General features: G+C 63.3%; 669 protein-coding genes, 4 tRNA genes and 11 pseudogenes (2 of these 684 running past the window's edge). 358 read left to right on the forward strand and 326 right to left on the reverse strand.

The window, feature by feature from the left end; genetic code table 11:
• Nucleotides 1-8,649: the 3' portion of a putative Ig domain-containing protein gene (locus tag ACOYYX_RS27060; RefSeq protein ID WP_422925495.1), read on the forward strand. Its footprint begins 8,364 nt before the window's first position; 8,649 of the gene's 17,013 nt are visible here — the last part of the coding sequence; the start codon falls outside the window, past its left edge; the stop codon is at nt 8,647-8,649.
• Nucleotides 8,650-8,742: 93 nt separating this feature from the next.
• Here the strand turns inward: ACOYYX_RS27060 and ACOYYX_RS27065 are convergent, their stop codons facing one another.
• Entirely contained in the window at nt 8,743-9,870 is a 1,128-nt protein-coding gene (locus tag ACOYYX_RS27065) for an AlkA N-terminal domain-containing protein (protein ID WP_422931668.1), read from the reverse strand.
• 147 nt (nt 9,871-10,017) lie between these two features.
• A pseudogene (locus ACOYYX_RS27070) lies at nt 10,018-10,194 on the reverse strand (Ada metal-binding domain-containing protein); the annotation flags it as partial.
• Nucleotides 10,195-10,725: 531 nt separating this feature from the next.
• On the opposite strand from ACOYYX_RS27070, the gene ACOYYX_RS27075 reads away from it, so the two are divergent.
• Nucleotides 10,726-11,727, forward strand: coding sequence for a DUF1559 domain-containing protein (locus ACOYYX_RS27075; RefSeq protein WP_422925497.1), 1,002 nt, complete (start codon nt 10,726-10,728; stop codon nt 11,725-11,727).
• Between the two features lie 33 nt (nt 11,728-11,760).
• On the opposite strand, the gene ACOYYX_RS27080 is transcribed toward ACOYYX_RS27075, so the two are convergent.
• Complete coding sequence (locus ACOYYX_RS27080; protein ID WP_422925499.1) at nt 11,761-12,720, reverse strand: HAD family hydrolase; 960 nt, start codon at nt 12,718-12,720, stop codon at nt 11,761-11,763.
• Nucleotides 12,721-13,110: 390 nt separating this feature from the next.
• Here ACOYYX_RS27080 and ACOYYX_RS27085 point away from each other — a divergent pair, with 390 nt between their 5' ends.
• A complete protein-coding gene (locus ACOYYX_RS27085; protein ID WP_422925501.1) occupies nt 13,111-13,713 on the forward strand; it encodes a hypothetical protein in 603 nt (200 codons plus the stop codon).
• A 13-nt stretch (nt 13,714-13,726) separates the two neighbouring features.
• Here the strand turns inward: ACOYYX_RS27085 and ACOYYX_RS27090 are convergent, their stop codons facing one another.
• Genes ACOYYX_RS27090 through ACOYYX_RS27100 form a run of 3 tightly spaced genes read right to left on the reverse strand, consistent with a single transcriptional unit; the run spans nt 13,727 to nt 17,356 of the window.
• Nucleotides 13,727-14,179, reverse strand: a complete 453-nt coding sequence (locus ACOYYX_RS27090; RefSeq protein WP_422925503.1) for a response regulator — start codon at nt 14,177-14,179, stop codon at nt 13,727-13,729.
• Nucleotides 14,169-16,217: a sensor histidine kinase gene (locus ACOYYX_RS27095; protein ID WP_422925505.1), complete on the reverse strand. Its 2,049-nt coding sequence runs from the start codon at nt 16,215-16,217 to the stop codon at nt 14,169-14,171. The genes ACOYYX_RS27090 and ACOYYX_RS27095 overlap by 11 nt, the downstream gene beginning before the upstream one ends.
• Nucleotides 16,218-16,225: 8 nt before the next feature.
• Nucleotides 16,226-17,356, reverse strand: coding sequence for a sensor histidine kinase (locus tag ACOYYX_RS27100; protein ID WP_422925507.1), 1,131 nt, complete (start codon nt 17,354-17,356; stop codon nt 16,226-16,228).
• A 447-nt stretch (nt 17,357-17,803) separates the two neighbouring features.
• Between ACOYYX_RS27100 and nadA the strand changes: the two genes are divergently transcribed.
• The 5 genes from nadA (at nt 17,804) to ACOYYX_RS27125 (ending at nt 24,436) form a co-directional block, all read left to right on the forward strand.
• Nucleotides 17,804-18,919 (forward strand): quinolinate synthase NadA, encoded by a 1,116-nt coding sequence (nadA, locus tag ACOYYX_RS27105; protein WP_422925509.1) that lies wholly within the window; start codon nt 17,804-17,806, stop codon nt 18,917-18,919.
• 21 nt (nt 18,920-18,940) lie between these two features.
• Complete coding sequence (locus ACOYYX_RS27110; RefSeq protein WP_422925511.1) at nt 18,941-20,170, forward strand: endonuclease/exonuclease/phosphatase family protein; 1,230 nt, start codon at nt 18,941-18,943, stop codon at nt 20,168-20,170.
• Nucleotides 20,171-20,460: 290 nt separating this feature from the next.
• Nucleotides 20,461-22,710, forward strand: a complete 2,250-nt coding sequence (gene glgB, locus ACOYYX_RS27115; protein ID WP_422925513.1) for a 1,4-alpha-glucan branching protein GlgB — start codon at nt 20,461-20,463, stop codon at nt 22,708-22,710.
• A 114-nt stretch (nt 22,711-22,824) separates the two neighbouring features.
• Entirely contained in the window at nt 22,825-23,712 is an 888-nt protein-coding gene (locus ACOYYX_RS27120; RefSeq protein WP_422925515.1) for a helix-turn-helix domain-containing protein, read from the forward strand.
• A gap of 145 nt (nt 23,713-23,857) precedes the next feature.
• Nucleotides 23,858-24,436, forward strand: coding sequence for a DUF417 family protein (locus ACOYYX_RS27125; RefSeq protein ID WP_422925517.1), 579 nt, complete (start codon nt 23,858-23,860; stop codon nt 24,434-24,436).
• 93 nt (nt 24,437-24,529) lie between these two features.
• Here the strand turns inward: ACOYYX_RS27125 and ACOYYX_RS27130 are convergent, their stop codons facing one another.
• Together ACOYYX_RS27130 and ACOYYX_RS27135 are read right to left on the reverse strand one after the other, a co-directional pair.
• Nucleotides 24,530-26,611, reverse strand: coding sequence for an endonuclease MutS2 (locus ACOYYX_RS27130; RefSeq protein WP_422925519.1), 2,082 nt, complete (start codon nt 26,609-26,611; stop codon nt 24,530-24,532).
• A gap of 224 nt (nt 26,612-26,835) precedes the next feature.
• Nucleotides 26,836-27,630 (reverse strand): HEAT repeat domain-containing protein, encoded by a 795-nt coding sequence (locus ACOYYX_RS27135; RefSeq protein WP_422925521.1) that lies wholly within the window; start codon nt 27,628-27,630, stop codon nt 26,836-26,838.
• A 587-nt stretch (nt 27,631-28,217) separates the two neighbouring features.
• Between ACOYYX_RS27135 and ACOYYX_RS27140 the strand changes: the two genes are divergently transcribed.
• Nucleotides 28,218-29,276 carry a N(4)-(beta-N-acetylglucosaminyl)-L-asparaginase gene (locus tag ACOYYX_RS27140; protein ID WP_422925523.1) on the forward strand — a complete coding sequence of 353 codons (1,059 nt, stop codon included), beginning with the start codon at nt 28,218-28,220 and terminating at the stop codon, nt 29,274-29,276.
• Between the two features lie 174 nt (nt 29,277-29,450).
• Here ACOYYX_RS27140 and ACOYYX_RS27145 read toward each other — a convergent pair whose 3' ends face one another.
• The 3 genes from ACOYYX_RS27145 to ACOYYX_RS27155 form a co-directional block, all read right to left on the reverse strand.
• Nucleotides 29,451-29,972 (reverse strand): hypothetical protein, encoded by a 522-nt coding sequence (locus ACOYYX_RS27145; protein WP_422925525.1) that lies wholly within the window; start codon nt 29,970-29,972, stop codon nt 29,451-29,453.
• A gap of 756 nt (nt 29,973-30,728) precedes the next feature.
• Nucleotides 30,729-32,180: a DNRLRE domain-containing protein gene (locus ACOYYX_RS27150; protein ID WP_422925527.1), complete on the reverse strand. Its 1,452-nt coding sequence runs from the start codon at nt 32,178-32,180 to the stop codon at nt 30,729-30,731.
• Nucleotides 32,177-32,761 carry a sigma-70 family RNA polymerase sigma factor gene (locus tag ACOYYX_RS27155; RefSeq protein ID WP_422925529.1) on the reverse strand — a complete coding sequence of 195 codons (585 nt, stop codon included), beginning with the start codon at nt 32,759-32,761 and terminating at the stop codon, nt 32,177-32,179. The genes ACOYYX_RS27150 and ACOYYX_RS27155 overlap by 4 nt, the downstream gene beginning before the upstream one ends.
• Before the next feature lie 193 nt (nt 32,762-32,954).
• On the opposite strand from ACOYYX_RS27155, the gene ACOYYX_RS27160 reads away from it, so the two are divergent.
• Complete coding sequence (locus ACOYYX_RS27160; RefSeq protein WP_422925531.1) at nt 32,955-35,756, forward strand: DUF1553 domain-containing protein; 2,802 nt, start codon at nt 32,955-32,957, stop codon at nt 35,754-35,756.
• 31 nt (nt 35,757-35,787) lie between these two features.
• Nucleotides 35,788-37,212, forward strand: coding sequence for a DUF1501 domain-containing protein (locus ACOYYX_RS27165; RefSeq protein WP_422925533.1), 1,425 nt, complete (start codon nt 35,788-35,790; stop codon nt 37,210-37,212).
• A gap of 212 nt (nt 37,213-37,424) precedes the next feature.
• Here ACOYYX_RS27165 and ACOYYX_RS27170 read toward each other — a convergent pair whose 3' ends face one another.
• Nucleotides 37,425-37,757, reverse strand: a complete 333-nt coding sequence (locus tag ACOYYX_RS27170) for a hypothetical protein (protein WP_422925535.1) — start codon at nt 37,755-37,757, stop codon at nt 37,425-37,427.
• A gap of 485 nt (nt 37,758-38,242) precedes the next feature.
• On the opposite strand from ACOYYX_RS27170, the gene ACOYYX_RS27175 reads away from it, so the two are divergent.
• The 4 genes from ACOYYX_RS27175 to ACOYYX_RS27190 all read left to right on the forward strand — a co-directional run bounded on the left by ACOYYX_RS27175 (nt 38,243) and on the right by ACOYYX_RS27190 (nt 41,938).
• Nucleotides 38,243-38,695 (forward strand): Hsp20/alpha crystallin family protein, encoded by a 453-nt coding sequence (locus ACOYYX_RS27175; RefSeq protein WP_422925537.1) that lies wholly within the window; start codon nt 38,243-38,245, stop codon nt 38,693-38,695.
• A gap of 437 nt (nt 38,696-39,132) precedes the next feature.
• Entirely contained in the window at nt 39,133-39,678 is a 546-nt protein-coding gene (locus ACOYYX_RS27180) for a pyruvoyl-dependent arginine decarboxylase (protein ID WP_422925539.1), read from the forward strand.
• Between the two features lie 37 nt (nt 39,679-39,715).
• Nucleotides 39,716-40,876: a homospermidine biosynthesis protein gene (locus ACOYYX_RS27185; protein WP_422925541.1), complete on the forward strand. Its 1,161-nt coding sequence runs from the start codon at nt 39,716-39,718 to the stop codon at nt 40,874-40,876.
• A gap of 24 nt (nt 40,877-40,900) precedes the next feature.
• Nucleotides 40,901-41,938, forward strand: coding sequence for an L-threonylcarbamoyladenylate synthase (locus tag ACOYYX_RS27190; RefSeq protein ID WP_422925543.1), 1,038 nt, complete (start codon nt 40,901-40,903; stop codon nt 41,936-41,938).
• A 23-nt stretch (nt 41,939-41,961) separates the two neighbouring features.
• Here the strand turns inward: ACOYYX_RS27190 and ruvB are convergent, their stop codons facing one another.
• Both ruvB and ruvA read right to left on the reverse strand, forming a co-directional pair.
• Nucleotides 41,962-43,050: a Holliday junction branch migration DNA helicase RuvB gene (gene ruvB, locus ACOYYX_RS27195; protein WP_422925546.1), complete on the reverse strand. Its 1,089-nt coding sequence runs from the start codon at nt 43,048-43,050 to the stop codon at nt 41,962-41,964.
• Between the two features lie 61 nt (nt 43,051-43,111).
• Nucleotides 43,112-43,765 carry a Holliday junction branch migration protein RuvA gene (gene ruvA, locus ACOYYX_RS27200; protein ID WP_422925548.1) on the reverse strand — a complete coding sequence of 218 codons (654 nt, stop codon included), beginning with the start codon at nt 43,763-43,765 and terminating at the stop codon, nt 43,112-43,114.
• Nucleotides 43,766-44,221: 456 nt separating this feature from the next.
• Between ruvA and ACOYYX_RS27205 the strand changes: the two genes are divergently transcribed.
• The 10 genes from ACOYYX_RS27205 to ACOYYX_RS27250 all read left to right on the forward strand — a co-directional run bounded on the left by ACOYYX_RS27205 (nt 44,222) and on the right by ACOYYX_RS27250 (nt 57,076).
• Nucleotides 44,222-45,115, forward strand: coding sequence for a response regulator (locus ACOYYX_RS27205; RefSeq protein WP_422925550.1), 894 nt, complete (start codon nt 44,222-44,224; stop codon nt 45,113-45,115).
• A 948-nt stretch (nt 45,116-46,063) separates the two neighbouring features.
• Nucleotides 46,064-46,186: a hypothetical protein gene (locus ACOYYX_RS27210; protein WP_422925552.1), complete on the forward strand. Its 123-nt coding sequence runs from the start codon at nt 46,064-46,066 to the stop codon at nt 46,184-46,186.
• A 443-nt stretch (nt 46,187-46,629) separates the two neighbouring features.
• Nucleotides 46,630-48,006, forward strand: coding sequence for an AAA family ATPase (locus tag ACOYYX_RS27215; RefSeq protein ID WP_422925554.1), 1,377 nt, complete (start codon nt 46,630-46,632; stop codon nt 48,004-48,006).
• On the forward strand, nt 48,003-49,280 hold the full coding sequence (locus ACOYYX_RS27220; protein ID WP_422925556.1) for a tetratricopeptide repeat protein: 1,278 nt from the start codon (nt 48,003-48,005) through the stop codon (nt 49,278-49,280). The genes ACOYYX_RS27215 and ACOYYX_RS27220 overlap by 4 nt, the downstream gene beginning before the upstream one ends.
• 227 nt (nt 49,281-49,507) lie before the next feature.
• Nucleotides 49,508-51,406, forward strand: a complete 1,899-nt coding sequence (gene sppA / locus ACOYYX_RS27225; protein WP_422925558.1) for a signal peptide peptidase SppA — start codon at nt 49,508-49,510, stop codon at nt 51,404-51,406.
• Between the two features lie 248 nt (nt 51,407-51,654).
• The gene (gene sigJ, locus ACOYYX_RS27230) at nt 51,655-52,605 is read left to right on the forward strand and encodes an RNA polymerase sigma factor SigJ (protein ID WP_422925560.1); all 951 of its coding nucleotides are present in this window, start codon (nt 51,655-51,657) and stop codon (nt 52,603-52,605) included.
• A gap of 4 nt (nt 52,606-52,609) precedes the next feature.
• Nucleotides 52,610-53,080: a carboxymuconolactone decarboxylase family protein gene (locus ACOYYX_RS27235; protein WP_422925562.1), complete on the forward strand. Its 471-nt coding sequence runs from the start codon at nt 52,610-52,612 to the stop codon at nt 53,078-53,080.
• The gene (locus ACOYYX_RS27240; protein ID WP_422925564.1) at nt 53,077-53,514 is read left to right on the forward strand and encodes a cupin domain-containing protein; all 438 of its coding nucleotides are present in this window, start codon (nt 53,077-53,079) and stop codon (nt 53,512-53,514) included. Before ACOYYX_RS27235 ends, ACOYYX_RS27240 begins: the two co-directional genes overlap by 4 nt.
• A gap of 2,194 nt (nt 53,515-55,708) precedes the next feature.
• Nucleotides 55,709-56,779, forward strand: a complete 1,071-nt coding sequence (locus tag ACOYYX_RS27245; protein ID WP_422925566.1) for a DUF1559 domain-containing protein — start codon at nt 55,709-55,711, stop codon at nt 56,777-56,779.
• Nucleotides 56,780-56,881: 102 nt separating this feature from the next.
• Entirely contained in the window at nt 56,882-57,076 is a 195-nt protein-coding gene (locus ACOYYX_RS27250; protein ID WP_422925568.1) for a hypothetical protein, read from the forward strand.
• Between the two features lie 127 nt (nt 57,077-57,203).
• Here the strand turns inward: ACOYYX_RS27250 and ACOYYX_RS27255 are convergent, their stop codons facing one another.
• From ACOYYX_RS27255 to pdxH, 4 genes are all read right to left on the reverse strand, one after another.
• Entirely contained in the window at nt 57,204-59,759 is a 2,556-nt protein-coding gene (locus tag ACOYYX_RS27255; protein ID WP_422925570.1) for a protein kinase domain-containing protein, read from the reverse strand.
• Complete coding sequence (locus tag ACOYYX_RS27260) at nt 59,756-60,373, reverse strand: sigma-70 family RNA polymerase sigma factor (RefSeq protein WP_422925572.1); 618 nt, start codon at nt 60,371-60,373, stop codon at nt 59,756-59,758. Before ACOYYX_RS27260 ends, ACOYYX_RS27255 begins: the two co-directional genes overlap by 4 nt.
• A 267-nt stretch (nt 60,374-60,640) precedes the next feature.
• Entirely contained in the window at nt 60,641-61,714 is a 1,074-nt protein-coding gene (locus ACOYYX_RS27265) for a WD40 repeat domain-containing protein (RefSeq protein WP_422925574.1), read from the reverse strand.
• A gap of 423 nt (nt 61,715-62,137) precedes the next feature.
• Nucleotides 62,138-62,773: a pyridoxamine 5'-phosphate oxidase gene (pdxH, locus tag ACOYYX_RS27270; protein WP_422925576.1), complete on the reverse strand. Its 636-nt coding sequence runs from the start codon at nt 62,771-62,773 to the stop codon at nt 62,138-62,140.
• A gap of 1,673 nt (nt 62,774-64,446) precedes the next feature.
• Here pdxH and ACOYYX_RS27275 point away from each other — a divergent pair.
• The 3 genes from ACOYYX_RS27275 (at nt 64,447) to ACOYYX_RS27285 (ending at nt 68,361) form a co-directional block, all read left to right on the forward strand.
• The gene (locus tag ACOYYX_RS27275; RefSeq protein ID WP_422925578.1) at nt 64,447-64,824 is read left to right on the forward strand and encodes a hypothetical protein; all 378 of its coding nucleotides are present in this window, start codon (nt 64,447-64,449) and stop codon (nt 64,822-64,824) included.
• A 312-nt stretch (nt 64,825-65,136) separates the two neighbouring features.
• The gene (locus ACOYYX_RS27280) at nt 65,137-65,499 is read left to right on the forward strand and encodes an STAS domain-containing protein (protein ID WP_422925580.1); all 363 of its coding nucleotides are present in this window, start codon (nt 65,137-65,139) and stop codon (nt 65,497-65,499) included.
• A 1,026-nt stretch (nt 65,500-66,525) separates the two neighbouring features.
• On the forward strand, nt 66,526-68,361 hold the full coding sequence (locus tag ACOYYX_RS27285; protein ID WP_422925582.1) for a serine/threonine protein kinase: 1,836 nt from the start codon (nt 66,526-66,528) through the stop codon (nt 68,359-68,361).
• A 160-nt stretch (nt 68,362-68,521) separates the two neighbouring features.
• Here the strand turns inward: ACOYYX_RS27285 and ACOYYX_RS27290 are convergent, their stop codons facing one another.
• Together ACOYYX_RS27290 and ACOYYX_RS27295 are read right to left on the reverse strand one after the other, a co-directional pair.
• Nucleotides 68,522-69,583, reverse strand: a complete 1,062-nt coding sequence (locus ACOYYX_RS27290) for a S1C family serine protease (RefSeq protein ID WP_422925584.1) — start codon at nt 69,581-69,583, stop codon at nt 68,522-68,524.
• 119 nt (nt 69,584-69,702) lie between these two features.
• The gene (locus tag ACOYYX_RS27295) at nt 69,703-71,019 is read right to left on the reverse strand and encodes a hypothetical protein (protein WP_422925586.1); all 1,317 of its coding nucleotides are present in this window, start codon (nt 71,017-71,019) and stop codon (nt 69,703-69,705) included.
• A gap of 462 nt (nt 71,020-71,481) precedes the next feature.
• Here ACOYYX_RS27295 and ACOYYX_RS27300 point away from each other — a divergent pair, with 462 nt between their 5' ends.
• The 4 genes and pseudogenes from ACOYYX_RS27300 (at nt 71,482) to ACOYYX_RS27315 (ending at nt 75,112) form a co-directional block, all read left to right on the forward strand.
• The gene (locus tag ACOYYX_RS27300; RefSeq protein ID WP_422925588.1) at nt 71,482-72,717 is read left to right on the forward strand and encodes a Gfo/Idh/MocA family protein; all 1,236 of its coding nucleotides are present in this window, start codon (nt 71,482-71,484) and stop codon (nt 72,715-72,717) included.
• Between the two features lie 49 nt (nt 72,718-72,766).
• Nucleotides 72,767-73,723, forward strand: coding sequence for a sugar phosphate isomerase/epimerase family protein (locus ACOYYX_RS27305; RefSeq protein WP_422925590.1), 957 nt, complete (start codon nt 72,767-72,769; stop codon nt 73,721-73,723).
• Between the two features lie 73 nt (nt 73,724-73,796).
• Nucleotides 73,797-74,951: pseudogene (locus tag ACOYYX_RS27310) on the forward strand (IS701 family transposase).
• An 11-nt stretch (nt 74,952-74,962) separates the two neighbouring features.
• Nucleotides 74,963-75,112 carry a hypothetical protein gene (locus tag ACOYYX_RS27315; protein WP_422923208.1) on the forward strand — a complete coding sequence of 50 codons (150 nt, stop codon included), beginning with the start codon at nt 74,963-74,965 and terminating at the stop codon, nt 75,110-75,112.
• Nucleotides 75,113-75,196: 84 nt separating this feature from the next.
• On the opposite strand, the gene ACOYYX_RS27320 is transcribed toward ACOYYX_RS27315, so the two are convergent.
• Nucleotides 75,197-75,568 (reverse strand): hypothetical protein, encoded by a 372-nt coding sequence (locus tag ACOYYX_RS27320; protein WP_422925592.1) that lies wholly within the window; start codon nt 75,566-75,568, stop codon nt 75,197-75,199.
• A 51-nt stretch (nt 75,569-75,619) separates the two neighbouring features.
• A complete protein-coding gene (locus ACOYYX_RS27325) occupies nt 75,620-76,018 on the reverse strand; it encodes a hypothetical protein (protein WP_422925594.1) in 399 nt (132 codons plus the stop codon).
• Nucleotides 76,019-76,366: 348 nt separating this feature from the next.
• Here ACOYYX_RS27325 and ACOYYX_RS27330 point away from each other — a divergent pair, with 348 nt between their 5' ends.
• The 5 genes from ACOYYX_RS27330 to ACOYYX_RS27350 all read left to right on the forward strand — a co-directional run bounded on the left by ACOYYX_RS27330 (nt 76,367) and on the right by ACOYYX_RS27350 (nt 82,925).
• Complete coding sequence (locus ACOYYX_RS27330) at nt 76,367-76,768, forward strand: hypothetical protein (RefSeq protein ID WP_422925596.1); 402 nt, start codon at nt 76,367-76,369, stop codon at nt 76,766-76,768.
• Between the two features lie 83 nt (nt 76,769-76,851).
• Nucleotides 76,852-77,643, forward strand: a complete 792-nt coding sequence (locus ACOYYX_RS27335) for a thioesterase II family protein (protein ID WP_422925598.1) — start codon at nt 76,852-76,854, stop codon at nt 77,641-77,643.
• 1 nt (nt 77,644) lies between these two features.
• Complete coding sequence (locus ACOYYX_RS27340; protein ID WP_422925600.1) at nt 77,645-78,439, forward strand: 4'-phosphopantetheinyl transferase family protein; 795 nt, start codon at nt 77,645-77,647, stop codon at nt 78,437-78,439.
• A gap of 35 nt (nt 78,440-78,474) precedes the next feature.
• Nucleotides 78,475-80,892, forward strand: coding sequence for a serine hydrolase (locus ACOYYX_RS27345; protein WP_422925601.1), 2,418 nt, complete (start codon nt 78,475-78,477; stop codon nt 80,890-80,892).
• Nucleotides 80,893-80,993: 101 nt separating this feature from the next.
• A complete protein-coding gene (locus tag ACOYYX_RS27350) occupies nt 80,994-82,925 on the forward strand; it encodes a sigma-70 family RNA polymerase sigma factor (protein WP_422925603.1) in 1,932 nt (643 codons plus the stop codon).
• A gap of 49 nt (nt 82,926-82,974) precedes the next feature.
• Here ACOYYX_RS27350 and ACOYYX_RS27355 read toward each other — a convergent pair whose 3' ends face one another.
• The 7 genes from ACOYYX_RS27355 to ACOYYX_RS27385 all read right to left on the reverse strand — a co-directional run bounded on the left by ACOYYX_RS27355 (nt 82,975) and on the right by ACOYYX_RS27385 (nt 94,300).
• Nucleotides 82,975-83,883, reverse strand: coding sequence for a hypothetical protein (locus ACOYYX_RS27355; protein ID WP_422925605.1), 909 nt, complete (start codon nt 83,881-83,883; stop codon nt 82,975-82,977).
• A gap of 267 nt (nt 83,884-84,150) precedes the next feature.
• A complete protein-coding gene (locus ACOYYX_RS27360; RefSeq protein ID WP_422925607.1) occupies nt 84,151-85,908 on the reverse strand; it encodes an SPFH domain-containing protein in 1,758 nt (585 codons plus the stop codon).
• The gene (locus ACOYYX_RS27365; RefSeq protein WP_422925609.1) at nt 85,905-87,554 is read right to left on the reverse strand and encodes an SPFH domain-containing protein; all 1,650 of its coding nucleotides are present in this window, start codon (nt 87,552-87,554) and stop codon (nt 85,905-85,907) included. Before ACOYYX_RS27365 ends, ACOYYX_RS27360 begins: the two co-directional genes overlap by 4 nt.
• Nucleotides 87,555-88,009: 455 nt before the next feature.
• The gene (locus ACOYYX_RS27370) at nt 88,010-88,588 is read right to left on the reverse strand and encodes a hypothetical protein (protein WP_422925611.1); all 579 of its coding nucleotides are present in this window, start codon (nt 88,586-88,588) and stop codon (nt 88,010-88,012) included.
• A gap of 192 nt (nt 88,589-88,780) precedes the next feature.
• Complete coding sequence (locus ACOYYX_RS27375; RefSeq protein WP_422925613.1) at nt 88,781-89,734, reverse strand: SDR family oxidoreductase; 954 nt, start codon at nt 89,732-89,734, stop codon at nt 88,781-88,783.
• 135 nt (nt 89,735-89,869) lie between these two features.
• Nucleotides 89,870-93,238 carry a UTP--glucose-1-phosphate uridylyltransferase gene (locus ACOYYX_RS27380; protein ID WP_422925615.1) on the reverse strand — a complete coding sequence of 1,123 codons (3,369 nt, stop codon included), beginning with the start codon at nt 93,236-93,238 and terminating at the stop codon, nt 89,870-89,872.
• A 24-nt stretch (nt 93,239-93,262) separates the two neighbouring features.
• Nucleotides 93,263-94,300 carry a UTP--glucose-1-phosphate uridylyltransferase gene (locus ACOYYX_RS27385; protein ID WP_422925617.1) on the reverse strand — a complete coding sequence of 346 codons (1,038 nt, stop codon included), beginning with the start codon at nt 94,298-94,300 and terminating at the stop codon, nt 93,263-93,265.
• A 297-nt stretch (nt 94,301-94,597) separates the two neighbouring features.
• Between ACOYYX_RS27385 and ACOYYX_RS27390 the strand changes: the two genes are divergently transcribed.
• Nucleotides 94,598-94,671 (forward strand) — tRNA-Asp (locus tag ACOYYX_RS27390).
• 863 nt (nt 94,672-95,534) lie between these two features.
• A complete protein-coding gene (locus ACOYYX_RS27395; RefSeq protein WP_422925619.1) occupies nt 95,535-97,241 on the forward strand; it encodes a hypothetical protein in 1,707 nt (568 codons plus the stop codon).
• 99 nt (nt 97,242-97,340) lie between these two features.
• Here the strand turns inward: ACOYYX_RS27395 and ACOYYX_RS27400 are convergent, their stop codons facing one another.
• Both ACOYYX_RS27400 and ACOYYX_RS27405 read right to left on the reverse strand, forming a co-directional pair.
• The gene (locus ACOYYX_RS27400) at nt 97,341-97,568 is read right to left on the reverse strand and encodes a hypothetical protein (protein WP_422925621.1); all 228 of its coding nucleotides are present in this window, start codon (nt 97,566-97,568) and stop codon (nt 97,341-97,343) included.
• 89 nt (nt 97,569-97,657) lie between these two features.
• Nucleotides 97,658-98,788 (reverse strand): cystathionine gamma-synthase family protein, encoded by a 1,131-nt coding sequence (locus ACOYYX_RS27405; protein WP_422925623.1) that lies wholly within the window; start codon nt 98,786-98,788, stop codon nt 97,658-97,660.
• Nucleotides 98,789-99,165: 377 nt separating this feature from the next.
• On the opposite strand from ACOYYX_RS27405, the gene ACOYYX_RS27410 reads away from it, so the two are divergent.
• From ACOYYX_RS27410 to ACOYYX_RS27435, 6 genes are all read left to right on the forward strand, one after another.
• The gene (locus ACOYYX_RS27410; RefSeq protein WP_422925625.1) at nt 99,166-100,053 is read left to right on the forward strand and encodes a DUF3472 domain-containing protein; all 888 of its coding nucleotides are present in this window, start codon (nt 99,166-99,168) and stop codon (nt 100,051-100,053) included.
• A gap of 691 nt (nt 100,054-100,744) precedes the next feature.
• A complete protein-coding gene (locus ACOYYX_RS27415; RefSeq protein WP_422925627.1) occupies nt 100,745-100,969 on the forward strand; it encodes a hypothetical protein in 225 nt (74 codons plus the stop codon).
• A gap of 292 nt (nt 100,970-101,261) precedes the next feature.
• Nucleotides 101,262-101,753, forward strand: a complete 492-nt coding sequence (locus ACOYYX_RS27420; RefSeq protein ID WP_422925629.1) for a ferritin-like domain-containing protein — start codon at nt 101,262-101,264, stop codon at nt 101,751-101,753.
• Between the two features lie 38 nt (nt 101,754-101,791).
• Nucleotides 101,792-102,586, forward strand: coding sequence for a DUF2231 domain-containing protein (locus tag ACOYYX_RS27425; protein WP_422925631.1), 795 nt, complete (start codon nt 101,792-101,794; stop codon nt 102,584-102,586).
• 99 nt (nt 102,587-102,685) lie between these two features.
• Nucleotides 102,686-104,038, forward strand: a complete 1,353-nt coding sequence (locus tag ACOYYX_RS27430) for an erythromycin esterase family protein (protein WP_422925633.1) — start codon at nt 102,686-102,688, stop codon at nt 104,036-104,038.
• Nucleotides 104,039-104,067: 29 nt separating this feature from the next.
• On the forward strand, nt 104,068-104,886 hold the full coding sequence (locus tag ACOYYX_RS27435) for an IS1096 element passenger TnpR family protein (protein ID WP_422925635.1): 819 nt from the start codon (nt 104,068-104,070) through the stop codon (nt 104,884-104,886).
• Nucleotides 104,887-104,992: 106 nt separating this feature from the next.
• Here the strand turns inward: ACOYYX_RS27435 and ACOYYX_RS27440 are convergent, their stop codons facing one another.
• From ACOYYX_RS27440 to ACOYYX_RS27460, 5 genes are all read right to left on the reverse strand, one after another.
• Entirely contained in the window at nt 104,993-105,829 is an 837-nt protein-coding gene (locus tag ACOYYX_RS27440; protein WP_422925637.1) for a tetratricopeptide repeat protein, read from the reverse strand.
• A 225-nt stretch (nt 105,830-106,054) separates the two neighbouring features.
• Nucleotides 106,055-106,474 (reverse strand): hypothetical protein, encoded by a 420-nt coding sequence (locus tag ACOYYX_RS27445; RefSeq protein ID WP_422925639.1) that lies wholly within the window; start codon nt 106,472-106,474, stop codon nt 106,055-106,057.
• Nucleotides 106,475-106,736: 262 nt separating this feature from the next.
• The gene (locus tag ACOYYX_RS27450; protein ID WP_422925641.1) at nt 106,737-108,674 is read right to left on the reverse strand and encodes a RecQ family ATP-dependent DNA helicase; all 1,938 of its coding nucleotides are present in this window, start codon (nt 108,672-108,674) and stop codon (nt 106,737-106,739) included.
• Nucleotides 108,675-108,757: 83 nt separating this feature from the next.
• Nucleotides 108,758-110,653, reverse strand: a complete 1,896-nt coding sequence (locus tag ACOYYX_RS27455) for a serine/threonine-protein kinase (RefSeq protein WP_422925643.1) — start codon at nt 110,651-110,653, stop codon at nt 108,758-108,760.
• Entirely contained in the window at nt 110,653-111,231 is a 579-nt protein-coding gene (locus tag ACOYYX_RS27460) for an ECF-type sigma factor (protein WP_422925645.1), read from the reverse strand. The genes ACOYYX_RS27455 and ACOYYX_RS27460 overlap by 1 nt, the downstream gene beginning before the upstream one ends.
• A 1,973-nt stretch (nt 111,232-113,204) precedes the next feature.
• Between ACOYYX_RS27460 and ACOYYX_RS27465 the strand changes: the two genes are divergently transcribed.
• The 5 genes from ACOYYX_RS27465 to ACOYYX_RS27485 all read left to right on the forward strand — a co-directional run bounded on the left by ACOYYX_RS27465 (nt 113,205) and on the right by ACOYYX_RS27485 (nt 118,646).
• The gene (locus ACOYYX_RS27465; protein ID WP_422925647.1) at nt 113,205-113,723 is read left to right on the forward strand and encodes an FAD-dependent oxidoreductase; all 519 of its coding nucleotides are present in this window, start codon (nt 113,205-113,207) and stop codon (nt 113,721-113,723) included.
• 36 nt (nt 113,724-113,759) lie between these two features.
• Nucleotides 113,760-114,701, forward strand: coding sequence for a hypothetical protein (locus ACOYYX_RS27470; protein WP_422925649.1), 942 nt, complete (start codon nt 113,760-113,762; stop codon nt 114,699-114,701).
• Nucleotides 114,702-114,891: 190 nt separating this feature from the next.
• A complete protein-coding gene (locus ACOYYX_RS27475) occupies nt 114,892-116,295 on the forward strand; it encodes an aldehyde dehydrogenase family protein (RefSeq protein WP_422925651.1) in 1,404 nt (467 codons plus the stop codon).
• A 51-nt stretch (nt 116,296-116,346) separates the two neighbouring features.
• Nucleotides 116,347-117,243 (forward strand): acetolactate decarboxylase, encoded by an 897-nt coding sequence (budA, locus tag ACOYYX_RS27480; protein ID WP_422925653.1) that lies wholly within the window; start codon nt 116,347-116,349, stop codon nt 117,241-117,243.
• A gap of 92 nt (nt 117,244-117,335) precedes the next feature.
• Nucleotides 117,336-118,646, forward strand: coding sequence for a nucleotide disphospho-sugar-binding domain-containing protein (locus ACOYYX_RS27485; protein WP_422925655.1), 1,311 nt, complete (start codon nt 117,336-117,338; stop codon nt 118,644-118,646).
• 378 nt (nt 118,647-119,024) lie between these two features.
• Here ACOYYX_RS27485 and ACOYYX_RS27490 read toward each other — a convergent pair whose 3' ends face one another.
• The 8 genes from ACOYYX_RS27490 to ACOYYX_RS27525 form a co-directional block, all read right to left on the reverse strand.
• The gene (locus ACOYYX_RS27490; protein ID WP_422925657.1) at nt 119,025-119,219 is read right to left on the reverse strand and encodes a hypothetical protein; all 195 of its coding nucleotides are present in this window, start codon (nt 119,217-119,219) and stop codon (nt 119,025-119,027) included.
• Between the two features lie 378 nt (nt 119,220-119,597).
• Complete coding sequence (locus tag ACOYYX_RS27495; RefSeq protein ID WP_422925659.1) at nt 119,598-120,869, reverse strand: Ig-like domain-containing protein; 1,272 nt, start codon at nt 120,867-120,869, stop codon at nt 119,598-119,600.
• Nucleotides 120,866-121,948: a hypothetical protein gene (locus ACOYYX_RS27500; protein ID WP_422925661.1), complete on the reverse strand. Its 1,083-nt coding sequence runs from the start codon at nt 121,946-121,948 to the stop codon at nt 120,866-120,868. The genes ACOYYX_RS27495 and ACOYYX_RS27500 overlap by 4 nt, the downstream gene beginning before the upstream one ends.
• A 246-nt stretch (nt 121,949-122,194) precedes the next feature.
• Nucleotides 122,195-122,347, reverse strand: coding sequence for a hypothetical protein (locus tag ACOYYX_RS27505; protein WP_422925663.1), 153 nt, complete (start codon nt 122,345-122,347; stop codon nt 122,195-122,197).
• Nucleotides 122,348-122,616: 269 nt separating this feature from the next.
• Nucleotides 122,617-125,745, reverse strand: coding sequence for a PVC-type heme-binding CxxCH protein (locus ACOYYX_RS27510; RefSeq protein ID WP_422925665.1), 3,129 nt, complete (start codon nt 125,743-125,745; stop codon nt 122,617-122,619).
• Between the two features lie 56 nt (nt 125,746-125,801).
• Nucleotides 125,802-126,893, reverse strand: a complete 1,092-nt coding sequence (locus ACOYYX_RS27515; RefSeq protein ID WP_422925666.1) for a Gfo/Idh/MocA family protein — start codon at nt 126,891-126,893, stop codon at nt 125,802-125,804.
• A gap of 1 nt (nt 126,894) precedes the next feature.
• Nucleotides 126,895-127,797 carry a sugar phosphate isomerase/epimerase family protein gene (locus ACOYYX_RS27520; RefSeq protein ID WP_422925668.1) on the reverse strand — a complete coding sequence of 301 codons (903 nt, stop codon included), beginning with the start codon at nt 127,795-127,797 and terminating at the stop codon, nt 126,895-126,897.
• 16 nt (nt 127,798-127,813) lie between these two features.
• Nucleotides 127,814-128,983: a lactonase family protein gene (locus ACOYYX_RS27525; protein ID WP_422925670.1), complete on the reverse strand. Its 1,170-nt coding sequence runs from the start codon at nt 128,981-128,983 to the stop codon at nt 127,814-127,816.
• Between the two features lie 501 nt (nt 128,984-129,484).
• Here ACOYYX_RS27525 and ACOYYX_RS27530 point away from each other — a divergent pair.
• The 3 genes from ACOYYX_RS27530 to ACOYYX_RS27540 all read left to right on the forward strand — a co-directional run bounded on the left by ACOYYX_RS27530 (nt 129,485) and on the right by ACOYYX_RS27540 (nt 133,200).
• The gene (locus ACOYYX_RS27530; protein WP_422925672.1) at nt 129,485-129,634 is read left to right on the forward strand and encodes a hypothetical protein; all 150 of its coding nucleotides are present in this window, start codon (nt 129,485-129,487) and stop codon (nt 129,632-129,634) included.
• On the forward strand, nt 129,631-132,288 hold the full coding sequence (gene glgP, locus ACOYYX_RS27535; protein WP_422925674.1) for an alpha-glucan family phosphorylase: 2,658 nt from the start codon (nt 129,631-129,633) through the stop codon (nt 132,286-132,288). Before ACOYYX_RS27530 ends, glgP begins: the two co-directional genes overlap by 4 nt.
• A gap of 525 nt (nt 132,289-132,813) precedes the next feature.
• Nucleotides 132,814-133,200, forward strand: a complete 387-nt coding sequence (locus tag ACOYYX_RS27540) for an HU family DNA-binding protein (protein WP_422925676.1) — start codon at nt 132,814-132,816, stop codon at nt 133,198-133,200.
• 82 nt (nt 133,201-133,282) lie between these two features.
• On the opposite strand, the gene ACOYYX_RS27545 is transcribed toward ACOYYX_RS27540, so the two are convergent.
• A complete protein-coding gene (locus tag ACOYYX_RS27545; RefSeq protein WP_422925678.1) occupies nt 133,283-136,543 on the reverse strand; it encodes a hypothetical protein in 3,261 nt (1,086 codons plus the stop codon).
• A gap of 290 nt (nt 136,544-136,833) precedes the next feature.
• On the opposite strand from ACOYYX_RS27545, the gene mgtE reads away from it, so the two are divergent.
• Nucleotides 136,834-138,213, forward strand: coding sequence for a magnesium transporter (mgtE, locus tag ACOYYX_RS27550; protein ID WP_422925680.1), 1,380 nt, complete (start codon nt 136,834-136,836; stop codon nt 138,211-138,213).
• 112 nt (nt 138,214-138,325) lie between these two features.
• Nucleotides 138,326-139,648: a hypothetical protein gene (locus ACOYYX_RS27555; RefSeq protein ID WP_422925682.1), complete on the forward strand. Its 1,323-nt coding sequence runs from the start codon at nt 138,326-138,328 to the stop codon at nt 139,646-139,648.
• Between the two features lie 115 nt (nt 139,649-139,763).
• Here the strand turns inward: ACOYYX_RS27555 and ACOYYX_RS27560 are convergent, their stop codons facing one another.
• From ACOYYX_RS27560 to ACOYYX_RS27570, 3 genes are all read right to left on the reverse strand, one after another.
• Nucleotides 139,764-141,476 carry a Kelch repeat-containing protein gene (locus ACOYYX_RS27560; RefSeq protein WP_422925684.1) on the reverse strand — a complete coding sequence of 571 codons (1,713 nt, stop codon included), beginning with the start codon at nt 141,474-141,476 and terminating at the stop codon, nt 139,764-139,766.
• Nucleotides 141,477-141,921: 445 nt separating this feature from the next.
• Complete coding sequence (locus ACOYYX_RS27565) at nt 141,922-142,980, reverse strand: DUF1559 domain-containing protein (protein ID WP_422925686.1); 1,059 nt, start codon at nt 142,978-142,980, stop codon at nt 141,922-141,924.
• Between the two features lie 333 nt (nt 142,981-143,313).
• Nucleotides 143,314-144,063: a tetratricopeptide repeat protein gene (locus ACOYYX_RS27570; RefSeq protein WP_422925688.1), complete on the reverse strand. Its 750-nt coding sequence runs from the start codon at nt 144,061-144,063 to the stop codon at nt 143,314-143,316.
• A gap of 676 nt (nt 144,064-144,739) precedes the next feature.
• Between ACOYYX_RS27570 and ACOYYX_RS27575 the strand changes: the two genes are divergently transcribed.
• Nucleotides 144,740-145,204: a ferritin-like domain-containing protein gene (locus ACOYYX_RS27575; protein ID WP_422925690.1), complete on the forward strand. Its 465-nt coding sequence runs from the start codon at nt 144,740-144,742 to the stop codon at nt 145,202-145,204.
• A gap of 98 nt (nt 145,205-145,302) precedes the next feature.
• Here the strand turns inward: ACOYYX_RS27575 and ACOYYX_RS27580 are convergent, their stop codons facing one another.
• Nucleotides 145,303-145,608 carry a hypothetical protein gene (locus tag ACOYYX_RS27580; RefSeq protein WP_422925692.1) on the reverse strand — a complete coding sequence of 102 codons (306 nt, stop codon included), beginning with the start codon at nt 145,606-145,608 and terminating at the stop codon, nt 145,303-145,305.
• Nucleotides 145,609-146,213: 605 nt separating this feature from the next.
• On the reverse strand, nt 146,214-146,483 hold the full coding sequence (locus ACOYYX_RS27585; RefSeq protein ID WP_422925694.1) for a hypothetical protein: 270 nt from the start codon (nt 146,481-146,483) through the stop codon (nt 146,214-146,216).
• Between the two features lie 1,686 nt (nt 146,484-148,169).
• Between ACOYYX_RS27585 and ACOYYX_RS27590 the strand changes: the two genes are divergently transcribed.
• From ACOYYX_RS27590 to ACOYYX_RS27600, 3 genes are all read left to right on the forward strand, one after another.
• Nucleotides 148,170-149,852, forward strand: a complete 1,683-nt coding sequence (locus ACOYYX_RS27590; RefSeq protein ID WP_422925696.1) for a sigma-70 family RNA polymerase sigma factor — start codon at nt 148,170-148,172, stop codon at nt 149,850-149,852.
• A gap of 131 nt (nt 149,853-149,983) precedes the next feature.
• Nucleotides 149,984-151,540, forward strand: coding sequence for a sulfatase family protein (locus ACOYYX_RS27595; protein ID WP_422925698.1), 1,557 nt, complete (start codon nt 149,984-149,986; stop codon nt 151,538-151,540).
• A gap of 129 nt (nt 151,541-151,669) precedes the next feature.
• Nucleotides 151,670-151,876: a hypothetical protein gene (locus ACOYYX_RS27600; RefSeq protein ID WP_422925700.1), complete on the forward strand. Its 207-nt coding sequence runs from the start codon at nt 151,670-151,672 to the stop codon at nt 151,874-151,876.
• 117 nt (nt 151,877-151,993) lie between these two features.
• Here ACOYYX_RS27600 and ACOYYX_RS27605 read toward each other — a convergent pair whose 3' ends face one another.
• The 4 genes from ACOYYX_RS27605 to ACOYYX_RS27620 all read right to left on the reverse strand — a co-directional run bounded on the left by ACOYYX_RS27605 (nt 151,994) and on the right by ACOYYX_RS27620 (nt 157,049).
• The gene (locus ACOYYX_RS27605; protein WP_422925702.1) at nt 151,994-154,180 is read right to left on the reverse strand and encodes a glycogen debranching protein; all 2,187 of its coding nucleotides are present in this window, start codon (nt 154,178-154,180) and stop codon (nt 151,994-151,996) included.
• A 258-nt stretch (nt 154,181-154,438) separates the two neighbouring features.
• On the reverse strand, nt 154,439-155,068 hold the full coding sequence (locus ACOYYX_RS27610; RefSeq protein ID WP_422925703.1) for a TetR/AcrR family transcriptional regulator: 630 nt from the start codon (nt 155,066-155,068) through the stop codon (nt 154,439-154,441).
• A gap of 125 nt (nt 155,069-155,193) precedes the next feature.
• Nucleotides 155,194-156,459, reverse strand: coding sequence for a beta-ketoacyl-ACP synthase II (gene fabF / locus ACOYYX_RS27615; protein ID WP_422925705.1), 1,266 nt, complete (start codon nt 156,457-156,459; stop codon nt 155,194-155,196).
• Nucleotides 156,456-157,049 (reverse strand): hypothetical protein, encoded by a 594-nt coding sequence (locus ACOYYX_RS27620; RefSeq protein ID WP_422925707.1) that lies wholly within the window; start codon nt 157,047-157,049, stop codon nt 156,456-156,458. The genes fabF and ACOYYX_RS27620 overlap by 4 nt, the downstream gene beginning before the upstream one ends.
• 372 nt (nt 157,050-157,421) lie before the next feature.
• On the opposite strand from ACOYYX_RS27620, the gene ACOYYX_RS27625 reads away from it, so the two are divergent.
• The 7 genes from ACOYYX_RS27625 to ACOYYX_RS27655 all read left to right on the forward strand — a co-directional run bounded on the left by ACOYYX_RS27625 (nt 157,422) and on the right by ACOYYX_RS27655 (nt 166,683).
• The gene (locus ACOYYX_RS27625; protein ID WP_422925709.1) at nt 157,422-158,210 is read left to right on the forward strand and encodes a helix-turn-helix domain-containing protein; all 789 of its coding nucleotides are present in this window, start codon (nt 157,422-157,424) and stop codon (nt 158,208-158,210) included.
• A 298-nt stretch (nt 158,211-158,508) separates the two neighbouring features.
• On the forward strand, nt 158,509-160,533 hold the full coding sequence (locus ACOYYX_RS27630; RefSeq protein WP_422925711.1) for a primary-amine oxidase: 2,025 nt from the start codon (nt 158,509-158,511) through the stop codon (nt 160,531-160,533).
• A gap of 201 nt (nt 160,534-160,734) precedes the next feature.
• A complete protein-coding gene (locus ACOYYX_RS27635) occupies nt 160,735-161,490 on the forward strand; it encodes a 3-keto-disaccharide hydrolase (protein WP_422925713.1) in 756 nt (251 codons plus the stop codon).
• A 50-nt stretch (nt 161,491-161,540) separates the two neighbouring features.
• Nucleotides 161,541-163,082 (forward strand): Gfo/Idh/MocA family protein, encoded by a 1,542-nt coding sequence (locus tag ACOYYX_RS27640; RefSeq protein ID WP_422925715.1) that lies wholly within the window; start codon nt 161,541-161,543, stop codon nt 163,080-163,082.
• Nucleotides 163,083-163,144: 62 nt separating this feature from the next.
• Nucleotides 163,145-164,551 (forward strand): ThuA domain-containing protein, encoded by a 1,407-nt coding sequence (locus ACOYYX_RS27645; protein ID WP_422925717.1) that lies wholly within the window; start codon nt 163,145-163,147, stop codon nt 164,549-164,551.
• Nucleotides 164,552-164,648: 97 nt separating this feature from the next.
• Nucleotides 164,649-165,614 (forward strand): sugar phosphate isomerase/epimerase family protein, encoded by a 966-nt coding sequence (locus tag ACOYYX_RS27650; RefSeq protein WP_422925719.1) that lies wholly within the window; start codon nt 164,649-164,651, stop codon nt 165,612-165,614.
• Between the two features lie 211 nt (nt 165,615-165,825).
• Nucleotides 165,826-166,683, forward strand: a complete 858-nt coding sequence (locus tag ACOYYX_RS27655; RefSeq protein WP_422925721.1) for a ThuA domain-containing protein — start codon at nt 165,826-165,828, stop codon at nt 166,681-166,683.
• A 66-nt stretch (nt 166,684-166,749) separates the two neighbouring features.
• On the opposite strand, the gene ACOYYX_RS27660 is transcribed toward ACOYYX_RS27655, so the two are convergent.
• From ACOYYX_RS27660 to ACOYYX_RS27680, 5 genes are all read right to left on the reverse strand, one after another.
• Nucleotides 166,750-167,223, reverse strand: coding sequence for a hypothetical protein (locus tag ACOYYX_RS27660; RefSeq protein ID WP_422925723.1), 474 nt, complete (start codon nt 167,221-167,223; stop codon nt 166,750-166,752).
• A gap of 152 nt (nt 167,224-167,375) precedes the next feature.
• Nucleotides 167,376-168,392: a DUF1559 domain-containing protein gene (locus ACOYYX_RS27665; RefSeq protein ID WP_422925724.1), complete on the reverse strand. Its 1,017-nt coding sequence runs from the start codon at nt 168,390-168,392 to the stop codon at nt 167,376-167,378.
• Nucleotides 168,393-168,604: 212 nt separating this feature from the next.
• Nucleotides 168,605-169,603: an esterase/lipase family protein gene (locus ACOYYX_RS27670; RefSeq protein ID WP_422925726.1), complete on the reverse strand. Its 999-nt coding sequence runs from the start codon at nt 169,601-169,603 to the stop codon at nt 168,605-168,607.
• A gap of 257 nt (nt 169,604-169,860) precedes the next feature.
• Nucleotides 169,861-170,091 (reverse strand): hypothetical protein, encoded by a 231-nt coding sequence (locus ACOYYX_RS27675; protein WP_422925728.1) that lies wholly within the window; start codon nt 170,089-170,091, stop codon nt 169,861-169,863.
• 125 nt (nt 170,092-170,216) lie between these two features.
• Entirely contained in the window at nt 170,217-170,783 is a 567-nt protein-coding gene (locus tag ACOYYX_RS27680; protein WP_422925730.1) for a DNA-3-methyladenine glycosylase I, read from the reverse strand.
• 377 nt (nt 170,784-171,160) lie between these two features.
• Between ACOYYX_RS27680 and ACOYYX_RS27685 the strand changes: the two genes are divergently transcribed.
• On the forward strand, nt 171,161-171,886 hold the full coding sequence (locus tag ACOYYX_RS27685; protein ID WP_422925732.1) for an MgtC/SapB family protein: 726 nt from the start codon (nt 171,161-171,163) through the stop codon (nt 171,884-171,886).
• A gap of 112 nt (nt 171,887-171,998) precedes the next feature.
• Here the strand turns inward: ACOYYX_RS27685 and ACOYYX_RS27690 are convergent, their stop codons facing one another.
• Nucleotides 171,999-172,874 carry a glycosyltransferase family 2 protein gene (locus ACOYYX_RS27690; RefSeq protein ID WP_422925733.1) on the reverse strand — a complete coding sequence of 292 codons (876 nt, stop codon included), beginning with the start codon at nt 172,872-172,874 and terminating at the stop codon, nt 171,999-172,001.
• A 742-nt stretch (nt 172,875-173,616) separates the two neighbouring features.
• Between ACOYYX_RS27690 and cmk the strand changes: the two genes are divergently transcribed.
• The 26 genes and pseudogenes from cmk (at nt 173,617) to ACOYYX_RS27820 (ending at nt 208,484) form a co-directional block, all read left to right on the forward strand.
• A complete protein-coding gene (cmk, locus tag ACOYYX_RS27695; protein ID WP_422925735.1) occupies nt 173,617-174,336 on the forward strand; it encodes a (d)CMP kinase in 720 nt (239 codons plus the stop codon).
• 2,197 nt (nt 174,337-176,533) lie between these two features.
• Nucleotides 176,534-177,022, forward strand: a complete 489-nt coding sequence (locus ACOYYX_RS27700; RefSeq protein ID WP_422925737.1) for a hypothetical protein — start codon at nt 176,534-176,536, stop codon at nt 177,020-177,022.
• Nucleotides 177,023-177,228: 206 nt separating this feature from the next.
• On the forward strand, nt 177,229-180,075 hold the full coding sequence (locus ACOYYX_RS27705) for an O-antigen ligase family protein (protein ID WP_422925739.1): 2,847 nt from the start codon (nt 177,229-177,231) through the stop codon (nt 180,073-180,075).
• 177 nt (nt 180,076-180,252) lie between these two features.
• Complete coding sequence (locus ACOYYX_RS27710) at nt 180,253-182,577, forward strand: polysaccharide biosynthesis tyrosine autokinase (RefSeq protein ID WP_422925741.1); 2,325 nt, start codon at nt 180,253-180,255, stop codon at nt 182,575-182,577.
• A gap of 167 nt (nt 182,578-182,744) precedes the next feature.
• Nucleotides 182,745-183,782, forward strand: coding sequence for an efflux RND transporter periplasmic adaptor subunit (locus ACOYYX_RS27715; protein WP_422925743.1), 1,038 nt, complete (start codon nt 182,745-182,747; stop codon nt 183,780-183,782).
• A 166-nt stretch (nt 183,783-183,948) separates the two neighbouring features.
• On the forward strand, nt 183,949-184,689 hold the full coding sequence (locus ACOYYX_RS27720; protein WP_422925745.1) for a sugar transferase: 741 nt from the start codon (nt 183,949-183,951) through the stop codon (nt 184,687-184,689).
• Between the two features lie 1,353 nt (nt 184,690-186,042).
• Complete coding sequence (locus ACOYYX_RS27725; RefSeq protein ID WP_422925747.1) at nt 186,043-186,993, forward strand: GDP-mannose 4,6-dehydratase; 951 nt, start codon at nt 186,043-186,045, stop codon at nt 186,991-186,993.
• A gap of 1,497 nt (nt 186,994-188,490) precedes the next feature.
• Nucleotides 188,491-189,612: a DUF1972 domain-containing protein gene (locus ACOYYX_RS27730; RefSeq protein ID WP_422925749.1), complete on the forward strand. Its 1,122-nt coding sequence runs from the start codon at nt 188,491-188,493 to the stop codon at nt 189,610-189,612.
• Nucleotides 189,613-189,673: 61 nt separating this feature from the next.
• A complete protein-coding gene (locus ACOYYX_RS27735) occupies nt 189,674-190,894 on the forward strand; it encodes a lipopolysaccharide biosynthesis protein (RefSeq protein WP_422925751.1) in 1,221 nt (406 codons plus the stop codon).
• Between the two features lie 13 nt (nt 190,895-190,907).
• Nucleotides 190,908-192,104, forward strand: coding sequence for a capsular biosynthesis protein (locus tag ACOYYX_RS27740; protein WP_422925753.1), 1,197 nt, complete (start codon nt 190,908-190,910; stop codon nt 192,102-192,104).
• A 37-nt stretch (nt 192,105-192,141) separates the two neighbouring features.
• Complete coding sequence (locus ACOYYX_RS27745) at nt 192,142-193,041, forward strand: glycosyltransferase family 2 protein (RefSeq protein WP_422925755.1); 900 nt, start codon at nt 192,142-192,144, stop codon at nt 193,039-193,041.
• A complete protein-coding gene (locus tag ACOYYX_RS27750) occupies nt 193,034-193,546 on the forward strand; it encodes a serine O-acetyltransferase (RefSeq protein WP_422925757.1) in 513 nt (170 codons plus the stop codon). The genes ACOYYX_RS27745 and ACOYYX_RS27750 overlap by 8 nt, the downstream gene beginning before the upstream one ends.
• Nucleotides 193,543-194,787 carry a hypothetical protein gene (locus ACOYYX_RS27755; protein ID WP_422925759.1) on the forward strand — a complete coding sequence of 415 codons (1,245 nt, stop codon included), beginning with the start codon at nt 193,543-193,545 and terminating at the stop codon, nt 194,785-194,787. Before ACOYYX_RS27750 ends, ACOYYX_RS27755 begins: the two co-directional genes overlap by 4 nt.
• Nucleotides 194,788-195,659: 872 nt before the next feature.
• Complete coding sequence (gene rfbC, locus ACOYYX_RS27760) at nt 195,660-196,214, forward strand: dTDP-4-dehydrorhamnose 3,5-epimerase (RefSeq protein ID WP_422925760.1); 555 nt, start codon at nt 195,660-195,662, stop codon at nt 196,212-196,214.
• A 61-nt stretch (nt 196,215-196,275) separates the two neighbouring features.
• Nucleotides 196,276-197,333, forward strand: a pseudogene (gene rfbB / locus ACOYYX_RS27765) (dTDP-glucose 4,6-dehydratase).
• A gap of 2 nt (nt 197,334-197,335) precedes the next feature.
• A pseudogene (rfbD, locus tag ACOYYX_RS27770) lies at nt 197,336-198,233 on the forward strand (dTDP-4-dehydrorhamnose reductase).
• 33 nt (nt 198,234-198,266) lie between these two features.
• The gene (gene rfbA, locus ACOYYX_RS27775) at nt 198,267-199,130 is read left to right on the forward strand and encodes a glucose-1-phosphate thymidylyltransferase RfbA (protein ID WP_422925762.1); all 864 of its coding nucleotides are present in this window, start codon (nt 198,267-198,269) and stop codon (nt 199,128-199,130) included.
• Between the two features lie 68 nt (nt 199,131-199,198).
• Nucleotides 199,199-199,981, forward strand: coding sequence for a 3-deoxy-manno-octulosonate cytidylyltransferase (kdsB, locus tag ACOYYX_RS27780; protein WP_422925763.1), 783 nt, complete (start codon nt 199,199-199,201; stop codon nt 199,979-199,981).
• A gap of 4 nt (nt 199,982-199,985) precedes the next feature.
• Nucleotides 199,986-200,627, forward strand: coding sequence for a histidine phosphatase family protein (locus tag ACOYYX_RS27785; RefSeq protein WP_422925764.1), 642 nt, complete (start codon nt 199,986-199,988; stop codon nt 200,625-200,627).
• Between the two features lie 341 nt (nt 200,628-200,968).
• Nucleotides 200,969-201,814, forward strand: coding sequence for a 3-deoxy-8-phosphooctulonate synthase (kdsA, locus tag ACOYYX_RS27790; RefSeq protein WP_422925765.1), 846 nt, complete (start codon nt 200,969-200,971; stop codon nt 201,812-201,814).
• Between the two features lie 206 nt (nt 201,815-202,020).
• Nucleotides 202,021-203,019, forward strand: a complete 999-nt coding sequence (locus ACOYYX_RS27795; RefSeq protein WP_422925767.1) for a KpsF/GutQ family sugar-phosphate isomerase — start codon at nt 202,021-202,023, stop codon at nt 203,017-203,019.
• A 401-nt stretch (nt 203,020-203,420) separates the two neighbouring features.
• Complete coding sequence (locus ACOYYX_RS27800) at nt 203,421-203,666, forward strand: acyl carrier protein (RefSeq protein WP_422925769.1); 246 nt, start codon at nt 203,421-203,423, stop codon at nt 203,664-203,666.
• A 536-nt stretch (nt 203,667-204,202) separates the two neighbouring features.
• Nucleotides 204,203-206,044, forward strand: coding sequence for an HAD-IIIC family phosphatase (locus tag ACOYYX_RS27805; protein ID WP_422925771.1), 1,842 nt, complete (start codon nt 204,203-204,205; stop codon nt 206,042-206,044).
• Between the two features lie 21 nt (nt 206,045-206,065).
• Nucleotides 206,066-207,244 (forward strand): MBOAT family O-acyltransferase, encoded by a 1,179-nt coding sequence (locus tag ACOYYX_RS27810; RefSeq protein WP_422925773.1) that lies wholly within the window; start codon nt 206,066-206,068, stop codon nt 207,242-207,244.
• Entirely contained in the window at nt 207,241-207,369 is a 129-nt protein-coding gene (locus ACOYYX_RS27815) for a hypothetical protein (protein ID WP_422925775.1), read from the forward strand. The genes ACOYYX_RS27810 and ACOYYX_RS27815 overlap by 4 nt, the downstream gene beginning before the upstream one ends.
• A gap of 14 nt (nt 207,370-207,383) precedes the next feature.
• Entirely contained in the window at nt 207,384-208,484 is a 1,101-nt protein-coding gene (locus ACOYYX_RS27820; RefSeq protein ID WP_422925777.1) for a hypothetical protein, read from the forward strand.
• An 804-nt stretch (nt 208,485-209,288) separates the two neighbouring features.
• On the opposite strand, the gene ACOYYX_RS27825 is transcribed toward ACOYYX_RS27820, so the two are convergent.
• The gene (locus ACOYYX_RS27825) at nt 209,289-211,436 is read right to left on the reverse strand and encodes a YDG domain-containing protein (protein ID WP_422925779.1); all 2,148 of its coding nucleotides are present in this window, start codon (nt 211,434-211,436) and stop codon (nt 209,289-209,291) included.
• A 1,365-nt stretch (nt 211,437-212,801) separates the two neighbouring features.
• On the opposite strand from ACOYYX_RS27825, the gene ACOYYX_RS27830 reads away from it, so the two are divergent.
• Nucleotides 212,802-215,777 carry a PQQ-dependent sugar dehydrogenase gene (locus tag ACOYYX_RS27830; RefSeq protein WP_422925781.1) on the forward strand — a complete coding sequence of 992 codons (2,976 nt, stop codon included), beginning with the start codon at nt 212,802-212,804 and terminating at the stop codon, nt 215,775-215,777.
• Nucleotides 215,778-215,994: 217 nt separating this feature from the next.
• On the opposite strand, the gene ACOYYX_RS27835 is transcribed toward ACOYYX_RS27830, so the two are convergent.
• From ACOYYX_RS27835 to ACOYYX_RS27855, 5 genes are all read right to left on the reverse strand, one after another.
• Nucleotides 215,995-217,935: an FG-GAP repeat domain-containing protein gene (locus ACOYYX_RS27835; RefSeq protein ID WP_422925783.1), complete on the reverse strand. Its 1,941-nt coding sequence runs from the start codon at nt 217,933-217,935 to the stop codon at nt 215,995-215,997.
• Between the two features lie 189 nt (nt 217,936-218,124).
• Complete coding sequence (locus tag ACOYYX_RS27840; protein WP_422925785.1) at nt 218,125-218,676, reverse strand: hypothetical protein; 552 nt, start codon at nt 218,674-218,676, stop codon at nt 218,125-218,127.
• A gap of 249 nt (nt 218,677-218,925) precedes the next feature.
• Complete coding sequence (locus ACOYYX_RS27845; RefSeq protein WP_422925787.1) at nt 218,926-220,131, reverse strand: aldo/keto reductase; 1,206 nt, start codon at nt 220,129-220,131, stop codon at nt 218,926-218,928.
• 374 nt (nt 220,132-220,505) lie between these two features.
• A tRNA-Leu gene (locus ACOYYX_RS27850) sits at nt 220,506-220,592 on the reverse strand.
• Between the two features lie 93 nt (nt 220,593-220,685).
• A complete protein-coding gene (locus tag ACOYYX_RS27855) occupies nt 220,686-221,750 on the reverse strand; it encodes an FAD:protein FMN transferase (RefSeq protein WP_422925789.1) in 1,065 nt (354 codons plus the stop codon).
• Nucleotides 221,751-221,829: 79 nt separating this feature from the next.
• Between ACOYYX_RS27855 and ACOYYX_RS27860 the strand changes: the two genes are divergently transcribed.
• The 4 genes from ACOYYX_RS27860 (at nt 221,830) to ACOYYX_RS27875 (ending at nt 225,857) form a co-directional block, all read left to right on the forward strand.
• On the forward strand, nt 221,830-222,900 hold the full coding sequence (locus ACOYYX_RS27860; RefSeq protein ID WP_422925791.1) for a formylglycine-generating enzyme family protein: 1,071 nt from the start codon (nt 221,830-221,832) through the stop codon (nt 222,898-222,900).
• 176 nt (nt 222,901-223,076) lie between these two features.
• Nucleotides 223,077-224,366 carry a Gfo/Idh/MocA family protein gene (locus ACOYYX_RS27865; protein WP_422925793.1) on the forward strand — a complete coding sequence of 430 codons (1,290 nt, stop codon included), beginning with the start codon at nt 223,077-223,079 and terminating at the stop codon, nt 224,364-224,366.
• A gap of 306 nt (nt 224,367-224,672) precedes the next feature.
• On the forward strand, nt 224,673-225,509 hold the full coding sequence (locus tag ACOYYX_RS27870; protein ID WP_422925795.1) for a ThuA domain-containing protein: 837 nt from the start codon (nt 224,673-224,675) through the stop codon (nt 225,507-225,509).
• A 105-nt stretch (nt 225,510-225,614) separates the two neighbouring features.
• Nucleotides 225,615-225,857, forward strand: a complete 243-nt coding sequence (locus tag ACOYYX_RS27875; protein WP_422925797.1) for a hypothetical protein — start codon at nt 225,615-225,617, stop codon at nt 225,855-225,857.
• Nucleotides 225,858-226,485: 628 nt separating this feature from the next.
• On the opposite strand, the gene ACOYYX_RS27880 is transcribed toward ACOYYX_RS27875, so the two are convergent.
• Nucleotides 226,486-229,503: a PVC-type heme-binding CxxCH protein gene (locus tag ACOYYX_RS27880; protein WP_422925799.1), complete on the reverse strand. Its 3,018-nt coding sequence runs from the start codon at nt 229,501-229,503 to the stop codon at nt 226,486-226,488.
• Between the two features lie 153 nt (nt 229,504-229,656).
• Nucleotides 229,657-230,403, reverse strand: a complete 747-nt coding sequence (locus ACOYYX_RS27885; protein WP_422925801.1) for a hypothetical protein — start codon at nt 230,401-230,403, stop codon at nt 229,657-229,659.
• Between the two features lie 212 nt (nt 230,404-230,615).
• Here ACOYYX_RS27885 and ACOYYX_RS27890 point away from each other — a divergent pair, with 212 nt between their 5' ends.
• A complete protein-coding gene (locus tag ACOYYX_RS27890) occupies nt 230,616-231,677 on the forward strand; it encodes a class I SAM-dependent methyltransferase (protein ID WP_422925803.1) in 1,062 nt (353 codons plus the stop codon).
• Nucleotides 231,678-232,459: 782 nt separating this feature from the next.
• Here the strand turns inward: ACOYYX_RS27890 and ACOYYX_RS27895 are convergent.
• The 3 genes from ACOYYX_RS27895 to ACOYYX_RS27905 all read right to left on the reverse strand — a co-directional run bounded on the left by ACOYYX_RS27895 (nt 232,460) and on the right by ACOYYX_RS27905 (nt 236,701).
• On the reverse strand, nt 232,460-233,389 hold the full coding sequence (locus ACOYYX_RS27895; RefSeq protein WP_422925805.1) for a glycosyltransferase: 930 nt from the start codon (nt 233,387-233,389) through the stop codon (nt 232,460-232,462).
• Between the two features lie 121 nt (nt 233,390-233,510).
• On the reverse strand, nt 233,511-234,770 hold the full coding sequence (locus ACOYYX_RS27900; RefSeq protein ID WP_422925807.1) for a tetratricopeptide repeat protein: 1,260 nt from the start codon (nt 234,768-234,770) through the stop codon (nt 233,511-233,513).
• Between the two features lie 86 nt (nt 234,771-234,856).
• Entirely contained in the window at nt 234,857-236,701 is a 1,845-nt protein-coding gene (locus ACOYYX_RS27905) for a CRTAC1 family protein (RefSeq protein WP_422925809.1), read from the reverse strand.
• 456 nt (nt 236,702-237,157) lie between these two features.
• Between ACOYYX_RS27905 and ACOYYX_RS27910 the strand changes: the two genes are divergently transcribed.
• From ACOYYX_RS27910 to ACOYYX_RS27925, 4 genes are all read left to right on the forward strand, one after another.
• A complete protein-coding gene (locus ACOYYX_RS27910) occupies nt 237,158-239,269 on the forward strand; it encodes a hypothetical protein (protein ID WP_422925810.1) in 2,112 nt (703 codons plus the stop codon).
• 136 nt (nt 239,270-239,405) lie between these two features.
• The gene (locus ACOYYX_RS27915; protein ID WP_422925812.1) at nt 239,406-240,083 is read left to right on the forward strand and encodes an HAD family hydrolase; all 678 of its coding nucleotides are present in this window, start codon (nt 239,406-239,408) and stop codon (nt 240,081-240,083) included.
• Between the two features lie 83 nt (nt 240,084-240,166).
• Complete coding sequence (locus ACOYYX_RS27920) at nt 240,167-241,381, forward strand: glycosyltransferase family 4 protein (protein WP_422925814.1); 1,215 nt, start codon at nt 240,167-240,169, stop codon at nt 241,379-241,381.
• A gap of 85 nt (nt 241,382-241,466) precedes the next feature.
• Nucleotides 241,467-242,339, forward strand: a complete 873-nt coding sequence (locus tag ACOYYX_RS27925) for a ThuA domain-containing protein (RefSeq protein ID WP_422925816.1) — start codon at nt 241,467-241,469, stop codon at nt 242,337-242,339.
• A 78-nt stretch (nt 242,340-242,417) separates the two neighbouring features.
• Here the strand turns inward: ACOYYX_RS27925 and ACOYYX_RS27930 are convergent, their stop codons facing one another.
• The 4 genes from ACOYYX_RS27930 to ACOYYX_RS27945 form a co-directional block, all read right to left on the reverse strand.
• Nucleotides 242,418-245,606 carry an amidohydrolase family protein gene (locus ACOYYX_RS27930; protein ID WP_422925818.1) on the reverse strand — a complete coding sequence of 1,063 codons (3,189 nt, stop codon included), beginning with the start codon at nt 245,604-245,606 and terminating at the stop codon, nt 242,418-242,420.
• 157 nt (nt 245,607-245,763) lie between these two features.
• The gene (locus tag ACOYYX_RS27935) at nt 245,764-248,157 is read right to left on the reverse strand and encodes an efflux RND transporter permease subunit (protein ID WP_422925820.1); all 2,394 of its coding nucleotides are present in this window, start codon (nt 248,155-248,157) and stop codon (nt 245,764-245,766) included.
• 172 nt (nt 248,158-248,329) lie between these two features.
• Nucleotides 248,330-249,802, reverse strand: coding sequence for an Nramp family divalent metal transporter (locus tag ACOYYX_RS27940; RefSeq protein WP_422925822.1), 1,473 nt, complete (start codon nt 249,800-249,802; stop codon nt 248,330-248,332).
• Nucleotides 249,803-249,957: 155 nt separating this feature from the next.
• Nucleotides 249,958-251,190, reverse strand: a complete 1,233-nt coding sequence (locus ACOYYX_RS27945; protein ID WP_422925824.1) for a glycosyltransferase — start codon at nt 251,188-251,190, stop codon at nt 249,958-249,960.
• Between the two features lie 422 nt (nt 251,191-251,612).
• On the opposite strand from ACOYYX_RS27945, the gene ACOYYX_RS27950 reads away from it, so the two are divergent.
• From ACOYYX_RS27950 to ACOYYX_RS27965, 4 genes are all read left to right on the forward strand, one after another.
• The gene (locus ACOYYX_RS27950; protein ID WP_422925826.1) at nt 251,613-253,073 is read left to right on the forward strand and encodes an FAD-binding oxidoreductase; all 1,461 of its coding nucleotides are present in this window, start codon (nt 251,613-251,615) and stop codon (nt 253,071-253,073) included.
• A 232-nt stretch (nt 253,074-253,305) separates the two neighbouring features.
• Complete coding sequence (locus ACOYYX_RS27955; protein ID WP_422925828.1) at nt 253,306-254,157, forward strand: hypothetical protein; 852 nt, start codon at nt 253,306-253,308, stop codon at nt 254,155-254,157.
• Nucleotides 254,154-255,407: an FAD-binding oxidoreductase gene (locus ACOYYX_RS27960; RefSeq protein ID WP_422925830.1), complete on the forward strand. Its 1,254-nt coding sequence runs from the start codon at nt 254,154-254,156 to the stop codon at nt 255,405-255,407. The genes ACOYYX_RS27955 and ACOYYX_RS27960 overlap by 4 nt, the downstream gene beginning before the upstream one ends.
• A 139-nt stretch (nt 255,408-255,546) precedes the next feature.
• Complete coding sequence (locus tag ACOYYX_RS27965; RefSeq protein WP_422925832.1) at nt 255,547-256,911, forward strand: (Fe-S)-binding protein; 1,365 nt, start codon at nt 255,547-255,549, stop codon at nt 256,909-256,911.
• Nucleotides 256,912-256,926: 15 nt separating this feature from the next.
• Here ACOYYX_RS27965 and ACOYYX_RS27970 read toward each other — a convergent pair whose 3' ends face one another.
• The 5 genes from ACOYYX_RS27970 to upp form a co-directional block, all read right to left on the reverse strand.
• Nucleotides 256,927-257,769, reverse strand: a complete 843-nt coding sequence (locus tag ACOYYX_RS27970) for a purine-nucleoside phosphorylase (RefSeq protein WP_422925834.1) — start codon at nt 257,767-257,769, stop codon at nt 256,927-256,929.
• Complete coding sequence (locus tag ACOYYX_RS27975; RefSeq protein WP_422925836.1) at nt 257,766-259,244, reverse strand: NupC/NupG family nucleoside CNT transporter; 1,479 nt, start codon at nt 259,242-259,244, stop codon at nt 257,766-257,768. The genes ACOYYX_RS27970 and ACOYYX_RS27975 overlap by 4 nt, the downstream gene beginning before the upstream one ends.
• Before the next feature lie 110 nt (nt 259,245-259,354).
• On the reverse strand, nt 259,355-260,656 hold the full coding sequence (locus ACOYYX_RS27980; RefSeq protein WP_422925838.1) for a thymidine phosphorylase: 1,302 nt from the start codon (nt 260,654-260,656) through the stop codon (nt 259,355-259,357).
• Between the two features lie 370 nt (nt 260,657-261,026).
• Nucleotides 261,027-261,353 (reverse strand): SdpI family protein, encoded by a 327-nt coding sequence (locus ACOYYX_RS27985; RefSeq protein ID WP_422925840.1) that lies wholly within the window; start codon nt 261,351-261,353, stop codon nt 261,027-261,029.
• 71 nt (nt 261,354-261,424) lie between these two features.
• Nucleotides 261,425-262,054, reverse strand: a complete 630-nt coding sequence (upp, locus tag ACOYYX_RS27990; RefSeq protein WP_422925842.1) for a uracil phosphoribosyltransferase — start codon at nt 262,052-262,054, stop codon at nt 261,425-261,427.
• Nucleotides 262,055-262,329: 275 nt separating this feature from the next.
• Here upp and ACOYYX_RS27995 point away from each other — a divergent pair, with 275 nt between their 5' ends.
• The 3 genes from ACOYYX_RS27995 to ACOYYX_RS28005 all read left to right on the forward strand — a co-directional run bounded on the left by ACOYYX_RS27995 (nt 262,330) and on the right by ACOYYX_RS28005 (nt 264,753).
• The gene (locus tag ACOYYX_RS27995; protein WP_422925844.1) at nt 262,330-263,238 is read left to right on the forward strand and encodes an MBL fold metallo-hydrolase; all 909 of its coding nucleotides are present in this window, start codon (nt 262,330-262,332) and stop codon (nt 263,236-263,238) included.
• Between the two features lie 4 nt (nt 263,239-263,242).
• Nucleotides 263,243-263,953 carry a UDP-2,3-diacylglucosamine diphosphatase gene (locus ACOYYX_RS28000; protein ID WP_422925846.1) on the forward strand — a complete coding sequence of 237 codons (711 nt, stop codon included), beginning with the start codon at nt 263,243-263,245 and terminating at the stop codon, nt 263,951-263,953.
• 161 nt (nt 263,954-264,114) lie between these two features.
• A complete protein-coding gene (locus ACOYYX_RS28005) occupies nt 264,115-264,753 on the forward strand; it encodes a PHP-associated domain-containing protein (RefSeq protein WP_422925848.1) in 639 nt (212 codons plus the stop codon).
• Nucleotides 264,754-264,802: 49 nt separating this feature from the next.
• Here ACOYYX_RS28005 and ACOYYX_RS28010 read toward each other — a convergent pair whose 3' ends face one another.
• The 3 genes from ACOYYX_RS28010 to ACOYYX_RS28020 are packed head-to-tail and all read right to left on the reverse strand — an operon-like array spanning nt 264,803 to nt 267,660.
• Entirely contained in the window at nt 264,803-266,029 is a 1,227-nt protein-coding gene (locus ACOYYX_RS28010) for a rhomboid family intramembrane serine protease (protein ID WP_422925850.1), read from the reverse strand.
• 3 nt (nt 266,030-266,032) lie between these two features.
• Nucleotides 266,033-266,623, reverse strand: a complete 591-nt coding sequence (locus tag ACOYYX_RS28015) for a DUF1802 family protein (protein WP_422925852.1) — start codon at nt 266,621-266,623, stop codon at nt 266,033-266,035.
• Nucleotides 266,620-267,660, reverse strand: a complete 1,041-nt coding sequence (locus ACOYYX_RS28020) for an NAD(P)H-dependent glycerol-3-phosphate dehydrogenase (RefSeq protein ID WP_422925854.1) — start codon at nt 267,658-267,660, stop codon at nt 266,620-266,622. Before ACOYYX_RS28020 ends, ACOYYX_RS28015 begins: the two co-directional genes overlap by 4 nt.
• Nucleotides 267,661-268,114: 454 nt before the next feature.
• Between ACOYYX_RS28020 and ACOYYX_RS28025 the strand changes: the two genes are divergently transcribed.
• Nucleotides 268,115-268,435, forward strand: a complete 321-nt coding sequence (locus ACOYYX_RS28025; protein ID WP_422925856.1) for a hypothetical protein — start codon at nt 268,115-268,117, stop codon at nt 268,433-268,435.
• A complete protein-coding gene (locus ACOYYX_RS28030; RefSeq protein WP_422925858.1) occupies nt 268,432-268,800 on the forward strand; it encodes a hypothetical protein in 369 nt (122 codons plus the stop codon). The genes ACOYYX_RS28025 and ACOYYX_RS28030 overlap by 4 nt, the downstream gene beginning before the upstream one ends.
• A 164-nt stretch (nt 268,801-268,964) precedes the next feature.
• On the opposite strand, the gene ACOYYX_RS28035 is transcribed toward ACOYYX_RS28030, so the two are convergent.
• Together ACOYYX_RS28035 and ACOYYX_RS28040 are read right to left on the reverse strand one after the other, a co-directional pair.
• Nucleotides 268,965-269,735, reverse strand: coding sequence for a polyprenol monophosphomannose synthase (locus tag ACOYYX_RS28035; protein ID WP_422925860.1), 771 nt, complete (start codon nt 269,733-269,735; stop codon nt 268,965-268,967).
• A 765-nt stretch (nt 269,736-270,500) separates the two neighbouring features.
• On the reverse strand, nt 270,501-271,766 hold the full coding sequence (locus ACOYYX_RS28040) for an AAA family ATPase (protein WP_422925862.1): 1,266 nt from the start codon (nt 271,764-271,766) through the stop codon (nt 270,501-270,503).
• 445 nt (nt 271,767-272,211) lie between these two features.
• On the opposite strand from ACOYYX_RS28040, the gene ACOYYX_RS28045 reads away from it, so the two are divergent.
• Together ACOYYX_RS28045 and ACOYYX_RS28050 are read left to right on the forward strand one after the other, a co-directional pair.
• Nucleotides 272,212-273,216: an ABC transporter ATP-binding protein gene (locus tag ACOYYX_RS28045; protein ID WP_422925864.1), complete on the forward strand. Its 1,005-nt coding sequence runs from the start codon at nt 272,212-272,214 to the stop codon at nt 273,214-273,216.
• Nucleotides 273,217-273,382: 166 nt separating this feature from the next.
• Nucleotides 273,383-274,438: an ABC transporter permease gene (locus ACOYYX_RS28050; protein WP_422925866.1), complete on the forward strand. Its 1,056-nt coding sequence runs from the start codon at nt 273,383-273,385 to the stop codon at nt 274,436-274,438.
• 917 nt (nt 274,439-275,355) lie between these two features.
• Here ACOYYX_RS28050 and ACOYYX_RS28055 read toward each other — a convergent pair.
• The gene (locus tag ACOYYX_RS28055; RefSeq protein WP_422925868.1) at nt 275,356-276,225 is read right to left on the reverse strand and encodes an aminotransferase class IV; all 870 of its coding nucleotides are present in this window, start codon (nt 276,223-276,225) and stop codon (nt 275,356-275,358) included.
• A gap of 202 nt (nt 276,226-276,427) precedes the next feature.
• Nucleotides 276,428-278,389, reverse strand: coding sequence for a thioredoxin-like domain-containing protein (locus ACOYYX_RS28060; protein WP_422925870.1), 1,962 nt, complete (start codon nt 278,387-278,389; stop codon nt 276,428-276,430).
• Nucleotides 278,390-278,833: 444 nt separating this feature from the next.
• Here ACOYYX_RS28060 and ACOYYX_RS28065 point away from each other — a divergent pair, with 444 nt between their 5' ends.
• Together ACOYYX_RS28065 and ACOYYX_RS28070 are read left to right on the forward strand one after the other, a co-directional pair.
• Nucleotides 278,834-279,943 (forward strand): alpha/beta hydrolase, encoded by a 1,110-nt coding sequence (locus ACOYYX_RS28065; RefSeq protein ID WP_422925872.1) that lies wholly within the window; start codon nt 278,834-278,836, stop codon nt 279,941-279,943.
• A gap of 243 nt (nt 279,944-280,186) precedes the next feature.
• On the forward strand, nt 280,187-281,617 hold the full coding sequence (locus tag ACOYYX_RS28070; protein WP_422925874.1) for a sigma-54-dependent transcriptional regulator: 1,431 nt from the start codon (nt 280,187-280,189) through the stop codon (nt 281,615-281,617).
• A 135-nt stretch (nt 281,618-281,752) separates the two neighbouring features.
• Here ACOYYX_RS28070 and ACOYYX_RS28075 read toward each other — a convergent pair whose 3' ends face one another.
• Nucleotides 281,753-282,802 carry a DUF1559 domain-containing protein gene (locus tag ACOYYX_RS28075; protein WP_422925876.1) on the reverse strand — a complete coding sequence of 350 codons (1,050 nt, stop codon included), beginning with the start codon at nt 282,800-282,802 and terminating at the stop codon, nt 281,753-281,755.
• 155 nt (nt 282,803-282,957) lie between these two features.
• The gene (locus ACOYYX_RS28080; RefSeq protein WP_422925878.1) at nt 282,958-283,305 is read right to left on the reverse strand and encodes a hypothetical protein; all 348 of its coding nucleotides are present in this window, start codon (nt 283,303-283,305) and stop codon (nt 282,958-282,960) included.
• Nucleotides 283,306-283,749: 444 nt separating this feature from the next.
• Between ACOYYX_RS28080 and ACOYYX_RS28085 the strand changes: the two genes are divergently transcribed.
• Complete coding sequence (locus ACOYYX_RS28085) at nt 283,750-284,229, forward strand: hypothetical protein (RefSeq protein WP_422925880.1); 480 nt, start codon at nt 283,750-283,752, stop codon at nt 284,227-284,229.
• Between the two features lie 182 nt (nt 284,230-284,411).
• Here the strand turns inward: ACOYYX_RS28085 and clpB are convergent, their stop codons facing one another.
• The 3 genes from clpB to dnaK all read right to left on the reverse strand — a co-directional run bounded on the left by clpB (nt 284,412) and on the right by dnaK (nt 289,857).
• The gene (gene clpB, locus ACOYYX_RS28090; protein ID WP_422925882.1) at nt 284,412-287,042 is read right to left on the reverse strand and encodes an ATP-dependent chaperone ClpB; all 2,631 of its coding nucleotides are present in this window, start codon (nt 287,040-287,042) and stop codon (nt 284,412-284,414) included.
• Nucleotides 287,043-287,381: 339 nt separating this feature from the next.
• Entirely contained in the window at nt 287,382-287,789 is a 408-nt protein-coding gene (locus ACOYYX_RS28095; RefSeq protein ID WP_422925884.1) for a hypothetical protein, read from the reverse strand.
• Nucleotides 287,790-287,934: 145 nt separating this feature from the next.
• Complete coding sequence (gene dnaK / locus ACOYYX_RS28100; RefSeq protein WP_422925886.1) at nt 287,935-289,857, reverse strand: molecular chaperone DnaK; 1,923 nt, start codon at nt 289,855-289,857, stop codon at nt 287,935-287,937.
• Between the two features lie 551 nt (nt 289,858-290,408).
• Here dnaK and pheA point away from each other — a divergent pair.
• Nucleotides 290,409-291,566 (forward strand): prephenate dehydratase, encoded by a 1,158-nt coding sequence (gene pheA, locus ACOYYX_RS28105; protein WP_422925888.1) that lies wholly within the window; start codon nt 290,409-290,411, stop codon nt 291,564-291,566.
• A gap of 95 nt (nt 291,567-291,661) precedes the next feature.
• Here the strand turns inward: pheA and ACOYYX_RS28110 are convergent, their stop codons facing one another.
• The 3 genes from ACOYYX_RS28110 to ACOYYX_RS28120 all read right to left on the reverse strand — a co-directional run bounded on the left by ACOYYX_RS28110 (nt 291,662) and on the right by ACOYYX_RS28120 (nt 300,455).
• Complete coding sequence (locus tag ACOYYX_RS28110; protein WP_422925890.1) at nt 291,662-295,072, reverse strand: efflux RND transporter permease subunit; 3,411 nt, start codon at nt 295,070-295,072, stop codon at nt 291,662-291,664.
• Between the two features lie 9 nt (nt 295,073-295,081).
• Nucleotides 295,082-298,828: an efflux RND transporter permease subunit gene (locus tag ACOYYX_RS28115; protein WP_422925892.1), complete on the reverse strand. Its 3,747-nt coding sequence runs from the start codon at nt 298,826-298,828 to the stop codon at nt 295,082-295,084.
• 340 nt (nt 298,829-299,168) lie between these two features.
• Nucleotides 299,169-300,455 carry an efflux RND transporter periplasmic adaptor subunit gene (locus ACOYYX_RS28120; protein ID WP_422925894.1) on the reverse strand — a complete coding sequence of 429 codons (1,287 nt, stop codon included), beginning with the start codon at nt 300,453-300,455 and terminating at the stop codon, nt 299,169-299,171.
• A 797-nt stretch (nt 300,456-301,252) separates the two neighbouring features.
• On the opposite strand from ACOYYX_RS28120, the gene aroF reads away from it, so the two are divergent.
• The 7 genes from aroF (at nt 301,253) to ACOYYX_RS28155 (ending at nt 308,054) form a co-directional block, all read left to right on the forward strand.
• Nucleotides 301,253-302,290, forward strand: a complete 1,038-nt coding sequence (gene aroF, locus ACOYYX_RS28125) for a 3-deoxy-7-phosphoheptulonate synthase (RefSeq protein WP_422925896.1) — start codon at nt 301,253-301,255, stop codon at nt 302,288-302,290.
• Complete coding sequence (gene tpiA / locus ACOYYX_RS28130; protein WP_422925898.1) at nt 302,290-303,072, forward strand: triose-phosphate isomerase; 783 nt, start codon at nt 302,290-302,292, stop codon at nt 303,070-303,072. The genes aroF and tpiA overlap by 1 nt, the downstream gene beginning before the upstream one ends.
• A gap of 99 nt (nt 303,073-303,171) precedes the next feature.
• Nucleotides 303,172-303,600 (forward strand): preprotein translocase subunit SecG, encoded by a 429-nt coding sequence (gene secG, locus ACOYYX_RS28135; protein WP_422925900.1) that lies wholly within the window; start codon nt 303,172-303,174, stop codon nt 303,598-303,600.
• A gap of 90 nt (nt 303,601-303,690) precedes the next feature.
• Complete coding sequence (locus tag ACOYYX_RS28140; RefSeq protein WP_422925902.1) at nt 303,691-304,569, forward strand: YicC/YloC family endoribonuclease; 879 nt, start codon at nt 303,691-303,693, stop codon at nt 304,567-304,569.
• 101 nt (nt 304,570-304,670) lie between these two features.
• Nucleotides 304,671-305,255, forward strand: coding sequence for a guanylate kinase (gmk, locus tag ACOYYX_RS28145; protein WP_422925904.1), 585 nt, complete (start codon nt 304,671-304,673; stop codon nt 305,253-305,255).
• Nucleotides 305,256-305,262: 7 nt separating this feature from the next.
• The gene (locus ACOYYX_RS28150; RefSeq protein ID WP_422925906.1) at nt 305,263-305,532 is read left to right on the forward strand and encodes a DNA-directed RNA polymerase subunit omega; all 270 of its coding nucleotides are present in this window, start codon (nt 305,263-305,265) and stop codon (nt 305,530-305,532) included.
• A 158-nt stretch (nt 305,533-305,690) separates the two neighbouring features.
• Nucleotides 305,691-308,054, forward strand: a complete 2,364-nt coding sequence (locus ACOYYX_RS28155) for a DNA translocase FtsK (RefSeq protein WP_422925908.1) — start codon at nt 305,691-305,693, stop codon at nt 308,052-308,054.
• Nucleotides 308,055-308,067: 13 nt separating this feature from the next.
• Here ACOYYX_RS28155 and ACOYYX_RS28160 read toward each other — a convergent pair whose 3' ends face one another.
• Nucleotides 308,068-308,706 (reverse strand): histidine phosphatase family protein, encoded by a 639-nt coding sequence (locus ACOYYX_RS28160; RefSeq protein ID WP_422925910.1) that lies wholly within the window; start codon nt 308,704-308,706, stop codon nt 308,068-308,070.
• A 561-nt stretch (nt 308,707-309,267) separates the two neighbouring features.
• Between ACOYYX_RS28160 and ACOYYX_RS28165 the strand changes: the two genes are divergently transcribed.
• The 3 genes from ACOYYX_RS28165 (at nt 309,268) to ACOYYX_RS28175 (ending at nt 314,561) form a co-directional block, all read left to right on the forward strand.
• Entirely contained in the window at nt 309,268-309,933 is a 666-nt protein-coding gene (locus ACOYYX_RS28165) for an adenylate kinase family protein (RefSeq protein ID WP_422925912.1), read from the forward strand.
• Nucleotides 309,934-310,188: 255 nt separating this feature from the next.
• Nucleotides 310,189-312,408 carry an OPT family oligopeptide transporter gene (locus ACOYYX_RS28170; protein ID WP_422925914.1) on the forward strand — a complete coding sequence of 740 codons (2,220 nt, stop codon included), beginning with the start codon at nt 310,189-310,191 and terminating at the stop codon, nt 312,406-312,408.
• Nucleotides 312,409-312,476: 68 nt separating this feature from the next.
• Nucleotides 312,477-314,561 (forward strand): S46 family peptidase, encoded by a 2,085-nt coding sequence (locus ACOYYX_RS28175; protein ID WP_422925916.1) that lies wholly within the window; start codon nt 312,477-312,479, stop codon nt 314,559-314,561.
• Nucleotides 314,562-314,660: 99 nt separating this feature from the next.
• Here ACOYYX_RS28175 and ACOYYX_RS28180 read toward each other — a convergent pair whose 3' ends face one another.
• From ACOYYX_RS28180 to ACOYYX_RS28235, 12 genes are all read right to left on the reverse strand, one after another.
• Nucleotides 314,661-315,161 carry a hypothetical protein gene (locus ACOYYX_RS28180; RefSeq protein WP_422925918.1) on the reverse strand — a complete coding sequence of 167 codons (501 nt, stop codon included), beginning with the start codon at nt 315,159-315,161 and terminating at the stop codon, nt 314,661-314,663.
• A gap of 157 nt (nt 315,162-315,318) precedes the next feature.
• Entirely contained in the window at nt 315,319-316,599 is a 1,281-nt protein-coding gene (locus ACOYYX_RS28185) for a glycosyltransferase family 4 protein (protein ID WP_422925920.1), read from the reverse strand.
• The gene (locus ACOYYX_RS28190; RefSeq protein ID WP_422925922.1) at nt 316,596-317,705 is read right to left on the reverse strand and encodes a glycosyltransferase family 4 protein; all 1,110 of its coding nucleotides are present in this window, start codon (nt 317,703-317,705) and stop codon (nt 316,596-316,598) included. The genes ACOYYX_RS28185 and ACOYYX_RS28190 overlap by 4 nt, the downstream gene beginning before the upstream one ends.
• Before the next feature lie 216 nt (nt 317,706-317,921).
• Nucleotides 317,922-319,190, reverse strand: a complete 1,269-nt coding sequence (locus ACOYYX_RS28195; RefSeq protein WP_422925924.1) for a glycosyltransferase family 4 protein — start codon at nt 319,188-319,190, stop codon at nt 317,922-317,924.
• Nucleotides 319,191-319,342: 152 nt separating this feature from the next.
• A complete protein-coding gene (locus ACOYYX_RS28200) occupies nt 319,343-320,611 on the reverse strand; it encodes a glycosyltransferase family 4 protein (RefSeq protein ID WP_422925926.1) in 1,269 nt (422 codons plus the stop codon).
• Nucleotides 320,608-321,720: a glycosyltransferase family 4 protein gene (locus tag ACOYYX_RS28205; RefSeq protein WP_422925928.1), complete on the reverse strand. Its 1,113-nt coding sequence runs from the start codon at nt 321,718-321,720 to the stop codon at nt 320,608-320,610. Before ACOYYX_RS28205 ends, ACOYYX_RS28200 begins: the two co-directional genes overlap by 4 nt.
• Before the next feature lie 259 nt (nt 321,721-321,979).
• On the reverse strand, nt 321,980-323,002 hold the full coding sequence (locus ACOYYX_RS28210; RefSeq protein ID WP_422925930.1) for an acetyl-CoA carboxylase carboxyltransferase subunit alpha: 1,023 nt from the start codon (nt 323,000-323,002) through the stop codon (nt 321,980-321,982).
• A 65-nt stretch (nt 323,003-323,067) separates the two neighbouring features.
• On the reverse strand, nt 323,068-323,961 hold the full coding sequence (locus ACOYYX_RS28215) for a serine/threonine protein kinase (RefSeq protein ID WP_422925932.1): 894 nt from the start codon (nt 323,959-323,961) through the stop codon (nt 323,068-323,070).
• 218 nt (nt 323,962-324,179) lie between these two features.
• The gene (locus tag ACOYYX_RS28220; RefSeq protein ID WP_422925934.1) at nt 324,180-325,466 is read right to left on the reverse strand and encodes a glucose-1-phosphate adenylyltransferase; all 1,287 of its coding nucleotides are present in this window, start codon (nt 325,464-325,466) and stop codon (nt 324,180-324,182) included.
• Between the two features lie 351 nt (nt 325,467-325,817).
• Nucleotides 325,818-326,141: a DUF6793 family protein gene (locus ACOYYX_RS28225; RefSeq protein ID WP_422925936.1), complete on the reverse strand. Its 324-nt coding sequence runs from the start codon at nt 326,139-326,141 to the stop codon at nt 325,818-325,820.
• 162 nt (nt 326,142-326,303) lie between these two features.
• Nucleotides 326,304-327,644, reverse strand: a complete 1,341-nt coding sequence (locus ACOYYX_RS28230; protein ID WP_422925938.1) for an efflux RND transporter periplasmic adaptor subunit — start codon at nt 327,642-327,644, stop codon at nt 326,304-326,306.
• Nucleotides 327,645-328,104: 460 nt separating this feature from the next.
• Complete coding sequence (locus ACOYYX_RS28235; RefSeq protein WP_422925940.1) at nt 328,105-328,497, reverse strand: hypothetical protein; 393 nt, start codon at nt 328,495-328,497, stop codon at nt 328,105-328,107.
• A 983-nt stretch (nt 328,498-329,480) separates the two neighbouring features.
• Between ACOYYX_RS28235 and ACOYYX_RS28240 the strand changes: the two genes are divergently transcribed.
• Nucleotides 329,481-330,614, forward strand: coding sequence for a sensor histidine kinase (locus ACOYYX_RS28240; protein ID WP_422925942.1), 1,134 nt, complete (start codon nt 329,481-329,483; stop codon nt 330,612-330,614).
• The gene (locus ACOYYX_RS28245; RefSeq protein ID WP_422925944.1) at nt 330,571-330,948 is read left to right on the forward strand and encodes a response regulator; all 378 of its coding nucleotides are present in this window, start codon (nt 330,571-330,573) and stop codon (nt 330,946-330,948) included. Before ACOYYX_RS28240 ends, ACOYYX_RS28245 begins: the two co-directional genes overlap by 44 nt.
• 89 nt (nt 330,949-331,037) lie before the next feature.
• Here ACOYYX_RS28245 and ACOYYX_RS28250 read toward each other — a convergent pair whose 3' ends face one another.
• Both ACOYYX_RS28250 and ACOYYX_RS28255 read right to left on the reverse strand, forming a co-directional pair.
• On the reverse strand, nt 331,038-332,759 hold the full coding sequence (locus ACOYYX_RS28250) for a M3 family oligoendopeptidase (RefSeq protein ID WP_422925946.1): 1,722 nt from the start codon (nt 332,757-332,759) through the stop codon (nt 331,038-331,040).
• A gap of 37 nt (nt 332,760-332,796) precedes the next feature.
• Nucleotides 332,797-333,096: a hypothetical protein gene (locus ACOYYX_RS28255; RefSeq protein ID WP_422925948.1), complete on the reverse strand. Its 300-nt coding sequence runs from the start codon at nt 333,094-333,096 to the stop codon at nt 332,797-332,799.
• 645 nt (nt 333,097-333,741) lie between these two features.
• On the opposite strand from ACOYYX_RS28255, the gene ACOYYX_RS28260 reads away from it, so the two are divergent.
• From ACOYYX_RS28260 to ACOYYX_RS28300, 9 genes are all read left to right on the forward strand, one after another.
• Nucleotides 333,742-334,749 (forward strand): FAD:protein FMN transferase, encoded by a 1,008-nt coding sequence (locus ACOYYX_RS28260; RefSeq protein WP_422925950.1) that lies wholly within the window; start codon nt 333,742-333,744, stop codon nt 334,747-334,749.
• A 346-nt stretch (nt 334,750-335,095) separates the two neighbouring features.
• Nucleotides 335,096-335,794 carry a DoxX family protein gene (locus ACOYYX_RS28265; RefSeq protein WP_422925952.1) on the forward strand — a complete coding sequence of 233 codons (699 nt, stop codon included), beginning with the start codon at nt 335,096-335,098 and terminating at the stop codon, nt 335,792-335,794.
• A gap of 106 nt (nt 335,795-335,900) precedes the next feature.
• Nucleotides 335,901-337,460, forward strand: a complete 1,560-nt coding sequence (locus tag ACOYYX_RS28270; RefSeq protein ID WP_422925954.1) for a Gfo/Idh/MocA family protein — start codon at nt 335,901-335,903, stop codon at nt 337,458-337,460.
• Between the two features lie 285 nt (nt 337,461-337,745).
• Nucleotides 337,746-338,600, forward strand: a complete 855-nt coding sequence (locus ACOYYX_RS28275; protein WP_422925956.1) for an MlaE family ABC transporter permease — start codon at nt 337,746-337,748, stop codon at nt 338,598-338,600.
• Nucleotides 338,597-339,436 carry an ABC transporter ATP-binding protein gene (locus ACOYYX_RS28280; protein WP_422925958.1) on the forward strand — a complete coding sequence of 280 codons (840 nt, stop codon included), beginning with the start codon at nt 338,597-338,599 and terminating at the stop codon, nt 339,434-339,436. The genes ACOYYX_RS28275 and ACOYYX_RS28280 overlap by 4 nt, the downstream gene beginning before the upstream one ends.
• Before the next feature lie 24 nt (nt 339,437-339,460).
• Nucleotides 339,461-340,567: an MlaD family protein gene (locus ACOYYX_RS28285; RefSeq protein WP_422925960.1), complete on the forward strand. Its 1,107-nt coding sequence runs from the start codon at nt 339,461-339,463 to the stop codon at nt 340,565-340,567.
• Between the two features lie 400 nt (nt 340,568-340,967).
• Nucleotides 340,968-342,167 (forward strand): AI-2E family transporter, encoded by a 1,200-nt coding sequence (locus tag ACOYYX_RS28290; RefSeq protein ID WP_422925962.1) that lies wholly within the window; start codon nt 340,968-340,970, stop codon nt 342,165-342,167.
• Between the two features lie 57 nt (nt 342,168-342,224).
• Nucleotides 342,225-343,184 (forward strand): alpha/beta hydrolase family protein, encoded by a 960-nt coding sequence (locus tag ACOYYX_RS28295; protein WP_422925964.1) that lies wholly within the window; start codon nt 342,225-342,227, stop codon nt 343,182-343,184.
• Nucleotides 343,185-343,436: 252 nt separating this feature from the next.
• On the forward strand, nt 343,437-343,847 hold the full coding sequence (locus tag ACOYYX_RS28300) for a VOC family protein (protein WP_422925966.1): 411 nt from the start codon (nt 343,437-343,439) through the stop codon (nt 343,845-343,847).
• A gap of 19 nt (nt 343,848-343,866) precedes the next feature.
• Here the strand turns inward: ACOYYX_RS28300 and ACOYYX_RS28305 are convergent, their stop codons facing one another.
• Nucleotides 343,867-344,571: an RsmE family RNA methyltransferase gene (locus ACOYYX_RS28305; protein WP_422925968.1), complete on the reverse strand. Its 705-nt coding sequence runs from the start codon at nt 344,569-344,571 to the stop codon at nt 343,867-343,869.
• Nucleotides 344,572-344,826: 255 nt separating this feature from the next.
• Here ACOYYX_RS28305 and ACOYYX_RS28310 point away from each other — a divergent pair, with 255 nt between their 5' ends.
• The 3 genes from ACOYYX_RS28310 (at nt 344,827) to ACOYYX_RS28320 (ending at nt 346,485) form a co-directional block, all read left to right on the forward strand.
• Nucleotides 344,827-345,669, forward strand: coding sequence for an ExeA family protein (locus ACOYYX_RS28310; protein WP_422925970.1), 843 nt, complete (start codon nt 344,827-344,829; stop codon nt 345,667-345,669).
• A 73-nt stretch (nt 345,670-345,742) separates the two neighbouring features.
• The gene (locus tag ACOYYX_RS28315) at nt 345,743-346,303 is read left to right on the forward strand and encodes a DUF6677 family protein (protein ID WP_422925972.1); all 561 of its coding nucleotides are present in this window, start codon (nt 345,743-345,745) and stop codon (nt 346,301-346,303) included.
• Nucleotides 346,300-346,485, forward strand: coding sequence for a hypothetical protein (locus tag ACOYYX_RS28320; RefSeq protein ID WP_422925974.1), 186 nt, complete (start codon nt 346,300-346,302; stop codon nt 346,483-346,485). Before ACOYYX_RS28315 ends, ACOYYX_RS28320 begins: the two co-directional genes overlap by 4 nt.
• On the opposite strand, the gene ACOYYX_RS28325 is transcribed toward ACOYYX_RS28320, so the two are convergent.
• Nucleotides 346,482-347,981 (reverse strand): hypothetical protein, encoded by a 1,500-nt coding sequence (locus ACOYYX_RS28325; RefSeq protein ID WP_422925976.1) that lies wholly within the window; start codon nt 347,979-347,981, stop codon nt 346,482-346,484. The two genes, ACOYYX_RS28320 and ACOYYX_RS28325, sit on opposite strands and share 4 nt — an antisense overlap.
• A complete protein-coding gene (locus tag ACOYYX_RS28330; RefSeq protein WP_422925978.1) occupies nt 347,942-349,327 on the reverse strand; it encodes an ArnT family glycosyltransferase in 1,386 nt (461 codons plus the stop codon). Before ACOYYX_RS28330 ends, ACOYYX_RS28325 begins: the two co-directional genes overlap by 40 nt.
• 1,051 nt (nt 349,328-350,378) lie before the next feature.
• Here ACOYYX_RS28330 and ACOYYX_RS28335 point away from each other — a divergent pair.
• Nucleotides 350,379-351,143 (forward strand): annotated as a pseudogene (locus ACOYYX_RS28335) (fused DSP-PTPase phosphatase/NAD kinase-like protein); the annotation flags it as partial.
• 427 nt (nt 351,144-351,570) lie between these two features.
• On the opposite strand, the gene ACOYYX_RS28340 reads toward ACOYYX_RS28335, so the two are convergent.
• From ACOYYX_RS28340 to ACOYYX_RS28355, 4 genes are all read right to left on the reverse strand, one after another.
• Nucleotides 351,571-352,332 (reverse strand): RluA family pseudouridine synthase, encoded by a 762-nt coding sequence (locus tag ACOYYX_RS28340; protein ID WP_422925980.1) that lies wholly within the window; start codon nt 352,330-352,332, stop codon nt 351,571-351,573.
• A 5-nt stretch (nt 352,333-352,337) separates the two neighbouring features.
• On the reverse strand, nt 352,338-353,507 hold the full coding sequence (gene truD / locus ACOYYX_RS28345; protein ID WP_422925982.1) for a tRNA pseudouridine(13) synthase TruD: 1,170 nt from the start codon (nt 353,505-353,507) through the stop codon (nt 352,338-352,340).
• Between the two features lie 119 nt (nt 353,508-353,626).
• Nucleotides 353,627-355,018 (reverse strand): DUF1501 domain-containing protein, encoded by a 1,392-nt coding sequence (locus ACOYYX_RS28350; protein WP_422925984.1) that lies wholly within the window; start codon nt 355,016-355,018, stop codon nt 353,627-353,629.
• A 5-nt stretch (nt 355,019-355,023) separates the two neighbouring features.
• Nucleotides 355,024-357,207: a DUF1549 and DUF1553 domain-containing protein gene (locus tag ACOYYX_RS28355; protein WP_422925986.1), complete on the reverse strand. Its 2,184-nt coding sequence runs from the start codon at nt 357,205-357,207 to the stop codon at nt 355,024-355,026.
• 308 nt (nt 357,208-357,515) lie between these two features.
• On the opposite strand from ACOYYX_RS28355, the gene ACOYYX_RS28360 reads away from it, so the two are divergent.
• Nucleotides 357,516-358,337 (forward strand): hypothetical protein, encoded by an 822-nt coding sequence (locus tag ACOYYX_RS28360; RefSeq protein ID WP_422925988.1) that lies wholly within the window; start codon nt 357,516-357,518, stop codon nt 358,335-358,337.
• Between the two features lies 1 nt (nt 358,338).
• Here the strand turns inward: ACOYYX_RS28360 and ACOYYX_RS28365 are convergent, their stop codons facing one another.
• Both ACOYYX_RS28365 and ACOYYX_RS28370 read right to left on the reverse strand, forming a co-directional pair.
• Entirely contained in the window at nt 358,339-359,592 is a 1,254-nt protein-coding gene (locus tag ACOYYX_RS28365) for a competence/damage-inducible protein A (RefSeq protein ID WP_422925990.1), read from the reverse strand.
• 122 nt (nt 359,593-359,714) lie between these two features.
• On the reverse strand, nt 359,715-361,061 hold the full coding sequence (locus tag ACOYYX_RS28370; RefSeq protein ID WP_422925992.1) for a hypothetical protein: 1,347 nt from the start codon (nt 361,059-361,061) through the stop codon (nt 359,715-359,717).
• A gap of 252 nt (nt 361,062-361,313) precedes the next feature.
• On the opposite strand from ACOYYX_RS28370, the gene ACOYYX_RS28375 reads away from it, so the two are divergent.
• Together ACOYYX_RS28375 and ACOYYX_RS28380 are read left to right on the forward strand one after the other, a co-directional pair.
• Nucleotides 361,314-363,041, forward strand: a complete 1,728-nt coding sequence (locus ACOYYX_RS28375) for a hypothetical protein (protein ID WP_422925994.1) — start codon at nt 361,314-361,316, stop codon at nt 363,039-363,041.
• Between the two features lie 133 nt (nt 363,042-363,174).
• Nucleotides 363,175-364,251 carry a glycosyltransferase family 9 protein gene (locus ACOYYX_RS28380; RefSeq protein ID WP_422925996.1) on the forward strand — a complete coding sequence of 359 codons (1,077 nt, stop codon included), beginning with the start codon at nt 363,175-363,177 and terminating at the stop codon, nt 364,249-364,251.
• A 95-nt stretch (nt 364,252-364,346) separates the two neighbouring features.
• Here ACOYYX_RS28380 and ACOYYX_RS28385 read toward each other — a convergent pair whose 3' ends face one another.
• The 5 genes from ACOYYX_RS28385 to lepA all read right to left on the reverse strand — a co-directional run bounded on the left by ACOYYX_RS28385 (nt 364,347) and on the right by lepA (nt 371,689).
• Nucleotides 364,347-365,264: a Kdo hydroxylase family protein gene (locus ACOYYX_RS28385; protein WP_422925998.1), complete on the reverse strand. Its 918-nt coding sequence runs from the start codon at nt 365,262-365,264 to the stop codon at nt 364,347-364,349.
• Nucleotides 365,265-365,453: 189 nt separating this feature from the next.
• Nucleotides 365,454-366,338 (reverse strand): LPS export ABC transporter ATP-binding protein, encoded by an 885-nt coding sequence (lptB, locus tag ACOYYX_RS28390; RefSeq protein ID WP_422926000.1) that lies wholly within the window; start codon nt 366,336-366,338, stop codon nt 365,454-365,456.
• Between the two features lie 74 nt (nt 366,339-366,412).
• Nucleotides 366,413-368,245, reverse strand: a complete 1,833-nt coding sequence (locus tag ACOYYX_RS28395; RefSeq protein WP_422926002.1) for a S26 family signal peptidase — start codon at nt 368,243-368,245, stop codon at nt 366,413-366,415.
• 42 nt (nt 368,246-368,287) lie between these two features.
• Nucleotides 368,288-369,862, reverse strand: coding sequence for a S26 family signal peptidase (locus ACOYYX_RS28400; protein ID WP_422926004.1), 1,575 nt, complete (start codon nt 369,860-369,862; stop codon nt 368,288-368,290).
• Nucleotides 369,863-369,883: 21 nt separating this feature from the next.
• Nucleotides 369,884-371,689, reverse strand: a complete 1,806-nt coding sequence (gene lepA / locus ACOYYX_RS28405) for a translation elongation factor 4 (RefSeq protein ID WP_422926006.1) — start codon at nt 371,687-371,689, stop codon at nt 369,884-369,886.
• Between the two features lie 598 nt (nt 371,690-372,287).
• On the opposite strand from lepA, the gene ACOYYX_RS28410 reads away from it, so the two are divergent.
• The gene (locus ACOYYX_RS28410) at nt 372,288-373,448 is read left to right on the forward strand and encodes an FIST signal transduction protein (protein WP_422926008.1); all 1,161 of its coding nucleotides are present in this window, start codon (nt 372,288-372,290) and stop codon (nt 373,446-373,448) included.
• Between the two features lie 14 nt (nt 373,449-373,462).
• On the opposite strand, the gene ACOYYX_RS28415 is transcribed toward ACOYYX_RS28410, so the two are convergent.
• Together ACOYYX_RS28415 and ACOYYX_RS28420 are read right to left on the reverse strand one after the other, a co-directional pair.
• The gene (locus ACOYYX_RS28415; protein WP_422926010.1) at nt 373,463-374,893 is read right to left on the reverse strand and encodes a sigma-54-dependent transcriptional regulator; all 1,431 of its coding nucleotides are present in this window, start codon (nt 374,891-374,893) and stop codon (nt 373,463-373,465) included.
• Entirely contained in the window at nt 374,890-376,230 is a 1,341-nt protein-coding gene (locus ACOYYX_RS28420) for a sensor histidine kinase (protein ID WP_422926012.1), read from the reverse strand. The genes ACOYYX_RS28415 and ACOYYX_RS28420 overlap by 4 nt, the downstream gene beginning before the upstream one ends.
• 297 nt (nt 376,231-376,527) lie before the next feature.
• On the opposite strand from ACOYYX_RS28420, the gene ACOYYX_RS28425 reads away from it, so the two are divergent.
• Nucleotides 376,528-378,216, forward strand: coding sequence for a M28 family metallopeptidase (locus ACOYYX_RS28425; RefSeq protein ID WP_422926014.1), 1,689 nt, complete (start codon nt 376,528-376,530; stop codon nt 378,214-378,216).
• 22 nt (nt 378,217-378,238) lie between these two features.
• Here ACOYYX_RS28425 and ACOYYX_RS28430 read toward each other — a convergent pair whose 3' ends face one another.
• The gene (locus ACOYYX_RS28430; RefSeq protein ID WP_422926016.1) at nt 378,239-379,609 is read right to left on the reverse strand and encodes a hypothetical protein; all 1,371 of its coding nucleotides are present in this window, start codon (nt 379,607-379,609) and stop codon (nt 378,239-378,241) included.
• 71 nt (nt 379,610-379,680) lie between these two features.
• Between ACOYYX_RS28430 and ACOYYX_RS28435 the strand changes: the two genes are divergently transcribed.
• From ACOYYX_RS28435 to ACOYYX_RS28445, 3 genes are all read left to right on the forward strand, one after another.
• Nucleotides 379,681-381,396 (forward strand): ArnT family glycosyltransferase, encoded by a 1,716-nt coding sequence (locus ACOYYX_RS28435; protein ID WP_422926018.1) that lies wholly within the window; start codon nt 379,681-379,683, stop codon nt 381,394-381,396.
• A gap of 12 nt (nt 381,397-381,408) precedes the next feature.
• Nucleotides 381,409-382,614 carry a mannosyltransferase family protein gene (locus tag ACOYYX_RS28440; protein ID WP_422926020.1) on the forward strand — a complete coding sequence of 402 codons (1,206 nt, stop codon included), beginning with the start codon at nt 381,409-381,411 and terminating at the stop codon, nt 382,612-382,614.
• A gap of 69 nt (nt 382,615-382,683) precedes the next feature.
• On the forward strand, nt 382,684-384,279 hold the full coding sequence (locus ACOYYX_RS28445; protein ID WP_422926022.1) for a DHA2 family efflux MFS transporter permease subunit: 1,596 nt from the start codon (nt 382,684-382,686) through the stop codon (nt 384,277-384,279).
• A gap of 33 nt (nt 384,280-384,312) precedes the next feature.
• On the opposite strand, the gene ACOYYX_RS28450 is transcribed toward ACOYYX_RS28445, so the two are convergent.
• Nucleotides 384,313-385,791: an HlyD family secretion protein gene (locus ACOYYX_RS28450; protein ID WP_422926024.1), complete on the reverse strand. Its 1,479-nt coding sequence runs from the start codon at nt 385,789-385,791 to the stop codon at nt 384,313-384,315.
• Nucleotides 385,792-385,925: 134 nt separating this feature from the next.
• The gene (locus ACOYYX_RS28455; RefSeq protein WP_422926026.1) at nt 385,926-387,086 is read right to left on the reverse strand and encodes a glycosyltransferase family 4 protein; all 1,161 of its coding nucleotides are present in this window, start codon (nt 387,084-387,086) and stop codon (nt 385,926-385,928) included.
• Nucleotides 387,087-387,495: 409 nt separating this feature from the next.
• On the opposite strand from ACOYYX_RS28455, the gene ACOYYX_RS28460 reads away from it, so the two are divergent.
• Nucleotides 387,496-388,293, forward strand: a complete 798-nt coding sequence (locus ACOYYX_RS28460) for an HpcH/HpaI aldolase family protein (RefSeq protein ID WP_422926028.1) — start codon at nt 387,496-387,498, stop codon at nt 388,291-388,293.
• Nucleotides 388,294-388,381: 88 nt separating this feature from the next.
• Here ACOYYX_RS28460 and ACOYYX_RS28465 read toward each other — a convergent pair whose 3' ends face one another.
• Both ACOYYX_RS28465 and ACOYYX_RS28470 read right to left on the reverse strand, forming a co-directional pair.
• Nucleotides 388,382-389,194 carry a sugar phosphate isomerase/epimerase family protein gene (locus ACOYYX_RS28465; RefSeq protein WP_422926030.1) on the reverse strand — a complete coding sequence of 271 codons (813 nt, stop codon included), beginning with the start codon at nt 389,192-389,194 and terminating at the stop codon, nt 388,382-388,384.
• Between the two features lie 18 nt (nt 389,195-389,212).
• A complete protein-coding gene (locus ACOYYX_RS28470; RefSeq protein WP_422926032.1) occupies nt 389,213-390,043 on the reverse strand; it encodes an SDR family NAD(P)-dependent oxidoreductase in 831 nt (276 codons plus the stop codon).
• A 178-nt stretch (nt 390,044-390,221) separates the two neighbouring features.
• Here ACOYYX_RS28470 and ACOYYX_RS28475 point away from each other — a divergent pair, with 178 nt between their 5' ends.
• Together ACOYYX_RS28475 and ACOYYX_RS28480 are read left to right on the forward strand one after the other, a co-directional pair.
• Nucleotides 390,222-391,457 carry a Tm-1-like ATP-binding domain-containing protein gene (locus ACOYYX_RS28475; RefSeq protein WP_422926034.1) on the forward strand — a complete coding sequence of 412 codons (1,236 nt, stop codon included), beginning with the start codon at nt 390,222-390,224 and terminating at the stop codon, nt 391,455-391,457.
• Between the two features lie 6 nt (nt 391,458-391,463).
• The gene (locus ACOYYX_RS28480; protein ID WP_422926036.1) at nt 391,464-392,312 is read left to right on the forward strand and encodes a phosphoenolpyruvate hydrolase family protein; all 849 of its coding nucleotides are present in this window, start codon (nt 391,464-391,466) and stop codon (nt 392,310-392,312) included.
• A 54-nt stretch (nt 392,313-392,366) separates the two neighbouring features.
• Here the strand turns inward: ACOYYX_RS28480 and ACOYYX_RS28485 are convergent, their stop codons facing one another.
• On the reverse strand, nt 392,367-392,591 hold the full coding sequence (locus tag ACOYYX_RS28485; RefSeq protein ID WP_422926038.1) for a hypothetical protein: 225 nt from the start codon (nt 392,589-392,591) through the stop codon (nt 392,367-392,369).
• A 70-nt stretch (nt 392,592-392,661) separates the two neighbouring features.
• Nucleotides 392,662-393,147: a MaoC/PaaZ C-terminal domain-containing protein gene (locus ACOYYX_RS28490; RefSeq protein WP_422926040.1), complete on the reverse strand. Its 486-nt coding sequence runs from the start codon at nt 393,145-393,147 to the stop codon at nt 392,662-392,664.
• A gap of 258 nt (nt 393,148-393,405) precedes the next feature.
• On the opposite strand from ACOYYX_RS28490, the gene ACOYYX_RS28495 reads away from it, so the two are divergent.
• The 4 genes and pseudogenes from ACOYYX_RS28495 (at nt 393,406) to ACOYYX_RS28510 (ending at nt 395,505) form a co-directional block, all read left to right on the forward strand.
• The gene (locus ACOYYX_RS28495; RefSeq protein ID WP_422926042.1) at nt 393,406-394,050 is read left to right on the forward strand and encodes an ANTAR domain-containing response regulator; all 645 of its coding nucleotides are present in this window, start codon (nt 393,406-393,408) and stop codon (nt 394,048-394,050) included.
• A 307-nt stretch (nt 394,051-394,357) separates the two neighbouring features.
• The gene (locus ACOYYX_RS28500; protein ID WP_422926044.1) at nt 394,358-394,615 is read left to right on the forward strand and encodes a hypothetical protein; all 258 of its coding nucleotides are present in this window, start codon (nt 394,358-394,360) and stop codon (nt 394,613-394,615) included.
• 122 nt (nt 394,616-394,737) lie between these two features.
• Nucleotides 394,738-394,938: pseudogene (locus tag ACOYYX_RS28505) on the forward strand (sensor histidine kinase); the annotation flags it as partial.
• Nucleotides 394,939-394,941: 3 nt separating this feature from the next.
• Nucleotides 394,942-395,505 (forward strand): sensor histidine kinase, encoded by a 564-nt coding sequence (locus tag ACOYYX_RS28510; RefSeq protein WP_422931669.1) that lies wholly within the window; start codon nt 394,942-394,944, stop codon nt 395,503-395,505.
• A 57-nt stretch (nt 395,506-395,562) separates the two neighbouring features.
• On the opposite strand, the gene ACOYYX_RS28515 is transcribed toward ACOYYX_RS28510, so the two are convergent.
• The 18 genes from ACOYYX_RS28515 to ACOYYX_RS28600 form a co-directional block, all read right to left on the reverse strand.
• Nucleotides 395,563-396,282: a sensor histidine kinase gene (locus tag ACOYYX_RS28515; protein ID WP_422926046.1), complete on the reverse strand. Its 720-nt coding sequence runs from the start codon at nt 396,280-396,282 to the stop codon at nt 395,563-395,565.
• A 69-nt stretch (nt 396,283-396,351) separates the two neighbouring features.
• The gene (locus tag ACOYYX_RS28520) at nt 396,352-397,638 is read right to left on the reverse strand and encodes an NPCBM/NEW2 domain-containing protein (protein WP_422926048.1); all 1,287 of its coding nucleotides are present in this window, start codon (nt 397,636-397,638) and stop codon (nt 396,352-396,354) included.
• A gap of 17 nt (nt 397,639-397,655) precedes the next feature.
• On the reverse strand, nt 397,656-398,771 hold the full coding sequence (locus ACOYYX_RS28525) for a prenyltransferase/squalene oxidase repeat-containing protein (RefSeq protein ID WP_422926050.1): 1,116 nt from the start codon (nt 398,769-398,771) through the stop codon (nt 397,656-397,658).
• Between the two features lie 4 nt (nt 398,772-398,775).
• Nucleotides 398,776-399,819, reverse strand: a complete 1,044-nt coding sequence (locus ACOYYX_RS28530; protein ID WP_422926052.1) for a hypothetical protein — start codon at nt 399,817-399,819, stop codon at nt 398,776-398,778.
• Between the two features lie 2 nt (nt 399,820-399,821).
• Complete coding sequence (locus tag ACOYYX_RS28535; RefSeq protein WP_422926054.1) at nt 399,822-403,682, reverse strand: DUF4175 family protein; 3,861 nt, start codon at nt 403,680-403,682, stop codon at nt 399,822-399,824.
• Between the two features lie 22 nt (nt 403,683-403,704).
• Entirely contained in the window at nt 403,705-406,104 is a 2,400-nt protein-coding gene (locus ACOYYX_RS28540) for a VWA domain-containing protein (protein ID WP_422926056.1), read from the reverse strand.
• 16 nt (nt 406,105-406,120) lie between these two features.
• Nucleotides 406,121-408,319, reverse strand: coding sequence for a BatA domain-containing protein (locus tag ACOYYX_RS28545; protein WP_422926058.1), 2,199 nt, complete (start codon nt 408,317-408,319; stop codon nt 406,121-406,123).
• A gap of 40 nt (nt 408,320-408,359) precedes the next feature.
• Nucleotides 408,360-409,187 carry a DUF58 domain-containing protein gene (locus ACOYYX_RS28550; RefSeq protein WP_422926060.1) on the reverse strand — a complete coding sequence of 276 codons (828 nt, stop codon included), beginning with the start codon at nt 409,185-409,187 and terminating at the stop codon, nt 408,360-408,362.
• A gap of 28 nt (nt 409,188-409,215) precedes the next feature.
• The gene (locus ACOYYX_RS28555; RefSeq protein WP_422926062.1) at nt 409,216-410,295 is read right to left on the reverse strand and encodes an AAA family ATPase; all 1,080 of its coding nucleotides are present in this window, start codon (nt 410,293-410,295) and stop codon (nt 409,216-409,218) included.
• 144 nt (nt 410,296-410,439) lie between these two features.
• Nucleotides 410,440-414,909 carry a PQQ-binding-like beta-propeller repeat protein gene (locus ACOYYX_RS28560; protein ID WP_422926064.1) on the reverse strand — a complete coding sequence of 1,490 codons (4,470 nt, stop codon included), beginning with the start codon at nt 414,907-414,909 and terminating at the stop codon, nt 410,440-410,442.
• A gap of 669 nt (nt 414,910-415,578) precedes the next feature.
• Nucleotides 415,579-416,421 carry a hypothetical protein gene (locus ACOYYX_RS28565; RefSeq protein WP_422926066.1) on the reverse strand — a complete coding sequence of 281 codons (843 nt, stop codon included), beginning with the start codon at nt 416,419-416,421 and terminating at the stop codon, nt 415,579-415,581.
• Between the two features lie 208 nt (nt 416,422-416,629).
• On the reverse strand, nt 416,630-417,616 hold the full coding sequence (locus tag ACOYYX_RS28570) for a hypothetical protein (protein WP_422926068.1): 987 nt from the start codon (nt 417,614-417,616) through the stop codon (nt 416,630-416,632).
• Nucleotides 417,617-417,800: 184 nt separating this feature from the next.
• The gene (locus ACOYYX_RS28575; protein WP_422926070.1) at nt 417,801-418,631 is read right to left on the reverse strand and encodes a hypothetical protein; all 831 of its coding nucleotides are present in this window, start codon (nt 418,629-418,631) and stop codon (nt 417,801-417,803) included.
• A gap of 245 nt (nt 418,632-418,876) precedes the next feature.
• Nucleotides 418,877-420,646 (reverse strand): phosphoenolpyruvate--protein phosphotransferase, encoded by a 1,770-nt coding sequence (ptsP, locus tag ACOYYX_RS28580; protein WP_422926072.1) that lies wholly within the window; start codon nt 420,644-420,646, stop codon nt 418,877-418,879.
• Between the two features lie 498 nt (nt 420,647-421,144).
• Nucleotides 421,145-422,839, reverse strand: coding sequence for a permease (locus ACOYYX_RS28585; RefSeq protein WP_422926074.1), 1,695 nt, complete (start codon nt 422,837-422,839; stop codon nt 421,145-421,147).
• Nucleotides 422,836-424,110, reverse strand: coding sequence for an MFS transporter (locus ACOYYX_RS28590; RefSeq protein WP_422926076.1), 1,275 nt, complete (start codon nt 424,108-424,110; stop codon nt 422,836-422,838). Before ACOYYX_RS28590 ends, ACOYYX_RS28585 begins: the two co-directional genes overlap by 4 nt.
• 181 nt (nt 424,111-424,291) lie before the next feature.
• Entirely contained in the window at nt 424,292-427,042 is a 2,751-nt protein-coding gene (locus ACOYYX_RS28595; RefSeq protein ID WP_422926078.1) for a hypothetical protein, read from the reverse strand.
• A gap of 202 nt (nt 427,043-427,244) precedes the next feature.
• Nucleotides 427,245-431,024 (reverse strand): sigma-70 family RNA polymerase sigma factor, encoded by a 3,780-nt coding sequence (locus ACOYYX_RS28600; RefSeq protein WP_422926079.1) that lies wholly within the window; start codon nt 431,022-431,024, stop codon nt 427,245-427,247.
• Between the two features lie 570 nt (nt 431,025-431,594).
• On the opposite strand from ACOYYX_RS28600, the gene ACOYYX_RS28605 reads away from it, so the two are divergent.
• On the forward strand, nt 431,595-433,829 hold the full coding sequence (locus tag ACOYYX_RS28605; protein WP_422926081.1) for a PQQ-dependent sugar dehydrogenase: 2,235 nt from the start codon (nt 431,595-431,597) through the stop codon (nt 433,827-433,829).
• 161 nt (nt 433,830-433,990) lie between these two features.
• Nucleotides 433,991-435,286 carry a replication-associated recombination protein A gene (locus ACOYYX_RS28610; RefSeq protein WP_422926083.1) on the forward strand — a complete coding sequence of 432 codons (1,296 nt, stop codon included), beginning with the start codon at nt 433,991-433,993 and terminating at the stop codon, nt 435,284-435,286.
• Nucleotides 435,287-435,416: 130 nt separating this feature from the next.
• Here ACOYYX_RS28610 and ACOYYX_RS28615 read toward each other — a convergent pair whose 3' ends face one another.
• From ACOYYX_RS28615 to ACOYYX_RS28640, 6 genes are all read right to left on the reverse strand, one after another.
• Nucleotides 435,417-435,821 carry a response regulator gene (locus ACOYYX_RS28615; RefSeq protein ID WP_422926084.1) on the reverse strand — a complete coding sequence of 135 codons (405 nt, stop codon included), beginning with the start codon at nt 435,819-435,821 and terminating at the stop codon, nt 435,417-435,419.
• Nucleotides 435,822-436,561: 740 nt separating this feature from the next.
• Nucleotides 436,562-438,724 carry a VWA domain-containing protein gene (locus tag ACOYYX_RS28620; RefSeq protein WP_422926086.1) on the reverse strand — a complete coding sequence of 721 codons (2,163 nt, stop codon included), beginning with the start codon at nt 438,722-438,724 and terminating at the stop codon, nt 436,562-436,564.
• A complete protein-coding gene (locus ACOYYX_RS28625) occupies nt 438,721-440,325 on the reverse strand; it encodes an FHA domain-containing protein (protein ID WP_422926088.1) in 1,605 nt (534 codons plus the stop codon). Before ACOYYX_RS28625 ends, ACOYYX_RS28620 begins: the two co-directional genes overlap by 4 nt.
• 74 nt (nt 440,326-440,399) lie before the next feature.
• Nucleotides 440,400-441,293, reverse strand: coding sequence for an FHA domain-containing protein (locus ACOYYX_RS28630; protein WP_422926090.1), 894 nt, complete (start codon nt 441,291-441,293; stop codon nt 440,400-440,402).
• On the reverse strand, nt 441,290-443,356 hold the full coding sequence (locus tag ACOYYX_RS28635) for an Hsp70 family protein (RefSeq protein WP_422926092.1): 2,067 nt from the start codon (nt 443,354-443,356) through the stop codon (nt 441,290-441,292). Before ACOYYX_RS28635 ends, ACOYYX_RS28630 begins: the two co-directional genes overlap by 4 nt.
• Nucleotides 443,357-443,470: 114 nt before the next feature.
• Nucleotides 443,471-445,138, reverse strand: coding sequence for an Hsp70 family protein (locus tag ACOYYX_RS28640; protein WP_422926093.1), 1,668 nt, complete (start codon nt 445,136-445,138; stop codon nt 443,471-443,473).
• Nucleotides 445,139-445,410: 272 nt separating this feature from the next.
• Between ACOYYX_RS28640 and ACOYYX_RS28645 the strand changes: the two genes are divergently transcribed.
• Nucleotides 445,411-446,295 (forward strand): hydroxypyruvate isomerase family protein, encoded by an 885-nt coding sequence (locus ACOYYX_RS28645; RefSeq protein ID WP_422926095.1) that lies wholly within the window; start codon nt 445,411-445,413, stop codon nt 446,293-446,295.
• Nucleotides 446,296-446,384: 89 nt separating this feature from the next.
• Nucleotides 446,385-446,993 (forward strand): hypothetical protein, encoded by a 609-nt coding sequence (locus ACOYYX_RS28650; RefSeq protein ID WP_422926097.1) that lies wholly within the window; start codon nt 446,385-446,387, stop codon nt 446,991-446,993.
• 15 nt (nt 446,994-447,008) lie between these two features.
• Here ACOYYX_RS28650 and ACOYYX_RS28655 read toward each other — a convergent pair whose 3' ends face one another.
• Nucleotides 447,009-448,424 carry a c-type cytochrome gene (locus tag ACOYYX_RS28655; RefSeq protein ID WP_422926099.1) on the reverse strand — a complete coding sequence of 472 codons (1,416 nt, stop codon included), beginning with the start codon at nt 448,422-448,424 and terminating at the stop codon, nt 447,009-447,011.
• Nucleotides 448,425-448,788: 364 nt separating this feature from the next.
• Here ACOYYX_RS28655 and ACOYYX_RS28660 point away from each other — a divergent pair, with 364 nt between their 5' ends.
• Nucleotides 448,789-451,128 carry a VIT domain-containing protein gene (locus tag ACOYYX_RS28660; RefSeq protein ID WP_422926101.1) on the forward strand — a complete coding sequence of 780 codons (2,340 nt, stop codon included), beginning with the start codon at nt 448,789-448,791 and terminating at the stop codon, nt 451,126-451,128.
• 34 nt (nt 451,129-451,162) lie between these two features.
• Here ACOYYX_RS28660 and ACOYYX_RS28665 read toward each other — a convergent pair whose 3' ends face one another.
• Both ACOYYX_RS28665 and ACOYYX_RS28670 read right to left on the reverse strand, forming a co-directional pair.
• Complete coding sequence (locus ACOYYX_RS28665) at nt 451,163-451,867, reverse strand: nucleotide exchange factor GrpE (protein ID WP_422926103.1); 705 nt, start codon at nt 451,865-451,867, stop codon at nt 451,163-451,165.
• 75 nt (nt 451,868-451,942) lie between these two features.
• Nucleotides 451,943-453,100 carry a TRAFAC clade GTPase domain-containing protein gene (locus ACOYYX_RS28670; protein ID WP_422926105.1) on the reverse strand — a complete coding sequence of 386 codons (1,158 nt, stop codon included), beginning with the start codon at nt 453,098-453,100 and terminating at the stop codon, nt 451,943-451,945.
• 436 nt (nt 453,101-453,536) lie between these two features.
• Between ACOYYX_RS28670 and ACOYYX_RS28675 the strand changes: the two genes are divergently transcribed.
• Together ACOYYX_RS28675 and ACOYYX_RS28680 are read left to right on the forward strand one after the other, a co-directional pair.
• Complete coding sequence (locus tag ACOYYX_RS28675) at nt 453,537-454,223, forward strand: 3-keto-disaccharide hydrolase (protein WP_422926107.1); 687 nt, start codon at nt 453,537-453,539, stop codon at nt 454,221-454,223.
• Between the two features lie 131 nt (nt 454,224-454,354).
• The gene (locus ACOYYX_RS28680) at nt 454,355-455,506 is read left to right on the forward strand and encodes a M24 family metallopeptidase (RefSeq protein ID WP_422926109.1); all 1,152 of its coding nucleotides are present in this window, start codon (nt 454,355-454,357) and stop codon (nt 455,504-455,506) included.
• Nucleotides 455,507-455,687: 181 nt separating this feature from the next.
• On the opposite strand, the gene tpx is transcribed toward ACOYYX_RS28680, so the two are convergent.
• Nucleotides 455,688-456,218: a thiol peroxidase gene (gene tpx / locus ACOYYX_RS28685; protein ID WP_422926111.1), complete on the reverse strand. Its 531-nt coding sequence runs from the start codon at nt 456,216-456,218 to the stop codon at nt 455,688-455,690.
• 319 nt (nt 456,219-456,537) lie between these two features.
• Here tpx and mnmG point away from each other — a divergent pair, with 319 nt between their 5' ends.
• The 3 genes from mnmG (at nt 456,538) to ACOYYX_RS28700 (ending at nt 461,566) form a co-directional block, all read left to right on the forward strand.
• On the forward strand, nt 456,538-458,391 hold the full coding sequence (mnmG, locus tag ACOYYX_RS28690) for a tRNA uridine-5-carboxymethylaminomethyl(34) synthesis enzyme MnmG (protein WP_422926113.1): 1,854 nt from the start codon (nt 456,538-456,540) through the stop codon (nt 458,389-458,391).
• Nucleotides 458,392-458,860: 469 nt separating this feature from the next.
• Nucleotides 458,861-459,442 (forward strand): response regulator, encoded by a 582-nt coding sequence (locus ACOYYX_RS28695; protein ID WP_422926115.1) that lies wholly within the window; start codon nt 458,861-458,863, stop codon nt 459,440-459,442.
• 108 nt (nt 459,443-459,550) lie between these two features.
• The gene (locus tag ACOYYX_RS28700) at nt 459,551-461,566 is read left to right on the forward strand and encodes an ATP-binding protein (protein WP_422926117.1); all 2,016 of its coding nucleotides are present in this window, start codon (nt 459,551-459,553) and stop codon (nt 461,564-461,566) included.
• Here ACOYYX_RS28700 and ACOYYX_RS28705 read toward each other — a convergent pair.
• Together ACOYYX_RS28705 and ACOYYX_RS28710 are read right to left on the reverse strand one after the other, a co-directional pair.
• Nucleotides 461,563-461,877 carry a hypothetical protein gene (locus ACOYYX_RS28705; RefSeq protein WP_422926119.1) on the reverse strand — a complete coding sequence of 105 codons (315 nt, stop codon included), beginning with the start codon at nt 461,875-461,877 and terminating at the stop codon, nt 461,563-461,565. The genes ACOYYX_RS28700 and ACOYYX_RS28705 overlap by 4 nt on opposite strands.
• 737 nt (nt 461,878-462,614) lie before the next feature.
• Nucleotides 462,615-463,604: an ROK family protein gene (locus tag ACOYYX_RS28710; protein WP_422926121.1), complete on the reverse strand. Its 990-nt coding sequence runs from the start codon at nt 463,602-463,604 to the stop codon at nt 462,615-462,617.
• Between the two features lie 577 nt (nt 463,605-464,181).
• Here ACOYYX_RS28710 and ACOYYX_RS28715 point away from each other — a divergent pair.
• From ACOYYX_RS28715 to ACOYYX_RS28725, 3 genes are all read left to right on the forward strand, one after another.
• Nucleotides 464,182-465,012 (forward strand): hypothetical protein, encoded by an 831-nt coding sequence (locus ACOYYX_RS28715; RefSeq protein ID WP_422926123.1) that lies wholly within the window; start codon nt 464,182-464,184, stop codon nt 465,010-465,012.
• 243 nt (nt 465,013-465,255) lie between these two features.
• Nucleotides 465,256-466,068 (forward strand): hypothetical protein, encoded by an 813-nt coding sequence (locus ACOYYX_RS28720; protein ID WP_422926124.1) that lies wholly within the window; start codon nt 465,256-465,258, stop codon nt 466,066-466,068.
• On the forward strand, nt 466,062-467,837 hold the full coding sequence (locus ACOYYX_RS28725) for an ABC transporter permease subunit (RefSeq protein ID WP_422926126.1): 1,776 nt from the start codon (nt 466,062-466,064) through the stop codon (nt 467,835-467,837). The genes ACOYYX_RS28720 and ACOYYX_RS28725 overlap by 7 nt, the downstream gene beginning before the upstream one ends.
• Nucleotides 467,838-467,933: 96 nt before the next feature.
• Here ACOYYX_RS28725 and ftsH read toward each other — a convergent pair whose 3' ends face one another.
• The 3 genes from ftsH to mutM form a co-directional block, all read right to left on the reverse strand.
• Nucleotides 467,934-469,829, reverse strand: a complete 1,896-nt coding sequence (ftsH, locus tag ACOYYX_RS28730; protein WP_422926128.1) for an ATP-dependent zinc metalloprotease FtsH — start codon at nt 469,827-469,829, stop codon at nt 467,934-467,936.
• Nucleotides 469,830-469,960: 131 nt separating this feature from the next.
• Nucleotides 469,961-471,838 carry an ATP-binding protein gene (locus ACOYYX_RS28735; protein WP_422926130.1) on the reverse strand — a complete coding sequence of 626 codons (1,878 nt, stop codon included), beginning with the start codon at nt 471,836-471,838 and terminating at the stop codon, nt 469,961-469,963.
• 214 nt (nt 471,839-472,052) lie between these two features.
• Entirely contained in the window at nt 472,053-472,925 is an 873-nt protein-coding gene (gene mutM, locus ACOYYX_RS28740; RefSeq protein ID WP_422926132.1) for a DNA-formamidopyrimidine glycosylase, read from the reverse strand.
• 199 nt (nt 472,926-473,124) lie between these two features.
• Between mutM and ACOYYX_RS28745 the strand changes: the two genes are divergently transcribed.
• The 15 genes from ACOYYX_RS28745 to tnpA (ACOYYX_RS28815) all read left to right on the forward strand — a co-directional run bounded on the left by ACOYYX_RS28745 (nt 473,125) and on the right by tnpA (ACOYYX_RS28815) (nt 484,227).
• On the forward strand, nt 473,125-473,952 hold the full coding sequence (locus tag ACOYYX_RS28745) for a DeoR/GlpR family DNA-binding transcription regulator (protein ID WP_422926134.1): 828 nt from the start codon (nt 473,125-473,127) through the stop codon (nt 473,950-473,952).
• Nucleotides 473,949-474,647: a phosphate propanoyltransferase gene (pduL, locus tag ACOYYX_RS28750; protein WP_422926136.1), complete on the forward strand. Its 699-nt coding sequence runs from the start codon at nt 473,949-473,951 to the stop codon at nt 474,645-474,647. Before ACOYYX_RS28745 ends, pduL begins: the two co-directional genes overlap by 4 nt.
• Before the next feature lie 73 nt (nt 474,648-474,720).
• The gene (locus ACOYYX_RS28755) at nt 474,721-475,056 is read left to right on the forward strand and encodes a BMC domain-containing protein (RefSeq protein WP_422926138.1); all 336 of its coding nucleotides are present in this window, start codon (nt 474,721-474,723) and stop codon (nt 475,054-475,056) included.
• A 4-nt stretch (nt 475,057-475,060) separates the two neighbouring features.
• Entirely contained in the window at nt 475,061-475,381 is a 321-nt protein-coding gene (locus ACOYYX_RS28760) for a BMC domain-containing protein (RefSeq protein WP_422926140.1), read from the forward strand.
• Nucleotides 475,382-475,463: 82 nt separating this feature from the next.
• The gene (locus ACOYYX_RS28765) at nt 475,464-475,751 is read left to right on the forward strand and encodes a BMC domain-containing protein (RefSeq protein WP_422926142.1); all 288 of its coding nucleotides are present in this window, start codon (nt 475,464-475,466) and stop codon (nt 475,749-475,751) included.
• Nucleotides 475,748-476,944 (forward strand): acetate/propionate family kinase, encoded by a 1,197-nt coding sequence (locus ACOYYX_RS28770; RefSeq protein ID WP_422926144.1) that lies wholly within the window; start codon nt 475,748-475,750, stop codon nt 476,942-476,944. The genes ACOYYX_RS28765 and ACOYYX_RS28770 overlap by 4 nt, the downstream gene beginning before the upstream one ends.
• Before the next feature lie 125 nt (nt 476,945-477,069).
• Nucleotides 477,070-477,387 carry a EutN/CcmL family microcompartment protein gene (locus ACOYYX_RS28775; RefSeq protein ID WP_422926146.1) on the forward strand — a complete coding sequence of 106 codons (318 nt, stop codon included), beginning with the start codon at nt 477,070-477,072 and terminating at the stop codon, nt 477,385-477,387.
• Between the two features lie 71 nt (nt 477,388-477,458).
• Entirely contained in the window at nt 477,459-478,886 is a 1,428-nt protein-coding gene (locus ACOYYX_RS28780; protein WP_422926148.1) for an aldehyde dehydrogenase family protein, read from the forward strand.
• A gap of 112 nt (nt 478,887-478,998) precedes the next feature.
• Complete coding sequence (locus ACOYYX_RS28785) at nt 478,999-479,253, forward strand: EutN/CcmL family microcompartment protein (RefSeq protein ID WP_422926150.1); 255 nt, start codon at nt 478,999-479,001, stop codon at nt 479,251-479,253.
• Nucleotides 479,250-479,921 (forward strand): hypothetical protein, encoded by a 672-nt coding sequence (locus ACOYYX_RS28790; RefSeq protein ID WP_422926152.1) that lies wholly within the window; start codon nt 479,250-479,252, stop codon nt 479,919-479,921. Before ACOYYX_RS28785 ends, ACOYYX_RS28790 begins: the two co-directional genes overlap by 4 nt.
• Nucleotides 479,918-480,196 (forward strand): EutN/CcmL family microcompartment protein, encoded by a 279-nt coding sequence (locus ACOYYX_RS28795; RefSeq protein ID WP_422926154.1) that lies wholly within the window; start codon nt 479,918-479,920, stop codon nt 480,194-480,196. Before ACOYYX_RS28790 ends, ACOYYX_RS28795 begins: the two co-directional genes overlap by 4 nt.
• 39 nt (nt 480,197-480,235) lie before the next feature.
• A complete protein-coding gene (locus ACOYYX_RS28800; protein WP_422926156.1) occupies nt 480,236-481,126 on the forward strand; it encodes a class II aldolase/adducin family protein in 891 nt (296 codons plus the stop codon).
• 136 nt (nt 481,127-481,262) lie between these two features.
• Nucleotides 481,263-482,354: a lactate/malate dehydrogenase family protein gene (locus tag ACOYYX_RS28805; protein ID WP_422926158.1), complete on the forward strand. Its 1,092-nt coding sequence runs from the start codon at nt 481,263-481,265 to the stop codon at nt 482,352-482,354.
• The gene (locus ACOYYX_RS28810) at nt 482,347-483,684 is read left to right on the forward strand and encodes a hypothetical protein (protein ID WP_422926160.1); all 1,338 of its coding nucleotides are present in this window, start codon (nt 482,347-482,349) and stop codon (nt 483,682-483,684) included. The genes ACOYYX_RS28805 and ACOYYX_RS28810 overlap by 8 nt, the downstream gene beginning before the upstream one ends.
• Before the next feature lie 117 nt (nt 483,685-483,801).
• Nucleotides 483,802-484,227, forward strand: coding sequence for an IS200/IS605 family transposase (gene tnpA / locus ACOYYX_RS28815; protein ID WP_422923331.1), 426 nt, complete (start codon nt 483,802-483,804; stop codon nt 484,225-484,227).
• Between the two features lie 385 nt (nt 484,228-484,612).
• Here the strand turns inward: tnpA (ACOYYX_RS28815) and ACOYYX_RS28820 are convergent, their stop codons facing one another.
• Together ACOYYX_RS28820 and ACOYYX_RS28825 are read right to left on the reverse strand one after the other, a co-directional pair.
• Nucleotides 484,613-485,956, reverse strand: coding sequence for an acyltransferase family protein (locus tag ACOYYX_RS28820; RefSeq protein WP_422926161.1), 1,344 nt, complete (start codon nt 485,954-485,956; stop codon nt 484,613-484,615).
• A 742-nt stretch (nt 485,957-486,698) separates the two neighbouring features.
• Nucleotides 486,699-487,820, reverse strand: coding sequence for a Gfo/Idh/MocA family protein (locus ACOYYX_RS28825; RefSeq protein WP_422926162.1), 1,122 nt, complete (start codon nt 487,818-487,820; stop codon nt 486,699-486,701).
• Between the two features lie 198 nt (nt 487,821-488,018).
• Between ACOYYX_RS28825 and ACOYYX_RS28830 the strand changes: the two genes are divergently transcribed.
• The 13 genes from ACOYYX_RS28830 (at nt 488,019) to ACOYYX_RS28890 (ending at nt 505,829) form a co-directional block, all read left to right on the forward strand.
• The gene (locus tag ACOYYX_RS28830) at nt 488,019-489,140 is read left to right on the forward strand and encodes a Gfo/Idh/MocA family protein (protein ID WP_422926163.1); all 1,122 of its coding nucleotides are present in this window, start codon (nt 488,019-488,021) and stop codon (nt 489,138-489,140) included.
• Between the two features lie 1,247 nt (nt 489,141-490,387).
• Nucleotides 490,388-491,383 (forward strand): DUF1559 domain-containing protein, encoded by a 996-nt coding sequence (locus tag ACOYYX_RS28835; RefSeq protein ID WP_422926164.1) that lies wholly within the window; start codon nt 490,388-490,390, stop codon nt 491,381-491,383.
• Between the two features lie 7 nt (nt 491,384-491,390).
• Entirely contained in the window at nt 491,391-491,804 is a 414-nt protein-coding gene (locus ACOYYX_RS28840; protein WP_422926165.1) for a hypothetical protein, read from the forward strand.
• Between the two features lie 27 nt (nt 491,805-491,831).
• Entirely contained in the window at nt 491,832-493,172 is a 1,341-nt protein-coding gene (locus tag ACOYYX_RS28845) for a carboxymuconolactone decarboxylase family protein (protein WP_422926166.1), read from the forward strand.
• A 299-nt stretch (nt 493,173-493,471) separates the two neighbouring features.
• The gene (locus ACOYYX_RS28850) at nt 493,472-493,870 is read left to right on the forward strand and encodes a hypothetical protein (protein WP_422926167.1); all 399 of its coding nucleotides are present in this window, start codon (nt 493,472-493,474) and stop codon (nt 493,868-493,870) included.
• A 186-nt stretch (nt 493,871-494,056) separates the two neighbouring features.
• Complete coding sequence (locus ACOYYX_RS28855; RefSeq protein ID WP_422926168.1) at nt 494,057-495,241, forward strand: ABC transporter substrate-binding protein; 1,185 nt, start codon at nt 494,057-494,059, stop codon at nt 495,239-495,241.
• 103 nt (nt 495,242-495,344) lie between these two features.
• The gene (locus tag ACOYYX_RS28860; protein ID WP_422926169.1) at nt 495,345-496,364 is read left to right on the forward strand and encodes an ABC transporter permease; all 1,020 of its coding nucleotides are present in this window, start codon (nt 495,345-495,347) and stop codon (nt 496,362-496,364) included.
• 56 nt (nt 496,365-496,420) lie between these two features.
• On the forward strand, nt 496,421-497,203 hold the full coding sequence (locus ACOYYX_RS28865; protein WP_422926170.1) for an ABC transporter ATP-binding protein: 783 nt from the start codon (nt 496,421-496,423) through the stop codon (nt 497,201-497,203).
• Nucleotides 497,200-500,712 (forward strand): FG-GAP-like repeat-containing protein, encoded by a 3,513-nt coding sequence (locus ACOYYX_RS28870; protein ID WP_422926171.1) that lies wholly within the window; start codon nt 497,200-497,202, stop codon nt 500,710-500,712. The genes ACOYYX_RS28865 and ACOYYX_RS28870 overlap by 4 nt, the downstream gene beginning before the upstream one ends.
• A gap of 19 nt (nt 500,713-500,731) precedes the next feature.
• Nucleotides 500,732-502,534 (forward strand): CRTAC1 family protein, encoded by a 1,803-nt coding sequence (locus ACOYYX_RS28875; RefSeq protein ID WP_422926172.1) that lies wholly within the window; start codon nt 500,732-500,734, stop codon nt 502,532-502,534.
• Complete coding sequence (locus tag ACOYYX_RS28880) at nt 502,531-503,427, forward strand: hypothetical protein (RefSeq protein ID WP_422926173.1); 897 nt, start codon at nt 502,531-502,533, stop codon at nt 503,425-503,427. Before ACOYYX_RS28875 ends, ACOYYX_RS28880 begins: the two co-directional genes overlap by 4 nt.
• Before the next feature lie 52 nt (nt 503,428-503,479).
• Nucleotides 503,480-504,850 carry an asparagine synthase-related protein gene (locus tag ACOYYX_RS28885; protein WP_422926174.1) on the forward strand — a complete coding sequence of 457 codons (1,371 nt, stop codon included), beginning with the start codon at nt 503,480-503,482 and terminating at the stop codon, nt 504,848-504,850.
• Nucleotides 504,851-504,869: 19 nt separating this feature from the next.
• Nucleotides 504,870-505,829, forward strand: a complete 960-nt coding sequence (locus ACOYYX_RS28890; RefSeq protein WP_422926175.1) for a radical SAM protein — start codon at nt 504,870-504,872, stop codon at nt 505,827-505,829.
• 33 nt (nt 505,830-505,862) lie between these two features.
• Here the strand turns inward: ACOYYX_RS28890 and ACOYYX_RS28895 are convergent, their stop codons facing one another.
• Nucleotides 505,863-506,762 carry a hydroxypyruvate isomerase family protein gene (locus ACOYYX_RS28895; RefSeq protein ID WP_422926176.1) on the reverse strand — a complete coding sequence of 300 codons (900 nt, stop codon included), beginning with the start codon at nt 506,760-506,762 and terminating at the stop codon, nt 505,863-505,865.
• 107 nt (nt 506,763-506,869) lie between these two features.
• Between ACOYYX_RS28895 and ACOYYX_RS28900 the strand changes: the two genes are divergently transcribed.
• Nucleotides 506,870-507,532 (forward strand): MBL fold metallo-hydrolase, encoded by a 663-nt coding sequence (locus ACOYYX_RS28900; protein ID WP_422926177.1) that lies wholly within the window; start codon nt 506,870-506,872, stop codon nt 507,530-507,532.
• Nucleotides 507,533-507,775: 243 nt separating this feature from the next.
• Here ACOYYX_RS28900 and ACOYYX_RS28905 read toward each other — a convergent pair whose 3' ends face one another.
• Nucleotides 507,776-508,720, reverse strand: a complete 945-nt coding sequence (locus ACOYYX_RS28905) for a YfaP family protein (RefSeq protein WP_422926178.1) — start codon at nt 508,718-508,720, stop codon at nt 507,776-507,778.
• Nucleotides 508,721-508,941: 221 nt separating this feature from the next.
• On the opposite strand from ACOYYX_RS28905, the gene larB reads away from it, so the two are divergent.
• The 3 genes from larB (at nt 508,942) to ACOYYX_RS28920 (ending at nt 511,332) form a co-directional block, all read left to right on the forward strand.
• A complete protein-coding gene (larB, locus tag ACOYYX_RS28910) occupies nt 508,942-509,757 on the forward strand; it encodes a nickel pincer cofactor biosynthesis protein LarB (RefSeq protein ID WP_422926179.1) in 816 nt (271 codons plus the stop codon).
• Nucleotides 509,747-510,616, forward strand: coding sequence for an NAD(P)H-hydrate dehydratase (locus tag ACOYYX_RS28915; RefSeq protein WP_422926180.1), 870 nt, complete (start codon nt 509,747-509,749; stop codon nt 510,614-510,616). The genes larB and ACOYYX_RS28915 overlap by 11 nt, the downstream gene beginning before the upstream one ends.
• Before the next feature lie 254 nt (nt 510,617-510,870).
• Nucleotides 510,871-511,332: a hypothetical protein gene (locus ACOYYX_RS28920; protein ID WP_422926181.1), complete on the forward strand. Its 462-nt coding sequence runs from the start codon at nt 510,871-510,873 to the stop codon at nt 511,330-511,332.
• 76 nt (nt 511,333-511,408) lie between these two features.
• Here ACOYYX_RS28920 and argJ read toward each other — a convergent pair whose 3' ends face one another.
• Together argJ and ACOYYX_RS28930 are read right to left on the reverse strand one after the other, a co-directional pair.
• The gene (gene argJ / locus ACOYYX_RS28925; RefSeq protein ID WP_422926182.1) at nt 511,409-512,611 is read right to left on the reverse strand and encodes a bifunctional glutamate N-acetyltransferase/amino-acid acetyltransferase ArgJ; all 1,203 of its coding nucleotides are present in this window, start codon (nt 512,609-512,611) and stop codon (nt 511,409-511,411) included.
• Between the two features lie 86 nt (nt 512,612-512,697).
• Nucleotides 512,698-513,468 (reverse strand): SDR family NAD(P)-dependent oxidoreductase, encoded by a 771-nt coding sequence (locus ACOYYX_RS28930; protein ID WP_422926183.1) that lies wholly within the window; start codon nt 513,466-513,468, stop codon nt 512,698-512,700.
• A 552-nt stretch (nt 513,469-514,020) separates the two neighbouring features.
• Between ACOYYX_RS28930 and ACOYYX_RS28935 the strand changes: the two genes are divergently transcribed.
• Nucleotides 514,021-516,219 carry a hypothetical protein gene (locus ACOYYX_RS28935; RefSeq protein WP_422926184.1) on the forward strand — a complete coding sequence of 733 codons (2,199 nt, stop codon included), beginning with the start codon at nt 514,021-514,023 and terminating at the stop codon, nt 516,217-516,219.
• Nucleotides 516,220-516,325: 106 nt separating this feature from the next.
• Here ACOYYX_RS28935 and ACOYYX_RS28940 read toward each other — a convergent pair whose 3' ends face one another.
• The 6 genes from ACOYYX_RS28940 to argB all read right to left on the reverse strand — a co-directional run bounded on the left by ACOYYX_RS28940 (nt 516,326) and on the right by argB (nt 522,417).
• A complete protein-coding gene (locus ACOYYX_RS28940; protein ID WP_422926185.1) occupies nt 516,326-516,982 on the reverse strand; it encodes a non-canonical purine NTP pyrophosphatase in 657 nt (218 codons plus the stop codon).
• A gap of 109 nt (nt 516,983-517,091) precedes the next feature.
• Nucleotides 517,092-518,180: a hypothetical protein gene (locus ACOYYX_RS28945; protein ID WP_422926186.1), complete on the reverse strand. Its 1,089-nt coding sequence runs from the start codon at nt 518,178-518,180 to the stop codon at nt 517,092-517,094.
• A gap of 207 nt (nt 518,181-518,387) precedes the next feature.
• Nucleotides 518,388-519,104 carry a ribonuclease PH gene (gene rph / locus ACOYYX_RS28950; protein WP_422926187.1) on the reverse strand — a complete coding sequence of 239 codons (717 nt, stop codon included), beginning with the start codon at nt 519,102-519,104 and terminating at the stop codon, nt 518,388-518,390.
• A 93-nt stretch (nt 519,105-519,197) separates the two neighbouring features.
• Nucleotides 519,198-520,157 (reverse strand): ornithine carbamoyltransferase, encoded by a 960-nt coding sequence (gene argF / locus ACOYYX_RS28955; protein ID WP_422926188.1) that lies wholly within the window; start codon nt 520,155-520,157, stop codon nt 519,198-519,200.
• A 26-nt stretch (nt 520,158-520,183) separates the two neighbouring features.
• Nucleotides 520,184-521,392, reverse strand: coding sequence for an aspartate aminotransferase family protein (locus ACOYYX_RS28960; RefSeq protein ID WP_422926189.1), 1,209 nt, complete (start codon nt 521,390-521,392; stop codon nt 520,184-520,186).
• Between the two features lie 95 nt (nt 521,393-521,487).
• Nucleotides 521,488-522,417, reverse strand: a complete 930-nt coding sequence (argB, locus tag ACOYYX_RS28965; protein ID WP_422926190.1) for an acetylglutamate kinase — start codon at nt 522,415-522,417, stop codon at nt 521,488-521,490.
• 204 nt (nt 522,418-522,621) lie between these two features.
• Between argB and ACOYYX_RS28970 the strand changes: the two genes are divergently transcribed.
• From ACOYYX_RS28970 to ACOYYX_RS28980, 3 genes are all read left to right on the forward strand, one after another.
• Entirely contained in the window at nt 522,622-523,092 is a 471-nt protein-coding gene (locus tag ACOYYX_RS28970; protein WP_422926191.1) for a hypothetical protein, read from the forward strand.
• Nucleotides 523,093-523,470: 378 nt separating this feature from the next.
• The gene (gene metH / locus ACOYYX_RS28975; RefSeq protein WP_422926192.1) at nt 523,471-527,199 is read left to right on the forward strand and encodes a methionine synthase; all 3,729 of its coding nucleotides are present in this window, start codon (nt 523,471-523,473) and stop codon (nt 527,197-527,199) included.
• Between the two features lie 202 nt (nt 527,200-527,401).
• Nucleotides 527,402-527,893 carry a hypothetical protein gene (locus ACOYYX_RS28980; protein ID WP_422926193.1) on the forward strand — a complete coding sequence of 164 codons (492 nt, stop codon included), beginning with the start codon at nt 527,402-527,404 and terminating at the stop codon, nt 527,891-527,893.
• A 102-nt stretch (nt 527,894-527,995) separates the two neighbouring features.
• Here ACOYYX_RS28980 and fusA read toward each other — a convergent pair whose 3' ends face one another.
• The 16 genes from fusA to ACOYYX_RS29060 form a co-directional block, all read right to left on the reverse strand.
• Complete coding sequence (fusA, locus tag ACOYYX_RS28985) at nt 527,996-530,068, reverse strand: elongation factor G (protein ID WP_422926194.1); 2,073 nt, start codon at nt 530,066-530,068, stop codon at nt 527,996-527,998.
• 93 nt (nt 530,069-530,161) lie between these two features.
• On the reverse strand, nt 530,162-530,893 hold the full coding sequence (hisA, locus tag ACOYYX_RS28990) for a 1-(5-phosphoribosyl)-5-[(5-phosphoribosylamino)methylideneamino]imidazole-4-carboxamide isomerase (protein ID WP_422931670.1): 732 nt from the start codon (nt 530,891-530,893) through the stop codon (nt 530,162-530,164).
• Nucleotides 530,894-530,998: 105 nt separating this feature from the next.
• Nucleotides 530,999-531,604 (reverse strand): imidazole glycerol phosphate synthase subunit HisH, encoded by a 606-nt coding sequence (gene hisH, locus ACOYYX_RS28995; protein WP_422926195.1) that lies wholly within the window; start codon nt 531,602-531,604, stop codon nt 530,999-531,001.
• Between the two features lie 198 nt (nt 531,605-531,802).
• A complete protein-coding gene (locus ACOYYX_RS29000) occupies nt 531,803-532,387 on the reverse strand; it encodes a hypothetical protein (protein ID WP_422926196.1) in 585 nt (194 codons plus the stop codon).
• A gap of 57 nt (nt 532,388-532,444) precedes the next feature.
• Nucleotides 532,445-532,837, reverse strand: coding sequence for a lipopolysaccharide assembly protein LapA domain-containing protein (locus ACOYYX_RS29005; protein WP_422926197.1), 393 nt, complete (start codon nt 532,835-532,837; stop codon nt 532,445-532,447).
• 47 nt (nt 532,838-532,884) lie between these two features.
• A complete protein-coding gene (locus ACOYYX_RS29010; protein WP_422926198.1) occupies nt 532,885-533,823 on the reverse strand; it encodes a prepilin peptidase in 939 nt (312 codons plus the stop codon).
• A gap of 40 nt (nt 533,824-533,863) precedes the next feature.
• Complete coding sequence (locus ACOYYX_RS29015; protein WP_422926199.1) at nt 533,864-534,415, reverse strand: shikimate kinase; 552 nt, start codon at nt 534,413-534,415, stop codon at nt 533,864-533,866.
• A gap of 2 nt (nt 534,416-534,417) precedes the next feature.
• Complete coding sequence (gene aroE, locus ACOYYX_RS29020) at nt 534,418-535,917, reverse strand: shikimate dehydrogenase (protein ID WP_422926200.1); 1,500 nt, start codon at nt 535,915-535,917, stop codon at nt 534,418-534,420.
• Between the two features lie 428 nt (nt 535,918-536,345).
• Entirely contained in the window at nt 536,346-538,322 is a 1,977-nt protein-coding gene (mutL, locus tag ACOYYX_RS29025; protein WP_422926201.1) for a DNA mismatch repair endonuclease MutL, read from the reverse strand.
• 191 nt (nt 538,323-538,513) lie between these two features.
• Nucleotides 538,514-539,887 carry a sigma-54-dependent transcriptional regulator gene (locus ACOYYX_RS29030; protein ID WP_422926202.1) on the reverse strand — a complete coding sequence of 458 codons (1,374 nt, stop codon included), beginning with the start codon at nt 539,885-539,887 and terminating at the stop codon, nt 538,514-538,516.
• Between the two features lie 26 nt (nt 539,888-539,913).
• The gene (locus ACOYYX_RS29035) at nt 539,914-540,708 is read right to left on the reverse strand and encodes a two-component system sensor histidine kinase NtrB (protein ID WP_422926203.1); all 795 of its coding nucleotides are present in this window, start codon (nt 540,706-540,708) and stop codon (nt 539,914-539,916) included.
• A 251-nt stretch (nt 540,709-540,959) separates the two neighbouring features.
• On the reverse strand, nt 540,960-543,227 hold the full coding sequence (gene pnp, locus ACOYYX_RS29040) for a polyribonucleotide nucleotidyltransferase (protein WP_422926204.1): 2,268 nt from the start codon (nt 543,225-543,227) through the stop codon (nt 540,960-540,962).
• Between the two features lie 248 nt (nt 543,228-543,475).
• Nucleotides 543,476-543,745 carry a 30S ribosomal protein S15 gene (gene rpsO, locus ACOYYX_RS29045; protein WP_422926205.1) on the reverse strand — a complete coding sequence of 90 codons (270 nt, stop codon included), beginning with the start codon at nt 543,743-543,745 and terminating at the stop codon, nt 543,476-543,478.
• Nucleotides 543,746-543,863: 118 nt separating this feature from the next.
• Nucleotides 543,864-546,437 carry a YfhO family protein gene (locus ACOYYX_RS29050; RefSeq protein ID WP_422926206.1) on the reverse strand — a complete coding sequence of 858 codons (2,574 nt, stop codon included), beginning with the start codon at nt 546,435-546,437 and terminating at the stop codon, nt 543,864-543,866.
• Nucleotides 546,438-546,454: 17 nt separating this feature from the next.
• Nucleotides 546,455-548,047 carry a hypothetical protein gene (locus tag ACOYYX_RS29055; RefSeq protein ID WP_422926207.1) on the reverse strand — a complete coding sequence of 531 codons (1,593 nt, stop codon included), beginning with the start codon at nt 548,045-548,047 and terminating at the stop codon, nt 546,455-546,457.
• Nucleotides 548,048-548,143: 96 nt separating this feature from the next.
• Nucleotides 548,144-549,940: a TIGR03960 family B12-binding radical SAM protein gene (locus ACOYYX_RS29060; RefSeq protein ID WP_422926208.1), complete on the reverse strand. Its 1,797-nt coding sequence runs from the start codon at nt 549,938-549,940 to the stop codon at nt 548,144-548,146.
• Between the two features lie 613 nt (nt 549,941-550,553).
• On the opposite strand from ACOYYX_RS29060, the gene pdxA reads away from it, so the two are divergent.
• A complete protein-coding gene (gene pdxA / locus ACOYYX_RS29065; RefSeq protein WP_422926209.1) occupies nt 550,554-551,621 on the forward strand; it encodes a 4-hydroxythreonine-4-phosphate dehydrogenase PdxA in 1,068 nt (355 codons plus the stop codon).
• 23 nt (nt 551,622-551,644) lie between these two features.
• Here the strand turns inward: pdxA and ACOYYX_RS29070 are convergent, their stop codons facing one another.
• From ACOYYX_RS29070 to ACOYYX_RS29080, 3 genes are read right to left on the reverse strand one after another with little or no spacing between them, the layout of a single operon-like run.
• Nucleotides 551,645-552,892, reverse strand: coding sequence for a hypothetical protein (locus ACOYYX_RS29070; protein ID WP_422926210.1), 1,248 nt, complete (start codon nt 552,890-552,892; stop codon nt 551,645-551,647).
• Between the two features lie 23 nt (nt 552,893-552,915).
• A complete protein-coding gene (locus ACOYYX_RS29075; protein ID WP_422926211.1) occupies nt 552,916-553,662 on the reverse strand; it encodes a hypothetical protein in 747 nt (248 codons plus the stop codon).
• A 53-nt stretch (nt 553,663-553,715) separates the two neighbouring features.
• Nucleotides 553,716-554,849: a PfkB family carbohydrate kinase gene (locus ACOYYX_RS29080; protein WP_422926212.1), complete on the reverse strand. Its 1,134-nt coding sequence runs from the start codon at nt 554,847-554,849 to the stop codon at nt 553,716-553,718.
• 331 nt (nt 554,850-555,180) lie between these two features.
• On the opposite strand from ACOYYX_RS29080, the gene ACOYYX_RS29085 reads away from it, so the two are divergent.
• Nucleotides 555,181-556,062, forward strand: coding sequence for an MBL fold metallo-hydrolase (locus tag ACOYYX_RS29085; protein WP_422926213.1), 882 nt, complete (start codon nt 555,181-555,183; stop codon nt 556,060-556,062).
• Between the two features lie 33 nt (nt 556,063-556,095).
• Here the strand turns inward: ACOYYX_RS29085 and ACOYYX_RS29090 are convergent, their stop codons facing one another.
• The gene (locus tag ACOYYX_RS29090; RefSeq protein ID WP_422926214.1) at nt 556,096-556,401 is read right to left on the reverse strand and encodes a Rieske (2Fe-2S) protein; all 306 of its coding nucleotides are present in this window, start codon (nt 556,399-556,401) and stop codon (nt 556,096-556,098) included.
• 151 nt (nt 556,402-556,552) lie between these two features.
• On the opposite strand from ACOYYX_RS29090, the gene ACOYYX_RS29095 reads away from it, so the two are divergent.
• The 12 genes from ACOYYX_RS29095 to ACOYYX_RS29150 all read left to right on the forward strand — a co-directional run bounded on the left by ACOYYX_RS29095 (nt 556,553) and on the right by ACOYYX_RS29150 (nt 571,819).
• Nucleotides 556,553-557,473 (forward strand): NHL repeat-containing protein, encoded by a 921-nt coding sequence (locus ACOYYX_RS29095; protein WP_422926215.1) that lies wholly within the window; start codon nt 556,553-556,555, stop codon nt 557,471-557,473.
• A 27-nt stretch (nt 557,474-557,500) separates the two neighbouring features.
• Complete coding sequence (locus ACOYYX_RS29100; RefSeq protein ID WP_422926216.1) at nt 557,501-560,587, forward strand: glutamine amidotransferase; 3,087 nt, start codon at nt 557,501-557,503, stop codon at nt 560,585-560,587.
• A gap of 142 nt (nt 560,588-560,729) precedes the next feature.
• Nucleotides 560,730-561,764 carry an AAA family ATPase gene (locus ACOYYX_RS29105; protein ID WP_422926217.1) on the forward strand — a complete coding sequence of 345 codons (1,035 nt, stop codon included), beginning with the start codon at nt 560,730-560,732 and terminating at the stop codon, nt 561,762-561,764.
• 44 nt (nt 561,765-561,808) lie between these two features.
• On the forward strand, nt 561,809-562,171 hold the full coding sequence (locus ACOYYX_RS29110) for a hypothetical protein (protein ID WP_422926218.1): 363 nt from the start codon (nt 561,809-561,811) through the stop codon (nt 562,169-562,171).
• An 18-nt stretch (nt 562,172-562,189) separates the two neighbouring features.
• Nucleotides 562,190-562,750 (forward strand): hypothetical protein, encoded by a 561-nt coding sequence (locus ACOYYX_RS29115; protein WP_422926219.1) that lies wholly within the window; start codon nt 562,190-562,192, stop codon nt 562,748-562,750.
• Nucleotides 562,747-563,637 carry a DUF58 domain-containing protein gene (locus ACOYYX_RS29120; RefSeq protein ID WP_422926220.1) on the forward strand — a complete coding sequence of 297 codons (891 nt, stop codon included), beginning with the start codon at nt 562,747-562,749 and terminating at the stop codon, nt 563,635-563,637. Before ACOYYX_RS29115 ends, ACOYYX_RS29120 begins: the two co-directional genes overlap by 4 nt.
• Nucleotides 563,638-563,688: 51 nt before the next feature.
• Nucleotides 563,689-563,823: a hypothetical protein gene (locus ACOYYX_RS29125; RefSeq protein ID WP_422926221.1), complete on the forward strand. Its 135-nt coding sequence runs from the start codon at nt 563,689-563,691 to the stop codon at nt 563,821-563,823.
• A 67-nt stretch (nt 563,824-563,890) separates the two neighbouring features.
• Nucleotides 563,891-566,011, forward strand: a complete 2,121-nt coding sequence (locus ACOYYX_RS29130) for a vWA domain-containing protein (RefSeq protein ID WP_422926222.1) — start codon at nt 563,891-563,893, stop codon at nt 566,009-566,011.
• A 56-nt stretch (nt 566,012-566,067) separates the two neighbouring features.
• A complete protein-coding gene (locus tag ACOYYX_RS29135; protein ID WP_422926223.1) occupies nt 566,068-567,567 on the forward strand; it encodes a sodium:solute symporter in 1,500 nt (499 codons plus the stop codon).
• A 1-nt stretch (nt 567,568) separates the two neighbouring features.
• Complete coding sequence (locus ACOYYX_RS29140; RefSeq protein WP_422926224.1) at nt 567,569-569,902, forward strand: exo-beta-N-acetylmuramidase NamZ domain-containing protein; 2,334 nt, start codon at nt 567,569-567,571, stop codon at nt 569,900-569,902.
• Between the two features lie 67 nt (nt 569,903-569,969).
• Entirely contained in the window at nt 569,970-570,890 is a 921-nt protein-coding gene (gene murQ / locus ACOYYX_RS29145) for an N-acetylmuramic acid 6-phosphate etherase (RefSeq protein WP_422926225.1), read from the forward strand.
• On the forward strand, nt 570,887-571,819 hold the full coding sequence (locus ACOYYX_RS29150) for an N-acetylglucosamine kinase (RefSeq protein ID WP_422926226.1): 933 nt from the start codon (nt 570,887-570,889) through the stop codon (nt 571,817-571,819). Before murQ ends, ACOYYX_RS29150 begins: the two co-directional genes overlap by 4 nt.
• Before the next feature lie 72 nt (nt 571,820-571,891).
• Here ACOYYX_RS29150 and ACOYYX_RS29155 read toward each other — a convergent pair whose 3' ends face one another.
• Both ACOYYX_RS29155 and ACOYYX_RS29160 read right to left on the reverse strand, forming a co-directional pair.
• Nucleotides 571,892-573,097, reverse strand: a complete 1,206-nt coding sequence (locus ACOYYX_RS29155) for a metallophosphoesterase (RefSeq protein WP_422926227.1) — start codon at nt 573,095-573,097, stop codon at nt 571,892-571,894.
• Nucleotides 573,087-574,967 carry a response regulator gene (locus tag ACOYYX_RS29160; RefSeq protein WP_422926228.1) on the reverse strand — a complete coding sequence of 627 codons (1,881 nt, stop codon included), beginning with the start codon at nt 574,965-574,967 and terminating at the stop codon, nt 573,087-573,089. Before ACOYYX_RS29160 ends, ACOYYX_RS29155 begins: the two co-directional genes overlap by 11 nt.
• 697 nt (nt 574,968-575,664) lie before the next feature.
• Between ACOYYX_RS29160 and ACOYYX_RS29165 the strand changes: the two genes are divergently transcribed.
• The 3 genes from ACOYYX_RS29165 (at nt 575,665) to ACOYYX_RS29175 (ending at nt 579,330) form a co-directional block, all read left to right on the forward strand.
• Complete coding sequence (locus ACOYYX_RS29165; protein WP_422926229.1) at nt 575,665-576,237, forward strand: isochorismatase family protein; 573 nt, start codon at nt 575,665-575,667, stop codon at nt 576,235-576,237.
• A gap of 31 nt (nt 576,238-576,268) precedes the next feature.
• The gene (locus ACOYYX_RS29170; RefSeq protein WP_422926230.1) at nt 576,269-577,489 is read left to right on the forward strand and encodes a pyridoxal-phosphate-dependent aminotransferase family protein; all 1,221 of its coding nucleotides are present in this window, start codon (nt 576,269-576,271) and stop codon (nt 577,487-577,489) included.
• A gap of 212 nt (nt 577,490-577,701) precedes the next feature.
• On the forward strand, nt 577,702-579,330 hold the full coding sequence (locus ACOYYX_RS29175; RefSeq protein ID WP_422926231.1) for a hypothetical protein: 1,629 nt from the start codon (nt 577,702-577,704) through the stop codon (nt 579,328-579,330).
• Nucleotides 579,331-579,378: 48 nt separating this feature from the next.
• Here ACOYYX_RS29175 and ACOYYX_RS29180 read toward each other — a convergent pair whose 3' ends face one another.
• Nucleotides 579,379-580,275: a DNA integrity scanning protein DisA nucleotide-binding domain protein gene (locus ACOYYX_RS29180; RefSeq protein WP_422926232.1), complete on the reverse strand. Its 897-nt coding sequence runs from the start codon at nt 580,273-580,275 to the stop codon at nt 579,379-579,381.
• Nucleotides 580,276-580,291: 16 nt separating this feature from the next.
• Nucleotides 580,292-582,121 (reverse strand): hypothetical protein, encoded by a 1,830-nt coding sequence (locus ACOYYX_RS29185; RefSeq protein WP_422926233.1) that lies wholly within the window; start codon nt 582,119-582,121, stop codon nt 580,292-580,294.
• A 269-nt stretch (nt 582,122-582,390) separates the two neighbouring features.
• On the opposite strand from ACOYYX_RS29185, the gene ACOYYX_RS29190 reads away from it, so the two are divergent.
• Nucleotides 582,391-583,302, forward strand: coding sequence for a PIG-L deacetylase family protein (locus ACOYYX_RS29190; RefSeq protein ID WP_422926234.1), 912 nt, complete (start codon nt 582,391-582,393; stop codon nt 583,300-583,302).
• A 103-nt stretch (nt 583,303-583,405) separates the two neighbouring features.
• Here ACOYYX_RS29190 and ACOYYX_RS29195 read toward each other — a convergent pair whose 3' ends face one another.
• The 4 genes from ACOYYX_RS29195 to ACOYYX_RS29210 form a co-directional block, all read right to left on the reverse strand.
• The gene (locus tag ACOYYX_RS29195; RefSeq protein ID WP_422926235.1) at nt 583,406-584,017 is read right to left on the reverse strand and encodes a hypothetical protein; all 612 of its coding nucleotides are present in this window, start codon (nt 584,015-584,017) and stop codon (nt 583,406-583,408) included.
• Between the two features lie 363 nt (nt 584,018-584,380).
• Nucleotides 584,381-585,139, reverse strand: coding sequence for a BON domain-containing protein (locus ACOYYX_RS29200; RefSeq protein ID WP_422926236.1), 759 nt, complete (start codon nt 585,137-585,139; stop codon nt 584,381-584,383).
• A 377-nt stretch (nt 585,140-585,516) separates the two neighbouring features.
• Nucleotides 585,517-585,840, reverse strand: a complete 324-nt coding sequence (locus ACOYYX_RS29205) for a hypothetical protein (protein ID WP_422926237.1) — start codon at nt 585,838-585,840, stop codon at nt 585,517-585,519.
• 321 nt (nt 585,841-586,161) lie between these two features.
• A complete protein-coding gene (locus ACOYYX_RS29210; protein WP_422926238.1) occupies nt 586,162-587,373 on the reverse strand; it encodes a hypothetical protein in 1,212 nt (403 codons plus the stop codon).
• 273 nt (nt 587,374-587,646) lie between these two features.
• On the opposite strand from ACOYYX_RS29210, the gene ACOYYX_RS29215 reads away from it, so the two are divergent.
• Nucleotides 587,647-588,048, forward strand: coding sequence for a response regulator (locus tag ACOYYX_RS29215; RefSeq protein ID WP_422926239.1), 402 nt, complete (start codon nt 587,647-587,649; stop codon nt 588,046-588,048).
• Between the two features lie 180 nt (nt 588,049-588,228).
• Here ACOYYX_RS29215 and ACOYYX_RS29220 read toward each other — a convergent pair whose 3' ends face one another.
• The 4 genes from ACOYYX_RS29220 to hemQ all read right to left on the reverse strand — a co-directional run bounded on the left by ACOYYX_RS29220 (nt 588,229) and on the right by hemQ (nt 590,876).
• A complete protein-coding gene (locus tag ACOYYX_RS29220) occupies nt 588,229-588,807 on the reverse strand; it encodes a Maf family protein (protein WP_422926240.1) in 579 nt (192 codons plus the stop codon).
• A gap of 123 nt (nt 588,808-588,930) precedes the next feature.
• The gene (locus tag ACOYYX_RS29225) at nt 588,931-589,368 is read right to left on the reverse strand and encodes a putative signal transducing protein (protein ID WP_422926241.1); all 438 of its coding nucleotides are present in this window, start codon (nt 589,366-589,368) and stop codon (nt 588,931-588,933) included.
• A gap of 75 nt (nt 589,369-589,443) precedes the next feature.
• Nucleotides 589,444-589,872 (reverse strand): putative signal transducing protein, encoded by a 429-nt coding sequence (locus tag ACOYYX_RS29230; protein ID WP_422926242.1) that lies wholly within the window; start codon nt 589,870-589,872, stop codon nt 589,444-589,446.
• A gap of 101 nt (nt 589,873-589,973) precedes the next feature.
• Nucleotides 589,974-590,876 (reverse strand): hydrogen peroxide-dependent heme synthase, encoded by a 903-nt coding sequence (gene hemQ, locus ACOYYX_RS29235; protein ID WP_422926243.1) that lies wholly within the window; start codon nt 590,874-590,876, stop codon nt 589,974-589,976.
• Nucleotides 590,877-591,290: 414 nt separating this feature from the next.
• Here hemQ and ACOYYX_RS29240 point away from each other — a divergent pair, with 414 nt between their 5' ends.
• The 5 genes from ACOYYX_RS29240 (at nt 591,291) to ligA (ending at nt 597,161) form a co-directional block, all read left to right on the forward strand.
• Nucleotides 591,291-592,376, forward strand: coding sequence for a cyclase family protein (locus ACOYYX_RS29240; protein ID WP_422926244.1), 1,086 nt, complete (start codon nt 591,291-591,293; stop codon nt 592,374-592,376).
• Nucleotides 592,377-592,615: 239 nt separating this feature from the next.
• Nucleotides 592,616-593,581, forward strand: a complete 966-nt coding sequence (gene cysK / locus ACOYYX_RS29245; protein ID WP_422926245.1) for a cysteine synthase A — start codon at nt 592,616-592,618, stop codon at nt 593,579-593,581.
• Between the two features lie 171 nt (nt 593,582-593,752).
• Nucleotides 593,753-594,202 (forward strand): Mov34/MPN/PAD-1 family protein, encoded by a 450-nt coding sequence (locus ACOYYX_RS29250; protein ID WP_422926246.1) that lies wholly within the window; start codon nt 593,753-593,755, stop codon nt 594,200-594,202.
• Nucleotides 594,203-594,296: 94 nt separating this feature from the next.
• The gene (gene ndk / locus ACOYYX_RS29255; protein ID WP_422926247.1) at nt 594,297-594,752 is read left to right on the forward strand and encodes a nucleoside-diphosphate kinase; all 456 of its coding nucleotides are present in this window, start codon (nt 594,297-594,299) and stop codon (nt 594,750-594,752) included.
• 384 nt (nt 594,753-595,136) lie between these two features.
• Nucleotides 595,137-597,161, forward strand: a complete 2,025-nt coding sequence (ligA, locus tag ACOYYX_RS29260) for an NAD-dependent DNA ligase LigA (RefSeq protein ID WP_422926248.1) — start codon at nt 595,137-595,139, stop codon at nt 597,159-597,161.
• Nucleotides 597,162-597,221: 60 nt separating this feature from the next.
• On the opposite strand, the gene ACOYYX_RS29265 is transcribed toward ligA, so the two are convergent.
• The 8 genes from ACOYYX_RS29265 to ACOYYX_RS29300 all read right to left on the reverse strand — a co-directional run bounded on the left by ACOYYX_RS29265 (nt 597,222) and on the right by ACOYYX_RS29300 (nt 607,186).
• Nucleotides 597,222-598,517 carry a DUF5009 domain-containing protein gene (locus tag ACOYYX_RS29265; RefSeq protein WP_422926249.1) on the reverse strand — a complete coding sequence of 432 codons (1,296 nt, stop codon included), beginning with the start codon at nt 598,515-598,517 and terminating at the stop codon, nt 597,222-597,224.
• 310 nt (nt 598,518-598,827) lie between these two features.
• Nucleotides 598,828-600,537: a gamma-glutamyltransferase gene (gene ggt, locus ACOYYX_RS29270; protein WP_422926250.1), complete on the reverse strand. Its 1,710-nt coding sequence runs from the start codon at nt 600,535-600,537 to the stop codon at nt 598,828-598,830.
• 193 nt (nt 600,538-600,730) lie between these two features.
• A complete protein-coding gene (rbsK, locus tag ACOYYX_RS29275; RefSeq protein ID WP_422926251.1) occupies nt 600,731-601,669 on the reverse strand; it encodes a ribokinase in 939 nt (312 codons plus the stop codon).
• A gap of 116 nt (nt 601,670-601,785) precedes the next feature.
• Nucleotides 601,786-603,300 (reverse strand): c-type cytochrome domain-containing protein, encoded by a 1,515-nt coding sequence (locus tag ACOYYX_RS29280; protein ID WP_422926252.1) that lies wholly within the window; start codon nt 603,298-603,300, stop codon nt 601,786-601,788.
• Between the two features lie 229 nt (nt 603,301-603,529).
• Nucleotides 603,530-604,708: a hypothetical protein gene (locus ACOYYX_RS29285; RefSeq protein ID WP_422926253.1), complete on the reverse strand. Its 1,179-nt coding sequence runs from the start codon at nt 604,706-604,708 to the stop codon at nt 603,530-603,532.
• 171 nt (nt 604,709-604,879) lie between these two features.
• Nucleotides 604,880-605,824 carry a biotin-dependent carboxyltransferase family protein gene (locus tag ACOYYX_RS29290; protein ID WP_422926254.1) on the reverse strand — a complete coding sequence of 315 codons (945 nt, stop codon included), beginning with the start codon at nt 605,822-605,824 and terminating at the stop codon, nt 604,880-604,882.
• Complete coding sequence (locus tag ACOYYX_RS29295; protein WP_422926255.1) at nt 605,814-606,536, reverse strand: 5-oxoprolinase subunit PxpA; 723 nt, start codon at nt 606,534-606,536, stop codon at nt 605,814-605,816. Before ACOYYX_RS29295 ends, ACOYYX_RS29290 begins: the two co-directional genes overlap by 11 nt.
• Nucleotides 606,533-607,186, reverse strand: coding sequence for a 5-oxoprolinase subunit B family protein (locus ACOYYX_RS29300; protein ID WP_422926256.1), 654 nt, complete (start codon nt 607,184-607,186; stop codon nt 606,533-606,535). Before ACOYYX_RS29300 ends, ACOYYX_RS29295 begins: the two co-directional genes overlap by 4 nt.
• 122 nt (nt 607,187-607,308) lie before the next feature.
• Here ACOYYX_RS29300 and ACOYYX_RS29305 point away from each other — a divergent pair, with 122 nt between their 5' ends.
• From ACOYYX_RS29305 to ACOYYX_RS29315, 3 genes are all read left to right on the forward strand, one after another.
• Nucleotides 607,309-608,535: a hypothetical protein gene (locus ACOYYX_RS29305; protein ID WP_422926257.1), complete on the forward strand. Its 1,227-nt coding sequence runs from the start codon at nt 607,309-607,311 to the stop codon at nt 608,533-608,535.
• A gap of 294 nt (nt 608,536-608,829) precedes the next feature.
• Entirely contained in the window at nt 608,830-609,642 is an 813-nt protein-coding gene (locus ACOYYX_RS29310) for an enoyl-ACP reductase FabI (RefSeq protein WP_422926258.1), read from the forward strand.
• An 11-nt stretch (nt 609,643-609,653) separates the two neighbouring features.
• Nucleotides 609,654-610,079, forward strand: a complete 426-nt coding sequence (locus ACOYYX_RS29315) for a (deoxy)nucleoside triphosphate pyrophosphohydrolase (protein ID WP_422926259.1) — start codon at nt 609,654-609,656, stop codon at nt 610,077-610,079.
• Between the two features lie 111 nt (nt 610,080-610,190).
• Here ACOYYX_RS29315 and ACOYYX_RS29320 read toward each other — a convergent pair whose 3' ends face one another.
• The 4 genes from ACOYYX_RS29320 to ACOYYX_RS29335 all read right to left on the reverse strand — a co-directional run bounded on the left by ACOYYX_RS29320 (nt 610,191) and on the right by ACOYYX_RS29335 (nt 613,308).
• Nucleotides 610,191-610,805, reverse strand: coding sequence for an ATP-dependent Clp protease proteolytic subunit (locus tag ACOYYX_RS29320; RefSeq protein ID WP_422926260.1), 615 nt, complete (start codon nt 610,803-610,805; stop codon nt 610,191-610,193).
• 25 nt (nt 610,806-610,830) lie between these two features.
• Nucleotides 610,831-611,472: a ClpP family protease gene (locus ACOYYX_RS29325; RefSeq protein ID WP_422926261.1), complete on the reverse strand. Its 642-nt coding sequence runs from the start codon at nt 611,470-611,472 to the stop codon at nt 610,831-610,833.
• A gap of 134 nt (nt 611,473-611,606) precedes the next feature.
• Nucleotides 611,607-613,124, reverse strand: coding sequence for a trigger factor (gene tig, locus ACOYYX_RS29330; RefSeq protein WP_422926262.1), 1,518 nt, complete (start codon nt 613,122-613,124; stop codon nt 611,607-611,609).
• A gap of 112 nt (nt 613,125-613,236) precedes the next feature.
• Nucleotides 613,237-613,308: transfer RNA gene (locus tag ACOYYX_RS29335), tRNA-Gly, on the reverse strand.
• A gap of 252 nt (nt 613,309-613,560) precedes the next feature.
• On the opposite strand from ACOYYX_RS29335, the gene ACOYYX_RS29340 reads away from it, so the two are divergent.
• Together ACOYYX_RS29340 and ACOYYX_RS29345 are read left to right on the forward strand one after the other, a co-directional pair.
• On the forward strand, nt 613,561-614,154 hold the full coding sequence (locus ACOYYX_RS29340; protein WP_422926263.1) for an FHA domain-containing protein: 594 nt from the start codon (nt 613,561-613,563) through the stop codon (nt 614,152-614,154).
• 653 nt (nt 614,155-614,807) lie between these two features.
• The gene (locus ACOYYX_RS29345; protein ID WP_422926264.1) at nt 614,808-615,434 is read left to right on the forward strand and encodes a S24 family peptidase; all 627 of its coding nucleotides are present in this window, start codon (nt 614,808-614,810) and stop codon (nt 615,432-615,434) included.
• A 17-nt stretch (nt 615,435-615,451) separates the two neighbouring features.
• On the opposite strand, the gene ACOYYX_RS29350 is transcribed toward ACOYYX_RS29345, so the two are convergent.
• Entirely contained in the window at nt 615,452-615,763 is a 312-nt protein-coding gene (locus ACOYYX_RS29350) for a P-II family nitrogen regulator (RefSeq protein WP_422926265.1), read from the reverse strand.
• A 283-nt stretch (nt 615,764-616,046) separates the two neighbouring features.
• Between ACOYYX_RS29350 and ACOYYX_RS29355 the strand changes: the two genes are divergently transcribed.
• Nucleotides 616,047-616,763 (forward strand): hypothetical protein, encoded by a 717-nt coding sequence (locus ACOYYX_RS29355; RefSeq protein ID WP_422926266.1) that lies wholly within the window; start codon nt 616,047-616,049, stop codon nt 616,761-616,763.
• 117 nt (nt 616,764-616,880) lie between these two features.
• On the opposite strand, the gene ACOYYX_RS29360 is transcribed toward ACOYYX_RS29355, so the two are convergent.
• On the reverse strand, nt 616,881-617,066 hold the full coding sequence (locus ACOYYX_RS29360; RefSeq protein WP_422926267.1) for a carbon storage regulator: 186 nt from the start codon (nt 617,064-617,066) through the stop codon (nt 616,881-616,883).
• A 38-nt stretch (nt 617,067-617,104) separates the two neighbouring features.
• On the opposite strand from ACOYYX_RS29360, the gene ACOYYX_RS29365 reads away from it, so the two are divergent.
• A protein-coding gene (locus tag ACOYYX_RS29365; protein WP_422923185.1) for an IS3 family transposase occupies nt 617,105-618,230 on the forward strand; the annotation gives its coding sequence in 2 pieces (ribosomal slippage) (nt 617,105-617,388 and nt 617,387-618,230; 1,128 coding nt in all).
• Nucleotides 618,231-618,487: 257 nt separating this feature from the next.
• Here the strand turns inward: ACOYYX_RS29365 and ACOYYX_RS29370 are convergent.
• From ACOYYX_RS29370 to zwf, 5 genes are all read right to left on the reverse strand, one after another.
• Entirely contained in the window at nt 618,488-622,549 is a 4,062-nt protein-coding gene (locus ACOYYX_RS29370; RefSeq protein WP_422926268.1) for a PVC-type heme-binding CxxCH protein, read from the reverse strand.
• Nucleotides 622,550-622,746: 197 nt separating this feature from the next.
• Nucleotides 622,747-625,422, reverse strand: a complete 2,676-nt coding sequence (locus ACOYYX_RS29375) for an MGH1-like glycoside hydrolase domain-containing protein (RefSeq protein WP_422926269.1) — start codon at nt 625,420-625,422, stop codon at nt 622,747-622,749.
• Nucleotides 625,423-625,633: 211 nt separating this feature from the next.
• The gene (gene glk, locus ACOYYX_RS29380) at nt 625,634-626,626 is read right to left on the reverse strand and encodes a glucokinase (RefSeq protein ID WP_422926270.1); all 993 of its coding nucleotides are present in this window, start codon (nt 626,624-626,626) and stop codon (nt 625,634-625,636) included.
• Nucleotides 626,627-626,721: 95 nt separating this feature from the next.
• The gene (locus tag ACOYYX_RS29385; protein WP_422926271.1) at nt 626,722-627,714 is read right to left on the reverse strand and encodes a glucose-6-phosphate dehydrogenase assembly protein OpcA; all 993 of its coding nucleotides are present in this window, start codon (nt 627,712-627,714) and stop codon (nt 626,722-626,724) included.
• A 128-nt stretch (nt 627,715-627,842) separates the two neighbouring features.
• Complete coding sequence (gene zwf, locus ACOYYX_RS29390) at nt 627,843-629,384, reverse strand: glucose-6-phosphate dehydrogenase (RefSeq protein WP_422926272.1); 1,542 nt, start codon at nt 629,382-629,384, stop codon at nt 627,843-627,845.
• A 739-nt stretch (nt 629,385-630,123) separates the two neighbouring features.
• Here zwf and ACOYYX_RS29395 point away from each other — a divergent pair.
• The 4 genes from ACOYYX_RS29395 to ACOYYX_RS29410 all read left to right on the forward strand — a co-directional run bounded on the left by ACOYYX_RS29395 (nt 630,124) and on the right by ACOYYX_RS29410 (nt 634,933).
• Nucleotides 630,124-631,248 carry a DUF1570 domain-containing protein gene (locus ACOYYX_RS29395; protein WP_422926273.1) on the forward strand — a complete coding sequence of 375 codons (1,125 nt, stop codon included), beginning with the start codon at nt 630,124-630,126 and terminating at the stop codon, nt 631,246-631,248.
• A 183-nt stretch (nt 631,249-631,431) separates the two neighbouring features.
• Nucleotides 631,432-631,506 (forward strand) — tRNA-Pro (locus ACOYYX_RS29400).
• Nucleotides 631,507-632,143: 637 nt separating this feature from the next.
• Nucleotides 632,144-633,172 (forward strand): zinc-dependent alcohol dehydrogenase family protein, encoded by a 1,029-nt coding sequence (locus ACOYYX_RS29405; RefSeq protein WP_422926274.1) that lies wholly within the window; start codon nt 632,144-632,146, stop codon nt 633,170-633,172.
• A 990-nt stretch (nt 633,173-634,162) separates the two neighbouring features.
• Nucleotides 634,163-634,933 carry a hypothetical protein gene (locus ACOYYX_RS29410; protein WP_422926275.1) on the forward strand — a complete coding sequence of 257 codons (771 nt, stop codon included), beginning with the start codon at nt 634,163-634,165 and terminating at the stop codon, nt 634,931-634,933.
• Here the strand turns inward: ACOYYX_RS29410 and ACOYYX_RS29415 are convergent.
• Nucleotides 634,903-636,028 (reverse strand): IS3 family transposase gene (locus ACOYYX_RS29415; RefSeq protein WP_422923185.1). Its coding sequence is split into 2 segments (ribosomal slippage): nt 634,903-635,746 and nt 635,745-636,028, totalling 1,128 coding nucleotides; the frame shifts between segments, so codons are not numbered across the junction. The genes ACOYYX_RS29410 and ACOYYX_RS29415 overlap by 31 nt on opposite strands.
• Nucleotides 636,029-636,434: 406 nt before the next feature.
• On the opposite strand from ACOYYX_RS29415, the gene ACOYYX_RS29420 reads away from it, so the two are divergent.
• The 10 genes from ACOYYX_RS29420 to ACOYYX_RS29465 all read left to right on the forward strand — a co-directional run bounded on the left by ACOYYX_RS29420 (nt 636,435) and on the right by ACOYYX_RS29465 (nt 647,040).
• Nucleotides 636,435-636,683, forward strand: a complete 249-nt coding sequence (locus ACOYYX_RS29420; RefSeq protein ID WP_422931671.1) for a DUF308 domain-containing protein — start codon at nt 636,435-636,437, stop codon at nt 636,681-636,683.
• A 398-nt stretch (nt 636,684-637,081) separates the two neighbouring features.
• A complete protein-coding gene (locus tag ACOYYX_RS29425; protein WP_422926276.1) occupies nt 637,082-637,696 on the forward strand; it encodes an Hsp20/alpha crystallin family protein in 615 nt (204 codons plus the stop codon).
• 95 nt (nt 637,697-637,791) lie between these two features.
• A complete protein-coding gene (locus ACOYYX_RS29430; RefSeq protein WP_422926277.1) occupies nt 637,792-638,454 on the forward strand; it encodes a BON domain-containing protein in 663 nt (220 codons plus the stop codon).
• Between the two features lie 123 nt (nt 638,455-638,577).
• The gene (locus ACOYYX_RS29435; protein ID WP_422926278.1) at nt 638,578-639,555 is read left to right on the forward strand and encodes a ribose-phosphate diphosphokinase; all 978 of its coding nucleotides are present in this window, start codon (nt 638,578-638,580) and stop codon (nt 639,553-639,555) included.
• A gap of 17 nt (nt 639,556-639,572) precedes the next feature.
• A complete protein-coding gene (locus tag ACOYYX_RS29440) occupies nt 639,573-640,259 on the forward strand; it encodes a phosphoribosyltransferase (RefSeq protein WP_422926279.1) in 687 nt (228 codons plus the stop codon).
• On the forward strand, nt 640,256-640,870 hold the full coding sequence (locus tag ACOYYX_RS29445) for an erythromycin esterase family protein (RefSeq protein ID WP_422926280.1): 615 nt from the start codon (nt 640,256-640,258) through the stop codon (nt 640,868-640,870). Before ACOYYX_RS29440 ends, ACOYYX_RS29445 begins: the two co-directional genes overlap by 4 nt.
• 142 nt (nt 640,871-641,012) lie before the next feature.
• The gene (locus tag ACOYYX_RS29450) at nt 641,013-641,756 is read left to right on the forward strand and encodes a dienelactone hydrolase family protein (RefSeq protein WP_422926281.1); all 744 of its coding nucleotides are present in this window, start codon (nt 641,013-641,015) and stop codon (nt 641,754-641,756) included.
• Between the two features lie 627 nt (nt 641,757-642,383).
• On the forward strand, nt 642,384-643,289 hold the full coding sequence (locus ACOYYX_RS29455; protein WP_422931672.1) for a hypothetical protein: 906 nt from the start codon (nt 642,384-642,386) through the stop codon (nt 643,287-643,289).
• 662 nt (nt 643,290-643,951) lie between these two features.
• Nucleotides 643,952-646,621 (forward strand): AMP-binding protein, encoded by a 2,670-nt coding sequence (locus ACOYYX_RS29460; protein ID WP_422926282.1) that lies wholly within the window; start codon nt 643,952-643,954, stop codon nt 646,619-646,621.
• Nucleotides 646,622-646,869: 248 nt separating this feature from the next.
• Nucleotides 646,870-647,040, forward strand: a complete 171-nt coding sequence (locus tag ACOYYX_RS29465; protein WP_422931673.1) for a hypothetical protein — start codon at nt 646,870-646,872, stop codon at nt 647,038-647,040.
• 235 nt (nt 647,041-647,275) lie between these two features.
• On the opposite strand, the pseudogene ACOYYX_RS29470 reads toward ACOYYX_RS29465, so the two are convergent.
• The 14 genes and pseudogenes from ACOYYX_RS29470 to ACOYYX_RS29535 form a co-directional block, all read right to left on the reverse strand.
• A pseudogene (locus tag ACOYYX_RS29470) lies at nt 647,276-648,404 on the reverse strand (ISAs1 family transposase).
• Between the two features lie 133 nt (nt 648,405-648,537).
• Entirely contained in the window at nt 648,538-649,122 is a 585-nt protein-coding gene (locus tag ACOYYX_RS29475) for an Hsp20/alpha crystallin family protein (protein WP_422926283.1), read from the reverse strand.
• 312 nt (nt 649,123-649,434) lie between these two features.
• Complete coding sequence (locus tag ACOYYX_RS29480; protein ID WP_422926284.1) at nt 649,435-650,151, reverse strand: RNA polymerase sigma factor; 717 nt, start codon at nt 650,149-650,151, stop codon at nt 649,435-649,437.
• A gap of 257 nt (nt 650,152-650,408) precedes the next feature.
• Nucleotides 650,409-650,759, reverse strand: coding sequence for a cation transporting ATPase C-terminal domain-containing protein (locus ACOYYX_RS29485; protein WP_422926285.1), 351 nt, complete (start codon nt 650,757-650,759; stop codon nt 650,409-650,411).
• 31 nt (nt 650,760-650,790) lie between these two features.
• Complete coding sequence (locus ACOYYX_RS29490) at nt 650,791-651,207, reverse strand: hypothetical protein (RefSeq protein ID WP_422926286.1); 417 nt, start codon at nt 651,205-651,207, stop codon at nt 650,791-650,793.
• 22 nt (nt 651,208-651,229) lie between these two features.
• Nucleotides 651,230-652,285, reverse strand: coding sequence for an NAD(P)-dependent alcohol dehydrogenase (locus ACOYYX_RS29495; RefSeq protein WP_422931674.1), 1,056 nt, complete (start codon nt 652,283-652,285; stop codon nt 651,230-651,232).
• A 57-nt stretch (nt 652,286-652,342) separates the two neighbouring features.
• The gene (locus tag ACOYYX_RS29500) at nt 652,343-652,738 is read right to left on the reverse strand and encodes a DUF2934 domain-containing protein (RefSeq protein WP_422926287.1); all 396 of its coding nucleotides are present in this window, start codon (nt 652,736-652,738) and stop codon (nt 652,343-652,345) included.
• A 95-nt stretch (nt 652,739-652,833) separates the two neighbouring features.
• Entirely contained in the window at nt 652,834-653,787 is a 954-nt protein-coding gene (locus ACOYYX_RS29505) for a universal stress protein (RefSeq protein WP_422926288.1), read from the reverse strand.
• A 143-nt stretch (nt 653,788-653,930) separates the two neighbouring features.
• Nucleotides 653,931-654,770 carry a universal stress protein gene (locus ACOYYX_RS29510; RefSeq protein ID WP_422926289.1) on the reverse strand — a complete coding sequence of 280 codons (840 nt, stop codon included), beginning with the start codon at nt 654,768-654,770 and terminating at the stop codon, nt 653,931-653,933.
• A 43-nt stretch (nt 654,771-654,813) separates the two neighbouring features.
• Nucleotides 654,814-655,155, reverse strand: a complete 342-nt coding sequence (locus ACOYYX_RS29515; protein ID WP_422926290.1) for a hypothetical protein — start codon at nt 655,153-655,155, stop codon at nt 654,814-654,816.
• A 99-nt stretch (nt 655,156-655,254) separates the two neighbouring features.
• Nucleotides 655,255-655,500 (reverse strand): dodecin family protein, encoded by a 246-nt coding sequence (locus ACOYYX_RS29520; protein WP_422926291.1) that lies wholly within the window; start codon nt 655,498-655,500, stop codon nt 655,255-655,257.
• An 87-nt stretch (nt 655,501-655,587) separates the two neighbouring features.
• Complete coding sequence (locus tag ACOYYX_RS29525; RefSeq protein ID WP_422926292.1) at nt 655,588-656,193, reverse strand: hypothetical protein; 606 nt, start codon at nt 656,191-656,193, stop codon at nt 655,588-655,590.
• A 33-nt stretch (nt 656,194-656,226) separates the two neighbouring features.
• On the reverse strand, nt 656,227-656,421 hold the full coding sequence (gene csrA / locus ACOYYX_RS29530) for a carbon storage regulator CsrA (protein WP_422926293.1): 195 nt from the start codon (nt 656,419-656,421) through the stop codon (nt 656,227-656,229).
• 39 nt (nt 656,422-656,460) lie between these two features.
• Nucleotides 656,461-656,820: a BON domain-containing protein gene (locus ACOYYX_RS29535; protein WP_422926294.1), complete on the reverse strand. Its 360-nt coding sequence runs from the start codon at nt 656,818-656,820 to the stop codon at nt 656,461-656,463.
• A 453-nt stretch (nt 656,821-657,273) separates the two neighbouring features.
• On the opposite strand from ACOYYX_RS29535, the gene ACOYYX_RS29540 reads away from it, so the two are divergent.
• From ACOYYX_RS29540 to ACOYYX_RS29600, 13 genes and pseudogenes are all read left to right on the forward strand, one after another.
• Nucleotides 657,274-658,461 (forward strand): protoglobin domain-containing protein, encoded by a 1,188-nt coding sequence (locus ACOYYX_RS29540; RefSeq protein WP_422926295.1) that lies wholly within the window; start codon nt 657,274-657,276, stop codon nt 658,459-658,461.
• The gene (locus ACOYYX_RS29545; RefSeq protein ID WP_422926296.1) at nt 658,454-659,203 is read left to right on the forward strand and encodes a response regulator; all 750 of its coding nucleotides are present in this window, start codon (nt 658,454-658,456) and stop codon (nt 659,201-659,203) included. Before ACOYYX_RS29540 ends, ACOYYX_RS29545 begins: the two co-directional genes overlap by 8 nt.
• The gene (locus ACOYYX_RS29550; RefSeq protein ID WP_422926297.1) at nt 659,200-661,416 is read left to right on the forward strand and encodes a PAS domain S-box protein; all 2,217 of its coding nucleotides are present in this window, start codon (nt 659,200-659,202) and stop codon (nt 661,414-661,416) included. The genes ACOYYX_RS29545 and ACOYYX_RS29550 overlap by 4 nt, the downstream gene beginning before the upstream one ends.
• The gene (locus tag ACOYYX_RS29555; RefSeq protein WP_422926298.1) at nt 661,413-662,000 is read left to right on the forward strand and encodes an ANTAR domain-containing response regulator; all 588 of its coding nucleotides are present in this window, start codon (nt 661,413-661,415) and stop codon (nt 661,998-662,000) included. The genes ACOYYX_RS29550 and ACOYYX_RS29555 overlap by 4 nt, the downstream gene beginning before the upstream one ends.
• Nucleotides 662,001-662,181: 181 nt before the next feature.
• Nucleotides 662,182-663,310 (forward strand): annotated as a pseudogene (locus ACOYYX_RS29560) (ISAs1 family transposase).
• Between the two features lie 188 nt (nt 663,311-663,498).
• The gene (locus tag ACOYYX_RS29565; RefSeq protein WP_422926299.1) at nt 663,499-663,897 is read left to right on the forward strand and encodes a hypothetical protein; all 399 of its coding nucleotides are present in this window, start codon (nt 663,499-663,501) and stop codon (nt 663,895-663,897) included.
• A gap of 144 nt (nt 663,898-664,041) precedes the next feature.
• The gene (locus ACOYYX_RS29570; protein WP_422931675.1) at nt 664,042-664,221 is read left to right on the forward strand and encodes a transposase; all 180 of its coding nucleotides are present in this window, start codon (nt 664,042-664,044) and stop codon (nt 664,219-664,221) included.
• 122 nt (nt 664,222-664,343) lie between these two features.
• The gene (locus tag ACOYYX_RS29575) at nt 664,344-666,338 is read left to right on the forward strand and encodes a heavy metal translocating P-type ATPase (RefSeq protein ID WP_422926300.1); all 1,995 of its coding nucleotides are present in this window, start codon (nt 664,344-664,346) and stop codon (nt 666,336-666,338) included.
• 1,766 nt (nt 666,339-668,104) lie between these two features.
• Entirely contained in the window at nt 668,105-669,829 is a 1,725-nt protein-coding gene (locus ACOYYX_RS29580; protein ID WP_422926301.1) for a TolC family protein, read from the forward strand.
• A gap of 58 nt (nt 669,830-669,887) precedes the next feature.
• Nucleotides 669,888-671,828: a TolC family protein gene (locus ACOYYX_RS29585; RefSeq protein WP_422926302.1), complete on the forward strand. Its 1,941-nt coding sequence runs from the start codon at nt 669,888-669,890 to the stop codon at nt 671,826-671,828.
• A complete protein-coding gene (locus tag ACOYYX_RS29590; protein ID WP_422926303.1) occupies nt 671,825-675,148 on the forward strand; it encodes an efflux RND transporter permease subunit in 3,324 nt (1,107 codons plus the stop codon). Before ACOYYX_RS29585 ends, ACOYYX_RS29590 begins: the two co-directional genes overlap by 4 nt.
• 55 nt (nt 675,149-675,203) lie before the next feature.
• Nucleotides 675,204-676,646 carry an efflux RND transporter periplasmic adaptor subunit gene (locus ACOYYX_RS29595; RefSeq protein WP_422926304.1) on the forward strand — a complete coding sequence of 481 codons (1,443 nt, stop codon included), beginning with the start codon at nt 675,204-675,206 and terminating at the stop codon, nt 676,644-676,646.
• A gap of 113 nt (nt 676,647-676,759) precedes the next feature.
• The gene (locus tag ACOYYX_RS29600; RefSeq protein WP_422926305.1) at nt 676,760-677,413 is read left to right on the forward strand and encodes a hypothetical protein; all 654 of its coding nucleotides are present in this window, start codon (nt 676,760-676,762) and stop codon (nt 677,411-677,413) included.
• Between the two features lie 311 nt (nt 677,414-677,724).
• Here the strand turns inward: ACOYYX_RS29600 and ACOYYX_RS29605 are convergent, their stop codons facing one another.
• Together ACOYYX_RS29605 and tnpA (ACOYYX_RS29610) are read right to left on the reverse strand one after the other, a co-directional pair.
• A complete protein-coding gene (locus ACOYYX_RS29605; protein WP_422926306.1) occupies nt 677,725-677,970 on the reverse strand; it encodes a response regulator transcription factor in 246 nt (81 codons plus the stop codon).
• A gap of 173 nt (nt 677,971-678,143) precedes the next feature.
• Nucleotides 678,144-678,570 (reverse strand): annotated as a pseudogene (gene tnpA / locus ACOYYX_RS29610) (IS200/IS605 family transposase).
• 436 nt (nt 678,571-679,006) lie between these two features.
• On the opposite strand from tnpA (ACOYYX_RS29610), the gene ACOYYX_RS29615 reads away from it, so the two are divergent.
• Together ACOYYX_RS29615 and ACOYYX_RS29620 are read left to right on the forward strand one after the other, a co-directional pair.
• Nucleotides 679,007-680,071, forward strand: a complete 1,065-nt coding sequence (locus ACOYYX_RS29615; protein ID WP_422926307.1) for a ComEC/Rec2 family competence protein — start codon at nt 679,007-679,009, stop codon at nt 680,069-680,071.
• A 334-nt stretch (nt 680,072-680,405) separates the two neighbouring features.
• Nucleotides 680,406-680,609, forward strand: coding sequence for a methyltransferase (locus tag ACOYYX_RS29620; RefSeq protein ID WP_422931676.1), 204 nt, complete (start codon nt 680,406-680,408; stop codon nt 680,607-680,609).
• Between the two features lies 1 nt (nt 680,610).
• On the opposite strand, the pseudogene ACOYYX_RS29625 reads toward ACOYYX_RS29620, so the two are convergent.
• Nucleotides 680,611-681,739: pseudogene (locus ACOYYX_RS29625) on the reverse strand (ISAs1 family transposase).
• Between the two features lie 5 nt (nt 681,740-681,744).
• Here ACOYYX_RS29625 and ACOYYX_RS29630 point away from each other — a divergent pair.
• Nucleotides 681,745-682,158, forward strand: a complete 414-nt coding sequence (locus tag ACOYYX_RS29630) for a hypothetical protein (protein WP_422926308.1) — start codon at nt 681,745-681,747, stop codon at nt 682,156-682,158.
• Between the two features lie 67 nt (nt 682,159-682,225).
• Here the strand turns inward: ACOYYX_RS29630 and ACOYYX_RS29635 are convergent, their stop codons facing one another.
• Nucleotides 682,226-682,780, reverse strand: a complete 555-nt coding sequence (locus ACOYYX_RS29635; protein WP_422926309.1) for an IS66 family transposase — start codon at nt 682,778-682,780, stop codon at nt 682,226-682,228.
• A protein-coding gene (locus tag ACOYYX_RS29640; protein ID WP_422926310.1) for an IS3 family transposase occupies nt 682,781-683,903 on the reverse strand; the annotation gives its coding sequence in 2 pieces (ribosomal slippage) (nt 682,781-683,624 and nt 683,623-683,903; 1,125 coding nt in all).
• A gap of 491 nt (nt 683,904-684,394) precedes the next feature.
• Here ACOYYX_RS29640 and ACOYYX_RS29645 point away from each other — a divergent pair.
• Nucleotides 684,395-684,865, forward strand: a complete 471-nt coding sequence (locus ACOYYX_RS29645) for a YpsA SLOG family protein (RefSeq protein ID WP_422926311.1) — start codon at nt 684,395-684,397, stop codon at nt 684,863-684,865.
• 196 nt (nt 684,866-685,061) lie between these two features.
• On the opposite strand, the gene ACOYYX_RS29650 is transcribed toward ACOYYX_RS29645, so the two are convergent.
• Nucleotides 685,062-685,886 (reverse strand): ankyrin repeat domain-containing protein, encoded by an 825-nt coding sequence (locus ACOYYX_RS29650; RefSeq protein WP_422926312.1) that lies wholly within the window; start codon nt 685,884-685,886, stop codon nt 685,062-685,064.
• Nucleotides 685,887-686,270: 384 nt separating this feature from the next.
• On the opposite strand from ACOYYX_RS29650, the gene ACOYYX_RS29655 reads away from it, so the two are divergent.
• The 5 genes from ACOYYX_RS29655 to ACOYYX_RS29675 all read left to right on the forward strand — a co-directional run bounded on the left by ACOYYX_RS29655 (nt 686,271) and on the right by ACOYYX_RS29675 (nt 694,886).
• The gene (locus ACOYYX_RS29655) at nt 686,271-687,053 is read left to right on the forward strand and encodes an IclR family transcriptional regulator (protein WP_422926313.1); all 783 of its coding nucleotides are present in this window, start codon (nt 686,271-686,273) and stop codon (nt 687,051-687,053) included.
• Nucleotides 687,054-687,208: 155 nt separating this feature from the next.
• Nucleotides 687,209-690,142, forward strand: a complete 2,934-nt coding sequence (locus ACOYYX_RS29660; protein ID WP_422926314.1) for a PSD1 and planctomycete cytochrome C domain-containing protein — start codon at nt 687,209-687,211, stop codon at nt 690,140-690,142.
• A gap of 31 nt (nt 690,143-690,173) precedes the next feature.
• A complete protein-coding gene (locus ACOYYX_RS29665; RefSeq protein ID WP_422926315.1) occupies nt 690,174-691,595 on the forward strand; it encodes a DUF1501 domain-containing protein in 1,422 nt (473 codons plus the stop codon).
• A gap of 342 nt (nt 691,596-691,937) precedes the next feature.
• A complete protein-coding gene (locus ACOYYX_RS29670) occupies nt 691,938-693,260 on the forward strand; it encodes an ATP-dependent 6-phosphofructokinase (protein WP_422926316.1) in 1,323 nt (440 codons plus the stop codon).
• 264 nt (nt 693,261-693,524) lie between these two features.
• Complete coding sequence (locus ACOYYX_RS29675) at nt 693,525-694,886, forward strand: Gfo/Idh/MocA family protein (protein WP_422926317.1); 1,362 nt, start codon at nt 693,525-693,527, stop codon at nt 694,884-694,886.
• A gap of 70 nt (nt 694,887-694,956) precedes the next feature.
• Here ACOYYX_RS29675 and ACOYYX_RS29680 read toward each other — a convergent pair whose 3' ends face one another.
• From ACOYYX_RS29680 to ACOYYX_RS29695, 4 genes are all read right to left on the reverse strand, one after another.
• A complete protein-coding gene (locus ACOYYX_RS29680) occupies nt 694,957-695,724 on the reverse strand; it encodes an SDR family NAD(P)-dependent oxidoreductase (protein ID WP_422926318.1) in 768 nt (255 codons plus the stop codon).
• Between the two features lie 66 nt (nt 695,725-695,790).
• Complete coding sequence (locus tag ACOYYX_RS29685; RefSeq protein ID WP_422926319.1) at nt 695,791-696,936, reverse strand: TIGR03364 family FAD-dependent oxidoreductase; 1,146 nt, start codon at nt 696,934-696,936, stop codon at nt 695,791-695,793.
• A gap of 59 nt (nt 696,937-696,995) precedes the next feature.
• A complete protein-coding gene (locus tag ACOYYX_RS29690) occupies nt 696,996-697,466 on the reverse strand; it encodes a hypothetical protein (RefSeq protein ID WP_422926320.1) in 471 nt (156 codons plus the stop codon).
• Nucleotides 697,467-697,632: 166 nt separating this feature from the next.
• A complete protein-coding gene (locus ACOYYX_RS29695; RefSeq protein ID WP_422926321.1) occupies nt 697,633-698,781 on the reverse strand; it encodes a DUF1559 domain-containing protein in 1,149 nt (382 codons plus the stop codon).
• A gap of 461 nt (nt 698,782-699,242) precedes the next feature.
• Here ACOYYX_RS29695 and ACOYYX_RS29700 point away from each other — a divergent pair, with 461 nt between their 5' ends.
• From ACOYYX_RS29700 to ACOYYX_RS29710, 3 genes are all read left to right on the forward strand, one after another.
• Entirely contained in the window at nt 699,243-700,430 is a 1,188-nt protein-coding gene (locus tag ACOYYX_RS29700; protein ID WP_422926322.1) for a GntR family transcriptional regulator, read from the forward strand.
• Between the two features lie 164 nt (nt 700,431-700,594).
• Entirely contained in the window at nt 700,595-700,822 is a 228-nt protein-coding gene (locus ACOYYX_RS29705; RefSeq protein ID WP_422926323.1) for a hypothetical protein, read from the forward strand.
• A gap of 30 nt (nt 700,823-700,852) precedes the next feature.
• Nucleotides 700,853-702,109 carry a glutathionylspermidine synthase family protein gene (locus ACOYYX_RS29710; protein ID WP_422926324.1) on the forward strand — a complete coding sequence of 419 codons (1,257 nt, stop codon included), beginning with the start codon at nt 700,853-700,855 and terminating at the stop codon, nt 702,107-702,109.
• 97 nt (nt 702,110-702,206) lie between these two features.
• On the opposite strand, the gene ACOYYX_RS29715 is transcribed toward ACOYYX_RS29710, so the two are convergent.
• From ACOYYX_RS29715 to ACOYYX_RS29755, 9 genes are all read right to left on the reverse strand, one after another.
• Nucleotides 702,207-707,192, reverse strand: a complete 4,986-nt coding sequence (locus ACOYYX_RS29715) for a PVC-type heme-binding CxxCH protein (RefSeq protein ID WP_422926325.1) — start codon at nt 707,190-707,192, stop codon at nt 702,207-702,209.
• A gap of 315 nt (nt 707,193-707,507) precedes the next feature.
• A complete protein-coding gene (lgt, locus tag ACOYYX_RS29720; protein WP_422926326.1) occupies nt 707,508-708,377 on the reverse strand; it encodes a prolipoprotein diacylglyceryl transferase in 870 nt (289 codons plus the stop codon).
• A 278-nt stretch (nt 708,378-708,655) separates the two neighbouring features.
• Nucleotides 708,656-710,128, reverse strand: coding sequence for a DUF1501 domain-containing protein (locus tag ACOYYX_RS29725; RefSeq protein WP_422926327.1), 1,473 nt, complete (start codon nt 710,126-710,128; stop codon nt 708,656-708,658).
• Between the two features lie 70 nt (nt 710,129-710,198).
• The gene (locus tag ACOYYX_RS29730; RefSeq protein ID WP_422926328.1) at nt 710,199-715,286 is read right to left on the reverse strand and encodes a DUF1549 domain-containing protein; all 5,088 of its coding nucleotides are present in this window, start codon (nt 715,284-715,286) and stop codon (nt 710,199-710,201) included.
• A gap of 447 nt (nt 715,287-715,733) precedes the next feature.
• The gene (locus ACOYYX_RS29735) at nt 715,734-717,122 is read right to left on the reverse strand and encodes a DUF1501 domain-containing protein (protein WP_422926329.1); all 1,389 of its coding nucleotides are present in this window, start codon (nt 717,120-717,122) and stop codon (nt 715,734-715,736) included.
• A gap of 182 nt (nt 717,123-717,304) precedes the next feature.
• Nucleotides 717,305-717,961 (reverse strand): LutC/YkgG family protein, encoded by a 657-nt coding sequence (locus ACOYYX_RS29740; protein WP_422926330.1) that lies wholly within the window; start codon nt 717,959-717,961, stop codon nt 717,305-717,307.
• Nucleotides 717,958-719,394, reverse strand: coding sequence for a LutB/LldF family L-lactate oxidation iron-sulfur protein (locus ACOYYX_RS29745; protein WP_422926331.1), 1,437 nt, complete (start codon nt 719,392-719,394; stop codon nt 717,958-717,960). Before ACOYYX_RS29745 ends, ACOYYX_RS29740 begins: the two co-directional genes overlap by 4 nt.
• Complete coding sequence (locus ACOYYX_RS29750) at nt 719,391-720,131, reverse strand: (Fe-S)-binding protein (RefSeq protein WP_422926332.1); 741 nt, start codon at nt 720,129-720,131, stop codon at nt 719,391-719,393. The genes ACOYYX_RS29745 and ACOYYX_RS29750 overlap by 4 nt, the downstream gene beginning before the upstream one ends.
• Before the next feature lie 279 nt (nt 720,132-720,410).
• Nucleotides 720,411-722,735 (reverse strand): phosphoketolase family protein, encoded by a 2,325-nt coding sequence (locus ACOYYX_RS29755; protein ID WP_422931677.1) that lies wholly within the window; start codon nt 722,733-722,735, stop codon nt 720,411-720,413.
• Between the two features lie 555 nt (nt 722,736-723,290).
• Here ACOYYX_RS29755 and ACOYYX_RS29760 point away from each other — a divergent pair.
• Nucleotides 723,291-723,608, forward strand: a complete 318-nt coding sequence (locus tag ACOYYX_RS29760; protein WP_422926333.1) for a hypothetical protein — start codon at nt 723,291-723,293, stop codon at nt 723,606-723,608.
• Between the two features lie 110 nt (nt 723,609-723,718).
• Here the strand turns inward: ACOYYX_RS29760 and ACOYYX_RS29765 are convergent, their stop codons facing one another.
• Nucleotides 723,719-724,099: a nucleotide pyrophosphohydrolase gene (locus ACOYYX_RS29765; protein ID WP_422926334.1), complete on the reverse strand. Its 381-nt coding sequence runs from the start codon at nt 724,097-724,099 to the stop codon at nt 723,719-723,721.
• 366 nt (nt 724,100-724,465) lie between these two features.
• Between ACOYYX_RS29765 and ACOYYX_RS29770 the strand changes: the two genes are divergently transcribed.
• The 3 genes from ACOYYX_RS29770 (at nt 724,466) to glgA (ending at nt 728,143) form a co-directional block, all read left to right on the forward strand.
• The gene (locus ACOYYX_RS29770; RefSeq protein WP_422926335.1) at nt 724,466-725,416 is read left to right on the forward strand and encodes a DUF2167 domain-containing protein; all 951 of its coding nucleotides are present in this window, start codon (nt 724,466-724,468) and stop codon (nt 725,414-725,416) included.
• A 129-nt stretch (nt 725,417-725,545) separates the two neighbouring features.
• Nucleotides 725,546-726,781, forward strand: coding sequence for a hypothetical protein (locus ACOYYX_RS29775; RefSeq protein ID WP_422926336.1), 1,236 nt, complete (start codon nt 725,546-725,548; stop codon nt 726,779-726,781).
• A 141-nt stretch (nt 726,782-726,922) separates the two neighbouring features.
• A complete protein-coding gene (gene glgA, locus ACOYYX_RS29780) occupies nt 726,923-728,143 on the forward strand; it encodes a glycogen synthase (RefSeq protein WP_422926337.1) in 1,221 nt (406 codons plus the stop codon).
• 63 nt (nt 728,144-728,206) lie between these two features.
• Here the strand turns inward: glgA and fae are convergent, their stop codons facing one another.
• Complete coding sequence (fae, locus tag ACOYYX_RS29785) at nt 728,207-728,755, reverse strand: formaldehyde-activating enzyme (protein ID WP_422926338.1); 549 nt, start codon at nt 728,753-728,755, stop codon at nt 728,207-728,209.
• A gap of 331 nt (nt 728,756-729,086) precedes the next feature.
• Here fae and ACOYYX_RS29790 point away from each other — a divergent pair, with 331 nt between their 5' ends.
• From ACOYYX_RS29790 to msrB, 3 genes are all read left to right on the forward strand, one after another.
• Nucleotides 729,087-729,500, forward strand: a complete 414-nt coding sequence (locus tag ACOYYX_RS29790; RefSeq protein WP_422926339.1) for a secondary thiamine-phosphate synthase enzyme YjbQ — start codon at nt 729,087-729,089, stop codon at nt 729,498-729,500.
• Nucleotides 729,501-729,607: 107 nt separating this feature from the next.
• Nucleotides 729,608-730,012 carry a GatB/YqeY domain-containing protein gene (locus ACOYYX_RS29795; protein WP_422926340.1) on the forward strand — a complete coding sequence of 135 codons (405 nt, stop codon included), beginning with the start codon at nt 729,608-729,610 and terminating at the stop codon, nt 730,010-730,012.
• A gap of 286 nt (nt 730,013-730,298) precedes the next feature.
• Nucleotides 730,299-730,949: a peptide-methionine (R)-S-oxide reductase MsrB gene (msrB, locus tag ACOYYX_RS29800; protein WP_422926341.1), complete on the forward strand. Its 651-nt coding sequence runs from the start codon at nt 730,299-730,301 to the stop codon at nt 730,947-730,949.
• Nucleotides 730,950-731,074: 125 nt separating this feature from the next.
• Here the strand turns inward: msrB and ACOYYX_RS29805 are convergent, their stop codons facing one another.
• Nucleotides 731,075-731,845 carry an HAD-IIA family hydrolase gene (locus ACOYYX_RS29805; RefSeq protein WP_422926342.1) on the reverse strand — a complete coding sequence of 257 codons (771 nt, stop codon included), beginning with the start codon at nt 731,843-731,845 and terminating at the stop codon, nt 731,075-731,077.
• 252 nt (nt 731,846-732,097) lie between these two features.
• Between ACOYYX_RS29805 and ACOYYX_RS29810 the strand changes: the two genes are divergently transcribed.
• The 6 genes from ACOYYX_RS29810 to ACOYYX_RS29835 all read left to right on the forward strand — a co-directional run bounded on the left by ACOYYX_RS29810 (nt 732,098) and on the right by ACOYYX_RS29835 (nt 744,894).
• Nucleotides 732,098-733,792 (forward strand): M2 family metallopeptidase, encoded by a 1,695-nt coding sequence (locus ACOYYX_RS29810; protein ID WP_422926343.1) that lies wholly within the window; start codon nt 732,098-732,100, stop codon nt 733,790-733,792.
• A gap of 168 nt (nt 733,793-733,960) precedes the next feature.
• Nucleotides 733,961-735,808, forward strand: coding sequence for a hypothetical protein (locus tag ACOYYX_RS29815; RefSeq protein ID WP_422926344.1), 1,848 nt, complete (start codon nt 733,961-733,963; stop codon nt 735,806-735,808).
• Entirely contained in the window at nt 735,805-737,571 is a 1,767-nt protein-coding gene (locus ACOYYX_RS29820) for a GTPase (protein ID WP_422926345.1), read from the forward strand. The genes ACOYYX_RS29815 and ACOYYX_RS29820 overlap by 4 nt, the downstream gene beginning before the upstream one ends.
• Nucleotides 737,572-737,805: 234 nt before the next feature.
• Nucleotides 737,806-742,647 carry a DUF3320 domain-containing protein gene (locus ACOYYX_RS29825; protein WP_422926346.1) on the forward strand — a complete coding sequence of 1,614 codons (4,842 nt, stop codon included), beginning with the start codon at nt 737,806-737,808 and terminating at the stop codon, nt 742,645-742,647.
• A 175-nt stretch (nt 742,648-742,822) separates the two neighbouring features.
• On the forward strand, nt 742,823-743,776 hold the full coding sequence (locus ACOYYX_RS29830) for a hypothetical protein (protein ID WP_422926347.1): 954 nt from the start codon (nt 742,823-742,825) through the stop codon (nt 743,774-743,776).
• The gene (locus ACOYYX_RS29835; RefSeq protein WP_422926348.1) at nt 743,773-744,894 is read left to right on the forward strand and encodes a hypothetical protein; all 1,122 of its coding nucleotides are present in this window, start codon (nt 743,773-743,775) and stop codon (nt 744,892-744,894) included. The genes ACOYYX_RS29830 and ACOYYX_RS29835 overlap by 4 nt, the downstream gene beginning before the upstream one ends.
• Nucleotides 744,895-744,992: 98 nt before the next feature.
• Here ACOYYX_RS29835 and htpG read toward each other — a convergent pair whose 3' ends face one another.
• Together htpG and ACOYYX_RS29845 are read right to left on the reverse strand one after the other, a co-directional pair.
• Nucleotides 744,993-746,876, reverse strand: a complete 1,884-nt coding sequence (htpG, locus tag ACOYYX_RS29840) for a molecular chaperone HtpG (protein WP_422926349.1) — start codon at nt 746,874-746,876, stop codon at nt 744,993-744,995.
• A 434-nt stretch (nt 746,877-747,310) separates the two neighbouring features.
• Nucleotides 747,311-747,967 (reverse strand): annotated as a pseudogene (locus ACOYYX_RS29845) (methyltransferase family protein).
• 295 nt (nt 747,968-748,262) lie between these two features.
• Between ACOYYX_RS29845 and ACOYYX_RS29850 the strand changes: the two are divergent.
• Nucleotides 748,263-749,441, forward strand: a complete 1,179-nt coding sequence (locus ACOYYX_RS29850) for a hypothetical protein (protein WP_422926350.1) — start codon at nt 748,263-748,265, stop codon at nt 749,439-749,441.
• A 55-nt stretch (nt 749,442-749,496) separates the two neighbouring features.
• On the opposite strand, the gene ACOYYX_RS29855 is transcribed toward ACOYYX_RS29850, so the two are convergent.
• From ACOYYX_RS29855 to larC, 7 genes are all read right to left on the reverse strand, one after another.
• Nucleotides 749,497-750,360, reverse strand: coding sequence for a hypothetical protein (locus ACOYYX_RS29855; RefSeq protein ID WP_422926351.1), 864 nt, complete (start codon nt 750,358-750,360; stop codon nt 749,497-749,499).
• Between the two features lie 95 nt (nt 750,361-750,455).
• On the reverse strand, nt 750,456-750,683 hold the full coding sequence (locus tag ACOYYX_RS29860; protein ID WP_422926352.1) for a hypothetical protein: 228 nt from the start codon (nt 750,681-750,683) through the stop codon (nt 750,456-750,458).
• 160 nt (nt 750,684-750,843) lie between these two features.
• Nucleotides 750,844-752,352: an aldehyde dehydrogenase family protein gene (locus ACOYYX_RS29865; protein ID WP_422926353.1), complete on the reverse strand. Its 1,509-nt coding sequence runs from the start codon at nt 752,350-752,352 to the stop codon at nt 750,844-750,846.
• 48 nt (nt 752,353-752,400) lie between these two features.
• Nucleotides 752,401-753,603, reverse strand: coding sequence for a glycosyltransferase (locus ACOYYX_RS29870; protein WP_422926354.1), 1,203 nt, complete (start codon nt 753,601-753,603; stop codon nt 752,401-752,403).
• Nucleotides 753,600-754,076 (reverse strand): hypothetical protein, encoded by a 477-nt coding sequence (locus ACOYYX_RS29875; RefSeq protein ID WP_422926355.1) that lies wholly within the window; start codon nt 754,074-754,076, stop codon nt 753,600-753,602. Before ACOYYX_RS29875 ends, ACOYYX_RS29870 begins: the two co-directional genes overlap by 4 nt.
• A 1-nt stretch (nt 754,077) precedes the next feature.
• Nucleotides 754,078-754,620, reverse strand: a complete 543-nt coding sequence (locus ACOYYX_RS29880; RefSeq protein ID WP_422926356.1) for a hypothetical protein — start codon at nt 754,618-754,620, stop codon at nt 754,078-754,080.
• A gap of 301 nt (nt 754,621-754,921) precedes the next feature.
• On the reverse strand, nt 754,922-756,067 hold the full coding sequence (larC, locus tag ACOYYX_RS29885; RefSeq protein WP_422931678.1) for a nickel pincer cofactor biosynthesis protein LarC: 1,146 nt from the start codon (nt 756,065-756,067) through the stop codon (nt 754,922-754,924).
• Nucleotides 756,068-756,381: 314 nt separating this feature from the next.
• Between larC and ACOYYX_RS29890 the strand changes: the two genes are divergently transcribed.
• The 4 genes from ACOYYX_RS29890 (at nt 756,382) to acs (ending at nt 763,071) form a co-directional block, all read left to right on the forward strand.
• On the forward strand, nt 756,382-757,272 hold the full coding sequence (locus tag ACOYYX_RS29890) for a M48 family metalloprotease (RefSeq protein WP_422926357.1): 891 nt from the start codon (nt 756,382-756,384) through the stop codon (nt 757,270-757,272).
• A gap of 602 nt (nt 757,273-757,874) precedes the next feature.
• Nucleotides 757,875-758,918, forward strand: a complete 1,044-nt coding sequence (locus ACOYYX_RS29895) for a DUF1559 domain-containing protein (RefSeq protein WP_422926358.1) — start codon at nt 757,875-757,877, stop codon at nt 758,916-758,918.
• 383 nt (nt 758,919-759,301) lie between these two features.
• The gene (gene hemG / locus ACOYYX_RS29900; RefSeq protein ID WP_422926359.1) at nt 759,302-760,765 is read left to right on the forward strand and encodes a protoporphyrinogen oxidase; all 1,464 of its coding nucleotides are present in this window, start codon (nt 759,302-759,304) and stop codon (nt 760,763-760,765) included.
• Nucleotides 760,766-761,109: 344 nt separating this feature from the next.
• Nucleotides 761,110-763,071 (forward strand): acetate--CoA ligase, encoded by a 1,962-nt coding sequence (gene acs, locus ACOYYX_RS29905; RefSeq protein WP_422926360.1) that lies wholly within the window; start codon nt 761,110-761,112, stop codon nt 763,069-763,071.
• A gap of 216 nt (nt 763,072-763,287) precedes the next feature.
• Here the strand turns inward: acs and rpmB are convergent, their stop codons facing one another.
• Entirely contained in the window at nt 763,288-763,608 is a 321-nt protein-coding gene (rpmB, locus tag ACOYYX_RS29910; RefSeq protein WP_422926361.1) for a 50S ribosomal protein L28, read from the reverse strand.
• Nucleotides 763,609-763,653: 45 nt separating this feature from the next.
• Nucleotides 763,654-763,800, reverse strand: coding sequence for a 50S ribosomal protein L32 (rpmF, locus tag ACOYYX_RS29915; RefSeq protein WP_422926362.1), 147 nt, complete (start codon nt 763,798-763,800; stop codon nt 763,654-763,656).
• 525 nt (nt 763,801-764,325) lie between these two features.
• Here rpmF and proC point away from each other — a divergent pair.
• From proC to ACOYYX_RS29935, 4 genes are all read left to right on the forward strand, one after another.
• Nucleotides 764,326-765,132, forward strand: coding sequence for a pyrroline-5-carboxylate reductase (gene proC, locus ACOYYX_RS29920; protein WP_422931679.1), 807 nt, complete (start codon nt 764,326-764,328; stop codon nt 765,130-765,132).
• Entirely contained in the window at nt 765,129-765,761 is a 633-nt protein-coding gene (locus ACOYYX_RS29925; protein WP_422926363.1) for a metallophosphoesterase family protein, read from the forward strand. The genes proC and ACOYYX_RS29925 overlap by 4 nt, the downstream gene beginning before the upstream one ends.
• 167 nt (nt 765,762-765,928) lie before the next feature.
• Entirely contained in the window at nt 765,929-767,491 is a 1,563-nt protein-coding gene (guaA, locus tag ACOYYX_RS29930; protein WP_422926364.1) for a glutamine-hydrolyzing GMP synthase, read from the forward strand.
• Between the two features lie 176 nt (nt 767,492-767,667).
• Nucleotides 767,668-768,894, forward strand: coding sequence for a C45 family autoproteolytic acyltransferase/hydolase (locus tag ACOYYX_RS29935; RefSeq protein ID WP_422926365.1), 1,227 nt, complete (start codon nt 767,668-767,670; stop codon nt 768,892-768,894).
• 97 nt (nt 768,895-768,991) lie between these two features.
• On the opposite strand, the gene ACOYYX_RS29940 is transcribed toward ACOYYX_RS29935, so the two are convergent.
• Nucleotides 768,992-770,635, reverse strand: a complete 1,644-nt coding sequence (locus ACOYYX_RS29940) for an ABC1 kinase family protein (protein ID WP_422926366.1) — start codon at nt 770,633-770,635, stop codon at nt 768,992-768,994.
• Nucleotides 770,636-770,822: 187 nt separating this feature from the next.
• On the opposite strand from ACOYYX_RS29940, the gene ACOYYX_RS29945 reads away from it, so the two are divergent.
• Complete coding sequence (locus ACOYYX_RS29945) at nt 770,823-771,149, forward strand: hypothetical protein (protein WP_422926367.1); 327 nt, start codon at nt 770,823-770,825, stop codon at nt 771,147-771,149.
• Nucleotides 771,150-771,307: 158 nt separating this feature from the next.
• On the opposite strand, the gene ACOYYX_RS29950 is transcribed toward ACOYYX_RS29945, so the two are convergent.
• From ACOYYX_RS29950 to ACOYYX_RS29960, 3 genes are all read right to left on the reverse strand, one after another.
• Nucleotides 771,308-772,006, reverse strand: a complete 699-nt coding sequence (locus ACOYYX_RS29950) for a hypothetical protein (protein ID WP_422926368.1) — start codon at nt 772,004-772,006, stop codon at nt 771,308-771,310.
• A 136-nt stretch (nt 772,007-772,142) separates the two neighbouring features.
• A complete protein-coding gene (locus ACOYYX_RS29955; RefSeq protein WP_422931680.1) occupies nt 772,143-774,083 on the reverse strand; it encodes a site-2 protease family protein in 1,941 nt (646 codons plus the stop codon).
• 23 nt (nt 774,084-774,106) lie between these two features.
• Nucleotides 774,107-775,273, reverse strand: a complete 1,167-nt coding sequence (locus ACOYYX_RS29960) for a 1-deoxy-D-xylulose-5-phosphate reductoisomerase (RefSeq protein ID WP_422931681.1) — start codon at nt 775,271-775,273, stop codon at nt 774,107-774,109.
• Nucleotides 775,274-775,528: 255 nt separating this feature from the next.
• Between ACOYYX_RS29960 and ACOYYX_RS29965 the strand changes: the two genes are divergently transcribed.
• The 6 genes from ACOYYX_RS29965 (at nt 775,529) to ACOYYX_RS29990 (ending at nt 781,581) form a co-directional block, all read left to right on the forward strand.
• Nucleotides 775,529-776,071, forward strand: a complete 543-nt coding sequence (locus tag ACOYYX_RS29965) for a hypothetical protein (protein WP_422926369.1) — start codon at nt 775,529-775,531, stop codon at nt 776,069-776,071.
• Nucleotides 776,068-777,093, forward strand: a complete 1,026-nt coding sequence (locus ACOYYX_RS29970) for an HTTM domain-containing protein (protein WP_422926370.1) — start codon at nt 776,068-776,070, stop codon at nt 777,091-777,093. The genes ACOYYX_RS29965 and ACOYYX_RS29970 overlap by 4 nt, the downstream gene beginning before the upstream one ends.
• A 250-nt stretch (nt 777,094-777,343) precedes the next feature.
• Nucleotides 777,344-778,471: a Gfo/Idh/MocA family protein gene (locus ACOYYX_RS29975; protein WP_422926371.1), complete on the forward strand. Its 1,128-nt coding sequence runs from the start codon at nt 777,344-777,346 to the stop codon at nt 778,469-778,471.
• Nucleotides 778,472-778,899: 428 nt separating this feature from the next.
• Nucleotides 778,900-779,586: a hypothetical protein gene (locus tag ACOYYX_RS29980; RefSeq protein ID WP_422926372.1), complete on the forward strand. Its 687-nt coding sequence runs from the start codon at nt 778,900-778,902 to the stop codon at nt 779,584-779,586.
• A 429-nt stretch (nt 779,587-780,015) separates the two neighbouring features.
• On the forward strand, nt 780,016-780,306 hold the full coding sequence (locus ACOYYX_RS29985; RefSeq protein ID WP_422926373.1) for a hypothetical protein: 291 nt from the start codon (nt 780,016-780,018) through the stop codon (nt 780,304-780,306).
• A 1,014-nt stretch (nt 780,307-781,320) separates the two neighbouring features.
• Nucleotides 781,321-781,581: a hypothetical protein gene (locus ACOYYX_RS29990; protein WP_422926374.1), complete on the forward strand. Its 261-nt coding sequence runs from the start codon at nt 781,321-781,323 to the stop codon at nt 781,579-781,581.
• Between the two features lie 120 nt (nt 781,582-781,701).
• On the opposite strand, the gene ACOYYX_RS29995 is transcribed toward ACOYYX_RS29990, so the two are convergent.
• Nucleotides 781,702-782,037 (reverse strand): hypothetical protein, encoded by a 336-nt coding sequence (locus tag ACOYYX_RS29995; protein ID WP_422926375.1) that lies wholly within the window; start codon nt 782,035-782,037, stop codon nt 781,702-781,704.
• 100 nt (nt 782,038-782,137) lie between these two features.
• On the reverse strand, nt 782,138-782,791 hold the full coding sequence (locus ACOYYX_RS30000; protein WP_422926376.1) for a CAP domain-containing protein: 654 nt from the start codon (nt 782,789-782,791) through the stop codon (nt 782,138-782,140).
• Between the two features lie 30 nt (nt 782,792-782,821).
• Between ACOYYX_RS30000 and ACOYYX_RS30005 the strand changes: the two genes are divergently transcribed.
• Nucleotides 782,822-783,661, forward strand: coding sequence for an exonuclease domain-containing protein (locus ACOYYX_RS30005; protein WP_422926377.1), 840 nt, complete (start codon nt 782,822-782,824; stop codon nt 783,659-783,661).
• Nucleotides 783,662-783,672: 11 nt separating this feature from the next.
• A complete protein-coding gene (locus tag ACOYYX_RS30010) occupies nt 783,673-784,386 on the forward strand; it encodes a (5-formylfuran-3-yl)methyl phosphate synthase (RefSeq protein WP_422926378.1) in 714 nt (237 codons plus the stop codon).
• Here ACOYYX_RS30010 and ACOYYX_RS30015 read toward each other — a convergent pair.
• The gene (locus tag ACOYYX_RS30015; protein ID WP_422926379.1) at nt 784,348-785,892 is read right to left on the reverse strand and encodes an aldehyde dehydrogenase family protein; all 1,545 of its coding nucleotides are present in this window, start codon (nt 785,890-785,892) and stop codon (nt 784,348-784,350) included. The two genes, ACOYYX_RS30010 and ACOYYX_RS30015, sit on opposite strands and share 39 nt — an antisense overlap.
• A 368-nt stretch (nt 785,893-786,260) precedes the next feature.
• Here ACOYYX_RS30015 and ACOYYX_RS30020 point away from each other — a divergent pair, with 368 nt between their 5' ends.
• The gene (locus ACOYYX_RS30020; protein WP_422926380.1) at nt 786,261-786,992 is read left to right on the forward strand and encodes a dual specificity protein phosphatase family protein; all 732 of its coding nucleotides are present in this window, start codon (nt 786,261-786,263) and stop codon (nt 786,990-786,992) included.
• Between the two features lie 393 nt (nt 786,993-787,385).
• On the opposite strand, the gene ACOYYX_RS30025 is transcribed toward ACOYYX_RS30020, so the two are convergent.
• Together ACOYYX_RS30025 and ACOYYX_RS30030 are read right to left on the reverse strand one after the other, a co-directional pair.
• Nucleotides 787,386-787,808 carry a secondary thiamine-phosphate synthase enzyme YjbQ gene (locus ACOYYX_RS30025; protein ID WP_422926381.1) on the reverse strand — a complete coding sequence of 141 codons (423 nt, stop codon included), beginning with the start codon at nt 787,806-787,808 and terminating at the stop codon, nt 787,386-787,388.
• Nucleotides 787,809-787,989: 181 nt separating this feature from the next.
• Nucleotides 787,990-789,864 carry a hypothetical protein gene (locus tag ACOYYX_RS30030; RefSeq protein WP_422926382.1) on the reverse strand — a complete coding sequence of 625 codons (1,875 nt, stop codon included), beginning with the start codon at nt 789,862-789,864 and terminating at the stop codon, nt 787,990-787,992.
• 341 nt (nt 789,865-790,205) lie between these two features.
• On the opposite strand from ACOYYX_RS30030, the gene ACOYYX_RS30035 reads away from it, so the two are divergent.
• Both ACOYYX_RS30035 and ACOYYX_RS30040 read left to right on the forward strand, forming a co-directional pair.
• Nucleotides 790,206-790,847 (forward strand): HAD family hydrolase, encoded by a 642-nt coding sequence (locus ACOYYX_RS30035; protein ID WP_422926383.1) that lies wholly within the window; start codon nt 790,206-790,208, stop codon nt 790,845-790,847.
• Between the two features lie 843 nt (nt 790,848-791,690).
• Nucleotides 791,691-802,853: an Ig-like domain-containing protein gene (locus ACOYYX_RS30040; RefSeq protein ID WP_422926384.1), complete on the forward strand. Its 11,163-nt coding sequence runs from the start codon at nt 791,691-791,693 to the stop codon at nt 802,851-802,853.
• A 121-nt stretch (nt 802,854-802,974) separates the two neighbouring features.
• On the opposite strand, the gene ACOYYX_RS30045 is transcribed toward ACOYYX_RS30040, so the two are convergent.
• Nucleotides 802,975-804,834, reverse strand: a complete 1,860-nt coding sequence (locus ACOYYX_RS30045) for a tetratricopeptide repeat-containing sulfotransferase family protein (RefSeq protein ID WP_422926385.1) — start codon at nt 804,832-804,834, stop codon at nt 802,975-802,977.
• Between the two features lie 550 nt (nt 804,835-805,384).
• On the opposite strand from ACOYYX_RS30045, the gene ACOYYX_RS30050 reads away from it, so the two are divergent.
• Nucleotides 805,385-807,751 (forward strand): DUF1549 and DUF1553 domain-containing protein, encoded by a 2,367-nt coding sequence (locus tag ACOYYX_RS30050; protein WP_422926386.1) that lies wholly within the window; start codon nt 805,385-805,387, stop codon nt 807,749-807,751.
• Between the two features lie 112 nt (nt 807,752-807,863).
• Entirely contained in the window at nt 807,864-809,249 is a 1,386-nt protein-coding gene (locus tag ACOYYX_RS30055; RefSeq protein WP_422926387.1) for a DUF1501 domain-containing protein, read from the forward strand.
• Nucleotides 809,250-809,274: 25 nt separating this feature from the next.
• Here ACOYYX_RS30055 and ACOYYX_RS30060 read toward each other — a convergent pair whose 3' ends face one another.
• Nucleotides 809,275-809,538 (reverse strand): hypothetical protein, encoded by a 264-nt coding sequence (locus ACOYYX_RS30060; protein ID WP_422926388.1) that lies wholly within the window; start codon nt 809,536-809,538, stop codon nt 809,275-809,277.
• Between the two features lie 102 nt (nt 809,539-809,640).
• Here ACOYYX_RS30060 and ACOYYX_RS30065 point away from each other — a divergent pair, with 102 nt between their 5' ends.
• The 4 genes from ACOYYX_RS30065 to ACOYYX_RS30080 all read left to right on the forward strand — a co-directional run bounded on the left by ACOYYX_RS30065 (nt 809,641) and on the right by ACOYYX_RS30080 (nt 814,832).
• Nucleotides 809,641-809,949 carry a DUF971 domain-containing protein gene (locus ACOYYX_RS30065; protein WP_422926389.1) on the forward strand — a complete coding sequence of 103 codons (309 nt, stop codon included), beginning with the start codon at nt 809,641-809,643 and terminating at the stop codon, nt 809,947-809,949.
• A complete protein-coding gene (locus ACOYYX_RS30070; RefSeq protein ID WP_422926390.1) occupies nt 809,882-811,027 on the forward strand; it encodes a glycosyltransferase in 1,146 nt (381 codons plus the stop codon). Before ACOYYX_RS30065 ends, ACOYYX_RS30070 begins: the two co-directional genes overlap by 68 nt.
• A 230-nt stretch (nt 811,028-811,257) precedes the next feature.
• Nucleotides 811,258-813,186 (forward strand): YgiQ family radical SAM protein, encoded by a 1,929-nt coding sequence (locus ACOYYX_RS30075; RefSeq protein ID WP_422931682.1) that lies wholly within the window; start codon nt 811,258-811,260, stop codon nt 813,184-813,186.
• A gap of 269 nt (nt 813,187-813,455) precedes the next feature.
• Entirely contained in the window at nt 813,456-814,832 is a 1,377-nt protein-coding gene (locus tag ACOYYX_RS30080; RefSeq protein WP_422926391.1) for an RsmB/NOP family class I SAM-dependent RNA methyltransferase, read from the forward strand.
• 100 nt (nt 814,833-814,932) lie between these two features.
• Here the strand turns inward: ACOYYX_RS30080 and ACOYYX_RS30085 are convergent, their stop codons facing one another.
• The gene (locus tag ACOYYX_RS30085; RefSeq protein ID WP_422926392.1) at nt 814,933-815,355 is read right to left on the reverse strand and encodes a winged helix-turn-helix transcriptional regulator; all 423 of its coding nucleotides are present in this window, start codon (nt 815,353-815,355) and stop codon (nt 814,933-814,935) included.
• Nucleotides 815,356-815,524: 169 nt separating this feature from the next.
• Between ACOYYX_RS30085 and ACOYYX_RS30090 the strand changes: the two genes are divergently transcribed.
• On the forward strand, nt 815,525-816,568 hold the full coding sequence (locus tag ACOYYX_RS30090; RefSeq protein ID WP_422926393.1) for an LLM class flavin-dependent oxidoreductase: 1,044 nt from the start codon (nt 815,525-815,527) through the stop codon (nt 816,566-816,568).
• A gap of 89 nt (nt 816,569-816,657) precedes the next feature.
• On the opposite strand, the gene ACOYYX_RS30095 is transcribed toward ACOYYX_RS30090, so the two are convergent.
• The 15 genes from ACOYYX_RS30095 to ACOYYX_RS30165 form a co-directional block, all read right to left on the reverse strand.
• Entirely contained in the window at nt 816,658-818,232 is a 1,575-nt protein-coding gene (locus tag ACOYYX_RS30095; RefSeq protein WP_422926394.1) for an NADH-quinone oxidoreductase subunit N, read from the reverse strand.
• Nucleotides 818,232-819,956: a complex I subunit 4 family protein gene (locus tag ACOYYX_RS30100; RefSeq protein ID WP_422926395.1), complete on the reverse strand. Its 1,725-nt coding sequence runs from the start codon at nt 819,954-819,956 to the stop codon at nt 818,232-818,234. Before ACOYYX_RS30100 ends, ACOYYX_RS30095 begins: the two co-directional genes overlap by 1 nt.
• A gap of 127 nt (nt 819,957-820,083) precedes the next feature.
• On the reverse strand, nt 820,084-822,108 hold the full coding sequence (gene nuoL, locus ACOYYX_RS30105) for an NADH-quinone oxidoreductase subunit L (RefSeq protein WP_422926396.1): 2,025 nt from the start codon (nt 822,106-822,108) through the stop codon (nt 820,084-820,086).
• 84 nt (nt 822,109-822,192) lie between these two features.
• Nucleotides 822,193-822,663, reverse strand: a complete 471-nt coding sequence (nuoK, locus tag ACOYYX_RS30110) for an NADH-quinone oxidoreductase subunit NuoK (protein WP_422926397.1) — start codon at nt 822,661-822,663, stop codon at nt 822,193-822,195.
• Nucleotides 822,664-822,758: 95 nt separating this feature from the next.
• Complete coding sequence (locus tag ACOYYX_RS30115; RefSeq protein ID WP_422926398.1) at nt 822,759-823,604, reverse strand: NADH-quinone oxidoreductase subunit J; 846 nt, start codon at nt 823,602-823,604, stop codon at nt 822,759-822,761.
• A 43-nt stretch (nt 823,605-823,647) separates the two neighbouring features.
• Entirely contained in the window at nt 823,648-824,226 is a 579-nt protein-coding gene (locus ACOYYX_RS30120; RefSeq protein WP_422926399.1) for a NuoI/complex I 23 kDa subunit family protein, read from the reverse strand.
• Nucleotides 824,227-824,327: 101 nt separating this feature from the next.
• Complete coding sequence (gene nuoH, locus ACOYYX_RS30125; RefSeq protein ID WP_422926400.1) at nt 824,328-825,407, reverse strand: NADH-quinone oxidoreductase subunit NuoH; 1,080 nt, start codon at nt 825,405-825,407, stop codon at nt 824,328-824,330.
• Between the two features lie 191 nt (nt 825,408-825,598).
• Nucleotides 825,599-827,344: a molybdopterin-dependent oxidoreductase gene (locus tag ACOYYX_RS30130; RefSeq protein WP_422926401.1), complete on the reverse strand. Its 1,746-nt coding sequence runs from the start codon at nt 827,342-827,344 to the stop codon at nt 825,599-825,601.
• 109 nt (nt 827,345-827,453) lie between these two features.
• Nucleotides 827,454-828,851, reverse strand: a complete 1,398-nt coding sequence (nuoF, locus tag ACOYYX_RS30135) for an NADH-quinone oxidoreductase subunit NuoF (protein WP_422926402.1) — start codon at nt 828,849-828,851, stop codon at nt 827,454-827,456.
• 134 nt (nt 828,852-828,985) lie between these two features.
• Nucleotides 828,986-829,504, reverse strand: coding sequence for an NAD(P)H-dependent oxidoreductase subunit E (locus ACOYYX_RS30140; protein ID WP_422926403.1), 519 nt, complete (start codon nt 829,502-829,504; stop codon nt 828,986-828,988).
• A 61-nt stretch (nt 829,505-829,565) separates the two neighbouring features.
• On the reverse strand, nt 829,566-830,786 hold the full coding sequence (nuoD, locus tag ACOYYX_RS30145; protein WP_422926404.1) for an NADH dehydrogenase (quinone) subunit D: 1,221 nt from the start codon (nt 830,784-830,786) through the stop codon (nt 829,566-829,568).
• Nucleotides 830,787-830,872: 86 nt separating this feature from the next.
• Entirely contained in the window at nt 830,873-831,409 is a 537-nt protein-coding gene (locus ACOYYX_RS30150) for an NADH-quinone oxidoreductase subunit C (RefSeq protein WP_422926405.1), read from the reverse strand.
• Between the two features lie 51 nt (nt 831,410-831,460).
• Nucleotides 831,461-832,171 (reverse strand): NADH-quinone oxidoreductase subunit B, encoded by a 711-nt coding sequence (locus tag ACOYYX_RS30155; protein ID WP_422926406.1) that lies wholly within the window; start codon nt 832,169-832,171, stop codon nt 831,461-831,463.
• Nucleotides 832,162-832,608 (reverse strand): NADH-quinone oxidoreductase subunit A, encoded by a 447-nt coding sequence (locus ACOYYX_RS30160; RefSeq protein ID WP_422926407.1) that lies wholly within the window; start codon nt 832,606-832,608, stop codon nt 832,162-832,164. Before ACOYYX_RS30160 ends, ACOYYX_RS30155 begins: the two co-directional genes overlap by 10 nt.
• A gap of 314 nt (nt 832,609-832,922) precedes the next feature.
• Complete coding sequence (locus ACOYYX_RS30165; RefSeq protein WP_422926408.1) at nt 832,923-833,627, reverse strand: hypothetical protein; 705 nt, start codon at nt 833,625-833,627, stop codon at nt 832,923-832,925.
• 548 nt (nt 833,628-834,175) lie between these two features.
• Between ACOYYX_RS30165 and ACOYYX_RS30170 the strand changes: the two genes are divergently transcribed.
• On the forward strand, nt 834,176-835,570 hold the full coding sequence (locus ACOYYX_RS30170) for a hypothetical protein (protein ID WP_422926409.1): 1,395 nt from the start codon (nt 834,176-834,178) through the stop codon (nt 835,568-835,570).
• 8 nt (nt 835,571-835,578) lie between these two features.
• On the opposite strand, the gene proB is transcribed toward ACOYYX_RS30170, so the two are convergent.
• The gene (proB, locus tag ACOYYX_RS30175; protein WP_422926410.1) at nt 835,579-836,724 is read right to left on the reverse strand and encodes a glutamate 5-kinase; all 1,146 of its coding nucleotides are present in this window, start codon (nt 836,722-836,724) and stop codon (nt 835,579-835,581) included.
• Nucleotides 836,725-837,061: 337 nt separating this feature from the next.
• Between proB and ACOYYX_RS30180 the strand changes: the two genes are divergently transcribed.
• Nucleotides 837,062-838,654, forward strand: a complete 1,593-nt coding sequence (locus ACOYYX_RS30180; RefSeq protein WP_422926411.1) for an amidophosphoribosyltransferase — start codon at nt 837,062-837,064, stop codon at nt 838,652-838,654.
• 63 nt (nt 838,655-838,717) lie between these two features.
• On the opposite strand, the gene ACOYYX_RS30185 is transcribed toward ACOYYX_RS30180, so the two are convergent.
• The 3 genes from ACOYYX_RS30185 to ACOYYX_RS30195 all read right to left on the reverse strand — a co-directional run bounded on the left by ACOYYX_RS30185 (nt 838,718) and on the right by ACOYYX_RS30195 (nt 841,919).
• Nucleotides 838,718-840,646 carry a chloride channel protein gene (locus ACOYYX_RS30185; protein WP_422926412.1) on the reverse strand — a complete coding sequence of 643 codons (1,929 nt, stop codon included), beginning with the start codon at nt 840,644-840,646 and terminating at the stop codon, nt 838,718-838,720.
• Between the two features lie 13 nt (nt 840,647-840,659).
• Nucleotides 840,660-841,349, reverse strand: coding sequence for a tRNA (guanosine(46)-N7)-methyltransferase TrmB (gene trmB, locus ACOYYX_RS30190; RefSeq protein WP_422926413.1), 690 nt, complete (start codon nt 841,347-841,349; stop codon nt 840,660-840,662).
• 78 nt (nt 841,350-841,427) lie between these two features.
• Entirely contained in the window at nt 841,428-841,919 is a 492-nt protein-coding gene (locus ACOYYX_RS30195; RefSeq protein WP_422931683.1) for a 3-hydroxyacyl-ACP dehydratase FabZ family protein, read from the reverse strand.
• A gap of 1,318 nt (nt 841,920-843,237) precedes the next feature.
• Between ACOYYX_RS30195 and ACOYYX_RS30200 the strand changes: the two genes are divergently transcribed.
• The 7 genes from ACOYYX_RS30200 (at nt 843,238) to ACOYYX_RS30230 (ending at nt 853,232) form a co-directional block, all read left to right on the forward strand.
• Entirely contained in the window at nt 843,238-845,106 is a 1,869-nt protein-coding gene (locus ACOYYX_RS30200) for a thiamine pyrophosphate-binding protein (RefSeq protein ID WP_422926414.1), read from the forward strand.
• 315 nt (nt 845,107-845,421) lie between these two features.
• Nucleotides 845,422-846,294 carry an ABC transporter permease gene (locus tag ACOYYX_RS30205; protein ID WP_422926415.1) on the forward strand — a complete coding sequence of 291 codons (873 nt, stop codon included), beginning with the start codon at nt 845,422-845,424 and terminating at the stop codon, nt 846,292-846,294.
• A 43-nt stretch (nt 846,295-846,337) separates the two neighbouring features.
• The gene (locus ACOYYX_RS30210; RefSeq protein ID WP_422926416.1) at nt 846,338-847,081 is read left to right on the forward strand and encodes an ABC transporter ATP-binding protein; all 744 of its coding nucleotides are present in this window, start codon (nt 846,338-846,340) and stop codon (nt 847,079-847,081) included.
• 206 nt (nt 847,082-847,287) lie between these two features.
• On the forward strand, nt 847,288-849,207 hold the full coding sequence (locus ACOYYX_RS30215; RefSeq protein ID WP_422926417.1) for an esterase/lipase family protein: 1,920 nt from the start codon (nt 847,288-847,290) through the stop codon (nt 849,205-849,207).
• 34 nt (nt 849,208-849,241) lie between these two features.
• Nucleotides 849,242-850,384: an FkbM family methyltransferase gene (locus ACOYYX_RS30220; RefSeq protein WP_422926418.1), complete on the forward strand. Its 1,143-nt coding sequence runs from the start codon at nt 849,242-849,244 to the stop codon at nt 850,382-850,384.
• Between the two features lie 240 nt (nt 850,385-850,624).
• On the forward strand, nt 850,625-852,040 hold the full coding sequence (locus ACOYYX_RS30225) for an MBOAT family O-acyltransferase (RefSeq protein ID WP_422926419.1): 1,416 nt from the start codon (nt 850,625-850,627) through the stop codon (nt 852,038-852,040).
• Between the two features lie 16 nt (nt 852,041-852,056).
• Nucleotides 852,057-853,232: a hypothetical protein gene (locus tag ACOYYX_RS30230; protein WP_422926420.1), complete on the forward strand. Its 1,176-nt coding sequence runs from the start codon at nt 852,057-852,059 to the stop codon at nt 853,230-853,232.
• Between the two features lie 179 nt (nt 853,233-853,411).
• Here ACOYYX_RS30230 and ACOYYX_RS30235 read toward each other — a convergent pair whose 3' ends face one another.
• Nucleotides 853,412-853,720: a hypothetical protein gene (locus tag ACOYYX_RS30235; protein WP_422926421.1), complete on the reverse strand. Its 309-nt coding sequence runs from the start codon at nt 853,718-853,720 to the stop codon at nt 853,412-853,414.
• Between the two features lie 58 nt (nt 853,721-853,778).
• A complete protein-coding gene (locus ACOYYX_RS30240) occupies nt 853,779-856,310 on the reverse strand; it encodes a glycosyltransferase (protein ID WP_422926422.1) in 2,532 nt (843 codons plus the stop codon).
• Between the two features lie 188 nt (nt 856,311-856,498).
• On the opposite strand from ACOYYX_RS30240, the gene prpB reads away from it, so the two are divergent.
• The 3 genes from prpB to ACOYYX_RS30255 all read left to right on the forward strand — a co-directional run bounded on the left by prpB (nt 856,499) and on the right by ACOYYX_RS30255 (nt 860,888).
• Nucleotides 856,499-857,398: a methylisocitrate lyase gene (gene prpB / locus ACOYYX_RS30245; RefSeq protein WP_422926423.1), complete on the forward strand. Its 900-nt coding sequence runs from the start codon at nt 856,499-856,501 to the stop codon at nt 857,396-857,398.
• 1,044 nt (nt 857,399-858,442) lie between these two features.
• A complete protein-coding gene (gene rny / locus ACOYYX_RS30250; protein WP_422926424.1) occupies nt 858,443-859,999 on the forward strand; it encodes a ribonuclease Y in 1,557 nt (518 codons plus the stop codon).
• 67 nt (nt 860,000-860,066) lie between these two features.
• Entirely contained in the window at nt 860,067-860,888 is an 822-nt protein-coding gene (locus ACOYYX_RS30255; RefSeq protein WP_422926425.1) for a TIGR00282 family metallophosphoesterase, read from the forward strand.
• A gap of 122 nt (nt 860,889-861,010) precedes the next feature.
• Here the strand turns inward: ACOYYX_RS30255 and ACOYYX_RS30260 are convergent, their stop codons facing one another.
• Both ACOYYX_RS30260 and ACOYYX_RS30265 read right to left on the reverse strand, forming a co-directional pair.
• Nucleotides 861,011-861,730 (reverse strand): lysophospholipid acyltransferase family protein, encoded by a 720-nt coding sequence (locus ACOYYX_RS30260; protein WP_422926426.1) that lies wholly within the window; start codon nt 861,728-861,730, stop codon nt 861,011-861,013.
• Nucleotides 861,731-861,973: 243 nt separating this feature from the next.
• Nucleotides 861,974-862,885: a hypothetical protein gene (locus ACOYYX_RS30265; RefSeq protein ID WP_422926427.1), complete on the reverse strand. Its 912-nt coding sequence runs from the start codon at nt 862,883-862,885 to the stop codon at nt 861,974-861,976.
• Nucleotides 862,886-863,533: 648 nt separating this feature from the next.
• Between ACOYYX_RS30265 and ACOYYX_RS30270 the strand changes: the two genes are divergently transcribed.
• Complete coding sequence (locus ACOYYX_RS30270) at nt 863,534-863,839, forward strand: hypothetical protein (RefSeq protein ID WP_422926428.1); 306 nt, start codon at nt 863,534-863,536, stop codon at nt 863,837-863,839.
• A gap of 130 nt (nt 863,840-863,969) precedes the next feature.
• On the opposite strand, the gene ACOYYX_RS30275 is transcribed toward ACOYYX_RS30270, so the two are convergent.
• Nucleotides 863,970-864,830: a fumarylacetoacetate hydrolase family protein gene (locus tag ACOYYX_RS30275; protein ID WP_422926429.1), complete on the reverse strand. Its 861-nt coding sequence runs from the start codon at nt 864,828-864,830 to the stop codon at nt 863,970-863,972.
• A 296-nt stretch (nt 864,831-865,126) separates the two neighbouring features.
• On the opposite strand from ACOYYX_RS30275, the gene ACOYYX_RS30280 reads away from it, so the two are divergent.
• The 9 genes from ACOYYX_RS30280 to ACOYYX_RS30320 all read left to right on the forward strand — a co-directional run bounded on the left by ACOYYX_RS30280 (nt 865,127) and on the right by ACOYYX_RS30320 (nt 876,899).
• Nucleotides 865,127-866,380 carry a beta-ketoacyl-[acyl-carrier-protein] synthase family protein gene (locus tag ACOYYX_RS30280; RefSeq protein ID WP_422926430.1) on the forward strand — a complete coding sequence of 418 codons (1,254 nt, stop codon included), beginning with the start codon at nt 865,127-865,129 and terminating at the stop codon, nt 866,378-866,380.
• Nucleotides 866,377-866,634: an acyl carrier protein gene (locus ACOYYX_RS30285; RefSeq protein WP_422926431.1), complete on the forward strand. Its 258-nt coding sequence runs from the start codon at nt 866,377-866,379 to the stop codon at nt 866,632-866,634. Before ACOYYX_RS30280 ends, ACOYYX_RS30285 begins: the two co-directional genes overlap by 4 nt.
• A gap of 82 nt (nt 866,635-866,716) precedes the next feature.
• Nucleotides 866,717-867,643 carry a lysophospholipid acyltransferase family protein gene (locus tag ACOYYX_RS30290; RefSeq protein ID WP_422926432.1) on the forward strand — a complete coding sequence of 309 codons (927 nt, stop codon included), beginning with the start codon at nt 866,717-866,719 and terminating at the stop codon, nt 867,641-867,643.
• A gap of 242 nt (nt 867,644-867,885) precedes the next feature.
• On the forward strand, nt 867,886-869,313 hold the full coding sequence (locus ACOYYX_RS30295; protein ID WP_422926433.1) for a protein tyrosine phosphatase: 1,428 nt from the start codon (nt 867,886-867,888) through the stop codon (nt 869,311-869,313).
• A complete protein-coding gene (locus ACOYYX_RS30300; RefSeq protein ID WP_422926434.1) occupies nt 869,310-870,596 on the forward strand; it encodes a PLP-dependent aminotransferase family protein in 1,287 nt (428 codons plus the stop codon). The genes ACOYYX_RS30295 and ACOYYX_RS30300 overlap by 4 nt, the downstream gene beginning before the upstream one ends.
• A 78-nt stretch (nt 870,597-870,674) precedes the next feature.
• Entirely contained in the window at nt 870,675-871,880 is a 1,206-nt protein-coding gene (locus tag ACOYYX_RS30305) for an LptF/LptG family permease (RefSeq protein WP_422926435.1), read from the forward strand.
• A gap of 57 nt (nt 871,881-871,937) precedes the next feature.
• Nucleotides 871,938-873,095, forward strand: coding sequence for an LptF/LptG family permease (locus ACOYYX_RS30310; RefSeq protein ID WP_422926436.1), 1,158 nt, complete (start codon nt 871,938-871,940; stop codon nt 873,093-873,095).
• 393 nt (nt 873,096-873,488) lie between these two features.
• Nucleotides 873,489-875,330 carry a 30S ribosomal protein S1 gene (locus tag ACOYYX_RS30315; RefSeq protein ID WP_422926437.1) on the forward strand — a complete coding sequence of 614 codons (1,842 nt, stop codon included), beginning with the start codon at nt 873,489-873,491 and terminating at the stop codon, nt 875,328-875,330.
• Between the two features lie 732 nt (nt 875,331-876,062).
• On the forward strand, nt 876,063-876,899 hold the full coding sequence (locus ACOYYX_RS30320; protein WP_422926438.1) for a sigma-70 family RNA polymerase sigma factor: 837 nt from the start codon (nt 876,063-876,065) through the stop codon (nt 876,897-876,899).
• 99 nt (nt 876,900-876,998) lie between these two features.
• Here ACOYYX_RS30320 and ACOYYX_RS30325 read toward each other — a convergent pair whose 3' ends face one another.
• Both ACOYYX_RS30325 and ACOYYX_RS30330 read right to left on the reverse strand, forming a co-directional pair.
• Entirely contained in the window at nt 876,999-877,739 is a 741-nt protein-coding gene (locus ACOYYX_RS30325) for a PEP-CTERM sorting domain-containing protein (RefSeq protein WP_422926439.1), read from the reverse strand.
• 522 nt (nt 877,740-878,261) lie between these two features.
• On the reverse strand, nt 878,262-881,165 hold the full coding sequence (locus tag ACOYYX_RS30330) for a malectin domain-containing carbohydrate-binding protein (protein ID WP_422926440.1): 2,904 nt from the start codon (nt 881,163-881,165) through the stop codon (nt 878,262-878,264).
• Between the two features lie 664 nt (nt 881,166-881,829).
• Between ACOYYX_RS30330 and polX the strand changes: the two genes are divergently transcribed.
• From polX to ACOYYX_RS30360, 6 genes are all read left to right on the forward strand, one after another.
• Complete coding sequence (polX, locus tag ACOYYX_RS30335; protein ID WP_422926441.1) at nt 881,830-883,560, forward strand: DNA polymerase/3'-5' exonuclease PolX; 1,731 nt, start codon at nt 881,830-881,832, stop codon at nt 883,558-883,560.
• Between the two features lie 256 nt (nt 883,561-883,816).
• Nucleotides 883,817-884,275 (forward strand): DUF2203 domain-containing protein, encoded by a 459-nt coding sequence (locus ACOYYX_RS30340; protein ID WP_422926442.1) that lies wholly within the window; start codon nt 883,817-883,819, stop codon nt 884,273-884,275.
• A 464-nt stretch (nt 884,276-884,739) separates the two neighbouring features.
• The gene (locus tag ACOYYX_RS30345) at nt 884,740-885,441 is read left to right on the forward strand and encodes a lysophospholipid acyltransferase family protein (protein ID WP_422926443.1); all 702 of its coding nucleotides are present in this window, start codon (nt 884,740-884,742) and stop codon (nt 885,439-885,441) included.
• Between the two features lie 205 nt (nt 885,442-885,646).
• Complete coding sequence (locus ACOYYX_RS30350; RefSeq protein WP_422926444.1) at nt 885,647-886,030, forward strand: hypothetical protein; 384 nt, start codon at nt 885,647-885,649, stop codon at nt 886,028-886,030.
• 251 nt (nt 886,031-886,281) lie between these two features.
• Nucleotides 886,282-888,729 carry a DNA gyrase/topoisomerase IV subunit A gene (locus ACOYYX_RS30355; RefSeq protein WP_422926445.1) on the forward strand — a complete coding sequence of 816 codons (2,448 nt, stop codon included), beginning with the start codon at nt 886,282-886,284 and terminating at the stop codon, nt 888,727-888,729.
• Nucleotides 888,730-888,874: 145 nt separating this feature from the next.
• Nucleotides 888,875-890,797 (forward strand): DNA gyrase/topoisomerase IV subunit B, encoded by a 1,923-nt coding sequence (locus ACOYYX_RS30360; RefSeq protein ID WP_422926446.1) that lies wholly within the window; start codon nt 888,875-888,877, stop codon nt 890,795-890,797.
• Between the two features lie 59 nt (nt 890,798-890,856).
• Here ACOYYX_RS30360 and ACOYYX_RS30365 read toward each other — a convergent pair whose 3' ends face one another.
• Complete coding sequence (locus ACOYYX_RS30365; protein WP_422926447.1) at nt 890,857-891,792, reverse strand: MDR/zinc-dependent alcohol dehydrogenase-like family protein; 936 nt, start codon at nt 891,790-891,792, stop codon at nt 890,857-890,859.
• Between the two features lie 369 nt (nt 891,793-892,161).
• Here ACOYYX_RS30365 and ACOYYX_RS30370 point away from each other — a divergent pair, with 369 nt between their 5' ends.
• From ACOYYX_RS30370 to ACOYYX_RS30385, 4 genes are all read left to right on the forward strand, one after another.
• Nucleotides 892,162-893,100, forward strand: a complete 939-nt coding sequence (locus ACOYYX_RS30370; RefSeq protein ID WP_422926448.1) for an acyl-CoA desaturase — start codon at nt 892,162-892,164, stop codon at nt 893,098-893,100.
• Nucleotides 893,101-893,901: 801 nt separating this feature from the next.
• Nucleotides 893,902-895,707: a hypothetical protein gene (locus ACOYYX_RS30375; protein WP_422926449.1), complete on the forward strand. Its 1,806-nt coding sequence runs from the start codon at nt 893,902-893,904 to the stop codon at nt 895,705-895,707.
• Nucleotides 895,708-895,770: 63 nt separating this feature from the next.
• Nucleotides 895,771-897,144 carry a glycosyltransferase family 87 protein gene (locus ACOYYX_RS30380; protein ID WP_422926450.1) on the forward strand — a complete coding sequence of 458 codons (1,374 nt, stop codon included), beginning with the start codon at nt 895,771-895,773 and terminating at the stop codon, nt 897,142-897,144.
• 159 nt (nt 897,145-897,303) lie between these two features.
• Nucleotides 897,304-898,263 (forward strand): dockerin type I domain-containing protein, encoded by a 960-nt coding sequence (locus ACOYYX_RS30385; RefSeq protein WP_422926451.1) that lies wholly within the window; start codon nt 897,304-897,306, stop codon nt 898,261-898,263.
• 52 nt (nt 898,264-898,315) lie between these two features.
• On the opposite strand, the gene queG is transcribed toward ACOYYX_RS30385, so the two are convergent.
• From queG to nth, 3 genes are all read right to left on the reverse strand, one after another.
• Complete coding sequence (gene queG / locus ACOYYX_RS30390) at nt 898,316-899,380, reverse strand: tRNA epoxyqueuosine(34) reductase QueG (protein WP_422926452.1); 1,065 nt, start codon at nt 899,378-899,380, stop codon at nt 898,316-898,318.
• A gap of 76 nt (nt 899,381-899,456) precedes the next feature.
• Nucleotides 899,457-900,368, reverse strand: coding sequence for a methylenetetrahydrofolate reductase [NAD(P)H] (gene metF / locus ACOYYX_RS30395; RefSeq protein ID WP_422926453.1), 912 nt, complete (start codon nt 900,366-900,368; stop codon nt 899,457-899,459).
• A 146-nt stretch (nt 900,369-900,514) separates the two neighbouring features.
• Entirely contained in the window at nt 900,515-901,192 is a 678-nt protein-coding gene (gene nth, locus ACOYYX_RS30400; RefSeq protein WP_422926454.1) for an endonuclease III, read from the reverse strand.
• 415 nt (nt 901,193-901,607) lie between these two features.
• Between nth and folE the strand changes: the two genes are divergently transcribed.
• The 4 genes from folE (at nt 901,608) to ACOYYX_RS30420 (ending at nt 910,666) form a co-directional block, all read left to right on the forward strand.
• Nucleotides 901,608-902,270 carry a GTP cyclohydrolase I FolE gene (gene folE, locus ACOYYX_RS30405; protein ID WP_422926455.1) on the forward strand — a complete coding sequence of 221 codons (663 nt, stop codon included), beginning with the start codon at nt 901,608-901,610 and terminating at the stop codon, nt 902,268-902,270.
• Between the two features lie 587 nt (nt 902,271-902,857).
• A complete protein-coding gene (locus ACOYYX_RS30410) occupies nt 902,858-905,818 on the forward strand; it encodes an FAD-binding and (Fe-S)-binding domain-containing protein (RefSeq protein ID WP_422926456.1) in 2,961 nt (986 codons plus the stop codon).
• 456 nt (nt 905,819-906,274) lie between these two features.
• Nucleotides 906,275-910,123: a hypothetical protein gene (locus ACOYYX_RS30415; protein WP_422926457.1), complete on the forward strand. Its 3,849-nt coding sequence runs from the start codon at nt 906,275-906,277 to the stop codon at nt 910,121-910,123.
• 63 nt (nt 910,124-910,186) lie between these two features.
• Nucleotides 910,187-910,666, forward strand: coding sequence for a diacylglycerol kinase (locus ACOYYX_RS30420; protein ID WP_422926458.1), 480 nt, complete (start codon nt 910,187-910,189; stop codon nt 910,664-910,666).
• A gap of 30 nt (nt 910,667-910,696) precedes the next feature.
• Here the strand turns inward: ACOYYX_RS30420 and ACOYYX_RS30425 are convergent, their stop codons facing one another.
• From ACOYYX_RS30425 to ACOYYX_RS30450, 6 genes are all read right to left on the reverse strand, one after another.
• Nucleotides 910,697-911,173 (reverse strand): molybdopterin-dependent oxidoreductase, encoded by a 477-nt coding sequence (locus ACOYYX_RS30425; protein ID WP_422926459.1) that lies wholly within the window; start codon nt 911,171-911,173, stop codon nt 910,697-910,699.
• A 91-nt stretch (nt 911,174-911,264) separates the two neighbouring features.
• Nucleotides 911,265-913,079, reverse strand: a complete 1,815-nt coding sequence (locus tag ACOYYX_RS30430) for an Hsp70 family protein (protein ID WP_422926460.1) — start codon at nt 913,077-913,079, stop codon at nt 911,265-911,267.
• 124 nt (nt 913,080-913,203) lie between these two features.
• Nucleotides 913,204-913,680, reverse strand: a complete 477-nt coding sequence (locus ACOYYX_RS30435; protein ID WP_422926461.1) for a DUF2760 domain-containing protein — start codon at nt 913,678-913,680, stop codon at nt 913,204-913,206.
• A gap of 306 nt (nt 913,681-913,986) precedes the next feature.
• A complete protein-coding gene (locus ACOYYX_RS30440; RefSeq protein WP_422926462.1) occupies nt 913,987-915,633 on the reverse strand; it encodes a serine/threonine-protein kinase in 1,647 nt (548 codons plus the stop codon).
• 111 nt (nt 915,634-915,744) lie between these two features.
• Nucleotides 915,745-916,500: a hypothetical protein gene (locus ACOYYX_RS30445; RefSeq protein ID WP_422926463.1), complete on the reverse strand. Its 756-nt coding sequence runs from the start codon at nt 916,498-916,500 to the stop codon at nt 915,745-915,747.
• A 353-nt stretch (nt 916,501-916,853) separates the two neighbouring features.
• Complete coding sequence (locus ACOYYX_RS30450) at nt 916,854-917,168, reverse strand: hypothetical protein (RefSeq protein ID WP_422926464.1); 315 nt, start codon at nt 917,166-917,168, stop codon at nt 916,854-916,856.
• A gap of 755 nt (nt 917,169-917,923) precedes the next feature.
• Here ACOYYX_RS30450 and ACOYYX_RS30455 point away from each other — a divergent pair.
• Nucleotides 917,924-918,286 carry an STAS domain-containing protein gene (locus tag ACOYYX_RS30455; protein ID WP_422926465.1) on the forward strand — a complete coding sequence of 121 codons (363 nt, stop codon included), beginning with the start codon at nt 917,924-917,926 and terminating at the stop codon, nt 918,284-918,286.
• Nucleotides 918,287-918,576: 290 nt separating this feature from the next.
• Nucleotides 918,577-920,298, forward strand: a complete 1,722-nt coding sequence (locus tag ACOYYX_RS30460; protein WP_422926466.1) for a hypothetical protein — start codon at nt 918,577-918,579, stop codon at nt 920,296-920,298.
• Nucleotides 920,299-920,399: 101 nt separating this feature from the next.
• On the opposite strand, the gene ACOYYX_RS30465 is transcribed toward ACOYYX_RS30460, so the two are convergent.
• On the reverse strand, nt 920,400-921,419 hold the full coding sequence (locus tag ACOYYX_RS30465; protein WP_422926467.1) for a beta-ketoacyl-ACP synthase III: 1,020 nt from the start codon (nt 921,417-921,419) through the stop codon (nt 920,400-920,402).
• A gap of 512 nt (nt 921,420-921,931) precedes the next feature.
• Here ACOYYX_RS30465 and ACOYYX_RS30470 point away from each other — a divergent pair.
• Nucleotides 921,932-922,156: a hypothetical protein gene (locus tag ACOYYX_RS30470; protein ID WP_422926468.1), complete on the forward strand. Its 225-nt coding sequence runs from the start codon at nt 921,932-921,934 to the stop codon at nt 922,154-922,156.
• Nucleotides 922,157-922,360: 204 nt separating this feature from the next.
• Nucleotides 922,361-922,746: the 5' portion of a DNA polymerase III subunit delta gene (gene holA / locus ACOYYX_RS30475; protein WP_422926469.1), read on the forward strand. The gene runs 619 nt beyond the window's last position; the window shows 386 of its 1,005 coding nt (coding positions 1-386); it begins with the start codon at nt 922,361-922,363; its stop codon lies beyond the right edge, outside the window.

Here is a 922,746-nt window from a genome sequence, read left to right on the forward strand (position 1 = left end):
CTCGTGACCGGCGGCAAGCTTGCCCCGGATGGGCAGACCGGTTTCCTCAACGCCAGGTTCCTCAACCCGAACCACAGCCAGTTCACGTACAGCCTCGTCTTCCTCGGCAAGCTCAACGAGGCCCCAACGATCACGTCGCTCCCGGCCATCGAGGCGATCGCCGGCAAGACTTACACGTACAATCTCACCGCAACCGACCCCGAGGACGACACGCTCACCTATCGGATCGTGAGCGGTCCCGACGGCCTGACCATCGACAACGCCGGCCACCTGAGCTGGGCCGTCGGGACCTCCGACATCGGCAGCCACGACATCACCGTCGAGGTCGACGACGGCCAGGGGGGCCTCGCGCAGCAGCGGTTCGTCCTCCAGGCGATCGCCGCGCCTCCGAACCGGCCGCCGGTCTTCACATCGGTCCCCGGCGTCCTAGCCCGCGTCGGCTCGCCCTACCAGTACCAGGCGACGGCCACCGACCCCGATGGCGACGACCTGGCCTTCTCACTGGAATCGGGCCCGACGGGTCTCGCCGTGGCTACCAATGGCCTCGTGACCTTGACCCCGACCCCCGACCAGATCGGCCAGGCCGACGTCGTCCTCGCCGTCAGCGACGGCCGGGGCGGTCGCACCCTGCAGTCGTTCCAAATCTGCATCCGGGCCAGCGACGACAACCACGCCCCAGTCTTCGTCACGCTGCCGCAGGCCTTCGCCACGCCCGGCACCTATGCCTCGCAGATCAAGGCACTCGACTCCGACCCTGGCCAGACCCTCACCTACCACCTGATCGACGGCCCCGACGGCCTCACCCTCGATTCCTCGACGGGAGCCCTCGCCTGGTCTCCCACTTCGGCCGACCTCGGTTCGCATCCCGTCACCATCGAGGTTTCCGATGGCGTCGGCGGGACCGACTCCACGACATTCAACCTTGTCGTGAACCAGAACACGGCGCCGACGATCACCACGTCGACCTTGCCGGAGGCCACCATCGGGTCGGCCTACGCTCAGGTCATCACGGCGAGCGATCCTGACTCTGGCAACACGCTGACGTTCTCGCTCGCGAAGGCCCCGGCCGGCATGAGCATCGACCCCGCCTCGGGGCAGATCACCTGGACCCCCGGAAGCAGTGCGTTCGCCAGCACGCCCTTGACGGTGCAGGTCGACGACGATGCCGGGGGCGTGACCCGCGAGGACTTCGTGCTGACGGTCCGCAATGGCCAGACTTCGACCCAGGGGGTCAACCCTCAGTTCGTCTCCGTGCCCCCGACGACAATCCGTGCCGGCGACCTCCTGAACTACCTGGCGAAGGCCTGGACCCCGCTGGCGGCGACCCTGACCTATGACCTGGCCACGGCCCCTGCGGGCATGGTGATCGACCCGGCGACGGGCTCCCTGGCCTGGCGACCCGAGCCCGACGACGTTGGCGGCCAGACCGTTGTGATCCGGGCCCGCGACGGCCTCGGCGGGATCGCCCTGCAGTCGTTCACGCTTAACGTCACCCCGGCGAACACGGCCCCGGTCATCGCCAATAGCCCAGCCTCGCCGGCGACGGTCGGCCTCCCCTGGACCTTCAAGGTCGCCGCGCAGGACGCCGAGAACGACCCGATAACCGTCCGGCTCGTCGACGGGCCGACTGGCATGACGGTCGCCCCCTGGGCCGGCGGAGATTACCTCGCGGCCCTGCGGTGGACCCCGGCCGGACCAGGTTCGTTCCCCGTTACCATCGAGGTGGACGACGGCCAGGGGGGCGTCACGACCCTGGCGTTCACCCTCGAAGTGGTCGCCGCGCCGGGCGAGAACCACGATCCGTCGATCACCTCGTCCCCGCCCTCCCGGGTTTCCCTCGGTGCGACCTGGACCTATCCGATCGCGGCGACCGACCCCGACGGCGATCCCCTCACCTTCTCGCTCGCCTCGGGGCCCGATGGTCTCACGATCGACGCTGCCACGGGGCGACTCACCTACACCCCGACCAATGCCGCGCTCGGCGATCATGGCGTCAGCGTAGTCGTCAGCGACGGCCGCGGCGGCTCGACGACGCAGTCCTTCACCCTGATCGTCACCGCCGACAAGACCAACGGCGCACCGGCGATCGTCTCAACCCCGCCGACCGCCCTCGTGCCCGACGGCCGCACCTTCGACTACGCCCTCCGCGCCATCGACCCGGATGGCGACCCCGTTCAGTGGAGCCTCGACTCGTCGCCCCACGGGGTCTCGATCGATCCTGCCTTCGGCACGCTCGTCTGGACGCCCGATGAGTCGCAGCGAGGGCCGCAGACGATCGTTGTCCGGGTGACGGATCCTTCGGGGGCCTCGGGGACCCAGACGATCCAGCTCCTCGTCGAGTGCGCCGACGCCCCGCCGTCGATCGTCTCCACGCCGAGCACCGATGCGGGGACCGCGACCCCGTACTTCTATGGAGTCCGCGCGGTCGATCCCGAGAACGACAAGCTCACGTACTCGCTCGACCAGGCCCCCGCCGGCATGACGATCGACCCCGACACCGGCCTGATCCGCTGGACGCCGATCGCCGCACAGGTCGGGGCCCAGCAGGTCAGCGTCAAGGTGACGGACGGCTTCGGCGGCGAGGGCATTCAGTCCTTCACCGCGCAGGTCGTGGCCGTGACGCCCGACCGCACGCCGGCGATCATCTCGATCCCGCCGCTCCGGGCCCCCGTCGGTGCGGACTACACCTATCAGGTCCGCGCGGTCGACCCCGAAGGGCAGGCGATCACTTACTCTCTGATATCCCCGCCGACCGGCATGGCCATCGACGCAACGACAGGCCTTATCCACTGGACGCCGACAGTCGCCCAGGCCGGTGCGCCGACGATCACCGTCGCGGCCGATGATCCGGGGGGCCACCGCGCCTATCAGCGTTACACGCTGCTCGTTCGCACGAACGCTCCCCCGGTCATCACCGAGGCCCCGGCGTCGGCGAAAACTGCGGCGGCCGGTGGCGTCTATCGTTACGACGTTCAGGCCCGCGACCCCGAAGGCGATGCCCTCACCTACTCGATCCAGGATGCCCCCGACGGCATGACCATCGACGGCGTCGGCCGGATCCGATGGACGACCAGCGCTGGCGATGCCGGCTCGCACACCTTCACGGTGGTCGTCACCGACGCGCAGGGGGCTTCGGCCTCGCAGCTCGTGAACTTCTCGCTCGTCCCCGACACCAAGGCACCCATCGTCAAGATCGTCTCGGGGGCGAACCCGGCGTCGATCGGCAACCCCGTGGTCGTGGTCGTGCAGGCGACCGATGACATTGGCCTGGCCAACGTCACCCTCACCCTGGACGGCGAGCGCGTGGCCATCAACGCCGATGGCCAGGCCACGCTCACCTTCGCGAGCGGCGGCGTCCATAACCTCGTCGCCACCGGCACCGACGCGGCCGGCAACGTCGGCAGCGCGACCCTGACGCTGCGGGTCATCGATCCGGCCGACACCGACGGCCCCGTCGTGACCGTCACGAGCCCCGCCCCGGGTTCCTCGATCACGGCCCCCACGCCGATCATCGGCACGGTTTCCAGCCCCGACCTCGAGCGCTATCGGGTCGAGTACGCGTTGGCCTCAGACGTGGACGTGAACGACCCGACCGCGGAGAACCCCGCCTATCACTTCATCACCGAGAAGGTCGGCTCGGCCTCGATCACGAACGGGCCCCTCGCGACGTTCGACCCCTCGTTGCTACTCAACGATAGTTACGTGATCAGGGTCCTCGCCTTCGACACCAACGGTAACGCGACCGGGCAGATCATCCCGGTCGACGTGACCGGCCAGCGCTCCGTGGGGCAATACCAGATCACGGTGACCGACCTGGCGATCTCGGTCGTGGGCATCCCCATCACGGTCTCGCGGACTTATGACACGCGGCAGGCGAATACCTCGGGCGATTTCGGCTACGGCTGGAGCCTCGCGGTGCAGGATGCCCGCATCAGCGAGTCGGTCCCCGTCAACCCGCTCGAGGTCGAGGGGCAGTTCTACGCGGCGACTCCGTTCAAGGACGGGACCCGCGTCTACATCAATGCCCCGAACGGGCGTCGCGAAGGGTTCACGTTCAAGGCCGTGCCCCAGTTCAGTTGGTTCGGCGGCGGGTATTATCTCCCAAGCTTCGTCCCCGACCCCGGCGTGCATGACACGCTGAGCGTCGACGCCACGGCGCTCACCAGGCTGACCGACGGCACGTACGCCATGCAGTACATCGGGTTCCCGTACAACCCCTCCATCTACCGGCTCGAGACGACCGACGGGACCACCTATCAGTACAACCAGTTCAAGGGGCTGGAGAGCGTCAACAACCGCGCAGGGAATACCCTCACGTACACGAGCGACGGGATCACCAGTTCGTCGGGGGTCTCCGTCAAGTTCGACCGCGACCCGCAAGGCAGGATCGTCAAGATCGAGGTCCCCGGCGGCGTCGTCCTCACGTATTCGTATGACGCGAATGGCGACCTCATCACCGCCAAGGATCCGACCAACCGGGCCACAACCTACGGCTATCTCGACGACCCAGCGCACCCGCACTTCCTCTCCTCGATCACCGACCCGGCCGGCAATGCCTCCACGGCCCAGTTCGACAGCGACGGCAAGCTCATCGGCCTGGCGGATGCCTCGGGGAATACGACGACGAATACTTATGACACCGTCGGCGGCAGCCAGACGATCGTGGATGCCCTCGGCAACCAGACGACCTTGAACTTTGACGACCGGGGGAACGTCACCAAGACCGTCGACCCGCTCGGCCATACGCGTAACTTCACGTTCGACGACGCCGACAACCTCACGTCCGTCACCGACCCGTCGGGCAACACGGTCAAGATGACGTACGACGCCAACGGCAACGTCACCAGCACAACCGATGCCCTCGGCAACGTGAGCAAGGTCACGTATGATGACCACAACAACATCACATCCGTGACCGACGCCCTCGGCCGGACCGCCACGACCCTCTACGACGAGTTCGGCCGGACGGCGGGCCTGATCAACGCGCTCGGGCAGAAGAGCACGTTCACCCGCGACGCCCAGGGGCGGATCATCACCTTCACCGACAACCTCGGCCAAGTCACTCGCTACGAGTACGAAGGCTCGGCCACTCAGCCGACAAAGACGACCTATGCCGACGGCTCGGTCGCCCTCGCCTCCTACGACGCCCGCGGCCTGCTCACGAAGACAGCCGACACCGCGGGCAATACCTGGAATTACACCTACGACGCCGCGGGGCGCCCCCTGACCAAGACCGACCCGCTCGGCGACAAGACGACGTATGCTTATGACGCGGTGGGGCAACTCGTCAGCGTTACCGATCCCCTGGGCCAGGTCACCCGCTACACCTACGACGAGGCCGGCCGCCGCACCTCGATCATCGACCCGTCGGGCCACCCGATCACCTATGTCTACGACGCCAACAACCGTGTCGTGGAGGAGATCTGCTGCGACGACGGCTCGACCAAGTACGTGTACAGGGCCGACGGGAAGCTCGACCACACGACCGACGCCGATGGCGGAGTGACCTCGTACACGTACGACGCCACGGGTAACGTCCTGACCGTCACCGACGCCCTGGGCCACGTCACCTCGTACACGTACGACGCAATGGGCAAAGAGCTCACGGAGACCGACGCCCTCGGCAACACCTCGTCGTTCGACTACGATGCGGCCGGGAACCTCGTGAGGGCGACCGATGCGCTCGGGAAGACGATCACTTACGCATACGACGGGCTCAATCGTCTCGTCACCACGACCGACCAGGTAGGCCAGACCTTCACCACCACCTACGACGCCGGGGGCCATGCCATCGGCCAGACCGGCCCGGATGGGAACCAGCAGAGCTTCACTTATGATGCTCTGGGCCGGATGACCTCGAGCACCGACGCCAACGGCAAGACGACCTCCTACGGGTATGACTCCGCCGGCCACGTCAGCACGATCACCGACCCGCTCGGGCAGGTCACGCATCGGACTTACGACGCCGCGGGTCGGATGACCTCGCAAACCGACCCCGACGGCCGGACGACCTCGTACGCTTACGACGCCAACAACCAGACGACCTCCATCACTAGCTCCGACGGCACCACCACGCAGATGACGTACGACTCGAGGGGCAACGCCCTCTCGGTCACCGATGCGACGGGCTCGACGACGAAGTACGAGTACGATGACGAGGGGCGCAGGATCGCCACGGTCGACGCCCTCGGCAACCGGACCGAGTTCGAGTACGACTGCCTCGGCCGGCTCGTGAAGCGGACGGACCCCCTCGGCGTTTCGATGTCGTACGAGTATGACGCGGTCGGCAACCTCACCAAGTACACCGATCGCGACGGCCGGGTCCGGACCTACACGTATGACGCCCTGAACCGCCCCGTCTCCGAGAGCTGGCAGCAGGCCTCGGGCACCGCGGTGCTCGACACGTTCCACTACACGTACGACGCGCTCGGCCGGCTCGTCGGGGCCTCCGACGAAAACAGCTCATACACGATGACGTACGACGCGCTGGGAGACCTCGCCAGTGTCGACAACGACGGCACGCCCGGCTTGCCCCACGTCGTCCTGACCTACGAGCGCGACGCCTTCGGCAATGTCACGTCAGTCAAGGACAACTTCGGCCTGACGGTTTCGAACACGTACGACGACACCGGTCATCTCCTCAGTACTCAGTGGCAAGGGGCCGGCGTTGCCGATGCCCGCGCCGACTTGACGTACGACGCGAACGGGCAATTGACGTCGGTGAAGCGGTTCTCCGACCTCGCCGGCACGCAGCTCGTCGGCAGCACGACCAACACCTATTCCAACGCGGGGCTCCTCGACTCGCTCACGATGAAGGACGCGAGCGGCAACGCGCTCGTCAACTACGCCTACACCTACGACGATCGAGGCGAATTGACCGCCGAGACCCATCACGGTCAGAGCTGGGCGTACACGTACGACGACTCGGGCCAGCTCACCTCGGCCACGCTCGCCGGCAACCCCGCCGCGTCGTCGGATTACAGCTACGACGACCAGGGGAACCGGACCAGCGAAGGCGAGACGATCGGCACGGCGAATCAGGTCGCGTCGGACGACACTTATCGCTACACGTATGACGCCGAGGGCAACCTCACGCGACGGACCAGGATCTCCGACGGCTCGACCACCGACTACAGCTTCGACCTTCGCAACCGCCTCGTCGGCGTGACCGATCGCAACGCATCGGGCACGGTCACTCAGGCCGTGAGCTACACCTATGACGTGTTCGACCGCCGGATCGGCAAGACGGTCGACGGCCAGACGACGTACACCGTCTACGACGGCATGGCCCCCTGGGCCGACTTCAACACGTCGGGGGCCGTCACCGCCCGCTACCTCGCGAGCCCCGACATCGACGGGCTCCTCGCCCGCGACCGTCCCGGCAAGGGTACGACCTGGTATCTCGCCGATCGGCTCGGCACCGTCCGCGACCTCACCGACGACACCGGCCAGGTCATCGACCACATCGACTACGACGCCTATGGCCAGGTCACGGGCGAGACGAACCCCTCCGTCGGCGACCGCTTCCGCTACACGGGGCGGGAGTACGACGCGGAGACGGGGCTCTACTACTACCGGGCCCGCTATTACGACGCTTCGCTCGGCCGCTTCATCAGCCAGGATCCGCTCGGCTTCAACGGCGCCGACTCGAACCTCTACCGCTACGTCGGCAACAGCCCGACCAACGCGACCGACCCGACCGGGCTCCAGGCCCTCAGCGAGTACACGGCGCTCCTTCCCGACGTCCTCCTGATCGCCAACACGGCGGTCACGTACGGCGGGGATCAGCCGATGACCTTTGCGGTCGGGGCCAAGAACGGCCAGCCGTTCACGGGGGTTGCCGGGTCGCCGGGGCTGAGCAATAAGTTTTCGTATGAAAATGTTTATTTGAAGGCCGGCCCCGGCTCCACGCCGGAGGTGGGGGTCGAGATCAACGGCTTCAGCGCAAGCTACGCGTCGGGCGACAAGGGGATCAAGTACGGGTACAGCAATAACTACTGGTCCGGCTCGATCGGCACCGACGGCGGCAAGGCGACTTCGGTGGGCATTCAGGCGTTCCCGAATGTTCCGTTGTCCCCGACCTACACCTTCGGAGACCAGGGCACGCCCCTCGCCAACCCGACCGTCCCGGGCGCCGGCGAGTTCGAGTTCCTGGTGGTTTCGACCGCCAAGACCCCCAATGCCGTGGCGAGCTGGGATGTGGCCGTGTATGGCGGCGTCGCGACCGAGCTAGCCCTCATCGCCAAGTATGCATCCACCGACGACTCATCCACCCTCGTGGAGGTCGACTTCCACGAGAAGCGCGACTTCCCCGCGGCCGAGTGGGTCTCGCACGGGTTCGCGACACGGACCCCGAACCCGCCCTTCTCCGGCCCGCTCGGCCCTGGCGGGGGAATTCCGCCCCGAGTGACCACGAGCAACCCTGGCCCGAGCGGCCCCGGCGGCCCTCCCGGCCCTAACGGTCCCCCCGACGATGGCGACAACGGCGGCGGTGGCTCCGGCCCTACCATCGGTTGCAGCTCGGCGCCCGGCCTCTACGGGATCAGGACGATCCAGACCCGCTCCTACCTGGGCACGCCCGCCCTCACGACGATCGCCTCCCGAGACGCCGGCGTCCTTCGGCTCTTGAACCGCGTCATCAGCTTCTGATCGTCGGATGATGTTGGTAATCTTCTTTCGATCGAGAGCCGGGGCCCGCATGCCTTTCATGCGGGCCCCGGCTTTCCCGTTGTCGCCTTCGACTCACGGAGTTGCGGGCTTCGCGAAGTGCGACCAGAGGCAGACGGCCATATAGCCGCGCCAGGGCCGGACTCCATCCAGGTCGAGGCCAGGGTGCGTCTCGAAGGCTCGCTTGATGACGAGGTCGGTGCGGGGGAAGGAGTCGGGATCTCCGAGTGCTCGGAGCCCGATATACTCCGCCGTCCAGGGGCCGATGCCGGCCAGGCCCAGGAGCCGTTCCTTCACCCCCTGGATATCCCGGAAGTCGTCGAGGTCGATTGATCCGGAAACGACCGCACGCGAGAGCTCTTGGATCGCTCGCTTCCTCGCCGGGCTCGTCCTGATGGGGGCCAGATCCGCATGCGCGAGGGTCTCGGCGTCAGGGAACAGATAAGGGATATCCTCCGCGATCGGATTCGCCGAGCGCGTCCCGCAGGCCTCGACGAGCTGGCCGACGAGTGCCCGAGCCTGACGCGTGGAGACCAGTTGCCCGAGGATCGTCAGGACCGCTGTCTCGAATGGATCCCACCCACGCGCGATCCTGAGGCCCGGCCGGGATTCCCAGAGCGGGCCGAGGGTTTCATGCTTTCCGAAGCATTCGCCGATGGCGAGTAAGTCGGAATCGAGGTCGAACATCCGCCTGACGCGCTGGACGACGGTGAAGATGACGGCGGGATCATCCACTTCGATCTCGAGCTTGAGTTGCGGCTTTTTCGGATCGTTCGTGACGCGAAAGAGCCCCTGGGCCTCCCCGATCGTGAAGAATCGCCGGTACGAGACCTCATCCACCGCTTCCAAGCCCCGGATCTGGTGGTAGCGGGCAAAGTTGAGCACGCCTTGCCAGTCGAGCGGTGGCCGATACGGCAGGGTCAGCTCGATGGTAGAGCCGTCCTGGACCCGATCCTTTCGCAAGGTGCCGGGCGATTGGCGGAATCGTCGCTCAAAAGCCTCCTCGAATTCTCGCACCCCCGAGCACGTCGCGAGATCGGCGATCGTTTCGATCGGCAGGTTGGTTTCGACGACAAGCTTGCGAGCGAAGTCGATCCGGCAATGGTCGATGACGGCATCCAGGCTCAGACCTGTTTGCCCTTCAAACCAACGTCGTGCCTCGTCGATCTTCATGTTAAACGTGTGGGCGAAGGACGCCGCCACGTCGTCGGGAGCCTTCCCAGCTCTCGTAAATTCGAGCAAGCGCCGGACGAACTCTAACGGGTTTCCCCCAGGCGTGAGCGGAGCATCCTCCGGCCTGCACTTCGAACAGGGACGTAAGCCCGCGGCCTCGGCCTGCAAGGAGTCGCGGAAGATCTCGACGTTCTCGCCTCTTCGTCCTGTGCAGACGGGCCGGCAGTAAATCCCCGTCGACTTGATCCCAAAGAAGAAGAGCCCATCGAAACGAGGGTCTCGCGCGAGCGTGGCCTCCTTGAAGCGATCGACATCGTCAGGACGTGCGTCATTCGAAGGGAGATCAACCGGCATGGAGTCGGAACCTGATCGTAACAGTGGAATTTGAAAAGAAATATGTCATAAAGTGAATAGTTGATTTTGTGATGGATGCCAACGGTTTCACCGCAACTCAAGCCCTACCGACCAGGCTGGCGCCTAAAATGGTAGATTTGTAGCGTTTGTGCATTGTAGGAGGCTCTGCCTCGAAAAACGAGGGAGGTGGAGATAGAGCGATCCTCGAAGTTGGCGTAAGTCCCTGATTTGATGGGCTCTCAAATCTGCCTGCGCCGGGAATCTTGAGGAGCCTCGAAACGTTCGAAGTGATTGATTGCCAGGGTTTGTTGAGCTGGAGTATGATGGCCCGTCCTTGAGTATCATCTGTTCAAGAATAGGGGCCTGGGGCAGTCGCGAAGAAACTGCAGGGAAGACGACGATCAAACAACTCGACCACAACTCCGATTGTCTAGCTTTCGATGGGCACGGGTGGTTGCGTGGGCGACGGACTTCGATGATTCTGGCTCAGATGGGGATCGACTTGCTGGTCTCGACCGCGAAGGACGCGCGATGAAGCGATGCGGGATGACCCTGATCGAAATGCTGGTCGTGATCTCGGTCGTGGGCGTCCTCGCCGTCCTCGCCATCGGTGCCGTGGGGTCGGCGCGTGAGGAGTCCAGGCGGCTCCAGTGCGTCGCCAATCTGAAGCAACTGGCGATCGCCTTCCACTCCTACGCCTCGCACGCCAGGGTCTTCCCCGCCGCTATGGCGGAGGTTATTACGCCGCCTGGAAACGGGCCTCGGGTCGCGTTCTCGCCGTTCGTACCCATCCTGCCGGACCTCGATCGTCGGCCTCTCTATCATGCGCTGAACCTTCAGGCCGCGTCGTCACTCGCGATCGTCGAGATACGAAACCGGACGGTGGCATCCGCCTCGCTCGCGACGTTCCTGTGCCCCTCCGACGGAGTTGGCGATCCCGGAAGGCTCGGGGCGATGAACTATCGCGCGAACCTCGGCTCGGGCCTGGGCAGGACCGAAGGCGAGGTCGGCGTGAAGAACACAGGGGGATTTAGCGCCTTTGCATGGCTGCGGCCCGCCGACTTCAAGGACGGCCTGGCGGAGACGGCGCTGCTGTCGGAGAAGCTCCGGGGCGATGGCGACGACCTCAATTTCGACCCGAGACGCGACTACTGGCACGCCGGCCTGACCCGCGTGCGCGACATGGCGACGGATGTGGCGGTGGCCCGCTGCTCGCACCTTCGCGATAACCCCCCGCCTCATTTCTCCCGAGGCGGTTCAAGCTGGGTCTTCGCCGACTACTATCAGACGTTTTATAATCATGTGATCCGGCCGAACTCCGTCGTCTTCGACTGCACTGCGGCGGGGCCGGTTACGGGGGCGGAAGGCTTCGTCGACGCGGGAATCTTCGCGTCGCGGAGCAACCATCGCGGCCTCATCAATTTGGCCACGGCCGATGGTGCCGTGCATGCCATCAGCGGCACCATCGAGCTACGGATCTGGCGGTCGCTGGGGACTCGGGCCGGCGGCGAGCCCGTCCATGAATCCTATTGATGATGCATCGCTCGTGGAGCGGTGGTGTTCGGCTCATTTGTCGAACGGGAAGACCTTCTTGAAGTCATTCTTCATGCTCACGACCGTCCAGCCTCGGCGGCCGGCCTCTTCCAGGCCTATGTTGAGCGTGCCGATCTTCGTCTGGCGGTCATAGGCGAATTCGCGCCCGGCGTCGTCGTGATGCAGCAGGAGCATAAGACGAGGGCCCGGGCCCGATCCCGTGTACTGGAGCATGGGGACGTCGCCGTCGGAGTTGCCGAATGCCAGGATCGGCCTGCGACCGATGTGTAGGTTGATGTTGATCGGTTTCCCTGGCCCGTCGTCGAAGCTCCCGAGCTCCGGCTGCTTGACCAGCACGAACGATTCGCCCGACGGCTCGAACTTCATCCGGGAACTGCTGCCGATGACCCGCTCGGGCGGGAAGCCGTAGAGGGGCTCTGCCACGCAACGGACGAACTCGATGCCGCCTCCCGTGACCATGTAGGTCGAGAAGCCTCGGGAACGCAGGTAGGTGAGCAACTCCAACTGCGGCTGATAGACGCACTCGACGAACTTGCGTCGGAACCGAGGGTGTTGCGCCGAGTCAAGCCAGGCCGTGGCCGTCGTCCGGAATTCGTCGGTCGTCATCCCGGAATGCGTCGCCGCGAGTAGCTCGGCCAGTTCCTGGTTCCTGAACTTGGCGATCGCCGCCTTATCGTTGTCGACGATGGCCTTGAACACCGGGTTCGTGCCCAGGCTCGGATCCTTGGCGACGAGGGCCCGCACGCGGTCGAAGACGTAAAACCCCTGGACGTACATGGGATGCTCGCACCAGAGCGTCCCGTCATTGTCGAAGGTCGCGATGCGCTCCGCCGGCGGGACGAAGTCGGGCCCCCCTTCCCTCGTCACCCTCTCGACGAAGTCGAGGATCGAGCGCCTGGCCCGACCTTCCTGCCAGGACGGCAGCGGATCCTTGGCGAACTCCTGTGCCCTCGCCTCGGACGTTCCCCACAATCCTAGGGCGAAAATTAGGATGAGTCCGAAGCAATGGATCAAAGGGTTCAAGGAGCCCCCGGAAAGGAGATCGGATCGAAGATTTCTCATTTCTAGGGAAAATTCTTTCATCTTGAGTCGTGCCCAAAGCTTGGAATTTATAGATGGTTGAGAGCTAAAGCATATTTGGTGGAAATTGAGCTACCCGAAAGGATTGGAAGTGATCTTAGCCCATGCCAGGAGAGGGCTCAAGCACCAAGGAAAAGCCCGGAGTCTGGTCTGACCCACCATTTCAGGGCGGACATCGCAAGCGTAAGACTGGCAGTCCGGTTATTATATGGTAAATTTGGGTGATTTGGGTTGATTAGGTTAAATGCGGTATATCTGGTTCGCATTGTGGAGGTCGGATCGATGGGCAAGCGGATGCGACGCGAATTCTTACCGAATTTGGAAAACTGCGAGTCGAGGCTGGCCGCGACGGCGGGGCTGGCCGGCGCCGCGGCGGCCGTGGCCGAGGTCCAGGCGATGGCGGTCGGGCACCAGCGCGTCGCGCATCACCCGTTCCGCGAGCGGGTCCGCCCGGCCTTCCGCTTCCGGAATCGGGTCCAGCCGGAGACGAGCCCGAACTCGATCCCGAATACCCCGCCCATCATCGATGGCTCGGGAACGTTCCACTTCCGGCTCCCGTCCAACTTCCAGGACTGGGGCGTCGTGACCCTCTGGAACAACACGAACACCCAGGTCACTTTCAGCGTCTCGGCCTCGACCTATCAGAACGGCCGGTTCTCGACATTTATCCTCAACAGCGGCCAGCGGCAGTCGTTCTTCGCGCCGGTGGTCAACGGACAAACACCCGTCTTCCAGGTGAGCTTCGACAAGTTCAACCGGTTCCCGACGACGCTGCCGAACGTGAATATCGTCTTCGAGGCGAACACTTACTCGCCGCAGGCGACCGCGGGATGGCCCTACGCCATCAACCTCGGGCTGAACCAGTATTCCGTGGCGCAGATCTGACGCCGGCCCCCGCTCAGAGCGCCGGGCGATGCTTGGGCGGGGGCACGACCGTGTCGATCCAGTACTGGCGGAGGATGGCCACGAGATCCCGATAGCGCGGGAATTCGGCCGGCTTCTGGATGTAGGAGTTCGCGCCGGCCTGGTAGGTCAGGAGCACGTCCTCGTCGCGCCTGGAGGTGGTCAGCACGACCACGGGGATGATCCGGAGGAGCGGGTCGCTCTTGATCTGCGTGAGGACCTGGCAGCCGTCGATGCCGGGGAGGTTGAGGTCGAGCAGGATCAGGTCGGGCGTGAGGTCGACGGGCGTGTCGGGGTTGCGGAGGCGGGTGAGATATTCGAGGGCATGCCGGCCGTCCTGGATGACGGTGAGCTGGTGCTCGATCCTCCCTTCGAAGAGCGCGCGCTCGATGATCTTGGCATCGGCCCGGCTGTCTTCGATCAGGAGGATATGGAAATTAGGGGGCATGCGTCACTTCGTGTTGCGACGAGTGGGCCAGCGGGGGGGTAGGACGGAGGCTGACGAAGAAGGTCGATCCATTTCCGGGCTCGCTCTCCACCCAGATCTTGCCCTTGTGGGCCTGGACGATCTTATTGCAGATGGCCAGGCCCGCGCCCGTCCCTTCGTATTCTTCTCTGGTATGTAGTCGTCGAAAGAGCTGGAAGATTTTGCTGTGGAACTGGGGTTCGATCCCGATTCCATTGTCGCGGACGAAGAGTGTCACCTCCCCGTCCCTCTCGCCGGGGGTCACGCCGACTTCCACCCAGGGCTCGGCCGACTGATTGTACTTGAGGGCGTTCGTCACGAGGTTGGCGACGAGCTGGCCGATCCTCGCGCGATCCCCCCAGAGCATCGGCAAGGGGGTCACCACCCGGATCTCGGCCCCCTTGCTCCGGATCAACTCGCCGAGGTCGGCTCTGACGACTGTCACCACCTCTTCCAGGTTAACAGCCCCGAAGTCGCCTGTCACCCTGCCTGCACGTGAGAGGTTGAGTAATCCAAGAATTAATGCACGCATGCGACGAGAGGCGTCGACGATGTAGCGGACATATTCCTCGCCGTCGGAGTCGAGCCTGTCCCCGTAGTCGCGGAGCAGGAAGTCGGAGAAGGCGGTGAGGGTCCGGAGGGGTTCCTGGAGGTCGTGTGAGACGACGTAGGTGAACTCGTCCATCTCCTTGTTCTTGCGGGAGATCTCGTCGATCGTGCCGGCGAGCTCCTCATTCTTGACCTTGAGCTCGGCTTCGAGGCGATGTCTCGCGGTGACGTCCTGGGCGACGTGCCTCGACTGGAGGAAGCGACCGTCGTACTTCGCGACGACGGTGCCGGTGATCCAGACGTCGATGAGTTCGCCGCTGGCCTTGAGCCACTGGCCGTCGGCCTCCATCGACCCTTTCTCGAGGAACTCGTCGATTCGCGAAGCGAGGGAAAGCCGTCGCGAGTCGGGCAGGAGCATCTCGATCGATCGCCCGAGCAGATCCTTACGCTCGTAGCCGAGCGTGGTCAACAAGGTGTCGTTGACCTCGATGAACCGCCCCTCGCCGTCGAGGCTGAAGTACATCGCCGGGGCGCTCTGGTAGAGGTCGCGGTAGCGATCCTTGAGGTCCTCGAGCTCGCGGTTGATCTCGCGGAGCTGCTCGTTGACGCGAGTCAGCTCGCGGGTCCGGAGCCTCAGCTCGCGCTCGGCGCGGACCTTGTCGGTGACGTCCGTGATGTGGCAGCGCAGGTGGGCGATCGAGAGGTCGGCCGCGTATCTGACGCTGAGGTTCATCTCGATGGCCTTGGGGATCCCCCTGGCCGTCTTGATGCGGACGATCAGGCCGTGGATCTCGCCTCGGGCGAGGGCCTCGTGGAGCTGCTGCTCGACCCGGACCCGGTCCTCGATATGGACCGGGTCGAGGATGGTCCGCCTGCGGAGCTGTTCGAGGTTCCAGCCGAGGAAGTCCTGGGCGCCGGGGCTGGCCTCGAGCCAGCGGAAGTTCTCGGGGTCGAGGCGACAGACCATGTCCATCGCCGAGTATTCCCCCGACTGGTTCCCGTCGTTGGAGTCGTGAATGCTGAAGTCTGTGGCGAGCATGCCGCTGCGGGTCATCGACTCGTTGATGATCCCGGAGTTCGACCCCGGCCGCGCCGGCGCGTACGCCTGGACCGAGGCCGACTGGACATGCTTGGCCCATTTCCTGAGCGAGCGGACCAGCTCCGCCAGCTCCGAGGCGCAGCGAGGGTCGACCAGCGGCCTGGGATCATCGGCGACTCTCTCGATGTCGTGGGAGAGCTTGCCGAGCGGCGCAGACCAGCGCCTCCACTCGCTCCAACGCCAGCATGCGGCGGTCAGCACCAGGCCCAGGAGGTAGACGGGGAGGAGTGCGATCCCCTGCGCGGTTCCCCCCGCGGCGATCGCCGCCCCGATCATGGCGAGCCCGGAGATGACCAGCGCGAGATAGGGGGCGCATCTCGTGAAGAATGAGGCGAACGGGGCGTGGGGCCTGGGTTTGCTGCGGGCCTTCATGGACGGTCTTACGTCACTTCGAGTTGTGGGTTGGCATCCGGCGCCGTCTCCGTCACGGTCGCCGAGTGGCAGGGTAGCCAGAGCGTGAAGCAAGCCCCCCCCGCCGGGATGTTGCAGACGGTGAGCTTGCCGCGCTGCTCCTTGACGATCTCCGAGGCGAGGTAGAGCCCGTAGCCGCTCCCCGACTCCTTCGTGGTGAAGAAGGGCTCGAAGACGCGGTCGAGGTTGGCGGAGGGGATGCCGGGGCCGTCGTCGGCGATCTCGACCGTGACCCACTCCATACCCTCCTCGCAGGCCGACTTGGAGATCTTGACGGCGATCTTGCCGTCCTTGCGCGCCGAGAGGATCGCCTCGTAGGCGTTGCCGAGGAGGTTCAAGAGGACCTGGATCAGCCGCCCTGCGTCCCCGAGTACGGCGGGGACATCATCGGCGGCGACGTCGAGCACGACTCGCCCCGCGCGGGGGTCGGTCCCCTTGAGGAAGAGGTCGGCCGACTCGCGGACCAAGCCTGGTAGGTCGACCTGGGCCATGACCGCCGAGCCGGTGCGGACGGTGGCCATCAGGTGCTCGAGCCTGATTTGCAAGACCCGGGTGTTGCGCAGGATCGGGTCGACCCACTGGAGATGCGGGTCATCGGCCGAGAGCTGGAACCGCATCAGCTCGGCGCTGCCTCGGATCACGGAGAGGGGGCCGCGGATCTCATGCACGATCCCGGCGACGAGCCGCCCGACCTGGACCAGGTGCTCGTTCAGGATCGTCACGGTCGTCATCTGGCGATACTGGATCAGGCGTCGGATGCGGGCGAGGAAGATCTCGCTCGGCGAGTTCTTGGTGACGTAGTCGTCCGCACCCGCCTCTAGGCCCCGGACGACGTCGGCGTCGTCGTCCCTGGTCGTGAGCATGAGGATCGGGATGCCGGCGATCTCGGGGTCGGCGCGGATGGCTCGACAGACCGAGTGGCCATCGGTGTCCGGCAGGTTCACGTCGAGCACGATGGCATGTGGGCGCACTTCGCGCGCCTTGGCGGTGGCTTCTCGCCCCCGCGCGAGCTCGTGGACCGTGTAGCCGGCGCGGGTCAAGAGCGTCCGGAAGAGGGCGCGATCGGATGGACTGTCGTCGACGATCAGGACCGCGCTCATCGGCTGCAACTCCACTGGGAGTAAGCGTTTGCCACGTCAGAACGGTGCTGTTTGGGGTCGGGCCTCCGCGTCAAGACGGATGAGATCCTGGCGGGCGGGATGGTGGACACGTTCCTCGACGACTTCTCAATGCGTATAATACGGCAAATGCCAAGTGAGCGACACCAACGTGCGTCGATTGCAAGGTTATTGGCCGCGGGCGTGTTGATTCCCGTCTTCCGGGATTGCTTTTCCTTCCAGGGTGGGCTCCTTCTCCGGGGTTGGGAAGACCCTTGCACCCGCTCTCGCAACTTTTCCGCGAACCTTAGGGTACGCTCGCTCGTTGCCGTATTTATACAAAGATGATGCCGACGTCCTCCTTCGATTGATCGCTCCAAAAGGGACCAGTTTCGGGTTCTGGGCCTGATCGATCGGGGTAGGGCCTCCGCCTAGGAAGAATATCGGAACATGGTCAGCGCCGTTGCGACTCGGGTGGAAACCGATCCCCTGCCCTTCGACGACTTCCGCAACCTCTCCAACGACGAGCTGGAGCGCCGGATCCTGGCGGTCAAGGCTCGCCTGGGGGACTCGCTGCTCATCCTCGGCCATCACTATCAGCAGGATGAAGTGATCCAGTTCGCCGACCTCCGCGGCGACAGTTACAAGCTCAGCCAGCTCGCCGCGCAGAGCGAGACTTGCCGCTCCATCGTCTTCTGCGGCGTCCACTTCATGGCCGAGACGGCCGACATCCTGTCTCGCCCCGAAGTCGACGTCTACCTGCCCGACATGGCCGCCGGCTGCAGCATGGCGGATATGGCGGACCTCGACGCAGTCGAGGCAGCCTGGTCCGACCTCGGCGAGTTGATTGATACCTCCGATCTGATGCCGGTCACCTATATCAACTCGACGGCCGACCTTAAGTCCTTCTGCGGTCGGCACGGCGGCGTCGTCTGCACGAGCTCCAACGCGAGGGCCGTCCTCGACTGGTCGTTCGCCCAGCGCAAGCGGGTCCTCTTCTTCCCCGACCAGCACCTCGGCCGGAATACCGCCAGGGCGATGGGCATCCCCCTCTCGAAGATGCACGTCTGGGATCCGAGGCTCCCCCTCGGCGGGAACACGCCCGAGGCGATCCAGGACAGCACGGTCCTGCTCTGGAAGGGGCACTGCTCGGTCCATCAAATGTTCAAGCCGGCCCACGTCGCGCAATTCCGCGAGCGGTTCCCTGGCATCAAGGTGCTTGTCCATCCCGAGTGCATGATGTCGGTTGTCGAGGCGGCGGACCTCGTCGGCTCGACCGAGTTCATCCTCAAGACGATCGCCGACGCCCCCGCCGGGTCGACGTGGGCGGTCGGGACGGAGCTGCACCTCGTCCATCGTCTGGCGAAGGAGCATCCCGACAAGTCGATCCATTTCCTCTCGCCCATGGTCTGCATGTGCGCGACGATGTACCGGATCGACCTGCCCCACCTGGCCTGGACGCTCGAGAACCTCGCCCGGGGGACCCCCGTCAACCGGATCAAGGTCCCCGACGACACGGCCCACTGGGGGCGAGTGGCCCTGCAACGGATGCTCGAAATCCACTGAGACCGTCGCATGGAGGCGGGAATGATGCCTTCCCCGGATCCCGCCCCTGCCGCGCCCGAAGGGGCGTGGCTCTGTTCGACCTGCGGCGTCGCCAACCCGGTCGTGACGTACCCGACGGCTTGCGTCGGGTGCGGCGATCCCAGGGATGAGCCCTCGATCAACACGAAGGGCGTTGATGGGGACGCGTCCACGTCCTCGGCTACGGTCGAGGTCCGCCCGCGGCTCCGCGACTCTCTAGCGAGTGTCATCCTCGGGGCCACCTGGCTCTATGCCGCCGCGATCCTCGTCACCCTCGCCCTGATCCACTGGGTCGGCGAGGCCTGGTGGGGGGTGACGGTTCTCCTGTTCGTCCCGCGTTGGGCCTACCTGGCACCAGTGGTCTTACTGGCCGTTTGCAGCGGGATCCTGGGACGGAGATCGCACTGGCTCAAGCAAGGGACCGTGGCCCTGGTCGTCGCAGGGCCCTTGATGGGGTTCTCGCTCCCCGTCCATCGCCTCTGGACCAAGCCGCCGGAGGGGTTCCGGGTCCGGGTCCTGACCTATAACCGAGGGGCCTTGTCCCTCGACGGCGCCAGCTTCGTCGAGATGCTCGAGCGCGAGCGCATCGACCTCATCTGCTTCCAGGAAGGCTTCACGGATACTCCCGAGGTCGAGAACTTCATGAACAAAGGGGGGTGGCACCGCGACAGCACCGGATTCGTGGCCAGCCGGTTCCCGATCGTCGCCGAGATGCCGGCGCTGCCCGACATCTCGACCACGGAAGAACGCTACTCGTCCCGCCTGACCCGGGTCCGGATCAGGACCGAGGCCGGCCACGAGTTCGTCCTGGCCTCGATTCACCTGCCGACGATCCGGCGCGGGCTCGAGCGGCTCATGCGGCGGAACATCAACGGCCTCGAGCTTCATATCCAGTGGTGGGCCCAGGAGCTCGATCGGATGGTGAAGGGGCTCTCCGAGGCGGGGAACACCCCGTTCATCGTGGCCGGGGACTTCAACATGCCCTCCGATGACTCGTCCATGGCCACGCTCAAGACAGCCATGAGGTTCGGTTTCGAGGAGTCGGGCATCGGCTACGGATACACGAGGCCGACGAAGTACCCCTGGTTCCGGATCGACCACATCCTTTCGAGCCCGGAGTGGGTCTTCACCTCATGCTGGGTCGGCGAAGATTGCGGCTCCGATCACCTCCCCGTCCTTGCCGAATTGGTGCTTCCGGGGGCTTCGGCAAGGGATTCCGGGACGCCTCGCTGAGCAAGAGTTTGCGTCTCGGGCGCGCCGATTGCACCCGGTATTCGGCGGAGTTAAGTTTGTGAGATGAAGGGGAGGGGACGGCCGCCGTCGGCCCCACTTCTAGCTCGCGAATTCCCCGCCCCGGGCCCGAAGCCCTGGGGTCGTGCAAGCTCCCGAATCACCAAATTCCCAGGTTTACCGAACGCGTTGTCCGGGCATTGCCGAGTGTCGCTAATGCGGAAGCTCGCATTTCGAACCCGAATCCCCGCGACCCTTTCCGATAACGCCCTCGTGTCCCACTGAGCCACCCTATGTCTATGCCTGCCATCGTTTCAAAGGCCACCAGCACCTCGGTCGACGACATCAACCTGATCGTCAACGCCGAACACTGGAATCCTTTCTCCGTGCTCGGGCCGCATGAGCTCGAGGCAGGCGGTTCGAAAGTGCGCGTGATTCGGGCATATCTGCCCGAGGCGCGTGACGCCTGGTTGGTCGATCTCGAGAAAAATGCACGCGGAGTCAAAATTCCGATGGAGCGAGTCCATCGGGATGGCTTTTTCGAGGTCCTCGTGCTCGATCGATCGGCTCCGTTTGCCTATCGGTTGGCCGTCGAGGACTATGAGGGGCATTACTGGGAGTTCATCGACCCCTATCAGTACGGGCCGGTCCTGACCGACTTCGACCTCCACCTGCTGGGCGAAGGGACGCACTTCCGCAACTTCGAACGCCTCGGCGCCCACTTCCGCGTGATTGATGGAGTCAAGGGGGTCCACTTCGCCGTCTGGGCCCCGAACGCCCAGCGCGTGAGCGTGGTCGGCAACTTCAATCACTGGAACGGCCGACGCCACCCGATGCGATCCTGCGGCGCCACCGGGGTCTGGGAGATCTTCATCCCCGAGTTGACCCAGGGCGAGGTCTACAAGTTCGAGATCAAGAGCCGACACAACAACTACCAGGTCCAGAAGACCGACCCCTACGGCCTCGCCGCCGAGGTCAGGCCGAGGACGGCGTCCATCATCTGGGATGTGACGAAGTTTGCCTGGAACGACAACGCCTGGATGGCCAATCGCGAGAAGACCCAGGGGCTCAACAGCCCGATCGCAGTCTATGAGGTGCACCTCGGTTCCTGGAAGCGGAAGGTCGAGGACGGCAATCGCTTCATGACCTACCGGGAACTCGCGGACGATCTCGTCGAGTACCTCGGGCAGACGAACTTCACGCACATCGAGTTACTGCCCGTCAACGAGCATCCGTTCGACGGCAGTTGGGGCTACCAGCCCGTCGGCTACTTCGCCCCGACCTCGAGGTTCGGCACGCCGGACGACTTCGCCTACTTCGTCGACAAGTTGCACCAGCACGGCTACGGCGTCATCCTCGACTGGGTCCCCGCGCACTTCCCCAGGGACGTCCACGGCCTCGGCTTCTTCGACGGGACCCACCTCTACGAGCACGAGGACCCGAGGCTCGGCGAGCATCGCGACTGGGGCACGAAAATCTTCAACTACGGGCGCCCCGAGGTCCGCAACTTCCTTCTCGGCAACGCCCTCTTCTGGCTCGAGCGCTATCACATCGACGGCTTGCGGGTCGACGCCGTGGCCTCGATGCTCTACCTCGATTACTCGAGGAAGGAAGGCGAGTGGATCCCCAACGTCTTCGGCGGCAATGAGAACCTCGAGGCCATCGACTTCATCAAGAAGCTCAACGAACTCTGCCACCAGGAACACCCTGGGGTCCTGACAATCGCCGAGGAGTCGACGAGCTGGTCGGGCGTCTCGCGGCCGACCTATCTCGGCGGCCTCGGGTTCAGCCTGAAGTGGAACATGGGCTGGATGAACGACACCCTCGCCTACATGGAGAAGGATCCCGTCTATCGCAAGTATTCGCACGGCGGCCTGACCTTCAGCCTGATCTATGCGTTCAATGAGAACTTCATGCTGCCGCTCTCGCACGACGAGGTCGTGCATGGCAAGAAGTCGCTCCTTGACAAGATGCCGGGGGACCTCTGGCAGAAGTTCGCCAACCTCCGCCTGCTCTACGGCTACATGTACGGCCACCCGGGCAAGAAGCTCCTGTTCATGGGGGATGAGTTCGCGCAGTGGCGGGAATGGACCCACGACCAGAGCCTCGACTGGCACCTGCTCGATTGGCGCGATCACCAGGGGATCAAGAACCTCGTCAGCGACCTGAACGGCCTCTACCGCGAGAACCCGCCTCTCTACGAGGTCGACTTCGACTGGCAAGGGTTCGAGTGGCTCGAGCTGCACGACTGGGAGAACAGCGTCCTGGCGTTCATGCGGCGCGGTCGCGATCCGAACGACTCGATTGTTGTCGTCTGCAACTTCACGCCTGTCGTCCGCGAGGACTATCGGATCGGCGTGCCGAGCGGCGGCTTCTATCGCGAGATCATGAATACCGACTCCGAGCGGTACGGCGGCTCCAACGTCGGCAACGCCGGGGGCGTCTGGGCCCGCCAGGAACCACACGGCGGGCAGCCTTACCAGATCTCGCTCAAGGTCCCTCCGCTGGGCGTCCTCTTCCTGAAGACCCCCGCCGTTTCCTGAGCCGGTTTCGGATAGAATGAGCCATCCAACGCGGGAGCGTACCAGGATCCCCTGGCCTCGCTCCCGCGCTTTATCCACACCCTATCCGAAATCCGCGGGCGAGCCCTGACGACAATGTCGGACGATCCACTCCGACTGTACGACCCGAGGAATGGCGACCTCTCCCTGAGGATCGCGAGCCTCGAGCCCGACGAACTGCCTCTCCATCCGCAACGCTTCAACACCTTCAGCCTCTACTGGATCCAGGGAGGCTCCGGAACCTTCTGGGCCGACGCGACGCAGTATCGCTTCGACCCCGGCGTCATCCTCTTCTTCGTGCCATATCAAGGGGTGCGGATCATCCCCGACGCGGCCGTCGGCGGTCGGGTCATCCAGTTCCATGCCAATTTCCTCTGCATCGAGACCCATCACGAGGAGGTCGGCTGCAACGGCGTCCTTTTCAATGACGTCTACGGCGAGCCGATGGTCCGCGTTGATGAGGGGCACGCGAGGGAGTTCGCCGTCCTGATCGAGAGCATGAGGTCCGAGCTGGAACAGTGCGGGCTCGCCCACGCCGAGATCCTGCTCTCGTACCTCAAGATCCTGCTCGTCAAGGCGACGCGGCTGAAGTGCGAGCAGCAGGTGATCTCATCCGAATCCCCCGCGCGGAGGCCGAAGGCCCTCGACGACCTCCGGCTCCTCATCGAGGATCACTTCCGCGACGAGCACAGCCCGACTTTCTACGCGAATCGGCTCCACCTGGCCACGAAGTCGCTGGCCAAGCTCGTGAAGACGCATCATCACAAGACCCCCACTCAACTGATCCGCGAGCGGGTCATGCGGCAGGCGAAGTGGGACCTCCTGCACACCTTGAAGCCCGTGAAGCAGATCGCCGCCGAGGTCGGGTTCGAGGATGAGCTCTACTTCAGCCGGCTCTTCAAGCAGGCCACGGGATGCTCGCCGACCTTCTTCCGCGAGTTCGAGACAAGGATCCGTGACGGCAAGAACGTCTGGGTTCCCTGACTCGCGACTTTCGTCCATGCCCTGGCGTCTTCCCTCCATTCGTCCTGCCCCGTCGCCTCTCTAGCATAGAGGCATGGCCGAGGTCGAGCGATCTCCGCGAGGGAGTGGCCGAGGCCGGAGGACTCGCAACGAAGGCAGGTGGAAGATGATCACGTCGCTGTTCGAATGGGCCTCGCGTGCCGACCGCCTGGGGATCGCCGCGACCCGCGTGGGCCTGGTCGTCGTCCTGGTCTGGATCGGGAGCCTGAAGGCCGCGCCTTATGAGGCCGACGGGATCGTCCCTTTCGTCGCCAACAGCCCGTTCATGAGCTTCTTCTACGGCCACAAGGCCCCGGAATACAAGCAGCATATGAACAAGGAAGGGGCTGTCGTCCCCGCCAACCACGACTGGCACGTCAAGAATCATACGTACCTGTTCGCGTATAGCCTCGGCTCCGTGATCGTCGCCTACGGCCTGATGATCGCCCTGCACCCCTTGCTCCCCCAGGTCTCGGCGTTCGGAAGCTTCATGGTCGTCGTGATGTCGTTCGTGACCCTCTCCTTCCTGATCACCACGCCGGAGTGCTGGGTCCCTGACCTGGGAGGGCCCAACCACGGTTTCCCCTATCTGGCGGGGCCGGGAAGGCTCGTCATCAAGGACGCGATCATGATGGGGGCCGCGATCGTGACGATGGCGGACTCGGCCAAGGCCTATCTGCGGAAGCGGGCGGCGAAGGGTCTGTGAGTGGCGAGGGAAGGCGTTGAGCTTGCAAGCCAGGCCTGACGTTCCAGGCATTCGGCTTGAGGTGAGAATGGAGCGAGGAGCGGAGGCAGGGCGTCAGCGGCGGTCGTCGGCGAAGTCATCGAGCCTGGGGGAGTTTTTCGAGCCGCCCCCCTTCCCCTTGGCCGCGGGGACCTCGGGCATCCGCATGACCTGGGGGATGACCTCGGCGATGGTGACATCCCACTGCATCTGGCCGATCGCGACGACCGCCGTCTTCTTGCGAGTGTCGATCTTCACGACCCGCCCCGGGCGGTCGTAGCCGAACCTCGGGACGACGACGCGGTCGCCCGGCTGGAGTCTGGCGCGGGCATCCTCGAGCCTCGCGTCGTTCTCGGCCTGGACCTGCAGGTCGGTCAGGCGTTGCTTGAGGACCTCGCGACTGCGTTCGGCCTCGACCTGGGCCGCAAGCGCCGCCTGGCGGGCGTCCTCGGCCTCCTTGCGGACCTTCTGGAGGATCTCGAGCTCGGGGACGTCCTTGCCGCGTCCCTGGGCCAGGTAGCTCGAGGCCCTCGCCACGATGTGCTCGGGCAGGCTCAGACGCCTGGCGATCTGGAGGGCGTTGGACTGGCCGATGTCGCCGATGTGGAGGCGATAGCGCGGCTGCAAGGTCTCGAGGTCGAACTCGACGGCCGCGTTCTCGGCCCTCGGATTCGTGAAGGCGTAGGTCTTGAGGTCGCCGATGTGCGTCGTCACGATCGCGCGACAGCCGATGCTGTCGAGCTCGTCGAGGATCGCTCGCCCGAGCGCCGCGCCCTCGGCGGGGTCGGTGCCGGCACCCATCTCGTCCAGCAAGACGAGCGAGCGCTCGGTGGCCTTCGAGAGGAGTTCCGAGACGCGCCTGATGTGCGACGAGAAGGTCGAGAGCGATTGCTCGAGGCTCTGTTCGTCGCCGATGTCGGCGAAGACGCCGTCGAGAACCGGGAGCTGTGACCCCTGGTGCGCCGGGACGTGCAACCCCGCCTGGGCCATGAGCGCGAGCAGCCCCACCGTCTTGAGGGCCACCGTCTTGCCCCCGGTGTTCGGACCCGTGACGACCATGATCTGGAACCGGAGCCCCAGATGGATGTCGATGGGGACGACCGTCTTCGCGGGCCCGGGCGGTGCCTTCACCGCCGGCTCGGTCGCGACGGCCTCCGTCTCCGAACTCGTGTCCGCCGCGATGACTTCCGGCTCTCGATAGAGCGCAGGATCCTTGCGGAAGAGGGCTTCGAGCAGAGGGTGGCGGGCGCCTCGCAATGCGAGCTTCCCCTCGTCATTGAAGTCGGGGGGCGTCATCCGATAGTCGAGACTGTAGCGACCCCGGGCGTGGATCAGATCGAGATCCGCGCAGGTCTCGAGCGTGCCGAGGAGCGACTCCGCGACCTGGCCGACCTGGGCACTCAGCCAGCGCAGGATGCGCCGGATTTCCTTGGCCTCTCGCGATCGTAGGAACGAGAGCTGGGCCGATTGCTCGGCGATGGCCTGCGGCTCGACGTAGACGGTCTCGTTGCTGGCGCTCGTGCGATGGACCGACCCCTGGATCTCGCCGCGATGCTCCTTGGCGATCGGCAGGACGTAGTGGTGCCCGACCATCGTGAAGTTCGGATAGCGCAGGATGCGCTTGATCTCGTTCGAGCGGAGCATCCTCCGCAGGGTTTCCTGGATCCTCTCCTCGACCTGCTCGATCTCCCGACGGATCGATGAAAGCTTCCGGCTGGCGGTGTCGAGGATCTTGGCCCGGCTATCGAGGCAGGACTCGATCGCGCTGATGACGCCGGAGAATTCGCCGACGCTGCCGCGGAGCCCGCCGAGCCTGGGGAACTCATCCCCGATTCGCGAGAGCCACTGATCGAGGTTGGTGATCGCGCGGAGCGACTCGGCCGCCTCGGCGAGTTCCTCGGCTTCGAGCATCCCGCCGATCTGGGCGCGACGGACGTTGGCGCGGATGTCGCGGAGGCCGCCGAACGGAGGGGCGAGGCCGCTCGAGAGCGCCTCGGCCATTTCGGTGGTGAAGGCCTGGAGGGTCCGGATCTCGGCGGCGTCGCTGCGCGGCTCCATGCGCGAGGCCAGGTCCTTGCCGAGCGAGCAGGCCGCGCGTGCGGCGACCAGCGTCCGGATCTTATTGAACTCCAGGAGCTCTAGCGTATGCGTATCCACGTTCCCCTCGCGTCGGCTTCGAAACTATCGGAACCCGGACGCCCGCGTGCCGGCCGGTTTCCTGGCGACACGGCAACAAGCGTCAAGGTTCGCGTTCGCACGAGGCCATTATGTCACGACGAGGGGCCGGGCGACCACGCCGACTTGGCCATCATCCCTCGACAAGCCGCGAGGTCGACGCATGGGGACGTCGACCTCGATCGGACTGAGCCGCGTCGGGGGAGCTACTCGGGGATCTTCAACCCTTTCGGCTCCTCGAGGAGCGCGGCGGGTACGCGAGGCTTGGGCGGATAGGAGGGCTCTTCGATCGGATGAGTCTGCACGGGGGGCGTGTTCGCGACCGGCAGTTCCGGAGGCGTCTGGAGCTCGGCTGTGAGGGCCTTGCGCCACTCCGCGGGATCGACCCCCGCATTCTTGCGCGTGATCGACTTCAGGGCGTTGACCGAGGCGAGGCGGATCGCCGGGTCGTCGTTTTCCATCCCGCCGATCAGCATCTCGAGGATCCTGGAGTCGTGCGGCTTGAGGTCGCCGAGCCCCTCGATGGCGGCGATCCGGCAGTCTTCCAGGCCGTCCATCGTCATGACCCGGACGAGGATCGTGCCGTCCTCGGGGTTCCCGACCTTGCCCAGCGCCCGGCAGGCCTGGACCCGGACGATCGCGTCATTGTCGCTGATCATCTTGATCAGGATCTCGCGCGACTGCTTATCCTTGAGGTCGCCCAGCGTCCGGCAGATGACCGCTCGCGTGGCGACCGGTTCCTTGCCTTCCTCGAGCTTCTTGACCAGCATGCGGACCGCCGTCGCCTTCTGCTCGCCGTCGTCGTAACAGTTCGGCGAGGCGAGCTTCTGGTAGGCGAGGAAGCGCTCGTTCGGATCCGGGTCGGAATCGATCTGCTTCAGGAACGACTTGGCCGTCGTCCCCTTGAAGCCCGTGCAGCCGGCGAGTGACGAAGCCGCCAGGATAGCCGCGGCCGCCCACATCCGCATCATGCCGCGACGATTTGGAGAACTGTCATCCATGACCGTATCGCCTCATCCCACAATCCTTGTGGGTCTCGTGTCCGACTTTGCGGGAGCATCGAGGTGGATAAGACGCAGCGGCCCGAGTACCCGGAGAGCGATGGGGGAGAGCCTCCGCGTCGATTTATCGCGGCATCTTAGTCGGAACCGCCAACTCGGCCAAGGTCAAGTCAGCCCAACCGCGCGCCTTTCACATGTCGAATGAGTTGGACTCGTGCCAAGGGAAGGTCACTGCGGCAATAGCCGCCGATTGTCGATTTTCCCTCAAGTTTCAGATCAATGACTCCGGCCTCGGCTCCCGACCCTCCGGAGGGCTACTGGCTCCCCTTCCCGATTGAGCCTCGAGAGACGGACATCGCGATTCCTCCTCACCCAATCAAGCCCTCAACCGCCGGCGAGGTTGCGTGACGCAGGGCACCCGTCGACCGGCCTCGGCACGGGAAATCGCAGCAACATCTCTCAACGTGGGAATCCAGGCGTTCGATGCCCGGGCGAATGGCAGGGGCCGGTGATGACCATTATGATGAGGGCCTCGAGGGCGGCCGTCCTGCCCGAGAATTGCTTCAGAGCCCGAAGGAGAGAATGGGATGTCTGAGAACGTCAACCGTCGGACCTTCCTGTCCGTGAGCGCCGCGGCGAGCCTCGGCGCCGCCGCGATGGGAGCCGCGCCTCGGAAGCCGGTGGGGACGGCACGACCCATCGTGGTCTCGAGCTCCAACGGCTTGAAGACCGTCGAGAAGGCGATGGAGCTGATCCGCGCCGGGGCCGACCCGCTCGACGCCGCGATCGAAGGGGTGGCCATCGTCGAGGCCGACCCCGAGGAGCACACCGTCGGCCTTGGCGGCATCCCCAACGAGGACGGGGTCGTCGAGCTCGACGCGGCCGTCATGCACGGGCCGTCGCACGGCGGAGGCGCGGTCGCCTCGCTCCGCAACATCATGCACCCCGCAGCCGTGGCCAGGCTCGTCATGAAGCGGACAGACCACTGCCTGCTCGTCGGCGAAGGGGCCCTGAGGTTTGCCAGGGCTCACGGCGTCCCCGAGACGAACCTCCTCACCGAGGAGGCACGCGAGATCTGGCTGCACTGGAAGGAGACGAACGGCAAGGACAGCGACTGGATCGCGCCCCCGAATGAGGAGCTCTCGCCCGCCGTCCGCAAGTTCTTCGGGATTCGGGAGACCGGCACGATCCACTGCTCGGCGCTCGACACCCATGGGAACCTCGGGTGCGTCACCACTACGTCGGGGCTCTTCTACAAGATTCCCGGGCGCGTTGGTGACTCCCCGATCCTGGGCGCCGGGCTCTTCCTCGACAATGAAGTCGGCTCGGCCGGATCGACGGGCCGAGGGGAGGCGAATTTGCTCAACCTTTCAAGCCACACAATCGTCGAGGCCATGCGACGGGGTCTCAACCCCAAGGACGCGGTCATCGAGGCGTGCAAGCGCATCGCCGCGACCAACCGCAATCCCCGATTGCGCGACGCGAAGGGGAGGCCGAACTTCCAGGTTAAGTTCTACTGCATCTCGAAGGACGGGAAGTACGCGGGCGGCAGCCTCTGGGCTGGTGCCAAGATGGCCTTGCACGACGGCGAGTCGGCTCGCCTCGTGGACTGCACGCCGCTTTATGACGAGGTGCTCCCCGAGTGATCGGGAAGGTTGATAATCGGATCGGGGAACCCGAGGGCAGCCTCGGGTCTCCATCGGATCGAGCGGCTTCGCTCACTTCGCCGCGGGCCCCCGATTCTCGACGAGGCCCGATGCGCCCCGGGTCGGGGCGCCTGCGAGGGGGCGACGGACTCGGCCATTGCTGCGAGACGTGAGTCACGAAGAGATGTGCTTCTCGCCAGCCTTCGAGACGTGGTAGCGGAGGTGTCCGCTCACCTTGTCCTTCGCGCCCTTCTTGATCAGCTTCTTGCCGGCCAGGGCCTCGAGAGCCTTGGCCTCGGCCTTCTTGTCGGCGAGGTAGCCCGTTTCCTTGGTGCCGTGCACGGTCTTCAGCAGCTCGAGCTGACGGTCGGTCAGCTTCACGACGGCGGCCTTCTTCGGCGCGACCTTCTTCGCGGCCGGGGCGGCGGCCTTCGTCTCGGTGCTCTTCGGGGTGCCGGCCTTCGACGTGGTGGCGGGGGCGACGACGGGTGCCGCCGCGGCCTTCTTGGTCGCCTTCGGCGCCGCGACCTTCTTCTCGGCCTTCGGGGCGGCAGCGGCCTTCGGGGCGGCCGTCGCGGCGGGTGCCGCCTTGGCGGCGGTCTTCTTGGGGGTGGCCTTCGCCGGGGCGGCGGCCTTGGTGCTCGTCTTCGTCGCAGCCTTCTTCTTCACCGCCATCGCTTCGAACCCTCGTCTCATGAGAATGAATTGCTGGAGACCGGATTCACTGCCCCCGATCTCGCCCGTCCTTTCATAGCGAAATATAACAGGACCGGGAAGTCGAAGATGTGTCCGCCGGCAGGGGTTTACGGCGATAGCAGCGGCCGATGCCCCCTCGGACGACGACGTCAATATGACGTGAAAGTGTAATCGAATCGATATTTCGGAAATGCGAGCGAATTTTCAATTCGCGATTCCAAGGAAATGATCGCAATTTTTCCGGGGAATTTTCAGGGCGTGCCCTCCGAGGTCGCGAGACCGTCGGTCTTATCCTGACCTCGATGTCTTGAGAGCATCTCTATGGTTCGGGTTGTGATGGCACTTCGAAAAAATTTTTCGCGAGGCTCCCATTTTTTCGTCGCGCGATCACCTGGACGAGCCTTTCGATGAGACGATCGAGGGAGCGCTCGCGCCTCGTGTCGCGCGAGAGGTCATCATCGCGATGCGTGTTCGAGGTCTCCTGCGACGATCGCGAGCGAGCTTCGAACCCCACCCCTCAACACCTTCTCGTGGGCTTCGATGAGGGCTCGTGTCTGACTCGGCTCGCGAGGAGATCAGGGTGCAAAGCTTTCCTCGTCTGGCCAGATTTACGGGCGTTTCGGGCGAAGAGCACCGGCGAGTAAATATGGTGAAGTGCCTGTTTAAAGCATGGGATCGACTCGCCGGCGACGATCAACGAAGGGGGTCGTTCTGATCGCGCGGGCCGGTCTCGCCTGTGCTCGTTCGAAGCCTAACTCAAAGTCGGCGAGGGACGACGAGAAGCTTGAGCGTGGGGGGGGCGAGGTCGCGATGCCTCTTGCCCGCGAAGCCATGAACGAGGTCGCTGCGGCCGCTCCCCCGGGTCTCTCGGACGACGACTAGCGAGGCGAAGCGGTTGCCGTCCTTGTTGAGGAACTCGACGAGCGAGCCGCCATCGATCTCGCGCATTCCCCCTAGCACCCCCTGGGCCACCTCGAAGCTCCCGAGCCTCACGACCTTCTCCGCGACGAGCTCGGCGCCTCCAGGTTGATTGGCGGGGGCGTTCTCCCAGCGGATCGAGCGCTCGTCCCAGTCGTCGAGCGCGTCGTCCTTGATGCCGTACACGCTGAAAGTCGCGTCGGGCACCTCCGACGCGAAGCCGAGGCCCGTCGGCGCGAAGACGAGGCAGAGCTTCGCCTCGACGACCTCGAGGCCTTCGAGCGAGGCGAGGTCGAAGCCGAGATAGGCCTTGCGATTGTAGTTCGGCTGCACCGTGTTCTTCACGAGCAGCAAGGCGTCGGGGCCGTCGCGCATCGGGATCGGGGGGCGGATGTACGCGTCCTTGCCTCGGCCCGTGGCCGTCGAGATCTGCACGAGACTTTGCGTGTCCCCCCCGTTTCGATTCGGGGTCGCGGCGATACCGCTTCGCTCGGCGAGAGGGTCGAACTCGGAGATCCCCTCGGGCGCGAAGCGCAGGTTCACGCCGGTCTTCATCGCCTCCACCCGCCCCGAACCGCGATGGGTCACGTCGACTCTGCCGTCGAAGACCTGGACGTCGGACGAACCCTTCTCGCGCACGTTCACGCCGAACTCGGTACCGAGGTCCTTGATCGAGGCCTCGGGCGTCTCGACGACGAAGCCGACGCCCGTTGCGGGGACCCTGCCGACGAGCCTCCCCGCGTGGAGCACGCAGCGCGAGCCGCTGACGAGTTCGAGGTCGGCGGGGCCTTCGACCGTGATCCGGACACCGCTATCGAAGGTGATCCGCGCGACCCCTTCATTGAGACGGAGTCGCCCCACGGAGAGTCTCGCGCCATCCTCCGTCGGCAGCGAGCCGCTCCCCCACTGACAGCTCGCATTGCCGCTCAACGTCGCCAAGGTTGGTTGAGTCGTCGGGCTCCGCATCCAGAATACGATGCCCAGGCCGAGCAGCAGCATCGCGGCCAATGCAGCCCAACTCACGCGGACGAGGCTTCGACGAATTGGCCTTGCAGCGAGGGCTGCGTCGTCACGAACCTCCCCTTCCCTCGCGGATCCAGGTGCGAGCAGCGAAGGGTCGGCGAGCGACCATCGGAGGATCGCGTGCTGATGAAGCGACTCGACGTAGTAACCGCGAGCGTCGGGGTCGTTGAGCACGAGGACTTCGAGCCTCAGCCGTTGCTCTTCGGTGAGTCGCCCCTCGATCGCGGCCTCGCAGAGTTCGTGCATCTCGGGAGAAAGTCGTCTCATGGGAGGTCCCCCCTCGCGAGGGTCTGGCTTACGCAGTCCTGGAGTGTCTGGCGGACGCGGCTCAAGGCGCGATAGACGGCGTCGATGGATCGGCCGAGGTCGCGGCTCATGGCCTCGATCCCCCTGCCCTCGCTGTAGCGTGAATGGAGGAGGGCTCGGTTTCGATCGGGCAACTTTTCGATGCATCGCGCGAGGATCGCCGCGCGTTCCTCGAGTCGATCCGCGTCCTGCGCCGAGGCCTCGGCGACGGCCTCGAGGAAGGCCTCGCTGAACTGGAGGCGGTCGCGTTGCTGACGCTTGCGCCAGGCGAGGGTCTGGTTCAGGGCGATCCGGCAGGCCCACGCGGCGAAGTTCGTCCCCGGCTCGAAGCGGGGGAATTCTCGCCAGAGGACGAGGTTCGTCTCTTGAATGATCTCTTCCGCGTCATTCCAATCGGGGACGAGGCTCATCACGTAGAGGAACACCCGGCGCTGGTTCTGGCCCAGCAGACGCACGAACGATTCGACCGCCTCGGGGCCGGGCTGCGGTGTCGGCGAGGCCTCTTCGGGCGCATCTAGGTCTTCGCGAATCGTTGGAGGCATCGCCGGGCTCGCGACTCCGGAGGAGATGGCCTTCGAGTTGTTGAGGGACGCTATTAAAAAGAGCCGTACAGCGAATCTTTGGACACCCCGTTTTTTTTTCGCGTCCAATTTCGACTGGATCGGCTCTCTTGAGATGACGCGGTTGCGGATCGGGTCGCGTTGACGACCCTCCTCTTGTAGAGGTCAAAGGCCGATGCGAAATCGGAGTTCACTCGGCTCGTGTCTCGACGTGCTGGCGATCCTCGCCGTCATCCTCTGCCCCTCGATTTCTCGCGGAGGCGAGAGCGATGGCGTCGACTTCTTCGAGAAGAAGATCCGCCCCGTCCTCGTCAAGGAATGCTACGCCTGCCACTCCTCCGAATCCAAGAAATTGAAGGGAGGCCTTCGCCTCGACACCCGCGCGGAGATGCTCGCCGGCGGTGACTCCGGCCCGGCCCTCGTCCCGGGGAAGCCTGAGGAGAGCCTCATCCTCGAGGCGCTCCGCTACGACGGGGTTGAGATGCCCCCGAAGGGAAAACTCTCTGCCGCCGTCGTCGCCGACTTCGAGCACTGGATCAAGGACGGTGCCCAAGACCCTCGAACCGGCCGGACGAGATCCTCACGAGGTGGAATCGACATCGAGGCCGGGCGGAAGTTCTGGGCCTATCAGCCGCCTCGTCACCGCGAGCCGCCTAACGTTGTCGATGTAGCTTGGCCACGGTCCGAGATCGATCGTTTCGTGCTGGCGAAGCTCGAGGCGAAGGGGATCAAGCCGGCACGCGATGCTTCGAAGCGCGATCTGATCCGCCGGCTCTCGTTCGACCTGCTCGGGCTCCCGCCCACCACCGAGGAGGTCGAGGCGTTCGAAAAGGATGAGTCCTCGGATGCGGTCGAGCGACTCGTCGACCGCTGGCTCGGCTCGCCCCACTTCGGCGAGCGATGGGGACGTCACTGGCTGGATGTGGTGAGGTTCGCGGAGTCGCTCACGCTCCGGGGGTTCGTCCTCAAGAATACCTGGAGATATCGAGATTACGTCATCGATGCCTTCAACGCCGATCTTCCCTACGACCAGTTCCTGCGCGAGCAGGTCGCTGGTGACTTGCTCCCTTACGAGGATCTCGAGGATCAACGGAGGAAGCAGATCGCGCCGTACTTCCTCGTCTTGGGGGATACGAATCTCGAGGAGCAGGACAAGCGGCAGCTTAGGATGGACGTCGTCGACGAGCAACTGGATACGATCGGCAAGGCCTTCCTCGCCCAGACGATCGGCTGTGCGCGTTGCCACGACCACAAGTTCGACCCGATCCCCACGCGCGACTATTACGCCCTCGCCGGGATCTTCCGCAACGTCAAGACGCTCGAACATGCCAATGTCTCGATGATCCTCGAGAAGCCCTTACCGGCGTCCCCCGAGGCCGAGGCCGAACTCGTGGAGCAGGAGCGATCCGAGGCGGCCCTGGAGGCGAGGATCAAGGAGGAGAAGGCGAAACCCGGAGCGGTATCGAGCCTGGATCGCCGCGGCCCGATCCTCGCTGGAGACCTGCCCGGGATCGTCGTGGACGACTTGCAGGCCACTCGTGTCGGCACCTGGAAGGCCTCGCAGTTCTCCGGATCGTACATCGGCGACGGCTACCTCCACGACATGAACGAGGGGCGAGGCGAGAAGTCGCTCACCTTCCATCCCGAGCTGCCCGAGGCCGGCCAATACGAAATTTGGCTAGCCTACTCGGCAGGCGACAACCGCGCGAGTGATGTCCCCGTCACGATCCTCAGCGCGGACGGCGAGAAGATCGTCCACCTCGATCAGCGTGGCAGGCCGAGCGTTCACGGCCGCTTCGCCTCGCTCGGCCAGTTCCGGTTCGAGAAGAATGGGCAGGGTTACGTCCTCGTTTCCAACGACGTGAAGCGAGGTCATGTGGTCGTCGATGCCGTGGTCTTCGTTCCAGTCGCGAAGCTCAAGGAAGCCTCGCGGCTGGCGAAGGCGAGCAAGGTCGACGAACTGACCGAGGAGTTGAAGCGGCTGCGTACCTGGGGGCCGAAGCGCGAGCAGATCTTGTCGGTGAAGGAAGAGGCGGAGATCGCCGACTCGCCGATCCACATCCGGGGGAGCGTCCACAACCTAGGCGAGGTCGTCCCTCGAGGGTTCCTCCGCGTGGCGAGCGTCGAGGGCACTCCTGCCTTCGCGAAGGGTGAGAGCGGCCGTCGCGAACTCGCGGATTGGTTGTGTGACCGGGCCAATCCCCTAACGGCACGCGTCATCGTGAATCGCGTCTGGGGCTGGCTCTTCGGCGAAGGTCTGGTGGGTTCGACCGACAATTTCGGGACGACCGGAGATTTGCCGTCGCACCCCGAACTCCTCGACGAACTCGCGGTGAGGTTCATGGAGGATGGCTGGTCGATCAAGACGCTCGTGCGGCGGATCGTCCTCTCCCGCGCTTACCAACTCTCGACCGAGGCCGAGCCGGATGCTCAGGCCTCGGCTCCGGAACCGCGGTTTCTCTCCAGAAGGATGCGACGTCGGCTCGATGCCGAATCGATTCGCGACGCGATCTTGAGCGTGAGCGGTCAGCTCCGATCCGAGATGAAGGGCCCCGGCTATCCTCGCGACCTCGCCGCCGACTATGGCTTCGATAAGGTCGACGCCAGGCGCAGCGTCTATGCCCCCGTCTTGCGCAATGCCTTGCCCGAGCTCTTCGCGACGTTCGATTTCGCCGATCCCGGGATGGTCGTTGGCCGCCGCAACGTCAGTACGGTCGCGCCGCAGGCCCTTTTCCTCCTGAACCACCCCTTCATCGTGGAGCAGTCCGGATTGTCCGCGAGCCGGCTCCTCGAACAAGCCGGCATGGATGACGAGGGGCGACTGACCAGGGCCTTCCGGCTCGCGTTAGGTCGGCCTCCGACGGATCCCGAGCGGCAGCTCGCCCGACGGTTCCTCGGCTCGGAGCCGAAGGTCGGCGACTGGGCCTTGCTCTTCCAGGCCCTCTTCGCGTCGATCGATTTCCGTTATGTGAATTGATGGTTCCGAACCCCGAGCGGAGGCGAGAGACGTGGCCCAACCGATCAGCCGACGGACCCTGTTGCAAAACGCCGCCTGCGGTTTCGGTTCCATCGCGCTGGCCGGCCTCGCCGCCGAGCGAGCCCTGGCCGAGTCGCACGACCCCCTCGCTGCTCGCCCGGGGCACTTCCTCCCGAGAGCCAAGCGGGTCATCTTCCTCTTCATGCAAGGGGGCGTGAGCCAGGTCGACTCGTACGACTACAAGCCCCTGCTCGCCCGGCAAGACGGCAAGCAGATGGACTTCGATGACGCCCGGGCGCTCGCGAACACGGGGAGACGTGGCGGCTCCCAGCGCGTCCTCAATTCCCCCTGGCATTTCCAGCAGCATGGCGAGTGCGGCCGCTGGGGCTCCGACCTCTTCCCCGAGATGAACCGGCACGTCGACGACCTCTGCTTCATTCATTCGATGCACACCGAGGGGGTCGCCCACGGCCCTGCCACGCTCTTCCTCCATTGCGGCGCGAGCAATGCCGTGCGCCCTTCGATCGGCTCGTGGCTCCTCTACGGCCTCGGGACCGAGAACGCGAACCTCCCCGGCTTCGTGACGATCTCGCCGTCATTCGGTAACGGCGGGGCTCGCAATTACGGCAACGCCTTCTTGCCGGCCGTCTACCAGGGGACGCCGCTCGGCAAGGCGGGGGCCTCGGCGTCTCTGGCTCGGATCCGCAACCTCGACAACTCGCGGCAATCCTCGGTTGACCGCCGTCGTCAATTCGAACTCCTCCGCGAGCTCAACGCCGAGCAGATCAAGGCGACCCCCGGCGAGTCCGAACTCGAGGCCGTGATCGCCTCGTACGAGCTCGCCTGGCGGATGCAGTCGCACGCCCCCGAGGTCCTCGAACTCTCGGACGAGAGCGCCGAGACGAAGGCGCTTTATGGCATCGGCGACTCGACCACCGACAACTTCGGGCGGCAATGCTTGCTGGCCCGGCGCCTCTGCGAATCGGGGGTGCGCTTCGTCCAGGTTACCTACGGCGACAACACAGCGAACCCCGCCTGGGATCAGCATTCGAACCTGGAGAAGCACGAGGTCCACGCCCGCGCCGTGGATCGGCCGATCGCGGGCCTGCTCACAGACCTGAAACGCCGAGGCCTGCTCGAGGACACGTTGGTCTGGTGGGGTAGCGAGTTCGGCCGGACCCCTTATGCCGAGCGTAACGGGACCGGTCGCGACCACAACCCGAACGGCTTCACCGTCTGGCTGGCCGGCGCGGGGGTCAAGCCCGGCTTTGCCCTCGGGGCCACGGATGAGTTCGGGCAGATGGCCGTGCAGGACAAGGTCCACATGCACGACCTCCACGCCACGATCCTCCACCTCCTCGGCCTCGACCACGAGGCCCTCACCTACCGCTACAACGGCCGCCCCTTCCGGCTGACCGACGTCTCGGGGACGGTGATCCGCGAAATCTTCTCATAAGCCGGGTCGACTTGTCGAAATCGCTCATACTGATGTGGTGACGTGAAAGCCCCCTGCTCTTTCCCTACCGAAGTGCGCGGGTGAGGCTTGATCCTCCCGCTCGATATATCGCCATCTTAACGAAGGCCCATGTCCTCACGCGTCATCATCGATCGACATGTCGGAAGAATCGGGCGGAGTGAGTTCTTGGACTCGGATCGCTCAGTGAGAGGTCATAGGAGTCCGTAGGCGGCCGCTCGGATCTCCCGGACGGCCAGGCCGAGCACCTCTCGAGATGCCGTCGACCTGAAGCCGACTTCCTCGCTTTCCAACCTCAACAACGACTCCATCGCCTGAACGAGCGGGGTCGGGGCCATGGCTCCTTCCGGGATCTCCTTGGAAGGCGGCAGGGCTTCGAGGAACGGGAGCAGGTCGTTCATCTGACTATTCTGGATCCGATCCAGGAGCGACTCCGTCAGGTCTTCGCAGATTTCCGTGAGAGTGAACTGGGCGTAGTCAAGGGTGCCATCGGCCTTCAAAGGCGGCTTCGTCCCAATCCTGCTCATCCGAAACGGCCTCCTGAATAGCGTCCGACTTCGACGAAAGGTTTTCGCGTTCGAGCGCCATCGTCTCGAACGAATTCCAAATTACCATTTCGGCGGACTTGGAGCTTTAAGCAAAGAGTCTGATTCTGGCGAGAGCCAGGTTTGACTTTCAAATTCGCCCGCCGATCAGAATGTCCCGCTTCGCTAGTACAGGGTCTCTCGTGTACCTGGTGAATGGCTGACTGCCAAATTGGGGTTAGATGGAGAAGTAATTTATGGTGACTGCCGATTTGGCGGTCGCGGTCATGGCATAATTTCTCGCATCGGGATCCTCTAAGTTATTGTAGAAGTTCTATTTAAAGTTCTAATGTCGATTTGGCATTCGGCTTGCTGACTACAGTTTGGACATGAAAGCCACGATGACGACAAACCCGTCAAAGCGAGGCTTTCACGGACGATTATCAATATCCATTGCCGCCATTTTGGCGGAAGACAAGAGCGAGGGAATGACCATGTTTCCAGTGGTACGCAGAAATTGGCAGCCTGTCGTCGATCGGGACGGCCTGAATCGGCTCGCGGATGTGGAGCGGGTCTTCGATCGGTTCTTCGGCACGGATGGCGGGAGCTTGCCCACTTCGCCGACCAGGGCCCCGTTGTCGATCTGGGAGGATGCCGATCGGTTCCACGTCGAGGCGGAGGTGCCCGGAGTCCGGGAGTCGGACCTCGAGGTCACCGTCCATAAGGGTGTGCTCACGATTCATGCCGATCGCAAGCCGGTCGAGGGGCGGACCTACGTCTACAACGGCCGAGGCAACGGCCAGTATGACTGGACCGTGAAGCTGCCCGAGACCGTCGCGGGCGACACCGTCTCGGCGACCCTGTTCCAGGGTGTTCTACACGTCGAGCTGGCCAAGGCCGTCGAGGCGCAGCCGAAGAAGATCGCCGTCCAGGTTCAGTGAGCGTCGCTCCCACGCCTCAAAGCCGGTTCGGCTAGGGGTGGAGAAACATTCGAGTGAGGAGCCAGGTTGGTCTTCATGGGGATTTCATAAAGGGCTGAGGGTCGGCTTTAGATATGCTGTCGATTTGCCTGCGACGGCGACTGTAATGCAAGCGAAACCCTCTGGAACCGCCGGTCCTGGCATCCAGAGGGTTTTGTGTTGGGCCCGCGAGTCGCCCGTCGATGAGCGTCCATTTGGTCGCAATCTTGGGGCATGTTGACGCGAGTGCTTCTCGGTGGACTTGAAGCAGGGTCGAGAATGCCTTAACTTGAGCGGGGCAAATGGTCGGCCGCCAAAGCGTGGTGCGGCGTCCGTTGGTTGTGGCATGCGAAGATACCGGCGCATCCGGCTCGACACGGGTCGAGGGATCGTCGGCTGAGGAGGTAGCAGCGATCACGATGTACGTACCCAAGAAGCTCTTCTTCACCAAAGGGGTAGGAACTCACCGCGAGAAGTTGACCAGCTTCGAACTGGCTCTCCGGGATGCCAATATTGCTTGCTACAACCTGGTCCGCGTCTCCAGCATCTTCCCGCCGCACTGTGACGTCGTCTCGATCGAGGAAGGTCTCACCCACCTGTCTCCCGGCCAGATCGTGCACTGCGTGATGAGCGAGAGCGCCACCGCGGAGCCGAACCGCCTGATCGCTGCCAGCGTCGGCGTCGCCATCCCGCGCGAGCGCAGCCAGTTCGGCTACCTGTCTGAGCACCACTCGTACGGCGAGACCGAGAAAGTCGCGGCGGACTATGCCGAAGACCTCGCCGCCGAGATGCTCGCGACGGTTCTCGGCATCGAGTTCAATCCGGATAGCTCGTGGGATGAGAAGCGCGAGATCTGGAAGCTCGCCGACGTCATCGCCGACTCGCGCGAAGTGACGGCCTCGGCCGTCGGGCACAAGGGTGGCCACTGGACCACCGTCGTCGCCGCCGCCATCCTCCTGCCGTGAGCGCGTTTCGCGGGAATAGTCAGGAGACGCAACGACGATGACCACGAACGACCCCACGAAGCTTACCGTGCTCCAGCAGGTCAGCCAGCATCGGATCGCACCCCCCGCGGTGACGGGCTCGGTGCTGGCGGCCGACCTGATCGACCAGGCGTTCCTCAGCTATAACGGCGGGAGGCTACGCGAGGTCTGCCAGGTCTTCACGCGCAAGCTGCTCGAGCCCGATTGCACGGTCGGCCTCACCATCTCCGGAGCCCTGACACCCGCAGGGCTCGGGATGAGCTCGCTGATTCCGCTGGTGAAGGCCGGCTTCGTCGACTGGATCGTGTCGACCGGGGCCAACCTCTACCACGACACGCATTACGCGCTCGACCTGCCGCTCCACCAGAGCCGGCCGAATCTCGACGACTTTCAGCTCCGCGAAAACGACATCATCCGGATCTACGACATCGTCTTCGACTATGCGACGCTGCTCGACACGGATGCCTTCTATCGCGAGCTGATCCAGAACGAGACCTTCGCCCGTTCGATGGGCACGGCCGAGTTCCACTACGAGGTCGGCCGCTACCTTCATGCCCGGTCCCAGGCCTTGGGCGGCAAGCCCGGCAACAGCCTTCTCGCCGCGGCTTACGAGGCCGGGGTGCCGATCTACACGTCGAGCCCGGGCGACAGCTCGATCGGCATGAACCTCGCCGCCCTGAGCTTGCAGGAAGGCAGGCTCCAGATCGACTCCCTGCGAGACGTCAACGAGACGGCCGCGATCGTCTACGACGCCAAGCAGAAGGGGGGGACGTCGGGGGTCCTGATCCTCGGCGGCGGCAGCCCCAAGAACTTCATCCTCCAGACCGAGCCGCAGATCCAGGAAGTGCTCGGGTTGGCGGAGAGCGGTCACGACTACTTCCTCCAGATCACCGACGCCCGCCCCGACACCGGAGGTCTCTCCGGCGCCACGGCGAGCGAGGCCATGACCTGGGGCAAGGTCGACCCCGACCGACTCCCGGACTCGGTGACCTGCTACACCGATAGCACGATCGCCCTGCCACTCCTGACCGCCTACGCACTGGCCAGGCGCGAGCCGAGGCCCTTGCGGCGGCTGTACGATCGTCGGGTCGAGATGTACGACGCACTCCGCTCGGAATATCTCAAACGGCTCGAGGGTGGAGATCGCCCCGATCCCTCGGCGCGGAAGAAACTGGGCTGAGGCGGCTTCGGCCGCCCTCTTCTCGTGTCATCACGAACCCGCACTCTCGCGATCGATCCCGGATCACCCGATCCTTCGGCCATCACCGAGGCCGCCCGAGTCTTGCGCTCGGGCGGCCTCGTCGCGTTCGCGACAGAGACGGTCTACGGCCTCGGTGCCGACGCCACCAACCCCGAGGCCGTCGCGAGGATCTTCGAAGCCAAAGGCCGACCCAGCTTCAACCCCCTGATCGTGCATGTACACGACCTGGCCCTCGCCCGAGCCTGTGTCACCGAATGGCCGGAGCGGGCCGAGCGACTCGCGAAGAGGTTCTGGCCGGGCCCCCTCACTCTGCTCTTGCCGAGGTCAGCGATCATCCCCGACATCGTCACCGCCGGTCGGGGCACGGTCGGCGTGCGGATGCCCGCCTCACCCTTGGCTTGTGCCCTGATCGAGGCCACGGGCCGCCCCATCGCCGCCCCCAGCGCCAACCGGTCGACCGGCATCTCCCCCACCGAGGCCTGGCACGTTCAAAAGGATCTTGATGGCAAGATCGACATGATCCTCGACGGCGGCAAGACGAACGTGGGGATCGAGTCCACCGTCCTCGACCTCTCGTGCGATCCTCCGCGCGTCCTGAGGCCGGGCTCTGTCACCATCGAGCAGTTGAGCCTGGAACTTGGCGAGGAAGTCCTCGGCCCAGGGCCTGCCGGCGAAAAGCCGATTGCACACTCCAGCCCTGGCCAGATGCTGGTCCACTACGCGCCGACGACCCCGACCTATCGCGTCGAACGCATGGGCTCGCCCCCCCTGCCCTCATCAGGAAACTCTCACTGGGGGCTGATCATGCTCGGCGATCCGCTCGGAGAGGAATCCTCGACGAAAGGGCCGGCGCATCACATCCGTCTGCGAACACCCGCCGAGGCCGAAGCGGGGCTCTATGCCTCGCTCCACGACCTCGACTCGCGTCGGCTCGACTTCCTGATCCTCCTCTTCCCGCCCGACGAGCCTGAATGGCTCGCGATCCGGGATCGGGCCTGGCGTGCTTCCAAGCCCTGGCCCGAGGCGGGCCATCAACTATAGAGGGTACGCCCTTCAGATCCCGTTCATGGGAACAGGAATCGTTGATCGTTGAAGAGCGTGTCGTCACTCTCATCGGGCAAAGGCTCGGAAAGCCCGATGTGGGTGTAGGCCTTGGCGGTGGCGCGACGGCCTCGAGGGGTCCTGACGATGAAGTGCCGGCGGAGGAGGAACGGCTCGACCTCGTCGGTGAGCGTATCGACGGAGAGGCTCATGGTAGCCGCGAGGGCTTCGGCCCCTGTGGGCCCGCCGCCGAAGACGTTGATGAGCGTCTCGAGGTAGCGACGGTCCTGCTTGTCCATGCCCTCGGGGTCGACCTCCTGCATCGTCAGGGCGTCCTGGGCGATCTGCAGGGTGATGTTGCCGTCGGCGCGGGCGGTGGCGAAGTCGCGGACCCAGCGCAGGCGGGCGTTGGCAAGTCGAGGTGTCCCTCGGCTCCGCTGGGCGAGCTCCCAGGCGGCGTCGGGGGTGATCGTCGTCTTGAGCTTCTCGGCGTTGATGGAGACGATCTTGGCGAGCTCGTCGACCTCGTAGAACTCGAGGTGCTCGTGCATGTGGAAGCGATCGCGCAAAGGCCCCGAGAGCATGCCGCTCCGCGTCGTCGCGCCGATGATCGTGAACTTCTTCAGAGGGAGATTGATCGTCCTGGCCGAGATGCCCTCGCCCAGAACGACGTCCACCCGGAAGTCTTCCATCACCGGGTAGATGAACTCCTCGACGGTCTTTGGAAGGCGGTGGATCTCGTCGATGAAGAGGATCGAGCCTTCCGACGCGTTGGTCAGATAGGGCATGACGTCCATCTTCTTGTCGAGCGCGGGGCCGCTCGTCATGTTCAGCTCGACGCCGAGCTCGTTGTGGAGCACGGTGGCGAACGTCGTCTTCCCCAAACCTGGGGGGCCGTCGAAGAGGATGTGCGGCAGCGGTTCGTTGCGCTTCTTCGAGGCCTGGAGGGCGATGGACAGCCGCTCGGCGACGTTGCGCTGGCCGATGATCTCGATGAGCCGCTTGGGCCTCAGTTTTTCATCAAGGGGATCGACCGCGGGCTCTGCCTCGTTCTTGCGGCGAGGCGGGTCGGGTGGTCCTCCCTGCTGTCCGGTGATGATGGGCTCTCGCATTGTGGACTCATCCCTTTGTATGAGTTCGGTCGATCCATCGCCTGGCCTTGGGAGCGCCGGGTCAGTCGGCTTCCCGCGTCTGCTGATAGATGGCGTCGATCATGTCCGCCACCGTCTTGTACTTCTTGCGTCCGGTCAGGACGCGGTCGATCGCCGCCCTGGCCTGGCTCTCCGTGTGGCCGACCGAGAGCAAGGCTGCGTAGGTGTCGCGGATGACGTCGGGCTCGGCGTTCTCGGGCGAGCCGTTGGTCGCCGCCGCGGCCGCTTCCGGCTCCTGCCCGACGATCAGGGCATACCGGCCGACCTTGCGCCTGAGCTTCGCCACGATGCGCTCGGCCGTGGCCTCGCCGATGCCGGGGTAGGTGGCCAGCATCTTCACGTCCTGGTCCTGGATCGTCCTGGCGAGTTCACGGACGGGCCTCACCATCGCACGCAGGGCCTTGCGGACGCCCACGCCGTCGACCGAGCAGAAGATGTCGAAGAACTCGCGATCGACCGCCGAGAGGAACCCGACGAGGCGAGGGGTCATTCTCCCTCCCATCGCATTCCCTTCGATATAGAAGATCGTGTGTAACGAGACGAGCTCTCCGAGCCTCGTCTGCAACTGCCGACGCGTGTGCTCGGGGATCAGGATGGAGATCTCCATCGGATCGACCGCCAGCGTCAGCTCCTCGTCGGTCACCGTGCGGAGAATGCCTCGAATTTGGCTGATCACGAGAAGCACCCTCCTGATGGACTGATCAATCGATCCGTGGATTCTGTCGGTTTGTTCACTATTATGCCGCGTCCCTCGCGCAGCTGCAAGAGCGGGTCTGCCTCGGAGTTTATCGTCAGGCAGCGGGCGTGAGGGGCTCATTTCTTGAGGAATGTATCGACCATTCGGGCATTCTTGGTTGAGGCCGTATCAAGGGCGGGATCTTGGGGTGAGGAGCGGTGTGGTTCCGAGGGAATGTCCTCGACCGTATTTGTTCGTGAATCCTCGACCCCACTGGACTTACGTCGCGCCAGATCAGGCCGGTCGGCCGAAAATCTCGTAGAGATGCCTTGTGTCCGCTTGCTGGATCGATCTTACTTGTACGGGACCCATCGGGTTGTGGACTGCCACGGGGAAGGCGACGGACGATCGCCCTCTGATTGTCACGAGGACCGGGAGGCCCCCCAGGGATACCCGATGTCTCGAATTTTGGTTGTCGAAGATAGCCCGACGCAGGCCCTCGAGATGGAGGCTTTGCTCGAGGATGCGGGCTACAGCGTGTCCGTCGTCGACAACGGCAGCGACGCCCTGAGCAGCGTCCGCTACTCGCCGCCCGACCTCGTGGTGACCGACCTCGAGCTGCCCGGGATGGACGGGCTGACTCTGATCGAGACGTTCAAGAAGGATTATCCGTTCATACCCGTCGTCCTCGTGACCGCGCACGGCAGCGAGGACCTCGTCGTCCGCGCATTGCGTGCCGGGGCGGCCAGCTACGTCCCCAAGCGGCTCCTGACGCGAGACCTGATCCCGACGCTCAAGGACGTGCTGGACATCGCCGTGGGGCGTGTCCGTCGCCAGCAGATCGCCCGCTCGATGACTCGCGTCGAGTCCCGCTTCGTCCTCGACAACGACTCCTCGCTCATCACCCCGCTCGTCCGGCACATCGAGGAAGACCTCGCGGCGATGAAATTCAGCGACCCGACGACATTGACCCGCGTCGGCGTGGCACTCCGCGAGGCCCTCGTCAACGCGATCGAGCACGGCAACCTCGAGCTCGATTCCGAGATGCGGCAGGGCGGCGGCCGGGCGTATCGCGACCTCGCCAATCAGCGCAGGCAGGAATCCCCCTACAACGAGCGAGCGGTCCACTTCACGTCGATCGTCTCGCCGACCGAAGCTATCTTCATCATCAAGGACGACGGCCCGGGCTTCGACCCGACGAGTCTCGTCGACCCCACGGAAACGTCTCAGCTCCTGAGAGAGAGCGGCCGGGGGATTTTCCTCATCAAGGCCTTCATGGACGAGGTCTCGTTCAACGCGGCCGGGAACGAGATCACGATGAAGAAGAAGGCCTCTTCCCGTCCGAGTTGAAGCCTTTCGACGGCTTCCTTGATGCCCTTATTTTTATTCGCCTTGATCGGCATTGATCGGCCTCGTGCCTGCCCCAGACCTCCCGCCTGATAGCTCCCTCAGATAGTTGGCGACGTCGTACCCCCCCCTTCGCCTCGAAGATCGGACGTCGAGTGCCTGCTTCTCCTCGGCACGGCTCTCCGCATGGTGAGTCGGGGCAGTTTCGAGGTTCGTCGACCCGAGGGCTCCATTGATAAGGAATCTCTTCATTGAATTATGATTGCAAAGTTTCTTATCAATCCGAGCTCGCCAACCTGGATATGCCGGTGAGCAAGTCCCTTCGACTCACGTTCGTCGCGGGGAATGGCCCGATAAGCGACAGGCGCACGAGGTCGAGTCCTTGACGTTCCGGTCACTTCCCGGCGATTATGTGACGCCTTGAAGAAATCGGAGATCCCCAGACGAGGCTCTCGCAAGAATTTGGACGTTTTCCCGAGATCTGACCCGATCGAGATGCGACGGCATGTGTCATCGCGGGGCTTCGGATCGCAACGCTCGAATTCGCAAGAGATCGTCGGAAGCTAGAATCTTCGATGATGCAAAGTCGGTATTCAGGTTGACGGAATGTTGATGATCGTTAAAGAACCTGCTTGGACACTCGATTGGCCTTTTGATCGTTTCTTCTCGTGTTCGGACTTGCATTTTGGAATCGAAAGCGCACAAATCTCACGACTCCGCCCGCGCTTGATACCGCGTTCACGAAGGCCTGGTGTTGGTCCCATCTTCGAGTTCGCTCGTCCCTGGCGATGGTTTTTGCATCGGTTCCGGCCCGCCATGCGTCAAGTTTGTTGGTTTCGAGATCCTGGGCCTTTGGCGAGATTGTGCGGGATGCCTGGTTGTCGTGGTGGCGGGAAACCGCCGCACGACACGAGGATGCTGTCGACCTGATTCCCTGCGGAGCGATTGAAGATGTCGCCGGACAAGAGAGATGAACTCAATTTTTGGCGCGGTTTTCTCCTGGCCGTGCCTCTTGGGCTGGCGATCTGGGCCTTCATCATCTGGCTGATTATCTGGCTCATTCGCGGTCACTGATCCCCAATTCCCCGTCATGAGGAGGCCCCGAGGTTCGGTGACCCGGCGATGGTTCGCAAGCGAGGCTGATATATCAAAAGATGGCTGATCGATTAATGTGTCTTGTGCGAAATGTTTTGAAATCGATTTATTTGTCGCGAAGATTGTGCTTGGGATCGAGCTGGAAAAGACGTTTGGCCAGAGGCCAGCGATCGTGGTGAAGGCCGGCGTGTCATCTCCCCGACGCTGGGGAGGTCTCCGGGAATCGACATCCCACGAACACCGGATCGAAGCCCGCTCCGACGTGGCGGATCCGAGCTTCGATCCGGGGTTTACGGCGACGCCGTGGTCGCCTACTGTGTCCATCGGCGGGGCTTGGCTCTCCTTGACGATTCGTGGAACCTGGATTTAGAATCGGGCGGCCATAATCCCTCAAGGCGCAAAGATTTGATCCAGGAGTGCTCGTGACCGGTGATCGCGCCCTCGAGACGTTGAGAGAGGCCATTCGGCTTTCGCCGGACAACGTGCCGCTTCGCCGACACCTCGCCGAGAGCCTGCTGGCCCAGGGCCGGCCGGAACTCGCCGAGACGGAGTTCCGCGAGGCGTTGACGCTCGCCCCCGACAATGCCCTGCTCAAGGTCGGCCTGGCCAACAGCTTCATCCAGCAAGGCAAGAAATCGCTGGCGGTCGTGATCCTCGAGGATGTCGCGAAGCGACCCGACGCTCCCGCCCAGGCTTTCATCCTGTTCGCGAAGGTCCTCTCGCACGCCGGCGAGATCGAAGAAGCCGTGCGGCAGTACCGCAAGGGGGTCGAGGCCAACCCCGAGGTTGCCGACCGCGAGTTCGCGGAGCGACTCGGGATCCGCGTCGAGCCTGAGATGGACGAGGATTCTGATTCCTACGAGGAGGATTTCGACGAGGTCGTCGAGGGCAAGCTTCGCGCCTCCTGGGGAGGGCCGGCCTCCGACCATGTCGGCGAGATCGAGCGCTCGAACTTGAAGTTCGAGGACGTCGGCGGGATGGAATCGGTCAAGGATGAGATCCGGATGAAGATCATTCATCCGATCAACCATCCCGAGATCTACAAGGCCTACGGCAAGTCGACGGGCGGGGGCATCCTGCTCTACGGGCCTCCGGGCTGTGGCAAGACCCACCTGGCGAAGGCGACGGCCGGCGAGATCCAGGCCGGGTTCCTGGCCGTCGGCATCAACGACGTGCTGGAGATGTGGATCGGGAACAGCGAGAAGAATCTGCACGCCCTCTTCGAGCAGGCCCGCGACAACGCCCCGTGCGTCCTCTTCTTCGACGAGGTCGATGCCCTGGCGGCGAGCCGGTCCGACATGAAGGGGAGCGGCGGACGCCAACTCATCAACCAGTTCCTGTCCGAGCTCGATGGCATCGGCCCGAAGAACGATGGCGTCCTGATCCTCGCCGCGACCAACGCCCCCTGGCACCTCGACCCGGCCTTCCGGCGCCCCGGGCGTTTCGACCGGATCCTCTTCGTGCCGCCGCCGGATGCCCCCGCGCGTGCCGCGATCTTGCGGGTCCTCTGCAAGGGGAAGCCGGTCCAGGACATCGACTACGAGCACGTCGCCAAGAAGACCGACTCCCTCTCGGGCGCCGACCTCAAGGCGGTCGTCGACCTGGCCGTCGAGGCCAAGCTTCGCGAGGCTATGAAGTCCGGGGGCCTGCGCCCCTTGACGACCAAAGACCTGCTCACTGCCGCCTCGGGCGTGAAGCCCTCGACGCGCGAGTGGTTCTCCACCGCCAGGAACTACGCGCTCTACTCCAATCAGGGCGGCATCTACGACGACATCCTCAAGCACCTCAAACTCGGATGACAAACGCCCTTCAGCGTGGCCTGATCCTCCTCGAGCAGGGCCGCTATGACCTCGCCGAGCGTGAGTTCCGCGGCGCGATCATCGAGGCGCCCGACGAGCCCGGGCCTCACGCGATGCTCGCGCTCTGCCTGAAGCAGCGCGACCTCTTCCAGGAGGCGTTGCACGAGGCCGATGAGGCGATCCGCCTCGAGCCCGGCTGGGACTTCGGCCACTACGTGCGGGGTCGCGTGCTGCTCGGCATGCGGCGGCTCAAGGAGGCCGAGGCCTCGTTACACGCTGCGATCCAGCTCGACCCGAATCATATCCCGAGTTTCGGCCTGCTCGCCCAGGTTTACTACGCTTCGAATCGCTGGCAGAAGGCTCTCGAGGCCGCCGATCACGGCCTGTCGCTCGACGCCGAGAACGCCCTCTGCGCCAACGTCCGCGCGATGGCCCTGATCCAACTCGGCCGCAAGCAGGAGGCGGCGGAGACCCTCGGCTCGGCGCTCGAAGACGATCCCGAGAACGCATTGACACAGGCGAACCAGGGGTGGACCTGCCTGCATCGGGGAGACCACGTGCAGGCGTTGGTCCACTTCCGCGAAGCCCTCCGCCTCGAGCCCAATCTGGAGTGGGCTCGCGAGGGGATCGTCGAGGCGCTCAAGGCTCGTCACCTGATCTATAGGCTGATGCTCCGCTTCTTCCTCTGGACGGGACGGCAGTCATCCGCCGCCCGGTGGGGACTGATCCTGGGGATCATTTTTGGCCGCAGGCTCTTGGCGGAGATCGGGAGGGCCAGGCCCGAACTCCAGTTCCTGATCACGCCGATCCTGTGCCTCCTCTTTGCGTTCATCACGTTGACATGGATCGCCAGCCCCCTGTTCAACTTCTTCCTCATGTTCAATCGGTTCGGTCGGTTGGCGCTCTCTCGCGAACAAAAGACCGAGGCGAGCTGGATTGGCATTAGCTTCCTGTTTGCTTTCTTCTGCTTACTCTCCTTCTTCGTTTACCCTTTGGCTTACAACCTCGCCGGTATGATCTATTTCGGCCTCCTTCTGTTCCCACTGTCGGTGACGTTCGGGCGTTCGAATCCGACGCACCAACGACTCCTCGGAGTGTACACGGGCGTGCTGGCACTCCTCGGCCTGCCCTTCCTGAGCCTCGGCTTCCTCGGCAGCTTCAGCCCCTGGCGAAATGGAGAGAAAGCTGGCGAGTACCTGGTGTACTTCTTCTTCGGTGCGATCCTCTCGAGCTGGGTGCCGGCGTTGCTCGGGTTGCGTTCCAGTCGCGATTGACGCGGCGAAGACAGCTTCGGCTTCGGGCATGAACCTTCGTGCTGCGCCGTGTTCGCGCGAGGCCTTCACCTTGCCGCTTGGCAGTGTCTCACGCACGATTTGGGACCCTAGGTCCTTCCGGATCCCCACGCTCTCGGTCAAGATTCAGCGTCCGCTGTCGAATAGGCTGTCGACACAGGGACACCGAGGCATTCGTTGACGACGGTGTTACTCCAGGAGGAAGCGAGATGACGAAGTCGAAGTACGCAAAACACAGCCTCTGGGTGCTGTCCGCCTGGCTTCTGGTGGCGACGGCGATGCCGGGCGCGACGAGCATTCGGGCGGATGATAAGCCGGAGAAGGCCGGGGAAGGAGAGGCGAAGAAGGAAGCCAAGCCGAAGGTCGCGGTCTTCCGGCTGAAGGGGAGCGTCAGCGAGGCCCCCGCCGAGGAGTCGCTCTTCCTGGGCTCCGGGCCGAGCGTGTCGCTCAAGGACCTGGTCAGCCGCATCAAGAAGGCCGGCGAGGATAAAGAGGTCAAGGCGATCGTCCTCCTGCACGAAGGAGGATCCCTCGGCGCCGCGCAGGTCGAGGAGATCCGCGACGTCCTCGGCCAGGCGAAGACGCTGGGCAAGGATGTGTATGCCCACGCCGACTCGCTCTCGATGCGAGAGTACGTGCTGCTCTCGGGTGCGACCCGGCTCAGCGTCGTGCCGACCGCCGACCTCTGGATCACCGGCTTCTATGCCGAGAGCCCGTACCTCCGCGGCTTGCTCGACAAGGTCGGGGTCACTCCCGACTTCCTCACCTGCGGCGCCTTCAAGAGTGCCTCCGAGATCTTCATGCGTGAAGGCCCCAGCCACGAGGCCGAGGCGATGCAGAACTGGCTGCTCGACGGCATGTTCGAGGCCGCCGTCAAGCAGATCGCCCAGGGGCGAAAGGTCGATCACGACCAGGCCCGCCGCTGGATCAACGAGGGCCCTTACACGGCCGAGAAGGGCAAGGCGGCCGGCCTGATCGACGCCGTCGAGCAGCGTCAGGAATTCGAAGCGATGCTCAAGTCGAAGTATGGTGAAGACACCGTCTTCGACAAGAAGTACGGCCAGAAGATCCCCCCGAAGGTCGACATGTCGTCCCCCTTCGCCTTCCTCAAGATCTGGAGCGAACTGCTGGGCGAGGGGCAGAAGAAGAAGAGCACTAAGGACGCCGTCGGCATCGTCTACGTCGAAGGGGCCATCACCCTCGGCGGCGGCCAGCCCTCCCCCTTCGAGGCGGAGGCGGCGACGAGCTCGAAGATCCGCAAGGCCCTCGACGAGGCGGCCCGCGATTCTTCGATCAAGGCGGTCGTCCTCCGCGTGAACTCGCCGGGGGGCTCGGCCGTGGCCAGCGACATCATCCTCGACGCCACCAAGCGGGTGAAGGCCAAGAAGCCCTTCATCGTCTCGATGGGAGACGTCGCCGGCAGCGGCGGCTACTACGTCGCCTGCGGCTCGGACCTGATCTTCGCCGACGAATCGACGATCACCGGGTCGATCGGCGTCGTCTCGGGCAAGCTCGCGACCGGCGAATTGTGGAAGAAGACCGGCATCAGCTTCAAGAGCTATCAGCGCGGCGATAACGCGGGGATGCTCGCCTCTTCGCGAGTCTTCTCGCCCGAGGAACGCAAGCGGATGCAGGCCTGGATGGACGACATCTACGGCGTCTTCAAGGGCCACGTCACGAAGGCCCGCGGCAACCGCTTGAAGAAGCCCATCGACGAGCTCGCCGGCGGCCGCGTCTACACGGGCAAGCAGGCCCTCGAACTCGGCCTGGTCGACAAGCTCGCCACGCTCCAGGATGCGATCGCCCACGTCGCCGACGAGGCCAAGATCAAGGACTATGAAGTCCGCGCCGTCCCCGCCGCGAAGAACTTCCTCGAGCAGCTCGTCGAGGAGTCGTCGGGCGAGAGCGACAACCAGCCCGGCCTCCGCTTGATGCCCGGATTCTCGAGGCTCGGGTCTGGGACTTCGATCCTCGACCTCGCCATGCCCTACCTGAAGTCGCTGGATCCGGAGCGGATGACCTCGGTCAAGGCGGCCCTCCAGCGCCTCGAGCTGATCCGCCAGGAAGGGGTCATCATCATGATGCCCGAGATCGCCTTCCCGCGCTGAACGTCGAGTCGGTCGGGCGGCTGAAAACCACGAACCACGTCGGGTCAGGCTCCTAAGGCCAGACCCGGCGTGGTTCTTTTTCTTTGGCGGCCGCGGGAATTCCACGAGTGGCTCATCCGAAATCTGGATTCGGCAGGAGCTTCGAGAGATTTTCGAGCATCTTGTCACCGAATCGCCGCCTCGAGCGTCCTTGATGTCACCCGGGCCCTATCAAGTCGAATGGCCTGGCGAGAGGGGGTCGAGCTGAGATGAACACAGCAGGCAATCCGAACGACGATGGCTTCGAGAGCATTCGTCCGAGGCTGCTCGCTCTCGCATATCGGCTACTGGGGTCCGCGGCCGACGCCGAGGACGCCGTCCAGGATGCGTACCTGCGGCTCCAGCAGGTCGGCGGGGTCGAGTCGCACGAGGGCTGGCTCGTGAAGGCGACGACGAGGCTTTGCATCGACCGGCTCCGGCGGGCGAAGCGTCGGGCCGAGTACGTCGGGCCCTGGCTCCCGGAACCGATCCCCGAGACCTGGGAGCCGGGTAAGCCGGATCAGTTGGAACTGGCCGAGTCGCTGTCGATGGCGTTCCTGATCCTGCTCGAGTCGCTATCCCCCGCCGAGCGGGCGGCCTACGTGCTCCGCGAGGTCTTCGACTACGAGTTCGACGAGATTGCCGAGGTCCTGGACAAGACCGCGGTGAACGTCCGCCAGATCACGGCCAGGGCGAAGAAGCGGCTCGGGCAGAAGGATCAACGCTATAGCCCCGACCCCGGCCTCGCGGAGGACCTCGCCGCTCGGTTCTTCGACGCCTGCCGCTCGGGGGACCTGCACTCGATCGAGTCGATGCTCGCCGAGGATGCGATCTACTACTCCGATGGTGGCGGGAGGGCCCCGGCGGCTCCCAAGCCCCTCGTCGGGACGCACCGGATCGCCAACCTGCTCTCGGTGGTCTTCCGCAAGCGTCAGCTGGCCTGTGATCTGGCCACGACCATCGTCAATGGTCAGCCGGGGGTCGTCTTCTCGATGGCCGGGGCGGTCGTCCAGGTCCTCACGTTCGACTCGGAGTCGGGACGCATCAGCCGGCTCTATAGCGTCCTGAATCCCGCGAAGCTCCGACGCTGGCACACGCCAGGATCTCCTGAACCGGGGATCGAACCCAGGTTCAACGACAACGTCAACGCGAGTGGGCCCATCGAAGGCCCGGAGGAATGAGACGATGGAAGCTCGTTTGAATTTCATGAAGCTGGCTCCGGAAGCTTACCGGGCGCTTTCCGGCCTGGAGATCTACCTCAAGGGGTGTGGGCTCGAGCATCCCCTGCTCGAACTGTTGAAGACGCGGGCCTCGCAGATCAACGGGTGTGCCTTCTGCATCGATGTGCACACGAAGGACGCCCGCGCGGCGGGGGAGACGGAGCAGCGGCTCTACGCCCTGAACGCCTGGCGCGAGACCCCCTTCTTCACCGATCGCGAGCGCGCGGCCCTCGCCTGGATCGAGGCAGTGACCCTCATCCAGGGGGGCGTCCACGACGAGGTCTTCGAGGAAGCCAGCAAGCACTTCTCGGAGAAGGAACTCGTCGACCTGACGTGGGCGGTGGCGTCGATCAACGCCTGGAATCGTCTCGCGATCAGCTTCAGGAGCGTCCCCGGGGCTTACCAGCCTCAGTCCAAGCAAAGGAGCTCGGAATGACACGTACACTCTTCGCGGTTGGTATCGGCGTGGTCCTCGGCGCCGGGGGGCTCTCGCTGGCGAATCATGGCGAAAACCCCAAGCATGAGACGGTGAAGCCGCTCTCCGAGAGGGACATCGTCGAGACCTTGAACGGGAAGAAGGCCAAGGTCACAACCGTCGAGGTTGAGTTCGGCCCCGGCGTCGCCGGCAAGCCGCATCGCCATCCCGGCCCGATCTTCGGCTACGTCCTCGAAGGTGAATTCGAACTCGCTCTCGACGATCAGCCGGTGAAGACCCTCAAGGCCGGCGAGACCTTTTACGAGCCCGGCGGAGCCCTGCACCGGGTCTCGCGAAATCCGAGCACCAAGGAGAAGACCCGAGTCCTCGCCGTGATCCTCCATCCTCGCGATTCCGGCCCGCTCGTGACCCCGGAGGGTCAGGAGGCCCACTGATGGGAGTCGGGAGTGTCTCACTCCCCTCCCGCTTGCGAAACGAGGGGCGGATTGCGGGTGCCCGATGGCATCGCGTAATCCGCCCCGAACGGCCTGCCCTCGCGTTCCCCCGCCCCAGATTGAGTCGATGGAGAGTCGCTGCAAGCCTCGCGACCGGCCTCCACGATCCATCCATACGACTCATTCCCACGTCTTACGAAGCTCCCTCTCGAATTCTGTAGCACACTCTTTTGAGGGTGGCTGCTGCTGCTGCTGCTGGCTTTCAGGGCCAGGCGCGGTGTTGCTGGCCCGTCGACTGTAGCTTCCTCGCGGTCCCGACCCCAGCGATCAATCTTTGCCATTTTGAACATATCAAACGTGCGAAGTGCGGTCCTGAAGTCATCCTCGTCGCCATTCACGTTGCATGAGGAGAGGAGGAACCATACCGAAAACGTCTGTCGGCCCGAGGATCGTGCGAAAGATTCGGCATTCGTTCCGGAGGATCCGATGGCGGAGGTACTCACAAGGCCCGAGGTTGAGTCGGGCTGTCGGCTACTTTTTAGCCATCGAGAGGGGCGATCCGGAGTGGGCGGGATGGGTCTGAGTTTCCCCTTCCCCGCGAGGATGGGGATGGAATCTCTTCGGTCAACCTCGTCGGCGTCTTGAATTCTCATAATGATCCGTCGCTCTCAAAACGAGCCGGACGCGCGACCGACTTTGACCCTGGCTGATCTCGATTCCATCCGAGGGGGGGCCGGATGCGGAGCGAGTTGGGGCCTTGTATACCCTATCCTGGACGGAGCGACGCGTGATTTCGTCACTGCATGAGATAGTAGGCTTGAGCCCGAAGGATTTCATGCCTGACGCAATGGATCTTGATGGGTTTGTCGTCGCACTCCCGGTGGTCGGTCTCATCGTCTCAAGCCGGCTGATTATGGCGTTTCTTCGAGTCGAGAATCTCAATTTGTTGCTTGACACGCCTTCCGCCACACTTTCCATGTTGCCTAAATGCAACATTAGGAGACGTGGTTCTCCACCCAACCATTCCTTGTTTCGAGCCTTGGCATATCTCGATCATTTGTAAGAGACAATCGCCCGAGGGTGGCAAATGCCCATGAAGACTTTCTCCGAGGATTCTATCTAATATCTGAATTTATCTATCTTTAGGGAGAGGCCGCTAAGGCAAAGCTGCCAGGAAACTTGCTCCGATCCCGGATTTCGTGCCCACATTTTGAGCGTTAAGCTGATCCTTATCCTTTTGATTTTCGACCAGTAGGACCGAAGGAAGTCGTTTCCGACGTCGTAACCCATAAATTGACAGTCACTTGCATGCCGTATGAGGTTGCCAAGATGCGTTGGCACGATTTTTGGAAGTCAACTCAACCCACAGCAGGTAACGGTCATTCCCGCCAGACTGCGACTGGGGTCGAAAATCGCTCGATTTGGACTATTGTGGCAACAGGTTCTATGATGATGGCAGGGGTAGGCTTCGCCTGGAACGTAAGATCGGGTCCCGCGCCGGGGATTCGTCCCGCGACAACGTAAGATGGTTCAGTGCATCAATGAATGTGTTGGCGGCTCGTTCCTTGGGGCCGTCTGCGATTCTTGGACTCGTCGGTTGCGTCGAACTCCTGCCACGTGCATCATCTATGGTCAATACGCACCATCCGAAGTCAAAAATGGCAAGTCTCCTGTCTGCAAGCTGCACATGGAACACTGTGGCGAGTCGGGCCTGCCGATCGCTTTTCATGGTCGACCTTTTGTAGCGCACATCGAATCACGCGACGGCCCTCGCGACGCGACGGCTTAAGCCGGGGGATACCCCGGCCCGGGCACCGACGGCGGACACCCGATGGCCTCGGACTTCTCCGGCGTACGGCCGCCGACTCAACGAATGAATTCGTGCTCATAGGATGGGCCTGGCCGCTTGAAACGCATCAAAACTAGATGTGTGCGTGGAGGGTGTCGTCATATCTTTAATTTTTACGGATATATCGAGTGAAAATCTCGGGAAATGAATGAAATTCTGGCGAAAATTCGTGTCCTGATCCGGGGGATCCGCACGGTATTTAGATTGTGGCGGGTTGACCTCCGGTCGGGGCCCGCGAAGGATTCGACGGCGACGAGCGGCAAGACAACGCATGCCGGGGCGGTCATCCGGCGCCGGATAAGCGACGAGGCCTCTTTTTTTCTCCATCAATCGAGGAATAGCGACATGCGACATCTTTCATCTTCATCGTATCGCGGACGGAGACGGGGCTTCACCCTGATCGAGCTGCTGGTGGTCATCGCGATCATCGCCGTGTTGATCGCCCTGCTGCTCCCCGCGGTGCAGGCCGCCCGCGAGGCCGCCCGCCGCGCCCAGTGCATCAACAACCTCAAGCAGATCGGCCTCGGCCTGGCCAATTACGAGAGCACCCACGGCGTCTACCCGATGGGCTCGCTCCGTCAGACCCCTGCCGACCATTGCAACCGCTACTGGGGCTTCACCTGGGCGGACTACATCCTGCCCTACATGGAGCAGACGAATACGCTCAACACCCTGAATTTCTCAGGGACGTATAACAGCGTCCGGAACGCGACGACCTTCAGCATGAAGATCGCCAGCTATGTGTGCCCGTCCGATACGATCGCCGACCCCACGCCGCCCGGCCTGATCACCACGCCGCAGTCGTCCTACGCCGGCGTCGCGGGGCTGACCGAGACGTACCTCTACTGGTGGGGCATCGGCGACGGCCAGCCGAACCAGGATCGTTGCGGCGTCATCGACAGCGAAGGCGTCTTCGGCCAGAGCAACAAGTCGATGAAGATCAGCGAGATCACCGACGGCCTCAGCAACACCGCTTTCGTCGGCGAGGTCTCCCGCTTCACGAACGAGCCTGGCGGATCGAACTTCAACTTCAACTTCGCCGCCGGTTGGTGGGGCGGTCCTCCCTGGGGCGGCACCTCGACCTGGACGAATGACGCCCGGATCTCGGCCCTCGCTTATATGGTCCCGGCCCCGAATTCTCCCGCCAACACGACGAACGCTTCGAACGCCGTCGGCAATATGGGCCCCTTCGCGACGATGATGTACAGTTTTGGCAACACGCCGGGCTGGAACCTCGACCCCGTCTGCGTACGGAACCTCGGCCAGTTCGGGTTCCACAGCCTCCACCCGGGCGGCGTCAACTTCCTCTTCGGCGACGCCTCGGTGAAGTTCGTCAAGCAGTCGGTCAGCCTCACCACCTACAACGCCCTGGGCACGGTCAACATGGGTGAGATCATCAGCGCCGACTCCTACTGATGATGAGTGCGGGACTTGAATTCCCCCCCGACTTCTGTTCCGCTCTGCGAAGGCGATGACCTCGCGATGACACCTTAGAGTTCGATCAACCTGGGAAACCCGATGAAGCGACTTTCGATGCTGGCGATTCTCCTGGGCACGATCCTGGTGGCGGGATGTAACGAGCCCACGAGTACCGCCCCGCCGACGACGACGGATGCCCCCGCCCCGACTGCACCTCCGGCGGCCAAGCCCAAAGGACGAGTCAAGGCCATGGCTCCCGCCGCCAACAAGCCTTCCATGACGCCGGTTGACTGAGGATGCAGGACATCGAGACCTCGCGAGTTACTTTGGAACTCTCGGGAACTTATCGCATCAGTCGAGACTCTTACGATTCCGGCCTCGACAGTTCGTTATCTAATTCGAGCAGGCTTCAAGGTTGACTCTAGGGCATGGCGGGATCGCCACCCTTGAGCAGCCTTGAAGCCTCTTCTCGCATGGCGAGCAGGTCGCCTTCCTGGATGTGATTCTCCTGGATCCACCGGCAGGCCTTCTCGAAATGTCGGCGTGCTTCCGTGCTTTCCCCTCGCTGATGGTCGAGCATGGCGAGGATCAGCCAGTCCGGCGCGTCGGGCGGATGGCGTCGCATCGATTCCTCGAGCGCCGAGCGGGCCTCATCCCAGAGCTTGAGCCTGTAGCAGGCCATGCCCAGCGTGTTCCACGAGCTCGTATGGTTGGGGGCCCTGGCGGTCGCCTGCTCGGCCAGGCCCTTCGCCCTCTCCGGGTCGAAGACCGGGCTCTCCGGGCGGTTCGACAGCAGCCAGGCGAGGTTGTTGAGGGCCTCGGGATCGCCCGGCTTGCGCTCGAGGGCCTTCTCGAAGGCCTTCCTGGCCTCGGGGTAACGAGATAAGGCGCTCAACATCTCGCCCAGGCGCAGCCAGATGGTCGAATCCTTGATCTCACGCCTGGCGACCTCGAGCGCAATCTTCTCCGCCTCGTCATGCCGCCAGGTCAGCAGGAGCAGCTTGCTCCATTCCAGTTGGTAGTAAGACAGGTTCTCGACCAACTCGTCAGACTGATGTGGCCCCTGGAGCAGGCCCTTGCGTATTCTCTCGGACTCTTGAAATAGGGGTTCGGACGCGCGGAGGTCCTGGTTGATCAGGATCGTCCTGGCGAGCTCGAACAGGACCGTCGACTTCATCCAGGAAGCATCGACCGCGTGCTTGCCCCCGAGGATCTCGGCATCGCAGATGGCCAATGATCGTCGAAATGCCCCTTCCACGTCGGCGTTCCGATAATCCTCGACCCTCTTCACATCTCGGAGGAGCCTGAGGACGAAGCCGACCCGGCGATAGCCTTCGGCGGCAAGCATCCGCATCTCGTCGTTCGACTCGTAGTGCGTGGCGAACTGCGTGTAAGCCTCCACGGCCCTGGCGTAGAACCCCTCGGGTTCGCCCCCCTTGGAGGAGTCGGCGAAGGCAATCCGACCCATCGCCTCCATCATGATCTTGTCGGCGGCCTTGAAGACGGAGCTGAGGACCGCCCGCTCTCGCTGGTTCCGATCTTCGAGCTTCTTGAGGGTGGTCTCGAGCTCCTTGTTGGCGTTGAGCGTCTGCTGCCTCTCGCGCCAGAGGAGGCCTGCGCCGATGCTCGTGGAAATCGCGACGCCGATGGTCATCGCGCTGAGGACCATCCGATGCCGCTTCGCCCATTTCGAGGCGCGGTCGAGCCGGGTCGGTCGTCGGGCCAGGACCGGCCGATCGTCGAGGAACCTCTCCAGGTCGTCGGCCATCTCGCGGGCCGTCATGTAGCGGCCCCCCACCTCCTTGGCCAACGCCTTGAGGATGATGGTCTCGAGATCCCGGGGGATGGCCGGGTTCAGTCTCCGGGGTGGGACCGGCTCATCGTGGATGATCTTGGAGAGCAACTCCTGGCGATCCTGCCCTTCGAAGACAGGCCGGAGCGTGGCGAGCTCGTACAGGGTGGCCCCGAGCGAGTAGAGGTCGAGCCTCTGGTCGATCAGGACGCGGCGCCCCAGTGCCTGCTCGGGGCTCATGTACCGCAGGGTGCCGACGATGTCGCCGCTCCGCGTGAGGCTCTCGTCGTCCTGGAATCGGGCCAGGCCGAAGTCCGTGACCCAGAGGTCGCCGTAGAGGTCGATCATCAGGTTCGACGGCTTGATGTCGCGGTGGAGGACGCCGAGGTTGTGGGCATGCTCGAGGGCCTCGGCCGCCTGCACTCCGAGGCGTGCGACGAGCCTGGCGAAGACGCGATCCTTGTGCGACGTCTCGCTCGATGTGCCGAGCCTGGAGGTGCTCCCCCCTTTCTCGGAGGATCTCCCCGAGGAGCCGTTCGTCTGCGAGCCTCGGGAGAAGTTCGACTTCCGCGTTTCCGGCGGCTCGGCGGGCCTCAGGCCGTCTTCCGGATGTTCCGCCTGGCGACGAAGGTCATTGATGACCTCGGCAAGGTTTCGACCCTCGACGTACTGCATCGCGTAGAAGTCGGCCCCGGAGTCGCAGCCTACGGCGAAGATCGGGACGATGTGGGGGTGGTGGAGATGCGCCGCGGCCTGGGCCTCGACCTGGAACCGCTGGCGGGAGTCGCTCGACGCCGCCATTGGCAGGACTTTGAGAGCGACCCTGCGATCGAGCGAGATCTGCACGGCCTCGTAGACGATCCCCATGCCCCCCCTGCCCAACTCGCGGAGGATCTCGAAGTCGCCAAGCCGGCTCCAGGGGGTCTGGGCCTCCGGGGTCCATGAGGTATGCTGGGCCAGCGACGCCGACTGCAGGAGCCGGAGCCCGTCGATGCAGTCGCCGAGGTCCTCGGCGACCTCGGGGTATCGGGCGAGGAATTCGTCCCGACTCGGCTCGAGCCCTGCCTTGCACTCCGCCTGATACTGCTCGAGGGCGTCCGCGAGCCGCGCATCGCCGTCGGACCCCGACCGTTCGCGCGGGTAGTCTTCCGTGGGCTCGTTACGGCCGGGCTGGTACGGGTTCATCGCGGGTCGTCCATCGCTTTCCGCAGTCGGGCCAGGGCACGCGCCCAGACATTCTTGACGCTGTCTTCGGTCCGGCCCATCCTCCGCGAGACCTCCGCGAAGGCGAGGTCCTCGAGGTGCCTGAGGATGATGACCTCGCGGTAGTCGTCGGGCAGCTTGGCGAGGGCATCCGCCAACAGGGTCGACCGCTCTCGGCGGGCCGCATGCTGGCTGGGGGACGTCTGCGAGGCGGCGAGAGCCTGGACGAGCGCCCTCGACGAGCGATCGACGTCGTCGGCGAGTTCTCGCTCCAGGCGGATGTCGCGCCGCTTGGTGCCGAGGTAGTGGCGGATCTGGTTCGCCAGGATCGCCGAGAGGATTTGCCGGAGCCAGGCGACGAACTCCCGCTCGGTCGAGCCCCGGAAGCGCTCGATGTTGCGGTGCGCCTCGAGGAAGGTCTCCTGGAGGAGGTCGGCCGGGTCGACCTTCCCCTGCAATCGCCGCCCGATCTGGACCCTGGCCAGGAGTCGCAGGTAATTGCGATGCAGTTCCAGGAGCTGGCCGAGCGCCGGCGAATCGCCCTTCTTGGCGTCGTCCAGGAGCTGTTCGACGATCAGGCCGTCGGTCGATTCCATAATGGTCGTCTCAGCCGATGGCACCAGCCTGCCTGGAACCTGAGTCGACAACCTGCCTGCAACGGGCAGGCCGCGTCCGAGGTAGGTCGCTATCTTGTTGCCGCAGAGGGTCCCGATCTTACAGTCACCGAGCCCGAAAAAACGCGCCGGGATGCTCGCCGATTTTGCGAGCTGGGCGCAAGCAAGATCCTCGCCATCCACAGATGTGAACGACGAGGATCGGGTGATGACGGAGAATGGAGTGCGAGGAATCGTGCGGGAGCCTCTTCAGATGGTCCAGGAGTCGGTCGGCCAGAGGCGGATGGAGCCGTCGCCGGACCCGGAGGCCAGGAGCTTGCCGTCGGGCGAGAATGCAATCGACTTGATCCAGCCCTTGTCGCTTGGGATGTTTTCGACCCGCTGACCCGAGTCGGTCTTCCAGAGTTGCAGCGTCCCCTCCTCGTCTGCCGAGGCGAGCAAGGTCCCGTCCGGCGAATACGCGAGGACCGTCACGCCCCCCTTCTGGCTCTTGTAGCGAGTCAGCTCGACCTGCGTTTTCCAGTCCCAGAGCTCCACGCTCCGGCGCTCCGAGCAGCCAATCGCCAGGGTCTTGTTGTCGGATGAGAAGGCGAGGCATCGCACCTTTGCCCCCAGCGGCAGCCTGGCGATCTCCCGGTGCGCGGCGACGTCCCAGAGCCTCAGCGTGAGGTCCTGGCTCCCGGTCGCCAGGTACTTGCCGTCTTGCGAGAAGGCGAGGCACGAGATCTGGTCGGTGTGCCCCTTGAGGTCGCAGAGCGCGCGCTTGCTGGCGACGTCCCAGAGCCTGACGTCGACGTCCTTGAGGGACGAGGCCAGGATCTTGCCGTCGGGCGAATACGCCAGGCAACGGATGACCTCGCCGCGGCTCACGAGATCGGAGTGCTTGCCCTGCGCCGTGTCCCAGATGCTGAGTGCGGCGTCTCGGCCCGAGGTCGAGAAGGACTTGCCGTCGGGGGCGACCGCCAAGCCCAGGATGATCGAGTCCTGCCGGGCGACGACCCCCAGGGTCTTACGCCCGGCCACGTCCCACAGACGCACGGTCGAGTCGTAACTCCCCGAGAGCAGGTTCTTGCCGTCGGGGGAGAAGGCGAGGCAGGTCACGATGGAATCGTGGGCGTAGGGCAACATATTGTTATCCCGGGCCTGTCTCGACTTGTCCCTGTCCTGGCCGCAGAGGATCATGACACCGACGATCACCATCGCCACCAGGATCACCAGCGGCGAGGGGATGAAAGCCCACCACCGGCGATGCCCGAATCCCTCATAGCTCCCTTGCTCCGAATCTAAGTCGAAATCATGATACGACCTGTGTTGCAGCGCCATTTTCCGTTTCCCCTTGATGCGTCCCATCCTTATGGAGGCGAAATCCCCGACGCGACCGCGGGTCGGGGTAAGGTTCTCGAAGCACGTCGTGCTTCTCCGAAACGAAAGCTGGAGAGGAGTCGACATCACCGAGATCGTCCCTGATCCATCGAATGACAAATGGGCGCGTGGCAAGGCAGTCTCGAGCTCCCATGGGGGGAGCCGAGATACCCTCGGGTCCGTGACCACGACGTTTCTCCAAGCGAGCTACGGGATCACATCTTCGTGCAACCCCTCGCTCAGGAGGCATTCGACCCTTCGCCTTATTTCTTAAGGGCCTCCCGTCATTTAAGTCGCATTTCGATGCCCGACAGCGCCGCCGGGTCCATCATTTTCTTCGACGGGGGGGAAGTCGAAGGGGGGATTGCGTTGCATCGGATTTGATCAGGGCGAGAGGCGTTCCAGTAGCCAGGAACCTGGCTCGACGCGTCGATAGCGGAAGCGGTCGTGGAGTCGGCTCGCCCGTCCTTGCCAGAACTCGTAGGCGTCGGGTATCAGGCGGAATCCGCCCCAGTTCGGGGGCCTCGGGATCTCGCGATCGGCGAACTTCGCGCGGATCTCTTCGAGTTGGGCCTCGAGGGTCTTGCGGTCGGCGATGACCTCGCTCTGATGCGACGCCCAGGCCCCAAGTTGCGACCCGAGGGGACGCGTCTTGAAATAGGCGTCCGACTCCTCGGCCGTGATCCGCTCCACTCTGCCCTCGACGCGGATCTGACGCTCGAGCGCGGGCCAGAAGACGACGAGCGCGGCGTAGGGGTTCGACGCGAGCTCGCGCCCCTTGCGGCTGTCATAACTCGTGTGGAAGGTGACCCCCTTCTCGCTCACGTCCTTGAACAGGACGATCCGGGCCGAGGGCCGTCCTTCGGGCGTCGAGGTGGCCAGTGTCATTGCATTCACCTCCGCCACCGACGCGGCCACGGCGTCGTCGATCCATCGCCGAAATTGGTCGGCCGGCTCGGGGAGCAATTCCGACTTGTGGAGTTCGTCTCGCCCGTATTCGCTGCGTTCGATCTGTGTCATCGACCGGGATCCTGTTGTCTCGTCGGAATTCGCGTATCTCACGGGCGTCAGCCCGAAGTCCACTCATTGGACACTGGCCACTTGCGATTTGGCCCAAGATCGGCCTTCTCCCGGCGATCATCGCCGGGAGAGGATCGACGAGAGGCAGTATATCGACGGCCCGATCGCCGACGAATGTCGCGAGCCTGCAACTATCCAACCTCGAGGCCATTCCATCGCAATCGCGGGCCGATCTCTCCCGCGATCACGGGGTCGAAATCTACGAGTTGATGATGCGTAATCTCTGGAGAAACCGTCCGAACGGCCCCGAGGGCCGAGGACATTGAACTGATTGAACATGAATACGCCAGGAGTGACTCCATGTGACAGTGAAATCCTCGATGAGTGATTGCAGGCTGGCAAGGGCGGGTTGATAAAGTGTCGTAAGTTCGTGCTGCTGGAACAGGATCGAGGAAGCTGAAAGTGGCTCAATCGATTCCGAAAATCCTCGCAAAGCCTATCCGCAGGCCGGATCTTGTCGCAGAGAAGCACTATTCACAAATGTGGAAAAGTTGGCACAAGTTAACAAAATTGACCTCGTCTCAGGCTAGCTTTCGGGCTCATCTCTTGCGAGAGAGATCCTTGAATAATAATTTTATGAAAATCTGTTGAATAAAAATCGTCAGTGATAGGAGATGGCATGATGGAAGAGCTGGGACTTCGTGGATCGCTCAAGGACTCGCAATACAGGTTCGTAATAGTGTGTGGTTGAGTGGGTGGTTTGTTGTGTGCATTGGGCGGAGGGGGATCGCTATTGCCCCGATCGCCCACCGGTCTGGTTTTCGTCGCGTCGCGACGTTTCCCGAGCCAGGCATCCAAGAAACAACGCTTAAGGAATTGAATGAATGCTTCTCGGCTCTGTTCGCCCGAGGTGATCCGGCGAACCTTGACCGAGGGCTATAATAACTGGCAAAGGCGGGCGAACGACGGACCCCATCAAATGTTGGTTCCCGTTGCCATGAAGATTTTTTCACTCTTCATCGTCTGGTCGATCGCGAGCCTCCCCTGCGGGGCTCATGCGGCGACCGTGCCGGCCCGGTGGGTTGATGGGGGCAGTCAGTCTCGTCAGGTGGTGGTGTCGATCCACAATTCTGCGGATCCTTCCTCGCCATCATCCCAGCTCCCTGGGGACGGCTGTGCCATCGCCTCGTGTCGGGAAGAAGAGGATTCTTTCGAAGAAGACCTTGTGGCCGCAACGACTTTCGGCGGTTGCGAGGATCACTTCCCCGGGCCCTGCGTTTATGTGAGGCCCGCGGTATCGAAGCATCTCTCGCCTTGCACCTTCCTCATGGCGATCCCCCTTCGCTGTTGAGCCGTTAGGGAGGTTTGGGCGGGCCTTTCTGCGGGCCCTCCCTCGAATCGTGAACGCGGTTCGACGAAGCCGAAAGGGCGTGTCGCCGGTGTCTGGGGCGCATTCGCGCCCAAAGGGTCTCCCCGCGCCGTGAGTCCGCGGGGAGAATAGAAGACACCAGCACTTCCAATGGTCCGGCGATCAGCGAACGGCCGGGCATTGGACGATTGTCGTAGGCGAGGCGAGAGGCTCGAATCCGCTCTGAGTGGGGATGGGTCGCCTCTCGTTCTGCGTGGCCGCATGCACGTCTCACGATCCAATGTGCTGTCGAGGAGGCAGATCCATGTTCTTCACTCATCACTTCGCCCATCAGGAAACCCTCACGCGTGCCCATTTCTGGCTGACGCGCCTGGGGTTCAATGAGCACGAAATGCAGGCCCATACCCACGGGACGCCCAGGTTGACGCTCTCCGTGGAATCGCCCCGGTTGCCCGAGGTCCGGCTCCTGATCAATGCCGTGGAGCGCTCGGACCCGGATAGCTTCGCGAGCTTCTGGGTCGAGGCCAAGAAGCACCATCCTTCGGAGGACTTCTCCAACGAGGTCGTCGACGCGACGGGGAGTCAAACGTTACACGCCAACACGATTGGATGGCATCCGCCCGACTGGTCGTTGGCTCATGACAAAGAACTCGGCGCGTTGCGCGAGTTGATGAGCCGATGACGATTTTTCGGAGGTCGGTGATCGGCGTCTTAAGGCTTGGAATGTTCGTGACTTAGGTTGCAAGGCTCCCCGGTCGTTTCACGCGGCCGGGGGGCGAATCCGCAAAACTGGCCTGCCGGATTCGGCGGGTCTTTGATAACCTGGGAGTTACCGCTGGATGAGTGACCTACCTGAATTCACCCACCTAAAACCGAACATTCCCCGGCTTCCGAATGTCTCCGATGGGCGGCGAGATCGAACTCGACCCGCCTTGCCTGACGTGTCCTCGCCGATGAGCGGCGCGAACGGGCTGTTTGAAAGAGAAATTTTGCAATGACGACACAAACACTGAACTCGCATCTCCTCGTGGAGAGCGTTCACGGAATCACTGTGGCCCGGCTGACGGACGAGATGCTCGTCTCCGAAGAGGCGATCTTCGGGGTCGATGGGCAGCTCCTCGGCCTGGTCGAGAGCTCCAAGCCCGAACGGTTCCTGCTCAACTTCAGCGAGGTCCGCGCGATGTCGAGCACGATGCTCGCCGTGCTCCTCAAGATCGGCCGCAAGGTGGCCGCGCAGGGCGGTAGGCTCAAGCTCTGTGGGCTCTCCCCCGACCTCTTCGAGATCTTCAAGATCACCCGCTTCGATCGCATTTTCGAGACCTACTCCGAGGAGTGGGAAGCCCTGGACGCGTTCTGAAGTGAACAGCCTCCGAGTGCTTGATTCGATCGGGCGTACATTCTCGGCGACCCTCGACGACCCCAAAGGTCGTCGACGGTCGCCGTCTTTTTTTCCCGGCCGGGCTCCCGCTCACAAAGGGAGGCGTGTCCCAATTCTCGGATCGTCGCGTAATAGCCGGGTGAGACCTGCATCCCTGTTAGGACGCAACAACTCCGAAAGCTACGTGCACCTGGAACGAGTTATCCAAATTTCTCGAGCGAGGATGTCTCCATCCATTGCTGGATCGGGGTGAGTTGGATTCGAGTGGACGCGTGAGATTGTCACCGTCGCCTGCTGGCTCCGAGCGTCAGCGCCGCGAAATCCCCTTGATCTGAATCGACGAACAGTGTGGAATACGTCCGTCAGTCATGTCTTCGCGTACAACGAATGGTTTGGCACTCGGTTTGCCTGTACGTCAGCCGCCTTTTTGATTACGCCTGTCTGCTCCCATATCGCAATCATTTGAAGCATCGCAAAATCCGGTCGTCACGCTGAACCGAGGGCCGTCAACGGCGCTCGGGTTCCTCCAGGTCACTCCAGACCGTACAGGTTTTGGAAGTCTGGGAGAGCTTCGGGAACTACGCGTCACTCCGCGGACGCGAAGTCTCTACTTTCTGCGGGCTCATGTCACGATTACTGCCCCCGACTCATTCGAGCTGGAGGTGGAATTGTTCGCAGAAGCGAAGACGTGTTCGACGGAAAATGTACAAACTTGAGCAAAATGTACAAGCGGTTGAGTGGCACATAGGCGAAAGGCGCATCGCGAGGGTCTCACGGTTCCTGTGTAAGGGCTACGGTGAGGAGATGCCTGGCCGAGACGATCCCTGAGGAGGTCTAACACCGCCGCCTTGTTGTCAGCGGCATCATCCCGCAAGGGATTGATTAAGGGGGTTCCTGAACATGTCTGTAAAACTCCCGCCCATTGCGTCTTGTCCTCGTTGCGGAACGGTCGTCCTGGAAACTTCGGGCTCCCTGGTCCACCCGACCTCCGGGGAGCGTGATCGATTGCGTGAGGAACTCGGGTTCTACTGGTTCCACCACGCGCGGACCCGATTCGACGGGCGCTATCATCGCTGCCCCGATCAGGAGGAATACGACATCGAGATCAATCGCCGGCCACGCGAGAGGACGGTGGTCGATCGCGCCCATGGTTCGGGGCCACGTCCCAAGCTGCTGCGGCCATCCTGGATCGTCCTGACGGCGACCCTCTGCTTCCTCGCGGGCGGGGTGACCCCAAGCGCCTTCGCCGCGAGGGCGCCCGGGGCTCGGGGAGGCATACCCCTCGAGGATCACAGCATCCTCAGGGTCGCGGCCGAGTCCGAGTCGAACCCGAAGGCCGAGGCCGGGAACGGCCTGCTCACCTCGTGGCTGGGGAGGGAAATCTCGGGAGGCCGTTACCAACTGCTCGAGGTCGCCTCGGAAGGCCCTGCGGGGACGAGCTTCCGGGCCCGCGACCGCAATCTTGATGTCGATGTGCTCATCGAAGTCCCTCACGCCCCGATGACCGAGCGCGCCGCATTCGCGGCGCGCTTCAACGACGGGGTGCGTCGGCTCTCGCTCATGGACCACGCCCACCTTGTCAAGATCGTCGAGGTGGGTAAGTCGGCAGACTGGCCGTATAGCGTCGTGGAGCACCACGACGGGGGGAGCCTGAAATTCCGAAGACCGACCGGCAGCGACGGCCGGCCGATCCCCGCGTCGCCGCAAGGCCTCGCGGGCTGGCTGCCGGAGGTGGCGAAGGTCCTCGACTTCCTCCACGCCCGAGGCCACATCCACCGCGACATCCGGCCCTCGAACATCGTCTTCGACGAGCAAGGGCAGGCTTATCTCGGTGGCCTTGGGATGTCCGAGGCCATCAATGCGGCCTACGAAGCTCGCCCCGCGCAGGCGCAGAACCTGGCGACCCTCACCTTCGGGTCTCCCGGCTACATGGCCCCGGAACTCGCCGCGGGACTCCCCGTCGATGGCCAGGCCGATCAGTATGCCCTCGCGGCGATCGTGTACGAGTTCCTCGTCGGGCGGTTGCCGTTCGAGGGGCACTCGGCGATGGGCGTGCTCGTCCAGCAACTGACGAAGGACCCTTCCGACCTCCACCAGATCTGCCCCGAGGTCTCGAACGAGCTCTCCTCGGCCGTGCTCCGCGGCCTGGCGCGAGACCCTCGCGATCGCTTCCCAGACTGCTCGGCCTTCGCCCAGGGTGTCTTAGCGGCGGCCGTCACCCCCGAGAATCGCGGCATCTCTCATGCCCCGCCGACGCCCCCTTGGACGCGAGGCGCGATAAGTACGAAGCCATTGAACCGCTCGCCTCCCAGACTCCGACTCGCACTGACCTTGACCCGGTGGCAGTCCGCCGCAGTCATGGCGCTGACGGTCGCCTTCAGCCTCCTGCTCCGCTGGTACGCCCGCGCATCGTTCCGTTCCGAGAAGGGTCTCGAAGAGGTCTCCGTCCCTGTCGCGTCCGCTCCGATTGCCCAGGCCTTGCGAGTGTACACGCACGTCGAAATCCAGGATCAAACGTCCACGTCGCTCATGCTTTTACCTATGTATGCCGATTTCTCGACCTCGTCTGTGCCGGCCGTCGAACATCGAGGGAGCCGTATCCGTCGGCTGGTCGTGGGTACGCGTCGGTTCTTGAAGGCCGCGTTGAGATTCGATCGGCTGGAGGATTCTCGGAAGCCCGCCCTGTCGTTGACCGCGACGATGAGCAACCCCACGCCGACCCTGTCGCCGGAAATGTCGAGGAGTCGACCCGAGGGCTTGGGACGAGTTGCCCGTGCCCAGCGCGGGATGACCCGCAAGACCCTGAAGTACCGAGAGCCCTTGCGTCACCGTGCCGGGTGACGGCGAGCCGGAAGCTGAATCGGCTCGTTCTCAGACAATGACGTCGGATTCGGATCCAAGAAGGATTCGCTGAGATTGCCGGAACCCGAAACGCCCGCTTCCGTCCCGTCCTGGGGACTGATGCAGGGAATTCTCCTTCATCAACCGACTCGCGTCCCGATCAGGGGAATCGAGCCAGGTCCGAGGTGTCGCCGGATTCCCTGGGGACGATCTCCAGCCGCAGCAACTCGGCATCGCGCAGGACCGCGATCGGGGTGCGAACTCCGACGCGTTCCTCGACGAGGAGCCTGTGGAGGTCGTCGATGCCCGAGACGTCATGCCCGCCGAAGTTGACGAGCACGTCCCCTTCATAGAGCCTCGCACGCTCGGCCGGTCCGTTCGGCTCGATCGCGACCACGGCCACGCCGCTCTCGACTCGCAGATTTAATCGAGTGGCCAGGCGCTTCAGCAAAGGGACGGTCTGGACAGAGACGCCAATCCGGCTCCGCTTGACCCGGCCGTCCTTGATGAGTCGACCGGCCACATACTTGGCCGTGTTGATGGCGATCGCGAAGCAGATCCCCTGCGCCGGCAGGATCACGGCCGTGTTGACGCCGATGACCAGGCCTCGCGAGGTCACGAGCGGCCCCCCGGAGTTCCCCGGATTCAGGGCGGCATCTATCTGGAGTACGTCGTCGATGAGCCGACCCGACTTGGCTCGGAGCGTCCGCCCGAGGGCGCTGACGACCCCGGCGGTCACCGTGCACTGGAAGCCGTACGGGTGCCCGATTGCGATGGCGACCTGGCCGGCGCGAACGCCTCGCGAGTCTCCCATGGCGACGGCCGGGAGCGAATCCTCATGGATCCGGACGACGGCCAGATCCGTCTCGGGATCGTCGCCGATGAGGTCGGCGTCGTAGGTCCGGCCGTCGCTCAGCGTGACGCCGAGCCGGCTCGCGTCGTGAACGACGTGGCTGTTCGTCAGGATATAGCCGTTGGACGTGAAGATGAATCCCGAGCCGCTGCCTCGGGAGCCGCGAGGCCCGCCCCCACCCTGGTGGGCCACGATGTGAACCACCGAGGGGCTGACCCGCTCCACCGCCTGCGTGACGGCGTTCGAATACGCATCCAGGAGTGCGTCATCGTCGGGGCTCGGAGTTCCCGCCGGGCTGGTCGATGGCGTCTGGCCGATCTCGTCGAAATGCACGGGGTCGATGACGACCGCGTCTGGTCCGAAGCTCATGATTACTCGCCTCCGATACCCTGTCCAGAGAACTGTAGGCAGGGGCATTTCGGAAGACAAGAAGTCCGGTGAACCCGGGCAAGACGATCAGACCTTGTTGATGCTGGCAACCTATTTGCTCAACGATTCCCAGGGTTGAGGGGGTTGCCATTGATGGGGAAGCCGTTCGGGATCCCGCCGAAGTTCCCGGCCGGGCGATTGCCGCCGACCCTACCGGCATTATGGTTCCCCACCAAAGACGAAGGCAGGATGGCGAGGTCGGCCATCGGATACGCTCGCATCTCCATCGGGGTGTCGACCGAGTCGGCCGAGGTGATCGTCAGGAGGCCGTCCTTGACGGTATAGCTCAGCCCGAGTTGCTTGAGGATCAGGCGCAGCGTCGTCTTGAGCGGGACCCCTTCCAGGTCGATGGAGACCGTCGAGGTTAACGTGCGATCGGCCTCCTGGAGTCCCACCGGGTCGACATAGATGGGGATGCCGGCGTCACCTCTGCCCATCGTGGCTGATCGGACGTACTGGAGGATGTCCTGGATGGGAGTGTCGTGGGGGAACCGCATCGTCACGGGCTCCTCGAGCTTGGCCCGAATCCACTCCGACTTGGCGTCGCGCTCCTCGAGCGATGTGCCTCGGGCGTAGCGACGGAGGCGAGGCTCCGATCGTGCTCGCCAGGTGTCGGCATCGATGAAGGTGACCGTTTCCGAGTCGATCGCCGACACTGCGGCCCGGCTCGATTCCTGCAACGACTGGAGTGCTCGGATGTCCTGGAACTGTTCGGTGCCCAAGGACTGGGTGAGGGCGCCGGTCGTCCCCGCCACGAACGAGCCCACGCGAGGCTCCGGACTATCCGGCATGAGCGAGCTCGAGAGTCGGGCCAGGCGCTGCGCGACTTCGAAGTTCGAGGCGATCGTCGTTCCGCTCGAGCCCGACGCCATGCCCTCGCTCATCAGGCGATCGAATTGTCCCATGAGCGATCCGATGGTCTCCTGCTTCCGGGCGAGGGCCGATATCCCACGTTCCACATCGAGCCCTCGGATCTCGCGGCGCATAGCTTCGGCCGCTTGCTGGGCCTCGGTTTCCTCGGCGCGCACCGTCACGAGGATCGCCGCCTGGATGCGTCGATCGAGATTTTCGCGTGCTCCGTCGCCCAACGATGCGTTCCCGCGGATATCGGTTTGCGCCAGCCTGAGCACCTCGAGGGCGGCCGAGGCCCTGTGCTGACTGCGGAGCGAGCGAGCCACGTCCATCCGTTCCGCCACTTTGGAGAGGAAATGCTGCGTCTCCACGGCCTCGATCGCCCTGGCGTCCTCGATGCGATCGGGGCGAGCTGGCGTAGTCGTGGTTGATGAGTTGTGCGGCGGCTCCGCCCAGGCGTTCGCAATCGAGAGGACGGAGCCGACAGCCAGTATCCTGCCTGCCGTTCGAAGAACGTTCCTCATGGCCTGAGGTCTCCCGTGATGTCGAACGAGCAATGAGACTTTGAGATTCGACCCGGGCAATAAGCCTGGATATGAAAGCAAACTGACGATTTGTGAGTTCCCTGACGTTGCACGAACCTGCGAGATTGGGATCTGAAAAGCAGCACGTGTTAGATCGACGCGCACCGACCAAGAGGCTCCGCACGAGATGCGAAGCGTTTTCGAAACCACCAAACTCGTTAGCAACGGAGGACGGGCGAATCTCTAGTCGCAGACGTCCGGGTTCTCCGGATTATTCGATGCCCTGGCTTTCGATTTTCGAGGCCCTCCGATCGGCTCGGGCAATGATGCTCGCGGCAAGCCGATGCGATGCGGCCGAGGGCCTTGAGAAGTGCCCCCGCTTGGGATACAAGGGCATGGCTCGGATCGGTCCCGAAGGGTCGCGGGATCGGCTCCGAGGGGACCGCCCGGGGGAGCTTAGCGATGAGCGGAGATTCCACGACGCGACGCGAATTCCTGGAGACGATGGGGTACCTCGGCGCGGGGGCCTTGTTGACCGCCACCGGGGTCGAGTCGGCCCGCGGCTTCGCGGCCAATGACACGCTCGCGGTCGCCTGCCTCGGCACGGGCGGGCGCTGCCAGACGCTCATGGCCTCGCTCGCGAAGATCCCCAACGTGCGGATCGCCGCGGTCTGCGACATCTATGAGAAGCATCTTGAGGAGGCCCGCAAGCTCGCCGACCCCAAGGCGGTCGTGAGCCGGCACTATCGCGAGATCCTCGAGCGCAAGGACATCGACGCCGTCCTGATCGGCAGCCCCGACCACTGGCACGCGCCGATGACCATCCACGCCTGCGAGGCCGGCAAGGACGTCTACGTCGAGAAGCCGCTCACTCACGACCTCTCCGAAGGCCAGGGCGTGATCGACGCCCAGAACAAGTACAGCAGGATCGTCCAGGTCGGCACCCAGCAGCGCAGCATGCCGCACTTGCAGAAGGCCAAGGAACTCATCCAGCAAGGCAAGGTCGGCAAGGTCTTCAAGGTCCACCTGACCTGGAACCGCAACCAGCCGGGGCGGATCAAACGCGTGCCGATCGGGGTCAAGCCGCAGGATGTCGACTGGAAGTTCTTCCTCGGCAACGCCCCCGACCAGACCTTCGACGAGTACCGCTTTCGCAACTGGCGCTGGTTCTGGGATTTCGGCGGCGGGTTGCTGACGGATTTGATGGTCCACTGGCTCGACGTCGCCCACTGGTTCCTCGACCTCGACCATCCGACGCAGGCCACGGCGATCGGCAACCATTTCTCGAGCGAGGGCGTCTGGGAGACACCGGATACGATCCAGTGCCTCCTCTCGTACCCCGGCGACGTCCAGGTCTACTTCGAGGGGACCTTCTCGAATGCCCGCAACGGGGCGATGGCCGAGTTCATGGGGACGGACGCGACCCTCTACATCGACCGGGGCCGTTACGAACTCCATCCCGAGTCGGATAAGGGGAAATATGAGGAGCTGATCCTGGGGACCGACCTCCACCGCGGGCGGGACTTCTACGACAAGCCCGACGGGGAGCTCCTCCACCTGACGAACTGGGTCGAGTGCGTGCGGTCGAGGGCCAAAAACAATAGTCCGGCCGAGACAGGCGTGAGCGCGGCCTCGGCGGCCCAGTTGGGCAATCAAGCGTATCGGAGCGGACAGGTCGCGACCTGGAAGAAGGCCTGAGTAAGACCTCGGGTCGCCGGCGGCTTTCCGATGGACAAAGGGTAGGATTGTGAAGAACGAATGCTCGCGACGTGATGTGTTGGCCGCGATCCCGACAGCGATCGGCGTCGGGATGGCCGCGGGGCTCCCCTCGACGAAGCAGGCGCACGCTGCGGCCGCCCCGGCCGACGTGCCCTTCAAGTTCTGCTTGAATACGAGCACCTTGATGGGTCACAAGCTGACCATCGAGAAGGAGCTCGAGATCGCCGCCGGCGTCGGATACCAGGCTGTCGAACCTTGGATTCGCGAGCTCGACCAGTACGTGGAGCGGGGCGGAAAGCTCAAGGACCTCGGCAAGAAGATCCGCGACCTCGGCCTGACCGTCGAGAGCTCCATCGGGTTCTTCGACTGGGTCGTCGACGACGAATCCCGGCGCAAAAAGGCCTTGGAAGAGGCCAAGCGGAACATGGACCTCGTCCAGCAGATCGGCGGGCTCCGCCTTGCAGCCCCTCCCGGCGGCGCGACGGACCGATCCGACCTGGACCTCCGCAAGATCGCCGAGCGCTATCGGGCGCTCCTCGAGATCGGCGACGCGGTGGGCGTCGTCCCGCAGGTCGAGGTCTGGGGATTCTCCAAGACCCTCGGCCGGCTCAGCGAGGCCGCCTACGTCGCGATCGGGGCGTCACACCCCAAGGCCTGCATCCTGCCGGACGTCTACCACCTTTACCGGGGCGGCTCCGGCTTCGAGGGGCTCAAGCTCCTCGGGAAGGATGCCATCCACGTCTTCCACCTGAATGACTACCCCGCCAACCCGCCGCAGAATGTCATCACCGACGCCGACCGCGTCTATCCGGGCGACGGCATCGCGCCGCTCAAGGACCTCTTCCAGACCCTGCACGCGATCGGCTTCCACGGCTCGCTCTCGCTGGAGCTCTTCAACCGCGAGTACTGGAGCCAGGACCCGACGGTCGTCGCCAAGACGGGGCTCGAGAAGATGAAAGAGGCCGTGCGGAAGAGCTTCGCCTGATTCGACTCGGCCTAGTACTACAGTTGTATTTGAAAGCCTGGCCCCGTAGGATGTTGCGCACGGAGGCCGAGCTATGCAAGCACAACCTGCGGCCGTGGACATCCGCGGCTGGGCCCGCGAGATGGACTCCATCGGCGGGCGCCTGGCCCGCTTCTTCCCCGTTCCGAGCCCCGTCGCCGCGCCATCGCGTATCTCCGGGGGCTCCTCTCCGACGCCCGGCGCAAGAACGGCTGGCAGCTCGCCGAGGAGGCCGGCGACGAGTCCCCCTATGGCGTCCAGCACCTCCTCGGCCGCGCCGACTGGGACGCCGACCGCGTCCGCGACGACCTGGTCGCCTACGCCCGGGAACATCTGGCCGACCCCCGGGGCGTGCTGATCGTCGACGAGACCGGCTTCCTCAAGAAGGGCACGAAATCCGCGGGCGTGCAGCGGCAGTATTCCGGCACCGCCGGGCGGGTCGAGAACTGCCAGATCGGGGTCTTCCTGGCCTTCGCCGGCCGCCGAGGGCAGGCGCTCATCGACCGCGAGTTGTACCTGCCGAAGGAGTGGGCCGACGACCCCGACCGCCGCAAGGCGGCCCACATCCCGCCCGAGGAGGGATTCGCCACCAAGCCGCGGCTGGCCGAGCGGATGCTCGAGCGGGCGCGGCGGGCCGGGGTGGTGGCGGCCTGGGTGACCGGCGACGCGGTCTACGGCGGCGACGTACGCCTCCGTCGGGCGTTGGAGGCGGCCGGCCAGCCGTACGTGCTGGCGGTCAGGAGCGACCTGAGGCTCTACGACGGCCGGACTCGAGATCGGGTCGACGCGATCGCCGACCGGCTGCCGGCCCGCGCGGCGCCGGGCCAGCGCCGGGGTCGGGTCGAAGGGGCCGCGGTGGTACGACTGGGCGGCCGAGCCGTTCGGCGAGGTCGACGGCCGGGGTTGGCAGCTCCGGCTGCTGGTCCGCAGGAGCCGCGACCGGCCGGAGGAGCGGGCCTACTACCTGTGCCGCGGGCCGGCGGGCACGCCGAGGGCGGAGCTGGCCCGGGTCGCGGGCTCGAGGTGGGCGGTGGAGGAGTGCTTCGAGCGGGCCAAGGGGGATTGCGGGCTGGCCGACTACGAGGTGCGGTCGTGGCCCGGCTGGCATCGGCATGTGACGCTGTCGATGTTCGCGCTGGCGATGCTGGCGGTGATCCGGTCGCGGTCGTCGGCCCGGCCGTCGCCGCGCGAAAAGGGGGCCCGCGGCTGATCCCGCTGACGGTGCCCGAGGTCAGGATCCTCCTGCTCCGGGTGGTGTGGGGCCGGCTGGAACCGGCCGAGCGTGCGCTGGCGTGGTCGGACTGGCGGAGGGCACACCAGCAGCACGCCAAGGAGTGTCACTACAGGAAACGCGGGGCGCGACCTCCGTGATTAAATACAACTGTAGTACTAGCTGACATGACGAACGCTGCCCGGGGCCTCGCAAGAGGCCCCGACGCGTTTGCGGGGCTCTCTTCACACAGAGCCGTCTGGGCGTTTACGTCCCGAGCTCAGCGTGGAGAGCCCCTTGAAAAGGAAGCTGATGACGCCACCGGCGATGGCCCCGACCACGACCCAGAACACGAAGAAACCGGCCGCGAACATCAATCGAAATTCGAGTGAAGTCCTGGGAGGGGCGCGGTTGAACTCGGGAAGGAAGGCCAAAGCGAGGATGAACATCATTCCGAGGAGGCCGCCAAGTCCGCCCCCGACCCTGCCTCCGAACCAGAAAGACTGCAGGATGCCCCGCGGTTTCGGTTGATCCGAGGGGAACAGCGAGGGCCGATCCTTCGGATTCTCGAGCGGTGCGTTCGGGGCCGAATAGAGATTCGGTTCGTCGTAGTCCATGAATCGGCTCCGGGGGGGAAATGACCGACTTTGACGAGACTTCGCCAACGATCACTCCGGGTCGGGCCTGGTCCTGGTCGGCGCCTGGAGGGACCTCACGGCGCCGGCGAGGCCCGTCACGAACGCCCCGACGAGGGCGCAGTAGATGATCCCCAGGAGGATCGGGATGACGCAGCCGGCGATGTAGCGGATGAGGATGAACCTGAGGGAGGGCAGCCCCTGGGTCGGGGCTCGTCCGAATTCATGGGCCCGGATGAAGATCCCGACGAGGACGAGCGTGCTGCAGACGATGCCGCCGGTCTTCCCGCCGAACCAGAGGCCCCGGAAGGTCGCGGTCTTGACTCGCTCCCAGAATGCTCGCAGAGACGCGCGTCCCGATCCGAGCTCTCGAAGAGGAGCCGAAGGCGCGGCGTAGGCATTGAACCACTCCTCGTCGGTCGCTCGATCCATCGGTCCCTCGACTCGCGTCTCGCCTCACGGCCTGAAAATGGGCCGATCAGTCAAACCGTAGTTCGGCCTTGGATGTGCGTGAACTCGACTTCCGTACGATGAGGCGCCATCCCGGGACATACCTACCCCACGTAGTATCCCGGGATTTTTCGAAAGTATCGCCTTGGCCACGGTGCGACAAGGGGAATCGCGAGGCCCTTGCCGACCCCCCCTGATTGAATTCTGGGCGAGTCGGAAGGGTTTTCAGCCCGGTTCTTCGCTTGAGCGTCGAGATGGCCCGGGTATAGAGTGGTGGGAGTCGGATCCTTGGTTCGCCGACTTCGTTGATAGATTTCGGAGCCCCCTGCAATGTCCCATGCCCGTGTTCTCAGCGTCGGCCAGTGCCTCTTCGATCAGCGCAAGATCGCGAACCACTTCCAGCAGCAGTACGACATCCAGGTCAAGACGGCCGACACCTTCGACGAGGCGTTGAGCGAGCTTCGGAACGCGTCGTACGACCTCGTCCTGGTGAACCGGCTCACGGATGCCGACGGCACCCCCGGCGTGGACCTGATCCGCTCGGTCAAGCAGGACCCGGCCCTCTCCGGCGTCCCCCTCATGCTCGTGAGCGCCTTCCCCGAAGCCCAGGCCGAGGCGGTGGAACTCGGCGCCCTGAACGGCTTCGGCAAGGCCGACCTGGCCGCCCCCGAGGTGAACGAGCGCCTTTGCGCCCTGCTCGGCGCCGGCGATCGAACCGCGACCGGCTCCTGAACGAAGGAGACGCAGAGATAAGGCGAGAGAGTCGGGGCGATCGCCAATGTCCCGCAAGTCACCTCGAAGGACCATCAGGGTCGATGTCAACGAGCGATGCAGGGGCCTTGAGCCGTGAGGTGAGCCCGACTCGATGGTGGGTGCGTTGGCGTCCGAACTCCGACGCGCGACTGCGCCTCTTCGGCTTCCCCTACGCGGGCGGGGGGGCCATGATCTACCGGAGTTGGTGCGCGGCGCTCTCGCCGGAGATCGACGTGTTTTCGCTCCAACTCCCCGGCCGCGAGTCGAAGTCCGGGCAACCTCCTTTCCAACGAATCGGCGACCTGATCGAGGCTCTCGCTGCGTCAATGTCCGTCGAGATCGACCGCCCTTACGCCTTCTTCGGCCAGAGCATGGGGGCCCTGATCGCGTTCGAACTCCTCCGCCGGCTCCGTCGCGACGGGCTGCCGGCCCCCGAGTTCTTCGTGGCTTCGGCCCGCGTGGCTCCCCAACTCCCCTTGAGGCGGCAGTCGTTCCACCACCTCCCGGAGCCCGAGTTCCGGGACGAGCTACGCCGGATGGACGGCATACCCGCCGCCCTCTTCGACTATCCGGAGCTGCTCGAGGTCGTTTCGCCCACGCTCCGGGCCGACTTCGCCCTGAGCGACCACTACGACTACAAACCGGAGCCCCCGCTCGACTGCCCCGTCATCGCGATCGGCGGCGACCAGGACGCCTGGGTCCAGCGGGAGGACCTCGAAGGCTGGCGCGAGCAGACGACCGGCGATTTCCGCTGCCACGTCCTCTCCGGAAACCACTTCTTCCTCAAGTCGTCCGAGCCCGAGCTGCTCACGATCGTGCGAGACGCGATGGCGGACGCGGAAAGGCGACGCTGACGTGCCCCTCGGCTCCAACTTCGACGAGGAACGCCCCTCGCCGCGGCGACTCTGGGACGACCTCAACCCGGGCGACGTCCACGTCTGGGCGGCATCGCTGGTCCAGCCGCCGTCGGTGCTCTCGCAGTTGCGGAGGGTGCTGGATGACGACGAGAAGGCCCGCGCCGACCGGTTCAAGTTCGAGCGTGGCCAGCGTCAGTTCACGGTCGGTCGTGGACTTCTCCGGCTCCTCGTCGGATACTACCTCGCGTTGGATCCAACCCGGGTGGCCTTCCGCTACAACGCATATGGCAAACCGGAGCTGGATCTCGAGGGCCGGGGGCTGAAGTTCAACCTCTCGCACTCGGGCGAGCTCGTCTTCTACGCCGTGAGCCTCGACCGCGAGGTCGGCGTCGACGTCGAGACGATACGCCCCGAGTTCGCCTCCGAGGCGATCGCCGAGCGCTTCTTCTCCGCCGCCGAACGCGCCCGGCTCCGCGCACTGGACCTCGATGTGCGTACCCAGGCCTTTTTCACCTGCTGGACGCGTAAGGAAGCCTTCATCAAAGCCCGAGGCAAGGGGATGGCCATCCCCCTCGACGCCTTCGAGGTGACGCTCGAACCCGACCTCCCCCCCGCGATCGTCGCCACCTACGACGATCCCGACGAGGCGAAACGCTGGTCCCTGTACGAGCTGGATCCAGGGGCCGGCTACGTCGCGGCGCTGGCCGCGGCTGGCGAGTCCTGCCGCGTCCATCAGCGCGACCTGCCGCTCTCCGCCTTTCTGAATCTCGACCCGCCGAATGACGCCGTCTGAACGAACAGCCAGGTCCGAAGGGGAAACGAACACCGATGTGCGATACGTGTGCGCAATCGAAGTCGAGGGTCGCCCAGGCGATCGGCCTCGGCTTGCGGCTGGTCGGAGCCCTCATCCTGACCGCCTTGGCCGTCGCAGCGGGATCGGCCCAACTTCAGGCCCAGGAGGCAGTTGCCGCGAGCGGACCTTATGTCGACGCCGCCCGTCAACTCGAGGCCTGGATCGCCCGTGAAGTCGAAGACAAGCGGCTCCCGGCCCTCTCGATTGCGCTCATCGACGATCAGCACGTCGTCTGGGCCAAGGGCTTCGGCCAGGCCGATCGGACCCAGCATCGACCCGCAACCGCCGAGTCGGTCTATCGCGTCGGCTCGGTCTCCAAGCTCTTCACCGACGTCGCCGTGATGCAACTCGTGGAGCAAGGCCTGGTTGACCTCGACGCCCCGGTCCAGAAATACCTGCCGGAGTTCGCCCCCAAGAATCCGTTCCCGAGCGGCAAGGCGATCACCCTACGACAGTTGATGGCCCATCGCTCCGGGCTCGTCCGCGAGCCGCCGGTCGGCCACTACTTCGACTCGACCGAACCTTCGCTCGCGGACACAGTGAAGAGCCTGAACAAGACGGCACTCATCTATGAGCCCGAGACTCGCACCAAGTATTCCAATGCGGCGGTGGCGGTCGTCGGCCTGGTGCTCGAACGGGTCCGCAAGCAGACGTTCTCCCAGGCCTTGAAGTCGGCGGTGCTCGATCCGTTGGGTCTCAAGCATTCGTCGGTGGAGGTGACGCCGGCCCTCGCGCCTCTGTTGGCCAAGGGGGTGATGTGGACTTATGACGGCCGGACCACACCCGCCCCGACGTTCGCGCTCGGCACCGCGCCGGCAGGGAACCTGTACTCGACGGTGCTCGACCTCGGCCGGTTCATGAGCATGGTCTTCGCAGACGGCAAGGGCCCTGGCGGGCCGATCCTCAAGCCCGAGACCCTGCAGAAGATGCTCCAACCCCAGTTCGCCAGGCAGGGGCAGCGAGGAGGCTTTGGCCTCGGCTTCGTCGTGGGCGACGTCGACGGCCATCGATCGGTCGGCCACAACGGGGCCGCCTACGGGTTCGCGACCCAACTGGTGGGCCTGCCCGAGGAGAAGTTGGGAGTGGCTGTGATCGCCAGCCGCGACTGCGCGAATGCCGCCACCGACCACATCGGCGAGATGGCCCTTCGGGTCATGCTCGCGGCCAAGAACGGGCAGAAGGCCCCTGCCCTCGAGTCGACCACGCCCATCCCGACAGACCTCGCCCGACGTCTCGAAGGCAAATATGGCCAGGGCGATCGGAGCTTCGAGCTGACCGCCCGTGCCAACAAGCTTTCCGTGACATTCTCCGCGGGCGGCCCTCGAGGCGAAATCCGGAAGCAGCGAGACTCGTTCATCATCGACGACCCCCTAATGCGAGGCCCTCGCTTCGAGCTGAACGGGGATCAACTCCTCTTCCAGGGCGTGCCGGTATCGAAGGCCCCCGCGGAAAAGCCGAAGCCGGCGCCCGAGCGCTGGATGGGGCTGATCGGCGAATACGGATGGGATCACAACGTCCTCTACATCCTCGAGAGGGACGGGAAGCTCTACGCCTTGATCGAGTGGTTCTTCGCCTACCCGCTCGAGGAGATTTCGCCCGACATCTTCAAGTTCCCCGGGGATGGCCTGTACGAGTCGGAGTCGCTCCGATTCACACGGGATGCTAATGGCCGGGCGACTCAGGTCATCGCGGCCGAGGTCCCGTTTCTGCGTCGCCCGATCCCCGGCGAGGGCGGGGTCACATTCCACATCACCCCGAGGCGTCCGATCGCCGGGCTTCGTCAGGAAGCCCTCGCGGATCACCCGCCTGTTGAACGCGGCGACTTCCGCAAGCCGGACCTGGTGGAGCTCTCGACGCTCGACCCGTCCATCAAGCGAGACATCCGCTACGCCACGACCAACAACTTTATGCAGACGCCCCTCTACTCCCTGGCCCGGGCCTATATGCAACGCTCCGCGGCCGAGGCCCTCAAGCGGGCCCATGAAGGTCTCAAGAAGCAAGGCTACGGGCTCCTGATCCACGACGCCTATCGCCCCTGGTACGTCACCAAGATGTTCTGGGAGGCGACCCCCGACGCCGACCGGATCTTCGTGGCCGACCCCTCCAAGGGCTCGCGTCACAACCGCGGCTGCGCCGTCGACCTTACGCTCTATGACCTCGCTTCCGGACAGCCGGCCGTTATGGTCGGCGGCTACGACGAGTTCTCCTTCCGCTCCTTCCCCGAGTATCCGGGCGGCACCTCACTCCAGCGCTGGCAGCGCGAGGTCTTGCGGCACGCGATGGAAGACGAGGGCTTTGTCGTGAACATCAACGAATGGTGGCACTTCGACTTCAAGGATTGGCGCTCTTATCCCATCCTGAACATCCCCTTCGAAGAGCTCGGCCCGGGTTGATTTTCGGGCGATCGGAAGAATTCCGTATGACTTGCACCCCGATCCTGTAATAGACGAGAGGAGACCAAGCCCGTCCGAAACGAGCCGAGGAGGAACGCGGGATGAATGCCGCCGCCCAGGACTTTCGAACCCTCTTCGGGGTCGGCACGACCGTCGGCCTTTCTGACGGAGCCTTGCTGGAGCGTTTCATCGCCGGGCGTGAGGCCGCCGACTTCGAGGCGATCATGCGGCGGCACGGTCCCATGGTCTGGGGCGTCTGCCGGCGGATTCTCCGCGACCATCATGAGGCCGAGGACGCCTTCCAGGCGACCTTTCTCGTTCTCGCGAAAAGGGCGTCGACGATCGTCCCCCGCGAGAGGGTCGGCCGCTGGCTTTATGGCGTCTCGCGACGGACCGCCCTGAATGCCAGTGAGGCCTCGCGGAAGCGGAGGCTCCGGGAGCGGACGCATTCGGAATCGCGGAAGGCGATCGACCCCGACGCAGCTTACGGCGAGGCCACGGAAAGGCTCGACCTGGAGCTTGGCCGACTCCCGGAAAGGTATCGGCTCCCGATCGTCCTGTGCGAGTTGGAGGGCAAGTCGCACGCCGAGGCTGCGGAGCATCTCGGCTGGCCGGTCGGCACCGTCTCCGGCCGCCTCTCGAGGGGTCGGTCATTGCTGGCAGAGCGGCTCTCGCGTCCCGGTCAGGGGATCTCACCTACCTCGCTGGCGGTGCTCTGGACGGGGCCAGTTCGCCCCACCGTCGTGCTCGATCCCTGGTTCATTTCCTGCTCCCTGGCGGCGAGCCAACTCGCGTCGGGACGAGAACTCGCCTCCCTCGCGGTCACACCTCAAGTCATCGCGCTGGCCAGCAGGGTTCTCGTGGGAATGAGCTTCGGCCCGCTCGGGCGCCTCCTGGCCTCTCTTGTCCTGCTTGGAATCGTCGCGGCGGGGGGAGTCGTCTTCGTCGATCGGACGAACGATAAGCACCGCCGCGCGGCGGCACAGGTGGCGAGTGTCAGGCGGGGCCCGGAGGTCCCGATCATGCGGAGGCTCGAGCATGACGAGCAGATCATGGGTGTGGCCTTCGCACCGGACGGCTCGAGGGTGGCGACGGCCGGCAATGGCTCCGGTGCCAGGGTCAAGCTCTGGTCGCTCGAGGCGGCCAAGGCCCTCGAGACATTCGACGGAGCCTGGGTCGGGTGGCGAGCCATCGCCTTCTCGCCCGACGGCAAGAGCCTGGTCGCCGTCGGCAATGGTCGACTGCCGGCCGAGCAAGGCGGCCATGAACCCTTTCGCCTCTGGGACGCTACGGCAGGTCGCCTGATCTGGACGGCCCCGAGCATCGATCCCCCGACCGAGTTCTTCAGCGTCGCCTTTTCCCCCGATGGAAAGACGCTGGCCGTGGGTGGCCGGAGCGGCGTCTTGAGCCTGGGATATGGCGGCAAGATCGGCATCTTGCGGCTCCACGATCCGGGCACGGGGAACCTGCTCAGGTCGATCAAGGGGCTCGATGACATCTGGGCCATCGCCTTCTCGCCCGATGGAAAGACCATGGCCGTCGCCACGAACACCGATGGCCAGGTCTCGTTCCTGAATACATCGACCTGGAACGTGATCGAGTCGGTTTCCATCAGCCGGCCGACATCCGTGGCCTGGTCTCCCGACGGGCGGACGGTGGCGGTCGGGACCTTGAAGCTGGAGTCGAATGATCCGCTCGAGATCTACCAACCCGTCGGTACGGTGGCCCTCATCGACTTCGCCGCCAAGGGATCCCCGAGGGTCTTCGGAAGGCAACTCGAGTCCGTCCTCTCCGTCGCCTTCTCGCCCGACGGCAAGCATCTCGCGACCGGCGGTTACGACAAGACGGCTCGAGTCTACGACCTGAAGAGCGGCGATCTGGAGCGCACTCGAACCATGATCCGCTGGGCCAACACCGTCGCCTTCTCGCCCGACGGCTCCCTCCTGGCGATCGGCACCAGCCCCGATGCCTACCTCTGGAACTGGGCCGCCGAAAATGCGGGAGAGGACCAGCGAAAGGCCGTTGGGGATTAGCTAAAGGTCGACGAGTCAAAATGAATGCCGATGTTGACGTGGCGAGTTTTCAGCCAGGGTCGGCGCATTCGGTCAGGATCAGAGCCAGGGTCGCCCAGCCGGTGGTCGAGAGCCGCTGGGCGTAGCTCTCGCTCCCCGAGGGACGCGTGGTTTCGGGCCAGCTTCCGTCCTCAGCTTGCTGCGAGATCAGGTAGGCCCGTCCTCGCTCGAGCAGCGGTTTCCACGAGGCCTGGTCCTGGCGTTTCGCGAGAGTGATCAGGACGAGCGCCGTATCGAAGACCTCGGGCGATGAGTTTGTAAACGGACCCCAACCGCCGTTATCGCATTGGGCTCGACGGAGCAATTCGAGACTCGCATCGCGGAGTTTCGGATCGAGGCGTGAGCCGGGCGCAATGTCATCCAGCGTCAGGGCGGCGCAGGCGTCGAGGACGTTCCGAATCGGTCGGGTTCGGAGCCATTGCGAGGCTCGCCGGATCGGCTCGGCGAAACGCTGGCGGTCGCTGGCGGTCAGCACGCGAATGGCCAGGGCCGTGGCGAGCGGCTTGCCATACGTCGCCGGCGATCCGATCAGGGCCTCGTCGTCGATCGGCCAGGAGCCATCGGCTGCCTGATCCTTGATGAGTTGCCGAGTGGCCACCTCCAATAGGGAACGATCGGCGATGACGGCCGTGTCGATGCCGGACGATAGCGCGACCGAGAATTGCAGGCGAGCCAATCGCTTGTCGCTGAAGGCCGCATCGACGCCATTCTTGTCCCAACGATCGGGATGGGACAGGAACATGAGCGTATCGGCGAGGGCAGGATCCGGGACGGCGAAGCCTCGGCGGCGGGCCTCGAACAGGGCGCGAGCGGCGTCGCCGTTGTTATGGCAGGAGAAGCAATGATTCTCCCGCGACCATCGAGGGACCTCCTCGGCGAGATACTTCACGGCCTTCTCGATCTCCGGTACCTTTCTCACCACGGGTGGCGTCTCGCCGCTGGCGCTCCGGATGGCGACCAATACCAGGACGAAAGTCGTTCGAATGGGTAATGATTCAATCATGTGAGATGGCTTTGGTCATCCAGCCGAACACGAGTCCCCGATGCCTCATCCACGGGATTTTCCGCCGTCACGCCTCCGAGGTCAAACGACTGCCGCTTCGAAAGCGAAGAGGCCCGGATCGGGTTGCGATCCGGGCCTTCAATGTGACGACGATGCCTTCGAACCAAGGTTCTCAAGCCGGGATCACCTGTTCGATCCCGCCTCCGGAGTGCGAGGCGGGGTGACGATCGAAGGCAACGGCCGGCTCGCAGCACGATCGGCGGGGTTGGCGAACGCGGGGATCGGCTTGGGGGCCTGGGATTCGGACCCGAGCTTGCCGAGCATGGTCTGCTCGAAGCCCTTGAGGTCGGTCCAGAGCGTGCCGGGGCCCGCGTAGAAGATGCCGAGCCGGAGGTCGTTGGACAGGCCTTCGGCGAAGACGAACTTGTTGTACGCCTCGGGCCCGCCGAGGGCCTGGACGTACTGGCGATAGCGATCCGCCTCGGCCGAGCGAGAGAGCCGGATCTTCTCGGCGTCGGCCTCGCCCAGAACCTTGGTCGACTCGGCCTCGACGGTGGCCGTCTTGGCGTCGACCTCGGCCTTGAGCTTCTCCGTGGTCGCCTCAATCTCCTTCGCGGCCTTCTCGCCTTCGGCCTCGAGCTCGGCGACCTTCTTCTCGGTCTCCGCCTTCGTCCGGCGCTCCTCGAGCGTGACCTTGGCCTTGGCCTCGGTCAGCTCGGCCTGGGCCTTGGCTGTGAGCTGTTCCTGCTCGCGGGTCTTGGTCAGCTCGTTCGCGATCTTGGCCTTCTGGATCGGCTCACGGACCTGCTTGGGCACGTAGATGTGCCGGGTCAGGCCGAAGAGCAAAGAGAGATTCTTGGATGTGAGCACACGCCCGAGCTCCTCGGCGGTCTCGGTCTGGAACTCCTCCCGCGAGTCGCCGACGAGCAGGTCCACCGCGCCCCGCTTCGAGCCGTGGAGCCGGCAGATCGAGCCGACCTGCGGCAGGATCACCTTCTCCTCGACGTCCTTCAAGGTCCCGAACTTCCGGACGACCTCCGGGGCCTGCTCAGGGAGGATGCCCCAGATGGTCGTGAAGTCGAGGTGGATCAGGAAGCCATCGTTCGAAGGGAATTCGATCCCCTTACCTACCATGTACTTGGGGTCGTTCGTCAGGGCCGGCACCGGCGTCGTCTCGGCCCCGTCCTGGTTCTTGGACAGCAGGGAGGACCGGCGGGCTTCCTCGACCTTGAGCGTCGTCTCATTGTAGCCGATGCTGATGATGTCGACGCGTTTCTCCATCGGGTTCAGGAAGTAGATGCCCGGCTGGAGCACCTTGTCCTGGATCCCCTGGACCTGGCCGATCCGGGAGTTCTCCGTCTTGTTCGTGACGACCCCGATGTAGCCGGGAGGGATGAGCTGGGTCTCGCCGGGGCCGCGTGCGACGCGGGTGTTGGGCTCGACGCAGGCATCGACGTCGACGGTCTTGACCTCGTATCCATAGCTATTGAGCCGATAGCGGCCGGGCGTCAGCACCTTGCGCCGGATGCCCTGGTATCCCTCGTCGTCCACGAGGAACGTGCCCGCCGGCAAGGGCTTGCCGACCTTCGAGACGACGATCCCGATTTTGCCGGGCTCGATGATCGTGTCCTTGACGAGCTGGGTCTCGTACTCGAGCGGCGAGTAGAAGTGCCGCCCGGGCCCCGGCATGTTCTCGAGGATCCCGATCTGCTGCGGCCGCCCCGAGGCGTCGGTCTTCACCAGAGTCCCCTCGGGGGCCTTGGCGACCGTGCCGAACGGCCAGGGGCCTCGGTATCTGAGCAGCAGGCTATGACCGGTCGGGACCTCGATCCGGCAGACCATCCACTGCCAGACCCCCAGGTAGGCCACGAGTAAGGCCGCACCCAGCATCAAGAACGACCGGACTCCTCGTAGCGACCGCCGACGATTCTGGTTGGTCATCGGTTCGACTCCTGCGTGGTGACGGTCGGATTCGGGGTTTCGGCCGGATTCGGGGCGGTGGTGTTGGCCGCGGTCGCGGGACTCTTGGGTTGATCCTGACGCGGGGCGGCATGCTCCCTGGTGAACTGGCCGAAGAGCTCCATCAGCGGCCCTTCGGAGTTCGAGAGGATCGTGTGGAAGGCCGGGGCCAGCTTCCCGATAAGGATGTTGCGGGCCATGGAGGAGCCATCGCCGTCGAAGGCGGAGACCCTTGCGGCGAGGCCGGCGACCTCGGCCGCGTTATTGAAGCGGATGACGTCGGCGTCGGCCTTCGCCTTGGACGTGATCGCCGAGGCCTTGTCCTTCGCGGCCTCGAGGCGGGTCTGGGCGACCTTGAACTTCTGCTCGGCGAGCGTCTTCGCGACTTCCTTGTCCTGCTCGGCCTTGGTCGTCTTCTCGACGACCCCCTGCTCGGCCTCGACGAGCCGCTTCTTCTGGTCGGCGAGGATCTCTTGCACGCGGAGCTGGGCCTCGGAGAGCTGCTGGAGCTTCTCCTGCTTGAACTGGGCGAGCTGCTGCTTGGCGACCTCTCGGGCCCGGACCGGCGTGGCGATGTCTTCGGGCGGCTGGATCGACGTGATCGCGACGGCCAGGATCTCGATCCCCTGCTTCTTGCAGTTGTCGGTGAGGCTCTTCACCAGGTCGCGCTGGAATTGCTCGCGGTCGTTGCCGCTGATGAACTGCCCACCCGAGAGCTTCGAGCCCCCAATCCTGCAGAGCGAACGGCTCTCGGGGTTGATGATCTTGGAGATGATCTCCTCGTCGATCTTGTCGCCGTTGGCGTCGTCGTTGTACTTCACGAAGACCTCGGCCACCTTGTCGGGGAGCACCCGGAACTCGACCGCGCCGTCGAGGACGATGGGGAAGCCGTCCGACGAGAGGAAGTCCATCTCGTCCCCCTGCCCGAGGTTGAACCGCTTCGACCGGCAGTCGACCAGGCTCACGCGTCGCTCGAACGGGTTGAAGTAATAAGTCCCCGGCTCGATCGTGTTCGGCTGGACTCCTCGCTCCCCCTCCTCGACCATGAACACGTTCGAGTTCTTGGGCTCGGGGCCGGCGAGCAGCGTGACGACCCCTCTGAAGCCGACCGGGACCGTGACGGGGTCATAGAGCTGAATCGTCTCGGCATAGGGGTTGTAAGGATATCGGCCCGGCTTGAGGACCTCGCGGAGGATCCCCTTCTGCCCCTCCTTGGCGAGCACCTGGCCCAGCTCGAGTTCCTCGCCGTCCAGCGCGATCCGGATGCCGATCTTGTCATTGGGGACGAGGAATTGCGGGCTGAACTCCCACGACCAGTAGAACGGGTTGTAGAAGTAGCGGCCTTCGGTCAATACGCCCCGGTAACGCCCCTCGGTCTGTACCCCCTTGTAATAGCGTCCATCCTTCGTCCTTGGCGGGGCGAGCTCCATGTCCGGCGCGAGGTCGAGCCCAACCTTGCGGACGAGGATCGCCTGCTGGCCGGTCCCCACCTCGATCTTGCACGTCTCGTAGACGACAATCGACATGAACCCGAGCGCCAGCAATCCGATGGCGATGAGCGCCTTCGTGGGCTTCCAGTCCCGGAAAGGAGCCGGCGGCCGTTCGTCCCATGCGTCATCTGCATTCATGTTTCGCCTCCTCGGGCGACACTCGTGGGGGGATTGACTCGGAATCGAGTCTACCTCGCCAACACGGGAGGGTGTTCGCCGTCGACCCCGAAATCTTGTCATTTCGTGATCGCAAAGATTGGAGTACCGGCCATTCCATTTCGCCGCAAATCCAATTGGGATCGGGTGATCCTATGCGTATTGCAATTGGAGAAGCGTCGTATGTGCTTTTCGCAATTTCCGGGAAAAATCGCGGTTGCGTCGAGTTTTTGAGCTCGAGTAAGGACTCGATGGAGGAAAGCCAGGAGATGCTCCCTGCCTGCAAGCGTGAATGAACGATCTTGCAGGACGCGGGATTTTGAGCATTGGGAACTGCAAACAGTCTGGTCCTCAAAACGAAAGAAGCCCGCCCCCGAGTTCGGAGGCGGACTTCTTGAGATTCACGATTGTTTTCTACAACAAGCCCGGACTTTCGCTTATTGCACTGCCTCGAGGGCGAAGTACATCTTGAAGGTGGCTTGAGGAGTGGTCCGCTCGTACATCAAGCCCAGGTACAGCCCCGGAGCCACTTCGCGGATCTCATCGCGATAGGGGCGGTAGAGGCGAGAAGTCTCGGCATAGTCGAGGATGAGCGAAGGGCGGCCGTCGAGCCAGCTCTCGCCCTGGTAGGTCTTCCCCCGGATGATCTTGATCCCGAAGAAGCGGTTGATCGCCGTCGAATCCTCGGGGTTGAAGGTCTTCCCCTGCCACATGAATCGGGCGACCTTCGACGCGGGGACCGTGATCCGGCTGCCCGGGTTGTAGATGACCCGACCCTTGACGCGCCCGGGGGGCACGGTGCCGGGGCCCGCCTGCATGTACAGCGAATCGAGCTGCGGCTGGCTGAGCCGGATGAGCTGATCCATCGTGGAGATGACGACGGCCCCCTCGTCGGAGGCCTGCTTCACCTCGGGGTCGAGCGGCGTGGAACCCACCTGAAAGGCCTCCGCGTGGACGTCGCCGAGCGCGACCAGGAGAACGAGCACGCCCCAACCGATCGCCGAGCTTCGACGCACTCGCAACACCATTCGTCGTGCCTCATTCTGGCGGCCTGGGATCACGCCAGCAAGGCTCGACCCGGCCCGACATTGGGCCGAGACTCTCCCGCCAGGGATGCGCGCTCCCACATCCCGGAGGATCGGCCTCGGATGCACCCCGTCCTGAGTCGAGCCCGGCATGTTCGAGCTCAGGGCGGATGGATGCGACGGTCAGGCCGGAAGGTTGGGTATCGTGGCCTGCAACGTCCGTCGCAGACCTTCCTCGAAGCCGACCACCGGTCGATAGCCCAGGGCTTCCTGAATCCGGGCGAGGCTCGCCTGGGAGTCGCGCACGTCCCCTTCCCGGCTCGGCTGGAAGTCGGGTTCGAGGTCCGTCCCCAGGACACCGTTGATCGCGGCCACGAGATCGAGCAGGCTGATCCTGCTGCCGGTCCCGACGTTGTAGACGGCCCCTCGCAAGGGTCGCTCGGATCGAAGCGCGGCGAAGTTGGCGGCTACGACGTTGCTGACGAACGTGAAGTCGCGGGTCTGCGACCCGTCGCCGAAGATGGTCGGCCGACGCCCCTCGCTCATCCACTTGGAGAAGAGCGAGATGACGCCGCTATACGGGCTCGACGGATCCTGCCTCGGGCCGAAGACGTTAAAGTAGCGAAGGCTGACGCCGTCGAGCCCCATCGTCTGGGCGTAGACCGAGATATACGACTCGCCCGCAAGCTTCCCCGCCGCATAGGGGCTCAGCGGCTGGGGCAGCATCCCCTCGTGCTTGGGGAGTTCCGTCGTCTCGCCGTAGGCGCTGCTCGACGCGGCGAAGATGACCCGCTTCACCCCGGCCTGCCGCGAGGCCTCGAGGACGTTGAGCGTCGCCGTCGGGCCGCTCTCGTGCGAGAGCAAGGGTTCGCGGACCGACCGGGGCACGCTCGGGATCGCCGCCTGGTGGAAGATGTAGTCCGCGCCTTCCACGGCGCGTCGGCAGAACTCGAAGCCGGCGAGATCCCCTTCGAGGAACTCGATGCGGTCGCGGACGTGGTCGAGGTTGTGGGCCCTGCCCGTCGAGAGGTTGTCGGCCACGCGGACCCGGAACCCCTCCTTGAGCAACTCATCCACGAGGTGCGAGCCGATGAACCCCGCGCCACCCGTCACCAGAACCAGGCCCGAAGCATCCACGATCAGGTATCCTCAGTTCCGGAGGCGGGCCCTCCGGGGAAGGCCGGGCGGAGATCAGTCCCGAGTCACGAGGCTCGACTTCCCTTTGGGGGAATGAGGTCGAGCCCGGGGACGTCAGCATTATACGAGCCTGCGTCACTCCGCGAAGTCGCAGAGCCCCTTGACGTACGCGAGGCTCCCGTCGTTCGCCCAGCCGTCGAGCTGCGCGGTGTCCTTGAGCTGTTGGCCCCGGGGGCGATCGACGACGAGGAACGAGCAAGGAAGGTCGGGCAGCGAGGTGAGGTCGCCCCAGAGCTTCTCGAACTGGGCGACGGGGAAGACATCCTCCTGCCCGTGACCCCAGCGTCGCTTGACGTCCTTGATCGTCACGTAAGTCGGCACTCGCGCCGCCATGGCCCGCACGGCCGCCGCCACCTTGGCCTGGTTGTTCCTGAGGTCGTCGCGGGTCAGGGCGAAGGCCTTGAGCAGGCCGTCGATGTCGACCCAGGTCGAGAGCGAGTTGTAATACCGCAGCTTGAACTCGGTGTCCTCGCGGGGCGACGCGAGCCCTTCGAGCAGTCGGATGCGTCCGTTGACCTTGGCAAGCCCACCGCCGCGGTCCTCGATCCGCCTCGACATCACCTCGAAGCTGAGGGTTGAGCCCGACTCCATCACCAGCCCCAGGACCCCCGGGTCGACCGAGACGCCCAGCGTGTCGATGTTGTGGACGAGGAGCCAGCGGAGGTTCGGGAACTTGTCGATGAGTTCGACCAGGACACCGTTGCGCAGGAGATTGGGGACCTCATAGAAGTGCCCCGGCGGCGTGAACCGCTGGATCGGCACGTTATCCGTGTAGTCGGCCCCTTCCCCCTTTGATTTCGCCCAGTTCAGGATCGCCCGGCGCCCGGCCTCGCGGACCTTCTGCTTGTTCTCGTCGAGCGTCTCGTGAGCCCCTTCCTCCCAGAGGAAGGTGAGGTCGCGGGCCATCGGGATGAGTCGCTGACCGATCGACTGGCCTCGCGAGAGGAAGACCGGGCCATCATGCCCGAAGTTCCCCGTCTGTTTCAGGTGCCGATCGATGGCCGAGTGGGTCAGGTAGCTCGTGCTGACGACGTGGGGGATCGTGGTCGAATAGAGCCGCTGGGCCTTGCGGGTCTTCGCGAGGTGGATCTCGAGGAAGCTCCTGTGCCTCCCTGCGATCATCACGAACGGGTTGACCGCCTTGACCACCCCCGCGCCCGACGTCCACCGACTGCCGACGCCCGCGCCGAGGCTCACGACCGCGACCTCGCCGCGACGGATAGCCTCCTCGCCGAGCGCGATCGCGGAGGCTGGGATTGGGGCCTCCATCGGGCTCGCGGCGATAAGGTCGGAAGCATTGACATCCCTGATGTCGGTATCGACCGGGAGACGATTGCGGGCGAGGCCGATCCGGCCGTGCTGCAGATCCTCGCGGAGCTGGGCGTGCTGCACGGGGTCGAACCCGTTCTCGCGCCTGATCTTCTCGGCCGCCTCATCCCAGGACGCGGCGGCCGGATCCGAGGCCGAGCGCGTGACGGGGAAGAGGTTGTTGATCATCGTCCGGAAGACGCGGAGCAGTTCGCCCGTATCGCGCGACTGGTTCGCGAAGTGGTCGACGTCCGCCATCCGGAGCGGGTCGAGCGAGGCTCCCCCCTGGGCGATCATCTGCGGGACTTGCAGGGTGTAATAGCGAGGGGGCATCATCGCGTCGCTGCCCGACTGCAACTCGGCGAAAGTGCCGTGCGGGTTCACCTGGAAGTCGTAGACCACCGGCTCCATCGCGAACGGCAGGGCGTCGTCGAGGCTCCCCTTCACCCTCGACATGATCTCGCCGATGGTCTTGCGGAACCCGGCCTGGCGGTGCGGGGCGACGAAGAAGGCCATGCCGCCCCCCGACATCCCGCCGAGCATCAGGAAGCCCCAGAAGTCCTCGCCGAGCGCGGCCTTGGCCTCGCGGATGATCGACTCGGTGAACTGGCTGCTGACCCAGGGGATGATCTTCTTGAGCGGACCTTCCCAGTTCTTCGTAGTGAGGTCGCCGATGGCGCGGACGTCGGCCGACTTCACCGCCTGCACGATCCCTTCGAAGATCCTCAGGGCCTCGTGCCTGGCCTTCCACTCATCGCTGCTGCGGAGGAGGTACTTGCCGGTCACCATGTTCAGGATCGGTCCGACGTTCTGGGCCATCCCGCCGTGGACCAGGACCATGCTCTTGGCGAGGGCCACCTGGAAGTCCGTCGAACCCGCCCCTTCATCCCCATTCAGGAGTGTGTGGGCCGGGAGCAACCGACCTCGGCTGATGCCCGACTCCGGGTCGGCCTCGCCGGCCGCGACCCCCTGGATCAGCTTGATGCCGGGGAAGACGCCCCCCGAATCCTGCCACCCGCCCCCCGAGCCGCCGATCCATTCGCCCAGGATCGCGCGGGCGACGACGACGCGGGCCTCCTCGGGGATGAGCTCCCCCGTCAGGCTGGCCGTCTGATTCGTGGCCCGCATCAGAAGGCTGATCAGCGAGGCGAGCAGGTTGGTGGAGACCGCGAGCCGGGAGCCCTTGGGGATGTCGTTGACCTTGCTGACGACCTCGAGACCATAGCCTGGCCGCACGATCCTGGCGAGGAGGTCGTCGAGCCGGGTCGCCGTACCTTCGAATGACGGCGGGATCAGGCCCGAGGCGATGACCCCCGCCTTCACGAGGCCGAGATAATCATTCCCGAAGTTGAACAACTCTTCGAGCGTCGCGACGTCCTTGCAGGCGTTGAGGTCGATGCTCGTGAGCCGCAGGATCGGCTCGGGGATGACCCGCACCCTCGTCTCGATTGGGGGCCGGGGATGGTCGTCGCGGCCGTGGACCCCGAGGTCTACCGAAATGTTGAGGACCCTGGCCCCCTCGGGGAAGTCCATGCCGAGGAAGAAGATGTCGGACCAGGCGCTGTGGGAGAGGTCGAGGCGGACGGGGGTCTTCTCGATCAGGATCGGGAAGAGGTCCTGATCCGACTCGCGCTCGAGTAGACGGGGGTGGAGCCGGATCGGATGCTCGTCGGCCTGGCCGACGCGGAACATCCAGCGGTTCCCCTGGCAACTGCGGACCGACCTCCGCACCTGGTCGGCGAGCGTCTGATAGGTGATCTGCTCGTAGGCCTGGGCCAGGGCGCTGGCGATCGTGCCGTTCGGCCCTTCCTTGCGCATCTTGGCCCGGAAGGCCGCGATGGCCTGCTCGAAGCGACGCTCCATGAGGTCGCGGAAGCCGTCGAACGGGACGAGCCCGGTGCCGGGGATCTCGGCCGAGTCCTGCACGGAGTAGCGGTAGATCGCGTGCAGGAACATCGAGGCGCGGACGCGCTCGTAGAGGTTCTCGGCCCCTTGCCGGAACGCCTCGAGGTCGTCGCAGGCCTGGAGGATCTCGGCCGTCGGGGCCCCGTCGACCAGCTCGTGGACCGAGCGGTTGCGGACGGCGGGGTCGGGACTCGTGATGGTATCGATCAGGAGCGTTCCGCGAGGACTCATGGGCCGCCTTGCATCCGAATCAAATCAGTTGGCCGGCCCCGTCGCGGCGTGGTTCTGCTCGATCCGCACGATCGACTCGAGCAGGCCGGAGAGCATCTGCTCCCGGTCGACGCCCGCCAGTGCCAGGGCGATCTGGGCCTCGACGAATCCGAACTTCACACCAAGGTTGTAGCGCGCCCCGCGGGTCTCCAGGGCGAGATATTCCTCGCGACGCGCGAGCGCGTTCAGGGCCGTCGTGAGCTGGATCTGTCCCAACTCCCTCGTGTCGCGGGCGAGCATGTCGTCGAGCAAATCGAACACCGTCGACGTCAGCACGTGCATCCCGAAGAAGCAGAGGTAGTGCCCCGCCCGCAGGCCGGGGACCTGGAGCCGGAGCTCGGCGAGCGTGGGGTTCGGCTTCTCGATGACCTCGTCAATCTTGTAGACGTCGGGCCGGTCCTGGAGCCGCTTCCCGGTCACCGTGCCATACTGGTGGATCAGGTGTTCTCGCGTCGCCTGGACCGCCGACACGGCGCAATCCTCGGCCGCGGCGAGCTCGAGGAGCTGACGCGCACAGCGCCTCGTCTCCTTCGAGATATAGAGGTGATCGCCCAGGAGCAGCAGGAACGGATCGCTACCGACGAAGCTCCGAGAGCACCAGACCGCGTGGCCGTACCCGATCGGCTCGGGCTGGACGGCGAAGCTCAGGCGTTCCTCGAGGTTCAGGAGCCTGCGGGCCTGTTCCTCGGCCCACTCGAACCCCTTCGACGAGGCCCGGAGGCTCTCGGCATAGCGCTGAAATTGACCGCGGTAGACGGCCTCATCGTCGGGCGCGCAGACGACGCAGATCTCTTCGATCCCGCTCTCGATCGCCTCTTCGGCGATGATCTGGAGCACGGGCTTCGTCAGGCCGTCGCGATCGACGAGCGGATACATCGCCTTCTGCACGGTATCGGAGGCCACATGATTCTTGTTGCCCCGCCCCGCCGCCGTGATGACCGCCTTGGTGATCTGCACGTCCCAGCAACTCCCGGGCAAGCCCTCTGAAATCGTCCCGAACCAGTCCCCGAGACGATTCCCCACCCCGCCGAATCTCTGCCTCGGCGACGGCGATTCAGACTACCGGCAAGGAAGGGCACAAACAATCCCCGACCCGGATCGCCTATCCACCTTTCTCGCGGAAGAAACTTCGCACGAAAGACGACTTACGCCCCAGGTGTTTGCCTGTGCCTCCCCGCTGCTCCCCGCCTTCTATTTCATGAGGACACTCGGAGACCCGCCGGGCGAGAAATTGGGGATCTTGTCTGCTGGCTGCTTGACACTCGACCCCGAACCCGCTATTAATAGGACTCTCGCCTGACGCATACGCTGACGACGCGAGGGGATGTAGCTCAATTGGTTAGAGCACCGGCCTGTCACGCCGGAGGTTGCGGGTTCGAGCCCCGTCATCCTCGCTAGCTGAGAAGTCAAATCATCTGGGCTTTGCAGCATTCTCTGATAGCTTGGTTAAGACAATGGCGGTTTGAGATCGAATCTATTGGATTCGCCCTCATCACCGCCATCTTCGTTTGACCAGCAAGAGCAAGGCGTTCAGACTAATGGAAGAGTCGACGCCCAACTACACTCCGCCTCTCACCAACTCAGAGGCCGTACCCACCCCGCGTCGCCTTCGGCCATGGTTCGTCGCGGGCTTCTTCCTCACGATCATCGGGCTCTTGGTTGGCCTTAAGGGGTATGTCCTCCTTCCATCGGGCGTGGGCGTCGCTCGCGTGCCGATTTGGCGGTATTACATCATCGAGGTGAGTCGAGCGATTTCTGGTCCCCACAATCTCGGCCCGGGTTCCGGCGGTTCCTCGGCCCTCATCGAGCATGCCATCGTCCACCTCCTCATTGCGATCGCCGGTGGCCTCCTCACCCTTGGGCTCGGCTGGGTCATTCGCCGGTTCTCGCACCGTTGATGGACTGAGGTTCGACCTCTCGTTACAACGGATCGACCTATCCTGGTTGACGCTCCGACCCCATCGGTCCTCCTGCCCACAACTCAAACCCGACGCCTCGTCCTTGGTCACTTGTCGACCTGAATCGAAGGTCTCGTCCTCGCTTGAGGGTGGCGACATCGACGAGTTTGCGCGTTCCTTTCGTTGGAAACACAGGGTGCCGCATCGCGATTTGCGCGATATGTGGCTATGTTCGAATAGGGTTGAAACTTCGCGAAGAACGGCTCGATCGAGCCCTGATATTTAACGATCGATTCTCCGCCCGTTCCGAGATCTTTGGTGGCCGTCCTCTCGCATCCAGAGACTTAAGGTGTAACTTCATGAGCGATCGCGAACCTGGCGCTACATCCTTCGTCATTCTCGTTTGGTTGGCGTCGGCGGCGAGTTTGCTCGTGCTGGCCTGGTTCTACACGGTCGAAACACCTTTGTGGGATGACTGGGCGAACGTCGCCGTACTGACGGGCGAGCGTCCGTTGACTATGGGATGGCTCTGGTCGCTCCATAACGAACACCGGATTGCTTTGCCCCGGCTCATTTACATCAGCCTGGCGTGGCTGACGGGAGCGAGTTTCCGGGCCCAGGCGCTCCTCAATGCAATTCTGCTGATCGTGGCGACGGGCAGTCTGATCCGTGCGGCGAGGAACCTGCGAGGGTGGACGAGCTATGCCGATGCCTTCCTCCCCTTGATCTTCTGCGGTGTCTCCCACCAGCGCAACGTGCTCTTCGCTTTCCAGATCCAACTCATCCTGTCCACGGTACTTCTTGCCTTTGCGGTTCATGTCGTCTCCCGGCGGCCGAGTGGCCTGGGTACGCCATCGGCGGGATTGATGGCCGTCATGTTGCTCCTCTTGCCACTTTGCGGGGCGAATGGGCTCGGCTTTGTTCCCGCGATCGCCCTGGCGATGATCTACCAGGCCGTCCTCGACTGGCGACAATCGCGGTTGAGGGCGGTTCTGCTCGTCGCAGGTGCGGTGCTCGGAGGGATATTGATCGTCCTGTATTTCCGGAACTATCATTCGCTCGAGCATACCGACGAGCCCGCGTCCCTGATGGAGCGGTTCCGGATCGCCATGCAGTTACTCGCGACCGGCTGGGGTGACTCGGCCTTCCGCACGTGGCCCTGGTCGGGCTGGTTGGAAGGATTGGTTATCGCCGGCGGTGTCGCGGCTTTGCTCGTGAACTGGATCAGGGGTCCGGAGCGTCGCATGAGGACGACCTGGCTCATCGCGCTCTTCGGCGCGGTCGGGTCGCTCGCCATCGGGATCGGGTGGGGGCGTGGCGGGTGGACCGACAGGGCCGGCTTCGAGACTCGGTATGTGACGCTCGCGGCGCCTGCCCTGGCGATCGCCTATCTCGCCTGGTGCGAGGCGGGGTCGATCGCGATGCGGTTCGCTCAGATGACGATGTTCGCACTCGCCTGCATCGCGGTCTGGCCGAACACGGAGGGGGTACTCAAGGCCGTCGCGGAGCATAAGGATAGGTTCGACGCGCTCGCCCGAGACATTGCTGCCGGCTTGCCCCCGTCCCGATTGATCCCCCGCCATCAAGGCTTCCTGCACAACTCGCACGACGACCTGTATCTCGGCATGCCCATGATGAAGAAGGCCAGGCTGGGTCTGTACGCGAGGATGGCAGACGACCCGCCCTTCCGGGAAATCTCACTCTCGAAGGGCCCGACCTCGATGACCGGCATGACCGGTCAGGAGGGACACTTCCGCTCGACGATGGTGGATCCATATCTCAACTATACGTTGCCCGCTCCTCTGCCGGTTGCTGGCGTGAGGCTTCGCTTTCGTCACTCAAATCCGCAGGGCCTGCCCGCTCGCTTCCTCATGCTCTGGAGCAACGACGCCAATCCTGGGCGAACCCCTCCCGGCCGGCACTCGATCTGGAAGCTCGCGACTCGCGAGGACAAGACCATCATCGTCTGGACCGATGCGACCATCGATCACCTTCGCATCCAGCCCGACAACAAGCGGTGCGAGTTCGACGTCGAGGATCTGACCCTACTCATTGCCAACCCGTGATGAGGGGCAATCGACAACGTACCTCCCGCCAGGCCGGGGTCGGCCTGATTCAACTCATCACACACTGATGGTGGGCGAGGCCAGGCTGTTCTTCCCGAGTTAGTCGGCGTGGAGCTTGGTTCCCGGTCGATTGGCCGATTTCGCCTTGAGGGCGATCATCCCGGCCAGGACTTCAAAACCAAGGCAGATGCCAAACCAGAGGCCTTTGCCGAAGTCGGATTTCGGCACGATCGAGGGCATGTATCGTGAGGCGATGAAGAACAGGCTGATCCCGAATAGGCCGATCACCAGGAAGAGGAGCGGGAGCCATTTCTGACGGGTTCGCATGAGCGGAGTTCCATGGATAAATACAGTGAAGCCGAAGCTCGCACGGCTCGATGACAGCACCTCGGCGAGACATCCCTCTTCGCTTGGGATCAAGGAATACGCGAGGCCTCGAGTGCCGAGTCGAGGTCGGCGATCAGGTCATTCACATCCTCGATGCCGCAGGAATAGCGAACGAGCGTCTCGGGAATGCCGAGGGCCGCTCGCTCGCTCGCGGTGAGCTCGACGTGCGAGCCGGTTGCGGGCGGGGCCACGACGGTTTCCACCGCGCCGAGATTCGCGGCTCGATGGGCGTAGCGGAGCCTAGGGAGGAAGTCCTTCACGACCTCGAAGTCGCCGCGCAACTGGAAGCTGAGCACGCCGCCGAAACCGCCTGGCATCTGACGTTTGGCGACATCGTGGTTGGGGTGGCTTTCGAGCCCGGGATAGAAGACATGCTCGACGGCCCGGTGCTGGCTCAGATGCCGCGCGATGGTCAGGGCGTTTGAGTTCTGCCGCTCGACCCTCAGGGAGAGGGTTTTCATGCCGCGAAGCAGGAGGTACGCGGCGTCGGGGTGGAGTGTGGCCCCGGTGATCTCGCGGCGGCGGAAGATCGACTCGATGAGGCCGGAGTCTCCCGCGACGACACCTCCCAGGGCGTCGGCGTGGCCGCCGAGGTACTTGGTCGCGCTGTGGATGACGAGGTGGGCACCGAGTTCCAGCGGGTGCTGATTGATCGGTGTCGCGAAGGTGTTGTCCACCACGACGATTGCGCCTCGGGCACGGGCCCTTGAGGAGAGTCGCTCGAGGTCGAGGACCTTGCACGTGGGATTCGTGGGGCTTTCGAGGTAGAGGACACGCAGGCCTTCGTCGATGGCGGATTCGATGGCCTCCTGGTCGGCGGTCTGGCAGAGCGTGACCTTCACGCCGACCCTGGGGAGGAACTCGCTGAAGAGCCGGTTGGTGCCGCCGTACGTGTCGTTGACCGAGACCACGCGCTGGCCGGGTTCGAGCAGGGTGAAGAGCGTGTCGCTGATGGCGGCCATTCCGGTGGAGAAGCTCGTTGCGGCCTCGGCGCCCTCCAGGATCCGGAGCTTCTCCTCGAAGACGGCGACCGTGGGGTTGGTGTTCCGGCCGTAGATGTGCCCCTGGCTCCGACCCAGGGCGACCGCTTTCCACTCGTCGAGGTCGTCGTAGCCGAAGGAAACGCTATTCACCACGGGGACCTGGGTCGCCCTCTGCATGAAGGTGCCCCCCTCCCCTCCCCACACGCATTGAGTGGAACGGCTCGGCACTTCTCGCGATTGCTTCTGCTGATCTGAATCCGACACGAAGGGATCTCCGCAAGGCAAGAGACGGATAATCTCCCGAGTGTGCCAGGTTCCTCATGCCGACGGCAAGTGGCCACGCGAACTGCCGGAAGGTTTGGAGCCGCACTCGCGAGAATGATGGAAGACCCGTCAATGCGAGCTGTTACTCACGGTGATCGTCCGGGAGAAGTCGCTCGGACGTTGAGCTGCCTCGAAAGAATTAGTAGGGTGGCACAATGGGGCTTTCCTGCCGGTCGGAGTTGAATCGACTTGACCTCGAGGCCCGCAGTCTTACGGAAAGGCGACGACACGTGAGGCGTACGATTGCCGCAATGGTCTACTCGCTGGCCCTGCTGGGGCCTGGCCTCGATGGTTCCCGGATTCATGCACAGGAGTCGCCGAAGGGTGAGAAGCGTTATGCCCCGACGCCCTGGCACCTCGTCGACATCTGGTGGGACCTCGGCGAGGACACGCCATTCCAGAGCTACAGCATCGACGTGACGATCGACCGAGATATCCCGACGTCGACCTCCCTCTATATCGCCCCGTTGGGGCTGGGACAATTCGGGGAGACCTCTTTCTACGGGGGGATTCAGACCCGGACCGATGGGAACACCAAGAAAGACCGGGAGCTTCGTCAACTCGGTCCTGGCTTCCTCTTCTCGATGTGGGGCGAGCGAGGCTATGACGCGATCCGGCCCTCGGCCGGCGGGTTCTGCCAAAGTTCCGGCCATGAAGGGGACTTCGTGAGCGTGCGTTGTCCCTTCCAGTGGAGCAAGGGGACGTACACGTATCGGATCTCCCGAATGGACGAAGAAGAGGTGAACGGTAGACAGTGTACATGGGTTGGTGCCTTCGTCTACTCTCACGAGAAGGATGAGAACGTCTTCGTCGGGGCCCTACGCTTCCCCAGCAAGGATCTCGTCCTGTCCAGGAAGGTCGCCAGCTTTGTCGAGATCTACGGACAGCGGATCCCGGTCGCCGAGATCCCCCAGGCGACGTTGACGTTCGGCAAACTCCGCGTGAACGGCAAGGCCGTGCGGGTCGCCTCGGCCGAGGCCGTCTACCCCGACGGCGTTCCCGACTACGCCGACACTCAGGCGCGAGAGGATCGACTGATCGTCACCCTGGGCAAGCCGATCGAAAACCGAACGGCTCGGTCGGTTCGCTTAATCCCGGCCGATACCAGGAAGCCCTGAATCCTTAATTTAGCGGGTAAGCGAGGTTTTCAACGGTTTTTGAAGTTTGTGTGAACGTAACGTTAGATCTTACGCGAAGGCCGGAATTCCTACGTTCGTCTCTTGGCGGTAGATGGGTTCAGTTTGTCCTCCTCGAAGCTGATGCCGGCGTTAGCCGTCTCAGCCCTGCTCTAATGCGTCGACGAATCGACGCCCTCTCTTTTGGATAGGCTGATAAGCCGACTCTGCGTTGGCGATGGATATCGACCGAAATGCATCACAGCAAGGCTGGGCAGCCCGTTGCCTTTGATAGGCCTCACTTCTTCTCAATGCAAAGCTTCCTGCTTCATCCCGCCCGCTTGTACTTCGCTGCTTAAAGCCGGCTGAACTCGGTGGAGACATACCCAACTCGTTGGGAATCACCGGGCAATCGAGCGATCGGAGGTCTCCAATCTTTGGCGACCTCCAATACGACACGAAGCGGTATCGTCCGCGGAATCTCGTTCAAGGCGAGCCGGAAACAGGACGTCGCTACCATTGGTCCCTCGGCCCACATTCAATAACTAAGCGGTGCGCATGACTGTTTGATTCGTCACTCGCACCGGCGTCAGATCCTCAATGCATGGCAGCTTCGGCCCGGGAATTGCCACTGAAAGTCTTGAACACATCGAAGTTAACGACATTGAGACATCAACCTGACAAGGAGGCTTCGATGTCGAACGAGACGAAGCATAAGGATCAGTTCGGCGAGAACTCCGACGCGACCAAGGGAGGCGGGGCCAGCGCCGATCGCTCGGGCCGAGACGCGGGAATGCCTGGGCCGGCCCGTGACGTGGTGTCGGGCGAGCGTGGCCCCAGGGAAAATTGGCCCGAGATCGATGACGAGGCCGACGAGGCTCCCGGAAATCAACCGGCGGCCAGGAACGATCCCTCATAGTCGAGCCGCGACTGATCCCGACTCGCCCCAATCTCGGCGAGCGTTGCAACTCCGGGTGATTTGGTTCCCCCTTGCTGATCCGATGGGCCGCTTCCCACCAGGACAGTGATAGAGTCAACGACTTGGTTCGCCCATCGTCCAAGCAATAGAGGTCGATGGGTTTCCTGCTTGCCCTTTCGATATGAAGCCAGCCCTGCCGTTGCCGGCAAGAAGCGGCGGTATTTCGGCGGCCACAAGAGGGGCGGGCGCTTCCGTGTTTGTGTTATCAAAGAATATCGGGGAGACGATCGACATGGCCGGACAGCCGGGCAATGCCGCGGAATCGAAGACTCTGACTCGCGAGGAACTCGTCGGCTACTTGAATGAAGACCTTTCTCGCGAATACCAGGCGATCATCGCCTACGTGGTCTATTCGCAGGTCCTCAAGGGGGCTGCGTACATGCAGATCGCCCAGGAACTCGAGGTGCATGCCAAGGAAGAGCTCGATCACGCCCTGACGCTCGCCAAGCAGATCGACTACCTCGGCGGCATGCCGACCGTGACCGCCAAGCCGGTCAAGACCTCGGAGAAGGCCGAGGACATGCTCCGGTTCGACCTCGACAACGAGAACGAGACGATCCGCAACTATCGCGAGCGGGTCCGTCAGTGCGAGGCGCTCGGCGAGTTCGCCCTCGCCGAGCAGATCCGCTCGATCCTGGTCCAGGAGCAGGAGCACCAGATCGACCTGGCCACCGCGCTCGGGGTCAACGTGCCCGATGTGACCAAGCCAGAAGAACGGGCCTGAGTCCTCCGACCCCCTCCAAGAGCCGTCGAGGGCCAGCGATGCTGAGCAAAGCCCAGTTCAAGGGGCATCCGATCCACCCCATGTTGGTCTCGTTCCCGATCGCTTTCCTTTGCGGGGCGCTCGGGTTCGACGCCGCGGCGAAGTTACTGGACTGGCCCGGCGGTCGCGGGCCGGGGGCTTACCTCAGCATCCTGGCCGTCCTCTCGGGCCTGGTCGCGGCGGTCCCCGGGATCATTGATTTCCTGCACGTCGTGCCGCCGAACAGCTCGGGGTACTCGCGTGCCAGGCAGCATATGATCATCAACGGGTCGGCCCTGGTGCTCTTCGCGCTGGGGTGGATCTTCCGAGATTTGTCGACCCTGGCCCCCGGCCTCGGCACGCTTGTGCTGGAGGCGTCGGGGGTCGGCCTCATCACCTGGGGAGGCTGGCTCGGTGGGACGCTTGCCTACCGCAACCAGATCGGCGTCGACCATCGCTACGCGGGGGCGAGCCGCTGGTCGGAAGAGAAGATCGATGCCAAGCCGGGCTCGCCGGTCGTGGTCGCTCGCGAGGGGGATCTGAAGGTTGACCAGATGAAGCTCCTGCGGATCGGGGAGAGGCGGATCGTCCTCGCCCGCACCGACCGAGGCTACGCCGCGTTCGACGACCGCTGCTCGCACAAGGGAGGGCCGCTCTCCGACGGCGCACTGATCTGCGGCACGGTTCAGTGCCCCTGGCACGGGTCGCAGTTCGAGGTCGACACCGGCAAGGTCAAGGCCGGACCGGCCGAGGCCGCGATCGCGACCTATCCTGTCGAGGTGGTCGCCGGGGAGGTCCGCCTGAGCCTGTCATGACCCGGGCCTTTTTGTTTCCGCTGACCTACGCCTCCGCGTCCGTCAGTCGTCGGCGTGGAGGATGACTCCCGGGTTTCCCCGGGAGAAAAGGAGGCTGCGATGAGCAGGACGGCACGTCTCGCCCGCGAGGAACCCCGCACCCACGCCGGTCTCGTCGACCAGGTCGAGGCATTGAGCCGGCCTCTGCAAGACTCACGCGACCTCGACCCCTTGATGGAAGCGATCGGCGACTCCCGATACGTCCTCCTGGGCGAGGCCTCGCACGGCACCTCGGAATATTACACGTGGCGGGCCAGGATCAGCCAACGCCTGATCCTGGAGAAGGGCTTCTCCTTCATCGCGGTCGAGGGGGATTGGCCCGACTGCTATCGCGTCAATCGTTACGTCAAAGGGATGGACGACGTCACGACGTCCTCGCGCGAGGCCCTCCACGCCTTCGAACGCTGGCCGACCTGGATGTGGGCCAACGAAGAGGTCCTGGCCCTGGTCGACTGGTTGCGCGACCACAACGAGGCAAGTCCCCAGGACCAGCGGGTCGGATTATTCGGCCTGGACGTCTACAGCCTCTGGGATTCGCTCTACGCCGTGATGGCCTACCTGCAACGGACTGACCCCTCGGCCCTCGAGACCGCCTGGGAGGCGTTCCACTGCTTCGAACCCTTTGGCGAGGATGCGCAGGAGTATGCCCGCTCGACCCGGTTCGTCTCCAAGGGCTGCGAGGAAGAGGTCGTCGCCCTTCTCCAGGAACTTCGCAGGAAAGCGATCTCGCACGCCCGGCTGGGCGACGGTAGCGAGGCCCACTTCGAGGCCGAGCAGAACGCGTTCGTGCTGAAGAACGCCGAGGCCTATTATCGGGCCATGATCCGCGGAGGCTCGGGATCCTGGAACGTGCGCGACGCCCACATGACGGATACTCTTGACCGCCTGATGAAGCACCACGGCGAGAACGCCAAGGCGATCGTTTGGGAGCATAACACCCACATCGGCGACGCTCGCTATACCGACATGGCCGAACAGGGGGAGTTCAACGTCGGTCAGCTCGTCAGGGAGCGTCACGAGCACGAGGGCGTGGTCCTGGTCGGCCTCGGCTCGTACCAGGGGAGCGTCATCGCCGGCAAGCAGTGGGACGCCCCGATGGAACGGATGCGAGTCCCCCCGGCCCGCGAAGGGAGCTGGGAAGATGTCCTGCACCAGTTGGGCCAGGACGACAAGCTGCTCCTGCTCTACCCCGGCCGTCGGTCACGCGACCTGCTCGAGCCCCGGGGCCATCGGGCCATCGGCGTCGTCTACCGGCCCGAGTACGAGCGCTACGGCAACTATGTCCCCACGATCCTGCCGCATCGCTATGATGCCTTCCTGTATTTCGACTCGACGCATGCCCTCCGGCCGATGCGAGAGGTCAAGCCTCTGCAACGCGAGGAGCTGCCGGAGACGTATCCCACGGGGATGTAACCCCTGGCTCATGAAAGGGCGGGCTGTTCATGGCGAAGAAGACTGCGACGTCGCCCAAGCGACAAATCAAGAACGCCGACGAAACCCCGAAGATCTACGAGCTCGAGGTCTTCATCATCGACGGCCCGCTCTCGCCATCATTCCTCAAGAAGTTTCGCGTGGTCGCAAGGACGATCCTGATCAGGGGCGATCAGACCCTGCAGCATTTGCACGAAGCGATCTTCGACGCCTTTGGGCGTTTCGACGAACATATGTATGAATTTCAGTTCGGAAATGGTCCGATGGATCCGCATGGGACACGCTATGTGCTCTCCGTCGTCGCCGATGATCCAATCGGCGAGGAAGACGGCATGAAGATCGGCGGGGCCGTGGAGCGGACCACGATCGACTCGCTCGGACTCAAAGTTGGCGATCCGTTCGGCTACTGGTTCGACTTCGGCGACGACTGGTGGCACCAGATCAATGTCGAGGGCATCGAGTCGAGGGAACCTGAAGGCAAGTACCCGCGGTTGATCAAACAAGAAGGGGACAATCCGCCCCAATATCCCGACCTTGAAGAGGAAGAGGCCGAAGCCGAGGCACCCAGGCCGAAGCGGAAGCCCAAGACCCCCAGGAAGCCTGCGGCGAACAAGGCTTCCACGCCGACCGAAGCGGCGAGCAACGCTCGGAAAAACGCGGTAGATGCGGAGTCGACTGCCGAGGCGAAAACCTCGGCAAAACCGGAGGTGGCCAAGGCGAGCCCAACGGCGAAGACAACCAAAGGGGCCTCGAAACCGAAGGCGTCTACCACTACCACGAGCGCAAAGAGCAAGACGAGCCCTGGTAAGGCCGCCAAGAAGGCGAAGTGATCGCGAGGTCGATCACTCTCGGCAAACCCCGAATGAGGGTGGGGCCGTAACCCCACCCGATGACCTTCGACATTGGCCGTTTCGCCGCCCAAATTGAGTGGGTCAATCAGAAGAGCGCCGAGGCCAGTTGACGCTGATAACTGCTGACGACGTCCGGGTCGTTCAGGACCTGGAAGATTTCCACCATCGTCTTGCGGGCGGGCTCGCGGAGCCCCTCCTTGTTCCGCTCGACCAGGTCGAGGCAGATATCGAGGGCCTCGGTGTACTCGCCGTGGGCCGCGAGGGCTAGCGCAAGCTTGTACCTGGCCTGCAGATCCTTGGGGTTGGCTTCGACTGCCTGCCGGCAGGACGGGATGTCGCCGGAGGCCTCGGCCTTGGTGCGGAGCGAGAGCTCCGTCTTGAGCCGCTCGCCATCTGGTTCGAGCAACTCGCGGGAGGTGAGGCCATCGACGATCGCGCGGGCCTCGGCGATCGATTCGCGGGCCAGGAGGCGGTGGGCGAGGCCGACCTTCGCCTTGAGGTTGGTCGGCTCGAGGTCGATCGCCTCGCGATACTTGAGCTCGGCCCCGGCCGGGTCAGACTCTTCGAGTTGCTGGGCTTCGGCGAGGAGGGCCTCGGCCTGGCTCGGGAAGAGCCCTTCGACCCAGGCGCGGATCGCCTTTTCGGGGAGGACGCCAACGAACGAGTCGATGATCTTGCCGTCGCGGAAGCCGAAGACGGCCGGGATCGATCGGACCTGGAGGCCCGCCGCGATCTCGGGGGCACGCTCGGTCTCGATCTTCACGAGGGAGAGGCGGTCGCCATGTTCCTCGGCGATCTTGTCGAGGATGGGGCCGAGGATCCGGCAGGGTTGACACCATTCCGCCCAGAAGTCGACGATGACCGGGCGCTGCTTGGAGACCTCGACGACGTCGCGCTCGAAATCAGCCGCATCGAGCGGCATGGATGGGGAGCCGTGTTCACTCATGTTGCGGGGCGCTGCCAGCTCGGGCCGTTGGAGAAATTGAGGACGAGCCACATCGCCGACGCGGAAACCGCTTCGAGGCTTCCGCCAGGCTCGCTCGTCGCCCTTCTATGGGAGCCGCGACGGCGCGGGGTTCCGTCCGTCGCGACCCTATTCCTCCACTGTCGGCTCTCCGAGGCGAATCCGCAAGCTCGGTTCCCGACCTCAGCGGACGGGCGGATAGTAGTAGTGGGCCAGGTCGCGGTAGTACGAGCCGCTCATGTAGGGCCAGGTCCAGGGGTCGTAAGCGTGGCCATAGGGACGGCCGTAGAACGGGAAGTCGTTGGAGCCGTAGCCGGCATAGAGGCGAGCCGGGCCGGCCCAGGCGGCATAGTAGCTGTACGGGGGCGTGGGGGTGGGGGCGTACGTCGTCGACGGGTAAGCATAGTAAGACGAGTAGCTCGTGACGGTGCTGGCGGGGGCGCCATACGTCGTCAGCGGCCCGTAAGTCGCGGCCGAGGACGAAACGGGGCCGCCATAGGTCGTGACGGGAGAGCTATACGTGACATATTCCTGAGCGTCTGAACGCGCGGCGGCGACGAACATCGCGGCCTGGATGAGTAGGACGGCACCGAACATCCGCATGATGGACCTCCTGGTGGCGAATTCAAGCAAGCCCTCGGCACACCGGGCGGGTCGTACCCGTTGACGACCCGAAATAGGATCGAGTTGGACCTCGCGAGGAGGGACCACGAACCACGATTCCCAGATCACCGGTTTTTCGCCGAGGCAAGGTATGCGAATTTTACGCCATTAACCCAGATTATCGAGTTTGCGAATGCGAGCAAGAGGGTTGTCTGTGAAGAATGGGAGGTTTGCGAAGCAAGGGATGATGTTCCGAAGCGGGTTAGCGAGCCGTCATCTTGCCGTTGACGAAATCGAGGACATGCTGGAAGGGGACGCTGCGGAGGGCACCAAAGTGCTCATGCTTGGCGAGTTTGGAGCGGGTCGTCGTGGGGGTGGTCAAGCCGCAGAGGAATCGGGCGAACTGGCGAGGACGTCTGAGGGCCGGATGGTTCTGATCCTGCAAGGATCTGAATAAGGCAGCTTCCTGAGCGCCGAGCTCACGCGGGAGTTGTGGGAGGAGCGACGCCGGGGCCATCCCCAGGCAGTGGGCGCAGTGCCCGCACGGCTTTCGGAGGATTTCGCCGAAGTGGGAAAGCAAGTGCCTGGTGAAGCAAGAGGTGAGGCTGGCGTAGCGCAGGACGTCGTGAACCCGCTCGATGTCGCGTCGTTCCCGTTCCTGGAATCGCACAATGAGAGTGCGTGAAAGCGAGTCGATGTCGTCCTCTCTCGAAGTCCGTCGGTAGCCATGACGGACGCCCGAGAGTTGGAGGAGCAGGTCCCCCTGCTCTTCCAGGTGATTCAGGGCGGCGAGGATCCGCTCTCGGGGCTCGTTGAGGGCCTCGGCCGTCGCCTTGATGCCGAGCGTGAACCAGGTCCTCCCCTTCTGTGCCCGGAGGAAGATCCGCTTGAGGAACTCCGCGCGGTTCTCGTCGAAGCGGGCGAGGATCTCCTTCGAAGGGTGCAGGGGCTGGAATTTGTACTCGTCGAAGAAAGGCCCGGTCGCCTCGATGATGCCTTCGAGCTCCAGGTAAATCAGGAGCGTCTGGACGACGAGCTGGCGGATGTCATGGCGCTGGGAGAGGTCATAGACCGAGACGTCGAAGACGGGGCCGAGCCCAAGGATCTCACGGATGAACCCTTCGATGGCTTCGGGGTCCGGCGTGTCACCATACGTGAAGTTCTCGAGCGGGATCACGTCCTGCTGGCAGACGAAGAGCTCGCAATGGCCCGGGCGGCCGTCGCGCCCGGCGCGGCCGATCTCCTGGACGTAGTTCTCCAGGCTCTTGGGAAGGTTGGCGTGGTAGACGGATCGGATGTTTGACTTGTCGATCCCCATGCCGAAGGCGATCGTCGCCACGACGAGAGACGAGTCGGAGGTCATGAAGCGATCCTGGATCGCGTGCCGGTCCTCATCCTTCAGGCCGGCGTGATAGGCTTCGGCATCGAACCCCTCGTTGCGGAGCCGTTCGGCCAGGTCCTCGGCGGTCTGCTGGAGGGTCACGTAGACGATCGTCGAGCCGGAATCTGCGTACTTCAGGCGCTCGATGAGTCTCTCGCGGCGATCCTCGTCGTCGAGGCAAGGGGTGACGTGGAGTTCCAGGTTCGGGCGATGGAAGCCGGTCAGGACGACGTCATCCTCCTGGATGTCGAAGACCTGGGCGATGTTCCGGGCCACCGAGGGGGTCGCCGTCGCGGTGAGGGCGAGGACCCGGCCGACACCCAGGCGTCGGGCCACCTTCGCGAGCTTGAGGTAGTCGGGCCGGAAGTTGTGACCCCACTCGCTGATGCAGTGCGCCTCGTCGATCGCCAGCAGCGAGATGCGCTGGGCCTGGAGCATCTGCAAGAACCGCTCGCTCCCCAGGCGCTCGGGGGCGACGTAGAGGAGCTTGATCCGGCCCGCCCGCACGTCGGCAAGGACCCGCTGGGCTTCCCCCGCCTCGAGCGTCGAGTCCAGCCGGGCGGCCGGCACCCGGCACCTGGCCAGGAAGTCGATCTGATCTTTCATCAGGGCGATGAGCGGCGAGACCACGACCGTCAGGCCGTCGAACAGGAGCGCGGGCAACTGGTAGCAGAGGCTCTTTCCCCCTCCCGTCGGGAAGATCGCCAGGGCCGATCGCCCGTCGAGCAAGGCGGCGACCACGCGGTCCTGCCCGGGGCGGAAGTCCCGGAACCCGAAGCGATCTCTGAGGGCCTCCAGCGCGCGTTCGGTCTCTTGCATCGATCGATACTCGGCCAGGGCCAGCGTCGAGGGGAATGTCCCTCCGATTTCTCGAAGGTATGAATCGTACCGTCAACCTCCGATCAGGTCACGCGATCTGCCTCGAGACAGCGGGACATCTCGGCGTTTCGCCACCAGGCCGAGGCCGATTCCTGACCCCAGCAGGCCGAGCATTCGCAGTCGCCCAGCGCCAGCTCCAGGAAGTTTGCATTGGCGTAGCGATCGCCCTTATTCTTGGCCAGGCAGCGCATCACGACGCGTTCGAGGTCCGCCGGGATGCCCTCATAGACCTGAGAGGGAGGCACGACCGGATCCCTCGCGTGGGCGATCATGGCCCGGATACCGTCCTCCTCGTCGAAGGGAGGTTGGCCTGTCAGGAGATAATACGCGACCGCTCCCAGCGAGTAGATATCGCTCCGCTCGTCGAGCTCAACGCCCCCCTTCGCCTGCTCGGGGGACATGAAGAGGGGCGTGCCGAGGACCTGGCCTTCGCCGCTCAATTGGGGGATGCCGGCCCTCGCCATCGGGAGGACGAGGCCGAAGTCGAGGAGCTTCGCCACGTCGTGCATGCCGCCCCGCCTCGAGGCGAAGATGTTCGAGGGCTTGATGTCGCGATGGATCAGGCCCGAGGCATGGGCCTCGCGCAAGGCCAGGCAGACCTGCCGGAGCAGGTAAATTGCCCGGCCCGGAGGCAAGGGGCCATGCCGCTCGACGAGGTCGGCCAGGCTCAGGCCGGGCAGGTATTCCATGACATAATAATACGTGCCGTCTTCGGTGCGGCCGTAGTCGTAGATCTCGACCGTGTTCGGGTGCGAGAGAGTGGCGGTCAGCCGGACCTCGCGTTCGAAGCGGGCCAGGGCCCTGGGATCTTCCACGCTTCCGGGGCGGATCAGCTTCAGGGCACAAGGTCGTTTCAGGAGCTGGTGCTCGGCGAGGTAGACCTCGCCCATCCCTCCTGCTCCGATCTGACGTCGGAGGCGATACTGGCCGAGTTCCCTGGCCTCGGCGACCTGCCTGCGGAGTCTGGTGATTGCGTAGGCCCCGAAGGTCGAGCCGATGGCCACGATCCCGAGGATCATCGCGTCGAAGGTGAACAGGAGGAACCGCGACGTCCCGTTGATCCTCCAGGCCTCCCAGAGCCAGCCCATGGCCTCGGGGTGCGTCAGGCAGAGCATCGAGAGCGTCGCGAACGGGAGCGCGGCGAGCGTGACGACCACGGGGGCGACCCGCCGCCAGGTCTTCGGGACGTAGAGCCCATAGGTGATGATCAGGACGCAGGTCACCAGGACGATGTTCTTAACCGACATCTGGGCCATCATCGGCTCGTCGCGCCGGGAGAAAATCAGCACGATCCGATACTGGACGATAGCGACCCGCGTCGCGAGCATCCCGATCATCCCCAACTCCAGCCATCGGAGCCTGGAGATCGAGATCGGCCTCGGGCTCGACACCAGGGCGATGACCCCGGCGAGCGCGGCGATGACGCAGCCGTCGAGGACGTGCAGTACCCGGTCATTGTCCCCGAGCAGGAGGCATCGCCAGGTGGTGGCCATCACCAGGATGAGGATATAGATCAACGGGAGCTCGCGCAGGCGCGCCCGCACGACCGACTCGGTCTCGGAGATCGGTTGCGTCCTGAGCCCCGCCACGATCGCCGCCTTGGAGAAGCCCCCGGGGTCGCCAAGAGGGTCGGTCCCGCTGTCGAATCGGGTCGCGGGCCCGTTTTGCCCGAGCCTTCGCCGACGCCTTGGCCAGCTCTCGGTCTGATCGATCGCCTCCGTGTCTTTCGAAGGCTCGGGGGCCGTCATGAAGCCCTCGGCGGCCGCCTTCTCGTCCTCTTTGAGGAGCTGCTCGACCTCGCGCCGAAGTTCCATGTCGGAGCCACAGACCTTGGCAACCCACTCGGTTTGCTGCGGGGACGGGACCAGGAGGGCGCCCGCGAAGGTCTCCTCGATCTGCTTCCAGCGTTCGGGCGTCATCACTCCTCCTCCCTGAGCTGGCTCCTGAGCCAGGCCCGCGCAAGTCGCCAGTCTCGCTCGACCGTGACCTGAGAGACGCCCAGCGCGGCGGCGACCTCGGCGACAGTGAGTCTGCCGAAGTAGCGCAAAGTCATGACCTGGGCCTGCCGTCCGTTCAGCTCGGCGAGGCGGTCGAGTGCCTCGTGGACCTCGGTGACGTCCAGGCCTTGCTGGTCAAGGTCGTCCAGGACGAGGTCCAGGGGGAGCCTGCGCCATCCTCCGCCTCGACGGCCGGCGGATCGGCGTCGGGCGTGATCGATCAGCACCTCACGCATCGCGCGTGCGGCCGACGCGAAGAGGTATTTGCGATCCGTCGCCTTGTCCTCGAACTCGGAGTCTCCCATCAGGCGGATCACCGCCTCGTGGACCACGGCGGTCGCCGAGAGGGTGTGATCCGATCGCTCCTTCCGCATCAATCTTGAGGCGACCTCACGCAGCTCGCCGTAGACCAACCCGATGAGCTCGTTCCGCGCCTGTTCGTCGCCCGCCTGAGCCTTCCCCAGGATGATCGTCAGTTCTTGCCGTTGCGCGGATGCCATCGCCCCTCCATCGACTGGCCGTTGCTTCTCGATCTCCCTCGACCCTCTCCCGCCCCGGCGCGAGTTCGAACCCGTCATATACGAGACCATGCCTTGCCGGGTGACGATGCTTGTTCGAATTCTTTAGGAAATCGTCCGGAATCCGGTTCGCTCACGTTGATTCGAATACGTCCAGGCCGCCTGTTTTGATCATGACTGCGAGCATCGACAACATTGGCCCGGCGTCTTCGCTCGCCATAGATTGACGTAGCCTTGAATTCGTGTGGTTACGCGGATGCGAGGCATAGCTCGGTCGCAACCTTCTGCCGTGCCGTGAGATCGCCTTCGATGCGGGTCGGTTCTCAACCCGTGCAAGGCTGATCTCCGAGTCATAGACCGCAGTCCTCGGCGACCCTTTCTCGACCCGAATCTCAGATTTCTCAGCGAATTCGCCGGTTCATGGTTTTGCTCGACTCCTCGTGTTCTTCCCGCAACGAGGCTGCATCAGAAAATTGTGGCAATGTTCACTTGTGATTTTGATAAAATCGATGATGCATTGATGAATGCGGCTGGTCGGCTCGTCATGGAATGAAGCGTAACCTCATGGCTCCGCTGAGGACGTCGTATGCGCGTCATCCCGGAGTGGATTGCTATATCAGGCCGTCCTCCCGTACCTTGCGGAATTATTCGCTCGAACAATAGCCAGGGTCAATGATCCCACCTGTGTGCGACCCTTCCGGCCCCTGAAGATTGTGATTGATGATTGAATGAAAAATAGCGATCGCGTCTCAAAGACGTGGTCCCGTGTGTCCAATACTTCGACACGGATGTATCCAGATCGTAGGCCTTGACGTTTCGACGACATCAAGTTGGATGTCCAGGCCCGGCTTGAGCTTCGAATCGTCTCGATGCTGGTCGAGAGGGGTTGCCGCTGTATCCCTGGAGTTTTTTCATCGCGTGGATTTGGAGAGGAATGGCCGCGAAACGTCCTCGATTGCGATGCAGCGTTCGTAGGATCATGGGCGTTATCGCAATCCTCGCCCTGATTTTCGGGATGAGGCAACGATCGAACGCCTACCACGGTCGAGCCGAGGCTTATGACTGGACTGGATGACATTCCACACGCGAAGCATGATCTTGATCGATGGTCGGTTCGTCGATCGTGATCCCGTCGCGAGGGCCCGCGACGCATGGGCGGTGAAGTTGGCCGAGAAATACTGGAGGCTGTCCGACTTCCCCTGGCTCCTCCCCGGCCCCGACACTCCCCCGCCCCCGAAACCCTCCCTGAACTCACCCCGACCCTGTAGCCATGGGGCGACCCATCGGCTCGACGATTCCCGCTAAGGCAGTCGTCCCCTCCCGCCTGGACGTTCTTCTGGGCGTTGAATTCATAAAAACATGATATTGTAATCTAAATTAATGAAAATAAAAAATTATATCAAATAATATTGGAAAAATGTTTGAAATACGGAGTTGGCACTCCTGATGTCACCTCCAGGCATTGCCCTCCTTGGGTATGCGGTCGTTGGCATCGGCCAGGCCCGATAAGACTCCCGCAATTCGGACATCACGGACGGAAAAGTCACGCTCCTTGAGTGCCGTGACACCGACCTGACACTCGAATGGCGAAGTGGGCTGGCCATAAGGGTGGCCTGGCTCTCGCGATATATCCGCGGGCCCAGGACGACTGCGCACCTCCCGACCTGGGTGTCACCGATTCCTATGAAGGTTTTCGCGGACGGTTTCCGCAAGGACGGTAGGGAGTCGGCAGGAGGCTCCATCTCCAGATCGAGATCGCGAGAATGGGTGGAGATACGATTACCTCCTCGGACCTGGCCAGATGCGATAGCTTTCGGGAATTTCGACGTGGCATGTCCGTTCGAATTCACCGATGGCGATCCCCAGTCGGGGGGATTGAGATCCCCTCGAGGTCCCGATGAGGGATTCGAGATCGATTCCAGCCCCGTCGTCGACGGGGCCAGGAAGGAGGGCGTATGCTCACGCGAGATGAGTTTTATGTGCAGAATTACCTGAATCCTCCGCGTCGGGGGCATGCGGTCGTCATCGGCGGGAGCATGGCCGGGTTGATGGCGGCTCGGGTGCTCTCGGGGCATTACGAGCGGGTCACAGTGCTCGAACGCGACGAGCTGCCCGACGAGCCCGCGCCTCGCAAGGGGCTGCCGCAGGCCCGCCATGCCCACGGACTGCTGGAGCGAGGGCGTAGGATCCTCGAATGGTATCTGCCCGGGGTGGGCGAGGAGGTCCTGCAAGCCGGCGGCGAGATGTCGGACGCGACGCGTGACCTCGCCATGTTGTCTCCGGCTGGTTGGTACTTCCAGTGTCCCAGCGACATGGTGATGCTCGCCTCGAGCCGGAACTTGCTCGATTGGGTCGTTCGCGAGCGTGTCCGGTCCATCCCCAACATTCGTATTCGAACGGGCATCGACGTGGTGGGCCTCGTCCGCGGCGAGGGGACTTATGCGGATGTCGGCGGCGTCCGAATTCGAGCTTGATCGGAAAGACGCGGAAGCGAGCCCGACGAGGAGCCTGTGATCGTCGCTGACCTCGTGGTGGTGGCGTCGGGCCGGCATTCCCGGCTTCCCGAGTGGTTGACGGAACTGGGGTTCGCCGCGCCTCGGGAAACGGTTGTGAACTCGTTCCAGGGATATGCGTCCCGCATTTACCAGCCCCCCAAGGAGCGTTGCGTCGGCTGGAAATTCCTGTACATCCAGCAGGCGCCGCCGGACGAGCCTCGAGGAGGCCTCGTCTCCGTCATCGAGGATGGCCGCTGGCTCGTCTCACTCATCGGCGGGGACGGAGATCGGCCGCCAACCGGCGAATCGGGGTTCCTCGCCTTCGCCCGCAGCCTCCGGAGCCCGGCAATTTACGAGGCGATCAGGGACGCTGAGCCGCTTTCGCCGATCTTCGGACACCGCGGCACCGAGAATCGGCTCCGGCATTACGACCGGCTTTGGCGGTTCCCCGAGGGACTCGTGGCACTGGGCGACGCGACCTGCTCATTCAATCCGGTTTATGGCCAGGGGATGACCTGTGCCCTGATCGGCGTCGAGGTACTGGACCGCTGGCTTCGGGAAGGAGCACTCCACCTCAACTCGGCGAGTACCAGCGAATTCCAGCGGAGCCTCGCGAGGGCGACGAAACCGGCCTGGTCATTCGCCACCGGGGCGGACTACGGATTCCGGACCGTCGAGGCCCCCAGGCAGGCTAGAAGTGCCAGGCTCATAGGGTGTTACCTGCGGCTCGTCATGGGGGCGAGCACGAGGCGGCCCTGGCTCCGGGTCCGGTGGGCCGAGGTCCTCCACATGCTCCGACCGCCCCTCGCCCTGGTCTCGCCTCGTGTCGTGGCCACCCTGATCTGGGACTGGCTAGCGACCCGGAAGGCTGAAGGAGCGCGTTCGCGGGCGCCCGGAGCTTCGGGCGAGCCTTCCGCGGTCTTCGGCGGCCGTCGCGACGCGTTGAGATCGGCCTGAGAATCCGGGGGCGGGCCGAAGTCGCGCCGAAAGCGTTGAACCCGCGGGCGAAGACGCGTCGGGTGTTGACGGCCTGGATCTCCTCGCCCCTTCGTCAGGCACGAACCGTAAATCTTGTGCATGCGTTGGTTGTGTCCTGCTTGAGAACACTTGCCAAGAAAGTCTCGAATCGCCTAAAAAGGAGCGGGTCGTGGACGATTTCAGGTTGCTCATCGGCGGCGGGCTTGTGAAGGGGGCGGGGACCCTGGACGTGATTAATCCGGCGACGGGGAAGGTGTTCGCCAGGGCACCTCGGGCGAACCGGGCCCAGCTCGACGAGGCGGTCGCCGTCGCAAAAGGGGCCTATCCAGCGTGGTGCAGCCGCCCGACCCGGGAGCGAGGCGACTTGCTGCTCAGGCTGGCGGAGGCCCTCGAGGCCGAGCAAGGGACGTTCGCCGAACTCCTCACGATGGAGCAAGGCAAGCCCCTTCCGCACGCTCGCGACGAGGTCATGCGGGCGGCGGCGATCCTCCGGTTCTATGCCCGGCTCGACTTGCCGCTGAAGGTGCTGAAGGAGGATGAGCGGCAGCGTGTGGTGCAGCAGAACGCGCCGCTGGGCGTCGTGGCGGCGATCACGCCCTGGAACTTCCCGGTCATCCTGCTGATGTTCAAGGTGGGCCCGGGGCTCTTGGCGGGAAATACGATCGTCGCCAAGCCCGCTCCGACCACGCCGCTCACGACGCTCAGGTTCGGCGAGCTCTGCGCGAGAATCTTGCCGGCGGGCGTGTTCAACGTGGTCGTGGATCAGAACGACCTCGGCTCGGCCCTCACGAGCCATCCCGACGTGGCCAAGGTCGCCTTCACCGGCTCAACCGCGACGGGCAAGAGGGTGATGGAGAGCGTCGCAGGCAGCCTGAAGAGGCTGACCCTCGAACTCGGCGGCAACGACGCGGCGATCGTGCTCGACGACGCCGACCCCGGCGAGGTCGTGCCCCGGCTCTTCGCAGGCGCGATGTTCAACGCGGGCCAGGTCTGCCTCGCCATCAAGCGATTGTATGTCCACGAATCAATGTACGACGCGGTCTGCAACGAGCTGGGCAAGCTCGCCAAGAGCACCGTCGTCGGCGACGGCATGGCTCAGGACACCCAGATGGGGCCGATCCAGAACCGGATGCAGTTCGAGAAGGTCAAGGACTACCTCAGGGATGCCTCGAAGCGCGGCAAGATCGTCGCGGGCGGCCGGGCCGTCGAGGGGGGCGGGTACTTCGTCGAGCCGACGATCGTCCGCGACATCCCGGACGATGCCAGGATCGTCCAGGAGGAGCAGTTCGGCCCGGTGCTCCCGGTCCTGAAATACACGGACCTCGACGACGCCATCGCCCGGGCCAACGACACGAATTACGGCCTCGGAGGCTCGGTCTGGACTTCGGATCCGAATCGGGGTTTCGACGTGGCAGCCAGGATCCAGGCCGGGGTCGTCTGGGTCAACAAGCACCTCGACCTGACGCCGGACGTCCCGCTCGGCGGGGCCAAGCAGTCCGGGATCGGGGTCGAGTCGGGCCGCGAAGGGCTCGAAGAATTCACCCAGGCCACGATCATCAACATGGCTAAATAGCCGGTTGATGATGTTGCCTTTATTGATCGGAAAGTCGAGATGAGGATCGAGATGAAGAGCGTTCTTAAAGCGGTCGTGCCGTCGAGTGGGCTCCTGTTCGTCGCGGCCCTGGCGCTGGGAGGCCTGCCCTCTTGGATGCCCGTGGGCCTGGCCGACTCGAAGACGGTGGGGCCTAGCGAGGGGCAAGGGCGGATCACCCAGGTGTCGGTCATCAACGCGTTGATGATCGGCCGGTATGACGGCGTGATGCCGATGGGCGAACTGCTGCAACTCGGCGACTTCGGGATCGGGACGCTCGACCACCTCGACGGAGAGATGCTCGTCCTCGACGGCCACGCGTATCAGGTCCGCGGCGACGGCAAGGTCCTGGACGTGGGCCCCGACAGGTCGACCCCGTTCGCGGTCATGGCCCGGTTCAAGGAGGACGGAAAGGTCTCTTGCCAGAAGGTCTCGAGCCTCTCCGACCTCGAGGCTCGCCTGGACTCGGGCCTGAAGCGCAGGAACAACTTCCTGGCGGTCCGCGCCGAGGGCCGGTTCTCTTCGATCACGCTGCGGAGCGTCAAGCGGCAAGAGCCCCCTTATCGTCCCCTCGGCGAGGTGGCCAAGACTCAGTCGGTCTGGACGCATGAAAATGTGAGCGGGACTCTCGTCGGGTTCCGCTGCCCGGCCTGGGTCAAGGGGCTCAACGTCCCCGGGTATCACTGGCACTTCCTCTCGGACGACCGGAAGGTCGGCGGACATGTCCTCGACTGCCGGACCGACGAGGCTCGGGTGAAGTACCACATCGGCACCGACTGGCAGATCAAGCTCGACGACTCCGACGCGTTCAACGAGGAAAACCTGGGCGTCGATCTCAGCCGCGACCTTCATCGGGTCGAGAGCCTCCGCGGCGTCGAGCCCGCGACCGAGGCCAAGGACGCCAGGAAAGACGAGCCCAAACGCCCGTAGGGCGATACCCCTCGCCGCACCGGCCCTCATCGTGACCGGACCCGGAGGCGGCGAGGCCTTTTGCAAGACATGTGTTAACGGAGGATGCGATCATGCGACGAATCGGCATCGTCAGCTTCCCTTCGCCAGGCCACTACTACCCTCTCACGGCCCTGGGCCGTCGGCTCCAGTCTCGCGGCCACGAGGTGGTCTACTTCCAGGTCGGCGACGTCGAGGCACCCATCAGGGCGGCAGGCCTGACGTTTCACCAGATAGGCCAGCAGGATTATCCGCCGGGCCGGGTCAAGGAGTTGAACGACGAACTCGGAAAGCTCGATGGATTGGATGGGCTGAGATTCGCGATGTCGCTCCTCGTCCGGACCGCCAAGATGATCTTCCGGGACCTCCCCGGGGCCATCCGGGAGGCCGAGGTCGACTCGCTCATCGTCGATCAGGTCGAGATGTCCGGCGGTACGGTTGCCGAATACCTGGGCTTGCCCTTCGTCAGCGCGGCCGCCGCGTTGCCGATCAACCTCGATTCCACCGTCCCGTTCGTCTCGTTCCCGTGGGCCCACAGTTACAGCCCGCTCGCCCGGCTTCGGAACTTGATGGGCAACGCCTTCTTCAAGCGGATGGGCCGTGTCCATCTGGAGGCCATCAACCGGCAGCGACGAGCCTGGGGTTTGCGGACGGCGCCCGGCATGAACGAGCTCTTCTCGGAGTTGGGGCAGTTCGCCCAACTGCCGGCCGGCCTGGAACTCTCGGGTCGGCGCGTGCCTCCCAACTTCCACTACACCGGCCCCTGGACCGACCCCGAGGCCCGGGCCGCGATCGACTTCCCCTGGTCGCGCATCGACCCGGCACGGCTGTTGATCTACGCCTCGATGGGGACACTACAGAACGGCGTCTTGCGTCCCTACCGGATCATCGCCGAGGCCTGCGCGGGGCTCGACCTGCAACTCGTCATCTCGCTCGGAGGCGGCCAGGATCCGTCCGCGCTCGAGGATTTGCCCGGTGACCCGATCGTTGTGGGGTACGCGCCGCAGCTCGAACTCATCCGACGCTCGGCCATGACGATCTCGCACGGCGGGTTGAACACGGTGCTCGAGTCGCTCGAGAGGGGGATCCCGATGGTCGTGCTGCCCGTCACCAACGACCAGCCAGGAGTGGGGACGCGCGTCGAATGGTCGGGGGTCGGGCGATCGATCCCGGTCGGTCGCCTGACGGCTCCTCGGTTGCGATCGGCCGTCTGCGAGGTGCTCGGCACTCCCGCCTTCCGCGAGCGGGCCGAGGGGCTTCGGACTCGCATCGAGGCCGCCGACGGGCTCAACCGAGCCGCGGCCATGATCGAGACGGCGTTCGGCTCCCGTCCCCGTCAGCCTGCGTCGTCCCTGCGGCAGCGTGCTGGCCTGACGAGGTCTTGAGGCACTGAGTGGTCAATGCGAGCGGCCGATGTCCGGTGCGTGGTGGGCGCACCGGACATCGGCCGCTCAGTTTCGAAGGCGGGCCTTCCGACTCGTCGCGTCGCGAGTTGCGAACGTACCTCGATCCCTGGCGCACGCCTTCGCGAACGCTGCCCGAGGATGGCGACCCGGTTATGTCCGATTGTCGCGTCGTGCTTGTTGCCAGGGCATCCCGTGCCCTTGGAGTGTAGCGGCTCGTTGGGGGAGGTGGAGGGGAAAGCTTGGCTCGGGGGGCGTCTGGGATCGGTATCGAGCCGGACGAAAAGCAGCTTGTTGTCCGGCTCGCAACCGCAAGAGCGAGGAGGTTGAGGGGGGAATCTCGCGCGGAACTCTCGATGATCAATCCCAGGCGTGGCCCTTCTTGGCGAGCCGCTGGCAGACGCCGTCGATCACGTCACGACAGGTCAGGGCGATGCTCGCCTCCTGGGGACGTGACTCGTTCCGGGGAAACTCGACGGGGACCGTCGGCTCCAGCCGCACGGAGGCGTCGACACGAACGATGGGATTGAACAGCGTTTCGACTTGCAGAGACATTGCGCCCTCGCATGAGCTGGATGAATCGTGGGACGAAACCTCGTCCTACAAGAATCCGTGCCGGATTCGGACGCCTCGGCCTCGGGACGGGAAGTCGGCACGAGATTGGAGAGAAACGGACCAGAGGAGCTTCGTCAGAGAGGCATCAGCAGGAAGGTCGTTCGACCAGCGCCGCGCTGCTCGGATCTCGGCGACTTGCGCCTGAGGGGCCGAGCTATTTGACTGTTTGGGGGCCAATTCCGTCGCCCTTAGCATCTCATCGGCTGGACTGACGGCAAGCTTCACCGTCCATCAAGCCTTTCGATTGTCACTGTTATAAGGATACACCCTTCACGAGAAACTAACGCGCGTTTCGTCCCGAAGTGACGCCATACGCCCTCACTTTTTGCCGAATTGTTGCACTTTCGCATCGATACCTCCAGCCGGGCCACCCGAGGCCGAATCGCGGCCCGGTTTTCGGATCGTGACCGCGATCGAAGACGACCTAGGGTAGTCGGAATCGCCGCCGACCGGGCGCAACATATCGACTTCAAACGGCCTGGCCACGCTGTTGCCCGCGAGGTCCTCGAGCTCGGTCGAAAATGCCAGGCGATAATCCCCCTCGCCCCAGGGCTGCTGGGGTGAGAAGCGCCAACGCGAGTCGTCCTGGTCGATCGTGACGCGGCCTTCGACCGGTTCTCCGGAAGGGTCGAGGACGGCGAAGACGCGGTCGAGCATCGCTCGATCCAGCGGTTCCGGGAAGCGCAAGACGAGTTCATCTCGTCCCCCGGCGGCCGGCGCAATGACTTTCCAGGACTTGGGGTCGGGTTGCCGCTCATCCATGGCGTCGACCTTGAAGGTCTTGCGGTGGCCGACTCGCATCGGTTGACCCGAGGCATCGGGCCATTCCTCGTCCACTACCAGTATGTACGTCTTTCCTTCCAGAAAGATCGGTCCTTCCTCGAGCCTGGGACGAAGTCCGCGCTTGATCCGGCCGGGATCGAGCAGGAGCGTGAGCCGGGTCCCGCTCGGATCCCAGAGCTCCTCGCCGATCTCCAGGAATGGCAGCTCGAGCGCCTTGCCTGCTTCATCCAGCAGGCGGACGCGACGATAGGCTTCGCCCCTCGCCATCGGCTGCGAGAAGTGGAGGTAGAACTTGAGGAGGTTCTCGGGAGGATGATCCGTCGAGGGATCGACGCGGGTGATTTCGCTCGGCGGGGCCTTGGCGGATGGCTCGATCAGGATCGCTTCGGAGGTGACGTCGGCGAGTTGCGGCGAGGCCGGGCGAGGCAGGTGTGATGGGCGAAAGCGGGCCCGGAGGCGGAGGCCTGCATCGATGGGGAACCTGGGCTGAAACCGGAGGACGTCGTCAACGACCCGATAGGAACCCAGGATCGGAGGCGGCTCATCGTCTGAACCTTTGGGGGCAAAGACGGCGACCGAGAAGAGCTCGGCCCAGCGTCCCGTCTCTCGCGGTTCGTTCGCGAGGCTTTTGAGGTTGCCGGCGTCGATCCCGAGGACATCGACGCTGGCGGGGGTCTTGGGGGTGGCCCGGTTCCATCGGATGCTCGCGGCGGTCGAGGGCGCCGGACGTTGGGGAACGTCCGGCGCGTCGGCTCCGAGCGAAATCAGGACAACCAGCAGGCCAGGCCAGTGGTGTCCGTGAATCATGGCAGGGCGATGGTCTCGAGGTTCGAGCTGCCGGTCGGGGTCTGGACGAGGATCAGGGCGTGCTCTTTGTCGAGGCTGTCGAGCTGGGTGACGCCCTTCAGCTCCGAGAGGGTGTCGTAAGACAGGCCTTCCTTATCCTTGACGGGGCGGTTGATGCCCTCGGCCTTGTCGACGTTGTCGGGGTTGATCTTCATCACACCCCTGGCGCTGTTGGCGAGGAGTAGGTAGTCCTTGCCGTCCTTCTTGTAGACGATCAGGTCGAGCGGCTTGTTGCGGTTGCCGAGCTCGGCGACGGTCGTCCCCTTGATGTGCTTGCCGTCCTTCAGCGACGCGACCGGGATCTTGACCAGCGGCGTGCAGGTGTAGGCGGCCAGCAGGTACGACTCGCCGTTGACCGAGTACGGGGTGAACGTGCGAACCGGCGACTTGGTCTCGAGCCGGCCGTGGGCCCCGTGGTAGATCTCGACAGTCGAGCCCGTGCCCTTCTCGGCGAACGGGTAGGGAACGGCCAGCAGTCGGGAGGAGAACTCCTCGTTCGAGAGGCCGGCGACGAACACGCGGCCATCGACGAAGGCGACGTCGGTGATCACGTCGCTACGCGAGGTCCTCGGCCCCGTGGCCGTCGATGGGTTCGGGATCTCGGCCTTGGCGAACGGGATGTTCTCGAGCGAGACGACCTCAACTTTGCCCGCGCGGTCGACGCGGACGAGGACCGGAGAGGCTTCCGGGCCGGTTCCACGAGAAACGCTCAGGTAAGCCTTGCCGGAGGCCGGGTTCACGGCGAGGTCGTTGATCGTGATCTTCTTGGCCGTGGTGCCCAGCAACCCCGCGATCTTCTCGTCGATCCCGTCAACCTTGATGGCCGAGCCCGCGGAGTCCGGCTGGCGGTCGCCCGTGTCGATGGCGAAGAGGGCCGCCCCCTGCGTGTCCGCGAGGAAAAGGACGCCTTCCGGCCCGAATGCGATCGGGCCCGCCGACTTCAAGTCGGGAGCCCCCTTGCTCAGGGCCGCACCCCAGGACGTCGAGCCCGCCAGCGCCAGCGCGGCTGCCGCCGCCAGCAACGTTCGCGACTTCCGCATCGTCTCATCCCTCCGGTTGAAGTTTCGCAGATGCCTATGTCGATCAAAATGATCGACAATATCAGGATTATCGCCTGGCCGGATCGAAATGCAAGAGACTTGTCGACGGATGGAGGACGCTTCGCGGCGTTCCGGCCATCGGCTCGAACCAAGGCGTCCCTGGAAATAGCGTCAGCCGTGGTGCCCCCTGCCCCTGTTTCCCGGCCCGACTTCGTACAAAATCACGGCATTGTGAACATGAAAACACTAGTTGTCATCACGGCCGGACGAGCGTTTGTTCCGGCCCATCAGCCACTTGAGGATCATGACGCCCACGAGGAGGAAGACGAACGGGAGGACGGTGATCGCGGTGACCAGGAGGACAAAGAACAGGGTTTCAAGGACCGCGTCCTCGCCCATGGGAGAAGAACCTCCGACAACTCGTCGCCTTCGAGTCGCGTCAACCGAGATTGTTCGTGTTGACCGTCCGCTTCATCGAGTGGGAATCGGTGAGGGGCCGCATGGGAATGAGCCGGCGACTTCGCCCGACTCACCGATCCCTTGAGTTTGGACGATCCCGATATTGGGTCAAGGGTCTACCGAAGACTTGGCCTAGGAATCGAGGAACTCGAGCCTGGCCCGCGAGGGATGGGTCTCCTCGCGATGGGCCAGGCCGGAGACATTCGGGCTTATCGACATGCCCTGAGGAAGGCGATGAGGTCGGCGAGCTCGTCGGAGGAGAGCTGCTGCTCGAGGCCGGCAGGCATGACGGAGACGGTGCCGGGGCGGATGTCCTCGATGTCGTCGCGGGGGATCCGCACCTCTTCATTGGGACCGGTCGCGAGGAGGACTTCCTCCGAAGTATCCTTGCGCGGGATGCCGTTGTGGACCTTGCCGTCCTTGGTGGCGACCGTCAGGGGCTCGAAGCTCCGGACGAAGCTCGCGCTCGGGAAGACGATGGCCTCGAGGAGATCCCGTTCGGTGCGGATCTGGCCGACGCGCGTCAGGTCGGGGCCGACGTGGCCCCCGACATAGCCGATGGCGTGGCAGGTGACGCAGGCCGCCTTGGAGCCGTTGAAGACCTCCTGGCCGCGCCGGACGTCGCCGCCGGTGACGGTCGCGAGCATGCTCTCGAGGCGGGCCGACTGCTTGGCGATGTCGACGTTGATCGTACGGTAGAGCGCCTCGGCCTCGCGCTGGACGGGCTCTCCGAACTTGGCGAGGCGGGGACGCAGGGCGTCGGGGCGGAAGGACGTGAGGCCCGGCGACTCCTTGAGGGCGGCGACCAGTCGGAGCCCGAGGGCCTCGTCGGTCGAGCGCTCGAAGGCGCCGAGGAGTCGATCCAGTTCGAGTGGCCCGGCGGTCTTCACGTCGTCGCAGAGGCTTGCGACCTGCTCGGGGGAGAGTTGACCCTTGGCGAGGACGTCGGCCGCCGTCCTCCGTGTGATGACGGGTCGATCTCCCTGCAACTGCTCGCGGAGGAACGCGAAGAGGGATGGGCTGACCTGTCCGGGGCCTTGCGGCATGGCCGCGAGCGCGTCGAGCCGGACCTCGGCCGGGATGGACGCGTTATCCGCGATCCCGATCAAGGCCTTGCCGACCGCCTCCGCCTTGGCCTCGGCCAGCGGGAGGGCTCGTGCCGTGGCGACCGCGCCACGGATGGTGGGGACGTCGGCGGAGCCCAGGGCTTTCGCCAGGCCCTCGACCCAGCGCGGGGGGACGGCCTTGAGTTTAGAGAGGGCCATCGCCTGGAGGACAGCACCGCGTTGGGCCTCCGTCGTGGAATTCGCGAGGAGGCGGTCGGCGATCAGCTCCTGGATCGGGGGATTCGAGGCGAACCGGGCGAGCAGCCTGGCCGTCTCCTGAGCGACGTCGGGGGGGAGTTCGGGCTGGTCGAGCTTCTTGCCGAGGACGCCGACCAGCGCCGTGCCCCAGTCGGGATGGCGGGCCAGGACCCAGGCGGCGGTCTCCTTGAGTTCGTTCGAACCCCCGCTCAGTTCGCGGACGACCTCCTCGGGCTTGAGCTTGCCGCCGTCCATCTGGTCGATGGCGATCAGGGCACCTCGGCGGACGCTCGGACTCGTGCTGGCGAGCCCGGCCGTGGTCGCGCGAGGGTCGTCGATCTCGATGAGGGCGAAGACGAGCGAGTGGTCGATGATGCGGTCGCTCGGATGTTCGAGGGCCTTCAGGATCGCGGGGACGAAGGACGCGTCCCCCACGCGCCCGAGGGCCTCGGCCGCGGTGCGTCGGACGGCCGGGGTCGAGTCGTTGAGGGCCCGGGCCAGCAAGGGCGCGGCGTCTCGATCGTTGCGGACGCTGATCGAGTGGATCGCGGCGTGACGAACCGAGGCATCGGTCTGGCCGGCAGCTTCGCGGACGAGGGCGCGGGCCTCGGGGCCGTCGATGCGGGTGGCCGTCCAGATTGCGTCGCGCTTGAGCGAGGCCCCTGAGTCGCCTTGGATGATCGGCTCGAGGGCCTTCACGGCCTCGGGGCCCTTGCGCCCGAGCGTCTCGATCGCACGCTTGCGGACGGCCGGACGGGGGTCGGCGAGCAACTTCGCGAGGTCGCCCGCGCTCGACGAATCCCAGGCGATTTTCAGGCCCCTCGGATCCGAGACCGCGGGGGCATCCTTGCGACGGACCCTGTAGATGCCGCCGAGGACGTCGGGTTTGCTAAGCTGCGAGGTGGGGCAGCAGAGCTTGTACCAGCCGCCGGTGTCGATAACGACGAGGCTGCCGTCGGCGTCCTCGAAGACGTCGGTGGGATGGAAGTCGAGGTTGGGCGACACCAGGAAATCTTCATCCTTGCTGCTATACGTCGCACCGCTGGGCGTGAGCGTATGCCTGGTCACCTTTCGCAGGTTGAAGAGGCAGGTGAAGAGGTCATTGCGGTATTCGGGGCCGAACGCCGTGCCGTCGTAGGTCGTCAGGCCGCTCGGGGCCGCGGGGCCGAGGTGGGAGAGGACCGGCATCAGGTCGGGGCTGGTGTGCGGGTGGTTGTCGGTGACGTCGTGGACCTTGCCGTAGAGGCCCCCGTAGATGGCGTGGATCAAACCGTCGCGATGGCCGCCGCCGGGGTTTTGCAGGAACGTGGTCGAGAAGATCCGCTCCCCTTCCGGCGTGAAGACGACGTCGACGGGGTTGTCCATGCCGCCGGTCATCACCGGCTCGATCCCCGTCCCGTCGGGTCGGCATCGGAAGATATGAGCGGCCGTGGTGACGAGGGGCTTCTTGCCGGGCCGAGGATACGTCTGCTCGGCGAAGGCCCCCTTGCACCAGTAGATCCAGCCGTCGAGCCCGAGGTAAGGCCCATGCAGGTCATTGGCGCAGCCGGTGAGGGTCTTCCCCTGGAACCACTCGGTGCGGGTATCGGCCACGCCGTCGCCATCGGCGTCGGTGAGCTTCCAGATGCTCGGGGGGGCGGAGACGTAGAGAGAGCCGGCGTACCAGAGGGCCCCCTCGGGGAACATCATGCGGTCGGCGAAGACGGTCGAGCGGTCGAACTTGCCGTCGCCGTTGCTATCCTCGAGTCGGACGATGCGGTGGGTCCGCTCCTCGACCTGCTGCTTCACCGGCGCATTCGAGCCGGACGAATCCGCGACGTAGAGCCTCCCCTGCTCGTCGAACGAGCCGACGATCGGCCGATCGACGAGCGGGCTGCCGGCGATGCGCTCCACGACGAAGCCGTCGGGAACCGTGAAGGTACGCTCGCCGAGCTTGAATTCGGCGGCCTCGGTCGTCATGAGGGGAGATAGGAGCAAGGCCGCGAGCGGGAGACGCGAGGAGGTCCAACGGCCGAGGCGTCTGAGTCGCTTCATCGTCATGGAGATCCCTAAGGTATGGGTGGCGTCGCGGAAGAAAGAACGGACGGCGTTCAGCCTTCGGCCGAGAGGGGGAAGCGGATGGCCCGACCCTCGCGCTGGGAGCGATAGATGGCCGTGAACATGGCGACGACGTTGCGACCGTCCTGGCCCGTCACCATCGGCGGGCGGCCTGCGAGGACGGCCTGGAGGAATTCGCGAATCTGGAGGGCGTGATAGTGCGTCGTGGCGCGGACGGTGCGGAACCGCTCGCGGTCCTCGGCCTGGAATTCGGCAAGCCGGTGCTCCTCGCCGGGGATGGTCCAGACGTCGTTGAGCGGCGGCTCGGCGATCTCCGAGACCCCCGCGATGAACGTGGCCCCTCGGTCCGTCTCCACGCCGACCGACGCCCCGCTCGTGCCGTGGATGTGGACCTTGGTGTAGAGCCCCGGCCTCTGCGAGAGGCTCGTGACGATCGAGCCGAGCCCGCCCCCTTTGAACCTGACGTTGGCGACGGCGGTGTCGTCGACTTCGATCTCGGGGTGGTTCAGGTTGGCCCAGTTGCCGCTGATCTCCTCGACCTCTCCCATGAACCACTGGAGCAGGTCGAGCTGATGCGGGGACTGGTTGACCAGCACGCCGCCGCCTTCCGTCGCCCACTTCCCGCGCCAGGGGTCGGACTGGTAGTAGGCCCCATCGCGCCAGCTAAACATCGAGAACACGCCGAGGGCCGGCTTGCCGATCTTCCCTGCGTCGATGGCGGCCTTCATCCGGAGCACCGGCTCGAAGAATCTGCGCTGGCTGATGACCCCCAGCGTGATCCCGCCGGCCTTCGCGGCGGCGAGCATCGCGTCGCAGTCGGCCAGGGTCGCCGCCATCGGCTTCTCGATCAGCACGTGCGTCCCATGTTGAGCCGCCTTGGTCGCGGCCTCGGCGTGGAGCGGGTGGGGCGTGCCGACGAGGAGGACCTCGACCCTGGCCTTCTCGAGCATCGTTTCGAGGTCGCCGAATCCTTTGGCGCCGTAGCGAGATGCGAATGCCTCGGCACGATCGGCCGAGGCATCGCAGACGGCGACGAATTCCGACTCCGGCAGCTCGGCCAGGGCCTCGGCGTGGATCTGCCCCACCTTGCCGCAGCCGACGAGGGCCGTTCGGAGGCGTTCCATCTCAAGACCCTCCGAAATACTTGTTTCCCATCAAGCGTAGGAAGGCGAGGGACTCCGCCATCTCCTCCATGCCGTTCATGCCGTCCTCGATGCTGACCCAGCCCTGGTAGCCTTGCTTCGACAGGATGCTGAAGATCGTATCGAAGTCGTTCAGCCCCCGGCCCGTGACACCGTGTCGCAGGTTGGCCGAATAGCCGAGGGTGCCGTCGGTCTGCCGCAACTCGTCGAGCGTGGTCCCCTCGGCGAGGTACCTGTCGCTCGCGTGCATGCTGACGACCCGGTCGGCGACGAGGCGGAGGAGCTCGATGGGATCATCGCCGGCGACGATCGCGTTCGACGGGTCGTATTGCACGCCGAAGTGAGTTCGGTCGGAGATCGCGTTCAGCAGTTCCAGGAAGACATCCTGCTTCTGGGCGAATTCGGGATACTTCCAGAACCCATCCTTGTAGTGATTTTCGAGGCCCAGGACGACGTCGAGCTCGCGGGCGACGGGTAGGACCTGCTCGATGCAGGCGACGACCCACTCGATCCCCTGCTCTCGCTTGACCTCGGGATAGCGCTGGCCCGAGAGGACCCGGCAGACCGAACGCGGGCCGCCGAGCCTCCGCGTGACCCGGATCATCTCGATCTCGCGATCGATGGCGCGTTTCCGGCCGTCGGGGTCGGGGTTCGTGAAGTCGGGCGAGCAGCAGAGCATCGGCATGGCGAAGCCCCCCGATTGGAGGGCCTCGTTCACGCGGTCGAGGTACGAGTCATCGAGGCTGGTGAAGAACCCGTCGTACATCTCGAGGCCGTCGGCGTCGAGCGACTTCGCCATCTCGACCCAGTCGAAAAGGCTCATCGTTCGGCTGCCGGCGATATCCTCGAGGTAGCACTTCGGGAAGGCCGAGATTTTCAGCGGCACCTGTCAATCCTCGTCGTCAAGGGGCGCTGATGGGGATGAACTTCAGGCAGACCGGCATGGGAACCTCAACCGAATGGCCGGTCGGCGTCAGCTTGCCGGTCGACGGGTCGATCTTGAAGACGACGATCGTATCCGAGTCCTGGTTCGCCGCGAGGAGGAACGTCCCGCTCGGGTCGATCCCGAAGTTGCGCGGGGTCTTGCCCTGGGTGGGCTGGTTGCCGATGCTCGTCAGCCCGCCGGTCTCCTGGTTGATGGTGTAGCCGACGATGCTGTCGTGCCCGCGGTTCGAACCGTAGAGGAACTTGCCCGAAGGGTGGACCTGGACCTCGGCCGTCGAGTAGCCGCGCTGCTTGCGTTCGGGCAGCGTCGAGATCGTCTGGACCTCGTCGAGAATGCCCCGCTTGCCGTCATAAGTGAAGGCCGTGACGGTGCAGTGCATCTCGTTGATGACGAAGGCGAGCTTGCCGTTGGGGTGGAAGGCGAAGTGTCGCGGGCCCGCGCCCGGGGCGACCGAGGCCCAGGCCGGCGTGTTGGGCGTGATCGTGCCGTGGTCGGCGTCGAACTTGTAGACGAGCAGCTTGTCGAGGCCGAGGTCGGCCGCCACCGCGAACTGGTTCCCGGCGTCGACGTTGATCGAGTGCCCGTGCGGCCCTTGCTGGCGGCCGCTGTCGGGGCCCGTCCCCTTATGCTGCACGAAGGAGGTCGATTCCTTGACCTTGCCGTCTTCGCCGATCGGGAGGACGGCTACGCTGCCGCTGCCGTAATTCGCCGTGAGGACGTTTTTGCCCGTCTTGTCGACGACCAGGTGGCAGGGGCCGGAGCCCTTCGACGAGGCGTCGTTCAGCCGGGTGAGGCTTCCGTCCTTGGGGTCGATCGAGAAGGCGACGACCGCGCCCCCCTTCTCCTTCGGATAGTCGTCGATTTCGCTGACGGCGTAGAGGAACTTCTTGCTGGGATGGATCGCCAGGAACGATGGGTTCACCGCCTCGCCCACCAGCTTCGGCTTGCTCAACTCGCCGGTCTTGGCGTCGAGCTCGAGGGCATAGATCCCCTGGCTCTTCGAGGGGGCCGTGTACGTCCCGACGTAGACGCGATAGCGCCCGGGGGCGTCTTCCGCCCGCGTGTCGCTGCCGGATGTGACGATGCCGAGGACCAGTGCGAGCTGTCCCGCGAGGTGCCTTTTCATGCGAATCTGCCCTTCAATGACCGTCGCGAAGAGTATTCGAGAACCTTGGCCGTCGAGCCTGGTCGATCGGCCGGACAGGTTCGAAGCGTCTAAGTTACCGCCCCGGTCGACGCTCCGAAATCCTCTACTCCCTCAACCAACACCTTCGAATTTCCGGGAGCTTTAACGTTCGAGCCCTGACGGGCAGCCATCCCGTCTAAGGTCTCGACGCGATTCGAGCATTGAAGGTTGCCTAAATTTTGGTCTCGGTTCCCGGTGCCGTGCTTAACTCGTGGGCTTGCTTCGTAACGCCTTGCCGCGATTCGTTTTCATCTCGAGCAGGCAAACCAGCGTGATCCAGCAAGCCCGCGGAGCATTCGGGAACGCGTCAGACCTCGGGAAAAATGCGGCAAGGGCGTGTTCACGCCGTATCCACGTTGATGCGTCATACGTCGCGTGGCCCGGGCCGTCCCCCGAGCTTCGGGCTCGCGGCATGCTCTCTGCTTTATAAGAAGGGACGCCGTGCTCACCGTCGAAGGTCTCGAGACTTCCATCTTCCCCTCTGTCTACCCGCACGTTTCCCGAGAGTTGAGGTCGTTCTTCAGCATGAAGGCTGGTGACGACCCGAATGTCTGGCTCACCTTCCCGATCCGCAGGAGCGCCAAACGATGACCGCGTTCGCCCAGCCATCGCAGAATCCGCAACTCATAAGCATGGACGAGGTGGCACGCGTCACGTCTCAGAAGGGCCATCCGGCGGAGACGCTGGCGAACCTGGTCGCCCTGATCCAGTCCCGGTTCGCGACCGACGTCTGCTCCGTCTACCTGATCGAGCCAGACCGCGCGAACCTCGTCCTGGCGGCGACGGTCGGGCTCAGGCCCGAGAGCGTGGGCAAGGTGAGGATGGGCCTGGACGAAGGGCTCGCCGGGCTCGTCGCCGAGGAACTCCGGCCGATCATGGTGGAGGACGCCAGCAAGCACCCCCGTTTCAAGTATTTCCGGGAGGCGGGCGAGGATTCCTATCACTCCTTCCTCGGGGTTCCTCTCATCGACGAGGGGATGATCCAGGGGGTCCTGGTCGTCCAGACGATCGAGCCCCGTGCCTTCTCGCGCGAGGAGATGGCGACCCTCGCCGCCACCGCCGCACAGTTCGGTCCGACCGTGAGCGAGGCGAGGACCCTCGAGAAGTTCATCGCCCCGACGTATGAGCGAATCTGGGTGCTCGCGCGGAACCTCTGGTGGAGCTGGGACGCCGAGTCCTCGACCCTTTTCAACGAGCTCGACCCTCTCCGGTGGCGCGAGTTCGACCACAACCCGGTGGCCCTCCTCTCGGGGACGAACCTCGGCCAACTCGAGGAGCGCGCCGCACAGCTCGCGCTTCACAGCCGCCTGAATTACGCCTATCGGAGGATGCAGGAATACCTCCAGTCGAACCGGACCTGGGGCTCGACCCACTGCGGCGTGCTGAAGGCCAGGCCCGTCGCCTATTTCTCGGCCGAGTTCGGACTGCACGAGTCCCTGCCCATCTACTCGGGAGGGCTCGGTGTCCTGGCCGGCGACCACATCAAGAGCGCCTCCGACCTCGGGGTGCCGCTCGTGGGCGTGGGCCTCTTCTACGCCCAGGGATACTTCCGGCAGCGGCTCGACGCCTCGGGGTGGCAGAATGAGGACTACCTTGACGTCGACGTCCGCCAACTGCCGCTCGAACTGCTCATCGGCAAGGATCACCTCCCCGTCACCATCACGGTCGAGACCCGAGGCGCGGCGATCTCGGCGCGGGTCTGGAAGGCGTCGGTCGGGCGCAACACGCTGCTCCTGCTCGACTCCGATGTCGAGGCGAACACCCCCGAGGACCGTCGCCTGACCGCCCGCCTCTACGGCGGCGACCACCGCGTCCGTATCCGCCAGGAGTTGCTCTTGGGGGTCGGGGGCCTCCGGGCGCTCAAGGCCCTCAAGATCCACCCCGGCGTCCTTCATCTCAACGAAGGCCACAGCGCCTTCGCCGGTCTCGAGATGATCCGCCAGCGTATGAAGACGGAGGGACTCGGTTTCCAGGAGGCCATGCGGCGCGTGACGAACCAGACCGTCTTCACCACGCACACGCCCGTCCCTGCCGGCCACGACCGATTCTCGGCCGAGCTACTCGAGGAGCATCTCGGGCCCTTGCGGGATGAGCTCGGCATCTCGCACGACACGCTGATGGGGCTCGGTCGAGTTTCCGTGCACAACGTCGCGGAAGACTTTTGCATGACCGTGCTGGCCCTCAAGAACTCGCGCAAGGCCAACGCGGTCTCGTCGCTGCATGGCGAGGTCTCGCGCGCGATGTGGACCGGGCTCTATCCCAACAAGACGGAGGATGAGGTCCCGATCGGGCACATCACGAACGGCGTCCACGTCCCGACCTGGCTGGCCCCTCAGATGCGCCTGCTCTATGACCGCCACCTCGGGCCCGACTGGTCGCAGCGGAGCGGCGACCCGGGGATCTGGGAGCGGATCGACAACGTCGGCGACGGCGAGCTCTGGGAGACGCACCAGGTCCTGAAGTCTCGCCTGCTCTCATTCGTCCGCCATCGAGCGGCGCGGCAGGCCGAGCGACGCGGGGAGCCGAGGGAGGTCGTCGACCGCTGCCGGAAGGTCTTGAGCCTCGACGCCCTCACGATCGGCTTCGCCCGGCGGTTCGCGACCTACAAGCGTTCGAACCTCGCGTTCCGCGACATCGAGCAGATCGCCAACCTCATCAACGACCCGCAGCATCCCGTCCAGTTCGTCTTCGCCGGCAAGGCGCACCCGCTGGATAGTCCGGGCAAGCAGGTCCTGAAGCAGATCGCCGAGTTCGCGCGCGACCCGCAGTTCGCCGGCAAGGTCGTCTTCATCGAAGACTACGACATGAATGTCGCGCGTCACCTCGTGCAGGGCGTCGACGTCTGGCTCAATAATCCGCGTCGTCCGCTCGAGGCTTCGGGGACGAGCGGTCAAAAAGTCGTGCTCAATGGTGGGCTCAACCTATCCGTGCTCGACGGCTGGTGGGCCGAGGCCTACGACGGCACCAACGGCTTCTCCATCGGCATGGGGGAGACGCACTCCTCGATCGAAGTCCACGACCGGATGGACTCCGAGGGCCTGTATCGCGCGATGGATGAGGAGGTCATCCCGCTCTTCTATGATCGCGACAACGACGGCCTGCCCAGGGGTTGGCTCACACGGATGAAGTCGTCGATCCGCTCGCTCGGCTGGCGGTTCAACTCCGACCGCATGGTCATGGACTACGTGACGAAGTGCTACATCCCCGCCGCCGGGGGGACCTCCAGCGACATGAGCCGGCGATAATCGACCAACTGAGACGCGGTCGTCCGGCGGCCTGTGTAGCTCGGGAACACCTTGATTGAAAGGGGCCCGCTCGATTTCCGACCCTATGAGGTCGGAGCCGAGCGGGCCTTTTCATTGATGCTGCCGAGGTCGAAAACGAAGCTCGTCACATCCAACGTTCGCCAAGGAAGAAACTATTCTCGACGCCCTCGAGACGCACAATACCCTTGTTTTTTGGCTGCGAACCCCGATCCGTGTCGCGATTACGCATTGGCTTAGACGAATGGATTGCCGCGAGATGTCGGCCATAGCACGCCGCGAGGATCCCTGTCCGCATCTCCTGCCGACACCTTCGGACCCGAAAAAACCGCGGATTTTCCGGGGAATTCGCGGAGATTGGCGCTGCGAATGCTCTTTGATTGCTGTAATTATTCTGAAGGCTTGTCGATCCGCACCTACGAGAACATACAAGTCACGCGAGCTTTCGCCGGGCTTTGGGCGGTCGACGTTGTCTCACATCACAGTCGGAAGGAGATCCCAACGACCATGGCCAAGAAAACCGCTGCGAAGCCCGCGACTGGCAAGGCAGCCCCTGCCCCCGCCGCGAAGCCCGAGGCTCCGGCCGCCAAGGCCAAGCCGGCGACAAAGAACGAGGTGTTCACCTCGATCGCCGAGAAGAGCGGCGTCGCACGCAAGGACGTCTCGCGTGTCTTCGAGGCGCTCAGCGAGCTGATCGCGACCGAGCTGGGCAAGAAGGGTCCCGGCCAGTTCGTCGTGCCCGGCCTGCTCAAGCTCAAGGTGGTCCGAAAGCCGGCCACCAAGGCCAAGCAAGGGGTCAACCCCTTCACCAAGGAACCCATGACGATCAAGGCCAAGCCCGCGCGCAACGTCGTGAAGGCCTTGCCCATGAAGGCGCTCAAAGAGCTCGTCTGAGCTGATTCGCCCGCTTCTTGTAATGATGCGAAATCCGGGGCGCCTTCGGGACGCCCCGGATCTGCCTTGCGCGTGGCCTCGATCAGCGAGGCCTGCCGTTGTTCCCTTCCGACTCCCCCTCGGGCTGCACGAGCTTCTCCAGGAGCCCGGCCGCCTTCTTCTTCAGGGCGGACTTGTTCACATTCTTCAGGCTGAGTCGGAGAGCCTGGCTGTCGATCTGGGGCCGCGAGAGAGTCCCGCCGATCGGTATGCCGACCTTCAGGTCGTCGACCAGTTGTTCGAACTCGCCGCTCCCGCCCAGTGCCCCTTTGGCAATCGGCAATCGTGCCTTCAGGGCCAGGGTCTTGTCGAATCCGACCGAGCCTTCCACGACGAGCCGTGCGTTCCGGTTGATCGGCACCGAGAGCCCGCGCTGATAGACTCGACCCCCCGTCACGCGAAGCTCGATCGGCTCGCTCAGGCGGAGCTGGGCGTTCTTATGGCTGCCGGCCATGCTGAGCAACTCGCCCGTGAGTTCCCCGGCGTTGAAGAGGACGTCGTTGAACTTCATCTCGCCGACGACCTCCGCGTTAGACTCGTGCCCGGTCAGCGGGAAGTCGGCGCGATCGACCTGGGCCGAGAACCTGCCTCGGACCTGGCCCGCATCCGCGAGGACGGGGGCGATGTAGGCCAGGAAGTTCTTCGAGACCTCGTCGTTGATCTCGGCGTCCACGATCTGCGAGCCCGCGCCTAGGCCCACGGTGAGCGCCCCCTTCTCATCGAATTTGACCTCGGGGAGGAGCTTCACCTTGCCGTTGTTGAGGCTCGTCTCGATGGGGTCGACCAGGATCCCCTGGGGGCCGCTATGCGCGACGATCGCGACGGGCGCGATCTTCATGCCGAGCATGGTGGCCTCGACCCGGTCGAAGCCGAGTTCCCCTTCGAGGGTCTTGAACGAGTCGACCCAGTTGTTCTGGTCGACGCGGGCCTTGAGGACGAACGGCCTCGGCTCGCAACGGACCCGCGTCGTCGGGTCGATCGCCGCGACGAGGAACTGGTCGACCGCCTCCCAGGTCGGCGTGATCTTGCCCTGGAGCTCGATCTGCTGCTTCTGGTCGAAGGTCCCCAGCGCATCGACCCGGCCGCAGGGGCCGGCGACGATCAGAGGGTCGAACCGCAAAGGGTCCGCCTGCTGATCGCGGAGCAGGCGCAGGCTGATGACCGACGGTCCGAGGGCACGTCTGGCCTTAGAGCCGGCCTTCGAGATCGAGAGGTCCTGGCTCTGCAGGTTGGCACCCAACTCCACCTTGCCAGAGTCGTTGACGAGGGCCCCGCCCTGGAGCGACGCCTTCCCTCGCACGCCGTACGCGGGCTGTCCCGTATAGTTCGCCATCGCGCGGTCGAGCCGGCCGAGGTCGGCGATCACGTTCCACTCGACGCGTTGCTCGGGCGTGCCGATCCCGACGACGCGCAGGCCGTTGCCCGCGAGTGCGAAAGGCTCGGGGCGAGAGACGCCGGCGAGCGGCTGGAGTTCGAAGATCCCGTCCTTCGGATCGAAGCGACCACGCGCCGCGAACTTGATCGCCTCGACGTTCTTGCGAGGCTCCTTGCTCGGCTCGAGCGAGCGGGGAATGTAGGCCGCCCGCAACGAGTCGATCATGAGGGCCGTGCTCGACGCCTTCGAGGCGAGCGAGGCGTCCATGTTGAGGTTGTCCGACTTCACGCCGACCTGGGCGTGGGTCCAGGCCACGGGCAGCCCCCAGTCGATCGTCGTCCCCTTCGAGGTGACGTCGACCCTGAGGAAGTCGTGCGTGATCGGGTCGTCCGTCAGGCCGACGACCTTGAGCCCCTGGAACTCCGCGCTGAGTCGGCTCGCGAAGGTCGCGCCCGAGGCGTGCTTGTAGTCGGCCGCGAGCTGGCCCTTGCCCGCGACGTTGACCCCGCCGAAGTCGACCAGGCTCTTGAGCTCCTGCTGGAGCCGTTCCAGGTCGAAGGAGGCCGAGATGTTGACCCCCTTGTCGAAGTCGCCGCTCCCCTTGGCCTGGAGGAAGGCCGTCTTGAGGGTCAGCTCCTCGACGCCGAAGCCCCCGGCCTTACGGGTGAGCTTCGCCCGGAAGCTGCCCGGCTTGCGGAGCTCGACCACGCGCTCGCCCTCCCGGGCGCGGACGTCGGAGAGCTCGACCTGAACGATCAATTTCCGTACATCCTTGACCGATTCCCCGGCGACGTCGACCGCGAGGGTCGCTTCGCCGCGCTCGACGTCGAGCCCCTCGCGGATCCGCAGCGAGCGAGGCATCTGCCGCATGCACGCCGCGAGGTCGATCTTGCCCTCGATACGCGTCGCCTTGCCGAGTTCCTCGGCCCGGGTCGCCGGATCGACGGCCCGCAAGTTCCCGAGCGGGCTGCGGAAGTCGAGCTTCTTGAAGTCATATCCCTCGGGAGTTTCGGCGAGCTCGTAGGAGGTAATCACCTCGTCGAGTCGCACGCGATCGCCCGACAGGGATGTGCCGGTCACCATGAGGTCGAGCCAGCGGCCGTCGCCGGTGTAGTTCCAGAGCCCGTTCTCCCGCTTCCCGAAGAGGATCCCCTGGAAGCGTCCCTTGCCGCGATTCTGACCCTGGTTGAAGCTCCAAGGCCAGCGGTCGGCCTTGATCGTCGCGCTCATGCTCGGCGGCGTGTCGGCCTTCGCCGACTTCACGTAGTCGCCGCTGATCTCGATCTTCGACTTGTCCCCATCCTCCGGATTGGCCAGGTTGAGCTTGAAGGTCGTGGGGGACTTCGCCCCGCCGAAGACCAGCATCCCTTCGACGCTCTTCGCCGAGATGGGGTCGAGCAACTCGGGGGCGGTGATCTTGATGGAACCGCTGACGATCGAGACGATCCAGGGGGTCTCGGGGAGCCCCAGGTCTTCGGACTTGGAGGAAGGGCGAGGGAGTTCGGGCTCGGGCGTCGGGGCCTTCGCCATCAGCGGCGCGAGGGCGTCTTCAAGGTTCGAGGTCCCCCCCTCGCGCCTGATGTAGTCGAGGTTGACTCCGTAGAGGTCCAGGTTCCGCTGCGTCGAGCGGACGAATGAGAGCAGGCCGCCCGAATGGGTGAGGCGGTCGACCGTCACGATGCTCTTGCCCTCCTTGTCTCGCAAGACCAGCCCAGTGACCTGGTTGGATCCGAGCCAGGAGAGATGGATGGAGGAGGCTTCGAGCTTGGCTGGGGCCAATCGGCGATTGGCCATGGTCAGCATCCCGCGGAGCGCAGGGGGCGTCGAGGCGAGTCTCGGCAAGGCGGCGACCGTCAGGCTCAGGATCGAGAGGACCGTGAGACGTCGCAACCACTTTCGTCGCTTCGGCTGTGGATTCGTGGGGGGCATCGTCCCTGACTCCCCGGGTTCATGTTGGTCCATCAAACAAGGGAAAGGCTCGGCATCAAACTATGAAACGCGAAAAACCGCAACCTCAACATCGGGGCTCATAACGCATGACGCTCCGCTTCCCATTCACCGATCCGGAGTTGATGGCATGCCGAAGCCAGCGGACCAAAGCCGGGGCTGGGCCCCGGATCCCCGGGTTCTGTTATGCTGGGATTCGCGCACCCTTCGCATGACGACGGAAGCGGCAAGGGTCGCGTGAAATCCCGAAGTTTCAGGAACCTTGGCCCAACATGATCGAGAAGCTTGCCCTGCCCGAGATCCGAGAACTGATCGAGGCCAAGGATTTCGGCACGCTGCGCGAGGTCATAAACCGCTGGCTTCCCGCCGACCTCGCCGGGCTCGTGTCGGGGCTTTCCGACGCCCATCAGGTCGAGATCTTCAAGGCCCTCGTCGGCCCCCTCGCCTCCGAGGTCTTCGAGTATCTCGACCTCGCGACGCAGGAGCAGATTCTCGAGGCCCTCCCCGATCTCGAAGGGGCGGCGCTGCTCGAGGAGATGTCGGCCGACGACCGCACGGCCCTCTTCGAGGAGTTGCCCGACGAGGTCGCCGAGCGCTATATCGACCAGCTCTCGCCCGAGCAGCGGGTGGTGGCCCGGGCGCTGCTCCAGTATGGAGAGTCGAGCGTCGGCCGGTTGATGACGCCCGACTTCGTGGCCGTCCGCAAGGAGTGGACGGTCAAGCGGGTCCTCGACCACATCCGGGCCCACGGCAAGGATCGTGAGACCCTGAACGTCATCTACGTCGTGGACGAGGACCACAAGCTCATCGATGACCTCCGGATCAGGGAGCTGCTCGTCGCCCCGTTGCACATCAGCGTGAAGGACCTGTTTGACGGCCAGGTGATCGCCCTCAAGGCGACCGACGACAAGCAGACGGCCGTCGGGGTCTTCCGAAAGTATGACCGCACGGCGCTCCCCGTGACCGATGCCCGCGGCATCCTCGTCGGCATCGTCACCATCGACGATGTCCTCGACGTGGCCGAGGAACGCGCGACGCGCGAGATTCAGCAGTTCGGCGGCGTCGAGGCCCTCGATGAGCCCTACGTCGAGACCCCGTTCTGGTCCCTCGTGCGGAAGCGGGCAAGCTGGCTGATCGTGCTCTTCCTCGGCGAGATGCTCACGGCGACGGCCATGGGGCATTTCGAGGAAGAACTCAAGCGGGCTGTCGTGCTGGCCTTCTTCGTGCCTCTGATCATCTCGAGCGGCGGCAATTCCGGCTCGCAGGCGGCGACCCTGATCATCCGCGCCATCGCCCTGGGTGAGGTCCGGCTCAGGGACTGGCTGATGGTCCTCAGGCGAGAGCTCGCCTCGGGGCTCATGCTCGGCACGATCCTCGGGACGATCGGGTTCGCCCGGATCGCGATCTGGAGCCAGTTCTCCTCGATCTACGGGGCCCACTGGCCGTTGATCGGCCTGACCGTTGCCTTGTCGCTGGTCGGGATCGTCCTCTGGGGCACGCTCTCGGGGGCGATGCTCCCCTTCATCCTGAAGCGGCTGGGACTCGATCCCGCGACCTCCTCGGCGCCGTTCGTCGCGACGCTCGTCGACGTGACAGGGCTGATCATCTACTTCACGGTGGCCTCGGTCGTGCTCCGCGGCGCGTTACTCTGATCGTGCCGGCCCGTTATCTCCTCTAGCGGCCTCTCTCGGCGACTCCTCGCGCAGGGCCCCTTTCCACGCCGCGAAGACCGAGTCGCAAACTCCACCCGCCAGGATCTCGCCCATGAGCCTGCCCGTCGAAGCGAAGCCCGAACCGGCGAAACCCCTCTGGGAGCGAGACGACGTCGACGTGCTGCTCCGCGCGTGGGCGAAGCGGAACTGGGTCGAGATCCTCATGGGCATCGGGATTGCCCTCCGAGTGATCCAGTACCTCGGCGGGCGGACTTACTGGCTCGACGAGGGGAGCCTCGCCGCCAACATCAGACGCGACGGCTGGTCGGCCATATTCGGCCGCCTCACCTCGGCCCAACTGGCACCGCCGGGGTTCCTTCTCGTCGAATCCATCTTTTGCAAGCTCTTCGGCGGCGGACCTTACAGCCTCCGGTTTTTCCCGCTCGTGGGGGGGATTGCGACGCTCTTCCTCATGCGTTGGATCGGCGCGAGGCTCCTGAACCCTGTCGCCGCCGGGATCGCCGTGGGGTTGGCCTGCCTCTCCGATGACCTGATGTATTACTCGTCGGAGCTCAAACAATACTCCACGGACGTGGCCTTCGGCCTGATCTGCTACGGCATCGCGCTCGATGTGCTGGAAGAACCCTTGAGATGGAGGAAGTCGATCCTCCTCGCGCTGGCGGGATCGCTCATCATCTGGTTCTCGCACCCGGCCGTTTTCGTACTCGCGGGACTGGGGTGCACACTCCTCGTCGCCGAGATCCGACGGGGAGATTGGCCGAAGATCTGGCGTCTGGTCTTCATCGGTTCGACGTGGGTCTTGAGCTTCGTGGGGCTCTATTTCGTGGCGATGGAGCAACTCGGCCATCGGCTCGATATGTGGGCCTTCTGGGAGTTCGCTTTTCCTCGCGTTCCCCCTAGGTCGGCCTGGGAGGCATCCTGGCCGTTGCGTCGGGTCATCTTCTACCTCGTGAACCCGCTCAGCTTCCATTCGCCGTTCGGTCCCCTTCCCACCGCACTGCCCGTCTTTGCACTCCTCTTGGTCGGATGCTGGACCCTCCTGAGATCCAATCCGGTGACGCTGGGAATGTTGGTCATGCCCGGTTTCGTGACGCTGCTGGCGTCTTACCTCCAGAAATACCCCTTCCACGGGCGTCTGATCCTGTTCCTCGCGCCTGCCTTCCTGATGCTGATCGCCGAAGGGGCCGATCGCATCAGGAGGGGGGCATCGTCGAAGTTCGTCAGGATCGGAGTGCTCGTCGCCATCTTCCTGCCGCCGGCCTGGGTCTCGACCAACAGTCGCTTATCTCCTCTCTATCGCGAGTACCACAACATGATTGGCGACCGCCGGCCTTTCACCGAGGATCCCGCCAACTTCCCGTTCGACCATCCCCCTCGTCGGTATCCTCGATCGGAGAGGCAGACGAGCCCCTGAACGAATCGTGGATGTGCCCCCGGATTTGGGTGAATCCGGGGGCACATCCAGGTTGGGAGGAGAAGGTGTGATTTGACGATCACGAGATCGAAGCCGAGGCTCCGGTCATCTCATCTCAGTTGCCTTCGCCCGACTTTTCGGACGACGCCGCCTGGCCGTCGATGGGGAAGGCCTCGATGACGTCGGTGGAGCTGCGGCCGCTCGTCCCGCCGACAATCAGCAGGTTGCGTTCGATGCCGGGGAGCAGGCGGTGGGTGAGCCGGGGGATGGCCAGCTTGCCGACGGGCTCCCAGGCCGTGCCGGCCTCATTCAGGCGGGAGACGACGCCGTCGCGACCGCTGACGTAGAGACGGTTCTCGACGCCGAAGGCGGAGGCGGAGAAGCCTTCCATCTTGCTGCCTGGCAGTTCGGGGCCCTGGGCCCAGGACTTGGTCGCCGGGTCGTAGACGTCGACCGCCTTGCTGACCTTGCTCTCGTCGGTGAGCCCGCCGAGGACGTAGACCTTGCCGGCGACCGTCGCCGCGGCCAGGGCCCGGCGATGGAAGGGCTGGGTCGGCAGCGTCTCCCACTTGGCGTCGGGACTCTTGAGGTCGAAGACGAGGGCGTCATCGCAGAAGTCGGTGTTGGCCGAGTCGCCGCCGCCCATCGTCCAGCCGCCGACGACGTAGAGGCGATTGTCGAGCACGACGGCGTCGTGCGTCGAGCGAGGAGCCGGGAGGGGCGGCAGGTCGGTCCAGGTCTTGGTCTCGGGGTCGTACATCGCGAAGTCGGCAACCGAGATCAGGTCGTTCGGCTTGCCGGGCTGGTTGCGGGCGGACATGCCGCCGACGCGGTAGAGCTTGCCGTCGTTGGCGACGAGGGCCACGCCCTGAAGCTGCGGGCCTTGCGGCAGTTCTTCCCAGGTCGTCCGGTCCTTCAGGTTCAGGCGGCGGAAGTGCTTGGACTGGGTGTCGACGTGGTAGTTGTGCATCTTGCCGATGTGGCCGCTGTAGACGTACAGCCAGTCGCCCAGCACGGCCCCACCGAAGCTGTTGACCGGCTCGGGCAGGGTCGCGAAGGTCTTCGAGTTCGCGGCCTTGGCGTCAGGCTTCGCCGTGATCGACCTGGTTCGCGAGGAGACCGCCGCGGAGTCGGCGACCGGGGTGACGGTCAGCGTCGAGTAGTAGCGAGACTCCTGGAACTCCTTGCCATCGGCGGAACCGGCGGTCTTGTCGATGTACTTGCCGAGGAGCCCGACCTTGCCTTCGACGACGCCGACGAGCTCGGCCTTGCCGTCCTTGTCGGTCTTCACGACGACTGGGTCACCCTTCTCGGTGAGCCCCTTGATCTCCACGCCTTCGGTCGGCTTGCTCTGGAAGGTCGCGAGGACGATCGACTTGTCCCCGGCCTTGCCGATCACGCGCAGGCGCAGGTGGTCCTTCAACTCGGCCTCGTCGGCCGAGATCAGGCCCCACTGGATCCGCGCCGTGTAGACGAGTCGAGCGACCGTGTCCTGCCGCTTGGAGACGCCCATGTCGCAGTAGCCGTCGACCGCGGCCGGGCGGGTGGCGGGCAGCGTCACGCGATAGGTGTCGGTGTCCTTGGTCCACTCGAGCGGCTGGCCCGAGGCGGAGATCTTCGAGCTCTGGATGTACTTGAGGAAGTCGGGCGAGTCCGGCGTCGGCGTCTCGCTCAAGAAGGCGCGGACGACCTGGGCATCCTTCTCTTCCTCGGCAGTCAGCCAGAGGAAGTGGGCCTGGGTCAGAGTCGGACAGAGCAGCATCAAGCCCAATGCTGCGGCAACGAAGCGAGCGTAGCGGGGGGAATTCCCGATGCGGGAAGCGATCATTGTGGAACCCATGGACTCGGAAACGTTGGAAATCAACCCTGGGGATGCGACGGCGCGAGCAAGGCGACCCGCGCCCTGCCCTGATCCTCATGTCATGCCGCTCGGTGCGAGGGCCGATCGGCATGCCTCGAGGTCGAGGTGCGAAACGGTGCTCGTGGCTCGAAGGAGTTACCGGCCAGAGCCTGCGGCCTGGCTTGCCCCGCAAAGGGCGTGAGGCGGGAATGGGCCGCGCTGATCGCGCCGGGCTTGCCCGGGTTTTTCGACAGTTCGACGCGAGGAGATGCCATCGCGTGATGGTCCTCTCAGCTAAAGGGGGGGAATGAGCCCGGACATCCCTGGGACCCTGGGACGGCCAGGCGGTTCAAAACGGCAGAGTCTGTCGAGACCCGATCCGGCCCGCTCCTTGCCTCTCGAGGGGTGGGACGGGCCGCGAGTCTCGGTTCGATCAATACGAGTCGGACGAGAGCACTTCACCTCCGTTGAGCGAGCCGAGGGCCCGCCACGTCATCCAGTTGACCGAGTTCTTGATGAAGTGGACGCTGCCGTCGCCGAACAGGGAGTTCACGCCCCCGGGGTGATAACTGCGCGAGGTCACGGAGGCGAAGCTCGGGCCGCCGTCGTCCTCGTCCTCGGAGAGCAGATCGGCGTCGGGGAACGTACCGGCCGGCGACTTCGTGTTCGGGGGGAGCGAGGTCGTCATGCCGTCGTAGATCGAGTTCCCGTTGGCCCAGTGACTGTGCCCTCCGCCGGGCATCCCTGCGGGGGCCGTCAGGACGGGGCACGAGCTGCCGGCGGCGACGCTGGCGAGGACCGTGGTCATGTCGGGGATCACCGTGGCACTCGCGGGACCGGGGGCCGGTGGGGTCGAGCCGCAGTCGTGATAGCCGGGGGTGTACGCCTTCACCTCGGAGCAGAGCAGGGTGTTGCTCAGGCCGTCGGTGAACGCCGAGAACTGCCGGCTCGCGTTGGGCCCGAAGGCGGCTCGGTTCTGGGTGCTGAAGGTCACGCCGCCGAAGGTGTACCAGTCGCCTTCGCACCAGCCGTAGTTCGAGATCCCGTAGGTGGACGTCACGCCGCTGGAATTCGTCGTCACTGAAGGTTGCGAGTTGACCTCGCTCGGGCAGATGAACGCCTTCACCGACTGGGACACCGCGGTGGAGTTCGAGACGTCACTGGCCTTGTTGTTGTAGTTGATGGTGTTGTAGAGGTTCGTGCCCTCGATGTAAGGCAGCAGCCGCGAGGAGACCCCCCAGATCGACTTCCAGGCTACCTTGCCCGCGCTGTTGAACTGGAGCGTCATCTGGGGCGGCAGGACGCTGTTGCTCGACTCGTAGTTGTGCACCGCCAGGCCGAGTTGCTTCAGGTTGTTCACGCACTGCATGCGCCTGGCCGCTTCGCGGGCGGCCTGGACGGCCGGCAGTAAGAGTGCAATCAGCACCGCGATGATGGCGATCACGACGAGCAACTCGATGAGGGTAAACCCTCGCGGGCGTTTCGGGGACATCGCAGACGTTCCTTTCCGGGGCTCATGGCGCCAAAATCGGCGACCGAGGAACCGAGGCCAGAGGATGGAATGAGCAGGCATCGCATCTGGGGGGGAACGAGCGTTGCCGGGAGTCCTGGCGTTCAGGCTGGCAGAAAAGGCATCGCATCCGGGGGGAACGAGCGTTGCCGGTGGTCCTGCTGTTTGGGCTGGTCAAAAACGAGGGTCTAAGGGAAAAATCCTGGCGAGGTCACGATCCAAATCCGTCTTGAGCAAGCACGCCGTCGGGGAGTGGTCCCGCATCCCCTCGGTACGACCGGAGGAATGCTCTCCCCGACGGGTGCCCCGTCACGCTCAGAGAGCGTGGTCGGTTCCGCGTGATTCCTGGTTCTGCGGGCGGGAGTCGTGCAGGCCCTGGGGCTCGCCCCCGGCCTCGCCGCCCCGGTGGAGGATGGCCGACATCCGCTGGAGGCAGCAGCGGCAGGTCACCGACTTGGGGTCGAGGTCGCGGAGCAACTCGCGAGCCTCGTCGTTCCTACCCAGGTGGGAGAACATCGAGGCCAGGGCCACCGTGTAGAGCGGGACGTGCGGGGCCAGCTCCTGGGCCTTCGACGCCGCCGGCAGGGCCACGGCGATCGAGGCTCCCATCCTTCGCAGGTAGAAGGCGATGCCGAAGTGCCCTTCCGGGGAATTCGGCTCTCGGCGGACCAGCGTCCGGCAGACCTCCAGGGCGTACTCATTCTGGCCGAGCGAGCCCAGGCCCGACGCCACCGCTCCCAGCAACTCGAGCGGACACATCATGTCGGCCGCGAGGTCGTTGTAGATGTCGACGGCCAGCTCGCGATAGCCCGTCCTCGCGTAGCAATCGGCCAGGGCACAGCGGGCCGCTGGCTCGAGGGGGACGAGCATGCTCGAGGTCTCAAGGGCCTCGCGGGCCCCCTCCATGTCCCTGGCGCGGTGGCGGAGCAAGCCCAGGAGTTGCCAAAGGTGGCCGTCGTCCTGATCCTGCTGGACGAAGCTCTCGGCGAGCTGCACGGCCTCCTCAAACCGATCTCGCTGGGTGAGTGCCAGGCATTGCTGCACGAGGTCCCGGTGCGGATCCATGGTCATTTTCTCCGTTCTCACCTCGACAGTGACTCGACGCCCTGCGCGAGCCCCGCCGCTGGCCTGCCGGATCGAGGCATTGGTCGCGTCTGCTGCCGCGTCGTTCCGCATGCCCCGGCCGTCTCGAACCGATGCCCTCTCGTGGGGCTGGAAGACTGCTGCGAGGCACCCTTTAATCTCAATCTCAATCTCAATCGCGACGCGACCGGCGATGACTGCCTCGGGTGTCGGGACGCACGTCGCGACAGACTGTTCCGGACGACCCTAAATTCGGGTCGAACTGGCGTTCTCGCAGGTGGCCAATCGACCGGCAATCACGCACCACACACGCAATCCTTCATCATCATGACGTGCTCAAATCCTGGTTCGACAGGGCCTGTCTCTCCATCTGTTACACGCTATGACATTGAGATTCAGTCTCAATTGAGACATAGAATGCCGCCTGGCGTGAAGTTTGTCAACGGGCTGGCGAAAGAAAATTTAGGATGGGGTCTCAATCGCAATAAAATCGTTGCAGGAAGGGCTTTTTGCCGCGTATTGGAGATTCAGGAACGCTTTTCGCACTACCCCTTTACGGCTGAGCTAACATTCGCTAAGAGTGGATCAAGTGAGGGTTGCCGGTTCGGTCCCGACCTGGCCTCTCTCGTCAGGGTCTCTTGCAAAATCGAGAATAGTCATGGCCGATCGAACGGTTCTTATCGAGAAGCTCAACGAAATCTTGCGCTGGGAGTACGCGGGCCTGGTCCAGTACACTCAGTTCAGCTTTGTGGTTCGGGGGCCATTCCGCGAGGTGTACTACGAGTTCTTCCGCGAGAACGGCGAGGAAGCCCTCGGTCACGCACACAAGGTCGGTGATAAGATCGTCGCCCTGGGTGGGATCACGAGCGTGGAGCGGGCCGAGGTCAAGCAGTCGCTCGACCTGACCGAGATGCTCGAGTTCTCCCTCGCCGTCGAGAAGAAGCATGTCGAGCTCTACACCGAGGCTCTCGAGCTGCTGGAGCCGCGTGACGTGGCCCTCCGCAACCTGCTCGAGGACATTTGTGCGGATGAGCAGGCGGGCGTCGACCACCTCGAGAAGATCCTCGAGAAGCGCGACCTGATGCCGGTTGGCCAGCTCCGCGGCCAGCAGAAGACCGGCTGAGCGTGTTCCTTGGCTTCGAAATGACGAAGGAGGATCCCGGAATATTCCGGGATCCTCCGCGTTGGGTCGAGCTGGATCTCAGGCGAAACGACGTTCGCTCACTCCCCTGCCGCGACCCGTCTCGGTTCGGTCCCGACCATGGAGCCGGTGAACGGCAGGGTGAGCGTCAGGTCGTCTTCGGCTTCCCAGGCAGCTTCCTTATTGCCGAAGATCGCCCGCAGTTGTTTGAACTGCCGGACGCTCATCGAGAGCGTCCGCTGGTGATACCAGCCGATGCCCTCGGCATAGTGCTGCTCATGCAGCTCGATCGTCGACCGTGCGCCGCGGGCACGATTGAGGACGACTTGTAGCCGTTGGTGAGGACCGGCACCAGGTAGGACTGCCAGGATCGTTGATGCATCCATGGTAGATCTTGGGTCGCCGCGATTGAGATTCAGTGTCACTGGTTATCAGGATATCGAGGCAGAATGGATCATGCAAGACGAAGCTATGATCTCATTCGATATTTCGAGTCGCTTTTTCGCACCACCAATCCGAAGGCGTGAATTTGAGTCAAACTGTAGTAAGTGTTGTTCGTAAAAGAATTTAAGGAAAACGTGGAGGATTCCCTTGCGGACGGATTAAATGATTAGTTTGAGCTGAGACTGCTTTTCATTTTATCTATTTTAGCTATTGTGTCGATTTGCTGGTTCCCGTTCTTCATACGCATGCGTCAGAAATTGTGCTGGCCATCCGGTGCAAAGTCGAAAAGCTCGCCCTGATCATTCCCAAACGATAAAAAATTGCCCACCCAAAAGCCACGTGTGTTAGCCACAGCGTGAGCTCCGTTCCAGTTTCCATCGCACGGTCGAGTCGTTGCGGGCTCTGAGGCCAGCCGTTTGCGTTGAAACTGGGCCGATCTCAAGGATCTTCCGGGAGATAGGAAGAGATCCGAAAAATCCGTGTGTTGGATCTCGTAGCCCGGGGTTGCGGCGATACGGCAACAGGACTCGGTTTCCAGGCCGGCGAGTCAGGCCGGGCCGGTGGAGGAGGAACGCCGTCGTTCCCTGCGAGCGAGCAAGGCTTTCAGTTGAGCGTCATTCATGGCCCAGAGGCGACGCCGAGGTCCTCCTCTGCGCGAGGCCTGGGCATAACCGAGGGACGTGGTCTCGAACCCCTCATTGCGAATGAGTTCGTTGAGGCTCTTGAGGCTCAGGCCCCCGCAAAGTTCCGCGATCTCCTCGGGCGTGTGAAGCTTCCCTGCCTCGGGAGGTGGGTCGAAATCCGTATCATTCCCCAAAGATAGACTCCTTGCGGAAACCATGAATCATCAGCCTTGGACAAGCGTGAGGAGCGTGTCGAGGACGCCCGAAGAAGATGAGCGTCAAACCCGTCCAATCCGGCACTTTTTGGGGTCCGAAATCTTTCCCAATCCTCGTGATGAGATCATTGCAGTGCCTCAGCCCAAAGACCCCAGGGCCGCTGATTGGAAAGTCCTATGAAATCCGAGTGATTGCAGTAATGCACGTGCCTTGGCGAGTCACACGCCTGGCTCCTGGCCCTCTTCGTCCCGAGACCGAATCGGTACGCATCTGATCTTCGGTCGATTCGCCCCCTGCACCTCGCCTGGGTGGGACAGCCAAGAAGACATGATCGCCAAATGACTGATTGGTAATCAAATTGAGAATTGATTCCTAAAATGAAACCCTGGTCGACGGGCAAACGTGCGATCAAGGTGAAACAGTGACGAATCACGAGGCTCGACAACGGATCGAAGATGTGTTCGCGCCGGCGAAGCTAGATCGAGGCGAGGCTTATGCCCTGAATCGCCCGGCTCGTCGACACATTGCGTCTCGTGAATTCGACGGCCCTTACTTCCACCTCTTCACGCCGTTGGAAGGATCAAATGGCCCGGTTCCACCCGGGTAATGTCCAGGGTTCTCCCCACGATTTGTAGAGCCACCAACACGGGCTCCAGGCCGAGTACGCAACGCGAGCGTGGCCGATCTCATGAAGTTATAAAACTGTCGGTGGGCTCGGATGATCTAGATTGAGGCATGAATTTAAGGCTCGTGCTTGCTCTCAGGCGTAGAATCACAGATACCCAAGTGGGGGACGGCGGCGGACGCAGCGATTCAGGTCGTTGACGGAATGCCAATAAGCGGCATCCGGCTTGCTTTTGTCATGAGGATTGTGAAGGTTCGATGCTGGCGGAATCCCAGTCAGGGCCGCACATGCCTGAATTGAGGAATTTTCTCCCCTGGATTTGTCTAAAGGAGTTCTGAGAGGGAGAGTATGGAGTGGGTCCGATGAATCGGCCCGCGGCCGAACCCTCGATGAGGGCTCAACTTTGCAAAGTGAGCCCCTTTCGCGTGGTCGGTTTCCCGAGATCCGGCTCGTCTCCAGGGCACGCATTGCCGCAGACGGATCTTGTGGATTCGCAAAAACTAACGCGACGAGTTGGCACCTAGGAATTTTGCGAACTGATCCTCGACTCCGGGCGTAAGACGGGGTGGGGCGCTTCGAGAGATGCCTGCGAATTCGAGCGTGCATCGTCCAGCGACGGACGAGATACGACGTCATGGGCCCGAGTCTGGCAGAAATCCTGAGTCGTTTCGTACCCCGGCGAGCCGCCGTCGCTGACCTGGCCTAGACTTGTTTGATTGGCCGTGATCCTTGCAGGTATCCGGAGGACCTGGCCAGGTTCGACCTACCCGGCGGGTCTCGGTTCGGAAGTTTGTCGGCGAAATCCCGGCGATTTCGTGTCCATTGAGACCTCCGCTCCGCTTGAAGTGGACGGATCTGTCCAGGGAATTCAGTGGCTTTTTTACACTCCACCCGTGTCTTTGGTTTTGGGTGACGAGGTGCGGAGTTAAGAAATCGATGGCTTTCGTCGCCTAATGAAATTTTGTCGGTTGTTTAGAAGAGACTCCAAGCGAACAATTGTTGAGAACCTGGGACGGCTTGCGCTGAGGGGGATTCGTCGATGGCGATGATCGAAAAGGGGCTCAAGCGTCTGCTCGAGCAAGGGAGGCGTCGAGGGTTCTTGACGTTCGGTCAGATCAGCGAGCGTTTGCAAGACCAGGGGACTCCACCCGACCCCGACAAGACGGCCGAACTGTTGGAAACCCTGGATGAGCTCGGCATCGACCTCGTGAACGACGAAGAGGCCGAGACGCGACTCCTCGCCACGGGCGAGATCGACGACGATGATGTCGCCGAAGAGGATTTCGACGCGGATGCCGAGGATGAAGACGATGGCGAACTGACGTCCGAGGACCTCGACGAGGTCTCGCGCTGGATCGACGACCCGGTGCGCATGTATCTGACTCAGATGGGCGGCATCCCGCTCCTGAGCCGGGACCAGGAGATCGCGATCGCCAAGCGGATCGAGCTCTCCCGCAATAAGCTCCGCAGGAAGCTGCTGGAATGCCACTTCGTGATGGCCTCGGTCTATGACCTCCTGGAGAAGGTCCAGTCGGGCTCCCTGCCCTTCGACCGGACGATGGTCGTCTCGACCACCGAGAACCACGAGAAGGACCAGGTCCTGGGCCGGATGCCCCAGAACATGGCCACGCTGAAGCACCTGATGGAGTGCAACATCAGGGACTTCCGCACCTACGTAGCCGACCGCAACATCGTCCGGCGTCGCGGCCTGTTGATCGACCTCAGGAACCGCAGGCGCAAGACCGTCAACCTCGTCGAGGAACTGGCGATCCGGACCGAGAAGATCCGCCCGCTCATGGGGCGGCTCGATGAGATCTCCAAGCGGATGACGTTCCTCGTCTCGGCCCTTCGCTCGCTCCGTGGTACGGGCCAGGAAGTCGAGCAGGAGCGGTTGCGGCGCGAGCTCAAGCAGTTGATGCGGATCACGCTCGAGACTCCCCGGAGTCTCCGCCGCCGCGTCGCCTCGATCAATGCCCGGTTCCGCGAGTACGAGCAGGCTCGGCGCGAGCTCTCCGGCGGCAACCTCCGGTTGGTCGTCTCGATTGCTAAGAAGTATCGGAACCGCGGCCTCTCGTTCCTGGACCTGATCCAGGAGGGGAACACCGGCCTGATGCGGGCGGTCGACAAGTACGAATATCGTCGCGGCTTCAAGTTCAGCACGTATGCCACCTGGTGGATCCGCCAGGCGATCACCCGGGCCATCTCCGACCAGGCCCGCACGATCCGCATCCCCGTGCACATGATCGAGACGATGTCCAAGCTGAGGAACATCGCCAAGAAGCTCTATCACGAGCTCGGCCGCGAGCCGACCATCGAGCAGACCGCGCAGGCGGCCGGCATCTCCCTCGAAGAGATGCGCAGGATCATGAAGATCTCCCGCCATCCGATCTCCCTGGACCGGCCGGTCGGCGAGAGCGAGGACAACGAGTTCGGCGACTTCATCGAGGATCAAGGGTTCGAGAGCCCGGTCCTGGCCGCCTCGCGCGTCATGCTCAAGGAGAAGATCGAGCAGGTGCTGCGGTCGCTGACCAAGCGTGAGCGCGAGATCATCAAGCTCCGCTACGGCCTCGACGATGGCTTCACCTACACGCTCGAAGAGGTGGGCCGGATCTTCAAGGTGACGAGGGAGCGGATCCGCCAGATCGAGACCAAGGCCGTCAAGAAGCTCCAGCGCCCCGATCACAGCGGTCAACTCCGCGGGTTCCTGGAGAGCGCCGGGTAAGCCGGGTCGAAGCCAGTCGGCACGAGAGGAGGGGGTTGCCTTCGCGATCGTCGAGCCCTAGTTAATGGACCTTCCGGGCGTCTCGACCGTCGCCGTTGGCAGCGACTCCTACTCCTCGTGTTGGACCTCCGATGCTTCAGTCTCTTCGACCTGGCAGGCCTTGCCGTTGGTTCGGATACCTCTTCGCCTCTTGCTCCATCGTTATCTCCGGCGTATGGAGCGTCCATGCCGCCGATCGCCCGAACATCGTGCTGATCTATGCCGACGACCTGGGATACGGGGATGTCGGCTGTTACGGGGCGACGAAGCTCCAGACCCCCAACCTCGATCGACTGGCCCGGGAAGGCGTGCGCTTCACCGATGCCCACGCGGCCGCGGCGACTTGCACCCCTTCCCGCTTCGCCATGTTGACCGGTCAGTACGCCTGGAGGCGCAAGGGGACGGGCGTCCTGCCTGGTGACGCTCGCCTGATCATCCCGACAGAGACGACGACGCTCGCCTCGATTCTGCATAAGGCGGGTTATGCCACCAGCGTTATCGGCAAGTGGCATCTCGGTCTCGGCAATGGCGAGGTTGACTGGAACACCGAGATCAAGCCCGGGCCCCTCGAACTTGGCTTCGACTCCTCCTACATCATCCCTGCCACGGGAGACCGAGTCCCCTGCGTGTACGTTAAGGATCACAAGGTCGACGGCCTCGACCCCAACGATCCGATCCGGGTCAGCTACGGCAAGCCGATCGGCGATGGTCCCTCGGGCGTGGCGAATCCCGAACTGCTGAAGGTCCACCCGAGTCACGGGCACAACCAGACGATTGTCAATGGCATCAGCCGCATCGGCTACATGACCGGGGGGAACTCGGCTCGCTGGGTCGACGAGGACATGGCCGACGTCCTGACGCGGAAGGCGACGCAGACGATTCGAGAGAGCGCCGACAAGCCCTTCTTCCTTTACTACGCCCTTCACGACGTCCACGTCCCCCGCGTGCCGCACGCTCGCTTTGTCGGGTTGACCGGAATGGGTCCGCGCGGTGATGTCATTGCCGAGCTCGACTGGAGCGTCGGCGAGATCCTCAAGTCGCTCGATGAACTGGGGATCGCAAAAGAGACCCTGGTCATCTTCACGAGTGACAACGGCCCTGTCGTGGATGACGGCTATCAGGACGGGGCGATCGAGAAACTCAACGGGCATCGGCCTTCGGGCCCGCTTCGCGGCGGCAAGTATAGCGCCTTCGAGGCCGGCACTCGCGTTCCGTTCCTCGTGCGTTGGCCTGCCCGCGTGAAGCCGGGCGTTTCCAATGCTCTCGTCTGCCAGATCGACCTCCTCGCGTCTTTCGCCGCTCTGACCGGGCAGAGCCTGAAAGACGGGGATGCACCCGACAGTCAGGATGTGCTCGCTTCCCTGCTCAACGAATCCCCCAAGGGACGAGAATTCCTCATCGAGCAGGCCGGCGTGCTCTCGGTCCGGAGCGGGCCTTGGAAGTACATCGAGCCCGGGAAAGGCCCGCGCAAGAATGCGTCCACGAACACCGAGACGGGCAACGACAGTGTGCCCCAACTCTATAACCTCGACGAGGATCTGAGCGAGACGACGAACCTGGCCGAACGCTTCCCCGAACGAGTTCGAGATCTCCAGAGCCTCCTGGATGGCGTCCGTAAAAAGACCGGGTCCGCTCGCAACGGGAAATGACGAGCCGATTTGTACGCCGCCAGATACTTGGATTTGTTCCGTGTCTTGGCTCGCCGATTGCGTGGTTGAGGTTCGAGGAGACGATGATGAACCCCTGGGTAAGATCCCAGTCACCTGGAGGAACGACCCATGTCGAATCACAACAACACCTCGGGACAGAAGCCCGAGTCGAACTCGAACTTCGACCGCGATCCCCAGAGCGGAATGAGCCGGGATGTCGCCGCCGAGCAACTGCGGGAAGCTGAAGAGAGCCGGCAGGCCCAGAACTCCGGGCCATCCATCCGGGAACGCATGGTCGACATCGGACGCGGCAATCAGCAGTCGGGTCGCCATTGATCCCGGCCGCTAGACTTCGCCACTCGCGATGATTTCACGAACAAGGGCGAGCCCCGAGGTATACCTCGGGGCTCGCCCTTTTGGGTTTCAAGCCCAGTTATCAAGGTCCGTCGGGATTCAAGCCTCTGAAACGAGGATCACGAGCGAGCGGGCCTCGACTTTGTAAGGGTGCAGAACCGGGATGTTCGGCCCTTGATCGGGCTCCATGGCATCTTCGGGCGATGGTAAGGAGGTATCGACGACGCGGTGCCAAATTCGGCCGGTCGGCGAGGCCGGGATCCGGAAGATCAGTGGCTCCCAATAGGCATTGAAGGCGAAGTAGAAATCCCGGTCGATCACGCCCGGGCGATCCACGCGGCGACCATCGAGGGCGAATGCCAGGGCATGGCTATTGTGCGAGAAGTCGGGTTGGCATGGCTCGACTCCGTGCCAGCTAATGTCGGGCAGGCGGCCGAATTTAGCCCCATTGAAGAACGTCTTTCGACGGAGGGCGGGATGGTTTCGTCGGAGGGCGATTAGCTGCCTGACGAATCTGAGAAAGCCTTCGTTCGTCTCGGCCAGTGACCAGTCGACCCAACCCGTGGCGTTGTCCTGACACCAGGCATTGTTGTTGCCGTTCTGAGTGCGGAGGAGTTCGTCACCGCCGAGGAGCATCGGCACACCCTGGGAGACGAGCAAGGTGGCGATCAGGTTGCGTGCCTGGCGGCTCCTCAGAGCGAGGATCTCGGGATCTTTGGTAGGCCCTTCGACGCCGCAGTTCCAACTGTAATTGTCGTTGACACCATCGCGGTTGCTCTCGCCGTTGGCCTCGTTGTGCTTCTCGTTGTAAGAGACGACGTCGCAGAGCGTGAACCCGTCGTGGCAGGTGATGAAGTTGAGGGACATGAGCGGGCTCATGCCCGGGAAGATGTCCTCGCTGCCGCAGACCCGGCTAGCCAGGTCCGGGGTCATTCCCGGGTCTCCGCGCCAGAAGCGTCTGACTTCGTCGCGGAATCGGTTGTTCCAGGCCGACCATCGGGCTCCGCCCGGGAAGTGGCCGAGCTGGTACGTCCCGAGATCCCAGGGTTCGGCGATCAGCTTGGCCCCGGAGAGGAGCGAGTCCTCGGAAATCTGCTCGATCACGGGGGGCTGGATCATGAGATTCCCGCGGCGGTCGCGGCCCAGGACCGAGGCGAGGTCGAAGCGAAAGCCATCCACCCCCCCCTCTGCCAGCCAGTTGCGGAGGCAGGACAGGAGCAACTCGCGGACGATGGGATGGTTGCTGTTGACGCTATTCCCGCATCCGGAAAAGTTGAGGTACTCCCCTCGTTCATTCAGGATGTAATACAGGCTGTTGTCGAGGCCTCGGAAGCTGTAGGTCGGGCCGTTTTCGCCGCTTTCTGCGGTGTGGTTCATGACGATGTCGAGGATGACTTCGATCCCCGCGTTATGAAAGGCCCGGACCATCTGGCGGAACTCGTCCCAGGGCTGCGATCGCTCGGGATTGCTGGAATAGGCCGCCTTGGGTGCGGCGTAGGTGATGGGGTTGTATCCCCAGAAGTTCTTGAGCCTCTCGCCCGTGTATGGATTCACGTAAGGGCAGTCGTTTTCGTCGAACTCGTCGATGGGCATCAATTCCACGGCCGTGATGCCCAGATCCTTCAAATACGGGATCTTCTCGATCAGGCCCGCGAAGGTCCCTGGTCGATGGACTCCCGACGACGGATCGACCGTGAAGCCTCGCACGTGAAGCTCATAGATGATCGAATCCTCGCGGGGAATGCCCGGGTGGCTGTCCCCCTGGAGGTCCATCATTGACCGATTCAGGAGGCTCCGTCGGGGCTGCTTCGAGGGGTCTCCCCAGGGTCGGCCGCAGGAGAGGGAGTGCGAGATCGGGTTGAGGAGGATGTGGCTCGGGTCGTAGCAGTTGCCGTTGCCTTTCGGGCCGTCGACGCGATAGCCGTAACAGAACTCGTTGGGGAGGCCGTCCACCTGGACGTGCCAGTGGTCCCCGGTGCGGTGGTTCCTGGGATCGAGGGGGACCTCCGCCTCGATCTCGCCGCTGCAAGGCTCGGAGAGGACGAGGCTGACGGAAGTCCCATGGCGGCAGACAAGCGAGAAGTTGACCCCGTGCGGGGTCAGGCTCGCCCCCAGGGGCAACGGGTTCCCGCGCACGATCGAGATCGGCTTGTTGCCGAACGCGTAAGGACCGGGCTCGGACGAGCTCGCGACGCTCCTGCCCGAAGCTTGAGTCGCGAAGCTCTCATCCCCGTTTTGCGGGCTCTTCGCGGTGGCTGGGGAAGGGTTCGGACGGGCATCGGGCATCTGGCTCATCAATCCCTCGCGCGGGTTCCGATTCCGAGCGGCGGATTCCCCGGGGCCGTCGACTCGCCGGTGATTCGGCGAGATCCCTGAGGCTGGCTGCGTGGGAGACGGCCGAAGCCAGGCATCGGGCTGAGGATGTGAGGACTTCGGCGGCTCCTTCATCCGATTGCGCCGCTCTCCTAGAACGTCCCATTTCCTCGGCGAACGATCAAGGGTTTTCCGTATTTGGAGGGGACGCGAGGTGCTTGGCGTCTGTGCTTATGCCGTCGATTTGCGCTCCGGCTTCGCTTTGAATCCGGGCGTCTCGCCGCGATCGAGGATGGATTGGGCCGCCTGCTTGCAAGACTCCAGGATCTTGCCCGCAAGTTCTCCATCCTGGACGGACCTCGCGAGGCCGATGCCTCCGACGCAGAGGGCCAGCGTGGCGAGGGCCTGCTCTTCGTTGAAGGCAGGTTGGCCGTCGGGCCCTTGCGTCGTCGCCAGGCGTTGGAAGTCGAGGACCATCGCCTCGAACCCTTTCTTGACCGAGTCGTCCGATCGGCAGACCTCTGAGAGCAAGGCGGCGAGCGGGCAGCCTTCCTCGATCTTCTGGAGGTGGACGTCCCCGAGGTAGCGGGTGACGAATGCATCGAGGTCCTTGCGGACGTCAGTCCTCGTGGCCTGGTCATCGGCTTTGATGTTGAACTGGCCGCGGAAGTACTCGAAGAGCTCGGCGAGCAAGGCCTGCTTCGAGGCGAAGTGGGCGTAGAAGCCCCCCGCGGTCAAGCCCGCCTCCTCCATCACTCCGTCCACGCCCGTCGCGTGATAGCCCTGGCGACGGAAGACTCGCCCCGCCGCCTCGAGGATCTTCTCACGCGTCTTCGCCTTGTGTCCGGGGGGATAACGCATGGGGGCTCCTCGAGCAATCGACGCCGGTTGCGATGGCCTTTTCGTCTAGCTTGAGTTTCTCCGGGCTGGTCCGTCCGTCAAGATGATGCCGGTCGGAAGTTGAGCGGGATGGGGCTTGAACCGTCTCAACGGCCGTCGTAATCGCCCACGATGAGGCAGGAGTTGTGGCCTCCGAAGCCGAAGCTCGTTGAGAGGGCGGTCCTGACCTTCGTCTCGCGGGCGACATTCGGGACGTAGTCGAGGTCGCACGCCGGGTCGGGCGTCTCGTAGTTGATCGTGGGGGGGATAACCCCGCGGCCGATGGCGAGCACGCAGGCGATGAACTCGATCGCGGCGCTGGCGCCGCAGAGGTGGCCCGTCATGCCCTTCGTGCTGCTGACGGAAATCCGATAGGCCTCATCGCCGAAGACCTCTTTAATCGCCCGGGTCTCGACCTCGTCGCCGAGCGATGTACTCGTGGCGTGGGCGTTGATGTAATCGACCTCATCGCGCGGGAGGCCTGCGTCATGCAGGGCATTGCGCATGGCCTGCACCGCGCCTCGGCCGTCGGGATGGGGAGCGGCGATGCCGTAGGCGTCGTTCGTGCGGCCGCAGCCGAGGACCTCGGCGTAGATGCGGGCTCCTCGCTTCCGGGCGTGCTCCAGGTCTTCGAGGACGAGGATCCCGGCCCCTTCGCTGAGGACGAATCCGTCGCGGTCGCGGTCGAACGGGCGGCTCGCCTCCTGGGGCGACTCGTTGCGAGCCGACAGGGCCCGCGCGGCGATGAACCCGCCGAGGCCCATGACCGTGATCGTGGCGTCGGAGCCTCCGGTGAGCATGACGTCGGCCTCGCCCCGCTGCACGGCGCGGAAGGCGTCGGCGATGGCGTCGGCCGCCGAGGCACACGCAGAGGCCACCGCGGCACTCGGCCCCTGGAGGCCGAACTGGATGGCAACGCTGGCCGGCCCGGCGTTGGGCATCATCTTGGGGATGACGAACGGACTGATGCGACGAGGGCCCCCCTTCATGTACGCCTCGTGGCCGTCCTCGAACTCGTTCAGGCCTCCGATGCTGCAACCGAGGATCACCCCGTGGCGGAAGGGGTCGCCCGTCGAGAGGTCGAGGCCGCTGTCCTTGACGGCCTCCACCGCCGCGTGGACTGCGAACTGCGAGAATCGATCCATCCTCCTTGCCGCGCGGGGATCCGGCAATTTCGAGGGGTCGAAGCCTTTCACCTCGCCGGCGATCCGGACGGGGAAGGCGGAGACGTCGAACTGCTCGATCATTCCGATCCCACTGCGCCCGGCCGTGAGCCCATCCCAGAACGCGTGGACGTCGTTGCCGAGCGGGTTGATCGTGCCCAGGCCCGTCACAACCACGCGCCGCCACTCTCTGCCCCTCGAGGCACTCATCCCTGATTCTCCCTGCCTAATGTTTTCCGCTCGTCGGGTCGGGCTGCCTGCTGGAATCGCTCGAGTTCCCGCTCGAGGAGCCCCTTGACCGGGGCCTTCCCCAGCGCAAGGCGGGCGATCATGAACTCGCCCATGAGGAACGACGTGTAACCGGAGAGCGACAGCACCATCTCCCCGAGTGTTCCGAACCGGAAGAGCCCGTCCTCGTCCCAGGCCTCCTCGACTTCCAGGCGAGCGTCGAGTTGCCCTGGCTCGAGCGACTCCGTCGCGTGGATGAGGTCCGTCCTGTGCCTGGCGTAAAGGGAGGGCAAGGATACGTCCCACTCCGCGATGTCCTCGTCATCGCCGATTCCCCAGGGGGCGAAGCGGGCCTCGAACCCATATGGGACCTCGGGCAACTCCCCCGCGTCGAGATGAACGAGCGCGGCCCTGTCCGCCACCGTCACCATCCCGAGCAACCGAGCGACGCTCCGGAACGGCCCGTGCATCGGCCTCAAGAGCTCTCGAGGCGAGAGATCCGCGACCGCCTCGAGCACGAGTTGGCGCGTGAAATCGAGCTCCTTCGACAGCAGGGTGATCGAGGGATCCATCGGGAAAGCCTTCTTTCTGCGGCACGGTTCGCCGACGCTACGTCGCGAATTACCGGCCACTCACATCGACATCCATCAAGAGGATTTGCCGCGGATTTGTCCGAAGCGAGGGTGTTGCATTTCGAGGTGTCGGAGCGTCTCGGGACCGATTCCTGGGCGACTCGAAATTGTATTTCGATCGTAATTTTAATCAAGGGTCGAGGAGCTTCGGCGATCTGATCCGAGGGTCTGGACGGTTTGAACTTGCCATCGCATCGTGCCTGGCTGGGAGGGCTTGTGCCGTTTCTCGACGGTAAACGCTTGACTTCGGAGAGCGGGTGACGAAGCTGAAATCCTCGAATGCCGTTGTGGTCGGAACCAGGGCTGCCCTCGATGACCGAACATCAGCAACTGCTCCAGTTGGCCGCCCTGTTCGATTGCCTGGAAGACGTGCTCGTCTGGGTCAAGGACCGACGCGGGTGTTATTGCTGGGTCAACCGGGCCTTCCTGATCAACTTCGCCCTGGACGATCGCCGCGATCAGGCCCAGGCCCTGGCCGATTCGGCGGAAATCGTGGGGAAGACGGATTACGACCTGTCACCCGCCTTCCTCGCCGACCAGTTCCGGCTCGATGACGAGCAGGTTCACGAAGGCAAAAGGATCGTCAATCGGATCGAACTCGTCGGCCAGCCCGACGGTCACGCAGTCTGGAACGTCACGAACAAGATCCCTCTATACGGACCGGACGGCGAGATCATCGGTACGGCCGGGATCACGAGGCGGCTCAACACGCCGAGGCAGGATATCGTCCCGGGCACCGAGTTCGGCCCGGTGCTCGCGTACATGCGAGACCACTACCACACGCCGATCTCGAACGAGAAGTTGGCGAAGCTGGCGCATATGTCGGTGCGGGCCTTCGAGCGGAAGTTTCACAACAACTTCCACCTCACTCCGCAGAAGTACCTGCGCAAGTTGCAGATGCGCATGGCTAGCCGGGCCCTCGTGTACACGAACGAGCCGCTGGCCGACGTGGCGTTGAGCTGCGGTTTCTCGGATCAGAGCCACTTCACGCGCGAGTTCCGCCGGCACTTCGGCAGGACCCCACGAGATTACCGCGACCACTATGTGCGCGGGATCGTCGACGCCGCTCCTGTCACAAATCCTGCCGCTGTTAAGCAATAATCCGGGCATTTCACGCAGTATCTTGCAGCCGTAGAAATCCCGAAGGGGATAGGCTACGCCGAGTCGTCCACTCCTCACGACCTGTTGAAATCAGGCTTGGCGACCGACCCCTCGTCGCGGCTCACGCTCTCGTTTCGGATCGACATTCGTCGACTCATTCGACAATTCCTGCTGGTCGACGCCCTCTCCCCGGCCGATCGGCGGCGGCACCGCTCTATTCGAAGTTGCAGTTCGTTCAAACGATCTCGCCACAACCATCTGCTGCCGCTTGTTGAATCAACCTCCGAGGAGTACCTCCATGCGGAACGCGAGTGCCATCGTCAGGGTTTGTATGGCCGGCCTCCTCCCGTCGTTCTTGGCGCTCGTCGATGCGTACTCCACGCTCCGCGCCCAGGCGGTCGACCACGCCCAACATGCTGCCAACCACGCAGACAAGACCCCGGCCCGGCATGCCCTGGATTCTCTCGACGCCGATGAGATCCAGGGTGCGGTGAGTATCGTCCGCAAGGGGAAGCAACTCGCCGACACGTATAAGTTCGTGACCGTCACACTGAAAGAGCCGGCGAAGGGGCTCGTCCTCCACCCTCATCAGGGGAATTCGATCGCCCGCGAGGCATTCCTCGTCCTGCTGGACAACGCGACGGGTAAGGGGTACGAGGCGGTCGTCAACCTCGGCACGAAGGCGGTGACAAAGTTCGAGGCCCTGCCCGACGCTGTCCAGCCCTCGATCACGCTCGACGAGTTCTCCGAGTGCGAGGAGGCCGTGCGGAAGTCGCCGGAGTTCCAGGCGGCCCTCAAGAAACGCGGGGTCACGGACATGAGCCTCGTCATGGTCGACGCCTGGTCGGCCGGCCATTACGGCAACGAGCCCGAATCCGACAAGGGGAAGCGCCTCGTCCGATCGCTGAGCTGGGTCCGCTCCGACCCGCAGGATAACGGTTATGCCCGGCCCATCGAAGGGGTCGTGGCGGTCGTGGACCTGAATCGCAAGGAAGTGCTCCGGATCGAGGACCACGGCGTCGTCCCCCTGCCCCCGAAGGCCGGGAACTGGGCCCGTCCCTCGATCCCCACGGTTCGAGGCGACCTCAAGTCGTATGAGGTTTCGCAGCCGGACGGCCCGAGCTTCTCGCAGAATGGCAACGAAATCCAGTGGCAGAAGTGGGCGCTCCGGGTCGGGTTCAACCCTCGCGAGGGACTTGTCCTCTACACCGCCTCTTACGACGGTCGGCCGGTCTTCTATCGTGCCTCGATCGCCGAGATGGTCGTCCCCTACGCCGATCCCAAGGTTTCGGCCTACCGCAAGAATGCCTTCGACCTCGGCGAGTACGGCGTGGGCATGCTGGCCAATTCCCTGGCCCTGGGCTGCGACTGCCTGGGGACGATCCGATACTTCGACGGCCATATGACCGACAGCAAAGGGCGGCTGATCACGATCAAGAACGCGATCTGCCTGCACGAGGAGGATTTCGGGCTCCTCTGGAAGCATACCGACTGGCGTACCAATCAATCGGAGGTGCGGCGCTCGCGCCGGCTGGCTGTGTCGATGATCGCCAACGTCGGCAACTACGACTATGGATTCTACTGGTACTTCTATCAGGATGGCACGATCCAGATGGAAGTGAAGCTCACCGGGATCATGAATACCCAGGCCCTCAAGCCGGGAGAGACCGCCCGGTTCGGCACCGAGGTCGCCCCTCGCCTGAACGCCCCGTTCCATCAGCACTTCTTCAACGCCCGAATCGACCTCGACGTCGACGGCGAGGCCAACACCGTCCAGGAGGTCAACACTCGGAGCGTTCCCTCGGGGCCCGACAATCCTTTCGACAACGCCTTCGACACCGAGACGACCCCGCTGACGAAGGAGGCGAACGCCCAGCGCAACACGAACCTGCTCTCGTCCCGCTTCTGGCGGATCGTCAACAACGCCCGCAAGAACGAGCTGGGCGGCCCCGTCGGCTATCGCCTCTGCCCGACCGAGAACACCCTGCCCTACGCCCGCCCCGGCTCGGCGATCCTCAAGCGGGCGGCCTTCGTCACCAAGAACCTCTGGGTGACCCCCTTCCGCAATGAGGAACGCTACCCGAGCGGCGACTACCCGAACCAGCACCCCGGCGACGACGGCTTGCCCCGTTGGACCAAGGACAACCGCGACATCGCCGACACCGACCTCGTCCTCTGGTACACGTTCGGCCAGACGCACATCCCCCGGATCGAGGACTGGCCGGTGATGCCCGTCAGCTCGGCCGGGTTCCTCCTCCGGCCCGACGGCTTCTTCAACGCCAATCCGTCGCTCGACGTGCCCCCTCCTCCGTCGGGGATGTGAGGTCGAGGCGTGCTTGGCCCTGGATTTCAAGGGATCTGCTGGTCCCATGGGCATGTGGCCTGCCCCAGCCTGACAGCCGGGGCTTTGCCGTTTCTGTCACAAATCCTGCCGCTGGGGAGCAATCTTCGGCCCCAGGGCGCCGGTAGTATTCCGACCATCGCATTCTCGGATGTACGACTCGAGCACTTCGGGAACCCACCCATGTTGAAGCGAAACGCATTGGTCCTTTCGGCGGTCAGCCTCCTCACCGTCTCCCTGGCCTGGGCTGGCGAGGTCGAGACGCCCGAGGGATTCACCCCCCTCTTCAACGGCAAGGATTTCACCGGCTGGAAGGTGCCCGAAGGGGACAACGGCCACTGGAAGGTCGTCGACGGGATCATCGACTACGACGCCCTCAGCGAGGCCAAGGGGGACAAGACCCTCTGGAGCGAGAAGGAATACACCGACTTCGTCCTGAAACTGGACTGGCGGATCAAGGAAGCCCCGTTCATCAACAAGAACATCCCGTACATCCTGCCGAACGGGACCCACGCCAAGGACATCCACGGCAAGGAGCTGAAGCTGGCCCTGCCCGACGCCGACTCCGGCGTCTACCTCCGCGGCGACGGCCACTATCAGGTCAACATCTGGTGCTGGCCGATCGGCTCGGGCGAGATGTACAGCGTCCGCATGGACCCCAAGACCCTGCCCGAAGTCCGCGCGGCGGTGACGCCTAAGTTCCAGGCCGACAAGCCGGTCGGCGAGTGGAATCACTTCGAGATCACCGTCAAAGGCAAGACCGTCAGCGTCGAGCTGAACGGCAAGCTCGTGGTCCCCTCGGCCACCGTCCCCGACCTCCCCGCCATCGGCAAGCTCGCCCTCCAGCACCACGGCGGCAAGAACAAGAAGGGCGAGTGGAGCGGCCCCCCCAGCCTCGTCCAGTTCAAGAATATCTACATCAAGGAATTGAGCAAGTAAGTATCTCGAGTTGGTTCCGCCCTCGAGTTTTGGTGGAGGTCCCCTCGGTCATGAACACGACGGAAAGCCAGAAAGCGACGAGCACGGCTCCGGTCTCCCGGCGAGGCTTCCTCGCCGGTGCGGCGGCGGCCGCGACGTTCACGATCGTGCCGAGTCATGTCCTCGGCCGGGGGGGCGCCGTCGCCGCCAACAGCCGGATCAACGTCGCCTTCCTCGGGGTCGGCTCGCAAGGGTTGCGGGTCATGTTCGACTTCCTGCAACACCCCGACCTCCAGGCGGTGGCGGTCAGCGACCCGGTCAAGTCGGCGGCGAACTACCACCAGTGGAGCCGCAGCGAGTTCTGCAACCACGTCCGCAAGATCATGGGCACGAACTCCGGCTGGGAGTGGCTCAGCCCCAACGCCCCGATGCTGCCCCTCACCCCGACCTTCAGCGCCCCGGCGGGGGTCGCGGGGCGCGAGCCGGCCCAGAAGATCGTCGACGCCTACAACGCCCGCGGCCAGCGTTCAGGCTCGGCCCGAAGCTGCTCGGCCTATGCCGACTATCGCGAACTGCTGGACAAGGAGAAGGACGTCGATGCCGTGGTCGTCGGCACGACCGACGTCCATCACGCCCCCGCCGCCCTCGCGGCGTTGAAGCGAGGGAAGCACGTCTACTGCCAGAAGCCGATGGCCCACTCGCTGCATGCGGCCCGGCTCATGGCGAAGGCCGCCGAACAAGCGAACGTCGCCACGCAGGTCGCCGTGACCCGCCAGGCCTCCGAGGATACCCGGCGCCTCATCGAGTGCATCGACGCGGGAATCATCGGTGACATCACCCGCGTCCTCAACTGGACCAACCGCCCTTCCTGGCCCCAGGGCCTGAACCGGCCCAGCGAGACGGCCCCAGTCCCGGAGGGGATCGATTGGGACCTCTGGCTCGGCCCCTCGCCCGAACGCCCGTTCAACCCCGCTTACCTCCACTTCGTCTGGAGAGGATGGGCCGACTTCGGCTGCGGAGCCTTCGGCGACATGGGCTGCTACAGCCTCGACAGCGTCTATCGCGCCCTCAAGCTCTCAGCCCCGATCGCGGCCGAGAGCGAGACCGATGCCAGGTTCCCGGAGACCTTCCCCAAGGCGTCGGTGATCCATCTCGACTTCGCCGCGCGAGATTCGAAGCCCCCCGTGCGACTGACCTGGTACGACGGCGGCCTCAAGCCCAAGAAGCCCAGGGAGATCGAGGGGGATCGCCGCTTGCCCTCCGAGGGCCTGATCTTCATCGGCTCGAAGGGGACGCTCCTCTGCGACTTCAACGGCGGCAAGATGGAACTCTTCCCGACCGCCAGTCGAAAGACATTCGTCGAGCCTCCCAAGACCCTCCCCCGCTCTCCCGGCAACGAGCGAGAGTGGCTCGACGCCATCCACGACGACAAGCTCCGCACCGGGGCCAACTTCGTCTTCTCGTCGAAGGTCACCGAGGCGCTCCACCTCGGGAACATCTCACTCCGCACGGGCGAACGCGTGGGTTGGGATTCCTCGAGCATGACCCTCACCGGCTCCGACGCGGCGAAGGCCATGGTCCGGCCGGAGTATCGCCCGGGTTGGGGCGTCTGAAACTGCGGCTCGTTGCAAAGCCACCTGGATCGGATGGGGGATCGAGACCAATGATCTCGTGGATGAATCGGACGTTCGGGTTGCTGGGATTGATCGCGGTCGTTGGCGCCTCGACGCCGGCGCAAGCCGCCGAAGGGACGGTTAAGGTCCTCGTCCTGTCGGGCCAGGGTGAGCACGACTGGCGCGAGACGACCCCCTTGGTCCGCCGCATCCTCGGCGAGACCGGGCGGTTCGACGTTCGCGTCTGCGAGGTCCCCTCAGGGCTCTCGGCTCAAAGTCTTGCCGGCATTGATGTGGTAGTGGACGACTCCGGTGTCACGACGGCGGGGGGCGAGGCCGAGAAGGCGATTGCCTCGTTCGTCGAGTCGGGCAAAGGGCTGGTGCTTACGCAATCGGCCCTGCTCTCGAAGCCGAAGTCGGGATCGACTCACGGCCTCCTGCCGGTCTCGGGAGCGAGCCCCACTCTGACGCCGACGCACTTCTTCACCGTCAAGCTCGGCAAGGATGAACATCCGATCGTCAGGGGGCTGAGGCCTGAAATCCAGGTCGCCGACGCTTTCTGCCGGGGCCTGAGCCTCTCGCCCAAAGCCAAGGCTCTTGCTTACGCGGTCGATTCCGCGACGACGGCAGGTGGTGAAGGCGAGCCCGTCCTCATCGCCTCCGAGCTCGGCAAGGGACGCGTCTTCGCCACGGCACTCGGCAAGGGGGCGGCCGGGATGCACGAGAGTGCCTTCAAGACGGTGCTGGCTCGCGGCACGGAATGGGCGGCGACGGGGAACGTCACACTGCCCGTCGACAACCCCGCGCCACCGAAGAGTCCCGACGCCATCAGGGGCATGGTGATCAACGGCGGGCATGACCACGAGACGGCCTTCTACTCGCTCTTCGACGGGTACAAGGACCTGAACTGGCTGCCGGTGATCGCGAGCGCCACGGCCTTCCAGAAGGACCTGCGCGGCAAGTACGACGTGCTCATCATGTATGACTTCACCCGCGACCTCGACGACAACGGAAAGAAGAACCTCCGCGACTTCGTGGAGAGCGGCGGCGGCGTGGTGGTTCTCCATCACGCCCTGCTGAACTACCAGAAGTGGACCTGGTGGTATCAGGACGTCGTCGGCGGGAGCTATCGCCTGGCCCGCGAGGGGACCACGCCGAGCTCCTCCGTCAAGGACGGTGAGCATATGTTCGTCACGCCCAAGGACGAGACGCATCCGATCCTGGCCGGGATCGCCCCCTTCCATATCGTCGACGAGTCGTACGGGAGGATGTACATCTCGCCGAAGGTCCGCCCGCTCCTCACGACCGAGAACCCGAACAGCACGCCCGTCGTCGCCTGGATCGGCCCCGACCCGAAGTTCAAGGTCGTGGCGATCCAGCTCGGGCACGGACACACGGCGTTCGCCAACCCGACCTACCGGAGGCTCGTGCACAACGCCATCCTCTGGGCCTCGGGCAAGAGTCAGTGACCAACGCGTGATCGGCTGAATTCAACGGATTTGGCTTTTTCCAAAAGTGACGCATCACGCCCACCAGACCCCTGGCCGGGCGAGAAAGGAACGATCGATGAAGGTTGGACTCTACAGCATCACCTACCTGGGCCTCTGGTATCGCGGCCAGGAACTTACGCTGCCTCAGATGATCAAGAAGGCCAAGGAATTCGGCTACGACGGGATCGAGATCGACGGCAAGCGTCCCCACGGCAACCCGCTCGACTGGCCCAAGGCCCGCTGCCAGGAACTACGAGCGACCGCCGAGGGCGAAGGGCTCGAGATCTACGCGGTCGCGGCCAACAACGACTTCAGCAACCCGGTCCCCGAGGTCCGCGAGTCGCAGATCTGCTTCACCAAGGAGCTGATCCGCATGACGGCCGACCTCGGCGCCCCGACCTTGCGCGTCTTCCTCGCCTGGTGGGGCGTGACCCGTCATCCCCAGTTGGCCACGTACGACATCGCCGAAGGTTACTGGCCGATCGTCCACGAGAAGTTCTCCACCGAGGAGATCTGGGACTGGTGCCGCGAGGCCCTCATCGAGAGCGCCCGCTACGCCGGCGACGCCGGGATCACCCTCTCCCTGCAGAACCACAAGCCGCTCATCAACGACCACAACGACCTCCTCCGCATGGTCAAGGAGGTCGACTCGCCCCACTTGAAGCTCTGCCTCGACGCCCCGCTCATGCCGGATCGCAGCAGCGCCGGGATCCGCGAAGGAGCCCTGGCGGTCGGTTCGTTGCAGGCACTCACCCACTTCGGCGGCGAGTTCGAGGAACTCTCCGACGGCTCAATCCGCGGCTTCGAGCGGAACGACGGCGTCATCGGTGAGGAGACGAACCAGTACTACCGCGACTTCGTCCGCGCCATGAACGAGATCAACTACAACGGCTACATCGGCTACGAGCTCTGCCACCAGCTCCCCGTCATCAACGGCGAGACGGTCGACATCAGCTACGCCCACGAGCAGGCCCGCCTCGCCGCCCGCTTCATGAAGGAACTGATCGAGGCCGAGACCCTCGTCGGCGCCGCCGCGAAGTAATCCGAGGCTCTGAGAATCTCGAGGTCGCCGTCGGCTTGGCCGGCGGCGGCCACCTAGGAAATCGGCCACATGGCCAACTCGGGTCAGCCCTGCACTGGCCCGCATCTCTCGCAGAAATCCCATCGAATCGAGAGTGCCACTCCCCCTCTTCTCCCGGCACTCATGCGAGGCACTTCCAGGTCAACTCACCCGTGATTTTGGGAGATGGTCCATGAATACGAAATCCACGTTCCGGATCCTCGCCCTGGCCCTGGTCACGTTCTCCGTCCTGAACAACTCGACGCGCGCCGAGGAGAAGAAGCGGAACCTGCTGGTGATCGGCCAGAGCAAGGGGTATCAGCATGAGTCGATTTCGGCCGCGATGGTCACGCTCTACGAGCTCGGGAAGAGCTCGGGGAAGTGGAATACCTACTTCCGCACCGACTGCACCGCGATCACCAAGAAGCCGCTCAAGTGGGAGGCGAAGAACCTCAACGACTTCGACGCCGTCGTCTTCTTCACCGACGGCAACCTCGACATGGATGAGTCGCAGAAGGCGGACCTGCTCTCCTTCATCCATGACGACGGCAAGGGCTTCATCGGGATCCACAGCGCGACGATCACTTTCCTCGGCTGGCCCGACTACGGCCGGATGATCGGCGGCTATTTCGACGGCCACCCTTGGGGGCAATTCGACGCCCCGTTCGTCGTCGAGGACTCGAACTTTCCCGGCATGGGCCACCTGCCGACGCAGTTCCACTTCAAGGACGAGATCTACCAAATGAAGGATTTCTCACGCGACAACGTGCGAGTCCTCCTGAGCCTGGATGCGAGCAAGGTAGACCTGACTAAGAAGGGCGTGAAGCGCAAGGACAGGGATTTTGCCGTGGTCTGGGCGCGCAACTACGGCAAAGGGCGCGTTCTCTATAACGGCCTAGGTCATTGCCTCGAGGTCTGGGACCGCCCCGAGATCCAGAAGATGTGGCTCGAGACGGTGCAATGGTCCATGGGAATGATCCCCGGCGACGCCACGCCTCGCCCCAAGGACCTCAAGGCTGCCCTGGCCCCTTCACCGGCGGAAAGCAAGTAAGGGAACCCATCCAGCCACCCTCTCGTGATAGGGTTGTCATGCTCTGATCGCGAGAGGGTTGAGAGTTCACTCGAGCTCGAATGTGAACTCGTTCACGCCTTCCTTGACCGTCGCCTTGAGGGGCGTTTTGGCGGGGTCGCGGTAGGTCTTGCTCGGCATCGCCGCGCGAGGGGGCGGTTGCGCGGGGCCGTCGGAGTTCTCGACATCCCGGGAAGGCAGGGTCGTCATCACCGTCACGGCGTAGTCGCCGGCTGGGACGCCGTCATCGGCTACGTACGTGCTATGCGAGAACTTGCCTTTCTCGTCGGTCTCGGTCGTGAGCAGCACGGGCAGGCCCGTCTGGCCATCGGGAAGCTGGACCTTCGCCGGGTCGGTCGGGTGGAAACGCACGAAGGCCCTGGGGAGGGGCTTCCCCTTGTAGACGACCTTCCCCACCGCGGGGAAGACCTTGAAGCGGTAGCCGTCCGAATCGTTGCCGCAGGCCGAGAGGCAGAGGCCTGCGATCGCGGCCGACGAGTAGGCAATCCAGCGTCGAAGCATGGTGGATGTCCGTCCGAATGGGGTGATTGCGGAATTGTCCCCGAGTGGAGAACGCGTCCTCGAATGCCTCGATGGCACTGGAGGACGCGGACGTGGGGACGCCCGTTGACGACGATGGGTCTTCGTCGTCAACGAGCGAGGATGTGGATTCGTCAGAACTGGTCGGAGGAGAGGACTTCGCCCATACCTCGGGTGAGAAGCCGCACGTAGATCCGGATGCTCGTCGTGCTCTTGATGAAGCGGACGGAGCCGTCGCCCATCAGGTAGTTGCCGCCGCCGGGGTGGAACGAGTAGTCCTCGTTGCCGTTGTAGCAGCTCGTGAAGCAAGGCCCGGGGTTCTTCGAGCCATCCAGCGTGAAGCTGTGCAGGGTGTACCCGGTGTCGTAGTCGGCCCAGCCCCCCGCGGAGCCTTCGCCAGGGATGACCGAGGTATCCCTGCGACCGCCCGAGCGATAGATGTGCGGCCGGCCGGCGTCCTCGCTCATCATGATCGTGTTCGACAGCCCGTCCGTGACCTGCGAGTGGTAGGTCACGTTGTTGGGCTCGCCCCCCGTCACGTTGCGGAGCATGGAGTACTGGCCGGCGTCCTTGAGGTCGACCATGTCGGTGGCCGCGAGCAGGGCCTCGATACCGTTGCTGATGGCGTAGTCCGAGGTGGCGGTCCGCACGTTCGTGAAGGGGCCGCCGGAGGCCACGGCGTCGCCGTTGGCGTCATCGAACGTGTGGAACTTCTCGCTGTTGGCCGACGACGGGCAGAGGAGCGTCGGGATCAGGGTCACGACGGCCGTGGAGTTCTGCGACTTCCGGAAGTCCTGCTTGACGTTGTAGCTGTTGTAGAGATTCACCTGCTCCATGTAGGGCAGGATGTGGGTGAAGACGTAGCTCGAGGCACGCTGGCCGCTGGGCAGGATCGTCCCATCGGGATTCACGTTGATGTTCATCGGCTGGCAGATGCCGGAACCTCGGATCCCCGACGGGGGGAAGAAGCCGTTGGCGCTCTCGAAGTTGTGGAGGCCGAGACCCACCTGCTTCAGGTTGTTCGTGCACTGGGCACGACGGGCAGCCTCGCGGGCGCTCTGCACTGCGGGCAGAAGCAGGGCGATCAAGACGGCGATGATCGCGATGACGACCAGCAATTCGATGAGGGTAAAAGCGGCACGGGGGGGCATGTCGCGGCGAATCATTCCGTAGCGTCCGGTCCTGATGGGGGGTAATGGATGATCAAGACAGCAAATTCTGTGATCAGTATGCCCATTCAGGTGAGGCTGACGTGAGCGAATCGAGAAGTTTCGATGATGATGGTCGGGATATCGAAATCCGATCACTCCCTCGTTCGTGAATTTTTGGATGTACGGATCGTTGGCGGAGAGTCATCTGAATTTCAGGGGATTTCGTGTTCCACGAGGATGCGTCGGACCTCGTGGATGACCTCCGGATGGTCCTGGCAGAGATGGGCTGCGGTGACGACCCTCTCCGACTCCACGCCTTCGAGGTGGGCGCTCGCGTAGGTGACGAGGCCGTCGGTGGCGTCTGAAGCCTGCTGGCCCTTTCGAACCGCGATGATCGAGTGCGCCTTGACCGTCGCGGCGACGTTCAGGCCGTGCAAGCCCTTGAGGATCGGAGATCCCCACTCGAGCTCGTCGATGCTGGTCGGGAGCCCTTTCCTGAAATGCTCCTTGAAGAACTCCTTGTCGTTGCGGGCGATCAGCCTGTGATGCACGGACCTCAAGGGGTCGGGCAGTCGCACGAGGCGAGTGCCGATCCGTTGCAGAGAGCCGCGATCGACGTGGCTCCCCTGGTGCGGCGTCGCGATGAAGACGACCCTCCGGATCTCGGGACGAGGCCGGAAGATGACCGCCTGCCTGAAGATGTCGCGATCGCTGGCGTCGGCGGACAGTTCCTCGAACTTCCGGTCGCTGATCATGTGCCAGAGCCGATCGCCGCTGTCGACGACCATCATCTTGCTCAGCAGTCCGCCCATGCTGTGGCCCACGATGACCATGCGGGCAAAGGCCGGGTCGGAGTTCTGGGGGTCGAACCTCCGCCTCGCCTCTTCCAGGTTGTGCCTGAGCAGCGAGGCCGAGTACGGGATGGGATCCCCCGTGGCGTAGCCGAAGGTCCAGAACTGATAGCGGCCGTTGAGCTCGTCGTCGGTTTCCAGGGCCTTGATCATGCGGTCCCAGGACCAGGGGCTCGACCACAGCCCGTGCACGAAGACCACCGGGATTTTCCCCGGTGTGTAAGGATGTAATAGCGAGAGCCCGGTGGACTCATATCGAGCCAGGTCGGAGATGGTCGACGCCGTCGCCTTGATCGGTTCGTTCGCGTTCAACGCGGCCGGGGGCGCCTGCGCCCGGGCTGCAGGGGCAGTGACCGTCATGACCATCCACGCAGCAACCCATCGCGAAACCCGATGCCGGCTCATTCGAGCGACTCCATGCCGATCACTCGGCGACCTTGTCGACATGTCAATGGTCGTCCGCCATCATCAAATTTTAGTGACCCGCAAAGGTGAGTGAAGTCCTCACCAACGTCCTCGGCCCATCTCCCGAAGGGAAATTGCGGATCTCCCGGATGGGGCAAGGATGGGATCAAGCCCTGTGTTCGCGGCCCTACACATCTAGGCGAGACGGAGAGTCAGTCCGAGCTCGACCAGTCCGGAACGAACTGCTCCATGTACCAGAACCCGTTGGCCACCCACTGTTCGATGTCTCCTCGCCCCTCGTACGCCATTGCGCAGAGTTCCATGGCGCGGACGAGCCTCGAGAACGACGCTCTCTCCCACTCCAGTTGGACCCTGAGCGTGAGCAGGAACGAGCCCTCGTCTGCCTCGAATTCACGCCGAAGCACCGCCATGAAGTCGTCCATCGTCGCCGGGGCCTCTTCCGTTCCGAGGTTATTCGGTAGCCTGATCGCTTCAGCCAGTTGGGCTCCTTCGCCAAATCCGATTTGTGCCGACGCAGTCCTCGGATAGCCCGAGCGAACCGTCAACCTCAAGACTTTTTCGGCTTCTTGCGGAAGCAACCCGGGGTATGGTCGTTGACGATGCCGGTCGCTTGCATCCAGGCATAAACGATGACCGGGCCGACGAATTTGAAGCCGCGTTTCTTCAACGCACGCGACATTTCTTCGGAGAGCTCCGTCTTCGCCGGGACGATCCCCGTCGTGTTCTCGATCGGAGTTCCGCCGGCTAGCGACCAGACGAACGTCGAGAAGTCGACCCCCTCCTCCGCCATTGCGAGGTAAGAGCGGGCGTTGCCGATCGTCGCCTCGATCTTGGCTCGTGACCGGATGATGCCCGGGTTCTCGAGGAGGCGGTCGACGTCGGCCGGCCCATACCGCGATACGACCTCGGGGTCGAATCCCTGGAACGCTTCGCGGAAGGCCTCGCGCTTCTTCAGGATCGTCAGCCACGAGAGCCCCGCCTGGAAGCCGTCCAGGATGAGCTTCTCCCAGAGTGCACGACTGTCGCGCTCGGGTACGCCCCATTCCTTGTCGTGATAGTCGAGCAGCAGTTCATGGCTCTCGGCCCAGGCACAGCGGCCTAATTCCTTCGGCATGACTCGGCCTCCACCGCGAGATCTGTCTTCGGGCCGTCGTGGCCTTCCGATCGTCGCGACCACGAGAATGATCGAATCGCGGTCAAATCCGTCAAGACGTTTGGGCGGTCAACTCGGTCAAGCCCCGCCCTGCCCTTCGCCGGGTTCATTTCGTCGTTCAGGCTCTGCTAGGGCGAATAGAACGGGTGATCCGGCATGCCACTCGTTGACGAAACTAAGGGACTGGAGCGCCTCGCCGCGGCCCATACGATCCTTCACGAGGGGCCGTTGGCATCTGACAATGTGGTGTCACCGGGGCGTCGTCGACGCGATCTCTACCCTTACCGTGTCGGCAATGCCCTATTTCGTCTCGCCTTGGAATCAGCCAGGAGAAAAGCATGGCGGTTCATCTCGGATGGCAGGAGATTCTGCTGCGGCTCATTCTCACCGCTATTGCGGGCGGTCTGGTGGGATTGAATCGAGGCGAGCATGGACGACCGGCCGGGCTCCGGACGACGATGCTCGTTTGCCTGGCCGCGGCGGTCTCGATGATCCAGGTGAACCTGCTCCTCTCGATGGCAGGAAAGCCCGCCGACTCGTTCGTCTCGCTCGACCTGATGCGTCTTCCCCTGGGCATCCTAACGGGGATGGGATTCATCGGCGGAGGCGCCATCCTCAAGAAAGGCGACGTGGTCCTTGGGGTCACGACCGCGGCGACGCTCTGGTTCGTGACCACCATGGGGCTCTGCTTCGGCGCCGGTCAGATCGGGCTGGGGTGTGTCACGCTCGCCCTCGGGATGCTCGTCCTGACGACCCTCAAACACTTCGAAGCCTGGATCCCGCGCGACCGCAAGGGAACCTTGGTGTTAACCGCGACCTTCGACGGACCCGCCGAAGAGGTCGTCTTTCAGCGGATGCACGACGGTGGCTTTACGGTCTCGTCATCGGCGGTTCGCTACGAGATGACCGAGAAGCGCTGGACCCTCGTTTGCGAGGTCCGCTGGCCATCCCGATCGAAGGATCCTCTCCATCCCCCGGTCATCAAGCAACTTGCCGAACTTCCCGAAGTCCTCAGCCTCGAATGGACACCCGAAGGCCTGGTGGATCATGTGTGCAAGCCCTGAGTATTGGGCCTCGCGAACATATTTGCAGTGAATGATGCGATTCGGTGTTTTACTTGAAGAAGCGAACGTATTTAAAACGAGTTGATCATTGGCGTGACGGCCGATCGGGCGATCAACCCCGGCTCGCCACCGGTTCCGGCTCGACCTGCGTAGGGATCGCCTTACGACGGGCGGCGCGGCGGGCTTCATACAGCTTGGCGTCGACGATGAACCGGAACCAGAAAGTCTGCAGCACGTAGAAAATGAAGCCTTCGGAACCGTCCAGGAATCCGAAGCGGAGGAAGTATCGATAGAAGAAGAGGGCGAACGGGCGGACGAACAGGGGCGTACGGTCGTAGAGCCCACGCAGGTAGCGTTTGCGCTCGACGGGGTTGCCCCAGAAGCTCGCCTGGACTCGCCTGTCCGTCTGCTTCGCGAGGATCTCCTGCACCTCGGCGTCGGCCCAGCGGTTATGCCTCGCGGTCCACTCCGACAGGCTCATCTGGATATCATCAACCATGTGGTTCTTGAGCTGTTGCGTCGGACCATCCGCGTAGAAGTGCTGATCGTAGAGCCGGGCCTCGCAATGCCCCATGCCCGTCTTGAACAGACGCATGTGCCAGGTGGGGAACATCGCCCCGTGCCTGATGGGCTTGTCCATGAAGTGCATCAGGCGCGGGACGTGGTAGCCGACCACACCACCCTCACCGACATTGAGGGCTTTGATCTCCGCGAGCAGGGCGTCCGAAAGTCGTTCGTCGGCGTCGAGGTGGAGTTGCCAGTCGTGCTTGAGCGGCAGGTTTTCGATGGCCCAGTTACGCTGGGCCCCGTAATTCTCGAAAGAATGCTCGGTCACGTTGGCGCCAAACTCGCGTGAGATGTCCAGCGTCCGATCCTTGCTGTAGGAGTCGACGACATGGATGTCGTCGGACAATCCCGCGACGCTCGCAAGTGTCTTCCCGATCGAGGCTTCCGAGTTGAACGTCAGGATGACAACTGAGATCGGCATGTTCCACTCCGCAAGTGCGTCGGGACGTCCTGAATGAGCCCTCGGCCTGCAACCACAACGCAAGCGTTCCGCGGGATCTCAACGCGAGTGATTTATCAACGAACCCCAGTGACCAAGGATTCGCCTCTGTTTGACGGCCGCGTGGTGATTGGGGTTTGGCCTTGCTAATCAGCAGGCGCAAGCAGGCTTCCTTGGGCTGTGACCGCAGCAGGTGTCGGTGGGCCTGGGCTCGTCAGCGGGGATTCCCTGCTTGACGCGAACCGGCAGGCCGGTCGTTTCCCGCCAGACGGTTCCTTGCTGGCTGTCGAAGCTTTCGTGGTAGCTCAGAAGCACGCCGTGAGAGTTCAGCTGCGGGACGAAATCTGGCTGGCTTCGCCACTCCTGGCACTCGCCGCCATTTGTGTTACTCACCGCAAGCGCGCAGTTAAAGCCTGTCTCGCTTCGCAGTCCATTGAGCGTGCGAAGGAAGAGGCTACCCAAAGATTTATGGAGATCCTGCGAAGAGAGGTTGAAGACCTCCTGCCGAGCTCTCCCCTGCCGGCCTCCTGCCATGCTTTCGCTCCAAACTCCTGGTGTTCGATCAGCCAATATATATGACAGGCGGAGGGCAGGATTTCAACGGACTCCCTTGCGACGACCCAGTCGACGACGGTCAAACGAGGTCGTGGAGCCGGCGTTTTCCGACTGGCGGGCAGGACGCGGCGAGGTTCGTTGCAACGATGGCGTGATACTAGGTAAACTGGTGAGCTGTACGAATTTTCTCCTTGAAGCGGTAGGAACAAGCTCTATGAGGTTCGTGGTGACCATCGACGGGCCGGCTGGCTCCGGTAAGAGCACCATCGCCCGTCGTCTCGCCGGTCAACTCGGTTGGCGTCTGCTCGACACCGGGGCGATGTACCGCGCCGTGACCGTGGCAGCCCTGCGGGCTGAGATCGATCTCGAGGATGAAAAGGCGTTAGGTGAACTCGCGGCTCGCACTACCGTGCGTCTGCTCGATGATCGAGTCTTGCTCGATGGCGAGGACGTCACGACCCTAATTCGAAGTGTCGATGTCACTCGTGCCACGAAATATATCGCAGGAAGCCCGAGAGTTCGCACTCAACTCGTGGAATGGCAAAGACTTGCTTCCGAGGATAACCACCTCGTGACCGAAGGTCGCGATCAGGGGACCGTCGTTTTCCCCGAAGCCTTCTGCAAGTTTTATCTCACGGCCAGCCTTGAAGAGCGTGCCCGCCGACGTCATGAAGAATTCACCACGAAGGGCCAGATCGGCTCAATCGAGATCGTGCGGAAGGATCTCAGCGATCGAGACGACGGTGATGCCTCACGCACCATAGCTCCGATGAAGCCCGCGGATGATGCCATCCTAATCGACACGACCGACATGGATCTCGACCAAGTCCTCACACGGATCGAGTCCGAAGTCCGCGCTCGGCTCCAATGTCACAACTCGCCCAGCTGATCCGGCGGCCGGCCAAGAATACTGCACGCGATCTCGAATACAGATCCCGTAGATACCGGATCCTTCGCGAAGTGCTCACGGCGTTTGGTGACTTACGTCATTACTCTAGACAACAATCCGTGTTCATTGCCCAGGCATGTGGTGCCCAAAAGATTTCACCACTGGTCTGGACGCACTGAAGCGGCGAAAGAACTTTGCCGCGAGTTGGCCGTGGTCCAAGAGACGGATCGAATCAAGACGAAGTCCTCTCAACCCAAAAGGCGGACACCGTCAGTGAAGGCATTCTATGGCTTCACTGGCTAGGAGAGCGGCAGAGCCTTCGGAACGACGGAAGATTAACGGAGGATTTCAGTCATAGTGTGGTAGGCAATGCAATTCTAGTGCCATCGTCTGCGATGCAAGAACTAAGCTTGAATGAAAACTCATACAATTCATGCAGGCTAACACTGTTGACATCTTGGACTTAGATCAAGAACTCTGGGCTCGGTTGAGCGAGCTCAACCGAAAGTCGTGGGATTTTAGATGTAAAATCAACGTGGAGGGGATTTGCGGCAATTGAATTTGCAGGGATCGACATTCAGGTTTTTTTGATGACGAATGCATTATTAGGCCTGAGTGATGCGATGAAGATGGTACGCTGCACGCAGGTTTGCGGCCACCACTTCATGTCCACTGATTGACAAAATGCGCCCTTTAAGGTAAACTATCGGTGTTGCGCTCTTGAAATAGGTTGTTCTGTTTCGGCGAGATTTGATAGGGCGAGTTGTCTCAAGCAGGTGTTCAAATCTCCTTCAAGAGGATTAAGTTATCAGGTATTTTGAAAGTTCCTATATGTCTTTATTTTTCTTGTGTCGTGGCAATCTGGGGAGCTTGGCTTTTAAGGTTTGGATGATTCTTAGTCCTTCTCCTGAAATGATTTGCGCTTTTGAAGAGCGGTAGTATTAAGGTGGTTTTGGTTTCGATTGTTTCGCTGTTGAATCTTCGATGTTTGGCGCTTTTGCCTTCTTGATTCTTGTGAATGTGCTTGGCTTGTGATTCACGGATCGCGGTTGACCTGCGGGCAATTTTGAAGAATTAGAAGTCTCTAATTCGCCCGCGGCTCTCAGGAACGAAATCAATTGATTGACTTCAACTCCGAACAAGGCTACTCTGGTCGGAGAAGTTCCGCAGGAGCCTTACCCACCTAAAGGCTTCGATTTTCAGAATTCTTAGCCTCCCGCCACGGATCGGCATTTCTCCCTAACTCCCCCTGTCAGCCGATGCTTTGCGCAAGAACAGGGCGTTTACACGCAGGCTTCTTCTTGCGGTTATCGAGATTCTTTCTCGATGGAACATTACCGGAAGCTCGAACTTCGTGCCTCGTAGGCATCAAGATCACACGACAGATCACAGGTCGTGTTAGGTTCGGGTCGGAAATGGCTCCTCCTTAAGAAGCGTTTGGGAGATTCAGCCAGGATTGTTTCCTAATTGGCTGTGTTAGGTGTCCGATCTTAGGGTGGGAAGAGATTTTCCTGAAGTTGAAACGGGTATTGACCTGAAATCTATGGATGAAGGGTGATTTGGACGGGGCTTTTGAGGTCGTATAAAATAGTCTCGGTTCATCCCGGTGGTCTTGCTGGTGAATCTTTAATGAATTGTTCCTTAGGTTGTGGATGGTGCAGCGAGGGTGGTTTCCTCGAAACCCGAGGAGGCAAGATGGATTTGCTAATTTTGGTATTATGTTTGTTTGAAAAGGCGTGCAGTTGATTTAATTCTACGCTAGTTCATGAGTCGACACTATTCCGACCGGTTTTCGTACGATGCGGGGTTGTTTTCGGATTTCTGCCGTCACATTCGCGGTATGTTACTCTACTGTAGTGAGTATCCTGCTTCATGGGAGTGGTTTCGACCTGGACCGATCCGAGCAGCTTGATGATTCCTGTCCTAGGATTTGGGTATGTTCAATTAGTAACCATCCTTGCCTCGAGGCCTTCCTCTCCCATCCCCTGATTGATCCCCTTCGAGATGAATAAGAAGATTTGTCAGACCCAAGGCTCGATTTGCGTTTCGAGTGTGACAGATCCGGCGATGTATCTCGATACAGAATCGATAACGCTTTAGCGGTAGATACAATCCTGTGGCCAACCCGCTGCCAAAATATTCTAAGAATTACTCCAGCCTCTCTTCCGACAGACTTGTATCCACGGAGATTCCTCAGATGAGTCTGACCAAGAAAATCCTGAGCCTTGCCGTTCTGATCGGGGCGGCCGGACTCGCCGAAGGGTCGACGGCCCAGGCCGCCACCAAGAAAGACAAGTTCGCGGCTTTCCTGGCCCTGCCCACCACGCTTTCCGCCCAGAGCACCGCGACCATGGTGACCGCGCCGACCACGCCGGCCGCCGCCTTCGCCGCTCAGCGCAGCTCGCTCCGCGCCGCCCGTGGCGTGACCGCTGCCGCGACCCCGACCTCGCTGAACCCCTTCCAGCTTCGCCAGTTCATCATCCTGCAGCGTCAGTACCTGCGGTTGATCAATCTGCTCAACCGCGCCGAACTCTCGCAGGAGCGTAGCCTCATGCGACAGCTCATCGCAGGGTTGATCACCCCCACCCAGTTCTCCACCAGCCTCCAGGGCGTCATCGCTCTCTACCAGCTGGCCAAGGACAACGCCACCGCCAACTTCCTCCAGGCCGCGACCAACTTCCAATAAGTCGCCCTAACCTACCGGTTCCTAGGGTCGACGTTCTCACGGAATCGTCGACCCGTAACGTTGTCATCGATTCCTTAAAGATTCGGTGGCAACATTCTTGATGAATCAATTTCCTGTCCAAGAGGCTGGAGTAATCTCTCGGGCAGGGGATTGATTGACGGATCGCTATCGTAAGCCTTTGGATTTGGCAGGTCTAATAGAACCCGATGAGCGAATTGACGATTACAAACCGGATGGTTGGCTTGAAGTGGGCCTCGGAGGCGATCTTGATCTTGATCGCCTGCTTGACCCCTTGGGCTATTGGAGGGGTCGACGCTTGGTCGGGCTTTCTGCTTTCAATTTGTCTCGTGATCCTGGCCATCATCCACACGGTGACCTCTTGGAGCCAGAATTGGTATAAGCGTGTTCTTTGCCTTCCAAGCCTCGCGATTTTTTGTCTTGGTATTTTGGGGATTGTGCAATCGCTTCCCATGACCCCCGAGCGGGTGAAGTCGCTCTCTCCCGCGACCTATAAGACTCGTGCTGACCTGACGGCGAGCGTTCCTCAGCGTACCTTGTTGGACACACAACCCCCCGTCGGGTTGCCCAGATCCACGCTGAGCCTCGACCCTGATTCCACCATTCATGTCGTTGCACAATTGGCGGGCTCGTGGATCCTTTTTCAGGTCGCCCTGGGATTGGGCAGTTTCGCTTCGCTCCGTCGTCTTGGCGTGGCGCTGATGGTCAATTCGACGGCCCTCACGCTCTTCGCCCTCGTCCAGTCTCTTTCCTGGAATGGAAAGATTTATGGAATCCGCCAATCTCCACAAAAAGATGGTTGGTATACGGGCGGGCCTTTCGTCAGTCACAATTCCCTCGCGGCTGCGTTGAATCTTGGCCTGGGGTTTGCTCTGGCTTTCTTCCTGCTTTCCAGTCAAAGACGGCGCTCTTCGACACATTCAAGGTCGCGGAACTACGCCTCTCGCAATAATATCCAATCCATCGCGAACAATTTCGTTAACAACTGGAGTGGCGACTCATTCCTCATCCCGGCTTACGCCGTTGGAATGATCCTCGTTGGAATCCTCGGCTCGCACTCTCGCGGTGGGTTCCTGGCGATGGCTCTGTCGGGACTCGTCACCGCCGCCCTGCTCCGTCCCAAGAATCTTTATTTTAAAGGGATCCTCGCGGTCCTGGCTATTATCCCGGTTCTTCTTGTTGTGCTCGGTACGACGTCACCCTTCGTGAGACTTCTGACCATCTTCGACGTGACGTCGTCCGGCTACACCGGCCGCTTTGACCTCTGGAAGCACGTCATCGCCGTTTGGCAGACCTTTCCAACATGGGGCGTTGGATTGGGAAGCTTCGCGTCGGCCGTCATGCCTTTCCTTGACTTTCGCGTCAATGGCCGCGGGTTTGTCTTTTTCTCCCACGCCGAGGATGAATACCTTCAGCTACTCGTCGAAGGTGGGATTATCGGGGCCGTCTTCGGGATTCTTGCGATTCTCGGTTTCGCATCGCTGATTCGACGAGCATACAAGAATGCGGTGGACTCCCAGGAACGCACCCTCGTGATGGGAGGGTTCTTCGGGTGCCTGGCTTTGGCTTTCCAGAGCTTGAGTGACTTCCCGTTCCATATTCCTGGGATCACCGTCCCCGCCCTGATCTTGCTGGGATATCTCTGCCGTCTCGGCCTCGACCGAAATTCCAGTGAGGCCGAGACAATTCATACACCGCTCACTAAACCCGCCATTGTCTGTTCATTTGCCGTTGGTATAGGAATGGTAGTGCTTGGCGCGTGTGTCGTTATGCACCAGTCGAAGCTGGCACGCGCCGAAGTCCTCATGGTTCGATCCGGCTTGCCGTTCCCGGGTAGCAGGATGCCCTCGGCCGGGATGGAAGATCTGTCCAAGGAAGACCTGGAACTTAGGCGAGCTGCTCTGACCTCTGTTGTTCGCATACGACCGAATTGGTGGGAAGGACATTACCAACTCGGTATGACCTACATGGGTCTCTTCGAAGTGATGGCCACCGAGTGGATTAACGACGCTACGGTGGCTGCTTCCGAGGAAGCCAAGGACAGCAAAGATAGCAAGGACGCTTCTACTCCTCCTTCCACCAAGCCTGCCCAAACTCCTGCCGACACCTCGGCGGATAAGCCTGCCCATTCACCCATGGCGGACCCGAATTGGTTGCACCTCGTTGTCCACTCGACTCCGGCCGACAAACTGGCTGAGGCCGGTGGTGTCCTCGAGCAGGAGCCAATCCAACACTATCTCATTCCCGCAGCGCGTGAGTTCCTCGAAGCGAGGCGGTGCAGCCCAATGTCTGCGACGCCTCATCTTCGACTTGCGACTCTCGATTATTTGATCGAGAAGGGCGAGCCGACCTCCGCCCACGTGGCTCGTGCGCTCGAATTGGCCGGGACGAATACTCCTGTACTCGATACCGCCGCCAAGCTCGCCGCGCAGGCCCAGGACCTCGATCTCGCGGCGAAATGCTGGAAGCAGACGCTGACGATCCGAGGAGGTGCTTGGGATGGCTGGGAAGATGTTGTTGATGCCGCCGGAACCTACCTCCCCCCCGACCTCATCCTCACCGACGTCCTACCCACCGGAGCACTCTACGCCCTCCGGTTCGCCGATCGAATCTACGGCGCCGAAGAGGCCGCGGAGGTCCGCACGAAGTTCCTCAAGGCCGGGCTTGAACGTTTGCCGGAGGAAACACGACTCTCCAAGGTCGAGATGCTCTGGCTCGAGGCTCAACTGAAAGCACGACTCGACGACCGCGATTTTGCTCGTCGGACCATGAAGTCGGTGCTCGAAGAGGAACCCTTCCGGACCGATCGACGGAAGGAATTCGCCGAATGGCTCATGGCCTGGGGCGACCTCGAAGAGGCTCATCGTCAAGCCTTGGTCGGGACCAATCTCGCTCCCAACAATAAGGAGATCCGCGAAACACTGCAAATGGTCAACGAGTTCCTCACGCGCGGCATCAGGGAGCCGGAGGAGCCGACTCAAAACAAAGATTCCCAAACTCTCGAAACATCCTCGCAGAACAATCGGCGACAATGAGGAAATAACAAGAGTTTGCGACGTTGAATTTGTCGTTAACCAAAAGAATTTACGATTCCATGATGGTTGCGTGATGCATGAGCGGAATCAGGCGATTCATCCCTTTCATGCCCGTTGCCATTCATAAAGGATTTTCACGGGATCATTCCCGCCTGCTTTCAGCCGAGGACTTCCACTATGTCGGAATTCACAGGCACGAACACCACGCAACGCTCACAAGTTGATGAATTCACCAAACTCTTGAATGAGTTTCCCAGGATACTCAAGCGGCGTTGGAGGATGGTCGCGGCCTCGGTCGCGATCTGCCTAACGCTCGCCGTGATTTACCTCGCCAAGGCCTCGCCCGTCTACGAAGCGACCGCACAGTTGCTGGTCCTCCAGCAGAGCGGGCGGCCGATCAGCGTGAATAACAATGACACGAGCCGCTTCAACGAGTCGGGCGGCAATGAGGATTACATCCCGACGCACTTGCTCCTCATCACCAGCCCGCTTGTCGTGAAAAACGCGATCGAGCGAGTGGGGGAGTCGCGGCTCCCGACCTTGCAACGCGACGCGAAGCCCGGCGAGACGGTCGTGGAGACCGCGATCGACCACTTCAAGGTGACGCGGCCCGAAAAGAACGCCAAGATTGTCAAGCTGGCGTACCGAGCCTACTCGCCCGAGGAAGCCACCCGATTCCTCGAGGCCCTGACGGAGAGCTACAAGAGCTTCCTCGAAGGGACCTTCCAGAAGACCAACGGCGAGGTGGTCCAGCTCATCACGCGGGCCAAGGATGAAGTCGAGAAGGAGCTGATGGAGGCCGAGAAGGCCTACGTCGATTTCCGCAAGAATTCGCCGATGCTCCTCCTCGATCAGGCGGGCCGCTCTTACATCACTCGTCGGCTCGAGCAGTGGGACATCGCTGCCAACGACATGATGATGAAGACCTCGAACCTGAAGGCCCAACTCGAACTCGTCCAGAAGCTCTCTCGCGAAGGGGTCGAGCTCTGGGCCATCGCCCACGCCTGCAGCCAGCTCGGCGGCGAGTCGACGAGCCTGAGCTCGGCGGTCGGTTCCGAATCCTTGCAGGCCAACTCGACAGATTACGTCCGCCTGTTGACCCAGAAGCAGCAGGAAATGGCGGAGCTGTACGGTCCGAACTACTCGAAGGTCCAGGCCCTCACCAAGCAGATCGCCGACGTCAAGGAACGCTCGCGATCGATGCGAGGGAAGCTCGAGGCCACCGAGGTGAGAGACCTCACCGAGGCGATCAATCAGTCGCTCAAGTCGGCCGAGTTGATCTATCAAGAGCTGATGACCAAGGTTCAGGAACAGCAGGATAAGGCGAAGGAAGTCGAGACCGTCCTGCTCATGGACCTCGACCTCCAGAAGAGCGTCGATCGAAAGCGAGACCTGTTCAACTCGATCGTGGATCAGTTGAAGCAAGCGAGGTTCGCGAGCGACTTCAGTAGCATCATCGCCCAGACGACCCAGCCTCCGAACGCCTTGTCGAAGCCGGTCGCCCCCAAGATCAGCCTGGTCCTGGTCATGGCCCTCATGGTTGGCGGTCTCTGTGGAGCCGGCATGGCATTCCTCTCCGAACGAATGGATCAGCGTATCCACTCGCTCGCCCAACTCCGTCAGATGCTGGATCTCGCCGTGCTCGGTCAGGTTCCCCTGATTAACGAGAAGACGTTCGGCTCGAAGGAAGAGGTGGCGCTGATCACCTCGACGCAACCCCGATCGCTCTGGGCCGAGACGTATCGGACCGTCCGGACGAATCTCGAATTCGTCCGCCGCGCCAAGCCGGCTCAGGTCATCCTGATCACGAGCCCGCACCCTGGCGACGGCAAGACGATGACCACCAGCAACCTCGCCATCAGCCTGGCCCAGACCGGCCGTCGCGTATTGCTGATCGACGGCGACTTGCGTAAGCCTTCCCACCACAAACTTTACGGCGTCAGCAATGATCGCGGCTTCAGCGACTTGCTCACCGGCAAGGCCAGTGTGGTTGATGTTGCCCAGCCCAGTTCGGCGATCAACCTCGACCTGATCACGACTGGCCCCGAGGTTCCGAATCCCGCCGAGTTGCTCGCATCGTCCCAGTTGAGTGACATCCTCAATGAGGCACGCGGCATCTACGACACCATCATCGTCGACTCGTCGCCGATCCTGGCGGTCACCGACCCGGCCATCATCGGCAGCTCGGTGGACGGGATCATCCTGGTCGTCCGCGAAGGCACGCTCAAGCTCAACGAAGCCGACCGGGCGCTCGAGATTCTCAATGCCTCGGGCACTTCGCTGCTGGGTGTCTTGTTCAACGGCATCAGCAAGGAAGGTCAGGCCGGCGGCTACGGTTATGGCTACGGCTACGGCTACGGTTATGGCTATGGCTACGGGACCTACGGCTCGAGCGAGAACTCCTCGAACGGCAATGGCCACGCCAATGGCACCGAGCCTCGCATCCTCAACGGTGAAATGCGAGAAGTCCATCGCAACGGGACGACGGCCAACCACGATTGATGTCCGTCGGTCACCCTCCCCCGAGAGGGGGGAGGGTGACCGTTTTCTCCGCCGTCATACGCACGCTTGGACGAGAGTTCGACACCGCAAGCCCCTCATCTCGTCGAGGGCACCGAATAAATCCTCCTTGTATGAAAATTGGTTTGAGTTCTGTCCTGGAGCCCGAGATGCGCGCCCTCTTGTCAGCCCTTGTCTTTGTGATCCCACTGTCGATGGACCGCGGAATCCTCGCCGACACCAAGGCCGAGGCTCCCGGGGGCCCCGCGCGTCAGGCCGAACAGCGTGTGCCGGAAATCGTCCTTCCGAAATGCGCGATCGATTACGATCGCGTCACGACATTGGGGGCCCACCTCACGGTGGGGACCGCGGGAACTCTGAAGGACCTCCTGGTTCGCCGTGGCGATCGCGTCAAGGCCGGCCAGGTCATCGGGCATCTCTACGACGATGAACTTCGGATCGAGTACAAGCGTCTGAAGGCCATTGCAGAAAGCAATGTGGCGGTCAAGCTGGCCGAGTCGAAAGTCACCATGTGCGATTCGAAACTCAGGCACTCGAAGTCGCTTAGGGTCCGGAATTTGCTCAGTGATGAGGACATGGAACTACACCAGTTCAATTTGACCGAAGCCAGGCTCTCGCTCGAGGCCGCTAAGCAAGAGCAATTGCTCGCCGAGCATGCTCGGGATCGAGTGGGTGCGGATATCTCGGCCAGGGAGTTGGTGAGCCCCCACAATGGTGTGATCGTTGACATTCTCAAGAATCCGGGTGAGTCCCTCCCGCCGAATGAGCCAGTAGTACAACTCGTGGACGTCGATATGCTTCGTGTCACGGGGTTTGTGGACGCTAGCGACTCCTGGCGTGTTCGCGTTGGCGAACGGGTGCAGATTACGCCTGATCTCAACGGTTCTGCCCCGGAAGTGGAACAACAGATTTTTTCGGGTAAGATTGTGTTTGTAGACCGTAGAATTGACCAGACCACACAGACCTGCCGTATTATGGCAGAAGTGCCAAACCGGGATACCCTGCTGCGTTCCGGTCTGGAATGCCGGATGGTCATCTTCCTGGACAAGACGGACTCGATTTCCCGCCCCCAGACCTCCGGGAATGACGCGCTGAAATCGATCGAGAACACGAACGATGCTGCTCCTCTGGTAGCACCCGATGCCTCCTCTTCGGGCACGGCTCCGACATCCCGAACTCCCCATTGAATTTCTTTCTCAAATTTCCGAACGCAGGATGTCCTATAGCTCTCCTAATAGCGTCCTCGTTTCATTGGATTTGAAGTCTTACTACACGGCTCTTGCAACTTACACTGACGATCGACGGCAGATCGTCTCGGATATCTAGTCAGTCCCCGACCGAAATCGCACTGGAGTGCATAATCAGATGAGTAGCGCACCTCAGTCAACGACGATGACTTCCCCGCCTCAGGCCTCGAAGATGAGTGAAGTGATGGACACGGTGTATCTGAGCGTCGACACCAACCGTCGGCCATCGGCTTCGCTTGCGAGGTACGAGTTCGCCAAGCGAATTTTCGACGTTGTTGTTACACTCGGACTTCTCATTTGCTCGGCCCCGGTGATGTTCTTGATCGCTCTGCTTGTCAAGGTGACGAGCCCCGGGCCGATCATCTTCCGGCAGAAGCGAGTGGGCAAGGACGGCCGAGAGTTTTGGTTCTATAAGTTCCGTTCCATGGTCGTGCACAATGAAAATCATAGGGCTGAGCTGTCCGCCTTGAATCAGCACGGACATACCGGCGTGACTTTCAAGATGAAGAACGACCCGCGTATCACCAAGGTGGGTCGTGTGATTCGCAAGACGAGTCTCGACGAACTTCCCCAACTCTGGAACGTCCTGATGGGCGATATGAGCCTGGTTGGCCCCCGCCCTGCCCTGCCTGCGGAAGTCGCCCGTTACACACCCGAACAGCGTCGGCGACTCGCGGTCACCCCGGGGCTTACCTGCTTCTGGCAGATCGCCGGCCGTGCAAATATCCCCTTCGAGGAACAGGTCCGCCTCGATCTGGAATATATCGCCTGCCGGACCCTCTGGGTCGATGCTTCGCTCCTGGTCAAGACGGTCCCAGCCCTGATCTCGGGCAAGGGCGCTTATTGATTCGGGCGGCCCCCTTTCGCCGATCGGTCGGTGTATGGGGTTGGGACGCGGTCGCGTTCGCCGGGGATGGAAGCGTGACATCGATCGTCCATCGTTGACAGCAAAGTAATCAGTACGTTAGCCAAATCAAAATACGACGTGATCACGGTGTGGCTATAGGTTGGCCTCTCTAGGGATGGTTACTACGGTCCATTGCCTCTGCCTGTCCTATAAGAAATCGATCGAAAAATGCGGGCATGACGCTTCCATGTCGATCAGAGCAACTAAGGTTGATCCAAGGCTGGCGGACGGAATCCTTCCCCGGGACCATTAGTATTCGGCCGCATATCGGATGCTTGTAGCGTTTGCAGTTACACAGTTGGGGCCGCCCGGCGATAGCATAGGGAATGGAACGCTTCCTTTTGCTTCCATCGGAGTACGGCCCCTCGGTGATTCTCCCCAAAGAATTTGAGCTGTTGCGCCAGACTTCACATCCCGCTTTATTCCAACTGGCTCCTCTTCAACTCACCTCACGGCTTCGGATTCCAAGGTCATCCTCATAGGATGCCGTAATCTAGCCGACATCGTCGTTCTTACCGTCAACGCGAGCTATGGTGCCAATCCTCGACGCGCTTTCATGGGTGTGAAAGCCGAAGGTCGCATTCTTCTACACTTCCGCAAAGACTCTTCCTGGTGCCATTGTTGGTGTCCTTCGTCGACTTCGATGCGCAGCGAGTCTCTTTTCGCGGCCGCCGCATGTTGCACGATGAGGTTTAGGATGATTGGGTTCTGCCTGGTCCGGCAGAATTCGGTCTGAGTGTTGGCGACGCAACCTTCCAGAAGTCTCTCTCTCAGCGACAATCGTTAGCAATTCGCCTCGTGGATCGTTTCATAGACGGCCTCATGAACGGTGTCGGTCGTGGCTGCGCAGTGTGTGTCACACGTTCTAGTACGGTAGCCGAAGCGTTCGCGGAGTCGATCACCCTGGCTCTCTTGAGATAATGCCAGGGGATCGAACCCTTGAAATCTGATACGATTGGGGGCAAGAAACTGATCACCTAGTGTGCGAGTTCCCATTGTCTTAGATAGCAGCGGTTGAGGGGCCGTAACCGATTCCCCGGAATCTCCCGAGCCGCATCCGGATGTTCCGTTATCGGTCGAGGTCGCCATTTCATTCTTCGCCTGAGAAGAACGCACGGTTTGGGACTTCGAATCTGAACGAGTGTCTCGCCAACGACTTGACGCAATAACGCAGGATCAATCGTGCGTCTTGCTGGATCGGGACGATCTCAAGGACATTGGATTGGGCCGAGGAAACCCCTCGAACGTTATCGAAATTTCCGAGGCGGATGACTGAGGGTCACCGGAATCTTCATGCGGACGATCGTGACTGGCGGGGCAGGTTTCATCGGTTCACATTTGATCGACCGGTTACTCGCTTCGGGATGCGACGTCACTGCAATCGACAACTTCGACGGTTTCTATTCGGAGGCTCGCAAGCGAGCCAATCTCGCCGAGGCATCACGCAATCCCCGCTTCCGGTTGGTCGAGCTCGATATCCGCGACCGTGGCAGCGTCGCTCGCCTCTTTGAAGAGATGAAGCCCGACGTGATCGTGCATCTGGCTGCACGAGCGGGGGTTCGTCCGAGCATTGCAGATCCGGCGCTCTATACCGACGTCAACGTCTCTGGGACCGTCCATATCCTCGAAGCCGCTTGCCGAATCGAGCCGAGACCTCGCTTTGTCTTCGCGTCGAGCTCGAGCGTATACGGCGATCGTCCCACGAGCCCGTTTCGAGAAACGGACCCTGTCGATCTGCCTGTTAGCCCTTACGCGGCGACCAAGAAGGCGTGCGAGCTTCTCGCGTATACGTTCCATCACCTACATGGGCTTCCCGTGACCGGCCTGCGTTTCTTCACGGTGTACGGCCCTCGAATCCGACCGGACCTCGCGATCGCCAAATTCGCGTCGCTCATCGACCAGGGGTTACCCATCCCCGTCTTCGGGGATGGGACGACCAAGCGTGACTATACATACGTCGCCGACATCGTCGATGGGATTGTGCGGGCGGTCGAAAACTGCTCCGGGCATCACCTCTACAACCTAGGTAATTCGAGCCCAGTGGAGCTCTACGCCATGATCACAATGCTCTCCGAGGCCCTCGGGAAGACCCCCCTCATCGATTGGCAACCGCCCCAACCCGGAGACGTGCAACAGACCTTCGCCGACGTTTCGCGGGCCCGAGCGGAGATTGGCTATTCCCCCTCGACCTCCTTCCGCGATGGTCTCGCCGCATTTGTCGAATGGAAGCGAACGCAAGCGTAGGCTCGAGGAGGTTCGATCTCTCGCGCCCAGGCCTGACAGCGTCAATCAGAGCGCATGCATGACGGCTTAGGGCGGTGCTTCAGGGCTGAACCTCGCCCATCGAGGCATCTGGGCCAATCGTCCTTCCACCCGAAATGAGTTACACTGGTGTGCAGACGAGAACGTCAATACCTGCACTCTGGAATTGCAGGGCAAGGTTGCTTTCGCCACTCAACTGGAGAGAATCCGTGCTGATTGGCGAATGGGGAGTTTGCCGAAGGTGGTAAATACATGCTTGAAGACGGTAGTTGCAGCGACTTACAGCTTGTTGCCGGTTCTCCATCGGCTTCCAGTTGGATTCCTGCAATCCACCAACATCGAGCCGTTGAGTCGTTTCTTCGCGGCACCCTAGCCTTACGAGCGGAAGTAATCCAGTTGACAAGGTGTTTCCTGGAGAATAAAGTAATACGGCAGCGAGTGTTGGGTGAGGTTTGAGGTCCACTCGGCACGCAACCATCAAATAACATTCAGCATCGTTTTCAGACTGTTTTTGTCAAGCTTGACCTGCAAAATCCTCCCTGTGATCTCTTTCTGTGGATGTCGTTAGTTCTTTGTGGTTATCGGCTTCGATTGGGATTGGTTTGAAAGCCTAAGTGGTGATGTCACGGTGTCGTGGCATGTCGAGTCGGAAATCCCCGCCCTCCATAAATTCGGCCGACTCCTTCGAGAGACGTTCCTGGTCGAATTGTCACGGCGCTAGATCGTTCTGGTAGGCACGACTAGCCTGGTTCTACCGTGACTCATACTCCCAGCAGAATTCTCCCCGCTTCGCCTCAGGCCATCCCCGCCTTCGTCGTCGATCCCAGGAATTGCGTGTCTCTGGAAAGCGGACATCTCCCGATCTTCGTGCTTTTGTCTCATATAATCCTTCGTATTGGGGAGGCGGGCGGTTTGGGTGGTTGTGTGGATTGCTCTTCGAACTATCGGTAAGCTTGCTCGATTTGGAGAACATCAGGCAGGAGTCGTTAAACCTTCGTTTGATTTTTCCTTTTCAACGCTTTCGCATTCCACTCTCCCTAAATGAGTTCATGATGATAAGAAGCTCCGATATAGGGATGTGTTAAGGACTTGCGACAACCAAGATTTGTGTGCAAATCGATCGGAGTCGCAAGGTCTCAGTCGAACGTACTTCGTGCCGGGGTGCTTGTTCTACCACCCCACTTGTCGCATTTCACTCGGCGGCAGGCCGCCCCGGAGGCCGGGAGTCGCACCTGGCGGATCGAGAAATACCAGGTCGACTCGGCATATTCATGTATTCTTAGTGTTCGTATCATTGCAATTTTAAAATGTTACAATAAATTGATGTGTATGGCGGAAATTCCTTGAAGTCTCGGATGGTCTGCGTCGGGCAGCGGTCGGCATGGCAAGATCGCTATTGTTTTGGCCGGGACGTTACAATTGCATTCGACTCCGGATGTAGTCAATTCTTCGTTCGATTTGATGGCGGGCTGACCAGCGATGGCACTTGAAAAACAGTTGAATATCTTGGGCATCCGGGGAGTGCCGGCCGCTCATGGCGGGTTTGAGACCTTCGCCGCGCAGTTGGCCCCGTTCATGCGAGACGCGGGCTGGCTGGTGAGCGTCTATTGCCAGGGCGAAGAAGGCGTCAAGAAACCGAAGATGTGGATCGACGAGTGGGAAGGCATTCGTCGCATCCATTTCGACACTCGCACGCGCGGCGAACTCGCCACCATGGAGTTCGACCTTCGCTCCACCCTGAACGTCCTGTCCCAGCCGGGGGTCGACCTCGTGCTCGGGTACAATACGGCGATCTTCTGCTTGTTGCAACGGCTCCGCAGGCGTCGCGTCGCCATCAACATGGATGGCATCGAATGGAAGCGGCAGAAGTGGGGTAAACCGCTGAAGGCCTGGTTCTGGGTGAACGAGTGGTTCGGCGCCAAGCTCTGCACGAAGGCGGTCGCCGACCATCCCCAGATCGCTGCCCATCTCGCATCACGCGTCAAGTGCGACTCCGTAGTGATCCCTTACGGGTCGGATACGATCCTCGAGGCCTCGCCCGACCCTCTCGGATCCCTCGGCATCGCCCCGAATGAGTATTTCGTCTCGATCGCACGCATCGAGCCGGAGAACTCCATCCTGGAGATCGTCGAGGCGTTCGCCAGGGCCAAGACGGGTAAGAAGCTCGTCGTCCTCGGTAAGCTACTGCCCGGTCATGCCTACCACGCCCGCGTCAAGGCGGCGGCCGATGAGAACACGATCTTCCCCGGCGCGATCTATGACCCCGCCGTGGTGAGGGCCCTCCGATTCCACTGCCTCGCCTACCTTCACGGCCATCAGGTCGGGGGCACCAACCCCTCCCTCGTCGAGGCCCTTGGGGCCGGCAACGCGGTCATCGCTCGCGACAACAAGTTCAACCGATGGGTCGCGGGCGACGATCAGATCTATTTCTCCGACACCGACACCTGCGTGGCGGCCTTCACTCGAGCCGCGACCGACCCCGATCGGGTCTCCCAGGCTCGTGCGGGCTCGAGGCGGCGGCATGCTGACGCGTTCACTCTCGATAAGATTCATACGACCTATCACGATGAACTGGCCAAGCTGGCCGGAGCCTCGGCCTGAAGTGGCCGGCAGGCGCCTCGCCTTCACGCTACAAATTCTATCATAAGCATTTATTGTCATCATGGAACTAAAGACTCCGCTCATCACGCTCATCGCCACGATGGTCAGCCAGGGGCTGTTCTTCGTCTGCATCTTCTTGATTAACAAACTATTCGGCCCGGCGAGTCTTGGTCAGTTCAATAAGTTGCTCTCGGTTGGCATGTTCGTCGGGACGGTCGCGGCCTTGCGTTACGACCTGGCCTGCGTGAGCACCTCCCCCGGGAAGTCCTTCAACGCGATGGTTCACGTCTTCCCGCTGGGCATCGCGGTGTCGATGCTCCTCGCCTTGGTCCTCTACCCTACCGGGGAGATCCCGTTCGTCGCCTGCCTCTTCGCGATCGGCTTCCTGTCGCAACTCTTGCTGACGAGTTACTACAGCAGCGCGAGGAAGTTCCACTTCGGGAATCTACCGAGGACCGTCGCATCGGCGATCTTCCTGGCCGCATTGCCGTTCCTCATGAGGTCCAAGGCGACGGACGGTAATAGCCTCTTCGTCTACTACACGTTTGCTACCCTCGCCTCGACGGCCCTGTTTGTGATCTTCATCTGGCGTCGCGAGTCGGAGAACTTGGCCCTCGAGACCGACTTCTTCTGGGAACACCGCCGCTTCGCCCTGCTCACGTTGCCCTCGACCCTGTGCAACTCGGTCTTCCACTACGCGTTACCCATCGTCATCCCGGACTGGTTCGGCGACGAAATCGCCGGCCACTTCGCATTCGCATATCGGTTTGGGTTCTTCCCAGTGAGCCTCTGCTCCCAGAGTATCGCGGGCATCATCCGGCGCGAGTCGATGGCGGCGCTCGCGGTGCCGGACGGCGGTACGAAGTTGATGGACTTCGTCTGGTCCTATTTCAAGGCGTTGATTGTCCTCTCGGGTCTTTATGCGTTGGTGGCAGTCGTCGTTGCCGTCGTCGCGCAGCGGGCTTTCGGGCCGAACAAATGGACGGCGTCGGCCGACTATTTGTTGTGCATGGTCCCGATGTTCGTCGGTCAGCTCGTCTTCATGCCCATGTCCCAGACGTTCCTGGTGACCAAGGCACAGCGTACCGACTTCCTCATCCAATTCACCACGGCACTGAGCTTGATCGGGGTCCTGGGTATCAGCCGCTACTTCGCCTTCTCCGCCATCCAGGCAACGCTGGCGTTCTCGCTGGTTGGCGCGGCCATCATGCTCGCCGGTTCCGTGATTGTCATAACCACCCTCAAGGCGTTCCTGAAGACGCCTGCATCGGTTACGTCTTAAGGAGATGCAGTCGATGAAGGATGTCGTTGTCCTTTTGATAGACTCGCTCGATCGCTATCCGTTCATGCTGCGGATCGCCAACGCCCTCCGCGGGAAGTTCGACTTTATCTTCGTCACCACGGAACCGCTGGCCGCGTACTTCCTGAGGCAGAAGGGCGAATCCGTCACCTACCTCAATCGGGGTTACCGCACGATCAAGCCGACCGAGTCGGACTACTCACTATCGAGTCGGGCGATCGAGACGCTGAACGGCGAGATCTCGCCCGAGATGGCTGCCCGCGACCTCGCCGCGCTCAGGGCCGCCTTGACCAGGGTGTATCAAGAGAAAAAGGTGACGCGTTGCGTCGCCTGGAACGGCCAGCAACTGATCGGCCGGGCTTCGAGGGCGGTCTGCAAGGAACTCGGCATCGCGACGGCTTTTATCGAGATCGCCAACCTGCCGGACAAGATGTTCTCCGACCCCCAAGGCGTCAACGCCGAGTCCGACCTCTTCGCCAACGTCGACCAACTCGATGGCTTTGCCGAGGTGTCCGAGGCGGATCATGCTGCCTGGATGCAGGGCTACGAGGCCTACAAGTCGAAGCCCCTGCCTCAGGCGAAGAGCAAGTCGCTCCGTCGCATCATCTCCGCGACGAACCATTTCGCGAAGGCGGCGACGGGCGGACTCTGCCGTCGTCGGATGTCGCAGCTCTCGCTCTCCCGGGGCAAGGCGACCCAGAAACTTACGGAGCATTTGACTGCGGAGGAGGACCTGCCGCAGGATTTCATCTTCCTGCCCCTCCAGGTCACCGCCGATACGCAGCTCAAGCTCCACTCGGAGATCAACAACCTCGGGGCGATCGACCTGGGGATGAAGCTCGCCAAGGAGAGCGGCCTGGCGCTTGTCGTCAAGGTCCACCCCGCGGAAGTCGACGGCGACGCGATCGACACCATCCTCCGGCTCCAGCAGCAGGAAGGTTTCATCCTTACGAATGCTAATACGACAAAATTGATCCGCGGCTCCGCTCGGGTCATCACGATCAACTCGACGGTCGGCCTGGAAGCCCTGATGTACGGCCGGCCTTTGACCGTCCTGGGCCGGGCCCTCTATCGCGATTTCGATCAGGTCAGAGTTCGTAAATACATCCATGGTTTCCTGGTGAGCGACGTCGACTACTTCGGCTCCGCCGAGATCTCGTCGTCCGCCGCCGCTCAACTCATCGGCTGTTGAGGGCCGACTCCAGCCTTTGCTGAAGGGATCAGTCTGTATGAAGCCCACTGTGGACGTCAGTGTTGTCTGCGCCAATTACAACAACAGTAAATACCTCCCGGCATTCTTCGAATCCTTCGAAACCTCGACCGTCTGGCCGCAGGAACTGCTCTTCGTCGACGACGGCTCCAAGGATGACTCCCTGGCTGTTGCCGAGCGTTACACCGGGCGACTGCCGTTCCTGAAGATCATCCCCCTCGGCAAGAATCAGGGATTCGGCAACGCCCTGAATGCCGGGATCGAAGTCGCATCCTCCCCGTATCTGATGCGGATCGACCCCGACGACGTCATGCAGCCCAACCGGATCGAGGTCCAGCACAAGATCCTGGCATCGGGGGCCTGCGACATCGTCGGCTCGAATGCCGAGCTGTTCCACAGCGATACGGGGGCGACGCTGGGCCTGACCAACTTCCCCCTCACGGAAAGCAAGATCTCGACGACGATCGCCGCGGGTGAGCACGGCGTCCTGCACCCGACCGTCATGGGGCGTACCGAGTTCTTCAAGGAACACCGCTATATCCAGGCCCACGTCCCCGCCGAGGATTACGACGTCTTCGCCCGGATGTTCCTCGCGGGCGCCCGATTCCAGAACGTCCCCGACGTCCTGATGCGGTATCGCGTCCACGAGCAGAGCGTCTCGAACGCCCTCCCCTTCTCCACGATCCAGAAGACGTATGTCATCAGGGACACGCTCTTCAACCGGAAGACGCCCAAGCTCTGGGTCGCGACTTACTACGTCCACATGAAGTACTATCGGCGCTACCTGTTCGCGATCCAGCCCGTCAAGAAGAACCTGTATTTGCTGATTTCGTCCGCATTCTATCCGTCGAAGGTCCTGAGACGCGTCCAACGTTCACTGCTCAGCAAGTCGCCTGCAGGGGCCGGCCAAAATGCCTAATCCGAGCGTGCTGGCCCTGATCAAAGAGGATTGGGGGTGCAATTCTCACGCGAAGTCGAAGTTCGTCCTCGCCTTCTATCGTCTCGCCCATGCGAATGGGATGTCTCGATCCAAGGTGGTCAGGACTGCCGGGATTCCGTTCCGCCTTGCCTATCGCGTCATGGTCGACTGGTTCATGGGGATCGACATCCCCTGGAAGACCAGGATCGGTCGTCGCCTGGTGCTTTACCACAGCATGGGCCTTGTCGTCAATGAGGCGGCGACGCTTGGAGATGATTGCATTCTTCGGCATTCCGTGACGATCGGCAACAAGCTCAAGCCGAATGGAGAGACGGCCTCTCCGCGGATCGGCAATCGAGTCGAGTTCGGCGCGGGGTCGATCCTCCTCGGGGACATCACCGTCGGGGACGGGGCCGTCATCGGGGCCGGATCTGTCGTCACCAAGAGCGTTCGATCAGGATCGGTCGTCGTAGGGAACCCATGTCGCGAGATCTCTCATAAATGAGCACTCCTAGAGCTGCAGGCCCGACCTCGTTCTGGAACGACATGCCTTTCTATTTCGCGATCGGCATCTTCAGCCTCGATAGCGTGGCCAATCACTTTTCGAAACTGCCGGTTTTCGTCGGGCTGATGCCCGCGGCGATCATCCTCCTTGTACTTGCAATCCCATCCGGCAAGGCCAAAATCAGGCTCCTGATGCTCGGGGCGTTTCTCTGCACGTCATTCGTCTTGCACAGCGCCGAATCCGGATTCTCCAAGGACAATCTCACGGACTCGCTCTATGTGATGCTTTTTGTATCCAGTATTTTTTATTCGCGATTTATAAACGTTTCCTTGACCTGCATTAAGCTGTGCACGATGGTGATGATGGGGTTATTCCTCCCCACATTCTTTGGTTTTAATAATCACATGGATGCCGATGAGATCTTTAATTCAGGGTCGACGGATTTGGAGTTTTTGCGCGTCTACAATCAAGGCTTCTTCCGCTATCCGCACCTCGCATCATACTTGCTGACGTACGGCAGCCTATTCTGGTTCTACCTCGGCGTGAAGAAGAAATCCTTGGTCAGCATGGGCGTGGCCGCAGGATTCTTCCTCGCGATGATCTACGCCGGTTCTAGGACGCCAGTCGTCGTGATCCTGCTGGGTTTCGTCCTCGCGAAGCTGAAACTCAACGCCGGATCGTTCGCCCTGGTCGCGTGCTTCGTCGGGGGGACGATTTTCATGTTCATGGAAATCGACACGCTCCTCTCGATGACACACGGAACTATCCTTTATCAATATTTGTCGTTCGTGAAAACGGCCTCCAGCGACGCGTCTCGCCTCAGCCGGATCATGATCTGGGGCAACTGGCTCCAGGGGATGGCGGAGATGGATCTGGCTGGTTATTTATTCGGGAAAGGATTCGCAGCATCGATCGTTTACAATTTTCAGAATATCGGTACGCCGATCTGGTTCCACAATGATTTCTTGAGCTTCGCCTTCTCGTATGGAGTGCCATTCTTTTGCATTATGCTGTACATTTATTTTCAAATGTGGCGTGATGCGTATCGGTCGAATTCCGACATGGCCAAGCTGGTCTTCTATTTCATGGCCCTCTCGGCCTTTCTCAACGGGTTCTACAAGTACATGCCCGTCTTCCTGCTTGTTATCTACTCCTTGGTGCTTCGTACTAGTGGCACCGGCGTCGGCGATCCCGTTGCCGATGTGCCGAAAGACCCTAAATATAATGCTTTGCCAGGCTGACGATTCGGACCGTCCTTGCGCCCTGCCGGCGTTGCTCGGCCGGATTTTACGGGATCTCGCAGGTGCGATCGTTCGCCGAATCTATATCTTCTGGACGATGTCGTCGCCTTGCGCGATGCGAGCCCGCCGAACTATTGACCTTGAAGCTTCCTTCTTTCTTACACTCCAGCTTGGCCGACGCTGGGCTGGATTGTCCTCAAACATCCCCCCGTCAACCTCGATGGCTCGCTAGGTGTCTCATGCTAATCGATCTGAACGCCTCCCGGTCTCCCGGGAACTATGCCGAAGGATTTCGAGCGACCTTGAAATTATGATGACGTTGACTAGATCGTTGTGAATCTGCGTTGTGACCCCTAGAAGTTGAGGTCCTATCTCGAGAGGTAGGCACCTCAGGCGACCAGGAGCATCGGAAGTGATGGTCGACATGCTTGTGCAGCGCCAGGATCCAGGGATCCTCGCCTTCAGGAAGCCTGTCACAGTAAGTTCTCGGTATGCAGTATTAGTGAGTGGCCAACCATGTCCGTTTCGACATCGAACTTCATCAAGTGTGGATGGCTAGACTGCACGAATGCTGTTGCGAGGCAATTGTGGCTTGCCAGCGGAATCTGTGCCCGCGGTAAGAAATGGATTGGTGTAGTCCAACGGATTGTGTTGAGTCATCGGACTACGCAGTTTCTGGATAATAGATTGGTCGTGGCGTTTATCGGAGTTTTGCGGTCGAATACTCGCGATCGGTTTGCATGGTCGATTCTTCATGTTGTTGAAGTTCTAATTGGCAAACGTGGATTATTGATTCGGTCTCTCGGTTTGAATGATCGTATGCCTTTATCCGTCGAATGGTTCCTCGGGCATTGATTCTTGGAGCGATTTTTATGCATCTCGAGTCACTGGAAATCTCCGACCTGGTCCTGATCAATCCGAAGCGACATGAAGATGATCGCGGGTGGTTCTCCGAAGTCTTTCGAGAGGACTTCTTCCGGTCGAAGGTGGCCGACGTGAAGTTCGTGCAGCACAACCGATCCCTCTCCAGGCCGAAGGGGACGGTCCGTGGACTGCACTACCAGTTGGAGCCGCGGGCCCAGGGTAAGCTGGTGCAGTGCACGCGGGGACGTGTCCTGGACGTCGCGGTCGACCTGCGCAAGGCCTCGTCGACCTTCGGGCAGCACGTGGCCGTCGAGCTAACCGCCAAGAATGGCCGCCAGCTCTGGATCCCTGTCGGCTTTGCCCACGGCTTCTGCACGCTCGAGGACGATTGCGAGCTTTCCTACATGGTGACTGACTACTATAGCCCGGAGCATGACCGCGGCCTCCGCTGGAATGACCCGGAGCTGGCGATCGAGTGGCCGGTCGAGGAGTCGAGCGCCTTGCTTTCACCCAAGGATATGGGGCAGCCGTTGCTGGCCAGTCTCGGCCAGGTGTTTGCTTAATTTGTATGTTCGATCGTACAAATTCTGATTTGGCAGCTTAACCCTTATCTGGGGATCTGTGATGCGCATCATTGTCACGGGCGGCGCGGGTTTCATCGGCTCCGCCCTGGTAAGGTACCTGGTACTCGAGGAGGGCGCCGAGGTCCTGACCCTCGACAAGCTCACTTACGCCGGCTATCTCGCCAATCTCGCCCCGGTCGAGGGTAAGCCGAACCATCAGTTCCTCCGCGCCGACATCTGCGACGAGGCCGCCGTCACCGAGGCCTTCTCCAGCTTCAAGCCCGAACGCATCTACCACCTCGCGGCCGAGAGCCACGTCGATCGCTCCATCACCGGGGCGGCGGACTTCGTCAACACGAACGTCATCGGCACCTTCACGCTGCTGCAGGCCGCCCGGGCCTACTGGAATGGCCTCTCGGGCGATGCCAAGGATGCGTTCCGCTTCCTGCATGTCTCGACCGACGAGGTCTACGGCTCGCTGGGCGCGACGGGCCTCTTCACCGAGAAGACCCCATACGACCCCTCGTCGCCATACTCGGCCTCCAAGGCTGCTTCCGACCACCTGGCCATCGCCTGGGGTCGCACCTACGGGCTGCCGACGGTCGTGTCCAACTGCTCGAACAACTACGGCCCCTATCACTTCCCCGAAAAGCTGATCCCTCTCATCATCCTGAATGCCCTGCACGGCAAGCCCCTGCCGGTCTACGGCGACGGCTCGAACATCCGCGACTGGCTCTACGTCGACGACCACGCGCGGCGCTGCACCTGATCGCCAGCAAGGGCCGGCTCGGCGAGACATACAACGTCGGCGGTCGCAACGAGCGCAAGAACATCGACGTGGTCCGCTCGGTCTGCTCGATCCTCGATAGGCTGGCCCCGAAGAGCCACCCGCACAGCGACCTCATCACCTACGTCACCGACCGCCCCGGCCACGATGCCCGCTATGCGATCGACGCGACGAAGCTCGAGACTGAGCTGGGCTGGAAGGCCCAGGAGAACTTCGACACCGGGATCGAGAAGACGGTCGCCTGGTATCTCGCCAACGAGGCCTGGTGGCGGCCCCTGCGTGACAAGGTGTATTCGGGCGAACGCCTCGGCGTGCTCGAGACGGTGAAATGACCATGCGTATCGCCGTCACCGGCAAGTCCGGCCAGGTCGTCAGTGCGCTCGTCGAGCGAGGCCCCCTCGTCGGGGTCGAGGTCGTGCCCATCGGCCGGCCGGAATTCGACCTCACCGCCCCCGCCGGGGCGGCCGAGGCGCTTGCCGCGGCCAAGGTCGATGCCGTCGTCTCGGCCGCCGCTTACACGGCGGTCGACAAGGCCGAGAGCGAGCGTGACCTGGCCTTCGCGGTGAATGCCGAAGGGGCCGGGGCCATCGCCAAGGCTGCGGCCGAGCTCGGCATCCCGATCGTCCACATCTCCACGGACTATGTGTTCGATGGCGAGAAGTCCTCGCCCTGGGTGGAGACCGATCCGGTGGCCCCGCTCGGCGTCTACGGTGCCTCGAAGCTGGCCGGCGAAGAGGCCGTGCTCGCATCGGGGGCCCGGGCCGCCGTCTTGCGCGTCGCCTGGGTGTTCTCCCCCTTCGGCGCGAACTTCGTGAAGACGATGCTTCGCCTGGCCGAGAGCCGCGACCAGCTCGGCGTCGTCGCCGACCAAATCGGAGCCCCAACCTCGGCGCTCGACATCGCCGATGGTATCCTGACTGTGGCTCGCAACCTCGTCGACAATCCCGGCGACGAGTGCCTCGCGGGGGTGTTCCACATGGGAGCCGGCGGCCCCGACGCATCCTGGGCCGACTTCGCCGAGGCCATCTTCGCCGGATCCGAGGCGCGAGGCGGCAAGCCGCCCCGTCGTGAACCGGATCGGCACCGCCGACTACCCGACGCCCGCCAGGCGGCCCAAGCAGTCGCGACTCGAATCATCGAAGATTGCGAAGATCCACCATGTGACGCTGAAGGATTGGCGTTCGTCCCTCGAGGTCGTCCTCGATCGGCTCACCGGCCAACCTACTGGCTAACATGTGTTGCATTTTTGATGAGGTTGTGAGGCTATGAAGGGTATCATCCTCGCCGGGGGTGCCGGCACGCGTCTCCACCCGATGACGCTCGTGACGTCGAAGCAGTTGATGCCGATCTATGACAAGCCGATGATCTATTACCCGCTGTCGGTGCTCATGCTCGCCGGCATCCGGGAGATCCTGATCATCTCGACGCCGCAAGACCTGCCCAACTTCGAGCGCCTGCTCGGCGACGGCTCGCGGTGGGGCCTCTCGCTCAGCTACCGGGTCCAGCCCGATCCGGGCGGCCTCGCCCAGGCCTACATCATCGGCGCCGACTTCGTCGCGGGCGGGCCGTCGTGCCTGATCCTCGGCGACAACATCTTCTACGGGCACGGCCTGTCCGAACTCCTGGAACGGGCCACTTCCCGCAAGACGGGGGCATCGGTCTTCGCCTATCACGTCACCGACCCCGAGCGCTACGGCGTCGTCGCGTTCGACAAGTCGATGAAGGCCCTCTCCATCGAGGAGAAGCCGGAGAAGCCGAAGTCGAGCTGGGCCGTGACCGGGCTCTACTTCTATGACGAAAAGGTCGTCGACATCGCCGCCAACATGAAGCCCTCGCCGCGGGGCGAGTTGGAGATCACCGACGTCAATCGTCACTATCTCGAACGCGGCGAGCTCTCCGTCGAGGTCATGGGCCGCGGCTTCGCCTGGCTCGACACCGGCACGCCCGACAGCCTGCTCGAGGCGGCCGAGTTCGTGCGGACCCTCGAGAAGCGGCAAGGGTTCAAGATCGCCTGCCCCGAGGAGATCGCCTACCGCCAGGGGTTCATCGACGCCGCCCAGCTCAAGGACGTCGCCGCCGCGCTCGGGAAGAGCACATACGGCAAGTACCTGCTCAGCGTCATCGACTGAACCTGCGGCGATCGTCCGTTCGCCGAGCCCGCTGCCATCCCCGAACATCAGTCCTTGCGGAGAAGTCCATGTCGGTCGCCATCGTGATCCCCGCCCGCTACGGGTCGGAACGCCTCAAGGGCAAGCCGATGATCGAGATCGCCGGCGTGAGCCTGCTCGAGCGGGTCTGGCGGATCGCCAGGGCCTGCAAGGGCGCGACTCGCGTCGTCATCGCCACCGAGGATCAGCGCGTCGTCGACTTCGCCTCGAGCTTCGGGGCCGAGGCGGTCCTCACATCCGACGACTGCACCAACGGGACGGAGCGGGTGGCCGAGGCGCTCGACGCCGCCTCGATCACGGAGGACGCCGTCATCAACTTCCAGGGGGACGCGGTGCTGACTCCCCCCTGGATCCTCGAGGGCATGATCGAGGAGTTCGCCTCGCCTGCGGGGTTCGACATCGTCACGCCGGCCGTCAAGATGACCGACGAGGCCCTGGCCGAGCTCAAGGCCCACAAGGTGGCCGCCCCATCGAGCGGGACCACCGTCACCTTCGACCTCAACCGCAACGCCCTCTACTTCTCCAAGCAGATCATCCCGTTCGTCCGCAAGGCGGGGTTCTCGAGCGTCTATCGTCATATCGGTATGTATGGCTATAGTTGCGAGAGCCTCCGTCGTTACGTGGCTCTCCCCGCCTCCCCGCTCGAGAAGACCGAGGGGCTGGAGCAGTTGCGGGCGCTCGAGAACGGCATGAAGGTCCGCATCGTCGTGGTTGATTATCGCGGCCGCAGCCACGGTTCGGTCGACACGCCCGAGGACGTCGGCGTCGTCGAGCAGATGATTGCCCGCGAGGGCGAACTTATCCAAATCTGACATCATGGCTATGCAACTCATTCTTGCAAGACACGGCAACACCTTCGGCCCCGGCGACAAGGTCGTCTGGGTCGGGGCCCGTTCCGACATGCCGCTGGTCGAGAAGGGCCTGCAGCAGGCCGAGGCCGTCGCCGCCGGGTTGAAGGCTGCGGGCCTGATCCCCTCGCGGATCTACGCTGGACCCCTCAAGCGCACGGCCGAGACCGCCGCCATCGTCGCCCGCGAGTGCGGCCTGCCCTCGGAATCGATCGTCATCGCGGACGAGCTGCGCGAGATCGACTACGGCACCTGGGAAGCCCGCTCCAACGACGAGATTCGCGGCGAGGTCGGCGGCGGGCCGATCGACGGCTGGCAGAAGCTCAGCATCTGGCCCGAGGGCTTCGGCTGGAAGCCGGGCGAGTCGGACGTGACCGCAGCCTGGAACCGACTCATCGAGGCGATCCGACGAGACAACGCTGACGACGCGGTCTTGCTCATCGTCTCGTCCAACGGCATTTATCGACTGGTCGCCAAGATGCTGGGATTGCCCTCGGCGGAGGCGAAGATGGGGACCGGCACGGTCTCCCGCCTCGTCGTCGACGGATCCAGCGTCCAGATCGCCGGCTGGAATCTCGACCCGTCGAAGCTCGCGGAAGGCCCGGCCTGACGCCCCGGTCGGACGTGCGACATTGCCTCGGGGCCTTCCGGGTTCCATAATCCAATCCAGGTTCAGGTCTTTTTCGATCGTTTCGTCGACATCCGTTGAATCCCCTCCGAGATCAACCCGACCGCGAGGTCCGCACGCGTCTTGCTCCGAGCTGATCGACGACAGGAGGGCAAGGCTTCTCTCATTCACACCGCCGGCAGCCCGGGTGTGATCCTCGTTGAGGTTTCCGACGGCTCCGTTGAAGTCGCGACCAGGCTCGGTATCGAGGGGACTTGCCGAGTGGCAATGCCACGCCAATGCCGGCGTCCGAATTAGCACCTCCCTCCAGAAGGAGAAGTCCTTTGAATCCCGCTTCTACTGTGAACGTCGGCGACGGCCCGAAAAGCGTGACTTTCGCCAATAACGCGCCGCTGGCTCTGATCGCCGGCCCTTGCCAGATGGAGAGCCGCGACCACGCCTTCATGGTCGCCGAGCGTCTCGTCAAGATTTGCGACGATGAAAATATCCGCTTCGTCTACAAGTCGTCCTTCGATAAAGCGAACCGGACGTCGATGTCCGCCGAGCGTGGCATCGGGCTGTCGAAGGCGCTCGAGATCTTCCAGGAGCTGAAGGATCAGTTCGGCTTCCCCGTGCTGACCGACGTCCATACAGAGGAGCAGTGCGCCGAGGTGTCCCCGGTCGTCGACGTGTTGCAGATCCCGGCGTTCCTCTGCCGCCAGACGGATCTCCTCATCGCGGCCGCCAAGACAGGCAGGACCATCAACGTGAAGAAGGGGCAGTTCCTCGCCCCCTCCGACATGAAGCACGTCCAGGCCAAGTTCCTGCAGAGCGGAAACCCCAACGTCCTCCTCTGCGAGCGCGGGACCAGCTTCGGCTACAACACGCTGATCTCGGACATGCGAGGACTGCCGACCATGGCGGCCTTCGGCTCGCCGGTCATCTTCGACGCGACCCACTCGGTCCAGCAGCCCGGAGGCCTCGGCGGGTCGTCCGGAGGCCAGCGACAGTTCGTGGAGACCCTCGCCCGGGCGGCCGTGTCCGTGGGGGTTGCGGGCGTCTTCATCGAGACGCACGAGGACCCCGACCATGCCCCTTCGGATGGCCCGAACATGATCCCCCTCGACAAGCTCCGTACTCTGATCGCCCGGCTCAAGGCCTTCGACGCCGTGGCCAAGAGCCTCAACTGATCGGCCGAAGCATCACGGAGGCCTCGACGAGACCCGGGCTGCCTGGAGTTCTTCGAATGGTTCGCCAGGGGTTTTGTCGGGCCTTTGTCGATGTGAGGTCGTTAATATGATCCTTGCGACCGCTTACGCCTGCCGGCAGCTTGTACCGCGAACGACCTTTAAAACGAAACGATCGAGCTGTCTCCTCTCGACTCGAGACAAACACCATGGCCTCCACGATCCGATCGCATATGGGTACGAGTGTCCAATCGCTCCAAAGGACCCTGCAGACCGCGAGCGACGCCCTCGAGTCAGTCCTAAGCCTCCTGAATGACGACGACGCGTTCGGCAACGCCTTCGAGAAGGCGGTCGAGATGATCGTCGAAGGCAAAGGGCGGCTGATCATCTGCGGTGTCGGGAAGAGCGGTCACATCGGCCGCAAGATCGCGGCGACCATGGCCTCGACCGGCACGCCGGCGTTCTTCGTCCACCCCACCGAGGCCAGCCACGGCGATCTGGGGATGATCGGGCCCGCGGACGTCCTCCTGCTGCTCTCGTGGTCCGGGGAGACGCTCGAACTTGCCAATGTGCTCACCTATGCCAAGCGTTTCGCCATCCCGATCATCGCGATCACCTCGCAGGCGAACAGCGTGCTCGGCAGGAACGCCAACATCGGGCTCTGCCTGCCGAGGGTCGCCGAGGCTTGCCACCTCGGCCTCGCGCCGACGACTTCGACCTTTCTCCAACTGCTGATCGGTGATGCCCTAGCGGTCGCCCTGCTGGAGCGACGCGGATTCACCGCGCAAGATTTCAAGACCTTCCACCCCGGCGGCAAGCTTGGTGCCCAACTTGCGCAGGTCAGCGAGATCGCGCACATCGGCGACGAGGTCCCGATCGTCCCGCTCGGCACGCTGATGAGCGATGCGATTCTGACCATGTCGGCCAAGGGGTTCGGCGTGATCGGCGTGATCGACGGGGATGGGAAGATCACCGGCGTCATCACCGACGGCGACCTGCGTCGCCACATGTCCGGCGAGCTGCTCGCGCAACCTGTCGAGAACGTGATGTCCTCGAACCCGCGGGTGGTCGACTCGACAATGCTCGCCGCGGCGGTGCTGAAGGTCCTGGAAAACTCGCGGATTACGGTTGTGTTCGTCGTCAACGGCGATCAGCGGCCGGTCGGCATCGTCCACATTCACGACCTGCTGCGGGCCGGCGTCGTGTGAGCCGACGATCTATGGCGTCACTACTTCTATCGCAACCGTATTGTTGTCACGCCGGAGTCTGCCCTTTGCGGGTTTCCCGATCAAACGGATCAAGCTGGGATTCGTGAAATCCGCCCTCGCCGCTCGCGGGAAAGTCTGATATGCCCATACCTTGAAGGCGAGATGGATAGTCCCAAGCTCAAGCGGCAAAATCTGTTAGATCGAGAATCAAAGTGTGCTTAAAAAAATTGCCGCAACCCTATGGAACCATGGTTTCAGACCATTTACAATCAAATCCCTACACCTGCCTGGAGGATCCGTTTTGCAAACTCCAATCTTTGGGTTATGTTTGGTTTGTTTTGGATTGTAAAGCCTTGGATTCTGTCTGCTGATCCCCTTGTCACACTTCATGAGGATTTCCGATGGCCCCGAAGTCAGAAACCACGTTGCGCGACGTGTTTCGTAATGTCTTCGACGACGAAGACCTGGAAATCAGCCGAGAGATGACGGCTGATGATATTGAAGGGTGGGATTCCGTGACTCACGTCACGCTGGTCATCAACATCGAGAAGGCGTTTGGGATCAAGTTCAAGAGCTCGGAAGTCGCCGGCCTGAAGAACATCGGCGACCTCGAAGATCTCATCCAGAGCCGGGGGGGAGATCGTTGACCCCCTGATCCCTCTGCAACGCTGACTTCGTCAAATCTCAAATTCTTCGGAAGTCAGTGTTACATGGCATAAACGCCGGCGTTTCGTCAGAGCTTCACGCGATTTTGAATCGACCTTCAATCCTCCCTCCAGCGGTTGAGGTTACCATCATTACTGGTACACCGCCGACCTTCGCTGTGTAACAAGGATCGTGCCGGCCCCCACTCGCCGAAATCATCCTTGCCGGAGAGTTCCTACTGAATGCTGGGTAGAGAGGCCAGGTCGTCAGAACCTCGGTGATTTGAGCCCGGGGAAATCCAGTGACCTGGGCGCGATCTCTCTGCACAGCGTTCGGTAGCCCTGCATCAGCAGCACAAGGCTCCAATGTCAGATCCGACCACCCCTCGACCATTTCTGGACCATGCTCTCCATCGGCACCGGCTTTTGAAGGCCGGGCTGAGGAGGGGCTAGCATAGGGCCCTCTGCCCCACGGGGCGACAACACTTCAGTCAATTCGTGTTTGAATCAACTACGATCACCGTCCAAGGAACATGCTCATGTCATCCCCTTTGAACTTTAAAGAAATTGAAGCGTTGCGGAAGCAAGGGCAAGGCGCGGAGGCGTTGGCCTTGCTCCAGAAGCAGATGCGACCGGCCGTGCTGAGCGCCGAGGAGACTGACAAGGCCGGGCGGTTGATCCGCAAGGTGATCGGCGAAGGGGGTGCGAAGCCGAAGTTTCGCGTGAAAATCCTCGGGCAATGCACGACCTCGTGGCTCACGACCTCGCTGGCGGCGGTGGCCTGGGGGCGGAATGAACTCATCCAAACCAGTGAAGGTGGTTACGATACCATCCTTCAAGATCTAAATACACCCGAGGATCCTCAGAGTCCTTCGGATGTCGTGGTGCTCCTCCCTTGGAGCCAACGTCTCCTCGGGGGCGAAGGGTCGGGCGAAGATCGAATCCAGGCCGAATTGGCTTTCTGGCAACAGGCGTGGGCGGCGGTGGGGAGGCTGGGCGCCCGCGTGTTGCAGGTGGGTTATGACTGGGTGACCCCCGGAGCCGGCGGGTTCCACCTCGGGGGCAAATCTGGCGGCACACTGGATCGGATTCGGCGGATGAACGCCGCGATCCGCGAAGCCCTTCCGGAACACGCATTCTTCCTCGATCTCGAGGCCGTCTCCGGCATGACCGGGCGAGATAGCTTTTATGATATGAGGAGATACTACTGGACGAAGCAGCCCTTCAGCGAGGCCGGCACCAAGGCCCTGGCCGAACATCTCTGGGCGGGAGTTCGTGCGCTGACGATCGGGCCCAAGAAGGTGCTCGTCCTGGACCTGGACAACACCCTCTGGGGCGGGGTCGTCGGCGAACTGGGGGCGCTCGGTGTCGCGCTCGGCGAGAGCGCCGATGGGGAGGCACACCGTGCCTTGCAACGCCTGGCGAAGGACCTCGCCTCGCGTGGCGTCGTCCTCGCGGTCTCGTCCAAGAATAATGCGGCCGACGCCCGCGAGCCGTTCGAGAAGCATCGTGACATGATCCTCGCGCTCGACGACTTCGGGGCGTTCGAAGCGAATTGGGAACCCAAGTCGATCTCGATCACCCGGATCGCGCAGACGCTCAACCTCGGCCTGGACAGCTTCGTCTTCGTCGATGACAACCCGGCCGAGCGGGAGCAGGTGCGCCAGGCCTTGCCGGACGTCGAGGTCCCCGAGATTTCCGAGGATCCCGCCGAGTACGCGCGTCGCCTGCAATCCGGTCTCTGGTTCGAAACGGTCAGCCTGACCGACGCCGATGCGGCGAGGTCGGCCCAGTATGTCGTGGAGCGCAAGCGTCGGGAACTTCAGGAATCGTTCACGAACCTCGATGATTACCTGCGCTCGCTCGAGATGATCGCCGACGTCCGGGCGGTCGACGACGCGGACCTCTCGCGCGTGGTACAGCTGCTCGCCAAGACCAACCAGTTCAACGTGACCACGCGGCGTCACAGCCACGAAGACGTCGTCTCTTTCATGAACACGCCGGGTTCGGTTTGCCTGACCCTTCGATTGAAGGACAAATTCGGCGATCACGGGCTCGTCGCGGTGCTCCTGGCCGTCCCCGATGAGAAATCCGACGGCTCGGTCCTTCGGATCGATACCTGGTTGATGAGCTGCCGGGTTATCGGACGAACTTTTGAACAGTTCAGCCTGAGGACCCTGTACAAGGCGGCGGAAGGCCTCGGCTATCGCTCGATCCTCGGCGAATTCATCCCGACCAAGAAGAACGCCCTGGTCGCCGACCTGTTCGATCGCCTCGGATTCGAGCGACTCCCGTCCGACTCCGAAGGCTCGGTTCTGTACCGGTTGTCCGTCGCGGATTCGACAGTTCTCCCGGAAGCTTTTATCTCCGAGGTCCAATAAGCGATCATGAATGATTTCAACGTGGACCTTTTCACAGTCCGGTTCTGGCTGGTCTTCGGGCTCGCGTTCTTCCTGCTCAACAGCCTCAAGAATGGGACTGCACGCAAGTGGGCGTTCGCCCTCGTGAACCTGGGATTCCTGGGGCTCTATCTGACCTCGGGAGTCCTCGTCGTCATCGTCTTGATCGCGATGTCCTGGGTCGTGATCAAGCTGGCGGCGCAAGAGGGGAAGGTCGCGACTCTCGCCATGTCGCTCGGCGGGTTGGGCCTCTTGTGCCTGTTCCTGATCCACAAGCTGCCCTCCCCGAACTGGACCGTCGGCCACTACCGGATCAACGCGATCTTCACGACGCTGGGCTTCTCCTACGTCGCCCTCCGCTTGGTCGACGTGACGCGGGCCGTCGCCGATAAGCGGTATCCTCCCCCGGATCCGATCGCGCTCGTCAATTACCTCATCCCGTTCCACATGCTCGCCGCGGGGCCGATCCAGTCCTACGACGACTTCGTGAAACAGCCGGCGGTTCCCGAACCGGCGAAGGTCCCCGAAGCGCTCGCCGCCTGGGACTTGATCGCCACGGGGCTCTTCAAGAAATACGTCCTCGCCGACCTCATCGAGCGCATTTTCCTCACCGGATTTCGCGTCGAAGGTCCGTACATGTTCTTCGAAGCCCAGTTGAACTACATCTGGATCTATCTGGACTTCAGCGCGTATAGCGACATCGCCCTGGGCCTGGGCAGCCTGATGGGGGTCGCGACCCCGATCAACTTCAACCGCCCGTACCTGGCGAGGAATGTCATCGATTACTGGGAGCGCTGGCACATCTCGCTCTCTCTGTTCATCCGCCGCCACCTCTTCACGCCGATCCAGCTCTGGCTCATGCGAAGCACGGACGGGCGATTCCCGATCGCGTCGGCGAGCATCGCCTTCTTCGTCTCCTTCCTGCTCTGCGGCCTCTGGCACAGCGTCGGGCCCGTCTGGCTCATCTGGGGCGTCCTGCATGCGTTGGCCCTCATCGTCTGCAACCTCTACAAGAGCTTCCTGCTCAAGCGCTTGGGGCGGAACGGCGTGAAAAATTACCTCGCGAACCCCTGGATTCGCGTCGCTGCCATCTTCCTCACCTTTGAATTCATCGCGGCGGTTTCGGTCGTCGTCACATATCCCATCTCGGAGCTGACCTGGTGGAACGCTTATCCTCGATGACCGCGCCGTACCTGGAAATGCCCCTGGGGCGATTCCTCCTCCAGTCGCTCTGGATTGCCGCCCGCCTGATCCTTGTTTATTACCTGGGGAATTCGGGTGCCCTCTTCTTCTACCAGAACTTTTAATCAAGGATGCACCCATGATAAATATCCGCGGCCTGCGTAACCAAATGATCGCCCTGACAGGGCTGATCGTCGCGGCCATGTTCTGGAGCGTCCTCATCTCCCCGTTGACGAAGCGCTCGTCGTGGCTGGTGAACCGAGACTCCACGATGGACCTCGACACCTATAAGGCTTACGGCAGCCGACTCGCCGGCATCCTCCGCGAGCAAGCCCGGGAGACCAAGGAGAAGGACAAGCGGCTCGGGATCCTCTTGGGCTCGTCGACCCTGCAGGACGGCATCGACCCGACCATCTTGACGGCCGACTCGACGAACTCGATGCAGTGGTTCAGCCTGTTCTGCCACGGGCTTAACATGCTCGACCTGCGCAATGTTTCGGATCTGTTCTTCAAGACCGATCTGAAGCCCGACGTGGTGATCCTGGGCGTCACCCCGGGTATGTTCGCCACGGAGGATAATTATTTCGATGTGATGTGGGAGGAGGCCGGCCTCAGCCAGGTCGCGAAGTACTTCCTGGCGGGGAATCTCGACCTCCTCAACAAGTCGATCAAGAACACGACTCTCATCGCATTCGAACGGATGCTCCCGAATCGCGAATGGATCAACCATTATGCGCGAAGAAATATGAATGATTTCCGCCTTGAATTCTTTCATAAACTCGGATTCGGTGTCGAGTCTCTCTTCGCCCCGCTCGCCGACCCCTATGTCGTCCCCATGCGCATCGGGAGGGGGGGGAATCTCGCGCGTGACCGCATGCAAATCCTCGTCGGCCGGCTCGGGTCCCGACGCTGGTTCGATAAGGACAACTACGACCCGAAAAACAACAGGTGCCAGGCCTACATCGACATCGTGAAGCGGGCCAAGGCCATGGGAGCCAAGGTCTACGTCGTCCTCCTGCCCGAGCCGAAAATCATGAGGGACAACGTCCCCCTCAATTCACTGGCGAGTATCTCCGAGCCCCTCGAACGCGAATTCGGCAAGGACGCCCCCAAGGTCCTGAACTTCCGCGAATCGATGGACGAGAAATACTTCCATGATCATATGCACCTCAATCACGACGGTCGTCCTGTCTTCTCGCATATGCTCTCCGAGGCCTTGAATAAGGAAATCAAGAACTGACCGCCCCCTCACTTCGGTCGGGACGAGCGGTTGCGTCCAGGTAGGAAAACGCGATCAGGCCCTCCATCCGGGCGTTATGGTAGGGATGGCGTTTGAATCGCCCTGCGGGGCGGCAACGCCATCCCTCTCTTACTTTCGCGGACGACGGATGCCAGGGCGTAATTGGCCGACAGGCCCGGCTGTTGCACTGGTGGGCTGCGGGTGCTGGAACGCGATCGAGGTGCGGCCCATCCCGCGAGAGGCCGCGCGGTGCCTTGTACCGGTCTTGGAGCCTAGACGACGTCCCGCGTCGCCAGGACCACTTGCTGAACGATCGCAGCCCGCTGAGACGATGCGCAATACCACATCCGGGGCCGGGTGCATGACTCGCTGAGCTTCCCCGCGCCGAATGATCCGCCGGTCGTTGAGGGAACGGCAGAGGATCACGACCGGCGGGGCCAGACTCAGCCCCGACAGATGTGTCGCCTCACGGTCGTCGACGCTTGCCCTTTGCGTTGTCGATCGCCTGTCGATGGTTGTCGGCCAGGAGATCTGCCGGATGCTCGGCACGCCGTGCGATTATCCTGGCGATACTCGATCACTCCAAATCGCACTCGAGCCCATATCGGTACATCGATCGCAGATGGCAGGGTGACGTTGCGAGCACCCTGCCCCAGTGGCATCGGCCATGGTCCACCTCCTTACGAGGATTGTGGACCATGGCCGTTTCGATGGGTGGCGGCATGCCGGTGTTCAACCATGACAATCAGGGGCAAAGATTGAATAGCCCGCGAGTCAGGGTAGAACGGGAAGCTGAATCCTGGCTCACTCGGTGATGTTCGCCATCGCCGTGTCGACGAGGACGAAGTAATTGGCGTTATCGAGCCCCGTCAGGTAGACGGCGTAGATCGTCACGGTGTGACTCGTCCCGATGAAGGGGTTGTCGAAGTAGCCGATGGCATCGGTCAACACCATCTGCACGTCGTCACCCGGGAAGATCCCGCTCAGGACGGCATGGCTGGTGTCGAGGGCCGCGTTATCCAGGCCGTCGAACGGCTTGTCCAGGGCGATGATGCCGGAGACGGTGGCATACGCCTGGATGATGTTCGCCGAGGTCGTGATGCCCAGCGGAAGGACGTAGTTCCCCGCATCCGCACCCGAGATCGTCAGGCCCGAGACGGTGATGGGCTTGGCGTTGTTGACATTCTTGTCCTCGAACTGGCCCGAGGCGTTGCTCGTGTTAAGGACCACGGTTTCGCCGGGGAGGACGCCTTCGAGCACGGCATGGCTCGCGTCGATCGTCGCGGCCGTCGTGCTGTCATAGGTCTTGTCGGTCGCGGTGATGCCCGAGACGCTCAGGACGATCGGCGTGATGTCGGCCTTGACCGTCGGTTGCACCAGGATGTAGTTGCCGAGGTCGGCGCCGGCGGCGGTGAGCCCGGCGAGGGTCACGACCTTGTCGACGCCGACGTTCTTATCCGCAAACGTCCCCGTGACCTGGCTCGTGTTCAGCGTGACCTGATCCCCGGCGGCCAGGCCCACGAGCTTCGCGTCATGGGTGTCGATCACGGTGGACCTGGTGCCGTCGTAGGTCCTCGAGCCAGCGACGAGCCCGGTGACGGTCAACTGGGCCTTCGCGATGACGAAGGTCCCGCTCGCGCTCCCGACGTAGCCGGGGCTGGTGATCGTCGCCGTCACGTGGTAGGAGCCGGCGTCCGTCGGATTGGCCACCACGTTATTGTTCGAGTCGGTGTACTTCAGATTGACGGCGAGCCCCTGGGGATTCGTCGTGACCGAGACCGACTTGGCCGAACCATCGTAAGTCTGGTTCAGGTTGCCGAGGACCGGGGTGACATGGACGATCGACTGTGCGAGGACCAACGTGCCGGCCGCACTTCCCGTGTAGTTGGGATTGGTGATCGTCGCGAAGACTTTGTAGCTGCCGGGGGCGGTCGGGTTGGGAACCACGTGATTGCTGGAGTCCGTGTAGACCACGACGTTGGCGAGCCCCTGGGGATTCGTCGTGACCGAGACCGACTTGGCCGAGCCGTCGGCGGTCTGGTTCAGGTTGCCGAGGGTCAGCGAGGCCTGGGCGGGATTGATCCTGAGATTGCCGGTCGCCGGAGTGCCCTGATAATCAACATTCGTCACTAGGCGAGCGGTGATCGCGCTGGCATACGTCCCCGCGTTCCATAGCCTCGTGTTCACGCCGGAGAGGTTTGCAACGCCCTGGCCATTCGTCGAGGCGGTCCCGACGCTCTGGCCGTTCAGGAGGAACTGGACGGTCTGGCCGGAGACGGGCGAGCCGTTCGACGTGAGCCTGGCCGTGAAGGTGCTGTCGGTGCTGTAAACGCCGACGCCGGCCACCTGGCTGATGACGGCGGCGAACCGGCTCACGGTCAAGCCACCCCGGGCGCTGCTGGGCCTCGTGGCCTGATCGCCGTTGAAGCTGGCCTGGACCGCATTCGGATAGAAGCCGACGCGGATGCCCCTGATTCCGGCGTTCGCCAGGGTGGCGACCCCATGGGAGTCGGTGATGGCCACGCCGACCGGCCGGCCGGCGACCTGGAATCGCACGACCTTGCCGGCCACCGGGCCCTGGCTGGAGGTCAACGTCGCGGTCAGGTTCGCGAACCCGCCTCGGACACCGACTCCAGAGACCTGAGAGATCGTCGTCCCTTGCCTGCCGGCGCGGAGGGCGTCGGCGGAGATCGCAAATTGCACACCCGAGGGCCGTCCGATGGAGTTCGCCTGGATTGGCGTCCCGTGCTCGGCGCTCGGCACGTGAGGGGTCTTGGAGGCCGTTACGCTCAGGAGTAGGCGATCTTCCATGGCCTCGATGACGAGGGCCTTGCGATTGCGGGGCTGCGGCGCAGACCCTCGGGACTCAACACCTGCCGGCCGATTCTTAGCGGGGAAGATGGCCTGCCAGGCCTGTAACCAACGGTCCGCATTCAGGGGGGATCGCGACATTGAAGAGAGCCTCCTACGGATAACTCCGAACAGGGGGAATGGCTATGATGGACGATGGCCAGCGTTCGGTTCGTCGCCCAGCGGGCGAGTGCGATCGGCTGGATTTCCTGGCGCATTCATCGGGCGATTTCGAAGACGTCTCGCACCCGCTGCTGATGGATCCGCGGTGGTCATCTGAGCGAGGAGGGGTTGTCTACCAGAGTCTGCGCACGCCGCCAAAGCGGAGGGAGGGCCGTCCGACGACCGAGGACAGTAGGCTGAGTCTCAATCGCTAAAGCGTGTTATCAACTGTAATCGCGGAGACCGCGGCGTTTTCGAAGCCTCGGAGCCTCCAAAGGCCAATTTCGCAACTTCTGGTCGAAAGAAATCCCAGAAATTCCGGCACTACAGTTCCTAACATCCTCTAAGATCGAGCTAACTCGCAGAGCCCTCGCACGCTCACAAATCTAGCACAGCGGAAATCAGCCATGCAAGGAACATGTAAGGAATTCGGATTTGATGGGCATGAAGACGTCAGATTCGCCGAAAAGTGCCGGAATTATTCGAGAGTCGATCAGTCATCTTAACGATGATTTTAGGATTCGACGGATGTCCGATTCGTTAATATGGACGTTTGCCGGTATGTTTTCGAATTCGGTAATTTAATTCCATCATCGTTGGCGAATTGAACGAACCTCGCACCGAGGTTGTCAACTCTCGACGCATGCCGGTTCCGCGGGATCCACGTGGGTATTCGGCTCTGAAAGCTTTCCGAGATTATGCCGTGATGACACTTTTGTGACTCACGTGGTCCGAAATCCGCTCGCGTTTTCCTCACCACACCAACCCGATCGTTCATCTCTCAGGACGTACAGTAGAGACTCGGGGCGTGCGCGAAACCACTGAGGTATACTCGGGCATTTCGCCCGGACGTTCCTTGCAGACTCATCGGTCGATACCAAATACGAGCGAATGACGCCGCACGCGCTCTCGCCTCCTCCTCGCTGTCCAGTCGCACACTCGTGCCCGAATCCTTCGCGAACCCGGTGATTACGCATCGCATGGGATTTGTAGACCAGAGACGTCCCACGGGCTCATCACGGGCGCGTCCGTTAGGTCCCTCCAGAAGATTTACCGCGACTGCTCCAAGGAAGGGCACAGGGCGATTTCTCGCCACTCAGGTCAACTAATTCCTTCGGAGGTTGTCTTGGATTCGGGCGGCCGGAGGAAGCGAACGCTGGAAATGGCAGCCGAGTTGACGGATCATGTGTACTGAATCAGGGAGTGGTTGACCTTCCCGCCCCTTCTTCGACTCTATTGCAAGTCCGCAATTCGTCGGGCCAATGCGCAATCGCGCCTTCATTTTCAGATTTTGGAGCGGAGCCCATGCCCTCATCTCGCCGGAGTGGACGTCGATTGTTGGCCGTCCTCTGCTTCCTCCCCTTCCTGCTGCTCGGTTTGATCTTCAATGGTCGGCTTGGTACGTCCGCGGCCGAACCTCGGAAGCCGACCTCTCCCAAATCCGTCAAGGCCGCTCGGACTCCCTGGACGACGTCCAGGCTCGTCGGGTCTCCCGAGCCGCCCCCCGCGTTCAAGGTCGTCCGGGCCTTCCCGAATCTGAAGTTCGACCACCCCGCCCTCATCACTCGCTATCCCGAGGGTGACCGCCTCGTCGTCGGCGAGCAGAACGGCGTGCTGCACACGTTCCCCAATCGGCCCGACGCCAGGGCCGAGCTCTTCCTCGACCTTCCGAAGGAGATCAAGACCCTCTCCCAACTCCCCGGCTCGAAGGACGTCGAGGCAATCTACGGACTCGCGTTCCACCCCGACTTCGCGAAGAACCGCCAGTGCTTCGTCTGCTACACTGTGCGAGGTTCGGACCCTCGCCAGCGCAATCTGCCGGACGGGACCCGAGTTTCTCGCTTCACCGTGACGAAGACGGATCCGCCCCGGATCGACGCGGCGAGCGAGGAGGTCATCATCGCGTTCCTCCAGGGGGGCCATAACGGCGGCGACATCCACTTCGGCAACGACGGGATGCTCTACATCTCCACCGGCGACGCCGGGAACCCGAACCCGCCCGACCCCTTCGACACGGGCCAGGACGTCTCGGACCTGCTCTCCTCCATCCTGCGGATCGACGTCGATCGAAAGGACGAGGGCAAGAATTACGCCGTCCCGAAAGACAACCCCTTCGTCGCGCTGAAAGGGGCCCGCCCCGAGGTCTGGGCCCTGGGCTTCCGCAACCCCTGGCGGATGAGTTTCGACCGCCAGACCGGGGAACTGTTCGTCGGCGACGTCGGCTGGGAGCTTTGGGAGTCGATCCATCGCGTCGAGAAAGGGGGGAACTACGGTTGGTCGGCGATGGAAGGGCCCCAGCCGATCAAGACGGAGAAGGTCGGACCGACGCCGATCCGCCCTGCCCTGATCCCCCTGCCCCACACGATCGCCTGCAGCATCACCGGGGGACTGGTTTATCGCGGCAAGAAGTTCCCCGAGTTGCAAGGGGCCTACATCTTCGGCGACTGGGAGACCAGGCGCCTCTGGGCCGCGCGCTTCAACGGCGACCGGACCACCGAGATGCCCGAGATCGTCCGGCCTTCGCTCCGCATCGCCGCCTTCGGTGCCGACAAGGAGGGCGAGATCTACATCGCCGAATACGACGAGGGAACCCTCTATACGATCGACAGGAACGACACCGGCAGCCGCAACTCTCAGTTCCCGACGAAGCTCTCGCAGACGGGACTCTTCGCCTCGACCAATAATCAGACGCCGGCCGCGGGTGTGGTCCCCTTCAAGGTGACCAGCCGCCAGTGGCAGGACGGTGCCACCGCCGAGTACTGGGTGGCCATGCCCGGCGATGCCCCAGCCACGCTCTATGCCAAAGGGAAGCCGATCCCAGGCCTTGTCGACTGGCACGCGTTCCGCCTCCATTTCCCCAAGGGCTCGGTCCTCGTCCGGACCCTCTCCCTGGCCGGCCGTCGGGTCGAGACGCAGATCCTCCACTACGAAAACGTGGATTGGCGGGCCTATACCTTCGCCTGGCGCGATGACCAGCAGGACGCCGACCTCGTCCCCGGCGAGGGGATGGAGAAGGAACTCCACGTCGGCAAGCAGACGCGCACCTGGCAGTTCCACAGCCGGAGCCAGTGCATGTCGTGCCACAGCAACCACTCGGAGTACGCCCTCGCGTTCTTGCCCGAGCAGTTGAACCGGCCGGGCGCCGACGGTCAGAACCAACTCGTCGCGTTTACCCGGGGGGGCCTGATCCGTCGCGCCGCCGACGACGGCAGCTCGCTTCCTCCATTCGATAAGTCGACGGCCGCGAAGGAACGCAAGCTCGTCGACCCCGCCGACGCGAGCCAGCCGATCGAGTCGAGGGCCCGGAGCTACCTCCACGCCAACTGCGGCCATTGCCACGCCGACGACGGCGGCGGCTCCGTCCCGCTGCGATTGAAGTTCCCGACTCCCATCAGCCGGATGCAGGCCCTCGACGTCAGGCCGACGCGGGGCGACTTTTCGCTCTCGGACGCCTGCATCATCAAGCCGGGCGTACCGTCCTCGAGCACGCTCTACTTCCGCATGTCCAAGTTCGGCCGCGATCGGATGCCCCACATCGGCTCCGAACGCCCCGACGAGGCGGGCCTGAAGATCGTCGAGCAGTGGATCGCCAGCCTCGACCCGAAGGCGAACAAGGCCGACAAGGCATCGCAGGAGGGTTCGCCCGACGCCCTCGTCACCGACCCGAAATCCGCGATGCCCCTCGCCCGCGAGCTGGGCCGTGGTGAGCTGAAGCCGGCGAAGCGCGACGCGATCCTCGCCTCGGCCGCCAAGCTCCCCCCGGGGCCGATCCGCGACCTCTTCGACGGCTATCTCCCCTCCGACAACAAGGGGGGCCGCAAGCTCGGCTCGAACCCCCAGCCTCGCGCGATCCTGGCGATGGCCGGGGACCCCAGCCGGGGCGAGGCCATCTTCTGGTCCAACGCCCTGAACTGCGGGACCTGCCACAAGGTCGGCGACCGCGGCAAGCAGATCGGTCCTGACCTCTCGACGATCGGCAAGCAACGCAGCCGCGAAGACCTCCTCGAGAGCATCCTCGACCCTTCGCGACGGATCGAGCCCAAGTTCGCCGCCTTCCTCGCCCTGACGGCCGACGGCCGTTCGGTGACCGGCCAGCTCGTCAGGCGCGATGACAGCGAGATCGTCCTCCGCGACAGCCAGGATCAGCAGATCGCCCTGCCCGCCAAGGACGTGGAGCAGCTCCAGCCGTCGCTGCGTTCGCTCATGCCCGACCAGCAGATCGCCAGCCTGACGGCCCAGGAAGCCGCGGACCTCCTCGCGTACCTGAGCAGCCTGAAATAGACGCGAGCTGGACGAGAACTTCAGAGACGTCTGCCGACGTAGTCAATGAACGAGCGCCAGGGAGGATCGCTCGAGCGAACTCTCCCTGGCGCTCGTGTTTTGGTTCAGGATTGGAAATCGAACGGTACGACAGCAAACCTCGTTATTACAACTGGCAGAGTGCAGCTGCCCACGATTCAGGGTTCGCGCTATTGCACTCACCTAGGGTATCGACGGATCAACGAGCCGGCTTCGATCGTGGGTTCTTCATGGTATAGAAATGACCATCCTCGGCGCCGCCGAGGAAGTCGGGGATGGAGTCGCCGTCGAAATCGACGACCGTCGGGCTGACGTCGTGGCCCTCGATGTTCACGGGCGAGAGCAACCCCTCGTCGTGGAACTTCCAGAGACCGCCGGGATGCTCGACCTGGCGGAAGAATCTCGCGTTGGCGGCATTGAGCAGGAGGTCGTGGCGGTCGTCGCCGTCCCAGTCGACGATGCTCAACTTGCGGCGTCCGCTCTTGCCTGCCGTCCCGGCGTTGAGCCGCATGGGATGGTTCTCTCCATCGATCAGGGCACGCTTCGGGGCGAGCACGACGAGGCGGTCGTCTCGCTTGGCCCGTTCGAAGAAGGCGAGGAAGCCCTCCTGATCGAGCATGACCAGGTCGACGAGCCCATCCCTGTTCCAGTCGATGGCCGCAGGCGTCGTCCTCCATTGCGTCAGCAACTCCTTTCCGGAGGGTCGGAGCCAGCCCCAGGCCAGGGTCGGTTCGGGGCCCTCCCACTCGACTTCGATCGGAGCTGCGGCGCCGAGCTTTGGCTTAGTCCGCGTGCCGACGTTGCGATACCAGACGACTCGGCCCAGGATCGAGTTCACGACGAGATCCGGCAGCCCGTCCATGTCCCAATCGGCTACGGTCAAGGTGGTGTAGCCCCATTTGGCCTCGGCAGGCCCCTGGATGCTCCCGTTGTGGCCGGCCTGGATCCGGATCACCTTGCCGTCGGCCTCGAGCTTGACGGGCTCGGCCCACTTCGGCCTCTCGACGTTAGGTCCGCTGAGATTTTCGATGAATCCGATGTAGCCGGCCGTGTTGCCGGAGACGATGTCGACGTCTCCATCCCCATCCCAGTCGAAGCCGAACGGGGTCGCGAGAGCCCCGAACTTCAGGTCACCGGCCTCCTGGCGGAAGTAGCGCGGGGCGAGGAAGCCGGGCGAACGATCCTCGCTCAGCTTCCCGGTATTCTCGACGAAGGCGACCCGCCCGTCCTCGTCGCCCACGATCAGGTCGATGTCGCCGTCCTTGTCCCAGTCGATCGCGGTTGGGGTGATCATCTCGAGGTCCATGGCGAGCGGACCTCCGTCGCTGGCCTTCAGGCGACGCCCCTTCGCATACTCGGGCTTCGTCCGGCTCCCGACGTTCTCGAAGTAGGTGAAGCCGTCGAGGAACTCGCCGCAGAGGAGGTCAAGGTCGCCGTCGCCGTCGAAGTCGGCGAAGTTCGGCGAGGGCCAGCCGAAGGTCTCGGCCGGGGCGCCGCCTGCCGCGACCTTGGTCGGTTTCTCGTATTTGGGCAGCTCGTTGGTGCCTGCGTTGCGGATCAGGTAGACGTAGCCACGGAGGGGGCCGCGGGTCCAGTGGCCCTCGCGGTCGTAGGCGTTGTCCCAGCCGTAGTCGGTCCAGTCGTCCACGCCCACGATCACGTCCGTCCTGCCGTCCCCCTCGTAATCCACGTAGCGCCAGAAATTGCCCCTGAGGTTTTTGGGATGCACGTTCATCGGGAGCGGGAGCGGCTTGCCGTCTTTCAGGCCCGAATTGAGGAAGTCGGGGTATTCCATCGCGGGCGAGAGGACCCTCGGCTTGCTGTCGACGTAGCTGACCTGGACATTCTGCAGGCCCAGGCTGATGCGTCGGCCCGCCTTGAACACGGGCATCTTCTGCCTGGCGGTGTCGCCCGAGGTGTTCTCGAAGACGTAGGTCCCGTTCGAGGGCTTGTCGGGGCAGACGACCACGAGGTCGAGGTCGCCGTCTTGGTCGAAGTCCATCGGCAGGGGCCAGGCCCAGAGGCCCACGCCCAGGTCCACCTCGAGGCCGGGGTTGTTGTATCTGAGCCGCTCGAGCCCCGCAGCCGAGGCTGCAGTCGAAGCCAGGAGCACGCAGAGAGTCGCCAGTATGGTTCTCACGCTCGGGTATTCCCCCAGGTTCGAAGGTCGATCGCCCGTGCCTCGGGCCTCGCCGTGATTTCGACTCACGGTAGCCTTGGGCCGCGGCCACGCTCGCGCGCGGATGCTCGCCAGCATAGCGACCCTCGGCGAGTCGCCATACCGTTTCGAGATTCTACCGGATCCTCGAGGCGCCCGACTCGGGCGTCCTCAGTCCCCGGAGGACCCGATGAACATGTAATCTCGCGGTTTCCCGGCCTCGTCGTGGATTGCGAAGTAGACGCCCTGCCACCTGCGGAGATCGTCACCAGGACGTCCATCCCCGCTCGCGAGGACTTGATCGAGCTGGGCCTGTGTGGGAGTCGTCGTGCCGAAGTGCTTCAGGAGCCGGTGCTTCGAGAGCGGAGCTGTCACGCCGAGCTCGATGATGTCTGAAGCATGGGTGATATGCAGGATCGAATGCGTGCCGTTCTCCCCCGCGATGTAGAGCAACTCGTCGACGGATCGCGGAGTGATGCCGCCCCTCGTGAACCAATGGATGTGGATGGCCACCGAGATCGCTGCGATCATCCTGAAGACATACAGGCTGAGTCGGAACTTGATCGGCGTGTCGGGAGATAGGTCGCGGTCGCGGGGAATTCTGAAGAGCCCGCCGCGCGGGAGATAATCGCCCGACTCGAACTCTTCGTCATGGAGACGCCGGAGCGCCAACTCGGGGTCTGGATCGTAAGGCCTGGTGTAGTACCAGCCGCTCGCACCCATCGCTGGTTGGTCCTGATGAGAATTCGGCAAACGCCCGCGGGCTCCGAGCGAGTACCCCGTCGATTGCCATTTACGTTCGCGGATCCAGCTCGCCGGCGATGCGACCAACGCCAGGAACGAACGGGGAACTTACATCGGAATGACGTAAGTTCCCCGAGACGTGTGCTTGGGCGTAACGTTTCAAGCTCGGGCGTTTTCCGCCGGCCTGACGCCGATGCTGCGGGACCGAGCCGAGACGGATACTCGAGATCAACCGAGCAGGCGGTCGACCTTGGGCAGCATGGCGGAGAAGTTGATTTTGTGGTGGCAAGCTTCCTGGGCGGCGGCCAGGTCGGCGTCCTTCCAGTTGCGATCTTCTTCGGCCAGCTCGGCGTAGGACTCGCGGGCGACGCTCCGCATGCCGTGCGACTCGTAGTAGGTGTAGAACCGGGCGAGGTCGCCGAGCTTGGCCTTGGTCCCGCCGGCGACCGAGCAACGGCCGTCGCAGCCGGGGCACATGGTCGGGTTCGACGCGAGCACGGCATCTCGGAGTTCGTCGATCTCCGCCTGCTTGAGGGGCTCGAAGCGGCGGGCGGCGTCGGCGTTCTCGCGGATCTGCTCGGTGTTCCGCAGCGTCACGCACGAGGCCGAGAACCGCTCGTCGGTCCAGATCGCCTGCAGCAACCCCTGGGCGGGGGTCAGCCCCTTCGCCTTGATCGAGGGGACATGCTCGGCGGTGAACTGGGTCTGCCCGCCGAGCTGCTTCATCGACACGAGGCCGATGTTCTTGGCGTGGCAGGCGTCGAGGGCCTTGTTGAGCGGGGCGTTCTTGTCGAGCCAGGGGGTGTACTTGAGCATGATGACGTCGATGAAGCCGCCGACCGCGGCATTCTGGATCTGCTCGGCGATCATCGCGTCGTGGGTCGAGAAGCCGACGAATTTCACCTTGCCGGTCTTCTTGAGGGCCTCTGCGGCCTCCTTGAGTTCCTTGCTCTTCGGCCAGTCGGTCTGGGCGGTGTCGAGCCCGTGGAAGAAGAGGAGGTCGATGTAGTCGGTCTTGAGCGCCGCGAGGCGCTGGTCGAGCTTGTTGAGCATGTCCGACTGGGACTTCACGTGGCTCTTGGTCGCCAGGAAAATCGTCTTGCGGACTTCCGGCATGGCGGTCAGCCAGTCGCCGATGACCTTCTCGGAGTTCTTGTAGCCTTCGGCGGTGTCGAAGTAGCGGACGCCTTCTGCATAGGCGTTGCGGAGCAGACGGCTGAGGCCGGCCGGCTCGCCCACGGTCCCGTGGTTGAGCAGGGTGACTTCAACGCCCGTCTTGCCGAGCAGGCGCGTCGGCAGGACCTTCTTGCCCGCCCCTTCCTTGGCTTCCTGGGCCGAGGCGCCGCCTGCGACCAGGCCGGTCGCCGCGGTTGCCGCGAGGCCCGCCTGGAGGAAACCACGACGATCCAAGGGATTCGAATTCGGTTCGCCCATCTCTCGGTACTCCTCGATTCCACGAACGGAAGTTGTCAAGAAACCCGGCGTCCACCGTCATTCCCGAATCAGTCCCAGCGTGCGCATCGCGACGAGACGGCCCAGGATTTTCCCGTAGGCCTGGTCTGTCTGGTGGGAGCTGCTTGTCCGCCCCCGATGGTATATCGACTGCGCAGCGGGGAAAAGGGGGGAGCCGCTATCATAAACGTTCCGCCCCTGGGATTCATGGGAGATTCGCCAAGATGTTTAACAGCCCGGATCGACGTGATTCACGAACGGGTGAAGTGAGGAAGGCAAGTCTGAGTGACCGCCACGAGAGATTCGCAGCGCATAAAAAAAGGGCCATGTCTTGCGACATGGCCCTTTTATCAAGGTGCCGAAGAGAGGACTTGAACCTCCACGGGCATGGTTAGCCCACTAGGACCTGAACCTAGCGCGTCTGCCAATTCCGCCACTTCGGCTTGGTCGATGTACTCTAGTAAATTCACGAGTCCTTCGTCAACGGCGATTCGCCGAAAATGTTCGTAATCGATAGTCGCTGATGAGTTTGTGGCTCAGGGAGTCCGGATTGTAGGGGTTTCGATGGGGGTCGCGGGCGAGGGCGCCGGGGTAAGTTGCTTCCAGCGACTGGACTCGAAGGTTTGGTCGCCCAGGGGGGTGCGGCGGACGATCATAGCGGCGGTGTTGGGGATCGACTCGACGAGTCGGAGGCCACGTTCGGGGCCGAGGACGTAGACGGCGGTGTCGAGGCTGTCGGCGAGGCCGCCATCGGGGGCGACGACGGTGACGCTGCAACGGTCGATGACGCCGATGCCCGTCCTCGGGTCGACGATGTGGGAGTAACGCTTGCCGTCGATCTCGACGAACTTCTCGGCGTCGCCCGAGGTCGAGACGGCGCCGTTTGCGAGGAGGAAGTGACGCTTGGGGGGACTCGAGGCGTCGAGCGGGGCGACGCCGATCGTCCAGCCGGCGCGGCCAGGGGGAGGGTCGCCCACGGCGATGTCGCCCGAACCGGCGACCAGCGCGATGGGGTAGCCTTCTTTCTTCAGGGTTTCGATCGCCGCGAAGGCGGCGTAGCCCTTGCCTATGCCGCCGGCGTCGAGCCGCATGCCCTTCTTGCGGAGCTGGACCGTCCTCGAGGCCGGGTCGAGCTTCAACTGGTCGGAGCCGACGAGGGCCCTGGCCTGGGCGATGCGGTCGGGGGTGGGGAGCTTGATTTCGCGGCGGGCACGACGCCAGAGGCGGACGACCGGGGCGACCGTGATGTCGAAGGCGCCTTCGGATTGCTCGTACATCGAGACGGAGCGGCTGAGGACATCGAAGAGGTCGGGGCTGACCGGGACGGGGGCCCCCCCTGCCTTCTCGCAGAGCCGCATCAACTCGCTGTCGTTGTTGTAGTCGGAGAGGATATTGTCGAGCTCGGCAATCCTGTCAAATGCCTTGCGCGAGGCGCGTCTGGCGGTTGCCTCGTCGTTGGTGTATAAAACAAGCTTAAACTCACTCCCCATGTGGGGCTCGGCGAACTCGAATCGGGACGGCTTCGGCGCCGGTTCGGCACCCAGTCCCGGACACCCCAACGCGAGGACGATCAGGCATCGGCCCGCAAATTTGATCGACATCGGAGCGACGCTCCCGCAGACTTCGCTGTCGAAGGCTCCCACCGCCCTCGTTTCCGTATTTTCGTGGAGAATACCACAAGTGCGACTGTTCCGGCTCTCTCATTCGCTGATCGTCCTGGCTCTTGCCCCCGCGATCCTGACGGTCCTCACCTCCGCAGTTGACGCCCAGGCGGCCGATGCTCCCGCCGCCCCCGCCCCCGCCGCAACCAAAGACGCCTTCAAGAACTATACCGAGACCATCCCCGGCACCGACGTCAAGTTCGACATGGTGGCGATCCCCGGTGGCAAGTTCCTGATGGGGAGCCCCTCGAGCGAAGAGAAGCGCAACGAGGACGAAGGCCCTCAGCACGAAGTCGAGCTCGCCCCGTTCTGGATGGGGAAATGCGAAGTCACCTGGGATGAGTTCGACGAATTCGCATTCTCGAAGGACATCAAGCGCAAGGAGCGCGAGAAGGTCGACCTCGCCAAGCAACCGGCGAGCGAGACGAACGCCGACGCGATCACCAGGCCGACCCGCCCCTATGCCGATGAGACGCACTCGCTCGGCCGCAAGGGTCAGCCGGCCATCTGCATCACGCACCACGCCGTGATGGAATACTGCCGCTGGCTCTCCACCAAGACCGGCAAGGTCTACCGCCTCCCGACCGAGGCCGAGTGGGAATACGCCTGCCGCGCCGGCTCGAAGACAGCCTACTCGTTCGGCGACGACCCGTCCGAGCTCGGCGACTACGCCTGGAACGTCGACAATACCGAGAAGCCCGAGAAGGTCGGCAAGAAGAAGCCCAACGCCTGGGGCCTTCACGATATGCACGGGAACGTCTCGGAGTGGTGTCTGGACCATTACGAGGCGGACATCTACAGTAAGCTAGCCGGTAAGACCGAGAAGTCGCCCGTCCTCCTGCCCGACGCCAAGGAATACCCCTACGTGGCTCGGGGTGGGTCCTGGGATGACGACGCCGACCGCCTCCGATCCGCCGTGCGTATCTCGTCGAACCTCGAGTGGAGCGTCCGCGATCCCCAGCGCCCCCAGAGCATCTGGTGGCACACGGACGCGACGTTCGTGGGTTTCCGCATCGTCAGGGCCGAGTCCGAGCAGGAAAACCTGAAAGGCCTGAAGTCCCTGGTCGTGAAGAAAAAGGGGACGAAGTAAGCCTGGAAAACGCTCGGTCCAGGGCCGGCCGGCGGGGCGACCTGTCCTGCCGGTCCGCCTTGATCCCTGAATAGATGCGAGCATCCCGGGCGAGGGTCGTCGCCCGGGGACCCTTCACAGGGGTTCGATATTCACCCTCCGTTTCCGTTCCAGCAAGCACCCCTAGGAGTCTGAACATGACCGATCCCGTTGGGGCCAATCGCCGCGAGTTCATCAAGAGTTCCTCGGCCGTTGTCGGCGGCGCGGTCGCCGCACAGCTCGGGCTCTACTCGACGGCGCATGCCGCCGGTACGGACACGATCAAGGTCGGCCTGGTCGGCTGCGGTGGCCGCGGAAACGGCGCCGTGGAGAACCTCTGCGAGGCCGCGAAGGACGACCACAACGTCAAGATCTACGCGCTGGGCGACCTGTTCAGCGACCATATCGAGAATTCGCGGCACGCCCTCAAGGCCAACGAGAAGGTCAGCAGCAAGTTCGACGTCTCCGAGGATCGCTGCTTCACGGGCTTCGACGCCTACCAGAAGGTGCTCGACTCGGGCGTCGACCTCATCATCCTCGCCACCCCGCCGGGCTTCCGCCCGCAGATGATCGAAGCGGCCGTGAAGGCCGGCAAGCACATCTTCACCGAGAAGCCGGTGGGCGTCGACGGGCCGGGCATCCGCAGGGTGCTGGCCGCCGCCGAGGAGGCCAAGGCCAAGAAGCTCTCCGTCGTCGCCGGGACCCAGCGCCGGCACCAGGCCGGCTACATCGAGAGCATGAAGCGGATCCACGGCGGCGAGATCGGCGAAGTTACCGCCGGCCGCTGCTACTGGAACCAGGGGGCTCTCTGGATGAAGCCCCGCGAGTCCGGCTGGAGCGACATGGAGTGGCAGGTCCGCAACTGGCTCTACTTCACCTGGCTCTCGGGCGACCACATCTGCGAGCAGCACGTCCACAACCTGGACGTCATGAACTGGGCCATCGGGACCCACCCGACCAAGGCCTACGGCATGGGCGGGCGTCAGGTCCGCACGAGCCCGGCCTATGGTCATATCTTTGACCACTTCGCGATCGACTACGAGTACCCGAACGGCGTGCATGTCGCCAGCTATGCCCGCCAGATCGAAGGGACCGACGGCAACGTCTCCGAGTCGGTCGCCGGCAGCAAGGGGGGCTGGGAAAGCAACGGGTATCGCTTCACGGGCGCGAAGAAGTCCCGCCTGCGGATCGAAGAGGTCAACCCGTATGTCCAGGAGCACATCGACCTGATCAAGAGCATCAGGACGGGCAACCCGCTCAACGAACTCGTGACGGTCGCCGAGAGCACCCTGACCGCGATCATGGGCCGCATGTCGGCCTACACCGGTAAGGTCGTGACCTGGGAAGAGGCCCTGAACTCGAAGCAGGACCTGTTCCCGCACGAGCTCAAATTCGGCCCCCTGCCCGTCCCGCCGGTCGCTGTCCCCGGCCAGACCGAACTGATCTGAGCCAGGCCCCCTGCCCGGCTCGACCTCGGGCCGACAGCCGACGAACACGAGAACCCGCCCCCATCATCGGGGGCGGGTTTTTTCGATTTTGGGGCACCCGCGAATCGCTTCCGGGCATCCCGCGAGATATCCTGATCGACGAGGTCGCTCGGGTCGTGGTCCGGGATCGCAGAAGATGGAGGGGCGGCCTGCTACCTGTTAGACCCCCTTGCGGGGCCAATCTCGCCCTCGATTTCGCCACGAACCCCGGGCGCCGCGGATACTCACGTTTCGAACATGGACCCATATCGCGTCGAGGATCGTCGCATGAAGAAGTTGCTATCCGGTCTCTTCCTGGCCTTCGGTTTCGCCGGTCTGTTCGCCCCGGCCTGGGCGCTGGCCGCCGACACGAAGATTGTGCTGATCGCCGGCCGACCTAGCCACGCTCCCGGTGAGCACGAGTTCAACGCCGGCACCAAGCTCCTGGTGAAATGCCTCGAAGAGATCCCCGGGATCGACCCCGTCTTCGTCCCCGGCGGCTGGCCCGAGGATGAGAAGGTCTTCGAAGGGGCGAAGTCGGTCGTCTTCTTCATGGACGGCGGTAACAACCACCCCATGATCCAGGGCAACCACCTGGAGACCATGAAGAAGCTGATGGACAAGGGCGTCGGCCTGGTCTGCCTCCACTACGCGGTCGAATTCCCCAAGGGCAAGGTCGGCGACCAACTGCTCGAGTGGCTCGGCGGCTACTACGAGACGGCCTACTCCGACAACCCGCATAACGATGCCCTCGTCGTCACCAAGGAAGGCCACCCGACCACGCAAGGCGTGAAGCCCTTCAAGGCCAACGACGAGTGGTACTACAAGATCCGGTTCCGCAGCGATGACCCCCGCTTCATCCCGATCCTTGTCGCCAAGGAACTCGTCGGCCACGACAAGAAGACCTACAAGGACCAGGTCGTCGGCTGGGCCGTCGAGCGCAAGGACGGCGGGCGCGCCTTCGGATTCACGGGTGGTCATAACCACACGAATTGGGGCAACGCCGACTTCCGCAAGCTGATCCTCAACTCGATCCTCTGGACCGCCAAGGTCGATGTGCCGTCGGAAGGCGTGAAGTCCGATGTCTCCGCCGAGGAACTCAAGAAGAACCTCGACCCGAAGTGACGACCGACGCCCTCTCCGGGAATCCCGCCCCGGCTTTCATTCGAAGTCGGGGCATTCTCGCCCCATCTCCTCTCCCGTCACCTCAAACGCGAAGGACGAACGATCATGGCCGAGAACGAACCCGTCCCCGCCCAGGAACTGACGCTGGAAAGTCTCGCCGAGGGTTTCGGCCGCTCGGTGGCCGGTCGCGCCCTCACGGCCGAGGAAACGGCGGCCCTCGCCTCAATCTTCAACGCGACCGCGCAGGCGCTGAGGCATGGCTTCATCACACGACTCGCCGAGCAGGTAAAAGCCGAGCGTGAGACGGAGAGCGTCGAGGAATTCTTCGGGAACCTCAAGTCGGATTGAACGCGAGACCTGCGGTCCATCCGGGCGCGAACGGATCTGGACGCCGGTGGCCGAGGGTCGACCACCAGCGTCGTCATAGGTTTGGTAGCATCGTCCGTGCACGAGCGGATTCGACTCATTGGAAGATATAATTCTATGAGCCGGTTTGCGTCGCGCACGACACGATCACGCCCGATCAAGTCGGGCCTCGATTGGTGACGTCGGCCGTCAGCGAGGAGCCGACGGCTTTTTGCGCGCAGGATGCGCAGGCGAGACATTCTCTGGCGATCTCGAGGCCTTGGCCTCCGGGATCATCACGCCAGTGGACCTTGCGTTTGTCTCGCTCGAACGTGACGTGCCGGAAGACGGCATGACGAGGCCGATAGGCCTTGGGACGGGTCGATACGACGACGCGACGGCAGGAAACGCCCTTGGGGACAAGGGCACCGCAGAGCTGGCATCGATACAAGGGACGCAGCCAATGAAGATGTCATCCGAGGGGGCTGATGTCTCGGAAGGGTTGGAGGTCGGCCCCGCGAACGTGCAGGGCCGATCCCATCTTGTGCCCGCCTCATTGTCCTGTCAAGGTGACGTCTACCAGGATTGTGTCAACGTGCCCGGCATAACGCGTGCTCGATCGAACACGTCATCACTTCGGGGCACTGGCCGGCGCGATCGGGCCGCCTTGAATGTAGCGGAAGAGGTCGCGGACCTGATCGTCGCGGAGCTTGTCGAGCTGCCCTTCGGGCATCAGCGAGACCTCCGAGGCCCTCTGTTCCTCGATCTGGTCGCGCGGGATGACGGTCTTCTGGCGGTTGCCGTCGATGATCGTCAGCGAGTTCGCCGTCTCCTCGAGGACCAGGCCGTTGATGACGCGGCCGTCGACAAGGGCGATCGCCTGAGCTTGATATTCCTTGCGGATCTCGGCGCTGGGGTCGATGATGCTCGTCAGCAAGAAGTCCAGGTTGCCGCGCTCGACGCCGGTCAGGTCGGGGCCGATGCGTTCGCCGTCCTCGAACAGCCGGTGACAGACGGCGCAGTTCTCCTTGAAGACGGCCTGCCCTCGCGCGGGGAGCCCCTTATCCCCTTCGGGCAAGATCCCGCGAATCTCGGCGATCCGCCGGATCTTCTCGGGCGCACCCGAACGAGGCAAACGCCCCCAGAGCGATTCGAGTCGCTTGGAGAGTCCCGGATCCTGAAATTGGAGGATCTGCTGCACTTGCGCGGTGCGGAGGTCGCTGGACACCACCTTGCCCTGGCTCATGGCGTCGAGCATCAATGAGACCCACGCGGGGCGGCTTGCAAGGGTCGAGAGGACTCGATCCTTGAGAGGACTCGGGAGGCTCGGATAGGCCTTGAGCAGGCTCGAGGCAATCTCGGGCTCGCGATAGCCGCCCAGGGCATTTACGGCGGCGAGCCGGAGCCCGGTTGCACCGTCTTGCGAGACCAGGGCGAGCAGCGGGGGCAGGCTCTCCGGCCGAGCGAGCTGGCCGAGGACCTCGACGAGCGCCACGCGATCGGCTTCAGGAACCTTTGAGTCGGAAATCCGGTCGATGGCGTTCGTCAGCGCCGAGGTGCTGCCGAGTCGCAGGCCGAGGCGCACGAGGGGGACGTTCGCGTCGGAGCGGTTCCAGAGGTTCGCGAGGGCCGTTTCCAGGGTCGCAGGGATCACCTTCGGCTTGCGGCCTTCGAATCCCTTGTCGAAGCCGTCGATCAGGGCCTTCGTCTGTTCGGGACGCGTTGCCGAGGCTAAGAGCTTGGCGGCGGCGTCGAGATCCTGGGTCGAGCCGCGCGAGGTGAGGACCCTCGCCACGCGCTCCAGGAGGATGTTGCCGGTCATCCTGGCGTTCAACGCCTCATCCTTGCTCAGCAACGCCACGACCTCGTCGCGATGTTCTCGCAGTTGATGCTCGATCCCCCACCAGATCATCAGGGGGATGTGCGTGTCGGTGAGGTCCTCGTCGTGCTTTAGCAGTCGGCCCAGGATCGGCAGGGCGTCCTTCGCGTCCCATCGCTGGCAACTCGAGGCGAGTTGGCTGCGTACCAGCGGATCGGCGTCGCTGCGGGCCATCTCCATGAGGCTGGCGTGGAGGCTCGGGCTCATGACGCGGTCGTCGCCCAGGAGGCGCACCGTCCAGCGTCTCACGCCGGCCAGCTCGTGGCCCAGAAGGCCGAGGGCCGTTGACTCGACGAATCCGCCGCTGGCGTGGAGGGCCCAGAGGTCGCGAAGGGCCAACGTCTCGTCATGATCTTCGTTGAGGAACGCCTTCAAGCCTGGAATCACGTTCGGGTCGCGACGCTCGGCCAGGATCCGCCGAGCCTCGTTGGTGTACCAGTCGTTGCGGCTCGTCCGGAGGGCAACGAGCTCTTCGCTCGATCGCTTGGAGAGGTCGAAGGGGGCGACCTTCTGCCCCTGGCCGTAGACGATCTTGTAGATCCGGCCGTTGGTCTTGTCCCAGGTGTCGCGAGGGTCGAGGTGGGAAGCCCTCTTGTCGTACCAGTCGACCACGTTCACCGCGCCGTCGGGACCGACGAGGAGATCGATCGGGCGGAACCAGGGATCCTTGGCGTCGAGCAAGGTGCCGCCAAGGGCCGCCGAGAAGGTGGATCCTTCCTGGGCGAGCTTGTGCCAGTAGACGGTGTTCGACAGCAAGTTCCCGCCGATGAAGGCCCCCTGGTATTCGGTCGGATAGGCGTCGGCCTTGTAGATGATGCCGCCGGGGGTCACGTGGCCGCCGGGCTTCTGGCCGTTATATCTGAGGGCCTCGAAATATCCGAACGTGTTGGGGTTGTGGAGAGGGCCGTGCTTCGCGAACCCTTTCAGGTAGTTGGCCCCCTGGATCATGTGGAAGGCGATGTAGTGGCCATTGCTGCTGCCGAAGGCGTTGCCGCCCCGGTCGAAGTCGAGGCCCCAGGTATTGCCGCCTCCTTCGGCGAAGAGCTCGAACGCCTTGGTCCGGGGATGATAGCGCCAGACCCCTTGCTGGAACTCGGTCCCCCGGATCCTGGCCGTGACCGTGCTCCCCTGCGCCCCGTAGAGCCAGCCGTCGGGGCCCCACTGCATTGAATTGACCGTCGCGTGGGCGTCCTCGATCCCGAAGCCGGAGAGCAAGACCTCAGGGTCGCTATCGGGCCGATCGTCCTGGTCCCGATCGGGGTAGAAGAGGAGATAAGGGGCCTGCCCCACGAAGACGCCGCCATATCCCAGCGTGAGCCCGGTTGCGAGGTTCAGGCCCTCGACGAAGACCTTGGCCTTATCGAATTTGCCGTCGCCGTCGGTGTCCTCGAGGATCTTGATCCGGTCGGCTCCTCTCGGCCCCTTCGGCGGCGGCTCGGGGACTCGGTCGTACTTGGTGCGGAGGTACTGGTCGACGGTGACCGGCTTCAGCCCGGCCGGGACCGGATATTGCAGGTACTCGATGACCCAGAGGCGTCCGCGTTCGTCGTAGCTCGCGGTGATCGGCTGCCGGATCATCGGCTCGCTGGCAACGACCTCGACGTGGAAGCCTTCCGGCACCACCATCCGCCGCGTGGCCTCGCTGGGCGAATAGCCTCCTTCGGCTCGAACATCGGAGGATGTCCCGGCGATCCCGAGGATCCAGAGAAGAGCGATGGCCGTTCCAGTCGTGGACGTGAGGCGGCGGCGCCTGATGGTTGCGATGACCATCGTCTCGAGTTCCTTGTGCGAAGGGGTGGGCCGATGCAATGTTGGCGGATCTCGCCGACGGCGAGTGCTGCAACAAAGTTGTAGCACGTTGCCGCGGCCATTCCCACAACCTCCCTGGGACTGGGAGGTTGCCCAATCCTCGCGCAGGATCTGTCAGAAATCGGTGCCGTACCAGCCCGGCTTGTCCTTCGCACCGAGGCCCTTCGCCAGGAAGAAATCGCGATAGAGCACGGCGACCGTGAGGCTGTAGAGCGGGGCCGTGACGAGCACCCCAACCCCGCAGCAGGCCGCGCCGAGCGAGGCGAGGAAACTGATCACCAGATGGAGCAAGGTCGCCTGGAGCCATTGCCCCTTCAAGGCCTGAAAACTCTGCCCGATCGCCTGCGTAGGCGACAACCCGCCGTCGACGATCAGCGGGAGGGTGAACATCAGCAACCCGGCGATGACCAGTCCGGGCACGACGCAGCAGCCGAGGCCGACCAGGACCGCCAAGCCCGCGAGGATCGAGCCGACGATGAGGTTCGCGAAGACGTCGCTGATATTGAAGAGCTCATCGAACTGGATCGGGATCCCTCGCACCTGTTTGCAGGCGATCCGGATCATCGGGCCGACGAGGAAGCCCGTCACGATCATGACGATGATGGCGTGGAACGGCCTTGCTCCCGGCCGGATGACGAACTTGAAGCCGCCCGGGTTGACCGGCTTCGGGATGCCGAAGATACCGGCGAGTGCGGTGTTGATCAGCGCGTAGGCGACGATGACCACCAGCGCGATCAGAGTCCAGGTGATCCAGGCTTGCTTGTAGAGTTCCCACGCCTCGGAGATCGCGTCGAAGCGGACCTTCGGTACCCGATAAGGGTGGGTATGGAACGAGTCGAATTCTTGATCACCGATCGGCATGTGGCCAAGACTCCTCGATCAAAACGAGAAATGTCAATCGAACCGATGGTGCAGGCGTCGCCGACGCCCTTCCCCTTGGGATTCGCCGGAGACGCCCGACTATTTTGCGGTTCACGGCCCCGGCACGCCAGGATACGATCTCCACGCGACGGGCCAATCGGGCGGATGGATTCGCGGAGGCCCTGGTCTCGAAGGTCGCAAGGAGCGCTCCCTTGGAAGGAACCGAAACGCTGGCCTGTCCTTCGTGCCGCGGACGGCTCGTCGAAGGGCTCGACGCCTGGGCTTGCGATTCCTGCGCCGCCGAATATCGCGGCCTCTGGGGCATACCCGACCTGCGGACGGCCGATGACCTCTACCTCGCGAACCAGGACGACTGGGAGTTCGCCCTCCGGCTCTCCGAGGACTTCGACCGGCTCGATTTCCGGGGCCTGCTCGAGCGCTATTACGACCTCTCGCCCGAGATCCCGCCCGACCTGCGACGTCGCCAGATCGACCACATCATGACGGCCCCCGAGCGCGCGGGGCACTGGCTCGACGCCCTGGGAGGCGTTGACGCGGGACCGCTCCTCGACCTTGGATGCGGGACCGGCTCGTTCCTCTCGGCCGTGGGCGGGCGATTTGAGGAAGCCTGGGGCATCGACATCGCTATGCGATGGCTGCTCGTGGCGAGGAAGCGTCTAGACGAGGAGGGGCTGTCGCATATCCGGCTCGTCTGCGGGTGCTCGGAGCAACTCCCATTCAGTGATGGCTTGTTCTCCGAGGTCGTCGCGGGCGACGTGATCGAGCACGTGGGCGACCAGGCCGCGACCCTCGCCGAGTCGTTTCGAGTACTCCAGGAGGGGGGCGGCCTGTTCATGGCCTCGCCCAACCGGTTCAGCCTTGCCCCCGAGCCGCATGTTGGCGTCTGGGGCGTGGGATTCCTTCCCCGGCCCTGGATGATCCCCTACGTGCGCTGGGCCAAGGATGTGGATTACCGCGCGATCCGGACCCTGGGCCTGGGCGAATGGAACCGGCTCCTGGCGAGCAGCCCCTTCGGCTCCGGGACCCTGTTCGCCCCAGGACTGCCCGAGGCGGACTTCGCCCACTTCGGGCCGGCAAAACGCATCGTAGGGCGAATCTATAATCGCGTGATCACGAGCGGGCTGGGTCAGTTTGGGGCGAAGCGCGTCGGGCCGTTGTTCCACGTCGTCTGTCGCCGGTCGGCCGATCCCTCGGGGCGAAGGCCCAGCCCAGCGACTCGCCCAGGCTCCACGCCGCTAGCAGCAAGCCGATAAGCGGCAGGCTCATGACAAACTGGCCGATGTGCTGCCTCGAAGCCAGCACGGTCTTCGCCAACCGCGCGAGTTGGATCGCAAAGATCGCGGGGCCCATGAGTATCACGACTCTCTGAAGCCGCCGCGAATGTCGACGCGCTCGGAGCCCGCCGAAATCGAGCCCGAACCGGAATCGGTCGCGGACGGCCTCGATGAATCCGAAGCGTCGGACGTGATATGCCAAGGCCGGGATACTGGCCATCGCGTCTGGCCTTCCCAGGAGCGTCAACGCGACCTCGGCCTCATGGATCTCTTCGCCAGCAAGGGGCACGGCACCGACCCTGACGGCGAAGTTGTTCCCGGCAAGGCGCGAAGGCCTGGGACCTTGACCGGCCATGAACGGGGCATACTCGCAGAAGAAAACGCCCCAATCGACGGGTGATATGCCCAACCTGGGTTGGACGTCCCCCGAGCCGGCGAGTAGCTCGGGTGATCGAAATGCCTCGACCCACGCCCAGGCCCAATCGCGCTCGAAGACGCAGGAGTCCTCGGTGAACGCGACCAAGTCGGCTTTCGCCCGCTCCAGGCCGAGCCGACGGAGCCGAGGCACGCCCGTACCTGGCTCGGCGGAGATCCAGTCGCAGCGGAAATCCTGAACATCGACTTCGGCGGCTAGATCCGAAGGCGCGGCCACGATCACCTGGACGGGGAAGCTCGCCGAACCCGCTTGCAGGGATTCGAGCGAACGCCCGATCGCCTCGGGCGAGTCGGTGGCCGCGATGACGACGCTCAGGACAGGGCTATTACTCAACCTTGTCCAGGCTCGAGCCCGGCCCGACGAGGTAGCCGACCATCTCGCCGAACGCCCCGACCGACAGGAACAGGGCGACCAGCGGGGAGACCAGGAGGAAGCGGCCGAGGTGCCGCTTCTTGCCCAGCACAGTCTTCGTCACCCGGGCCATGAGCATGGCTGGCAGGGCCATCGAACCGAAGCCGTAGATCAGGCGTTTCGGCCACGACTGATCGCCCCGACGCATCCCGGCGTACGAACGCGCGAAGTGGAAGCGCTGGACGATGAAGTAGCCGAGCTTGAATGTCTTGATGTGGTGGACGACCACCGAGTTGGTCGAGGCGATTGGGACGCCGTCGGCCCGGAGTCGGTCGTTGATCCACGATTCCCACTTGCCGTCCGCGAGCACGTGGGCGTGCCGCATCAGGTGCGGGCGCTTGTAGGCGATGTTGTTGCCGGGCAGGTCGGCGGCCTCGCCTTCGGCGACGGGCTTCATGTAGGGGGTGTACTCGCAGAAGTAGACCGCCCAGTTCACGAGGCCACGCTTGCCGTTCTCGACCGCGCCGCCGACGGCCGCCCAGGGGCCTTCATGAGCCTTGAGGATCGACTTGGCCCAGTCCTTCCCGACCTGGCCGTGGTCCTCGAGGATGGCGACGAGCTTGCCGCCGGCCTGGCAGACGCCGACGTGGCGGAGCTTGGGGATCGGCTGGCGCTCGGCCTCGATCACCTCGACCGCCGGGGTGTGCGCCCGGAGCCGCTCGCGGACCGCCTCGCCCGTCGCCTCGACGACGATCACCTGCATGTAGGGCCGCTCGGGCTGGGCGTCGAGCGCCTTGAGGGTCGGCTCGAGGACGTCCCAACCATTCACTGACGCGATGACGACCGAGAGGTCGGGGGTTCCGACGCGTTCTTGCTGCGGCTTCGTCGGGCTCTGGACTGGCATCGGGCCTCCGTTCCCATGACAAGCGGTGTCGCATCATACGACTGGGACCAACAGGCGCGGATCGTACCGGGTTGTGCCAAAGAGGACAACGGGAACTCGGGCCCGAGCCCCTTGCGGAAGATCAGCCCTGGGATTTCCGCTTCTGCGACTCGGCGATCGCCGCATTGACCCGATAGATCGACTGCTGTGCCTCCTTGTTGAGCGGGTCGCGGGTGATGACGAGGTTGTACCAGGAACGTGCTTCCGCCAGCCGATGGATTGCCTCGCAGGCGGCGCCCAATTCTTGCAGCAAGGTCGGATTGTTGCGTTCGGTCGGCGTCGAGGCCCGTTGCATCAGCGAGCCGAGCATGTCGTGGTCCTTCGCCAGCTTCCGGTATTTCTCGGCCTCGTCCTTCTCGCCGAGCATGGCGAGGGCCCCGCTCAGGCCAAAAATGGCGTCGCGGTTATCGGGCTCGACGGCCATGGCCAGGCGGAAGTGCTTGAGCGCGGAGGCCGCATCCTTGTGCGCCAGGGCCATTCGGCCGCGGAGCCTGGCGAGTTCGGCGTGGTCGGGGGGGCCGTCGGCGAGGAGGCTCTCGGCCAGCTTATCGTCGCCCCGGTCGAGGGCCAGCCGGACGCGGACGACCCTGGCGTCGGGGTCGCTGTCGGGCAGGTAGCCTAGGACTTTCTCGGCCTCGTCTTTCTTCCCGAGCGTGCGGAGGCATTCCGCGAGGCTGATGCGTGACCAGCGGTCGTCGGGATCGGTCTTGATGAAGTTCTCCATCATCTGGGAGAGCTCGAGCGGCTCCCAGATCGAGTTCCTCGTCAGGCACCAGTGGAAGACATTGTCATAAGTCAGGGGCGTCAGTTCCGCCAGGGCGTGGAACTGCTCGTTGAGCGCCCGGCGCCTGAGCTGGATCCCGTAGATGTAGATCAACTCGCGGTGGGCGGGGACGAGCTTCGGATCCAGTTCCAGAGCGCTGAGCAGGTAATTCTCGGCGTATCGGAGCCGTTTCCGCCTGAGTTCCAACTGCCCCATCATGAGGCGGGCCTGGGCGCCGATCTTGGGATCGTCCTTGATTTGCTTGAGGTCGTCGAGGGCCTCATCCGTCCGGGAACGTGCCATGGCCACCTGCGCCCGGAGTAGCCAGTCGAGGACCGTCGGCTTACGGAGCAACGTGAGTCGTCTCAGGCTCGACTCGGCGGCGTCGATCTGCTCGCTGTGGAGCTGCTCCTGCGCCTGCCCCCAGACGGCATCGGGATCCAGCGGCTTGCCGTGGCGGAGGAGCAGCACGACGCCGCCGAACCCGACGATGATCGCGACGAGGCCGAGGGGCAGCAGCAAATACCGATGCAACCTCTTCGGCGCGGGCTCACACTTTTCGAGGCTCTTGGTGTTCATGGCTGTCGTCGGTTCTGGAGGCGAGGCGTGCCGGCCTTAACCGGGCCGGCACTCGTCACGTTGCCAACACTTCGAGGCCGGGCGATTCACTTCCCGTCGGGCTCGACGATCGAGAGCGTCTGATCGACCTTCACGTGCTCCTGCGTCGAGACCGCGCCCGAGGGCCACTTGACCGTCACCTTGGCGACCTCGGCGAGAGGGCCGACGCCGACCAGGATCCGAGGGTCGTTCGACGATTCCATGCTGCATCCCCCCTTGCGTTGGCGGGCGATGGTCCGGTCGCCGACGACGACCTCGACGAGGGCGCCGATGGCGTCGCGGTTGCTCTTGGTCCCCCTGAGATTGAGCCGCAGCCAGTGGTTGTCGTTCTTGGTGTCGTTCCGAAGCAGGGCGGCCGGCTCGTCCTTGTGGTTGAGCACTATGTCGACGTCGCCATCGTCGTCGAAGTCGCCGAATGCGGCGCCTCGGCCGACGTGCTTCTCATCGAAGTAAGCCCCGGCGTCGCGGGTGGCGAGGCTGAATCGGGACCCCCCCTGGTTCGCGAAGAGCAAGGCGGGCTCCTCGTACCCGACACCCTGACCCAACTCGTGGCGGTTGTTGTCGACGTGGCCGTTGGAGACGAAGTGGTCGGGCCAGCCGTCGTTATCGAAGTCGGAGAGCGAGGTGCCCCAGCCGACCCACGGCATCGTGTCGGACGAGAGGCCGAAGTAGGGGGTCACGTCCATGAAACTCCCCTTCCCAAGGTTCTGATAGAGCGTGTTGTACTCATTGGCGAAGTTGGTCACCAAGATGTCGGGCAGGCCGTCACCGTTGACGTCCTCGGCATCGGTCCCCATCCCCGACTGGGCCTGCCCCTTCTCGTCGTAGGCCGCGCCCGAGGATTCGGTGGCGTCCTCGAACGTGCCGTCCCCCTTGTTCAGGAAGAGGAAGTTCGGGTTCATGTCGTTGGCGACGTAGATGTCGGTCTTGCCGTCGAGGTTGAAGTCGGCCGTGATCACGCCGAACCCGTGGCCGTCCGAGCGGCCGATCTTCGCGGCGTCGGCGGACTCGGTGAAGGTCAGATCCCCGTTGTTCTTGTAAAGGAAGTGCTTCACCGTGCGGACCGACCTGGGGGAGCAATAGAGGCGGACCCCCTTCTCGCGATTGCCGCAATAGACGTCGTCCTTCGGGTAGATCCACTCGCCGTAGTTGCTCACGTAGAGGTCGAGGTCGCCGTCGTTGTCGTAGTCGAGGAAGGCCCCGCTCGAGGACCAGCTCTCGCGGTCGACCCCGGCCGACTTGCTGATGTCCTTGAAGGTCCCGTTGCCGTTGTTCAGGTAGAGGACGTTCGAGCCGTAATTGCAGAGGAAGACGTCGGAGTCGCCGTCGTTGTCGATGTCGCCGACGATGATCCCGTGGCAGAACCCGCGGTAGCCGAGGCCCGAGGCCTCAGTCATGTCCGCAAACTTGCCATCTCCGAGGTTCTTGTAGAGCCGGTTCGGGCCCTTCTGCCCCGTGCCGAGTGGGAGCAAAGTCTGTGTGGCGAAGTAGAGGTCGAGCTTGCCGTCGCCGTCGTAGTCGAACATGGCGACGCCCGAGCCGTTGGCCGTCGGGAAGTGCCGCTCCTTGGTCATCCCCGACTCGTGCACGAAGTCGACCCCGGCCTGCTTGGCGATCTCGGCGAAGCGGAAGGGGCTCGTCTTGGTCTGCTTCGAGAGCGTGATGGGGACGGCCGACGCATTCGCCATGCGGTCCCCCTCGAACGCCCCGCCCTCATGCTGCGGTTTGGTGAGCGATTCGAGGTTTGAAGCATTGGGCTCTGGTGCTTTCGCCGACGACGTCGTCGGCGCCGGCTTCGTCGGGTTGCCCTGGGTATCGCCGCATCCGAGCGGCAGGCTGGAAATCAGGCCGATTGTGAGCAGCCCGAGAAGACGTTCGCGCACAAATCCCATCACGTATACCTCCGAAGAATCGGTCCCCACCGATTCGACGACTCGCGGAAACAATGAGATCGTGGGCGAAAAAGAGGATGACGCCGGACGCCGCGATTATCTCGTCGGGGGGTCAGCCACCGATTGTAGCACGACCCGCCACGAATTGAGGCCTACTCCCACTCCCGTATTTCCGCCCACGCGACGATCTAATGGGCAGCACCCACTCCCCGTAACTCCTCCTCCCGAAAGTCTCGGCGTCAAAACCTCGATGCACCACATCGGAGTCTCCCCTCCTCCGAAGCAGGTGTTACAATGGGTATTTTGGGGAAATTCGGAGTTTTTGATGATTTCGGTAAACAAAGTGATTTCAGAAGTTTGGAGAATATTTGCCGTCAAGGTAGACTGGTGTAGTAGCGATAGATCTTCTAGGGTGAGATCCATCACCACCTGAAGTGCAACTTGTCGGAGGGGTCCATGCGTGCCGCAGGTATCAAGACGGCGATCGTGACATGGATTGGTGTCGCGATCGCGATGGGGGCCGCACCCGCGGCGCCGAGCTATCGCTCGATCGAGCAGAGGATCGAAGAGATCCGCGCGGAATGGTCCAAGCCAGGCGTCCCGGCCTATGCCAACGCCCCGGGTTGGAATCAGTTCTTCGATGCTCTCTCGCGAGAGTTGTCCGCCTTCGCGAAGGCGGGTGATGACAACGCGCAACTCGTCGCGTTGAACCAGATCTACCAGATGTCGAACTCGCTGGGGTCCGTCCCCTGGAAGCCCGCCCTCGAGCTTCGCGAGGAACTCCGGACCTGGCTGCGACCCCGCGTCCGCCTGGCCTGGGCCGGCCGCCGGCTCGTGGACTCGGTCAACGGGCTGCAGCTCACCAGCGATGCCGAGGTCCTGAAGAATCGCCAGCGCTGGATCGAATTCGCCAAGGAAGACGTCGCCGGCGCCTTGCGTCGTTATGACGCCGCCACGACGGTCGCCGGCCGCTTCGACGCCCTCGAGAGGATCTACGGGGTACTGACGACCCTCCAGGGCAAGAACCAGACTCGCCCCTGGGTTCCCTCCCTCGAGCTCCAGAACGCGATCAACGATCACTTCAACCGGACGAACCTCGACGTCTCGGCAGACCTGGCGACGGTGACCCCCTTCCTCTCGAACAACCTCGTCGAGACGGGGCCGATCTATCGCAAGGGCTACGTCTCGCAGGTGACCGCCGGCCCCAAGACGGGCTTCGGACTCTTGCCGAGCGGCGAGGGGATCTCCTTCTACAACAAGCAGATCTCCTTCAGCGAGACCCCGATCACCGACTTCCAGCAGCAGATCGAGGCCGACGAGCAGGGCAAGCGTGCCGCCAAGCTCTACTACTTCACGGCCACGACCCAGGACACATCCGAGATCACAGTCATCGCGGTGATCGGCCCCGATGGGCTGCACCTGAACCCGCAGTACTCGCACAACATCAACGTGATCATCAACTCGTTCCCGCAGGCGAGCGGGGCCCTCGGTCGCTGCATCGCCGCGGCGATCGGCCTGAACCAGGAAAAGATCACGCAGAAGGTGAAGGAAGGGGCCGAGCCCCGGATCAAGGACAACGTGGTGAAGGAAGCGGCCGAGCTCGGCGGCGAGCGCATCGCCGCGGCCCAGGCCCAGAAGAACGTCGAATTCTCCAAGTTCCTGGTCGGTAACAGGACCCTCTCGATCCTCAACTACCAGATCACGGAGCTGAGCCTCCAGTCGCGCCCCGAGGCGGCCTATGTCGGCGGGACCTTCCGCTTCAAGGGGGGCCCGAACCAGGTCGGCGCCTACGCCCCGCAGCCCGCGAGGTTCTCGGTCCCGGCCCCCGGCATCTCCGCGGACCTGCACCTCAGCTCGATCGTGACGAGCCTGCTCCGCGGCTATCTGCAAACGGAACCGGTTCGCGACGTGAAGAACCTGATGGTCGTGACCCGCAAGGTCAGCCCGGATGCACCGCCCGGCGATAAGGTGTCGATCTCGCAGAACATCGACTACCCGACCTTCCTCAAGGCCGTCGTCGAGGCCGAGCAGGCCAACGATCCGAACGTCCTGGCGATCCGGGTCAAGCGGCCCGACCGCAGCCCCGACGTCGACGCCGATGCGGCCGGCCACCTGGTTGTCCTGGTCCACGGCTTCGAGATCGAAGTCCCCGCCCCGCCCCAGGCGGCCCGCGGTGGCCTCTTCGGGCCCAAGGCCAAGGTCTACCGGATCAGCTCCCCCAGCGCCGAGATCGTGATCTCCTTCAAGGTCACGCCGCCCGACGGCACCAACCCGCTCCGCCTCACCGGCCGGATCGAAGGGTTCGAGTTCGACAAGGACGCCAAGGTCTTCTCGCTCAACGACGACGAGACCAAGCCCGTCCCGATGCCGGTCCTGACCCGGAACCTCGTGCTGAACGTGCTCCGCAACAAGATCCAGGGTCAGCCGGTCGACATCCCCTTCAAGAACCTCGAGCTCCGCGGCGTCACCATCAAGGAAGTCTCCTCGCTCGATCCGTCGGGCTGGATCCGGGTGAACCTGCTCCGCACCGGCAACGGGCCACCGCCGTCGCCGACCGCGAATCCTTGATCCTTGACAGTTGAGCTGAGCGTGCTGGCACGCTGACAAGCCAGCCACCGTGATGTAAAATCCCGAGGCCCGGACTGAAAAAGTCCGGGCCTCGCGTCATTTGAGCCCGCCTCGCCGGTCCGCCAAGGAACTGCCCGTGTCCCACGCCGGTCCTCGCCTGCTCGCGATCTTCGATCACGATGGTGTCATGGTCGATTCGCTCGCCTTCCACCAGGACGCGTGGGTCGAGCTCGGCCGTCGCGCCGGCCTGCCGATCACGGCTGAGTTCATCCACGAGACGTTCGGGATGACCAACCCGGCCATTCTCGCCAGGTTGATGGGCGACGCCTACCTCCCCGAGGAGGGAGACCGCCTCGCGGGCCTCAAGGAAGCCTGCTATCGCGACATGGCCCAGGGCAAGATCACGCTCATGGACGGAGTGAACGAGCTCTTCGAGAATCTCGTCTCGGCCGGTGTGCTGCTCGCTATCGGCTCGAGCGCGGTGCGTCCCAACCTCGACCTGACGATCGAGTCGTGCGGCCTCGGCCAGCATTTCACGTCGATCGCCTCGCTCGAGGACATCCAGCGCGGCAAGCCCGACCCGCAGGTCTTCCTCGTCGCCGCCGAGAAGGCGGGCGTCGAGCCGAAGCACGCCGTCGTCTTCGAGGACGCGCTCGTCGGGATCAAGGCGGCGAAGGCTGCGGGCATGCGGGCCGTCGGCGTCACCTCGAGCCACCCGGCCGCGGCCCTCTGGGACGCCGGGGCCGATGATGTCGTCGAGACCCTCGCGGGTTACGACGTGCCGGCCTTGGTCGAGCGACTGCGTCAGCCCTGAGCCTCGACAAATCTAGACACCTCGATCCAGGTCCCAGCGGACTAGCCACCGGTTGGACACCCTCGGAGTGTTGGGGAGCCCCTATGCGACCGCTTCGGATCGTGCTGGTCATGCTCGAACCCCCCCTTCCCTTCGGCAACGCGGCGGCGCGCTGGTTCTATGTCCTGCTCAAGGGGCTCGTGGCTCGGGGCCACTCGGTGACGGCCTATGCCGTCTGCAGCAAGCCCGAAGACATCGCCAAGGCGCGTGACCTCTTCCCCTCGACCCAGTACGACCTGAGGCTCTATCCGTTCCCCGAGCGTTCGGGCCTGCTCTCGAAGCTGGAGACGTTCCGGAAGCCTTATTCGTATATGTTCGGCGACGACATGAAGGCTGATTTCAATCGTCGTCTCGCCGAGGGGTTCGACATCCTCCACCTCGAGCAGCTCTGGGGCGGCTGGCTCGCGCTGGACAACGTCGACAAGGCGCTGGTCAGCGTCCACTATCTCTCCGCGATCGACCTGGGCGAGAGGAAGCCGGACACGCTCTCCGAATCGTTCGGGCAGGCTCTCTTGCTCAGGACCGAGCGACGGCTCATCCGCAAGCTGCGGCACTTCCGCACGGTCTCGTCGCGGCTCGAACCCTTGATCCGCGAGTGGAACCCGAAGGCCGACGTCTCGTCCGTGCCGCTCGGCCTCGATAGCTCGCTCTACCCGTTCATCCCCGAGGATCGACGCTCGACGACCCCCATAGTCACCCTGATCGGGACGATGGGCTGGGCGCCGAGCTACTCGGCGGCAATCCGGATGCTGAAGCGGCTCTGGCCGTCGATCAAGGAGCGCGTGCCCGGGGCGAAGCTCGAGATCGTGGGATGGTCCGCGCGTGCCAAGCTCGCCGAGTACCTCAACCTCACCGACGTCACGATCGAGGAGAACGTCCCGGACATCCAGCCCTACTTCGAGCGGGCGAGCGTGCTTGTCTACGCCCCGAGCCGGGGGAGCGGGATGAAGATCAAGATCCAGGAGGCGATGGCCTTCGGGGTGCCGGTCGTGACGACCAGCGAGGGGGTGGAAGGCCTCGAGGTGCAGGACGGCGTCGAGGTCGGCCTGGCCGAGGACGATGCCGGCCTGATCGATCGCACGGTTGCACTCCTGCGCGACCCCGCGCTCCAGGAGCGGCAGCGTCGGGCGGCCCGCGCCTTGATCGAAGCCCAGTGCGGCCCCGAGGTTACCCTCGAGGGCATGGAACGGGTCTATGCCCGGATCCTGGAACGGAGCGGTGAGAATTTTTCCGTGTCGCCTGCCGCCCGCGACCGGTAGTATTCGTGTCACCGAGACCTGCCCGGACGATGTGTTGAGCCGGGTTCAACGGTCCACTCCGCCGATCAAAGAGGAGCGACATGCCATGGGAATGACTCGCCGCGAGATGCTCTTGGCCGCAGGCGTCGGCCTGCTGGGGACCGGGACCTTGAACCGCGTCCTGGCCGCCGACAAGGGAGCCACGAAGAAAGTCCTCTTCTTCACCAAGAGCTGCACCTTCCAGCACTCGGTCATCGCCCGCGAAGGCGACAAGCTGGCTCACGCCGAGCGGATCCTGACCGAGCTCGGCAAGGAGCACGGCTTCGAGGTCGTCGCCTCGAAGGACGGCCGCCTCTTCGACCCCGACAAGATCGGCGAGTGGGATGCCTTCGCCTTTCAGACGACGGGCGTCCTGACCGAGCCCGGCTCCGATAAGACCCCGCCGATGTCGAAGGACGGCAAGAAGGCCTTGCTCGACGCCATCCGCGACGGCAAAGGCTTTATCGGGATGCACTGCGCCACCGACACCTTCCACAGTGGCCCGGATGGCATCGACCCTTATATCGACATGATCGGCGGCGAGTTCATCATCCACGGCGCCCAGCAGGTCGCCAAGATCGACGTGATCGACCCCGAGTTCCCGGGGGCCAAGGCCTTCGGCACCTCGTTCGAGATCAACGACGAGTGGTACGCGCAGAAGAACCTCGCCGACGACCTACACGTCATCCTCGCCCACGACACCAAGGGGATGACGGGGCTCATGTACGACCGCCCCAATTTCCCCGAAACCTGGGCCCGCGCCTACGGCAAGGGTCGCGTCTTCTACACCTCGATGGGCCACCGCGAAGACGTCTGGGCCAACCCCCTCTACCAGGGCCTTCTCCTCGGCGCCCTCAACTGGGCCACCGGCAAGGTCGAGGTCAACATCGAGCCCAACATCAGCAAGGCGACGCCGGGCTACAAGACGCTCGGCAAGTAAACGGGTCGAGATTAAACATTGCGAAAGCCCCGGCTCGATTCATCGGGCCGGGGCTTTCGTGCTTTTTTGCATACTATTTCACTTCTCGAAAACGACCTCGCCTCCCACGATCGTCATCACGGCCTTGGCCTTGAGCACCTCGAGCGGGCTCACGTTGAAGAGGTCGCGGTCGACGACGGTCAGATCCGCCTGAAACCCGGGCTTCAGGATGCCGACCTCCTTCTCGGTGAACGACGCGTACGAGGCCCCTGCGGTGAAGGCCGTGAGCGTCTCCTCGAGCGACATCTTCTGGTCAGGATGCCAGCCCCCCGAAGGCTGGCCCGACTCGTCCTCGCGGGTCAGTGCGGCATAGATCCCGTAGAAGGGATTCACGACCTCGACCGGGAAATCGGACCCGAAGGCGACCGGCACCTTGCCGTCGAGGAACCATCGCCAGGCATAGGCCCCCTTGACTCGCTCGGGTCCGAGGCGGGCATCGGCCCAGCGCATGTCGTCGATCGCGTGCGAGGGTTGCATCGATGCGATGATCCCCGACTTTGCGAACCGAGCCACATCCTCAGGACGCACGACCTGGGCATGCTCGACCCGGAATCTTGGATCCTTCGCGTTGGGGACCGCCTTGAACGCGGCCTCGAAGGCGTCGAGCACCAGCGCATTCCCGCGGTCACCGATGGCATGAGTCGCGATCTGCCAGCCATGCTTCAGGGCCGCGACCGAGACGTCTTCGAGCTTCTGGGGATCGATCAGGAGCAAACCCTTGTTGCCGGGGTCGTCGCTGTAGTCCTCGTAAAGCAGTCCGCCTCGCGATCCCATCGCACCATCGATGAAAAGCTTGATCGCCCGGAGCTGGAACCTTGCGTTCGGCCTGGGATGAATCGGGCTGTGACTCGCGAGTTTGACTTCCCCCCCTTCGGGGGGCGAGGCCATGCCGTAGACCCGCAGTTTCAAGGTCCCGGCGCGATCCAACTCGCGATAGGCCTCGGCCTTGGTCGCCGAGACCCCTGCGTCGTGGACCCCCGTGACCCCTTCCTTGAAGATGAGAGCTTGCGCCGCCAGGATCTGCCGCTTGAGATCCCCCTTCGAGGTGGGCGGGATTTTCCGGCTGACCATGTCCATCGCGGCATCGATCATGACCCCCGTCGGCTCTCCGTCCTTGCCGAGAAGGATCTGCCCGCCCGAAGGGGCCTTGGCCTCGCGGTTGATGCCGCCTCGCTTCAACGCCTCGGCATTGGCCCAGCCGGCGTGGCCGTCGACCCTCGTGAGCCAGATCGGGCGTGTGGCGGAGATCTTGTCGAGGGGGGCGGAGGTGGGGAACTCACCGCCAGGCCAGAGGCTCTGGTCCCAGTTGCGGCCGATGACCCAGGAATCGCCGGGATGCGCGGCCATCCAGGCCTGGACATGCTCGACGACCTTCTCGACGCTATTCACGCCCCGGAGGTTGATCTCATCGAGTTCGCCGCCGAGGTCCGTGATGTGGCCGTGTGCGTCGATGATCCCCGGCGTGGCGAATGCATCGGGGCGTTCGATGTTCCGCGTGTTGGGGCCGCGGAAGTGCTCGATATCCGCCTTCGAGCCGACCGCCGCGATGACACTCCCACGCGTGGCGATGGCCTCGGCCCAGGGGTTCTCCTTGTCCCCCGTCCAGATCCTCTTGAATGAGAGGATCTGATCGGCCGGGCCGTCGCGATTGAGGCGGAGAGATTTGCCGGGGTAGACCTTCTGCGACTTGCCGTCGGCGATGACGGCCACGCCGTTGACGAACAGATAGGCGACGCCCGTTGCGTACCGCGTCGGATGCTCGAACGTGGCCGCGTCGCGGAAGGTCTTGGGGTCGAAGACGACGAGGTCCGCAACGGCCCCGGGTCGGATCGTCCCGCGATCGGGTAGGTGGAGGATTTCGGCCGGCAGCCCCGAGCAGGATCGCACGGCCTGTTCCAGGCTGATGATCTTGTCGTCGAGTGCGTAGCGGAACTTGCGAGGGAAGGTCCCGTAGGCCCTGGGATGGGGTCGGTCGCCGCCGCCCGGCTGATGGGTTGAGCCGTCGGAGGCGGTCGCGACGAAGTCACTCTTCATGACCTGGCGCACGTCGTCCTCGCTCATCCCGAAACTGATCGCCTGCGCCCCGCCGTGGCGCTGGATGTCGAGGACGACCTCGAGGGGCGTCGTCGCCTCGTTGCGTGCGATGGTGACGAGATCGAGGCCGACGCGATCCGGCCTCTGCTGATAGCGGGCGATCCGGACCGAGGCCCCGCCGTCGCGCTCCTTCAACTCGGCCTCGATCTCGCGACGCAACTCGGCGGCCTTGGCGGGGTCGGCCTCGATGCGGGCGAAGCCCTCCGTGCCCCCCTGCATCGCCCAGTGGGGCACGACCATGGCGCCGAGCTGTGTGCTCGAGGCGACGTAAGGATACTGGTCGGCGGAGACCGCCACGCCCGCCGCGCGGGCCTCGGCGATCTTCTCGCACGCCTGCTTCGTCAGGCCCCAATTGGCTCGCCCCGTCACCTTCAGGTGTGAAATATGCACGGGGACCCCGGCCTCGCGACCGACGGCCAGGGCCTCGTCGATGGAGCCGAGCAAACCGGCACTCTCGTCGCGGATGTGGCTCGCATAAAAGCCACCGTACTTTTTCACGACTCTCGAGAGGGCTGCCAGTTCGTGCACCTGGGCGTATCGGCTCGGGACGTAGATCAGGCCGCTCGAGATCCCCCAGGCTCCGGCCTTCATGCCGCGCTCCACGATCTCGGCCATCCGGTCGAGCTCTTGGGGCGTGGGGATTCGCTCCTCGTTACCCATCACGGCCGAGCGCACGGCGCCGTGGGGGATGAGGTGGATGACGTTCGTGCCCGCGCCATTGGCGTCGATCGCGTCGAGATATTTGGCGACGTCGACGACCCCGCCTCCGCAATTGCCCGTGACGACTGTGGTCACCCCCTGGGCCTGATAGTTCAGATTCCCTTTCAGGGCCGATTTGCTCATGCCGGGGTCGGAGTGGGAATGCAGGTCGATGAAACCGGGGGCGATGACCCATTTTGAGGCGTCGATGACCTTCGCATTCGGGCCCGGCTTGAGGTCGCCGACGGCGACGATCCGATCCCCCTTCAGGGCCACGTCGCCTCGCTTCGAAGGGCCCCCGGTCCCGTCGACGATCAGGCCGTTGTCGAGGAAGACCTCGGCGGGCTCCGACTTCTTGTTCGCCGCCGGCTCGGCCGCGATCAGGGCGCTGAGGAAGCATGCGAGTGTGAAAGCGAGAAGACCTGAGATTCTCATGCTGCGTTCCCTCTCCTCCCTCTTGCCGGGCGAGTTCGATGCTCGATGCTCCAGGGTAACTTGCATGGGGCACAGAGCGTCAGGCTCATGACCCCTGGGTTCGAAAAAATCGAGAACCGAGGGGTCATGCCTTTGATTGCTGGCTTTGGAGGTTCCGTCAGGTCGCTGGCTGCCCAGGTTTGACTTCGGTCACGAGGGGTTGGGGCTTCGCTCCGGTCGACCGACGGGCGCGGAGCCGCTCGCCCAGGGTCAAGCAGGCCGGGAGGAGGATGAGGTTGCCCAACGTACTGCCCGCCGTCGCGATGCCGACCATCGCCCCGAAGTTGGCGAAGGGGGCGAACTCGCTGAACCATAGCGCCGCGAAACCAACAGCGACGGCCAGGCTCGAGAGCAGCACGCCTGGCCCGGTGATCGAGTAGCTGTCGAACAGGCTGACCTCGAATGGCCGTGTGAGCCTCTCCCGGTGGAAGAGCAGCAGGCAATGGAACGTGTCGTCGACGCAGAGCCCGAGCGCGACGCTCGCCACCAGTGCCGTGGCCATATCCAGCTTGATCCCGAGCCAGCCCATCAGGCCCAGCACGAGCGCGACGGCCAGGAGCGTCGGGAAGAGCGCGAGGGCCGCCAGCACCGGCCCCCGGAGCGCGATCGTCAGCATGAGCAGGATGCCCAGCACCGACCACATGAACGTATTCCACTGGGTGACGATGACGGACTCCACCGTCTTCGTCATCAGGTAAGACAGTCCGGTCAGGGACGCCTTGGGCCCGAAGCGCTCCTGGGCCTCGCGCGTGGCGACGTCAAAAATCGCCGCCTTGCGCGGAGCCGGTTGCTGCTCCAGGAGCCGGACGAGCACGCGAGACTCGTGGCTCTCCTCATTCCAGAAGCCTTTCAGCAAGTCCGCCTGAGCCGAGGCGGCGATCAGTTCCAGCTTGGCCTGGAGCGTGCGCGTGGCCGAATCCGGCGGAAGGGCGGCGATCCGGCCGTCGGGGTCGAGCACCGTGGCGAGCGAGATGACGTGCGAGACCCCCTCCTCCTTGGAGACCTCCGTCCCCAGAGACTGGAGCTTCTGGAGGGAACCGACGTCGATCTTCCCTTCGAAGGGCAAGATCAACTCGACGACCCCGATCCCGCCCAGCCGCGATTCCACGCGGTGGTAATCCTTCACGACTCGCGTGTTGGCGCGGAAGAGGTTGATGTAGTTGGACTCATATTTAAGCTTGAAGAGCCCCGCCGAGAGCGGCAGCACGATCACGAAGACGACGGCGATGATGATGCCCGGGTGGCGATACACTCGCTCGATCAGCCGGTTCATCGCGGCGGCGACCCACGAATTCGAGCCGTGGCGGACGGAGATCTCGAGCGGGATGGGCGGGAGCATCGCGATCGGAGAGAGCAGCATCACCAGGACCGCGGCGAGCAGCGTGCACGTGCCGAGGATCGCGCCGAACTGCTTGATCGGTACCACGTCGCTCGTGACGAGCGCCCCGTACCCGATCGCCCCAGTCACCGCGCACCAGAAGATCGGCATCGAGACCGCGGCGAGCGTGCTCCTGGCGGCGCGCCTGGGGTCGGCCTCGTGCCGGCGATCGTCGCGGAAATGGATCGCCAGGTGGCTGGCGGCGGGCATCGTCAGGACGATGATCTGGGCGACGAGCGGTCCCCCCGAGAGCGAGAGTTTGAGGTCGAACGTCGCCAGGGTCGTCTCGGTCGCGAGCCAGACGACCCATCCCGAGAGCATCGGGACGAGTGCCCACCAGAGGCTCCGCACCGCGGAGAGGGTCACGAGGGCGATCAGGATCATCCCCACGACGGCGAGGCGTCGGCCGTCGACCTCGATGCTCGTGAATCCGTCGGCCAGGAGGACGGGCGGGCCGACGAGCGCGGGGCGGCCGAGCTTGTGGCGCTCGCCGAAGGCGTCGGCCTTCTCGCGGAGCAAGGCCACCGTCCGCCTCACGTCATGTTCGGCGGTCTTGGTCAGGCGGACGACGACCGCCGTCGTCGTGCCAGACTCGTCGATCACGGTGCCGCGGAAGAGCGGATGCCGCACGAGGCGAGCCTTGAGGGCTTCGCGCCCCTCAGCGTTGGCTGAGCGGACCGCTCCCCCCACCATCATCGAATTCGAACGGGAGTCGAGGTTCTTGAGGTTACCCCTCGCGGTGCGCAGGGCCAGGTTGCGGGCGATCGATGGCAGGCGGTCGAGCGTCAGGAGGACGTCGTCCACCATCCAGAGAAGCGGCATGGAATCGATCGACTCGACGCGCAGGACGCTGTCAATCTGCTTGGGGCCGACCTCACGGGCCAACTCGGCCACGCGGTCCATGCCCTCCGCGGTGAGGAGCTCGGGATCCTCGTAGGCGACGAAGATGAAGTTGTCGTCGCCGAAGGTCTTCGCCGCGGCCTGGTAGGCCCCCATAACCGGGTCGTCATCCGCGAAGAAGGACTTGATCGACTGCTCGTAGCTGACCCTCTTGCCATAGATGGCCAGGAGGACCAGGGCGCCGACGACGAGTGCGAACGAGATGTAGCGAGCGCGTAGCAAAATTCCGATCACGGTCGATTGATTTCACTCCGTCAAGGGTGCCGCGCACCGGTTCCATCCCCCGGCGTCGGAATCCATTCCGGGCCGATGGGGGACGGGAGGGCCGCCAGGACTCGGTGTCGACCGGGCCGGCGGCCATAAGTGAGAGAGGCCTGGATCGCCCCTCCCCGCTCTGGGATTTCTGTCAGTGAGCGCCGGCGAACGACTTCTTCAAGAGGTCGAACATGCTGTAGCCCGCGACACCACTAATCGCGAAGAACGCGAGCCAGGTCAAGACGTCGCTCAGAAACGCGGGCGCAACCCGCTTGTCCGAGTCACGTTGTTTCAGGTAGAGCGTTGCTCCGGTGATGAGTGGGAGCATCAGCCCTTGCGCCGTCCCGCCGATCTTGATTAGGGCCTGGGGTTCTCGGAAGGCGAAATAGAGGCCGAGAGCCAGCAAGGGGTAGATGACGCAGAAGGCCCTCACGGCGGCCTCACGCTCTTTCGGCGTTTCCTGCCGCCAGAACCCCGTGAGGTTGAGGAAGTCGGCAGTGAGCCGGCTATTCGCGGCCGTGGCGACATAGAGGGTCTTGAACAGCACGGCCCAGGCACCCAGGAGGAAGCCGACGTGCGTCAAGCCTCGCAACGATGCAAGCGAGGTCCCTTCCAGCGGTTGGATGTACATCCGGGAGAGGGTGGGGACCATGTCCGGCCCCTTCGGATCCAGCCCTTGCGGGTGCAGGACCGCCGCGCCGAGGAGATAGAAGGCGACCGTCGCCACGGTGAACACGATCATGCTGAACCAGGCGTCGAGCTGCATCACGCGGATCCAGCCCTTGGCCCGATGGACCCAGGCATCATCCGGGGACCGCTTGCCGGTCGAGCGGGCGTAGCCTTTCTCGATGCACCAATAGGGATAGGCGAAGAGCTCAGAGGCCCCCACGCCGGTGATCCCGAACGCTGAGAAGGCCAGGGCGATCGCCACCGGCGGGACGGCGAAGGTCAGCCCCTTCTCCAGGTCCGCGACCGTGATGTGGAACTTGGTCCACTGCAAGATGACCACGCTGCTGACCGTGAAAGCCGTGACCAGGCCGACCAGGATCGTCGTGATCCGCTCGAGCCGCTTGTAACCGCCCGAGAGCAAGAGGGCGATCGCCGCCACGGTTGTCAGGGTCGCCCAGAAGTATTCCTGCCTCGTGGCGAGGAACGTGTCCCAGCCGGTCCCGAGCTTGCCGGCAGCATGGGCCACGGCGTTCGAGGCATTCGGGAAGGCCATGTGCGCCGCCTGGCCGACCGCCCCTTCCATCGCGGCGATCTGCGCCTGCGTGGCCAGGGTCATGAAGAGCCAGAGCCAGCAGATCCAGGAAGCACCCAGGCGAGGCCCAGGCACCGTGTCGAAGGCGGCCAGCGAGGTCTTGCCGTGGGTGATCGCGTAGCGACCCAGCTCCACCTGAACGAAGACCTTGATCACGCAGCTCAAGAGGATTAGCCAGAGCAGCGTGAAGCCGGCCTTGGCACCGAGGCCGGTTGTATTGATGAGCTCGCCGGTCCCGACGATCGAGGCCGCCAGGATGAGGCCGGGGCCGATCTGCCGGATCGCCTGGAAGAACGTGCGCGGGGGTTCCTTGATCGCGTCGTCTGGCAACGCGTAAGGGTCGTTTTCGGTCGAATTGTTCATGCGCCGCGCGAGTCCGCCTTGGGGAGAGTTACGAGGTCCAAAGCACGAAACCGGACATCGTAAGGGGGGCGAGATCCAGTTTCAAACATCTGGCGCCCGGGACAGGCGGCTTTCCCGGGCGCCTCTCTCCTCCGAATTTGCTCGTCGAGCAAGGTTTATCGCGGCTCGTCGACGCTCGAGGGCCGGGGCAGCGCAACGTGCGGCGCCGGGGGGACCGTGCCGGAACTCGGTCCGTAGAGGACCTCGTTCAGCATCCCCAGGAGCCGCTCCCGGTAGATCGGGAGCGAGAGGCTCTCGGCGCGTTGCCGTGCGACCTCGATGTCATAGGGGCATCCCGCCGCTTCCCAGGCATTCAATGCACCCAGGAGACATTCCGTCGTCTGCTCGGGATAGGTTCGGCCGACCTGGTCGTCGATAGTCTCGGCCACTCCCCCCTGCCCCAACGCGATCACGGGCATCCCGCAGGCGAGGGCCTCGATCGGGACGATGCCGAAATCCTCGTTCCCCGGGAAGATGAGCGCCCGGCATCGTCGATAATGCTCTCGGATCACGTCGTCCGGCTGCCAGCCGAGGAATTTGACCGTCGGCCCGGCGAGGGACTGGAGCCGACGCTCCTCCGTCCCCTTGCCGATGATGATCAACTCCCGGCCCGACTGCGTACAGGCAGCGATCGCCTGCTCGAGCCGCTTGTAGGGCACGAGGGCCGAGACGCAGAGGTAGGCGTTGTTGCGTGGGCCGTCGTCGGGCGTGTAGTAGGCCGTGTCGACGGGCGGGTAGATGACCCGGCTGTCGCGACCGTAGAAGTCGGTGATCCGGCGTTTGATCGTCTCGGAGATCGAGATGAAGTGGCTCACCCGGCTCGACGTCTTCAGATCCCAGCGTCGCATCTGGTTCAGGATGATCCCGGCCGCGGCCCGCTTCAGGGGGCGATCGCGCCAGTCGTCGAGGTAGGCGTCGCGCCCTTGCCAGGCGTAGCGCATGGGGGTGAAGCAGTAGCAGACGTGCGGCACGCCCCGAGGAGGACGCACGGCCTTGGCCACGCAATGGCTCAGGCTGATGACGATGTCCGCGTCCTTGATCTTCCAGCTGCGCGCGGCGAGGGGCATCAGGGGGAGCAGCTTGCGGTAGTGCTGCAGGACCCCGGGGATGCGCTGGAGGTGGGACGTCTTGATCTTCATCGCTTCGATGGTGGGGCTCAAGGCCCCCTTGCGATGGATCAGGGTGTGCAGGGTCGCGTCGGGGAAGGCCTGGCAGAGGACCTCGAGGCACTTCTCGCCGCCGCGCATGCCCGTCAGCCAGTCGTGGACCAACGCGACGCGGAGCCCTGAGAGACGCGAGGATGATGCGCGGACCGACCGTGTGGTAGCACTCTGGACGCTGGCATCCATGCCGGCCTCCTCGTTCGAGTCAGGGGTGGTCCTCCCATCGGATCCCGGAAGGCTTTGCGATCGCTTCCTGCGTCGGCGCGGGGAAGAGTGCGCGCACGATCACCGAGGTTTCATCGGTAGAAAGTCGCCTCCGGGTTCACAAAGGGGGTGCAGATCACGATGGGACGTTGCGAACCCTACCCGAGATCGCCGAATCGGGCAAGTCGGCCTGGCGAGGCCGCCTGCGCCCGGTTTCAGGCCCTCGCGCACAGCAACCGCGGGTGACCCGGAGGCCGGATCCCAGGCGTTTGCATTGGGTGAGTTCAAGGCATGTGTCGGGCTCCGACGTGGCGGTTAGGGCAGGATGGTGATAGGCTAGACGCATCGTCCCCCCAAACATGCCTCGGCTCCTCCCTCGGGTCACAGGTGGAACGGCTCGACTCATGACCAGCGCTTTGACCTCATCCGTCGCCAAGCAATTCCTGACCGAGCTGACCGCCATCGTGGGCGAGGAGAACCTCATCCATCACCACGATGAACTCGTCGTGTACGAGTGCGACGGCTACGTGATCGAGAAGAACATCCCGGACGTTGTCGTCTTCCCGACCTCGACCGAGCATGTCGTCGCCATCGTGAAGATCTGCAACGCCTACAAGATCCCGTTCGTCCCCAGGGGCGCCGGGACGAGCCTGGCGGGGGGGACCCTGGCAGTCGGCGGCGGGGTCATGATCTGCCTGACTCGCATGACAAAAATCCTCGAGATCAACACGAGGGATCGTTATGCGATCGTCGAGCCGGGGGTCGTCAACGTCTGGCTGACGCGGGCGCTGGGGGGTACCGGGTTTCACTACGCCCCCGACCCTTCGAGCCAGGGGGCCTGCACCATCGGCGGGAACGTCGCCACGAACTCGGGCGGGCCGCATACCCTCAAATACGGCGTGACGGTCAACCACGTCCGGGGCGTCGAACTCGTCCTCCCCGACGGCTCGATCGTGAATACGGGTGGCGTCACCGAAGAGAACCCAGGCTACGACCTCACCGGCCTGATCGTCGGGAATGAGGGGACTTTCGGGATCGTGACCAAAGTGACGGTCGGCCTGACCCGCGACCCCGAGGCCGGTCGGACGCTGCTGGGCGTCTTCGACAGCGTCGACTCGGCGACAGAGACGGTCAGCGGCATCATCGCCGCCGGAATCGTGCCCGCGGCTCTCGAGATGCTCGACACGCTCATGATCCAGGCGATCGAGAAGGCATTCCGCTTCGGCTTCCCCACCGACGCCGGGGCGGTCCTGATCATCGAGGTCGACGGCCTCGACGCGGGACTCGATCGCGAGGCCCAGGCGATCGCCGAGATCGTCCACAGCAAGGGGGGCACCGTCGACAAGTCGATCACCTGGCGGACGCGCAAGGAGCCCGAGTACGTCGCCATCTGGAAGAGCCGCAAGTCGGCCTTCGGAGCTATCGGTCGACTCAGCCCGACCTTCTGCACGCAGGACGGTGTCGTGCCCAGGACCAAGCTCCCCCACATCCTCCGCTTCATCACGGCGGTTGGGGAACGCTATAACATCCGGATTGCCAACGTCTTCCACGCAGGGGACGGGAACATCCACCCGATCCTCCTCTTCGACGAGCGCGACCCCGAGCAGGTCGAACGCGTGCTCCAGGCGAGCCACGAGATCCTCGAGGAATGCGTCAACGTCGGCGGGAGCGTGACGGGCGAGCACGGGATCGGCGTCGAGAAGATGGAGTTCATGCCCAAGCTCTTCACGCCGGCCGACCTCGCCGCCATGGTGGCAATCCGCCAGACGTTCAATCCCGAGAACCGCTGCAGCCCCGACAAGATGCTCCCGGTCGGCGGCGGCTGCATCGAGAAGAGCAAGCCGGGCCACCGGGCATCGGCCTGAGCATCGCGCAAATTGGACCTCACGCCAGGCTTGCGGCTGGCACTCGGCTAGCGGTGCCCGCGATTCTCGATTAGCCTGTTGCCTGGGCCGGAGGTCGAACGGCACCGGCCGAGGGCCAGGAGTCGGCCGGGAACGTGCCGCAGCCAAGGCTCCTCGAATCCCCCACCCACCGAACCGACGTCGCCATGACCTCGGTCTCGACCTTGGACCCGCTAGTTGGAGGCGAAGCGCTTTGGCCAAGCGAAACGAACACTCGCGATGGCGGCGACTTCCCCAGGTCTTCCGGTTCGGCGAGCACAAGCTGCCCGACACGAGCCATGAGCCGCAGCGGCTCACCGTGTACTTGCCCTCGTACATCCTCGACGCCGCCGAGATCCAGGCCGCCAAGGCCGAGGTCGACACCGTCCAGGAGTTCTGCGCCAAGCTCCTGTTCGACGCGATCGAGGGGGAGCGGCAACGCGTCGAGGCCTCGGAGATCGCAGCCCGGCAAGGTCTGCTCAAAGGGCTCCAGGCGATCGCAGACGACCCCGAATATCTGGCGGAGTGGAGCGCCCTCGTCGAGACCAAGGGGCGCAACACGCCCGATCAGCCCGCGTTGGAAGAGTCAACGGCCGAAGCCGCCGAAGAGCCCGAGGGTGAGCCCTCCCTGTTCGAGCCCAAGCCGGCTCCCAAGGGGGATCCTGTCGTGCTCACGCCGATTGAAAGATCGAGCGACGCCCTGAGCGAGGCCGAGAGCGTCGTCCTGAGACATGCGGGGCTCGAGTATGACGACCCGCTCGCCTTCCTCCCCTGCCTGCGCCGGGGCCAGTCGGTTTCCGTGAATGAGGTCGCCGACCTTGCCCGTGCCCTGCAACTGCTCGAGGCCGAGTCTCGCGAGGCCTGGACCCTCGACCGCAGGATCATCTTCGCGCTCCATCGGCTCGCGTATGAAGGGCAGATCCTCCATACCGATGCATGGCCGGGTGCCTTCGACCCCTGGACCATCGAGGCCCTCAGGGCCGTGCAGGAGGCCGTCGAACGCATCCTCTCGGGCCAGGACATTCGCTACTCTTCCCCAGACGAATCCAGGGAGAATCCTCGGTGAGTGAGTCTGTGCAACCGGCCGGAACCCGGCTCGGCGATGGCCTGTTCGCCGAGGCCACCGAGCGTCCCGAATCGATCGATGCGCTGAGAGAGGTCGTGACCAGGCGGGCCGCCGAAGGCCGGGCGCTCTATCCCCAGGGCGGAGGCACGGCGCTCGATTATGGCGGGACCCCACGCTCGCCCGGCGTGGCGGTCGACACCCGCGGCCTGAACCGCGTCATCGACTATCCGGCCGCCGACATGACGATCACCTTGGAGGCGGGGATCACCATCGCCAGCCTGAGCCAGGTCCTGCGCGAGCAGCGGCAGCGGCTCCTGATCGACGCCCCTCACCCCGAGCGGGCCACGCTCGGCGGGATCTACGCGACGAACGCCAACGGCTCCAGGCGCTACGGGGCCGGCTCGCCCCGCGATCAGATCATAGGGGTTGGGTTCGTCACGTCTGACGGCGAGGTCGTCAAGGGAGGCGGGCGGGTCGTCAAGAATGTCGCCGGCTACGACTTCCCCAAGCTGATCACCGGCTCGATGGGGACGCTCGGCATCATCAGCCACATGACCCTCGCGGTCCGTCCCATGCCCGAGGCCTCCGCGCTCGTCTGGGCACCGATCCCCTCGCCCGATCGGCTCGAGTCGATCCTCGAGGCCCTGAACACGTCCGGGACGAGGCCGATCGCCCTCGATGTGCTCAACCGGGGCGGGGCGATGCAGGTCGGCGGAGCGCTCGGGATGCCCCAGGGGGATTGCGTGCTCGTCCTCGGTTTCGAGGACAACGACGCGGCGGTTGCCTGGTCGCTGGAACGCCTCAAGGACGAGCTGGTCGGGATCGACTTCGCAACGAAGCGGCAGAACGACTCCGAGTCCCTCTGGTTGGCCCTGACCGCATTCCAGTCGGAGGAACTCGGCCCCGTCAGCTTCGTGGCCAATCTCCGCAGATCCAGCGTCGCCGAGTTCGTCGCGGGCCTCGACCCCGAGCACTGGGCCGTGCAGGCTCACGCCGGCAACGGCATCGTCCGGGCCCACGCCTTGACGAGCCGGGACCGGGAGGCGTTCAAGCGAGACATCGATTATTGGCGTGCCAGGGCCGTCCGAGACGGCGGGAACCTGATCCTGTCACGCTGCCCGGCCGAATGGAAGCCAAGCTTGAAGGTCTGGGGCGAGCCGAGGGGCGACTGGGGCCTGATGGAACGCCTGAAACAGTCCCTCGACCCCAAAGCGATCATGAATCCGGGGCGATTCGTCGGTACAATTTAACACTGTCCTGCCAGACCATTGTTCACCGCCCGATGAGCCGAGGATGCTGAAAGGCGCCGAGCCTCTCCCTTTCGAGGAGGGGTTAGGCGCAGGCCGATCCATCGACGATCATCGGAGAGACTCTTGGGATCTCCTCCTCATGGCCATCGCGACCGCGGCAACAGCGTCGGACAAGGAACAGGCTGACCCCTCGCCGGCACGAATGGTCGACCTGGATTGGCTCTCGAGCAAGATCGAGTATCGCCTCTACCAGGAGTGCGTCCACTGCGGGCTCTGCACGGCGAGCTGTCCCACGTACATCGAGACCCGCAACGAGAACGACAGCCCCCGAGGGCGGATCTACCTGATGCGTGCCGTGGCCGACGGCCGGCTCGGCCTCAGCCCGGAGGTCCGCAACCACCTCGAGCTCTGCCTCGACTGTCGGGCGTGCGAGTCGGCCTGCCCCTCGGGCGTGAAGTATGGCCGGATCATCGAGCCCTTCAAGGTCGCCATGGAACGCTCGGCCAAGGACGTCCCGGGCTCCAAGTCGAGCCTCCTGCAGAAGCTGATCCTCCACCACCTCTTCCCCTACGCGAGCCGGGTCAAGCTCGCCTTGGCCCCTGCCCGCATCCTCCAGCGTTTCGGTCTGATCGACTGGACCGAGAAGGTCGGCCTGACGAAGCTGCTCCCCCCGACCCTGCGGCGGCTCCAGGCCATGCTGCCTCGCCTGAAGGGGACGGGCTTCAGCAAGCTGCCCGAGACCTTGCCGCCGATCGGGCCCAAGCGGGCGAGGGTCGGCCTCTTCCTCGGCTGCGTCGCCGACGCGATGTTCCCTGAGACGAATGCAGCGACCGCCCGCGTCCTCCAGCAGAACGGCTGCGAGGTCGTCATCCCCCGCAGTCAGGCCTGCTGCGGCGCGATCCACTATCACTCGGGAGCCGAGGAGCCCGCGGTCGAACTCGCCCGCAAGAACATGGAGGCGTTCAAGCCCGACGAGTTCGACGCCATCATCGTCAACGCCGCCGGCTGCGGGGCGATGCTCAAGGAATACGGCCACCTGCTGCCCAAGGCCGACCACGAGGCGGGCGAACGGTTCTCGGCCAAGGTCAAGGACATCTCCGAGTTCCTCGTCGCCCTCGGCCCGATCGCGCCGACGAACCCCCTGCCCCAGACGGTGACATATCACGACGCCTGCCACCTCTGCCACGGCCAGCAGATCCGATCGCAGCCGAGGCAGTTGCTCTCCCTGATCCCGGGCCTCGAGCTCAAGCCGCTCGAGGAGAGCGAGATCTGCTGCGGCGCGGCGGGGACGTACAACCTCACGCAGCCCGAGATGTCGCAGCGACTCGGCCGCCGCAAGGCCCAGCATCTGCAAGCGACGGGGGCCGATACGGTCGCCACCGGCAACGTCGGCTGCATCCTCCAGATCGCCCGCCAGCTCAAGGAAGCCGGGAGCCCCATGCAGGTCGCCCACCCCGTCGACCTGCTCGACCAGGCCTATCGCGGCAAGGCCCCCAAGGCCTGATGACTGGCTGCCGCCTCACTCCGAGGAGTCGAGGCGGCGGATGACCCCGTCAATCAGCTTGCCGAGCTTCGGCGTCGCTTCCTTGCCGGCCTCGAGGACTTCCTCGTGGCTGATCGGGTTCTCCGAGATCCCGGCCGCCGCGTTCGTCACGAGCGCGAAGCCGAGCACGTCCATCCCGGCGTGCCGTGCCACGATGGCCTCGGGCACGGTCGACATGCCCACGACGTCGGCCCCCAGGGTCCGCAGCATGCGGATCTCCGAGGGGGTCTCGTAGCTCGGCCCCGGCAGACATGCATAGACGCCCGCCGCCAGGGGGAGTCGCTGGCGGTGGGCCTCGTCGTGCGCGAGGGACTGGAGCTTCGAACAATAGACCGAGGTCATGTCGGGGAACCTGATCCCCAGCTTCGAATCATACGGGCCCCGGAGCGGGTTCACTCCAAGCATGTTGATGTGATCCGAAAGGCAGACGAGCATCCCTGGATAATGCGAGGGGCGGATCCCCCCCGTCGCCGCGGTCAGGATGAGCGTCTTCACGCCGAGGCACTGGAGCACCCGGATCGGGAACGTCACCGATTCGAGCTCGTGCCCCTCGTAGTAGTGGAAACGACCCTGGAGGAAGATCGCTCTGACCTTGGGGGTCGCCACGAAGACCATGTTCCCGGCGTGGCCCTCGACCGTCGGCTTCGGGAAGTGCGGCAGGTCGGCATAAGGGATCGCCAGGCGGTCGGGATAGTCCTCCACGAGCTTGCCGAGGCCGGAGCCGAGCACGACGGCCGTCTTCGGCAGCTCGGGCACCGACTTGCGGATGGCCTCCGCGCATTCGTGGGCCCGCTCGTAGATCGAGGCTTGGTTCGTCATAGAAGGATCCCCGCGATGCAGGCCGAGAGGAAGTTGGCGAGCGTACCGGCCACGAGCGCCCGGAAGCCGAGACGAGCCAGGTCGGCGCGACGTTCGGGGGCCAGCGTACCGATCCCGCCAAGTTGGATGCCGATCGAGCTGAGGTTCGCGAACCCGCACAAGGCATAAGTGGCGATCGTGAACGAGCGCGGGGTGATCTGCGATTTCAAGGTCCCGAGCTCGGTGAAGGCGATCAACTCGTTCAACACCGTCCGCGTGCCGAGCAGGCCGCCGACCTCGGCCGCGTCGGCCCAGGGGACGCCCAGCATGTAGGCCACGGGGGCGAGGACGGTCCCCAGCAACGACTCGAGCGATTGGTGGACCTGCGCCAGGCCGAGGTTGATCAGCGAGATGATGCTGATGAACGCGATGAGCATCGCGCCGATGTTGAGCGCGAGGTGCAGCCCGTCGCGAGTCCCTCTCGAGACGGCATCGAGCAGGTTGGCGTCGGGACGTTCGTCGGTCGTGCTTACCGTGCCGAGGGTCTCGGGCCGTTCGGTCTCGGGGACCATGATCTTCGAGAGCAGGATGGTCCCGGGAGCCGTCATGATGACGGCGGTGAGGATGTGGCGGGGCTCGATCCCGGCCGCGAAGTACGCTACCATCACGCCCCCCGAGACGTGCGCCATGCCCGAGGTCATCACGGTTAGCAGTTCGGAATTCGTCAGCCTGGCGAGATAGGGGCGGATCGTCAAGGGTGCCTCGGTCTGGCCGAGGAAGAGTGAGGCCGCGATGTTCAACGACTCGGCGCCGCTGGTCCCCATGATCCGCACCATGATCCAGCCGATTCCGCGCACGACCCATTGCATGATGCCGATGTGATACAGCGAGGCAAACAAGGCCGCCACGAAGATCACCGCGGGCAGGACGCGGAAGGCGAAGACGAACCCCGCGGGGCCGTCCGACCTCGTGAGCTGGCTGCCGAAGACGAACTCGGCCCCCTTATCGGAGCAGGCCAGTACCCTCTCCACCGCCTTGCCCGTGTGCCTCAGGACCGCCTCGCCCGCCGGGACCCGGAGGACCAGGAGCGCGAAGATCCACTGGAGCACCAGCCCCCAGAAGACGACCCGACGCGAGACCATCTGGGGATGGCTCGACATCGCCCCGGCGATTCCAAGTATGATCAAGATTCCGAACCCGCATCGGACTCGGTCGAAGATACGTTGCGACTGTTCGTCGTCCGGCATCCGTAGCGAGAGTTTCCGACCGCCGAGCTCGAACTCGTAGATCTCGTTGACCTCGATCTTGTCGACCCGCTGAATCTCCACCTGCGGCTTCGGGGACTCCTCACCTTTCGCCGCGCCGGCGGCCCCCGGCTTTTTCGGATCCGCCTGACGCTCGACGGCCGATGGCGCGGGAGTTGGTGCCGCCCCGGCGCTTGCGGGGAACCAGAGGCCCAGGAGGAGCCACAAGATGGGACGTACCGGCCGTTTCATCGCGTGAGGGGCTCCTAGACCTGGAGTCTCGGGGTGCGAGCGAGGGGCGCGATCGTGGAGAGGCCCGGAGAGTGTATCCACGGCCGACGGGGAATTCCCAGGGAGCCCCCTCAGATTCGTTCGACGACGAGCGGCTCGCGCGGGGGCTCGAAGTCGCCGATGAGGTAGGCGTTGCGGATCAGTTCCACGGCGCCTTCCCGGTGCGACTCGTCGTTGATGAGGACCGTGCAGAGAGGCTCCCCCTTCTCCACGACGTCGCCCGTCTTGCGATGGAGGATCACCCCGACGGCCGGGTCGATCACGGAGTCGACGCGGTGCCGGCCGGCCCCCAGCAGCATCGACGCGTGACCGATCGGGCGTGCTTTGAGCGACTGCACGTATCCGGAGCAAGGAGCAGGGATCTGGTGCTTGATCCTGGCCTGGGCCAGGCGTGACGGGTCGTCGATGACGCGAGGATCTCCCCCCTGTACCTCGACGACCTTCCGGAATTTCTCGAGGGCCGAGCCGTCCGCGATCACCTTGCGGCAACGGTGTCTCGCCTCTTCGACATGCCCCGCGAGTTCGGCCATGACCACCATCTCGGCGGCCAACTCGACGGAGAGGTCGACCAGGTCGGCCGGACCCTCTCCTCGGAGGCAGGCCACCGATTCGGTGACCTCCACGGCGTTCCCAACGGCCTTCCCCAGCGGCTGATCCATCCGGGTGATCAGAGCCTGGACACGCTTCCCGAGGTCCCGACCGATGTTGCACATCGTCTGGGCCAGGATCCTGGAGTCCTCCAGGCGTTCGATGTAGGCCCCGTTCCCCGTCTTGACGTCGAGGACCAGGCCGTCGATGCCCTCGGCCAGCTTCTTGGACATGATCGAGGCCGATATCAGGGGGATCGACTCGACCGTCGCCGTGGCGTCTCGGAGGGCATACAGATGCTTGTCCGCCGGCGCAATCTCGGCCGTCTGCCCGATCAGGACGAGGCCGCACTCGTGGAGCACCGAGCGATACTCCGCGAGATCCAGGTTGGTGCGGAAGCCTGGGATCGAATCCAGTTTATCGAGCGTGCCCCCCGCATGCCCGAGGCCCCGGCCGGAGACCATCGGCACCGGCACGCCGACCGCCGCGGCGATCGGAGCCAGGATCAAGGATGTCTTGTCCCCGACGCCCCCGGTGCTGTGCTTGTCGACCTTGAGGCCGGGAGTTTCGGAGAGGTCGACGATCGATCCGGAACGCATCATCGCGTCCGTCAGCGCGACGATCTCCGCCTCGTTCATACCTCGCCAGATGACCGCCATCAGCAGCGCCGACCATTGGTAGTCGGGGATCTCGTGCGTGGCGATCCCCTCGACCATGCGGTCGATCTCGGCCTTCGTGAGCTCCCGCCCTTCACGTTTCTTGCGGATGATATCCACGGCGCGCATGACGCGAGATCTCCCGTTGTCGAGCGGCCATCATCGTCCGGCCGCTCCGCCCAATCCCGACCCAGCCTGATCTTTACCAGGGCTGGCGAACCCTCGCCCTGAAGTTCGAACGAAAACTATCGGCCCCTGATATTACGGTAGCCTATCGAACCGGCGCTGGAAATGGAGGGGACCGGTCAGAATCATGGGTATTCAATGTGATGATTTCGTGAATCGTGCGTCGGTCCCAAGTCCACGGTCCTGATCGAGATTCATAAGCGGTCCTCCGAATCGAGTGATCATTTCATGGAGCGAGGAGACACTTGACGAGGTTAATGTGGGCCAGAGGTCATCCATCACGAGCACGACACGGTGTCTCAACGCGTGGAATTCAAAGCTTCGCGAGGAAACGAAAGCTCAGGACGACGCTCGCCATCATGCCGCCCATCATGACCGCCAGGCAGATCCAGGTGTAGGCGAGCACATTGATGGGAAAGGGATAGAGGATGGTGCAGGTCGCGATCGTCACGACGCCGGTGACCAGGAGACATTTGCCGGCGTACGCGTTGGATTCATACCAGATCGCGCGGTCCGAGAGCGTCTTCTGGACCCTGAAACCGTACAGAGGGTTTGGTGCAACCTTGCGCCGGATCAAGGGGATGGAGAGGGCGACCAGGAGCAGGCCCGAGGCCACGTAGAGGACCAGGATGATCGTCATGAGTTGCTCCACGCGACTCCCCTTCCGGCCAAGGATCCGGCGCAAACCAGTCGGCGTCGCGCGATGAGTCATCAGTGAGACGTGGCGAATTGGCGATCGCCGGCGTCGCCGAGGCCTGGGACGATGTAGCCATGCTCGTTGAGATGGTCGTCGACGGCACCGACGTGGATCGCCACGTCGGGCATGGCGTCGCTCAGGAGCTTGATGCCCTCGGGGGCGGCGATCAGTGAGATCAGCTTGATCCGCGTGATGCCCACCTCCTTGAGGATCTGGCAGGCGTGCAGGGCCGAGCCTCCCGTGGCCAGCATCGGGTCGACGAGCAGGGCGACGCTGATTTTCGAGTTCGAGGGGAGACGGCGATAATACTCCATTGGCTTGAGCGTCTGCTCATCTCGGTAGAGCCCGACGTGCCAGATTTCAGCGTGCGGGATGAGCTCCAGGATCCCGTCGACCATGCCGAGCCCCGCTCGAAGGATCGGCACGATGCCGATGATCTCGGAGACCTTATTTACGGGGCAACTCGCCAGGGGGGTCATCACCTCGGCCTGGCTCGACTTCAGGTCGGCGGTCGCCTCCTGCGCCAGCATCGAGGCCAGGATGCGCACAAGCCTGCGGAATTCAGGGGGCGTCGTGCTCGCATCCCGGAGGGCGGCGGTGTGGTGCTGGACGAGGGGATGCCTGGATGGGAAGACCAGCGACAACGGAAACTCCTCTCGGGAGACGTTTGAGGAACAGACGAGCACTGTTCGGATCCAATCGCCTTATCCGTCACGACTTTACATGAGACGGGTGTCCGATATTTCACAGATCGTACCCGAACCGAGGTGGGTTCCAAGGTTCCTGATCCTGCAATTTTTGCGGAAGATAAGGAACGGAAGGAGAGCCCGTCTTGCCGACACAACTCCACTGACGTACATTGAGTTAGGCTCGAATTGGAATCGAGTCCGGTGATGGGACCCGAGGAAGGTAGGCCGCGATGCCGCTCCAATTCTCCGTTCTCGCCAGCGGCTCGCAGGGGAATTCCTCCCTCGTGCAGGTCGGTGGGACCGGGACGCTGATCGACTTCGGGCTGGGCCCGCGCGCCATCGCGAAGCGACTCGAGAGCGTCGGATCTTCCTGGGAGCGAATCAGTTCAGCCTTCCTGACTCATACCCACGGCGACCACCTTTCCAACGACAGCCTCATGCGGATGGCGAAGGGCAGGATCCCGCTCTATTGCCACGAGGGGCACATCCGGGGCCTTAGCCATCGCTCGGGCTTCCAGGCACTGGCGGAAGCCGGCCTCATCCGGCACTATGATGAGAGGCCACTACTCACCCCGACCGGCCTGCGGGTCGAGCCCGTCGAGCTCCGGCACGACGGCGGCCCGACCTACGGCTTTCGGATCGAGGCGAAGCTCAAACCCAGGACCCGGTCCGTCGCCCTCGGTTACCTCGCCGACACGGGGAGCTGGTCGAGTCAGATGGTGGATACGCTGACGGAGGTCGATCTGCTGGGCGTCGAGTTCAACCACGATGTGGAGATGCAGCTCCGGTCGCCCCGGCACCGCTCGCTGATCGCCCGCAACCTCGGCGATCGAGGGCACCTGTCGAACGAACAGGGGGCCGACTTCATCGAGGCCGTGCTCGACCGATCGGCCCGCAATTCCGTCCGACATGTGGTGCTATTACACCTGAGCCAACAATGTAACGATCCGGATCTGGCCTTGAAGGTGGCGCGTCGGGCCGTGCGGGGCAAAGGGAGCCGCATCACGGTCCACGCGGCTCGCCAGAGTTCGCCCCACCCCAACATCCTGCTCGAGCCCTCGCGTCGGCGGTCGGCGGTGCCGAGTCAGCCCAAGGCCACGTCCCTGCCTCTCTTCGAAGCGTTCACCCTGGGGTTCTGATCTCGTGCCGGCGTACTTTGCCAGTGATGTCCACCTCAGACTCGACCACCCGGAGCGGGCCAGGCGTTTCGCCCGCTGGGTCGATTCGCTCGAGGGCTCGGATTCGCTCACGATCGTGGGCGACCTCTGCGACTTCTGGCTCGCCTCGCGCCAGCTCCGCGAGGCCTCGGAGCGTTGCGAGGGCCTGAAGGCCTTGCGAGACTTCCGCGCCCGAGGCGGCGACCTGACGATCCTGCCGGGCAACCACGACCACTGGCTCGGCCGCTTCTTCCACGAATCCATCGGCGCACGATATATCGAGGAGCCGTATGAGGTCGAAGTCTACGGCCTCCGCCTTCATATCTCGCACGGCCATCGCCTGGTACTAAGCCGGATCTGGAAGCGCTGGATGGAAGGGGCGTCGTTCTACTACGCCTTCAGCCACTGCCCGAGCCTCGTGGCCAACCGACTCGACCACCTACTCGAAGGGTTCAACAACCGGCGGCGAGGCGTCGACAACGAGCGGCTCCTGGCGCTCTTCCGGGGATTTGTCGCCTCGCGAGAGAACACCGACATCGTCATCTTCGGCCATGTTCATCAGACGGTCGACGAGAAGCTCGACTCCACCCGCATGATCGTCCTCGGCGGCTGGCATGAGGGAACCAGCTACCTCAAGATCGACGAGTCTGGCGCGAACCTCATCATCGCCTCCAAGGCCGCGTCCATCCCCTGGTGATGGCGAATTCCCCCCCCCGAAAATCCCTCGCCACCACGAATCGCATCCCGGGCCAATCGCCGCCCCATACCCCGACCCGACCGATCCCCGCACCTTCGCCGACTCCCACGGATGCAGGCCGAGTTGCCCATTATTGACCTCGAGGATTGAGAGACTGAGCCATGCCGAAGTTCGACCATCACCTTCACACCAACCGGCACTCGCCTGACAGCTCGATCGATCCGCTCGACCTCATCGAGCGGGCTTATGAAATCGGCCTCGACGGGGTCGTGATCACCGAGCACGACTACCAGTGGGAAGCCGACGAACTGGCCGAGCTCGCCTCGCAGGCGAAGGGGCTCCACGTCTTCTCCGGCGCCGAGATCTCGGCGCGCGAGGGGCACTTCCTCGTCTACGGCCTCCCCTCACTCAAGGAAGCCCCGGCCGGGATCACGGTGGCTGAACTTGTCGCGGTCGTGAGGCGTCACGGGGCGGCTATCGTCGCGGCGCATCCGTACCGCTGGGATCAGCCCTTCGGCGAAATCGTCGAAAAGGTCGGCCCGGTCTTCGACGCGATCGAGCTGGTCAGCAACAACGTGACACCCGACACACGCGCCAGGGCCGAGGAGCTTCTACAACACAGGCCGATGGGTCGGACGGGCTCGAGCGACGGCCACGAGATCAATGCAGTCGGTTGCTACTACACGGAATTCCCCCAGCCGATCACGACGATGGCCGAGTTTGTCGCCGCCCTGCAATCGCGCCAGGGACGGCCTCGACATCGCGCCGGGGCCTGGCAAACCAGCGGCCCCGTGAGCTGAGAAGACGGCTGCCCGCGAGGCTATCGGCCATCGGCAAGACCGCCCGTGCTCAATTCAGTTTTTGCGTGCGGGTCAGTGCCTCGATCGAGAGCCTGGCCTGCATGGCTTGCGCCACGGCCTTCTTCAAGAGGTTCGACCAGCGGTTGCGGAACTCACGCCAGGTGTCGTTCGTCACCGGGCGATCGAAGAGGTGGGCAACGAGCTCGCGGACGCGCTTGAAGTCGGCCTCGGTCGGCGGACCGGCGAGCTTGGATTTGGTCGAGTCGAGCATCTCCAGGTGCCTGGGGAGCTCGACCGCGTCGTTCCGCCCGAAGTTGGGGTCGGCGATGTTCAGGTAGGGCCAGCCCATTTTCGGCCTTCGATATGGTCCCGGGCCGTCGATTGCGCTGGACCTCGCCTTGCCGTTGGAAACGGCCATGGCCCGCAAGCGGACGACCTGGCTGTAATAGAACTCGACCTGCGCCAGGATCCGCACGGTCTGGTCGGCGGCCTCGAGCTGTCGCTGGGCCGCGAGGATCTTGGCCTGGATGCGATCCTCGACCCGGTTATCCCGGACCTGGGCGATGCCGCTCGAGACCAGGATCAGCCCCGCAAGTATTCCCGTGACGGGGGCGACGAGGCCCTTCATGAGCCTGAGCAGCGGCTGGTGCCCGAGTCCGATGAGCGCACCCATGATCGCGCCCCCGGCGTGGCCCCAGTTGTCGATGATGGGCAGGACGACCCCGAGGAACGCGGTGAAGCCCAGGATGCCGACCATCTGGCTCCGGAGGTAGTCGCCGTTACGGGTCTTCATGCGCCAGCCGACGACCGCCGCGAGCGCGACGAGCCCGAGGACCACCGTCGAGCCGCCCCCCGAGTGCATCATCAGGTTGAGCCCGAGGGCCCGCCGGAAGAGCGCCGAGAGGATATTGCCCCCGCCGCCGATCAGCGCGTAGATGGTCACGAAGAGCCAGGAGCCGTACCACTCCTCGACGAGGCCGCCGAGCTGATACAGGCCGTAGAGATTCAATCCGATGTGCAATAAATTATAATGGACGAACGTGCAAGTGATGGCGCGCCAGATCTCGCCGTGGAAGAGCTCGTACGCGGTGAGGTCGCCGTAGCGATGGGCGGGGGTGAAGTTGCCGTAGAGGATCTGCTTGAACGACGGATGGGGGGTGTTGTAGAGGTAGTCGCCCAGCATGAGGACGAAGACCGCGATCCAGGCGACGCCCAGGGTCGTGCTGGCCGGGAATTCGCGGAATTCGTCGATGATGCGGCGGATGATGTTCTTCATTCGTCAACGGGCAGCGGAGAGGATCGATCGGAGGTGGCTGAGCCTTGCGTCGAACTCGGCGTCCCCCAGGATCGGGATCAGGCCCTCGGCCGCGATGGGCTCCTCGAGGGGTACCCAGGTCTTGCAGCCGAGCTGCTCGGGCGTGACGGCGACCTCCACCGGCTCACGCCTGGCGAACATGCGGACGACCAGCACCCAGAGCCCCGGCTTGCGGTACTGGAACCGCTTGAGGAGCGTCTCGGGCTTCCAGACGTGGAGCCCTTCGAGCGAGTCGAGGTCGGCCTCGCTGGCGATGTAGCCCACGTGCTTGACATCCGCGAATGACTTGATGACCACCGAGTCCGTCGGTCTGCTCTCGGCCTTGGCCTTGCGGGCGGGGGTCAGGAGCCCCTGCTCGGCCTCATGCACGTAGGTCGGATAGAGCCAGAAGCGCCGGTGCTCGGGGACGAACTCCCCCTGCTCCTCTGCGATCCCCCCCTTGCGGAGGATGAAGATCTGATTCCCGGAGTGGAGGGCCTTGCAGACCCCGGCCCACTCCTTGAAAGCGACGTCGCACGCACCCGTCTCGGGCGAATCGGCCGTGTAGGCGGTCATGGGTAGGCCTCATCCTTGGGGACCCGGACCATGAGGTCGGTCACCGCGTCCCTCGGGGGCTTGGCTTCGAAGAGGATCTTGTGGAGCTCCTCGGTGATCGGCATCTCGATCCCGAGCCGCTGGGACTGCTCGTAGACGCTCCGCGTGGTCGGGACCCCCTCGGCGACGTTCACCATCCCGGCGAGGACCTCGTCGAGCGCCTGGCCGCGGCCGACCTTCTCGCCGACGGCCCGGTTCCTGCCGAACGGGCTGAAGCAGGTGGTCACCATGTCGCCGATGCCGGCGAGCCCGTAGAAGGTCGAAGGCCTTGCGCCGTGGGCGACGCCGAAGCGGCTGATCTCCACGAGCCCTCGGGTGAGCAATGAGGCCTTGGCGTTGTCGCCGAACTCGAGTCCGTCGCAGATCCCCGCGGCGATCCCCAGCAGGTTCTTGAGCGCCCCCGCCAACTCCACGCCGATGGCGTCGTCGTTGGAGTAGACGCGGAAGGTCTCCTGGCTCAGCGTGTCCCGGATCTTGACGCAGAGGTCGGCGTCGGGGCCGGCGACGACCACGGAGGCCGGCAGCCCCTTGGCGAGTTCCTCGGCGTGGCTCGGACCGCTGAGGATCGAGACCGCACGCGGGCCGAGGGTGGCCTCGATAATCTGGCTCGGGCGGGCGAACGTCTCGTTCTCGATCCCCTTGACGACGCTCAGCATCGGGATTCCCATCGGGATCCGCTCGGCCTGTTCGTTGAGTGTCGAGCGGAGGTAGGCCGAGGGGATCGCCACGACGATGAGATCGACCCCGCCGGTGGCGTCGCACGCGTTCGGCGTGACGATGACGTTCTCGGGGAGGACGGCGTCGGGGAGATGTTTGGTGTTCTTCCGGCTGGCAGCGATCTCTCGCGCCTGGTCCGGATCCCGGGCCCAGAGGTGCACCGAACGCGCCGTCCTGGCGAACAGCATGGCGAGTGCCGTCCCCATCCCACCGGCACCCAATATGGCGACCCGCTTCATGACCGACCACGCACCAACGGAGCCTCGCCCGGGAGGAGACATGATGTTCGTTCGTCGCTTATTCCCCCGGGCGGTCGAAATTGAATTCTCCCGGATTCGTGCCACTGAAACCAGACCAAAGCCGGCTCAGGGGGTCAAGCGGCCCGATCGTCGCCGATCTACAGCCCGCGACCAAAGTTGCGACCAGGCAGTGGGTCCCTAATCCCCTGCCGAGACCTCGACTTGACGGGAGTCACCGCGATGGCCCCCGGCCCGTACTTCTCGGGCTGGCGATGGTCCGTCCCGGGCCCAGGCGTAGACCGATCTGTTAAATCAGATCGTGCTTGCGGACTTTGAAGGCTCGGGTTAACCTATCGCCGAGCGCGATGTAGATGGAGAACAAGGACGTAATCCTCCTCGAGTTACCATCGTCGTTTGGGATAACGAGCGGGCAACATCTTGTCAGGGACGATCACATCGAGTAGCCGACCCGTCGGGTTGGGGAGATTTGATACGGATGTCACCATTGACCGCATCTAGAGAAACCGAAACGTCCAGCCACGCCCAACTCACCAAGCTCTGCAGTACCATCCGCGGCAAGCTCCAGTTCATGGACTATCTGGTCCGGGCGGCCGTGGCCGACGTCAGCCGGTTCGAGGAAGAACCCGACGCGGGGACTCGCATTTTCATCCGTCAACTGATCGAGATGCACGCCGCGAACCTGAGCGTGGAGTGCGAGAACATGCGCCTGGTCGGCGAGCTCTGCAACCAGCTCGAGTCGATCGTGAACGCCCCCCCGGCTCATGAACGCTCGCATGAGAACGGAGAAGCCGAATGAACGAATCCGCTCATGGGTCGATCGAGGGTGTGACCATGCATGAACATGACGACGAGTCTTCCCCTTCGCCGGAATCCAACTCGGCCCCCGACACCCTGCCAATCGGTCACGCTTCTCCCGAGCTGCGTCGCTCGCTCGCCGAGGTGAAGGGCCAGGCCCAGTTCCTTCTCTATCTCGCCGACCAGATCGAGGAATCCCTCAACCAGCTCGTCCACGAGTCCGACAGCTCTCACGGCGCCTTCCTCTGCAAGGTCCTGGGCATGTACTCGAGCCAGCTCGAGAGCAAGCACCAGGGGCTCGGCGACAAGATCGCGGAGACCTGCCAGGAAGTGTATGTCACGGTCCGCGAGTACGACGTGGTCTGAGGCCCATCCATCGATTCGGATCGTTGCCTGGATCCCCCAAGCCGCTCGATCGTGTCTCCTTCGTCGATCAAAAAAAGACCCCGGTTCCTCTCGCGTATGTCGCGATCGAGGACCCGGGGATTCTTATTGGACCATGCGTGTAGAGGGATTCGCGAGCCGGGTGGTCAGGCGGGGCGACGCGTGCTCGTCCGGCCGAGGATCCTGTCGACGCCGAGCTCGAAGATGATCTTGATGGCCTCGATCGCCTCGCGCTGATTGATCTTGGAGACCCCCGACCGGCGGTTCTCGAACAGGATGGGGGTTTCCCCCATGCGGCAACCGACCGTGCGGCACCAGTAGAGGATCTCTTCCTGGAAGGAGTAGCCCCTGGAACGGATGCGTTCGATGCCGACCTCGCGCAGCTTGGAGACCCGGTAGCAGCGGAAGGCGCCCGAGTTGTCCTTGGTCTTGAGGCCGAGCAGCAGCCTGGCGTACCAGTTGATACCCGTGCTCATGAACTTGCGCTTGAGGTTGAACTCTCCCTCGACTCCGCCCCCCTTGACGTAGCGCGAGCCGATCATGACGTCGTTCTCGAACATCCCCTGGATCAGGGCGGGGATGAAGCGAGGCGGATGGCTGCCGTCGGCGTCGAGGTTCAGGAGGTAGTCGTACTCGTTGTCGATGGCGAACTGCATCGCCTCGAGCATCGCCGTCCCCAGCCCCATCTTGGAGGGGCGGTGGATGACGTGGACTTCCGGGAGGTTCGCGCGGAGGTCGTCGGCGAGGTCTCCGGTTCCATCCGGCGAGTTGTCGTCGATGATGAGGATGCCGGCGTTGGGGACGAATCCCCTGATCTCGTCGACGAGCTGTCTCAGGTTGCCGAATTCGTTGTAGGTAGCCAGCGAGACAAGCAGCCGCCGAGTTTCAAGGCCTCGACTAGGTGCCGTCGATGTCACGTGTCGATCATCCCTGGTAATAGGGTGGAGACATGCGTTCGTGGAGTTCGTCACAGACGTATCATCCATGGAGGTCTGACGAAGCAGGAACCCACCCCATGCGGGGTGTTCACACGCATCTCACCGTTGTAACGCAGCGTACGATCCGCGCCAAGGCGACCAGTCGGGCCGAATGCATGACATTTTCCGACAATGCAGCCGGAGGACGACAACCGCGGCCGATCGGAAGGGTTTTTCAGCCGGAGGTGATGTGCGAAATGAGTGCGGGGGACGGCGGAGGTAGAGTGTGAAAAGCAGGTGCCGCCTGTCGGGGTCGTCCGCTCGCGGATCCGAAGAGCTGCGAGTGAAGGTCGGCCGCCGCTGCTGCCCTCTCCTCGGGAAAAGAGAGGCCACCTGGGAGCACCAGTTGAACGCGCGACGGCACCTGCTTTCAAGGAACGGCGGCGACCCTCGACGACGTTTTGGCGACGAGCGCGGGTCACTAACAGATGCTTTCGGTATGTTGAGAACCGTTTCATCAGTCGATCATCCGCCGGATTTCCGATTTCCAGGTTGGGAAATGGGGCAACCCCGCGGGAATGGATGGGCGAATTCGCGCCGAAACCGGCCGATCCTGCGCCGAAGTCGAGTGTCGAGAAGTCGTTACCGTCCACGCGATCGTGCGAGCCTCGTTGACCGTCGAATCCGGCTATGCGGATCGAGAGATCCGCACGTACTGATGACTTTGCCGGTGCCGCCCTACCCTATCCTGAGCCGGAGCCGGGCTTAGGTCTTGTCCTTGGACGGCTTGAGCCTGGAGAAGAGCTGGCTGTAAGGCGCGAAGCCGTGCTGATGGTCGGCCCAGAAGCCCGAGCCATTCGCCGGAGCCGCATCGTTCACGCCTTCCGACCCGATCGAGAGCGACCGACCTGCGGATGCGGCATAGGGCCGCGTCTCGCCGTTCGGGTCCCGCCCCTGGTTCTTGGCCCACTCGTTCCAGGCCTGGAGGGCGGCGTAGCGGTCGTCGATGGTCTCCTCGCTCGGCTCGACGTTCATCGAGGGCCTCGGGGCCGGAGTCGGGGAGTAAGGCTCGACGTCCTCGATGTCTTCGACGTCCTGCTCGATTTCGTCGAGCTCGGAGAGTTCCGACGAGGGTTCCCAACCGACCTCGATCAGGTTCTCCTCGACGTGCAAGGGGGGCTTGGGGGGGCCGAGCACCGGCGCGTCTCGCATCACTTCGGGCACCTCGCGACGCACGGGCGGCGGCGGGGAAATCGAGAGGCTGGCAGGGATCTCGGCGGGCTTCGAAGGAACCGACGGCATCGGGGCCGGAGCAGGCGGGTGCAGCCGGGACAGGAGATTGAGCAGTCGCCTCGGGTTCCCGAGCGAGTCGCGGTGGAGTTGCTCGACGAGTTCGTGGTCGATCACCGGGGCCTGGCGGCCGTTAGCGGCAATCAAGCGGGCGGCCTCGTCGACATGGAGGGGGCGGAGGTGGACGTGCTCGGTCAACCGCACGGCCAGGGCGGAGTAGCTCGGCGTCACGAGCCGCCTGGCGAGCACGGTATGCCCCACGACCACGAGGGCCGAGAAGCCGTCGCTCATGCCGAGGCGGTTGGCGAGGATGCGGATTTCCTCGAGGACCTCCGGCGAGACGCTCTGGGCCTCGTCGACGACGAGCCCCCAGGCCTCTCCATCCGCGGCCCGTTCCTCGAGGAATTCGGCGACGGAAGTCCGGGTGCCCCGGAAGGCGTCCGAGCCATTGAAGCCCAGGGCGCGGGCGACGGACCGATAGAGGTCGGCGGGCGTGTCGGCCGGGGAGAGATCCACGCCGATCCAGCGCCAGTTCTCGCTCAGCTCGGCGGCGAGGCGACGCCAGAGCCAGGTCTTGCCGACCCCGGCCTCGCCGGTCAGGAGGACGGGCCCCGACTTGCGTAGGACTGCGGATCGAAGGGAGGCGAGCGCATCGCGCCGGCTTCCCAGGACCATGTTGCCGACAAGGTCCTGGCTCGCAGGAGTGCGGAGACCCACTGGGGTGCGTCGATTCGGATCCATCCTGGTTCTCCCTCCGTGGCCGTCAAAATGCAGACTGCGAACCTGCCCTGCCCCGAACCTCGTCAAGTCCGGCGGTCTCTTTACCGGCCGCCGGTATGCATCGATTGTTGTGTTCGTGGCGCAGGCTCAACTCATTATCGGTGCCCGTTGTGGGCGCTCTTGAACGACAAAGCCGTTAGCGAGGACCCCCGCGAAAACGCAGGGTGGAAAAGCCTCACGTCCCACGTATCTTCCGCTGCCGAACGCAGATTCGTCGGGAAGCTGCGAGGACTCCGAGGGCTGGGTTCCGCTTGCTCGATGGGGCAATGCGGAGGGTCGCGAGCATCCGTCCGCCTTTTCTGGCGGAGGGTGGTCGCGCGATCAGGTTCGGATTAGAATCGCCTGGGCGTTTGGGAAAGCCATGCCGGCGAGGCTCGATCGGCGAAGCACCAGGGAACGGCAGACGATGAGCGATTGGGCAATTCTCGTCAAAGACCTTGTCAAGCATTACTCGGGCAGGGATGGCAAGGTCGTCGCCGTCGACGGCATCGACCTGTCGATCCCCCGCGGCGAATGCTTTGGCCTACTCGGACCCAACGGCGCGGGGAAGACGACGACGGTCGAAATCCTCGAAGGGCTGAATCGACCCACCTCCGGCGATGTCGAGATCCTCGGTAGGCGCTGGGATCGCGACGAGCGGGAGATCCGCGAGCGAATCGGCGTCACCCTCCAGGAGACCCGCTTCCCCGAGAAGCAGACCTCGCTCGAACTCCTCCAGCTTTTCCGAAGCTTCTACAGGGATGGGCTCGAGCCGTCGGACGTCCTGGCGAGGGTCTCGCTCGAAGGCAAGGCCAACTCGTACGTGGATCAGCTCTCGGGCGGCCAGCAACAACGCCTCGCCGTGGCGATCGCGCTCGTGGGGGATCCCGAGCTCCTCTTCCTCGACGAGCCGACCACCGGGCTCGACCCTCAGTCGCGTCGGCAACTCTGGGACGTGATCCGCGACCTTCACAACCTGGGTCGGACGACGGTCCTCACCACGCACTACATGGACGAGGCCCAGCGCCTCTGCGATCGCGTGGCAATCGTCGACCACGGCAAGATCATCGCCCAGGGATCTCCCTCGGAGCTGATCGCGCGACTCGGCGGCGAGCACGTCGTCGAATTCGCGATCGCGGGCGAGTCGGCCCCGGCGGCGGCCGAAGCATACGAGTCGCTGCCCACCGTCCTCTCCACGCGCATCGAGGCCGATGGTTATGCCCTGACCGTCGGCGAACCGCACGTGGCGATCCCCGCGCTGCTCGAACGCCTGAACGTCGAGGACAAGCCGCTCGGCAGGCTGACGACAAGGCAGGTGAGCCTCGAAGACGTGTTCGTCTCCCTGACGGGGCGGCACCTGCGCGATAACGAATCCGAGGAAAACGGATCCCCGGCCACGGGGCGCAAGAAGCGCCGGGGCCGCGGCGGTTGATGCTCGTCTCGCGACGCCGCTCCGCTTGAAGGCCCTCGCGTCGGCTTCAGACGTCGATGCGGTCGTGACCGACTCGAAATAGCTCCGGGTGACATCGGTGTGTCACTCGCGGATGATTCACTCTTCCCAGGCGATGGTCCCGAGTGTTATGGCCCGATCACACCCGTTGCGCGAACTTTACATCGCCCGGCTTCGCGAGTTCTATCGCCAGCCCGCCCGGATCTTCTGGGTCTATGGGTTCCCCACCATTATGGCGATCTGCCTGGGCGTGGCCTTCCAGTCCCGGCCCCCCGAGAACATCCAGGTCGACCTAATCGGCTCGCCGAGCACCTCGGCCTCCTCGGCCATCGAGAAGACCCTCAAGGCGCATGACGAGAAAGCCAGAGCTTCGAAGCAGCCTGGCGTGGCCTTGCGGGTCGAGACCGAGGAGGTCGCGACCCAGCGGCTCAAGACGGGCAAGACACCGCTCGTGATCGAGGCGAATGGCTCGGGGGTCCGCTACCGCTACGACCCGACGAGGCCCGAGGCCATCGCGTCGCGAGGCGCGATCGACGACATCCTCCAGGTGGCTCAGGGACGGAAGGACCCTGTGGCGACCGATGACAAGCTCGTCACCGAGCGGGGCTCGCGCTATATCGACTTTCTGATCCCCGGCCTGATCGGCCTGAACACGATGGGGGGCGGGCTCTGGGGGATCGGGTTCCTGCTGGTCAACTTCCGGATCGCCAAGCTCCTGAAATGCTTCGTCGCGACTCCCATGCCCCGTCGCGACTTCCTGCTGGCCCTGCTCGGCTCGCGATTGACGTTCCTGATCCCCGACCTGGCGGTGCTACTGCTGCTCGGGACGCTCGTCTTCCAGATGCCGATCCGGGGGAGCCTGCTGCTCGTCATCCTGATCGACGTCGTGGGCGCCCTGGCTTTTGCAGGCATCGGGCTCCTGATTGGCAGTCGGGCTCAGTCTACCGAATCAGTCAGCGGCCTCATGAATCTGGTCATGCTGCCGATGTGGCTCTTTTCCGGCGTCTTCTTCTCGTCCGACCGCTTCCCCGCCGCAATTCAGCCGTTCATCCAGATCCTCCCGCTGACGCAGCTCCTCAACGGCCTGCGAGGGGTGATCCTGGAAGGGGCCGGTTTCGTGGACGTCATCCCCGCCCTCGCGATCCTCTCCGCCTGGGCTGTCGTCACCTTCGTCATCGCCCTGAAGATCTTCCGCTGGTCGTAATTGCTGCTTGACCAGGATCGGGTGGTTGAAAACCTTGGCGAAGTCGTGCCCGTAAGCCCAGAGGTCCGGCGCCTTGAGCGGAGGGACGTCGACCTCGTCGATCAGGTGGCCGAGGAAGGTCGCCTTGGCGAGGATCTCGACGTCGAGGAACTCCGACGTCGACTGGAACGCGATCGGCTCGAGCTTCTCGAGCCGATGGAGCCTGCAAGGCGAGTGGACGTCGAGTACCGGGACCGCGAAGAGGAATTTCCAGGGCATCCTCGAAAACCAGCGCACGACGCGCCCGGGAATCGAGCGTTTACGCCGGCCGATGACCATGTCGCAGTGATCGATCGCCTTCAGGAGCGGGTCGAGATGCTCGGCCGTCCATCGCTCCTCGGACGAGGTGATGAGGACGAGGGGACACTCCGAGTCGGCGATCGCCCCGTCGAGCGCCTGATTTTCGCCGAGCCCCCGGGCGGAGGCGATCACGCTCTCCGCCTTCCGGTCCCGCTGCGTTAGGAGGTCGAGCAGCGACTGGGCGACTTCCTCCGCCTGCGCCGTCGTGGAACGCGCCATGACGACGACGCGGACCGCCGCATTCGGCAGCGGCGTGCGGCGGAAGTGCTCCTCGAACGGGTCGACCCAATCTTCCGACATCGACTTCGGCCTCAAATCGGCGAGGGAAAGCGGTTGATTACGTTGAACCCTTCGACGTTAACGCCCGGCCTTGTTGAGGGCAAACTTCCCCAGGCCTGGCGAATCAAGGAAGGCCTCATGCCGAACCGTGCATCGCATTCGTGAGTGCTCATCCTGTTTGTGTAGCTGGCTCGGAGACGGTCGCTCGGGCGGGCAGGATCTGGCAGCACCTTGCGAGGAATGGCCGAGGCAGATTTGCCTAATGCCCCAAATTGGCCCGGCCATCCATTTTCGCGGCTTCAAACGGCCTGAGGCGCGAGCCAGTCGACGACCGCCTTGCGATAGAGGGTCTGGAGCCGGCGGACGAGCGGTCCGGGCGCGCCGTCGCCGATCTTCTTGCCGTCGACCTCGGTGATCGCGATGACCTCGGTGGTCGTGCCCGCGAGCAGCACTTCGTCGGCGGCGATCAACTCCTCGAGCGTGACCTTCGCGTCGGAGTATGGGACGCCGTGCTCCTGGGCGAGTTGCACGAGGAACCGGCGGGACGTGCCCGGCAGGATGTCGTGCGTCTCGGGCGTCCCTTGCAGGCAACCGTTGCGGATCCAGAGGATCGACGTATGCGTGGCCTCGGTGACGAGCCCGTCGGGGCCGATGAGGATCGCCTCGAAGCACCCGACTCGCTTGGCCGCGTCATAGGCCATGACATTGGCGAGGAGGTTCGTGGACTTGATGTCGCAGCGTCCCCAGCGCTCGTCGGGTCGGCTGATCGTGGTGACGCCCGACTCCCTGAGCTTCGCGACGGGGGCGTCGTCGAACGGGCGGACGACGATGAACTCGGTGGGGGCGACGGGCGGGTCGGGGAAGGCGTGGGCCCTCGGCGCGACGCCGCGGGTCAAGTGGATGTAGACGGTCCCTTCCTGGATCTCGCTGGCGGCGATGGTGCGATTGTAACGCGCGGCGAGCAGCTCGAGGTCGACCTCGGGGAAGGCGAGCTCGGCCAGGCTCCGCCGGAGCCGGCCCATGTGGGCGTCCTCGAGCCAGCAACGCCCCTGATAGATGCGCATCACTTCATAGACGGCATCGCCGAACAGGAACCCTCGATCCCAGACCGGGACGCGTGCCTGGTCGACCGGAAGAAGCTCGCCATTGAGGCACGCAAGACTCTCCATCGATGCTCCTTCGACATCGGTTCCGCTTCGGCTCGATGCTCTGGTCAAGCCGACCGAGTGACGGTCGGATCGAGCCCGAATTCACACTGACTTCTCCATAAGGATACTCGCTCGCGACCGCCCGGGGCAATGACATGAGGCCGGCAGCTCTTTGCGAGCCGCCGGCCTCATTGGTCTGGTCAAGCTGCCGGATTTCGCGGGGTCACTTGGCCTCGAGCGCGACGCCCGAGGTCTTCGTTCCCACGATCTTCTCGAGCTGCTTCTCGACGTCGGCCGCCGAGCGGATGTTGCGGTTGACGACCTTGCCCTCGCCGTCGACCAGGATCATCGTCGGCCAGACCACGATGCCGAGGTCATTGGCCAGCGGGTTCTTTTCCATCCCGCCGGGGATGAAGATCTGGGGCCAGGGGAGCGGGTGCTCCTTGAGGAAGTCTTCCAGGTCCTTCGACTGCTGGTCGCCGCTCACGCCGACGATCTCGAAGCCGGCGTTGTGGAACTTCTTGTAGACCTTCTCGAGCTCGGGCAGGTCACGCTTGAACAGATCGACCTCGGTCGACCAGAAGGTCAGGAGGACAGGCTTGCCGCGGAGGCGGGCGGTGTCGATCACCTCGTTACTGAGGTTCGGCCCTTTCACCGTGTAGGGCTTGCCGACGAGGTCGAGCCGCTTGATGGCGCCGGCCGCCTTCTTGCCCGGGTCGGAGTTCGGGAAGCGTTGGGCAAGCTGTTCGTAATATTTGCGAGCGTCTTCCTCTTCGGCGTTGTACTCGTTCCCGCTCGCGAGCATGAAGAGGGCGTCGGGCGTCTCGTCGGCCTCGGGGTACTTCTCGCAGAACTCCTTGAGGTCGGCCATCCACTTCTTCTGGATGACGAGGGTGTTGTCGCTGGTGTTCTTCGCGGCGAAGACCGCGTAGATTTTTCGGAAGGCGGCGTACGACGCGATCTTGCTGTTGTCCTTGATGAAGATGTCGAAGTAGTCGAGCCCCTTGGGATAGAAGCCGGTGATGTACGCGGCGGCCAGGCTGTCGACGATCGACTTCTTGTAGACGAGCTTGTCCTCGGGCGTCTTGACGACCTTGACCACTTCCTGGAGGAGCGGGATCCGGCCGACGTGATACTCGGCGACGTCCTTCTCGCTCGAGGCCCCGGCGTTCTTCTCGTCGTAGGCGGCCAGCTTCTTGATCGCGGCCTCGAGGACGGGATCCTGCCCGGCGACTTCCGAGCGACTGTCGCGCCCGAAGATCTCGGCGCGGATGCCCCCTTCGGCGGCGAGGATCGGCTTCTTGGGGTCGACGGCCTTGGGCAGCTCGACGAACTTCCAGGTCTCGCCGATCTTGATGAGCTCGGGGGTCTGGAGGAAGGCCATCTCCTCGGGGTTCGCCTGGCCGCTCGGCGAGCCGGCGAAGATCACGGCGTTCTCATAGAGGACGAGGTCATCCTTCAGGTTCGTCTCGGTCCCGGCGGGGATCAGGTGGGGCATCATGCCGTCGAGCCGGTTCCAGACCGTCGACTTGTTCCAGCCCTTGAGGCTTGCCTGGAGCTCGCCCACCAGCTCTTTGCGCCTCTTGGCCGACTCGACCGACTTGTCGATGATCGACTGCGGCACGCCGAGCTTCTTGAGGTCTTCGGGCGTGGCCATGACCGACTCGAGCAGGTCGCGATCCCCCATGACCAGGCTCTGGACCAGGACCTTCGAGGCCTCTTCGGCCGAGATCCGTGTCCAGTCGAGCTTGAGCTTCCACTCCTTGGGGGCGACCTCGATGTTCGTGACCTTGGCGATCCGGGTCCCGCCGGAGTTCATCCAGCGGCATTCGTCGGAGGTCTTGTCGTCGTTCAGGTCGGACTCGCGGTAGACCTCGAAGCCGTCCTGGTAGTAGCTCCACTGATCGAGCCCGCGCTTGCCGCGGGTGTCCAGGAACTTGCGGAGGAGCTTTCCTTGTTCGTCGCGGAGGGCGTAGCCGATGATCGCGGTCTTGTCGGCGTTGTGGACCGTCTCGACCTTGCACTTGGCGACCGCCTGGGGCGCCGGGACCTCGTACTCGACCCCCTTGAGACTCGGCTCGAGCTTCAAGAGGTTCTCGGGAGAAGGACTCACCTGGGCCCGAGCGACTGTCGCCCCGGCTCCGACGAGAGTGGCTGTGACGACCAAGGTTCGCAAGGACCGCATCGGAGACTCCTTTCTGGCCAGGGCCGTTGGCCCCGATGGATATCCGCACCGAGCTCCACGCGAAAAACGATCGGCAACCTGAATCGATCCGCGATCCGCCGGTTCGCCGTCACGCCGCGAGCTGTTGGTTTGTAAGATTTTCTTGGAAAATCGTTCGAGCATGTCGTTTGACCAAGCCGGTGGAATGTCCACCACGGGCATAATTGCCCCGACCGTTTTCATCGGCATTACCGGCTCTGGGCTCAAGGTGAGAAGCCCAAATCGGCCAAAACTTCCGCCTCAAGTTGTCATCCGAATGAAGCGTGGGTGGGTAAAAGCAAAGATTGTGCCGGTTCTGACGATGAGGGCGGAAAGTAAGAGGGTTGCGGGCCGCTCGCCGCACCGGCAAACTGGCGTTCAGGCCCGCTTTCATCCCGCCTCGGTCTTGAATACGAGACACCTTGCATGAAGGCTCGACGATTCTCCCCATTCCCGTGCTTACTCGGCGTGATCCTGTGCTGCGGCGGACTCGGACGGGCCGCGGACGCCGGGGAGAAGCTCGAGGCCCCGGTCTATCCAGATCACACAAAGCTCCTCGTCGTGCGCGACGCGAGCGGCCAGGAAGCCCCCGTGAAGTCGTCCTCGGACTGGCAGGTACGTCGTGCCCACATCCTGGCGCACCTCCAGGAAGTCATGGGGCCGCTCCCGGGCGGGGAACGTCGAGTCAGGCTCGATCCGAAGGTCGTTGAGACATTTGACGAACCTAAGTACATCCGCAAGAAAATCACCTATGCCAGCGAGCCTGGCGACCGTGTCCCGGCCTGGCTCTTCCTCCCCAAGCAGAACAAGGATTCTCGCAAGGCGCCCGCGGTGCTCTGCCTCCACCAGACGACCGCGATCGGCAAGGACGAGCCGGCGGGCCTGGGTGGGAAGCCGAACCTCCACTACGCCCAAGAGCTGGCCGAGCGCGGCTACGTGGTGCTGGCCCCCGACTATCCCAACTTCGGCGAGTACAAGGTCGACCCCTATGCCCTCGGATATGCGAGCGCCTCGATGAAGGGGATCTGGAACCACATCAGGGGCGTCGATCTCCTCTGTTCGCTCGACGAGGTCGAGCCCGAGCGGATCGGCGTCATCGGCCACTCGCTGGGCGGGCACAATTCGATCTTCGTGGCCCTCTTCGACGAGCGGATCAAGGCCGTCGTCTCCTCCTGCGGGTTCAACCGCTTCCCGAACTATTACGACGGCAACATCGCCGGCTGGTCGCACAAGGGCTATATGCCTCGCTTGAAGGACGTCTACGGGCTCGACCTGGAACGAGTGCCATTCGACTTCCCCGAGCTGATCGCCGCGATCGCCCCGCGCGGGTTCTTCACCAACTCGCCGCTCCACGACGACAATTTTGAGGTCGAGGGGGTCCGACTCTCCATCGCGGCGGCTTCGCCCGTCTACGAACTCCTTGGCGCCAAGGATCGGCTCCAGGCCGTCTACCCCGACGCCCAGCATGACTTCCCGCCCCAAGAGCGGACGCGGGCCTACGAGTTTTTGGATGCGATGCTCAAGCCCGCGCATTGAGCCCTTGAATCGACGAAACTCGTGACGCGTCCAAGGCGTTCCGCACGACGATCGAAATCGTTGCCGGAGTCGCGGAGGTGACTTGCGCTTTCAAGATCGCCTTGACATCCGTCACAATCCGCGTACGCTAACTTGCTTGAGGGATTCTTCCCGCGCTGGCACCAGGCGACATCACTGTTACTCGGTCACCGGCCGGTTCAAAGGAATAGTCTCCCTCCCACCTCAACCTTGGATGAGGGCGCCATGGATCGACGCATCCTTGTGGTGGATGACAGCGAGCTGGTTTGTCAGCAACTTTCGCAACTCCTGGCCACACCAGATCGCCGCATCAAAGTCGCACGCGACGGAACGTCCGCACTCGAATGTTTAGTTGAGAGCAAGTTTTCCCTCGTCCTGACCGACCTCTGGCTCCCCGGGATCAACGGCCTCGACCTGATCCGCGAGATCCGCCAGCGTGACCTCCCGGTCACGGCGATCGTGATGACGGGCAACGCCTCCATCGACTCCGCCGTCTCGGCGATGAAGCTCGGGGCCTACGACTACCTGCTCAAGCCCATCGACTCGATGCGCCTGAACGTGCTCGTGGAGCAGGCCCTCGAGGATCGTCGCCTCCTCGACGAGGTCGAGTCCCTGCGGCAGAGCCTCCAGCAGCGGTACGCCTATTACAACATGGTCGGGACGAGCCCCAGGATGCGCGAGGTCTTCTCGCAGGTCTCCCGGGTCGCCTCCTCGAGGTGTACCGTCCTGATCACCGGCGAGACGGGCACGGGCAAGGAGCTGATCGCCCAGGCGCTCCACTTCTCCGACGCCACCCGCCACGGGCCGCTCGTCGCGGTGAACTGCGCCGCGCTCCCTGAACCTTTGCTCGAGAGCGAGTTCTTCGGGCACGAGCGAGGGGCTTTCACCGGAGCCGACCGGCAGAAGAAAGGGCGATTCGAGCAGGCGAAGGGGGGCACCCTGCTGCTCGACGAGATCGGCGAACTGCCGGTCGGCATGCAGGCCAAGCTCCTCCGGGTGCTCCAGGACGGCACGTTCGAGCGCGTCGGGGGCTCCGAGGTCATCCAGGCGGATTGCCGGATCCTCGCCGCCACCAACGTGAACCTCGCCGAGGCCGTGGCCGCGGGCAAGTTCCGCGAGGATCTGTACTATCGGCTCAACGTCGTCGCGATCGAGTCGCCGCCGCTCCGGGATCGGGTCGACGACATCCCGCTCCTCGTGGATCACTTCATCAAGCGGCTGCAGGAACGGCGATTGCCGTCGAAGGCGGTCGCCCGTGAGACCCTCTCGAGGCTCGCCTGCTACGACTGGCCAGGGAATGTCCGCGAGCTCGAGCACGTCATCGAGCAAACGCTTGTAACAACCCCCGGCCCCGTCATCGAGCCGGAGAACCTGCCGCCCCAGGTCGTCTCGACTCGCGAGGAGCCGTTCAGCCTCGATTTCGACCTCCATCGGCCTCTCCAGTCGATCACGGACGAGCTGACCGAGCGCGTCGAACGGGCCTACCTCCAGCGTGTCCTCGAACGCTTCCGCGGTCGTATCGATCGCTGTGCCGAGCATTGTGGGCTCTCCCGCCGGAGCATCAGCGAGAAGCTCCGTCGTTACAGCATCGACAAGGCCGACTTCAAGGCGAAGGCCTCGCATCGCAAGGAAATGGCCCTGGGCGAGGCCGTCTGAACGATCGGAGACGCACCAACTAGGGGCGAGGCCGGGTGACAATTCACTCGGCCTCGCCCTAGTTCTTTTCGAAACGTTGATGTGTCCGAAGGGCTACGGGGGAGCGTTGCCCTTCGGCATCCTGAAAATCTGCGATCAGAAGGCGTCGGACGAGATCACCTCGCCGAAGTTCTTCGTCGCCATGGCCCGCCAGGGGATGGGGTTGATGCTGCTCTTGAGGAACTTGACCGAGCCGTCGCCGAAGAGGAAGTTGGCGCCGCCGGGGTGCTGGCTCCAGTAGTCCTCGACATGGGCCTCGGGCTGGTTGATGGTGCGGGTGCCGTCCTCAAGCCCCGCCGGGCCGAGCACCTGGGTCCAGCATTCCTCGGGGGACGGGTTGAACTTGTCTGTCCCCCCTTCGACGGTTGACGTCTTGCCGAGCCAGCCGTCGATGGAGCGGGCCGTCCAGGTGACGTAACTCAGGTTGTGGCTCCGCTCGCCGATGGCGATCGTGTTGCTCGTCCCGTCGGTGATCGACGCGATGGTCGTCCGGCTGTTGCGGGAGAAGATACCCGCGGCGGTTCCGATCGACCCCTGGTTCGGCTGGTTCGTCGAGCCCGAGTTGGCGCAGACCTCGCCGATCCCATACATGCCGACATAATTACCTCGGGCCACCGTGTCGTCGATGGCATTGCCGCTGAACGAGCCGGGATTGTTCGGGTCGGGCGGGTCCTTGAAGACCGGGATGAGCGAAGGCCCGGAGTCCGACGGGCAGAGGTAGGCCGAGATCGAGGTCTGGCTGCACGTCTGGTTCGCCGCGAAGGCGACGGACAGGCTGAAGTTGATCGAGTTGTAGAGCGGCTGCTGATCCATCTGGGAGAGGATCATGCTGCCCCAGGCCCAGCCCGAGCCGCGGTCGATCGACGTCTGATTCTCCGAATCCTGGTCGCATGGATCCGGGACGTTCGGCAGAAATGAGCTGACGTAACCCGGCGGGAAGACGTCATTGGAACTGTGATAATTGTGGAGCGCGACGCCCATCTGCTTGAGATTATTGACGCACTGGGCGCGTCGGGCCGCCTCGCGGGCTGCCTGCACGGCGGGCAATAACAGCGCGATCAAGATCGCAATAATCGCAATCACGACAAGGAGTTCGATCAGCGTGAATCCACCCTGGGATTCGCGCCGGACGCGGCGAAACACCATCCCAACCTCCAACCTCGCCTCGGAGCCGCCCGCGGTCTGCGCAGGACGTCTCAGGGCGTGGATAAAGCCACCTCGATTTGAGCCACTCGGGAACGTCTAGGTTGGGGGGGAATGCGCAGCGTGAAGTGCGTGGCACGATCGCCTACGGACTTCGATCAGACGTTCGAGTGGTGTGGAGGTGCGCGGCCGGTCGGCCGCTGGAGGCGAAGGAGCGAAACAGGCAAATTTACCTGTTCCGCCAGGGTTTCTACGCGAGTCAGCCGGAATGAGGGGGAACCGATCAGCCAGTAGTGATGATCGGCCCGGAACTGGCAGGCGAGGCAGTGGTCCTGGACATCGGTCAGGTCGGGCGACCAGTGACCGGAGATGTGCGGCCGAGGGTCGGCGCAGCCGGCTTCGTGCTTTGCAGAGCGTTCCGACTCACTTGCGTGGTCGTGGACGCCGATTGCCAGGGTGCTGGCCAGGAGATATGCCAGCGCTAAGCACGACCGCCAACCTCTCACCGATATCCTCGCTCAGGACGCCTGCGTCCCTCATTCGTCACGAGTGCCATGAACTCGGCTGAAAACGACGTCGATCATCTTGTGATGAATGATTCTCGGATGTCAAGCCGCGAATAATCGCGAACGCCCCAGGCATCTCCCATTCTCCTGGAACTTCACGGACCTCCCGCGAAACTTGGGCGCCTACGGTGGTGTTTCATTCCTCGGCAAGGACGAAAGGGGCCGGCGGATGCTATGAAGGATCACCGTCTACAAACGTTTACTGACGCATAGGATTTTGGATTTTTCGATACTTCATGTCGCGTCATCGGTTAGACTTTATAGTGAGCCGACGGATGATGGCTCCTCGACCATTGCCCCCCCCAACTCTGCCCGGTATCCCGAAAGTCGGTTCCATTCGTTCAGCCCATGACGCAATTCTGCCCCTTCGGGGAGGAGGGAACGATGGCTCGAAACACGCTTATCTTGGCGGTGGCCGTCCTGGTCGCGACCACCTTGGCGTCGGGCACCGCCGAGGCCCGAGGCTATGGCCGTTATGGTGGAGTCGCGAATACGCCGTTTGGAACCATCAACATGAATTCGCCTGAGTGGCGAGCATCCGGCGGCAACATGTTCATGTACCAGCAGCTCATGGAAGAGAAGATGATGCTGCAAGAGCAACAGATGATGATGAAGCAGCAACAGCAGTACATGCAGATGATGCAGAAGCAGGCGAAACAGCAGAAGAATCAGCCCAAGTCCCAGGATACGTCCCCATTCAATAACGTGACGAGCCTGACATCGACCAAGAAGAAGAAGGGCCGCAAGCCGACGAAGAAGCCTGCCATGTCGAGCACCGAGGCGAAGAAGCCGGTACCGAACGACTCGAAGGAAAAACCGGCTGCCGTCGCCGATTCATCCAAGCCGAAAGCCGACGCGAAGTAGTCCGGCCACTCCGCCGTTATCCACGGACGCGGTTGTGAAGGACCAGATCGTGGGGCGATTACTTGCCTAACAAAGTCTCGGCGGACTTCATCTGATCGGCCACGAAAAACGCCATCGACCTCCCGTTTAGGGAGGCCGATGGCGCTTGGTTTTCAAATCAGATCAACCAGGCGGGGCGAACCTTACGCCGTGGCCGGAGTGAAGGTGAACTCCGACCCATCCCACCCGACTTCGACGACCGTACCGGGCTTGGCCGGCTCGCGAAGGAGGGCGGTCGCCATCGGATTGGCGATCCGCTGCTGGAGGATTCGCTTCAGCGGACGGGCCCCGTACGCAGGGTCGAACCCCTCGTCGGCGAGCTGCCGCTTGGCGTCGTCGGTGACCTTGATCGTGACCCCGGCCTCGGCGAGCTGGGCCTGGAGCCGACGAAGCTGAATGTCGACGATCTTGGTTAGCTCCTTCAGGCCGAGCGGGTGGAAGATCGTCGTCTCGTCGATCCGGTTCAGGAACTCGGGCAAGAATTCCGCCTTCAGGACGTCCATGACGGCGCGTCGGATCCGGTCCTCGTCACCGGACTCGGCAAGTCGGGCGATCTCCTGGCTGCCGAGGTTCGACGTCATGATGATCACGGTGTTGCGGAAGTCGACCGTCCTCCCCTGCCCGTCCGTGAGCCGACCATCGTCGAGCACCTGGAGAAGGACGTTGAAGACGTCGCGGTGCGCCTTCTCGACCTCGTCGAGGAGGACGACCGAGTAGGGGCGCCGCCGGACGGCCTCGGTGAGACGGCCGCCTTCCTCGTAACCGACGTAGCCCGGAGGGGCCCCGATCAGGCGGGCGACGTTGTGCCGCTCGCCGAACTCGCTCATGTCGATCCGGATCATGGCCGCTTCGCTGTCGAAGAGGAACTCGGCGAGGGCCTTCGCCAGCTCCGTCTTGCCGACGCCGGTAGGGCCGAGGAACAGGAACGAGCCGATCGGCCGGTTCGGATCCTGGAGCCCCGCTCGGCTGCGGCGGACCGCGTCCGAGACGGCCTTCACGGCGGCGTCCTGGTTGACCATCCTCAGGTGGATCTGATCCTCGAGGTTGATCAGCTTGTCGCGTTCCGTGGTGAGCATCTTGGCGACCGGGATCCCCGTCCACTGGCTGACGACCTCGGCGATCTCCTCGGAGTCGACCTCCTTCTTGAGGAGCCGCTTGCCGTCCTTCGGCTGGGATTCGCCGATGGCCTCGGACTGGGCGATCTTCTGCTCCAGCGTCTTCCGCTCGGCATCCAGGGCCGCGAGAGACTGGAACTGCTTCTCGTGCGGCGGCTCGCCCCGCTGCTGCATGTGGCGGATCTCGTCCCAGGTCCGGTTGTATTCCACCTGGACCGCGGCGAGTCGCTCGCGAACCTTCTGGATGTCCCCGAGCCCCGACTTCTCGAGCTCCCACTGACCGCGGAGATCCTGCAATTCTTTCTCGACGTTCGAGATCTCTTCGAGGACTTCCGCGAGGCGTTCGCGGGCATGCTCCTCGTCCTCGGCGGACAGCATCCGCTGGGCGAGCTGGAGCTGGAGCAACCTACGCTGGAGGACGTCGATCTCGGTCGGGACCGACTGCAATTCCATCGCCAGTCGGCTCGAGGCCTCGTCGACGAGGTCGATGGCCTTGTCGGGCAGGAACCGATCGGTGATGTAACGCGAGGCGAGCTTGGCCGCGGAAACGAGGGCCGAGTCGCGGATCTTCACCTTGTGATGGACCTCGTACCGCTCCTTGAGCCCTCGCAGGATCGCGACGGTGTCTTCCACCGTCGGCTCGCCCACGAAGACCGGCTGGAACCGCCGCTCGAGTGCGGGGTCCTTCTCGATGTTCTCGCGATACTCGTCCAGGGTCGTCGCACCGATGCAGCGCAGCTCGCCGCGAGCGAGCGCCGGCTTCAGGAGGTTGGCCGCATCCATCGACCCTTCGGCCTTGCCCGCCCCGACGACGAGGTGGAGCTCGTCGATGAACAGGATGATGCGTCCTTCCGACTGCGTGACGTCCTTGAGGACCGCCTTGAGCCGCTCCTCGAACTCGCCACGGAACTTGGTCCCGGCGACGAGCGATCCCATGTCGAGCGCGATGACTTTGCGGTTCTGGAGGCTCTCGGGCACGTCGCCCGAGACGATCCGCTGGGCGAGACCCTCGACGATGGCCGTCTTGCCGACGCCCGGCTCGCCGATCAGGACCGGGTTGTTCTTCGTCCGACGGCTCAAGACCTGGACGACGCGACGGATCTCGGAATCGCGGCCGATGACCGGGTCCATCTTCCCTTGACGCGCGATCGCGACGAGGTCGCGTCCGTACTTCTCGAGCGCCTGATACTTGTCGTCCGGATTCTGGTCGACGACGCGCTGGCCCCCGCGGACCTTCTGAAGGGCCTGGAGGATCTCTTTCTCATTCACGCCGACGGCCGCCAGCACGTCCTGGGCACGGCTCTTGACCTTGGTCAGGGCGAGCAAGAGGTGCTCGACGGAGACGTATTGATCCTTCATCCGTTCGGCATCGGCCTGGGCCGTGTCGAAGACGCGGTTGAGGTCAGGGCCGAGGGTCGTCTCGCCGCCGGTCACCTTGGGGAGCGAATTGAGCCCTTCCTCCGCGGCGCGGAGGACCTGGGCCGGGTTCACACCGAGCTGCGAGAGGAGCGCACGCACGACGCTCTGGTCCGGGTCGAGCAGCGCCGCGAGCAGATGCATGGGCTCGAGTCGCTGGTGGCTCCTGTCTCGCGCGAGTTCCTGGGCGTGCTGGACGGCTTCCTGGCTCTTCAGAGTCAGTTGGTCGAATTTGAATGCCATATGTTCACCTCGAGGCGATCGAAAACGCCTGGTGGAGAATCGAAATTCCGATTTGAGTAAGTGATGGTATCACTACGAAGTCGGCTGCTCGTTTGTTCGCCGATTCAGATGTGTCGTAGTGAATTTCACTCATGGGAGGCCGCGAGGCCGCCGCGCGCGTTCCGGGGTCCTGGCCGGTTCCGCGAAGGCTTGTGGAACCGGCGCTCGGCGCAAAGGAACGACCGGGGCGCCCTTGAATGTCGGAAGCACGACCCGGTCGAAAACCCATGATTGGGCCTCGGTTCGAATTCTAGGCGAGGTCGAGTGGTTGCCCGACCCCGGGGAGCCGAAGACGCGGCCTCAGAAGAAGGGGGCCTCGGGCCATTCCGCGTAGTCGCGAGCGGTCTGGAAGGCCTTGAACCAGAAGGTGACGTCGCCGACGGTGGCCTCGCCGCGTTCCACGTATGTATCCCACCAGCCGTCTGACGGGCGCAGGAGGTTGCCGAAATCGCTCCGAGCCTTGGGCTTCTGGATGATCAGGGCGCTCAAGTCGGGCTTCTGGTTCTCCAGGCAGGCGGCCTGGAGGGGCTTCAGGAGCTTGGTGGCGATGGTCCGCGGGGTCTCCTTGACGCCGACTTCCTTGCAACGTTGGCAGAAGTCGTCGTAGGAGATCCAGACGGCCGGCCGGCGCTCCCGAGCTGCCAGCGAGAGATCACGGGCCAAAGACACCAGGATCGGGTACACCGCCCTTGCGTCGTCGAGAGACATAACGTCGGCTCCTGCAGGTCAAGATGTCGCCCTCGGCGACCTCTTGGAGGCAACGGCCCGGATTCGCTCGGTGCCTTCGGGGGTTAATCATCATAGAACGAAGGGGAGCGGACCGAGGTCCGCTCCCCCTCCGGGACGCAATGACTTACTTCTTCTCTTCGAACTCGACGTCGATGACGTCGTCGGCCTTGCCGCCGGCCTGACCGCCGTTGGGCGACTCCGGCCCGGCCGAAGGCCCGCCGGCCGCACCCGGGCCCGCCGCGTTGGCGGCGTAGAGGTGCTCAGCCATGGCCTGGCTCGCCCGCTGCAAGTCCTCGATCGCCTGGTTGATCGCGGCGGGGTCATCCCCCTTCTTGGCCTCATTCACCCGGTCGATCGCGGCCTTGACGGCGGTCTTGTCCGACTCGTTCAGCTTGTCCTTGTTCTCGTCCATCAGCTTCTCGAGCTGGTAGACGCGCTGATCGGCGTTGTTGCGGGCCTCGGCCAGCTCTCGCTTGCGCTTGTCTTCGGCGGCGTGAGAGTCGGCGTCGCGCTGCATCCGCTCGATGTCGTCCTTGGAGAGGCCTCCGGAGGACTCGATCTTGATCGTCTGCTCCTTGCCGGTCCCCTTGTCGCGGGCCGTGACGTTGAGGATCCCGTTGGCGTCGATGTTGAAGGCGACTTCGATCTGCGGCGTACCCATCCGCGCCGGGGGAATCCCCTCGAGGTTGAACTCGCCGAGCAGCCGGTTGTCGGTGGCCATCGGTCGTTCGCCCTGGTACACCTTGATGGTGACCGCGGTCTGGTTGTCGTCGGCCGTCGTGAAGGTCTCCTTCTTCTCCGTCGGGATCGTCGTGTTGCGCTCGACGAGCTTGGTGAAGACGCCCCCCTTGGTCTCGAGGCCCAGCGACAGCGGCGTGACGTCGAGGAGCAGCAGGTCCTTGACCTCGCCGGTCAGGACCGCACCCTGGATCGCGGCGCCGACGGCGACGACCTCGTCGGGGTTCACGCCCTTGTGGGGCTCCTTGCCGAAGATCTCCTTGACGATCTGCTGGACCCGCGGCATGCGGGTCGAGCCGCCGACGAGGACAACCTCATCGATCTCCGAGGCCTTCAGCTTGGCGTCTTCGAGGGCCTTGATCACCGGGGCCTTGCAGCGGTCGAAGAGGCTGTCGGTCAGCCGCTCGAACTGGCTGCGGGTGATCGACATCGTGAGGTGCTTCGGGCCGTTCTGGTCCGCCGTGATGAACGGCAGGTTGATGTCGGCCTGAGACTGGAACGACAGGTCCTTCTTGGCCTTCTCGGCGGCTTCCTTGAGGCGCTGGAGGGCCATCTGATCCTTGATCAGGTCGACCCCCTGCTCCTTCTTGAACTCGCCGGCGATGTACTTGATGAGCGCCTCATCCCAGTCGTCGCCACCGAGGTGGGTGTCGCCGTTGGTCGAGAGCACTTCGACGACGTCGTCGCCGACATCCAGGATCGAGATGTCGAACGTGCCGCCGCCGAGGTCGAAGACGGCGATCTTTTCGTTCTTCTTCTTATCGAGCCCATAGGCGAGGGCGGCGGCGGTCGGCTCGTTGATGATACGAGCGACCTCGAGGCCGGCCACCTGTCCGGCGTCCTTCGTCGCCTGGCGCTGGCTGTCGTTGAAGTAGGCGGGGACCGTGATGACCGCCTTGCGGACCTTGTGTCCCAGGTAGCTCTCGGCCGCTTCCTTCAGCTTGCGGAGCACCAGGGCCGAGATCTCTGGCGGAGTATAGTCCTTCCCGCCGACGCGGACCTTGACGAAGTCGCTCGACCCGCCGACGACCTCGTAGGGGACCATCTTCTCTTCGCCGCGGACCTCGTCGTGACGACGGCCCATGAAGCGCTTGATGGAGTAGACCGTTCCGGTCGGGTTGGTCACGGCCTGGCGCTTGGCCGGCTCGCCGACGAGCGTCTCACCCTTGACGGTGAAGGCCACCACCGATGGGGTGATCCGACTCCCTTCCTGATTGGCGATGACCGTGACATCGCCACCTTCCATGACCGCGACCACGCTATTCGTCGTCCCGAGGTCAATACCGATGATCTTTTCACCTTCAGCCACGATCAATCTCCTTTCCCAGGTTGAGCGTTGGCGAGGTTGCGGGCCGCGGGACCCACCGGACTCTATGCGATCGTTTACAACGCGGGGAGCGACCGAAGCTCAACATTAAGCTGAATCCTTCGGATGCACCACAACTTTCCCGTCCTCGCTTCACGAAGTTTCTTCAGTGATGCAAGGGCGGTGCCATCGTCGTAATTTGACCGCAGAGTCTAACCTTAGTGACGTGTGGTCCAGTACTTGGGTGAAATCGCAATTCGCACTTCGGTCGAACGTTATCGGGATCTGCTGTCAAAATGACAGAGCCCGGCGCAGGCCCACGGACCTGGCTGCCCTTTTGGCAGACGCCAGCGTCTCCCGGGCAGAACGACGGTCCATTGGGAGCAAGAAGCCGAGTCTACCGCAAATGTGAGCGGAGTGGAACAACCGGGGACCTTCAGCTCACATGGGAATTCGCTTGACAGTCTGTCTGACTTTTTGTATCCACTTAGCAGAGATGATGTTACGCACAGAATTACCGGAACTTGAACCGGTCTCTTGCCCCGAGAGGACCGATGCCTCGTAAGCCGTCTTCCGACCCGAACGACGTCTCCAACAAATCCAGCCCGAGCCCGAAACGATCACCGACGCTGGCGAGCCTCCGGTCTGAGATCGACCGCATCGACAAGGAACTCGTCCAGATCCTCAACCGTCGGGCGGAAGTCTCGCTCCAGATCGGCCAGGTCAAGCAGAAGCAAGGACTCCAGGTCTGGTCGGCCGTCCGCGAGGAAGAGGTCATCAAGAAGGTCCTCGCCGCGAGCAAAGGGCCCCTGCCCGAGGACAGCCTGCGGATCATCTATCGCGAGCTCATGAGCAGCTCGCGGTCGCTCCAGCAGAGCATCAGGGTCGCTTATCTCGGCCCGCAATACAGCTACAGCCACCTCGCCTCGGTCGCTAAGTTTGGCGAGTCGGTCGAGCATGATCCCGTCGGCTCCATCGCCGCCGTCTTCGAGGCGGTGAACCGCCGCCACGTCCAGTTCGGCCTCGTGCCGCTCGAGAACTCCACCGACGGACGGATCGCGGATACCCTGGAGATGTTCGTCCGCCTGCCCGGCCTCAAGATTCGGGCCGAGGTCCGGCTCAGGGTCCACCACTGCTTGCTCGGTAAGGGGGACTGGAGCCAGATCGAGCGCGTCTACTCCAAGGCCCAGGCCCTCTCGCAGTGCCGGCACTGGATCGGCAAGAACCTCCCCGACGCCCAGGTCATCGACGTCGTCTCGACGGCCAGGGCAGCCGAGCTGGCAGCCGCCGAGCCGCATTCCGCCGCCGTCGCCAGCCGTTCCGCGGGCGAGGCCCACGGCCTGAGGGTCCTCGCGGCCAACATCGAGGATCAGCTGCACAACATCACCCGGTTCGCCGTGATCTCCGAGCGCTCCGAGGAACGCTCGGGGGACGACAAGACGACCCTACTGCTCCGCCTCTCGAACCGGCCGGGCTCCTTGCCCGAGGCGATCGCCCCGTTCGGCAAGAACGGCGTCAACATGACCTGGATCGAGTCGTTCCCGACCACGATCAATTCCAACGACCGGGATCCCTCGTACCTCTTCTTCCTCGACATCGAGGGTCACGTCGAGGACGAGCCGGTCAAGAAAACGATCGAGGCCGTCCGCAAGAAGTGCGAGCGACTCGAGATCCTCGGCTCCTACCCCCGAGGGGGCTGCTTCGATAGCTGATCGAGGCCGACGCGGTCGATACCAATGAGAAGACCCGGACGAGTATTCGCCCGGGTCTTCGCGTTTTCAGGGTCCGCGTCCGGGAGTGGCCAGGATCAGTGCGACGGGAATCCGTGGGGATCCGACTCAGGCTTGGTCGGACCCTCGATCTCGGTCTCTTCGACCAGAGCCGGCCGGCCGCGTGACAGGACGTCGTTGAACCACTGGATCACGCTGTAGAAGACAGGCGTCAGGAAGATGCCGAAGAGGGTCACGCCGAGCATCCCGCTGAACACCGCCGTGCCGAGCGTCCTGCGCATTTCGGCACCGGCACCGACCGCCAGCACGAGCGGCACCACGCCGAGGATGAACGCGAACGAGGTCATCATGATCGGCCGGAGTCGGAGTTGGCAGGCTTCGAGGGTCGCCTGACGACGCGGGACCCCTTCCTCGCGGCGGGCCTTGGCGAACTCGACGATCAGGATCGCATTCTTGCACGCCAGGCCGACGAGCACGATGAAGCCGACCTGCGTGAAGATGTTGATATCCATCTTCGCGTACAGCACGCCCGCGATCGAGCAGAGCAAGCACATCGGCACGACGAGGATGACCGAGAACGGCAAGGACCAGCTCTCATACTGCGCGGCGAGCACCAGGAAGACGAGGATGACCGCCAGCAGGAAGACGAGCATGGCCGTGCTCCCCGTCTGGAGCTGGAGTAAGGCGAGCTCGGTCCACTCCGACCGCATCGACGGCCCGAGCTCTCCCTGGGCGATGTCCTGCATCTTCGCGATCGCCTGGCCCGAGCTAACCCCGGGCGCCGGGTTCCCGTTGATCGCGGCCGACTGATACATGTTGTACCGCATGATCAGCACGGGGCCGCTCACGTCCCGGACTCCCGCGACGGCACCGAGCGGGACCATGCCGCCCCCTCGCTCGTTGCGGATCTTCAACTGCTTCAGGTCCTCGATCTGCTTCCGGAAGTTCGCGTCGCCCTGGATGTTGACCTGCCAGGTGCGGCCGAATCGGTTGAAGTCATTCACGTAGAGCGAGCCGAGATAGACCTGCAAGGTGTTGAAGACTTCATTCATCGCCAGCCCCATGGTCTTCACCTTCTGGCGATCGATATCCAGGAAGAGCCAGGGTGAATTGGCGCGGAAGCTGGTGAAGAGGTCTTTCAACAATGTGTCGTTGTTCCCCTGCGCGACGACCTTCTCGCTGGTCGACTGGAGTTCCTCGAAGCCCAGGTCGCCGCGGTCCTCGATCACGATCTTGAAGCCGCCGGCCGTGCCGAGACCCTCGACCGGTGGGGCCCCGAAGACGTTGACCAGGCCGTCCTCGATCTCCACTTGCATCGTCTCCTGAAGCCTGGCGGCGATGTGCTCTCCTGAGAGCTCCGGCTTGGCCCGATGGTGGAAGTCGTCGAGCATCACGTACATGGCGCCGAAGTTCGGGGCGTTGGCATTCAGCAGGATCGACTGGCCGGCGATGGCGACGGTGTGCCTGACGCCGGGGATCTTGATCGCCAGGGCCTCGATCTTTTGCATCACCTTCTGGGTGTGCTCCACCGAGGTCGCGTCGGGGAGCTGCACGTTGACGAGCAAGTACCCCTTGTCCTGCGACGGGATGAAGCCCGACGGCGTGTGCGTGAAGCCCTCGTACGTGAGGTATAGCAGGCCACCGTAGACGAACAGAACGATCACGCTCAGCCGCAGCAGGATCCCGACGATGCCGGTGTAGATGTTCGTCGCGAAGTTGAAGGCCGAGTTGAAGATCTTGAAGAACCCGACCAGCAGGCGATCAATCGGCCAGCCGATGATCCAGCCGCCGACGGCCCCGAGGGCCAGGCCGAGGAGCCTCGCATTCATCGGGATCTGGGTAACGATGGCCCCGGCGTGTTCGGCGGGGACCGTCGCCGCCATCGCGAGCTTGGGGGCCAGCAATGGTGCGAGGAACTGCCAGCCGAGCCAGGCGCCGGCCAGGGCATACGCCGGCCGGGGCAAGGCCGTCTGCTTGCCCGCCGTCCTCGGCCTGAGCAGGAGCGCGGCGAGCGCCGGGCTGAGCGTCAGCGAATTGAACGCCGAGATCAGGGTGGATGTGGCGATCGTTAATGCGAATTGTCTGAAGAACTGGCCTATGATCCCGCTGATGAAGGCACAGGGGACGAACACCGCGGTGAGGACCAGGCCGATGGCGATGACCGGCCCGGACACCTCATCCATGGCCTTGGCTGTCGCATCTCTTGGCGACATCCCGTGTTCGATATGGTGTTCCACGGCCTCCACGACGACGATGGCGTCGTCGACCACGATGCCGATGGCGAGCACCAACCCGAAGAGCGTCAGATTATTGAGGCTGAAGCCGAACGCGGCCATGGCGGCGAACGTGCCGACGATGGCCACGGGGACGGCGATCAGTGGGATGACGGCCGAGCGCCAGTTCTGGAGGAAGAGGAGCACCACGACCGCGACGAGGATGACCGCGTCGCGAAGGGTGTTGAAAACCTCATCCACCGACTCGGTGATGAACGGCGTCGTGTCGTAGACGATCGCGTATTCGAGCCCTTCCGGAAACCGGGCCCGAAGCTCGTCCATCTTGGCCCGCACCAGGCGGGCGGTCTCGAGGGCGTTCGATCCCGGCCGCTGGTAGATCGAGAGGGCGACCGACGGCTGACCGTCCAGGGTACACGTCTGGTCGTACGCCTGGGCGCCGAGCTCGATGCGGGCGACGTCGCGGAGGCGGACGACCCGGCCGTCGCTATCCGTCTTGAGGATCATATCCGCGAACTGGTCGGCGTCGGCGAGTCGGCCGAGGGTACTCATCGTGTACTGGAAGACCTGCCCCGTCGGAACTGGAGGCTGGCCGATCTGCCCGGCCGCGACCTGGGCGTTCTGCTGCGTGATGGCCGAGACGACGTCGTTGGCCGTCAGGTTACGGAAGGCCATCTTCCCCGGATCGAGCCAGACACGCATGCTGTAGTCGCGCTGGCCCATGTACGTGATGTCGCCGACGCCCGGCAGGCGGGCGAGCTCGTCGCGGAGCTGGATCGTCGCGTAATTACTCAAGTAGAGGTTGTCGCGACTCTTGTCCGGCGAGAACAGGTTGACGATCATCAGGATGCTTGGCGACTTCTTCTTGACCGTCACGCCGCGCCTCTTGACGAGGTCGGGCAGGATCGGCTCCGCCAGAGAGACCCGGTTCTGCACGAGCACCTGGGCCATGTTCAGGTCGACGCCCAGGCGGAAGGTGATCGTCAGCGTGTAGTTGCCGTCGTTGGTGCATTGCGACGACATGTAGAGCATGTTCTCGACGCCGTTGACCTGCTGCTCGATCGGAGCGGCGACCGTGTCGGCGACGACCTTCGCATTGGCACCCGGATAGAAGGCCGAGACCTCGACGGTCGGGGGTGTGATCTCGGGATACTGGGCGATCGGCAGCGTCCAGACGGCGATGCCGCCGGCGAGCGTGACCACGATCGACAGGACCGAGGCGAAGATCGGACGGTCGATGAAGAAGCGCGAGAACATACTTGGGTATTACCTCTTCTTCGCGGAATCGCCCGGGGTAGTGTTGTGGACGCCATTCGCCGCGGGTTGGCCGGCGTGGTTGCCCAGGGGGAGTTTATGGAGGCCATTCTTCATCGACGCGTCTCCCGACTCGCCGTTCGCGGCGGTCCCGACGACCTCTTCCGAGGTGTCGTGACCATTCGCCCCATTCTTCCCGTTTGCATGGGCGGGGGCGGGCTCGTTGTGACTCGCGCCTTCGGTGTGGATGACTTCGGGCTCGAGGGTCGCGGGCTCGGTCACGGTCGGGAGCGACGGAATCGCGGGCAACGGGGTCGTCACGGTCACCTTCTGACCGCGCCTGAGGATGCGGCGGCCGACGCGCCTCACGAATCGGAGAGCGAAGATGTCGAGCGTGACGGCCCCGATCCCCCGCATCAGCGGTGAGGACATGAATTTGGTCTCGCCGAGCCAGTCGATCACGAAGAAGAAGACGGGCGTCAGGAAGATGCCGAACACCGTCACGCCGAGCATGCCGCTGAACACCGTCGTGCCCAGGATGCGCCTCATCTCGGCACCGGCACCGTGGGTGATCATGAGCGGGACGACGCCGAGGATGAACGCGAGCGAGGTCATCACGATCGGGCGGAGCCGCAGCCGGCAGGCCTCGAGGGTCGCCTGCCTCCGCGTGCTCCCCGACTCTCGGTTCGCCTTGGCGAACTCGACGATGAGGATCGCGTTTTTGCTCGCCAGGCCGACCAGCACGACGAAGCCGATCTGCGTGAAGATGTTGATATCCGTCCCCGAGATGTTCACCCCGGTCACGGCACTCAGGAGGCACATCGGCACGACGAGGATGACGGCCAGTGGCAACGACCAGCTCTCATACTGGGCGGCCAGCACGAGGAAGACCATAACCACCGCGAAGCCGAAGACGACCATGGCGGTATTCCCGGCCTGCAATTCGAGGAAGGCGAGCTCGGTCCACTCGGTCGACATCGACGGCAGCAGTTCCTTCTTCGCCAGGCCTTCCATGATGTTGATTGCCTGGCCCGAGCTGACGCCAGGCGCGGCGTTGCCGTTGATCGACGCGGCCGGATACATGTTGTAACGCGTCAAAATCAGCGGCCCATTCACTTCCCGGACACTCGCCAAGGTCCCGAGCGGGACCATGTCTCCTAGGGCATTGCGGACCTTGAGCCGGTGGACGTCCTCGAGCTTGTTTCGATACTTCGACTCGGCCTGGACGACCACCTGCCAGGTGCGGCCGAACAGGTTGAAGTCATTGACGTAGAGCGAGCCGAGGTATACCTGCAATGTCGAGAAGAGGTCCTGGAGCCGGACCTGCTTCGTCATGCAGGCGGTCCGATCCACGTCGACATAAAGTTGGGGAACGTTGGCCCGGAAGACGGCGAAGTTGCCCATCAAGGTCGGCTGCTGGTTCCCCTTCTCGACCAGATTCTCGGTCTGCCCCTGCAGGAGGTTGGCCCCCTGGTCGCCCCGATCCTCGACCATGATCCGGTACCCGCCGGCACGTCCGACGCCTCGGACGGGGGGAGGCCCGAACACCGTGACCTGCGCGTCGTAGATCTGCGCCCCAAACTTCTTGCGGAGCGTGTTCGCGATGGCCTCGCCGTATTTCTCGGGCTCGAGCCGCTTGGCGAACGGGTCGAGGATGACGAACATCGAGCCGAAGTTGGAGCCGAAGGCACTCAGCAGCAACGACTGCCCCGCCATGCTCTGGGTGTGCGCCACGCCCGGCAGGTCGAGTGCGATCTTCTCGATCTGCGCCATGACCTTGCTCGTCCGCTCGGCCGAGGCCGAGTCGGGGAGCTGCACGTTGACGAGGAGGTATCCCATGTCCTGTGACGGGATGAATCCCCTCGGCGTGTGCGAGAACTCGCGATAGGTCAGGAACATCAGGCCGCCGTACCCGATGAGTACGAACAACGACCCGCGGAGCAGGAGCGAGATCGTCCGCGTGTAAGCGGTCGTCGCGAATCCGAAGACCTTGTTGAACAGGCCGAAGAAGATCACGAGCACGCGGTCGATCAGCTTGCTGATGAGCCAGCCGGCGATCAGCCCCAGGACGATCGCCAGGCTTTCGAGGAACCTCGGGTGATTCAGGACGTTCGTCAACGATTGGTTCGCACCCTGATGGAGCGGCAGCCGCTTCACCAGCGGGGCAAGCTTTGGCAACAGGTATTGCCAAGAGATCAAAGCCCCGGCGACCGCGTACGCGACCCGAGGCAGCGCCGTCGCATCCTTCCCCTGCCCCCGCGGCCTGAGCAAGAGTGCGGCCAGTGCCGGGCTGAGGGTCAAGGAGTTGAAGGCCGAGATCAGGGTCGAGATCGCGATCGTCAAGGCGAATTGTCGGAAGAACTGTCCGACGATCCCGGTGATGAAAGCACAGGGCACGAAGACGGCCGTCAGCACGAGGCCGATGGCGATAACTGGGCCCGAGACTTCGTCCATCGCCCGTATCGTCGCGAGCCTCGGCGATAAGCCGTGCTCGATGTGATGCTCGACGGCCTCGACCACCACGATGGCGTCGTCGACCACGATGCCGATCGCAAGCACCAGGCCGAAGAGCGTCAGGTTATTGATGCTGAAGCCGAAGACCGCGAGCGCGGCGAAGGTGCCGACGATGGCCACCGGCACGGCGATCAGCGGGATGATGGCCGACCGCCAGTTCTGGAGGAAGAGGAGCACGACCACCGCGACGAGGATGATCGCCTCTTGCAGGGTCTTGAAGACCTCCTGGATCGACTCGCGGATGAACGGCGTCGTGTCGTAGCGAATTTGATAGGTGACGCCGTCGGGGAACCCCTGCTTCAGCTCCTCCATCTTGGCCCGGACGAGGTCGGCCGTGTCGAGCGCGTTGGCGTCGGGGAGCTGGAAGATCGCCATGCTCACGGTCGGGCTGCCGTCGAGCCGACTACTGATGTCCTGGTTCTTGGCGCCCAGCTCGACCTTGGCGACGTCCTTGATCTTGGTCACACGGCCGTCGGGGGTCGACTTGACGATGATGTTCTCGAACTGCTCGACGGTGACGAGCCGCCCCAGCGTGCTCAATGGCACCTGGATCTGCTGCCCCTGGGGGATCGGCTCCTGGCCGATCTGCCCCGTGGCCACCTGCAGGTTCTGCTCGCGGATCGCCATGACGACGTCGCTCGCGGCCATGTTGCGCGACGAGAGCTGCTCGGGATCGACCCAGATCCGCATGCTGTAGTCGCGCTGGCCGAGCATGGTGACGTCGCTGATGCCCGGGAGGCGGGCCAGCTCGTCCTTGACGCGGAGTGCGGCGTAGTTGCTGAGATAGAGCTGATCGTAGCGGCCGGAGGGCGAGTTGATGCCGATGGCGAGCAGGATGTCGGGCGACCTCTTGCGCGTCGTCACGCCCGTCTGTTTGAGGACCTCCGGCAGATTCGGGATCGCGAGGCTGACCCGGTTCTGCACGAGGACCTGGGCCATGTTCAGGTCGACGCCGTGCTTGAAGGTGACGGTCAGGTTGTACGACCCGTCATTCGTGCACTGCGAGGACATGTAGAGCATGTTCTCAACGCCGTTGACCTGCTGCTCGATCGGCGTCGCCACGGTCTCAGAAACCACCTGGGCGCTGGCGCCCGGATAGTTGCAATCGACCTGGACCGTGGGGGGGGAGATTTGCGGATACTGCGCGATCGGCAGCGAGAAGATCGCCACCCCCCCCGCCAGCGTGATGACGATCGAGAGGACGGAGGCGAAGATCGGCCGATCGATAAAGAAACGCGAGATCAAGGCCGTTTCTCCCGGAGATCGGCGGGTCGGGGCGAGCGTTGGAGCCGGCCCCACCGCCTCGAGATCGTTGCGGACGCGAGGACCCGCCGAGCTACCTTGCGAGCCGGCCCCGTCGCGACCGAGTCGCACGAGGCCTGGTTTCTCGATCCGGTTCGACCGCGCCACGCACCACAGAGACTCAGCGACGCCCGGCGAGGCCCCGTCCTGATGGAATCCTTGATTGGCTCATTTTCTCAAATAAGAGTCATTGCCGGTTCGGATTCGAGCCGGGGATTTCGCGTGTCGATGCGTGATTGCCTTGGGGCATCACGCATGAGGTTATGAACCGACGAACGGCAATTTATCCCAGGGGATGGACGGCCTTGGCGCTCGGCTCGCCGGCCCTGTCTGCCCCCGGCTTCCCGGCGACGCCCGAACCCTTCTTCTTGGGCTCTTCCTTCGGGGCGCCGTCCTTCTTGGATTCGCCCCCCTTGGCGGAGTCGGTGCCCTTGTCCTTCGCGGCCTCGGCCGGCTTGGGCTCGACCTTCGCGCCGGGCTTGACGCGCTGGAGGCCGCTGACGATCACCTTCTCGCCCCGCTTGAGGCCGTCCTCGATGACCCGCAGTCCCTCGTTGAGCGGGCCGACCTTGACCGGCCGATACACGACCTCGTTCTTGTCGTTAACCACGTAGAGGAACTTACGTCCCTGGTCGGTTCCGAGCGACTGCTCGGCGATCATGAGGGCGTAGTGCGGTGTCCCGATCGGCACGCGCACTCGCATGAAGAGCCCGGGGGAGAGAACGCGAGGGACGTGGTTGTCGATGCTGCCGCGGACGCGAAGGGTGCCCGTGCTGGCGTCGACGCGGTTGTCGCTGAAGTTGATGGTCCCCTCATGCGGGAACCCTTCCTCGTCGGAGAGTGCGGCCTGGATCGGAACCACCGCGCCCGACTCGCGCGACTGGATCTTGCCCTCGCGGATCAGGCGGCGGAACCGGAGCATGGTCCGCTCGTCGATGTCGAAGTAGACATACATGGGGTCGAGCGAGACGATCGTCGTGAGGGCGGTCGAGTCGGCCTGCACGAGGTTGCCCGGGTCGACCAGGCGGCGGCTAATCCGGCCGCTGATCGGGGCGGTCACCTTGGTGTAGCCGACGTTGAGCTTGGCGAGGTCGCGATTCGCCTTGGCGATGCCGACCGACGCGTTCCCTTCGGCGAAGTCGCTCGAGATCCGCTCGAATTCCTCGCGGCTGATCGCGCCTCGGTTGAAGAGGAGGTTGGCACGCCGGTTATCGGCTTCCAGGCGCTTCACCCGTGCCTCGGCCTGGAGGACGGTCGCCTCGGCCCGATCCAGTTCCGCCTGATAGATCCGCGGATCAATCTCGAAGAGGAGATCGCCTTCCTTCACCTCGGCACCGTCCTTGAAGTTCACCTTCTCGAGGTAGCCGGTCACGCGAGCACGAACTTCGACCGAGAAGACCGCGTCGGTGCGCCCGGTGAAGTCCTCGAACTCCGTGATCTCATCGGTCACGGGAGTGCTGACAAGCACGACGGGAGGTTTGGTCGGTGCTATCTTCGGCGGTTCCTGGGTGCAACCCGAGGAAACGAAGTAGCTTACGGCGAAAATCAAGAATGCGTGATGGGATCGCATCGATATCGCTCTCGCCTTCGACAAGATTGGCAGCCTAAAGGAAGGGCTGGGAACGGTATGGCCCCGCGTCGTTGCCGCCGTGCCGGCTGGGCGCCTTGCGGATTCAGCGGCCATCCCGCAGGCCTCTTCGGAATGGCTCGTCCGTCCGGAGAGTTCAAAACTTAGGATGATCGATCCGACTCCCCAGGCTCCGGAGGACCAACTGCAACGTACGTCCGGAGCGCAAACCCAAGCTCCGGGAACCGTTGGCGGCTCCGCCCGGGGGGGATGACGGATGTCTCTTCTGCGTGCACGCTCAAGCATCAGGGCATGATTCGAGTGTGGCATCGCCTGGGCGAGTCACACAAAAATTCTAGCACGGCCTCATAACGGGGCAATTCCTGCCCGAACTGAGATCGGTGGAAATTGTTGTCCATTAAAGAGTTGCGATGTCCTAAAAATTATCGATAAAATGCGGCTTCTTTGTACCAATCACCCAGCTTATCGCGATGAGGGAGCGGATGCATGGCCTTTCAAGGATGTTTGTCGCTCGATTGTGATTCCCTGATCGAGGTGCCCAGAGGTTGGCAGGCTTGTTCCTGGAGCCAGCCCTCCTTGGTTTTCCTCGGTTTAGGCGCAGGGTATGAGCCTGTCAGAGCCTGCGGTACGGAACTTGAAAGGCCGGCGGGATCCATCTTCCCCTGCAACCTTGGTATCGTTAAACTGTTACGTTCACCACTGGAGTAGAGCCGGTCGGCAGCCCCTTACCAACGGGAAGTGCCCGGCCGATGCTGGTCGGGAGAGTCTTGAGGACGACGATGATCATCGTTTTGAAGCCAAACCCCACGCCCGAAGTGGTCAAGCACGTCCTCGAACGCATCGAGGAGATGGGTTTTACGCCACACTTGAGCGAGGGCGTGTCGAGGACGATCATCGGCGTGATCGGCGACGAGGAGAAGCTACGGGCCGAGCCGCTCCAGGCCATCGCCGGGGTCGAGCAGGTCGTCCAGATCCTCAAGCCGTACAAATTGGCGAGCCGCGAGTTCCACGCGGAGCCGTCCGTCTTCGACATCAAGGGGATCAAGGTCGGCGGCGGCCACCTGATGATGATCGCCGGCCCCTGTGCGATCGAGAGCGAGCCCCTGCTCGTCGAGATCGCCGAGGCCGTCCGCAACGCCGGGGCCAACGTCCTCCGCGGCGGAGCCTTCAAGCCCCGCACGTCCCCCTACAGCTTCCAGGGGCTCGGCGAAGACGGGCTCAAGATGCTCAGGGCCACCGGCGACCGCTTCGGCATGCCGATCGTCACCGAGGTGATGGATCCCAGGCAGGTCGACCTCGTCGAGCGCTACACCGACATCTTCCAGGTCGGTGCCCGCAACATGCAGAACTTCGACCTGCTCAAGGAGCTGGGCAAGACGAGGACCCCGGTCCTCCTGAAGCGCGGCATGAGTGCTTCGGTCAAAGACTTGCTCATGTCGGCGGAATACGTCCTGGCCGAGGGCAACCGCCAGGTCATCCTCTGCGAGCGAGGCGTCCGCACCTTCGAGGAGTCGACGCGGAACACGCTCGACCTGTCGATCGTGCCCAACGTCCAGGGGCTCAGCCACCTGCCGATCATCGTGGATCCGAGCCACGCCACGGGTCGGCCCGACCTGATCCCGGCCATGGCCCGGGCGTCGGTCGCCGCCGGCTGCGACGGCGTCCATATCGAGGTCCACTCCTGCCCGGAGAAGGCCCTCTCCGACGGCCCCCAGGCCCTCCGCCCGCCCCAATACACGAAACTGGTCGAGGAGCTGCGGCAACTCGCCGAGGTCCTCGGGAAGACGATCGACGCTTGTGAGGGAGTGACCGTTTGATGCGTCCTCTGTTCATCGCCGGCAACTGGAAGATGAATCCGTCGACCTCCGAGGCCGCCGTGGCCCTGGCGGAGGCGGTCAAGGCAGGCGTCGGCACCTCCGCCGAGGTCCGAGTGGCGGTCTGCCCCCCGTCGGTCTTCCTGCACCATGTGGACGCGGTCCTCTCGGGCTCGCCGATCGGCCTCGGCGCCCAGAACATGCACTGGAAGCCCGATGGTGCCTACACCGGCGAGCTCTCCGGCGCGATGCTCCAGGACATCGGCTGCACGCATGTCATCCTCGGGCACAGCGAGCGGCGTCACGGCCTCCACGAGACCGACGCCCAGATCAACGCCAAGCTGCACGCGGCCATCGGCATCGGCCTGATCCCGATCGTCTGCATCGGCGAGACCCTGGAAGAACGGCAGGCCGACCAGACCAACGACGTGGTCGCCGGCCAGATGACCGGCTCCCTCGCCGGGCTCTCCCCCGAGCAGATGGCGGGCGTCGTCCTCGCCTATGAGCCCGTCTGGGCCATCGGCACCGGCCTCACCGCCACCCCCTCCCAGGCCCAGGCGGTCCACGAGTTCATCCGAGACTGGCTCACCAGCAAGTTCGGCGAAGCGACCGCGCAGCGAGTCGTCGTCCAATATGGTGGGAGCGTCAAGCCGGACAACGCCGCGGAACTCCTCGGCGCACCCGACATCGACGGAGCCCTGGTGGGTGGCGCGAGCCTCAAGGCCGCCGACTTCCTCGGCATCGTGCAGGCGGCGCGGGACGTGACCGCCAAAGGGAAGCCCTGATCCGACGAGGTCCCGCCTCGCCCCCTCGGCTCGCACGCATCGAGGGCCGGCGAGGCGATTTTCGACCTCTTTCATGAACACTCTAGCAAGGACTCTACCGTGGGCATCCTAACCGGTATCTTGAACGCCTTGGCCGTCCTGGCGTCGGTCTTCCTGATCTGCCTGATCCTGATCCAGCGCGGTAAAGGTGGCGGGCTCGCCGGTGCGTTCGGCGGCATGGGTGGCTCGAGCGCCTTCGGGACCAAGGCGGGCGACGTCTTCACCAAGGTCACGATGTGCGTCGCCGCCTTCTGGATTGTCCTGAGCATGTTGATGGTCATCCTGGCCAACCGAGGCGGCGACTCGGCCTGGGGCAACGACCCGACCCCCGCCGCCAGCTCCAAGGTGAGCCGCGACTCGTCCGCCCCGGGCTCCAAGGCGACCAAGGGCCTCGACTCCGGCCCGGCGGGACTCCCCCTGCCCAAGTCGACCTTGCCCGCTCCCGCATCCGCCCCTGCCGATGCCCCGGCGATCCCCGCCGCCAAGTAATTTCGAGCCGCTCCGACCGGAGTCGGACGCCGACGATCGTTTCGCCTGCCGCGATTGTTTGACCACCTTGGTTTCCGCAACGAGGTCGCCGTGCTCCTGAGTATGACCGGATTTGGAGAGGCACGGCACCAGGACGAGCGATGGTCCGTCACCGTCGAAGTGCGGACGGTCAACAACCGGCATCTCAAGCTCAGTGCCAAGATCAGCGACCCTTACGGTCCCCTTGAACCCGAGCTTGAGCGGCTGGTCCGTGAAATCGTCCGACGAGGTACGGTGCAGGTCTCGCTCCGGGTCGAACGGCCTCGACGCGCGGAAGACTATCGCCTCAACACCGTCGCGCTGGCGAGCTATCGGGATCAGTTGACGAGCCTGCAAGGGGATGGTTCCGAGGCGATCCAACTCGGCTCGCTCCTCGTCCTCCCGGGCGTGGTTGAGGAACGCAAGCCTCCGACTGACGACCCTCACGGTGACTGGCCGGTCCTCGCCCGGGTCGTGACCGAGGCCCTCCGCAAGCTGCAAACCGTCCGGGCTGAAGAAGGCCGGATCATGGCGGACGAACTGCTCCAGCTCGGGGCATCCGTCTCCAGCCATCTCGGCAACATCGCCGAACGCGGGCCCCATGTCGTCCTCGCCTATCAGAAGCGACTCATCGAGCGTGTGCAGTCGCTGGTCGAGGGCCAGGGGGTCACGATCGAGCCCAAGGACCTGATCCGGGAAGTGGCCATCCTCGCCGAGCGGGCGGACATCTCCGAGGAGATCGTCCGGCTCCGGGCCCATCTCACGCAGTATGTCGAGGTGATCAACGAGCCGGAAAGCGCCGGCCGTAAGCTCGAGTTCGTGGTACAAGAGATGGGACGCGAGGTCAACACGATCGGTTCGAAGGCGAACGACGTGGAGATCAGCCGCTCCGTGGTCGAGATCAAGGGCCTCCTCGAAAAGATCCGTGAATTGATCCAGAACGTCGAGTGATGGGCCTGTCACTCGCGGTTTGAAGAGCTGTTTGAAATCATTGATTTTGGACGACCTCGACGCGCCGGATGGACGCGGCGGGGTCATCTTTGGGAAACGCGATGGACGATTGGTCGATCTTGCCGGGCCGCCTCATTGTCGTCTCGGGGCCTTCGGGATCCGGGAAGAGTACCCTGGTCCGCCTCGCCCTCGAGCGGCCCGAAGTCCGTGCGCGGTTGTCGGTCTCGGCCACGACCCGCGCCATGCGTCCCGGCGAACATGAGGGGCGGGAATACTACTTCCTCTCGCGCGAGTCGTTCGAGACCCAGCGCGACCTCGGGCACTTCCTCGAGAGCGCCGAGGTCCACGGCAACTTCTACGGCACCCCTGCCGGCCCGGTCCGCTCGGCCCTGGCCGAGGGGCAGTGCGTGATGCTCGAGATCGACGTCCAGGGTGCGCTCCTCGTCCGAGAGAAAGTCCCCTCCGCAGTCCTCATCTTCGTTCAAGTCCCGAGCCTCGAAGAGCTGGAGGCCCGCCTCAGGGCGCGTAAGACCGACTCCGAGGCTACGATCGCCCGCCGACTGACCAACGCCCGCTGGGAACTCGACCAGGCCGGGCTCTACGACCACCAACTAATGAATCGCGAACTCGACCAGGCCGTCGATGACCTGGTGTCCCACTTGATCCGACATGGCTGTGGAGGTTGATGCTCCGATGCTCGAAGAACTGAAGGAAGAATTGATCGTCAACAAGGTTGGCGGTCGGTTCAAACTCTCCACCCTGATCCAGAAGCGGATGATCGCGCTGAACCAGGGCGCCCGCCCCCTCGTCGACATGCGCGGCCCCGACAAGATGACCATCGTTATCCAGGAAATCATGCAAGATAAAATATTCCTGGATCTGTCGGGGAACCTCCAGACGTCGGAAGCGACGGAAGAAGTCGAAGAAGGCGGGACCGTCGATCTTACCCAGCCGTCAGAATAAATTCCTTGATCGCGACCGGCGTCGATCCGCCTGAGGAATGTGCAAGCCCTCCGGCCATCCCGGCCGATCAGATGTTTGCGAGTCCGGTGCCTTGGGGTGACCGCTGATTGACGAGCGAGCCTCCGGACTCGAAACATTGTTGTGGCCGAGGGCTCACTATGATCGACCGCCAGCGACTGGCTCGGAACGGCCCGCCGTCGTTCCTTCTGCTCGCCTCGGTCTTCCTCGCGCTCAGCCTATTGAGCTACGACCCGGCCGATCCTCCCGGCCGGTCGGTTTACCCGCCCAACTCGCCGCCGACCAACCCTTGCGGGCCCGTCGGCGCGGCGCTGGCACACCTCCTGTTCATGACGATGGGGCGAGCCTCCTACGTCGTGCTGCTCGGGGTCTGCTCGATCAACCTGCTCTGGTTCTATCGACGAGCCATGCCGGAGATCGCGACGAGGTTGGTGGGCTTCCTGCTCATGCTGATCGTGACGGCTCCGTTGATCTACAAGATCGCACCGAACTGGGCGCCGTCCCATCCCATCGGGAGCGGTGGATTCCTCGGGTCGCTCGGGGTCCACTTCCTCGAGGGGTTCTTCGGCCTGTACGGGATGTTCCTGATCCTCCTGGCGACGGGCGTGGTCGGGCTGACGCTCTGCTACGACGTCCTCCTCTACTGGCCGGCACAGGAACTCCTGCGCACGGTGCAAGGCCTCATCGGCAGGCGCAAGGGAGCGAGCGAGGAGGAGCCGGACCTCGAGGCCGACCCGATGGTCCCCGCCCCGAGGTTCGAGCTGATCGACTCTTCGCCCGGCCGTATGGCCCCGATCTCGTCGCGTCCGGCCTTGAACCGCCCTGCCCTCCCCGCGGAGGCCGCGGCCTCCGGCGGCGGCCCGGCTCCTCGAAGCTTGCCCCCGCAGGCGTCGCAGCACGATGGCTCGCCCATCCCGGCGCGGGCCGATTCGGGCGTGAGGCCGCCGATGACGGGCACCATGATGCCGTCGTCGGGCAACTTCCAGCTTCCGCCGCTCGACCTCCTGGAACCATCACCCACCTTCCCGGTCCACGAGCACGAGGCGCAGGTCCACGCCAGGGCGATGCTCCTCGAGCGGACTCTGCTCGACTTCGGTTACAAGGTGCGGGTCGTCCAGATCGACACCGGCCCCGTGATCACCCAGTTCGAGATCGAGCTCGAGGCCGGCTTGCGCGTCTCGCGTATCACGAGCCTAACCGACGACCTCGCGATCGCGCTGGCCGTACCGAGCGTCCGCATCGTCGCGCCGATCCCGGGCAAGACGACCGTCGGCATCGAGGTGCCCAACGAACGCCGGGCGATGGTCAAGCTGGCCGACGTGGTCACCGAGGTCCAGACCAAGATCTCGAAGCACAAGATACCCCTGTTCCTGGGCAAGGATGTGAAGGGGGTTCCGCTCGCCTTCGACCTGGCCGACATGCCCCACCTCCTGATCGCCGGTCGTACGGGTACCGGTAAGTCGGTCTGCTTGAACGCGATGATCCTCTCGATCCTGATGACCAAGCGACCGGATGAGGTGAAGCTGATCCTGATCGACCCCAAGATGGTCGAGCTCTCGCAGTTCAAGAAGATCCCGCACCTGATGCACCCGGTCGTCACCGACATGAAGAAGGCGGAGTCGCTGCTCGCCTGGGCCTGCGACAAGATGGACGAGCGCTACGGCTTCCTCGCTCGCGCCGGCGTCCGAAACATCCAGACGTACAACCAGCTCGGGGCCGAGGAGATCTACAACCGGCTCAAGCCCGAGGACGACGAGGATCGAGCTCGGATCCCGACGTACATGTCGTATATCGTCATCATCGCGGACGAGATGGCGGACCTGATGATGACGGCGGCGAAGGAGGTCGAGTCTCACATCGTCCGGCTTGCCCAGAAGGCCCGAGCCGTTGGGATGCACCTGATCGTCGCGACCCAGAAGCCGACCGTCGACGTCATCACCGGCCTCATCAAGGGCAACCTGCCGGCTCGTATCGCGTTCCAGGTGGCGAGCCGCGGCGACTCTCGCGTCGTGCTCGACGAGATGGGGGCGGACAAGCTGCTAGGCAACGGCGACATGCTCTTCCTCTTCCCGGGGACGTCGCACATCGTGCGGGCCCAGGGGACGTACGTCTCCGACAACGAGGTCCACCTCGTCTGCCAGCACCTCGAGCAGTACCCGGCCGAGTACAGCCGAGAATTGGTGCAACTCCAGGTCGGCGGCGGCTCCGCGGGGAAGGACCGAGGTGCGGCGATGAAGGAACGGGACGAGTTGTACGAGGCGGCGATCGAGGTCGTGATCCGCGAGAACCGAGGCTCGACCTCGATGCTCCAGCGGGCCCTCGGGATCGGCTACGGACGCGCCGCACGACTGATCGACTTCATGGCCGAGGACGGCATCGTCGGCGAGTTCAAGAGCGGCTCCGCCCGCGAAGTGCTCTACTCGTGGGATGAGTGGGAGTCGCTCAAGAATGGAGGCGGTAGCAGCTCCGACGACGAAGAGGGCTCCGCCCGGATGAGCGCCTGAGGCGTGCCTCGGGTCATCGAGACGTCGGCGAGTCCGAGCCGGATAGCCGACGCACGCCTCGCTCGGCGGCATACCAACGCGCACCATCCCATCGGAGGTCGTTGATCGCGGTGTTCTCGATCGTGACCGCGTCGAAGTCGCGATGATCGAGCCCTTCGAGCAGCGATGTCAGGAGCACGCGGATCACGACCCCATGGACGACAACGACAATCGTCTCGCCTTGGTGCCGTCTCGCCAGATCGAGGAAGGCCGGGACGACGCGGTCCCGGATTTGGGTGTATGACTCGCCTCCCTCGTGCGTGTGATCCAGCTCCCCCGCCATCCAGCGTTTGGCCGCCTCGGTGTAGATGTGCCAACCCTCGGAATGGAGGGTGCCGCTGAGCGGTCCCATCTTACGCTCGTGCAGCGGCTCGATCACGCCCGCGACGAGGCCCTTTCTCCGTGCGATCGCGTCGGCCGTGAGGCGTGCGCGGAGCATGTTCGAGCTATAAATCGCGTGGATCGCGACGCCCGCGAGGGCTTCGGCCACGTCCTTCGTCTGCTCGACACCGCGTTCGCTCAGACCGATATCCGACTCGGCGCCGTGGAAGAGCTGCGGGGCCGCCGTCTCGGCGTGGCGGAGGAGGAGAATCCTGGTCTCGATCGGGAGCATGGTTACTCGGCGGGAAATTGGCTCGAATAGTCCGTTCGTGGGAGTGCAATACGCCAGCCGCCCGATTCTAGCACACGGGACGCCGGGCCGCTAAGGCTTGGCTCTCCATCGAATATGACCGAAACATCAGGATGTGATCGACTGATCTTGAAAGAGAAGGTGCAAAGAAAAAGGTTGAATCAAGCTTGATACTTCGGATCTGGGAACATCACGTAGATTGGTTGATGAGGTTTTCTCGCACGCAGATGAAGGCGTCAGATGCGCGAAGATGGCTTGGTGTTGAGGAAATCAGGGGTCAATCGGGGCTAATGATGTGAGCGTGTCGGTGAGGCTTCGCACCCGGTAAAACGAACTGAATTGGCCGGCTCCGACGCGAGAGCCACGGGGGTTGCCCCGAAATTACGCATCAGCCAGGGGGCACTCCGCGCGTTTTAACTCGACGCTTGGGAATTATTCGGATTGCCGAGACGGGCTAGTCTACCGATGATATAGGTCGACTTTGTCGGGGCACACCTACAGTCTGGACCCCTCCCCCCTACTCGCGCTGTGAGAGGAACGGCCATGGCCGACCAACCCAAGTATCGTACGATCCTCCTGTTCGGAATGCCGGGTAGCGGCAAGGGGACCCAGGGCGCAGTGCTCGGACAGTTGCCGGGCGTGGTCCACATCTCGATGGGCGACGTGTTCCGCAAGATCCCGAAGTATGGGCATTTCGGCCAGGAAATCGAGCGATATACCTCCATCGGGGCCCTCGTCCCCGACGACCTGACCGTTCGGATCTGGGAACGCCACATCAAGATCCTGGAGATGCAGGAACTGCTCCTCCCCGATCAGCACACCTTGATCCTTGACGGCCTGCCCAGGAACTACTCCCAGGCCGAGCGGCTTGACCACATCCTGGACGTGGTCCAGATCTTCCACCTCAAGATCAACGACAATTTCAAGGCGAGCGAGCGACTCAAGTCCCGAGCTCTCCGAGAGAACCGGCTCGACGACATGAACGAAGAGGTCATCCGCCGTCGGCTCCAGACCTACCACGAGGAGACCTTCCGGACCCTGAGTTTCTACTCGCCGGAAATCGTCTTCGACGTCGAAGCCGGAGGTTCGCCGATCGACGTCCTGCGTGACATCGTGAACCGGATGTCGGAGATTCAGAGTTTTCGCAAAGCCCCTAAAGCCTCCACTTTCGCCGCGTCGACGGCCAAGCTCACCGAAGTCGTCTCCTGAATCTGAGCTCGGACGGGCGTCGGGAAGTTCTCGGGGCGAATGCGTTTGCACAAGGTGCAGGCTGGAAGGTGGAGGCATCCTCCATTAACATTCCAGCCTGCTACTCTTGCGCGCGAACAAGTCGTCTGCCAAGCGACCGACCGAGATGACAACGACCGAGTACAGCAGGACATCCCTTCGCACCACTCGACCTCCGTCGTCTCCGCTCGACTCGCAACTGGCCGTCGAACCCCCTGGACCTGAGGAGGCGAAGTCATGGCGGTGGAGCCCGAGTCGATCGTACCAGGCGTTGGCGGACCTCCAGTGGACTCGCATCGACCCTATGTCTCCAGCCAGGAGAATCCGCCCGAACTGACCTGGTCGGCCGTTTTTCTCGGGGCGATCCTCGGGATCATCTTCGGCGCTTCGTCGCTCTACCTTGTCCTCCGCGTGGGGATGACCGTCTCGGCCTCTATCCCGGTGGCCGTGCTCTCCATCACGGTCTTCCGCGCGTTGTCGAAGATGTTCGGCACCCGCCCGGCGTCGATCCTCCAGAACAACATCGTCCAGACGACGGGGTCGGCCGGCGAGTCGATCGCATTCGGCGTGGGCGTGACGATGCCCGCCCTGCTGATCCTCGGCTACGACATGGAACTCGCCAGGGTCATGCTCGTCGCCTCATTGGGCGGCCTGCTCGGCATCCTGATGATGATCCCGCTCCGCCGGGCCTTCATCGTCAAGAAGCACGGAGAGTTGACCTACCCCGAAGGGACCGCCTGCGCCAAGGTCCTGATCGTCGGCGAACAGGGAGGCTCGAGCGCCAAGACCGTGTTCACCGGGTTTGGCCTGGCCTTCCTCTATCAGGTGCTCATGCAAGGGCTCAAGCTCTGGCAGGAGTACCCGGCGAAGGCGATCAAGGGGTTCACCGGGGCGGTCGTCGCGCTCGAGTCCTCGCCGGTCCTCATGGGCGTCGGTTACATCATCGGGACGCGGATCTCGTGCGTGATGGTGGCGGGCGGCCTGATGGCGGCCTTCGTGCTGACCCCCACCCTGGCCTTCAGCGGCAGCACGTCGGCGAAGGCGATACTCCCGGGCACGAAGCTGATCTCTCAGATGTCGCCCAAGGAGATCCGAGACGCCTATCTCCTCTTCATCGGTGCCGGTGCCGTAGCCACCGGCGGCGTGATCAGCCTGCTCCAGGCGCTCCCCTTGATCGTCTCGTCGATCCGCTCCGGCGTGAGCGACCTGCGCGGCTCGGGGGGCGAGTCGACCAGCAGCCGGACCGAGCGTGACCTCCCGCTCTGGCTCGTCGGCCTTGGCGCGGCGATCCTCGTCATCACGATCGCCGCGACTCACCTGATGCCGACGGACTTGAGCGGCCGCATCGCGGGCGCGGTGATGATCCTGCTTTTCGGCTTCCTGTTCGTCACCGTGAGTTCGCGGCTCACGGGCGAGATCGGCTCGTCTTCGAACCCGATCTCGGGCATGACGGTGGCGACCCTGCTCCTGACCTGCCTCATCTTCGTCCTGATGGGCTGGATCGGGCCTCAGTATCGACTCGCCGCACTCTCGATCGCCGCGATCGTTTGCATCGCCGCGTCGAACGGAGGGACGACCTCGCAGGATCTCAAGACCGGCTATCTCATCGGGGCCACCCCCTGGGCCCAGCAGATCGCGATCCTCGTCGGTGCGCTGACGTCGGCCGTGGTCATCGGGTTCACGCTGCTCGTCCTCAACGACGCCAGCACCGTGATCACCTCGAAGGCCGAGTATCTGCCCACGACCAAGGCCGAGGTCGCCAAGTTGACCGAGACAGCCATGCACGAGGGGAAGACGTACAAGGTCTGGCGCGTCGTCAATCCTCAAGAAGGCGCGCAGCCGGGCAAGTACCTCGTCGACGACACCGGTCAGGCCCGCTTCCTGGTCGACCCCGCCATCAACGGCCGGGTCGACACCCGCGATGACGGCTCGAAGGTCATCAAGTACGACGCCCCCAAGGCGACGCTCATGGCCCTCATCATCGACGGGATCATGACGCAGAAGCTTCCCTGGAACCTCGTGCTGATCGGCGTCTTCATCGCGATCGTGATGCACCTGGCGGGTGTGCCCGCGCTGGCCTTCGCGGTCGGCGTCTACTTGCCGCTGTCGACCTCCATGCCGATCTTCGTCGGGGGCTTGCTGCGAGGCGCGGTGGACCTCATCAAGAAGACGCCCGCCGAGGAGTCGGACTCGAGCCCGGCCGTATTGCTCTCGAGCGGCTACATCGCCGGCGGCGCGATCGCGGGGATTCTGATCGCGGTCCTGGCGGTCATCCCGGGGGCGTCCAACCTGATCGACCTCTCTCGCCTCTTCCCCGCGAGCTGGAACGAGAGCCCGTGGCCGTCGCTCGTCTCCTTCGGGCTGATGACCCTGGTCCTCTTCCTGGTCGGGATCGGCGCCATCCTTCGAGGGGATGATGAGCGGTCGCCGCGACGCAAGATTGAAATGAAGTCGTGAATTTTGATATCCACGTGAGATCAGCCGCTCGGCTGATCATGTGAAGCCATTTCCCAGGAGGGTGCATCATGCGATGGCGTCCGGGATGTCTGGCCGCGCTCGTGCTCGCGGCGGTGTGGGGAGGAGTCGGCGTGCAAGCGGACGAAGGGATGTGGGTGTTCGACAACCTGCCGCTCGAACACCTCAAGCGTACGTATCAGTTCGAACCCTCGGCCGATTGGGTGACGCAGCTTCGCTCCTCGGCCGTCCGGTTCAACAGCGGCGGCTCGGGCTCGTTCGTCTCGGCCGATGGCCTCGTGATGACCAACCATCACGTCGGCGCCGACATGCTGCATAAGATCAGCACGCCGGAGAAGGACTATCATCGCGACGGCTTCCTCGCCAAGTCGTACGCCGATGAGATCAAGGCGCCGGACCTCGAGCTGAACGTCCTGGTCGATATCCAGGACGTGACCGACAAGGTCCTCGCCGGCGTCGTGGCCGGATCCGACGACGCGGCGGCCGGCATCGCCAAGCGGAAGGCCATGGCGACCATCGAGAAGGAGTCGCTCGAAAAGACCGGGCTCCGCAGCGACGTCGTGACCCTCTATCAGGGAGGGAAGTACGCGCTTTATACCTATAAGAAGTATACGGATGTTCGACTGGTATTTGCCCCCGAGTTCGCCATCGCGTTCTTCGGCGGCGACCCTGACAACTTCGAGTATCCCCGCTACGACCTCGACGTCTGCTTCTTCCGGGCCTACGAGGACGGCAAGCCCGCCAAGCCCAAGCATCACCTTAAGTGGAGCAAGGGCGGGAGCAAGGACGGCGAACTGATTTTCGTGGCGGGCCACCCGGGGCGGACGAGCCGGCTCAACACCCTGAGCCACCTCGAATACCTGCGTGACGTCTCGTTCCCGTTCACGCTCGAAGTCCTCCACGACCGGGAGAACTTCCTGCTCGAGTACAGCCGCAAGGGTGCCGAGCAGGAGCGGCAGGCCAAGGACGAACTCTTCGGCTACCAGAACTCCCGCAAGGCCCGCGAAGGCGGCCTGAAGGGGCTCAAAGATGCCGCCCTGATGGGCCGGAAGGCTGATGTCGAGAAGGCCCTAAGGGATCAGGTCGCCGCCGACCCCAAGGCCAAGGCCGCTTATGGCGAGGCCTGGAACAAGATCGCCGCCGCTCAGAAGGTCTCCGAGAAGATCGCCAGGCGGGTCAACTTCCTGGAACGCGGATTCGCGTTCGATTCCGAGCTCTTCCAGATCGCGCGGACCCTGGTGAGACTGGCTCAGGAACGGACGCTGCCGAATCCCGACCGGCTTCGCGAGTTCCGGGAGTCGGGCCTCGACTCGCTCAAGCTCCAGCTCTTCTCGGATGCCCCGGTCTACGCTGACTACGAGAAGGCCAAGCTGGCTCATTCGCTCGCGTTCTGGAAGAAGACGATGGGGGACGACCCGCTCGTCGCCCAGGTCTTCCAGGGACGCTCGGCCGAGGAGGTCGCGAAGGCCTATATCGACGGCTCGAAGCTCGCTGACGTCGCGCTCCGCAAGGAACTGGCCGAGAAGAGTGCCTCAGAACTGGCCGCGGTCAATGACCCGATGCTGAAGCTCGCCGCCTTGGTCGACGCCGACGCCCGCAAGGTCCGCAAGCAGTTCGAGGACGAGGTCGAAGGGGTCCTCTCGGCCCAGTATGGCCTCATCGCCAGGGCGATCTTCGAGACGCGAGGATCCTCGGTCTATCCCGACGCCACCTTCACACTCCGGCTGGCCTTCGGCACGGTCAAGGGCTACGAGGTCGATGGCAAGGCAATCCCCCCGTTCACCGACGTCGCCGGTGCCTTCAAGCACGCCGACGCCCACGGCAACACCGACCCGTACGAGCTGCCCCCGAGCTGGCACAAGGCCCGCAAGGATGGTCGGCTCAAGCTCGACACGCCGATGAATTTCGTCTCGACGGCCGACATCATCGGCGGCAACTCGGGCAGCCCCGTCGTGAACCGTGAGAATGAAGTCGTCGGCCTGATCTTCGACGGCAACATTTACTCACTCGTCCTCGACTTCGCCTACGACGACCGACTCGCGCGGGCGGTCTCGGTCGATTCGAGGGTCATCCTCGAGGCGCTCAAGTCGGTCTACCAAGCCGAGGGGCTCGTCAAGGAATTGACGGCGCACTGAGTTTTCCGACAACCCGGAAACGCCGACGAGATGAGTCGGTCGCGAAGTAACTCGCGCCCGGGCTCATCTCGTTTCGTTTGGGGTGCTCATGTCTTCCGTTCAGGAGACCTTCGAGCGGAGCTCGGCTTCCGCGGCACCGGATGGCTGGCGGACCACCTTGTCGAGGCCCGGGAAGAGGATCGACGAGTGGATCTCGCCTTCGTCTCCGACGACCACCGAGGGGGTCGTTCCGGTGAGGGCGGCGACCTGGTCTTCCAGGGTCCCGAGCCGGCGGACGAGCGCGACGTAGTCCCAGCCGAAGGCCAGGGCCGTCTGCAACTGCTCGGCGTTCTCTTCGTGCTTCTTCGCGAGCTCGGCGTGGCTGGCCTTCAACTGGTCGGAGTCGACCCGGAGGGCGAAGACGGCGTGCTCGTGCCGCTCGACCTTGGGGGCGAGGGTGTCGAGGCCGTCGAGCCGGGCGATCAGGTACTGATAGAGCTCGACCTGGCGGAGGAAGATCGGCCGCAAGATGCGACGCATGATCCTGCGGGCCGAAACCATGAGGATGCGAGGACCTTTGGTGTTCTGGCCACCGGCGTTGTAGAAGGCAAGATCGATCATCGGATCACTCCCTCTCCTGGAGTTTGCTGGTCGCTGTATCGGGGAACGACGTCTATTTCGGTGAACCTTCGTTCGATCGACCGGCCAGAGGAGTAGACCGTGATCGTCGTGGGGCGGCGACAAGCTCATGCTTGGCGGCCCGCTCACGAAGAGATTCTCAAGCGCAGTAGGGTTCTTGGATCAGGACCGAGGCGAGTCGCTCGGCGAGCAGCGCGAGGCGGTAGGCCTCCATGGACGTACCGGCGCCTTCTCTTGTTTGATCGGCTGCTTGCAGCAAGTTTCTCTCGATTTTCGGGATGAGTTGCTGCAAATGGAAATCGTTGCGGACGAGCGAGGACAGCCGTCGGCCCAGCGGCTCGAGGGCGATCTGCCCCTCGATGACCATCTCCCAGGCGTTCGCGAACCCCTGCGCCGACCTCGGCACCTTGAGGCAGTGGACGCCGTGGACGAACCACTCGCTGTTGCCCCCGAGCTGCCCCATGATCGGCACGCAACCGCTGGGGGCCGCCTCGATCGGGGCGAAGGCGCAAGGCTCGCGGTGCCTGGCCGGGAAGGCGAAGACGTCGTAATCCTGATAGGCGGCAATCAGCTCCGATTGCCGCACAGGGCCCCGGAGCTTGACGAAGTCGCAGACTCCCTGGGATTTGATGAGATCGCTGCAGGACGTGTCGTCGATCTTGCCGTAGATGTCGACGGCGAAGTTCTCAATCCCCTTAGATCGCAGGATTGACGCAGCCTTGACGATCAGGTCCATGCCCTTGTCGTAGGTACGGCCGATGTGCGCGGCGGAGGCGACGATCTTGAGCACGTTGCCGGGCTGATAGAAGGTCGACCTGACGGGCGGGATCGGGCCCGCGACCCAGTTCGAGAGGATCTCCACCTCCCCCTGGAGGCGGATCCCCTTGCGTTCGATCTCGTCGACGAGCTGCTGGCTGCACGCGATGAAGGTGCCGCGGAGCTGCTCCTCGAACTGCCGAGCTAGGGCGGGGATGACGCGGTTGCCGACCTTGCAGAGCGAGGCGGGCACGTCGTCCATCAGGTGCCAGACCCAGGGGATGCGCAGGTGATGCAGGCATCCCATCAGCCCGAGTCCGCCGACCCCCGTGAGGGCCCAGACGTAGGCAACGTCCGGGTTGAAGTCCTTGATCGCGGCGAGCAACGCGTGGACATTGAAGGCATTGATCACATGAGACTCGGTCTCGGCGAGTCGCAGCGTGACCGGGGCGCTCCGGAAGTGCGTGTACTCGACCCAGAGGTCGGTGAGCCGGAGCGTCCTGAGGACGTGATCGCTCGAGGCGACCGGAGTCCTGGGCGCGGTGGTCAGGACCATGACTTCGTGACCCCTGCTCCGCAGCAGGTCGACGACCTGGGCACAGCCCATCTCGTAGCCGCCGATGGCGTCTGGGGGGTAGAGATTGCTGATCACCAGGATTTTCACGCGGCCACCTCGTACGTTCGGGCGATCAATCGGTCATAGATCTCGACGAGCCGACCGCCGGCCACGCGATAGTCGTACTCCTGCTCGACCCGACGGCGGGCCCGTTTGCCCATCCACTCGACCAGCCCAGGGTTGGCGGCCAGGAGCCGGAGCGCGGCGGCGAGGTCGTCGGGGTCGTCGAAGACGAAGCCGGTCTCCCCCTCGATGATGAACTCGGGCATGGCCGCGACCCTGGAGCTCATCGCGGGGGTCCCGCACGACATGGCCTCGAGGATCGAGAGGCCCATCAGCTCGGGTTGGGTGTGGAGGTTGCCAAAGCAGTCGAGGTGGACCGAGGGGAGGATGTTGACCCAGGCCCTCCGGTACAGGTCGAGGATGCGCTCGTCGTCGGCGTCGGTGATGAACTCGACACACTTCCCCTTCGCCAGCTTCTGGAGCAGCTCGTAGTAAGGGGCGTCGTAGGCCCGGCCGCAGACGGTGAGCGGCAGTTCCGGGGGCATCGCGGCGATGAGCTTGTCGATCCCCTTATGCGGCAGGAGTCGACCGAGGTAGAGCACTCGATCGCGGACGACGGGCACGGGCGACGGCGTGAATCGAGAGGCGTCGACGCCCCCCTTGATGACCTCGATGGGCGTCGACGTCCGGAAGAAGGACGCGGCGAAGTCGGACTGGGCGATGATCTGATCGGCAAGCTCGAGGATGCCGAGGTGCTCGACGAACGGGCTCGAGGTGCCGCCGTGGTCGGTCACGCAGATCGGCTTGCGGAGCTGCTTGGCGACCAGCATTCCCGCCTCGGAGCAGCGGGTGTAGGCCTGGTGGATGTGGACGAGGTCCACGTCGCTCAGCGCCTCGGGCAGTTCCCAGGAGACCATGTCCAGCGGGTGGAGCGGCTTCCCCGCCGCAGTGAGGACCCGCAGCGAGACGCCCGGGGCCATCGTCTGGCGATGAGGGGCTTCGCCGAATGAGATGAGCTCGACCTCGATGCGCCCGTCGGAGGCCTCGACGACCCCCTTGGCCAAGTTGAGAGGATAGCGCTCTCCCCCGCCCAGGTACGACTTCTCGTCGAAATAGAGCGGCGCCAAATAGGCGATCTTACTCACGGACATCGCCACCTCGACTTTCGCAATCGGTCGCTCATCGCCGCGGGTCAACACGCCTGACCGCGGGTCTCGATCCGGATCACGATCGTTCCAACTTTGTTTCCATTCGGACGGGCACTAGCCGAAGCGAGGGGTGCATCCCTGGAGCGTTGGCCTTCTATCCCAACCCGTAAATCCGGTCAAGGCCAGTCGCTCCGTCGCGGGGATGCGGAAAGGACGGGCTTAAGCAGGTATCGCTTCCTGAATCAGGGCACCGGCGACCTGCTCTGCCATCCTCGCGAGCCGATAGGCATCCTCGTACCCCCCTGCCCCGTTCCGCGGACGCCTCGACGCATTCTCGAGGATCGACTCGATCCGCGGGAGGATGGTGTCGATGTGGAAGTCTCGGAGTGCCGCGGCGGCGCCCCGCCTCGCGATCGACTGCAGGTCGACCTCGCCCCGGATCACCGAGGCGAACGTATCGGCGAAGGCCTCGGGAGTCCTGGCCGACTTCAGGCAGTGGAGCCCATGCACGACCCACTCGGAGACGCCGCAACGCCTCGAAATCACGGGGACGCAGCCCCTCGCCAGCGCCTCGATGGGGACCATGCCGAACGGCTCGCGTTCCAGCGTCGGAAATGCAAACAGATCGTAATCCTTGTATCTCTCCATCAATTCGGGCTGGGGCAGGATCCCGTTGTGCTTGACGTGGTCGACGAGGTCCCGCTCCCGGATCAGTCGGATCAGCGACGGATCGTAGAGGTTCCCATATAGGTCGATCGAAAAGTCGGTGTATCCCCGGTCGCGCAAGAGCGCCGCCGCCTCGATGACGACGTCGACCCCTTTGAAGCGGGCGATCTGGCCGGCGAACATGATCTTGAGGTGGCCGCCATGATAAAGGCGGCTGCGAGGCGCGGAGGGAGGAGCCGTGATCCAGTAGGGCAGCATGTGGACGCGGCCGGAGAGGCGAATCCCCGTCGACTCGATCTCGTTTCGGAGCTGCTCGCTCACGCAGATGAAGTCGCCCAGCATCCGCCTCGAGAACTCCTCGGCGAGGGCCCGGAATGTGTCGAGCCCCGTGCTACAGAGGAGTAGCGGCGCGCAGTCGCCGAGCTGCCAGACCCAGGGGACCTTCAAGAACTCGAGGCAGGCCATGATCCCCAGGCCGCCGAGCCCCAGATTGTTGCAAATGTAAATGACGTCGGGCTCGAACTCCTCTAGCGTCGATGTGAGCACATGGATGTTGTAGGCACTGACCAGCCGCGACTCGGCCTCGTCGAGCCGGTACGACAGGTACTGGTTCCCCATCGCGTTGGGGTTCCACTCGTCGATGAGCTTGAAACGCCGGAGGACGTGCGCGGGCGGCGTACCGACCGGATTGCGAGGGGCGGCGGTGAGGACACGGGCGTCGTGGCCGCGTTCCCTGAGGCCATCGACGACGTGGGCACAGGCCAACTCGTAGCCGCCGATGAAGTCAGGAGGATAGAGGTTGCTCAGGGCCAGGACTTTCACGCCGCCGCCTCCTAGTGTCGAGCGAATTCGAGGTGCGTTCGCCTCGGCCTGATCAATCCAACACGTCGCAAGGATTTACGTCTTCGTGAGCGAGATTTGAGCCGATCATTATGCGAGAGCGCCGTGCGGCCCACGTCGAGCCGAATGATCGCTCAGGCCACGATCGTCTCCTGGATCAAGTTGGCGCCGACCTGCTCGGCGAGCCTCGCCAGCCTGTAGGCTTCCTTCGCCGTCCCTGCGCCCGCCCTCGACTGCAACGAGGCCTGGACAAGCTGCCGCTCGATCGAGGGCAGGATCGAGTCGATGTGGAAGTCGCGCCAGGCCATCACCATGCCCCGACGCCCCATCGCCTCGAGATCCACTTCGCCTCGCATCACGGCGGCGAAGGCCCTGGCGAATGAATGCGCATCGCGCTCGGCCTTGAGCCCGTGGACACCGTGAACGAGGTACTCGGCGATTCCGCACTTCCGGGTCAGGACGGGGACACAACCCCTGGCCATCGCCTCCAGCGGGACGAGACCGAAGGGCTCGCGCAGGATCGTGGGAAACGCGAAGACGTCGTAGTCGCGATAGGCATCGAGGAGCTGCCGATGCGGCAGCACTCCCTTGAAGGAGACGTGTCGCGTCAGACCCAGCTTGCTCGCGAGCAGGACGAGGTCGGGCTGATGGACCCTGCCGTAGAAGTCGATCGAGAAATCGTCGTGGCCGAGCTCTCGGAGGTTCGCGGCCGCCACGATGAGGAGGTCGCTTCCCTTCCAGCGCGCCACCTGCCCCGCGCTCATGATCCTGAGGTGGCCGCCTTTGTAATACGAGCGTTCGACCATCCGACGAGTCCCGGTGATCCAGTTGGGCAGGACCTGGACGCGTCCGTTGAGGTGGATCCCGGCATCCTCGATCTCGCGCCTGAGCTGCTCGCTGACGACGATGTAGTTCCCCCGGATGCGGCTCGAGAAGGCCCGTGCAAGCCCCTCGATGACCGTCTCCCTCGTGCTGCAGAGGTGGAACGGCACCCGGTCGCCGAGTTGCCAGACCCAGGGGATCTTCATGTACTGGAGGCAGGCGACGAGGGCGAAGCCGCCGAGCCCGGTCACGCAGCAGATGTAAACGACATCCGGGGCGAACTCGTCGAGCACGCTCGTCAGGACGTGGACGTTGTGGGCGCTCACCAACCTCGACTCGGCCTCGTCGAGCCGATACGCGAGAGAGGCCGATCCCATCCCGTCCTCGCTCCACTCGTCGACGAGCCGGAAACGCCTGAGGACGTGCTCTGGCGATCTGGGGATCGGCTGTCGAGGTGTCGCGGTCAGGACGCGGACGTCGTGGCCGCGCTCGCGAAAGGCATCGACGACGTGGGCACAGGCCAACTCGTAGCCGCCGATGAAGTCGGGGGGATACAGGTTGCTGAGCGTGAGGATCTTCAAGCGGCCGCCTCCCTCGCCTGCTCGAAGAGCGACCGGTAGAGGTCGTATAGCTTGCGTCCGGCGACCTTCAAGTCGAACTCGGCCTCGACCGCCTGCCGCCCACGCTGGCCCATGGTCTCGACGAGGTCGGGGCTTTCGACGAGGGTCAGGATTCGGTCGGTCAACTGATCCAGACTGTCGTAGATGTAGCCGGTCTCGCCGTCGCGGATGAACTCGGGCATCCCGCCCACGCGAGAACCGATGGCGGGGGTGCCGCAGGCCATCGACTCGAGGAGGGCGAAGCCCATCAACTCAGGCGCGACGTGGCTGGCGCCGAAGCAGTCGTGATAGACCGAGGGGAGCACCGTCACCCAGGCCGATTGATAGAGCTCGCGGAGCGTGGCGTCATCGGCGTCGGTGATGAACTCGACCGGCTTGCCGACGGCCAGGTGATTAATACGCCAGGTGTAGTCCTCGCGGAAGGGGCGACCAACGACCTTGAGCGGCACGCCGGGCGGCAGCGACTCGATCAGGTAGTCGATCCCCTTGTGCGGGAGCAGGCGTCCCACGAAGAGGACGTGCCCGCGCTCCGGCCGGGTATCGGGGAGGCAGAACGTCGAGGCGTCGACGCCCCCCTTGATGGTCTCAATAGGCGTGGTACTTCGATGGAGCGCCGCGCCGAAGTCGGAGTAGGCCACGATTCGGTCGGCGAGATCCAGGCAGCCGAGGTTCAGGCCGATCGTGCTCGAGGCCCCACCGTGGTCGGTCACGCAGATCGGCTTGTGGTCCTGCTTCGCGATGAGTATGCCCAGCTCGCTCGAGCGTGTGTAGGGCACGTGGATGTGGACGAGGTCGGCGTCCGCTAGGGCCGCGGGTAGGTCCCACGAGACGGCGTTGAGGATGTCGTGCGGCCGGTTTGAGACTGGTAGGACTCGCAGAGACACGCCCGGCTTGAGCGAATACCGCGCAGCCCGCTCGCCGAAAGAGATCAACTCGACGGTGCAACGTCCTTCGGCCGCCGCGGCGACCCCCGTCGCCAGGTTCAGCGGGAACCGTTCGCCGCCGCCGAGCCTCGATTTCTCATCGAAGTAGAGTGGGGTGAGATAGGCGACCTTGCGAAGCTCCGGCATTCACCCCTCCTGGGCTTGTGCAGTGCGGTCGACCAAGGCACGACCGGTCGCACGGCAGACTCGCTCGTGGCACGGGAATCCCTTCCGCGGCCAGATCCGAGGAGGCTGTGGACTTCTAACAGAGGTCGGCCGAGGGGTCAAGGTCGGACGAATAAGTCACAAGTCGCTCCCAAGCCGAGATGTTACGGATTGGGAGCGCATGGGAAACCGAGGAGCCTATGGCCCCTCGGATGCGCGGAAACGCGGAATCGAGGTCGACTCAGTGATCTCCGGTTAGGCCATTCAGCGGGGCCTGTTCCTCGCCCTCGAGGAAGATGCCGATGCGGCGGAACTTGTCGTAGCGATTCTGCAGGAGTTGCTCGCGTGGGAGTTCTTTAAGCTCGCGTATGGCGCGGATGAGCATCGACTTGAGGCTGGAGGCGGCCTCTCGATGATCGCGATGGGCCCCGCCTAGCGGCTCCTGAATCACTTCGTCGATGATCTTCATGCGGAGCAGGTCGCGGCTGGTCATCCTGAGCGCCTCGGCCGCTCGGGGGGCATGCTCGTTGGACTTCCAGAGGATCGTGGCACAGCCCTCGGGACTGATGACTGAGTAGTAAGAATGCTCGAGCATGGCCAGGCGATCGCCCACTCCGATACCCAGCGCGCCGCCGGAGCCCCCTTCGCCGATCACGACGCAGACGATCGGTGTCTCGAGCTGGCTCATCGCCATCAAGTTCTCGGCGATGATGGCGGCCTGCCCTCGTTCCTCGGCGGCGATCCCGGGATAGGCCCCCGGGGTGTCGATGAACGTGACGATCGGCAGCCCGAACTTGGCCGCCATCTTCATCTTGTGGAGGGCCTTGCGATACCCTTCCGGGTGCGCGCAGCCGAAGTTGCAGGCCTTGCGCTCGGCGAGGTTCTTGCCCTTCTGGTGGCCGATGAACATGACTTTCTCGTCGCCGAGGTGCGCCATGCCGGTCACGACCGCCATGTCGTCTCCGATGGCCCGGTCTCCGTGGAGCTCGACGAACTGGTCGAAGATCAGGTCGATATAGTCCCGTGTCTGGGGACGGCTCGGCAACCTGGAGACCTGGACCGATTCCCAGGGCTGCAGGTTGGCGTAGATGGTGCGCTTCAGGTTCGCAAGTTCCCGACGGAGCCTGCGGATCTGCTCCGCGATCGAGGTCGAGTCGACACCCGCCCGATTCTTGGCATAGGTGGCCTCCATCTCCGCCAGCCGCGCCTCCATCTCGTAGATGGGGGCTTCGAATGGGAGACGAGACTCTGTAGGGCTAGGCATGGGCGACTCAATCCTTCCGCAAGCGAACGCTCGATCGTGGAGCGATGCGAGCGGGCGGAGTCGGTTCACATGCCGAACCGATCAGCCTGGGGATCAGGGTCGTCCTTGAAGATGCGGATTCGCCCAAACCGGCTCAGAAATTCCTGCAAGGATTCGCAACGGTCTTCCGGACGCTTCGACAGCATGTTCAGGACGAGATCATTATACTCGTTCGTGATCGATTTATTGTGATTCACGAGCGGAATCGGCCGTTCGTGCAGGTGCTTCCTCAACAGCTCGGCCGTCGAGTTGGCGCGAAACGGCGGACGTCCACAAGCCAATTCATAGCAAGTGATTCCGAAGCTGTAAATATCGGAGGCGGGGGTTGGGGACATGCAGCGAATCTGCTCGGGTGACATGTAGCTCGCCGTCCCCTGCCGAGGGGCCTTGCTGCCGAGCAATTTCTTCAGCCCCGAGAACGGCTTCATGGCCAGCGCGTAGTCGATCACGCGGACCTCGCCCGACTTGTTGACGAGAATGTTCTCGGGCTTGACGTCGCGATGGATCCAGTTCTTGTCGTGCATGAACGCCAGGCCGGCGGCGGTCTGCGAGATGATCCGGTGCAACTGCCGTTTGGGCATCGGATAAACCGACGGACGCGCAATCGGCAACTTCAAGTGATAGGACGGGAAGAGGTCCATGATGAAGTAAGGCTGGTGAGGATCCCGGAAATACTCGTGCACGATGACGAGATTCGGATGTCGGAGTAGGATCCCCAGCTTGGCCTCGAACTCGAAGAGCTTGCGCTCGGAGGATTCGACCGCACGCGATTCCTGGAGCTGCTTGAGCGCGAAACGTCGGCCCGTCGCCTCCTGGACCACCTCCATCACCACCGAGGTGGCGCCGGGGTGCAGCGTGCGAACGTATCGGAAACCTCCGATTTTTTCTTCGGTCAGGTGGGCTTCCGTCGACACAGCCATTCCTTCTACTCGATTTTAACGGGGTGATTCGACAAGCTTCATATCCCCATCATAGGTCTTTGTCAGACATTCTGTCAGATTTTGGGGGAATGGGCAACCTGGGCTACCTGTGCTTGTCTAGCTGTCCGTAAATTTACAGAGACGAAGTCGCTGATTGATACGGGCCCACCCAGGTTGCCGTGACGTATAAAAAACAGGCTTCGTAACAAAAGAAGCCTTTAGATGACCGACCTGTCGGGCAGGATCGTGTATTTCGGAATCACGACAACCTTGTCTCTGATCACGTAATGGGGCGCATCGTCGAACTCGGTCACACCGGCCTCGTTCCGGATCCGCACGCCATTTCCGATCCTCGCGTTCTTGTCGATGATCGCATTCTCGATGATGCAATCCGACCCGATCCCGACCCTCGGGCGGGTCGAACGGAGGTTTTCCTGCAAGTGCCGTTCCTGTTCGTACAGGTCGGCTCCCATGATATACGTATTGCGGATCGTTGTGTTCTCGCCAATCTGGGCGCGGACGCCGATCACCGAGTTCTCGATGACCGAACCCCGGCCGATCACGCAGCCGTCGGAGATGAGGCTGTCATTGACCGTCACGCCGGAGAGGCGTGAGCAAGGAAGGTAGCGAGGGCGGGTGAAGATCGGATGGTCGCCGAAGGTGAAGTCGAAAGGCGGATTCTCGCGGGTCAGGTCAATGTTCGCCTTGTGGAAGGCGCCGATGGTCCCGATGTCTTCCCAGTAGCTGTCGAAGAGGTGGGTCTGGACGCGGTGCCCTTCGATGGCCTGGGGGAAGAGTTCCTTGCCGAAGTCGGTCGCCGTCCCCGACGCGAGCATCTGGACGAGGGTCGCTCGGTTGAAGAGGTAGATCCCCATGCTGGCGAGGTACGGCCGGTTGCCGGCGACGATCCCCATCTTCTCCATCCACTCGGGGGACGTATAGACGCGGGCGAGCTTCTCGGGGGTCTTCGGCTTCTCCTCGAAGTCGATGACGCGGCCGGTGGTGTCGATCCGCATGATGCCGCAGGCCTTGGCCTCTTCCTCGGCGACGGGCAAGGCGGCGATGGTCGCCTCGGCCTTGTTCTCGAGGTGGGTCCGGATCATGTCCTGGAAGTCCATCCGGTAGAGCTGGTCGCCGGAGAGGATCAGGACGAGGTCGTAGCGGCTCTCGGTGAAGTAGGGGATATTCCGGCGCACGGCGTCGGCCGTCCCCTGATACCAGCTCTCGTGCTGCATCGTCTGCTGCGCGGCGAGGATCTCGACATAGCCGCCGCTGAACGGGTCGAACTTGTACGTGTTCGAGATATGCCGGTGGAGGCTCACCGAGTTGAACTGGGTGAGGACGAAGATCTGATTCAGGCCCGAGTTGATGCAGTTGGAGATTGGGATGTCGATGAGACGATACTTGCCGCCGATGGGCACGGCGGGCTTGCTTCGCGACTTGGTGAGCGGATAGAGGCGTGTCCCCCGGCCCCCCCCGAGAATCAGACAGATCACCCGCGGCATGACGTACCCCTGACCGGAAAAGGGGAAGGAGCTTCCCCTGGTTGTTGCCGTTGCGGCCCTGTCCAGTTTAACCGCGCCGAGGGTAAGACACCGAGGTCGACCGCCCGCGATCGAGACGGTCCAAGGGCGGGTCCACCCCGAGCCGAGGTCGATGCTCGGCCCGGCGGGGGACTCGCCCTCTTCGACCCATCGGGTCACCTTGTTCGACTCGTTCCCTTGCTGGACCCAGGACACCGCCGATGGAACGTACCGTCGTCGACTCTGCCAAGTCCGTCAAGCCCATTCGATGAGAGTCGCGAGGGTGTCGCCCGGGAGGAACGAAGCCGAGCCTTCGGGGGATGAGGGATGAAACTACCAACCCATCGCCATGTTCGACTCGATCGCCCTGCGGGCGCCATCGAGGTCGGAGCCGGTCTGGTGCATGTAGAGCCTGACGGCGTGGAGCTTATCGCCCTGGGCCTTGGCCAGGCAGTCGCGGGCCGTGGCGCAAGGGTCGGAGCTGCCATTGATGCCGAGCAGAGTTTTGGAAATCACCCAGGCGTCGCGAGGCCGATGACTGATCCGCAAGACCTCCTCGGTGGGATAGTTGGCCGTGGCGAACCCCCGCGCCGCCGACTCGTCATCGACGGACGCGATCATGATGTGCGATGTTGTTTCCACCTCAAACAAGGGCATGGCCGAACCCCTTTCGGTGAAGTGATTGTGCGGGGCCGTGGAAATCGAAGGAGAGCTGATGTGCGGCTCCTATCGGCGATCGTACACCCGAGCCGCACCAGAAGCAAATGGCTCCTCGACATTGTCCTCCGATACCGGGGAATGAGAAGACATATCCCCAGCCTATTCTGATGGGACTCCCGTTGCCACGGTTTTAGCGTCCTCGAAGAGCTGGGACACGATCAGGCTGCCGCTCGTGACGACCTCCTCACCGGGTGACAGCCCTTTGTCCACGACCACGAAGTCGTGGTTTTCCTGCGCCACCACGATCCGACGTCGCTCGAACTTGTCCGGCAGCTTCCCGCCCGGGTGCCCTTTCGCGCTGGGGGGTAAGTCCTCGCGAGGGGACCTGACGAAGACGTAATCGCTGCCGCTGGCCGAGATCATGGCCTGGCGAGGGATGTTGGTCTCCCCAGCCTTGGGCGGGATGTCGAGCTGGGCCTTCACGAGCATGTCGGCCTTGAAGCGGCCTTCCGGGTTCCGGATCGACGCCCTGACGGTGACGGCGTGGGTGTCCTTGGAGATCTCGTTCGCGACGTACTGGACCTTCCCCTGGATCGTCTCCGAGAGGAACGGGAAGTTGATCTCCATGGTCTGGCCGACCTTCACCTTGTCCTGGTCCCGCTCGTAGACGTTCACCTCGACCCAGAGGTGGTCGAGGGGGGCGATGACCATGAGGACGCTCTGGGTCTCGTAGAAGTTCTGCGGGACGACCTCACGCTCGATCACGGTCCCGTCCACGGGCGAGCGAAGGATCATCTTCGCCTTCTCGGCGACGTTGCCGTAGTCGCGGCTCGCCGGGGCGGAATCCCCGAGGGGAGCCAGCAGAGGCTCGATCTCATCCTCGGGGACCTTCAGCTCCTTGAGCTTGTCGCGGGCGAGGTTGTAGTCGAGCCGGCTCTTCTTCTCGTCGTTCTGGGTGTCGACCCAGGTCTGCTTCGAGATGGCGCCGTTTTTGACGAGCTCCTGCCTCAGATGATAGAGGTTCAGGTCGTGCTGCCACTGGACAAACTTGCTCTGGAAGTCGCTCTTGGCGGTCGCCAGGTCGGTGCTGTGGAGCTCGACCAGGGGATCCCCCTTTTTGACTTTCTGCCCCCTGAACGCGAAGACCTTCTCGACCAGGGTGTCGAACCTGGGTCGGATCTTGGTCAAGGTGTCGGGGTCGTACGAGGTCCTCCCGCGGAGTTCGAGCTTGATCGGCCCGTCCTGCGCCATGACCCGGGCGATGCCGAGGCCGAGGGCCTTCTCTTCGTCTTCGGTGAGGGTCACCAGGCCGTCCCAGGGGGCATCTTCCTTGAGCGCCACGGGGATCGACGGGTGATTGGAAGTCATCTCGCCGGCGCCGGCGGACTTCTCGATGTAGTGGAGAGCCTCTTTGAGCTGGGCCTTGGAGACGCCACTGATGTACACGACACCGCTCATGCCGGCTATGAGTACGACCACGAGGGTCATTTTCCAGAACATGGTGCCTCGGCTCCTCCCACACTCCCTCTTTTGCAATTCGAGGGGGTGATGAACTGCATGTGAGCGATCGATAGGGCTCGGTCGGATTCGAGGGCATCGATCGACGTGATGATGCCGCGTTCGACCGGTTCGTCGCATCGCGACGCATCGGGCAATTGGGGGGAGGTGACTGGTCGCCGGTGCTCGCTTTCGGAACGGGTCGTCCCTGATCCTACTTGCAAGTCCGATGCGAAAGCGGAGGATTCAGGGCCTCTGGAGCCTTACGTCTCGGGGCGACTCCGATCGAGTTCGCCGGAAACGTGGTGAATTCCCATCTCAGGCCAGGCAACCTACCTTGGGAAGCAGTTCCTGGCGATGGCTATTCTTCGGCTCGAATGTGAGCATGCCTGGTCGACGGGCGGGAAGATTTCTCAAACCCGCCGGCCTGGCCACTCGGAGGCCCTCGCCGGGTTCATGGGGATCAACACCGAAGCGGGGCGAGTCGGTCTGTCGCGAAGAGTGTGGTCGGATCAGGAGGATGGATCGTCTCTTGCAGGGATGAGTTGCTCATCACCCAGAATGAGGCACCAGGCCCATAGAGTGGGGCGCTGACCATTTCGAGGACGGAGTTGCCCCCCTCCTCTTCTTCATCCTGGTTCCAGGACGACATGACCAGATCGGTCACATCCCTGAGCTTGCGACGATGCCCGTCTTTCTCGACGGCCGAATGCGGGGATTCGACCACGGGCTGCTGGCTCGCCGGTGCCGATTCCCAGTAGGAATCGAGCGCGAAGAGTCCTAAGCTCCATGGGAAAGCCATCAGGAGGGCCAGAACCAGTTGCAGCCCGGTTATGATGGTACGAATTCGGCCCACGTTCGACACTCTCTGGCGAGACGCGGAAGATGTTGAGAGGTTTTTCAACCTCAGATCTTACGCGATACTCTTAACGTTTTGTCACACAATTTCCTAGCACAAGTCGAACTTCTTGGTCCCTCACCACGCAGCGTCTTAAGAGCTGGAGACGTATCGGCTTTTCCGCCACCTGGCGGAAATTCCCAGACTCGTCGACCTGACTCAAGCCGCAAGTCCAGTGATGAATCGTCGGACTCATTCGATCGTCTTCGGGGCAAGGCCCCCGGGATATGATCTAGGCTTTGTTACGACCGGGCCATACAGGCCGGTTCAAATGTTTCTGAAAATTCCTGGGCACAATTTTTGATTTCCACCGTACTATCCGGGTCCATTCACTCGGGCGGACAAGTTTGGCTGTCGCCACACGCTCCTTTCCGCGGTTATTCCAGTTGCAGCAACTCCCCCGATGAAATTTGACCGTTCTGATCTCTGAATTCGTTAGTTTGTCCGGCCGGCACGAGAGTTTGGGGTGCGGATGGTTCTCGGCTCCCGTACTCCAGTTAAGTCGAAGACTCCATCGTGTTCGCAGCCTCCTCGAATCAGTCGGGCCGTTGCGTTCGATTCGCGAAGTTATTTGAGCCGGATCCTGCCCGCCCAGAGATTGTTGGATCGAATTTTGAATCCTTGAGCGGCATGAATGTCGAGATTCCTCCACAGCAAACCTGTCCACACGTTTCCGCGGCTCGACACGGTTGCCGCCGAATCTTAAAAGCTGGACGTTGGTCAAGTTGTGACTGGTACTTCTCGGATCGAGGCGAGAAGATGAAGGTGCTCGGCGGGAATTTCTGACGTGGCTGTTGGGATATTCCTTACTCGGTTGGCTCGACGAACGCGCCAATCATTCTTCCTGATGACCGAGATGAGCGAGGGCGGGCATCCCAGCCCGAATGAGATCAATGCAATTCGTAAATCCCTTGAATTGGTTCGCGGGTAATGGGCGCTACATGTCGCTTTCCCATTGCATGGGACACGACTATTTCTGGATCACGTTGACCGTCGTCCTGGATCTCATCGTCGCCAGCGGTTATGCACTGATCGCCCTGCACTGGCGTCGTCAGGAGGCCACGCTCTCCCAGAGCCCGGCCAAGGATGCGCTCCGCAACATCAAGAATATTTTCGTGTTCTGTGGGATATGTGGTTATATTTTTATTCCTGTGAAGATGTTCTGGCCCGCCTGGCGGCTCTACGATTTCACGCTTGCAGTATTGGCCTATTACACGTGGCGTTATGCGTTGGAGTCGAGGCACCTCAAGGTCGTCTATCAGCAGTTGGGGCGCACGGCACAACTCGTCGAGGACCTGGAGAAATCGCGCGAGGATGCACGACGCAAAAGCTATTTCCTGAACGCAATCAGCCACGACCTCAAGACCCCGCTCAACGGCATGATGCTCCAGATCGAGCTCGCCTCCCTGAGCGTCGACGTGCAAGATCCGGCAATGGCGGAAGCCCTTAGCGAGATCAAGAGTTGCGCCCAGACCACGGCGAATCTGCTCGAACGGTTCCTGGAGATCGGCAAGCTCGACTGGTCGGAGGAGCCCTCGGTCTTCGAGATGATCGAGCTTCCCGACCTGATCCATCGCGTGGGTCATCAGGCGAGGGCGAAGGCCGAGCTGAAGGGGATCGGACTCCACGTCGAATGCCGGGAGCCGATTATCGTCAAGGCTGACTGCGTGAAACTGGAGCGAATCCTCTTCAATTTGGTGGATAACGCGATAAAATTCACGTCCGAGGGGAGCGTGACGGTCAGCGCCCAGCAGAACAGCCGCGGCATCTCCATCTCCGTGGAAGACACCGGTTTAGGCATCGCTCCCGAACACCAAGCCTCGATCTTCGATGATTTCATCCAGGTCAACAATCGCGAGCGTGACAGCCGGAAGGGGTTTGGCCTGGGATTGGGGATTTCAAGGCGCCTGGTTGAGCAAATCGGTGGTAAGCTGTCCCTCGAGAGCGAGATCGGCGATGGCAGCCGATTCACGATTCTCTTCCCGAACCCCGTCGAGCCGCAACGGGTTGTCGGAGGTGGAGCTCACCGAATTGAACCGTTCGTCGCAGGTCAAGCCGCGGTTGCTGGTCGTTGAGGACGATCGCACGACCTCGAGTGCGCTTCGTGCCATCTTTCATCGCAAAGGGTGGGAGGTCTTCACGGCAAGTTCCTTGGCCGAGGCGCTCCCTCTCCTCTCTACGATCCCTTCTCCGGATTACCTGATCCTCGACCTCATGCTGCCGGACGGCGACGGGATGACCTTGCTGGAACGAGTCCGGGGGGAATCGCTCGCGACCCGCGTCGCGGTCACGACTGGCTCGAATGACCAGCATCGCCTCGACGCCGTCGCCCGCCTCCGGCCCGAGGTCTTCCTCAGGAAGCCAATCAGCCTCCAGGAATTGCTGAAGGGCTTCGGAGTCGATTCTTGAAGCGACGCCGAATCTGATCGGTTCCTCTCGCTCGTCCATTACTACTGGCTCGACCTCTCCGCAAGCGAAGGGGCCGAGCCGCGTCTTTTTCAGGGGCTGAGCTTGTCGAGTTCCGAGCGGATGGCATCCATCAGGGGCTTGAGCGTCGCCTCGGTGAAGTCGAAGCGGATGCCCGCCGCCGCGAAGAGTTCCGGCAAGGGACGAGAGCCGCCCAAGGCGAGTCCGCGACGATAGTCGGCGACGGCTCCCGCCCGATCCGTCAGCGCCCGCTTCCAGACCTGCAAGGCGCCGAGTTGCGCGATGCCGTACTCGATGTAGTAGAACGGATAGAGGAAGATGTGGAGCTGGCGGTGCCACGAGCTGGACCTGGCATCCTCGAAACCGGTCCAGTCGACGCTCCCCCCGAAGCGGTCGAGGAGGTTGTTCCAGGCCTGGCTGCGTTCGGCCTGGGTGTGCCCGGGGTGGAAATAGAGCCAGTGCTGGAAGGCGTCGACGGTGGCGATCCAGGGGAGGATCAGCACGATCCCCTCGAGGAGTTGTCGGTACGATCGCTCCGAATCCTCGGGGCTATAGAAGCAATCGAGGTTGCGGGCACCGAGTAGCTCCATCGACATCGAGGCCACCTCGCAGAACTCGATGGGGCTGTCACGATAGGCGGCCAGGGTCTCGCCCCGGCTGGCGAGGGCGTGGAAGGCGTGTCCCCCTTCATGAAGGAGGGTGCGCACGTCGCCGTCGAGCCCGACCGCATTCATGAAGATGAACGGGAGCCGGTCGTCCTCGAGGGTCGTCTGATAGCCGCCGGGGGCCTTCCCCTTGCGATTGGCCAGGTCGAGGAGCCCCGCGTCGCGGAGGTAGGCGAACTGCTGGCCGAGCTCCTGGTCGACGTCCGCGAAGATGCCGACCGAGCCATTCGCGAGCTCTTCGACATCCTTGAAGGGACGAAGCGGCGACCGGCCCAGCGGATCCACCGAGAGGTCCCAGGGACGCAGCGAGTCGACGCCGAGCGTCTTGCGTCGCTCGTCCTGGATCTGGCGCGCCAAGGGGACGACGACGCGCTCGATCGCGTCCTGGAACTCGACGGCCTCGGCGACGCCGTAATCGAAGCGTTCGCGGACCTTGTAAGCGTAGTCGACGAAGTTGTCGAAGCCCGCTTCCTTCGCGATCGCCATGCGGAGCCCGAGCATCTTGTCGAAGAGGGCGTCGAGGGCCTCGCGGTCGACGAGCCGCCGTTTGGCGACGAGTTCCCAGGAGGTCTGCCGCAACTCGCGGTCGCTCTCCTCGAGGAAGGTCGCCATCTGGGCCGGGGTCCGTTCCTGGCCCTGGAAGTTCACCGTCATGGCCCCGATGATCTTCTGATACTGCTGCTCGAGCTCGGCCAGCTCCGTCTCTCGGGCGATGTTGGCCTCGCGATAGAGCGCCCTGCGGTTCTCTTGGGCGCGGTCGAAGACCTGGAACCGGTCGCCGGGCAACTCCGAGCGATGCGGCGAGTCGAGGTACTTGGCCCGGATCGCGTTGAGGACCGGCTTGAGCCTGGGCTCGATCTCGCGGACGAAAGCCAGGTGCGCGGCCTCGCGTTCGGGGTCGTCGGTCTGGCAGGTCATGGCGATATAGCGCTTGACCCCGATCTGCCCGACGGCCCCGTTGAGCTCGCCGACGGCAAGCAACCAGTCTTCCAGCTCAGCTTTGGAGTTGATGGGCTGGTCGATGAGCTTCTGATACCAGGTTTCGATCTGCTCCCAGGTCGAGAGTTCGGCCTCGGCCGGCAACCAGACTCGGGGGAATGCCTGGGGTACGTAGGCGGCGGTCGTCATTGAGATGACTCGAAGTCCTTCCGTTGCGAGGAGCGGGTCAGACCACGGTGGTCTTGACCAGCCAGACGCCGATCCAGAGCCAGGCGCTCATGGCTCCCGTCGCGATGCTGAGGACGATGCCCGTGGCCATGAGGGCCTCGGTATGGGCGACGAGCCCCTTGGCCTCGCCCAGTGCGCCCAGGGTCTGGAAGAGGGCCAAGATCGCCGAGGTCCCCATCACGACCTCTCCGAGGCCGGTGAAGAAGACGATGACGGCCACGCGACCGACCGGGTCGCGGATCAGGCTCAGGATGACCGAGACGAGGATGACGGCAAGCGTCAAATGCCATAGTCGCATCGTCGTCGCACCGGTGCGCCGGGTTTGGATCGATCGTCGAAATCCATCTCCGCAGTCGACACAGGATCGATCGCCGGGCTAGGTCGAGGCTCTCGTCACGGGAGGAGAGGAAAGCCCCTCGGAATCGCCCTGGATCCCCTGCCGAATCCCGGACAATTCTAGAGGTTCTTCGTCCCGATGGCCAACCGGAGCCGATCACGGCGGCCATTTTTGTTCGGGCGAAGTGGATCACCTTCTCGTGGGTTGTCCGAGGGTTTTCGGTTTCGAGGGCGTGGGCAAGAGATCCTCGGACGCACCAAGACCTCATCATGAAGGGCGAGCGCCGAGCTCCCCTGACGCGAATTCAGCCGTCAGGACGCGTCGACGACGAATCCTTAAAGGATTCACACGTGCCCACGCATGTGCATAAGGCTCCAGGATCGTCGCGGGGTGGCCTGGTCCCGTTACCCCCTTCTCGCGGCGTTGGCGTTTGTTATACTAAATGGGCTGACGCCTGCCGAAATCCAGCTTCGATCCTCCCCCCTCCTTCCGAGGGCCTTCTGAGTATTCTCTGCTCGACCTGGGCCGCCGAGGTGTTGAGTGAAGCCTTTCCCTAGACGCGTAAATCGTCGCGACCTGATGCGCCTCCGGCGAATCGGGCAGGGATTGGACCGAACTTCCCCGTCGCCTCAACCTCCTGCATCGAGCGGATCGACCGACCTCCTCCGGGCCAGCCGGCCGGCGATGGGGTCGTACTTCGAGATGAGGCTGGGGGCCCAGACCCCCGGCGGGATCGAGCTGGCCGAGCGTGCGCTCAACATCATCGATGCGCTCGAGTCGCAGCTCACCGTCTATCGCGACGACTCGGAGGTCAGCCGGCTCAACGCCAACGCCCACCTCGGGCCGATCGAGGTCGAGGCCGGGCTTTTCCGCCTGCTCGAGCGTGCCGTGGCCATCGGGACCGCGACCGGCGGGGCCTATGATATCACGGCCGGGGCCCTCTCCGAGGCCTGGGGCTTCTTCCGGGGCCCGAAGCGGGTGCCCGATGCCGAGACCCTCGCCGACGCCCGCGCGAGGACGGGGCAGCACCATCTCCGCCTCGACCCCGAGCATCGGACGGTCGAGTTCGATCTCCCTGGCGTCGTCATCAACCTGGGCAGCATCGGCAAGGGTTACGCGATCGACCGGGCTTCGCAGCTCGTCACACAGCACTGGTGGCCGACCTCGGCCCTGATTCATGGGGGGCGTTCGAGCCTCTATGCCCTGGGTTCGCCTCCGGGGGTGTTCGGGGGTCGCTGGGGGGTGGTCGTCCGGAACCCGTTCGCGCCCGAGAGCCCGCTTGGGACCTTGCGGCTCCGCAACCGAGGGATGGGGACCTCCGGGGCCTCGTTCCAGAACTTCGCCCATGACGGACGCGTCTACGGCCACATCCTCGACCCCAGGACCGGCGAGCCCGCCCTGGGGCCGGCCAGCGTGACGGTGCTGGCCCCCTCGGCCGCCGAGGCCGATGCGCTCTCCACCGCCTTCTACCTGCTCGGGACCGAAGCCACCGCCGCCTTCGTCTCCGACCACCCCGAGATTGGTGCGATCTTCATCGAAGAAGGGCCCAGCGATCGTTCGCCCAGGGTGGTGACGTTCGGTGTGGCCGATGACGAATTTTCGTATGATGCTTAGCTTGAAACGGCGACCTGACCGGGCCTGACTCCTGCCAGCAGCGGGCGGGTCGTCTCACTTCAAGAAAAAGGAGGGTCCCCTGTCTGCCTCGCGACGGTACTATCCCGGATTCTTCGGGGCTTTCTTCCTGATCCTGCTCCGAATCGCCATTGGCTGGCACTTCCTCTACGAGGGACTCGAGAAGGTCGACTCGACGCGGAGGGGCGGCAAGCCGTTCACGGCCGAGCCTTACCTGCGAGCCTCCGCGGGGCCGCTCTCCCCCTACTTCCGCGGGCTCGTCCCCGACGTCAATGGCCTGGCCATGCTCGACGCGGATCGGCGCAAGGCGAGATGGGAGGAGGAGGTCTTGCAACTCTCAACCCACTACAACCTGACCCAGGAGCAGCAGCAGAAGACGAAGCCCCTGCTCGACAAGGCCAACGAAGAGGCCATGATCTGGCATCAGGACAAGGAACAGACCGAGAAGCGGAACCAGTACATCCGCGACCTCGTCCAGGTCCAGAAGACCGAGAAGAAACCCGGGGCCCTCTCGTTCGAACTGGAGCGTGCCTACGCCAAGCGCAAGGACCTTGACGGCGACCGCAAGAAGCTGATCGAGCCCTTCAAGGCGATCGAGGCCCGGCTCGTCGAGGGCGTGACGAACATCGCGAACCCGGATCAGCGCGAAGCCGCGGGGCCGTACAAGGCTCCGAAGACCAGCATCGACTGGGTCAACCTCTCGACGATGTGGGGACTCGTGGCGATGGGGACCTGCCTCATCCTCGGGTTCTTCACGCCGCTGGCCGCCCTCGCGGGCGCGGTCTTCCTCGGCCAGATCTACATGAGCATGCCCCCCTGGCCCGGCATGCCCCCGAACCCCCTCGCCGAGGGGCACTACTTCATCGTCAACAAGAACCTCATCGAGATGCTCGCCTGCCTCTTCATCGCTTGCACGCCGAGCGGGCACTGGATCGGGCTCGACGCCCTGCTCTTCGGCAAGGGCCGTCGACGCCGTGAGCAGGCCCGAGAGGAAGCGGAAGCCGAGGCGTACGCCCAGGCTCGTTGACGAGGCCGAGACGCATGCACGTCGAACCGAACTTCAAACCACATCCGACCGTACTGAACGACGCCTGTCCGAACCCAGGATTTCACGACCCACGAGGGACTCCGCGATGACGAACCTCACTCCCGAACAGCGTGCCCTGGGCCGCGAGAATGCGAACCGGGCCCTCGGCGTGACGCGCCGAGATATGCTCAAGGCCGCCGCCGCCGTGCCGGCCCTGGGCGCCTTCTACTTCGGATACGACAAGCTCGACCGCCCGCCGGTCCGCGCCGCGATCATCGGCACCGGCAACGAAGGCTGCCAGGCGATGATCCGGGACCACAACCGCGATTACCTGACCTTCATCGGGACGTGCGACATCCGTCCCTCGCAGCTCGAGCGCGGGCTCAAGGAATTCGGCGCCCACAAGCAGTACTCCGCGGACGACGTCGCCAAGCTCAAGCGCTACGCCGACTATAAAGAGATGCTGGCCGACCCCGACGTCGAGATGGTCGTCATCGCGCTGCCCCTCTGGCTGCATGCCCCGATCGCCATCGAGGCCATGAAGGCGGGCAAGCATGTCTTCTGCGAGAAGCTGATGGCGCACTCCGTCCAGGAGTGCAAGGAGATGTGCCGGGTCGCTCGCGAGACGAACAAGCTCCTCGCCATCGGCCACCAGCGCCACTACTCGGTCCTCTACGACAACGCCAACTACCTCGTCCAGAACGGCCACCTCGGCGACATCCGCCACATCCGGGCCCTCTGGCACCGCAACAACGCCCAGCCGAGGCTCGCCCGCGACAAGGCCGGCAAGCCGATCTACGATCCCAACACAGGGCTCCCCGAGTACGTCAAGGACGTCGAGGGGAACATCGTGTACGTCGACGGCTGGAAGCCCGACATCGTCGAGGCCGACAAGAAGATCGACTTCGCCAAGTACGGGTACAAGAGCCTGGATGAGCTGATCCGCTGGCGGCTTTACAACCGCACGGGGGCGGGCCTCATGGCCGAGCTCGGCAGTCACCAACTCGACGCCTGCTCGATCTTCCTCGGCAAGAAGCACCCGCTCGCCGTCACGGGCATCGGCGGCACCTTCTTCTACACCGACGGCCGCGAGGTCGACGATCACGTCTTCGTCACGTTCGAGTTCCCCGGCGTCGCGAAGAATGACCACGTCGTGGTCACCTACTCGTCGATCAACACGAACTCATTCGAGAACTACGGCGAGACGATCTACGGCTCCCGCGGCACGATGATCGTCGAGGCCGAGAAGGAAATCCTGCTCTACAAGGAGTCGGGCAACGCCAACCTCTCGAGGACGACCAGCATCGCCGTCGAGAAGAATGGCGGCGGCAAGCCGGTGATCGAGGCCAGCCCGAGCACCGCCGGCCCCTCGGCCGCTTCGTCGCTGGGCGGCCTGGCGACGGCCGATCCCTCGCGAGGCTATCGCGAGGAGCTCGAGCACTTCGCCTTCTGCGTCCGCCACGGCGACGCCTCGAACTATCACGCCGACAAGGACCACCAGCCTCGTTGCCGGGGCGAGGTCGCCCTCGCGGACGCGGTCATCGCCCTCACCAGCAACATCGCCATGCGTGAGAAGCGCCGGATCGAGTTCGACGAGCGCTGGTTCGACTATGCGTCGCCCGAGGTCCCCGAGGGATCGAAGCACGACGTCGCCAAGACGAGCTGAACCGGAGACGAGACAACCCGTCGCCAGTCGTATCTTCTCGCAACAACCCATCTCCCTCAGGGCGGAATTCGCCGCCCTGAGGGAGATTTTTCGTAGTTACGCCTCTCGCGGATTCGGATCATTTCATCGATTCAGTCGGCCTTGCCAAATTTTCCGCGAATGCCGAGAATGACGAGAGTACCCAGGGAGGGGTAGATCGATCGTCGTCGACGGTTCAACCCTTGCCTGGACATTTGCCGAGTAGTCCGTCCTCATCGCGGGGATGGAGTGAGGAGTGTTCCAGGGATGGCCGTCGTCTCGCTCCCTGCGCCCCAGAACGGGTCGAGCCCCACCACTCCCGTCCATCGTGTCGGCGAGCAGGCCTTTGATATCGTCGCCGATATCGGCGACGTCGCCCTCTTCTCCGCCCTGACGCTGGCGTGGCTGGTCCGCCGCCGCACGCGGTGGTCGGTCTTGATCCCCAACTTCTACGCGATCGGCGTCATGAGCGTCCCCGTCGTGGCGATCACCGGGACGTTCATCGGCATGGTCCTCGCGGTCCAGGCCCACAGCCAGTTCGCAATGATGGGCCTGGCCACTCGGCTCGGCTCGGTCATCAATATTTCGCTCGTGAAAGAGTTGGGCCCGGTACTTGCAGCAACCATGCTGGCGGGCCGGGTCGGCTCGGCCATGTCAGCCGAACTTGGCACCATGCGGGTCACGGAGCAGATTGACGCACTCACCGCCTTGGGGACGAACCCGATCCACTACCTGGTGGTCCCTCGTTTCCTGGCCTGTTTCCTCTTGATCCCACTCCTGACACTGATGGCCGACTTCATGGGGGTAATCGGCGGTGCCGTCGTCAGCACCCAGCTGATGATGGTCGACTCATTCGCCTACTGGCAGCACTCGAGGGAGTACGTGGGAGGGCTCGACCTCTTCGCCGGGGTCTTCAAGAGCTTCTTCTTCGGCGCGGCGATCGCGTTGATCAGTTGCCATCGAGGCTTTCACTCCAAGGCCGGTGCCGAAGGGGTGGGCAAGGCGGCGACCGAGGCCTTCGTCTATTCGTTCATCGCGATCCTGTTCCTGGACTTCACCATCGGCATCGCCTGGAACGCCGTGTACAAGGCGATCTGGCCACAGTCGGCGGGCTTGCTATGAGTACCCCTTCGTCGGAAGGCGACCACCTTGAGCACGCCCCCCCGATCATCGAGCTGATCGGCCTGACGATGCGCTTCCGCCATCAGACGGTCCTCCGCGAGCTGACCCTGAGGGTGAAGAAGGGGGAGACCCTCTGCATCATCGGCGAGAGCGGCTGCGGCAAGACCGTGCTCTTGAAGCTGATGATCGGCCTCCTGAACCCGACCATCGGGACCGTCAAGTTCGACAAGCGGGACCTCGCCTCGCTCGACGAGCAAGAGATGACGAGGATGCGGCTCCGGTTCGGCTTCCTCTTCCAGATGGCCGCGCTCTTCGACAGCCTCACCATCTACGACAACGTCGCGTTCGGCCCTCGCGAGCACAACCTGTGCGACGAGGAGGAACTCGAACGCGTGGTCGCCGACCGGCTCCTCGAGGTCGGCCTGCCCGCCGGCCTCGAGCACAAGAAGCCGGCCGAGCTCTCGGGCGGCCAGCGCAAGCGCGTCGGCCTCGCCAGGGCCCTGGCCCTGAACCCCGAGGTCATGCTCTACGACGAGCCGACCACGGGCCTCGACCCGATCATGAGCGACGTCATTAACGAGCTCATCCTCCAGACCAAGCGCACCAAGAGGGCGACCGGGGTCGTGGTGACCCACGACATGAAGACCGTCTACAAGGTCGCCGACCGCGTGGTGATGCTCTATCCCCTCGCCCGCCTTGGCCCGAACGACTCGCAGGTTCTCTATGACGGTCCACCGACAGGGCTCGACGATCACCCCGACGACCGCGTTCGCCAGTTTGTGCGTGGCGAGGCGGGCGAACGCCTCCGAGAGCTGGCCCAAAACCGTGACAGATAGCGGCAAACCGCGAAGAGGAAGGCCATGAACGAACGGGTCATGCAATTTCGGATCGGCATGTTCGTCATCGTGGCGGGCCTGGTCTTGACCATGCTGATCGTCTGGTTCGGCGAGTCCCCCTCGCTGCTGCGCGACCACGTCTTCGTCGTCGTGCACTACCAGGAAGCCCCGGGCGTCAGCGAGGGGATCCCCGTGCGCAAGAGCGGGATCCGCGTGGGCGAGGTCACGTCCATCATCTTCGACGAACGCGCGGATAAGCCCGACGGCATCCTCGTCACCCTCTCCCTCGACAAGAAATACAAGATCCGCGAAGGCTCGATCCCCCAGCTCTCGCGATCGCTGATCGGCGACGTCTCGATCGACCTCCTGCCCGGCAAGGGCCCCGGCCTGATGCCGACGGCCAAGACCGCCAAGGACGCCCCGATCATCGAGGGGACCGTCGCGGCAGACCCTTCGAAGGCCATGGCCGCCGCCACCCAGGCCTTCGAGAAGGCCGGATCGACGCTGGCCTCGATCGACCTCGCGGCCAAGGGGATCGCCGAGGTCTCCAAGAGCGCGGGGAACCTCAACGAGTTCATGGAGACCTGGACGAAGACCGGGCATCGCGTCTCGGCCGCCGCCTCGGGGATCGATCGGTTCATCGCCGCCAACGAGGGGGATTTCCAGCCCGCCGTCACCAACCTGAAAGAGGTGACGAGCAAGGTCAACACCGCCCTCGACGCGGCCACGGTCCAGACGCTCAAGACGGGGCTCGACCGCTTCGCCTCGACCTTCGCCCGCGCCGATTCGAGCCTCGCCGCCGCCGCGCCCCTCTTCCGCGAGCTCGGGGCGAATACCTCCGCCCTCCCCTCGACGGATTTCGGACAGGCGATCCGCCGGCTCAATCTGATCCTCTCCGACATCCACCTGCTTTCGAGGCAGCTCTCCGATGGCCGGGGCAACCTGAATCCCGACGGCAGCATCCAGAAGCTCATCATGAAGTCCGACCTTTACGACAACCTGAATCGGATGTCGATCACGGCCAACGAGGCCCTGGTCGGATTCCGTCCGATCATCACCTCGTTCCGGACCTTCGCCGAGAAGGTCGCCAAGGATCCGTCGGCGATGACCCGAGGTGCCCTCTCGCGTTGATCCTCGCGGCTATCGTCTCGAATCGGCTTCGACTCCGAACATCCCTCGGCCTTCCCAATCTCGCGGAGGGGTCGAGGGCTCGCGTTCGTTCCGGGCCTCGAGAGCCTCGGGAATCCCACGATCTGGGGCCACGACGAGAAAGAGTCATCCTCGAAATCGCGACGTCCCGATCAAAGAGGCATGGTCTTCGCAGGTGGGAATGCTCGGGGTGAGCATTCGTTGTTCCCTGGACACCGATCGTCCGTCCCAACCGTGCCGCCCTCGTTCCGAGAGAGATGGGTGGTAATATGGCCCGGGCCGGCTCGGCCGAGCGATCCTCTTGCGAACGTCCGTTCGTCGAGTGAAGATGGCAGCAGGTGATCGCGGGAGCGTTCCGCGCGATTCGGAGGAGGGAGTAAGCGTGGATCGAATCCCGAAGCAGACCAGCCCCTCCCTGGTCGTCCTCGCCACCCTGGGGGTCATCGCGGCCCTCTATCTGCTCAAGGCGATCCTGATCCCGGTCGCGTTGGCGCTCGTCCTCGCCTGCATGCTGTCGCCGCTGACATCATTCCTCAGGCGGATCCTGCCCGTCGGGCCCACGGGCTCGGCCGTCCTGCTTTTCATGCTGACCGTCCTCTGCGGCCTCTACGCCTCGACCCTCGCGGCCGAGAGCCTGGTCCAGGCTGCCAACTCACTGCCGGCCGACGTGGAGCACCTTTCAGGACAGGCCAGCCGCCTGCTCAATGACCTGATCCGGGACCATCCGTCGTTGCGCGGGATCCTCCCCGAGCCGGGGACCATCGACCTCCTCGGCGACGCGAACCGCACGCTGCTGATCGATAACCTGCGTTACGGGCTCACCGACCTCACGTTCACCGTGGCCCAGGGGCTCTTCATCCTGATCCTGGTGCTCTTCCTGCTCGCCGAGAGCGAGATGCTCACGCCGAAGGTCATCCGCTTCTTCGCCTCGACGCCAGGTGACGCACAGACCGCGGGGCGGACCCTCTCCCGGCTCACGCTCCAGATCCAGTCGTATCTCGTCGCCAGGACGGTCATCAACCTCGGCCTGGGGACGGTCGTCGCGCTGGCGCTCTGGCTCCTCAAGGTGAAGTATCCGTTCGCCCTCGGCCTGATCGCTGCGATCACGAACTTCATTCCTTACGTCGGCCAGATCATCGGCGGCTCGCTCCCGACCCTGGTCGCCCTGGGGCACTCGGGTTCGATGGGGGATGCGCTGATCGTCGCCTCGATCTATCTCGCCGTGGTCTCGGTCGAAGGTTACGTCGTGACCCCGTTCATCCTGGGCCGGTCCCTGGACCTGAACGGAACGACCGTGCTGATCTTCTGCCTCTTCTGGGGCTTCCTCTGGGGACTGGTCGGCCTCGTTTTGGCGATGCCGATCGCGGTGACCATCAAGCTCGTCTTCCAGACGGTGCCCGAGCTGAATCGCTGGGCCGAGCTGATGAGCCGCGACTGGAAGACCCCCGCGTTCTCCAAGGGGAATAACGCCCCCGTCGATGACCCGCCTCCCGACAGCCCCGGCCCGCTCGGGGCCGCCGCGACCGCGGACGGGAACAAGGTGAACATGCCACATGGAGCTAGCACGTTCGGCAGGCCCTGATCGGCAGGAGGAGTCGGCCCTGAACTGTTCCCTACTCGCAACCCTGGAGCGACACCCTTGGTCTGGCACGGATTGACCTTGCTGCTCGCGATCACGGCGACGGATATCGAGCGGGGCGACGCGAAGTTTCGCCCAACCGCGATGGAGAACCAGGTCCCGGAGCGATTCCGACTCCCCGCGGCCACCTTCTCCTTCGAGCGCGAGCCGAAGTATGACAACGGTACATTCCGCGTCTCTCTCGTCCGGTTCCCCTCGCCGATCGAGTCCCCCGATCCGGTCAACAACACGGTGCATGCCGAGTACTTCTGCCCGACCGGACTGGCGCGTCGGCCGGCGGTTGTGGTCCTGCACATCCTCGGCGCCGACTTCGCCCTCTCGCGATACGTCGCCGCACGACTGGCCGAACGCGGGGTCTGCGCCCTGTTCGTGAAATTGCCCTACTACGGCGAGCGTCGTCCCGCGGGGGACGACAAGAAGTTCCTCTCCAGCGACATCGAGCGGTCGGTCCAGTCGATGAGGCAAGGGGTCTGCGACGTCCGACGCGCGGCGGCCTGGCTGGCAAACCAGCCGGAGGTCGACCCCCAGAAGATCGGCGTCGCCGGGATCAGCCTCGGTGGCATCGTCGCCTCGCTGGCGTCCGCGGCAGATCCGGCCATCAATCGCGCGGCGTTTCTGCTCGCGGGTGGCGACCTCGCCCAGATCCTCTGGCAGATGCCCGAGGGGGCCAAGTACAAGACGTTGTGGATCGAGGCCGGGAAGTCTTACGAGGACCTCGTCGCGCTCACGAAGCCGCTCGATCCCCTCACCTACGCCGACAGGCTCGTCGGCAAGCGGATCTTCATGATGGCCGGTAACGTCGACGAGGTGATCCCCCCCGCCTCCGCGAGGGCCCTCTGGTTCGCGGCCGGCAAGCCCCCGATCCGCTGGTACGACTGCGGGCATTACTCGTCCGTCGGCTTCCTCCTCCCCGCGATCCGAGAGACGGTCGACTTCTTCGCGAGCGAGATCCCCAAATAACTCCCGAGCAAACTCCCCCCTCGGGTCGAAGGGGAAGTTGATCGACGCCGAACATGTGTCATGGGTCGAGATGCCCTCAGACTGAACCCGGCTTGCGCAGCCTCATCAAAGCCCCCAGAGGCAGGCGGCTGGGGGCTTTGGTAGCTGGGGAAGTGAGACTCGATTTGGATGACGGGCCACGTTGCGGGAAGCGAGGCTTCGGGGTATCCTCCGGCGCAGAGAGTTCTCGCTCAGGCGACAAGGGGGTTGCGGATGCAGGCCAAGGTTACCAGCGTCTTCCTGTACGTGGACGATGTCCTCAAGTCGCTCGAGTTCTATAACGAGGTCGTCGGAGCCGAGGTCGCCCAGGTCCACGCCGAGAGCGAAGGTGCCCCGATCAGCCTCGCCATCCTCCGGATCGGCGACTTCAGCCTGATGCTCCACCCTCGCGAGAGCCACTCCGCCGAGTTCGCCGACACCAAGCCCGGCGTCGGCATCCACCTACAACTGCGCGTCGAAAACATCGATGCGTTCTACCACCACTGCCTCGATGAAGGGGCGATGCTGAGCGTCTCCGGCGAGCCGACCGACCAGAGCTGGGGCTGGCGCGAATTCGCCCTCAAGGACCCGGATGGCTATGTTTGGTCCATCTACGAGGACCGCTCGGGCGGCCAGTGGACCTGATCGTGCGAAGGCCCGAGGCTCAGCCGTTTGACAGCAGGAGGGTTGCCCCCGCGATCCCGGCTGTCTCGATGCGAAGCAGGGTTTGACCCAGGCTCACGGGAATCCAGCCGCATTCCTTAGCCTCGTCGACTTCGCCATCGGTGAATCCCCCTTCGGGACCGATCGCTAGCGTCGCCGATTCGCCGGCATTGACCGCCGGCCACGATCGGGCCGGGCTCCCGCCGGGGTGAGCGATCAGGCGGGCCGGGTCCTTTGCGGCCTCGAGCCAGCTCCTCCAGGCGATGGGCCGCTCGAGCTCCATGAGCCGGTTCCGGCCGCATTGCTTCGACGCCTCGACGATGGCGCGTCGGAGGCGGTCGAGCTTGGCGCCGCGCGGGTCGACGACGGATCGCTCGGTGATGATCGGCTGGAGCCGCCAGACCCCGAGCTCGGTCAGCTTCTCGATCAGCCAGTCGAACCGATCCCCCTTGGGTACGGCTGTCGCCAGGGTGAGCTTGATCGGGGGCTCGCGGTCGGGCAGTGGAATGCCTTCGGGGCGAAGCTCGACGCGGTCGCGCATCACGGCGATGACCTCTGCCACTGTGGCGAACCCTTTTCCGTCGAAGACCTCGACGCGGTCGCCCACGCCCAGGCGCCGGACCCGGCTGAGGTGCTTCGCCTCGTCGCCCTCCAGAATGATCTGATCGTTCGAAGGCATTGCGGGACAATAGAATCGGTCGGCCACCCAAGCTCCTCCCCGGTTCGACGAAAGCGAGGGGTCGATCTTATCCGATTGTAGGAGATGGAGGCGACCTCAACCCCGCCTGGATGGATCGGGCAGGCGGAGCCCGTCGAGGTCGAGAGACTTCGCCGAGTAACGCTCAAAGCACTCGGCGCCCGAATTCGCAGCTCGTTGGCCCGAGCTTTTCGCCATCCGACGAGGTTGAGCGAATGAGCTGGGCCCTCGCCATCGCATCGACAGGCCGGAGACTTGCAGAACGTGTGGAAACGCCATTGGAAGCTGGCTCGCGAGCCGTTCGTCGACACGGCTTCCCCCTACATCCCGTTGCCGGCCCATGACGAGGCGGTCGCCCGGATCGTGCAGACGATCGAGTCCAGCCAGCGTTTCGCCATGATTTGCGCGGGGGCCGGCCTGGGTAAGTCGTGCGTGCTGGCTCGCGCGCTGGCCGAGGTCAGGTCTCCTTCAAGGCGGATCGCCCTCGCCCGGGCCCCGATCGATGCGACGCTCCTGCTCTCGACTCTGGCCGAATGTCTGGGAGTTCGAGTCCCGAATGGCGCCTCGCGTACGACGGCCTGGAAGGGCCTAGCCGACGGTCTGAGGCTTTGTAGGATGCAGAGGCTCCAGCCGGTGCTGGCCATCGACGACGGCCAGGATCTCCTCCAGGCAGTGGAGCCCTTCAATTTCGAGATGCTCGGTCGGATCGATTCTCATCCGGATTCGCGTCTCACCGTTCTGGTCGTTTCGCGAGGTGGATCCTCGTCGCAGGCCCAGAATCTGGCCTGGTCGCTGGCCATCCGGCTTGTGCCCCTGACCCAGTCGGAGGTCGAGCGCTACCTGGACGGGAAGCTATCGGCCGCCGGTCGGGTCGAGCCGACCTTCACTCCGAGGGCATTGCAGCGGCTCCACATGGTCAGCGAGGGGGTACCGCGAGGGGTCGATAGGCTGGCGACGCTGGCCTTGATGGCGGGGGCGATCAAGGGCCTGGAGATCATCCCGCCCGACCTCATCGACGGCGTCGCGATGGAATGCAATACCGGCGACGATGGGGGCGAGTGTCATCTTCCCGGGGTAGTCGACGGCCAACGCTTCATGCTAAGATGACCCGCGTGGCTGGTCCGCTCGCCAGGGATGTGCCGAGTGATCGGACTCCAGAAACCCTACCGGCTTGTGCGAGATGACCCCAACCTCGATTTCCCTTCGCAATCCCTACAAGGCCGCCCTGCTCGCCTGGCTCTGCCCAGGCCTCGGGCATTTCTATCAGGGGAGGACCGGCAAAGGGATTCTCTATGCCGTCTGCATCCTCAGCCTGTACTTCACGGGCCTCGTCCTCGGCGACGGCAAGATCGTCTACTGGCGGTGGGTACACCCCTTCCAGAACCCCGAGAAGTTCTGCCTCCATTATCTCGGCCAGTTCTTCGTCGGGCTCCCCGCCCTGCCTGCCCTGATCCAGGGGACGCTCTCCTACTACGGCATCACGCCCCTCTTCTGGGGATTCATGGCCGAGCCTCCGCAGAACGTGATCAACGGGCTCCACGCCGGGCTGGGTAAGCTCGTCGAGGTCGGCACGATCTATACGACGATCGCCGGCCTGCTGAATATCCTCGCGATCTACGACGCCTACGAAGGCCCGGCGAATCTCGAACACGATGAGGAAGAGGCCGCGCCGAAGGCAGGCGAGGTCGTGACTTCGGAGCCGGTGAAGCTCGAGGCCGTCAAGCTGGAGGGGTCGGCATGAGCCACATCTTCGTCTACTGGCTGGTGATCCCCCTCGTCGTCGCGATCAGCCTGGTCTATGCCGCATCGCGACATGAATCGTGGCCGAAGATCTGGATGCATGCCGCGCGACTCTGCGGCATGCTCCTCGGCATCATCGTCATCACGACGGCCTTCCTCCTCCTGATCAACACGGCCGTCTAGACCGCGCTGTCGGGAGCCGTTGCCTCGGCTTCGCCCCCGGTCGTGTCCGAGTTCGTATTCGAAGGGCGGAGCCGAACCAGGAGCAAGCCGACCAGCCCGAGCTGGACCACCACGAGTGGGACGAACTGGAGCCACTGCCAGCTCGGCGAGAGTTCCTGGAAGGCGTCCGGCCGGATCAGATCGATGACGGTCCGGTCGAACCTGGTCCCGGGCAAGTTCGCAGGCAGCGGTTCGCCCGCCCAGCGCGGCCAGACGAACTCGCGGAGCGGGTCGAGGATGTCCTGCGGGATCCGGGCCCCGGCTCCCTGGAAGAGGAGGAGGATCGCTCCCCCCGCCATCGAAAGCACGCCCGCGATCGCGACGATGGGCCGCCAGCCCGTCGACAGCAGGCCCGCCACCGGCAGCATGGCGAACGGCAGGAGCGGGACGAGGAGCCTTGGCCCCGTCGACCAGCCCCCCGACCACTCGGGATACGCCAGGTTCACGAGGAAGACGGCGGCACAGACCAGGGCCGACACGATCCCCACGCCATACCAGCGTCGGAGCAGGAGGAAGACCCAGCCGGGGATCGAGAGGAGCAGAATCGGGGCGTAGAAGAGGATCCCGCGGTGCCCTCCCCAGACCAGAGGGAGGGCGTGCGACCAGTTGGGCGCCCCCATGCCCAGCGGGTTCTTCGCCGAATGCACGTCGCGGAAGATCGCCGTCGCGTGGTGGAAGTACCCCATGTCCCAGGGGGAGCCGAAGGCCAGTTGGTTGTAGCCGAGCAGGAGCAGGCTCGGCACCAGGGCCCCCACGGTGAAATCCCCGAGTGTCGAGACCTTCCGTCGCCCGCCGATCACCTGGGCCAGTAAGTAGAGGCCGAGGATCGCCGAAATCGGCCCGACCTGCAACTCGACCACCGACGCATACGCCGCCAGGGAACCCGCCGTCACCATGCGGAGTGTGGTCCTTCGCGTCTCAACACGCCATAACAACGCGAACGACGCGAGCAGGGCGAACGCCGAGGCCTGATGCCCGTAAGCGAGCGTCGCATAAGCATAGGCGGGAGTCGCTAGCCCATAAGCCAGCGCGACGATTGCGGAACGCCTGGGCCCGCAGCCGAGGTCGCGAGCCAGCCCCGCGAGGATGACCCCCGTGAGGGCCGTGATGACGCCCGAGGTCCCGAGTGTTACCCAGTAATCGGCCTTCCAGTAAGCGATCGCCGCCTGTCCCAGAGGATGGCTCGGTAGCTGGAGAATCAGCTTTAGGACGAGGTAGACGGGGGTCGCCAGGATCGGGAAACCCGGCAATTTGTCGCAGTAATAGTGCCCCTTGAAGTGGGCGATGTCCCCCGTCTGCTGGTCGAGCCCGTCGAGGCTGACCGTCCCTCGATCCCCGAGAGCGTACGCAAGCATCAGGCGGCTGGAACTGTTCCAGTCGCGCGAGTGCCAGAAGTAGGCGTAGCTGACGAGGAGGATCAGGAAGACTCCGACATCGACTCGACGGGCGACTGCCACGTTTTCAATCCTCGAGGGCCACGTTTTGCGGCGTGCAGCAGGGCGGCCAGTGGGGCCGCTCCCAGAAGCGCCGACCAGGGTTGGAGCGAGATGAAGTAGCGGTCCCAGGCCAGGGGGAGGTACGACGAGACGACCACGAGGCTCACCAGAGAGATCGCCAACAGCGCCCATCCCGTCGTCGGCTCGCCCTCGCGCCACTGTCGCCGCCCGGCCAGCCAGGCCAGCACGCCGCCGGCCAGTACCCAGGGTAACCAGACGATGGCACCTTTGTCCTGGGCGAAGTCGAACCGACGCGTCGAGTCAGTCTGCTTGGGCCCCATCGGCCCGAACCGGCCGAATCCCTGGACCGCCACCGTCTCGAGCTTCTCGGGTGCGGTTCGCAGCGCATTGTGCGGGAAAGCCTTCTGCTGGCCGCTCGACACATTGGCCCGGAACGTCACCAGGTAGATGGCCCGCTCCCACCACTTCATCTTCTCGAACGCCTGGATCTGGGCGGAGTTCTTCTGCTGAGGGTGCGCGGTCACGAAGGGATTGAACGCGACGAAGGTCGCCAGCGAGACCAGCCCAGCGACGATCCCGGCGGCCACGAACTCGAATCGGCGACCGACGCTCGCGTGCCAGTAGGCGACGGCCATCGCCGAGAGTAGGACGACGTGGATCATCGCAAGGCCCCCGTTGAGTTTGGCCAGCGCCGCGAACCCGCCGAAGACCCCGGCGGCGACGATCGCCGCCCAGCGAGCCATCCGCCCGCCCTGCCCTTCGAGGATGCGCTTCCAGGCCCAGAGCGCGCACAAGACCGAGAGCACGATGAGGGCCTCGGCGATCACGTCCGACATGGCTCGGCGCGCATGCATCCGGTAGAGCGGGTTGATCGCGAGGAGCGCGGCGGCGATGACACCGGTGGTCCGATCGAAGGCGAGGGTGCCGATCCCGAAGAGGGCCACGCAGCCGGCCATGCCGATGATCGCGGATGGGATTCGCGCGGGTCGCAGCATCGCGTGTGGGCCACACTCATACTTGATGTTGTTGTACCACTTCCGCGCGTCGGCCGGGCCCGGGAGCGGATACTGGGCGAGCGAGAGTGCCCCGCCGATCAGGTACTTCGGCAAGGGGGGGAGGTCATAGGCCGGATAATCGAGCCAGGCGGCGTGATCGCGAGAACCGTCGAAAAAGAGAGAAGCGTAATAAGATTGAGAAATGTACGCCCACTCATCGACGAAGGAGGGCTCGGTCTTCAGCCCGATGGCGAAATAGGACCCTGTGACGATTCCCACGATCAGCGCAAGGAGCCAGGTCGAACGGCGGGAAGGGGTCGTTTCGGCGGCCTTGGCACCGGGGTCGGACATGTCCACTCCATCGATACTTGGGAGCTTGGGAAAGCTTTGCGGGATAAGCGGTAGTTGGCCGAAATTTCATTGTAGAAATCAAGCGGAAATTTTGGCAACGGTGCGAATGTCGGCTAAGTTTGCATCGACGATCCTTAGCGTTCGGTCGTCACCCGGAGACCGCACCAGGCACCATGCCCCCGTCGACCGCCTTGGGCCGAAGGGGGCCAATGTTGCCCGCGTCGTTCGGGCGCGATTACGCCCGACGATGAAGACGTCGAGAAGGCGGGAGGGGACCTCCTCTGCCCGTCGCGTCAGGGATTAGTAGCTAACGATTTGAGTTGACACCAACGAGCGTCCCGATGCGAACCGTCTTTCGGATCCGCCGGCGCATGCCCTTCGATCGCGATCTCTCCTCGGTCCCCCGACCGCGGCAGCCTCGCGCCCGATCATGGCCACCGCTTCCGCAGCTGGACGGATCCGAAGCGGACTGGACATCAGAAGGTCGGACTACCCTATCACGGCCGGAAGCCCCGAATCTCCCCGATCGCTCGATCGGCGAGACAAGGGCCGGCGGCCGCCAGGCAGGAGGGGCCGTGACGCGCGTAGCGGTGTCGGAAGACGGGAGATACAGAATATGTTGACGATGCGATGGTTAGGGACCGGTCGCTCCGCGCGAGGGGCACCGGCCGTGCAGGGCGCGTTCCTGCGTCGATCGCTCCCCTTGCTGATGCTCGCGGCGTTCAGCCTCGCCGGCGTCGGCTGCCAGTCCGGCTTATCGGGCGCATGCGGCGGAAGCCCCTGCGGGTCCAGCCCTTGCGGCTCGAGCCCATGCGGCAGCAGCATCGGCTCCGGGATCGGCAGCCACTTCACCCGACTGCGTGAACGGATCTTCAATCGGAGCACGACGACATATTACGGCCCGACCCTCGGTGCCGAGGCTCCTCTCGTGACGAGCCCCGCCATCGTCTCCCCCGACCCTGTCGTCACGCCGGCCCCGATCGTCCCGATGTCTCCGTCCTCACCCGCCGAGACGCCGACCGATCTCTCCCCGCTCGGGCCGAACGAGAAGATGCCCTCGGCGGAGCCCGGCAAGCCGGCCGGCGAGACGGGCGCGGCCAAGTCGGGCAATCGTGCAAACTATGAGGCCACCGGAGCGCGGAACCGACTCGGCCGCGCTCGAGGTGACAGCCTGACCAGGACTTTGGTCACGACCTCCGAGCCGGCCACTGGGTCGGCGCGGAGGTCGGACCCGTTGGCCTCGGCCGCCGAGTCTTCGGACAGCCTCCTCGAGAACCTCCCCCCCGTGGAAGTCCCTCACGAGTGGACCAACGAAGAAGTCCCCGTCGCCGAGACGTCCTCGCCTACACCGAGCAACAGCAAGCCCGAGCCCCTGACCCCCGCTCAGGAAGCGGCACCCGCGAATCCCCACCCTCCCATCGAGAGCGAGCCCGCGAAGGCTGCCGAGACGATCACGACGCCCCCCGCCGAGGTGAGCGCCGCCCCCGGCATTCGCCGGTTCCAGGTCGTCGAGAATCGGCTCGCGGGCGGCAGCCTCCCCACGAACGAAGGCCTCGACTGGTTGGTGGAGAAGGGCTACAAGACGATCCTCGACGTCCGCGACATCAGCGAGATGCAGGCTTCATTCGCCTTCGCCGAAGAAGTGACGAAACGCGGCATGCGATATGTGGTATTGCCGATTGGTCTGAAACAAGTGGATTCTAATCATATATCCCGTTTCAACGAAGAAATCGCCCTGGCCGACGCACGTCCTCTTTACTTTTGCGACAACGACGGCACCCGCGCCGGCGTTCTTTGGTATATTCGCCGCATGACGGTCGACCGAATCGATGCCGCCGCCGCGTCCCGCGAGGCGGAGTCCCTGGGCCTCTCCGACAAGGCCTTCTGGCAGGCCGCGACCAAATACCTCGAGAGCCTCAACCCCTCGACCGCGCCCGCCCAGGCGCCGGCCGCGGCTCCCGCCCCGTCCGCTGCGGCCCCTGCGTCGACGGCTCCTGCTCCGACGGCGGCCACCAATCCGCCGGCCCCGACCCCGGCGTCGTCCGCGAGTGCCGAGGCCCCGAAGACCGAAGAGCCCGCCCCGGCGACCGCAACGAAGCCCGACAACGCGCCGAATGTGGAGAAGGCCAAGGTCGACGCGACGGCCGTCAACACGGATCTGGCCTCGCGTCGCGAGGAAGAGGAGTCGAACGCCACCGCACCCAGCGACTCGACCTCCTGGCACCCCTATGCCGCGCTCGTCGTCACGGGCCTGGGAATGCCCCTGGCATACTGGAGCCGGACGGCCCTTCCTTCGTGGAAAACCTTGACGAAGGCCAGTCTGCCGGCACCGAAGCGACGACTGAAATCGATTCCGGGCGCGTCGGGTGACGGAAAGTGATCGACTGAGCGTGGAGTGCGACCCGCCCTCCCCCATCCGATGCGAGGAGGGTTGAGGTCGCCCCATACTTCCGGTCGCCGACGATCGGGAAGCCACGCTCGGCGAGCTGCACGCGAATCTGGTGGCTCCTCCCCGTGACGGGCCGCACCTCGAGCCAGGTGCGGCCCGCGGTCGTTCCCAGCACGCGATACCCCAGCCCCGCCGGCTTACCCCCGGGAGTCCCCGGCGGGACGATGCTCACGACGTTACGCCGCTCGTCCTTCAGCAGCGTGTCGTGCCATTCTCCCGACTCGCCTTCGAGGTTCCCCTCGACGATCGCCCAGTAGACCTTTTCCACCGAGCCGTCGCGGAACTGAGCGGCGAGGCGGTCGGCCCCCTTGCTTGTCCTGGCCAGGAGGGTCACGCCGGAGGTCGGGCGGTCGAGGCGATGGACCAGGCCGATGAAGACGTTGCCGGGCTTCTGGTACTTCGCCCGGATGTACTCGCGGGCCTCGTCGACGAGCGAGATTTCCCCGGTCTCGTCCCCTTGGGCCAGCAGCCCCGCGGGCTTGTTCACGGCCAGGCAGTGATTGTCTTCGAGCAGGATTTCCAGCATGGGCTTTGAAGCGATCGGTTCGAGGGGCATTCGGATCATTCCGCGGCGTCGGTGACGCGCTTCACCACGAGGGTGGCATACGCCCCCTTGGGAAGTTCGAAGGCGAGTCGGAGCTTCTTCTTTCCCGGCTCCAACTCGTCGATGCTCGACTCGTGCTCGAGGCGGTTGGCGAAGAAGAGTGCGGGCCGGAGCCCCTTCGAGAAGAAGACGTCCTTGAGGTGACGCACTCGCATATCTTCCCAGTTTAATCCGAACTCCTTCAGGACCTCGACGGCGACATCCCGGTCCGGACCTTCGGTGAGATGAGTCCGCGACGAGGGGAGCGGCAACTGGCAGGATTTGAGGATCGCCGCCTGTTCCTCGTCGAGTCCCCGATGGATGGGGAGCGAGGCGACCTTGAAGTCGATGTCCACACGCTGTTCGGGGCGCGTCGTGGAGATGATCTTCCTGCCCAGGATCAGGTTCCAGAGATGGCTCTGGAAGGCGGAGAAGTAGAGCGATCGCAACTCGCGGCGGACGCGGGCGAAGGCGCCGCGGAAGTCGGTCGGGTGGTCGACGAGATAGGTGACGAGGCTCCTCGCGTGGGAGCGATCGAGCCGGGCCTTGGCCTCGGCCCAGTTGCCCCAGCACTCGTTGAGAATCACCTTCTCGGCCTTCGTACCCGGCCGGTCCGACGCGTTCGGCTCGGCCACAGCAAGTTTGAAGGCCCTCTCGTGCTCGCCGACGAGCCAGGCATGGCCGATGAACCCGCCTCCGAATCCGACCGAGCCGAAGCGCTGGTCGTCGAAGTAGTTCGGCAGGCCGTCGCGCGGGAGCTGGCCCACGGCTTTCACGGCCTTCTCGAGCGCCTCGTTGGTCATCGACCGCAGGACGACGACGAACCGGTTCCCCTGGAAATGGGTCGGGGCGTAGGGGAATTCGAGCCGGCCCAGCGGTTCGAGGTCGAAGCTCGCCTCGTGCAAGGGACGCTCGGGGCCTTCGAAGATGGTCAGATACTGGATCGTGACCGCGTGTCGGTCCTTGAGGCCGCCATAGCTCAGGCGACGGCCGGCGATGTTCCAGCGGCGGCAGATCGCCTCGACGGCCTCGAGCGTCCCGAGGCCTCGCTTGGTGAGTCGGTAGAAGACGAACCGGCCTCGGTTCCCCCCCGTGACGAGCGGCAGTTCTTCAACGCGGAAATCCTCGGCCTGGCGCTTGAGCTTCATGACCCTCTCGGACGGAGCAACGACCCGGCAGGGCCCTCGCGACGCGAATCGTCGGCGACGGGCGATCTCCGGCCATGCTACCAGGATCGGCGGCCCTGACGCGAGTTGGCTTCGTCGGCTCAGGCCAGGATGTCCATGATCGGCTTGCCCGACTCGATCAGCTTCATTGTGCGCCCGAGGACTTGGATCTCCATCTTTTTGTGGTCGAGGCCGAGCTGCTGGAGGATCGTGGCGTGGAGGTCGCTGTAGTAGTGCGGGTTCTCGACGGCCTTGTATCCCACGTCGTCGGTCGCGCCGTGGATCGTGCCCCCCTTGACGCCGCCGCCGGCGAGCCACGAGCAATAGCCTCGCGGATTGTGGTCGCGGCCGGTCGTGTTCTGCGACCAGGGGCTGCGGCCGAACTCACTCGTCCAGACAACGAGTGTTGAGTCGAGCAGGCCACGGGCCTTGAGGTCGCGAATCAGGCCGGCGATCGGCTTGTCCGTCGCCCGACAGAGGGGGGCGTGGGTGCGGATGTCGCCGTGGGCATCCCAGGCGCCGTTGCCGCCGCCGGCGTGACAGACCTGGATGAAGCGGACGCCCCGCTCGGCCATCCGCCGGGCCATGAGGAGCTGGCGGCCGAACTCGTCGGTCGGCTCCTCGCCGATCCCGTAGAGGTCCAGGACGTGCTTGGGCTCGTCGGAGATTCCGACCGCCTCGGGGGCCGAGAGCTGCATCCGCGCGGCGAGTTCATAAGCCTTGGTGCGGGCACTGATGTCGGATTCGAGGGCGTAGCGCTCCCGGAAGTCGCGGTTCAGGTCGTCCAGGGCCTTCATCCGAAGCTCGCGGTCGGAGGCGCTCGAGCCCCTCGGCGGCTTCAGATTCGGGATCGGCGTGTCGCCCGCCTGGAAGGGGGTGGCGGAGACCGTCGCGCCGAGGTAGCCCCCGGTCAGTTGCACGGGGGACGAAGGCCGGCCGATGTTCACGAAGGTCGGCATGTTCTGATTGGCGCTGCCGAGGGCGTACGAGACCCAGCTCCCGAACGTCGGGTGGTCGAACGGACGGCCCCGATGCCCCGTGCAGGTCTCGATCACCGCCGGGAAGTGGTTCCCCTCGTGACACCACATCGAGCGGACGAGGGCGATATCGTCGGCGATGCCCCCGACGTGCGGGAACCAGTCGGAGACCGGCATCCCCGACTCGCCGTAGTGCTTGAATTTCCGCTCGCAGTGGATGACCGGGCGCCTCATCTCCGCGTTGTTGTCGCCGAAGCCGATGGCGTCGATGAGCTTGCCGGCCCACTTGTTGTCCTTGGGGTCGAAGGTGTCGATGTGGCTGACACCCCCGCACATGAACAGGAAGATGACCGACTTCGCCTTGGGCTCGAAGTGCGGGCCGTGGAGGGTCCCCTCTTCGATCTCGCCGGCGTCGGTCCAGAGGCCCCCCAGCGCCGCGCCGAGGAAACCGCCGGCGCCTCTGAGGAAGCCGCGTCGGGAGACCCGCCCGCAGGGGTAGAGTGCGTCGAGGCTCATGGTGGTCACCGGACGTAGAGGAATTCGTCGAGGTTGAAGACGAGCCAGGCCAGCCCCTTGAGGCGGGCGGCGTCCCCTTCGAGATAGGCCATCGCCCGCTCTCGCTCCGACGTCGTCGGGCTCCGAGTCAGGGTGATCCGATAGGCGAGGTCCACGGCCGCCTCGAGCTTCCCACCCGCCTCATCCTTGAGGCGATCGGCGAACTTCTGCGTCGCCCGCTCGATCGGCTCGCTGTTCATGAGGAAGAGGGCCTGGGGCGGCGAGACCGTGCGGGTCCGGACCGGGCAAGGGACGCGGCCGTCGTCGACGTCGAACGCCTGGAGGAAGTTGGGCAGGACGTCTCGGTTGGTCGAATAGCCCCGGATCATGAACGCCGCGCGGCGGTTGGGCCTGGATCTGCCGGCATTGGAACCGGGAGTCGATCCGTCACGCTGGCCGCCCCGGCCCCCGCCACCGGCCGAGTCGAAGGACGTGCCGCCTACGCTGCGGTCGAGGTCGCCGGCCGCGGTCCAGATCCCGTCCCAGATCGATTCGGCGTCTAGGCGTCGGAGCGGATAACTCCAGAAATAGGCGTTCGTCGGGTCGATCGCGCTATCGGATCGGGCGACCTCGTTGTTCGTCTCGGAGGATCGCTTGTACGCTTCCGACGTGACCATCAGCCGGTGCATGACCTTCATGCTGAAGCCGCGGTTGGCGAACTCCGAAGCCAGCCAGTCGAGCAAGGGACGGTTCGCCGGTACCCCGCCGAGCTCGCCGAAGTCGCTCGGCGACCGGTGCAGGCCCTCGCCGAAATGCCACTGCCAGAGTCGGTTGACGGCGACTCGGGCGAAGAGTGGGTTCTCGGGGGCGGTCAGCCAGTCGGAGAAGGCCTCGATCCGACCCTCGCGAAACTTTTGCCCCGCCGGGGCGAAGGGCCAGCCGGGTTTGACCGGGCGATCCTTCTCGGGGCGATCGGGTTCGCCGCTGGTGAGGATGTAGCTGGGCTCCTCGGCCCGCCTGGGATCGACCTCCACCGTCCAGAAGGCGGGGAGACCGGGGCCTCGCCTGCCGCCGTTGCTCGCCCCGTTCTGGCGGGACTGGAGTTCGCGGAAACGCGCCTTATCCGCCTCGGGCATGATCTCGAGGATCTTGTCCGTGTCGATCCGGAGGACGGGGAAATAGTCGTCGGCGATCTTCTGCTCGGCGTCGGTTCGCTCCCCTTCGGGTTTGAGGATGATGGCGCGGATGTCGGCCGGGAGCATCGCCACGCGGTCGTCATAGAGGCGTTTCTTGTAAGGGGCGAGCAATTCGTTGATCGGAGCCTCGGCCTGGACCCGCTTACGCTCGGCCTCTTCTATCGCGCGGCCCTCGGCGAGGAGCTCGGCCGGGGAGGCAAGCGTCACCTTGCGGAGGACCAGCGGGTCGAAGAGCGCCTTCATCGCGTAGTAATCACTCTGCTTGATCGGGTCGTACATGTGGTCGTGGCACTTGGCGCAGGCCACGGTCAGGCCCATGAAGGCGGAAGAGACCGTCTCCACGGCGGCGATGGGCAGTTCCCCGCCGTCCTTGCCGTCGCGGAGGACGGCCCCCCTGGCCAGCAGGCCGAGCGCGAACATGTCGTCCGGCCGTGGCTCCTTGCGGGTGCGACGGCCGGTGGCGGTCATCTGGGTCCTATCCGAGCTCCGGAAGCCGGTGAGCTGGGCCCTGACGAACTCGTCGTACGGGGTGTCGTCGTTCAAGGCGCGTATGATCCACTCTCGCCAGAGGTGGATCCCGGGCGCGGCCACCATGCGCTCGTCGACATCGGCGTAGCGGAGGACGTCGAGCCAGTGCCGGCCGAACCGCACGCCATGCTGGTCGCTGGCCAGCAGGCGGTCGACGACCGACTCATAGGCGTTCGCCGACTCGTCCTGGAGGAAGGCATCAAGCTCGGCGGGCGTCGGCGGCAGGCCGGTCAGATCGAGGGTCACGCGCCGGAGCAAGGTCGACTTATCGGCCGTGGCTAGTGGCTCCAGCTTCTTTTCGCGATACTCGGCCGCGAGGAAGGCGTCGATCGGGTTGGGCTGGCCCTTGGCCTCCGTCGGGATCTCGGGGCGGACGACCGGGCTCAGGGACCAGAGTTCGGGCTCGGTGTTTTCGGCACCGGCGGCCGTCGAGACGATCCCCCCCAGCGCCATGGCAATCGCGATCCATCCACGTCTGATTCGCACGGTCCCCCCTCGAGAACGGCCACCGCCTGCAACTCCGGCGATCGAGTCCAGCCGGCTCATCTTACACGAAGGGCCCCGTCGTGTCGCGGGCCCGATAAGCCTCGACGCATGCATCAAATCGTCCGAGTCTGATGGAATTCGTATTGAATCACGGGCGGGGCGAGAGATTCTTAACCTATCCCAATCAAGCGACGAACGCGGAGGGACTTGTCCCCGGACGATCAAACTGCGAAGGTGATTTCGAGAGACGGCGAAGGAATTCGAGGTCGTGGAATCGTCGAAAATCCCGGGAACAGAATGGCAAGCGCATGGAACCTCACATCCGATTCGAAGGGGACGGCAAGTCTTTACCGGTGTTCCCGTCGTTGCCGATCGTCACCCCGGACCCGCCCTCGCGTCGGTCCCAGCAGGAGAAGTACGGCGGGCTCTTCTATTTCGGGATCGCCGGGCTGGTTGCGGTTCTCTCACTGGTGAGCTGGTTCGGCTACGGTGTCTGGTCGATGCGAGACGTCTGGGGGCGAATTTACGTCGTCCATGACGCCAGTAAGACGGAAGTTGAGCGGATTCAGGCGGCATACGCTTTGGGGAAAGATCCGAAGCTGAACCAGGATCAGCGCTGGGAGATGTCCTTGCGGAAGCCCCTGCCGACGCTCGCGAGATACCTCCTGGCAGAGTCGATGAACTCCGAGTTGGTGGCGAGGGATCCCGCGGCTTACGTGAACGCCGTGGCGAAGAGCCCGGGCTGGCCGGATTGGCTCCGGCTCGTGCTGGCACGGCCCCTGGCCCTGGCCGCGATCGACGGGGTCGAGGTCCCCAAGGCTCCGCTCGAGGTCCTGGCCGCGCATCAGGATCCGGAGATCCAGCTCTGGGCCTCGTTCGTGCTGGTTTCCGGCGCGAAGGGAGACCCCGGGGCGGGCCGACGCCTCGATCAGGCTTGCGACACGGCGGGGCCGAATCAGGAGTTAGCCTGTCTTTTGCGTCACGCTCTGAAGAACCAAGGGGATCGCGCTGCCCAGACTAAAATGATCGATGAGGCCACGGCCTGGTGCCGTGACCATCATCCCGAGATTGCTCCGCTCTGGAAGGGCTGGACGGTCGAGGGGGGCCAACTCGTCCACAAGGCGGGTTGATTCAACCGTTCTCCCTGAGGAGATTGAGCCGGACCCAGTTGATCGCCTGCTTGGCCGCGCGCCGCTGGATGGTGTCGCGGGGCTGGTCGGGGCCGATGTCGAGGCGGCGGGTCTGGACGCGGTCGGCCGTCGCGAGGCCGAGATAGACGAGCCCGACCGGCTTCGTGGGCGTGCCCCCCGTCGGCCCTGCGATCCCGGTGACGCTCAGGCCGATCCTGGCGCCGAGGCGTTCACGGACCCCCTTCGCCATCGCGATGGCCACCTCCTCGCTGACGGCCCCGTAGGCTTCGAGCAACTCTCGGGGAACGCCCAGGATCGATTCCTTGACCTCGTTCGCGTACGAGACGACGCCCCCCGGGAAGTATGGGCTAACCCCGGGCAGAGCCGTGATGAGGTGGGCGATGAGGCCCCCGGTGCAGGATTCGGCCACCGCGAGAGTCGAGTTCGTGCGGACGAGCTGGGCGACGAGGGCCTCGGCGACGTCCTCGGTCCCCTCTCCGACGATCAACTCGGCGAATCGCTCGCGGATCAGGGCGATCGTGGGCTCGATGGCGCGGAGGGCTTCTGCTTCAGAGGTGCCTTCGGCCGTGACCCGGAAGCTGATCGTGGCGTCGTGGGCGGTGATGCCGACCTCGGGATGACGGCCCCGGGCGGTCAGGTCCATCGCGTCGGCCTCGAGTTCCGATTCACCCCTGCCGAAGAGGTTGATTTTCCGGTGTACGATCACCCGGCCCTGGCCGCCGATCCCGCGCAGACGAGGGGCGACCTGTTCTTCGAACATGATCCGCATCTCGGAGGGGACGCCCGGCATGCAGCCGAAGGTCGAGTTGCCGACCTTCATCCAGATCCCAGGCGCGGTCCCGACGCGGTTCGGCAGGACTTCGGCTCCTTGCGGGAAGAGGGCCTGGACCCGGTTCCTTTCGGCCATGACGCGGTTGCGTCTGGCGAACATCTCGGCGATCGCCGCGAGCGAGGCGGCGTCCTCGACGAGCGGGACTCCCCCGACGATCGCGAGGGCCTCACGGGTCAGGTCGTCCTGCGTCGGCCCGAGGCCGCCGGTCGACAGCACGAGGTCGGCCCGCCTGGACGCGATCCGGAAGGCCTCGATGTTCTCCTCCAGGTCGTCTCCCAGCGTCGTGTGGAAGTGGACCGGGACGCCGATGGCGGACAGGCCTCGGCTCAGCCACTGGCTATTCGTGTCGAGGCTCTGCCCACTGGTGATCTCCGACCCGATCGAAATAATCTCGGCCTTCATCGACGCGTGCTCCCCGGCGATTCGACGACCCGCGGCTGGCTCCCCTGCCCCCCTTCGCGCGTGAAAGCCTTGTGCGAAGATGGGCAGGGTTTTGAACTGCCTGACATTGTAGAACGACGCGATCAGGTCCGGTTCGCCCGCGCATTGGCGACCGGCGTCCGAATGTAGCCCGAATCCGCGGGGGCTTCATAGTCGATCGTCGCGAGGTCGGGGGTCAGGAGGCGCTGATGGCCCCGGATCCGGCTCTCCAGGGCGACGTCGAGGATGCCGCCGGTGAGCAAGGTTCGCTCGACCGGATACGGGGGCTTCTTGGCCTTGAAGAAGTCCTCGATGCGGAGGACGAGCGGGTTGAAGAAATTCGCGCCGGGGGGGGCGGGGAGATAGACGAGCGTCGAGACGAGGTCGTCGGAGGGCTTGTCCAGCCGGCCGGCGAAGGTGGTGTCGTCGACGTGGCCGTTGAGGATCATGGCCGTCGCCTTGAAGCCGTCGACGTACTCGACGACGAACGCGATCGGCTTTCGGAATTTGGTGATGTGGTCCTTGCCCGCCGGGGGCATGAAGTCGAGGGTGTTCTGACGCATGTCGCCGGGGTTCAGGGTATGGCTCCGCGAGAGGGCCTCGTCGAGGAGCGTGGGGGACCAGACCCCCTGGCTGCCGGCCTCCCAGACGGCGTCCCCTTCGAGGCAGGTCACGGCGGCCACGCCTTGCGGCTTGCCCTTCCGGTCGCGACGCTCGACCATGCACTGGAGCGTCTCCAGGGCGTGGAAGCCGAAGATTTCCAGGTCCCCTCTCGAGGCGACGATCGCCTCCTTCCAGGGCTGCCCGAGGGGTATTTCCAGCTCGGGCAGGCGCCAGGTGACCGGCAAACTCGAGCCGGCCATCAGGGGGACATTCATGGCCTTGGCCTGGTCGTACATCCCCTGCGCTTCTTTCCGGTTGTAGGAAAGGTGCTTATCGATGAAGACTGGGACGGACTGGCCTGAGGCCTTGAAGACGTCGAGGACTTCGCGGAAGTAACGCCCGCGCGGGTAGAGCTTCTGGAACTTGTCGTTATAGGGATAGTCGCCATGCTCGGCGATGAGCAGGACGCCGTCGACCGCGAGTTTGCCGGTGCCGAGCGTCAGGGCGTCGGCGATCGACTCGCTGAGCCGGACGTTGTGCTTTGCGGCCTTCGCGCGGCCGAGGTCGGTCTGGGGGATCACCTGCTCGATGAAGAGACTGGCGATGTCGAAGTCGGGCCGATGGAGCCCCCGACCGTCGTGCACGGGGAAGCCGTCGAGGAACCGGCCGACGATGTGATAGGCGTGCGAGAGGTAGTAGTACACCGACGCGAGCGCGGCCAGCTTCATCCGGGGCTTGCCGTCGGCGGCGACGGCGGGCGCAGGGGCGGCCGTCGCCGCGAGGCTCGCCGCACCGATCGAGGCCGAGGCCACTTCGAGGAACTCACGTCGGTTCGCGCTCGCTCTCATCGTCAGACTCTCCTATGAAGGGAACAGCGATTGTTGGCTTTTTGTCGCGTTAGCCGTGAAGCCCGCGATGTGCAATGAGGGGCTTCGCGTCGATCCCATTGCTTCGAATCAGGTCCGCGCCTAAAATACACATGGATTTGTCGATTGGTTTCGCCGGCGATGCCCCGCGAAGCGGCGCCGCGTTGTCGAGCCGTCGAGCGTCGATCGGAAAGCCTGTCGTATCGAGGCCCTGGCATGTGAGGAGTCCCGGTGATGAAGCGCTTTGGCCCAGGCATCCTCGTGGTGCTGACGCTGGTCGTGGTCGCGACTCGAGCGACGAGTATGGCGGAAGAGTCCCGTCCACGCTACGAGAAACGCTGGGTCTATGCCGCGCCCAACCTCGCCGTGGAAGAAAGCGTCGACGACATCCTCGCCCTCATCGGCCGATCGAGGAAGGCCGGCTACAACGGCATGATCCTCGCCGACTACAAATTCAACATCCTCGACCGGATGCATCCGGGATATCTCCGGAACGTTCGGAAGGTCGTCGAGGCGGCGGCCGACCTGGATTTCGAGCTGATCCCGGCCGTCTTCCCGATCGGTTACAGCGAAGGCCTGCTCGCGCACGACCCCAACCTCGCCGAAGGCCTTCCCGTCGTCGATGCCCCTTTCGTCGTCAACGGACCCGAGGCTCGGTTGGTCGAGGATCCCGACGCCGGCTACAAGAATGGCGGGCTCGAAGATGTGCGTGGCGACAGGTTCGCCGGGTTCTCGTTCCAGGACGACCCGGGGAAGACCACCTTCGCCGACCGAGCCACTTTCCACGGGGGGCATGTCTCCTGCCGGATTGAAGACCCGGGGAAAGGTGGCTCCGCGGCCAATGCACGCCTGATCCAGCGCCTCGCCGTGCGACCTCATTCGGCCTATCGCTTCTCCTGCTGGGTTAAGACTCGCGACTACAAGGCCCCCGGGTCGTTCCATCTCACCGTGCTGGGTGCCGCCGAGTCGGCGCGACCCTTGACGTTCCATGAGGCCGAGATCCGGCCGAATCAAGATTGGACCCAGGTCGACGTCGTCTTCAATACGCTCGACCAGGAGTCGATCAATGCTTACGTCGGCGTCTGGGGGGTTAAGACGGGGACCCTCTGGGTCGATGACATCAAACTCGAGCCGCTGGGCTTCGTCAACATCCTGAGGCGAGACGGCTGCCCCCTCTCGGTCATCTCCGACGACGGCCGGACTCGCTACGAGGAGGGGAAAGACTTCGAGCCGATCGTGGATCCTAAGCTCGGCGTCGTCCCGTATGCGGGCCTCTACGACTTCGGGCACGCAGGCCCTTCCCTGCGTCTGACTTCCGGCTCCCGGATCAAGGACGGAGCCAAGCTCAAGGTGAGCTGGTATCACCCGGTTCCGATCCACGGCGGTCAGTTGATGTGCTGCCTGAGTGACCCCAAGCTGGACGCCCTGCTTAAAGACCAGGCTCGTCGCGTGAACGACCTCTTCCATCCCCGGGCGTTCCTGATGTCGCACGACGAGATCCGCGTGGCCAACTGGTGCAAGGCCTGCCAGGACCGCCACGCGTCGCCGGGTGAATTGCTGGCGCGGAATGTCAAGCGTTGTGCCGCCATCCTCAAGGAGGTCGCCCCCAGGTCGGAGTTGCTCGTCTGGTCCGATATGTTCGACCCCTTCCACAATGCCAGGAAGGATTACTACCTGGTCAACGGAAGCCTCGAAGGTTCCTGGAAAGGGCTGGATCCCCAGATCACGATCCTGAATTGGAACGGCGAGAAGTCGAAGGAGAGCCTCAACTGGTTCGCCAAGCTCGGCCATCGCCAGATCATCGCCGGGTATTACGACGCCGATGACCTCTCGGGCTTCTCAGGATGGAACGAGGCGGCGAAGGGAGTTCGGAACATTCACGGCTTCCTCTACACCACCTGGCAGAAGAAGTACGGGCAGCTTGAATCGTACGGGGAAGCCATTCGCAAAGCAGGACATTGAGGCTCGTTCTCGACTCAGGTTGAAGGGGACAGGCCTGTATGGCCTACGTGACCATCGGTCGTGTTGTGCTGACTGGCGATACCGATTAGATTACGCCGGTGTCCAGGATGAGGGAAAAGGAGTTCCCCGAATCATGTCCCGACCGCTCACGGAACTGCGCGACCTGCGCCCCGAACGCGTCTGCATCATCAAGCCGAGCGCCCTGGGCGACATCGTCAATGCGCTCCCGGTCCTCTCATCGCTGCGAGACCTCTGGCCCGAGGCGAAGTTCTCGTGGGTCGTGAATCGCTCGCTCAGAGGGCTCGTGGAAGGGCATCCGGACCTCGAAGAGGTCATCCTCTACGACCGGACCAAGGGGGGGCTCAGCCTCAAGGGGATTCGCGGGTTCCTCGGTTTCCTCAAGCAGTTGAGGAGCCGACGGTTCGACGTCACGATCGACCTGCAGGGCTTGCTGCGATCGGGGATCATGACGGCCGCCACCGGGGCGAAGTACCGTGTGGGCCGAGGGGATTCTCGCGAAGGTGCGGACTGGTTCTATACCCATCAGGTGCCGACGCCCGGCGAGGATTCGCATGCGGTCGATCGGCTCCTCTCCGTGGCCGAGGCCTTCGGCGGCGACATCTCCGCGCCGAGGTACGTGGTCCCGATGACCGAGGCCGATCGCCAGTGGGCCAGGGATCTCATGGCCTCCGTCCCCAGGCCGAGGCTCGTGCTGAACATGGGGGCTCGCTGGGAGACGAAGCGCTGGCCACCCCGGCACTTCGCCGAGATCGCCCGTCGGGCCCACGCGACTCGAGGCGCGGGCATCGTCCTGATCGGTGCACCGGAGGATCGCGTTTGGGTCGAGGAATTCCTGGACCTTTACAAGGAAAGCCCGGTCGTCGACGTCTGCGGGCGCACGACCCTGCCACAACTCGCGGCTCTCGCCAGCGAGTCCGACCTGGTCGTCTCCAACGACACGGGGCCGCTCCACCTCTCGACCGCGGCAGGTGCCCGCGTGGTGGGGATCTACACCTGCACGAGCCCGCAACTCAACGGGCCGTACGGGCCGAAGGCGATGGCAGTCTCGACCTGCGTCTGGTGCGCGGCGAAGTACATCACGCGTTGCGAACGGCTTGAGTGCTTTGACGAGCTCACTCCCGACCGGGTCTGGACGGCGGTCGAAATCCAGCTCGATGCGGAGAAGCCGGCGAAAGGCGCCGCCGCCTGAGACGCGATCCATAACACCGGAAATAGACAGAGGGTTCGAGATCGTCGGTTGGCGATCCGAACCCTCCTGGCATTGTCGGATTGAGGCTTCCCGGCTCAGGCGCTCTTGGCAGTGGGCGATGCGAGAGGAAAGCCGGCCATGCGCTCGAGGATGGCGATCGGGGCCTTGTCGGGGAAGACGAGGCTGTTGCGCCTGACGATGAACGTCTGCTCGAGGGCGTACTGGCCGCTGATGCAGGAGTGGCTCGTCGTGTCGGTGAAGACGATCCACGTGGAGTTGGGCGGGAATTCCCAGCGATCCTTGGGGCAGTCGCGCTGGAAGGCCTCGCTCTCCTTGAGGAAGTGGTGAAAGCGGAGCATGAACTGGTCGTAAGGCGGCCGATCGACGACCGGCAGGCCGAGCCCGGAAAGGACGCGGGTCGCCTGGCTCTTGATCTGACCGAGCTTCGTCGGCCTGTGCGGCAGCCTCGCCTTGGCGGCGTACTGCCAGGCCAGTTGCTCGAAGTTATCGGATGTCACCCAGATCCGGTCCCGGGTCGGGTGGATGTTGGTGAAGATCCGGAGCAGGCGGTCGCCGTGCGACGGTCGCGACGGGAACGAATCGACGTGGATCAGGTCGTTCCTCGATCGCAGGGAGACCTTGCGCCCTTCTTCTTCGATCGGGCGGAAGCTGGCGAAGTCGATCTTCCATTCGCCCGCATAGCGGGAGAGGAAGTTCGACATGAACCCGATCGCGCGCTCGGAGTAGCCGCGCATGACCTGGTGCATCCGCTCGAACTCGCCCGCGTCCTTCTGGTCGACCCCCTTGAGGCGGTCTTCGGCGGGGCGGTAGCTGATGTTCTTGTGATACGAGGCGTCGATCTGCTTCTGCGACAGGAGGAACGTGCGCTCTTCCTGCGACAGGGCGAAAGGGGTCTCGGGGAAATAGAGGATGTCGCCCGTTTCGAGGCGGCGATATTGTTCTTCGGTCGCCGTCGATTTCGACGCGCCCCCGTCAATCGTGACCCGCGCCATCCAGCCCTCCTTGGTGAATATGGCGGTGCATCGCAATAGCGAATGGATTCGACCCCGCTTCTGACCAGCGAGAGAGAATCGAGCGCGGGATCTTCTCGAAAAGGGGGGAAACCGTCAAGGAAACTTCGCGGATAGGTGGCTCACATCCTCGCAACTTTGGAACAAGGGACTCGGAGAGTCACCTCGTCCTCAATGGATCGGGCCACCCAGGCCGTCGTTCGTATGGTCGTCGATGGGGAAACAGCCGGGCTCGACGTCGATGGAGTCAATGTACACGTCGCCTTGCGGATGATGGCTTGGCTCGTGGTGGCCCAGGCTCCGGCGCTGGATCTGGTCGAGGAGGTGGCCGGCGTCGAAGCGCTCGCCCAGGTAGTAGCGACGGACGTCCGGATTCATGAGGATCTCGCCCGGCGTGCCGTACGCGAAGACACGGCCTTCGCGGATCAAGTAGCTGCGGTCGGTGACCTCGATCGTCTCGCGGAAGTTGTGGTCGGTCAGGAGGATCCCGAGGTTGAACGAGACCGCGAGGTCGCGGATCGCGTCCTGGATCTCATTCACCGTCTTGGGGTCGATGCCGGCGAATGGTTCGTCGAGCATGATGAGCTTGGGGTTGGTGATCAACGACCGGGCGATCTCCAACCGTCGACGCTCGCCGCCCGAGACTCGCGCGGCCTTGGTCTTGCGAATATGCAGGAGCCCGAACTGCGAGAGCAGCTCATCCTGGCGCGCGACGCGCTCCTTGCGGCTCATCCCGCCGCGCGTCTGGAGGATCGCCATCAGGTTGTCTTCGACGCTCAGGAGCTTGAAGACGCTCGAGTCCTGGGCGAGGTAGCCCATTCCCAGACGAGCCCGCTTGTACATGGGGAGGCCCGTGACCTCCTCGCCGTCGAAGAGAACCTTGCCTCCGTCGGCGTCGATCAGGCCGATCGTCATGCGGAAGCTGGTGGTCTTACCGGCGCCGTTGGGGCCGAGGAGCCCGACCACTTCTCCGCGGTTGACGTCGAAGTCGACGCCGTTGACGACCTGGCGGCGGCCGTACCACTTTTCCAGACCGCGAGCTTCGAGCAAGGCCATGGGCAGATCCTCCATGAACGCCGAGAGTGCTTTCCGCCCGGAGCCGGGTCGAGGCGGTCAACCGCGTCTTGCGGTCAGCGTATCCACTTCATTCGCTCAAAGTACGGCAGGAACGGGACGCGGAAGTTGTGGTTGATCCGGATGTCGGGGCCGAACGGCTTGCCATGCGGCCAGTAGATGAAGAAGGCTTTCCCCGTCAGCATGGCCCGAGGCACTTCCCAACTCGCCCGGTTCGAACTGTCCCACCCCGCCCCAGACTCCTCGATCGGGATATTCGGGTCGCGGTGATCGGCCGTCGACCAACCCCGGCTGTCCTTGCTCTGCGGGCTATTGTCACCCATCATTACGTAACGATCCTGCCCGATCGCGAAGTCTCTCGGCTGGAGGCCGGAAAGAAACGCGAGTTTGGCCGGATCGGCGAGGTTATCGAAGACTTCGACCGCGGTCCGCGAGTAGCGGTTGTCCCAGAGGCCGTCGTAATCGGAATAGCCCGGGTTGAGGGTATAGTAAATATCCCGCTTCAGGACAAGGTCGCTGACGCTGACCGAAGCACCGACTGCCGCCACCCGGGCGGGAGAGAGGTCCTCGACCGTCGGGATCGGGTGGGCCTTCGGGTCGTCATAGGTCAGGCCATCGCCGAAGACCGGGCGATTATTGATCAGCAGCGTGAGCCGGTTGTCGACGTTCGCGAAGGTCACGTCGTACTTGGTGCCGGCGCTCGTGATCACCGGGGCACTCGGCTCCTTGTTCAGACGCTCGTCCCCATGATAGAGGTTGGCAACCCCCGTCTTGAGGTCGATTTCGCAGCGGTTGATCACGCCACCTTCGACCAGCTCGAAACGGACGACGCCCTGGAGCTTTACGGCCTCAAACGAGGTGGAGAGGCTGAGGTCGCCGACCCAGTGGGGCTGCATCCGGCCACCGTCATAGTCGCTGCGGGAGAGGCTCGTCTGGCTCGTGTTGTACGAGTAGAAATCGGTGATGACCGTCGGCCGAGGGCCACGCGCGGGAGTCTCGCCGGCGGCGAGGGCATCCCACTGTTCGGGGTCGGGGACGAGGTGGCGATACCGGAGTTCTGACTCCTGCCCTTCGGCGGCCTCGACCGTGTAGAGCCCCGGGCTCTCTTTCACGTCCTGGTTCCACGTGGCCTTGCCCGAGGAGGTCCATCGGAGCCACTCGGGCTTGTCCTGGAGCTTCGACGCGCGGTGGCGATCGTCGTAGACGAGCATTCCCATCGCGGCCTGGTGCTCGAGCGGCTTGCGCTCGATCCGGTATTCCTTGGCGCCCGGCGGCTTGATGTAGAGGTCGCCGAACCAGACGCGGAGGTCTTCGCCGGGGAGGCCGACGAGGCGCTTGATGTAGCTGACCTCGGGGTCTTCGGGATAGCGGAAGACGACGATGTCCCAGCGATCAGGACCCCCCGCCCCCGGCAGGAAGGGCATGTCGTAGGGGAACTTCATCACGAGGATGCGGTCGCCGTTGAAGGTCGGCTCGTCAGAGAGCTTGGCCTGGAAGCGGCAGTTGACGCAGGTGCCGGCGACGACCGTCTGGGACTGATAGTTCCCGGGCTTCGAAGCACCCAGGCGGAAACCGGCGAGTCCGAGCGAACGCCCGCCGTCGTCCTCGATCGAGGCGTTGACGGCATAGACGTAACCACATTCGGGGCAGGCGATTTCCTTGTGTCGGCCCATCAGGGTCGGGGCCATCGAGCCGGTGGGGATGACGAAGGCCTCGGCCTCGAACCCACGGACCAGGAGTGCCAGAACGAAGGCGAAGACGACCGCTTCGACCGTCTCGCGGTGCCCCTCTTTCTTCTCTTCCTTCTTCTTCGTCTTGGTCGAGGTTTCGATCTTGGGGGCTCCTTCGGGACCTCGCATCTCGGGCTGGTTAGCGTAGGTCCGTTTCATCGTCCAGGCTCTCCGGAATAGCTCGACAACATCATCCCACGATCAACGAATGTAGCGAATTTTCCTGGGATCGGGAACCCAGTAAACCGAGCGGCCGAACACTTCGAGGGGCACCACCTGGCCCGGCAGATGGACCAGGAAGGGTTTCCCCAGCAGGAGTTCCGTCCGCACGACCGGGCTGTCGGGCCAGAACCGGGAGTCGTTCGAGACCGGGCTATTATCGCCCAGCACGAAGAACTCGTCGGGGCCGAGCGGGTAAGGACGGTCGACGGCGAATGGTCGTTGGGGGGTGTTCGCCAGTTCGCTCGTGTAATAGACGTCCCGGAAGAGCCGGACCGACTCGACGTCGAGCGTCCCGCTTCGGACGCCGATCCCGAATGGGCTCTCGTCCCCCCCGGGGCCTCGATTGGGGGAATCGTAGTCGATGGGGTCGAAGAGGAGTTTCCCGTCGACCGCGACGAGCAAGCGTTGGTCCATCGCCGAGACTTCGAGGAGTATTGAGGAGGCGTCTTCCGCGGCCTGGGCCAGGGTCAATGCGTGGCCGAGCGGTAATGCGACGCCGTTGCGGCGAACGGTCGGGAGCGGCACCGCCGTCGAGGTCTTCCTCGTCGGGATTGTGATGAGGAACCGATCCGCACCCGAATTGATCCTGAAGTCGAACGCGTCGAGGTCGGGCCCCGGCCGGAGGCGGGCCTCGACCATCAGGTCGGTGATCCGGTTTTCTCCCCGCAACTCGCCGCCATTGTAGGAAGAGAAGTCGTAGACGGGGGCGTATCGGCCCCGGTCGGGATCCCAGTGACGATACTCGAGCCAGTCGCCGGGGCCGGAGTAAGTGGGGTCGGCGAGGGCCTCGTGCGAGAACCTCCCCCCCGACGCCTTCCAACCGCTGGGCAGGTTCTCGCGAGGCCTGCCGCGGCGGAAAATGAACCGTGGGAACCGGGACGAGTCGCGGGGGACGAACTGATTGTCGTAGACGAGGATCCGCATCGCCCGCTGCTCTTCGAGCGTCTTGCGGGCGATTGTCCCGTCCACCACGATGTCGCCGTGGACGATCTGCACCCGCTCATTCGGTAAGCCGACGACGCGCTTGACGTACGCCTGCGACGGATCCCCCGGAAAGTGGAAGACCGCGACCTCCCAGCGCCTGGGTGGCCGGAAGTCGTACAGGAACTTCTGGACGAGCAGGCGGTCGCCGCTGCATTCGAGTGCCGGGTAATTCTCGAGGCCGTTCTGCCCGCAATTGGGGCAGATGGGACGTCCGGAACGACCCCCTTCGTCGAGCCCGAGGTTGAACTGGATCTGGCAGTTCGGGCAGACGAGCTCCTCGTGCATGCCGAGGAGCGTGGGGGCCATGGAGCCGGTGGGGACGATGTAGGCTTCGGCGGCGAAGGTGCGGAAGAGGAGGATGCCGAGCGTCATGACCACGAGGAACTCGACGACCTGTCGCACGAATCCGGTCGCCGGATTCGGGATGACGGTCTCGGACTTGACCTCGTTGGCCAGGCTCATGGTCATCGCGGTTGCGACTCGGGCATGTGGGCGGTCCTGCGCCTTCGCCCTCGGCTCGCCCCGGTTCAGGCCGGGAGCCGAGTCGGAGGGTTGATTCTCGGAGAGCAAGCAACCTCGGCCACCCCGAGGTCATTCATCGCTGTCGTCGAGGACCGAGAGGAACGCCTCTTGCGAGATTTCCACGTTCCCCACCTGCTTCATTCGCTTCTTACCTTCCTTTTGTTTCTCCAACAGCTTCCGTTTTCGCGAAATGTCGCCGCCGTAGCACTTCGCGGTGACGTTCTTCCGCAAGGCGGAGATCGTCTCGCGGGCGATGACGCGGCTGCCGATGGCGGCCTGGATGGCGACCTCGAATTGGTGCCGCTCGATCTCGCCCCGGAGCTTCTTCACGAGCTTTCGGCCGCGGCGATCGGCGTGCGCCCGGTGGACCACGATGGAGAGGGCGTCGACCTTCGACCCCGCCACGAGGATGTCGAGCCGACAGAGGTCGCTGGCACGATACCCGAGGAGCTCATAGTCCATCGTGCCGTAGCCGCGCGTCGCGCTCTTCAACTTATCGTAGAGGTCGTAGATCATTTCGGCCAGGGGCAATTCATAGCTCAGGATCGCCCTGGTCGTGGTGATGTACTCGGTCTTGACGTACGTCCCGCGGCGATCCTCGCAGAGCTGCATGATCGCACCGATGCAGTCCGACGGGAGGATGAAATTGACCTTGGCGATTGGCTCGCGGAACTCCTCGATGTCGCCCGGATCCGGGATTCGGGTCGGGTTCGAGATGTGCATCGTCTCCCCCTTCACCGTCACGATCTCATACGTGACGTTGGGGGCCGTCTGCACGAGCGAGAGGTTGCTCTCGCGTTCGAGGCGCTGCTGGACGATCTCCATGTGGAGCATGCCCAGGAAGCCGCAGCGGAAGCCGAAGCCGAGGGCGTCTGACGTCTCGGGCTCGAACGAGAAGCTCGAGTCGTTGAGCGCGAGCTTCTGCAGGGCCGTCCGCAGGTCCTCGAACTGGTTGTGCGTCGCGGGGAAGAGCCCACAGAAGACGACCGGCACCGGCTCCTGGTAGCCGGGGAGCGGCGTCGAGGCCCCCCGAGGATGCTCGGTGATCGTGTCGCCGATGTTGACGTCGGAGAGCTTCTTGATGTTGGCCGTGACGTAGCCCACCTGCCCGACCCCGAGCTCGTCGCAGGGGACGCTGTGCGGGCGGAACCGGCCGAGCCCGATGACCTCGTGCTCGGTCTCGCCGGCCATGAGCTTGATCTTCTGGCCGACCTTGAGCACGCCGTCGACGACCCTGACGTAGATGACGACGCCTTGGTAGTCGTCGAACTTCGAGTCGAAGATGAGCGCCCGGAGCGGGGCCTTGGGATCTCCGGCGGGGGGCGGGACGCGTTCGACGATGGCCCGGAAGACGTCGGGGACGCCGAGGCCGGTCTTGGCGCTGATGGCCAGGACCTCGCTCGGGTCGATACCGAGGGTCGCCATGATCTCCTCCCGGATCTCGTCCGGGCGGGAGGCCTGCATGTCGATCTTGTTCAGCACCGGCACGATGGCCAGGTCGCCCGCGATCGCGAGGTAGGCGTTGGCGACGGTCTGGGCCTGCACCCCCTGGGTCGAGTCGACCAGGAGGATGGCCCCCTCGCAGGCGGCGAGGCTGCGCGAGACTTCGTAGTGGAAGTCGACGTGGCCGGGGGTGTCGATCAGGTTCAGCTCATAGGTCGTGCCGTCGAGCACGTAGTTGATGGCGACGGCGCGGGCCTTGATCGTGATCCCTCGCTCGCGCTCCAGGTCCATGTCGTCCAGGAGTTGCTCGCGGAATTCGCGCTGGGTGATTGCGCCGGATTGGAGCAAGAGCTGGTCGGCGAGCGTGCTCTTCCCGTGGTCGATGTGCGCCACGATCGAGAAGTTGCGGATCAGTTTCGGGTCGAAGGCCATGAACTTGGTCCAAGCGAAGAAAGGGATCCTGTCGAAACGTGGCTAACGACACAACGACATCAGGCGCGTCTTGGTCTCGTCTGTCTGCCGGCGAGAAACGTATCGGCCAACCTTCCGCCGCGATCAGTCGTTCGTTTGGGGGCGGCCGTCGGAGCCTCGATTGTTCGATATTCGTACGTGGCACGTCAATCCGGGGATCGACGCGCGTTGGAGGAATTCGCCGGAGACCCCCGGAGCCCCGCTGCAAGGCCGGCCCATCCGGCCGATAACACCTTCGGCCACAACCTTCGACAACCCGATCTCGAGGGGCCGGGCCCTCGGACGACGTTGACGGCGATCACCGCAGGTTCGTGCTCGTTCGGCAAGCGTATGGTTCCGGGAGGTTTCGTTCGGCTCTCGCCCGGTTGTCGGCAGGGGGATCATAAGATGAGTGGGCAATAGGGGGACCTCTCCGTATTATAGCGAGGCTCGAGCTTCCGGTTAAGCGCAAACACATTCGAGTTCTCGCTCTCCTGAGACATCCGGGACATCGAGCGGACCCCGATCGCCGCGAGGTCGGGGCGGTACGGCTTGCCTCTTCGACTGAGGAATGTTGAACATGAAGTGTGTCTCGGTCCTCTCGCTTCAGAACCAAACCGAGGATGCACTGGCGGAGGTCCTGGAAAAGGCCTCGGCGGCGATCGGCAGTTCGGCCGACCTGGCCCTGATCTTCGCCTCGATCCACCACGCCGAAGGGCTGGGCAAGATCGCCTCGGAACTAACCCGCGCCGGGCTGGGACGCTTCGTCCTCGGCTGCACGGGGGAGTCGATCGTGGGGGAGGACCGGGAGGTCGAGGAGGCCCCGGCGCTCTCGGTCTGGCTCATGTCCCATCCCGGCCTCGAGGCCGAACCCTACCGCGTAACCTTCGCCGAAGGCCAATTCGAGGGGCCGAGGCCGGATCCAACTTCAACCCTTCTCCTGCTCGGCGACCCTTTCTCCTTCCCGCCCGACCAATTCTTCCAGCATCTCGATTCGACGGCCGCCGGAGTCCGCATCTGCGGCGGCATGGCCAGCGCCAGCCACACTCGGGGACGCAATCGATTGGTCTTGCAGGGGGACGTCTTCAAGGACGGGGCGGTCGGGCTGCAGATCCGAGGGGGGATCGGACTGCGGACGGTCGTCAGCCAGGGATGCCGGCCGATCGGGAAGCCGTATATCGTCACCAAGGTCGAGCAGAACGTCGTCAGGGAACTGGGACGTCGGCCTGCGCTTGAGGTCTTCAAGGAACTCTTTGCGGAGCTCACCCCAGAGGAGCAAGGGCTCGTCCAGAGCGGGCTGCACCTCGGCCGGGTCATCAACGAGTATCAGGAGTCGTTCGCCCGGGGTGACTTCCTGGTCCGCAACGTGATGGGCGCCGACGAGCAGGGCGGGATCGCGATCAGCGACTACGTCCGCGTGGGGCAGACCGTGCAATTCCACGTGCGCGACTCGGAGACGGCGACCGAGGACTTGCGATCGCTGCTTGAATCCACGCGGGATGCGCTTGGCGGCCGCACTCTGGCCGGAGCCTTGCTCTTCACCTGCAACGGCCGGGGCTCTCGCCTCTTCTCCAGGCCGAACCACGATGTGGGGCTCGTCCACGAGGTCTTCGGGCCGATCGCCGTCGGCGGGTTCTTCGCGATGGGAGAGATCGGCCCCGTTGGCGGCAAGAATTTCGTCCACGGCTTCACGGCGAGCCTCGCCCTGTTCGAGGAAGCTGGCGAAGCTTCGGCCGGCTGAGTTCAGGCAGGGACTCAACCTGTGGATTGGGTCCGGAGGCCGAGTTCTTCGAGCTTGCGATAGAGCGAGGATAGGCCCAGGCCAAGCCGTCGGGCCGCCTCGCGCTTGTCGTCGTCGCAGGCTTCGAGCACGCGCTGGATGTGCTGACGCTCGTGCTCGCGGACCGAGGCGCGCAGATCGTCCCCCGCGACGGGGGCCGGCTCGCGCTCGGTGATAAGGCCGGGAGGGAAGTCCTCGGGGATCAGGACCGGCCCGTCGGCCAGGATCACGGCGCGTTCCAGGGCGTTATCGAGCTCCCGGACGTTCCCCTTCCAGGGGGCGGCCATCAGGCTCCGGATCGTGCTGTTGTCCACGCGTTCGATCGGCTTGCCCATCCGCCTGGAGTGGCGGGCAAGCAGCGTGGCGATCAGTTCCGGGATGTCTTCGCGGCGATCCCGGAGCGGCGAGAGCATGATGTTGACGACGTTGAGGCGGTAATACAGGTCCGCGCGGAAGCGGTTGGCGGCAACCTCGGCGGCCAGGTCCTTGTTCGTGGCGGCGACGACCCTTGCGGCCACGCCAATCGGCCGGCTGGCCCCGACCGGCAGGACTTCCTTGTTCTCAATAGCTCGCAAGAGCTTGGCCTGCGTGGCGGGCTGTAGCTCTCCGATCTCGTCGAGGAAGACGGTCCCCTGCCCCGCCGCGACGAAGATGCCCGCGTGGTCGCGGTCGGCTCCCGTGAATGCGCCCCGGACGTGCCCGAAGAGCTGGTTCTCGAGGAGGTCGTTAGGGATCGCCGCGCAGTTGATCGCGAGGAATGCCGAGTCCGGGCTCGGCCCGAGCGTGTGCAACGCCCTGGCGACCAGCTCCTTGCCGGTGCCCGACTCCCCCATGATGAGGACGTTGCTCCGCGTCGGGCCGACCTTGCGGATCAGGGCCTTCACGGCTCGCATCGGGGGGCTCTGGCCGACGAGCGACTCTGGATCGGCCTCGGAGTGGAGATGCCGCCGGAGCGCCTGGTTCTCGAGGAGGAGCCTGCGATAGTTCACCAACCGCTCGAGCTTGACGAGGAGCTCGTCGAAGATGACCGGCTTCATCATGTAGTCGTGGGCACCGCGGCGGAAGGCGGACACGGCGTTCTCGACGGTGGCGAACGCGGTGATCATCATCACCAGCGTTTCCGGCCGCAGCTTGAGCATGCGGTCGAGCAATTCCAGGCCGTCGGGACCGGGAAGCTGGATGTCGCAGAGGACGACGTCGGGCTCGAACTCGGCCAGGTGCGAGAGGGCCTCCCTGGCGTCGGAGGCCACATTGACCTCGTAACCTTCCCCCTGGAGGAACTCATGGAGCGTCTGCGCGATGACCTCCTCGTCATCGACGATCAGGATGCTCCCGCGCTGGGATTGGGGAAGGGATTGCCGCGTCGACGAGGAAGTCCCGGTGCGGCTGCTGGCGGCTCGACTCACGGTTCGGCTCCCATGACGACCCCCGCGTTGCTGATGGAGGTCGGTTCTTGCCGGTCGGCCGGCAGGCGGACGGTGAAGGTCGAACCCTGATCGAGCCCCGACTCGCAGTGCAAGGTCCCTCCCATCTCATCCACGATCTGCTTGCAGACGAAGAGCCCCAGGCCGGTCCCGTGCGGCTTCGTGGTGAAGAAAGGCTGGAAGACGCGCTCGAGGTTCGTTTCGTCGATCCCGCGCCCCTCGTCCTGGATCGACAACTCGAACCAGCCGTCCTCGGCGTGGGCCTCGAGGTGGATCCGGCCCCCCTCCTCCGTCGCGTCGACCGCGTTGAGGACGAGGTTCAGGACGACCTGGATGAGGTGGTCACGGACGGCCCGGATCGTCGGCAGGTCGGGAGCGAGGTCGATCGTGATGGCCCGCTTCTTAGTCCGTTGGTAATACTTCGCAATCCCGAGCGCTTCCTCGACGATCTCGGCCGGGCGGACCTTCGCCCTCTGCGATGAGCCTGGGCGGGAGTAGTCGATCAACTCCCGGATGGTGCGCTGGATCCGGCCGAGCTGGCGGGCGGCGAGCTCGAGCTTCTCGCTGGTGTACGGGTCGGGGTCGCGTCTCTGGAGCATCTGGACCAATGAGCTGAGGGCGGCGAGGGGGTTCCCCACCTCATGGGCGATCCCGGCGGCGAGGAGGCCGAAGGCAGCCATCTTCTCCTGCTGGATCTCGCGAGCCTGCGAGGCTCGCAGGGCCGCCGTCCTCTCGGCGACCCGGCATTCCAGATCGGCCCGGCTGGCTTCCAGTTCGGTATTGAGCTGCTCGAGCCGGGCCCCGGTACGTTTGAGCAACATGGCGAGCTCGGAGCTGGCCCACGTCACCCAGGCCATGATAGCGATGGTCAGCGGCCAGTCGGACGTCTCGCCGCGCTCCATCCCCAGTAGGACCACGAGCACGAGCAGGCTGAAACAATGGAAGCCGAACGTCAGCCAGGCGATGAGCGGCCGGTAGAGCACCGCGCAGCAGATCAGGGAGAGGAGATAGTACCACCGGAAGGGGCTCTGCACCCCCGTGTCGTGGTAGCAGAGCAAGGCGATGAAGAGCGACTCCATCACGGAGACGAACAGGGGCCATCGCTTGAGCAGGAGCTCGCCCATGCGATAGAAGATCTGGTCGAGCGCGGCGTATCCGGCTCCGAGCGCGAGGAAGGCGCGCACGGCCGACGGGTTGTGGAGCCCGGTCCTCGTCTCGACGAGCGCGTAGCCGATGATGATCCCCAGCCAGCGGATCTTGACCACGATCGATTCGGTGGCCAGGTCCCACCTTAAGCGTCCATTCACCTCGTCGAGCATGACTCTCCGTCCGCCCTCGACACCAGACTGCACAGGTTCGATCTCGATCGGCCGTACCGCGTGCTGGCAGGCCGACCGATTATAAGCCAATCGTCCCTCGCCTAGGAGTGCGTCTCGTCCGGAGGCGTCGGAAATCATGAGTCCGCCGGGTCGAGGCCGCCACTGAGAAATCCTCGACGAATTCCCGCGCGGGGCCATTCACCCGCGACGCGAAGGTCACGTATCATGTTGTCGCCCCCACGATCGCCGAGGGGATTAGTCGTAGTTATCGCATCGCGACGATTCCGAGGAAGGTCCATGAGAACCTTGAGAAAAACGCTCGGCGCCCTCGTAACGACTTCAACCCTCGCCCTGACCGGTGCCGCCCCCGAGGCGATCCGGCCGGCCGCCAATACGATCTCTGGGGCCGAGGTCCTCGAGCACATCAAGGTTCTCGCATCCGACGAGTTCGAAGGCCGCGGCCCCGGCACGCCCGGCGAGGAACGGACGGTCAACTACCTCGTCGAGCAGTTCAAGAAGCTCGGCCTCAAGCAGGGCAACCCCGACGGCACGTACGTTCAGAACGTCCCGCTCATCGGCTTCCAGGCCGAGACCCGCGAAGGCTCGCTCCGGGTCGGCAACAAGACTCTCGACCTCGCCTTCCCCAACGACTGGGTGGCCGTCTCGCGCCGGAACGCCCAGGAGGTGAAGATCGAGAACTCCGACGTGGTCTTCGTCGGCTACGGGGTCGTTGCTCCCGAATACGGCTGGGATGACTACAAGGACGTCGACGTCCGGGGCAAAACGATCGTCATGCTCGTCAACGACCCGCCGGTCGTCGATCCCAAGAACCCGAACGAACTCGACCCCGCCGTCTTCAAGGGGCGGTCGATGACGTATTACGGCCGCTGGACCTACAAATACGAGATCGCCAGCGAGAAGGGAGCCGCCGCGGCGCTGCTCGTCCACGAAACGGGCCCGGCCGGTTATCCGTATACGGTGGTCGTCGGCAGTTGGGGGCGAGAGAACTTCGACATTCCCAATCCCGGCGAAGACCAGAAACGCGTGGCCGTGGAGGGCTGGCTCTCTCTCGAGAAGAGCAAGGAGCTGTTCAAAGCCGCCGGTCAGGACTTCGATGCCTTGAAGTCGGCCGCCAAGACCCGAGAATTCCGCCCCGTCTCCCTCAACGCGAAGGCGAAACTTCACGTCAAGAACCGCTTGCGCGAGGTGCGCTCCCGCAACGTTGTGGCGAAGGTCGAGGGGAGCGACCCCGTCCTCAAGGACGAGACCATCGTCTACACCGCCCACTGGGACCACCTCGGGATCGACCCCGCCTTGACCGGCGACAAGATCTTCAACGGTGCGGCCGACAACGCCTCGGGGGTCGCCGCGATCCTCGAGATTGCGGGAGCCTTCGCACAACTCAAGCCGGCTCCCAAGCGGTCGATCCTCTTCCTCGCCGTGACCGCCGAGGAGAAGGGCCTGCTCGGGGCCAAGTATTACGCGACGCATCCCCTCTACCCGCTGGAGAAGACGCTCGCGGACATCAACCTCGACGTCATCAACCTCTGGGGGCGGACCAGCGACATCTCGAGCATTGGCTACGGCTTTACCACGCTCGACGACATCCTGACCGAAGTCGCGAAGGACCGTGGCCGTGTCGCCATACCCGATGCGGAGTCTGAGAAGGGCCTCTATTACCGCTCTGACCACTTCGAGTTCGCCAAGCAAGGCGTCCCCGCTCTGAACGCCAAGGGGGGGATGAACTACGTCGACAAGCCCGCCGACTACGGCCAGCGCAAGCGCGATGAGTACACGAACAACGACTACCACAAGGTCACGGACGAGGTGAAACCCGACTGGGACCTCACCGGCGCCGTCGACGACCTCAAGCTCCTCTTCGAGATCGGCTACCTGGTCAGCGAGGGCTCCAAATATCCCGAATGGAAGCCAGGCACCGAATTCCAGGCCCGTCGCGAGGCCATGCTCAAGGCGGCGAAGCCTTGAGCCAATTGGAAGAGTTGAAGGCTCAACGTTGATAACTCGTCCAGGGATAGAGGACGAGCGACTGGAGCATGCGGACGGGAATGTTCGTCATCGCATGCTTCTCGACTCGGCTCCATGGATCCTTCTCCCCGGCGAACGCATAGAACCCGCCCGCGGCGAACAGGACGAGGAAGATCGGCCACATCACCTTCCTGGAGAGTCGAACGAGCGTCACGACCGCGAAGAAGAAGCAGAGCGGCGTGATCGCGAGCATGTGCCTTGTCCCGAAGGATTGCCCCGCGAAGTCGGTCCGGCGCACGCCCCAGACGTAATAGACGACGAGGATGGCCGTCATGACGGCCGTCAGCAAGGCGACGGGTCGGAGCGGATCCGTTTTATCCTTCAGTACCCGCGCCAGGCCTATCGGGAAGAGGAAGAGCACCGGCGTGATCGTGAACCACCCCTGCTGTCCGAACAGGAACTCGAGCCCGAACTGCCAGCGTGGGACCGTCTCTTTCCAGACCCCCGCGGAGGTCGCCCAGTAAGAGCCGGGATACTCGAAGGCCTTGGGGTACATCTCCGCCGGCAAGGGAGAACCCGTCACCATCGACTGCAAGACGCAGTGCAACAGCAGCGGCGGAATCGCCCCGGCCATAAACGCCCACGGGAGCCTGCGATCGCGGAGGGTCTGCCAAAGGGCGATCCCCGCCAGCACGAGTGCCCCGGGTGGCAGGTCGATCGTTGCGGCGAGGCCGGCGAAGATTCCCGCAATGACATTGCGGATGAGCCGAGCCCTCGGTCGGACGGGCGTGTCGAGGAGTGTCAGGGCGACGCTCCCCGTGACGAGCATCGCGGCCACGCTGTGATTATTGAAGGTCACCCCGTAGACGAACAGGATCGAGCCGAACCCGAATCCGAGGGCGATCAGGTCGGACAAAATCCGTGGGATCGGGACCGTCTGGAGTATCAGACGGAGCCAGACCAGCGTGAGCCCCGAAGCGACACCAACGATGCTTGACACGAGCACGAGGTTGCTGACGACGAACTGATCGGCCGAGCCGCTGAAGCGGATGCCCAGATGGTAGAGGACGGCGTAGACCGCCGAACTGAGCGCGGGCAGGACCGGCGGCTTATCCGAGTAGAGATGCCGCCCGAACCGGACGACGTCCGGCGAACCGCTGCCGGCGAGGAGCGGCGAGGCGTCGATGGCGAGCGTCCCGCGCTCGACGATACCCTCGATCGTCATATAACGTGACGAGACGTTCCCGCTGATCCTGGGCGCGAGCGAGAGTGGCAGCAGGACGATGGCGAAGAGAAGTCCCAGGAGCCAGGCGCGAATCGGATGGATCGGGCGGGCCAGCGTTGGGGTTGAATCGACTCGCGAGACGCCGTCCTTCTGGTTAAACTTCGACATGTCGAATCCCGTGATGATCCCCTGATACGCTTCGGCGGCTATCTTAACACGGCACGATCATTAGCGACACCTTGGCAGACCAGCGTCTCGGCCGTTCGCGACGGTGGGCGATCCTCTCCTTGCTGATCATCCTCGTCTTCGACGTCTGGCTCCGCGGCCACACGTTCGGCCCAACCCTGCGCGAGCGCTGGGGTATCAACCTCTGGCCCGTCTCGGGGCGCGAGTCGGAGCCGCTCGACTGCGACGAATGCGTCTACGCCTACGCGGGCCGACGGATCATTCACGGCGACGTCATGTATCGCGACCTCACCGAGCCGAAGCCCCCCGGCGGCTACTGGCTCGGAGCCGCGATCATGGCGATGGGCGGGGATACGGAACTCGACTTCCGCCTCGTCACCATCCCCTTCGTGCTGGGCACCATCTCGCTCTGCTGGTGGATGGGCATGCGGCTCCAGGGCCCCATCGCGGCGTGCGTGGCGGCGTTGGTCTATGGGGTGGTCAGCACGGATCCGTATCTCTTCGGCAACGGATCCAATCTTGAACACGCGATTAATCTCTTCGCCTTCGGGTCGCTCGCTTGCATGGTGAAGGGGTGGACCCTTGAGAGACGTCGCTGGTACTTCGCGAGCGGCCTGGCGATAGGTCTGGCCGCCGTGTTCAAGCAAATCGCCGTGGTCCATTTCGTCGTCTTCGCCGTGGCTTTGATGACGCGACGTCGTACTTGGAGCCTGAAGGCCAAAGACATTGCGGGCCTGACGGCCGGCCTGGGGGCCGTCTTCCTGCTGGTTTCGGGCGTCTTGCTGGCTCAAGGGGCCGGAGCGGCCGCCTTCGAAGACATCGTTCGCTACGGCGCAGCGATGGCCCGCGACACGCCTCCCGACCCCGGGGCCCCTCCGGCCTGGATGCGCTGGCTCACGGGGAATGCCGACCCGCAAGGCAAGCTGCCCTGGCCCTTCGGTAAGACAGACTATCTGGTCTGGTGGGGGACGGGTTCCTGGCCGGTCTGGTTGGCGGCGATCCCCTCTCTAGCCGTGCTCGGATTGAGTCGAGGTTCGACCGGGCCGCGACGATTGCTGGTGGCCTGGACCTGCTCCGCCTTCGTTCAGGTCGTTCTCCCCGGGCTCTACTGGCAACACTATTATCTGCTGCCGGTCCCCGGTCTGGCCGTGGCGGTGGCAGTGCATCTAGCGGATGTTCTGGGAGCCGTTCGTCGCGTCGACGGCCGCAGCCTGCTCGCGGCGAGTTGGGTGACCGCCCTCGGCTTGCTCTTGGTGGGCACCGCAGTGATCCAGACGAGGGCCTATTTGCTTGTGGCGCCCGAGTCACTCACGAAGGAGTACAAAGGCGGGGCGCAGTGGATCGCGCTGAGGGCGATGGGCCGAGATCTGGCGGAACGATCGAAGGTCTGGAAGGATCCTCGGCTCTTCCTCTGGGGTTGGCAGAGCCCTCTGTTCGTCTATGGAAACCTCGACGGGGTCTCGCGGCACTTTTTCGCCGACCCGCTCATGAAGGCGTTCGCGAACCAGGATCATCCGCTGATCGTGCCGCGTGTCGAACGGATCATGCAGGACCTCGAAGAACGCCCCCCGGAGTTGATCCTCACCGGCGATCCCCCCTTCCCCGCCCTGAGGAGGTTCCTCGAAGCCGGTTACATCCGATCCCGGCTCTGGGGATCGGCCCCGGATGGTCGCGGCCTCTGGGTCGAACGGGGCCACTACCGCGAGTTCGAAACCGCGGCGACCTCGACCAAGAATGGCGACAGCGTTAGACGTCCCGTTTCGGAGTGAGGAGCGAGCCTCGTGGTGCCCCAAGACGACACCTGGAATGAGCCGATCGTCGCGGAACCCGCCCCCGCCGAATCCGGACTCAGCTTCGGCTCGGCGATTCGGTTGGCGGTCATGGCCTTCCTGCTGGGGAGAGGCCTGCTCTTCGCGTTCGATGCCGTGGGCGTCGCGATGACGCTCGAACGACCGGATAGCCAGCTCAGCCCTCGCGACCCCTGGCGGGCCTTCCCCGGTCATCCGTTCTGGGATGGCTGGGCGCGCTGGGATTCCGGGTGGTATCGCATCATCGCCGAGCGTGGCTACGGCGATCGTACCTGGGGCACGAACGTCCTGGCCTTCTTCCCCCTGTTTCCCTACGCGACTCGCGCCCTGGCTACCGTCGTCGGCAATCACTGGGTCGCGGGACTGATCGTGTCGAACGCGTCGCTCCTCGTCTCGCTCGTCTTTCTGGCCCGGATCGCCGCCCGATATCTCGACCCGGACGGGGTTAAACGTACGCTCTTGTATTTGCTCGTTTACCCTTCCGCCTTCTTCCTCTCCGCCTATTACTCCGAGGGCCTGTTCCTGCTGGTGACGGTCCTCGCATTCCATGAGTACCTGTCGAAGCGTTACCTCCTCAGCGGCTTCTTCGGGGGGCTGGCGGCCTTGACCCGCCCCACGGGGATCGCCCTGTTTGCCGCGTTCGCGCTCGATTACCTATGGAAATTGAGCAAACGCTCGACCCCCTTTTCTGCCAGGATCTTGGGCCTCGCACTGATCCCGGCCGGGCTGGGGATCTTCATGCTGATGTTGTTCGTCCATGCCAACGACCCGTTCGCGTTCGTGAAGGCTCACGGCTCCTGGGGACGATCGTTCGCGTCTCCATCGCAGGCTCTCTGGGCGGCGATCAGGGGGATCGACTGGACATTGCCCAGGGACCACGTCAACGCCGTCACGGCGCTCGATGCCCTCACCGGGGCCTTGTTCCTGGTCCTGCCGCTGAGGCTTTTCAAGCGGTACGACCCGGCCTTGCCGATCTATGCGATGATCCTGATCCTGATGCCGCTCTCGACCGGCAGCCTGAAGTCGTTGCTGCGGCTGGAGTGCGTCTCCTTCCCGGCCTTCCTCGCGCTGGCGGAACTGGGAAAGAGCCGCGAGGCCGACCGGATCATTGTGTTCGTGTCCGCCCTGTTCCTCGGCCTGCTCAACATCCGATTTTCGAACTGGTACTGGGTGGGCTGACGCGAGTCCGGCTGTCCCAGGGTTCGGACCTCGGGCCTCCCGGGTCCATGTGATGACGAGTCCTCCTCGATGAGCACGACCACCGCCTCGAGCATGCTGCGCAACCCCTGGATCGTGGCGATGGGGGTGTCGATCGCTACGTTCATGGAGGTGCTCGACACGAGCATCGCCAACGTGGCTTTGCGCTATATCGCCGGTGGCCTCTCGGCCGCCGAGAACGACAGCGAGTGGGTCATCACCAGCTACCTCGCGGCCAACGCGGCCGTTTTGCTCTTGTCGGGGTGGCTCTCATCTTACTTCGGCCGACGCAACTATTACCTGGCCTCGGTCGCCCTGTTCACGATCAGCTCGGCGGCCTGCGGATTCGCGACGAGCATCGAGCAACTCGTCTTCTTCAGGATCCTCCAGGGGATCGGCGGCGGCGGGCTCCAGCCGGTGACGCAGGCCGTGCTCGTCGACACGTTCCCCCCCGAGAAGCAAGGGTCCGCGCAGACCCTCTTCGGGATCTCGGCATTGATCGCTCCGATCCTGGGGCCTACTTTAGGCGGATATATCTCGGATAATTACTCGTGGCGCTGGATCTTCCTGATCAACATCCCGGCGGGTGTCCTCGCCTTCACGCTCAACTACTTCTGGCTCGAAGATCCGCCCTACCTCAAGGCCGAGCGGGCCTCGCTGCGGTCGAAGCCCTTGCGGTTCGATTATGTCGGCTTGGGGCTGATCATCCTCGCCATGGCGGCGATGGAGGTCCTGCTGAGCAAGGGCCAGGAGTGGGATTGGTACAACGACCCCTTCTGGCGAGTCCAGACGCTTTTCATCCTCTTCGTGGGGGGCTTGGTCGCGACGGTCATCTGGGAGTCGTGGCACCCCGCGCCGATCCTGAACCTGGCTCCGTTCCGCGATCGGAACTTCGTCGCGAGCGGGATCACTTCATATGTGACATTCGCAGTTGTGTACACGAGCATGACGCTCTTGCCCGGCATGCTCCAGAGCCTCTTCGGCTACAACGCCGTCTGGTCGGGGCTGGTGATGTCCCCCGCCGGGCTTTTCACGATCCCTATGATGTTGGTGGTGAGCATCCTCCTGGGCATGAAGCTGGACGCGAGGGTGCTCGTGATCCTCGGGGCGATCATGATGGCGGTCGGCTCGTTCTGGTTCTCGAGGTTGAACCTGGACGTGAGCCCGAGTCACGTCATCTGGCCGAGGGTCGTGCAGCAGATCGGCACCGCCTTCATCTTCGCCCCGTTGAGCGTCGCCGCCTTCATGTACTTGCCCAAGGAGCATCGCGGGGCCGCGGCCGGACTCTTCGCCGTCTTGAGAAATGAAGGGGGGAGCGCCGGGACGTCGCTCGGCAAGTCGATCGTCGAACGTCGAGAATCCTTCCACGACGACCGGCTCGTCGAGACGCTCCAGCCCCTCTACACGCCCTTCCAGGAGGCGATCCAGATCGGACAAACCTTCTTCGAGCAGGTCGTCGGAGATCCCGCAACCTCGGCGACCATGGCGCTGCAGGCCGTCGACAACTTTCGGCAGCAACAGGCCTTGGCGATGGCCTATCTCGATGCCTTCTGGATCTGCGGGGTGATTGCCGTCGGGATCATCCCCCTGGCCCTCCTGATGAGAAGATCCGTGGCCGAGGAAGGGTCACACGTCGGGGCCGAATGAGTTCGAATCTGCGTGCGTGGGAGTTCTTGAGTTTTACTTGCCCTTCGATTCCGCCGTCTTGGGGAAGTCGCCCCGGAGACGCTGATTGGCGTTGGGGCCTTCCGGCGTCTGATTGATGAGGATGTAAGGGACCACCGATAGGCCCACGAAGAGCGGCGTATCGGTCGGGTTGCCGTCGACGAGGTCGACGCGGACCGGCAGGCGCTGGACGATCTTCACGAAGTTGCCCGTCGCGTTCTGAGCCGGCAGGAGAGCTAGCGAGGCCCCCGTCCCGGCGCTGAAGCCGCTGACCCGCCCCTTGAAGACCTTGCCCGGGTAGGCGTCGAGGTACAGATCGACGGGATGCCCAATCCGGATCGGCGGGAGTTGGGTCTCCTTGAAGTTGCAGTCGATCCAGACTTCCTTGTACGACCGGATCGCGAACAGCTTTTGACCCTGGCTGACGCGGTCGCCGACGTTGACGTTCCGGTTCGAAACGAAGCCGTCGATCTCCGCGTAGATCTCGCAATAGCTGAGTTGCAGCTCAGACATCGCCAGGTCCTGCTTCGCCTGCTCGATCTGGCTCCGGGCCAGTTCGACGCCGGGGGCCTGTTCGACCGTCTGCTCGATCAGGACATCCAGGCTACCGTTCGGCGCCGCCTTGTGGATGCGGTCGAGGAACTGGTTGGGTGTCTCGTTGGCACGAGGCAGTCCCAGGCCGAGCTCGGCAATGTCGAGCGAGAAAGCGGCCAGGGCGCTCGAGACGGTCGAATGGACCTGATCCAGGTTCGGCGGCAACTCGTCGAGCTTGCCGGACGGCGGGGTTTCGGGGACCTCGAGCGCGACGCGGAGGCCCGAGATCTTCTCCAGCGTCGATATGGCCGAGGCGCGGGCCTGGTCGTAGTCCGTCTTGCGGATATCCGCCTGCTCCTGCGTGATAGACCCCTTGGCGGCGAGGGATTTGTAGCGATCGGCCTCCTGCTTGGCGAGGGCTTCGGCGGCCCGCTTCTCGTTCAGGCTGGCGATCGCCGATCGCAGCTCTGCCTCCTGGTTCCGAACCGAGGTCATGGCGGAGGCCAGCTTGAAGCGGTCGGCCCTCGCCTCGGCGGCAGAGGCCCTTGCCTTCGAGAGTTGCTGGGCCAGCCCCTTGTTCGCGGCGTCGAGGGCCGCCTTCGACTGCGCGACGCGGATCGTCCACGCCGTCCGATCCAGGGCGACGATCAGATCCCCTTTGCGTACATAATCATTGTTGTCGACTTTGACCTCGGTCACCGTCTCGGGGATGCGAGGGGCGACGTAGGTGACGTGCGAGTTGACGTAGGCGTCGTCTGTAGAGACCGTTGTTAGCGACCGCTGCAAGGCGGGATATCCATATACGGCCGCGGCCGCGATGATCCCGACGAAGACGAGCACGAACAGGGCGCGCTTGAGCCCGAAGCCGGATCGCCTGGCAGTCGGCGGAGGAGCCGGCGTCGCGGCGGGGTGCAGGGGTTCCGAGGTGGATTCGTTCGGCCGGGTCGTCTCGGAACTCATCGAAGTTGTCGCTCCGCTCTCCGTCCCCCCTCTCGACTCGACTAGGAATGAGGGGCGAATGACCACGATCATACGCGACGATTCGAGTCGACGGAATCGGGGAATGAAGTTCGCCATGACTCAAAAATCAGGGCTCAGGACAGAGCGGCTTCGAGCGGGCGGTTGGGGGCCGAGTCTGCGACGACCTGGAGGTAACGCTCGCGGAGCCTCGACATGATGCTGCCCCAACTCTGGCTCTCCGCATAGGCACGGGCTTTCGCGGCCTTCCCCCGCCTCAGGTCGGGGTCGTCGATCACGGAAAGGACGGCCTGGGCGAAGTCGGAGGCCGGCCGATCGGGTTCGACGAGCACGCCGGCGTCGCTGGTCGCCACGGTCTCGCCGACGCCCCCTGCCCTCAAGGCGACGACGGGGAGGCCCGACGACATGGCCTCCAGGACGACGTTGCCGAAGGTCTCGGTCAGGCTCGTGAACGCGAAGATGTCGGCCGCGGAGTAATGGTCGGCCAGGTCCTCGCCGCTCCGATATCCCACGAATCGGGCTTTCTCACCCATCCGAGCCTCGAGCCCAGGGCGCTCCGGGCCATCCCCCACGAACAGGAATCGCACGTTGGGACGAGTCTCGGCGACCGACATCAGGGCGTCGGCCAGGTAGACGATGTTCTTCTCGGCCGCGATCCGGCTGACGTATCCGATCACCACATCGTCGGGCCTGAATCCGAGCTCGCTCCGCAAGACCAAGCGGCGAGGCCGCTCCGGCCGGAAGACCTGGCTGTCGACGCCGCGCGGCCAGAGGTGGAGCCGCTCGAACCCGCGCGACTCGAGCTCGGCGATCGTGGTCCGCGAGGGGACGTAGGTCTCGCGCGTCCGGTTGTGGAACCATCGCAGGTAGCGCCAGATCAGGCCCTTCGTCCAGCCCACGCGATAGTGGTCCGTGTATTGATCGAAGTTCGTATGAAAGCTTGAAACCGTGGGGATCTTTCTTCTCGAGGCGTGCCACAGGAGCCGCAGCCCGAGCGTCGCCTCGGTGGCGATGTGGATGAGGTCGGGGCGGAACTGGTCGACGGCCCGCGTCACCTTCTTGAAAGGCGGCACGGGCAGGTGAAGTTCCTTGTAGAAAGGCAGGGTCCAGGAACGCACGAGGTGGTCGTGCGGGCCTTGCGCGGGGTCGCCGTAATCGGGATGTACCAACTGGACCTGGTCGCCGCCTTCCTGCAAGTGTCGAACGAGCTGCCCGAGAGTCCGCGACACCCCGTTGACCTGGGGGAAGTACGTCTCGGTGACGAGAGTCACTCTCATGGCGGTTCCGACCGGGGTTAGGGTGAAGTATGACGACATTGGCTGCGACGCCGAACCAGGACAGGCTCTACGATTCCTTCGGCGTAGCGTCACGGGACATCGGGGGCCAACTCGCTCGCCTCCTCGACGTGGCGACATCAGAAGATTGCGCCCGTCGATTTGGCCAACGCCGGTGAGGGCGCTCAAGGCCTCCCCTCTCGCTGTTCAACAACCAATTCTAGACGCCACCGAGGGATCCGGCGACCTTTGACCCGCCCGGGTTTGGAGAAGGTTCGATGAACGCCCGTCGCGACGGTGAAAGTCTACCCTTGTCCCCCTATGCGTTTCGTGGGAAACTCGGCGAGGATATATCAGGGGAGTGGACAAGGGGCCATACAGCTCCTCGTCCTCGTCGATGGGGGACGGTCTTTTGAAATCGAATCCGGTGAAACGGGCGTTGCGGGAAGGTAAACCCCAGGTCGGGACCTGGCTGTCGCTCGGCAGCGTGGTGGCGGCGAGGTTCATGGCGAGGGTCGGCTTCCCCTGGCTCACCGTCGACATCGAGCATACCCACACCGATATTCAAACCGCCGCGTTGATGTTCGGCGCAATCGCCGACGCCGGGTGCGTCCCGCTCGCCCGCATCCAGGCTTCAAGGCACGAATACATCAAGTCAGTCCTCGACTGCGGCTCGATGGGCATCATCGTGCCGATGGTCATGGATGCGGCCGAGGCCCGGTCTGTCGTCGCGGCCGCCAAGTATCCCCCGCGTGGGAATCGCTCGGTCGGGGGCGGCCTGCACGCCATGAACTTCGGGGCCACCGCGGTCGACTATTACGGCAAGGCCGACGACGAGATCCTCGTCGTGATCCAGACCGAGCACATCTCGGCGGTCGAGATCGCCGACGAGATCTACTCGGTCCCCGGCATCGACGCCATCTTCGTCGGCCCGAACGACCTTGCCGCCTCGATGCGAGCCGCCGACGGCACGCCTCCGAGCAAGACATACATGGAGGAAACCCTCCAGCGGATCCTCGCGGCCGCCAAGCGGAACAACGTCCCTTGCGGCCTGCACGTCACGTCCTTCGCCGAGGCCGATCGCCGGGTCAAGGAAGGCTGGCAGTTCATCGCCGTCGGCAGCGAGCTGAAGCTGATGCTCGACGGGGCTTCGACCCTCGTCAGCCAACTCTATCCCGGGAGTGCTACGGGCGAACTCGCCAAGTACTGAGCCGCGAATCACGAAGCGTCGAGCATGCGAAGGCCATCGAATTCCCCGCGATCATGCGGCGGGTTCGATGGCCTCGCTCTTTCCGGCTTCAGGCTTCGACGAGCGAGCGGACTCGATCGAGGCCGACGCGGCAAACCTCGAGCGGATCCTTGGCCCAAAGGATCTCGTTGAACAACTCGAGCGAGAGCGGCCCGCGGTAGCCGATCGTACGCAGGTTTGCGATGACCCGAGGAAGGTCGGCGATTCCCTCGCCGACCATGACGCGATCTCCGTCGCACTGGGTCAGGGGATCGGGGCTTGACGGCAGGTCGTTGATGTGGAAGCAGGAGAGCTTGTCGCCCTGGAGTTTGAGGAGGTCGTCGACCGTGCCTCCGCCCCGGATCATGTGGAAGACGTCGGCCACGACGGTCGCCCTGGCGTCGTTGATCCCCTTTGCGATGCTCCAAGCACTGTCGACGTTGTTGATGCCGTCGACGAAGCCGAGGAATTCCATGGTCGGGATTACCCCCGCCTGGTCGCCCAGCTTCATCAGATCGGCGAACCGCTCGGTGGCGAGGCCGAGGTCGACGATTTCCTGAGGGGGGCTCGCCACGATATAAGGGCTGCCGATCTCGGCCGCCTGATCCATCCTGCGCCGGCAGTCTTCGAGGACGCGAGCGTACTCGTCTCCTTCGCTCGTGATCCAGCCCGAGAGGGCGATGACGCTCACGACCTTGAGCCCGGCGTCGGCGAGGGCCTTCTTCAGGTCGGGCATCGACCCGCCGGCCTTGAGATAGTCGTCGATCTCGTCGTTCCAGGGCTCGATGGCCTTGTAGCCGAGCTGCCCGGCGATCTTGATCTTCTCGAGGAGGGGCGTGGGGCGGATCGTGCTGGTATTGAGGCAGTAGAGAAACTCGCTCACGTTCGTTCCTCCGCGATTTCAGCGGTTGTCGGTGGGAGAGGGTTGGTGGTAGCGGAGGCGGACTTCATCGGGGAGGTAGACCATGCCCGCGTCGTCGGCGACGTGGAGCCCCGAGTCGAGGAACAGGATCACGCCGTTGAGCTTGTGCCCGGCGGGGGTCGCCAGGAAGGCCACGGCGTCCCCCACGTCCCTCGACGTGGTCAGGTTCTGGACCCCCTCGGGAAAGTCGGGGCGGCCGTGCTGGGCCTGGATGATCCGCTCGCCGGGGGTGTCGACCCAGCCGGGAGCGACCATATTGCAGGTCACGTTCGAGCCCAGGCATTCGGCCGCGACCTGGCGAGTGAGACCGAGCAGGCCCGCCTTGCTCGTCACGTAGGCGAAGAGGCCGGGCATCGGCCGCGTCGCGCGGGTCGAGCCGATGTTCACGATGGCCCCTCGGCTCTCCTTCAAGAGGGGGAGGAATGACTTGATCCCCAGCCAGGGGCCTTTCAGGTTGATGGCCAGGGTGAGATCCCAGAGGGCCTCGTCGGTTGATTCGATCGTCCCCCTCGGGCTGATCCCGGCGTTATTCACGAGGAGATCGAGCCGTCCCCACTGTCGAGATACCTCGCTCACGGCCCCTTGCCAGGCCTCGGCGCTCCTGACGTCGAGCGTCAGGCCGAGGGTCTCGTGCCCCTGGTCGCGGAGGCGTGCGGCCGACTCGACGGCGGTCTCGCCGTTGACATCCGAGAGGGCGACCTTGAAGCCCGCGTGGCAGAGAGCCTCGGCGATCCCGAGCCCGATCCCCTGCCCCGAGCCCGTCACAATCGCCACGCCGCCCCCGGAGTTTACCTCCGTCACCTTCGCCATTTTGGGGAGTATCCTCGCTGGAGTGTTCGCGAAAGTCGTCCAGCTTCGCGTCGTAATGATCCGATTCCGAGGCCGACCCTTGGAGTTCTTTTCGCGGTGGGATTATCATGATGCCGCCGGCACCGAGCGTCAATCAGCTCGCATCACCCATCGTTTCTGGATTCTCAAAGGACGGGTTGTGTTGAAGCCCATTCTGCTCGTGGGCACCTTGGACACCAAGGGGCAAGAGCTGGGATTCGTCCGTGACCTGATCCGGGGGCATGGGCACGAGACGCTGGTGATGGACGTCGGCTCCGTCGGCCCGCCAACGATCGAGCCCGACATCGATCGGGCCGAGGTCTTTCGTGCCTCGGGGACGTCCTGGGCGGATGTGCAGGCCTTCGGCGACCGCGGCAAGGCCGTGGCACTCGCCGCGCAGGGTGCCGCCCGGCTATCGGGCGAGCTCGGCGCCTCGAACCGGATCTCGGGGATCTTCGGCCTCGGCGGCTCGGCCGGCACCGAGATCGCCACCGCCGCGATGCGGAGTCTGCCGTTCGGGCTCCCCAAGGTCATGGTCAGCACCCTGGCGAGTGGCCAGACCCGTCCTTATGTCCGGGGCAGCGACATCGCCATGTTCTACCCGGTCGCCGACCTCTGCGGCCTCAATCGCCTGACGAGGACGGCCCTGGCCAACGCGGCGCTCGCACTTGTCGGCATGATCGGGCTCGATCGACCCTCGCTGGCTGAGGCCTCGGATCGTCCCGTCGTGGCCGCCACGATGTTCGGTGTGACGACCCCTTGCGTCGACCAGGCTAGGAAGACGCTCGAAGGTGCCGACCTCGAAGTCCTGGTCTTTCACGCGACCGGGATCGGCGGCCAGTCGATGGAGAGCCTGATCCGCGACGGGATGATCGAGGGGGTCCTGGACCTGACGACGACGGAACTGGCCGACGAACTCGTCGGCGGGATCCTGAGCGCGGGGCCCGATCGGCTCGAGGCCGCCGGGCGCAAGGGGATCCCGCAGGTCGTCAGCGTCGGCGCCCTCGACATGGTGAACTTTGGGCCGCCCGAGACCATCCCCGAACAGTTCAAGGGGCGTCTGTTTCACGCCCATAACCCGTCCGTGACGCTCATGCGGACGACGCTCGAAGAAAACCGGGCTCTCGGGAAGCGGCTTGCCGTGAGCCTTTGCAAGGCTCAGGGGCCGGTCGTGCTGATGATCCCGAGAGGGGGCGTCTCCGCCCTCGACGCGCCCGGGAGGTCGTTCCACGACCCCGAAGCGGACGAGGGCCTGTTCTCGTCCCTGATCGAAGGGGTCACCCGGGCCGCGAATGTCCGGGTCGTCTCGCGTGACGAACATATCAATGATCCTGATTTCGCCGATGCATCGGCCAGGGCCTTGCTCGAACTCTTGAATAAAGCCACGAGGGGATAGATCGAGATGCGTCCCACTTGCTCCCTGACGCGCAATCAAATTCTCGAAAACTTCCGACGCAAGATTGTCGCGGGGCAGGCCATCATCGGTGGCGGGGCAGGCACGGGCCTGAGCGCGAAATGCGCCGAGGCGGGCGGGATCGACCTCATCATCATTTACAACTCCGGGCGATACAGGATGGCCGGGCGCGGCAGCCTGGCCGGCCTGATGCCCTACGGCGATGCCAACGCCATCGTCATGGACATGGCTCGGGAGGTCCTCCCCGTGGTCGAAAAGACCCCCGTCCTGGCCGGGGTCTGCGCCACCGATCCGTTCCGGGTCATGTCGCGGTTCCTGGTCCAGGTCCGCGACGCCGGTTTCGCCGGGGTGCAGAACTTCCCGACCGTCGGGCTCATCGATGGCCTCTTTCGGCAAGGGTTGGAGGAGACCGGGATGGGCTATGCTCTCGAGGTGGACATGATCGCGCAGGCACGCGCAATGGATCTCCTCACATGCCCGTATGTGCACAATGAAGAGGAGGCCAGGGCGATGACGGAGGCGGGTGCCGACGTGATCGTCCCCCACGTCGGCCTGACGACCAACGGGATGATCGGCGCGAAATCGGCGCTGACGCTCGCCGAGGCGGGCCGCCGGGTCCAGGCGATGGCCGATGCCGCCAAGCGGGTCCGCGATGACGTGATCGTACTCTGCCACGGAGGTCCGATCGCCGAGCCGGACGACGTGGCGGAGATCTTCCGGACCACGAAGGGGATCGCCGGGTTCTTCGGCGCCAGCAGCATCGAGCGCCTGCCCACCGAGCCGGCGATCACGCAGCAGGTCCGCGGCTTCACGTCATTGAAGCCGTCGACCGCCTGAGCCCGAGGTCGGGCCCAGGACGGCGTGCAGGGCTATTGCAGGTCGAGTGGAGGCTCAGGACATGCGCTGGGGGACCCGTTCTCGGTCCCCTTCGAACTCTTCCCACCACTCGATATCGAGGTGGTCGTCGTCCATGTCGACGTCGTGGGGATCGAGGTAGGAATCGTCCTCCTGGATGTGCACGGTCACGATCGCCCTGCCCTCCCGGAATCGCTCCGGCAGCTGGACGTAGATATATCGATCGGCAGGGATGACAACCTCGGTACGATAGTGCTGCACGCGGTCCTCTCGCGTCTGAGTGATGGTTTGGTTTGCGGGGGCCTGGGTCAACGTCGACTCAGGACGGGGATCATCCCGAAGCTTCGGCTTCCGGACCCTGCTGCCCTCGCGAACGGACGAGGGTCTGGGTCAAACCTTCTTGCACGACCTGTCCGTGTTGGTTGAGCAGTTGCCGCTGCCAGGTCACAACCCCGCGACGACCTCGCGAGCGCGGCTCCAACTCGACCACTTTCGTGAGAACTCGGACCGTGTCCCCGAAGAGGATCGGTCGCAGGAACTTCCATTCTATAATACCGAGGAACGCTAGGGTATCGGTACGGGGGTAATGGCTCGTCAAACCCGATACGATCGCCAAACCGAGCAGGCCGTGGGCCACCGGCTTGCCGAATGGACTCGAATTTGCTGCTTCATGGTCCATATGCAAGGGGTTGAAGTCCCCCGACAATCCGGCGAAATTGACGACATCCGTCTCAGTGATCGTGCGGGTCGAACTCTCCCACTCATCGCCAACGGTCAGATCGTCGAAACCGAGTGTGGCAATTGCATGACGTGCCACGAGAACTTCTCCTTGAAGACGCGGAGAGCGCTGATGACTTTTTGCTGCTGCGTCGGAACAATGTGAAGGAGTTAGGTATGAATTCTGCAAGCGAATCGGCCCAACGTCAAGATTTCTCCGGAGCGGGCGAGACGGGCCCGGCAATAACCTGCCGACGAAGCGGGTCACAGTCCGAGGGTTCGCGAAGATTCGGGTGACGAATCCCTTCGATTCCGAGTCGCTGTACGTCTTTTCGGGATGGCTCAGGGAATTGTAGTTATGAATCGACCGTATCGAGTCTTGATCGCCGACGACGAGAAGCCGGTGGCCGCCGGCCTGCAAGGGCAACTGGAGTCGCTCGGCTACGACGTCGTGGCTGTCGTCAACGATGGACACCACGCCATCGAGGTCTGCCGCCGAGCCCTGCCCGACGCCGTCCTGATGGACATCGAGATGCCGGGGCTCGACGGGCTCTCCGCCGCGCGCCAGATCGTGCGAGACCCGGGCACCCCCGTCATCATCCTCACCGCCCACGGCCACCCCAACCTGATCGACCAGGCCGTCGAGGACGGGGTCCTCTATTACCTGCTCAAGCCGGTCACCAGCCCCAGCCTCCACGCCGCCCTCCAGGTCGCCGTGGCCCGGGCCCGAGAGATCCGCGTCCTGCGTGAAAACGTGAACACGCTGGAACTCACATTGCGCGAGCGTAAGTTGATCGAACGCGCCAAGGGGATCCTGATGACCCGCAGGAACCTCTCGGAGAGCGAGGCCTTCCGTCTCCTCCAGCGCCAGAGCCAGGACCGCCGGATGCCGATGGCGAAGCTCGCCGAGTCGATCGTGCAGGCCGACGAGCTGCTCGAGACCCCGCACCACAACGCCCCCGAGCCTTCTCGGAGAGGGTCGGCCTTCCCGCACGACGAATGAGAGAATTTTTGTCGGAACGGTTTTCGCGGGTTAGATAGTATTTGACGCCAGGTTCGGCGAGCGTTAGCCTAGCGAGTGTTGGCCTGGCCTGGGTTAGATACCGTCCGGGCGAACATCCCTTGAGCTATGAAGGCCGGTTGGGATCATGGAAGTGGCCGCTGATGGGCGGTCGGACTGGCTGCGGAATCGCGTTGCCCATTTCCTCGCCTCGATGGATTTGCCGAGGCGCTCCCCTCCCCCCTTTCTCGCTCGAAATCGCTGAGCACCGGAGGTCTCCGACGCAACGCCGATCACCTGGGAGGCTGGCATGGCGACGTACGACGCAGGGATGGACCCGCGACGGCACGGGCGTATCAGTGAGCCGGATCTAGCCGAACGTCTCGAGGGCTACATCGAACGCAGGGCCAGTGGACGCATTCGCGACCTCCACGTGGTCTGCTCCGACAACCTGATCATCCTCCAAGGGCGTTCGCGGACCTACCACGCCAAGCAACTCGCCCAGCAAGCCGTGCTCGACTTGATGGATGGCCACCCGATCCTGACCAATCAGATCGTCGTCAGCTAGGCTGCATAAGACGAAAAACGCCAAGGCGATTTGAAGCGAGCGTTCGCCCTGCGCTCATTTTTCAGATCGAAGGCTACTCGGCCCGCCCGCAAGCTCGCCGGCCGCCGTGTTGAGAGGGAAACATGGACTCCCGTAACGAGAACTCTTCCATCCCTTACGGGACAACTTCTCGCCCTTTGATCGCTCATAGCGAGTTGCGAAGCATCCTCTCGAATCTGAGCCATGAGCTCAGCCGCCCCTTGACCTCGCTCCGGGCTGGCTTCGACCTGCTCCTGGGAGACCCCGCGCGGCCGATTTCCGTTGAGCAACGCGGACATGTCAATGCGATGATCGGTTTGTGCGACGACCTGCTCCGGCTCACCCGGAACTATCTCGACTATGCCGGGCTCGTCCAGGGCACCCGCCCGATTTGTTACGGGTCGTTCACCCTCGGGGCGATGATCCGGGAGATCGATCGCCAGTTCGGGCCCGAGGCGGCCTCACGTCGCATTGCCTGGGAGTGCTCGCTACATGGGACGGACGTGTCGGTGACGACCGACGTCTCCCGCTGCCAGCAGATCTTCGGCAACCTCGTCGCGAACGCCTTGAAGTACACGCCCGAGTCCGGGCAAGTGAAGGTGAATGCCCGGCAGCTGGGCGACCAGTGGCATTTCACCGTGTCCGACAACGGCCCGGGAATCCCCTCGGAGTCTCTCGCGAAGGTCTTCGAGCCGTTCTATCGCCTCTCGCGCGACGAACGCTCGGGCCTGGAGGGGAGCGGGCTTGGCCTGGCCATCTGCCGCGAGATGGTCGACCAACTCGGCGGCGAGATCGCCATCAGTTCGACCGTCGGCCAGGGGACCCGCGTGACGGTGATGTTCCCGATCGACGGATCGACCCGCCAGGCCTGAGATCGCCCTCGGCGAGGCTTCGAGAGTCTTGAGATCGGCCGTCTCCTGGCGCCTTCGTCAGCCTTGGTACGGCTCGACGCAGAGGCGGACGACCGTCCCCTCCCCGGCGTGGCTTCGCACCGAGAGTGTGCCTCGGTGCCGCCTCCAGATGCCGTTGGCGATGCTCAGGCCGACCCCGAGATGGCCCGGCTTCGTGCTGAAGAATGGCTCGACCGCACGCGCCATGATCTCCGAACTCATCCCATGCCCGGAGTCTTGAAGCTCGAGCACGACCCAGCCTCGGGTATCCGTCGAGGTCGAGAGCTTCAACGAGCCCCGAGCCTTCGGAAGGGCCTCGTACGAATTCTGGATCAGGTGGCCGAGCATGGACCTCAATTGGTCGGCATGCCCCCGTATCAGCGGGATCGATCCCAGTTCGGTCGACCACTCGATCCTCGGCGAGACCTTGCGGCGCTCATCCGCCACATACTCCTCGATGAGTCGATCGAGCGAGACCCCGAGGCCCGCCTCGGTGCGATCGACATCAATCGAGGTAACCGGCCTGGTGTAGTCGATCAGGCGACGGGCTACGGTGGCCGCATCGAGGGCGGTGTTGATGATCGTGTCGGCCAGGGCAGCAGGGTCGACCAGGCTCGAGCCGTTCGGCTTGAGCCGGAGCAATTCGGCGTTGCTGACGATGGCACTGAAGGCGTTGATGACGTGGTGCCCGACGCCTGCGGAGAGGTGCCCGAGGTTATTGAGCCACTCGGTCGTTTCGTCAACCGTTTTCTCGGCCATAGGATTACCCAACGATCCTTAGAGTGGACTCGGGAGAGCGTGGATCGACTCGGAAATAGATCGTAGGCATTAACGGAGAATCCTCGCCTCGATCCAGTCGGCGAAGTCGCGGACCTCTCCCCGCTCGCCGAACTCGGTCACGAGGATGAGCAGCTTGCCGCCGGCGATCTCGACGTCGATCGGCCGGGGCGTGTCACGGACCGACATCGCGGGCGTTGCGAACACCTCTCGGCCGTCCACGAGTACGCGGAAGACAACGCTGCCGAGCGGCCCCGCCGCGTCGTCGAGCCCGACAATGGCCTGGAACCGTCGATCGCCGGGGCTCATCCGATAGGCGAGGATCGTGCGGCTCTGAGTCCCGAGGCCGCGGTCATACACCTGACCGCCGAGCTTCAGCGGCTGCCCATCGACCGACTCATCCCGGCGATAGGGGCGAGTCGGGCCGACGTACCCCACATAACGTACGGCCGTCTCCGCCCTTTCGGACAGGTACGAGATTGCCGTTGAGCGAGCGTGAATCCGGATGACCTCGTTCAAAGGAACTCGGATCTTCGCGCCGAAGCGTGTCGTGGCGGTGATTTGTCCCTGCTCGATCCTCACCCCCTTGACGCCGAGGCGGGAGCCGTCGGCCAGGGAGAGGTCGAACGCCCCGTCCTCGTTGGCCTCGGGATAGACGACCAGGGATGGGTCGAACCCGAGCGCCAGGATACCCGCCCGTTCGAGGGAGATCGGGCCCGCGCTCGCCTGGAACTTGATCTTCTTCTCTTCGAGTCCGAGGAACCCCCCGGTCATCTTATCGCCGTTCCTCAAGAGGAGGATCTCGGAATTCCTCGGCTCGAAGCGCACCCTGTCGATCAGCGACGAGACGAGCGAGTTGTCGTCCGGGAGGTTCAGGACCAGCCCGAGGATGCTATCGAGCGGGATCGAGAGGTGCTCGAGGGCATACGACTGAACCTCGATCGACGTCTCCCCCGCGGCGCCGATGACCGTCCGGTAGAGGCGGTCGCCGTTGGGGAAGAGCACTAGGGAGCCCGTCGGGCTGGTGTTCGGGAAAAACCCTTCGCGGGTCAGTTTGACGATCTCCCCGAAGCGGATCGTCTCCTCGGCTCCCTTCAAGGGGACGATCGAGATCTCTCCCTTGGAACCGATCTGCTTGAGCCGCCCCAACACGATGTTGCCGTCGACCCGGAGCGCCGAGAAGACGGGGTCGGACGGCAAGGGGGAACCCGAGGTCGCGGCCGGATCCGGATCCGCCGCTAGGCTCTGGGCCTGGAAGATCGGGAAGGACCAGAGGCCGAGGATGAGAGCGCCGATCGAGGGGAGGCAACGGGGGGGAAACTCGGGTGCGACGGACATGACGTTTCGCCTCGGGATCAACGCTGGAAGATCGGCAGGTAGTTATTCGGCATCTGAAGGATGATCAGGGCCATGGCCGTCCCATACTCGTTGCAGATGCTATCCGTCCAGGACCCGGAGGCGGAGGATTGGCGTCGGACCAGTTCGTCTCGGATGGCCGGGAACCAGGTGTTCCAGTCATCGCCCCCGCGGATCCACATGGCCTGCGCGGCGTAGTAGTGCCCGTAGAAGTAATGGCTGTAACGACTGCCAAGTTTGATCTCCGGCATGTACTGCTTCAAGTAGGCGATGCCCGCCTCGACCTCTTTAGCGTCGTAGACCGCCGCGCTATAGAGGGCGACGACCCCAGCCGCCGACCTCGGGAAGGCGCTCGCCCCCCCCTGGAGCATGTATCGGAAGCCGCCGTCGGGGTTCTGCGATTGCTTCACATAACGTATGCAGTTCTCGACCGTGTCCTTGGGGACGAACAGCCCCGAGTTCCTGGCGGCCCGGAGCGCATTGATCTGGCAGATCGTCACCGAGATATCGGCGTCGCGGCGCACGGGCTGGTACCGCCAGCCCCCCTCATTGTTCTGCGTGTCGATGATGAGTCGGACGGCCTTCTGAAGCTTCTCGCGAATCTCAGGCCGGCGCGTCATCCCGTACGCCTCGGCGAGGAACAAGGTGCCGAACCCGTGAGAATACATCGGCCCGTGAGTCGACACGCTCGGCACGGAGATGAATCCCGAGGGGGACGTATTCTCCATCACGTACATCAGGGCCTTATCGATGTGGGGCCCGTAAGGACCTCGCCCCGGTGACGAGCCCGAGGCCATGAAGGCCAGCCCCGCGAGGCTCGTGACGGCGATATTCCCCCGGTAGGTCCCGTTGCCGAACGACCCGTCGGAGTTCTGGGTCTTCGACAGCCAGGCGAGCCCGTTGTTGATCGCACGCTCGGTCTCGGGCGTGATCATCTCGGCGGTCCCTTCGGGGACGTCGCCGTGACGAGGATCACCGAAGCCGACCCCTCCCCCCTGCGCAGGCTTGGAGGCGGCCCCCTGGGCGAAGCCGCTCGGGCTCGACGAGATGACGAGGGCGAAGCCCAGTAAGAGGCGGGTCACGCCCGCGAGGTGATCGTTGACGACTTGCCGCACGGCGTCACTCCTCGCGATTCGTTCGCTTCTTGGAGAGGGACAAGTAATAGCGGCGGATGAGGTCGGACTTGCGCTCCAGTGCCTCTTCCTTGAAGACGTTGTCGAGCTCCTGCCTCAGCTCGGGCGGGAGGTGGCCCCACTCGTCCTTGCCGCCGGCCAGGGAGCGGCGGTTCGTCGGCTTTTCCGGCTTCTGGTTGGGGGCGTTGCCCGCCATCGTCCCGGGGTTGTCCGAATTCTCCTTGGAGCCGGGCTTCTGCTGGCCCTGCTTGGACATCGACAACTGCTTCTTCTTCGAGGACGAGCTCGAAGATTGTTGCCGAGATTGCTCGATCAACTGCTCGAGATTCTTGACGATGTCCGACTGTTTCTTCCGGGTCTCCTCGCCGGTGTCGGTCTTCCCGAGACGCTGCTCGACCTCGCGCATCCGTTTGATCACCTCGCCCATCGGGCCGCTGGCCTCGCCGCTGCCCCCACCTCCTCCGCCACCGCCGCCGTTATTCTTCTTGGGTTTCTTGCGGCCGGTGAGCTCCTCGAGGTGCTCGTCGAGTTGCTTGGACTGGCCCGAGAGGTCGTCCTTCTTCTCCTTTTCCTGATTCTTGTCCTCGCCCTGGCCGGGCTCGTTCGGGGCCGGCTCACCGCCGGGGCCTCCGCCTTGCTTGGGCTTGTCATCTGGCGAGGGTTGGTCGGTCGTCTCGCCCAACTTCTCGAGGAGGCTATCGATGTCCTTATCCTTCGAGGAGACGTCGCCGTCCGACTTGCTCTCCTCGGATTTCTTGCCGTCCGTCTTCGCGTCTTCGGCCTTCTTATCGCTCTTCTTCGGCTCGGCGTCGGGCTTCTTGGCCTCGGCGTCGGCCTTCTTCTCCTCCGGCTTGTCGGGCGGGGGAGTCGGCTGATCCTTGGAACCATCGAGGTTGTCGAGGAGTTTCTCGATGGCCTCATCCTTGGGTTTATCGCCCGGGTCCTGGGCGTCCGCGAAGCCGGTGCCCAGGAGGAAGGCCGAGGCGATGGCAAGGGTCGGACCGATCCGTCGAATGATCGTCGATCTCATGATCAATTCTCCCCATCCTCTTTCTTGGGCCGAGTCAGGTCGCGGACGATGTCGGCGAGGGTGCCCTGGTCGCTTTCCAGGCGGTCGCGCTCTTCCACCTGGGCGGGGTCCAGCTCTCGGTTGCGGCGACGCAACTCGTCGAAATAGTCCGTCCGTTCGTTCAGCTCTTCCTGGAGGGATTTGAGCATCTTGAGCTGGGCCGTGGCGGGGATACCGTCGCCACCCCCGCCCTGGCCTCCTCCTCCCTGATCACCCCCCTGTTGCCCGCCTGGCTGGCCGGGCTTGCCCGCGTCGGGCTTGAGGGACTCGAGGAGTTGCTCGAAGCGATGTTTCGCCGCCTTCGCCGCGCGTTGCGTATCCTCGTCGGTCTTCAGACCTTGCAAACGTTGGGCCGTGGTCTGCTGCCCCTCGGCGGCCCGCTTGAGCGTCAGGGCGAAGACCGGGGCCCCTTCGAGCTTCTCGATCAGTTCGCCGGTCTCGTCCTTCAAGCCGGCCTGGACCTGGCCGAGGTCTCGAACCCCCGTGCGCTGGGCGATGGTGAGCTTGCCTTGCTTCTCGGCCCGGAGCTTGTCGAAGGCCTCGATGTCGGTGACCATCTTCGACTGCCGCTCGGCGAGCGACTTGAGCTGATCCCCCATCTTGAGCAGTTGCTCCATGGCGAGCTGCTCCTCCTTCTCGCGGCGGGCCTCCTTGGCTTCCTGCTGGGCCTCTTCGAGGTCGGCGAGAGCCTCTTCCTCCTGCTTGCCGGCTTCCTCGCCTTCGTCCTGGTCGAGGTTCTCCTGGGCCTTACCCATCTTGGCTGCCGCGCGGTCGCCGGCCTGGGCGGCGTTGTCGGCGTTCATCTTCTTGAGCTTCTGCAACTGACGCTTGAGCTCGTTTCGGATCTCGGCCTGCTCCTTGGCGAGCTTCTTGAGCTGGTCGGCGCGGTCCTTGGCGTTGGGGTTCTTGCGGGCTTCCTGGGTCTTTTTGAGGTTCTGGGTCTGGCGTTCCTTGAGTTTGCCGAGCTCGTTCTCGACGTTCTTCATCTCCTTGACGAGCCGGGAGAGCTCACGCTCGCGACGGTTCTCGATCGAGTCGATCAGGTCCTTGATCTCCTTGCGAGCCTGCTCCTGCCCGGACCGAGCCTCGCCCATCTGATTCTTCTCGAGCCGATCCGAGGCCTCGCTCATCTTGCCGGTCGTGCCGCTGGATTTGCTCTCCTGGGCCGATTCTTTGAGCGCCGAGGCGGCGAGCGGGTCGGATTCCTCGAGTCGCTTGGCCATCTCAGCCATCCGCTCCTGGAGCCCCTGGAGGCCCCGCGCGACGTTACCCTGCTTGGCGGCGAGGTTGCCGAGCTCGGCCTTTTGCGACGGGGTCAGTTGCTCGGGGGTCTTGCCCGCGAGGTCGGGCTTGGCGGAGGCCTCATCCGTCTGCTTGATGACCTGCTCGTGCTCTTTCAGGAGGTTCTGGGCGTCCTTGATGACGCCCCGATAGGTCTCGAATTCGCTGAGACCGTCGAGCATCTTCTGGAGCTCGCCGGTGATCGCCTTTTGATTCTGCTTCGTCTCGGCGAGGGCATTCTTGGCGATGTCGGTGGGGTTCCGCTTGGAGGATTCGGGCTCGGCGGCGTCCTTACCACCCGACTTCTCGGGGGCCTTTCCCCCATCAGGGCTGTTGCCCTGCTGATCCTTGGATGAAGACTTGCCTTGATCGCCACCCTTGGCCTGGCCCCCTTCGCTGGCCTTCGACTGAGCCTTGCCTGCAGCCCCCTTCTCCGCCCCTTTAGCCTGGCTGGACCCCTTCTCCGCCCCCTTCGTCGAATCACCCTGCGGCTCGGACTTGGAAGCCTCGCCCGCCTCGCTGTCGGAGGTTTTCCCGCCGACGGGCTCTCCCGCCTTGCTGTTGTCGTTACCTTCCAGGTTCTTGGAGGCTCGCGTCAGACCTTGCTCGGCAGGCCCGAGGTGTTGCTCTCGGATTCGGTCGACCCCGGCCTGCATCTCCTCCATCTGCTTCTGGGCGTCGGCGTTGGCGACCCGGAAGTTCTTCATATCTTCGAGGAACTTCTTGATCTTCTGGTCGAGCCCGTCGGTACGGCTGGTGATGCGGTTGCCCACCTGACGCTGGATCATCTCCGCGTTCTTGAGGTTGTCGCGCTCGGCCTTCCCGAGGTTGTCGGTCTTCTCCAGCATGCGGATCGCTTCATCGACCGGCGACTCCGCCATGTTCTGCATCGAGAGGATGCGGGCGGTCTCCTCGCGGATCTCGCGGCGGGTGTCGTCGAGCTGGCGATTGATGTCCTCGTTGGAGGCGATCCGGAGCCGGATCTCGCGGCTCTTGCCGAGGTTCGGCCCCTTGAGGTCGTCGAAGTCGCGGGCCTCGGCGTGGAAGGTGATGATCGAGCCCGGCGGGAGCTTCAAGGGTGCGAGGTCCCAGTTGTACTTGATGGTCTGTCGCTTGATGCGCTGGGGATCGGGATGGTCCTTCGAATCCCAGAGCGGCAGGGCCACGACCGGCGAGGGCTCGGAGCCTCCCGTCGCCGTCTTGTAGAGCAGGCTCGCCGAATGGATCCCGTAGTCGTCGTCCACGGTGAACGTGACCGGGACCATCGCCTGAGCCGGTACATCCCGGTCGTTGCTCGGGTCGTCGATCACGACGCGAGGGGCCTCGTCTCGGACCGATCTCAACTCGTAGCGAACGACCTCGCGGTTCTTGAAGCCTTCCGTATCCTTCAGCTCGAACCAGAAGGGCCCGGAGTGCCCCGCGATGAACTCGGTCGTGAGCCTGGTCCTCGACGCGTCGAGCTTGATCGGGGCCTTGCTGAGGGCCTCGCCGAGCCGGAGGGCCGCCGCACTCAGCTCCTTGTTCGCTTTCGCCGCGAGCTCGATCCGGGAGCCTTCCAGCACGCGGACCTGCGTGTTGCCCGAGGCCAGGGTGCGAGGGGGCTCGGCCGTGTAGAGGGGCGGAGTGATCCGGACGGTCGCATCGGAGATCGCCGGGGGGGCGACGACCGACACGGGGACGTTCCGCACCGAGCGGGTGTCGTCGCCGGCGACGACCGAGAAGGTGAAGCTGCGCTCGACGACCTCGATCCGGCCGCGGAAGACCCCCCCCTCCTCGGAGCGGAGCGGCTCGCTGATCGTCTCGCCGTCCTCGAAACGGTAGGTCGCGCGTGCGGATGCGGGGGCCCGTTCCCCCTTCTTCACCGCGACGGCCAGCGTGAACGACTCGCCTCGGGCGACCTTGCGCGTGGTCTCCCCGTCGATCAGGCTCAGGTGGGTCTGCTGGGGCCACTGGGCCGAACCATAAGGCACGAAGAGCCGCTGGAGTGCGATCCGGCTCAACAACGGCTGGCCGACGAGGAGGGCGACCCCCAGCCCGATGGAGAGCGTCGCCACGCCGAGGGCACGCAGGGTCGGCTTCGGCTCGATGACCTCGCGAAAGTTGAGAGACTCCACCTCCTCCATCGTCTGGCGGATGGTGGCCTCTCGGAGCGAGGCGGAGCTCTGCGATTCGGCGTCCGTCGAGAGTTTGAGGAACTGGAGCGTGCTGGCAAGCCGGTCGTTCAGCCCCGGCCAACGCTCCTCGATCTTGAGCGCGATGTGCAGGTCGGCGAACGGGATCAATAGAGGGAGCAAGATGTAACGATGGATGAACCACGTCGCCGCGCCGAAGAGCCCGAGCAGCGCGACGAGCCGGACGTTGGAGTCGAGGTGGATCCCCCAGTCGACGAACCCGAGGGCGATGACGATCGGGATGAGGAGGCCGATCGTCCATCCCGAGCCGTGCAGCGCCACGAGGCTGCGAACCTGCCTGCGGAGGTTGGCAATTCGCGATTCGAGACGCGTCACCTGCATGTCGTCGGCCTCCAGGCTGGGTGGTGCCAAGCCTTAACGATCATAGGGATATTTATACCATCTGCTTGCGTTTTCTCAAAACCCATTCCATCCCGATCAGGAATAGGAACAAGGTCAAAACGGGCCAGGTATTCCAGAGCGGGATCGGGGGATCCGTGTCGAGCGGGACCTTCTGCGGCCTGGGCAGATCCTTGAGGAAACTGGCCGTCGCGTAGGGGGTGTAGTACTTGCCCGCGGACGTGGTGGCGGCGCGTAGCAGTTCGGCCTCGTTCATCTGCACGCGTTCCATCTCCCCCGCGGGTGCATCGACGCGGAACTGAGCCGGCGGGACCGGGGGATCGAGCGCGGGCGGCGGCATGAGCCGCACCTCATATTCCCCCTCGGAGGCCTGCGGCAGCGTCCCCTCGAAGAGGTTGCGGGTGCCTGGCGAAGGCTTCAGGGTGAGCCGCTTGGGGGCCTGCCCTTTGCGCTCGACCTGAACCGAGACCTCGCCCCCCGTCGGCGCGATCGCGGGGTTCGGGAACCGGACCCGGACCTGGATGGGCTGGTTCCGCTGATACCGCCTGCGGTCGGTCTCGATCTCCGCCTTCTTCTGTCCGGTCAGCTTGGAGCGGGCCAGGAAGCGGATCGTCTGGATCCAGAGCCGGCCGAAGTAGCGGTCTCCCACGCGGAAACGCCAGCGCCAGGTGTCGTCCACCGCGTTCAGCATCGACTTGCCCGAGCCGACGAACTGATAGAGGAAGATCGGCAGCTTGCCGTCGGATCCCATCTGCGTGGGGTGCTCGGCCAGCACGATCGCCGCCGGCTTCTTCCGAGGCGCCTCGAGGTGCCAGAACAACTCGGGAAGCCCTTGCCAGATCTGTGCGCTCGACGCTTCATCATCTCCGAATCGGAAGATGGGCGAGCTGCGTCCCTCGACGGTCAGCTCGGGCCGGAAGGCCGCGATCGCGTTGCCGACGGCCGACGGGTTGCGGGCGTCGCCCAGCTCGATCGGCAGGAGGAACTCGAGGGGAGTCCCTTTGTAGCTGAGAGGGTCGAAGTTCTCGCCCGCGACGAAGAGGATACCGCCCCCCTTCTCCGTCACGAAGTCGGCGATGTTCTGCATCTGCGATGCGCTCAGGAAGCTCGAATCGGCATCGCCCATGAGGATGACATCATAGGCGAAGAGGTCTTCCTTGGAGGCGGGGATCGTCGGCAGGGCGACGCGATCCTGCTCGTTGTACTCGGGGTCGCTCGAGAGCAGGACGACGTTGAGGTCGATCGTCTCCTCACGCTCGAGATAGTTCTTGAGGTAGCGATATTCGTACCGCGGTTCCCCATCCACGAGTAGAACCTTGAGCTTCTCCTTGCGGACGTTGACGAGTCGCTCGATGCGGTTATTGTCGGCCTGAGATTCCCTCGGCAGCGAGTCCACCTCGAGTGTGTAGACGACCTCGCCGATCCGCTTGGGTCGATGTCCGATCTCGATCCGCTTGGGCTGCCCGTCGGGCGGCACGGTGACCTTGATCCGCTCGAGCTCGCGACTCGCCTTGGGGTCGGCCGACGTCCTGTCCCGCTCCATGAGCTTGACGACGACCTCCTGCCCCGCGAAGCCTCGCGACTGGAGCTTCGCCTGGAACCGCACGAGGTCGTCGACGAACACGACGTCATCGACGAGCAACTCGGTCAGCTCCAGGTCCCTGGGGGCCTCGGAGCTCCCCAGGCCGATGGTATAGATCGGCACCCCCTTGCGCGAGGCGAACTCCGCGGCCTTCGAGAGGCTCTCGCCGTCGGTGGTCTGGCCGTCGCTCAACAGGACGATCGCCGATGGGGGCACGCCACGCAGCTCCGTCAGGACCTGGCGGACCCCCGCGCCGAGGCGGCTCTGGCCCCCCGAGGCCTCGACCCCGTTGATCTTGTCGAGGGATTCTTTGATGTTCGCCGGCTTATCGATCTCGGAGAGCATCCGGGCCGAGGAGGAGACGAGGTAGAACCTCACCTTGTTCTGCTTCTGGATCTCCTGGATGACCTTCGCGTTGTCCTTCGAGAGCCACGACTTGGCCACCGCGAGGCGGGTGGGCTCGGCCTGCTTGGTCAACTCGCCGAGCGCGGTCTTGACCTTCGGATCCTCGAAATGGTCCACGATCTGGCCGCTCGCCGAGTCGTCGACCATGAAGACGAAGTACGGCAAGCCCGTGCGCTCGACGGAGAGGACCGCCTCGGACAGCATGAAGATCGTCAGCAGGAGGAGCGTGATCCGGATCGTCGCCAGCCCCATCTTGTAGATGATGGGCACGTCCCCTTCGCGACGATAGAGCCAGATGATCAGGGCCGAGGCGCCGAGGATGACGAGCAGCGTGACGACCTGCGGCCACGGCTGTTCGAAGCGGATATGCGGGACGATCGCCTCGCCGGCCTCCGCCGGCTGGACTCCGAGGCGATCCGCCAATCGTGTGAGCAACCAATCGAGCACGTCCGTCGATCCTCAGCTAGTTGGAGTGATGGCCGAAATACCAGGCCATGATCGACTCGACGATCAGGAGCGCGAGGACCGCCATGAGCATGGGGCGATGCAACTCGCCCCGATGGCTGACCGACCCGGCGTTCCTGGACAGCTCCTTCGAGTTCGTCACATAAGCAAACTTCCAGCCGGGCAAGGCCTCGGCAAGTCCCGACCTGTCGAACTTGGCGAGGTCGCTCTCCGCCGGGTCGGGGTTGGCGGCGAAGACGTTTTCGAGGGCCAGCGGCGGCCCGACCTTGACCTGGTACGGGCCCGAGACCTCGGTCTCCTCGAAGTGGAGCAGGCTGACGCCTCCGTCGACCTGCAGCTTCGAGGGCAAGGTCCTGCCGTCGGGCAAGGACACCGAGACGGCTGCCCCCGCCCCGGAGCCCGGCAAGGCCTGGTCGAGCGGCTGGCCGACCTTGACGTTCCGCTCGGAGAGCCGGCCGGCTGCGGCCTCGAGCACGATCTTCTCCATGACCGGCGGAAAGCTCTGGTGCAAGGGCCAGGTCGTCCAGCCGGTGTCGGCCGAGGTCGCCACCTGGATGACCGTCCCCCGGCTCCGGGGGACTTCGATCACCGCGGGGTCGCCGTTGTCAAAGGCCAGTGCCACCTTGGCCATCGAGCCCTTCGGCAGCGTCAGCTTGTGGAACTCATAAGTCCGGGCCCCCGTGAGGCTCGCCTGAACCGACTCCTTCTCGCCGGCAAAGTCGGAAACGAGCGGGTGAGCATACTTGAGAGGGTCGAGCCCGAACGACGCCTGCTTCGCCGCCGCGTTCCCCACGTTGGGGCCGAGTGCGGCGGGAAGTAAACCCTTGCCGTCGGCGTAGAGGAGCCGGTTGTAGTTGTCGCGGACGACCTGATCGCCGCCGAAGACGACGACCCCTCCCCCTTGCTTGAGGTACTCCTCCAGGGTGGAGACCTCCGCCTCGGTGAACTGGGCAATGTTGCAAAGCAGGACCGCGTCGAACTGGGTCAGGTCCGACCGCATCAACTGGGACTCGGAGACGACCTCGGCGCGTATCGCCGAGGGAGATCCATTCGAGTCGGCCGGCGGGCTCAGTGCCTGCGAGAGGAAGTCCGTCTCGGCCTGGAACGGCTCCGGCTTGAAGTGGCCGTCGACGAGCAGGACGCGGAGGAACTCGCGGACTGGGATCGCCTGCCAGCGTTGGTTGTCGAGCTTGAGCTTGTCCTCGTCGATGCGGACCTCGAGCATGTGCTCGCCCGGGGTCGCGAACGTGTGCGAGAAGTCGATCGGCGTCTCCTCGCCGAGCGGGACGGTCACCATCTCCTCGGGTCCGAGCTGGCCGTCGACGACGAGCTGGGCCTTCACGCTCGCGGAGGCCGAGCCCCCGAAGTTCCGCAAGGTGGCGCGGGCGCGGATCGGGTTCCCCGCCGTCACGATGGGCGGGTCGAGCTTGAGGTCGGTGACGGCATGGTTCTCCTCGCCCCCCTTCCCCAGGTCGATGACGACGGAGCGGGCCTCGTGCTTGTTGATCTTGGCGAGGGCGTTCTTGAAGGCCTCGTCGCGCGACCCATCCGGGCGCTTCCAGGATGACGTCTGGAGGTCGGTCAGGAAGACGACCTCCTTCTGCGGGATCGACGAGGCGTCGAGCACCCGCACGATCGCCTCGAAGCTCGCGGCGAGGTCGGTACCGCCGTGGGGGAGCGTGATCTGCTCGAGTTCCTTGAGGACCTCCGCGTAGTTGGGCGAAGGGTCGCCGATCACGACCCTGGGCGGGTCGGCCATGAGGACGATGCTCATGGCATCGCCTCGCCTCGAGTCCTTGACGAACTGGGCGGCGAGGCTCTTCGCCTGCTCGAATCGCGAGACGTCGGTCGCGTTGTAGCCCATGCTCAGGGAGCCGTCGAGCACGAGGACGTGATGGCTCCGGCGCCCGGCGATGATCGGCAAGGCCCCGAGGCTCTCGAGGAATGGCTTGGCCATCGCCGAGACGACCAGGACGATGATCAGGGTCCGCACGAGCAGGAGGAGCCACTGCTCGACCCTGATCCGCCGCGAATTGCGCTGCATGGCGGCGATCAGGAACCGCATAGCGGCCCAGTTCACCTCGCGATGCTTTCGCCTGTTGAGCAGGTGGATGAGGATCGGGATCGAAGCCGCCCCGAGGCCCCAGAGGAGGACCGGGTTCGCGAAGTTCAGGGCTAAGATGATGGGGACGTGCAACGTCGGCTCCTCGCCGGTTCCTTCCTGGTTTCGCCACGGACTAGCGGCTGCGGGTCGCTCGCGCGGCGAGGTAAGTCGATAGGGCCACGTCGAGCTCCTGATCGGTCCTCATCGGGACATAGTCGATGTCGATCGTCCGACATCCGCGCTTCATCTCGTTGAGATAGGCGTTGAGCTCCTCCTGATACGCCTTGCGCAAGGCGTGGGGTTCGGTGAGGACCTCGGGCATCCCCTCGAGCCCCTTGAAGAGGGTCGTGTCGCGGAACGGGAATTCGATCTCGGCCGGGTCGAGGATGTGGAAGACGATGACCTCGTGCCGGCGATGCCGCAGGTGCTTCAGGCCGGCGATGATCCTCGGGACTTCGTCGAAGAAGTCGGAGAAGACCGCGATGATCCCACGCTTCTTGAACCGCTCGGCCAGGTCGTGGAAGACGATCCCGAGGTCCGACTTCTGCCGCGCCGGGGTCACATCCATCAGGTGGATGATTTCCTTGAGATGCGACGGCTGCCCGGCGGGCTTCATGTAGCGACGAACCATGTCGTCGAACATGGCGAGCCCGACCGAGTCCTGCTGCTGGAGCACGAGGTATCCGAGGGCCGCGGAGACGTACTGCGCATAACGCAGCTTCGACACGTTCCTGCCGGAGGCGTAGCCCATCGACTCGCTCGTATCCAAAAGCAGGTACAGGAGGAGGTTCGTCTCCTCCTCGTACTGCTTGAGATAGAATTTGTCGGTCTTGGACCAGACCTTCCAGTCGACGTGGCGGATGTCGTCGCCGGGCACGTACTCCCTGTGCTCGGCGAACTCGACCGAGAACCCGTGATAGGGGCTGGGGTGCATGCCGGCGACGTAGCCCTCGACCACCATGCGAGCCTTGAGGTCGAGGCCCTCGATGCTAGCTAGCGTTTGTGGATCTAAAGATCTTGGGGAGTTTTCCACTTTGCTCGGCCTCATGCTCGTCGACGGGGACGGCCTTCACCAACCGCTTGACGATATCGTCGGGCTTCAATCCTTCGGCCTCGGCGTTGAAGTTGGTCACGATGCGGTGTCTCAGCACCGGGCCTGCCACGGCGCGGATGTCGTCGGTCGAGACGTGGAACCGGCCGTAAAGCACCGCGCGGGCTTTGGCGGCGAGGACAAGATACTGGCTCGCTCGAGGGCCTGCACCCCAGCTCACGTAATCGCGGATGAAGTCGGGCACCTCGGGCTTGTCGCGCCTGGTCATCCGGGTGAGCCTGACCGCGAAGCGGGCGACGTGGTCGGCGATGGGGACCTTGCGGACGATCTCCTGCAACTCGAGGATCTCGGAGCCGGCAAGGACCTTGGTGATCGCCGTCTTGACCGTCGAGGTGGTCAGCTTGACGATGTTCAGCTCTTCTTCCTCTTCGGGGTAGTCGACGAGGATGTTGAGCATGAATCGGTCGAGTTGGGCCTCGGGGAGCGGATACGTCCCTTCCTGCTCGATCGGATTCTGCGTCGCCAGGACGAAAAACGGGTCGGGCAGCCGGTGGCGTTCGCCGCCGACTGTGACCTGCCGCTCCTGCATCGCCTCGAGCAACGCGGCCTGGGTCTTGGGGGGCGTCCGGTTGATCTCGTCGGCGAGGACGATGTTCGCGAAGATCGGCCCGCGGAGGAATTTGAACTGGCGGACGCCGGTCGCCTTATCCTCCTGGATGACCTCGGTCCCGGTGATGTCGGACGGCATCAGGTCGGGCGTGAACTGGATGCGGTTGTAACTGAGGTTGAGGGCGTCGGCCAGCGTGTGGATCATCAGCGTCTTGGCGAGGCCGGGGACGCCGATGAGCAGGCAGTGGCCTCGGGCGAAGATGGCGATCAGCAACTCTTCCAGCACGGATTGCTGGCCGACGATGACCTTGCCCATCTCCCCTTTGAGCCGGAAGAAGGCGTCGCGGAGCCGCGTCACGGCCGCGAGGTCATCTTCTTGAAGTGGTTCCGTTGGGTTTCCGTCGCTCACGCCGAGACCTCCTTATTCACCGAACTCCCCGGCCTTGTAGATCGGGCCGGGAGTGGAAGAGCGAGTCTATGTCGAGGGGGTTCGCCGGAATAGTCCCACCCGGCTCGCCGAGCACGATTGTAGTCGGCCTCTCGCCCGATTCGACTAGGGAGACTTGGGGGCAACCTCCGCCTTCTTGCGTTCGCCCAGGGTCCAGATCCCGCCGCGGCTGGCCACCAGGGCCCCTTGCGGATTCAGCCTCACGGCGACCTCGGAGGACCCGACGGGGAGTAGGATCCTCTGGACGAGCTCCCCATTGTCGCGCCTGCGAAAGACGAGCGGCAGGCTCGTCAATTCATTCTCGCCGGAATCCCCCAACGTCGGATAGCCCATCACGCAACGCTCGGTCAGGGCGACCGACCAGTAAGACTCGGGGCCGAGCAGGTAGGACGACCAGATCAGCTTGCCGTCCTCCAGGGACGCGGCCCGCAAGGTACGGTTGCTCGTCCAGTAGACATGTTCATTATCAATGGCCGTAGCGTCAGGGCGCTCGCTCAGGTTCTCGGAGCCGAGCGGGCGCGACCATCGCTTGGTCCCCGTGGCCGGATCGAGCCGGATCAGCTCCGAACCGTCGTGGATGACGAACAGACGTTCCGAGCCCCCCAGGAGCCGCGGCGGCCCGTTCTTGGGGAGCTCTCGGCTCTCGCGGAAGACCCACGACTCGACCCCACGATGGAGGTCGAAGAGCTCGACGGTCCGACGGTCTGGCACGAGTACGACGTGGTCGTCGTCGATCAGCAAGGGAGTCCGCGCCCAATCCTCGTCACCCCCTCGCGGGAACTCGCCGAGCCGTCGCCCAGAGCCCGTCTCGAGCACGAGCATGGCATTCGGCTTGCGGAGCTGGACGATCACGCGCTGGGGGCCGATGAGCATCAGCGGATTGATCGTGCCGGCGGTCGGTGAATAGGCCCAGTCGACCAGCCCGGAGTCGCCATCGAGGGCTACCAACTCCCCCTCGCCCCTGAGGCAGAAGACGCGGTCCCCCACGACTTGGAAGTCGTGCAGGAGTTTGGGCGTGTTGTCGGCCGGCTTGACGCCCGGCGGCTCCTTGGCGAAGGGGTTTGCCCCCTTCGTCTCCTTCGAGCCGCCGCCCGACTCATAAGTCCAGAGGATCGATCCGTTGTCGAATTTGAGGGCGTAGATCCGGTTCTCGGATGCGGCGATGATCTTGTCGGCGAGGTATCCCACCCAGGTCGTCGTCCCCCTCAGTTCCTTGCTCCAGAGCGAGCTTCCCTCCCTGGGATCGACGGCACTCAACTCCGAGCCTCTGGCGAGGAAGAGCCGGCTCCCTTCATTTGAGGGGGGGCTTCCGGCCGCCGCGATGGGGCGGACCGAGTGCGGGAGCGTGCGACCCCACCGTTTCACGAGGGGGATGGGGAGCTTCGGTTCGGAACGCTCGGCGAGCATCTGGTCGAAAGGTGCACGCCCGAGACGCTCCGCGACCAGGCTCGAGATCCTCGCATCGGCGGGGAAATCGTCGAGGTGGACCTCCCCGAAGCGTGCCTGCACGTCGAGATAGGCCTCGCGGGCCGGGACCCAGAGCTTTTGCGCCTCATAGGCTTGCGCCTGACCCCAGAGGGCTCGCGCCCTCAGCGACGCATTGGGCGATACGGCCAGGAGCCGTTTATAAGCGTGGGCGGCTTCCGCGGGCCTGTTCAGCGAGTCGCTAAGCTGTCCGAGTGCCAGGAGCGAATCGGCCACCACCTCCGACGCAGGATAGCTGCGGCCGACCTCTTCGAGGAGCCGAGTGTCCTTCTCGGACTTGCCCCGTTGCAGGAGGTCTTGGGCCTCGCGCTCGAACTCGGCGTAATAGTTCCGGCCGTGTGCACGGAGGATGGTGTTGAGGCGGTCGGCAATCAAAAGGTCGGCCCGGATCAGGCGTTGCCCTCCTTCTGAAGCCACGCTGAGTGACCTCAAGGGCTCGTCGGCGAGCAGCCCCTGGAGCGTGGCGACCGCGTCGCGAGGCTCGCCACTCTCCAGTTGAACATCCGCCAGGGTCAACAATGCATTGAGCCGATCCCGATCCGATCGGGCGACGGTCGAGGCGGCTTGCAACTTCCCGGTCGCGACAGGCCAGGCCTTATCGCCCTTGGCCTTCGACCCCAGACGCATGAGGAGGCGGAATTGCTGGTCTCGCGTGGCGTCGGAAAGCGATGTGCCGTCGATCATGTCGGAGGGCCGGACCTTGCTAGCCGCCGTCGTCAGAGACTCGAGCGCGAGGTCGTCCTGGCCCGTCGCCTCGGCCGCTTGCGCAAGGCGGTAGTAGTTCAAGGCCCGGTCGGGAGCCCTGACGATCTCGTCGCGATAGCGCTGAATCAGGCGGCTGTTCTGGCAGAAGACGACGAGGGCATCGGGCTGGCTGACGATCAGATACCCGTCGCCGACGGCCAGATTCCCCCCGGTCGTCTGGAATGACTCCTGGAGCTTGATCGGGGGGTCGGAACGAACCCCGGTCGACTGGTCAAGGACGTGGATCTCATTCTTGGTGGGCCAGTAGATCCGGTCGCCGGCGAGCAGGCCTCGGCCGAACCCTTCGTAGGCATGGCCGTTGTCCGGCCACATTGAGAAGAGGTCCCCCGTCTTGACGTCGTAGAGGACGACATGATCCCCGGTCGCGACGAGATGCCCCTTGGCGACGCCGAGGAGGTGCGCCAGCTTGACCTCCGCCGGGATGGGCTTGGACTTCCAGGCGAGCCGACCGCTCTCGGCGTCGAAGGCATAGAGGCAGTTCGCGTCATCGGGCGCGACCATGACGAGGCCATCGTGGACGATGGCGGGGTTCAGATCCCTCGAGTGATTCGCGCCCCCTTCGAGTCGATCTTGCCGCGGATAGGTGGCCACCCAGCGGACCGAGCCCGTGTCGGAGTCGAGCGCGACCACGGCCCCGAGGTTCGTCTGGTAGTAGATGGTCGGGCCGTCGAGGCTCAGGAGCCTGTGGCCGAAATCATTGAGCCCTGAGGCTCCCATGTTCATCCCGGCCATGCCGAAGCCGGCGATCATGTTCTCGTTGTCGGTCGAGGCGGCACCGAGGTAGCGGACCCAGCGTAAATTCCCGGTTTCCGCGTCAAGGCAGACTACATACGTCGATGTTTGCTCGCGACGGTCCGTCATCGCCGCGTAGACGTTGCGTCCGTCCGCGACCGGCGTCCCCTCGAAGTTGACGCGGCTCATGCCATCCTGCGGGCTCTTGGGCAGGGTGATCTCCGCGGAAATCTTCGTCCAGAGGATCTTCCCCTCGGTGCTCCGATCCACGGCGACGATCTTGCTCTGGACTGAGGTTCGCGGACCCCCCATTCCCATCATGAATTGGGAGGCCGGGGGGCCGAGCCGTGCATAAATTCGATCACCAAACGCGGTGAGCGTATAACGCGGGACCGTGGTGAGCGGCATGGTCGCCGTGGCCGTGGGAGTCTCCTGCCCTTCAGGGGGCGCCTCCCAGACCGGGCGGACGCTGACGCTTGGTCCTACCGCTGTCCCCTCGGGTCGGGCATTCAGGTTATAAGCCTGGATGCGGTTGTCCGTGGCGACGATCACCTGATCGCCCAGGACGATCGGGTGATACATCAGCAGTCTATCTTTGGGGATCGCAGGCTGGGACATCCCCATCGGTCGGGGGAAACCTCGCATGTTGTAGTGCGACTTGGCCTGGTCGAAGGAAGGGAGTTCCACTCGCCATTGCATCGAGCCGACATCGACGTTCCCGGGAACGATCTTCGTCCGTGTCGGCGAGCCCGCGAAGGTCGGCCAGCGGCCGTCGGGCTGGGCGGGCGGTGCCAGGTGGTCGGTGCTCAACGCCTCGGTCAATGCCTTGAGATAGGAGCCTTTGCGGCCGGCGAGTTCGCCCGAAGCTCCCGGATAGGCGGCGCCGAACGCTTCGAGCGCCGGCGGCTGCGGTCCTTCGCCTAGGGCCGCCTGGCAGAGGAGCTTCTTGGCGGCGACGCGGGCCATGTCAACGTCCGGGTCGGGATGTGCCAGGGCCGGCTTTCGGGCCGACGGATCGGGGACGAGCCGCCGATAGAGCGCCAGGGCTTCGTCGAAGCGACCGTCCTCGAAGGCCAGGTCGCCGAGCAGGTTGATGGCGTCATCCCCCCAAGAGCTGCAGAAGGCCTGGTCGATCACCCTTCGCAGCGAGGATCGGTCCCGGGACGTCGTGCCCTGCTGATACCAACGCTCGGCCTGGGCATCGACCCGAGACCGGTAGATTGCCCGGGCCTCGGGGGGCAAGGCCGCGATCCGACGCTGGCAGAAGTTGCGGAGGTCCACGTAGAGGACCGACTCGCCGGGCGCACGCTCCTCCTCAGCCTCCTCCTTGGGGAGCCGGGCGACCTTCTCGCCGAACTGCTGGATCACGCGTTGATAGATGTCGATCGCTTCCGCCCACTGGCGGTCGCGAGCATGGCTCGCCGCATTGCGCAGGAGTGCGTCGGCGGTATCGCTAAAATCCGGGTAGAACTTGGTGACCGTACGGGGCGGCGGTTGAGGCTGGGCCTGTGATGGGAAGGGACAGGAGAGGGCGAGGAAGACCCCGAAAATCAGTGTGGATCGTGTTGCCCGAGCCGGTCGGATCATGATCATTGATAGGCCCTCCTTGCCCAATCCGCCACAATCGGGCGATCAAGGCAGGGGATAACAGTCCCGGCGCATCAAATCTCGGAAACTCATGGTCTGCGAATTCCGCAATCGGCTCTAAGTGCACCTAGGTCGGGATGGGAAAGTGTGGAAACCCGAGTGGTAGGCAACCATGCCTCCGCCTGTTATTCGGGCAGATTTGAAAGATTATTGCACGGACATCCCACATCCCTAGTATTGGACACGAACATTGTCGCCGAATGCAACAGCAAATCAAATACCGTCCACGACCATGACGGGTTCTCTCCACATTCAAATCGAATTTTGCATAGGAGACAATGATTTTGTGCCTGCTCTTGAGGCATTTGTGCTTGGCCTGTAATCGTTCTGATTCGATGCTTTCGTCGTCAAATCCTCTACTTTGTGTAAGCTATCAAAACCGCTGGCCTATCGAATTAGGCAAGTCTTGCGTGACCTATCCAGGGTCCATTTTCCGGGCATTTCTCCAACGGAGGCAAGCAGTTTCAGGCCGTTGAGTCGTATGAGCCCCTAAGATGACGTTCGGAATCGCGACATTCTTAGCAGAGTGTCGAGAGGGCAAGCGAAATCGTCTCGCCGCAACGCTGGGTTGCGGCGAGACGGTTGAAAGCATTCGTCATAGACTCAGAGGTTGAATCACTTCACCTTGGCGGGGTCGATCTTCACATCGCCCACGTCAACGGTATCGCCAGCCTTGACCGTAACGGCCATGCCGGCAGCCATACCTTGATTCACGTAGCCGACCTTCTCCTGCCAGACGATCAACTTCTGGGCACCGGCCGGGACGTTCTTGATCTCGAACGAGCCATCTTCACCGGTGACGGCGAAGTAGGGGTGATCGAACACGGCGACGTAAGAGTCCATCCAGCCGTGGAGGTCGCAGGTGACCTTGACGGGGCGTTTCTCAACGGCGAGCTTCTTCTCGAACTTGCCGTTACCCGACAGGATCTGATTGAAGCCCGAGCTGAACGAGTTGTAGTGGACGTTGTGATTGACCGACTCGCTCGACTTGAAGACGACCGTCTGCCCGGCCGCGACGGCGGTGACGTGGGGGATGTACTCGCAGTTTTTCTGGTCGATCTCAATCTTTGGGGTCTTCGCGACGATCTCAGCGACCGCGCTCGCCGGCGTGCCCTTCGGCTTGACAACGTAGGCGAAGCCGAACTTCACGCCCTTGGATTTGGGATCAACCACGAGCTGCTGCGAGACGATCGGCTCCGTCTTCGCACAGACTTCCGGATCCTTCGAGGCCTTGCCCACGGCTTCCAGGACCTTGGCTTCGGGAGCGGTGGCGCCACCCCAAACGAGGCGGCCCTTGATCGTGCCCGTGCCGGACTGGGCCGGGACGCTGGTCGCGAGGGAGGTCGCGGGAGGGACCGCAACCGCCGAGCTGAGGGCCATGGCCGACACGGCGAAGGCCGCCGAGAGACCGACACACCACGGTCGCACGTCGAACAGGCAGCGCGAGACAAAACTCATCACGGATGACCCTCTTGGAGTGGAAGTTGCCAATCGGTGGGAAACGGTCATCGCCTCGAATTAAAGGCAGGAACTGAATCCTAACATTTTCCACAAGTGGCGCGTAGCCCTCACTTAAAACGCGAAAGAGGGAGGCCCCACCCCTTGCCGAGGTGATCCTCCCTCACAGCCTCGAGCGACCGCTCCTGGTCGGACCGGTGTGAGCCTCTCAGGATTCGGGCCGGATCTTGCCCGCGTCGATCTTGAGCTCGAAGTTCGTCTCTTCGTTCGGCTTCACGTTGACGCTCTCGCCGGTCGCGGGCGTGACGAAGCCTCCGCCGGTGACTGACTCCTGCCAGACCACGACCTTCTGGGTGCCGGCGGGGACGTTCTTGATTTCGAAGTTCCCCTTGGCGTCGGTCACGGCGAAGTAGGGATTCTCCGTGACCATCCAGTAGGCCTTCATCCAGGGGTGGACGTTGCACTCGACCTCGCCCGGGCTGCGTTCCGGCTTCAGGACCGGGAAGACTTCGGAAGCCCCCGCCGAAAGCGACGGATTCGTGCCGTTGTTGCGGAGCTTGGAGTTGATGTTATGGGTCCGCGGGTCGCTGTTCTTCATCTGGATCTTCGCGCCGGCCATCACGGCGAGGACGTGGGGCTTGAAGACGCACTTATCCTGGTCGAAGACGACCTCGGCCTGGAGGGCGGCCGACTGGGCCTCGGGGTTCACCGCCGTCGGCTTGGGGATGTAGACGAAGACATTCTTCACCCCCTTGGTGGCCCCATCGACGACGAGCCGCTCCGACGTAATCGTCCCATCCGCGGCGCAGAAGTCCGGGTCCTTCACCGCCTGGCCCTTCTCGACCAGGACCTTCACCGCGGGCTCGGCGCCATCGAACGTGATCTTGCCCTTCAGGGTGCCCCAACCTTCGCCGGCCGCGGACGCGCCGGGATTGGCGGGAGCCGCGGGAGCCGGCTCGGGCGTCGGAGTGGCAGCGGGTGCAGGAGCGGGCTCCGCGGGCGTCGCTGCCGGAGTTGGCGCAGCTGCTTCCTTCGGCGTTTCGGCCGGATTTGCCGAGGAGCCGTCGGGGGCGACCACGACTTCAGCGTCGCTGGTCTCTTCCTGCTGACCGCCGCAACCAACTGCGAGAACACCCAGCATTCCCGCCAGGCCCAGACCGAGCAGCGACTGCCGCTGACTCCGCTTCCACAGCATCGGGACTCTCCTCAGATGTATCGTTAAGGTTTGATGTCTTGGTGGGTCATCATCGCGTGCCTTGCCCGATCAGAACCAGGCTTCGGTCATCAGGTGACAAACATCATCAGAGCGGGCGACCGACTCCCCGTCAATCGGGTCCCTGATTCTCGGAGGCGAGAGTCGCATATGCGCCGGACTTTGGTCAGGCCTTCACCGAAGATGGCTCGAGTGCCAAAGCCGCGGCGAGTTTCGCGGCCTTGCGTCGGAGGGCTGCCGCCAGTTCATGCGGGTCGGTCATATCAGAGACGGGGCGATATTCCGGTTCCCCACGAGCTAGTGGCAGGACCTCGGCGGCCGAGAAGGTCGCTTGGGCTTTTGGGGAACTCGCCGTCGAGGCCGCACCACCGCGAGCCGCCGCCAGCTTCTCCTTGATCGACAGCGGCCGAGCCTTTACCGGTTCTTCAGCAGGAGCCGGTTCGATGCCGGCGACCTGAGCGGGACTCGAGGATCCCCCGCTCGTCGGGGCAATGCCTCGCGCCGCGGCCAGCTTTTCCTTCATGGTCAGCGGCCGCGACGGGGGCTTGGTCCCCTGCTCCGCTGTAGCAACCTCGGTCGGGTTCGCCGTATCTACCGCCGTCTCATTCGAAGGCTTCGCCGGGGCGGCGCTTCGAGCCGCCGCCAGTTTCTCTTTCATGGTCAGGGGGCGATTCGATGGAGCAGGCACGGCCTCCTGCTCTGCGGCTGCCGACTCGATCCCGCTCGTCCCTTCCGTCACCGGAGCCGAGACCTGAGGCTTCGTCGGGGCGGCGCTGCGGGCCTCGGCCAGCTTTTCCTTCAAAGTCAGAGAACGACTCGTCGGCTCGACGTTCTGTTCCGCAGGGGCCGACTCGACACCGCTCGTTGCTTCTTCCGTCGAGTTAGGAGTGGAATCTTCAGGCGATGCCGATTCGCGGGACGTGGATGTGGCCTGCTTTTCTGAGTCAGCCTTTCGCGCGGCCTCCAGGATTTCCTTCACACTCAGGCGTTTCGCCATCAACCACTCCCCCTCGAAGCCGAGGACCGCGCCGCCACCTTCGAGCTTATCGCAAAATGCTCGCTTCGGATCAAAACGTGCTCGAAGCGATATTTTTAGCTCGGTTGGTGGACCCTCCATCCGAGGCATGCTGCAATTTGCGGCCCGCACTCGATAAGGCTAACGGCAGCAAGGGCGCGAGACAACCCCGCCGTGCCAAAGGCCGGACGTTCACAGTCCCTGTCTCATGACCCTGAGCCAATGTTTCAGACCGAGTCGAAGACCTCGAGCATGCTCGAGACTTCATGGAGACGCGAGGTCAGGTACGCCTTGATCTCTTCGCTCGTCTTGAGTTGCAAGACCTGGTGGGCGAACCGCTCGGCCTGTGCGGTGGTGACCGAGGCGAGCAAGGCCTTGATCGTCGGGACGAAGGCCGGGCTCATGCTGAAGCGGCGGAGGCCCATACCGAACAGGGCGAGGACCGAACGCGGCTGGCCGGCCATCTCGCCGCAGAGCGTGACCGGCGTACCGGTGCGCTGGCAGGCGTCGAGAACCATCTGCAGGACACGGAAGATCGCCGGGCTCAGGGGCTCGCAGAGGTGGGCGACCTTCGGGTTATCCCGGTCGGCGGCGACGAGGTACTGGATCAGGTCATTGGAGCCGATCGAGATGAAATCGGTCTCGCGCAGGATCGCGTCGATGCAGACGGCCGCGGCGGGGACCTCGACCATGACGCCGGTCTTGACGTCCTCGCCGAAGGGGACGCCTTCCCGCCGGAGGTTCCGCTTCGTCTCCTCGACGAGCTTATTCACGTATCGGAGTTCTTCGAGGGTCGTGATCATCGGGAAAAGCATGTTCACTTTTCCATGCCGACCTGCGCGGAGGATCGCGCGAATCTGACGCTCGAAGAGACGAGGATGTTCGAAGGAGAGTCGGATCGACCGCCAGCCCATGAATGGGTTAGCCTCGCTGCGACGCCCGAGGTACGCGACGGTCTTATCGCCTCCGAGGTCCAGGGTCCGGATCGTCACCGTCCGGTTGGGCGAGTCCTCGATGATCTGGCGGTAGTATTCGTACTGTTCTTCCTCATCCGGCACGTCCTGGTGCGTGAGGAATAGGTATTCCGTCCGGAAAAGCCCGACGCCCGTCGCTCCCACCTTGGCCGCGGCCTGGGTGTCGGCCAGGTTGTTGATGTTGGCGAGGAGCTCGATCTGGGCTCCGTCGGAGCTCTTGGCGGGCTCGTCGCGGTTGAGGACGAGGCGATCCTTCAGGTTGAAGAACTCGCGTTGGAGCTTGCGATAGGCGGAGGTCGTCTCGCTGTCGGGGCGGACCAGCACTAGGCCATCGCGGCCGTCGACTATTATCACATCCCCCGAGCGGACGTCTCCGGTGATGCCGACGACGCCGGCCACCGCAGGGATGCCCCGGCTCCTCGACAGGATCGCCGCGTGGCTCGTCCCGCCGCCGGTCTCGGTCACGATGCCCGCGATCGGCAGGTTGCCGAGGCTCATCGCTTGACTCGGGAGGATCTCGTGCGCGACGAGGATGAGCGGATCCTCGCCGTGGCCGTTCGTCTGTGCGGCGTTGGGAGCGACGGGGGGATGCAACGTCAGGTGTGAGCCAATCCGGAGGATCACGTCTCGGACGTCGGCCATCCTCTCGCGGAAGTAATCCTGCTCGACCCTGGCGAAGCTCGCCGCGTAACCCTGCAGGAAAATCTGTAGCGCCGAGAGCGCAGTCAGTTGTTGCGACTCGATCAGCGCGTGGACCTTGGTGACCAACGTTTGATCATTGACGATCTGGAGGTGGGTCCGAAAGATGTCGGCCTCGGCACTGCCGAGCTGTTGCGCAACCTTGGTGATGATCCCCTCGAGTTCGGTGGCCGAAACGGAGACGGCGCGGTCGAAACGCGCGATCTCGTCGACCGTCTGCTCCGGATGGTCGAGCGTTTGCGGCTCGCTCGTCCCGAAGACCGAATCGACTCGGTAGGCGATCCCCACCACGACGCCAGGACTGACCGCGATTCCCTTATGCATGGCACGCTCAGTCTAGCAAACTCGGGACGTCGAGACCAATGAACTCACTCACGAATCGGCTGATGGCAACCTGGCAAGACTGCCGCGAATATCCCGCCTCCACGAAACTACTCAAAGTCTGGACTCGCAAATTGTGGATCATGACAATCCGGTGGCAAACCAAAACGTGGCGCAGCGAAACGGATCGAGATACGCCGTCCCTTTTCAGGACCTAGCACATGCAAACGAACAAGCTCATTTGCTGAAGAAAGGGGCAGAAAGCCTCGCGATCGAATCCTCCAAGAGTGGCCGCCTTGCTACACGCCGGGACTAACCAGTCGGGCCTCATAGCCCTGTGGGGAGGATGGACCATTGTAACCACTGGACACTCGATGACCGGCGGGGCAACGTTCCGAAAAGCACAAGGCTATAAAAGCAAGTTTCGTACCCTACTACGAATCAAATCGCAAGATCGCACCATCCCACGCCAAAGCATGTGTGCCCATCCTGGGTTCGACTTCAGATACCCATAGATGCGACGTCGGATTCATGGGTGGTCTCATCCATTGATGTTTTGCCGAACGTTCCTATTAATAGGATGACGACCGCCATAGACGCGTAGGCGGCTGCCCAGTGATATGGAGTTTGGTGCTTGGTTGCGTGAAGCCGACCTTCGGCCTTGGCGCGGGCCAGGGCGTTTGACGGAGTGACAATCGGTCCCGACGGTACGGGCGAATGGATGATGCCGAACCAGGAAAAGACCGCGGCGCATACGAAGAGGCCCGCGGCTAGGCGAATCCGGCCGTCGATGAGGTGGGCCAGGCCAGCTCCCCAGATGAGGCTCGTGACGATGAATCCGCCCGATAGGATTGTGACAACCTGGACCCAGTGCTGGGCATTGGGGGCCAGGCTCTCGAAGGAGACCGAAGGCAAGACCTGATTGAGCGCGAGCAGGGCGAGGTACGCGAGCGCCGGGACGCACGCGAATGCCACGGCGGCGTAGTGACGCTTCGGCGTCGCCTGGAACGACTGTGCGGTCATCTCCAAGCCGACGAAGATCAGGATCGGGAAGACCGCGGCCTTGGGGATGAGATAGAAGATCCAATCGAAGAACCCGAGGATTCCCGCCGCCCCGACGAAGATTGCCGTCGCCAGCGTATAGCCCGAGCGAGCTCCCATCGCTTTGTATGCTGGATGGCCGATATAAGGAGTCGATTGAATGACGCCGCCGAACAGCCCGCCCACGACCGTCGCGAAGCCTTCTGCCGCGATGATGGCTCCGGTATGGTAATCGTCGCCGGCCGCCGCGGCGCTCTCGGTGCAGTCGATGCCCCCGACGACCGTCGCCAGCGCGAGCGGGATCGCGACGGGGAGGTATCCCAGCGCCTCCTGCCAGAACTGCTGCACCCAGGCCGTCCAGGCGTGAACCGGCATGGGCAAGACGGCTCGCAACGAGGCGGAAGGCCTCGAGCCCTCGGATCCGAACGCGGGTCCGACCCCTAGGACTCCCATCAGATAGTAGACGGCGCAACCCGCGAGCACGGCCGCCAGTGCCCCCGGGAAGTTGCGAGGCAGCCGCCACTTGGCCGTGAGCGTGGCGAGCACCAAGGCGAGCGAGATCATGCCGGCCACCGGCTGCGCGGCGATGTCGATGAGCGGCAGGAAGCTGATGATGACGAGCGCGATCGCGGTCAGGGACCCGAGCAGCCCTGCCCTGGGCAAGGCCCTGCGGATCATGCCGCTGAACGGGGCGCAGCCTAGCTTGAAGATGCCGGAGGCGAGGATCATCGCGATCCCGAGGAACCAGGCGTGCTGCGCCGCATCGACCGGCGTCAGTCCGCGGCCGAGGGCCGCCTTGTAGGCCGGTCCGATGATGAGGAAGACCGCGCCGAACGTGCTGGGGGTATCCAGCCCGAGGGGCATCGCCGTCACGTCCGACCGACGCGACTTCCGGGTGAGTTGGATCCCCATGAGCGTGAAGATGAGGTCGCCGACCAGCACACCGACCGCCGTGCCGGGGATCATCTTCAGCAGGACGAACTCGCTCGGCATGCCGAAGGCACCCACGAGCAACCCTGCCATGAGAATCATGTCGCCGACGTTGTCGAGCATCAGGCCGAAGAAGGCGTTGATGTCTCCGCGGCCGTACCAGGACGAAGGCTGAGGGGTGGGAGAGGCCGGAGTCGAGGCGGCGATACTGGGCGTGGCGGTCAAGGTGCGAGATCTCCCTGCACTGGAGGTTTACGGGCCGCAAGGACGCTCGCCACGATGGCAAGAACGCCCGCGAGTGCGTAGACCGCCGCGGTGGAAGCGATCATCGCACTCAGGCCGTAACGGTCGGCTCCGAAACCGAGCAACACCGGCGAGAGGCTTCCTCCCGCCCAGCCTATGGTGTTCATCAGGCCGGCGGCCGTCCCTCGGACGCGGGGAGAGACCACGTCGTAAATGGATGCAAAAATGTTCGCGTCATAGACCCCCTTGCACATCCCGACGATGACCAGGGAGATCACGAGCATGGGGAGGCTGCTCGCCATCCCGGTCGCGAAGAGGAAGGGAGCCCCGACGATGAGGCTGAATCCTTGCACGCGCATCCGGCCCCCCTTCCGGCGGGCGGCGCGGTCGGCGAGGACGCCGCCGATGAGAGCACCGACGAGGCTCGCCATCGGGAATACCATCGAGGTCAGCGAGGATGCGGACAATCCCAGCTTGAACTTCTCGAAGATGAACGACGTGAGCCAGGTCAGGAAGGACGTGGCCACGAAGTTGGCGCCCGAGAAGACGAGGAGCAGCATGACGGCCGCGGGGATCCGGAGGATCTCCTGGCAATCGGCCAGGAACGTCGTGGGCTGTTTCCCTTCGACCTCGACGGGTTCCTCCTCATTCAGGCTCCGCGGGGGTTCAATGATCCCCTTGATCAGCACCGCGCCATAGAGGAAGCCGATGATCCCCAGTAACCAGAAGGGCGAACGCCAGCCCCAATTCGCGCCCATCACCCCGGCAAGGGCACCGCCGAAGGCCGTGCCGACGTAGACGCTGGTCTGATGCACGCTCATCGCGCGCGAGCGGGTCTTGGGGCCGTGGTAGTCGGCCAGGAGCGACATCGAGGCCGGAAAATAGAAGGACTCACCGAGCCCCTCGGCCGCGCGATAGAAGATGAGTTCGCGGAATGATCGTGCCAATCCCGTCGCTGCGCAGATGAGGCTCCAGAACGCGAGCCCGGAGATGACGAGGATACGCCTCGAGAATCGGTCGACCACGAATCCGGCGATCGGCCCCGTCAGGGCGTACACGAACATGAACGCCGAACCGAGCAGGCCCTGCTGTCCCTTCGAGATGTGGAACTCCTGCTCCAGCAGCGGGAAGACCGAGTTCACCGCCTGGCGGTCGGCGTAGTTGAAGAACCCGCAGAACCAGAGCAGACCGACCACAGTCCAGGGCGAGGAAAATCGGGCTTTGGGCCGCGAATCGACCGAGGGATCGAGCACTCGAACGTTCCTTGAAACATTGGCGGCGGGCCTTGGCCCTTGACGACGGAGAGGACGACCGGACAAACGTATCACAGCGTTGTCCGGTCGGGCAATCGTCCAGGGCTTCGGTCGCGGTGCGCCGAGATCCAAAGCACGTTCGAGGTTGTGGCGATGCTATTGGCAAGGTCGCGGGCGTGCCTCAGGGCGTCGGAGGCGTCGCGGGCAGGATGATCGCCTTCTTGACGACCTTGCGGCCGTTCATCATCGCCGAGTCGACGCGCATGGCCTCAGTCGGGCGCGTCCCGGCGGGGGCCTGGAACTTATCCCCCTCGCCGATCAGTACCAGTTCGCCGGGGTCGAGCGAGAGGGTCGATCCGATGCGGATCCCGGGGGGAGGCGTCTTCTTCTCGGCCCGCAGATACTCTCGGAGGAAGCCGTCCGTCCATCGCACGGTGTTCCTGAGCGAGGCGACGGTCAAGTACGTCCTGCCCGCGTTGCTCTTGATCTGCTCGGCGTGCTGGACGTCGATCACGCCGCCGTTCGGCGAGTCCTCGACGACATTGTCTTCGAAGACCACGCTGAGGAATGGCGTGTGACTCCATCCCCAGGTCATTGGGCCTTCAGTCGGGCATGCTAACAGGCGGAAGGCCTCGCCGCCGACGAATCGATTGCCGCGCACGACCGAGCCGAAGTGATTCCCGGCCAGGACGAGGTTTGAGGCCCTCTTTCCATTCCGGGAGTCGACCGTGTTGCTTGAGAACTCAAAACCCTTGAACCCGTTCGCGATCGAGACGACCTCACTCCCCGTGGGCAGCGGCGAGTTCAGCAGGTAGGCCGTGGGGCTGAGGGTCTGTGCGATCCGCCTCCACTTCCCCGCGTTCGGGCCTTCCAGCACCGCGACGAAATCCCCCGCGCGAGGGGCCAGGCCCTGGGTCTTCGGGACCTGCACGATCCTGCGGTCGTCGGAGGTCCCGGCGAGCTTGCCCTCGAAGTTGAGCCTGTACGACTCCGTCAGGACGATCTCGGGCGAGTTGGCCCAGGGGATCGTGTCGTCGTCTCTCGGTCCGACGTCGACGACCTGATTACCTTCGATTCTTACATTCTCGCCGGAACTCGTCAGGATCAGGAACCGCCAGACTTTCCCCGTGTACGGCGCCTGGCGGGCCCGGTTACCCTTGACGACGAGGTCGTGGACGAAGTGCCCGGCGATGAAGCCGGGGCTGAACGTGCCGGCGGCCGTGCCGACGAAATCATTATCGACGCACTCGACCGGGCCGCCGAAGAATTCGATGACCCCGCCCAGCAGTCGATTCTTGACGATGCGGACGTCACTCGTGTTCATCAACCGCAGGAGTCGAGGGGACTCCTCCCAGCCTTGCGGATTCGCCACGGGCGGCGACTCGATATCGAGATTTGAAAATTCGAGTCGGATCCGATTTTGCCCATATCCAGGGTCGAAGTTGTCCGTCGTGCCGATGATCGCCGGTCCATAACTGATGTCGTTGCGCCAGCGGACCGCCTTGGCGAACCGGACCTGGAAGCCTCGCAGCGTCGTCCCCGAGCCGTGGATCTTGATGGCTGTGGACCAGGGCTCGCCGCCGTTGCTTTGGTCGAACAGCAGGACCGAGCCGGGTTCGCCGAGCAGTTGGATCGGATGCTCCAGGATCAGGGGCTTTGCGAGTCGATACGTCCCCGGCCCTAATGTGAGCGTTCCGGACGTTTTGACAAGCTCGTAGAGGTCATCCCCCGGCTTGGCCCGATTCGAGGTGCCGGAGGCCTGCGGCGCCCGCTTGGAGAGGTCGCAGGCTTTTCCCGGGATCAGGACCACCGTCATGGAACCATCGGCAAGCACCAGGCGAAGCAAGAGCGTCGTATCCGCCTCGTCGCGATTGGGGCTGAAATAGAGGTCGGCCTCGGCGGGGCTTTTGCCTGATTTCCACGTGAGCGGGTTGTCGTAAGGATCGGCGTGAAGCGGGACCTTCTGGTCTCCTCGGTAGATCCAGTTCCCCTGGATCCCGTCGTTCAGGACGGCATGCGCGACCTTCGGCGAGGTCGGCAATCCGGAGAGGGCGATGTGGACGTCACCCGGGTTGGGCCCGCCGCTGTCGTCCTGTCCAAGCCAACGGGCCTCGATGGTGTTCGCGACCAGTGCCGGCATCGGCATCTTCTGCGTCGCGAGGCTCGGCTCGAATCGGCCCGACTCGAGGGTGGCGGAGTCGCCGCGATCGTTGGAGTAGGAAACGACGAGCCGGATCGGTCCCATCCCCAGGCTCACTTCCGGCTGGAAGTACAGATCCCCCTTGGTCCGGTCCTTCGGGTCGCGGACGAACTCGGCCGAAGGTAGGCCTTTCAGGTTGGGACCGGCCTGCCAGCGTCGACGGTCGCGAGTCTCGATGTCGATCGACTTGACCTCGACCTCGGGATCGAGCTTGCTCAGGGTGAGGCGGATGTCCTGGAACCCGTCGGGCCCGACGCCGATGCCCGTCCCCACTTCATCGGAGCCGTCCTGTCCAAGCCATTTCGCGACCATCGCCGCGTCGGGCATGCGCAGATTGGGGTCGGCCTTGCCCCCGCGGATCTGGATGTCAGATCTGCTGTTGTCATTATAATGGAGAGTGATGAAGAACTTGCGCCCTTGTTCGTAGCAGTAGGGCTCGACGTACAGGTCGGCCGTCCTCGAACGTGGGGCTCGCGCCAGGGCGATCGCCGCCGAGTTCGGGATATGAGGGAAGTTCCAGAGCCCTCCCCCGTCCCCCGTCATGACGATCTTGGTGATCTCGCGATCGGCGGGCAGGCCTGAGAGGAAGAACCTCATGTCCTGGTACCCGCTGGGCTGGACGCCCTTGGTCATGCTCGTGTAATCGTGGCCATCCTGCCCGACCCAGCGACCCGATGGGGCGACGGCCGAAACCAACGCAAATCCGAGCGTGACGATCCAACCTGGGGCCATCGCAAGTCCTCCCTCGCGGCGCGTCGTGTGGCTCCGTCCCTTGGCCTGACGGCCAACTCGACGATTGGGATGATACCATAATGCCGAGGGAGAGTCTCAGACCGATAGAGGTTGAGTGCTCGCGAATGGCCGAGAGCCAGGCCGTGAGTTTGGACTGGCTCTCGTTGATCTCCGCATTTCGCGCCGCTGGCCGGATTCTAACTCACTTCAGCGCTTCCTTAAGGGCCTTGACCGCCTCCTCGAGGTGTACCGCTCGATGAACGATCTTCCCCTCGGGATCGATCAGCAGGTAAGTCGGAAGTGAGCTGATCGCGTAGTTCGACTGGATCGTTTCGGAAGCCTCCGGGGTGAAGAAACCATGCTGCCACCGGAGGTCCTGCCTGGCGATGAACTCCCTGGCTTTCTCACGATCCTCGTCGAGATTGATGCCGAGGATGACGACATCCTTGCGGTTTGCCAACTGCTCGCTGACTGTCTTCAATGCGGGGAGGTTGGAGACGCACTGCCCGCACCACGTCGCCCAGAAGTCGATCAGGACATACTTGCCTCTAAGCCCGCCGAGTTGGCCCTTCTTTCCCGAGGCATCGACGAAGTCGATCTCCGGCGCCGGTTCTCCCAGGCGAGGGCCGAGCTTGGTCTCGACCTTGATCTCGCCGAGGTCGATCGGATCGGCCGAGTCGGGGATCGAAACCTTGACGACCCTGGCTCCCACGGGGTTCGTCAGGCAACCCTGGCTCGGAGGCTCATAGAGGTGGATCGCGAGGTCGTACTCGCCCGCCTTGAGGCCCGAGACGGCGAATTGCCCGTGTTCGTCCAGGGTTACCATGGTGTGGTCGAGCGTGCTGAGGAACGCCATACCTTCCCTCGTCGTCCGCCAGGCGGGATTCCAGTCGTCGTCGCGGAAGCCCAGGCTTCGGATGGCCTCGGGCGCCTTGATCCCCGACCCTTTACGAATCAGGTAATTGATTGATTTGTGTAAGTCGATGGTTGGTCCGCCGGGGGCCAGGACGACCTTCCCTTTCAGCGTGGCCCCTTCCCCGCCCAGATCGACCTCGATCTTCTGCCCCGGTTGGATGTCGAGCGGCACGGCCTTCCCGAATGAGGTCGGCGAGTCTCTCCAGATGGATGTGGCGACCGACAGACTCGCCGCCATCGGGGGCACACGCGTCATGACGAAGCGGCCATCGACATCGGTCGTTTGCCCGAGCGAATCCTGGATTCTCGGCGATCTGGAACCTGAGGATCGGATCGCTTCCAGGGCGACTCCCACGGATGGGACAGGCCGTCCCCCTTGCATGACGCGGCCTTCGATCCTCGCCCAGGGCTTGAGTTCGATGTCACCGGCCGGCTGATCCGACCGCCGAGAGATTTCCCTGTAGCCGTCCTGGTGGATGACCATGAGGGCATAGTCTTCATAATCGGCGTGAAACGAGAACGAGCCGTCTCCGGTCGTGATGCAGGTCGGACTCGGCAAACCGCTGTCCTCGAGGTTCGGCAGGTAGATCGTTTGAGATGCCGTACCGAGGATGACCTTCGCGTCCTTGACGGGTTTGCCCTGCCGATCCACAACGCGACCCTTTATGGGCGCCGCGGGTAGAAGTTTGAAGTTATAGGTCGCCTTCGTACCTGCGCGGAAAACCTCGTCGCTGATCGCCGCTCGGTAACCCTGGGCCTCGACGCGGACCCTGTAAGACACGTCGGTGCGGTCCCCCTCGATGCGGTAAGTGTTCGCGTCGAAGGTCTTGATGTCCTGACGGTCCACAGTCACAAGATCGATTGAGCTCTCGAGCACCGGAATGACGACGACGGGCTGAATAGGCTTGCCTGTCATCGCGTCCGTCACCTTGCCGGTGATTTGCAGGACGGGCTTCAGCGTGATGGCGTGGTCCTGTCCATCGGCGGTCAACTCGACTTCTTCGCTGGCGAAGCCTTCCTTCCAGAATCGGTACTTCACCAGATCGTCCGGCGCCCAGGACCATGTGTAGCGTCCCTCGGCGTTGGATTCCGTGGGAATCTGCGTGTCGAGCACGTTCGGATGCTTGTAATTGTAGAGAGATTCGCCGCCTTTCCAGGAATCGATGCTGACATCGACGTCGGGGATGGCTTTGCCATCGGGGTCGATGCAGTGGATCCGAAGCTCCTTTCCCGGTTGAAGTCGAACCGAAACCGGTTCGATGCCGGGCTGAAACTCCAACTTGGTCAGGTAGGGCATCCAATCCTTAGCGACGACCGTGAGCGTGTACGGGCCGGGCTGGAGTGCTGGAAGCCGGAAATCACCGCTTGCGTCGGTCCGGACCTCCTGACTGCCCAGCTCAAAATACGGCCTATCGCCCCAGACAACGACGGCTCCCGAAACCGGCTTTCCGGTGGGATCCGCCACCTGGCCGGTGACCTCGACGCCTGCTTTTAACTTGATGACGGCTCTTTGCGATCGAAGGTCACGTGTGGTGACCTTCTGCAAGCGTTGAAGGCTTCCCCAATACTTGTCTGAGATGTAATTGGCATGGGTGACATTCAGCTCAACCTCAACGTCATCCCCCGGCGGGACACAGTGGACCGTCCATTGCCCCTCAGCATCCGTTAGTCGATTCTCGGCCAGAAAACCGTCGGGGCTGGCCTTCCCGTCACTCTGTCCCCCCGATTTTAACTTGACGTCGACTTTAACCCCCTCGATCGGCTTGCCGGATTCGTCGCAAATTTTCCCGCCAATAGTCGTACCGGGCCTCAGCCGGAAGGTGAAATCCTTCGGCAGCGACAGCTCGGGCCTTTCAGATTCCTCCCAACCTGCGAACATCGGGACGAACCCTTCGGCCCTGGCCCAGACGCGCACGATCTGAAGCCCCTGAGGTAAAGCCAACTCCGCCTGACCCTCGGAATCGCTCACGTAATCTCGCTTCAGCGTCTTGTCAGGCTTGTCGGACCAGACGCTGATATGGAGTTGGACCTTGGGCATGGGCTTGCCATCTGGGCCAAGGACGTGGACTTGCATCGATCGCCTGGCGGAAGCCGGTCGACCCTCAGGAGCAATCATCTGCACGGGATCCGACTTTTCGATGGATTCGGGCGGAGGCTTCGGCGCCGCGGGGGGCGGGGCTTCGGGGTCGCGATTGGACTGGGCGAGAGTGAATCCCGCCAGTGTCAGGGCTCCGATGAGTATGCAACTCGCCGTCGCGGTCGTGATCTTTGCCATGGTCGTCGTCCTCCTCATTGAGGTCAGCAGGGTCGCCACGGACGCCGGAACGATCCGAGCCACGTCCGTCCCGCTCACGAATGCCCGGGCCAACCGCGTCGTCGAGTCCACCAGGGGCGTCGAGGCGAGGTCCGTCGAGGGCGAACCTTGCAGCAACGGCCAGGGAGCCGTCGAGACGCCGATGCCTCGGCGTCCGAGCCTCTCGCGGAGGAGCTTGCGACCCCGGGCCAGGTGGCTCGAGAGCGTCCCTTCCGGCAGGCCGAGCAGGTCGGCCGCCTCCCGCCTGGTCTTCCCTTCGAGCTCGCAGGCCACCAGGGCTTCGCGGTAACGACCGGGGAGCCGGCTCAACTCCTCGTCGAGGATCGAGAGGAGTTCCTGGCGCTCATTGGTCGGCTCGGGGTCGCCCGAAGGGACGATCCGGAGCGTGCGTTCCCTGACCATTCGCCGCTGGTCGCGTCGACGAGCCTCCCTGGACGCACGGACGGCGACGCCATAGAGCCAGTTGCCCAGCTTATGGGATTCGCCGACCGAGCTGGCCCGGCGGATCAGCACGAGGAAGGTCGCCTGGAAGGCGTCCTCGGCCGCGTGGCGATCGTTCAGGATCCTGCGGCAGACGCCCAGGACCATTGGACCATGGCGCTCGACGAGGGCCCGGAAAGCGGCCTCGGCCAGGGCCTGGCCGCCGTTCAGGAAGTGTCTCAGCAACTGGTCGTCGGTCAGGCCGCCGAGGCTCCCGTACGCATAGAGCGTGCGGAGGTCTCGGAAAGCATCGTGCGCGGAGTCTTGTGACATTCGGTTGTGCCTGCGAGTTTGCTTGCGTCCGGCATTCCGATCTGTACTGGCCGCCCAGGAGTCGGCGCGTGCAGGAAACTCCGTTGAAAAAAGAAAGCACGAATGACGTCGGAGTGCGCTTAGACACGAAGTGCGGTCACGCTCTTGCGATCAAGAGTCTGGGCGAACTGCGCCCGCACATTTCCAGTCCCCGAGAATGACCGATCGTCTCCTTTCCTATGGCGAAGTTTGCCATGTCCTGATTCGATCTTTGCGACAGCGTGAGATGTTCCGTCGGACGCCGATCTTACCCGGCTCGTAAAGCCAACTGCAAAAGACCTTTCCGACGACGAACCCGGATCGAGAGTGTCGTCGCCGGTCTCCCCCTGGTGATGGCAACACCGATTCCCAATCGCGGTCTGCATTGGAGGTTGCGTACTCACCGAGCTCGAATTATAAGGAAGATCCTTGTCCACTCGTTTGCCCTCTCCAGGCGACCTCTCGCAAGGGCGTCTTCCATCCTCTCCGTTAGGCCAACGAACAAATCCGGTCGTCATTCTGTCCTGGTTTATTTATTAAGGAAGACATTCCGTGCGCAAATCATCTCCACTGATGAGCATCCTGGCCATTGTCGGGGGGATGGCCAACTTCGCCGCGGCCGCCGAACCCGTCAAGGAGACGGCCCCCTTCGGGCTCGAGACGCGGATTCCCTGGACGACCTCGCACGTGGTCGGCGCACCCGAGCCCCCGTCCCCCTACCTCACCGAGAAGGTCTTCCCTCGCCTCAAGATTTTCCAGCCGCTCACCTTCGAGATCGAGCCGGGCCGGAAGAGCTACCTGGTGATCCAGCACCTGGGAAGCTGGTCGGCCCCCGCCAAGATCCTGCGCGTGGCGGACGACCCCCAGGCCGATTCTTACGACACGATCCTGGAGATCCCCGGGATCGCGCTCGGCCTGGACTATCACCCCGATTATCTCAACAACGGCTACATTTTCGTCGGGCATAACTCCGTGATCGAGGGCGTCCACAAGACGCGCGTCTCGCGGTTCACCGTCGACAAGGATCCGCCTCACCACATCGATCCCAAGTCCGAATACGTCATCATCGACTGGGATTCGAACGGCCACGACGGCGGCGACGTCGCGTTCGGCGGCGACGGCATGCTTTACGTGACCTCGGGCGACGGCACGTCCGACTCCGACAGGAACAACCGGGGCCAGGAACTCACGCACCTGACGGCCAAGATCCTCCGCATCGACGTCGACCACCCCGACGCGGGGCGGGCTTACTCGGTGCCGAAGGATAACCCCTTCCTCTCGTTCCCCGGAGCCCGGCCCGAGACCTGGGCTTATGGCCTGCGGAATCCCTGGCGACTCTCTTATGACAAGGTCTCGGGACAGCTCTGGTGCGGCAACAACGGGCAGGATCTTTGGGAGACGACGTATTGCGTCACCAAGGGGGCCAACTACGGCTGGAGCGCCTTCGAGGGGAGCCACGAGTTCCTCAATTCCCGCAAGATCGGTCCGACCCCCCACACGCCCCCGACCACGGAGCATCACCACTCCGAGTCGCGATCGCTCACGGGCGGGCTCGTGTATCAGGGGGATAAGCTGCCCGAGCTCAAGGGTGCGTACGTCTACGGCGACTGGTCGACCGGGAAGATCTGGGCGGTGAAGGTCGTCGACGACAAGGTCCAGTGGCTCAAGGAGATCGTCGACACCACCTTCCAGATCACGGGCTTCGGCATCGACTTCGACGGCAACCTGATCGTCATCGACCACCAGACGGCCTTCCACAAGCTCGTGCCGAGGCCGGTCGTCGCCGACAAGGATCAGCCGAAGTTCCCTGCGAAGCTCAGCGAGACGGGGATCTTCAAGTCGCTCAAGGATCGCAAACCCGAGGCGGGGCTGATCCCCTACTCCGTCAACGCCCCCCTCTGGTCGGACGGGGCCTACAAGGAGCGGATGATCGCCGTCCCCGGCGAAGAGAAGGTCGGCTACAAGGATGCGTGGGGGTGGGACTTCCCCAATGGGACCGTGCTGGTGAAGACCTTCCTCTACGACATCGTGAAGGAAGGCAGGGCGACTCGGCAGCCCATCGAAACCCGCCTGATGACGAGGCAGGACAACGAGTGGGTCGGCTACTCGTACGCCTGGAATGACGACCAGACCGACGCCTTCCTCGTGACCAAGGAGGGGGTCGACAAGGATTTCCAGGTCCGACCCGTCGGGCAAACCGAGGGCGTGCGAACCCAACGCTGGCACTTCCCCAGCCGGGCCGAGTGCATGGTCTGCCACTCCCGGGCGGCGAGCTATGTCCTCGGCCTCACCGAGGTCCAGATGAACAAGGATCACGACTACGGCGGGGTCGTCGACAACCAGTTGCGAGCCCTCGATCACATCGGGTTCTTCAAGACCCCCCTGGCCAAGAAGCCGAGCGAGTTGCCGCACCTCGTCGACCCGTTCGACGGCTCGATCGACCTCGAGAAGCGCGTGAAGTCGTACGTCCACTCGAACTGCGCGAGCTGCCACGTCGAGGCCGGCGGCGGGAACGCGGCGATCGACCTGAGCCTGCAGGCGTCGCTCAAGTCGATGGGGCTCGGCGTCGTGCCGTCGCAGGATCATCTGGGCATCAAGGATGCCCGGATCATCGCACCCGGATCGCCCGAACAATCGACGCTCTTCCAGCGCATCTCGCGGCGAGGGCCCGGTCAGATGCCTCCCGTCGGCACGAATCTCGTCGACGAGAACGCGGTGAAACTGCTCCGCGAGTGGATCACCCAGGTCCACACGCCGAAGCCTGCCGAGGCGAAGCCGTCGGAATGAGTCGACAATCACCGCCTCCATGTGCCAATCTTGGGATCTCGGCCGCTCGCGACGTTGCCGGCGACGTCTCCGCGAGCGAGCGGCCCGATTCCAGTTTCCGCGACCCCGAGTGCCCTCGACATTGAAGTCGGAGCCCGGGACGCGGACGAGGCGAGTGGGCGATGGCACGCGAATCGATGGGCAGCTTGTTCGACGAAACCGATGACGTTGCAGAGGTCGACCCCAACGCCCCGCTGGCGGAGCGGATGCGTCCTCGCAACTTGCAGGAGTTCGTCGGGCAGCAGCACCTCATGGGGGAAGGCAAGGTCCTGCGCCGACTCGTCGAGCGCGGGTCGTTGCCTTCCCTGGTTCTTTGGGGGCCTCCCGGCAGCGGCAAGACGACGCTGGCGCGGATCCTGGCCGCCGAGTCGAAGTCCCAGTTCCTCGCGATCTCGGCCGTCTTCGCCGGGGTCAAGGAATTGCGAGCGGCGCTCGATGAGGCGAGACGGCTTCGAGGGCGTCGAGGGCGGACCGTCCTGTTCGTCGACGAGATCCACCGCTTCAACAAGGCCCAGCAGGACGCCCTCTTACCCGCCGTCGAAGAGGGCCTGGTGACTCTCATCGGCGCCACCACCGAGAACCCCTCGTTCGAGGTCAACGCCGCCCTGCTCTCTCGCTCCCGCGTGCTCACGCTTCTGCCCCTGAGCGAGTCGGACATCGCCAGCATCGTCACACGAGCTTTGACGGATTCGGATCGGGGTCTGGGAACGCTCCATCCGATCGTCTCCGAGCGGGAAGTGCAACGCCTCGCCCACGCCGCCGCCGGCGATGCCCGAGTGGCCCTCACGGCCCTCGAGGCCGCGGTCAACGCCACGCCCGTCGACGAGGATAAAGCCCGTCGCCTCACGCCGGAGACGATCATCGAGGCCCTGGGGCGGGCCCGCTATGCGTACGACAAGGGTGGGGAGGAACATTACAACCTGATCTCGGCCTTGATCAAGTCATTGCGCAATTCCGACGTCAACGCCGCGCTCTACTGGCTCGCCAGGCTCATCGAAGGCGGGGCGGATCCCATCTTCATCGCCAGACGACTCTGCATCCTGGCCTCGGAAGACGTCGGGATGGCCGATCCCCAGGCCATGGTTCAGGCTTCCTCCGCGGCTCAGATTACTCAGATGATCGGTTTTCCCGAGGCCCTCTTCCCGCTCACGCAGGCGACGATCTATCTGGCCCAGGCTCCCAAGTCGAACGGCGTCAAGCGAGCGTACAGGGCCGCAGCCGTCGACGCCGAGGCCACGGCGCGCGAGCCCGTCCCTTATCACCTCCGCAATGCGGTGACCAAGCTCATGAAGGGGATAGGGTACGGCGAGGGATATCGCTACGTCCACGATGATCCCAATGCTCGCGAGGAGATGCGCTGTCTGCCCGAGCAACTCGAAGGTCGTACATACTGGCAGGAAGGCGACGAGCCATCGTGAGCCGATGCCGTTGGAGCCCAACAATCAGGGAGGCGAGGCGGCTTCGATCTCTCAAAGCCTCGAAGAGCAGTCGAAGGTGGGAGGGTTTCCTTCTGTCGAGGAACGTCCTAACTGGTCATCTCCAGAAAGATTAAGGTCGATGATCCGTCTGCCCATCGGCTGGGACGCCGTCGGCGTTTCGGGACGCTCTGCGGTTCGAGAACTCGAGCAGCCGCGACTCCAGGCGTTCGAGGTCGAGTGGCTTGATGAGGTGATCGTCGAAGCCGGCCTCCTCGGATTTCTGGGGTTCGTGATCTCGCCCGTAGCCGGTGATGGCCATGATCATCAGGTCGTCGGAATCGAGGCTATCGCGTAGCCGGCGGGCGAGTGTAAAGCCGTCCATCCCCGGGAGGCTGATGTCCACGAGCGCGACGTGGGGATGGTACGAATTCGCGAGCTCGAGCGCCCGAAGGCCGTCGTAGGCCATGAGTGACTCATGCCCCCAGAGCCGGACGATCATGGCCAGGCTCTCGGCGGCCTGGACGTTGTCATCCACGATCAGGACTCTGAGCGAACTCCCTTCGTCCTGAGGCCTGGTCGACGCTGCGGTAGATTCGTGGTTCACAGTGGTCGAATGGATAGGAAACCCTATCGTGGATTCGCCCCCAAGTCCTCGTCCTGTGTGTTGGTAAAGCACCGAACCTCCATGACTGGGCTGGGCCGACATCGGCGAAACTGCTGGCCAACGCGTCCGAGACTGTCCCTGGGCGAACTCATCGATCGAGTGCGTCGCCCCAAAACGCATACACCCGGCGGTACTGCAATACCGGTGCCAGGATTGAGAAACCGCTTGACATCTGGCAAGAAAGCAACACGGGCCAACCGCACGTTCGCGGTCATCCCAAGATATGACGGTCGGCCCCAATGAGACCCGACGCCGATGTAGAGCACTGGGAAAGGATGCGGGGGTGGAGTCCATGCCTGGAATGTAGCGAACAACCTGGGCTCGATCTGCATGATTCAGTCGCGATGAGGCTTATTGTATCGCTCGAGTGTTACTGCCTTGCCTTGATAGAAGGTTTGAAATTGTATGAGATGCCTGTTTTATAAATGCTTGTTGATTATTTAATTGATCGAGATCGCTTCGAGGAAATTCTTGTCGACGAGTCCTCGATGACGGCCGCATTTTCAGTGGTCCCCTCCAGGATGGGTGCATTACCGAGTGGATAGAGTCGGGGCTTGGTCTGACAGCCGAAAATGGCAGGTCGCTGAAATCAACCGGCGAACGCTCCGAGATTAGCGGCTCGACTTTCGCCGGAGCAGGCGGCTCGGGATGATGGTCAGGGTGATCAGGCCGCCCACGAGGATGAGGAAAAGGTGGTTCCAATCCGCGGCGGGCACGACCATGCCGTGGACGAAGACGGCGGTCTCGCCCGCCTTCCGGCTGGCCTTGAAGTAGATGCGGACGGGGCGGAGGGTGCCGTCGGGGAGCTTGCGGTCGGTCTTGTAGGTCAGGGTGTAGGTCGAACGGAGTCGCTTGGCGAGTTCCTCATAGATCGAACGCAACTGCGCGGCGTCCCGGGCGGGGTAATACTGGCCGCGGGTCGAGGTGGCCAGGCGACGGAGGGCATCGCTCTCAATCTCGTCCTCGGTCCCGAGTCCCAGGGTGTGGACGGGGAGGCCCATCCGATTCGCCATCAGGATGACGTTGTCGAGAGTGGCAGTCTGGCTGAACGTATCTTCTCCGTCGGTGAGAGCCAGGACCGCCCGACGCCCCGTTTGAGACTGGAGGAGTTCCAGGGCCTCGGCCACGGCGTCGTAGTAGCGCGTGGCGCCGAAGGGGCTCAGGGTCTCGACCGCTTCGCTGACCTTGGAGAAATCATCAGTGAACGGGGTCAGCAACTCGACCTCGGAGCCGAAGGCGATGACCGCAACCCGCGAACCCTTCGGCAGGCCTTTCAGGAAAGGGCCGACCGCACGCTTGAGGTGAGACATGCGGTCTTCCTGCTGCATGCTGAGGCTTCGATCCACCACGAGGACGACGGTGGTGGGGTGGGTGGTCAGCGTCAGCGGGGAGTCGAGGCTCTGGATCGGGACGTCCTGGTCATACTCGGTGACGCGGAAGTCTTCGCGGCGGCCGTCGAGCAGGAATGAGCCGTCGGGGCGCTTCACCTCAAACTCGACGCTGATCTCCGGGAAGTTGGACTGGCTCGCGCTCGTGATGACGACGCTGGCGTCGTCCCCTTCCCCCATGCCGACGGGCTTGGCGGCAGGGTCGGGGGCGGGACCAGCCTCGGGGGCGGGAGTCGGTTCATTCTGCAGGGCGACCGTCGTCACGACGGTTGGGAGCCGCAAGACGCGGTCGAGTTCGAACGCGAGGTTCGCCTTGCGCAGGAATAGCAGGGCGAGGCACGAGTTGGGCAATGAGCCCCAGCGTTCGTCCGGCCAACTCCCGTCGTCGCGCTGGCGACGCAAGAGCTCCGCGGCGCCGGTCGCGTACCAATCGAAGCCGGAGAGCTGGCGCAGGCCGAGGGCCACGCAAACGCGCTCCAGCGACCACAGGTAATAAATTTCGGACTGTGGGCCGATCCTCTTCGCATCGTTCGTCACGGCGGCGAGCGCCGAGGTGAAGATCGGGTCATTGGCGAGTGCGGCGCCCCGGGCCCGAGCCGTCTGTCGCTCGGCGAGATGAGGGCGGGCCGCTCCGATGGCCAGGCCCATCAGGCCGGCGCAAGTCATCGACTCGGTGCCCCACTGGTTGGGCAGATAGCCCCAATGGCCGTCCTGATTCTCGGTGCTGCGGAAATGCCCGTCGATCGACTCGAGGGCCTCGTTCGGGTCGAAGCCGTGACGTCCGGCGGCCCACATCCCGAGCAGGGCGAACTGGGTGTTCGAGTTGTCCCCGGCCGCCTGGATCCTGCGCTCGCCGCTCGTGCGTCGGCGGCGAGTTTTCTTGTCCGTCGCCGGGGATTCCACTTCATCGGATTCTTCACGTGCGTCGAAAGGAACCGTATACGACCACATGCCCCCCTGATCGCCACTATCGAGCCGTGATGCAAGGCGGCGGATCAGGGCCTCGTTTTTGCCATGTCCATCGCCCGAGCCCGGCCCTTGTACCCGGGCCAGGAAAAGGATCGCCAGCGCCAGGTCGTAGGTCTGATTCGAGCGGATTGCGAGGACTTTGATCGTCTCCTCGGCCGAGCTGACGGCCGGGTCCAATCGGTCCGCTCCGTTCTCCAGCAATGCGAGCCCGGCCAGGGCCGTGATACCCAGGTTATGATTATGATTGAACGCGTAGGACCAGTTTCCTCCCGGCTCCTGCTGTTTCTTGATGAACGCCATCCCGCGTTCGATCGCCTGCGCCACATCCTGGTCGCTCGGCCCTGCTGCGATGGCAAGGTCTTGAGGATCCATGAAAACGAAGAAGGCGGCGAGGCAGACGAAAAGGCGTGATTTCATGACGAAGCCTCGACGCCGGGTTGATGAGGGATCAGCAGCGTGGTCAGGAATCCGAGTGCCCCGCCCAGGACGGCCCAGAGTAATTCTTGAAAGAACGGCGAGGTGCCGATCATGGGCTCGATTGACCGGCATAGGGCGACGAATATGGCCGAGGCGAAGACACCCAGGCATCCCCCCGCAAATCCCGAAGTCACCACGTCCCGCCCTGCCCCTCGCTTGAGCGCGAGCGTGGCGGCAACCGCGACCCCAGCGAGGGCGAACACCATCGCGGCGCCGAAGAGCTGCGGCGAGGCTCCCGCCGGGTTCGCCCCATCGAACCCACCGCCGATCATGACGAGGAGTCGAGCCAGGAGGCCGAGGAGGATCCCCACGCTCACTCGCGACACGGCCGAACGCTTCTCCAGGAACTCGCCGAGGGGGACGCCCGTCGCGATCGGGGCTTCAGTTTCGAGGTCCAGCGGCACCGGCGCCGAGGGGCGTTCGACGCGAATCTCAACCTTCTGCTTGCCCCCGTTGCTCTCGATGACGAACGTCCCGACCTTGGGCACATCGAGCGACTCGGGGATCTGTACCTCGAACGAGAGGCTTGACTGATCGACGGTTACATGCCCTTCGTGGACGTCGTTCGGGCTGAAACGGATCCAGGTCGCATCCTGGCCCTCGACGCGAACCTTGGAACGGAGCAGGCGATAGCCGGTGTTCGTGAGGGTCAACGACTGCATCACGATCCCGCCGCCGGGAGAGGCCTTGACCACGATCTTCGAGGGATGAACCTCGAGTTCGGGCACGGCGGCTCGACTCGTCGGGAGCGTCCCCAGCCAGCTATCAAGCAACTCGTCGGGTGAGCCGGATGTCTGTGGCTCGGGGCGGTGGATCGATCGTAGAAAAGAACCGAGGCGGCCCGACGTCAGTTCCTCCCGAAGCGCCGACCATCGCTGAGCCGAGACCGCGAGAAAGTCATCCCAGGTCCGGCACGTCGCCCCCGACGCCAGGACGAACGGGGCCGGCAGCGCGACGGGGCCAGATGTCGTCGGTGTCGGTATCGGGGGCGGAATCGCGACCGTGGGAGCGGACCGGGGCGGTGTTGCGACGGGTTGGCTCGGGACCGGCTTGGCCGCAGGCTGTGGTCGAGGCGGTGTCGACGACGCGGGCGGCCTTTCGACCGCAGGAGGGGAGGGAGGCTTGATCGGCTCCGCGGGTTTGGCCACAGGAACCGGCTGGGCCGGCCTGGCTTGAGGTTTCGGGCTGGGAGCCGAGGACGGCGGAGATCCTTGCTCAACGACCTTGAGTTGGACCCCGCCGAGCTGGATCAGGTCGCCGGTCTGGAGGGCCTTGGACTGGCCGCCGAGGAGGCGTTGGCGATTGACGAACGTGCCGCCGGGGCTCTCGAGGTCGCGGAGGGTCAGGCCGCTCGGCGACCTCGAGATCGAAGCGTGTTGCGCCGCCATGCGTCTGGGGCCATCGCCTTCCTGCTCGGAGAGGTCGATGCCGTGATTTCCGTTCAAGAAATTCCCGAGCGTCGTCTCTCCGGACTGGAGCGCATAGAGCTTGCCGACCTCACGCCCTCGCACGATCTCCAGCGACCAGGCTTTCGCGTTCATGTTCATCCCAAAGCGAGTGGCGGAAGCATCACCGAGGACGACGTCACCGGCTTGCGAGCCATCGGATTCCTCAATCAATGCGAGCGTTGCCGGAAGAGGAGCAAGGTCTGGCCGAGTTCGACGCGGTCGCCGTCCTTGAGAAGTCGCGAGCCCTTGACGTCCTGGCCATTGACGCGGGTAATCTTGCCGGTCGCGAGGGTACGCAGAAGGTAGCCATCTGAAGTGGCCTCGATCTCCGCATGCTGACGCGCGACCCCCGGATCGCCGAAAAGGCCGACCTCCGCTCGCTCGTCCAATCCGACTCTCGAGAGCTTGTGAGCCAGGAGATAGGCCTGCCCTTCCTGTCGGCCTCGGAGCACCTGGATCCAGGCCCGCCTCAACGCCTGCTCGACGAGCGCGAGCAGGAGCCCCAATCCGGCTCCGAGGATCACAATGCCGATCCCCTGCCCCATCGTGTCATTGTTGCCGAAGGCCCCTCGGAGCCATTCGAAGAGGTAACCGCCAATAAGGCCCCCAAGCCCACCCCCGAGCAATCCGAACAGGAGCCGTTGACGCGAGCGATCGGCCAACCCCTGACTCACGCCGATCCCGATCCCGAGGATCGACCACGAGACGGCGCGACCGAGCAACCCACCCTGAAAGACGCCGATGGCCACTTCTCCCAGCACCAGGCCGACCGCCCCGCCGACGGCCCCGGCGAGGGTTCCCCAGGTGGCGAGGCGACCGAGCTTGAGCCAGGCCCCATCGCGAAAGGGGGCCGAGGCGTTCAGGAAGAAGCCAATCGCTCCGCCGATCAGGAGGCCGGCCAGGGCGTCCCGCACGTAGACCTGCTCGGCGTGGATCAGCTCGACGTAGAGGTAGAGCCCGAAGACAGCGCCGAGGGCCCCGGCCAGGGCGCGGTCGTAGGCCTGCCTGAGATTGGCAGAGCGGATCGGGAGTCGCGAGGTCGCATCAATCGCCGTGCTCATGATAATTTCCTGAGGCTACGGCCCCCCTCGGAGATCACGCGGGCGATGTGGCCAAACGTCTTCACGAGCTCGCCGGCATGGGCAAAGATCGAGCCCTGCTCGGAGCTCGAGAGCCGGCGGAGGTAGTCGAGGTCCGCATCGCCGATGCCGATGGCCACGATCTCGATCCCCTGCTTGATTGCCGCCAGGGCCTGCTCTACCGCGCTTTCGGGGGAGTCTGGATAACCGTCGGTCAGGATCACGACGTAGCGGACGCGGTCGTCGGAGATCAGCCTGGCGCGGGCGAGTTCCAGGGCGTCGGTCAGGTTCGTGCTGCTATCCGGCTCGAGCCGGGCGATCGCGGCCTGGACCCTGCGGGCGTTGCTCGTCGCCTCGGCCTGCAAGGTGACGTTGCTCGAGAATGAGATCAGGCCCACTTCCATCGAGGTGAAGTCGCAGCGGTCGAGGAAGGCCCTCGCGGCATTCTGGGCTTCGAGCAGTGGGGTCCCCGCCATGCTCGCCGAGACGTCGATGAGGAGGTAGAGCCGGATCTTTTCCGCCGGACCCTGGCTCGCGGAGGACTCGGGGGGACGAGCCAGCCAGCTCAGGTCGTCGGGGACGGGCTCGACCGACATCGAGAGCTGGTGACCCGTGTCGCGCTGGGTGGCGCGGACCTGGACGACGCCGTTGGAGTCGTACGACATGCCGACATCGACGGTGACTTCATGATCCGTGGCCATGATCCCCGAGAAGACATACTTCCCCAGGATCGAGCAATCGAGCGGGTTCTGGCTTTCTCCCTGCGTCAGGTAGACCTCGAGCTTTTGATTGGACCCGCCATGCGTGGCGTGGAGGTAGCTGCGGGTGTTCTCGGCCGGGATCTGGAGATTGCGTCGTATGACGATATCGTTGATGTAAGCATTTCCTTCGGCGTTGACGGCGACGGCCCCGAGGCTGTGCGACATCACGTCGTCGACCCGCCTCATGCCGCCAAGCGTGAACCTCGGCGTGGCATCTTGCGACGACTCTCCCATCTCCATCGCAGCCTGGATCGCTGCGCCCAGGGCGACGACCTCATCGACGTTCACTCCGGTCCTGGGGGGCATCCCCGCCATCTGGGAGACATAGGATCGGACCATCGGCATCCGGGTTGAGCCGCCGACGAGCAAGACGCCGCTCAGGTCCTGCCAGCGGAGCTTGGCCTCCTCGAGGGCTTCCTCCGTTAGCTTGCGCGTGCGGTCCATCAGGGGGAACGTGAGGTTCTCGAACTCGGCCCTGGAGAGTTCGTATCCTTTCCGCTCCGAGCCGAGCTGGAGCGTGATCCTCGCGCTATTGCGTTCGGACAGGGCCCACTTGGCCTGCTCGCTGCGGACGAGGACCTCGTTCAGGGCGACGGGGTCGTCCAATGGATCGAGGCCGGTCTCGCTGGCGAACTTCTCGGAGAGGAACATGGCGATGCGATCATCCCAGTTCTTCCCGCCGAGGTCGTGGTCTCCCGCCGTGCTGAGGACGCCGACCGCGTCGTGGGTAATCTTTGCGACCGTGACGTCGAACGTGCCGCCGCCGAGGTCGTAGATCAGGACGGTTTCGTTCGTTCCGGTCTTCTGAAGGCCATAGGCCAGGGCCGCGGCAGTCGGCTCGTTGATGATCCGCAAGACATCCAGGCCTGCCGCATTGCCTGCGTCGATTGTTGCCTTGCGCTGGGCGTCGGCGAAGTAAGCCGGGACGGTGATGACGGTGTGCTCAATGGATAGGCCGAGCTTGGCCTCCGCGTCTTCCTTCAGGCGTCGGAGGACGATCGCGGAAAGGTCGCTCGCGTTGTAGTCGCGATTCTGGAAGCGGAGTTGGTAAAGCGGGTTCCCCATGTGGGGCTTGAAGAAGCTGGCGATCTCCTCGTTGCCGAGTCGGGCCCACTCCTTGGCCTCCTGCCCGACAGCCGGCGGGTCGGAGCCGAAATAGATGACCGACGGCGTGATGTTCTGCCCGTCGCGATTGGGGATGACCTCGGGGCGGCCGTAGGCATTGCGCGCGGCCACCACCGAGTTGGTCGTACCGAGGTCGATCCCTACGAAGCCCTGAGCCATGAGCCGTCCCCGGGTCCACGGACCCCTTGCGAGCCTATCACCCTCGTCGATCCGCATGCTTCGGCCTGCCCGGCGATTTGCCAGGCAGGCCGAAGACGATCGGAGCGATCCGGATCAGGAGACGTTGAGGAGACGCAGGGCCGACGATCGTTCGGCGACCTCGTTCTCGCTCAGCACGGCCTCGGTTTCGAACTCGACGTCGATCGAGCCGCCGCCGGTCAGGTCGGTGGCGGAGACGAGGAGCCGGCCGTCGCGGCTGATCGCGAACTTGACCCGGATCGGGCTGCGTGCGGGGAGGTTGGGAGGCAAGTTCAAGGTGGCCGTACCCACGTCCTGGCAGTCGACCGGTTCCTGGCTGTCGCGCTCGCCGGCCATCACGCGGATGTCGACCCCCGCCTGATTGGCGGTATCCGTGCCGAAGTCGCTGCTGAACTCCATCGGGACCTCGCCGTTGCGAGGTAGCAGGTAGACGACGACTTCGCGGTTATGGTCATCGCGGGCGACGACGCCCAGGCTCTTGCTCAGGACGTTGACGATCCGCGTGTTGACCAACTCGCGGACGGGCCCGGTCAGTGTGAACCCGAGTTGCTGTTCGAGCTTGTCCAGGGCCTCCTCGACCTCGGCCTCGGAGACCTTCTCGAGGTTGATCTCGCGGGCCGAGTCATCGTCGGCTCCGGCTTCGGGGGCGAGAATCTCGCGGACCGAGTCTTCGATCGACTCCTTGAGCCCGAAGAGCGCCGCGCCCTTCGCGACGGCCTCGTCGGGGTCGAACGCCTCGGGCTCGACGCCGAACTCGGCGACAATCCGGTCGTGGACCTGGGGCATGCGCGTGGCGCCGCCGACGAGGATGATCTTGTGGAAGCTCGAATGCCCCTTCCCCTTCGCGTCGTCGAGCATTTCGCGGGTGAGCTCGACGGTGCGGTCGAGGAGGTGCCTGGTGATCTCCTCGAACTTGACGCGGTCGAGTTCGACGCGGGCCTGCTGGCCGGCGTGAGTGACACGGAAGGGGGCCTTGTCGCGCTGAGTGAGTGTCTTCTTACCGCGTTCGGCCTGGAGGAAGAGGTCGTTGAGGACCTCGGGGTCGTCCATCGGATCGGCCTCGACGCCCGTCTGGCTGCGGAACTCCTCGGCGAGGTACATCACGATGGCCTCGTCCCAGAGGGCTCCGCCGAGGCGATGGTCGCCGCCGGTGCAGATGACCCGGATGAGCCGATCCTTGATGTCGATCATCGTGACGTCGAATGTGCCGCCGCCGAGGTCGTAGACCAGGACGGTCTGGTCGTCGGCCTGCTCGAGCCCATATGCGATGGCCGCGGCGGTCGGCTCGTTGAGGATCGCACGCACGTTGAGCCCGGCGAGTCGTCCGGCGTTGGCGGTCGCCTCGCGCTCGGGGGTTCCGAAGTAAGCGGGGCAAGTGATGACGACGTCGGTGATCTTCTCGTCGCCGAGGGCGAGCTCGGCATCGCCGACGATCTTGCGGAGCACGAAGGAGGAGACATCCTCCGGGCTGTACATCTGGCCGTCGTGCTCGAAGACGAAGTTGGGGTCGCCCATGTGCTGCTTGACGCGCGAGACGACCCGGTGCGGCTCGACCTTGGCCGACTCCTTGGCCGTGTTGCCGACGATGATGTTGTCGCCATCAAACAAGACGACCGACGGCGTGATCCGCTCGCTCTCCTGGTTCGGGACGATCACCGGCTTTCCATGCTCGTCCACGTAGGCGATCGCCGAGTAGGTGGTTCCCAGGTCGATGCCGTAAACGCGCTTGAGACCTTCGCTCACGAGTGGATCTCCCGGTGGCTCTGAGACATGTGCGCGGACCTTGACTCCGGATGAGAGCCTGGCCCCGATCGAGTGTTCGGCCTTCCCGTCGAATTATTATGGGTTTCATTCTACTCCCTCCGCGAGCCCACGCTATTCCCCAATTCCAACGCGGAGCGGCTTCCTACTGGCTCAACGGCGGCACACCTGCGAGAATCTTCGGGAGCAGGGTCGGGGCCCGAGTGGCCTTTCTCTCCAACTCCGTTGGCCAACAGACGCGGGAGGACGCCCCCATGACCGCACCGAGTGGACGGCCCGGTTCACGCACGAATCGCCGTGAGGCGATGCGAGCCGCTGCGGCGCTCGCGGCCCTTCGCGGATTCCAAGGCACCGTCCGGGCGGCCGAGCCGTTGAGTCCCGACGCGAAGCATCGCCTGATCCAGTCGGCATGCCGCTGGTGCTATGCGAAGATCCCGCTCGACGAGCTCTGCTCGGCCGCGAAACGCATGGGCCTGGTCGGCCTCGACCTGCTCACTCCCGCCGAGTTCGTCACGGCCAAGAAGCATGGCCTGATCTGCACGATGACGACCTCGCACCCGCTCACCGACGGTCTGTGCGACCCCAAGTTCCGCGACGCGAGCCTCAAGCAGATCAACGCGTCGATCGAGGCCACCGCTGCAGAGGGCTGGAAGAACGTCATCTGCTTCTCGGGCAACCGCCGCGGGATCGAAGACCGGACGGGGCTCGAGAACTGCGCCAAAGCCCTCCGCGAAATCATCCCCGTCGCCGAGAAGGCCGGCGTCACGCTCCAGATGGAGCTGCTCAACAGCAAGGTGAACCACAAGGACTACATGTGCGACCGCTCCGACTGGGGCGTCGAGCTGGTCAAGCGGGTCGGCTCCGACAACTTCCGGCTTCTGTATGACATCTACCACATGCAGATCATGGAAGGGGACGTGATCCGCACGATCGAGAAGAACCACGAATACTTCGGCCACTACCACACCGGCGGCAACCCCGGCCGCAACGAGATCGACGAGTCGCAGGAGCTGAACTACAAGGCCATCGCCCGGGCGATCGCCGCGATCGGCTTCAAGGGGTATCTCGCCCACGAGTTCATCCCCAAGCGTGATCCACTGACCAGCCTCGCCGAGGCCGTCACCCTCTGCGACGTCTGATCCAAACGCAACGGCCCGAGGGATACGCTCCCTCGGGCCGCTTCGTTGATATTTCTTGTCGAGACGCCATTTCTCGCGGACTCTCAGCCATGAAGGTCCGGCTCGCTCAGTTCACCCTCATCGCCTCGACCTTCGGGTTCTGCTGGCTCGGAATGCAGGCCGTGCATGAGCTGGGCCACGTCGTCGCGGCCTGGGTTGCGGGGGAGGCGGTCCATCGTGTGGTGCTCCACCCGCTCGTCATCTCCCGCACCGATTTTTCGCGAGACAGGCATCCACTGCTGGTGATCTGGGGAGGCCCGGTCCTCGGCGTGATCCTCCCCCTCTTCCTGCTGGGCGTGGCGAGGCTGAGGCGATCGAGCCTCCTAATGCTCTCCCAATTCTTCGCCGGCTTTTGCCTGGTGGCCAATGGTGCCTACATCGGGATGGGATCGTTCGGCGGCGTCGGCGATGCCGGGGATTTGGCTCGCCACGGATGCCCGCAGTGGGCGAAGATCCTTTTCGGACTGATCTGTGCCCCCGCCGGGCTTTGGCTCTGGGATGGGCTCGGGCCATGTTTCGGCCTGAAGGCATCTGCGGGACAGGTCGACCGCCTCGCCGTGCGATGGGCAGTCGGCCTGTTCCTCGGCATCGTCGTCCTGGAAATCATCGGCGGTTACGTAGGAATCCTCGGCGCCAGTGAAGAGTCTGGCGCGAGGTGAAAACTAGCCAATGTGTCACAGGCCCGGCTTATCCTTGGCCGGGTCGTTAGTGGGCTGGGCCGGCTTGCGGGGCTGGCCGGGGCCACCCATGGCGCGCGATCGTCCCTGACGCCTGGGGAGTGGGCCGTCGAGGAGGGCGTCGAAGATGGTGATGGCCATCTCGTCGGTGGTCTGCTCGCCGTAGGTCACCGCCTTGGGGGGCTGGCTGGGATTGGCGGGGTTGTCTGAGGAGTTATCGTAGGTCCAGCGGCCTTCGATCTTCGTCCCCGCGGGGAGATGGAAGGGCTCGGCGTACTCGTAGTAGTTCTGCCAGTTGAAGTCCCAGTCGTTGATGGTGATGAGGGGCTTCGTCGATCCGTCGGGGAGGGTCGCGGTCATCTTCACCGTGCGGCCGATCAGGTGCATGTGGGGGAAGACGCCGAACATCTTGAGGCCGATCGGCAGCGTGATCGACTTGGTGACGACGTACTCCTTGTCTCCCGGTTTGATGCGGATGCCCTCGTCATTCATGATGATGAATTCGAGGCGGCTCTTCGGCTTTTGGTCCGTGAAGTGGAGCCCGATCGACGACTGCTCCAGCTCTTCCTTCCCGCTGGGATGAAGGTGGAGTTGGAGGACCAGGCTGACGCCCTGGGGCCACTCGGCGGCCAGGTCGCTGGGGAGCGGGCGAGGCACCATGCCGGGGGTCCAGAAGGCCAAGGGCCCCGGCAGGAGCTGGCCGGGAGGGGCCAGGCCGCTCAGGAAGCTCTTGCCGTCCCCTTCCTTCAGTTTGGCCTCGGCGACCGGCTTCGGCAGCATGGTCAGCACCGCGTGATGGACGATCTTGCGGTTCCCGGGGCGGTATTCGACAGACTCGATGAACTTGCCGGCGGGGATTTCCAGCGGGATCACGAAGCAGCGGTATTCGTCGTCCCCCTCGGCCTTGAAGTTGTAGGCCTCCGCCATCTTCAGGACCATGTCGGGCTCGCCGAGTTGCCAGCCGGTGGCGAACTTCGGGGTCGCGGGCAGGTCGGCGGGATTGCCTTCGGGGGCTCCGTCCTTCACCCATTTACCGATCAGGGCGACCTGCTCGTCGCTCAGTCGCCGGGAGTCGGCGAAATGCCCCGAGCCCGGCTCGGCCTTCCAGGGGGGCATGGTCCGGTCTTCGATCACCATCTTGATGAGCTCCGCACGCTTGCTGGCGTCGCGATAGGTGAGCAAGGGGAACGGGGCGACCTCGCCCGGCCGGTGGCACGTCGCGCATCGCTCGAAGACGAGCGGGGCGATGTCCTTGTTGAACGTGACGGGCTTGTTCGCCTCGTTAGCGGCCTTTTCAGTCGGGGCATCCTCTGCGCGAAGCTCCGCGGCGAAGGATCCGACATTACAAAGACACGCCAAGGCTAATAAGTATGCAGACGTGTGGCGGCAAAGCGGCAATGGACGCGTCGGCATGGATGGCGATGACCTCGTTATACGGCGAAGAACTCGATGATTTCAAGGCGGCCGGGGCTGCACTCATAGTACTCGATTTCAGGGGGATTTGTTTCAAGGAGCGGGGATTCCGCGTAAGAATTCGGAGAAGAAATCGTGAGATTTCCGTTCGAAGGAGAACCGTCCTCCGGACCCATCTCGAGGCTCGCACGAAATCGCTCGGTGACTCCTAAGACGCGCGTGGGGTGGATCGTTATGACCTTGAGAGGCGTCTAAAACAGGAGGAGGGAGCGGCCCTGGGGTCTCGTGGCGTTCCGCTCCCATCGCCGAGTTCGAGCCGTCTTCACGTCGCAAGGTTTTGCCCCGCAGACGGATGGAGTTTGCCATGATTCGAAGCATCGGGCGTGCTTTCCTTCTGGTCGGGTTGGCCCAGATGGCCTGGGTGCAGGCCGTGTGGGCTCAAGGGCTGATCGTCGATCGTCGCGTGACGGTCCCGATCGCTCGGTCCTATGAGATTCGCGAGGTGAGCGTCGACGCTCGCATCCGCGACCAGATTGCCGAGGTCCAGGTCTCGCAGACCTTCCACAACCCAGGCTCCGTCCAGCTCGAGTCCGAGTACCTCTTCCCCCTGCCCAAGGATGGGGCGATCCAGAACTTCGTACTGCTCGTCGACGGCAAGGAGATGCCCGGCCGCTTGCTGACGAAGGAGGAGGCTCGTCGGATCTACGAGGAGATCGTGAGGAGCCGTCGCGACCCCGCACTGCTCGAATACATGGGGCGAGGCCTCTACCGCACGAGCGTCTTCCCGATTCCGCCCGGGGCCGACCGCAAGGTCACGATGCGCTACAACCAGATTTGCAAGCGTGACCGGGAGATCGTCGAGTTCGCCTACCCCTTCAGTACGCAGAAGTTCACCGCGAAGCCGATCGCCCGCCTGAGCCTCGACCTCCGGATCGAAAGCAAGGACCCCATCAAATCCATCTACAGCCCGACCTCCGACGCCACGATCGACCGCAGCAGTGAGCACGAGGCGAAGATCCATCTGGACCGGCGCGACGTCATCCCCGACCGCGACTTCCGCCTGATCTACACCCTCTCGGAAGGCGCCGTGGGGGCGAGCGTCCTCAGCTATCGGCCGACCGGCTCGGAGGACGGCTACTTCCTGATGCTGGCCAGCCCGGAGATCAAGCGGGCCGATGTCAAGCCACAGCCCAAGACCGTCATCTTCGTGCTGGATCGGTCGGGCTCGATGGCGGGTAAGAAGATCGAGCAGGCCCGCAAGGCGCTCCAGTTCGTCCTGGCCAACCTACGCGACGACGACCTCTTCAACATCGTGGCCTATGACGATCGCGTCGACCTCTTCCAGCCCGAGTTGCAACGCTACTCCCCCTCCACGCGTCGCGACGCCGAGCGCTACGTCGACAAGATCCGCGAAGGGGGCGCGACCAACATCGACTCGGCCCTCAAAACCGCCGTCGCGATGGTGAAGGACAACACCCGACCGAGCTACGTCCTCTTCCTCACCGATGGCCTGCCGACGGCCGGCGAGACGAACGAACTCAAGATTGCCGAGAACAGCCGCGGTGCGAACGCCTCGCACGTGAAGATCTTCTCCTTCGGCGTCGGCTACGACGTGAACGCCCGCCTGCTCGACCGCCTGAGCGGCGGGAACCAGGGGACGAGCGAGTACGTAAAACCCGACGAGGATATCGAGGCCCACGTCGCCCGCTTCTACAGCAAGCTCACGAGCCCGATCCTCACGGATATCAAGGTGGCCTTCGGCGAGACCGACATCAACCGCACCTATCCTCGCGACATCCCCGACCTCTTCGAAGGGGGCCAGCTCATCCTCGTCGGCCGATACCGCCAGGGGGGCAAGACCTCGATCAAGGTCAACGGCAAGGTCGGCGGAGACTCTCGCCAGTTCGACTTCTCCACCGAGCTCGCCTCGTCCGACCGGGGCGGAAGTTATGACTTCATCGAACGCATCTGGGCGACGCGCCGCGTCGGGGCGATCATCGACCAGATCGACCTCCACGGCCAGAACAAGGAACTCATCGACGAGCTGGTTGCACTCAGCCAGAAATACGGCATCCTGACCCCTTACACATCGTTCCTGGCCGACGAGACGGTCCCCTTGCACGCGGCGACCGAGAATCGAGCCCGGGCCGCCCGGTCGCTCGATCAACTCTCCGTCGTCAGCGGGGCGGCGGGAGTCAATCAACGCTCTGCGAAACAGTTCTACATGGAAGCCAAGTCCGTCGGGGATGGACAGGCGCCAACGGCATATTCCCCGGCTCTTTCCAACGCAGGGCAGAGCAAGGGTGCCATGGCCGGGATGCAACCACAGCCCCGTGGTGCGATGATGGGTGGCCTTGGCAGGATGGCCGGGCAAAGTGCTGACAAGCGATCGGCCGATCGCAGAAAGGCCGGTCCGGTTCTGTTCGCCGAGGCCTTTGAGCCCCAGGGCCAGGCGGCTTCGAACGCCCTCGCCGTCCGCCAGGCCGGGTCCAAGACCTTCTACCGTCGCCAGGATCGCTGGGTCGACTCAACCGTGACGCCCGAGGAGGATCTGAAGGCCAAGGTCATCCGCCAGTTCAGCGACGAATACTTCGAGCTCGCCCGGTCCCAGAAGGCCGAGTTCAACCAGTACCTCGCCTTCGAGGAACCCGTCACCATCAAGCTCGACGACCAGGTCTATCGGTTCGACCCTCCGACCCCCTGATCGGATCGAACCGCCTCGGGCAAGGACGCCCCCCTCATTTCTTGATGGCAAAGACCGAGACGATCTCGGGCCGGATGACCTTCTCGCCAGCCCGGTACCCCTTGCGGTGCCGGGCCGCAATCGTCTTGCCGAGGCTCGGATCCTCGGTGGGCGTGGTCGAGACGGCTCGCTGGCGACGAGGGTCGAACGATTCACCCTCGCAGGCGAACGGCTCGACCCCCTGCCTGTAGAGGACGTCGTCGATCCCCTGCTGGAAGCCCCGCATCAATTCGACGAGCTGCCCCGTTTCTCCCTCGGCCCCCTGCCTCGACTCGACGATCTTGCCGATGTCGTCGTGGAGCTGGATCAGGTCGACGAAGACGGGACGCATCACGTTGAGCAGCAGATCCTGTTTGTACTCCTGCAACTCGGCATGGAGCCGGTCGACGACCTTCTCGCGCGTGGCCTCGGCGCGGATCTCTCGCTCGAACATGGTCTGCAGTGAGTCCAGTTTGCGGTGGAGCGCGTCCCCCAGGCTGGCGAGCGAATCGGCCGTTGCCAGGTCGGGCCCGGCGAATCCGACCGGGAATGCGGCCGGCTCTCCGGAGGATGGTAACTGGGCCGTGAGCTCGTCGTCAGTCGCGATCGACTCAACCACAGGAGCCGGGACGACGAAGGCGACCTCGGCCTCGCCTTCCGGGGTCGGTTCGGCCGCGACCGGCAGCACTTCCGCATCCTCGGGACGTAGCTCGTCGGACATGATCGATCGCTCGGGCCGAGCCCGACTCCGCTGGGCAGGGTGTCGTTCGAAGGAAGGGGCGACATGCCCATCCACTCATCTTGGTCCGGGACGCCTGGATTCGAGTTGATCCATCACCTTTTGCTTCCGCAAGAGCCAGAGGACGGGCCGCTCGACCAGCAAGGGGGTGGGGAGCGGCTGGGGTTCGTCGTCGCGATCCTGGGCCGCATCCCCCAGCGTCGAGCAGGCGAAGCACCGATGGTTGGGGAAGTGCACGTCCAGATGCTCCAGGAAACCGGTCGCCCCCCAATGCCGGAGCGCGGATTGCACCTCGTCATGGATCGCCTGGTCGAGCCCGAGGCTCGGCCTTGATTCGGGGACCCCGCACGCCCACTCGTATAACTTCGTCCCCTTGGGCAGGAGTCTACCCCAGCGGTCGAGCTTGTTCAGGACGATGGCCAGCGGGGTCTTCGTAGGGGTGTTCGGAAAGAACGTCGCGAGCTTGCGGATGTCGTTCAAATAATCGGCGAGGGGGACGCGGCGTTCCTTTTCGGTGAGATGGAGCCGAGGGTCGTGCGCCACAGCGCGTAACCTCAAAGGATCTATGAGGAACAAGAGCCCCTTCGCCCGGCCGACGTATTCGGCCTCATTGCGAAGCAGGTCAAGATTCTCCTCCCAGTCCTCGCCCGACGTGTCGAAGAACGAGAGGATGGCGCCTGACCGTTTCGCTCGATTGCCCTGAAACACCAGCGGATCCAAGATGGAACGATCGACCTTGAGACTCAGTGTCGGCGCGTGGCTATGACGCCTCGCCCTTTCGTCTCCAACTCCAAGATCGCTGAGTCCATAGGTCTGGTCATGGTAATCGCGGGCGTAGCGCTCCCGTGTCTCATCGGTGACGGTGCTGAGGACGAAACCGAGGTCGGGGCCGACGTGGTTGTCGAGCTCGTTGATCAGTACCGAGAGGAACGTCGTCTTTCCCACCGACTCCGGGCCGACGACGACGACCTGCGCGGAGCGCAAAGTCACGGCCGAGTCGGGCAAATGGCGATGGCAAGACGGGCAGAGGCGGTAGTCGGCCGGCTGGCCGCATTCGCGGCAAGGCAATGAGTTCGGCAGGAGGAGGCGGTCGAGGTGACGCTTCCAGGCTCGGCTGCGATCCTCGATCGGTACGATCCACCAGGGGGTCTTGAGCCCGGCCCCGACCGTCCTGCGGCCGTGGGCGGTCCTGGAGAAGATGGGATCGGGGACCATCCGCGTATGATCATTTTTGCAGATGGGAGAGTTGCAGCGCAGATGGATTTCGAAAGCGGTGAAGCGTTCGAGGCAGAAGGGGCACGTCACTCGACGCCAGGGGGCGAGTCGCGTCAACAGATCCAGGGGCATCTCGCACCCTTCGGAGCCGGGTTGGGACGAGCACCGGGTCGACGTTTCTCTCGATGAAGACCGCGAGATCCCGGTTGCCTCGTCTCGCCTGCCTGGGGATCCATCGTGTCGCAGCGACGTTCGCCTTTCAACCCAGAGCCCTTTGATTTTGCGGGGAACGACCGAAGTTAAACCTTGCCGCTCGGGTCGCCTTGAGGCCCTTGTGTCGCCGACTCACTTGGATACACTAAGAGGCCTTAAATTCTGGCGTGCGTGGACCTTCAATCAGGTCCTTCTTCATCGACCATTTCGGAGGGTGCGTAACATGCCCCGACTTTCCCTGGCGATCGGCATTTGTCTCGGGGCGTCGTTCGCGGCGTTGGCCCGGGCAGAGACCCCCAACGATTCGTCATTGGGTGCGAAGCCCCCGGGGGGCGCGGTCGTCCTCTTCGGCGGCGACAGCCTGAAGGACTGGACCGGGCAGGACGGCAAGAGCCCTGCCCCCTGGGTCGTGGAGGACGGGGCCTTCATCGTGAAACCGAGGAGCGGCGGGATCCGCACGAAGGAGACCTTCGGCGACTTCCAGCTCCACATTGAGTTCAACATCCCCTACATGCCCGAAGCCAAGGGGCAGGCCCGCGGCAACAGCGGCGTCTACCTCGGAGGGATCTATGAACTCCAGGTCCTCGACTCATACGGGCTCGAGCTCAAGTACGACGACTGCGGCGCCATCTACAAGCAGATAATTCCGAAGGTCAACGCCTGCAAGCCCCCCAAGCAGTGGCAGACCTATGACGTGACCTTCCACAAGGCCAAGGTCGAGGGGGGCAAGGTCGTCAAGAAGGCCCGCGTCACCGTCATCCACAACGGGATCAAGACGATCGACGACGCCGAGATCGAGATGACCCCGGGGGGCGTCGACGTCCCCGTCGGTTTCGATGGCCCGATCTATCTCCAGGACCACGGCAACGAGGTCAAGTTCCGCAACGTCTGGATCAAGCCCATCAACTGAGGTGGTCTTGGCCCGCCGACTCGGCCGGATTGCCTCGGTTCCAAGGGGCAGTCCGGTCGTTCTGCTTCGACAGCTTCTAGACTCTCAAAATTCACGGAACTGCATCTCCTCGTGATCGGAGTACGTCGTCCATGCTGACCGCAGAGGGTTGCGCCGCCCGTCGGAAGCGTCTCTGGGATCATCTGCCGTCGCCCTGTGATGTGCTGATATTGGCTGACCCTCAACACCTCATTTATTTCGCCAATTATGCACAATCACCTTTCGTCTTCCGTACCTCGGACGCCGGCGCATTCCTGATCCTGGAGCCTGGGAAGGCGACGCTGGTCTCCGACAACGTGAGCGAGCCCTTCTGGGAAGGCGCCGCCGTCGACGAGGTCGTGGCCCCGGTCTGGTATGAGGCCAAGAGTTCGGCCGGGCATCGGCAAGGGGTTCGACTCGCCGCGGCGATTGAAGTCCTGAATCGGAGCCCTCACGCTCGCGTCGGCGTGGAGATGGCGTCTGTCCCCGTCGGACTCGTCGAGGCCCTGCGGAGCAAGAACCCCGGGCTCGAACTGGTCGACCTCGACCCGGTCATCCGGCCGCTGCGTCGGGCCAAGGATGCCGACGAACTTGCGATCCTCCGCAAGTCGATGAAAGCCGGCGAGGCCGCCCAGGCTGCGGCGCTCGAGCGGGTGAAGCCCGGCATGACCGAACTCGCCGTCTTCGAACTGATCCAGCAGGCTGCGATCGATGCCATCGACGAGCAAGCCCTCGTCTACGGCGACTTCGTCTCCGGGCCTCGCTGCGAGATCGAGAAGGGCGGGATTCCCAGCACCCGCGTCATTCAGAAAGGCGAGCTATTGATGCTCGACTTTTCCGTGGTCGTCTTCGGCTATCGGGGCGACTTCACGAATACCTTCGCCGTTGGGGGTGAGCCGACCCCTCGCCAGCGCGAGCTTTTCCAGGCCTGCGTCGATTCCATCAAGGCCGGCGAAAAAGTCCTGAAAGCGGGAGTCGCCTGCCGCGACGTCGACGCCGCCGTGCGTGGCCACCTCGCCGACCTGGGCCTGGCTCACGCCTTCCCGAGCCACACGGGTCACGGCCTCGGCCTAGGGCATCCCGATCCGCCCTACCTCGTCCCCGAGAGCACCGAGACTCTCATTGCCGGGGACGTCGTCGCGCTGGAGCCGGGCCTCTATATCGAGGGCGAAGGGGGCATGCGGTTTGAGCGGAATTACCTCATCACGCCGACCGGGTACGAAACCCTGTCGAACCACAAGCTCGAGATTTCGCAGGGAAAATGACGCCTGCTTCGGCGTCATAGCCTCGACGAAAACGTGAAATAGACGATGGGCAGCTCCGATCTCACATCGCATGTCCGAGAGGACCTGCGGGAGATCGGAACTGCCCATCGTCGCATTCCATGAGCCCGAGAAAGAGGGTGGCCTCGGGGCCATCCTCTTTCCCTGGCGGCAGGATGTAAGATCAGGCGCCGGCGGCCGTCTTCAGGGCGGCGATGGCCGGATCATAATCGGGCTCGTTGGTCATCTCGGAGACGACCTCGACGTAGGTGATCTTGTCCTGCGGGTCGACGACGAACACCGCGCGGGCGAGCAAGGGGATCGGTAGCCCTTGGATCAGGACCCCGTACTTCTCGCCGAAGCTGTGGTTGTGGACGTCGGAGAGGTTCTTGACGTTCTCGATGCTCGCCTCGGTGCAGAACCGCTGCTGGGCGAACGGGAGATCGAGGCTCACGGTGTAGGCCGCGACCTTGTCGCCGAGGGCCTGCAGCTCTTCCGCGAACTTCTTCGTCTGCTTGTTGCAGACCGGCGTGTCGAGCGAAGGCACGACGTTGAAGAGCCGAGCCTTGCCCGAGGTCCCTGCGAGGTTGATGACCGCGAGCCCGGCCCCGACGCAGGTGAAGTCCGGCGCAGCGTCACCCGCCTTGAGCTTCGGTCCGACCAGCTCGATCGGATTACCCTTGAACGTGACTTCGCCCTTGCGCGTTTCGGCCATGGTATTGATCCTTCGCTTGAGTCCTGGGGATTTGCCCATCATCTGGGGGCTTTAGGGTAGCCGCCCCCTCGTGCGAATCGCAAGCGGTTACAGGGGTAAACGCCCGGCCCCTCGCCGAGTTTCTCGATCCCTTCATGCTCGGACAAGGACCTACACGAACTGGCGAGATCGAGGCGTCCTCGGCAAAGGCGCAGGCCGGTTGAAGCCAGGCAGAATGGAGGGGCCGCAGGGTCGACGTCTATCGTTCCGGGAAGTCGGCTCGGTATCATTTGAGGGGAGTTGAAGACGCGAACATGGCTTCGGGCACCTCGAGACTGAGATGACTTCCAAGCGGCCGGATCCTTATCAATATGACGTCATCGTGGTCGGCGGTGGCCATGCCGGCATCGAAGCGGCCCTAGCTTCGGCTCGTCTCGGTGTGCGGACGGCGTTACTCACGATCAATTGCGACGCCGTCGGGCAGATGAGCTGCAACCCGGCCATCGGTGGCGTCGCTAAGGGGCAGATCGTCCGGGAGATCGACGCCCTCGGCGGTGCGATGGGCGTCATCACCGACGCCACCGCGATCCAGTTCCGGCTCCTGAACCGAGGCAAGGGGCCGGCGATGCATAGCCCCCGCGCCCAGTGTGACAAGAAGGCCTATCAGAACCTCGCCAAGCTGCTGGTCGAGAAACAAGCCAACCTGACCCTGCGTCAGGAGATGATCGAGTCGCTGATCGTCGACCACGGCCGGATCGCGGGCCTGCGCTGTCGAGGCGGTGCGGAGTATCGGGCTCGCGCGGTCGTTGTCACGACCGGGACTTTCCTCCAGGCCCTGATGCACACCGGCGAGGTGAAGACTGCCGGCGGCCGTGCCGGGGACGTGGCGGCCGAGGGTTTGTCGGGGAGCCTACGCTCATTCGGCTTCGAGCTCCAACGGTTCAAGACGGGGACTCCGCCTCGGCTCAACGGGCGGACGATCGACTTCTCGCGCCTCGAGGAGCAGCCGGGGGACGTCGATCCGGCCCCCTTCTCCTTCCTCACCGATCGGATCCTCCAGGAACAGCTCCCCTGCCATATCACGACCACGACGCCTGAGGTCCACGACGTCATCCGGGCCAACTTGCATCGCGCCCCGATGTACTCCGGGCAGATCCAGAGCACCGGCCCGCGCTACTGCCCCTCGATCGAGGATAAGATCGTCCGGTTCGCCGACCGCCAGAACCACCAGATCTTCCTCGAGCCTGAGGGCCGGGGGACGCTGGAATACTACTGCAACGGTATCTCCACGAGCCTGCCTCGCGACGTCCAGGAGACGATCATCCCCATGATTCCCGGGCTCGAGCAGGCCGAGATCATGCGGTTCGGCTACGCGGTCGAATACGACTTCGCGCCCCCCACACAGCTCCAATCGAACCTGGAAACGAAGAACGTTCCTGGCCTCTTCTTCGCAGGGCAGATTAACGGGACGACCGGATATGAGGAGGCCGCCGCCCAGGGATTGCTCGCAGGCATCAACGCGGCCCGAGGCGCACTCGAACTTGAGCCGTTCGTCGTGGATCGCACCGAGGGCTACATCGGCGTCCTGATCGACGATCTCGTGACTCGAGGTGTCGACGAGCCCTACCGGATGTTCACAAGCCGCGCCGAGTATCGGCTGCTGCTCCGTTCCGATAACGCCGACCTTCGTCTCACCGCCAGGGGCCGCGAGGTCGGCTCGGTTGACGATGCACGCTGGCAGCGATTCCAGGCGCGCAAGCAGCAAATCGACTCACTGCGCGAGACGCTCATCTCGACGCGAGTTGAAGGGGATACCCTGTTCCAGATATTGAGGCGTCCTCCCACGACCTGGGAGGAACTAGCCGACCTCCATTCCCCGCTCCTTGAGGTCGTCGACGACGTCGGGGCGATCGAACAGGTCACGATCGAAGCCAAGTACGGCGGTTATATCGATCGCCAGTCGGTCCAGGTGGAAAGATTCCGCCGCCTGGAACATAAGTCGATCCCCGAGGATTTCGACTTTCGCGGGATTGTTCAACTACGAGCGGAGGCTCGCGAGAAGTTCCATCGCGTGAGGCCGCGCTCGCTCGGCCAGGCCGGACGCATCAGCGGGATTAATCCGGCCGACATCGCCACGCTCCTCGTTCATCTCAAGAAGGTGAGAAATCCACTCCTTCACGGAGAAGAAAGTTAAGCGTTAACGCCTATTAATATTCGCAACGAATTTAATGGGCCAGATTAGGCGATTGTTGCACTCGGGTTGTTCGGCCAGCCGTCTTCGGAGAGTAAGAACGGATCATTTGTGTGGATTCTGGCGGTTAAGCCTGCCTGGGGTCCTGGGTCGTTTATGTGCTTTCGACAACGCGCGTGATCTACGAAGGTCTCTTGCGGTCATTTGGGTTGACAGGGTAGGCAGGCACTTTATAATTGGCTGCGTTGGCAATTCTGGTAAGTTCGTTAGGATCAGCAAACTTTGCTGGTCAAGCATCGCGAAGGGAGATGGGCGGTCTTACGACGGCTTGCCAACCGAGGCCAGCCTGCGTTGAGAGCGAGCCTAGCAAGGAGGCTTGCACGGCGCCTGACGAGGACTATGGGGGAGGCCCGGGCTCGTCGGCAAGAGGGAGCGATTAAGCCTTAAGCTCGCAGAATGGGACGAACTCGACATGAAGACCGTTTTCACGACGGGCGAAGCCGCGAAAATCTGTAAAGTCAGCCAGCAGACGATCATTCGCTGTTTTGACTCGGGCCAGCTTCGGGGCTTTCGGGTCCCGGGCTCGAGGTTTCGGCGAATCCCTCGCGAGGCGCTTTACCGATTCATGAAAGAAAATAGCATCCCCACCGACGCGCTCGAGAGCGGTCGGCGGCGGATCTTAATCGTTGACGACGACCAGGCCGTGGTCGATTTGATCTCCGACGTCCTCGCGAACGACTCGCGTTTCGAGACAAAGGTGGTCAATAACGGGTTCGGCGCGGGTATGCTCGCTAAGGAGTATCACCCGGACTTGATCATCCTGGATGTCATGTTGCCGGATATCAACGGCCAGGCCGTTTGCGAATTGATCCGACAGGATCCGACGATGTCGGACATCAAGATCATCTGCATCTCCGGTATGGTCGAAGAAGACAAAATCGCCGACCTGCGCAAGTCCGGGGCGGACGACTTTCTGCACAAGCCGCTCGACATCGATGAATTGATTCGCCGCGTTTGCCGACTCTTGGATATAGAGACGGGTCCGACAGACTGACCCTGGCGAGCGCGCAACAGAGCCTCGACAGGATGTCTTGGCTTGTAAGTCCCTGTCTTTGCGTCATTTAAGTCAGAACTTTTCGCCGACGGGAAGGAGCCCGGCTCGGTGAACGCAACGCCTCCACAAGGTTCGTGGCAGGACGGATTCCGTCGCCAGGTCGAGCGACTGGAAGGTTTGCCGTTGCGCGCCAGTTCCGTTCGGGTCGCCCTGAACTCCATGAGCGACGGCTCGCAGGCGTTTTCCGACGTTTCTTCTGAAAACAGCCGGTCCCTGACGCCCTTCGAGATCGATCCCGGCTGGGTTCTTGCCCGGGTGCGAACCAGGGGGGCGTTTGATCCGCTCGATGCCATTATCGAGCGTGATTGGTGGAGCACGACTTCAGGGGCTCTGTCGGCGACCGAGGCCCTCACACGCCTCTGGAAACACTCCGTAGCAGTCAGCCTGGCCGCTAGGCGACTCGCGCGGGAGGCTGGCGACGATCAGGTCGAGCTCATCACCCGGGCGGGTTTCCTGTGCTCGCTGGGCTACTGGGCCGTGGCGGCGATTGAGCCTTCGTGGCTGACGGCCTGGTTTGCCGAGCGCGACCCGAAAGCCCGTCGAGTCCTGGAAGGCTCCCGGCTCGGGGTCGACATCACCAAACTCGGGCGTTGGCTCGCCGAGCGGTGGGGGTGTGGGCGATTCCTCGCCGACGCGGCCTGGCTCCACACCGATCGCGACCGAGGGATTAACGCCGTCGCCGGCGACCCCAGGCGACTTGGCTTCATCCAGGAAGCCTATGCGATTGCCGAGCGGTCTCCCTGGTCGCTCATGGCCCCCGAGGTGAGGGAACTCGCCAACTCGGATTCGCGTCTCCGCCTGCTCATCGCCGAGGTGCAGATCCATTGCGGCGGGCCGTTCGTCGAGACGGACGCGACCACGCATGAGCTCAAACTCTCTCGCTCCAATGCCGGACTCAGGAAGCAACTTGCCCGTAGCGAGGCGGAAGCTTCGACGCGAGGGGATCTGATCAGGGCCCTCGGCGAATCCGTCCCGACCGAGTCGCCCGAGACCTGGTCCGAGCGAGCGGGCCTCGCCTTTTGCACCCCGCCGGGTGTCGCCACGGCGAGGGTCGTCTGGAAAGGGCCAGGTGCCCAGCCGTCGCCCACGCAGGAGCCGTCAGCGAACGACCGCTCACCAGCTCGCAAGTTTGAGCTCTCGGATCGTGGCGAGCCGACCGCGGACATCGAGCTCTGGGGCGACTTCAAGGACGACTCAACCCTCTCGCAGATCGAAGGGGTCCTGCCCGCCTGGCAAGCCTGGGCGGCCCTGCTGGCGGGTCGGACCGACTTGGAACTGCGTCTCGACGAAGCCGTGCGTGTCTATCGCGACCACGTCGAGACCGAGGAACCTCGGCTTCGCCGTTCCAAGATCGACTCGCTGGCGGAATTCGCCGCCGGCGCGGGGCATGAGCTTAACAATCCACTGGCGGTCATCGTGGGGCGTGCCCAACTCCTCATGGGCAAGGAGCAAGAGCCCACCTCGATCCGATCCCTCGGGGCCATCCTGACCCAGGCCAAGCGCACACATCGCATCCTCCGCGACCTGATGTTCGTCGCCAGGACGCCCGAGCCAAGGCCACGATTCTGCTCACCCGACGAACTGGTCCGCGCCAGCGTCCGCGAGTTCCGCCCCGAGGCCGAGGCGCGAGGCGTCCGCCTCCAGGCCGAGGAGACGACGGGCCTGCGAGTCTGGACCGACCCCGACGCCTTCCGACACGTGCTCGACGTGCTCATCAGGAACGCGCTCGAATCCACCCCCAAGGGGGGAAATGTCCAGATCAGGCTCGAAGGGGATGCCGAGTCATTGCGGTGGTCGGTCCGCGACTCGGGGCGTGGGATCACGCTGGAAGAGGGGCAACACCTGTTCGACCCGTTCTTCTGCGGGCGTCAGGCGGGTCGAGGCCTGGGGCTTGGCCTTTCGCGTGCGGCGAAGATCGTCTCGCAGGCCGGGGGCGAGCTCCAGTGGAGCTCCACCCCTGGGCATGGCACGTTGTTCCGTGTCCACCTGCCCCTCCAGGCCCCGCCGAAGTCACCCACGGCGGAGCCCGAGAGGTCAGGGCTTGAAGCCAAGGGCGACGCTTAACCGGCCTGCACCGAGGCAATACCCGCGGCCAGGACCATCGAGTCGGCGATTTCGTGACAGTCGTCGCAGAGATACGTCACGTTCAACGGCTCGGAATAGTCCCAATGGTGCCGTTCCAGGCGTCGTCGCCTGCGACACCAAACACAACACTTGGGCCGCATGATCATGCCGAGTTGCTCGGCAAGGGCGGCCGCATAACGCGCGGAACGCGTGCGGATCCTCCTTGGCCGGAGCATGTCCAGGCTGATTTCCAAGTGGCGGCGAAGGCGGGCGAGTTTGGCGTAATGGCGGTTCCGTCGGCCTTTTTTCATGATGAGTTACCTGTGCTGAAAACCCTGGGACCTTCCCGAAGACGACGTGAGGAGGGTGGTTTCCAAGCCGAGCACGAGCCCCTGACGGACTCGTCAAGGCTTTCTGGTAACAGGACAACTACAATTGAAGTGTAGAGCAAAGATCGGACCAAGTCGAATGCGGACTGTAATTTGGAAGGGTTTCATGCGAGTTACATATCACTAAGGATTCTGAGGAGTTTCCGGGTTCACCTTATTGTAATCATTCACCTGTCACACTTCGGCCACCTGATCGCTAAATGGCGTACGCAATCCAGCGACGCAACTCTTCAAGTCGCATGGCTGCTAATTTGTTGAATATGACCTCGCGAGCATGGGAAGCTCGGGGCGTCCCGGTGAAACGGGTATCGACCCAACGCTTTGATTCAAGACAATTTGCGAGCAATGGGTGCGGACGCAGGTTCGACCAAATCGCTGACGATGAGCGCTCGGCGGATTGCTCTTAGGATTTGGAGATGGAAATCGGTAGGGAGGTTCGCTCGGGTTCGTGATCGCAATTGGCGCGAGTGAGGAACGCCTGTGCGATTTGCGTTCGGGAGGGGGGGGCGGGAGATATGTAATAAGCGTGAGGAGAGGGAGGGCCGCTGGTGGCCTACCACAGCCACCAGCGTTGCCGGACGACGAGCCCCCGAATTCCTACTTATCCATCACTTATGCCTGGAAGCAGGCACAAGTGACGCTCGGAGTTGAGGGCTGTCTCAGTTGCTGCCCAGGAAGCGTTCTCGGGCGAGCAATGCGGCCCCGAGGATCCCGGCGTCGTCGCCCAGGGCGGCGCGGACGATCTTGATCTTGGCTTCCTGGTCGATGATGGCCTGGCGACGGGCCGAGGTCCGGACCAGGTCGACGAACGAGTCGCCGAGGGCCCCCGTGACGCCGCCGCCGATGATCACGATCTCGGGGCCGAAGACGTTCATCAGGCTCCCCAGGCCGAGGCCCAGGAAGTGCGCCGCGCGATGGACCTCGCGCAGGGCGACGGGGTCGCCAATGGCGACGGCCGCGGCGAGTTCCCCGCTCTTGAGTCGCCCCGACTTCTTGGAGAGCTTCTCGCGGAGGACCGTGGGAACCCCTTTGCGGATCGCCTTATCAATGCGACGGGCGATGGCGGTCTTGCTGGCGAGGGCTTCCATGCAGCCCCGGGCTCCGCAGCCGCATTTGGGGCCGCCCGCCTTGAGGACGATGTGGCCGATCTCGCCCGCGTTGCCGGTCGCACCCGTGACCACCTGGCCTCGGTCGATCAGGCAGCCGCCGATCCCGGTGCCGACGAAGGCGGCGATGATGTTCTCGTAGCCGACCCCCGCGCCGAGCTTGAATTCGCCGTAGCCGCCGACTCGCACGTCGTTTTGCACGAGCACCGGCCGATTCAGCTTGCCGGCGAGGTCGGGCCCGAGGGGGAAGTTCTGGACGTTCAGGTTCGAGCTGAAGAGGATGACCCCGGAGTCCGGATCGAGAGGACCCGGCGAACCCACGCCCGCGGCGGCGATATCCGTGGCGGAGACCTTGGCTTCGGCGAGCGCATCCTGGACGCACCCGACGATCGTGTCGAGGATCGCCTGGGCTCCCTCCTTCGCGGGAGTGTTCCGCTTGCCGCGGCCCAGGATGCGATTCTCGGCGCTCACTACCCCCGCCAGTACTTTGGTGCCGCCCAGGTCGATGCCAACCACGGGGGGGCCGGACCCCAGCCCTGCCATACGCTCTAGCTCCCTGGAAGAAAGCGGACCCGATGTCGCGCGTATCGACGCACGCGGAGGTCACGGCGCGATCTTAACCTATCCTTGCTAAGTTGGGAAATCTAAGCATTCTGAAATTCCGCGCCATTCCTTCACAGCCGCCATCGGTCTGCTTGATTCGGTCAAATGCTTGCCTGTTGAAAGTTATACGGCCAAACCCGCCAATGGGATGGTTCGGATCAGAGGTCACGTCTGGAGGCCGTTGGTTGGGCCCGCGCTGTCGAGATCATCGGAATTAGCGGTCGGGGGCCTTGCGTCTTAAGTCTCGCCTGAATTCGTTCATTGAAGCTTGTCGTCGGCGATCTGGCTGATGGAATCGCTGAGGGGTGGATCGGTATCGTTGGCCGGAACTGACCAAAGGTGGGGGATCGGTTCTCCGGTTCTGGACGCTCCTGAAGAGCACTCCGATCGGGTATGATGAATCGCCGTCGCCGATGTCGAGGAACCGACGATGGGTTCGTCCAATGTGTCGGCGGCACACCCGAGGAATGACGCTGGGTCCTTCATGCGACCCGGACCTGCCCCGCAAGGATACTCCATGGATTCCGCCTCCGTCGATCGTCCGGTCTCTCCTCGCCCGAAACTCGCCAAGACGATCGGGGTCTTGAACGTTCTCTTCGGCCTCCCCCTCTTCTTCTGCGGATTGGTGTTGCTCCAACCCGTCGCGCCGACGCTCGCCCAGTTCGAGGTGTTGACGTACGAGCCCGAATCCTGGCAGTACATGTACGAGCAACAGCGGTCGATGCTCATCGAGAGGCTGAAGGCCCAGGAAGCGGCGCTGAAGGACGAGTCGGCGAAGCAGGCGATCCGGCAGCAGCGGATTGAGTTTGAGAACAAGGACGCGAAGATCGCCGACCAGCTCGATCAGAAGGTCGTCAACCGCGGGCTTGAACGATTCACGTGGTACCTCTGGGCCGACATCCTCACCGGGGCGATCCTGAATCTGTTGATGCTGGCTTCGGGGATCGGCGTCTTCCAGTTGCACGAGTGGGCGCGTCGGATGGCGATCTGGGTTGCGTCGTTGAAGATCGTCCGGCTCATCTTCCTCGCGATCTTCTTCCTCGCCGTGGTGGTCACACCCTTATCGAAGTTTTGCCTGGCGGTGATGAACACCGACCTCGGGAAGGTTCTCGTCGCCTCGGGCTATCAGGCCGAAGGCAACTCGCCTGCGCCGGGGGTTCCTGCCGCCAGTAGCTTTGAAGCCCAACTCCTGGCTTTCTCCACCATCTCGACGATCTTCTTCACATTCGTCGCCATCCTCTATCCCACCATCTCGCTCATCCTTCTCACCCGCCCGAGCACGCGGGTCGCCTGCGAGGAAGCCTCGGCCGCGCTCGTCGACGACTCCTCCAACGAAGACTCGTACTGATACGAGCCGAGGTGGCATCCCCAGTTGGCGAGTGACTGGCGAGATCGCGCCTCCGCTCGCCGCTTGTTATTGGCTATGACACGTGTAAGATTTGGACGGCTCGGGAGCTTATTTTTCTGACGTCCGATCGGGAATGAAGTCGCATTTCTCGAGGGCCTGCGAAATCATGGCGAGGTCGCGACGAATGCTCCCTGAACATGTTGCGATGCCAGACGCCCGAGTCTAAGTGGAGAAACGTCCCTCATGGCCTCCGAAACCGGTATGCAGTATGTCGTGCCAAGGCCTCGCCTGCTTTCGACGCTTGGCGGGCTGAATGTGCTCTTTGCGGTGAGCCTGCTCTTTTGCGGGATCGGCAGCACGGCCTATGTCGTGCTGGCGATGCCCGCCCTCGGCAAGGTGATGAAGGAGGCGGAGCAGAAGCAGAAGGCAAACCTGGCCGCGAAGAAGCAGGCCTCGCTCGATGCGCTCGCCGAGCGCGCGAATAAAGCGGATACGGAGGAAGAGAAGAAGGCAGTCGAGGCGGAGCGGGAGGCCATCGAGGCTCAGCAACCGCCCCCCGGCATACCCGGGATGGACATGATGAACCACATGGGCTTCGAGGAGCCCAAGTTCAAGGCCTTCATCTGGGCCGACTTCACCACCGGCTGCCTCGTCAATCTCGCGCTTCTCGCCTCGGGAGTCGGCCTGCTGATGCGGAGGATGTGGGGGATCAAACTTGCGATCGGAGTGGCCGTCGCCAAGATCGTCCGCCTTGTCCTGCTTTACGGTTATTCGGCGATCGAGGTCGTGCCCGTGATGTCTACGAAGATGTCCAAGGCCGTCGTGGAGATGATGGAGCAGCAGCAGAAGCTGCAGGGTGCCAAGGGACCGCCCCCCGAGCAGATGTATGAGACCCTGGTTCGCATCTATAGCGTGATGGGGGTCGCGTCCGCGGTGGGCATGATCGTTTTCGGTGCGATTTATCCGATTGTGCTGCTCTGGCTGCTCTCGCGACCGGGGGCGAAGGCCGCCACCGTCGAAGCCACACCAGCTACGCCCGGAGGCCCGGGGTGGTAACCATCGCCGCCTGGCTGTTTGGTCCGCTCGTCGGCCCCGAGTGCCAGCGGGCCCTGGCACGAGGCTGGTTGATCCTCGTCCGCACCCTCGCCGCGATGGCGGTGATGGCGCCGACGATCGTGGTGCTCTGGCTCTGGTGGATGGCGCGATACACCAACCCGACGTACTCCCCGTACGAACTTTTTCGCACGGGGATCATCATCGTCGAGGGGTTCCTGATCTCGGCCTCGCTGATCCTCGCCCCCGCCGTGCTGGCCGGCTCGCTGGCGGGGGAGAAAGAGCGAGGTGCCCTCGGCCTTCTGCTCACGACGCGTGTTTCTCCTTACGAGATCGTCATGGGGCGGGTCGCGGGCAAGCTCGCCCAGATCTCGATGATCCTGCTAGGTGGCCTCCCGCCGCTGGTCCTCTTCGCGGGCTGGTCGGGCGTCTATGCCCGAGAGCTCGGGGCACTCCTGGGAATGATCGCCGCCGTGACCCTGGGGGCGGCGGGGATCGCCACGGCCGTCTCGGCGGTCTCGCGGCGGGGCCGTGATGCCCTGCTGAGCGTCTATCTCATCGAGGCCCTGTGCTTGCTCGCCCCTGCGATCGTATCCCTGGGGAACTTGCCTAAGGGGGGCGAGATTGTCTCGGCCCTGAATCCTTATCACGGCCTCGCGGAACTCATCTGGCAGGAGGACTATCAGCCCGCACTGATCACGATGGCTGCCTGGTTCGGGATGGGGATTGTGGGCTTGGCCGTCGCGTCGTGGCGCCTGTATCCGGCATCGCTCAAGGAACTCGACGGTTCGAGGAAACCCCGACGCAGCTATCGACGTTCTCACGTGCCAGAGCCGTACGACGAACACCCGATGATCTGGAAGGAGTTGTACGTCGAACGAGGCGGTGCGCTCGGCGGCGTCGGCCGCTGGCTCATCATGGGACTCACCGTCCTGTTGATGGGGGGGACCATCGGCCTCGCGTCCATGATCGCCTGGGAATATATCTTCAGATATGGCGACATGTCCACATTCGAGTGGGTCCGGGACATCATTCAACGCTCGATCGAATTCTCGGGATATGTGGTCGGCTGGTTGGTCGCCTGGGCCATCGGCCTGCGTGCGGCGGTCGTCATCGCCTCGGAGCGGGAGCGAGGGACCTGGGACGCGATCCTGACGTCGCCGCTCGAGAGCCGGGACATCATCAATGCGAAGCTCTGGGGCTCGCTCTACGCCCTTCGCTGGCTGATCGTGGCGGCCCTGCTGAACTGGACGGTCGCCTGGGCTTTGGGGGTAATCGGAGCACTTCAGTACTTCGACTGGGTGCTGGGCATGCTCGTGGGAGGGACGTTCATGGCCGTTGCCGGGCTGCGATCCTCGCTCGCCAGCGCAACCGCCACGAAAGCCATGGCTGTGACGATGGGTATTTGGCTCCTCGCCCAGGTCGCCGGGAGGATGATCGCCGGCCTCCTTGTCGGGTTGTCGCTCGTGATCGTGGTACTCTCGGCCAGCCTCTTGAGCGATGCGCCCGTCTTTCAGATCATGGGCGGCTATTCATGGATGCTCGGAGTCGGCTGGGTCTTCTCCGTCCACCTCGTCTTCGGGATCGCGACTGTCATACTGCTCGGCTACACCCGGATTCTCTTCGACCGCCTCGCGGGCCGGAGGGCCGGCGGCCGCCTCTCGGTCACGGCCGAACGCTTGCTGAACGGCGATCCCACCCTGCGGATCCCCGTCAAAGTCGGGCCGAAGGAAAAACACTCGGGTGTCGACGAAGTCGTCGACGCCCATTGAAGTGAGTCATCCGGCGAGTAGATGAGCCCGGAACGATCCAGGTCGCGGAGTCATCATGATGACCCGAGGCCTGGATTTTTCTCGTTGCGGGACGGGTCAGTTAACGTCCTGGAACGTCGCGACGGGGCGGATCTCGAAGGGATACTTGTCCAGGATTTCGCGGAGCTCATTGGCGTCAATCGACTCGCGAGCCATGAGACTCTCGGTGATTTCCTCCAGGGCCCCGCGTCGTGCGACGAGGATGGCGCGGGCGGCCTTCTCGGCGAGGACGAGGATCCGGCGGACTTCCGACTCGATCTGGCGCGCGGTGTGGGGGCTGCAGCCGTACTCGCTATTGCCCGAACCGAGGTAGCCCGAGCCTTGCGAACCGGACTGGTAGCTGACGCGGCCGATCTTGGGGCTCATGCCGAAGTCGGTCACCATCTTGCGGGCAATCTGGGTCGCCCTCTGGAGGTCGCTCGTCGCACCGTCGGAGATTTCGCCATAGACGATCTCCTCGGCCATCGTGCCTCCGAGTAGCGACGCGATCATGCTGTCGAGGCAGGTCCGCGTGTGGAGGAAGCGGTCGTCCTCGGGGCGGTAGAGGGTGTAGCCGAGCGCCGCGCTGCCGCGTCCCAGGATCGTCACCTTGTGGACGGCGTCGGTCTGGGGGAGGCTCCGTGAAACCAGGGCGTGCCCGGCCTCGTGGTAGGCGATCCGCAAACGCTCCTCGTGGAGCAGGACGCGGTTCCGCTTCTCGGGCCCGGCGATGACGCGCTCGACCCCTTCGTGGAACTCGTCCGGGCCGACGGAGGTCTTCCCCTTGCGGGCGGCGAGGAGGGCGGCCTCGTTGACGAGGTTCGCAAGGTCGGCGCCGACGAAGCCGGAGGTCATCGCCGCGATGTGGCGGAGGTTGATCTCGTCGTCGAGGGCCACGGTGCGGACGTGGACCTTGAGAATGCTCTCGCGGCCGGTGATGTCGGGCCGATCGACGACCACCTGCCGGTCGAAACGGCCGGGTCGCACGAGCGCGGGGTCGAGCATCTCGGGGCGATTTGTGGCGGCGATCATGATGATCCCGCGGTTGGCGTCGAAGCCGTCCATCTGCACGAGGAGTTGATTCAGCGTCTGGTCGCGCTCGTCGTGGTTGCCCGAGCCTGTGCCACGCGTCTTGCCGAGGGCGTCGAGCTCGTCGATGAAGATCAGGCAGGGGGCTTTGGCCTCGGCCTGCTGGAAGAGGCTGCGGACGCGGGCGGCACCAACCCCGACGAACATCTCGACGAAGTCGGAGCCGGAAAGAGAGAAGAAGGGGACGCCAGCCTCGCCGGCCACGGCCTTGGCCAGGAGGGTCTTGCCCGTGCCCGGAGGGCCCGCGAGGAGGACCCCCTTGGGGATCCGGCCGCCGAGGGCGTGATATTTCTCGGGCGTCCGCAGGAACTCGACGACCTCGCGAAGTTCGGTGATCGCCTCCTCGTTGCCGGCGACATCCTCGAACGTGATCCTGCGTTCATCCTTCTGGTAGATCCGCGGTCGGCTCTTGGCAAACGCCATGGCCGAGCCCATACCCCCGGCGCGTCGCATCAGGAACCATAGAGCGACGATGAGCACGGTGAGCATCAAGGATGGGAGCACGACGGTCTGGATGGACGACGGGCCGGGCTCGGCCTCATAGTCGGCGTCGGCGATGTGCTTGGCGAGCAGCGCGGGGAGTTCGGCGTCCGACTCGAGGCCGACGCGCGAGGTGTGGAATCGGGCGGTGACGGTCCCCCCCTTGGCGTCGGGCGTGGTGCGCTCGCCGACGATCCAGGTGGGCCCGACCTTGACTCTCTTAATTTCACCGGCGACGAGCTTCTGCTTGAATCGTCCATAGGGCAATTCATGTGCAGATTCGATGCTCGTCGTCCAGTAGACGACGAAGGGGGCTGCGAGCGTTACGATGACGAGTGAAAACCAGGCGAGATTTCGATACGTGAAGTGGCGGGAGAACGCGGGACGCGGTGTCTTACTGTGCATTCCTGATTCGTCCGTGTGGTGAGCCGCGATCGTTGCGGTACAGGTCCGGGACCACTTCGTCCAAAGTGCGGATTTCACCGAAGCGGTCGATAAGAGGGGCTACAAAAGTTTAGGATTCGCATGGGAACCCGTCAATAACTTCTTCCCAGTCCGCGCTGAGTTTCGGCAACGCCCGGGGCGGGCCCGTTGGCCAGGACCGAGTCGGGTGCCGTGAGGGAGACGTGCGGCCAGGACGATCGCGGGTCCACGCGCCTGGCCTTCGAGAGGTCGATGCGCTCGTCGGTGAGGTTGACCTCGAACTTGCGGTTCCCTGGGAGCTGCATCGGGATCCGGATCGTGAAGGTGCTCCCCTGCCCCGGCGTGCTCTCGAGCTTGACCTCGCCGCCGAGCAGGCGTGCCAGCTCGCGGACGATCGAGAGCCCGAGGCCCGTCCCCTGGTGCTCGCGGGTGAGCACGTTCTCCTGCTGCCCGGGGCCTCCGGCCTGGCGGAACTTCTCGAAGATCTTCTCGCGGTCTTCCTCGGCGATGCCGATGCCGGTGTCGGCAACGTCGACGACCACGAACTTGCCGTCGGGCCGCACGCGGACCGAGACCTTGCCCCCCTCGGGGGTGAACTTGATGGCGTTGGAGATCAGGTTGTAGAGGATCTGGCGGAGCTTGCCTGAGTCTTGCCTGAGGAGTGGTATGGCCTCGTCGAGGCGGCATTCCAGGTCGATGTTCTTGCTCTCGGCGATCGGCCTCGCCAGGCTGATGAGGGCCTCGCAGACGTCCCTGATGGAGAAGTCCTCGGTGCGGACCTCCATCTTGCCGCTCTCGATCTTGGCGAGGTCGAGGATGTCGTTGATCATCCCCAGGAGCATCTTGCCGGACGACTGGATGTTGTTGGCGTAGCGCCTCTGCCGCTCGTTGAGCTGGTCGCTGCCTGAGAGGACCTCCGAGAACCCGATGATCGAGTTCAAGGGGGTCCGCAACTCGTGGCTCATGGTGGCGAGGAAGTCACTCTTGAGCCGGTTCATCTCGAAGAGTGCCATGTTCGCCTGCGCGAGCTCGTCGACCTTGTGGTCGAGGTCGGAGTTCACGTCGCGGAGCTCTTGCTGCATGGCCACGAGGTTGTGGAGCATGCGATTGAACGCATGCGAGAGCTCTTCGAACTCGTCGCCCGTCTGGATCTGGCTGCGGATGTTGAGCTTGCCAGCCGCGATGGCGTCGGAGACGTCGCGGAGGTGCTTGATCGGCTTGACGATGATATAACGCACGATCACATAAGAGGCCACCATCGCCAGGATCGCCGTCACGAGCGCGGCGGTGATGAGGATGGCCCGGTTATTGTGGATCGCGCGGTTGGTCGGCTCCATGGGCAGGCGGATCGAGACGGCGCCGGCGATGTCGCCGGCCTTGGTGAAGATCCACTTGCCGTCGTCGCCCTGCCTGGCGATGTGATTGTCGAGGCTGGTGACGCCGTTGGTGCTGTGGCATTCCATCAGGCAGTTCGGCTCGAACAGGACCGCCTGCACGTATTGGTATTCCTTCTTGCCCGGCATGATGCGCGAGGCCCACATGCTGGTTCCATCGAAGAAGGTGTACGGCTTGCGTGGCTGCCCGGCCTTCCGGAAGGATGTCTCGACGGAGGCCGACCGCACGAAACGTTCCAAGGTCGCGGCTTCGAAGTCGTCCGGGGGCGGGTTCTTCGGCTTCTTGGATGAATAAGGGCTAAGGATACGCTTGTCGTATCGGGGTAGGTCGTCGAGCGGCTTGAGGTCGTCCCAGATCGTCATGACCTGTGACAATCCTTCGTTGCCGACAACCTTGTAGTGGACGTTGATCAGGGTCGGCTTCACCAGCATCCGCGCCGTCTGGATCGTCTGGCCGATGACGAGGCTCTCGGTCTTCTGCCCGTACCAGTAGAAGCTGAACGTCACGAGCAGGAGGATGCCGCCCCCGAAAATGAAGCGGCACTTGCGCTCGAGGCTCGTTTCGCCAAGCAGGTGTTTGAAACTGCGGTACGACACGGGGTCAGCTCCCCCTTCGACGCCGCGAAGGCGCGGACGGGCTTACTCAAGAACCTTGGACGCCGTCAACACCCTGATGTGGCTCGCCACCATAACGAAAGATCGAAGTCCGAACCAGATCGACCTTCCGTCGGAAGCCATATCTTCCGGCGATTTTAGCTACCTTCTCTATCTTGCGGCAACGTGTATGGGCGTGTGCCGACGCATATGCGGATCAGGCTTTCTGCGACTTCTTTCGTGAGGGTTTGGGAGGCGTCAGCGGCTGGCAATTGGCGCAGAAGTGAGTCGGGCGGCCGACGAGCCCCGCGATCCTGGTCTTCTCGACCGCTTTGCCGCACTCGGGACAGGGCTGGCCGCCGCGCCCGTACATCGCGTTGGTCGCCAGGAACCCCCCCTCCAGTCCGAGGACGGTGCGATAGCCGGCGTCGAAGCTCGAGCCCTCGGCCAGGATCGCCTCTCTGAGGATCGAGCCGATCGCGGCGTGGAGTCGTGCGACCTCCTCGGCCGTGATGGTCGTCGCCGGCCTCGTGGGGTGGATCCGGGAGCGGAAGAGGACCTCGTCCGCGTAGATGTTGCCGATCCCGGCGAGGACCTTCTGATCCATGAGTGTGGGTTTGATCGCCCGGGTCGTCTTCGACAGTCGCGCAAACAAGTCTTCCTGCGTGATCTCGAGGGCGTCGGGCCCGTGCGACTTGCCGAAGGCGACGCTGGCCGCCTTTTCGTCTGGATACCAGGCGATCTTGCCCAGGCGACGGGTGTCGCAAAACCAGATCGTATCCCGCGGTCCATCGATCAGGAACGTCAGGCGCACGTGGTCCTGGCGTTCCGGAGTTACGAGCCAAAAGCCTCCAGTCATCCGAGGTTGAATGACGATCAAACCTCGGCCTCGATCGAGGTGGATCACCACCCACTTACCACGACGGTCGACGCGGGCGACCTTGGCACCCCGACCTTGCCGCTCAATGTCGGCGGTCGTGCAGCCTTCCAATAAGAAGGGGTCGAGTACCTGGATGTCTCGAATCAGCATCCCCTCGAGGGCGGGTCGCAACCCTCTCACCATCGTCTCGACTTCCGGCAACTCGGGCATTTTCGCCTCCCTGAAACTTGCAATGCCCATTGTAGCCCGAACGACCGACGATCCCCAACTCTTGAAACCCACCAGGAACGATTGGTCTCAGCGTCTGCCAGATTCTTGACAATTTTCTTCCAGCTTCTTGACAGAATTTGGTGGATACTGAAAAGTATTGGGTAGAGGTCGTGAGCGAATCTCGTCACAACAGGCTCCAATGCTTGCTGAAACCCGCCGTCGGATTTTATTGGACCTTCTGGCCCGTCATGGGTTTGCGACCCTTGACGGCCTGGTCAAGGCGTTGGGCGTCTCCGAGAGCACGGTGCGACGTGACCTCGAATCGCTCGATCTGGCGGGGTCGGTCAAACGGACCCACGGTGGCGCGGTCTACCTGGGCGAGGTGAAGTCGATCGTCCCCCTTGAGGATCGTGCGGCGACGCTCGCGGCCGAGAAGCAGGCGATCGGCCGGGCGGCCGCCGAACTGATCGAGGATGGCGATGCGGTCCTCCTCGACGGCGGCACGACGACCCTGGAAGTCGCCAGGGCCCTGATCGGCAGGCCCCTCCAGGTGGTGACGAATAGCCTCCCGATCGCCCAACTCCTCGCCTCCAGCAGCACAATCGACCTGATCTTGATTGGTGGATACGTCTATCCCAGGACGGGGGTGGCCCTGGGCCCCCTGGCGATCGCCACGATGCAGGGGATCCGGGTGCGGAGGGCGATCCTGGGCGCGGGGGGGATCGTGGCCGAGGGGATCTACAACGCCAACCTGCTCCTGGTCGAGACCGAGCGTCAGATGATGTCGTGCGGCCAGGAGGTGATGATCGTCGCCGATCACACCAAGTTCGGCCGGCTGGCGTTGTCGAGGCTCTGCGGCCTGGAAGAGATCCAACACATCGTCGTCGACCCGGGGCTCGATCCCGAGTATCAGGCCCTCCTGAACGCGAACGGCGTCACGATACACATGGCTGAAACTGCGGCCGAGATGACTGACGGGCGGACCAATGGGGCAGCCCGAATCGATGGGCTGAGGACAGAAGCATGAGCAGCCTCGTTGCATCGCGAGACCAGATCGAGCAGATGGTCCGCTCGATCCTCCAACAGCAGTTCGGCAACGGATCGCCCGCGAACGGCAAGGCCGACAACGGCAAGGCCGAGGGCTACCGGCCGAACCTCGTCGCGAATATCTCGGCGAGGCACTGCCACCTGACGCAGGCGGACGTGGACGTGCTCTTCGGCCAGGGCTATCAGCTCACGCCGATGAAGTCGCTCTACCAGGCCACCGACTTCGCCGCGAACGAGACCGTGGCGGTCGTCGGGCCTCGCCAGCGGATGATCCCCGGCGTCCGAATCCTGGGGCCTTGCCGCTCGTTCAGCCAGGTGGAGCTCTCGTTCACCGACGCCATCAGCCTCGGGATCGACATCCCCGTGCGGCTCTCGGGCGACATCGAGGGGAGCCCCGGCTGTCTGCTCATCGGCCCCAAGGGGAGCCTGGTGATGCCCAAGGGGGTCATCCGGGCCGAGCGTCACGTCCACATGGGGCCGAAGGACGCTGAGTTCTACGGAGTCAAACATCTCGATCGCATGGACATGCGAGTCGAGGGTAGCTGTCCGACCACGCTCGAGGGGCTCCTCGTGCGGGTCCACCCCGACTGGAAGCTCGAGGTGCACATCGACACGGATGAGGCGAACTGCTGCGACCTGGCCCGTGCGACCAAGGTCACTCTCGTCCGCCAGTAATCTTTCAGACCACCGCAGCTCTGCAACGCATCGTCACGCTTGAACGACTTGACCTGATAGAAGGAGGGCCGACATGGCCTCGGGAACGCTCGAAGCGCTGGGCATGATCGAAACCAAGGGGTTCGTCGCACTGGTCGAAGCCAGCGACGCCATGCTGAAGGCCGCCAACGTCGAGTTGGTCGGCTGGGACAAGATCGGCAGCGGGCTGGTGACGGCCTTCGTGGCCGGTGATGTCGCGGCCGTCAAGGCCGCCGTCGACGCGGGCGCCGCCGCCGCGAGCAGGATCGGCGAGGTCGTCAGCGTGCAGGTGATCCCCCGCCCGCATGAAGAGCTGAGCGGCATCCTCACCTTCGCCAAGGCGGCCCCTGCCCCCATCACCTCCTCCACACCCAAGAACGGCGGAGCTTGATCCCATGGCTACGGTCCAGAAAAGCAACTCTCGCGGGATCGGCGGTAGCGGCTTCAACGGCGACGCGCTCGGCCTGGTCGAGACCAAGGGCCTCGTCGGCGTGATCGAGGCCACCGACGCGATGCTGAAGGCCGCGAACGTGACCCTGGTCGGTCGCGTCGGGATCGGCGCCGCGTTCATCACGACCCTGGTCCGCGGCGACGTCGGCAGCGTCCGCGCGGCCGTCGAGGCCGGCGCCGAGGCCGCCAGCCGCGTTGGCGAGCTTGTCAGCGCCCACGTCATCCCCCGGCCCGACGAGGCCGTGCTGCGAACCTACATCGGCTAATCCCACCGGGGCGTGACCGCAAGCGGCACCCCGGCCCGGCCGGCATGCTGCACACGCCCTCTTCCAAAGGCGTCGTATCCACATGAATGGGAATGCTCTCGGCCTGATCGAAACCCAAGGGCTGGTCTGCCTGATCAACGCCGTCGACGCCATGCTGAAGGCGGCGAGCGTCGAGCTGGCCAGCTCGATCATCAAGCTCGACGGGGGCGTCGTCAGCGTCTTGATCCGGGGCGACGTGAGCAGCGTCCGCGCGGCCGTCGAGGCCGGCGCCGAAGCGGCCAGCCGCGCCGGCGAGCTCAAGGCGGCCCACGTCATCCCCCGCCCGGGGGCCCGCGTCCTCGAGGCTTTCGGCGGAGGGTCGGCACGTTGAAGATCCTCGTCGCAAACCTCGGGAGCACGAGCTTCAAGTACCGCCTCTATGATCTCGGCGGCGGATCCGAGAAGCTCCTGGCGCGAGGCGCCATCGAGCGGATCGGATCCGACAACGCCAAGGTCGTGATCAAGTCCGACCGGGGCGACCTCGAAAGCGTTCGCCCGATCGCCGACCACGGCGAAGCGGTCCAGATTTGCCTCGACCAACTCGAGGACCCGACCAACGGCGTCCTCGAGAGTGCTTCCGACGTCGCGGCGATCGGATTCAAGGCGGTCCACGCCCGGAATGTGACGGGCGTCCACGTCGTCGATGAGAAGGTGCTGGAAGCGATGGAGGCCTTCGCCGACGTCGCCCCCGCCCACAACCCGCCTTACACCAAGGCGATGCGGATGCTCGCCGAACGCTTCCCCAAGCTCCCGCTTGTGGCCGCGTTCGAGACCGGGTTCCACCGCACCATCCCCGAGGCCAACCAGCGCTACGCGATCCCCGACGAGTGGGCGACCACCTTCGGCGTCAGGCGTTGGGGGTTCCACGGGGCGAGCCATCGCTTCATCTCGGGCCGAGTGGCCGAGATCCTCGGGCGGGATGACCTCAAGATCATCTCGTGCCACCTCGGCGGCAGCTCGTCGATGTGCGCGATCCGCGCGGGGAAGTCGGTCGCCACGACCATGGGGATGAGCCCCCAGTCGGGCCTCTCCCATAACAACCGCGTCGGCGACTTCGACGTCTTCGCCCTCCCGGTGATCCTGCGAGAGACCGGCAAGAACCTGGATGAGGTCCTCGACATCCTGGCCAACCAGTCGGGCCTCGAAGGTCTCAGCGGCGCCGGGCGCGACCTCCGCGACATCGAAGCGGCGGCCGAGGCCGGCAACGAGCGCGCGACGCTCGCCCTCGACGTCTTCATCAACTCGGTCCGACACTACCTGGGCGCCTACCTCGTCGAGCTCGGCGGGGCGGACGTGATCGCCTTCACGGGCGGGATCGGCGAGAACTCGGTGCGGATCCGCTCCGGGGTCTGCCGCGACCTGGGCTGGTTCGGCATCGAGCTGGATCCGACGGCGAATGCCGGCGGTGAGGCCGAGCGCAAGGTCTCGACGGCCGGCTCGAAGGTCCAGGTCTGGACCGTGCCCACGAACGAAGAGATCGTCGTCGCCCGCCAGGCACGCGACATCCTCTCCTCGAAGTCGTGATTGAACGATTAAGCAACCGTTAGGGTCGTGACGCCCGAGGGCCTGGAACGAAGCGTCGCCTCGGGCGCCTTTTGACGAGAGCCGAAATCCCTTGGCACGGCCGAGTGGCCGACCCGGAGCTGTCGATGTTCGTCGCCCGAGTGACCGGAAGCATGGTGGCCACCCAGAAAGTGGCGTCGATGACCGGCCACAAGCTATTGATCGTCGAACCCTATCGGGTCGACGAGAAGAGCAAGGACCGCCTGGTACCGACCGGCCGGACGTTCGTGGTGGTCGACACCCTGGGGGCCGGGATCGACGAGATGGTCCTCGTCTGCCAAGGGTCGAGCGCCCGCCTGACGCCCGAGACCGAGAAACTCCCCATCGACGCGGTCGTCATCGGCCTCGTCGACACGGTCGACGTCGGAGGCCAGGTCATCTTCTCCAGCCGCGAGTCGTCTTGAGGGTGGGGCGAGTGTGCCATCCCCTTCGTTAGGGACCGGACCGACGCGCACGCCTAACACGAGTGCTTGAAATGCAAATGACCGAAGATCTGATCCGCAACGTGGTCCAGCAGGTCCTCTCCCAGATGGGGAACGGCCCTGCCCCGACCAATGGCACGCCGGCCACCAAGCCCTCCGGAACCCTCGGCGTCTACCCGACCGCCGACTCCGCGGTGAACGCGGCCAACGCGTCGTTCCAACTCTTCCGGACCCGACCCCTGGCCGACCGCAAGGCGGCCGTGGATTGCATCCGCAAGATCTGCGTCGAGCAGGCCGAGGAACTCGGCCGTTTGGAGCTCGAAGAGACCAAGATCGGCCGCCTCGACCACAAGATCGCGAAGCTCCGCGACGCGATCCCCAGGGTCCCCGGCGTCGAGTACCTCCGCACCGACAATTTCTCGGGCGATAATGGACTCACCCTCACCGACTACTCACCCTTTGGCGTCATCGGCGCGATCACCCCGGTGACGCACAGCCTGCCGACGCTCGCCGGCAACGCGATCAACATGCTCGCGTCGGGCAACACGGTTGTCTTCAACGCCCACCCGTCGGGTGCGAAGATCGCCGTCGAGGGCGTCCGCCGCTTCAACAAGGCGATCAAGGCCGCGACCGGCCTCGACGACCTGTTGACGATCATCGATCCCCCGACCCTGGAATCGGCCGCGGCCCTGTTCGACCACAAGGGCGTCCGCGTCCTGGTCGTGACCGGTGGTCCCGCCGTGGCGAGGGCCGCCCTCGCGAGCAAGCGTCGTGCGGTCGTCGCCGGCCCCGGCAACCCGCCCGTGGTCGTCGACGCGACGGCCTGCCTCGAGAACGCCGCCAAGTCGATCGTCGACGGTGCCGCCTTCGACAACAATCTGCTTTGCATCGGCGAGAAGCAGGTCTTCGCCGTCGCCGAGATCTTCGACAAGCTGATGGAAGCGGTCTCCCGCCACGGCGGCTATCGCCTCAACTCTAACCAGATCGAGGCCCTGACGAAGGCCGCGTTCAAGGCGGGCAGCGACGGCGAGCTCCACGTCGACAAGAATCTGGTCGGTCAAGACGCGGCCGTGCTCGCCCGATATGCCAACGTGGACGTGCCCAAGGACACGCAGATCGTCTACGGCGAGACCGGTGCCGATCATCCGTTCGTCCTGCACGAGCAGATGATGCCGTTCATCCCGTTCGTCCGCGTGCCGAATGTCGACCGGGCCATCGCCCTGGCGAAGGAAACCGAGCACGGCTACGGCCACACGGCCATCCTGCACTCGCGCGATACGTCGGTCATGTCCAAGATGGGCAAGCTCATGGACTGCACGCTCTTCGTCATCAACGGACCCAGCCCCGCCGGCCTGGGCCTCGGCGGCGAGGGTGTCCTGTCCTTCTCGATCGCCGGCCCCACCGGGGAAGGCGTGACGACCCCCCTGACCTTCTGTCGGCAGCGTCGCTCGACCGTGGTCGGGGCCATGCGTTTCGTCTAAGCGTACTGGCCGCCTCGAAGTCGCGAACGTATTGCAGCGTCCCGACTGGAATTTTTGACTTTCATCCCTGCGTTCGCGACTTCCTGGTGGTTAACCGCTCGAGGTTTTCGACATGCAGATCGGCCTGGTGATCGGCACGACGACGGCGACGGTGAAGCATCCCAGCTTCCAGGGGGAGCGGTTACTCGTGGTCCAGTTGGAAGGGGTCGACGGCAAGGCCGACGGTGAGCCGGTCCTGGTCTTCGACCGACTGGGTGCGGGGCGAGGCGATCGCGTGCTGGTGACGAACGATGGTCAGATGCTCCAGGAACAGCTCGGGCGTAACACCCCGGGTCGCTGGAGCGTGATGGGGCTGCCCGACCGATGAGCCAACCGACCATCGATGACGTCCAGGCCGCGGTGCGGTCCGTCCTGCTGGGCCTCAACGGCTCGGCCAGGCAGGTCCACAAGCCTCGGCCGATCGACATCTTCGCCGAACGCCTGCTCTCGCTCCGCCAGGCGGAGTTGCTGCCTCGGGAGCTTCGCGAAGTCCGCGTCGCCCCCGGGACGGTGGTCACACCCCTGGCCCGAGACTTCCTCAAGCGACACGCCATCGAACTTCGATGGGTCTCGCGAGGCGAGGTCGAAACGATCCGGAACCGAGGCGAGTGGGGTTTCGCCAGCGACGTCCAGTCGGGCGTGGTGACGGCCTTCCGCCGGTTGCTGCTCGAGGACACATTCCCCTGGTTCGAGCTGAAACCAGAACCGCGGGAACTGGCCCAGTGGCTCGGCGAGTCGCCGGGTCGAGGTGCCCTGGTCCTGACGAATGATGCCCCCGTCATCGTCTGGAGGGGTTGCCGGTTCCCGTCGGTCCGGGCGGCCTCGGCGGTCGACGTCGAGGGGGTCGCCAAGGCGACTCGAAGCCTCGGGGTCAACTTGCTTGCGGTCGAGCCCGCGGGAAAGTCGATTCCTCTCCTGAAGCAGATGAGCCTGACCTTCCGTCGGCCAGGGGCCCCCGAGGCTCCCGACGACTTATTCCTGGGGGACGAGCCATGAGAATCGCGGAGATCATCGGCCGCGTGACCCTGTCTCGGGTCCATCCCAACCTCCGCGGAGCCCGACTGGTCATCGCCTTGCCGATGCCGCTCGAGGCCCTGCTGGACGACTCTCCTCGCCGGGGCGAGGAAGTGATCGCCTACGATGAGCTCGGGGTCGGACCCGGCTCCCTGGTCGGACTGAGCGAGGGCCGCGAGGCCGCCAATCCGTTCGGGAAAGTCAAGACACCGGTGGATGCGTACTGCGCCTGCCTCCTGGACCAACTTTACCTGTAAACGGACCGGAGTGGCCCTAGCAGGATCGGAGATGCGAGCATGGTCGGCAACGGTTCGATGATGAGTGAGTGGAAGCTTCGCGAAGAGATGTGCGAGATCGGCCGGCGCGTCTATGCCAAGGGCTTCGCCGCCGCCAATGACGGAAACATCAGCTATCGCCTCAGCGAGGATCGCGTCCTCTGCACGCCGACGCGGGTCTCGAAGGGCTACATGAAGCCAGACGACCTCTGCATCGTCGACATGGACGGCAAGCAGGTCTCGGGCAAGCGTAAGCGCTCGAGCGAGATCCTGCTGCACCTCGCGGTCATGCAGACCCGCCCCGACGTCAAGGCCTGCGTCCACTGCCACCCGCCTCATGCCACGGCCTTCGCCGTCGCCCATGAGCCGATCCCGAAGTGCACGATGCCCGAGTTCGAGGTCTTCCTCGGCGAAGTGGCCATCAGCCCCTACGAAACCCCCGGCACTCAGGCCTTCGCCGACACGGTCATCCCCTACGTCAAGGATACCGACGTCATCCTGCTCGCCAATCACGGCACGATCACGGCCGGCAGCGACCTGATGGATGCCTACTTCAAGACGGAAATCATCGACGCCTACTGCCGGATCTTGATCCTCACCAAGCAGCTCGGCCAGGTGAATTACTACTCCGACGAGAAGGCCGCCGAGCTCATCAAGATCAAGCCGAACCTGGGCATCCGCGACGTCCGCCTCGAGAAGGGGCTCGAGAACTGCGACCTCTGCGGCAACAACCTCTTCCGCGAAGGTTACACCGAGTTCAAGCCGGAACCGAGGGCCTTCATCCCGGCCAAGTTCCAGAACCAGGCCCCCGCCCCCGCTCCCGCCTCCAAGGGGGCCGGTGACGTGGACTCGCTCGTGAAGCTGATCACCGACCAGGTGATGCAGGTCATGAACGGCGCCCCGAAGGGCTGAGACGGCCGCCGCCAGAATCACGCGGCGACTGAGCCTTGCTCGTCGCCGCCATCTTGAAATCCAAATACTACCACTCGTGCGGAAACAGCGGGACCCATCGCTCGATGAGCGGGTCCTCAACGAAGAGGAGCGACCTATGAAGGTCAGCATCATCGGCGGCGGCGGCCTGGTGGGCTCGTGCGCAGCTTTCGCCTTGCAGTGCGGCGGTGTGGTCAGCCAGATCGACCTCATCGACCTGAACGCGGACCTCTGCAAAGGGCAGGCCCTCGACATCCTGCATGGGGCGTCGCTCGTCGCCGACCAGCGGATCCGGGCGACCGGGTACGAGGCGATCCCGGAAAGCGACCTGGTCATGGTGACTGCCGGCCTCCGTCGCAAGCCGGACGAGAGCCGCCTCGACCTGATCAACCGCAACGTCGAGCTCTTCCTCAGCATCCTCGGCCAGGTCAAGGCCGCGGGTCTGAAGAAGGATGCGATCATCCTGGTCGTCTCCAACCCGGTCGACGTCCTCACCTACCTCGCGACCACCCAGCTCGGCCTCCCCTCGAAGCAGGTCATCGGGCTGGGAACCCAGCTCGACACGGCTCGGTTCCGCAGCCTGATCGCCGAGGCCCTCTCGCTGCCCGCGACGCAGGTGACCGCCACGATCCTGGGCGAGCACGGCGACAGCATGGTCCCCATCTGGTCGGCGGCCCAGGCCGCGGGCCTTCCGCTCGAGAAGTTCCCGGGCTGGAACTCGGGCCTGGCCGAAGCCCTCTTCAAGCGGACCAAGGGCAGCGGTGCCGAGGTCATCAAGCTGAAGGGCGGGGCCGGCTTCGCCGTCGGCATGTCGATCCGCGAGGTCGTCCACGCCGTCGCCCTCGACTCGAAGCGGATCCTGCCGGTCTCGTCGCTCGTCAACGGCCAGTACGGCATGCGTGACGTCTGCACCTCGGTGCCGACGGTCGTCGGCCGCTCCGGCGTCGAGGCCCAGCTCGAGATCGAACTCTGGCCGAAGGAAGTTTCGGCGCTCCAGCACTCGTCCCAGGTCCTTCGCGAGACGATCGACCTCGTCTTGAAGAAGAACCCGGGCGCGGCCGGTTCAGCCCCGAAGCCCTCGGCTCCCGCCTCCACGCCCAATCGCAACAGCAGCCCCGTGCGGGTGACGATGAGCAGCGGCGGCAATGTCACCGGCGGTTCCTCTCGCGTCACAATCTCCGGCCAGTCGAACGGGGGATACCGTGGATAAGTCGCTCGACCGCAAGCTGGCCGCGATTCACGCGAACCCGAACTGCCGCGAGTTCATCCTCGCCGACGCCAAGGACGCCGACATGGCGTTCGGCATCGGGGCCCCCGGGCAATCCCCCGAGGCCCACTCGGGCGAGTTGCGGGTCCGTACGCTCGAAGAATACCGCGACCAGATGCGGATGATCACGCGGCAAGGGTTGGTCGACATCATGCTGATGTCGGCCAGCACGAACTACGCCCTCACGATCCGCGAGAAGCTCTTCGAGAACTCGCACGTGACCCCGGCGGTTCGCGCCAACGACACCACCGATGTTCATATCGCTCGCGGTTCGATCTATGCGAAGGAGCCCTCGCAGCCCTTCCGCACGGCGAACCTCGACCACATCCAGTGCGGCCACCTGGATTGCGAGCCGGGCGAACGCTCGATCGGGGCCAACCTCGGCCTCTACAGCGTGACGTTCAACAACGACATGGCGCACGACATCGCCACCCTCGAGCGGTTCCACGAGTTCCGCGCCGAGGCCGAGCGCAAGGGGTTCCGATACTTCCTCGAGGTGTTCGACCCCAACATGCCGAACGCCCTGCCGCCGGACGTCCTCCCCGGCTTCATCAATGATATGATCGCCCGGATGCTGGCGGGCGTCGCACCTGCCGGTCGCCCGGTCTTCCTGAAGATGGTCTACCACGGCCCGAAGGCCATGGAAGAGCTCTTCAAGTATGACCCGCACCTCGTCATCGGCATCCTCGGCGGCTCGTCGGGCACGACCTTCGACGCCTTCCAACTCCTGGCCGACGCCCAGAAGTATGGCGCGAAGGTGGCCCTCTTCGGCCGCAAGATCAACAGCGCCGAGAACCAGTTGGCGTTCGTCCAGTTCCTACGGCTCATCGTCGACGGGCAGATCAGCCCGGTTGAGGCGGTGAAGGCGTATCACTCGGTGCTGGGCAAGCTCGGCATCCGCCCTCATCGCCCGCTCGAAGTCGACCTCCAGACCCAGGCGGCGTCGATGAGCTACGGCGGCAGCTCGACCTCCGTCACGGTCCCGCCGAAGCCCAAGGCCGACGCCCCTGCCCCGGCCGTCACGGCTGCTTCGTGCCAGTGCCACGGCGAGAAGAAGGAAGCCAAGCCCGCGGCCTCCACCAACGGCCACGCCTGCGGCTGCAACGACAAGCCCGCCAAGGTCGAAGTCGTCTCGGCCGCTCCCGCCAGGAGCAAGCCCGAGGGCAAGAACGGCTTCCCCTCATTCGGCGACGGCCGCCCCGACTTCAGCAAGATGGATGTCGGTCAGCGTCTCGCTTATCACCGCGAGCGTCTCGGACTCGGCCGCAATTAATACGTCATAAATCCACGGCCTCTGGCCGTGCGACCCGAAGAGCTTCGAGCGATCCGACGTGCAATGAAATAGGCTCCTCCTTCCAGGAAGGCCCCGAGGGGCAGGAAGGAGGAGCCTATGCACGAATGGCAGAGCCTTTCCCATGTCCGGTGGGAATGCAAGTACCACGTCGTGATCATACCGAAGTACCGCCGCAAAGTCTTCTACGGAAGGCTTCGGCATCAGATCGGCCCGATCCTTCGGGAATTGTGCCGTCAACGCGGGATCGATCTGTTGGAAGGGCACGCGATGCCCGACCACATCCACCTGTGCTTGAGCATACCGCCCAAGTATAGCGTGGCGAACACGATCGGGTTCCTGAAGGGCAAGAGCGCCGTCCGGATCCATCGTGAGCTGTTGAAGGAGCGCCGGATGACGGGCCTGCATTTCTGGGCGACGGGTTATTGCGTGAGCACGGTGGGCCTTGATGAGGCCCGGGTGCGGCAGTACATCCGCGAGCAGGATGAGCTGGATCGTCGGCAGGGCGAGTTGAACCTGGAGTAACCCCGTAGGCCCCGAGGGGGCCTTCCTGGCCTTACGGTCCCCCGCGGGGGCTACCGCATGTACCGGGCTCCGACGGAGCGACTCAAGTCATCGCCCCCAACGGGGGCTTCCTCACGTATCGGGCCCCCTCGGGGGGCCTTCCTGATACCTCGGCCTCCGGCCGAGGAGCCTCATTCGCGGTCAACCTCGAGCGAGCCACGTGCTAAGGCCTTCGACTTCTGGGCGATTCAAGCCCGGGACTCGAAGGCCTTTTCTATTCCCTCGTCGGCCCGCGGATTCTTTGTTCCAAAGCATGGAACCGTTGGCCCGGCACAACGAAAAAACGCCCCTGCGTGAAGTTTCACGCAGGGGCGGTTTTCATGTTTCATCAAATCTCGCGAGTAGCTCAACTCCTCGTGAGTGACGTGGACGATGAGGTCTTTCGTGCGCGAAGGCGGAACCGCGGCAGGGGGATGAAACTGGGCTCGCCGACCTCGGGGCGCTTGCGAGCACCGTGGAGCCAGCGCCCGACCCAGGTATATCGCACCATCACCTGATAGCTCGAAAACCCGAGGCTGAACGTCAGGAGAAGCACGGTGGCGAACTTGACGACCGGGTGTAGCGGAGCGCCGAGCAGATCGACCTGAATCAGCCCGACCACGGGGAAGTGCCAAAGGTAGATCCAGTACGAGCTGTCGGCGAGGTAGCGAATCCGGCCGTTCGAGCGATTGATGAGCCGCAGATAGGTGCCGAAGAGCCCGAAGATGACCAGCCAGGAATAGAGGGCGGCGAGTCCGGATGAGGCGAAGCTTTCCACGCCACTCAGGGGCCGGAGCCAACCTTCCCGCATGATCACCGCCCTCCCGATGAAGACGGGGATCGAGAGGGTCAGGTAGGTCATCGAGTGAGGGATCAAACGATCCAGATTGCGGCTATGCCGTTGCAAGACGGCCCCAACGGTGAAGAAGACCCCGTAGAGAGCGAGCCGCATCGGGTCGACCAGGAATGAGTTGTGTCGGTTGAGGAATGCGTCGATACCGCTCGCCTCCCGGCTCATCCAGACAATCAAAGCCGTGGGGACGGCCACGAGTAAAGGCCGCAGCGGAGATAAGAGCCAGCTGCGGTCAGACTCCCCTTCTGGGGGCGTGTTCGACGCCTTGATTTTGCGCTCGATCATCTTGTAAGCGAAAAAGACTGCGAGCATCACCATCAGGTATTCCAGGAACCAGAGGTGGGCCGGCCCGTAGAGGTTGGGCTGGAGACCCTTGGCGTGGAATTTCATGCGGCGGATCTCCCGCCAGGTGCAGTGTCCCGACTCGAGCCAGCCGTATTCCCAGACCGCCAGGCAGAGTGGCAAAATCGTCGCGGAACTGACCAGGAACGGGGCGAGGATGCGTTGCCAGCGGTTCTTGAGGAAGCCGGCGGGGCCTCGCGATTCAAAGAGGTCGGCGGCGAAGAATCCGGCGATAGTGAAGAAGAGGGGCGACGAGACCCCCATCACCCACCAGCAGAACGGGTCGAAGAGGACCTGCTCGGGGCTCTCCTTCGATGCCCAGATCAACTCGGGGATGTTGATCCGGATGTAACCGAGCGCCGCGTGGAGCGTGACCACCATGAACATGGCGGTCCCCCGCAAGGCGTCGAGCGCGTGGTGTCTTGGACGCGTCGCGCGAGACGGCACGTTGACGGGGTCGGCGTGCAATCGACGCAGGAGCCGCGGCACCGATTCCCGATTCGTCGCCGAACTCATGGGTTTCCTCGACTATCTGGAGCGAGTCCGTCTCGGGACGAACATGGTGAAACCCCTCCTTGGCGATGGAAATCCTTCACCGTGCGCGTGAATGTGCACAGTGATCTTCATCATCGGAATGGGCCATGAACGAGCTTGATGGAGATCGCTACGTCGAGGCGCTTCGACGACCGAAACATCGCGTTTTCCGGGTTATCTATCGGAGGATTCGACTCGCGAGGCGACGACGCCTCTCGGGTGACCGGCTTCGTGGCAAGTGTCGTCCTTGCTCCACGCTTTCGCGGGAGCAGGACACATCGTCGATCGGGTGGCTTCGATGGGTGGGTGGGTCGCGGCCTTGACGGCTTATACCACCCGTATCGGCGTGGCGAGAGTGAGGATTGAGCGGATTTTTACGAGGCGTGCCCCGGATTTGCAAATCTTAACGTGAAATGAGTCATGTGTGCCGAGGTTTGCCATCCCAAAAGATCGAGATTCAGTAGGTCTTTGATGGAAGCGAAATTCATTTGAGTTATGCAAATGAAGGGAGATTTCCTACTTACAGCCAATCGAGGGTCCTATGCTTGCATCGATGGTGTCGCATCGCGATCGGCAGGAAAAGTGCGAAGGCCTTGGCGGCGAGGTCAATCAGCGATGACCTCGCCACCAGTATGAGATTTCGTCGTTTGGACGAATATCCTCCCCGAACATCGGGCCACAGAGGCTCGGCGCTTCCGGCGGGGCGATCGCGCCGAGCCCCCCATCACTTGGAAACGAGCTTGGGTTCGATCCAGGTCTTCTTGTCGTAGGACTCGAGCACGGCATCGGCCACGATCTGGGCGTTCAGGCCGTGCAGGTAGCTCGGTTCGGCCTGCCGCTTCTCGAGGATTGCCGAGACGAACTCCCAGACGAGGTCGTAGCGGAAGACCGTCGCGGGGACGCCATCGTTAGGGTCTCGGGGGCTGCCTTCGGGCTTGAGGAACTCGTCGGGCACGGGGATGGGGGCGAGGTCCTGCCCCGTCTTGCCGACGAGGATCGTATTCGGCTCATGGAGCCGATAGACGGCCGAGCCCTCCGACCCGTTGATCTCCGCCCATTCGTGTCCGAAGCCGTTGCGACCGTATCCCTTCGCGAGGGTCGTCCCTTCCCAGACGCCCGTGGCTCCGCTGGCGAATTCCCCGATGATCGAAGACCAATCGTCGACATCGGAAGGAGGACAGGCCTTGCCGTCCGGCGTGGTTGTTCGCGGCGCGAAGCGGGCCACGGCGCCGCAGATGTGCGAGAGCGGACCCATGAGGTCGAGGGCGAAGTCGATCCGATGGATCGTCATGTCGTAGAGGTCGCCGGCGCCGGCCTTGTCCTTGTACTGCCGCCAGCCCCAACTCGTCTCGGGCCAGTCGAGGAACCGCTGCGAACGGAAGTGTCGCGGAGTGCCCAGGGCTCCGGTCTTGAGGAGGTTCTTGAGGTACCGCATCGACGGGGCGAAGCGATAGGTGAAGGCGGTCATGTGGACGACCCCGGCGTCCCTGGCCGAGACGTACATCGCCTCGACCTCACCCTTGTTCAGACCCAGGGGCTTCTCGCACATGATGTGCTTGCCCGCCGTGGAGGCCGCGAGCGAGATGGGCTTGTGGCTGAAGTTCGGCGTGGCGATGATCACCGCGTCGACCTCGGGGTCGGCGCAGAGGATCTCGGGGTCGGTCGTGACCTTGGAGATCCCCCAGTCGGCCTTGCGCTTCTCGAGGAGTTGCGGGTCGGCGTCGCAAGCCGCGACCAATTCCGCACGAGGGTCGATGCGGATCCCGGGGACGTGATGGTAGTCGCTGACCGCGCCCGCTCCCACGATTCCGATCCTGACCTTGCCCGACTTGGCTGGATTCGACATCGAAATAGCTCACTCCGCTGCATGGACCGAGGGCCGACGACGGGCCGAGCCCCGGGGCGGCGCCCCGAGCGTTCCACCACCTGGCATGACCGAAGCCCCGGCTCTACGATAGCTTGTCTAGAAGTCCCCGTCCTACTATCCTGCAGTCCATTCTGCAAGGGTTCGGCAACGATTCAAGCGAGCGGAGAGACCACGCACATGGCAAGCGATCAAAAGGTGAGAATCGCCCTGATTGGCCTCGGGTTTGGTGCCGAGTTCATCCCGATCTATCAGCAATACCCGGGGGCCGAGCTCACCGCGATCTGCCGCCGATCCCAGACCGAGTTGGACGAGTGCGGCGATCGATGGAAGATCGCCAAGCGTTATACGAAGTTCGAGGACGTCCTCAACGACCCCGACATCGACGCCGTCCACATCAACTCGCCGATCCAGGACCACGCCCCGCAGAGCCTCGCGGCCCTGAAGGCCGGCAAGCACGTCGCATGCACCGTGCCGATGGCCACGGGCGTGGAAGACTGCCGCGCGATCGTCGAGGCCCAGCGGGCCTCGGGCAAGGTCTATATGATGATGGAGACCGTGGTGTACAGCCGCGAGTATCTCTTCGTCAAGGAACTCTACGAGAAGGGCGAGCTCGGCCGGATCCAGTTCCTCCGCGGCAGCCACCAGCAGGACATGGAAGGCTGGCCCGGCTACTGGGAAGGCCTGCCCCCGATGCATTACGCCACGCACTGCGTGAGCCCCTGCCTCGCGATCCTGGGCAAGCATGCCGAGCATGTCGTCTGCCACGGCTCGGGCCGCATCGACGAGAAGCTGATCCCGAAGTACGGCAGCCCGTTCGCCATCGAGACGGCCACCTTCAAGTTCCGCGACTCCGACGTTTGTGCGGAGGTGACCCGCAGCCTCTTCGACACCGCCCGCCAGTATCGCGAGAGCTTCGACGCCTACGGGAGCAAGAAGAGCTTCGAGTGGCAGCAGGTTGAGGGTGAGGAGCCGGTCATCCACACCCGAGGCATCCCCGAGCCCGAGATCCCCTCGCGCGTCGGCGTCCCCGACTATGCCCACCTCCTCCCCGAGCCGATCCAGCGGTTCACCACGAAGGGGGTGTACGGCAACGACGAGGAGCAGCACCTTTCGTTCACACAGGGCGGCGGCCACGGCGGCTCCCACCCCCACCTCGTCCACGCCTGGATCAGCGCCATCAAGGGCGAGCGCCCCGCCCTGCCAGACGCCGCAACCTCCGCGAACTGGACCATGGTCGGGCTCTGTGCCCACGAATCGGCCATGAAGAATGGTGAGAAAATTCTCATTCCTCAGCTCTAATGTGAAGTGATGAGTGACCGGCGATCCGCCATGAGGTGGAGGTCGATTGCGGTCCTGAGTCAATCGTGATGCAGTGCGAGGAGGAGACGAGCCGTCTCCTCCTCGCTGCAATTAGGGCCTGGCGCAATGGCGCGACGATGGTCTCATGGGATTGGTCGGCTTGGCCTTCAGCCAAGCGAGTGGATTCGACGCACAACCCCCATGGGCAATTCATTTGAATCCGCAAAGATCCGAAACCCTCCGGTGGCGTCTGCCTGGAGGATCTTTACCAGGTTGAGAGTGTATTTCTCGGGGCTCGAAGCGGTTGCGCCGAAGACGTGTGGTGCCAATTCTCGACTGCTTGATATCATGAGATGGTGATAATTTCCTGCAAAAGTGAATTTCTGCGGGGCCGTGGATCGATCGCTTGACCTGGCGTACGATGTGTCTTAGACTCTCCGGTTAAACAGTTCTCACGATCGCTCGCCACACTCGCGGCGTGCCGGTCATCAAAATTCCAACTAAACCGGATCGGTCCAGGGTTCACGTGCGTAGATCCTTTCCCCCTTGTCGATTGCGAGCGTATCTCGTCGGAGCGGCTATCGCCCTCCTGGCGAGCACTTGCCTCGCGCCCGGCAAAGCGGTGGCGGGTTGCTCGCATGACGTCCCCGGCCATTCGATTAGCATCGACTCGCATCAACTCGAGCTCCTGCAGTATTCAGGTACGCCGTGGTCCCAAACAGGGCCTCGACTCGATCCGTCGGCTCCCACGCCCAGGCATGATCGCCACGGCGAGTGCACGGGGCCTTCCTGCTCGGGACGCTCCGGGATTCCCCCGGCCCCGGTCTGGGTGGCGACGCCTCGGATCGTGAACTGGGCCGTGCTCGATCTCCCTCCGATGGTCGATCCGCCTTCCCACTCGCGATATGCCTGCGCCGAGCCTCGGTCATGGTCGAACCTCTCGTCCATCGACGTCTTCCATCCTCCCCGCCTCAACTCCCACGTCTGAAACTCGACGATTGCGTAAGCCGGTCCCCGCGTACACTTCTGCGCGTAGGTCCCGAGTCCGCATCTCGAATCGTCGTCAATTCGTCCTTTAGCCCTACTCGGTGAGGGTGCTGGGTTTCGACCCCGGGTCTCCGGTCGCGATTCGTCGCGACATGCGTGGCGGTGCGGGATCGTGCGCCAGGGCTCCCTTCTCGGGTCACCTCAGACTCGTCTTCGTCTCCCTCATCATTCGGTTGTTTTCAATCGCTGGAGATTCGAACGTGAAGACTCGTCAACGCCGACGCGGTTTCACTCTCATCGAACTGCTGGTCGTGATCGCAATCATCGCCGTCCTTATCGCCCTCTTGCTGCCCGCCGTGCAAGCCGCCCGAGAGGCCGCCCGCCGCATCCAGTGCACCAATAACCTGAAGCAGATCGGCCTCGCACTCCATAATTATCACGACTCGAACCTGAGCTTCCCCTGGTGCGGCCTGAGCATCATCTCACCGACGGCGACCTCCACGGTCCAGTGGTCTCCGCATACCCGGTTCCTCCCCTACATCGAGCAGAAGAACCTGTTCGACGCCCTCAACTTCAGCTTCGTCTGGTCGGACCCGCAGAACGCGACCGTGACCGCGACGTCGGTCTCGTCGTTCCTCTGCCCGTCGGATCCGAGGCAGACGATCCCCGTCTCCGGCTGGTCCGGCACGAGCTACCGGGGCAGCCAGGGGAACAGCCTGGTCTATGGCTATGGCGACAGCGACCCGAGCAAGGTGAATACGACGATGCCCGCTCCCAACGGCATTTTCTTCTCGAACATGCTCGTCCGGATGAGCAGCATCACCGACGGCACGTCGAACACCGCGGCCTTCAGCGAGCACTGCATCGGCGACTTCAGCAACACGATCGTCACCGAGCTCGGCGATACGTTCTGGCCGCAGACGTATCCCGCGACCTCGGATGAAGCCTACAACCAATGCCAGGCGATTGACATCAAGAACCTCTCATTCCAGCGCGTCTCCAACGTCGGAGGACCCTGGACCCAGTTCTACCACTCGGTCTCCTCCTACTCGCACACTGGCCGCCCCAATGCCCGTTCGTGCATGTTCCCCCCCTTGCGGATCATGACCAACGCCAACAGCCTCCACCCCGGCGGCGTCAACGTGACGATGGCCGATGGCTCGGTGCGATTCATCAAGTCGACCACCAACATCGCCACCTGGCGTGCGCTCGGTTCGAGGAACGGTGGCGAGGTCATCAGTGCGAATGATTATTGAGATGTCGATGTCCAAGAATGCTTTTTTGAACCGACTCTGCCGGGTGATTCCCGCGGGGTCGGTGCTGCTCCTGGCCCTGGTCTTCTCCGGTTGCGGCGTCGGAGGACAGCCCATGTCGCCCCCCGTCGACCCGGACAAGGGCCGGAACGTGCTCCGCGAGGTGCTCGACGCTTGGAAGGATGGGAAGCCCTACGAGACGTTCACGGCCCAGGGGGCTTCGACCCGGGTCGCCGATGAGGACTGGCTCGAGGGGCAGACGCTCGTCGCCTTCGAAGTCGATACCAAGGACCAGCTCATTGGCGATGTCCTACGCTGTCCCGTCTCCCTGAGCTTGAAGGACAAGGGCGGGAAAGGTTCCAAGAAACGCGTCTATTACAACGTCACCACGGCGCCGACGCCCTCGGTCATCCGGCAGGATTGACCCTCGGGACCACCTGGAATCCATCCCATGCTTTCTCGATTACGTGCCTCGATCTTGCTGGTGATGATGCCCACCACCGCCCCCCTCGCCCTGGCTGGTGAGGGGCTGCCGGAGGTGCCCGCGACGCGCCCGGAACTCAAAGCTTTCCTCGAAGCCTCCAAGAAGAACGTGCCCCGCCTGCCGATGCCCGAGTTGAGCGAGGCAGACAGGGAGAAGATGTCACGGGCCAACTGGTCGGGCGCGGACTGGTCGGTCTACAACAACGGACGCACTCGCAAGTTCTACCTCCCGCCTGAACTCGCCGATGTCTCGAACCTCAGGGCCGACGACCCGGCGATGACGCTCGGCCCGCGCTTCCAGACCATGCTCTTCTGGATCGTCTCGCGGGCCAATAACTGCACCTACTGCATGGGGCACCAGGAGTCGAAGCTTGCCGCCCTCGGCATGGTCGACGACCAGGTCGCCGAACTTGACGGCAGTTGGTCGCGCTTCACTGAGAAGGACAAAGCCGCCTTCGAGTTTGCCCGCAAGCTGACCTACCAGCCGCATCGAATTCGCGACGACGACATCAAGATTCTCAAACGCTATTATTCGGACGTTCAGGTCCTCGAGATCATTAACGCCGTCGCCAACTTCAATGCGATGAATCGCTGGACGGGGGCCCTGCGGATCCCGCAGGAGGAGCATCGGGCCTACTTGACGCCAACGTCGGAGAAGCACCGCGACGCACTGAGCCGGCAGGCTCCGCTCGACCTCGAGCACCTGAACAAGTCGGGAAAGAACTTCGCGAGACCATCCAACCGCCCCGCGCTCGAGCCGCGAGGGGTTGTCGAGGAAGCCCTGGCCGATTGCCGAGAACGCGAACCCAGGCTCGCGCTCGAATCCGAGGCAAAAGCCCAGGATGTGACCGGCTGTGATTCGAACGTCGCGAAGACCGAGTGGGCGCAACTGCTGGCGGCTTTCCCCAAGTCGGGCCGGATCAAGGTCACGATGCATGTAGCGGCCGAGACCAAGGGGAAGCTCGCCCCCCTGCTCCGGGCCCAGATCGCCTGGATCGCCGCGAGGAACGACCGATCCTGGTATGCCCTCGGGCACGCCAAGGCCCGCCTTGCGGAGCTCGGCCAGGACGAAAAAGCGATTTTCGCCCTCGATCAAGGGGATTTCGAGGCCTACCCGCCGGCTTCGAGGGCCGTCTTCTCCCTCACGCGGAAGTTGACCGACGACCCGGCCCTCGTGGAAGATGCCGACATCGCCAACCTGCGCGAGCATTTCTCGGACAAGGAAGTGGCCGAGATCGTCTTCCAGATCACCGAAGCCGCCTACTTCGACCGGCTCACGGAAGCGGCTGGGCTTCGCTTGGAGGAGTGAGGACCGAGGCTTTGGGTGGGTTCGACATTCAAACCTGAAAGCTCGGTTTCGCTTGCGTTGAGCCGAGCTTCCCCGCGACGACCTCAGGCTCGTCGCAAGGATCGTGCTGATTCGTGGGACACAACTCCGATGCAGCCCTCGGCGAGTCTCGCCGTACGAGGCTCGGAGTTCGGCCGTGGGGTCCGAGTGATCCGAAACACAGGCGCAAGAGTGCGCCGGGTGTGGGCGTTAGTCACCGAGCGATCGAGGTCGTCTCGATTCTCGCTCCGTGTTCGGGGTAGCATCAGGAGAACTCTTCAATGTCCGCCGGCAACGACACCGTGATCACCAACCAGGAATCGATCCTGTCGAACCAGGACAGGATCCTGAACAATCAGGAGACCATCGAGAAGAATCAGACCAAGCTCGACAAGATCACGTCGAACCAGTCCGCAATCCTGGCGAATCAGGAGTCGATCCGCGAGAATCAGAAGAAGCTCGACAAGATCGTCGCGAACCAGGCGACCATCCTGGCGAACCAGGAGTCGATCCTGACCAACCAGGACAAGCTCGACCGGGCCGTGGCCAACCAGGCGACCATCCAGAGCAACCAGGAGCACATCCTGTCCAATCAGGAACGGCTGTCCGGCGACCTTCGCGAGGTGCTAGCGAACCAGCGCGAGATCCTCGCAAACCAGAAGAAGCTCCTGAGCAAATGATGACGGGTTCGGGGGATCGCGGTGGCGAGCCGCCGGGTCCCCCTCCCTCGATATCAGGGCGTCGCGACCTACTGCATCGGGACTCGCTCGACAGTCACTCGATCGTCGTGCCGCCTGGAAGGTAAGATCATCCGAGATTTCGTTGGTTTCAAACCGTGGCGATGGCCAATGCCTGGAGATGAGCATATGGAGACGCTGATCCGACCCCTTGCGAGGCTCACCTTCCTGGGGACGTGCTCCCTGGCCGCAAGCCTCGCGTTCTTCGTGGCCGGATGCGGAGAATCCAAGCAGGCCGAGACGAAGGCCGAAGGTGCCGCGAGCCCCAGGTTGAAGATCGCCTACCTCGGCCTGACCTGCGAGGCGGCCATGTTCGTCGCCCAGGAGAAGGGCTTCTACAAGGATGAGGGGATCGAGGTCGAGTTCGTGAAGACGGACTGGGACGGGCTCCGCGACGGACTGGGCCTAGGCCGGTTCGACGCGAATTATACCTTGATCATGTATTTACTCAAACCCATCGAGCAGGGACTCGACGTCAAGATCACCGGGGGCGTCCACTCGGGCTGCCTTCGCGTCCAGACCGGGCCGAACTCGCCGATCCAGACGACGGCGGATCTGAAAGGCAAGAAGATCGGCATCCCGACGATGGGGAGCCCCCCCTTCCTCTTCGCCAGCCGGGCGTTGAAGGCGCAGGGCTTGGATCCTAAGAAGGATGTCGAGTGGGTGGTGGTGGCGCCGGAGGTCATGGGGATCACCCTCGAGAAGGGCCTGGTCGATGCCGTGGCCGACTCCGAGCCGCTCGGCTCGATCCTGGCCTCGAAGTCGAAGGTCCGCACCCTGGCCGACCAGGCGGTCGACGAGCCCTATCGCACCGAATACTGCTGCGCCGCCGTCGTGAGCGGCAAGCTCGCCAAGAGCAACCCGTCTGCGGCCGCCAAGCTGACCCGCGCGATGCTCAAGGGAGCCATGTGGGTCGACAAGAATCCGACCGCCGCGGCGAACCTGGCCGTCGAGAAGAAGTATGTCGCCTCCTCGGCCGAGCTGAACGCCCAGGCCCTCGGCAAGCTCAAGTACATGCCGAGCGTCTCGGGTTGCCGCGAGAGCATCGGCACGGCCGCCAAGGAAATGAAGACGGCCGGATTGTTGAACTCCTCCACCGACCCGGAAGTCCTCGCCAAGTCCGCCTGGATCGATCTCGAAGGGGTCAGCGACGACTGGATCAAGGGCCTCAAGGTGGAAGAGGTGGCCGGCGGCGGTCGCCCTCCCAAGCTCGACGACTCGGCGTTCGCCGCCCTGTTTGAGAACGATAAGGAGTTGCACTCCATCCTCTGCATGGGCTGCGAGGGCAAGGACTCCGACATCTGCATTCCCTAATATCAGGCGAGAGTCGTGAAGGTCGAGGGTCCGGCAGCGTGCCGCCTGCTCTCCCTGGGCCTTCGCGAGTCATCGCCCGCCTCGCCTTCGGAGACTGATTGATTTGGACGCACTCGCCTCGAATCCGACAGACCAGCCGCAGTTGCCGGACGATCTCGCGGCTGTGGAGGCCGGGGATCGTCCGAACTTCGTCTCGGCGTTCGCGCCGACGTTCGTGACAGCCCTTGCGCTGGCCGTGCACCTGGGCCTGGCGAACACGCAGCTCGCGCCTCTCAGTCACTTTTATGCCAACCTCTTGATATTCCTCGTGCCGGGCTCGCTCGTCTTCGCCGGCCTGCAGTGGACCTCGGGCTGGGTGGGCTCCTGGACGAGGTATCGGAGCCCGCTGGCGGCCGGCCTGGTCTTCGCTTTCCTCCTCTGGGATCTCGCGACATTGAAGCTGGCCTGGCTGCCCATGCCCTATTTCCCGGGGCCGGAGGGGGTCCTCTCTGCCCTCTGGGAGGACCGGGACTCGCTGGCCTTGAGTGCGTATCACTCCTTGAGACTGCTCCTCTGCGGATATGCCGTCGGGGTCTCGGTCGGGCTGGTTTGCGGGGTCTTCATCGGCTGGTTCCGCAGGGTACGTTACTGGGGGATGCCACTGTTGAAGTTGCTGGGGCCGATCCCGGCGACGGCCTACGTCCCCCTGGCGATGGTCACGTTCCCCAACGCGTTCCTCTCGGGGACGGCGCTGATCGCCCTGGCGGTGTGGTTCCCGGTGACGATGCTCACGACTTCGGGGATCGCGAATGTCCCCGTCTCATACCTCGACGTGGCCCGGACCCTGGGCGCGGGGCGAGGCTATCTGATCTTCCGCGTGGCCCTGCCCGCCTCGCTGCCGAGCATCTTCCTCGGCCTGTTCATGGGGCTCGGCTCGGCCTTCCTGACCCTGATCGTGGCCGAGACGCTGGGTGTCTCGTCGGGCCTTGGCTGGTACCTGAAGTGGAAGCAAGGGTATTTGGAATACGCCCACGTCTACGCGGCGTTGGCGATCATGGCATTGTTCTTTTCGGGACTGATGACGGCCCTGTTCAAGGTGCGAGACCGGGTCCTGAGCTGGCAGAAAGGCGTGATCCGGTGGTGAGTACCTCGGAGTCTTCCGACCTCGATTCTTCGTCCCTCCGCATTCACGACGTCAGCATGTCGTTCCGCTCCGACAGTGGCTCGACGATGCTCGCGCTCGACCGCCTATCGCTCTCGGTGGCCGGCGGAGAGATGGTCGCCCTGATCGGGCCGAGCGGCTGCGGCAAGTCCACCCTGCTGCGACTGGTCGCCGGGCTCGATCGTCCTTCGTCGGGCGAGTTGCGGGTCGGCACGGAGCCGATCGAAGGGCCGAGCGCCGAGCGCGGCTTGATGTTCCAGGACCCGAGCCTCTTCCCCTGGAAGAGCGTCCGGCGGAATATTGAGTCGGGCCTGGTGGCGCGTGGGGTCTTGCGGAAGCATCGCGACGAGGTCGAGGAATACCTGCGACTGGTCGGGCTCGAGGCCTTCGCCGACGCCTATCCCCATCAGCTTTCCGGCGGGATGGCCCAGCGAGCCGCCCTGGCGCGGGCCTTGATCAATCACCCCAAGTTGCTTCTGCTGGATGAACCGCTCGGGGCGCTCGACCAGTTCACGCGGATGCGGATGCAGGACGAGGTCATCCGGATCTGGCAGGCGAGGCGGACGACCATGATCCTCGTGACCCACGACATCGACGAGGCGCTCTACATGAGCGACCGGATCGTGATCATGACCCCGAGGCCGGGCCGCATCGATCGGATCCTCGACGTCCCGCTGGAGCGTCCTCGTCAGCGGAATGCACCGAGATTCCTGGAACTTCGCGCGGAAATCCTCGAGTTGCTCAATTTCGCCGAGCATCCATCGCACAGCGATAAATCAAGCCTGGGCTTTCGTGCCTCGAGCGGGAGCGAAGGACGATGAGCCGAGGCGTGCGCAAGGTGGTGGGCTACGGAGTCGCCCTGGGCCTGCTCGCCGGGCTGGGCGTGTCGATGGTGTTCGTCTACCGTCAAGCCGGCAATGGAATGCCGAAGCCGGGCTCACCGACGTATGAAGAGATGGTCGCGGCCTTCTCTTCTGGAGTCGCCGCGCTCGACACCGACGCCAACACGATCGCCCGCGACTCGCTCGAGCGGGCCACGAAGACCGTGCCCCTGGAGCCGGCGGCCTGGGCCGACCTCGGCCTGGCGCAGATCAGGCTCGGCGACTTCGAGAAGGCTCGAATCAGCCTGGATAAGGCCATGGTCCTCGCGCCGGAGAATGGGCCGATCCAGGCCCTGATGGCGCTCCTGGAGCAGCGTCGCGGTCGATTCTCGGAGGCCATCGCGCACCTCAAGCTCGCGATCCAGTACGACCCCAAGGACCTCCGCTCGCGTTATGCCCTCGCCAAGGAGATGGAACGTGAAGGGGGCGATGTCGCCGGGGCCTTCAAGATGCTGGGGAGCATCCTGGAGGTCGCGCCGAAGAACCTGGAGGCCCTGTTCGATCGGGCCCAACTGGCGACCAAGCTGAACGACAAGCAGGCCATCGCCGAGGTTGTGGAACGGCTCAGGCCGCTCTTGGCCAACTGGCCGGCGAATAGTCGAACGCTCTTCGCCGAACTGGAAACGGCGGCGGCCAAGAACCCCAAAGCCGTCACGATTCCGCTCCTCAGGTTGCGAAACACGCTCGTTCGCTTCGACGACTATCAACAGAGCATCACCGCACTGAGCCTGCCGACCGGGACTGTCGGGGCGCCCCTGCACCAGTTCCTCAGGCTCCAGGTCCCCGCGGCAACGCCGGCCCCTCCGGATGAGACGCTCACCTTCGCCTTGGAATCATTGTCCGAGGAACCGAAGAAGGTGGGTGCGATCGCTCTCTTGCCGAATCCGCAGGACGGTACCTCGGTCGTGCTCGAGGCCGATGGCAAGGAATTGCGAAAAGCCGATGGTTCGGGGGTGATCGCCCCTTTCCCTGGCGGAGCCTCGGCGGCGGCACCCTCACCGCATGGAGTGGCCGTCGTCGACTGGAACTCCGACTATCGCCTCGACCTCGTGCTTGCGGGCTCAGGAGGTTTGCGGATCTTCCGTCAGAAGGAGGATGGGGCCTTCGAAGACGTGACTACCGCATCAAAACTGCCTCCCGAAGTCCTGAACGCCGACCTCTTCGGAGTCTGGGCGGCGGACATCGAGCTCGATGGGGATCTCGACTTCATCCTGGGCCTTCGGGCCGGTGCCACGGTCGTGGTCCGCAACCGGGGCGACGGTTCCTTCGAGCCGACCCAGCCTTTTGCTTCGGTGGCCAATCTCCGTGAATTCGCCTGGGCCGACCTCGACCACGACGGCGATCCCGACGCCGCGTTCCTCGACAATTCTGGCAAGCTCATCGTCCTTGAAAACTCGCGTGCCGGCCGTTTCCGGAATCGCCCGGCTCCCGATGGCCTCGCGTCCCAGGGTGCCCTGGCCGTTGCGGACCTGAACGGCGATGGCGTGATGGATCTCATGCTCGTCGATGCACAGGCCATTCGGCGGCTCTCGGATCGGGATCACGGCGAAGGCTGGGAACTTGCGGAAGTCGCCCGCATCTCGGCGGATGACGCGAAAGCCAAGACAGCGATCAAGCCGGGGGAAGCGCGTGCGTTCTCGGCCGACCTCGACAACAACGGGGGCATCGACCTTCTGATTTCCGACAGGACGGGAACGCGGATCTGGCTCCAGGATGCGGCCGGAGCCTATCGAGCGCTCGCGAGCCAGCTCCGCGTCGTGACGCTCTCCACCGGGGACCTGAACTCCGATGGGCGGCTCGAACTCGTCGGGCTCGATCCCGAGGGCAAGGCCGTTCGAGCCAACAACGGCGGCAAGCTCGCTTATGCCTGGATTGTCTTGCGGCCGAGGGCGGCCAAGGTCGTCGGGGATGGTCGGATCAACTCATTCGGAGTCGGCGGCGAGTTTCAGGTGCGGGCGGGCTTGCTGGTTCAGACCCAGGTCATCGCCGGGCCGTTCGTTCACTTCGGCCTCGGGTTGCAAAAGGGGGCGGACGTGGCCCGCGTCGTCTGGCCGAATGGCACGACGCAGGCCGAGTTCGCCACGAAAGCCAACGACTCGATCCACGCAGAGCAGCGGCTCAAGGGTTCGTGCCCGTTCGTCTACGCCAATGATGGGTCGGGCGTCCACTTCGTGACCGACTTTCTCTGGCGCTCGCCGCTGGGCTTGCGGATCAACGCCCAGGACACGGCCGGCGTGGGGCAGACGGAGGACTGGATCAAGATCCGCGGCGATCAACTCGTCCCCTTGAAGTCAACCGGGGGCGAGGATGAGTACGATCTGCGGATCACCGCCGAGTTGTGGGAAACCCATTACTGGGATCACGTCTCCCTCATGGTGGTGGACCATCCCAAGGAGATCGAGGTCTTCGTCGACGAGCGATTCGCACGCAAGCCTCCGACGTTGGCAGTCCACGCGATGATCGGGTTAAAGCCGGTCGCCTCGGCCCGCGATGATAAGGGCCTCGATGTGACTGACCGCATCCGGTCTCGCGATGGCGACTTCCTCGACACCTTCGGCCGAGGCTTCTACCAGGGCGTGACCCGCGACCACTGGGTCGAGGTTGAGCTCGGGGACGACCTGCCGAAGGATGGCAAGCTCACCCTGATCGCCCAGGGCTGGATTCATCCCACCGACAGTTCCATCAACGTGGCGCTCGGTCAGGGGACGCACGAGCCGCCTCGCGGCCTCGTCCTCGAAGCCCTGAAAGATGATGGGTCGTGGGGCGTCGTCCGCGACGACATCGGGTTCCCGGCCGGGAAGAACAAGACGATCCTGATCGACCTCGACGGCGTTTTGCGTCCGGGAAAATCGAAGAAGATCCGGCTGCGGACGAATCTGGAGATCTACTGGGACGCGCTGTTCATCGCGGCCTTGAACCCAAAGGCGGAACTCAAGACTCAGCGGCTCTCGCCGAGCGTGGCCGAATTGAGACATCGGGGGTATTCCCTGATGACTCAGAAGGACCAGTCCTCGCCCGAGATCCCGCGATACGATATGCTGATGGGTGAGGGTCAGCGCTGGAACGACTTAATCGGTCTCTACACTCGGTTCGGCGACGTCGCCGAGCTGATCGAGAAAGTCGACGATCGCTACGTCATCGCGAACGCGGGGGATGAGTTGATGCTTCGCTTCCCGGCACCCCCCGCCCCGCCCGACGGCTGGACTCGCGACTTCGTCCTGATCGGCGACGGATGGAACAAGGACGGCGACTACAACACGGCGTTCTCGAAGACGGTGCTCCCGCTCCCCTCGCACGCGAGGCCGGAGTACGACAAGGCGCCGGGCGAACTCGAGGACGACCCCGTCTTCCGGGCACATCCCGACGATTGGCAGCGGTTTCATACGCGGTATGTCTCGCCGCGAGTCTTCTTCCAGGGGCTCGGGCCGACGCCTGCCTCGAATCCATAGCGAATCGGAGTCGATACTCATGCCCCAGGGCTTAGGCCGCATCGCGGCATTCGTGCTCTTCGTGGGCCTCCTGGCTGCCATCCTGGTGCTCAACCGCAACAACACGACGACGGAGGGGACTGCCCCAGCGTCGACGTCGAGCCAGAAGGCGGAGGGACGGCCACGTTACGGATTCCAATACGAAGAGGTCTCCAAATCTGCCGGCATTGATTTCGTCCACGAGGCCCCGACTCTCGACGCCAAGCTCGACCACATCATGCCCCAGATCGCCTCGATGGGGGCGGGCGTGTCGACGGTCGACTTCGATCGCGACGGCTGGCAGGACCTCTACTTCACGAACAGCAAGGAAGGGGGCCTGAACCGGCTCTACCGGAACAAGCAGGACGGGACCTTCGAAGACGTCGCGGGCGTCCTCGGCGTGGCCGACGTCAATCGCGCCGAGACGGGCGTCTCGATGGGCTCGGTCTGGGGCGATTACGACAACGACGGATATGAGGACCTGTTCCTCTACAAGTGGGGCCGCCCCGAGCTCTTCCACAATGAAGCCGGCAAGGGTTTCACGCGTGCCACCGACGCGACTGGCCTCCCCAAATGGGTGAATGCCGGGTGTGCGACCTGGGTCGACTTCGACCGCGACGGCAAGCTCGACCTCTTCATCGGCGGTTACTGGGCCGACGACCTGGACCTCTGGCATCTCAACACCACAAAGATGATGCCGGAGAGCTTCGAGTACGCCCGCAACGGCGGCAAGAAATACCTCTTCCGCAATGCCGGGGATGGGAAGTTCGAGGACATCGCCAGGACCGTCGGGCTGGAGAGCAACCGTTGGGCGCTCTGCGTCTCGGCGGCCGACCTGCGGGGCACCGGCTTCCCTGACCTCATCGTTGCCAATGACTACGGGGTGTCGGAGTTCTTCGCCAACGACGGCGGCAAGCGAGTCCGCGAGGTTGGGAAGACAACGGGGATCGGCTACGCCCCCAAGAGCGGCATGAACGTCAGCTTCGGCGACGTCTTCAACCAGGGCCGGTTTTCGATCTATGTGACTAACATCTCGGAGGAAGGCGTCCTGATCCAGGGGAATAACCTCTGGGTGCCCAAGGAAGGAACGACCGGCGACGGCCTGCAGTACGACAACCTCGCACGGGAGATGGGCGTTGAGTTGGGAGGCTGGAGCTTCGGGGCGCAGTTCGGCGACTTGAACAACGACGGAACCCAGGACCTGATCCTGACCAACGGCTACATCTCGGCGTCCAAGGACGCAAGTTACTGGTATGATTACTCGGTGATCGCGGGCGGACACTCCTCGATCATCTCCGACGCCAAGAACTGGCCGGCGATGCAGGGGAAGAGCCTCTCAGGCTACCAGCAGAAGAAGATCTGGCTCAACGATGGGGCGGGCCACTTCGCCGACGTCGCCCAGGCCGTGGGATACAGCGATCTGCACGACGGCCGCGGCGTCGTGCTCGCGGACCTCTGGAACCGAGGGGTGCTCGACATGGTCGTCGCCAATCAGAAGGGGCCCGCGCTCGTCTACAAGAACTCGGCCTCGAGCGACAACGGCTGGATCGGCTTCGACCTCCGGGGCAAGACCTCGAATCGGAGCGCCATCGGGGCGGAAGTGCGGGTCTTCTGGAACGGGCAGCAGCAGTTGCAGCAGGTTTCCGGCGGGGTCGGGTACGCGGCGCAGAGTCCTCGTACTTTGCATTTCGGCCTCGGCAAGGAACCGAAGCTGGAAAAGGCCGTCATCAAGTGGCCCTCGGGCAAGGAACAGGTCATCCCGTCCCCGGCTCCGGGGCGCGTTCATTCGGTGGAGGAATCGTGAAACCAGCCATCGCCGTGATCGACACGCCCCCTTCGCAGGCGACAGCCCCCGTTGCCGAGCCGAAACCCTCGATGACGCATCGCCTGCGCAAGCTCTTGACGTTCGAAAACCGGTACATGCCGCCGTTTCTCATCACGTGCATCTTGCTCGTGGGGCAGATCGGCTACGGTTTCCTCGAGAGCTACTCGCGGACCTTGCTGGCCATCGGCTGCAGCATCGGCATGGAGTTGCTCCTCGCCCGACTGCTCGTCGGCCAGTGGCCCCACCTCGCGAGTGCCTACATCTCGGGGATCAGCGTCGGGATCCTGATCCGATCGCCGGCCTTCTGGCCCTACGCCCTCTGCAGCCTGCTCTCGATCACGTCGAAGTATGCGATCCGCTGGCACGGTCGGCACATCTGGAATCCGTCGAACCTCGGCGTCAGCGTGATGCTGCTCCTCGCGCCTGCGACCGTCGCGACGCTCAGCGTACAGTGGGGCAACACGATCTGGCCGATGCTGGTCGTCTGGACCCTGGGATCCGTGATTATCTGGCGGCTCCGCCGTTTCCACATCTGCGCGACGTACGTCGCGTCGTTCGTGGCCCTGTCATACGTCCGCAGCGTCTTCACGGGCTCCCCCTGGCTGGCACAGGTTGCGCCGATCACCGGGCCGATGTATCAACTCTTCGTCTTCTTCATGATCACGGACCCGAAGACGACAGTACGGACCAAGTGGGGACAATGCCTCGTCGCGTTCCTCGTCGCTCTGGTCGAGATGACGCTGAGGCTGAACCGCGTCGTCCACGCCCCCTATTTCGCCCTCTTCATCGTCGGGCCGATGGCGAACATCATCGAGATCTGGTGGAATCAGCGCCACAAGGCGCCCACCACGTCTCCATCGCTGGCGGCCTGATCGAGCCACCGTTTTCGCGACAACCTTCTCCTGGACTCAGAGGTCTCGGCCCATGCTGCAAGGCGTTGAGAGACTGGACGACCTGATCGGCCCGCGAGAGTCGGGCCTGACCGGAGCGACGCTCGCCGAAGTCGAGTCGGCCGTCCATCGTTGCGACCTGGAACGCCTCGGTTCGACCGAAGGACACTTCGCCGCCGTCACCCGCGAGGGTCAGACCGTCCGCCTGGCGAGGACCATCGGCCTCCCCTTGCGGTACTTCGTCGCCAAGCGATACCACGGCCCCTACCTCGTCGTCGCGGATCGGATCGACCGGCTCTACGACTACTGCTGCGAACTCAAGATCGGCTGGCAGTTCGACCCCCTCTACACCCGGATGATCCCGGCGCACTACCTCGTCGAGATCGACCAGATCGGCTGTCCGGACCCGATCCCCCGCTATCATCGTTTCTTCAACCCTGAGATCGCCAAGGGGCCTGTCGAAATCGAGGCGGCTGGCGAGGCCTACGTCCGGGCGGCCTACGAGTCCGCCAAGGATTGGTTGGCGGGCGTCCCCGACGGCCAGACCATCGCCGTCCTCTTCTCGGGCGGCGTCGATAGCGGCTCGATCTTCCTGATCGCCCGCAAGGCCCTGACCGACCTCGGCCGCGACCCGAACCTCGTCCGCGGCTACACGCTCGACCTCGGCGGCGGCCAGGACGCCGCGCAGGCCGAGACATGGATGCGAGAACTCGGGTTCGAAGGCCAGTGGGATAAGATCTCGCTGGAAGGGGTCACCCCCGACCTCGAGAAGGCTATCGCCACCATCGAGGACTATCACCCCCTCGACGTCGAGTGCGCCGCGACCTCGCTGGCTTTGCTCGAAGCGATCCGGAAACGCGACTCGAGCGTCCGCTACCTCTTGGATGGCGACGGCGGCGACGAGAACCTCAAGTCGTATCCGCTGGAGGACTCGGACCTGACGATCTCGAGCGTCCTTCGCAATCCCCTGCTCTACCAGGAAGGCTGGGGGATCGACGCCATTAAGCACAGCCAGACCTACTCGGGCGGGCTCTCGCGTTCGTACGTGCGCACGTATGCCCCCGCGCAGAAGCTCGGCTTCAACGCCTTCAGCCCGTACTCGACGCGAAGGGCGATCGCGAAGGCCGCGGCCATGCCGTTCGAGACATGGCTGAACGGCGACGCCGGGCGGCTCAACACCCTCAAGTCCGACGTCGTTCGTGCGGGCGTCGAGGCCGTCACGGGCATCGCGATGCCGGTCTTCCCCAAGCGACGATTCCAGGACGGGGCCGGCGAGAGCTACCGCCAGTGGAAGGTCAGCAAGTCCTGGTGCCGTCAGGTCTTCCTGCGTCAGTGGGAGGAGCGGCTCAAGGTCGCCTGGTCGCCGTTCGCCGAGCGAGTTTCTGGGAACGCGATGCCTGTCTGAACCGGCCTTTGATATGACCATGTATCCAGAAACCGCCGCCGCTCGAGATCGCTGGATCCTCGAACGGCGGCCTTCGCGTAACGTACTCGATCCCCGGCGACCCTACGCCTTCATGGTGGAGCAGGAGCCGGGCCTCGACGGCAAGCCCATCGACGTTGCGACCATCTTTCTCACGAATCGCGAATGTCCCTGGCGCTGCATGATGTGCGACCTTTGGCGGAACACGTTGGAGCAGACCGTCCCCGCCGGGGCCATCGCCGAGCAGATCCGCCACGCCCTCGTCAGCTTGACCGTCCTCAACCCCGCCAACTCCGAGATCAAGCTCTACAACGCCGGCAGCTTCTTCGATCACCGGGCCATCCCGCCCTCCGAATACTCGGAAATCGCCCGGCTCGCGGCTCCTTTCCGTCGCACAATCGTCGAATGCCATCCCAGCCTGGTCGGTAACCGTTGCCTTACGTTTCAGGAGACGCTCGGAAAGCCCCTGGAAGTCGCAATGGGCCTGGAGACGACCCATCCCGAAGTCCTCGCCAAACTGAACAAGCGGATGACGCTCGATCAGTTCCGCGAGGCCGCGGCCTTCCTGAAAACGCATTCGATCGGCTTGCGCGTCTTCATCCTGGTCCAACCCCCCTGGCTGTCGGAGGACGAGGGACTCGAGTGGGCCAAACACTCGCTCGATTTCGCGTTCGAGTGCGGGGCGTCGACCTGCGCCTTGATACCGACCCGGGCCGGCAACGGTGCGATGGACGCCTTGCAGGCCAGCGGCGAGTTTGTTCCCCCTGCCCTCGCCTCGGTCGAGTCGGCGCTCGAGTATGGGCTTTCCCTGAAAGCCGGGCGCGTCTTCGCCGACCTCTGGGACATCGAGATCTTCTCGCGATGCCCCGCCTGCGACGACGCCCGAATCCGGAGGCTCCGGGACATGAACGCGTCGCAGGCGATCACCGATCCGGTCGAGTGCCCGAGGTGCTCCTCATAAACGAGGCGTCCCTCGGGCGTCTTCCTCATTCCATCAACGACCGGCCTTGGCCTCGGCGTCGACCTCGCGGATGGCCTTGAAGGCTGCGACTGGGTCGCTCTCCGGGCTCATCTCCAGGCCGATCGGGTCGGTGTAGCCGAGGTCGTGGATCAACTTCAGGACGTGCGAGTATCGGATCTCGCCCGTGCCTGGCTCGTGGCGGCCGGGGTGGTCGGCGAGTTGAAAGTAGCCGATCAGGTCCTTGTACTTGCGGATGTTGCCCGAGAGGTTGCCCTCGCTGATCTGCTGGTGATAGATGTCGAAGAGGATCTTGACGTTGGGCGACCCGACCGAGCGGATCACGTTCGCGGCCTCGGGCGAGGTCACGACGAGCTGCTTGGGGTGGTCGACCAGGACGTTGAGGGGCTCGAGGATGATCGTGATCCCCTCGGGCTCGACGACCTTGGCCCCGGCCTTCAGTGCCGTGATGACAGCCTTGGTCTGCTCGTCGCGGGAATATCCGTGCGTCTCCTCGCCGGCGACGACGCAGATCTTCTTCACGCCCAGCTTCTTGGCCACGTCGACGGCCGCCTTCACGTCGGAGACGAACTCGTCGAGACGCTTCGGGTCGGTGATCCCCTGGTCGAACCGCTTGGGGGACGCGGTGAACTGGACGGGGGTCAGGCCGAGCTCCTTGTTGAGCTTGGCGATCGCGTCGAGGTCCTTCCCACGCCAGGGCCAGAACTCATAATGCGAGAAGCCGGACTCGGCGACCTTGCGGAGCCGCTCCAGGAACGGCAGGTTCGTCCAGGTCATCTCGACGTTTACGGCGTAAGTCAGCCAGGTGCCGTCCCCCTTGGAGGCGGCCGTCGCCGCGAGACTGGCCGGGCCGGTTCGGAGGGAGGAGAGGCAGGTCGCTGCGGCTGTCGCGCAGAAAGCTCGACGGCTGATCATGAGAGTCTCCTTGTGAAGTTAGGCCGGCGCAAGCTGACGCGCGCGGAGCTTGTGGTTAATATCAGGTTTGACCCGCCCTGACCACGACCCACGGCCAAGAACTTCCCATGCGAATCACCTGGTACGGCCACGCCGCCTTCTTGATCGAAACCCAAGGTCGCCGGATCATCCTCGACCCCTTCCGTTCGCCCGACTCCGGGGGCTATGAGCCGATCGACGAGCCGGCCGACCTGGTGGTCGTCAGCCACGAGAACGACCGCTATCACAGCCACCTCGGGCAGATCGTCTCCCCCTTCGAGCTGGTCAAGGCCCTGGAGATCACGGGTAAGCCCGTCGAGCACTTCGGTATCAAGATCGAGGCCATCTCCGTCTTCGAGACGCCGGAACGAAAGCCCGAGGATGAAGTCACGATCATCCACTTCCGATCCGAGGGCCTGCATGTCGTCTTCCTCGGGGATCTGGGGCATCAACTCGAGCGGGAGGAACTGGCGCCGATCGCGGGTGCCGACGTCGTGCTGATCCCGGCGGGCGGTAAGCCCACCATCGACCTTTCGGAGATCCCAATGCTCGTTCATGCGATCGGTCCCAGACTGATCTTCCCGATGCATTACAAGACCCCGAAGATCAACCTGAACATCCAACCGATCGAGAGCTTCCTCGCCGTTCTGTCGGATCTGCCCGTCGATCGTCCGGGTAAGACCTGCATCGACGTCGAGGCTGATACTCTCCCGGAAACCCCACGAATCGTCGTCCTGGAGCATGCACGCTGAGGGGAGTGCGTCCCCTATTTCGCTCGTCCTCGATAATCCGTGGAAGTCGATCCTACAACTTGGATCGAGTGACAACACTTCGGCATGATTCTTTCGATTATTGCTGGAGTACCGATTGACACATGGCCGAAGTTAAAAGTAGAGCGAGCTTCCAGGGAAAAACACGAAGGCCTCGGCGAACCTGGCGGTCGCCGAGGCCTTCGTGTTTGAATTCGTAGAGGGCCTGAGCCTGCTCAAGCAGGGCTACTTGGTCTGCTCGGCTTCCGGCTTCACGACAAGGGAATGCACCTTGCTTTTCTCGTTCAGGGCCCGGAAACGGCCGTTCACGACGGTGACCTTTCCGTCGTGCTTGATCCGGACCTTCCACTTGGTCGGCTTGGGGATCCCGCCGAAGCCGCCCCAGTAGTTGACGAACCACTTGTACTCCCCCGGGGGCCCGTGCCCCTTTACCTTCTCGTCGCTCCCCTCCTCGGTCCGAAGCCAGTAGATGTTCTCGGGGCCGAAGCCTTTCGTGTTGTCGACGTCGAGCTCACCGCCGAGGCCCTCTTTGCCCTTGGGATCCTCCCAGTAGATCTCCTTGCCCCCCGGCTCGATGACGTGGAGGTCGAGGTCGGCGTCGGTGTCCCAGAGGAGGGTGAACTGGGGGTCCCCCACCTTCACCTCGATCCCGTGGATCGTCTCGCCCCCCTGCCCGAACTTTGCGAGGCCGAAGCCGTCGCCATCACCGGCACCAGGGTTTGGGTTGTCGAGCCCGCCGTCGGCCGAAGGCTTGTTGGCCCCCGAGGTCTTCAGACTCGGCTTCACGTCGAGGGGGGGCACATCGAGCGGCTTGAGCATCGAGGGGACGGGCTCGGGCGTGGACATCGGCTCGAGCGGGAGGGCCAGCTCGGTGTTCAGGCCGCCGGTGATCGTGAGCCCTTCCGGGACGCCATTCTCGGAGCCGGCGAGACGCGCGTTGAAGGGGCGCTGGGCGTTGAGCTTGGGGCCGAAGTACCAGAAGGCCAGGACGAGTAGGATCAAGGCGTGGAGGGCGAGGGACGACCCCCAGCTCCTGAGGTTCTCCCTGGTGAAGAAGGATTCGGGGGCTTCCGGCTCGGCGTCCTCTTCGGGGACGTCAATCGCCAGTGCGGGCTGGGCCGGCCTGGCGATGGGGGGGGCAGGTCGAGCGATCTTCACTTCGAAGGTCATCGCCCTCCTCCATGAAAAAAAACGCGAAGACGTGCACTTGAGGCGATATGATCAAGGTTCGCACTATAGGACGAGGCGCCTCGTTGCATCCAGGATAGCAGGCGATCGTCGCATTCGATAGGGCGAACCGATTGCGGATCGGCCTTCCAGCGGATACAAATGATGACTTCGACGGCCCCCTGGTATCCCGCCTGAAATCAACCACGCGAGCGGCCCCTGCGATGGATTCCGACGATTTGCGACAGCTCCTGGAAGCGGTGCAGGCCGGGCGTACGACCCCGGCCGACGCGGTCCAGAAGATCCGCACTCAACCCTTCGAGGAGACCGGCGGTTTCGCCCACGTCGACCTGCACCGAGGGGTGAGGTGCGGGTTCCCCGAGGTCATCTTCGGCCAGGGGAAGACCGCCCACCAGATCGAAGAAATCCTACGCGTGATGCTCAAGCACGGCCAGGGGGGCCTGGTCACCCGGGTCGAGCCGAGCATCGCCGAACACCTGATCAAGGTCTATCCCGACGGGGAACACAACGCTTCCGGCCGGACCTTCCGCCTGAAAGGGCCGGAAGACCCGGGGCCGAAGCTGGGCAAGGTGGTCATCGTGACCGCAGGCACCAGCGACCTTCCGGTCGCCGAGGAAGCCAGGGTGACCGCCGAGACCTGGAACTGCAACGTCACGATGCTCGCCGACGTGGGCGTCGCCGGGCTCCATCGGATCTTGCACCGCCTCGATGCCCTGGGCGGGGCCGATGTGGTGGTTGTCGTCGCCGGTATGGAAGGTGCCTTGCCGAGCGTGGTCGGGGGGTTGGTCGATTGCCCCGTCATCGCCGTGCCGACGAGCGTCGGCTATGGGGCCGCCTTCGGCGGCCTCGCGGCCTTGCTGGGTATGCTGAATAGTTGCTCCTCCAACGTCGTGGCCGTCAACATCGACGCCGGATTCAAGGGGGGGCATGTCGCGGGGCTGATCGCCCGTCGGGCGGGTCAGGCTCGCCGCGCTGCCGAAGTTACTGCTGCCGGGGGAGAGTCGCGAGATGGCGTTTGAACGGGTCGATTCGATCCCGATTTTGCCCAAGAGGCCCAGCGATGGGCACAAGGGTCTGTTCGGTACGGTTTTGGTGCTCGCCGGTGGGCGAGGGATGGCGGGAGCCGCCGCATTGGCAGGGGCCTCGGCCCTTCGCTCCGGCGCCGGGTTGGTGCGGGTGGCCACGGCCGCCGAGGTGCAGCCGACGGTTGCAACTTTTGAACCCTGCTACATGACCTATCCCATCGCGAACGATGAGGACGGGTACATCAAGCTCGAGGCGGGCAAGAAGGCCCTGGCCAAGTGGGAAGAGCATGCTTCGGTGCTGGCCGTCGGCCCCGGCCTGGGGCAGTCGGAGGATCTCAAGGCCCTGGTACGCTGGATCCTTGAGTCGATCAAGCTGCCGACCATCCTCGACGCCGACGCCCTCAACGCGATCGGCTCCGAGACGGGACTGCTCTCGGGCAAGGGAAAGCGCTTGGTCATCACCCCGCACCCCGGCGAGTTCGCCCGCCTGTCGGGGTTGAGCATCGCCGATATCCAGGCCGACCGCGAGACGCACGCGGCCGAGTTCGCCGCCAAGCATGAGTTGGTCGTCGTCCTCAAGGGGGCCAAGACCGTCGTGACCGACGGCTCGAGGCTCTACGTGAACAAGACAGGAAACCCCGGGATGGCGACCGGCGGTTCCGGCGACGTCCTCACCGGCGTCATCGCAGCCCTGATCGCCCAGAAGCTCCCGCCGCTCGAGGCTGCCGTGCTCGGCGTCTACGTGCATGGGCTCGCGGGCGACATCTCGCGTGACCAGAACGGCGAGGTCGGCATGATCGCGGGCGACATCGTCGACTCGCTTCCCGACGCTTTTTATCACCTCTCGTCCTGACCCTCCAAGATTCCGGCTGACCTGGCGAATACCCTTTCGTGATTGCAAGCAGGGTTGGGTGGTGCGATCCTGGCGATTATCGCGCCGCCTGCCCTGTCCGCAAGCGGGTTTCTGGGGTATACTTCAAGGCTAGTCGGAAGGAGTCAGGGAAGAACGGACCATGGCCGCTCCCCTGGCGACTTGCCCGGGTTTCTTGAAGGAGGGCGCGGGTGTCGTCACGCGAGAATCCATCGTCGCCGCCGTGGACCTACCGAATGGAAGTGTCGCCGCAAGGGCAGGGTCCGGCCCAGGCCGCTCCAAATTATAACGACCCGGTCGCATTGCTCCATTTCCTGGTCAATCTCCAGAATCAGACGCTCGACATTCAGCGCCAGATCCTGGACAACCAGCGTCAGCAACTCGAACTCGCCCGCGAAGCCGCGCAGGTGAGCCGGGAGCAGCGTGCCCGTCAGATCGCCGAGCTCGAACGCTGGCAGACCGGCCACGAGCCTGTCCTTGAGCATTGCCGGGAGTCCCTCTCCAACCTCGAGAAGGTCCATGCCGCCCTGATGGGCGAGCTCGCGAATTACGTCTCCGATAATCACGAGAACTTGATCGACGGCGACTTCGCCCTCACCGATTTCGTCGATCGGTTCGGACCTCGCCTCGCCCACCTCAACACGATGCTCGCGGTGCTCCGACCACTCGCCGCCGCGATGAAGAAGCCCGAGTCGTGACGCCCTGAAAGCGTCGCGACCCGAGTTTAACGAATCACCCATACGCTGAGGCCGGTCCCTTTCGAGGGATCCGGCCTCATGTCGTATAATCGGCGTTGAGATGGATGTACTCGGCCGTGAGGTCGCACGTCCAGAACCGGACGGAGCCATCTCCTCGCTTCAAGGTGAGCCGGATGAACGTCTCTCGGTTCTCACGCAGGTGGGCCGAGACCTTCGCTGCATCGAACGCAAGGGGCACGCCGTCCTTGTAGAGCGGCGTGTCGTTCAGCCAGAGCGAGACCTCGTTCTCGTCGAACTCGACTCCCGAGTAGCCTGCGGCCGAGACGATGCGTCCCCAGTTCGGGTCGGCGCCGTGGATGGCCGTCTTCACGAGCGGGCTGTCGGCGACTGCCCGTGCGATGATCCGCGCCTCCTCCCGGTCCTTCGCCCCTTCCACGTCGATCGTGATCAGGTGCGTCGCCCCTTCGCCATCGTCGGGGATCATCCGGGCGAGCGTCTGGCAGGCGCGGATGACGGCCTCCTCGAATCGCTTCAGGTCCTCGCCCTGGATCGGCTTGCCCCCGGATGGGGCCTTGGCGAGCAGGAGCACGGTGTCGTTCGTGCTCATGTGCCCTTCGACGGAGATGCAGTTGAACGAGTCCTCGACAGCCTTCGAGAGGATCGGCTGGAGGTCCTTGGCGGCGACGCAGGCGTCGGTGATGAGGAAGCCGAGCATCGTCGCCATCTTCGGGCCGATCATCGCCGCCCCCTTGGCGACCCCGAAGAGGGACGCCGACGTTCCGCCGAGCGTCAACGACTCGGAGAAGACCTTGGGCTTGGTGTCGGTCGTCATGATCGCGTGCGAGATCAGGTCGAAGCCCGACTGCGCATCCGTCCGGGCCTCGAGGGCTCGGGTGACCCCGTCGCGCACCTTGTCCATCGGGAGTTGATGCCCGATGACACCGGTCGAGGCGATCAAGACCTGCTCGGCCTGGCAGTTGAGCAGGCCGGCGGCGTGCTTGGCCGTCTCGAGGACGTTCGACTCTCCCTGGGCCCCCGTCGCGGCGTTGGCGTTGCCCGCGTTCACGACGATGGCACGGACGGATTCCGAGGGAACGCGTGCTTTATCCCAGCGCACGGGCGCGGCACAGACCCTGTTCAGGGTGAAAGTCCCGGCGGCGGAGCAATCGTGGTCGGCCACGATGACCGAGAGGTCGAGTCCGCCCGAAGGCTTGATTCCGGCCTTGACGGCCGCGGCACGATATCCAGGAGGGATCGACCAACTGTCTGACTGTCCCATCGAGGCGAGTTCCTTTCGACGCTCCCAAAATGTGCGGATTTGGTACTTGCGCTCAAGTTTGAACGCGGCGCGGCTGTTGTTGCGGATTACTGCGCGGTGTAGCCGCCATCGATGAACAGGCTCGCCCCGGTCATGAAGCTCGACGCATCGGAGGCGAGGAAGACGGCGGCGGCCCCGAGCTCGCTCGGCTCGCCCCAGCGGCCGAGCGGGATCTTCGACTGGAAGGTCGCCCTGACGTTGGGGTCGTTCAGCAGCGGAAGATTCAGCTCCGTCGCGAACGGTCCCGGGCAAAGGGCGTTCACGTTGATCCCGTCGGATGCCCACTCGAGAGCCAGGGTCTTGGTCAGGAGCGTGAGGCCCCCCTTGCTCGACGCATAGGGGGTCCGGCCCGGGATCGAGATCTCCCCGAGCATGCTCGAGACGTTGATCACCCTCCCCCACTTCTGCCGCTTCATCGTCTCGGCCACCGCCTTGCAGCAGAGCCAGGGGCCCTTCAAGTTCGTGTCGATGACCTGGTCCCAGTCGGACTCGGAGAGCTGCTCGATCGGCCCGCGCAGGTTGATCCCGGCGTTGTTGACGAGGATGTCGAGCCGGCCGTACTGGTCGCCGACCTGGCCGACCATGGCGGCGACCTCGACCTCGCGCGTGACGTCGGCCGCGATCCCGAGTGTGGGCCTACCCGAGGCCTCGCCCACTTCCCTGGCAACCTGACTCGCCTGCTCGAGATTCCTGCCGCTGATCGCGACCGATGCGCCCGCCGAGGCGAGGGCCTCGGCGATCACACGCCCCAGTCCTCGGGTCCCACCCGTGACCAATGCGACCTTTCCATCGAGCCGGAACTGATCCAGGACGCCCATCAGCGTTTGCCTCGCCTTCGCGACGTTTCACGGGACTTGGACCGTGCAAGTCATGTTCGCCCGCGAAACGTCATGAATCCTCGCAATTCGACGTTCCAGGGGAGGTCTCGGCCTCGCCAAACCACCTGTGCCGGGCCCACCCTCACGACCCCCCACAGCCTAACGCACACACCTCCGACGCCAAAGGGAGCAGTCCGGTTCGGATCGAAAATGACCCTGCCGATCAGCGAAATCTTGGAGGTTCTCGCGGACACACCAGATCCGGTCACATTGACGGTCTGAATGATAATACTGGGGTATTGCGTGCTTGACGTAACATCTGGGCAAACCTTGCGTTTTGGGACTATCGGCGTGTTGGGAAATCTAGCTAAAGAGCCTGAAGGAACGTGGTAGAAGCATCCGAAGGATATGTGTGAGTTAACGGGTCCGTGGGAGACCGAGAGGAGCTTGGCGGCACGGATGCCGTGATTGGGTCGAGGTGTTGTCGAGGAGCGTCTCAAGATGCGGAATCTTCTGTCGGTCTCATTTGTGGCCCTAATCCTAGGGGCATGGATGACCGAACACCCGGCGGAGGCGTCCAGCTATGCTGGTGGTGCCTCACTGAGAAACTGCCCCGTGCCCCAGGATTGTGGTGGGCACATCGAATATCAGCTCCAGCGTCAGACGGTGCTCCAGACCGTCCAGGAAACGGTCTACGAGACGCAGCAGGTCCCTTGCGTTCGCGAAGTCTGCGAAACTGTCATGCAGCCGCGAACCGTGACCACCGTGAACACCGTCTCCGAGCAGCATGTCCGCGAAGTTCCGTACACCGTCCAGAAGCCGGTTTATCGGACCGTCCCGCGGGAGGTCTCTTACACCGTGCAGCGTCCGGTCTCCCGGACGATCTGGAAGGACGTGGCCTACACGGTCTGCCGTCCCGTCCGCGAGACGCACATGGAGACGCGGGCGTACACGGTGTGTCGCCCCGTCAAAGAGACCTCGTTCAAGACGTGCGTCTACAACGTCACGACGCCCGTCCGCGAAGTCTCCTATAAAGAGTGCTTCTACACGGTCTGCCGTCCCGTCCAAGAGACCATCATGAAGACCGTGAATTACACGGTCTGCCAGCCGGTCCAGGAAACGGCCTACCGCAACTGCACCTACACGGTCTGCCGGCCGGTCGCCAAGACCTGCTACCGATCGGTGCCCTACACGGTGCAGTACCCGGTCCAATGCACGGTGATGCAGTGCGAGCCGTACACGGTCCAGGTCCCCGTGAAGCAGTGCTCGTACCGACAGGAGCCGTACACGGTCCAGCGTGCGGTCCGCGAGACGGTGATGAAGGAATGCCGCTATACGGTCCAGACCCCGGTTCAGCGTACCGTGATGGAGAACTGCACTTACACGGTGCAGCGTCCGGTCCGCGAGACGGTGATGAAGGAATGCCGCTACACTGTCTGCAAGCCGGTCCAGACGACCTCTTACCAGGACGTGACCGAGACTTGCTACAAGGAAGTGGCCGAGACCGCCGTCCGAGAAGTCTGCGAGACCGTCTGCGTGCCTCGGACCGAGGTCAAGCAGGTGACTCGCGAGTGCGGCGAGTGGGGCACCGAGCAGGTCGTCATCCCCGGCAAGATGGTCTGCAAGGACGGTTGCTGGGTCCAGTGCCCGCCGACCACCGTCTGCAAGCGAGTCTGGATCCCCCGGACGGTCGTCGAGAACGTCTGCTGCACCGTCTATGAGCAGCAGGTCGTCCGCAAGCAGGTCCCGTACACGGTCTGCCGCAAGGTCCCCTATACGGTGACCAAGCAGGTGCCCGTGACCACCTGCCAGATGGTGGCGGAAGAGTGCGTCAAGATGATCCCGGTGACCACCTGCCGGATGGTCTGCGAGACCGTCGTCAAGCAGGTCCCCCGCACGATCTGCGAGACCGTGACGACCGAGCAGGTCAAGCAGGTCCCCGTGACCACCTGCCGCCTCGTGGCCGAGACCTGCTACCGCACCGTCCCCTACGAGACGACGACCCTGGTCAACCGCACCTGCATGCGGCGTGTGCCGGTCACCGTCACCAAGATGTGCAGCCGGACCGAATGCCGTCAGGAGCCGTACACGGTGACCCAGATGGTCCCCGAAACCCACGTCAAGCAGGTCCCCTACACGGTGACCCGCATGGTGAAGGTTGCGGCGACCAAGCAGGTCCCCTGCACGATCACCCGGACGGTCCGCGAGACCGCGGTGAAGCGGGTCCCGGTCACCACCTGCCGCTACGTGACCACCCAGCACACCAAGCAGGTGCCGGTCACGACCTGCCGGATGGTCTCGGAAACGAGGACCTGCCAGGTCCCCGTCACGACCTGCCGGATGGTCTCCGAGCAGTGCGTCAAGCAGGTCCCGCAGACCATCTGCGAGACCGTCGCCGAGCAGTGCACGAAGATCGTCGCCGAGACCGTCTGCGATATGCAGACCATTCAGTGCGTCCGCAAGGAGCCGTACACCGTCTGCCGCCAGGTCCCGGTGACCACCACGGTGCATTGCCCCGTGACGGTCAAGCGTCAGATCTGCGAGACGAAGACGATCTGCGTCCCCCGCCAGGTCTGCCGTCAGGTCCCGGTCGAGGTCTGCGTCAAGGTCCCCGTCATGGTTGCTGACGTCCTCCCGTCGGCACAGAGCGTGGTCGCCTCGGCCCAGAGCGAAGTGCCCGTGACCACCCTGCCGGCCTGCGATCCTTGCGACAAGAAGCACCCTCTCTTCGGCAAGCTGCTCCGTCGTTAATCCCGACGCTAGGAAAGCACCGAAACGTCGAAGACAGGACGCCCCCGGATTCATCCGCGGGGCGTCCTGGCTTTCCTGGTTCTCGAAGCGTGCCTTCCGGGTCGACTCACTTCAACTCGCCGAGCACCACGAGCCGCTCCAACCCCGCTCGCAGGCCGGCGACCGCCCTGGCGCGATGGCTCAACTGGTGCTTGACCAGCGGGCTCAACTCGCCGAAGGTCGTGTGATACTCGCGGATCAGGAAGAGCGGGTCGTAGCCGAATCCGTGCGAGCCCTGGATTCCCGAGGTGATCCGGCCCCGGCAGGCCCCCTGGGATTCGAGCCTGATGTTCCCTTCCGGATCCGAGAGGGCCAGGTGGCAGATGAACGCGGCCCCGCGTTTCTCCTCGGGGACCGACGCGAGCTCGGCGAGTAACTTCTGGTTGTTCGCGTCGTCGTCGCCGTGGGTCCCCGCGTAGCGAGCCGAGAAAATCCCGGGGGCGCCCCCTAATGCGTCCACGCTCAGGCCCGAGTCGTCGGCGAGGGTCCACATCTTCAGCCTGACGGCGGTTTCGCTCGCCTTCTTGCGGGCGTTGCCCCCGAAGGAGTCGGCGTCCTCGACCACGTCGGGGACCTCGGGATAGTCGGCGAGGGTCTGGAGCCCGAGCTTCGAAAGCCTGGGGTTGGGATCCCACTCAGGGTTCAGCAATTCCAGGAGCTCGATCCCCTTCTTGCGGTTCCGGGTGCCGACGATGAGCGTGATCGTGGATGCGGGGTCGTTCATGGCGTTCTTCGCTGTGGATTCCGGGTACGGGCGCAAAAAAAAGAAGGGACGAGCCGAAGTCGGCCCGTCCCTTCTGCCACGGAGTTGATCCGGGATCAAGCGTCCTGGTTCACGGCTTGATCTTATCTAGGTTCGTCAGGGAGTTAGCCGGGACGATCATCATGCCGACTCGCTTGGGAGTCGACATCTCGACGGCTTTGGTCAGCAGGCGCTGGCGGAGCTGGACGGCCGAGGGATCGTTCGGCGAGTTGAACGAGCCGACCATGACCTTGCTCGAGTCGCGGTCGTGGTAGACGTACGCCTGGCAGCCCGCCTGCTTGACCTCGGGATCCCTCGAGAGGTTCTTGGCGACCCGCTCGGCGTCGTCGGCCGCCGTCATCAGGGGGCTCTTCTTGAGGTCGAGATTGGCGAAGGTCTTCGTCTTGTCCGTCTCGAACGTCGCCCGACCTCGGAATTCGGCCACCTGGAGCGAGAAGTTGCCCGGACAATGGTAGATGCTCGTCGGCCCCTCGTTCATCCGCATCACGAGCGGGTCGTGCTTGCCCGGGAAGAGGTTCTGGGCGGGGACGTACGGATTCGTGACTCGCAAGGCGTTGCTCAGGCCTTCGCGCCAGAAGTAGATCTTGGGCATGCCGTCGAGGCATCGCGGCTTGATCTTCTTGACCTTGTGCCAGAGGGCTTCCTGGGCCTTCAGGGTCTTCTCATTCCCGACGAGGACCGCAGCCTCGTCGATCGAACGCGTCTTCTCCGGTTCGGTCAGACGCGGTCGATCCTGTACCGCTTTCGCGGTTGGCGGAACGTTCCGGATGAGGCTGTTCCTGGGGAAATCTTTCGTGCGGAGGATGTAGGCAGGTAGCCCGTAATCCCGCTGCAGCTCGAGGACGAGCGCCAGGGCAAAGCGTTCGGCATCCTCCCCGCGGAAAGTCTTGGCGATGACCATGAACGGCCCGTGCTCCTTGGTCAGCAGGAATGGCTCGATGGCATCCTGCGGCAAGGCGATCGTGGCGGGCTTGATCTGGTCCGGCGCGATGAGGTCAGGTGTCGTCGAGGTCGCCGGGAGGACTCTCGAGTCGAGTTTAGCGGGAGCCGACGCCCTCGGCGGCTTCACGCCAGGGAACGGCGACGTCTGGGCCATCACACTGGACTGCCATTCCGACGCGATAACGGCCAGGGCCAAAGCTGCGAGCGGCGCTTTCATGAGCGATCCCCCCATCCTGTCGGGTTCGCGGTGATACCTTAACCCAAGGCGTCCAGGCCGACGGCCTCGGGCAGACTTCCCCATTTTTGGCTTAAATCCTTTTAAGCCGGTCGCATAGCTCCAGGCTCGGGGCGTGTCTCGGCGACATGTGGGCGGGACTTTAACAGAAGCCCGGATCCTTGCAAAGAGAAGTTTCCGGTGCCGGGATCAGGCCGGGAAAGGCCAGTCCTGCCCGAGGGTTTCTCGCTGGATCCGGTTGAGGTTGTCGATCCCGAGGTCGGCCAGATCCAGCAGGCTCGTCAGCTCGGCTCGTGAGAATGTCTCGCGTTCGCCGGTCCCCTGGACCTCGACCAGGCCCCCCTTCCCGAGCCTGACGACGTTCAGGTCGACGTAGGCGGTCGAGTCCTCGCGGTAGTCGAGGTCGAGGACCGGCTCGCCGTCGATGATCCCCGCGCTCACGGCGGCGACGCTGTCGCGGATCATCCCCCGGCTCTCCTCGCCGAATCGGCTGCGGAGGGCATCGACCACGGCGACGAACGCGCCGGTGATCGCCGCGGTCCTGGTTCCGCCGTCGGCCTCGAGGACCTCCGCGTCGACGTGGATCGTCCAGGGGCCTAGGGCCCTGGTGTCGATCACCGCTCGGAGGCTCCGGCCGATCAGGCGCTGGATCTCGGTGGATCGGCCATCGGTCCCGCGTGACTTGCGCGTCGGCGTGCTGCCGGGGATCATGGCGTACTCGGCGGTCAGCCAGCCGAGCCACTTCCCTTCGAGGAATGGGGGAACCTTGTCGGAGAGGTGGGCGGTGACGATCAGGGTTGTGCCGCCCGTCCTGTACAGGACGCTGCCCGGGCTATTTCGGACGAACCCGCGTTCGATCTGGACGGGGCGGAGTTCTTGCGGCGTACGGCCGTCATGTCGAGGCATCGTAGATCGTAGGTCCCTTCAAGGCTCACGGCCCGCCCGTTGTGCGGGCAGGCCGTGATGGATGTCGATCGAGAGTTAGCTTGGGACGATCGTTCAGCGGGCCGCCAGCCTCGCATGATTCGAAGGATTCGCGGCCGGCTCGCTGAGGAGCCAGATCAGCAAGGCCTTCTGGAAGTGGAGGCGATTGGCCGCCTGCGGGATGACGTAGCTCTGGGGCCCGTCCATCACCTCGGACGTCACTTCCTCGCCCCGACGCGCGGGGAGGCAGTGGAGGAACATGGCGTCGGGCTTGGCCAGTGAGAGCAACGGCTCATTGACCTGGAACGGGGCGAAGGCGGCCTGGCGTAATTCGCTCTCATGTTCCTGGCCCATGCTCGCCCAGACGTCGGTGTAGACCGCGTCGGCGCCGATCAGGGCCTCCTTCGGGTCGTGCTCAACGACCAGCGGTACGCCGGGGAAGGCCTGGGAGAACTGGCGGCGGAAGTCGTCGGGGAACTCGTAGCCCGGAGGGGCCGCGAGGGTGAAGCTCGCCCCGAGGAGGGCCGAGGCCACCGCGAGCGACCTCGCCACATTGTTCCCGTCGCCGACGAAGACGATGCGGATGCCGTCGAGTCTCCCTTTGACCTCCTGGATCGTGAGGAGGTCGGCCATCGCCTGGCAAGGGTGGGCGGCGTCGGAGAGGGCGTTGACGATGGGGATCGTCGCGTACTCGGCGAGCTCCGCCACCGTCGCATGGGCATACGTGCGTACGGCGAGGACGTCGACATACTGGCTGATGACGCGGGCGAAGTCGTCGACGCTCTCGCGAACGCCCATGCCCACGTCCTTGCCGTTCATGAAGATGGCGTTGCCGCCGAGCTGGGCGATGGCCGCCTCGAAGCTCACGCGGGTCCGCAGCGAGGGCTTTTCGAAGATCATGCCCAGGGTACGGCCGGCGAGCAGGGAGGGACGTTCCCCCTCCGCGTCGCGCCGCTTGAGGTCGATGGCCTGCGCGATCAGGTCGCCGGCGGTCTCGGGATCCAGCTCGAAGAGGTCGATAAAGTGGCGGATCATGGCATGGTGTCCTCGGCAGGCCAGGCTCAGGCCGAGTAACTCTTGAGCACGTCGGCAAGGATCGCGCAACCTTCGTCGATCAGGTCGTCGCTGAGATTCAGGGCCGGCAGGAGTCGGATGACGTTGCCGTGGGTGGCGTTGATGAGCAGTCGTCGCTCGAGGCAGGCGGCGACGATCGGGGACGCGTCGATGGTCAACTCGAGCCCGATCATGACCCCCTTGATGCGGATCTCGCCGACGAGGTCGGGGCGTTCGGCCCGGATGGCCTCGAAGTGGCCGCGGAAACGTTCCCCGACGGCCTTGCCTCGCTCGAGGAGGTTATCCTGCTCGATGGTCTCGATCGTGGCGAGCCCGGCGCGGCAGGCGATCGGATTGCCGCCGAAGGTGCTGGCGTGCATCCCCGGCTTGAAGACCGAGGCGATCTCGGGCTTCGCCATCATCACGCCCGCCGCGACGCCCCCCGCGAGGGCCTTGGCACACGTGAGGATGTCCGGCGTGATGCCATAGTTCTGGAAGGCGAACCACTCGCCGGTGCGTCCGAGCCCCGTCTGGACCTCGTCGAGGATCAGGAGGACGCCTCGCTCGTCGCAGAGGGCACGCAGGCCGGGGAGGTAGTCGGGAGACGGGAGGTTGACGCCCCCTTCCCCCTGGATCGGCTCGACCAGCACGGCCGCGGTCTGGTCGTCGAGGACCTTGGCGACGGCATCGAGGTCGTTGTAGGGCACGTACGTGAAGCCGGGGACCATCGGCTCGAAACCGGCGTGATACTTGGGCTGGGCGGTCGCCGTGAGGGCGGCGTAGGTCCGGCCGTGGAACCCGTTCTCCATCGTCACGATCTTGTAGCGGCCGGCGGCGTGGCCGTGGACGCGGGCGAGCTTGATGGCCGCCTCGTTCGCCTCGGCTCCGCTGTTGCAGAAGAAGCATTGGCTCCCGAACGACCGGGTCGAGAGGGCCTCGGCGAAGGCACCTTGCGACTCCATGTACCAGGTGTTCGGGACGTGGATGAGCTGGCCGACCTGCTCGCGGACCGCCTCGACGATCCTCGGCGGGCAGTGCCCGAGCATGTTGCAGCCCCAGCCGGGGAAGAAGTCGAGATACTTGTTACCTTCCGCATCCCAGATCCATGACCCTTCTCCCCTCACCAGGCAGACCGGGTATCGGCGGTAGTTGCCGATGACGTACTGGTCGAACTGGGCGATCGTGTCGGCGGACGTCTGATTGGCCAGGTGCGCCAAGGCTGGAGCTCCCATTAAAGCCGATCGTGCGGCAACGGGTGAAACGGGCTCGGGGACAAGGTGACGATTCGCTGACTTCGTCCGGTCTTGAACGCTCAGTGCCGTACTGAGATGGCGTGTCGGACTTCGGGCTGCTTGGGGGCATTCTTCAGGGCGATCTCGGTCCCAATCCCGGTATCGGTGTACATCTCGAGCAGGAGCGAGTGCCTGAGCCTGCCGTCGATGATGTGGGTCTTCTCAACCCCCTGGACCAGGCTGTCGAGGCAGGCCTCGACCTTGGGGATCATCCCCTTGTCGATGATCCCCTCTGCGATCAGGGATCGGCAATCGTCGGGATTCAGACTTCGGAAGAGGCTCTTGGGTTCGTTGCGATCCCGGAGAATTCCCGGGGTGTCGGTCAGGAAGACGAGCTTCTCCGCCTTGAGCGCCACGGCGACGGCCGCGGCGGCCGTGTCGGCGTTGACGTTGAGGAGCTTCTCATCCTCCCCCTCGGCCAGCGAAGGGAGAACGGGCACGACCCCCGCGAGGCAGAGATTCTCGATCGGGGCGGCGTCCACCTCGGTGACCTCGCCGACCCGGCCGAGGTCGATGTCCCCCCCCTTGCCGTCGGGCAGGGTCAGACGCCTGCCGAAGAGGCACTGGGTCGTCTTGTGGTGCAAGCCGGCCGCGCGGCCGCCATACTTGGTGATATGACGGACGATGTCGACGTTGATCTCTTCCGCCAGGACCCGGGCGACGATGTCGAGCGTGGCCTCGTCGGTGTAGCGCCTGCCCTGCACGAACCTGGCCTCGAGGCCGGCCTGCTCCATCGCGTGCGTGATCGCCTTGCCGCCGCCATGGACGACGACGGGCCGCATGCCCACCGTCTGCATGAACACGATGTCGACCAGGAGGGCCCGCAACGACTCCGGATTCTCCATGACCGAGCCGCCCAGCTTGATGACCGTGAACCGGCCATGGAACTTCCGGATATAGCCGAGCGCTTCGATCAGGACATCCGCCTTGCGGATCGCTTCTTCGTGCACGTCGCGTCCCCTCCTCACCGCGGCCCCATATGACCAATGGCCAAACCACTATCATCGCGGTTCGAACCCGCGTTGTAAAGTGGTCAACGAAGGTTGACGGAGCTCGTACACCCGCCGGAATTTCTTCGTCGCAACCCCTGCTGGCATACCTTCACGTGATCCACTAGGATGTGTGAGGCATCTAAAAGGGTTGAGATTTCGTCCATGCTCTTCCGCAGACGCAACTTACGAGTCGAGCCCGATCGACCTCGGATCCTCTTCGAGCACGAAATCGACGTCACGCCCACCGGCCCGGCGCCGTCGAGGCCGACGACGGTCTATTCCAGCGATCAGCGCCTCCTGGCGAACCCCTTCCTGGCGGTTCTTGTCCTGCTCCTTTGGGGGACCTGCTTCCGCTTCGCGTTCCTGATGAGGGATCCGAGACAACTGGTCGTGCTGCTCGCGCTGCTGCCCGCCGTTCCACTCTTGCTACAATACCACTGTCTCGACTGCGGCAAGACCGGCACGTTCATGAGGTGGAAGCGGCATGCCTGTGCCCCGGTTATCGCACGCAGTATGTTACCGGCCCGGCGAGGTTTGTTCCGCCTGCCGACGCCGACCGTACAGATGATCGCCTGGGGCTATGTGCTGGCGGTCGTCGTGCTGCTCTGCTTCATCGCAGGGATGCGGTGGTGACCTGCCCTAAGGCCTTTTGCGAATCGACGTTGAAACCGGTCCACGCCAGTCGAAGATTTCATCGGAAAGTTTCGACCATGCCGGTCGTACGAGATTGGCCAGGCTTGACAGTCGCGATGGGGCCTCAAGATAATTCGATCGCTCGCAAGTGCCCCGTCGGACGTCCGGACCTGGCCTGCAGGTTCCGACACGAGAACGGGTTTTCACGGATTGGACCAGGGATGGTGAGCGGACGAGTTCAGCCGCCGAATTCTGAGGCCCTTGATTTCCTCGCCGAGCCGATGCAACGGCTTGTGCCCGGGGCTACCGAGCTATTCCTTAAAAAGTGCGCCCCCGTCCCACTTCCTTTCCTCCTTTGATCATCAAGACGGTTCCATCATGCCCAACGCCACTGCATTCGACACGCGAACCCAGATCGAAGCCATTCTCTCCGAACGGATCATGGTCTTGGATGGCGCGATGGGGACGATGATCTATGCCCACAAGCCGTCGGAGGAGGATTACAGGGGCGAGCGGTTCAGGGACCACACAAAGGATCTCCGGAACTGTACCGAGATCCTGGTTCTGACCCAGCCGAAGATGATCGAGGAAATCCACCGGCAGTACCTCGAGGCGGGCGCAGACATCATCGAGACGGACAGCTTCAATAGTAACTCGGTGTCGATGGAAGAGTTCGACCTCGAGGATTACGTCGAGGAGCTGAACTACGAGGCGGCCGCCATCGCCCGTCGCGCCGCCGATGCCATGACCGAGAAGACCCCCGACCGTCCCCGGTTCGTCGCGGGCTCGATCGGGCCGACGAAGAAGCTCCTGAACCTGCCGTCGGACCCGAACAACCCCGACCAGAGCTATCGCCAGGTGAGCTTCGACGAGCTCGTCGAAACCTACAGCGGCCAGATCCACGGCCTCGTCCAGGGGGGCGTGGATATCCTCCTGGCCGAGACCGCGTTCGACACGCTGAACCTCAAGGCCTGCCTCTTCGCCATCGACAAGTACTTCGAAGAGAATGGCGTGAGGCTGCCTGTCATGGCCTCGACCACCATCTTCAAAGGGGGGGCCACCCTCACCGCGCAAACCCTCGAAGCCTTCTGGGCCTCGGTCTCCCAGTACAACCTGATGTCGGTCGGGATCAACTGCGCGCTCGGTATCGACCAGATGCGGCCCTACGTCGAGTCGCTCTCGAATATCTCCAACCGTCGCATCAGTTGCTACTCGAACGCCGGGTTGCCCAATGCCCTTGGCGAGTTCGACGACAGCCCCGGCTCGCTCGGCAGCCCCGACTACATGGCGCGTCGGATCCGGGAGTTCGCCGAGGCCGGCTGGCTGAACATCGTCGGCGGCTGCTGCGGCACCAAGCCGCCGCACATCAAGGCGATCTCCGACGCCATCGAGGGGATCACTCCCCGGGTCCCGCCGAAGCGGACTCACTCGTCGCTCCTCAGCGGCACCGACCTGCTCGAGATCAAGCCCAGCAGCAACTTCATCATGGTCGGCGAGCGGACCAACATCACCGGCTCGAAGCGGTTCGCCCGACTGATCAAGGATGGAGACTATGAGCAGGCCCTGATCGTCGCCCGCGACCAGGTCGAGGCGGGCGCGAATATCATCGACGTGAACATGGACGAGGGGATGATCGACGGCGAGCAGGCGATGACGAAGTTCCTCCGCCTGATCGCCGCCGAGCCGAGCATCACCAAGGTCCCGATCATGATCGACAGCTCGAAGTTCGAGGTGATCGAGGCAGGGCTCAAGTGCGTCCAGGGGAAGTCGATCGTCAATTCGATCAGCCTGAAGGAAGGCGAGGAAGAGTTCCTCAGGCGGGCCCGGCTCATCAAGCGATACGGGGCCGCGGTCGTCGTCATGGCATTCGACGAGACCGGGCAGGCCGTCACCGCCGACCGCAAGGTGGAGATCAGCGAGCGGGCCTACAACCTCCTCGTCGACGAGGTCGGCTTCGCACCCGCCGACATCATCTTCGACACGAACATCCTCACGGTCGGCACGGGGATCGAGGAGCACAACAACTACGCGGTCGAATTCATCGAGGCCGTCCGCGAGCTCAAGCGACGCTTCCCCGACGCGAAGACGAGCGGCGGCGTGAGCAACGTCTCGTTCTCTTACCGCGGCAACGATGTCGTCCGCGAGGCGATGAACGCGGCATTCCTCTACCACGCGATCCGCGCCGGGCTCGATATGGGCATCGTCAACGCCGGCCAGCTCGAGGTCTATGAGGAGATCCCCAAGGATCTGCTCGAGCGGGTCGAGGACGTGCTCCTGAACCGCCGGCCCGACGCCGCGGATCGCCTGACCGAGTTTGCCGAGACGGTCAAGAAGAAGGGGAAGAAGGAGTCCACCAAGGAACTCGCCTGGCGCGAGGCCTCGGTCGAGGAACGGCTCAAGCACGGCCTGGTGAACGGCATCGCCGACTTCGTCGAAGTCGATGTCGAGGAGGCTCGGCATAAGTACGAACGACCGCTTTCGATCATCGAAGGCCCCTTGATGGATGGCATGAACGTCGTCGGCGACCTCTTCGGCGCCGGCAAGATGTTCCTGCCCCAGGTGGTCAAGAGCGCCCGGGTGATGAAGAAGGCGGTGAACTACCTCCTCCCCTTCATGGAGGCCGAGAAGGCCAAAGGGGGAGTCACCACCCGTCGCGCCCGCGGCAAGGTCCTGATGGCGACCGTGAAGGGGGACGTCCACGACATCGGCAAGAATATCGTCGGCGTCGTCCTCGGTTGCAACGACTACGAGGTGATCGATATGGGAGTCATGATCCCCTGCGATCAGATCCTCAAGAAGGCCCGCGAAGAGAGCGTCGACATGATCGGGCTCTCGGGGCTCATCACCCCCTCGCTCGACGAGATGGTCCACGTCGCCAAGGAGATGGAGCGGGAAGGCTTTGATATGCCGCTCCTGATCGGTGGCGCGACGACCAGCCCGAAGCACACGGCGGTCAAGATCGCCCCGAGCTACCACGGCACGGTCATCCACGTGAAGGACGCGTCGCGTTGTGTGGGCGTCGTCGACCGCCTCAATCGGCCCGAGCAGCGGCCCATCATCGATAAGGAGAACCGTGAGGCCCAGGAGCGGGACCGCGAGAATTTCAACAAGCGTCGTCAGCGCAAGCTCGTGCCTTACTCCGATGCCGTCAGCCGTCGCTACTCGATCGATTGGGCAAACACCCCGATCGCCGTGCCGAGCTTCCTCGGTCCCAGGGTGCTCAAGGACTTCCCGCTGGGCGAGCTGGTCCCCTACATCGACTGGTCCCCGTTCTTCATGGCCTGGGAGCTGAAGGGTAAATACCCGGCGATCTTCGAAGACCCGAACCTCGGGGCCGTGGCCAAGAAGACGTTCGACGAGGCCAACGTGTTGCTCCGCCGGATCGTCGAGAACAAGCTGTTGACCGCCAACGGAGTCTACGGCTTCTTCCCGGCTAATTCCGACGGCGACGACGTCGTGATCTTCGAGGACGAGTCGCGGACCAAGGAGCGCGTCCGCCTGCCGATGCTCCGCCAGCAGTGGGAACGCGAAGGGCAGACCTCCTTCCGCTGCCTGGCCGACTACATCGCCCCGATCTCGTCGGGCCGAGCCGACTACATCGGGGCCTTCGCCGTGACCACCGGGATCGGCATGGAGCCCCTCGTGGAAGAGGCCGAGCGCGACTCCGACACGTACAAGTCGATCAACGTCAAGGCGATCGGCGACCGGCTCGCCGAGGCCTTCTCCGAGTACCTCCACGAGCGTGCCCGCCGCGACTGGGGCTACGGCAGCGAGGAGAACTTCTCGAAGGGGGAACTCATCGAGGAGAAGTACCGAGGCATTCGCCCGGCCTCGGGTTACCCGACCTCTCCCGACCACACGGAGAAGAAGGACCTCTGGCAACTGCTCGACATCGAGGCCAACACGGGGATCCGCCTGACCGAGTCGTATGCCATGTATCCCGGCGCCGCGGTGAGTGGGCTCTACTTCGGTCACCCCGAGGCCCGCTACTTTGCCGTCGACATGGTCACCCGCGACCAGGTCGAAAGCTACGCGAGCCGCAAGCGAGTCCCGGTCGCCGAGGCCGAGCGCTGGCTCGCCGCCAACCTCGCCTACGACCCGGATTGACGTAGAGAGCGACGTTTCTCCGTTAAACGACGCTCACACGACGACGGGATGTCCGGGCCAGCGAGCCCGGATATCCCGTCGTCGTATCCATGCGCCTCGAAAATTTGCCCCGGTCCCGGGAATGGGCGTAAGATAACACTATTCAAGGTTCGACCACGCGTCGGCCGGGCCGCAATGCCATTCGCAGCGCTCGAGGTGCAACATGAAACGACTCTGGCCGGTCGCTTACGTCCTGATCGCGTCGACGAGTCTCACCCTGGTGGCCTTTGCCCAGGACCCCTCGTCGTCGACCACGACCACCAATCCGTCGGCGACCACGCCCACGCCCGCCAAGAAGGCCGTGACGCGTACGCAAGCCCGCCAGAGGCGGAGCATCGTCCATCACTACCCGTACCCCTATCCGGGCTACTACCATAGCGACCGGAACGCGGGTTGGAGGAATCCGGGGGGCGTCGGCCGATACGGTGATTACTATCCGGCCGGTGATCGTTTCCAGGCCAACGACAACGTCGAGCGTGACCCCGTCAGCCCGGCGACCTTCGGCAACGGCGGCATACCCTCGCGGGATGAGCAGCTCCAGGCGCAGCAGATCGGCGTCCAGAAGGATCGGGTCATGCAGGATCATATCGACAACTATGCACGGCCTTACTACGGGTACGGCTTCGGCGTCGGTTATTTCGGCGGCTACTACTGAGCCAAGAGGCCCGGAGATCCGTCTCGTAGGCGATCGAAAACGAATGGGCCTGGGGAGTCGTGGACTCCCCAGGCCCATCGCGTTTCGAACCCACGCTTTGGATTATTCCTCCTCGATACCCGCGCGTGCCTTGGTCCAGCGGTCGACGATGGTGTGCTGGACGTTGGGAGGGACGGGCTCGTAAGAGTTGAACTCCATCGTGAACGTCCCCTGCCCGCCCGTCATGCTCTTGAGGTCCGTCGCGTACCGAAGGACCTCGCTGAGGGGTACGTTCGCCTGGATCGTCTGGATCCCGCCCGACTGGGTTTCCATGCCGGTGATGTGGCCTCGTCGTGTGGCGAGGTCGGCCGACACGTCGCCGAATTTCTCGAGCGGGACATTCACCTCGAGGTTCACGATCGGCTCGAGGAGCACGGGCCTGGCGTCATTGAAGGCCTTCCGGAATGCGGCGGCTGCGGCCGTCTTGAAGGCCTGCTCCGAGCTATCGACCGCGTGGTAGGAGCCGAAGAAGACTTCGGCCTCGACGTCCACGACCGGGTTCCCGGAGATGACCCCCTTCTCCAACTGTTCCCGGATCCCCTTCTCCACCGCCGGGATGTACTGGCCGGGGATGACCCCCCCCTTGATCGCGTCGACGAAGCGGAAGCCCTCGCCGCGGGCCCTGGGCCGGATTCGGAGCTGCACGTCCGCGAACTGACCCCGGCCTCCCGTCTGCTTCTTGTGACGATGGTGCGACTCGGACTCGCCCGAGATGGTCTCGAGGAACGGGACGTGGGGAACATGAGTGTTGACGTCGAGCTTGAACCGGCTCTTGAGCCGATTCTGGATCACGTCGAGGTGCAACTCGCTCATGCCCGAGATGACCAATTCGTGCGTCTGGGAGTCGCGTCGGAAGGTGAAGGTCGGATCCTCGTCGGCAATCTTGGTGAGGCCGGCGGAGATCCTCGGCTCGTCCTCGCGGGTCTTGGGCTCGACCGCCCTGGGGACCATCGGCGTCGGGAACCGGATCGGCTTCATGACGAGGTGGGTCGCGTGGCCGTTGCCCGCCGCCGTGACGGTGTCGGAGATGTGCAAGTCGTCGAACTTGGTGACGGCGATGATGTCGCCGGCGATCGCCTCCTTCACCTCTTCCTGGGTCTTCCCTTGGAGCCGATAGATGTGGCCGGGCTTGCTCGTCTTGCCGGTCCGCATGTTGAGGAACGTCGTGTCGCTGGCCACCCGGCCCGAATGGATGCGTAGGAAGCACATCTTGCCCATGAACAGGTCGTTGGTCGTCTTGAAGACCTGGGCGACGAGCTCCCCGTCCTCGTGGGGTTCGAGCTCGACCTCGGAGTCCGCCTCGTCGTCCCGAGAGGCCATCCGGTGGACGTCTGTCGGGTTCAACGTGCAGGTAGAGAGGAGTTCCAGTAGTTCTCTCAGGCCGATGTCCTTGCGGGTGGAGACGCAGACGATCGGCACGAGCTGGCCCGAGGCGATGGCGTGACAGGCGGCGGTTCTCAACTCGTCGAGGGGGAGTACTTCGCCTTCGAGGTATCGGTTCATGAGGTCTTCGTCGGTCTCGACGATCTGCTCGACGACGAGCTGATACGCCTCGGCCGGGTGCATCGGGCATCCTTCGGGGACGTCTTCCGGCGGGTTCAGGGCGTCGATGACCCTGGTGAAAGAAGAGCCCAGGCCGTCGGGGACGAAGAAGGGGACGCACTGGGGGCCGAACGCCTCGCGAATGTTCTCGAGCACTCCCATGAAGTTGACGTTGTCGCCGTCCATCTTCGTGAGCGCCAGGAGTCGTCCGAGCTTGAGCCTGGTGGCTTCCTGGAAGATCTTGCGCGTGTTGAACTCGACTCCCGCCGAGGCGGCGATCGTGAGCACGACGTTCTCGACCGCGGCGAGCCCGCTCAGGGCGTTGCCGATGAAGTCGGGATATCCGGGGGTGTCGATCAGGTGGATCTGCTTGTCTTCCCACTCGAGGTGGACGAGGTGGGAGTCGATGGTGAAGTGGCGACGTCTCTCCTCGTCCTCGACGTCGCAGATACTCGTCCCGTCATCGACCGAGACGCGACGGTCGATGGCGCCCGCGGTATAAAGTAGGGCGTCGGCAAGGCTTGTCTTGCCCGACGCCCCATGTCCAGCAAGGGCAATGTTCCGGATGTCGCTGATGTGATAGGTCGTGGTCATGGCGTCTCGACTCCCTTTGCGATTGGGTTGAGCTTACCGCCTTGGACCGGCGACCAGAGCACCCGGAAAGGAGGCGAGACGCACGAGGCTCGCCTAGGGTGCGATGGAATGATCGCCGGCCCGCTCCCGGGCTTCGCGTAGCCCGAAGCGACCGTCATAGAGGGCACGCCCGACGATGCATGCCGCGATCGGCAAGGCCGCCAGGTGGGCCAGATCCTCCAAGCTGCCGACTCCCCCCGATGCGATCACCGGGTTCTTGAGGCGCAGGGCGAGCGCTCCCGTCGTGGCCAGGTTCGGCCCTTCGAGCATCCCGTCGCACGCGATGTCGGTGTAGACGACGCCGCCGAGCGGCAAGTCGTCGAATTGCTCGGCCAAGGCTGTCGCCTCGACCGACGAGACGTCGAGCCACCCTTCGGTGGCGACCCGGCCGTCCCTGGCGTCGAGCCCGAGGACCAGCCGGCTCGGGTATTTGAGGGCCATCGCGCGGAACCAGGCCGGGTCCTTGAGCGCCTGGGTGCCGACGATCACCCGCTCCAAACCGGCATCGAGCCAGGTCGCGATCGTCTCCTCGTCGCGCACGCCGCCGCCGAGCTGGCAGGGGACTTTGACACGGCCGAGGATGGAACGGACCGCCTCGATATTGACGGGACGCCCGGCTTTGGCGCCGTCGAGGTCGACGAGATGGATGCGGCTCGCCCCCTCCGTCTCCCAGCGCGCGGCCATGGCCGCGGGATCATCACCGAAGATGGTCTCTTGGTTATAATCCCCTTGGCGGAGACGTACGCAGCATCCACCCCTGAGGTCGATGGCAGGGATCACTTGCATGATCTTCACCAGAGCTTCCGCGACCCTTCAAGTAAATTCACTCTAGCCGCGCCGGCGCGGGGTCGCAAGGACCATTCGCTCCGGCATCCGAGACGAGGGTCGTCGTCAAAGGGCGGCGAAATTGGCGTACATGGCAAGGCCCACACGCTGGCTCTTCTCCGGGTGGAACTGGCAGGCCATGAGGTTGTCTTGCCAGACCATGGCCGTGAAGGGCTTGGGGTGATCGGCCTCGGCGGCGACCACCTCCCGATCTTCGGGGACGGCGTGGTAGGAGTGGACGAAATAGACGGAGGGATCGGGCTCGAGGCCGGCCAGCAGGGGGGCCGGCTTCCGGACTCGCAGGTTGTTCCAACCCATGTGCGGGATCTTGATGCCGGGAGACGGGTCGAACCGGACGACGCGGCCCCGGATGAGGCCGAGCCCCTCATGACGGCCGTCTTCCTCGCTGACGTCGAAGAGGAGTTGCAGGCCCAGGCAGACCCCGAGGCAAGGCTTTCCGGCGTTCGCCGCGTCCTTGAATGCATCGCCGAGCCCAGTGCGTCTGAGTTCGGCCGCCGCGTCGGCGAAGGCTCCCACGCCGGGGAGGATCACTTTCTTCGCGTTACGGACCCGGTCGGGGTCCGAGCTGATCTCCGCCGCGTGCCCCACCGCTTCGAAGGCCTTCTGGACGCTCCGAAGGTTGCCCATCCCGTAGTCGATGATGACGATCATGGTTCCTGCTTCAATGACGACCGAGCCTTTGCCTCGGCAACGATGGTACCAGGAGTCCTCGTCGGTCGCCATCGCACGAGGCGGAACCTCCAGGGCTGGATGACGTTTCGTCCAGCCTCGGGCCGCCCGGGAGTGTTGAAGGGCCGACACCAAAGGCGGAGGCTCGACCGACCTTGGAGGTTCGTGTTCAGGCTCGGATCAGCGCGTCGTCTGGGACGGCTCCGAGGTCCCCTTCGCGACGGGGAGCCACTTGCCGGGGTCGTCGAAACGAGTGTCGGTGTGGCCGCTCGACTCGGACTTCGGGCGCATCCTTGGACGTGGCGGCGGGATTTCCTCATCCTCGTCAAGGTCGATCGGCTCTTCGATCCGGTTCGGGATCTGGGCGAACGGCGGCTTGCGCTTCTTCCGGCTGGATTGGCCGGCGGGGATGGTGGTCGCCGAATCCGGGTCGTCGGCCGAGCGTCTCGAGGTCTTGGTACGGATGTCCTCGGCGTCGATGCCGTGCTTGCTCAGCTCGTAGCGGGCGTTATCGAGCCGGGCCTTGAGGTCGCCGTTGTCCGACTGCTCCTGGACGAGCTGGTCCTCGATCTCGCGGTTCTGCTCCTTGAGCTGGGCGACCTCGGTCCGTAGCGACTCGTTCCGGAACTCGAGCTGGCTGACGCTCGTCTTGAGCGAGCCCAGCATCGCTTGCCGGGGGAACAGGCTATCCGTCTGGGCGCAGCCGGACAGGACGCCGGTGGCGATCAGGAACGGGGCGATCTTGCGAGCATGGCCGGTCAACATCGGAGAAACCTGGCCGACTTCGGCGTAGCTGGAGTCAAGGACGAGTCCGCAGTCCCATCAGGACCAATGCGAGTCGGAAAAACCATCCGACGTCTTGGCGGCGTAATCCGAAGGGGGACGTTCCTCATTCAAATCCGCGGAACGGTCGTTGGCCCGGGTTCCCTCCCAGGTCGGCTGCTGACCCGGATTGCGACGACGCTTCAACGTGTGGATCAGGGTGAGGGTCAGGGCCGAGACGACCGCGCCGACGAGGGCGCTCAGGAGGATGATCAGGCCGAGCGAACTGGAGAAATTCCCCAGGCCGAACGGGAAAGCCACGGTCACCGGGGCGTTATTCGCCCAGACGAACCAGAGCATCATGCCGAGGACCATCGCCAGCGCGACGAGCTTGCGATAGATCCAGAAATTTTTCACGATCGATGGACGACGCCCTTTGTAGGGGGATTTCACGTTGCGCCTCCTCCGACTTCGTTGATCCGACGGGGTGGCCGCGTAAGTCACGGTTCGAGGCCCATCAGCCACAAGGGTAGCACGCGGAGCGTCTCGAAGAGCTCGCGGGCCCAAAGCGGCCAGAGCCATCTCCAGGAGAAAACGAGCGCGACCGCCGCCATGCTCAGGTAAGGCCCAAAGGGGAGTTCGCGGTCGGCGCTCGAGGATTTCTTCCCGCTCAGAACTTTGCCCACATATTTCACGAGTTTCCAGAGGGCGTGTGCGATCCCCAGGAAGGGCCCGAGGAAGAAGGCCAGGACCGCGGCCTGCCAGCCGAGGAAGGCGCCGATCATCGCCATGAGCGTGACGTCGCCGAATCCCATCGCCTCCCTGCGGAAGATCACCGAAGCCGTCTGCCTGATGAAGAACGGGACCCCCCCGCCGACGATCAGGCCGATCATCCCCACCCAGAATCCGCCCCAGGGAGTCGTCGCCGTCGCCGGTTCGAGGCGAATCCAGGGGCAGATGGTGCCCATGACGAGCGCGGTCACCATCCCGAGGACCGTGACCTCGTCGGGGATGATCATGAGGTCATAGTCGATGAACGTCGCCGTCACCAGTAGCGCGATCAGGATCGCGTGGAAGAACAAGACGGCGAAGCTGGTGAGCGGGACCTCACCTGCCCAGGTCCTCGGCCCGAGGACCACTTCCACGACGTACGTGATCGTGAACAGCAGACCGACCAGGGCTTCGACGAGCGGATATCGGCTCGAGATCGGGTCCCCGCAGCCCCGGCACTTACCGCCCAGGAGCACCCACCCGAAGATGGGGATGTTGTCCCTGGCGGCGATCGAGTGCCAGCACTTCAGGCAATGCGACCCCGGCCAGATCACGCTCTTCTGCCAGGGGAGGCGGAAGACGCAGACGTTGATGAAACTGCCGACGACGGAGCCGAGGGCAAAGATCCAGGCGCCAATCAGGAGTATGACCCACCACGTCAATGGCACGATTTAAGCCCCGACCCCCGTCACGTCGTCGATCGAAGTCTCAAGGAACGCTGGATTCAGCAGGCGTCGACCAGGATTCGAGGATTGCCGTAGCGACCTCTTCGGGGGTCTTCCCCGCCGTCTCAACGACTAGGTCGGCCACTTCCTCATAGAGCGGCGTCCTGGCCTCAAGGACCTGGGCGAGCTCGTCGATTGTCCCGGCCGAGGTCAAGGCGGGTCGACCGGCCAGCCCTCGAGAGTCGGACCTCAAGCGATCCGCCAGTTCGGACGGAGCCGCCACGAGCCAGACGATGAAACCGAAGGAGCCGAGTCGCGCCCGATTCGTCTCGCGGAGGACGGCTCCTCCTCCCGTCGCCACGATCGTCCCCGGGCGTCCGGTGAGGTCGGCCAGGATGGTCTCCTCCCAGTCTCGGAAGGCCCCCTCCCCCTGCTCCTCGAAGATCGCCCGGATGGACGTCCCTGATCTCGCCTCTATCTCGTGATCGGCATCGGCGAACGGCCACCCCAGTCGTTCGGCCAAAATCCGCCCGACGGTCGATTTTCCGGTCCCTCGCAGGCCGACGAGGGCCAAACCCTGACGTTTGTGACGCATGCTCATGATTCGCGGATCGCACCGAGTTTGCGCTGGAGGACGCCTCGCATGACGTCCTGGGGCGCGTCCTGCCCCGTGTAGAGCTTGAACTGCTCGGCCGCCTGGCGCACGAACATCTCGACCCCGGTCACAACCCCGCAGTCGCGCTCGCGGGCGAGCTTGAGGAACATCGTGTTCTCGGGGTGGTACACCGTGTCGAACGCGATCATGCCGGGCCTGCTGAACGTCGCGGGGGGCACCGGCGTGTCGTCGACGTTCGGGTGCATCCCGACCGGGGTGCAGTTGATGATGACGTCGGCGATGGTGCTGGCCCGCTGCGACCAGTTCAGGACGCGGCAACCGACCTCTTCCGCCAGGGCGGCGGCTCGCTCCTCGTGGCGGTTGGCGATCTGGAGGTGCGCCCCTCGCCTGGCGACGCCGAAGGCGATCGAACGCGCCGCGCCGCCGGCCCCCAGAATCAGGATCTGCTTCTCGTCGAGCGGGCTCGCCGAGCCTGTCGCGCCCGCAGCCCGCATGGCGTTCTCCAGCGAGTCCATCGCCGCGCGATAGTCGGTGTTGTAGCCGATCTTCTTGCCGTCTTTCGGGATCAGGGTGTTGCAGGAGCCGGTGCGCTCGACCGCCCCGTCCTTCTGGTCGAGCAATTTGACGAGCTCTTCCTTGTGCGGGATCGTGACGCTGAACCCCTTGATGTCGAGCCAGGCGAGTTCCTTCAGCGACTCGGCCAACCTGCCCGCGGGGACGTGGATCGGGACGAGGACCTTGTTGAGGCCCAGGTGCCGGAACGAAGCGTTGTGGATCGCCGGGCTCAGGCTCTGCTCGATCGGGTCGCCGATGACGGCATAGACTTCCGTGTCCGCGTTGATCTCGTCGTAGAAGTAATCACGCTTGAGCGTCTGGAACTTAAGCATGCCGGGCGCAAACGTGCGTTCCGGGTTGAACCCCGCATAGGTGAAGGGGGATCCGTACTTCGCGTTGAGGACCCGCGTGAAGGCACCGACCGCTCCCATGGCGATCAGGACGGTCGGCACCTTGGCCTTCTTCCCGAGGGCGAGGACGCGGCTGGCGTCGCCCAGGCTCGCGGCGCTCGTCGCGACCTTGACGACGTCGGCGTCGATCTCGTCGCACTGCTCGGCGATTTGCTCGATGTCCGCGGGGGTCTTCTTGAGGTTGTGGTAGCTGATGATCCGCTTGGTCTTGCCGTAGCGGCGGATCTTGGGGGCGATGTCGACTTCGAGGTCGACGTAGTCGACCCCCATCGCGATCGCCTCCCGGAGCAACTGCTGCCGCTTCTCCTCGTTCCCGCGCCAGAGCCCGCCGTCGGCGCTCCGCCTCAGCGTGAACACGATGGGCGTGAGCCGTTTCGACAGGATCCTCTTGAGGTCCGGATCGCGCCTGAGGCAATCGATCCGGAGTTCGACCAACTCCGCGCCTGCCTCGGCCGCCGCTTTCCATTCCTCGGCCAACGACGAATGCCGGCCACGACCGATCGTCACACAGATCATCGCCAAACTCTCCAACAACGAGTCACGTTCGTCGGGCGACGTCCGTGAGGACCCAGCCTGATTTTAAGGCAACGGGATGCGGATGCGGAAGGGGGACACATCGGGCAATTTGTGAGGGTAAGTCCAATCGCGGGGCAAACGTAAGCGTGGCGAGCTTCCGGACGACCCGGCACCAGGGATCGCTCAAGGCCCCAGGATCGAGGCGTCACACCTTCGCGTACTATCGATGTGACGCCTGCCGGCTCACCCGACCCGAGCACCCCGCCCCGGGATCTCAGAACCAGCCTAGCCCACTCGTGCGAAAACCAAGGACCATTATCGCAGGATCATTTGAAATCATAACACCTTCGCCGCGGGTCGACCTCTCGAAGTCCTCGATCGTACCCGGCTCAAAGGACGTTGACGACGCGCGGCGGCTGAAGGACGACTCAGCCGAGCCTGCCGAATTGACGTTCCAACTCGGATTTGGTGAACACGAGTGCTGTCGGCCGGCCGTGTGGGCAATGGTGTGAATCGGCCACGAGGTGCCGGCGCTCCAGCAGGGCCGCGACCTCCTCGGGCGAGAGCTTCTGCCCCGCCTTCACGGCCGCCTTGCAGGCGATCATGTGCAGCAGCTCGGCGAGGATCGCGTCGCGCGTGGGAGGCAAAGGGCTGCTCCGCAGATGCTCGGCCAGGTCGCGGAGCAGGCGGTCGGGCGCGACCTGGAAGAGCATGGTAGGAGTCGTCGTCACCGCCACCGTGTCGCCGCCGAAGGGCTCGATCTCGAGTCCCAGGCTGCCGAGCAACTCGCGGTGTTCGAGCACGGCCGCGGCCTCGGCGGCGGAGAGGTCGACGGGTTCCGGGACGAGCAGACGTTGGCTCTCGACGGCCCCGCGCCGGACGCGGTCGCGGAGTTCCTCATAGAGGATCCGCTCGTGGAGGGCGTGCTGGTCGATGACCATCATCCCCTCGTTGGTCTCGGCGATCAGATAGCTGTCGTGGACCTGGAGCGCCCTCGTCGGGAGTCCTTCGGGCAGGATGTCGCGGGCCTGGATCGGTGGTGCGGCTTCGGGTTCCTGGTTCGAGCCAGTTTCAGGCGCAGGAGCCTCGACGCTTCCCGAGGCCACACCTTCGGCCGCGAACTCGTCGAACTGCGTGTGGTTCTGAGTCGGGACGGCCTGCGGCAGGTTCCTGGCCCACTCGGGCTGGGTTGGACCGCCCGCATAGCCGGGGGTTGGGAATGACTGGAAATTTGGGGTCCCGCCCGAGGAAAACCAGGACGAGACCATTTGCCGATCGGGAGTCCTCTCCTCGAGCCGGAACTTCGAGGTCGATTCCGCGGAGATCGGGCTAACCGGCAAAGTCGGCGCGGGGATGTCGAGCGGTCGAGTTGCCGAGGTCCCCTGCTCCGGCGGCGCCTGGAGCCTGGAATGGAGGTCGCTCGCGAGGAAGGTCTTGCGGACCGTGGCGAGGAGCTGGCTGTAGATCCGGGGCCCGTCTCGGAATCGGACCTCGACCTTCGTCGGGTGGACGTTCACATCCACCTGATCCGGGGGGAGTTCGAGGTTGAGGAACGCGACCGGCAACCGCCCGACCATCAGCAGGCCGCGGTAGGCCTCCGACAGGGCATGACCGAGCGATCGGTCCCGCACGAATCTGCCGCCGACGAAGAGGAATTGTCCCTTGGCGCTAGATCGGCTCTGCGACGGGTGGGCGACGTATCCCCAGAGGTGGACCGGGTCCATCTGGCTCTCGATCCAAAGGAGCGAGTCCGCCAGTTCCTGCCCGAAGAAGACCGCGATCCGCTCCTTGACCCCGGTCACCGCCGGGAGGTCGTGGACGAGCTTGCCCGAAGATCGGAATGTGAGCCGGACCGTCGGATGCGCCAGGGCGATCCTGGCGAACATATCCGAGACGTGGGCCGCCTCGGTCGAATCCGACTTGAGGAACGTGCGGCGGACCGGCGTGTTCTCGAAGAGGTTCCGGACCTCGATCACCGTGCCTTCAGGGCCTCCGATTTCCTTGATCGGGCTAGCGACACCGAAGTCGATCGCGAGTTCATGACCGATCGCCGAGTCGGTCTGCCTCGACTGGCAGCGCACCCTGGAGACCTCGGCGATGGCGGCGAGGGCCTCGCCCCGGAACCCGAGCGTGGCGATCCGGAAGAGATCCTCGGCCTCGACGAGCTTGCTCGTCGCGTGCGGCGTGAAGGCGAGCGGCAGGTCGTCGACCGACATCCCTTTGCCGTTGTCCGCCACCCGGATCAGATCCTTGCCCCCGCGCTCGACCGTCACGTCGATGCGGGTCGCCCCCGCGTCGATGGCATTCTCGAGCAGTTCCTTGACGACGCTCGCCGGACGCTCCACGACCTCGCCAGCAGCGATCTGATTGATGACGGACGGGGGTAGCTGCCGGATGATGCCCATGACGGTCCTCCAGAAAGGCGTATCATGCGATTATACCTTCGGATCGCCCGTCCATAAAACCGAGGGTGCATCCGGCCGTTGATTGCGTGCAGGTTCGTCCCCGTTTGATCGGGCTGTGGGCACGCCGCGATGAGATTCGTCGCACGCCAGGGCATGGAAGACACCAGGACTCAGGCATGGTGCATCCCGCCTCAGCCGATCCCGTACTCTTTGAGTTTGCGATAGAGCGTGCGTTCGCCGATCCCGAGGAGCTTGGAGGCTTCCTCGCGGTTCCCGTTCGTCATCTTGAGCGTCTCGGCGATGTAGTACTTCTCGACCTCTTCGAGCGGTCGCCCGACAAGTCCGGAGTTTGCAGCGGTGGCGACTTCCCCGGCGCCGGCCGTCGTGGACAACTGGATGTCCTCGGTGAGGTCGTCAACGTCGAGGATGCCGTCTGAGTCGATGACGATCATGCTCTCGATCGTGTTCTTCAACTCGCGGACGTTCCCCGGCCAGGGGTGGGCCATCAGGGCCTTCCGGGCGGCGGGGGTGATCGATGTGACCGGCTTCGCGTGTGAGGCGGAGAACTCCTTCATGAAGAAGTCGATCAGGAGCAGGATGTCCTCGCGCCTCTGCCGCAAGGGCGGGAGCTTGACGCTCACAACCTTGAGCCGATGGAAGAGATCCTGGCGGAAGGCCCCCGTGCTGATCGCCTCGTTCAGGTCGCGATTCGTGGCCGAGATCAGGCGCACGTTCACCTTGATCGGGTCGCTGGTGCCGACCCTGACGATCTCGCCCGACTCGAGTGCCCGCAGGAGTTTGACCTGAGTCGAGAGTGGGATATCCCCGACTTCGTCGAGGAAGAGCGTCCCGCCGTTGGCGTGCTCGAACCACCCTTTGCGCTCGCGATCCGCCCCGGTGAAGGCCCCCCGGATGTGGCCGAAAAGCTCGCTCTCGAGGATGTTCTCGCTCAGGGCCGCACAGTTCAGCGGGACGAAGGGCTTGTAGCGCCTCGGGCTATTATTGTGGAGCGCCTTGGCGACGAGTTCCTTACCCGTGCCGCTCTCGCCCGTGATGAGCACGGTGGCCGATGTCGGGGCGATCTGACGTAGCCTGGCGACGATCGTGTGCATCGCCGGCGAGTTGCCGATGACCCCTTCGAAGCCGAAGCGTTCGTTGAGCTGGCGCTGGAGTTCGAGGTTCGAGCGCGCGAGACGCTGGGTCTGCGAGACTTTGTCGGCGACTGTCCGCAACTCGCTGATGTCGAGGGGCTTCGTCAGGTACGTCGTCGCGCCCGCCTGCATGGCGGTCACGGCCGTCTTGACGGTGCTGTGACCGGTCAGGATGACGATCTCGGCGTCGGGGAGTTCGCGCTTGGCCTTGCCCAGGACCTCCAGCCCGTCGACTCCGTCCATGATGAGGTCGGTGACGATGATGTCGAAGGTCTGTTCTTCGATCAGCAGGAGGCCGTCCCTGCCGCTGGTGGCGACGACGCACTCATAACCGACGCGCTCGAGGCTCTCGGCTACGGCCTCGGCGTGAGGCGCGTCGTCGTCGACCACGAGGACGCGGATTTGTTGGTCCATCGGCCCTCAGCCCTTGTCGGAAGGAATTACGAATGCGGCCTGGCGATCGGGAGCCGGACGCTGAACTGAGACCCTTTGCCGAGTACGCTCTGCACGCCGATCGTCCCGCCGTGGGCCTCGACGATCTTGCGCGTCGTGGGGAGCCCCAAGCCGCTCCCCCCCGGCCTCGTCGTGTAGAAGGGGTCGAACAGGCGTGTGCGAGTCTCCTCGGTCATCCCCTTACCCGTGTCGATCAGGTCGATGACATTCCAGTCCCCCTCGCGATGAGTCTTCACGATAAGCTCGCCGCCGTCGGGCATGGCGTGCTCGGCGTTCAGGAAGAAGTTCAGGAGTGCTTGCTTGAACAGATCCTTGTCCAGGAGGACTGGCGGGAGCGACGGGGAATACTGGGTCCTGATGACGATCCCCTTCGTCGTCGCCGTCGGCTCGTAGAAGTCGCGAAGCTCATCGATCACGTCGCTGAGGCTGGCTTCCTGCGTGTGGAGGGTCTGGACGTTGGCGAACCTGAGGAAGCTCTCGAGGATGTTGTGAAGCCGATGCGTCTCCTGGCGGAGCCGCTCAATCTTCTTCAGTACCCGCTTGTCCCTGGGCGTCTCGGGGTTCTCGAAATCCTCGGCGAGGAGGTCGAGATTCAGGCTCATCGTCGAGAGCGGGTTGCGGATCTCGTGTGCGAGCCCGCCCGCGAGCTGTGCGATCTCGGTATACTGCTCCCGCAAGCGGCGGTTGAGCTCCTGGTCATCGGGCTCCGCTTCGAGCATCGAGACGGACGAGGAGCCGGAGTCGTGCAGATCCGGAGACGTTTTGCGAATGAGATCATCCATTGGCGGCACCCGCCGGAAGGACGGCACTCGTTTCGTTAAGGGCCAGCAAGCCGGGGCGGAGGGACCTTGAAATCCGCCGCCCCTTTCGGAAGCGAAGCCGACTCGGGGATCCTACCGCAAGGAAGCGCGATGTTCGAGCGACGAACCCCCGAATTCGAACGGCACGGTCCCTAAAATGGGACCGTGCCTCAAAGTTGGGTTCGGATTGGTTCGGTCGGCGAGGGTCGTAGGAGGGACGACCCTCGCGGAGCTCAGTCGCGATCCCTGGGACCGCGAGGGCCCCGGTCGCCGCCGCCACCGTAGCCGCCACCTCCGCCTGGGCCTCGACGAGGAGGACCGCCGGGGCCGCGGTCGGACGCCGGGGGGCGTTCCGAGGCGGGATGGGCCTTGGCATACTCGTCGACTTCCCCACGCTCGGCGAGGGCCGCCTTGCGGGAGAGCTTGACGCGATCCTGGTCGTCGACGGAGATCGCCTTCACCAGCATTGTGTCGCCGACCCGGCAGATGTCGGTGACGCTGCTGACGTAGCCTTCCGACATCTCGCTGATGTGGACCAGGCCGTCCTTGCCGGGGAGGATCTCGACGAACGCCCCGAAGTCCTTGATCGAGGTGACCCGGCCTTCGTAAATGCGGCCGATCTGGACCCCTTCGGTCATCGCCTGGATCTTGTCGCGGGCCGACTCCGCACCCTCGGCGGTATTGCTCGAGAGGGTGACGATGCCGCTGTCCTCGATGTCGATCTTGGCCCCCGTCTCCTCCTGGAGGCGACGGATGGTCTTGCCGCCAGGGCCGATGATCAAGCCGATCTTGTCGGGGTTGATCTGGATCTGGATCAGGCGAGGGGCGTTGCTGGAGATCTCTTCGCGAGGACGCTTGATCGAGCGGAGCATGGCCCGCAAGATTTCGAGCCGGGCCTCGTGGGCCTGGTCGAGGGTCTCGCGGACGATGTCTTCGGTGATCCCCAGATTCTTGAGGTCGAGCTGGATGCCCGTCACACCACGCTGGGTGCCGGCAACCTTGAAGTCCATGTCGCCGTAGTGGTCCTCGTCACCGATGATGTCGGTCAGGAGGACGTGACGACCGGTGCGCTCATCCTGCACTAGGCCGATGGAGATGCCACCGACCGGGTCGCTGATCGGGACGCCGGCATCCATCATGCTCAGGGTGGCCCCGCAGACGGAGGCCATCGAGCTGGAGCCATTCGACTCCAGGATGTCGGAGACGACGCGGATCGTGTACGGGAACCGGGTCGAGCCGGGCAAGATCGGGGCGACCGAACGTTCGGCGAGGGCCCCGTGTCCGATCTCTCGACGTCCGGGCCCGCGGATGGGCCGGACTTCGCCGACCGCGAACGAGGGCATGTTGTAGTCGAGCATGAACTTCTTGCTGTACTCGTTCATGATCCCGTCGACGCGCTGCTCGTCAGCCCCGGTGCCGAGCACGGTGGTGACCAGGGCCTGCGTCTCGCCTCGCTGGAAGATCGCCGAGCCGTGGGCACACGGCAGCAGGCCGACTTCGCAGTGGATCGGACGGAGGTCGCGAGGACCTCGGCCGTCAGGGCGGTTGCCGTCGAGGATTAATTCGCGGACGACGCGCTCTTCGATGCCGGAGAAGGCCGACTTCACCTGGGCGGGCGTGGTTTCGGTCGAGCCTTCGGGGCAGAATTCGGCGGTGATCCGCTTGAGCAGTTCCTTGGAGGCGGTGTTGCGATCGGCCTTGCCGTGGATCTGCTTGATACCGCGGAGCTCGTGGGCGAACCGCTCGTATAGGGTTTGCCGGAGCGGGTCGTCGGGCGTCTGGGGCGTCTCGAACGGGGGCAGGCCGAGGGCCGCGACGAGATCATGCTGGAGGGCGATGATCTCCTGGTTGTATCGATGCGCCGTCATGATCGCATCGAGCATCTCGGGCTCGGGGATCTCGTCGCCGAATCCCTCGATCATCACAATCGCACGATTCGTGCTTGCGACGACGAGGTCGAGGTCGCTATTGACCTGCTCCTCGGAAGTCGGCAGGACGATGAGCTCCCCCTCGACCCTGGCCAGTCGTACGGCGCCGATCGGGCCCATGAAGGGCACGCGAGCCAGCACCAGAGACGCCGAGGCACCGATGATCGACGGGACGTCCGCATCATTCTTGCGGTCGGCCGAGATCGGGCCCGCCTGGATCTGAACCTCTTCTCGGTAGGAATCGTGGAAGAGGGGACGGATGGGGCGGTCGATCAGGCGGGAGGTGAGGATTTCTTTGGTCGTAGGGCGACCTTCTCGCTTCATGAAGCCGCCCGGGAATTTGCCGGCGGCGTAGACTTTCTCGCGATAATCGACCGTCAAAGGGAAGAAGTCGAGTCCCTCGCGTCCGGGGCCGGCGACGGTCGCCACCAGGGTCATCGTGTCGCCGATTCGGACGACCACGGCGCCGCTCGCCTGCTTGGCGAGCCTACCGGATTCGATCGAGAGGGTTTTATTACCGATCGTACGTTCGACGGTTACGGGCTTCCGCGTTGCGAAAGGCGTGATTGACATGAACTCCACCTAACTTCGGCCAGCGTCGATCGGGGCGATACAGGCGAAGGGCCTCGAGCCAGCCATCTCACGACCTATTTCTCGAGGCGCAACATCAGCCGGTGACTTGACGGAAGGGTTCGAGAGGGGCCACGCGGAATCCTCGCGGCCCCCTTCGAGAATTTCCTGATATAGCTCGACGCCGAGCGCAGGGTGTCTCGGGAACCAATTGAAGTGGCCGAGAACCCTGAGATCCGGCGATCGGCCGCTTACTTGCGGATGCCAAGGCGGCCAATCACCTCGAGGTAGCTCTTCCGATTGGTCAGCCGCAAGTACTTGAGCAGGCTCGATCGCTTCGAGACCATCATCAAGAGACCCCTGCGGCTCGCATGGTCCTTGGCGTGGTTCTTGAAGTGCTCGGTCAGGTCGGTGATCCGTGCAGTCAGCAGAGCGATCTGCACTTCGGGCGATCCGGTGTCGGAAGTAGCCCGACCAAACGACCCGATGATTTCCTGCTTCTTCTCCTTCGTGATCGACATCGCACGCCCCAAAACCGCTGGCCTTGTACTCAAAGCCGTTCTTGAAGTTTTCTCAACACTCGAAGGGGTATACTCTAGGCAAAGAGCTCTCCGAATGCAATCCCCATGATGCGTGGGTTCACGGGGAAGGGTCCGATGGAGGCTGTGCAGCCGGTGCCATCTCCCGCATCGCCGCGATGCCCGCCCCCCATGTGAAGCCATGGAAGCTGTTTTTCCAGCGTCTCTGCACCGAGACGTGCCCCTTCCCGTCGACTTGCACGAGCGACAGCACCACGATCGCCACCAGCACCCCCGCCCCCCAGGTCGGCCAGCGGCTCGACCACCTGGAGGGCGAATGATCCGGGCTCAGAGCGATCAGCCTCGGGCCGAAGAGCATCAGTCCCATCGCCACCATCGCCGCACCGATGCACAGGATCAGGCCCAGTTTGAACCCGGCGGGCGAGTAGCGAAAAACAAGCGTATGCTTGCCGCTCGGCACGTATACGGCCCGAAAGGCCACGTAGGCCGGGTGGATCTCGACGGGCTTACCATCGATTGCGGCCGACCAGCCCGGGTCGAAGGTATCCGACAGGACAAGATAGGCGGGGCCGTTCGACTCCGTCTCGACCTCGATCTGCTCGGGGATTTCGCGAACGATGCGGGCCGTCCCCGAGACGGCGGCCTCCTCAGGAAGCGGTTTCTTGGGATCCTCGACCACGAGCCGATCACGCACCTCGGCCCCGAGATTCTGCAGGGACTTGAGGGCGTCGGCCTTGTCCTTGGCGTACACGGGGCGGCCGACGAGTCGGACTCGGGGGAGTGCGTTTGGATTCTTGACGATGTAAGCGACACCCGCCTGGGTGTATCGCGTGGACGTGCTCTGGGGCCGGAACGCGGTGAGGAAGTGCGTGACCCCTTCGAGGTCGTAGCGGCCTCGTCCCGGCTTCACCGTGTCCGTGTAGTTCAGGAGCCGCGCGGGGATGATGGGGGTTTCGCCTCGCGATGTTTTGAGGCCCCAGACCGGCGGTAGGCTCCAGTTGAGGGTGTCGCGGACGGGGAGGAAGTCGATCGGCTCCGAGGCATAGCCGGGCTCGCCGGCCGAGAGCTTGGCGTCGGCGAAGAGTCGCTCGAACGTTGGGTCGCGTTTCAGGACCGCCACGCTCGCTGGCGGCTTAGTCCAGTAGTCGGGAGTGATCGACGCGACGTCCGCGGAGTGAGATCCCAAAAGGTCAGCCAGGATCAGGACGGGAAGGCAGGCCGCGAGGCGTGATCGGGTGATGGGGTTGGTGGCTCGCGACGTGGATTTGGCGATGAGCCACGCCGTCCCCGCCAGCAAAGCCGTGCGGGCTGCCGCCACGCCAATCTCGACGGCCAGCCAGTGATAGCGGTTCTGGTGGTACTGGAGCGTCCACCGCTCTTTTCCCGACCAGATCGGGCTATAGGAATAGAGCAGAAGTGGGATCGATAGCAGGACCAACCAGATGGCCAACAACCCGGCGCCTCGGAGTCGTACGAGCCCAACACGACAAAGTCGGTCGACCCCTACCCCAGCCAGTGCGGCGATCGCGAACGAGAACCAGAGGTGATAACGCACGGGTATGCGTGAGCTACCGAAGACGGGGATGCGGTGGGCGAAGTCGAACAGGAACGTGAATTTGCCCAGCATCAGGATGCCCGAGAGCCCGGCGAAGAAGACCCAGAACGCGACCCAGCGGTCGCGGTAGGCCGCCCCTCCGACGACGGCCAGGCCCAGGGCGATCAGGCCGAGGTACGAGTCCATCTCGTGATAGGGGTAATAGCCGTCCATCCAGTCGGTGTCGCGGGCGCGGGTGCCGTGGGCCTCGCGGATCACGAGGGTCGGGAGCAATTCCGGGTGCCAGGAGCCGTAGGTCAGGTCGTTCCAGGTGAGGCCGCCGGCCCTTGGAGAGCGGTCGAGCAACTCCTTGGACGGGATCCATTGCACGGCCGCGATCCCGATACCGAGCCCGAACAGGCACCCCGTCAGCCCCAGGGTCACAATCCGTTGTTTCCAGGTCTCCTGCGTCGCGGCGCGGTAGAGGGTGTAGAACGAGACCATCCCGACCGTCAGGATCGTGTCCTGCAGGTGCCCCGCGAAGACCTGGCTGGCCATCGCCAGAGCCCCCAGGGCGATCGGCCAGAACCGGGCCCGCTCCCAGCCCACCTCGAGGGCCCAGACGATGAACGGGACGCTCGCGAGAGCGTTGATCATGCTCGTGTGGATGAAGTGGGCCCAGGTGAACCCGCCCACGCCGAAGATCGCGGCCCCAGCCAGTGCACCCGCGGGTCCGACGTGCCGCCTCAGCCAGCCATACGTGCCGAACCCCGTGAGCCAGATCGAGATCACGGTGTCGAGGTTGAACGCCTGCCAGGTCGGTAGCCACGGATAGATGAGATACTTCAGCGGGTGGAAGTAACCCGCCTGGCTTTCGCTGTAGAGCGGGAAGCCGCAGTAGAGCCCCGGCATCCAGCGAGAGAACCGGCCGAGGCGGAGTTCCTTGGCGAGGAAGTCGCGGTACGGATAGTTGATCTCGGTGATATCAAAATAGAAGAGGGCCTTCTGGAGCGTGACGACGTCCCAGAAGAAGATGACGATCGCGGCGGTCCAGCAGAGGAGGGCGAGCAGGTCTCCTCGGCCATAACGACTCGATTCGGGTCGCCAGGCCATTCCCTCATCCGCCGTGTCGGTCGACATCGCTCACGTTCCAAAGGTTAGGGCCAGGAGACGATCAGGAATCCGCGCTCGCGGGTCAGGAGCCGACCCCCGTCGCGCAAGGCCTTGTCCAGGAAGATCTGGGCCTCGGGCGCCGTCGGGCGTACGAGGAGGATTTTCGGATGCCTGGCTTCGTCGCGCGACGACTCGTCGGGGAACCGGTTGGGGAAGACGGGGTACGGCACGCCCTTGACGGCATGATTCGCGAGGAACGCGAGTCGATATACGTCCCAGTATCCGCCCAGGAACTCGCCGATTTCCGGATGGTCGTTGACCCAGGCCAGCGCCCGGTCGTTGGACGCCTTTCGAGTCGGCCGGCACCAGTCATCAATCCAACCGAAGCGAGTATACCAACGGGCCGTGTCGCAGGTCATGAGGAGGGCGAACACCAGGGCCCCCGCCGTCGCGACCCAACGCCCCCCCTTCCCCGCCGCCGACAGCCGACTCAGCGCATGTCCCAGTCCCAGCGACAACGGAACGAGGAGCCCGATGAGATAACGGTAGTTATCTGAATTGAAAATATTTCGATTTAAAAGGAAGCCGGCCAGAGTCGCGGCGGTCGAGATCGCCATCGCCAGGATCACGGCCCGCGAGGCCCCCGAACTCGTGAATCGCCCCGGTATCATCAGGCTGGTCAGCCCTAGGGCGAAGAAAATCAGGCTAACAGCGGTCACGCCGATGGCCAGCGGGTGCAAATCACTCCTGGCCTCGATCGGGGCCGAGGAGGACAGTGACGCGGGGCTGGGGTCGGACTGGAAGCCGAAGAGTCGGTGCCCGGCGACGAGCCGGGGCAAGCAGTCGAGAGTCAAGATCCTCGCGTGTTCGGCCAGGACGTCACCTTGATAGATCGGCTGGAACTGCTCGTTGTAGGCATCATACGGATCCACGCGTCGGCCAATTTCCCTGGGCAGGAGACCGACCAGGAGCGAACCCACGACGACGAGCCCCAGGACGAATCCGCGACGAGGAAATCCCGCAGAGCTCCAGGCAATGACGCCGGCAAAGATCAGGCCGGCGAGTGCCACCAGGAATAGTGAGTCGACCCAGAGGCCGAGCCCGCACCAAAGTCCCAGCGCGAGGGCGTCTCGGATCCTCCCGCGTGTCAGAACCGCATTAAACAAGGCAAAGGCCCCGGCATGCCACGCCACCGCCGTGAGGTGGCCGCCCGTCACTCGCCCCGAGAGCCAGATTGTTCCCGTCGAGACAAACGTCAAGGGGACGAGGCACCAGGATGCCGTGACCGGGCCGAAGAGCCCACGAGCCAGGAGAAACGTCAGCACAACGACCGCCAGGTAGGCGACGGTCCCTCCCGTCACGAGCGTCATGGGATTCGCTCCCCAGACGAGGGCCTGGGGGAGCGAGAAGAGGACCGGCAAGCTGCCGATATACGGCGTGCCCGGGTAGTGCCATCGCCAATGTCCTGCGACGGTGTCCTTGAGCGTCAGACCGTCCACGGCGAGGTCGCTGTCGAGGTGGGTCTGGGCGTTGAGGATCAGCGGGACGCGGATCGCGACCGTCCAGAGAAGGCTCAACGTCAGCAAAATCCAGGGCCAGTTTTTGGCCCCGACGGCGTCCTCCGATGTCTCAGTCATGAAGCATCGATTCCAGGCCCGCTCCAAACAGAAAATCCAGGAGCAGGATTCCGTCCTTCAAATCGACGAGAATCCTGCCCGGCGACTCGATCCCCGTCAGACGGCTCCGGCCATGGCCTCGAGCTGGATGATGGACCGGGTCTGCTCCTTGGCGAGATACTCGCGGCCCTTCTTCACGTGGATGTGATCCCAGGGGAGCACTTCCTCGAGCGGGCGTTGACGCTGGCTGTAGAAGGCGACGTCGATGCCGAGGTCGTCGAAGGTCTTCCACCAGCGCTTGACGTCGAAGTACTCGCTCCAGGCGTCGAGCCGGGCCCCGCGCTTCCAGGCCTCTTCAAGAGCCATGGCCACGCGACGATCGCCTCGCGTCAGGATACCTTCGAGCATGCTCCGCTCGATGTCGTGGCATTTCACGGTCACGGTGCGTAGCCTAACGCGAGAGCGCAGGTATTTGTGGGCCCAGTGGAGGTACTCGCGGGTCTGCATCCCGTTCCACTGATAGGGTGTGTGGGGCTTGGGGACGAAGTTCGAGACGCTGGCGACGACCTCGGCGTAGCGGCCCGTCACGTCCTTGCCGATCCAGGCGATCTTCTCGGCCATCTCGATGATGCCGTCGAGGTCTGCGGGGCGTTCGCCGGGGAGGCCGCACATGAAGTAGAGCTTCACCTTGCGCCAGCCGCGGCGGAAGGCCTCGGCGGCGCCGTCGTAGAGGTCCTGGTTATCGATGGGCTTGCGGATCTGCTCTCGCATGTCGTCGCGGGCAACCTCGGGGGCGAGGGTCAACCCACCACGACGCCCCTCGGCCAGCAGCGCGGGGATCTTCTTGAGCGTCTCGGTGATGCGGAGGCTCGGAAGCGAGATTTTGACCCCGAGGGGGGTGAAGACCTCGCTCATCCTGGTGACGAGTTCCTCGAAATGCGGATAGTCGCTCGACGATAGCGAAAGCAGGCTGATCTCGTCGTAGCCGGTGTTGTGATAGCTCTCGAGCGCGGACTTGACGATCGTCTCGACGGTCCGATAACGGAGCGGACGCTTGATGACGGTGCTCTGGCAGAAGCGGCACTGCCAGGGGCATCCTCGCATGATCTCGATCGCGATGCGGTCGTGTGCCGTCTCGACGAAGGGGAGGATCGGGGCCGTGGGGAGCGGCGTCCCTTCGAGGTCCTGGATCACGCAAGGCTTGATCGCGTCGGGCACGTCGTCGCGGAGCCGGACGATCTCGGTGATGATCCCCTCTTCGTCGTAATGGGGCTCATAGAAACGGGGGACGTAGGCCCAGTTCGCCTGTGAGGCAATCTTCGCGAGCTTGTCCTCACGCGAGAGGGTCGGATCCCCCTGCATGGACTTCCAGAGCTTGCAGACGAGCGGGAGGCTGGGCTCGCCGTCGCCGATGACGAACAGGTCGATGTAAGGGGCGAGTAACTCTGGGTTCTGGGCTCCCGGGCCGCCGGCGATGACCAGCGTGTCGTCCGGGCCGCGATCCTCGGCGCGAAGAGGGATCCCGCCCAGGTCGAGCATCGTCAGGACGTTCGTGTAGCAGATCTCGTACTGGAGCGAGAATCCGACGACGTCAATCTTATTGAGCGGCGTGAAGGTCTCGAGCGTGTAGAGCGGCAGGTTGTGTTCGCGGAGGGCCTTCTCGAAATCCGGCAGTGGGGTGAAGGCCCGTTCGCAGGACCACCCCTGCTGGTTCATCAAGCTATAGAGAACCTGGAGCCCGTGATGGCTCATGCCCAGGGAGTAGGTGTCGGGGAACGCCAGGCAGATCGTGCCCTTGGTCGTGCTGTGGTCTTTGCGGATGCTATTCAACTCACCGCCGACGTACTGGGCCGGCGTGGTGATGCTCGGCAAGATACGCGAAACCACGAAATTCTTGAGTTCTTGATTCAGCATGGTTCGAGGCTCCGCGACGAGAGGCAGGGGACGACGGCCCTGTTCCTGCCGAGGCATCCGTGTTGATTTCTTCCGAGACCGTTGAAGCCGGTGATCGTTCCCTTGCCGCGTCGCTTGGGCAGGAATTGCATCTTAACCTAAGTCGCCTGGGAACGAATAGGTACGCTCGTCAACCTGTCGATTTCGAGGACGCTGACTCTCCTCGAATCCCTTCGTTGTCGAGGGGCAGGTGAGGCTCAAGCCCTTCCGGAGGATTGTCCTGAGGGTGTACGATTGGGACTCATGACAGCAAGGAAGAGCGAAGAGCCCCGCCCGATGATGCTCCGAGTTGACGTGGTCGAGGACACTCCGATGAAAAACCCTCGGGCGGCGAGGATGCCCCGATGGCTGGCTTTGCTACCCATAATGATGGCCGCGAATGCGATGTTCGCCGGCTGCGGTCAGTCCAACGAATCGCACCGGACGACCCGCGACCCCACCACTCCACGCTCCGCCACGGACGCTCCGAGCCGTGTCGGCCCTCCCCAAAAGATCGCGACCCATTAACAGTGACTGGTCCATGAACGATCGACGCAAGTCTGCTGGAGATAAGGGCGGCGAGAGCACTTTCGTGATGCCCAACGATGACCGCCCGCTCGTGGCCCTGACGCTCGGTGACGTCGCCGGGATTGGCCCCGAGGTCGTCGCTCGGGCCTGGGGCGATACGCCGCTCCGTGCCCTGGCCCGCCCTTTCGTCGTCGGGAGCCGAACGGTCCTCGAGCGAGCCCTGGATCGCGTGGGCTGCCGCGCCGAGATCCAGGAGATCCAGAACCCCGAGGATGCCCAGCCGACTGCCAAGGTGATCCCCTGCCTCGAAGGGACGAGCATCGACGTTTCGAGCGTACGGATGGGGCGCGTTGACCCCCGCGCGGGGAAGGCGGCCTACGACTATCTCGCCAAGGCGGTCGACCTGGCCCTGGCGGGGCGGATCGACGCGATCACGACGCTCCCCCTGAACAAGGAAGCCCTGCACGCCGGAGGCGTGGATCATCCGGGGCATACGGAGATCCTCGCCGAGCGTTGCGGTGTCAAAGACCACGCCATGATGCTCTACGTCGGCCCGCCCGTCGGCGCGGGGGACGCGGGGCTCGGCGTGGTCCACGTTACCTTGCATGTGGCCCTACGACGCGTCTTCGACCTGATCACCGAGGAATCCGTCAAATCGAAGATCGCACTCGCCGATCAGGCCCTGCTCCCGCTGACTGGCGGGAGGAAGCCTCGCGTCGCGGTCGCGGCCCTGAATCCCCACGCCGGCGAGGGGGGCCTCTTCGGGGACGAGGAAACGCGCATCATCGAGCCGGCCGTGGCCCGGGCCCGCGCCGCAGGGATCGACGTGACGGGGCCCATCGCCAGCGACACCCTCTTCAATCGAGCCATTCAGGGGGAATTCGATGCCGTGGTCGCTATGTACCACGACCAGGGACACGTCGCCCTGAAGACGGTCGGATTCGACCGGGCCGTGAATGTGACCCTGGGGCTGCCCATCATCCGCACGAGCGTGGCCCATGGCACGGCCTATGACATCGCCGGGAACGGGACAGCCGAGACCTCGAGTCTCATTGAGGCCGTGCGCGTCGCCGCCAGGCTCGTCTGGGGCAACCGCCAACTGAAACTGAACCAATCGACGGCCTCGGCCACTTGAGGTCGGGCGAGTCGTCCGGCGTCCTATCGCCGGACGACTCGCACCTCCACCCAACGGGTCTCGATAGTTCCTGGCCAGATGGATCGGATGCTCGGTTCGGCCCAGCCCAAATGGGGGTTGGCCTTGAGGAGGAGCTTCATCTTCAGGGTGCCGGGACGCTCGATCGCGTCGATCGGGAATCCCTCGAAACTGGTGAGCTCGAAGCCTTGATGTTCGCTCTCCACCAACTTGGTGGCATCTTCGGTACTGAGGATGACCGAGCCCGATCGGAAGGTACCTTCGACACCTTCGAAGGCGACCTCGACTTGATGGGCCAGGTCGGAGGCGAGCGAAGGGGCGATCGAAATCATCGGTGGATTGCGGATCGCGAGTTCGTCGTTGAGCGAGAGATAGCGGGCGGGGGCCTCGTCGTCGGGCTCGACCTCGTTCAATCCCAACGCGCCGTTCATGGAGGCCACTCGCGCGGAATCGTGCTGGGCGAAGAGGGATTCGGGGGCGAGCCTGGGGTCGAACTCGAACTGGAAGGGCATGTGAGGTAGCTCGATCTCCCAAGACTCCGTCAGGCCAACGGTCCGGACCCGCACCTGGAGCACGAGCTTGTGCGGGCCGTTCGTCTCGAAGTCGGTGGGGATGAGCGTGAAGAGGTGCTCCTGGAGGCCAGTCCGCCAGGGTGAGAACTCCTCGAGTGCTGCGCGTCTTGCCCCTATGATCCGATGGGACCATTCCAGTTGTTCAGGGGAAATTCCCTGCCCTCCTTCTTCGAGGAACGGGATTCCGTAGGTCACCCGTATCGGCAAGGGGGCGTCGAGCGCCCGGGGGTAGCGGCGCCGGGCCTTCCAGTTGACCTGGAAACCGCGACGGACGAGGGCGATCTCCTCTTCTTTCACCAACTCGTCCTGGGCCCAGAGGCGGGCGAGGGCCTGGCCAGCGGCGTTTCGGATCCGTTCAGTCTCCCCCGTCCCGAGGATGCGGAAGAGGTCGATGACCCCGGCCCGGCCGAATTCGCTGGTCTGGAGGATCGCCGCCTCGTCGAGGTTATCTTCATACAGCCGGCCCACGGCCTTGCGTGCCCGCCAGGCGTGGTGGAGCTTGCGTCCGCCGCCGAAGAGGATGGACGTGGCGAGGAGGAGGAAGACCGCGTTGCGGGGCTCCGAGAGCCAGCGGGACCAGAACGATTGCTTCGTGGCGATGGGTCGACGACGCTGGACCTGTCGGGCCTGGGCCGTGGCAAGGGCCCCCAGGAATGCTGCGACTTGGGCGGCGGAAAACATCGTGCGTCGTTGGCTCCTCGAGCTCAGATCCCGGAACGCGAACGCGACTGTGGCTCCACGGCATCCGGCTTCTTCTCGGCCGGCTGCTCCGGGAGTTCCTCGATGATCGTCGGCTTCCGCATCCTTGGTCCACCTTCCAGTCCCAGGGCCTCACGCAGGTCGTCGACCGCATCCTGGACGTCATGCAGGTCGCGGTGGAGCGACTTCAACTCGGCCTGGACCTGTCTCAATGGGTCGTCGGCCCCCTGCTCGTCGGTGATGATCAGGAGGTTGTCTTCGGGGACGACCTTGTACGTCAGCCCGACCTGATCGAGCAGGAGCTTGAGACCGACCTTGAGCCGAACGCCTTCGAGGTCGAGTTCCACCGGGTCATCGGGCCTCACATCCTTTCGATGCAAGGCGGCCCGATCCAGCACGACCGGCGCCCGCAGGATCCGTCGGAGATGGGCACAGGCCTCCTCCAAACGGGTCGGGGTGCCGAACGGCAAGGTGAAGGGGCGCTCGAGGGCATCGACGACTGACGGGCCATGCTCGGTCGGGTGGTGGTGCGGAGCCGGGAGGTCGGGTTGGGTCGCGACGGCCCCTTCGATGATGGTTTTCGCTTCCCCGCCGTCCGAGACGACCGTCTTGGGCTGGTTCTGAACCTGATCCTGGCCCTGCTTGGGCTCGCGATGGGGGGCGTGGTCCTGGGCCTTGAGAGACAACCGAGCGGTCGCGACGACCGAGGTCGCCACGAGCATGAGGACGAGACCCGCTTTGATGCCTCTCATATCCGACGATCCTTAACGGCTCAGGGCCTTGATACCTGGACTTGTGGAGGATTCTATCGCAGATCGGCCGTTTCGTCTTCGGGTCGGTCCGGAGCCGGGATTCGGCCCGAGGCCAACGCGCTGTCGACCTCCGTCGGGCTTGGGAACCCGAACCGGAGCATGTCGAGTTCCAGGGCCGCCGCCGCCGCTGCTCTCTCGGCCGCGTTGCGGATCAGGCTTTCCTCGATGACCCCGGACCTCCAGCCGTGATCCAGGAGTGTTCTGACGAGGGTTGACGCAAACGCTTCCCCGGCGCGGTTCGTATCTCGCGGAGGCAGTTCGCGAGGAAAAACCGGGACATGCACATGGCCCGGCTCTCCGGTCGGGCTCGTGAATCGAACTTCGGCCCCGTTCTCTCCGTCGGTGATCGAGAGGATCGAGACCCGCCAGGCGATTTGCTCGCGATTTGGGAGCCTTTCCCACTCATGGCGGTTGCAACTCAGGATGTCGATCTCGTCAGCGAACTCCGCGACCTGGCAAATCGGATCGGTCATGTTCCGCATTGTCGGGGCGAAGAAGCGGATGGCGGCGCCTTTGGCTCTTAGCGTCTGGGAGGCCAAGGTGTTGGGGAGCGCGGCGACGACCCTGAGGTCGCACGGTTCGTTGAGCCACCTCTCGGGCAAACTCCAGCGGGCGTGACATCCTCGAAAGCCGATGGGGAGCTTGTCGCCGAATCGGCCGCTCGTCACGAGCAAGGTCCAATCCGCCGGTTGCTCATCGAGCCGAGAAGGATGGTGTACGATCCCCAGGCTGGCGACCTCAGCCGCGATCGATCGGCTCATTGAATCGTTGTCGGATCCAAGGGCGCTAATTAGCTCTCCGCCGAATGCAGCCGCATAGCCGGCTCCCATACCGCCGAGATCGTCGTGCCAGGAGAGGCCTTCGACCGGAAGCTGATGAGGGCGTAAACCTTTTCCCAACGGTCCCGATATCTCGATCGTCCCGTTGGGTCCAGGCCAGTCATTAGGGAGGGACACGAGGATCTCGGAGCCGTTCGGGTCGACGAGCGTCAGGCCGTCCCCGAACTTCCAGGCTCCGTCCACGCTCTGATCGAGTGGGGGACTGGATTGAGGATCGACGAGAGGACGGTCGACGTGGAGGACCCGGTCGAGATACGCGGGTCCGAAGACGAGGATGCGAGGTGCCATGCTGCCGATCGTTCCGCTCCGACCCACGTATCGTTTGCTCCCGGAAACTGATTATACTGACGGGTACGAGGTGCGCCGAAGTTTCCGGGGTTTGACCGCGTGATATGGTCGGAGAGCGAGCAGCCCCGCCTGATGTGACAAGAGGTCGCACCGCGATTCGGGGATGGACGGATCCCCTTGCCAGTGTCGGGGAACCATCCCGGACGAATTTGACCATGATTGACCTCCCCGCAACAGATCTGCGGGGATGCCGGGCGATTTTCAAGGGTCTCCATCCGGGTGATGTAGGACTCGCCGGGACGTATTTACTTTGATTTCGAGGAGCAGGTCGTTGGCTTCGGACTTGGATACAACTGTTGAGTCGCTTGATCACCCGGTCGACAACGCCCCGGTCCGTTCCCTCGTCCACAAGGGATTGACGATCGAGGGCTACTCCCGCGCGGCGGTCCAGACCTACTGGCGGATCCCCGAATTGAAGCTGGGATTCGACCTGGGCGCTCAACCCTGGTCGTTCATGTCCACGCCGACCTGGTTCGTCTCCCACGCCCACCTCGACCACCTCGCCGCGCTCCCGGTCTACGTCGCCAGGCGTCGGATGATGAAGATGACGCCCCCGACCATCTATCTGCCGGCGGATGCGATCGAGGGGGTCGAGATGCTCCTCCGGGCGTTCCAGCGCCTCGACCGCGGTCGCCTGCCCGCGAAGCTCATCCCGGTCCAGCCCGACGACGAGATCGAGCTCTCGCGCGAGCTAGTGGTCAAGGCGTTCGCAACGAAGCACACGGTGCCTTCGCTCGGGTTCCTTGTCTGGGAACGGCGCAAGAAGCTGAAGCGGGAATACTCGCAGCTTTCGGGAGAGGAAATTCGCGATTTACGGCTCGCCGGCACGGAGGTCTCGTCGGAGATCCGCCTGCCCAAGGTCGCGTATCTTGGCGACACGGCACCGGCAGGGCTCGACGTGCTTCCCGAGATCTACAGGGCTGAGATCCTCATCATGGAGATGACGTTCGTCGCGCCCGGCGAACGTGCTTCAGTGATTCACAAATTTGGGCATACGCACCTCGACGATATCATCGCGCGGGCGGATCGCTTCGAAAACGAGGTGATCGTCGCCTCGCATTTCAGCACGAGGCTCCACCCCGATCAGATCCAGCGGATCGTCGACAAGCGACTCCCCGAGTCGCTCCACGGCCGCCTGAAAGTCTGGCTCTGAGGCTGGAGACTTCTGATCTCTGGGTCGAGGGAGTCAGACCTCGACCCAGACGTCGCCATCGCGGACCTCGCTGCGAAACCGATGCAGCGACTCGCCGCGGACCGTCGTGCAGCGCCCGCTCGAAAGCTTGAACCGCCAACGATGGAGGGGGCAGACGGCCTCGCCCTCCTCGATCCAGCCCATACCCATCGACCCATTGGCATGCGGACAGCGCCCGAAGAGGGCGTGAATCTCGCCATCGTGCTTGAAGATGGCGATCCGTAGCCCTTCGACTTCCACGGCCAGGCCCCGCCCCTCGACCACTTCCTCGTCCTTGCAGACCTTCACGAACTCAGCCATGAACCACAGCCCATCTCTCGTGCCCGGGGCGAAGTCACCATAAAAAAAACGAAGTGCCTAGGACTTGCGTCGGAGGTTTCCGCCCATGTAGAGTCTACAGCACGTGAGGCGCGTCGCTCCACCTCAGTCGGGCCGAGGAACTGGTCGAAGCATGTTAGTGCGACCTCTTGGGAGGCTCTGGCTTGCCGCCTTCGCCTTGGCCTTCAGCGGCTGCGACCTGGGAGGGCGTGCCTTGCCGGAGCTGGTCTGGGGCATCCACGGGACTCGCCCGGGCTGGTTGCACAAACCGCGAGTCGCGGCGTTTGACGCCCAGGATCATCTTTATCTCGCCGACCTGACGGATCGGATCCAGGTCTTCGACCGCGACGGGAAATTCATCCGGAGTTGGCGGACCCCCGACTTCAACGTGGACGGGCCGAGCGGCCTCACGATCGATCGCCTCGGACGTTTGCTGGTCGCGGACACGCATTTCTATCGCGTGCTCGTCTACTCGCCGGAAGGGGAGATCCTCTTCCAGATCGGCGACGGGGTCCAGGGGACCACGCCCGGCCGGTTCGGGTATCCGACGGACGTCGTCATCGATAAGGCCGGTAACTTTTACGTCGCGGATTACGGCGACAACGACCGGATCCAGGTCTTCTCCCCCAAGGGAGAGTGGCTCCGCGAATGGGGGGGGCATGGCTATGCCCTCGGCCAGTTCCTCAAGCCTCGCGCCCTCGCGATCGACGAGCAGGACCGTATCTATGTGGCAGATAGCTGCAACCACCGGATCCAGGTGTTCGACACGCAAGGGAAGCTGCTGAAGAGTTGGGGGACGAGGGGTTCGGCCCCCGGTCAGCTTTCGTATCCCTATGACCTGGCCCTCGGGCCCGATCATGTTTTGTACGTTTGCGAATACGGCAACCATCGCGTGCAGAAATTCACGCTCGATGGCCGGCCGCTGGGCGTCTGGGGACGCGCGGGGCGCGGCAAGGGGGAGTTGAACAACCCCTTCGCCTTGGCCGTCGATGGCAAAGGTGCCGTGTCGGTCATCGACTCGAACAATCATCGCGTGCAACGATTCCGCCTCTGATCGGTCGAGAGGCGCTGCGGGGAGGTTATGGCGACGATGCTCGGGAACCTCTCGATCACGGTGGGACGCCCCTGGTGGTTGATCCTCCTGCCACTGATCATCCCCCCATTGATTCTCGTCAGTTACCGGAGCCTCTCCGGGCTGGGGACCTTCCGGCGTGCGCTGGCGCTGCTCCTCCGGGCCGGCGTCATCACGTTGATCGTGCTGGCGCTGGCCGAGTTGCAAACAGTCCGGCGCAGCGATCGGCTCACGACGATGTTCCTGGTCGATGGGTCGCAGAGCGTCCCGCGAGAGCTCCAGGGGCCGTCGCTCGAGTACGTCTCGGCCGCGTCGAGGAAGCGTCGCAAGGATGACATGGCAGGCGTCATCGTCTTCGGCAAGGGGCCTCGGGTGGAGTCTCCTCCCGCCCCGACCGAACTCAACATCCTCGGGATCGAGAGCCAGATCGACCCCGAGTACACCGACCTCGCCTCGGCCATCAAGCTTGCCCTCGCGACCTTCCCCGAGGACACGGCCAGACGCATCGTCGTCCTCTCCGACGGCAACGAGAACCGCGGGAATGCGCTCGAGCAAGCGATCGCCGCCAAGAATCTCGGGATCCAGATCGATGTCGTCCCGCTCGAATACCACTACGACCGCGAAGTCTTGGTCGAAAAGGTCTCCATCCCCCCCGACGTGAAGAAGGGGGAGACCGTCAACATCAACGTGGTCATCCGGGCCAGCGAGCCGACCAGGGGGACGCTCCAGATCTTCCAGAAGTCCGACAATTACCGCGCCCCCGCCCCGGGCAACGAGAAGCCACAGCAGGTCGAGCTCCAGCGCGGGATCAACGTTTTCAACCTCAAGCAGCTCATCAACGAGACCAAGTTTTATACGTTCACCGCCGAGTTCGTCCCCGAGGAAAACAGCGGCGACCGTCGCGCCATCAACAACGTGGCCGAAGGATTCACTCATGCCCGAGGGACCGCCCAGGTCCTCCTGATCGAGGGTACGGCCGGCGAGCACGTCGAGTTGGTCAGGGCCCTGAGGGAGAAGAAGCTCGAGGTGACGACCCTGGTCGCCCCGAAGATCGACGGCTCTGGCGCGGTCGGCGGGGATCCGCTCCCGACAGATATCGCCCAACTGCAGGCCTATGACACGGTCATCCTGGCGAACGTCCCCAAGGACGCGTTCACCGAGTCCCAGCATCAACTCCTCGAGTCGAACGTCCGCGACATGGGGGCGGGCCTGGTGATGCTGGGAGGTCGCGAAAGCTTCGGCGCGGGGGGCTGGATGAACACCCCCGTCGAGAAGGCCCTACCCGTCGATATGCAGATCAAGGCGCTCAAGGTCCAGGGGATCGGCGCCATGGTCATGATCATGCACGCCAGCGAGATCGCTGAGGGCAACTACTGGCAGAAGGTCGTTTCCAAGGCGGCCCTCAACGCCCTCTCGACCTACGACTATGCGGGGATGCTCCACTGGGAAGGCCAGGAGGCCTGGCTCTTTACCCTGAGGCCGATCGGCGGCGGGCGTCCCACGATGCTTCGAGCCATCGATCGCATGACGCCCGGCGACATGCCCGACTTCGACCCCTCGCTCCAGATGGCCATGAAGGGCCTGATGGGTGTGAAGGATGCGATGACCCGGCATATCGTGATCATCAGCGACGGCGACCCGACGCCGCCGACTTCCCAGGTCATCAACCAACTCGCCGCCAACAAGATCACGGTGACGGCCGTCCTCACCGCCGCCCATGGCAACGACCTCGGCGCGTTCAGCGTGATGAGGAACCTGGCCAATCGGACGAAAGGCCGGTTCTACAACGTCACCAACCCGCGTGCCCTGCCTCGGATCTATCAGAAGGAGGCGCGGACGATCTCGCGTCCCTTGATCTTCGAGCAGGCCGCGCCCTGGGCCCCGAAGGTCAACTACCTGAGCGAGCCGGTCATCGGCCTGCCGGCGGAAGTCCCCCCGATCAACGGCCTCGTGCTGACGAGCCTCAAGGAGAACGAGCTGGTCGAGGCCCCCTTGACCTCTCCGCTCCCCGCGGGGCAAGTCAACCCGCTCCTCGCCCACTGGACGTATGGCCTCGGCCGCTCGGTCGCCTTCACGTCCGACGCCGGCCGCCGCTGGGCGAAGACCTGGCCCGACTGGGAAAGCTACTCCGCCTTCTGGTCTCAGGTCATCCGCTGGTCGATGCGGCCTGTCGACCCGGGGAACCTCACCCTGAACGTGCGCCGGGAGGAGGGCCGGATCAAGGTCGTCGTCGACGCCCTCGACAAGGAAAACCAGTTCCTCAACTTCCTCCAACTGCAAGGCAGCGTGCTGAGCCCCGACCTGAAGCGGTCGAGTCTGGAACTCGTCCAGACCGCCCCGGGCAAGTACGAGGCGACGATCGACAACGCCGAGCAGAGTGGCAATTACTTCGTGAACCTCGGATATCGAGGGGCCGAGGGGGTCCAGGGCTTCATCTCCTCGGGCGTCTCGGTGCCGTACTCGGACGAATACCGCGAGCTCCGCTCGAACCCGGCGAACCTCGAGACCATCGCGAGCCTGACCGATGGCGAGGTCGGTAGCTGGAAGTTCCGCCAGGACGGCCGCACGGATCTGCAACGCACGGTCGACTCGGTCGACCACTTCCGCCGGGATCCGCTCCTGATGAATCCGAGAGCCTTCGCAGACCTCTGGCCGACGCTCCTCTGGCTCTCGGCCTTCCTCTTCCTCGGAGACGTGGCCGTCCGGCGTGTCGCCCCCGACTTCGATCGGATGCGCAAGTTGCTCTCCGACCAGTGGAAGAAGCTGCGAGGCCAGGAAGTGGCACCGCGGGTCGAGTACATGGAGAAGCTCAAGGGCAAGAAGGCCGAGGTGAGCGAGCAACTCGATCGCTCCCGGTCGGCCACCCGATACGAGGCACCCCCGCCGGCCTCCGGCGAGGCCGTTACGAGCGGCGAGGAAGTCATCGAGGGCAAGCTCCCGACCGATGCGAGCCGACCGCCTCGCACGACCCCGGCCGGCCCCGGCCTCGGCCCCGACGCTCCCAAGGCCCCCGAGCCCGAGAGCTATACCAATCGACTGCTCAAGGCCAAGCAGCGCGTCTGGGAAGATCGGGACAAGAAGGAAGGGCAATCCTGATCCCGGACACATGCACCTGGTGTCATCTCAGTTTGAAGACGTCGGTCCAACTCGACTCACAAAGCCTCGAGACCGGCCAGCAACACACGGAACGCGACTCTCACGCTCCAGGTTCCGAATCAACAAGCGAGGACGATACGCGATGGCTACCGCCGATGCCGCCACGATGGAATCCCGGGCCGACGAGTTCCGGTCGGCCTACAGCAGCGTCAAGGGCGAGATCGCCAAGGTGATCGTGGGGCACGACGAGATCGTCCATGGCGTCCTCACCTGCCTCTTCGTCGGCGGTCACGCCCTGCTCGAAGGGGTCCCCGGCCTCGGCAAGACGCTCCTGGTTCGTACCCTGGCCGACGCGATCTCGCTCGATTTCAACCGGATCCAGTTCACCCCCGACCTGATGCCGGCCGACATCCTCGGCACGAACATCGTCATGGAAGGGCCGGACGGTCGCCGCGTGTTCGAGTTCCAGCGGGGGCCGATCTTCTCGCAGATCGTCCTGGCCGACGAAATCAACCGTGCGACCCCCAAGACCCAGTCGGCCCTGCTCGAAGCCATGCAGGAGCATTCGGTCACGGTCGGCGGCACGATCCACAAGCTCAAGCAGCCGTTCTTCGTGATGGCGACCCAGAACCCGATCGAGCAGGAAGGGACGTATCCGCTCCCCGAAGCCCAGCTCGACCGCTTCCTCTTCAAGCTCGTGGTTGGCTACTCGACGCGCGAGGAGCTGAACACGATCCTCGATCGCACAACCCGAGGGGAAAAACCCCAGGCCGCGAAGGTGATCGACGGCGAGACCCTGATCCGCATGCAGGCCCTGGCCCGCGAGGTCATCATCGCCCCCCACGTCCAGGATTACGCCGTTCGGCTGGCGTTGGCGACTCATCCGCAAGGCCCGTTCGCCACGGATGTCACCAACCAGTACATCCGCTGGGGGAGCAGCCCCCGCGGCGTGCAGACCCTCGTCCTGGCGGCAAAGGTCCGCGCCCTGCTCGACGGACGTTACAATGTGAGCTTCGAAGACCTGCGACGCGTGTATCTTCCGAGCCTCCGCCACCGCGTCCTGCTCAACTTCGAAGCCCAGGCCGAGGGGATCGAGCCGGATGACGTCCTGCTCAAGGTCCTCGACGCCGTGCCCGAGAAGGTCGAGCTCGCCGCGCCCGTGGCCAAGGCCGGCTGATCCACTGGAGGAAGTCGCAGGGCCAACGCCGAGGAGACTACACCATGCACGACATCTACAATCCGCCGCCGGCCCCCATCGCCTGGAACCCCCCCGAGTCCGAGAGGCTGGACCTCAAGACGGGGGACCTCGTCTGCTTGATCACCCTCTGCGCGACCCTCTTCATCGTCTCCATGGTCGCCTGGCAGGCGGAGACGACCGTCGCACTGATCACGGCGATGGGGGGGACGCTCGTGATCCTCGAGAGTTGGTTCACCGCACTCGGGTTCCTGCAGAGGCGGCACTCGCTCGGGCTCAGGGCACGCTGGACGATCTTCCTGGCGGCACTCGTCCCCTGGCTGATCGGCCTGGGGATCACCACCGTCTTGATGCTCGTGCTCTTTTATGTGTCGGACTGGGCGGGCTAATCGTCCCGGAGGCTGCTGATGAGGCAACAACGCTGGTCGTTCTCGGTCGTCATGACCTTGATCGCGATCCTGGCCGTGGACCTCCTCGCCTACGTGAACGCGGGCGAGCTTTGGGCAAGCCTCATTTTCAGCATCTCGTTTTTTTCGCTCATCGTCGCCACCATCGGGGCGAAGTACGGCGAAGATCCCCTCAAGACTTTCTGGGGTGGATTCGCCATCACGGGATGGATCTACCTCTTGTTCAGTCTCGGCCCTGGGGCCGAGTTCGGAACTCGTACCCTGCTCTTCTCGACGAAGGTGATGGATCTCATCAGCTTCTGGGCGATAGGCGACATCGGGGTCAACCGCTTCAGCGTACGGCCGACCTCGTCGATGACCACCGGCTACTTGCAGGTCACGGCCCATTCCCAGGCCGCCTTTTTCCTCGCTTTGGCCGGGGGCGAGTTGGCTTGCTACTTCGCTCGAAATCGATGGGATCGGGCCGAGGCGGGCCCGGCGCAAGGCGCCGGACAACCTCTCGAGACGACGAACCGCGTTGCTTTCGCCGACAACGGCCTCCGGGAACCGACCGCACGATGAGCACGATCCAAACCCCCCTGCTCGACCCTGAGTTCCTGCACAGGCTCGAACAGCTCGAGTTGGTGAGCCGGAAGATCTTCGTCGGCCGCATGAAGGGCGAGCGCAAGAGCAAGCGGCGAGGTTCCTCGGTGGAGTTCGCGGACCACCGCAATTACTCCATCGGCGATGACCTCCGGCACATCGACTGGAACGTCTTCGGGCGGCTCGACAAGCTCTTCCTCAAACTCTTCCTCGAGGAAGAGGATCTGCACTTCTACACTCTCCTTGATACGAGCTTGTCGATGGACTTCGGCGACCCGACCAAGTTGCAATACGGCAAGCAGGTCGCCGCGGCCCTCTCGTTCATCGGCCTCGTCAATCACGACCGGGTCATGCTCGACACGTTCACATCGGGGCTTGCCACCGGGCTATCGAGCGTCCGCGGCCGTTCCCAGATGTATCGAGTCGTCCAGTACCTCGAGCAGCTCAAGGCCTCGGGGTCGAGCAACCTCACGGCTGCGGCCAAGTCGTTCGCGATCAAGCATTCGGGCAAGGGGATCGTGGTCGTCATCTCCGACTTCCTCGATAAGAATGGCTATGAAAACGCCCTCCGGTACCTGCTCGCCCGGAACATGGACATCTACGTCATCCACGTCTTGAGCCGCGAGGAGGTCGAGCCCGAACTCGTGGGGGACCTCCGCCTCGTCGACTGCGAGGATGACGACATCGCCGAGATCAGCGTCAGTGCCCCGCTGCTCAAGCGCTACAAGGACAACCTGAACGCGTTCGTCGGCGGGCTCAAGGAGTGGTGCACCCGGCGCGGGATCACCTACATCTTCACGACGAATCACAACCCGTTCGATAAACTGATCCTGAACTACCTCCGCCAGCGCGGCCTCGTGAAGTGACGATGGGCCCTGGTGTGACCCTGAAACTTGTTTCGTTGAGGATGGGCGGCGATGCTCAGCAATCTGAAAGACCCCTGGATCTTTTACGGGGTCTCCGCGGCCCTGGTTGCCTACCTGCTCTACACGATGATCCGCAAGCGCAAGGGCGAGCGACCGGGCACGCTGGAACCGGAGTCGGAACTTTAATCGTCCGTTCGTGAGTCATCCGAGGAATTGAGCCGAGGCCAACCGCACGAGTTGAGGTCGAAACGCCATGAATTGGGGCAGCCTGAGCCGTCTGAGTTTCCCCGTTCAGTTCGCCTCGCCGCTGAGCGGGATGGCCTGGGCGGCCCTGGCGGGCATCCCCGTGGGGATCATCGCCCTCTACTTCCTCAAGCTGCGTCGGCGGCCCGTGCAGGTCTCCAGTACCCTGCTCTGGAGGCGGAGCCTCGAAGACCTGCATGTGAATAGTCTGTTTCAACGGTTGCGGAAGAATCTGCTGCTCTTCCTGCAACTCCTCGCCGTCGGTCTCGCGATGTTGGCGCTCACAGGGCCGAGGATTCAGGGCACAACGACCCCCGGCCAGCGCTACGTCATCACGATCGACAACTCGGCCAGCATGTCGGCCACCGACATCAAGCCCAGCCGACTCGCCCGCGCCAAGGAGGATGCCAAGAAGGTCATCGCCTCGATGGAGTCGGACGACCTGGCCATGGTCATCGCTTTCTCCGACCGGGCCAAGGTTGTCTCCAACTACACGTCCGATCGGAACCTCCTCAATCGCCGGATCGATTCGATCGAGCCCAGCGAGTCCTCAACCTCGTTGCGCGAGGCCTTGCAGGTCGCAGCAGGCCTTGCGAACCCGTCCAAGCAGTATGGCGAAGGGGTGGTCGCCACCGCCGTGGTCCCGCCCAAGCTGATGATCTACACCGACGGCGGCTTCGCCGATGTTGAGGGGTTCAGCCTCGGCAACCTCGAGCCCGAGGTCGTCGTGATCGGGCCCCCGCCGCCGCCCGTCGGCACCCCCGGAGAAGCTCCCACCGCCCCGACGAGCGGGGAAAAGGGCAAGAACCCCTCCGACAACGTCGCGATCCTCGCGCTCCAAACACGACGCAACGACGAGCATCCGGATATGTACCAGGTCTTCGGCCGGGTGCATAACTACCGGGAGACGGAGGTCTCGACCGAAGCCCAGCTCTTCCGGCTCGATCCCAAGAAGCCGGGGCAGCCGGGGACTCTGGTCGACGCAATCGCCCTCAAACTTGGCCCTCAGGACGACCAGTCGTTTAAGTTCGACCTCCCCGACGCCGGCATGGCCGAGCTCGAGGTGCGCCTCACCGAGAAGGACTCGCTCGACCTCGACAACCACGCATTCGCCATCGTCGGGAACCCCAGGAAGGCCCAGGTCCTCCTGATCTCCTCGGGCAATCGCTACCTGGCCGATACCCTCAAGACTCCGACGGCGGTCGAACGCGCCGATGTCACGGTGCTGACACCGGAGGAGGCGAAGGCCGATCAGGTTGGCCGCGAGATCCGCGCCGGCCGCTTCGACCTCATCATTTATGACAATTTCCGCCCCGAGACGCCTCCGGAGGCGAATGCCCTCTATTTCGGAGTCCTACCCCCCGGCCCCGCCTACGCCAATGCCAAGCCCGTCGAACAGCCGGTGATCCTCGACTGGGATTCGGGGCATCCCCTGCTCCAATTCGTGCGCGACCTCACGACTGTGGCGATCCTCAAGGCGACGAGTGTCGAGCCGCCGCCGGGGTCGACGAAGCTGATCGAGAGCGATCGCGGGGCCCTTGCCTTCATCGCGCCCCGGCAGGGGTTCTCCGATGCCGTGGTCACATTCCCGCTCATGGACGGCGACAAGTTCAACACCAACTGGTATCGGAACATCAGCTTCCCCCTGTTCCTATTCAATAGCCTCCAGTTCCTCGGGAATGCTCGCGAGTCTTCGGGCGAGGATGTCCACCTCCCTGGACAGCCCGTGGTACTTCGGGCCGAGGGGGCGAAGGACAAGATCAAAGTCACATCACCCTCGGACAAGGTCGAGACGCTCTCGAGGACGCCGCAGGGGACGTACATCGACAACCAGACGGATCGGACGGGGATCTATCGGGCAAGCTGGGATCCGGAGGGGAATCTCGCATTCGCGGTGAATCAGTTCGACATGCGAGAGAGCGACCTGGCCACACGGGGGCTCGTCCCGGACGGGGTGCCCGCGACCTCCTCGCAGGCCGAGAACTACAAGATCAAGATCGGATATAACCCGGTGGCGGGGACGGCCCGGCCCAGGCCCGCCCGCAAGGATTGGTGGAAGCCATTGGCCGTCTTGGCTCTCGGGGTGTTGCTTTTGGAGTGGTACATCTATAATAAGCGGGTCTACATCTAGGCCGGCCTCTCCCGCTGCCTCCGCGCCCGCCGGAATTGTCCCCGCCCGGAGTCCGTATGCACCCCGTTCTCGCCGCCTTCCATTTCTCGCCGATCGACACGGTCATCATCGTCCTCTACATCGCCGGTTGCACGGGGCTGGGCGCCTGGATGGGCTCCAAGTCGAAGGAGCTCAAGGGCTACTTCCTCGGCGAGAGCAACATCCCCGCCTGGGCAGTGATGATCTCGATCGTCGCGACCGAGACGAGCACGGCGACCTTCCTGAGTGTGCCCGGGATCGCCTATCGGGGGGATTTCACGTATCTGCAACTGCCGCTCGGTTATCTCGTCGGGCGGTTCTTGGTGGCCTTTCTACTCCTCCCCTCGTATTTCCGCGGTGAGATCTTCACGGCATATGAGGTCTTGCAGAACCGGTTCGGTGGCGCGACCCGCACGACGGCCTCGATCCTCTTCCTGTTGACGCGCGTGCTGGCCGACGGCCTGCGGCTCTACCTCGCCGCCAGGGTGCTCCAGGTGATCACGGGGGGCTCGATCGAATTGTCGATCCTCGCGGTCGGGCTGACCACGATCGTCTACACGTTCCTCGGTGGGATGAAGGCGGTCATCTGGATCGACGTCATCCAGTTCCACATCTACATCATCGGCGCCCTGATCTCGCTCTCGATCCTCGTCGGCAAGCTGCCTGGGGGATGGCCGGAGCTCTGGTCGGTCGCGTCGGCCGCCCATAAATTCCGGATGTTCAACTTCGCCTTCGACCCCTCCAATGCCTTCACATTCTGGGCGGGGCTCTTCGGCGGAATGGTGCTGAACACCGCGACCCACGGCGCAGACCAGTTGATGGTCCAGCGCTATCTCTCGGCTCGATCTCAGGGGCAGGCCGCCGGAGCATTGATCGCCAGCGGATTCGTGGTCTTCGCCCAGTTCGCACTGTTCCTCTTGATCGGTGCCGGCCTCTTCGTCTTCTTCCGCGAATTCCCGCCGACCGACGTAGGGGGCAAGCTCGCCAAGGACCAGGAGTTTGCTTACTTCATCGTGCACAACCTCCGCACGCCGCTCCTGGGCATCGTCGTGGCTGCGATTTTCTCCGCCGCGATGGGGACGCTCTCGGGCTCGCTGAATGCCTCGGCGGCGACGACGGTGAATGACATCTATCGCCCGCTGGTTCCCAACGCCGAGGATCGCCACCTCCTGTGGGTGTCTCGAGGCCTGACCGCCGTCTGGGGTTTGGGGCAGATGGCGATGGCACTGGGAGCGACCCAACTCCAGGAGAACGTCGTCGTGAACGCCCTGGCAATCGCCTCGTTCACGACGGGGATCGTGCTGGGACTCTTCCTTCTCGGGATCTTCACCAAGGTCCCGCAGCCCGCCGCATTGGCCGGCCTGCTCGTCGGCCTGGCCGCCGTCTCGTTCGCCAAATTCGGGACGCAACTGGCATGGCCCTGGTATGCGTTGATCGGTTCGTCCACGGTCGTCTCGACGGGTGTCCTCGTCGACACCCTCTTCCTCGGCGGCGAGCCCTCCGCCGAGCCGAAGCCCGTCCTCGAATCGGAACTTTGATATGAGTTTCACCAGACTCGCATTCCTCGCCGCATCGTTGATGCTGGCCAACGCCTCGGTCCGCGCGGAGCCGCTCCCCGAGGTTAAGCCGGCGGAGGTTGGTCTCGACGCCTCGCGACTCGACGCCATCAAGGGTGCGGTGGCCGAGGCAATCGAGAAGAAGCAGGTGCCGGGGGCCGTCATCATGGTGACGCGCCACGGCAAGATCGCCTATCTCGTTGTGGCCGGTCAGAAGGTCGTGGAGCCGACCCCCGAGCCGTTGACGCGGGATACGATGTTCGACCTCGCATCGTTGACCAAGCCGATCTCCACGGCGACGTCGATCATGATCCTGGTCGATCAGGGCAGGCTGCACCTCGACGACACGCTGGCCAAACTCCTGCCCGAGTTCGACAACCACGGCAAGGGGGCGATCACCCTCGAGCAGTTGCTGCGGCATCGCACCGGGCTCATCGCCGACAATCCCATCGGCGACTTCAAGGACGGCCCGGCCGAGGCCTGGAAGAAGATCGCCGAACTGGACCTGCTGTCGAATCCCGGCGAGAAGTTCCTCTACAGCGACGTCAATTTCATGATCCTCGGCAAGATCGTCGAGCGCGTCTCGGGCAGCCCGCTCGACGAATTCGCCGCGGCCCATATTTTCAAGCCCCTCGGTATCGAGGCTCGCTTCCTCCCGACCGATCCGGCTCGGGCGGCTCCGACCGAGAAGTTCCAGGGTGCGTTGCTCCGGGGCGTCGTCCACGACCCGAGGGCCCGTGCGCTGGGCGGGGTCGCCGGGCACGCCGGCCTGTTCGGCACTGCCGATGACATTGCGATCTATGCTCAGATGATCCTCGACCTGGGCAAGACCCGAGACGGGCAAGTCATCCTCAAGCCCGAGACGGTCCGCGCCATGACGGATGCCGCCGACACCCCCGCTCGGCAACGTCGCGGGCTCGGGTGGGACGTGGATACTCCGTTCAGTTCGCTCCGCGGTCAGCGTTTCGGTCCCCGGAGCTTCGGGCATACGGGATTCACCGGCACGAGCCTCTGGATCGACCCCGAGACCGACATGGCGGTCGTCATCCTGTCGAGCCGGCTCCATCCCGACGGGCGGGCCGCATCCCCGTCGAAGCTTCGAGGCCAGGTCGCCACCATCGCGGCGGAGTCGATCACCGATCGTCCTGCCCCGCCGACTCCGGTTGTTGAATCGTCTGAAGGTCCTGTCGATACGGGCCTCGACGTCCTCGTCAAACAGGGGTTCGCACCCCTGAAAGGCAAGCGGGTCGGCCTCGTCACGAATCACACCGGCCTCGACAAGACTGGCAAGGCTGCGATCGATCTTCTTTTCGCCGCGCCTGACGTCCGCCTGGTCAAACTCTTCAGCCCGGAGCACGGAATCCGAGGCCTGCTCGATAAAGAGAATGTTGGCGACAGCAGGGACGAGAAGACTGGCCTGCCGATCCACAGCCTCTACCATGGCAAGACACGCAAGCCGAGCGCGGAGCAACTCGAAGGCCTCGACGTGCTCGTCTATGACATTCAAGATATCGGCGTTCGCTATTATACGTATATCAGCACGCTCGGGCTCGTTCTCGAGGCCGCCAGGGAAAAGGGGTTGGCGGTGATGGTCCTCGACCGCCCCAATCCCATCGGCGGACTCGCGGTCTCTGGACCTGTGCGTGACCCGGATCTGGCCTCGTTCATCGCCTACCACGAGTTGCCCGTGCGGCACGGCATGACCGTCGGCGAACTCGCCCGGCTCTACAACACCGAGCGCAAGATCGGGGCCGGCCTCACGGTCATCCCCTGCGAGGGCTGGCATCGCGGCGACCTCTACGACAAGACCGGCCTCCTCTGGGTGAACCCTTCGCCCAATATGCGGAGCCTCACGGAGGCCCTGATCTATCCCGGGATCGGCCTGCTCGAGGCGACCAACCTGGCCACCGGTCGGGGGACCGATACGCCGTTCGAGCGAGTCGGGGCTCCCTGGATCGACCCGCGTGCCTTCGCCTCGTATCTGAACGCTCAGAACATCCCCGGAGCCAGGTTCCTGCCGGTCCGATTCTCCCCCAAGGAGCGTCAGTACGCGGGCCAGGATTGCGGTGGCGTGCTCATTTCGATCTCGGACTGGAGCCGGTTCGACCCGGTCCACCTCGGGATCTCATTCGCGGCCGCTCTGCACCATATGTATCCCAAGGAATGGAAGCCCGAGGGGATGCTCAAGCTCATGACCGACCGGGCGACCCAGATGGCCCTCATCGAAGGAAAATCCGCAGTCGAGATCGAACGGCTCTGGGAGGCCGAACTCGAGGCCTTCAAGGCCGTGCGAGTCAAATATCTTCTCTACCCCTGAGAGATCTCGAAGTCTTCAAGTCGATCGACAGACGTTTATTCCTCGCGTTGGAGCTTGCCGACAGGCCATGGCGATCGAAGACCACCTGCTGACCGAGGCGAGGAATCCCCTCTCCGATACGCTCGACCGCATGAGCGCGTCGGAGATCGTCGCGCTCATGAATGACGAAGATGCCAAGGTCGTCGTCGCGGTCCGTGCCGAGGCCGCGGCAATCGCCCAGGCCATCGATTGGACCGCCGATCGATTCCGCCGCGGCGGCCGCCTGATCTACACCGGCGCGGGGACGTCGGGCAGGCTCGGTGTCCTGGATGCATCGGAATGTCCTCCCACCTTCAGCACGTCGCCCGACATGGTCATCGGCGTGATTGCGGGCGGCCAGACGGCCCTGACGCGTGCGATTGAAGGGGCCGAGGACAACTCCGCGCAAGGGGCCGAGGATCTGCGAGTCCTGAACCTGAAGGCGGACGATCTGGTGGTCGGCATCGCCACGTCGGGTCGGACTCCGTATGTGCTCGGTGCCGTCGAGTACGCCCGCAGCCTGGGATGTGCCACCGTCGGCATCGCCTGCAATCGGCCGAGCCTCCTTGGCGCCGTGGTGGACCTGGAGATTGCGATCCAGGTCGGGCCCGAAGTCCTCGCAGGCTCCACCAGGCTCAAGGCGGGTACTGCCACCAAGCTCGTCCTGAACATGATCACGACGGGAGCGATGGTCCGGATCGGCAAGACGCTCGGCAATCGGATGGTCGACCTGCGCCCGACGAATGAGAAGCTCCGACTCCGAACGCGCCGAATGCTCCGCGAGTTGGCGGGCCTCGATGATGACGCGGCGGTTCAACTCCTCGCCCGATGCGACGGTCAACTCAAGGTCGCACTCGTCGCGGCCCTTGCTGGGGTCAAGCCCGATGAGGCGAAACGACGCATGGAGACATATGGTGGCCAGGTTGGCGCGGCGGTCCGGGGTGAGTCCGCGTCGGAGGAAGAGGCGTGAAGACTCCCATGCTGCTCGGCATCGATGGGGGTGGGACGAGCACCGTCGCACTCCTCGCCGACCTCGACGGGACCGTGCTCGCGTCGGGACGATCGGGCCCTTCCAACTGCCGGGCGATCGGGATGAAGCCCGCCCTGGAGGCCCTGGATCAAGCGATCGCCCTGGCCTTCGCCAAGCTTGACGAACCAGTTCGGAGCCTGGAATGTGCCTGCCTCGGATTGGCCGGATTCGGCCGCCCGGAGGAGCAGGCGACCCTTCGCGAATGGGCCGATCAAAGAGGGCTGACGAGGAAGCTGTTGACGATCACCGACGGCGATCTCGTCGTCGCCGCGGGGACGAGCGAGGGCTGGGGCGTCGGCGTGATCGCGGGGACCGGCTCGATCGCAGTCGGCCGCAATCGCGAGGGGCAATCGTCGCGGTCGGGTGGCTGGGGCCCGCTCCTCGGCGACGAAGGGAGCGCCTATCGGGTCGTCCTGGATGCCTTACGACGCATCGCTCGACGAGCCGATGGACGCGAAAGGACCGGGAGTCAGCCCGATATCCTGACCAGGCACTTTTTCGAAGCTCTTGACCTCTCCGAAGCGAGCGGCCTCGTCCCCGCGGTCTACGGTCCCGGCGTGGACCGCACCATCATCGCGGGATGGGCCCCGATCGTTCTCGCGGCCGCGGCCGAGGATCTTAGCGTTGCCGCAGACCTGCTCGACCCGGCGGGTCGCGATCTCGGTGACATGGTGATGGCCGTGGCCCGGTCGTTGGGTATCGTCGAGGGCAAACTTCCTCTCGCCCTCGCGGGTGGTTTCCTGCTCTCGGCTCGTCAGGTCGAGTCCAGTCTCGTCGAGCACCTACGAAACCACGCCTACGAGCCCGAACCCGTTCGAGTCACCGAACCCGCCGAGGGGGCCGTGATCCTGGCTCGTCGTGCGCTCTGAAGACGGGCTGCGGATCCTCGCTCTCCCGCAAAAGCAGGCGAATGAGGATCCGCTCGCAAACGACTCAGCCCATCAGGATGTCAGGACCGAGTCGGTCGACTCCTGGAGCCGGACGCGGGGCATGGCGTCGGCCTGGGTCGGGTTCGGTCCGACGGCTCGAAGGACGAACCGGCCGATTTCGGGGACGCAGCCGATGCGGATCGGGTGCTTGGCCGCGATCCCCTGCCCTACGTGCAGCAAGGTCGAGCCGGTGCGGAAGAAGCCGCGGTCGAAATGCCGCGAGTACATGCTGGGCATGAACACGGGGCCGACGAACGGCAATCGAATCTGGCCGCCGTGGTTGTGGCCTGAGAGCATCAGGTCGATGCCACCCTTCACCGCTCGATAGAAGAAGTCGGGCGAGTGGCTCAGCAGGAGCTTGAAGTCGGCATTGGGTGCCTCGGAGAGGTCGAGCCTCGGCCCCCAGGGGTACGAGGTCCCGCCGATACCGAGCGTCTTGCCGGCGATCTCCAACTCGGTCCAGCGGCCCTCCAGGTCGGTGAAGCCGGCTTTTTCGAGCTCGATGCTGACCCGGCGATGATCCTGGTCGTAGTCGTGGTTGCCGAGGATCGAATACGTCCCGAGCTTCCCTTCGACGGTAGACATCAAGGGGACGATCCAGTCGATCACCGCGTCGTCGTCGATGAGGTCGCCGGTGAAGAGGAGGAGGTCCGACTCCCACTTCTTCGCCTCTTCGCAGATCAGCTCGAAGAAGCGGCGATCGTAGCAGGGGGCGAAGTGGAGGTCGGTGAGTTGGAGGATGCTGAGCCCGTCCCACTCCCTCGGGAGCGACGGCAGGAGGATCTCCCACTCCCGCTTGCAGACCCGGAGCGACTCATTGCCCGGGATGCGGAGGATCCAGGCATGCTTCCCTTCGCCGATGAGGTTGTCCTTGCCATGCTGTTCGGCGAAGTTGACTTCCTCGACCCGCTCGCTGATATCGAGCGGAAGACGCCTAGAAAAGCGCAAAAGGGAGGTCGCCGGGATACCTATCAGCGCGACGCACAGGCAGACGACTGCATAGACACGCGGCAGGACATGCCAGGACGTCCAGACGTGCTGAGTGGTGGCGTAGACGAACCCGAGGCTGCCGAGCACGAGGACGGCGAGCGCCCCGATTTTCACGTAGGACATGCGTTCGTCCGACATCCCGAGGGCGTGGACGACGTTCACGAACACGACCATCACGCCGAGGTGCCCGACGAGGATGAAGGCGAGCCAGAGCCAATCAAGAGCCATGAGCTTGGACCTCGGTCGTGGCCCGACTCTCCGCGTCCTGACCTTCCTGATCGGCGTTGCTTACCTGGGCCGTTGCAATGGTTGAGGTAGCGGAAGCGGCCGATGCCGCGTCTCCCGTCGGCCGGAGCGCCTGCTCCACGGCCTCCATCAAGCGGTCGGCCCGGAAGGGCTTATAAAGCACGGTCTGAAGTCCCTCTTGGCGAGCCTTGACGATGGAGTGGGACGAATCCCACCCGAATCCGGTCATGAGGATGATGGGAACACCCGGCTGCACCTCCCGTAGCTTGCAGAAGGTGGCGTAACCGTCGAGGTCAGGAAGGCGAATGTCGACGAGCGCTGCGGAGTATGGGGTTTGCCGGGCCAGGGCGATCGCCTCGTGGGCGTCGCGAGCCGTCTCCACGGTGGCCCCTTCTCCACCGAGCAAATGGTGGGCCGAACGGCGGATCGCCTCGTCGGCGTCGACCACGAGCAGACGGGTCCCCGCCAGCCTGGGCGCTGGCCTGGGCGTACTACGCTTGGGCTCGGGGGCGATGGTCGAGCCGACCTTCTGAATCAGGCTGCGGATCTCGCGGGCCCGGATGAGGAGGTGGCGGAGGCGGGCGATGATGTCGTCGTCGTGCCCCGCATAGCGATCAAGGACGGTTGTGGCATCGCTGAGGATGTCGTCGAGCGGCAGGGCCAGCTCGCGGCTGATCGCCTCGACCGAGGCCGTCGCGGCGCTGAATTTCTCGGCCTGGAGGAGCTCCAGCGTGTTCAGGGCCGAGGCCACATTGCGGGCGTAGATCTCGAGGAACTGGCGATCGCGTTCGTCGAACGCATAGGCGTGGGCGTTCTCGACGTTCAGTGTGCCGATGACCGTGCCGTGATATGTCAGGGGCACGGTGAGGGAGCTGCGGGCGCCGGCGGCCCCTTCGAGGTAGAGGGGATCCTGCGCGGTGTCCCGGCAGAGATAGCTCTGGCCGGTTGCCGCAACGTAGCCGGTGACGCCGTTGTTTTCCTTGCGTGCGTAGAGTTCGCGATTCGCGGCGACGAAGGTCATCCCCTCGGTCAAGAGCGGGATGAGCCGCCCGGTCGGGCGATCGAGGAGTCGGATCTCGATGAAGTCGAGCCCGAGCAGATCCTTCATGTGCCGCGTGATATTGTACTTGAGGAGGTCCGTCCGCTCTTCGACCCCCATCTCCGAAAGCTCTTCCGGCGTAAGGTCGGCCAGTTCGTCCCCCGCCTTATGAATGGCGTTCACCTTGAGCTGCTGCTGCGTCTCGTCGGTGATGTCGCGCGTCAGGGCGATGAGCTGGCTGAGGTTACCGCCGTGTTCGAAAACGGGCGTCACAGTCACGCGGAGGTAGCGGTTGGCCCCGATCCGGAGGACGGTGCTCGAGGGGAGCCGGGAGGCCACCGCATTGGTGAATGGGCAGGTCTCGCTACCGATGACCTCTGGGTTGCCCAGGGCCCGGTAGAACTTGCTGCCGACGGTCGTCACACTCGGGTCGGCCAGCGCGAGGAATTCGGGATTGGCCCAGGTGACGGCGAGGTCGGGATCGACCACGGCGACGCCGTCGGAGATGGCCTCGAGGACCTCGTCGGCCTGGATCAGAACCCCTGCTCGATGCACGGCGGCGAGCTGGCCCGTGTCGACGTAGACCCCCTCGAACGTCTTTTCGCGGAGCATGGCGAGGGCACGGCCCACCGACCGCACGGTCACGATCTCGTAGTCTTCCCCGAGGTGCGTGCGAGTGAGGAACGCCGGTTGGCCATCGCGTTCGATGACGAGAAGTCGAGGCTTATCAGCCAAACCTGTTGCCCCCGCGTCGCCCTGGTTCCCCGGCCGTCGCCCCTGGACTTCAGCGAAGCCCGGTTCCAATTTTACCATCGTACTCACACCCCCAACCCACGGCAAGCCGGCCCGCCTTAGGCGCCTGGAAATCGGCGCGATATACCCTCAAAATCCTCGATTTGTTCAAACATTATTGGAGACTGAACGAGGCGCCGGGGTTGTCGAGTTCCTGGGGATCGAAGAAGAGCCACACACCAACAGCCCTCGTTATTACCTCTGATACAACACTGAAGCGACTATTCATCCAAATTTCACGAGGAACGCGGGCTCTGCCCTGACTGGGAAATCATTCTCTCGGGCTGCTACGTTTGAGGGCCGCTGATTTAGATCCGAGATGGTTTCGCTTTCGTTGTGTCGAGGCGCGAGAGCATACCTAACCTCTATTTGGGTTAGTGGGCGAATCAATTCCAGGAATTAAAAAATGAATTAACATTATAAAATCGATAACTATTTGTAAAAAGAATTGTCAATGTATAAATGTTTTATGTTGCGGGATCGGCGCTACGGGGGTTCGTAATTGACGGGTTCCCGATCATCTGAAATTCGAGACCTGGTGATCCGGTGGTGGAGCGAGAGAATGACACATTCGTGCGACCTTGTTTATGCTCCTCGATCCTGCCCGAAGACTCGCTTGAACGCGGACGCGAACCTCCGGCTGGCGGTTGCTTGACAACCGCTCAGCCGCCTACATAGCATCGGCACCTGATTCCCCCTCTCCTGGCGGAGTTCCCCGATGTCTCAATCGCTACGCTTGACGGCCAGCCATGGCGGACTCCTCGTCGTCGACATCCAGGAGAAGTTGATTCGCCAAATCCACGACCGCGACCTGGTGATCGCGAATGCGATCCGGCTCACGCAGGCGGCGAAGGCCCTCGAGTTGCCGCACTGGGCGACGGAGCAATATCCGAAAGGGCTCGGGCCGACGATCCCGTCGCTCGCCGAACTCGTTCCCGATCGCGTGGCGAAGATGACCTTCCACGCATGCGCGGGCGGCATATTGGATCAACTCCGGGAGAAGCGGATCCACCACGTGACGCTGACCGGCATCGAGGCCCACGTGTGCATCGCACAGACGGCCCTGGAACTTCTCGACCAGGGCTATCGGGTGCAGATCCCCGCCGATGCGGTCGGGTCGCGGTCGAAGTTCGATGCCGAGGTCGCCCTGCGGCGGCTCGAACGTGCGGGCGCGGTCGTGTCGACGACCGAGGCGATCCTGTTCGAGTGGACGGAGACGGCCGACCGGCCCCAGTTCAAGGCGATCAGTGACCTGATCAAGTCGTTCGTCGCTCCACAACGCGTCGATTGATAAACGTACGCTCGTGAATGAGGTGATCCCCGTGCTCTCGATCCCACCCCCGGCGATTCCGACCCCGCTCAACCCTTCCCCGAGGCTGCTGCTGGGCCCAGGGCCGAGCGAGGTCCACCCCCGAGTCCTCGCCGCGCTGGGGATGCCGCTGCTCGGCCACCTCGACCCGGAATTCGTCGCGCTCATGGATGAGACGCAGCAACTCCTGCGCTACGCCTTCCAGACGAAGAACCGCCTGACGATCGCGGTCTCCGGCACGGGTTCGGCGGGCATGGAGGCCGTTGTCGTCAACCTCATCGAGCCAGGCGATAAGATGCTCGTCTGCGTCAACGGCGTCTTCGGGACGCGCATGGTCGACGTCGCCAAGCGTGCAGGGGCCGAAGTCACGGCCATCGAGCGCCCCTATGGCGAGGTCTTCGACCCCGAGGAGGTTAAGGCGGCGATACAGCGTGTGAATCCCAAGGTGGTCGGGATCGTCCACGCCGAGACGTCCACCGGCGCCTGGCAGCCTGTCGAGGAGATCGCCAAGATCGCCCATGAGGCCGGGGCCTTGATCGCCATCGACACGGTGACGGCCCTCGGCGGAATCCCCGTCGAGATCGATAGCTGGGAGATCGACGCGGTTTACTCGGGTACGCAGAAGTGCCTGAGCTGCCCGCCGGGCCTGGCCCCCGTCTCCTTCAGCGCCCGGGCGGCCGAGGTCATCAACGCGAGGAAGACGAAAGTCCAGAGCTGGTACCTGGACCTGACCATGATCCAGCAATACTGGGGCAGCGACCGCGTCTATCACCATACCGCGCCCATCAGCATGAACTATGCATTGCGCGAGGCGCTGGCCCTCGTGGTCGAGGAAGGGCTCGAGGCTCGATTCGCGAGGCATGCCCTCAACGCCAAGGCCCTCAAGGCCGGCCTCGCTGCGATGGGCGTCGGCATCGTGACCGCCGAGGGGCACCAACTCCCGCAGCTCACCTGCGCCAGGATCCCCGACGGGATCGACGACCTGACCGTCCGGAAGCGACTGCTCAAGGAGTGGGGGATCGAGATCGGCGGCGGTCTCGGATCGCTCAAGGGGAAAGCCTGGCGGATCGGACTGATGGGCTACGGCTCGCGGCAGTCGAACGTCACGCTGTTGCTCGCGGCCCTCGAAACGTGCCTCCGGGATCTCGGGCACTCCCTCGAGCCGGGAGCAGCCCTCGCCGCCGCCTCCGACGTCTACTCCCAAAGCCAGAAGCCCGTCGCGGCCGGGGCCTGATCCGGTCTGAAGTCGGATGAACGCAGGGCGTCGAGTCGACCTGGCTCGACGCCCTTTGCTCTGCGCACTGCATCCCGAGGCGGGAGCCTTTCGATTCGAGGATCCGAATCCGTTCGGCTTACCGGCTTGCAGGGCCTGCGAAGGTTCGGTTAAAATCGCCCCATGACGTTCGTCCGAGTCTGATCTCGTCTACGGAACGATGGGGTGCTGTCGTGCGTGAGCTCGAAAAACCGATCGGGCGGGTTTGGCGTCGGCTGCGATTCCAGCGTTTTCTCTCCGCGCTGGTCTGGTGCTGGGGGGGGGCCCTCCTCATCGTCGCGATGGCCGTCGCGGCCGAGAAATTCCTGAAATACCCGGTCCCTGGCGCCGACTGGCTGCCGTTCGCGATCGCGGGGGGCCTTGGCGTCCTGATCGCCGCGGCCATCGCCATCTGGACGGGGCCGAGCCGTGTCGATGCGGCGGTGGCCATCGATCGGGTCTTCCAGCTCAACGAGCGACTGAGCACGGCCTTGACCCTGCCCGAGGAGCTGCTCGCAACCTCGGCCGGCCGCGCCCTGATGGCCGACGCGATCAAGCACGTCTCCGGACTCGAGATCGGCAGCAAGTTCGGCCCCAAGATGCCGAGGCTCGCCTGGATCCCGCTCGTTCCCGCCGCGATCGCCACGGGCATGCTTTTTGTCCCCGAGCTGACGCAACGCAAGGCGGTCGCGAAGGTCTCGGAGACCCTTGACAAGAAAGTCGTCGAGAAGCAGACCAAGGCACTCGGCAAGAAGATCGCATCCCAGCGCAAGGAGATGGCCAAGGAGAAGTTCGCCGAGGCGGAGAAGCTCCTGGCCCAGATCGAGAAGGCGGCGGAAGACCTCGCGAAGTCGCCGCCCGCCCAGAAGGACAAGGCGCTGGTCGAACTCAACAAGCTCACGGACGCGATCAAGGATCGGCAGAAGAAGCTCGGCTCTCCCGAGCAGATCAACCGCCAGCTCCAGCAGCTCAAGGACATGGCCAACAACGGCCCGGCCGACGAGTTCGCCAAGGACATCGCGAAGGCCGACTTCGCCAAAGCGGCCAATGAGCTCAAGAAGCTCCAGGAGAAGCTCAAGTCGGGCACCATGTCTGAGCCCGAGAAGAAGGCGCTCAAGGATCAATTGAGCCAGATGTCCAAGCAGTTGGACAAGCTCGCCAACATGGATCAGCGCAAGAAGCAGCTTGAGGAGGCCCTCAAGAATGGCGGGCTCAACCAGGAGCAATTCGACAAGGAGATGTCGAAGCTCCAGGAGCAGGCCAAGAGCCTCAAGCAGCTCCAGCAACTCGCCTCGAAGCTAGGCCAGGCTCAGGACGCCCTTCAGAAGAACGACATGCAGAAGGCCGCCGAGGCGATGGGGGCGACCCAGGATCAACTCGCCGAGATGGCCAAGCAGCTCCAGGAGCTCGAGTCGCTCGACGGGGCCCTCGCCGACCTCCAGGACGCCAAGAACGGCATGACCGGCGAAGGGATGAACCAGCTCGGAGAATCGCTGGGTAACATGGGGATGGGGGGCAACAACCGCCCTGGTCAGGGGAACGGCCTGGGACGTGGACGAGGCCAGGGGGATCGTCCCGAGGCTCCCGACTCGACTTCGCTCTACACCGCGAAGCAGAAGATGCAGTTCAACAAGGGGAAGGCCGTGCTCGAAGGTTACAGCCAGTCGAACACGCCCCAGAAGGGACAGAGCGTCATCGATATCCAGGGTGAGATGGCGACCTCGGCAGGGCTCTCGGAAGAGGCCCTAACCAATCAGAAGGTTCCCAAGAACGTCGAAAAGCACATCCGCGGCTATTTCCAGGAACTCAACAAGGGCCGTTGAGTAAGGTTCGAGCCGGCGAGCGATTGCCGGCTCGAGAATCCGGTCCGCTCAGAGGACTTCGGACGAAGAACCGCCTCCGCGGGGCTTGGCGATGTCGGTGATGAGCCGGCCTTGCTTGAAGATCGAGATGGTTCCCGTCGACTGCGAGATGCACAACGAGATGGCGCCGGTGGTCATGGTGATGGCCGCCGCCGCCTCGTGTCGCGTCCCCAGCCCGTTCTGTAGGGGTGGGTCGAGCTTGGCGTGAGGCGCGAGGTAGCGTCCCGCCGACAGCAAGACGCCGTCGCCTCGGATGATGAACGCCCCATCGATCGCCGAGAATTCCTTGATCGTCTCCTCGAGCCGAGGGTCGAGGACGTTGCGCTCCGTCTCGGGATACCCGTGGAACGGGTTGATCACGAGCTGGTGGCTCTGTGAAAGGACCTTGTCGCTGTCGCCGACCACGAAGATGGTCCCGACCGACCGCCCTTCTCTCCCTTCCAGTCCCAGCTCGCTAGCGAGGCTCAGCAGGCGCTCGAAGACGGCCGGGGTGACGTCCGCCGGCAGCGGATCGGCCGCCGAGTAGGCGAACATCTCAAGCTCCGTGCCGAGATCGAGGACGATGATCGTGTCGATCGTCCCGGAGCCATCGATGCCTGTCAGGCAGACGATCCGGTCGCCGATCCGAATCAGGCTCTCGGCGGCCGCAACGAGCGTGGCGACCTTGATCTGGCCGGCGCGCGTCATGGTGATGTCGGGGACACGGACGATCGCGCAGAGCTCCTCCCAGCCCGGAGGGGCCTGGAATCCCAGGCGCCTCGAGACGAGGATCACGCGGAAGTCGACGTCCTGGATCAGGTCGGCGAGATCCTGATCGTCCTCAACGACGTCCGCGTAGAGCAGGACCACGCGTGCGCCGACTTCTCGGGCGATCGCATGGGCATGACGAACCAAACTTCGGGTCAAGGTCTTCAAGTCGCGCTCAGGGTTTCTGTAGGGGCGTGGCTCGATCCACGGCTTGAGTCTCGAGGCCGATCTCGAGGACTCCAAGGTCGTCGAGCGATTCGGGATCCTTCGCCTCGCCGGCCTGCTCGATGTGAATGCGATTCGGCCCCATCTTCAAGAGGTCGGCGGGGATCGGGATCCGAATCCGCTCCGGTACTTCGTTCTTGGTGGCGATGTATTGGTTCAAGCTGCCAATCGGCTTGTCGTTGACCTGGACGGTCGTGCGCAACTCGCCGTTCCGGACCTTGTCCGAGAACGGAAGGCCATCCGCTTCGCCTACCACCTGGACCACGTCGACCGCCAGGACAGCGGGTTGACTCGGGACGTCAGTCAGCTCGAAGGTCAGGTCGTACGACTTCCCCTGGGGTTGGGGAGGGTCGAGCGGGATCGGTGTGAGGACGATGTCGTTGCCCAGGTGGTGGGCCGTGGGGTCGAGGACAAGGCGTCGCCCCCGGCTCAGGACCTTGATCTTTCGCAAACGGTCTCTGGAGATCGTGAGCGGGGTGGTCGAGTAGGGAGTTTCGAGGGTGGCGACGGCGTCGGTCAGTGAGACGAGGGCCCCCTCGGCCTGGTCGAGATCCCGCAGGTCATTTCCCGGGGCGGCCCGCCAATCGGCCAGCACGATCAGGCCGTCGATCCAGCGGCTTGTGGCGGCCTGCCGTCGGAAGATGAGCCCCGAGACGGTGCTCCAGGGGAGCGAGAGTTCCTCGCGATCAACCCGGAACGCGACGCGCTCGGCGCTCGCACGTAGGATCTGCCCGAAGACCTGATCGCCGCCGAGGCGGATCTCATCCTGGCTGGGGTCGACCTCGAGCCCGGTCACTTCGTCGGCGAATCGCACGAGCCTGAGGTCGTCGAAGTGGATCGCAATCCCCCCGGGATCATCCCCCTTCCCGCTCGCGAAGCTGGCGAGCCTGATCTCCTGGAGGGGGCCTCCCGGTCCCTTTCCATGGGCCAAGTCGTTGCCGTCGACGGAGATCTCGGTCTGATCAGGGCCGAAACGGATGCTCAGGCGATGCCAGCCGGGGCTGCGTACGAGCCTTTGAACCGCCAAGGCAGGGCCGCCGGGAGACTCGACGGAGAGGCTCTCCTCGGCCCATCCCAGCACCGATCGAATCGTTTCCGAGCCTGTCGGGCCGCGGAAGAGGAGGTCGACGAAGGCCTGGTTGCCCGCCGCGACCTTGCCCCCGTCGTGGAAGGCCACCTCGAGCCGTCCGGCGGCGATGGGGTCTGGGAGTCGGGTCGTCACCGAGGCGGCTCCGCCCGGGACCTTGAGGCTTCGATCTCCGGAGATGTGAGGCTTGTCGACGACCTCCGGCTCCCCGGTAATCCCCCAGCGCGAGCTATCCAGGCTTTCAAAGCCATCGTTGAAGACTTGCATCTCCCCGACGCGCTGGACGACCGAGCGGACGCCCCCGCGGTCGATCACTAACTTCGGGCCTGCCGAGGTGTCGGAGAGCGAGATGGTTCTGTCGTCGAGCACGTTGAGTCGGCCCGAAATCCGCCGGCCGAGGCCCAGGTCGACGCGAAACGGAGGGATGGTCGCAGTGGGTGGCGGCCCTTCCCTCTCGATCGTGATGATCATCCCGGGCTGCAGCGGCAACGATTCCTTACCGTCCTGAGACTGGAACGCGAAGCCCTTCTCGGGATCGCCGACGATCCGGCCCAGGAGCCTCCGGCCCTCGGGACCGAGCAGGGTCTCGGCTGCGGGATGGCTCCCGGTCGGCGGATCGTCCGCCAGCACCGGCCCGGCCCATGACCCTAGCCAGAGGAAGATCGCTGCGGTCGTGACGTAGGGGTTTCTCATCAATACGATCTTACGCGCGCATTTCCTCCTTCGGCAAGAACGGGCTCGCCTTAAGTCCTCGTAAGCCGACGTCAGCGAATGAGGTGGGTATCACAGCTCACCCATCGTCGATTCGCGAAGAGTTTGGGCTCGATGCCGGTCGGCGTTCGTTCGATCTGCCCGGGCGAGGTCGTTCCCACAGTAAGTTGTCGACGCGACAAATGGGCACGGTTACAACGGCTGTGCGCGCTCATGATTGTTCGATCACGGACCTCGATGGGAGACCTGGGATGGTGAATCGGTTCAAGTCGGTGTTTGTCCAGAAGGCATGCTGGCTCTTTCTCGCCTCACTTGTGTGGGGATCTTCCTCTCAGGCTTCCGAGCCCTTGCGCATCATCGTCTTCGGCGCCCACCCCGACGATTGCGAACTTGATGCGGGAGGCACCGCAGCTATGTGGGCCAAACTCGGCCACAAGGTCAAGTTCGTGAGTGTCACCAACGGCGATATCGGCCACCATGAGATCGCCGGCGCGATCCTGGCCAGGCGGCGGTTAGCCGAGGTCCGAGAATGCGCCAAGATCCTCGGGATCGAGACCGAGGTACTCGACATCCACGACGGCGAACTGATGCCCACGCTGGAGAACCGCCGGACCATCACCAGGAAGATCCGCGAGTGGAAGGCGGACATGGTGATTGCCCATCGTCCGAACGACTATCACCCCGACCATCGCTACACGGGGATCCTCGTGCAGGACGCGGCCTTCATGGTGATCGTCCCGAGCTTCTGCCCCGACGTCCCCGCGCTCCGGAAGAATCCGGTATTCCTGTACTCGGAGGACAGCTTCAAGAAGCCGAACCCATTCGAGCCGGATGTGGTCGTCCCGATCGACTCCGTCCTTGAGACCAAGGTCAAGGCGATCGATGCGCTCGGTTCCCAGTTTTATGAGTGGAACCCCTGGCTGTTCGGGACGCTCGACGAGGTCCCCAAGACGAGCGAGGAACGCCTGGTCTGGACCCGCGAGCGAGCCGCCCGCAATTACGGGGCGACCGCGGATCGGTTCCGCAAGATGTTGATCGAGGAGCTGGGCGAGGAGAAAGGCAAGGCGGTCAAGACGGCCGAGGCGTTCGAGGTCTGCGAGTACGGCTCTCAGCCCGACAAGGAGACGTTGAAGAAGCTCTTCCCGTTCTTCGGCGACAAGTGATCGTCGACCAAGCCTGGAAATGAGAAAACCCCGCGCGTCGACCTCGGGTGGAGGTCGACGCGCGGGGTGGGTTGCTAGCCTGGTCGGTCATGAGAGGCCCGGATCAATAGGGCGGGGTTGCCGCGTTGGGCGGACCGGCTGCACGTCGGAGGTGGTCCTTGTCGATGTAGACGACTTCCACCCGGTGATCGACGTGATTGAACGGGATCGGATAGTCCGACCAGTAGGATTCATCGTAGTACACCGTGGCCTTGTAGTGGCAGTGAACCAGCTGGCAAGGACCGGCGAGCGGATAGATTTTCACGGGGTCCACTTTGTCGCCGATCTTCTCGATCAGGAAGCGGACGTTGTTGCGTTGGGTCTCGTAGAACGGCGGCGACCCGTTCTTGAACTTCGTCACCTTGTCCCACACCTCTTGCTCGCTGGGCGGGTCGAGGCAGGTGCCCGGGGCGAATTCGCCCGGGATCGGGTCGAGGATCGGGACGCGGTCGCGTTCTTCTCGCTCCATGTCACGCTCCAGCCGCTGCTGCTGCGACGGCAGGATCGGCCAGGCGAACGACCACCCCGTGGGGTGGAGCGGCGAGATATTGCGGAAGACGTAGACGAGGCCGCAACCGATGTTGCTCGTGGTGACCATCACCATCAAGGCACCCATCAGTAGCCCGCGAACCCAGCGCGGGGTGATCGGGCCCCGGTGCCGCGCGGATTTGGTCATCGGATATCCCCTCCGTGGAACATGCGCGAACGCGGGGGGAGGCGTTCCTGCCTCGCCGGCCTCGCGGCGCCGGGACCGTTATTCACGGTATTCCTGACCGGTCGTTCCGGCCTCGTGCCAGAGCGTTTGACCGGTCCATGTGGTTTACTTATCGAACGAGTAGGTCTCGGGGTGTGAGGAATTTCCCGAAGGAATCGGCAAATTCCCCTTGTGGCGTCGGGAGGGTCGCGAGGATCGAGTCGAAAACGCCATGTTTCACCTCGTGACGGCCGGATGACACAACGACGAAGGCCGGCGAGGAAAATCCTCGCCGGCCTTCGTTGTATCGGTCTTTCGACCCCGCGTTCGTCTACCCTACTGCTCTTAGTAGGAGAAGATGCCGAACGGGTACGGGGTGAAGAACGGACGGGTGTAGTGCTTCTTGAAGTCGAGCCACCAGATTCCGTCGTCCCAGCGGAGGGTCACCGCACGCCAGTCGAGGGGAACTTCGGGGTACGGGTAGGGAGGGCCGATGTTCGGCCAGGCCTGCCAGGGGTAGGCCGTCGGGTAGCCAACCGCCGAGAAGTTAGGATAGGGGGCATAGCTGGGCCAGGCGTAGTTGGGGGCTCCGGGGGCCGGGGCGCCCGCGCCACCGATGGCCGGGCCTTCGGGGAGGGGGCCGCTGGCGTCAACCGGGGCGCCGGGGCCGGCGACCGTGGTCGGGCCGGCCGGGGCCGCACCGTCATAGACGATCTCGTCGCCGCCGGCCGGGGCGTGCGAGAAGCGATGGCCGCCGAGGGCAACCCGCTGCTGGGGCTGGTACTGGGCGGGCTGGATGCGAGCGTCACGCGGCAGGGCGATCTGGTCGATCACGCCCTTCACGCCGGCGACCTGCTGGGCGCGACCGAGGGCCTCGGCCTTGAGGGCCTGGTTCGCGACCCGACCCTTCAGGGTGACCATGCCGTCGCGAGTCTCGATCTCGATCCGAGTGCCGGCCAGCGAGCGGCTCGCCTTCAGCGCACCCGCAACCGCGTCGGCGGTCGCCTGGTTGCCGCCGGGGGCGGGGCTCTGAGCTAGGCTCATCGAGGTCGAGCCGGCCATGACGGCCAGCGCCAGGGAAATCCGTTTCATCGCAAGCAACATAGGGCTTATCCTTCTCCCGCCTGTGGCCGAGACGAACTGAACACGAACGGCGAGCGGGACGCGTCGTTCGATTTCGGCGTTGGTTCCGTCGCTAGAGCGTATCGGAAACGTCTCGCATCGATTTTCAGCGACTCCGGACCCTTCTTTGACTCGCAGGTCAGGTCCTAACGGTCGATTCTTTTCGAGCGAACAAGACGGTCGTGGAGGTGGGGTTTCGAGGTGCGATCGTCGCGGCCGTCGGGCATTCCCGATTCCACGCAAATGTGGCCCATGCCCCCGCCCCGGTCAAATCGCGGCGCAAAAAAAAACGGGGCCGAAGGGCCCCGTATGACAGTCGAATCGATTGATCCAAAAATGCAGGTCTTTACCGCGGTCGCTCAGCTCGCGAGCTTCGGCTCGGCCGCGACCATCGCACGCCTGGTCGTCCCGAGCTCGGCATGGCCGCTTCCTACGGTCATACCAATCAGGAGGACGGTCATCGTCCCGCCGGCGAAGAGGGCGAATTCGGAATCCTGACGGCCACAGATCGCACCCGCGAATCCGAGCCCCACCATGGCTAAGACGAAGCCTGCACGAGCCCGACTCACCCACTTGGTGGAGCCCGGCGGCACGAGTCGGCATACGCAGAGGGAGATGACCCCCACGAGCTGGAACAGGATCACGAGGATTTCTGCGTACGAGCTCAAATCAGACAAGACCATAACAGGCTCCTTCCATGGGCACTGTTTGGGATGACGATGATTGGCTTTTGGCGAGTTGGCTGCGTCCTGGACGACTTTGAGGAGAATGCAGGTTCCGCGCCATCAAACTCGCGGCAAACGCCTCAGATGCGTGATAGCGGCAGATCAAGGTCGGAACTTGAGGAAAAAATCCAACAATTCGAAAAAAGCTTTCGAAAACGTCCGGTTGAGAGCCCCTGAATCTTGAGGAAAAAAGAAACCCTCGGAACGAATTATCGCCCGAGGGTGCGTAACTGTTACAAATTGCAGGGTCGTTCTTTCAATCCGACGGCCCGTTTGTAATTACCGACCACCCCGAGTGCGGCCGCTTCGGTTGGGGAACGGGTTCTTGATGACCCCCTGCCCGCTGATGTCGAGGACCTTCCAGCCGGCCTTCTCGTGACGAACCGTCACGGTCCGAATGAAATTGTCCCCCTTCTCGTTCGACTTCCCGATCGTCACCCCGACCCTGCCCGAGCTGGTCGCGGTATTTTCGCCGACGATCCGGAATTCGTCGAGCTTGTCGGCGAGCTGGCTGAGGTCGTCCTCGGTCATGCTGCGGTCGAGAATCGTCGAGAACATCTGCTTGTTGCGAGCCGAGCACTCGAGTGGGGCGCGGTTTGCAGTCGCTTCGGAGAGGCGTTCGATGTCCTTCGCCTTCAGGGCGCCCAGGAAGGCTTCGACCGCGCCATGCGGATCGGTGAAATCGGCAGGCTCGTTATTACCGCCGCCGCCGGGCCCACCCGGAGACATGGGGCCACCCGGCACGCCGGGCATCCCGGCCATTCCCGGGGGCCTGGGACCTGCCGCCCCGCCAGGGCCTGCGTTGCGGGCCTGCTGAGACTGCATCATCGCCGCCATCATCTTCGACTGATCGCCGCCTGGCGAGGGGATGGCACCCGCACCGTTGACGGCTTGACCCGGGGGAGGCCCCGGTCTGAAGGCTCCAGGACCCATCGCCCCTTGTGGACCGGCAGGCCCTCCTGGGCTGCCCGCGTTGCCGTTCGCGGCGGCAGGCGCCGGTTCCGTGTTCGCAGCGGCCTTGTTGCCCAGAGCGAGCATCTCGGCGGTGGTGGCAGAACTCTCGGAAGTGGGCTTGGCGGCCTCTCCTCCATCCTCTGTGGCCGTCGCGGTGGCTTCACCCTCCGTGCTTTCCTTCGCAGCTTCGCCCTCGGCGGGGGCGGCGGCCGTTGTTGTCGGGGTCGCCTCGGTCTCGGACTTGGCAGCGACAGGTGCCGGGGCCGCTGCCGGAGTCGGGGCCGCCGCGACAGTGGGAGCCGCGGGAGCGGGGTTCGCCGGGGCGGGCGCCTCCTCGGCCTCGGCGTCCTTCGCCTTCTGGGCGACGGGGGCCGCGGGAGGCGGGACGGGCGCCGGCGGGGCTGCGCTCACCGCAGGGCCGGACGCTGCGTTGGCGTCGGAATCCGGGTCGGGCACGTCTCCCCCGCCGCAACCGGTCCAGGCCAGGCACAACCCGGCCAACCCAATTGGCAAAAGCCGTCTGATCCGGGGTGTCATGGTTCGCGATCCTTTCCAATGGAGGGGCAGCCAGAGATGGACGAGCCCGTCAAGTGCGTTGCGACGTGGCCGTTTCGTCTCCATCCGAGCCGATATTTTATTATGACCCAATCCATTCGTGATTGAAAAGAGGGTGGATGATCGGGAGCATTGACATGCCCGTTACGCGATCCAAGTCGGCTCGTGTCGCGCACTTGCTCTCCCATGACCCTGGGTTTATGATGGGCTTTCGACCCGCCTTTGCGAGCATTACCGACCTCCGGAGTGTGAGTGATGCCCCCAGCCCAGAAGTTGATCCTCCTTGTCGACGACGATAACGAGATCATCGAGTCGATGCGGATGGTCTTGGAAAGCAAGAACTACCGCATCATGGTCGCTCGCGACGGGAATGCCGGATTGACCCTCGCCGAACGCGAGAGCCCCGACCTCATCGTGCTCGACATGATGATGCCGAAGAAGAGCGGCTTCCTCGTGCTTGAGAAGCTCAAGGGACGCCCCGGCGGCCTCATCCCCACGATCATGATCACGGGCAATGAAGGCAGCCGACATCGCGCCTATGCCGAGATGTTGGGGGTTCGCGACTACATACGCAAGCCGTTCGCGATGGAAAAGCTCGTCCGCTCGGTCGAGAAGATCCTCGAAGGACGTTCGTCCGACTCCCACCACGACGACTGATCTCGCCCGGCCTCGATGGCTCCTGACCTCTCTCCTCCCACCGCGGGAAGCTCACTCTCCGACCCTCTCCCCGCACGCGAGTCTCTGGCCGTCGCGATTCCATCGAAATAGCCATACTAAAGAGCCGGGGCCGCCACTGCGCGATCGCCCCGGCCTTTTCTTCGCCCGACGGCTCCGGGCTCAAGGGATTGAGTAGCCCAGCTTGCGCAGTTGCGTCGTGAGGGCGATCAGGGGGAGGCCTGTGATGGCAGAGTGGTCGGCCGTCTCGATCTGCTCGAAGAGGGTGATCCCGTGCTCCTCGAGCTTGTAACTCCCCGCGCAGTCGATGGGTTGGTCGACCGCGACGTAGCGCGCGATCTCCTCGGTCGTGAGGGGACGCATGACCATGTTTGTCGTGTCGGTATAAATATAGGTCTGACCCGCGTGGATCACGGCGACCGACGTGATCAGCGAGTGGGCCTTGCCCGCGAGCGCCGATAATTGGTCGATTGCGTTCTCGGCCGTGCCGGGCTTGCCGAGCAAGGCCCCATCGAAGCTGACGACCTGGTCGCTGCCGATCAGGGTCGCGTCGGGCTCCGTGTCGAGGATGCTCTCCGCCTTGGCGATCGCGAGGTGCTCGGCCAGCTCGCGATGGTTCCAGGTGCCCGCCTTCCAGTCCTCCTCGCGGATCCGAGGCTCGACGCAGCGGAACTCCAGGCCGAGGCGCTTCAGGAGCGCCTGCCGATAACGGGATGTGCTGACGAGGACGATTTCAGCCAAAGGCCTATCACCTTGCTTTCCGCATGTTGAAAAGAAAGGGCCGAGCCCGTCGGCGCTTCGCCGGTGTGCTGCGGCCCATGCCGGTGATCCACGATGGTCGACTCGGGCCAATCGCCCTGCCGGTCAGTTGGCTTCGGCCCCGCCGTGCTCGGCGTTGTACTGGGCGTCGTAGGCTTCGAGCCAGGCCTTGGCCCTCGGCAGGTCTTCGGCACGGACCCAGACGCGAGGCCCGGAGCTCATGCTTCCCAGAGCGTCATGCATGTCGTGGGTGTCGGCCACCGCGTTGATGCCGTCCTCGCTGAGGCGGTCGGCGAGGAACTTGGCCTGCATCAGGTCGAGAGCCCAGTAGGCCTCGACGAGTTCGCCGGCGAGCGGGCTCGACGGTTCCGGGATTGGCCGATCCCCCTCGGGCATGTCGAGGTCGAGCGGGGAGGCGTCCGCCGAGCTCTCGTCGGCCTGGACGAACGTGGGGTCCTCCACGCCATCGGCCGAGGTCCCACACGACCAGCAAACCTCAAACGACGGATCGACCTTCGTCTGGCACTTCGGACAGGTCCACACGTGCATTCTCCTCGAAAGCTGGAATGAGCGTCGCCCTGGCCGTTGCCTCGATGGCCTCGGCACGAGCGACTCGACTCATTTTTCGTTGTCCGGTCGACTTTGCCGGCGTCGGTCGTACTCTTCGACGAACTTTCGCGCCGACACGTAATCCTGCGATCGCACCATGATCCGCGGCGAGAGCGAGGGGGACATGTACCCGAGGCTCCCGACCTTGCCCCCCTGGATCATCGCGGGGATCCCCTGCTCGGACAGGCGATCGACGATGAACTTGGCCTCGGTCGCGGTGCCGGCCAGGTAGCACTCGACCACCTGGCTCGGCGGCTCGGGCAACTCGAGGTCTTCGAGGTGCTCGAGCTTGTCCTCGACGCTGGGCTCGTAGATCGGGGCCGCCTCGTCGGCCGTCACGAATCCAGGGTCTTCAACCCCCTCGGCAGACGTCCCGCAGGACCAGCAGACGTCGAATGAATCCTCGATCGCCGTGCCACACTTGGGACACTTCCACATCGCCGCGTCCTCACTTTCGGGTGACGGGTTCCAATGTCGCTGGAAATGGTCCGACGGCTGTTTCAAGGTATCGACCCTGGTAAAGGAATCCCGTGCTCCGCTCAGATCCGAAGGCTCTCCACCAACTCCGACGGCGGTAGGATGTAGCCGAAGTAGAAATCGCCGAAGAGGGCATACTTCGCCGAGCTCTCATCGAATCGCATCGTATAAACGATATCTTTGAGATAAGCAGGATTCCGACCCCAGAGCGTGACGCCCCACTCCCAGTCATCGAGGCCCGTCGAGGCCGTGATGAGTTGCACGACTTTACCCGCGAATTTCATTCCGCTCCGGCCATGCTGGCTCATCATCTGCGATCGTTCTTCGAACGGCAGCGTGTACCAGTTCTGACCCTCGGTTCGCATCTTGCTCATTGGATAAAAGCAAATGCAGGGCCATTCGGGGAAGTCGGGGTAGAGGCGCTGGCGGTTCATCGGCACGAGCCGATCGGCGTACGAGGCGACCTTCGTCTTGTAGACGTTGCTCTCGGGGTCGACCCCCTCGCGATCGCGGAGGATCCGTCCGTATTCTTCGGCGTCGGGGACGTATTCGGAGACTTCCGTGATCGAATAGAACGAATATGTGGGGATGAGCGCAGGACCGATATCCGAGGCCTGCACCGCGATCTGGACCGCGTGGATGGCCCGCAGATCGTAGCCGGCCGCCATGATCCCGAAGTCGGCCTTGTGCCCCGGCACGGCGAAGCACTGCAACTGGTCGGGGGCTCCCGACGCCTTGGGGTCGAGGGCCTGCACCACCTGCTCACGCCCGGATCGGCGAGCCTCCTCGCTGAGGGAAGCCAGGATCGCGCGGTCGACGCGATAGAAGAGATGGAGGCAGTGCCACCCCTCCTCGGGCTTGAGCGTGGCCGGGATCTGCGCCGAGGCGGCCGGGCGATGGCCATGTTGCATCGGTTGCGTGGGAGCCGAGGCTTGGGGTCGGGTGGAGGCGGACTCGGACGTCATGACTGGCTCCCCTGAGCTGTTACTGTTCGGGTTCGAGGGGCAAGATTGGTCTGGAAACTGACAAACGCCAGCCCAGGTCAAGCCTCTCTCTGTTCCTCGCTGCGTCGCGCCTTGGCCGCGACTAGCCGCGATGGGCGTGGGCATTCGGTCCCGGTCGACCACGCCGAGGAACGCACGGTTTTCCCTTCCTTGGCTCACTTCCTTTGAATTCTACTCGTTGCCTCGGCCTTCGTCCAAGCGATGGCGGAGAGCCGCTCCGGGATCTCTTCGCCCCCTGGATCGTGCCATTGCGTCGTTCGAGCCGAAGGTGGGCATGGTGTTGATTGCGGCCTTTGGAAGGCGTACTTAGGATACGCGACTCTCCATCCTGTTGTACTTCGCCTCCTTTTGCCAACGGTCTTTGCGAGGCTGCCCATGCGCGTTGCACGAAGATTCCAAGGTCTCCTCATCGTCGGCCTCATGGCCGCCGTCGGTGTCTCGATCGGGCCCTCCGGCCAGGGGCAGGAGCCGGAAGCGGGGGGCTCGACCTCGGTCGATGCGACCAACCCCGGGATCAAAGGTTGGCGCAAGGGTGTGGGCTGGGGATGGATCTGGGGTAAGGACGACGAGGTTGGCTCCCTGAACGCGATGAGCGACCATTCGCGTGCCGCGGCACTGTCACTGGCGAAGAAGGGGCAGACTTTCGACCTCGGCTTGACCTATAGCCGTCGCAGTTTCAAATTCTCGGGCCACAGTCCCGGCGAGATCATCACGTTCCGCAGCCCAGATGGGCTGGATCGGATGAAGGATCCGGACGCCCCGCCGACGGCTTCGAACCCGGATCGGGTACTCTGGCACTCCGCCGCGATGTTCATCAGCGATAACATCGCGACGCAGATCGATGGCCTGGCGCACATCACGGCGGGGTCCGACGATCACTGGTACAACGGCTTCAAGGAATCTGAGTGGGGAGGCGACTTCGGCCCGCGCAAGTGCGACGCGACGACCATCCCCCCGATCGTCGCGCGAGGCGTCATGATCGACGTGGCGGCGTTCAAGAAGGTCAAGGTGTTGCCGGGACATACCGTTATCTCGGCCGATGACCTCAAGGCGACTCTGGCATGGGAAGGAGTGACCCTCAAGCCGGGAGACGTTGTCCTGGTCCGGACGGGCACCGGCCAACTCTGGGGTGAAGATGGCGCCGATCATGCGAAGATTGCCGAACACGACACGGCCGGCCCCGACCTCGCCGCCACCAAGTGGCTCGTCGAGGAACAAGGGGCGATCATGGTCGGATCCGACACGAGCGGTTACGAGGTCAATCCTGCGCCTGGCAAGCACGGGAGTGGCGTCCCGGTCCACAAGTATCTGCTCGTCGATCAGGGCGTTCACCTCGGCGAGTTCCATTACCTCGAAGGATTGAGCCAGGCTAAAGTGTACGAATTTTGCTATATTGCCTCGACCAATAAAATCAAGGGATCGGCAGCGGGATTTGGCCTTCGGCCGATCGCCTTGCGTTGATCGCGGGGCGAGTCGGGGGTAAATGGTCGAAGCCAGGTGCCAGGCCGGTCGGTGGACGGCCAGACTTGTTCAGTATGTCGATCTCTAATAGGATGTCGACAACGAGGGCCACTTGCCTGCGTCGGCGACGCAAGCCGCGCAAGGTGAAAGGCGTTGCGGGTAATCATGGAAGGGCAAGGGCGGCGGCCTGGCCGCCCGGGCCCGGCACTCTCACAGGCGAGTAGCGAGGAGAATGCGCGATGGCGACCGCTGACCGGACCAGGGGCCGGATTTACGACAACATCACCGAGACCATCGGGAATACCCCGCTGATCCGGCTTCGGCGCGTCACCGAGGGGAGTCAGGCCACGGTCCTGGCCAAGCTCGAGAACTTCAACCCGCTCTGGTCGGTTAAGGACCGCATCGGCGTGGCGATGATCGACGCCGCCGAGGCCGAGGGGAAGATCACCAAGGATACGATCATCGTCGAGCCGACCAGCGGCAACACGGGTATCGCCCTGGCCTTCACCTGCGCGGCCCGCGGCTACACGCTCAAGGTCACGATGCCCGAGAGCATGAGCCTCGAGCGTCGACGCCTCCTCAAGGCCTTCGGCGCCGAGATCGTCCTCACCCCGGCCGCCGAAGGGATGCCCGGTGCCGTCCGCAAGGCCGAGGAGATCGTCAAGACGACCCCAAACGCCTTCATGCCCCAGCAGTTCAAGAACCCTGCCAACCCGGAAATTCACCGGAAGACCACGGCCGAGGAAATCTGGCGCGACACAGACGGCCAGGTCGATATCCTGGTCTGTGGCGTCGGAACCGGCGGCACGATCACGGGTTGCGGCGAAGTGCTCAAGAAGTACAAGCCCAGCCTCAAGGTGATCGCCGTCGAGCCGGTCAGCTCCCCCGTGCTGACCCAGCACAAGAACCACGATACCCTCAAGCCTGGCCCGCACAAGATCCAGGGGATCGGTGCGGGCTTCATCCCCGACATCCTCAACACGGAGATCATCGACGAGGTCGTGACCGTCCGCGACGAGGACGCCTTCGACATCTCGCGTCGACTCGCCCGCGAAGAGGGGATGCTCTGCGGGATCTCCTGCGGCGCGGCGGCCTTCGGTGCCCTCCAGGTCGCCAACCGCCCCGAGAACGCAGGCAAGATGATCGTGGTCATCCTGCCCGACCTCGGCGAGCGCTACCTCTCCACGCCCCTCTTCCCCGAATAATCGGGAGCCCACAACGGCTTTTTGATCAGGCTCGAATGAACACGACGTGGCGTCCCGGCGGCTCGTTACGGAGTCACCAGGACGTCGCGTCGTTTTCCGCTCGATGAGGATCTACGGATTTCGCGGGTTTCAACTCACCCCGGCCATTTCACCAAATCGCCTTTGGATTCCATGAGTGAACTCGACTCGGGCTTGATAGTTCCCCTCTCCATTCATGACGCAATGGTCGCCCACTGTCTCAAGGATTCGCCGTTGGAGGCCTGCGGCATCCTGGGGGGGAGGTTTCCGCTGGTTTCCTCGTTCCACCCACTCAGAAATGCCGCGGCGAGCGAGACGTATTACGACGCGGATCACCAGGAATTGATCGCGGCCGTCGTGACGATCCGTGAGGCGGGGGGAGAGTTCCTGGCGATCTATCACTCCCATCCGAAGTGGCAGGCCGTCCCGAGCAAGACCGATCTGCGCGACAACCACTACGGTCCCCTGCCTCGAATCATCGTCTCACTGCTGGAGCCTAGTCCCGACGTGCGCATCTGGCGTCTGGACGAGGATTCCTTCACGGAACTTTCTTGGCGGGTCGTGCCCGATGACGAACTCGAGCGGTTGAAGGGCGACGCTTGAAAAGCTAAACTAGCCGTCCGAATCCTAAGAACTTGCTTGGGTAGGACTTTCGGTCGACTTGAACTCGACTCTCTTTCGTGGGGCTGGGATTGCGATGCAGAAGACTTTGATCATCTTCAAGCCGGATTGCGTTCAGCGTCGTCTCGTCGGGCAGATCCTCCAGCGCTTCGAGAGCAAGGGGCTGCGGATTGCCGGCCTGAAACTCATCCAGGTCGATCGCGCCCTGGGGGAGAAGCACTACGCCGAGCACCAGGGTAAGCCCTTCTTCGAAGGCCTGATCCAGTTCATCACAGGCGGCCCGGTCGTGGTGGGCATCCTGGAAGGGAACGAGGCCATCACCGTCGTCCGCACCCTCCTGGGCGCGACCAACGGCACCGCCGCCGCCCCGGGCACGATCCGCGGCGACTTCTCGATCAGCAAGCAGAACAACCTGCTGCACGGCAGCGACAGCCCCGAGTCGGCCGAGCGCGAAATCGCCCTCTGGTTCCGCCCCGAAGAGATCGTCGACTATTCGGTCGCCGGCTCCGAATGGGTCTTCGGCGGCGCCTGAGCCCATCCCGGCTCTCCCCGAGCCATACCTAGAGCCAATCTCCGCGGCCGGAACCGCTTCAACGCTCCGGCCGTTGCGGCTCCCTCCTCCACGCAAGTCGCTATCCTGGCGACTATTTGCGATCTCGCTCAGGCGAATCTCGTCTTCACCGCGGGAAGCCGAAAGCGGCGGCGTCAAACCTGCCCTGGCATCAGCGAGCCTCGGAAGTTACCCTCCGCTGTGGATTCGTCCACATCCAGGATAACCCGAGGCGTCGATTCCCGGCGAAAAACCTGCTCCCGCGATCGCAGGCAGGTCGATGTTTGACCTTGCGCACCGGATAAGACCGGGCGATTGAGTGGGTCGGGGTTTGATGTGGGCGACCGCGAGCGAGAGGGGGGACGTGTGGCCGAGGCTGAACGTGAGATCGCCGAGCTCCGCGAAGAGATCGAGAAGCACAACCGCCTCTACTACCTCGAAGCCGCCCCGATCATCAGCGATCGCGAGTTTGATCGCATGCTGAAGCGCCTCGAGCAACTCGAGGCCGAGAACCCCTCGCTCATCACGCCCGACAGCCCGACCCAGCGCGTCGGCGGTTCGCCCTTGTCTGCGTTTGAGACGGTCACACACTCCGTCCCCATGCTTTCCATCGAGAACACGTACAACTACGACGAAGTTCGCGAGTGGGACGCCCGCGTCCGTCGAGGCCTCAATGCCGACGATCAGGTCCGCTACGTCGTCGAGTTGAAGGTGGACGGCGTCGCGGTCTCACTCCGCTATGAGGATGGCAATTTCAAGCTCGGGGCCACGCGCGGCGACGGAGAGAAGGGCGATGACGTCACCGCCAACCTCCGGACCGTCCGCGAGATCCCGATCAAGCTCAAGGATACCCCCCCGGCCCTGCTCGAGATCCGCGGCGAGGTCTTCATGACCAACGCCGAGCTCGTCCGGCTCAATGAGATCCGTGTATCGAAAGGTGAGGCACCCTTCGCCAACCCGAGGAATTCGACGGCAGGATCCCTGAAGCTCCTCGATCCCAAGCTTTGCGGCCAGCGTCGCCTCCGCTTCCTGGCACACGGGCTGGGGGAGTTTAATGGCATCCAGGCCAGCACATATACCGAAATGCAGGCCCTCTTGAAGAAGTGGGGCATCCCCGTCGGCATCCACCAGGCAGAGTTCGACTCGATCGACGAGGTCCTCGAGTACGCCACGACCTGGGAGACCAAGCGGAACACGCTCGACTTCCAGACAGACGGCCTCGTCATCAAGGTCGACAACCTGGCCCAGCGTGCCCGGCTCGGGACTCGTAGCAAAAGTCCTCGCTGGGTGATCGCATTCAAATATGAAGCCGAGCAGGCCGTGACCAAGGTCCTCGGGATCACCGTCCAGGTCGGGAAGACGGGCAAGCTCACCCCCGTCGCCGACCTGACGCCGGTCGCGCTCGCGGGCACGACGGTCAAGCGGGCCAGCCTGCACAACGCCGACGAGATCCTGCGCAAGGACGTGCGGATCGGCGACACGGTCGTGATCCAGAAGGCGGGGGAGATCATTCCGCAGGTCGTCCGCGTCGAGAGCGACGCCCGTGACGGAACAGAGATCGCGTTCATGTTCCCGAAAGAATGCCCGAGTTGCGGCGGCCCTGTCGAGCGGATCGAGGGGGAGGTGGACTACCACTGCACCAATCCGCCGTCGAAGTGTCCCGAACAACTCAAGGAGTGGATCCGCTGGTACGCCCACCGTGACGCGATGGACGTCGAGGGTCTCGGGAGCAAGCTCATCGATCAGTTGGTGGACCGAGGCCTCGTGAAGAGCCTCGCCGAACTCTACAAGCTCGACGCAGCGACGCTCGCCGACCTCGATCGCATGGGCAAGAAGTCGGCCCAGAATTTGGTCAATGCGCTCGAAGCTAGCAAGACACGATCGCTGGATCGGTTCCTGACCGGCCTGACGATCCGCCACGTCGGGACGCGGAGCGCCGAGATTCTGGCCCAGCGATTCGAGACACTCGAAGCCATCCGGGGTGCCTCGATCGAATCGCTAGCCGGAGTTCCCGAAATCGGCACGGTCGTGGCGGCGAGTGTCCATGGCTTCTTCCAGGAGCCGGACAATCAGGCCTTGCTCGACGAACTCACGGCCGTCGGCGTCCACCCTACCCCGGTCAAGTTCAACCCGGTGGGCCATGCGTCGCTGCCGCTCTCAGGCAAGACATTCGTCATCACCGGCACCCTGCCCCAGCGCACCCGTCCCGAGGCCGAGGCACTCATCAAGCAGCACGGCGGCAAGGTGACCGGCTCCGTCTCCAAGTCGACGACCTACCTGCTGGCCGGTGAGGAAGCCGGCAGCAAGCTGGAGAAGGCCAAGCAGTTGAACATCACGATACTGAGCGAGCCAGAGTTGCTCGAGATGCTTGGCATAACGTCCGAATCCTGATCGGGTCGATCCAGGGTCTGGAGACGAGCCTGGACCCGCTCGTCCCCAGCCGCGATGGGATCAGAGCCTCGTCCGCAGGCCGAGCCTTCCCAGGAGCCCGGTGATCAGGCAGACGAACAGTGCCATGCCGAAGGAACCGGCCACGACGATCCTGGGATCGGCCGAACCCTGGTATTTGAGCACCGTCTCACCGAGCTTGCTCACGATCAGGATGTTGACGACGATCGGATGCATGAAATACGCGACCAGTGGGTTCGAACCGGCCGGGCGGATGATGATCGACCAGCCACGCAGGCCGAAGACATCCATCAGCGTATAGAGCAGCATCCAGGCCACGCAGGCCAGGGACGCGGTCCAGAAGCACCAGGTCGGTGTGGCGGAAATCTTGTTGATCCCCTCGAATGTGTCGGTCAAGAAGCCTGCGATGAACAGACCGACGGCGAACGTCGCGGCCCACCAAAGTCGCTCGCCGTGGCTGCGTACGTCGCTGTCTCGACGCAGGATCGAGCCGAGCAGGCATCCGGCCATCGAGATGGCGGCGAGCGAACCCATCGCGTCGCCGAAGCTGACGAATTCCCCAAGCTTGTTCATGTGAGCCGAGATCGACTCGAGAATCCCGGCCAGCGGACCCAGCCAGGTCTTGTCGTCGACGCGGGCGAAAAGGCCGCCGTTCCTCATGACCGGGTGCATCGTCATCAGAAGGGCGAGGGCTCCCATCAACCATTCTCTGCGACGACGCAGCAGCAGCGTGAGAATCGACACCGTCAAATAGGCCCAGCCGATCAGCCCGAGGATTCCCCACCAGTCGGTCTTGAGCCAGGTCCAGTTGTCGACATGGCCGATGAACAGTGAGTGGACTCGGATCGGCTCGCAGCGGAAGAGGCAGAGCATCGTGATCAGCGAGACCGCGCCGAAAGCCTTCAAGATCCGGAAAATCGTGCGTTTGGCCCCGGGCGTGGTGGGAATCATCGTCCAGGTGAGGAGCAGCGACGCGAAGGTGAGCAGGCTCCAGAGAGTCCCGCCCAGGCGTTGATCCCGGTCGCTGTTCATCTCGATCGCGCCCATGAGGCAGAGCCCGAACGTGCGAGTGACGATGTGCCCGAGGCGGATCCACAAGGGGGTCCCTCGCAACTCGGCCCGCTCAAACGCCAGGGGGATCGAGACGCCGACGATGAACAGGAACCAGGGGAAGACGATGTCGGCCAGCGTCATGCCGTCGGCGTTGGAGGGCTTGATGTGGTGCAGGAACGCCGGTGCGTTCCGCCCCATGTCGTTGACGAAGACCATGAGGAGGATGGTCAGCCCTCTGAGGGCGTCGACGGATGCGACTCGATCCGCGGGAGGGAGGGTTGTCATGGACTCGGGTCTGTGCCCTTGCGGCGGTTTCTCTGATTCCAATCGCTCTGAGCCTGTTGTCACGTCGATCAACTCCGAATCACGCCGCGATAGGTTGAAATGAGTCCCCGAAGCTGGGCGGGCGGTGGGAGAGGGCCTCGAGTCATTGAGGTTCCGCCCGGGCTTTCGAGGTGAGGGGTCGAAGTGTACGAGGATCGGACCTCCATTCCGGATCCGCGCTGGAAGTATTGCCGAATCGAGGGGGCAATGATCGACCGTCGCGAGGGGGATGTTGCGAGTCGATCGGGTTTGTCGCGGAATCTTCGAGGGCCTAGTAGCCGATCGCGCATCCGTCCTTGCGAGGGTCGGAGCCGCCGATGAGGATACCTCGTTCGAGGTCGATGCGGATGGCCTGATAGCCCCCGTAACCGCCTGGGCTAACGATCAGGCGATGGCCTTTCGCTTCGAGTTCCTTCCGCACGTCTTCGGGGATCTCCGACTCGAGGGCCACCTCACCCCCGCCCTTGGCCGGGGTCCCGGTGGGGTCGGACGAGCCCTGATGGCGGAACCGAGGGGCATCGCCGGCCTCCTGCACGTCCATGCCGTTGTCGATGATGTTGCTGATGACCTGGACATGCCCTTGCGCCTGCATGTCGCCCCCCATCAGCCCGAAGCTGAGCCAGGGCTTGCCGTCCTTGGTGACGAATGCGGGGATGATGGTGTGAAAAGGACGCTTATGCGGCTCGAGCCGATTCGCGTGCGCGGGATCGAGTGCGAAGAGGGTCCCGCGGTTCTGCAGCGCGAAGCCGAGGTTGCCGGGGACGTGCATCGAGCCGAAGCCGCTGAAATTGCTCTGGATCAGGCTCACGGCGTTGAAGTCGCCATCGACCACCGTCATGTAGATCGTGTCGGCCTGCTTCGGCTCGCCCGGGATGGGGCTCTCATTGGCGTGGTCGGGGTTGATGAGCGAGGCCCTCGACGCGGCGTATTCCTTGGAGATCAGCGACGCGACCGGGACCTTCGAGAACTCGGGGTCGCTGTAATACTTCGCTCGATCCTCGTAGGCGAGCTTCTTGGCCTCGATCATCAGGTGGAGAGACTTGGCCGACTGGGGTCCCATCGCCTTGAGGTCATAGGGCTCGAGCAGGTTCAGCATCTGCAGGGCGGCGATGCCCTGCGTGTTGGGCGGCAATTCCCAGACGTCGTAGCCTCGGTAGTTGGTCGAGACGGGGTCGATCCAGGTGCTCGTGTGATCCTCGAAATCCCTGGGCGAGAAGAGGCCGCCGACTTGCTGCGAGTAGGAAGCCATCGCCTGGGCCAGAGGCCCCTTGTAGAAGGCGTCGCGGCCATTCTGTGAGATCAGCTTGAGCGTGCGGGCGAGGTCGGGGTTCCGGAACACGTCCCCCACGCCAGGAGCCTTGCCTCCCGGGAGATAGCAGGCGGCGGAGGTGGGGACCTGCAAAAGACCTCGCGCGGAGGCCTGCCAGTCGCGGCCGATGATATCGCTGACGGGGAATCCTTCCTCCGCATAAGCAATCGCTGGGGCAAGCAGGTCGGACCACCCTTTCGTGCCGAAGCGGGTGCGGAGCTGATCCCAGGCATCGACGCAGCCGGGTACCGACCAGCTCAGGGGCCCGCTCGTCGGGATCTGCTTCATCCCCTTGGAAGCGAAATAGTCGAGACTCGTGGCGTAAGGCGACCGCCCGCTGCCATTCAAGCCGTAGAGCTTCTTCGTCTTCGCGTCCCAGACGATGGCGAAGAGGTCGCCCCCGATCCCGCAAGACATCGGCTCGACGACGCCGATCACCGCATTGGCGGCGATTGCGGCGTCGATGGCGTTACCCCCTTCCTGCAACACGCGGATCGCCGCGGCCGTCGCCAACGGCTGGCTCGTGGCCGCGACTCCGTGGCGGGCGATGACGGTAGAGCGAGTCTTGTGCTTCGGCCCCGCGGGACGGTCGTGGGCGACGACTCGGTCGACGCCCATGCAGAGGAGGAAGCCCAGCGCGGCCAGGCCGGCCATCGATCCCGATGCGCTCATACGATGACCCATCGCGAACCCCTTAGTGATCAACTCGGTCTCCGACACGTTGATGCGTCGATCCCTGGCACTGGCTCGGTGGACGATCCGGCGTCGAAAGCCGAGGATCGTTCGGGGTCGAGGCTAACCTCGCCGGGAGTCGGAGTCAAAGACCGAGGGTGGAATTCGCCGGATCGATCGCGGCGGGTAAGGCTCACCTCTTCGGGACGGGTTCCAGGCGATCGATCTCGGAGCGAAAGGGAAGACCCGACTGGGCGCCCACGCGTGTCACGGAGAGGGCCGCCGCGTCCCGGGCCCATTCGGCGGCGTGGACGAGTGCCTTGCCATCCGCCAGCGCGACCGCGAGCGCACCGTTGAAGCAATCCCCCGCGCCGACGGCATCCACCGCCTCGACCACTCGTGACGGGACGAATGTGACTTCATTCGACACGACGAGGCATCCCTTTGAACCGAGCGTGACGACCAACTCAAGCCTGGGATTCTTCGCCCTGAGTTTCTGGGCGGCGAGATCCGGATCGATCTCGTCGGCCTCCGACAGGCCGAGCAAGGTTCGGAGCTCCGATTGATTCGGGGTCAAGATGTCCACGAACTCGATTGCGTCGAGGATCTTCGACGCAAGTTCGGGTGTCGTCGGCGCCGGATTGAGGATCGTGGTCAAACTGGAGGCCTTGGCCCTGCGTAGCCCTCTGAGAACGGACTCGAAGGGAACCTCCAGGCTCGCCAGGAAGACGCCCGTCGACTCGAACACCGAATCGGCGACGCTGGCCACGCCCTCGGGATCAATCCGGTTGTTGGCTCCGGGGGCGACGGCGATCATGTTCTCGCCGCCGGCCTCCACGAAGATGAGCGCGACGCCTGACGAGACCTGATTGGTCACCTTCACATAGGAAACGTCGATCCCTTCCTGTCGGTAGAGGTCGAGGGCTTCCTTGCCGAAGGCATCGTCTCCGACTGCGGTGATGAAGACGACGTCGGCGCCCGCCCGCTTCGCCGCCACGGCCTGGTTGGCCCCCTTCCCCCCCGGGCCTTTCTCAAACGTGCCGCAGAGGACGGTCTCGCCACGCCCTGGGAGTCGGGGAACCCGGACGACCATATCCGTATTGCTCGAACCGAGGACGACGACGCGTGCCATGAGACCGGACCTCTCATTCTATCTGGTGATGCGAGCGACAAAAAAACCGCCCATCCCCTGAGTGAGATGGGCGGTTCATGTGCGAATGACTGCGACGTTTGCCACAGTTTGGAGACTCAGCGACGCGATGCGAAATGCTCCTGGACGAACTCGCCCGTCCAGGCGAGGTACACGTCGCGGCTCATCTCGAAGGTCCCCTGCAGGCAGTCGTCCAGCTTCTCGCCGCCCGCCAGCATCTCGCGGACGAAGCGGGAGACATAGGGACGCGACCGCGGGTCGGTGGCCATCGTTTCGACCATCGCATAGCCGACCGCCCGGATGTCCTCGACCTTGCCCTCGCCCCCCAAGATTTCGCTCCCCTTGGAGACCCACCCCTGATCGAAGACGTCGAAGGCCGTGCGTCGCAGCTTGAGAGCGAAGGTGCTTCGGGGGTCGACCTTGGCGCTAAAATAGGCCCCGATGCCCGAGCTCAGCCAAACCGGGGCCTTCCCCTCGCGCTTCACGGCGCCGTTGGCGAGGGCCTCGGTGATGACCCCCGCGAGGCTCCGCTCGACTTCGGCCCCCCCCTCCGAACGCCTGGATCGAGACGCCTTCTTGGGAGCCGCGGCCGCCGCCGGCTCTTCCTTCCCACCCGCCGGGTCGATCACAGCGATGTAGGGCTCTGAGTCACTCAGATTCGACGTGATGTTGTCGGTCGACTCAACGTCACGCTTCTCGACGGTCCGGGCGAACTCCACGAAACTTGTCCTGTCGTTGAAGACGTAAAGCCCAACCTTCTGGACGGAATCGACCGGGACGAGGCTCTTGATCTGTCCCCACTGAGTCTCGAGCGTCTTGAGCGACGCGGTTACGCGATCCTTGGGCAGGTTTCCGAAGAGGAGGAACGACTTCGATGGCGTGATCTCGGGCGTGACCTTGGAATTCGCCTGCTTCCAGCGCTCGAGGCCCTTGGTCTCGACGATCTTGTCGCGCTGGTCGCCTGACATCTTGCTCAGCTCGTCTTTGCGCAACTGCTCGGGCGAGGCCGCGAACGAGGCGAGCTGGGCCTTCGGGTCGATGCCCGCGTCGAGCTTGGCCCCTTCCTTGACCCACTGGCCGATCTTCTCGATCGCGTTCTCGGAGAGGCGGCGATTATTGCCACCTCGAGGCATCCGCGGCTTCTCCTCGCCGGTCAGACGCAAGTAGAGGTGGCTTTCTTCCGGCTTGCCGGGGACCACCGAGGGGTCGCCGGAGGCCGCCGGCTGGTTCACGAGCTTCTCGAAGGTCGAAAGGTCGAACTTGCCGTTCTTCGTCATCGCCTTTTCGTTGTGGCAACCCATGCAGTTGCTCACCAGGATCGGGGCGATGTCGCGTGAGAACTTGAGGCCGCCCGTCGGATTGCCGGCATCCGCAGCCTTGTCGGAGTCGGCAGAATCCGACTCGGCCGTCATCTCCGCCTTGGCCTTCTTTGAATTCGACTTCTTGGGCTTCTTCGCGGGGGCGAAGACCAGGCGGACCTTCCCGCCCACGAGTCGACCTGACGACTTATGCGAAAGTTCGGGCGTATCCGACGCCGGAGAGACGGCCTCGAACGCGAAGATCAGGGCCAGGGTCAAGCAGACGCAACCCAGGCTCCAGAGAAGTCTCGGCATGGCTGGGACCCCAAGACTAGGCGTAGACGGACGATACCACGACTGGATGCTTTTATTGTCGTCCCGCCGCAGGGCTTTGGCAAGCCTCTGCAACCAACCTACGCCTCGGTTTCAATGGCCAACAAGAAAGCACGCCGCGATCGATCGCGGCGTGCTCGAGTTGACTCGCGACCTTGAGCCCCGATTGAGGGCTGATCCGGGTCGATCGGTCAGGATTCGAGGTCGATATTCACTGGTGGATGGTCAGGTTGATCTTCGAGGACGTGTTGCGGCCGGCGAGCTCGTCTTCCTGGTTCAGGTGCAACTCGTATGAGCCCGGCTCGAGGTTTTCGGGGAGAGTCAAACGACAGACGACGAAGACGTCTCGCCGACGGCTCCGGCAATAGTCCTCGGCGGTGCCGAGTGCCTGCTTCCAGACCGGTTCGCCCCCTTTGGACGACACGAGCTGGATCTGCGAGGTGATTTTCGAGTGAAAGGTCTCGCCGGTCTCGGCGTATCGGACCCCCGACATCTCGCAGTAGACGATCATGGTCTGGCCGGGCTTGCAGTCGGTCGGGTCGAGGGTCTCGAAGTTGCCGAACCCATTCACCTTGAGGCAGAGCTTGAGGTCGGTGATCTGGAGCGGGGCCTGCTCCTCGAGCGCCGTGATCGCCTCGCGGACCTCGTTCGCCCTCTCCTGCTCCTCCCCGGGCTGCCAGTCGCTCTCGAGGCCGAGGAACGACTTCAGGATCGAGCGTCGGAGCGAGGCGCGGTCTTCGGACTGGCCGACCAAATCCAGCATCTGCTCGCGGAGCGACCACAGCGAGACCGAGGAGTCGGCGTTGTGCTCCTGCTCCTTGGCGAGGTCGCGGAGTTGCTGCAGCCCATCTCGCCAACGCTCCTGGGGCGTCTTGGGCGGGATGGCCGGCTTGTCCGCTCGGATCGGCGGCGAGATGATCGCGGGCGCCGCGGCGAGTGTGATCGGCTCCTTGGTCTGGCTCGTCTGCTCTACCTTGTCGCCGTGGGCGGGCGTTCCCGGAGGCGTCGCGATCGAGTCGGTCGAGACGTGTGCCGCGGCCTTCAACTCGGGATCAACCTTGGGAGAATCCTTCCCGTCCTCGCTGGTTATACGCTGCAGATCCTCTGCCTGGGCGAGGGCCTCGTCGAGTAGAGGCGTCGCCTGGGCGACCGAGGACTTGTCGGTCGGGATTTCGGAATGCGTGGCGAGCCGCGTCGGCACGACGAGCGGGCCGGGCTTCACGGACGCTTCGGGAGCCGGTGCGGGGATCGTCCCCTGGGCTTGCGGCTGGACCTCTTCGACCGGCTTGAGCGGCGGGAGGGGCTCGGCCTGAGCCTGGGGAATATGGATCGGAGCGGTGTTGGCTCGCGGCGTGGGGATTTGTTCACAACCGCAAGCGATAACTATCATCACGAAGATCCCGTGACGACAGAGATTCGAGTGCCGCGACACGCGACCTTGAAGCATCGGTCGACCCTTCATCTGGCCGAAAGCCACTGGCTTTTTACTGTTCGAGGTCCCGAATGAGACGTGATGCGGGACGTCGCGTTGATGTACCCCAAGCCGAAAAACCCGGCAAGCTCAATCTCCACCCAAGCTGTCCACCATGTCGCCGGCAAGGAGCGCAAGCCGCTGACGCAATTCCCTCTGGCGCCTGCGTTTCTCGCGATCGAGGCGTCGAGCCTCATCGAGACTGATTCGCGAAAACCGGATCGAATCGCCCGGGCGAAGCTGTGCGAGGCGATCGAGGTCGGCCGAGATGATGTGGGCGATATGGGGATAGCCGCCGATCGTCCCGCATGCCACTCCCAGCAGGATCAACTGTCCACCCGTCGCCTGGACCGCGCCCACGGACACCGGCATGGACATTCGCTCTGGCTCTGACCGCAACGCGATCGGAGGGCATTCCATCCTCACACCCATGCGGTTTGCCTGAGGGCCAACCTTGAACGGCTGATCCAGCCAGGCGTCGAGATCTTCGACGCGGCCACTGTCCGGCCCATCGATGACGCGTAGAAGTCTGGGATCCTGAGCCTCGTCGAGATCGAAGATGGGATGCCGGACCAGGGTCGAGGACGGCCGGGCTTCGAGGATCGTCCTTGCCTGTATCGGAAGCTCGCTTGAGCGGCTATTCAGTACCTTGGCCGTTTGCCATCCGCCTTTAACCGCGAGATAGGTACGGGCTCCGTTGGCAGTTCCCCCCAAAGAGAGGACGTCTCCCGATTCAAGCGAGAAGCACAAGGGGAGAGTCAGTCGTTGCGCTTTGAGTTGGCGTGATTGAAGAGTCGCTTCCATCGGAGCGCCGACCAAGGCGATAGCCAGGGGGACCTGGGCTCGGAGAGTCGCGCCCAGGAGGGTCATCTCAAGAGCCGCGCAATCTGGGGGATTACCTAGGAGGGCGTTGGCAAGATCCAGCGAACTTCGGTCGAATGCACCGGCGGGAGGAACGCCCCAGGCCGCGTGGCCCGGACGTCCCAGATCCTGGATGGTGGTGAATAAACCTGGCGCAATAACCTCAATCGCCATCCCGGATGAAGCTCCTGAGGGGCAAACCTCGCTGGGTCAGGGTGGCCCGAATCCATCGGGCGTTCTCAACGGCCTTCGCGGCATCCCCGTGGATACATAAGGTGTCGAATCCGCCGACGAGGAATCGCTCGAGATGCTCAGCGACTTCCAGTTGGGTTTCGAGGGTCGCATTCGCTTCGGAACGCGGCACGAGACGCCCATCTTTAGTGTAGCGGCGGTCGGGGAAGCCCTCTCGCACGTAAGCCAGTCCGAATTGAGCGGCGATGGATTCCAGGATACTTCCGGGTTGCCCAAGTAGCGGCAAATCCAAACGAGCGGCCGCCTTGACGATGCCCCGGGCCACCGACTCATCCCACTGGGCCTGGTTGTAGAGGGCGCCGTGGGGTTTGACGAATCGCACGGCATAGCCGACCTCGGCTGCGACTTGCTTGAGTGTCTCGCACTGATCGATGACGAGTTGCTCGACATCTTCGAGCGACATCTGGCATTCGCGTCGGCCGAAGCCCTCGCGATCGGGGAAGCCGGGGTGGGCTCCAACCGTCACGCCGTGACGCTTCGCCAGCTCGATGGTATGGCTCATCAGACGAGGATCGCCGGCATGGGCGCCGCAGGCGATGCTTGCCGAGGTGACGAGGCGGAGGAGCTCATCGTCGTGTGGATAGCCTTCGCCGAGGTCAGAATTGAGGTCGATCGATCGGCGGTCGTGGCTCATAGCCGGTCTCCCAGGCGCGACGCGTAATCCTCTGAGGAAATGGGCACGAACCTCAGGAGGTCGCCGGCCTGAATTGGGAAATACTTGTCAGTGACGTCGACCACCTGCATCGGAGTGCGCCCGAGGAGATGCCAGCCACCCGGCGATTCGGCCGGATAGATCCCCGTCTGACGCCCCACGATCGCCACCGATCCGGCGGGAACTTTCAGTCGCGGAGTTTTGCGACGAACGAGACCGGCCAATGAATCCGGCAAATAACCAGCATAGGGAAAGCCTGGCTGGAAGCCGAGCGCGAAGACATGGTAATCCTGGCCGCAATGTCGCGAGATGAGTTCGGCGGGCGTCAAACCGAGGAGTTGCGCCGCGTCCTCGAGGTCGGCCCCATCATAGAGGACAGGGAGGCAGATGCGTCGGCCCGATTGGAGAGCCTTGGAAGAGACCTTGAGGTTGCGTAAACGCGCTTCGAACTCAACCCAGTCGGTAAGATCCGGATCCACGTAAATAGCGACCGAGCTATAGGCGAGGACGACATCGATGACCTCTGGCCATTGACTCTTCCCCATCTCGGCTGACCAACGAGCGGCCTCGTCCTCAGACTCGAATCGGATCAGGAAGCCCCGATCTCCCAGGGGATGTACGTCCATCGGCATGACCGGAGGCTCTGGATTCTCGGAAGACGACACAATTCTTGCCCGACCCCGTTAGAATGGTAAGTAGCATCCATCAATGCTTCTCGCAAACTCCTCCCTGTCATTCGAGGGGGAAACGTAAGATGAATCTAAGCGGGATCTTCCTTCTTGGTCTGTTGCTCGCCGCCCAGGGGAAGCCGGTCGCTCCCTCTGCCCCCGCCCTTCCCGAGACGGCCGCCGACGTCGCGACGTTCCGCGACGGTTCGGTTGTGCTTGGTCAGGTGCTGGAGAGCCCGGTTCGCGGTACGCTCGTCATGCTCGTCCGACGAGACTGGGCGAAGAAGAAGAAACCGGAGGCGGTCAAGCAGTGGCAGGCGGCCGAATCGCCCACCTTGAGGCGAGCCGTCACGGCGAGGAAGGATCGGCTCAACGCCTGGCGTCAGGAGCGAGCCGCCTCGGCCCCCGCGAATGATCCGATTCTCGCCTGGATTGATCGCGAGGTCGAGCGCCTCTCGCGTCCGGAGATCATCTCCGAATCGACCTTGATGATGGTCAAGCTGAATCGAGCGGGAATGGTCTCCATCATCCGCAGGCCAAAGGCCTCGACGCGGATGCTTCGCCAGGGTTGGCTCCTGGGTTTTCCGAACGTCGAGGAGATGCCGCTGGAAGATCTCCGCGACGCGCTCGAAGGCCGAGGGTTCGCGCCAGGCCAGGGAAACGAGGTCTCGATCGAAAAGCTCCTGCCACTCACGATCGAACCTGAGCCCCAATGGCTCGCGCGGCGGGCGGCGACGGAGGTTGCTAACGACCCCGACCTCAAATTCCTTCAGACGCAGGGGCTCCTCATGGCCGAGCCGGCTCCCGGACATCCGGTCTCAATCGACGCGGCGGGATCGGCCTTGAGGCAACTCGGGCAACTGCTCTCGGATGCACAGCCGACGGATCCACTCGCCGACAAGCTGAAGGAAATCGCCGCGCGAGGGAAGTCGGGGGCGTCGATCACGCGCATGGAGATCAGCCCGGACCTGAGCTCGGTTCGTGTAGAAGGGGTTGTGATGGCCCGCGATCGACTCGGGCGCTGGATGCCAGTCGTGACTCGCGGAAGCATGGTTCAACTCGACAAGCTGGCCGTCGATGCGGGGAAGGAACTCGAGCAGGATCCGCAGGTCGCGAACGCGTTCAAGCTCGTGGAGTCGCTCGGCCTGGGCCAGGTGACCGACGAAATGAAGCAGCGCAGCCTCAAGATGGGTGCTGCGACTCAAAAGGCTCTCGGTGAGACGCGATCGGCGCTCAATGAGGATCTCGCCCAACTCGCCTTCCCTGTAGGCGACCTCCCGCCGGCCGAGAAGAAAGCGGACCCCAAGCCTTGAGCCGAGGAACCGATCGGTCCGTGCAGAATCAAAGTCCGATTGAGCGGACTCTCCCCGCTGAGTATCCTGGGCCAGATCGACCCGGCGCGGCGAAGCCGGGTCGTACCAACCGATCGCAGTTCGTCATTCGATTTCGCTCGCCTGGTCTGCGGAAGACACTTCCCGGTACGGGTGGCAAGGTTCGGCCACCCGGCGAGGCCCCATCGGCGTCGACGTCGCCGAGACCTTCCGAGGCGTTTCGGAACAGCAGGCAGGGCGGGCGGAACCGCGAGAGAAGCGAAGGGAATAGCAGTCATGGGCTTGTTCACCGGGAAGAAGGGCCTCGTCCTCGGGGTCGCGAACGACTTCAGCATCGCCTGGGCGATCAGCCAGAAGCTGCTCGCCGAAGGCGCGGATATCGGATACACGCACCTGCCGGGCGACAAGATGGAGCGCCGGGTCCGCAAGGTCGTCGACCCCACCGGGGCGAAGCTCGTCACCCCTTGCGACGTGCAGAAGGACGAGGATGTCGCGCGCGTGTTCGACGAAGCCCGAAATATCTACGGCTCCCTCGATTTCGTGCTGCACTCGATCGCCTTTGCGCCCCTCGAAGACCTCAAGAAGAACTTCGTATACGCGAGCCGCGAAGGCTTCAAGACGGCGATGGACATCAGCGTCTACTCGCTGGCGATCGTCGCCCGGCACGCGGCCGAGTCGATGCCGAATGGCGGGGCCATCGAGACCCTCACCTATTACGGTGGAGAGAAGGTCGTCTCCGGCTACAACCTGATGGGCGTCTGTAAGGCGGCCCTCGACGCCTCGGTGAAGTATCTGGCCTACGACCTGGGACCCAAGAAGATCCGCGTCAACGCCCTCTCCGCCGGCCCAGTCAAGACGCTCGCGGCCTCGGCGGTTGGCGAGTCCGACAAACTCGCGGGACTCTACGAAGCCGTCTCCCCGATGCAGCGCAATATCGACCGCGAAGAAGTCGGTTCGGCCGGTATGTTCCTGCTCTCCGACCTCGCGAGCGGCATCACGGGCGAGATCATGCACGTGGATTGCGGCTACAACGCGATGGGCTCGCCGGGACGGGCGCTCGAGGCTGCCGAAGCCGCGGCCAAGAAGTGACGTCCAGCTTCATGCCTGAAACGAACACGTTCGAACAAGAACGCCCGGTCCGCGTGGGGATTGCCCTCGTCGCGCGGGACGGGCGTTTCCTGGTTCGCCAACGCCCCCCTGGTGCCGCCATGCCCGGCGTCTGGGAATTCCCCGGCGGTAAGTGCGAGCCGGAAGAATCGGCCGAGGATGCTACTCGGCGGGAATGCCTCGAGGAAATCGGGATCGAAGTCGAGTTGCTGGGCCTGAGGCGGCGCTTCGATCACCGGTATCCCCACGCCTGGGTCGAACTTTCTTTCTTCGACGCCAAGACCGTGGAACCCGACGCCGAACCGCCATCGGAAACCGGGTTCATCTGGGTGTCGGCGGCCATGCTTTCCTCGCTCGTTTTCCCCGGCGCCAATGAGGCGATTCTGGAAGACCTTGCGAGAGAACATCAGCAGCGTTAACACAGAGCCGCCTGAATTCTCAACGCTTTGAAACGAAGAAACCGCCTCGGGTCACCATCACTCAGTGATGACCAGAGGCGGCTCTAATTTCGGAACCGTAACTCGATCCGATTAAGGAATTGGGTTCGGGTTCAGCGGGATCGACGGTTCGCGGTCGACCACGTTATCGATCAGGCCGTATTCACGGGCCTCTTCCGGCGACATGAAGCGGTCTCGATCCGTGTCGGATTCGAGCTTCTCCAGGGTCTGGCCGGTGTGGTGGCGATAAATCCCATTAAGCTGCTTCTTCATCCGGATGAATTCTTCGGCGTGGATCAGGATGTCCGTAGCCGTGCCTTCCATGCCGGCGAGCGGCTGGTGGATCATGATCCGGCCGTGCGGCAAGGCGTTGCGCTTGCCCTTGGCACCGGCGGCGAGCAGGAGCGAGCCCATGCTGGCACACTGGCCGATGCAATAGGTCGCCACGTCGCAGGAGACCCACTGCATCGTGTCGTAGATCGCCATCCCCGCAGTGACGCTGCCGCCCGGGCTGTTGATGTACAGGTGGATGTCCGCCTTCGCATCCTGGTGGGCGAGGACGAGCATCTGGGCGACGACGAGGTTGGCCACGTTGTCGTCGATGGCCGATCCGAGGATGATGATTCGGTCCTGGAGCAGGCGGGAGAAGATATCCATCGCCCGCTCTTCGCGCCCGCTCCGCTCGATCACAATCGGAATCAGTGGCATGGGAATGTCTCTTTCCTGAATATGATCACGAATTGCCCGGGAGCGTGTGGGCCTTCACTTCGGCGGCGGGGATGTGGCCGACCACTTCATCGACGATGCCGTATTCCTTGGCCTGGATCGCCGTGAGATAGCGGTCGCGTTCGGTATCTTTGGCGACCTGCTCGAAGGGCTGTCCGGTGTGCTTGGCGAGGATGTCGTTGATATCCTTGCGATTGCTCAGGATTTCCTGAGCCTGGATCTCGATGTCGGAGATCTGACCGCCGACTTGCCCGTAGGGCTGGTGGATCATCACCTTCGAGTGCGGCAGGGCGAACCGACGACCCTTGGACCCACCCGCGAGCAGCACGGCCGCGCCAGAGGCCGCCATGCCGATGCAGTAGGTCGCGATCGGGCAGTCGATGAACTGCATGGTGTCGTAGATCGCGAGCGTGCTGCTGACGCTCCCGCCTGGGCTATTGATATAGAAGCTGATCCCCTGCGTCCGGTTCTCGAACTGGAGGAAGAGGAACTTCATGACGGCCGCATTCGCCGCCGCATCGTTGATCACACCCTCGAGGAAAACGATTCGGTTTTCCAGGAGCAAATCGCCGAGGGTCATTTGACGCTGCCGGGCATAGTCGCGATAGCGCTGAAGCGTCGGTTGCGCGATGGGATGATCGAAATGCATGGAAGGCTGTCCTTCGAGATCATGGACCAGGCGGCCGCGCCGAAAAGCGGGCGCGCCCGGCCTTGCCTGGTCGATTCGAGCCGAAGCGGTGGGTGCCTGGGTCGCGCCTCGACCTCAGGCACTCCAGCGATCGGTCAAGAAGCCTCGCCGCTCGCTTTGTCTGACTGAGCCGCGCCACCGTCTTCGGAGGTCGATCCCTCGTCTTCGGCGGAGGCGACCATCCCGCTGGCGGTCTGGTCGAGAGTCTCGACCGCCTGCTGTTCTTCGAGTTGCACTTCCTCGAATTTCACGAAGCTAAGGACCTTTTCGATCGCCTTGCGTTCGAGGATTTCCGAGGCCAGTGCTTCGACCAACCCGTCTTTCTGGATTCGCGACCGAACGCGACGAGGAGACTCGTCAGTCCGGGCCGCAATCGCTTCGACTTCGTACTCAAGGTCTTCATCCTCAACCTTGAGGTTCTCCACCTCAGCAATCTTAGCGAGGAGGAAGAATTCTTTAAGTCCCCGAAGCGTGGATTCGTGGGCATTCGCGCGGATTTCCGCCTCGCGAGCCTTGATCTCTTGCTCGTTGAGGCCGTCCTTCCGCATACTGACGATCAGGCGGCGGATGGTGTCCTTCTCCTGCCGCTTGACGAGGTCGGCGGGCAGGTCGAAGGGGGTGGCCGCTAGGAGTTGGTTGAGGATCTCGACGCGAACGGCCTGGTTCTGCTGCGTCTTGAGACGCCGCTCCAGGATTTCGCGGAGGGCGTTTCGCAGCTCGTCGATCGACTCGAAGCCGATGCTCGAGAGGAACGCGGCATTGACCTCGGGCAGGCGGAGCTGCTTGAGGTCATGGATGTTGAAGACGACTTGGATCACGGCGCCGCGGAGGCTCGGATCGGCCGAGCCGGAGCCGATGTTCGCCTCGGCTTCACGCGAATCGCCCGCCTTCGCACCCACGAGGGCCTCGCCCACCTTGGGGACGGTCCCGTCCTGGAAGCGAAGCTCGGGCTGGAGGCGGAACTGGATTTCCTTAGCCTCGTTCAGCGTCTGGCCGTCGCGATTGAAGAAGATGTCGGCCGTGACGTAATCGCCGATCTCCGCCCCACCCTCGAGCTTCGGCACGAGCTGCGCATAGCGCTCGAGGAAGAGCTTGAGCTGGGCGTCGACGTCAGCATCGCTGATCGTCTTGACCGGACGCTTGACTGAGAGCGACTTGTAATCGGGAAGGGCGAATTCAGGCCGGACTTCGAGGTCGAGCTCGAACTGCATCGGTCCCTGTTCGGGGAGATCGATGGCGGCGAGGTCGAGTTGCGGCTGGGTGATGGGATTGAGGTTATAATCGCTATCGAGTTGCTCGAGCGACGCCATCAACAAGGTCGACTTGACCTGATCGGCAACCTGCTTGCGGAATCGCTTCTCGACCAACTGACGCGGGGCACGACCGGGTCGAAAACCGGGAACGGCGGCCTCACGCTTCATCGTTCCGAGCGATTCGTCAAATTGTTTGTCGATCTCGGCCCGGGAGATGGCAACTTTGAGGTGCTTCTTGCAGGGCCCGACGTCCGAGATTTGGACGTCGAGATCAAGCTTTCGTTTCAGAGACTCACCCTCGAGACCCGTGGGCTCATCAACCGTCGAAACGGTGTCAACTTCGTGCTCGCCGGTGGTCATCTAAAGCTTTCCTCGGAACGGACGGGCTGGGATGGCTTGATCCGCCATCACGCACCCGAAGCGCTCCGAGCGTAAGCCGCCAGCCCTTTGGATGGCAATCTTAAAAGAAAAGAGCGGGAGAAGGGATTTGAACCCTCGACAACCACGTTGGCAACGTGGCGCTCTACCCCTGAGCTACTCCCGCATCTCTATCCTGCACGAGTGTTGACGGCAATCGTTCGACCCGTTTCCGTCCGACTGGGCTCGTGTCCTCAAGACAAGGCCTAGTATATGGCGTCCGGCGGCGATTGCAAGACTTCTTCTCCGAAAATCCATTAATTGCCCCGGAGTCGAATTCCATTTGCCTCTATGTATCTTAGACGCTAGCCTTTAGGTAACCGCCCTTTCGCGTCAGTGCCTACGCCTGTCGTCTGAATTGAATTAGGATTGATGAGCCATGGACTTCCAGCTCTTAATCGTCCGCGGACGTGGTAGCTCCAGCACCGTCAAGCTCGGCGCTGGGGTGACCGTCGTAGGGCGTCATGACGACTGCCAGCTCCGGATCAAGTCCTCGCAGGTGAGCCGGAAGCACTGCGAGATCTTCGAAAAGAAGGGCCTGCTGCTGGTCAAGGATCTCGGCAGCTCGAATGGCACCTTTGTAAATGGGAAGAAGATCGACGGACAGCGCGTCCTCGAGATCGGTGACGAACTGACGGTCGGCCAGGTCACCTTCAAGGTCACCAAGACCGAAGCCGGCTCCGAAGCCCGAGGCCCGAAGCCCGGCGACACCGCGGTGGTCCCGGCCACGGCTCCAGCCGCCGCCAGTTCGAGCGATACGGACGACTTCGATATCGACTTCGACGACGACTTCGAAACCTCCACCTCTGCCCCGACCCCGGCCCCTGCCGCCGAGACCAAGAAGGCCGCGGAACCTTCCCCGAAGGTTGCCGCCGCGAGCAAGGCCAAAACTGAGACCGCGACCGAGCCCGATAACGTGGCGGATGACGCGATCGCCGACTTCCTCCTCGATATCAAGTTCGACGACGAGTGAGTTGTTGGGTGATTCACTCGACGAGGTGGATCGATTGCTTGCTTGGCGAGGATTCTTCCGAATTTTCCTCCCCTCCCCGGTCATCCGACGTGGGATGATCTAGAGTAGCCTCGAAGGCTTCTCATTGAATTGGTGGACGGTGGTGTCTCGACATCACTCCAGACCATTCATTGCCCCAAGCTTTCTTACACAAAATCCGATTTGTCGTCGCGGCACGCCTTCTTGGTCGTCGCCGCGATCCGCGATTTGCGAAGGCTGGACTTAGAACCGGTCGCATCCACGCGTTTATCTCGCTTTGCCGAAAATAGCGAGTATAATTAACGCATCGTATCTTGGCTTCATGACGGCTTTTTTGGAAGCTTGGTCGAGACTGGGAAATCCGCCTGCCGACATCGGACCAATGACACGAGATTTTCCGGTCAGGTAGAATAGATGCGTTCCGGTGAGGCTTGGCGTGCGAGGACTAGAATATGGCTCGGCGTAAGACAGAACCGGAGTTAGTTCAGGCCAAGCAATCGCTTTCGGAAAGGTTAAGGAAACTCCGCACCGAGCTTTTCGGAGAACGCGGGGGCCCCGAACTTGCGCGCCGATTAGGGCTGCCCGTTCGAACCTGGTACAACTACGAGTCGGGCGTCACTGTCCCGGCTGAGGTCGTGCTCAAGCTCATCGAGATGACTTTCGTCGAGCCCGCTTGGCTGCTCCACGGCCAGAACCCGCAATTTCGCACGCAGAAGGGGGACGGGCTTGGCGGCGATCGGATCTCGACCCAAAATGTGAGCGAAATGCTGCGCACGGTCGTGGACATCCTTGAGAAGAATGTCGGCGAGTATCCAGTACATGCTCACAATCGCATCCTCGGGGCTAATGGAACCGGCGATTCTCTCCCACTGCACCCGAGCTATGATTCGACCCACGCGGTGAACAGCGAGAACGGTTTCGCGGGTGGCGAATTCGCTCCGATGCCGTCCGGGCTAGATTTTCGGTCGGAGAAGAATACCTGCATCCGCAATGTCGGCGACTCCATGCTCCCGATCGTGGCGGATGGGGCCTCGGTGGCCTACTCTCAGGAACGCGAGAACGCATCCGCACTCGACGGTAAGCTCGTGGTCGCCTGGATCGACGGCAAGCCCGTCGTCCGCTGGTTCCAACTCTGCGGGCGTTACGGGATGCTGCGTGCCGAGAATGCCGCGAGCGACGCGACACAGGTTCTCGTGGACCTCGAGAACTCGCCCCAGGAGACGAGCGTTCGCCGGGTGCTTTGGATCAGCACGCCCCACTGAGACGGTTATCGCCTCACTCACCAGGTGACATATTCATTGAGGCAGGGAAGGACCATAATCTTGCCGTCGCCCATGCGACCGGTCCTGGCCTGCGTCACGATCGTCTTCACTGCCGCGTTAACCTGCTCATCATCCACGAAGACGGTGATCTCCACCTTGGGCAGGAACGCGTCATTGTACTCGCTACCGAGATAGCGATGCAGGCGGTTCTTCTGACGACCGTAGCCCATCGCCTCGCGGACAGTGACTCCTTTGATGTCGATCAATTCCAGGGCGGCGAGCACCGCCTGCGCCCGGAACGGTTTGACCAAAGCAATAATCTGGAACAACCCCCTGCCCTCCTGCCCCAATCACGGCTGGATCACCTCGCTCTCTCGACAATAGCACGGGCGCGAGTTGGTGGCTGGATCGACTCGAACCCGCGCTCACGATTTCCCGGACGATTGGCGTCGAGGGAATGGTCGCAAGGCTTCTTCCTGTCTCTTTCCATCCCAACCGCAACCAGGGACGCTTGACAAGGCCTCGGGGTGACCGGACATTGGATTTCGTGGCGGATCGATTCCGCGGTCAGATTCCGCAGGTACGACTGCGCGTTAGGAGCGAGGTAATTTCATGCGACGGGTCTTGGCGACGCTCGGAACCGCATCTCTCCTGTTGGCGGCCGGCTGCGGCCTCCAGAGCTACGAGAAACGCATCGACCTGACCCTCGAGAAGATGAAGTACGAGGAACGTCTCAACCGGATGCTCATGCCCGCCGACACGTCCGGCAAGTGGCAAGAAATGAATATCTACCTTCGAGCTCCCAAAGACATGGCGGCCGCGAAGGAGTTTCTTCTACCCCCCACGGAGCCGGGCAAGTTCGACCTCGAGAAGAGCTTCTTCGATCAGTCGAAGCAGCAAAGCCTTCACGTGCTCGCCCGCACGAAGAAAGCGAAGGCGGCCGCCGGCAAGAAGAAGGCCGCTACGCCCGCCGACACGGCGGATCGCTCGAACTTCTCACGCGACGTCATCACCGTCTTGACGACCGCGTTCTCGCCCCCGGATGAGGTCACGAACGCGATGTTCAAGCCGGAGACGAAGAAGAACAACGAGTTCAAGCAGGCCACCCTGACCCTGCCGGACAAGGTCATCAAGACCTACCTGTACAAAAAGGAGCCATACGACGTTGCGTTGATCTTCGAGATACCGACGGCGGAGGTGAGCAACCTTACCGGTAAGATGAACCTCAGCCTCGAGTCGTTCGCCACAGGCAAGAAGGCCGAGAACGCTCTCAAGGGGAACACGTCGGAGGACGAGGCGGTCGGGCCGGTCGGTGGGGTGGCCTTCTGACAGTCTGAGACAGGATTGTCGACCGCTTGCATGCAGAGTTGAGCCTCGCAACGATCAATTGCGAGGCTTCTTTCATTTCGAAACGAAAACCCGCTCAAGACGAGCGGGTTTATCTAATTAGGCCTTGGGCAGCAATGAGCGGGCCGAGGTCGCTGCGGTGGCCGTCTCGTCGTCTTCATTCTGCAGCAGTTCGGCCCGGAGGATCATGAGGTCATCGGGAGCTTCGATCCCGATGCGCACCTGGTTGCCTTCCAGCTTCACGACTGTGATGCGGATTATGGTGGACCCCGAAAACTGGACCATCTGTTAAGCTACTCAGACGGGTCTGAGGAGGAGGACGGATGGCGAGGAAGCGGCAAGTCCACACGGCGGCGTTCAAGGCTCAAGTCGCCCTGGCGGCCCTCAAGGGAGACCGCACGATCAACGAGTTGGCCGGCCACTATGGCGTCCATCCCACATCGATCCATGGCTGGAAGAAGCAGCTCATCAGCAGTGCCGAGGAGGTCTTCGGGAGTCCGGCCAAGGCGGCCTCGGCTGACGCCGAGGCACGCCAGGCCGAACTCTTCGAACAGATCGGGCGCCTCAAGATGGAACTCGAGTGGCTGAAAAAAAAAGTCGCCCCATTCAGTTGAGGACCGAAGGCCCTTGATCGAGCCGGATCATCCCCGGTTGAGCGTGCGCCGCCAGTGCGAGTTGCTGGGGCTGAGCCGATCGAGCCTCTACTACCGACCTGCGGGTGAGTCGCCCGAGGACCTGCGCCTGATGCGGTTGATCGACGAGCAATATACGGCATGCCCGTTCTACGGCAGCCGCAAGATGACCGCCTGGCTGGAACAACGAGGTGAGGAGGTCAATCGGAAGCGAGTACAGCGCCTGATGCGGAAGATGGGCCTGGAAGCGATCTATGCCAAGCCCAGGCTGAGTCAGGCCGGGAGAGGCCATAAGATCTACCCTTATCTCTTGCGAGGTGTCAAAGCCCGGCGAGCGGACCACGTGTGGAGCACGGACATCACTTATGTGCCGATGAGTGGAGGGTTCATGTACCTGGCGGCGGTGATCGACTGGTACAGCCGGTACGTGATCGGCTGGCGGCTGTCGAACACGCTGGACGGCTCCTTCTGCCTGGAGATGTTGGAAGATGCCTTGAGGTCGGGGAAGCCCGAGGTGTTCAACACGGACCAAGGGGTCCAGTTCACGGCCGAGGCGTTCACCGGGAGGCTTGAGGCGGCCGGGATAGCCGTGAGCATGGATGGACGCGGCAGGGCATTGGATAACGTGTTCGTCGAACGGCTCTGGAGGACCGTGAAATACGAAGATATTTACATCCAAGGCTACGAGACGGTGCCGGAGCTGCAGCGAGGGTTGAGGCGATACTTCGGCTTCTATAACGAGGATCGGCTCCACGAATCCCTGGGGTACCGGACTCCAGGGACGGTCTACCGAGCGGACAGAGCCACGACGGCCTGATTGGACAGTAGCGAAGGATCGCCGTTTTTTGGTCTAGACAATGGGGTCCACCTCAGATGTCGGAGCCGATGACCACTCGTTCCATTCGCTTGCGACTCAGGACCAGCATTTCAACCTCCCTGTTGCAGACGCTTCTTGAGATCCATCTCACGTTCGGTCGAGTTCCCGACTGACTAGGAGTCGAGAACTCGACCTGAGAAGCGACAGCGACATGAGAGATATTTTGCGCTGGGATGCAAGACAATCGGATTCCTGGATTAATCCTTGGATGGAAGCTTGGGATTCAACTCCAGGCGAATGTCCTTGTAGCGGACCTCGGTCGCTCCGCCCGCATGGAGCTGGAAGGCGAAAATCCCACGCTTGCTCCCGGCTGGGTCATCGACCACAACACAAGGATGGCCATTCAGATACGTCCGGACCCTGTCTCCAACTGCGACGATTTCGTAATGGTTCCAGTCATTGAGCTTGATGAACTCCTCACCGGATTTATCCCAGAGCAAGCCCCTGCCCTCTTCCTCATAGAGTTTGCCCCACCAGCCCGCCCCCACGTCCGCCTGATATCCCTTGATTCCTTCGGGAGTGGCTTCGCTGCGGAACTGGATGCCGCTGTTCCCTTCGTTTGCGACAAGCTTGACGTCGAGCGTGAGTCGGAAATCGCCCACGCTCATGTCGCTGCGGAGGAACTCGTTGTGGTCGAGGCCCTTTGTCTTGCCCACGATCACGCCGTTCTCGACGCTCCAGAGCTTGGCATCGCCGATCCAGCCGGTCAGGTCGCGGCCGTTGAAGAAGCCAGCCTGATTTTCGGCTGTCGCGAGTAGCGGGACCTGGTTGGAACTGGCCATGTACGTGACCAGCGAGCGGAATTCGTGATTCGAGAGCGGAGTCACGAGATCGTCCGGCATCATCGACTTGTCGCTCTGCTTTCGTTCCTCGATTTCGGCCTTGGGAATCGTCAGTACATCGTTCGCCGACACGAGCGTGATGGAGTCGCGGTCCTCGTTCTTGAGGATCCCTGTCAGGACGCGGCCGTCGGTCGTCGAGACGATCTGGGCCAGGTAGTCTTTGCCGATGAGGGCGCTGGGGTCGAGGATGTTCGTCAGGATGTAGTCGAGATCCGCCCGGTTCGAGCCGGTGAGTTCCGGACCGACCTTGCCCCCGACTCCGAAGAGCGTGTGGCACTGCTGGCAGGTTTTGGCGAAGACCGCCCGACCGAGTTGGATATCCGGCTCCTCGGCCGAAGTCTCCTTCGCGATCTGCTTGTACTGCTGGATCCGCTTCGCGGAGTCGGCCGAGGTGTCTCGGGCGGTGCCCCAGAGCCGGCCGATTTCCGCGTTCAGCGTTTCGTCCTTGTGGTTGCGGAGCAGTCGGATGATCTCGGCCGAGAGGTCGGTGGCCGGGACCTTTCCGTCCCCGACCGCAGCGAGCAAGGTCTTGGCGGACTCGGCACGAGCCGCCAGGGTGTTCAGGGCGTCACGCTTCTCCGGCAGGGTATAGCTCACGTAGCCCTTGAGGACCGCTCCCGGGGTTGATGGGTCGGCGTAAGCTGCCAAAGCCCGCAAGGCCTGGCCTCGCAAGGCGGGTTCCTGGAGGAGTCCTTGCAGGGTTGGGGCGAGCTTGGGATCGCGAACCCGGAGCAAGTCGGCCAGCGCAGCACGACGCCTGGCCAGGTCGGCCTTGTGATCCCCGAGGATGGTTCGGATCGTTTCCAACGCGGCCGGATCGCCGAAGGTGAGGGCGAGCGCGGTGGCCTCGGCTCGGACTTTGGCGTTCCCCTGCCCTGTGATCGAGGTGAAGATGGCCGGCCACTTGGCGGGCATCTCGACTTTGCGGCGTCCTTTGAGGGATTCGTTCAGGCCCTCCAGGATCGCGAGTCGGAAGTTGGCGTCGGTCGTCGTCCCGAGGACGTCGATCAACTGGGCGATCGCGGCGTCGGAACCGAGTGCAGCCACGCGGCGGACGAGGTATTCGCGGACGAGTGGGATCTTGGCATCCGACGCGAGCTTGATTGCACGAGGCGGATCCACCTCGACGAGAGATTCGGCCGCGTACCAGATCATCAGCGGGAGGTTGTGGTCGTTGGCGTCCTCGGAGTGTTGGAGCAAGCCGGAGACGATCGCCCAACGGGTCGAGACTGGCCAACGATGGATCGCCGAGGTCAGGGCCAGCCGCACGATGGGCGAAGGGTCAGACTTGGCGGCCTGTTCGAGCTTCGAATAGAAGGCCTCGTTTTTGTCTGCCCCCGGCAGGCTCGCCGCGAGTCGGATCACCCAGCCGCGGACGTCGGGGCTTGAGTCGGTGAGGCCGAGATCTACAAAAGCGGCGTCGATTCCGCCGATGGCATAGAGGCTCCAGAGGGCTCGGAGTCTCTTCACCGGATCGGCCTCTTTCGTCGCCATCGTGCGCAAGACGCCGGCTAACTCCGGATCGGGGCCACGTTCCTGGAGGATGCGACGAGCATGTCGGGCGTACCACTCGTTGGGGTGGAGTTCGAGCTTGGCCAGTTCGAGGCTCGACAGGGCATTGAGATCGCCGATCGTCGGGGCTTTCGTCTTCGACGGGTAGGAAACCTTGAAGATGCGGCCGTTGGTGCGGTCGTGGAGTTCGACCTCATCGTGATGGCACTGGTTCTTGTCGTACCAGTCGATCATGGTCACGTTACCATCCGGCCCGTACTTGAGGCTGATGATCTGCGACCAGCGGTCGTTGGTGAGCAGGAAGTCGGGGGCGTGCTTGCCGACGAAGCCCGAGCCCTCCGGAACGAGGAGGTCGCGGTTGATCCTCGCGCCGTGGATGTTGTTCATGAAGAGCGAGCCGCGATATTCCTCGGGCCACATCCCGCCGAGATAGATAAGGGCTCCCGAGTGGGCGTGGCCCCCCCCTGCCTCGTCGGATCGGCCGTTGCCGCCGTGGGGGTTGGCCCCGAGGTAATGGCGGTGGTCGGCGATCGTCTTGATGTCGTCGTAGGTGTAGGGTTGGAAGTGCGGCCCGGCCTGACGCTCGTAACGAGCGCCGTCGATCATGTGGTAGAGGTGCGGGATCACACAGGCGGTGATGAAGGTCTGGCCATGCTCGTCGAAGTCGACGCCCCAAGGGTTACTCGTGCCGTGCGAGAAGACTTCGAAGCGATGCTGCGTCGGGTGATAGCGCCAGATCCCGGCGTTGATCGGGGTTCGCTGATTATCGGGCGTCCCGGGCTTGCCGACTCTTGAGTGCGTGAAGACGCCGTGGCAGCCATAGAGCCAGCCGTCGGGGCCCCAGTTGAACGAGTTCAGGGTCTCGTGGCTGTCGTGCGACCCCCAGCCGTCGAGGAGGATCTGCGGCGGCCCGTCTGGCTGATCGTCGCGATCCTTGTCGGGGATGAAGAGGAGGTAGGGGGCCGCGCCGACCCAGACGCCCCCGAACCCGATCTCGAGGCCGCTCACCAGGTTCAACTTCTCGGCGAAGATCGTCCGCTTGTCGAATTTGCCGTCGTTGTCCTTGTCCTCGAAGATGAGGATGCGGTCCTTGGCCTTATCCTCGGGGACGTGGATCGGATATGAATAGGCCTCGGCCACCCAGAGCCGGCCGCGGTCGTCGAAGGCCATCGCGATCGGCTGGACGACGTCGGGTTCGCCGGCGAAGAGCGTGACCTCGAACCCGGCGGGGACCTTCATCGCCTTGGCCGCCTCGAGCGGAGAGAGGCCATCGTGGGCGTAGACGTCGGGGATCGACGTGCGCATCGGGACGTTCGGCTTCGATGCGTGGAACTTGAAGTCGTCGAAGTTGAGGTGGCCCCAGCCGCCGCTATGCTCGTCGACGTGTCGGATGGAGATTTCCTTCCCCTGGAGCTTCGTCAGGTCGACGGCGAACGGGCGCATGTCCTCCGACCCCTCGGCCGAAGTCCGATAGAAGACCTCGCCGGTGTCCTTGCGGATCAACTCGATCCGGGTCTCGGCATAAGAGCCGCCGCCCAGCAAGAACGTGGCGTAGGGCTGAGTGACGAAGGGGCGTGAGGTGAGGGTCCCCTGGGGAGCGTCGAGCTTCCTCTCGTATGAGCCGACCCAGAATTCCCCCGTGTGGCGGCTGCTCATGTCACCTCGTCGCGCGTGGACGGTGTCACCCTTGATCGGCTGGCCCTGGAAGGCGTCGCCGACGGCCGTCCAATCTCGGGTAGTGCCGTCCTCGAAGTCGAGGTTGAGCGGTTTCCCATCCTTATCCGTGGGGCGTATCCCGGCAGGAACCTCGGTCGTCGCGTCATCCGCGGCCGAGCCGTTGGTTGTGAATGAGAGTAAGGTCAGGAGCATGAAGACGTGAGGCTTCAGCCGTCTTGCGAAACCCATGATGTACCTCATCGGGACCAATGAGAGATTGGAGACGACCGCTACCGACCCGCGAGCCGTGATCGTTGTGAGGATACGTTTTAGGGGGTGCGCATAGGCCGGTCAATGGGGAGGGAAGCCATCCCGGCCCGGAGACGAACCGGCCTCAATCGGTCGAGGGCTCTTCCGATCGAGGCTCCTGCTGGCTCGGGTGCTCGTCAACGACGCCACTCGTCGATCAGGGAGGCGACGAGGGCCGTCCAGCCGGTCTGGTGGGACGCGCCGAGGCCGGCCCCGTTGTCTCCATGAAAATATTCATAGAACAAGATTAAATCGCGCCAGTAGGGGTCATCCTGGAACTTCTCCGAGCCGCCATACACCGCGCGACGTCCCTGGGTGTCGCGGGCGAAGATGTGGATGAGGCGATCGGCGAGTTGTCGGGCCAGGCCGTGGAACGGGATCGCGTCGCCGCCGGCCCAGGGGGCCGCGACTCCCAGGGTATTCCCGAAGGCCGTCCCCAGCTTCCGAAGAGATTCGATGAGGAGGAACGTCGTCGGGAACCAGATTGGCCCCCGCCAGTTCGAGTTCCCCCCCTTGATCTTGAGCAGGGATTCCGCCGGCTCGTAGCCGACCAGGTAGTGATCGAAGCCGAACGGTTCCTCGGAGTGGGCCCGCGAGAGGCTCCTGATGCCATATTCCGAAAGGAACTCGTCGGGATCCCAGATACGCTCGGTGATCCGGCAGATCTGCTCCTGGTCGAGGATCGTGAGAACGTGCGTCCGCTGGCCTCCACGGTCGATCGTGTGGACGACGTTCTTGACGAGGTCGGGGCGATTCTTCATGAACCAGTCGAGGTTCGCCCGGAACTCCTTGAACGGCTCGATCCAATCCTCCTCGAGGCGTTCCACGGCGAAGAGCGGGATGAGGCCGACGAGCGAGCGAACGCGGAGCTTCTGGTATCGGCCATCGGGATAGCGGAGGACATCGTAGAAGAACCCGTCTGTCTCATCCCAGAGCTGATACTCGCGGTTACCCATATTCTTCATGGCCGCGCCGACATAGACATAGTGCTGGAAATACTTGGAGGCGAGGGCCTCGTAGACGCGATCCTGCTTGGCGAGCTCGAGGGCGATCCGCATTAGGATCAGGGAGAACATCCCCACCCAGCCCGTAGCGTCCGACTGCTCGATTCGAGAACCGTCGGAGCAGCGCACGCTGCGGTCGAAGACCGTGATGTTATCGAGCCCGAGGAATCCGCCCTCGAAGATGTTGTTCCCCTCGGTGTCGACCTTGTTGATCCACCACGTAAAATTAATGATGAGCTTATGAAAGCACCTTTCGAGGAATTCCCGGTCCGCCTTCCCCGAGCGGATCCGGTCCATGTTATAGACACGCCAGACGGCCCAGGCGTGGACCGGCGGGTTCAGGTCGGAGAATTCCCACTCGTAGGCGGGGATCTGGCCGTTGGGATGCTGGAATTGCTCGAAGAGGAGGTTCCAGAGCTGCTGCTTGGCGAACTCGCCGTCGACGAGTGCGAAGGTGACGCAGTGGAAGGCCAGGTCCCAGGCCGCGAACCAGGGGTATTCCCACTTGTCCGGCACGGCCATGATCCGCATCGAGTTCAGGTGGCGCCAGTGATGGTTGCGGATCGCCTTGCGCGAGGCCGGCGGCGGGGCGTTGGGATCGTCGCCATCGAGCCAGACGTTGACGTCGAAGAGGTACGACTGCTTCGTCCAGAGGAGGCCGGCGAGGGCCTGGCGCTGGATCAGATGCTCGTCGGAGGTCGCGAGCGGGGCGAGGATCGCGTTGTAGAATTCGTCGGCTTCGCCCCGGCGGAGCGCGATCGCCGCGTCGACGTCTTCGAGCGGGTTCGCTAGCTCGTGGTCTTCCGTGAGTCGGAACTTCAAGACTACGGATTCGCCGGGGGCGATGGATTTGATGTGATAGTGGATCGCGGATTTCGTCCCGATCTGATCGGGGTTAATGCAAGGCTCTCTTTCGATCACATAATGATGAAAAGCGTCTTTGACATAGGGGCTGCGACTCTTCTGGCCGTTCCCGAAGACGCGCGCCGCGTTCGTCTCGTTGTTTGTGAAGATTGGCTCACCGTCGGGGGAGCCGTAGAAGAGTCGAGGGCCGAGGCGATAATGCACCGGGATCGCCTGGAGCGCGTCGACCTCGGAATCATCCGTGACGAGGCAGACGGCGTCGGATTCCTTAGATTTCAGCGAGATCTTGGGCTCGGGCGAGGGTGATGCCCCCCAGGCCCAGGTATTGCGGAACCAGAGGTGGGGCAGGATGTGGAGCGGGGCCGGCTCGGGGCCACGATTCACGGCCTCGACGCGTATGACGATGTCCTCGGCATTCACCTTGGCATATTCGATGGTGATGTCGAAGTAGCGGTCCTCGTCGAAGATCCCCGTGTCGAGCAGTTCGAACTCGGGGGCGTCGCCGCCTCGCTTGCGGCTCTCGTCGATGAGTTGCTGGTAGGGGTAGGCCTTCTGGGGATATTTGTAAAGGTAACGCATGTAGGAATGCGTCGGCGTGTTGTCGATGTAGAAGTAATACTCCTTGACATCTTCGCCGTGGTTGCCGTCGAGGGAGTCGACGCCGAAATACCGCTCCTTAAGGATCGGATCCTGGCCGTTCCAGAAGGCGAAGGAAAACACGAGCAGTTGGAAGCGGTCGCAGATCCCCGCGATGCCATCCTCGCCCCAGCGGAAGGCCTTGCTCCGCGCCAGGTCGTGGGGAAGGAATCGCCAGGCTTCCCCGTCGGGGCTGTAATCCTCGCGAACTGTGCCCCAGGCCCGGCCGCTGACGTAGGGCCCCCAGCGCCTCCAGGTATTCGTGTCATCGGAGCAGGACAGCAGCCGCTCGTGTTCCTTCGTCGTCATGGAAACGAACTACTCGATTTAGGGACCTCGACCTCGGCCGGACGTGTGGCGTGATCGGCTCGCGGGGAGAAGTCCGAGGTGAACGCTCGGGGGACCTGGGCGCCTTGAAGGAAATCGTCCGCCCCGAAAGGGTTCGGAGGCGGACATGATTCTGCAAGTGTAACGGGGCCCTCGGCGAGAGTCTTCCGGCAACTGATTCTTGGGTCGCAGTTCAGCCGATCCGGCGGGCATAGTGGGCGGCGCCGATCAAGGGTGCCCTAGGATTGAGGGCGACTCGGATCTCGATCTGTTCGAGCAAGGATCGCATCCGGCCCTTTGCCGCGAAGGCCCGGGTGAATTCCCCACGCTTTAGCGCAGGGAGGATCTTGGGGGCGATGCCGCCGCCGATGATCACACCCCCGAAGGCGACAAGGCGCAAGGCCATGTTCCCGGCCTCGGAGCCGTAGATCGAGCAGAAGAGATCCAGGGCGGCCTCGCTCAACGGGTCGGTCTCGTCGAGGCCGTGCTTGGTGATCGCGGCGTTGGGGTCGCCCGTCCGGATTTCCTCGGCTACATGCGGCGACTCGGGGATCTCGCCACGATCTCTCAGAAAGAGATAGAGGTTGTGGATGCCGGGACCGGAGAGCACGCGCTCCCAGCTCACGTGTCCCCCGAACTTGGCGCTGAGGTATTTCCAGAGGTCGAGCTGGAGGTCGCTCGACGGCCCGAAGTCGGCGTGTCCCCCCTCGGAGGCGATCGGTTGATGCTCGTCGCCCTCCTTGTAAAGCATGGCCTCGCCGAGCCCCGTCCCCGCGGCGATCACGGCGATGTTTCCGCGGTTCTGGTCGGGCCCGGGATGACCCTCCTGAATGACCTCCATTTCTTCGGGCTTGAGAAAGAGCATGCCGTAAGCCGCGGCCTCGAGGTCATTCAGCAATTTGACTCTCGACACACCGAGCAGCTTAGCCAGGGCCCCTTCTTCGAGGTCCCAGTTGAGGTTCGTCGCGTGACTGCGCCCCTCAACGACAGCGCCCGCCACGCCGAAGCAGGCGGACTCGATCCGCTGGCCGGGAGACGACTCTAGGAAGACTTTCAGCAGATGGTCGAAGGTCTTGTAGTCCCGGCTCGGGTAGACCTCCTCGCGCACGCAATGTAGGTCCTTGTCCGACGACTCGAATAGAGCCAAGACTGTCTTCGTCCCGCCGATGTCACCGGCCAAGAACATCGAAAACGCCTCCTCGGGCCTGAAACGGGGAAAGAATAGGCGTCGAGCCTGCGAGAAACACAATGCCGACGGCGGCATGGTTACTGAGCGATGGATCAGAGCAAGGTGCTCGATTCCGCCAGTTGTCGGGCGACCTGGAGTGCCGCGTCGAAGTAGATATCTCGTTCGAGATCCTGGAGTTGAAGTCCGACGAGCGTCGCTCGCGACTGGTTGGGAGCGATCAGGAGTCGAGGCTGGGCATCGACCCCCTGGTAAGACATCCCGAGCTTGCCAGGTCCTTGCGACGCCACCGTCATGGTCGCCGTCGAGCGATCGACCGTCCAGGCAGTCGCGATGGAACGGATCTCCGGACTTCCTTCCTGGATACGCCGAATTTTGAGGTCGACGTTTCGGCCGGATGCTTGGAGCGTCCAGCCGAGCTCCCCGCTCTTCCGTTGGGCAAAACCCGTCGGCCGCCAGCCCAGGCGTGATGCGAGCCAACCCACCAGCAGCCAAGACTCTGGCAAACCATGAGATCCGCACTCGACCACGACCTCGGTGATCGAGCCTAGCGCTCCCGGAACGGCGGCTGGGTCGAGCGACTGACCAATAAGACTTCTCCAGGGCTTGAGTCTTCGCCAGGTGATATCCGACGCCAGTGTCTCTGTGGATTCGGCTTCGACGACCCACTTTGCCGTGGCGATCGTGTCTCGCCTCGGCTCATCCCATCCGAGGCACGAGTAGATGACTTGGTCGGCCATGTCCTCGAGCTCTGTGAAGAGCACCCCGCCCAGAGAAGGGCTCTCATGGCTCGCCCACCAAAGCGTGGTCGGCAAATCTCCGATCAGGAGTGCTCGGGTCGTGGTCGGGAGCCGCAGTACGGCGTCTCCGCTGGCCTGGATCGTGATGTGCTCGGAGCACACTTGCCCGGAACTGCCGGAAAGGTGGCAGAGGGCCGAGACGAAAGCCTCGATTGACGATGGCGACGCCTTCGGGTCGCCGACGAGCAGCAGCACCCGGCTCGGGTGGAGCCGGACGATTTCATCGAGCTCCTGGACGATCAACTCAGCCTGGGTCTGATTAACACAGTAAATGATCAAATTGGACATACAGGCACGCGTTACGCTGGCGTGTCTCGAGAATTGGGTGTCAGGGGACTTCCAAAGCTCGTCTAGTGCGTGCTCGATGGCGGAAAGATTCACCTTCAATGGCGTGAATCCGGCGTTTTCGGTGGAGCTCATAGGGTCCTCCACTCGCGCTGATCCGCCTCGATCAGGCGATCGGCCTCAACGGGTCCCCAGGTCCCGGCGGGGTACTCAGGGAGCCAGCGCGAGCCCATCTGCTCCCAGGCGTCGAGGATGTTCTGGATCCAGGTCCAGGAGGCCTCGACCGCGTCGCGCCTCATGAAGAGCGTGGCATCGCCCGCCATGACGTCAAGGAGGAGCCGTTCATAGGCCTCGGGTGTCTGGTCGCCATAGGTCGTGTCGTAGCGGAAGTCCATGCGTACCGGCCAGATCCGCAGCTTCGTGCCGGGACGCTTGGTCGTGATCTTGAGTGAGAGTCCCTCATCCGGCTGGATCCGAAGCACGAGCACATTTGGTTCGAGTTGGGCGTTCGGGTTCGTGTTGAAGAGGATCTCCGGCACCGCCTTGAACTGCACGGCGATCTCGCTGGCTCGTTTCGGGAGCCGCTTCCCGGTCCTGATGTAGAAAGGTACGCCCGCCCATCGCCAGTTGTCGACGAAGAGTTTGAGGGCCACATAGGTCTCGGTCGTCGAGTTGGGGTTCACCCCCATCTCGCGGCGATAGCCGGGGACGCCTTCTCCGTCATGGAAACCGGGGCCATACTGGGCTCGGACGACATGCTTCTCGACGTCTCGACCGGTGATGGGCCGGAGGCAGTTCAAGACGCCGAGCTTGTGGTCGCGGACGACGTCGGCGCCCATCGACCATGGGGGCTCCATGGCCGTGACGCAGAGGAGTTGGAGGATGTGGTTCTGCACCATATCTCGCAAGGCACCGGCTTCTTCGTAATACCCGGCGCGGGTGCCGACCCCTTCTTCCTCGGCCACGGTAATCTGGACGTGGTCGATGTATTTCTGGTTCCAGAGGGGCTCGAAGATAGAGTTCGCGAAGCGGACGACCAAAAGGCTTTGCACGGTCTCCTTGCCGAGGTAGTGGTCGATCCGGAAGACCTGCTTCTCGTCGAAGACGTCGAGGATCTTGGCGTTGATCTGTCGGGCACTATTCAGGTCGCGGCCGATCGGCTTCTCGACGATGATCCGCGAGAATGGGCCCTTCCCTTCCGGGTTGATCAGGCCGGCCTTGTGGAGATGCTCGACGCACGTTCCGATAAGACTCGGTGGGATCGACAGGTAGAAGACGCGGTTTCCCGGGATGCCGAACTGGGGCTCGATCTCCGCCAGCCTTTGCTTCAGGGCCTCGTAGCAGGATGGATCGTCGAAAGACGCCGGCACGAAAAAGAGGGCCCGTTCATACTCGGGCCAATGGGCCTCGTCGACCGGGCGCCTGGAAAACTGCTCGATCCCTTCTCGTGCGAAGTTCCTGAACTCCTCGTCGGTGAAGTCGTTCTTGGCGAAACCGACCACGGCGAAGTTCGTCGGCAGGACCCCATCGAGCGCGAGGTTGTACACCGCCGGCAACAGCTTGCGGCGAGCGAGGTCTCCGCTCCCTCCGAAGATGACTAGCGTGCAAGGTTGCGCCGATTGAACGGAGCCCGCGCCGGCCAGTAGAGGATTGACCGAGGGTGATTCAATCATGGAGTCTCTTCCTCGAACGCGAATGTGATGATCCAGTCGCCGTCCGCTGCCCATCTCGTCGACGGACCGCAGGAATACCTCGTCCAGGCCGGCCCGAACCAGCATAATTCGAGCTGGGCAAAAACCAAAGTGACCGGCGAACTACTTGCGGCGAGATGCCTGAGCGTGACTTCCTACCTGATGAGGCGGCCACAGCACAACGGGTACGATGCGAGCGGGTGTTGGCTTCATGCAAGTTTGCGAGTTTGTTGCAGGGATTCTGGAACCGCATTCACCACCGACGAAGTCTTCCCTCTCGAAAATCGGCGTTCCGCGACTCGTTCTCTTGATTAGGAACTCGAAGGTGAAGCGATTACCGGATGCGCCGATGGAGAAATGGTGGAGCTGGGTCTTCGTTGTTTCGATGGGACTCGGACTCGCAAACGAGGGGAAGTCGGAACTACTCTACTTCGCCAAAGGCGGGGAACTCCAGATCCCTGCCAGGATCGATGGCGACAAGGTCCTCGTCGAAGCTCCCGACCGAGCTTATTCATTTCAGAGAAAGGACTTCCGCAAAGTTGTTCCGGACTATTGGCCGGCTCGCGAGTGGCCCGAACGCCGGGCAAAGGCCATCGAAGGAAGTGCCGAGGACCGTTTCCGCGCCCTGTGGTGGGCCCTCGAAAATGGCCTGACGCCGGAGGCTATCTCATTTCTTCGCGAGTCCCATCGACAGGATCCCTCGCACGTCCCGACCGCCCGCATGGCGGCTACTCTGGCGAAGCTCGACAAGCCCTGCTCCGAAACCCTCCCCGACCTGGAACGATTGGAGGCGGCCCTCGGCCATCGATACGAACTCAAGCTCAGCCCACACGTTGCCCTGCTCCACCAGCACTCCGACGCCGACGCGAAGGAAAGGCTCGACCTCCTCGAACGCGTGACCTCAACGTATTATCTCATGCTCGCAGGACAAGGGATGGAACTCACGGTCCCTTCCTTCCGAATGGCCTCTGCCTGGTTTGCCCGCCACGAGGATTACCTTGCGTTCCTCCACTCCGAGAAGCTCGATACTTTTCGGACGACCCGCGGCTACTATCACCCAACCTTGAAGGCAGTCGTCGCCTACGACGGACGGAATTCGTCTCCCCAGAAAGAATTGCGAAATACCTTTGGCGTTCGCTCGCGTGATCTCGATCGTTTGGAGCAGTCCGCGCAGAACCTACCCGAAGGGTCTCGACTTCGTTACGAGATCCGCGGCGAACCAACCCGGGTCCTGAGCCGCAACCAGGCACTCAAGCTCCACTCCGACTTGGAGCGAGATCTTTTCCGTCGCCAACTCCTGCTCGATCAGGAGTGGCGTTCCGTCGACCTCGGCGTTGCCGCCCACGAGATGGTCCACCAACTCACCGCTGCCAGCGGGCTCGCCCCCGATCAGCACGTCTTCCCGACCTGGCTCCATGAAGGTTTCGCCGCCCAGTTCGAGGTCGTTCGCGGCGGCCGTTGGGCCGGCGTAGGCCGTGCCCACGACATCCGGCTCGTCGATTGGCGAAAGTTGACAACTCCCCCTCTCCTCCTCCCTCTCCTTGAGAACTCGGGTTTCGGCCAGGGCTATGTGCGAACCTCGTACGCCAAGGCTTGGGCCCTCGTCTACTACCTCCGGATCGAGCATCCCCGAGAATTCATCAACTTCCTCGATCTCCTGAAACTCCCCTCCCATTCCAGAACCCACGAAGAGAATCCCGTGGTTGCCGCCTTCCGAGCTTCATTCGGCCCAGACCTCGAAGCCACCAACCGGGCCTGGCGCGAGTTCATGAAAACAGTTGAGACTCCGCTAGAGGAGGGCAATAGGGTGCCAGGTGTGCGAGCTGAGAGTCCGAAAGTTCCCTGAAACTCGCCGTTCATTCACGGCGCTAATTATCGCCCATTGGGATTTGCAGCAAGTGGTTGATCCCTAAAGCTCTTGCTGAACGTGATTTCTGTTGAGTGGTGAGAACATTGGAAGATCCGAACAATACCGCGGTTGACAGAAATCTGCACTACGCTAAGATGCTGAGGTCGAATGCAGGAACGACGGGGCGTAGCTCAGCTTGGCTAGAGCGCACGGTTCGGGTCCGTGAGGTCGGAGGTTCAAATCCTCTCGCCCCGACTTAGTTTGGTTAAAGACTTATTGCGTTTCGAGAATTCCCTCCGGTGGCTCGGGAACTAAACCCAAGCCAAAACCGGAGGGTTTTCATTTGGGTTGCAACTGTTTGTAGAGCTCGGAATTGTATTCGTTCGACCGGTTGGCCTACCACGTCACCATCGCGGCCACCGGGAAGCGTCTCTCCTCCAATATAGAGAAGGCCTGGCGGTTCTGGCACCGACTGGCCGCGACGCCGAAGTCATCGCCGCCCCCTACTCCCGCGAACGGGTCGAGATGGCCTATGAATGAAGCGGGCTCGCGGGAACCATCCGCATTCGGCGAAGCTCTTGTCGGAGTTCATTGATTTGAATATGAATATATTAATTACCGTCGCCTGTGGTGAGGGCATCGTGCCTGATACATCCGCGTTCAAGGCCGCACCGCGCCGATCTGGCGAATGCTGAAACGTCTCATGTCGTCGCCTACCAATGGTAGCCCGGTTAACGAGCGGCAAGTTGGCTTTCTGCTCGGCCAACATGGTAGGGTGTAGGTCGGCAACGGCTTGAGATCCAGCTTGAATAGTGACGGTGACCTCTGAGCAATCGGGGCAAGTGCTGTAGCCGATACTTTCCAGGTACGACCCAGAGCGGAGGCCGAGGAAATGCGTGCCATGGTCCTGGATGCCGTCGGGCTCCTGCGTGACAACCCGAGGCCGCTTCGCCTGGCCGAACTCGCCGACCCGATCCCTGGCCGAGGTCAGATTCTCGTACGAATCAAGGCCTGCGGCGTTTGCCATACCGAACTGGACGAGATCGAGGGTCGGATGCCGCCCCCCCGTCTGCCGATCGTCTTGGGTCATCAGATCGTCGGTCGGGTTGTGGAGAGCGGCGAGGATGCTCATGCATTCCGAGTCGGCGACCGCGTCGGGATCGCCTGGATCCACTCATCGTGCGGGGATTGCTCGTATTGCACGAGCGGGCGAGAGAACCTGTGCCCCGAGTTCCGTGCAACCGGCCGTGACGCGGACGGCGGATATGCCGAACTCACGACCGTGCCCGAGACGTTTGCATATGCAATCCCCGAGATATTCACAGATGCAGAGGCCGCGCCGTTGCTTTGCGCCGGGGCGATCGGCTACAGGTCGTTGCGGTTGACCGGCATCATGCATGGCCAGGTTCTCGGCTTGACCGGTTTTGGCGCTTCGGCGCACCTCGTCCTCAAACTGGCCCACCACCTATATCCAAGCACACGCATTTTCGTCTTCGCGCGAAGCGAGGTCGAGCGAGCATTCGCCCGAGAGATGGGTGCGACATGGGCCGGCGACACCTCCGAGGCGCCTCCCGCAGCCATGGATGCGATCATCGATACGACCCCGGCTTGGACGCCAGTGCTCGAGGCGCTAAAGCATCTCGCACCGGGAGGACGCCTGGTCATCAATGCAATCCGCAAGGAGGATCAGGACAAGGACGTACTGCTCCAGCTAGACTATCCGACCCATCTATGGCGAGAGAAGGAGATCAAGAGCGTGGCCAACGTCACGCGTCGAGATGTGGCGGAATTTCTCCGCCTGGCGGCTGAGGTGCCCATCAGGCCGGTGGTTCAGGAATATGCGATGGAAGACGCAACGCAAGCCCTTCTGGACCTGGAGCAGAAAGTAAATCGCGGGGCGAAGGTCCTTGTGATGAAATGAGATCCGCCAACGTCTCTCTCTCACGAATGTCGATCTGATGACATGGGCGGCTCGTCTTGGGCCAAAGCCCGCGCACCAGCCGTGGCATGCCGATGCTCTGGATGCGAGAGGGCATGCCTCTGACGGTATGATTGAGAACGCGACAACGCCCGTATGCGCTTCAATCCAACTTATGCCCAGCCCGAATTTCCCATTGGCATGCCTTGAAGGGCTCGATGCAGCCGGACCAAGGCGGATTGCGTTGCGCGAGTCCACCCGGCCTGTACATCCCAGGTGGCCTTGAGTTGGCACGTTGAGCGCCGCTCATTCGAACTGCGATATTGATGCGTGACGGGGATGCTCGTTACGTTGACATTATCGTCGCTCGCGAGAGGCGACGTCGAGGCTAAGGCGGCCCCTTCGCGCGAATTATCGCGAGGTCGGGGCCATTAGCTTGCGCCTCGCCCATCCCTCCGATGACACGGAGGATCGGGACCGACCGCGTCCCGGCCCACTGCACAGCGGTGACGGCTGCCGCCCCCATTATCGACGATGGCTTTGCATCTCGATGTTGTCAGGAGGCGATGCCATGTTCGGGGCGTTTACACTCTAGTCTCGCCACAAATCCTTCCATCCGTCATTGACGCAGCCGGCCACCGCCGCGACGGCTGTGAACTGTTGCGGACCAAAGAATTTGTCACCTCGCTCGACGTCATGTCGGGTACGCCTGCGGGGAGCATGAGCGTCCGCGGTCGCGCTTTCACTGTTCGTTAGAGATCATATGATGGATTATCGATCTTGATGATGTGCGGGGGCATTGACTTCGTGGTAGCCCTCGAAGGCAAATCCCGCCTGGAGAAATGTCGTAACCGACTGGGATGCATCCTTCGGAGGAACGGTAAGTTCGTGAGAGGGTGAGCACGATCCGCTGCGTCCTTCGTTGAAACATCCTGCTTTGGCCCTGCAGAGAAATGGCTCAGTGAGGGATGCTTAAACGAGCGAGGTGAGACGATGGCAACTTCTGAGCAGAAGGGGGCAGACACGCCCCAATCGACGGGCCAAAATCACCCCGTCCAGGAAATCCGGCTCTACAGCCGCTCCGACATTTTCTACTGGTGGCCTCTCTGGGCCCTGGGCTATATCCTCGCGCTGATCACCTACATCGACGGAGGACGCCTGGCCGTCGTTCCCAATGGGACAATTGCACGACGCGACTGGCACGTGGAGGTTGCCCCGGGGAAGTCGGAGGTTCGCGAGGGCCTGATCCTGCCCCACGGTGCCTCGCTCCTCCCGGAGCATCCCATACATGGCGGGCCGGTGCAGTCCAAACAGGCGTGGTCGGCGCCCGAACAGCCCCATACCCATATCGCGAGCAGCCCATACCTGGGGACCTGGCTCCTCGTGACAATTCTCGCGGTATTCGTGAGCACCCACGCGCCGCTACGCGGCTTATGGGAGTGGGTTTCTGTCCTCTTTATCGCGTTAATCGTGACCGTGATCGCACTCTATGGTCTGTGGGGGACGATTCGCGGCTGGTTCCTGCTACTCCACGTCCAAATCAGCATGGCAGGCTACATCTTCCTCTCGACCTGGTTGTTCTCGATCTGGCTGGTGACGTTCCTCTACTTCGATCGGCTGACTTACATCATCTTCTCGACGGGCCAGGTTCGGGTTCGACAGGCGATCGGCGAGGGAGTGAGGTGGACCCCATTGTCTAGACCAAAAAACGGCGATCCTTCGCTACTGTCCAATCAGGCCGTCGTGGCTCTGTCCGCTCGGTAGACCGTCCCTGGAGTCCGGTACCCCAGGGATTCGTGGAGCCGATCCTCGTTATAGAAGCCGAAGTATCGCCTCAACCCTCGCTGCAGCTCCGGCACCGTCTCGTAGCCTTGGATGTAAATATCTTCGTATTTCACGGTCCTCCAGAGCCGTTCGACGAACACGTTATCCAATGCCCTGCCGCGTCCATCCATGCTCACGGCTATCCCGGCCGCCTCAAGCCTCCCGGTGAACGCCTCGGCCGTGAACTGGACCCCTTGGTCCGTGTTGAACACCTCGGGCTTCCCCGACCTCAAGGCATCTTCCAACATCTCCAGGCAGAAGGAGCCGTCCAGCGTGTTCGACAGCCGCCAGCCGATCACGTACCGGCTGTACCAGTCGATCACCGCCGCCAGGTACATGAACCCTCCACTCATCGGCACATAAGTGATGTCCGTGCTCCACACGTGGTCCGCTCGCCGGGCTTTGACACCTCGCAAGAGATAAGGGTAGATCTTATGGCCTCTCCCGGCCTGACTCAGCCTGGGCTTGGCATAGATCGCTTCCAGGCCCATCTTCCGCATCAGGCGCTGTACTCGCTTCCGATTGACCTCCTCACCTCGTTGTTCCAGCCAGGCGGTCATCTTGCGGCTGCCGTAGAACGGGCATGCCGTATATTGCTCGTCGATCAACCGCATCAGGCGCAGGTCCTCGGGCGACTCACCCGCAGGTCGGTAGTAGAGGCTCGATCGGCTCAGCCCCAGCAACTCGCACTGGCGGCGCACGCTCAACCGGGGATGATCCGGCTCGATCAAGGGCCTTCGGTCCTCAACTGAATGGGGCGACTTTTTTTTTCAGCCACTCGAGTTCCATCTTGAGGCGCCCGATCTGTTCGAAGAGTTCGGCCTGGCGTGCCTCGGCGTCAGCCGAGGCCGCCTTGGCCGGACTCCCGAAGACCTCCTCGGCACTGCTGATGAGCTGCTTCTTCCAGCCATGGATCGATGTGGGATGGACGCCATAGTGGCCGGCCAACTCGTTGATCGTGCGGTCTCCCTTGAGGGCCGCCAGGGCGACTTGAGCCTTGAACGCCGCCGTGTGGACTTGCCGCTTCCTCGCCATCCGTCCTCCTCCTCAGACCCGTCTGAGTAGCTTAACAGATGGTCCAGTTTTCGGGGTCCACCATAGAGAGAAGACTTACGACGTGACAAATATGAGCCTGGAACTGCAGCCAAACGTCTTCTTTCGACACCGGATACTCGGCTTCTACGACGCAGGCGACCTTATCGTCCGGACCGGTGGTCCTCACCCGGAGGTATTCCACTGGCCGAACGTCTTGCTTGTCCGGTCACAGGTGCGACGGATTGAGCGATTGCTCCAAACCCGAGAAGTTGAGTGAGCATCGCCAGCGACTGTATCCGACCAAGGCCGAGTCTCAATAGACCAGATTCTTCTCTACGCTCGGATGGGGAGATGCTGGTATCGGAAGAGGCTATTGGGTTCCTGGAAGGTTTTATCTGCGGAATCGATGCATCGAATCGCATTGAAGCGGGCATGTGTTCTTTTCCCGGACGTGCGGAGCGAACGGCCGGAAGGCGAGTCATGCCGCGTCTTATCGGTCGGACTTGGCCTGACGCTGGCGCTCAGGCCTGGTGCCGGAGCATTGGCCCTGGTCTGGTTCATCGGTGCCTATTCGATAAGCTTCGGTCTTCACCTACTAATGCTCGCGATATGGCTTCGCAGTTGGGCACGGCGATTTTCGGCCCTTGAGCCCTGAACTGTGGTACAGATCTACCTGGATTGGCTCGGGTCAACGATTGCAGAAAAATCGCTGGCCCGATAGAAATCGCGTGAACTTTCCTCTTCTCTGTTGCGTTCTGGAGTCAAGAGGATGACCGCTCGCGAAGGGCGGTCAGGATCAGGCTAAGGTGGCCCCGCCATGCATAACAATGCATGGGCGGGGCCTTTTTATTTGGCCTCCGATTCACGACGGGTACGTCGGACTTCCAACCGATCAAAACGCCTCGCTCGGCGAGGCGGCAGTTTGTATCCAGGATGGCCTTGAAACCCCGTGGGATCGGGCCGCCGGAATCACTTCGGCACGTGTTAGTGCTGCGGTCGACATCGACCTCAGCACCGCGAGACACCTCGAGCTCAATCGATGAGGAGAGAATCATGGCAGAACTGAAAGAGGCCTCCAGGGCGAAATCCGATGGAAACCAGGCAATGAAGGAAACGGCAGCTCTAGCGGAGCGTGCCGAGCACCCCACCCACCGCTCCCCGTCGCCAGCATTGCGACCCATCAGTCCCATGTCCTTCCTCCGCAGGTACGCGGCGGAGATGGACCGTATGTTCGAAGAGTTCGGCATCGGGCATGGCTTGCACGTGCCCCCATTTCTTACCCGTGGGCACGAGTTGCTGCGACGCGAGGCCGGAATCGTCGAGGCCGAGTGGTCGCCCAAGGTGGACGTCAAAGAGCAGGACGGCCGGCTACTCGTCCGCGCCGACCTGCCTGGGCTGAGCAAGGACGACATCAAGGTCGAGCTCACCGACGAAACGATCACGATTCGGGGAGAGAGGAAGCAGGAGAAGAAGAAGGAGGAGCGCGAGGGCTATTCCTACAGCGAGTGCTCTTACGGCCGATTCTTGCGAACCATCCCTCTGCCCGATGGGGCCGATACGACGAAGGTTACCGCCGAATTCCACAACGGCGTGCTCGAGATTGGCATCCCGACTCCGCAGCGCGCCGAACCACAGGCACGCCACGTTGAAGTGCGGGAGAGGAAGTAGGCCGATCACGGCGTCAGTCGGTCGGCCAGCTTCGGGGACCGGGCCAAGCCCTCATCCAGACGTTCCGACACACGAATTTATAGAGGTCAAGGCATATGAGAGACAGTAAGGATTTGCAGCATGATGTCCTAGACGAGCTCCAGTGGGAGCCGAGCCTGGACGCGGAGGAGATCGGTGTCACCGCCCGAGACGGCGTCGTAACCCTCAAGGGCAGCGTGGCCACGTACATCGAGAAGCTGACGGCCGAACGAGTGGTCAAGCGGGTTCTGGGCGTCAGAGCGGTCGCCAACGACCTCGAAGTCCGAATCAGCGGCCATGCTGAGCACACCGATACGGATATCGCCCAGGCTGGGATCAACGCCCTCATGTGGAGGACATCCGTGCCGGACGACCGGATCAAGCTCACGGTGAGGAACGGTTGGGTGATCCTTGAAGGCGAGGTCGACTGGTTTTTCCAGAGCGAATCGGCCGAAGAGGCCGTTCGTCCACTCCTCGGCGTGAGAGGCGTGATTAACCATATCACGGTCAAGCCGAGGGTGTCGGCGACCGACGTCAAGACCCGGATCGAAGCCGCCTTCAAGCGTAGCGCCGAGTTGGACGCGAATAAGGTCCGAGTGGAGGCGCACGATGGCGAGGTGACCCTGAAGGGCGACGTGCATTCCTGGTCGGAGCGACAACAGGCGGAACAGACGGCCTGGTCGGCGTCCGGGGTCAAGCGGGTCGAGAACTTGATCACGATCTCACCGTACGCACCTTGAATCACGCACCAGGAGGGCGGGCCTGCGCCACACGCGGGCCCGTCGCGGAGATATTCCGGGCTGTCGGAGCGTAATCTGCCCGGATGCATGCTCCTCAAGTCGTGAATGATGGGTCGCCTACCGATGATCGAAGATTATTTACTCTTCTCCGGCACAGCCAATCCCGCCCTGTCCGCGGCCATCGCCGCCGAACTGGGCATTCGGACGGCTTCCTGTACTGTCGAACGCTTCCCGGACGGCGAGATCTCGGTGCGACTGGATGAGCCCGTACGCCGCCGCGAGGTCTTCGTCGTCCAATCGACGGCTCCGCCGGTCAACGACCACATGTTCGAGCTACTGGCTTTTGCCGACGCCTGTCGACGCGCCGCGGCATCGAGGATCACAGCTCTGATCCCCTACTTCGGCTACTCCCGCTCCGACAAGCGGCACGGGAAGCGTGAGCCTATCGCCGCGAGCCTCGTGGCGAGGTTGTTATCGGCTGCCGGCATCGATCATGTCGTCACCATCGACCTGCATGCGGCCCAGATCGAAGGCTTCTTCCACAATCCCGTCGATAACCTGACAGCTGTGCCGTCGCTCTGTCAGGCAATCCGTCATCACCTGCCGGCCGGGGCTGTCGTCGTCTCGCCGGACGCGGGCCGGGTTAAAATGGCCACGGACTATGCACACCGGCTCGGAGCCTCGATCGTCGTCCTGCACAAGTGCCGATCGAGCGGCACAGAGACCGTGGTAACGCACGTCGTCGGAGACGTGCGCGGGCGACCCTGCCTGATCATCGACGACATGATCTCGACCGGGGGCACGATAGCGCAAGCTGTCGAAGCTTTGCTCGCTGCCGGCGCCTGCCCCGACATTACCGTCGCCGCGACTCATGGGCTCTTCGTGGACGATGCCTGGACGAGGTTGGGTCACGAGGTCGTTCGCCGGATGTTCGTCACCGACACGGTGGTGTCCGACAATTGGTCCCGACCATCCCTCCAGATCGTAACGATCGCCCCGCTACTTGCGGCGGCGATCCGCATGAACCAGACCCATGGAACGCTCGGAGACCTATACCAGGCCGCTCCTTGCTCTGTCCGTGACGCACGCGAGAACCCTTGAATTCGCGAGGGGAGATCATGTCGACCGCATTCCGAGATCGGGCCGAGGCCGGCCGCCTTTTGGCCGAGAAGCTCACCGCCTATGCCGGTCGATCCGACGTGCTTGTCCTGGCACTGCCGCGCGGCGGAGTTCCGGTCGCATATGAGGTGGCGCAGACGCTGGGGGCGCCGCTCGATGTCTTCGTCGTCCGCAAGCTCGGCGCGCCCGGTCACGAGGAACTGGCCATGGGCGCCGTCGCCTCGGGAGGCGCCTGGGTTTTCAATGACGATGTGATGCGATCGCTGCACATCCCTTACCGGGTCATCGAGGCAATCGCCGTTCGGGAGTTCCGAGAACTCGAGCGCCGCGAGCATGCCTATCGCAATGGCCGTCGGGCACTCGTGGTATCCGATCGCACGGTGATCCTTGTGGACGACGGGCTCGCCACCGGATCGACGATGCGAGCCGCCATCGCGGCGATCCGCCGGCTTAGGCCGGCCCACATCGTTGTGGCAGTGCCGACCGCTGCGCCCTTAAGCCTCAAGGAAATCCGCACCGAGGTGGACGACTGCATCTGTTACATCTCACCCGACCCCTTCTACGCCGTCGGCCTGTGCTACGAGGACTTCTCCCAGACGAGCGACGAAGAGGTTCGAGACCTCCTCCAACGGTCCGCAGGATCGCTCCAGACCGCTACGGGGCCTGTTAAGGAACCGATGCGATGACGATCCTGGAGCGAAACGATCTGACCGATGAACTGTCGCTTCGGGCCCTCCGTGGGGCCGCCCATCCCCTCGTCGGCTTAGCCGATGATTACGATCCGCCGCTGTGCTTCATCGGTAATGAGCGGTTCGTGCTCCTGGACGAGGAGTCGCATGGGACGCATGAGTTCCATGGCGAACGCGCCCAGATCACAAAGCGTCTGATTCGCGAGAAGAGCTTCCGTGTCGTGGCCATCGAGGCCGACTTGCCGGACGCCTATCGCGTCAATCGCTACGTGCGGGGCCGAGGCGACGACGAGGCCGTCGACGCACTGGCGGGCTTTCGACGGTTCCCGAACTGGATGTGGCGCAACGCCGACGTCCTGGTCTTCGTGGGTTGGCTCCGCACCTACAACGACGAGTACGCCAACGGGCAAGCAAGGTGGGCTTCTACGGTCTGGATCTCTACAGCTTACACGCCTCGATCGAGGCAGTGCTCCTCTACCTGGACAGGGTCGACCCCGGTGCAGCCGAGAGGGCCCGGGCCCGCTACGCCTGCTTCGACATCTATGGTGAGGATACACAGGCCTAATGTTTCGCCTCCAGCCTGGGGCTTGGGTCATCCTGCGAGCTGAGGTCATCACACAACTCATCGACCTTCGCTCGTCGGAATGGGAGGTGGGCGAGGCATTTCCGACGGACATCTGACGATTCGTCATGCCGATGCGACGAGGGGCGTCGACGCCAAGTGCCTTTGAATGAAAGGAAATCCACGCCATGTCATCGGGTATGAAAGTCGTGTGTACCTCCCGGGAGGTGATGATTCCGGCCCCCGAGAGGACTTTAAGTGGGACGCTGGATTTTACGCCGGATGCGCCAGGTATCGTCCTCTTTGCCCACGGGAACGGGAGCAGCCGATATAGCCCTCGCAATCGATTCGTCGCGGATTCGCTCCAACGTGTGGGGCTGGGAACCCTGCTCTTCGACCTTCTGGGCGATGACGAGGCCGAGGATCACCGCAACGTCTTCGATATCGAACGTTTGGCCGGGCGGCTTTTGGCCGCAGCCAACTGGCTGAGCCAACAGCCCGCGACGCGAAGACTCCCCCTGGTTTACTTCGGTGCCAGCACCGGCGCCGCGGCGGCCCTGGTCGCGGCGGCAATCCGCCCGGACCTAGTGGGTGCCGTCGTCTGCCGCGGTGGCCGTCCCGATCTGGCGGGTGGACACCTGCGGGACGTAAAGGCTCCTACTCTCTTGATCGTCGGTGGCCGCGACCAGGACGTCCTCGAATTGAATCGCCGGGCCCTGGTTCTACTCGGCTGTCCAAGCAAGCTCGTCGTGATCCCAGGAGCAACCCATCTGTTCGCCGAACTCGGTGCACTGGAGGAGGTCGCCCGCCTAGCGGGACAATGGTTCCTGCGGAACCTCGGCTCCGCTTCTCACCTTCCCTGCGATCAAGCAGGGCGAATCGGCGAGCGAATTCCTCGGTCAAGTCATGATGAGCCATACGAAATAATATGACGAGACGAAGATGCGTCTGAAGGCTCGCCTACGATGGGGATACTCGTGAGTTGGGCTCGCGATGGTCGATGTTTGTCAATCGTATGACGGCATATCGAGATTTAAGTCGAGCGATCCCCTCGAGCATCTCGGGACACGGGCGAGAGTCCCCCGGTTCGATGCGACCTCGGGTATTCGGACCTCCTTCGTGCATGTGGTGTGGCGCCGGATCGCCCGCGTGGGGGTCGGCCACAAACCGACTGACCCATGTCCAAGTCGGCCCCTGAGCGAACTCATCAAATGGTGACTCTCTCCGAGCGGGCCCGCAACCGACAGGCGAATTTCTCCTGAACCAGGCCCCTAATCGTGTATATTCCGGACCGAGGTAAAGCCATGATTGCGTCGATACCCAAGGATTATCAGGAGTTGTTGGATCGCCCCCGAGGTGCCGGGATGGTGGTGAGTTGCTACGCCGATACATCGGTCGCCCACGGCTTCGAGCACCACTGGCGCCAGCGACTCAATGCCGAGGCGACCCGGATCCGTGGCCTGCTGCACGGCGAGCCAGCGGTGTTGGAGGAGTTCGATCGTCAGTTGGACACCATCCGACGCGCTCTCGAATCCCCCATGGCCCGAAGCAATCGCGGAATGGCCCTCTTCGGCGGCGAGGGTTGGGATGAGGCCCTGGCTTTGGGGTCCGAAGAACCGTACCAAGCTCATCTCGTCGTCGATGAGGAACCCTACCTTGTGCCTTTGCTCGCGGCCGACTACCGTCGCCGCGAATACCTCGTTGTGCTGACCGATATCCACCGTGGTCGACTCTATGCGGCGACGCCGGGTGAAGCCCGTATCCTTGAGGAACTCGACGAGGAAATTCCTCGGGTGAAGCGCTTGGTCAACATCGCTCGACATCGCGAGGACCGGATCCTCCACTACTTGAAGGAACTCGAGCGCCTCGTGGATAAGGCCTGGGGTAACCACCCTTATCAGGGGATTATCCTCCTTGGGCCGCACGAGGTCCTGGAGAAGTTCCGCAAGACCATCCCGAAGCGACTTGCAGGACGTGTGGTCGAAGAGGCGCCTCATTCCTGGGCGGGAAATCAGCCCGAGATATGCGACCATGTTCGAGAGGTGGTCGACGCCGCGATCTCGCGACGTCTGGAGCAGATCCTGGCGGAGATCGGCCGACGCCTTGAAGAGGGCTTCGCGGTGGCAATCGGGCCCCAGGAGGTGGTCGTGGCCATGGCCAACGGACTGGTCCTCGAACTGGTCCTTGGGCCCGATCCGGGGGACGTCGCATCTCGTTGTTCTGGATGTCGATCCCTCTTCGTCACTCACGAGACGAATTGTCCCTATTGCAAGTCCCCATGTGCCAGAACGAGCCTCTGGCAGGAGATACTTTCGAGGGCAATGCGGCATGGGGTCGCAGTCCACTTCGCGCCGGCAGAGGCGACAGGGCTTGTCGTCCCCGGCGGGGCGGCGGCGCTACTTGCACGCGACGATCCTCAGTGGGCGCCGGCTTCGTCCGTTCCGTCCGAGGTGACTGAGGCCTGAGGGCGGGCCGGCTTCGAGTCACATCCGCATGGCCAGGAGTACGTCAAAGAATAAGGACTACCGGTTCTAGATGCTGAGGATGTCCTGATCGAAGAGGACTCCCCAGTTCCATCTCGGTTAGCATTCCGCCAGGCTTATGTACGCCTCGATTTATTACACCAGTACGTTGAGAGGCCTCGCTCGCCTATGGAGTCCGTAACTTGATCCTGGGTTTCGAGGGTTTATCGGGCAAAGCTCTTCAATGGCCCTTTGAATCGGGCATCCCGTGCGTGACGGCACCGTCGCCACCGAATCCTCCGCTCAGTCTCGGCGGTCGTTCATGGTCTGCCCGCGATGGGGTTGCCGCGCTGTCATCAGTCTCAGGCGGTTCAACGTTCGCGGATGACTCGACGGCTTTGCGGCCGACGATATCGAGAACCGATTCGGCGACGGGAGATGCCCAAGCCGTCTTGTCGGGCAATCCGTTGCCGACGGCTCCTTTCCTGCAGAGCGGTATCGTCCCGAAAGGTCGGCTTGCCCGGCCGATCACGGATTCTTTAAGGATGTATCCCATGCGCAGTGCCTTACGCTGGGCCCTTTGGCTATTCGCCCGCGCGACCATCCCACTCCGATATCGGGTCCGGGTCCACGGATGGGAGCGAATCGAGAATCTGAAGGGCCCCGTGCTGATCCTACCGAATCACTCGGGATACATTGATCCAATTCTAATTCTTGCATATTTTTACGAAAAGTTCCGGCCGAGGCCATTGCTCTATGAGGAGAACTTCCGCAATCCTCTACTTCGCCCACTGGTGGGCCTGGTCCGCGGCTTGCCCATTCCTGAGCTTGAGCGTCCCAGCCAGGAGGCACTTCGTCGAACCGAATGCGCCGTCAATGAGGTGATCGAGGGGCTCCGTCGTGGCGAGAACTTCGTACTCTGGCCGTCTGGTCGCGTGCAGCGTGACGGCGTGGAACGATTGGGTGCCGCTCGTGCACTGACCGACATCCTGAAGTCCGTACCGGAGGCGAATTTGGTCCTCGTGCGGACCCGAGGCGTTTGGGGCAGTTCGTTCTCGTACGCGAAGACAGGACGCTCGCCAGGGCTAGGCCGGAATTTCCGGAACGGATTCCTATGGCTGGTGGCGAACCTATTCATCCTGATGCCGCGTCGGCGGGTCGACATCATCGTCGAGCCCATCGATCGAGGTGATTTGCCGGAGCTAGAGCGCGGTTCCGTCAATCGATGGTTCGAGGCTCGGTATAACGTCGAAGGCCCTGAGCTGCCGTCTTACGCCCCATACCACTTCCTCTTCGGCCCGCGAAGCTATGCGTTCCCGCCCTCGCCGTCGACGGCCGCGCGTGAAATCAATTCCGATCAGGTCAAATCGGAAACTCGAGAGGCCGTTGAGGAGATGCTGGCCGATTTGTTGGGCCGACCGCTGACGGGAGACGAACGTCGCCCTGCGACATCCCTCGACGACCTCGGACTCGATAGCGTGCAGCGTATGGAATTGGCTCTAGCGGTTGAGCAGCGCTTCGGGTTTTCCGCCGACCCGATGCCCTCTACGATCGGGGAAGTTCTGCAGCTGGCCCAAGGCCTCATCGAGCCATTGCCGTCGAATCCGGCGCCGTTGGAATGGTTCCGGGTACCATCCGACGAGCGTCCACCCAGGATTCTGGGAGAAACGATCGCCGAGGCCTTTCTCGCTCGTGCCCTGGCCGACCGGCATGACGTGGCAGCCGCCGACGATCTCTCCGGGGTCGTCTCCTACGAACGACTGCTCGTTGGCGCAATCGTGATGGCTCGCCGCTTCGAGCGCTTGCCGACGCAGAACGTCGGGATCCTCTTCCCCGCCTCGGTTGCTTGCGACACGATGCTGATCGGGTTGTATCTAGCCGGAAAGCTCCCGGTCCTACTCAACTGGACGACGGGGCCTGCGAACCTCAACCATGCCGTCCGGCTGACCGGGATTACGGATGTGATCACGTCGCGCCGGCTACGTGACCGAATTGGACTCGCCATCGACGGTGTCCGGCTCCTCGACGTGGAGGATTTGAGTGGCCAGGTCGGATGGCTGGAACGGATACGTACGCTCATGGAAGTGCGGTTGCTGCCCAGCCGAATTCGCGGACGAGTTCCGCGGCCTCAGCCTGACGCCCCGGCGGCGATCCTCTTCACATCGGGTTCGGAAAAGGCGCCGAAGGCCGTTCCATTGACACACCGAAATATCATAGCCGATCATCGGGGGGCCCTTGCGCAGCTCCAGCCGACGCGCAGTGACTCACTGCTCGGCTTCCTGCCGATGTTCCACAGCTTCGGATTCACGGTGACGGGGCTACTCCCCTTGCTCGGGGGTATTCGGGTTGTGCACCGCCCCGACCCGACGGCTTCCGCTGCCCTGGCCCGCAAGGTCGGCACCTACCGGCCCAGCTTCGTCATCGGGACGTCCACATTTATCGAACACCTATTCGACCGCGCCCGGCCTGGCGAACTGGACTCCTTGAGGGTCGTCCTCGTAGGCGCGGAAAAGTGCCCTCCAGCTCTGTTCGAGAAGGCCCGGCGTGTCGTCCCGAAGGCCCATCTACTGGAAGGGTATGGTGTCACGGAGTGCTCACCAGTAGTCGCCGTGAGCCGGCCTGGGGCCAACCGGCCCGGTACCGTTGGCCAGCCAATGCCGGGCGTTGAGGTGTGCGTGGTTGCCCTCGATACCGGCGATCCACTGTCGGCGGGGGCGATGGGAATGCTCCTGGTCAGCGGCCCGACCGTATTCCCAGGCTATCTCGGGGACGAGTCGTCGCCGTTCGTGGAGCGCCAAGGGAAGCGTTGGTATGTCACCGGCGACCTTGCAAGCATCGACCCGGACGGTTTCATCCGCTTCCGCGGCAGGCTGAAGCGTTTCCTGAAATCCGGCGGAGAGATGATCTCGCTCCCCGCCTTGGAAGAGCCTTTCGCCCTCCAATATCCGCCGGACGAGAACGGCCATCGAGTCGCGGTCGAAGGGATTGAGACTGAGGACGGCCGGAAGATCGTCCTGTTCACCACCGAGTCCATAACCCTCAAAGAGGCCAACGCCCGACTGATGGACGCTGGACTTCGCGGAGTGATGCGGCTAGACGAGGTGCGTCGGGTTGAGGGAATTCCCGTGCTCGGTTCGGGCAAGATCGACTACCACCGACTGCGTGACATGATCGAAGACCCGACGCATGCCAGGATGCCGTCCGTTCGAGTCGCCATGCACGGGGCGTGCCAGCCTGTCGCGGATATAAAACCGGATCACGAGGATTGCATCAAGGAAACAGAAGTCGACGTATGCGTTGGTGATAATCCTGGTGAGGCGAATAAAAGTGGTTAGCGAAGACGCCGGGATAGAACCGTTCCTCGATGACGCTGCCGCTCACAGGTCTGTATGATGCAGTCGAGTTGAGGATTGAATACATTTATAGTTAAACATATTAAATATTTGCCTATGAGATTATCGAGTTCGCAGGAGTGCTGGAGGGCTTGATCCAAGTCGCGCGCCGTGCGTCGGAGTAACGGCAGCCCGGACTGGGACGTCAGGTTATCGATGTTGAATCGTCGATCGCACGCGAGGAAGACCGGATCGAGCAGGGGTGCATCCGGCTCCTCAAATTCTCGACACCAGTTGTAGGCGACTTGAGGATCGTGGTCGTCGCGTTGAAGATCAAAAACGCTCCGGGGCGGATTGCCGACCTGGCCGTCGACGAGGAAGCAAGATCCGCGGACAGAAGCCCACGGGTTTTCTGGATCTGATCGAGCTACGGGAAATGGAAATCTCCGACCACCAGTCCGGGAGGAAGTTGAGCTCGCTCAAGGCCGTTGCGTCCCAGGCCCTAGTAGAAGAACGCTTTGGATAATGGCAGACCGGTGGGTAATAACGCGAGCATGTCGCCTTCCGGCAGCCTTGATGTTTCCGAAATTTCAGATCGGCGTGGGGACGGCAATGTGCCGTCCCCCTACCCTTCCCGCAGGGCGATTGCACCATAAGTTACTTCGAGAATAGCACTTGCTCGAGATAAGCATCGCTCGTCGCCGCTATCAATCTCTTGCCCTTCAATCCGATCTTCTCCGACTTGTTGTTCTTCAGTAGGCTCAACGCCGTCCGACGCAACGCGCTGAAGTTCGCGTCCGCGTGGCCTCGCCGCAGACGGCTCTGGTCCTCGCCGAACGTCACGTCCAGCGACCAATGGCAGCTGTTCTCGATCGACCAATGGCCCCGCACCGCCGCAGCGAACCCCTTCGCGTCAAGGTCGCGGCTCGTGATGTAATAGCGCACGTCGCCGCTGGGCTTGCCGCCACGCGTCCCCTCGCCGATCGCCACGCCGATCCGCCTCAGCCCCGGCCAGCGGCCACGGTCGGCCAGGGCCTCCGGGGCGTCGCAGATCAGGTACGTCCTCGTCTCCTTCCGCCCGTGACCCTTCTCGCTCGACTCGTGCTCGCCCGCCGCCACCTTCGCGAAGCCGTCCTCCACGTGCTTCAGGAAGAACTCCTCGATCGCCGCGTGCAGCGTCGGCTGGTTCCCCTTCACCGCCAGCACGTAGTCGGCCCCGCCGGCCACGATGGCGCCTGCGATCTCCGTCTGGCAGCCCATCGCGTCGATCGTCACCAGGGCCCCGGAGATCTCCAGCATCTGCAGGAGGACGGGGATCGCCGTGATCTCGTTGCTCTTGGCGTCGGTGACCACCTGGCCCAGGCTGACGTGGTTGGCCGTGGCCCAGGCGCTGACCATGTGGATGGCCGACTTGCCCGTGCCCTTGTCGAAGCTGCGCTCGGCGCGCCTTGCCGTCGATGGCGACGACCTGGCCGGCGGTGATCTCGTGGAGGGCCGTGATCCAATTCAGCAGGCACTTCTCGAACTCGGCGGGCCTGATGGCGGCGAGGACGGCGTTGAAGCGGTCGTGCGAGGGGATGCCGCTGTCGAGGTCGAGGAACCTGGCGAGCCAGTCGCGCTTGTGCCGTGCCCAGGCGGCGATGGAGACGAAGTCGTCGGCTCCCGCGATGACGGCGCAGACGGCGATGGCGACGATGTTGACGAGCGGGTAGATGACCCGGCCTCGGCGCGGTTCGGTGAGCTCGGAGAAGTGTCGCTGGATCTGAGCGGACTTGGCCCGAGCCATGATGGATGCCCGTCGAGCATGGGCGTCTCGCGCCCCGGGCTCTTGCCCGGGCCGTCGCGATCCGCCATGCTCCAGTTATCACATATTACCCAGGGTGGCGCAATCGCCCTGACCCTTCCCGGATTCGCGATAGCTATTTCTTCTCCCGGATCTCGATCCGGCGGGTCTCCAGTGACGTGGGCCGAGATACGGGTATTGAGACGGTGAGTACCCCATTTTGGAGCTCGGCCGTCGACTTGGTGGCGTCCGCCCCCTCGGGTAACGGTAAAGATCGATAGAAATTGCCGTAGTCGCATTCGCTGTAAGTGTACGCCGTTTGTTCTCCCCTTGCCCCGTGCTTACGCTCGCCGCGAATCACGAGATTGTCGCTCGTGTGGAGCACCTGAATATCGTCCTTCTCGATCCCAGGGAGGTCGGCGCGGACCAGGAGTAGGCCGTCCTTTTCGCTGACTTCGATGCATGGCGACCAATCGGCCGGGATCAATCCCACTTCGCGGCGGAAGAGTTCTCGGCCTCGACCCACGAAGCCCGGCAACCGAACCCCAGAATTCTCGAAGAGGCGATCCATTTCCCGGGCGAATTGCCGAAGTAAGATGGGAGCGCCGCCCTCATCGGTTAATGGTGTGGACACAGCTTGACGCGGTCCGTCTGCCTTTTCCGGCAGCGGGCTCTTGATGTCGCATGTAGTCTGAGCAGGCATTTCTTTCACTTCCGCCATGATTGGTTCCTCAACAGTTCCTGTAGGACTTTGCCCGTTGTAGGGCAGATACGTCCTGACCTGGCTAACTGCAGCGATAGAAATTCGAAACCGTCGAAGCATTCACGCCGCCATCGGCAACCGAAGAAAGCCCCGGTCGTACGGGAATCCGTACGCGGGGCTTTCATAGCCGATTCGCCATCGCCCGTCTCGAGCAATGCGCTTCATCTGGAGTCTAGAACGCATCGCACCGGAGAAAAGTTCGCGGCATTCTCGATGCCATGATCATTTTCTCATCCTGTACGCAACGGCGACCGTGAGAAATGCAGGATCTTATTTACGATTGAGCATGACTCGTAGCTTTGCAATGGCACCGTGCATCCTCGATTTGACCGTGCCGAGCGGGATATCGAGCACATCGGCGATCTCGTCATAACGTAGACCTTCGTAGTAGGCCAAGCTGACCACCTGACTGAACCACTCCGGCAGGTTGGCCACGCATTGTTCGAGGTGTTCGAAGCGTTCCTTCTGCTCGAGTCTCTCGTGCGGATCCGCCTCACCGCCTTCCAGGTTTTCTGCCAGGCTCCCGGGTTCTCGGGACGTGATTGTTGCGTCGAGGCGAATACTCGGGAGTCGTCGCGAACGTCTCATGGCATCCACGGCGCGATGAGCGGCAATCGAGTAGAGCCAGGGCCGAGCCGACCAACCGTCCTGGTAGAGGTCGCACTTGGCGTGGACCTGGAGGAACGTGTCCTGAAGCACATCCTCGGCCATGGAAACATCCCCGACGCATCTCGCCAGATATCCGAGCAGTCGCCCGGAATGCCGGCGCACGATCTCGGCGAAGTCGTCTGGGAGTCGCTGATCGCGATAACGGCCGATGAGTTCGCCGTCGCTCACCTTTTCGACCCCTGTAGGGCCTTCAAGCAAAGGGTCCTGAGTCTCAAGAGGGATTTTATTTTGCAGATGAAGAGAACGTTTCTTTTTCCGAATCGCTATTCCGGCGTCGATTCCCCGAGCCGGGCTCGGAGCTTGAAGTGTTGCTGGCATAGAAAAGTCCTCATTCCTGAAGTCGTACAATCGTGTGGCATCGAGATTGACGCTTGACGGCCTCGACTCCGCTCCCCATTGTTTGGCCGGACGCTCTCGTGATCGATCATCAGTCCAATCGGTTGTGAACTATGATCCTGCTGAGCCACGCAAAGGGACATGGATAGTATTTTAGAAATCATAAATTGATTGAATAAAATAATTACGAATATTGAATAAATATATTAAGAGTTCATGCGATACTGTTGGGATTCGCTTCATTCGATGTCGTGACTCAATATCAGCCTCGTCATTTCTGCGGCTCCATCATGGCATGCGATGATGATGCCGGCTGCTAGTAAGTAAGTCGAAGGCAGCGAGGAAAACCCGAGTGCACGACCTACCGGACTGAATGGAATCAGGAGTGTCATGCAACTCGCAATGATCCTGCTCGCCACCAGGGCCTTGCCCGGTCGGCTTGAGTAGAAGGGCTTCCGCGTCCGGATGACGATCACGATGACCGAGGCCGAGATGACAGATTCCACGAACCATCCCGTGCGAAATTGATTTGGCCCCGCATGAAGCAAGAAGACTGTCGTGGAAGTCGCGAGGTCAAATAAAGAACTCAAGGTCCCAAAGACGAGCAGGAAGCGTCAGATGTCATGCAAGCCCCACTTGGCTTTGCCTCGCAATGCGGCCCGAGATTTGGCTATATCCCGTACTGAGGCCGTAATGAACCGCAAGGGCGTCGGCGGTCCGGCTGACGACGTTGGTTCCCTCGAAGCTGCAATTTGTCCTCTGCGAGAGCGTGGCCGTCGCAGGCCTGGCGCCGGCGGACTTGTCTGCCGGATAGGTCTCGCCCGTCAACGCGGATTCGTCGACATCGAGGTCTGTCGAATTGAGTAGCAGGCAATCGGAAGGCGCGATGTCCCCGGCATTCAAGAACACGAGGTCGTCCGGCATGACCTCGTCGGCGCGGACCTCGGTCTCAGACCCGTTGCGGAGGACGCTCGCTTTGATCTGCATGTGTGCTAGTAGGGCGCCGACGGCATTTGCGGCCGCATGCGCCAGGCTCATAAATCCACATAATCGACAGAGGCTAGTCGTCGAAGGTGATGAGGGGCTTGATCATGCCATCCTCCTTGGTCTCCATCATCCGTAGCGCCACCCCGACCTCGTCGAAGCGGAAATGATGCGTCGTCAGGAATGTGGGATCGACGCGATGCGATTCGATCAACCGCAGGAGTCTCTGCATTCGGACGTTGCCACCGGGGCACAGTCCCGTGCGGATCACCTGGTCGCCCATCCCTACACCCCACTCCAACCTGGGAATCTCGATAGAATCGCCGTGCCCGAAGTATCCCGCGATAGAGATCGTGCCGCCGGGACGAGTCGCCCTGACGCATGACCTGAAGGTCGTGGGCGCGCCGAGGCATTCGATGGATGAATCAACCCCAGCATTTCCCGTTAGGCGTTGGATTTCCGCGATGACGTCGCCCTGCGCCGGGTCGATCACGACATCGGCCCCGTAGTTCTTCGCCAACTCCTGACGCCTGGGAATGGACTCGACGGCGATCACCAACCCTGCGCCGAGCAGGCGGGCCCCGACCGTCGCCATCAGGCCCACCGGCCCCTGGGCGAAGATCGCCACGGTCCCACCCAGGGGAATGGCGGCATGCTCGGCTGCCATGAAGCCGGTCGAGAGCATGTCGGCGCAGTAGACTGCGGCATAATCGGGGATCGCGTCGGGGATCGCCGTCAAATTCGCCCTGGCGTCGTTGACGTGGAAATACTCGGCGAGGACGCCATCCTTGACGTTGGCGAACTTCCAACCGCCCAGCATATGACCGCACTGCGAACTGTAGCCCCTCTGGCAGTTTTCGCAGGAGAAATCCGGCGTGATGGCACCGACCAGGACCCGGTCTCCCTCGCGGAAGCCTTTCACCTCCGAACCGAGCTTGGCGACGATCCCGACCGCCTCATGGCCGAGCGTCAGGTTATGTCGTTCCCCGACGCCGCCGCGGAGCGTATGCACGTCAGACGTGCAGATCAGGGCCCGTGTCGTCCTCACCACCGCGTCATTGGGGCCGGGGTCGGGGATGGGCTTCTCGATGAATCCGACCTCGCCGATCCCCTTCATCACGAAGGCTTTCATGGTGTTCGACATTGAATTCACCTACTCGCATGCGAAGAGTTCGGATCAACAGGGGTCTTAACTGCCCTGGCGACCGGCTTGCTGGTTGCCGCGGCCGATGCTGATCATGCGGTCTCGGATCGACGGCGACTCGGCCAGGGCATGTTGCATCTCGGCGGATTCGCGGGACTTCTCGGCGGCCATCTCTCGCGATATCGTCGGCCTGCCGCTCCGCTGTTCGCCCAGTCGCCTCTCCGCTTCCGTCCAATCCTGTTTGTCGGAGCCTTCGGGTCGCCCGCGCTCATGCCATATCGTGAAGGCGAGGAGCGCGATCTCGTCCTGCTCGGCGTCCCCAGATTCAGTCGGTTTTTCGTGCGGCGAGGTCGGCCGCTCTTCGAGGCCTGGCACGATCGCGACATCGAGCCTGTTGGGGGCACTGGTTGCGGAAGCCTCGGCGAGTGCCGCGGTTCGCAAGTCTTGATCCTCTCGATGAGTAAGGCGAGACATGATCAGCCTCCATTATTGATTAGCGGATGTTGTTGTCGACATCTCCGATTGGAACTACAGGCTCACGCTCGACCCGTCACAACGCCTTTGTGGGCCTCGCCCGGCGAAGGAGACGATTGGGCCATTGGGGTCTTCACGGTGAGGACCGGACCCTTGGCCATCCTCATCACGGCCTCCGCGACGCTCCCCATCAAGGCCCGATTCAGGCCGCTCCTCCCATGTGTCCCCAGCACGATGAAGGTTCGTCCCGGTTCCTCGGACGCGAGCTGAACAATCTTATCTGCTACGGAACCCTGGAGGAGTCGGATAGCCACGGCATGTCTGAGATCCGTACCCTCAAGATCGCCCGCCATCGCCATCAGGGATTCGCGGATCGACTGCAAATCCGAAGGAATGTAGAAGGACTCGTACACCATGGGTTCGGGCGGAACCACATGCACCAACATGAGGCGCGACCCGCGATCTCTGGCGAGTTCGCGAGCTGTCTGAAGGGCGGCCTTCGAACACTCCGAAAAGTCCGTCGGATGGATGACGACCTCGTCCGAGTTGGCTGTACCGACTTCGATCGCCTGTCGGACCGCCAGGACTGGAGATTGAGCGCGACGCAGGACCTCTTCGGCGACGCTACCGGTGATGAGCCGTTGTAACCCCGTCCGTCCATGCGTGCCCATGACGATCAAGTCGCTGCCCGTCTCCGCGGCTTCTTGAAGGATGACATCCGCCGGCATACCCTCTCGCGTCCGATATGCAACTTCGAGGGGGCGATCCGGCGTATAACCGATGCGAAGCTTCTCTCGGTCATGTTCATAGTCGCAAATATCGGGCTCGATGTGTTTGAATCTGACGGTCTGTTGGGTGCTATACACCGTATCTTCGGCGTTAAACTTCGGCGCGAGGGCGTGCAAGATCACCATGCGGGTCGAGTTCGGACGGGCCAGCGAGCAGGCAACATGGAAGGCCTCGCGTGAATTCTCGGAGTAGTCGGCGGCAATCAGGATTTGACGGAAGGGTAGCATTTTCGTCTCCCTTGAAGCCTTTGAAGTTTCGAGATTTCGGCACGCGCAAGCAGGAGAGAGGTGGGACCCGGAACAACCTGAGAATCGAGGCGAGTACTATCCGGGAAACGGTCTCTCTCCATAGCTAGGGCCCGCCTGGACCATCACTGATAGCAAAAGACCGGCACGGGGCTTCCTTTGAGGACAGTTCCCGTAACCGAACCGAGGACGAATTCCCGCACGATCGGCTGGCCATAGACCCCCATGACGATGAGCCCTGCATCGTAGTGGTCGACCTTGTTGAGGATCACTTCCGCGGGCGGAATCGAGGATTCAAGAGCGTGGGGTACGGCCTCGATCTCGTGGTGTTTCAGGAACTCCATGGCCCGATCGACATGAGCCTCGGCGAGTGGTCGCTTTTCTTCCACGCTCAATACGTGGACCTTGCGGGACCGACCCAGGCCAGACGCCTCGAATGCGTAGAGGGCGCGTGACGCTTGCAGGCTGCCGTCATACGCCAACACGATAGCCTCGCCGCCTCGAGGTGACTTCGGCACACTCATCACGGGCCGGGGGCTATCCCGCAGGACCTTGCCAATCGTTACGTCGGGGTTAGTTTCGTGTTCATATTCGAAGTGGGTCTCCTGGCCCAGCAAAATCAGGTCAAAGCGCTGCGCCTCCTTGAGGATCTGGACGAAGGGCGTGCCTATTCCCTCGAGCGTCTTACACGACACGCCGACCTCCTTGCATCGGAGGACGAACCGCTCCAGTATGTCCTTCACATGCTGACTCGTGCCCGAGAGGTAAAGCGGCATGGGATCCACGCCGTGCCAATCGCGACGGGATTGGAAGACCCTCATCTCGGAGAGGCGAAGTCCCGGTTCATCGACGACGCCCATGCCGACGAGCAGGGCGTCGAACCGCCTTGCCAATTGCAGGCCCAGTTCCTCAACAGAGTCGCTCACCTCCGACCCGTCGAGGCCCAGCAGGATGCTCTTCAACATCACTCACTCTCCCCGAGGCGCTAGCGGACGCCTCCCCTTGAATTCAGCGGACGCCTTGATATTCCGACGGCTCGGGATCGGACGCGATATCGCCGCGAGGATGGCAGCGGCATGCCTTCACATGGACCTCGACCTCTCGATCCAGGGCTTCGCGGTATGCGGCGACGTCGGCGATGGCGAGGTCGATCGCGTCCCGATGCCAATCGCTCTGCGCACCGTCGCGATAGCGGGACAACAACTCCGAAAGTTGGGCGATGCCAGCGGCCTCGGAGTAGCACTCGGCCCAGATCTCCGGGAAATGTCGGTGATGCACCCGCTTGGTGGGTAATTCGCAGAGCGAGCACATTCCGTCCTTGACCACCACGCGCTCAAGATCGGTCTCCATGGCAGACGTCCCCCACTGAGGAAAGTGCCTTATGGTGCTCGCTGGCGTCTTACCGCCGGCGAGTCATTAGGGTCGAACACGGGGTCGATCTTCATGCCTTCAACGCCGATCGATCGCGGCAGGTTCCACGATGAAGGCGACCTTGGCCGTGATGTGGTACTCGGAGATGCAACCCGACTCGACGACGGCCGTGTTGCGGATGATGTCGAGTCCGGTGACGTGCCGGACAGTCTTCGAGACCCTTGCCACGAGCGACCTGGCGGCGTCCTCCCAACTCAACCGGGAAACCCCGACCATTTCCTCGACCTTCACGACCGCCGGAGATTGAGCGTGTTCGACTGGCATGTGATATCCTCCTGATATAGGGGGCCTTCTGAAGCAATGTCTGGGACGAGGGACGAGCGTGGTTAACCGTCACTCGGGACTTGCGCGCTAACCCTCGACCGGCTTGGCGGCCAGGGGGGTGAAGGCGGCGGCATCGCTCCGGCCTGCGGCTGCGCAGGAGGACCTCGCTACGGCCCTCTGGACGGGAACATCATCTCCGTGATTGAGCCAGGCCAGCGCATGGTCGGCAGCGGCCCCTGAGAATTCCCGGCGGGATTGCTCGCGGATGGCCCGGGAGAGTGCCTGATGGAACGAGGGACGGAGCGCCACGGAGCGGAGGGCTCGGACTTCGCCGGTATCCGCGTCGATCAGCGTGATCCAGAGGGTCAACCACAGGCGGGAATAGGCCTCCGCCGTGAGGCTGACCTCAGCGGGGACGAAGCGTTCGCGTTCCGGGATCAGGTGCCAGTTGAAGGGTTCAGCGTAGGACCAAATTGGGGAGTCGCCGAACCGATAAGCGAGGACGATCCACGGCCCCTCGACGATCAATGCGAACTCGGCCTCCGCTTTCTGGATGGTCGAGGCCAGACGCCCGGTGATGCACCGTTGCGCGATGATCAATTCGTGGAAACCCCTGCGACAGTGGAATCGCGAGCCATCCGGCGTGGGGGTCGATCGGTCGGAAGTTCCAGCAACACTCTGAAACGTTTCCATGGGGTCGCTCCTTGGCTGGGGAAGGCCGAACTCCTAGGCCCTGGCCGGGGCGGCATTCAGGTCTGCACAGGACTGCCTGGGGATGCAGAGTTCCTCGCGAAAGATCCCTATACTCGTCGGTGCCTCGATCCCCAATCGGACCTGATTACCTTTGATGCTGACCACGCTGATGCGGATGTTGCCATCGATGACGATGGCTTCTTTCAACTTGCGGCTTAGTACCAGCATCGCTTTCGACTCCATTCAAGGTGCAATGAGGAAAATGCCCTAATCAGGCTTGGAAGGCGCATCCAGGCACGACGCCTCGCTCGCAGGGGAGTAATCGTCAGAAGTTTTCTTTTGTTCGTGTCCGGCCGCGGCGACTTGGATGTGATTAATAACCCGCCGGGTGCCCGCGATCTCAGAGACGATCGCCTGAGCCAATTGCTTGAGATACTGGTTGGGTAGGCGACCGCGAATCATCACGACCTGATCACATGCGAGACATGAGACGTCGCGCAATGCCAGGTAACTGGTTCTGCGCAAACAGGCCTCAGCCTCGAGGCCTACGTCTGCCGGATGCCCATCGGGACTTGGGAAGGCTTGTGTTGTGCAGTCGCGGACTAGGCTGAAAACCGATGCGTTCATGATGCCGACTCCTGGCGTCCTCGGATGGTTGATCCATCTTCGGGCCGAGGCGGCAGCCATTACCGCAAAGGTATGTGCCGGGAAGGGGCTTTCCCGGATTTCCGTTCATCGGATGTGGTACGAGGCGCAAGAAACAAGCCCCGTCCATGCGTTGATTTGCACGGCGGGGCCACCATAGCCTCGATCACTTGCCCATCACGAGCAAGGTGGAATCGACTATAGCCGCGCGAATTTCCGGCATCAAGGGGTTTCTCCCGGAATAATTGCTGTTGCGGGGAAAATTATCGCGTGACGAGCTCGGGGCTCCTCAGCGGATCATTCGTCGTGTAGCCTAGAAATCAGCGTCCGTATCGCTCATGACGTGGCGGTACGAACTCGGGTCGAGAGAGCCCTTGTCCGAGCAACTTAATCGCTCGGTCACATCATTCCCTGGCTCGCGACCTGAGGACACGCATGGAAAGTGATCAACTTTTCGAACGATACCGAGAGTTTCAGGAATACGTTGGATGGGCGGAGGACGACGCGGCTCGAATCGCGGCCGTCGCCCCGTTGATCGACCAGGACCTCCCCGGCCTCATCGACGACTTCTACGCACAGATTGAGCGCCACCCCGAGGCGAGCAAGGTTATCACCGGCGGGCAACCCCAGATTGAGCGACTCAAGGGGACGTTACTGCGTTGGGTCCGCGAATTGCTCTCGGGTAAGTACGACGATGCATACGTCGAACGTCGTCGGAAGGTCGGCGAGCGGCATGTCGAGATCGGCCTCGAACAGGTCTACACCAATGTCGCGCTTTCTCGGCTCAGGACGGGCCTGAGTCGGTCGCTTCAGGCCCGCTGGGATGGGGATGCGTGCCTCTTCAACGAGACGACCAGGTCGCTCGACAAGCTCCTCGACCTCGACCTGGCGATCATTGAAGGGGCGTATCAGGCCGAGTACTCCCGGCGCCTGCAGAATACAGAACGCCTGGCGACGCTCGGCCAGATTGCTGGAGGGGTGGCCCATGAGCTTCGCAATCCCCTGAATGTGGTGAAGACATCGGTCTACTATCTGCTCAATGCTCGCAATCCGACGCCGGAGAAGAAGGCCGAGCATCTCAGCAGGATTGAAAGGCAGGTGGAACTGGCCGATGGCGTCATCAAGACGCTCTCGGATTTCGCCAGGATGCCGATGCCTTCCCTGGCCCCCGTCCCGGTCGAGCCTTGCGTGTTCGAGGCCCTCGAGGCTTATCCCCCGAGCAAGTCCATCCGCCTGTTGCTCGAGTTCCCGCCGAGCCTGAGGGATGCTCTGGCCGACGCGGACCAACTCCGGATCGTCTTCGGGAACCTCATCCGCAACGCACGCGATGCGATGATCCACGGCGGGGACCTCTCGATCAGCGGGAGCGACATCGACGATGTGGTCGAAGTCGCAGTCTCCGACACCGGCATAGGCATCCCCGAGGCGGACCTCTCGCGTATCCTCGAACCTCTCTACTCGACCAAGTCACGCGGCCTTGGTCTCGGCCTTGCCATCGTGCGAACGATCCTCGATAAGAGCGGGGGCAGCCTTCGGGTGGACAGTCAACTTGGCAAGGGAAGCGTCTTCACGGTACGGTTGCTGGCCGCCACGACGTCATCGAGGGGGATGTCACGTGTCTGACTCCTACGTGCCGAGTATCCTGGTCGTCGACGACGAGCGGGACATATGCAGCAATCTCACCGACATCCTTGTGGACTTCGGCTACCGGGTTGATAGCGCCTACGATGGTTTCTTGGCGCTGGATCTCATCCGGGAGCGTCATTATGATGTCGCGATTCTCGACCTGAAGATGCCGGGGATGGACGGCCTGACCCTCTATCGCGAGATCAAGAAGTTGCGGGCCGAGACGGTGGCGATCCTCGTCACGGCCTATGCAGGCGAAGTAACATCCGGCGAGGCGCTCAATGCCGGGGCCTGGCGCGTGCTGCCCAAGCCCGTCAACATGTCGACACTCCTGAAGCTGGTCGGCCTGGCGAACGACGAGCCGCTGGTCCTGCTGGTGGATGACGACCGCGAGCTCTGCCGGAGCTTGTGGGACGTACTGCGAGAGCACGGCTTCCGCGTCGGGCTAGCCCACGACGCGGCTGGCGCCTCCGAGCAACTTCGTGGGATGAACTATCAACTCGCGCTGATCGACATGAAACTGCCGAATGGCGACGGGTCCGAGGTATACCGGCTCGTCCGCGGGGCCGTCCCCGAGGCCCGCACCGTAGTGATCACCGGCTGCCGTCCTGAGATGGACGGCCTCATCGATCGCGTACTCGCCGAGGGCGCCGACGCGGCTTGCTACAAGCCGTTCGACGTCCCCGGTCTCCTGAAGACCCTCGGGCATCTGATGGAGACGAAGGGAGCTTCGCGATGACCTCGGTGAAACCTCTACATATCGTGGTCATCGAAGATGATGCGGACACGCGGAGCAATCTCTGCGATATCCTTGAGCTGGACGATCATCGCGTCGAGATGGCGGGATCGGCCGCCGAGGCCTTGGCCCGTCCCGACTGGTCGTCCGTGTCGGCCATCATCCTCGACCGCGGACTCCCCGACTCCACCGCCGACGAACTCCTGCCGCGCCTGCGCTCCATCGCCCCGAACGCCGCCGTGATCATCGTCACTGGCTATTCCGACCTGGGCGGTGCGGTCTCCGCCCTCAGGCAAGGAGCCACTGACTATATCCTGAAGCCCATCGCCGCTGAAGAACTGAAGGCCAGGCTCAGACACATCGCGAGCTACCGCGAGGCCCAGGAAGCGTTGCGAATCGCCGAGAGACGGTCCCGGATCCTCATCCAGAATTCCTCGGACGTCATCACCGCACTCGACCGGGACGGGACCATCCTCTATCAAAGCCCTTCCATCGAGCGCATGCTCGGTTACTCGTCGGATGTCCGCGTCGGGCAGAACGTCTTCCGCGACGCGATCGTCCACCCGGACGACCTCCTGCTCAAGAGGGCCTTCCTTGACGAGACGACTCGACGACGAGGCGTCCAGATCACCGCGGAGTTCCGACTGCGCCACGCGGATGGCACCTGGCGACATATCGAAGCCGTAGGGCAGGATTTGCTCGATGTGCCCGGCGTCGAGGCGATCGTCGCAAGCTATCGCGACATCACCGAACGAAAACGTTCCGAAGAGGCGTTGCGGGCCAGTGAGGAGCGGTTCAGGCGACTCTTCGAGGCTGGAATCGTAGGAATCGGCACGAGCGATCGCGACGGGAATTGGCTCGAAGCCAACGACGAGCTACTTCGGATCCTGGACTACAGCAGGGGAGAGCTGGAAGCCGGGGAAGTGCGACGGACTGAGATGACCCCGTCGAAATATTGGCCGCTCGATGAACAAGGGATCGCAGAGGCGATTAACTACGGGGCTTGCTCGCCTTACGAGAAGGAATACATTCGAAAAGATGGTGCGCTCGTACCAGTATTGATTGGTTATGCGAGACTGGGACGAGGTGGCGATAAGTATATTTGTATCGTGCTTGATTTGTCCGAGATCAAGCGGGCGGATCGCGAGGTGCGCCGGGAGCGAGACTTCATCGAGGGCCTGATCGAGGCGGCGCCGGCCATGGTGCTGGTGCTCGACCCAGCGGGACGCATCCGCCGCTCGAACAGGTTCGCCGAGGATCTCTGCGGGTATCCCGCCGGATCGCTTTCAAATCGCGACTTCTTCGAGACCCTGCTTCCGGCCAGAGAGAAGGCGAGTCTGCGAGAAGCGTTCGTGCACAGTAATGGGGATACACTCGCGACGGGAACGTCGAACACGATCATCACGCGAGGTGGGCAGGAGCGGGAAGTTCGTTGGTCGCATCGAATTCTCAAGGATGCCGAATCGAAGGTGACAGGCATCCTCGCGATTGGGCAGGATATCACGGACCTCCGAGAGGCCCAGGAGCGCGCCCTGCGTGCCGAGCGCCTTGCGGCAATCGGCCAGATGGTTGCGGGCCTGGCCCACGAGAGTCGCAATGCCCTACAACGCAGTCAAGCATGCCTCGAGATGCTCGCCCTGCACGTCCAGGATCGGCCCAAGGCGCTCGACCTCATCACTCGGCTCCAAAGGGCACAGGACGACCTCCATTACCTTTATGAGGGCGTCCGAGAATACGCGGCGCCCATTCGCTTGGAACGATGCATCTGCAATCTCGCCGAGGTCTGGCATGAGGCATGGGCGACACTGGAGCCTCTTCATGCAGGCCGCAGTGCGAGGCTCCGAGAGGATTGCGATGGGACGCATCTGGGATGCGCCGCCGATCCGTTCCGCCTGGGACAGGTCTTCCGCAATATCTTCGAGAATTCCCTAGCCGCATGCCGGGATCCAGTCGAGGTCGATATCGGTTGTTCGGATACCAAGTTGAACGGCCAGTCCGCCGTGAAGATTGCGATCTGCGACAATGGGCCGGGACTCGGCGCGCAGGATTTGGACAGGATCTTCGAGCCATTCTACACGACCAAGACGAAGGGGACCGGGCTGGGCATGGCCATCGTCCGTAGGATCATCGACGCCCATGGGGGAACGATCGAGGTGGGAACGCGAGTCGATCGGGGAGCGGAGTTCATCATCACATTGCCTCGGGGGAAGCCATGAATCGATCGTTACGCATCGCTGTCGCCGACGACGAGGCCGACATGCGAGACTATTTCTCCACGATCCTGCCACACCTGGGGCACGAGGTAGTCGCGGCGGCGAAGACGGGGCTCGAGTTGGTGGAAAGCTGTCGCATTACCAAGCCGGACCTCGTCATCACCGACATCAAGATGCCCGACATGGATGGCATCGATGCGGCTGCCCGCTTGTACAAGGATGCTGCCGTCCCCGTCATTCTCGTATCGGCCCACCACGACACAACCACGGTCCGTCGCGCCGATGGGGATTACGTGATGGCCTATTTGGTGAAGCCGATCAAGCAAGCGGACCTCGAGCCGGCGATTGCCGTTGCCATACGTCGATTCGATCAGTTTCAGGCCTTGCAGAAGGAGGCTGCCGACCTGAAGCAGGCGCTCGAAGATCGCAAGGTCATCGAGAAGGCGAAGGGACTGCTCATGAAGAAGGCAAGCCTCGACGAACATGATGCCTTCCGCCGCTTGCAAAAGCTGGCGAGCGACAAGAACAAGAAGCTCATCGAGATTGCCCGCATGCTCGTCATGGCCGAGGAGGCTTATGGGGGATAACTGTGGACCGCGGGCCTCACATTCGTGTCGCCGCATGTACAACGCCCTATTTCGCTCTCGAGTTGAGGGTCAGGGCGATTGCGCCACCCTGGGTAATATGTGATAACTGGAGCATGGCGGATCGCGACGGCCCGGGCAAGAGCCCGGGGCGCGAGACGCCCATGCTCGACGGGCATCCATCATGGCTCGGGCCAAGTCCGCTCAGATCCAGCGACACTTCTCCGAGCTCACCGAACCGCGCCGAGGCCGGGTCATCTACCCGCTCGTCAACATCGTCGCCATCGCCGTCTGCGCCGTCATCGCGGGAGCCGACGACTTCGTCTCCATCGCCGCCTGGGCACGGCACAAGCGCGACTGGCTCGCCAGGTTCCTCGACCTCGACAGCGGCATCCCCTCGCACGACCGCTTCAACGCCGTCCTCGCCGCCATCAGGCCCGCCGAGTTCGAGAAGTGCCTGCTGAATTGGATCACGGCCCTCCACGAGATCACCGCCGGCCAGGTCGTCGCCATCGACGGCAAGGCGGCTCGAGCGCAGCTTCGACAAGGGCACGGGCAAGTCGGCCATCCACATGGTCAGCGCCTGGGCCACGGCCAACCACGTCAGCCTGGGCCAGGTGGTCACCGACGCCAAGAGCAACGAGATCACGGCGATCCCCGTCCTCCTGCAGATGCTGGAGATCTCCGGGGCCCTGGTGACGATCGACGCGATGGGCTGCCAGACGGAGATCGCAGGCGCCATCGTGGCCGGCGGGGCCGACTACGTGCTGGCGGTGAAGGGGAACCAGCCGACGCTGCACGCGGCGATCGAGGAGTTCTTCCTGAAGCACGTGGAGGACGGCTTCGCGAAGGTGGCGGCGGGCGAGCACGAGTCGAGCGAGAAGGGTCACGGGCGGAAGGAGACGAGGACGTACCTGATCTGCGACGCCCCGGAGGCCCTGGCCGACCGTGGCCGCTGGCCGGGGCTGAGGCGGATCGGCGTGGCGATCGGCGAGGGGACGCGTGGCGGCAAGCCCAGCGGCGACGTGCGCTATTACATCACGAGCCGCGACCTTGACGCGAAGGGGTTCGCTGCGGCGGTGCGGGGCCATTGGTCGATCGAGAACAGCTGCCATTGGTCGCTGGACGTGACGTTCGGCGAGGACCAGAGCCGTCTGCGGCGAGGCCACGCGGACGCGAACTTCAGCGCGTTGCGTCGGACGGCGTTGAGCCTACTGAAGAACAACAAGTCGGAGAAGATCGGATTGAAGGGCAAGAGATTGATAGCGGCGACGAGCGATGCTTATCTCGAGCAAGTGCTATTCTCGAAGTAACTTATGGTGCAATCGCCCTGAGTTGAGGGGCGACCGGGTCTATTAATGTGCAATTCGGTGAATACAACGTTTGATCCGTCCTCGGGCCCAATCGGCGTCGATCATCCATAAAAGCTGGCGTAAGCATGCCCTGGCGTGAAGCCTGCGGCCATCCTCGCGGCACCCGACATGGTGGGGAGGTGAGACCGATGACTCATGCGAAACGTTTCGGATTGACGTTCCTGGTCCTGCTCGCGGCGAGCGTCCTCGTCCTCGCACAGGAGAAGCGACGTGGTCGTACCGAATTCATGCGAGAGAAATTGGTCCACTCCAAGGAAATACTTGAGGGCCTGACGCGAGCCGACTTCTCGCAGATCAAGAAGGCAACGGCCGAGCTCAAGGCGATGAAAGAGTCGCCCGAGTGGCCGTCGATGAGCCGCCCCGTCATGACAAGATACAGCTTTTATACACTCGAGTTCGAAGAGCTTCTCGCACAACTCGATGAAAAGGCCGACGAGAAGAACATCGAAGGTTCAACCCTTGCCTATCTCAGCCTTACGGCGAATTGCGTGAACTGCCACAAGGAGTTGCGAGCACAAGACAAGTGAACCAGTCTTTTTTATCGATTGCTGATATGTGTAATTTTTTTGTATTGGTGCGGCCACTTCAAGTAGGCTCCCGGGATGGAGCACTGCCGAAGGATCGTCCGCAACCGCCTTGAGATCAAGTTCCACCTGGTGTGGATCACCAACATGTACCGTAAAAAGTTACTGAGAGTTGACGTCGGCCTCCGGTCTCTCCAAATCGTTCGGACGATCCGTGCGGAGTTGGAGGTCGAGATCCTCAAGGGGCATGGCGGCGCCGATGAAGTGCACCTGTTCGTCTCCTTCCCTCCGCGCTTGTCGGCGAGCTACATGACGAATCAGCTGTAGAGAAAGAGTTCGCGGCGGCCGATGCAGGAGTATAGTCACCCGAAGCGGCCCGACAGCGGCCGACACCTGTGGGCCCGCGGGTTCTTCGTGGCGAGTCGGGCAAAGTGAGAGACGAGATCATCATGGAGTCCATCCCGTTAGATTCGCAAGCGGGATTAATGCCGACGAAGGCACGGGAATCCGGCTCGGGCATTCCGGCGAGCAGGAAGCTACTTCAAGGCTGGTGGGAACGAAGGCATACGGCGATAGCTGTTGTCACGCTCTTGTGCATCGCCTTTTATTTGCTGATGCGTTTTCCCATGAGTCTAGGGGAACCCACGGCTCGATGGCCACTTTGGATTGCGTTGGGCTTCGGCGGGTGCCCCCTCGTCGTCGAATTGGTTTTGCGGTTGTTCCAGCGACGATTCGGGTCGGATCTGCTGGCCGGTATCTCGATCATCACCGCTGTGCTGCTCGGCGAATACCTCGCGGGGACGCTGGTCGTCCTCATGCTCTCGGGCGGAGAAGCCCTGGAGTCGTTCGCAGTCCGCAAAGCATCGTCCGTGCTCGACGCTCTATCTCGCCGCTCGCCGTCCATCGCGCATCGAAGAAGCGAATCGGGAATCGAAGACATCCCGCTTGAGGGAATTCGGATCGGCGACGTGATGGTGGTGCTACCGAATGAACTCTGCCCGGTCGATGGCATTGTCATCGAAGGTCACGGCACCATGGATGAGTCCTATCTAACGGGCGAGCCCTATCTCGTCTCCAAATCGATCGGCTCCGAGGTCCTATCCGGGGCGGTTAACGGCGAGTCGGCGATCAGCATACGTGCGGTGCGATTGCCCGTTGATTCCCGATACGCCCGGATCATGCAGGTCATGCAACAGTCACAGCAGGAGCGCCCCAGGCTGCGAAGGCTCGGCGACCAGTTGGGTGCACTCTACACGCCTCTCGCCCTGGCCATAGCCCTGGCGGCATGGCTTATCAGCGGTGAGGCGACCCGTTTCCTCGCTGTGCTCGTAATCGCCACGCCATGTCCCCTGCTGATCGCCATCCCTGTGGCGATCATCGGCTCGATCTCGCTGGCGGCGCGGCACAGCATCGTGGTCCGGGATCCGGCGGTGTTGGAACGTATCGGCCGCTGCAGGACGATGATTTTCGATAAGACGGGGACCCTCACATATGGCAGGCCGCTTTTGGTCGAGGAGTACGTCGATCCGTCCTTCGACTCGCGAGAGGTCCTGCGATGGTCGGCCAGCCTGGAACGTTACTCGAAGCATCCCCTATCGACTGCGATGATCGAGGCGGCCGAGACTATGCGGCTCGGCCTCATCCCCGCAGAATCCGTGCAGGAACATCCCGGCGAAGGGCTGCTGGGTAAAGTCGCCGGTCATTCTCTCCAAATTACCAGTGCCAAAAAACTGATTGCCGAGAGGCCCGAGTTCCAAGCCGATCTGCCGCCGCGGACTGGGGGGCTGGAATGCGTTATCCTGATCGATGGACGTTATGCGGCCACTTATCGATTCCGAGATGAACCTCGCGTTGAAGGTGCCGCTTTCGTAGGTCATCTGGGCCCGATGCACGGCTTCGAGAAAGTGATGCTCCTCTCTGGCGATCGTCGGTCAGAGGTCGAGTACCTGGGCAAGCGCGTGGGCATCAACGAGTTGCATGCGGAGAAGAGCCCTGAAGAAAAACTCGCCATTGTCCGTGAGGAGACGTTACGTAACCCAACGATCTATGTCGGGGACGGCATCAATGACGCCCCGGCTATGGTCGCTGCAAGCGTCGGGTTAGCGATGGGCCAGCGGAGCGAAGTGACGAGCGAGGCAGCCGGCGCTGTTATCATGGACAACATGTTGGGAAGGGTGGATCAGTTACTGCATATCGGCCTTCGGATGCGGCGGATCGCCCTGCAAAGCGCGGTGGGCGGCATGATTTTTAGCCTGGCCGGCATGATATTGGCCGCCTTCGGGTTTCTACCGCCCGTACTCGGGGCGATCTCACAAGAAGTCATCGATGTCGTGGCGGTGCTCAATGCCCTCCGCGCCGGGAGACCTCAAAAAGCGTTGGAAGACTACGGATCGCAAGACACCGCTCCGTCCGCCATCGACTCGAGGCAAATTAAACAAGCATGAGACTTTCTTGCAACGACTCCCAGCCGCGATTGGCGGTATGTCGATGGCAGGGATGTCGTTGTTCAGCGGCTCTCACCATGGGCCATTGAATCTTGAGGAGCCGGTGTCTCCGCAGGAGATATCTCCGACAGGCCGACTCGCAGCGACTCACCTTTTCTCAGGGACTTACGACCAAAGTTTTTCGATTGCTCCTGATTTGTCGACTCAACGTTCAACGCGTGGTCGATGTCCACTAGAAACGTAGCCGAGGTGGCGGGAGGTGTTCATGGCCGAGAGTTTGGAGCCATTGGCCTCCGGACGTTCTGGCGGATCTCTAACTCCGTCGTGAACGATACCCATATCCAGCTCAATCGCTTCTAACTGTATTCGTGAGGGTGCCCTGATTGGCCAAACGGGTGTGCATCTCTTCAGCCTGATCCGCGGACTCATGTCGGCTTCTAGCGTTAACGGTGTCCTAACTCCCTTGCAAGCCGATGACGTACGGCATGAGGGCCAGGAACAGGATCTCCCCAAGTTTGTGGCTAGGATCTCATCGGAAAACTACAGTATTTTGATCATAATGGTTGGCAATTGGATTAAAAGACATGCGTTGAGATTCAATTGACTCCTACCTCAAAAACGATATAACTTCAGAAGTGCCTAAGCGTGGTCTTGGGAGATATTTCCCGGTGCGAGCCTTAACCAAGGTCATCCTGGCAATCCTGCTCACATGGGCAGGCATCGTGCCGACGGTACCCATGCCGTCGAGCCCGGGGGCCAAGCGTGACTATTTCTCCGGGGCGCACCTGGCCAACCGTCCGCGGGGTAGGCATCGGACGGTCTCTATCGTGGATGTTCGCTCGTCACGGCAAGAGTCGCCGGTCGATGGCGGGCCCCATCGCAGGCCGTACGGCAACGCTCGATTCACGCATCCACTCGATGATCTTTCATCGGCACATCGTTCACATCGTTTCAGCCGTCGATTCGATCTCCATCCCTTGATCCCGCTACGCTGTTAAGCCTTCCCCCGCCGACGTTTCCACGTCCAGTCTCTCGGCCATCCTCGCCCTGAATTTGACCTCGCTCTCGGGCTGCGCGTCGAGAGTGCACGCTCGATTCTTTGCAATGGACGACTGATTACGTCTTCATGCATTTCGGGCTTTGATGCGGCTGTATAGAGCGATATTCGGGGACGGGTATGGGCGGCGCCAGCCGACCAACGGTCCTCTGGAAGGCGAAGGCCGTGGTCTCGGCGAATTTCAGTCGTCCGTTGATGCGTAGAACCATCCCGGATGCCGAAGGTGCATCGCCGGTCGTGGGTCGCCACCGAACCTCCCGACGATAGTCCAAGACTTCAATGCCGTATTGCGGTCCCCCCCTCGCAACGCGGCGCCCGCTTCGAGCATGATACGCCAGCCCCTGGCGATGACGTCGAGGCGACGCCCGCGCAGATCTCCTCATCTCTCCATGAGCTTTCAACGAGATGATCCCTTAAGGGCTTCGTTTCGAATCAAGACTTGAATGATTACTTCGAAAAATCGGAGTCTGTGATCGCCTCCGGCCGATGGTCTCGGATGTGTGATCGTAGCGGTCATGCCTGCTCACGGGGCTGCGAAGTATGAAACGAATGGCGCGGCCACGAACGGCCGTGTCCGCTTAAATGCGAATCCCGGAGAGGTGCTCTCCCCGGCGGCATCAACGGACAACATTGAGAGGGGGACGGGCCTCATGCCGGTCATTCCAGGACGACTTAACGCCGAGGCGAAGGAATGATGAGAGGAGTTCGGATGCGAAACCACGCCAAGGTCTCGATCGCGGTGGCGACCGTTTACCTCGCCGCGATCGGGGCGGAAGGTCCCCGAGCCGGATCCGCCGAGCCCGGTGCGAGGCCGACCCTCGCCGCCGCGCCCGCGGCCCGCACCGTCGCGACGAGAGCCGGACGTCCGGCGGTCAAGCCCGCGCGGCCGGCCGTCGATTCGACCGAGCCTGAGGTGACGATCCCGACCGCTCCGGAGACGATCCTCGATTCGAACATCCGGCCGCTCGACCTTGGCACGGCGCTCAGACTCGCTGGGGCCCAGAACCCGCAGCTCTCGATCGCCCGCCAGCGCGTGGTCGAGGCCGTCGCGCTCCGCCAACTCGCCGCCGCCCAGATCCTGCCGTCGATCAACTACGGTATGAATTACGACACGCACACGGGGCCACTCCAGCAGTCGAACGGCAACATCCTCTCGGTGAACCGCTCGGCGCTCTACGTCGGGGCCGGTTCGGGTGCGGTCGCGGCAGGCACGGTGGGGGTGCCGGGCGTCGTGCTCGAAGGGAACGTCGCGGTCGGCGTTTATGGATATCTCGTCTCGCGCCAGGTCGTTGCCCAGCGCGAGTTCGGCGCGGTCGCCGTGCGGAACCAGGCGTTCCTCAAGACGACGCTGGCCTACTCGGAATTGCTCCGGGCCGAAGGCCGCCGCGCGGTGGCGCTCCAGGTTCGCGACGAGGCTCGTCGGATCGCCGAACTGACCGCCGCTTATGCGAACGCTGGGCAGGGTCGCCATGCCGACGCCCACCGAGCCCTGACGGAGCTCGAGACGCGAGAGGCCGACATCAAGCAGGCCGAGGGGGACATCCTCACGGCCTCGGCGCGGCTCTGCAACGTCCTCTTCCTCGACCCGTCGCTGCGGCTTCACCCAACCGATGCCTTCGTGGTCCCCCAACCGATAGTTCCCGATCCCATGCCGCTGGGCGAGCTGATCGCCCTCTCCTTGCTCCAGCGGCCGGAGCTGAAGGAGCGGCAGGCCGCGATCCGCGAGGCGATGCTCGCCCTGGAAGGGGCCAAGGTCTTGCCGTTCTCGCCGACGATCCTGATCGGGTACAGTTCGGGCGGGTTCGGCGGCGGGTCGAACCTCGTCCGGCCGGTCTTCGGAGGATTCGGCGGCCGGTCCGACTTCGACGTCATGGCCTACTGGACCTTGCAGAACATGGGGGTCGGCAACCTCTCGCTGATCAACGTCTCCAAGGCCCGGTTCGGCGTGGCCCAGTATCAGCAGATCGCCGTGCTGGACCAGGTCCGCGCCGAGGTCGCCGAGGCTTACGCCAAGACACATGCTCAATTCTCCAAGATTGGCATCTCCGAGCGGGCCGTGAAGAGCGGGACGGCGGGACTTCGCGAGGACCTGCTCCGGATCGAGAACACGGTCGCACCGGCGATCGAGACGGTGGACAGCTTGCGGCTGCTCGCGAGGGCCCGCTATGCCTACCTCGACGCAATCGTCGATTACAACCGCGCCCAGTTCGAGTTGTACGTGGCGCTCGGCCAGCCCCCGGCCGACACGCTCGCAAGGCCGGTCCCCATCGAGGGGGTCACGCCCCCCGGTGAGAGGATGACCGTCACCCCCGAGCGAGTCCCCGATCCCGACGCGGGAGTTGGCGTTCCCACGAGTCCTCGAGTCCCGAAGCCCGATGCCGCCAGACCCGTGGGCCGGAATACCCCTAGGGCCGCGCCCAGGCCGGCCTCCTGAGATGGGCCGGAACAATGGCGTACGAACGTCTCTGAGATGCCGAATCGGGAGCGCAATGATGGCGAGGAATGCGAGTCGGGAAAGGCCGAGGGGGAGCCTGAAGCCGGGCGTGATGTCGGCCCTATGCGCGATGGCGCTCTGCGACTTCGTAGCCTCGGGATGCGTCTCCCCTTCGAGCCGCAAGGTGAACGACCTCGCAACGTCCGCCCCTGCCTACAAGGCGAAGGTCGCCGACTCGGCAGCAGCCCCCGCGCCGATCCCCCGGCCACTGAGCGAGAAGACTCGGGGCGATGGGCTCGTTCGCACGCAACACGAGCAGCCCGCCGCCGGATCAACGACGGTCGACGAGGCCCTGCCGGCGCTCCCCGATCCCTTGCCTCCGCCCTCGCGTCCGGGCTCGGTCGCGGCGACGGGCGAGGCAGACCCGCCCGAGGCCGTCGCCGAGGAGGCCCGCGTCGTGACGATGATCGCCGCGGTCCCGCCAGGAGCCTCGGAGTATGCGATCGACCTCACAACCTCGCTGCGCTTGGCCGAGGTGGAGAATCCGCAGATCGCCGAGGCCCGGCAGCGGATCGGCGAGGCCCTGGCGGTGCTACAAGGTGCGAGGGCCTTGCTCCTGCCGGACCTGAACATCGGCATGAATCTGCACCAACATACGGGCAACCTTCAGCGCTCCTCGGGCACGGTCCTGAAGCTGAACGAGAGCTCGCTCTACTTCGGCGGCGGTGCCGATGTCGCGGCGGCAGGCACGGTCGAGATCCCGGCCATCAGCATCTACAGCTCCCTGACCGACGCCTACTTCCGCCCCCTGGCGGCCCGTCAGCAGGTCGACGGAACCCGGTTCCAGGCCTCGGCGACGGCCAATCGGATCCTCCTCGAGGTCGCCGGGCTGCACTTCGAGCTGCTCGCGGCTGAGGCCGATCTGCGCGTCCGTCGCGAGACGGCCTCGCAAGGGGCCGAGGTCGCACGTCTCACGAGGGCCTACGCCTCATCGGGCCAGGGCCGCGAAGCCGACGCCGAGCGCGCCACGACCGAGCTGCGCTTGGTCGAGCTCGAGGTGAGAGAGGCCGAACAAGGGGTTGCCGTCGCCTCGGCGAGGCTGGCGCATCGGCTCCACCTGGATCAGACGGTGCGGATCAAATCGGCCGTCCCCAGGCTCGAGGCCATCTCGCTCATCGATCCCGAGACTCCCTTGCCGAACCTCGTCCAGATCGCCCTGGCCGAACACCCCGAGATCGGTGCCAAGTCGGCCGAGCTCGCGGCGGCCGAGACGAGGCACCGGCAGGAGATTTATCGGCCGCTCCTGCCGACCCTCTTGCTCGGATACAGCGGCGGTGCCTTCGGCGGTGGCAGCGACCTGGTGGGGACGCAGCTATCCCACTTCGCCGGCCGGACCGACTTCGACGTCCAGGTCTTCTGGACCCTGAGCAACATGGGTTTCGGCAATCTCGCCATGATCAAGCAGCGTCAGGCGGAGGTCGGCCAGGCCGACGGCGACCGCGCCAGGACGATCGCCGAGGTCCGCAGCACCGTCGCCGAGGCCTTCGCCGAGGTCGCCGCGGCGAAGCGTCGGATCGAGGTCACGACCAAGCAACTCGCCAGCGCCGAGGAAGGGTTCCGCGAGGACGTGGATCGGATCCGCAACACGGTCGGGCGCCCCATCGAGGTCGTCAACAGTCTTCAACTCCTGAATCGAGCACGCGTTGATAGGATCCGGGCGATCACCGACTACAACAAGGCGGAATTCAGGCTGTTCGTGGCCCTCGGCTCTCCCCCGCCGCTCTCCGGTCCGGCGGACACCCCCCTACCCCCGGCGCCGATCGCCACACCGCTCTTGCCGCCGCTCGCCAGCAATCAGGCACCGACTTCCATCCCCCCCTCGATTCCGTTCGCCCCCCCGATCCATGAACGGGAACTAGTTCAAGAACTCGTGACGCATCAGAGTCCAGAATTCATACCGATTCCGGGGCACCCCGGGATCCGGGAGGCGCTTCTGTGAACGGCTTGATCCGTGCCTCGCTCAAGAACCCTTATGCGGTGACGGTCTTCTGCCTGACGCTGGTTCTTTTGGGCTCGGTGTCGGTCTACATGATCCCGATCGACATCTTGCCGGTCTTCAAGAGCCCGGCCGTACAAGTGCTCACGTTCTACTCGGGCATGCCCGCGGCGAGCGTCGAGAAAGATATCACGAACCGGATGGAGCGCTGGGTCGGCCAGGCTAACGGGACGTCGCGGCAGGAGTCGCGCTCGATCGTCGGGGCGAGTGTCGTCCGCGACTTCTTCCGGAGCGGCGTCGACCCCAACGGAGCGCTGACGCAGGTCAACTCGCTGGCCCTGGCGGCCGTGCCCAACCTGCCGCCGGGGACACTCCCCCCCGTCGTCCTGCCGTTCGACCCGACGAGCACGACCCCCGTCGGTATCGTCGCCGTCGACAGCCCCGACCAGTCGCAGACCGAGTCGATCCTTTACGACGTGGGTCGCTATGAAGTCCGCAACATGGTCATGAGCATCAACGGCGCCATCGCGCCGGTGGTCTACGGCGGCAAGATCCGCGCGGTCATGGCCTACCTCGATCGCCAGAAGCTCGAGGCTCGCGGCCTCTCGCCGCTCGACGTGATGCAGGCGATGGACAAGTACAACGTCTTCCTCCCCACGGGCGATGCCAAGATCGGCGACACCGATTACGCCCTCGACTCGAACTCGATGTTCGACTACCCGTCCGAGATGGGTGACATCCCGCTTCATTCGAAGATCGGCAATATCTCGTATCTGAAGGATGTCGCCACGACAAAGGACGCCTCGTTCATCCAGACGAACGTGGTGCGGATCGACGGCCGTCGCGAGGTGTACATCCCGGTCTTCCGCCAACTCGGCTCCAGCACGCTCGCCGTGGTCAACAGCGTGCGGTCGAGGCTCGACGAGTTCACGGCGAGGCTCACCCGAGGCGGGATCGAGCTGAAGCTCGTGATGGACCAGTCGATCTTCGTCCGCCAGGCGATCTCGAGCCTCGTGCAGGAAGGCGTCCTCGGGGCGGTCCTCTGCTCGCTGACAATCTTGTTATTCCTCGGCCAGTGGCGGATGACGGCGATCGCCGTCATGACTTTGCCGATCTCGGTGCTCTCCGCCTGCATCTTCCTCTACTACGCCGGGCAAACTGTCAACGTCATGACCCTGGCCGGCCTCACGCTGGCGATCGGCCCGATGATCGACAGCGCGATCATCTGCCTCGAAAATACGCACAGGCACCTCGGGCTCGGGGCCTCGCCGCACGACGCCGCCTACCTCGGCGCGAGCGAGGTCGCCTTGCCGGAGCTGGTCTCGACCCTCTGCACGTTCCTCGTGCTCTCGCCCCTGGCACTGATGCCGGGCATGGGCGAGTTCCTCTTCCTCCCCTTGACCCTGGCCGTGGCCTTCGCCATGTGCTCGGCCTACATCCTCTCGAGAACCTTGGTCCCAGCCTGCAGCGCCGCCTGGCTGAGTGGTCACGGGCACGGCGATGAAGGCTCGCACGCGGCGGCCCGCAAAGGTCTGATCGCCCGCGCCTTCGGGCGTTGGGAGAAGATGATTGACGGCATGTTCGAGGCCTACTCGCGGCTCCTCAAGGTTGTACTCAAGAACAGGATCATCGTGATCGTCGGCGGCTTCGGGGCCCTGGCTATCACGATCGCGGTCCTCTGGCCGGTCTTGAGGCGTGAATTCTACCCCGAGGTCGATGCCGGCGCCTTCGAGATGTACGTTCGGGCCCCGAGCGGAACCCGGATCGAGCGAACCGAGGAGAAGATCGCCCTGATCGAGGACTTCATCAAGAAGTCGATCCCCGAGCATGACCTCGAGCTGTTCGTCTCCGAGATCGGCGTCAACGCCGACTGGTCGGCAGCCTACACGCCCAACTCCGGCCCGATGGACGCGGTCGTGAAGGTCCAGCTCAAGGAGCATCGGTCCAAGTCGGCACAGGAATATGTGCATATCGTCCGCACGGGGCTGGCCAAGGATCCGAGGTTCCGCAACATGGATTTCGGATTCGACTCTGGTGGCCTCGTCCGGGGTGCCATGAACGAGGGGAAATCGACGCCGATCAACATCCGTGTCACCGGCAAGAACCAGAAGACCGCGAGGCGGATCGCCGAGTTGATCCGGGCCAAGTGCGTCCTCATCGATGGTGTGGTCGACGCCCGGATCATCCAGCGGCTCGACTATCCCGAGTACATCATCGACGTCAAGCGGGCGAAGGCGGCCGACCTCGGCCTCTCGCAGGAAGACGTCATGAAGAACGTCGTGGCCGCCTTCAACTCGAGCATCCAGTTCAACAAGAAGAACTTCTGGATCGACCCCGTCGGCGGCAACCAGTACTTCGTCGGCGTGCAGTATCCCGAGGGGGACATCAAGTCGATCGAGACGCTGCTGAACATCCCGATCACGGGCGCCGACCAGCGCAAGGCGATCCCGCTCAGCAACCTCGTCAGTATGAGGCGCACGACCGTCCCCACCGAAGTGACTCACGACAACATCCAGCCCACCATCGACCTCTCGATGGGGGTCTACGGCCGCGACCTCGGCCACATCTCCGAGGACGTCTCCAAGGTGATCGACGAGTTCGGCTCCCCGCAGGCCGACGGCTCGTGGAGCCCCTATGACCCGAACTCGGGCCGTCGCCAGCCCTTGAAGGGGAGCAAGATCGTCCTCAGCGGCGAATACTCCAGGATGCAGGACACGTTTCGGAATCTCGGCTTCGGCCTGGTCGGGGCGTCGGTCCTGATCTACTTCCTGATGGTAGGTCTGGATAAGTCGTGGGTCGTGCCCTTGACGGTCATGCTAATCGTGCCGCTCTGCCTCATCGGAATCCTGCCGGCCCTCTACTTCACCGGCACGGCGGTGAACGTGCAGTCGCTGCTCGGCTTCATCTTCGTCGTCGGCATCAAGGTGGCGAACACCGTCTTGATGACCGACTTCGCGCAGGAGCTGCGGCACGCCGAGGGGCTCTCGCCGACCGAGGCGATCCACAAGGCCGCCTCGGTCCGCGTGAAGCCGGTGACGATGACCGCCGTGGCGGCCTTCTTCGCCCTGATCCCCGGGGCGCTCGCGCTCGAGCGCGGGAGCGAGGCGAATGCCCCGCTCGCCCGGGCCATCCTCGGCGGCCTACTGGCCGGCGAGCCTGCAACCCTGTTCGTCCTCCCTTGCCTCTACTCGCTGATGGTCCGCGACAGCCCCGGCCAGGGCGGGCATCACGAGTCCCCCCAGGATGCAGGAGACCACGAGAACGACGGCCACCTCACCCAGAACGACCTCGGCGAGGACCAACATGACGAATCGCACACCTGAGCCTCGCCGGGCGTTCAAAGAGCTAGCAATCCTGCGTTTTTGGAGGTCCTGACCCGTGTCGACTCCCGCAACCAAGAATAAGACCGCCAGGGGGCATGCCGCCCCTGGCAAGTTTAAGTCCGCGATCAAGTGGGCCTTCTGCGCCGCGGCCTTCCTCACGGTGGCCGGCGCCGTCGGCTGGTACTCGCAGTTCCGGGGGATCCATGCCTCGACCCACAACGCCGAGGCGTTGACCACCGACCAGGGGCCTGGGGATTCGGAGCAGGTCGTCCCCGTGGAGACGACCCACACCTCCCCCGGCGGGATCATGAGGCTCTCCACGCAGATCGGCTCCGTGCATCCTTACGAGGAGGCCGACCTCTATGCGAAGGTCTCGGGCTACCTCTCGAAGCTCTACGTGGACTACGGCGACCGCGTGAAGCAGGACCAGGTCATCGCAGAGATCGACGACCCCGAGATCGTGAAAGAGTCGGAGCGGGCCGCCGCCGACGTGGAGCAGGCCAAGGCGGCCGTAGTCCAGTCCGAGGCGTTCATCGAGTCGGCCAAGGCGGATCGCGACGCCGCCGGCACGGCCATCGAACAGGCCGCCGCCGAGGTCGACCGATACACGTCCATGCGGACCTTCCACGAGAAGAAGTTCGCCCGCTACAACCAACTCGTCTCGAAACGTGCGATCCCGCAGCAAATCGCCGACGAGGAGGAGGAGAGCTACGAGTCGGCCCGTTCGTCTGAGGTCGCCTCGCACAAGGCGGTCCTCAACGCCAAGGCCCAGTTCAACGCCGCAGCCGCACGCGTGAAGAAGGCCGAGGCGGATCTCACCGAGGCCAAGGCGAACGTCGACGTGGCTCAGGCCAAGTTGGCCAAGGCCCAGGTCTTCGTCGGCTACACCAGGATTCGGGCCCCCTACGACGGTGTCATCACCAAGCGGAACTTCTTCCGCGGGGCCTTCATCCGGTCGGCCTCCGAGGGGGGGGCCATCCCGCTCGTCACCGTCGCCCGCACCGACATGGTCAGGGTCGTGACCGAGGTGCCCGACCGTGACGTCCCGCTTGCCGACGTGGGTGACGACGCCGAGGTCACGCTCGATGCCCTCGGCGCCGCGGTCTTCAAGGGGAAGGTCTCCCGCTTCGCCGAGACCGAGGATCCGACTTCCCGGACCATGCACACCGAGATCGACCTCCCCAACCCCGACAACAAGATCCGCGCGGGTATGTACGGGATCACCAAGATCATGCTCGACAAGTCGACCAAGAGCATGACCTTGCCGGCGTCCGTCGTCGTGGGGGAGTCGAAAGGGGGCAAGGCCGACATCTACGTCATCAAGAACGGGCGGGTGAAGAAGGTGCAGATCACCGTCGGTTCCGACGACGGCCTCCGTGTGGAGGTCCTCTCGGGGCTCAAGCCCGACGACGAGGTGATCGTCAGTACCGGCTCCGTCTCCGAAGGGACTCGAGTCCGGAGTGAGGGGGAGCCGACCCACCAGACGCCTCGCCAATGAGTCCGGCAACGGCACGGCTAGTTTGGATTCCCCAAGGTTCTTGTGTTGTTTACGATAGGCCCGAGGCGGAAAGGATTCCCCTCGAGCGTGGGTACGAGGCAGGAGGCTAGAACGTGGCCAACGATCGAAAACGGTGCCGGCCCGGCATCGAGGGGCTCGAAGGACGCCTGGCCCTTAGCACCGTGGCCGCGGCCCCCGCGCAGCAGGCGCAGCCGAGATCGTCGACGATCTCCGCGGCCCTCGCCAAGGGGGATACCGCCGCGAGCACGGTCGCCACGTTGCAGTCATTCACGCAGGCTTACCTGAGCAGGGTCGGGGACCCGAACTACAACCCTGCCTTCGACCTGAATCACAATGGGCAGGTCGGGCAGGACGACGGCAAGATCCTCGTGGGCGCCCTGCCGCCTCTGACAGGAAGGGTTCCCCTGGACTTACGCCTGACGGTCGCGCCGCAGGACAAGGCCTGCGGGAAGACCTCGACGAACCTCGGCGGCGCGAGCGCTCACAAAGTCACGACCGTGATCGGTCACACGACCCCGGGCGCCCTCATCTTCACCGGCACGGGGACCCTCGATCTCAAGCTCCGGGGTCCCGCGGCCGTGGCCGATGCCCAGGGTAACTTCTCAGTCAAGGTGACCCTCGAAAACGGCATCAATCAGCTCGACTTCCAGGTCGTCGACCATTACGGGCAGCAATATCTCCGGGCCTTCCCCATCCTGTGGACCGGATTCTCACGTTATTCGGCGTCACATCCCAAGCGAACTTGATGAATGCATTACCTGGCTTTGTGGGAGTGATTCGAGACTTGCCCCGGCGGAATTTGAAGGTCAACCTCTGCTATATGCCGATTCCGCACGTGCACATTCCCTGGGCATCGCACAGACCAGAGTTCTCATGGCGATACATCTACGCCCATCGGCGATGCGGTTTGCTGATCTGCGAATCGGCTTTGCCAGGGAAACATGACGCTTGCGGCAGCGAAAATCCTTGGGGTCGAATCCCGTGCCATTGCGGGTTCGATTCGTCCGTGAGTGTAGATCTGCAACGATGGTTGGCGAAATCAACCGTCCACGAGCATTCATTTCGTCGCGTAATAGGCCAGGCTCGTGCCCCCTTTCTGATCCAGCTTGTGGCGGATGCGCTCGCGATAGTCCTCGATGGTCTTGATGCTCAGGTGCAATCGTTGGGCGATCTCCGCCGTCTTTACCCCTTCTCCACCCAAGCGAAAGACCTGCAACTCGCGATCGGCTAGTTCGTCGAGCGGGGAGCACGGCACATCGCCGGCGGAGCGATGCAACATCTTCTCGGTCATGGAATCGATCAAATGAGGCTCCTCGGCCGGAGGCCGAGGTATCAGGAAGGCCCCCCGAGGGGGCCCGATACGTGAGGAAGCCCCCGTTGGGGGCGATGACTTGAGTCGCTCCGTCGGAGCCCGGTACATGCGGTAGCCCCCGCGGGGGGCGTAAGGCCAGGAAGGCCCCCTCGGGGCCTACGGGGTTACTCCAGGTTCAACTCGCCCTGCCGACGATCCAGCTCATCCTGCTCGCGGATGTACTGCCGCACCCGGGCCTCATCAAGGCCCACCGTGCTCACGCAATAACCCGTCGCCCAGAAATGCAGGCCCGTCATCCGGCGGCTCCTTCAACAGCTCACGATGGATCCGGACGGCGCTCTTGCCCTTCAGGAACCCGATCGTGTTCGCCACGCTATACTTGGGCGGTATGCTCAAGCACAGGTGGATGTGGTCGGGCATCGCGTGCCCTTCCAACAGATCGATCCCGCGTTGACGGCACAATTCCCGAAGGATCGGGCCGATCTGATGCCGAAGCCTTCCGTAGAAGACTTTGCGGCGGTACTTCGGTATGATCACGACGTGGTACTTGCATTCCCACCGGACATGGGAAAGGCTCTGCCATTCGTGCATAGGCTCCTCCTTCCTGCCCCTCGGGGCCTTCCTGGAAGGAGGAGCCTATTTCATTGCACGTCGGATCGCTCGAAGCTCTTCGGGTCGCACGGCCAGAGGCCGTGGATTTATGACGTATTAAAATAATTCGTGCTTTTTGACTCACTTACGGGCTTCTAGGGCAACACTCAAATCCTGTGAGTTGCGTTTACCGAGGTATTGATTGAGGTCGTGGAATTTCAGGCTCAAGAAGTGGTGGCTACTTGCTTCTCGCGAGCAGGAGGCTCAATCTTACGTCAGCCCTGGGGTGCTCTTCCTTCGCATTTAAGATCCCGGCGAATCCCCGAATCAGTCGAATTTGCAGTGATTCGACAGATTTTCTCGTCAGATTCGTCGCGAGGTGTGAAACCGATCCCCCTGCTTTCTCGGGTTCCGTTTAGTTTCGAGGAGAAAACCTATGCCCAACCGCTTGCGAAACTCGATCCTGTTGATGACTTGGTTGGTCTTCATGACAGGGGCGGATGCACCTGATAGAAACCTTGATATTTACTTCATCGATGTAATGGGCGGTGCGGCGACCTTACTTGTGACGCCGGAGCGGGAATCGATCCTGATCGACTCGGGATGGCCAGGTCTCAATGACCGCGATCCGAAGCGGATCGTCCACGTCTTGAAGGACGTGGCCAGGCTCGATCATCTGGATCACCTCGTCACGACACACTGGCACATGGATCATTATGGTGGCGTCGAGGGGCTGTCGAGAATGCTTCGCATCGACCACTTCTGGGACCGAGGTCTGCCAGACCTCACCGCCAAGGACGGCGACCGCGTCGCGTTCCCGGACGGGCCCAAGGCCGACGACCCGCTCGGTATCGCCTATCAAAAGGCGAGCGAGGGGAAGAGGAGGACACTCAAGGCCGGTGATGCCATCCCACTGAAGGGGAGCGTCGAAGCCCTCGTCCTGGCCTCTGGCGGCGAGGTGATCTCCGAGGGATCGACGCAGGCTGAGAACAACCCGCTATGTGCGACCGCCCCGGCTGATCTGGACCCCGATCCCAGCGACAATGCGAGGAGCCTCGCGATCCGCTTCAAGTTCGGCAAGTTCCGTTTTCTCGACTGCGGCGACCTCACCTGGAATGTCGAGAAGAAGCTCGTTTGCCCGAAGAATTTGATTGGTTCGATCGACCTCTTCCAGGTCACCCACCACGGGATGGCGATCTCGAACCATCCCACTCTGGTCGAGTCCATCAAGCCGGTCGTCGCCGTGATGGACAATGGTCCAAACAAGGGAGGCGACGCCAAGGCGGTGGCTCGCTTGAAGTCGATCCCTTCCATCCGAGCCTTGTATCAGCTCCATAAGAACGCTGCCACAACCGACGCCGAAAACACGGATCCTATGAAGATCGCCAATCGCGAGATCGTTGGCGGGCAGTTCATCCGCGCTTCGGCTTCGCCCGACGGGGCTTCTTTCACCATCCAAATTGGAAGCGACGGGCCGATGACGAGGTTTGAGTCCCAATAAGGTCATTTGGAGTTCGAATTCTTCGACCCAGAAGCCGCGACCTCGTCGAATCATGGTCGCGGCCCCTCGATTTCAGGGACAAACAGAAAGACTGGTCGCGATGTCGGAATCTGCGGCGCCATCCCCCCTGCTGAGCACGACGGGAGGGGAATTCACCTTGCGTGAGTACCGCTTGCTTCGAGATGGACGGGAGTGGTCGATCCTCCACACGGGGGCCGTTCTCACTCGAGAGGATGAGGCCAGGGTCATAGATGTGAAAGGTCTTCGATTACCCTATGGCGTGTCGCTCTGGCCCTCGGCCATAGGCCTGGTGCACGACATCGCGAGTCGACCGATGGAGTTTGCCGGCCGTCGGATCCTCGAACTGGGAGCCGGCACGGGGTTGCCTGGGATCGTCGCCGCTTCATTCGGCGCGAGGGTCATGCAAAGCGACAGGGATGAGCTTGCTCTACACCTTTGCCGTCGGAACGGCGAACGGAATGGTGCGAAGAATCTGGAGTATTGCCTCGCCGACTGGACCAGGGCGATTGCACCATAAGTTACTTCGAGAATAGCACTTGCTCGAGATAAGCATCGCTCGTCGCCGCTATCAATCTCTTGCCCTTCAATCCGATCTTCTCCGACTTGTTGTTCTTCAGTAGGCTCAACGCCGTCCGACGCAACGCGCTGAAGTTCGCGTCCGCGTGGCCTCGCCGCAGACGGCTCTGGTCCTCGCCGAACGTCACGTCCAGCGACCAATGGCAGCTGTTCTCGATCGACCAATGGCCCCGCACCGCCGCAGCGAACCCCTTCGCGTCAAGGTCGCGGCTCGTGATGTAATAGCGCACGTCGCCGCTGGGCTTGCCGCCACGCGTCCCCTCGCCGATCGCCACGCCGATCCGCCTCAGCCCCGGCCAGCGGCCACGGTCGGCCAGGGCCTCCGGGGCGTCGCAGATCAGGTACGTCCTCGTCTCCTTCCGCCCGTGACCCTTCTCGCTCGACTCGTGCTCGCCCGCCGCCACCTTCGCGAAGCCGTCCTCCACGTGCTTCAGGAAGAACTCCTCGATCGCCGCGTGCAGCGTCGGCTGGTTCCCCTTCACCGCCAGCACGTAGTCGGCCCCGCCGGCCACGATGGCGCCTGCGATCTCCGTCTGGCAGCCCATCGCGTCGATCGTCACCAGGGCCCCGGAGATCTCCAGCATCTGCAGGAGGACGGGGATCGCCGTGATCTCGTTGCTCTTGGCGTCGGTGACCACCTGGCCCAGGCTGACGTGGTTGGCCGTGGCCCAGGCGCTGACCATGTGGATGGCCGACTTGCCCGTGCCCTTGTCGAAGCTGCGCCTGGGCGCCTTGCCGTCGATGGCGACGACCTGGCCGGCGGTGATCTCGTGGAGGGCCGTGATCCAATTCAGCAGGCACTTCTCGAACTCGGCGGGCCTGATGGCGGCGAGGACGGCGTTGAAGCGGTCGTGCGAGGGGATGCCGCTGTCGAGGTCGAGGAACCTGGCGAGCCAGTCGCGACTTGTGCCGTGCCCAGGCGGCGATGGAGACGAAGTCGTCGGCTCCCGCGATGACGGCGCAGACGGCGATGGCGACGATGTTGACGAGCGGGTAGATGACCCGGCCTCGGCGCGGTTCGGTGAGCTCGGAGAAGTGTCGCTGGATCTGAGCGGACTTGGCCCGAGCCATGATGGATGCCCGTCGAGCATGGGCGTCTCGCGCCCCGGGCTCTTGCCCGGGCCGTCGCGATCCGCCATGCTCCAGTTATCACATATTACCCAGGATGGCGCAATCGCCCTGCCGACTGGACGGCCTGGGAAGAGACTGGAGTCTATGATTGGATCATCGGGGCTGACATCCTCTATGGCGAATCTCTTCATCCTCATCTGCGACATATTTTCGACACCAAACTGGCGGAAGGTGGCCGGCTCCTCATATCGGACCCCTTCCGCACCATGAGTCTTCGCTTGATGGAGGCGATGGAGGCAGAAGGATGGGACGTTCGGTTCAATAAGTGGGAAATTGGCCTCGAAAATGTAACTCGCCCCGTCGGCGTATTCCAACTCATCCGGACGACAGCCCAAAGCACGACGGATTCCGATGCGTAGACTGTATTTGGTTACCGGGTCGACTTGGGTAAGTCGATGAGCATCATTTCGGGTGATGGGGCGCCCTTCAGAGGGCGGGGGCCGGACCGGCGGTGATGTGGCCGAAGTCCAGGACGTGACCGGCGCCCCGTCGGAGAAGGCCCGTCAGTGCCTCCGGCGTCGGCCGGCCCTGGCGGCACAGCATCCTCAGCACGCTCGCCAGCACCGCGTGCACCTTGCTGCGGTTGCCCGCCGACACCTTCCGCGCGATCACCGCCGGGCGGATCTCTCGCTCCGCCAGGTTGTTCGTCGCGTCCACGCCCTCGTGGTCCAGGAACGCCAGCACGCACTCGCGGTGCTTCCTCAGCAGCCTCGCCAGCCGGGCGTTGTCCGGGTCGGTGTAGTCGCCCGAGAGCAGCCGCCCCCACTCGGCGTGCCACGGCTTGCGTCCGGGTCGTTTGGGGTGCGGGGTGGGGTCGCCCTTGGAGAAGGGTGCGGCCTGGCACTTGCCGGCTCGCCGCTGCTTCTCGAGCTCGGCCTTGAGGCGCTCGACCTCGGCTCGCAGCTCGTCGATGATGCGGGCCTGGCTGAGGTGGACCCCATTGTCTAGACCAAAAAACGGCGATCCTTCGCTACTGTCCAATCAGGCCGTCGTGGCTCTGTCCGCTCGGTAGACCGTCCCTGGAGTCCGGTACCCCAGGGATTCGTGGAGCCGATCCTCGTTATAGAAGCCGAAGTATCGCCTCAACCCTCGCTGCAGCTCCGGCACCGTCTCGTAGCCTTGGATGTAAATATCTTCGTATTTCACGGTCCTCCAGAGCCGTTCGACGAACACGTTATCCAATGCCCTGCCGCGTCCATCCATGCTCACGGCTATCCCGGCCGCCTCAAGCCTCCCGGTGAACGCCTCGGCCGTGAACTGGACCCCTTGGTCCGTGTTGAACACCTCGGGCTTCCCCGACCTCAAGGCATCTTCCAACATCTCCAGGCAGAAGGAGCCGTCCAGCGTGTTCGACAGCCGCCAGCCGATCACGTACCGGCTGTACCAGTCGATCACCGCCGCCAGGTACATGAACCCTCCACTCATCGGCACATAAGTGATGTCCGTGCTCCACACGTGGTCCGCTCGCCGGGCTTTGACACCTCGCAAGAGATAAGGGTAGATCTTATGGCCTCTCCCGGCCTGACTCAGCCTGGGCTTGGCATAGATCGCTTCCAGGCCCATCTTCCGCATCAGGCGCTGTACTCGCTTCCGATTGACCTCCTCACCTCGTTGTTCCAGCCAGGCGGTCATCTTGCGGCTGCCGTAGAACGGGCATGCCGTATATTGCTCGTCGATCAACCGCATCAGGCGCAGGTCCTCGGGCGACTCACCCGCAGGTCGGTAGTAGAGGCTCGATCGGCTCAGCCCCAGCAACTCGCACTGGCGGCGCACGCTCAACCGGGGATGATCCGGCTCGATCAAGGGCCTTCGGTCCTCAACTGAATGGGGCGACTTTTTTCAGCCACTCGAGTTCCATCTTGAGGCGCCCGATCTGTTCGAAGAGTTCGGCCTGGCGTGCCTCGGCGTCAGCCGAGGCCGCCTTGGCCGGACTCCCGAAGACCTCCTCGGCACTGCTGATGAGCTGCTTCTTCCAGCCATGGATCGATGTGGGATGGACGCCATAGTGGCCGGCCAACTCGTTGATCGTGCGGTCTCCCTTGAGGGCCGCCAGGGCGACTTGAGCCTTGAACGCCGCCGTGTGGACTTGCCGCTTCCTCGCCATCCGTCCTCCTCCTCAGACCCGTCTGAGTAGCTTAACAGATGGTCCAGTTTTCGGGGTCCACCATAGGCGCCGTACCAGGTCGAGGAGCTCGTCGTAGGTGGGCGAGGGCTGATCCATGACCCCTTTTTTACACGACAGGCCTGGCACGACGCTACAGGATAGCCGTCAAAGACCCGGTGACCAGATACCCCCGATCAGTACCTGCACGATGTGCTTGGACTGGTTCGCTTGAGCGGTCGTCCCAAGAGCTTTCCGTGGGCGAAAGCATGAGCCCTTGTCCGAGGGCCGGATGCGGAAAACCGCCCGTCCGGTTCGATGAGCGGGGATTGGAAGCACAGCGTTAGCCACCGCGTCAATCATCGGATCTACTATTATTTATCAATAAATAAAAGTAACAATATCTGGTTGATTTCTGGTCTTCGCGTTTAAAGGGTGCGTTGCACTCGACAAAATTCCTGGGCTCTTGGAGAATCCCCGAATAGGGGCGTCTCATGATCGAGATCGTTATTACCGGCGGGCAGGCGGGGGCGGAGCAAGCCGCCTGGGCCGCGGCGCGTCGATTCGGGATTTCTACGGGCGGGTACATGCCGCGCGGGTATCTGACCGAGGACGGCCCGGAGCCTCGGCTCGGGGCACTCTATAACGCGATCGAGTTTCCGCTCGACGAATCTCGCAGGGTTCGGGCCAACCTGCGTCGGGCCCAGGCCCTGCTTTGGTTTGGAGACCCGATCGCCGATGAGATGAAGGCTCTCATCGAAGCGAGTCGAGAACTTTCCAAGCCCTACTTGACCGTCCTTCCCGGATTCAAACCGGTTTCTGACGTCGTCTCGTGGCTGGTCGTGTTTGAGGTGAAGACGCTCCTCGTCGCAGGAACCCCAGCGTCTCGCGCGCCCGACCTTGGGAAACGGGTCGCTCGATTTATGGATTTGCTCCTCGCAGGAGTTCGCAATGCGAATCGCTGATGGCCTTCCGAGGACATCGTTTGCCCTCTGACTATTTTGGGAAGCTTGGAAGACGGGTTTGTGTTCACGATAATGAGGCTTCAAAAGCGAAAGTAATTCATTTTCCTGATCTGCCTGTGCCTCAAATCAAAGTTCGAAGTGGAACGTCGCTCGTCATCTGCGCCATGAATGGAATTTGTTTCCAAGTCGATGCAAGTCAACCTGGTCGTGCATGGCGCAGGCGATCGGCCAGTTCTTTGTGACCCATGTGTTCAGCCCATTCTTCGGGGCGTACGCCGATCTTGGCATCGACGATATCGGCCCTCGCGTCACGTTGCAAAAGATGCTCAACAAGGTCGCCGTGGCCGTGGAAGGCAGCGTAGTGGAGCGCCGTTCCGGCGTAATCGAAGCCGAGCGGGATCGCATTGATCTCGGCCCCGCGATCCAGCAAGAAGTCGACGATCGACTGCTGGTCCCATATCGCCGCATAGACCAGAGCGTTGTCGAGGATTTGCTTTGGATCTCGCCTCGACGTTATGGGGATATTGTCCCCGAACGGCCAGGACACCTCGCCAGCTTCGGAATTGAGCCGGCCGCCCTCATCGAAGTAGCCGCGGACCTTGTCGAGGTCCCCCAGGGCCGCAGCGGACCGTAAGTTGCGAATAGAGGCGCCTCGCACCAGCAAAAGGTTCGTTGCGTCTCGATGCTTCCAGTAAAGCGCCTCTTCCAGGGGTGACCATCGTCCCTGCCCATTGATGTCGGCTCCAAGGTCCAGGAGCTTCGCGACGGCCCGCACGTTATCCATGCCGCTCGCGGCAATCAGGGGGCCGGACAATTCCGCACCGTAGCTCGCCAGGACCTCGATCATGCCTTCCAGTTTATCGCCCGGGGGCATGGTCAGTACGAGGCACTGCAGGATCGTCGGGTGACTGGTTTGAGAGCGGGCCGTTGCAAGCTCGGGTTCTGAGGTGAGCAGGGCCTTCACACGATCGAGGTCATCGCTCGCGAAGGCGGCCTGAAGGTCGTGGAATCGTGCGTCCATCCGTAGTCTCCTTGATCTGGCCTGGGCTTGAGTGATGTCGGGAGGGAAGCCCGTCTTGGCCTGGAATTGATCCTCGAACTCCGGATGATCGGTGCCGAGTAAGCGATCCCAGTCATTGGAGTAGAGACTTTAATTACCCTTCACCTTTTCATGATGCAAGGCATGGTGGGCTGGGGTATTGATGATCCAATCGAGGATCCACGTTGGGAACAACTCGTAGTCCCGCTGGCCCGCGAAGTTAGAGACGATCGGCCAATTTCACGGTGAGGAGCATCCTCGATCCGGCAAGGCCCTGGCATGCACCCGATTGACATCCGGCGATTCTATCTGTAGAACAAATTCTAAGGGTGGAAATCGTCGGCCGAGAAAACATGGGAGGTTTGAGTGGCGAGCGAGCTGACACGCAAAGAGGCTGATGCCGCGTCGCCCGCCGTCCGCCAGGCGTTCGCGATCGTCGAGTGCGTGGCGGCAGAGATCGACGGGCTCACGCTCACCGAGATCAGCGAACGGCTCGAACTTCCCAAGAATGCGGTCTTCCGTATCACTCGGACACTGGGAGGGCTCGGTTATCTTGACCGCGAGACCGACTCGCTTCGATTCCGGCTCACGAACAAATTCCTGACGCTGGGACAACCTCGAGGTAGCTCCAAGTCGCTGGCTGAGTGTGCCTTCCCGGCGATGAGGACTCTGCGAGACTCGTGCAAGGAGACGGTCCAGGTCGGCGTGCGGAGTGAGGATTCGGGCGTTATCGTCGAGGTTCTGGACGGGCTCTATCCACTCAGGATCGCCGTGTCCCCTGGCTTGAGGTTCAAGCTGCACGACAATGCCCCGGGTAAATGCCTGCTGGCCTATCTGCCCGAATCTGACCGGGCGGAGTTGATCGATCGTCTCGAACTCCCCCCCAGCACTTCGAGGACGATCACCGACCGGAAGCGACTTCGGCTCGAATGCGACCGGATCGTCGCTCGAGGTTTCGCCACCGATGAGGCTGAGGCGGACGAGGGTATCCATTGCCTCGCCGCCCCCATCTTTGACCGCCATCGCCAGGCTTTTGCCACGATCTGGGTGTCGAGCCCATCGAGGCGGATGCCCGAAGAGTCGTTCGCCGCGACCGCGTTGCTCGTCATGGAATCCGCGGCCGAGATTTCCCAGGAACTGGGCAAATAGCCTCGGGAGGCCCGATGATGGACAGCCACCGAACGAGACGCCCGCGACAAGGCCGCTTCGGTTTCCTGCCTCTGCTCCCTCTCTTCGTACTCTTCGGACGCGCCGGCTCAGCGGGTGACGCCCCCCTTCCCTTGCCTCCGCCGGCGAAGGGGTCGATGGATTTCCAGAAGGACGTGGCTCCGATCCTCGAGAGTCGGTGCATCGCCTGTCACGGGCCCGACAAGCAAAGAGGTGGACTCAGACTCGACGGGGTCGAGGCGATCCGCAAAGGGGGATCGTCCGGCGAGGTCATCGTTCCCACGAATAGCGCCGAGAGTTCGCTCATTCATCACGTCCTCGGATCCGACGAAACACCGAGGATGCCGCCGAAGGGCGATCCTCTCTCCGCCGAACAGATCGGCATCCTTCGGGCCTGGATCGATCAGCAGTCGGGCAATGCCGCCACGTCGCCCGAGGCCTCGATCGCCACATCGCCTAATCCGGTCGGCTGGGCCCTGCAACCGCTCGAACGCCCCGCGGTTCCACAGGCGTCGAATGCCTACAAGGATTGGGCGAGAACCCCGATCGATGCATTCGTGCTTGAGAAGCTGCTTGCGAAGGGCTTGCATCCGTCGCCCGAGGCGAGCCGTCCGACATTGATCCGACGTTTGAGCTTTGACCTCACGGGCTTGCCGCCAACTCCGGAAGAGATCGACCGATTCGTTGACGACGCCTCGCCCGAGGCCTATGAACGGCTCGTGGATCGACTGCTGAACTCGCCGAGATATGGCGAGCGTTGGGCACGGCACTGGCTCGACGTGGTGCATTACGCCGACTCGCACGGGCAGGATCAGGATAGGCCACGGCCCAACGCCTGGCCCTATCGCGATTACCTGATTCGTTCCTTCAACGCGGACAAGCTCTATCCGCGATTCGTCCGCGAGCAACTGGCCGGTGACGTCCTCTACCCCGGGGATGCCGATGCCCTCGTGGCCACGGGCTTCCTCGCCGCCGGACCGTTTGACGAGAGCTCGCTCGTCAGCATCCGCGAGGACTCGATCGACCGCCTGATCGGCCAGTACCTCGATCGCGACGACATGGTGACCTCAACCATGTCGACGTTCGCGGGCATGACCGTCGGCTGCGCACGGTGCCACGACCACAAGTTCGACCCGATCACCCAGGATGATTATTACGCGCTCCAGGCGGTGTTCGCGGGGATCGACAAGGCGGACCGAGCTTACGACTCCGACCCCGCCGTCACGAAGCAAAGGGCCGATCTCGCGGCTCAACTGACCCTCGTGAAGTCCCTGGCGGGCAAGGCCGATCAGGGAGCGATCCCGCCGCAGCGTCGAAGTGAGGCAAGGGCGTTCGTCGAGACCTGGCGTGCGACCGAATTGCGGTGGGAGACGCCGGAGCCAATCCAATGGTCCGCGAAGCAGGGCTCGATTCTGAAGGCGTTGCTGGACCGTTCCATCCTGGCGGTCGGGAAGCGGCCGGAGAGTGATAGTTATACCATCAGGCTTTCAACCGAACGTACAGGATTGAGGGGTCTCAGGCTCGACGTCCTGACCGATGAAACCCTGCCCTCGCAAGGCCCCGGCCGAGCCGAGAATGGGAACTTGCACCTTTCGGAAATCCGGGTCAAGGCGTACCCGAAGGGTAAGGCCGAGTCCTCGACGCCGGTGAAACTGATCGCGGCGCAGGCCGACTTCAATCAGGTCGATTGGGGGATCGAGCGCGCGATCGACGGAGATCCTGTCACGGCCTGGGGGATTCATCCGGCGGTTGGCCGCACCCATCGAGCCGTGTTCACCTTCGCAAATCCTGTCGGATTCGCGGAGGGGACGGTCTTCGAGGTCGAGCTCGATCAGGTTCATGGCCGGGGACATCTGATCGGCCGGTTCCGGCTCGCACTCACGGGTTCTTCCCCGCCCCTGACGGTCGAGGCGCCGCTCGAACCGGCCTTGAGCGCGATTCTGACGTCGAGAACTCCGCAGAGCCAGGAGTCTGAACTCGCTCGCCTGCTCTGGGAACGCGGCATCGAGCGCGAACTGGGCTCCCTGCCGCCACAATTGAAGGTGTATTGCGGCACGAATCAGTATCAACCCGACGGCAGTTTTCGGCCGACGGCCAAGCCTCGGCCGATCAATGTCCTCGCACGCGGGGAAGTCTCGCGACCGCTCAAGCCGGCTTCGCCCGGGGCTGTGCTCGCCCTGGCGAGCCTGCCCGGGCGATTTGAGCTTGCCGAACCGGATCAAGAGGGGAGCCGTCGAGCCTCACTGGCCAACTGGCTGACGAGCCCATCAAATCCGATCACCTGGCGAGTCATCGCCAACCGGGTCTGGCATTATCATTTCGGTCGCGGGATCGTGGATACGCCCAATGATCTCGGCAAGATGGGAGGAGTGTCGTCGCATCCCGAATTACTCGATTGGCTCGCGGCCGAGGTCAGGGATCGCGGCTCTCTCAAGGCCCTGCATCACTTGATCGTGACGAGCCGCGTCTATCGGCAGTCGAGTGCCAGTGACCCGACGGCCGCGCTAAAAGATGCCGATAACCGCCTGCTCTGGAGGATGAACCGGAATCGGCTCGATGCCGAATCGGTCCGTGACGCGATCCTCCTCGTCAGCGGTCGGCTCGATGAGCGGCCGTTCGGCGCTCCCGATCAGCATTTTCTGGTGAAGCCGGGGATCCACGTCACGCCCGAGCCCGACTACGACACCTTTAACCTTGATCAGCCCGACGCAAGACGAAGGAGCGTCTATCGGTATATCTTCCGCACGCGCCCCGACCCGTTGCTCGAGGCGCTCGATTGCCCGGACGCTTCGCAGTCCGCCCCCGCCCGCGCCACGTCGATGAGCCCGCTCCAGGCTCTGTCGCTCTGGAATAATAAGTTCACGCTCAGGCATGCCGAACATCTCGCGGCGCTCGCCAGTTCTTGGACCCCTGACGCCGAGACTCAGGTCGTCGAGATCTCGAAGCGAATCCTGGGACGTTCACCTTCGGACGTGGAACGCAAGGCCTGGGGAGAGTATTCCAGGTCTTACGGGCTCGCGAACCTCTGCCGTGTACTACTGAATAGTAGTGAATTTCTTTTCATTGATTGATCACCGCAACGATCGGCGGGGGGGAACCGCGATGACGCCAGTCTCGAAAGCCTCACGCAGGTCGTTCCTCTTCGGGGCCGCCGGTGGTTTCGGAGGGCTCGCCCTCTCGCACATCATGGCGACGGCGGATGAGCCTCGGCCGCGAATTGACCTTAATGGAGGTCTGCATCACAGGGCCAAGGTGCGCCGCGTCGTGCAGTTGTTCATGAACGGCGGTACGAGCCAGGTCGACACCTTCGACTACAAGCCGGAACTTGAGAAGCGGCATGGCCAGGCCGTTGATATCGGCGTCAAGGTGACGGCGACGGGGACGCCGGGACCGCTGATGAAATCTCCGTTCCGCTGGAAGCAGCATGGGGAGTGTGGCCGATGGGTCACGGATGTCTTCCCGAACGTCGCCGGTTGCGTGGACGATCTGGCGTTCCTCATGGCAATGTCCTCGAAGACGAACGTCCACGGGCCGGCCAGTTACCTGCAAACGACCGGGTTTCTTCTGCCGGGCTTCCCTTGCTTCGGGGCCTGGGTGAGTTATGGTCTCGGCCGTCTGACGGATGATCTGCCGGCGTTCGTCGTGCTCCCCGACCCGAGAGGTCTGCCGTACAATGGCATGGGCGACTTCTCAGCAGGGTTCCTGCCGGCGACGCATCAGGGGACTGTGATTCGCTCAAGTTCCGACTCGCCTATCCCCGACCTCAAGCCGGCTCCTGTGGCGTCATACGTCACGCCCGACGCGAGTGCCAGGGGGCTTGAACTGCTGCAGCAGATCAACCGACGCTACGCCGACGATCACCCCGGCGACTCGCGACTCGAGGCCCGGGTCGCTTCGTATGAACTCGCCGCCCGGATGCAACTCGCCGCGCCGGAAGCGTTCGACCTCTCGCGAGAATCGGCCGCGATCCATGCCAGCTACGGCACGGATGGACCAACGAACGAGACGGGGTTCGCACGAAACTGCCTCCTGGCTCGCCGACTTCTCGAACGAGGCGTCCGCTTCGTCCAGGTCTGGAGTGGCGCGGGGGGCGCGGCCAATAACTGGGACAATCACGGGAGCATCCCCAACGAGTTGCCTCCAATTGCCCGGCAGGTGGATCAACCGATCGCGGCCCTGCTGAATGACCTGAAGGCCCGCGGCATGTTCGAGGACACGCTCATCATCTGGACCACCGAGTTCGGCCGGATGCCCGTAACCCAGGCCGGTACGGGACGCGACCATAACGGCGGGACGTTCGTGACCTGGCTTGCCGGTGCCGGGATCAAGGGAGGCGTTTCTCACGGACAGAGCGATGAGTTCGGCTACAAAGCCGCCGTCGACAAGACCACCACGCACGACCTTCACGCAACGATCCTGCATCTCATGGGGATCGACCACGAGCAACTCACCATCCGACATAACGGCATCGACCGTCGACTTACTGACGTACACGGAGAGGTCATTCGCCCGATTCTCGCCTGATAGTCGTCAGAAATTTGCTCCGATATGGATGATGCGTGACGGCAGTCTCCGCAACGCGACGCCGTTTGAACCCTTCTACTGAGACTCGGCGGTTCATTTATCTGGCGAATAGGTCGGGCAAGTGCTGCATCGTTTCTGGGCAACGAGTCCGACTCATTTCGCCGTAAACTCCAAGCCTCGATGCCGCAATCCTTCAAGAGAACACAACTTAAGATTGGCGTGCGGTCCCAGAGGACGGGGCATGGTAGTTGCCTTTGAGAGGGGCTGTCGATTTCGGGAAGAGACGAAGGCCGTCGGTCCCGTGCCATTCCCATCCAACGCCTCTGAATAGAGACATCGCCCGTGATCAACGCAGGCGACCTGCTCGTCAAGACGCTCGGCCCTTGCAGGATCGATTCGCCGCTCAGTTCCCTACTGAACGGTCGACTTCAGACATTTCACAATGTTGACGAGTCCGATCGAGTCCTCTTCGACGGTACCGCTTCGGCGCTCGCCGCGCGAGGCACGCCCATCGAGGATTTGCCCGCCTTCGAGCCGGCCGGGCCTCGCCGCAAGATCTTCTTCGATCCCTCGAAGACGCGAGCGGGGATCGTGACGTGCGGCGGGCTCTGTCCCGGGCTGAACGACGTGATCCGGGCACTCGTGATGGAACTGAGCCATCACTACGGCGTGCGGAAGATCTACGGCTTCAGCAACGGTTACCAGGGATTCATCGCCAAGTACCGCCGCGAGGTCATCGACCTCACGCCCGATTCGGTTGATGGCATCAATGAGCATGGGGGCACGATCCTCGGCACGTCGCGCGGGGAGCAGGATCCGGCCGAGATCGTCGACTGCCTGGAGCAGATGAGCGTCAACGTCCTGTTCGTGATCGGCGGGGATGGCACGCTGCGAGGGGCTCTGCGGATTGGACAGGTGGCGGCCGAGCGCGGCTCCAAGATCTCCGTCATCGGCATCCCGAAGACGATCGATAATGATATCATGTATATTGATCAGAGCTTCGGATTCCAGACCGCATTCTCGGTGGCGAGCGAGGCCATCCGCGGGGCCCACATCGAGGCGCAGGCATCGCCGAATGGCGTCGGCCTGGTCAAGCTGATGGGGAGGCATTCGGGGTTCATCGCCTGCTATGCGTCGCTCGCCAAGAGCGACGCGAACATCGTCCTGATCCCTGAGGTACCCTTCCGACTCGAAGGGGAACAGGGGTTCCTCAACGTCGTGCGCGAGCGGGTCGAACGGCTCGGGCATGCCGTGGTCGTGGTCGCCGAGGGTGCCGGGCAGGATCTGCTCGAGCAGGTACCTCAACAGACCGACGCCTCGGGGAACGCCCGCCTGGGCGACATCGGGATCTTCCTCAAGCAGCAGATCTCCGAGCATTTCGCCAGGTGCAACATCGAGTTGAACCTCAAGTATATCGATCCTAGTTACATAATTCGGAGTGTCCCTGCCAACCCGTTCGACAGCGTCTATTGCATCAGGCTCGGGCTCAACGCCGTCCACGCGGCCATGTCAGGCCGCACCGAGATGGTCGTCGGCCGCTGGCATGGCCGGTTCGTTCACGTCCCGATGGCGACGGCCATTCGCGAGCGATATCGGGTCGATCCTAACGGGGATCTTTGGACCTCGGTGCTCGAATGCACGGGGCAACCCCGCGAGTTCAAGTGAGAGATTGCAGTCATAGAGTTTGCCGCTTAAGGCAGGCTCTTGAAGGCCTTGCCGCGTTTAAGAACGAGATAAACTCCGATCATTCCTCGGGAACCGGCCGATTGCGGCAGCGTAATGGGCGCGTGATACTGGCGGTCGAATCAGGTCGCGCAGGCTCGACGTCGCGACGAGGCTCGAGCAGCCCCCACGCCATGCCTCGAGTTCTGCCGACGCTTGCGGTCGATATGAACCGCCCGGTTCCGACTTCCCGAGGAGAATGACGCAATGTTCGTTCGACCAACCCGTCGTGATTTCTTCCGACAGACCGCGATCGCCGGCGCCGCGGGCACGGCCCTGATCGGCGAGACGAACGCCCAGGCCGATGACAAGCCCGCGACGACTGATGAGAAGAAGGTCCGATTCGCCTGCATCGGTGTCGGCGGCAAGGGCCACAGCGACACCGAGGCGGCCGGTAGGCACGGCGAGATCGTCGCGCTTTGCGACGTCGATGAGGTGGTCCTCGATAAGATGGGGGAGCGATTCCCCGGGGCCAAGAAGTATTTCGACTACCGCAAGATGCTCGAAGACCTCGGCGACAAGATCGACGCCGTCACCGTAAGCACCCCCGACCATAGCCATGCGCCCGCCAGCGTGATGGCGATGAAGATGGGCAAGCATTGCTTCTGCCAGAAGCCCCTCACCTGGTCGATCGAGGAAGCCCGCGTGATGCGCACGCTGGCCGCCGAGAAGAAGCTCTGCACGCAGATGGGGAACCAGGGGACCGCCGATAACGGATTCCGCGCGGGGGTCGAACTCTTGCGGTCGGACACGCTCGGCCAGGTCAAGGAGATCCACGTCTGGACGAACCGGCCGGTATGGCCCCAGGGTATCCCCCGTCCCAAGGAGACGCCCGGCGTCCCCAACCACGTCCGCTGGTACGAGTTTCTCGGCCCCGCGCCCGACCGGCCGTACAACCCCGCCTACGCCCCGTTCAACTGGCGAGGCTGGCTCGACTACGGCACGGGGGCCCTCGGGGACATGGCCTGCCACACGATCAACATCGCCGCGATGGCGTTGAACCTGTTCGACCCGGAGTCGGTGGAAGTCGTCGACACCTCGGGCATCGTCGACAAGGAAACGTACCCGGTCTGGTCGATCATCAAGTTCCACTTCGGGGCTCGCGAGGGCCGCGGACCCATCACGCTGACCTGGTACGACGGCGGAGACAACCTGCCCGACTCGAAGCGGGCGTTCAAGAGCCTGCTCCACGGGGAGAATGCGTCGGGCAGCGGCCTGCTCCTCGTCGGCGAGAAGGGCTCCTTCTTCACCCAGAATGACTACGGCGCGGAGCACACCCTGCTGCCTCGCGATCGCTTCAAGGACGTCTCGACTCCGCCCCAGACCCTGCCCCGCTCCCCCGGCCACTTCACCGAGTGGGTCGAGGCGATCAAGACCAATGACCCCTCTAAGGCCCTCTCGAACTTCGAGTACGCCGGCCGCCTCACCGAGACCGTGCTCCTCGGCGTCCTTGCCCTGAAAGTGGGGGGCAAGATCGAGTGGGATGCCGAGAACATGAAGGTCAAGGGGATGCCCGAGGCGGATCAGTTCATCCGTCGGCAGTATCGCCCGGGATTCTCGATCCACTGAGCGAATGGGATCCAGCCAACGCCATGAATGAGGCCGGGGCGGGAGCTATCTCCCCCCTGGCTTCTCGCATTTACATGGCCGAGGAAAAGCCGCCGTCGACGGGAATCGCGACGCCAGTCACATAGTCGCTCGCCGCGCTCGAGAGCCAGACGGCCGTCCCCGCGATGTCGGCCGGGGATCCCCAACGCCCTTGCGGGATACGTCCTTGCATCCGCTCATATAAGCCGGGGACGTGGGCACGCGCCCTGTCGGTCAATTCGGTTTCGAACCAGCCGGGCAGGATCGCGTTGACCTGGATGTTGTCCAGGGCCCAGGCGAGGGCGCAGCTCTTGCTGAACTGGACGATTCCACCCTTGCTCGTGGCGTAGGCCGAGGCGTATGGGATGCCGAAATACGAACCCATGCTGCCGATGTTGATGACCTTGCCGCCGCCGGCCGACTTGAGGTGAGGGTATGCCTCCTTGGACACGAGGAAGGCGCTCGTGAGGTTCACGTCCATCACGGTGTTCCACTCTTCGAGCGTGAGCTCGTGCGGCGGCTTGCGGATCGAGGTGCCCGCGTTGTTGACGAGCACGTCGATCCTGCCGAACTCTTGCGCAATCGCCGCGACGGCCGTAGCCACCTGCTCGGGGACGGAGACGTCGGCCTTCTGGGTGAACACCTTCGCCCCGAGGTCCTCTCGGAGCGATTGGGCGGCCGCCAGCGTCTTCGCCTCGTTGCGAGCCACGATGGCGATACTCGCCCCCGCCTGGGCCAGGCCGCGGGCGATGCCGAGACCCAGGCCGCCGTTGCCTCCGGTGACGACCGCAACCTTACCGGACAGATCGAATGGATTCACCGCACCTGACCCCTCTGGCTCGCCTGTTCGACGATCGACTCTCGTTTCGTTCACGCGAGGGCCAGGTTAAACGCTCCCCAGCGCGTTGGAAACGACCTGCTCCGCCAGGCCGAACGAGAGGGTCATGCCCAGGCCGCTCGACACGGTCACGGCGGTGGCCCCTTCGCCCGGATTGGCGACCATGTAAGGGATGTTGGGGTGCTTCGCGTAGATCCCATTCCAGCGCGAGGCGATGCGGAAGCCGGGGACGGCCAGGAACGTCATCAGGTACCTCAGGATGATCTCGTCGATCATCGCCTTATCGAAGGGTTCGATGTCGTCGCCATACTCGTGGGAGTCCCCGACGACGACCTCGCCCAGCCCGTTCTGCGAGGCCATGACGTGGATCCCGAAGCGGTCGAACTCGGGGTTCTCACGCGCGACTCGAGCCTTGAGTTCGGGCAGGGTCGGGCAATCCTCGAATGCTCGGTAGTGCCTGAGTGTCAGCCCTGCCGCCAGCATCGGCCCGAGCCGCCAGCCCCCCTCGATCGGGGCGGACCGCATCATCTGGAGCTTGCATCGGACGAGTTGGTGTTCGCCGAACGCTTCGGGGTAAAGCGTTTCGTAGTCGTCCCCCGAGCAGACCCAAATCTTATCGGCGGACCACGTCTCGCCGCCCGCGGTGATCGTGGGGTGGTCGTAGTCGGTGACGACGGTCCCGAACCGGAACGTGACCCCGAACTCGCGGCTGAGGTACTCCGGCAGGCCTGCGACGATCTGGCGAGGATCCACCGAGACCTCGGTCGGGCTCCACATCCCGACTCTGAGCCCCTCAGGCCTGACGCCTGGAGCCCTCTTCACGACCTCTCCAGGAGCCAGGAGATCGCATTCGATGCCGGAGGCCTTCGCCTTCGCCACGAATTCCCGGAGGACCTGCTCCTCGTCCTCGTGGTAAGCGAGGTGCAACGATCCTACGGGGGCGTGCCAGAGCCCGCTTTCGGCCAGCACCCCGCGCCAGACCTCGACACTCCGGACGGCGAGGTCGCGGATGGGACCGGGAGCCTGTCCGATGGGCCAGAGCATTCCGAAGTTACGGACGGAAGCTCCCGACGCCCGCGGCCCTCTCTCGAAGACGAGGACCTTCCGGCCTCGCCTCGCGAGATGATACGCATGAGCCAGGCCCACGATGCCCGCACCGACGACCGCATCATCAAACCGGCGAGTGACAGCCATCTCGACCTGGGCCTCCATCAAGCTTTCCGACGCGAATCAAGACTCACGCCAAATGAGCATCAGTTCCCGAGCTGTTCCGTGATCGCCTTGAGGTCGTCGGGTTTGACGGTCGAGTCTTTCGACAAAGCGCTCAGGAATTGCTTCGACGCCTCCGGTCGTGGGAGGGAGGGGATGCTGCCGAGCTTGGTGCTGAACTCGGCGACGAGTCCCTCGAGAGTCGGAGCCGAGCCCTTCTTCGAAGCCTCGGCCTTCGCTGACTTGCGAGCTTCGTCGGCGTCGGGGACGGATGCCTTGAATTTCTCGAGGGCGTCGGCCTTTGACTTCTCTCGGTTCGACCGTCGTTCCGGCAAGCTCTTGTACCGGAAGACAAACTCCTGGGCCAGCGTCTCCGGGGTGTATTGCGTTTCCTTGCTGAACTCGGCGTCATTGCCGCCGCAGCCCGGGAGCCACGGGAGGAGGGACACGACCACGGCCATCGTGAGCGTGGCGAACGGCTTGGAAAGCGAAATGCGGGCGGCGTCGCGAATCATGGGGGATCCAGGCCTCTGTGGGACGAATGCGGGAGCCGACGTTATGAATGCGGGCGGCTTACCGAAGGAGAGATGGAAGTTGGCCGTGGTCCATCATCTTCGAAGTGAAGACGACGAGCCACGGCCATATTGCTAGATCATCGCGGGAATCAACCGTAACTCGAGCTCAGAACGAGTCCGAGGAGATGATTTCGCCGCCGTTGCGGGTGCCGAGCGCCCACCAGGCGGGGAGGTTGACCGTGTTCTTCACGAACCGGACCGAGCCGTCCATCATGCCGACGTTCACGCCGCCGGGGTGGTTGCTGGTGGGGTTCATGCCCGTGTCGCCCTCGAAGCAGCGGAGGGTGTTCGAGTAGTACACGTGGATCGGCGGGGCGTTCGGCGGCAGCAGGTGGGCATAGAGGTGACCTTCCCAGCCGTCGCTGAAGGCCCAGGTCGCGCCTTTGTACATGCTCCAGTCCGGCCAGTTGACGGGCCCGGCAAGGCCGTCGCGGACGACCAGCAAGGCGGGGGCGTCATCCTGCTCGATCAGGGCGGAGTTGGTGTAGTTCAGGTTCCGGCGCTTGTCGGGCGAGTTGCCCGAGCCGTCGTTCACCAGCGATTCGCTCACGGCCGCGGTGTTCGAGAGGCCGTCGGTGATGCTAGCCGCATTCACGTTCTGGTTGGCGGTCGCGGCCTTGGCGGGCGTGCAAGGGCCGTTCGTCGAGTACATGCGGGAGGTCGAGATCACGCCCTGCGATGGCGGGACGTTGCCACCGTTCGGGGTGCCGCCGGGCATCAGGATGTTGCGGGGGTGGGCCGTGTTGCCCGGGTAGTTCTGGTTGCCGAGCTTGCCGCCCGAGGTGTTGACGTATCCGTCCTGGGGCAAGTTGGTGATGCCATCGGAGGGGCAGAGGAAGGCGCTGATCGAAGCCTTGTGGGCCGTCCCATTAACGCCGTTGACGATGTTGTTGGCGCCGTAGAAGCCGTCGGAGTGGGCGAAGTTGAGCGAGTTATAGATCGCCGTCTGCTCAACGAAGGGCAGGACCTGGCAGTGCCAACCGCGGTTGCCCGACGAGCCGCCGGTCCCGCTGTACTCATCGGCACGGCGATATTCGTGCACGGGGGTCGTGCCGAAGGTCTCCATGTAGTTGGCGATGGCGAGGCCGAGCTGCTTCAGGTTGTTCGTACACTGGGCGCGGCGGGCCGCCTCGCGAGCCGCCTGGACTGCCGGCAGGAGCAAGGCGATCAGGACGGCGATGATCGAGATCACGACCAGCAATTCGATGAGGGTGAACCCTCGAGGACTTCGTCGTCGGGAGGAAAGCGAGGTCATGCGGTTCTCCAGTGCTGAAGCAAATAACAAGGGGATTAGCATATCAATGAGATCATCGTGATCTTCGTCGGGACCTCCGCGAATGAATTCGGGGAGGTCGATCCGTTCGGAGGAGCTTGGAAGGACTTCTCGTTCGTCGCCCAGGTCTTCATCGACGTCGGGACAAACTGCCTCTGGGGAGTTCTGTGCTGTACAGAACCGGCCGTGTGGTTTACGCAGATCATGGTACACATCGCATCGGAACATACAAGGGGGCAGGTAATGAAGTTTCGATGAATGGTTTGTCCAAGTCGTGAATTGACGATGAAATGCGACGGCACAGGCGTTTAGAATGTCCGCGGCCTGTGATAGACAGGGCCGGGTGACGGTGCCCGGGACGAGACAGTTACCTATGACAGATCAACACTCCCCGCGGGACGACGACGTTCGTGTCTCGCCCTCCTCCGCCCCGAGGCGCCGCAATGTCGTCGACGGAACAGCCGCTCTATCTCGAAGTCTCGAGGAAGATTGAAGCGAGGATCACCACCGGATCCTGGCGAGCCGACGAACGCATTCCGGGTGTCCGCGAGATCGCCGAGGAGCATCAGGTCTCGGTGGTCACCGCCTCTCGAGCCCTGCAAGTCCTAAGAGATAAAGGGATCATCAAGAGCGTGGAGCGTTCGGGGAGTTACCTCATCCCGAAGCTCACGCAGGCGGACGAATCCTGGGCGCTCTGCTTCTGCATCACGCCCGGCCCCTGGCAGAAGGCCTCGCACGCGGTCGCGATGGAAGGTTTCGAGGCGCTCGGTAGGCGCGGTGTCGCGCGGTTCCTGACCAATGCCATCACGCTCGACTCCGCGGAATCGCCGCAGGAGATCAAACGCCAGGTGCGTCGGGCGATGGAATCCGGGATCAAGGGGCTGTTCTGCCTCCCCTCACGCATCGACGAGGAGAGCTTGGCCCGGGACGAACGGCTGCTCCAGGCTTGCAGGGAACTCGGGCTCCCCGTCGTCCTCATCGAGCGGAACCTACGCGGTAACGCGCGGGAGCTGGAATGGGACCTCGTGGGACCGGACGACTTCGAGGGGGGCGTCCGCTGTACCGAGCATCTCCAGGAGGTGGGGCGGAAGCGAATCGCGTTCGTCCAGGGCGGACCGACCAGCAGCCACAACGATCGGATGGCGGGGTACCTCTTCGCAAGTCTGAAGGCCCAGAGAGTTGATCCCAACATCGTTGGTCACGCGCCGCCGACTCTCCTCGAATTTCGACATGATTTGCCCAGCAAGCAGGCCTATTGCCTACTAGCCGAACGGGTGATCGAGTCCGAAGCCGATGGCGTCATCTGTTTCCAAGACACCACGGCCATGGGCCTGATCCTGGAACTCCTCGCCCGAGGCAAGCGGATACCCGACGAGGTCGCGATCACCGGATTCGATGACCTCCCGATCGGCAACTCCTTCTCGATCGGCGTCACCACCTATACGCTCGATTCCGTCACGGTAGCCCAACGCGCCCTCGAAATTATGCGGTATCGGATCGCGAACCCCGACGCCAAGCCGGTCCGCGTCCTCGTCCCCGGCGAGCTCATCCGGCGCGAGAGTAGCTGCACTTCGGCCGCGGTGGACTCTCCCGACTGGCGACCGACGATGCAAATCGGCTTCGGAGCCTGATGGCGCGAGGGAACTCGACGTCCGCCTGGGGATCCACCTCAGCCGTTCAATTTGGATCAATATTCGCGGCCGCCTGGCGAACGCTTCTGGAAAGGGACGACCCCAGAGGTGGCAGCGATGTCGCGGGGCGTATGTCCCTGATTTCAGCAGCCGAGGCGGTCGCGATGACTCGTCGTTCGAAATCCATCACGCTCGTCTTGATGGGGCAAACCTTGCTCCTCGCGGGCGGTTGTTCTCGCCGGGATGAGGAGGAAGAGAGGCATCGTCATCATGGAGCCGGGACGTTCATCGGCCGAGGCCCGGTCGTCACCGGCGTGAGAGGCAGCACCGCGCCGAGCGTCTCGGCGCGTGGCGGGTTCGGCAGCTTTGGGGGACATGGCGTCAGTTCTTGAACTGATTCCCACCGACCGCGAGAGAAAAATATGCTCCGCATCGCCACCCCCCCTCGCCCCGACTGGCCGAAGACCGTCGAGTCTCAAGGTCTGCACTTCCACTCGATCGGCGGCGAGCCCTACTGGGACGAATCCGCCTATTACCTCCTCGAGGCCCGCGAGGTCGACCAGATCGAGAAGGCGACGTACACGCTCGACGCCCTCTGTCTGAATGCGGTCGAGCATGTCATCACCTCGGGTCGGCTCGACGAGTTCGACATCCCCGTCGAGTTTCATACGTTCGTCGCCGAGAGCTGGGAGCGCGACGAGCGGACGATCTACGGCCGGTTCGACCTGGCCTTCGATGGTAATGGACCGCCCAAGTTACTCGAGTACAACGCGGACACTCCCACCGCACTCCTCGAAGCCGCCGTGATCCAGTGGTTCTGGTCGCAGGACCTCGTTCGCAGTTCCGGCGTCGAACCCTCGTCGATTGATCAATTCAACAGCATCCACGAGCGCCTAATCGAGGCGTGGAAGGCCGTGAGCGACACCCTCGGCCGTAGTGTCTCGTTCGCGGCGATGACCGACTCGCTGGAGGACGCGATGACCATCACGTACCTCCGCGACGCGGCTACGCAGGCCGGCCTGGCGACGCAGATGCTCGACGTTGCCGAGATCGGCTGGAATTCTGCTCGCCGGGTCTTCACCGATCTGCGAGAACGCTCGATGGACGTCCTCTTCAAGCTCTACCCTTGGGAATGGATGCTGCGCGAGCCATTCGGGCAATACTTGCCGGGGGCCCCGACGCGCTGGCTTGAACCTCCCTGGAAGATGATTCTGAGCAGCAAGGCAATCCTTCCGGTCCTCTGGGAATTGTTCCCTGACTGCCCCTATCTGTTGAGGGCCGAGAATGAGCCATTCGGTGACACTTATGTCACCAAGCCCGTCCATTCGCGCGAAGGGGCAAACGTCTCGATCGTTCGCGAGGGGCGGCTCATCGCCGAGACCGCGGGCGAGTACACCGGCCGACGAATCTATCAAAGACTCTCCAGCCTGCCGGAGTTCGACGACCGGCACGCAGTCGTGGGAAGCTGGATCGTCAACGGTCATGCGTGCGGGATTGGCATCCGCGAAGATGATGGGCCGATCACCCGGAATACGAGCCGATTCGTACTGCACATCTTCCGGACGTCGGCCGGGGTCAAGCCGCCGATCATGCTCGCCAAAGCGGGACCTGGTGGGTATGAGGCTAACGCGAAGGTCCGCGAGAATCCGCTCTGGGACCGTTGGCTCGATCCCTCTTGAGATTGAGCGGTGCGAATAAGTCACCTCCGCCAATGCAAAGTCCCCTCGACGGCCCGTTTTCTGTGCCGGCGAGGGGTCTTGGTGCTTGACGACGTCCTCAATGACCGTGCTCGTGCCCCGAGTCGGCCTGGAAGACGGGGTTCTTGGCATCGCCTCTCGAAATAACATAAGCGAGGAGGTCTAGCACCTCTTCACGCGTTAATTTATCGAGCAGTCCCTTCGGCATGATGGAGCTTGCGGATTTGACCCGTTCCAGGACGTCCGATCGCTTGATGATGATCGGATCCGATTTGGCGAGCGGGTTCTCGATGACCTTGAACTCCCGGTCATTGTTCTCCAGGATCAGCCCGGTGATGACCTTGCCGCCCTCGGTTTCGAAGTTGTACGTGGCGTACTTATCCTCGACCTTCGCCGAGGGATCGAGGATTGAGGTGAGGATGTCGACCGGCTTCAACTTGCTATCAAGCTTGGTCAGGTCGGGTCCTATCTCCTGCCCTACGCCGTTGAGCTTGTGACAGCTCATGCAGTTGGCGACTTCGAAGAGTTGCTTGCCATTGCTGAAGGATCGGCCCTTCGGAATAGGCTGGATGAACGCGGTCAAGTCCTCGAGCTTCCATTCCTTGCGAGGCCGATTCGATCGGAGCAACTCATCATGAATCGAAACCGGATGGGCCGCGAGATAGCCTTCCGGATCCGCCAGGTATTCATCAAGGTCTTCAACCACGTATAAGGAGCCATACATTCTCCTCCAGTGCCCCGGATAGGTGCAGACGTAAGGATAAACGCCCACATGGCCGGGGGCGGTCAGGCTCAGCTTCTGGGTCTCGCGGGGCTGGAGCAGTCGGCTCGCGAAAATGACCTTGTCGGTCTGGGGCACATACTGCCGCTGGAGCGAGCCTGGGTCTGTGGCGGTCGACTCCGCGAGCATCCCCACCTCCTCGAGGCCCCCCGGCCGGGTCACCACGAAGTTATGGGGCATCAGGTCGTTGTTCTCGAAGACGATCTCCACGGCCTTGCCCGCCTGTACGACGAGCCGCTCCTTATCGTACAGCATCTGCTCGGGCAATGTCCCCAGCCGGAGAACGCGAACGCCGAGTTCGCTCAAAACCCGCCTCAGTTCCTTCGACTGGTCCCTGGGGAGTGCTGTGACGAGCGAGTCGGCGAGCTGCAACGCGTTAAGAGCCGCGGGGGCGGTCCGACCCGTCGTGGGGATCGACTTCACGTAGCCGACCAGGTCGTCGAGCAAGGGGCGGATTTCCTCCGTCGGGTACTCGGCCGCCGGGATGCGCTGGAGAGCGTGGATCGCGGCGGTGCGATCCTCGTTCGCGCGGACGAAGTGCGCAAGCGCTTTGAAGGTGACGGCCTCGCGGCCTCGAACATACGTGAGCGCGTTCATGGCGGCTCGACGGAGCAGGCTTGCGGGCGAACCGCCGCCGAGGTTGACGACGACGTGCTTGCTGGGGGCCGGCTGACGCACCTTCTCGAAGACCACGTTGCGGGCGGAGTCGAGGGCCTTCAGCGAGAAGCCATCGAGCCGTTTGGCGAAGTCGGCCTCGGTCCGGTTATAGATGGCGATAGAGTCGATCGGGTACTCGGTGCCGAGGTCCACTTCCCACCAGGGGTTGCTCGTCTGTTCCTGCGTGTGGGTCTGGCCCCCTGCCCCGTATTCGCCGCTCTTGTTGCCGTCGATGGCACGCTTGGCGTCGCCGTCGTAGTCCGTGTTCTTCTGCGAGGCCTTCCCCGATCGGGCGACGTTACGTCCGTCGCTGAGAACCTCGACCTCGGCCAGCGTGAGCGTCCTCGGACCCTTCAATTCGATTCGCACGTAGCGGGCCGAGCCGCCGATCTCCCTGGAGGCTCCCTTCTCGAGCGACGCCGGCAGACCCTTCAAGAGCGGCACGACCTTCGGATAGAGTTCCGCCCTCTGGCCCGCGTCGCGAATCAAGGGCATGGCGTTGACCAGGTCGAGCAGGCTACGAACTGACGTCTCGGCGAGCTTCCAGACGCGGTCGACCTTCCCCTCGGCCGCGATCCATGCGACGAATCCGAGCTGTCGGGTGATCGGCAGGTTCGACTCCATCGCGAGCGATTGGAGCTCATCGCGGACCTTCGACAATTCATCGGGACCGCGTCCGGTGAGGAGTCGCGCGAGGTCGATGACGACGGTCTCGTCCTGCTCACCCTTCAACGCGTCCTGGCTCCGAATCCCATCGATCAATACCTGGAGCTCAGATTTCTTGTCGAGGCGGGCGAGATCCGCGAGGATCTCACGTCGAACTTCATCGCGGATGCCTGGGCGGAAGAGGATCTCATGATCCACCGCGCGATCCCGCTTCATCTTGAGCAATTCGTCGTTGCTCATCTTCGCCATAAGGAATCGGACCCCCGCGACGCTCGTAAATGGGATCGGCTTACCCTCGGCAACGTCCTTGCGCCAGTAAGGGTCGAGAGCCCGCATCGTCTCGCCCCGGGTGAACTCGAGGAAGTCGTCAGAGGGATGCTCGGCCGAGATCAAGGGGATCTCGACGGCCTCGGCGACGTTGAAGAAACTCGCGGCCCGGATGGCTTCGAGCCTGACGCGAGGATACGGATCCGCGGCCAGGCCTTTCAGCAAGGCAAGAGCATCTGGGACTCGATCACGCCAGTAGCAGAGCACGCGCGTGGCAGCGGCACGGGCGCGGAAGTCGGGTGACTTGAGGACGCGCTTCAATACTTCGATGTTGACGACGTTCTGATACTGGTAGACCCACAGGCCTTCCAGTTGGTGATGTTCATATTCGGGGTCGGACTTGTCGAGAGAGTTGAGCCACTTGCCCAGGGCTGCGACGACCTCATCGGCGTCTCGGCCGCTGAGCTCGACCTTCGCCCGATAGCGTTCGCGATCCTCGGGGGATTTCAGGAGGTCGAGCAGCTTCGGGATGGGTTCGCCGGCGATCTTGGCCGGTTGCAGGAGGGGCCGTCCCTCGTAGGTGACCCGGTAGACGCGGCCGTGGATGCGGTCTCGGCTCGGATCCCGGAGGTTATGCTGCATGTGGCCGATGATCGGGTTCTGCCAGTCCAGGAAGTAGATCGCGCCGTCGGGTCCGACCTCGACGTCGGACGGCCGGAAGTTGGCATCCGACGACATCAGCAGCGGTTCCATTTCGGAGCCGGCGAAGCTCGCGTCGTTGTCCTCGATCTTGTACATCAGGATGCCCTGCGCCCCGATGACGTTGGGGACGAGCAGCGTGTTCTGGTACTGGCTCGGGAAGTGGCGGCTTGAAAGGACCTCAACGCCCGGACAAGGACGGGTTCGTTGCTGATAGACCTGTGGCGGGCGGTTGTGCTTGTTCGGGTAGTCGAGGTGCCCGGAGAAGAGGGTCCCGTGATAGGGGTTGGCCCCGGTTCCGTCGATGATCGTGTCCTGGCCCCAGTGGTCGAAGGCGTGCCCGTGAGGATTGGCGAACCCATAGCTTACGTAGACGTCGAACTTCTGGGCTTTTGGCTCATAGCGGAACACGCCGGCGTTCACGCAGCGGGTTGAGGGGCCGTAGGGGGTCTCGACCTGGGTGTGGTGGAACGTCCCTTCCTGGAAATAGAGGGCCCCACCAGGGTCGAGCGTGAAGCTGTTCGAGGCGTGGTGCGTGTCGGCGGTGTCGAGCCCACTGATGACCGAGCGCCTGACGTCGGCCTTGTCGTCGCCGTCGGTGTCCTCGAGGAAGACAAGGTCCGGGGCCTGCGCGATCAGGACGCCGCCGTTGGCGAACTCGAAGCCCGTGGGGCAATGCAGGTGGTCGGCGAAGGTCGTGGCCTTATCCGCCTTGCCGTCGCCGTCGGTGTCCTCGAGGATGAGCAGCTTGTCGTTCATCTCCTCCTTGGGCTTCCAGTGGGGATAGGTCGGCCAGACGGCCACCCAGAGCCTGCCCTTGTTGTCGAACGACATTTGCACCGGCTTGGCAAGGAGCGGGAACTCTTTCTCCGAGGCGAAGAGGTTTACCCGGAACCCCTTGGCGACCGTCATCGACTTGATCGCATCCTCGCCGCTCAGGAAGAGGTGCTCGCCTTTGGGACCCGCTCCCGGCTTATTCGTGGTCACGGGGATAAACGGCGGCGTGTTGCTGTCATCGACCTGAAGGTCGCCGCCGTTGGCGACGGACCATATACGCTTGTCGCGGTTCGCGGTCATGACGTCGAGCACTTCCATCTCGCGCTGGGCGACCACGCGATTGGTCTGCCCGCCGACGAAACGGAGGTCGGCACGTCCGCCGAAGATCGAATAGCCATCGACGGTGCGATAACGGTTGTACCAATAAAAATTCTTTTCGAGGATCGCCTGCCGGAGCTTCTCGAGTGCCCGCGGGTCTCTGGCGGTTGCGGTGGAGAAGAGGGCCGTGTCGATGATCTCGGCGATCGTGCGATTGCCCTCGGGAGTTGCATGGATCCCGTTGATCGTCAGCGGAGCCTTGGCTTTCTGATACGCGGCCTTCGTGGGATGGAAGAGGTCGACGAAGCCGACGTTCCCTGCTTCTGCAATCTCCCCGATCGCCGCGGTGTAAGCTTCCAGCCTGCGGTTATTCTCCGAGCCGTCGGGCAGGTTACGGTCGTGCAGGTCCTCATGAGCGATCGGCGAGAAAAGCACCAGTCGCGGGGCACTCGTGCCGTTGTACTTCTGGGCGAGCGTATGCTTGACGAAGTCGGAAAACTCTCGCTTGAAGGACTCAAGTCCTTCCGCGCCCCTGTACGATTCGTTGTAGCCGAAGAAGGCGAAGACGACGTCAGACTTGTTGAACTCGAGCCAGTGATCGGGACTGCCGAATCCATCGGATCGGAGTCGGAGCGTGACCTCGTCCCCCGAGAAGCCGAGGTTGCGGATCACGAGCTGATGCGTGGGGAAACGCGAGTTCAGAAAGGCTTCGAGCCAGCCGTCGTGCTGCATGCGATCGGCCAGCGTGTTCCCGACCAGGCTGATGTGATCGCCGGGATGGATCTCCAGGGGCGATGCCGCCTGAAGGTTTGAAGCGCTGAGCAGCGTGGCAAAGAGCCCGCAGAGCGTAGCGGACGTCATGCACCGCTTGAGGGTGTGTAAGAGAGGGACTCGAGCCATGGAGTTTCGCCTCGGTGGAGTCGGAGTTTCATCACGCTCGTCCCTCTTCCTTCGTGGACGTTGGACGAGCGTGTTACAGTCGGATGGAATGAGAGGTAGGACACCCTTCGACGAGAATCGCCGAGCCGAACCTCTCCGCCGAATTCACCCGATTACACCCAAGTCATCGAGGCGTGACAAGCCGCCGTAAGGGCGCATCGAAGCGTAATGCGCCTGGTGGGCAAATTTGGTTTTCTGTCAAACGTTCATGTGATGAAAGCTAGACTCGTTAGCTTTTGTTGGGCGATGAATCAACGAACTGAAGATCGGCATGATTCAACGCATAGGCTCGAGCGAGAGCCCACGGGCCGATTCAGAGACGATCGGCTCGGCGACGTCGACGTGGCGGATCTTCGGCCGGGTGGTAAGCCAGATCCAGAAGGCGGCCCCGACGGTGAAGATCAGCACGCTGATATTCTGCGAGATGGTCATGCCGGCGAAGAATACTCCCTCGTCGTCGCGGAAGGCTTCCATGGCGAATCGGGCCATCGCGTAGAAGATCATAAGCAAGGCCATGACCTCGCCGTCTCGCTTCCGCTTTGGGAAGTACCAGCTCAGGAATGCCAGGAGCGCGAAGCCGGTGATCGCGGAATAGAGCTGGGTCGGATGGACGGGGTGAGAGATCTCGGCCGAGGGCGGGATTTGTCGGAGGTAGACCTGGTGGATCCAGGGGATTGTGCCCGTCGGGAACTGGACGCCCCAGGGCATGTGGCAGATCGAGCCGAAGCAGCAACCATTGAACCAGCATCCCAGCCGGCCGAAGGCCGTTCCGAACGCCAGCGAGGGCGCGACGGCGTCGGCCATAGCCCGAAACGGGAAGGGATGGCGATACCAGTAGATGATCGAGCCGATCAGGCCGCCGATGATGCAGCCGTAGAATACCATCCCCCCTCGCCAGAAGCGGAGGATGTCGCCTAGGCTCGCGAAGGTCTCGTGGTGCTGAAAGACGAAGAAGAGCCTGGCCCCGATCAGGCCGCCGCCATAGAGCCAGATCGCCAGCTCGAAGACGCTGTTGGGATGGATCCGTTCCCGCTTCGCCCGCCAGGCCGTGAGGAACAGAGCCCCGGCGCAGGCGATGAAGAACATCGTGCTGTAGCCGTAGAGACGGAACCCCAGCCCGGGGATTTCCAGGAGAATCTTTCGCATTCCATCCCGCCTCTCGTGCGCGAGGAATCGATGCCAGGCCGGGGAAACGTGTCCTCGGCGAAGCCTCAACGTCCCCCATCACGCGTGGATTCGGTCGACCTGTGCTCTCATCCCAGCTGATGTGGCGCGGAGAGGATGCCCCGGGTCACCATTTCCATCAACCCCAGTTCGGGGGTGGATAGGCTCCTGTGCCAAAGAACCGCCAACAAAAAAGACCCTCCCGCGCAGGCTCGGGAGGGTCTTGAAGAAGAATCTTCGGTCGCGATGGGCGGTCAAACTCAGCTGAAGAGCTTGCCCACCGATTCCGCCTTCACCAACTCGCGAGGCTGGTTCAGGTGGTTGAATACGATCGTCGCGGGATCGATGCCGAAGGTGTGGTAAATCGTGGCGAGCAGTTCGCCCGGATGGACCGGGGCGTCGACCGGCGCCGAGCCCGTCTTGTCCGACTTGCCGTGCACGTAGCCGCGGCGGATGCCGGCACCGGCGACGACTGCCGTGTAGCAGTACGGCCAATGGTCGCGGCCGTCGGCGCTGTTGCCGTTGCCCGAGGTGCTCACGCCCTTCTGCGGACTCCGGCCGAACTCGCCCACCGCGACGACGAGGGTCTCGTCGAGCAGGCCGCGGTTGTCGAGGTCGGTGAGCAGGCCCGAGAGGCCGGCGTCGAGCATCGGGCCCGACTGGTTCTTCATACGCTCGGTGAGGCCAGTGTGGTGGTCCCACGAATGGTTGTCGGAGTTGGCGACCTTCGGCCAGACCACCTCGACGACCCGGGTGCCGGCCTCGACGAGGCGGCGAGCCAGGAGGCAGCTTTGCCCGAACGTGTTGCGCCCGTAAAGATCGCGGATCTTGTCCGGTTCCTCGGCCAAGTTGAACGCGTCGCGGGCGCGGCCCGAGATGATGAGGCGGAGGGCCTTGTCGTAGTACTGGTTCAGGTTGTAGTCCGCGACGGCCTTCTCGATGTCGGGCATGCCCGAGTCGATCGCCTGGCGGAGCTTGGCCCGACGCTCGAGGCGGACGGAGAAGACCTCGGGACGGAGCTGAAGGTCGTCGACCTTGATCCGATCCATCTTCTTGAGGTCCATGTCGTCGCCATCGGGGTAGAGCGTATACGGGTCGTACGCCTTACCCAGGAATCCGGCGGTGCCCCCCTTGCCGACGACGCCGCTCTCCTGGAGCGGACGCGGGAGCATGACGAATGGGAGCATCGGCTGGGTCGGCGGCTGGAGCCGGATGATGTTCGAGCCGAAGTTCGGGAAGTCCTTCGGGCTCGGGGGCTCGAGCTGGCCCGACGGGCTGACCTTGTCGGTCGTGTAGCCCGTCATCATCTGGTAGATGGCTGCCGTGTGGTTGAAGAGGCCATTCGGCGTATAGCTCATCGAACGGATCAAGGTGAACTTGTCCGTGATCTGCGAGAGCTTCGGCAGGATCTCGGTGAAATACGTCCCCGGGACCTTGGTGGGGATGGCCTTGAAGGCGCTCCGCACGTTGTCGGGGACGTTGTCCTTCGGATCCCAGAGGTCCAGGTGGCTCGGTCCCCCCTGGAGGTAGACCATGATGATGCTCTTGGCCTTGCCCCAGCCGGGCCGACCGGTCGCGCCGGTCTGGTCGGCGGCCGCGGCCTGGAGCTCGAGCATCGAGCCGAGAGAGACGCCCAGCAGTCCCGACCCCCCCACGCGGAGGAGGTCACGGCGGGTAATCCCGAGACTGCGGTCGCAGAGATCCTTCCCAGGTTCACCGGGAACAATGATCATCGTGCAGCTCCTTCTCAATGAGGGGAGGGTTCAATACGCTTCTATCGAACGGGCGTCTGACCGCCCGAGATCAATGGTTGAACAGGAACGCCGGGCTGTTGATCAGGGCCCAGGCGACGTCTTGCGCGGCGGTCAAACGCCTCGCGGCCGCCTGTTTCACGCTCATTTCAACATCCCGACGCAGTTGAGCCAACCGGCCATCGACCGGCAACGGCTGATTCGCAGCCTCGAGCTGGTCGCGGAGCTCCTTGAGCCGGGCATCGACCGGGAGCGGGGCCTGGCTCATCCCCACCGCCTGGGCTCGCTGGGCGAGCTCGGGGTCGATGGATCGGAAGTAGGTGAGCAGCGTGGCCTTCTGGGCCTCGGATCGGACCTCCGGCACCGTGGCGAGGATAGCTCTGAGGTCGTCGGGGAGGCCGAGGCCTACCGGCCGGGCGACTCGCGTCACCGACAGGCGGAAGCGGCCAAGCTGGTAAGATGGGGCGAAGTTCTGGTGCAGGCGGATCGTCAGCACCGTCCCCTTGTCGAAGCCGACCGGCTCCTTGGTCTCGAAGGTCGCCCAGTGCGTGGCCCCCGTGGCGGGCGAGACCGCCCAGGCGGAGAGCTGCGAGTTGGGGTCTCCGTCGACCGCCTTGTTGACGTCGAACCCGCCCTGGGTGAAGTCGGCCAGGGCCGACTGGAGCCCGACAGGCTTGGCCTGCTTGGGGTCGACCTTGGAGGTGGCGACGACCTCGACCTCGGTGAGGACGAAATTGCCATCCCCTGCCCTGCCCGGCCCGCGACGTGGCGAACGGTCGTCGCTCAGGGCCTCAAGACGGACGCCGGTGATCCCGGTCAGGTCTGTCTCGGCGACGATCGTGAAGACCGACTTGTCGTTGGCACCCGTCGCGACGATCGAGGCGTCAGCCTCCTTCGTGAGCACCGTCCCGCCGGTGGCCTGGACCGAGGTCGGATTGAGCACCTGCCAACGGCCCGAGAGGTTCTGCGACTTCTCCCAGGCCGCGAGCTTGGCGGGGATGCCAGCCTCATAGGCCTGGAGGTCGGCCGTAGCCTTGGCGATACCGGCCTGACGCTGCTTCTCGAGCTCGGCCGTCTTCGGGGCGAGTTCTTTCTCATAGGCCGCGAGAGCTGCCTTGGCCGAGACGATCGTCGCCTCGCGTTCCCGTTCCTGCTGGGGCCGGGCGAGGGCCACCTCGGTCTCCCGCTTGCCGAGCGACTCGGCTAGCCGGACGTGGTCGCCGTCGATCGCGGAGAACGACTGGAGGCAGGACTGGATTTCCGTGGGCGTGGCCTGACGGTTGAGAATCCGCACGAAGAGCTCATTGACTAGCGCGGTGTCGTTCGACTCCCTCGCCGTCAACTTGGCCACCTCGTTGTTCGGATCGGCGATGGCGTCGCCGATCGTCGGACCGCTCACGAGGGCCATGACGGGCCCGAGTTGGAGGCCGCTCGACCGCTCGCATTCGCAGGCGCTCTCGCGGACCGGACGGCCGAAGGTGGTCAAGAAGCCGCTGGGGAGTTCGACGCCCGAATCCGGCAGTTCGGCGGCACGAGTGCCGGCGGCGACACCGGGGATGTTCGAGACCGCACCTGTGACGCGATAGACGGCGTCATACAGCACTTCGGCCGGGAGGCGTCGGGCCATCGCGTGGGAGAAGTTGGTCTTATCGTCCTCGTTCCACTTGTTGGTGGCGACGGAAAGCTGATACGTGCGGGACTGGGTGATCAGGCGGATCAGGTGCTGGGCGTTGAATCCGCTCTTGATGAACTCCTCGGTGAGATAGTCGAGGAGTTCGGGGTTCGACGGAGGATTGCCCGCACGGACGTCGTCGAGGGGCTCGATGATGCCGACGCCGCAGAGGTAACCCCAGAGCCGATTCACGTAGCCGCGGGCGAAGTAGGGGTTGTCCTTGGCGGTCAGCCAGGAGACGAGCTCTTGCCGCCGCGTGGCCTTCTCGGGTGCCTTGTGGGCCGCCTCAAACGGGAACTGCGGTGGGGTGAGCTTGCCCGTGCGGTCATGCTTAACTTCGCCCTGGTTGGTGTCATAGACCTCTTCGAAGAGGGGTTTGCCCGCCTCGACGTCGGTGGCACCAATCTGTTGTCCGTTGCTCGCGGGATCCCCCTTGAGGCCGAATTGGGCGAAGTAGGCCGCGGTCTGATAGTACTGGTCCTGGGTCCAACGCTCGAACGGGTGGTCGTGACACTTGTTGCAGTTGAACCGGATCGAGAGGAAGAGCTGCGTCGTGTTCTCCATGGTCGACGTCGGGTCGCGGAGAATCTTGAAGTACGACGCGGGCGGGTTCGCCTTGTTCGAGCCGCTGGCCGTCATGATCGAGGTGACGAACTGGTCGTACGGCACGTTCCGGGCGACCTGATCTCGGATCCAGCCGCGGAACGCGACCGCACCCTCGACGCCCAGGAACTTGCGGTTCACCTGGAGCAGGTCGGCCCACTTGTTGGTCCAGTATTCGATATATTCCTTACTGCCGATGAGCTTGTCGATGACCGCGTTGCGCTTGATCCGCGTCTCGCGGTTATCGGCCAGGAAGGCCCGGACCTCGTCCGGGGTCGGCGGCAGGCCGGTCAGGTCGAGATAGATCCGACGCAGGAATTCGGCGTCGCCGCACTCCTCGGACGGGCGGATCTTGAGTCGCTGCCACTTGGAGGCGACGAGCTCGTCAATCTTGCCGAAGGTCGGTGGCTGCTCCCAGACGAAGCCGTTGCGGTCACCCATGACCGTGAGGGTCGTGGCTGCATAGGCTCCCTCGAACCTCGCGAGGATCGGGGCCTCGCCGCGGCGGATGGCGGTCATCAGGCCCGAGCGGTTCGCCGTGGCGACCTCGCCATTGCCGGTCTCGATGAACGCTTCTCGAGTCACGTCGCGGACTTCGCCGTTCGTGTAGGTGGCGAGGATTCGCATCTGCTGACGCAGGCCGGTCCGCTGCACGATCGGGTTGGTCGGCGAGACCTCGATCTTGGCGACCTTGGCGGAGTCGGTCTTGAGCCTCGCGCCGCGGGCGATCCAGTTGCGGAGGATCTCATAGTAAGGTTCGCCGGGGTGCATCAACTGACCGCCGACGTGCGGGACGGCCCCCGCCGGCTTCTGAAGCATCAGGCTGTCGTCGGGCGAGGCCAGGTTGACGCGACGCGAGGCGTGGTCGTCGGTGAAGGCCCGGACGTCGAAGATCGGGTCATAACCTCGGAGCGAGAGCTTGAAGCCGTTCTTGCCCTGGGCCGAGCCGTGACAGGTCCCCTGATTGCAACCAAGCCTAGAGAGGACCGGGTTGACGTCGTGGACGAAGTCCGCCTGGTACTCGGCCGTCATGCCGTTCACCGTCACAGGGACCTCGACCTTGGCGTCTCCATAGGAAAGTGTCAGCACCCCCTGGCCGTCGCTCATGGGCCGGACGATGCCGGAGCGGGAGACATCGACGAGCGGCCTCGAGAGTTTGTGATCGGCCATCCGGGTGATGTCGATCACCTCGCCCGTATCCAGCTGCCCATAGACGAGCACCTGGACATAGGAAAACTGATCGGCCAGCTTGATCGTGAGGGGCTCGACCTTCATCGAGACGACCTTGGTCCCCGCGGGGATCGACTCCGACTCGATGGCTTCCTCGGTCTTTGCAACGACGGAGACGGCCGACTTCGGCGCGGGCTTCTCACCCTCGCTGACCGGCTCGGGGACGAACTTCTTGATCAGGGCGCCCGTGTCGGAGTTCAGCAGGCGGACCAAGCCATCCGAACCGGCCGCGGCCAGGACATGGCCATCCTTGCTGAAGGAGAGCGAGTAGACGGCACTCTCCGGCAGATCCACCTGGCTGATGAGCTTGCTGCGCGGGTGAGTGTAGTCGGTTAGGGCCTTGGTTTCCTCGGGGCTGCGTGCCGCCGGGATCTTATTCTGGATGGCCGTGATGTTCGCCGGGAAGGTCTCTTCAAACTCGTAGGCGTAGACCTTGATGTCGCCCGAGCCGTCGAGGCTGCTCGCGGTCGCGATCCGCTTGCCATCGGCGCTGAAAGCGGTCCCGGTCACGCGGCCCTTCATGGCGTCGAAGGATCGAATCTGATTCGAATCATCGCCGATGACGCGGACGGTCTGGCGGAAGATCCGGTAAAGCTTGGGGATGCCGTCCGAGCCGCCGAAGACGATCTCATCACGCGAGGGGTGCCGGGCGACGGTCAGGATGCCTCCCTTGAGGGCTCCTGGGGTGATCGACGTGATGTTGTCGATGAACCGTTGCGTGGCGACTTCCGTCAGCTTGGCCGACATGTCGCGGCCGACCGAGACGACGTGCGAGCCGTCCTTGGAGAAGGCCGTGTCCAGGACCCAGTCGTTGTGAGAGCCCATGAACAGGAGTTGTGCGCCAGTCTTGGCGTCGATGGCTCGGACGCTGTTATCCGCACAGCCCACGACGATCTTCGTCCCGTCGGGCGACCAGGCCGCACCATAGACGGTGTCGAAGGTCAGCGGTACGGACAGGTCGAGCTTCCGCTTGGCGACGTCCCAGATCTGGATCTCGCCGGTCTGTGCCGGGTTGCCGCCGGTGACGGCCAGACGAGATCCGTCGGGCGAGAAGCGGAGGGATTCGATCCGGGCCGAGAGGCCGACGAGCCTGGCCAGGAGTTCCGAACCATCGGCCTTCCAGAGCAGGACTTCATGGAAGCCCGCGACGGCCAGATACTGGCCATCGGGTGAGTAGTCGAGGGCCGGGATGACGATCGGGCGGCTGTAAACCGGAGGATGCTCGCTGTCGTAGCGGATCTTGGCGCTGGCCGGCGAGTCGTCCACGGCCCCTTCGGCGATCCACTTCGTGATCAGCTCGATTTCGGGGGCCGAGAGGGGCGGCTTGCCCTGCGGCATTTCCGCCTTGCCGTCGCGGGGCGTGATCTGGTCGATGAGGTTGCACTCGGCCGGTTTGCTCGGGAGGATCGCCGCCTCCTTCGAGTCGCCACCGGCGATCAGCTTCTCGAACGACGTCATCACATAGCCACCGCCCGCCTTGGCAGGCTGGTGGCAGCCCTGGCACTGGGCCTGGAAGATGGGGCGGATTTGCTTGTAGTAGCTGACCTTGGCCGGGGCTTTCGGCGGCTCTTCCGCTGCATTGGCGATGCCGAGGGGCAGGACCAAGAAAGCGGCCGCGGCGCATGCGCGCGTCATCCAACGTCTCATCAGCAGCATCGCGAATGGCTCCTCGGCATCAGTCGGCGGTGTATCTCGAGGGCGCGGTCAAATTCGTCCCCTGACCTGACCCAAGGTTGAAGGGGGACGATCGACCGACCACGTGACTACTCGATCCAACGACTCGTCGATCAGCAGGCAGGCATCATTCGGTGTAGGATATCTGTTCGCGGGTTGTTCAACAATATAGCTACAATCGCCTGCACGCCATAGATCGTACCCAACTTTTCTTTTCGGAACGGAGTCCTAAAGAAAACGGATCCAACCGGGGAGGTTGAATCCGTAGCAATTGGGGTCGAGATTTCCTGCCTTGATTTCAAGATCTGGCACGGGAGGAATGCCGCGATAAATCCTGATATCCAGCACATTTGAGGACGAAAGTGTCATTGACACAGAGATGTCATGACGCGTTACGTCCGACTTGGCTCAAGCGAAGAGCGAGCGGAGAGGATCGCCCGAATTGATGCGGAGCGGCCGGCCAACCGGATCGAAGATTTCCATCTCCGGATCGACGCCGAGGGAGTGCAGGATCGTGGCTCCGAGGTCATCGGGGCTGACCGGGTCGCGTGCCGGGTAGGCCGCCCAACGGTCCGACGCCCCGTGGACAACTCCGCCCTGGACTCCGCCCCCCGCCATCACGGCCGAATAGCAGCGAGGCCAGTGCTCGCGCCCGGCGTTCTCCCTGGTGATCTTCGGATTCCGGCCGAATTCGCCAGCCCAGACGACCAGCGTGTCGTCGAGGAGGCCGCGATCGGCGAGGTCGTCGAGGAGCGCGGCAAACCCCTGATCGGCCGGGGGCATGAGCCGGTTCTTGAGATGATTGAAGTTGTCGCCGTGCGTATCCCAGAAGTTCTGCCCGTCGTCGTGCCAGTTCACCGTGATCAGCCCGACGCCAGCCTCGACGAGCCGCCGAGCCAGCAAGAGGCATTGTCCGTGGATGTGTCGGCCGTAGCGGTCGCGGGTCTGCGGGGTCTCTTGCTCGATGTCGAAGGCCTGTCGGGTCGTCGTTGAGGCGAGGGCGTCGAGCGCCTTCCCCTGGAAGCCACTCCAGGCCTTGGGCCCGACGCCTGAGAGGCCGAAGTCGTCCCCCATCTCGTTCAACAGGGCTCGGCGAATCTTGAGCCGGTCCTGGGTCATCCCCGGCGGCAGGTCGAGGCCTCCGACCACGAAGCCGGTCGCGTTGGGGTCGCCCTCGACCTTGAAGGGGTCAAACCCCTTTCCGAGCCAACCGCCGTGCTGGCCGGGAGCCTTGCCGCCGGGCGCCGCGGGATGTGCGACCGTCCAGGGCATGGTGACGGCCGCGGGGATCGCACCTTCGGTCGGTCGGCAGCGGGCGATCAGCGATCCCAGGGAGGGCCAGTCGTGGGGGGACGGGCCCGCGGCATCAGAATAGGGGGTCGGGGCCAGGTGACCCGTCAGGAGCCGGTGCGCCGTCGAGAGGTGCGCGGGGTCGTCGTGGGTCATCGAGCGGATGATGGCCAGACGATGCGTCTGTGCGGCAAGCTTGGGGAAGTGCTCGCTGATCCGAACTCCGGGGATCTTGGTGGCGATCGTGCCGAACTCACCCCGGATCTCCGCCGGAGCATCCGGCTTCGGATCCCACGTATCGAGCTGGCTCGGTCCGCCCCACTGGAAGATCAATATGCAGGACTTGGCCCGTCCGAACCCGCCCTTACCACCCGTTGCGGCCTGAGCCGTGCGACCTCGCAACAGCTCAGGTAGCGACAACCCCGTCATGGACAAGGCGCCCAGCTTCAAGACCCCTCGGCGTGTGAATCGCGCCGCGCGGAAGCCCTGGCATCCGGTATGACTCATCCGATCTGCTCCTTCATTGGAGCGCAGCGCTACTACAGAACGCTGCAATGTTAAACTTTCGATCAACAAGGGTAATCTAACCCAACGCCGCCCTGGCGTCCACTCATTCTCCCGACCGGTAGGTACACCTCTTTTCTTTCAAAAACCCCAGCCCATCGAAATCCCCCGACTTCAAGACGGTTTCAACGAGCCGGGCCGACGACCAAGACTTCGAGGGTCCGCGGCCCGTGTACTCCTTCTACGCGATTCAGCTCGATATCGGACGTGGCCGAGGGGCCTGAAATCCAGGTGATGGGTCGTCCGGGAGCCTGCGCCACGTCTCGGAGCCGGGTGATCGCCTCGGGGATGAGACCGACTACGTCGTCCTCGAGCACGACGCAGAGGTGGTAGTCGGGGATCAGGCTGATGGCCCGTCGACCTTGCCCCGGTCCGCCGTCGAGCATGATTGTCCCGGTCTGGGCGACGCCGATAGCCGAGCCCGTCAGGACACCATCGGTCGTGTCGATCTGCTCGTAAGTCAGTTGTTGGTCTTGGACCGTCTCGACGTTCTTCGGGATCCAACCTTGCGGCAGGTCGGCGGGGATCAAGAGCCGCTTGACTCCCTTGCGAGCGCAGGCCGACTCGATGGCCTCGCTCAGACCTTCTGGAGTGACCCGATGGACGACCGCTCGGTAATCCTCGACCCTTTCAATGAACTGGTCGATCAGGGTCTGGCGATCGAGGTCGCTCTTGAGGCGATAATCGCGGCTGACGGTGACGTCGGCCGGGGTCTCGGTTGCCGGGACGTCCTTGAGCGCGCTCCGGACTCGCGACAGGATCTCGGACTTCGCGTCGCTCATGAACGGGTCCTCCACCATTCGCGGAATGTCTGCTTGGCCACGGGGTAGACGTCTCGCGTCGTCGTCCAACCCTTGAGCGGGCCGGGAAGGTGATCGATGTAGCCGCCTCGCATGAGGAACCGCTGACCGAATCGCCCGAGCTTCTGGAATCGCTCGAATCGGGAAGGGTCGGCGAAGGTGTGCGCGAGGAACTTCATGGCCAACCCCTCGGGATCGGGCCAGTCCCCAAGTCCCTTGTTGTCCTGCTTGTTGCGGACGACCTCTCCGCGCAGGTGGACCAGGACCTCGGGGATGTTGATTTTGACCGGGCAGACCTCGTAGCAAGCCCCGCAAAGCGACGACGCATAAGGCAATGAAGGGGCATTCTCGACGCCCGCCAGCATCGGTGTCAGGATGGCACCGATCGGACCGGGGTACACCGAGTTGTACGCATGGCCGCCGGTCCGTTCGTAGACCGGGCAGATGTTGAGGCAGGCGCTGCAGCGGATGCAGTTCAGTGTCTGCCGGCCCATCGAATCCGATAGCACTCGGGTCCGGCCGTTGTCGAGCAGGACGAGGTGGAACTCGCTAGGCCCGTCGCCCGGGGTCACGCCGGTCCAGAAGGATGTGTACGGGTTCATGCGTTCGCCCGTTGAGGAGCGAGGCAGGAGCTGCATGAAGACCTCGAAGTCCTGCCAGGTCGGGATCATCTTCTCGAGTCCCATGACCGAGACGAGGACTTTGGGCAGGGTCAGGCACATCCGGCCGTTCCCCTCCGACTCGACGATGCAGACGGTCCCGCTCTCGGCGACGGCGAAGTTCGCGCCGCTGACCGCGACCTTGGCTTGGAGGAACTTCTGTCGCAGGTGGGCGCGGGCGACGCCGGCGAGCGCCTTCGGCTCATCCGTCAGCGACTGTGCCCCGAGCTGCTTCATGAACAGCTCGCGGATCTCGGAGCGGTTCTTGTGGATCGCCGGCACGAGGATGTGGGACGACCGCTCGCCCGCGAGCTGGATGATCAGCTCGGCAAGGTCGGTCTCGATCGGCTCGATGCCGTGGGCGTGGAGGGATTCGTTGAGCGAGATCTCATCGGTGGTGAGCGACTTGATCTTCACGACCTCGCGGGCCTCATGGGCCAGGGCGATGCCGGTGATGATCTTGTTCGCCTCGGAGGCGTCACGCGCCCAGTGGACGTGGCCCCCTGCCCGCTTGACCGAGGCCTCGAGCTGCTCGAGATACGTGCCGATGTGGCGGAGGGTCCGTTCCTTGATGGCCCGCCCTGCCTCGCGGAGCTCCTGCCAGTCGGGCATCTCGTCGACGACCGAGGCCCGCTTGCCTCGGATCGTCTGGGTGGCCTTGCCCATGTTGCGGCGGAGCTGCGTATTGGCAAGCGCGACCTTCGCCGAGTCCTCGAATCGGACGGCGGGCTTGGTGGGGATCGGCTCGTAGCTCATAGGGGACCTTCTTCCGTCGATGCGAGGATCTCGGCGAGGTGGATCGTGCCGACGCCCGCCCGCTGTCGGTGGAGGGCCCCGCCGATGTGCATGAGGCACGAGTTATCGGCGGCCGAGCAGAATTCCGCCCGCGTATCCAGGACGCAGCGGACCTTGTCGCCGAGCATGGCCATCGACGTATCGGCATTCTTGACGGCGAACGTCCCGCCGAACCCGCAGCACTCCAGCGAGCGAGGAAGCTCGACGAGGTCGATCCCGCGGACTGCCTTCAGGAGCTTGAGGGGGGCGTCGCCAACCTTGAGCATCCGGAGCGAGTGGCAGGTGGGGTGATAGGTCACGCGGTGCGGGTAGTAGGCGCCGACATCTTCCAGCCCCAACTTCTGCGTCAGGAACTCCGAGAGCTCGTAGACCTTGGGGGTGATCTCCTGCACGGCCTTCGCGAGCTCCTTGTCCCCGGCGAGTTCGGCCGCGTGGGGGTACATGTCCCGGATCATGCCGACGCACGAGGCCGAGGGGGAGACGACGACTTCCTTGTCCTTGAAGACCTCGACGAAGCGACGGATCAGTGGGATTGCCTCTCGCTGATAGCCCGTGTTGAAGTGCATCTGGCCGCAGCAGGTCTGCTCCATCGGGAAGTCGACGGTGTGGCCGAGCCGCTCCAGGAGTTTCACGACCGCCTGGCCGGTCTGCGGGAAGATCGTGTCGTTAAAACAAGTCACGAACAATGAGACCAACATTGCTGGCTCGGCTCCGCGTCAGTAGACCCCGGCCTCGTCTCGGGAGCGTCCGCCCGTACGGGGATCGTAAAGGAGAGAGGCGAACGTACCCCAGGATCATAATCGAAATCGGACCCCCGGGCATCATCGAGGTCCTTTCCGATCCGCTTCATCGCATTAATTTGTCCCAAACGGGGAGATTTTGACGGTGGGAACGGTGGTTTCGGAGGATTGGGAGGGGGGATGAGGCGGGGATCGTGGTGTTTACGGATCCCCGCCCGGGGCGAATGTCGGAGTGGCTCAGTCGCCCCACTTCCAGTCGCGGATTTCCGGCATATCCTCGCCGTACTTGCGGATGTACTGCTTGTGGTCGATCAGCTTGTCGCGGATCGCCTGTTTGAAATACGCGGCCTTCGAGCCGAGGTTGGGGACGCGGTCGATGATGTCCGCCACGAGGTGGAAGCGGTCGAGTTCGTTGAGCACCGTCATATCGAACGGCGTGGTGGTCGTCCCTTCTTCCTTGTAGCCCCGTACGTGCAGATTCCTGTGATTTGTCCGCCGGTACGTGAGCCGGTGGATCAGCCAGGGATAGCCGTGATAGGCGAAGACGATCGGCTTGTCCTTGGTGAAGAGGACGTCGAAGTCGTAGTCGCTCAGGCCGTGGGGATGCTCGCTCTTGGGCTGGAGCCGCATCAGGTCGACGACGTTGATGACCCTGACCTTCAGGTCGGGAAGCTCCTTCCGCACGAGGCTCACGGCGGCGAGTGTCTCCAGCGTCGGCACGTCGCCCGCGCAGGCCAGCACGATGTCGGGCTCGAAGCCCTTATCCGTGCTCGCCCACTCCCAGATCCCGATGCCGGCGGTGCAGTGCTTGATGGCCTCGTCCATCGTCAGCCACTGTGGGGCCGGCTGCTTGCCCGCGACGATGACGTTGACGTAGTCCATGCTTCGCAGGCAGTGGTCGGTGACCGAGAGGAGGCAGTTCGCATCGGGCGGGAGATAGACCCTGATCACGTCGGCTTTCTTGTTGATCACGTGGTCGATGAATCCTGGATCCTGGTGGCTGAATCCGTTGTGATCTTGTCGCCAGACGTGCGAAGTCAGCAGGTAGTTGAGCGAGGCGATCGGACGACGCCAGGGGATCCTGCGGGTCGTGTTCAGCCATTTGGCGTGCTGGTTGAACATCGAGTCGATGATGTGGATGAACGCCTCGTAGCACGAGAAGAACCCGTGCCGACCTGTCAGGAGGTAGCCTTCGAGCCACCCCTGGCACTGGTGCTCGCTGAGCATCTCCATGACCCGCCCATCTCGCGCAACGTGGTCGTCGCTCGGGAGGATCTCGGCGGTCGAGACGCGGTTCGTGACCTCGAAGACTGGGTTCCAGCGATTGGAGTTGGTCTCGTCGGGGCTGAAGATCCGGAAGTTTCGGGTGTCCGCGTTCTGTTTGAGCACGTCGCGGATGAACTTGCCCTGGACCCGAGTCGCCTCGCCATCGACGGCCCCCGGCTTGGGGACGTCCAACGCATAGTCGCGGAAGTCGGGCATCCGCAACGACTTGAGCAGGAGCCCGCCGTTAGCGTGCGGGTTGGCTCCCATCCGACGCTCGCCGACAGGGGCCAGCTCGGCGAGTTCGCCTTTGAGTTTGCCCGACTCGTCGAAGAGCTCCTCGGGTTGGTAGCTCTTCATCCAGTCTTCGAGCAGCTTCACGTGGCCGGGCTTCTCGGCCATTTCCGAGAGCGGGACTTGGTGGGCGCGGAAGGTGCCCTCGACCTGGACGCCGTCGACGACGTCGGGCCCGGTCCAGCCCTTAGGCGTGCGGAGGACAATCATCGGCCAGCGAGGACGCTCCGTGCTCCCCTTGGTTCGTGCCTCGTTCTGGATCTGCTTGATCTCGGCGATGATGGTGTCGAGCGTGGCGGCCATCTTCTGGTGCATCTGGGCCGGGTCGTCCCCTTCGACGAAGTACGGCGTGTAGCCGTAGCCCCGGAAGAGGGCCTCGAGCTCTTCGTGACTGATCCGGGCCAGGACGGTCGGCCCGGCGATCTTGAAGCCGTTGAGGTGGAGGATCGGCAGGACGGCGCCGTCGTGGACGGGGTTGAGGAACTTGTTCGAGTGCCAGCTCGTGGCGAGGGGACCGGTCTCGGCCTCGCCGTCGCCGACCACCGCCGTGACGATCAGGTCGGGATTGTCGAAAACGGCACCGAAGGCGTGCGAGAGCGAGTATCCAAGTTCTCCCCCTTCATGGATGGATCCGGGCGTTTCGGGGGCGACGTGGCTGGGGATTCCGCCCGGGAACGAGAACTGGGTGAAGAGTCGCTTCATCCCCGGCTCGTCCTGCGAGATGGAAGGGTATAGCTCGCTGTACGACCCCTCGAGATAGGTGTTCGCGACCAGGCCCGGCCCGCCGTGGCCGGGGCCGGCGATGTAGATCATGTCGAGGTCGAGCTTTTTGATCAATCGATTGAGATGAACATAGATGAAATTCAGTCCTGGGGTCGTCCCCCAGTGGCCGAGCAGCCGGGGCTTGACGTGCTCGATCCTGAGGGGTTCGCGGAGCAGCGGGTTGTCGAAGAGGTAGATCTGCCCGACGGAGAGATAGTTGGCGGCACGCCAGTAGGCGTCCATCTTCCTCAGCTCATCCTCGGACAACACGACGGCATCTTTGGTTGCGGTCGCCACGTCACTCCCTTTCGCTGCTCGAAGATTTGGCGAATCAAGCCGGCTCTGCCAAACGGCCGGCCGGCCAGGTCCGATGTTCGGTGAGGCCGAAGTTTATCATCCCGACCGCCGAATTAAGCAGAACTTTCTGTTTCTGGAGGAGAAGCCCCCATGCGAACCGGCCCGCGATATATCGTGTCCAGGAATTGAGGCGGCCTGGCCGCGGCCTGGTTTCGCGAGCCGTCGCATCCGCGGGTATGAACCAAATTGGTTGCGACGGCGTATTGAATGGTGTCGGAAGATCAAGATATCTGAAGACGAAACGTGTGAATCGAAGGGCCGAAGATTCTCGACCGGGTCGGCCCCCGAAGGGAATAGGACGTCCAACCCTCGACGAATGCAGGACGACCGCGACGCGAGCGGGATCCGCGAAATTGAAATAGTCGGGGCCCTGTGACGAATACCCCTTCGCTAGAGAGTCGAGACCCTTTGCCGCCTCGGATCACAACGAGGAGGTCGCCGATGCGTATGGAACGGTTGATTGACAGGACTGCGTGGGGCGTCGCCCTTTTCCTGGGCCAGGTGTCGGTCCTCTGGGGCGTGATGATCTCGCTGGGCTGGGCCTTTGGCTTCGTCCTGCTCGTCTCGTCCAAGAGCGAGGCGAGCGCGCTTCACCCGATGCACCTCTCGGTCGCCCCTCCCTTGATGGGGTTGGCCGCGGCGGGCCTGGCGCTGCTGATCGCCCAGAAGAGCCGGTCTGCGGTCTGGCACTTCGCCCTCGCCGGCATCGTGTTCAACACCATCGCCTTGATCCTGGCCCTGGTGCAGTTCACACGGTAATCGCAGCCCGGGACGGCTCCGACAAGAACGAGAAAGGCCGAGTCGCCGTGGGGGATGTTACCCCTCGGCGACTCGGCCGTTTCGTTGCGCCTGATGGGGACGGCTGCAGATCAGTCGTTCTTCTTGACTTGATAGGTTGTGTATTTATCGGCACGGCCGTATGATTTGTCGATGGGATACTTGAGCGCAGCTAACGCAAGTTTCTCATGCAGTGCCGACGAGAGGTCGACGCCGCAGACGTCGCCCAGCCGGAGGATCAGCCAGAGGCAGTCGGCGAGCTCATGAGACACCTCGCGATGCACCTGGGGATCCTCGAGCTTTTCCCGGATCTCCTCGTCCTTCCGATAGCGAAAATGCTCGAGAAGTTCTCCGACCTCGCAGGCTAATGCCACGCCGAGGTCTTTGGGGTGGTGGAACTGCTCCCAGTCTCGTTCTCTCGAGAATATGCGGAGCCATTCTTTCATCTCTTCGACGGTCGTCTCTCGATCCATCCTAAATTCCGCCTTCAAATAAGTCCGTCGTGACCACGTCCTGCTTGCTGGGAATTGGAGAAATCCTCGACCAAGCAGGGAGGCAATGCCGAACCATCCGAGGGCGCTTTCGAGAATCGCGCACGAATGCTCTCGGCCACGACCGAAATTCTAGGCGACTCTGCAAATTTCCCGGGAAGATTTCTCCTCTCGGGACGTTCTCCCTGGCGACGGACCCCCACCGTGGTGTCCCGACAACCTCGGTTTGCCGCCTCAAAGAGAGGCTCAACCTCCAACCTGATTCACATGGATATCATGTCTGCATCGGCAGTTCCTTCGCTTTGGGGATGCGCAGTCATGCTCTCTTATTTGAAAGGAAAAGGGTTCATGTTCACGTCCGCTCGATTAGGTCGGGTCGCTTCATTTAAAGAGCTGAAAGTCTGGGCGGCGTTCGCCGCCGTCTTACTCGGGCTGGGCGCCCCCGCCCTGGCCCAGGACGACGTCGGGAAGTCCGAGGGCGAGCCCGAGAAGAAGATGGTCCTCACGCCCGAGCAGGAACGCGCCCGGCAGCTCTACCTGTCCATTAAATGGCAGGACGGCCCCGGGACTGCCGAGCTTGGCCAGCACGCCGAGCTCAAGCTGCCCGAAGGCTTTCGTTTCACCGGACGGGATGGAGCCCGCAAGTGGGAAGAATTGAACCAGAACCCCCCCAGCGATTCTATCCTGGGTGTGCTCATGCCCGCCTCGAACAATGATTGGTTCATCGTTTTTGATTACAACGACACGGGTTACGTCAAGGATGACGAAAAGGACAAGATTGACGCTGACGCCATCATCAGCAGCATTCGCGCGGGGACCGAAGCATCGAACGAGATGCGTCGCAGCCGGGGTTGGGACGAGATCAAGAACATCCGATGGCAGTACCCCCCCTCGTATGACCCGACCTCGCACAACCTGGTCTGGGCGACGACTTTCGAGGCGGCCGGCTCCCGCACAGTGAACCACAGTACCCGGATACTTGGCCGTCATGGCGTGATCAACGCCAATCTCGTCGGCAATCCGTCAGACATCGAGGCCGCCATGCCGATCGTGAAGGACCTTCTGGCGGGGCTCGAGTACAAGTCCGGCCTGAAATATGCCGAGTTCCGTTCGGGCGATAAGGTCGCCGCCTACGGGCTCACCGCCCTGATCACGGGCGGCGCCGCGGCGGTGGCCGTCAAGACAGGGCTCCTTGCCAAGCTGGGCGTATTCCTCGCCAAGTCGGCCAAGCTGGTCATCGGCGGCATCGCCGCGCTGATCGCCATCGTCTTCCGGACGCGGAAGAGCTCGAACGGTTGATCGAGGCGGAGCCTCCCAGTCAACCCGTGTTGACGACGCGAAGGCGGGCGACTGATCGTCCGCCTTCGGTTATTCTCAGCGTCCGCGATCGGACGTTTTCGATTCCTCCCCAGGTACGAGCCGAGGACGATGATGGGGTTAGAAGGTCTGACCGACGTCGAGGTGATCCTTCTCGTGCTCGCTGCATTCTATGTCTCGGAGGCGTTCGGCTGGTTCCGGGGGGGGAGTGCCTGGTTCGTCTCGGTCGCGGGGGGGGCTTGCCGGATCATACGGTCGGCCCTGCTTACGGGCAACGACCTGGCGGGGCCGATCTTCCTCGAACTCTTGCCGAGTGGACGCTCGTTCCTGGCCAGAAGTTGGCCGGTCTCGATCTCGCCGACGGGCCTCTATTCCTTCTCGGCCGCGAGCCTCTCGCCCGGGGGACGCCAGGATCAACCCGCTCGGTATGTGCCGTTCGTGGAAGTCGACACGATTGAAGCCAGGGGCGATGAGGTCGAGATCAACAACAAGACCTTCGTCTCGGCGGCTTCACACTCTCATGCCAGGTTCATCGCCGAGAATCTTCGGCGCATCGCCCACGTTTCGCCGGAGACGAGGGGAAGCGAAATCGAGGCTTTCCTCGACGTCATGACCGACGAGAAAGCCGTGAAGGACCGAGTCGCGGAGATCGACAGCAAGTCCAGCACGTTGAAGACGACGTCGTTCCTGCTCTTTGTCCTGGTTTTTGTCCTGGCTCCCTTTGGCTATTACGAATTCCGACTCCACCCGTCGTCGACGCGGCTCCTCGTCGCATTCCTCCTCTCCTTCTTCTTCCTCTGGATCTTCAACGTCTTCTCCTTCGCGAGGGTCGCCCGGTCCATCGAGCCGGATGATCGACTTCATCGACGCAAGCAGGTTCTGACCATGGCATTGTCGCCGGTGGCGGCGATGCGGGCCTGGAGCCATTTGCCCCGACATGCGCTGCTGAACTTTCATCCTCTGGCCATCGCCGTGGCCGTTTGCAACGAGGACATGGCGCGAAACCTGGCCGGCGATCTGCTTCGGGACGCCTTACACCCCCTCCCCCCATCCTGCCCCGACGACACACCTGCCCACCTGGAAACCGAGGCCTGGTTTCGGGAACGATTAGCCGAAGCCTTCTTTCGGCTCGCCCAGCGTTCGGGGTACGATCCGGAAAGGATGCTGACCGCTCCCGAGCGGGAGTCGGCATCGCGGTCGTATTGCCCTCGCTGTCACGACCAATACGAGGTGACTTCGGGCACCTGCACGAGTTGCGAGGGGCTCGGGCTCATCTCGTTCGATGGCGAGGTCTCCACGGCCTCAAGCACGTCGGCTCCCGGGTCGCTCGATCCGGGGCAAGTTTGAACCGTCTCGATTTGGGTCGTATCCTTGTCTTTTCAGGTTGAACCCGCCCGCAGTCCTCTCGAGTCGTGGAGGCCGGGCGAAGCAGGCTCGTCGGCGTTCCGCGCCGGCTCGAGGCGATGTTCCGATCGAAAGAGGTCCTGGATGCGGATTGCGATCCTGACGAACGAGTACCCGCCCAACATCTATGGTGGAGCGGGAGTGCACGTAGAGTACCTGACCCAGGAACTGACTCGTGTCGAGCAGGGACAGCACTCGATCGAGGTCCTTTGCTTCGGTGATCAGACTTTCCAGCAAGGAAATCTGACGGTCAGGGGGACCAGGTCGGATACGAAGATCCCGACTCAGGACCGTCGGCATGAGAAGTTCTTCGATACCATGCTCCGCGACCTCATCATGGCGGGCTCGCTCACCGACGTGGATGTCGTGCACTGCCATACGTGGTACACCCACCTTGCCGGCTGCCTGGTCAAACAACTGACCGGCGCAAGGCTCGTCCTGACGACTCACTCGCTTGAGCCGCATCGGCCCTGGAAGGTGGAGCAACTCGGCTCGGCCTATCACGCCAGCTCCTGGGTCGAGAAGACGGCTTACGAGAATGCCGACGGAGTGATCGCCGTCTCCGAGGCGATGAAGCACGACGTCCATTCCCTCTACGGTGTCCCCTACGAGAAGATCCGGGTCATCCACAACGGGATCGATCTCGGTCAGTACAAGCCGACGTTCGACCCCGATCTGGTCCGACGGTACCAGATTGACCCGGACCGGCCGTTTGTCCTATTTGTGGGGAGGATCACGCGCCAGAAGGGGATTATCCACCTGGTCAATGCCATCAAGCACATCCGGCCGGGCGTCCAGGTTGTCCTGTGCGCCGGGGCCCCCGACACGCCAGAGATCGGTCGTGAGATGGCGGAGCGGGTCGAGCGGGCGCGGGCGGAGACGTCCAATCCGATCATCTGGATCCCGCACATCGTCCCCAAGGATGACATCATCCGCCTCTACACCCACGCCAGCCTCTTCGTTTGCCCGTCGGTCTATGAGCCTTTCGGGATCATCAATCTCGAGGCGATGGCGTGCGGGACGCCAGTCGTGGCGTCGGCGGTCGGAGGCATCAAGGAAGTCGTCGTCTCCGAGAAGACGGGCTTGCTCGTACCGTTCGAGCCCATCGGCGAGGTGGAATTCGAGCCGAAAGACCCAGAGCAGTTTGCCCTGGATCTGGCCAACGCGGTCAACACGCTCCTCAACGACCCCGATCGCCTGGCGAAGATGGGGGCGAGATCCCGCGAGCGAGTCGAGCATTTCTTCAGCTGGACGAGCATTGCGCGGTGGACGACCGACTTTTACTGGGATCTGATCCAGGCTTGAGCCGGACGAAGCTATAACGAGGGCCGCGAGCCGCCTTCCGGCAGCTCGCGGCCCTTGCCGTTTTTAGAGGTTGCCTTCAAGACCCTGGCGGTGGAAGAAGTGTTCCACCTCGTCCTGGTTCTCGAGCAGCCAGTCGATGGTCGGCTCGTTGTTCAGGGCCTTGCGGATGACCTTGGTCGTCGCCTCGCGATGGACGGCGAAGAGCGCGGCGTGGTCGACCTTCTCGACTTTGAGCACCGAGGGATCGAGCCAGACCGAGTAGATAATCCCCAGATCGTTCGCCTTCTCCTTGGGGATGATCCCTTCACGGACGGCGTCGAGCACGCCGTTGGCGATCGCCGCCTGCACGGTGCCCATCAGGATGTTCGTGTAGGTCGTGCTCTTGACCGTGACCTTGCTCACCATGACGGTAGCGGGGCGGACCTGGACGTCGCTGTTCAGGATCGCGAAGACGCGGGAGTGCCCCTTCACCTGGTCGCCGATCAGGTTCGCCAGGGCGTTGCCGACGGGGCCGTCGAGCTCTCCGATGACGATCTCCGGCTCGGCGCACAGGTAGTCTTCATCCCCTTCGACGAGGGCCTCGCCGGTCCTCAGGACGATTCGTTCGCTCATGCGTCAGACTCCCACGGATAGGATGCAGCCCACCGCCTTGAATCGCCGACGGGCATAATCATGTCGATACGTTAAGTGATTCGGGCTCCCGGGTTCACCTCAGAGCCCCGGAACACGATCGAGTTGCATCGAGACGCGATTATTCACGGAACGCGAGCAGGCGCCAACCTTGGCGGTCTCGAATGTCGGACGCGTCTCCGTTCGCGATCGGATCGCCTCTCGGTATGCTGTTGGGGGTGAGGCCATTGGAGTCAGTTCACCGGCTGGGCCGTTGAAATGCTCGGGCGGTTCGTGTCAGGGCCTCCCTCCACCATTGAATGAGACGAGACGTATGGTGCGTTCCAGCCAGTTCGCCATCTCGACATCGGGGCGCGGCACGTTCGAAATCACGGATGAAATCCAGGGAGCGGTACGCGCCGCGGGCGTGGAGGATGGCCTCTGCGTCGTCTTCCTGCACCACACGAGCGCCTCGTTGATCCTCTGCGAGAACGCCGACCCCAGCGTGCGCCGGGACCTGGAAACGTTCTTCGCGAAGCTCGTCCCCGATGGCTCTCCCGACTTCCGTCACACGGCAGAGGGCCCCGACGACATGCCCGCGCACGTGCGATCGATCCTGACGCAGAACTCCCTCTCACTCCCGATCAAACGGGGCCAGTGCGACCTCGGCACCTGGCAAGGGGTCTATCTCTGGGAGCATCGCATGGATCCGCATCGACGTCGCGTGACCGTGACCGTCCTTTCCTGAGCGAATTGGCCTGGCGGGCGAACGCAAGTTGGCCGTCTATTGTCTACTAAGAGCCGGGTCGAATGCATGTTCGTGCGTGGCTTTCGACCGCGAAGAAAAGGTGAATTATGAGCATCGTGCAGAAAATGCGGGCGAAGTTGACCGAGTCGATGAAGGCCAAGGACGCGGTCCGGACGCAGTTCCTTCGCTACTGGATCGCGGGCCTGACCAAGGGCGACGGCACCGAGTTGTCCGAGACCGAATCCATCGGCAAGATGCGAGGCGTCCTCAAGGAAGCCAAGTCGGGCTCGACCACGTTCACGGCCGAAGAAATCGCCCTGCTCGAGGAGTGGGTTCCGGCCACCCTCACCGCGGAGCAGGTCGTCGCCGAGCTCGCCTCGGTGGCCGACGCCATCAAGGCCGCCCCGAAGGACGGCATGGCGATGGGTGTCGCCATGAAGGCCCTCGCCGGCAAACCGGTCGACTCGCAAGACGTCAAGACCGCCGTCGCGTCGATCCGCGGCACGGCTTGAACTCCGTCCACTTCGCCGAACACAGCCTTATCGGGTTCGTCTCCCCGCGCCTCGGGTCTTCACGACCCGAGGCAGATCTGGTATGCCTATCCCGTTCGATGCTCTCTCCATCCCCCTTCGTCCGCTCCCGGCGAGCTCCTGCCGGTTCGGGCGGCCGTCAATCAGGAAATTGCGGGACGACATCCTATAATTCTGTGGATGTGGCGTTGTCCCGATCCGTGCGGTTTCCCCGAGGTCGATGGGGTTCCTGGTCCGTCATCGTTCTTTGCGGTGAGGCATCCACAGCATGAATATGCGTATCTTGTGCAGTCTCGTCGTCGCCTTATCGGTATTCGCGATCACGCCCATCTTGCCGGCTCAACAGGAGTCGAAGGAGTCGAAGGCGGATGCAAAGAACAAAAAGGTTGAGAAGACCGATGAGGAATGGGCGAAGATCCTGACCCGTGGCCAGTTCATGGTCACGCGACAGAAGGCGACGGAACCCGCCTTCTCCGGCAAATATGTGAACAACCACGCCAAGGGTATATACCACTGCGTTTGCTGCGACGCCGACCTCTTCAACTCGAGGACGAAGTTCGAGTCGGGCACCGGCTGGCCGAGCTTCTACAAGCCGGTCGATGCCTCCGCCCTCGCAACGGAGATGGATTACAAAACCGAAGAAGAGCGCGTCGAGGTCATGTGCAGCAGGTGCGGGGCGCATCTCGGCCACGTCTTCACGGACGGCCCTCCTCCCACGGGACTTCGTTACTGCATCAACTCGCTCTCCTTGAAGTTCGTCAAGGATACGAACTCAGCCACGACCTCGAAGAAAGACGCCGCGAAAGCCAAGAGCAAGGCCAAGGCAAAGACCAAGGGCAAGCCGAGTGCTGAGCCCAAGTCGAGAACCGAGGATGACGAGGCTCCGAAGAAGGACGCTGAGGAACCAGCCACCCCTTGATTTCAGCCGGTTCCTGGAAACAGAACCGCCGACGCAAAGCGTCGGCGGGTGACCACTTGGGCTGAACACTCAGTCTCTTGACACCCGTTGGGGATCGTCACGAGCGGTTGCCTTTCGCTTCCAGCTCAGGCGAGGGTGTCGACGGGGATGTGCTGCACGTCCTCGAAGACGTAGGTGGGGCGATACGGGAAGGTCTCGATCGTCTCTCGCGTGCTGACACCCGAGAGGACCAGAATTGTGCGCATCCCGGCCTCGGTGCCGGCGAGGACGTCGGTATCCATCCGGTCGCCGACCATGAAGGATTCGGACGAGTGGGCCCCGATCTTCCGGAGGGCCGTCTTCATCATCAACGGGTTCGGCTTGCCGATGAAGTACGGTTTTCGGCCCGTTGCCAACTCGATCGGAGCCACGAGCGCCCCGCAGGCCGGCTGAATCCCCTGCTCCGAAGGGCCGGTCAGGTCCAGGTTCGTGGCGATGAACCGGGCACCACCCTGGACGAGGCGGATGGCTCGCTCGATCTTCTCGAAGTCATAGCTTCGGGTGTCACCCACGACGACGTAGTCGGGGTTGTGCTCCGTCAGCGTGTACCCGACGCTGTAGAGGGCGTGCGTCAGGCCCGCGCCGCCAATCACGTAGGCGGTGCCATTCGGCTTCTGCTGCTTGAGGAAATCGGCCGTGGCGAGCGCCGAGGTGTGGAAGGCCGACTCCTCCACCGAGATCCCCATCTGCTCGAGCTTGTAGCGGAGGTCGCGCGGGGTCCACTGGCTGTTGTTCGTCAGGAAGAGGAACGGATGCTGGCCGCTCTGGAGCCGACCGAGAAAATCCTGAGCCCCGGGGATCAGTCGATTCCCGTGGTAGATCACTCCATCCATGTCCACGATGTAGCTGGTCGGCATCGTAGGTATTCCCTCGACGGTCGCACGAGTTCGCCGCGATGCGACGAGAGCCGCACCACGTCTTAAACCGGGATTGTATCAGGTCACTTCGTTCGCTTCGACGACCCTGTCGTCGTACGGACGGTAGGTCGGGCCGGTCGCGGCGAGTGTCCCCCTGGTTGCGAACTGTTGAAGGCATTAGCATCATAGCCAGTTTCATGGAATGATCTGCGGCCTTGGCCCGCGAGTTCGTAAACCGGGAGGCGTTGGAACGTGGCACGACACTGGATCAGCTTACTCACGGTGACACTCATGGCCGGACTCGGACTCTCAGCCTCCTCTAACGCATCGGGCGCCGAGTGGGATGAGGCCAAAGCTAAGAAATTCATCGAGGAGCATGTCGCCAGGATCCAGCCGCTCGAGCACACCGCGGCCCTCGCCTGGTGGAACGCCAACATCAGCGGCAAGGACGAGGACTTCCAGGCCAAGGAGGACGCCCAGAACAAACTCGACGCGGCACTTTCCGACAAATCTCGATTCGCCGAGTTGAAGAGCCTCAAGGAAGCGACGTTCGAAGACCGTCTGATTGAGCGCCAGATCGAGGTCCTCTACCTCCAGTACCTCGAGAAGCAGGTCGATCCCGAACTCCTGAGGAAGATCACCGCCAAGGCGAATGCGGTCGAGAAGGCTTTCAACGCCTACCGAGCCCAGGTCGACGGCAAGTCCCTCACCGATAGCGAGGTGCGGAAGATCCTCAAGGAGTCGAAGGATTCGAAGCAGCGGCAGGCCGTCTGGGAAGCGAGCAAGAAGGTCGGCGCAGCCGTCGAGGCGGATCTCAAGGCCCTGGTCAAGCTCCGCAACGAAGCGGCCCACGCTCTAGACTACGCCGATTTCCACCACCTTCAGCTCAACCTCAACGAGCAGTCGCAGGCGGAAGTCCTCGCGCTCTTCAACGAGTTGGATCTGATGACCCGGCTCCCCTTCTCGAAGGCCAAGGCCGAGATCGATGAGAGGTTGGCCGATGGCCTCGGCATCAAGGTGGTCGACCTGCGTCCCTGGCACTACCAGGATCCGTTCTTCCAGGAGCCGCCGGCCGTCTACAAGACCGACCTCGACTCAGCCTACACCCAGGCGGATATCCTCAAGCTCTGCCGCGAATTCTACGCGGGGATCGGCCTACCCATCGACGACGTGATCGCCCGCAGCGACCTGTACGAGAAGCCAGGCAAGAGTCCGCACGCCTTTTGCACGGACATCGACCGGAAGGGAGACGTCCGGGTCCTCGCGAACATCGTCCCCAACGAATACTGGATGGGGACGATGCTGCACGAGCTGGGGCACTCGGTCTACAGCAGCAAGAACATCCCCCAGAGCGTGCCCTACGTCCTCCGCACCGAGTCTCACATCCTCTCCACCGAAGGCGTGGCGATGATGTTCGAGCGGTTCTCGAAGGACGCCGACTGGCTGACCTCGATGGGGGTGAAGCTGGACGACCCCAAGGCCTACGACGAGGCCGGCACTCTCATGAGGCGCAACAAGCTCCTGATCTTCTCGAGGTGGTGCCAGGTCATGCTCCGGTTCGAGAAGGAACTGTACGCCAACCCTGATCAGGACCTGAACGACCTCTGGTGGACCCTGGTCGAGTCATATCAGGGGCTCAAGCGACCCGACAATCGGAGCGCACCGGACTACGCGAGCAAGATCCACATCGTCACGGCACCGGCCTACTATCATAATTATATGATGGGGGAACTGTTCGCGGCCCAGGTCCACCACACGATCGCACGCGAGGTGCTCGACGGGGTCGCACCCAGCAAGGCCAACTACGTCGGCAAGGAGGCGGTCGGCCGGTTCATGAAGGAAAGGGTCTTCGCCCCGGGCCGGACCCTGAGCTGGGACAAGCTCACCGAGCACGCCACAGGCGAGCGGCTCAATCCCAAGGCGTTCGCCAAGGACCTCAAGGATTGATCCTTCCGCCCGCCTTGTGTAGCGTCTGGGTCATAAAGCCCCGCCTCCTTTTCATAATGGAGGGAGTCACGCGAACTACTGATGGCAGGGATGCCCCCTTCGGGTAACATCCACGCGTCATCCGGGAGGAAGGGGCTTCCTCCCGGGCCCGTCGGCTCGAGGAAGCAGATGAGCGGGAATGATCCCATCGCGGCCTGTGACCGACTCGTTCGGATCTTCGAACGCGCCCAGAACTTACAGCTTGCGGGCCGGCCTGAAGCCGAAGATACGATCCAGACCCCCCTCGTGCCGTTCGCCGTTGCGCTCCTGAGCATGCGGGTACGTCCCGCCCTCACGCCGGGATGGCTCGATAAGGACCCGGTCCATGCCGTCCTGATGGGCGCGACGAACACGGGCAAATCCACGCTGTTGAACGTCTTGCTCGGTCGCGACGCCGCGGGCATGGGGGTCCGAGCCCGGTTGAGCCAGCACCCCGAGGCCTATCGTCCGGTCTCACTCGGCGACGAGTGGCTAAATACGTTCGACTCCCGATTCCGAGCCTACCGGCGTTTCTACAACGAGCATCCGCCCCGCCAGGAGGACGACGACCTCCGGCGCAACGGATATATCCCTGCCCTGGCGGTCATCGACCCTGCTCGCATCGCCGCCGACGAGTTGGCCCCGGTCTTCTCTCAATCCGCCATCGTCTGGGACGGCCCCGATTTCTCGACGGAGGCGGCCCAGAGCTATCTTTCCGCCGTGATCGATCTAATCGGGCTGGCCGACCTCGTGGTGATGACTACCACGGACGAGGCCTACGCCGACGACCGGGGCAATTTGCTCCTGCGGATGCTGGCCGATGCCGGCATCCCTGTCGTCGTGGTGGCGAACAAGGTCCCGGAAAACTCCTCGCTGATCGACAACATCGCTCAGACGATCAAGGATCAGGGCCACCAGAAAGCTCCCCCACTCCAACTCCGCGAGGTTCGGGGCACGTCACCCGCCGAGCGGCTCAAGTCGCTCCTAGGGATGTCCCAGACGAACTCGGTCCGCGACACAATCGGCCGGGAGGTCGCTCGGGGGCGTGAGCTTAAACGCCAGGCACTTCGCAACTCGGTCCAGTTCATCGGCAAACGGTTGGAAGGGATGCTCCAACCCCTGATCGAAGAGGCCGGGGCCGCGGCGGAATGGTCCAAGGTGGTTGAAAAGGTCACGACCGAGCGAGTCCTGGAACCTTACCGGCGAGACTACCTCGAAGGGGTCAATTACGCCGAGTTCAACCGGACGCTGGTTCACCTCGTCGAGTTGCTCAGGGTGCCGGTCGTCGGCGTAGTGGTGGAGACGGCCGGCCATGTGGTCCGCGTGCCCTTGAAGCTCGTGAAGCATGGTTTCCGCAAACTGATGAAGCTGCCCACGTCGAGCGCGACGACGATCCCCGAGGAGGAGGTCCTCCGCTCGGCGATCGGTTCCCTGCTCCTGCGGCTGACGTCCGAGGCCCAGGCTCGAGCGGGCAAAGGGTCGCACGGCTCCTGGGGGCTCGTCGCCCAGAAGCTCGGCGAGCCGATCTTCAGCAAGCGTTTGTACGACATCTTCCAGCGCGACTTCCTGGAGTATCGCCAGGCGTTCGAGCAGGAAGTTCGTCGCCGGGCTGAGAACCTCTACAACAAGCTGAAGGAAGATCCCGCCCGGCTGCAAACCCTCAGAGGGGCGAACCTGCTCGCCGGTACGGCTTCCGTCGCCGTGGCTGTCAAGACGGCCGGTTTGAGCTGGTCCGACGCTGTGCTCGGCCCCGTTGTTGCGGGGCTCTGGCATAACTTGCTGGAGTGGGGACTAGGGCGTTATCTCGAGACGCTCCGGACCGACCTGGTCGCCGACCAGTATCGCGCCGTCGAGGATCTCGTCTCCAAGAGCCTGGCCGACCCGCTCAAGAAGCTCTTCGACGTCGCCGTCAGTGCGAAGGAGCTGGAGGTGGCGCTCGCGGATTTCACCCTCGTGAAAACCGAGGCGCTCCGAGTCGCAGGAGGGAGGGACGCGTGACCGACGAGAAGACGCGACGCAAGCTCGCCGCCGCCTTCGAGCGCTTCACCAAGAGGTTCCAGGAGCCCAGGGCCCTCAGCCTCTCCGAGGAAGATCGGGCCGAGCTCCAGAAGGCCCTGGATCGAGCCTATGGCCAACTCCTCGGCCCCAGCGAGCCCGTCCTCACGGTCGCTCTCGCGGGCGGGACCGGGGCCGGAAAGAGTACGCTCATCAATGCCCTCGCGGGCAAGGTAATCGCCGAGGCCAGCGAGATCCGGCCGACGACGAAACATATCAACGTCTACCACCATCAAGAAGACTCGCTCGGCACCCTCACCGATGAGCTCTCCACCGAGGCCAACTTCGTCTCGCACAACCGCGCCGAGCTCCGGCACAAGATGCTGGTCGACGCCCCCGACCTCGACAGCTTCGTCGTCCAGCATCGCACGACGACCAAGGCTCTGCTCCGGCGCTCGGGCCTCGTCCTCTACGTCTTCAGCCCCGAGCGGCATCTCGAAGAACGAACCTGGTCGGTCCTGCGGCAGGAGACCGAGTTCAGCGCCTGTGCGGCCGTCCTGAACAAGTCGGATCGGATCGGATCGGCCGAAGAGCTGGACTCGATCTCCAGGGATGTGGTCGAGAACTTCAGGGCGCTCGGCCTGCCGGATATTCGCATCTTCCGGGTCTCCTCGAGGGCCCATGTCCCCGGCGCGGACGGTGCCCTGCCCGAGTCGCATGCTGAGATCGACGAGATGCCCGCGCTTCGCTCGTTCATCGAGCACGAACTGCACGGGAGCGAGATCGCCAAGATCCTTCGTACGCAACGACAGGCGGTGATCTCTCACCTCCGGGCCGAAGTCGAGAAGATCGCCCCGGAGTCGGTCCTCACCCACCTTGAGCAACTCGGCAAGGAGGCCGAGACCCGGGCGATCAAGATTTCGAACGAGATCTCCGCGAACCTGGCCGAGATCCTCCAGACGGTCGAGGCCGAACTCGCTCCCCTTGCGACGATCCAGGGGCATCAACGGTTCTGGGGACCGTTCCGGGCCTGGCTGGCCCTGGCGGATTTCGTGAGTTTCGGGCTGGCTCGACTGCTCCGGAAGACGATGAGGAATGAGTCATCCGACTCAAACCATGGGATCGAACGCATCCTCACCAAGACGGCCTCGCCCGTCGTATCCGAGATGCTGCATAACGAGGCCCATCGCGTCCAGAGCCGGCTCTACAACCAGAACTTGCCCATCGAGCGCTGGCGACAGATCACGTCTCAGATCGATGGATCCAAGACCGTTGCCGAGATCGCGAATCAGATCGAGGTCGACTTCGACGTATCGACGACGCAGCACTCCCATCAAGGCGGCGGAATCATCTGGGCGGTGAGCAGCTTGGGGGGCGTCGTCCCGGCCGGCCTGGTCCTGGTAGGCCTGATCGTGATGACGCGTGACCTCTTCGCGGGGAATTACTCCGGACTCGCGCTGCTCTGGCACCTGGTGGCGATGTGCGTCCTGTTCTTCCTCGCCCTGCAAGGGGTCGTGGGGATCTTGCTGCCCGGCGGATCCCGCTGGATCGGCCCCTCAATCGGCCCCAAGGCCGTGAATCAGGTTATCAGGAAGACCATCACGGGTTGGATCACCGACTATCGCGACGAATTGCAGGCCGACATCGTCGACCTTCGACAGTCGATCGCCGTCATCGAGGAGGCCGCTTTGAACACGGATGGCAGGACGTTGGGCGGACAGCCTGAGGGCCCCCCGAGAAACCTGGCCGCCCCGGCACGGGCCTGACACTCATCTGGCATGAGTTGCGTTTTGCTTCCGTTCGCAACGGTTCCGAAAGTCGAGCGGCGACTAGGAAAGTCGCCTTCCGCAAATCCTGAGTCCGGGTAACGTCTCCCGGCCGGACACTTCAGTGCCGGTTTCATCGGACGTGGGGCGGCGCGGACGAGTGGTGCGGTCCGATCACGCCGAGGGCCTCGGCCCGGCGATGCGACCCGTTTCAATCCAGATGGCGCAAAGACCATGACGCTTCCCGACAGTGGGGTTGCCGCGCGACTCGAGGCTGACCGTCGAGCCCTGCTCGACCTCAGCCTGCGGAATCCGCTCTTGAACTACGTTCCCCGCTCGCGAAGTATCCTGGTCGATGGGGAATCGCCCGAGCAACTCCTGCGTCTCCTGGTCCGCGAAAACAAACGGATGTCGTTCCGCCCCGCGGCGGAAACGCCGACGAATGGCTCAAATGGCAAGCCCACCAAAGCGATCGAGGCCTCTTCTCGCACACGCTCGACCGGGAGTCGAGACGACTCCTCACTCGCGACGAACCTGACGGCCGAGGAACTCCAATCACGCCTGCTCGCGATCTACTATGCCGCGAGGACTTCGATCGAAGAACTCGGCGTAAATACCCTGTATCTAACGCTCGGCATGCTGACCTGGGCCGATCCCGACACGCCCCAGAAGGAGCTCAAGGCCCCGCTCCTGCTCATCCCCGTCGAGATCGAGCGATCCAACGCGAGGGATCGCTTTCGGATCCGCCACTCCGACGAGGAACTCGCCGTCAACCTCTCGCTGAGCGAGCGCCTTCGGACCGAGTTCGGGATCAAGATGCCAGAATGGCAGGACGGCGACGACTTCCAGATTGAAACCTTCTTCGACCATCTAGAACAGGCCATCGAGGGGCAGGAAGACTGGAATGTCGATCGCAGTCGGGTCGTCCTCGGCTTCTTCTCTTTCGGCAAGTTCCTGATGTATCGCGACATCGCCGAGGAGGCCTGGCCGGAGGGGGCTAAGCCCAGCCAGCACCCGATCCTGAGGTCCCTTCTCGCCGACGGATTCAAAGAGGAGCCCCCGACGGTCGACGAGCGAGATGACCTTGACTCCCACCTGACCCCCGAGTCGAGCTATCTCGTCCTCGACGCCGACGGCTCGCAGACTCTGGCGATCCTCGATGTCCTGAACGGCAGGAACCTGGTCATCCAGGGGCCTCCGGGGACGGGCAAGTCGCAGACGATCACGAACCTGATCGCCGAGGCCCTCGCCCGCAACAAGTCGGTCCTGTTCGTCGCCGAGAAACTCGCCGCGCTCGAGGTGGTGAAGCATCGTCTCGATAAGGCCGGGCTGGGCGATATCTGCCTGGAACTCCACAGCCACAAGACGAGCAAGAAAGCCCTGCTCGAAGACCTGAAGCGAACCCTGGAACTGGGGCGTCCCAAGCTCGGACGGATCGACGAAGATTTCCAGATCCTGGGCGAGACCCGTCAACGCCTGAATGCGTATTGCCAGGCCTTGAAAGCCCCCATCGGCGAGACCGAGGTCTCCCCCTATCAGGCGTTCGGCGAACTACTACAGCTTCGCCAGCAACCCTGGATCGACGCGCCGACCCTGGCCATCCCCAACTTCGTGGGATGGTCGCGCATCGACATGCGAAGGCGTGTCGGCCTCGTCGAGGAATTGCAGGCTCGGCTCAAATTCGTGGGCGTGCCGCATCGGCATCCGTTCTGGGGAAGCCGACGGACCCTGCTCCTCCCCGCCGAGGTGGAGAAGCTGCGCGAACTCGTCGCGACCACCCTCTCGGCGACGACGGCTCTCCAGGATGCGGGGGATCGACTCGTCAGTCGCATGGGACTTCCGCCCCTTGTCAGTCGCGCCGACGCCGAGGCCCTGGAGCGTGGAGCCCGACGTATCTCCAAGATCGCCCAGCGACAGGCCGCCGAGGTGGGACGCGAGGAGTGGTACACGCGCAGGGAGGACATCGAACGCCTCGTCGAGTCGGGTTCCACCCTCGCCGAACTGCATGAGAAGTATGACGCCACATTGCTCCCGGACGCCTGGCAAGGCGATCTGCAGGAGACGCGCAGCGATCTCAACACTTACGGCCGGAAGTGGTGGTCCTGGCTCTCGCCTCGATACCGGAGGGCCAATCGCAAGGTCGCCTCGCTCTGCAAGTCGAGTCCCCCTGCCCAATTCGACGCCAAGCTCGAACTCTTGGATGCGTTGAATACGGCCGCCCGGTCCCGTGCAGAGGTCGAACGGCTCCATCCCCTCGGGGCGCAGGTCTTCGGCCCGCGCTGGCAGGGAGAACGCTCGAAGTGGGCGACACTGGCACCGCAGGCGAAGGCGATCATCCAACTCCATGTCGATGTGCGGTCGAAACGACTCCCGTCAGGCCTGCTGGAATTCCTCGCCAGGCAGCCCGACTTTTCCCAGGTCGTCCCGCTCGTCGAGAACTTGAAGCGGGCCCTCTCGTCCCACCTGGATGCCGTTCAGCGTCTCGTCGAGTTCCTCAACTTCGACGGCAAGACCCGCTTCCAGAGCGAGATCCGCGTTGAGGACCAGCCCTGGCCCGTCCAGCGGGATCTCTTCCAACTCTGGTCGGGGCACGTCGACGAGATGCCGGCGCTCGTCGCATTCAATCACCTCGCCGAGCGATGCCGGAATGACGGCCTGGCGGAAGTCGTCGCGATCGCGGAAGCCTGGCCCGAAGCCATTCGAGATCTCGTCGCACTCTTCCGATTGCACTGGTATGAACAACTCCTGAGCCGAGCCTTCCAGGAGCGTCCCGCTCTCGCGGGGTTCGACGGCCGGGGGCATGACCACGCCATCGGCGCCTTCCAGAACCTCGACCGCCTCTACCTCCGGCACAATCGGGCTAGGCTGGCTGAGAAGCACTGGGAACGCTTGCCCAAGCACACGGGGGGCGGCCAACTCGCGATCCTGCGGCGGGAGTTCGAGAAGAAGACGAGGCACTTGCCGATTCGCCAACTGCTCGGCAAGGCGGGCAACGCCGTGAAGGCGATTAAGCCGGTCTTCCTCATGAGCCCGTTGTCGGTTGCGACGTACCTGGCTCCCGGTCAGACCACCTTCGACCTCGTGATCTTCGACGAGGCCAGCCAGGTCAAGCCGGTCGACGCCCTTGGGGCCATCCTCCGAGCCAGGCAGGTCGTGGTCGTCGGCGACAGCAAGCAGTTGCCGCCGACTGATTTCTTCGCGCGGATGAACGAGGACGACGATGCCGCCGAGGAGACCTCGGGAGACGTCGAGAGCATCCTGGGCCTTTTCACGTCCCAGGGGGCTCCCCAGCGCATGCTGCGCTGGCACTACCGCAGCCGTCATGAGTCATTGATCGCCGTCTCGAATCGTGAATTCTACGAGGATCGACTACTTGTCTTCCCGAGCCCCGACGCAAGTCGAGGGGAATCGGGCCTCGTGCTCCGCAGAACCCCTCAATCGCAGTACGACCGCGGCAAGAGTCGGACGAATCCCGCCGAAGCCGACGCCATCGTCGAGGCGGTATTCGCCCACGCCCGCAAGCAATTGACGAGGCCACCCGAGTCCAGGCTCTCGCTGGGAGTGGCGTCGTTCAGCAGGGCGCAGACCGAGGCGATCCGCGATCGGCTCGAAAGGCGTCGCAGGGAAGATTCCACTCTCGAAGACTTCTTCAGCACCAACATCAACGAGCCTTTTTTCGTCAAGAACCTTGAGAACGTCCAGGGCGACGAGCGCGACGTCATCTTCATCAGCGTGGGCTATGGGCAGACCGCCGAGGGAGAGTTGGCCCTCAACTTCGGCCCGTTGAACGATGAGGGGGGCGAGCGCCGGCTCAACGTGCTCATCACCCGTGCCCGTTTCCGATGCGAGGTCTTCACGAATCTGACGTCGAACGACATCGACCTGAAGCGGACGCGATCGCTCGGGATGCGGACGTTCAAGTCGTTCCTCGCCTACGCCGAGGGGCTTGCAGGGACGATTGCCCCTACTGACGAGGATCCGTCGGCCGACTCGTTCGTCGCCGTGGTCCGTTCCGAACTGGCAAAGCAGGGTATCGAGGTCAGAGGGCCGCTCGGATCAACCAATGCCTCACTCGAAATCGCCGTCGTGAACCCCGACGCTCCGAGCCAGTATCTCCTCGCACTCGAAACGGACGGCCTCCCCTATCAAGAGGCAACCTCAGCCCGCGACCGCGATCGGCTTCGTGCCCAGGTCCTCGAGTCGCTCGGCTGGCACCTGGCGCGAATCTGGAGTACGGACTGGGTCCGGAATCCGACGGGCGAGGTCAAGCGTATCGTCTCCCTGATCGAAGAGGCCCGTGTTGATAGGACAAAGTCCGCTCAACCTGAGCCTGTCGCCGTGACCGATCCGATTGAAGATGTGTCCGGACCTGAAACACAGGCTAGCGAGGAGAATCCGCAAACCAGTGTGATCGACCGGGTCGTCACCGATGAAGGAACCCGAAAGACCACAGCCCTCCCTTTCTATGAGATGACTACATTTGGAGCGGCGATCCAACGCCCGCTCGAATCGATGAGTCTGGATGAACTGGCCGCGTTGATCGAGCAAGTCGTCAGGACGGAGGGGCCGGTTCATATCGAAGAGGTCTTCCGCAGGATTGCGGAAGGATCTGGGGCGAAACGGCTCGGGCCGAGGGTGCACGCGTTGCTGGACTCGGCGCGAGAGCATGCCGAGGAATGTGGGAAGGTCCGACACTCAGGCGACTTCCTCTGGCCCTCTGACATGGACGTTTCGATACTCCGCGACCGCGGCGAATTACCCTCGAACGCCAGGAAGATCGAATGGATCGCGCCCGAGGAACTGGCACTCGGCATCGAGAAAGTCGTCTACGATTCGCTCGGGATCGAGGCCGAGGCTCTCCCGACGAGTGTGGCGAGGTTACTGGGCTTCTCGAGGACCAGCGAGGAGATCCGCGAGAGTGTCGAAGCCGTCGTCGATTCCCTGATCGAGAGCGGGCGCTTGACCAGGACTGGGAATCAAATCTTCCTCGCAGACGCCGCAATCGCCGAGGATTTGACGGATCAGGTTGATTCGATCGCACCGACTTCGGATCCCCTCAATCCGAGCGAGGGATGAGTCGCCTCCTCTCCGGCGAGGCGAACGAAGTCAACAAAATGCCAACAATCACACGTCTGCAAGCCCCGATTCATCTGGGAAATACTCCAGGTCCCTTGCCGCGGAAGTGCCGAACGTTCATCATCGAGGCGGCGGCTTTGACCCGGCATCGAGACTCATGAGAAGTCGATAACCCATGCTCGATCGAGGGCGGACGGCAGCACGCTACGCGGCACTTCGGTCGTCCGGCGAGGCGTTGTTGCGCCTGGCCCCAGTCGTGCGTTTCGGCGTCTTTGGGATCGGCCTTACGCTCTTCCTCGACCAGGTGAGGCCCCTGCTGACGGACACGCAATTCACCTGGGGCGAACGCCGAGTGATGGGAATCGTGGCGCTGTTCACGCTCGGCGGTTTCGGACTCGGCTCCTGGATCCTCACCCGACTCCTGAAGGCCGGGGCCGAGGCCATCGGCCTGATGGTCGACGCCGCCGAGGCCGGTTGGCGGACCGCGGACCTCATCGAGCTCCAGGTCGTGCCGGCGTTGGGACGGATCGCCAACGCCCTGGAGCGATCGGGAACGTCGCAACGCGAGTCGTCCACCAAGGCCCTGGAGCAGATTCGCCGGGCCACCACGGAGGGGCGCTGGGAGCACGCGGTGCGGCTCGCCGGGCAATTCGCTCGTGACTTCCCCGAGTCGCCCGACGCTAATCTCATCGAGCGGGAGATCGCCGAGGCCCGCTGGGCCGTGGTCGATCAACTCCAGGCCCAGCTCGAGCAAGCTCGGCGTCGCGACGATGCCGTGGCCGTGCTCGACACCCGCGATACCCTCACCCTCCACCTCCGAGGCGATGCCCTGCACGACCTCGATCGCCAGCTCACGCGTTGGGTTATCGGCCACCTCCAGCGCAAGGTCCGAGAGTCGACGCCCGTGATCGAACTCCTCGACTTGACGACGCGCGCCACCGAGACTTTCCCCGACACGAACGAAGCGACGGCCCTCGCCGAACTCCTCGCGAAACTCCGCAAAGCCGCCGGCCGTTGCATCCGATGCGGCCGCGTCAACTCGAACAAAAACGACGTCTGCCCCGCCTGCCGATCCCAAGAGGTCCCCCTCAACTCGGCCTCGACGACCCATTCAAGAGAGAAGTCATGAGCATCCGCTTGAACTGTCCCTCCTGCCGCGCGGTCTTCCTGACGAGCGAGGATAACCTGGGACACTTCGTCGACTGCCCGAAGTGTGGCGCGAAGCAACGGGTCCCTTCCAGCGTGGTTGCCAACACGTCGCCCGGGGAGGCGGGCACCGTCTTCGTCCCGGCGACGAAGGCCGGTGGGAAGGCTCGGAGACGCTCATGGATTCCCGCCCTGCTCGTCATGAGCCTGCTGGCGGCGATCGGCGTGGTTGGGGTCGTCGCCTGGCCGACCATCTTGCGTTGGTGGCGGCCGGTTCCTCCCGATCCGATCGAGGTCGTCGCCTCGGATTTCCTCCACGCGGCCATCGAGGGCAATGCGGAGAGCCTGAACAGGACCTCGGTCGTGCCCGAGCCGCCCGCGATTAGGTCTGTCCACGAGATCAAGCACCTTCGCGAGCGCGACCAGCGTTTGAAGGGTTCATTCCGTCCGATCGCGGATCTGCACCAGCGGATCGCCGCGAAGTTCGAGTACGACCCCTCGATCGGCCGGTTCAAGCCCTTGAACGCTCTCGGGGCCGCGGCGGAGACGCTCGACGTCCTGCAGGAAGCCAAGGAGAAAGGCGAGGGCGAAGCGATTGCCAAGAAGATCGAGAGCGGCGACCCTGAAGACCTGTTCAACGCCGCGGAGCAATTGAGCAAGACATTCACCAAGCTCGCCGAAGGTGCTCTCGCCCCCAAGAAGCTCTTGCCGACATATCAGCAGTTGGTGAAAGATTCCAAGCCCCCGCTCCCGGCCACGGAATTGGACCTCGCCCTGAACTATGGCAAGAACCGCGAGATGTGGGACGCACTCCTGAAACGCCCCTTCCCGACCCTCAAGTCGGACGGCCCATACCTGATGGAACGAGCCGACGTCGTCGCCCAGGTCACCGACAGCCTCGCGTCCTCGGGCGATCCCAGGACGGAATTGCACATCAGGCTCGTGAGGTTCCGGCTCGAAGGGATCGACACGTCCTGGAAAGTCGTGGCCGCTCGACGAGGGGGATTCCCGCCACAGGTCGAGGCACCCGAGCAGCCCGTCGAGGAAAAGGCCTCGGCCTCTTCCAACTCGACCTCGGGGGCTTCCGTCGAGCCGCATTGATGGACGAATTCAATGTGTGCCAATAGCGAGACGAGCACCCGGAACCGATGTCCGGGTGCTCGTCTCGTTGTCGGATGACCAAGATCTGCTCTCCTCGCTCAGAGCACGATCGACGATCGCTTCTCGGCGGCCTCTTCCATAAAAGTCTGGTTCCGCGCCACGAGCTCTTCGGGCTCGGGGAGTGAGCCCTCGAGGAGCATGGCGTTCGACCAGAGCTGGAGGGCACACATTTTGATGAACGCGTCGTTGTCTGCGTTGGCGCTGAGGAGAGAAAGGCGGCGGATCAGGGGGGCCGAGGGGTTGATCTCGAGGATTTTGCCGCTGCTGGGGAATTCCTGATTCGCCATCTTGAGGAGCCGTTGCATCTGCGAGCTGAGGGCCCCCTCGGTGTTAACGAGGCAGCAAGGGCTCTCCGTCAGACGCTTCGATTCTCGGACTTCCTTGACCCTCTCGCCGAGCGCGGTCTTGAAGAGGTCGAGGACACGCGCGATCGAGGAAGCGGGTTCCTCGGCCGGCTTCTCGGGCTCGGGGGCGTCGGTCCCGGGCAATTCGAGGTCGGCGGAATCGATCGACTTGAGCGGCTTGTCGGCGTAGCGGTCGAGGTTCGAGACCACGAACTCGTCGATCGGGTCGGACAGGAAGAGGACCTCGATTCCCCGTCGCCGGAAGATCTCGAGGTTCGGGCTCTTCTTGATCGCCGCGAGGTCCGGGCCGCCCAGGTAGTAGATCTCTTTCTGGTCGGGGAGCGCCCGCTTGAGGTAGTCGTCGAGCGAGGTCGGGCTGGACTCATCCGCCTGCGAGGACGTGAAGCGGAGGAGCTTCGCGACACGCTCGCGGTTGGGGAAGTCGGTTGGGACCCCTTCCTTAATGATCTGGCCGAACTGCTTGTAGAAGGTCATGTACTCTTCGGGGTTGTCCTCGCCGAGCTTCTGGAGCTTATCGAGGACGCCCTTGACGAGCACGTTCTTGATGCGACGGATGACCGAGTTGTCCTGGAGCGTCTCGCGAGAGACGTTCAGGGGCAGGTCCTCCGAGTCGACGACGCCGTAGAGGAAACGAAGGTAATCCGGCAGGAGGTCCCGGCAGTCGCTCTGCACGAGGATACGCTTGGCGCAAAGGCTGATGCCGTGCTCGGTCTTGCCCATGCCCATCAGTTCGTAGTTGGTGGGCGGGCAGTAGAGGATCGTCCGGAACTGGATCGGCGAGTCCCCTGCCATGTGCAGGTGCCAGAGCGGCGACTCGTTGGAGTGGTGCGTCAGGTGCTGGTAGAACTGGCGGTACTGTTCCTCGGTCACCTGGCTCTTGGGCTCGACCCAGATCGGCTTCTGGGCGTTGACGACCTCGCCGTCGACCCGGATCGGGTGCGGGACGAAGCTCGAGTACTTGCGGATGATGTCCTTGAGCCGCCAGTCCTCGGCCATGTCGAGGACGTCATCCTTGAGGTGCAGGATGATCTGGGTCCCACGCTCTAACCCCTCGGCGGGCGTGACCCGATACGTTCCGGAGCCGTCCGACTCCCACTCCCAGCCTTCGTTGCTCTGGTAGCTCCTGGTCCGGACCCGGACGCGGTCGGACAGCATGAACGCCGAATAGAAGCCGACGCCGAACTGTCCGATCAAAGAGACATCGCCCTTCTTCTCTCGCGTGGCCAGATTCTTGAGGAACTCGAGCGAGCCGCTGTGGGCGATCGTGCCGAGGTTGCTGATCAACTCCTCGTGAGTCATCCCGATGCCGTTGTCGCGGATGATGAGTTCCTTGGCATCCTTGTCCCCCTTGATCTCGATCTCGAGGGGCTTATCGTCCCGATGGGCTTCCTCGGTCAGCGACACGAATCGCATCTTGTCGAGCGCATCGGATGCGTTCGAGATCAGCTCTCTGATCGCGATTTCCTTGCTCTGGTAGAGCGAGTGCGCGAGCAGGTGTAGGAGCTGCTTAATTTCGGCTTGAAACGAGTATTCTTGCGTGTCGGCAGCGGCAGACATCGGCATACCTCGTGAGTTCTGAGTCGTCCGCAATCAGAGGCCTTGGCTCGATGATCGGCGACACAGGGAATAAGCGATCATGCAACGATACCGAAGTCCCTTCATTGGGCCTTCCATAGCCTCTGGCAATCGTGCAACCGCCGCGCCAACGCAGGAGATTTGAACTAAGTTCCTTAGTAGGTTGGTTTTATGGTATGTCTTGTCTCGGGTTGTGGAAGGATTTGGCAGAATCGCAGTCGAATTAAATCGGGATGACTGACAAAATGGCAGTCTTCTCTTCTTAAAGTTATCCGATCGTCCAGATATGTCCGATAGCAACGAGTTCAGTCAGAGTTGCAGGAAGTTTGCTCGTAAGATTTCGACGGGACAATATTTATTTCAATAAACGAGATCAACAAAAGAGTTGGTGAGCGGATTTTGAGGGCGAGACGCGGTCAATAAATCCCGGGCTTAAGGCGGCAGGTTTGGCGACAGTACGCCGCATATTCCTCTCCGAAATGCTTCAGCGATAGGGCTTACTCCGAGCGAATTCGTGCGACGAGGGGTATCAGCAGCAAACCGACGATAATGAGGCCGCCCCCCGAGCGAAACGCGAATGCCCACCCCAACGAATTGATGAGGAACCCCAGGTAACTCGGATTGGGAATCCAACGGTAGATGGTCCGTGACCAGGGTATGCCCTTCCTGGATGGCGACCAGTCCGGTGAATCGCCGATCAAGGGCGAAGACGGGCCAGATCCGAACGATCCCACCGATCGCGAACAGGGCAACGCCGGCTCAGCTCATCGCATCCCCATCGAGAATCCAGAAACCTTTGCGCTCGAAAAAGGGGGGAGGAAGGCGAGCAACACGCCAAGTACCCCGAAGGCGGATAGGACCCATCGGTTGCCGCGATCTTCCTCCTTTCCAGGGTTCAGATTGCCCGGCATCAGCTGTGAGACGCCCATAAAGAGGCAGGTGACTATGGCGATCGAGATTCGCGCCAGGTGTACAAAGAACGCCGCGAATCCGCCCGAGGCAAGGATAGAGATTCCCAGGAAAACGAAGGTCGTCTCGGCCGAGATGCAGCCCAGGAGAGATTTGAATCTCATCAATGCCTCGGGTTTGTAGCCCTCGAAGGAGTCAAGTCGCGAGCCGTCCACGAGTCGACAAGTCATTTACACAAGGGCTTGTGACGGCATCGCGGCTTGTCGAAGATCGAGGACGCGTTGCGTCGACACTGAACTCCAGCATTGGATGGAGACGATGATGTTTGTGTGTTGCATTTTTCGTCAGTATGTTATCATGCGTAGGCAAATCCCGGGGTTCGCTCGCTGATGAGCTTGGACGTCTATCCTGTCGCGCGGTTTCATAGCATTCGAGCTCTCATTCTCCACGGGGCCGATCATGTCGCTGGTCTTCCTCTGCCCCCAGTGCGGCAAGCAATTCGAGGTCGCCACGGAACTCGGCGGCAAGCGGGGAAAATGCAAAGATTGCGGCTCGTTGTTCCGGATTCCCAAAGCCGAAGCCGCCCCGACCTACAGTTCCCCGACTCCAGACCCCTACAAGCTCAGCAAGCCCGCGCCCTCCCCTCCCACGACCAGGCCAACCTCCGCCAATCCGCCGTCTCCCTATGAGAAGCCGCAGCCACGCTCATTCAAAGCCGCCTACAACGAACCGCCGCAAGAGGCTCGAATTCCCACCCCTGCCAGTGTATCCAGTCCGGTCGTGGTCGATCCTTATGGGCTCGATGAACCTGCCACCCAGAGACCGTCGTATGATGACGACTCATATGACCAGGGCTATGACGAACCCGTTTCTCCAATCCCGAGACGGAAGAAACGCTCTTCAACCGGATTTTTCAGTAAGGGAAAGGCCAAGTCGTCCGCGTCGGGGAGCCACAATAGGTCGGGCCTGGGGCTCTCCATCGGTGGCATCGCCTCGGTTCTGGTGACCCTGGTCGGCTTCGCGATGAAGAAAGGCTTCACGTTCGGGATCGGGAGCCTCTTCGGGATCCTCAGTTACTCGGATATGGAGCGGACCCTCGAAAAGTACGTGGACCAGACCAACCGAATGGCCACGACCTTGCAAACGGTTCACGATCCCGGCACCGCGCACGAGGCCGGGCCGAAGGTCGCCGCGATCCTTCGCGAGCAGATCGACCTGCTGAGGGGCCTGAAGGACAAGAAAGTTCGGAAGTCGTCGAGCGATTCCTTGAGCCAGAAGTACAAACCCAAGCAAGAAGCGGCCGTCAACGAACTCGTCGCCCAGTTGAGGCGAATCAGCTTGATCCCGGGCGCGATGCCACCGCTCCTGAGTTTCATCCAAACGCCGCTAGACGAACTTGGTAGCCTCGAGACCGAGTTGGGTGCACCGTCCGGCTCGTCGCCACAGCCCCATTTCGGACCCATGTTCGGCGGCCAGAGACAGTGGACCATGCATGGGCCGTCGGGACCCATGCCGCCCACTCCGATCATGGCCGGGCCCGGTCCCCAGCCGATGTTCAATACCCCGCCGATGCCGCCTCCATCACCGCCTCAATTCGGTCGGCCGATGGGACCGCGGTTCGGGCCGCGAATGCATTGAGATCCCCGATGCAGAGGCTTGCGGAGGCCCCATCATCCTTACGGCGACGCGGGCCTCAGTTGCGGTTCCAACGGCGCGGGGGTTCGGACTCGAAACGGCCCGAGGGGGGGCTGAATTTGATGCCGACCTGCCAGAGCATGTCCGGTTGATGCTTCGCCAGCAGGTATTTCATGACGACCTCGTCCGAGGGGGGCATCCCTGGATCCTGGAAGACGACGCAGAGGCGAACTTCCGGGCGATGCGTCCTGGCGTCCCAGACCTCGATGAGTCCGTGTGGTCGTCGAGGGATGCGATAGTATTTCTCGCCGTTCTTGACGGTGACACAATCGAACCGGCAGAACTCGTCGAACTCCTTGGGCTCGACGACGTCTCGCACGAGTTCGGCCGCGACGAGCTCGGGGACGCCGGTCTGATAGGCGGCGGCGTCGAGCTTCATCGGCTCAGTCTCGGAGGTAGGCTGAGGCTGGCTCTTGCCCTCGATGACCCGGAAGATCTCCCACTCGACGAGCTTGGCGTAACCGGCCCGAAGCGCCGGGCTGGAGATCACCATCTGCGGGAATCCGCCGGCGATCCGGACGACCTCGTGCGAGAAGGCGTTGGCCTCGCGCTGGAGCTTGGCCATCCAGAAACGAGGGGTCTCCGCGCGGTCGCTCTCGGAGTAGCGGAACGGTCGCGGGCCGACGTCGGGGATGACGAATTCCGTCTCATCTCCCTCTCGCTTCAGGGCCCTCAGGACGTCGTCGTAAGTGGCGTCGCCCTGGGTGAAACGCTCGGCGGCCTCCGTCTGCCCCTGGCTTTTGACGCGGACGCGCCGGTTCGACGGCCTCGCGTGGAAGATCACTTCCCTGGCGCGGGGATCGACTTCGCTCCGCTGGTCGGAGACGTCAATTTCCCAACGGAGATAGCCGGTGCGAATCATGGGTGATGACTAACGCGTGGAGCGATCGCGACAATCTCGGTTTGCAGAGATGTCTTGGATCATCGATGAATGACGAACCCGAGCGCGATCGCCCCTCAGCCTCCCTGGATGGCGGGGACGATCAGGATTTCGGGTGCCGTGGCGTCGAAGGCCCGAATGGGCCTGGTCTGGCCGGGTCCGTCGAGGCGAAATGCAAGCCGACCCGCCGTGAAGTTCTCTTCGAAGGCCGTGGCGGCCTCGGTCACCGTCTCGGGACGATTCTTATCCCACTCGGCGAGGCACAAATCCCCATAGCCGGTTTTGAGCAATCGCAGCTTGGCCATGCGAGGTTCCCTCCGTCGGAGTTCCTGAAGGATGCCCACTCGAAAGGAGACTGTCTCTGGAGTCGAGGAAAACTCGCCCTCGATTGAACGAGCCACCTCGAGCGATCGAGACGACTCATTTTAGTCCAATCGGGGCGGTTGGGCTAGCGCTATGCACGCTTCAGGCACTTGGATGGAAGAATCGCCGATACCATGTCAGGAGTTTTTCCACGCCAGGACGGTAAGGAAAGACCTGGGGGCGGAACCCGCCCGCCCTTCGTCCGAGGATCGCCTGCGGGGTCGTGAATTCTCGGAGGCCGGCGATGCCGTGGATCCGACCGAAGCCGCTGGCTTTTGTCCCGCCGAAAGGCGCGGAGGCGTTGCCGGAGGGGGTCACCACATCGTTGAATGTAACCTGGCCAGCCTCGAGGTGTTGTGCCACACCCCGGAGCCGTCGCCAGTTCTTCCCCCATACGCTGGCTGCCAATCCGAAGGCACTGGCATTGGCCGCATGGATGGCGGAATTCACGTCCGGCATGCCGCGGATCAGGACGACGGGACCGAACACGCCTTCGAGTATGGGTTCAACGCCATCAATGGTCGATGTCAGCACGGTCGGGGCGTAGAACGAGCCTTCACCCGGCAGGGATTCGCCGCCGCAAACGAGGGTCGCACCGACTTCGATGGCTCGCCCGATCCTCTGGTGGAAACGATCCCTGGCCATTCTGGAGATCATCGGGCCGAGGTCGACCACGTCGATGCTCGGGTTGCCGACCCTCAGCGAACGAGCGATACCGGCGACCTTCTCGACCCAGGGGGCGGGGTCGCCGACGACGTAAATCCGCTTCACCGCGACGCACGTCTGCCCTGTCCCGACGAAGGCTCCCCAGGCCAGGGCGCGAGCCGTCGATTCGAGCGGGGCGTCATCCAGAACAATGGCCGGGTCGAAGCCGGAGAGTTCCGCGATGGCCGGGATCCCCCGGCCCGCGAGGGTCTGCAAGACGTGTCGACCGCTCTCCAGGCCACCGGTGAAGACGCCCTTTTGGATATTGGCGTCGGTCAGGGCTTTGCCGACCTCGGCGCCGCCATATACGGCCGACACGAGCCCTTCGGGGAAGCCGGCACGATCCATGGCGGCCTGGAGGCGTTGGCCGCACCTGAGGGCCAATTCCGAGGGCTTCCAGACGACCCCGTTTCCAGCCGCCAGGGCCTGAGCGATCGCCGGGGCGTTCAAGAAGAACGGATAATTCCAGGTCCCGATGATGCCGATGACGCCGAGCGGTCGGTGGCCCAGCCTTCCGCCGGAGATCAACAAGGCCCGCTGCCAACCGGCTCCGAACCATTCTTCCCTCAGGGCGATATGGCCCTTCTTGACGGTCCATCGGATGCCGTCGAGGCCCATCATCACTTCGCCCAGGGTCTCGCTCCGAGGCTTGCCAATTTCGTCGCGGATGAGGTCGGCCCAGCCGTCGGCATCGCTCGAGAGGATCGCCCAGAGGTTTCGCAGAACGGCTTTGCGTTCGGGCCAGCTCTTGCGGCTCCATTCGACCTGGGCTCTCTTCGAGCGTTCAACGGCCTCATGCACGTCGTCCGGGCTGGTCGTCGAGACCTGTCCGACGACCTGGCCAGTGGCGGGGTGGAAGACATCCAGGGTCCCTGGCCCGTGTTGTTGATCCGCATCGGCTTCCAAGTTGCGATCCCTGTCTATGGTCGTCGAGGCGAGATCCAGGTCGGCACGTTACTTAGCCTTGCCTTGGGTTGTTCGGGGAGTGCCATAGCTCGTCCCGCGCCAGTCGACCTGCCCGGTCAGGCACATACGGATCGCTCGGACGAGGATCCATTCGATGACGACGTTGGCCACCGGATACCACTTCATCGCCTTCGAGTTGGGCACCGACATCCGATAAACCTGCTGCAGTACAAAGTAGTTGAGGATGTGGTGTACCACGGCCAGGCCGCCGAGGATCAGCACGAATCGGTCATGCTTTCCGAACAGCAGCAGAATCAGCGTGGCGAGGAGGGCCAGGTGCCCAGTCTGGCTGAAGACGATCGGGTCGAGGAGACGCCCGATCAGGCGGATGGGGCTGCGTCCAAGGGCATCGTAGAGGATCCGGCTCCAGCCCCGGACGATCCCGTCAAGCGATGAATACATTCGCGTCGATCCGATCCCTCGGGCGACGGCGACGCGGATCGGCCTGCGGACCGACTTCATCTGCTTGGCGAAGTAGATGTCCTCGACGAAGCGGTCGCGGACAGATCGGTGGCCGCCGGCGGCTCGATACGCCTCGCGCGAGACGAGGATGTACTGCCCGTTCGCGAAGGCGAGCCGATCCTTGTCGTTGTTGACCCGGAAGAGCGGGAACGACTGCATCAGGACGATCCCGGCGAGCGGCTGGATGAGCTCTTCCCAGAAGGTCTCGCAGCGCAGCTCGAGGATGAGGCTCGACATCTCCGCCCGTTTCAGGCGCGTGTATTCCATCACGATGTCGAGGTTCTCGGGGCTATGGTGCGTGTCGCAGTCGAGGAACCAGTACCATTCGCCATTGGCCTGATCCGCCGCGGTCTGGAGGGCATGGGTCTTCCCCGTCCATCCCGGCGGCAGGTCGGTGATCGACAGCAGGCGGACCCGAGAGTCCTTCGCGGCGAACTCGTTGGCGATCTCGGCCGTCCGGTCGGTGCTGCGGTCGTCGATGACGATGATTTCGAGGTTGCTGTAGGTTTGGGCGCAGACCGAGGCTAGGCAATCGGCGATCGCCGCCTCCTCATTCCTGGCCGGGATCATGACGGTCACGATGGGCGGACGTGTCCCGGTAAACCGCGGCGACAGGGTCGTCAGGACGTCGATTCTTTGGAACGCATACCAGAGGACAAGCTGCCGAATCGGCCAGATGGCGACGATGACCCCATAGACCCAGAGGATCGTCAACTCGGTACTCGTCATAATTTGGGCTCATCCGCAACGGGCATGGGGGATTCGAAATCGTCGAGTTCGTGAGACCTGGGAATGGCCAGGCAACCGAGGGCCAGGGCCGCCATCCAGAAAGGTAGGACCGAGTCGACGGTCGGTCGAACGGTCCAGCCGAAAACGAGGCCGAGAGGGATGGTCAGTGATGCTACCAAAGCCGAGCCGACATGGGACCAATAAAAACGCTTTGATCTGTGGAAAGGGTCGCGCAAAGCGGACCGGGCTCCCCCGAACCGACGTACGAAGAAGCTCGACACGATCAGGACGAGGAGTGCCCCTAGCATCAGTTGCCTGTTATGCGAGCTCGTCCTCCAGGCGGCGACCTGGTCTCGCCAGCGCAAGATCGGGCCGCTCACGGCGATCCCCGCCGCGATGCCGATCAGGACGTTGAGCACCGCCTGCCGGGTCTTCTCCAGGCATTTCCTGGAGGCGTCGTCGAGTTGAACCATCTCAGTCGCGTACCCCGCCCTGCGAGATGACCCGGCGCCTGAGCGCCAGGATCAGTTCCACTTGACCGATCGGCAATTCCGTCGCTCGAGCGATCTCGTCCGCCGTATGCCCCGAATCAGCCAGGATCCAGATCCCCCCGAAACGGTCCGAGAGTTCCTCGGCCGCGTCGTTCGTGGGCTGAGGCTCCCCCGCCGAGAGGTTGGGGATCGCGATCAAGGTCGGGCTCGTCATCGGCTCGAACGAATGCGGCCGATCCATCCGGATCGACGAGCCATCGGCTCTGCCCTTTCGAGGTTGAGATGGAGAAGACCCCAGGGAATCCGGATTCTGGTCTTTCTCGCCGGACGGGAGCTCGAGAATGCGTCTCAGCAACTCCTCGATCGTCTTCTGGCGCGCATCGAATTCCTCGATTCGCTTCAACACACTGCTCGGGGCGAGCGCCTTGACCCGGCGTCGAAGTCGCCGGAGTGCGAAGAGGATCACGATGAGGAGGCCGCCGTTGGCCATCACCAGGCCAATCAGGACGGACTGTGCCTGCGACATGGTGCGAATCCCTCCCTGGACACCTCAAGGCTCTGGACTGATCGGGGTTCCCTGACCTGGCCCACGGACGTGTGAAGTGGCCTGGTCCGATGGATCCTCCGCCCGAGGTCTCTGCACGGTCGGCCTGTGATCGTTGGAAAGGGGAATCTTGCGGTGAGTTCGTCGTTCTCGAAAGGAGAGACGAATTCAGCCGGCATTCTCCACTTCCAGCGTTCGTGCACGACCTTTGTTCATTGTAATCGGACGATTACGCGATCATGGATCGCACAAAATGTTCGAGACCCACAAGAAGATCCGAATCTTAGCCCGTGGTCACATCCGGCGGCGTGGCCGAGAGCTTGTAAGCCTCGTAGGCGGCTTCGCTGACCTCGCGAAGGGCGACCTGGTGCGTGGCCGCAGCCCTGGCGCAGTCGTCGTGCTCGGGACTGAACGCGGGTGGACGGCCGTCGATCCAGCCAAGTTTGCCCCTGATAACGCCATACTTGGTTTCGACCTGGACCGCCTTGCGTCGGAGCTTGTGCCGGCTCACCGGGTATCGGCGGATGCCCAGCGTGGTCGTCTCGCGAAACATGATGGCCTCCAGATCGAGGATCCGAGGCTCTTCGCAGATGACGCTAAGCATCACGCCCGGCCGGTTCTTCTTCATCTGGATCGCCGTGACGAAGGCGTCGAGGGCCCCCGCCGCCATGAGTTGCTCGGTGGTGTAGCCGACGACTTCACCGGGCAGGTCGTCGAGATTCGTCTCCAGGACCCATACGCGGTCGGCGCCCGAAGGCAGTTCGATCGTGCCTACGAACAGGCGGAGGATGTTCGCCTGGGTCGGCAGGTCCTTCGTCCCCGCGCCGAGGCCGATCGACTCGATGGTCATCGCCGGGAGCGGCCCGAACCGTTCGCAGACCGTCCCGAGGATCGCGGCCCCCGTCGGTGTGGTCAACTCCATACGAACGCTCGACTCGGCCAGCGGGATTCCCTTGAGCAATTCGGCCGTCCCCGGGGCGGGCAAAGGCATCAGGCCATGCGCGGCCTTGACCGACCCGACGCCCGTGGGGACCGGACTTGACTCAAACCGCTCGACTCCGAGAGACTCGAGCCCGACCGCGGCGCCAACGATATCGACGATCGAGTCCACCGCCCCGACTTCATGGAAGTGGATCCGGTTGAGGTCGATGCCGTGGACCGCGGCCTCGGCCTCGCCCAGTCGATGGAAGATCTTCAAGGAGAGGTCACGCTGGCGAGGGGTAAGCGTGCTCTTTTCGATGAGGGCCTCGATCTGACGCAAGTAACGGTGAGATTGCTCTTCAGGCGCGAGAACCTTGGCGTGCGTGGCGCGGAAGCCGGCCCGCCGCACGGTCTCGAAGGTCAACTCACAAGGCAAGCCGAGGCTCGCGATCGCGGATAGGATGAGACCAGGCTCAACACCGGCATCAACCAGGGCTCCGAGGGTCATATCGCCGGAGATTCCGCTGAAGCAGTCGAAATATCCGATCCGCACAAGTGTCCCTTTCGTCGCCCGAGGCCGCTGGTATTCGTTTTGCAGACGGTCACTTGGTAGCCGGTCGATTGTAACCTCGACCGGCTACATCGCAAGTCCGGAATAGGCCTTGCGTCAGGCCGCCGCTGCGGTGGCGTCTCCGATGCAGAGCCCGTTCATGATATGTTTGACGGCCCTCGGTCAACGCCCAGGTTGGCGATGGTTTCGAATGTCTTCGATTCTGGTTGAATCCGAATCACATGGTCCGCGTGACGGAATTGGAGCCTTGCATGTCGTATGCCTACGATGACGGAAGCCCCGGCAGAGGTCGAGGGCTCAACCTTCGGATCATCGGTGCATTGATCCTGGCCGCCTTCGGGATCATCACCTACTTATTCCAGTCTCAGGTGAATCCCGTGACTGGGAAGCGTCAGCACGTGGCGATGAGCGTCGATCAGGAGAAGTCTCTTGGCCTCCAGGCGGCTCCCGACATGGCCCGGCAGATGGGCGGGGCCGTCGATCGCGATGACCCGAGGGCCAGGCTCGTCGCCGCCACGGGGGCCCGCCTCATCGACGCGAGCGATGCTAGCCGCAGCCCTTACGTCGGGAATTACCACTTCATCCTGCTGCGAGATCCGGAGACAATTAATGCCTTCGCGCTCCCGGGCGGCCAGGTTTTCATTACGCTCGGCCTGCTTAATAAGCTCACGAACGAGGCCCAACTCGCGGGGGTACTTGGCCACGAGATTGGACACGTCGTCAACCGCCACTCCGCCCAGCAGATGGCCAAGGGTCGACTTGGGCAACTGCTCACGATGGCCGTCGGGGTCGGGGCTAGTGATAGGGATGACGGCGGTCGCAACGCCCAGATTGTCGCCGCGATGGTCAACCAGGTGACCCAACTGAGGTTCAGTCGCGAGGACGAATCTGAGGCCGACCGCTATGGTCTGAGGTACATGGCCCAGGCTGGATTCAACCCGTCTGCGATGCTTGAGGTGATGAAAATCCTCAAGGAGGCCGCCAAAGGAAGCCACCAGCCGGAAATCCTGGCGACCCACCCCTTACCCGAGACTCGCCTCGAGGAAATCAAGGCGATACTCGACAGGACCTATCCCAACGGAATTCCGGGAAATCTCGAATTCGGCCGGCCGATCGAGCAAGGTCAAGCTGGCTCGAGGTAATCGTGGCTACCGAAAAGTAGCGCCTACATCGGTCGTTTCATGGGTGTGATGGCCGATCTCGACTTGTGTAAGAACGTTCGGGGGATCTCCGATCCAGTGCCGCTTGCAAAACCAAGCTTTCTTGGGGCCTGTGAGGTGTCCATCCTAGTCAACAGTTGTCGAAGATTTTTTAAGATGGTGTTGAATTTGGCACGAAATGCGGAAAAGATCTTATAAAGTAAAAAGGTTGACGCGTAGAATACATTTCATCCACCCGGGCATCGGTATAAATTGGATATTCATACCCTCCCGAGTTTGAAATAAGCGAGCCATTGGCCTTAGTAAGATAATCCCGCCATCTTAATCCTGTCAGTCATTAAATATGCCCACGTAAGATCCAATGCGAGTCATCTCGCTCCGGTAAAACCTGGCGCCGGCGTTTAGCCTCCTTCCGCTCAATACGCGGAGTTTCATCGATAACCTCTTTTGCTCGGGTTCCGTTTTCTGCAACGGTCCCGATCCCACCGTTTGTTGTCTCCATGTCAAGTTTTGCTTGCATCGAGCCCGTTTAGCATCCACTCGATCCCATGTCATACCGAACGAGTCTTTCTTGGAGTTCTCCCATGCGCAACGCGAGCCTGCGACGGTGCGGCTTCACGTTGATTGAATTACTCGTTGTCATTACCGTGATTGGTGCACTGATTGCTCTATTGCTCCCCGCAGTGCAAGCGGCTCGTGAGGCGGCCAGGCGCGTCCACTGTGTTAACAACCTCAAACAGATCAACATCGGGCTTCAGAACTATGAGTCGACGAATCGTTCATTCCCTCCTGGCGCCATAACTTATCAGGAGACCCCGCTCGACTGTACCCAGGCACGGCGCGGGCATAGTCTCTTCACGATGCTGCTGCCGGAGCTCGAGCAGGGCCCGACCTACAACGCCATAAATTTCAGCTTCGCCGCCGTCGGGATGCAGGGTTCGTACAACGCCGGGGCTATTAATAATACCGCCTTCTCGACCCGAATCTCGGCTTACATTTGTCCTTCCGACTTCAACCAGCTCCCGTACTCGAGCAAGCTACAAAATCCGAGCGGCGAGTCGTACAACGCTTACACCCAGGGTTCCTACGCGGGAATGGTGGGGACTGTCGATATTTTCCGCTGGTGGTGCGGCTGCCCCGCGACCTACCGCGATGGCTTCATCTGCGTCGGCCAGGTTGAACTCAAGCCGGACGGGGCCTTCGGCTACAACTTCTCGTTTCCCCAGGTTGCGTTCACGGACGGGTTGAGTCAAACGATCTTGATCGGCGAGTTCTCTCGCTTTCGCAACGACCCCGACCGGATCTTCAACCAGTGGAATAGCGCCCTCTATTATAACTCGGGTATGACCGGTGTGACTCGGCCCCAAGGCCTGGCAACCTCCGTTCCCACTATCAATCAGAACCTCCGTGTCCCCGATTACTCCTGGAACAATCCGGTCACCTGGAAGAACGACCCGCAGAATCGGACCATGGGCCAATTCGGATTCCGAAGCCAGCATCCGAATGGGGCGAATTTCGGATTCGGAGATGGTTCGGTTCGCTTCATCAAGCAGGAAATCTCTCAGAAACTCTACTGGTCATTGAGCACAAGGGCCGGCGCCGAGGTCATTAGCAGTGATTCATTCTAATCGCAGCCATGTTATGACCCTCGCCCGATCGCGTCCTATTGTGACCTGGTTTGCATATAAGAGATAATATTAAATTTTGATTTGTCGATTTTCCGTCAGTCGGCCCAACCCTCCCTTCGCAGAGAGAGGGGCCTCAATCCCTCCGCTCGACCTCGCCGCCTACCCTCCCTTCCATTGATTTCCTCCCCTTCTTGATTACGCTATGATTCAAGATGGGATTAGGCAGACAGGGGTCCCGGGATTGCTTGCATCCAATCTCTGGCGTTAGCCCCTTCGTTTCGTCAGCATCAATGATTCACGGGTCGTGACGTCTTTTAAACCGAGGGTTCGGTCGATCCTGTGTCGCGGCGAGTGGGTCGAATGCGTTGATGAGGAGCGAGTCGTTGGAGGATCACTCCGTCAAGCCGAAGCGTATTGTCGTCGTGGGGGGAGGGCTCTCCGGCCTGACCGCTGCGCACAGGCTTTCCCAGCATATGGGCGGCTCCTATCCTCCCTTCGAAATCATCGTCCTGGAGGCCAAGGACCGTGTCGGCGGCGCGATCTGGACCCGGCGCGAGGGCGGATTCACTCTGGAAGGCGGGGCCGACTCGTTCATCACGAATAAACCCTGGGGGGTCGACCTCTGCCGAGAACTGGGGCTGTCCGATCGTCTGATCGGGACCGACTCTCGACATCGCCGCTCTTTCGTAGTAAGGCAGGGGAAGCTGTGCCCCGTGCCGGAAGGCTTCGTGCTCATGGCGCCCCACCGTTTGGGCCCATTGTTGACGTCGCCGATCCTCTCGTGGCGCGGCAAGATGCGGATGCTCTTCGACCTCGTGATTCCGAGGAAGGGAGACGACGGCGATGAAAGCCTCGCCACGTTCGTGAAGCGCCGATTCGGCCGCGAGGCCCTCGACCGCCTGATCCAGCCGCTGGTCGGGGGAATTTACACCGCCGATCCCAACGAGCTGAGCCTCAAGGCGACCCTACCCCAGTTCCTCAGAATGGAGCAGGAGCACGGTAGCCTCATTCGAGCTGCGTTCCGGCAAAGTCGCGAAGCCCGCTCGGCCGAGAAGAATTCGTCGGGGGCTCGCTATGGTCTCTTCGTCTCGCTGGATGAAGGAATGGAGACGCTTCCGAGAGAACTCGTAGCGGCGCTCCCCAGAGGTACGGTCCGCACAAATTCTCCCGTGCGGCGGATTAGCCGGACGGACCCGATCTCGCCGTGGAGGGTCGAGCTGCTCGACGGCGACCCGATCATGGCCCACGTCGTGATCCTGACCACGGAAGCCCATGCCTCGGCCAGGCTGATCGACGGCTATGATCCTGCCCTGGCGCTCCAACTGCGATCGATCCCCTACGCGTCTTCGGCAATCGTGAATTTCGCATTCCGTCGCGACCAGGTTTCGCACCCGATGGATGGCTTCGGCGCGGTGGTGCCTGCGGTCGAAGGTCGCAACATCCTTGCGATTTCCTTCCTCAGCGTGAAATTCCCCTCCAGGGCCCCCGAGGGGAGTGTCCTGATGCGGGTCTTCCTCGGCGGGGCGACGCAGCCGGAACTCTTCGATCGGGAGGACGACGAACTCGTCGCCATCGCCCGGACGGAACTCGGGGAACTCCTCGGCGTCAAGGGGGAACCTCTGCTGGTCGAAGTCGGCCGACACTCTCGCGCGATGCCTCAATACACGCTTGGGCACACCGACCGCGTGTCGGCGATCCGCGAACAACTCGCGAAGCATTCCTGCTTGGCCCTGGCCGGCAACGCCTTCGATGGCGTCGGCATTCCCGACTGCATTCGCGGGGCACGCATCGCGGCCGACTCCGCGCTGGCGGCTCTCCTGGCTTCCGCCAACACGGCCGCCGCCTGAGAGTCACTGCTCCCTGCTTCGTCGCCGAGTCGATGCGACGCCATCTGTCGCGAGGACTCTCGAATGGCGAGTTCATCGCCATTTCATGCCCGGGCCAATCCCCAAACGACCTCGGTCCAAAACCATCGATTGTATAACTGAAGCCATTTGTCGAGGTTGCGACGTGGACAAGTCACCCCCGAAGGATGACTTGCGACTTGCCACGCCTTCTTTCCTGCCTGTAATATCCAAGGCCTAACCGCGCTTGAAGATGGGTAAGTACGCGAGCGCAAGGCACTCCCTCGTGGTCATGGGAGGACGCCTTTCGATGACGGCCAGAGAGACGAACGTGGAGGCTCCTTTCCATGACGGCGGAACACGGCGGATCGATCGTCAGTATGCTCACGGAAAACCGGGTTTTTCCTCCCCCGCCAGAGTTCTCCCGCAAGTCTCACATTTCCTCACTCGCCCAGTACGAGGAACTTTGGAATCGAGCCAAGGATGACCCCGAAGGATTCTGGGGTGAGATGGCCCAGACGCTCCGGTGGTCGAAACCCTGGACCAAGGTCCTCGACTGGCAACCCCCGTTCGCCAAGTGGTTCGTCGACGCGACGATCAACGTCTCGGACAACTGCGTCGATCGCCATTGCGAAGGGCCGAACAAGAACAAGGCGGCGATCATCTGGGAGGGTGAGCCCGGCGAACGCAGGGTACTCCGCTACCAGGACCTTCAACGCGAGGTCTCCCAGTTCGCGAATGTCCTCAAGAACCTTGGCGTTCAGAAGGGGGACGTCGTCGCGGTCTACATGCCGATGGTCCCCGAGTTGGCCATCGCCCTGCTCGCTTGCGCCAGGATCGGGGCCCCGCATACGGTGATCTTCGGTGGCTTCAGCGCCGAGGCCCTCGCGGGCCGCATCCAGGACTGCAAGGCGAAGGTGCTCGTCACGGCTGACGGCGGATATCGACGCGGCAAGGTTGTCCCCCTGAAGGACAACGCCGACGGCGCGGCGGCCCTCTGCCCGACACTCGAGAGCGTCGTGGTCTACCAGCGCACGGGGCATGACATCCCGATGACCTCGGGACGCGACCACTGGTGGCACGACCTTGCCGCCAAGGCCTCGACCGTCTGCAAGCCGGAGCCGCTTGATAGTGAGCACCCCCTCTACATCCTCTACACGTCCGGGTCGACCGGGAAGCCGAAGGGCATCCTACACACGACGGGCGGCTACCTGCTCGGCGCGTCGCTGACGACGAAGTGGGTCTTCGACCTCCACGAGGACGACACCTACTTCTGCACGGCCGACATCGGCTGGGTGACGGGGCACTCCTACCTCGTCTATGGTCCGCTCGCCAACGGCGCGACTTGCGTGATGTACGAGGGGGCCCCGAACTGGCCGGATGAAGGGCGATTCTGGAAGATCATCGAGGATTACAAGGTTACGATCCTCTACACCGCCCCCACCGCGATCCGCGCCTTCATGAAGTGGGGCGAGGAGTTCCCGAAGAAGTACGACCTATCCAGCCTTCGGCTGCTCGGGAGCGTCGGGGAGCCGATCAACCCCGAGGCCTGGATGTGGTACCACCGCGTAATCGGCGGCGAGCGCTGTCCGATCGTCGACACCTGGTGGCAGACCGAGACGGGCTCGATCATGATCGCCCCGATGCCCGGCGCGACGCCCACGATCCCTGGCTCGGCCACCCGACCCCTGCCCGGCATTGTGCCCGAGATCGTGACCAAAGATGGAGCCCCCGTCGGCGATAACCAGGGGGGCTTTCTCGTCATCAAGCAGCCCTGGCCGGCGATGCTCCGAACTCTGTACAATGACGACGAGCGGTACGCGACTCAGTACTGGGGCGAGATCCCCGGCTGCTACTTCACCGGCGATGGAGCCCGTCGCGACGATCACGGCAACTACTGGATCCTCGGCCGCGTCGATGATGTCCTCAATGTGGCGGGCCACCGGCTCTCCACTATGGAAGTCGAGAGCGCGCTCGTGAGCCATCCCAAGGTCGCCGAGGCGGCTGTCGTCGGACGCCCCGACGATTTGCGTGGTCAGGCGATCGCCGCGTTTATCACGCTCGAAACGGGTCAGGCACCGACCGATGCTCTCAAGTCGGAACTCCGCAACCACGTCGTGAAGGAGATCGGGGCCCTCGCCCGTCCGGATGACATCCGCTTCACGGATTCGCTCCCCAAGACTCGGAGCGGCAAGATCATGCGGCGTCTTCTGCGAGACATCGCCGCCGGCCGAGAGAGCAGCGGCGATACCTCGACCCTCGAAGACTTGAGCGTCGTCGCCAAGCTCCGCGAAGACGACGAAGTCTGAGTGTAGCCACGCACTTCCTGTGCAAAACAAGCCGTCGCGAGATCATGACCCATGATCTCGCGACGGCTTTTCTATTGAACTTGGTGCGCCAATATCCCAATTCGAAAACAGAAACCGCCTGGTGGTTGTCTATCGCCTCAAGCGAGGAAGACGTCCATCAGGCGGCAACTTCGATCAACCCACCCACCGGCGAGCCATCGGCTCGACCTGGTTGAATCAGATGGGGTAGAGGTTCTTCAACTCGGCGCGAGCCTTGGCGCTGCCCTTGGAGGCCTTGATCAACGGGAAGGTCTGGAGCTTACCGTCGACCTCGAGGGTCAGGATGCCCGTGCGGATGACCGAGGTGGCGACTCGCACGTAGCGGGTCGTGCCGTTCGGCAGCCAGACGTGGATGCGCTGAAGATTCGGCTGCCAGGTGCGGCGGCTAACGCCGGTGGTCTTCTTACCAACGCCGCCGAGGTACTTCGCCTTACCACGCGTCGTGACGTGGTTGCCGAACGATGTCTTCTTGCCGCTAACTTCGCACTCGCGTCCCATGACCAACTCGCTCCCACAAATTTCGGCGTGAAATTAGATTGCCTGCTAGGCCGGCGGGTTATGCGGCGTTCTGCCCTGGATCTTGCCGCAATCCTCGGCCAGGTCGCAAACCTTGTGCGGTGGCGTCGCCAGCTTGCAGTGAGGGCAGACATTCAGAGCGGGAGCAACCGAAATGTCGTGGCTCCTATGCATACCTTAACAAGACAACGACTTCCGTCTTTTCGGTACGGCCACGGCGGGCACAGCCTGAAATCTAATCTGTCACGCAGTCACTGAGAAAGAAAACCATTATCCGGATCCTCCCTCTAATTTCAAGATCGGCCCTGAGCGAACATGCCGATTTTTTCGTCGAAAGTCAGCCCGAATTCCCCAAGCCTGAAGTCAATCAAAGTAATCTTAAGTCAAACCCTAAAAGGACGTTACAGTAATTCGGCATCTGCTAAGACGTACGTTTCGAGCATCGGCGTTTCGCCGACTCAACAAATACCTCTTCTTCCCACCTGGCTTGACTTGGCCATCTCTAAATCCAGATCTCGCAAAATTCAATCCGTTTCAAGACTCCGGAGATTCGCTTCGATGAAACAGCCGGGTACGATGTGACCGCTACCGATCGATCAGAAATACGTCAGGTCCCGGCACGAGTTGATCGACAGAGACCGAGGGAGAGTCTGCGTGGCAAGTTCGAGCCTCCGTTGGGGATTCATTGGCGCGGGAAAGATGGCAACGGCCTTGATCCGGGGGATGCTGCGAGCCGGCACGACCTCGCCCGAGTTCGTCTTCGCGAGCGACCCGAACGGCGCGGCTCGATCGAGCCTCGCGGCAGAGACGGGCGCGACGGTGCTCGAGACGAACGAAGCCGTCGTCCGACAATCCGAGGTCATCGTCCTGGCTGTGAAGCCCCAGAGCATGGCCGGGGTACTCAAGGACATCCGCGAGTTCGTCACGGAAGATCACCTGATCATCTCGATCGCCGCGGGCATCTCCCTGGCGACGATCGGGACAGGGCTTGGACCGGACCGCAGACTCTCGCGAGTGATGCCCAACACCCCTGCTCTCGTCGGCGAAGGGGCCTCAGGCTTCTGCCTCGGAGCCCACGCGCTCCCGTCCGACGAGGCCGTCGTTAGGTCGTGCGTCGAGGCCGTCGGAATCGCCTTCTCCGTGCCCGAGTCGCTGATCGATGCGGTGACGGCCCTCTCGGGCAGTGGGCCGGCCTTCGTCTACATGATGATCGAGGCGCTCTCGGACGGCGGGGTCCGCGTAGGGCTTCCCCGAGACGTGGCGACGGCCCTGGCGGCCCAGACCGTGCTCGGCTCGGCGCGAATGGTCCTGGAGACCGGCCTTCATACGGGTACGCTCAAGGATCAGGTCACCAGCCCGGGGGGCACGACGATCGCCGGCGTCCACGCCCTCGAGAGAGGCGGTATGCGGGCGGCTTTCATCGACGCGGTGGAGGCGGCCAATCGTCGCGCGGTGGAACTCGCGAACCCGCAAGGGACCATGCCAGGCCGGGAGGCTAAAGGATGAGGCTCGGGGTCATCTCCGACATCCACGGCGACTTCTCTTCGTTGGAGAAGGCGTGGAGTCATCTCCACCGCCTCAAGGTTGATCGCGTCGTCTGCGCGGGGGACCTCGTCGACTATGGCCCGGAACCGGACCGCGTCGTCGAGTTCCTGACTCATCACAACATTGTCGCGGTCCGAGGAAACCACGACCGCTGGGCCCTCCGCCGAGGCCCGAACGGCATCGACGAGTTCGGGGGAGCCACTCCGAATCAGGCCAGCTTGGACGCCCTTGGTCGCCTGCCACCGTACGCCCTGATCTCCGAGATGAGACATGTCAGCGTCATCGTCCACGGCTCACCCCATAGCGACATGGAGTTCGTCCAGCCCTATAGCCATTCCGCGGCCCAGCTCGAGGACTATCTCCAGCAACTCAGTGCCGACATCCTCATCTATGGCCACACCCACGAGCCAGCCTGGTATCGCTGCGAGAAAGGTCTGGTGATGAATCCGGGCTCGATCGCCTCGTTGCCGACGGTTGAATCATCGCGCTCGTTCGCCATCATCGACATGGACGCGCATACGGTGACGTTCCATGCGGTTGAGACGGGCGAAGAATTCGAGGTCCAGCCCTGGCCGGTCGACGAGGCCTAGGAGTCTGACTGACCCGGCCCTCTCGACCTTGCTATTCAATTCTGAAACTTGCGAACGGCCCTACGAGAAAAGTTGGCGGCTGACACGGTGCGACGGAACGACTCATGTGGTAGACTGACGTTTTGGTTCGTACCGAGCCTGACTTTCTCGTGGGGAATGCTGAGTTCATGGAGAGCCCCGGCCTAGAGGATCGTCCGGTCCTCGTCTTCGACTACGGTTCGCAATACGTCAAGTTGATCGCACGCCGGGTTCGCGAACGTCATGCGTTCGCCCGCGTTGTACGCCATGACCTCAGCGCGAAACGAGCACGCGAGCTCAATCCCCTGGCGATCATCCTCTCGGGCGGCCCTTCGAGCGTCTACGAGGAAGGCGCACCCCAGTGCGATCCCGGCCTCTTCGACCTCGGCGTCCCCGTGCTCGGCGTCTGCTACGGGATGCAACTCGCCTGTCGCGCCCTCGGCGGCACGGTGCAGTCGAGCCCCGCTCGCGAATATGGCCGGGCCGATTGCCACATCCTCGACTCCAAGGAGCCCCTCTTCCACGAGGTCCCCGAGTCGACGACAGTCTGGATGAGCCACGGCGATCAGGTCAAGGAGGCCGGCTCGGAGTTCATCCCGCTCGCCACGACGGCGACCTGCTCGGTGGCCGCGGTCAAGCACCGGACACGCCCGATCTACGGGCTCCAGTTCCATCCCGAGGTTGCCCATACGCCCTACGGCACTCTGATCCTGGGCAATTTCCTCGATCGCATCTGCGGTAGCCCGAAGTCCTGGACGATGAGCGCATTCCTCGAACGCTCGATCCAGGACGTTCGTCGCCAGGTCGGTGAGAACGACCGGGTCGTCTGCGGACTGTCCGGGGGCGTCGACTCTGCCGTCGCGGCAGGGGTGATCGCCAAGGCGATCGGGCCTCGGCTCGTCTGCGTCTTCGTCGACAACGGGTTGCTGCGGGCCGGGGAGCGTGATTCGGTCGCGGAAGCCTTCGGTAAGCATTCCGACGCCGAGCTACGCGTCGTCGATGCGTCCGGACGCTTCCTTAAGGAGCTCAACGGCGTATCGGATCCCCAGGAAAAGCGGATCAGGATTGGTCATACGTTCGTGGACGTTTTCCGCGACGAGGCCAAGTCGATCCCGAACGCCAAATATCTCGCACAGGGCACCTTGTATCCGGACGTGATTGAGAGCGGTGGCGACAAGGACGGCCCGGCGGCGACGATCAAGCACCACCATAATGTCGGAGGCCTGCCGGCCGAACTCGGCTTCGAGTTGATCGAGCCGCTTCGCGACCTCTTCAAGGACGAGGTGCGACGCCTCGGCCTGGAGCTTGGCCTGCCCGACTCGATCGTTTGGCGACATCCGTTCCCCGGCCCCGGCCTGGCCGTTCGCTGCCTCGGGCCCGTGAGCCACGACAGGCTCGAAATTCTCCGACAGGCTGACGCGATCTTCCTCGACGAAATCCGGCGAGCGGGGCTCGAACGGCAGATCGCCCAGGCATTCGCGGTCCTGCTCCCCGTCAGCTCGGTCGGCGTCATGGGGGACGGCCGTACTTACGAAAATGCCGTCGCATTGCGAGCCGTCGAGACCGACGACTTCATGACGGCCGATTGGTCGCGCATCCCCCACGAGCTTCTCGCCCGGGCCTCGACGCGGATCATCAACAGTGTCAAGGGGATCAACCGGGTCGTCTACGACGTCACCAGCAAGCCTCCGGGCACGATTGAGTGGGAATGAGAGCGGACCCGATCGCATGAAGGCCCCGGCCTGCTCGGTCGCGGGCCTTCAGTCGCGGATCAAGGTCGGCCTCGGATCGCCACGACTGTCGGTTGCTGGGACTTGGATCTCGCTTATCGCAGAATTCTGGGATATCGTACGCCGGGGTCATCGTTTCTCGATTGGGAGAAGTTTCGATGCAAGCGTCGCGGATCCGGATGCTCGGCTGGACGTTCCTGTTCATCCTCTCGACCGCCGCCGGTGCCCAGGCGGAAACCAGGACGATCGCTCGTTGCGGCGAGGGGTTCCTCGAAGAGGTGGATGGCTACAAGGTCCTCCACGTCAAAGGGACCCCTTACGAGATGGGCTTCCAGCAAGGCACCTTGCTGAAGGACGACATCCGGGAGAACGTCCGCTTCCTCTTCGACGTCAAGGCCAAGGAGCTCAAGGCCGAGCTTGGCGGCGTCCAACTCCTCAATCCGAAGCGGGCGATCGGCGGCATCGCCGCCCGCCAGCGCAAGTTCACCCCGGCTCGTTTCTACGAGGAATTGAAGGGCGTCGCCGACGGTTCGGGACTCCCTGTCCAGGACGTGGTCGACGCGAACTTCATCCCCGAAATGTTCCACTGCTCGGGCTTCGCGATCAGCGGATCGGCGACCAAGGACGGGACCCTCTACCACGGCCGGATCCTCGATTACGGCTGTGACTGGAAGCTCCAGGACCACGCCGTGCTGACGATCGCCGAGCCCACCGGCAAGATACCGTTCGTCAACGTCACCTACGCCGGCTTCATCGGGTCCGTCACCGGATTGAACGCGGAGAAGGTGTCGATCGGCGAGATGGGCGGTCGTGGCCTAGGGCACTGGGACGGCATCCCCATGGCCTTCCTCGTCCGAATGGCCCTCGAGGATTCGCGCAGTCTTGACGAGGCGATCACCACGTTTCGCGATAATCCTCGCACTTGCGAATACTATTACGTGATCGCCGATGGCGAGACCGGCAAGGCGGTCGGGATGGAGGCGTCCTGGAACGTTTTCACCGTCATCGGCATGGGCGAGTCGAACCCGAAGCTGCCGGAACCCGTGAAGGATGCGGTCCTGCTTTCGGCTGGCGACCGCTACCAGGAACTAGTCAAGCGCGTGAAGGCGGGCGTTGGGACCTTCGACGCCGACGCCGCCCGCAAGCTCATGGATCGCCCGGTGGCGATGAAGTCGAACCTGCACAGCGTGCTCTTCGAGTCGAAGTCCACGCGACTCTGGGTGGCTAACGCCTCCAAGGATGGCGAGCCCGCCGTGACCCAGCCGTTCCACGCCTTCACGTTCAGCGAACTCCTCAAGCATCGCCCCGACTCGTCGGCCCCCTCGCTGACCCCGCCCCCTGCCCAACCGAAGACGACGGCCGATGCGGTGTCCGTGCGAGAGTGAGCCTCACGCCGATTTCAAACCATGCGAAACATCGCGAGTCGGGTCGTTTCGGACCCGACTCGTCCCGCTTTTTGACCACGTCTCAGGGCCTCCGCGATCACTCCGCCCGCATGATGCTCCACACGATCCAGAGGCCCAGGACCATGGCGACCACGAATCCCGTCAGGCCCATCGTCAAGGCGCCGCCCCGATAGACGAGCGCACTGCCCACGATCAGCCCGGCGATCACGAGGGCGACCGCCATAACATTCGCGGCCCGGATGAGTTGCTTCACCAGGGCTTCGAAGTGCTGGAGGTCGAAGTGGACCGTCAACTCCCCCCGCTTGATCGACTCGAGTGACTGGCCGAGGACCTCGGGAAGCATCATGGCGATGCGCTGGAGGTCCTCCGCGGTTCGGATTCCGGTCGCGACCAGGCGCGTGGGGTGGAATCGATGGAGTGCGAGTCGCTGGAGCATCGGATAGAGTTCCGAGCCGATGTCGAAATGAGGATCCAGGGCCCTCCCCACGCTCTCGATGGTGACGAGCGATCGGATCAGCAACACCAGGTCGGGCGGGATGTGCAGATGATGGAGCCGGATGAATGAGATCAACTCGTGGAGCAAGACACCCAGATCGATCGTGTCGAGGGTGAGTTCTGAATAGGACAGGATGAGTTCTGCGGCGTCTCGCCGCAACGAAGGGTCGACGTGGTCGCCGCGGATGTCGAGGGCATTCAAGGCTCGCAGGACTCGGTCCGTGTCCTCGGAGAGCAGCCCGCCCAGGAGGTCGCCGATGCGCTCCCGGGTCCGAGAATCAAGTTGGCCAAACATCCCGTAATCCAGCGGCGCCACGATGCCGCCGGGCAGGACTCGCAGGTTTCCCGGGTGGGGATCTGCATGGAAGAATCCAAATTCGAAGATCTGCTTCAACAGGATCCGGGCGCCGCGGATCGCGACGTCGGCCGGCCGGATGCCCATCGCCTTCAGCCCGGAGATGTCGTCGACGCCGACACCGCCGATGAACTCCATGGCGATCACGCGGGCCGAAGAATATTCGGGGAGGACGAACGGGATGTGTGCGGTCGGGTCGCCAGCGAACTGCGCCCGGCAACGGACCATCGTCCGCTTCTCGACGTTGAAGTCGAGCTCACGCTTGAGCGTCCGCTCGAACTCCCTGGCCAGTGTCACGGGCCCGTAAACCTGCAGGAATGGGAGTCGTCGCTCGGCGAGTTGGGCCAGGTTATTCAGGATGTCGAGGTCGGCCTGCACGGTCTTCTCGATCCCTGGTCGACGGATTTTCAAGGCGATGATCCGTCCGTCGAGGAGCCGAGCCTGATGCACCTGCGAGATCGAGGCGGAGGCGACGGGGACGGGGTCAATCGAGGCGAAGATCTCGGAGAGTGGCCTTTTGTACTCCTCGTCGAGGATGACCACGGCCTCCTCGAACGGGAATGGCCGGACATCGTCGCGGAGCGCGGCGAGCTCGGTTGTATAAGGCTCAGGCAGGAGGTCAGGCCGCGTGCTGAGGAGCTGCCCGAGCTTGACGAAGGTCGGGCCCAGATCTTCGCAGACGAGCCTGAGGCGGCGGGCCCGGTCCTGGGGCGGCACGTCATCGCCGAGGGCGACCCGCTCGAGAGGTCGCACGATCCCTTCCAGGTGGAGGGCGGAGACGACATCCTGGTAGCCATAGCGTACGAGCGTCGCCAGGATCTGGCGGTAGCGTGGGAGGTCTCTGAGATGGCCGACGGTTTCTCGAATCAAAGGATCAATCGTCTCAAAGGCTGAAACGGGGAGGAAATTTCAGCTCAGGTTACACTCCCGCAGGGGCTGACTCAATCGAGGCGAGATCGGGAGGTCCGCATCTCGCCCTTGCCAAATCGCACCACTTGAGTTAACGTGTAATCTCTAATCTACAGTGCTGCAAGGCATTGGGAGCAGGGAACCTTTCATGCCGATTCAGGATCAAGTCTCCGTCCGCCCGTTGGATTCCGCCGACGATCTCGATGAGGCTCGTGTCGAAGCCATCGGGTATATCTTTCACGGAACCGTGCCAAAGCCCGACGCGAAGCGAGGCGCCGTGAAGGCGGGGACCAACATTCTCCACTTCGCTCGCTGCGCAAAGCTCGATAAGGCCGGGGACGGAGAAGCCAAAATCTGGTTCCGCACGATCTACGTCGCGAAAGAACATCTCGACGAGGCCGTGGGTGCCAACCGTTGGAAATGGTGCAAAATCTGCGAGCGTGAGATCACGCAGAAGATCATCAACGAGCGCTGAACCTCGTCAGTGCGGAAGACAGCAACGAACTCCGGACGCGCGAGGAAGGCGACGGTAATGTCGTCCTCTCCCGCCTTCGGAGTTCATCACATTCCCCGACGCGTCGTAAAATCGACTCTCGCCGAAATCCTCCTGCGAAGCTTCAGCGCGTTCAAGGCTCAGTCTGCCTGACAGTAGGCTTGGGCCGTGGCTTCGAGGAGTAATTTCATCTCGAGGCGTTGAATCCGGCGTGCAAGTTTCGCGACCTCGGGTCGCGGACGGCCGTCGCCGCAGAACTCGATCATCGCTGAGGAATTCCAGTCATTCCCGGCGATGAGTTTGCGCGCACTCACCGGCTGGCTTGAACCTTCGATCAACGCGGCGGCCTCCTCGGCTAGTTCGCGCTGGACGGGATGTCGGCCCACGCGACGGAACCAGTACGACGCATTCCCCGCGTCCGGCTCGCGTCGATGCGCGATGGCATGCCAGTACGCTGAGAAGGGACGCTCACCGAGGTCGTCGGCCTGTTGAGCCGCCTCGTGACTGGACTCCCAGTGGTCGAAGACTTGCAGCAGTCCGGCCGACAGTGCGAGCCTGTGAGGCCTCGGTACATTCGGCAGGATCTTGGCCCAGGCCGACTCAATGAGGAATGGCTTGAGTGCTGCATGCTTCGCTGCACCAGTCACCAATGGCGGGCCTTCCGAATCTGCATCGCCGAGGGCCTGAAACCCGAGAGTGATGACCAGATCCGCGGGGCTGATATCCAACGCCTCTGCGACGGCCGCCAGGTTACCGATAGACACCAGTTGATCCAGGACGGACTCAAGTGCCACCCCGTTAGAATGGAGGTGTGGCTTACTCTCGCGGATCTCGATCAACGCCCAATCGCTCTTCATCCCCGTCGCCCTCGAGTGTGCCATGCGTTGCGAAGGTCATCGATCTCCTGAGCCTTTAAGATGAGAACGGGACGGAGCTCGATGGACTCGTGCTCCGTCCCATAGGCTCATTTGGATGTCAGAAGAAGCTTCTCCAGACATCCTGGAACATGACATAGGCCATGAGGCACAGGAGCATGATGATGCCTACATAACTGCCGGCGGCGACGGCCGACTCGGGTAGTGGTTTCCCTCGTACTTTCTCCGCGATCAGGAAGACCATCTGTCCGCCGTCGAGCGGAGGGACGGGCAGGAAATTGAGCACGGCGAGATTGATGCTCAGGAGCCCGAGGAAATGAACCAACTCCGTCAAACCCGACTCGGCCTGACTGTACGCCGCCTGGGCGATCATGATCGGGCCGCCGAGCAGTGTCGGGCTAACACGGCCCTGGAAGAGGCTTCGCAGAAGCATGTAGATCTTCAGGATATTGTCCAGGGTGTCATCCGCCCCGCGACGGAGTGCAGCCCCCGCTGGCTGAGGCGGCAACCTGCGGATAAGGGCCCCGAATTGCAGCCCTCGCGAGTTGGAATACCATTCTCCCTCTTGTTCCGGCCGGATTTTCAGAGGTTTGGCCAATCGCTTGACGCTCAACTCGACCAAGGGTTCGGTCCGCTCGGAGATGTATTGCATGCTGGCGAACGCCGCTGGCCAGGCATCAGTCTTGGAACCGAGTGGAAATTCGGAGGGCTTGGCATTCTTGACGGTCGCTTGCGGGGGAAGGGTCAGCTTGACGATTTCGTCGCCGACGACCACTCCGGCTTTCTCGGCGGGCGAGCCGGCACGAACCGAGGCGACCTTGGATAGAACACCATAGGCGATCCCGATTGCGGGAAGATCCTGTGGCGAATCTTTGGTCACGGCGAATTCCGGGGGAGTCGAGTCGGGTACGACGGTCAATGAGACACGTTCAGGCTTCCCGTTGTTCGACACCCTTTCAACTTCGAACATGACATTTTGACCGGCACGATCGAAGCAGTAGTCCCCGAGTTGCATCGGGTCGAAGTCGTTCTTGCCATCGACCGTGATGATGAGATCCTTGGCAAGAAAACCCGCCTTCTCTGCAGGAGAGCCGGGACGGATCGCCTGGATGGGCTGGATCGTCATGCGTAAGCCGAGGTCAACGATGTGATTTGGAGGAAGGGTCAATGTGACCTTGCTGGTCTTGGGCTCTTCCTTGGCATTATTCGACTTGAGTTTTCGTTCGAACACGAATGACACGGGCTTGGAGCGATAAGTCGCAAGGAGCTGATCGAGTTCCAGGGCACTGGAGACCGGCTTCGGGGCTTCGCCCACCGGGCCGAGCGCCACGAGTACGTCCCCGGGCATCAGGTCGAGCGATTTGTATTGATCAGCGGTCAAATTCATGCCAGAGGGCACGATTGAAGGCGATGAGTAAATCCGCAGGCTGTTTGAGGGCAAGATACCAATATTTGGGTAGGGCGAATCCTTCAATCTGAGGGGTTCGACATCGACTTTGACCGGCGCATCGATGCCTGGACGCTTCAATTCGAAGTGGAGAACCTGCCCGGCCGAACTGTGGACGATATTCATTCTCAAGGTATTGAAGTTCATCTCGCCCCGGCCATCGAGCGAGACAACTTCATCGCCGGGGCGAATCCCCGCCTTGTACGCCGGGGAGCCCGGCTGCACGACACCGATGATCGCCGGGTTCTCGTCCATACCACGGCCGTAGGCGAAGACGAAGCACGCCAGGCCGAGGATCACGTTCATGATGACGCCGGCCGAGATGATCGCCATGCGGGCGCCGACCGACTTGTTTTGGAAGGCGCGAGGGTCGGTCGACTTGCTCGCCTCTTCCTCGGGGTTCTCCCCGAGCATCTTGACGAAGCCGCCGAGGGGGATGGCAGCGAGGACGTACTCGGTCTCGCCTCGGCGGAAGCCCAAAAGCGTCGGGCCGAAGCCGATCGAGAACTTCTCGACCTTAACCCCGTTCCATTTGGCCAGGAGGAAGTGGCCGAGCTCGTGCAGGAAGATGACGAAGCCGAGACCCAGGGCCACCTTGAAGCCATTCAGGACCGCTATCAGATTCTCCAACGTGCTACCTCCTGGCGGGCCCAGGCATCGACCTTCCAGAGGTCGTCGAGTGAGGGCCGTGGATCGAACGGGTGATGGTCGAGCACCGCGCGGCAAGCGCGTGGAATGTCGAGGAAGCCGATCGTGCGGTTCAGGAACCGCTCGACGGCGGCCTCGTTGGCGGCGTTCAGCGCGGCCCCTGCCGTGCCCCCTCGACGCATGACCTCGTACCCCAGGTCCAGGCAGGGGAAGGTCTCGCGGTCGGGGGGCTCGAACGTGAATGAGAAGGCCCGGGTCAGGTCGATGCGTCGACTCGGCCCGTTGCAGCGATCGGGATAGGTTAACGCATATTGAATCGGAAGACGCATGTCGGGGGGCGAGAGCTGGGCGACGACGCTGCCGTCGACGAACTCGACCATCGAATGCACCACGCTTTCGGGATGCACGACGACATCGACCTGCTCCGGCTCGAGGTCGAAGAGCCAGCGGGCCTCGATCACTTCGAGTGCCTTGTTCATGAGGGTGGCTGAGTCGACCGAGATCTTCGGGCCCATCTTCCAGGTCGGGTGCCGGAGGGCTTCCTCGGGCGTGACGTTCTCCAGCTCGCGCCGGGTTCTGCCGCGGAAGGGGCCGCCGGAGGAGGTCAGGATGACCCGACGGACCTCGGATCGGGCCCCCGAGCTCAATGCTTGAAAGATGGCGGAGTGTTCGCTATCGACGGGCAGCAGGGATCCCCCGCCCTTCTTGGCGAGGTCCATCACGATCTGGCCGGCGACGACGAGTGTTTCCTTGTTCGCCAGGGCGACGACCTTGCCGGCGTCGAGGGCGGCGATGGTCCCGTTGAGCCCCGCCGCGCCGACGATCGCGTTGAGTACGCGATGGGTCTCGGGGTGGCGGACGAGCTCCTCGACCCCTTCGGCCCCGGAGAGGACCTGGATGCCGGCCCCGTTCAAGCGGGACCTGACCGAGGCGGCCGATTGGGGATCGGTGACCGCGATGGCATGGGGGCTAAATTCGCGGGCTTGCTCGACCAGGTCCTCCCAGCGCGAATGGGCGCTCAGCCCCCAGATCTTGAGGCGTTTGCCGCCGTCGTGCTCGGCGACGCTCAATGCGCTACGGCCTATGGACCCGGTTGATCCGAGGACGACGACATTCGTGGAAGAATCGCCTGGCATCATCGACGTGTCGGCCTCCTCGCCGTGCGGCCGTTGTTTCCGTTTTGACGGCCGATTCGCAATGCCCCGCCCGGTCAGTCACCGAGGCCGTAAGCTGAATCCACACTATAAGTTCTCCACACGCCGGGGACAAGTCGGCCGGGGCCCGCGAGAACGCTCGAGAAGGTCGGGCTCACACCCCTGAAGACGAATTGACGGAAAAAAGCGGTTCGTCTAAAGTCCGGCCCTCCACAACAGGATCGAGGGGAGGTTCGCGTGAATTGGCGATGGACCGCTAAGAAAGTTTTGATCTCCGTCTTCATCCTGGCCCATTGCACCGCTGTCGTGACCTGGGTGCTTCCCGTGGGGCCGCTCCGCAATTTCATGACCCCGACGACGGGGTACTACATGCTGCCGCTCGGCCTCTGGCAGTACTGGGCGATGTTCGCCCCCGACCCGATCAAGGACACGTGCACACTCGAGGCCGAGGTCGTCGACGCGAAGGGGATGCGTCACAACTTCGCCTTCCCGAAGATGGCCGACTACACCGTCTGGCAAGGTATCCCCCGGTTCCGATACTCCAAGTACACGGCGAATATGGTCGGCGAGGGGAGCGACATCAATCGCAAGTTTGCGGCCAGGCACGCCGTCCGCAGCCTGGGCCTTAAGGATGAGGCCTTCCCGATGGACGTACATCTCTTCTATCAGGTCAGGCCGACCCCCGAACCGGGCGGACCGCCGGCCGACCCGATGACCCCGACCAGGCCCGAGTTGCTGACGACCTTCCAGTTCGCCTCGCTCGAGGAGGTGCGACCATGAACCCGCTCCGCGCTTGGAATCAGTTCTGGTTCGGGCCGATCTCGGCCAAGCCGCTCGGGATCTTCCGGATCGTCTTCGGCGTGGTCGTGCTCTGCAACCTCGGCTTCCTCGCCTTCGACATGAACTACTGGCTCACGGATGCCGGGCTGCTTCAGGGGAAGGAAGCCCTCGAACTGGCGGGGCCCTACCGCACCTCCCCGCTGCTCTATTTCCAGGATCCACTGTCGGTCCGGCTCTTCTTCGCCGCGACGGCTGTCATCGCCAGCATTTACACGGTGGGCTGGCACACGAGGATCGCGGGCGTCGCCCTCTACCTCGCCATGCTCTCGATCCATCACCGCAACCTGCTGACCAACAGCGGCGCCGATGCCCTGGTGATGGTCATGACCTTCTACATGATGCTCGCACCGAGCGGGGCGGCCTACTCGCTCGATGCCCGTCGCGCACGCCGCAGGCGGGGCACCGACGCCGATGCCCTGATCGTCCCATGGGCCCAGCGGCTCATCCAACTCCAGCTCGCTCTGATCTACTTCACGACCGCCATGTTCAAGTGCAATGGCGGGAGCTGGCTGAATGGAACGGCGCTCCATTACGTCCTCCTCAACACAGAGGTCGGCCGGCCCTTCCTGTCGTTCCTGACCAGCTATCCAGTCCTGCTCAACGTTATGACCTATGGCGTCCTCTTCCTCGAGTTCGCCCTGGCCTTCCTGCTGTGGTTCCGTCCGACGCGTCCCTGGGTGATCCTCGCGGGAGTTAGCCTTCACACGGGCATCCTCTTCTCGGTGAACATCCCGATTTTCGGCGAGATGATGACCGCCTGCTACTTGACCTTCCTCGGCCCCGAGGAGGTCCAGTCGATGCTCCGCTGCATCAACCCGTTGAACTGGTTCGGCTCGAACGCCAAGACCGAGTCGGTAGAAATCCCCGGCCGGGTCGACCGACCTTCCTCCACGCCCGGCCCGCACTGGGATGAGCCTGCCTTCGATGAGGAAGAGATCCTCGCGTCTCAGGCCTGGAACTGATCGCCACGATCCTTCGAGAATCGTTGGACGCGATCGCTTGTTTCGGATGAGTGATTCACGAACAGCCCACCTCGCGAAAGCGCGGCGGGCTTTCTTCATTGCCACACCCCTCCGAACTGACCTTTGGCCTCAGCGAAGTGATCTGACCGGCACACATCGAAACGCTTGAGAATCGAAGCCCCGCGACCTATCATCGACCTGACAATGCGTTCGGGAACCCCTACCCCCTTCCAGGCGAGAGGACCGGGCGATGTATCAGGCTCCCTATCGGGCGGCGGTGATCGGCTACACGGGGCACGGAAACTATGGCCACGACATCGATCTCGCCTTCCTGGAACAGCCGAAGCTCAAACTGGTCGCGGTGGCCGACGCGAATCCGATAGGCCTGGCCCTGGCCTCACGTCGGCTCGGAGTCAACGCGACGTACGCCGACTATCGGCAGATGCTCGATCGCGAGAAACCCGAATTTGTCGCGGTCGCTCCGCGCTGGATCGATGCCCGTCGGGAGATGATTTTGGCCTGCGCCGAGCGAGGTATCCACGTCTTCTGCGAAAAGCCGATGGCGCCGACTCTGGCCGACTGCGACGCCATCGTCACCGCTTGCGAGCGTTCTCACACCAAGCTCGCCATCGCCTTCCAGACGCGCTATAGCCCTAAATTGGCTCGCATCCGGGAAATGATCGATGCCGGGGTGATCGGCGAGGTTCTGGAAGTCCGCGGCCGGGGCAAGGAAGACAACCGTGGCGGCGGGGAAGACCTGATGGTCCTCGGCACGCACGTCATGGATATGTTCCGGGCCCTCCTCGGCGACGCCTCCTGGTGTTACTCAAGGGTCCTGACCGAAGGACGTCCCGTGACCCCGAAAGATGCCCGAAATGGAGCCGAGGGCCTCGGACTCCTGGCCGGTGACCGCATCGACGCGACCTACGGCTTCGCCCAGAAATCGGCCCTCGCCCACTTTGGAACGACCAGGCAGAGGCAGACCCCCGGACGATTCGGCGTCCAGATTTTCGGAACCTCGGGAAGGATTGACCTCGGGTTCGGATGGTTACCGTCAGCCCACCTCCTGACCGACCCAACCTGGACCGGCCATTCGGCGCAGGCGAATTGGGTCGAGATCACCAGTGCCGGAGTCGGCAAACCCGAGACATTGAGCTCGAATAGTCTCCTCGACGCCAACCGCGTGATCGTCGCCGACCTGATCCAGGCGGTTGAGACCGACACCCAGCCGAAGGCCAGCGTCTACGACGGCCGTGCTGCCGTCGAGATGATCCTTGCCTGCTACGACTCCCATCTTCGAGGAACTCCGGTTTCCATCCCACTAACGGATCGCGCGAAACACCCTCTCGAGACGGTGGCCGAGGCCCGTAAACCTTGAAGCTCGGTCACGTTCAACGCAAATTCCTTAGACACATATTTCAATGATCCGCCTTCACCAGAACATTGGAACACAACCGACCTGTCAGTTGAGACAATAAGCAGTGGTATGTCGTCGCTGACGGCTCGCAATGCTCCACCTTGTGAAACGAATCCGCTGGGAATTCTGTCTTTACGGCAAAATTTGGTCTATTCTTTAAAAGCGGAGGGGGCGCCAGGTGCTCTCGACCTGGAACCTGGAAAGTCGTTTTGTAACGGAGCGTGGCTTATCCAGACCGTAGAGGGTGAATCCCTGACGAATGATCTGCTGGAAAGCCACCCGATCACGCTTTGAGAATCCCCGTCGTCGGGGTTTCTTTGAGCTTGAGAATGCGTAACGCCCTGAGTGTTAATATAGGCGATGACAAGGCTATGAATGAGGAAGCATCCATGACGCACCCCTCAAAACCCCTGAACCGGTTCCGGCCTCGCGGGCGTCATATCCTTTTCTTGCTCATCGATATCTGCCTCGTGATCGGCCTGCTTGTGCCGCTGCTGCGTCAATACGGCTTCATCACGGCCTACGACGCGCCGCTCTTCCTGATCCTGGTCGCCCCCTGGGTCCTGGTGATGCTGTTCCTCGTCCTCGAGCGACAGGGACCCGCCAAGTATTGGGCGGCGCTCGTCCTCCTCTCCTTCTGCCTCCCGGCGCTCGCGGTCTACCACAATCGTTTCGCTCTCAACATCTGGGGCAAGTCCGAGAGCTCACCGACGACGCTCGTCTCCGTCCTGATCAACTTCGTGCTGATCGGTGGATTCCTGCTCCTGCTGATCGCGATCAGCCCGGAGCGCTGCCCTCGCTGCGGTCGTCGGACCCTGATCCCGCTCATCCGCTTCTGGGGACGCGGCAAGCGCAGCGCCAAGACGCGCTGGTGCGGCTCCTGCGGCGCCCAGTACTGGCGGATCGGCCGGGGCGTCTGGCAGAAGGAACGCCGCTTTACCTGGGTCGATGAGCTCAACGAGACCAAGGCCGGCGAGGCCGTCCCCCGACCGCACGACCACAAGCCGATCGGCCGCAAGTCGGAGACGCCCCCTCCCCCGGCCTCGCAAAAGAATGACGAGACGGCGACTCCCTGAAACCGGAACGGCCTCGACGCGGTAACATCCTCCGAAAAACAACGACTCGGGCGACGCGATCGGATCTCGCGGCGCCCGCTTCGTCGCGCCCCTCATGAAAAGTTAAGGAATTAGTGGCGCGAAGACGCGTTCATAAATCCGATTTTTCTGTTGACATTTCCCGCATGTGTCGAGAGAATTCGATTCGTCGATGCATCCAAGAGTGCCGTCAGGAAGGGCCTCGATTCATCGACTAAATCACTCCGTCCGTGCGAACCATCGACGGTCGCCGACCGCTCGATTCCTATCCGCTAATAATTATTCGATTCGCGAGGAGTTGCCTCCTCGGGGATTCGTGATCTGCACGTTCAAGACTCGGGATTCCAGCGTCCAGGGATGGCTCAAGGCGGGCGGGATGCCAGTAATTAATAAGAGCGAAGGAGCTCATCGATGCTTCGAGATTTCCGACAACTCTTGATGGTTGCGCCGGGCGAGGGTGCTATTGCGACCGTACGCGCCGCAGAAAACCAATCCCAGGGCGAAGTCGACGAACTCCTGAGTGCCTGGTCGCAGGAGCGACAGGTTCGAATCGAGACCAGCCTGTATCTTGAGCGTGCCCAGAAACTGCTCGTCCATATTCTGTCCGACGGTGCCGTCACCGCGGCCACTCGTAAGAAAGCCCTGCGTCTGCTCATCGCGATCGACGAATCGTCGCAACGCGATGAGGGTTCGACCAGCTGAGCCGATGGGTATGCCTTCGGCCTGGTCCCGGAGCTGCGGCATGACGGGTACACGATCCTATCCAGAGTCCGATTGTTTCGTTGCCGTTTTCGACCCGACTCGCGCATTTCGACCGCACGACTCGATCCAGTGAAAGGGATAAGTAATCGGGTGGTTTTAATGAGCAGTCATAGTTTAAATGATAATGATTTCATAGTCCGGCTCAGCCCGATCATTTCATCGGGTTCGGTATCATCAATTCGCGGATAAGATTCTCGCCGAATAGTCGAAAAGTCGCGAATAATCGAGTCGTGCGGGTCGATCCGACACTTCAAAAAAGGTTGAAGTCTTTGTGACGAGATTGCCGACCACCCTTAGAGGGTATCTCTTGCGAAGTCATGCGGCGTTGAGGATGCGGCCATGCGTCGGTTCGTGGCGGCGAGTTGTTTGGCGTTGGGCATCTCTGGCGGGGTAGAAGCGGCCGAAGACGACCTGCTCCTACTCACGCCACCTTCGTTGAAACCCTCGACCGGCGAGCCCGCAGCTGCCGCGGCCACGTCCTCAGGCCCTCCCGCGGCGGCTTCCACCGCGGCAAAGCCATCTCCGCCTCCGGCCGCAACGGCGACACCCCCACCTGCGGCATCCCCTGCCCCGGTGACGCTCGCCCCCATGCTCGCGGTCCCCGGAATACCGCTCCGCAGCAGGCCTCGAGGGACTGCAGTCCCCGCGCCGATCACGACTCCCAAGCCGGCGACTGTTGCGTCCGAGCCCATCGAGGCTCCCGATCTCTTCGGTCCGAATGGCGAAACCCCTTCCGCCGAGGCACTCCCCGGTCCCGGTCTCGCGCCTAATTCGTCCGAGCGCACGTTGAACTTGGAAACCATCCCGGCGGACGAACCGAATTCGCCGCTCGAATCAAAAGCCAAACCGCCGGTGAATACTCCGGCTCCTCGCGGCGATGTCCGTGGGATTCCCCCGCAGCGTCGTCCCTCCGGCTTCCTGGGACGAATGCTCACGCCCCCGATGGGACGCGGTATGCTGAACTCTGCCGACGACGGGATCATCGTCGAGCATCGCACGGACCCGGCGACCGATGCGGCCTTCAAGCGTCGACTCGAGAGTCAGATTCGAGCGGGGTACGGCGATCAGCTGCGTTCACTCGAAGTACGCGTCGTCGGTCGGAACGTCGTGATCCACGCCCGGTCCGCCAGGTTCTGGCAGCGTCGAGGACTTCGACGTTCGATAGAGTCCTTGCCGACCCTCAGCGGTTATCGTTCCACGATCGAGGTGGAGTGAGGTCGTCGCAAACCGAATCGATAGCTCGACGGGAATGACGAAAGGATCTCCGAGACCAATCAGGTCTCGGAGATCCTTTCGCGTTCGATGACGGCTGGTATTATCGACGAGGTGTGTGGCTCAGTAGGGCGGAGCGGTGGCGGCCGGGGTGCCGACCACGATCTGCTTCAACTCCCCGACGACACCAGCGGGGATGCCGATGACGGTGGCGGCCGCAGTCTTCACCACCTTGTTGTCGCCCGAGCTCTCATAATATTGCCGGGGCTTGGAGAAGAGTGGGTGCCGGTCGACCCACGTCACGGTGCGTGGCGGCGGGGCGTCAATCACGGTCGTCCCCGGCTCGCCCACAGCCGCAAGCGGCGGTTCGGACGACGCAACGGAGCGGGACGAAGGTCCCGATCGACAACCCGAGGCGACGGCCAAGAGTCCTACGGCGATCCAAGCTCGACCTTGCATGAGAAACGATCCTTTCGAGCGACCGAGCCTCGATCAATCGGAGGCGATTGTCGCTCCTTGTTTGGAAATCATATCCGACAACCGCCAATGGCCAACGCACTCAACGCCCCATCGGGGTTCCGAAGGTAACGCACCAATAGGTCCTGCCGTCCGAGGCGGTCGCGTAAGCTGCGCCGATATCGTTGTAGTTTCCGAGGATGTTGCGCCTATGGCCGGGACTCGTCATCCAGGCCCGCATGAGCGACTCGAGGGTGAAGTCCCCCATGGCGATGTTCTCCGCCGCGGCCCGAAATCGGTATCCGACCCGTTCCATACGTTGGAAAGGGCTGGAACGATCGCTCCCCTGATGCGACATCCTCCCGTGATCCGCCATGTCCCTGGCGTGCAGGCTTGCGGCGTTCACGAGCCACTCATTCTCGGACAACGCCGGCAAACGTGCGGAAGTCCGTTCTTGATTGTGTGCTGAAATCAATGATGCGAGGATCGACTCGGAAGAATCGCTTCCGCCCGGAATGGGGGCGGATTCGATAGGCTGAGCATGACGTTGGGAACTGGTGCAACCAGATCCCAGCGCGAAGAGGCCGAGGGCCATCCGCCTCGTCATCCCGGAGTGTCGATCGATCGTCATGAGGATGTGTTCGACCTCGTGTCCCTGGTTTCGGAAGCGTTTCCGCCGCGGTTGCTCGCCAAGCGCGACGATTCCGCTGGTCCTGCCGACCTCGCTCCCCGATAATGGGGTCGGACTTTCCTTCATTACGTTGTTTGGGGCCGGATGGCGTTTGGAATGCCTCTCGAATTCGTCGCCCTCGACCTGGAAACTACGGGCCTGATGGCCGAGACCGACCGTGTCGTCGAGATCGGCGCGATCCGCTTCGACGCCGAAGGGGTCGAGCTCGCCAGGTACGAGACTTACGTGAACCCCGGCCGACCCATGTCTCCGGCCGCCCAGGCTATCCACGGGATCTCGGACGAGGACCTGGCCGATGCGCCGAGCTTCCGGGAGATCTTTCCCGGACTTGTCGAGTTTCTCGGTCCTGCAGAATCCACGGTTTTGCTCGCCCATAACGCCTCGTTCGACGCGGGATTTCTGGGCCGAGAATTCTCACGAATCGACATCCCCCCGCCCCGACACTCCGTAGTCGACACCCTGACCGTCGCCAGGCGACTGATCCCCGACGCATGCGATCATCGGCTCGAGACCCTCGCGCGACTCCTCGGCCTCGATGAAGGCCCGACCCACCGAGCCCTTGCGGACAGCCAACGCGTGAAGGGTCTATGGATGCGGCTCGGAGGCTCAGCGATCCCCAAGGAATTCCAGATCGCCTACCCGATCGTCGATCGTCAGGGAGCCGCCCCGCTCCCTTCGGGCTGGGAACGATTGCTCAACGCCATTTCCAGGGGCGCTCGCGTCCGGATGCGATACGACGGAGGATCCCGGGGCGAGGAACCTCGCGAGATTACCCCGAGGCAGATCGTGAACCGGGGCGGCACGGCCTACCTCGTGGCCTTCTGCCACCTCGATGCTTTCGAGAAGTCCTTCCGCCTCGATCGAGTCCGGCAGTACGACGTTCTCGGCCTGCTCGAAGACAACATCGCCGCGGCTCGTGTATTGGAGCCGTCGTGACGCGATTACTCGTGAGCGTACGTTCCGCCGTTGAGGCGATTACCGCCCTGCGCGGCGGTGCTGCGGTGATCGATGTCAAGGAGCCTGACCGGGGTGCCCTGGGTCGCGCCGACGCCTCCGTCTGGCGCGAGGTTCGTCGGGTCCTACCGGCTCACGTGCCGCTGAGCGTCGCCCTCGGCGAATTGGCCGAGTGGGACGCATCAATCGGTCTCAATCGCGACGATTTTCGGGGAATCGAATACCGCAAACTTGGCCTCGCGGGCTCTCATCGTGGATGGGCTCGGCAGTGGGCTGCGCTTCGAAAATCGCTTGGGCCTGGTCCTTCCTGGGTCGCGGTCGTCTATGCCGACTGGCGGCGGGCTTTTGCCCCGCATCCCGACGAAATCCTCGACGAGGCCGTTGCCATCCCCGATTGTTCGGCCGTCCTGGTAGACACCTGGATCAAGGACGAATCGAACCCGCTGGATGAGTCCTGGCTGCCCTGGATTGACCGGGCTCGCGCCTCAGGAAAGAAAGTCGTCCTCGCGGGGGGGCTCGACGAGGCCGGGATGAAGCGACTTGCCTTCCTCCAGCCCGATCTCTTCGCCGTTCGCGGGGCCGCCTGCCAGGGGGAGGATCGTCGAGGGTCGGTCAACGCGGATCGGGTGAGGCGATTGGTCGAGGTGATCGATTGCCTGATTCCCAACTCATCCGACGTCGAATCGAACCCCTTGGGCGAGCGGTAAGGACCTGCCTCGATTGATCGTGCAGGTCTGCCGTCGCATGTAGGCTTTCCAGGAGTCGGATCCGGCCTCGCGACCGCCTCCGGTCGCCTTCTCGCCACCGAAGGCCCCGCCGATCTCCGCCCCCGAGGTCCCAATATTCACATTGGCGATCCCGCAATCCGAGCCATCGGGGGCCAGGAACTGCTCGGCCTCGCGCACGTCGTTCGTGAAGATAGCTGAGGAAAGTCCCTGTGCAACGCCATTCTGAATAGCGATGGCGTCGTCGACCGTTTCGTACCGCATCACATAGAGGATCGGGGCAAATGTCTCCTCGCCAATGATCGTCATGCCAGGATTCGCCTCCACGATGGCCGGCTCGACGAAGTAACCAGGCCGTTCGAGCCGCTGGCCTCCCGCCACGACACGACCCCCCTGCTCGACCGCCGCCTCGAGGGCATTCTTCATGGTGTCGAGAGCACGTTCATTGATGAGCGGTCCGACGAGTGTGCCTTCTTCCCAGGGATCGCCGATTCGTAAGCTCCCGTAGGCGTTGACGAGTCGTTCGAGAAAGCCGTCATAAATCGACTCGTGGACGATCAGGCGACGCGCCGTTGTGCAACGTTGCCCCGCCGTGCCGACCGCGGCGAAGACCGTGGCCCTGAGAGCCATGTCGAAGTCGGCGGTCGGCGTGACGATGATCGCGTTGTTGCCCCCGAGTTCGAGGATCGCCCTGCCCAACCTCCGGCCGACCACCGCACCAACTCGCTCACCCATCCGCGTGCTCCCGGTCGCCGAGATCAGCGGGAGTCGACGGTCGTGGATCATCCGCTCGCCCACGTCGTTCGCGTCTCCGACGACGAGGTTGAAGACGCCTCGGCAATCGAGTCGGGAGGCGACTTCATTCACGATCGATTGCACGACGATGGCCGTCAGGGGCGTCTCGGGCGACGGCTTCCAGATCATGGTGTCGCCGCAAACTGCGGCGATCATCGCGTTCCACGCCCAGACGGCGACGGGAAAGTTGAACGCCGTGATGATCCCGAGAGGCCCGATGGGGTGCCACTGCTCCATCATGCGGTGCTGCGATCGTTCGCTGGCGATCGTCAGGCCATAAAGTTGCCGCGAAAGCCCGACGGCGAAGTCGCAGATGTCAATCATCTCCTGGACCTCGCCCTCCCCCTCGGATCGAATCTTCCCGGTTTCTAGGGTGACGAGCAGACCCAGATCCTCCTTATTCTCGCGGAGGGCGACACCGATCTGCCTGACGACCTCGCCCCTTTGAGGCGCCGGTAGGTTCCGCCAGTTTAAGAAGGTTGTCTCGGCCGTAGCTGCGACATATTCGTAGTCTTCGAGTGAAGCCATCTTCACTCTGGCGATCACCCCACCGGTCGCGGGATTGATCGATTCCAGCAGGCGGCCGCCAGGATTTTCGATCCAGTCGACCTCGCAGGCCCCGCTATTCGAGTCACGGAGGCCCAACCTTGCCAGGAGTTCTGCCGTCCCCTTCATGTCCTTGATCGGCTCCATGTTGCCAGACTCCCGGCGAGTTCACGGAAAAGTTTGCAGTCTTCACTTCCTGTCGATGATACAGACTCGGAACGAATTCGTTAACTCGTCCCTGACGGTTGGTGTTGAACCCATAACACCTCGTCACAAGCCGTTGGGTGAAGTCGTTACTTGTTGAGGCTTCGTGATCGAGGATCTCAACCGTACCCGCCGCCCTGTTCGTTTGATTCTCGCGGTTGCGATTTGTCTGTTACGCGTTGATTCCACATATCACGATATCGCCTTCGCATCGGCCGAACCTTGCCATCCGACAGTGTTGAGCACGAGAGGAAAGTCGACCGTCAATTGGACGCTTGGACTTATCTCGAATCTCGCGGAGACATTTACCGATGCGATTTGTGCTGGCTTTTGGTCTCTGCGCCTCGCTTCTGGCCGTATCGGCGTCGGATTTGGCTCGACAGTCGAAAGGCACTTGGTTGGTGCTCGTCATCCTGGAGTATTACCTCGCGGTGTGCTTTTTGACAATCGCCGCGATTTACGGGATTCGGGAGGCAGGTTTCAGAGTGGAAGGGGTGCTGGTCGGATCGAGATGGACCCCGTTGATACGATCGATCGTCATGCCCTATCTGGCGCTGGGTACGTCGACGCTCTACCTCTACCGTTGGGTCGGTCCGGAACGAGCCTTTGACCCGGTCGCACCGAACCTCTTGATCGGTCGACTACCGTTCCCCATCGAACGTGATCAACTTCACGCTGACGGAGTGCAAGCGATCTTGAACCTATCCTGGGAATTCCCCCGCTTGTCCAGAATCCACCTCGACTCGAGGTTCAAGACGTTGAACTTGCCGATCCTCGATGGGTCTATCCCCACGCTTGAGCAGTTCGAAGCGGCCGTCGAGTGGATCAGTCGTTGTCGAGCCGAGGGGAATACCGTGCTCATCCACTGTGCTCAGGGCCACGGTCGCAGCGCAACGATCTTGGCAGCCAGCCTGGTGCATCTCGGTTTAGCGTCGGGTGTTGATCATGCACTTTCCATGGTGACGGCTGCCCGTCCTTTGGCCAAACCTTCCCGTCGGCAGAAGCTAGCTCTCAACCAGTATTTTTTGGTGAGAGCGTCTTGATGTTGTATGATGTATCATTAAAGTTATGTTAAATTGTGAGTAAATCTAGGCTATCGACTCATCCTTCCTGGGGCCATTGACGGTCCAGCTCAGGTGAATCTTCGTAATACGCATCTGCATCCTGGCCGAATAGATGTTTTGTAAAAGGATATGAGATTTATATGATATGAAAACACGTATGGTGTCTGGGTTCAGTTCGAGAAATTGGACAGGTTCGTCTCGCCCTGGTCGAAGATGTTCGAGCGGATCCACATCCTCGACCTGAACGATTCCATGACCTCGACCGTTCCAGCCCGTATGCGTCGCCGAGCGTGAACGAGACTCGAAGTTGAGTGCCCGAATCGAGCGAAGCCGGTCCCACGCATTTTGAAGGTGCATCGCGTTCCCTTCAACTCACTCCCCGATGACTTTGACCAGAACTCGTTTCGGGCGTCGTCCGTCGAATTCCCCATAGAAGACTTGCTCCCAGGGGCCGAAGTCGAGTTTGCCTTTCGTGATAGCGATCACCACCTCGCGGCCCATGACCTGCCGCTTCATGTGGGCGTCGGCATTGTCCTCGCCGGTGCGGTTGTGCTTGTAGCGCTGGGGCGAGGCGTCGAAGGGGGCGATGCCTTCGAGCCAGTTCTTGTAATCTTCGTGCAATCCCGGCTCGTCGTCGTTGATGAAGACACTTGCCGTGATGTGCATGGCATTGCACAAGAGGAGGCCTTCCATGATCCCACTCTTGGCAACGAGTTCTTCGAGTCGCGGGGTGATGTTGAGGAACGACATCCGCGCAGGGAGGTTGAAGGTCAGATACTCGGTGAGTGACTTCACGGGTGTTCCTCGATCGACGGGCCTATTGTCCTGGGCACCAACGGCGCATCGAGGATACCACAATGGGTTCACCATCCTTCTTTCACGATCGCGATGACCGGAGTTGAGGTGGATATCGACTGAGGATTAGCGTAGAGGCAGGACGGGACGAGATAGGTGGACGAGAACTTCGGCCGAAGAGTTACTTCAGATCGCGACCGGGCTTTGCGACGACTTCGTCCTGTCGCGGGATGTCCGCGATCTCGGCCCATCCGGAGACGGGTCGGCCCTTAGCGTCGGTGCCGAGGACTTTGACGACGAGCGGGCCACTACCGGAACGAAATCCTTCGAGGCGGATCGGCTTCGACTGGAGCCTCCCTCGGGCGGGCAACTGGCTCGTGCCCAGGTATTGAACCAATTTGCCGGGCTCGAGTTCGCCGCGTCGGGTTCCTGCGGAATGGGGGTTGGCGGCGGGGATCAGCGGCTCCCAGGCGATCGAGTTCAGCTCCACCGCAGTGCCCCGGGATTCCGCGACATTGGCTCGCAGGACGAGCGTGCCGTCGCGGTCCTCTGAGGCACGAAGTTGGACGTTGAGGTGGGGGAGCCCTGCAGGGAGGCGGACTGCCGTGACTTGCAAGGCGGCCTCGGGCGGGGCCTCAACTTCGATGCGAACGTGCCCGGCCCGATCGGGCTCGATGACCAGGTAATGACTGCTCGTCCCGGCGGACATCCACTCGATCGGGTCGGAGCCGGGGACGACCGTCGCGGAGCGTGGACCGGCCAGGGGCCAGCCGTCGAGCGGCGATCGGACGTCGAGCGGTGGCCTGTGCTTTGCCTTGGGTTCGGCGTCCTGAATCCCACTCATGTAAAGATTCGTGGACCATTCGCGATAGAGAGAGGCGAAGGTCCAACCGGTGGCCGCCTCGAGGTTGGGGGCGCCACGCTTCGGCGATCGGACAAGCGTGGTGAGGAGGGAATCGCCGAAGTGCTCGACGCACCACCGGAGGAAGAGGTATGTGCCGCCCCGATTCCCGTGGCTCCGGAAGAGGTCCGCCGAATAGTAGTCGTCGACGACGAGTTGGTATCGGGAGGGGCTCGAGAGGAACGCGCTGACGCGATAATCCAGGTTCGTCCTGGAGAAGCCGTGCAAGTCCTCGGCGAGATGGGCCAGGGCTTCGTCCAACCAGCCTTCCTCGTCCTGGCCTGCTCGTTCGCCTGCGGGACCTGTGAAGGACTTGGCGGTGTAGGTCACGGCATGGGTGTACTCGTGGGCCAGCACGGTCTTGAGATGGGGGCCGGGCGCCAGCGAGGCGTTCAGGTACATCATGTCGCAGTGGTTGCTGAATGGGGCTCGCAAATCCGGGTCAAGGTCGGCGCCGCGGACGAAGCCGTCGACCGAATGGCGTCCTCCGGCCAGCCTATTGAGCCAGCTCGAGATCAGGACCGTGAATCGGCCGTCGCCATCCACGTCGCGGGCGTGGCCGAAGTTCTTGGTGGCGGTTGGATAGATGTGGCGGTCGAAAGTGTTGACGACCTCGCCGAGGACCGCCTCGTTGACCCGGTTCAGGTCATGCGAGTCTACGTAGACCTGGATGCGATCGCCGACGGCCCTGAGGATGCCTGGGACCGGCAGGTAATTGCTGGCACTCGCCACGTCGCCGTCGCGCACCAGGAGATAAAAAGTGCGTTCGGGGGGAGGCGGGAAGTCCGGTGCCGGGTCCTGCGGACGGGGCTTTGCCAGCTTCGTGACTTGAGGCTTGCCTCTGGACTCGGCTTCCAGGGTCAGAGGGCGGAGTTGTTTGGTGGGAGAGGCGGTCAACTTGATCGGGAACGGGCCGGGCTGCCTCGAGAGGGATGAGACGACGACCAGGGCCGAACCGTCGCGTTCCATCTCCGGGATGTCGAAATGGGCTTTGCCCCCTTCGACCGAGATTGCGACTCTTGCCCCCTCGCGCCAGGTCGATTTCAAGCCGTCCTTGCGGGCCAGGTCGTCGGACCCGCCGCTCGCTGCAAAGCCCAAGACCAATGTCGCGGCCAGTGTTGGTCGAAGCCAGTCCTGGAGCTTTGTATAGGGCATCAGGATATACCGCTAGGCCTCGCCGCACTCTCGACGTCCCGCTTGGAAACGCGTCTCGTCCGGCAACAGGGTTTCGATCGGTCGCAATCGTTGCGAGGCTTGAGAGGATTCGGCTGGGCTTGAGGATTGGGCTGGGCTTCAATGTTTCTTGAGGAGTCAGCCCTTTTTTTCGTGCCTCGAGACCGCCGATAACCGGTTCATGGTCGCTTGTGATCGGCCGCTTGAAGCGGCTAAGATCGCGTCGGGCGAATGCTAAACGATCGCCCCGGCCCTCGCGATTTCGTCCCGATCACAGAGCTTGAAACAACGATTCGCCGCGACTACGACGAGTTCGAATTCCAATGACGCAGCAGAGCCTCGCCCTCATCTTCGATTTCGGCAACGTCGTGGCGTACTTCGACTATAAGAAGGCCTGCGAGCAGCTTGGTCGCGAACTCGGTAAGACGGGCGAGGCCTTCCTGGAGGACATCCAGGCGAAGGGCTTCTCGGACCTCGTCAAGCAGTACGAGAGTGGAAAGATCGGGTCGGAGGACTTCTCGCGCGAGACATGTAATCTCGCCGGGCTCGAGGTGGGCCACGACATCTTCGCCACCGCCTGGGCGGACATCTTCTGGCTCAATGAGTCCGTCGGCCGTCTCATCCCTTATTTGAAGCAGCAGGGCTATCGGCTCGTCCTGGGCTCGAACACCAACGACCTCCACGCATTGCAGTTCCGACGCCAGTTCGCCGAGACACTCTCGTCGTTCGATGCCCTGGTTCTTTCCTATGAGATTGGGCACCTGAAGCCGACCGCAGCCTTCTACGAGGCATGCGTCGCCGCGGCCGGATACCCGAATGAGTCGTGCGTCTTCATCGACGACCTCGAGGAGAATGTCGAAGGGGCCCGCGCCGCGGGGCTCCAAGGGATCGTCTACCGTGACTACCCCGCCCTGGTGGAAGGTCTCCTGTCCCTAGGCGTGTCGATCCCTCCTCAGGCTCACTGAGGTGATGGGGCGTTCAGGTCCTGCCGACAACGCCTCGAATTCGTCCTCCCGCACGGCTGATCCATGCTGATGGCTGGCTCGTGCGCTTCGATGACCGCCGCGCTCGCAATCCCCTCATCTGCGGTTACATGCCTGCTCACGAGCCGTTCGAGAACGAGCAACTCGTCCATTCCGCACGCCCGCCACTCCAAGCCACTTCTGTCTGGATATGGACCAAAGCAAACAAAATTTGGGTCCGAAACAAGATAGGCATCGTATTGTTCTGATCAATATCGCCCGAAGTCTGAAATTCCAATTCTTAAGTTCGGGCTTGTTTGACTTTGTTGTTCTTGGGGGAAACACTCCAACTAAGCCGCGATCCGCGTATCGCGGGCATCGAGGATTCACCTGCTCGACCCCATCCGACCTGACACCCCGCTGAATTCTTGAAAAACGGACTTGACGAGACGATTTTCGGCAAGGATGATTGACTGCGTGCATGTAGCCATTCACGCAATTTGTCGATCTCCGCATGGCCACGAGCCTCGCACTTTCGGTGCGAGGGCGTTCGAGCTGACGGTTATCGAAATCTGCATTCGCTGAGTTGAATCACGGGGCAAGGTACTGCCCATCGTCCGGCGCGAGGCGGGCGGACGAGGATCCGGCTCTTGGGGCTGCCCAAGCAGCCAAGTTGTGCGTTAGCCGCGGCGCTAACTTTGGTGCCTCTGAGAGTCGGGATTCAACAACAAGACACAGGTTGGATCACCTTGATCATCTGGAGCTTGCTGGCGGAGCTGATGCCCTCAATTGACAGGGTCTTCGGCCCCAGGCTGTCTGCTCCAAAGCTTACCAGGGAGTCAGTCGATGGGGAGCATCAAGGGAAATAATCGCAATCAAGGGCCCAATCGGCGTCGCGGCAAGGACCTGCGCCGAGGGAGCGATTTCCTGCATTTGGAGGCCCTGGAGCAACGCACCTTGCTCGACGCGGCGGCATCGTCGACGCCTCCCCAGTGGAAGCCGACGACGTCGAACGTCTCCGATATCCAGAATGGCCCCCTGGCGAACGCGGGTCAGGAGCTCATCGGGGTCTACACGACATTCCAGGCGAATCACGGCAGCGGTGCTGCGGTCGCCGCCAAGTATCCGGACCTCCAGATTCAAGGGAATTCGGTAGGGATCTCCGTCAAGGGCTACGGCGACTTTAATTCCTTCGTCAGTACCCTGAAAACGGCCGGGATGACGGTGGTCAGCACCGCGCCTGCCCAGCAGGTCGTTTATGGCAACGTCCCGATCAATAACCTCCTGAGCATCGCACAATCGCCCCAGACCGTGGGCCTGATGGCGACTCACAAGCCCCAGGTCTATTATCAGGGCTCGGCCAATAACGAAGCCGATGCCACGATGAACGGGCCGACCGGCCGGACAACCTACTCCGTGAACGGCAGCGGGGTCACGGTCGGGGTGCTCTCGGACAGCGTCAACCAGTACAACGGCGGGCTTTCCGAATCCGTCAGCACCGGCAACCTGCCTTCAAACGTCAACGTCGTCGACGACTTCGACCCGACCGACCCGGGTTACAACAACCCGACCGACGAAGGCCGGGCGATGCTCGAGAACATCTACGACATCGCTCCGGGGGCGAACCTCGCATTCGCGACGGCTTCCGTCGGCGGTGATGCTGGCTTCGCGGCGAACATCGTCAAGCTGGCGACGACCGCCGGCGCCAAGGTCATCACCGACGACATCGGTTACTCAGACGAGCCGTTCTTCCAGGACGGCATCATCAGCCAGGCGATCCAGCAGGTCGTCAACCAGAACGGCGTGACTTACTTCAGCGCCGCCGGCAACAGCTCGAATCTGGGCTATCTGTCGCAGTTCCGCGGGGTGAACACCACCGTCGGATCGATCGGCTCCGGCCGCTTCATGGACTTCGACCCCAGCTCCGGTGTCAACACGCAGTTGTCGATCACGACCGGTCCGGACACCACGGGCGGCGGGATCATCATGCAGTTCGACCAACCCTGGTACACCACGAACGGTGTCACCTCGCAGGTCAATATTTATCTGCTCGACTCGACCGGTGCCGTCGTCTCTTCCGCGACCACGAACAACATCGCATCGCAGACGCCTTACCAATTCCTCGACATGTCGGCGGCCAAGCCGAACACGACCTACACCATCGCGATTCAGGTTGCGAGCGGTGCGGATCCTGGGCACGTCCAGTTCATTCAGTGGGGTGATTCCACCCTGAGCGCCGTCTCCCAGCAGTACGGCAGTGCGGGTGGCACGTACTACCCGACCACCTATGGGCACTCGGCGACCTCCGGCACGATCGGCGTCGGTGCCGTTCCCTGGTGGGGCAATCAGTCCAATCTGAGCCCTTCCGCCCCGCCCGTCCTCTCGGAGCCGTTCTCGTCGCAAGGACCCGCGCTGATCGAGTACGACTCGCTCGGCAACTTGCTCTCGTCGCCGCAGCTCCGACAGGCCCCGCTGATCTCCGCCCCCGATGGTGGGAACACTTCGTTCTTCTCGCCCGGCTCGATCATCGACACCAGCAACCCTCCGTTCCCGGGACAGCCCGCGACGACGACGAACCTGTCGCAGGCCCTGCCGAGCTTCTTCGGCACCTCCTCGGCCGCCCCGAACGCGGCTGCGGTCGCGGCCTTGCTCCTCTCCAAGCGGCCCACGCTGACGACGGCCGACATCACGAGCGCGTTGATCGCCTCGGCCTCGCCGGTGAACGGTGCAACCGCCGGCACCTGGTCCGCCAACGGGGGCTACGGCCTGATCGACGCCAACAAGGCGCTCGCCGCGATCGACACGCTGAACGTCGTGTCGACGACCCCTGCCAATGGCGCCACGGTGGCCACGCCGCCGAACACGATCGTGGTGACCTTCAGCAAGCCGGTGAACTTCTCCACGATCAGCGCGGCCGACCTCGTCTTCACCAATATGCCGGCCGGCGTGACGGCGAAGGCCCTCGGGGCCCCGATCGCCCTCGACAACCCGAACTTCCCCACGCAGGTCGCTTTCCCCTACACGATCGACGCCGGCCAGTCCACCTCGGGGAACGGCTCCTACTCGTTCCGGATCCAGGGTGCGATCGTCTCCCAGGACGGCAAGTCGCTCGAGTCGCCTTATACGACGACCTTCAACCTGCAGGACACCACTGCACCCAAGATCATCGACACGACGATCAACGGCCGGGTCATCACGGTCCAGTTCAGCGAGCCGGTTCGCGAGTCGGAGATCAACGGGATCAACCTCGTCCTCTTCCGGGCGGGCGGCGTCAACAACAACTTCGGGCAGCCCGAGAACGTGAACCTGGCCAACCAGCCCGGCTTCAAGATCTCGTACAACGCGGCGACCAACACGGCGACCCTCGACTTCAGCCAGGTCAGCCAGGCCCAGTTCCCGACCGACAAGTACATCATCAACGTCCTGTCCGCGAACAACGGCGGCCCCGGGACCGGCCCGGGCGTTCAGGACCTCGCCGGCAACTGGCTCGACGGTAGCTATACCGGAACCTTCCCCACGGGCAACGGCGGCGAAGACCGATTCGTCCAGTACCTCGGGGTACAGACCCTCAAGGCTCCGACGGTCTCCTCCGTCCAGTTCCAGCCCTCATCCGACACGGGCATCACGGGTGACGACAACACCAAGACCTCGAATCCTGTCTTCGTCGGGCAGGTCTCGGCCAGCTTCCCGGGTACGCTCAGCGGCCTGACGGTCCTTGCCGAATTCAGCGGCTTGCACGGCGGCAACTTCGACCTGGCGCCCGGCAGCGGCGGCCGAGGTTTCACCGGTAGCTACGATGCCATCGCCACCACCGATGCGAATGGCACGTTCATCATCAATGCTCCGGCCCTTCCCGAAGGCTATCAGAGCGTCCGGATCGTCGTGATCGGCCAGGCTGATTCGCCGCCGTTGCCTGGCCTCTCGAGCTCCTACGAGCACGCCTTCCGCGTCGACAACACCGCCCCTCAGATCATCGCGGCGACCCTCGCGCCGGGCGGCTCCGCCTTGCACCCGACCGCGACTAACCTCTCGAGCCTGACCAACCTCTCGCTCGACGTGGTGGATCGCAGCGTGCCGACCACCGGTGCACTGTCGACGCCGTCGCAGGTCCTCTTCCCGGCCCTGATCAACTCGACCGCGATCAACCTCAGCAACTACTCGCTCGTCAACGTGTCGACCGGGGTCGACTACAGCCAGTACATCACCGGGGCGACCTACACCCCGACCGCTGCCGACTTCGTCTCGAACCCGAACCGGACTAGCAACGCGGACCCGTATTACGGCCGCATCGACCTGACTTTCGCCGCCGGGCTGCCGGCGGGCACGTACACTTTAGTGGCCAAAGGTGCGACCGGGTCGTCGGCCGGGCTCACGGACGCGGCCGGCAACTCGCTGGATAACACCTCCGCGTCGGGCAACAAGAATTTCCAGATCAGCTTCAACTACCAGCCGGGTGCGGTCTACATCACCTCGATGCAGGCCCTCTCGAGCTACAACGGCAACAGCTCGGCGGTCGTCGGCGGGCCTCGTTCGTACTACGAGCTCCCGGCGATCGGCTCGACCGCTCGCGCCAATGCCCCGCCGACGGCCTTCGCCATCGACTTCTCCACACCGCTCGACCCGAACGCCAACTACAGCGGGGCGGTCCTCCTGATCGGCTCGGCCAATTCGGCCGGCGGCACGCCCGATGGCGACTTCGGCACGCTCGGCCAGGGCGGCCTCGGGGCGACCGGCTCGGGCTTCTCGATCGTGGCCGGCACGACGGTCACCCTCGCCGACTCTTCGAACGGTGCGTTGCTCGGCCAGTCGGGCTTCAAGCAGGGGACGAGGCTCGTCCTTCAGCTTCCAGCCGGCACGACGCTCCCGGCCGACAACTATCGCATTTACATGCCGAACTCCGGCTCGACGGCGATCCACGACATCTACGGCAATCAGCTCGACGGCGAGTTCCTCGGGAATCTCACCTCGGCCGGTTCGACGTCGATCGGCAATTCGATCGTCAACCTCGGCACCCAGTCGCTGAGCTCGGCGAAGTCGATCGACGCCTACGAGTCGCTGATGCCGGACGGCTCGTACCGTCAGAACGACCTCTCCGGCGACGGCACCGCCGGAGGCGCGTTCATGACGGCATTCAATGTCGTTCCGAACGGTAACGTCGTCTACGTCAACCCGTCATACGTCGAGAATCCGCTCGAAGCGAGCACGACGCCGGATGGCAGCATCCAGCGTCCTTACAACTCGCTCGCTCCGGAGGCGAACGCTGCCACCGCCCCGGCCAACCCGACGCACGACCCCAACGGCGGCCTCAACGCGACCTCGAACTTCTTCAACTTCAACTCGAACTACGACCGCAACGGCAACGGCCAGTTCAACCGTTCGGCCCTCTACGCCGCCGAGCAGTTGTCTTACCGAGGGCCCGTCGTCGTCGTGGCGCTCCCGGGTATCCCGCAACGCGATCCCATCACCGGGATCACCACCCAGCAGACGTTCGTCCTGCAGGCACCGAGCGGACCTAACAGCTACAACGACGGTAGCGCCTCGGTTCCCTTCGACACGTCGCTGGTCATGGCTCCGGGTTCGAGCATCAAGTTCTCGAACGCCTCGCTGTTCGTCCAGAACCAGGGGAGCTCGCTCGAAGTCCTCGGCGGCAACTCGGCCTCGACGGCGGTCAACTTCACCTCGTACTTCGACGACTCGGTCGGCGGAGATACGAACAAGGACGGCTCCAACACGTCGCCGAATCCGGGTGATTGGGGTGGCATCGTCCTCCGCAATTTCAACCAGGCTGGTGACGCGACGCACGTCCGCAACCAGACGTTCCCGGTCGACGGAACGCTCAAGGGCCTCAACGGTGGCGCGGCGATCTCGGGGGCCGATGACGCCCTGTCGATGATCAACTACGCGAATATCCGCTATGCCGGCGGTGCCCTCGCCCCGAGTGCCAACGTCCACTACGACGCGGTTACGCTGAACAACAGCCGACCGACGATCTCCAACACGACCATCACCAGGACCGGCCCGGGTGCCGGCAGCAACAACTCCTCGGGAGCCGCGATCTCGGGCGACCTCGACTCGTTCCGCGAGGACGACACGGCCCGTGGCCCGCTGATCCGCAAGGTGACGATCAGCCAGAACGGTTTGAACGGCGTCTGGGTCCGCCCCGACTCCTCGGGCGTCGCCCAGGCGTCGGATGCGATGATCTACCCGGACAATCCGATGAGCCTCGGCGGGAGCCAGAACTACGCGTTCACGGCCACCTTGCCCTATGTCCTCACGTCGCAGCTCGACATCGGCACGATGTTGCTGGTCGACTCGCAGGCCAAGCAGCCGACGTCGACGGTCAACACCAACGGGTCGATCAATAACGGCGTGACCCCGTTCGGCAAGCCGACGGTGAATCCCAACGCCCCGGTCGTCTCGATCCCCGCCGGGACCCGCGTGCCCGTCACCACCCGGCTCTACATCGCACCGGGCATGATCATCAAGGCCCAGCGCGGCTCGGGCATCGAGGTGATCAATCCGGGTTCGAGCCTCGTGGTCGGCTCCCGGTCGTACATCAAGGGCTTCGACTCGCTTGCGACCGCCGACCCGCTCACGGGCCTGCCGGTCTCGACGTATGGACCGTCGACCCCCGGCTTCACCGCCGAGACGACGGCCGACGCCCCGGTGATCTTCACCTCGATTTACGACAATGCGGCGACAACGGCGTACTTCAACCCGACGAGCCAGACCTCGACAACCATCGTCGCGGCCAACAACGTCACCAACAACACGAATCCGGCCAACGTTCCCGCGGTCGGGAGCTGGGGAAGCATCACTTACTTCTCCGGTGCCTACGGCGTGATGAACAACGCCACGATCCAGTACGGCGGCGGCAACCTGAATATCCAGGGCGGCACCGTCGTCAGGAATGCCCTGTCGTTCCTCGGGGCGACGGGCGGTGGCACCGGCATCGTCGACAATGCGACGGGCAACATCATCAGCAGGAACACCGGCGCCTCACTCCAGGCCGGCCAGTCGTTCGTCGCCCTGCCCGGTTTCGGCACCCGGGTCATGGTCACGAATAACACGTTCCAGTTCAACGGTCAGGCCCCGGGCTCCAGCCTCACCGACTACTCGGCTCCGATCGGCGTCACGCCGAACGGTCTGCTGGCGACCGACGCACTGCATCCGTTGACCTCCGGCAATCCGTTCTTCAGGAATAACATCCTGCAGAACAACAATGCCAACGGGTTGATGGTTCTCACATCGTCGCTGGATCAGGAGGACGAGCACAACCTCGACGTTAGCTCCGTGTGGTCTGCGACCGACATCCCGTATTTGTTGCTAAACACGATCGTCCCTGCCAACGCTCCGCTCGTGGGTAACTTCCCCACGACGGGCGGCACGACTTCGGCCCAGCCTAGGCCGTACATCGTCCAGACGATTCAGAGTGCCCTACCGGGCACGGTACTGGCCGACGGTTCGGTCATCCCGAATCCTGGTCAGTCGGTCGTCGTGAAGCTCAAGAGCTCCTATGCGGCCCCCGCCGGCAATGGCCTGAGTGCCGGGACCGGGAACGTCAGCGACTACCTCGGTGGGGCCGGCTTCCTCTTCGGCGTGGACAATGGCGTCGATCCGACGGCCTCAAGCTTCGTCGACCCTGGCTACAACAGCCAGTTGCGGATTTTGGGTATCGGTGGCAACCAGACGAACGGGCAGCAGCGTGTGCCCGCGATCATGACCTCGATCTACGACAACACCGTGCCGCTCAACGTGCGTGGCGTGGATATGTCGAAGGTGACGTCGAGCACCACGGCGGCTGCGCCCGGCGACGGTGGCGTGATCTTCTTCGGGTCCAACTCGTTGACGACGTTCAACGCTTTGGACATCCGCGAAGGCAACAAGATCGACAACGCCGACATTCGGTACCTCACCCGCATCGAACTCCAGGGTCAGGACATCTACTTCCCGAGTGCGGCCTTCCCCAACTTCCAGTCGGTCAATCAGGAGTTGACGATCTCGAACTCGAACCTGGCGAACTTCAGCCAGGTCGGCGTCTTCAGTCACCCGGGCTTCAACATCCTGACCGGGGGAGGCCCTCGAGGACAGACGCTGGGTGCAGCAGCCTTCCTCTTCATGTACAACAACACGATCTCGAACATGCCCGTCGGCGTTCGCGTGTTGGGCATGACGGGGGATGACTCGGTCTCCCCGACGCCGATGGAGTTCCTCGGCCTCAACAACACGTTCTACAACAACCCGCTCGGCGTCGACGTCATCGCGGTGACCCCGTCGGCGACGAACTTCCGTTCGCATGTTCATCTCATCTTGATGAACAACATCTTCACCAAGTTCACGACGGCCATCAACACGACCGGCCGCGTTAACGGGAGCCTCGGGGAGTACAACCTCTTCGACACCGCGACGGGGGCGCTGGTCTCGATTAACAACGACCAGCCGTTCGCCAACTACCAGCCGATCTTCGGAGACCCGCTCTTCGTCGACCCGACTGTCGGCAACTTCCAGCTCTCCGCGGGCTCCCCGGCTATCGACGCGGGCCGCAGCGAAATGAGCCTCAACCCGACCTCGGAAGGGGCCACTTCGACCACGCTGGTCTCGCTCGTCAACCAGGTGCTCAACGCAGGCGGCGGCACGCTCAACGGGAACTCCCGCAACCCGGATGCCGGCAACTTCACCGGCACCGACATCCTCGCCTTGCCGGGTAACAACCAGCGGGGCTACGTCGACCAGTGGGTCCCGGCCCTCTCGACCTCGAGCGGCTATGTGGGCGGACCCACCTACGGCTCGTCCCTCACGGCCGGCGTCTGGGGCTACGCCGCGGCACCTCCGGGTGTTCTGGATCAGCTCGGCAGCCTGCGACAGAAGGATCCGAACAGCTCGAACGTCGGGTTCGGTTCCAACCCGTTCTACGATATCGGTGCCTACGAGTACCGCACTTACAACCCGCCGAAGGTCACCGGCGTCACCGCGACGATCAAGAATTCGAGCGGCGGCACCACCTCGACCAACATCTACAAGGTGGGCGGGGTATCGGGTACGAACCAGACTCCGCAGACGATCCAGTTCCAGCTCAACCACAACATCGACCCCAACACGCTCACCAACAAGACCGTGTTGCTCGAGGCGTCGGGAGGGGACGGGATCTTCGGGAACGGGAACAGCTCCGCCGACAAGTTCATCGATCTGTCCGGCAAGCTCTCGTTCAACTCGTCGACCAACATCCTCACGGTGAACCTGGGCGCGGCCGGCCTGACGCTGTCGACCGACGAGTACCGGATCATCCTCGAGGGCAGCGGCTCGGACGTGCTCCGCGACCCGCAAGGGAACGCGTTGGACGGCGAGAACACCGATGGGGGCAATCCGAATAATCCGCAGAAGGCCCTGCCTTCGGGCGACGGCTACCCCGGCGGCAACTTCTACCTCACCTTCACCATCAACACCAACACGTCGTCGGTCGTGCCCGGTTCGTTGCTCATCACCTCGGGGTCGGACACGAATCGTCGGGATTACATCACCTACAACAACCTGCCGAGCTTCAGCGGCCAGATCAGCGTCACGACCCCGGCCATCGACCCGCTCGGCGGCCAGACGGTCCTCCTGCAGGTGTCCCCGAACGGCGATGGAAACTACTACAACGCCGGCTCGGCCTTCACCAACGCGGACGGGACGTTCACCGTCACAGTCGGTGTCGACGCCGCCTCGACCGGCTTGATCACCAACACGGGTGCCCTGCCCAACTCGCCCTACAACGTGGGACCTGGCGGCCTGCTCAACTCGCCGGCCAACTCCTCGCTGGCGGGCGGGACGATCACGGGCAACTTCAACCTGTCTCAGGCTCGGGTCGTGATCGTCAACACGGCGGGGAACTCCTCGTCGACGACCGATCCGAACGCGAACACGGGCTTCATCGTCGACAACAAGGGCCCGGTCGTGACCAACTTCACGCCGGCCGCGGGGACGACGCTGGCCCCCGACTCGAGCGGTCGGGTCAACTTCTCGTTCACCACGAACAAGAACCTCGACCCTTCCAGCCTGAACTCGGGTTCGCTGCAGGTGATCTATGCGGGTGCCGACGGGATCCTCGGGACGGCCGACGATACGCCAGTCCAGGTCATTCCGGGCTCCATCGCCATCAACGTCCTGAAGAACGGTTCGCAAGGTCCGGAAACGATCACCTTCGCGATCAGTGCCTCGGGCCTCGGCAACGGTGTCTACGGTGTCACCCTCAAGGGCACCGGCGGGAACACGATCTACGACATCGCCGGCAACCCGCTCAACGGGACGTCCGGCGCGGCCGGATCCGACTACAGCACCTCGTACGTCGTCTACAGCCCCTCCTCGGCTCACATCATCTACGTGGGCCAGGCGAGCGACCAGACGAACGCGAGTGCGGACGAAGGCTCCAGGACCAACCCGTACACCACCATCACCGACGCCCTCGCGGTCGCCGGTGCGGGGGATACGGTGGCCGTCCTGCCCGGCGTCTACACCGAGTCGATCTATCTCAAGTCGCTGGTCAAGCTGGTCTCGGCCGACCCAACCAGCACCGCCACGAGCGTGGTCCCGGGCAACGCCCAGAAGACCGTCATTCGTGCTCCGTCAACGTCCACGAGTGTTCAGAACACGACGGTCACGGCCTTCAACCTGTTCAGCGTCAACGGCCTGTTCACGGAGATCTCGGGCTTCACCATCGCCAGCCCGCTCATCGGCGACGCGGCGAACGGGCCGATCGACTCGACCTCGGTTGGTCTCCGGATCCACAGCTCGAACATCCTCGCGGACAAGAATTACTTCGTCGATTCGGGCTACGGCGTTGTGGTCGAGACCAACGGCCTGTCCCAGACGCCCCGACTCGAGGACGACGGCTTCATCGGCAACATCACGGGATTGTTGATCAACGACATCGGCAATTCGAGCTTCGCCCCGAATGCCTTCATCGACGTGACCAACAACACGTTCGCCTATAACACCTTCGGCATCGTCGCGAAGGTCCAGGCCAACTCCCCGATCATGGCGCTGGTGGAGAACAACATCTTCTGGGAGAACCACGACCTCACCACGTCCCGTAATGGTGCCGGCATCAACGCCACGGTCAGCAACAAGCTCATTGCCCGCTCGAACATGTTCTCGGGCAACGGGGTAAGCGAGACCAACCCGGCCACGAACGCGTACAACGTGGGCAACGGCTTCAACGCCGCCGCCCTCACCTCGACTCCGGATGCCCTCGGGAACTTCATCGGCAACCCGGCCTTCGTGACGCCTCGTGACCCGCGCCCGGGCGGTGACGGCCCTGCCGTCTTCTTCAACGACGGCAACTTCGACCTCACGGCAGATTCGGCCGCCATCGACGCCGCCCTCAACAGCGTCGCCCCGACGACCGACTTCCTCTCGCGAGGCCGGGTCGACATCCCGGGCAAGGGCTTCCCGGGCACCGGCCCCGCCGACATCGGTGCCTTCGAGTTCCAGGGTACCGGCGGCATCGCCGCGGGCGGCAACTTCCGCGTCGTGACCACCTCCATCGCCCCGGGTGGCAACGTCCACGCCGCGGGCATGACAGAGCCGGCCCCGAACAAGATCATCGTGAACTTCTCGGGTCACATTGATCGTTCGACGGTCACCCCGACCGACCTGGTCATCTCCGGCAGCGGCATCAACGGTTCCGACCCGGCACGGGCCACTAGCCTGAGCTGGATCGACGACCACACGGTCGCCTTCAACCTGAGCGGTAAGTTCAACTCGACCGGGACCGTCAGCCTTTCGATCGCCCAGGGCGCGGTCAGCAACCTGACGAATAACGGCAACAACGGTTTCGCCGACAACTTCAAGATCGGCACCCCCGTTGTCCAGGTGCCCACGCCGACGCCGACCCCGACGCCGGCCCCCGCTCCTGCCCCGGCCCCCGCTCCTGCCCCGACGCCGTCGCCGACCCCGGCTCCGACAGGTCGCCTCGCTCGGTTGGCCCTCCTCCGAGCCCTGCGTCAGGCTGCCCGACTGGGCCGCCGTTGATCGCAATACCTCGACAACCCTGAACGCGAAAGGGGGCGGCTCCAACGCGAGCCGCCCCCTTTCGCATTTCGAATCGATCCGGACCGGATGCGTCGACTTGCCGTGGCTGCGATGATTCGCCTTAGAGTCGGTCGAAGAGGGGTGAAAGCAAGGATTCGAAGGGCTTCCATCGCCCGACTGAGCTCTTGTAGATCGGGCGACGGACCTGGGCCGCGCTGGCGGTCTTCACGCTGCGACGAGTTTGGTGGTAGTTCAGGCAGGCCTCGTCCCAATCAAGGCCGCACCACTCGACGAGCTTTCGAGAGTGCCCCTCCAGGTCTTCAACCAACGCCTCGTAATCCAGGTCGATGATCGGGACGGGTAGGACTTCTCGCCAGTGATCCATCAGCCTTCGGTATTCCTGAAAGCGTGAGACAATGTGTTCTATGTCGCTGGCCCAGCGCACCTGGCTGAAGTTCGTCATCCAGCAGGAGAGGGCCACGTCGCGGAGATCGCGCCGGCAATGGATGATTTTCGCCCTGGGGAAAAGCGTCGCGATGAATCCCAGGTAGAGGGCATTCTCGGGCATCTTGTCGACGACACGCTCGGCCCCCTTGCCCAGCGTGTCGAGCTTCGCGAGGTGATTCAGGGCCAGCCCGTGGATCCCGTCCTCATCGAGCCGATCCAGACTTTCGCGAAGCGTCGAAGTCACCCCGACAAACCTGGGGAGGGACTCGAAAGACTCCTGAGCCATCCTGAGCTCGCCCGCCCCGTAGATTTGAGGATGGCTCGCCAGAATCTGCTCGATCAAGGACGTGCCCGACCTCGGCAATCCCACCACGAAGACCGGGCGTTCGGTGTCGAGCCCGAACCCTCGCACTCTCTGGAAGAACTCCGGAGAGAATCCGTCGAGCACCTGGCCGACGAACCGACCATAGGACGCCCCATCGTACGACTTCCCTCGCCGCTGGAATAACTGGCTCTGGAGACGATTGGCGCGTGTGGCCAAATCGGCTGCACGCTCGTAGTCTCCCTCCCCTTCAAGCCATTGAGCCCAGGCGAACTCGAGCGTCAGGCGTCTATCGGGAGGTAGGCTTCGGTCGACGAGGAGGCTCTCGACGTGCGTGACATCGCGCTCGGAGAACGTGTCCTTGGAAAGACTCATCAGCCTCGCGAGCGCACCCGTGTGTCTCGGGTCGAACCGTACCGCCGAACCGTAGGAGCCGATCGCGAGTTCGACATCGCCGAGCTGTTCTTGGATGCCGCCGAGGGCGGCGTGGGCCGAAGCCATGTTCGGCCGCAGTTGGACGGCCGTACGCATCTGCGAGGCGGCTTCTTCGGTCCGATCGAGGAACGCGAGCGCATTCCCGAGGTTGATCCGAAATTCGGCGACCTCGGGGAGCAGACGGATCGCTTCGAAGAGGTGCGGCAACGCCTCATCCCCCGCGCCACGCTCGAGCAGGAGCCTGCCGAGATTGCTGTGGACCCCTGCCATCGAGGGATCGATCTCGAGGGCCTGCCGGAAATGGGCGACGGCCCGTTCCTGATCCCCCTTGATCTGCAGGGCATTCCCCAGATTGTTATGGGCGACGACGAAGTTCGGCCGGGAATCGAGTGCACGTTGGAAGCAACCAATCGCGGCGTCCAACTCGCCCCGATCCACGAGGGTCGCCCCGTAATTGCAGAGCAACTCTGGATCATTGGGTCTGAGCCGGAGCGCCGTCTGGTAGCACTCCGTAGCTTTGTCGAGCCCCCCCAGATTCCAGTGGGCCTCGGCCAGGCTCGCGTGATAGGAAGCTTCCGACGGCGCGAGCGACGCGGCGCGACTCAGCAGTTCCATCGCCTTCCCGAGTTGACGCGACTGAAGGGCGACGAGCCCGAGGAGATGTAGGGCCTCGTGTCGCTGGGGATTCTCGGCGATGGCCTGTTCATAGAGACGGGCGGCCTGGGGGAGGTCGCCTCGCCTGTGGAACTCCAGGGCTTCTCTCAGGTCGATCGGCATGGCCTACGCTTCAAAGATCAGAGAAAATTATCGGCGATTGATTCGATGATTGGAATAAAATCAATGCGCCATTGTATGAAGAATTGACACCACGGATGGCGAATCCTGTCGCACCCTCGGTCGTGTCGAAGCCGTTCGTGGCTTTCGGGTTCGACGTCGTCTCAGGATTCCATATCCACGAGTCGACATCAAGATTGGCACGACTCCTGTCATCGAGTCGGACCGAAGAACCAATCAGCAAGTCTTGCGTCCGTCGGGCTTGCCGATCAAACTGACTGGACGCGAGGCGGAGTCGAGCGAATCGACAAGACGTGTCAATCATAGGAAATTGTGCGCACGCCTGCGAGCGAACTGACCCACCGTTGCCTGCTCACACCACTGCGTCTTCGATCGAGCCGAGAACCGCGAGAATCGAGGTGATCCATTGTCGACGAGAGACGTCCACTGGAATGTCGCCTCAGCCTTCTGGCTTTTAGGTTCCATCTTGATTCCCTCCTCCCTCCTCGGGGTTGAGGTGGCCGAGGCGCCCCGAACAATCTCGGTTGAGCCCGTGCAAATTCAGTTGAGGGGTAAAGCCGCTCGACAGCAGGTGCTCGTCACGGGCGATTATCCGAATGACGAACTCAAGGATCTGACCCGAGAATCGCTTCTCAGGCTCGAACCCGCCGAGCTCGCTGAGGTGCGACCAGGCGGGATCATCATCTCGAAAGCCGACGGCCAGGGCACGCTTTACGTCGAGGTACAGGGGCGATCGGCGACGATCCCCGTCACCATCGTGAACTCATCGGAACAAAGACCAGCAAGCTTCCGTCTCGACGTCATGCCGGTGCTGAGCAAGGCCGGCTGCAACATGGGAGCCTGCCACGGGAACCTCAACGGCAAGGGCGGCTTCCGCCTCAGCCTGAGGGGCGAGGATGCCGCCTTCGACTTCCTCTCAATCACGCACGACTCGTTCGGTCGGCGGATCCAGCGCGATTCGGCCGCGCAAAGCCTGCTCGTCACCAAGCCCACCGGATTCGTCACGCACGAAGGCGGCCTCAGAATCGCCAGGGGCACGCCCGAGGAGAGCACCCTCCTCGGCTGGATCGTTGCCGGCGCGGCGGATGACGGCTCCTCCGCGCCTCAGGTTCGACGCCTGGAGGTGCTTCCCTCCCAGCGCGTCGCGAGCCTGGGTTCCCGCTCGCAACAGTTGCTCGTGATGGCGGAGTTCTCCGACGGCAGCCGGCGCGACGTGACCCGTCAGGCATCGTACGATGTCAACGATCCGACGGTCGCCGGCGTTTCGCTCGATGGGAGGGTCGAAGTCACTCGCCCTGTCGAGACCACTGTGGCGGTTCGATACCTGAACGCGAGGGGCATCAGCCGGCTCGCCTTCGTGGCCGAGCGGCCCGGATTCGTCTGGAAGGCCCCGCCGGCGATCAATGTGGTCGATGTCCATGTCTACGCCAAGCTCAAGACCCTTCGGTTGGAACCCTCGGGCTCGATCGGCGACCGCCTGTTTCTCAGGCGTGCCTACCTCGACGCGATCGGCCGACTTCCCTCCCCCGACGAATCCCGCAGCTTCCTCGCCGACCCGAGCCCTGACAAACGAAATCGCCTGATCGACCACCTGGTTTCCCGTCCCGAGTTCGCCGACTTCTGGGCCCTCAAGTGGGCGGATTTGCTCCGCAACGAAGAGAAGACGATGGGCCCCAAGGGAGCCTGGGTCTTCCAGCGCTGGCTTCGAGACGCCCTTAATCAGGATCTCCCGGTCGACGAATTTGTTCGCCAGATTCTCACGGCCAAGGGCTCGACCTGGAACAACCCAGCCGCCAGCTTCTACCGGACCAACCGAGACCCGATGACGACGGCCGAGACCGTCGGCCAGGTCTTCCTGGGAATCCGGCTCCAGTGCGCCAGGTGCCACAACCACCCCTTCGACGTCTGGACCCAGGACGACTATTACGGCCTCTCCGCCTACTTCGCCAACGTCTCTCGCAAGACGATCAACAACGTCCAATCCGACAATCTGGACAAGCACGAGATTAACGGCGACGAGATGATCTTCGTCTCGGGGCAGCCCTCGATGATCCAGCCCCGGACAGGTTCCAGACTCGCCCCCAAGCCGCCGAACGGTCCAAAGCCCGATCTCGGAATGGATGCCGACGCCCGCGATGACCTGGCGATCTGGTTGACCCAGGAGAGCCCCCTCTTCCGCCGCAACATCGCGAATCGCGTCTGGTATCACCTGATGGGCCGCGGCATCGTCGAGCCGGTCGACGACTTCCGCGACTCCAATCCCCCCTCGAACCCCGCCCTTCTCGACGCTTTGACCTCCGAGATGGGGCGCCATGGTATGCGGCTGCGGCCTCTCGTGGCTCTCATCATGAAGTCGAGGTCTTATCAGTCGAGCTCGATTCCCAACGATACGAATCGCGAGGACGAGGCCAACTTCGCCCGCGCGAATGTCCGGTTGCTCCCCGCCGAGGTTCTGCTCGACGCGATCAGCCAGGCCCTCGGCAAGCCCAGGGAATTCGTCCGGTCTCCTACGGGCCTGCACGCCGTCCAGTTGCCTGGGGTCAGCGCGAACGAGAGTTTCCTCAGGACCTTCGGCAAACCCGATCGCCTGCTGACCTGCGAGTGCGAACGATCAGAGTCGACCACCCTGGCCCAGGCGTTCCAGCTCATCAACGGCGATGTGGTTCGAAAGGGTCTCGAGGCGGAGGACAACCGCCTGGGACGACTGTTCAAGTCGGGAGCGACGGACAACGTCATACTCGACGAGCTTTACCTCGCGTCCCTTTGTCGCGAGCCGACGGACCACGAACGCGAGAGGATCCTCGCACACATCGCCAGGTCCGCTGAAAATCGTCGAAAGGCATGGGAAGACGCCTTCTGGGCGATTTTGAGCAGCAAAGAATTCTTGCTCAGGCGTTGATCCATGTCAGGCCGTGGGGCAACCTTCAACGGGCCCCGTGATTTGGGCTCGTCCGAGTCGAAACCATGTTTGTCAGGCCATGCTCGTCCGTTGAAAAGAAGAGGAGGGACTGATGAACCTGGGTTGCCTCGATTTTCGCCAGCAGTTCGGCGTGAGCCGTCGCAAGCTCCTTACCATCGGTGCCGCAGGTTTCGCGGGGCTAAACCTACCGACTTTGCTTCGCGCCTCGGAATCCTCCTCCATCAAGCCCCGGGCGAAGTCGATCATCTTCCTGCATCAGTTCGGCGGGCCCTCGCATATCGATACCTTCGACATGAAGCCGAAGGCACCCGACAAGATCCGCGGCGAATTCTCGCCGATTGCGAGCCGGCAGCCGGGCCTGATGCTCGCCGAGCACCTGCCGCGATTCTCGCGCGTGCTCCACCACTTCGCCCAGGTCCGGTCGGTCCACCACCGGATGAAGAACCACAACTCGGCGACGTATTACAGCCTCACCGGGCACGCGGCTCCGACCGACGATATCCGCCTGCGCGATACCCTCGAACTCTATCCGGCCTACGGAAGCACCGTCGCGAAGCTCAAGCCGGTCGACGACCCCGCCCTGCCCTCGTTCGTCGCATTCCCGCACGTTCTCCGCGACGGGAGCGTCACGCCCGGACAATCGGCCAGCTTCTTAGGCAAGTCGTTCGACCCATTCTTCATCGGCCAGGATCCGGCCCGACGCAACTTCAAGCTGCCCGAGCTCAGCCTTCCCGCGTCGCTCCCGCTGAGCCGCCTCGATGACCGCCGCGGGCTCCTGAAGATGATCGACGAGCAGGAAGAGTTGCTCCAGTGGTCCGACACGGCCCAAGGGATCGACGCTTTCTTCGATCGCGCTTTGACGATGCTCTCGGCCCCGAAGGTCAAGCGGGCCTTCGACCTCTCGGAGGAATCGGACGCCGTCCGCGACGCCTACGGGCGGACGACTTACGGCCAGAGCTGCCTCCTGGCTCGACGCCTGGTGGAATCGGGCGTGCGGTTCGTCACCGTCTATTTCTCGAGCTCTATCGGCGGCGGCAAGGGGGGCTGGGATACCCACGCCGACAACTTCAAGCAGCTCAAGGGTCGGCTCCTCCCGATGACGGATCAGACCGTGCCGACCCTCGTGGAAGATCTCGAGGCGCGCGGACTCCTCGACGAAACCCTCATCGTGTGGATGGGGGAATTCGGCCGATCGCCTCGCGTGACCAACACCGCGCTGTTCGGCCCCGACGGACGCGACCACTGGCCGCAGTGCTACACGGTTCTGTTCGCCGGTGGAGGCGTCACCCCTGGGGCCGTCTACGGTGCGAGCGACCGGATTGGAGCCTATCCCTCGATCAACCCGGTCTCCCCCGACGACATCGCCGCGACGATGTACTGGGCCCTCGGCATCGACCCGGCCACGGAATTCTACGACGCACTGAACCGCCCCCTCCCCATTGCCGCAGGTCGGCCAATCACCGAGATCTTCACCTGATAGCGGGCCGAGCCACGTCGCAGCCTCATTCCCGATCCGGGGTCTCGACTTTGTTAAAGGTTTGAGGTTGAGTCGACTCGCCGGGGCGCTCGACGACCGTCAGTCCTTCCTTCGCGAGTCGACTCACGATGACGGCCCAGAGCCGGCCCAGGCTGTGCTCGGACATCGTGTGGCGGCATTCGATCGTGTCCCTGTCGAAGCGACCTACGACCCTCACGCCTCCGGGGGCGCGTCCGAGGGCCCTCCTGACGGCGTTGACGCTGGGAGCCTTGACGAAGAAGCGGTCCATGAGAAATCCCTCATATCGCGGCGGCCGCTGGTTTGTTACGCTTTCCAGTCGTCCCGAAAGAATCCAGCTCCGACAGCCTGACCGATCCATCGAGCCCGACCGATGAGCGATACCCCGACCAATATCCGTGCACTCCAGGGAGATCAGATCCTCGAACTAACCTGGGAAAGCGGTGCCGTGGCACGGCTCCCCTACAAAGAAATTCGAGGAGAATGTCCCTGTGCCTCCTGCCGAAACGAGTGGACGGGGGAGCGCATCCTCGATCCGGCCACGATCCGAGATGACATCAAGATCGAAGGTATGGAGCCGGTCGGCAACTACGCGGTTCGCCTGAACTGGAGCGATGGCCATTCCTCCGGGCTCTACACCTGGGATACGCTCGCGAAGATCGCCCTCAAGCCGCCCCAATGAGGGATTTTGCGAACGGACCTCTCCCTATCGCATTGATTCCTCAGGCCTTCCCTTGAGCTCGACTCCAACTCTCACCGTAGCCATTCCAACCTACAACGGCTCCCGGCATCTGGCCGAGGCCCTCTCGGGCATCCTCTCGCAAGAGGGCGTCGCCTTCGATTTGCTCGTCTGCGACGATCGTTCCGACGACGGCACTGTAGATCTTGTCCGCTCCATCGCTGGGTCGCGTGCCCGGATCGTGGTCAATCCTCAGCGACTCGGCCTCGCCGGCAACTGGAATTGTTGCGTCGCACTGAGCCAGAGCACGCTGGTGAACATCTTCCATCAGGATGATGTGATGCGACCCGGCCACCTGGCGGCGCACCTCGAAGCCTTCGCTCGATCCACGAAGACGGCGATGGTGGCTAGCGCGGTCGAGATGGTCGACGACCGTGGCCAACGCCTGCCCGAGTCGATCGTCGAGGGAGGCGGCCTGGCCGCATCGGATCGCGTCTTCGGCCCTGGTGAGCTCCTGCCGCAACTCGCCGTAAAGAACCCTTTGCGATGCTCGGCAATCACCCTTCGCGCTGACGCCCATCGAACCCTCGGCGGTTTCGACGCGTCTTACCGCTATGTCGTTGATTGGGAGTTCTGGGTCAGGGTCGCCCGCGTATACGAAGTGGCGTGGCTTTCCCGGCCGACGGTCGCCATGCGATGGCACGCTACGAGTGAGACCCATCGCTTCAAGAAAGGGACGACCGACCTGGAAGAAACCGAGAGGCTCGTCGAATCTGTCGCGGATCCAGTTGGCGACTACGATTTCCGAGGTCTGCGTGTTGCCGCGAATCGTCGGCTTGCGCGAGCCTATCTGAACCGCTCGCATGACGCCCTTCGAGCCGGTGATACCCGGTTGGCCCGACGATGCCTCGATCGCAGCTTTTCCCTGAATCCTAAGATCTGGACGACAATCGCCGCCGACCCGAGGCTCGCGCTTCAGTTGGGGCTTCTGGTCGTCTCTCCAGGCCTGGCCGGGTCACTGCTGGCACGCAAGGATGCAAGGTCGATGTGGTCCACTACCGATAAGGACCCTCACGCATAAACGCTCGGAAACCCAGGTTCCTCTATCCGACGCAACCCCCGTTCGTGCATAATGAGGGATTGGATACCAAGTCCGCTTCACCGCAAAACGACGGGCCCATGCTCACGGACATAACGACTTCCCCTCCCTGCTCCTCGCGTCAGAGCGAGTCGAACGTGGCGGCGACGCAACTCCCCGAGTTGTCGCTCGTCCCGTTGACCTTGCCGCATCTCCCGGCCACGCGCGCCGAGATGGATCGGCGAGGCTGGGATTATGTCGATGTCGTTTTCGTGACCGGCGACGCTTATATCGACCATCCCGCGTTTGCGATGGGGATCCTGGGCCGGATCCTCGAGGCCGCCGGTTTTCGCGTCGCGATACTGAGCCAGCCCGATTGGCGGAGTGCAGACCCCTGGCGTGAGTTCGGTCGTCCTCGCCTGTTCTTCGGCATCAGCGCCGGGAACATGGACAGCATGATCAATCACTACACGGCCAACAAGAAGGTCCGCAACGACGACGCCTATAGCCCCGGGGCCAAGATCGGCCTGCGTCCCGACCGCGCCACGCTCCCCTACTGCCAGCGTGCTCGCGAAGCCTTCCCCGGTGTCCCCGTGATCGCCGGCGGAGTGGAAGCCTCGCTCCGCCGCCTCGCGCATTACGACTACTGGAGCGACACGGTCAAGCGCTCGATCCTCCTGGACTCGAAGGCCGACCTCGTCGTCTTCGGCATGGGCGAGCAGCCGATCGTCGAGATCGCCAAACGGCTCGCGGCGGGCCAGAATGTCCGCGACCTGCGAGACATGCGGGGTATTGCCTACACCCTTGGTGCGAAGGACACGCCGCCAGCCGATGCGCTCGTGCTGCCGACGTACGAGGAAGTGAAGACGGACAAGCAACTCTTCGCCCGCGCGACCAAGCTGATCCATCAGGAGACGAATCCGCTCAACGCCCGGCGGCTCGTCCAGTATCACGACCGGCAGGCCGTCGTCGTCAATCCGCCTTCGCTCCCGATCAGCCAGGCGGACATGGACCGGGTCTACGGCCTACCTTACACAAGGAAGCCTCACCCGAAGTATGGCAAGGAGACGATCCCCGCCTTCGAGGCCGTGAAGGATTCGGTCACGATCATGCGGGGCTGCTTCGGCGGCTGCACCTTCTGCTCGATCACGACCCACCAGGGGCGGATCATCCAATCGAGGTCGCCCGAGTCGGTGCTGACCGAGATCAAGCAACTCGGCCAGGATCCCGAATTCTCCGGGATCATCTCGGATATCGGCGGCCCGACGGCCAACATGTATCAGATGCGCTGCACACGCCCGGATGTCGAGGTGAAGTGCAAGCGACTCTCGTGCGTCCACCCGAAGATCTGCAAGCTGCTGGGCACCGACCATGGCCCCCTCATCGACCTCATGAAGGAGAGCCGGGAGGTCGAGGGGATCCGCAAGGTCCACGTTGCCTCAGGCGTCCGCATGGACCTGGCTCAACTCTCGGCGCGATACCTGGAGGAACTTGCCGCCCATCACGTCGGCGGCCACCTCAAGGTCGCCCCGGAGCATACGGATCCGGAGGTGCTCAAGCGGATGAAGAAGCCCGAGATCAACGACTATCAGTCGTTCGACCGGGAGTTCCGCGAGGCCAGTCGACGCGCAGGCAAGGCCCAGTTCACGGTCCCCTACTTCATCGCGTCGCACCCGGGAAGTGACCTCGACGCGATGATCGACCTGGCCCTCTTCCTCAAGCGGAATGGCTACAAGCCCGACCAGGTCCAGGACTTCATCCCCGCGCCGTTCGACATCGCCACGTGCATGTACTATACGGGGATCGACCCATTCACGGGCGAAGAGGTCTTCACAGCCAAGAAGCTGAATGACCGTAAGCTGCAGCGGGCGCTCCTTCAGTTCTTCAAGCCGGAGAATTACTTCGAGGTCCGCGAGGCCCTGATGCAGTCAGGCCGCTCCGACCTGATCGGCTCCGGCTGCGATGCCCTGATCCCCGCTCAGCCCCCCAAGGCCGCGCTTCGTGCCCGGATGGAGAAGGCGAATAAGTCTCTCACGGAAGGACGTTACGTCCACACCGTGGGTCTCCCCCAGGCAGGCGAGAACGGGCAAGGCGAAGGGCCGCCGAAGTTGAAGGCGGGGTATCGCCCGCATCGCAAGTCCGCCAAGCGACGTCCCCGTTAGGGCCGGCGAACTCTTCGTAAAGCTATCAGCGAAGTCGTCGGGTTTGGCTGTCAGAGTCTAGCCTCCCTCGGCGTATCGCCTCATCCACGTAACGAACACGATTCTCGAACCAGTTTGCACCGATGAACCAACGACCGAAGCGATCGCGGCCCCGTCCGGGCGCCAAATCTCCAATGCCCAGGCCTGGCGCCCCCAAGGGTCGGCGCGGCCCCGATCGAGAGGCCTCGCCTCCGCCCGACCTGAACCGAGGCCGAGCGGCGGCTCGATCGATGCAGGCCGAGTCCCGCGACCGCGCCCCGATGCACGTGGCCTCAGTCGACCTGCTCGCACAGACGGCCGTCGGTCTGCTGGTGAAAGTCGAGAAGGCCGTCTTCCAGGAGGGGAAACGAGCCGACCGGGTCCTGAGTGGATTGCTGAGGACTCGCCGCGAACTGGCACCGCCGGATCTCCAGTTCCTGACACAGGCCGTGTTCGCCGTCTTCCGCTGGCACGGCTGGCTTGAGCCCGCCAACACGGCCCCGCCCGAAGCCCGCTTGCTCCTGGCCTGGTTGCTCGACTCCCCGTCGATCCACCCGGTCTGCCGCGTCTGGGCCCGCGTCCTGGGACGAGACCTGACCCGGCTCAACTCGCTCGGCGATGCGCCGGGCTGGACGGCCCGGGCTGAAGGGTTAAAGCGCTGGTTCGACGGCCGGGCCATCAACGCGGATCCTTGGCGGCTCTTCCCCGCCTGGTTCCGGGATCACCTCCCCTTACCTCCGGGCGGCGCCTCGCCCAAGGCCAAGTACCTTGAACTGTTGCTGAAGCTCCAGTCGAGGGCGTCCCTCTGGATTCGAGCCCAGAGCGAGAACGAGAAGAACACCTGGACCGAACTGACGGAAATGGGGCACAAGCCCTGGTTGCATCGGCATGTGACTCGCGCGGCCAAGATCGATCCGGGGGCCGACGTCCACCACCTGCCCCCCTTCGAGCGCGGCGAGATCGAGATCCAGGACCTCGCCTCGCAGGCCGTGGCGATGGCTTGTGATCCCGACCCGGGCGAGCGCTGGTGGGATGCCTGCGCGGGTGCCGGCGGCAAGGCCATCCACCTCTCGGCCCTGATGCAAGGCAAGGGGTTGGTCGTCGCCACCGACGTCAATTCGATCCGCCTCAAGGAGGCCGTCCGTCGGGCACGTCGCAGCCCGTTCCGCAACCTCACGACCAAGGAGTGGGACGGCAAGCACCTGCCCGCGAAGGCTAAGAGCTTCTCCGGCGTGCTCGTCGACGCACCATGCTCGGGCATCGGAACCTGGAGGCGCAATCCTGATGCTCGCTGGTCATTCGAGGAGGAGGCGATCCTTCGCCTGGTCGAGCTCCAGAAGCAACTCCTCCACACCTGCTCGGGGGGCGTGCGGCCCGGCGGAACCCTGGTTTACTCAGTCTGTACGCTGACGCCCAGCGAAACGACCGGCGTCGTCCGCCACTTCCTCGAGACGCATCCCGATTTCAAACTCGACCCCTTCCCGCATCCCCTGGACGGTACCCCGACCGAGGGAACCCTCCTCATCTGGCCGCAGGAAGCGGACACCGATGCCATGTTCATCGCGCGCATGGTCAAGATTGACACGCCGAAGCCGGCAAAACCAAAATCGCCCGAAGTCGCAGAGTGATACGACCATGACCCGGCCGAGGATGAAATCCTCTCGCCGGGTTTTTACTTTTTTATGCTGGCGGTTTTTCACGCAATCCGACGTGGTTTTGTTCCGTTGACTAAGACTTCGGCGGCTTGATGGGTGTCGCGACGGCTTGCGGCTCCAAGACCGGTGCCGTCTTTCGACGCCGACGCGTGAGCTTCTCAAGAGCCTCGGCGTTGCGAGTTCCCCAGTCGTAGAGCAACTCGATGGGCTCGATGAAGAGCTGGCCGAGCGGTGTGAGGGTGTACTCGACCATCGGCGGCACGACCGGATAGACCTTCCTGTCGATGAGGCCGTCATGCTCCATCTCGCGGAGCGTCTGGGTGAGCATCTTTTTGGAGATGCCCGGGAGACTGCGCTGGAGTGCCCCCGTGCGGCAGGTCCCGCCGTGGAGGTGGAGAGCGTGCAGGACCATGCTCGTCCATTTCACGCTGAAGAGCTCGAGCACCCGGCGAGGGGCGCAATTCTCGTCGAGGATGATCGGGGTCGACTTGGGCATTTTATGGGTACCAATTGGTGACTATAGCACCAAAGCGTACCTTCTCGACTTCCGGGTCACAAGCCCCTAGATTTCCACTTGGACCCGAACGGAAGCTGGACCTCCATGGCGACCCGAGGGTGGCCCCGATCCCTTACAATATGAGAGTCGCCCGTGTGGAGATCTAACGATGAGTGCAAGTCGGCTCGAGGGGTTCCCGCATTCGGTCCTCGATCTGTGCCCCATCACGCAGGGCGGGACCGCATCCCAGTCGTTTAAAAACACGCTGGATCTCGCGCAGCATGCCGAGCGCTGGGGCTATCGACGCTATTGGCTGGCCGAGCACCACAACATCTCCGGGATCGCCAGTGCGGCGACCTCGGTGGTGATTGCCCACGTCGCCGGAGGAACCTCGCGGATACGCGTGGGAGCGGGCGGGATCATGCTCCCGAACCATTCGCCGCTCGTGATCGCCGAGCAGTTCGGCACGCTCGAGTCGCTCTTCCCCGGGCGGATCGACCTGGGATTGGGGCGCGCCCCGGGAGGTGATCAGGCCACGGCCCAGGCGTTGCGCAGGTACTTCAAGGGGGCCGATGGCTTTCCGCAAGACGTCCGCGAGTTGCAGGCGTACTTCGGTCCCTCCGAGCCCGGACAACTCGTGCGGGCCGTCCCCGGAGAAGGCCTCAAGGTCCCTATTTGGCTCCTGGGATCGAGCGACTTCAGCGCCAGGCTTGCCGCCGAGCTTGGACTGCCCTTCGCATTTGCTTCGCACTTCGCCCCGGATTACCTGTTCCAGGCGCTCGACCTCTATCGCCGGCACTTCAAGCCGTCGGAGGCTCTCGACAAGCCGTACGTGATGCTGGGCGTGAACGCGTTCGCCGCCGAGACCGATGAGGAGGGCTATCGCCTCTACACGTCACTCCAGCAGGCCTTCCTGAACCTGATCCGTGGTCGTCCGGGTCCGCTGCTTCCTCCCGTCGACGACATCGAGGCCCTCTGGAGTCCCGCCGAGAAGGCGCACATCGCTCGGATGGCACGAGTGTCGGTCGTGGGTGGCCCCGACAAGATTCGTCGAGAATTCGAGTCGCTCGTCGAGGCAACCGAGGCCAATGAGCTCATGATTACGTCCCAGATCTATGATCATAAGTCTCGGCTGCGATCGTTTGAGCTTGTATCCGAGGTCTTCGGCTCCGGTACCTTCTCCAGGCACAGCGAAGCTGAGGTAACGGCCTGACTCACGAGGCTTAGAAAGCGAACGGCCGGCGATGGGACAGTACCCATCGCCGGCCGTTATGTTGCTTTTAGGTATCGTCAAAGTCTGGCTTACTTCGCCAGGGCAGCCGCGATTGGCTCGTCCGTGGGAGCGGGCGTGGCGATCGACGCCTCCGCCGACTTCCTCGCCTCTTCGACGATCGGGGCCGGCAGAATGCCCAGGACGAGCGAGAGGACGGCACAGACGGCCACCGCAGTAGCAGTCGGCCAGGCGACCTGCGTCTCCAGGGGTGTGGCCGGGGCGGGCCGCAGGTACATGAGGACGACGATGCGGAGGTAGTAGTAAGCACCCGCCGCGGCATTCAGCACGCCGATGATCGCGAGCCAGAAGAAGATGTTCGACTCCGAGCGGATCGAGGCGTCGAAGGCCGAGGTGAAGAGGGCGAATTTGCCGTAGAATCCGGCCAACGGCGGGATGCCCGCCAGGCTGAAAAGGCAGATCGCCATGGCGAGGGCCATCCGAGGATGGGTCGAACCCAGGCCCGTCAGGTCGTCCACAGTCTCGATCGACTTCTTGGGAGTGCTCAGGGCGATCATGACCCCAAAGACGCCCAGGGTCATCAGGGAGTAGGCCACCAGGTAGATCAAGACGCCTTGGGTGCCGAAGAAGGTCGGGTTCGAGCCGGGCGGATTGTAGAACGAGGCCGCTACGCCAATCATCAGGTAGCCGGCGTGAGCGATCGACGAGTAAGCGAACAGCCGCTTCAGGTCGTTCTGGACTAGGGCCACGGTATTGCCCAGGGTCATCGTGATTGCCGCCACGATCCAGGCGACGAGCACCGCTCGATAGCCGAGCATGCTCACCATGTTGTCGGCCGCGATAAACGCCGAGAGCGTACGGGCAATCGCCAGGAACCCAACGGCCTTGGGAATCCAGGCGAGCATGGCGGCGATGAAGGTGGGCGAGCCCTGGTAGACGTCCGGGGCATAGAAGTGGAACGGCACAGCCGCCACCCTGAAACCCAGGCCGGCGATGATGAATACCACGGCGACCAGGGCGAGCTGCGGCTGGGGCACGTCGGGGACGTGGGCCGTCAGGAACGCCAGGGCCTTGAGGTTGCTAACGCCGGTCAGGCCATAAAGGAATGCCAGGCCATAGAGCAAGAGACCCGACGAGAAGATGCTCAGGAAAAAGTACTTGGTCGCCGCTTCCTGCGTCGTGGCGGTGCGCCTCGGCAGGTAGAGGAGCAAGTAGGTCGGGATGCTAACGAGCTCGAGCCCGACGAACAGGAAGATCATCTCGTTGGCCGAGGCGACCATCATCGAACCGGCCTGAATCATCAGCAATGAGCCGAAGAATTCCGGGGCCTTGGCATCATCCACCTGGTCGTGGGCGAAGGCGAGGAGCAGGAAGCCCGTGAGGACCAGGACGAGCCTCGCGTTGAACGAGAGGGCGTCGTTGAGGGCGATTGCCGAGTACAGGTCGGTGACCTGGCCCTTCACCCCCAGCAAGAGCAACAAGGCGACGACCATGGCCGCGACCGAGCCGAGGCTCCAGTAGTGCCGGGGCAGGCGAACGAAGGGGGCGACCGTCATCATCGCAACGGCCACCAGCAGCAGCAGCAATTCCGGCGAGAGTATCCGGAGGGTCTGCTGGACGACTTCTAAGGCGTTGGGAGGAAGCATCAACGGCTGCCCTTGCTGGGAAGTTGGGTGATCGAGAACGAGCCCTGCTGAACGCTGGAGACCTGGCCAGGAGGCTGGGGCGGAACCTTGGAGTCAGCCAACTTGTCGGGCTTCTCCTTCGACACCAACGCAGCGATGGGGGCAACCGCCGGCCGAATCCGCTCCAGGAAAGGACGCGGGTAAACGCCAATCATTACGATGAGGACCATAAGCGTGCCGAGGCCAGCGATCTCATGCCAGCCGAGCGGAGCGACCGTCGAGGCTCCGTGCCCATGACCATGGTCAACCGTCGCGACGACGCCGTGATCGTGGGACGACTCGTGGTCGTGATGGGGCTCATGCAGGGGCCCGAAAATCACGCGCTGGAGCATGAGGAAAAGGTAGTAGGCTCCGAGCACCATGCCCGTCGCGGCGAGGGCCGCGGCAAGAGGGCTGGCGGCGAACGTACCGGCCAGGATGGGGAACTCGCCCACAAACCCGTTGAGTCCCGGGACAGCGGCCGAACCCAGCGACGCCATGATCAGAAAGAAGGCCAGGAGCGGGAGTCGCTCCCAGAGCCCGCCCAACTCGGCCATCTCGCGAGTGTGGTAACGCTCATAAATCACGCCCACGCAGGCGAACAGGGCGCCTGTCGTGATGCCGTGGTTGATCATCTGGATGACCGCCCCGTCCATGCCGGTCGGGTTCAGCGAGAAGATGCCGAGGACGATGAAGCCCATGTGGCTCACGGAGCTATACGCCACCAGCCGCTTGATGTCGGTCTGGGCGAGGGCCACCAGCGCCCCGTAGATAATCCCGATGACGGACAGAGTGGCCAGCATCGGGAACAGGACCTGGGCCCCGATCGGGGTCATGCCGAGGTTGAAGCGGAGGAGACCGTAGCTCCCGACCTTCAGCAGCACGCCGGCCAGCAGGATCGAGCCGGCGGCCGGGGCTTCGACGTGGGCCAGCGGCAACCACGTGTGGAAGGGGAACATCGGAACCTTGATCGCGAAGCCGGCAAACAGCAGTAGGAAGATCAGGACCTGCGGGCTGGCGGTCCAGGGCGTGGTCTTGTGCCAATCAACCCAGGGAAGGGTCGCAAGACCGCGTGTCAACTCTGGGATGGAGAAGGTCAACGTGTGGCTGGGCGAATGCTGGTAGTGGATCGCGACGAGGGCGATCACACCGAGCAGGGTGAGCAAGCTGCCCGCCAGCGTGTAGAGGAAGAACGTGACCGAGGCCTGCCGCCGCTCGCTGCCGCCCCAGAGGCCGATCAGGAAGAAGAGCGGGATCAGCGAGAACTCGAAGAAGATGTAGAAGAGGACCACGTCCAGGCTGGCGAAGAGGCCGAGCAAGCCCGTCTGGAGCATGAGCAGGAACGCGTAGTGCAACGCGGCACGTTCCTGGATCGACTCCCACGAGGCGAAGATCGCCGGAATCATCAGGACCGACGTGAGGACGAAGAGCCAGATGCTGAGTCCATCGAGTCCGAGCGAAAAGCGAATGTCGGGCGTGCCCAACCAACTGAGGCCGAACTTACCATCCGCCGAGCTGAAGGCGAACTGCGGGGCGAGTTCACCCGCTTTGAAGTTAGCGAGCAAGATCAGGCTGAACACCAGCGTTAGAAGGACGGTTCCCAGAGCGATCGTCCGGGCCGTCTTGACCTCAAGACGAGGCGCGAGGAAAAGGGCCAAACTCCCTATCATCGGGAGGAAGGCCGTGATCACCAAAAGCTGCGCCATTTCAAGAGTCCTTGTCGCCCGTCAGTTTCCGAAGTTCTCGGAGCATTCGCACGGCAGTAAGCGTTTGTATGGATGAAGGCTGCGGGGATCAACCGCCCGCAGCCACTCGGAAAGTCTCGTTTGTGGATCAGGTCAGGAGTAGGATGATCCACAGCAGGCCGGCCAATCCGAGGGCCGTCACCGCTGCATAGAACTGGACGAGGCCGTTCTGGAGTGGTGCCAGCAGGTCGCGACCGACCAGGCGGGGAATCCAGGCCGTCCCGCGAACCAGGGCCCCGTGGACGAGGAACCGGTCGAGGAAAGCGAGGACGGAGCCGAGGATCCTCACCGGCTTGACGAACAGCACTACGTAAAGCTCGTCGACCCAGAACTTGTTGTAAGAAGCAAGGTACAGCGGCTTGAGAGCCCTCGCGAGCTTGGCCGGGACCGGGCTCGGATTGCCGTAGAGGAGATAGCTGGCGACCAAACCTATGACCCCGACGAGTGTGCCAACGATGGCCGTGGCCCAGTCGTACGAGTGGTGCTCGAAATGCGGGAGGTGCTCGAAGCCCAGCGATTTATCGAGGTGATGCTCGAAAAGGCCGGTCAGCGGACCGAAGGCGATACCGACGAGGGCGGCACAAACGGCGAGCACCATCAGCGGGATCGTCATGACGGGGGGCGATTCGAGGCCGATCTCGTGACTATGTCCGTGCCCGTGGTCGTCGGCACCATGCCCGTGCCCGTGATCATCGTGGGCGGCTTCGGCAACCGCCTCGGGATCATCCGGGCTCGGCAATTTCTCGGGCCCGAAGAAGGTCAGGAAGTAGGCCCGACCTGTGTAGAAAGCGGTCATCAAGGCCGTGAGCACGGCCACCCAGTAGATCAGCGAATACACTCCACCCGAATTGTGGGAGTGGTGTGACGCCATCTTGAGGGCGGCGAGGATGTCGTCCTTGCTCCAGAAACCGGCGAACGGGAAGATCCCGGCGAGTGCTAGTGCCCCGACCGTGAAGGTCAGGAAGGTCTTGGGCATGCGGTGACGGAGGCCCCTGAACCTTCGCATGTCGAGCACCCCGCCCATCGAGTGCATCACGCTACCCGAGCCGAGGAATAAGAGGGCCTTGAAGAAGGCATGAGTGAACAGGTGGAACATCGCGGCGGCGACGGCGAAGCGAGTCGCCTCGCCCACGGCAGCCCCAAGGCCCATAAACATATAACCAAGCTGACTGACCGTCGAGTAAGCGAGGACTCGTTTGAGGTCGGTCTGCGTGAAGGCGATCGCACCCGAAAGGAAAGCGGTTAAGCAACCGATGCACGCGATGAGCAAGGTGATTTCTGGCGCGAGGGCGAAGAGCGGCGAGGACCGGGCGATCAGGTAGACGCCCGCGGTGACCATCGTCGCGGCGTGGATGAGGGCCGACACGGGGGTCGGGCCTTCCATCGCGTCCGGGAGCCACACGTAGAGCGGAACCTGGGCACTCTTGGCGGTCGCGGCCCAGAAGAGGAGGAACGCGATACCGACGATCGTCGCGTGCGGGATCTGGCTCAGGTTGCCCTCGCTCAGCACGTTCCCATAGCTGAGGTCGTGATTGACCGAAACGGTCCAGAGCCAGAAGAGGGCGATCGCGAAGCCGAAGTCGCCGACACGATTGACCAGGAACGCCTTCTTCGCGGCCGCGGCCGCGGAAGGTTTGGCGTGCCAGAACCCGACGAGCAAGTAGCTGCAGGTACCGACACCTTCCCAGAAGGCATACGTCAGCACGTAGTTATTCGAGAGGACCAGCCCCGTCATGCAGAAGACGAACAGGCCGACGCAGGCGAAGAATCGCGGATAGGCCGGGTCACCCGCCATGTAGCCGGAGGCGAAGATCGCCACGAGTGTGGAGACGAACGTCACCATCGACAGCATCATCGTGGTGAGGCCGTCGATCCGGAACTCGATCGGCACGTGCAGGCCGCTGACCTCGAGCCAGTCGTAAACGACCGTCGTCGGCTCGGGTCCGGCGGACAGCAGGAGGCCGAGCGAGACGAGGAATGCCGCGAAAATTCCCACCACGACCGGGTAATGCGCCCGCTCTTTGAGCTGCTTCCCGCCGGCCGCAGCGACGAGCGCCCCCAGCAGTGGGCAGAAAGGCAGCAGCCAGGCGTTATTCACCAAGAAGTTCGACACGTCGTGGCTCCCAACATTCTCGATCCGGCGCGAGTGGATTAAGCCGATATTCGGCGTGGTTTGAAGTTATCCCGACCCGACGACTCAGTCCCGTCTCTCGATCCAGGGAGAGTTCGGGTGCGGCGGCTCGTGGCCCGCCGGGATCAGGTGAGGATAGGTCTCGGGACCTTCGCCGACCTGCACCAGTTCGGCCTCGCTCTCCTCGGCACTCTTCGAGTAGGCCGGCTGGCCAGGCTCTCGGATTTCTTGCCAGAGGGTGACGTCGAGCGACGAACGACGGTTGAACAGGATCAGGATCAACGCAAGGGCGATGGACGCTTCGCAGGCCGCCACCGTCAGGATCACGATCGTGAAGACTTGCCCGGACCAGTTCCCGTGGAATCGGCCGAAACCGACGAGCGTCAGGGCAACGCCCTGGAGCATCATCTCGGCGGAGAGGAACATTACGATCAGGTTGCGTCGAGCCAGGAAGCCGAGCATTCCCAAAACGAAGAGCGCGGCCCCGATCAAGAGGTAGTTCCGCAACAGGTCGAACGTGAAGTCAACGGGTTCCATGGGCGGGACTCGATTCGTGTCTCAGACAGTGTTTCAAACGACTCGATGAACCGACGGCAACGGGCCAGAATGGCCGGGCTCGAATCGACCTGCGTTCAGGCAATCACTTCGTTGGAGCTGCCCGGGCGGACCGGCGGCTTGGGGGTCGCGATCGACAGGGCGCCGATCAGGGCGACGAACAGCAGCGCCCCCGCGAGTTCGACCGTCAGCAATTGGTCCGTATAGAGAGTCTCGCCGAGGCCCGCCACGTGGGGCTTGGGCTTGCCCTCGGCGTTGGTGAAGAGGGCAGTCGGGCGGACGGCTCGGCCGATAACCCGTTCGACCACTGGGCTCGTCTTGGCGATGGCCGCGGTCTTCTTGAGCCGGTCCTCAACCTTAGCAGCGGCCGCTTTGGTCCCGAGGGGAGCGGCGACCGTGCAGAGCGAGTAGAGCAAGGCCCAGAAGAGGAGGTAGCAGGTCAAGGTGCTGCGGAACGGCGATCGTGCCGCCCGATCGTAGATCGCACGGCCTTCCATCTGCGCGAGCATGATCACAAACAGGAAGGTGACGATGATCGCACCTGCGTAGACGATGATGGTCCCAACCGCAAGGAACTGGGCCTCGGCCAGCATGAAGAGGCCCGACGTCGAGAGCACGACCGAGGCGAACCAGAGGGCGCTGTAGACCGGGTTCCGCGACGAGATCGTCAGGATGCCCCCGGCGATCGCGGTGAAGCCGAAGCCGTAGAAGAAGAGGCTCGTCAGGAACGGTCCAGGCGGCTTCCAGTAGCGTGCGAACAGGAACACGCTGAGTGCCGTCAGGATGCCGCCGACGATATGCACGCGGCGCGGCTTGATGTTGCCGAAGCGGTGCGGCATCAGCAGGTACGTGCCAACCGCACCGAAGACCACGACGGCCATGGCCAGCGTCAGATCGTTTGTGGCTTGGGCTTGGATTTCCACGGTTGCCAAGATCCTTACTCGAGTCTCGAGGCCAGCTTGTATTTCAGAGTACGGGTTTGGTCGTCGTTTCGGCGGCGGCGCCGGTCGGCCCCTTGCCGTACTTCATCGGCTCGGCGTCCTTCGTCGCGTCGAAGACCGAGAGGAGCTTCGACTTGTCGAAGATCATCTGCTCACGAGAGAGCCCGGTGAGGTCGTAGAGCCCGGTCAGCTCAATCGCCTCGACGGGGCAGGCCTCTTCGCACATGCCGCAGTAGATGCATCGAAGCTCGTCGATGACGAAGCTCTCGCAGTACTTCTCGCGATCCGGCCAGCTCTCCGGCGCCGTCGCACCGACGATGTCGATGCAGTGGGCGGGGCAGGCCGTGGCACAGAGCATGCAGGCCACGCACTTGACGCGACCTTCTTCGTCCTTGTTGAGCCGGTGGACGCCGCGATAGTTAGGGCTCGGGATGTGCTGCTCTTCCGGATACTGGACCGTGATCGCCTTATTCGCGAACATCACGCCGCCAATGTGCTTGGCGGTCACGATCAACCCGCCCACGATCTGGGGGAGGTAGGTCCTCTCGCCCCAGGTCAGCTTGGGAGGAGTCAGGCGTTTCAGACTCGGATCATCGGGCCGCACGGGAATATCTCCGGACTAAGGCGATCTCGAAAGTAGCTTCCGGGGATCGTTGTGTTCGAGTCAGACCAAGGAATGGTCAGGATGACCATATGCCTCTGGCCTCAAGTGTGGGACCGCCAGATGAGCTGGATCAGGGTCGCCGTCACGACGAGGTTGACGAGGGAGAGCGGGATCATCGTCTTCCAGGCGAGGTCCATCAGTTGGTCGTAGCGGAACCGGGGCAGCGTCCAACGAATCCACATGACGAAGACGATCATCAGCCCGACCTTGCCGACGAATACGAGGAGCTTGAAGATCGCCCAGAACCATCCGGTCTGACTTGCGTCTGTAACGAACGGTAAGTCCCAGCCTCCGAGGAAGATGGCCACCGTCATGAAGCAGACCGTGATGATGTTCAGGTACTCGCCGAGGAAGAACATGCCAAACTTCATCGCCGAATATTCAGTGTGGAAGCCGCCGACGAGTTCCTGTTCGCTCTCGGGAAGGTCGAAGGGGAGACGATTCGTCTCGGCGAACGCACTGATGAGGAAGAGCAGGAAGCCCAGCGGCTGAGCGACGATCCCCCAGACGTTTCGATCCTGCCACTCGACGATCTGGTTCAGGTCGAGCGAGCGAGCCACCAGAACCATGCCGATGACCGAGAGGCCCATCGGGATCTCGTAGCTGATGAGCTGTGCACTGGAGCGGAGACCACCCAGGAACGCGTACTTATTGTTAGAGGACCAGCCGGCCAGGATGATCGAGTAAACACCGAGACTGCCCACGGCGAAGACGTAGACCATCCCGACATCGATGCCAGGCGCAATCTGGAACTGGATCGGGCCGTCGAAGAGGTGGGGGCCATTGGGTCCAACAGGGCCGAACGGGATGACGGCGAAAGAGATCGTCGCCGCGATGATGGCGATCATCGGGGCGAGCAAGTATACTGGCTTATCGACATACTTGGGGATGACGTCTTCCTTGAGGAGCATCTTCGCACCGTCGGCGAGCGGCTGGAGCAGGCCAAACGGGAGTCCGAACTGCATGCCGCAGCGGTTCGGCCCGATTCGGTCCTGTGCATAGGCCGCTACCTTACGCTCGACGAGAATGAGGTAGGCAACCGCGCCCTGGCTGATCCCCACGACGAGCAGGATCTTGATCAGGATGCCGGCGATGAGGAAGACGTCGATGCCGAACAGCATATACTTCACCCTTCCCGAGGAGTCGTAACCGCCATCTGACAGGCTGGATCGTTGCGAGTTGGAGGCGGAACGAACACTCGCGAACTCGAATCGATCTTGAGTTTTGCTGGCTCAAGGCTTCTTGCGGTGCACACTGCGACCGAAGAGACGCCAGGGTCATCTCGATCCTGGCGTCCGTAAATTGAGGGCGATCAGCCAGAGACGCGGACGCCGCGGGCACCGCCGATCCTCGTCCAGGCGTCGCGGAACTTGACCGCGGGAGCTTGGGGTTCGGTCACGCCCAGCACTTCGCCGAACGGATGCACCTTGCCTTCCTTCGCAACGGCGAAGGCGGGGACGGTGGCGGCGACTTCCGCCAGCACAGCCTTCGAGTGGATCGGCCCCTTGGACCGTCCCAGGAGGATGGCGATCAGGTCAAGGTCGGGCAGCGAACCGTCGCGAGGAGGCAGAGCCGCCTCGGCGTACTGCAACCGGCCATCCGCATTCACGTAGCTACCGGCCTTCTCGGCAAAGGTCGCCCCAGCGAGAACCACGTCGGCGGCCTGGGCCAACGGTGTCACATGTGTGTCCTGGACGACGAGGAACTCGACGTGCGGGCGGAGCCGGGCGACATCCTCATCGGTGAACGCCGGTGCCGGCGCGTCGGAGAGGATGTAAATCCCGCGGAACTCCTGGGCGGCCGCTCGCTGGGAGACGGTCTCGAAGTCGATGACCTGACCCTGGAAGTGCTGGATCACGGCCTCGACGCCCTTGCGGTTAGGGCACTTCTCGGCGTGGATCGTGAACGGTCGTGGGTTGAGGAAGCTCGTGTCGCCGTTCCGTCCCTTGTGGAGGTCGGGCGTGATCGTGAGGTCTTCACCCTGAGTCGGGATGGGCCCGATCGCGAGGGTGGCCTTCGGGTTGATAAATCGGACGTAGGAGGCGGCGAGGAAGGCCTCTTCGACGGTGAGGAACGGCGAGAGGATCAGGGCAATCTTGCCTCCCGAGTCGGCCACCCGGCGAAGGCCGCGACCGGCCTCCTTCAAGGCCTGGTCGATCGCCGCCGGCTTGAGGTCATCCTTCTGGCGGACATACATCGCGGACAAGAGTGCGGGGTCGTTCGCACTCTTGTAGCTGTAACGCCCTTCGTCGCAGATCCAGTAGTCGTTGACATGGGGGTTATAGCGGGGCTTGAGCCGCCAGAGGGCACCGCGGTTCTCCTCGGCGCTGATGTTGCAGCCGGTGGAGCAACCTGTGCAGATCCCATCATGCTTCGACAGGAACCAGACGCGCTGGTTGTGGAGGAAGTCCTTGTCGAGCAAGGCCCCGACCGGGCAGAGGTCGACGACATTGCCGGCGAGCGGGTTCTCGACCGGGAGGCCGGGGAAGACATCGATCTCGGCGTGATTGCCGCGACGCATCACCTGGAGTTCGCCGGTCTGCGTGATCTCGCGGGTAAAGCGCACGCAACGCGTGCACATGATGCAGCGGTCTTGATTGAGCTGGATGAGGTCCGAGACGTCCTTGCGGGGGTTGACTGTCCGCTCCTCGACGAAGCGGTGGACCGACTGGCCGTTCTCGTAGCTGTAGTCCTGAAGCCCGCACTCGCCGGCCTGGTCGCAGACGGGGCAATCGAGCGGGTGGTTGATCAGGAGGTACTCCATGATCATCCGCTGATGCTCTTTGACCTTGGCGCTGTCGGTGACGATCACCGTCTGATCCTTGGCCGGGGTCTGGCAGCCCGGGACGAGCTTCGGGATCATCTTGATCTCGCCCGTCTTCGGATCCTTGCTGCCGACCTCGATCTCGCACATCCGGCAGTTGGCGACTACCGAGAGGGAGGGGTGCCAGCAGTAGTAGGGGATTTCCACACCCACCCGGGACGCCATCTGGATGGCGTTGAGCTTTTCGCCCTCGGGGATCTGATGCTCTTGCCCGTTGATGATGATCGTCGCCATCAGCTTCCTTCGTCGTTCGTAGGGCGTGTTCGACACGCCATTCGGCGAGATATTCCGGCGTGGACCGCACGCACTACAGTGACGTCATCCCGACGTTGAAACCATTGAATCAATTCGCATGAGGGGATCGCAGAGCACCGGCGGGTGCGGTGACGATCGGCAGTTGCACCAGCTTCGATGGGTCGATTGGCGCCCCCTGCCCGACCTTCGTTTGCAGGGGCGTCACCTCGTACGAAGCGACCTGATGGGTCTTGATGTAGTCTTCAAGCTCGGGGCGGAATTTGGCGATCGCATTCTTGATCGGCCACGCAGCCCCGTCGGCCAGGCCGCAAATGGTCGTCCCCGGGATGATGCCCAGGTTGTTGGCCATGTTGAGCATGATGTCGAGATCTTCGATCCGCCCACCGCCCGCCTTGATTCGTTTGATCGTCTTGTACAGCCAACTCGTCCCTTCGCGGCAAGGAGTGCACTGGCCGCAGCTCTCGTGGGCGAAGAAACGAGCGCAGTTATATAGATAGTCGAGGATGTGCGTGCTGTCGTCGATGACCGTCACCGCCGCGGTCCCGAGCCCGAGGCAGCCCGGCTTGCGGAGGCTCTCGAAGTCGAGCGGGGTGTCGAGTTCCTCGGCCGAGAGCAGGCCCATGCTGATCCCGCCCGGGACGGCCGCCTTGGCCTTACGACCCTTCCAGACGCCGCCGGCATGCACGTCGATCAACTCGCGGCAGGTGACGCCCAGCGGCAGCTCGACGCAGACTTGCTTGTTCACATGACCCGAGACGCAGTAGAGCTTCGGTCCGTAGCTCTTGGGGGTGCCGATCGACTTGAACCAGTCGGCTCCCCGCTCGATGATGTGCGGGACGCAGCAGAGGGTCTCGATGTTGTTGACGACCGTCGGCTTGCGGAAGGCACCTTCGATTGCGGGGAACGGCGGCTTGATCCGAGGCCAGCCGCGCTTGCCTTCGAGGCTCTCGATCAGTCCCGTCTCCTCGCCGCAGATGTAGGCCCCCGCCCCGCGGTGGAGGTAGATTTCGAGGTCGAAGCCGGAGCCGTAAATGTTCTTGCCGAGGTGCCCGGCCGCTCGCGCCTCGGCGATGGCCTTTTCCATCACGCGGTAGGCGTTGATATACTCGAAACGGAGGTAACAATAGGCCGTGGCCGCCTTGGTGGCGAAGCACGAGATCAGGATCCCCTCGATGAACTGGTGGGGATCCTGCTCCATCAGAATGCGGTTGTTGAAGGTCGCCGGCTCGCTCTCGTCGCCGTTGATGCACATCATGGTTTCCTTCCGATCTTTCGGAAGGAAAGTCCATTTCAAGCCGCAGGGGAAGCCGGCACCGCCACGCCCGCGCAGCTCCGAGTCCTTGACGACCTGGACGACGCTGTCGGGGTCCATGGTGGTCAAAGCTTTGCGAGACGCCTGATAGCCACCGCGCGACTCGTAGACCTTGAGCGTGTGGCTGTCAGGGACGTTCCAATTCCGCGTCAGGACGGGTTCAAATGCGGCCACTGCCTGTGCTCTCCTGAAGTCGGGGCGGATAGTCGATTCTGTGCTCACGACGACATTTTGCGGCTTGAGACATCATCCCGCTTCAACGGGGAGGAAGGATGACGCTCCAGAGCCAGAAGCAACCATCTGACGACTCACGATGCGGGCTTGGGGCCCTGTTTCAGTTCTTCGATCATGGCGTCGGTCGACTCCGGGGTCAGCGGCCCGTAGATCCGACCGTCGTCGGAAAGCGCGGCGGGGGCGAAGTCGCAGATCCCGAGGCACTCGGCGAACTCGACCGTCAGCTTCCCGTCCGGGGTGGTCTCGCCGGGATGAATCCCGAGCTTGTGGCAGGCGTGTTCGAGGATCTCCTCGCCGCCGGTGAGGGCACACGAGATCGACCGGCAGACCCAGACACGCACGTCGCCGATCGGGGCCTGCGGGAAGAACCCGTAGAAGCTCATCGTGTCGTGGACTTCCGCCGGGGTGATCTCGAGGATCTCGGCGATCTCGGCCATGGCCTTCAAGGGCACGCAGCGGAAGTACTCGTGGACGATGTGGAGCGCGGGCAGGGTCACGGCCCGCTTGCTCGGGTAGCGAGGAATGTAGGACCGGATCTTTTCCCGGATCGACTCGGGAAGCATCGGGAGCTTGGTCGTCGCGTCTGCGGCCATCAGTCCAAATCCTCAAACCTCAGAGAACCGAGCTCGGAGAATGACAAAAGGTCCTGCTTGTTCAACGGTCCAGCTCAGCAGCGATGATGCTGATGCTCCCGAGCACCGCGACGACGTCGGCGATCAAGTGGTCCTTGATCAGGTGCGGGAAGAGCTGGAAGTGGATGAACGAAGGGGGACGAGTGCGGGTGCGCCAGGCTGTCTGGCTGCCGTCGGTGATCAGGTAATAGCCCAACTCGCCGTTCGGGCTTTCGATGGCGGCGTAGACCTCGTCCTTCGGCGACTCGACACCGCGGTTGGGCATGATCAGCTCGAAGTGCTGGATCAGGCCTTCCATGCTGTTGTAGACGGTGCCCTTATCCGGCAGGGGGAACTTTTCGGCGAGAGGGACGTTGACCGGCCCCGTCGGCAAGTTTTCGAGGGCCTGGGTGAGAATGCGGTGACTTTGTCGCATCTCCTCCATGCGGACGAGGAACCGGGCGTAGACGTCACCTTCAGTCATGTACGGGACGTCGAAGTCGAACTCCTTGTACGCAAGGTAAGGCTGATCCTTGCGAAGGTCGTTCGTGACGCCGCTGGCTCTGGCGATCGGCCCCGTCGCAGAGAAGTTGATCGCGTCTTCCTTGGTCAGCACGCCGATGTTCCGCGTGCGGTCGAGGAAGATGCGGTTGCGGAAAAGGAGCTTCTCCATGTCCGCATAAACTTTGTGGAAACTCTGCAGGACTTTCCTGATGCGGTCGATCACGCGGTCGTTGAAGTCGTAGAGGACTCCGCCGACGCGGGTATAACCCGGGTGGAACCGATATCCCGACATCTCTTCATAGACGTCGTAGATCTGCTCCCGCAGGTTGAACGCGAAGAGGAATGCGGTAAACGCCCCGAGGTCGAGGGCCGCGGCACCCGTGCAGAGCAGGTGGTCACTGATCCGGGCGAGCTCGCCGATGATCACGCGAATGTACTGGCAACGCTTGGTGAGTTCGATGCCGAGCATCTTCTCGACCGCGTTGTGCCAGGCCACCTCATTCATGGGCGGGCTGATGTAATTCTTGCGGTCGACGATCGTGACATACTGGTTGAAACTGAGGTGCTCGCCCAGCTTCTCGAACCCGGAGTGCAGGTAGCCGATATCCGGCGTGGCTTTGACGATCCGCTCGCCGTCAAGCTCGAGGATCAGGCGCAAGGTGGTGTGAGTCGCAGGGTGCTGCGGACCGAAATTCAGGGTCCACGTGAACTGCTTGGACTCAGCACCAAGTTCGGGTTCGTCGAGCAAATTTGCGGGCATGGATCTCGCGCCTACAGGGCCGGGGTCGACGAGTGTACGGCAAGCGTTTCAATGACGAGCGATCGAAGGAACCTGTGTCGATCAGCTCAGGAGTCGCTTCGGAGGATGCGCGGGAAGTTGTGACGCTCGCCGCGGCCTCGCAAGGGATAGTCCTTCCGAAGCGGGTACGCGGTGAACTCCTCCGGCATGAGGATCCGTCGCAGGTCGGGGTGGCCGACGAACTTGATCCCATACATGTCGAAGACTTCTCGCTCCATCCAGTCGGCCCCTTTCCAGATGGGGGTGACCGACGGCAGGGACGGCGACTCGGCGTCGTCGATGCCCGTCTTCACGACGAGCCATTCCCCCGTGTCCAAATTCCGGAGGACGTAATGCACTTCGAAGCGGAAGCGGATCTCGCCGGTGTAGCCGAGGTAGTCGGCACCGCCAACTTCCGAGAGAAGATTGAAGCCGCACTCGTCCTTGAGCGTCAGGAGTGTGTCGAGTAGTCGCGTCGGGGGGACGTGCACGCGAAGATTATCGCGATTGTGCGACAGGGCCAGGACACCATCGCCGAGGACGCGCTCGAGAGTGGCCAGCGTATTGGCATGCGGGTCGATAGCCTGGGCGTTCTCGGTGCTCATCGCGCTCTGCGATCTCCATCAAGACTCGAGTTGGGAATGATGGCTGGCCATTTACTTCGTCTCATCCGAGCCGAGGAGGCCGGGACCGCCCGGAATGTGATACCCGAATCGATCTTCGTCGCCGCGTTCGCGGGCGAGGGGCAATCCGGCAGGCAGATTCCGCTTCTCGGCCAGGGCCTTCTCACGCTCGACGAGCTCGGGCAATCCTGTGCCGAAGAGCTTGCCGCCGCGCTGGACCTTCTCCTGGAGGTCGATGACCGCCCGGAGGATCTGCTCGGGTCGCGGAGGACAGCCCGGAATATAAACATCAATCGGGATGAATCGATCGACGCCCTGGACTACGGCGTAGGTGTCGAAGATCCCTCCGGTGGAGGCACAGGCGCCCATGCTGATGGACCACTTGGGCTCGGGCATCTGCAACCAGATGCGCTGGAGCACGGGCATCATCTTCATGGTCACTCGGCCGGCGACGATCAGCAGGTCGCACTGACGCGGGCTGAACCGCATCACCTCAGCGCCAAAGCGGGCGATGTCGAATCGGCTGGCGCCGACCGCCATCAGTTCGATCCCGCAGCAGGCCGTGGCGAAGGGCATCGGCCAAAGGCTGTACTTGCGGCACCAACTGACGACCGAGTCGAGGCTTGAGAGAATCACGTTCTCAGGAACCTCGATCCCGCCCTTGGTCCTTGTGGTGATGTTCGAGGCGAATTTGGAGGATGGGGGGGAAGGTGATTGCGATTCTTGACCGATGCCTACCGCCATTCGAAAACCCCCTTACGCCAAGCATATGCGTACGCCGCCGCGAGGATCACGACGAAGACGATGATCTCGAAGAACACGAAGTTGCGGAACTCCCGCGGGATCCCCGCGGCCGCCAGGGCCGGGGCCGTCGCGACGGCCTTGACTGGCTCGGCCGCTTCCGCAACCACTTGAGTTGGAGCGCTCCACTGGGCGACGGCCCAGGGATACAGGAAGAGCAACTCCACGTCGAAAAGTAGGAAGACGATCGCGACGAGATAGTACCTCACGTCGAAACGCTGGCGGGCGTCGCCGATCGGATCCATGCCCGACTCATAAGGCATCTGCTTCACTACCGTCTTCTTCTTCGGGCCGAGTATGGCACTCAACACGATCATGCTGATGGCAGTGAAGATGGCCACGATGATAAACAGGAAGATCGGCGCGAATTCTGTATCCATCGATCGTCGAATCGCTCGTGGCCCGATCCGGCTTTGTGAAGTGTTTCACAAAGTCGAATCAAAAAAATCCCAGCCAAGAGGCCGGGAGGATGTCGCGGGGGACACCTCAGATCATACGCGTCGTGTTTTTCTTCGCAAGAGGGTACCCGCTCGTACTTCGGGACTCCTCTTTGCTTGAGGCGTTGGGCGTATTGTAAATCCCAAATTCTTGCCGTCAACGGACTCGCGATCACGAAAGGGCTTTTCGTGATCGCGAGGGTCATTTCTCGACAATAGATGCAAGGGTAGGAAAGGTGGGGTGACCTGAGTGGTGGTCAGCGGCTCGTGGCGGGCTTCGTCGAGGGGTTCGCTCGTGACGGGTCCGCGGCCTTAGGAGTCGATGTGCTTGGCTTGGTGCTCCCGGGCGAGGGACGGACGGGCGTGGAAGTCGCCGCTTTGGGGCGAGCTGCATTCGAGCCTGAATTCGTTCCTGAAGCTGCCCTATTCGTCGTCGACGCGGGCTTCCTGGCCGGACGCGTGGGCTTCGTCTTAGGCTCGTCGACTTCATCCCCCAACTCGTCAGTCTCCGCGACCGACTTGCGGTTCATGAGGGCACGAGGTGAGAGGAGGTCTCGGGAGAAGCGCTTGCTCTCCTCGGTATATTCGCGATAAAGACGTGCACGTTTCTTGGGATCACGTTCTCGCAAATAATCAAAATACTTCCTGCGGCGGGCCTGCTGCTCGCGGTAGAACGCGTCATCCGCCTTCGTCGGCCTTGAGACGCGGTCGTACTCGCTGTCGTAGCTGCGGTAGGCGTCGTAATAGGGGACGCCCACGCCGGAACGACGGGTCGAACTCCCCCCTGCCTCGAGCTCGTCGAGGTAGCTCTGGTACTGGTTCGCGCTTCGCCGCCCGGATCGACCCTGAAGGATCGACTGGTTCGGCATGTAGCCTTCCGGGTTCGGGTACGACGGGAAGGCGAAGGCGTCGTACTGGGCGTTATACGGCTTGTACGGGTCGGGGGTGTGATCCTGGGCCATGGCGAGTTGGCCTGGTCCAATGAAGACCCAACCCAATGTAACGCTCAAAAGGGTAGGTCGGAACACCTGCGGACGAAACCAGCCCACGGCATCCTCCTTCTTGAAAACCAGACATCCATGACCTCGCACTCGCGACCGATTCGACGGCCCGCGAGCGAAATTACCTGTAAGTCTAACACATAAGTCGAACGCAGGCACAACGAGGCGAAATCGAGTCCAATTCGGAAAACCAGTCCAAGCCTTCAGTCTCGAATCCGGAGCCACGTTCTATGTCATGCGAGGGGTGTGCCATGTGACGGAGATTCCGTGCGGAATGATCCGCGAAATCATCTAGAGTGTCCCGTTAAGATAGGAGGTGTACGTAAGAATTTGGAATTTTGACGCAAAACTCCGACTTGAGTCAAATCCTGGAAATTCTGGAATCGGCCCTGGAATGGGCTATGATGAGGGGACACCGATGCCGGGGCCCGTCGCCGAGATGACCGCCCTCCGCCGTTAGACGAGGCGGCGTCTTATTTCTTGGATGGGCCTGTCCTGAGGAGATGGTGATGCTTGGCGTGAACCTCGCCGTGTTCGTACTCGTCGGACAGTTGTCCGTCTCCCCGCCATCCAGTGACGTAACTTCCCTCATCAATCAACTCGGTTCGGGACGCTTCGTCGAGCGACAGTCGGCGGCGAACTCGCTCGAGCGCTATGGCAAGCAGGCCCTCCCGGCCCTCAAGACCGCGCGGAACTCGAAGGATCCCGAGGTCCGGACTCGCGCCCTGTCGCTCATCACAAAGATCGAAGGGGCGCTGCTGACGCAGCCGTCCCTGGTCCGACTCGACTACCAGGATCGGCCGCTCGTCGACGTCATCGAGCACGTCGGCAACCAGGCGGGGGTTCGACTGGTCCTTTATCCCGAGCAGGCTCCGGGGATCGAAGAGAAACGCATCACGCTCCGAGAGGCGCCCCCTTTGCCATTCTGGAAGGCCCTCGATCGACTTTGCGACACGGCTCAACTCCAATACAACTTCGTCGGCATTCATTCGAACGGAAATTCGCGAGAGCCCGTCTTCCCGCTCTTTCTGAACGGCAACCGGCCCACCGGGCCGATGTCGGATGACGGCCCTTTCCGGGTTAGCCTGATCAGCCTCCACTACGAGCGTGATGTTTCGTTCACAGCTGGGAACGCGAATCAAGCAATTCCCCGCGTCAGGAACGATCAGGCGCGTGCGGTGGCCCCTCCGGCCGACGCACGTCCCCAGTATGCGCTGAACGAACAGTTCTTCGCCCAGCTCCAGGTGGCGGCAGAGCCTCGCCTTTCGGTCAGTCAGAGCGCCCCCATCCGGATCCTGGAAGCGATCGACGATCAGGGGCAGTCGCTCCTGCCCGCCGAAGCCAGGGACAATGTCATCCAGCGGTATTCTGGCTTTTTCGGCCTGTCGCCGGCCGCGACGATCCACGTCCAGGCGACGCTCCAGCGCCCCGAAAATCCGGGGAGATCGATCCGACGTCTCCGGGGCGTGCTGCCGGTCGTCGTGGCCAGTCGAAGGCCCGATCCCCTAGTGATTCCGCTCCAGAACGCGACGGGCAAGTCCTACGGCAACGAGGAGGTCTCGCTGACCGTCCTGGACGTGAAGATGAACCCGAACTCACGCCAGACGAGTATCGAGCTCTCGCTCCGCTCCTCCGAGTCCCGGGTCTCGGGACCGACGGGCGTCGAGAACCCGGGCGATGAACTTATCACGCAACGGATGCCGTCAAACCAGCAGCAGATTGAGGTTCTCGACAGCCAGGGCCGTTCGATCCCCTGGTATCACTCAAATGATGCCGAGGGGGCCAAAATGACCCTGACCCTCATCCCTCATGAGCAAGGTGCCCCGAGCGAGATTCGCTACTTCTCGATGTCGAAGGCGGCCACGGAGGTCCACTTCGTCTTCGAGAACATCCCCCTGCCCTGATCTCGGCCTCACTCGATGAGTACGAGGTTGTCGCGATGGATGACCTCGTCGTACTGCGACGAGCCGAGTGCTTCGCGGACCTGATCCTTGCGGAGGCCTCGGATTTGCCTCGCGTCATTCGTGGCGTAGTTGCTGAGGCCACGCGCGAACTCGATCCCCTCGACGTCGCGGACGCCCACCACATCCCCCTTGTCGAACTCTCCCACGACGTCGACGATGCCGATCGCCAGGAGGCTCGTGGGGGCCGAGACAAGGGCCTTCCGAGCCCCCGAGTCGACGATGAAGTGCCCTTTGGGGCGAGCCGTGAGTCCGATCCAACGCTTTCGTGCAGCCTGGGTCTGGCCCTTCGCCAGGAAGAGTGTCCCGACCGGTTCCCCCGAAATAATCCGCGTGAGGGGATTGGCCTTCGTCCCCGAGGCGATGATGACTGATCCCCCCGCTTGCGTAACGAGCCTCACGGCCTGGAGCTTACTCCGCATCCCGCCGGTCCCGAGGGCACTCCGGCTGTTACCCGCCAGTCCGAAGACGTCCTCGTCGAGGTTGGCGACGAGGGGGATGGATTCGCCGGTGATGGCCCCGGTGCCGGGGTCCGAGTGGTAGAGACCGTCCACCACGCTCAAGACCACGAGCAAGGGGGCTTGGAGGAGGTTCGTGACCATCGCTGCGAGGCGGTCGTTGTCGCCGAACTTGATCTCGGCGACGCTGATCGTGTCGTTCTCGTTGATGATCGGGACGGCATCCCATTCGAAGAGGGCCGTAAGGGTGTTCCGCATGTTGAGGTAGCGAGCACGGCCGTCGAAGTCCTCGTGCGTGAGCAGGAGCTGGGCGGCGTGGCGACCGTGGCGTCGAAGCCCTTCGTCATAGGCACGCATCAGGTAGGCCTGGCCGATGGCAGCCGCGGCCTGAAGTTGCGGCAAGTTATCCGGTCGACGCCCCAGCTGGAGCTGGCCGACGCCTGCCCCGACCGCCCCCGAACTCACGAGCGCGACGCGACGCCCGGTCGCCATGACGGCGTTGATTTGGTCGGTCAAATGTTCGATCCGGGCGGGGTCGAGTACGCCGTCGGGGCCGGTCAATACGCTCGTTCCCACCTTGACGACCCATGTTTTGGCGGACAGTACCACGTCATCGCGGACCAGGTCGCGGGCCAGCATGTTTCGTCGTCTCTCAGCTTCTGTTGATTTGTTGGGACGAGTTCCCACGGATCATTGTGGGGAGACCGCCTACGCCGTCCTTTAATCGAACTCGTCCCTGGGTAAGGATTTCCATTCCAAACTCGTTCGACAAAACGTCGCCCGAGAGGTCGGCGGCCGGGTTGCGTTCGTCGCTATGAAGGTTGTCGGTAGAAGTAACCGACATTATAATGTCAACTCACAAACGGCCCTAGAGCAACCGCATGGCTGTCGGGGCGGGCCGTCTTCCCTTTCCCTCAAGTTGCGTCCCCAATCCCAAAGGCGGGAAGGGACAGGCCAACGGGGTAATTCCAGGCTCATGGGCGAATTGATCCACGAGTGCGGTGTGGCAGCCGTCTACCACGCCGCAGGGCAGCCTGTTTCCGCGCTCGTACCCATATCGGGTCAAATCAACAGCGTCGCGCGAATGATCCCGCGCATGCTCTTGGACATGCAGAACCGGGGGCAGCTTGCCGCCGGTATGACTAGCTTCCACCCCGATCGCAAGGCCCTCCTCAGGACGCACAAGGAACTCGGCACCGTCGCCGAAGCTTTCCGGCTCAATCACAAGTCCGAGTTCGAGTCGATCATCCTCGAACACGAAGGCCCGGCCGCGATCGGCCACGTGCGCTACGCCACCTGCGGCGGCGCCGACCGAAGCTATGCCCAGCCTTTCGAGCGTGAACACGGCCGCAAGGCTAAGTGGTTCTCGTTCGCCTTCAACGGCCAGATCACGAATTATCAGGAGCTCAAGCAGGAGTTGCTCGAGCAGGGAGACTATCACCTGAAGCGTGATACTGATACCGAAATTCTGATGCATCTGATCAGCCACGAGCTCCAAGGGGAGAATAGCAACTCGCCCGACTGGGTCGGCTTGTTCAATCGGCTCTCCGACCGACTCGACGGCGCCTACAACATCGTGCTTCTCTCAGCCGTCGGCGATCTCGTCGTTGCTCGTGATCCGCTCGGCTTCCGGCCGCTTTGCATCGCGGAAAACGGTCCCCTGTTCGCAGCCGCGAGCGAAAGTTCCCCCCTCTCCAATCTTGGTTTCAAGGACGTCCAGTCGCTCGATCCGGGAACGCTCGTCATCGCGAACAAGGAAGGTGTACGAATCGAACGATTCGCGGCATCTCCTCGGCGGGCTCACTGCTTCTTCGAGTGGATCTACTTCGCCAATGTGGCCAGCACCCTGGACGACCGCTCGGTCTACCTGAGTCGCGCGTCGCTCGGCGAAGAACTCGCCCGCCTCGAGGATGTACCGCTCGACGCCGACACGATCGTCGTCCCCGTGCCCGATACGGCGAAGGCGGCGGCGGATGCCATGGCCTTCTCGCTGGGCGTTCGCTCGGTTGAAGGTTTGATGCGGAATCGTTATGTCGGGCGGACCTTCATCGAAGGTAACGCTGACCGCGCGGCGAAGGCCCGACTCAAGTACACGCCGCTGCCCGAGGTCCTGGCGGGGAAGCGAGTCCTCTTGGTCGAGGACAGTATCGTTCGTTCCACCACGATGCGGGCCCTCGTGCACGAGATACGCGACCGTGGCGGTGCGCGTGAGATCCACCTGCGGGTCGCCTGCCCGCCGATCATCGCACCTTGCTTCTACGGAATCGACATGTCGCGCAGGTCAGAGCTGTTCGCGTCCAAGTACGTGGACCCGACCACCGGCTTCGTTTCCGAGGAGGCTCAGGCGGAGATGGCGAAGGAGCTTGGGGCGGATAGCCTCCGCTATCTCCCGGTCGATGCCATCGCTCGCTCGGTTTCGCTCGCCCCGGAACACCTCTGCCGTGCCTGCATCACGGGGAATTACCCGAGTGCGGCCGGTGAGCGGCTCTATCAGCTCGACGCCGACGAGTCGCAGCACGCCAATGGTTCGGGCGGCGTTCGTGCCTACGAGATGGTACGGTCGAGTTGAGTTTGCTCGATCGACATCACTGCATTTTCATTTGAAGGCGGGCATCCACTCGTTTCACGCGAGTCAGGAAACGTTCTTCGTTTCCTGACTCGCGTGTGAAGGATTGTCCGCCTCGTTCTTTTGTTTCAGCTCTTTGATCGAGCGAGAGTAAGCTCCGACGACTTCCCGGCGGTCGAGCAGCCCGATCAGTCGAGTTGGGTCATTTTCGGCCACGACGGGAATCTGATCGACGTTTAACTCGGTCAATCGTTGCAGCGCCGTATGGAGATCATCTCGGGGCGTTACGGTAACGGCCGGGCTGGTCATGAGGTCCGAGGCGATCACGAGCATCCCCACTTCGGAACCGAGCAGGGCGAGCCTCACATCGCGCAGGCTGAAGATTCCCACAAGCCGACTCTCGCGGTCGACGACCGGGAAAAGCATCTCGGTTGATTGTGCTACGGTGTTGATCACCTCGGAGAATGGAGTCTCCTGGAGCACAACTTGAAGCCTCTCTGTTCGAATCGGGACCTGGGAGACCTGGAGCCGTTCGAGCACGTCGACTACGAAGTCGCCCTGATGCGCCGGGCTTTCCAGTGGGCTTGGCACCTGCTCCTCGTAGAGGGTCCAGTTCCTCGAGAGCCCGAGATTGAGGCCGCAGACCAGCATCAACGGGACGAGCAGGCTGTAAGACCCAGTCATCTCACAGACCATGACGATCGATGTCAGGGGTGCCTTGGCAACACCCGCGAAGAAGCCCCCCATCCCCACCAGCGCGAAGGCCGCGGGGTCGATGGACGACGACGGGAAGACGAGCTTGAGAAACTGACCGACCGCTCCTCCCAGCATCCCCCCGATAAAGACGGACGGGCCGAAGACGCCGCCGCTACCTCCCGAGCTGATCGTCAGGCCCGTGGCGACGATCTTGAGGATTGCCAGCATGAAGAGTGTCAACATACCCATCTGCGGGCCCGTGAAATGTTCCACCCCATCGGGGTTGAGCTGAGGCGGGATGCCGATCGCTCCCCATTGCACCCAGCCATAGCCGCCCGTCATCAACTCGGGAAAGACGAGCGCCATCAGTCCCAGCATCAGACCACCCAGCGCGGGCTTCAGACTTCTAGGGATGGGGATCGGCTTGAAGACGTAATCCCGCATCCCATAGAAGATCCGGACATAGAGCCAGCCCACGCACGCGCAGGCTAGAGCCAGGAGCGCGAACGCGGGGAGGTCGAGTAGCCCTTTGAAGGTGAAGTCCGGCACCAGGAAGATCGGCCGCGGGGTGATGAAGAGGGCGAACGTCGAATAGGCGATGATCGAGGCCGAGAGACACGGCAGGAGCGCGGCCGACTCGATCGCCGTGGTTGAGTACAGGACCTCGACGCCGAACAAGGCACCTCCCAGCGGCGCGCGGAATATAGCCCCGACGCCGCCGGCAGCTCCCGTCAGAATCAGTATTCGCCGTTCGGACGGCGAGAGCCGGAAGAATCGCGCCAGGACAGAGCCGAACCCGGCCCCGATCTGAGCGATCGGTCCCTCCTGCCCCGCCGAGCCTCCGGTGCCGATAGTCACGATCGACGTGATTCCCTTGATGAGTGGAATCCGTCCGCGTATCAAGCCGGCACCTCGGTGAAACGACCTGATCAAAGCGTCCGTCCCATGCCCTTCGGCTTCGGGAGCGAGTGAGAATACGATCAGGCCGGAAACGAGGCCGCCGAGCGTCGGGATCAGGATCGTGAGCCACCAGGGTGAGGGGTAGGTGATGGCGTGCGGTGTCCCCTCACCCGTAGGGGGGAGGTGGAAGTGGAGGAGATCCCCCAGCACGTGATCCATGAATAGATTGAGGAGGAGGAAGAAGGCCGTGGCACCGAGTCCCGCGACGACCCCAACGATCGGGCTGCAGATTGCCACTCGACCTGCGCCGGGCGTCGAGAGTTGTGTGACGAGCCTGTTGCAGTAACGACCGAGCCGATCGCGTGTGGTCAGAGGTCGGGGCGCGAGCGGTTCAGCCATCAGTTCCCTCGGTTCAAGTACGTTGGTAATGAGTGCGATAGATCGGCCGCCCCTCGATGCGGTACTTCCGTTCGAAGTTCGTGAGGTAGTCGTGGTCGTGCTCAGGTGCCTTGGGCTCTTCCATGGGCACCTCCTCGAAGAGCGGGCGCGTCGCCATCAGCGAACGCATGACGCCGAAATACTCCTCCACGTCGGTCGCGATCCACAAGTCCCCACCCGGGATGAGCGTGCGCTCGATGTCGTTGACGAGCGGCTCGCCAAAGACCCGCCGCTTCTTGTGGCGCTTCTTCCACCAGGGGTCGGGGAAGTAGACGTGGACCGCGTGCAGGCTCGCGGTCGGGACCTGCCGGGCCATGAAGAGTAGCGCATCGGCCGAGAGCATTCGGACGTTCGCCAACTCGCGTTTGGCGATCTTCTCCGCCCCCTTTAGCGCAAACTTCCGAGCAAGCTCGATCCCGAAGTAATTTCGGGCAGGATTCGCCGTGGCCGCGTTGATGAGGAAAAGGCCCTTGCCCGAGCCAATCTCCACCTCGACGGGATTCTCGTTGTGAAAGACTTTCGACCACGTCACGGGACCAGGCAACTGATCCCGCTCGACCCAGTAGGGATGTAGGTCGGGGCGTGGGCGGGGTTTGGAGACTGGAACGATCGGCGAGGGCGATTCGTCGACGGATCCCGGAAGGGACTCGGAATCCTGGCTCATGACCTACAACCTCGAACGGGACAGGGGCACATCATCCGTGGGAGACTTTCGAGCGTGAAAACCGGATGGCAGGTCGGCTCACTCATCCCGATTCGTCAGGGGCACGCCGATGATCTTCCCGTGATAGACCATGTTCGTCTCGACGAAGCCTTGTGTCTCGAAAATCGTTTGCCTGCGGTGCACGCGCTTGGCCTGAGAGACGAGGATAAGCCGGTCACCAGGGCGGACTTGTCCTCGGAACCGGACGTCCTCGAGGCCGCCGAAACCGATGAATCCACTCTCGATCAGCTTGATCGCGTGACAATAGTAGCTAGAAAGCTGCGCGGCGGCCTCGCAGATGATCACGCCCGGCATGAGCGGATAGTCGGGCATATGCCCGCGGACCCAGAACTCGTCTGGCCCGATGTCTTTGTAACCGATGATCAGATGTCGCTCCGGATCCATCGCGATGATGGCCGTGAGCTGCTCCATTTCGAAACGCTGTGGGTTGCCCTGACGAATCCCTTCCCGATCGACCAGGATCCGGGAGGTGTCAATCGTCGCGGGATCGACCAGGGCCACTGGCGGCATTCCAGCAATTCCTTTCCGAGGATTGATGAGTACCTCGTCGGGTACTCGCTGCGCAGGAAGGAAGAAGCAAGTCGACAAAAAAACCCGCCGGAGCCGACAAACCAGCCCACGGAGAGTAACCAGGACCGACTCCAGATATTGATTATCATGACTTCCCCTCCCCTCTCCGGCAAGGGCTAAGATCCCCAACATCTCACAAAGGGAATGGCTTCATGAGGATAGAGCCCCGAATGCATCGCCAACTTAGAATAATGATCGTTTATAGGTTCCCAAGGTGAAGCCCGCCGACGACCTGAGCTTGGCCCGATGCCTCGGCGGTGAAATCATGGTGCTATTTCCCGACGGGCCATCGCGATGCTGCCCGATTCTTCTGCGTAAACAGGTGGAATCTACAGGTTTGAGGGTACACTACGTTCATGGGTATTGGGGTGGGTAGACGTTCAAGGCTAATCGGGTCGATCTCGAGGAAGCGAATGGCGGCACTCGTGCGGTCTTCGTCGGCGACATCAAGTGATGCCTGGTTTGGCAGGGGGAGTCAGGCGGGCGGATCGTCGTGGATCATTGGGGTAGTCTCTCCTCGTCCGCAAATATGGAACGCCGTCGACAGGCAACTCTCCTACCTATGTCCGATTTCGCCAAGTATTGCGAAGTGGGCCAATTCCTCATCCGCGTCGGGAACATGCCGCCCGCTGTCAGCCTTGTGAGTCGCAGGTCGGACTTGCTTGGCCGGGTGAGCGATCTAGGCCATCCGCAGGTTCCAATGGTACTCGACACTGGGCATGCCAATATCTCGTCGGACATCGTAATGGAGACCATCGAAGCCTGATCGTTGCTCCCGACGACTCATGTCCATGCCAACAACGGCAGGTAGGATGCCCATCTGTCTCCCCCGAGGGGACCATCGATTGGGTGCGTAGGCGACGTGAACTGGGATCGAAAAGATCATGACGGTCTCGGGATGCTCCAATGGATTCGGAACGTTCACGAACGCCCTCAGAAAGTTGACGACGTACTTCTCGCTCGTCTCCAAGTGCGTTGCGTGATCGCCAAGGGCTACTTTTGAAATCTCGACCCTCGACGAGATGACCGGTTATTCCGTCGATGCTGACGGTCCTCGAAGTCGACTGCGACGGTTCTGCGCCCTGGATGGACTAGGGAATCACGAAGTCACCGAGGCCCTCGGTCGGGGCTAAGTCTCCTTCCTGAATGTTGCCGATGAGGAACGCGACGAGGGAATTCGCGCGGAGGGCGCGACGGTCCGGTTACGGATCGAGCCTGCAATTCGATCCGGTCGGCACGCCCAGGGAGGGGCGGGAACGTGATCCCTAACTTGAATCGGCGAGAGGCTATCGGACTCATCGGAGGCCTCGGTGCGGCCGCCTCCACGCTCGCGAACGCCAAGCCGGCCGAGGCTGGCCACGTCGAGGTCGGCCACTATGTGCGACGGCCGGGCGTCCAGGGCCGGATGACCGGTGCGCAGGCCGCCGCCGCCGCACTCTGCTGCGAGGGCGTGCCTTGCGTCTTCGGCGTGCCGGGCGCTCAGAACAATGAGTTCTGGGACGCCCTCAAGGCCCGACGCGTGCCTTATCTGCTCGTGACGAACGAGTCATCCTCAAGCGTCATGGCCGACGCCGCGGCGCGAGCCACCGGTCAGGTTGGCGTCTTCAGCGTCGTCCCCGGCCCCGGCCTGACCAATGCCATGACGGGCATTGGCGAGGCCCTCCTCGACTCCGTTCCGATTGTCGGGATCATCACCGACGTCGACCGACGACCGAGTGCCCCGGTCGGGCAGGTCCACTCGCTCCCGAACGCAGCCCTGCTCCAACCGATCGTCAAGGCGGTGATCGAAGTCCGCCACCAGGCCGAGATTCCTGGCGCGATCCACCAGGCCTATCGCGTGGCTGTCTCGGGCGAGCCCGGCCCCGTGGCCGTCTTGATCCCGTTCACGTATTTCACCGAGGCCTGGGACTACGACCAGCCGGTCCCTCCCCCCTACCCGCTTCCGTTCGATGAGGCCGGCTACCAGCAGATCCTCGCCCGACTGGCCAACAAGAACTGTCGGGTCGGCATCTACGCAGGCCTCGGCTGCGTCGACTCAAGCCCCGGTCTCGTCGCGGTGGCCGAAATGCTCCAGGCGCCCGTGGCGACCTCGGTGAGCGGCAAAGGGTGTATCCCCGACTCGCATCCCCTGGCCGTCGGCTGGGGATACGGCAAGCAAGGGACGCGCGCGGCGGAAAAGGTCTTCAAGGATGTCGATATCGTCCTTGCCGTCGGCGTGCGGTACAGCGAGGTCTCGACCGCCAATTACGCGATCCCGAAGCACAACGTGCTCCACGTCGACGCGAACCCCAACAACCTCGGCCGGAATGTCCCCGCCTGTGCGACGCTGCACGCCGATTCCGGGGTCTTCTTCTCCCGACTGCTCGGCGATGCCGGCCTCCTCCAACGTCCCCCTTCCGATCCGCTCGTCAGGAAGATCCAGGCGGCTCGCGAACTCGACAGGCGTGAGAACTTCACACCGAAGATCAATTCGGCCGTGGATCCGATGTTCTTCCTCGTTCAGCTTCGCCAACTGCTCGGGCCTGATGAACTGCTCTTCGTCGACGTCACGGCCTCGACGCACTGGGCCTCAGAATCCGTCGACGTCCAGGGACCTCGTCGCTACTTCACACCCTCGAACAATCAGAGCATGGGGTGGGCAATCCCGGCGGCGATCGGTGCCCAGAGGGTCCGACCCGACCGCCAGGTCATCTCGATCACCGGCGACGGGTGTTTCCTGATGTCGGCCATCGAGATGAGCACGGCCGCCCGAGCCTGTCTGCCGGTCAAGTTCTTTGTCTTCGACGACGGCGCTTACCACTACATGCAGATGCTCCAGGAGCCGGTCTATCGACGGACCACCGCCACCGAGATCGCCAGGATCGACTATGGTGCCTTTGCCCAGGGAGTCGGCCTCACTTACAACGAGATCTCGGTGAACCCCGATGTGTGCAACGGCATCGGCCGGGCCCTGGCCACCCCCGGGCCCGTCCTGACCCGAGTGGTCGTGAGCTACGAGGGCCGGGAAATCCGCTGGCTCAACGCCTTGAAGACCACCTACCTCAACCGGCTCTCGACCGAGCAAAAGGTCAGGATGGCGAGCCGAGTCGGCGTCCGCTCCCTGAAGCGTCGCCCGGACGACGATTGACCACGATAAGGGCCCGCCGGTCTCGTCTGAGGCTCACAAGAAAGCCAAAGTCACCGGGCGAGTTTTGCCGATAACGAGGCTCGTGTGTGCCGAGCCGGATTTGATCCAGGGCGGTCCAAGTCTAGGTGGGCCGCAAGATTTGAGCTTGCACGTTCGTTTCGCGACCGAGATGGAGACCTGCGGGCCATTCATGGGCTGGTTGGACTTCCTCGATTGGGGAGACCACCGTAAGATGCCCCACCGATGCAGGCAGGGCCGGGTCCGGCGGGAGGCCGACCTGTCCATACCTGCGGCGTTCTTCGGATCAAGTAAGACATGGACGTTCGCACGACTTCGCCTTCCCCCGTCCCGCATACGGAGTTCTTCCCTCCGCCTCGCGAGCCGAGGGGGCCGAGCGTTTGGCTCGCGAAGATCCGGCAGGATCGGCGTGAGCTCATCCAGTTCTGGCCGGTCATTCAGAACATGGTCGTGCAGGACCTGCGCGTCCGCTATCAACGCTCGTTCTTCGGGTTCCTCTGGACCCTGCTCAACCCCATCCTGATGATGGCCACTCTGACTGTGGTCTTCCCGATCCTCTTCCAGCAGCAACGCGAGCACTACATCGTCATCCTCTTCGCGGGGATGGTCCCCTGGAATTTTATGAGCGGCTGCCTGAATGATTGCGCCTTTGCCATCATTCACAATGAAGGTTTGATACGTAAAATCTATCTTCCTAAGTTGGTGTTCCCGCTCACGCGAGTCCTGATCAACCTCACGACGTTTGTCTTCTCCTTTGTGTCACTCTTCCTGATCATGTTGCCGATCGGCGCCAGAGTTTCGCTCCCCATGCTCCTCCTGCCGGTCGTGATCCTACTCTTCACGGCGTTCGCGCTAGGGCTCGGCCTGATCCTCGCGACGGCGAACACGTTCTTCCGGGATTGCGGGCATCTCGTCTCAGTGGTGCTCCAGGCCTGGTATTTCGCGACGCCGATCATCTATGACATGTCGAGGTTCTCGGCGCAGACCCAGCGTTGGTTCTGGCTGAACCCGGCCTTCCCGTTCATCAGGTTGTTCCAGGTCATCCTGTACGATGGGCTCTGGCCGAGTCGGGTCCTCTTTTTGGCGGCTACCGGCATTGCGTCGGTGAGCTTGGGGGTCGGTTATGTCGCGTTCAAGTCTCATGAAGACAAGCTCGTCTTCCGACTCTAAGCGTCATCGGCGGGACGAGAAGGCGCAAGCGGCGACCGATGCCTTGATCGAGCTCAATAACGTCTCGTTGCGGTTCGTCAGCTATCACGACAAGCAATACTCGGTGAAGCGGGCGATGCTCGATCTCCTGCTTCGCCGAGAGAACCCCATGCCGGCGTCCGAATTCTGGGCGATCCGCGGGGTCTCGCTTCGCGTGAAGAAGGGCGAACGCATCGGGATCGTCGGCTCCAACGGCGCCGGCAAGAGCACCCTGCTCCGCCTTCTCGCGCGCATCTATCCGCCGACCTCGGGCAATCTAACGATCCGAGGGACGGTGGCGCCGCTGATCGAGATGGGCGCTGGGTTCAATCAAGAACTCTCGGGGACTGACAACATCCTCCTGAACGGGGCGATGCTGGGCTTCTCAAAGAAGCAGATGCAGGCCAAGGTCGACGGCATCTACAACTTCACCGGACTTCGCGAATTCGCAGACCTGCCGCTGAAATATTATTCCAGCGGTATGTACATGCGACTCGCCTTCGCAATCGCCACCGAGATCGACCCCGACATCCTCATGATCGACGAGTCCCTCGGCGCCGGCGACGCTGCCTTCCTCGAGAAGGCGAAGGCGCGGATCCTGGGCCTCCTCGATCGTTCGAACGTCGTGATCATCGTCTCGCACGACCTCGCCGCATTGCGTCAGATGTGCAACCGAGGCATCTGGATGTGCAAAGGGCAGGTGGCGGCTGATGGTCCGATCGACGAAGTAATCGACACCTATCTCGAAGCGGGCGGGATCTGCGGCTGAGTACGCCAGATCGATTCATCGCTCGAATGGCCTTCCATCCCAGGCATTTCGGGCGGTCGAGGTCAAAGCCCTTCGATAAAGCCAGGGCATCTTGCCTCAAAGGCGTAGGCCGACCTTGACGGTCGGCCACGCCTTCGTATGATGCCCACGCATTGCTGCGCCTGGAGGATGAAGATCGTAGTCTGGGTCAATGGAGTGGCCCGCCCATGATACTCGCCCCACTCACGATCGTAGCCGCATCGTTCCTTGGCTGGGTGGACATCAGCGTCCAGCCGAGCCGAGGCGATCGTTCCCACTCAGCCTACAACCGAAGCGTCGCGAGCATCGACCGACCCAGTGAACGGACGGTTGAGACGCTCAAACGCTACGACCTCGAGCGTCGCTATCGTCACGACGTCGACGGCGCTCTCTCCAGCCTGGAGAAGCTCGCACGCGAGCATCTCGAAGGAGAGCTAGTTTACGCGCTGGCCGAGCTCTCCTGGGTGGACGCCCGTCGTCTCGATCGCTGGCGGAAGGCCGGCGCCATCGACCGATATCTCGACACCGTTGCGTACGCCCACGACTATCTCACCGACCCCGACCTTATCCAGGCGAACCCGCAACGGGGCTCCGACCCGCAATATCGCGTGGCGATGGAGCTCTACAACGCGGGGCTCGAACGCCTGATCCGCGGGGCGCAATCCAAGACGAACAACGCGATCCTCCCCGAGGGGACGATCCGGCTCAAGACGCACGGCGGTGAGCAGGTCCTCCGCGTGGTGCTGAGGAATTCGCCCTGGACCGCGGAGGACATCGACAAGGTCATCCTGGCCTCCGACTTCGAAGTCCTCGGCATGCCCACCCACCCCTATCAGTTCGGGATGGGTGTGCCGCTCATCGGCGTTCGTCTGGCCGACGCGAACCCGCAGGATGGCCGGAACTTCTATCCGCCGGAAATGGCGTTCCCGTTGACAGCGTTCCTTCGACCAACGTCGCGACTCCGCGACGTGAAACAGGCCGTCGAGGAGCCTCGGGAATGTGCCCTTGAACTTATCGATCCGATTCGCAATCGCGACCTCGGGCCTCCTCTCAAGATCCCGGTAGAAGCCGACCTCACCACCCCATTGGCGTACATGTGGTCGCGCACCGATTTGAATCGGTATCGATGGACCGGCCTTCTCCGCCCGGGTGAGGCTCTGGGGCGTGCCAACTTGATGCTCCTGCGCCCGTACGAGCCTGGCAAGATCCCGGTGGTGATGGTCCACGGCCTGATCTCGAGCCCACTGGCCTGGATCCCCATGCTAAACGAGTTGCTCCGCGATCCACGGATCCAGGAGCGCTACCAGTTCATGCTCTACATGTATCCCACCGGCATCCCCTTGCCGATCGCGGCCGCCGGATTGCGGGATTCGCTGAAGTACGCCGAGCAACTCTACAACGCGGATAAGTCCGACCAGAGCTTCGAAAAGATGGTTCTCTTCGGCCACAGCATGGGCGGCCTGTTGAGCCATTCGATGGTCGTCCATAGCGACGACAAGTTCTGGCGGATCAACTCGGACCGACGTTTCAATGAGATCGTCGGCCCGCGAGACGTCCTGGAAGAACTCCAACACTACTTCTTCTTCGAACCGCTTCCCTTCGTGAAGCGCGTGGTCTTCCTCGCGACCCCGCACCACGGTTCCGGAATGAGTCGCGGCGTCGTGGGACGGGTCAGCTCGGGCCTGATCTCCGAACCCGACCACGTTAGCGATCTCCTCGCGCGACTGATCAAGGACAACCCGGATGCCTTCGATCGTCGGAAGTTCCGACGCCTACCGACGAGCATCGAAACGCTGGAACCGGTCACTCCCAACACGCCTTCGATCCTGGGATCATTGCTCACGATGCGCCCGGCGCCCGATGTGGCCTTCCACTCCATCATCGGTTCGAACCGCCCGGGCGGGGTCGCCCAGTCGACGGATGGCGTCGTGCCTTACACGAGCGCCCACCTCGAGGGCGTCCCCGAACTGATCGTGCGCTCGGATCACGGGGTCCAGAAAGACCCCGAGGCGATTCTGGAGGTTCGACGAATCTTGCTGGAGCATTTCGCGGCAAACACCGCGGTACCTCAAAGAGCGGCCGTCGTTCCCCCCGGGCGAAGCCAGTAGTTGGGGTCGGGTCGACCCCAAGGAGTACGAAGCGATGCTCGGGTTTACGCACTTGAAGAATGCCTTCAGCGGAGGCCTCTGGCTCCTCCGCAGCTCCGGCCTTCGCCAGAAGCTCGAGGAGCTTGAGCGTCGGTCCACCAATTCTGATGTCAACACGCGCCAGCTCGGAGAAATCGTCGAGGAGGTCCGTCGCCTCTCCCAGCGGGTCGAGGCGATGGAAGGACTCGCCCGAGAGTCGTTCCGCCTGGACGAGCGTCGCTGGGCGGAGCTGGGACATCGTCTCGATGCATTCGCTCGCGATGTCGGCGGCAATGCCGCCAGGGTTGAGCAACGGCTCACCGACATCGGGATCACGGCTCAGGGCACTCATGACCGCGCCGTCGAAGTCTTGCAGAAGGCCGACCGCATGGATTTCCTCATGCGATCGCGTAGCCGAATCTTCGGCCACGAGATGTACCTCGACCCGAATGACTCAATCGTCTCTCCGTTCCTGCTCCGTGACGGGTACTTCGAGCCCTACGAAACGGCCCTGATCGCTTCGCAGGTTCGTCAGGGCGACGTAGTCCTCGATATCGGGGCGAACATCGGCTATTACACCCTGATCCTCGCCCGACTCGTCGGTGAGACAGGGCGGGTCTATGCGTTCGAGCCCGATCCCAACAACTTCGAGCTCCTCCGCAAGAACGTCAGGGCGAACGGCTATCAGAATGTGATTTACATCAAGAAAGCCGTGTCCGACAAGACGGGGCCGCTCTCGCTCTACCTCTGTCCCGACAACAAAGGGGATCACCGGATCTACGATTCTCAGGATGATCGCGAGACGTTGTCGATCGAGGCTGTGACCCTGGACGAGCACTTCTCCGACTTCCAGGGCCAGATCAACTTCATCAAGATGGACATCCAGGGGGCGGAAGGGCGAGCGGTCAAGGGGATGAAGAAACTCCTTGCCCAGCACCCCGAGACGGCGATGATCACGGAGTTCTGGCCCGCCGGCCTCGAACGTAGCGGGGTTTCTGCGACCGACTATCTCTCCGATCTGGAAGAGCTTGGATTCCAACTCTTCCGTATCGACGAGGAGGAGGAGTCGACGGAACTCACCACGCGAGACGAATTGATCGAGAAGTATCCCTCGACACGCGAGGACTTCGGCAACATTTTCTGTGCACGTCCCGCATGATCCCGGGTTCTGTCTGTCGCCAATCGTCTCGTTCGCCGGTTGGCCTTATTTCCGGGAAACGCCTATGCCCACTCGGGTTGTGCAAAGCAGTCGAAACCGGTAGTAATCCTGCGCGACGCGATTACGATGATCGCCTCGCCTGATCCGATCCCAGAGGAGTGCGTCCTCGTTGTCTGGCCTTTGAACGGCGAGGCCGCGACGCACTTCGGTCCATCAGTTCCCCAAGGATGAGGGCGAACGATGCTATTCAATACGTTCCATTTCGCCTATTTCGCGGCGATACTGTTCCCGCTGTACTGGATCCTTCCTCATCGCCCTCAGAACTACTTGTTATTGGCGGCGAGTTATTATTTCTATGCCTGCTGGGAGCCTGTATTCCTCTCGCTCCTCATCCTCTCGACGGTGATGGACTTCGCATGCGGGCTCGCGGTGGATCGGATCGAAGACCGTCGCAAGCGCAAATTGTTCGTCGCACTGAGCATGGCCCTGAACCTCGGCATGCTCGGCTACTTTAAATATTACAACTTCTTTGCGGAGAGCCTCCACGACGCCCTACTCCGCGGCGGTCTGAACGTCCCGATTTCGCAATTGAAGGTCGTGCTACCGATCGGGATCTCGTTCTATACGTTCCAGTCGATGAGTTACGTGATCGACGTCTACCGCCGTGACATCAAGCCGACCCGGAACATCGTCGAATTCGCCGCATTCGTCTCGTTCTTCCCCCACCTCGTCGCCGGGCCGATCATGCGTCCCACGACGCTCTTGCCCCAGATCGAGCGGCCGAGGAAGTTCGACATCCAGCAGTTTTACCGGGGAATCTACCTGATCTTCTGGGGGCTGACCAAGAAGGTCGTCGTCGCCGACAACCTCGCGTTGATCGTCAATGACCTCTTCGGGCGCTGGGAGACGATCGACGGCGGGCTCGCCCTGATCGCGATTTATGCCTTCGCCTTCCAGATCTACTGCGACTTCTCCGGCTACACCGACGCCGCGAGGGGTATCGCCAAGTGCCTTGGCTTCGAGCTGGCGCTCAACTTCAACCTGCCGTATTTCGCGACCAGCCCGCAGGAGTTCTGGAGCCGCTGGCACATCAGCCTCTCGACCTGGTTACGCGATTACCTGTACATCCCCCTGGGCGGTAGCCGAGGCAGTCAGGTCAAGTTGTATCGCAACTTGATGCTGACCATGATCATCGGGGGGCTTTGGCACGGAGCCGCCTGGACCTTCGTGCTCTGGGGTTTCTATCAAGGGGCATTGCTCGTCGTGCACCGACTCTGCCGACCTCTCCTCGACCGGATCCGCCCTACGGATCTGATCGATCGGGCGTGCTGGAAGGCTTTGCGGATCTTCGTCACGTTCCACCTAGTCTGCTTCGGCTGGCTGATCTTCCGGGCCAATTCGATCGCGCAGCTTAAGGGCATGATCGCGGCCGTTGTCTACCGACCGGCGATCCCGGCTTCCGCCTACATCCTCCCGGTGGCGATCGTCATCCTCCCGTTGCTCATCTACCAGGTCGCCCAGTTCCTCTCGAAGGATCTGGATGTGATGGCGCGTACGCCCTGGTATGTGCGTAGCGTCTTCTACACGGCATGCTTCTACGCGTTCGTCCTCGGCGGCGAGTTCGGCGGCGGTCAGTTCATCTACTTTCAGTTCTGAGCGAGGCGATGAGCCGATGAGCACGCCCGGACCGAAGCGTCGAAGGTCATCCGTTCCCCTGGGATTTCTCGGTACGCTCGCACTGATCGCGGGCGTCGAGGCGACTCTCCGACGACACACGGACGACTTCTCCAGGCCCGAATCCGCCAACTGGAATTTCGCGTCGACCAGAGCTTCGCGCGATTCCAGAAATACGGAAGTGCTGGGCCTGGGGACGAGTCTGGTCAAATACGGCGTGCAGTCTCGTGTCATCCAGCGAGTGACGGGGAAGCGGACGTACAACCTGGCCGTCTTCGGCGGGCAGATGCCCTCGAGTTATTTCATCCTGAAGCAAGCCATTGCCTCGGGGGCTGCTCCGAAGGTCTTGCTGCTGGATTGCCAGGATGGACCTATCCCGAAAGAACATCTTGGGGAGCGTCAGGAAGGGATTGAGAGCAATCTGCGCTGGTGGCCTCAAATCCTTTCCTTCCATGATGCCTTCGACCTCGCCTGGCACACGCATGACGCCGGCCTCTTCGCCGACATCGCGGTGGCTAAATTGCTCCCTTCCTACCGCATGCGTAATGAAGTCCGCTTGAGTGTCCAAGCGTCACTCCGAGGCCAGCCTGTCTTCTCGACCGAAGACATCCGCTCATTACGCCGCAACTGGGTCATGAATCGAGGCACTCACGTCGCGCCTCGCAAACCATCGACGGAGCCCGCGCCTTCGCCCGATTCAAAGGTCTCCCCCGAACCATTTAATAAAAGGCAATTCGGGCTCAACACGCTGTCGCGAGTGTATGCCCAGAAGCTGTTCGCGTTGACCAATCAGAATGGCATCCGAGTCCTCTGGCTCCTACCGCCGATAGGCCCCGCAGCCCAGTTGGATCGAGACAGGGTAGGTCTCGACTCGTACTTCACCGAACTGGCCAGGTGGGCCCAGTCGCAGTCGAACCTCGTCACCGTGGTCGATGGCCGTAGAGCCAATTACAGTTCGGCCACCTTTGCCGACACCGTACACCTCGATCGCTCGGGTGGGTACACGTTCAGTCATGACGTTGCCCAGGTGGTCAAGCATGCTCTCGAGCAGCCGGAGACTTTACCTCGCTGGCTCGAACTCCCCCCCTATCGCGAGATCGCCGAAAACTTCCCCGTCGAGGACGTGGGCCAGTCGCGTATCGCGATCACGAACGACGGGAACGCTCGCCGCTGAGCGCCTTCCAAACCTATGCTGAGTGCTGCCTTTGACCGGCACCTGAAGTCAGGCCGCGGATGCGACAACGTATCTGTATTCGGCAATGCAATGGTTGCAGGCGTCCGAGGCTTCGATCGTTAGACCGATCGAGCCTCGCCTGTTCCAAGCCGAGGGAAGTGATTGGAGAGAAACTCGGCTCAGCCAGCCCTGAGGCGTTCGCTCATGAGTTCGAGCTCGCCGGCGATGGCTGGATGAGCTCGCTCATCGGCCATGGCGTCGAGGGACTGTTGCAGCGTATCAACCTGGCGCTGGAGTCGAACCAACTCGCGGACGACCTGATCCATCAACACGATCGACTCGTCGGAAACCACGACGATTGGATGGGGGCGCTGGACCGCCTCCATGCATTGCGTGAGATGAGCATGGATCTTGCGTACGAAAGGGCGGCGGATGGGTCGGGTGAACTGCCAAGCCTTCTTGACGATCGCCTTGATGAGGCCTTTCATCAATCACCTCGTTGGAATACTGGGATGCACGGATCGACCGACGACGAGCCTGCGGCCATCAAATCGTCGATCGCAAAGAATCTCGATGCGGAGCCAGGCTTAAGGGTTTTCTTCGGGCCTGCTCGCGCGTCGTCTTGTGTAATGTGTGAGAGCGTTCGATCACTTCAACATACTGCTTGGCGACCCGAGACCACTCGTGATGGGTCGCCACGTAATCCCAGGCGGAGTCGCCCAGGATTACACGGGTCTTTGAATCACGGGCAAGTTCGAGGCACATGCGCGTCAGTTCTCGGGGTCCGTTCTCGTCCCACTTGACCCGACGGACGACGTCATTGGGGTAGTCCGAGAACGTCGCTACGTCGGTGACGATCGTCGCGATCCCGGCCGAGAGCAGGTAGAGGAGCGCCCCGGAGGTCTCGCCGTTCGTCGGAGGCTTCCTGAGGTTCACGCCAACATCCGTCACCGTGGCCAGGTCCGCGAAATCCTCGATCGATGTCCGACCCAGGAATCGCGAACGCTCTTGAAGGCCCAGGCTCGCGGCGTGACGACGCACGATGCCGCCATCGGCATCCTCACCGACGAACAGGAAGATCGCCTTGTCATTCTCGTCGGCCACCACCTTGAAGGCGTCGAGGGCCTCGGGGCTCAGCTTCTCGGGATGAATGAAACCGAAGCTTGCGAAGACGAGGGCATCTTGCGGGATGTTGAAGCGTTCGCGGATCGCGCGGCGTCGCTCGGGTGAGCGGTCTTTGGGCTGAATGCCGTGCGGGATCATCGCCATCTTGTCCAGGTATTCGGGCGATCCCTTGCGGACCTGCTCGACGCACCAGGGAGAATGGACGATCACCGAGGTCGAGGCGTCGATCAGGCGGCGATTCAGATACCAGCCGGACTCCGCACAATTCCTCACGGCGACTTCCAGGTCGGTCGTCCAGCCCTTGCTGGTCAGCTCAATTTTCTCCGCGTCTTCCGGATACCAGCGGAGGAGTTGGTCGCGAAGATATTCCTTGGCCCCGCCGCGAGGCTGGCCGTAATGGAGGTGGAAGCCGGCGAGGCAGAAATCGTGCAGGGTCACGACGCCAGGGACGTTGAGCATCGTCTCGTACATGTAGCTATGATAGCGCGAGTTGCCCATCTGGTAGACGACCGCGTGGTAGTCTTCCTGGGGCGCGAACCGGGCGAAGAGCCGATAGTCTCGGGCCCGGAACTCGTCGCTCGCCAGCGCCGTCTCGGGGACGTAGCCGGCATCGTGATACAAGTCGATGCGGTAGGTCTTGCTCAGGTCGCCAAGTAGGAGCTGCGAATAGTCGGACACTCCCGACTTGCGAGGGGGGAGCGGCGAGAAGAAGGCGATCCGAGGCTTGCTGTGATGCGACCGATGAGCCCGCAACCGCCTGAGCCGGGGCGAGGTTTCAGGAGGTTGGCCCACGAGCGCATCCATGGCGAGCTTGCCCGTATGATCCCAGCGGAACTTATCCGCTTGAGGCAACGCGTTCTCCTGGAGCTTACGCCTGAGCTGGGAGTCGGTAAGCACCCTGGCCAGCTTCTCGGCGACGTCGTTGGGATCACTTACGTTGGCGAGAAGTCCGGCCTCGCCGACGACCTCGATCTGCGACGAGTTATTTCCCGCAACGACCACGGCACCGCAGCTCAGGGCCTCGAGGATCGGCAGGCCGAAGCCCTCGTACACCGAGGGGAAGACGAAGGCCTTGCACTGCTGATAGAGGGTCAGGAGGGCCTCGTCACTGACTTTACGCGTGACCACGAGGGCGTCCTCTATCCCGCGATCCCTAGCCTCTTGATTGAGCCACTCCACCTCTTCCTCGGCCAATCCAAAGGCGAGGACGAGTTGATGCGTCGCCCGGAGTTCCTCCGGCAAACGGGAGAAGATGTCGATCAGGCCGAAGCTATTCTTGCGCTCGTCCATGCCGCCGACATTCAGGATGAACGGCTTGTGGATGTCGAGGTCTTCGAGCGTCTTTCGCGACGTGTTGGAGACCGGGTAGCGCTCATCCGGCTTGAAGAACAGGTGGTCGGTCGCCGCGCTGATGTTCACGATCTGCCCTTCGGGCAAGCCGAGGAGCGACTGCGTGTCGCGCTGTGTCGACTCGGAGATCGCCAGAAGGATATCGTAGCGGCGGAGATCCTCGAGGACCCGGTAGAAGCGGGTCAGGGTCGCGCTCGACGCCGACTCGTTCTGGAAGAGGAACGGGATCATGTCGTAGACGACCGCCGCCATCCGGATCGAGCTGCCCGCGGGCTTGGCGGGCGGCGTGTAATTGCACCAGTGCTCGAAGGGACTGAGCACGAGGAAGGCGTCGAGGGCGTCTGGATTGTGCCGGATCAAGTTGTCGACGGCCTGCGAGACGGTGGAGACTCCGAGCTCGGGCTCAGTCCGGATCCAGCGTGTCGACGTCTTCGGATGACTGGGTATCAGGTCGGTTGGAAGGTTCTCGTGCGCATAGAGCACATATTCATGCTGGTCATTCCTTTCGAGGAGGGCCGAGACCAGGTGTCCACTGTATCGCCCGATGCCCCGATGGCCGTGGTGCGGGGACTGGACGGCCAACATATCGATACCGATTCGCACGAGGACAACCTCCCTGTCGTTCTATTCCCATCCTGGGAATCGCCGGGGAAGTTATCCATCTGGACCCGATCCGTCAACGCCAAGCCCGCTCCAGACCTTGAGTTCGCTTCCGGCCTGCACCGCGGCGCGATACCATCGCAAAGGACGAATTCCGCAGGACAGACGATCCTGAGTTTTGAGGAAACGCGATGCCATCACCCGGAGCCCGACTGCGAGCCGCCTGGGCCGAAGAATCCGTGATGATCCCCGGCACCTTTAATGCGCTCACAGCCAAGATGGCCGAGCGCCTGGGGTATCGGGCGGTCTACCTCTCCGGGGGAGCCTTATCCGCGGGCTGGGCCGGCCTCCCCGACATCGGCCTCCTGAGCCTGACCGAGTTCGTCGATCAGGCGGCCGTCATTGCACGAGCGACGAACCTCCCCCTGCTCTGCGACGCGGACACGGGCTTCGGAGAGGCCATCAACGTCGAACGTACCGTGCGGTTGTTCGAGCAGGCCGGAGTTGCGGGGATCCACCTCGAGGATCAGGTCCTACCCAAGCGTTGCGGACATCTCTCGGGAAAATCCGTCGTCGACACTTCGACGATGGTTGCCAAAATCCGCGCCGCCGTGGCGGCAAGGAAAGACCCCGACTTCGTCATCGTGGCTCGTACCGATGCCCGCAATGTCGAGAGCTTCGAGTCGGCCGTCGACCGTGCCCACGCTTACCTCGAGGCGGGGGCGGACATGATCTTCCCCGAAGCCCTCGAGTCGGTGCAGGAGTTCGCCGCGTTCGCCGAACAAGTCGAGGCGCCGAAGCTGGCCAACATGACGGAATTCGGTAAGAGTCCCATGCTCTCAATGCAAGAACTCGCCACCTTCGACTATCGGGCCGTGCTATTCCCCCTGACGGCGTTCCGGGTCGCGATGCGAGCCGCGGAGGACTTGCTACGAGAGCTCAAGGAGCGAGGTACACAGCGAGACCTTCTCGACCGCATGCAGAAGCGCAGCGAGCTCTATGAGGTCCTCGGCTACCAGGATTGGGAGGCGAAGGATCGGGCCTATTTCGGCGGAGATGACGCTTCCGACGAGCCGACAAGCGAGGCCTGATTTTCGTTTTGTAAGAACGGACACGCCGCCAAGTAATTCAAATCGTGCTCCAACAATCCTTCACGGGACGACACCCAAGCTCTTATACCATTCGGAAGAAACAGGCATCTTCCAGATTTCCCATGTTGATCAAAGTCCCAAACTTTGAAAAACATGGGAAATAGCTTGGACATGTGTGCGACCAGAATACACCAGAGAAATCGGATTGGGCGTAGGTAGGCGTCGACGGCAACGAACGAAATCTGGGCCACAAGTGTCAACGAAGTCACAATTTGCGAGCGGGGGGCAATCAAAGCGCGGGGCGATTGACCCCCCTCAACGTTCTGTTAAAGTAGAAGACCATCTTGGGAGCGTTGACCTACCAAGATTCGGGCAAGCTCGCTCCCCTTACGTCATTTCGCGAAATCGAAATCCGACGGTGGGAAGTCGGGTTCATGGATCTTCTATTCAACTTTCGTTCGCGTGGCCCAGAGGCCGACTATCCTCGACGCGATTTTCGTCGGGCGTAGTCGGATGAGGCCGGCGCTGAAGACGACAATTCTCCCCCTCAGCCGCGACTAAGGATACATGCATTGTCGAGCCTCATGATCGGCCTATTGCTTGCGATTTTCGCGCCGGCGGTCATCTCGACAGCGACCTGGATTCGGCAATATCTGCCGAGCCTGGGTGGTGCATCCCTTCTGCGCTGGCTTCAGGCCGATCAACGGCCTGAGGGGTTAGAACGGTATGGGAAACGATTGCCTTGCGGGTATCTCCCGCGATCGGGTGATTGGGCCTGGATAGCGGTGGGCTGCGGGGGACCCCCTGGCGTGCTCACTGCGTCCTGGCTCGAGTCGAGACGGCTTGGACTGAGGGATTTCCCTCTGGCTAGGTCGAGTCCTTAATCCCATCGAGTTCGGTCCCAAACCGGAAACCGGCTCTCGTCGTTGAACGCGTCGGTATCGAATTGCCTCGCAAGCCCTCACCTGCGGTCCCCGTGCGCTTGAAAGCGGGATGCGGCGGCGCGTCGAAAGACTACCTTTTGCGGAAAGGCGAGGCGCCGACGTGGACGGGGCAACCATTGGGGGCCTGATCGGATTGCTCGTCGGGACCTTCGGAGGACTTGTTGGAGCCGTCCTCTATTCCCGATTGCGGGCCCAATCGGCCCGCGGACTGGCCGAGCAAATCATCGAATCGGCCAAGCGGGAGGGAGATAACATCCGCAAAGAGGCCGACCTCGAAGCGAAGGAGGAATCCCTCCGACGTCGCGAGGCGCTCGACTATGAAGTCGACACGGCCCGCAAAGAAGTGCGCGAGCAGGAACGCCGGCTCGAGAAACGCGCCGACATCCTCGATCAGAAGCTCGAGCTAATCACGAAGAAAGAGCGCGAGTTCGAATCCGTCCAGCGCTATTGTGCCGACCAGCAAGAGGAACTGAACCTCCGGAATCAGGAGGTCAAACAGATCCTCATCGCCCAGAAAGACGAGCTGCATCGTCTATCCCAACTCGGACCCGACGACGCCAGGGCCCTCCTGCTTCGCCGGATCGAGGACGAGCTGCGTCACGAGGTCGGCGGGATCGTCCTCAAATACGAGCAGACGCTTCGGGAAACGAGTCAGCAGAAGGCTCGGGAAATCCTCGCCACGGCGATCCAGCGCTATGCGGCCTCTCATACGGCCGAGACGACCGTCAGCACCGTTGACATACCGACCGACGACATGAAGGGACGGATTATCGGTCGAGAGGGTCGGAACATTCGCGCCTTCGAGAAGATCACCGGCGTTGACGTGATCGTCGACGACACGCCGGGGATCGTCATCGTTACCGGGTTCGACAACATCAGGCGTGAGATCGCCAAGATCTCCCTCGAGAAGCTGATCCTGGACGGCCGGATCCACCCCACTCGCATCGAAGAGATCGTCAAGGAAACGCAGGAAGAGATGGAATTGCACATCCGGCAACTCGGTCAGGCCGCCGCGCAGGAAGCGAACGTGCCCGGCCTACATGAGAAGCTGCTGGACTTCCTCGGCCGCCTCAAATTCCGCACAAGCTACTCGCAGAATGTCCTGCGACACTCCATCGAGGTCGCCTTCCTGACTGGACTCCTCGCCGAGGAAATCGGCCTCGACGGGGCGATCGGCCGGCGTTGCGGCCTCTTGCACGACATCGGCAAGGCGGCCGATCACGAGATGGAAGGCGGCCACCCGGCGATCGGCGGGGAACTGACCAAGAGGTACGGCGAGCGGTCGGAGGTCGTCCACGCGGCCCTCGGCCACCACGACGACCTCAGGCCCGAGACTCCTTACACCGTCCTCGTTGCCGCCGCCGACGCCATCAGCGCGAGCCGACCCGGAGCGAGGCGCGAGACGCTCGAGAAGTACGTCCGGCGGCTCGAGGAACTCGAGGCGCTCGCTTGCGGCTTCCCCGGCGTCGAGCAGGCCTTTGCCGTTCAAGCTGGGCGCGAGATTCGCGTCATCGCCGATAGCCAACGCCTCGACGATCCTGCTGCGGCCAAGCTCTGCCGTGACATCGCCCGCGCCGTCCAGGAGCAACTTACGTATCCTGGTGAGGTCAAGGTGACCGTCTTGAGGGAGACGAGGAGCATCGAGTTCGCCCGGTGACGCCTCGTGCCTTTCGTCCGCCAGTCACCGATCATCCACTCACGTCGAAAGCCAGGTTAGCTCACTCATGCCTCTCAAGATCCTGTTCATCGGCGACGTGGTGGGCTCTCCCGGGCGCAGGATTGTCAGCCAGGTGCTCCCTCGCCTGATCCGACGCTGGGACCTGGATCTGGTGATCTGCAACGGCGAGAACGCGGCAGGGGGATCGGGATTCACCAGGACCTGTCATGAGGACCTCGTCGACGCGGGGGTAGACGTCTTCACCCTGGGCGACCACGTCTATCGCAAGGATGAGGTCTTCGCCCTCTTCGAGCAAACCGATCGCTTGCTCAGGCCCGCCAACTTCCCGCACGACTCACCCGGCGAGGAATCGGTTGTCGTCGAGGCCAAGGACGGGACGCCCGTCGGGGTGTTCACCCTCCTCGGCCGGACATTCATGAAGCCGGTCGACTGCCCGTTCCGCGCGGCCGACCGCGTACTCGACTCGATTTCGCGCATGGCCAAGGTCATCGTCGTCGACTTCCACGCCGAGGCCACCAGCGATAAGCAATTGATGGGGCGGTATCTCGACGGTCGGGTCTCGGCGGTCCTGGGCACGCATACGCACGTCCCCACGGCCGACGAGGCCATCCTGCCCAACGGCACCGCCTACCAGTCCGACGTCGGCATGACGGGACCGCACGACTCGATCCTGGGACGGCGTTACGACAGGGTACTGGCGGCGACCCTCACTAACGTCCCGCACTATTTCGAAGTCGCGACTGGCGATCCCCGCCTCAACGGCGCGCTTCTCGAAATCAATGCCGACACGGGGCATGCCCTCTCGATTAAGCGGGTGTCGATCAATCAGGAGGAAGTCCAGCGACTCTTGCTTGAGTCGTCACCTTAACATCTCACGAGAATGAGTTGCCCTCGATCGACCTGAGCCCGCCACACAATCGAGGCCTTAGCGAATCCCACGGCAACCGTCGCTGCTTCCTCGATGGGTAAGATCTGCAAGCGGATTCGTATTCAGACCGTGGTCCCGGCGACACTGGGTAGCGATCGAGGATGATCCTGGGATCGATCAAGCGGAACGTTCTTCTTGATCGATGAGGATGTCGGCCGATCTCTCTCGCACTCTGAGCGGTCCTTGGCTCGCAGATCCCGAATCGCGTTCATCATCCTTTCGGTGACCTGGTTCAACGTTTCCCTATCATATCGATCCTGAACGGGAATGTCGGACAGGTCGATGGGAGGACCGAATCGGACGGAGGCGTTGGATGTGGTAATGACCGCTTTCAGGACGTCGTTCGTCCTCGGGGTCCCGCGGATATAGGCCGGGAAGACTGGGACACGAGCCTGGAGAGCCAGGAACGCTGCGCCTGACTTGCCCTCGCCCAGTTCCTCGCCCGAGGTCGGCAGGATTCGGCCTTCAGGGAACACCGGGACCACTCGCCCTTCTTCCAGGGTTCGGAGGGCTGCCCTCGTCGCCGCCAGGTCGTGACCGTCCCTGCGTACGGGGATGCACCCGAGTCGTACGCAGAGCCAGTGGATCGGCTTGGCCTCATAGTACTCGCGTGCGATGAGGAACCCGAGCACTCGATTGCAGCCAGACTGCAGCAGGAGATGGTCGATGCCGCAGGTGTGGTTGGCGATCAGGATGGCGGGGCCGACATCGGGAAGAGATGACCGCTGCTTGATCTCTAGATGGTGCCAGAGTGCGCAATAACTCTGGGTGATCCAGTACAAGATCCTGAGGATCCCATGAATCTCAGGCCGACCCGCTTCGGAAGGCATCAGGAGCCACGGGGCTACGAGGAAGAGGGCTGCGATTATCAACAGGAGGGATGAGCTGATCATGGAATCGCCGGGGCACGAGGTCACTGTTGCGGCCGTACTCTTTTCAACTCCCTGCGTGAAGTGATAGAGATTGTGCCACAAGCATGCCGGACCGGCATCAAGTGCCCGCCTCTCGGCGGATCCTACACAGAATCAGGCGGCCGCATCTCGCTTATTGAGTCGGTGACGAGCCATGGCGACCCCGGCGAGGACTCCGGCCCAGAGGAGACAGGTAGAGGGTTCGGGGACGGGGACCGCTGCAATCTCGAGGTCTCCGTCAATCTCCTGCTGGCCTGTCGAGAAGCTGGCGAGGCTGTTCCGGTCGAAGTTGCTGCTCTTCATGTCGTCGATGGCCTTCTGGCTGAATGTCGTGTGCGGGTCGGTCAGCACCGGCCAGGTGGCAGTGGCCGCATCGAGGAATTGCCCGGTCTGGTCATCGTGCGCGGCGACGCCGAAGGAGTGCATCAGTTCGTGAGAAATGTTGTGTGCGAGGGCCCATTCGAGGTCTGAGAGAGTCGTGGCTCCGTCGAGCTTGTCGATGAAGCTGAACCCGTCACCGCCGACGTTGGTGATGCCGATCGCATTCGGATTCGGCCCGTAGGACGTGTTCGACACGACACTCATCGTGTGATTCGCCCGGACTGACGGGTCGGTCGTGATCGAGGGATTGAGCCCGCCGCTCTGAAGGAACGTGCTCTGCACATTCTGGAGGACCGAGCTCTCGAACGCGTCTTGCTGGGCGGCGTTCGGCTCCTGACCCCCGAAGAACTTCTCGACGGCGGGGCTGGTGTACCAGGGTTGTCCGCTCCCCGTCGTGAGCGACGATGCTTCCGCGTAAGGACCGCCGCCGAAATTGATGTAGGCGTCGGCTGCCGCCGGTGCGCTCGCGGTGGAGATGGCTGGAGCCTGCCTCGCATCGTTGATGATTTGCCGAAGGCTGGAAACCCTGGCCGTCCAGTTCCAATACCTGGGAGCACCATTCGCTGTCACCGGGTCGGCGACCGCCGTCGTCGCTGCGATTCCCAGGATCAGGACGAAGCCAGAGCACACCTTGGCAACGGACATCACGAACCTCCTGTTCGGGGGATTTCAGGAAGCCATCATGGCATCAAATCAAGATGTGTAAGGCGAATTACTTTGCGAGATGGGATAACTGCGGGCGGCGTCGCACTCAACTGCAAGGATAGTGCCGATTGGAGGGATTATAGCGAAGGGTCGCTGTTCCGCCAGTCCACTTGGGCCGGAAAAAAAGCCTCAACCCAGGAGCGGATGAGGGCTTGCGAGATCGCTTCGTGGCCTCAGGCCCCTTCGCCCATCGGCATGTAAGTATCGAAAATGGGTCTGGTCTGAGAAGGAAGGAGTTACAAACGACGAGTAGGATTCACAAAGAATTGATTCAATCACCCGATCATAATCACGCGAATTGGAAACCTCCGCTGCTTGATCCGTGACGCGTCGCTTGTCTCGCTGAAACCAGGCGTCGAGGAATGACGCTCTCCGATTGGGGGCAAAGACTTAGCGAGGTTCCTTCGCTTGATTTTTGATTGCGGACGAAAAAATGCGTGGCTATAATCCCCTTCCGTGACTCGTGAGTGGCCGGATGTGTCGCCTGCGTTGTACCCCTACACGCACAAGTCCGCTTCGTCGATGGTCGGACTTGCATACCATTTGGACGACGACCGACCACCGGGTGCATCTGAAGGAGTGATTTCGGTGAATTTCTCGCACAAGATGTTGTCCGCTCTCTCCGGCATGACGCTCTCCTTGGCTTTGATCAGCGGCTGCACCGAGGAACCGGCTACGGAAGCCCCGACCGCAACCGAGACGCCTTCGGCCACCCCCGCCCCGACCAAGACCGAGCCGACCCCGACCCCGGCCCCGCCCGTCGAAGCCCCGACCCCGGCCCCGAAGGCTGAAGAAGCCAAGCCGGCCGAAGCCCCGAAGGCTGAAGAAGCCAAGCCGGCCGAAGCCCCGAAGGCTGAAGAAGCCAAGCCGGCCGAAGCCCCCGCTCCTAAGTGAGCTGGGCCCTCGGCTTTCATTCGATATGAATGCTGAACCACGCCGCCTTCCTTGCAATCGAGGAAGGCGGCGTTTTTCGTTGGGTGACTCGAGAGTGGTCTTCAATCATTCACCCGATTGGCGGGGTCTCTCAAGACCCGCCCTGGATGACAGGATTGATCAGCGTCCCGATCCCTTCCATCGTGATTTTTACAACATCGCCCGAATTGAGGCTGAACTCGTCGGGGGGGACGATGCCCGTTCCCGTGAGCAGGATCACGCCGTGCGGGAAGCTACTGTCCCGGCCGAGCCACTGGATCAGGTCTCCGAAGGTTCTCGCCATCTTGGCGGTCGAAGTCTTGCCGTGGAAAACTTGCTTGGAGTTGCGTTCGATCTCGATCTGAATCTCGATCGCAGTGGGATCCGAGAGGGTCGAGGCTAGTCGAATCGTCGGGCCGAGACCGCAGCAGGCGTCGTAGACCTTGGCCTGAGGGAGATACAAGGGGTTCACCCCTTCGATGTCTCGCGCGCTCATGTCATTGCCAACGGTGAAACCAACAAGTCGCAATGATGAAGAAAGGACGAGTGCGAGCTCAGGCTCGGGCACGGACCACTTGCTGTCGCGTCGAACACGGACGAGTTGGCCTGGGCCGGCCACTCGGCTCGGCGTGGCCTTGAAGAAAAGCTCAGGCCGATCGGCGCGGTAGACCAAGTCATAGAAGGTGGCCCCCTGCTCCGACTCCTCCTGGCGGGCCACCTTGCTCCGCTCATAAGTCACGCCTGCACCCCAGACCTCCTGATGATCCATGGGGGCGAGCAACTGGACGGTCTCGAGCGGCAGGGTGTTCGAGCCGGCTGAGAGGGCCTTGCGCACTCGATCTTCGAGGTCCTCGGCCTCGATCAACTCGGTGAGCAGCGTTTTGCCCTGGCCGATGGGAGTGATCCGATCGTCCTCGACCACCCCGACCCAGGGGGTAGTGTCGGTGCCCGAACGATACTTGGCGATGCGCATGCCCACGTCCTCATTTCTGGTGGTCGACGCGGCCAGTCGGACTCGAGCGAGGACGATCTGTCCCTCACGGAGTTGACGATTGGCGTCAAGATTGTGCGTGTCTCAGCCGATTATGAGGAATTGAACGGGGGTGTCTATCCTTCCTCGATTTCGGATCGAGGGGGCGTGTCGGGGAATCTGTGAGCGCCGGTCGGGCTGGCGGAAATTCCAGTTTTCTCGTAAAGAAAGTTTTCTCTGGCACTGCTTCCGCGCCGGCGTGGGATTTCCACGGGTGCGGACACCCCCGGGAGGCAAGGATGCCGCAGAGAATCGTCGTCGTAGGACATGCCGCAATTACGTGCCTCGGTCCGAACATGGACCTGACTTGGCAACGACTGATTCGCGGCGAATCCGGCATCCAGAAGCATGAAGCCTTCTCCGGCGGCGACTTCCTCCAGGACATTGCGGGGGTCGTCCCCGACTTCGGCCCGGGCACCCCTAACGCCGACCCGGCTGTCTCCAAGCTCGAGGCCCGCTGTATCCACCTCGCCCTCGCCGCCGCGAGAGAAGCCTGGGCACAAGCGGGGCCCGGCGTATCTGCTTGCGATCCGCACCGCGTCGCGGTCCTTGTGGGCTCGGCCTTGGGGGGGCTCGACCTACTCGACACCGAGCAGGCCCAGATGATGAACCGGAAGAATCGGGCTATCAGCCCCTTCGTGATCCCCGGCCTGATCATCAATCAGTGTGCCGGGCAGATCTCGCAGCACCTCGGCCTCTACGGCCCGAGCGTCGCCCCGGCCAACGCCTGTGCCTCAGGTGGACATGCCATCGCCCTCGGCTCGATGTTCCTGAAGTCGGGCGAGGCCGAGATCGCCATCTGCGGCGCTGCCGAGAGCGCCTTCACGCCAGCCGTCGTGAACGGCTTCGCCACGATGAAGGCCTTGCTCGGGAAGCGTCGCGAGGATCGATCGCTGACCGACCCGTCACAGTCGAGCCGGCCTTTCAGCGCCGACCGCGCGGGGTTCGTCCTTTCCGAGGGAGCGGGCATGGTCGTACTCGCCACCGAGGCTGCCGCGAAGAAGTACGATTTGCCGATCCAGGCCGTCTATCATGGACATGCCATCAACTCGGATGGATATCACATGTCCATGCCGAGCAAGGAAAAGATTGTCCATTGTTTGAATTCGGCGCTGAATAGGGCGGAAATCCGGCCGGAAGATGTCGATTATTACAATGCCCACGGTACGAGCACGGTCGTGAACGACCGGACCGAGACCGAGGTGCTCAAGGAGGTCTTCGGCGCTCAGGCGGCTCGACTGCCCGTCAGTTCCATCAAGGGTGCCATCGGTCACAGCCTCGGTGCCGCATCGGCGATCGAGGCGGCGGTGAGCGTCAGGACGCTGCAGGAGCAGTTGATTCCCCCCACGATCAACCACCTTCGCGATCCCGAACTCGACCTCGACTACGTGCCGGGCGAGGCCCGATCAGCCCAGGTTGAGACGGTGATGAGTGCCTCGTTCGGTTTTGGTGGAACGAATAACGCCCTGATATTCGGGAGATGGAAGGGATGAGCGACCCGGCACTCATTTCGCAGGTGACAGCCATCGTGCGAAAGGCGGGCAAGGTCCCCGCCAACGTCCTGATCACCACCGACTCGCGAATGGTCGAGGACCTGAACATCGACTCGCTCGACCTCGTGGATGTCATCCTGAAGATCCAGGACGAGTTCGACGTGGTCGTCGAGGACGACGACCTCCCGTTGTTGCTCAGCGTCGCCGACCTCGTGAATTACATCTCCGTCCGTCGCAACCGGGCCGTGGCCTGACACGCGGCTGCCTGTTGCTATCGCCGGTACCCGGCGTCCGTCGTGAATCTCCGCGCATCGTGTCCTGGGAAGGGAGTCCCTCATGGATCGGCGAATGCTGAAGGTCCGTAAGTTCTTGCTTCGGCGCGTGCTGCCGATCTTGCGGCTCTTCCCCTTGCCGTTCGCCTCCCGAGTCGTCGCCGGGATCGGTCGCACCGAGTATCGGATGCACAAGGACCTGCGCGACGGCTTCCAGAACGCGGTTTCTCGGACGAACGAGGTGCTCGGCTGCGACTGGGACATCGACAACGTCAGCCAGGAACTCGCAGGCAACCAGATCTGGTGGCGGACCCGAGACCTCCTGCTCGACGTCGCGAAGAACGAACGCGTCGATCCGATGTTCGTCGTCTCGGGACGTTCCACGCTCGAAGCCGCCAAGGCGCGGGGCCGAGGGGTCATCCTCCTGACGAGCCACTACGGGGCGCACCTGCTCCCCTCGCACTGGCTGGCCAGGCAGGACTATCCTCTCCGGTTCTACATGGAGCGGCCCCGGCACGTCTCCAAGTTCCTCGAACGGCAGTTCCAGAGCGAAGGTCCGCTCGCCCAGGATCGCCTGTTCATCTCGAGGAAAGGCGATGCGACGGGCTCGGCGGGCTCCATCCTGAGAGCGGCCAAGGCTTTGAAGGCGGGGATGCTGCTCTACGTCGCCGGTGATGTGCGTTGGACTGGCCCGAACACGCAGTCGGCTCGATTTCTCGGGCACCGGTACCAGTTCTCGGCGACCTGGGTCAGGCTCGCCGCGATGACGGGAGCCCCGGTGGTCCCTGTTTTCTGCCATATGATGCCGCAGGGGACATACCACCTCGAGTTCCTGACTCCCCTGGAAATCGCGGACTGCGGAGACGATGCGAACCTCACCGAGCACTGGGTCCAGGCCTTCCTGACCCTACTCGAGGACCAAGTTCGACTTCACCCCGCCAACAGTAACGAGTATTTCTTCTGGCCGGAGATGGACTTGCAGGTGGCCTGAGCCTCTTTGCGTCGAATTTGTCGGCATACTTGTCGACATGAGTGGCGAACGCGGCTTCGGGCCTGCAGGCGAGGCAACATGACGAAGGCTTGGTTGGAGGGCGTGCGACCAGGCTTTGAAGTGGTACCTTCGAGGATGTTGCCCCTCGTCCCGAGCATCATGGAAGAAGGTTCTCGATGGTCGACGCGAACGGAAAGCTCCGCATTCGTAGTGGATTGCGCCATTGGCATTGGGCCATCCTTATGTTGGCCTTGGTGCCCGCGGTCTGGCACGTCGTCGATTTCCCCGATGACGTCGACCCGGAATTCCCGAGCGTCTCCAGGCCGACCATGAGCCGTCGACCACCGCCCGCCTACCGTCTTGCGGAGCCGGGAGACACGATCGACCGCGTCGCCATCTACTTCTCCGCCGGGGCGATCATGTTCGCACTCGCGGGATGTGTCCTCGAACGCTCCAAGCCGCGAGTTTGGCCCGCCGCGCTTGCCCTGGCCCTCGCGGGTTACTGGCACGCCTCGACGCCCGGCCCGACCTTCGACGGATGGCACGGGATGGGTTGGCGAGCCGTGTTCGACTCGACGACGCCGTTGGTTGAGAAGCTTGCCCTGGGATCGGGGGCCCTGCTCCTCGCCGCAGTCGTGTTCGGCTCCATCGGTGTCGATCGCGAAAACTGGCGAGCCGTTCGCGATCGACTGAAGAGTCGAGGGGCCTGGCCGCTCGTGATCGCGGCTTTGGTCTTGGTGGTGATCCGTCAGTTCGAGATTCCGGGCGTCGAACCCCTGGGATACTGGCCGCGCTGGGCTTACACCCTGGGGATGCTTGCGTTCGACCTTGCCCTCGTGAAGCTGCTGCTGGGAATTCCGGTCCCCAAATTTTCGCGACGGCTCGCTATCACCACGGTTGGGGCCCTGGGATGGTTTGGGCTGGTGGTGGGCGGGATCTGGATGACCTGGTATCACCGACCCCTAAGTCGGCTCAAGACGGTCGAGCCCGGCAAGATTTACATGAGCGCGATGCCGACCAAGAAAGGCCTCGAGGTCGCTCACGCTCGTCATCAGTTCAAGACGATCATCAACCTCTTCCCCGAAAACACGCATCTGCGTAGCCCCAAGCTCCCCGACGAACTTCAGTTCGCCAAGGAGCACGGTATTCGATATGTCGGCAACCCGGCCTTCGAGAACGAAGAAGACGAGTCGAGCTCTTTCATCAGCTCGACTCTCGAGATCGCGAAGGATCCGAACGCCTGGCCGATCCTCGTCCACTGCCACGGCTGTATGGATCGCACGCCGGCCTGGATGGGGATCTATCGGTTCGTCGTCCAGGGGCGATCTCTCGGCGAGATTCTGCAGGAGATCGAGCGCCATCGCGGCTATCGCCCCAAGGCCTCGGTCACGCTCCTCTACAACCGGGTCCTGCCCTTCTTTGCGCCCGAGAAGTTCGAAGCCGACCCGATGTCCAAGGTCCTGCGGGACGCGGCCTCGCGACTTCCTAGGCCGGGCTCGGGGCAAGTCCGAACCCCGGCGCAGACGCCGAACCCGGAATCGGTCCCTCGTGTCGGAAGCAAGATCGGCCCGCGGGCATGTCTGCCTAGCTTGACACCCGGCCGGCCGACCCTAGAGTTCGTCGTGTCCCACCCAAACCCGCAGGTTCACGAATCGGCCATCTCGTCATGACACCTCAGAAACATTCGAGCGTTATCGCCGAGCGGACTGGCGTCCCCGCGATCAGCACCTTGATGCAGTTGGCACTGGGTAATCCGGACCTGGTTTCCCTTGCGGCAGGCTTCGTCGACCAGCAGAGCCTGCCCATTGACCTCGTGGCCAAGGCCGTCAACGAGCTCGCTCGCTCTCGCTTCGAGGGTCAAAGAGGCCTCCAGTACGGGACGACGCAGGGGGACCTCAGCCTTCGGAAGCATCTGATTCGGATGCTCGAGAAGAACGAAGGGGTACCCGAGGGAGAATTCCAGCACGCCCTACCCCGGACGGTCGTCACGACCGGCTCTCAACAACTCCTCTACCTGATCGCCGAGGCTCTTCTCGATCCCGGCGATATTGTGTTGGTGGAGTCGCCGACGTACTTCGTATATCTGGGTGTGCTCGAGACGCGGGGCGTCGAGGCCATCGGGGTGGAGACCGACTCGGGCGGCCTCAGGCTCGACAAGCTCGAAGCGACCCTGTCCGATCTGGAGGCGCAAGGGCGTCTCGATCGGGTCAAACTCATCTACACGGTTTCGGAGCATTCCAACCCGTCGGGTGTGAGCCTGGCTGCCGACCGCAGGGCCCCGCTGGTGGAGCTGGCCAGGCGCTGGTCGAAGCTGAGATCGATCTACATCCTCGAGGATGCCGCCTACCGCGGCCTGACTTACGACGGCACCGAGCCGAGCAGCGTCTGGCATACGGACAAGACCGAGGAGACCGTCATCCTCGCCAGGACGTTCAGCAAGACGTTCAGCCCAGGCTTGAAGGTGGGCTGGGGGATCTTGCCCCCTTCGTTACTGGAGCCAGTCCTCAGGCTCAAGGGAAATCACGATTTCGGGACCGGGAACTTTTCGCAAGTCTTGCTCGATCACCTGATCAATGAGGGGCATTACGAGGCCCAGATCCAGCACCTCGTGAAGATCTACCGGTCGAAGCGGGACGCGTTGCTGGGGGCTCTCGAGACGCAGTTCCGGAGCTTCGAAGGCCTGGTCTCATGGACGGTCCCGCAAGGTGGCCTTTACGTTTGGCTCACTTTACCTCAGGATCTGGACTCGGGCCCGGAAGGCCCGCTGTTCCGCCGCTGCCTTTCGGAAGGCGTGGTGTATGTGCCGGGAGCCTACGCGTTCGCCGCACAGCCCGCCCCCGTACCGACGAATCATGCTCGGCTTTGTTTCGGCGTGCCGCAGGAAGTTGACCTGGTGGAGGGGATCCGCCGGTTGTCTGTGGCCCTGGCGGATTGTCTCGACCCCGTCGCCTGAGGATGATCGCGGCCGAACGATTCGGCCCGCAGGCGTGGGGAGCGGTTCAACTTTGGCTCGGATGCTGGGGGAATCGCCATGTTCGGAATCCTACAGCGATACGTCATGGGCGAGGTCCTCCGCGCCTTTACCCTGGCGCTCATTACGCTGACGACGGTCATCGTGCTCTTCATGGTGATGATCGAGGCGTCGAAGATCGGGCTTGGGCCGGTGGAGATCGCCAAGCTCGTCCCTTACGTCATACCGACGAGTCTGCCGTACACGATCCCGGTCTCGCTGCTCTTCAGCGTCACCGTCGTCTACGGCCGACTCGCTGCCGACAACGAGATCGTCGCGGTCAAGACGGCGGGCGTCAGCGCCTTCGCCGTCTTGCTCCCGTCTATCACCCTGGGGTTCTTCCTCAGCGTGCTGATGGTCTACCTGTCGTACAGCCCGATCCCGAAGGCGAATCATCATGCCAAGATGATCATGTTCCAGAACCTGGAAGAGCTCTTCTATCGCTGCCTGAAGAAGGATCGCGAGTTCAACAATAACCAGTGGCCGTTCCATATCACGGTGAAGGACGTCGAGGACAAGACGCTCATCGACGCGACCTTCAAGCATCGAGCGGCCGGCTCGCGCGACCCCAACAACTTCGACAGCGTCATCCAGGCCAAGAAGGCGGTCATCCACTTCGACACCCAACGCAAGCTGGCCAGGATCTATCTCGATGGCTCGCACGTCAGCGACCCGCGCAACGACGTGTTCCTGATCAACGACTCGACCATCGAAATGGACATCCCAGGCGATCGAAGTTTGACTGCCGAGAAACGCATCCAGGAGAAGACGACGCCCGAGTTGGTCGCCGATCAGCATGATTTCCGTAAGAAGATGGCGAAGGAACGCAAGATCCAGGCGATGGGCGCAGCTCTCTGGATGGGCATGGGCCGACTGAACCGCGTCGACTGGCCGCAGATCCACCGGTCGTTCGTCGACTACGGCACTTGGGACATGAACTGGAAACAGTTCGAGACCGAGAAGCAGCAGCGCGTGGCCATGGCCTGCGGGCCGCTCTTCTTCGTCCTCCTGGGGGCACCGGTGGGCGTCCTGTTCGCCCGACGAGACTTCTTGAGCGCGTTCATTTCGTGTTTCGTCCCCATCATCATCCTTTACTACCCCCTGATCCTGCTCGGCACGAACATGGGGAAGGAAGGGATCCTGAACCCGACGGTCGCGCTCTGGCTGGGGAATTTCCTCCTGGCCATCCTGTCAGGCTTCGTCTGGCCGTCTGTCATTCGACACTAGTCCTTAGGGTATTCGATCGTAACGAAGTCGTTGCGTCTCGAGCGGAGGGAACCGCCAGTGGGAATCCTCGATCGCCAGCGCTATTGGGCATTCTTCAAGGCGTACCTCATTTGCTTTATCGCCCTCGTCGGCCTCTATGTCGTCATCGATGCATTCTCAAACCTTGACGAGTTCAACAAGCGTGCCAGCGGCATCGAACTCTTCAAGGTGATGGGCTGGTACTATCTCATCCACATGAGCCTCTTCTACGACCGGCTCTGCGGCGTGATCGGGATGATGGCGGCGATCTTCACCGTCACCTGGATGCAGCGCAACAACGAACTGCTCGCCATGCTGGCCGCCGGGATCAGCACCCAGCGCGTGATCCGGCCCGTTTGGATCTCGACCATCGTCGTGAGCCTCCTGGCTGTGCTGAACCAGGAATTCATCATGCCCCCCTATGCGGAGGAACTCCGCAAATCGCACGACGACGACGGCACTCGCAAGATTACCGTGTCGAGCCGGCATGATGACCAATCGATCCTCATCCACGGCCCTTCCGCCGACCGAGCCTCCCGAACGGTCTTCCCCTGCAACGTCACGATCCCCGTGGAGTTCTACGGTCCGCTGATCGAGATCTCGGCGAAGCAGGCACGATATATCCCACCGGATGCCCCCAACGCCCCGCTCAAAGGGGGGTGGCTGCTGCGTGCGGCGAAGCTCAGCCCCGCACTCGACGACACGATCTTCGGGGATGGGCCTATCATCCCGATCACCGACCTCAAGGGGTTTCCACCGGCCTTCGGCGAAATCCCTAACCTCGGCGGCAAGAATTACTTCCTGAAAAGCAACCTGACGTTCGAATCGGTGGCTCGAGGCCGCGACTGGTACATGTTTGCCACGACCCCTTCTTTGATTCGAAGTCTCTCCGACCGGTCCAATCACTCGACGGAGAAACTCGATATCGCCGTCTTCCTCCATGGACGGTTGATCCGCCCGCTCTTGAGCCTCTGCCTGATGATGCTCAGCCTCCCGCTTGTGCTCGGCGGTTACGGGAGGAACATGTTTATCAACCTTGGCATGTCGCTCGGGACCTCGGCCATCTTCTACGCGATGATGTTCCTGTCGAGCTACCTCGGCGGGCACTCCGTCATCTCTCCGGAGCTCGCAGCCTGGGCTCCCCTGATCGGATTCGGCTCCATCGCCGTCGCTCGCTGGGATCGAATTCGTACATGATGTTGCGATAACAGAAGCCGGAGCTCAAGTCGTCGAGATCGGTGGTTTGCGGGTCAAGGCGGCCGATCTTCCCGCGCCGGTGACGTGCCCAGAGAGGGGCACGGACCTGGCGTTGTGGCGGGATGGACGCCCATACCCCTCAAAGTCGTCGATCACGGTTGTCTTTTCGTCCAGGTCTTCTATAATAACTTTTTGCGTCAGCCCACCTTTCGTGTGGAAGGGTGGGTTTTTTCCTAACTATCGTTCCAAACTGAGCCAGGGCAGCCATCGATTCGATCAATCGAGGATTGAGTCGGTTTCCTTGGAGGATTGCGATCCTGACCAGATCATTCCTCCGGGTGGTAAGCCCAACCCCCCCGCAACTCGCGAGGGATCGTTTCGAAACGGACAAACATGGTAGATCGCAACCTGCTCCGCGAATTCGACGTCAGCGACGATGAACTCATCGCCGTAGTTGCCGGTGAGAACGAGTCTGGAGACTTCGAGCAGTATCTGAGCGCAGGTCAGAGCTTCGAGGTCGGCGGCATCGTCTCTGGTAAGGTGATCGAGATCGTTGGCGACCAGGTGGTCGTCGATGTCGGCTATAAGTCGGAAGGCCTCGTACCCCTGAACGAGTGGGAAGACGAGCCCCCGCCCCAGCCGGGCGAGAGCGTCGAGGTCCTCCTCGAAGGCATGGAGGACGAGACTGGCGAGATCGTCCTGTCGCGCAAGAAGGCGCACAGGATGCGTGCCTGGGAGATGGTGATCTCCAAGTACCACGAAGGCGACGTGGTCAAGGGCAAGGTCACCCGCAAGATCAAGGGCGGGTTGCTGGTCGATATCGGCGTGAACGTGTTCCTGCCGGCGAGCCAGGTCGATATCCGTCGTCCGTCGGATATCGCCGACTACATCGATCAAGACATCGAGTGCATGATCCTCAAGATCGACGAAGGACGACGCAACATCGTCGTCAGCCGTCGTAAGCTCATCGAGATTACGCGCGAGCAGCAGAAGAAGCAGCTCCTCGCCGAGATCGAGAAGGATCAGATCCGGGTCGGCACGGTCAAGAACATCGCCGACTTCGGCGCGTTCGTCGACCTCGGTGGCATCGACGGTCTGTTGCACATCACCGACATGAGCTGGGGCCGCATCAATCACCCCAGCGATATGGTCAAGATCGACGACCAGATCGAGGTGATGGTCCTTCACGTCGACAAGGACCGCGAGAAGATCGCGCTCGGCCTCAAGCAGAAGTCCGCCAGCCCGTGGGAGAACGTCGCCGACAAGTACCCGGTCGGCACCCGCGTCATGGGTGAGGTGGTCAACGTGATGAGCTACGGTGCCTTCGTGAAGCTCGAAGAGGGCATCGAGGGCCTCGTCCACATCTCCGAAATGAGCTGGACGAAGCGCATCAACCACCCGAGCGAGCTCGTCCAGATCGGCGACAAGATCGAAGTGGTGGTCCTGGGCATCAACAAGGAGAAACAGGAAATCTCCTTGGGTATGAAGCAGACCCAGACCAACCCGTGGGATCAGGTCGCCAACAAGTATCCGCCGGGCACCATGATCGAAGGCACCGTTCGCAACCTGACGAACTACGGTGCGTTCATCGAGATCGAAGAAGGCATCGATGGCCTTCTCCACATCTCGGACATGAGCTGGACCCGCAAGATCGGTCACCCCAACGAACTGCTCGAGAAGGGCCAGCGCATCAGCTGCCAGGTCCTCAACGTCGACCAGGATCGCAAACGAATCGCGCTTGGTCTCAAGCAGCTTCGCGAAGATCCCTGGGAGACCGACATCCCGAATCGTTACGAGCCGGGTGACGTCGTCAAAGGCAAGGTCACCAAGCTCACCAACTTCGGCGTCTTCGTGGAGCTCGAGCCCGGTCTCGAAGGACTTCTCCACATCTCCGAGCTGGCCGACCACAAGGTCGACAGCCCCGAGGAAGTCGTCAAGGTTGGCGACGACATCGAGGTGAAGGTCCTGCGCGTCGACCGCGGCGAGCGCAAGATCGGCCTCTCGCGAAAGAAGGCCCACTGGACCAAGGGCGACGAAGAGGGCGAGGAGACCGAGGGTCAGGCCGCAACTCCGGCCGCTCCCAAGGCCGAAGCCAAACCCGAGTCCAAGGAAACGCGGGAACTCAAGGGTGGCCTCGGCGGCGGTGGCCTCCTCTTCAGCATGGGTGGCACCTCGACCGAAACCCCTGCCGATGCCCCGTACGAGTCTTCCTCTGAAGAGCCGACCGAAGAGTAAGATCGTGTCACAATCGGTTTGAGCGGTGTCCGCGACTTAGCGAGCATCGCTTTACACCGAACAGTGCGCTTGAACTCAATATGGACCACCGATTCCAACCTTGGAGTCGGTGGTCCATTTTTTTGCCTCTCGTTATCAGGGCTCGAAGAATCCGGATCACAAAATCCGCTCATTCTGTGTGACACGATATTGATTCGTTCACCTCCTTTCCGTCAGTTCTCATCTCATTGGTTCATGTTACGATCACGATCAAACTTCTTTCTCAATCTTCCCATCTTTACTGGTCGCTCGTAACTCGAACGGATTGCCTGAAGCAGCAAACCGCTATATAGTGCATTTCCCCGAAACCTCCTAGACTTCCAAAACCGTTTTAAGTTATCACGGTAGTGTTCCGATACCTTGGGTTAGACCGTGAGCGGACGCGAGGATTGGGAGAGCGAGGGAGACCTTTGGCGGGTTGAAGTCACAAGGTCAGTGCGGATCCTACCTCAAGATCGTGGGCTTGCGGGATTTGCGAAGGGGAGGGCGACCTGAGGTGGCGAGGCGGGAGGCCGGCTACTGCTCGGGGGGACGCCTGGACCCGTTTTGGTGCGCGGAACGAGGACTCCAGACCAACCTGGCCGAGGCAGTTGTCTCGGCCGACCAAACGCTTGTGAGACGACCTCGGATCCCTCGGACCGTTTTCCCCTACCAACTGCGGACCCAGTTACGACCGACCCTACGAGGATCTTCATGGCCCGTATTCGCCGACACCGCCGAGACACGGTACAAAGTCCCCTGGAGACTTACCTCCGGGAGATTAACGAGACGGCGCTCCTGACTGCTGACGAAGAGAAGATGCTGGCACACCGGATTGCCGAGGGGGATAAGAGCGCGCGTGACCGCATGGTCCGCGCCAACCTTCGCCTGGTCGTCAACATCGCCCGCGGCTACGTCGGCAAGGGCCTATCGCTCCAGGACCTGATCGAAGAGGGGAATCTTGGCCTCCTCCGCGCCGTCGAGGGCTTCGACCCCGGCGTGGGAACCAGGTTCAGCACTTACGCGAGCTACTGGATCAAGCAGTCGATCAAGCGGGCATTGGTCAACACGGCCAAGCCGATTCGCATCCCCGCCTACATGGTCGAACTGCTCTTCAAATGGCGCCGAATGTCGTCCGATCTTCAGGACTCCCTGGGTCGCCCCCCGACGGTCGAGGAGATCGCTCGTGCCCTCGAGCTGCCCAAGAAGAAACTGGCGATCGTCAAGAAGGCGATCAAGGTCTATAACCTCGTCCCGCAGACGGATCAGCCGGAAAACGGCTGGAGCCTCGGCGAGATGTTGATGGACGAGCGAACCCGCGCCCCGGACGTTGAGATGCTCGAGGCCGACAACCTCAAGCTCGTCATGCACCGGCTTGAGGAGATGGATAAGCGCGAGGCCACCGTGCTCCGCATGCGGTTCGGACTCAACGATGCCCCCCCCAAGACCCTCAAGGAGATCGGGGAATCGCTGGGCCTGACCCGCGAACGCGTACGCCAGATCGAGAACGAGGCCCTCGGCAAACTCTCCGCGACCTTCCACGCTGACTGACCATCAGCAAGCATTCGAAAACCATCGAGGCCGGGCAAGGAGGTGAGTTCGACTCACTCCCCTGCTCCGGCCTCGTGTGCGTCTATGTCTCTGCGGCACTTACTCGTGCCTCATCCCGCCGCTTCTCGGCCTCGCGAGTGAAGTGTATCGCTTGCGGCAGCGCTGGAAGACCAGGCCGACTCCGCAAGCGAGAAGCACCACGAGGGTTGTCGGCTCGGGGACGGTCGCGACCAGCGGAGAGTTATAACCCAGCGTGTTGCTGGAGTCGATCGTCGTCGCGAAGCTGCGATTGAAGTTGCCGTCGAACGCGCTGTTCAACTCGGGATGCATCTCCATGTAGAGATCAGGCCCGAACGTGTTCGCCAGCAACCCCCCCGTGACCTTCAGGTCGAGGTTGAACGCGGACGAGGTGCCAGCTTGAGACCCGAAAGCCTTGGGTGTCCCGCTGAGCAGGAGTCCTCGATACTCCTGGCCGGCGATGTTCACCGAGCCATAGAGTGAATAAGAATTGGATGCGTCATTGATCAGCCGTCCGTTCTGGTCGAGTCGGAGGTTGAGGATCTGGGTGCGCGTACCGTCGCTGTCGGGTTGGATGATCGACTCATTGGCGACCGCGGGCCCCGTGCTCAGCAGGTACGGGGTGTTCGTGACGCGGAAGTTCCCGGTTTGCGTGGCGGGGTCGTAGTCGTAACTCTGCTCGCCAGTGATCGAGCCGGCGAGGTCAGGATAGTTGCGACCCCCCGGTTGCTGAATCAATTCTGCCGACGTACGAACGCTCAGCAGCCCGGCAAATAGTACCGACAACCCCGCCAGTATTGTGTAGCGGCGCATCCGGTGCATGGGAAATCCCTTTCGGTCGTCCTTTGCCCGAAGTTTGGGCTGGACATGCCCTCGTCGTTTCCTGCGTCCGCATGAATGCGGACACGAGGCTTACGAGCCACGTCCCCCAAAAGGCCTCGAGATTCGTGGCACCCTGACATCCATGGGGTCAATCAAGAAGGCGGGCCACGGCGAGGCGTGGTATAGCCGCTCGGTCTCCGTCCGAAATCGATTCCAACTCCCTTTGGCAACGGCTTTGTCGTTCGAATCCTGAACGAACGACATCAACTGAGAACCGCCGATTGCGCGGCAATTGCGAAGCGGATTGATCGAGTTGGGAGGGACCTTACTCGATCAGCAAGGTGGCTGTCAATGTCGACCTGATCCCGAGGTTCCTTGCTTTTGGTGCAATCGGTCATGAGTTGTTTAATAACTCCTCATCTTCCAATTTATTTAAGGCAATGGATTTGTCGGGATCGAGAGTTCGATGCGATCCAACCACGGCTTCGCAATCGCGAGGGAGAACTCGCGAGGTTCACCGATTCAAGAGGATTTGATGAGCTCGATGCCGTTCACCTTGGCACCGCCTACGACATTGATGAACTTAATCGTCACTTTTCCGTTAGCGTCGGCCGTTGCGGAGAACGTCCTCACGATCGCTTTGTTCGCGGCTCCGGCGGCCGCGAAGATATCGAAGTTGGTGAGGACCGAGGTCCCATTGATGGCCACATTGAACTTTCGCTGGTCAGCCCCGTTGAAGTAGTTCTCGGCGAAGTGTAGGCGTACCAGGTACGTGGCTCCGGGCACGAGGTTGGGGACGTTGTATGTGAAGTCGGTCCCGGTGTATCGCTCGGTCTGGTAGACGCTCTCCGGTGCGGGGCTATACATGCCGCTGGTGTCGATGGGGCTCGTCGTCTGGAAGACCGATCCGCCGCTGAAGTCGGCATCGGCCGAGAAGATTCCCGATGCTGACGAGGCACCCGCCGCGATCACGGTCGTCGTGGGCTGAGTCGGGATCGATGTGCTTCCGAGCACCTGAATGCCACTGACCTCGGCCCCGCCCTGCACGTTGGTGAAGGTCACCGTGACCTTGCCGCTCGAGTCGGCCGTGGCCGTGAAGGTCTGCACGACCGCCTTGTTCGTGGCTCCCGCCGTCGCCAGGATGTCGAACTTCGAGAGGACCTTCTGGCCGTTGATCGCCACGTCGAACTGCCGCTGGCCAGCCGACTGATAGTAGACCTCAGCGAAGTGGAGCCGGATTGTGTACGTGCTGCCCGGCGTCAAGTTGGGGACGACGTATGAGAAGCTCGTGCCCGTCCATCGCTGGGCCTGGTAAACCGCCTGAGGGGCCGGATCCGAGACGCCGCTCAGGTCGATCGGATTCGTGGACGAGAACGTGTTCCCGCCCTGGTAATCGGCGTCAGCCAGATAGGCTCCCTGATTCGAGGTAGATCCGGCGCCGATGGCGATCCCCGTCTGTTGTGGGGCCGAGGCCCCGGGGATCATCTGGATCCCATTGACCTTGGCTCCTCCCGCCACGTTTGTGAAGACGATCGTGACCTTGCCGCTAGCATCCGACTGGGTCGTGAAGGTCTCGACGATGGCCTTATTCGCGCCTCCAGCCGCGGCGAAGATGTCGAAATTGGTGAGCACACTTTGATTGTTGATTGCTACGTTGAATGTGCGCTGGCCGGGGGCGTTGAAATAGTTCTCGGCGAAGTGGAGCCGAACCGTATAAGCGGAGTTGGGGGTTAGGTTCGCGACGGTGTAGGAGAAGTTCGTCCCCGTCCATCGTTCCGACTGATAGACCGCCTGGGGAGCCGGATCAGCGACGCCGCTCGTGTTGATGGCGGCCGTCGTGCTGAATGTCGAGCCGCCGCTGAAACCGGTGTCGGACGAATACGAGCCCTGCGTCACGCTCGAGCCAGCTGCGATGGAGGTTCCGGCGACGCTCGTCGAGGACTTGATCGGAACCTGGATCGACCGGGACAACGACCCCGAGGTCGCTGTGATCTTGACGCTGCTCGAACCGGTGCTGGGGGCGGTGAAGAGTCCGCTGCTGCTGATCGTGCCCGCGCTCGCGGTCCAGTTCACCGACGTCGGTGCTCCGACCGCATTCCCGAACTGATCCGCGAAGCTCGTGGTGAAGGCCTGCGAGGAGCCGGCGGCGACCGAGGCGTTCTGCGGCTGAATCGAAAGTGATGAGGGGATCGCCTTCACCGTCACGCTCACGTTGCTGGAGACGGTGCTGCCATTCTGGTTCGTGATCGTGACTTGGAAGGTGTAGTTGCCGGCCTGGGAGAACTGAGCGGTGATCGACTTGCCGGAGTTCGTTCCGTTAGCGTTCGACGGGCTGAAAGACACACCGGAGCCGCTGAGGACGGACCATTTGTAGGTCAGGCTGCTCTCGCCCGAACTGTAAGCACCGAGCACACTGAGGGTTGTGCTGCTGGCTGTGACCGTGGAGGGATTCGCGGATGCCGCCGTTGCGATCGTGGGGCCGACGAGGGCACTCACCGCGTTTGCCGGGCTGATGACCGCCCCGGTCTTGATCAGGTTCGTAAGCCCCGCCGACTTTTGCGCCGTGGACTCGATGAGGTCCACGCGATGCGACGCGCTCATGTTCGGCGCCAGGGCTGAGACGACTCCCGCAATGCCCGAGACATATCCAGCCGCATAAGATGTGGCGTTTTGAATCGCCGGGGCACCTATGTCGACCTTGATCGGCCCGTAGTTCGAGACCGAGGTCAGATTGCCCGAGGAATCGGTCGAGGCCGCGACCATGAGATTCGGCGCGACCACCGAGGTCGGATACAGGCCATACGGATAATATCCATTCAGTTGCGGATCGGTGCTGTCGAGGTTGTAGTGGTCGTTCCCCGCGCCTGTGACGACGATGGCCCCTTTACTATTGGCGTAGGCTATCGCGTCAGCGAAATTCGGATTCGTTTTTATGTAGGAAGGGTCCGGATTATTGGGCACATTCCCCGGGCCATCGCTGGTCTCGGCGAAGACAATGCTGATATTGATAACCTTGGCATTGTGGTAGGCCGCATAGAAGATGCCCCGGAGGATTGCGTTGAACGACGCGCTGTCCTCCGTACCCGAGTTGTTCGTCACCCGGATCGGCATGATCTTCACGTCGGGCTTCGACGAGCCGGCCGACTGCTGGGCCGCAACGATACCGGAGACGATCGAATCGGCGACCGTCGAACCGTGGCCGTGGCCCGAGCCCAGGCTATTATCTGCGATGTTGCTGCCGTCGGCTTTGGCGGTTTGCTGGGTGTAGGCATTGTACCCGCTCGCGATGTCGTAGTACGGCGAGTCGGCGGCGCTATTGAGGTCGACACCTGTGTCAATCTCGGCGATGAGGGTGCTGAGGAGACGACGAGTTTCGAGCGGTTCCGGTTGAGCACGAGCGAACCGGCGTGCCTGTTTTGGTCGCAAGGTTGTCACCTCAGTTGGAGTCTGAAGTCGACATCGCCCGGGGCAGACGTCGCGCCGAGGAGGGTCAATCAGTGCCTGTCGCTGGCCACACCCGTACTTTGAAAGATCGTTTGCAATAGTCCAACGCTCATTGAACGCTTTCGTTCAAAATTGGGATGAATCGTGTTTATTGAGCGGTTCGTGACGGATATGCACGGTTCGTGTTTGAGCTGTCCGCGTAAAAAGGGCGTAATCGCATATCCCCGCGGGTGGATTTGTCAGTGTCAAAGTTTCATCTGGCCGATTCCTGAGTGCGTGTTTGTTCGCCAGCAGCGATCCGGACGCACCGATCTTGTCTTGGATTCAGATCTTGGGGGTCGCTCGCCTTATCCGGTTCCACGCCGGATTGTGGTCGTGAAACCACTCTGTAACAGCGATTGATCGTGGAGAGATGGTGTTAAAGAGGGCTTGCAGAATTTGAGGTTCTGGATGAATTAGCTTTAGCTTGTGGCGAGAGGAAATTCTGCCGAGCATTGAAAGTTTGGCGGCAGTGAGCGTGCGGCAGGCTGTAGGCTGAGCTTTTTTCATTCGGGTGTCGAATCCATACTTGGAAACACTTCCAAGATCGACGGTTTGACGGTCCCGAGAGTCATCCCCGTCAGCTCCTGAGCAGGAAAATCAAGGCATGGAAACGTCTAGAATTGCCCAAATCCTGGATGAGATGGGGACTCTGCTCGAGATCCAGGGGGAAAACCCCTTCCGATGCCGTGCCTATCACAACGCGTCGCAGGCCTTGCGCGCCTTGCCAACCGATCTCTCCGGAATGATCGCCGACGGCAGCCTGTCCGAAATCCCCGGCATCGGCGAGACGATGCTCACCAAGATCGTCCAGTTGGCCACGAGCGGCCACCTGCCCTCCTTCGACAAACTCAAACAGGAGACCCCGCCCGGTCTGGTCGAGTTGCTGCGGATTCCGGGACTTGGACCCAAGAAGATCAAGCAACTGCGGGATGATCTCAAGATCGAGAGCCTCGCCGATCTCCGCGCCGCCGGCGAGGCGGGCAAGATCGCGGCGCTCAAGGGGTTCGGAGCGAAGACGGAAGCCAAGATCCTGGAGGGGATTAGCTTCGTCGAGTCGACGGGCGACCGCATCCTCATCAGCGAGGCCAGGAGACTCGTCGCCCCGATCCTTGAGGCCGTCCGTCAACATCCCGACGTGGACCAGGCCGAGATTTGCGGCAGTCTTCGCCGTTGTGCCGAGACGATCGGTGATATCGATATCCTCTTCAGTTCCAAAACCCCGGAATCGACGTTGAACGCCTTCGTCAAGCTTCCGGAGGTGGCGCAGGTCCTGGCGCAGGGTCCGACGAAGGCAAGTGTCCGACTCGCCGGCGGTGTCCAGTGCGACCTGCGCGGGGTGGACGAGGCTCAGTTCCCCTTCGCCCTCCACTACTTCACCGGCTCGAAGGCCCACAACATCGCGATGCGGCGGCGAGCCATCGCCCGCGGTTACTCGTTGAATGAGTACGACCTCGACGGCGACAAGAAAGCCCCGACTTGCCATACGGAAGCGGATATCTTCAAGGCCCTGGACCTTCACTACATCCCGCCCGAGTTGCGCGAGGACCTGGGCGAACTAGAACTCGCCGAGAAGGCCCCCCTGCCGCGACTCGTGACCGTCGACGACCTCAAGGGGACCTTCCACTGCCACACCGACTGGAGCGACGGCAACGCGACCCTCGAGGAGATGGCGGAGGCGGCGCGTTCGTTAGGCCTCAAGTACCTCGGGATCGCCGACCACTCCCAGGCGGCTCGCTATGCGGGGGGACTGACGGTGGATCGGGTCCGCGATCAGTGGGAAGCCATTGACGCACTCAACAGGAAGTTCGGAGACTCCTTCCACCTCTTCAAGGGGACGGAGTGCGACATCCTCGGGGACGGATCGCTTGATTATCCCGACGAGATCCTCGATGGCTTCGACTACGTCGTGGCGAGCGTCCACTCTCAATTCGGCCTACCGAGGGCGGCAATGACCGAGCGGATTGTCCGGGCGGTATCGAATCCTAGAGTCACGATGCTCGGACATCCCACGGGCCGGCTCCTCCTCGCCCGCGAGGGTTACGATGTCGACCTCGACGCCGTTATCGAGGCCGCCGCGAAATCCTCGACCATGATCGAGATCAACGCGAACCCGCATCGCCTCGACCTCGACGCGATCCATTGCCGACGAGCCCGAGCCCTCGGGGTCACGATCGTGATCAACCCCGACGCCCACTCGACGGGAGGGATCGCCGACCTGAGCTATGGCATCGACGTCGCCCGCCGCGCGGGTCTGACCGCGGACGATATCTGGAACACCGCGGGCCTGACGGATGTGAAGAAACAATTGGCGAAACGGAAGACCTCGCGGAGCTGACTCCACCAAACGCTGTGAAGAGCCTCCCTTGCGAGACCGCTGGGCTGGCCTATAATTTTTAAGGATTAGGGAAACGCGCCGGACAGGCCCACATGCTCGTCCCCAGCCAAGTCATGACCAACCCTTGGCCTGTGCCTCGATGGGGCTCCCTGGAAGTCGTCGAACGCTGGCTTGCTTCTTGCATGTTGGGCTTTCCCTGGTTTCGACCCTTTTCTGTTCGTTTCGCGTCCTCATCGTCCTCCAATAGGATCTTGTCATGGCTCCTCCCAAGCCCGCCGAGGCAAAGAGACGCTACTTCAGCGTCGAAGAGGCGAATCGGACATTGCCTCTTGTCAGGGCGATCGTGACCGACATCGTGCAGCAGTGGCACACGGTCAACGAACTAAAACAGCGGCTCACCGCCGTCATGGGCGAACGCAAGCGGCCCAGCGGTGACATTTACTCTGAAGAATTCGCGCAGAGTCAGTCCGAGATGGAGGCCGAGGAGGAGAAACTCGCCTCGTACATCGAGGAGTTGACGAAACTAGGCGTCGAGTTGAAGGGACCCGACGGACTCTGTGACTTCTACAGCATGATGGACGGCCGAGAGGTTTACCTCTGCTGGCGACTCGGCGAGCCCGAGGTCGGCCACTGGCATGAGCTGAACGCCGGTTTTGCCGGACGGAAACCCTTGGTGTCCCTCGCAGCCACGCGAGGTTCGAGCCGAGACCACTGAATTCTTTCGCAGCAGCAACCCGGCGGCGACCTCGATCGGGTCGAGCCGGATAACGTCGCGGATCCGGTTTCCGCCGGATTTCACGACCCAACATAGAAAACCCAGCCCACAGGGTCACTCGGATCCTGTCGCTGGGTTTTTCGTTTTCACGACGACAGACGGTTTGAAAACGAGCACATTAGGAGTGACATTCGACGCGCCGATGGTGCCTCGACGGTGAAATTCCTCAGCGATATGGGATCTAGCGGTTTCAACGTGAGAATGGGTTTCCCATTTCGAGCCGCTTGGGTTGGCGCTAGAAGTCCCGGCTTTGGTCGCGTTACACTGTGACTGTCACTCCACTTGGTTTTGGTCGTGCGACTCCGGACCACGGGATGAGGCGGCCTGAGCAGTCCAGCTTCTAGACGGTGGGTGAGCCGGGTGGTGCGTGAATCCGAGTCAGTACGACTCCAGGAAAGGTCGTCGTGAAAGAGTCCAGCGCGGTGGCGGAAAAGGCTGAGAAGAAGTCCGGTTCTGCGGTCGCCGATCGTTCCAGGTTGGCAATTTACTGGTACCGGATCGTCCAGATCGTGGTGGCGACGGCTCTCTACTCGCTGGGGGGTATCCGGGCCTCGGGTCGGAACAACCTGCCCACGAAGGGCGGTGCCCTTCTCGTTTCCAACCACGCCAGCCACCTCGACGTCTTCATCCTCGGCATTCCTCTCCATCGTCCACTGAACTACGTCGCCCGCTCCACGCTTTTCTTCCCGCCGCTTGGTACCTTGATCCGCTCGGTCGGAGGATTTCCGATCCAGCGCGAGGGCATGGGGGCTCAGGGCCTGAAGGAGACCCTCAAGCGTCTCAAGTCCGGCGGTATTGTTGCCCTATTCCCCGAGGGGACTCGGACAAAGAACGGGGAGATCGGTGAGTTCAAGTCGGGGATCGCCGTCCTGGCGGCTCGAGCCAAGGTCCCCATCATCCCGGCTGCGGTCGCCGGTACGTTCGAGGCTTGGCCGAGGTCTCGGATGTTCCCGAAGGCGGCTCCGGTCAGCATCCACTATGGCACGCCGATCACTCCCGAGGAGCTGTCCCAACTCGACGGCGACGCCATGACGGATCTGATCCGAGTGCGAGTCCTCCAATGCCAGGAGCAGGCCCGTTGCTCGCTCGCCACGATCCGCAAGTGAGGCGGCATCGAAATTGGAGTTGGCCGATTTGGCAAGTTACGATAAAGTTCGCCTACCTTGAGACCGAACGGCACACCTCCGTCGGAGGTTCTTGCGCCGGTTCTTCGGTTCGTTCCGATCTGTCCACAAGGAAGTGTGGATTTCACAATTCGTCGCACCGCCTGGTCGGAGAGTGTGGACCTGGTCGCGGCAAAGGAGTTCCGCCATGCGACACCCGCGAATCCTGCGTGGGAGCCTCAAGTCGATCGCGGCCGGCTGGGTCCTGGCTTCGGTCGGATGCACACATAATCACTACTACGGCAACGCCGTTCCCGTGTGTGGGCCGACGGCCGTCGTCCCGGGAGCGGTGAGCAGCAGTGCCGTCTGCGATCTCCCCTCGACGGTCACGGGGGGTACGGTCATCTCGCAGAATGGGACGCGAGGGACGTACGTCAGCTCCGCCCCGATGCCGTCGGGTTCCCGACCTCCCAGCGTCGTGGTGAGCGAGTCGCGCTCCAAACCTTTCGGTAGCTGGAGACGCTCGGACCCAGATGCGGGTCTGGCCCAGACCAGGGTTGAAGGTGCGTTGGACGAAATCACGACGCGTTAAGCCCGGGGCTCCTACTCCCCCCCTCGAATCTCGGCCATACTTTGTGTTTCCATGCCTCCTACACGCAATGCGTCTTAACACGCTCGTCTCCTCGAACCATGGGATCGATGATCGACGTACAAGAGCGTCTGTGGATTTTTGTACAGTAGACGCATTGCTTCGGAAACCCGATCCTGATATTGTTGGGTCGGTTGAGTCGGTGCTATCCCTAACGCTGCCAGGAAATTGGACATCGAGGCGAAGACGGAGCGATGGCGAAACGCAAAGGCCGGTCGAGTCAAGGTCTCAACCTCGAGGCGAGAGCTAAGTCCGTAGTCGAGGATGTCTCGCTGGCCGAAGCCACTCGGTCGCGCTACCTCAACTACGCCCTGAGCGTCATCACATCGCGTGCCCTGCCGGACGTCCGTGACGGCCTCAAGCCCGTGCAGCGTCGCATCTTGTACGCGATGTGGCACGACCTGCACGTCACCTCCGAATCGCGGTTCATCAAGTGCGCGGCCGTCGTCGGCGAGGTGATGAAGAGCTATCACCCTCACGGCGACTCGTCCATCTACGACGCTCTCGTCCGGATGGCCCAGCCGTTCAGCCTCCGCCACCCTTTGATTGAGGGCTACGGCAACTTCGGCTCGATCGACGGCGACCCGCCGGCCGCCATGCGATACACGGAGTCGAGGCTCATGCCCATCGCGCATGAGCTCCTCAGCGAGCTCCGCGATAAGACCGTGGACATGCGGCCGAACTACGGGTCGACGACCGATGAGCCTGTCGTTCTGCCCGCGCAGTTCCCGAACCTGCTGGTCAACGGCGCCGCCGGCATCGCAGTCGGCATGGCGACGAACATCCCGCCGCACAATCTCAAGGAAGTCTGCAGCGCCCTCATCGCGCTCCTCGACAACCGCGAATTGTCCATCGAGAAGCTCGTCCGACACATTCAAGGTCCGGACTTTCCCACCGGCGGCGTCATCCTCAATTCGGCCGAGGAAATCCTCCAGATCTACGCCACGGGTCAGGGCGCGATCAAGCTCCGAGGCACCTATGAGGGCGATCCCGAGAAGCCGAACGTCGTCCTCGTCACCTCGATCCCATACGGCATTGAGAAGGACGCCCTCGTCCAGCGCATCGGCGAACTGATCAGCAAAGGGCAAGTCCCGCAACTCGTCAACGTCAAGGACCTGAGCACCGAGGACGTTCGCATCGCGCTCGAGTTGCGACCCGGATCGAATGCCGAGGCGGCCCTCGCCTACCTGTTCAAGAACACGCCGCTCCAGTCCAACTTCAACGTGAACATGACCTGCCTCCTCCCGGCCGCGGGGGCGGAGGTGGCCGTTCCCGACCGCCTGGACCTGAGGAGCATCCTCCAGCACTTCCTCGAATTCCGCATGGAGGTGGTGACTCGCCGCCTCCAGCACGAGCTCGAGAATCTGCTACATCGGATCCATATCCTCGAAGGCTTCGCGATCGTCTTCAACAATTTGGATGAAGCGATCCGGATCATCCGCGCGAGCGATGGCAAGGCAGACGCCGCCCCCAAGCTCATCAGCCGGTTCGGACTTTCCGAACTCCAGGCCGATGCGGTGCTGGAAACCAAGCTCTATCGACTCGGCAAACTCGAGATCCAGGACATCCTCGACGAACTGGCCGAACGGCGGAAGCGGGCGGACGAGATTCAGGCCTTGCTAAACGACGAGCCGGCTCGTTGGAAGATCATCCGGGGCGAACTGAAACAAATCTCGAGTGCCTACGCCGAGCCTCGCCGGACCAAGATCGAAGGACCCGCCGCGCCGATCGAATACCGCGAGGAAGATTACATCATCGACGAGGATTCGTGGGTGATCATCACGCGGGACGGCTGGGCCAAGAGGCAGAAGTCGTTCAATGATGTTGCCAGTATTCGCGTTCGCGATGACGATCGCGTCGGCTGGATTTATCGAGCCAGGGCCAAGCATACGATCACGCTCTTCACCGATCGCGGCATGGCCTACACGCTCCGAGTGAATGACGTCGCCATGACCACGGGGCACGGAGAGCCCATTCAAAAGCTCTTCGCCTTTGCGGACAATGAACACATCGTCGGGGTGATTTGCCACGACCCGCGCTGCTTGCCTGTTCCGGTGAAAGTCCAGGACACGAGCAACGAGCCCGTGCAGAAGAGCCTGAATGGGGAGATCGGCCAGGTCAACGGGAATGGTGCACATTCGGCCTCTCCTCCTCCACCATATGGCATCGCCATGACCGCGGGGGGCAAGGTGCTCCGATTTGCCCTGGCCTCACACGCACCGGTCTCGAATCGCAACGGTAAGACCGTAGTGCGGCTTGATGGTCTCTTTGAAGATGACGCAGTGATCGGGGTCGAGGCCTCCGATGGTTCTGAGAACGTCTGCCTGGCGACGAAGTACGCCCGAGTCCTGATCTTCCCCGTGACCGAGGCCACCATCGTCGCGGGGCCTGCCAAGGGCGTGACGGGGATCAAGTTGGACCTCAAGGATCGGGTACTAGGTTTCGCACTTGCCAACCGCGTTCGAGAGGGCCTGACGGTGCGAACGAATCGGGGTGCGACCATGGTTATTCGTACTACGAGATACCAACCTGCATCTCGCGGAGGGAAGGGGAACGGCGTCCTCCAACGCGGTTCATTCGACGCCGTCGTCCACGACGAAGTACGGCCAATTCCCCCGGTCGAGGAAATCGGCGAGGTCTGAGAGCTTCGGTTGTGAACAGGGCTTCATGACCTCGCGTATTGGTCCATATCGGGCGAGCATGCAGTCGAGGCACTTCCCGGCATGTTCGGCCTCGTGCGGCGACGACACGCAGCGGCGATGGGCAATCTTAGACGAAAGGTGCCCCATGGCATCCGGAACATATAACGCAGAGTCGATCACCGTACTCGAAGGCCTCGAGGCCGTCCGTCGCCGCCCGGGTATGTACATCGGTGGTGTCGATAAGGCCGGCTTGCATCACCTCCTCTGGGAAGTCGTCGACAACGCGATCGACGAGGTGATGAACGGTCACGCCACCCGGATCGTCGTCACGCTCGAGGCCGATGGCAAGACGATGTCCGTCGCGGACAACGGCCGCGGCATCCCGGTCGACGTCCACCCCAAGACGGGCAAGAGCGCCCTCGAAGTCATCTTCACGACCCTCCACGCGGGCGGCAAGTTCGACAACGACGCCTACAAGGTGGCCGGCGGTTTGCACGGGGTCGGCGCGAGCGTCGTCAATGCCTTGAGCAAGTCGCTCGTCGCCCAGGTTCGCCGTGACGGCATCACGTATACCCAGCACTACCAGCGAGGCAAGCCACAAGGCTCGGTTCAACCAGGCGAGCCGGCACGCGGCACCGGGACGACCGTCACCTTCACGCCCGACACCGAGATCTTCCGCGACGCCAATTATGATCCGGAACTGATCTCGGAAAGGCTTGAGGTCAAGACCTACCTCAACAAAGGGTTGGTCATCCAGTTCGTCGACCTCAAGAACAAGAAGAACGTCGAATTCCGACATGACGGCGGGGTGGCCGACTTCCTCGACGCCATCACCAAGTCTCGCGGCGATGCTCGCGTGGCGGCCTTGCCCTTCGTCGTCGAACGCGAGGACTCGGACGAAGGGATCCGCTGTCACGTTGCGCTGACCTGGACCGAGTCCACCGAAGAAAGCGTCCGGTCGTTCGTGAATACGATCCCGACGATCGACGGGGGGACCCACGAACTCGGCCTACGTGAGGCGGTCAGGACCGCGGTCCGACGCTTCATGACCGACCATGAGCTCGTCAAGAAGGGGATGGAGATCAAGAACGAGGATATCCTCGAAGGCTTGACCGCCGTCATCTCCGTCTGCGTCCACGAGCCCCAGTTCCAGGGTCAGACCAAGGGGCGTCTCAATAACACCGAGGTGCGCGGTCAGGTTGAGTCGATGGTGCGGCCCCGGCTCGAGAGCTTCCTGCTCAAGAACAAGAGCGTTGGCGACGCAATCGTTGCCCGCGTCATCCAGGCGGCGAAGGCCCGCGAGGCGAGCCGGGCGGCGGCATCCCAGGTGCGTCGGAAGACGGCGATCAGCAACCGCCTCAACCTGCCGGGCAAGCTGCATGACTGCGACAGCACGAACCCGGACGAGTCGGAACTGTTCATCGTCGAAGGTGATTCGGCAGGCGGCTCCGCCAAGCAAGGGCGGGACCGCGACATCCAGGCCATCCTCCCGCTCAAGGGCAAGGTCTTGAACGCCGAGCAGGCGGGCAAGGCCAAGGTGTTGGACAACAAGGAGTTGACCGACATCATCAGTGCCCTCGGCTGCGGAATGGATGACCAGTACGATCCGGCCCGCCTCCGCTACGGCAAGGTCATCCTCCTGACCGATGCCGATAGCGACGGCCACCACATCGCCACGCTGCTGCTCACCTTCTTCTATCGTCACGTTCCCGGCCTCCTGCACGACGGCCGGGTCTTCCTCGCTTGCCCTCCTCTATACAAGATCACCCACGGGCAGGAGACCCACTGGGCGGCCGACGATGGAAGCCGCGATCGGATCCTGGCGAAGCTTCCCAAGAATGCCAAGCCGAACATCACCCGGTTCAAAGGCCTCGGCGAGATGCCTGCGCAGCTCCTCTTCGAGACCACCCTCGACCCCGTGCGTCGGCGCCTCCTGCGCGTGACCGTCCCCGAAGATGACCGATCCTACACCGAGCGAACGGTGACGGACCTCATGGGCAAGGAGCCCGAGGCCCGCTTCAAGTTCATCATGGCCGAAGCCTATACGGCGAAAGATATCGACATATGAAGACAGATTGCTCGTCATACCACCTTCATCGATCCCTCCCGAGATTCTCATTCATGGCTTCAAGCATGGATGAGAATCTTTCGCGCGCCTTTCGACCCCGCGGCCTGGAATGCCTCTTCGGCCTGATCCAGTGAATATTTCGCGCCGATGAGGGGACGGACGTCGACCCTTCGATTTGCGAGGGCTTGGATCGCCTTCGTGAACGGGCCGCAGCGCGAGCCCACCACCCTGATCTCGTCGATGACGACCTCGGCGAGGTTGATCGTGTAGTCTCCGGCCACCGTTGTCTTCAGCACGACGGTTCCACAGGGGCGCACGAGTTTCAAGGCACTCGGGAAACCCGTCGGCGAGCCGGTGGCATCCACGACGACGTCGAATGTGCGAGCCTCGATCGCAGGATTCCCGATCAACTTCGTATCAATCCCTGCTCCGGCGAGGGCCAGCTTATCTTGATGTTTACCAATTAGAGTGACTTTGCACCCGGCCTCACGGAGGATCCAGGTGCAGAGGAGCCCGAGCTTTCCGTCGCCAAGGACCGCAACTTTGGTTTCGGAGCTCAGGTCGAGTTGCTCGCTGATCCGGAACGCGGCGGCGAGCGGTTCGATGAAGACCGCCTCGTCGTCGTCGATGGCATCGGGAATTTCATGAAGATTCGCCGATTGAACGGCCACGTAGTCGGCCATGGCCCCGTCGTGCCGGAAAATCCCGAGGACGGAGCGATTCGGGCAGTGGCCGAGGTTGCCCGCGCGACAGGTCTCGCAGTGCCGGCAAGCGTTGTTGATCTCGGCGGTGACCCTGGCGCCCGACTCCGTCATCCCAACGAATTCGTGACCGAGCACTCCTTGAAATTGCATGTACCCCTTGGCCAGTTGGATATCCGTGTCGCAGATCCCGACGGTGCGCACGGCGACGAGGATTTCGTCGCTCGAAGGTGCCGGGACCGGCAGGTCGCGGCGAAGTCGGATGGAGGATCCGTCACAGTAAACGCCTCTCATGTGCAGACTCGTCGTCCTAAAGAGTGATTGAAAGACGCATTGAAGCGGAATTTGCCCACACCGCTCAATTTTCTCCGGTTTCCACTTTGTCGGTCGAGATGAAACGTGTAGACTCGCTCGGCACGTTCTTCGGCCTGCCAGGAACCGGCCGATCCTCAACGCTCTCTTCCAAAATTTGGAATCCACGAGCGATACGGCCGAGCTTCACCGTCCCTTGAAGAATGTAAGGTAGGTGGGTCCCCTGCCGAAGCACGGCTCGGGCCGTTGAGAGGTTCTCCGTCCCGCAGTAGGCACTGCCTTCACGACGACGAGACGGCCCGCCGCATCGAGACGATTCTCCCACGGACAACATCGAGTCAAAGGTTCCGCATGAGCACTACGACTGCCGCCCCTCCCGAGTCGCAACCGATCCGCATCGCCTGGGGGCCCGTCATCTGGATCCTTGGGTTGCACATCGGGGCGCTCCTGGCCTTTGTACCCGCCTACTTCACCTGGCAGGCCTTGCTCCTCTGCGTGGTGCTCCACTGGGTGACCGGTGGCATCGGCATCACCATGACCTACCATCGCCTTCTCACTCACCGCAGCTTCGCCACTCGTCCCAAGTGGCTCGAATATGTTCTCACCGCGATCGGTTGCTGTGCGTCCGAAGGCGGGGCCATCGGCTGGGTGGCCGACCATCGTCGTCATCATGCCCACTCCGACGAACCGGAAGATGTCCATAGCCCCAAGCATGGCGGGTTCGCCTGGGCCCACATGCTCTGGTGGATGACCCCCGACGTCACGTCGGACCATACCCCCGAGTATTATGCCCGCTGGGCCCCCGACCTCAACAAGGATCCCATCCACCGAGTGATGGATCGGTATTTCATCGTCTTCCCGGTCCTATCGGCCGTGGCCCTCTATGCGATTGGCGGGATGCCCTTCCTCGTGTGGGGCTTCTTCGTTCGCTCGGTCCTCGTCCTCCACGCGACCTGGCTGGTGAACTCGGCCACGCACGTCTGGGGCTATCGCTCGCACGAAACTCGCGACTCTTCGACCAACCTCTGGTGGGTCGCGATCGTGACCTACGGCGAAGGCTGGCACAATAATCACCACGCCTACCAGACGTCGGCCCGCCACGGTATGCGTTGGTGGGAAGTGGACATGACCTACATGATGATCTGCGCCATGAAGATGGTCGGCATCGCCCACTCGATCAAGCTCCCCAAGATCAGCAAGTCGAAGGCCAAGGCTACGACTGCGGCGGCCGAGACCTCGTCCGACCTGAACAACGACGAGCAGCCCGAACTGCTCGCGACGGCCCCCTGATCTCGTCGGATGATCGAACCTGGACGCCGATGACCCTGTCACAGAAGGGTCATCGGCGTTCATCCGTTTCATCGCCGGGGTCGAAAACGGGCGCCGATTCGACATCCTCCCAGAAAAAGCTTGAAAGGGGAGGCGTCGGTACGGATGATGACAAGCGGAGGCGGCCCTAGCTCAACGGCAGAGCAGGGGACTCATCGTTTTGCCAAGAAATGGTGGCGCCGGGGGGTAACCCCTGAACGCGAACCGGGTGAATTGCGGGAAGCCTAAACCTTGGGACTTTGCGAGACAGTGACCAGGGCAAGGTAATCCGCAGCCAAGCCTGGCCGGGCTCCGGTGGCCAGGAAGGTTCAGAGACTAACGGGGTGAGTCCCAACAATAATCCCCGTCGACGAGCGCCCGGCCTCCTCGGCCACGAAATGTGACGAGGAGGATGAGATAGTCCAAGCCTCATGGAAACATGAGGGCCCTTGAATCCCTTGGTTGCAGGTTCGAATCCTGCGGGCCGCACTTTCGGGAACGTGAAGATTAAGGTTCCCGGCCGTCCCCTCCCCTGCTCCGAACGAGTCGGTGAGGCGGGTTTATGATCCGTTGAGACACGCCTCGACATTGGCGAGGGACCGGCGCCGGGCCTCCTCCCGGCTCCGCCGGTCTCTCCTGCTACTTCCGCGATGGGCTACGAGAAACATGGCGAGCGACCGCTGGCGGCCGGGTCTAGGGGCATGCGTCAGTTGGCTGATCGTCGTGGTCCTGGGATTTCTCCATGGCTGGGCTATCTGGCTTGGTCTCGGGGGACGGGATGGATTGACCAACGGTTGGCCGCTTGCGAAGGATGACCATCCCCTCTACTACCATAGCGCCCTCGTCACACGAGCCTTCCTGAAGTCTACAGCGACGACGGCCGGGTATGACCCGACGTTCATGTCGGGGTATGCGAAAAGCATCGTCTATCCGTCATCTTCGACGTTGCCGGAAGTCGTAGTCGCGCTCTTAGGTGGTTCCCAACCCGAGTTGGCTTACAAGGTCTACGTCTTGATCTCGGCCGCCCTCATCCCCTGGATGATCGCACTCGCTGGGGTGGCATGGAGGCTCAGTTCGACGGCCATTGCCTTTGCTGTGGCCTTCTTCCTCCTCTATGTCTGGACGGATTTCCCGATCAATTACGCGGCTTTTGGGATGCTCCCCTATCTGCTGGCCATACCATTAGGGTTGCTGGCCACGGGCGTCGCGGCCCGGTTCATTCAGGCCGGTGGCTTGGGTTCGTGGATTTTGGCTGCGGTCCTGCTGCCACTTGCCGTGCTGGTGCATATGACGAGTTCCATGATCGTCGTGCCCGCACTCGCCCTGGCCTACTCCACCAGCCTCATCCATATCGAGTCTCGAATCAGCTTTGGCCGGATGCGCCATGTCGGAGTCTGGTTGCTGCCCTTCGTGGTACTTGTCGCGAACGCGTTCTGGTGGCTACCGGGTCTCTGGCTTTCCTCCACCAAGGGGGTGTCCGATTTCGCATTCGCCCATCCCGAAGGGGTCCTCACGCGGCTCCTGCAGATCGTCAGCACCGAGTCGCCTATCGAGAGCATCCTCTGGGCGTTCGGCCTCGTGGGGATCGTCCTGCTGATAAGAAGAGGGCTACAACTCGGTCTGGCTCTCTGCGGCTTCGCTGTTGCGGGGTTCTTCTGGGGATATCTCGCGGGGGGACTCCGAGCCCTGGATTTCCTCCAGCCGGGGCGACATACGTTTGCGTTCTATTCGGCGATGGCGCTGGCGTCGGGATTCGGAGTGGCCGAGGTTCTGGAGCGCCTGAAGGCAAGTGGACCGGGGCGACTGGATCGCTGGGTCCTGGCGGGTCTCCTCCTGATCGGCGCGCGGTTCTTCCTGCCTCCGGTCCGTGGTGCCGTCGGAGCACGACTGCAGGACCCGCCATTCTTGTCGAGCCAGCCGACTCCCCGCCTCCTCTGGGTCGTAGATCGCGTCAAGCGTCATGTGAAGCCAGGCGGGCGGTTGCTCTATGAGGAAGGGGGCTTCGGCATCCAAGGGGTCCCCGACCCGTTCCAGGGGGGACGGTTTAGCGGTCTCTTGCCCCAGCGAACCGGGGTCGAGCTGATCGGCGGGCCCTATCTCCACGCCTCGCTCACTACGAACTTCACGCAGTTCGGCGAGAACAAACTCTTCGGCAAGGCGAACTGGACGAAGGAGCATTTCGTCCGCTATGCCAGGCTCTACAGGCCGTCGGCCATCCTCTGCTGGAGCCCGCTCGCACGCGGATTCTGCCGGTCGAACCCTGACCTGATCGAGGTCCTCGAGGATGACGGGAGTCTCTTGATCGCGAGGGTCAAGGGCTTCGAGGGGGACGCGATCGAAGGGCAGGCTACGGTGACTGCGAAGGCGAATGAGCTGCTCGTCGAGGACGCCAAGCCTGGGGTTGACGGCTTCATAGTGCTGCGGTATCACTCCGTTCCGTGTTTGCGGACCACCCCACCCATCCCGTGGGACTCCGCCTTCTTAGAACAGGATCCTGTGCCGTTCATCCGGTTTCGTCCGACGACGGGCCCGGTCAAATTCGAGCTTCGGTTTCCGCCGGCCTCGGATCGCGACCGCAAAACGGAATGAGCGGGCTCGTCGAGATCCTCTAAGATACGTCGAGTGGCCCCATCTCCAGGGAAGGAGTGAGCCGTGCCACCTGCTGCCGATGCGGCGGTCCCTGATTTCGACCGCCATTTCCGCCGCGCGATCTGGATCGCGGCCTTGATCACCGCCGTCGGAGCCGCCCTCGTCTACGCCGACAAGGCCGCCGAGGACCGCAGCGCCTTCATCCGCTGGCGGCACCAAGTGCTCTCATTCTGGGAAGGTGTGAACATCTATGATGAGATGATGTTCCCCAACCCCCCGATCTTCCCGATCACGCTGTATCCCTTCGCCAGTCTGCCGAAGCTCACCGGGGCCATCACCTGGTTCACGCTCAAGGTCGCACTGACAACCATCTCGATCTGGCTCTGCTTCCGGATGGTCAGGCCGGCGGGTAGCAGGACGTTGCCATCATGGATCCAAGGCCCGGTGATCCTGCTCACCTTGCGGCCGATCATGGGCGACCTGCACCATGCCAATAATAATCTGATCATCCTATTTTTGATCGTAGCATCCCTTTACTCCTGGCGCAAGGGGTATGACATACTGGCGGGCCTCATCCTGGCCCTGGCCATATCCTACAAGGTCACGCCCGCACTCTTCGTACCCTACTTCGCCTACAAGAGGTCGTGGCGGACCGTCGGTGCGACTTGCGTCGGCATGGTGCTCTTCTTGTTCGTTGTGCCGAGCATGATCATCGGCCCGTCGTTCAATCTGGAATGCCTGGCGACTTGGTGGAAGCGGATGATGAGCCCCTTCATCATCAAGGGGAATTCCAGCTCGCAGGAGATCAACCAGTCGTTGCCAGGCGTCCTCACGCGGCTTCTGACGGAGACGAAGGTCGGTGGCGGCCGCTATGACAATCACCTCGACCTCAACATCGTCGCCTGGGACCCTGCCACGGTGAAGATGCTGGTCAAGGGTACGACTCTGGCGTTCGTGGGACTCCTCGCCCTGCTCTGCCGGACCAAGACGACGCGACGCGACGACCCAAGGCTCCTCGGCGAGTTCGCGCTCGTGGTCTTGACGATGCTGTTCGTCTCGGAGCGGAGTTGGAAGCACCACTACGTGACGTTGTTGTTGCCGTACACCTACCTCGTCTATCGCGCGGCCAGCCCTAAATCGCCAAGATACGTGCGATACGGGCTCATAGGTGCGCTGGTCGCGTCGGCGCTGTTCATGGCCTCGACGTCGACCGAGATGGGCGGCCTCTTCATCCGCGGTGTCGGCCATAAGATCGCGCAGGGTTACGGAATGTTCCTCTGGGCGGGCATGATTCTCTACATCGCGACCGCTTGGCGGGTTTGGGTGGAGAAAAACGATACTGCGGACGATAATGGAGACGAACGGCCAGTTACGCTGGGGCGGAGCTCTCCGGCGCCACACTGGGCGGGACGGACACGAAGGCTCGTCTCCGAATGAATGATTCTCGGCTTGATCCAATGCCCATGAGCGATATTTGCTCGTGAGACGTACGACCCCGCAAGGATTGCGGGGTCAGCTACGGGACTCGTTCCGCACGGTTGTCACCTCTCATCTGGTCAGTCGGACCACGTCTCGGAAATTGGCCAAGGAGGGCCTATGGACCCGCTCAAGCGCACCCCGCGTAAAGAACGAAAAGCTCGGATCGGGGCCGAGCAGCTTGAGGCCCGCGAGCTGTTGACCGGCGGGGCTGGCAATACGTTCGCCATCATGAACGGGAGCGTGACGACCTCGGGCGAGACGGCCGCCGTCAGCTTCACGATCGACCCCTCGAACTTCACGCTCCCCAAGGGCAAGCTTGCCCTGGGTATCGATGTCGTGGCGGCGAACGGCTCGAACCTGAAGCCGCTCATCTCCTCGGTCGACGACCCGCATGGCAACATCATCCCCCAGACCTTCCACTCGATTTATAATCCGCACCTGACCCACTATCAGGTGGCGAGCGGCCAGGGCACGAATGCCGTGCTCGTACCCGTGACCCAATATCCAGGTGATCCCTCCAAGCCGGCCACTTATACCGTCAACGTGACAGGTCCTGGGGCGACCACGGGCGACTTCCTGCTCGGGTTCTACCTCCCCGGCGATGCAAACGGCGACGGCAAGGTCGACAAGACCGACCTCCAGTTGGTCAAGCAGAACTCCGGCACCCGCAGCTCCAGCTCGAATTACAACTTCAACGCGGACGTGAACCGCGACGGCCGCGTCGGCAAGATCGACATCGCCTACACGCTTCAGAACCAGGGCGCCAGCCTGACCATTAACCCGGTCGTGCAGGCGAACCTCGTCCCCTCCAGCGTGAGTGATTCGACGAATCGCATAACGAATAGCCCTTCGGCGCAGTTCACAGGGACTGCCTCGCCCGGCGCATCGATCACCTACACCAACACGAACAGTCCCAGTGCCCCCCCCGTCGTCACCACGGCGGACAGCACCGGCAACTACACCGTGACGGTGCCGCTGATCGTTGGCTCCAATACCTTCTCGGTGAAGTCGGTCGACTCGTTCGGCCAGACGATCGTCGGCAATATTTCGCCGGTGACCTACAAGCCGACCGTTTAACTTCCAGGGTCGCACTTGCGACTTCGAAGTCGATATCCCCGAGTCTCGATGGCTATCGAGAACCCGAGTTGACCAGGGCCCGTTGGATCGCTCCGCGAACCAACGGGTCTTTTTCGTTTTCATGGGCTCTCAGAGCCGAGATGGCCTCTGGAGTGGCAATACGCCCCAAAGCCCACGCAATCGAGCAGCGGATCACCGGTTCCTGGTCGGATAGGAGAGCAACGAGCGCGGGGACGGCCTTGGACTCCCGGCGATTACCCAGGATTAGTGCTGCATTTCGCAAGAGTCCGGTGCGTTTCGACCGTGACAGTGCCGTTCGCCTGATCGACTGCGCGAAAACCCTGGGGTCGGATTCGAGCCAGGCGATGAGGTCGGGATTCGTCAACTCCTGGCGAGGCGCTAGTTCGGGCTCCCGACCGTGCGGAGCCTTGCGATTCCAGGGGCAGACATCCTGACAGATGTCGCATCCGAAGACCCATTCGTTGAGATGAGGCGCGAATGACTCGTCGATCGGCCCCTTGTGCTCGATCGTCCAGTAGCTGATGCACTTCCGAGCGTCGAGTTGATACGGAGCGACGAACGCATCGGTCGGGCAGGCGTCGAGGCATCGCGTGCAACTGCCGCAGTAGTTCTTCGTCGCCGGCTCATCCACTTCGAGGTCGACGTCGACGAGCAAAGCACCGAGTAGAGTGAAGCTCCCGAGCCGTCGGTCAATGAGCATCGTATTCTTGCCCACCCAACCAATCCCGGCCATCCGCGCGAAGTCTCGTTCGAGGAGAGGAGCCGTGTCCGCAACCGCCTTACCCTGCACCTCCGGGGCTTCCTGCCGGAGCCAGGCGAGGAGCTCTTCGAGCCTACGCCAGAGGACCTCATGGTAATCGGCTCCCCGTGCGTAGCGGGCGACCTTTGCCTGCGTAGGACCGGGCAAGGTCGCCTCGGGCTGGCCGTAGACAAGGCTGACGATGACGACTGAACGCACGCCGTTGAGGACGTGCTCGGGATGCCTGCGAGCCTCGGCTCGGGCTTCCAGGTAATGCATCCCGGCGGCGTGGCCGGCCTCGAGCCAGTCCACGTAGTGCGGATAGCTGCCGGGTGTGACCGCCGGGGCGATACCCACTCGATCGAAACCGAGACGTCGAGCCTCGTCTTTCAGCCGAGTGGTCAGGTCATTTGTCATAACGGAGCGGGTCAACTCAGCGCGATCGCAGGGACTGCGAATCCTTCACGCCCAGATTCTCATAGATCCGACGCGTCGCGTCCGAGCGGTTAAGCGTGTAGAAGTGGATGCCCCGGACGTTGTTATCGAGAAGGTCGCGGCACTGCTCCGTCGCCCAGTGGTTGCCGACGCGGTCGATGGATTCGGGATCGCCCGAGCAGCGTTCGATGGCTTTCAGCAGGCGGGCCGGGAACCTGGCTCCGAGGGCGAGTTCCGCCATGCGCGTGATGCTCGAGTCCCGCGTGATCGGCATGATGCCGGCGATGATGGGGACGTTGATCCCGGCGAACTCGCAACGCTCGCGGAAGTCGTAGAAGTCATGGTTCGAGAAGAAAAGTTGCGTGCAAATATAATCCGCGCCGCTATCCACCTTCTGCTTGAGGAAGTCCATCTCCTTGAGGCGGTTCGGGGTTCCCGGGTGTCCTTCGGGGAAGCCGGCGACACCGATGCCGAACCCTCGCTTGCCGTTTCCAGGGCCCCAGCCCTTGATGAAGGAGACGAGGCCATCGGCGTACTGGAACGCGTCGCGAGAGCGGTCGTAGTCGGCCATGTTGCGGGGCGGATCGCCGCCGAGGGCGAGGATGTTCTCGATACCCGAGGCGTGATACCGGGTCAGGATCGCCTGCAACTCATCCTGAGAATGGCAGACGCAGGTCAGGTGAGAGATGGCCGTAAGGTTCGTCTCGCGCTGGATTCGAAGGATGAGATCCTGGGTACGCTCGCGAGTGGAGCCGCCCGCGCCGTACGTCACGGAGACGAACGACGGCTGCAGGGCCTGCAGTTGTGCGATGTGCGAGAAGAGCTCTTCCGAGGCCTTATCCGACTTGGGAGGGAAAAACTCGAAACTGAACGTCGTGGGGTGTGCCTGGAAGATGTCTTGAATATGCATGGCTCTGGCAATCCTTGTCGCTCGCGCACACATTTCCTCGAGAGTGCGATCCCGCGGCCTTAAGGATAATCAGATCCGTCAACAATCGGGAGGGTTTCGTCCCGGAATCGGCTTCGAAAGCCCGGGCGAAAGGGCTTGGGGAGATCCTAGACGACCCCTCCCGGCTGTTTGACCCCATTTTTCGGGCAGATCTTCGCCATGGAGCAGTCTTCGCAACGAGGTCGGAGCGCGTTGCAGACCCGGCGACCGTGATCGATGAGTCGATGGCTCAGATTAACCCACTCCTTTCGGGGGACGATTGCGACCAGTTCGCGTTCGATCACGACCGGTTCCTTGCTCTTCGTCAGCCCGAGCCGGAATGAGAGACGCTTGACGTGGGTATCGACCACGACCCCCGAGGCGATTCCGAAGGCGACGCCCAGGACCACATTAGCAGTCTTCCTGCCGACGCCGCCGAGCTCCGTGAGGGCATCGAGATCCTGGGGAATCTCACCCTGATGTTCCTCGACGACCTTTGAGGCCATCGCGACGAGGTTCTTCGCCTTGGAACGGAAGAAACCCGTGGTTCGTATGATTTCCTCGACATCCACGATCCGAGCCGCGGCAAGGTCCTGGACTTTCGGGTATCTCCGGAACAGCTCGGGCGTCACCATATTCACCCGGACGTCCGTGCATTGTGCCGAGAGGATCGTTGCGGCAATGAGTTCGTACGGGTTCCGATGCACGAGGGCACATTGCGGCTCGGGATAGAGGCGTTTCAAGGCTCGGACGACAAGCTTCGCCTGGGCAGCGGGATCGGGTTCTGGAGCCTTATCGCGTGCCATCCGTGGTTCCTTCCGAGCGAGATCGAACAAGCAAAGTTCATCGTATGGAACTCGCGAATTCTGTCAATCAAACACGCGACGGTGTCACCTCTTAGGCTCATCTCATTGGTGCTGGGTTCTGCCCCAAGGTGCTGAGGGTGAAACTCGCCGATGATCGAGATTGGTGCTTCATATGCCGTTCGCTCTTTCGCGATGAGAAACTCGAACCTATCGATAAGACTTCGCGTTGAGTCTTGAGCCGTTAACGCGACGGATCACCGTGACGTCAGCTTGATTTCGAGTCACGGACGACTTACAATGAATTGTGCGAGTGTCTCTCCGAAATCTTTGATCTGCTTAGACTTACGATTTCAAGAACCGTCCCTCCGTTCCGTCGGCTTGCTGCCTCGGTCGGGTCCCCTTCGAGATTGCCACGATGTCGTCCTCTTCCCCACATCAAGGTGTCCCTAGCAATGGTAATTTGCCCCATCCCGGGGACGAATCCGACCTCGAATCCGAAGGCACGGTGTCTCCGAAGGTGGACCTCGAACGAATCCGTCGCGCCGTCCGCGAGATACTGATCGCCGTGGGCGAAGACCCCGATCGCGAGGGGTTACTTGAGACCCCCGATCGCGTGGCCAGGATGTACGCCGAGGTGTTCCAGGGCCTGCACCTCGACCCCCGGATCCACCTCCAGAAGCTCTTCACCCAGAAGTACGACGAGATGGTCCTGATCAAGGACATCCGGTTCGAGAGCTTCTGCGAGCACCACCTGCTCCCCTTCATTGGTCAGGCCCACGTCGCCTACATTCCGAACGGCAAGGTGATCGGGCTCTCCAAGATCCCCCGCGTCCTGGACGTCCTCTCCAAGCGGCCCCAGATGCAAGAACGCTTGACCGAGGAACTTGCCGACCTGCTGATGAAAGAGCTGGACGCCAAGGGCGTCGCGGTCGTCGTCGAGGCCAGCCATAGCTGCATGACAGTCCGCGGCGTACACAAACCGAACAGCTCTTTCGTAACGAGCGCCATGCGAGGCACTTTCAAGGAGCGGCTCGCGACGAGGTCGGAAGTTATGGCCTTGATTTTCGGAGGCAAGTGAAGAAATTGCCACCAGTGGTAGCTTGGAATGCTGCGCGATCGCCAGAAGGTGATTGCGCCGCATGATCTTCTGATAGTGGTTGAGTCCTCTGGCGGATTTGAGAGGTTGTCTCGTTCGGAAGGTGGCTTGAGGTAGGACGAAACTCGAAGGAATTCATTGGGTTCCATCGTAGGTCTGATTGGGGTCGCGGCCGCTGGCGTCTTTCGCGGGACCACAGTCACGTTAGAATGTGAGCCTGTCCCATTCGACCCCGACAAAGGGCGACGCAAAGCGGCAGGCAGATCACGCACGACGTTTAAGATCGAGTCGATTTGCTGAGGTATACGCGAGATCTTTGCAAGGATTTGTGGCGGTCATCATGGCATGAGCACACTTCGAATTCACGAATTCTTGATGGTCCTAAGAGCAGTCCGTGTACGACTTTCTATGAGGTCTTGGGCGGGTGAGTAGAAGGCGGAAACGTCCTCGTTCGATTACCTGAGTTCGCCGAGTCAGGTTCCCCCCTCCCTTTTCCTCGCGTAAGGCCCACCCCGCCGAGCGTGCCGGCGTTTCGATCGAATCGACCCGCTAAAGGATCGTTGCCAAAAGTGGATGAACGCCGAGCGCGAATTCACGAGGATCTTAGAGGGATCCTCGCGGGCGACCTGTTGTTCGAACCGCTCGAGCGCGCATCCTACGCTCAGGACGCCAGCCTCTACGAGATTGATCCACTCGGTGTTGTCGTCCCGAAGTCGGAAGAGGATATTCTCTCACTCCTCCGCTACGCCGGAGAGAATCAGATCCCTCTCCATCCTCGCGGCGGTGGGACGGATGTCTCGGGGGCTGTACTCGGGCCCGGGATCGTCATCGACTTCAGCCGCTACTTTCGGCGGATCGTTTCCATCGGCCCCGATAATGTGGTGGTTCAGCCCGGCGTCGTGATCGACGTGGTGAACGGCCAACTCGCCCCGCTGGGACGGAAACTCGGGCCTGATCCCGCCGGGTCGGAATCGGGGACCGTCGGCGGAATGATCGGTGTCGATGCATCCGGTCCCCGTGCCCTCTGTTATGGGGCGACCAGCGACCACGTCCTGAGCCTCAAGGTCGCCTTCGCCAATGGCGAAATCACAGAGCTCAAGCGCGAAGCCTGGCCTTCGTTCGACGATGATCCGACCGACTTCAAGAGCGTCATCCTCCGCAAGCTCGGGGCACTCAATCGGCGGAACGGTGAGCTGATCGCGCGGAAGTCGCCGCGTACGCCTCGCCATCGCGCCGGATATGCCCTGGGTCCGGCCTCGTCGCCGGCGGGGATAGACCTGGCGCGGCTGGTCGTTGGATCCGAAGGGACGTTAGCCCTGGTCCTGGAGGCGAAGCTCCGGACCGTGCCGATCCCCACGGCCCTCGGTGCTGTGCTCCTGTCTTTCGCCCGCATCGGCGACGCCGCACAGGCGGTGGCGCATTGCTTGGAAAGCTCGCCGACCATCTGCGACCTCCATGACTGGCGTTCGATTCGCCTCGTCTGCGAGGCGGTCCCGGCCTTTCGCGAGTGGATACCGGATTCGGCGGGGGCCGTCCTGATCGTCGCCTTCGAGGGGGATGAGCCCGAGGAGGTCGCCGCGCGGGTCCACTCATTCTCCAGGCGCATCTCCCGGTCGCGCTTGCTGATCTCCGACCCCGTGCAGTTCACGAAGCGAGCCGAGAGCGAGCGGCTCCTTTCCCTCCGCAAGCTCCTCGAGCCACTGCTCATGCGGACGCGAGGCACCGTGCGCCCGGTTTCTTTCATCGAGGACGTGGCCGTTCCGCCGCAGGTGCTCCCCGATTTCCTGGCTCGATTGCAGACCGTCCTCAAGCTGAACGACGTCAACTGGGTCCTCGACGCCCATGCGGGGGTCGGTCGGATCCGCACCATGCCCTTCCTCGACCTGAGCGACCCCAGCGACGTTGCCAAGCTTGAACCGCTCGCGACGCAGGTTTATGAGATCGCCCTGGCCTGCGGCGGAACGATCTCGAGCGGGAGCGCGAGCGGCCTGGTGCGGACGCAGTTCCTGCGCCGACAGTTCGGCGACCTTGTGCCGATCTACCGCGAGGTCAAGGATGCCTTCGACCCGCTCAACCTGCTGAATCCCGGCAAGGTCATCGGCGATGACCCCCAGTTGATGCTCCGGAACCTCAAGCGATTCGCCCCCGAGCCCGAAGCCGAACCCGAACTCGAATCGACTGTCATCAAGTTGCGCCCTCTGCCCGTCCTGCGTTGGACAGAGCGCGGGATGGAGGAGACGGCCTCGGCCTGCAACGGTTGCGGGGCCTGTCGCACGAAGGCTCCCGATGCCCGCATGTGCCCAACCTTCCGGGCACTCGGCGTCGAGGCGGCTTCACCGCGCTCAAAGGCCAACCTCATCCGCCAACTCATCTCCGGGTCCGTTGACCCGAAGCTGTGGGGGACCGAGGAGCTACGCCAGAATGCGAATCTCTGCATCCATTGCAACCTGTGCTCGCAGGATTGCCCGTCCGGTCTCGACGTCTCGAGCCTGATGCTCGAGGCGAAGGCAGCCTACGTCGAGAATCACGGGCTCTCCCAGGGGGACTGGATGCTCTCGAGGGTCGACTTCTGGTCGTCGCTCGCGAGCCGATTCCCGATCATCACGAATGCACTGCTAACGAATAAGTCGTCGCGATGGGTGTTCGATCGGGTCTTCGGTATCTCGAAGATGCGTCAGCTTCCCAAGGCCCACCGCACGCCGTTCGTTCGCAGGGCGGCCAAACTCGGGTTGTCGCGCCCGAATCCCCAGAAGCCGGGGCCGAGGGTCGTCTACTTCGTCGACGTCTACGCCAACCACTTCGACCAGGAGTTGGCCGAGGCGGTCGTCGCCGTGTTGCATCAGGCCGAGGTCAACGTCTACGTCCCAGGCCGTCAAAGCGGCTCGGGGATGCCTGCCCTCGTAGCCGGAGACATCGACCGGGCGAGGGAACTCGCCCTCGCGAATCTTCGCATCCTGGGCGATGCGGTCAGGGACGGTTACACGATCGTCTGCTCGGAACCGACGGCGGCACTGATGCTGCGTCACGAGTATCTCAAGCTGACCGACGACCTCGACGCCTCGCTCGTCGCTCAGAACACCAGAGACCTCGGCGAGTATCTTTCGGGTCTCGATGCACGCGGACAGCTTCCCCAGCCCACCAATCCTCTCCGGGCGAGGGTCGGTTACCACCAACCCTGTCATCTGCGTGCACTCCAGGTCGGAACTCCTGGCCTCGACCTGATCCGACGGATTCCTGAACTCGAGGTCGAGTTTATTGATCGCGGATGTTCGGGCATGGCCGGGACCTTCGGCCTCAGGCGAGAGCATTTCCGGACGTCTCTGCGCGCGGGGCGCGGGATGCTCCGACGACTCCGCGAGAGCGATCTGGAGATTGGTGCGACGGAATGCGGCGCTTGTCGGATGCAGATGGAACAAGGCTCGTCCAAACGTACTCTGCATCCGATCAAGCTCCTCAGCCTCGGCTACGGCCTGAGCCCTTCGCTGATCCGGCATTTCCAGACGCCAAAATCACGCAACGAAATGTCCTGACAGCCGGTCCTCGCACAGCTTTGCACGTCTACGAAACGTGGAGAAGCTGGGCGGCTCCCCACGCGAAACTATCCTCTCATGACGAAGCAGGTGGCTTATGCGCCACATCTTCATCTCGGGTTGACGGTAACCGGGAGTCAGGCTATCTTCCCCGCCGATTGTCCCGTCACATTCACGTCTTGAGCGACTCGACGATCCACGTCTCCCGTGATTGGCCATCGACGTTTTGAAGCGCAATCTCATGCGTCTTCAAGCACGACTTGCATCGGTTTCCGGCCGAATCGAGATCGGCCTCACGGTGGCGCGGCGTTATTCGTACTTAAGAGGCGCGTGGCGAGGGACGAGGGGCTTGGCCAAGGAAGGCCAGCCCGATGATTGCCTGGTCGAACCCTGGGAGGAGCCGTGCAAGGGCACGACCTAACCCGCGGCCGCTCGAATCGAATCGAGTGGCTCTGGATGATCCTCGTGGCATTGATCGCACCTGCGCCCATCGAGGCCGAGGAGCGTACCATCGCCACGACCCTCGGGCAGGTGGGAGATCCCATCACGCTCGCCGCGGATTCGGTCCGGGTATGGAAAGCGGGTGATTACCAGTGGATCTACCTTGGCGGTCAGGCTGCGATCATCCAGGGTGGTGTGAGCGGACTTCGCGCCAACCAGGCCGTGGTCCGCGTCCGGCGGGTCCCCAAGAATGGGATCACCATCTCCGAACTCGAGATCCACGCCGAAGGGAATGTTCAAGCGATGGGGGCTTCGGCCCCGGCGACTTCCTCATCCCGCGTCTTGATGCGTACGGAGAAGAACGTCGCGCTCAAGCCGTATCAGGGTGACCGCGGATTCGTCACTTTGCCTGGACGTCCCAACGACCTGCCGATCTTGAGCCGAGCCTTCCCATCGGCTCCAGTCGCCAATCAGCCGAGGTCGGCTGCCACGGGTCCAGCTTCCACCCCGGCCGTTACGCGTCGTCATGCCGTCGCGAACTCGCCCGTGACGACGGGCGTTACGCCGACGGCCATGGTCGCGGCCAATCCCTCGAAAGTGGCCGAGGCGGAAGCACAGCCCATACCGACACTGGAAGAACTCGATCACTCTCGGGGCACTGGCGGGACGAGCGTTGACGATGCCTCGGCGACGATCGCCGAGATCGGTGCGCTCCCGCCTCTGATCGAGACCGAGGCGACCGCTCAAACCGGAGCCGATCCTCAGGAGGTCGTGAACCTCCCCCCGCTGATCGAGACCCAGGAACAGGTCCCCGCGGCGAAGGATGCGAGCGTCGTCCCCACGCAATTCGAGCCTGAGGGCTTCTCGGAAGACCTCGGTGCAGTTTCTCCGAACACATCCGACCTCCCCCCTGCGGTCGAGACTCCCGCGTCTGATCTCCCGGCCCTTGAGGACGCCCCGGGAATGCCCGGATTGTCCCAGCCCGGTGGATCTCCATCGACGGACTTGATGCCCCTGGAAGACCCCGCAGAGGGCGAGGGGGGCGAGGGACAGCCCGGCTCTGGTAGCAGATCTAACGGATCGAACAATCAAGGCCCTCCCACGATCCCCTACATGCCGGGATCGCAGCGACAGATTCGCATTTACTCACGCAATGGCGGCCCCGACTTCCTGTTCAAGAACATGCCGATCGTCGACGGCGTTCAGACGACGACTGTTCGCGGCGGCGTCATGATCGTCTCCGAGGCCCCCTCGCCGACGGGCATGATCGAGCTCTCGGCCGATAGCGCGGTGATCTGGAGACGCGTCGATCAGAAGAAGGGGACCAAGACCCTCGGCCCCAACGGCGAGACCATCGAGAACGCCGACCAGCCGATGGAAGTCTACCTGGAAGGGAACGTCGTCGTCCGTCAGGACACCCACCAAGTGGCGGGCAACGGCGACCAGAAGACCTTCCGCGGCCAGCGCGTCTTCTTCGACTTCAGCACGGGCCGGGCGATCGTGCTCGAGGCCGAACTCGACATGTTCGCCCCCGGCCTGATCGCACCCACGAAGTTGCTCGCACCACGCATCGACCAGTATCGGCCGCTCGAGATGGGCGCCGACGGACGCTGGCGATACGGACTCGAGCACATCATGGCCGACCAGACCATGATGACGGGTAGCCGGTTCCCGGTCCCGGGCTATCGCTTCACCAGTAAGTCGCTCGACATCACGCACGTCCCCAGCACCAAAACGAATCCGACGACCGGCGGTATGGTCGGCGATCCTCGCGACCCCAAGTCGCAGCAGGATCTCACCTGGAACTTCGACGCGAGGCAGAACCTCTTCTTCCTCGGCAAGGTCCCGGTTTTCTATTATCCGCGGATCTCGGGCGACATCGACGACATCGAGCCGCCGCTCCGGCAGATTCGATACGGCTACAACAACTACCTCGGCCAGCAGGTCCTCGCCGACTTCAACGCGTTCCGACTCTTCGGCATCAAGAAGCCGCAGATGATCGACTCGTGGGCGGTCGACATCGACTACCTGAGCCTCCGGACCAAGCACTTCCCCGCGCTCGGCACCGAGCTCGGTTGGTTCGGCCGCGACCTGCTCGCCGACCTGCAGGATCCCTACCGGAAGAACCCCAAGCGCTACGGCGACACGGTTCCCGACGGTTATTATGGATACTTCGATATCTGGGGATTGAAGGACGGCGGCGTCGACGACCTAGGCAGCGGACCGGCCATCGTGACCAGCAACACGATCCTGCCGAGCGGGGTCGTCGCCGGCAAGCGTGGCTATCAGAGAAACGACGTCCCCGCCTTCCAGGACTTCCGCGGCCGCGTGAACTTCCGCCACATGCAGTCGCTCCTGGATTCCGACTCCAATCCCTACGAAGACTTCCGTTTCCAGCTCGAGGCCGCCTACGTCTCGGACCGTCAGTTCCTCGAAGAATATTACAAACGCCTGACGGAAACGGGGCTCGACCAGGAAACCCTCGCTTACTTGATCCGCCAGAAGGAAAACACGGCCTGGAGCATCTGGGCCGAGACGAATCTTCAGAACTTCAACACCGAGACCCAGTGGCTGCCCAAGCTCGACTACTACCGCTTGGGTGACTCGCTGCTGGGCGACAGGGTGACCTACTTCCAGCACAGTGGCCTCGACTACGCCAACACGCACACGGCGGTCGAAGTCAACAATCCGAATATCTTTGCATTCATCCCGTACGACCCGATCTCGAACACGAGCGGCGTGCTGAAGACCGGTCGTTACTACTCGAACCATGAAATCGACGTCCCCTTCAGCATCGACAACATCATCCGGGTCGTCCCCTACCTCCAGGGGCAGGTGGTCGGCTGGGACAATCAGCTCGCCGGGAATTCGGTCGGCAGGTGGTGGGGTGCGGCCGGAGCCAAGGCCAACTTCATGATCTGGAGGAGGTACTCGGGCGTCGACAGCGACCTCTTCAACGTCCACGGCCTGAACCACAAGGTCAGCTTCGAGGCCGATTACCGCAACGCGGTCTCGAACGTGAAGCTGAATCAGATCGGAGTGCAGGACGACCTCGACGACAACACGTATGAACTCGTGAGGCGTTACTTCGCCCTCGACAACTACGTCGGCGGCATCCTGCCACAGCAGTATGACCCGAGGCATCTGATCCTGCGTCGGGCGATCTCGCCCATCACCGGGACGACCGACGTCCAGGCCTCGATCCAGACCCTCCAGCTCAACCTGCACTCGCGTCTGCAAACGTTGCGAGGTCCGAAGGGCCGACGTCGGGTCACCGACTTCATGACCCTCGACCTGTCGACGACCTACTTCCCCTACTCGGCTCGCGATAATTTCGGCGAGGCCTTCGGCCAGAACACGTACAACTACCAGTGGTTCCTGGGCGATCGTACGAGCTTCATCTCTTACGGTTGGTTCGAGTTCTTCAAGATCGGCGGGCAGCCCACGACCCTGGCAACCAGCAACCAACCCGGCTATCCCTTCGGGCTCAACGTGGTCACGTCGGGTATTTCGATCAGCCGGCCGCCTCGCGGCAACATCTTCATCGGTTACACGGTGCTCAACACGGGTCCGATCACCACGTCGGCCCTGAATCCGAGCATCAGTTACTGGCTCAGTCCGAAGTGGTACGGCACGTTCTCGACCTCGTATGACTTCGGCAACGAAATCCTCCTGGCGTCGATGTTCTCCTTCACGCGTGTCGGGGCGGACTACCTGACGACGATTGGCTTGGTGGTCGATCCGCAGCGTAACAACTACTCGCAGTTCGCGATCGCCATCTCGCCGCGTATCAGTCCGGGTCTGCGATTCGGCTCGGGAACGGGCCTGACCCAGTTCGACTCGCGATTTGCACCGACTCAGTAAGTTCGTGCGTACGACGGCACCATGGACTCACTCGCGCGACACGAACCGGGAGAGGGAAGAGACATGATCGAACAAAGCTCGGGGGGGGATTTGCACACCTCCCGCACCGGCTTGATGATCCCCGACGAATACAATGAGTTCGACTCGCCCGAAATCTGGGTCGCCCGGGCCGGGCGTCGCGACTCCAAAGCGAAGTTCGCCGCCGGCCTGAGGGGCCTGAAGCACGCCATCCGGGGCGACTCCAGCTTCTTCGCCCACGCCTATCGCGGGATCCTGATCGGTCTGACCGCCGCCATGCTAGGCATCAACCCCTGGGGCTGGTGCCTGCTCGTACTCGGCGCTTGCCTCGTGATGATCTCCGAATTGATGCATAGCGCAGTCGATACGCTCGCCCGCGAGATCGGCGACCCCGAGGATATCCGCCTCCGCGCCGCCCGCGAGATCGCCGCGGGGGCGGTGCTCGTGGCCGCCTTCGGCTCGGGCGCCGTGACGATCACGATCCTGGCCATGAAGTTCGGCGAGTTGCTCGGTTGGTGGAGTTGAGCCAACCCGCAACGGAAGGATTGCGACGGCTCAATGTCCGTGGAGTGCCGCGTGGGCCGCTTCGTCGGCGGGGCGCGTGTCGAGACCTCGATGCATCGACAACTCGATCCGGCTGAGGTATTTCACGTTCGCGCACTCGTCGAGTTCCTGGGTGTGGCATGCGCCTGGGTCGCGGATCAAGAGACGGATCGGTCCACCCTGCTCGACGGTGAGCGGCCGATCGCCGATGCGAAAGACGACGATACACTCCGCGCGGACCGCTGCCAGCGGGATCGATACGTGGAAGTTGTCGCGATCCGCATGAAGGGTTAGGTAGCTGGCCTCGGGCTTAGGGAGGCACTGCTCGAGCAAGGCCTCGAGCAGGACCCCATCACCCTTGCGATTCGGCTGGAACCGCGAGACGTCCAACACCTGTGCCGTCTCGGGCAACGTCGCAAGATCGGCGAAGCTCAGGCTCAGCGGCCTTTCGACTTCCCCGTCGATCTTCAAGAGGATCGGATCAGACATCGGATCGGCGAACCTCGATGTTTTCGTGAATTGGTTCGTGCAACGGGTCGTTCCCCGACGATCGCGAAAGAATGGATTCGGGACGTGCACTTCAAACGTCCGTGGAGTTTCTTACGTTGAACTCCAGCTTCCAGCGGCGATCGTCGAGGGTACTGTTGCACCAAAGTTCGAGCGTCCCAACCTCGGTGACGGTCGAATGCAGTCGGACGGGCACGGTTTCCCCCGTCTTCCCGTCGGTTGAGTCGAGCAAAGTTTCCAGAGGGGTGGTTTCGTTCAACTCTTCGGGCTGCCAGCGATCGAGGATCGTCCCGAACGAGTCGTCGCGCCGGGTCGTGGAGCCTAGGAAACGGAACTCCGCCGGTTCCCCCACGACGAGGCCGAACTCTGGGCCCGGGACGTCGGCCTCAGTCCCTTCCTCCATACCCATCGGCACGACGCAAAGGGCCTTGATCGGAGGCGTGACACCAGGCACGGCCGGGGCCGACGTCTCGACCCCGACGTAATAGGCCATCGGCACCCCTCCTCGGATCCGAATCCCCTTGCCCAGGCGAGCCTGCCCGTAGTAGGCGGCACCTAGAGCCACGGCGAGGTCGAGGTCATTCGCTTCGAGCGACGGAACCGGCGAGCCCGACCATCCGGCGAGGATGTCCACCACACGATCCCGCATCTCGTTCGCCTTGAAGACACCGCCGTTGAAGAGGACGGCCGAGGGTTTGATGGCCTTGCCATCGGCGTGGAGCGAGCCTGCTTGCTGTCCGAGGAACCGGGCCAGGTGACGGGTGATCGCCGGGTCGGCCGCGTAGGGTAGGCCGATTTCCGTGAGCCCAACCCTGCGGCCACGCGCCGGCTGATCGGTGGGTGCGCACCGCGGGAGGAACCCCTCGAGCAGGACCTGATTCAGTGTCTCTCGCTTAAGTTCGGTCTTAATCGAGCCGCCGATGACCTTGGAACCTCGGCCGAGGATGGCCACCTGCGCCGAGTCCTTCTCAGGGTCGGCGAAGAGCGTCTCTTTCGCGTTGCGGCAGGCGTATCCTAGGGCCACGCGCTGCGTGGCATCGAGACCGTCCATGCCGTTCGGCAACGTGGCCGCGACGGCGTGGGCGAGAGCAAGGTCCATGTTATCGCCGCCGAGGAGGATATGTTCTCCCACGGCGAGTCGCGTCAGGGCGAGGTCTCCCCCCTGCTCCGTCACCGCGATGAGGGTGAAGTCGGTCGTCCCTCCTCCGACGTCGCAGACGAGGAGGATGTCCCCGACCTTGACCTGCTTCCGCCAGCGTTCGCCCTGGGCTGATAGCCAGGCATAGAACGCCGCCTGAGGCTCTTCGAGGAGCGTGATCTGTTCCAACCCGGCCGCGCGGGCGGCTTCGACCGTCAATTCTCTCGCGACTGCATCGAACGATGCAGGGACGGTGATATAAACGTCCTGCTTCTCGAGCCGATCGGCCGCGGTCTTACCCGCGATCGTCTGGTTCCAGGCGTCGCGCAGGTGAGTGAGGTAGGCCGTGGACGCCTCGACGGGAGATAGCTTGCTGACCCCTTCCGTAGCGCTCCAGGGAAGAATTGGCCCCTTGCGATCGACGCCAGGATGGGAAAGCCAACTCTTGGCCGAGCTGACCAGCCGGCCTGGCACTTTCGCCCCGTGCTCCCTCGCGAAGGTCCCCACGATCCGGTCGGGATTCGATTTCCAGGGGAGGTCGGTCGACTTGGCGGGAAACTCCTGGGGAGATGCCACGTAGAGGAACGAGGGGAGGACGGGACGCTCGGAGACGTCGTTCACCCCGACGATCTGCGGGATCGCCAGGGCGCGGATCGGTGCCGGCGCGTCCGGGATCGCCTCGCGCGTATCGGCATATGCTAGCGCACAGTTCGTCGTACCGAGGTCAATGCCGACAACGTAGCGAGACATATTCATTCCTTAGCTTCGACACCGAAAGAGCGGCCAGACCTCCCTGGGGACGTACCCACGCGTGCCTGCGACTTTCGACGGCCAGGCCCGCGTGGGTCGACTTCCGAATCTCGACGCATGACGATCAGAGGACTTCGACCTCGGCCGGGGAGAGGACGGAGGTTTCATCGCGGGCGACGGGGAGCAGCGGCAGGTGGACGGCCTTCACGCGCCAGCCGTGGTGCTTCAGGACGCCGCGGAAGGGCGGAGATCCATTGACGTTGCCGATCAGGCGGATTGCGGCGGGGTCGAAGTCGGAGGCGATGGTGACGTTCGCCTCCTCCGCGTCGTTCATGATCGGCTCGATCGTGAGGTAGTCGCGCAGGGACTTGCGGCAACCTCGATGAATGTCGCGGACGGCCGCACCGATCTGGGCGTCGGTGTAGGCGTCGATGTCCTCTTCGAGGAAGTCGATCAAGCGGCCGTCGCGCTGGAGGACGGCAAGCACGCGCAAGTCGGGGCCGGTGGGAGTCGACGCAAAGAGTGGTTCCACCCTCGCGGCAAACTCGGGCTCGGTCAGGATCTTCCAGAGGGCCTTCAGCGCCAGCAAGAGACGGTTCAATGGAAACTCCTCGCGACTCGAACCCTCCCGGACCCGCGACGACACCCGTTTTCGGGGGTCATCACCACACGAAGGCCCCGGGCACCACGCGCACTTTCCGCGTGGCGGATCATTCCCATACGATCTAGTGTACTCGGGATCGAGTCTTGAAGAAAACCGTCGAGGCGAGATGGGGAAGATGGCAATTCGCAGAGACGGGAGGATCGATCGCTCTTACCTGAAACGAACCGACGCAGGCGGCAGCTTTTCGGCGATCTGGAACAAACGCCCGCGCGAGGTACGATCCCTCGCGCAGGCTGGGTCTGATCAGTTGGCGGCAACCTCGGTCTGAGCGGCGGAGACCCACCATTCATCCGACTTGTCCGCATCCCAGTCGGCCCCGGCCGCACAGGCGGCGAGCGCCCGAGAGAGTTCCTTCACGTCGGCGAAGCGATCGTTGGGCGACTTCTCAAGGCAGCGGAGGACGACTTTTTCAAGGTCCTGCGGGATCTCGGGATTGATCTGAGATGGGGGCACGACGGGATCGCGAGCGTGGGCGATCATGATCGCGAAGGGGCTCGGCCCATCGAAGGGGGGTCGACCGGTGAGGGCATAGTAAGCCATCGCGCCGATGGCATAGATATCGGCCCGGCCGTCCAGGTCTCCATCCGCGGAGGCCTGTTCGGGAGCCATGAACATCGGTGTGCCACTCACGGTCTGATCGACGGTCAATTGCGCCACCTCGGGCTCGTGCCTCAGCTTGACGAGCCCGTAATCGAGGATCTTGACGACGTCCGTCTCTCCGCCGCGGACGGCCACGAAGACGTTCGCCGGCTTTAAGTCGCGATGGACGAGCCCCAGGCTATGGGCCTCGGCCAACCCCGCGCAGATCTGGCGGAAGAGGTGGATGACCCGAGACGGCGGCAAGGGGCCGTAGCCCGCGATCAGGTCCCCCAGGCTCATGCCCTGGAGGTATTCCATCACATAGTAGAATGTGCCATCGTCGGTATGGCCGTAATCGAAGATCTCGATTGAGTTCGGGTGCGAGAGCCGAGCCGCCGAGCGGACTTCGCGCTCGAAGCGAGCCAAGGCCACCGGGTCAGCCCCCGACTCCGGCTTGATCAGCTTCAGGGCACAGGGCCGCTTGAGCAACTCGTGCTCGGCCAGGTACACCTCACCCATGCCGCCAGACCCGAGCTTGTTGAGTAGGCGGTACTGGCCGTAACGCTTGGCCTCATGGAGCTGGAAGCGTAGGCCGTGAAGGATGTGGGCACCGTAGACGGAAAGCGCCGCCCCGATCACGACGAAGACCGCATTGGAACCGATCTGCTCGACCTCCCGGAGATGCTCCTCCAGCGGTGCGGCATCGGGGTGCTCGCGGAGCAACGTCCAGACGAGGAGCGGGGCCAGGGCGATCGAGAATACGACCTTGGCCGCGGTCTTCGCGTCGTTGGGGATGAACATCCCATAGAGCATCATGATGGCGAAGAGCTGGAGGATCCCGTTCTTCTCGTGGCCGACCACCCCAACGGCATTTCCCTCGTCGAGGTAACGCACATTCACGACGTACTGGCCGATGCATAGGATCAAGGTCAGGCCGCCAAAAAGTACGACCTCGATCGCGTGGACCTGCCGCTTCGACAGGTCAATCTGGCTGAACAGGAGCGCGGCGACCGCTGAGATGAGGACAAGCCGGACCCCAATCATGCTGATGATGAACCAGCTAAGTTCCTGGGTCGCCAGCATGTTCCAGAACAACATCAGGGTCGAGGCGCCGAGCAAGAAGAGCGCGGCTGCCCCGAGCCGCTGACGACGAAGTCCGTGGGTCTCGCCGGCCAGGCTGGCCAGCGTGCCGGTCATGGAGCCGGCCGAGCTGCCTTGCGACCAGTCGACGGCCATCGTCGGTTCGAGGTCGATGAGATCAGAATCCGGCGCGTGAGAACCGGGCGGATGCGAGTTCGATGCACTGGACATGGAACACTCTCTTATCCGGGTGAAGCTCGTGATCGTCTGAGGTGGATTCCTTGAGTCGCGCCTCGACCGACCGCCTCTCCCTTGAGAAGTCTGGTCAGTTGAGTACCGAAGTTACTGGGCGCGACCTTCGGAGAGGTCGTTCACCTTGCTCTCGAGCTGTTTCAGGCCGCGCTTGGCGCTTTCCCCGACGGAGTCGGTCTTGATCGACTTAGCCTTGGTCAGCTCCTCGCTGATGTCCTGCTCGAGGGCCTTCGCGCCGCGTTTCACCCGCTCGCCGATGGCGCCGGTGTTTTTCCTCCCCCCCGAGAGCGAGGGGATAAATGTGAAGGCGAGGAACACGAGGGCGATGGTGATCGCCGGCTCGATCACGCGTTTCGTGGGCTTCCTGACTTTCTTCCAGTTCTTATTGAGATAGACGAACGTGAAGGGAGGGATGAGGAAGAAGATCCCCTGCCCGATCCCCTCCTTGAAGGCATTGACCGCGAGGTTCGCCACTCCGACGCCGAGCCGGCCAACATTGAGCAGCACGACCACCGTCGCCCCGAGGAGTGCCAGGGGCCTGTTGCGCATCATCGCGCCGATCAGGATGCACGCCAGGAAGGGGACGGAGATCAGGTAAGCGGTCTCATTCACCCAGCGGAGGATCTTGCCAAGCCCCCCGAGTTCTTTCCTCCAGATCATCTTGACCGATCCGACGGGCTTACTCACCCGACCTCGGTTGATCTGTCGGACGGGCTCCGCCAGCTTATACGGATCGGTGTCGTCCCAGTCATCGACCTCGACCGGCTTAGGCCGGCCGATCCGACCGACCGGGATCTTATCCATCGTGAGCGGCTTGAGGCCGACGTTGCTGTTGACCGCCGCCATCCACGAACTCGGCACGGCGGCCGATGCTACCGCCATTTTGGGTTGAGGCGGAGTGCTCGATGCCTTCGTCGCGGCGGCCGGCGGAGCGGCCTCCGACGATTCCGGTATGCTGAAGCGCGAACTGCAACGGTTGCAACGACCGTTCTTGCCGGCCAAATTCGGGGCGACCTCGAATCGGGCGCCGCAATTCTTACAGAAGAAGACAATGCTCATCTCGCCGATCCCCTACCCCGGAACGTCACGGTGTCGATTTCTCAGGTTCTCGGTTCACGCTTGGACTTGGATGCCGAACGACCCGGCCTGGGCAGAGCCCCTTGTGGCTGGCGTCGTGCGGGCCGTCACATATCTCGCTTTCAGAAGAGAACAACAAAAATACCCAGCAACAGCAACGTCCAGAAGATCACCCCCTCGTCATACTTGGCCATCAGCCAGAAGTAGAAGGTCGAGAGGACGAACGTCTCGGCGAGCCACATTTCCCAGCGACCCAGATTTAACGCGTGCTGATAACTCGACTGCACGATGAAGCTCAGGAAGGCCACACCCGCGGTGTAGATCACGCCGAGGAAAACGACGTGGTCCTTCATGGGGTCGAACTTCACCAGCACTCGAACGATGCTGTAGAAGAAGACGAGCTTGATGAAGAGGAAGTACTCGAAGAGTATCGCCATGGGCTGTGGTGTCCGTTGCTGAATGCACCGTGGTCTCTCGAACTCGTCACGGAAGGGTCCGCCACGAGGACAGGTGACTTTATCGGAATCGATCAATTAAGAAGAGCGAGAGGTCGCGAACAAACGACGGCCGCGACTATCGGATCAAGTGGCGAGCGGGACCGGGGGCAAGGCCATCGTCACCGGGTCCGCAAATGAGTTCGAGTGGCTATAAGTTCTCGCATCCGTTAACGCAGTGCCAGAGGCCATCGACCCAGTTAAGCGGATTTCAGTTTTTCAGAGGGCCTCAACTCAAGATGCTCAGCGTCCGAAACTCTCGATTCTGGTTAAGCATAGGATCCAAAAAGGTTCGGGGACGTTCATCGCCAAACAAAGAGGTCATCCTTTGCGATTGCTTCGGCTTCACCTGGCCCGAATGAGCCATCTGAATGACCAATTGAACGACGAGAACAGCGAACGGCACGACGCTTGCCACATTTTGTCCCTAGTGGATTTTCAAAGCGAGCCTCCTATCCCCCTCCTTTGGCGCGGGCCGAATCGCAGTTCTGTCCGGTTCGAAGTGGAGAATTCGACTTCACCGAAAGATAACCTGATCGACAGATACTCTCCTCCTGGGTAACTTGGAATCGAGCGTTGCCCGAACCCGCCTGGAAGACATACTCGCCGCATCCGGCCTGAGATTATTCTTGGTTGCGCCCAGTGACTTCTGATTTTCATGTAGTGAATGATTGCGTCCTCGCTGGAGACTGCGTTTCATGTCTACCTTCAAAACTCGCGAGGAACCGGATGGGCTGGTCATCAGCTTCGAGGATTCCATCGGCCTGAATGACTTCCGATCGAACGTGCTTCGCGACACTCTCTATGAGACGATCGAGTTCTCCGAACAACCGAAGGTCGCCCTCGACCTCAGCCGGATCGACTATCTTTCAAGCTCGGGCGTGGCGATCCTGGTCGGGATCAAGCGACGAATCGACGGGAAGCAAGGCAAGCTCGTCCTCTATTCACTCCAGCCGGTTGTCCGTGAGTTGCTCGAAGTGATGAAGCTCGATCGTTATTTCGTCTTTGCCGACGATGAGGCCTCTGCGCTCACGACCCTCCGTCCCGTCCCTACGGCGTAATCGCGACGTTCGATTTCCTCGATACCCCCGCTTTCCTATCTTATCTGGCCGCGTGAAGTCTTCCCGAACGCCGGACCGAGTTAATAACCCGTAGCCGAGCCCGTTGCGCCTGGACCAGGTCGGCGTCCCCTCCAGGGATGATCCCTTCTGGCTTTTCGACGACATCGAGCTCGGGTTTATCAGCCGGACGGCCATCCGAACTAGGGATGGCGGCTCGAGGCGGTGCGTCGACGGTTAAGATACCGGCGTGTCACCGACCGTTTTGCGAGCCGCCCTGAAGGGAGTCTTCCATGCGGTTCACAAGGCGGCGGTCTGACCGGCCCGACCCGGCCACCCGAGGGTTGAAGACGAGCCTCGAATCGTTGGAGCGCCGCGAGGTGCTCTCGGTCGCGGCGCACCCGTTTGCTCCCTGGATCCCCGAGCCCTACCCCCAGGCTTCCCTGCAGCATCAGGCCACGGTCAACCCGCAGGCGGATCTCCTGAATAACCAGGGGAAGATCATCACGGGGACCGATCGCCAGGGGAACCAGTACACCATCACGGTCCATGGGCCGGGCACGGTCATCGTCACAGACATCACCCCGAACGACGGGGCGTTGGACGACGACATCGACACGATCCAACTCGTCGGCACGAATCCCCATACGACGACCGTCACGGCGACGACGAAAGCCTCGGCCTTCACGCCGACCAACGGCACGATCTTCTTCAACCGCCTGATCTCCACCACGGGCGCGAAGTCGATCGTTTTGAATGGGTTCACCCTCACCCAGACGGTGCCCCCGGCCGACGGCTCACCGAACAACACCAACACCGGCATCTATATCCAGGCGGGCGTCGGGCTCCTGCAGTTCCACGACATCCTGGCGCCGATCAATCAGGCGACGAACGATCAACCGATCAACATCATCATTGGTGATCCTTCGACGCCACTCAAGGTCTCGCCGACCATCCGGCTCGACAGCATCTTCAACACGGTCTTCAACTCGAACGCGTCGACTGTGCCGACCACGCCGCAGACCGCGGCCACGGTCAATATCGAAGTGAACGGGACCCTCAAGGGCCTCGACATCATCTCGTCGACCCAGCATCCGACCGTCGACCCGACCCAGCAGATTCGCGAGCCGTCCCCGTCGCCGTACAATCCGCGGTACGCGAACCAGACGCTCAGCCCGATCCCGAGCGCGGGCAACGAATTCCAGTTCCCGATCGTGAGCACGACAGGTCGTACTTCGGTTCGTGCCAACAACATCGGCACGATCAAGACGCACGGCAACCTCACGAACGTCACCTTCTCGAGGGGGGCCGTCCCCTTCCAGAACGGGAACAGCAGCTTGCGAAGCGTCGGCAGGGCGGACTTCGGCGGCAACGCCGACGCGGTCGCCATCGACGCGACGACCGGGACCATCGGCGGTCTTCGTTTCCGCAAGGGCCTGGGCAACCCGCTCGGCGCCAGCAATGCGACGACCGAAGCCGGCATCCCGGACAACAAGAAGGGTTTCCCGGCGTCCGGCCTGCTCGGCGGCCTCGTCACCGCTCGCCGGATCGGTCACGTCGGCGTTTACCCGGCCGACACCGACCTCCAGGTCTCGACGAATCCGCAACTCGTCGTCCAGAACTCGATCGGCAACCCGACCTACTACCCCCGACCTGGGAGCGCCCTCACGTCGTCGGCCATCACGACTTCGGAGTCGATCGGCAAGGTCCGCATCATCGGCAATACGACGAACAGCGAGATCAAGACCGGCTTCGACTACACGTCGTACCATGCCGGCCTCGAAGGCACTCGCGCCGCGAGCCGTATCAGCTCGCTCCGCCAGAACGGCAGCCTCATCAATGGCGTAAACTCCGCCACGTATCGGGCGACGCAGAATCTCTATCCTGGCACAACCCACATCGCCGGGAACGGTTCGATTCGCGCCAGGATCCGTGGTGCCGCTTACGTCAATGGCGGGGTGACGGCTCTGGGCAACCAGGGTGCCGGGGTCTATGCGAAGCACGTGACCAGCTAATCCTGGAAACGCACCGCCAAAACGAATCGGCCGCCGACACGAGTTCGTGTCGGCGGCCGATCGTCATTTGTGGCTGGGCTGAAGGGGTAGAGGTCAGGAACTCACCAACGCCAGAGCGCGGTGCCCCAGTTCAGACCGGCGCCGAAGCCGGAGGTCAGCAGCAGGTCGCCGCGATCAATCTGCCCATCCCGGATCAGCTCGTCGAGGGCGATCGGGATCGAGCCGGCCGAGGTATTCCCGTAGCGTTCGAGGTTCTTGAAGACCGCGTCGCGATGGAAACCGAGGACGTCGCTCGCCGCGTGGATGATGCGGACGTTCGCCTGGTGAGGAATGAACCAGCGGACATCCTCGACGCTGCTTTGCGCCTTCTCCATGACATCGACCGTCGAGTCGGTCAGGATCCGCACGGCCCACTTGAAGACGGCTCGACCGTCCATCGTGAGATAGTGCAACCCTTCGCGAAGGGCCTCGGCCGTGGGCGGGATGCGGCTCCCGCAGGCCGGGCGGCTCAGCAGATCTCCGCCGGAACCGTCGGAGCCGAGCTGATAGGCCACAAGGCCTTGCTCCGGCGTACCGGGTCCGAGGAGGACGGCGCCTGCCCCGTCTCCGAAGAGCGGGAAGCTCTTCTGATCCTCGGGGTTGATGACTCGACTATTGCAATCGCCGCCGATCACCAGGGCACGAGTGCTCGTCCCGGCCGCCACAAACTGGGCGGCGGTCACCAGCGCGAAGACGAATCCCGCGCAGGCGGCCTGGATGTCGAAGGCTGGACAGTTCAGGTGCAGTCGATCCTGGACCAGGTTGGCCGTGGACGGAAAGCACATATCGGGCGTGAACGTGCCGACGACGAGGAGATCGACGTCCGAAGGCTCGCAACCCGCCGCTTTCAGGCAACGCGTCGCCGCATGCGCACAGAGGTCGCTCGTCGCCTGGTGGGGCAAAGCGAACCGACGCTCGTGAATCCCTGTCCGGTTGACGATCCACTCGGGATCGAAACCGTGGGTCTCGCGCAGGGTGTGGTTGCTGATGATATTTTCGGGGACGTAGCTGCCGGTTCCCAGGATCTGCACGCCAGTCAGCGTGCTGGTGCGCGGCACGACGTGGAGTTGGCCGTTGCTCATAGGCAATCCGCGACGGTCATCATTCGAGTCCCGAAGTGACGGGCCCGAGGGCACCCCCCGTCGGCGCCCCTATCGAATCGAAGGCGGATCGCGTGTCGCCGGCCCTTGAGTGTCGAGAGAGGCGGGGTGTTTTTAATCGTCATGAACGAGACATCCCGTCCGCGAAGCACAACACCTGTTCGCGACCCGAGATGGAACTCCGGGTCACCCCCCGGAGAAGTAAACGACTATACTGACTGACGACGCCCCTGACCATACCAATTAGGGAGCTCGATTTTCTCCCAAAGGACGAGCCCCTTTTCGCTTGGGACTCGAACGACCAGGCCGACTTTGACGACACCATGACTGAACATATCATCCGACTTCGAGGTGGCTGGGAAACCGATCATCCACTCGAGGGCCACTCGGCCCGCTTTTTGACCTTGCCGCTCAAGCATCCCATCCCCCTCCCCTCTCCGATCGAACTCATACGACGCTTCTCATCCCCTCGCATCGAGCTCGACCGTGAGGTCGTGATCCTGAAGTTCGAGGATGTCGAAGGTCTCGAGTTCGTGAGATTGAACGACCGTACCCTGGATCTTCCTGATGAGATCGACTCGGATTTCGTCCTCGAGCTCGAGGAACCACTTCGACCCCGGAATGAACTTCGCCTCGGTGTTCGGTGGCCTGATAATCTCTCGCAGGAGAGTAAGGACGCGGAGTGGGGTAACATCGCGCTGGTGATCGTCCCGAGATAATCCACCCAGCCCTCAAGGCGAGCGAAAAACCAGCCTCGCGCACGAGGATCCGAGCGAATCCCGAAGGCGAGTCTGGTCGAATACCACTCAAGTCGTTGGCGGAGCATCGGGTTCGGCCGCGACCCGAGGTTGCATTCCTGGCAACCTGCAGGGCTAGCTTGTTAGAATGTAGAGGTCAGACCCGCCGTCGTCGGTGAGGATGGAATGCACGCGATCGAATTCTTGCGCGATCCCTCCAAGGTCCCTGCCAAGCCGGTCTATGCCGTCTTCGGCGACGACGTCTTCCTGCGTCGCGAGACCCTCGTCTCCATCAATCGCACGGTGCTGGGCAAGGATGGGGACGAACTGGCGGTCAGCAACTTCGCGGGAGACCATGCCAAACTCGCGGATGTGCTCGACGAGGTGAGGACCCTCTCCTTCTTCGCCAAGCAGAAGGTCGTGATTCTCGAAAACGCCGACCCGTTCGTCTCGGCCCACCGCAAGGAACTCGAAGCCTACGCGGAGCATCCGTCGAAGTCGGGGACCTTAGTGCTCTCCACTAAGCTTTGGCCCTCCAACACCAAGCTTGCCAAGGTCGTCGAGAAGGTCGG

The sequence above is a fragment of the Singulisphaera chitinilytica genome (assembly GCF_049331405.1).
Classification (GTDB): Bacteria; Planctomycetota; Planctomycetia; order Isosphaerales; family Isosphaeraceae; genus PoT.

Bases quoted from the DNA above. Each gene is read 5' to 3' on its own strand.
- ACOYYX_RS30045 (WP_422926385.1), bottom strand. From the start codon at position 804,834: ATGCCGATCGACCTGAGAGAAGCCCTGGAGTTCCACAGGCGAGGCGAC.
- ACOYYX_RS29975 (WP_422926371.1), top strand. From the start codon at position 777,344: ATGTATCAGGCTCCCTATCGGGCGGCGGTGATCGGCTACACGGGGCAC.
- ACOYYX_RS27170 (WP_422925535.1), bottom strand. From the start codon at position 37,757: ATGAGCAGGATTGGGACGAAGCCGCCTTTGAAGGCCGATGGCACCCTT.
- ACOYYX_RS27145 (WP_422925525.1), bottom strand. From the start codon at position 29,972: ATGAGACGAGGGTTCGAAGCGATGGCGGTGAAGAAGAAGGCTGCGACG.
- ggt (WP_422926250.1), bottom strand. From the start codon at position 600,537: ATGAGCGCATCGGGATCGATGGCCGGCCTGGCCGCGCTGGGCTTCCTC.
- ACOYYX_RS29815 (WP_422926344.1), top strand. From the start codon at position 733,961: ATGAGCGGGAATGATCCCATCGCGGCCTGTGACCGACTCGTTCGGATC.
- nth (WP_422926454.1), bottom strand. From the start codon at position 901,192: ATGGCACGCGATAAGGCTCCAGAACCCGATCCCGCTGCCCAGGCGAAG.
- ACOYYX_RS27590 (WP_422925696.1), top strand. From the start codon at position 148,170: ATGGCGATGATCGAAAAGGGGCTCAAGCGTCTGCTCGAGCAAGGGAGG.
- ACOYYX_RS30035 (WP_422926383.1), top strand. From the start codon at position 790,206: ATGACGCAGCAGAGCCTCGCCCTCATCTTCGATTTCGGCAACGTCGTG.
- ACOYYX_RS27095 (WP_422925505.1), bottom strand. From the start codon at position 16,217: ATGAAGGCCCGCAGCAAACCCAGGCCCCACGCCCCGTTCGCCTCATTC.
- ACOYYX_RS28010 (WP_422925850.1), bottom strand. From the start codon at position 266,029: ATGAAGAACATCATCCGCCGCATCATCGACGAATTCCGCGAATTCCCG.
- msrB (WP_422926341.1), top strand. From the start codon at position 730,299: ATGAATATGCGTATCTTGTGCAGTCTCGTCGTCGCCTTATCGGTATTC.
- ACOYYX_RS28870 (WP_422926171.1), top strand. From the start codon at position 497,200: ATGAGCCGAGGCGTGCGCAAGGTGGTGGGCTACGGAGTCGCCCTGGGC.
- ACOYYX_RS29615 (WP_422926307.1), top strand. From the start codon at position 679,007: ATGCCCAACCGCTTGCGAAACTCGATCCTGTTGATGACTTGGTTGGTC.
- ACOYYX_RS27245 (WP_422925566.1), top strand. From the start codon at position 55,709: ATGCGACATCTTTCATCTTCATCGTATCGCGGACGGAGACGGGGCTTC.
- ACOYYX_RS27600 (WP_422925700.1), top strand. From the start codon at position 151,670: ATGTCGAATCACAACAACACCTCGGGACAGAAGCCCGAGTCGAACTCG.
- ACOYYX_RS29095 (WP_422926215.1), top strand. From the start codon at position 556,553: ATGTTAGTGCGACCTCTTGGGAGGCTCTGGCTTGCCGCCTTCGCCTTG.
- ACOYYX_RS29725 (WP_422926327.1), bottom strand. From the start codon at position 710,128: ATGATCATTGTTCCCGGTGAACCTGGGAAGGATCTCTGCGACCGCAGT.
- ACOYYX_RS28270 (WP_422925954.1), top strand. From the start codon at position 335,901: ATGACGAACCTCACTCCCGAACAGCGTGCCCTGGGCCGCGAGAATGCG.
- ACOYYX_RS28330 (WP_422925978.1), bottom strand. From the start codon at position 349,327: ATGTCCGACCCCGGTGCCAAGGCCGCCGAAACGACCCCTTCCCGCCGT.
- ACOYYX_RS29750 (WP_422926332.1), bottom strand. From the start codon at position 720,131: ATGTTGGTCTCATTGTTCGTGACTTGTTTTAACGACACGATCTTCCCG.
- ACOYYX_RS28970 (WP_422926191.1), top strand. From the start codon at position 522,622: ATGCTCTTCCGCAGACGCAACTTACGAGTCGAGCCCGATCGACCTCGG.
- ACOYYX_RS28495 (WP_422926042.1), top strand. From the start codon at position 393,406: ATGAATCGACCGTATCGAGTCTTGATCGCCGACGACGAGAAGCCGGTG.
- ACOYYX_RS28070 (WP_422925874.1), top strand. From the start codon at position 280,187: ATGGATCGACGCATCCTTGTGGTGGATGACAGCGAGCTGGTTTGTCAG.
- ACOYYX_RS27930 (WP_422925818.1), bottom strand. From the start codon at position 245,606: ATGAGAATCTCAGGTCTTCTCGCTTTCACACTCGCATGCTTCCTCAGC.
- ACOYYX_RS28845 (WP_422926166.1), top strand. From the start codon at position 491,832: ATGCTTTCTCGATTACGTGCCTCGATCTTGCTGGTGATGATGCCCACC.
- ACOYYX_RS28865 (WP_422926170.1), top strand. From the start codon at position 496,421: ATGTCGTTCCGCTCCGACAGTGGCTCGACGATGCTCGCGCTCGACCGC.
- ACOYYX_RS29990 (WP_422926374.1), top strand. From the start codon at position 781,321: ATGCTGAACTCTGCCGACGACGGGATCATCGTCGAGCATCGCACGGAC.
- ACOYYX_RS29455 (WP_422931672.1), top strand. From the start codon at position 642,384: ATGGCCCTCTTCGGCGGCGAGGGTTGGGATGAGGCCCTGGCTTTGGGG.
- ACOYYX_RS30140 (WP_422926403.1), bottom strand. From the start codon at position 829,504: ATGGCCGCAGACGCGACGACCAAGCTCCCGATGCTTCCCGAGTCGATC.
- ACOYYX_RS29290 (WP_422926254.1), bottom strand. From the start codon at position 605,824: ATGGCGATTGAGGTTATTGCGCCAGGTTTATTCACCACCATCCAGGAT.
- ACOYYX_RS29090 (WP_422926214.1), bottom strand. From the start codon at position 556,401: ATGGCTGAGTTCGTGAAGGTCTGCAAGGACGAGGAAGTGGTCGAGGGG.
- ACOYYX_RS30215 (WP_422926417.1), top strand. From the start codon at position 847,288: ATGATACTCGCCCCACTCACGATCGTAGCCGCATCGTTCCTTGGCTGG.
- ACOYYX_RS29695 (WP_422926321.1), bottom strand. From the start codon at position 698,781: ATGACCTCGCTTTCCTCCCGACGACGAAGTCCTCGAGGGTTCACCCTC.
- ACOYYX_RS29265 (WP_422926249.1), bottom strand. From the start codon at position 598,517: ATGACAACCCTCCCTCCCGCGGATCGAGTCGCATCCGTCGACGCCCTC.
- ACOYYX_RS28420 (WP_422926012.1), bottom strand. From the start codon at position 376,230: ATGCTCGACGAGGTGAATGGACGCTTAAGGTGGGACCTGGCCACCGAA.
- ACOYYX_RS28110 (WP_422925890.1), bottom strand. From the start codon at position 295,072: ATGTTCTCGCGCTTCTTCATCGACCGTCCGATCTTCGCCTCGGTCCTG.
- ACOYYX_RS27910 (WP_422925810.1), top strand. From the start codon at position 237,158: ATGCGTGCCGCAGGTATCAAGACGGCGATCGTGACATGGATTGGTGTC.
- ACOYYX_RS27455 (WP_422925643.1), bottom strand. From the start codon at position 110,653: ATGACGCCCGAACGCTGGAAGCAGATCGAGGAGACCTTCGCGGGCGCC.
- ACOYYX_RS27815 (WP_422925775.1), top strand. From the start codon at position 207,241: ATGACCGCGCCGTACCTGGAAATGCCCCTGGGGCGATTCCTCCTCCAG.
- argF (WP_422926188.1), bottom strand. From the start codon at position 520,157: ATGATCCGCCACTTTATCGACCTCTTCGAGCTGGATCCCGAGACCGCC.
- ACOYYX_RS27685 (WP_422925732.1), top strand. From the start codon at position 171,161: ATGGCGGTTCATCTCGGATGGCAGGAGATTCTGCTGCGGCTCATTCTC.
- ACOYYX_RS28410 (WP_422926008.1), top strand. From the start codon at position 372,288: ATGAAGTGTGTCTCGGTCCTCTCGCTTCAGAACCAAACCGAGGATGCA.
- ACOYYX_RS27300 (WP_422925588.1), top strand. From the start codon at position 71,482: ATGAGCGGAGATTCCACGACGCGACGCGAATTCCTGGAGACGATGGGG.
- ACOYYX_RS30040 (WP_422926384.1), top strand. From the start codon at position 791,691: ATGGGGAGCATCAAGGGAAATAATCGCAATCAAGGGCCCAATCGGCGT.
- ACOYYX_RS28655 (WP_422926099.1), bottom strand. From the start codon at position 448,424: ATGCCGACGCGTCCATTGCCGCTTTGCCGCCACACGTCTGCATACTTA.
- ACOYYX_RS28710 (WP_422926121.1), bottom strand. From the start codon at position 463,604: ATGGCAGGGCTGGGGTCCGGCCCCCCCGTGGTTGGCATCGACCTGGGC.
- ACOYYX_RS30170 (WP_422926409.1), top strand. From the start codon at position 834,176: ATGCTTGGCGTGAACCTCGCCGTGTTCGTACTCGTCGGACAGTTGTCC.
- ACOYYX_RS27250 (WP_422925568.1), top strand. From the start codon at position 56,882: ATGAAGCGACTTTCGATGCTGGCGATTCTCCTGGGCACGATCCTGGTG.
- ACOYYX_RS29755 (WP_422931677.1), bottom strand. From the start codon at position 722,735: ATGGACGCCTACTGGCGTGCCGCCAACTATCTCTCCGTCGGGCAGATC.
- ACOYYX_RS28760 (WP_422926140.1), top strand. From the start codon at position 475,061: ATGGCTACGGTCCAGAAAAGCAACTCTCGCGGGATCGGCGGTAGCGGC.
- ACOYYX_RS30065 (WP_422926389.1), top strand. From the start codon at position 809,641: ATGAGCGATACCCCGACCAATATCCGTGCACTCCAGGGAGATCAGATC.
- mgtE (WP_422925680.1), top strand. From the start codon at position 136,834: ATGATCGAGAAGCTTGCCCTGCCCGAGATCCGAGAACTGATCGAGGCC.
- ACOYYX_RS28980 (WP_422926193.1), top strand. From the start codon at position 527,402: ATGAAACGACTCTGGCCGGTCGCTTACGTCCTGATCGCGTCGACGAGT.
- ACOYYX_RS27465 (WP_422925647.1), top strand. From the start codon at position 113,205: ATGCTCACGCGAGATGAGTTTTATGTGCAGAATTACCTGAATCCTCCG.
- ACOYYX_RS30265 (WP_422926427.1), bottom strand. From the start codon at position 862,885: ATGTCCGTTGCCAAGGTGTGCTCTGGCTTCGTCCTGATCCTGGGAATC.
- glgB (WP_422925513.1), top strand. From the start codon at position 20,461: ATGTCTATGCCTGCCATCGTTTCAAAGGCCACCAGCACCTCGGTCGAC.
- ACOYYX_RS28025 (WP_422925856.1), top strand. From the start codon at position 268,115: ATGTCACCATTGACCGCATCTAGAGAAACCGAAACGTCCAGCCACGCC.
- ACOYYX_RS28180 (WP_422925918.1), bottom strand. From the start codon at position 315,161: ATGATCGATCTTGCCTTCTACAACGCCGGTGGCCAGAACACCAAAGGT.
- ACOYYX_RS30130 (WP_422926401.1), bottom strand. From the start codon at position 827,344: ATGGCGACGATCATCATCAACGGGCAAGAGCATCAGATCCCCGAGGGC.
- ACOYYX_RS27110 (WP_422925511.1), top strand. From the start codon at position 18,941: ATGATGCCTTCCCCGGATCCCGCCCCTGCCGCGCCCGAAGGGGCGTGG.
- ACOYYX_RS28250 (WP_422925946.1), bottom strand. From the start codon at position 332,759: ATGACGACCGCCGCCTACGTACCCCAGGCATTCCCCCGAGTCTGGTTG.
- ACOYYX_RS27330 (WP_422925596.1), top strand. From the start codon at position 76,367: ATGTCCCATGCCCGTGTTCTCAGCGTCGGCCAGTGCCTCTTCGATCAG.
- ACOYYX_RS29875 (WP_422926355.1), bottom strand. From the start codon at position 754,076: ATGGTTCAACTCGACGACGCCTCCAGGAAATGCCTGGAGAAGACCCGG.
- ACOYYX_RS29125 (WP_422926221.1), top strand. From the start codon at position 563,689: ATGCTCAGCAATCTGAAAGACCCCTGGATCTTTTACGGGGTCTCCGCG.
- nuoH (WP_422926400.1), bottom strand. From the start codon at position 825,407: ATGCTGTTCGGCATCGACGTCTTCCTCATCGCCGGCATCCTGATCAAG.
- ACOYYX_RS29985 (WP_422926373.1), top strand. From the start codon at position 780,016: ATGCTTCGAGATTTCCGACAACTCTTGATGGTTGCGCCGGGCGAGGGT.
- ACOYYX_RS29730 (WP_422926328.1), bottom strand. From the start codon at position 715,286: ATGACGCGCGCATGCGCCGCGGCCGCTTTCTTGGTCCTGCCCCTCGGC.
- ACOYYX_RS27620 (WP_422925707.1), bottom strand. From the start codon at position 157,049: ATGGATCCCTCGATCACCCTGCTGTCGAAGGAGCTCGATTTCACGCGC.
- ACOYYX_RS28480 (WP_422926036.1), top strand. From the start codon at position 391,464: ATGCGTCCCACTTGCTCCCTGACGCGCAATCAAATTCTCGAAAACTTC.
- ACOYYX_RS27265 (WP_422925574.1), bottom strand. From the start codon at position 61,714: ATGGCGCTGCAACACAGGTCGTATCATGATTTCGACTTAGATTCGGAG.
- ACOYYX_RS27715 (WP_422925743.1), top strand. From the start codon at position 182,745: ATGCGCGCCCTCTTGTCAGCCCTTGTCTTTGTGATCCCACTGTCGATG.
- ACOYYX_RS28935 (WP_422926184.1), top strand. From the start codon at position 514,021: ATGACCGAACACCCGGCGGAGGCGTCCAGCTATGCTGGTGGTGCCTCA.
- ACOYYX_RS29285 (WP_422926253.1), bottom strand. From the start codon at position 604,708: ATGATAGTTATCGCTTGCGGTTGTGAACAAATCCCCACGCCGCGAGCC.
- ACOYYX_RS27925 (WP_422925816.1), top strand. From the start codon at position 241,467: ATGGGAATGACTCGCCGCGAGATGCTCTTGGCCGCAGGCGTCGGCCTG.
- ftsH (WP_422926128.1), bottom strand. From the start codon at position 469,829: ATGCACAGTAAGACACCGCGTCCCGCGTTCTCCCGCCACTTCACGTAT.
- ACOYYX_RS29890 (WP_422926357.1), top strand. From the start codon at position 756,382: ATGTCGTATGCCTACGATGACGGAAGCCCCGGCAGAGGTCGAGGGCTC.
- ACOYYX_RS29665 (WP_422926315.1), top strand. From the start codon at position 690,174: ATGACGCCAGTCTCGAAAGCCTCACGCAGGTCGTTCCTCTTCGGGGCC.
- ACOYYX_RS28515 (WP_422926046.1), bottom strand. From the start codon at position 396,282: ATGGCCGAGAAAACGGTTGACGAAACGACCGAGTGGCTCAATAACCTC.
- ACOYYX_RS30320 (WP_422926438.1), top strand. From the start codon at position 876,063: ATGGCCCGTATTCGCCGACACCGCCGAGACACGGTACAAAGTCCCCTG.
- ACOYYX_RS27515 (WP_422925666.1), bottom strand. From the start codon at position 126,893: ATGGAACGCCTCCGAACGGCCCTCGTCGGCTGCGGCAAGGTGGGGCAG.
- ACOYYX_RS27505 (WP_422925663.1), bottom strand. From the start codon at position 122,347: ATGGGCGAGGACGCGGTCCTTGAAACCCTGTTCTTTGTCCTCCTGGTC.
- ACOYYX_RS27440 (WP_422925637.1), bottom strand. From the start codon at position 105,829: ATGCCGCTCGATGCGGCTGATTTCGAGCGCGACGTCGTCGAGGTCTCC.
- ACOYYX_RS27575 (WP_422925690.1), top strand. From the start codon at position 144,740: ATGGCCGATCGAACGGTTCTTATCGAGAAGCTCAACGAAATCTTGCGC.
- ACOYYX_RS30165 (WP_422926408.1), bottom strand. From the start codon at position 833,627: ATGGCCCAGGATCACACCCCCGACCCGTACAAGCCGTATAACGCCCAG.
- ACOYYX_RS30455 (WP_422926465.1), top strand. From the start codon at position 917,924: ATGTCTACCTTCAAAACTCGCGAGGAACCGGATGGGCTGGTCATCAGC.
- ACOYYX_RS28650 (WP_422926097.1), top strand. From the start codon at position 446,385: ATGAAGGTCCGGCTCGCTCAGTTCACCCTCATCGCCTCGACCTTCGGG.
- ACOYYX_RS27525 (WP_422925670.1), bottom strand. From the start codon at position 128,983: ATGAAAAGGCACCTCGCGGGACAGCTCGCACTGGTCCTCGGCATCGTC.
- ACOYYX_RS28565 (WP_422926066.1), bottom strand. From the start codon at position 416,421: ATGAGTTTTGTCTCGCGCTGCCTGTTCGACGTGCGACCGTGGTGTGTC.
- ACOYYX_RS29805 (WP_422926342.1), bottom strand. From the start codon at position 731,845: ATGCCGACCAGCTACATCGTGGACATGGATGGAGTGATCTACCACGGG.
- ACOYYX_RS30370 (WP_422926448.1), top strand. From the start codon at position 892,162: ATGAGCACTACGACTGCCGCCCCTCCCGAGTCGCAACCGATCCGCATC.
- ACOYYX_RS28280 (WP_422925958.1), top strand. From the start codon at position 338,597: ATGAGTACCCCTTCGTCGGAAGGCGACCACCTTGAGCACGCCCCCCCG.
- ACOYYX_RS28630 (WP_422926090.1), bottom strand. From the start codon at position 441,293: ATGAGCACGGCGATTGATGCGACCTCGCGACTCCCGATCCGCTCTGCC.
- ACOYYX_RS27560 (WP_422925684.1), bottom strand. From the start codon at position 141,476: ATGATCGCTTCCCGCATCGGGAATTCCCCCCGCTACGCTCGCTTCGTT.
- ACOYYX_RS30195 (WP_422931683.1), bottom strand. From the start codon at position 841,919: ATGCCGCCAGTGGCCCTGGTCGATCCCGCGACGATTGACACCTCCCGG.
- ACOYYX_RS29715 (WP_422926325.1), bottom strand. From the start codon at position 707,192: ATGGCTCGAGTCCCTCTCTTACACACCCTCAAGCGGTGCATGACGTCC.
- ACOYYX_RS27350 (WP_422925603.1), top strand. From the start codon at position 80,994: ATGAATGCCGCCGCCCAGGACTTTCGAACCCTCTTCGGGGTCGGCACG.
- ACOYYX_RS30340 (WP_422926442.1), top strand. From the start codon at position 883,817: ATGGCTCCTCCCAAGCCCGCCGAGGCAAAGAGACGCTACTTCAGCGTC.
- ACOYYX_RS27175 (WP_422925537.1), top strand. From the start codon at position 38,243: ATGACCATGTTTCCAGTGGTACGCAGAAATTGGCAGCCTGTCGTCGAT.
- ACOYYX_RS28720 (WP_422926124.1), top strand. From the start codon at position 465,256: ATGGCCTCCGAAACCGGTATGCAGTATGTCGTGCCAAGGCCTCGCCTG.
- nuoD (WP_422926404.1), bottom strand. From the start codon at position 830,786: ATGCCCGCAAATTTGCTCGACGAACCCGAACTTGGTGCTGAGTCCAAG.
- ACOYYX_RS27380 (WP_422925615.1), bottom strand. From the start codon at position 93,238: ATGAGTCCTCGCGGAACGCTCCTGATCGATACCATCACGAGTCCCGAC.
- ACOYYX_RS29685 (WP_422926319.1), bottom strand. From the start codon at position 696,936: ATGGCTGTCACTCGCCGGTTTGATGATGCGGTCGTCGGTGCGGGCATC.
- ACOYYX_RS27595 (WP_422925698.1), top strand. From the start codon at position 149,984: ATGCTTCAGTCTCTTCGACCTGGCAGGCCTTGCCGTTGGTTCGGATAC.
- ndk (WP_422926247.1), top strand. From the start codon at position 594,297: ATGCAGAAGACTTTGATCATCTTCAAGCCGGATTGCGTTCAGCGTCGT.
- ACOYYX_RS29105 (WP_422926217.1), top strand. From the start codon at position 560,730: ATGGCTACCGCCGATGCCGCCACGATGGAATCCCGGGCCGACGAGTTC.
- ACOYYX_RS28885 (WP_422926174.1), top strand. From the start codon at position 503,480: ATGCTGCAAGGCGTTGAGAGACTGGACGACCTGATCGGCCCGCGAGAG.
- ACOYYX_RS27895 (WP_422925805.1), bottom strand. From the start codon at position 233,389: ATGCCAGTCCAGAGCCCGACGAAGCCGCAGCAAGAACGCGTCGGAACC.
- sppA (WP_422925558.1), top strand. From the start codon at position 49,508: ATGACGAAGTCGAAGTACGCAAAACACAGCCTCTGGGTGCTGTCCGCC.
- ACOYYX_RS29130 (WP_422926222.1), top strand. From the start codon at position 563,891: ATGAATTGGGGCAGCCTGAGCCGTCTGAGTTTCCCCGTTCAGTTCGCC.
- ACOYYX_RS27985 (WP_422925840.1), bottom strand. From the start codon at position 261,353: ATGACGATCATCCTGGTCCTCTACGTGGCCTCGGGCCTGCTCCTGGTC.
- ACOYYX_RS27665 (WP_422925724.1), bottom strand. From the start codon at position 168,392: ATGCCCCCCCGTGCCGCTTTTACCCTCATCGAATTGCTGGTCGTCATC.
- ACOYYX_RS27415 (WP_422925627.1), top strand. From the start codon at position 100,745: ATGTCGAACGAGACGAAGCATAAGGATCAGTTCGGCGAGAACTCCGAC.
- ACOYYX_RS27495 (WP_422925659.1), bottom strand. From the start codon at position 120,869: ATGATTCACGGACACCACTGGCCTGGCCTGCTGGTTGTCCTGATTTCG.
- ACOYYX_RS27435 (WP_422925635.1), top strand. From the start codon at position 104,068: ATGGCGAAGAAGACTGCGACGTCGCCCAAGCGACAAATCAAGAACGCC.
- ACOYYX_RS27865 (WP_422925793.1), top strand. From the start codon at position 223,077: ATGACCGATCCCGTTGGGGCCAATCGCCGCGAGTTCATCAAGAGTTCC.
- folE (WP_422926455.1), top strand. From the start codon at position 901,608: ATGTCGTCCTCTTCCCCACATCAAGGTGTCCCTAGCAATGGTAATTTG.
- ACOYYX_RS30360 (WP_422926446.1), top strand. From the start codon at position 888,875: ATGGCATCCGGAACATATAACGCAGAGTCGATCACCGTACTCGAAGGC.
- lgt (WP_422926326.1), bottom strand. From the start codon at position 708,377: ATGCGAAAGATTCTCCTGGAAATCCCCGGGCTGGGGTTCCGTCTCTAC.
- ACOYYX_RS28450 (WP_422926024.1), bottom strand. From the start codon at position 385,791: ATGAGTTCCGAGACGACCCGGCCGAACGAATCCACCTCGGAACCCCTG.
- ACOYYX_RS28155 (WP_422925908.1), top strand. From the start codon at position 305,691: ATGATCGACCGCCAGCGACTGGCTCGGAACGGCCCGCCGTCGTTCCTT.
- ACOYYX_RS30055 (WP_422926387.1), top strand. From the start codon at position 807,864: ATGAACCTGGGTTGCCTCGATTTTCGCCAGCAGTTCGGCGTGAGCCGT.
- ACOYYX_RS27235 (WP_422925562.1), top strand. From the start codon at position 52,610: ATGGAAGCTCGTTTGAATTTCATGAAGCTGGCTCCGGAAGCTTACCGG.
- ACOYYX_RS27875 (WP_422925797.1), top strand. From the start codon at position 225,615: ATGGCCGAGAACGAACCCGTCCCCGCCCAGGAACTGACGCTGGAAAGT.
- ACOYYX_RS29585 (WP_422926302.1), top strand. From the start codon at position 669,888: ATGGCGAGGAATGCGAGTCGGGAAAGGCCGAGGGGGAGCCTGAAGCCG.
- ACOYYX_RS27605 (WP_422925702.1), bottom strand. From the start codon at position 154,180: ATGCCCGATGCCCGTCCGAACCCTTCCCCAGCCACCGCGAAGAGCCCG.
- ACOYYX_RS27260 (WP_422925572.1), bottom strand. From the start codon at position 60,373: ATGGAATCGACCGACGGCCTGATCGTCGAACAGCTCCTGGACGACGCC.
- ACOYYX_RS28320 (WP_422925974.1), top strand. From the start codon at position 346,300: ATGAGCCACATCTTCGTCTACTGGCTGGTGATCCCCCTCGTCGTCGCG.
- prpB (WP_422926423.1), top strand. From the start codon at position 856,499: ATGCCATCACCCGGAGCCCGACTGCGAGCCGCCTGGGCCGAAGAATCC.
- ACOYYX_RS30325 (WP_422926439.1), bottom strand. From the start codon at position 877,739: ATGCACCGGATGCGCCGCTACACAATACTGGCGGGGTTGTCGGTACTA.
- ACOYYX_RS27335 (WP_422925598.1), top strand. From the start codon at position 76,852: ATGTCAACGAGCGATGCAGGGGCCTTGAGCCGTGAGGTGAGCCCGACT.
- ACOYYX_RS28215 (WP_422925932.1), bottom strand. From the start codon at position 323,961: ATGGCTGTGTCGACGGAAGCCCACCTGACCGAAGAAAAAATCGGAGGT.
- ACOYYX_RS28315 (WP_422925972.1), top strand. From the start codon at position 345,743: ATGACCCCAACCTCGATTTCCCTTCGCAATCCCTACAAGGCCGCCCTG.
- ACOYYX_RS27565 (WP_422925686.1), bottom strand. From the start codon at position 142,980: ATGTCCCCGAAACGCCCGCGAGGGTTTACCCTCATCGAGTTGCTCGTC.
- tnpA (WP_422923331.1), top strand. From the start codon at position 483,802: ATGCACGAATGGCAGAGCCTTTCCCATGTCCGGTGGGAATGCAAGTAC.
- ACOYYX_RS27940 (WP_422925822.1), bottom strand. From the start codon at position 249,802: ATGAACAATTCGACCGAAAACGACCCTTACGCGTTGCCAGACGACGCG.
- ACOYYX_RS29705 (WP_422926323.1), top strand. From the start codon at position 700,595: ATGACTCGTCGTTCGAAATCCATCACGCTCGTCTTGATGGGGCAAACC.
- pduL (WP_422926136.1), top strand. From the start codon at position 473,949: ATGAGCAGCCTCGTTGCATCGCGAGACCAGATCGAGCAGATGGTCCGC.
- ACOYYX_RS28850 (WP_422926167.1), top strand. From the start codon at position 493,472: ATGTCCGCCGGCAACGACACCGTGATCACCAACCAGGAATCGATCCTG.
- rbsK (WP_422926251.1), bottom strand. From the start codon at position 601,669: ATGGCACGCGTCGTCGTCCTCGGTTCGAGCAATACGGATATGGTCGTC.
- ACOYYX_RS28065 (WP_422925872.1), top strand. From the start codon at position 278,834: ATGAAGGCTCGACGATTCTCCCCATTCCCGTGCTTACTCGGCGTGATC.
- ACOYYX_RS27155 (WP_422925529.1), bottom strand. From the start codon at position 32,761: ATGCCTCCAACGATTCGCGAAGACCTAGATGCGCCCGAAGAGGCCTCG.
- ACOYYX_RS29230 (WP_422926242.1), bottom strand. From the start codon at position 589,872: ATGTGGAAGTGTCCCAAGTGTGGCACGGCGATCGAGGATTCATTCGAC.
- ACOYYX_RS27220 (WP_422925556.1), top strand. From the start codon at position 48,003: ATGACAAACGCCCTTCAGCGTGGCCTGATCCTCCTCGAGCAGGGCCGC.
- ACOYYX_RS30160 (WP_422926407.1), bottom strand. From the start codon at position 832,608: ATGGATACAGAATTCGCGCCGATCTTCCTGTTTATCATCGTGGCCATC.
- ACOYYX_RS27855 (WP_422925789.1), bottom strand. From the start codon at position 221,750: ATGTCGATCAAATTTGCGGGCCGATGCCTGATCGTCCTCGCGTTGGGG.
- ACOYYX_RS28930 (WP_422926183.1), bottom strand. From the start codon at position 513,468: ATGGGCGTCCTGGATCAGTTCCGGCTCGATGGAAAGGTCGCATTGGTC.
- mutM (WP_422926132.1), bottom strand. From the start codon at position 472,925: ATGCCCGAGTTGCCGGAAGTCGAGACGATGGTGAGAGGGTTGCGACCC.
- rpmF (WP_422926362.1), bottom strand. From the start codon at position 763,800: ATGCATAGGAGCCACGACATTTCGGTTGCTCCCGCTCTGAATGTCTGC.
- ACOYYX_RS29165 (WP_422926229.1), top strand. From the start codon at position 575,665: ATGTCTCAATCGCTACGCTTGACGGCCAGCCATGGCGGACTCCTCGTC.
- proB (WP_422926410.1), bottom strand. From the start codon at position 836,724: ATGCTGGCCCGCGACCTGGTCCGCGATGACGTGGTACTGTCCGCCAAA.
- ACOYYX_RS28550 (WP_422926060.1), bottom strand. From the start codon at position 409,187: ATGGTGGTCGAGGGCTACGTCGCCGGCATGCACCCCAGCCCCTATCAC.
- hisH (WP_422926195.1), bottom strand. From the start codon at position 531,604: ATGATCGTCATCATCGACTACGGGATGGGCAACCTTCGGAGCGTCCAG.
- ACOYYX_RS28905 (WP_422926178.1), bottom strand. From the start codon at position 508,720: ATGACCTTCGAAGTGAAGATCGCTCGACCTGCCCCCCCCATCGCCAGG.
- ACOYYX_RS29895 (WP_422926358.1), top strand. From the start codon at position 757,875: ATGCGCAACGCGAGCCTGCGACGGTGCGGCTTCACGTTGATTGAATTA.
- ACOYYX_RS30080 (WP_422926391.1), top strand. From the start codon at position 813,456: ATGCAGGCCGAGTCCCGCGACCGCGCCCCGATGCACGTGGCCTCAGTC.
- ACOYYX_RS28775 (WP_422926146.1), top strand. From the start codon at position 477,070: ATGTTCGTCGCCCGAGTGACCGGAAGCATGGTGGCCACCCAGAAAGTG.
- ACOYYX_RS29100 (WP_422926216.1), top strand. From the start codon at position 557,501: ATGGCGACGATGCTCGGGAACCTCTCGATCACGGTGGGACGCCCCTGG.
- ACOYYX_RS29420 (WP_422931671.1), top strand. From the start codon at position 636,435: ATGCATCGAATCGCATTGAAGCGGGCATGTGTTCTTTTCCCGGACGTG.
- ACOYYX_RS29250 (WP_422926246.1), top strand. From the start codon at position 593,753: ATGAGTGAACTCGACTCGGGCTTGATAGTTCCCCTCTCCATTCATGAC.
- ACOYYX_RS27845 (WP_422925787.1), bottom strand. From the start codon at position 220,131: ATGGGCGAACCGAATTCGAATCCCTTGGATCGTCGTGGTTTCCTCCAG.
- ACOYYX_RS30355 (WP_422926445.1), top strand. From the start codon at position 886,282: ATGGCGAAACGCAAAGGCCGGTCGAGTCAAGGTCTCAACCTCGAGGCG.
- acs (WP_422926360.1), top strand. From the start codon at position 761,110: ATGACGGCGGAACACGGCGGATCGATCGTCAGTATGCTCACGGAAAAC.
- ACOYYX_RS30220 (WP_422926418.1), top strand. From the start codon at position 849,242: ATGCTCGGGTTTACGCACTTGAAGAATGCCTTCAGCGGAGGCCTCTGG.
- ACOYYX_RS27570 (WP_422925688.1), bottom strand. From the start codon at position 144,063: ATGGATCCGCACCGGGACCTCGTGCAGCAATGCCTGGCACTCACCCAG.
- ACOYYX_RS27205 (WP_422925550.1), top strand. From the start codon at position 44,222: ATGTCTCGAATTTTGGTTGTCGAAGATAGCCCGACGCAGGCCCTCGAG.
- ACOYYX_RS28670 (WP_422926105.1), bottom strand. From the start codon at position 453,100: ATGGTCCCCGATCCCATCTTCTCCAGGACCGCCCACGGCCGCAGGACG.
- ACOYYX_RS30440 (WP_422926462.1), bottom strand. From the start codon at position 915,633: ATGTCCAGTGCATCGAACTCGCATCCGCCCGGTTCTCACGCGCCGGAT.
- ACOYYX_RS27800 (WP_422925769.1), top strand. From the start codon at position 203,421: ATGGCCCCGAAGTCAGAAACCACGTTGCGCGACGTGTTTCGTAATGTC.
- ACOYYX_RS28060 (WP_422925870.1), bottom strand. From the start codon at position 278,389: ATGCGGTCCTTGCGAACCTTGGTCGTCACAGCCACTCTCGTCGGAGCC.
- ACOYYX_RS30230 (WP_422926420.1), top strand. From the start codon at position 852,057: ATGAGCACGCCCGGACCGAAGCGTCGAAGGTCATCCGTTCCCCTGGGA.
- ACOYYX_RS27120 (WP_422925515.1), top strand. From the start codon at position 22,825: ATGTCGGACGATCCACTCCGACTGTACGACCCGAGGAATGGCGACCTC.
- kdsB (WP_422925763.1), top strand. From the start codon at position 199,199: ATGTCGGTCGCCATCGTGATCCCCGCCCGCTACGGGTCGGAACGCCTC.
- ACOYYX_RS29660 (WP_422926314.1), top strand. From the start codon at position 687,209: ATGGATTTCCAGAAGGACGTGGCTCCGATCCTCGAGAGTCGGTGCATC.
- ACOYYX_RS27490 (WP_422925657.1), bottom strand. From the start codon at position 119,219: ATGTCTCTGCAAGTCGAAACGCTGTTCAATCCCATCGTTCGTGTCGAC.
- ACOYYX_RS29505 (WP_422926288.1), bottom strand. From the start codon at position 653,787: ATGCTACCCTTCCGTCAAATCCTGATTGCCGCCGACTACTCCGAGAAT.
- ACOYYX_RS28680 (WP_422926109.1), top strand. From the start codon at position 454,355: ATGCTGACCGCAGAGGGTTGCGCCGCCCGTCGGAAGCGTCTCTGGGAT.
- ACOYYX_RS27705 (WP_422925739.1), top strand. From the start codon at position 177,229: ATGAGCGAATTGACGATTACAAACCGGATGGTTGGCTTGAAGTGGGCC.
- ACOYYX_RS30445 (WP_422926463.1), bottom strand. From the start codon at position 916,500: ATGGCGGCGGTCAACAGCAACGTCGGCCTCAAGCCGCTCACGATGGAT.
- ACOYYX_RS28895 (WP_422926176.1), bottom strand. From the start codon at position 506,762: ATGATCAGCCGTCGAGCTTTCTGCGCGACAGCCGCAGCGACCTGCCTC.
- ACOYYX_RS29475 (WP_422926283.1), bottom strand. From the start codon at position 649,122: ATGGCGGAAGTGAAAGAAATGCCTGCTCAGACTACATGCGACATCAAG.
- ACOYYX_RS29525 (WP_422926292.1), bottom strand. From the start codon at position 656,193: ATGGAAACGTTTCAGAGTGTTGCTGGAACTTCCGACCGATCGACCCCC.
- ACOYYX_RS27840 (WP_422925785.1), bottom strand. From the start codon at position 218,676: ATGGGTGCGAGCGGCTGGTACTACACCAGGCCTTACGATCCAGACCCC.
- ACOYYX_RS27160 (WP_422925531.1), top strand. From the start codon at position 32,955: ATGCGAAATCGGAGTTCACTCGGCTCGTGTCTCGACGTGCTGGCGATC.
- ACOYYX_RS27420 (WP_422925629.1), top strand. From the start codon at position 101,262: ATGGCCGGACAGCCGGGCAATGCCGCGGAATCGAAGACTCTGACTCGC.
- ACOYYX_RS27460 (WP_422925645.1), bottom strand. From the start codon at position 111,231: ATGGCATCCGCGCAACGGCAAGAACTGACGATCATCCTGGGGAAGGCT.
- ACOYYX_RS29240 (WP_422926244.1), top strand. From the start codon at position 591,291: ATGCGCGTTGCACGAAGATTCCAAGGTCTCCTCATCGTCGGCCTCATG.
- mnmG (WP_422926113.1), top strand. From the start codon at position 456,538: ATGACTTCCAAGCGGCCGGATCCTTATCAATATGACGTCATCGTGGTC.
- ACOYYX_RS27785 (WP_422925764.1), top strand. From the start codon at position 199,986: ATGGCTATGCAACTCATTCTTGCAAGACACGGCAACACCTTCGGCCCC.
- ACOYYX_RS27630 (WP_422925711.1), top strand. From the start codon at position 158,509: ATGCGGAACGCGAGTGCCATCGTCAGGGTTTGTATGGCCGGCCTCCTC.
- ACOYYX_RS28285 (WP_422925960.1), top strand. From the start codon at position 339,461: ATGAACGAACGGGTCATGCAATTTCGGATCGGCATGTTCGTCATCGTG.
- ACOYYX_RS29850 (WP_422926350.1), top strand. From the start codon at position 748,263: ATGTCGCTGGTCTTCCTCTGCCCCCAGTGCGGCAAGCAATTCGAGGTC.
- ACOYYX_RS28875 (WP_422926172.1), top strand. From the start codon at position 500,732: ATGCCCCAGGGCTTAGGCCGCATCGCGGCATTCGTGCTCTTCGTGGGC.
- ACOYYX_RS29855 (WP_422926351.1), bottom strand. From the start codon at position 750,360: ATGATTCGCACCGGCTATCTCCGTTGGGAAATTGACGTCTCCGACCAG.
- ACOYYX_RS27540 (WP_422925676.1), top strand. From the start codon at position 132,814: ATGGCCAAGAAAACCGCTGCGAAGCCCGCGACTGGCAAGGCAGCCCCT.
- ACOYYX_RS28645 (WP_422926095.1), top strand. From the start codon at position 445,411: ATGACCGCACCGAGTGGACGGCCCGGTTCACGCACGAATCGCCGTGAG.
- ACOYYX_RS29835 (WP_422926348.1), top strand. From the start codon at position 743,773: ATGAGCATCCGCTTGAACTGTCCCTCCTGCCGCGCGGTCTTCCTGACG.
- ACOYYX_RS28620 (WP_422926086.1), bottom strand. From the start codon at position 438,724: ATGAAATCACGCCTTTTCGTCTGCCTCGCCGCCTTCTTCGTTTTCATG.
- ACOYYX_RS27075 (WP_422925497.1), top strand. From the start codon at position 10,726: ATGAAGCGATGCGGGATGACCCTGATCGAAATGCTGGTCGTGATCTCG.
- ACOYYX_RS28575 (WP_422926070.1), bottom strand. From the start codon at position 418,631: ATGGCGAAACGCCTGAGTGTGAAGGAAATCCTGGAGGCCGCGCGAAAG.
- ACOYYX_RS29310 (WP_422926258.1), top strand. From the start codon at position 608,830: ATGGGCTTGTTCACCGGGAAGAAGGGCCTCGTCCTCGGGGTCGCGAAC.
- ACOYYX_RS28660 (WP_422926101.1), top strand. From the start codon at position 448,789: ATGATTCGAAGCATCGGGCGTGCTTTCCTTCTGGTCGGGTTGGCCCAG.
- ACOYYX_RS27690 (WP_422925733.1), bottom strand. From the start codon at position 172,874: ATGCCGATCTCAGTTGTCATCCTGACGTTCAACTCGGAAGCCTCGATC.
- ACOYYX_RS27090 (WP_422925503.1), bottom strand. From the start codon at position 14,179: ATGCCCCCTAATTTCCATATCCTCCTGATCGAAGACAGCCGGGCCGAT.
- rpmB (WP_422926361.1), bottom strand. From the start codon at position 763,608: ATGGGACGCGAGTGCGAAGTTAGCGGCAAGAAGACATCGTTCGGCAAC.
- ACOYYX_RS28150 (WP_422925906.1), top strand. From the start codon at position 305,263: ATGCTCGAAGAACTGAAGGAAGAATTGATCGTCAACAAGGTTGGCGGT.
- ACOYYX_RS30415 (WP_422926457.1), top strand. From the start codon at position 906,275: ATGATCCTCGTGGCATTGATCGCACCTGCGCCCATCGAGGCCGAGGAG.
- nadA (WP_422925509.1), top strand. From the start codon at position 17,804: ATGGTCAGCGCCGTTGCGACTCGGGTGGAAACCGATCCCCTGCCCTTC.
- ACOYYX_RS28595 (WP_422926078.1), bottom strand. From the start codon at position 427,042: ATGGCCCCAGGTTGGATCGTCACGCTCGGATTTGCGTTGGTTTCGGCC.
- ACOYYX_RS29055 (WP_422926207.1), bottom strand. From the start codon at position 548,047: ATGACTGAGACATCGGAGGACGCCGTCGGGGCCAAAAACTGGCCCTGG.
- ACOYYX_RS29375 (WP_422926269.1), bottom strand. From the start codon at position 625,422: ATGACGACGAAGGAACACGAGCGGCTGCTGTCCTGCTCCGATGACACG.
- ACOYYX_RS28205 (WP_422925928.1), bottom strand. From the start codon at position 321,720: ATGCCGGAGCTTCGCAAGGTCGCCTATCTCACCCCACTCTACTTCGAT.
- ACOYYX_RS29070 (WP_422926210.1), bottom strand. From the start codon at position 552,892: ATGTTTTCCGCCGCCCAAGTCGCAGCATTCCTGGGGGCCCTTGCCACG.
- ACOYYX_RS28915 (WP_422926180.1), top strand. From the start codon at position 509,747: ATGGCGTTTGAACGGGTCGATTCGATCCCGATTTTGCCCAAGAGGCCC.
- rfbC (WP_422925760.1), top strand. From the start codon at position 195,660: ATGCATCTCGAGTCACTGGAAATCTCCGACCTGGTCCTGATCAATCCG.
- ACOYYX_RS28120 (WP_422925894.1), bottom strand. From the start codon at position 300,455: ATGCGATCCCATCACGCATTCTTGATTTTCGCCGTAAGCTACTTCGTT.
- ACOYYX_RS27625 (WP_422925709.1), top strand. From the start codon at position 157,422: ATGACCGAACATCAGCAACTGCTCCAGTTGGCCGCCCTGTTCGATTGC.
- ACOYYX_RS28500 (WP_422926044.1), top strand. From the start codon at position 394,358: ATGGCGACGTACGACGCAGGGATGGACCCGCGACGGCACGGGCGTATC.
- ACOYYX_RS29115 (WP_422926219.1), top strand. From the start codon at position 562,190: ATGAGGCAACAACGCTGGTCGTTCTCGGTCGTCATGACCTTGATCGCG.
- ACOYYX_RS29650 (WP_422926312.1), bottom strand. From the start codon at position 685,886: ATGGACGCACGATTCCACGACCTTCAGGCCGCCTTCGCGAGCGATGAC.
- fabF (WP_422925705.1), bottom strand. From the start codon at position 156,459: ATGAGTGCCTCGAGGGGCAGAGAGTGGCGGCGCGTGGTTGTGACGGGC.
- ACOYYX_RS27280 (WP_422925580.1), top strand. From the start codon at position 65,137: ATGACGACACAAACACTGAACTCGCATCTCCTCGTGGAGAGCGTTCAC.
- ACOYYX_RS27870 (WP_422925795.1), top strand. From the start codon at position 224,673: ATGAAGAAGTTGCTATCCGGTCTCTTCCTGGCCTTCGGTTTCGCCGGT.
- ACOYYX_RS29700 (WP_422926322.1), top strand. From the start codon at position 699,243: ATGTCGTCGACGGAACAGCCGCTCTATCTCGAAGTCTCGAGGAAGATT.
- ACOYYX_RS28175 (WP_422925916.1), top strand. From the start codon at position 312,477: ATGCGATGGCGTCCGGGATGTCTGGCCGCGCTCGTGCTCGCGGCGGTG.
- ACOYYX_RS29740 (WP_422926330.1), bottom strand. From the start codon at position 717,961: ATGAGCGACGCGAAGTCCGAGATCCTGTCGCGAGTCCGGAGCGCGCTC.
- ACOYYX_RS30290 (WP_422926432.1), top strand. From the start codon at position 866,717: ATGGATCGGCGAATGCTGAAGGTCCGTAAGTTCTTGCTTCGGCGCGTG.
- ACOYYX_RS29995 (WP_422926375.1), bottom strand. From the start codon at position 782,037: ATGCAAGGTCGAGCTTGGATCGCCGTAGGACTCTTGGCCGTCGCCTCG.
- tpx (WP_422926111.1), bottom strand. From the start codon at position 456,218: ATGGCCGAAACGCGCAAGGGCGAAGTCACGTTCAAGGGTAATCCGATC.
- ACOYYX_RS30030 (WP_422926382.1), bottom strand. From the start codon at position 789,864: ATGCCCTATACAAAGCTCCAGGACTGGCTTCGACCAACACTGGCCGCG.
- ACOYYX_RS29490 (WP_422926286.1), bottom strand. From the start codon at position 651,207: ATGAGCCTGGCGCATGCGGCCGCAAATGCCGTCGGCGCCCTACTAGCA.
- ACOYYX_RS27430 (WP_422925633.1), top strand. From the start codon at position 102,686: ATGAGCAGGACGGCACGTCTCGCCCGCGAGGAACCCCGCACCCACGCC.
- ACOYYX_RS29565 (WP_422926299.1), top strand. From the start codon at position 663,499: ATGACTCATGCGAAACGTTTCGGATTGACGTTCCTGGTCCTGCTCGCG.
- ACOYYX_RS27485 (WP_422925655.1), top strand. From the start codon at position 117,336: ATGCGACGAATCGGCATCGTCAGCTTCCCTTCGCCAGGCCACTACTAC.
- ACOYYX_RS29510 (WP_422926289.1), bottom strand. From the start codon at position 654,770: ATGTTGAAGAGCATCCTGCTGGGCCTCGACGGGTCGGAGGTGAGCGAC.
- ACOYYX_RS28945 (WP_422926186.1), bottom strand. From the start codon at position 518,180: ATGAAAGCGCCGCTCGCAGCTTTGGCCCTGGCCGTTATCGCGTCGGAA.
- ACOYYX_RS27900 (WP_422925807.1), bottom strand. From the start codon at position 234,770: ATGAACACCAAGAGCCTCGAAAAGTGTGAGCCCGCGCCGAAGAGGTTG.
- sigJ (WP_422925560.1), top strand. From the start codon at position 51,655: ATGAACACAGCAGGCAATCCGAACGACGATGGCTTCGAGAGCATTCGT.
- ACOYYX_RS28395 (WP_422926002.1), bottom strand. From the start codon at position 368,245: ATGAAACGGACCTACGCTAACCAGCCCGAGATGCGAGGTCCCGAAGGA.
- ACOYYX_RS28780 (WP_422926148.1), top strand. From the start codon at position 477,459: ATGCAAATGACCGAAGATCTGATCCGCAACGTGGTCCAGCAGGTCCTC.
- ACOYYX_RS28075 (WP_422925876.1), bottom strand. From the start codon at position 282,802: ATGGTGTTTCGCCGCGTCCGGCGCGAATCCCAGGGTGGATTCACGCTG.
- ACOYYX_RS29935 (WP_422926365.1), top strand. From the start codon at position 767,668: ATGCAAGCGTCGCGGATCCGGATGCTCGGCTGGACGTTCCTGTTCATC.
- ACOYYX_RS29860 (WP_422926352.1), bottom strand. From the start codon at position 750,683: ATGGCCAAGCTGCGATTGCTCAAAACCGGCTATGGGGATTTGTGCCTC.
- ACOYYX_RS28430 (WP_422926016.1), bottom strand. From the start codon at position 379,609: ATGTCGAAGTTTAACCAGAAGGACGGCGTCTCGCGAGTCGATTCAACC.
- ACOYYX_RS27945 (WP_422925824.1), bottom strand. From the start codon at position 251,190: ATGGATGCCAGCGTCCAGAGTGCTACCACACGGTCGGTCCGCGCATCA.
- ACOYYX_RS29405 (WP_422926274.1), top strand. From the start codon at position 632,144: ATGCGTGCCATGGTCCTGGATGCCGTCGGGCTCCTGCGTGACAACCCG.
- ACOYYX_RS28570 (WP_422926068.1), bottom strand. From the start codon at position 417,616: ATGCTGTGGAAGCGGAGTCAGCGGCAGTCGCTGCTCGGTCTGGGCCTG.
- ACOYYX_RS28705 (WP_422926119.1), bottom strand. From the start codon at position 461,877: ATGAAAAAAGGCCGACGGAACCGCCATTACGCCAAACTCGCCCGCCTT.
- ACOYYX_RS27905 (WP_422925809.1), bottom strand. From the start codon at position 236,701: ATGGGATTTGTGCGCGAACGTCTTCTCGGGCTGCTCACAATCGGCCTG.
- ACOYYX_RS29790 (WP_422926339.1), top strand. From the start codon at position 729,087: ATGGTGCGTTCCAGCCAGTTCGCCATCTCGACATCGGGGCGCGGCACG.
- ACOYYX_RS28940 (WP_422926185.1), bottom strand. From the start codon at position 516,982: ATGAACGACCCCGCATCCACGATCACGCTCATCGTCGGCACCCGGAAC.
- ACOYYX_RS29120 (WP_422926220.1), top strand. From the start codon at position 562,747: ATGAGCACGATCCAAACCCCCCTGCTCGACCCTGAGTTCCTGCACAGG.
- ACOYYX_RS28255 (WP_422925948.1), bottom strand. From the start codon at position 333,096: ATGCGACTATGGCATTTGACGCTTGCCGTCATCCTCGTCTCGGTCATC.
- ACOYYX_RS29735 (WP_422926329.1), bottom strand. From the start codon at position 717,122: ATGAGTCATACCGGATGCCAGGGCTTCCGCGCGGCGCGATTCACACGC.
- truD (WP_422925982.1), bottom strand. From the start codon at position 353,507: ATGAAGCTCAAGCGCCAGGCCGAGGATTTCCGCGTTGAAGAACTGCCG.
- ACOYYX_RS27830 (WP_422925781.1), top strand. From the start codon at position 212,802: ATGCCCTCATCTCGCCGGAGTGGACGTCGATTGTTGGCCGTCCTCTGC.
- ACOYYX_RS28820 (WP_422926161.1), bottom strand. From the start codon at position 485,956: ATGAGTTCGGCGACGAATCGGGAATCGGTGCCGCGGCTCCTGCGTCGA.
- ACOYYX_RS28610 (WP_422926083.1), top strand. From the start codon at position 433,991: ATGGCACGCGAATCGATGGGCAGCTTGTTCGACGAAACCGATGACGTT.
- ACOYYX_RS29325 (WP_422926261.1), bottom strand. From the start codon at position 611,472: ATGCATTTCGATCATCCCATCGCGCAACCGACGCTTCAGCGCTATCGC.
- ACOYYX_RS29710 (WP_422926324.1), top strand. From the start codon at position 700,853: ATGCTCCGCATCGCCACCCCCCCTCGCCCCGACTGGCCGAAGACCGTC.
- ACOYYX_RS29395 (WP_422926273.1), top strand. From the start codon at position 630,124: ATGGCGGCTACTCTGGCGAAGCTCGACAAGCCCTGCTCCGAAACCCTC.
- ACOYYX_RS28210 (WP_422925930.1), bottom strand. From the start codon at position 323,002: ATGCCTAGCCCTACAGAGTCTCGTCTCCCATTCGAAGCCCCCATCTAC.
- ACOYYX_RS27965 (WP_422925832.1), top strand. From the start codon at position 255,547: ATGGCCATCGCGACCGCGGCAACAGCGTCGGACAAGGAACAGGCTGAC.
- ACOYYX_RS29215 (WP_422926239.1), top strand. From the start codon at position 587,647: ATGCCCCCAGCCCAGAAGTTGATCCTCCTTGTCGACGACGATAACGAG.
- ACOYYX_RS29030 (WP_422926202.1), bottom strand. From the start codon at position 539,887: ATGGACCAACAAATCCGCGTCCTCGTGGTCGACGACGACGCGCCTCAC.
- ACOYYX_RS29825 (WP_422926346.1), top strand. From the start codon at position 737,806: ATGACGCTTCCCGACAGTGGGGTTGCCGCGCGACTCGAGGCTGACCGT.
- ACOYYX_RS27125 (WP_422925517.1), top strand. From the start codon at position 23,858: ATGATCACGTCGCTGTTCGAATGGGCCTCGCGTGCCGACCGCCTGGGG.
- ACOYYX_RS28165 (WP_422925912.1), top strand. From the start codon at position 309,268: ATGGCCGACCAACCCAAGTATCGTACGATCCTCCTGTTCGGAATGCCG.
- ACOYYX_RS27510 (WP_422925665.1), bottom strand. From the start codon at position 125,745: ATGAAGCGACTCAGACGCCTCGGCCGTTGGACCTCCTCGCGTCTCCCG.
- ACOYYX_RS29110 (WP_422926218.1), top strand. From the start codon at position 561,809: ATGCACGACATCTACAATCCGCCGCCGGCCCCCATCGCCTGGAACCCC.
- ACOYYX_RS27395 (WP_422925619.1), top strand. From the start codon at position 95,535: ATGAGCGATCGCGAACCTGGCGCTACATCCTTCGTCATTCTCGTTTGG.
- ACOYYX_RS28030 (WP_422925858.1), top strand. From the start codon at position 268,432: ATGAACGAATCCGCTCATGGGTCGATCGAGGGTGTGACCATGCATGAA.
- ACOYYX_RS28425 (WP_422926014.1), top strand. From the start codon at position 376,528: ATGAGAACCTTGAGAAAAACGCTCGGCGCCCTCGTAACGACTTCAACC.
- ACOYYX_RS28520 (WP_422926048.1), bottom strand. From the start codon at position 397,638: ATGTCCGTCGCACCCGAGTTTCCCCCCCGTTGCCTCCCCTCGATCGGC.
- ACOYYX_RS27295 (WP_422925586.1), bottom strand. From the start codon at position 71,019: ATGAGGAACGTTCTTCGAACGGCAGGCAGGATACTGGCTGTCGGCTCC.
- ACOYYX_RS27880 (WP_422925799.1), bottom strand. From the start codon at position 229,503: ATGGTCATCGCAACCATCAGGCGCCGCCGCCTCACGTCCACGACTGGA.
- ACOYYX_RS27275 (WP_422925578.1), top strand. From the start codon at position 64,447: ATGTTCTTCACTCATCACTTCGCCCATCAGGAAACCCTCACGCGTGCC.
- trmB (WP_422926413.1), bottom strand. From the start codon at position 841,349: ATGAGCCAGGATTCCGAGTCCCTTCCGGGATCCGTCGACGAATCGCCC.
- ACOYYX_RS29675 (WP_422926317.1), top strand. From the start codon at position 693,525: ATGTTCGTTCGACCAACCCGTCGTGATTTCTTCCGACAGACCGCGATC.
- ACOYYX_RS27820 (WP_422925777.1), top strand. From the start codon at position 207,384: ATGATAAATATCCGCGGCCTGCGTAACCAAATGATCGCCCTGACAGGG.
- ACOYYX_RS27240 (WP_422925564.1), top strand. From the start codon at position 53,077: ATGACACGTACACTCTTCGCGGTTGGTATCGGCGTGGTCCTCGGCGCC.
- ACOYYX_RS28675 (WP_422926107.1), top strand. From the start codon at position 453,537: ATGCCCCGACTTTCCCTGGCGATCGGCATTTGTCTCGGGGCGTCGTTC.
- ACOYYX_RS28790 (WP_422926152.1), top strand. From the start codon at position 479,250: ATGAGCCAACCGACCATCGATGACGTCCAGGCCGCGGTGCGGTCCGTC.
- ACOYYX_RS29960 (WP_422931681.1), bottom strand. From the start codon at position 775,273: ATGCCAGGCGATTCTTCCACGAATGTCGTCGTCCTCGGATCAACCGGG.
- mutL (WP_422926201.1), bottom strand. From the start codon at position 538,322: ATGGGCATCATCCGGCAGCTACCCCCGTCCGTCATCAATCAGATCGCT.
- ACOYYX_RS28160 (WP_422925910.1), bottom strand. From the start codon at position 308,706: ATGCTCCCGATCGAGACCAGGATTCTCCTCCTCCGCCACGCCGAGACG.
- ACOYYX_RS28455 (WP_422926026.1), bottom strand. From the start codon at position 387,086: ATGAGAGTGACTCTCGTCACCGAGACGTACTTCCCCCAGGTCAACGGG.
- ACOYYX_RS30285 (WP_422926431.1), top strand. From the start codon at position 866,377: ATGAGCGACCCGGCACTCATTTCGCAGGTGACAGCCATCGTGCGAAAG.
- ACOYYX_RS28665 (WP_422926103.1), bottom strand. From the start codon at position 451,867: ATGTCCGACGAGCTACGTCCCGAGGATGCGGAAGTGCTGCCGGTCGCG.
- ACOYYX_RS29690 (WP_422926320.1), bottom strand. From the start codon at position 697,466: ATGATTCGCGACGCCGCCCGCATTTCGCTTTCCAAGCCGTTCGCCACG.
- ACOYYX_RS27425 (WP_422925631.1), top strand. From the start codon at position 101,792: ATGCTGAGCAAAGCCCAGTTCAAGGGGCATCCGATCCACCCCATGTTG.
- ACOYYX_RS27345 (WP_422925601.1), top strand. From the start codon at position 78,475: ATGTGCGATACGTGTGCGCAATCGAAGTCGAGGGTCGCCCAGGCGATC.
- ACOYYX_RS27970 (WP_422925834.1), bottom strand. From the start codon at position 257,769: ATGACGAACCAAGCCTCGATCTACGAGCGGGCCCACGAATGCGCGGAG.
- ACOYYX_RS28805 (WP_422926158.1), top strand. From the start codon at position 481,263: ATGAAGGTCAGCATCATCGGCGGCGGCGGCCTGGTGGGCTCGTGCGCA.
- murQ (WP_422926225.1), top strand. From the start codon at position 569,970: ATGGCGATCGAAGACCACCTGCTGACCGAGGCGAGGAATCCCCTCTCC.
- ACOYYX_RS30255 (WP_422926425.1), top strand. From the start codon at position 860,067: ATGCCTCTCAAGATCCTGTTCATCGGCGACGTGGTGGGCTCTCCCGGG.
- ACOYYX_RS29200 (WP_422926236.1), bottom strand. From the start codon at position 585,139: ATGTTGCTTGCGATGAAACGGATTTCCCTGGCGCTGGCCGTCATGGCC.
- ACOYYX_RS27180 (WP_422925539.1), top strand. From the start codon at position 39,133: ATGTACGTACCCAAGAAGCTCTTCTTCACCAAAGGGGTAGGAACTCAC.
- pdxA (WP_422926209.1), top strand. From the start codon at position 550,554: ATGCCCAACGATGACCGCCCGCTCGTGGCCCTGACGCTCGGTGACGTC.
- glk (WP_422926270.1), bottom strand. From the start codon at position 626,626: ATGTTCTTGGCCGGTGACATCGGCGGGACGAAGACAGTCTTGGCTCTA.
- zwf (WP_422926272.1), bottom strand. From the start codon at position 629,384: ATGATTGAATCACCCTCGGTCAATCCTCTACTGGCCGGCGCGGGCTCC.
- ACOYYX_RS28015 (WP_422925852.1), bottom strand. From the start codon at position 266,623: ATGACCGCCTACACGGCCGATTCGCCCGAGACGGGTGCGTGCGACGTC.
- ACOYYX_RS27670 (WP_422925726.1), bottom strand. From the start codon at position 169,603: ATGACGGTCACTGCCCCTGCAGCCCGGGCGCAGGCGCCCCCGGCCGCG.
- ACOYYX_RS29190 (WP_422926234.1), top strand. From the start codon at position 582,391: ATGGTGAATCGGTTCAAGTCGGTGTTTGTCCAGAAGGCATGCTGGCTC.
- ACOYYX_RS27640 (WP_422925715.1), top strand. From the start codon at position 161,541: ATGAACACGACGGAAAGCCAGAAAGCGACGAGCACGGCTCCGGTCTCC.
- ACOYYX_RS30305 (WP_422926435.1), top strand. From the start codon at position 870,675: ATGTTCGGAATCCTACAGCGATACGTCATGGGCGAGGTCCTCCGCGCC.
- ACOYYX_RS28755 (WP_422926138.1), top strand. From the start codon at position 474,721: ATGGCCTCGGGAACGCTCGAAGCGCTGGGCATGATCGAAACCAAGGGG.
- ACOYYX_RS27755 (WP_422925759.1), top strand. From the start codon at position 193,543: ATGAGCACTCCTAGAGCTGCAGGCCCGACCTCGTTCTGGAACGACATG.
- ACOYYX_RS27660 (WP_422925723.1), bottom strand. From the start codon at position 167,223: ATGCTTCGACGCTGGATTGCCTACTCGTCGGCCGCGATCGCAGGCCTC.
- ACOYYX_RS29140 (WP_422926224.1), top strand. From the start codon at position 567,569: ATGAGTTTCACCAGACTCGCATTCCTCGCCGCATCGTTGATGCTGGCC.
- ACOYYX_RS29645 (WP_422926311.1), top strand. From the start codon at position 684,395: ATGATCGAGATCGTTATTACCGGCGGGCAGGCGGGGGCGGAGCAAGCC.
- ACOYYX_RS29435 (WP_422926278.1), top strand. From the start codon at position 638,578: ATGATCGAAGATTATTTACTCTTCTCCGGCACAGCCAATCCCGCCCTG.
- htpG (WP_422926349.1), bottom strand. From the start codon at position 746,876: ATGTCTGCCGCTGCCGACACGCAAGAATACTCGTTTCAAGCCGAAATT.
- ACOYYX_RS30420 (WP_422926458.1), top strand. From the start codon at position 910,187: ATGATCGAACAAAGCTCGGGGGGGGATTTGCACACCTCCCGCACCGGC.
- ACOYYX_RS30205 (WP_422926415.1), top strand. From the start codon at position 845,422: ATGGACGTTCGCACGACTTCGCCTTCCCCCGTCCCGCATACGGAGTTC.
- ACOYYX_RS28085 (WP_422925880.1), top strand. From the start codon at position 283,750: ATGGCTCGAAACACGCTTATCTTGGCGGTGGCCGTCCTGGTCGCGACC.
- ACOYYX_RS30465 (WP_422926467.1), bottom strand. From the start codon at position 921,419: ATGAGCAACGGCCAACTCCACGTCGTGCCGCGCACCAGCACGCTGACT.
- ACOYYX_RS29520 (WP_422926291.1), bottom strand. From the start codon at position 655,500: ATGCCAGTCGAACACGCTCAATCTCCGGCGGTCGTGAAGGTCGAGGAA.
- ACOYYX_RS27135 (WP_422925521.1), bottom strand. From the start codon at position 27,630: ATGGATGACAGTTCTCCAAATCGTCGCGGCATGATGCGGATGTGGGCG.
- ACOYYX_RS29060 (WP_422926208.1), bottom strand. From the start codon at position 549,940: ATGCTGAATCAAGAACTCAAGAATTTCGTGGTTTCGCGTATCTTGCCG.
- ACOYYX_RS29050 (WP_422926206.1), bottom strand. From the start codon at position 546,437: ATGTCGACCGACACGGCGGATGAGGGAATGGCCTGGCGACCCGAATCG.
- ACOYYX_RS30060 (WP_422926388.1), bottom strand. From the start codon at position 809,538: ATGGACCGCTTCTTCGTCAAGGCTCCCAGCGTCAACGCCGTCAGGAGG.
- ACOYYX_RS29620 (WP_422931676.1), top strand. From the start codon at position 680,406: ATGGAGTTTGCCGGCCGTCGGATCCTCGAACTGGGAGCCGGCACGGGG.
- ACOYYX_RS29450 (WP_422926281.1), top strand. From the start codon at position 641,013: ATGTCATCGGGTATGAAAGTCGTGTGTACCTCCCGGGAGGTGATGATT.
- metH (WP_422926192.1), top strand. From the start codon at position 523,471: ATGCCCAACGCCACTGCATTCGACACGCGAACCCAGATCGAAGCCATT.
- ACOYYX_RS29795 (WP_422926340.1), top strand. From the start codon at position 729,608: ATGAGCATCGTGCAGAAAATGCGGGCGAAGTTGACCGAGTCGATGAAG.
- cysK (WP_422926245.1), top strand. From the start codon at position 592,616: ATGGCGACCGCTGACCGGACCAGGGGCCGGATTTACGACAACATCACC.
- ACOYYX_RS27325 (WP_422925594.1), bottom strand. From the start codon at position 76,018: ATGGATCGAGCGACCGACGAGGAGTGGTTCAATGCCTACGCCGCGCCT.
- ACOYYX_RS30180 (WP_422926411.1), top strand. From the start codon at position 837,062: ATGGGCGAATTGATCCACGAGTGCGGTGTGGCAGCCGTCTACCACGCC.
- ACOYYX_RS28765 (WP_422926142.1), top strand. From the start codon at position 475,464: ATGAATGGGAATGCTCTCGGCCTGATCGAAACCCAAGGGCTGGTCTGC.
- ACOYYX_RS29550 (WP_422926297.1), top strand. From the start codon at position 659,200: ATGACCTCGGTGAAACCTCTACATATCGTGGTCATCGAAGATGATGCG.
- ACOYYX_RS29015 (WP_422926199.1), bottom strand. From the start codon at position 534,415: ATGCGTCACAAACGTCAGGGTTTGGCCCTCGTCGGCCTGCGAGGGACC.
- ACOYYX_RS29320 (WP_422926260.1), bottom strand. From the start codon at position 610,805: ATGCCACTGATTCCGATTGTGATCGAGCGGAGCGGGCGCGAAGAGCGG.
- ACOYYX_RS29300 (WP_422926256.1), bottom strand. From the start codon at position 607,186: ATGCCGATGGACGTACATCCCCTGGGAGATCGGGGCTTCCTGATCCGA.
- ACOYYX_RS28240 (WP_422925942.1), top strand. From the start codon at position 329,481: ATGTCGCTTTCCCATTGCATGGGACACGACTATTTCTGGATCACGTTG.
- ACOYYX_RS28445 (WP_422926022.1), top strand. From the start codon at position 382,684: ATGAGCACGACCACCGCCTCGAGCATGCTGCGCAACCCCTGGATCGTG.
- ACOYYX_RS28375 (WP_422925994.1), top strand. From the start codon at position 361,314: ATGAAGCGCTTTGGCCCAGGCATCCTCGTGGTGCTGACGCTGGTCGTG.
- glgA (WP_422926337.1), top strand. From the start codon at position 726,923: ATGCGGATTGCGATCCTGACGAACGAGTACCCGCCCAACATCTATGGT.
- ACOYYX_RS30085 (WP_422926392.1), bottom strand. From the start codon at position 815,355: ATGCCCAAGTCGACCCCGATCATCCTCGACGAGAATTGCGCCCCTCGC.
- ACOYYX_RS29555 (WP_422926298.1), top strand. From the start codon at position 661,413: ATGAATCGATCGTTACGCATCGCTGTCGCCGACGACGAGGCCGACATG.
- ACOYYX_RS27995 (WP_422925844.1), top strand. From the start codon at position 262,330: ATGCCGCTCCAATTCTCCGTTCTCGCCAGCGGCTCGCAGGGGAATTCC.
- ACOYYX_RS30275 (WP_422926429.1), bottom strand. From the start codon at position 864,830: ATGCGCATCGCCAAGTATCGTTCGGGCACCGACACTACCCCCTGGGTC.
- ACOYYX_RS27445 (WP_422925639.1), bottom strand. From the start codon at position 106,474: ATGCGGATGTTCGGTGCCGTCCTACTCATCCAGGCCGCGATGTTCGTC.
- ACOYYX_RS27805 (WP_422925771.1), top strand. From the start codon at position 204,203: ATGTCATCCCCTTTGAACTTTAAAGAAATTGAAGCGTTGCGGAAGCAA.
- ACOYYX_RS27450 (WP_422925641.1), bottom strand. From the start codon at position 108,674: ATGCAAGAGACCGAACGCGCGCTGGAGGCCCTCAGAGATCGCTTCGGG.
- ACOYYX_RS27580 (WP_422925692.1), bottom strand. From the start codon at position 145,608: ATGGATGCATCAACGATCCTGGCAGTCCTACCTGGTGCCGGTCCTCAC.
- ACOYYX_RS30185 (WP_422926412.1), bottom strand. From the start codon at position 840,646: ATGGCTGAACCGCTCGCGCCCCGACCTCTGACCACACGCGATCGGCTC.
- metF (WP_422926453.1), bottom strand. From the start codon at position 900,368: ATGCATATTCAAGACATCTTCCAGGCACACCCCACGACGTTCAGTTTC.
- ACOYYX_RS27700 (WP_422925737.1), top strand. From the start codon at position 176,534: ATGAGTCTGACCAAGAAAATCCTGAGCCTTGCCGTTCTGATCGGGGCG.
- ACOYYX_RS27555 (WP_422925682.1), top strand. From the start codon at position 138,326: ATGAGCCTGCCCGTCGAAGCGAAGCCCGAACCGGCGAAACCCCTCTGG.
- ACOYYX_RS27210 (WP_422925552.1), top strand. From the start codon at position 46,064: ATGTCGCCGGACAAGAGAGATGAACTCAATTTTTGGCGCGGTTTTCTC.
- ACOYYX_RS30295 (WP_422926433.1), top strand. From the start codon at position 867,886: ATGTTGGCCTTGGTGCCCGCGGTCTGGCACGTCGTCGATTTCCCCGAT.
- ACOYYX_RS29160 (WP_422926228.1), bottom strand. From the start codon at position 574,967: ATGGTAAAATTGGAACCGGGCTTCGCTGAAGTCCAGGGGCGACGGCCG.
- ACOYYX_RS30315 (WP_422926437.1), top strand. From the start codon at position 873,489: ATGGTAGATCGCAACCTGCTCCGCGAATTCGACGTCAGCGACGATGAA.
- ACOYYX_RS28300 (WP_422925966.1), top strand. From the start codon at position 343,437: ATGCAGGCCAAGGTTACCAGCGTCTTCCTGTACGTGGACGATGTCCTC.
- ptsP (WP_422926072.1), bottom strand. From the start codon at position 420,646: ATGCATAAGGGAATCGCGGTCAGTCCTGGCGTCGTGGTGGGGATCGCC.
- ACOYYX_RS27975 (WP_422925836.1), bottom strand. From the start codon at position 259,244: ATGAAACGGCCGGTACGTCCCATCTTGTGGCTCCTCCTGGGCCTCTGG.
- ACOYYX_RS28920 (WP_422926181.1), top strand. From the start codon at position 510,871: ATGGAAGTGTCGCCGCAAGGGCAGGGTCCGGCCCAGGCCGCTCCAAAT.
- ACOYYX_RS30155 (WP_422926406.1), bottom strand. From the start codon at position 832,171: ATGGCGGTAGGCATCGGTCAAGAATCGCAATCACCTTCCCCCCCATCC.
- ACOYYX_RS28045 (WP_422925864.1), top strand. From the start codon at position 272,212: ATGAGCGATTGGGCAATTCTCGTCAAAGACCTTGTCAAGCATTACTCG.
- larC (WP_422931678.1), bottom strand. From the start codon at position 756,067: ATGACCCTCGGAGCCCTGGTTGATGCCGGTGTTGAGCCTGGTCTCATC.
- ACOYYX_RS30300 (WP_422926434.1), top strand. From the start codon at position 869,310: ATGACACCTCAGAAACATTCGAGCGTTATCGCCGAGCGGACTGGCGTC.
- ACOYYX_RS29445 (WP_422926280.1), top strand. From the start codon at position 640,256: ATGACGATCCTGGAGCGAAACGATCTGACCGATGAACTGTCGCTTCGG.
- ACOYYX_RS29540 (WP_422926295.1), top strand. From the start codon at position 657,274: ATGGAAAGTGATCAACTTTTCGAACGATACCGAGAGTTTCAGGAATAC.
- ACOYYX_RS29425 (WP_422926276.1), top strand. From the start codon at position 637,082: ATGGCAGAACTGAAAGAGGCCTCCAGGGCGAAATCCGATGGAAACCAG.
- ACOYYX_RS29135 (WP_422926223.1), top strand. From the start codon at position 566,068: ATGCACCCCGTTCTCGCCGCCTTCCATTTCTCGCCGATCGACACGGTC.
- ACOYYX_RS30235 (WP_422926421.1), bottom strand. From the start codon at position 853,720: ATGAAAGGCCTCATCAAGGCGATCGTCAAGAAGGCTTGGCAGTTCACC.
- ACOYYX_RS27920 (WP_422925814.1), top strand. From the start codon at position 240,167: ATGCGACCGCTTCGGATCGTGCTGGTCATGCTCGAACCCCCCCTTCCC.
- ACOYYX_RS28745 (WP_422926134.1), top strand. From the start codon at position 473,125: ATGCTTGCTGAAACCCGCCGTCGGATTTTATTGGACCTTCTGGCCCGT.
- ACOYYX_RS29925 (WP_422926363.1), top strand. From the start codon at position 765,129: ATGAGGCTCGGGGTCATCTCCGACATCCACGGCGACTTCTCTTCGTTG.
- ACOYYX_RS28370 (WP_422925992.1), bottom strand. From the start codon at position 361,061: ATGAGAGCGAGCGCGAACCGACGTGAGTTCCTCGAAGTGGCCTCGGCC.
- ACOYYX_RS29765 (WP_422926334.1), bottom strand. From the start codon at position 724,099: ATGGATCGAGAGACGACCGTCGAAGAGATGAAAGAATGGCTCCGCATA.
- glgP (WP_422925674.1), top strand. From the start codon at position 129,631: ATGACCGCGTTCGCCCAGCCATCGCAGAATCCGCAACTCATAAGCATG.
- ACOYYX_RS30100 (WP_422926395.1), bottom strand. From the start codon at position 819,956: ATGGCGCAGCTTTTGGTGATCACGGCCTTCCTCCCGATGATAGGGAGT.
- ACOYYX_RS29980 (WP_422926372.1), top strand. From the start codon at position 778,900: ATGACGCACCCCTCAAAACCCCTGAACCGGTTCCGGCCTCGCGGGCGT.
- ACOYYX_RS29770 (WP_422926335.1), top strand. From the start codon at position 724,466: ATGTTCACGTCCGCTCGATTAGGTCGGGTCGCTTCATTTAAAGAGCTG.
- ACOYYX_RS28560 (WP_422926064.1), bottom strand. From the start codon at position 414,909: ATGATCATGATCCGACCGGCTCGGGCAACACGATCCACACTGATTTTC.
- ACOYYX_RS29480 (WP_422926284.1), bottom strand. From the start codon at position 650,151: ATGCCAGCAACACTTCAAGCTCCGAGCCCGGCTCGGGGAATCGACGCC.
- ACOYYX_RS27360 (WP_422925607.1), bottom strand. From the start codon at position 85,908: ATGACCAACCAGAATCGTCGGCGGTCGCTACGAGGAGTCCGGTCGTTC.
- ruvB (WP_422925546.1), bottom strand. From the start codon at position 43,050: ATGCGAGAGCCCATCATCACCGGACAGCAGGGAGGACCACCCGACCCG.
- ACOYYX_RS27185 (WP_422925541.1), top strand. From the start codon at position 39,716: ATGACCACGAACGACCCCACGAAGCTTACCGTGCTCCAGCAGGTCAGC.
- ACOYYX_RS29385 (WP_422926271.1), bottom strand. From the start codon at position 627,714: ATGTCCAATTTGATCATTTACTGTGTTAATCAGACCCAGGCTGAGTTG.
- ACOYYX_RS27150 (WP_422925527.1), bottom strand. From the start codon at position 32,180: ATGAGACGACTTTCTCCCGAGATGCACGAACTCTGCGAGGCCGCGATC.
- ACOYYX_RS29830 (WP_422926347.1), top strand. From the start codon at position 742,823: ATGCTCGATCGAGGGCGGACGGCAGCACGCTACGCGGCACTTCGGTCG.
- ACOYYX_RS27650 (WP_422925719.1), top strand. From the start codon at position 164,649: ATGAAGGTTGGACTCTACAGCATCACCTACCTGGGCCTCTGGTATCGC.
- ACOYYX_RS30020 (WP_422926380.1), top strand. From the start codon at position 786,261: ATGCGATTTGTGCTGGCTTTTGGTCTCTGCGCCTCGCTTCTGGCCGTA.
- ACOYYX_RS29075 (WP_422926211.1), bottom strand. From the start codon at position 553,662: ATGAGAGGCATCAAAGCGGGTCTCGTCCTCATGCTCGTGGCGACCTCG.
- ACOYYX_RS29080 (WP_422926212.1), bottom strand. From the start codon at position 554,849: ATGGCACCTCGCATCCTCGTCTTCGGACCCGCGTATCTCGACCGGGTC.
- ACOYYX_RS29760 (WP_422926333.1), top strand. From the start codon at position 723,291: ATGCGTATGGAACGGTTGATTGACAGGACTGCGTGGGGCGTCGCCCTT.
- hisA (WP_422931670.1), bottom strand. From the start codon at position 530,893: ATGCAAGTGATCCCTGCCATCGACCTCAGGGGTGGATGCTGCGTACGT.
- ACOYYX_RS29340 (WP_422926263.1), top strand. From the start codon at position 613,561: ATGGACTTCCAGCTCTTAATCGTCCGCGGACGTGGTAGCTCCAGCACC.
- ACOYYX_RS27795 (WP_422925767.1), top strand. From the start codon at position 202,021: ATGGCCTCCACGATCCGATCGCATATGGGTACGAGTGTCCAATCGCTC.
- ACOYYX_RS28530 (WP_422926052.1), bottom strand. From the start codon at position 399,819: ATGAGATCGACGATCATTCGACGGATCGGTCCGACCCTTGCCATCGCC.
- ACOYYX_RS28900 (WP_422926177.1), top strand. From the start codon at position 506,870: ATGCGAATCACCTGGTACGGCCACGCCGCCTTCTTGATCGAAACCCAA.
- larB (WP_422926179.1), top strand. From the start codon at position 508,942: ATGGATTCCGACGATTTGCGACAGCTCCTGGAAGCGGTGCAGGCCGGG.
- csrA (WP_422926293.1), bottom strand. From the start codon at position 656,421: ATGCTGGTACTAAGCCGCAAGTTGAAAGAAGCCATCGTCATCGATGGC.
- aroF (WP_422925896.1), top strand. From the start codon at position 301,253: ATGATCATCGTTTTGAAGCCAAACCCCACGCCCGAAGTGGTCAAGCAC.
- argJ (WP_422926182.1), bottom strand. From the start codon at position 512,611: ATGGGACAGTCAGACAGTTGGTCGATCCCTCCTGGATATCGTGCCGCG.
- ACOYYX_RS28795 (WP_422926154.1), top strand. From the start codon at position 479,918: ATGAGAATCGCGGAGATCATCGGCCGCGTGACCCTGTCTCGGGTCCAT.
- ACOYYX_RS29410 (WP_422926275.1), top strand. From the start codon at position 634,163: ATGGCAACTTCTGAGCAGAAGGGGGCAGACACGCCCCAATCGACGGGC.
- ACOYYX_RS29370 (WP_422926268.1), bottom strand. From the start codon at position 622,549: ATGGGTTTCGCAAGACGGCTGAAGCCTCACGTCTTCATGCTCCTGACC.
- ACOYYX_RS28625 (WP_422926088.1), bottom strand. From the start codon at position 440,325: ATGAACGCGAAAGCCTGGTCGCTGGAGATCGTGCGAGGGCGTGAGGTC.
- ACOYYX_RS28385 (WP_422925998.1), bottom strand. From the start codon at position 365,264: ATGGCGCGGGTCACGATTGACGGGGGCGCGTCGAAATCGACGGCGACC.
- ACOYYX_RS28225 (WP_422925936.1), bottom strand. From the start codon at position 326,141: ATGCCCTTGTTTGAGGTGGAAACAACATCGCACATCATGATCGCGTCC.
- ACOYYX_RS29870 (WP_422926354.1), bottom strand. From the start codon at position 753,603: ATGACGAGTACCGAGTTGACGATCCTCTGGGTCTATGGGGTCATCGTC.
- ACOYYX_RS28470 (WP_422926032.1), bottom strand. From the start codon at position 390,043: ATGGCGAAGGTGACGGAGGTAAACTCCGGGGGCGGCGTGGCGATTGTG.
- ACOYYX_RS28340 (WP_422925980.1), bottom strand. From the start codon at position 352,332: ATGCCCCTCGAACCGATCGCTTCAAAGCCCATGCTGGAAATCCTGCTC.
- tpiA (WP_422925898.1), top strand. From the start codon at position 302,290: ATGCGTCCTCTGTTCATCGCCGGCAACTGGAAGATGAATCCGTCGACC.
- ACOYYX_RS29495 (WP_422931674.1), bottom strand. From the start codon at position 652,285: ATGAAAGCCTTCGTGATGAAGGGGATCGGCGAGGTCGGATTCATCGAG.
- ACOYYX_RS29880 (WP_422926356.1), bottom strand. From the start codon at position 754,620: ATGTCGCAGGCACAGTCCGTCCTGATTGGCCTGGTGATGGCCAACGGC.
- ACOYYX_RS28855 (WP_422926168.1), top strand. From the start codon at position 494,057: ATGGAGACGCTGATCCGACCCCTTGCGAGGCTCACCTTCCTGGGGACG.
- gmk (WP_422925904.1), top strand. From the start codon at position 304,671: ATGGACGATTGGTCGATCTTGCCGGGCCGCCTCATTGTCGTCTCGGGG.
- ACOYYX_RS27290 (WP_422925584.1), bottom strand. From the start codon at position 69,583: ATGAGCTTCGGACCAGACGCGGTCGTCATCGACCCCGTGCATTTCGAC.
- polX (WP_422926441.1), top strand. From the start codon at position 881,830: ATGGAAACGTCTAGAATTGCCCAAATCCTGGATGAGATGGGGACTCTG.
- ACOYYX_RS28830 (WP_422926163.1), top strand. From the start codon at position 488,019: ATGGCAAGCGATCAAAAGGTGAGAATCGCCCTGATTGGCCTCGGGTTT.
- ACOYYX_RS27745 (WP_422925755.1), top strand. From the start codon at position 192,142: ATGAAGCCCACTGTGGACGTCAGTGTTGTCTGCGCCAATTACAACAAC.
- ACOYYX_RS27740 (WP_422925753.1), top strand. From the start codon at position 190,908: ATGAAGGATGTCGTTGTCCTTTTGATAGACTCGCTCGATCGCTATCCG.
- ACOYYX_RS30450 (WP_422926464.1), bottom strand. From the start codon at position 917,168: ATGGCGATACTCTTCGAGTACTTCCTCTTCATCAAGCTCGTCTTCTTC.
- ACOYYX_RS28170 (WP_422925914.1), top strand. From the start codon at position 310,189: ATGGCGGTGGAGCCCGAGTCGATCGTACCAGGCGTTGGCGGACCTCCA.
- ACOYYX_RS29745 (WP_422926331.1), bottom strand. From the start codon at position 719,394: ATGAGCTACGAGCCGATCCCCACCAAGCCCGCCGTCCGATTCGAGGAC.
- ACOYYX_RS29575 (WP_422926300.1), top strand. From the start codon at position 664,344: ATGGAGTCCATCCCGTTAGATTCGCAAGCGGGATTAATGCCGACGAAG.
- ACOYYX_RS30070 (WP_422926390.1), top strand. From the start codon at position 809,882: ATGGCCATTCCTCCGGGCTCTACACCTGGGATACGCTCGCGAAGATCG.
- ACOYYX_RS27140 (WP_422925523.1), top strand. From the start codon at position 28,218: ATGTCTGAGAACGTCAACCGTCGGACCTTCCTGTCCGTGAGCGCCGCG.
- ACOYYX_RS27885 (WP_422925801.1), bottom strand. From the start codon at position 230,403: ATGCCGATCGGTGATCAAGAATTCGACTCGTTCCATACCCACCCTTAT.
- ACOYYX_RS30365 (WP_422926447.1), bottom strand. From the start codon at position 891,792: ATGAGAGGCGTTTACTGTGACGGATCCTCCATCCGACTTCGCCGCGAC.
- pnp (WP_422926204.1), bottom strand. From the start codon at position 543,227: ATGTCAATCACGCCTTTCGCAACGCGGAAGCCCGTAACCGTCGAACGT.
- ACOYYX_RS28190 (WP_422925922.1), bottom strand. From the start codon at position 317,705: ATGTCCGTGAGTAAGATCGCCTATTTGGCGCCGCTCTATTTCGACGAG.
- rfbA (WP_422925762.1), top strand. From the start codon at position 198,267: ATGAAGGGTATCATCCTCGCCGGGGGTGCCGGCACGCGTCTCCACCCG.
- ACOYYX_RS30015 (WP_422926379.1), bottom strand. From the start codon at position 785,892: ATGGAGCCGATCAAGGACATGAAGGGGACGGCAGAACTCCTGGCAAGG.
- ACOYYX_RS30385 (WP_422926451.1), top strand. From the start codon at position 897,304: ATGGACCCGCTCAAGCGCACCCCGCGTAAAGAACGAAAAGCTCGGATC.
- ACOYYX_RS29580 (WP_422926301.1), top strand. From the start codon at position 668,105: ATGCGAAACCACGCCAAGGTCTCGATCGCGGTGGCGACCGTTTACCTC.
- ACOYYX_RS27725 (WP_422925747.1), top strand. From the start codon at position 186,043: ATGCGGACGATCGTGACTGGCGGGGCAGGTTTCATCGGTTCACATTTG.
- ACOYYX_RS30095 (WP_422926394.1), bottom strand. From the start codon at position 818,232: ATGCTTCCTCCCAACGCCTTAGAAGTCGTCCAGCAGACCCTCCGGATA.
- ACOYYX_RS28380 (WP_422925996.1), top strand. From the start codon at position 363,175: ATGTCCCGACCGCTCACGGAACTGCGCGACCTGCGCCCCGAACGCGTC.
- ACOYYX_RS29775 (WP_422926336.1), top strand. From the start codon at position 725,546: ATGATGGGGTTAGAAGGTCTGACCGACGTCGAGGTGATCCTTCTCGTG.
- ACOYYX_RS29535 (WP_422926294.1), bottom strand. From the start codon at position 656,820: ATGAACGCATCGGTTTTCAGCCTAGTCCGCGACTGCACAACACAAGCC.
- ACOYYX_RS30460 (WP_422926466.1), top strand. From the start codon at position 918,577: ATGCGGTTCACAAGGCGGCGGTCTGACCGGCCCGACCCGGCCACCCGA.
- ACOYYX_RS27635 (WP_422925713.1), top strand. From the start codon at position 160,735: ATGTTGAAGCGAAACGCATTGGTCCTTTCGGCGGTCAGCCTCCTCACC.
- ACOYYX_RS29205 (WP_422926237.1), bottom strand. From the start codon at position 585,840: ATGGTCTTGTCTGATTTGAGCTCGTACGCAGAAATCCTCGTGATCCTG.
- aroE (WP_422926200.1), bottom strand. From the start codon at position 535,917: ATGATCTGTGTGACGATCGGTCGTGGCCGGCATTCGTCGTTGGCCGAG.
- ACOYYX_RS27950 (WP_422925826.1), top strand. From the start codon at position 251,613: ATGACCAGCGCTTTGACCTCATCCGTCGCCAAGCAATTCCTGACCGAG.
- ACOYYX_RS28695 (WP_422926115.1), top strand. From the start codon at position 458,861: ATGAAGACCGTTTTCACGACGGGCGAAGCCGCGAAAATCTGTAAAGTC.
- ACOYYX_RS27405 (WP_422925623.1), bottom strand. From the start codon at position 98,788: ATGCAGAGGGCGACCCAGGTCCCCGTGGTGAATAGCGTTTCCTTCGGC.
- pdxH (WP_422925576.1), bottom strand. From the start codon at position 62,773: ATGACACAGATCGAACGCAGCGAATACGGGCGAGACGAACTCCACAAG.
- ACOYYX_RS27645 (WP_422925717.1), top strand. From the start codon at position 163,145: ATGAATCGGACGTTCGGGTTGCTGGGATTGATCGCGGTCGTTGGCGCC.
- ACOYYX_RS28840 (WP_422926165.1), top strand. From the start codon at position 491,391: ATGTCCAAGAATGCTTTTTTGAACCGACTCTGCCGGGTGATTCCCGCG.
- ACOYYX_RS29515 (WP_422926290.1), bottom strand. From the start codon at position 655,155: ATGGAGACCGATCTTGAGCGCGTGGTGGTCAAGGACGGAATGTGCTCG.
- ACOYYX_RS29355 (WP_422926266.1), top strand. From the start codon at position 616,047: ATGCGACGGGTCTTGGCGACGCTCGGAACCGCATCTCTCCTGTTGGCG.
- ACOYYX_RS27825 (WP_422925779.1), bottom strand. From the start codon at position 211,436: ATGTCGCGATCCCCCCTGAATGCGGACCGTTGGTTACAGGCCTGGCAG.
- ACOYYX_RS30150 (WP_422926405.1), bottom strand. From the start codon at position 831,409: ATGAGCACCGAGAACGCCCAGGCTATCGACCCGCATGCCAATACGCTG.
- ACOYYX_RS30225 (WP_422926419.1), top strand. From the start codon at position 850,625: ATGCTATTCAATACGTTCCATTTCGCCTATTTCGCGGCGATACTGTTC.
- ACOYYX_RS29035 (WP_422926203.1), bottom strand. From the start codon at position 540,708: ATGGATGATCTCATTCGCAAAACGTCTCCGGATCTGCACGACTCCGGC.
- fae (WP_422926338.1), bottom strand. From the start codon at position 728,755: ATGAGCGAACGAATCGTCCTGAGGACCGGCGAGGCCCTCGTCGAAGGG.
- ACOYYX_RS27320 (WP_422925592.1), bottom strand. From the start codon at position 75,568: ATGGACTACGACGAACCGAATCTCTATTCGGCCCCGAACGCACCGCTC.
- ACOYYX_RS27500 (WP_422925661.1), bottom strand. From the start codon at position 121,948: ATGCGGAAGTCGCGAACGTTGCTGGCGGCGGCAGCCGCGCTGGCGCTG.
- ACOYYX_RS27980 (WP_422925838.1), bottom strand. From the start codon at position 260,656: ATGCGCGCCGTGGATATCATCCGCAAGAAACGTGAAGGGCGGGAGCTC.
- ACOYYX_RS29315 (WP_422926259.1), top strand. From the start codon at position 609,654: ATGCCTGAAACGAACACGTTCGAACAAGAACGCCCGGTCCGCGTGGGG.
- ACOYYX_RS27655 (WP_422925721.1), top strand. From the start codon at position 165,826: ATGAATACGAAATCCACGTTCCGGATCCTCGCCCTGGCCCTGGTCACG.
- ACOYYX_RS28230 (WP_422925938.1), bottom strand. From the start codon at position 327,644: ATGTTCTGGAAAATGACCCTCGTGGTCGTACTCATAGCCGGCATGAGC.
- ACOYYX_RS28005 (WP_422925848.1), top strand. From the start codon at position 264,115: ATGCCGAAGTTCGACCATCACCTTCACACCAACCGGCACTCGCCTGAC.
- hemQ (WP_422926243.1), bottom strand. From the start codon at position 590,876: ATGACGTCCGAGTCCGCCTCCACCCGACCCCAAGCCTCGGCTCCCACG.
- ACOYYX_RS28890 (WP_422926175.1), top strand. From the start codon at position 504,870: ATGTATCCAGAAACCGCCGCCGCTCGAGATCGCTGGATCCTCGAACGG.
- ACOYYX_RS29280 (WP_422926252.1), bottom strand. From the start codon at position 603,300: ATGCCGAGACTTCTCTGGAGCCTGGGTTGCGTCTGCTTGACCCTGGCC.
- ACOYYX_RS27085 (WP_422925501.1), top strand. From the start codon at position 13,111: ATGGGCAAGCGGATGCGACGCGAATTCTTACCGAATTTGGAAAACTGC.
- ACOYYX_RS29305 (WP_422926257.1), top strand. From the start codon at position 607,309: ATGAATCTAAGCGGGATCTTCCTTCTTGGTCTGTTGCTCGCCGCCCAG.
- ACOYYX_RS30005 (WP_422926377.1), top strand. From the start codon at position 782,822: ATGCCTCTCGAATTCGTCGCCCTCGACCTGGAAACTACGGGCCTGATG.
- ACOYYX_RS27735 (WP_422925751.1), top strand. From the start codon at position 189,674: ATGGAACTAAAGACTCCGCTCATCACGCTCATCGCCACGATGGTCAGC.
- ACOYYX_RS28715 (WP_422926123.1), top strand. From the start codon at position 464,182: ATGGATTCCGCCTCCGTCGATCGTCCGGTCTCTCCTCGCCCGAAACTC.
- ACOYYX_RS28785 (WP_422926150.1), top strand. From the start codon at position 478,999: ATGCAGATCGGCCTGGTGATCGGCACGACGACGGCGACGGTGAAGCAT.
- ACOYYX_RS30000 (WP_422926376.1), bottom strand. From the start codon at position 782,791: ATGAAGGAAAGTCCGACCCCATTATCGGGGAGCGAGGTCGGCAGGACC.
- ACOYYX_RS28055 (WP_422925868.1), bottom strand. From the start codon at position 276,225: ATGGAGAGTCTTGCGTGCCTCAATGGCGAGCTTCTTCCGGTCGACCAG.
- ACOYYX_RS29195 (WP_422926235.1), bottom strand. From the start codon at position 584,017: ATGACCAAATCCGCGCGGCACCGGGGCCCGATCACCCCGCGCTGGGTT.
- ACOYYX_RS30090 (WP_422926393.1), top strand. From the start codon at position 815,525: ATGAGTGCAAGTCGGCTCGAGGGGTTCCCGCATTCGGTCCTCGATCTG.
- rpsO (WP_422926205.1), bottom strand. From the start codon at position 543,745: ATGTCGATCACGAAGGAGAAGAAGCAGGAAATCATCGGGTCGTTTGGT.
- rph (WP_422926187.1), bottom strand. From the start codon at position 519,104: ATGCCTCGACATGACGGCCGTACGCCGCAAGAACTCCGCCCCGTCCAG.
- ACOYYX_RS28825 (WP_422926162.1), bottom strand. From the start codon at position 487,820: ATGTCGAATCCAGCCAAGTCGGGCAAGGTCAGGATCGGAATCGTGGGA.
- ACOYYX_RS29185 (WP_422926233.1), bottom strand. From the start codon at position 582,121: ATGAGAAACCCCTACGTCACGACCGCAGCGATCTTCCTCTGGCTAGGG.
- ACOYYX_RS29630 (WP_422926308.1), top strand. From the start codon at position 681,745: ATGCCCGTCGAGCATGGGCGTCTCGCGCCCCGGGCTCTTGCCCGGGCC.
- ACOYYX_RS27365 (WP_422925609.1), bottom strand. From the start codon at position 87,554: ATGAATGCAGATGACGCATGGGACGAACGGCCGCCGGCTCCTTTCCGG.
- ACOYYX_RS28510 (WP_422931669.1), top strand. From the start codon at position 394,942: ATGATCGGTTTGTGCGACGACCTGCTCCGGCTCACCCGGAACTATCTC.
- ACOYYX_RS27730 (WP_422925749.1), top strand. From the start codon at position 188,491: ATGGCACTTGAAAAACAGTTGAATATCTTGGGCATCCGGGGAGTGCCG.
- fusA (WP_422926194.1), bottom strand. From the start codon at position 530,068: ATGACCACGACCTATCACATCAGCGACATCCGGAACATTGCCCTTGCT.
- ACOYYX_RS29295 (WP_422926255.1), bottom strand. From the start codon at position 606,536: ATGAGCCACGACCGCCGATCGATCGACCTCAATTCTGACCTCGGCGAA.
- ACOYYX_RS28365 (WP_422925990.1), bottom strand. From the start codon at position 359,592: ATGAAGGCCGAGATTATTTCGATCGGGTCGGAGATCACCAGTGGGCAG.
- tig (WP_422926262.1), bottom strand. From the start codon at position 613,124: ATGACCACCGGCGAGCACGAAGTTGACACCGTTTCGACGGTTGATGAG.
- ACOYYX_RS28800 (WP_422926156.1), top strand. From the start codon at position 480,236: ATGGTCGGCAACGGTTCGATGATGAGTGAGTGGAAGCTTCGCGAAGAG.
- ACOYYX_RS29970 (WP_422926370.1), top strand. From the start codon at position 776,068: ATGAACCCGCTCCGCGCTTGGAATCAGTTCTGGTTCGGGCCGATCTCG.
- ACOYYX_RS29000 (WP_422926196.1), bottom strand. From the start codon at position 532,387: ATGTTGACCGGCCATGCTCGCAAGATCGCCCCGTTCCTGATCGCCACC.
- ACOYYX_RS27710 (WP_422925741.1), top strand. From the start codon at position 180,253: ATGTCGGAATTCACAGGCACGAACACCACGCAACGCTCACAAGTTGAT.
- ACOYYX_RS27680 (WP_422925730.1), bottom strand. From the start codon at position 170,783: ATGCCGAAGGAATTAGGCCGCTGTGCCTGGGCCGAGAGCCATGAACTG.
- ACOYYX_RS28600 (WP_422926079.1), bottom strand. From the start codon at position 431,024: ATGTCACAAGACTCCGCGCACGATGCTTTCCGAGACCTCCGCACGCTC.
- ACOYYX_RS29360 (WP_422926267.1), bottom strand. From the start codon at position 617,066: ATGGTCCAGTTTTCGGGGTCCACCATAATCCGCATCACAGTCGTGAAG.
- budA (WP_422925653.1), top strand. From the start codon at position 116,347: ATGAAGAGCGTTCTTAAAGCGGTCGTGCCGTCGAGTGGGCTCCTGTTC.
- nuoK (WP_422926397.1), bottom strand. From the start codon at position 822,663: ATGGAACCCGTTGACTTCACGTTCGACCTGTTGCGGAACTACCTCTTG.
- ACOYYX_RS29440 (WP_422926279.1), top strand. From the start codon at position 639,573: ATGTCGACCGCATTCCGAGATCGGGCCGAGGCCGGCCGCCTTTTGGCC.
- ACOYYX_RS27750 (WP_422925757.1), top strand. From the start codon at position 193,034: ATGCCTAATCCGAGCGTGCTGGCCCTGATCAAAGAGGATTGGGGGTGC.
- ACOYYX_RS30280 (WP_422926430.1), top strand. From the start codon at position 865,127: ATGCCGCAGAGAATCGTCGTCGTAGGACATGCCGCAATTACGTGCCTC.
- ACOYYX_RS29210 (WP_422926238.1), bottom strand. From the start codon at position 587,373: ATGACACCCCGGATCAGACGGCTTTTGCCAATTGGGTTGGCCGGGTTG.
- ACOYYX_RS30430 (WP_422926460.1), bottom strand. From the start codon at position 913,079: ATGTCTCGCTACGTTGTCGGCATTGACCTCGGTACGACGAACTGTGCG.
- ACOYYX_RS27610 (WP_422925703.1), bottom strand. From the start codon at position 155,068: ATGCGTTATCCCCCCGGACACAAGGCGAAGACGCGTGAGAAGATCCTC.
- ACOYYX_RS30425 (WP_422926459.1), bottom strand. From the start codon at position 911,173: ATGTCTGATCCGATCCTCTTGAAGATCGACGGGGAAGTCGAAAGGCCG.
- ACOYYX_RS27400 (WP_422925621.1), bottom strand. From the start codon at position 97,568: ATGCGAACCCGTCAGAAATGGCTCCCGCTCCTCTTCCTGGTGATCGGC.
- ACOYYX_RS27675 (WP_422925728.1), bottom strand. From the start codon at position 170,091: ATGGACGACTTCATGGCGGTGCTTCGGCGTGAATTCGAGGCAGACGAG.
- ACOYYX_RS28350 (WP_422925984.1), bottom strand. From the start codon at position 355,018: ATGAGCCTCGACGCACTCTACCCCTGCGGGCGGGTCTCCCGACGCGGC.
- ACOYYX_RS28275 (WP_422925956.1), top strand. From the start codon at position 337,746: ATGGCCGTCGTCTCGCTCCCTGCGCCCCAGAACGGGTCGAGCCCCACC.
- ACOYYX_RS27100 (WP_422925507.1), bottom strand. From the start codon at position 17,356: ATGAGCGCGGTCCTGATCGTCGACGACAGTCCATCCGATCGCGCCCTC.
- pheA (WP_422925888.1), top strand. From the start codon at position 290,409: ATGCCTCGTAAGCCGTCTTCCGACCCGAACGACGTCTCCAACAAATCC.
- ACOYYX_RS29155 (WP_422926227.1), bottom strand. From the start codon at position 573,097: ATGGCTCTTGATTGGCTCTGGCTCGCCTTCATCCTCGTCGGGCACCTC.
- ACOYYX_RS29570 (WP_422931675.1), top strand. From the start codon at position 664,042: ATGTACCGTAAAAAGTTACTGAGAGTTGACGTCGGCCTCCGGTCTCTC.
- ACOYYX_RS28020 (WP_422925854.1), bottom strand. From the start codon at position 267,660: ATGTCTCCTCCCGGGCGAGGCTCCGTTGGTGCGTGGTCGGTCATGAAG.
- ACOYYX_RS28220 (WP_422925934.1), bottom strand. From the start codon at position 325,466: ATGCCGCGGGTGATCTGTCTGATTCTCGGGGGGGGCCGGGGGACACGC.
- ACOYYX_RS28040 (WP_422925862.1), bottom strand. From the start codon at position 271,766: ATGGATCCGAATCGACGCACCCCAGTGGGTCTCCGCACTCCTGCGAGC.
- ACOYYX_RS30350 (WP_422926444.1), top strand. From the start codon at position 885,647: ATGCGACACCCGCGAATCCTGCGTGGGAGCCTCAAGTCGATCGCGGCC.
- ACOYYX_RS27545 (WP_422925678.1), bottom strand. From the start codon at position 136,543: ATGCCCCCCACGAATCCACAGCCGAAGCGACGAAAGTGGTTGCGACGT.
- lepA (WP_422926006.1), bottom strand. From the start codon at position 371,689: ATGGCCTTCGACCCGAAACTGATCCGCAACTTCTCGATCGTGGCGCAC.
- ACOYYX_RS30075 (WP_422931682.1), top strand. From the start codon at position 811,258: ATGGATCGGCGAGGCTGGGATTATGTCGATGTCGTTTTCGTGACCGGC.
- clpB (WP_422925882.1), bottom strand. From the start codon at position 287,042: ATGGCATTCAAATTCGACCAACTGACTCTGAAGAGCCAGGAAGCCGTC.
- ACOYYX_RS28095 (WP_422925884.1), bottom strand. From the start codon at position 287,789: ATGTCTCTCGACGACGCAAGGGCGGTGTACCCGATCCTGGTGTCTTTG.
- ACOYYX_RS28360 (WP_422925988.1), top strand. From the start codon at position 357,516: ATGGAACCTCACATCCGATTCGAAGGGGACGGCAAGTCTTTACCGGTG.
- ACOYYX_RS29430 (WP_422926277.1), top strand. From the start codon at position 637,792: ATGAGAGACAGTAAGGATTTGCAGCATGATGTCCTAGACGAGCTCCAG.
- lptB (WP_422926000.1), bottom strand. From the start codon at position 366,338: ATGGCCTTGCTCGAAGCTCGCGGTCTGGAAAAGTGGTACGGCCGCCGC.
- ACOYYX_RS28635 (WP_422926092.1), bottom strand. From the start codon at position 443,356: ATGGCTCAGGGCTTCGTAGGGATCGACCTCGGTACGACCAACTCGGTG.
- proC (WP_422931679.1), top strand. From the start codon at position 764,326: ATGGCAACGGCCTTGATCCGGGGGATGCTGCGAGCCGGCACGACCTCG.
- ACOYYX_RS27255 (WP_422925570.1), bottom strand. From the start codon at position 59,759: ATGAACCCGTACCAGCCCGGCCGTAACGAGCCCACGGAAGACTACCCG.
- ACOYYX_RS29945 (WP_422926367.1), top strand. From the start codon at position 770,823: ATGCCGATTCAGGATCAAGTCTCCGTCCGCCCGTTGGATTCCGCCGAC.
- guaA (WP_422926364.1), top strand. From the start codon at position 765,929: ATGGAGAGCCCCGGCCTAGAGGATCGTCCGGTCCTCGTCTTCGACTAC.